This window comes from Pseudomonas izuensis, assembly GCF_002356535.2.
Lineage (GTDB): Bacteria > Pseudomonadota > Gammaproteobacteria > Pseudomonadales > Pseudomonadaceae > Aquipseudomonas > Aquipseudomonas izuensis.
On sequence record NZ_AP017423.2, the window covers coordinates 3,090,926 to 4,013,671 of the forward strand.

Sequence of the window (922,746 nt, forward strand, 5' to 3'; positions counted from 1 at the left end):
CCTTGACCTCCTCAATGTGTGGATGTTCGCCCGTGGCATCCCAGATGAGGCGTGGGTCGAAACTCATCGCCGACAACATGGTGAAGACCACCACCAGGCCAAAGAACAGAATGCCCGGGCGCGGTTCAATATCGGCCAGGGCTTGAAATTTCACCAACGAGGCCACCAGGGCGACCACGATCACGTCGAGCATCGACCAGTAACCGATGACCTCGACAAAACGGTAGAGCTTGGAGCGCTCCTGGCGCGCCCACAGACTGTCGCGTTGCACGGTGACCAGTAGCAACGTGATCGCCACGAACTTGATGCCCGGCACCGCGATGCTGGCGATGAAAATGATCAGGGCAATGTCCCAGGCGCCGTGCTGCCAGAACTCCAGCACACCGCTCATGATCGTGCTGTCGGCGCCATTACCGACCATTTTGGTGTTCATCACCGGCAGCAGATTGGCCGGAATGTAAAACACCAGGGCCGCGAGCATGTAGGCCCAGGTCCGGGTCAGCGAGTTGGTCTTGCGCCGGTGCAGCGGGGCGCCGCAGCGCTCGCATTCGTGAGGCTCATGGGTCATGTCACAGGCCATCCCGCAGGTATGGCACAGGCACAGGTTGAGATCGCTGGCGACCGGGGGCGTAGTCATGGGATGTCCCACAGATCACGAATGTCGCGACCGGCGACACGGATCATCATCAGGCTGAGAATGGCCAGGGCGAACAGGCCGATGCCGGGCAACACATCCAGCAACCCCGCGAGTTTGATCACAGCGACCATCGCACCCAGCAGGCAGACTTCCAGCATGCTCCAGGGCCTGAGGGTTTCCAGCCAGCGCATGCAGAACCTGAAACCCGGGGAGCGCCGATGGGTGAGGGCAAAGCACAAGACCCAGATCAGCAGCACCAGCTGGAAAATCGGCGCGATGATCATGGCGATCGCCGCCACCATCGCGATGAACGTGATGGGGCCCAGACTCAGGGCCAGTACTGAATCCCATAGCGTCGCACTGTTTTTCAGGCCTTTGAGGCTGATGCTCATGACCGGATAGAAATTGGCGAAGATCCACAGCATCAGGGCGGTGAAGGTCAATGCCAGCCGCTGCTCCACCGTCAGACCGTTATAGCGCTGAAGCACGCCGCCGCAGCGGACGCAATAGGTCTTCTGATGTTTGGCGAGCGTGGTTTTCTCGTACACGCAGTCACAGTGCTCGCAGATGATCAGTGGGTCACTCGTCGCCATTGGGCCAGGCTCGACAGAAGGCAGGAATTGATGAGCACCCCCTCAATATAGAAGTGACTTGCGATTGAGCAAATCGAAAGGCTGAACGAGGGACCTTACATGTAGCGCAAAACCCTGTGGGAGCGAGCCTGCTCGCGAATGCGGTGTGTCAGGCAACTGAGTTGCCGGATGTCAGACCGTCTTCGCGAGCAGGCTCGCTCCCACAGGAGAAATCATTTGTGGATGTCAGCCAAGCACCTCACGCATCCGATACCAGAGCATACCGAGGGCCAGCAGGGGCGAGCGCAGGGCGCGGCCGCCGGGGAAGGTCATGTGCGGCACGGCGCTGAACACGTCGAAGCCCTGGCTGTGCCCGGTGTAGATCGCTTCGCCCAGCAGTTTTGCGCACCAGTGCGTGACGTTCAGGCCATGGCCGGAATAGCCCTGGGCATAGAACACGTTCGGATGCTGGCTCAAACGCCCGACCTGGGGGAAACGATTGGCAGTGATGCCGATCTTGCCGCCCCATTGATAGTCGATGCGTACGTTCGCCAGTTGCGGGAAGACCTTGAGCATCTGCGGGCGCATGTAGGCCGTGATGTCCCGTGGATCACGCCCGGAATAGTGGCAGGCACCGCCGAACAGCAAGCGCCGGTCGGCCGAGAGCCGGTAGTAATCCAGGCCGACTTTCTGGTCGCACAGCGCCAGGTTGTGCGGGATCAACTGCGCCGCCTGTTCCGCCGACAAGGGCTCGGTGGCGATGATGTAGCTGCCCGCGGGCAGTACCTTGCCGCTGAGTTTCGGTTCGAGTTCTTCCAGATGCGCATTACAGCCCAGCACCAGGCTGCCGGCGCGGACCGTGCCAGTGGCGCAGCGCACCTGCACCGAGCTGCCATGGATCAGTTCCAGGACGGGGCTTTGCTCGAAAATCCGCACGCCAAGGGACTGCGCCAGCCGTGCTTCGCCGAGCACCAGGTTCAAGGGATGCAAGTGACCCGAGCCCATGTCAATCAAGCCGCCGGCATACAGGTCCGAGTTCACGACCTGCTGAGGGATCTGTCCGGGTTCGACCAGACGGGTTTCATGGGCATAGCCCGACTCGAGCAGCTCTGCGTGTTCGGCCTTCAGCCCGGCGAACTGCGCCGGGGTATTGGCCAGTTCGCAGAAGCCCCAGCGCAAGTCGCAATCGATACCGTGCTCACGGATCCGCCGGCCCACCAATTCCACCGATTCGACGCCCGCGCGCTCCATATATCGCACGCCTTCGGCGCCCACATATCGGGCGAAACCGCTGACATCATGGCCGATGCCGCGAATCAATTGGCCGCCGTTGCGCCCGCTGGCCCCCCAACCGATGCGCCGGGCCTCCAGCAAGATCACCGAGAGTCCGCGCTGAGCCAGTTCGATGGCAGTATTGACGCCGGTGAAACCGCCGCCAATCACGCAGACATCGGCCATCAGGTCTGCGTCCAGCGTGGGGAAGGGCGCCATGCCGTGGGCCGAGGCGGCGTAGTAAGAGTGCGTATGTTCCTGGGTGTACTGGTTCATTGGTTGGACTTCACTTTGCTCCAGGAACGGGTCATCAGGCGCATGATCGACTGCGGCGGCGTGGTCGAGATGTAGAGCTTGTCGAGGACTGCCTGGGAGGGGTAAACCTCGGGATTGTTGACCAGTTCGGCGTCCATGTACTGTTTGGCGGCCGGGTTCGGGTTGGCGTAGCCCACCGAGGCACTGACCTTGGCGATCACTTGCGGGTCGAGCAGGTAATTGACGAAGGCGTGGGCTTCTTTCGGGTTGCTGGCGTCGGCGGGAATGGCCAGCAGGTCGAACCACAGGTTGCTGCCTTCCTTGGGGATGGCGTAGGCAATGTTCACATTGTTTTTGGCTTCCTTCGCGCGGTTGGCGGCCTGGAACACATCGCCCGAGTAACCGAACGCGACGCAGATGTCGCCGTTGGCCAGGTCCGAAACGTACTTGGAGGAGTGGAAGTAAGTGACGTACGGACGGATGCTCAGCAGCTTGGCCTCGGCCTTTTTGAAGTCTTCGGGGTTTTCACTGCGCGGGTCCATGCCCATGTAGTTGAGTACCGCCGGGAACACCTCATCCGCCGAGTCCATGATCGACACGCCGCACTGGCTGAGTTTCTTGATGTTTTCCGGTTCGAACAGCACGGCCCAGGAGTCGATATGGTCGATGCCCAGCACTTGCTTGACCTTGTCGACGTTGTAACCGATGCCGTTGGTACCCCACAGGTACGGCACGGAATGCTCGTTGCCCGGATCGTTCTTCTCCAGCAGGGCCAGCAGTTTCGGATCGAGATTCTTGAAATTCGGCAGTTCGGCGCGGTCCAGCTTGAGGAAAGCGCCGGCCTTGACCTGTCGCGCCAGGAAGTGGTTGGACGGCACCACCACGTCATACCCGGTGCGCCCGGCGAGCAATTTGCCTTCCAGGGTTTCGTTGGAATCGAAGACGTCGTAGATCACCTTGATCCCGGATTTGGCCTGGAAGTCCGCGAGGGTGGTCTCGCCGATGTAGTCGGTCCAGTTGTAGACGCTGACCTGTGGCTGGGCCTGGGCCACGGCGCTGCACATGACGGTGAGCGCGAGCGGAACCATGGATTTCAATAGACGCATATCGACACCTCTTGGAATTTTTATTTTTTTGTAGGAGCGAGGCTTGCCCGCGAAGAGGCCAGTACATTCAACATCACCGTTGACTGAGAGTCCGCTTTCGCGGGCAAGCCTCGCTCCTACAGGGGATGTGTGGTCTTTAGACGCTCAGCAACAGGAACTCACGCTCCCAGGAACTGATCACCCGCTTGAAGTTCTCGTGCTCGGCGCGTTTGACCGCGACGTAGCCGCGCACGAACTTGCTGCCCAGGTAACGGCCGATGGCGTCACACTCTTCCATTTGCGTCAGGGCGTCTTCGATGGTGATCGGCAGGCGCAGGTTGCGGCGTTCATAGGCGCGGCCCTGGACCGCGGCGCTCGGCTCGATGCCTTCGACCATGCCGATGTAGCCGCACAACAGGCTGGCGGCGATGGCCAGGTACGGGTTGGCGTCGGCCCCTGGCAAACGGTTTTCCACGCGCATCGCCTCAGGGCTGGAGGTCGGCACGCGCAAGCCGACGGTGCGGTTTTCTTCGCCCCATTCGACGTTGACCGGTGCCGAAGTGTCCGGCAGGAAGCGGCGGAACGAGTTGACGTTGGGGGCGAACATCGGCAGCACTTTGGGGATGTACTTTTGCAGGCCGCCGATGTGCTGGCGGAACAGGTCGCTCATCTGCCCGTCGGCATCGGCAAAGATCGGCCTGCCGGTGGCGATGTCCACCACGCTCTGGTGAATGTGCATGGCGCTGCCGGGCTCGTCGCCAATCGGTTTGGCCATGAAGGTCGCCGTGACGTTGTGCTTGAGCGCGGCTTCACGCAAGGTGCGCTTGAACACGGTGATCTGGTCGGCCAGGTCCAGCGCGTCGCCGTGACGGAAGTTGATTTCCATCTGCGCCGGGCCGTCTTCATGGATCAGCGTATCGAGGTCCAGGCCTTGCAGTTCGCACCAGTCGTAGACGTCTTCGAACAGCGGGTCGAACTCGTTGGCGGCGTCGATGGAGAACGACTGGCGACCACTCTCCGCGCGGCCCGAACGGCCCAACGGCGCCTTGAGCGGCAAGTCCGGGTCTTCGCAACGCTGGGTCAGGTAAAACTCCATTTCCGGGGCAACAATAGGCTTCCAGCCCTTGTCGGTGTACAGCTGCAGGACTTTCTTCAGCACATTGCGCGGCGACAGTTCGATGGGGTTGCCGAACTTGTCGAAGGTGTCGTGAATGACGATGGCGGTCGGCTCGATGGCCCATGGCACCACATACACCGCATCAGCGTCGGGCTTGCAGACCATGTCGATATCGGCAGGGTCGAGCAGGTCGTAGTAGATGTCGTCGTCGACAAAGTCCCCGGTTACCGTTTGCAACAGCACACTTTCCGGCAGGCGCATGCCTCGCTCATGCAGGAACTTGTTGGTGGGTGCGATTTTGCCGCGTGCAATGCCGGTCAGGTCGCTGACGACGCACTCGACTTCGGTAATCTTGTGATCTTTCAGCCACGTGAACAGCTGATCGAAAGGGACATTCATAAAGACCTCGTTATTGGTTTTATTAACGCCAGGAGATGTCGGCTTCATCTGCCGGACACTTCCCCTGTAGCGCGTTGACGACTATCTTGGGCGAGCCTTGCGGTTCCATCTATCCACTTTAAGCAGCACAAAGCGCACCAAAAGAGTGCGTAAGGTCGTCTCATGACAGCGTGTCATTCCCTTCAGGTTCAAGCGTTCAATACCGCCGATGTCGCCGAGCAAATCCGCGCCACGCCGGGCTGGGTCCAGCACTACCAACAGATGTCGCCGGGGCATTTCGCAGGCCTGGTGCGCTATCTGGATCTGCAGGGCGTGGAGATTTACGAAGAGTCCATGAACACTCGGGTCGAGCAGAATTTCAGCGCGCCGCAGGGTTCGCTGGCGTTCTGTTTCGATCGCAGCGACAACGCGCTCTACGTGCTCAATGGCGAAAGCCGCAACATCTGGATCACCCCGGAGAACTACCAGGAAATCGCCGTGGTGTTCGGCCCGGAGTTCGTCCAGCGCCATGCACTGGATGTGGCCCGGCTGGAAGGGTTGTTCATGGCGCCGCTCAATTCGCAGCAGAACGCGTTGTTCAGCCGCTGGCTCAGCGGCACGCTGACACGGCTGTCGCAGACCTTCGATCCGCCAAGTCGCGAAGCCCTGACCGAGCAATTGCTGGACGACTGTCTGTTCATCCTCGACAACGCGCGCGTCTGTCTTGATCAAGGTGCGTTGCAGCGCCGGGCAGGGGAACGGGCGATCATGAAGCGGGTAGGGGAATGGGCGGCGGATACCCCGGAAGAACACCTCAACCTGTTGGAACTGTCCCAGGTCGCCGGGGTGTCGTTGCGCCAGTTGCAGCAGGCGTTCAAGGCCTACACCGGCATGGCGCCGACCCAATGGCTGCGCCTGCGCCGCCTCAACAGTGCGCGCCGCGAATTGCTCAGTCGCACGCCGACGCAAACCACCGTCGCCGAGGTGGCGATGCACTGGTCATTCTGGCATTTGGGGCGGTTTTCCAGCAGCTACCGCGCGCTGTTCAAGGAGTTGCCGAGCGACACCCTCAAGCGCGCGAGCGTCACTGCGCCGGCGCGCGGGCGGCGTTAGAACGTTGGCGGAGTGATCACCCAGATCACCACCGCGTCCACCTCGCCGGGGTTGCCGTAGCGGTGCGGTTCCTGGCTGGAGAAGCTGAAGCTGTCGCCCTCGTTGAGCTGGAAATAGCGCTCGCCGACCCATAATTCGAAACTGCCGGACAACAGATAACCGGCTTCTTCGCCTTCGTGGCTATAGCTTTGCTGGCTGTAGGTGCCGGGCGGAAAGCGCGAGTGGAGCATTTCCAATTGCTGACTGGGTTGCGGGGTCAGCAATTGGTCGATGATGCCGTCTTCGTAATGCACGCTCATGCGACTGTTCTTGCGCACGACAATGCCGTCGTCTTCAGGAGCGGTGTTGGCTTCGCTGGCGAAGAACCACTGGATGGTCACCCCGAGGCTGCGGGCGATGTTGAACAGCGCCGGGATTGATGGATAAGCGAGGTTGCGTTCCAGCTGGCTGATGTAGCCCGCGGTCAGCTCGCTTTGCTGTGCCAGTTCCGCCAGGGTCATGCCCCGGCGCTTGCGCAGGCCGCGAATGCGAGTGCCGAGAAAGTGCGGTTCGGCGGTGCCGGTTGCGGGCTGTGTGGTGCTGTTGTTGCTCATGGTCAATTCCGAACCGGGGAGGGGCTTGAGCTAATGTGCATTATCCCTGTGGGAGCGAGCCTGCTCGCGAAAGCGGTCTTTCAGTCGACATAGATATCGACTGGCATGACGCCTTCGCGAGCAGGCTCGCTCCCACAGGTTTTTGCGTTGTTCAACAAAGGCCCCGGAGTATAAACAGGCTCAAAGCTCCCACGCGACCTTCAGGCCCTCATAAATCGCTTCTTCGGCGGTGCGCGGTGCCAGGCAGTCGCCGATCCGCCGAAATTCCACCAGGCCTTGCAGTTCGTCGCCCAGGGTGTCTAGCGGTTGATGGCCCTGGCACAGCACCAGCGTGTCGATGTTTTCCAACAGCATCGGCTCACCGCTGGCGGTGTGTTGCAGGTACACGGTGTTGTCGTCGCAACCGTACAACCGCGCGTAAGGGGTGATGGGAATCCCCAGTTTGTGCAGCTCGCCGGCGAGTTGATCGCGCACGTACAGCGGCAGGCTTTCCCCGCAATGGGTGCCGTTGACGGCCAGTTGCACCTGATGTCCGGCGCGGGTCAGGCGCTCGGCAATGCCGGGGCCGATCCAGTCGCAGCGCCAGTCGACCACCACCACCGAACGGCCGATCTGCACCTCATCGCGCAGTACCTGCCAGGCATCCACCACCTGCAACTCGCCGCCGCGTTCGAAGTGCGGCCAGTAGGGTTCGGCACCGGTGGCGACGATCACCATGTCGGGTTTTTCCTGCTCCACCAGGGCGCGGTCGACCCGGGTGTTGCGCACCACGCGCACCCCGGCCAGTTCCATTTCCCGCTGCAGGTTGGTGCTGGCACCGCCAAACTCACTGCGCCGTGGCAGCAATTGCGCCAGCAGGACCTGGCCGCCGAGTTGCGAGCTGGCTTCGTACAGCGTCACGTCATGCCCGCGTTGTGCCGCCACCGCAGCGGCTTTCATTCCGGCAGGCCCTCCGCCGGCGATCATGATGCGTTTGCGTGCTGCAGTCGGTTTGCGCTGACCAAAGATCAACTCGCGCCCCGTTTCCGGGTGCTGGATACAGGAAATCGGCAGCCCTTTGTGGAAGTGCCCGATGCACGCCTGATTGCAGGCAATGCAAGCGCGTACGTCTTCGGCACGGCCCGTGTCGGTCTTGTTGGGCATTTGCGGGTCGCAGATCAGCGCGCGGGTCATGCCGCAGACATCGGCCTGGCCGCGGGCGATCATCAGCTCGGCTTCCTGGGGCTGGTTGATGCGTCCGGTGACGAACAACGGAATGTCCAGGCTGGCCTTGAACGTCCCACCTTCCTTGGCCAGATACGCTGCTTCAATCGCCATCGGCGGCACGATATGCACGGCGCCACCGAGGGAGGCCGAGGTGCCGGCGACGATGTGCACGTAATCCAGTTGTGCTTGCAGCAATTGCACGGCGGCCAGGGATTCGTCTTCGGTCAGGCCTTCGGGGTCGCGCTCGTCGGCGGAAATGCGCAGGCCGATGATGAAGTCTTCGTCGGTGCCGGCGCGTATTGCGGCAATGACTTCACGCAGGAAGCGCAGACGCTGTTCCAGTCCGCCGTTGTAGCCATCGGTGCGGCGATTGACCCGTGGATTGATGAACTGCGCCGGCAAATAGCCGTGACTGGCCACCACTTCGACGCCATCGATCCCGGCCTGATGCAGGCGTCGGGCGGCAGCGGCGTAGCCGGCGACGATCTCGTCGATCATCGCCTGATCCAGCGCCCGCGGCATCACCCGGAAGCGCTCGTTGGGCACCGTCGACGCGGAGTAGGCCACGGCCAGCAGACCATCGGCGGACTCCATGATTTCCCGCCCCGGATGGAATACCTGCGACAACACCACGGTGCCGTGGGCATGGCAGGTCTGCGCGATTTTCCGGTAGCCGTCGATGCAGGCGTCGTCGGTGGCCATCAGCACGTGGGAGGTGTACCGCGCGCTGTCATGCACGCCGGCCACTTGCAGCACGATCAGCCCGACACCGCCCTCGGCCCGCGCCCGGTGATAGGCGATCAGTTGCTCATTGACCAGGTTGTCGGTGGGCATCGAAGTGTCGTGACCGCTGGACATGATGCGGTTTTTCAGGCGCTTGCCACGGATCTGCAAGGGTTCGAACAGATGCGCAAAGGCTGGGGTCGGCATGGTGCGGTTGCTCCGGCAGGCTGACCTGTAGGAGCGAGCTTGCTCGCGATGGAGGTCCGGGCACCCCGGGGAATCAGGTAGCCCGCGTTTTCGTTAACGTCCATCGCGAGCAAGCTCGCTCCTACAGAGGTAGCAGGTTTTTGGCGTTGTTATTATTGGCCTATAGAAATTTACCTTCAGTAAAAAATCAACTTGTTTTTTTACTGTGGCTTGCAGTAGTTTCATTCCTGGCCCGTTCCCGGGTCGAACCTCACAACAATAAAAAGGGCCATTCCGGTGTCAGTCCGGGCGGTACCTGCAAGAGGAACCTTTGATGAAATCGCGAACGCTCAAGCACGGTTTTTATCCCTTGATGTTGTCCATGGCCCTGGGCCTTGGCAACGCTCAGGCAGGGTCGGAGATGGTGGTGGTCGGATACGGCGGGGCCGGACAGAAAGCCCTCGACGCGGCGTTCTTTCAGCCGTTCGCCACGCTGGATCAAAGCAAGGTCATGCAGGCCGAATACAACGGTGAAATGGCCAGGATCAAAGTGATGGTCGACACCGGCAACGTCGATTGGGACGTGGTGCAGATCGAAGGCCCGGACCTGATGCGCGGTTGCGAAGAAGGCATGTACGAGCGTCTTGACTGGGCGCGACTGGGGCGTGCTGACCAGTTGATCCCCGAAGCGGCGCAGGAGTGTGGATCGGCAGCAATGGTCTGGAGCGTGGCGATTGCCTACGACACCGACAAACTGGCGCAAGCCCCGACTTCGTGGGCCGACTTCTGGGACGTGAAGAAAACCCCCGGCAAACGCGGGTTGCGCAAGCGTGCGGTGTACAACCTGGAGTTCGCCTTGCTGGCCGACGGGGTGAAAACCGAAGACGTCTACAAGGTACTCGCCACCCCGCAAGGCGTGGATCGCGCGTTCGCTAAATTGACCGAGCTCAAGCCCAACATCCAGTGGTGGGAGGCGGGCGCGCAACCCCCTCAATGGCTGATGTCGGGCGACGTGGTGATGACCTCGACCTACAGCGGACGCATTGCCGACGCCGCGCAAAAAGGCAGCCACCTTGGCCTGGTCTGGCCCGGCAGTCTGTACGGTATGGATTACTGGGCGATCATCAAGGGCTCCAAACATGTGGATCAGGCCAAGCGCTTCATCGCGTTCACCAATCAGCCCGATGCCCAGGTCAAGTATGTGAACCTGATTCCTTACGGGCCGACCAACACCCTGGCTGCCGCGCAACTGGACGACAAACTGGCCAAATGGGTGCCGACCGCACCGCAGAACCTCAAGGGCGCGTTGTCGATGGACGTCGGTTTCTGGGTTGACCATGGCGAAGAGCTGGAGGAACGCTTCAACGCCTGGGCCAGCAAGTAAGTCCAAAGCGGCTGGACGTCTGTGCGCGTCCAGCCGTACTGTTTGCCCAGCCGATCAGCCTGGAGAACCACAACAATGAATGAGATCGCCACCCACCTGACTGCGCGCAGCGCGACCGAACAGCGCCTGCGCGAGGAACTGGCGGCCTGTTATCGCTTGATTGCGCATTTTCGTATGACCGATTTGATCTTCACCCACATTTCAGTGCGCCTGCCGGGGCCGGAACATCATTTTCTGATCAATCCCTATGGATTGATGTTCGATGAGATCACTGCATCGAATCTGGTGAAAATTGACTTGAATGGCCACGCCGTCGAGCCATCGCCTTATCCCGTCAACCCGGCGGGGTTCGTGATCCATAGCGCGATTCATGGCGCCCGGGAAGACGCGCACTGCGTGCTGCACACCCATACCAAATCCGGCTGCGCCGTGGCCGCCTTGAAGTGCGGGTTGCTGCCGGTGAACCAGATTTCCATGGAGTTCTACGGCAAGGTCGCTTACCACGACTACGAAGGCGTGGCGCTGGACATGAGCGAGCAGCAGCGGTTGGTGCAGGACATGGGCGACAAGCCGGTGTTGATGCTGCGCAACCATGGCTTGCTGACCGTCGGCGAAACCGTGAGCCAGGCGTTTTTGCGCATGTATTACCTGGAAAAGGCCTGTGAGATTCAGCTGGCGGCGCAGGCTGCCGGGGAACTGGTGCTGCCTCCGGCCGAGGTGTGTGAGCACACCGAACGCCAGTTCAATGACCCGGGACGGCCGCTGGATAAGGGCGAATTGGCTGACCCGGATGCGATGCAATTGGCCTGGGCGGCGTTGTTGCGATTGCTCGATCGCGTGGCGCCGGGGTATCGGGATTGATCCGTGGTTTTTTGTGTTGAATGGGCTGACGCCTTCGCGAGCAGGCTCGCTCCCACAGTTGATCGAGTCGTTCGCAAATATCGCGCATGACACAAACCTTGTGGGAGCGAGCCTGCTCGCGAAAGCGGTCTTTCAGGCGTGCATACTCTTGCTGTACAGTCGTTCAACTCGCAAGCAAAACGCGGGCCCCAATGATTGAATCCAGGAGCATGTCGCCATGAATCAGGAAGCCCGTTTTTCCCGCATGGAACCGGAGTTGCGCAAGGCCAATCTGATCGAGGCGACGCTGGTGTGCCTCAAGCGCCATGGCTTCCAGGGCGCTTCGATCCGCAAGATTTCCGCCGAGGCCGGCGTCTCGGTCGGCTTGATCAGTCATCACTATTCCGGCAAGGACGAACTGGTGGCCGAGGCCTACATGGCGATCACCGGGCGCGTCATGACCCTGCTGCGCGATGCCATGGAGCAGGCGGCACCCAATGCCCGCGAGCGGTTGTCGGCGTTTTTCCGTGGTTCGTTCTCCGCCGAATTGCTCGATCCGCAGTTGATCGATGCCTGGCTGGCGTTCTGGGGTGCGGTGAAAACCGCTGAGGCGATCAATCAGGCCCACGATCATTCCTACGGCGAGTACCGTGGCATTTTGCGCAAGGTGCTGATGGAACTGGCGCAGGAAGAGGGCTGGGAAAACTTTGACGCCGATCTCGCCGCGATCAGTCTCAGCGCCTTGCTCGATGGCTTATGGCTGGAGTCCGGACTTAACCCCGGCACGTTCACGCCGGAGCAGGGCATCCAGATTTGCGAGGCCTGGGTCGACGGATTGCAGGCTGGCGGGCGCCAGCGATTTTGCATCAAGACAAGCGATGTGCAGACGAGCAGCTGTTGATCACCTGTTCAGTAGTGGCTACTCTCTGGCGCTGATGCAGCTAAACACTCTAATAAGAAATACGCCTTCGGGCCTGTGCAGGACACCACGTAATGACGCCTCGGGTACTGATCGTCGATGACGATCCGCTGATTCGCGAATTGTTGCAGGCCTATCTTTCCCAGGAAGGCTACGACGTGCATTGCGCCGCCACCGCGGAACTGGCCGAAACCTTCCTGGCCAGCCAGACTGTCGACCTGGTGATGCTCGATATCCGCTTGCCCGGCAAGGACGGCCTGACCCTGACCCGCGAACTGCGGGTGCGTTCGGAAGTCGGGATCATCCTGATCACCGGGCGCAACGACGAAATCGACCGCATCGTCGGCCTCGAATGCGGTGCCGATGACTATGTGATCAAACCCCTCAATCCACGGGAACTGGTGTCCCGGGCGAAAAACCTGATTCGCCGGGTTCGTCACGCACAGGTTCCTCAACCCGTGGCGCCAATCTCCAGACCCGTCAAACAGTTTGCCGATTGGGCGCTGGACACCGACCGCCGGCGCCTGATTGATCCGGCCGGCAGTGAAACTCTGCTCACCCACGGCGAGTATCAGTTACTCAGCGTGTTCCTGCGCAACAGCGGCCACACCCTGAGCCGCGACCAGTTGATGGACCAGATCCGCAACCGCGAATGGGTGCCCAACGACCGCTCCATCGACGTGTTGGTGGGCCGCTTGCGCCGCAAGCTGCACGACGACCCCGCCGAACCGCAGTTGATTATCACCATCCACGGCGCCGGTTACCTGTTCACGGCCAGCCTGGCGGCGTGATGGTCGTGGGGCGACGGCTCTGGCTGATGCTGGCGTTGATTTTGCCGATGATGTCCGGCTATGCGCTGGCGGCTGAAAAGGTGCGCTATTGCGATTACCCGGTGTACCCGCCGATTTCCTGGAGCGATGGCAAACAGGTCCGCGGCCTGGCGCCGAGCGTGGTGAAAAAGCTGTTCAGCCAATTGGGCTACGACGTCGAGGTGGTGGTGCTGGGCAACTGGAAGCGCTGCCTGCTCGACGCCGCCGAAGGCCGGGTCGACGTGGTGCTGGCCTACAGCACTGTGCAGCGGGAACAGAGCATGTTGTTTTCCACGGTACCGGTGCTGCGTGAGGAAGTGGCGCTGTTCATCAATCGCCAACACCCGGTGAAATTCGAACGCTTGCAGGACCTGGCCAACTACCGTGGCGGCTTGCTGTTCGGTGAAAGCTACGGCGTGGAGTTCGATCGCATGGTCGCGCAAAACAACAACATCGAATGGGTCTCGGACAGTCGCCAGAACTTCGGCAAGCTGATTCGCGGCCGTATTGATTTCATCACCCAGGAACGCCGCACCGGGCAGTTGTACGTGGAAAGCCTGCCCGGCGCGCAAGACATTGTCGCCTTGCCCACGGCCCTGAGCGTGGATTACCTGCGGATCGCCGTTTCACGCCGTTCGCCGCTGGCTACGCGCATGCCTGACATCAACGCCCAGCTGCAACGCATGGTGGACGCTGGCGACATCGAGCGGCTGCTCAATGAAAGCGAAGTCACCTACCGCGACATGATCAACCTGCCGGCCAACGCCCAATGATTCGCGCTCGACCCGGCGGACTGCTGCGGCGCCTGCTGCTGTTCATTCTGTTGTTCAGCCTGTGCTTCACCGTGCTGGCCAGCAGCGTGCAGCTGTACATCGAATACCGCCGGGAAATGCGCGAAATCGACTCGCGCATGGAGCTGATCCGCGCCGGCTATCTGGCGAGCCTGGAGCGCAGCCTGTGGGACCTGAACCAGGAGCAGTTGAACGTGCAATTGCGCGGTCTGGTGGATTTTTCCGACGTGGCGCGGGTGCACCTGACCAGCCCCGACTACGACTTGCTGCAAGGCAACCCGGACCCGGTCGGCCCGTTGCGCATCGAGCGTTTTGCCCTGGACTATCAACCACCTTCCGGCCCGTTGCGCCAGCTCGGCGAGCTGGAAGTCAGCACCGACCTGGGCGCGGTGTATCAGCGCCTGTACGCCACCGGACTGACCAGCCTGTTGTGGATGGGGGCGTTTTTGTGCGGCCTGGCGATTGCGCTGTCCGGGTTGTTTTATCGCCTGGTCACCCGGCACCTGCAAGTCATGGCCGGGTTCGCCCGGCGCATTGCCGCTGGTGAGTGGCATGAGCCGCTGCGCCTGGACAAGCGACGCAACGCACATGAAGACGAAATCGACACCGTGGCCCACGCCCTGGATGACATGCGCCGGGCGATCCTCAGTGACATCGAGCGCCGGGAAACCGATCGCCTGGCCTTGCAGGACAACCGCGACGAATTGCTGCGCAGGGTCGAACGGCGCACTGCCAGCCTGATGCGCGCCAAGGACGAAGCCGAGGCCGCCAACCAGGCCAAGTCGCGGTTTCTGGCGACCATGAGCCACGAGCTGCGCACACCGCTCAACGGCATTCTCGGCATGGCCGAGTTGCTGCGCGGCGCCCGTCTTGACCCGCAGGACAGCAAGCGCCTGGACGCCTTGCACAAGGCCGGCGAGGGCTTGCTGAGCATCCTCAATGAAGTGCTGTTTTTCGCCAAGCTGGAGGAGGGCGCGAGCCTGCCCGAGCCGGTGGATTTCTCGATGCGCCAGTTGCTCGACGAGGTGCTGACCCTGCTCGAACCCAAGGCACTGGACAACGACACGCTCCTGCATTGCCGGGTCGATCAGCGGGTGGCCGAACATCACTATGGCGCCGAACAATTCTTGCGGCAGGTGCTGAGTAATTTGCTGGCCAATGCCATCAAGTTCACCGAAGGCGGCGAGGTCAGCGTCGAGGTGGCGTTGCTCGATCAGCCTGAAGTGCAGAACGGGCAGCGTTTGCGGGTCAGCGTCACCGACAACGGTATCGGCATTGCCCCGGCGATGCAGGCGAAGATTTTCGAGCGGTTCACCCAGGCCAGTGAGGAGGTGGCGCAGCGCTTTGGCGGCACCGGGTTGGGGCTGGCGATCTGCAAACATCTGGTGGAGCACATGGGCGGCAGTATCGGCGTCAGCAGCGAAGTCGGGCGCGGCAGTTGTTTCTGGTTCGAACTGACCTTGCAGCCGGGCAGCGGCGTCATCGACGTCGCGTCGGTTCATGCGACGGGCGCGGCGCTGGACATACTGGTGGTCGAGGATGTGGCGCTCAACCGCGAAGTCGCCGAAGGGCTGTTGCAGCGGGACGGGCATCAGGTGTGGCTGGCCATCGATGGCGAGCAGGCGTTGGTGCAGTGCGCCGGGCGGGCCTTCGATCTGATTCTGCTGGATGTGCATCTGCCGGGAATGAGCGGTGTCGAATTGTGCAAGCGGATTCGCAGCACGGAAGGGCCAAATCGCCAGACCCGCATCTTCGCCCTGACCGCCAGCGTGCAACCGGCGTTGGTACGCGGTTATCTGGATGCGGGGATGGACGGCATTCTGGCCAAACCGCTGAAGCTGGAGAACCTGCGAAAGGTGCTGTTGGGGCAGGCAGCGGTCGCCGAGGCGGTGGTCGAGGACGAGTCGATGGATTGGCCGTTGCTGCACACCCATCGCACCTTGCTCGGTGAGCAGAAAGTGCAGGGGCTGTTGACCGTGTTGCGCGATTCGATCCTTCAACATCGCGAAGCGCTGGACGAAGCGATCGAGGCTGACGATTGCACGGAGGTCGCGCAACTGGCACATCGCTTGGCGGGCAGCAGTGATTCGTTGGGGTTTCGTGGGCTTGCGGCGGTATTGCGCCAGTTGGAAACTGCGGCCCTGGGCAACGACGAATCGGCGATTCCTGGGCTGGCGCCAACCGTTCAGGCGCAAATGCAGCGGGCGCTGCAAACCCTCGAAGACCTTCTGGGAACGTTGCCCCGATAATCCCAGGCACACCACATTTCCCTGTGGGAGCGAGCCTGCTCGCGAAGGCGGTGTAACAGCTCGCACATCTATTGACTGACACGCCGCATTCGCGAGCAGGCTCGCTCCCACAGGGTGTACAAGGTTGTTACGACTTTTTACATCTTTGATCTTTACGTACAACAGGGCCTTACATGGCTTTCCAATAATCGACGCAACCGCCGCAGCGCGGTCTTCGAAGCTTATTGGAGATAATAATAATGAATTGCCGTAAAGCTGATCCCTCCCCGAGCCATGACCTCCTGTCATGCGCCGCGCCCCTCACTGACTGCTGAGGTGCCGACATGAACGAAAACACTGATCGCAAAGGCATCCAACTGACCCGTGCCCTGAAAAGCCGGCACATCTTCATGCTGTCGTTGGGCGGCGTGATCGGCACCGGGCTGTTCATGGGCTCCGGCGTGACCATCAACCAGGGCGGCCCGGTGGGGGCGATTCTGGCGTATCTGGTGGCCGGTTTCCTGATGTACCTGGTGATGGTCTGCCTGGGCGAACTGTCGGTACAGATGCCGGTCTCCGGTTCGTTCCAGACCCACGCCACGAAATTCATCGGCCCGGCCACCGGCTTCATGATCGGCTGGGTGTACTGGATGAGCTGGGCGACCACCGTCGGCCTGGAATTCACCGCGGCCGGCATGCTGATGACCCGCTGGTTCCCGGCGGTGCCGATCTGGTACTGGTCGGCGCTGTTCGTGGTGGTGCTGTTCGGCATTAACGCCATGGCGACCCGCGCCTTCGGTGAGGCGGAGTACTGGTTCTCCGGGATCAAGGTCGCGGCGATTCTGGGTTTCATCGTGGTCGGCGTGCTGGTGATCTTCGGCGTGATGCCGCTGAGCAGCGGTGCACCGGCACCGATGGCGACCAACCTGATCGGCGATTCACTGTTTCCCAACGGCATGTCCGCCGTCTTCGCGGTGATGATGACCGTGGTCTACGCGTTCCAGGGCTGCGAGATCATGGGCGTGGCCGCCGGCGAAACCGATCAGCCGGAAAAAAGCATCCCGCGCGCGGTGCGCAACGTGGTGTTCCGCGTGCTGATTTTCTATGTGCTGGCGATTGTCGTGCTGTCGGCCATCGTGCCGTGGCAGCAGGCGGGGCTGATGGAAAGTCCGTTCGTGCAGGTGTTCGACATGGTCGGTATTCCCTATGCCGCCGACCTGATGAACTTCGTGATCCTCACCGCGATTTTGTCGGTGGGCAACTCCGGCCTGTATGCCTCGACCCGCATCCTCTGGGCGATGTCGAAAACCGGAATGGCGCCGAAAAGCCTGTCGCCATTGAGTAAACGTGGCGTGCCGTTGCGTGCCCTGAGCATCACCCTGTGCTTCGCTTTGGTGTCGCTGATGACCAGCTTCGTCGCGGCGGACACCTTGTTCATGGTGCTGATGGCGGTAAGCGGCATGTCCGGCACGGTGACCTGGATCGTCATCGCCTTGGCCCAATACAAATTCCGCAAGGCCTACCTGCGCGACGGCGGCAAACTCAGCGACCTGAAATACCGCGCCCCGTGGTTCCCGGTACTGCCACTGATGTGCATCACCCTGTGCTGCTCGTTGTTCGTGTTCCTGGCACTGGATGAAACCCAGCGTCCATCGCTGTACTGGGGCTTTGGCTTTATTGCGCTGTGCTATGGCGCGTACTTCCTGTTCCATCGCAAGCATGAAGAGGTGTTGGCGCCGAGTTTACCGGGCGCTTGATTCCAGACAAACAAGGCATTGCTTCCTGTGGGAGCGAGCCTGCTCGCGAAAGCGGTCTGTCAGTCAGCAGAGATGTTGAATGTGACGCCGTCATCGCGAGCAGGCTCGCTCCCACAGTTGTTTTGCGGTGCCCTGTGGGCAGTTGTTCGAAGTTGTAACAGAGATAGCGAGCAAAGATTGTCTTTCGATAAAAAACTCAATTAAAACAATTAGATAACTGATTAGTACGCCTGTTACAGCCTATTTCCCCACCAATTGCCGCCTTACTGAACACTCGTTTAGTATGGCCTTCAGTCGCAACACCTCAGACCAATCACAATAATTCGGGGACTCGCATGACTACTCACGATTCGCTGCTCAGTCAGGTCGAAGCAGGCGTTGCCTGGATCACCCTCAATCGCACCGCACAGCGCAATGCGCTGGACATCCCGACGCTGAAAAACCTGCATGCCTTGCTCGACACCTATAACGCCGATCCTGCGGTCCGCGTGGTGGTGCTGACCGGCAGTGGCCGCAGTTTCTGTGCCGGGGCCGACCTCGATGAATGGGCCGAAGCCGAAGCCCGGGGCGCGCTGGAAACCTACGGCTGGACCGAAACCGCCCACGCCCTGATGACCCGCCTGCACAGCCTGGAAAAACCCACCATCGCCGCCATCAACGGCACCGCCGTCGGCGCGGGGATGGACCTGACCCTGTGCTGTGACCTGCGCATCGCCGGGCAATCGGCACGGTTCAAGGCCGGTTACACCAGCATGGCTTACTCACCGGATGCCGGCGCCAGTTGGCACTTGCCACGGCTGATCGGTGTCGAGCAGGCCAAGCGCCTGCTGTTTCTCGACGAATTGTGGGGCGCCGACCGTGCCCTGGACGCCGGCTTGGTCAGTGATGTCTGCGCCGACGATCAGTTGCTGACCGCCGCCAGTGAGCTCGCCTCGCGCCTGGCCGCCGGTCCGACCTTTGCCTTTGCCCAGACCAAGAAACTCATGCGCGAAGGCGCCGACCGCAGCCTGCCCGAGCAACTGCAGGCGGAACTGGCTGCCGGCCTGTTGTGCGGTCGCAGCGAAGACGGCAACGAAGCCCTGCGCGCCGCCATGGAAAAACGCCCGGCACGCTTCATCGGTCGATAAGCCAACACGATCCGTAGGAGCTGGCTTGCCAGCGAATGTTTTCAGCTCCGCCCCGATTCTCAGATAACGAACAACAGGTAGCACCATGAATTTCCAACTGACCCAAGAACAAGAAATGTTGGTGGACGCGGTACGCAGTTTTGTCGAAAAGGAACTGCTGCCCTATGAAGATCAGGTCGATCGCGCCGATGAAGTTTCCCCGGAGCTGGCGGCGCAGATTCGCGGCAAGGCGATTGCCGCCGGTTTCTACGCCTTCAACATGCCGGAAGAGGTGGGCGGTGGCGGTCTGGATTACCTGTCCCAGGCGCTGATCGAGCGTGAACTGTCCAAGGTCTCCTGGGCACTGCACGTGTTCGTCGCGCGGCCGTCGAAAATTCTCATGGCCTGCAAGGGCGAGCAGATCAACGACTACCTGCTGCCGTGCATCCAGGGCGAGAAAATCGACTGTTTCGCCCTCACCGAGCCGGGCGCCGGTTCCGACGCCAACGCGATCAAGACCCGCGCCGTGCGTGACGGCGACGACTTCATCCTCAATGGCAGCAAGCACTTCATCAGCCACGCCGGCCACGCCGATTTCGCCATCGTCTTCGCCGTCACCGACACCTACGAGCACAACGGCAAGAAGCGCAACGCCGTGACCTCGTTCCTGGTCGACCGCAACACCCCCGGCATGACCATTCGCCGTGGCCCCAAGTGCGTGAGCAACCGTGGCTATCACACCTTCGAAATGTTCTTCGACGACTGCCGCGTACCGGCCTCCAAAGTGCTGGGCGAAGTCGGCAAGGGCTGGGACGTGGCCAACGCCTGGCTGACCGCAGGCCGGGTGATGGTCGCCGCCAACTGCGTCGGTCAGGCGCAACGGGCGCTGGACGTGTCGCTGCAATGGGCAGCGGACCGCAAACAGTTCGGCCAGCCGATCGGCACCTATCAGGGCGTGTCCTTCAAGTTGGCGGACATGGCCACGCAAATTCGCGCCGCCGAACTGCTGACTTTGCACACCGCGTGGAAGATGGACCAGGGCACCATGACCGATGGCGAGGCCGGCATGGCCAAGCTGTTCGCCAGTGAAGTGCTGGGGCGCGCGGCCGATGAGGCGGTGCAAATCTTTGGTGGCATGGGCCTGATGGACGAAGGTCCGGTGGAGCGCATCTGGCGCAACGCGCGGATCGAGCGGATCTGGGAAGGCACTTCGGAAATCCAGCGCCATATCATTTCCCGTGAGCTGCTGCGGCCGCTGCTGCGCTGATCGGTCCGGAGAATTCCCATGTCGCAAACCATTCGTGACAACCTCAAGCGCATGCTTGCCCCACGCCACGTGGCCTTCGTCGGTGGCCGCAGCATGGCCCGCGCCCTCAAGCGCTGCGCCGATGGCGGCTACCCTGGGCAAATGTGGCTGGTCAACCCGCAGCACGACGTCCTTGAAGGCGTGCCCTGCGTGCGCAACATTGCCGATTTGCCGTGCGGACCGGACGCGGTGTTCATCGCCACCAACCGCGACCTGACCCTGACCTGCGTCGCCGAACTCGCCGCCATCGGCACCGGCGGCGCCATCTGCTACGCCTCGGGTTTTGCCGAAACCGGCGCCGAAGGGCAGGCGCTGCAACAGCAATTGCTTGAAGCCGCCGGCGACATGGCCTTGCTCGGCCCCAACTGCTACGGCCTGCTCGACTACCTGCACAGCTCCGCGCTGTGGCCGGTGGCCCACGGCGGCAAAGCGGTGGAGAAGGGCGTGGCAGTGCTGACCCAGAGCGGCAACTTCGCTTACAACCTGTCCATGAGCGACCGCTCGCTTCCGGTGGCCTACATGGCCTCGGTGGGCAATCAGGCGCAACTGGGCGTGGCCGAACTGATGGACGTGCTGCTCGACGAGCCACGGGTCACCGCCATCGGCCTGCACCTGGAAGGCCTGAAGAACGTACCGGGTTTCGCCCGCGCCGCGCACAAGGCGTTGGAGAAGGGCATTCCGATCATCGCGTTGAAAACCGGCGTGTCGCAGATCGGCGCCGAACTGGCCCTCAGTCACACAAGCTCGTTGTCCGGCTCCGACGCGTTGTACGACGCGCTGTTTGCGCGCCTCGGGGTGATCCGCGTCAGTGGCCCGGTCAGTTTTGTCGAGACCCTGAAAGCCGCGGCCTGCGGTAACTTGCCGGCGGGCAACAGTCTGATCGCGCTGGCCTGTTCCGGTGGCGATGCCGGTTTCATTGCCGACTACGCCGAACGCAATGACCTGAGCCTGCCGAAACTCGATGAAGGACAAGTCGGCGAACTGGCCCAGGTGTTGCCGAGCTACGCCAACCTGGTCAACCCGCTGGACTTCACCACGGCGATCTGGGGCGACGGTGAGGCCTTGAACGCCATGCTCGACAGTGCCCTGCGCACCGAAGCGGACGCGGCGATGCTGGTGCTCGACTACCCGGCGGAGTTTACCGGCGAGCGCAAGGAATGCGACCTGCTACTGGACCTGTACTGCAAGGCGCTGGAGCGTCATGGCAAGACCGGTTTCGTCACCTCGGCCTTCCCTGAGCTGCTGCCGCCTCACGCCCGTGAGCGCCTGCATGCCCAGGGCGTGGCGGCGTTGCAGGGGGTCGAAGACGGATTGGCGGCGTGGGGCCGTATCGCCGGTTACCAGCGTAATCGCCAGGCCTTGCTGGCCCTCGGTGAATCAGCACTGGTACCGCTCAGCCCGCAGGCACTGGAAGGCGAAGGGCAGTTGCTCAATGAATGGGATTCCAAACAGGCCTTGCGTGCCTTTGGCCTGCCAACGCCCAACGGGGTGTTGAGTACGCCAGACAAAGCGCTCAAGGACGCCAACGCCTTGGGTTATCCGCTGGTGCTCAAGGCGGTCAGCGCGCAATTGCCGCACAAGACCGAAGCCGGTGCCGTGGCACTGAACCTCAAGGACGACGCAGCCCTGAGTGCCGCGCTGGACAAGATGCGCGCCAGCATCAAGGCGTACGCGCCGCACGTGCCCTTCGATCAACTGCTGCTGGAACCGATGGCCAAGCCACCACTGGCGGAGCTGATCGTCGGCATCAAGCGTGAAAACGATTTCGGCCTGGCCCTGGTGATTGGCGCCGGCGGCATTCTGGTGGAGCTGCTCAAGGACAGTCGCAACCTGTTGCTGCCGACCACCGACGGCGCGATTCGCCAGGCCTTGTTGAGCCTGCGCAGCGCCCCGTTGCTGCAAGGCTTCCGTGGTCGCGAGGCGGCGGATCTGGATTCGCTGGTAGCAGCGATACGAGCGGTCGCCGATTACGCCTGCGAAAACGCCGCGCAATTGCTGGAACTGGATGTGAACCCATTGTTGGTCGGTGCCGATGGCACGACCGCGGTCGATGCGTTGATTCGCATCGCCCATGCGTGAGGACCTGAACATGCAAAGCAAAACCTTGACCGGTGGCCAGGCGCTGGTGCGTCTGCTGGCCAACTACGGCGTAGACACCGTGTTCGGCATTCCCGGCGTGCACACCCTGGAGCTGTATCGCGGCCTTCCCGGCAGCGGTATTCGCCACGTGCTGACGCGGCATGAGCAGGGCGCCAGTTTCATGGCCGACGGCTATGCCCGGGTCAGCGGCAAGCCCGGCGTGTGCTTCGTCATCACCGGTCCCGGCGTGACCAACGCTGCCACCGGTATCGGCCAGGCCTACGCCGACTCGATTCCGATGCTGGTGATCTCCAGCGTCAACCACACCGCCAGCCTCGGCAAGGGCTGGGGCATCCTGCACGAGTGCCAGGATCAGCGCGCGATGACCGCGCCGATCACCGCATTCTCGGCGGTGGCCCTGACCGCCGAAGACCTGCCGGAGCTGATCGCCCGTGCCTACGCGGTATTCGACAGCGAGCGTCCGCGCCCGGTGCACATCTCGGTGCCGCTCGACGTGCTGTCGGCACCGGTCGCCCGTGACTGGAGCAACGAAGTGGTGCGTCGTCCGGGTCGCGGCACGCCAGCGTCCGATGTACTGGACGCAGCCGTCGCCAAGCTGCAAGGCGCCAAGCAACCGATGATCATCGCCGGCGGCGGTGCCTTGAATGCCGCAGCGCAGTTGCAGGAACTGAGCACCCGCCTGGCCGCGCCGCTGTTCACCAGCGTCGCCGGCAAAGGCCTGCTGCCACCGGACGCACCGCTCAATGCCGGTTCATCGCTGTGCGTAGAACCGGGCTGGGAGCTGATCGCCGAGGCCGACGTGATCCTGGCGGTCGGCACGGAAATGGCCGACACCGATTTCTGGCGCGAACGCCTGCCGCTCACTGGTGAAGTGCTGCGCGTGGACATCGATCCGCGCAAGTTCAACGACTTTTACCCATGCGCCGTGGCGCTGCACGGGGATGCGCAACAGACGCTGACCGCCGTGCTGGAGCGCCTGCCAACGGATGTCCGCAATGCCGACGTTGCCATCGCCAAAGTCGCGGCACTGCGTGAAGCCATTCAGGCCGGTCATGGTCCGCTGCAATCGATCCATCAGGCGATTCTGCAACGCATCGCCGCCGAACTGCCGGCCAACGCCTTCATCAGCACCGACATGACCCAACTGGCCTACACCGGCAACTATGCCTATGCCAGCCAGGCCACCCGCAGCTGGTTGCACCCGACCGGCTACGGCACTTTGGGTTACGGCTTGCCGGCCGGGATCGGCGCCAAGTTCGGCGCGCCGCAACGGCCGGGGCTGGTGCTGGTGGGTGACGGTGGTTTCCTCTACACCGCACAGGAACTGGCGACGGCGGTCGAGGAGCTGGACAGCCCGCTGGTGGTGTTGCTGTGGAACAACGATGCCCTGGGGCAGATTCGCGACGACATGATCGGCCTCGATATCGAGCCCATCGGCGTGCTGCCACGCAATCCGGACTTCGCCGCCCTGGGTCGCGCCTTCGGTTGCACGGTGAGCCAGCCGCAGAATCTCGCGGAACTGCAAACCGACCTGCGCCATGGCTTCAATCGCAACGGCGTCACCCTGATCGAACTCAAGCATGCCTGCGTTCGCTGATGTAGGAGCGAGCTTGCTCGCGATGGACGTCAACGATTACGCGTGCTGTCTGAAGGTACGCGGTGTCATTGATACCATCGCGAGCAGAGCTCGCTCCTACAGGATCGTTTTTATAGGAGGAAGGCTATGCGCTTTTCCGATCTGACCCAACGTATCGCCGGTGACGGCGCCGCCGCCTGGGATATTCACTACCGTGCGCTGGCCATGATGGAGCAGGGCAAGGACATTCTGCTGTTGTCGGTGGGTGACCCGGACTTCGACACGCCGCAACCGATCGTGCAGGGCGCCATCGACAGCCTGTTGTCCGGCAACACCCACTACGCCGAGGTGCGCGGCAAGCGTGCCTTGCGTGAAGCCATCGCCAAACGCCACCGGCAACGCAGTGGTCAACCGGTGACAGCCGACGAGGTCACGGTACTGGCCGGGGCGCAATGTGCGCTGTTCAGCGTGGCCCAGTGCGTGCTCAATCCGGGCGATGAAGTGATCGTCGCCGAACCGATGTACGTCACCTACGAGGCCGTATTCGGTGCCTGCGGCGCGGTGGTGGTGCCCGTGCCGGTGCGTTCGGAGAACGGTTTCCGTGTGCAGCCCGAAGACGTCGCCGCACGCATCACCCCGCGCACCCGTGCGCTGGCGCTGAACAGCCCGCACAATCCGTCGGGGGCAAGCCTGCCGCGCAGCACCTGGCAAGCCTTGGCCGAACTGTGCATCGCCCACGACCTGTGGCTGATTTCCGACGAGGTCTATAGCGAGCTGCTGTTCGACGGCGAACACGTCAGCCCGGCCAGTTTACCGGGCATGGCCGAGCGCACCGCGACCCTCAACAGCCTGTCGAAATCCCACGCCATGACCGGTTGGCGCGTCGGCTGGGTGGTGGCGCCGCCATCCTTGTCCGCGCACCTGGAAAACCTCGCGTTGTGCATGCTCTACGGCTCGCCGGACTTCATTCAGGATGCAGCCGTGGTGGCGCTGGAAAGCCAGCTGCCGGAGCTGGACGCCATGCGCGAAGCCTATCGCCAGCGTCGCGACCTGGTCTGCGAAAACCTCGCCGGTTGCCCCGGCGTGCGTGCCTTGAAACCCGATGGCGGCATGTTCGTGATGGTCGACATCCGCGAAACCGGGCTCAGCGCCCAGGCGTTTGCCGACCGCCTGCTGGATCGCCATGGCGTCTCGGTATTGGCCGGCGAAGCCTTCGGCCCGAGCGCTGCCGGTCACATTCGCCTCGGATTGGTGGTGGGGGCCGCGCCCTTGCGCGATGCCTGCCAGCGCATTGCCCGTTGTGCACAGGAATTGATGGAGGCTCAGGTTCATGCTTGATCACAAGACACTGTTTATTGATGGGCGCTGGCAAACCCCGTCTGGCCAAGGCGTCGCCGAAGTCATCAACCCGGCCACCGAAGAAGTGGCCGGCAGCGTGCCGCTGGGCGATGAGCGCGATGTCGATAACGCCGTGGCGGCGGCGCGCAGGGCCTTTGGGCCATGGTCGCGTACGCCATCCAGCGTGCGCGCCGGTTATATCCGCGCCTTGACCGAACAATTGAAAGCCCGCGCCGATGAAATGGCAGCGGTGATCACCACCGAACTGGGCATGCCGGTGCAGTGGAGTCGTTCGGTGCAGGTAGACGGGCCGATCCTGGGCCTGGAGCAGTACATCGAACTGGCCGGTTTGATGGACGAAGTGCGCGAAGTCGGCAACTCGCTGGTGATCCGCGAGGCGGTGGGCGTCTGCGCGTTCATCAACCCGTGGAATTACCCGCTGCACCAATTGATCGGCAAGCTTGCGCCGGCACTGGCCGCCGGTTGCACGGTGGTGGTCAAGCCGAGTCAGGAAACTCCGCTGCACGCGTTTTTGCTGGCGCAGATGATCGAAGACATTGGCCTGCCGGCCGGCGTGTTCAACCTGGTCAGCGGACCGGGTTCCAAAGTCGGCGAAGCCCTGGCCAAACACCCGGACGTGGACATGGTGTCGTTCACCGGTTCCACCGGCGCGGGCGTGCGAGTCTCCCAGGCAGCGGCACCCTCGGTGAAGCGGGTGTGCCTGGAGCTGGGTGGCAAGTCGGCGCTGCTGATCGCCGAAGATGCCGATCTGGACGCCGCGGTTCGCTATGGCGTGCAGGACGTGATGATCAACTCCGGCCAGACCTGCACCGCGCTGACCCGCATGTTGCTGCCGGCCAGCCGTTATGCCGAAGCGGTTGCAATTGCGCTGGAGGAAACCCTGAGCCTGAAGATGGGCGATCCGCTCGACCCACAAAGCTTCCTCGGCCCGATGTGCTCGGCCGGGCAACGCCGCACCGTGCTCGATTACATCAAGGTCGGCCAAGAGGAAGGCGCACGCCTGCTGTGCGGCGGCGATGCGGCACCGGACTTCGAGCGTGGCTACTACGTCAGCCCGACGCTGTTCGCCGATGTCGACAACAGCATGCGCATTGCCCAGGAAGAAATCTTCGGCCCGGTGTTGTGCCTGATTCCTTACGACGATGAGGCGCAGGCGATCCAGATCGCCAACGACTCGCCGTTCGGTTTGTCCAGCGGCGTGTGGGCCGGCAGTACCGGGCGGGCGCTGGAACTGGGGCGGCAACTGCGGGCGGGCCAGTGCTTCCTGAATGGCGCGGCATTCAATTATCAGGCGCCGTTCGGTGGCTACAAGCAGTCCGGTAATGGCCGTGAATGGGGGGAAGAGGGGCTCAACGAATTCGTCGAAGTGAAGGCGATTCAGGTGTGACCGTCAACGATTCAAGTGTTTTGCGCACCGGGCCCTGGCCCGGTGTCTTGCGTGGCTTTGAACGGGTATTTCATTAGTCTTTATCAGGGGCAATGCAATGAGCGATAACAACAACAAGATTACTCAAGCGAACCATGAATTCAGTTTCCCGCGTCGCGACTTTTTAAAGTACAGCGCAGCGGCGGCCGCGGTGGCGGGAGCGTTCTCCATGGGCCTGCCGTTGGGTGCCTTTGCCGCAGAGACCACGCCAAAACCCGGTGGCGTGTTGCGCCTGGGCCTGGCTGGTGGCAGCACCACCGACTCGAAAGATCCGGGCTCCTGGAGCGACACCTTCACCTTCGTCGGTTTCTCGGCGGTCTATAACACCCTGACCGAAATTGCCGTGGACGGCACCGCGATTCCCGAGCTGGCCGAAAGCTGGACCTCGACCCCGGACGCCCGTGTCTGGACCTTCAAACTGCGCCAGGGCGTGACCTTCCACAACGGCAAGACCCTGACCGCCGATGACGTGGTGGCCTCGATCCAGCATCACCTCGGGGAAAAATCCACCTCGGCGGCCAAGACCGTATTGGGCGACGTGGCCAAGGTCAGCGCCAATGGCAGCGACAGCGTGGTGTTCGAACTGCATTCGGGCAACGCCGATTTCTCGTATGTGGTCGCCGACTATCACCTGGCGATCATGCCGAGCAAGGACGGAGTGGCGGACTGGCAGGCCGGCGTCGGCACCGGTGGCTATCGCCTCAAGGATTTCGAGCCGGGCGTGCGCATGACCCTGGAACGCAGCCCCGATTACTGGAAAGCCGGGCGCGCGCACTTCGCCAGTGCCGAACTGATTGCCATCGCCGACGGCGCGGCACGGGTCAATGCGCTGGTCACCGGGCAAGTGGACGTGATCAACAAGGTCGATCTGAAAACCGTGGCATTGCTCAAGCGCAACCCGAACCTGGTGATCGAAGAAACCAAGGGCGCCCAGCACTACACCTTCCCGATGCTCACCGACAGCCAGGTGTTCCAGAACAACGACGTGCGCCTGGCGATGAAGCACGCGATCAACCGTGAAACTCTGTTGGCTTCGGTGCTGTACGGCTATGGCCTGGTGGGCAACGATCACCCGATCCAGCCCGGCAGCCGCTTCATCAACACCGCTTTGGAGCAACGCAGCTACGATCCGGACAAGTCGCGTTTCCACCTGAAAAAGGCCGGGCTGGATTCGCTGAAGGTGCGCCTGCAAGCCTCCGACGCGGCGTACACCGGCGCTGTCGACGCCTCGGTGCTGTTCAAGGAACAGGCGCGTGCGGCCGGGATCGACATAGACGTCGTACGCGAACCTGCCGACGGTTTTTTCTCCAACGTCTGGATGAAGCAGCCCTTCACCACCTCGTTCTGGTACAGCAGCCTGACCGCCGACCGCATGTTCAGCATCGGTTACGCCAAGGGCGCGGCGTGGAACGAAACCCATTGGGACAACCCGCGCTTCAATCAGCTGCTCAACGCCGCCCGCGGCGAAATGAACGACCCGCTGCGCCGCGAGATGTACAACGAAATGCAGGCGCTGTGCCGGGATGACGGCGGGGCCATCGTGCCGCTGTTCGCCAGCTCCGTGGCGGCGCGCTCCAACCGCGTCATGCACGGCGGCCAGACCGCGCCCTATGGCGAGCTGGATGGGTTGCGGGTGATTGAGCGGTGGTGGCAGGCGTAAGGCCGGTCGCGGTTTTCAGGACAATGAAGCTCCCTGTGGGAGCTGGCTTGCCAGCGATGACGGACTTAGGGTCGATAGTTTTGTCGACTGACACACCGCTATCGCTGGCAAGCCAGCTCCCACAGGTTATGTGTGCGTCTTCGTGAGTGTGCCCATTTCAAGGAATTGCGCGGTGAATAGTATTTTAAAGTTGCTACTTCAGCGTTTGGCATTGGGGCTGTTATCGCTGTTGGCGGTGTCAGTGATCATTTTTCTCGCGGTCGGCATGCTCCCGGGCGATATCGCCCAGGCCATGCTCGGCCAGTCCGCCACCCCGGAAACCGTGGCGGCGTACCGGGCGCAACTGGGTCTGGACATGCCGCCGCTGACCCGCTTCGGGCACTGGATCTGGCACCTGCTGCAAGGTGACCTCGGCGTGTCGCTGGCCAACCAGCGGCCCATCGCCGAACTGGTGGGCACGCGTCTGGGCAACACCTTCAGCCTGGCGCTGCTGGCCGCACTGGTGTCAGTGCCGCTGGCCTTGCTGCTGGGGATGCTCGCGGCGTTGTATCGCAACAGCTGGTTCGACCGCTTGCTCAATACCTCGGCCCTGAGCGCGGTGTCGTTCCCGGAGTTCTTCGTCGCCTACATCCTGATCCTGGTGTTCGCGGTCAAGCTCAACTGGTTCCCGAGCATTTCCAACCTGTCGCCGAATGCCTCGCTGGGCGAAGTCCTTGAGCGCTCGGTACTGCCGGTCGCAACCCTGAGCCTGGTGGTGATCGCGCAGATGATGCGCATGACCCGCGCCTCCCTGATCAACCTGCTGGCCAGCCCGTACATCGAAATGGCCCGGCTCAAGGGCATCAGCCAGTCGCGGATCATCTTCCGCCATGCCTTGCCCAATGCCCTGGCGCCCATCGTCAACGTGGTGGCGCTGAACCTGGCGTACCTGGTGGTCGGCGTGGTGGTGGTCGAAGTGGTGTTCGTCTATCCCGGTCTTGGCCAGTTGCTGGTGGACTCGGTGGCCAAGCGTGACATCCCGGTGGTGCAGGCCTGCAGCCTGATCTTCGCCGCGACCTACATCCTGCTCAATACCAGCGCCGATGTACTGTCGATTGCCAGTAACCCACGCCTGATGCATCCGAAGGGGTAAGCCATGAGCCTGTTCAAACAATTAGTGCAGGCGCCTCTGAGCGCCAAATTCGGACTGCTGGTGATCGTACTGTACATCCTGGTGGCCGTGTTCGCGCCGGCATTGGCGCCGTTCGGCGAAACCCAGGTGGTGGGCGAGGGTTTCGCGCCGTGGGGCGGGCAGTTCCTGCTGGGCACCGACAACCTGGGGCGCGACATGTTCAGCCGCCTGGTCTACGGCGCGCGCAACACCCTGGGCATTGCCTTCCTGACCACGGTGCTGGCGTTCCTGCTCGGTGGATTGAGCGGTTTGATCGCGGCGATCAAGGGCGGCGCGATCGATCAGGGCCTGTCACGGGTGGTGGACATCCTGATGGCGATTCCACAACTGATCTTCGCCTTGCTGATTCTCAGCGTGGTCGGCACCACGGCGACGTCCCTGGTGCTGGTGATTGCGCTACTGGACGCGACCCGGGTGTTTCGCCTCTCAAGGGCGGTGGCGATGAACGTGGTGGTGCAGGACTTCGTCGAAGCGGCGCGCCTGCGCGGTGAAGGCCTGTGGTGGCTGGTCACCCGCGAAGTGCTGCCGAACGCGGCGGCGCCGCTGATTGCCGAGTTCGGCCTGCGCTTCTGCTTCGTGTTCCTGTTCATCAGTGCGCTGTCGTTCCTCGGCCTGGGCATTCAACCGCCCACCGCCGACTGGGGCAGCATGGTGCGCGACAACGCCGTACTGATCACCTTTGGCGACATCAGCCCGTTGCTGCCCGCCCTGGCCGTGGCGTTGATCACGGTGAGCGTCAATTTCGTCGTCGACTGGATGCTGCACAAATCCAGCGGCCTCAAGGAGTGCTGAACATGACGACCTCCAAACCTTTGCTGGTTATCCGCGACCTGCACATTGAAGGCCACTACGAAGATGCCTGGCATCCACTGATCAAGGGCATCGACCTGACCCTGCAACGCGGTGAAGTACTGGGCTTGATCGGTGAGTCGGGGGCGGGCAAATCCACCCTCGGCCTGTCGGCCATGGGCTATACCCGCGACGGCTGCCGCATCACCGGCGGCTCGGTGCACTTTGACGGTATCGACCTGCTCAAGGCCAGGCCTGAAGCCCTGCGCAAGTTGCGTGGCTTGCGCATCGCCTACGTCGCGCAAAGTGCGGCAGCTTCGTTCAACCCGGCCCATCGCTTGATCGATCAGCACGTGGAAACGGCGGTGAAGAACGGCGGCATGAGCCGCGAACAGGCCATGAGTGAGGCGGTGGAGCTGTACCGTGTGCTGCACCTGCCCAACCCCGAGAAGATCGGCCAGCGCTATCCGCATCAGGTGTCCGGCGGCCAGTTGCAGCGGGTCATGACCGCCATGGCCATGGCCTGTCACCCGGACCTGATCATCTTCGACGAACCGACCACTGCGCTGGACGTCACCACCCAAATTGAAGTGCTGGCGGCGATCCGCGACGCCGTGAAGACCTACGGCAGTGCCGCGATCTACATCAGCCACGACCTGGCGGTGGTGGCGCAAATGGCTGACCGGATCATGGTGCTGCGTCACGGCAAACTGGTGGAAGAGGCCGAGACGCGCAAGATGCTCGGCGACCCGCAGGAGGACTACACCAAGTCGTTGTGGGCGGTGCGCAGTTTCCGCACCGAACCCAAGGCCTGTCCGCACGAGGAAAAGCCCTTGCTGGAATTGCGCAACAGCTGCGCCAGCTACGGCCATCAACCGGTGCTGCACGACGTTTCATTGAAGCTGTACAAAGGCCAGACGCTGGCCGTTATCGGTGAATCCGGCAGCGGCAAAAGCTCTACGGCGCGCCTGATCACCGGCTTGTTGCCGCCGACTTACGGCGAAGTGCTGTACGACGGCCAGCCACTACCAGCGGACTTCCGTCAGCGCAGCAAGGAACAATTGCGGCGCATCCAGATGATCTACCAGATCCCCGATACGGCCCTCAATCCACGCCAGCGTATCGTCGACATCATCGGCCGGCCGCTGACGTTCTATCTGGGGCTCAAGGGCAAGGCCATGCGTGCACGGGTGGCCGAGCTGCTGGAGATGATCGAACTGGACCCGGCGACCTTCATGGAGCGCCAACCCCGCGAACTGTCCGGTGGGCAGAAGCAACGGATCTGCATCGCCCGGGCACTGGCGGCCGATCCACAACTGATCATTTGCGACGAAGTCACCTCGGCCCTCGATCAACTGGTGGCCGAAGGCGTGCTCAAGTTGCTCAACCGTATTCAGCAACAGCTCGGTGTCGCCTACCTGTTCATCACCCACGATGTCGCCACCGTGCGCGCGATTGCCGATGAGGTGCTGGTGATGCAACGGGGCAGGGTGGTGGACCACGGTTCGCGCAGTGCAATATTCACTCCGCCACACCAGGATTACACCGGGCTGCTGTTCTCTTCGGAACCACAGATGGACCCTGACTGGCTCGACCGCCTGCTGGCCAGCCGTGCTTCGAATTCAAACCCTACGCTGGAAAAAGTCTAAGGAACCACCATGAAAGTACTGATCGTTCACGCTCATCCCGAGCCGAAATCCTTCACCGCGGCCCTGCGTGACCAGGCTGTCGCGACCCTTGAAGCCCAGGGCCATGAAGTGCAGGTCAGCGACCTGTACAAAATGAACTGGAACCCGGTGGCCAGCGATGCCGACTTCTCCTCCCGGGAAAACCCCGAATACCTGGTGTATGCGCTGGAGCAACGCCTGGGGGTGAAAAGCCAATCGCTGGCGGCGGACATCCAGGCTGAACTGGACAAGCTGTTGTGGGCCGACCTGCTGATCCTCAACTTCCCGATCTTCTGGTTCTCCACCCCGGCCATGCTCAAGGGCTGGATCGACCGCGTGCTGGTATCGGGCATCTGCTACGGCGGCAAGCGCTTCTACGATCAGGGCGGGCTCGCGGGCAAGAAAGCGTTGGTAACCGTGACCCTGGGCGGTCGCGAACACATGTTCGGTGAGGATGCGATCCACGGCCCGTTGCAGGACATGCTGCGGCCGATCCTGCGCGGGACATTGGCGTACGTCGGTTTCGACGTGCTGGAGCCGTTCGTGGCCTGGCATGTGCCGTACATCAGCGACGAAGCGCGCCAGCAATTCCTCAAGGACTACGCCCTGCGCCTGCAACATCTGAGTGATGATCAGCCACTGGCGTTTCCGAAACTGTCGCAGTTCGACGAGCTGCTCTACCCACTGACCCAAAAGGCCTGATCAATACCGATACCTCCATTGTCTGACCCACCGCCTTCGCGAGCAGGCTCGCTCCCACAGGTTTTGTGTCGATCACAGCTTCTGTGCACGACACTCAACCTGTGGGAGATTCTATGGTTGAGGGGAAGCCCTCATCTGGTTTTCGGCTGGTATTCGCTCTGTCCTTTCAACAGGGCGAATACCAGCCGAGCAAGCTTGCGGGCCAGCATCACCAGTGCCTGGGTGGTGCTGAAACCTCGGCTTCTTTGCTCCTGGTAAAACCCTTTCCAGGTCTCGGTACGACTCGCCGACATGGCCGCATTGTGCAAAAGCCGACGGGCCTCTGGATCGCCTCGCTTGGTCAAACTCCGGCGAGCGTCCTTTTGCCCTGATTTTGCCACCCGTAAATCCATTCCCAGAAAGGCGATGAAGGCATCTGCATTTCTGAAGTCTCCGCGCTGAAACGCTGTAATCAGGCGCGCACCGGTCAAAAATCCGATGCCTTCAACTTTCAGGCAACGTTTCAGCTGACCGAGCAAACCGGCTTCCTTGAGCTGATCGTTGATCGTCTTTTCGATCAGCGTCTCGAGCTGCTGCATGGACTTTATTTGCTCGGTAAAAGCCGCCTTCAGCAGGGGCTCATTCGACCAGCTTTGCACCAGTCCAACCCTTGCCTGGACCAAGGCGGCCCGACGGCGGAAAAGGCTCAGGAGCTGGCGGTATAGCGGTGACGGCGGGGTCCATGGGTGAAGCTCTTCCTGTTCATTTTTCAGATACCGAGCAAGTAGCTTGGCATCCAGCGCATCGGTTTTGGCGCGAATCTTCACACCTTCGCGGTAATGCTTGAGCTCATAACCGCCCACCATGTAAATCACGCAGCCGGCCTCATAGGCCAAGTCAGCGAACTCCAAGTGGTAGATATTGGTGGCTTCGATGGCAATAGCCACCGGCCCCGCCAATTCTTTTAACCATTTACCAATGGCTACCTTGTTGTTGGGGATTTTTTCGAGCAGGTCCAGTTCGGCGTGATAGATCACCAGTTCGTTCTTGGCGACATCCACGCCCACGATCGGCTTTAAGACTGGAACCGGCATTGCCATAGGATTTCCTCCGAGATATGGTTTTAAGCACTTGAAGGGCTCACCCAGGGGCGCAGGCTTGTTCCTATCGTCGGTCCTAGCCAGAAGCATTCTTTATCGGCGCTTGGGTGAAAGGAGGAGGGGCGAACTCTCCCACAGTCTGTACTGCGTCAACAGTCAGAATCGAGCCTTGTCCCTCCTCCTCCCTTCAAGTCCTACCATACAAGCGAGCCTGCTCGCGAAGAGGCCGGCAGCTTCAACATCTCCGTTACCTGCCCCACCGCTATCGCGAGCAAGCTCAGCGCCTACAAGTTGATACACCGTTCGCAAATCCCGCCCCCATTGTTCTGAATCCGCAAACACTGAAGTCGCCGAGATTGGAATTGTTGGCTGTCAGGGCGCGCCTTATCGTTCGCCCGTAGCCCGATGGCACTGTCGACCATCGAACACCCAAAACAATAACAATATCCGGAGTATTTCGATGAGAGCTGGACTCAGTCTCGCGATGAATGTGGCAGGTCTGGGCCTGCTTTTGGGTCTGTGCGCCCTGGGTGCTTCCCTGTATCCAAGCAGCGAGGCGCAAGCCTCGGGCATTCCCTATGCCAGCAACCGGCCGCAAAGCTTCCAATTCAGTTCGGACTTCACCGAACCCTACAACTCGGTGGGTCAGGAGTTTGAATACAACAACGACCGCCAGCGCTTCGACGATCATGGCAACAAGGTCGCCGGCCCTGGCACCGAAACCTGGGTCGGCCTGACGTCTTTACTGCACTACTGGAAGATGGACGGGCTGCCCAATACCGGTTTCATCGCCAGCATCACCCTCCCGGAGATTGCAGTTCGCGGCAACGGCACGCGGGTCAGCGGCCTTGGCGATCCACTGGTCGGCGGTTTGGTCTGGTACAACCCGACCCCGCTGCGCACCATCGGCATGCAGGCCTACGTGCAACTGCCGACCGGTGCGGACTCGGTCAGCAGCGACACCTACGCCCTGTGGCCTTCGCTGTTCTACAACGAGTGGCTGGGCAAGGTGAACATCGACCTGCTGGTCGGCGCGATCATTCGCGGCGAAGGCCCGCACCATACCGATCCCGGCGACACGGGCCACGCCAACCTGCGCGTGGGCTACAACATCGTCGATCGCCCGACGTATCAGGTCACGCCCTTCGTCAGTGCCGATTACCAGAAAACCTTCAGCTCTGAAGATCGCAACAACAACACCATCGAGTTCTCTGACTCCAACGAAACCGCGTTGGGTGCCGGTGTGCTGTTCCAGCTCAAGCCCGGCGTGCAGAAGGTGTTCAACCAGAAAATGTGGGACCAGGTGTCCATCCACTATTCCAAAGGCGTGGAAGGGCGCAACACCACGGTCACGGACGGCTTGTTTGTGCAGTTCTGGCACTACTGGTGAGTGATCGACCCCTGCCTGTGCCTTGTGATTTACCCGTGTGGCCGCTATCCGTTCCGGAGAATAAAAAATGAATGAAGAAAACGACAAACTTGCACTGTCACGCCGCAGCTTTATCAAGGCCGGCGCCGCCGGTACGGCTGTTGCCGCGCTGTCGGGCGTGGCTGGACGGGTGATGGCCAGCGACGAGCTGCCATTCGATAAAGAGCACGACATTGTCGTCGTCGGCGGTGGCGGCAGTGGTTTGCCGACGGCCTTGTTCGCCCGCTGGCTGGGCAACGACGTGGTCATCCTGGAAAAGGCCGGCAGCCCTGGCGGTACCGCGGCCAAAGCGGCGTTCTGGTACTGGGTGCCGAACAACAAGCCGATGCGTGACGCCGGCATCGTCGATGACAAGGCCGACTACATGCGCTATGTCGCCCGCCTGACGCGCCCGCAATCCTACGATGCCTCGTTGCCCAAGCTCGGTCTGTCGGATTGGGAATACGAGATGTGCGAAGCCATCTACGACAGCGCATCGCCTGCCGCCGAACTCCTGGCCGAGCGCGACGCACTGCCTTACCGTCACTGCCCGGACGTGCCGGACTACTGGTACGAGCTGCCCGAAGACAAGGCCAAGAAAGGTCGCGTCCTGCTACCCAAGGACGCTCGGCCGAGCATGTCCGACGGCGGTCGCGTGGCGATTCGCACGCTGACCGCGGCCGCCAAGCGTGACGGCATCCAGATCCGTACTGGCGAGCGTGTGGTCAAGGTCATCCAGAACGACAAGGGCGAAGCGGTCGGTGTCGAGGTCGAGACCGAAGAGGGCACCCGTGAACGGGTCAGGGCGCGCAAGGCGGTGATCTTCGCCACGGGTGGCTTCACCCACGACCCTGAGCTGCGTCGCAACTTCCTCAACGCCCCGGTCTACGGCGGCTGCGCGGCCCTGACCAACGAAGGCGATTTCATCCGTATTTCCAGTGACCTGGGGGTGCAGTTGCGCAACATGAACTACGCGTGGTCGTGCCCGATCCTGTTAGAGAAAGCCCTGGCCAAGGACGGTTCGATGTCCGGCATTTTCACCATGACCGGCGATTCGATGCTGATGGTGAACAAGTACGGCAAGCGCGTCGTCAACGAAAAAACCGTCTACAACGAAATGGTCCCGACCTTCTTCCAGTGGGATGGCGACAAAGCCGAATATCCGAACCTGGTGATGTTTTCGATCTGGGACCAGCAGGCCCAGGACAACTGTTTCAGCGACGAATACGGCTCACCCATCGTGCCCAAGGGCGGCAACGATCGCCATGTGGTCCGTGGCGAAACCCTGGAAGAGCTGGCGAAGAACATTGCCGAGCGGCTCGACAAACATGCCGCCGACATCGGCGGCATGAAGCTCAGCCCGGATTTCAACCTGAACCTGAAAGCCACGCTCAAGCGCTTCAACGAGCTGGCGAAAAAAGGCAAGGATCTGGACTTCCAGCGCGGCGAGCTGGTGATTCAGGGCGTGTTCACCGGTCCCGTCAAGACCGGCCGCAGCGGCAACCTGACGATGTATCCGCTGGCCGCCAAAGGCCCGTACTACGCGGCGCTGATCACCGGCGGCAACCTCGACACCAAGGGCGGGCCGAAAACCAACTCCCACGGCCAGGTGCTGAACAACACCAATGCGCCGATTCCCGGCCTGTACGGCGTCGGCAACTGCGTGGCGTCGGCTTCCGGTCGGGCCTATTGGGCCGGTGGTTCGACCCTCGGCCCGATCATCGCCTTTGCCTATCGGGCGGCGAATCAGGCGCATAAGGAACCGGTGCGCAGCTGAACCTGGCCGCAGCCGCGATCACCCGTGGCTGCGGGTAACCCGTGATTGCATGAGAACCAGACTATGAACCATTTCATCCCACGCACCGCGGCACTGTTACTGCTGACGGCAAGCATTGGTCTGGCGGGCAGCGCTCAGGCCGACGAGCTGGAAATCGCGCAGAAAATGGCGACCAACCACTGTTCGGTCTGTCACACCTTCGACAGGGGCGGGCCGCCGGGGCAGGGGCCCAACCTGTTCGGGTTGATCGGTCGCAAGGCCGCCAGCGAGAGCAACTTCACCTACAGCGATGGCTACCGCAAAGCCATGGACGGCAAGGTCTGGGACGAAAAAATGCTCGATGCCTGGCTGACCGATGCCCAGACCGTCGCGCCGGGCAGCGCCATGGTTTATTCCCAGGACGACCCGGCCAAACGCCAGAAGATCATCACCTACATCAAATCGCTGCATTGACAGACCTACAACGAATCGGAGACAGCCATGATCAGCACCCTGACAATGACCGACGAACAACGTAAATCAGTCGCCCTGGAATACCTCAAGGCCTTCGACAACGGTGGCGTCACCTCCACCGGTGGCAGCATTCTCGAGCTGTTCGCAGAGGACGCACAGGTGTTGTTTCCAAAGTGGGGCCTGGCCACCGGCCGCGAGCAGATCGGCCAGATGTTCGGTGACCTGGGCAGCCGCTTGAAGTCGATCACCCACGACTATGCGCACTTCAACTGGATACTCACCGGCACCGACACCCTGGTTTGTGAAGGCACCAGCTTCGGCGAACACGTCGATGGACCCTGGCGCGCCGGCGTACCGACAGCGGCCGGCGCCGGTTACTGGGCCGATGTGTTCGAAATTCGTGATTTCAAGATCCAGCGCTGCTTTATCTATCTGGACCCCGACTATGGCAGCAAGGACACCGCACGCTACCCTTGGCTGAATCGCTGATCCTTGGCAGGTTTAACCCGGTTCAAGGGTGGGAGCGAGCCTGCTCGCGAAGGCGTCAGCACATTCAGCAGGTGTGGCGCCTGACACTCCGCTTTCGCGAGCAGGCTCGCTCCCACAGTGGATCGGGTACATCCCCAAAATCCATTCGCGTCTCAGGTTCTGGAGCGCAGGCTGCCAACAGGCTAACCTCGCGATAGCCCAAAAATAAAAGCCTCCAGAGAGCCTGCCCCATGGATCGTTTACTCAGTGTCGAAGCCTTTGTGCGGGTGGCCGAAACCGGCAACTTCGCCAAGGCGGCCCAGCAACTGGGGGTGACCCGCTCGGTGATTACCCACCGCATCCAGCAGTTGGAGCAGTTCATCAATGCGCCCTTGTTCCACCGCAGTACGCGGCATGTGCGGCTCTCCGAGGTGGGGGAGACCTACTACAAGGAATGCGCGGACATGGTCGCGAGCTTCAACTCGCTGACCGAACACATGCGTGAACTGCGCGCCAAGCCCACCGGCAAGTTGCGCATCCAGATGCTGCCGGGGTTTGCCATCGGTCACTTCGGCCGGATGCTGGCCGAGTTCACGCGGCTGTACCCGGACATCGAGGTTGACGTCATCGTCAATGACCGGGTGGTGGACCCGATCGAAGAAGGCTTCGATGTCGCATTCCAGATGTTCCCGCCCATGGCCGAAACCCTGATCGAACGCAAGCTGTTCAGTGTTCGCAGGTTGTTCTGCATGTCGCCCGACTATGCCGAAGAGTTCGGCGTGCCCACGCATCCCCAGCAATTGCTGCAACACAAGATTGCCCTGTATGAGGGCTATCCGTCGCGCAACCGCTGGATCTTCACCGGAAAGGACGAGCAAGTGGAGCTGAGTCTGCCGGGTCAGGTCCGCTCGAACTCTGTGCATTTGTTGCGTGATTACGCCTCCACCGGGGTTTGCATTGTCTGTCTGCCGACACTGGTGGCCAGCGAAGACCTGCTCAACGGGCGTCTGATTCCGGTACTGCCTGAGTACGCCTTGTCCTCCTTCAATTTCTCCGCGGTGTATCCCGCCACCCAGCGCCGGGCCTTGAAAGTGCGCACGTTGATCGATTTCCTGGTGGAAAACTTCGGTGAAGAACCGTGCTGGGACAAGCCGTTGCTGGCGCGTGGCTGGGTGCGCTGAGAGGACGGCGATCCAGTTGTGGGAGCGAGCCTGCTCGCGAAAAACGCCTGAACAATGCGGTCATTCAGGCAGGTCGCGTTTTCGTTGACGTCCTTCGCGAGCAGGCTCGCTCCCACAGTGGAACGGCGCAACATTAGGTACCGCAGTGTTTGCGTTTCGCGAACACTGTTGTCGCCGGCTCTCTAATTGTTCCGGCGGTAGACGCATCGTACTGTTGGCTCACGGTTACTACAACAACAAAACGGTGAATTCCATGAGTAGCGCGGCAATCGAAACAGTCTTCGGCTCGCTGGAAAACTACAGCAAAGGCTCGGTTGAAATCGTCAGCGGCCAGGCCAGTCATTACGCCTTTTCGAACATTTTCGAAGTGGCACAAAAATCCCTTCCTTATGAAAAAGTCGTGGTCGGCCTGAATCTGGGCTACGTCGTGGAAACCCTGCGCGCCGAAGGGCAATCGCCCTGGTACACAGCGGCGCACGATGAATTCGCCATCGTCATGGACGGTGAGGTACGGGTGGATTTCCTCAAGCTCGATACGCCTTTGACCGACGGCGAAGGCACTCGGCTGGCCGGTGAGGTGCCTGCCGGCAAACCGATGGGCTATGTGCTGCTCAAGCGCGGCCATCAATGCCTGTTGCCGGTCGGCAGCGCCTATCGATTCGAAGCCAGCCGTCCGGGCGTGATCCTGCAGCAGACGATCAAGGGGCCGTTGTCGGTCGAGAAGTGGGCAGACATCTGCTTCAAGTGATTTGTCCAGCCCGACCATCCAACCCACAACTACAAGAGGAATCCCGCCATGGCTATGCTTGAAACCGCTGCCCAAACCGCCCACTTTGCCGACGATGAAGTCCGGACCAGCGCTCCCCACGCCATCACCGGCTACCGCTCATTCAACCTTGGCGCCTTCGAACTGTCGCGCGACGAGTATTTCGCCCGCATCACCTGGCCGGCCAAAGGCCAGACCCGCTCGCACCTGATACCGGTGGATGCCTTTCTGCGTGCCCTGATGCGCGATGTGGCCTGGGGCTTTTTTTACGGCTGGGTCAACTTTGACCACGTCATCGGTACCCGCAACTACTACGGCAAAGTCGACCTGTATGCCGGCACCTTCAACGGCACGCTCAAGGCGGCCGGGGTCAACTACACCGAAAACTTTGAAACGCCGCTGATCATGGCCACCTTCAAGGCCATCCTGCGCGACTGGACCAATGCCACCTTCGACCCGTTCGCGGCGCCGGAAGAAACCGGTTCGGCCTTCGGGCGCAAGAACGGCGACAACATCGAGGCCATCGAACGCTTCCGCATCGCCACCAAGCGTATGCCGGGCCTGCCGGATGACTCGCCGCTGCGCAACGATCTGCCGGTCAATCGCCAGTTCATCGACGTTCCCCAGGATGAGCCTGAAGTCCACGCCGCCGAAGGTTTCGAGGGTGAGTTGCATGCCTTCAACCTGTTCAAGTACCTGTCGCGCTCCGACGTGACGTGGAACCCCTCGGTGACCTCGGTGTGCAAGGCCAGCCTGTTCTGCCCGACGACCGAAGAATTCATTTTGCCGGTGTTCCATGGCAATGACCGGGTCGAGTGGTTCTTGCAGCTGTCCGACGAGATCATCTGGGATGTCGGCGACAAGGACGACGGCAACCCCCGCGCCCGCATCACCATGCGCGCCGGTGATATTTGCGCCATGCCCGCCGACATTCGCCACCAGGGCTATTCCACCAAGCGCTCGATGCTCATGGTCTGGGAAAACGCCACGCCGAACCTGCCGCAACGCTACGAAAGCGGCGAGCTCAAGCCGTATCCCATCGAATTCTAAACCCTGGCGCCTGGCCCGGCCTGCGTCGGGCGAGGCACTCGAATCAAATCGTCAACACTGCGCCACAGGCGTGGTGCGAGGAAAACTTTATGCAAAATCAGCTCTATATCGATGGCCAATTCGTCGATGCAGTCGCCGGTGGCACCATTGACGTCGTCTCGCCTCATGACGGCTCCTTGATTACCCGCATCGCCGCCGCCGAAGCGGCTGACATCGATCTCGCGGTGGCCGCCGCCAAGCGCGCCTTTCCGGCCTGGGCGGCCCTGGGGGCTGCCGAGCGGGGGCGCCTGTTACTCAAACTGGCGGACAAGATCGAGGCGTGCAGTGAGGAGCTGGCGCAACTCGAATCCCTGAACACCGGGCACCCGATCCGTGATTCCCGTGGCCTGGACGTGCCGCGCACGGCCGCTTGTTTCCGTTATTTCGGCGGGATGGCCGACAAGATCGAAGGTTCGGTGATCCCGGTCGAAGCCGGCTTTCTCAATTACGTGCAGCGCAAGCCGATTGGCGTCGTTGGGCAGATCGTGCCCTGGAACTTCCCGCTGATGTTCACCAGCTGGAAAATGGGCCCGGCGCTGGCAGCGGGTAACACCATCGTCATCAAGCCTTCGGAAATCACCCCGCTGACGACTTTGCGCATTGTCGAGCTGATGACGGAAGTCGGCTTCCCCAAAGGCGTGGTCAACGTGGTGCCCGGTTATGGCCATACCGCCGGCCAGGCGCTGGCGGAGCACCTCGATGTGGGCAAGATTGCCTTCACCGGATCAACGGCAACCGGGCGCCGGATTGTTCAAGCGTCCTCCAGCAACCTCAAGCGTATTCAACTGGAGCTGGGCGGCAAGGGTGCCAATATCGTGTTTGAAGATGCCAATCTGGAAGCCGCCGTCAACGGCGCGGCCTGGGCGATCTTCCACAATCAGGGACAAGCCTGCATCGCCGGTTCACGTTTGATTTTGCATAAAGACATCGCCGACCGGTTCCTCGAGCGTTTCATCGCCTTGGCCAAGTCCATTCGCCTGGGCGATCCGATGGACCCCGAGACCGAAATGGGCCCGCTGACCTCGGCGCTGCACCGCGACCGTGTCATGAGCTACATCGATATCGCCATCGAGCAGGGCGGCAAAGTCCTCGCTGGCGGTAAAGCGCCGGACGACAAAGCGCTGGCCAACGGTTTTTACATCGAACCCACGGTGGTCGAGGCCAGGCCCGATGATCGGGTCTGCCAGGAAGAAGTCTTCGGTCCTTTCGTCACCGTGGTGCGTTTCAGCACCGATGAAGAGGCCCTGGCCATCGCCAACAGCACCGAATACGGACTGGGCAGCGGCCTGTGGACGCAGAACCTGTCCCGTGCGCACAAAATGGCCAATGCCATTCACGCCGGCATGTGCTGGATCAACTGCTACAAACGCGTCAGTCCCGGCAGTCCGTTTGGCGGTGTCGGCCAGTCGGGTTATGGCCGTGAAATGGGCTTCGAAGCGATCCACGACTACACCGAAGCCCGCTCGGTGTGGGTCAACGTCGACGCCAACATCGCCCCTTACTACTCGCGCTGAGGCCAGTCATGAATCCTTTCATTTACCAAAGCCTGCCGACCCGTGTGGTGTTCGGCTGGGGCAAACTCTCGGCGCTGGCTGAAGAGATCGAACGGCTGGGCGCCCGGCGTGCGCTGATCCTCACCACGCCGGAACAGCACGGGCTCGGTGAACAGGTCGCGGCGCTGCTTGGTGACCGTGCGGCGGGTGTTTATCCGCATGCCGTGATGCACGTTCCGTTGGAAGTGGCGCAGGCGGCGCGGGTCGAAGCGGCGCGATTGGAGGCCGATTGCTGCGTGGCCATCGGCGGTGGTTCGACCATCGGCCTGGGCAAGGCGATTGCCATGGATTCCGGGCTGCCGATCGTGGCGGTGCCGACAACCTATGCCGGTTCGGAGATGACCCCGATCTACGGGTTGACCGAAAACCGCCTGAAAAAAACCGGGCGCGATCCCAGGGTGTTGCCCAAGACCGTGATCTATGACCCGCAATTGACCCTGACCCTGCCAGTGCAGATATCGGCCTGCTCGGGCATGAATGCCATGGCTCACGCGGTTGAAGCGCTGTACGCCCAGGACGCCAACCCGATCATCGGCTTCATGGCCGAAGAATCGATTCGCTCGCTGGCGCAAGCGTTGCCGGGCGTGGTCAAAGACCCCAACGATGCGGATGCCCGTAGCCAGGCGTTGTATGGCGCGTGGCTGGCGGGCATCTGCCTGGGGTCGGTTGGCATGGCCTTGCACCACAAGCTCTGCCACACCCTGGGCGGGACCTTCAATCTGCCCCACGCCCAGGCGCACGCCATCGTTCTGCCCCACGCAGCGCATTACAACCGTGAAGCGGCGGCCGGGCCGTTGCAACGGGCCGCGCGTGCCCTGGGTGGCAACGACGCGCAGGAGGTGGGTGCTCTTTTGTATGCCTTGAACCAGAAACTGGGCATTCCACTGGCGCTGGCGGACATCGGCCTGCCAGAAAACGGTCCGGCCGAAGCCGCGCAAATTGCCTGTGCCAGCCCTTACTACAATCCACGGCCGTTCGAACAGGGCCCGATTGAAGCGTTGTTGACCCGCGCCCTGCAAGGCCTGGCGCCGGCCTGAACTCATCCTCGTCGGAATAAAAACAATGACCGATCAAGACAGAATTTTCGAATCACTGATCTCCGAAAAAGCGGTGAACAGTTTCAATGACGCGCCGAATGCGCGTTACAAACAGATCATGCAAAGCCTGGTGCGTCACCTGCATGCGTTTGTCAGTGACGTCGAACTGACCGAACAGGAATGGTTTGAAGGCATTGGTTTTCTCACCGATACCGGCCACAAGTGCGATGGCCTGGTGCGCCAGGAATTCATTCTGCTGTCGGACACACTCGGCGTGTCGATGCTGGTCGACGCGATCAACCATCGGCACAGTGCCAATGCCACCGAGACCACCGTGTTCGGGCCGTTCTACATCGAAGGCATGCCTGAGCGCGAATTCGGCGAAAACATGGCGTTCACCCCCGGCGAGCCGGCCCTGGTGCGCGGGCGTGTGGTCGACACCCGGGGCAATCCCCTGGGCGGTGCAGTGCTGGACGTCTGGCAAACGGCCGAAAACGGCATGTACTCAGGCCAGGACAGCGCACAACCGTTCGGCAATCTGCGCGGTCGCTACCGCACCAATGCCGATGGCTACTTCGCGATTCGCACGATCGTCCCGGTGTGTTACCCGATTCCCACCGACGGTCCGGTGGGGCGCATGCTCGAGGCCGCCAATCGCCACCCGTGGCGGCCGGCGCACCTGCATTTCATGATCGAGGTGCCGGGGTATCGCAAACTGGTGACCCACCTGTTCAATCGCGATGATCCATACCTGGAGTCCGATGCGGTGTTCGGCGTCAAGCAGTCGCTGCAGGTCATCTACGAAGACCGGCTCAGCCACGATGACGTGTCCGAACAGCTCGATATCCAGGTGCCGTTCAAGCGGGCGTGTTACGAATTCGTCATGGAAGCGGTGTGAATCATGGGCCAGTTCTTTGCGGTGTTCGCCACTGATCGTCCGGGTTCGCTGGCCTTGCGTCAGCGTCTGCGGCCCAGTCACCAGGCCCATTTGCGGGCGAGCGAGACGCACCGGGTCGTTGTGCGGCTCGGTGGTCCGACCCTGGATGACGCCGGCGCGGCGATGAATGGCACGTTGCTGGTGATCGAGGCGGGCAGCCTGCCGGAGGTGGAAGCGTTTATGCGCGACGACCCTTATGTGCAGGCCGGGCTGTTTGCGAGTATCCAGATCCGCCCCTGGCACTGGAGTCTCGGCAACCCGGAAATGCGTGGCTGACCATGACCCTTATCACGTTGTGCCAACTCGACGACATCACCGACGGCGGTGCCCTGGGCCTGCCCCAGCACCGACAACTGCATCCCGCCGGGCTGATTGCCGTGCGCCGGGGCGAGCAGGTGTGGGTCTACGTCAATCGCTGCCCGCATTTCTCGGTGCCGCTGGACTATCGCCCGCAGGAGTTCTGCACCTATCGCGGCAAGGTGCTGATGTGCGCGCATCACAGTGCAATGTTTCGCTTCGAAGACGGGCATTGCATCGATGGCCCTTGCAAGGGGGCTCAACTGGAGGCCGTGACGGTTCGCCGGGTGGAAAACAGCCTGGTCATGGAGGCGGGTGAGGAACGGTGATCTACAATCCTTGGGGGTGAACCACGCCCATACGGAGATCATCATGAAAAGGTTGTCACCCGTCAGCCTGTGCGTCGCATTGGCGGTTTTCAGTGCCCAGGGCTGGGCCGAAACCGTGGTGCCGATGAAAGGCCAGAGTTCGCAACAGACTCAACTGGACATCACCGATTGCCACAACATTGCCGCCAGCCAGGCGTCGTCAACCACGACCACGCCGTCCGGCGGTCGGATGAAAGGCGCCGCCGTGGGGGCCGCCGCCGGCGCCGCAGGGGCGCAAGTGCGCGGCCGTCAGCATGACGAGTTCTATGATCGCGTCGATGAGGACACCAAGCAGGATTACCGGCAAAACCAAGCCAAGCAGACCGCGGCGGCGGGCGCGGTGGTGGGTGGCGCGCGCCAGCGCCAGGAACGCCGGGCGCAAAACAAAACCGCTGCGTCTACCACCTCGACGGCCTATACCAGTTGCCTGCAAGGCAAGGGCTACCAGGTCAATCCCTGACAAAACACATCCCCTGTAGGAGCGAGCCCGCTCGCGATGGTCGTCAACGATAACGCGGGCTGCCTGAATGCCCGCGTTGCTTGGACGTTTTTCGCGAGCAGGCTCGCTCCTACAGGAGAGGGTACGGTTTCTGTTTTGGTCGCTGATCGAGCAGATGAACCATCAGGCAGGCATACAGCGTCACCGCGATAAACAGCCCCATGCGCACCGCAAACGCGGTGTAGACGTCCTTGCCCGCCGCGCTGTCCTGCACCGATTGTCCCAACAGGATGATCAGGGTGATCAGGGTGTTCATCCAGAAACCGGGGCTCCAACGGCCGGGGCTGAGGCCGTAGAGCTTGCGCGCCAGGATCAGGCCGAACAGCAGCATCCACAGGAAGTACATCCACAGGTGCACGAACAGGCTCAGCGCACTCCAGAACAGGATCGCCAACAGACCGCCGAGCAGGGTCGATCCCAGCAGTTCGCGGCCGGCACTGCGGGCCGAGGTGGTGGAACTCTGTTGCCCCAGATTGACCGCCTTGAGCACGATAGGCAGATAGCTGGCCGGGTCGATCAATGCCAACAGAAACGCCGGGATCACAATCAAGGTCGCACGCAGCGCCACCCGGTGGACTTCGTTTTCCGGCAAGGCCGGGGGGGCGGGTGGGACGGGGGCATTGGCCGGTTCGGGGAACAAACCGTGACTCACCACGCCGACCATGACCGCCAGCAGCAGGCCCGCGACCAGCGCCGTGATGACCGTCAGCGCCAGATCAAAGTCGGCAAATCCCGCCGACGAAATCATGGTCAGGCCGATCACCAGCAAGGTGACGATCAGGCTATTGCCACCCCTCAAGCCAAAGCCAAACACCGCGAACAGACAAAGCCCGATCAGCAGCACGCCGCTGAACCCGAAGTGGCGCAGTAGCGGAATCAGCAACAGGCCGATGCCAGTGGTCAGCATCGCCACCAGACCGAGCGCCAAGGCAGCCTTGAACGACAACGGTCGGTTGAGAGACACCAGCAACAGCGCGCACAACACCGGTGCCAGAAACGGAATCGGCAACGCCAGGCCATAGCTGGCGGCCAGGCACAACGCGGTGCCGGTGGCCAGGCGCGCGGCGCGCTGGACCCGCGGCGAACGCTCGGTACGCATGCTCTCAATAGGCATAGGAAAGCCAGCTCATCAGCCAGAGGAAGATCCGGCCCAAAGGATTGAGCACATTGCCCTCGGAAGGAAAGGCCATCACCTCGGCCTGGCCGCCGGCGCGAATGGAGCGGTTGTCCTTGAGCATGGCCAATGACTCGGCGGAAAACTCGATGATCACCGGGAAACGCTGGGCCGGTCGCAGCCAATCGCGACTGTTCTGCACCGTGGGCAAGGTGCCGGGGGCGGCGGGCTGGCCCACGCTGACCCCGTAGCCGAGACTGCGCACGCGGCCTTCGAATACTTCGCCGGGCAACGCATCGAGCACCACCGACACCGGCGTGCCGGTTTTGACCAGGCCGAGATTGTTCTCGGTCATGTCGGCACTGATCCACACGTCATGGATCGCGATCAGGGTCATGACCGGATTGCCGGCGGCCGCGAACTGGCCGACATCGGTGCGCAAGTCGGTAATCAAGCCGGCCGAGCGCGCCCGGACCTGGGTGTTGGACAGGTCCAGCTCGGCCTTCGACAAGGCGGTGGCGGCGCTGCGCAGTTTGGCGTTGTCATCCTCGCTGCCGCCTTCCGTTTCACGGGCGCGCTGCACTTCGGCGCGGGCCGCAGCGACCTGACTGATAGCGGCTTCGTGGTTGGCGCGGGACACTTCCAGCAGGCGCACGGAGATGGTGCCGGGGTCTTCGCGATACAGGCCTTCAAGGCGCTTATTGTCCTGGCGGGCCTTGAGCTCATTGGCCTGTGCCGCCCGCAGATTGGCCTGCGCCGAAGCGATGCCGGCGGTACTGGCGCCGATCTGCCGGCGGGTGGATTCAAGGTCTGCTCGTGCCCGGTCGACTGCAATCTGGTACGGCTGCGGGTCGATCTCGAAAATGACGTCCCCGGCCTTGACGTCCTGATTGTTGCGCACGTTGACGCGGATCACCCGGCCCGCGACTTCCGCCGCCACCGGAATCACGAAGGCGCCAACCCGCGCCTGTTGCGTGTAGGGCGTAAAACGATCCGCCAGCAGATACCAGGCCAGACTGAGGACGATCAGCAGCAACACCCCTTTCACGCTTTTTTTTGTCGGGTCGGCGGCAGGCTGCGCTGGCGGCGGGACGTCGGGGGAGGGAGGCGCGGCGTCAGTCATGGTGGCTTACCGGGTTGGGATAGGAGGCGGCGGGTTGGGGCTCGGACAGCAGGCCGTCCCAGTCGGTGCGTTGTTCCATTTGCCGGCGCGTGGCCGGGTCGACTTTGGCCTGGGCGCTGTACCAGCCCCCGCCAAGGGACTTGTATAGAGCAATCACGTTACTGACTGCGTCATTGCGGCTGACCAGGTAGCTGTCCTGGGTATCGAGCAGAGCGCGCTGGGCATCCAGCACTCGCTGAAAGTCCGAATAACCCTCGCGATACAGTGCGTTGGCCAGCTCCAGCGAGCGTTTCGCCGCGCCTTCGGCTTCACGCAGGATACGCTCGCGCTGCAAGGCCTGGATCAGACCGTTGGCGGCATCGTCCGCCTCGCGCGCGGCCTGGCGCACCTTGTCGCGATAGGCCTCGATCAGCTGTTGCAAGCGCGCATCCTGCACCCGTACGTTGTTGCTGATGCGACCGTAATCGAACACATTCCAGCGCAGGCTCGGGCCGCCGATCAGGTCGAGGCTGCGGGAGCTGCCGCTCAAGGTATCGGTGGACCAGACGATGCTGCCGAGCAGGCTCAGCGACGGGTAGAAGTCGGTTTCGGCGACACCCACCAGCGCCGACTGTGCGGCGACATTCAACTCGGCGGCGCGCACGTCGGGGCGACGCAGCAGCAGTTGGGCCGGTACATCCTGCAGCACGGCGCGGTCCACCAGCGGGATCAATCCGATGTTTTCGACCACCAGCGGCAGCTCACCCGGCGGCTGACCGATCAGCACCGCCAACGCATTGCGCAAACGCCCCAGCTGATCTTGCAGGACGGGGATGCTGCTCAGGGTGCCGAGGTATTGGGTCTTGGCTTGTTGCAGGTCGAGTTCGGCGGTCTGGCCACTCTTGAACAGCTTTTCGGTGATCTCGTAATTGCGTTGCTGCTGACGGGCGTTTTCCTCCGCTACCCGCAGTCGGGCCTGGGTGGTGCGCAGGGCAAAGTAGCTGTCGGCCACCTGTGCACGAAGCAGGACCAGGGCGTCGTCATAGTTGGCCTCAGCCGCAAAATAGCTGGCATCGGACGCCTCGATGGCACGGCTGAAACGGCCCCAGAAATCCAGTTCCCAGCCCACATCGAAGCCGGCGCTGTGCTGCCAGAAACGGCTGTCTACCGGATTGCGTCCGCCGGATTGATCACGGTGGACATACACACTGTCGGCACTGATCTGCTGCAGTTGCGGGTAACGGCCGCTTTCGGCGATGCCCAACTGCGCGCGAGCCTCCATGACCCGCAGGCCGACAATCTTGAGGCTGGAATTATTGGCGTCGGCTTCAGCGATCAACTGGTCCAGGGTCGGATCGGCAAAAATCTCCCACCACTGGCGTATGTCCGGTTGCAGCGCACGTTGGCTGGCGTGATCGAGGTTCGGTGTATTCCAGTGATCGACCCAGGGCTCGGCGGGCGATTGGAAATCCGGTCCCAGCCGTACGCAGCCGCCGAGGGCAAGCGCGGCACACAACAGAAACCGGTTCAGATCTGGACGCATCGTGCGTTTCCGGCCAAGGAATATCACAGCAGCATAGACGCCCGGATGGTGGGTGGTGCTGTTCACTTCAGGTTGGGGGTTGTAGACGCCTATTGGGATTGGATTGGGGGTATATCCGTTATTTAGGTCATGGCTGCTGGCGGTTCCGCCCTTACGGCGGGTCACTTTGGAAAAGCGCCAAAAAAGCCAAAGCGAGGCGGCCTGACAGCCGACCTGATTTCGCGGTTGTGCTCGTTCCCCTGTGGGAGCAATGCTTGCTCGCGATGAACGACCAGGCACCGCGTTTATTCAGGCAGGGCGCGTAATCGTTGACGTCCTTCGCGAGCGGGCTCGCTCCCACAGGGGATCGGGGCATTTGCCAAAGCCAGGTCGGCTGTCAGGCCGCCTCGCTTTGGCTTTTGATTTAGGCGCCCAGTAAATCCACGATGGCCGAACGCGGGTATTGCTCCGTGGGTAAACCGGCAGGACGCCGGTTTAGCCGCGCTGGGACAGGGATGGCCCATCGCGGCGACCCACAACGCAAAAAACGCCGCGACTGTCGTAAAAACGACCTGTTTACGCTGAACGCGAACCCCGATCAGTTTTCTGTTGAACGACTGTTCAGCCTGGACTATGTTCGTTCCACCTTCTTTCCCGGCTGGTTGCGGGCTTGCGTTTCTTCATTTCGAACGAGGCACTGGCATGCGGTTTTCACCCTTTGTTGAGCGGATATCAGGCCAGGGCGTCGACGCCTGGGATATTCACTACGCGGCCTATGAAGCGCGACGCCGGGGCGAGGATGTGATCATTCTCAGTATCGGCGACCCGGATTTCCCCACCCCCGACTTCATCACCGATGCCGCCATCCAGGCCTTGCGCGAAGGTGACACCCACTACACCGAAATTGCTGGCCGCCCGGCCTTGCGCGAAGCCATCGCGGCACGTTGCGGCAAGTTGTTCGGCCGCGAACTGCAAGCCGACAATGTGATTGCCGTGGCCGGGGCGCAGAACGCGTTGTTCGTGACGTCGATGTGCCTGCTCAGTGCCGGCGATGAAGTGATTGCCCTTGATCCGATGTATGTCACTTACGAGGCGACGCTCAAGGCCTCCGGCGCCACGTTGGTGCGGGTGCCGTGTTCGGCGGACGATGATTTTCGCCTGGATGCGGCAGTGCTGGCCAAAGCCATCACCCCGCGGACCCGGGCGATTTTCCTGTCCAACCCGAATAACCCCACCGGCGTGATGCTCAACCGCGAAGAGCTGCAAGCCATCGCTGAGCTGGCCATTGCCCATGACCTGTGGGTGGTGGTGGACGAGGTCTATGAAAGCCTGGCCTTCGAGCGCGACCATCTGAGCCTGGCGGCCTTGCCGGGCATGGCCGAGCGTTGCGTGGTGATTGGCAGCCTGTCGAAATCCCACGCCATGACCGGTTGGCGGATCGGCTGGATCGTCGCCCATCCGGCCCTGGTCGCCCATGCCGAAACCCTGGTGTTGAGCATGCTCTACGGTTTACCGGGGTTCGCCATGGAGGCCGCGTTGAAAGCCGTCGAGGCCCACGACGAAGTCACCCACGGCATGCGCGACATCTATCGCCGGCGTCGCGATAGGGTGGTGGCGGGGCTGTCGGATTGCCCGGGCATCTCTGTGCTCAAGCCCGATGCCGGCATGTTCGTGCTGGTGGACGTGCGCGGCACCGGCCTGACGTCCCTGGAGTTTGCCTGGCGTTTGCTGCGCGAGGCGCGGGTGTCGGTGCTGGATGCCGCTGCCTTCGGCGAACCGGCACAAGGCTTCGTGCGGCTGTCATTCACCCTGGGTGAAGAGCGACTGGCCGAAGCCTGCCAGCGTATTCGCGATTTTGTCCTGGTACTCAATGGCGAAGCGCCACGGCCGGTTATCAGCCGTGTCACCAGCGAAGCGCCAGCCGCACCGATCACGGCCCGGACCATGATCGAAGTCGAGCAACTGCACAAACGCTTCGGCAACATCGAAGTGCTCAAGGGCGTATCCCTGACCGCCCGCGAAGGTGAGGTGATCTCGCTGATCGGCGCCAGCGGCTCGGGTAAAAGCACCTTGCTGCGTTGCATCAACATGCTCGAAGTGCCGGACCAGGGGCGCATCCTGGTGGACGGCGAAAGCATTCACCTGAACCACTCCCGCCCCGGCGCGCCGCTGGTGTCCGATGCCAAACAGTTGGTACGCATCCGTTCCAGCCTGGGCATGGTGTTCCAGAATTTCAATCTCTGGCCCCATCGCACGGTGCTGGAAAACCTCATCGAAGCGCCGACCCAGGTCCTGCGCGAGAGCAGGGCGGAGGCCACCGAACGGGCCGAAGCCTTGCTCGAACGCGTCGGGCTGGCGGCCAAGCGCAACGAGTACCCGGCGTTTCTCTCCGGGGGGCAGCAACAACGGGTGGCCATCGCCCGGGCCCTGGCCATGCGGCCCAAGGTCATGCTGTTCGATGAACCCACCTCGGCACTCGACCCGGAACTGGTCGGGGAAGTGCTGCGGGTGATCCGCTCGCTCGCCGAAGAAGGCCGGACCATGATCCTGGTGACCCATGAAATGGCCTTCGCACGCGATGTCTCTTCCAAGGTCGCCTTCCTGCATCAAGGCCTGATCGAGGAAACCGGTTCGCCGGACGAAGTGTTCGTACACCCACGCAGCGAGCGTTGCCGGCAATTCGTCAACGCTCATCAGACTCGCTAAAAACAACAAAAGACGGGGCAAAAACCATGGGAAATCGACGTTTGGCAAACTGGTTGACTGGCGCGGCCTGCTTGATGCTGGCCGGGATGAGTGCGGCCCAAGCGCAACCGATCAGGTTCGCGGTGGCGGCCGAACCCTATCCGCCGTACACCGAGAAACAGGCCAACGGTGAATGGAAGGGCTTTGAGGTCGACCTGATCCACAAGCTGTGCAGCGAAATGAAGGCCGATTGCGAAATCAAGGAAGTGGCATGGGACGGGATCATTCCGTCGTTGCTGGCGAAGAAGATCGACGTGATTTTCTCCTCGATGTCGGTGACCGAAGAGCGGGAAAAACAGATCGCCTTCAGCAAGGCCTACTACGACTCGGTGGTGGCGATTGTCGGGCCGAAAGACGCCGTCGTTAAAAAATACCCCGACGACCTCAAGGGCAAGACCATTGGCGTGCAGAACTCGACCGTAAGTGCCAGCTACCTGAAGACCTACTACGAAAAAATCGCCGATGTTAAGTATTACGACACCCAGGACTCGGCCAACGCCGACCTGATCGCCGGCCGCCTCGACCTGATGATGGCCGACGGCACGGCCATGGCGGCCTTCGTCCAGACCCCGGATGCCAAGAACAGCAACCTCGAATACCTGGGCGCCGTTCCGTACGACCCGATCTTCGGCAAAGGCGTGGGTGCCGGCTTGCGCAAGGACGACACCGAACTCAAGGCCAGGCTCGACAAGGCGATCCAGGAACTGCTGGCGAGCAAGGACTACGACGACCTCTCCCAGAGCTACTTCGGTACCAGCGTAAAGCCGGCATTCTAACGAGCTGAACACAATACCTGTGGGAGCATGGCTTGCCCGCGATGGGGCCCTTGAGGCCGCCAAAAGCATCGCGGGCAAGCCATGCTCCCACAAGGACCGGTGGTGCTTTGACTGGAGAGTGAAATGCCAGCAATGTTCGATTTGATCAATTTCAGCGAACAAGGATGGGGCGGGGCGCTGCTCAGGGGGCTCTGGATGACCCTGCAGATCTCCGCCGGAGCCTTTGTGCTCGGGCTGGCCATCGGTCTGGTGGTGGCCTGCCTGAAATTGGGCGCGCCAAAACCGATTGCTGCACTGGCCCGTGGCTACACCACGCTGTTTCGCGCGGTACCGGAGTTGTTGCTGATCCTGTTGCTGTACTACGTCGGTTCCATGTTGCTCAACTCATTGATGACCTCGCTCGGCTACGGCGTGGTGAATGTCAGCGGACCGCTGGCAGCCATCGTGGTGCTGGGCCTGGTGCAGGGCGCCTACGCCTCGGAAATTTTCCGCGCGGCCATCCAGGCGATTCCCTTTGGCCAGATCGAAGCGGCAAAGGCCTTCGGTCTGCACGGTTTCGCCCTGTTCCGTCGCGTCACGCTGCCGATCATGGCGCCCTACGCGATGGCCGGAATGGCTAACCTGTGGATCAACCTGATCAAGGACAGCGCCCTGATCAGTGTGGTCGGCACCAACGAGCTGTTGTACACCGCCAAGCAAGGCGCGGGTTCGACGCGTCACTATCTGTTGTTCTACCTCACGGCCGCCGCGCTGTATTACGTGGTGACGCTGGTGTCCAACTATTTGTCGGGACGGCTGGAGCGACGCATTCGTCGCTGGATGCCTCTTGTTGATTAAACCGGCAGAGAGAATGAAATGATTCCAGCATGGATCGTTGAATATGCGTCGCTGTTGCTCCGTGGGCTGCAAACGACTATCGCCATTCTGGTGATTTCCAGTGTGTTCGGTTATGCCCTGGCGGTATTGGTGGCATTGGCGCGGATTTCGAAAAATAGGGTGATCGCCAAGGTCAGCCTGTTCTATACCAGTGTGACGCGCGGTACGCCGTTGCTGATCCAGATCTACATTTTCTACTACGGGATCGGCAGCCTGTTTGCCCAGTTCCCGCTGATTCGCGGCAGCTTTCTCTGGCCCTATCTGCGCGACGGTTACTGGTACATCGTGTTCGCCCTGGTGGTGTCGATGGGCGCCTATGTCGGTGAAGTGATTCGTGGTGGCTTGCTGGCGGTACCCAAAGGGGAAATGGAAGCGGCCTCGGCCTTTGGCATGACCGCGCGCCAGGCCCTGTTGCGGGTGCGGTTGCCCCGGGCGCTGCGCCTGCTGTTGCCGACCCTGGCCGGCGAAACCGTGATGCTGCTCAAGTCCACGGCGCTGGCCTCGACCATCGCCGTGATCGACCTGCTGGGCGCGGCCAACGTGGTGCGGGCGCAGACCCTGCAAGTCTACGAGCCGTTGCTGCTGGTGGCCGGTGTCTACGTGTGCCTGACATTCCTGATCGAAGGGCTGTTTGCCTTCGCCGAACGGCGCGGAACGCCGGTGCGCAGGTCCGCGTGATGAACAAGCCAGTGGTCGATCGTTCGCTGCAAGGCATCGGCCTGTGCACCCTGGGGTATGCGTTTCTGTCCTTGCAGGACGCCGGTATCAAATGGCTGGTAGCCGATTATTCGGTGTTCACCATCCTGTTCTGGCGCGCCCTCGTGGTGGCGGTCGCCTGCCTGCTGGTGGGGCGCCTGCAACTGGTGCAGCGTGCCTGGCGTTCCTCCAGTCGACGCTTGCTGGTGGTGCGCGGTTTGCTGTCGATCGCCGCCTGGCTGCTCTATTACACGGCAGCGAGGGACCTGACCCTGGCGGAGATGACCACCCTGTATTTCTCGGCACCGATCATGGTCACGGTATTGGCAACGGCGATTCTCAAGGAGCGCGTCAGCGGTTGGCAGTGGTTCACCCTGATCATCGGGTTTGTCGGCGTGGTGATTGCCTGCCGTCCCGACAACATGACCGATCCGTTGCCGATTGTGCTGACGTTGCTGGCGGCGATGTGCTGGGCGTTCACCTATATCCAGTTGCGCCAGGTCGATGAGCAGACCTCGGTGCTGGAGCAAATGCTGATCACCAATGTGGTCTTCGTCATTTGCATGGCGGTAGCGTTGCCCTGGACCCACACCCCGGCACCGACGCCTGCCTGGCTGGGCATGCTTGGCGCCGGGCTGATGGGCGGTATCGGGCAGTTCCTGTTGTTCGCCAGTTTCCAGCGCGCCACCGCGACCGTGCTGGCGCCGTTCGAGTACACCGGGCTGATCTGGGCGTTCCTGCTGTCGAGCCTGATCTGGGGCACGCTGATGGACGTGTCGTTGATGATCGGCGCTGGCCTGATCGCGGTCAGCGGCACCCTGGCGATGATATTTGGTCGGCATGCCTCACAGGACGTTGTCGGTGCCGAATGCTCCGTGTCGCAACCCCTTTATCCGGCAGCAGATGCACAGGACGTTGGTGGGGCACCACACGAACCCGAGGCCATCGTTCATCGCCAAAGACAGTCATAAGGGGAGGGCAAGCGCATGGTGCGGGATGTTTCGTTCAACATTCTCAATAATAACGGCGATGCGGTGCAGGTTGGTGCCTGGCGTTTTGAGGGCGATGGCCAGGGGCCGAAGGTGCACTTGCAAGCAGGGGTGCATGCCGATGAAATCGCCGGGATGCTGGTGCTGCACCTGTTGATGCAGCGTCTTCAGGTCGCCGAGTCCGAGGGCAAGCTAAAGGGCAGCGTGACCGTGGTGCCGCAAGCCAATCCCCTGGGCATCGGCCAGTTTCGCCAGGGACGGATTCTCGGCCGATACCATGATGCGACCGGGCATAACTTCAACCGTGGATTCGACCAGTCGGCGGCGATGGAACGACCTTCGACCGTTGTCCAGCAATGGCAGCAGAAACTGGTGCAACTGGCGTCATCGGCAGATGTGATGCTCGACCTGCACACCGACGATGAAGCGCTGCCCTACCTCTACGTTCACCGCAGCTTCTGGCCCCGTGGCCGCGAGCTGGCGGCGGCGATGAAAATGGACGTGGCGATCATCTGGGACGACGGCGGCGACGGCTCCTTCGAGGAAACCCTCATTGCGCCCTGGTTGCGCGACGGCACCACCGACGGGCGCATGGCCGCGACCCTGGAGTTGCGGGGGCAGGGTGACGTCAGCGACCGGCTCGCCCAACAGGACGCCGAGGGACTGTATGCCTGGCTCTGCGGCTATGGCGTCATCGACGATTCGGTGTCGCCCATTGACTGGCCTGTCGAGGCCGTGGAAATGGGCCACATGGAGACCCTGCTGGCGCCGCAGCCGGGGGTGCTGATTTTTGAAAAGGAACTGGGCGATCTCGTCGAAGAAGGCCAGCGCTTTGCGCGAATCCTGCGACGCCCGGGCGATCCGTCTTCTGAAGTGGTGCTGTATGCCGAGCAGACCGGGCGACTGGTCACACGCTATCGCGATCGGTTGATCTCCCAGGGCATGGGGGTGGCGAAGTTCACGGGCAGGCGTCTGTCGAGGAACTGGAGTGGTGGTCTGCTGGACCCGAACTAGCGTGCGGCAGTAAAGAATCTACCTATCAGGCTGCGGCTTTTACCGGCATGGAAAGGGATCGCCCGAATACCCTGCCGGTGAGCGATTGCATAGGCTGGCGCATTTGCAGCTTAGGGTGGAAGCACGTCATGCGGTTATTTGAGTTGATCACCTTCACAGTACGAGTTCGTACGGTCGCACAAGCGTTGGCGCAAATTGAAACGTCTCTGGCCGAGCCCGAGGTCGGCGGCACGTTGATGGGCTGCTGGGCCTCGGAGATCGGGCCGTTGAACCAGATTGCCGTGCTACGTGGTTTCTCCGACGAACGCTCGCGCCAGACCGAGCGCGAGCGCTTCTTGTTGGAAGGCAAGGCCTTCGGTATCAACGAGTTTATGACGGACCTGCGGATCGAAAACTACAGTCTGTTTCCGTTCCTAAAACCTTTGCGTCCCGGCCAACACGGGCCGTTCTACGAATTGCGCGTCTACGACCTGATCAGCTCCGGCCTGCAACCGACACTCGAAGGCTGGGCCAAGGCCATCGAACCGCGGACCGCCGAACAGTACTCACCGGTGTACGCCGCGTTTTATGCCACTGACGGCGCGCTGCCGCGTTACCTGCACATCTGGCCCTGGACAACCCTGGAGCAGCGTCTGCAAGTGCGAACCCAGGCGGTGGGGGACGGCGTCTGGCCACCGGAAAACTCAGGGCCGCAATTGCGCGACATGTGTTCGACGATTTACCTGCCAGCGGTGTTTTCGCCGTTGCAATGAGGAGGGTGGGGTGGGTGCCGCCCCATCCCTTGTAGGAGCTGGCTTGCCAGCGAAAGCATTCCTTCAGACGATAAACAGGTCGCCTGACCCACCGCATTCGCTGGCGAGCCGGCTCCTTCAGGGTGCTGATCAGCCTTTGCCGACCCGCAAAATTTCCCCCACCAACCAGTCCAGTGCCGGGTCCTGTCCGCGTTGCGCCAGGTACACCAGGTCCAGCTCGAACGCTTCCAGGGCAAACGGCAAATCATGCAGCTGCAAGGGCAGCAAGCTTGCGAAGTTACGCGCCAGCCGGGTCGGCAACACCACGCAAAGATCGGAAGCCGCCACCAGATGGGCCGCCTGCAAATAGTTGGGGGTGGTGTAGACGATTTGCCGCGACAACCCTTGTTCGCCCAGCCATTGATCGACCATGCCACGGGTCTGGCCGCCGTGCACCCAGAGATGGCGCAGGCGCAGGAAGGTCTCCAGATCCAATCCACCGGTAATCACCGGATGGTCCCGTCGCAACGCAACTTGCAGGGTTTCGCTGCGCCAGAGATGACGGGCGAAGCGTGCGGGAATTTCATCGAAACGGCCCAGCACCAAATCGAGCTGGCCGCGATCCAGGGCATCGATTGGCAGACTGGGCGCCAGTGGGGCGATGTCCAGGCGCAGGTTCGGGGCGCAGTCCTGCAGGCGTCGCAACAGGCTGGGCATGCACAGCTGCTCGACGAAATCGGTCATGGCGATACGAAAGCTCTGGCGGCTGTAGCGCGGGTCAAAGCTTTCGTCGACGTTGAGGGTCTGTTCGATCTGCTGCAAGGCCGAGCGAATCGGACCCTCCAGCGCCAGGGCCTTGGGCGTCGGTTGCATGCGCCGGCCGATGCGCACCAGCAACGGGTCATCGAGCAGCTCGCGCAGGCGCGCCAGGGCGTTACTCACGGTTGGCTGGCTGAGGGCCAGGCGCTCGGCGGCACGGGAGACGTTCTGTTCACGCAGCAACACATCGAGGATGCGCAGCAGATTGAGGTCGAAATTGATTGTATTCATATTCCAAATATCACACATATGAAAATGAAATTTCTCAAATAGTAGGCAGCTGCTTAGGGTGTCGACAATCCTTCTTTTCAGTACAGGGGTGTCGGTGTGAATAACGGATTTAACGTACAACAGGCCGCGGTGATAGGCGCCGGAACCATGGGCCGGGGAATTGTCATCAGCCTGGCCAGTGCCGGCATTCCGGTGTTGTGGCTGGACGCCAATCCGCAGATGGTCAGCGCCGGCCTGAAGATGGCCGCCGACACCTGGGCCCATCAGGTGGTCAAGGGACGCATCAGCGAAGAGCAGGCCGAGCAGAATCTGGCCCGTGTACAGGCGGTCGACAGCTATGCGGCACTGGCCGATGTCGACCTGGTGATCGAGGCGGTGTACGAGAACCTTGAACTCAAGCAGGACATTTTCCGCACCCTGGACAACACCCTCAAGCCAGACGCGATCCTGGCCAGCAACACCTCGGCGCTGGATATCGACGCCATTGCCGCCGTCACCGCGCGTCCCGGGCAGGTGCTGGGCCTGCATTTCTTCAGCCCGGCACACATCATGAAACTGCTGGAAATCGTCCGTGGCGCCCAGACATCGCCGGCCGTGCTGGAAGTGGCCAGGCAACTGGGGCAACGACTGGGCAAGGTGGCGGTGGTGGCCGGCAACTGCCGTGGCTTTATCGGCAACCGCATGCTCAAGACCTATGCCGACGAGGCCCGCAAGATGCTTCTTGAAGGCGCGCTGCCCCGGCAGGTGGACGGCGCACTGCAGGCCTTCGGCTTTGCCATGGGGCCGTTTCGCATGTACGACGTGGTCGGTGTCGATCTTGAGTGGCGCGCCCGTCAACTGGCCGGGCAGGGCATGGACAGTCCGCTGGTGCAGGTCGACAACGCCCTGTGCGAACTCGGCCGCTTTGGCCAGAAGGCCGGTCGTGGCTATTACCAGTATGCCGAAGGGAGTCGCGAGGCCGGGCATGATCCTGAAGTCGATGCGCTGATCGAACGAATCAGCAGCGATTTGGGCTATCGCCGCCGCGTGATTGATGACCGGGAAATTGTCGAGCGCAGCCTGTTGGCACTCGTCAATGAGGGCGCGAAGATCCTCCAGGAAAACATCGCCGACAACAGCCAAGACATCGATCGGGTCTACCTCAATGGTTATGGCTTCCCGGCGGCGGTCGGCGGACCGATGAGCTGGGCCGATGGCCAGGGTCTGGCGTCGATCCGGGAACGTCTGGAGCGTTTGCAACAATTGCACGGCGCACACTGGCAGCCGGCGCCGCTGATTGCCCGGCTGATAGCGGCAGGTAAAGGCTTTGCCGATGTGGAGGGCCAGGTATGAACTATCAGGCGCCGCTGCGCGATATGCGTTTTGTCCTGCACGAACTGTTTGACGTGGCCGGCCATTGCCGGCAACTGGACAACGGCCTGGATCGCGACACCATTGACGGTGTGCTCGAAGAAGCCGCGCGGTTTACCGCCGAGGTGGTGGCACCGCTCAACCGCAACAGTGACGAGCAGGGTTGTCGGTTGCAGGACGGTGAAGTCACCACGCCGGATGGCTTCCCCGAGGCCTACAAGCTATTCGTCGAGCAGGGCTGGGCGAGCATGACCGGGCCGGCAGATTTCGGCGGCCAGGGCTTCCCGCAAATGCTTTCGGCGAGCTTCCACGAGATGCTGATGAGCGCCTCGCTGTCGTTCCGGGTCTACTCCGGGCTGACCGAAGGCACGGTGGTGGCGCTCAATCGCCACGGCAGCGACGAACTCAAGCGGCGCTATCTGGCACAGTTGGTCAGCGGCGAGTGGACCGGCACCATGTGCCTCACCGAGCCCCAGGCCGGCACCGATCTGGCGCTGCTGCGCACCCGTGCCCAACCCCAGGCCGATGGCAGCTACCGGCTCAGCGGCAGCAAGATCTTCATCAGCGGCGGCGAGCAGGACCTCAGTGACAACATCATTCACCTGGTACTCGCCCGTTTGCCCGACGCATCACCCGGGGTCAAAGGGATCAGCCTGTTCCTGGTGCCCAAGCGGCTGGTCAACGCCGATGGTTCATTGGGCGAACGCAATGCCCTGAGCTGTGGTGCGTTGGAGCACAAGATGGGCATCAAGGGGGCGTCCACCTGTGTGATGAACTTCGATGGCGCCACGGGGTGGCTGGTCGGGCAGCCGAACCAGGGACTGGCCTGCATGTTTACCATGATGAACGATGCACGGTTTCAGGTTGGATTGCAGGGCCTGGGCATTGCCGAGGCCGCGTTCCAGGGCGGCCTGGCCTATGCCCGCGAACGCTTGCAGTCGCGCTCGATCAGCGGCCCGGTGGCGCCGGATAAACCCGCCGACCCGATCATCGTCCACCCGGATGTGCGGCGCATGCTGCTGGTCCAGAAAACCCTCAGCGAAGGCTGTCGCATGCTGGCGGCCTACGCTGCCCGGCAGCTGGATCTCGAACACGGTGCCAGCGACGAGGTGCAGCGTGACGCCGCGACCCGTCGCGCCGCGTTGCTCATCCCGATGATCAAGGCGTTCTTCACCGACTGCGGCCAGGAGGTGGCCAGCCTGGGCGTGCAGCTGTACGGCGGCCACGGATATATCCGCGAGTGGGGCATGGAGCAGCTGATGCGCGACAGCCGCATCACCCAGCTTTACGAAGGCACCAACGGCATACAGGCGCTGGACCTGATCCGCCGCAAGCTGCTCGGTGATGGCGGCAGCGAACTCAATGCACTGATTGACGAATTGGCCACCCAGGTGGCACTGGCTACATCGCAACCCGAGATGGCCGAGCGGGTCGGGCAGCGCCTTGCAGAATGGCGAAAGCTGGGGGATTCGGTGCTGCAAGCCTGTCGCCGCGATCCCGAAGAGATCGGCGCCGTGTCGGTGGATTTCCTCGCCTACTCGGCTTACGTGATGCTGGCCGCCCTGTGGTTACAGGCGGCCGTGCGTGCCAGTGAGGCCCTGGCGGCCGGCACCGGGGAAGTCGCGTTCTACCAGGCCAAGCTGCAATCGGCGGACTTCTACCTGCGCCGGGTGCTGCCACGGGCCGGCGCGCATCGTGAGGCCTTGCTGGCCGGTGCCGGTTGCCTGATGGCCATGCCTGAGACCGACTTCGCGTTCTGATCCCGCGCAACCTCAGACCGACAAAGGGTCCAACAACCCGCGCGGTCGATGCCTTGGCCATCGACCGCGCGACTGCTCTACAGCCCCCATCTCCCGCCATCCCCCAAAAAGGGGTGGGTGCAGTTCGGACGTGCAGACCACCCATTCAAGGGAGGGTCATGCATGACCTTCTTTGGATATGCTCCCCATACCCCAACCCCCTTGCAGGCAATCGGGGTGGAACGTGTTCAGAGAGGTGCATTGGGTGTATCGCAAATTATTTTCGGTGACAGGCAAGCCGCGCAGGCTGGATGGCGGCGCGCTGTTTGGCACGACGCCGCGCAGCGCCTGGATGGAGTGGCTGAGTCCCGACCACGACAACGAGGTCGAACTGGCCTCGCGCGCGCTGCTGGTTCAACAGGACGGCCTGAACATTCTGGTGATGGCAGGCACCGATGCGTTGCTGGCGCCGCTGGCGCGCACCTGTCGCTGCCAGCGTCCAGCCGTGGGCCTGCTGGAAAGCCTTGCCCGGGTGGGGGTGGAAGAAGGGCAGGTACACATCGTCGTGCTCACCCACCTGCACGCGATGCTTGCCCCGACACTGCGCCAGGCGGTCAGTGAGGGTGATACGCCCCGGTTGCTGTTCCCGGCCGCTCGCTATCTGGTCGGCCGCCAGCACTGGACGCGCGCCAACCATCCGCACCCGCGGGACAGGGCACTGTTCGTGCCGCAGATCATCAGCCAATTGCAAGGCAGTGGGCGCTTGCAGCTGATCGACGAACGCGCGAACGGCTTGCTGGGTGAAGGCTGGCGCTTTCATGTCAGCGATGGCTACACGCCCGGGCAGTTACTGCCTGAGATCGAAATGCCTGGCGGCCCGATCGTCTTTGCCGGTGACCTGGTGCCGGCCAGGCAATGGCTTGCACTGGATCTGACCACGGCCTTCGACCGCAATCCGGAAAGCCTGATCGATGAGAAGGAGCGCCTGCTCGACCACCTGGTGGCCAACGGTGGACGGCTGTTCCTGCCCCGCGACCCCGGCGTCGCATTGATCAAGGTCGCCCGCGACAAGCAACATCGTTATCAACCTTTCGATCATCACCCGGTTCTGCATCGACTGGACAGTTGAAACAACCCGCTCAAGAGGAGTCCCCAATGAAAATAATGGTTGCGGTAAAACGCGTGGTCGACTTCAACGTCAAGGTCCGCGTCAAGGCGGATGGATCCGGCGTCGACCTCGCCAATGTGAAAATGGCAATGAACCCGTTCTGCGAAATCGCCGTGGAAGAAGCCGTACGCTTGAAAGAGAAGGGTGTTGCGACTGAAATCGTCGTCGTCTCCGTCGGCCCGTCCACCGCCCAAGAGCAACTGCGCACCGCGCTGGCTCTGGGTGCCGACCGCGCCATCCTCGTCGAATCCGCCGAAGAGCTGACTTCCCTGGCCGTTGCCAAACTGTTGAAAGCTGTGGTCGACAAGGAGCAGCCGCAACTGGTGATCCTTGGCAAACAAGCCATCGACAGCGACAACAACCAGACTGGCCAGATGCTCGCTGCATTGAGCGGCTATGGTCAGGGCACATTCGCCTCCAAAGTCGAAATCAGCGGCGACAGCGTGGCTGTCACCCGTGAAATCGACGGCGGCGCGCAGACCGTTTCCCTGAAACTGCCGGCCATCGTCACCACCGACCTGCGTTTGAACGAGCCGCGCTACGCGTCCCTGCCAAACATCATGAAAGCCAAGAAAAAGCCGTTGGAAACCGTCACTCCAGACGCACTGGGTGTTTCCATCGTATCCACCTGCAAGACCGTGAACGTCGAGGCACCGGCTTCACGCAGCGCGGGCATCAAGGTCAAGTCGGTGGCTGAACTGGTCGAGAAACTGAAAAACGAAGCGAAGGTGATCTGATGACTATTCTGGTAATCGCTGAGCACGACAACAAGGTCGTGGCTGCGGCCACATTTAACACCGTGGCAGCCGCCAGCAAAATCGGTGGTGACATTCACGTGCTGGTGGCCGGCGCAGGCGTAGGGGCTGTGGCTGAAGCCGCCGCCAACATCGCGGGCGTGGCCAAAGTGCTGGTGGCCGACAACGCGGCCTACGCCAATCAACTCCCGGAGAACGTCGCCCCGTTAGTCGCCAGCCTGGTGATCGAGCAACATTCGATTTACAGCCACGTCCTGGCGTCGGCCACGTCCAGCGGCAAAAACATCTTGCCGCGGGTTGCCGCGCAGCTGGACGTCGATCAGATCTCCGAGATCATCGCGGTCGAAAGCGCCGACACCTTCAAGCGTCCGATCTACGCTGGTAACGCCATCGCTACCGTGCAATCGAACGCTGTGGTCAAGGTGATCACTGTGCGCGCCACCGGTTTCGACCCGGTCGCTGCTGTCGGGGGCGCGGCCAGCGTTGAAACCGTGGATACGGTCTATGACGCCGGCACTTCCAGCTTCGTCGGTGAGGAACTCGCCAAGTCCGACCGCCCCGAGCTGACCGCGGCAAAAATCATCGTTTCCGGTGGTCGCGGCATGCAGAACGGCGACAACTTCAAGCACCTGTATGCGCTGGCCGACAAACTCGGCGCGGGCGTCGGCGCTTCGCGCGCGGCGGTGGACGCAGGTTTTGTCGCCAACGACATGCAGGTCGGTCAGACCGGCAAGATCGTCGCACCGCAGCTGTATATCGCGGTGGGCATCTCCGGGGCGATCCAGCATCTGGCCGGCATGAAAGACTCCAAGGTGATCGTGGCGATCAACAAGGACGAAGAAGCGCCGATTTTCCAGGTGGCCGATTACGGCCTGGTGGCGGATTTGTTCGAAGCTGTGCCGGAGCTTGAGCGGCTGGTTTGATCATCTCCGGGAAGGTTGGAGACCGCGGGATTGGGCATATATCCATTCCTGCGGTAACCCTCACAGATGTACCCGGTCCACTGTGGGAGCGAGCCTGCTCGCGAAGGCGGTCTGGCATCTGACATTGATGTTGACTGACACGCCCTCTTCGCGAGCAGGCTCGCTCCCACATTTGGATCTTTGCCAAGCTCAAAGCGGTCGCCCGGAACCAGGCTCCGCATTCGATGCACTGGCCCCAACACTCAGAACACCTGCTGGTAGATCGCCCGAATATCGTCCAGGCTCAGCTCGCGGGGATTGTTGCCGAGCAGGCGTGTCTGTTTGGCGCCGTCAGTGGCCAGCGCATCGAGATCGTCCAGCGTGATGCCCATGTCCCGCAGGCGGGTTGGCAGGCCAAGGCGGCCGGGTAGTGCCTCCAGATGGTCGATCAGGGCGATGGCTTTTTCAGTCACCGTGCCTTGTAGCGCCGGCAGCAGGATAACGGCCAGTTCGGCGTAGAGCGGCGCGGCGGCTTCCAGGTTGAAACGCATCACCGGCGCCAGCACCAGGGCGTTGGACAGCCCGTGGGGAATATGGAAGCGGGCGCCCAATGGATAGGCCAGCGCATGGACGGCAGCGACCGGGGCATTGGCGAAGGCCATGCCGGCCAGGCAAGCACCTAGCAACATGTGCTCGCGCGCTGCTGCGTCCTGGCCGTTGTCGCAAACGCGCTGCAGATTTTCCCCAAGCAGACGCAGCGCCTCCCGGGCCAGGCAATCGGAGATGGGGTTTTTCAGGTGCCTGGAGGTGTAGGACTCGATGGCGTGCACCATGGCATCGATGCCGGTGGCCGCCGTCACGGAGCGGGGCAGTCCCAGGGTGAGGTCCGCGTCCAGCAAGGCGATGTCAGGCAATAGCGCCGGTGAGATGACCACGTTCTTCTGGCCTTCGCCGGTGGTGATCACCGACACGGCGGTGACCTCGGAGCCAGTGCCCGCCGTGGTCGGGACCAGGATCAGCGGCAGGCGTCGGCCATTGGTCTGGTCGATGCCATAGATCTGCGCCAGGGTTTCCTCGCTACGTGCCAACAGCGCCGTCAGCTTGGCCGCATCCAGAGAACTGCCACCGCCGAAGCCGATCACGCAATCGGCGCTGCACTCGCGGGCGGCTTGTACGGCTTGGAGGATCACGGATTCCGGTGGATCGGCCTGTACGTCGCTGAACACCTGCAGCGCAATACCCAGTTGGGCGAACCCGCGTTCGACCGGCGCCAGCAGGCCGGTAGCCAGCACCCCGGCATCGGTGACCAGCAGCACGGAGCGATGGCCCATGGACTGGACCTGTTCGGCGAGGCGGGCAGCGGCACCGCGTTCGATGATGATGGAGCGGGTGGTGTTGAATAGCAGGCGGCGCGTCATGTCGTCTTCCCCGTGGATTGGCCGTTGGATCGGCAGTGTCCTGCGAGGTTAAGTGCCTGATACCGAGGTTTCCCCCCCTCCGGAAGAGAGGGGTCAGTCGATCAGTTTTTGATTGCGCGCCCAGACCATGGCGTCGTAACGGCTGGAAACCCCCAGCTTGGCGAAGATATTGCGCAGGTTCCACTTCACCGTGTCCAGGGTGATGTCGAGCGTGAGGGCGATACGCTTGCTCGACATGGCCTGGGCGACGAGGCTGAGGATCTCGCGTTCCCGTGGCGTCAATTGCGGCGCTTGCCCGGGTGTCGGGGTCCGCCGCATCCGTGGCGTTGCCGGGGACGGTGCGCAGGGACCGGTGAGCTTGCCGATGAGTTCGTCCACGTACTGGCGCACAGGCGCTTGCAGGTCGCCACCGGCCAGGCGAGGCAGCAATTTTTCACTCAAGGCGCCCTCGTCCAGCATGGTGCGAACCAGACCCAGGCGCTGCCCGGTTTCCACGGCTCGACGTAGCCGTACGAGGGAGTCCTCGGGGCGCTTGAGATCTTCCAGAACCCCGGCCGCCAACAGGTCGACGAGCACGCCCAGGCGCCCGCGGTGGAATTCGTCGGCGTAGTCCTTCACTTCATTCAACGCCTGCAGCGCGGCCTGGGAGTCTTCGCTGCTGAGCACTCGTGCGCGGGCCAGGGTGGCAATGACCGGCAATTCCGCCCGTCCTCCACGTTCGCTGCCGTGCTCGCGGGCCAGCGCTTCGAGCGATTGCAACAGTTCCATGGCGTGACTGCGCTGCCCCTTGATCAGGCACACGCGGATCTGTTCGCCCAACAGCTGGGCCACCGGGCGGATCTGTCCCAGACAGCGCAGGTGGGCGATTTGCTGGCGCAGAAAGGTCAGGGCGACATCCGGGCCTTTCTGTAGCAGGTCGAGACGGCTGCGACTGATGTTGGTGCGCACGATCACGTCAGGAACAGAGGAGTGCAGCAGGCCGAAGCGGTTGGCGATCAGTTCGCGCGCGTCATCGATCCGGTCAAGTTCGTAGAACGCATCGGCCAGCAGGCTGGCACACAGGTTGGCGCAGATCGAGCGAGGACCGCCTTCACGGGTGGAGCGCTCCAGCAATTCGGACACCAGCGGTTCTGCCACGCCCATCTCACCGGCGGCGATGTAGGTAGTCAAGCGAGCGGATTCTGCCACCAGCGCCATGTCGTTGCCGCGATCCTGCGGCGGGATCGGATGGATGTCGAACAGGCGCCGGGCATCGGCGTAGCGACCCGCCGTGGTATAGGCCACGGCCAGTGCTGCCAGCAACACATAGCGCAAAAAGGGGTTTTCCATCGGTGCATCGCGCACCGGTTCCAGCAGGCGGATGGCACGTTCGCTGTCGTCGTCCTGTACGGCGATGGCACCGTGGATCAACGGCAGGCCGCTGGCCAGCTCGGGATGTTCGCTCAGGTCGCTGGCCTGCAATCGACCGAGCCAGGATTTCGCCCGGCCTGGGCGCGAGGTCAGCGACACCGTGAGGCAGGCCAGAAACAGCAGGCGTTGATGGCGAAACAGCACGTCCTCGGGCAAGCGCTCCAGCAGGCGCAAGGTCGGGGCGAGGTAGTCCAGGGTCCAGGTCGCCGGGGCGGTCCGTTCGATCACCTGGATGGCAAAATCGACATCCTCGGCCAGGCAGGCATGACGAACCGCCTCGGTCAGGCAGTCATGGCCGGCGAACCAGTGGGCACCCAAGCGATGCAAGGCGCGCACATCCCGCATCCGGTGCTCCAGGCGTGCGGTGAGGAATTCGCCGAACAGGGGATGGAAGCGATACCAGATCAGGCGGTCATCGGAGTCAACCCGATAGATCAGCAGGTTCTCGTCTTCCATGCGCTGGATCAGATCGCCAGCCCCGGTATTGCCGGTCACGGCCATGGCCATGGGGGCGTTGAAGCGACGGAAAATCGACAGCGTTTCGGCGACCTCCACCAGCTCGATGGGCAGGTGTGCCACCACCTCTTCGCGCAAGTAGGTCTGCAGGTCGCTGGAGCGCCACACCAGGTCATTGAGGATCGAGCGGGTATCGGGACGGTTCTTGAGCATGATGACGATCAGTTGCAGGCAGGACGGCCAGCCGCTGGTCAGCTCATGAATCAGGCTCAGTTCATCGGCGTTGATCTTGTCGGCACCGAGGTTTTCTTCCACGAAGGTGCGGGTTTCGGCCAGGTCGAATGGCAGTTCGGCACTTTCGATTTCGACCACCTGGTCCATGACCCGCAGGCGCGACAGGCTCAGTGGCGGGTTGACCCGCGAGGCAAGCACCAGGTGCAGATTGCCCGGACTCTGGTCGAGCAGTTTCTGGATGAGTTTGTGGGCATGGGGGGCTTCCACATGATGGTAGTCGTCGACAATCAGGTACAGCTCCTTGCTCAGCATGGCGGCCGCATCGACGATGATGGCGACCGAGGCTTCTATTGCGCTGAGCGTGTTGTCTTCGCGCAACAGGTTGATGTCGACCTCGATGCCCAGGCGCCGCATGCCTTCGAGAAATGCCGTGCAGAAGGCCGTGTAACCCTTGTCGTCGACTGTCAGCGAAACCCAGGCGACTTCCGCACCGGCCTTGAGGCGATCCTGGCGCCACTGGGCCAGCAGGGTGGTCTTGCCATAACCGGCTGCGCCGGTGACTAACGCCAGGGTGCAGTGATGCATGCGCTTGAGTTGCGCGAGCAGGGCGCTGCGCGCCACATGGCGGGTGCCGATGCGCGGGGGTGAAAACTTGGTGGAGACCAGGTGTCTGGCGGGGGTGTCCGGCAACTTTTTATCCTCGCGCCACGGTCACGGCGACTCTCGCGCCGGGCGAAACTAGCCAACCTGTCGATGCAGGTCAAGATCTTACGATAGTGCCATTTGAGCCCCTGTGGGAGCGAGCCTGCTCGCGATGGCGGTGTGTCAGCCGCCGAAAATGTTAAATGTACTGGCGTCTTCGCGAGCAGGCTCGCTCCTACAGGGGGCTCGTGGTGTTTGGCCATCCGCAAAGGGAGGGACGCGAAGGTGGTCTTGTTTTCTAAGATCTGGCCAAGCCCCCATTCCGGGTGCCAACGAAGGAATCACGATGAAACTGGATAATAAAGTAGCCGTCGTCACGGGCGCGGCATCGGGGCTTGGCCTGGCCACTTGCAAGGCGCTCGCGGCAGCCGGTGCCAGGGTGGTGGGTTTCGACCTCGATCAGCAACGGCTCGACGCGGCGCTCGATGGCATTCCCGGCATCGCCGTCGACGTCTCGGACGAAGCCAGTGTCAAGGCGGGTATCGAGACGGTGGTGCAACGCTTCGGTGCGGTGCATGTGGCGGTGAACTGTGCCGGCATCCTGGGGCCGTGCAAGACTCTTTCCAAAGGCCAGTTGTTTCCCACGGATCTGTGGAACCGTGTGCTGGGCGTCAATCTGACGGGTACGTTCAACATGATCCGTCACGCCGCATTGGCCATGTCCGCGAACGATCCCGAGGCAACGGGCGAGCGCGGTGTCATCATCAATACCGCCTCGGGCGCGGCTCGTGAGGGCCAGATGGGGCAAGCGGCCTACAGCGCCAGCAAGGCCGGCGTTATCGGCATGACCCTGCCGATCGCCCGCGACCTGGCCGAACATGGCATCCGCGTGGTGAGCCTGGCACCGGGCCTGTTCGAGTCCGGGATGTCCGCCGGTATGCCGGCAAAAGTGTCCGAAACCATCGTCAACGGGTTGCTGTTCCCGCGTCGCATGGGCCACCCGCAAGAGTTCGCCGCGTTGGTGCAGCATGTGGTGGAGAATGCCTATCTCAACGGGCTGACCCTGGATATCCAGTGCGGCACCCGTTGATCTGAAGGGGTAGTTCGCGCCCCCCATGTGGGAGCGAGCCTGCTCGCGAAAGCGGTGGGTCAGTCAGCATGGATGTTGGATGTGAGGGCCTCTTCGCGAGCAGGCTCGCTCCCACAGGGAATCTCGGTCGCTCAGATGCTTTCCTTCAACCATGGAACCTCTCACATTGATCAGGTCACGCTTCGATACCAGGCCACGCCTTGTTCGTCGAGGCCGACGCTGACCTCGCCGCGTATTAAGAGGTGATTGAGGCACGCCAGGGTCTCGCCGGTCGCCAGGGTGAGTCGAGAGGGATCGTCGTTGCGCACGGCTGTACTGAACAGCAGCTCAAACAGGTCGACAACGCACTTGGGCTCATCCAGGCCCTTGCGCAGAAGCTCCAGCGCGCCAAGGGCATCGGCTTGCAATTGCCCGATCCGCGTATGCAGGCCACGAAATGGCTTGTTGTGCGACGGCAATACCAGCACGTCGTCCGGGACACGGCGGCGTAGCGTGCTCAACGACTCGAGCCAGTCGTGCATCGGATCGGCATCCGGTTCGCTGGGCTGTACCGACACGTTGGACGAGATGCGCGGCAACACCTGGTCGCCGGATATCAGCAGCTTTCGGTCCGCGTCGTACAGGCAGGCGTGTTCCGGCGAATGACCGGCGCCCACCACCACTTCCCAGCCATGTCCGCCGATGTCCAGCCGCTCGCCGTCGCGAATGCGCCGGTAGCTGTCGGGCAAGGGCGAGATCATGCGACCGAAACGGCCGAAGCGCTGGCGATAAAGCTCCAGGGTCTGTTCGTCCCAACCGGCGCGCTGGTAGAACGCCAGCGTCTCTTGCGGTGCCGGTCGCCCGCTGTCACTGGCAAGCATGCGGCATTGCAGGTATTCCAGGCGCGTCATCCATAAGCGGCTGCCGGTCTGGCGGCTCAGCCAGCCGGCCATGCCGACATGGTCGGGATGCAAGTGGGTGGCGATGATCCGGGTCAGTGGTGCGTCCTGCAGGGCACCGGCCAGCAGGGCGCTCCAGAGGGCGACCGTCTGATCATCGTGAAGGCCGCAATCGACCAAGGTGGTGCCAGGCCCGTCGCCCAGAAGCCAGACGTTGATGGCCCCCAGGGACATTGGCAGCGGCAACCTGAGCCAATTCACGCCCGGAACAATCTGCTCAGGCACGCCAGGTGGCGGCAAGGTGGCGCAGGGGTAACTGATTGGCGCGCCGGGGCTGTTCGAGGTGTCGTCCATCATTTTTCTCCTGAGTGTTTTATCGCCGACGCGTCCGGTACAGGCCTGCATTCAGCTCCATGTAATCGACTTTACCGGGAGGGGGGTAGGGGAACACCCCCCTTTCAGAAAGGGGGGGGAGGACAGCGGCATGACGCTGGCACCCTTCGGGGCAATCGATCACTGATCGAGCGGCTTGCGAACCTGGAGGTCCAGGTTCAACCCAGGGGAGGAGACACCCAGATGAATAACAAAAACAAATCCAATCAAAGTCATCCCGCCAATTCTCATGCACTGCGTGCAACGGTCGTGGCCATGTGCGCGATTGCCTGCGGCAGCGCCGGTGCCGTCGAGATCGATACCGGCAACGAAGACCTCCAGCTGCGCTGGGACAATACCCTGCGCTACAACCTGGGGATGCGCACCGAAGGGCAGGACAAGGCGATCCTGGCCAACCCGAACAACGATGACGGCGACCGCAACTTCGACAAGCACCGGCTGGTCAACAATCGCCTGGACGTTCTCAGCGAGTCGGACCTCATCTACAAGGGCAAGTACGGCGCGCGTGTCAGTGCCGCGCTGTGGTATGACGCCGCCTATGCCGGGGACCTGGACAACGACAGCGTTGCCACTTCCAACCACCTCGACTCCAACGGTCACCCGGCCACGGGCCTGAGCCGTTACACCAACCGCTACTATGAAGGTCCGTCGGGCGAATGGATGGACGCCTTCGTTTTCGGCCAGTACGACCTGGGCGACATGCCGCTCAAGGCGCGGCTGGGTCGCCATACCATCAACTGGGGCGAATCGCTGCTGGGGGCCGGCGCCATTCACGGCATCTCCTACGGCCAGGCACCCCTGGACCAGGGCAAGGCGTTGGCCTTGCCGGGGATCGAGGCCAAGGAGCTGTACCTGCCGCGCAACCAGATTTCCGCGCAGTTACAGGCCAGCCCCGAGTGGTCGTTCGCGGCGCAGTACTTCTTCGAATGGCGGCCATCGCGGGTGCCTGAGGCCGGCAGCTACCTGGGCTTTGCCGATATCTACCAGCAAGGTGGCGAGTCGTTCATCCTCAGCCCGACGCTGCGCGCCATCCACGGCGATGACATCGAGCCGCGCAACGCCGGCGACTGGGGCGTGATGACGCGCTGGAGCCCGGAATGGCTGGACGGCACCCTGGGTTTCTACGTACGCCAGTTCTCCGACACCTTGCCGCAGGTGATCCTGCTAGCTAACGCGCACCCGCAGTACTTCCTCAACTACGCCGACAAGATCGACATGTATGGCATCAGCCTGTCCAAGCAAATCGGCGGGGTCAGTGTCGGTGCCGACCTGGACTACCGGCACAACATGCCGCTGGTCAGCTCGGCGGCACGGGTGACCTCGACGGCGCAGTTGCCGGGCGACGGCGACATCCTCGGCGCCCGTGGCGATACCCTGCACGGTGTGCTCAACGCCATCGGCACTGTCAGCCCGACGCCGCTGTTCGACAGCGCCAGTTGGTCTACCGAGCTGACCTGGAGCCGATGGGTTTCGGTCAATTCCGACCCTCTGAACCTGTTCAAGGGCTCGTCCGCCTACAAAGCGGTGCCCACCAACATCGACGATGTGTCCCGGGATGCCTATGGCATAGCCGTCAATTTCACGCCGACCTGGTACCAGGTGTTTCCCGGCGGCGACCTGTCGATGCCGGTCAGTTACTCCCAGGGCCTTTCCGGCAACTCGGCCGTGGCCTCCGGGGGTAACAAGGATGCCGGCAGCTATGCGGTCGGCCTGGGGCTCGATCTCTATAGCCGCTACCGCTTCGACCTGAAGTATGTGGACTATTTCGGTGATTTCTCGACCAACCCGCTGACCGGCGCGGCCCTGACCCCAAGCGGCAGCCAGGCGCTGCTGGAAGACCGCGGCGCGGTGTACTTCACCTTCAAGACCACGCTCTGAGCCGCGCTTGCCGCCATTGCAAACCCACCGATGGTGCTCCCGTTACGGACCCCCATCGGTGTAATGCGCGTTCGCGCGCTACTGATGTGAGGTGACAAGGTGCTCAAACAACGCTTACGACCCCCCTTGGTGATCCTGATCGCGCTGGTGGCCGCACAGGCATTCGCGCAGCCGGCGTTTGTCTCGCCCCTGGACGCTCCTGCTTTGCAAAGCACCCAGGCGATCCATGCGCCACTCAATGGGCTGGCCCAAGCCGGCGGACGGCTGATTGCGGTCGGCCAGCGTGGGCATATTCTCTTTTCCGACGACAACACGACCTGGGTCCAGGCCCAGGTGCCGGTCAGTTGCGACCTGACCGCGCTGACATTCCCCAGCGCCAGCCAGGGCTGGGCTGTGGGGCACGAAGGCGTCGTCCTGCACAGCAGCGATGCGGGCAAGACCTGGCGCAAACAGCTCGATGGCCGACAGATCGCCGAGCTTTTGCTCAAACACTATGGCAACCCGGCCAACCCGGATGACCCCGAGGCGCAACGCCTGAAACAGGATGCCGAGCTGTTCGCCACCCAGGGCGCTGACAAACCGCTGCTGGATGTGTGGTTTGCCGACGAGCGCAATGGCTTTGTGACCGGTGCCTTCAATCTGATCCTGCGCACCGGGGATGGTGGCCAGAGCTGGGTGCCCTGGCTGGATCGGGTCGATAACCCGCGCAGCCTGCACCTGTACGGCCTGCGCCCGGCCGCCGGCACGCTGTTCATGGTCGCCGAGCAGGGGCTGGTGCTGAAACTGGACGCCGCACGCCAGCATTTTGTGAAAGTCGACCTGCCTTATGACGGCACCCTGTTCGGTTTGCTCGGCGATGACCATCTGCTGCTGGTGTACGGCCTGCGTGGCAACGCCTGGCGCAGCCTCGATGGCGGCGCAACCTGGAGCAAGGTCGATACCGGGATCAGCGAAGGCATCACCAGCGGCCTGATGGTCGACGACGGCTCGATCGTGCTGGCCAGCCAGACCGGTCAACTGCTGCGTTCCACCGACCGCGGGGCGACTTTCAGCCGCGTCCCGATGGACCGCGTGGCGCCCAACTTCGCAGTGGCACCCGCCGCCGACGGGGCCATCGCCCTGGCCGGGCTAGGGGGCGTGCGTGTGCAAAGCCTGCAACAGAACAAGAAAGCCGGAGCGCAGTAATGGCTACCCACAACACCCGCGACAACCTGAAGTCCATCAGCAATCTCGATGACTTCAATCACCAGTCGGGCAGTCGCCTCGAACGGTTGATCTTCAACCACCGCCTGCTGGTGATCCTCCTCTGCACCCTGGTCACGGTGATGCTGGGCTGGGATTCGGCCCGGCTGACACTCAATGCCGCGTTCGAAAAAACCATTCCCCTGAACCAGCCGTATATCCGCAATTTTCTGGACAATCGCGCCGAGCTCAAGGGGCTGGGTAATGCTGTGCGCGTGGTGGTGCAGAACCGTTCGGGGGATATCTACGATCCCGCTTACCTGCAAGCGCTCAAGCACATCAACGACGAGCTGTTCCTGACCCCCGGCGTCGACCGGGCCAACGTCAAGTCGTTGTGGATGCCGGTGGTGCGCTGGAACGAAGTCACCGAAGAGGGGTTCGCCGGCGGTCCGGTGATGCCCGACAATTACACCGGTTCGCAAGCCAGCATCGACGCACTGCGCCAGAACATCGGCCGCGCGCAGTTGCTGGGCAACCTGGTGGGCACCGACTTTCGCTCCAGCATGATTTTCGTGCCCTTGCTGGACAAGGACAACACCACCGGCCAGCCGCTGGACTATTGGGAATTGTCCAAGCGCCTGGAGAGCATCCGCGCCCAGTATTCCGGCACCCAGGGCACTGCCGACCTGGACATCCGCATCGTCGGCTTCTCCAAGGTGGTGGGCGATCTGCTCGATGGCCTGCAGCAGATGATCCTGTATTTCGCCGTGGCGGCGGTGATCGCCGCGCTGATCATCTTTGCCTGGACCCGTTGTGTGCGCAGTACCGCATTGGTGCTCGGTTGTTCCTGCATCGCGGTGCTCTGGCAACTCGGTCTCATTGCCCGGATGGGCTACGCGCTGGACCCTTACTCGATCCTCGTGCCGTTTCTGGTGTTCGCCATCGGCGTGTCCCATGGCGCGCAGAAAATGAACGGCATCATGCAGGACGTGGCGCGCGGCACCCATCGACTGGTCGCGGCGCGCTATACCTTCCGCCGCCTGTTTTTGGCAGGGGTCACCGCACTGGTGGCCGACGCCGTGGGCTTCGGGGTGTTGATGCTGATCGATATTCCGGTGATCCAGGACCTGGCGATCACTGCTTCAATCGGCGTTGCCTTGCTGGTGTTCACCAACCTGATCCTGCTGCCGGTGATGCTGTCCTACACCGGAGTCAGTCCCAAGGCCGCCGCCAGAAGCCTGCGCGCAGAACAGCGCCAGGCCGGTGGCCTCTGGCGGCTGCTCGAGCGCTTCACCGAGCGCCGCTGGGCGGCGGCGTTGCTGGTGGTGTCGGCCATTCTCACGGTCGCAGGCTTTGTCGTCAGTACCCAGCTCAAGATCGGCGACCTGGATGCCGGGGCCTCGGAATTGCGGCCTAACTCGCGCTACAACCTGGACAACGCCTACATCAACAGCAAGTACTCGCTGTCTTCGGACCAGTTCGCGGTGATCGTCAAGACCAAAGCCGAAGGCTGTCTTGAATACCAGACGCTGGTGGAGGCCGATCGACTGGGCTGGGTCTTGCAGCAAGTGCCGGGGGTGCAGAGCACGGTGTCGCTGGCCGATGCGGTGCGCAAGATCACGGCGGGTTCCTACGAAGGCAGCCCCAAGTGGATGTCGATTTCGCCCAATCAGGACGTCCTCAACTATGCGGCGCGCACCGCGAGCACCAGCAACCCGGAGCTGTTCAACAACGATTGCTCGGTGATGCCGGTGGTGGCGTACCTCACCGACCACAAGGCCCGGACGCTGGATCAAGTGGTGCAGGCCGCCGAAGCCTTCGCCACCGCGCACAGCACGCCGGAGCGCCAGTTCCTGCTGGCCGCCGGCAGCGCCGGGATCGAAGCGGCGACCAATATCGTGGTCAGGAAAGCCAACCTGACCATGCTGATGTACGTGTACGCGGCGGTCATCGTGTTGTGCTTCATCACGTTCCGCAGCTGGCGGGCGGTGGTGGTGGCGGTGGTGCCGCTGGTGATCACCTCGATTCTCTGTGAAGCGTTGATGGTGTTGCTGGGCATGGGCGTGAAGGTCGCGACCCTGCCGGTGATCGCCCTGGGCGTGGGCATCGGCGTGGACTACGCGCTGTACCTGCTGAGTATCCAGCTGGCGCGCCAGCGTGCCGGGGACACCCTGGCCGAAGCTTACCGTCATGCCCTGCGCATTACCGGCAAAGTCGTGGCGCTGGTGGGTGTGACCCTGGCGGCGGGTGTGATCACCTGGGCGTTCTCGCCCATCAAGTTCCAGGCCGACATGGGCATTCTGCTGACCTTCATGTTCCTGTGGAACATGCTCGGCGCCCTGGCCCTGATCCCGGCGCTCTCACACTTCCTGCTGCGCGATGTGCACGTCTTTGGTTCACCGGTGGTCTTGCCGCCAGCCGGCGAAACATCGGTCGCCCTCGAAGCCAAGGCCCGGACCGTGCAGTGCACCCAGGCCGATCCGAACCCCGTTTGACCCCCTGAATTCATAAGGAATCACCATGAGCGATACATCCGCAGCGTTCCTCGGCGAACAGGAAATCATGATCCGCGACTCGGCGCGCAAGGTTGCCGCCGACGTGGTCGCGCCCACGGCCGCCGAACGTGACCGCACTGCGGCCTGGCCGCGCAGTGAGTTGCGCGCCGTGGCCGAACTGGGCTTCCTCGGCATGCTGATCCCCGAAGCGTATGGCGGTGCCGGTGCCAGCTTCGTCGAGTATTGCCTGGCCATCGAGGAATTCGCCGCCGCCGACACGGGCTTCGCAACGCTGATCCACGTGCACAACTCGGTGGGCCTGGCCGTGGCGCGCCTGGGTAATGAAGAACAGAAGCGCAACTACCTGCCGGACCTGGCCAGCGGCAAGCGCATCGGTGCCTTTCTGCTCAGCGAACCTCACGCCGGTTCCGACACCGGGGCCTTCCGTACTCAGGCCCGTCGCGAAGGCGAGCATTACGTGCTCAATGGCAGCAAGCAGTTCATTTCCAATGGCAACGAAGCAGGTCTGGGGCTGGTGCTGGCCGTCACCGACAAAACCGCCGGGAAGAAGGGCAGCAGCCTGCTGATGGTCGACCCTCGGGAAAGTCCCGGCTATGTGGTAGCCCGGGTCGAACACAAGATGGGCCAGCGCTCGGCCCATGTGGCGCAGATCCAGCTGGATCAATGCCGGGTGCCACTGGCGAACCTGCTGGGCGAAGAAGGCGCCGGCTATCGCAACGTGATGGGCTCGTTGTCGGAAGGGCGCGTAGCGATTGCCGCCGTCGCCACCGGCACTGCTCGCGCTGCACTGGATGCCGCCGTTGGCTATGCCAGGGAGCGCGAGGCCTACGGCGCGCCGATCATCAACCTGCAAGGGGTGGCATTCGACCTGGCGGACATGGCCGCGCAGGTTGATGTCGCGCATGCCTACATGGTGCATGCCGCGAGACTGTGTGAAGCGCATGTGCCCTGCGCCAAGGAAGCCTCGGTGGCCAAGCTGTTCGCCAGCGAAATGGCCGAGAAGGTGTGCTCCGACGCCCTGCAGATCCATGGCGGCTATGGCTACCTCAATGATTTCCCGGTGGAGCGCTACTGCCGGGATGTGCGGGTGACCAAAATCTATGAAGGCACCAGCCATATTCAGAAGCTGATCATCGCTCGCGGTTTGAGCTGAGTGTATTTGCCTGCCCCCTCCTAACCGAGGGGGGTGGTCAGAGCGTCATCGGGCATAGCCTGTCGTCGATAGTAGGCTCGAATGTTCCAGTGGATTCGTGACGACAGGCAGGGAACCAGACCATGAAGATACAGAAAACGACCGAGGCGCAGCGACTTGCGGTGGACAGCTTCCGTGCCTTCCTCGCGTCTGAGGTCACGCCTGTCGCCCGGGCGTTCCGGGGCGGGCCGATTCCCCGGGAAAGGATGCGCGAGATCACCCAGGGCATCGCCGAATTCGGCCTGCCCGGCGCGAGCATAGCGCCGGTTCAGGGTGGCATGGGGTTGTCGGTGGTCACCGAGGCCATGCTGCTGGAGGAGCTGTGCGCCGTCTCCAGCGAAGTCGCTCATTGCGTTATCAGCAACATGCTCGTGGCCAGCGTACTGGTGGACTTGCCCGCGGCGCTCGAGCCCTTGCGCGAACGCTATCTGCCCGACCTGCTGACGGGTCGCAGTTGCGGCGGCTTTTACCTTCAGCAAGCCGATGCGCTGGCAATGGCTGCCGAAGGGGGCGTCAGCGCCTGGTCGACGTCCGGAGGCTGGATCATCAACGGGGCGCACGAACGGGTTTGCAATGGGCTTTATGCGGACATTCTCATCGTCGAAGTGCACACCGAGGATGGCGCCTTGCGACATGTGCTGGTGACGCGTGAGCAACATGGCTACACCTCGCGAATCATCGACAGGCCCACCTTGAGCGGTACGTTCCATACCCAGGTGTCATTTCGCAACGTGCGCCTGCCTGTCGGCCAGTCAATCTGGGAGGGGCAGGACGGGCTGCAAGGCCGGACCAGATTGCAGGAGAAAATGGATGCGGGCATGGCCTCCTTATCGGTCGGATTGATCCGCACGGTGCTGGAGGCTTACATTGTCGCGGTTAAAAACACGGACGGACCTGAAAAACCCGCTGCATCACAGCCGTTGGTGGCGCTCAGGATTGCCGAGATGGCGACCCGGCTCGACGCGGCCAGGCTCATGTGCTTTCGCGCCTGGTCGTTGATCGATGCCGGCACTGACTGCCGGATACAGGCCGGCATGGCCCGTTGGCTGGCCAGCGAAACGGCGCTCAAGGCTTGCCAGGACGCACTGCAACTGCCCGGTGGCAAGGCGCTGAGCGCAGCGCTGGATCTTGAGCGCCTGGTACGCGAGGCGATCGTCCTGCCTGTTCCGCACGGCCTTACCGACCTTCAAAAACTCTCCATCGCCGAATCGCTCACGGGTATCAGCGCGCTGGACTGATTGCTGTACCGCTTCAATGGACGGCTGCCGCGTGCGGTACGCCAGGCTAATCATTGTGGACGCGAGCCACGCTTAAGGAACCTGTATGCGTTATTCCCTTGTTGCACTTGCCATTGCTATCGCTCTGTCCAGCGGCCCGACCTGGGCGACGGACGCCGTCAACCCTGCCAAGGCCGCCAGTACGACGACAGCAGCCGTCAACAAGGACGTGCTCAAACAACTGCCGTTCCAGGACCGGGCCGACTATGAAGCCGCGCAGCGCGGGCTGGTGGCGGCTTTCGAGGGCGAGGTCAAGGATGCCGAGGGCAAGACGGTGTGGAACTCCCACCAATACGACTTCCTCAAGCAGGACCAGGCCCCGGACTCGGTGAACCCGAGCCTGTGGCGCATGGCACAACTCAATACCAATGCCGGTCTGTTCCAGGTCACCGACAAGATCTACCAGATCCGCGGCATGGACCTGGCGAACATGACCATCATCGAAGGTGACGAAGGGCTGATCATCATCGACCCGCTCTACGTCACCGAGACTGCCAAGGCCGGTCTTGAGCTGTACTACCAGAACCGCCCGCGCAAGCCGGTGGTGGCGGTGATCTACAGCCACAGCCATGTCGACCATTTCGGCGGCGTGCGCGGTGTGGTCGACGAAGCGGACGTCAAGGCCGGCAAGGTGCGCATCTATGCTCCCGAAGGCTTCATGGAGCACGCCATCCAGGAGAACGTCTTGGCCGGCGCCGCCATGTTCCGGCGCGGCATGTACCAGAGTGGCGGGGCGGTGCCCAACAACGCGCTGGGGCAGGTGGACACGGGCATTGGCAAAGGCGCGCCGACGGGGGGCACCATCAGCCTGATAGCGCCGACCAACCTGGTGGCGCAAGCGGAAGAAACCCATGACATCGCCGGCGTGCAGTTCGTGTTCCAGCTGACGCCCGGCACCGAGGCACCTTCGGAGATGAACGTGTACCTGCCGCAAATGCAGGCGTTGTGCATCTCCGAGAACGCCACGAAAACCATGCACAACCTGCTGACCCCGCGCGGCGCGGAAGTGCGTGACGGCAAGGCCTGGGCGCAGTTCCTCGACGATGCGCTTGTGCGGTATGGCGAAAAGGCCCAGGTAATGTTCGCCCAGCACAACTGGCCGACCTGGGGTGGCGAGAACATCCGCACCCTGCTCGCCGACGAGCGTGACATGTATGCCTTCGTCAATAACCGTACCCTGAACCTGCTCAACCAGGGCCTGACCCCGCTGGAAATCGCCGACGCGGTCAAGAAGCTGCCCGGTGAGCTAGACCGCAAATGGTATGCGCGGGGCTACTACGGCACGTTGAGTTTCAACACCCGCGCGGTGTATCAACGCTACCTCGGTTTCTACGACGGCAACCCGTCCAACCTCGATCCGCTGCCGCCGGTCGAAGCCGGCAAACACTACGTGCAGGCCATGGGCGGCGCCGACAAGGTACTGGCGCAGATGCACGCGGCAATGGACAAGGGTGACTATCGCTGGGCCGCGCAACTGGGCAATCACCTGGTCTTCGCCGAACCTAACAACAAGGCGGCCCGCGACGCGCAGGCCGATACGCTGGAGCAGTTGGCCTACCAAAGCGAATCGGCGATCTGGCGCAACATGTACCTGACCGGGGCGCAGGAACTGCGTCAGATCAAGCCGCAGCAGGGCGCCCGTGTCACCGCCGACCTGATTCGTGCGGCGACCCCGACCATGTTCATGGACCTGCTGGCGGTGCGCATGGATTCGGACAAGGCCCAGGGCCACGACATGACCCTGAACTGGAACTTCGATGACCTCGACCAGCATTTCGCCCTGACCCTGCGCAACGGCGTGCTGACCTATCGCGAGCACACCAGCCATGCGCAACCTGTCGCCTCGGTGACGATGAGCAAGGCCGTACTGGACAAGATCAGCCTGCGCCAGCTGGATTTCCCGACGGCGCTCAAGCAGGGGGATATCAAGCTTGAAGGCGACGGCGAGCGCTTCAAGGCGATGCTCGGCATGCTGACCAGCTTTCAGCCGACGTTCAACGTCGTGACGCCCTGAACCATGGCCCGCCGGTTAGCAATAGCGCCGGGCAACGAGGGGGCGCTAGCGCCCTCTCGGGGTCAGAGCAACCATGACAACGTTCTGGTGGAACTGCCCGCCAGACCCCGTAAGCAACCGAAGCAGGCACGTTCGGTCGCATTGGTCGACGCGTTGAAAACCGCAGGACGCGAGATCCTCGAAGGGGAAGGGCGCGAGGCGCTGTCGATCTACCGGCTCTCCGATTATTCCGGGGTGGCGATCAGTTCCATCTACGAATATTTCCCCACCATCGAATCGTTGATCGGTGCGATTTTCGACGACTACCGTGCCGATGCCCGCCAGCAAGCGATTGCCAGCATCCACGCGCTTCCTGCTTCGGCCACCCTTTACGACGGCATCGAAATGGTCCTGCGCACCGGTCTTGCAGCCTTGCACCGCTGGTTGCAGATCGATTCGCAGCTGAGCATCAAGTCCGCCTACTACGGCGAACTGGTGCGCCTGGATATCGTCAAGCCGGAGCGCTTCTGGATTTCGATGGTCATTCCGGCGTTGGTGCAACGTTTTTCCGATCAGGTCCTGGTGCGTGATCGCGAGAAAGCGGGCTTTCTGGCTTACCAGGCCGTCACCGCGTTACCCCGTGCGTTGCTGATTGAAAAACCCGAATACCTGCTTCAGGACGACACCGTGCGGATGCTGACGCGCATGCTCCATGCACTGCTGACCACGGCGGACCCGGAATAACCCCTCAAGCCAATTGGCTTATTAGTAAAAAACACAATAAAAACAGTTGGTTGTGACGGCATCCGAGGTGTCGGAATCCGGAAATGATTTTACCTTCCCGCCCCCTACACTGGCTCTGCCATGAAAGCCGTCGCGCATCGACGGCCAGGGCACGAACCCATGAATTCCAGGAGACTGTCCATGACAAAAACAATAGAAGAACAGGTCGAACTGCTGCTGAGCGACCCGGTGGCCCTGGTCGAGCATAACTTGCAGAGCTGGAAGCATTTGCCTGTCGAACAGATCGACGCGCTGCAACTGGCAGGGCTCAAGCGCCGCTTCAACGAGATGCGTGACCGTATTGCAGTACTCAAGAAGCTCGCTGACGCGGAGGGCATCGAGCACATCGAGCACCTGGACGACGTGGTGCCACTGCTGTTCGAACACACCCTGTTCAAGTCCTACCCGCCATCGTTGCTGGAAAAGAACAACTTCGCCGCCCTCAACAAATGGCTGGGCAAACTGGTGGTTCCGGAACTGGCGCAAAAGATCGCGACCGTCGACGTCAGCACCTGCACAGGCCTGGACGACTGGTTCGAAACCATGGATCGCGAAGTCCCGGAGCTTTGCCTGAGCCACACTTCGGGTACTTCCGGCACGCTTTCGTTTCTGCCATGCAGTACCCGTGAGTTCGAAAAAGCCTCCCAGGTACGCAAGCTCTACGCCTGGAACATGACCGGCGCGGACACACCCGATCCGGACCTGCATACCGCTTACCCGTACTACCGCAAAGGCTACCTCAGCCATTTGCGCGGCATCGGTTCGCTGGTGCGGGTGCTGCTGCCGGACGCTTCGCATTTCCACCCGGCCTATCCGTCGACCCTGTCCAGTGACGTGCTGCGCCTGGGCGCCAGGCTTCGCGCCGCGCACAACAACGGCACGCTGGATCGCCTGGTGGTGGCGCCGGAACTGCTGGCCAAGAAAAAGGCGTTCGACCAGCAACAGGCCGAGATGCCGCAGCACCTGGCGGCCTTCTTCGATGACATCGCCACCCGGTTGAAGGGCAAGCGCGTGTACATCGGCGGCACCTGGAACCTGCTGCACAACATGGCCGTCGCCGGTCTGGAACGGGGCCTCGAAGGCGTGTTCCATCCCGATTCCTACATCATCACCACTGGTGGGGCCAAAGGCGTGGTGCCGCCGCAGAACTGGCGCGAAGACGTCATGCGCTTTCTGGGGGTGAAGACGCTGAACGAGTCCTATGCCATGTCGGAGGTGGTCAGCGGCTCGCATTTGAAATGCGAGCAGGGCAACTACCACTTTTCACACACCGCGATTCCGTTCCTGCTGGATCCGGAAACCAGCAAGCCGCTGCCACGCCACGGGCGTCAGACCGGGCGCGCGGCGTTCTTCGACCTGGGGGCCGATATCCACTGGGGCGGCTTCATCACCGGCGACGAAGTCACGATCGAGTGGGATGAACCCTGCAGCTGCGGTCGCCCCAGTCGCTACGTGGTCGGTGCGATCCAGCGCTACAGCGAAAAGAACGGCGGGGACGACAAGATCACCTGCGCGGCATCCGAACAATCCCATCGCGAGGCGATGGACTTCCTCAACACCCTGGAGGGCTGAGCCATGACCCACCCTATTGCGCCGATGATCATTCGTGGTCAAGTGATCACCGACAACCTGATTGAAGTGGGTGGTCGTGGCGGTGACCTGAGCTTCCTCACCCCCGACGCGAACAAGTACATCGACCAGCTGCCCTTGGGCAACCCGGCGAAAATGGCCGATCTGTACAGCCTGAGCTTCAACGACATTCTCGATTACGCCGTCGAACTCGGCGGGCGCCTGGACCTGGAAAAGAACCCGTACCTGCAGGAAGCCTGCGAGCTGTCGTTCCTGACCGCGCCCACCACCCCGACCATCGTCAAGGGCTCCTACATGGGCCTCAAGCATCTGCTGTCCCGTGAGTTCGTTACCGAAATGGCGGAAACCACGGTGGGCATCAAGTACCTGGAAGGCTGGGTGCCGCAGACCCTGCTCGACGGTACCGAGCTGGAAGTGCGCTGCTTCGGCGCCCGCACCTTGCACATCGTCGCCGGCAATGCGGTGTCCCTCTCGTTGTGGACCATCATCCGCAACATGGTCTTGCGCAGCGATGCAATCATCAAGGCGCCGTCCAACGACCCGTTCACCGCGTTGGCCATCGCCCGCACCATGGTCGACATGGCCCCGGACCATCCGCTGACCAAACACCTCTCGGTGGCTTACTGGAAGGGTGGCGACGAGGCATTCGAGAAGCGCCTGTATCAACCGCAGAACCTGGAAAAAATCGTCGCCTGGGGCGGCTTTGCCTCGATGAAGCACGTCACCAAGTACATCCAGCCGGGTCTGGAACTGATTTCCCTGGACCCCAAGCGCAGCGCCAGCATCATCGGCCAGGAGACCTTCGAAAGCGAAGCGAACATGCGCGAAGCGGCGGTGCGGCTGGCCGTCGATATCGGTGCCATCAACCAGAAGGGCTGTGTCTGCGCACGGGTGGTGTATGTGCAGAGCGGCACGGATGAGCAGGGTCTTGAGAAACTCAACACCTTTGGCCGGTACGTCTATGACGCCATGCTCGGTTTGCCCAATACCCTCAGCACCACGCCCAAGCGTTATGACCAGGGCCTCAAGGCCCACGTCGACGCGCTGCGCCTGGATGACGAGTGGTACAAGGTCATCGGCGGCAAGGACGGCGAGGGCGCGATCATCTGCTCGCAGCTGCCGGAGCCTGTGTCCTTCGCCGCCAGCCTCGACGACCGTACCGCCAACCTGGTGCCGGTCGACGATTTGAGCGAAATGATGGCGGCGGTCGATGCCTATACCCAGACCGTCGGCGTCTATCCGGAAAGCATCAAGGATCAGCTCAAGGATGTGCTGCCGCTGTATGGCGCCCAGCGCATTGTCTCGCTGGGCTATGCCGCCGCCATGAAATTTGCCGCGCCCCAGGACTCCATCGAACCGATGCGCCGCATGGGCAAGTGGATTTCCAACCAGATCGCGTCACCTGAAACCAGCGCCGCCCCGTGGCTGCGCCCGTCGATCTGACCCAACTCTCACGAACACCACAAGACCCTGTAGGAGCAAGGCTTGTCGGATCGCCGCACCGCCGCGATGGCGTCCTTTCAGTCGACATCTTTGCAGGATATGCCGGCCTCATCGCGGGCAAGCCTTGCTCCCACAAGTTTTGTGGTGTTTGTTCACTATTTGGAGAAACCAACATGACCACCTGCATCGGCTACGGCGTCCATGAAGCCAACGCCCCCCTCGAACCCCTGCGCTTCGAACGCCGTGCCCTGCGCGACGACGACGTTTCCATCGAGATCGACTACTGCGGCGTCTGCCATTCCGACATGCACTACGTGCACAACGATTGGAAAAGCACGCGTTTTCCCTGTGTACCTGGCCATGAAATTGTCGGCCGGGTCACCGCCGTGGGGCCGGCCGTCAACCGATACCACGTGGGCGACCTGGTCGCTGTCGGTTGCCTGGTCGACAGTTGCCAGCAGTGCGAGGCGTGTGAAGCTCACCAGGAACCGCATTGCACCCAGGGCATGACCCCGACCTACAACGGCCTGGACCGTATCAGCGGTGAAGTGACTCGCGGTGGCTATTCCCAACGCATCGTGGTGCGCGAGCGTTTCGTGCTGCGTGTGCCGCCGGCGCTGGACCCTCGCTTCACGGGTCCCTTGCTGTGCGCGGGCATCACCGTCTGGACGCCGATGCGCGAGCACAAAGTCAAGGCGGGTACACGACTGGCCGTAGTCGGCCTCGGCGGGCTGGGCCACATGGCGGTCAAGCTGGGCGTTGCGTTGGGTGCGCAGGTTACGGTGATCACCACCTCGCCTGGCAAGGCCGACGATGCTATTGCACTGGGTGCGCATCATGTCCTGCTGTCCAGCGATCCGGCGGCCATGAAAAGCGCCGCCAGCAGCTTTGACTTGATCCTCGATACCATCCCGCGCACCCACAACGTCAATCCCTACCTGATGCTGCTGGCGCGTAACGGGACGCTGGTGCTGGTGGGCGCGCTGGAACCCCTGGAGCCGATCCACGGCGCCTTGCTGGCGGTCAACAATCGTTCAATTGCGGGCTCGTTGATCGGTGGCCTGGAACAGACCCAGGAACTGCTCGACTTCTGCGCCGAGCACGAAGTGCTGCCGATTTGCGAGATGATCGACATCCAGGACATCAACCAGGCGTTCACACGCATGCACAACAATGACGTGAAGTATCGCTTCGTGATCGACATGGCGTCGCTCAAGGATGTCGACCCCGCCTGACGATACATTCTCGAGAATGCCGGCCCCCCTTTCGTTCGGTGCCTCGCTCCGGTCCTGCTCCGTGGGCCCGCCGCGATCGGCCATCCTTGGCCGGGCGCGGCTAACCCGGCATCCATGCCGGGTTGCCCACTGCGCAGAACCTCCACTCGGCCTCACGATGGGGCAAGAAAATCAAAAACCAAAGCAGAGCGAGGCGGCCTGACAGCCGACCTGATTTCATGGATGTTCTCGTTCCCCTGTGGGAGCAATGCTTGCTCGCGATGGGCGTCCAGACAACGAGATCATCCAGACAGGGCGCGTAATCGTTGACGTCCTTCGCGAGCAGGCTCGCTCCCACAGGGGGATGACGGGCATCCGTCAAAATCAGGTCGGCTGTCAGGCCGCCTCGCTTTGCTTTTGATCTGGGCGACTCACGGAGCAATGCCGGAGTGAGGGTATGCCGAGCCTGAGCGAGGCACCGAGTGGTGGGGCAAGAGCCCTTGGTTACTTGGGGCTCTTCCAAGTGACTCGCTGTAAGAGCGAAACCGCCAGCCGCCGTTACCGAAGAAACGGATATGTACACCAGTCGAAAGTAACAACGAAAAAAAGCCCCGATGCCCCAGCCTGACCAAAGGCGGTAGGGGACATCGAGGCGAAAAACGAAGGGGTAACCGTTAATTTACGAAACAGCTCAGGACACGCAACGCGCCTTGTCTTTCCAGTACTTCTCACGCACCTGCCGACGTAGCACCTTGCCCACCACACTGACCGGCAGTACCTCGACAAACGTGATCGACTTGGGCGCCTTGAATCGACCCAGGCGGCCTTTCACATGCTCGATCAAGGCATCGACCGACACGATCTCGCCAGCCTTGAGCACCACTTCGGCATGCACCGCTTCACCCCATTCCTCATGGGGAATGCCGACTACCGCGGAGTTGGACACCGCCGGGTGGGCATTGAGCGCTGCTTCCACTTCGATGGCGTACACGTTGAAGCCACCGGTGATGATCATGTCTTTCTTGCGGTCAACCAGGAACAGGAAACCCTCGGGATCGATGTAGCCCAGGTCGCCGGACTTCCAGTAGCCGTTGTGAAACTCCTGCGCCGTGCCTTCCGGATTCCTGAAGTAACCCGAGATGGTGCCCCGGGAACGCACCCACAATTCACCGGTGGTGCCTAGCGGCACTTCCTCGCCGTTGTCGTCGACAATCAGAATCTCTGCACCGACGGCGATGCGCCCGGCCGAGGACAGTTGTTTCTCGTTACGGGGCAGGTGATCCGCTTTGCTCAGCAGTGCGACCGCGTGCAGGCTTTCAGTGGCACCGTAGATCTGCATGAAGATGTTGCCGAAACGCTCCTGGGCCTGACGCAATTTGGCGGGGCTCATCGGTGCCGCGCCGTAGGCCATGGTCTGCAGTGAAGACAGGTCGTAGTCCCGGGCTTCGGGCATTTCCAGCAGGCGATAGATCATGGTCGGCACGAGCAGGGTCATGGTGACCTTTTCGGCTTCGATGTTGCGGCACAGGCGCGCCAGGTCCGGGACGTTCTGGGTCAGGGTGCAACCGCCGCGAAACAGTGTTGGCAGCAGACCCAGGCCAGAACCGTGGCTGATGGGCGCCATGTGCAGGAAACGCGTGTCCGGCTGGTAAGGCTGCTCGGCCTCCAGGTACATCGAATCGCGCAGCGCCATCCAGTTATCGAGGGTGTAGGCGGCGCACTTGCTTTGCCCGGTGGTGCCACCGGTGAAGCGATAGACCAGCGGGTCCTTCTGCATGTCGTTGTCGACACCGGGGTTGTGATCCGGCACGCCTACAAGCAGGTCCCAGAAACACAAAAGCCCCTCGCGCGGGGTTTCTGGCGGGTCCATGCAGACGACGGTGATGCCCTGATCGTGCAGCAGGTCGAAATAGCGATCGATCAATGCGTTCTCGATGAACACCACCTTGGGGCGCAGGAACTCGACTTGCCAGCGGTGTTCCTCGAACGCGTCGCGGTAGTTGGTATAGGCAGCGGCAGCGTCGCCCTTGAGCGCCGTCCAGGCATGGAACAGCGAGATGTTGTCGTTTTCCAGAATGCAGAGATAGACATCCCCGCGGCGAAGCCCCAGACGCCCGCGCAGCATGTTGACGATGCGATTGGTCAGCGAATGGAGCTCACGGAAGTTGTAGCGACGATTGCGCTCGATGTTGACCAGGGCTTCCCGGTCGCCAAAGCGCACGGCCAGGTTACCGACCGTGTTTGCGAAGTTCATTATTGTCATGGTTATTCTCCGTCCGGGCGTGTGGCTGCACGCCCGTTGCGATCATCATCGCGAGTTTAAACCGGGCCCCGGCCCGGGAATACTCAGGCCTGTCGAGCCTTGATAGCCGCCATGGCCGTGTCGATGAAGACCTTGACCTGCTCGTTGGCGTCGTTGCGCGGCGCGGCAGTGCTCCAGTCGGTGATCTGTGCCAGGTGCGCCTCGATGGCCTCCGGCGACAGTTCGTCATTGCCGATGTACACCGGAGCGGTCTCTTCCATGCGCACCGCCGAGAACACACCGGCGCCGGCACCCAGGATCAGCTTGGTCGGCGCGTTGTCGCTGACCAGGAACAAGGCGCCCGGAGTGACCTGTTCGGGACGGCTGGCCGCCAGCAGCTCGGCCGGCATGACGTCTTCGGTCATGCGGGTGGCGGCCATCGGCGCGAGGGTGTTGACCAGGATGTTGTGCTTGCGGCCTTCGATGGCCAGCATGTTCATCAGGCCGACCACGGCCATTTTCGCCGCGCCATAGTTGGCCTGGCCGAAGTTGCCGAACAGGCCGGCGGCGGAGGTGGTCATCAGGATGCGGCCGTAGTTCTGCTCGCGCATCACATCCCATACGGCCTTGGTGCAGTTGATCGAGCCCATCAGGTGGACATCGATCACCGCCTTGATATCCGCCATTTCCATCTTGGCGAACGACTTGTCGCGCAGGATGCCGGCGTTGTTGATCAGGATGTCGACACGACCGAAGGCTTCGACCGTCTGCTTGACCATGGCCTGGACCTGTTCGTAGTCGGCCACGTTGGCGCCGTTGGCAATGGCGACGCCACCGGCCTGGCGGATTTCCTCGACCACGGCCAGGGCGGCTTCGGTGGAACTGCCGGAGCCGTCACGGCTGCCGCCGAAGTCGTTGATCACCACCTTGGCGCCACGGGCGGCAAGATTCAGGGCGTGGACGCGGCCAAGGCCGTTGCCGGCGCCGGTGACGATAGCGACGCGATCATCAAAACGAATGGTCATTGTATTTTCCTCTGGTGAAATAGTAGTAGGCGGAGAACGGCGGAGGAAGTGCGTGGTTTCCCCGGGGTCGCCGTTCTCCATGAACATCAGGCGCGGCTGAAGATGCCGACGTGTTCGGTGGACTCTTCCACGCGCCACAGGCCGCCGCCGTTGCCTTGCAGGGCAAATCGCGCGCCTTCGACCTGACGTGGGCCACAGTTGCCGCGCAGCTGCTCCACCAGTTCGAAGATCTGCCCGATGCCGGTGGCGCCGATCGGATGGCCCTTGGACTCGAGGCCCCCGGACGGGTTGACCGGCAGCCGGCCACCCAAAGCGCTGTCGCCGCGTTCGGCCATCACACCGCTCATGCCCGGTTCGCACAGGCCCAGGGCTTCGATCGCCAGCAGTTCGCCGATGGCGGTGGCGTCATGCACCTCGGCCACATCGATGTCCTGCGGGGCAATGCCCGCTTGCTCGAACGCGGCCTTGCCGGCCAGGTGGGTGCAACCCTTGTCGAAGTCTTCGGCGGCACGGGCCGAGGCCGAGCGCACGACGCTGGCCAGTACCTTGATCGCGCGGTTCTTGTTGAAGCCGTATTTCTTCAGGGCCGATTCGGTGCACAGAATCGCGGCGGCGGCGCCATCGGAAATCGGCGAGCACATCGGCAGGGTGATCGGGTAGGTGATCGGCGGCGCGGCGAGGATCTCTTCAATGCTCATGGCATTGCGGTACTGGGAGCGTTCGTTGTGCACCGAGTGGCCGTGGTTCTTCGAGGACACAGCGGCCAGTTGCCGCTGGGTGATGCCATAGCGTTCCATCAGGCCGCCACGGCCCAGGGCCGCGTAGACGTCCATGAATGGGCTGTAGGGTTTTTCCGATTGCGAACCGGCGGGTGGCATGATGCCTTTGCCCATGCTAGCCAGGTAGTGCTTGTTTTCCTCGAAGGTTTCGATGTCCCAGGCGGATTCGAAGGCCGAGAACATTTTCGCCTTGTCGCTGTAGAACATCTTCTCCGCGCCAACCGCCAGGGCCACCTCGGCGGCGCCGGCCTGTAGCTGGGTAACGGCCAGGTTGAAGGCATGGCTCGAAGAGGCGCAGGCGCCTTCAATGTTGAAGATCGGGATGCTGTCCAGGCCCAACGGCAACAGTGCCACCTGGCCACGGATCATGTGCTGGCCATCGAAATGGCCCTGGGTGCAGTTGCCGAAAAAGCCGACCTGAATCCACTTGCGGTCGCAATCGGCATCTTTCAGGGCATCTTCCACCGCCCAGGCGGTAAGTTGCTTGATGGTCTTGTCAGTGTGACGGCCGAAGGCGGTCATGCCGACGCCGACGATGTATACGTTTTCCATCGTTACCTCGAATCACTCAGTAAAAAGGGGCAGGGCGCCTGAATCCGGTTTCTGTGGGAGCGAGCCTGCTCGCGAAGACGAAATTCCAACCACAGAAGATGCGGCGGCAGTACCGGCCTCTTCGCGAGCAGGCTCGCTCCCACAGGTTTCGAAGTTGCGAATCAGTAACCCTTGAAATCCGGTTTGCGCTTTTCGGCGAAGGCGCGCACGCCCTCGGCCATGTCGTAGGAGCGCTGGTGATCGCGCAGTGCCAACAGTTCCTGGCACAGGGCATCGGCGCGGGACTTGTCACCGGCTTCGTCGGCCACTTTCTTCATCTTGCGCAGCACCAGCGGGCTTTTCCCGGCCAGCTTGTCGCCCAATGCCTGCACGCGCCCGACCAGTTCACCATCGGCGACCACTTCGCTGACCAGCCCGTAGTTCTTCATGTCCTGGGCGGGCAGGGCGTCACCGGTGAACAGCATGTACTTGGCGATGTTCTCCGGGATCTTGCGTGGCAATACCGCTGCGCCACCACCGCCGGGAAACACGCCGAAGTTGGAGTGGGCATCGCCGAAACGCGCACTTTGCGCGGCAATCACCAGGTCGCAGCACAGCACGGTTTCCAGGCCACCGGCCAGGGCCAGGCCATTGACCGCGGCGATCACCGGTTTGGGAAACGCACGCAGCGCATCGAAAAAGGTAACGATGGTGTCCAGCAGATCCTTCTCGCCGGGTTGCGGCGTGCCGCCGGCCTTGAGGTCGGCGCCGGCACAGAAGGCCGGGCCAGTGGCGGTCAGGGCTACCACGCGGACTTGATCGTCGTTTTCCCAGGCATGCAAGCGGGCGGTCATGGCCTCCAGCATTTCACGGTTAAGGGCGTTCATGGCTTTCGGACGGGTCAGGGTGATCCAGCCCACCTGGCCCTTGATGTCAAAAGAAACGGACTCGCTCATCTCCAATCCTCGATCTCAATGCAATTGACGTTTCTGTCTGGACTGGAAATTACGCGAGTCACTCAGACCCTCACCCCCCCCCTTGCGGACGGGGCGCCGACCGCTTCGCCTGTTGCAGGATGGGCGTCACATCCAGGCAATAAGCCAAGGGCGGAGAGTCAATCATGCAGACAAATGTCATCAACGCCGGCGATCTGTTGGTCGCCACCAAGTTCTCGCCACCGCGTCTGAACGCCCGGCACATCCCCCGTGCCTACCTGCTGGGTCGTTTGCGCGAGTCGCAACTTTGCAGTGCCACCCTGATTACCGGGGGCGCCGGGTTCGGTAAAACGATCTTGCTCGCCCAATGGCGTCTGGAATTGATGAAAGCCGGGCTGGACGTGGCCTGGGTTTCGTTCAGCCTTGACGACCGCCAGTTCGCCAGCTTTCTGTCCTACCTGCTGGCAGCCTTGCAGCGCCTGGGTATCGCGATCGAACAGGATTGGCTCAACAGTGACGGCAGCGAACAATCGATCAATGCCTTGATCGCCCTGATCACCCACGCCGCACAAGACCTCGAAACAGAAATGCACCTGCTGCTTGACGACTTCCATCATGTCGACTCGCCGATCGCCCACCGGCTGATGCAGAAATTACTGGATCATTGCCCGTCCAACCTGCACATCACCCTTGCCTCGCGCAACACGCCGCCGCTGAGTCTGGGGCGTTTGCGCATGCAGGGTCATGTGGCCGAGATCGATACCGCCGAATTGCCGTTCGATGTCGATGAAACCCGGGACTTCTTCAAGCAAAACCTCAGTGTCCTGCCACTCACCGCCGACGAAGAACGCCTGATCCATGACTTGACCAATGGCTGGCCCGCGAGCTTGCAACCCATCGCCACCATGTTGCGGGTGCGTCCGACCCGGCGCACGCAACTGCGTTCGATCCTGCGTAACTCGGCGGACCTTTCGGCTTACTTGACCGAGGACGTGGTGGCGTGCCTGCCGCCGGAGTTGCTGGAGTTCATGGAAAAGGTCTCGATACTGCGGCGTTTCAATGCCGACGTTGGCGAGTTCGTCACCGGCTGCCCCCATGCGCAAGACATGATCAAGCGGGCAGAGGACGAGAATTTGTTGATCCATCGCATCGAATCGGAAGACAGCTCGCCCTGGTACCGTTTCCATCCGCTGTTCGGCGAATTTCTCACCCAGCGCCTGACGGCCCGTGGCGAGGCGGTGGTGCAGGCGCTGCATCGACACGCCAGCCAGTGGTTCGCCGAACATGACTATCTGGTGGAAGCGGTGCGCCACGCCAATCTGGGCGGTGACCGTGATTACGCCGTCAAGGCCATGGAACAGGCGGCGTCCAGCACCTGGAGCATGGCCTATATCAGTCCGATGCTGCACCTGCTCGAACGCTTGCCCCAGGATATTCTGTTCGCCCATCCGCAACTGTTCATCATGGGTTGCCTGACCTATGCCTTTACCGCCCGCCCGGAAAAGGCCCAGCGCTGGCTGGAGCAGATCCGCCGCAGCGAGGCCTCACGCAACCCGGCGATCTCCTCGAAACTGGTGCTGGCCGACGCCGCCATTGCCCTGACACTGGATCAGCCCCATCGGGTCATCGGCCTGCTGGAACCGACCCTCCAGACACCCCTGGAAAACCGTTCGTTGCGCTACATCAGCCTGTCGGGGCTGGCCACCGCCTATCTGTCGGTGGGGCGTGCGGATGATGCGCGCCGACTCCAGGAGCGGCATCCGATCGACCTTCAAGACTGCGACAACGACATGGCCATGGTCTTTGAAAGCACCCGGGCGCTGACCCGTCTCAGGGAGGGCAATGCCCGGCAGGCACAAAACATCGGGACCCGCGTTACCGAGCGTGCCGAACACACCTATGGACGCGACTCGGTTGCAGCCAATCTGTGCGCCGCCACGCTCTGCGATGCTTACTACGAACTGAATCAGCTCGACGACGCGTTGCGGGTGCTGGCCAACCGCAGCGGGATTCTGCGTTCATCCCTGCCCGAAGTGATGGGGCGGGCTTCGATCTGCCGCGCACGCATTACCTTGCAGCGCGAGTCAGCCCAGGCTGCCTTGCATTTCCTCGAGGCGCAGGGCGCGCACTTTCATGTACTGGGCCTGGACCGGCTGCTGGCCATGATGCTGGCCGAGCAAGTCCGCGTGCTGATACAGCACGGGGAAAATCGCCGCGCCACTGAACTGATGACGCGATTGACGGCCCTGGAAGCCGAGCAACGTCCGCACGCCGAAGCACGGGAGGCCATCGGTTGCCTGGCGGCGATGTCCCGAGTGCGACTGGCACTGGCCGGGCGCGAGCCGGTCCAGGCCCTGGAACATCTGCAGTCCATTGCCGCCTACATCGAGCAGTCGGCAAAGGGACGCACACTGGTTCGTCTTCGCTTGCTCGGTGCCCTGGCTCACCACATGCTCGATCAGCCGGACCAGGCGCGGGCATACCTGCAACAGGCCCTGGAGGCGGGTGCCAGGATGGGATTGGTCCGTACGCTGCTTGATGAAGGCCCGGCGGTGCTCGCGTTGCTGGCTCAAGGGCAGGACGAAATCGCCCTGGACAGTTCGACCGCGGATTACCTGAAGACATTGCTCAACCGCGAATCACCCCACGAGGAGCCCACGCCAGCGGCGGTTGCCCCCAGGAGCATGTCGGACGGGCCACGGGCCAGCCTGACGCCGCGAGAGCTGGAGATCCTCGGCCTGATCGCCCAGGCCATGTCGAATAAACGCATTGCCCTGACGCTGAACATCACCTTTGGCACGGTGAAATGGAATGTGAAAAACATCCTCGCCAAGTTGGGGGTGTCAAGCCGCTATGCGGCGATCTCCCTGGCTCGCCAGCAGGGCATGCTCAAGTAACCGGATGCGCGCGGCGCCCCGTGCACCCTCCCGAGACGGGAGGCGCATGCGTCGCTGGCCAACCCCCATGCTCAGGTCAGCATCGACTACCCGACCCGGTTCAAGAGGAAGACCATGAGCGATACATCAGCAGCATTCCTGAGCGAGCAGGAAATCATGATCCGCGACGCCGCCCGCAAAGTGGCGCAAGAAGTCGTGGCTGCCACGGCGGCCGAGCGCGACCGCACGGGCGCCTGGCCGCACGCGGAACTCAAGGCGGTGGCCGAGCTCGGCTTCCTGGGCATGCAGATTCCCGAGGAGGCCGGCGGTTCGGGCATGTCCTTTCCTGAATACTGCCTGTGCATCGAGGAATTCGCCGCAGCGGATGCCGGCTTCGCCACCATCCTGCATGTCCACAACGGCATGACCGACATGCTGCATCGCTTCGGCACCGAGGGGCAAAGGCAGCAGTACCTGGCCGGGATGATTTCCGGCGAGCTGATTGCCGCCGGCTTGCTGACCGAGCCCCAGGCCGGTTCCGACACCGCCGCGTTCCGCACCACGGCGCGCCGCGACGGCGACCATTACGTTCTCAACGGCAGCAAACAGTTCATCTCCAACGGCAGCGAGGCGGGCGTCGCCTTTGCCATTGCCGCGACCACCGATACTCCGGAAGGCCGCAAGGGCCCGAGCATGTTCATCATCGACCCGCGGGAGCCCGGCTATATCGTGGCGCGGGTTGAAAGCAAGATGGGCCAGCGCTCGGCGCACGTGGCGGCCATTCAACTGGATAACTGCCGGGTGCCGGCGCACAACCTGCTGGCGGAGGAAGGTACGGCCTACAAACGCCTGATGGCCACCCTGTCCGAAGGCCGGATCGGCATCGCCGCCGTGGCCGTGGGCGCCGCCCGTGCCGCGCTGGAAGCGGCGGTGAAGTATGCCAACGAACGTGAAGCCTACGGCGCGCCGATCATCAAGCTGCAAGGCGTGGCGTTCGATCTGGCCGACATGGCCACCCAGTTCGAAGTCGCCCAGAACTACATGCTGCACGCCGCTCGCCTGCATTACGCCGGCGTGCCCTGCGCCAAGGAAGCGTCCATCGCCAAGCTGTTCGCCAGCGAAATGGCCGAGAAGGTCTGCTCCGAAGCGCTGCAAATCCATGGCGGCTACGGCTACCTCAGCGATTTCCCGGTGGAGCGCTACTGCCGTGATGTGCGGGTGACCAAGATCTACGAGGGCACCAGCCACATCCAGAAAGTGATCATCGCTCGCAACCTGTAACCGGGCAGCGTTGACCTTTGCGGACAACTTCAGGCACGGCCAGGCATGACCTGGCCGATGCGGCATCAGGAGGAATTGAGTGTGACTGACAGTGCAGTGCTGTATGAAAAGATTGGCAAGACCGCGCTGATCACCTTGAACCGGCCACAGAAAAAAAATGCCTTCGAGGCCGCCATTAACGAAGCCTTGCCGGCAGCCCTGAAGGCAGCGAAGGACGATCGTTCGGTGCGCTCCATCGTCCTGACCGGTGCCGGCGGAGCGTTCTGTTCCGGTTTCGACCTGGGCAGCCTGGAGGAGGGCGAGGACGCTGTGTTTGCCGGGCGCAAACTGGTGCTGGGTTTTCAGGAGTGGTTCGGCAGTCTGGTGGACCTGCCAAAACCGGTGATCGCGGCGGTCGATGGCGCGGCCGTGGGGGCAGGCTTCTCGCTGGCCCTGGCCGCCGATTTCATGTTCGTCACGCCACGGGTACGGCTGTTGCCGACTTTCCTGAGCCTGGGGCTGGTGCCGGACCTGTCGATGCTTTACGTCTTGCCAAGGGTGGTGGGGCTGGCCAAGGCCAAGGAGCTGGTGTTTTGTGCACGGCCGATCGATGCGCAACAGGCGTTGGCGCTGGGTCTGGCTCAAGCCGTCATCCCCCAGGAACAACTGGTGGAGAGCGCCTTACAGTTCGCCCGGCAGTTCGATGACGCGCCGTCCGATGCGTTAGGATTGGCCAAGACCCTGCTCAACCGCTCGTTCGAGACCGACCGCCACGCGATGACCCAGTTCGAAGCCAGCGCCCAGTCATTGTGCGGGGCCAGTCGATACCATGCCGAAGCCGTGCGCCGCTTTCTCGGCAAGGAAGGGTTGCCCTACCCGGGCGCGGTGTTGCCACAGCCATGAAGCCCCAAAGAGGGAGGGGCAGCCGGCCTTCGGGCCTGCCTATCCTTGAGACTACAGGCTTACCCCTGTAGGAGCCGGCTTGCTGGCGATAGCGATGCATCAGGCACTGCATTGTTAACTGGACTGCCGCCTTCGCCAGCAAGCCGGCTCCTACAGGTTTGTATGTTTTCCAATGCCTGACGTATGTACACGCATTACAACGAACCGGCAGGATATCCAATATTGAGGAGTAAGACATGATGCAGAAAGTCGTCGTCGCGGGTGTAGGTATGATCCCCTTCGTCAAACCTGGCCAGAGCGAGACCTATGCGGTCATGGGCGAGCAGGCCGTGCGGCTGGCCCTGGCGGATGCCGGCGTCGGTTACGAGTCGGTCCAGCAGGCGTTTGCCAGTTACATCTTTGGTGATTCCACCAGCGGCCAGCGTGTGCTGTACAACGTCGGCATGACCGGCATCCCGGTGATCAACGTCAACAACAACTGCGCCAGCGGCTCAACGGCACTGTTCCTGGCCAACCAGGCCATCGCCAGCGGTATGGTCGACATCGTCCTGGCGTTCGGTTTCGAGCAGATGGTTCCGGGGGCCATCCCCAGTGCCTTCCCGGACCGTCCGAGCCCGCTGGAGCTGTTCCTCGATCAATGCGACGAAGCGATTCCCGGTGCCGCACAGATTCCGGCGGCGCTGCGTATCTTCGGCAGCGCCGGGGTGGAGCACATGAATCGCTTCGGCACACCACTGGAAACCTTCGCCAAGATTCGCGCCAAGGCCAGCCGTCACGCCGCGAACAATCCAAAAGCCGTGTTCCGCAAAGTCGTCACCACCGAAGAAGTCATGGCCGATCAGGTGATGTGGCCGGGCGTCATGACGCGTCTGATGGCCTGCCCGCCAACCTGCGGCGCAGCGGCGGTGGTGTTGTGCAGCGAGGCCTACGCCAGAAAGCATGGCCTGGATCGCGGCGTGTCGATTGCCGGTCAGGCCCTGACCACCGATGGTGCGGAAACCTTCAAGTCGGGCGACATGCGTGACGTTGCCGGTTACTCGATGTCCCGCGCGGCTGCGAAGAAGGCCTATGAAATGGCCGGTATCGGCGCCGAGGACGTGCACGTCGTCGAACTGCATGACTGCTTCGCCCAGAATGAGCTGTTGACCTACGAATCCCTGGGCCTGTGCCCGGAAGGCGGGGCACAGAAGTTCGTCGACGACGGCGATAACACCTATGGCGGCCAGTACGTGGTCAACCCGTCCGGCGGCCTGCTGTCCAAGGGGCATCCGATCGGCGCCACGGGCCTGGCGCAATGCACTGAGCTGGTCCTGCAACTGCGCGGCCGCGCCGAACAGCGCCAGGTAGAAGGCGCGCGCATCGCCCTGCAACACAACGTCGGTATCGGTGGCGCCTGTGTCGTCACGCTGTACCGCAAAGACTGACAGGGGATACACCATGGATTTTCAACCTGATGCCAGCCTCGAAGCCTTCCGCGAGGACGTGCGCCGGTTCCTTCGCGACCAGGTTCCGGCCGATCTGAAAGGGCAACAGCGCTGTGCACGCTCGCCCCGGGAGCAGATCGTGCGCTGGCAAAAGCTGCTTACCGAACGCGGTTGGGGCGCACCGTACTGGTCCAAAGAACAGGGCGGTACTGGCTGGTCGGTGCCGCAGATCCTGGTATTCGATGACGAATGCAGCGCTGCCGGCACGCCCACCCTGGATGGCTTCGTACACAAGCTGCTCGGCCCGGTGCTCAATGCGTTTGCCACGCCTGAGCAAAAGGCCGAGCACCTGCCTGCGGTGTTCAGCGGAGAGCGCATGTGGTGCCAGGGCTTTTCTGAACCCGGTGCCGGCTCGGACCTGGCGTCGCTGCGCACCCGCGCCGAGCGCGATGGCGATGTCTATGTGATCAACGGCCAGAAAACCTGGACCAGCTATGCCCACCACGCCGACTGGATCTTCATGCTGGTACGCACCAACCCGGACGTGAAAAAACAGGCGGGGATCAGCTTCCTGCTGGTGGACATGCGCACGCCGGGCATTACCGTACGGCCGATCCGCAGCATCGACGATGCCCATCATCTCAATGAAACCTTCTTCGACAACGTACGGGTGCCGGTCGGCAACCTGATCGGCGTCGAAGGGCAGGGCTGGACCATCACCAAGTTCCTGCTCAATAACGAACATGCGACCACCGCCGATCTGCCTGAGCTCAAGCGCTATATGCGCGAGCTGCGATTGATCGGCTCAACGTTGCGGGTGGACGACCAGCCGCTCTACGAGCGAGCGGAATTCGCCCTGAAGCTGGCGCGTCTGGACGCCGAGCTGCAAGCCATCGAAATGCTCGTGCAGCGGGTCGCGCGCCTGGAACAGCAGCACAATCCGGCGTCGCACACCCTGGGCTCGATGCTCAAGATCCGCGCCACCGAGTTTCAGCAACGCATCACCGAGGCGCAGATCGAGGCGCTGGGCGATTACGGCGCGATCGCCTATCCGCATCCCCATGAGGCCGATCCGCAGCAACCGTTCCCGCAGCAAGCACTTGCGCGAGGCATCAGCCACGACATGTTCCTGCGCCGGGCGTCGACCATTTACGGCGGCACCAGCGAAGTGCAGCGCGGCATTATCGCCAAGATGCTGTTCCAACTCTGATAGCAGGAAACCGGTATGGATTTCGAATTCACTTCGGAACAACAACTGTTGCAGGACAGCCTGCGACGTTATGTGGACAAGGCCTACAGTTTCGAGGCGCGTAACGCGCTGCTCAAGGCGGGCAAGAACGGTAGCACGGACAACTGGGGCCTCTTTGCCGCCAACGGCTGGCTGATGGCCGCGTTGCCGGAAGCCTATGGCGGGCTCGGCGGATCGCTGGTGGATACGGTGATCATCGCCCGGGAACTGGGTCGCGCTCTGGTGCTGGAGCCTTTTACCGGCTGTGGCGTGCTGGCGGCCCAGACCCTGCTGGCGGCAGGTACCGAGGCGCAAAAAGAGCGGCTGCTGCCGCAACTGGCCGATGGCACCTGTCGGATCGCGCTGGCGTATAGCGAAGCGGGTTCACGGGGCATGCCGTTGCCGGTCACGCTACAGGCCGAGCGTCAAAATGAGGGCTTTCGCCTGACTGGGTGCAAGAGCCTGGTGCTTGGTGCTGTCGGTGCCACAGCGTTCATCGTCTCTGCGCAGATACCGCAAACACCCGGTATCAGCCTGCTGCTGGTCGATGCGGATCGTCCGGGCCTGACCTGCCAGGCACTGCCCCTGCACGACGGCACCTGGGTGCAGGCATTGCACTTCGATGGCGTCGAAGTCGGCTTCGATGCCTTGCTGGGTGAAGCAGGGCAGGGCTTGTCCGCACTGCGCCAAGGCCTGGCCAACGGCATTGTCGCCCTGTGTGCGGAGCTGATCGGCAGCATGGAGAAGACCCTCGAAGTCACGGCCGACTACCTCAAGGTGCGCCAGCAATTCGGCGTGCCCATCGGCTCGTTCCAGGCCTTGCAGCACCGCATGGCCGACATGGCGGCGGAGCTGGAACTGGCGCGTTCGAGCCTGCACGTGGCCCTGGCATCGATGGCCAACGATGACGAAACCACCCGCGACAAGACCGTTTCGGGCTGCAAGATGCTGATCTGCCGCGCGGCGAAATCCGTCTGCGGCCAGGGCATCCAGCTGCACGGCGGTATCGGCATGACCGAGGAATACCTGGTAGGGCACTACTACAAGCGGGCCATCGTCGCCGACTTATTGTTGGGTAGCAGCGACAGCCACGAGGCCGCCTGCGCAGCCGCATTGCAGGTCGGGCTTCGCGCCTGATCTGCCGTTAAACAGACCATCGAGAGCACAACAACAATGAAAAGCTACGAAACCCTGGCCGAACTGCAAGGCCTGGTCGGCGAAGTCGTGGGCACCAGCGACTGGGTGACCATCGACCAGCAGCGCATCAACACCTTTGCCGAAGCCACCGGTGACCACCAGTGGATTCACACCGATCCCGAACGCGCCGCCAAAGGGCCGTTCGGTAAGCCGATTGCCCATGGTTTTCTGACCCTGAGCCTGTTACCGACCTTCATGACCAACGCCTTCGAACTGCGCAATGTGAAGATGGGCGTGAACTACGGCATGAACAAAGTGCGCTTCGTGCAACCGGTGCCGGTGGACAGTCGCCTGCGCGGGCATTTCAAGGTGCAGTCCTTTGAACCGCTGGAGGGCAATGGCGCCCAGATCACCTATGAAATGACCGTGGAAATCGACGGCGCCGCCAAACCGGCCTGCGTGGCGGAAACCATTCTTCGGGTATTCGCCTGAGCTGAGACCGCCAGCAAGACCGCTTTACCAAACGCCACGCGCATCCCGATGCCGCGTGGCGTTTGCGTTTTCAACCGGATGACGGGCTGCCCCTCCCTTGCCGCGCCAATAAGGGGGGGGCGAAAGGAGGGGTGGGTTGGTTAAAAAAACACTACCCGGACGGGACCCGATTTCGCCGTTTCTTGAAGGGCAGGGCGCGCTTTAGAAGACGCTCAAACCACATCCTGGAGGTTGGAGACATGATTAAACTGACAAGAACCCTGATCGCGGTCGGCCTGCTGGCCGCACACGCAGGCGTGCTCCATGCAGCAGTGACAGAGCAGGAAGCCAGGCAACTGGGCACGACATTGACACCGGTGGGTGCCGAAATGGCCGGTAACGCCGACGGCTCCATCCCGGCCTACACCGGCGGGCTACATACCCCGCCACCGGGTTTCGACAAGGCCAAGGGCATCCGGCCCGATCCGTTCGCCAGCGAAAAGCCGCAATTCTCCATCGACGCCTCGAACGTTGATCAATATGCGGACAAACTCACCGAAGGCGCCAAGGCACTGATCAAGACCCGCCCGGGGTTTCGCATCGACGTGTATCCGACCCATCGGACCGTGGGTTATCCGCAATCGGTGCTGGACAACACCCTGAAAAATGCCACCCAGGCGCAGTTGACCAATAGCGACCAGTTCCTGCAGAACGCCCGTGCAGGTGTGCCATTCCCGATTCCCAAGCGTGGCATCGAGGTGATGTTCAATCACTTGACCCGCTACCAGGGTGTGGCCTACATCGCCCCCAAATATGGCGCATACAACGTGGATGCAGCGGGCAAGCTCGTGACCTCGACCGAGGGTCGCTGGGTTTACGAAATGCCGTACTACGACACCACCAAGGCTGAGGCGCCGACCATCATCACCCGCGCGCGCGCCAACTACACAGGCCCGGCACGCCGCGCCGGCGAGGCCGTGATGACCTTCGACAGCATCGATACCGAAAAGGGCCGTCGCGCGTTCCAGTACCTGCCTGGCCAACGTCGCGTGCGCCTGGCGCCAGACCTGGCCTACGACACGCCGAACGCCAGTACCTCCGGTATGTCCACGGTCGATGACATCTACCTGTTCAACGGCAAGCTGGACCGTTTCGACTGGAAGCTGGTCGGCAAGAAGGAAATGTACGTTCCCTACAACACCTACCGCTTCACCTATGCCGAAGATCCACAGAACGTGTTCGGGCCGAAGTTCATCAACCCCGACCTGGTTCGCTGGGAACGTCACCGCGTGTGGGTCGTGGAGGCGACGCTCAAGGAAGGCCAGCGCCACGTGTATTCCAAGCGTACCTTCTATATCGACGAAGACAGCTGGACTGCGCTGGCGGTGGATCAATACGACGGCCGTGGCCAACTGTGGCGCCCCGGCTTCAGCTACATGACCGCCATGTATGACGTCGGCGCGATCAACAACTCACCGGGCGGCCACTACGACCTCATCGCCGGCACGTACTACATCAACGTCTGGCCTGGCAAAGGCGGCGTGCAGGTCATGGACAAGTTGAGTCCCGACAACGGCTGGACGTCCGATAGCCTGGCGGGTGCCGGCGTACGCTGACACCGCTGCGCGCGAAACGGAACCGACCTGTGGGAGCTGGCTTGTCGGATCGCCGCACCGCAGCGAAGACGGCGGCAGGGTCGACATCAATGTTGCCTGATGCTCCGCTTTCGCTGGCAAGCCAGCTCCTACAAATGAACTGCGCACATGCCCGATAAATACACGCGGACCCTGTAGGCGCTGGCAAGCCAGCGCCTACAGTGACCGTATTGTCAGAGGTTGCGCTGCGTCAATCCAGCCCAGAATCCTGCGCCACCCGCCGCAATCGCTGCCTGGCCGAGGATTTCGGCCCACTGTGCATCGCTGCCGAATTCGTCGCGCCAGGACCACAAGCGACGGGTCGTGAAGTGCAGGGTGTGCTCGTGGGTGAAGCCGATCGCACCGTGAACCTGATGGGCAACGGATGTCGCCAGGGTCGCAGCTTCGCCGGCGCAGACTTTCGCGACGGCTACATCGAACGACACACTGCTTCGGCTGCCAGACTCGGCCTGCAACGCCTCGCAGGCACTGCGCAACGCGACTTGCGTGGCCATGCGTGCGGCGCCGATGGCACCGGCCATTTGCGCAAGTTGCTGCTGGATCGCCTGGAACTTGCCGATGGCCTTGCCGAACTGTGCACGTTCATTGGCGTAAACGACGGCCTTGTCCAGACTCGACTCCAGCGCGCCGACCAACATGCAGGCACGCATCAACGCACCGAACAGCCACACAGGCTCCTCCACATCCGCCACTTGCAGTGAACCGACCGCCTGAGCGGGAGCACGAGTGAAGTGCAGGGTGTCCCGCTCCTCGCCAGCGAAATTGCTGCCGGTTTCCACACTGACCGGTGCCTGACAAAGATCGACCAGCGCCACCTGTCCGGCAGCATCGGCCACCGCTGCCCAACGGCAGCTGCGTGCCCAGGGCACGTTGAATGCGCGACCGTTCAGGTAGCCGTCGTCGGTCAATCGCAGGTCGCCCAGGTGACCGGTCTGAATCAGCGTGATCGGACCTTGCGGAACATGCAGGCCCGCCCGGGACAGCAGCAGCGAGGCGAGCATGGTTTCGCTCAAGGCCAGTGGCGCGTTCCAATAACCAATGGCGCGCAATACCGGGCTGACGTCCAGCCAACTGGCCGCGCTGCCACCTGCTTCCTCAGGCATCAGGGCGCCGGGCAGGCCGAGATCGGCCACCTGTTGCCACAACGCCGTTGCCCCGTGCCCGGCGTCGAAACGTGCCAGTACCTGCGGGGTGATCTGTTCGGCGAACAGGCGCTCGACGCTGTCGGCAATCATCGATTGCAGTTCCGAGGGGGCGCTGTCGTCCACCGCTTGATAATTGAGTGCCTGGTTCATCGCAGTCCTAATCCTCTGGCAATGATGCCGCGAAGAATTTCGCGGGTGCCGCCACGCAGGGAAAACGACGGGGCGGTCTGGGTCAGGTAACGCATCACCTGGTCGAGTCGGGAGCCGGGTTGGCGTTCACCGCCAAACAGGTCGTGGGCAAGGTCGGGCAGCGACTGTTCCAGCAGGGCCCCTTGGTCTTTCACCAGAGCCGCCGGCGTCGCAGGGTTGTCACCGCGAGCGAGCATGCCGGCGACACCCAGCGACATTTGTCGCAGCGCCGCATAGCGCGCTGCGACGCGGCCCAGGCTGACCGCGTGGCGACTGTTCTGCGGGTCGGCGGCGTCGAGCATTTCCAGGTACAACTGCGTGCAGCTCAGATAACGTTCCGGGCCGCTGCGCTCCAGCGCCAGTTCAGCGCCGACTTGCTTCCAGCCGTCGCCTGGCTGGCCGATGACAAAATCGTCCGGCACAAACACGTTATCGAGAAACACTTCATTGAAGTCGTGCTCGCCAAGCATGTTGTAGATCGGGCGGACCGTGACGCCGGTGGCCTGCAGGTCGATCAACAGTTGCGACAGGCCTGCGTGCCGATTCTTGTCGTCCTTCGGTCCGGTGCGCAGCAGCGCGACCATGTAGTGGCTGCGATGGGCGCCGGTGGTCCAGACCTTGCTGCCGTTGACGATCCAGCCGCCCTCGGTCTTCACGGCCCGGGTCTGCACCGACGCCAGGTCGGAACCCACGTTCGGTTCACTCATGCCAATGCAGAACAACAGCTCGCCACGGGCAATGGCAGGCAACAGCCTGGGCGCCAGCACGTCGGGGGAAAACTTCATCAACAGCGGGCCAGACTGACGCTCGGCGATCCAGTGGGCATTGACCGGTGCGCCGGCGGCCAACAGCTCTTCGAGCACCACATAGCGCTCCAGGGCACTGCGTTCGTGTCCGCCATAGCGCTTGGGCCAGGTCATGCCCAGCCAGCCACGCTCGCCCAGTTTGCGGCTGAACGCGGGATCGGCGCCGTTCCAGTTTTTGGCGCGTTCGTGGGCCGGGTAGTCCTTCAGTGTCTGGGCGACAAACTCACGCACTTCGGCGCGTAAAGCCTGTGCGTCGGCGTCCAGGTGACAGGGACGAATATCGAGTGCCTGCATGGCTTTTTGCTCGTGTGGAAAGGGGTAGGGTGGTTGATTTTCTAACTTGCTGAACGGACAACAAGTAAATAAGCTAGCAGCAACCCTGGCAGCGATCAAGCCACCCGCCACCCGGAAAATCGTCCCCCCTTGATGGAGCTTTCATGTCGACAACTACTTCATTCATCCCCGGCCGCGGCCTGTCACTGGACCTCGACGGCCACGTCGCGACCCTGAGTTTCAGTCGTCCGCCCTATAATTTTTTTGATGCCGAACTGATCAATGACCTGGCCGATGCCCTGCAACACCTCGATGAGCAGCCCCAGTGCCGGGTGGTCATCCTGCAGGCTGAAGGCAAGGTGTTTTGCGCGGGGGCGGACTTTTCCGGGGCCGAGCAGTGCGACCCGCAATTCCCACGCCGGGTGTACAAGTCCGCCGTGCGCCTGTTTCGCACACGCAAGCCCATGATCTGCGTGGTAGAGGGCGCGGCAATCGGCGGCGGACTGGGTCTGGCGCTGGTCGCGGATTTCCGGGTGACCAGCGCAAAGGCCCGTTTCTGCGCCAATTTCAATCGCTTGGGCATTCATCAGGGCTTTGGGATTTCGGTTACCATGCCGCGCCTGGTCGGCCCGCAAATGGCGGCGCTGTTGATTGCCACCGGGCGGCGGATCGATGGCTGTGAAGCGGTGCGGATCGGCTTGGCCGATGTGCTTGCAGAGCCGGGTCAGGAGCGCCAAATGGCCCGCGAGCTGGCCGAGGAAATTGCCGCTTCGGCACCAAGGGCGGTCATGTCCAGCCGTGAAACCCTGCGCATGGGCCTGGCGGATGCGGTTGACCAGATCATTGACCGCGAAGCGTCCGAGCAGGAGTGGCAGATTGTCAGCGCCGATTTTGCCGAAGGCACCCGTGCCATGGCCGAACGCCGCGCCCCCGTTTTTTCAGGTCAGTAAGGAATTGCCCGATGGAACCCGTTGAAAAACCCACCCAGCCGACGGCGCGTCGGACCCAGATCGAGCGCCGCGCCGAGGCAGAACAACGCCTGCTGATCGCTGCCCGGCAAATCGTCGCACGCAAGGGCTGGGTGGGCATGACGTTGTCAGAGGTAGGCGAGGAGGCCGGCTACAGCCGCGGCCTGGCTACCCATCATTTCGGTAACAAGGCCGGACTGCTGCGCGCCCTGGCGGGTTTCGTCAATGCCACGTTCATGGCGTTGGTCGAAGCCCGGTCGCCGCAATGGCGGCCAGGGCTGGATGCACTCAAGGGCTTCGTCAGTACTTACCTGTCGCGTCCTGATGGCGATTGGGTCAATACCCGCGCGCTGCTGGCACTGATGTCGGAAGCCGTGACCCAGGACTCGGAAACCGTGCAGATCCTCGCTGAATACAACCACTCGGTCATGGAACACCTGGCCGGATACATTCGCGAAGGCATCGACACGGGCGAGATCCGCGCACAGGTCGATCCGATGGCCAGTGCCCTGCTGATCCTGGGCACGTTGCGCGGGATGATGCTGCAGTTTCTGCTGGATCCTGCGGGCATTGACCTGAAGCTGCTGCGCACGCAGTTGCTGATGTTCATCGAGCATGCATTGGCAACCTTGCCACCTGCTCACGTCTGATCCCCCGAACCGGACCTTGACCCCGCCACCCACGGCGGGTGGCGGGTTTTAGCAAGGGTCTTTGTTAGCGTGCTCCTCATGGTTCGCCTACCTGCAAGTCACGGCAGGGGCGATGAATGCCTGTTGTCAGGCCAGGACTCATTGAGGAAGACACATGCTGTCAGGTATCAGAATCGTAGAAATCTGCGGAATCGGCCCAGGCCCATTCTGTGCCATGCACCTGGCCGATCTGGGCGCGGATGTCATTGCCGTCGAGCGCGCAGAGTCCGTGTCGATCACCGGCCAAGCCAATGCCCCGGACAACCCGTTGAACCGTGGCAAGCGTTCGGTGGTGGCCGACCTGAAGAGCCCTGAAGGGCGTGAAGCGGTGTTGAAACTCCTCGAAAGCGCCGACGCTGTCATCGAGGGCATGCGTCCTGGTGTCATGGAGCGACTGGGGCTCGGCCCGCTGGAATGCCAGGCGCGCAATCCGCGGCTGGTCTACGGGCGCATGACGGGATGGGGGCAGGACGGTCCAATGGCCTGTGCTGCCGGCCATGACAATAACTACATTGCCTTGTCCGGCGCCCTCTATCACAGCGGCACAGCCGGGGAGGCCCCGTCGTCGCCGATCACCCTGATCGGTGACGTCGGTGGCGGGGCGCTGTACCTGGCCATCGGTTTGCTGGCCGGTATCCTCAGCGCACGGCAGACGGGTAAAGGCACCGTGGTCGATGCGGCCATCGTCGACGGCTCGGCGCACATGATGCAGCTGATGATGTCTCTGTCCCGCCGGGGTTTGCTGCAGGAGGCGCGTGGCAAAAGCGTTCACGATGGCTCGCATTTCTATGCCACCTATCGTTGCGCCGACGATCAGTACGTGGCCCTCGGTTCGATGGAACCGCAGTTCTATGCATTGCTCATGCACAAGCTCGGCTTGCAGGATGATCCACGATTCGCCAAACAGTGGGACATGGAGCGCTGGGACGAACTGCGAGACCTGTTGGCCGATCTATTTGCCAGCCAGCCGCGCGAACACTGGTGTGATCTGCTGGAAGGCACCGACGTGTGCTTTGCCCCGGTATTGAGCCCGCGTGAAGCCTCCGAGCACCGGCACATGGTGGAGCGGGGCGTGTATTTCGAACGCGATGGCATGCTGCAAGCCAGCCCGGCACCGCGTTTCGACGGCCAACGGATCACCCCCGGCGCGATCCCCACCCGTGGCGCGCACACCGCCCAGGTCATGGACGCGCTCGGAGCCCGGGACCTTGCCGGCCTCTGGCGGTCGTAGGTGAACTATTCAGACAGAGGAACGACCACGGTAAGCCAGACGTTCCAGCCCTCTGGTCGATTCTTTGCGTCAAACTCGTCGTAACCCTTGAGGTTGGCGTACCAGAGATCTTTACCCACCTTGAAGAAATGCCCGATCTGGGGGCCGATGCCATTGACCCTGGATTTGAAGTCGCCAAAGGTAGCGCCGCTTCCGCTATCGCCCGTGACCTGATGGTAGACGTAGCCGACCAGGCCAAGGTGGGTCTGGTCGGTGATGAAGTGCGATGCACTCAAATCCAGGTGAGCGTCGATACCGTTCTGATAGTCGGTGTCGGTGTTTTCCCAGTTGTAGGTCATGCCCGCGACGGCGGAGAACTCGTTTTTCTTGTCGAAATAGGTGTAGCCACCTCCCGCATCCAGGGACGCATGCCCCAGGCCGATATTGACCAGGCGATCAGGGTCGTAGGCGCCGACCGGAACATTGCCCATCGTGTAGGCCATGAAATTGTGAACCCCATGGTTCCATTTCAACGTGCCCATATAAAGCAGGTCGCTGGCCCCCTTCAAAGTGTCTTCCGTTCCGCCGGAAAAGGCCCGGCCCCGAGGCCCGGTCAGCGTGACATCGACACTGGCTTCGTCACGCGCTACCGCAGCACCCACCGCAATGGCGGCCTGGGCGCCGAGCAGCGGTTCGGCAAAGGTGTAGGTAGGGAAGGCGAACAACAGGTCTGCTGTGGCATCAAGGCCGAAGGTGGTCCGGCCACCGCGTGGAACGCCTTTGTTGGCGTCGTCCTTGGCGCTGACATGATAGTAAACCAGCGGCATGCTCCAGCCGGGTTCGGTAGGCGCCGCGGCCAATGCCCCGAACTGGCCCGGTAGCCAGAAACTGATGCCGCCGTCATCGGCCTGGGCCAGCGCGGCTGGCAACAAGACTGCCAAACCCAATGCATGTTTTGTTCTTGAATTCATCCAGATCCTCGATTCTCGGAAAGCCTGCATCCTGACAGTGCGCCCTAAAGAGTAGCTCCTACCCAAAAAACCATTGACGGGACGCTGCTCTTTTTTTCCCTTCAGCAGTCACCACCCGAAGGCTGAATCCTGCACTCAGGTCAGCCACCCATTTTGAACTCACGCCCCAGGGGATGACTCCTAACTCACAAGGCACTGCATGACAATGATGTAGCAATGACCCATCTACAGCTGCATGGCCGCGAGCCCGGCACGATATTCGAAACCCACCTTCCAGCACGCCTGGATCGCTTGCCGTGGGGCCGTTTTCATACCTTGCTGGTATGCGCGCTGGGCATCACCTGGTTGCTCGACGGCCTGGAAGTGACCCTGGCCGGCTCGGTGTCCGGCGCGCTGAAAAACAGCCCCGACCTGCACATGAGCAATGTCGATATAGGCCTGGCCGGCGGCATCTACATCGCCGGCGCCGTGCTCGGTGCGTTGGTGTTCGGCTGGCTGACCGATCGTCTGGGGCGGCGCAAGCTGTTTTTCATGACGTTATGGCTGTATGTGGGCGCCACGGCGGCCACGGCGTTCTCCTTCAACCTCGAAAGCTTCCTGCTGTTGCGTTTCCTCACGGGCATGGGCATCGGCGGCGAATACACGGCGATCAATTCGACCATCCAGGAATTCACCCCGGTTCGCTATCGCGGCTGGGTCGACCTGACCATCAATGGCACATTCTGGATAGGCGCAGCGCTTGGCGCCGGCGGGGCCATTGTTCTGCTGGACCCGCACGTGGTTGGCGGCGACCTGGGCTGGCGCCTGTGCTTCGGTATCGGTGCAGTGCTGGGACTGTTGATCCTGGTCATGCGTTTGTGGCTGCCGGAAAGCCCGCGCTGGCTGCTGATCCATGGTCAGCACGATGAGGCGCGACGCATCGTCGAAAGCATCGAAGCGCGTCTGCGTGAGCAAGGCCATGAACTGCCGGCCGTGACCGGGCAACCGCTGCGCCTGCACGCGCGGGACCATACGCCGCTGGCGGAGGTCTTCCATACCCTGTTCATCAGATTCAGGCGCAGGGCGCTGGTGGGGCTGACCCTGTTGACCGCGCAAGCCTTTTTTTACAACGCAATCTTCTTCACCTACGCGCTGGTGCTCACCGATTTTTACCAGGTGCCCGCCGAGCATGTCGGTTGGTACGTATTACCCCTGGCACTGGGTAATTTTTGCGGGCCGCTGCTGTTGGGACGCCTGTTTGACGTGATCGGCCGAAGGGTGATGATCAGCCTCACCTACGCCACGTCCGGAATATTGCTGGCACTCACGGGCTATGCCTTCCAGCAGCACTGGCTGGACGTCACCCAGCAAGCCGCGGCGTGGATGGTGATCTTCTTTTTCGCTTCGGCCGCGGCCAGCTCGGCCTATCTGACCGTGTCAGAAACCTTCCCCCTGGAAATCCGCGCCTTGGCCATCGCCGTGTTTTACGCGTTTGGCACCGGCCTGGGCGGCATCATCGGGCCGACGCTGTTCGGCCAACTCATCCAGACCCAGCAGCGCAGCAGTCTGTTGATCGGTTATCTGACAGGTGCTGCACTGATGTGCGTGGCGGCGGTGGTGCAGGCAGTTTGGGGCGTGGCGGCGGAGCGTCGAGGGTTGGAGCAGGTGGCCAGGCCTTTGTCGCAGGTTGAGGATTGAGTCTTTGTTTGCCGTGGGGCAGGGAGCTTCAACCCTCTCGTCATCAACACCCGGCCGATTTGAACCTGGCGTATCGTTAATTACTGGAATTGAGCATGGCCGCTCGCTGATATTGCAGTTTTTCTGAAAAGCCCCTTCAACGTCAGCGCCTACTCTCCGTTGCGACGCTCTGCCGATAATCCCTCATTGCATATTCGCCATGGTTGCTTGGTGAGCTGGCCGCAAGGTTGGCGCTCTCGGTGCCTGGCTTTTGAATGAGGACATACATGAGCATTCGTATCTGGCATCAAAGCTTCACTGTACTGAGCGACCTGGGTGCGTACGACGAAGCCTTGCGTGCGCATTTTCGCAAGGTGGCCCGGCCGGACACCGAGGTCCATATGCATGGTATGCGCCCCGGTACCTACCTTAGTCATTATCCGGGAGACGACATCAAGTATTCGGCCTTGCAGTACCTGCATGGCCTGCAGTTCATGGCGGCCGGCATCAATGCCCAGCGTCAGGGTTTCGATGCCTACGCCATCAGTACCTTGCCAGAGCCGGCTCTCAAGGAGACGCGTAGCCTGCTGGATATTCCGGTGGTGGGCTATGGCGAATCCGCGATGCTGACCGCGTGCATGCTCGGGCGGACGTTCGGGGTTCTGGTGTTCATTGACGAGTTGGCTGAGCAGGTTACTGAGAACGCCGCACGCCATGGGCTGGCTGGGCGGTTGACGGAGGTGCGCCATGTCGGGTTTCGCTTTGCCGATGTGCTGGCCGGCTTCACCGATCCCGCTGAACTGATCGAACGTTTTCGTAGCGCCGCACGCGGCCTGATCGCCAAAGGCGCTGAGGTGATCATTCCCGGTGAGGCCCCGCTAAACGTACTGCTCGCCACCCACGGGATTAACGAGGTAGACGGTGTGCCAGTGCTCGACTCGCTCGGTGCATGGGTCAAGCAGGCGGAAAGCATGGTGGACTTGCGTCGCGCCAACGGCACACGCACTTGCAATCGTGGGTATTTTTCGGCGCAACCAGAACCTGAGCGGGTTCGGGAGATCTTCGAGTTCTATGGCTTGGGCTCGTTTATACAAGCAGGAGATCAGGTATGAATCGTTATGAATGTGACCTGCTGGTGATCGGTGGCGGGCTGGCGGGTTTTAGCGCGGCTCTGGCAGCTGCCCAAGCGGGCTTGCAGGTGATAGTGCTGGAAAAAACCGCGCAAACCGGTGGTTCATCAGCCATGAGCGGTGGTTGCCTGGCGTTCGCCGGAACGGACCTGCAACGTGCGCACGGTATTGAAGATTCGTCGCAATTGCTGTTCGACGACCTGGTCGATGTGGGCAAGGGCGAATGCGACGAGGCACTGGTCAAGCTGTACACCGATCACCAACTGCAGACCTATCAGTGGCTCAAGGACAACGGCGTGGTTTTTACCGATGTCATCGAGGCCGCCTCCGGGCAGTCGGTGCCACGGGTGCACAACGTTGACCCTGCCGACATGGTGCGCCAACTGCAATTGGCCGCGCTGGCAACGCAACAGGTCGAGGTCTGGCTCCACAGCCGTGCCCGCCGTCTGTTGCGCGAGGACGGTGGCCGGGTGTTGGGGGCGAGCGTCGAACGCAACGGCGAAACGGTCGAGGTCATGGCCCGTAAAGCGGTGCTGCTGGCCAGCGGCGGATTTGTCCAGGACCGCGCGTTGATTCACCGCTTTGTCCCGCAATACGACAATGCGGTGTTTATTGGTGGTGAAGGCAATGAAGGCGACGGCCTGCGCATGGCTTGGGCCCTGGGGGCGGATGTGCGCGACCTCCCGTACATCAAGGGCACGTTCGGCAAACACCCCATGGACGAGCACAACCACCACGCTTGCCTGGCGGTTTACAAGGGCGCTATCGCGGTGAACCAGGACGGTCGGCGATTTGTCGACGAATCACAGTCCTACAAGTTGCTCGGCGATGCGGTGATGCAACAGAGCTACGGTGTGGGCTATCAGATACTGGATCAGGACATCATGCTCAGCGGTGACAACCAGGTACGTATCCTGGACTTCACCCGGCGCCTCGAAGAGGGGCTGTTCGTCGAGTCGCAGACACTGCAACAGCTGGCGCGCCTGATCGAGGTGCCCGAGGACGTGTTGCTGGCCGAAGTCTCCGCCTACAACGATGCCGTGCGCCAAGGGCAAACGCCAGCGTTCGGTCGTCGGCATCTGGTTCATCATCACGGTCAATTGCGCACCATCGAGCGTCCACCCTTTTATGCCTACCCATCGACGGCGGCGGTTTTCGGCACCTACTGCGGTGTGATCGTCGATATGGACTTGCGTGTGCTCGATGTTTTCGGCGAACCGATCACCGGGCTGCTGGCGGCGGGCGAGATGATCGGCGGCTTCCACGGCGCTGCCTACATGACCGGTTCGGCCCTGGGTAAGGCGGCGGTTTTCGGGCATCTGGCCGGTGCCAGCCTGGGCAATGCGAGTGAGGGCTGAACATGAAAATTCTGGTCCTGCTGGCGGGTGTGGCAGATATCCGGCTCCCGTTACACCCCATCAGTTTGAGTAGCGAGGCGTTGATCCAGGAGCAAGGATCACCCCGGCGCCTGCTGAGCCCATTCGACGAGGCCGCGTTGGAGGTGGCGCTTAAACTGCGCGATGCCCGAACTGAAACACAGATCGACGTGTTGCTGCTCGACGGCTGCAACAGTGAAAACCTGTTGCGCAGTGTCGCGGCGTTCTGCCCTGATTCGCTGCGGTGCCTGCAGCTTCAACCCTGCCAGCCGTGGGATGCCCGACAGACTGCAACGCAGATCGCCGGGGTGATCAAGCGCGATTACCTTGCGCATGATCTGGTACTGCTGGGGCGTGAATTGGGTGATCTGGACGAAGGTAGTATCGCCGTATTGCTCGCGCGTCGACTGGGTCGGCCGCAACTGGCAATGGCCCAGTTTGGCCAATGGCAAGGCGCGCAGCTGTGGCTGATGCGCGATCGTGGTACCTGCGAAGAGTGGCTAAAGGTCGATCAGCCGTTGTTGGCGAGTGTGACCAATGATCGACGCAACAAGCTGCGTCACCCGTTGTTGAAAAATGTCATGCAGGCCAAGCGGATGACCTTCACCCAGGTCACGGCATCGGCGCCGACGCGCGCAGGGCTGTCGTTGTCGCAGCTGGAGACCGCCCCTCTGATTGCGCGAGGCGGGCAGTGCCGGCTACTGAGCGGCGACGTTACCGATCAGGCCAAGGCGCTGATCGGTTGGCTAAAAGAACAAGGGGTCAATTCATGAGCAGACTGCTAGCGGTTATTCCTCAAGCCTGGGGGGGAGAGGCACTGGAAGCGGCACTCGGTGCGGCGCAGCAGGTCAGTGCCGGGGAGGCTTTTGCTGTTGTGCTGGTCAGTAGCCAGCCGAGTGCCGCGCACGCTCAGCTGGCGGCAAGGGCAGGGGCTCAGTTGGTTTATCAGGCCCTGCACGCGACATTGGGCGAATGCGACGAGCCCCAGGTTCTGGTGGCCGCGGTGGCCGAAGCGCTGCGGGCGGTTCCCCGTCTGGGCAGTGAAGTGCCATTGGTGCTGCTGCCGCCCGGTCCTCAGGGCGAGGAACTGGCGGCATTATTGGCCGACTATCTGGATGGGCAAGCGCTGGGCCGTTGTGTCGCACTGAGGCTTGAGGATGACGCGGTGCTGGCCGAGCGCGCGGCCTGGGGGGGGCGCATGCGTCTTGCTCTACGGGCTGCCAGCGGACCGGCGTTTGCGTGTCTGCGAGCTGGCCGGCCGCAACTCAAGGCCGAGGCCTCGGCGGATCATTTCAACCTCGAACTGCATGGCAGCCTGCCCAAGGCGTTGACTCTGGATAAACGCGAAAGCGGCCAACGCCTGCCGCCTCTGGAGGGCGCCAAGCTGGTGGTGTCCGGTGGGCGTGGGGTCAATGAACAAGGCTTTGCCTTGCTTGAGGAGTTGGCGCTGAGCCTGGGCGGAACCCTGGGCGGCAGTTTGCCGGCCGTGGATGCGGGCATGGTGCCGGTGCTGCGGCAGGTCGGCGTGTCGGGCAAGTTTGTCAGCCCGCAGATCTATCTGGCGGTGGGTATCTCCGGCACGTTGCAGCATCTGGCCGGAGTCAGCCTCGACAGCTGCATCGTGGCCGTAAACCAAGATCCCGAGGCGGACATTTTCAAGGTCGCCAGCCTGGGCATCGTCGCCCCTTGGGAGACCTTGCTACCGGCGTTGCTGGACGGTCTGCGTCAGTCGCTGCCCGAATAGAGTCAACTGCAAGGGTCGAACAAAAAATGCCAGCCACCCAGTGGGCTGGCATTTTTTATCGTCGTCACCTGTGCGTCAGATCAGCCCGCGGCGCCCTTGCCGAACAGCGATGCTGGCGCCTGAGGGGGGGCGGCGCTGAGCGTCCAGGGTGGCCAGAATGAATTCGATAAAGGCTCGGGTACGCGGCGCAACAAAGCGAGCCTTGGGGGTCACGGTGTAGAAGTTGCGGCTGCCGGTGCTCCAGTCGGGGAACAATTCCACCAGTTCGCCGCTGCGGATCAGCCCGTTGACGAACACGTCGAGCACGTAAATGACGCCTTGCTCGGCCAAGGCGGCCTGGATCAATGCGTCGGTGCTGTTGAAGTGCAGTTCGCCCCGTGGGGTCAGTTGGTGATGTTCGCCCTCGCAGGCAAACGTCCAGTCCGACACGGTGTAGCGACCAGCACCAAAAATGCCCAGGCAATGCTGTGGCAACAGCGCCTGCGGTTGGTGTGGCGTGCCGATGCGCTTGAGCAGGCCGGGTGCGGCGCAGGCCACGTAGTGCGCCTGATAGAGCGGTCGGGCAACCAGGTCGGCGTCATTGACCGAGTCGATGCGAATGGCCACGTCGGTGCCCGTGGCGATGAGGTCTTCGGCGTGGTCGGTCTGGCGCAAGGCCACGGATAATCCGGGGTGCTGCGCGGTAAAGGCCGGTAACGCCGGGCATAGAAGGGCACGGGCGAAAGCGGCCGGTGACTCGATGCACAACTGTCCGCTGATCTCGCCTTTTTTTTGCCTGACCTGAGCCTCCATGTCGGAAATTTGCTGCAGTACCTGATTGCACTGCTCGAAGTATCCTTCGCCGTCATCGGTCAGGCGCAGCGAGCGGGTGTTGCGCGACAACAAAGTCACTCCCAGATAATTCTCCAGGTTACGCACACTGGAGGTCACGGTGGCATTGGCGATATCCAGCGACTCGGCGGCGCGGCTGAAACTGCCGCATTCCACCACGCGTACGAACACCTGCATTGCCCAGAGTCTGTCCATCGGTTTTCACCTTTTTCTAATAGCCCATTAGCCGCGTCACGCTCGAACCCTGGGGCAGCGATTTCTATAGTACCAGCCACCAAGTGAGGAACTACCTATGGCTGAGTTGAATTTCGATCTGATTGTGGTGGGCTGCGGCGTTGCCGGTTTGTCGGCAGCGGTGGCGGGCGCCGAGCGTGGGTTACGCGTGGCGGTTCTCGAACGGGCCAGCCGGGAAGAGCGTGGTGGGCAGAGCCGCTTTACCGAGGCCTACCTGCGGATGAAGAGCCATACGGAGGTGACCGACGATTTCGACACCTTCCTGGCCGAGCATTCCGGGTATTACCAGGACCCTGATTTCGTCGCTGAAACCCTCGCCGGTCGTGACGACTGGTCGGCGCAGACTCGCGCGTTGGGTTCGGTCGATGCATCGGTGATCAGTACCTTTGCAGAGCAAGTGCCGGGCACCATCGAGTGGTTGAAGGGTAACGGCGTGAAGTTTGACTTCCTGCCCACTCAGTTTTTGACCAGCACTCAGCCGCGGCTATTGCCGGTGGGCGGTGGTGAAGCCATTGTCGAAGCCCTGGCGGCAAAGGCTGAGGCTCTGGGTGCGGAGTTTTTCTACGAAACCTCCGGGCGCCAGTTGTTGACCAAAGGCTTCGCCACGGTCACTGGCATCCGGGCGCTGTCACGCCAGCATGGCGATCTGGTTTTTTACGGTGCGGTGGTATTGGCCAGTGGTGGTTTTGAAGGAAACACCGAAATGCTGGGTCGCTACCTCGGACCCCGATCGGTGTACCTGCGCCCGGTGTGCAAGGGGGCCTATTACAACCGCGGCGAAGGCATTCAGATGGCACTGGACATGGGGGCGGCGCCTAGCGGTGAATATGGCAGCTATCACGCCGAGCCGGTGGATCCGCGCTCGGGTATTTCCGAGCCGTCGATCTTTGTCTTCCCTTACGGCGTCCTGGTCAACAAGCAGGGGCGACGTTTCACTGATGAAGCACCGGGAACGGTCGATGCCTGGTACGAGCGCGTGACGCGGCAGATTTACCAACAGGATGAAGGCATTGCCTGGGTGATCCTCGATCAGAAGGTCAAGGACGTTCCCAATTATCGCCTGGCGATCCGCACTGATCAGGCCGCGATAGAAGGCGCAAGCCTGGTTGAGTTGGCCGACAAGTTGGGTATCAGCGCGAACACTTTGCAAGACACCGTGAGCCGCTACAACGCTGCCTGCCGTCCTGGCGATTACCAACCCTTGCGGCTCGATGGCGTGGCCACGGTCGGCCTTGAACCACCCAAAAGCAACTGGGCCCTGCCATTGGATGCGGGACCGTATTTCGCCTACCCGATCATCTCTGCCAACGTCTTCACTTTCGGTGGCCTCAAGGTCGATGAGCGAGCGCAGGTGATCAACGCAGAGGGTCAGCCGATCGGCAACCTTTACGCAGCCGGTGAAACCGTTGGCTTGTACTTTGGCAACTACGCGGGCGGCACTTCCGTGCTCAAGGGGCTGGTGTTCGGCCGTCTTGCCGGTCAGGCCGCAGCGCAGCAGCGGGGTGTGCAATGAACGTCGCGGTAGTGACTGGCGCCGGTGGCGCGATTGGCAGTGCCGTATGCAAGCTGCTGGAAAGTGAAGGCTGGCAGGTAGCGGCACTGGATCTGGTTGAGCCGAGTGTGCTCGGTCAGAACACGCGCTTTTATTCCTGCGACGTGGCGTCACGCATCGCTGTGCGCGATGTAGTCGAGGACATCGAGGATCATACGGGCCCTATCACTGCGCTGGTCAATGTCGCGGGAGTCTTGTCCACCGGCAGTGCGCTGGAACTTAAAGTCAGCGAGCTTGAACGGGTGATGCGGGTCAACGTGCAGGGCACGTTGGTTCCTTGTCAATTGATCGGCCAACTCATGGCCGAGCGCAAGCAGGGCAGCATCGTCAACATCGGTTCGGTGGTCGGCAAGAACGGTGGCAATGCCCGTCCATGGCTGGATGCCAACGAACAGACGCGGGCCGGCGGCGTCGCCTACGGCATGTCGAAAGCGGCGGTACATAGCATGACCCTGTTCCTGGCCAAGGAGCTGGCGAGTGCCGGCGTGCGGGTGAACGCGGTGGCGCCGGGCCCGATTGCCACCGAAATGACCAGCTCCTTTCCCGAAAATTTGCGGGCTCTGATCCCCCTGGGACGCATGGGACGAGCGGACGAAGTGGCGGCGGCCGTCAGCTTCATGCTGTCGGACAAAGCCGGATTTATCAGCGGGGAAATCCTCGATATCAATGGCGCACTGTGGTGCGACTGATTCAAGCCAAGGGAAACACACAATGAAAAGTATTTATCTGGTGTTGGACATGCAAAACGATCTGGTTCACCCCGACGGTGCCAGTGGTAAAGGCCCGCTGGGCGAGCAAGTACGCAACCGTGAAGTGATCGCCCATACAGCCGCGGCCATTGCCAAAGCACGCGGTAAAGGCATCCCGGTGGCTTATGTGCGGGTAGCGTTCTCGGATGACCATCGTGAAGCCAATCCCGACTCGCAGGTATTTGGCCCGATCGCCAGGAATGGCATCTTGAAGAAAGACGCCTGGGGTGGCGCCGTGCATGATGATCTGGCACCGCTGACTAACGAATGGAACATCGTTAAACACCGGGTTTCGCCGTTCTATGGCACCTCGCTTGAAGTGCTATTGCGTCGTGAAGGTATCGAGCGCATCTACTGCAGCGGGGTCAGTACTCAAGCGGTCGTCCAGGCTACGGTACGAGACGCCCATGATCGTGATTACGACGTGCTGGTACTGGAGGACTGTTGTGCATCGCCGTCGGCACAAGAGCATGAAAACTCCATGGCCAGCATCGCGCGTTTTTGCACCAGCATTCACTCATCCATCGCGTTTGACTGATCAAGAAAACTCACCGGGGTCCGCGCGCATCGCGGACCCCGGCCTGACTTGATGTTCAAGGTCTACCTTGTGATCGGTGCAATGCCTTTCACGGGGTCACGCTGGAGTTGTCCGAAGACATTTTTTTCAGTCGATAATCAAGTTGCGCACGGCTAAGCCCCAATAACGTGGCCGCACGCGAGATGTTATTTTCGCTTTGTTGCATCGCCACTTCGATATACACCTCCTCGATTTGACTGAGGCGCACCGGCCCGCGTTGCAGCGCACGTTGCGCGACCGCGAGCAGTTGTTCATGGCTTGCATTGTCCTGTTGAGCCAGGCCTACGCTCGGGGTTTCAACGTGAGGCATACGAATACCGATTGCCGGGGCACTGTCCCAACTGACGGTGCCTATGCGCTCAAGCTGTCCACCCAGGGCGTCCAGCCCTGAGAGGTGGCGGATATCAAGCATGTCGCCTTCGTCCGAGAGAATGATGGCGCGCTCGATGACATTTTCGAACTCGCGAATATTGCCTGGCCAGTGGTAATCCAGAATGACTTGCAGGGCTCTGGGCGTGACACCCGCCAAGTGGCGGCCGTGCAGCGCGCACAATTTGTGCATGACCGTATCAAGCAACAATGGCAAGTCGTCCTTGCGCTCGCGCAAGGGTGCGATGGTGATCGGAAACACGTTTAGCCGATAGAACAAGTCACTGCGAAAGCGTCCGGCCTTGACTGCCATGGCGAGGTCTTCGTTGGTCGCGGCGATGACCCGCACATCGACCTTGATGGTTTTGTTGCTGCCTAGTCTTTCCAGGTCACCGCTTTGCAGAACGCGCAGCAGTTTGCCTTGGGCGGTCATGCTCAAGGTGGCGATTTCGTCGAGGAAGATTGTTCCTCCATGGGCAATTTCAAATCGCCCGGGACGCGGGTCAGTCGCGCCCGAATAGGCACCGCGCTGCACGCCGAACAGTTCTGACTCGATCAGTTGCTCGGGGATCGCCGCACAGTTGATTTCAATGAATGGCGTGTTTGCCCGCAGGCTGTTGGAGTGTAATTCGTGGGCAAACATGGTTTTGCCAACGCCGCTTTCACCCAGCAACAGGACGGTGGCGTTGGTGCCTGCCACCCGCAGGATTTTATGCATGGTGATGTGGTAAGCGGCGGAACTGCCCACCGGACGACCGAGTTCGGTCACCAACGGCTGGCTCTCTTCCAGTCCAAAAGGCGATGGGGCTGCCTTGACGGGGGTGTTTTTCACAGGCTTTACCGGCTGTGCACGGCGATGGTCGGTGACCCGTGGCTGAAAGTACTTGAGGTCTTCCTCGATATTGTCCCAGTCCTCGACTGGCTTGACGATGACCCGGCACAAATCATGTCCGCAGCCTTGGCATTGGGTCTCCCTGGCCAGCAGTCGACGGCCCATCAGGCGGCTCATGAAGCCTGAACTGTAGCCCACTTCCATCCAGCAAATAGGGTCGGTGCTGACGCCGTTGGCAGCAATATGCACGTCACTTTCGACAGAGCGCTTCCAAGTGAACTCGCCATATTTGAAGCCTTTAGCATGGTCGAACTCGATGCACACCGGTGCGACTTCGACGATGCCGGACAAGGCGTGCAATTGCCCTCCGGCCGCGGCAATGTCCAGTTCGTTACCGGTGCCACGGGCCTTGATGGCCAGGTCTGCATCGCGTTGGCCTGTCATGTATCCGACACGGGTCAACAAACCGCGGGTGAACTCCACGCCGTTGCTTTCCAGGAGCTCCTGACGCAAAGCCCCAAACGCCTCGACATGCATCAGCATCATGCGTTTATCACCCAGCCAGATCAGTCCCTCCTTGGGGTTGAAGTACAGCCGGTCAACCAAGTCCTGCATGTCCGGGAAGCGCAGGTCGGTGATGATGTTAATGCCGTTGCGATTGCGCGACTGCCGCGAACGCGTTTCATCATCGATAGGGAGCGTCGTCATCAAATGAGCCTATGTTTTTTTACTTATTGAAGGCAAAACCGATGCCAGTCACCTGCCGCAAACATCATCAGCGCTCTGGCAAGCGATCGCACTGAAACATAAGGCGCGATAACTGCGCTATCCATTCTGTGCAATCGAGCAATATTTTTTTTCCGACCCGGTATTCGCGAAAATCCTTGAATGAAATTCGGAATCTTCGAATTTTCTGAAATTTTCCTGCCTGCATGAAAACACCGATTAAGGCGCAAAGTTCGTCAACGGCATTTCGTAACTATCTGATTATTAGGTAATAAAAATTTTGCGTCGCACACTTCAAAATGCTGGCACAGCGCTTGCTCTTGTCCTTTTAACAGCTGCTCTTCCAGGGCTTTCCCAAAAAAGAGCAGAACAACAAAAACAAGATGAGGTGCAGGCAAGTGGCAGAAATTCACTCGTTGGCCTACGCAGGATTCGGTGTAAGTGACCTTGATAGATGGCAGTGGCTAGCCACCGAGATTATCGGCATGCAAGTGGCCACGCGGGACGAGCACGGGCTGACATTGCGCATGGATGAATACGCCCAGCGTTTCTTCCTCGAAAAAAATCCGATCGACGACATTCTGGTGGCTGGCTGGCAGTTTCGCAGCGAGCAGGAGCTTGAGAGTTACATCGGCGAATTGCGTGAAAAAGGCGTGCCGGTCGAAGTGCTTTCCAGGGATGTGTTGCAACGGCGCAAGGTCGAGAAAGCCTACAGCTGTCAGGACCCGAACGGTTTTACTCACGAGTTTTTCTTCGGCCACAGCGAAGCCGGTCTCAATGACGTGTTTCGTTCGAAAGTGCTCAAAGGCCCATTTGTCACCGGCGACCTGGGCATCGGCCACCTCTTGCCGTTCGCCAAGAACGGGCCGGAAACGGTGAGTTTTTATAAGGATGTCCTGAAACTGCGAGTCAGCGATTACATCCGTGAGGAAGTGCAGCCGGGCATGGTGGTGGATGCCACTTTTTTCCATACCGCAACGGGTCGCCACCATTCCATCGCCACCGCGCAGGCGCCGAGCCCCAAGGTGCTTAACCATTTCATGGTCCAGGTACAGAACATGGACGACGTCGGGATGGCCTACGACCGCTGCGTCAAGGCGGGCATTCCAATCATTCTCGAGCTCGGTCATCACCCAAATGACAAGACCTTTTCCTTCTACGCCCAGACCCCTTCGGGTTTCAACTTTGAAATGGGTTGGGGGGGCGTCGTCATTGACGATGAGCACTGGGAAGTGAAGGCGTTCAACAAAATGAGCGACTGGGGTCACAAACGCAACGTCGTTCTCTGATCCGCATGAGGGCCATCCGCGCCTGCGACACAGTGAGGTTTTCCAGATGTTAAACGCCATTCAATCGAGCAGTACGCCAACAGTGATTGCGCCAACGGTTGCAACCGCTGATTTCTGTAAAGGCATGCGCCACCTGGCCGGTGCCTGTGTGGTGATCGCCAGCGGCACTGACAGCGAAAGAGCCGGGCTGACGGCCACGGCGGTGTGTTCGATCACCGCCGACCCACCGCGCCTGCTGATCTGCGTGAACCGTAATGTTCGTGCTCATGAAGTGATTCAGCGTGCCGGTGCTTTCAGCATCAACGTGCTGGCCCATGACCAGGAACTCATAGCCAAGCGCTTTGCCGGGATGGTCGAGGGGGTCAGCGGCGAGGCGCGTTTTGCCGAAGGCTGCTGGGAGTCGGGGGTTACCGGCGTGCCGTTGCTCGAAGACGCACTGGTGAGTTTCGAGTGCCGGTTGGAGCAAGTGATACCGGCCAGCACCCACGACATGTTCATCGGTGAAGTGGTGGGTGTTCGGGCGCTGCAAGAACAGGACGGCCCCTTGGTGTACTTCAACAGCAAGTTCGCCGCTCTCAAGTAAATCCTGACAACTCGCGACATGCACACACAACAATAAACAAGAGATCACAGACCATGAATAACTTCGTCATGCCAACCGAGGCTGTGGATGCCCAGGCGATTCCGAGTGAAGCGCAATTGCTTGAGCGCGCTCGCGGGTTGATCCCGATGCTGATGGAAAAAGCCGAGTCGGTGGAACACAACCGCATGGTGTCCAGAGAGACCATCGCGGCGTTCGTTGACGCCGGTTTCTTCAAGATCCTCCAACCCAGCCAATATGGTGGCTGGGAGATGAATCCCGCGGTGTTCTACAAAGTCCTGATGGAGCTGGGTCGTGGCTGCGGCAGCAGCGCCTGGAACATGATGATCCTGGGCATCCACCAGTGGGAATACGGCTCCTTGCCAGAGCAGGCCTGCCTGGATGCCTGGGGCGAAGACAACGCGGTGATCACCGCCTCGTCCTACCCGCCGTTCGGCAAGGTTGAAGAAGTCGAAGGCGGTTTCAACATCAGCGGCACCTGGAAGACCTCCAGCGGTTGCGATCACGGCCAATGGGCGTTCCTCGGCGGCCTGCGGCGTGATGCCAGCGGTCAGGTGATTGATCGCATGTCGATGCTGGTGCCCAGCTCCGCATGGGTCATCGAAGACGACTGGCACACCTTCGGCCTGGCCGGTACCGGTAGCAAGAGCCTGGTGATCAAGCATGCGTTCGTTCCGCATCACCGCGCCCACAGCCTGATTCAATACACCTATAGCGAGCGTCCGGCGAACTACCTGTATCCGTTCAACCAGATCTTCTTCGGCGCCGTCTCGGCGCTGATCGTGGGCATCGCCCAGGGTGGGATCGATGAGTACGTGCGCCAAATGAGTGTGCGCACCAACACCACGGACGGTGCGGGCGCGGCACTGAGCCCGTACGTCAAGGATCGCCTGGGAAATGCGGTGGTCCGGGTGCGTTCTGCCCGTGCGCGACTGCTGCAAATGCTTGCCGAGAGCAGCGAATACGTCGAGAGGCGCGAGCTGGTGCCGGTCTCTGACCGCGTGCATTACATGCTCGACATCGCCCGTGTCGGCCGCGACTGCGAAGAGGCAGTGATGTTGCTGTTCAAGGCCACTTCGGCCCGTGGCATTTATCTGAGCAATCCACTGCAGCGAATCCTGCGCGACGTCATCGCCGCATCCAACCACATTACCCAGAATGCCGATGACACGGCGGGCATGCTCGGGGCTTATCTGTTGGGGCAGCAATTGCCACCGATGCTTTTCGGCCTGGAGCCCGTGTCGCTCAACGACTGAGTCGCTGGACCGGGAGGGCAACGTTCCTCCCGGCAAGACCCGACTTCCGCTAACTCGGCGGTCACTCATAAAAACAAAAAACGGCTTACTGTCGCAGAGGTCTTTGCATGTCTAAACATCAAAAACAAGTACCCGGCACCGTGCGGGCGGTTGAGCAGCGCCTACGGTTTACTCGCCTGACGGCGACCTTGCTCAGCTGTTCAGTGTTATCCAGTGCGTATGCGATGGAGTTCGACACCGGCAATCCCGACCTGAAGGCCCGCTTCGATACTAACGTCAAATATTCCAGCGCCTGGCGCGTCAGAGACCAGCAAGACAAACTGGTCGCGGATGCGAACCTGGATGATGGCGACCGAAATTTCAACAAAGGCCTTATCTCCAACCGCCTGGACCTGTTTTCGGAGTTTGACGTCTCTTACCAGAAGGTCGGCGCACGTGTCACCGGCGCGGCCTGGTATGACGACGTGTACAACAAGGGCAACGACAACACCTCACCGGGAACCGTCAACTCCTACAGCGTACGTTACGACCAGTTCACCAAGGATACGCGCGACCTGCACGGACGGGACGCGGAGTTTCGCGATGCGTTTGTCTATGCCAACTATGACATTGGCGATGAAATGTGGGGGGTGTCGCGCCTTGGCCAGCACTCGTTGATCTACGGCGAAAGCCTGTTTTACGGAAACAACGGCATTGCCGCAGGCCAGCAACCAATCGATGCGGTGCGTGCGCTGACCGTACCCAACTCTCAGTTCAAGGAACTTGCGCTACCGGTCAAGCAGTTCTCCACCCAATTGCAGATCACTCCAACGATCTCGGTCGGCGGTTACTACCAGTTCGAGTGGGAACGTACCCGTATTCCTGGGGCTGGCAGCTATTTCAGCCCGGCTGACCTGCTCGACGAAGGTGGTGAAAGGATCGTCGTGGGACGCCTGCCGGACGGTGTGCCAGCGGCCTCCTTCTATCGCGGTAAAGACATCGAAGCTCGCGACAGCGGTCAATGGGGCGTGCAGTTGCGCTACCGCTCCGAAGCCCTGGACACCGATTTCGGCCTGTACGCCATCAACTACCACGACAAAAACTTCCAGGTTCAACTGCGTCCCGGGGTTGGAGCGGGTAGCCGCGCAGACCAGATCGGCGAATACATGCTGGTGTTCCCCGAGGACATCCGCGCCTACGGCTTCAGCGCCAACCGCGGCTTTGGTGACGTCAACATCGGGTTTGAAACCTCGGTGCGTGATAACGCACCGTTGGTCAGCCTGACCATGGTCGATCTGGCGGGCAACGGCGATAACGATGGCAACCCGCTCTATGCCGTGGGCCGAACCGCCCACGCGCAGGTCAACATGATTTACATCATGCCAACCAGTGCGTTCTGGGATACCGCCAGCCTCCTGGGCGAATTGGCCTGGAACCGCACCCTCAGCGTCGAGAAGAATCTCGACAACCTTGACCCCAATGGCACACGCGATGCCACGGCGATTCGTGTCGCATTCTCCCCGACCTATTTCCAGGTCATGAACGGTGTCGATCTCTCGGTGCCCATGGGTTTGAGCTACGGCATAGATGGACGGTCTTCCGCGGTCGGCGGTTTCAGCCAAGCCAAAGGCGGCGACTACAACATCGGCCTGACGGCGGACTACCTGAAATCGGTCACATTCACCCTGGCTTACAACGGCTATTACGGGCCTTCAGCGCCAATCAACATCAATGGCATCAAAACCTTCAAGCAGACCAATGCTGACCGGGATTTCGTGTCCTTCAGCGTCTCCCACACGTTCTGAGGATTGGACAATGCATAACAAAAAGATCGCTCAGTTGTTGACCTGTTTCACTCTTTCGCTGTCTGCCATGACCACCTACGCAGCTGTCAGCGCGGCGGACGCTCAGGCGCTAAACGGCAAGCTGACACCGATGGGCGCCGAGCGTGCCGGCAATGCCGATGGCAGCATCCCAGCCTGGACCGGTGGCTACTCCACGGTGCCGGCGGGTTATCAGCAAGGCCATCGAGCGTTCGACCCGTTTGCCCAGGACAAGCCGTTGTACACCATCACCGCCGCCAACCTGGCCAAGTACCAGGACAAGCTCAGCGACGGGGTGATCCAGTTGTTCAAGGACAACCCGCAGACGTTCCGCATCGATGTGTTCCCGACACACCGCACCGCCTCGGCGCCGCAGTGGGTGTATGACAACACCCTGAAAAACGCGACCAACGCCACCCTGGACAGTGACGGCCTGGTGGTTCACGGGGCTTACGGCGGTGTGCCGTTCCCGATGCCCAAGTCGGGTATAGAAGTGCAGTGGAACCACCAACTGCTATGGCGTGGCGACTCGACCCACAGCAAGTACAAGGTCTGGACCACCACTGCCGATGGCCAGCGGGTATTGGCCACGGCAGCCGAGGACGAAGCCCAGTATCCCTACTACTTCAAGGACGGTTCGGCGGAGTCTGCGGGCATCAACTACATGATGGCCATACAGCTGACGTACGCTCCGGCGTTTCGTGCGGGCGAGGCGCTGATGGTTCACAACGTGACGGACTACGTACAGGGCCGCACGTTGTGGCAATACCTGTCGGGTCAACGCCGGGTGCGCCGTGCCCCTAGCATCAACTTCGATACACCTAACCCTGTTGCCTCGGGCGTCAACTTCGTCGATGAAAACTTTGGCGGGTCTGGATCGCCGGAGCGTTATGACTGGAAGCTGATCGGCAAGAAGGAAATGCTCATTCCGTACAACAGCAATCAGCTGTTGGCCAACGCCGATGAGAAAGTCATGGCGCAGCGTCATGTCAACCCGGACTACATGCGCTGGGAGCTGCACCGGGTCTGGGTGGTCGAGGCGACCCTCAAGGCCGGCAAACGTCACGCGGTGCCCAAGCGCAAGTTCTACTACGACGAAGACAACTGGGGTAACGCGATCATCGACGGATGGGACGCAGAGGGCACTTTGTGGCGCACGTCCCTGACAACCCCGTTTGTTGCCCCGGACATCCCGGCGACTGTGAATTACTGCACCGGTTTCTTCCATGACCATCGTACCAAGGCCTGGATGTACAACTGCGCGTTGGGGGATGCGGGTAACGAGCAATACGCAATCACCGATCGTCGTCGTGAAAGCTTCTTCTCTCCCGAGTCGCTGACCAAGATGAGCGCCCGCTGATGTTCTTAGCGAGCCCTGGCTTCGCGGTGGGGCTCGCCTGTCTGACCGGAGGTATACGGTGAATACACACAAATATGCGCTGGCGTGCCTGCTGCTCCTGGGCGTGGTGGGTGAACTGGTGTCAGCCGCCAGCAGCACGGGTGGCAGCAAAGTGGCCGACACGCTGGAGCAGAACGCGCCGATTTCAACGCTGGCCAGCCATTCCGCGCTCAATGCCGCGGCGATGGCCGGCGAGCGGCTGGTAGTCGCCGGCATGCGGGGCGCCATTCTTTACTCCGACGATCAAGGCCAGCACTGGCAGCAAGCCAGTGTTTCGGTCTCGGTCAGCCTGACCGGCCTGTGCTTTGCCGATGCCCTCAATGGCTGGGCCGTCGGTCATCGCGGGGTGATCCTCGCCACCCGCGATGGTGGTGTCCACTGGACCCGGCAACTACAGGGCGAGCAAGCCGCCCAAGCGATTTTGCAGGTACGCCGGGACCCTGGGCAGATTGACGAGGCACGCCGCCTGGTGGACGAAGGTGCCGACAAACCGTTTCTGGCCGTGCAATGCATGGGCGATGGACGCGTGTTGGCCTTGGGGGCTTATGGCTTGGCCTTCAGCACACAAGACGCCGGTCGGAGCTGGCAGCCTGTGCTGGCGTTACTCAATGGCAGTGAGTCGCAACATCTGAACGCGGTGCAAGCCTCGGGCGGGCGGATTTATCTGGCCGGGGAGCAGGGCGCTCTGATGCGTGTCGATCAAGACCTGCAAGGATTCAAACGTTTCGCCAGTCCTTACGACGGCAGCTTTTTCGGTCTGTTAGCCACGCGTAACAACAGCCTGCTTGCGTTTGGCTTGCGTGGGCATGTGTTCCGCTCCATCGATCAGGGAGCCAGTTGGCAGTCAGTGGCCGTGGCATCGAGCAAGAGCCTGACGGCTGCTACTCAATTGCGCGACGGCTCGCTGCTGTTGGCGGATGAGTCGGGGCAAGGCTGGCTCAGCCATGACGACGGTCGCAGCTTTCGGCCGGTGGCGCCTGAACAGCGCTTCCCGCTGATCGCGCTGTTGGCCTTGCCCGATGGCGGCAGCCTGGCTGTCGGTACCCAGGGCATCACTCGTTTTCCGCCGAGCGCGTTGCGCTGAGTCGGCCGGTATAGAAAAAGGAAACTGACAATGGCTATCAGCAATTCAGATGGCTTTACCGCTATCGCCTCCCTGTCGGACTTCGACAAGTATTCAGGCAATCGCCTGGAACGCGTGCTGTTCAATCACCGGTTCCTGGTGGTCGGCTTCTGCCTGATTGTCACGGTGTTGCTGGCCGTTGCGGCCTGCCAGGTCAGGCTTAATGCCAGCTACTTGAAAACCATTCCCGCGCACCATCCCTTTACCCTCAACTATCTGGAGCATGCCCGTGATCTCAAAGGCACCGGCAATGCGTTACGGGTGGCAGTGGCGATGCGTGAAGAGGGCGATATTTTCAATGCCCGGTACATGGAAACCCTGCGCCAGCTCAATGATGAGTTGTACCTGCTCAACGGTGTCGACCGAGCCTTCATGCGTTCGCTCTGGACCCCGGCGACCCGCTGGCAAGGTGTGACCGAAGAAGGGTTCGACGGTGGGCCAGTGGTCCCCGACGGCTTTGATGGAGACGATCGAAGCCTGGATGACTTGCGCGCCAACGTCGAGCGTTCCGGAGAAGTCGGCCAACTGGTGGCGGGTGACCTGCGTTCGAGCATCATCTATTTGCCACTGTTGGAAATCGACCCGAAAACCGGTCAGGCGCTGGACTACAAACAACTTTCCGACAGCCTGGAAACGTTGCGCGACACCTATCAACAACGCGGCGTGGACATCCACATCATCGGCTTCGCCAAAGTCATGGGCGACCTGATCGATGGTCTGTATGCGGTGCTGGCGTTCTTTGCCATGGCGGTGTTGATCACCAGCGCGATCCTCTACCAATTCACCCGTTGCGTGCGCAGTACCCTGGTGGTGCAGTGCTGCACGCTGATCGGAGTGATCTGGCTGATCGGCCTGTTGCCGCTGCTGGGTTATGAGCTGAACCCGTACTCGATTCTGGTGCCATTTCTGGTTTACGCCATCGGCGTGAGCCATGGCGCACAGAAGATGAATGGCATCATGCAAGATGTCGGGCGCGGCACTCATAAGCTGATCGCGGCACGTTATACCTTCCGCCGTTTGTTTGCCGCGGGGATGACCGCGCTGCTGGCAGACGTTGTGGGGTTTGCGGTGTTATCCATCGTCGATGTGCCGGTGATCAAGGAGTTGGCGCTGATCGCCAGTCTGGGTGTAGGCATCCTGGTGTTCACCAACCTGGCCTTGTTACCGATCATGCTCTCGTTTACCGGTGTTTCACCACGAGCGGCCGCCCGTAGTCTCAAGCATGAAGCCCCGGTTGCAGGACAGCCGCCCCAACTCCTGGTGCGCCTGTTCGAGCCTTTCACCGGTCGGCGTTCGGCAGGACTGGCGATCGGTGTGGCGGTAGCGGTCGGGCTCGGCGCGTTGTGGATGGGCAAGGACTTGAAGGTTGGCGACCTCGACCCGGGCGCGCCAGAGCTGCGCGCCGATTCGCGTTACAACCTTGATAACCGGTTCATCATTGAGCATTACCAGGCTAGCAGCGATGTGTTTGTAATCATGGTCGAAACCCCGGCTGGCCGGTGTGTCGACTACTCGACCTTGCGCAAGGTCGAAGAGCTGGAATGGCGCCTGCGCGAACTGCCTGGCGTTGAAACCACCAAATCCATCGCCGGGCTGTCGCGCAAGATCAACGTTGGAATGAACGAGGGCAACTTCAAATGGGACGAGTTGCCGCCTAACCAATCGATGATCAACGCCGCCGCCATGCGCTCACCGCGCGAGCTGTTCAACGGCACCTGTAGCCTGCTGTCGATCTACGCCTACCTCAAAGACCACAAGGCCGACACCCTCGACTCTGTGGTCAAGACCAGTGCCGCCTTCGCTGAAAAATACAATGACGAGCAGACGACGTTTCTGATGGCCGCTGGTAATGCGGGGATCGAAAGCGCGACCAATATCGTGGTGAAAAGCGCCAACACACGGATGCTGCTGGGGGTGTACCTGGCGGTAACGCTGCTGTGCTTCATCGCCTTTCGCTCATGGCGCGCGGTGCTCTGCGCGGTGTTGCCGTTGATCCTCACGTCCTTGCTGGCCGAGGCGCTGATGGTCCGGCTGGACATGGGCCTGAAGGTCGCGACCTTGCCGGTGGTGGCATTGGGCGTAGGGATCGGCGTGGACTACGCGTTGTACATCCTTAGCGTCACGCTCTTCTGGTTACGCCGTGGCGAGAGCCTGGCGATGGCCTATCGGCAGGCATTGATGTTTACCGGTCGGGTGGTGGTTTTCACCGGGCTGACGTTGTCCCTGGGCGTGGTCACCTGGGTGTTCTCACCGATCAAATTCCAGGCCGACATGGGCGTTCTACTGACGTTCATGTTCCTGTGCAACATGCTCGTGGCGCTGGTCCTGGTGCCTGCATTGGCCTGCTATCTGCTGCGTCCGGCCGTACCGGTTGCGCAGCCGGCCACCTCTCTTAAGGAGCTCTGCGTATGAATCCGGACATTCCCCTGGCCGACACCCGGTTGGCCGATCCACTGAGCATGGCAACGGCCCGGTTGGCGCTGGACACCGCTTTGCAATACGCCAGCAACCATGGTTGGCGGGTCAGCGTTGCGGTACTGGACGGTGGCGGGCATCTACTGGCCTTCGGTCGAAGCGCCGGTGCGCCATTGCACACCATCGATCTGGCGCAGGACAAGGCACTGACCGCGGTCTCTTTCGCCTTGCCCACGGCCGATGTCGGCAAGCGCTTGCGTGATGCCCCCGAGCATGTCCGACAGTGTTTGATTCTGCGGCCACGATTGGTGCCGATGGGCGGCGCGTTGCCTTTGCATCTGGGCGATCGCCTGGTCGGCGCAATCGGCGTGTCCGGCGCCAGTGAAGAGCAGGATTGCGACTGTGCGACGGCGGGCTACGACGCTATCACCCAAAACCAGTACCGATAGTTTTTGCCAGAAATCAGGAGCCATTACGTGAACTATTCAAGCGTCGACACACAACATCTGGGCGACAAGCTATTCAATGCGCTTGTCGAAGCGCAGGCCATCGCGCCACTGACAGAGAGCTATCCGGATTTGACCCTGGAGCAGGCCTATCAGATCCAGCAGCACCTGATCGGCCGCCGCGTTAGCAGCGGTGAGCGGATCATCGGCAAAAAAATCGGCGTCACCAGTCAGGCGGTCATGGACATGCTTGGCGTGCGCCAGCCGGACTTCGGCCAGTTGACCGATGCCATGGTCGTCGAGCAGGGCAGCAGTGTCGCCATGGCCGGGCTGATCCAGCCCAAGGCCGAGGGCGAGATTGCCTTTGTCCTCAAGCACGATCTGTCAGGACCCGGTATCACCGTGGCTGACGTTCTACGGGCTACAGAGGGCGTCATGGCGTGCTTCGAGATCGTCGATTCGCGAATCCGCGACTGGAAAATCAAGATCCAGGACACGGTGGCGGATAACGCTTCGTGCGGTGTGTTCGTGCTCAGCGATCGCCTGGTCAGCCCACGGGAATTGGACCTGTACACCACAGGCATGGTGCTGGAGAAAAACGGCCGGATCGTCGGCACCGGCGCCGGAGCCGCGACCATGGGCTCGCCGGCTATCGCCGTAGCGTGGCTGGCCAATACCTTGGGCCGCCTGGGGATGAGCCTGAAGGCGGGAGAGGTGATTCTGTCAGGTGCGCTGTCTGCGATGGTGCCAGTGGTGGCCGGCGATAACTTGCGGGTGAGCATTGCCGGTATCGGCAGTTGCTCGATTCGTTTCGACTGAGGTTGCTTAACACATGAACACCAAACTCAAAGTAGCCATTATCGGTTCCGGCAACATCGGCACCGACCTGATGATCAAGATCCTGCGCAATGCCCAGCACCTGGAAATGGCGGTGATGGTCGGCATCGACCCGGCCTCCGACGGCCTGGCCCGCGCCCAACGCATGGGCGTGGCGGTGACCCATGAAGGCGTCGAAGGCTTGACCCGCATGGACGTGTTCAAGGACATCGACTTCGTCTTCGATGCCACCTCGGCCGGCGCCCATGTGAAGAACGATGCGTTCCTGCGCGCGATCAAACCCGGCATCCGCCTGATCGACCTGACGCCCGCTGCCATCGGCCCGTACTGCGTGCCGGTGGTCAATCTGGAACAGAATCTGGAGCAGCTCAACGTCAACATGGTCACCTGCGGTGGCCAGGCGACCATCCCGATGGTTGCGGCGGTTTCACGCGTGGCCAAGGTACATTACGCCGAGATCGTCGCTTCAATTGCCAGCAAATCCGCCGGCCCCGGCACCCGCGCCAACATCGACGAATTCACTGAAACCACCTCCAAGGCCATCGAAGTAATCGGCGGCGCCGCCAAAGGCAAGGCGATCATCGTGATGAACCCGGCCGAGCCGCCGCTGATGATGCGCGACACCGTGTTTGTGCTCTCCGAAGCCGCCGATCAGGCGCTGGTCGAAGCCTCGATTGTCGAGATGGCGGGGGCGGTGCAGGCCTATGTGCCGGGTTATCGGCTGAAGCAAAAAGTGCAGTTCGACGTCATCCCCGAGGACGCGCCGCTGAACATTCCCGGCCTGGGTAAATTCTCCGGGCTGAAGACCTCGGTGTTCCTCGAAGTCGAAGGCGCCGCCCATTACCTGCCGGCCTACGCCGGCAATCTCGACATCATGACCTCCGCAGCCTTGGCCACCGCCGAGCGCATGGCGCAGTCGATGCAACAGGCCTGAGGAGACCGACATGAACGGCAAGAAAATCTACATCTCTGACGTGACCCTGCGCGACGGCAGCCACGCGGTCCGTCACCAGTACTCACTGCAGAATGTGCAGGACATCGCCCGCGCCCTGGACAAGGCCAAAGTCGATTCCATCGAAGTCGCCCACGGCGATGGCTTGCAAGGCTCCAGCTTCAACTACGGCTTTGCCGCGCACACCGATCTGGAATGGATCGAAGCCGCCGCCGACGTGATTCAGCACGCGAAAATCACCACCTTGCTGCTGCCCGGCATCGGCACCGTGCATGACCTCAAGGCGGCCTACAATGCCGGGGCCCGGGTGGTGCGCATCGCCACCCATTGCACCGAGGCCGACGTCTCGAAACAGCACATCGAGTACGCCCGCGAGCTGGGCATGGACACCGTCGGCTTCCTGATGATGAGCCACATGATCCCGGCCGAGCAATTGGCCGCCCAGGCCAAGCTGATGGAAAGCTACGGCGCCACCTGCGTGTACATGGCCGACTCCGGGGGCGCGATGAACATGCAGGACATCCGTGATCGCTTCCGGGCGTTCAAGGCCGTGCTCAAGCCGGAAACCGAAACCGGCATGCACGCCCACCACAACCTGAGCCTGGGCGTGGCCAATTCGATCACGGCGGTCGAAGAAGGCTGCGACCGCATCGACGCCAGCCTCGCCGGCATGGGTGCCGGCGCCGGCAACGCGCCGCTGGAGGTGTTCATCGCCGCCGCCGAGCGCCTGGGCTGGAACCACGGCACCGACCTTTACACGCTGATGGACGCCGCCGACGACATCGTGCGCCCGCTGCAAGACCGTGCGGTGCGAGTCGACCGCGAGACGCTGGCGCTGGGGTATGCCGGGGTCTACTCGAGCTTCCTGCGCCACGCCGAAATCGCCGCCGCCAAGTACGGCCTTAAGACCCTCGACATCCTCGTCGAACTGGGCAAGCGGCGGATGGTCGGCGGACAGGAAGACATGATCGTCGACGTGGCGCTGGATCTGCTCAAACAGCGCTGACCCCCAATAACCTGTAGGAGCAAAGCTTGCTCGCGATGGCGGCGGGTTAGCCAATGGCGATGTTGGATGTGCCGACGCTATCGCGAGCAAGCTTTGCTCCTACAGGGCGATCACACGTTCAGGTATTGAGCGGTTTCATTTTTTTCATCGTGAAATTAATGAACCTTCAAAAAATTCTGATTCTTCGAGCGTGGGCATCCCTCTCGAAAGGCTCGCTCACGACTACGAACAAGACTCAAGGGTCTGATAAATAACGATTTAAGTTTGCAATAAAAATCATTGAAGTAACTGGCACAGACGTTGCTCTCGACCTTACATCCATAACAACAAGGACTCAAAAGATGACTCGATTCACCCAAGAAAACACCAGCAAATTCGTGCAGACCCCTGAGTGGAAGATGCATTACAACGAGGCCGGAGAAGGTCCTGTCGTGATCATGGTCCATGGCTCCGGTGCGGGTGCCACGGGTTGGGCCAACTTTCACCGCAACATCGATGCATTTGTCGATGCCGGTTATCGCGTCATCCTCATGGACTGCCCAGGCTTCGGCAAGTCGGACCCTCTGGTTACCGCCGAGCCACGCTTTGTCATTAATGCACGGGCGATCAAGGCGTTGATGGATGGGTTGGACATCGACAAGGCGCACCTGGTGGGTAATTCCATGGGCGGTGGTAGCGCGCTGGGTTTTGCCGTCGACTATCCGGAACGTCTGGATAAAATGATCCTGATGGGCTCGGGTGGAGTAGGGCGCACCAGCCTGTTCACCCCGTTGCCGATGGAAGGCATCAAGTTGCTCTTCGGCGTGTACCGCGACCCGAGCCTGGAAAACCTGAAGAAGATGCTGGATGTGTTTGTCTATGATTCCAGCGCCCTGACCGAAGAACTCATCAGCCTGCGCCACAAGAGCATCCTGGCAAACCCTCAGCATTTGGAAAACTTCCTCAAGAGCATCGATCTGAGCAAGTTCCAGATGGGCGATTTCACCGCCAACCTTCCGGACATCAAGCATCCAACCCTGATCACCTGGGGCCGTGATGACCGTTTCGTGCCTATCGACTGGAGCCTGAAGCTGCTCAACGGCCTGCCGGACGCGCGCTTGCATGTATTCAGCAAGTGCGGCCACTGGGCCCAGTGGGAACATGCGGACGCGTTCAACCGCCTGGTCATCGACTTCCTGGATAACTAAGTCCTGGTGCATTCCTCTCGCTGCCATGGCGGCGAGAGGGTTGCAGCCGTCTTGTCCCCGCATATAAACGCATAACCAGAACAAAACGGGGTTGGATCATGTTTGACATACGTTTGGCCAGTGCGGCCTTCGCGCTGGCTGTCAGCAGCGCTGCCTATGCCGCTCCACCTGAGGTACCCGCGTGTGTCGCGCAAAGCGATTACACGCCAATTTGCGGCATGGCGCCCGCAGAGGATCTGGAGCTTTCGCCTGATGGCCGTTTCCTGTTCCTGAGTACCACTCCGGGACTGGCTGCCAGCCATCGAAGCCGTTTGCGGGTCATGGAACTGGCTTCCCGCACCGTCACCGATATGGTCATAGAGCGGCAGGCAACAGCAGGTTGGGGGGAGCCTTCGTGCGAGGCGCCGCAAGGTACTGTCGGAGCCCACGGCATTCATTTATCCAAACGTGCCGATGGGCGATCACAATTGCTGGTGGTCAATCACAACGGTCGAGAGGCCGTCGAATTTTTCGAGCCCAAGAGCGACGGAATAAGCTGGAAGGCCATCTGGCGTGGCTGCGTCGAAAGTCATGACGGCACGATGCTCAATGACGTAGCGGCCACTGCCGGCGGCGGTTTCGTGGTCACTGCGATGTTCAGCTTCAAAGCATTGAAAGACGATCCGCGGTTGGACCAATTGCTCGATGGCCGTGACACCGGACACTTGCTTGCCTGGCACCCCAGTGAGGGACTGCACCGCCTGCCTAACAGCCAGGCACCAGCACCCAATGGCATTCAGGTCAGCCCGGATGGCCAGTCTCTATGGTTCGCCGCGTGGCCGGGCAGGGGAGTCTGGCAGTACGATTTAAAGCAACAAAAAGTCGTCAGCAAGATCGCCCTCAATTTCTTGCCGGACAACCTGACCTCGGCAGCGAATGGCCAATTGCTTACGGCCGGTGTGCCGGATAAAGAGACCTTTCGCAGGTGCTTCCTCAGGCACGACGAGTTCTGCCCCAGCGCGACGGTGGTGGCGTTGATCAATCCTCTCATGGGTTCCAGTCGTGAACTGCTTCGTGCCCGGGAAGGGGCGTTGTATGGCGCTTCTACTGCATTGCAGGTCGGTCGCGATGTGTTCGTTGGTGCATTTGCCGGTGATCGCCTGTTGCTGTTACCCGAAGCGCTGCCGGCTTTTTAAGCCAACCCAACTTCTTGCCGCGCACTCGATGCCGCGGCGTCAACTTTCGCATTTGTTGAAAAGCCTATTTGGCCGGGCAGGCTAATTCTCCTGCACGGGCCTGCGGATAATGGGCGGGTGAAATCCACACATCTGGAGCGGATATGCAACCTTACGACGTCATCGTATTGGGCAGCGGCAATGCCGGGCTTTGCGCAGCCCTTTCGGCTCGCGAACAAGGGGCGCGAGTGGCTTTGCTTGAACGCGCACCGAGAGAGCAGCGGGGCGGTAATTCAGCACACACCGGAGGCGCTTTTCGCGTGGCGTATCGGGGCATTGAGGACTTGCGCTGCCTGATGCCAGACCTGCTTGAGAGTGAAATCCAGAACAGTGATTTTGGCGCCTATACCCAGGACGATTTTTTCGGTGAGCTGGCTTCCATGAGCCAATACCGCACCGACCCGCAAGTGTTGGATACCGTAGTGACCAAGAGCCTGGATACCTTGCAGTGGATGACCGGCAAGGGGGTGCGCTTTATGCCTATTTATGGTCGTCAGGCGTTCAAGGTGGATGGCAAATTCCGCTTTTGGGGCGGACTGACCATCGAGGTTTCCGGTGGCGGCCTGGGGTTGGTCGATGCCTTGTTTCGCCGCGTGGAGAAAGATGGCGTGGAGGTTTTCTACGACTGCCGTACCCAACGCATTAGCCGCGACCCTGACGGCTTGTGGCAGCTGCATTGCGCCGATGGCCGCCAGTTTTGCGCTCGCGCGCTGGTGCTCGCAACAGGTGGCTTTCATGCCAATCTGCAATGGCGCACCCAGTACCTGGGGCCTGGATGGGACCTGGCCAAGGTCCGGGGCTCGCGCTACAACACCGGTGATGGCATCCGCATGGCTCTGGATGCGGGCGCGGTGGCGCACGGCAACTGGTCTGGTTGCCACGCCGTGTTCTATGACGTCAACGCCCCGCAAATGGGCGACTTGAATTGTCTCAATCAGCAAAAAAACTACTTCCACCTGGGCGTTGTGGTCAATTCGGACGGCAAGCGCTTCATCGACGAAGGCCAGGATTTTCGCAACTACACCTATTCCAGCATGGGCGCCAAGGTCATGGCGCAACCAGGGGGAGTGGCCTGGCAGATCTTCGACCAACACAGTCACGAGTTGCTGCCCGATGAGTACCGCGGACGCCAAGTGACACGGATCCAGTCGGCGACCCTTCAAGGCCTGATCGAGCAAATGGAGGGCGTCAACGGTCCCGCCGCTCTTCATACCCTCGAAACCTACAATGCAGCCGTGCAGCTTGATGTGCCGTTCAACCCTGCTATTCGTGACGGTCGCTCGACTCAAGGGCTGGAAGTACCCAAGTCCAACTGGGCCAACCCGTTGAATCGGCCGCCATTCGTGGCCTACGCGGTGACTTGCGGCATCACCTTCACGTTTGGTGGTTTGAAGGTCAGCAGCCAGGCCCAGGTGCTGGACGAAGAGGATCAACCGATCGACGGGCTGTATGCAGCGGGTGAACTGGTGGGCAACCTTTACTACGTCAAGTACGCAGGAGGGGCGGGGCTGACATCAGGTTCCGTGCTGGGGCGCATCGCCGGTGCAGAGGCAGCTACAGGGCGCAGGTGAACTATGCGCCTTCCAAAGTGGCCAAAAATCACGCGCCCGATAATGCGCTACTGGATCGCTGGCGGATGGGTGTTTGTCTGGATGATGTTGGTGCTGGTGGTGATTCTATTGGAGGCAGGCGACAGGTCGATCTCTGACTGGATGTCTGAGGTCGACTTATTCTCGCTTGAAACAAACAGAGCAAAATCTGAACCTGTTCCTGGAACGGACCGCGCAGTGTCGATTGAGCAGCAGGCAGGGCAGGATAAATCGCAAAATTCCCCCGGGTTTGATAGCACCGATGCCTATCATCGACAGTTCGAACTCTGGGGCGGTGCTCAATGGTTATTGCATAGCAATTGAGTATTGTCGCGCAATGCTGCTCATACAGGCGGAGGCGGACTCAGGCGTTGACAGCCAGAGGCTGTAGCCCTCGCCGCAGGACAGTCATCGAAGCCCGACGCGCCCAGACTGGGACGCAGGCTTTTTCCAAGGAAGGGAATGAAGGGACATTGCGTCCCTCATTCAACGTGCATCCGGAAACTCGGTTTCAGTGGTGGCTGCATGGCGCAGGCTCTCGAGCAGGTCGATCAATCCAGGGTCGCTATCTGTGCCTTCTCGCCAGCACATACCCAAGGCGCCAAGGGCGTCGAGTTCAAACTCAAGGGGAACAATCAGGCCTCGGTCTGTGAAGTGATCGGCGACGCGGTCTGAGGCGATCGACAACATGTCGCTCAATTGCAGCATCCACAGGTTTGCGATGAGCGAGGAGGACTCGATCCTGTAAGCCAGGGGCCGCTGGCCGGCGCTGGTCAGCGCTGTGTCGAGCTTGCTGCGAATGGGGGTTCCCACAGGCCACATGATCCAGTCGTGTGCCTGTAAGTCTGTCCAATCGATAACCCGCTGGTGTGTAAGAGGATGCCCGGGCCTGCAGATCACGCGCATGGTTTCCTGGTACAACAACTCGCTGCGCAAGCTCTGACGCGGGGCAAAGTTGTCGAATCGCCCGACTACCAGGTCCAGTTGCCCTTGCTCCAGCCGTTCGAGCAAGACGTCCATGGTGTTCTCTTGCAGTTCGACCTGGGCATTAGGGTGCAAGTGTAAAAACTGCATGATGGCGGCGGGCACAAGATTGGGTGCAGAGGCGGGTGAAGCACCGATGGAAACCCGGTAGGAACTGCCTTCGAGCATCGCGGCGAGGTTTTGCTGAGCCCGATCCATTTCACTGAGCACGCGTTGCGCGTGCCTCAATAACATCAAGCCTTGGGGCGTTGGCTTAAGCCCACGCGCATGTCGCTCGAACAGCGGCGTACCCACGCTTTCCTCCAATTCCTTGAGCCATTTCGACAGCGCCGGCTGGGTCGTGAACGTCACGCGCGCCGCTTCGCTGACGCTGCCCGTCTCTGCGAGGCTGACCAGTGTTTGCAGGTGATTAAGCCGCAGTCTGCGCGTCCATTCCATCGTGGTATGCCTTTATTAATATAGCTTCATCCAAAAATACCATTATTCCAGCATGGATCGCTGCAAGATAATTCAGCGAGATGCGGCCTTCTGTGTATGTGAGCCGCTCATTTGTGCATCAAGCCCTGCTAACGGGTTTGAAGCTTCGGGTAACTCGCGAGGGTGTCTTGATGAATAATAAAAGTGACGAGGTGCGCGCCGATTTTTATCGCCGCATAGACCAACATCATCTCTTTCCACTCTGGGAACAACTTCACAATCTGGTCCCCAAAGAGCCTGCCGATGCCTGCATCGGGGCCTTGTGGCGCTATCGGGAATTGCGTCCGTACCTGACTGAAGCGGGCCGGTTGATCACCGCCGAGGAAGCGATTCGCCGAGTGTTGGTGCTGGAGAACCCGGCCATTCGGGGGGCGGCCTCCATCACCACCAGCCTCTATGCCGGGCTGCAAATGATCCTGCCGGGCGAAATCGCGCCAAGCCACCGCCACAGTCAGTCGGCGTTGCGCTTTGTGGTCGAAGGGCGTGGCGCCTTCACCGCCGTAGACGGCGAGCGCACCACCATGGAACCGGGCGACTTCATCATTACGCCGTCCTGGACCTGGCACGACCATGGCAACCCGACAGAGGCCGAAGGGGGCGAGCCGGTGATTTGGCTCGATGGCCTGGACATCCCGATGGTGCGGTTCTTCGGTGCCGGTTTCGCCGAGAACTACGAAGAACCCGTTCAGCCGCTGACACGGCCAGAAGGCAACAGCCTCGCGCGCTATGGCATGAACCTGCTGCCAGTGCGGCATGCATCGCGGTCGAAGACATCACCGATTTTCAACTATCCCTATTCGCGCACCCGCGAGACGCTCGACACCCTGCTGCGTCAGGATCAGGTCGACCCATGGGATGGGGTGAAGATGCGCTACATCAACCCGCAGACCGGTAGTTGGGCCATGCCGACGATTGCAGCCTTCATGCAGATTCTTCCCCGCGGCTTCAGTGGCCAGACCTATCGCAATACCGACGCCACCGTTTTTTCCGTAGTGCAAGGCAAGGGCAGCGTCAGCATTGCCGGGCAGCGCCATGAATTTGAAGCGCGCGACATCTTCGTGGTGCCTAGCTGGGCAGCGGTCAGCTTTCACGCCAATGAAGAGTGCGTGCTGTTCAGCTTTTCTGACCGTCCGGTGCAGGAAGCGCTGGGCATCCTCCGTGAATCCCGCGAAACCCATTAATTCCCTTTCGTTTTCATCAGGAAATGACCATGACTTACGTTGTTGAACCTCAAGCGGTCACCGCACTGCACATCTACGGCAGTGACGACACTTTCCCGGTACGCCGCGTCTATTGCGTAGGCCGTAACTACGCCGCCCATGCGCGAGAAATGGGCTTTGATCCTGACCGTGAGCCGCCTTTTTTCTTCTGCAAACCCGCTGATTCGGTGGTGCCGGTCCAGCCTGGTCAGACCCTGGAACTGCAATACCCACGGGAAACCAGTAACTACCACTACGAGATCGAATTGGTGGTGGCGATAGGAAAGGGTGGCCGGGATATTTCCCCGGAGCAGGCCAGCAAGCACGTGTGGGGCTATGCCGTGGGTCTGGATATGACCCGCCGCGACCTGCAGATGAAAATGCGCGAGATGGGTCGCCCGTGGGAAATCGGCAAGGCATTCGATCAATCGGCGCCCATCGGCCCGCTGACCCCGGCAGCTGCTGGAGCGCACCCGCAAAGCGAGGCTATCTGGCTGCAGGTCGATGGTGAGGACAAACAGCGCAGCACTATCGACAAACTGATTTGGTCGGTCCCGGAAACCATCAGCTACCTGTCGCGCTTCTTCGATCTTCAACCCGGCGATCTGATCATGACCGGCACACCCGAAGGTGTTGGCCCTGTCGTGGCGGGGGAGTTGATGAAGGGTGGGGTGGATAACCTCGGCGAACTCAGCGTGCGCATCGTTTAAACACTGTCGGTTTGCCTGCCGGCCTTTCTCAAGTTCTGTATTCGCGCGCCACACACGTTGATGTGTCGTGCTGGAGCCGATCATGTCTTCCACTGACAAAAACAACAGTGTGGATGTACAGGATTTCATTGATAACCAGCCTGTGGCTGCCTATCAGTGGCTGATTCTGCTGCTGTGTTTTCTGGTTACGGCACTCGATGGTCTGGACACCGCGGCCGTCGGGTTTATAGCACCAGCCTTGCGTGATGAGTGGGGCTTATCCTCCTCCCAACTCAACCCGGTCATGGGCGCGGCGCTGTTGGGCTTGATGCTGGGAGCGTTCGCCGCAGGGCCGTTGGCCGATCGGGTAGGGCGCAAGACCGTGCTGCTGTTTTCGGTGCTGTTCTTCGGTTTCTGGAGTCTGGCCTCTGCCTGGGCTGGCGATGTCGAGAGTCTTGCAGTCTTGCGCTTTCTGACAGGCCTGGGACTGGGCGGGGCGATGCCGAACGCTATTACGCTCACTTCGGAGTACTGCCCGGCGCGTCGTCGGTCACTGATGATCACCAGCATGTTCTGTGGTTTTACCTTGGGCTCTGCACTGGGCGGCATCGTGGCTGCGCATATGGTTCCACTGTATGGCTGGCGCAGCGTATTGGCGCTGGGTGGTGCGCTTCCGCTGTTGTTGCTGCCGCTGCTGGTTTGGCTGTTGCCCGAATCTGTACGGTTTCTGGTTCTGCGAGGATCAGCTCATTCGCGTGTAGAACGGATTCTGCGCCGCATCGCTCCTTTACCCTCGACCTGGAATGGCCGTTTTGAGTTGGACGAATCCATGAGTGGGGAAGGGCGTACGCAATCGCCTATTCGACTGATTCTGCGCGGTGAACTGAGCCTGGGCACTTTGCTGTTATGGGCTTCGTTCTTCATGAGTTTGTTGATCATTTATCTGATGACCAACTGGCTGCCGATGCTGATCAAGGACACCGGCCTGAATCTCAGCCAGGCGGCGCTCATGGGGGCGATGTTCCAAATTGGCGGTACCTTGGGTGCGGTGATGCTCGGTAATGCCATGGACCGCTTCGACGCCTGGCGCGTGCTCACCGTCGCTTATTTCTGCGGAGCGGGGTTTCTGTGGGCGATCGGGCAGGTCTACCAGCACTTCTATCCATTGATTGCTTGCGTGGCGGCCATGGGTTTCTGCATCAGTGGTTCTCAGGTGGGAGCCAATGCCCTCGCGTCTAACTTTTATCCCACGGCCAGTCGCGCCACTGGTGTGGCATGGGCCCACGGCGTCGGACGGATCGGTTCAATTGTCGGCACCTTGGGCGGCGGCTTCATGCTCGGCATGGGCCTGGGTTTCAACGAAATTTTTACGCTCCTGATGTTGCCCGCGCTGCTGGCGGCCGGCGCTGTCTTTTGCATGGGCTGGCGCTACCGAAAAGTGGCGAGCCCCGGCGCTTTGAATCAAGCCACGACACCTCTCTGACCGTGTTTTCAGCCACAGGAATTCCAAATGCAGCTTTACAGTTTTTTCTTCAGTTCCACCTCGTACAGGGTACGAATCGCCTTGGCATTGAAAGGTCTCAACTACCAATACCACGCGGTCAATCTGCGGGCCGGGGAGCAGCGTTCCTCGGCGTATCGGGAGCTCAACCCTTCGGGCAGCGTGCCGTTGCTGGTGACTGACGAGGGCGTGGCGATCAGTCAGTCACTGGCAATCATCGACTATCTGGACGCTATTCAACCTGCTTCGCGACTGATTCCTCGTGATCCCATTGCCAGGGCTCGGGTGTTAGAGGTCGCCAGCCTGATTGGCTGCGATATTCATCCGGTCAACAACCTGCGGGTATTGGGTTATCTGCAAAAGAACCTGAACGTTACGGATACGCAAAAAAGCACCTGGTATCAGCACTGGGTCGAGCAGGGGATGGAAGCGCTGGAAGCGTTACTGCATCGACAGGGTCATGGCTCTTATTGCTTCGGTGACGAGCCGACGCTGGCTGACTGCTGCCTGGTACCACAGGTCGCCAACGCTCTGCGTATGGGGTGTGATCTGGAACGCTTTGAATTGACCATGGCGATCTATCGTCATTGCCTGGTTCACCCTGCTTTTATGCTGGCCGATCCCAGCAACCAACCTGATTACATCGCCTAACGGAGAACATGATGAACATTGCAAAAAAACAAAAAGTAATCGTTGTGGGTGGTGGAATTGGCGGTCTGGCTGCTGCATTGGCATTGACCCGTCAAGGGCTGGAAGTCCTGCTGCTGGAACAGGCGGACAAAATTGCCGAGATCGGTGCCGGTATCCAACTGGGGCCTAATGCCTATGCGGCGTTAGATGCCCTTGGTGTCGGCGAAGCTGCGCGCCGTCGTTCGGTATTCACCGATCACATCATCATGATGGACGCCGTGGATGCCAGCGAGGTTGTGCGTATTGATGTGGGTGAAGCCTTTCGCAAGCAGTTCGGCAACCCCTACGGAGTGATCCACCGTGCGGACATTCATCTGTCCATTCTCGAAGCGGTCGAGAAAGATCCGCTGATCCAGTTCCGCACCTCGACGCGCATCGTCAGCATGGACGTCAGCGAAAACCGGGTTGTATTGATCGATAGCCAAGGCAATCGTCACGAGGGCGATGCGGTCATCGGCTGCGATGGCGTGAAGTCAGTTGTCCGCGAAAACCTGCTGGGCGATGCCCCGCGGGTGACCGGACATGTTGTTTACAGAGCCGTTGTCGATGCAGCGAACATGCCGCAGGAGTTGCGTGTCAATGCACCGATGCTTTGGGCTGGCCCTCATTGCCACCTGGTCCACTACCCGCTGCGCGCCGGTGAACAGTACAACCTGGTGGTGACTTTCCATAGTCGTGAGCAGGAAGAATGGGGTGTGCGCGATGGTAGCAAAGAGGAAGTGCTGTCTTATTTTGAAGGCATCCACGCTGTCCCTCGGCAGCTATTGGACACACCAACATCCTGGCGTCGCTGGGCGACAGCAGATCGCGAACCCGTGGAGCACTGGGGAAACGCCCGGGCCACTCTGCTTGGGGATGCGGCTCATCCGATGACGCAGTACATGGCTCAAGGCGCCTGCATGGCGTTGGAGGATGCCGTGACATTGGGCGAGGCGGTCAAGGCCTGCGAAGGGAACCTGCAGGCTGCTTTCAGCCTGTATGAATCGGTTCGAATACCACGCACTGCGCGAGTCGTCTGGTCGACCCGTGAAATGGGCCGTCTTTACCATGCCAAAGGTGTTGAGCGAACCGTGCGCAATTCGCTATGGGCGGGACGTACGCAACCGGAGTTCTATGCTGCGCTGAACTGGCTGTATCGATGGAATGTTGCTCAATGCCTGGAGGCTTGATACCGGGGGAAAGCGGACTTCGAACTTAAGAGCAATCCCTGGTCATTATTGTACTTATCTTGTGGACCGAATAATTATGGTGGGAGAGGGCCGCTTTCTCTCGAGCGACGGCTTAGTAAGATGAAGGTCAGTCTAAACTTAGCTCAACTAAATAGATGTTTAGTTGAGCTAGCCAATGATTCCACGTAGAGGTCATTTTGTTGCCATTGGCGGTAGATCATCTTCAAGAGTTCACATCTCTCGCCAGACACGTGGCGTCAGGCCCCTCTGACGTGGTCCAACCTAATCTAGCAGGGTGCCAAAAAATTGGAAGTTGCGGCTGACAGAGTAGTGCAAGTGATAGTAAGGGTAAACATTCCAACCGGCAAACCCCAGAGCTCGAACAGCATTACGGAGCTTTGAAATCCCAGGCGTGCCAGGCAAACCAAGGCTAACACTTCGGTTCAGCATTATTCTGTAAACTTGTTTTTTGACTTGTTAACTACGGTGGTTAACAAGTCAAAATTGTGGTTAACAACGGTACTGGACGAGCATTTCACAGAGCTTTTCATCTAACCAGATTTTGGCGAGCGCAACGTGCGCATCGCCAAACCGTCAGCGTCTGCAAGCAAATCAATGGGCGTTTGTGTTTTCCACGTGTGGCAGCCCTTGAAATCTACGCACCAACCCCACGCTGAACGCTGCAGATTTCACACAGCGCCGTGCTTGGAGGCGGATCTCGGTATCAGCGATGGCATCAATGAACGGGCTAGCCCCAAAACATTTCCATTACTAAGCGAATCGGCGAGCTCGGGTCTGGTTCACGATTACCTCATTCAAGAACGACATCCGTGGATCCGCTGCCCACAAAGCAAAATCAGGCGCGCCGAAGCCCGCCAGGACTCACAGCGGTTCGGTAAGCGAGCTCTTTAAACGGAGGTCAGTAGGACCAATGGAGACCAAAAATGCGCACTTATGGATCATCAGTGCAAGCGATCGGGTGACCGTACCGACGGTAAACTCATCAGATAGAATGTGAGATATGCAGGTAGAGGTAAATTCTTTTCCAGGCGGCTGTACGGCTATGAACGGGATTTAGTTCTCGAAATGAAAAGAGATTACTTCCGAGAGCTAGAGCTGACCTTGAAATCTGGCCACCAGACGCACCCACGTCCGTATATGGCGGTACGCATAATGTATATTATGTTAAATCATGTGTATGTCAGATATGTTCATGAGCCTCCTAAGGCACTAACACAGACCTGCTCCCTTCCCTGCTTTTCAAGATCAACCAAATCAACTCGCCCTTGAGGCTGCCATCATGGAGCTCACGCTTTGGGTCGAACAGCGTGGATCGGGTGACGTTGCCGAAAACGTTCGAGGTGCTCTGCAGGCCATCAACAGGGACGAAGAGTTCATCAATATAACTCTCGCGATGCTTATGGCGCCGGAGTAACCAAGGCTCGACTTTGGTAACTTAAAAGCCTCCTTCGTTTTTCGCTAGGTACGTCGACAATACAACGGGGGCCAAAGTTACTGGCCCCCGTCGCAATACCGACTTGATGAGTCAAACTTCTATAACGATTTTGCCGATCTGAGCGTTGGACTCCATGTACTGATGAGCCTCAACAATCTGGGCTAGCGGGAACGTTTTGGCGATCAGCGGATGCAACGCACCAGCCTCAAGCCCCCTGGTGATGAAGGCCTTGGCACGATTCAGGCGCTCAGGCTCTTGGGTGATCTCAAATAGCTGATATCCGCGAATAGTCAGGTTCTTGCCGAGTACTTCCCATACCGGAATGCTCATATCACCGGTTTCGAGAGCGCCGTACTGGAAGAAAATACCCCGGGTAGACAGCGAGCGAAGAATGTTTGCAACCTCAGCTCCTCCGACCGGGTCGAACGCCATACGAGCGCCCTTTCCGTCAGTAATGCGGTTAACCTCAGTGACCAGATCCTGCTCTTCAGTTGCGATCACGTAGGCAGCCCCGGCATCCAGAAGAGCTTGTCGTTTCTCACTTGTACGGGTGAGCGCAACAGGCACCGCACCCACCAAATTTGCGATTTGAATGGCAGCTAAACCGACGCTACTGGAGGCTGCGCGAATCAGTACAGTTTCACCTTTTTGGAGTTTTCCAATGTCGATAAGGGCGCCGTATGCAGTAACAAACTGCATCCAGGTTGCCGCTCCCTCCACTGCCGTCATACCAGCAGGCTGCATTACAACGGCGTGTAGCGGAGCGATGACCAGTTCTCCATACATTCCGTAATCAGCGAAGGAAAACGCAGGGATGACGTTGACCTCATCGCCAACATCGTACTCTGTTATACCTTCACCGATGCTTTCGACGGTGCCAGCTGCTTCATAACCCAAGATGGCAGGCATTTCAGGAACGAACCCGTATTGGCCGGAACGGTACATCGCCTCGGCGCGGTTCAGCCCCAAAGCTTTCACCTTGATTCGAACCTCTCCGGCGTCGGGTTCACGTACATCGACTTCATCGATCTGGAGCACTTCTGGGCCACCAATACGGTGGAAACGGACGACTTTTGACATGGGTAAACTCCCGGTATCTGGAAAGCGTCAAAGGTAATCCGTCACTGCACTGCCCAGAAGTCCGGCCAGAGATACAGACTGTTATCCAAAAAATAACAATCCGGTCTAGGTCAGATTATGTGTGGCCATCAAAGCCTTCAGCCATTGCACAAAGGCTTCGACCTTTGGCGGCAATAGATCTCGGTGGGGGTAGAGGATAGAAATCCGCTTGGAAGGTACCGGGTAACCGTCCAGTACTCGAACAAGCGAACCGTCTTTCAGATGCTCTCGCACTGTTAACTCAAGCCCTTGAATCAGTCCAAACCCGGCTAGTGCCGACGTAACGAACGCTTCGCTATCATTCACGTTGATTCCCGAATCAAGGCGCATAGTCTTCACCTGCCCGTCCACGACGAAGATCCATTCGATTGGCCGTGGATTGGTACCGGAGAAATAATTGACTGCTCGATGGGTGTCCAGGTCAGCTAATGTGCGGGGCTCTCCAAAGCGCTCAAGGTAGGCCGGCGCAGCACATGTCACCATCGGTAGAAAACCTACGCCGGTAGCGACCATGCTCGAGTCTTCGAGGGCCCCCAACCGCACCACACAATCCACTCCCTCTGCGATCATGTCGATAGGCTTGTCACTCGCACCAAGGGTCAATTCGATACCTGGATACTGGCTTTGGAACTCCATCAGGGACGGGATGATAAGCAGCTTCCCCAAGGCTACAGGCAGATCTACGCGCAGCTTTCCAGTGAGACGTGCTGGACGATTACCCAATGACGCCATGGTCTCATCGACCTCGGCCAAGATGGCTTTGCACCGTTTGTAGAACACTTCACCCTCAGGAGTGAAGCTCACCTGGCGAGTTGTTCGATTAAGCAATCGCCCACCCAGTTGCAGCTCCAAAAGTTGAATCGTTTTTGAAACAGCAGGCCGATGAAGGTGTAAGGCCTGCGCTGCCTTGGTAAAACTGCCGGTTTCCATGACGCTGACGAAAACCTGCATCGAGTGAACGATGTCCATTAAAACGCACCTGACGAAGGATCATCTCAGCTTACTCCCCTCGTCTCTGCCAACAACGGCAAGTTCGTGCGATCCACGTCCACTTTTAACTCTGGGGACATCGGGCGTCAGATAAAAGCGTCCACCCGATGTGAACCGATGGCAATTTACTTCGTAGGTTTAATCCACCTCGCTGATGCAAACGACTTTAGGCTGCGTCATGTCCTCATACGCAAATCGAACACCTTCGCGCCCCAAACTTCCGTACTTAAAACCACCGAAAGGCATGGCATCGAAACGATAATCGGAAGAGTCATTGATCATCACGCCACCCGCTTCAATCTGACGCGCTAGTTTCAAAGCTTTGGAAATATCACGTGTGAAAAGACCTGCATGCAAGCTGTACTCTGTTGCGTTGGCCAGAGCAATTGCGTCTTCCAGATGGTCAAAAGGCTCCAGGATAACCACAGGCGCGAAGACTTCCTGCTGCCAAATCGTACAGCTATGCCTCACATGCTCAAGCACGGTCGGCGCATAGCTTCCCACCTGGCGATGGTGCCCACACAGAAGAACGGCCCCCTCGGCCAGTGCTTCGCTTACCAATTGTTCGGTACGACGGGCCGCCTGTTCCGTAATCATCGGGCCTATATCCGTTGTCCGCTGGTCAGGATCACCCACTACTAAGGCGCGCGTTTGGCTGACAAAACGCTCACGGAAGTCCTCATAAATTGAACGATGTATAAGGATGCGTTGAGTGCCGATGCAATTCTGCCCTGCTGCCCAAAAGGCACCAGACACACAGGACTCCACGGTCGGTTCGATATCACAATCTTCAAGCACAAGTACTGGGGCATTTCCTCCCAGATCCATTGCCAGCTTCTTCAACCCTGCACTACGAGCAATGGCCTCACCCGTGGCAAAACCACCCGTAAAGGAAATCATCCGAACTTCGCGAACCTCCACCAATGCTTTACCCAAGTCGACGCCACCAGTCGCCGGGGTAATCACAGAGGGTGGAAGACCCGCTTTTACCAAGCACTCAACGAGCTTGAGTGCAGACAACGGCGCGAGTTCCGAGGGTTTCAAAATCACGGCATTGCCACCGGCGATTGCCGGGCCGAGTTTATGGGCGACCAAGTTCAGTGGATCGTTGTAGGGAGTGATCGCGACGATAAGCCCCAACGGTTCCCGCGTGAACCAACCTTGACGCGACTCCGATCCTTCATAAGCCCCAAATGGAATCACTTCCCCGGCGTTACGACGAGCCTCTTCCGCCGATAGCTTCAGCGTGTTCACACAACGCTTCACTTCCTTCTCTGCTTGTCGCAGCGTCTTCCCCGCCTCTGCAACAATGAGTTTGGCAAACGCTTCAGCCTCAAGTTCTACATGCCGGGCCGCCTCCTCAAGAATGCGCGCACGCAAGTGACGAGGCATTGCCGCACTCTCGCGCACGCCGATTCGCGCGCGCTCCAACAAGCCAGGAACTGCGGCGGCATCGAGGCAAGGGACGCTCCCTACCAGGCGACCATCGAATGGACTGAACACATCAATCTGTTTGGCTTCAACAAGCTGGATACTGGCCATGCTGGATACGCTCATGACGATCTCCTGTTATTTGCCGTGGGCGGTGTGGATGGCGACGATGTCCGACAGCAATGCGAAGGCCGTCTCGATACGCCCTGCCCCAGGCCCGGACACGGTGACAGCTCCCAGCAGTTCGGTATTGAATGACACTGCATTCGTAGCACCGCTGATTCCGGCAAGAGGATGTGAGTTCGACAGTAACCGAGCTTCGACACTCGCTCGAACCGAGCCATCTGCTTCACGAACGGCTGAGCCAATCAGTTTCCAGCTCGCGCCATTGGCACTTGCCTGAGCAATATCTTGCGCGCTGATACTGCTGATGCCCGAGCACGCAACATCGCTGACGTTCAGTCGTGCATTGAGCAGTTCGTTGGCCAGGATCACCACCTTGAGGCGTACGTCAAACCCTTCCACATCGGCGGTTGGATCTGCCTCGGCGTAGCCGAGCTGTTGCGCTTGTAAGACGGCATCGTTGAACGTCAGGCCGTCTTTCATCTGGGTGAGCACGTAGTTGGAAGTACCGTTCAGAATGCCTTCGAAGCCTTGTACGTTGGCACCCGCCAAGGCCTGCTTGGCCAGACGAATTACGGGGGTGCCACTCATCACCGCCCCCTCGTATTCGAAAGCGATCTGGTTGCGACGGGCCAACGCCTTGAGCTCGGCACCGTGCAGCGCAATAGGCCCCTTATTGGTGGTCACTACATGAATGCCGTTTTCCAAAGCCCAGCGGCAAAAGGTAGTTGCAGGCTCGCCATCCACCGGATTGGTAAAAGTGGCCTCAGCGATGATGTCTGCACCGGAATGCTTGATCACGGTTTCGTTGAAGGCCTCAGCATTGCCGCCGGGCAGTTGAGCGAATGCGCCTTTCTCAACCGGCAGCGCAACCAACTGCTTTGCATCCAGACCGTCTTTAGCAACGATGGAGCCCAGGAACAGGTCGGTGACACCGACAATTTTAATAGTGAAACCCAGGGCCTCTTTCCACTCGGCATTACGATCGGCGACCAATTGGGCGAAGCCACGGTTCACGCCACCAAATCCTACCAAGGCAATTTTGTACTCAGTCATTTGCGCTGTTCCTATTGATGTTGTTCGATAGGAACATGCTAAGAGCCTGGCTTTGGCAGTTGAATATGGCAAAGTGCTGTATTAACTGGGCGTTTTGCCCAAGCGCGATGTTGTCTCCGAAATTGCACTTCACATGATCAACTGCTTGCACTCGAACTGACCATCGATTGCTTCGGATTTGATAAGCACTCATCGAAACCATGATCGGCAAAGAGTTGCCCGTTGCCGCCGGTAGCGGCGACAGGCAGAAAGAGGCCAATAAGAGACAGTGGACATTACCCACACCAAGGCGCTAGCGTCAGCCCCTTCAATGTGAGGGCTACACCATGGATGCTATTGCCGACTACTCAAATAAACACCATCGCCGTTGCGTCGTGGATCTCTGGGAAACCGTTTTCGGCTACGAAACCGCGCATAACACCCCCAGCCTTGCTATCGACAAAAAACTAGCCGTTAAGGACGGTCTCTTTTTTGTCGCATTGGCAGGAAATGAGGTTGTCGGCACCGTTCTCGCGGGATATGACGGCCATCGTGGCTGGCTGTACTCGGTTGCGGTGCATCCCGCACATCGTCGAAAGGGCCTTGGCGCAAAACTTATTCGTCATGCTGAGGACGCCCTGACTCTACGTGGCTGCATGAAAATCAACCTGCAAATCGTCAGCACAAATGAAATCGTCAAAGCCTTTTACGAATCTCTAGGCTACTCGACGGAACCGCGCATCAGCATGGGGAAAAAGATCGAGTCGAATATTGTGATGCCTGAAATGCAGCCTTGGTGAGTGTCCACTTTGCGTCGTTCTCTGACGGTCAAGACTAGGAAGCGTGCTGGTCAAATCCGATGCAAATGGCTGCTCAGGTCAATGCAGTTGCTCGGTTGTCAAAACACCGCTGAAAGGACGAACGATGTCACGGTGTTTTCCACCCCTGGCATGGCCGCGATTTCCTTCCACACGAGATGGACACGTTCAGGTGTGGCGGCATTCACACGCAGCATTAAATCGAACTCACCACTGAGTACTTCACACTGCACGACCTCGGGAATGGAGCGCAGCGCGGTCAGGACTTCTTCGCCACGCATGCGGTCGTAGCGGTAGACAAAGATCACCGCGCTGATAAGCGACGTAGGCCGCCGCGACTCACCGAGAAGTACCGTATAGCCCTGGATCGCACCGTCGCGCTCAAGACGCTCGATGCGCTGGCGCACCGCATTGCGCGACAAGTTGATCTTGGCACCCAATTCGATATGGGCTATTCGCGCATTGGCAGTAAGTTCGGCCAGTATGCGTTCGTCCAACGGATCGAGAATGCGCTTCATGCAGGCCTCGGCTGTGCCTGACGAAGAGCCTGGCACAGACCGTCCAGATCGCCCTTGGCCAGGTACGGTGGTTGAGCGCGCACCTCGACAGTGCTCGGAACGCATGCTTGCCAAACGCCCAATTCGGTCAACAGCGCCGCTGACTTGGCCGGCGCAATTTGCCCGAAGGTGACCATCGGAGCGCCCAGGCTGCGTCGATGAAGCCTGCCGGCCAGTACACCGACAGCGGTGTGAGGATCAATGGCCGAGCCTGTCTCTCGGAACAGCTCGACTACTTCATCGCGCACCTGGGATTCGTGTACGGCATAGGAATCGAAGAGCACTCGAGCACGCAGCCATTGCTGGTTGCCGATGCTCATCTCTCCGCAACTTTCAAAATGCTCCATCAGCGCATTTGTTGAGCAACCATCGTGCTCGTAAATCTCCCAGATAAACCGTTCAAGGTTGGAAAACAACGAGAAGTCCATCGCCGGCGACACTGTTCGATTAGTCATCCGGGTGGAGTAGCGATTGCAATGAAAAAACTGGTGCAAGGCATCATTGCTGTTGGTGGAAATGATCACCTGATTGATGGGTAGTCCCATTTTCTGCGCAATGTAACCGGCGTAGATCTCGGCCGAGCTGGCAGCTGGGACACTAAAGCCAACGGGACGCGTGCCACCGCCCAGTTGCAAGGCCGCGTGGAAGTAAAAAACGATCTGGGCCAGGACGCCGACCCAATTGGTCGAGTTGAAACAGACCGGCAACACTCCGTCCAATGGCCACTCACGCAAGAGCCGAGAGACCAGCGTCTGGCAATCATCGAAATTTCCGTCAACCGGAAACAGCTGAACCCGCTGCGGGTCGGCTGCCTGCAAGGCACTGAGTTGCTCAGGCGCAAGCCCGTCGCGCGGATACAGTATCGCCATGCGGGCAGCCGGGCAGTTAGCAAAGGCTTCAAGCGCCGCGACGCCGGTATCACCGTTAGTTGCACCGACCACCAACGCTTCTTTACCGACCTCCTCCAGAAAATGCTCGACCAGGCGCGACTGCAATTGCGCCGCGAAATCCTTGGAAGAACCGGTCGGGCCATGAAACAGCTGGAGTATCCACTCGTTATGCCCGATCTGCTCAAGTGGCGTAATAGCGCGGTGCTTGAACTCTTGATAGCTGTCACTGAGCAAGGCACGTAGAGTGCTTTCGTCTATGGAAGAGCCAACAAAAGGCGAAACCACTCGCCAAACCAACTCATCAAACGGCAGCCACGACCAGCTGGCAATCTGTTTCTCGGTGAAGACAGGCAAACTGGCCGGGACATAGAGACCACCATTTTCGGCGAGCCCCGACAGAACCACACTGCGAAAATCAGCATGCATGTCACCGCCGCGAGTGCTTACGTAATGCATGTCTACTCCAATTCAGGTCTACAAAAGGCGATGGGCTTGAGCCACCAGCCAGGTTGAAAAGTGGGTGGCATCCGGAGATAGCGCTTTGCTCTGCTCGTGCACCAGATAAAAAGATTCGCTTGCTTCGATCCGATGATTGAATGGCGCAACCAATTGCCCATTCTTAAGTAAATCCTCAACCACGGAGGAGCGCGCCAGTGCAACGCCCTGCCCCAACTCCGCCATGCGAATCGTGGAAATCAACGTGTCAAACTGGAGGCCGCGGGAGTAGTCGACATCGTCTGCGCCCACACGTTTTAACCAGTAACCCCAACCCTCTTCGTACCCCAGCACATGAAGAAGAGAATGGTTCACCAAGTCGCAAGGCTCATGTATGGGGGCCCTGGCCATGAGCTCTGGGGAGCAAACAGGCTGAAGGATGTCCCAAGTCAATCGCTGAGCGTGCAAACCCGACCACTCACCGCATCCCCAACGAATCTCCAGGTCATCCTCGCCGTCCGGCTCTTTCACCCAAACATTGCTGATATATCGAATATCAATCTGGGGATACTCCCGACAGAAATCTGCAAGTCGGGGAGCCAACCAGTAGTGCAGAAAAGAAAGGCTGCCGCGCACCTTCACGTGCCTTCTATTGCGTTGGCCGAAAATCTCGTTTGTGCCAACTGCCAGGCGACTGATTGCGTCTTGTACGACAGGCAGGTACGACTGCCCTTCCTCGGTCAAATCAAGCCCTCGAGGTAAGCGCTTGAACAGCGCCACGCCGAGGTGGCTTTCCAGCTGGCGGATCTGCTGACTCACAGCCCCTTGAGTCAAATGGAGCTCTTGCGCCGCGTGGGTAAAGTTTAAATAACGCGCCGATACTTCGAATGCCCTCAACCAATTTAAGGGTGGTAGTGACTTTTGACTCATCGGCGCAACCTCATCAGGACTTTATCAATGCTCAATCATTGCCTGAGATGTTCACGCGGTGCCAGAGGAATGAACCGCTGCTGCTATAGCCAACCGCTCCGCTCTCTTGTTCCGAGTGATCCAGTAAACGAAATAGCACCACGCGATAAAGGGCAGGCCGAAATAAAGCGCCACTCGCTGCTCAGGATCAAATGCAATACCGACGCAGGCCAGGAGGCAGCACAACATTGCACCGATAGGCACCCACGGATAACCACGCACACGGAAATGCAGGTCTTCAACTCGGCCACCATTAGCGACGTACTGCCGACGGAACGCGATCTGACTTGCTGCGATGCTCATCCAGACGACTACAACAGCCAGACCGGAAATGGACACCAAGGCCAGGTAAACCGTATCAGGGGCAAGCACACTGCTGAGCAGAGAAGCCACTGCCCCCGCCATACTGAGAACAATGGCATTCACCGGTGTGCCGCGGCTGGAGAGCCTGGCGTAGCACTTAGGCATATGACCTTGATCGCTCAATGTCCACAGCATGCGCGATGCGGCATACAGACCAGAGTTAGCGGCGGAGATCAGTGCCGTGAGAATGACGAAGTTCATAATGTCGGCGGAGTATGGGATGCCAATCAGCTCAAACACCATCACGAACGGACTTTCTACGAGCCCCGCTTGTTCTCGTGGCAGTAACGTCGCCAGGACGAAAATTGTCCCCACGAAGAACAGCGCCAAACGTACTACTGTCGTGCGGATTGCCTTGGGCACGCTAGTTTGTGGATCGTGCGCTTCACCTGCCGCAATTCCGATCAGCTCAGTACCGGAAAATGCGAAAGAAACAGCCAAGAGAGTCATTGCAATAGGTAAGAATCCGGTGGGGAAAAGCCCCTCACGGGTGAAGTTGGATAATCCCGCGCCCTGCAAATTCTGCGTGTGAACAAGACCGATAATTGCCGCTCCACCGATCACAATGAACGTGACAACCGTTAGAACCTTAATCAGCGAAAGCCAAAATTCAGTCTCCGCAAACAGCCGGACAGAGACGACATTACTTACAAAAACTGCAATGGCAAACAGCGCACTCCAAATCCAGACCGGTGTGTCGGGAAACCACCGAACCATCAGGATGCCCGCAGCAGTAAACTCTGAACCTATCGCTACTGCCCAAGTGAGCCAGTAAAGCCAGGCCACTGTATAGCCTGTGCCTGGGCCCAGGTATCGCGTTGCGTAACTACTGAACGATCCGGTTTCCGGCATCTGTACAGCCAATTCACCGAGACAGACCATGACTAAATACACCATCACTGCACCAATGATGTAAGCGATCACTGCACCGAGCGGCCCTGCTTGATTGACCGTGTAGCCAGAGGTCAGAAACAACCCCGTACCGATCACACCTCCCAACGCCAACATAACAATGTGTCGAGTTTGCATTTCTTTTTTGAAATGCGAGTTTGGATCGGATCGATTAGTGTCTAACTGTATGGTCATAATCGTTTTCTCATGAAAGGTGCGAACAAGCGTTTTCGTAACTGGCTTTAGGGCAGTACAATTTTGTTGTCGCTAAATTTTATTATTTTCATTCTTCATGAATGGCTTAAGCTGAATATCGAAAGCCCCATCGGTATTTAGACGCTGACCTCACTGAAACGCTGTGAACTGTCAGTGAGAGGACTTGCATCACTTTGTCTGCTTCGGACAAGAGTGAAGGCTTGTTCTAGGTCAGCCAATAAATCTGCTGAATCTTCAATACCGACGGACACTCGAACCAAACCTTCGGAGATTCCAAGTGCCTGACGCTCTTCCAAGGTATTTTCCACGTGACTGGTCGTTCTAGCAGGCCCATAGATGGTCTCGACAGCACCCAAATTACCCGCCCGATGCGCATACTTGAGCAGCGGCAGCAAGCGAGTCACTGTGTCCATGCCTCCTTTGAGCACGAAGCTGACAATGGCTCCAAATCCGTTCATTTGCGAACGAGCGATGTCATGACCTGGATGTTGAGGCAACCCCGGATAGTTCACCGACTCGACCAGCGACTCGGTACAGAGGTACTCGGCCAAAAGCTTCGCACTCGCCTGTTGCTGGCGAAGACGCAGAGCCAGAGTCTTGATGCCTCGGATGATTAGATACGCCGAAAAAGGATCCAGGGAGGCACCATTGATTTCCCGGTAATGGCGAACTTTAGACATCAAATGCTCGGCGCCGCAAACCAGGCCGCCGAGTACATCCCCATGACCGGACAGGAATTTGGTCGCGCTGTGCACAACCACATCAACGCCTAACGCCAGCGGATTTTGATTCAGAGGCGTCGCGAATGTATTGTCTGCAACAACCAAAGCACCCACTCGCTTCGCCGCCGCCACAAGGCGCCGAATATCAACGATTTTCAGTGTTGGGTTCGTGGGTGTTTCCAGGTACAGGACGCTGCAGCCTTTCGCGATCTCTTGCTCGATAGACTCTGTGTCGTGGGTCTCGCAAAGCGTGACCTCGACTCCCATGCGCGGAAGAAACTCTTCAAAGATCTTGTTTGTGCCACCGTAACTATCCCGGGTAGAAACCACACGCTGCCCATAGGATAGGAAGGTGTGTAGTACACCGCTGATTGCGGCCATTCCAGTACTGAAAGCTACAGCAGATTCTGCGTTTTCGAGCTCACAAAGTTTCTCTTCCAAGACAGAGACGGTGGGATTGCTCATCCGGCTGTAAATGAAGCCGGGTTCCCTTCCCAATGCCACGTCATACCACTTATCGATATCGTCATAGCCATAGGCGGCACTGACCACAATGGGTGTCTGGGTCGCATTGTAGGGATGTTGAACCTGCTCTCCTCCCCATACGACTCGAGTCCCCATCCCTACCTCTGAAGCTTGGATGGCGCGTTTCTTATTTTCCATAAAGTTCTCGCATCAAGGGAAACACAACCGTGTTTCAAGTGGGCATGGGAGGGACTATATGGAAGGCTCATGCTTTTGAAAAATCATGATATATGGGAGTAAGGGGTGCTTTTTTTAATGGCTGGATGCGGCTTACCGAGCGTCTAACCATTACTAGCAGAGACGTCGTCATCAACATTCAGCTGCGAGACATGACGAACTTGGGGGTTCCGCACTAAAGCACCCTGGGTGAAACGGCGCCTTGCATATGACTAGAGAGGACTCCATAGATCTCGGAAATCACCTGCATCGTTGCGTCTTCGATCGCTCCTTCATTACGGCATAAAACCCAGCCGTTATCTGCAATCGCTCCCTCGAACGCCTTGGTACAAGCGACATGTTCTTCCAGCTTATGGATCACAGTACTGCTCAGCCCACGGCGTCGTGCCGCTGCCCTCGCCCATGAAATATCAGGGGCGGTAACAACCCCGACATGCAGGTCTGGCACTCGCACGTTTCGATTAATGTTCAACTGGAGAATCTCTGCAAACGGGACTATCCGGCGAAATGCGGCTTCAGACGGGTACCAGCGATCGATCAGGATGATGCTGCCTGGTGGCTGTTTAGCCAGGACATGCTGGGAAATCCAGGTACGGCTATCAGCAAAGCGCTCACAAACCTCCAACTCCAAATCCCGGGAGGGATTTCTGACGAGTTTGTTAACGAGCGTCATTGTTTCGCCCCTATAGGGATCGCTTTTACTCTCGCAAAGTCGGATCACCTTTTTGTTGTCTGCCCTCAATACTTTAGTAACGGCCTCCAACAGTGTGGTTTTTCCGGCACCCTTGGGCCCATCTAGAGAAACAAACAGCGGACGATTCATTTTTCACATAACGATTAATATTCGGTTTTTTTGCCCGGTTCGTTCGCTGGGACCGCTTGTGGCGACTACGCGAATCGTGTGGGGGGCTTAGGAACAGACAATGATGAAGACTCTAACCTGGTTTCTGGCTAAAGGGTCTCGAAATCAGGGTAACAGGCGCTTATGAACATCGGGGCCTCAGTGGCCCGAAGGAGCAGCTGAGAAACGCCTCCGAGACCGTTCACGCGAGCTTTATGGCGCCGCCTTGGATTTCGTCACGCGCCATTCGCAAATCATAGGCGTCCTGGTTGAGCCTGTGAATCATGTTGAGCAACCGTTGACGAAGCACCTCGTCCTGGAGCTGTTCTGCTGCGCGCATCACATCGAGTGCTGCGGTCTCGTTGTTAGTGGCGACTGAGTCGAGCAGTTTGCGAATGCTTCTTGATGGCCGATTCATCTCTACCTCCCCTGGATTTAGTGACGCGAATCATATGGCTGGAATGTTTCGTCCGTGTGTCAGCTGCAAGAACTGATGTTGATCCACAGGCTGAAGCTGATGAGAGGCTGAAGCAGCACCTCTCACCACTCAAATATTATTCGGCCATTTGCAACTCTGGCAATTTTACCCTGAACATTCTGGTCAGGCAGATCAGGCATATGATCCCAACAGCCATCCAGCTCAAGCCGATCAAAAATGACATGTGTGACAGGCTTGTCCAAAGCCATAGGGTGGAGAGAAATCCTAGCGCTGGAATAAATCCATAGAGCAGATAGTTTTTAGTGCCTACTTTGTTTTCATCGATCAAATAGTGCTTTATCACTGCTAGATTCACTGCGGAAAACGCAAATAAGGCACCGAAGCTAATCATGTTTGCAACGGCATCCAGTGTGATGAACAACGCAATCAGCGATAGAGCGCTGACAACAATGATCGCTGCCGCTGGAACTCGCTTTTTGGTATGCAGGACGCCAAAGACTCGAGGTAGCGCTCCATCTCTGCCCATGGCGAAAAGCACCCGGGAAACGCTGGCTTGAGAAACCATTGCAGAGGCAAAACAGCCCGCGACATAGGTAGCAGTAAACGCTGTCACCAGCATTTCACCGCCGGCGCGGCGCATGACATCGACAGAGGCTGAGTCTGCATCTGCAAAAGTTTTCCACTCAGGGAAAATCAGATGTGCACAATACGACACAACCAGGAACAAAACGCCGCCTATCAATGTTACGGCCATAATAGCTACCGGGATGCGGAAGCGAGGGTTTCGAGTTTCTTCAGCCATCGTTGATACAGCGTCAAAGCCAAGAAACGAAAGACATAGAACAGCCGCACCAGAAAAAACAAGCGGCAAACTAAATTCAGAGTTGTGGAACGGAAGCATCAAAGATACCTCGCTCGCCTGGCCATTAAGCTTACTTACGGAAAGCGCTACGAAAACAACGATGAACACCAACTGCGCAACAACAAGAACGAGATTTACGCGATTAACAGATTCTATTCCGACAAGATTTAGCCCGGTGACCAGCACAATAGAGCCCAAAGCCCACACCGCAGCAGGGACCGCTGGAAAATACTCTGACATGTATATCCCAATGAGCAGGTAACTTAACAAAGGGAGAAAAATATAATCGAGTAATAGAGTCCAGCCTGCAATGAACCCAAAATGAGCGCCAAATGCCTTCCGAGTGTAAGTGTAAACCGAACCTGAGTACGGGTGAGCTTGAACCATTCTGCCGTAACTGTAGGCGGTCAACAGCATAGCGACTAACGTGAACAAATACGCGGTGGGCATGTTGCCCTTGGTCATTTGCGTGACAAGCCCATAGGTTGTAAATACAGCAAGGGGAACCATGTATGCCAATCCGAAAAGTACCAGTGCGGGTATGCCCAAGGACTTTCTGAATGTTGCGGAAGAGCCGGAGTATTCTGTTTTCTCGCCAGCATGGCCAGAAGAGTCGGGTACGCTTATTTTTGTAGTCATTGCGAACTCCTTAATCATGAGAGTACTTTATTGCCTGTTTTTCAGGCTGAAAGGAAACGCGTCGCCGAATATCTCCGGCAACTGAAAAAATCAAGATTCACTCAAAAGGCGGTTTCAACCTTCAGAATAAAATTCTATCTCTGCCCTCCCCGCTGGCAGCGCGCACGTAACCGATGCAGTCACGAACGACTCCAGCGAAAGGCAAATGTTTTGGGGGGGAGAGAGCGTCGACGAAAAGTTTGTCGACGCTCCGGGCCTTGGAATGTTTAAAGCCGGCCGATGAGCTTCGCGGTGCGGTCTACAGCCTTGCGAGTTTTATCAACCAACTCGTCAATTTCCGTGTGCCCTGCTACCAGCGCCGGGGCCATAATCATGCGGCCAAGTGTCGAGCGGATAATAACGCCCTCTTCGAACCCGAAAGTACGGCACTGCCAGGCAAGATCATTCTCATTTTCAAAGCGTTTGCGAGTGTTTTTATCATCAACGAACTGCAGCGCAGCAACCAGACCGGTTCCTTGAATATCACCAATCAGAGGATGGTCACCAAAGGCTTCACGCAGGCACTTTTGCAAATAGGGCCCTGAATCATTCTTCACCCGAGTGACAATGCCTTCATCACGCAACGCCTTCAGGTTCGCCACCGCGACCGCGGCTGCAACGGGGTGACCGGAGTAGGTCAGGCCGTGTGCGAACACTCCGCCCTGCTCTACCAACGCTTCTGCGATGCGTTTCGACAGTACAAGCCCACCCATGGGTACATAACCACTGGTCAGGCCTTTGGCGATCGACAGCGTATCGGGTTCAAATCCGAAGTACTCGTGAGCGAACCATTCACCGGTACGCCCGAACCCGCCGATCACTTCGTCCGCGCAAAGCAGGACGTCGTATTGACGGCAGATCCGCTGGATTTCCGGCCAGTAGCTTTCAGGCGGGAAGATCATGCCGCCGGCACCCTGGAACGGCTCTGCGATGAACCCTGCGACATTCTCGGCGCCCAGTTCCAGAATTTTTTCTTCAAGTTGAAGCGCGCATTTACGACCGAATTCAGCCGGTGTAAGGTCGCCGCCCTGTGCATACCAGTACGGCTCATCAATGTGCGCGATGTCCGGGATCATGCCACCCATTTCATGCATGAACTTCATACCGCCGAGCGCAGTGGCCGCCAGTGTCGAGCCGTGGTAACCGTTCCAGCGACCGATCATGATTTTCTTCTCAGGCTTGCCGACAACTTGCCAGTAGCGGCGCACGGTGCGGATCAACACCTCGTTTGCTTCTGAACCTGAGTTTGTATAAATCGCGTGGCTGTAGTGCTTGGGCAGCAGGCTGAACAGCAGTTCCGACAGTTCGATAACGGCCGGGTGCGTGGTATGGAAAAACATATTGTAGTAAGCCAATTGGTTCATCTGCGCACTGGCTGCCGCAGTGAGGTCGGTACGACCGTAACCCAACTGGGTGCACCATAGACCCGACATACCATCAAGATAGCGATTACCATCATTGTCCCAGAGGTAGAGGCCCTCACCTCGCACCATCACTCGTGGCCCTTCCACATTCAACGCTTTTTGATCAAGGAAAGCGTGAATGTGGTGTGCCGCGTCCGAGGCCTGGTAATCTTCAGTCGCCCGACCTGGCTTGAATGGTAAATTCATTTCAATCACCTTCTTGTTTTTGGATTGATGGCGGGGACGGATTGTTGTCTGCGCCCCTATAGTTTTCTAATGGATCCTTGAAAAAAACATCCTGAGCTTGCGCGAGAGAATGGATAAACAAGGAAAATAATTCCGATTGCGAGGCAATGTTCAGCTTGCTATACGCATGTTTACGATGAGTTTTAACGGTATCCTCAGATATGGCTAAACGCTCAGCAAGGGAGCGGGTTGAATGCCCTTTCAATATCAGTTGCGCAATTTTGCATTCACGCTGAGACAGAACCGAGCTACCGAAATTGTTTAACGCAGTATGTATTTTTCGGGCGAATTGATTTTCAAACATACCATTAAGCGTATCGGCGCCTAACCCTTCCCAATGTCTACTGAGCACCGCCAGCACCCATGGACTTATCATCTTGAACTGTTGCAGTTGTTGCTCGTTTAATTTGCTGGCACTGGCCAGGGATACCGCAATTGTATAGCCAGGCGAAATCTGAAGAATGTAATTAAGCTCATCCTCAATATGGGCATGCTGATAAAAGGCCACATAGTACTCACTTCGCTCAAAGTGGTCGGGAGCGACATCCGCCAAGTGATAACAACCTGAACCGACACTCTCGACAGAAACACTGTAAAACGGATCAAGCAAATAAAAGCCCGAGAGATATTGTTTTACGTTTCCTTCCGGTAACCACGGCCCCTCGTCGTCGCGTTCAAACAAGGCCTTGGGCAGACCGTCGTGCGGATAGAGGTAAACCGTCGTAGCCTGGAGTGGCGCAAGTACGCTAAAGGCTCTAACTAGCGTACTCACAAACTCAGGTCGACCCACAGCGAGAACCACTTTTGCCATCTGTTGATACCACTGCACTGATGCAAGTTGTTCACTGTCCACCACACGCCACCTGTGCTTGTAGGCGCCTCGGGATTCCTTTCCTGAGGCGTCCAAATGTATCGCTTGCTTGCTTGTTGTGATTATCCCACGAGCAATACGTAACCGATATCACCCTATAGTGGGAATTAGCGCGCCCTGACAGCCTATTATTATCTGCCCTCTCAGAATCAACGTAGCTGGAACCAGGTCGTTTTCAGCTGGGTATATTTGTCAAAAGAATGAAGAGACAAGTCCCGCCCAAAACCCGACTGCTTACCGCCGCCGAAAGGCACGCTGACGTCAAGCGCATCCACTGTGTTTACTGAAACAGTGCCCACGTTAAGCGCTCGAGCTACACGGTGAGCTCGATTGAGATCATCACTCCAGACAGACGCGGCCAGTCCATAGAGGCTGTCGTTAGCCATCGAAAGTGCCTGCTCCTCAGTGTCAAATGCCGTGACAGCCAATACTGGCCCGAAGACCTCGTCTCTACTCAGCGCCATGTCTTGCTGAACATCCGCAAAAATGGTGGGCTCGATGAAGTTGTTTGAGCCATTGAAGGTCAGGCGATTGCCCCCGCACACAAGCCGGGCTCCTTGCGACGAAGCCTGCTCGATTGCAGACGAGATTCGATCCGCTTGCTGGGTGTCTACGATCGCCCCTGCACGACTTGCCGGGTTCAGAGGATCGCCCGGCATCCATTGGCTTGCCTTGGCGATCAAGCGTTCCATGAACTCGTCTCGAATCGAGCGTTGTACGTAGAGACGGGAGTTGGCGGAACAGACCTCACCCTGATTGAAGAAGATGCCGAAGGCAGCCTTTTCAGCGGCCAGGTCAAGGTCTTGGCAATCCTCAAATACCAGGCTTGGGCTTTTTCCGCCGCACTCCAGCCACACCTGCTTGAGGTTCGACTGTGCGGAATACTGCATGAAATATTTGCCCACCTGAGTGGAGCCGGTGAACACAAGGCAATCCACATCAGGGTGCAGGCCCAATGCCCGGCCAGCGACCTCCCCCAAGCCAGGAACCACATTGAAGACGCCGTCAGGAATGCCCGCTTCCTGAGCCAACTCGGCCAACCTCAAAGCGGTAGCCGGGGATTGCTCGGCAGGCTTGAGAACCACGCTGTTTCCTGCAGCCAACGCGGGCGCCAGTTTCCAGGCAGCCATATCCAAAGGGAAGTTCCAAGGGACGACCGCGGCGACCACGCCGAGTGCTTCCCTGGTCACGGTTGCCAATGCAGATCGCGCGGTTGGCGCGACTTGGTCATAGATCTTGTCTACTGCCTCGCCGTACCAGGCGAATACGTTTGCCGCGCCAGGCACGTCAATGTTGTACGCGTCCATCACCGGCTTGCCCATGTTGAGTGATTCAAGCAGTGCAAGCTCCTCGCGATGGGCCAGCAGCAACTCGGCCAGGCGCAGCAGGACTTTCTTGCGTTCAGCCGGAGCCATACGAACCCATGGCCCTTGGTTGAAAGAACGCCGCGCTGCCCTTACTGCCAGGTCAACCTCGACATCGCCGCAGGCAGCTATATTCGCAAGAAGTTTATTAGTTGCGGGGTTTATGGAATTGAAACTTGCCCCGGATTGAGCTGCGACCCAGCGACCGTCAATCCAGGCCTTATCGGCAAAATTCTGTTTGGCAGCCCGCTGCTGCCAGTAGCTAAAGTCGTGCACGCTCTGCTCCATGATTTGTTATGAGTCAAGGTCATGATGTTGCGGCACTCGGCGATTTAGGAAAACGAGCAAAAATATGGCTTATCAAAACAAAAAAACTAATCAGATATTTACCAGCTCGACCGCGTCCATATACGACAATGAATATTGAATTCACATATATAAGCGGTTCTACGCAGCCAAAACTTTAGCCAGAAGAAAAAATAACCTTTTCAAACTCTACCGGTGACAGCTGATTGTTGAAACTATGACGTCGTGTGATGTGACGCAGTTTGAGCAGCAACATAAAGGCCCGGTCCGTCAGGACTTATGCTTCCTGATTACTGGTTTCTCTCCCAGCTCACCGTGAAATCACACCTGCGCAAGATCAATACCAAACTCGGTGCCGGTGGCCGTACCGAAGCGGTCGCAATCGCACGGACACTCGGGTTGCTGGACTGAGGATCGATCCCTGTAGGAGCAAAGCTTGCTCGCGATGGCGGCGTATCAGGCGGTCCATGATTGACTGACCTGGCGCCATCGCGAGCAAGCTTTGCTCCTACGGGGAACCCATTCACTTGCCGCAGACCGATCCAGCCGTCTATCTCGCCATTATCAATACCTTCTCGAGGGGAGCCCGTCAGGTGCTCCTCCGAATTTCAATGAACAAAAAACAACGATGTGTCGACAATCTTGTTGCATTTGCCGATTTATCTTTTTAGATTTCGCCTCGAAACAACAATGTGTCAACAATAAAAGATTCTTACAGGTTTGCAGGAGCAGGTTCTTTTCGGTGATACCACGGGTGGTCACCCTCGGAAACCGAAACCCTGCTCCTGCTTTTTCCTGGTAACGAACTGTCCCGCTACCCCAATTCGCGTGCCTATTACCCAGCGCACTACCCGCAGGAGATCGCCGTGCTCCAAGCCTATGCCCAACACGTCCACGAGCGCGCCGAGGAAGGCCTGCCGCCCCTCGCGCTGAACGCCGAACAAACCGCAGGCCTGGTCGAGCTGCTGAAAAATCCCCCGGCTGGCGAAGAAGCATTCCTCGTTGACCTGATTACCCATCGCGTTCCGCCAGGCGTGGACGAAGCGGCCTATGTCAAGGCCGGCTTCCTGTCTGCTATCGCCAAAGGCGAAGCCAAATCCCCCCTGATCAACAAGCAGCGCGCTGTAGAGCTGTTGGGCACCATGCAAGGCGGCTATAACATCGCCACCCTGGTTGAGCTGCTGGACGACGCCGAACTGGCCGCCGTTGCCGCCGAACAACTCAAACACACCCTGCTGATGTTCGATGCCTTCCACGACGTGGCTGAAAAAGCCAGGAACGGCAACGCTCACGCCAAAGGCGTACTGCAATCCTGGGCTGACGGCGAGTGGTTCACCGCCCGCCCGGCTATCGAAGAAAAGTACAGCCTGAGCGTGTTCAAGGTGCCAGGCGAAACCAACACCGATGACCTGTCCCCTGCCCCGGACGCCTGGTCGCGCCCGGACATCCCGCTGCACGCCCTGGCCATGCTGAAAATGGCCCGTGACGGCATCCTGCCTGAGCAACCTGGCGCCATTGGCCCGCTCAAGCAGATCGAAAAAGTCAAAGCCCAAGGCTTCCCGGTGGCCTACGTTGGCGACGTGGTCGGTACCGGTTCGTCGCGTAAATCGGCGACCAACTCGGTGCTGTGGTTCTTCGGCGACGACATCCCGTACGTACCGAACAAACGCGCCGGCGGTTTCTGCTTCGGCAACAAGATCGCCCCGATCTTCTACAACACCATGGAAGATGCCGGCGCACTGCCCATCGAGTTCGATGTGTCCAACCTGCACATGGGCGACGTGATCGACGTCTATCCGCACGCCGGCAAGGTCTGCAAGCACGGCACCGACGAAGTCCTGACCACCTTCGAAATGAAGACCCCGGTGCTGCTGGACGAAGTGCGTGCTGGCGGCCGTATTCCGCTGATCATCGGCCGTGGCCTGACCGAGAAGGCCCGTGCCGAACTGGGTCTGGCGCCTTCGGACCTGTTCAAGAAGCCTGAAGCACCGGCTCAAAGCACCAAGGGTTTCACCCTGGCGCAGAAAATGGTCGGCAAGGCTTGCGGCGTGACCGGCGTTCGTCCGGGCACCTACTGCGAACCGAAGATGACCACCGTCGGCTCCCAGGACACCACCGGGCCGATGACCCGTGACGAACTCAAGGATCTGGCGTGCCTGGGATTCTCTGCCGAATTGGTGATGCAGTCCTTCTGCCACACCGCGGCCTATCCGAAACCGGTGGATGTAAAAACCCATCACACCCTGCCGGACTTCATGCGCAACCGCGGCGGCGTTTCGTTGAAGGTTGGCGACGGCATCATCCACTCGTGGCTCAACCGCATGCTGCTGCCGGACACCGTCGGTACCGGTGGTGACTCCCACACCCGTTTTCCGATCGGTATCTCGTTCCCGGCCGGTTCCGGCCTGGTTGCGTTCGCCGCCGCCACCGGTGTCATGCCGCTGGACATGCCGGAATCGGTGCTGGTGCGCTTCAAGGGTAAGCTGCAACCGGGTATCACCCTGCGCGACCTGGTGCATGCCATCCCTTACTACGCGATCCAGCAAGGCCTGCTGACCGTCGAAAAGAAAGGCAAGATCAACGCCTTCTCCGGGCGCATCCTGGAAATCGAAGGCCTGGACGACCTGACCGTCGAACAAGCCTTCGAACTGTCCGACGCCTCGGCCGAACGCTCCGCAGCGGGCTGCACCATCAAGCTGCCGGAAAAGGCCATTGCCGAATACTTGCGCTCGAACATCACCCTGCTGCGCTGGATGATCAGCGTAGGCTACGGCGATGCCCGCACCCTGGAACGTCGCGCCCAAGCGATGGAAGCCTGGCTGGCCAACCCTGAACTGCTGGAAGCGGACAAAGACGCCGAATACGCCGAGATCATCGAGATCGACCTGGCCGAGATCAAGGAACCTGTGCTCTGCGCGCCAAACGACCCGGACGACGCGCGCCTGCTGTCGACCGTTCAAGGCCAGAGCATCGACGAAGTGTTCATCGGTTCGTGCATGACCAACATCGGTCACTTCCGCGCTGCGGGCAAGTTGCTGGATCAGGTCAAGGGTGAGCTGCCAACCCGTCTGTGGCTGGCCCCGCCAACCAAGATGGACGCTCACCAGCTGACCGAAGAGGGCTACTACGGCATCTACGACAAGGCCGGTGCGCGCATGGAAATGCCAGGCTGCTCGCTGTGCATGGGTAACCAGGCACGTGTGCAGACCGGATCGACCGTGGTCTCGACCTCGACCCGTAACTTCCCGAACCGTCTGGGCGACGCCACTAACGTCTACCTGGCCTCGGCCGAGCTGGCATCCGTGGCCTCCATCCTGGGTCGCCTGCCGACCGTCGAGGAGTACATGGAATACGCTGGCAAGATCGACAGCATGGCGGCCGATGTCTACCGCTACCTGTCTTTCGACCAGATCGCCGAGTTCCGTGAAGCGGCGGCGAACGCCAACATCCCGGTGGTTCAAGCGTAAGGCGTAAAACGCAGAGCGCCGACACCAAAGTCGGCGCTCTGCCCTTGCTTTTTACTCGTTTGAAAATGAAACAAACAGTTCAAAAAAATGGATTTTTTGGGCTTGCACCCCCTCACAAACAATCGATTTTTTGAACAAAAATTCTTTGATATGCCTCAGCGCGCAGGCGGTCCTACCTCTATCACGAGATCAACAATCTCCGGCGGCCTACCTCACCCGAGGCTCGGCATGGTTGTTCGATTGAATTCGGAGGTGACCATGTACTCCCAGCACACCACTACCCACCTCATGGCTTGCCGCCGTTTGGCGATGGAGCAGAATGAAAAACTGTTCGAAGCCGCGAATACCCTCAATCGATCAGCCATCGACTTGCTGGATCGACCCGATCTTGACAGCGAAATGTTCCTTCACTACTTACAACTTCGAGGGAAGGCAGAAGCCCTGTTTCGTGAAGCACTGGATCATCTCTCCTTGATCAATGAGCAGTTCCCTATCCCCCCAGAAACGCTCCCCGGTTTGGAGCAGATCGCATTCACCTCATCAACCGTCCAGGGGCGATCTGATTGGGCTGCGTCCGGCGAGGCGACTATGGCACCTGCTTCCCTGCCCGGGATGAGGCCAGAAGACTATTGAGCGCCCATTGCATTCTCTTATGGGCCGGAAGGGGCCTCTCACACCGTAAGTCACCGATAAGCTGCGCGATCGCTTGGCTGGATGTCAGCTTCTCTATGGTGAGTGCCACTGCCCCCTCCTGCACACCCTTCACGCTCACACCTGATCCATAGCCTCGACCACGCCCTGGTCCTCACCCAGGAACCCGCCGCTTTGATGCTGCCACAGCCGCGCATAGATGCCGTTCTTCGCGAGCAATTCAGAGTGCGTACCCTGTTCGATGATGCGTCCGTCATCCATGACGATGAGCCGGTCCATCGCCGCAATCGTGGACAAACGATGGGCGATGGCGATCACCGTCTTGCCCTGCATCATTTCATCGAGGCTTTCCTGAATGGCCACTTCGACTTCCGAATCCAGCGCGCTGGTGGCCTCGTCAAGCAGCAGGATCGGGGCGTTCTTGAGCATCACCCGGGCAATCGCGACGCGTTGGCGCTGGCCGCCCGACAGCTTGATACCGCGCTCGCCCACCAGGGTGTCGTAGCCGGTGTGGCCTTGCCGGTCGCTCAGTTGGCTGATGAACTCATCGGCCTGGGCATTGGCCGCGGCGCTGCGGATTTGCGCGTCGGTCGCATCGGGACGGCCGTAGGCGATGTTGTCGCGAATGGAGCGGTGCAGCAGGGAGGTATCCTGCGTGACCATGCCGATGGCGCCGCGCAGGCTGTCTTGCGTCACGTGTGCGATGTTTTGGCCGTCGATGCGAATCTCCCCGCTGTCGACGTCATAAAAGCGCAGCAGCAAGTTGATCAGCGTGGATTTGCCGGCGCCGGAGCGGCCAACCAGGCCGATTTTTTCGCCCGGACGAATGCTCAGGCTCAGGCCATCGAGCACCTGGCGTTCGCCATTGTAGTTGAAGCGCACCTTATCGAAGGTTACGGCGCCGCCGGAGGTCACCAGGACGCCCGCGTCCGGCGCATCCTGCACCTTTGGGCCGCGGGTAAGCGTTGCCATGCCATCCTGCACGGTGCCGATGCTCTCGAACAGCGAGGTCATTTGCCACATGATCCAGTGCGACATGCCATTGATACGCAGCGCCATGGCGGTGATGGCCGCCACGGCACCTGCGCCGACCTCACCCTGGTGCCATAGCCACAGGGCATAGCCCCCTGCTGCCATGATCAACGCCACCACCAACGCCTGGTTCACGATCTCGAACTGGCTGACCAGGCGCATCTGGCGAAAGCCGGTTTGCTTGAAGTCCTCCATCGCCGCACGCGCGAAGTGCGCTTCACGATTGGAGTGGGAGAACAGTTTCACCGTCGTGATGTTGGTGTAGGCGTCCGAGATACGTCCGGTCATCATCGACCGCGCATTGGCCTGTTCCTGCCCGACTTTCCCCAGGCGGGGCACGAAGTACCACATGGCCAGCCCGAACAACACAACCCAGGCAACGAAAGGCAGCATCAGTTTCAAGGCGAAGCCGCCGGCCAGTGCGATGATCGCAATGAAATACACCCCGATACCGGGTGCGATCTCGATCAGGGTGAATAGCAGGTCGCGCACCGCTAGCGCCGTCTGCATCACCTTGGTAGTGACCCGGCCGGAAAATTCATCGGAAAAAAACGAAAGGCTTTGCCGCAGCATCAGGCGATGGAAGTCCCAGCGCAGACGCAACGGCAAGTTAATCGCCAATATCTGGTGCTGCACCATGGTGCGCAACGCCACCAGACCGACGCTGGTCACCATGATGATGCCCATGCCCCACAACACGCGACTTTCCTGGGCGGCCGCTTCACCGCCCGCCTGCCAGGTCGAGAGCAGGTCCACGACCTGGCCGAGGAAGGAAAACAGCCAGGCTTCGTAAATCGACACACTGGCACTGAGCAGCGCAAAAGCAAGAATGTAACCGCGAGCGCCCCGCGTACAGGCCCACAGGAACCGAGCCAGGCCGCTGGGTGGCGGTGGTCCCTCGTCGGGAGGAAAGGGGTCGAGTCTTCGTTCAAACGCACGAAGCATGGTGTTCTCCAAAACGATCAAATTGAGGCGATTCTGCCATTGAACGATGCTTTGAGGGGTTTGAAAAATTGAGGTGTGGCGCCAGGAACCATCAGAAACGCCTGGCATGAATGCACAAGAGCCCTGGTAAATGGCGTTAATCCGTCAACTACACTGATGCGACGCATGGCTGCACAGAGACTTCGAGCATGGTGACCAAAACTGCAATCGTATTCGCAGGCGGCGGCAGTTTGGGTGCTGTCCAGGTGGGCATGTTGCGGGCCCTGGTCGAGGCCAATGTGCGGTTCGATATGGTGGTTGGCGCTTCGGTAGGCGCTATCAACGGAGCCTACTTTGCCGCGAGGCCCGATGCCGATGGCGTCGAGGCGCTCGCCGGATTCTGGCGTGGGCTGAGTAAAACTGACATCTTCCCCCTGTCCTGGCTCGATACCTGTAGAGGACTGATCAAACGGCGTGGCTTTCTGTTGCAGCCGGCGGCCTTGAACCGATTGCTGGGTCGGGCACTGCCCATTCATCGCATCGAGGATGCGGTGCTGCCCCTGTACATCGTCACCACCGACCTGCTCAGTGGTGCCGAGACCGTTCTGTCCAGTGGTGAACTCGGCCAGGCGCTTCTGGCCAGCGCAGCCATCCCGTTGGTATTCCCCAGCGTACAAATTGCCGATCAGTTCCTGATTGACGGTGGCGTGGCAAGCAATACACCCATTTCAACGGCCGTTGCCCTGGGCGCCACCAACGTCGTGGTCGTCCCCACTGGAATGAGTTGTGCCCTATCACAACCGCCCCGCGGCCTGATCGCCCTGGCCCTGCATACCGTCAACCTGATGAGCATGCGCCAACTGGTGAGCGACATCGAACACTTCCGCACGCTCACCAGCCTGCATATCGTCCCGCCCTTGTGCCCGGTGGATGTCTCGGTGTTCAACTTTGACCAGACCGAATCTTTGCTGCAGCGTGCCTATGAGCAGACCCTCCGGTGGCTGGCCCGTGGGGGGCTTGAACGCACCAAGGTACCGGGGGCCCTGACGATCCATTCACATGCCCATGAGCATTGAGTGATGTGGGTTACCTATAACAGAGACCCTCAGCACTCCGTACAATGTTACGAAAGCATCAGGCGTATGAGCTCGAAAGCGCTACCTTAGAGTTAGCTTTACTGTGTGAAAGCACATCAAATGACTCGACCTTAGCCATCTCCCAAAACCGCAAACCCGCGCTGCAGATCCTCAATCAACTCTGCGACATCTTCCAGCCCGATGTGCAAGCGCAACACTGGGTTCAATGAGCGATCCGCCGCACTGTTGCGGTCTTGGGTATCGGCCACGGTAATCAGACTTTCAAAACCGCCCCAGGAAGCACCCAACCCGAACAGCTGCAGCGCATCAATGAAGCGCTCGACATACGCGGTGTCCGCTTCATTCAACTCAAAGGACAGCAAGCCATTGCTGCCAGTGAAATCCCGCCGCCACAAGGCATGATTGGGATGATCGGGTAAGGCCGGATGGAACACCCGTTTCACCTGCGGTTGCGCTTGCAACCAATGGGCGACTTCCAGAGCCTGACGTTCATGCACCTCCAGTCGTGGCGCCAGCGTTCGTGCGCCGCGCAGTACCAGATAGGCGTCGTCAGGGCTGACGGTTGCTCCAAAGTTGTCGCTCATGGACGCGAGTGCCGGCCACACCTCTTCGCGGGTGCAGACACTACCCATGACCACATCACTGTGGCCGCTCAGGTATTTAGTCAGTGCCATGATCGAGATGTCTGCGCCGAGCGTCAGCGGCCGGTACAGGTAACCGGAGCCCCAGGTATTGTCGACGGCGAGCAGGATACCTTGCGGTTTACACAGGGCAGCAATGGCCGGCAGGTCGCACAGCTCATACAACAAAGAGCCTGGCACTTCGGTGTAGACCATTTTGGTGTTGGCTTGCAGTAGAGCTTCCAGGTCACGGCCGTCCGGGACGAAATAGCTGACCTGAATACCGAAGGGTTGAAGAAACTCCCGTGCCAGTCGCCGCACAGGCGCGTATACCGCATCGGTGATCAGCACATGATCGCCGGGCCGCAGGTAAGCGAGAAACGTCTGTGCGACCGCTGCCAGCCCGGTTCCGAACAAGCGAGTGCGATAACCGCCCTCCAGTTCGGTGACCAGGTCCTCGAGGGCAAACGCCGTTGGATTGCCGCGCGCCCCATAACTCAGCACACGCTCACTATCACGGCGAGCACGGGCGTCACGCATTTGTGCCAGGTTGTCGAACAGCACGGTGCTCAAGCGAGTGACCGGTACATTGACTGCGCGGCCGCCGACACCCTGGGCCCGCGCCGAATGCACCAGGCGCGTACGCACCTGCGAGTCCTGATGTACTTGACCCTGCAACGGTTTGAGGCTGGCGATTTCGTCGTCGCTCATCTGCGCCAGCAAACCGATCTCCCACGCCAGGTATTGACGCGCCGCGTCCTTGTTGCCGGAGTGGCGGTCATGGGTAAAGAACAGAAAATCAATGCATTGATCATTGGATGGAATGTCCGGGGTTTCCTGCACGGAGAAACCCGCTGCACGCCAGGCATCGAGCCCGCCGTCCAGCAGACGTACTTGCGCACGCTGGGCTTCGGGCAATTCCTGTGCAGCGAACGCGGCCAGTTGCGCATCATCGGCCAACAGCACCAGCGGTCGCTGCTCACCCTCCACGTGTTGTGCGAGCAATGAGCGGATCGACCAGCGCGAACCCGCAATGTGGCCTTTACGGTAGGTCATGCTCGGACGCAGATCGATCAGCGTGACGGCCTCATCTTTCAATACATCAGACAGTGCCTGCGCAGTGATCAATGGCAGCGCCTCGTGGGCGATCACATCGTTTGCGGGCAACGCCAGACCACTACTCACCCCTCCTGCCAGCACATAAGCTTCATGTCCCAGCTGCCGAAGCCAACTGGCAACGATCGGCGCGCGCACGCCATCGCTGTCGATCAACACCAGCCGCGCCTGGCGCACGCCAATGTACAGATCGGTGGATTGAATTAACTGCCCACCTGGTGTGTGTTGCGCACCCGGCAGGCTGCCGGCGGCAAACTCCTCGGCGGTCCGCACATCGCATAGAAACAGGCTGCGTGTGGCCTCCCCGGCCCACTGCTCGACCTGCGCGGCCACAACAGTTTTCACCCCTGCCCGTTCAGCGAGTTGTGCCGCCGCGAGACGCTGTTGCGGCAAGGTTTTCGGCGACACCTCATCGGCATAGCGACGGGTGCTGCCATGCTCCAGCAGGAAATCTTCCAGATACCAGCCCTGCGTGCCGTTTTCCAGGGCGTAAACCGGGTTTTTCACACCCAGGTTGATCAGGGTCTGAGCGCCGATAATACTGCGTGTTCGACCTGCGCAATTGACCACGATCGGCGTTCTGCCGTCCGGCACCAGATCATGAATGCGATACCCCAGTTCGCCGTTCGGACAGCACACGGAACCGGGAATGGTCATCTTGCGGTATTCATCGAACGGTCGGCCGTCGAGCACCACCAAAGGCTCGCCTCGGGTTTGCCATTCAGCCAGTTGTTGTGCGGTGACATGCGGCGTGTGACTGACCTCTTCGACCAACTCGCCAAAAGCCTTGGACGGTACATGCACGCCGGCAAACAGCTGATAACCGGCGGCCTGCCAGCCATCGGCACCGCCCTCGAGTGCGTGTACACGCTCATACCCCAATGCGTAAAGACGCTGCGCAGCGCGCTCGGCAACATCGCCACCGTTCTGGTCATGGATCACCAGTCGCACCTGAGGGTTGGGCGCCAGTCGCCGAACCTCCAGCTCCAGTCGGCTGTAGGGCAGATTGACTCCGAAAAACAGATGGGCTTCGCCATACTGGCCATGCTCGCGCACATCAAACAGGGCGACTTCCTGCCCGTCGAACAGCCACTGCTGCAATTGCCCTGGGGTTACGGTCTGGCTCATGGGGATTCCGCTCGAAAGAAAATTATTGAAGCGCCAGAGCGCGTTCATTGGCCGCCACTTCGCGGCCCTTCGCATACGCACGCTGAATGGCAGGACGTGCCTTGAGGCGTTCTCGCCACGCACGGATGTGCGGGAAGTCTTCCAGCGCCTGTCCCTGTCGCTGCGGCTGAATCCACGGGAAAATCGCCATGTCGGCGATGGAGTATTCACCCGCTACATGCGGCACTTCAGCCAGGCGCGTTTCCAGTATCCGGTACAACCGCGTTGCTTCGGCATTCAGCAAATCCAAAGCGAATGGAATCGGTTCCGGGGCCTTCTCCTTGAACAGCTGCAACTGGCTCAGGTACGGCGTGATATGCCCCACCTGCCAGAACAGCCACTCCTGGACTTTGTGTCGCTCGACACTGCCAGCCGGAGGTAGAAAACGACCCACCTTGTTGGCCAGGTAATTGAGAATGGCGCCGGACTCGAACAGGCTCAGCGGCTCGCTCAACCCCTCAGGCGATTGGTCGACAATCGCCGGAATTCGCCCATTGGCGCTGATCCGTTGAAACGCCGCCTGCTTCTGTTCGCCCTCGCGGATGTTGATCGGCACCATGCGGTACTCCAGCCCGAGCTCTTCGAGCAGGATGCCGATCTTCAAACCATTGCCGGTAGGCCAGTAATACAGATCGATCATGGGTAGGCCTTGATCGACGGCGCCATTTGCGAGGCGTTGTAATTGAGAATGCGTCCGTCGGCCTCGACGCCGTAACGGCCATTGAGCGACTCCAGCGGCAGACCATAGAGATGAAAATGCAGAGTCGCCTGCTCGCCTTCGACACGAATGCCGTGCAGGTCTTCTCCCAAAAACGAGATCGACGTGCCTGGCTGCACGATCACTTCCTTTTGCAGATGCAAGGTGGTGAAACCCGGCTCGCGACCTTCATCGTCACGGCGGTAGACGTAGTTGATCTCCTGCCCTTCGACGGCACTGATGATCGCCCAGGTCTCGTGGTTGTGCGGGATCGTACTTTTACCCGGTAACAGCGAGTTCAGGTACAGCGTTGGCGTGTCGCCGTCGTCGTTAAGCCGGTAGCGAAACGCAGTACTGCCCTGCCCCGGCACCGGCGCCGGGAACTCGTCGAAATTGAACAGATCACGGCGCTCGGCCAGGGCTTCGAGCTGGGCAACGATTTCCTCCAGCGCGGCGCGGTCGACACCCCGTTGGTTGATGACGCGGATTTTCTTCAGGAAATCCTCGATGACAGCGGCACGGTTTTCGGTACTCATGAACAGGCTCCTCGGTTTTAGACGGACAGGCTGTAGCGGCCCAGATTGGTCAGCAGATAAGGATCGTTGGCGACAGAGGGACGGCGCCCCGGATCGCCCATGGCATGGCGCAGAAACGCCTGGGTGCGTTCGCTGGCCGGATTCTGAAAAATCTGCGCGGCGCTACCGTGCTCGACGATCACACCGTTTTCGGTGAAGTAGACGATGTCGCTGATTTCTTCGGCGAAACGCATCTCGTGGGTGACTAGCACGCAAGTCATGCCCTCTTCGGTCAACTCGCGAATCACGGTCAGCACCTCGCCGACGGTTTCCGGGTCGAGTGCCGAGGTCACCTCATCGAAAAGAATCAGCTCCGGGCGCATCGCCAGTGCACGGGCAATCGCCACCCGCTGTTGCTGACCACCGGACAGTTGTCCCGGATAAGCATCGGCCTTGTGCTCCATGCGCACTTTGGCCAGCAAGGCACGCGCTTGTTTTTCCGCATCGGCACGGCTACGCCGCAACACCTTGCGCGGTGCAATCACCAGATTCTCCAGCACCGACAGATGCGGGAACAGGTTGTACTGCTGAAACACAAACCCCACGCGTTTGCGCAGTTCGATGCGCTGGGCTTCCTGCAGCAGCGTGTGAACCTCGGTAGAGCCGACGCGGATGCTGCCACGCTGGGGCTGCAACAGCCCGGTGATGCAGCGCAGGATGGTCGACTTGCCGGAGCCGGACGGGCCGATGATCGACACCGCTTGCCCCCGGTGCACGTCGAGGTCGATGCCTTTGAGCACCGGGTTGCTGCCAAACGACAGGTGCAGATCGCGCAGGCTCACCAGCGGCTCGGCGACAGTTTCAATAGAAGGCATAACGTCGCTCCAGGCGTTGGGTGAGGCGGGAAATCGGGTAGCAGTAAGCGAAGAACAGCACCAGCAGGCTCAGGTAGATCACCACGGTGAAACCGGTCATGTTCACGGTGTTGCTGGCTATCTGCGCGGTGTCGATCACGTCATGCACCCCCACCAGAGAGGCCAGCGCGGTGCCCATGGTGATCACCGCATACAGGTTCATCCACGGCGGCAACATGCGCTTGAAGCACTGCGGCAGGATGATCGAGCGGAAAATCTGCCCCCGGGTAAACGCCAGCGAGCGCGAGGCCTCCCATTGTGTGCCGGGGATCGACGCAATGGCACCACGGAAGATCTCCGCGACGTTGGCACTCGCCGGCAAGGCCAGGCCGATCGTCACCTTGACCCAGTCCGGAAACGAGACGTAAGCGCTGCCGACGTGGATCTCGAACGGAAACACGTAGGTGGTGAAATAGATCAGCACCAGCCACGGAGCGTTGCGGAAAATCTGCACCCAGATCCGTGCCGGCAAACGCAGCAGGCGCAGCGGCGATAACGCAAGCGCCCCCACCAGCAACCCCAGCAGCGAACCCAATGCGATCGCGAGCAGACTGATCAGAATGTTCTGGCCAAAGCCGGCGGCCAGGGCTGGCGACCATTGCAGCAACGCCTTCAATACCGGGCTTTGCGGGGTGAACCAGAGCAACCAGAGCCCGGCGCCGACCAACAGCAACAGTTTGCCGGCATGCCGACGCGACCAGGCCACCGATGGGGTGACGGACGATTCAATGGCCATAGCCGGGCATCCTCAGGCGCGCTTCAAGGTAACGCCCCATACAATTGACGATAAAACTCAGCAGACCGAAAAAGCTCAGGATCAGAATCATCAGTTCCAGCACGTTATCGCTCTGCGTCCAGATCATGATCGACGCGTAGGTGATGTCGCCGACGGCAATCGCCGAGGCGACGGCAGTCATCTTCACCAGGTCGATCAGGTTGTTGATCAGCGACGGCAAAGCGAAGCGCACGGCCAGCGGCAGTTGCACGTTCCATAGCAACTGGCGGCTGCTCAATGCGAGCGAACTGGCCGCCTCCAGCGTCACCGCCGGTACCGCCTCGATACCGGCGCGCAGGGCCTCGGCATGGAAAGCGCCCTTGTGCAACGAAATCACGATCACCACCCAGGCGAACGGCGTCAGTGGGTTCGCCGCACCCACGGCTTGAGTGAGCAGCATGTTCAAGACGAGGAACGCGCAATACAGCTGCACCAGGGTCGGTGTGTTGCGGGTGACTTCGACGAACACACGTGCCGGTTTCGCCAACCAGGGATTGCCCGACGTCAGCATCGCCGCCAGTCCGAGCCCGGTGAGCAAACTGCCGAGGATCGTGAACAGACACAACCACATCGTGGTCAACGCACCCTGCACCATGGTGCCGCGTTGATAGGCGTCCAGCAGGAAGTTGTAGTTCAGACCGAGCCCGGCAGCCCAGTGGACGAAAAGCTCCAACCCATGACTCATGCTTCACCCCGCAAGAGCGCGCACGCCCGGGCGATGCGACGTCCGGCTTCAGCGATGCTCTCGGTCGCGGTGGCGATGGACAGCCGAAACCACGGCGACAAGCCATAAGCACTGCCTGCCACCCCGGCCACACCCTCCTCCAGCAAATACGCCACGACATCGTCATCGCTGTCGAGGCGCGCACCGTCCGGACGATATCGCCCCAGCAAACCAGCGCAGCGGACAAACAGAAAGAAGCCACCCTGTGGCTCAAGCACCTCAAGGCCGTCGACGTCGCGCAAGGCGCTCACCAGCAAATCCCGACGCTGTTGATAGGCCGCGACCTGCTCGGGCAGGAAATCCAGCCCGCCATCGAAGGCTGCCAATGCAGCGGCTTGCCCCACCGAGGACGCTCCGGAAGTCGATTGCGATTGCACGACGGCCATCGCGCTGGTCAGCACCTGCGGCCCGGCACCGAAACCGATGCGCCAACCGGTCATGGCATACGTCTTTGAGACACCAGCCACTAACAGGCAACGCGATTGCAGATCCGGTGCAACATTGAGCAGGTTCTGTGCAGGTTGACCGTCAAAACGGATGTGTTCATAGAGTTCATCCAACAGAATCAGCACCTGTGGATGACGGCGCAGCACCTCGGATATCGCTTGCAACTCGACCTCGCTGTACACCGCGCCGCTAGGATTTCCGGGGCCGTTGAGGATCAGCCAGCGCGTGCGCTCGCCGATGTGCTGTTCAAGCTGTTGTGCCGTGAGCTTGCAGCCCTGGGCCAGCCCGCATTCGATGAATACTGGCTCGCCACCGTTGAATCGCACGCTGTCCGGAAACGACGGCCAGTAAGGCGTGGGCACCAGCACTTCATCGCCCTCGTCGAGGGTCGCGGCGAAGGCGTTGAAAATAATCTGCTTGGCCCCGTTGGCAATCACGATGGAGGGCAACGGATAGTCCAGGTGATTTTCGCGCTGGAGCTTGCGCTGCACGGCAACCCGCAAGGCTTTCACGCCCGGCGTCGGCGTGTACTTGGTGGCACCGGCGGCAATGGCGGTATAAGCAGCCTGCTTGATGTGCTCGGGCGTGTCGAAATCCGGCTCTCCGGTGGTCAGGTCGAGAATGTCGTGACCGGCCTCGCGCAACTCGGTGGCGTGGGACTTGGCGGCGGCATTGGCCGACAGCGAGACGCGCTGCACGCGTTGGGACAGGCGCAATGTCATGACCGAACCTCCTGTAATACTTTGCCCGGATTGAGCAGATTGCGCGGATCCAGGGCCTGCTTGATGCGGCGCATCAGATCGAGTTCCACCGCACTTTTGTAGCGCCCGAGCATGTCCAGTTTGCGCTGGCCGATACCGTGTTCGGCACTGATGGAACCACCGTGTGCATGCGCACTGTCATGCACCAGCCGGCTCAACGTCGCGTAATGGGCCATGTGCGTTTCGGCCGTCGAATCCAGGGGGTGAACGACGTTGTAATGCAGGTTGCCATCGCCCAGATGGCCGAAGGTGTAATGACGAACACCGGGGAAATGAAGCTGCAACAGCGCGTCAGTGTGGGCGACAAAATCCACGATCCGGGAAATCGGCACCGAGATGTCGTGCTTCATGTTGCGGCCGGCTCGCTTTTGCGCCTCGCTCATGTTTTCTCGCAACAGCCACAGTGCTTCGCTTTGCGCGAGGCTTTCGGCGATCAATGCATTGGCGAGCAAGTTCCTTTCAAATGCTTCGCCGAGCACTGTTTCAAACGCTTCGCGGGCGTGACTCTCACCATGGTTGTCCGACAGTTCCAGCAGAGCGAACCAGGGCTGGCTTACGCCGAGAAAAGGTTGCGGCCCCTCGGGAAATTGCTCGCGCAACAACGCCAGGCAAACGTCACTGAGCAGCTCGAAAGCGGTGAGGCTGGCGCCGAAACCCGCGCGGGCATGGGACAGGAATTGCACCGCCTGCGACAGCGAATCAAAGGCCAACAACGCGGTGGCTTGCGCCTTGGGTAAGGGGAACAATTTGAGGGTCGCGGCGGTAATAATCCCGAGGGTGCCTTCGCTGCCGATGTACAGGTCGCGCAAGTCGTAGCCAGTATTGTCCTTGCGTAAACCGCGCAGGCCATTCCAGATTTCACCCTCGGCGGTCACCACTTCCAGCCCCAGCGTCAGGTCGCGGGCATTGCCGTAGCGCAACACTGCAGTGCCGCCGGCATTGGTGCCGAGATTGCCGCCGATGGTGCAACTGCCTTCGGAGCCAAGACTCAGGGGAAACAGCCGACCAACCTCACGGGCGACGTCCTGCACGTTTTGCAGGATGCAGCCGGCCTCGACGGTCAGCGTGTCGTTGTCGGCGTCCACCACACGCACCCGATTCAGGCGATCCAGCAAAAGCAAAACAGCTCGGCCGCTGGTGTCCGGTGTGGCGCCGCCCATCAACCCGGTGTTGCCACCCTGCACCACTATCGGCGTATCGCAAGCGACACAGGCACGAACCACAGCTGCGACCTCTTCGGTGTTCGCCGGGTGCACGACGGCAACCACCTGCCCCACGTAACGCCCTTGCTTGTCGGTCAGGTACGGCGCGGCTTCTTCGCTGCTCTGCACATGGCTGGCGCCGAGCAGTTGTTGCAGGGTTACAAACAACGGTCGACTCATCGCTGCACCGCCAGCGGCGCAGCATTGCGATATTGCTCGTGCAAGTCACGCAAGGCCGCGGATGGTGCCATTCCCGTACGCTCGCCGAGTTCGATCAGCCAGCCGCTGCGGTGCCAGTCACGCACAATGGCATCCAGTTTCGCCTGGGTATCGTGCTCGCCCTTGCGCAACCAGATCACCGAGTTGGACGGGATCAGATCACCTGGCAGCGGAATTTCATACCCAGCCCATTCGGCATCGCTCAATAGAGCATGCATGGTCGGGCTGACATGCACCGCCGCCACGCAACCATTGCCGCGCAGCGACAGCAGCGACTCGGACTGACTGCGGAACGCCTTGATCTGCGCACCGTAGGTTTCCTGTAACGGCTTGATGAAGTTACTGCCCTGGGATACGCATACCGGCTTGCCCTTGAGGTCGGCCCACTGGGTAATGCCCGAGCCTTTGCGAATCAAAGCCGCCCCGCCTACCTCCTCGTAAGGCGTGGGCACATAATCGAGTATCTCGCCGCGCTCTTCGGTGAACTGCATGTTGGCGATCAGGATGTCGACCTTGCCTTGCTGCAAAAACTGTACGCGGTTCGGCGCGAGCACCGAAACGGTGTTGGCCTCGACGCCCAGCGCCTTGGCCACACCCTTCGCCAATTCGACGTTGTAGCCTAAATGCTCGCCAGTCTTCGGATCGATGGTGCCAAATGGTGGGCCACTAAGAATCACCCCGACACTGATGGCGTGGCGCTGCTCGATCTTGTCCAGCGTGGCATCGGCCCGGGCCAGGCTTGCGCCCAATGCAACAACGCTGGCCAGGCACAGTGAGGTCAGGTTTTTAGCGGAAAAATGACGGTTCATGCGCGACTACCTTGGATAGCCGTCGCGCGATGCGGCGGCGTATTGAATACGATGAGGTGAATCAGGCGCCATTGGCCTGGAACTGCTTTTGCAACTCGACCAGCGCAGGTGACGCGGGGGTGATGTGGTTGCGGGTCTGGGCTTCGATCAACCAGCCGCTGCGGTGCAGTTCCTTGACGATCGGGTCGAGCCTGGCCTGGGTGTCGCTTTCACCACGGCGCGTCCAGATCACCGACGGCGCCGGATTGAGCTCCGGACTGATAGCCCGATAGCCTTGCCATTCGGTGTTGTCGGCGATTAACGGATTGATCAGTGTGGCGTCATGTACCGCCGCGACACAGTTGTTGCCACGCAGTGCCAACAAAGACTCGGACGAACTTTTGAACGCCTTCAACTCAACGCCCAACTCGGTGAGTGGCTTGATGTAACTGCTACCCTGCGAGGTGCAGACCGGTTGCCCTTTGAGGTCTTCCCAACGAGTGATCTTGCTGTCCTTGAGCACTGCGGCGGTGCCGCCGACCCGGTAAAACGGTGTCGGTACAAAACCGAGGATCTCGCCGCGTTCTGCCGTCCACTCCATATTGGCGATCAGTAAATCCACTTTGCCCTGTTGCAGAAACTGCACGCGGTTGGCCGGCAACACCGGCACCAGTTGCACTTCAGCCCCCAACTGGCGACCCAGCTCCTGCGCGAGTTCGACGTTCAAACCGCGCGGTTTCTGTGTGGCAGGATCAATGCCGCCAAAGGGGCCGCCTGACAACAGCACACCGACCACCAACACATGACGCTGCTCGATCTTATCCAGCGTCGCGTCAGCCCGGGCGGCGGTACCGGAGGCCAGTGAGATCAAGGCGCCCAACATCACGGGCAATAAACGTTTTATAGGTGCGCGCTCGAATAACATGGATTTCCTCTCAAGAATGATCGGCAAAGTCCCGATCTGATGAGTGGGCATCCTGCGTACAGCGCCGAGGTAACGGAAATACAAATATCTAATATCGTTATAACTCAGGCGCTGTCATTTTTTAGATAAACGCTAATAAGCCCGCGTTTATCGGTCTCTGCGAGGTTCCAGAAAAATCAATTTCTCCGAATACATAAAAATATGTAATGTTTATGTTCACACCCTTGATATAAAAAGCAGCCGCCATGTCGACCCTCGATCTCGAATTACTGCGTACCTTCATTGCCGTAGTCGATCACCACAGCTTTGCAGAGGCCGGCGTGCAACTGGCCCGCACACAATCGTCGGTCACTCAGCACATGCAACGCCTGGAGCACCAGGTCGGGGTCAGCCTGTTCGAAAAACGCGGGCGGCAAAAGCAGCTCACGGAAGCCGGGCAGCAGTTGCTACGCCATGCACGGCAGATGCTTTCGCTCAACGATGACGCGCTTAACTCCTTGCGCGAAAGCAGTTTGAGCGGCGTACTGCGCATTGGCTCACCCCATGACATCGCCGACACCATCCTGCCACCGATTCTCAGTCATATCGCGCGCTCGGCTCCGCGTTTGCGCCTGGAAATCGACGTCGGCCGCAGCCCGTTTCTCATGGACGACCTGCACCGGGGCAAGGTCGACATGGTAATTTCCACTCGCGAAGACCCCAATCTGGAAGGTTTTGCCTTGCGCACCTCGCCGGTATGGTGGATTTGCTCTGCGCAGTTTCTTCATAACCCCAGCGAGCCTTTGCCGTTGATCCTGGTGGATGAGCCCAGCATCTATCGACGATATGCTCTTGAGGCCCTCGAGCGCGCCAACATTCCTTGGCGCCAGGCTTATCTGGCGTCGAACCTGATTGGCATCAAGGCGGCGACGCGTGCAGGTCTTGGCGTCACTGCCAGAAGCATGGAAATGTTAGGCCCGGATATGCGGGTGCTGGGTGAAAGTGATGGTTTGCCCCGTCTGCCGGACGTCACCTACCACCTGTGGATTCGACCCAATACGCTTAATCCTCTGGTGCGTCGGGCTTATGAGTTGATTCGCAGTAGCCGCGGGCATTGAATCGCGTTTTTACACACTCTGGCCAAAAGCAGCCATTCTTCCAGAACGCAACAGATCGCTGATGTTCTACTGGATGCTTTAGCAAGCCAAACTGATATTCGAACGGAGCCTCATCAAGTGGGCAATTATCGAATACGGCACGCCGTGCAAATGCCTTGTCGGCGACCTACGTTCAATCCCTTGTTTCTCAAGGCCTGGGCGATAACTTCAGATCAATTCAGATGGTCTTCGGCGATCAGAATACGCATAGACCTCTCCCAAAACCCTGGCTTGGGCAGCTAGTAGCACTGACCATGGTCAATTACTGAGGCAGGGCAATTTCTTTGACCAGTAGCCTGTAATTCACTATCTGCTGCTTCACGTACTTATCCAGCTCCTCACCGGTCAAGGCAAAGGGCAGCAACTTACGTTCGCTACGAAGTGTGGCGAAGGTTTCCGAAGTCAGCTGCTTATCGAAGGTGTCTTTCCACCAAGCGTACGTTTCGTCACTCACTTTTGGCCCAAGGTAAAAACCTCGAACAACCGGACAGACGATGTCGTAGCCCTGCTCCCTGGCAGTCGGGATGTCTTTCATTTCAGGCGTATCCAGGCGGCTTTCCGAGAACACCGCAAGTAGGCACACTTCACCGCGCAGGACATAGGGCATGGACTCGAAAACGTCGGTACTGCTGACCTGAATGTGCCCGCCGAGCAAAGCAGTGGTGATTTCACCACCACCTTCCAAGGCGATATTACGCAAGTCTTGTATGTCTGGCGCTACAGGATTGCGACGTGTCAAATCGACCTGAAGCGATGCTAGAGCTTTCGATAACCTTTCAACACAATTTCACTGTCGTAAGGAAAAGTCGCTCATTGACGCCTTTTGCTGCTTTCTCCCTGCAGACAGTGCAAAGTACCTCCCTTTTTTTCCAAAGGAGCCGGCCATGCCTCTGGGCAAACGTGAACTCGCGCGGATCGAGCGCCGTTTAGTGACAACACTCACCGATGCCTGCGAGACGGCAAAAGGCGAAATCAAAGGCTTTGCCTGGCTCACCCACACCGCTGACTTGAGCGCCCTGGCGCAAACGCTGAAAGTGACTTGGGTATTCGAAACGTTGACCGATAAACAGCTCGCCCAGTCCAGTGCGAAAGCGCGAATTTTCGAGCTGACGGCTATCGCGCTGATCGAGGCAAACATCGATGTGAAGCCTTCGGATCTCACTGTCCGATTCGACTCTGAAGAGGAGTGCCAGCGCACCCATGGTGGCGATTGGCAAAGGCGTCTTGCGCAATCACGCGTGACCAAGGGTTTTTGAAGATGGCCAAAGAAATCGAAAATCCATGCATTTCGGTTTGCCAGTTGAGCGGCGATCTGTGCGTGAGCTGCGGACGCAGCAAAGAAGACATCAGGAAGTGGAAACGCATGAAGCGGCCCGAAAAAATGGCCGCTGTGCAAAGGGCGAATGTGCGTTTGAAAGGCCTGAAGAAAGCACACTGACCAATGCGCTCTCGTTGCCCTTACTTGTTAAGGCGCAGCGCGTCGAAAGCATCTCGCGCCTGGCAGGCGGTATAGGTCATTTGCGCGGCGACCAGACCGGCCAGGCCAAAAGTGCGGGTCAACCCGAACTGGCGGAAACCGTCGGGAATCGGAATCGACTTGGCGATAGCGTCAGCCAGAACCTCGCCCGCCACGGTCGTGGGCGCCATGCCATGACCACCAAAACCAACGGCGTGCCAGACGCCGGCTTCATCCTGGCCGATCTGGGCCATTTGATGCCGGCCATAACTCATCAACCCGCCCCAGGAATATTGGATGTCTACACCGTCCAGCTGGGGAAATACGTTTAAAAGATCTGCCTTGAGCAGGCTGGCGATCGCCTCCGGGCTGCGATTGAGCACCGAAATCCGCCCTCCCCATAGAATCCTGCTGTCGCGCAGCGGGCGGTAGTAATCAAACGCGAACCGGGTGTCGTAGATGGCGGATTCACAATCAATAGCCTCTTTCAAGCGAGCGCCGAGAGGTTCGGTTGCAACCACATAGGTGGCAATGGGTAACACGGCACGTTCGACAGGACGATAGACGCCGCGCGCGTATCCGCCACAGGAAAAGATGACATGCTCGGCATGCACTTCCCCGCCCTCGGTTTTCACCACATATTTATTTCCACGCTTCTCGATGACCAGGGCCGATGATTGCTCGTGGATACGCACACCCAATCCCGCCACAGTGCGAGCAATGCCGTACACGTACTTGAGCGGATGAAAGTGGAAAGCGTTGCGCTCCAGCAGGCCGCCGAAATAACGCTCAGTCTTGAGTCGCTCTTTCAGCTGGCCTGGCGGCATGTATGCCCAATCTACCCCGTAGACCTCGCGCATCAGTTTTTGCGGTGCTTCAAGTCTTGACGGGTCGTTGAACCAATTGGCGAGAATCACCCCCTTGTCAACCAGGTCACAATCGATCCCGTACTGTTTGACCCGATGACGGATTAACTCAACGGCATCCAGCGTCAGCCGGTAAAGGCGTTGCGCCTCTTGAGCGCCAAGGGTGGCGAGAAGGTCAGCGTTTCCCAGGCTGTAGCCGCCGAACACGAAGCCGCCATTACGACCCGAAGCACCATGACCGATGCGATGGGACTCCAGAACAACAACGTCATTGATGCCACGCTCGGCCAACCCGAGTGCGGTCGACAGGCCCGCCAGGCCGCCGCCGAGAATACACACTTGAGCATCCACACGACCCGATTGGGCGGGATAGGTTGTGATGTCGGCCGTGGTTTCATAATAGGTTTGCTGGTAATCCGTGGTCATGAGCTTATCCTTCGCGAAACCAATCATCGCTGGTCTATGAATGCAGACAAGACGCCGTCGAAGTGGCCTCGACGGCGCCTTGATTCAATCGCCCAGTTGCAATAAAAAGTCCTGGACATAGGGCACAACCGATAGTCCGGCGTGGGCGGTGTTGGGCACAATGTCTTGCTGAACACGTATGTCATAGGCCTCAAGGTTACGCGCCAGTGTGGTATTGCGCTCCACCCGGGTGCGGCCGGCGTCGTTGATGCCTTCCTTGTATTGCACTGAACCGGGCTCGTAGTGAATTTCCCAGGTTTCCAGGTCTGCGGCCCCCACTAACAGTTGAACATCGACTTCACGCAGCGCATCGACATTCAGGCGTTTACCGAAAATCGCCTCGATGCCTCCGGTGCCCACCCACCAATCGCGCCCCTCATCGATCAAGGTCACCGACCCCGGTGCACCGATAGACACGGAGCGTAGACGTTCGGGGTGCAGGTAGTAAAATCGGTTGGCAAAGTGGCCACCACCCGAATAACCAAACAATGAAAACCGCTGGAACGACGTGTTGAGTGCCTCGGATACTTCATCCACCATGGCCAGCAGGAGTTCGTCATACCGGATGTCCCCTTCCTTGAGGTATTTGAAACCATGCGGGTTGCCATCACCCAGTGGACCTACCGGAAACAGCGGCGCGAGAATGATGTAGCGGTTGAAGCGGCCGAACTCGGCAAACGCGTCCCGATACTCGACCATCGTGCGCCCGGTACCATGGACCGCGACCAGCAAACGATGGCCTTCAGGCGATTGATCAAAGGTTTGCGGAACATAAAGACAATAGGCAAAACGCGGATCCTTGCGGCACGAAAAAATGGTCGTGCTACCTCGGTAGTACATCTGGCGACGCCGCGCTTCGGGGGTGTCTTGAGGGTTGCTCAACATTGTGAAACCTCGTTGATAATTGTGCCATTATTGGTAGATACAGCGGGCCAGGGTCATGCACGGTTGCGACTCGAACACCCACTTTCCAGGTTTTGTGGAAGTCACCCTTGAACAAAAAAACGACTGATCGCAGCCAATTGGTGCTGCTGATTTCAAATGACATCAATGCCGGTATTCTTCCGACCGGCAGCTGGCTCAAGCAGATCGATCTCGAACACCGCTACGGCTGTACCCGACTGGACATCCGTCGTGCGCTGGACCAGTTGGTCCTCAAAAACATGGTCGAACACATCCCCAATCGGGGTTATTACGTCCACACGCCTGACTTGACCCAGGTGTCGGATACCCGCGAAGTTCGCATCGCACTCGAATGTGCAGCGGTCGATCAAATGATCGTCACCGAAGAACGTCTGCAGGCGCTGGACGTCATCGCGCAACGCTTCAGCCGCCTGGTCAACGAAGGCACGATGCAAGAGTGCTACAGCGCCAATCTCGAGTTTCATCGCGGGATCTACGACATGTGCACCAACCGGGTCATGATCGAGTTCATTGAAGAAATTCGCAGCCGTCCCCCATCGTCTCCCGGTGGCACCTGGCGTACGCATCTGCGCGCCGAGCAGTCGAGCCGCGAACATTTCCAGATCCTTGAGCTCCTGCGTAACGGTGACCGCGAACAACTCAAGCGACTGATCGCGGCGCACATCCGTCAAACCCCACTGGAGCCCTGAGTTTCAAGGCTTGATGCTGACGCCCCACAGACGTGGCTTCTGCCCGATCCAGGCGTCGTAGCCTTCTACGTTCTGATTCAGCGCAACGATGTCCAGGCCGTTGTACATGACGATCATCGGCACTTGATCGATGAAGCGCTCATGCAGTTGATCGAAGATTGACTGGCGCTTGGCGACGTCACCTTCCTTCTGTGCCTGGGCCAGCAGCTCCATCGCCACAGGGTCTTCCCAGACCTTGCGCGACTCCTTGTCCTTGTTGCCCGTCACCTGCTCAAAACTCAGCGCCGGATCGAAGCGTGCGGAATAGGTGAAGGACATCGCTTGATAACGTCCGGCCTGGTAACGCTCAAGCTGGGTCCCCCACTCCATGACCTCGACCTGCGCGTTGATACCGACCGCTTGCAGCATCGCCTGGGCAATGATTGCCAGGTCATAACTGGGCACCATCGAACGCTTGTTGGCGACGATCGTCAGGGGCTGACCGCGATAGCCCGCCTCCTGGAGCAGTCGCGTTGCCTTCTGCGGGTCGTAGGTGAAGCCGCGTTGTTCGCTTGGGCCGTAATAGTTGGAGGCCACGCTGATGATCGAGTTATTGGGCACGCCAAAGCCGTTGCTCGTCGTCGCGACCAGTTGTTTGACATCGATGGCAGCGGCAATGGCCTGACGGATTCGCTTGTCCTTGAGCAACGGATCCCGGGTTTGGAACATCAGCACATTCATGGTCGCGCTGGGATCTGTCGAGACCTTGAGCGATGCGTGGGTCTTGATTTCGGGCAGGTCGGTTTCGGTGACTTCAGCCAGGTCCAGGTCGCCCGAAAAGAGCGCCGCCTTGACCGTCGCCTGATCGGGAATAATCACAAACCGTACTTCATGGGTCAGCGCATTCTTGCCGCCGGTATAGCCGTCGCGCGGGCCGGGCAAGGATTGATAATCGGTGAATTTGCTCAGCGTGACGTACTGCCCACGCTTCCACTCGCTCAACTGATAAGGACCCGTGCCGATCGGTGCCAGGAACTCACCCTGGGCATTGACCGAGGCTTTGTTCAGTACCGCGGTGCCGCCGCAGTCGGTCCGCGCCAGCGTGGCGAGGAACATGCCGCTGGGCTTTTCCAGTTCCATCACCACGGTATGGTCATCCGGTGCCGTTACCCTGGTCACCTTGGTCAAGCCGCTGCCATCAAACTCCGGAAGGCAACGCCACTGTGTCTTGGGGTCCATGTCCCGGTTCCAGCTCCAGAGCACGTCGGCGGCGGTCATTAGCTCACCGTTATGGAACTTCACACCCTGGCGCAAGGTGAAGGTGTAGGTCAGGCCATCCGCAGAGACATCGATCTTCTGTGCCAGCAATGGTTTGACTTCGCCTTTCTCCCCATAGGCCACCAACCCTTCGGTCATGTGCAGGACCACCGCATCGGAACGGTCGTCACGATTGACCCCCGGGTCCAGGCTGCGAATATCGGAGTTCATCGCCAGACGCAGGGTTTGCGCCTGGGCGATACCGCAACCGACCATGGTCATCATGCTCAGCGTCAAAGCGTTTACTAAAAAGCGATTCATAAGCGAGTCCTTGATAGAGCTGCAACGGGTTGATACCGCCACCGGTGTGGCGGCTTTAAAAAATCCTTCACACTGCAGCACTGCTGCGTAATTGATAACGCCCATCGGCCAGCCGCACCAACGGATTGGCGGCAGCCAGCAGTCGATGAGTGAAGGCGTGTTGCGGGTGGTCGAACACTTGGGCGGTGGTGCCAATCTCGACCACTCGACCTTGCTGCATGACCGCCACGCGATGGGCAATTCGCTCCACCGCTGCCAGGTCATGGGAGATGAACAGACAGGCAAAGCCGTACTGCTTTTGCAGCCGCTCGAACAACGCCAGGATTTGCTTTTGAATGGTCATGTCGAGGGCGGAAATCGGTTCGTCGGCGATGACCAGCTTGGGGTGACGAATCAGCGCCCGGCCAATCGCCACCCGTTGCCGTTGACCACCGGAAAGCTGATGGGGGAAGCGGTCGGCGAAGAGCGGGTCCAGCCCGACATCCTGCAAAATGGTGCGCACCCGTTCGGCACGCTGCTCGCGATTGAGCCCCGGCACATGGCGCAGCGGTTCAGCGAGGATTTCCGAAATTCGGGCACGCGGATCGAGGGACGATACCGGGTCCTGAAAAATCATCTGGCATTGCAATCGATGCTCGCGATTGGCGCTCTTGAGGATGTCGACGCCATCGAAAAAGATCTCGCCGGCAATCGGATTGACCAACCCGACAACCGAACGGCCAAGGGTGGTTTTACCCGAACCGCTGCCGCCGACCAGCGCCAGGGTTTCACCCGCGGCGATTTGCAGACTGACCCCATCCACCGCACGTTTGGCTTTACCGCGCCACAGGAACCCCTGGCGCCCCGGGTGTTCGATGGTGATGTTACGCATGTCGACCAAAGGCGCGGCCAACGATGCGCTGTCCAGGTTGCCTCGTGTAGGCAGGGCTTCGAGCAGTTGCCGGGTGTATTCAGCCTTGGGGCCCAGCAGGATCTGTTCGGTCGGGCCGCTTTCGATCGCCCTGCCGCTGCGCATCACCACGACTTTATGGGCATGGCGCACCACCAGCGATAAGTCATGACTGATGAACAGGATCGCGGTGCCCTCCTCCCTCGTCAGTTCGAGCATCAGTTCGATGACGTCAGCCTGGGCCAGGGTGTCGAGGGCCGTGGTCGGCTCGTCGGCGATCAACAGCGCCGGGCGCAACAACATGACCGAAGCCAGCATGATGCGCTGTCGCATGCCACCGGAGAACTCGTGAGGAAAGGCGTTCAAACAACGTTGCGGATCATCCATGCCGATCCGGCGCAGCATCTCCAACGAACGGGCAAGAATGGTTTTTTCATCCAGGTCGGTGTGCAGGCGCAACCCTTCCGCCATCTGTTGGCCGATGGTCAATGTCGGGTTGAGCGAGACCATCGGCTCCTGAAACACCATCCCGATCTTCGCGCCGCGGACATCACGCAACTGATCGTAAGGCAAGGTGCACAGGTCGGTATCGGCAAACTCGATACGACCGGATGCGACGCGCATCGGCGGCGGCAACAGCCCGATGACAGCACGTGCCGCCATGGTCTTTCCGCTGCCGGACTCACCCACCAGCGCCACGATCTCGCCGGGTGCCATGTCGAAGCTGAGGTGGTCAACCGCAAGCGAACCCTCGGTTCCCACTTGAATGCAAAGATTACTGACGCGAAGCAAAGGCTTGACGGTATCCATTAGCGACTCATCCGAGGGTCAAGGCGATCACGCAGGGCGTCACCGAAAAGATTGATGCCGATCAGGGCAATGGAAATCATCAGGCCAGGGAAGAAACCCAACCAGGGTGCCGTGACCAGATGCGGCCGGCTGGAGGCCAGCATGTTTCCCCAGGTGGCGGCAGGCGGAGGAACGCCCAACCCGAGAAAGCTCAAGGCGCTCTCCGACAGAATCGCCCAGCCAAACATGCTGGTGGCGAGGACAATCAACGGTGCCACGCAGTTCGGCGCGATATGCCGCCACATCGTGTACAGCTCACCATTGCCAATCACCCTGGAGGCTTCGATGAACTCTCGTTCACGCAAGGACAACACCGTGCTGCGCACCACCCGAACCACGGTGGGGATGTAGGCCAGGCCCAGCGCCAGCACGATGCCGTACTGACTGGCGCCCACAATGGCGAGCAACCCCAGGGCCAGCAACATCCCGGGGAATGCCAGCAACGCATCGTTCACCATCATCAACAGGCGGTCCGTCCAGCCACGCAGGTAACCGGCGAGCAGACCGAACAGTGTGCCGATGCTGATGGCCAGGATCACCGTCAGCAGGCTGATCCACAGGCTGGTGCGGGCACCGATGATGATGCGGCTGAAGACATCGCGGCCGAACTCATCAGTGCCCAGAAGGTGTGGCCAGGACGGCGCCATGAATCGGTTGGCCAGGTCCAGGCGCAGCGGGTCATACGGCGTCCAGACGATACCGGCCACCGCGAGCAGCACCAGCACCCCCAGCAGGCTGCCACCGATCAGCGCGTTGAACGCGAGCGGACGCTTGTGCCCCGTAGCCTTCGATACAGCGCCTGGCGGTGCGGCAATTTCGCTTAATGTCTTCATGCTTTCACCCGAGGATCGAACAGCGGATACATCAAATCTACGAGCAGGTTGACCAACACGTAGACGAACGTAATGAGCAACAGGCAGCCCTGCAGTACGGGGTAATCACGGGCATAAATGGAGTCGACCATCAGGCGCCCGATGCCGGGAATGGTGAACACCGTCTCGATGACAGCGATCCCGCCCAGCAGGTTGCCGAGGATCAGGCCGATCAGTGTCCAGGTGGGGGCAAAGGCATTGCGCAATGTATGGCGCCAAAGCACTGCGCGCTCCGACAACCCCTTGGCCCGTGCATGCGCGATGTAGTCCAGGCGCAGGACTTCGATCGAGCTGGCCCTCTGCATCCGGATAATCACGCCGCTTTCATGCAACACCAGCGTTGCCACGGGCAAGATGATGTAGGCCAGCGCTTTGCCAAAATCCGCCGAAAACGGTACATACCCCACCACCGGCAACCAGCCCAGTTCCAGGCCAAATACATACAGCAGCAACAGGCCCATCCAGAAACCGGGGATCGACAGTAGCAACGTCGCGGTCGTCACCAGTCCCAAATCAACCAGCGTGTCCTGTTTCCACGCCGCCAGCATGCCGAGAGGAACAGCAATCACCGCCGCCAGCGCGACCGCCGTCAAAACGATGGTCACACTGACGCTGAAGCGCTCAAGTACCAGCGGCAAAACGGCCTCATGACTGGTGATCGAAAAGCCCAGATCACCTTGGAACACTGCCTTGAGCCAGATCAGGTACTGCGCGATCACCGGTTGATCCAGCCCGAGGGACTGCCGCATCTTGACCAGACTGGCGGGGTCAGCCATGTCGCCCAGCATCAGGAGCGCCGGGTCACCGGGTATCAACCGGATCATTGCGAAGACTGCAATGGATATCAGCAATAACGTCGGGACCGCCATGGCCAGACGCTGAATGATCAAACGAAACATGTGGGCTCCTCGATGTTGATACGGCCCTCAATCGAGCAGGGCTCAGGCTGGCAACCGATCAATGTTTACCAGGTGGCATACCGTGCGTAATCGGATTCCATCTCGAGACGGTACTGCCCGAATGTACGGTTGATTGCCGGCAAGGAGGCAATTTCCATGAAGCCACTGGCCGGGCGCATCAATATCATCGCCACGGTAGCGGACAGATTGTCCTCGCCACTCGAGCTCGGACGGGGTGGCCGGCAGACGGCAAATGGCTTGCCGAAATCATCGAAGAACGCGCTTTTGAGGTGTTCCAGCGTCAAGCTGCCATGAAATGACTTGAGCAGTTTCTCGACACGGATATCGCGATAAAAGCTTTCGGGTGCACCACCGATGCCGGTGTTCTTCAATTTGATCTGCGCCACTGCGCTGCGCCAATGGTTGGCGTGCACCAGTAGATCGTCGACTTCGAACAGCGGAAACACTTCATCAGGTGCGCATTCGTAGTTGATGGCAAACCCGGCGGCATGACTGAGCATCATGTTGTTCGAACCGGATTTTGGTGTCACCGCCACCGCTTTCATCGATAGGGCGAAATGGTTGGCGTCCAGCGCCTTGCGGCGGATAAGCGGCAATGGCACGCCAAGCACTTGATAGTCGCGATCCGATTCCAGGTTGTTACCCGTGATCGCCGTGCCGATGGAGTTCATGCCTGCGCGGGCCAGCCCACCGGCTTCGGTGAATGTCAGCACATCCGGGCCGTCATCACGACGGATGTGCAGGACCACGCCCGTCTCCGCACACTCCATGCGCCAGTCCCAGTTCTGGCCGTGCAGGACCTCATTGTTCGCGGTGGCGCCTGGAAGGACGATGGCGCCGGTGCAGCCATCCAGTTCCGGTTTGTCCTGCATCGAGCGCCGCCCCAGATGAATGATCTCGGTACGGGCATTGATCATCACAATGGCCTCGAAGTCGTGACCGGAGCCTTCGGCGATGCCCCGCATCTCTTCCAGGTACTGTGGCTCGAACGCTTCGATATTGGGAATGAATTGATTGACCAATCGCTTGATACCGGCCCAGTCATAACCCATGTCCTGCAGTTGCTGACCGTAGATTTCAATGCTGCGAGCAATGATTTGTGGGCAGGCTTTGCCGTATTGCACGCCTCGGGCAAATGGCCCGCCACTCAGTTCGATACACGGGAAATGCTGACTCATGCCCTGCCCTCAAATAGGTTGAGCAAGACACAGAGCAAGGATCAGACCAATTTCACAAAAACCCAATCAATATTGGCGCCAATTTGGATTCCAATAAAGTGTTCGCTCAAAAACGCACCGTTTTCGGCCAGGAAACTGGGTAGTAAATTCACAAACGTGTAAAAACGTGGCACTCCTGATTGAGCTCAAGCCACCCGGAAAAGTAACGGACATTCTCCTGAACGACTGAGCGACATCGAATGTCCACTCTGGGTGACGCTTTCATAACGCTGCCTTCAAGGCGATGCTCGATAACGGAGGATTTTTCATGGTCAGGTCGCAAGCTGTGGATGCTCCCGTGCAAACCCTGCTGCTCGAACGCAACGGATGGGTGCCCAATAACCCGCGCTTACCGGTGCTCATTTACATCAAGGCCATTGCCGTTCAACAGAACGACCCGGCGGACCTGATCGAGAAAACCTTCACCGACAATGGCTGGCCGCCGCAATGGCGTTACGGGGTTTACGACTACCACCACTATCACACCCAGGGTCATGAAGTGCTGGGCGTGGCCAGCGGCTTCGCTCGCGTGATGCTGGGAGGCCCGGATGGCCGGGTGTTGGAAGTCAGCGCTGGCGATGTCTTGTTGTTACCCGCCGGTACGGGGCACTGCAATGTTGAGTCCAGCGATGACTTTCTGGTTGTGGGTGCCTACCCGCCGGGCCAGCATCCCGACATCTGCCGCAAGGCACCCAGTCCGGAGCAACTGGCGAGTATTCTCAAGTTGCCGTTTCCCGAGCATGACCCCGTCCAGGGTTTGCATGGCGCGGTCAGTCGGTATTGGAGTGACTGATCAACGGAAGTCGATTCGACAAGGTCAGTCCCCGCGCAAAATCAGCGCATGCGCACCGTCCCACTCGGCGAAGATCTGTTGCCCGCAGTGCACGCCAAGCAACTGGTAGTCGGCCTGCAGTTTCTGCACCTGCAGCTCGAGCCCATCTTTGGTTTCGAGATAGAGGTTAACCATCGAGCCGATGAACTCTTCACCCACGACCGTGCAGCTCAACCGGTTGCGTCGCACAGGCTGCGCGGTCAGCTCGATATGCTCGGCGCTGATGCAGACTGTCACTCGCTCGGCGGGGACCACCGTTTTACCCTCCGGCAGTCGCGCCAGGAATCCGCCATGCGGCGAATCGATGCGAACCAGTCCTCCATCGTCAAAGCCCACGACCGTGCCGCTCAGGATGTTCTTGCCGCCCACGAACTCCGCGACGAAGCGGTTGTGCGGTTCGAGGAACACCGCTTGCGGCGAGCCAATCTGCTCGACCCGGCCTCGGCTCATGATCACCACACGATCGGCCATGGCAAAGGCTTCGGATTGACTGTGGGTGACGTAGACAAAGGTGATGCCCAGGTCTTTTTGCAGCCCGGTCAGCACGCCTTGCATGCGCACGCTCAGGTGCGCATCGAGCGCACTCAATGGCTCGTCGAGCAACAGGATCGGCGGTTCGGTGACCAACGAGCGCGCCAGCGCCACGCGTTGTCGTTGACCGCCGGAGAGCAGGCTGATATCGCGCGTGGCGAATTCCTCCAGCCCCAGTCGCTCAAGCCACTCAAGCGCCTTCTTGCGACGCTCGGCCTTGGCCATTCCCCTCATGCGCAGGCCGAATTCGACGTTTTCCAGTACGTTCAAAAACGGAAACAGTGCCAGGTTCTGCCAGACCAGCGGCGTGTCCCGTTCCCAGGAGCGCAGGTCATTAATGCGCTCACCGTTAAGACGAATTTCCCCTTCGCTGGGTTTATCCAGCCCCGCGAGCATGCGCAGCGTCGTGGTTTTGCCGCAGCCGCTCGATCCCATGATCGCGACGAACTCGCCTTTGTAGATCTCCAGGTTCATACGCTCGACGGCCTGGTAACTGCCGAAATGCTTGACCACGTTATCGAATACCACCAGTGGTTGAGTCATGGCTGAATCCTTTGTGTCTGGGTGATGGTCAGGGTGGTATCAGGCGTTTGCAGGCTTGCGCCGCCGCATCAGCAGCAGTTGCGCGAGGATCACCAGCGTCATGGTCGTGATAAATACGATCGTGCCGATGGCGTTGATGGTCGGGCTCACCTGCCCTTGCAAGGTATTGAGGATCCGCACGGGCACCGTCTCGTTCAGTCCCGACACGAACCAGGCGACGGCGAATTCATCGAAGGACACGGCCATGGTCACGAACAGCGCGGCGAAAATGCTGGGTGCCGTAAAGGGCAGGATCACATGACGCATGGCTTTCCATTGATCAGCCCCCAGGTTCCAGGCGGCGGCCTCGATGTTCGGGTCCATCTGCGCCAGGCGCATCCGGATGACCGCCATGGCGAACGGTGCGCACATCACGATGTGGCTGATCATCACGGCATATATTTCGCCGGAAAGCCCGACCCGCGACAGGAACGCCAGCATGGCCAGCCCCATGATCACCACGGGAATGGTGGGCGGCAGTAGCGCGAGCGCCATGTAGATCGACTTGCCGAAGAACTGATACCGGAAGTCCGTATAGGCGGCAGTAAACCCGAGCAGGGTCGAGACCAGCGACACGACCAGGCCCACCGTAAGGCTGTTGCGGAAGGCCTGCCAGACCGCCGGGTCGGCGGCAATCGTCTCGTACCAGTGCAGGCTGAAGCCGCCCAGGGGCAAGGACGGGAAACGGTCGATGTTGAACGAGAACACGAAGCTGCCGGCAATGGGCATGAAGATGAAGATGAACACCAGGACGACAAAGCTGCGCAGCAGGAAATTGATCAACCGATGCTCGTTCATGCGCGCCTCCGGTAAGCGAAGCGCACCGCGCCAAAGGCACCGATGAGCAACGTCACAATCATCATCGTGGCGATCACCGCCGCCCGTGGCCACTGCTGGCCGGATTTGGTGGTGTCCGTGATCAACGTACTCAAGGTCGGCGGCTGGCCACCGCCCAGATAGAGCGGACTGACAAAGTCGCCGAACGTCAGGATGAAGCAGAACAGTGCCGCGACCACGATGCCGATCCGTGCCGACGGCACCACCACGCTAAATACCGTTCGCAGCCGACCACAGCCGAGGTTGTGTGCGGCTTCGATCAACGAGCGATCGATGTACATCAGGCTGAACAGTTGCAACAACACCACCAAGGGCAGGCACAGCGTGAAGTAGCCGACATAGGTGCCGAACGCCGTGTTCAGCATGGTAAACGGCTCCAGGCCGACCAGGCCCAGCGCGGCATTGAAGATGCCGTTGTCGCTGAGGAAAACCTGCCATGAATAGGTACGCACCAGGTAGCTGGTGAAGAACGGTGTGACCAGCAGCAACACCAGCAACTGCCTGGTCGAGTCACGGAACTTGAAGGCGATCGTATAAGCGCAGGGAAAGGCCACCAGGCTGACCAGCACCGTGGCGCCCGCCGCCATGGCCAGGGTATGGACATAGGCATCCCAAAAGAAGCCCCGGCTGAACATGTAGCTCCAGTTCTGCCACTCCAACGCCGGCACCATCCGGAAGTTGCGTACTAGCCAAAAACTGATGGCCACCAGAAACACCAGTGGCAATACGAAGAAAATCAACTGCCAGGCCAGGATCGGCATCGAGACACAGAGGCCAAACCCGGGCAAGCGCCATCCCCTCCGGATACCGCGCGGCGGTTTGGCACCGGCGTTATCGGAAAGTACCGACGGTGAAGTCTTCAACTTGTCTGAAATCATGGCGACCCCCTCCGCGCGTTCCATCAGGCACCCTTGTATTGCGACCAGAAGTCGTTCCACTCATCCAGGCTCTGGCGGACCGGCAGTTCGCGGTATTTGATCCGGCCATCGCGGATGTCGTCCATGACGTTGCGCTGCCCAAGTACCATGCCCTGGCGCTGTGCTTCGGCGAGGTCGGTTCGGTTGAGCAGCTCCCAGCCCTTTTTGCTCGGAATGAGCGCTGGATAGGCAGCCATCTTCGCCGACTTGACCTGGCCCTCCGGCGAAGTGATGTATTGGATGAACTTCTTCGCCAGCTCCGGGCTGTGCGCTTTACGGGCGATGCAGTAAGACTCTGTCCATTGCAACCCGCCCTCCTTCGGCAGCACGGTTTTCACCGGTGCGCCGGCGCGTTGCAAGACACCGGTGATCCAGTCACCGATGCCGCACATGGCATGGATCTGACCGTTCTTGAGCGAAGAAAAGGTGCCACCGTAATCGAAGAAACCGCCGATCTGCGGGCGCAGGCTCATCATCTTCTGCTGCACCGCTTGCCAGTGCGCGGCATCGATGTCATAGGGACGCGCATTGCCGTTCATCAAACTGATCTGACCGAGGTTCGGCAGGTGCCAGTCGAAGTGTCCTACCTTGCCCTTGAGGCTCTCGTCCCAGAACACGTCATAGCTTTGCACCTTGGCTTGGGGAACCAGTTGGGTGTTGTAGGCGATGCCGAGGAAGCCAAAGCGGATCAGCACCGAATAGAGCTTGTCGCCCTGCCAGTGGCCGGGAAAATGCTGGAACTCCGGGTAGAAGTCATCAAAGGGATAGTCCGCGGGGTCGAGCGGTTCGATGTATTCGGCGGCATTGAGTTGCTGGACATACTCGGCGTCGGACAGGATCAGGTCGAAGGTGCCGGGCGGCGACTGCGAGATCAGCCCCAGCATGTTGTCCCCTCCGGTGTAGTACTTGGCCCGGACCTTGACCCCGTACTGACGCTCGAAATCGGCAACGATGTCCGGTTCTGCGTGCCCGGCCCAGGCGAGGATGACCAGTTCCTTTTCCGCGGCGGCAAAGCTTCTCGAAGGTAGCAAGCCGGAAAGTGCGGCGGTGCCAGCCAGGATGCCGGTGGTCTTGAGGAAGGTACGGCGTGAAAGGTCGATGCGATTTTTCATTATTGTCTCGCCCTGGGTGATGAAAGTGTCCCCTGCCTGCGTTGGCTGCCAACCACACACAACATTCGCTGGCTGAATGCATTGCAGCAGTTCGCCATCACCCGTTTTTGTGCGCGCCCGACCTGGACTTTGTCAGAACCGACCCTCTCCCCCATCAAAAGCGGCATACCCATATCCGATAATCGGACATAAATGACAAAACAGAGGGTGATTTGTCATTTACGGGTCGGATTTAGACAAGTTGGAGCCCTCCCCCTCTGATCGAATTGCTCCATGCGGCGCCTTTGATTCCTGTAATCCGGGGCGGCGGCCAAAACCACCAAGCGATCAATCACTTTCCAAGGGTCTGTAGATGAACAACAGCGTCGTAATTGGAGAACTCACCTGGCCGGAGTACGCAGAGAAGGTCGCCACTGGCTGCCCTGTCTTCCTGCCCGTGGGAGCACTGGAGCAGCATGGACATCACATGTGCATGGAGGTCGATGTCCTGCTGCCCACCGCGATCTGCAAGGCAGTCGCGCAACAGGTCAGCGGCCTGGTGTTGCCTGCCCTGGCCTATGGCTACAAGTCGCAGCAGAAATCAGGCGGCGGCAATCACTTTCCTGGCACCACCAGCCTCGATGGCGCCACGCTGACCCGGACCGTGCAGGACATCATCCGGGAACTTGCACGCCATGGCGCCCGCAAACTGGTGATGATGAACGGTCACTTTGAAAACTCGATGTTCATTGTCGAGGGCATCGACCTGGCCCTTCGGGAGCTTCGCTACGGTGGCATCACTGACTTCAAGGTCGTCGTGCTGTCCTATTGGGACTTCGTCAACGATCCGGCCGTCATTGCAAAGCTGTACCCCGACGGTTTCCTCGGCTGGGACATCGAACACGGCGGTATTTTCGAAACGTCACTGATGTTGGCCCTGCACCCCGACAAGGTCGATCTGAGCCGTGCCGTTGACCACCCTCCCGCCACCTTCCCGCCCTACGACGTGTTCCCGATCATCCCGGAGCGCACGCCGGCCTGCGGAACACTGTCCTCCCCCAAAGGCTCCAGTCGCGAAAAAGGCGAGCTGATTCTCGAGGTGTGTGTCTCGGGCATCAGCGCCGCCGTGCGCGAGGCTTTTGATTGAGTACCCCTGTGGGAGCGAGCCTGCTCGCGATGGACGTCAACGATAACGCGGGGAATCAGACAGCCCGTGTCGTCCATAAGTCCATCGCGAGCAAGCTCGCTCCTACAACGTGCATGACCCGCCGTAACCCTCCCAAGTAAAACAATAAGGGTAAGTCTCATGTCCAGCAGCTCAACCTTGGCCCCAGGCCTCAAGCAGCGTCACGTCACCATGTTGTCCATTGCCGGTGCCATTGGCGCCGGCCTGTTCATCGGTTCAGGCCACGCCATTGCTTCGGCGGGACCCGCCGCCATCCTGGCGTACATTTTTTCCGGCACGTTGGTGGTGCTGGTCATGCGCATGCTGGGAGAGATGGCCGTAGCATCGCCGGACACGGGATCCTTTTCGACCTACGCCGAGCGGGCGATGGGGCGCAGCGCCGGATTCACCATCGGCTGGCTGTACTGGTGGTTCTGGGTGCTGGTCATTCCCATTGAAGCCATCGCCGCTGCCGCCATCCTGCACGCCTGGTTTCCCGCCATTCAAACCTGGGAGTTTGCGATAGCGGTCACCGGTCTGCTGACATTGACCAACCTGTTCAGTGTCGCCCGCTACGGCGAGTTCGAATTCTGGTTCGCCATGCTCAAAGTCATCGCGGTACTGGGGTTCATCGCCCTGGGTGCGCTGGCACTGGCGGGCGCACTGCCGCAGACGACGGTGAGCGGGGTCGTTCAATTGAGCCATGAGTTCGGTGGCTTCATGCCCAACGGCATGAGTGCCGTCATCGGTGCGATGCTCACCACGGTGTTCAGCTTCATGGGCACGGAAATCGTCACCATCGCCGCAGCCGAATCGCAGAATCCATCCAAACAGATCACCCGCGCCACCAACTCCGTGGTCTGGCGAATGGGCATTTTCTATATCGTTTCGGTGTTCCTCATCATCTCCATCGTGCCCTGGAACGACCCCATGCTCATGGAAGTCGGCTCCTACCAGAGAGCGCTTGAGTTGATGAACATCCCGCACGCCAAAATGATCGTGGATATCGTCGTGCTGATTGCGGTCGCCAGTTGCCTCAACTCAGCCATCTATACGGCGTCACGCATGGTCTACTCCTTGAGCAAGCGCGGGGATGGACCTCGACTGCTCCAGAAAACCTCGTCTTCGGGGGTGCCTTATGTTGCGGTGATGGCCAGTACAGCGGTCGGTTTCCTGACCACGGCACTCAATTACTTTGCGCCCAATGAAGTGTTCTCCTTCCTGCTGGCCAGCTCCGGGGCCGTTGCGCTGCTGGTCTATCTGGTGATTGCCGTTTCGCAACTGGTACTGCGCAAGAAGATGAATGCTTCGGGACAACCGATCGCCTTCAAGATGTGGCTGTTCCCCTGGCTGAGCTACCTGGTGATTGCCTGCATCCTGAGCATCCTGGTGGTCATGCTGATTTTGCCGCAGCACCGCATGGAGGTGATTGCGACGGGGGCGCTGACCCTGTCGATCGTCTGTATCGGCGCCATCTTCAACGCCCGGAAGCCGACGGCTCGAACCGTTGGAATGGCTCAAACCGAAAACGCTTGAAAACACGATCCCTGCAGGAGCGAGCTTGCTCGCGAAAAAACCAAGGACACCGTTGGTTATATGGTTTTACGCGTTATCGTTCACGACCATCGCGAGCAAGCTCGCTCCTACAGGGTTTCACCATCCCGATCACCTCTTTCCGGCCACTCTGCACCACGGAGCTGGCCGGTTTTTTTGTTAATCCCTCCCTGGACACAGGGTGTAAAATCCAGAACCTCCCGAACAGGGCTGACAATCACAAAAACGAGATGACGTTGTCCCTGTCGGCAGCTCGCCGCAGCGCACGTCACTGATGCAGTTGAGGAGCGGTAACCATGGCGAAACTCCAGGTGGCGAAACCCGCCGCAGGACGCTCGGCGAATGAACAACGGCCGGTGAAAACCGTGGGTTTCCTGGTCATCCCCAACTTCACCACCATCGGTTTCGCCTCCGCGGTGGAAACGCTGCGCATGGCCAATCTGGCCGCGCGCAAACCGATATTCCGCACGGTCATCATTGCCGCCAGCCTGGACCCGGTCACGGCCAGCAACGGCATGCGCATCCTGCCCGACCACAGCATCACCGATGCCCCGAAGCTCGACATGCTGTTCGTTGTCGGCTCAAACCCGATCGTCTCCAATCACAGCACTCGACCATTGCTCAATTGGCTACGCAAACTGGCACACGATCAGGTGCCGCTGGGCGGGATCTGCACCGGCAGCCACTTGTTGGCCCGCGCCGACCTGCTCAAGGGCTATCGCTGCACGATTCACTGGGAAGACATCGAGGCCCTGAAGGAACGGTTCCCGGGGATCATCATTTCCAACCAGCTGTTCGAGCTGGACCGTGATCGCTACACCTGTTCCGGTGGCGTGGCGTCCATGGACATGACCTTGCAGTTGATCGCACGCGAACCCGGTGGCCGGGACATCGCCGCCCATACAGCCGAGTTGCTGTTGTGTGATCGAATCCGGGGGGCGCAGGAGCAACAGCGTGTGCCATTGCGACAAAAGCTGGGCACCTCGCAGCCCAAGCTCAGCCAGATGGTGGCGATCATGGAAGCCAATCTCGAGGAGCCGGTGGGCCTTGAGGAACTCGCGCGGTTGAACGAGGTGTCGGTACGGCAACTGGAGCGCCTGTTTCACAAGCACCTGCAGCGCACGCCGAGTCAGTACTACCTGGAATTGCGCCTTGCGCGGGCGCGACAATTGTTACTGCGCAGCGAATCGCAGGTGCGCGATATCGCCCTCGCCTGCGGCTTCGTTTCCCCGGCGCACTTCTCCAAATGCTACAGCCGCTTCTTTGGTGTATCGCCCATGGGGGAGCGCAAGCAGGTGGCTGCCATACATTGATTCAATATTGATGTTGGCCGGACTGGCCTCTTCGCGAGCAGGCTCGCTCCCACATTGAACCGCGTCCGCATGGACAACTCGGCCAACTGTGGGAGCGAGCCTGCTCGCGAAGGCGTCCGTGAAATCACCGAAAGAAGGTCAGTCCTGCAAAGCCTTATGCGCCGTCTCCCGACTCGCCAGCATGGCAACCAGCGCCACCGCCGCGGCCGCCAACAGATACCAGGCCGGGGCCATTTTGTTGCCGGTCAGTTGAATCAGCCAGGTGGCAATAAACGGTGCGGTGCCACCGAACACTGCGTTGGCAATGTTGAAGCTGAAGGCAAAGCCACTGAAGCGCACGCGGGTGGGGAATATCTCGGCAAGGAAGCATGGCAAGGTGCCATCGTTCATCGCCAAAATGGCGCCGAACGCGATCTGGATCATCAGAATCACGATCAGCGGCTGGTTCTCCAGCATCCCGAACAAGGGAAAGGTCAGCGCCAGGAACAAGACCGAAGCGATCACCAGCATGGTCTTGCGCCCAAAGCGGTCCGACAGTTTGCCCATCAGGAAAATCAGCCCGATGTAGGTCGCCAGCGACACCGTCGACGCCAGGAACGAATCACGCTCGTTCATGCCCATTTCGGTGGACAGGTAGGTCGGCATGTAGCTGAGCAACAGGTAAAACGCCACGGCATTCAAGCAGGTCGCACCGATCCCGATCATCACGCTGCGTCGGTGCACGGTCAGCAGTTCGCGAACCGGAGCGTGGCTTGCGCACTCCTTCGCTTCAAGGCGTTTTTCCATCTCCAGGAACTTGGGCGTGTCTTGCAGACTCATGCGGATATAACGCCCCACCAGCCCGAACGGTGCCGCCAGCAGAAAGGGTAACCGCCAGCCCCAACTGTGCAGGTCCTCGACACTCATCCAGGCGTGCAGGCCGGCGACAAACACCGCGCCGAACAGCAAGCCTGCCGCCGTGCTCGCCGGGACAATGCTGGTGTACAAACCGCGTTTGCCCTCGGGAGCGTACTCGGCGAGAAAGGCCGATGCGCCGGCGTACTCCCCTGAAGCAGAAAAGCCCTGGAACAGGCGGATCAGCAGCAACAAGGCGGGTGCCCACAGGCCGATATGGTTGTAGGTCGGCAGGACACCGATACAAAAGGTCGAGACCGACATGATCAGAATCGACCAGGACAGCGCACTGCGCCGCCCGTATTTGTCACCGAAGTGCCCCCAGACCAGTCCCCCCAGCGGGCGGACGATAAACGACAGCGCGAACACGGCAAAGGTCGCCAGCAGCGCAGTTGCCTTGTCGGTTTGCGGAAAGAACGTCAACGCGATGACGGTTGCCAGGTAGCCGTAGGCTGCATAGTCGAACCACTCGACGAAATTGCCCATGAAGCTGGCACTGGCTGCACGCCGAAGGGCCTTGCGCTCGGCGGTCTGTTCGAGTTTCTGCGCCAGGGTCGGCGTCAGGCTTGCGCTTTGGGTGCTCATTGGGCACCTCCGGTGTGAGAGGTGCGGTTGGCGAAATGAAAAGTCAGGACGTAGAACATGACAAAACCCTCTATTGTTTTACTTGGCAGGGTTAAGGTTCAGTAGATGCTGCGCGCTTTGTGGCGAGGGAGCGAGCTCCCTCGCCACAAAGCGCTACTGCCTTACTTTTTGATGATGTTGTGTTCCGGGCCGTACGGGAACTTCGTGATGTTTTCCCCGCCCTGTTCGTTGACGATCAGGATGTCGTGCTCACGATACCCGCCCGCACCCGGAAGGCCTTCGGGCAGCATGATCATCGGTTCGATCGACACCACCATCCCCGGTTCCAGCACGGTGTCGATGTCTTCGCGCAGTTCCAGCCCGGCTTCGCGACCGTAGTAATGGCTCAGCGTCCCAAACGAGTGGCCGTAGCCGAAGGTGCGGTATTGCAGCAGATCGTGTTCCAGGAAAATCTCGTTCAGTTGCAGCGCGATATCGCAGCAGCGCATGCCCGGCTTGATCAGTTTCAGGCCGGCCTCGTGCACTTTGACGTTCACTTCCCACAGGCGCAGATGTTCATCGGAGCAGTGGTCCAGGAACAACGTACGTTCCAGTGCTGTGTAGTAACCGGCGATCATCGGGAAGCAATTGAGGCTGAGGATGTCGCCCTTGTTGACCTTGCGCGAGGTCACCGGGTTATGTGCACCGTCGGTGTTGATACCGGACTGGAACCAGGTCCAGGTATCCATCAGTTCGGAATCCGGGAAGGTGCGGGCAATTTCGCGCACCATGGCCTGGGTGGCGTGCAGGGCCACTTCGTATTCCGGCACCTGATCGCGCAAGGCTTCGACGACGGCTGCGCCGCCGATGTCCGCTATCCGTGCACCCTGGCGAATGATCGCGTGCTCCTCGGCGGACTTGATCATGCGCATGCGCATGCACGGTGCGGCGATGTCCACCAGATCCACCTGCGGATAGCGGCTGGCAAGCTTGTCGCGATTGAGCAGATTCAGATGGTCGAACTCGATGCCGATGCGTCCGGCCTTGGGCAAGGCCTGCTGGATCGCGACGAAATAGTTGTCGCGCTGCCAGTCGGTGTAGACGATGTTTTCCGTGCCGACCGTGCGGCGCCAAGGCTGACCGCCATCGATGTTGGCGCTGATGGTCACGGCGCTGTCCTGGGTCACGACCAGCGCATACTGGCGCCCGAAAGAGCAGTACAGGAAATCGCTGTAGTAGTTGATGTTGTGATAGGACGTGAAGACCGCCGCGTCGATATTGTTCTGCGCCAGATAAGCCCGCAACTTGGCCTGGCGGTTGGCATATTCCTGGGCCGAGAACGTCGGGTTGGTTCTCTCGCCGTTCTTGATCTGGATGGTTTTCGGCATTTGCATGTCATTTATCCTTGTCATTGTTTGAGCTACAGATGGCGCCCATCTGGCGGGCCGCTGAAGATCATTCGAACAGATGCCCAGTGTGGTTTTTTGTGCGAATCCGACCTGTAGTTGGTCACATCCGCTGTTTGCGAAAGTGCTCCCCACGCCCCCGCCAGAAACAAAAATGCCCCCGGCTTGGCGGAGGCATTGGTAATAAAACTCAGTATTGATGTTGGCTGTGATGGCCTCATCGCGAGCAGGCTCGCTCCCACAGGGGATCTTCAGTGGCCCCGGCCTTTGTGTAGTCCTGGATTCAGTGTGGGAGTGAGCCTGCTCGCGATGAGGCAGGTGCGTTCAACAGGGATGCCCGCTGACTCTGTGCCTGCGCGCCCATATGTTCGCGAGGGTGTTCGCCGAAATACTGGCGATAGCAGCGAAAGAAATGTTGCAGCGAGACGAATCCGCACGCCGTCGCGACATCCGACAGCGACTGTCCACCGGCCCGCAACAACTGGCGTGCCCGTTGCAGCCGCAAGTCCAGATAGTGCCTCGATGGCGAACAACCCAGGCTGCGTTTGAACAGGCGCTCCAGATGCCGGCGTGAAATGCCCATGGACTCGGCCAGCTCGTCGATGCCCAGCGTCCGGCGCAGATGCTCATTCATCAATGCCAGGGTTGCTTGAAGTTTTGCCGGAGCGTCGTTCAGGGGGAGTAGCGGCCGGGCCTGGCGTGCCGCATGTTTTTCCATTCGCAGTATCAGACCACGGCCGTGGGTCCGGGCGAGAAGTTCGTGCATCAATCCCTGAACGGCCTGCGGGCCGACGCAGGTCAGGCGTTGGCGGTCGACGCAGAACGGCGCAGCCACCGGCTTCAACTCGCTCAAAGCAGCAGACGTCAGCGCTGTGGCGGGTTCCGGCAAGCTGCAGCGCACACCCTCCAGGGCGCCAATTTGCGCCAGCAGCCAGCCGGCTTCGCCCAACGCGCCCAGGCAGATCGGTTGGGTTGCCCAGTGATTGAGCTGCGCACGCAAGTCTGGATGCAAATGCAGGCTGTCGCCACCACAGAGGATCAGTACATCGAAGGTTTGTGCCTGATCCAGTCGGGCAGTGGCGGTTGCGATGCCGTTGCTGGCGCTCAGTGACTGCCCGTCCAGGCTCAGCATTTGCCACTGGCAGACACTGCGCCCGGCCATCTGGTTGGCCAGGCGCAATGGCTCCAGCGCGTTGGCCAGGGCATACAGATCGAAGGCTTCCATCAACCAGAAACCAATACGCAGCACCGGCGGTAGTGGCCGGTCAGACACGTCAGGAACACTGCTAGCCATCGTCGATCTCCGCGCCGCTTCAAAGGTGTCAGGAACTCACCCGATTATCGGCGTCAGTGATCTTCACGGTTTGTCAGGAATCGACCCCCAAGTGCTCGCCACTACCGAGGTCTGATCCCCGTAGGCGCCGGCTTGCCGGCGAAAGCGGTGTGTCGGTTCCAACAGGTCCAGGGGATCAACCCGTCACATGGGCCCGCGCCGCGTGCAGCTTTTTGTAGCTGTCGATCAGGCGCAGGTGCCTGTCGAGCCCTTCCAGTTTCATGCTCGTAGGCGTCAAGCCGAAGAAACGCACGCTGCCGTTCACCGAGCCGATCGCCGCGTCCATGCGTTCGTTGCCAAACATCCGGCGGAAATTGGCTTCGTAGTCCGCCAGTTCCAGATCCTCGTCCAGTTCCATCTCCAGCACCGCATTCACCGCCTGGTAAAACAACCCGCGCTCGACCGTGTTGTCGTTGTACTGCAGGAACATTTCCACCGCCTCTTTCGCCTCTTCATATTGCTGCAAGGCGAGCCAGATCAGCAGCTTCAACTCAAGGATGGTCAATTGACCCCAGGCCGTGTTGTCATCGAATTCGATGCCGATCAAGGTGGTGATGTCGGTGTAATCATCCAGTTCACTTTCTACCAGACGCTCGACCAGCGCCTTCAGGCCGGCTTCGTCCAGGCGATGCAGGTTCAGGATATCTTCGCGGAAGAACAGTGCCTTGTTGGTGTTGTCCCAGATCAGGTCGTCCACCGGATAGATTTCCGAGTAGTCCGGCACGAGGATGCGGCAGGCGGTTGCGCCGATGTGTTCATACACCGCCATGTACACTTCCTTGCCCATGCCTTCGAGAATGCCGAACAGGGTCGCGGCTTCTTCGGCATTGGAGTTTTCACCCTGGCCCGAGAAGTCCCATTCAACGAATTCGTAATCCGATTTGGAGCTGAAGAAGCGCCACGACACCACACCGCTGGAGTCGATAAAGTGCTCGACGAAGTTATTCGGCTCGGTGACCGCGTGACCTTCAAAGGTCGGCTGGGGCAAATCGTTCAGGCCTTCAAAACTGCGACCCTGCAACAATTCGGTGAGGCTGCGCTCCAGCGCCACTTCAAGGCTTGGGTGCGCGCCGAACGAGGCGAATACACCGCCGGTGCGCGGGTTCATCAAGGTCACGCACATCACCGGGAACTCACCGCCCAGGGACGCATCCTTGACCAGCACCGGGAAGCCCTGCGCTTCCAGCGCCTGGATACCCGCCAGAATCGCGGGGTATTTCGCCAGCACTTCGGCCGGTACATCCGGCAATGCAAACTCACCTTCGATGATTTCGCGCTTCACCGCACGCTCGAAGATTTCCGACAGGCACTGCACCTGGGCTTCGGCCAGCGTGTTGCCGGCACTCATGCCATTGCTGAGGTACAGGTTTTCGATCAGGTTGGACGGGAAATACACCACTTCGCCGTCCGACTGGCGCACAAACGGCAGCGAAACGATGCCGCGCTCTTCATTGCCGGAGTTGGTGTCGAACAAATGCGAGCCACGCAGCTCGCCATCGCGGTTGTAGATCTTCAGGCAGTAGGCGTCGAGAATTTCCGCCGGCAGCTCATCTTTGCGGCCAGGCTGGAACCAGCGCTCGTCCGGGTAATGCACGAACGGCGCGTTGGCGATGTCTTCGCCCCAGAACTGATCGTTGTAGAAGAAGTTGCAATTGAGCCGTTCGATAAACTCGCCCAGGGCCGAGGCCAACGCGCTTTCCTTGGTCGCGCCCTTGCCGTTGGTAAAACACATCGGCGAGTGCGCATCGCGGATATGCAGCGACCAGACATTGGGCACGATATTGCGCCACGACGCGATTTCAATCTTCATGCCCAGGCGCGAGAGAATGCCCGACATATTGGCGATGGTCTGCTCCAGCGGCAGGTCCTTGCCCACGATATAGGTGCTCGCCTCTGCCGCCTCACCCGGTATCAACAGCGCCTGGGCATCGGCATCGAGGTTTTCCACCTCTTCGATCACGAACTCCGGACCGGCTTGCACCACCTTCTTCACCGTGCAACGGTCGATGGAACGCAAAATGCCCTGGCGGTCCTTGTCGGAGATATCGGCAGGCAACTCGACCTGAATCTTGAAAATCTGGTTGTAGCGGTTTTCCGGATCGACAATGTTGTTCTGGGACAGACGAATGTTATCGGTCGGAATGTTGCGGGTTTCGCAGTACAACTTCACAAAGTAAGCCGCACACAAGGCCGACGAAGCCAGGAAGTAATCGAACGGCCCCGGTGCCGAGCCATCGCCCTTATAGCGGATGGGTTGATCGGCGATCACCGTGAAGTCGTCGAACTTGGCTTCAAGTCGAAGGTTGTCGAGAAAATTGACCTTTATTTCCATGCGGGATTACCAGAATAGCGAGCTAAACAAATTGGCCGCCATTATCCGGCTTTTCAGCCGGAAGTCTTGTGTTTTGGCGCCCTTACAAGGGTTGCCCATCGACAAACTCAAGCCTCTACCCGGTTTCTTCCCTTTTTCTTGGCCTCATAAAGAAGCTCGTCTGCTTGCTTCAGTACAACGGATACAGGTGGACCCTGCGCGATCCAACTGGCCACGCCTATGGATATCGTGACGCTTCCCACCTGGTCGATCCGGGTGTTTTCCACCATGGCGCGTAATCGCTCGGCAACGTCGATCGCACTGGCTTTTGGCATGTTCGGCAGCAACAGCGTGAACTCCTCCCCGCCAGTACGGCATGGGAGGTCGCCGTCCCGCGAACATCGCTTGAGTACATCGGCGATGGCTTGAAGCGCGACATCCCCGGCGTCATGTCCAAAGGTGTCATTGACCTTCTTGAAATGATCGATATCCAGCGCCATCGCGCAGAACGGGGTGCCCGTTTGCTGTAGCACGCGCAGAGCCTCATCCATCGCCCGGCGATTGGCCAGGCCGGTCATCGGGTCACTTTGCGCCTGGCGGTTGAGGCGGCCGAGCTTTTCCTGCATCAGCGCCACCCCCATCGACAGGGCGCGGCGGATGTGCGCGGCCTCGATGTACCAGGCGCGCACCGAATTGATTTGTTCGGGGCTGTCGACGGCATCCAGTTGACTCGCCGCAGCCGCGAGTTGCCGCAATGGCCGGGTGATCAGCTGCGTCACCCAGCAGATGATCGTGAAACCGATCAGACAAACGGGAAAGATCGCCATGGCCGTCTTTCCCATGAGGGCACCGAGTGATTCAAGGGTTGCGGCACGCGATTGTGCGCAAATCACGCCCCAGCGACTGTCGGGCACATAGGCGTAGCCGGACAGCATGGCGGTACCCTCGGCATCGACGCTCTCCATGGCTCCCCTGCCCCCGCCCAGGACCGCGTCTACCGCTGTATCCGGGCCCAGCACCTGGCCAATGCGATTGTGGTCGGCGTGATACAACAGCCGCCGACTGCTGTCCACCACGTACACCTGAACACTGACGTCGTTGAAGTGGCTGCTGATCAGCGTGTGCAGGACGCTTTGCTTCTGCAGGTAAACGGAACCACCCACGGCACCCACGTACTGCCCGCCCTTGTCGACAATCGGCTGTGAAATGAAGATCACCAGATTGCCGATCTCGGAAACGAATGCCGAGCTGACCATCGGTTGATGTCCATGCAAAGCCTGGACGATGCCCTCGGTGTGGAAGATTCGCCCCTTGATTTGCAGGTTTTGCGGGGAGGCTTCCAGGACTTTCCCGGTGGCATCGAAAATCGCAACCGAGTTGAAGCTCGAATCCTGGCCCTGGAGACGAATCGCCTCGCTCTTCAAAAACCCTTCGTTTTGCAGTTGCCCGGCCAGGAGGTCGGCGCTGTAGGCCAGATGCTCATGGCTGTTGCGCAGAAACTCACCGATGCTGGATGCCACTTTGGTGGCGTAGGCACGGTTGGACTGCAGGGCCGAGTCGATCAACTCCCGTTTCTGCACCCGATACACGACATACAGGCTGCTCACCAGCGTGATCAGCGCCGTAAGCAGCGTAAACAACAGGATCAGGCGCCGCAGGTCGATCCTGGTCAATGACCTCACGCTCATGATCGACGGGTCCGAAGTACCGGGTAGACACAAAGTGTAGCAACCGGGTGGCGTTTGCCCTGTGTCGGTGGAAATTCGGTGAAATGCGCCAATGACTATACTGCGCTCGCGCCCCGGTCCGATTGTTCCTGTCGCCATGACTCCCGCGATGGCGCAGACAGCAAGGAGGAGCGCAGATGTCACACGATGGAAACCTGCTTCAGGCAACCGTCATCTTCCTCTTGGCGGTGGTGCTGCTGGTGCCGCTCGCCCAGCGCGTCAAACTGGGCGCGGTTCCCGGTTACCTGCTGGTGGGCGTGCTGATCGGCCCTTCGGTGCTGGGCTTGATCGACAACTCCGAGAATGTCAGCCGGCTCTCGGAAATGGGCGTGGTACTGCTGCTGTTCATCATTGGCCTGGAGCTATCGCCACGCAAACTCTGGATGATGCGGCGCCTGCTGTTCGGCGTCGGGCTGATTCAAGTGCTGCTCACCGGGGCGATATTTGCGGTGATTGCGTACTTCGTGTTCGCCCAGCCGCTGCGGGCAGCCATCGTGCTGGGGCTGGCGCTCGCGCTTTCGTCCACCGCCTTCGGTTTGCAGATCCTCGCCGAGCGCAAGGAACTGGGCCGCCCCCACGGTCGCATGGCCGTGGCCATTCTGCTGTTTCAGGACATTGCAGCCATTCCCTTGATTGCCGTGATACCGCTGCTCGGAGGTGCCGACGCTGACCAGGCGCAAGGCGGCGAGTTGCGTGAACTGCTGGCGGTCCTGGGCGGCATCGGCGCGATCATTGTCGGCGGACGTTTTCTGTTGCGCCCGGTATTTGGCTGGGCAGTGATTCCGGGCCTGCGCGAGTTGTCCACTGCCACTGCATTATTGTGCGTGCTCGGCACCGCCTGGCTGATGGAGCATGTCGGCGTGTCCATGGCGTTGGGTGCCTTTCTCGCCGGACTGCTGATGGCGGAGTCGCCGTTTCGCCACGAGCTGGAGTCGCAGATCGAACCGTTCAAGGGGTTGCTGCTCGGGCTGTTTTTTGTCGGCGTTGGCATGACCGCGGATTTGCGCCTGCTGTTTGGCTCGCCTTGGGTGGTATTGGGTCTGACGCTGTTGCTGGTGGGCCTGAAACTGCCGCTTTTATACGGGCTCGGGCGATTGACCGGTGGATTGAATCGAGCCGATGCCATCGGCCTTGGCGTGGTCCTCGCCTCCGGTGGCGAGTTCGCCTTCGTGGTCTTCAAACTGGCGCTGGGCCACCGCTTGCTCGATCAATCTGTCCATGACTTGCTGGTGCTCGTCATCACGCTGTCCATGGCCGTGATTCCCCTGGTGATGTTCGCTCTGTCGCCAGTGATGCGTACGGTCCCTGTTACGCCGGACACACCCAAGGGGCCACCAGAACTTAACGGTGCGCCTAAAGTGGTGATTGCCGGCACGGGTCGAATGGGCCGTGTCATCGCGCACATGCTGCAGACCCGGGGAATCCCCCTGGTTGCCCTGGACACCTCGGTACAGGCACTCGACCAGCAGGGCGCGCCCGGGCGCCTGCCTGTCTACTACGGTGACCCGACCCGCCCCGACATTCTCCACGCGGCCAAGGTGGGCACGGCTGAGCTGGTGATCGTCACCACCGACGATCCACACATCAACCTGGAAACGGCAAGGACCCTTGCGCGGCTCTACCCTGGGGTCAAGGTGATCGCGCGGGCCCGCGACCGGCAAGAGGCGCTGAAGTTGATGGACGCAGGGGCACAGCCAATACGCGAAACCTTCCATTCCAGCCTGGAGATATCCCGGCGCGCGCTGCTGGTGCTGGGCGAAAGCGAGGAGCAGGCCGATTCGTGGACCCGGCACTATCAGAAACAGGCCGAGGACGAACTGACCCTTCGACACCAGGATGCAACTGCCGGGGAGACTCGATCGAAGCCTGCCGGCGACGCATCAAATAAAGAATGAGCGCCAAGGGCGATTGGCACAGGGGTTAAACCGAGTCATTTCCAATACCCCGCGTGCATTCATGAATGCTGCCGACCGCTCTGACTGGCGATGTCTTCGCATTTTTGAAACAGATCTGAGTTCGACCACTGGTTTCTGAAGCAATGCTAGCTACGCTTGCTTCATCGACCTTGATGGAGCACGGGTATGGGCGGCGTAAAACTTTCCAGTGGTAACGGCCTGTCAATTGCCTGCCTGCTGGGGATTGCCATCCTGCTGGCCGGCTGCGGCAAAGAACCGGTTGCTCCGGGGCGAAAACCGCCTGATGTGACGGTCATGACAGTCACCGCCCGCGATACCCCGGTGACCTTCGAATTCGTTGCCCAGACCCAGAGCTCCCGCGAAGTGGAAATCCGCGCCCGTGTCGCCGGTTTTCTGGAAAAGCGGCTGTACACCGAAGGCGATCTGGTGAAAGCCGGGCAGACGCTGTTCCAGATGGACAGTAAGCCCTTCGACGCCGCGCTGCTGTCAGCCAAGGGACAACTGGCCCAGCAACAGGCTCGCTGGGAAGTGGCCAAGGCGACGCTGGCCCGTGTCCGCCCATTGGCCGCACAGAATGCAGTCAGCAAGATGGACCTGGACAATGCCAACGGCCAGGAGCGTGAGACCCATGCCGCCGTACTGGCCGCCGAGGGGGTTGTGCGCAACGCCCAGCTGAATCTGAGCTATACCACCATCACCTCTCCCCTGACCGGCCTTTCCAGCTACGCAAAAAAACAGGACGGCAGTTACGTCACGCCGGGCGAGTCGGGGCTGCTGACCTCCGTTTCGCAGATGGATCCGATGTACGTCAATTTCAGCCTTTCGGAAAACGAATCGTTGAAATACCGCGACGAAATCAGCACTGGACGGCTCAAAATTCCGCCCAGCAGCGATTTTGTCGTCGAAGTGGTGATGGCCGACGGTACCGTGGTACCTGACCGCGGCAGGGTTAATTTCCTCGCACCATCGTTCAGCTCGGAAACCGGCACCTTCCTGGTGCGGGCGGTGCTGGCCAACCCCAAAGGGCTGCTCAAGCCCGGTCAGTTCGTTAAGGCACTGGCCAAGGGCGCTACCCGGCCCAATGCCATTTTGGTGCCGCAGAAAGCCGTGCTCGAGGGGGCCAAGAGCCATTTCGTCTGGGTGCTCAATGCCGAGGGCAAACCCGAGCAACGAGTGGTCGAAGTGGGTGAATGGCAAGGCGATAACTGGTTCATCAGCCAGGGGCTGCATGCCGGTGAGCGCATCGTGGTCGAGGGTGCGATCAGGGTCACACCCGGGGGACCGCTGAACATTGTCGATGCCGCCGGCACTACGCCGGCCCCCGCGGAGACAGGTGAAACAGTGAAAGCGGGGACGACCGGTGCAACCGGCGGGAAAGCGCCATGAGCATTTCCCACTATTGCATCGACCGGCCGATTTTTGCTTCGGTGATCTCCATCATCATCACCCTGGCGGGCGCGGTGGCCATGCTTGCACTGCCCGTCGCCCAATACCCGGATATCACACCACCGCAAATCACCGTGGCAGCCACCTACCCCGGCGCCGATGCGCAGGTCGTGGCCAATAACGTGGCAGCGCCCATCGAGCAGCAGGTCAACGGCGCTGACAACATGATCTACATGAACTCGTCGAGCTCCGCGACGGGCAACATGACCCTTAACGTGTTCTTCGAAATCGGCACCGACCCGTCCCTCGCCCAGGTGGACGTGCAGAACCGGGTCAACCTGGCCCTGCCGCAACTGCCCTCCGCCGTGCAGAGCCAGGGCATCCAGGTGCAGAAAAAATCGTCGGCGTTCATGATGATCCTTTCCGTGTACTCCGCCGGCGACCGCTATGACAGCACCTACGTCGCCAACTACGCCAACCTCTATATTCTGGATGCGATCAAACGCATTCCGGGTGCCAACCAGGCCGCCATTTTCGGCACGCCGGACTACGCCATGCGCATCTGGCTCAAGCCTGATCGCATGGCCCAGCTGGGTATCACTGCCGCGGATGTGCAAAGAGCGGTGGCCAACCAGAACCAGCAGTTTGCAGTAGGTCGCGTCGGGCAATCCCCCACGGGGCAAGCCGTGGAGCAATCGTTCGCCGTGACCACCAAGGGCCGCCTGACCGAGCCTGCGGAGTTCGAGAACATCATCTTGCGTGCCAGCAACAACGGCGCCGCCATCGTGCGCCTCAAGGATGTAGGGCGTGCCGAACTCGGGCAGAAAGACTACTCGTTGCGCAGCACCTATCAGGGTAAGCCGGCGACGTTGATTGCCGTGTATCAACAACCCGGCGCCAACGCCCTCGACGTCTCGGCGGCGGTCACCAAGACCCTGGCAGACATGAAGGCGACCTTTCCCGAGGGCATCGAATACAAGATCGTGATGGACACCACGGCCTTTACCCGCGCGTCGATTTCCGAGGTGATCCACACCTTCTTCGAAGCCCTGGTGCTGGTAGTCGTGGTGGTTTACATCTTCCTGCAGAGCCTGCGTGCCACGCTGATCCCCGTGCTGGCGGTACCGGTGTCGATTGTCGGTACCTTTATCGGTATGTCTGCCCTCGGGTTTTCGGTGAACATGCTGACACTGTTCGGCATGGTGCTGGCCATCGGTATCGTGGTGGACGACGCGATCGTGGTGATCGAAAACGTCGAGCGCAACATGCAAGTGCACAAGATGCCACCCAAGGAGGCGGCCAAGCGCGCGATGGACGAAGTGGCAGGTCCCGTGGTGGCCATCGTGCTGGTGTTGTGTGCAGTGTTCATCCCGGTGGCATTCATGGGCGGCATCACTGGCCAGCTGTATAAACAGTTCGCGATCACCATCGCCATTTCCGTGGTGATCTCCGGTCTGGTCGCCCTGACCCTGTCGCCCGCCTTGGCGGCGCTGTTGCTCAAGCCTCAGCACGGCGACAAGAACGCCTTTTTCCGTTGGTTCGAACGCAGCTTCGAGCGCATGACCGAGGGTTACTCCAACGCGGTGGCCTTCATGATTAAGCGCTTTGTAGTGGCGCTGTTGCTGTTTGCCGGCATGATCGTGTTGATCCTGCTGATGGGCCAGCGCATTCCCAGCGCCTTTCTGCCGCCGGAAGACCAGGGTTACTTGCTGGGGGCCATTATCATGCCCGATGCGGCGAGCCTTGATCGCACCGGCGAGGTCGGCAAGGTCGCCAGTGACTTCTTCATGAACGATGCGTCGGTGGAGGGCGTGGCCATCGTCAACGGCTATAGCCTGCTGGACGGCCAGAACAAGAACAACGCCGGTACCCTCTTCGTCGGATTCAAGGATTTCGAGGGACGCTACAAGGATAAGGAAACCATCAAGGAACAGAGCGCCCCTGCGGTCATCCAGAAAGCCGCACGTGCTTTCTCCACGATTCAGGAGGGGATCATTCTGCCGGTCAACCCGCCGTCCATTCCCGGCCTGGGCACCACCGGTGGCATGGAAGTCTGGGTGCAGAGCAAGGGTGACGCCGGCGTCGACCAACTGGCGGAAGTGGTTGGCGAGCTGGTGGCGAAGGCCAGGCAGCGCCCGGAACTCGGCGCGATCACCTCGACCTTCAACGTGCATTCCAGGCAGCTGATGGTCGACGTGGACCGGGAAAAAGCCGAAAGCCTGGGCGTGCCGGTAGAAGATGTCTACAGCGCCATGCAGACCATGTTCGGCTCGCTGTACGTCTCGCAATTCAACAAGTTCAGTCGCCTGTGGCAGGTCATTCTGCAGGCAGAGCCGTCGTATCGGCTCAAGGCCGAGGACCTGCAACAGATCTACGTGCGCAGCAAGAATACGGAGATGGTGCCACTCAAATCGGTGTTGACTACCCGCTACGTCACCGGCCCCGACCTGCTGACCCGCTTCAACAACTTCCCGGCGGTGAAACTCACCGCCAACGCGGCCCCCGGCTACAGTTCCGGCCAGGCGCTGGCGGCCCTGGAAGAAATCAGCGCTGAAATCATGACCAACGACTATGCGCTGGCGTTGAGCGGCGAAGCGTTCGAGGAGAAAAAGAGCGGCGGTGCTTCTTCGCAGGTGTTCATTTTCGGCCTGGTGATGGTGTTCCTGATCCTCGCGGCGCAGTACGAAAAATGGTCCCTGCCGGTTGGCGTGCTGATGGCGGTGCCGTTTGCGTTGTTCGGTGCCCTGCTGGCGGTGCTGATCCGGGGCTTGAGCAATGACGTGTATTTCCAGATCGGCCTGACCATGCTGGTGGCACTGGCGGCCAAGAACGCCATCCTGATTTTCGAGTTCGCGGTATTGAACCGGGAAAACGGCATGTCGGCCTACGACGCGGCGATGACGGCCGCGAGGGAACGCCTGCGGCCGATCGTGATGACGTCCCTGGCGTTCATCCTCGGTTGTGTGCCGCTGGCCATTGCCGTCGGTGCCTCCGAGAACAGTCGCCACTCCATCGGTACCGGGGTGATCGGCGGGATGCTGGCGGCGACCGTCATCGCGATTTTCTTCATTCCCTTGTTCTATTACCTGGTGGAGCGGATGTTCGCGAAAAAGGATGAACCGCAGCCGTCCGTACAGACGCCGTCCGCGCAGCTCCCCGACGGCGCGGCGCAAAACCGGCATGAGGGGGATTGATATGCGCAAGCCCCCTCTCCCGCTGTTGTTGTGCCTGGGCCTGTTCGGCTGCATGGTGGGACCCGACTACCAGCCCCCGGAAATCGACACCCCCGCGGCGTATCGCTATGCCGACAAGGAAGCCAGGGATCTGTCCAATACCCTGTGGTGGGAGCAGTTCCAGGACCCGGTCCTCAATGACCTGATCCGCACGGCATTGCAGGAAAACAAAGACATCAAGATCGCCGCCGCACGGGTGGAGCAATTCCAGGGCCGTTACGGCGAAACCCGCTCCCTGTTGTTTCCGCAGGTCGGGCTCGATGCACAAGGTCAACGGTCCCGGTCGCCCCGGGACAATGGTCCGGTGCCACTGGACCCCTCCGTCGACCCGGTGTTCAACAACTATCAGGCCCTTCTCAGTGTGAACTGGGAGCTGGATGTCTGGGGCCGTTTGCGCCGCCTGAGCGAATCGGCCCGCGCCGATCTGCTGGCGTCGGAGGAAGGTCGGCGTAGCGTCATTTTGAGCCTGGTGTCGTCGGTGGCGACGAGTTACGTGACGCTGCGCGATCTTGACCGCGAGCTGGAAATCTCCCGCACCACCGCCAAGGCGCGGGGCGACTCCTACGAGATATTCAAACTGCGCTTTGGTGCCGGCGTCATCTCCGAAATGGAACTGGCCCAGAACCAGTCCGAGTACGAGCGGACCCTGGCGTCGGTCGCGCAATTCGAACCCTTGGTCGCGCAACAGGAAAACGCACTGGCCGTGTTGCTTGGCCGCAACCCGGGGCCGATCCTGCGAGGGCGTGATTTGGGACAACTGGCGCTGCCCTCGGTGCCTGCCGGCCTGCCTTCGGACTTGCTGCAAAGACGGCCCGATCTGCACCAGGCCGAGTTGAACCTGATCTCGGCCAATGCCCAGATCGGCGCCGCCAAGGCCCAGTATTTCCCGACGATTTCCCTGACCGGGCTGCTGGGTTCGGTCAGCAACCAGCTGTCGAACCTGTTCACCGGCCCCGCCGCCACCTGGTCCTATGGCGTCGCCGCCAGCATGCCGATCTTCACTGCCGGCGGCATCGCCGGCCAGGTGCAACAGGCAGAAGCATTCCAGCAACAAACCTTGCTGACGTACCAGCAGGCGATCCAATCGGCCTTCAGGGACGTGGAAAATGCGTTGATCGCCTCGACTAAGTCTCGCGAGCAAATGGCCTACCAGGACCGGCAGGTCGAGGCGCTGCGCACCTATGCACACTACGCGCGACTGCGCTACGACAACGGTTACACCAGCTACATCGAGGTGCTGGACGCCGAGCGCAGTCTGTTCGATGCCGAGTTGAACTACACCCGAACCCGGGCCACGGTGTTCACTTCGATGATTGATTTGTACAAGGCCACCGGCGGCGGCTGGGTGACCAAGGCTGACGAGCTGACGGTGTCGGGGCAGCAACATCAGTGACGTCTGACAAACCGCTTTCGCAGGCAAGCCAGCTCCTACAAAAGCAATGCATACAAGCCCAAGAAAAACACCCGCCCCTCTGTAGGAGCGAGCTTGCTCGCGAAAAACCCGAAAGCGCCGTTGGGCATCTGGTTTTACGCATTATCGTTCACGACCTTCGCGAGCAAGCTCGCTCCTACAGGTGGAGATTGCGCGCAGCCTACTCGCGATCTTCTTGCTCCCATTCCACCGGATGGATTTCCAGATAACGGCTGACAGCCGCGCCCAGGGTCGCAAAGAACGCTTCTTCGCCAAACCGCGTGAACAACCCGAAACGCTTCAGTTTGTCCTTGACCGGGTCTTTCATTTCGGCCACGCACAATTCGATGCCGGCTGCGTGCAGGGTTTCGTCCAGCTCGGCCAGCATGTCGGCGGCGGTCACGTCGACGCTGGTGACAGGTTCCGCCGCGACGACCAGCCAGCGCACGGGCGTCGGCGATGCCGCCACGGCATCCAGCACCCGGTCATGGAACAGCTCGGCGTTGGCGAAAAACAACGGCGCATCCCAGCGAAACAACACCAGGCCGGGGATCAGGCGTGCATCGGGATAACGCTTGAGGTCGTGATAGCCCTGCACGCCTTCGGCACGCCCCAGCACGGCCGAGTACGGACGCCAGGCATCCCACAGGAATTCGATGACCGCGATGACAATCGCCAGGCCGATGCCCTCGATCGCCCCCAGCACGGCCACGCCCACCGTACAGACAATCGACAACCAGAACTCCCAGCGCTGTATGCGATAGATACGTCGCAGGTCGCTGACTTCGATCAGGCCGATGGCCGAGGCGATCACCACCGCCGCCAGGGCGCTGGTGGGCAGGTTCTGCAGCAGGTTCGGTGCCACCATCAGCAGCAGGGCCACAGCCAGTGCACCGACGACGCCGGCCAGTTGGGTCTGGGCGCCCGCCGCCTCGGCCACGGGGGTGCGTGACGAGCTGCTGCTGATCGGGAAGCCCTGGAACAGGCCGCCGGCCAGATTGGCGACGCCGAGCCCGACCATTTCCTGGCTCGGGTCGACATAGGTCCGGGTGCGCGCCGCGTAGACGCGAGACAGCACACTGGTGTCGGCAAACGAGACGAGGGCGACGGCGCAACCGCCGATCAACACCGGGACGATATCGGCCTGGGTGATCCAGGGGATGGCGAAGGCAGGCAAGCCTTGTGGCAACGAGCCCAGAACCGCCACACCCTTGGCCGCGAGATCCAGCACACCCACGGCGATGGTGGCCGCCACCACGGCGATCAGGATGCCCGGCACGCGTTTTTTGTCCTTGAGCAGCAGGATCACCGCCAGGGTCGCCACGCCGACAATGAAGGTGACCCAATTGGTCTTGCCCGCCATCACCGCCGAAGCGATGGCCCACAGGTTGCGAAGTGGCCCGTGGGATTCGATGGAAAAGCCGAACAGCTTGGGCAGTTGGCTGATCAGTACCGTCAGCGCGATCCCGTTCATATAGCCATAGCGGATCGGTTTGGACAGCAGTTCGGTGATGAAGCCCAGACGCGCCAGCCCGGCCAGGATACACACCACCCCGGAAACGATCGCCATCATGCCCGCCAGGGCGACCGCGCGATGCGGGTCGCCGCCGGACAGTGGCAGGATCACGGCGAGGATCACCGCTGCCAACGAGGAGTCCGGCCCCAGCACCAGAATCCGGCTGGGGCCGAACAGCGCATAGGCGAACAATGGCACGATGGTCGCGTAGAGCCCATAGATACCGGGAACGCCCGAAGCCACGGCATACGCGATGCCGACCGGTACCAGCATGGTGGTCAGCACCAGCCCGGCAACGATATCGCGCGGCAACCACGCCACTTTATAACTGCGCAGGGTTCTCAGCCCCGGCAACCAGCGCAGCCAGCCGGCCTGATCGGCGCCCGCCTCCTTGCGCGCGATCCGGCCCGGTTCCGGGAGTGGTGGCGCAGCATCTGTTTGGCTCATGGCACTTCAGCCCTCCCTTGGTAAAGCGCAGATTTGCTTGAACGGACCGCTCAGAATTTTTCCGGGATGCGCCGAAACGGATAATCCGGCTCGCGATAGCTGCCTGGTTTCTGCCGCTTGGGCAACTTCACCTGCTCGCGCTGCACATTTTTGTAGGGAATGCGGCTGAGCAGGTCGCTGATGATGTTCAGGCGCGCCCGGCGTTTGTCGTTCGAGTCGGCCACCAGCCATGGCCCATAATCGGTGTCGGTCGCCTGGAACATATCGTCACGGGCGCGGGAGTACTCGTACCAGCGGCTGTAGGACTTCAGGTCCATCGGTGACAGTTTCCAGATCTTGCGCCCGTCCTTAATGCGCGCCTCGAGCCGACGGGTCTGTTCTTCCTCGCTGACTTCCAGCCAGTATTTGAGCAGGATCACTCCAGACTCGACGATGGCGCGCTCCACCAGCGGGACAGATTTCAGGAACTTGTCCAATTGCTCGTCGGTGCAAAAGCCCATCACGCGCTCGACGCCCGCGCGGTTGTACCAACTGCGGTCGAAGATCACCACTTCACCGGCTGCGGGCAGGTGCGGCAGGTAGCGCTGCATGTACATCTGGCTCTTCTCGCGCTCGGACGGCGCCGGCAACGCCACCACGCGGAAGATCCGCGGGCTGACGCGCTCGGTCAGCGCCTTGATCGTCCCGCCCTTGCCGGCCCCGTCACGCCCCTCAAAGACCACGCAGACCTTGATGCCCTCTTGTGTGACCCACTCTTGCAACTTGACCAGTTCGACGTGCAGTCGGCGCAACTGCTCCAGGTAGTCCTTGTTCTTCAGTTTCGGGGTTTGCGCAGACGGTTTCTTCTGCGCGTCCTTTTTAACTTTTGCCATGTTCAATACCTCACGGATGCAGGTCACTGACAACTGACAGGTCGACTCTATGGTGTTGTTACAGGTACTTGACGAAGGAAGACTGTTCAACCGCCGAGCGCGATGATCGCGACGATCAGCAGTGACCCGGCGATGGCCAGCGTAAATCCGCCCAGCCAGGGTTTTACGCCGGCATAGCGCGAAAGAATCCAGCCGGCCACGAATAACATCCCGACGCCCACCAGGTTGGATACGCGCACGGCCAGCATCGTCTGGTCCAACAGCATGAAAGGCACCACGAGCGGGAACGTCGAGAGTACGACCAGCAGGAAAACGCCCAAGGCGCCTTTGAAATCATCTGCGCCCAGGCGCGGCACCGAGACGGCGGGCGCTTCGGCCAAACGCTGGCGCAGCATTTCCAGTCCGTCAGTACCAGCCGCTGTCGCGATACGTGGAGGCAACGCATCAGCAACCAGCGCCTGGCCGGTGGACGCATCCACGCCACCGCGCAGGCTGCTAAGCAGCGTGCGGTTGCGGCTGCGCTCGATCAGCACCCGCAGCAGATACATGGCCGCGTCGGCGAGGCCCCACGCAAGGTTGCAGCCGAGCGCGGCGATCATCATGACCCGTTCGGCTTCCTGATCCGTTGTGACGACACTGATTGTTCCGGTGAAGGTCATCGCCATGAGCAAGCCGAAGATCACTTCCGAGACGCGATCGATCGGATCGAGCACAGGTGCCCGCTTTTTTTCCGCAACGCTTTGCATGCGTCCAACCTTGGCAGATCCCTGGCCCTTGGAATGTTTTTAGGGGTGGGCTCAAGGCCCTGAGCCTAACCGGTTCACGGGGTGGTTTTTCCCGGCCCCACTTCAGTGTAGTTTGAAACGCTCGCACTGCCGCCCAAGGTTCAGGCCTTCCGCGAGTTTGCCTGCCATACTGGAAAAGATGCGGTGATTGGCCCGCCTCCGATGATCCAAACGCTCATCCAGGATCAGCCCTGCGCCAGCGTCATCGCGTATCGGCCAAGCACTAACGGATATAAAAGTTATTCAGAAAAGAAACTCCCGGGGTAGACCCAGAGTCTGCCCTACTCCAATGCCTTCAAAGGAGAGACAACAATGGCTACGTTCGAGCCCGGTCATTTGCACATCGAGCGGCATGCGCTGAACAAGAACGATGTCAGCTACAACATTCATATTGACTACGAGGTCGTGCAGGATCCCAAGGAAGGCAAAGGCATGCTGTTCAAGATGCATGGCACGATCGAGGGCAAAACGGTCGATGACCCGTTCTTCCTGCCCAAGGATCAGGCCTACAACTTTGCCAGCAATGTGACGAAAATCGCCGAAAAGTACGGTATTCCAAAAGCGCAGAGCAGTATCGGCTCGATCCACAAGCACTACGACGCGATGTTCGAGGATGTACGGGTGCAACTGAACATGAAATCCGGCGACCCGGTAAAACCCGAACACCTGGAATAACACACCCCCTTCTGTGGGAGCGAGCCTGCTCGCGAAAGCGGTGTATCAATCAACCATAGTGTTGAATGAGACGCCGCCTTTGCGAGCAGGCTCGCTCCCACAGTGTTTATAGGCTCATTTCCTGCTCGCGAATCAGCTTCTTGTTGATTTTCCCGACACTGGTCTTGGGAATGTCAGCCACGATTCGGATCTGCCTCGGGATTGCCCACTTGTTGATACGGCCACTCTCGACATATTGATGCAGATGGGCCTCCAGCATTTGCGCGTTGATGCTTTGGCCGGGCACGCAAACGGCCAGGGCCACGGGACGCTCGCCCCACTGTGCATCAGGGATGCCGACGACCGCCACCGACGCGACGGCGGGATGCTCGCTGATCAGGCTTTCCAGCTCCAGCGAACTGATCCACTCCCCGCCCGTCTTGATCACGTCCTTGATCCGGTCCTTGATCTCCACGACACCCAAGGCATCGATAGACGCGATGTCACCGGTATGCATCCAGCCGTTTTCCCAGAGTTGTGCGCCTTGCTCGGGCGCCTTCAGATAGCCCTGGGTCAGCCAAGGTGCACGGACCACAATCTCGCCCATCGCCTCGCCATCGTGTACCACTTCGTTGCCGCTGGCATCGATGATCCTCAAGTCCACCATCGACACCGCTACGCCGGTCTTGATCCGCGCGGCGACCTGCTCGTGGGCCGGCTGATCGAGTTCCGCGTCGCTCAAGTGTGCCAGGCACAACAACGGACAGGTTTCGGACATCCCGTATCCACTGTACACATGCATACCCCGCTCGGTCGCCAGGTCAGCCAGACCATGGGTCAAGGCACTGCCGCCCAGGAGCATTTTCCAGCCTTTGAAGTCAGTCCGGGAGGCTTCGTCGCAGCTCAGGATCATTTGCAAAATCGTTGGCACGCAATGGGAGAAGCTCACCTTCTCTTCGCGAAACAACCTGACCAGGGCATTGGGTTCATAACGACCGGGGTACACCTGCTTGATACCCATCAAGGTCGCGACATAGGGTACGCCCCAGGCATGGACGTGAAACATCGGGGTGATGGGCATGTACACATCGTCGGAGCGCAGCAGCGGCCGACCTTGATACACACCGAGCGTGCCCACGGCATTCAGCGTATGCAGCACCAACTGGCGATGAGTGAAGTAAACGCCCTTCGGGTCGCCGGTGGTGCCTGTGGTATAGAACAGGGTGGCAACTGACTGCTCGTCGAAGTCCGGGAAGTCGTAATGCGGCTCGGCGCTGGCCAGCAGGTGTTCGTACTCACCCAGCACCGGCAGCGTGGTCGAAGGTGCTTCGTCGTCGCTGAGCTGGATGAAGCCTTTGACGGTGGTCAACTGATCCTTGATCTGCTCGACCAGGGGCAGGAAATCGTCGTGCACCAACACCAGGTCATCCTCGGCGTGGTTCATGGTGTACAAGACCTGCTCCGCCGAGAGCCGAATGTTCACCGTGTGCAATACGGCTCCAATCATCGGCACGGCAAAAAAACACTCCAGATAACGATGGCTGTCCCAATCCAGCAACGCCACGGTGTCCCCTGCCTTGACGCCAGCGCTCGTCAGCGCGTTGGCCAGGCGTTTTATGCGCTCGTTCAACGTTTGGTAGCTATAACGCAGCTTGTCCGCGTAGACGATTTCCTGATCGGGTGCGTAGCGCTTGCCCGAGAGCAACAGGCTCTTGATCAACAAGGGATAGCTGTAGGCGCCTTGCGCAGGCGCGATTATTTTTGTGGTCACCACAGTGAAATCTTCCTGATGCTGTTGGTTGTTAGAACTGCGCTGCGTCGAGCAGAAACAGCGAGTCGCTTCCGGCTTTGACCGATGCGCTCAGCGAGTGAATCCGCGGCAACAGGCGGGCGAAATAGAACCGCGCCGTGCCCAGTTTGCTGGCGTAGAAATCGTCCTGCGCTTCCTTGCCCAAAGCCGCCTTGGCCATCAGCGCCCACATGTAGGCGTAGGCCACGTAACCGAAGGTTTGCAGGTACTCGACCGACGCCGCACCGATTTCGTTCGGGTTGGTCTTCGCCCGGTCCAGCAACCAGGCCGTCAGTTCGTCAAGGGTGGTCACGGCATCGTTGAGCGGCTTGGTGAACTCCGCCAGTTCAGCGCTGGCGGTCGCGGTGAAGTGACGAATCTCGTCGGCGAACAGCTTGTAGAACGCCCCGCCGCTGCCGACGATCTTGCGCCCCACCAGGTCCAGCGCCTGAATGCCGTTGGTGCCTTCGTAGATCTGGGTGATGCGCACGTCGCGCACCAGTTGTTCCTGGCCCCATTCGCGGATGTAGCCGTGACCGCCGAACACCTGCTGGCCATGCACCGTGGTTTCCAGGCCGAGGTCGGTCAGGAAGGCCTTGGCCACCGGGGTCAACAGCGCCACCAGGTCTTCGGCGCGCTTGCGCGTCGCGGTGTCTTCGCTGAACTTGGCGGTGTCCAGTTGCATGGCAACGTACGTCGAGAACGCCCGGCCGCCTTCGTTCGAGGCCTTCATGGTCAGCAGCATGCGGCGCACGTCCGGATGGACGATGATCGGGTCGGCCACTTTGTCCTTGTTCTGCGCGCCGGTCGGCGAACGGCTTTGCAGACGATCACGGGCGTATTCGACGGCGTTCTGGTAAGAGCGCTCGCCACTGGCCAGGCCCTGGATACCGACGCCCAGACGCTCGTAGTTCATCATGGTGAACATCGCCGCCAGGCCCTTGTTCGGCTCGCCGACCAGATAGCCCACGGCTTCGTCGAAGTTCATCACACAGGTGGCGGAGGCCTGGATGCCCATCTTGTGTTCGATCGAACCACAGTTCGCCGGATTACGTGCACCCAGGCTGCCATCGGCATTGACCAGGAACTTCGGCACCAGGAACAGCGAAATGCCTTTCGGCCCCGCCGGGGCGTCCGGCAGCTTGGCCAGCACCAGGTGAATGATGTTTTCGGTCAGGTCGTGCTCGCCAGCGGTGATGAAGATCTTGGTGCCGCTGACCTTGTAGGAACCGTCGGCCTGAGGTTCGGCCTTGGTGCGGATGATCCCCAGGTCGGTGCCGGCGTGCGGCTCGGTCAGGCACATGGAGCCGGTCCAGATGCCGGCGTACATGTTCGGCAGGTACGCCGCTTTCAGTTCTTCGCTGGCGTGGGCGTTGAGCGCAAGGCAAGCGCCGGCGGTCAGCATCGGGTACAGGCCGAACGAAAGATTGGCGCCGTTGACCATCTCCTCAACCTGGGCGCCGATGACCTTGGGCATGCCCATGCCGCCGTACGCCGGATTACCACCCACGCCAGCCCAACCACCCTCGGCAAAGGCACGGTAGGCATCGGCAAAGCCCGCAGGCGTCGTGACTTCACCGTCGTGCCACGAACAACCTTGCTCGTCGCCACTGCGATTGAGCGGTGCAATCAGTTCTGCGGAGATCTTGCCGGCCTCTTCGAGGATCGCATTGGCGGTGTCTTGATCCACCACCTCGGCCAGCGCCGGCATGGCGGCCCACAGCTCGGAAACGTTGAAAACTTCGTTGAGTACGAATCGAATGTCGCGCAGGGGCGCTTTGTAATCGGACATGTTTGAAAGACTCAGGCAATGTCAGGGCCTTTGAACAGGCCCTGGTCAATGGAAGTGCCACCCTCAGGAGTGGACGCCAACACGCTCCACCACGGGTTCGGTGGATTTCGCTGCAGCCGGTGTGACTTTTCGCAGCAGGAAAAAGGACAGCGCCGGGATCAGGATCAGTGCACCGAGCATGTTCCACAGGAACATGAAGGTCAGCAGGATGCCCATGTCGGCCTGGAACTTGATGGGCGACCAGGCCCAGCACACCACGCCCGCGGCCAGGGTAATGCCCACCAGCCCCACGACCCGCCCGGTGAACGACACCGCGTTGCGGTAGGCCTGCGCCAATGGCATGCCCTGGCGCTGGTATTGCAACTGGACGCTGAGCAAGTACAGCGCGTAATCCACGCCAATCCCGACCCCCAGCGCAATCACCGGCAGCGTGGCCACTTTCACGCCAATGCCCATGACCACCATCAGCGCTTCGCACAGGATCGACGTCAGGACCAGCGGCAGCAGCGCCACAACAGTTGCACGCCAGCTACGGAAGGTGATCAGGCAGAACAGGGTCACCGCCGCGTACACATACAACAGCATGGTGTGGTTGGCTTCGCGCACCACGATGTTGGTGGCGGCTTCGATCCCGGCGCTGCCGGCGGCCAGCAGGAACTGGCGATCGGCGCTGCTGTTTTCCTTGGCGAATCGATCGGCAACGGCCACCACGGCATCCAGGGTTTGCGCCTTGTGGTCCTTGAGAAAGGCGATCACCGGCATCAGTGAGCAATCGGTATTGAACAACTCCGGGGCGTTGACCGAGGCCTGTTGCGCGGCATAGTTCAATACGTTCTGGTTGCGCTGGATGCTGTTGAGCTTGGGGTTGCCCTCGAAGGTACCGGCAGTGATCTGGCGCACCGCGTTGACCAGCGATGACGTGGCCTGCACGCCCGGCAACTGCTGCAACTCCCACGCCAGGCGGTCGGCCTGGACCAGTGTCTGATAGTTCAGGCAACCCTCGGGGGCGGTCTTGATCATCACCGCGAACAGATCGCTGGACAGCGCATAGTGACTGGTGATGTAGGCGTTATCGCGGTTGTAGCGCGAGTCGGCGCGAAGCTCCGGCGCACCACTGTCGAGGTCGCCGATCTGCAGGTTCAGGCTGACCATGAAGCCGGCAATGCCCAGCACCAGGGCGGCCAACACAGTGCCCATCGCCCACTTGGGGGTGGTGAAGCGGTCGAGCATGTCCCACAGCTTGCCAAACCCGCGATGCTCAGCGGCCCGGGTGTCGATTTTCAACGCACGGGTGGCGGCCTTGCTGCCGACGCCGACATACGACAGTGCCACCGGCATCAGCAACAGCGAAGTAAAGATCAGCACCGCGACACCGATGCTGGCGGTAATGGCCAGGTCCTGGATCACCGGAATGTCGATCAGCATCAGTACCGCGAAGCCCACGGCATCGGCCAGCAGCGCGGTGACGCCGGCGATGAACAGGCGACGGAAGGTGTAACGCGCGGCCACCAGCTTGTGGGTACCACGGGCGATGTCCTGCATGATGCCGTTCATTTTCTGCGCGGCGTGGGACACGCCGATGGCGAAAATCAGGAATGGCACCAGCACCGAGTAAGGATCGATGGCATAACCCAGCCAGGCGACGATTCCCAATTGCCAGACCACGGCGATCAATGAACAGCCGACCACCAACAAGGTACTGCGCACACAACGGGTGTAGAGGTAAATGATGACCAGCGAGGTGATCACCGCCAGGCCGAAAAACATCATGACCTGGATCAGCCCGTCGATCAGGTCGCCCACCAGTTTGGCGAAGCCGATCACCCGGACCTTGTAATGGCCCTTGCCCTCTTCCCCGGCCTTGTGCCCGGAGCCTGCGTACTCGATTTTGTCGCGCAGGCGCTCTTCGAGCATCCGCGAAAACGTGTGATAGTCGATGCCATGGCCGGTGGCCGAGGCCTTGTCCAGCAGCGGCACGATCAACATGGTTGACTTGAAGTCGCTGGCCACCAAGCTGCCGACAATGCCGGCGCGGTTGATGTTCTGCCGCAACTGCTCGATGTCCTTGGGGGTGCCCGTGTAGGCATCGGGCATCACCGGGCCGCCCTGGAAACCCTCTTCAGTGGCTTCGGTCCAGCGGACCGCCGGGCTCCACAGCGACTTCATCCAGGCGCGGTCGACGCCTTCGGCGAGGAACAATTCATCATTGACCTGCTTGAGTACGTTCAGGTACTCGGGGTCGAAAATATCACCCTGAGTGTTCTCCACCACGACCCGTACCGAACTCCCCAGGCCGCGCAGCGATTGGCGGTTCTCGAGGAAATTCTTAATGTACGGCTGACTCTGCGGGATCATCTTCTCGAAACTCGGGCGCAACTCCAGGCGGGTTGCCATCATGTAGCCCAGTAACAGGGTGATCATCGCCATCAGCAGCATGAACAGCGGACGGTGGTTGAACACCCACCGTTCCAGGCGGTTGCCGGAACGGTGATCGAAGTCGCGCAAGTCGCCAATCACCGGCATGGTGTCTTGCTGAATATTGCCCATAGGAGGGTACCCGCTCTGATTTTATCGGTTCTTATTCTTTGGAAAGCGACCGCGCACCACGACTGCCCACCACGATCAGCGAGCCATCGGCAGCCTGCACGGCACCCGCGACGGGGGACTGGTTTTGCTGGGCGATCAGTTGCAGTCGAGTCTCGGCAGACTGGCTGAGCAATTCGTGCCCGGCCTGGGTGAACAGCCGGAAGCGGCCGTCATCACCCTGCGCCGCGGCAGTGATGCTGACTTGCAGGCCGGTCTCCAGAAGCGTCCAGTTGGCACCGCCATCGGTGCTGCGCAACACATGCCCGCGCAACCCGTAGACCAGCACTTCGCCGGGTTTGCCGATCACCCCGAAAAAACTGCCCTGGTAGGGGGTCTGCAAGGCCACGAAACGCTGCCCGGCGTCATCCCATTTCAGCAGCAGGCCTTGTTCGCCTGCGATGTAGAGCCCATCACCGGTGGAGGCAATGGCATTGAGGTGAAAGCCCTGGGGGTTTTCGGTACGGTCCTGGAACGGTGTCCAGTGCTTGCCACCGTCTTCGGTGCGCAAGATCAGGTTGAAGACACCGACCACGTAGCCGATGTTGTCGTCAGCGAACCAGACATCCAGCAGGGGCTTGTCAGCGCCCTCCTCGACCAGTCGCTGACCTTCGGCGGCCAATACTGGCCATTGCTCGTCGCCCGGCTCGGCCTGGGCCAATGCCGAGTAATGCTTGACCAGCAAGTCACCGATCTGGCGCCCATCGAGTTGTTTGTTCCAGGTCTCGCCGCCATCGCTGCTGTGCAGCACCACACCATCGCCGCCGACGGCCCAGCCGTTCCTCGGCGAGGGAAAGTACACGGCATTGAGGTCGGCACTGACCGGTACGGTGGCCTGGCGCCATTGCTGGCCGGCGTCATCGGAAAAAAGAATGTGGCCTCGCTGGCCCACGGCAACCAATCGGTCACCGGCACGGGTCGCGTCCAGCAAGGGGCTGCGCACGGCCAGAACACTGGGCTTGGCGGGCAGATCAAGCACGTCGACGTAGGCGGCAGCCTGAGCGAATCCTTGCGACAGAGCCAGCGCGGCGCCCATCAGCAGCGGCACGCACTTCTTGAACGAATACATACGGCGTCCTCATGAGAAAACTGCGCCGGGTGCCCGCAGGCGACCCGGCGTTGAAACCCGACTCAGCGAATACCTGCGCCCGCCAGGGACTCCGGCGACCACTGCGCCTTGGACAGCGAGTCGATGTAGCGGATGCCACCGTACGGGCCTACCACACCGTTGATGTTGTAGGAGCCGCCGACCAGGTCATAGATCATGAACGGCGTGGAATCCGGCACCTGCTTGTCGTAGCTCTGGCTGAGGAAGGCAAAGGAACCGCGATAGAGCTGACCGCGTGCGTCGTACTGGTCGGACGCCAGAGCGGCCCAGCTGTCTTCATCCAGGTAGAAGCGACGCTTCTGGTAGACGTGGCGCGCGCCAGCCTTGAGGTTGCCCTCCACTACCCACACGCGGTGTTTTTCCCAGCGCACGAAGTCCGGTGCGATGTGATTGGCGGTGGTAATGCTTTTCGGGTCCTGGACGTAGGTCAGCTTGTAGGTGTTGTACGGCACGATCATTTCCTGCTTGCCGACCAGTTTCCAGTCGTAGCGATCCAGCGCGCCGTTGAACACGAACACGTCGTCGTAGGTGCCGGCGCCGGCCGTACCCGGGTTTGGCGTGTCGTAGGCCAGGTTCGGTGCCAGTTTGACCCGACGCTGACCCGGCAAGTATTGCCAGGCGCGGCGCGGCTGTTCCAGCGGGTTGGCGGCGTCCTTGAGCATGATCGACTCGCCGGCCCGGCGCGCGGGGCCGGTGTAGTACAACTTCATCTGGTAGTACACGTCGGAGCTGGTGATCGGCTGCGACATGTTCTCGTAGATCGGATAGGTGATGAACGCCTGCCCGGTAGTGGCGAGACTGGGCACACCGGCCGAGTCGACGTTCCAGGAGTCGTACTTGGAATTGATGTTGACCCCCTGGTAACGCAGCAGGAAGTTCCACATCGCCTCGCTGCCCGATTGCGGAATCGGGAACGGCACGCCGGGCAAGACGTTGTCGATGGCCAGGCCGCCTTCCAGGGACTTGGCGCCGGTGGCGTTTTTCACGCTGTTGTCCAGCACGGTCTGCGGCAGTGCCACGGTGCGGTGGGTCGGGTAGACATCGACGCGAAAGCTCGGGAAGCGCTTGGCCAGCTCAACGGTGGTGGCCGAGAGCAGGGCTTTGTATTGATCGACGTTTTTGCCATCGATCACCAGCACCGGTTTTTCGCTGGCAAACGGGTCCGGGCGCATGCTGTCGCCGGCCTTGAAGCTGGCCGGGGCGGTGGTCAGGCCACCGGCATAGGCCGGAATGGAGCCATCGGCGCTGGCGGCTTTTTCGGCACCTACCAGAGTCAGACTGCTGCCGAGCTTGCCGGCTTCTTGAGTCGATACGGCGGCCTGCGCATGGGCCGCGAGGGTCATGGCCAGTGATGCGGCCAACAAGGTTTTCACGAATTTCATGGTTTCTACTCCTGCCTGGGGGCTGGGTATTGGATGAATCAAAAGGTGGTTTTCAGCGTCAGGTACAGCGCGCCACGGTCTTCGGTGGTCGCACCGCCGCCCGAGAAGGCTGAATAGCCACCAGCGAAGCACGCATAGTTTTCGTTACCGCTGAAGGCGTTCGGCGTGGAGCCGTCGCCACTTCCGGCGTTCGCTGCGCCGGTGCTGTTGCCGCTGACGTTGCACTTGTCAGCCTTGCCGAAGGAATCGACGTACTTGAGGTCGACGAAGTACTTGTTGTAAACGATGGCGCCGACGCCGACGGCATAGTTGCCGGTGTCCTTGGCACCGCCGCCGGAGACCGGCGAAACACCGTCGAGGCCGACGTTGACCGACATCGGCAGGTTCATGTCCACGCCGGGGAACACCTGGTACCAGGTCGGGGTGAAGTTGACCGCGATGCCCCAGTTGTCTCGGGTCGGCGCATCGACGCCACGGTAAGTGCTCTTGCCCTTGTAGAGCGCCTCGTTTTTGCTATCGAGCTTGAGCAGGTTGCTGTAGTACAGCTCGGTGAGCAGCACGGCGGAATCGAACACTGGCGTCTTGGGCAGGGTCATCAGCCCGTTGAGGGTCCAGTGCAAGGTGTCGCCGGTGGCGCTCATGCTGTCGCCATCATGCGGGGTGTCGAAGACCACGCCGGTGGCTGCCGAGCGTGGCGGCAACAAACCAAGACCTTGACCGAGCCCCAGGGGGCTGGTGGTGCTGACGATCGCCGGGATACTGGCCAGCGGCATGTTGTGGCGGATGTTCAGGTCACTGCCGACGCTGATGCCACCGACATCCTTGGACAGGCTGAGGCCAAAAATGTCGATCTTGTCGGAGTAAGCCAGTTGGTAAGTGGCGGTGCTCAACGAGTTCAAGGTGTTGACCACGGCCGGCACCTGGCCCGCTGGCCGCGTACCGTTAGGATTGGCCGAGCTCAAACCGCGGGCGTCGAGCCAGGCCTGGGGCAGGATGTCTGAAGTCTGGCGGTAGTAGACGCCGAGCGTGCCGTCCAGCCAGGCAGGCGACCACTTGGCCATGACGCCCCAATCACCTGAGTTGCGCGGCGTCAGGTCATCGCCACGACGCACGTTGGTCAGTGCGTTGCAGGGTGCCAGGCCACATCCGAGCGGGCTGCCGGGGGTGATGGAGTTGGTGTTGCCCAACAGGAACGACTGCGCGCCGAAGCCCACCAGATCGGAACCGCCATAGTAAGTGCCCGCCTCAGGCAGGCGCGCCGCATCCCAATCGAGGAAATACTGGGCGCCCACGGTCAACTCGGGGTTGAGGGTGAACGTCATCGAGATCTGGTTACGCGGAACGAACAGTTCCTTGGCCTCGGTACCCGGCGATGCTGCCAGCTTGGCAAGGTCCAGGCCGGACTGCCCGTAACTGATCGAATGCACCGGGTTGAGGATGGTTTCACCCCAGAACACGTTGTGCTGCCCGGCCTTGATGCTGAACATCGACTCTTCGCCCACTTCGGTGCTGTAGAACACGAAGGCGTCGAGGATCTCGCCGGACGGACCGGTGTAGTAGCGCTGGGCATAGTTGCTCAGGTGCGGGCTGCCGAAACCGACGTTGTCATTGGTCACGCCAGCCAGGCGCGGGTCGTTGGCGACCAGGCCCGAGGTACCTTTATTGCCGTTGACGAACGGGTTGGAATTGGAGCCGGTGTTTTCATAGGCCTTGTCGTACCAGCTCGCGGCGCTGACGCGAAACCCCATGTTTTGCTGGTAGACCACATCCATCTCGGTCAACAGGTCGACACGGTTGGTGATGTTGGTCCCGGCCCTGCGGAAGTTGTAGTCGCCGTCGTTGTTGTTGGGCGTACCCAACATGCGTTTGTCGGCGTTTTCGGTGCGCACGCCGTAGTTGTACTTCACGGTGTTATCGAAGCGCACGTTCCAGTCGGGATTGCCGGTCTCCACCTCCATCGCGTATGCGGTCGGCATGGAAGCCGCCAGGATGGCCAGGGCCAGCAGACTGCGACGCGAAGGGAGTGTGTAGCTGTGACTCTTATTGTTATGCATTGCGTTGGCTCCGCTTTTTGTATTTGTTTTAAGCGCAGGGGTCCCCTGCCGACTCTTGGTGAGAGAGCCAGTGCCTGTATGGCGTGAGGACGTTTACCGGGTGGTCGACCCTAGCGATCGAGGTCCAGAATCAGTGCTTCTGCCTGGGGCCACGGGCCGTAGCCTGAGGCCGGATTGAGGTGGCCGACATCACCGAGGTTGATCAGCTCTGCCTCCCAGTCCAGGGCCAGGCGCTTGGCCGCGTCGAAGCTGGCGAGATGGTCGTCGGTGCTGGCGGCGACGATGCTGCGAAACGGCAGTGCGCCTTTGGGCAGCGGGTCCCAGCCATGGGTGCGAAGGGTTTGCGGGCTCGGGTAGTTTTGCGGCCACTGGGCAGCCAGATCCGGTGGCGCGGCCAGCAGGGCGCCCTTGATCGGGTGGCTATGCGTGGCGGCCCAATGTGCGACCATCAGCACGCCGGCACTGTGGGCGACGAGAATCACCGGCCCATCGATTTGCTCCAGCTCATGCTGGATTGCCCGGACACGGGCAGCGCAGTCGAGCTTGTCGGTCTCAAGTGGGGGAACGCTACGGACTTTGCTCAAACGGGCCTCAAGCAACGTTTGCCAATGTTCGGCAACGTGCTCACGCAGGCCCGGGACGATCAGAACGGTGGCGGCGGTTTGCAGTTTGTCCACTTGGATAACCTCGGCTTCTCAGTCTCGACTGGCTGTTTCGCCAGAATCTTTTTGTTGGACTGACATTAAAGAGCCGGGGTGGGCCGCGCTTTTCATTTGACGACAGCGGCTTTTCTTTTGATGACAGCCTGATGGCCCCTGTCTGATGGTCGCGCGGAAGCTGTTAACGTGACTTCGAAAGTTGTTCAATTGCCGACGTGCTGACTATATTCACCACGTCCACTTCCATCGGAATCCCTGCAGGAACGCCTCTGCATGACAAAGCTCGTTCGCGCCGCTGTCCTGACCAACTACCTGGACGTTGCTCATTACCTTGGGTTCAATCCACACGATTTGCTGGCGAGCGTCGGCCTGAGCAAGGCCCGGCTGCAAACGCCCGAGCATCGAATTCCGATCGATTCGGCTGTTCGACTGCTGGAAGATTCAGCGGTTGCCAGCGGTTGCCAGAGCTTCGGCCTGAGCATGGCCGAGTCGCGCCAGCTCTCGGATTTCGGTGTCGTCAGCCTGCTGCTGAGCCATCAGCGAACGCTGCGTGATGCGTTGCAGGTAGTGGTGCACTACCGGCACCTGATGAACGATTCGCTGGCCATCTACATTGAAGAGGCCGGCAAGATGGTGATCATTCGCGAGGAAGTGATCACCGATTCGCCCATGCCCTGCCGGCAGGCCAATGAACTGGCTATCGGTGTGATGTTCCGGCTGTGCTCCGCCCTGCTCGGTGCCCACTGGCAGCCCTACAGTGTCAACTTCACGCACCAGCCGCCCGACAACCTGCACCTGCATCGGCGCCTGTTTGGCTGCAACCTGGAGTTCGGCAGTGAGTTCAATGGCATCGTCTGCCCCGATGCCAGCCTCGACATGACCAATCCCCATGCCGACCCCGCCATGGCCCGATACGCCCAGCGCTACCTTGACTCGCTACAGAGCCACGAAGGGCCGTCGATTCTGTTCGAAGTGCGCAAGGCCATTTACCTGTTGTTGCCGATGGGACGTGCCACCATCGAGCAGATCGCCCAGACCCAGGGCATGAATGTGCGGACCCTGCAACGTCGCCTGAAAGACGACGGCTGTGCCTTCAACGACCTGATCAACGACGTGCGGCGCGACCTGGTGCTGCGTTATCTGGAAAACCCGAACTATTCGCTGGGGCGCATCGCCGACATGCTCGGTTACTCCATGGCGAGTTCGTTCACGCGCTGGTTCATCAGCCAGTTCGGCATGCCGCCCGCGTCGTGGCGGAGTGCGCAAAAGCTCGGTACCTCAAAAGCGCCAATGGACACAACCACCCTGCCCGATCGAGAAAATCCTGACCCCGGCAACTTGTAGGAGCGAGGCTTGCCCGCGAAGGCGGCGTGTCAGGCGACTTACTTTTTATGGTGTACATATCCATTGCTGCGGTAACGGCTGCTGGCGGTTTCGCCCTTACGGCGAGTCACTTGGAAGAACGGAACGCCGCCCGGCCCTAAGTAACCAAGGGCTCTTGCCCCACCACTCGGTGCCTCGCTCAGGCTCGGCATGCCCTCTCTCCGGCCAGCGTGGTTTAACGGGGCGCCCAGATCAAAAGCAATGCGAGGCGGCCTGACAGCCGACCTGTTTGGGAGTCCGTACGCATTTCCCCTGTAGGAGCCGGCTTGCCGGCGAAGACGGCAGTCCAGTCAACAAAGCAGTCCGCCAATACCCCCGCCTTCATTGACTGAAGGCTTTTCTGTCAGCCCCCGGCTTCAACCATCCCATCCCGATCCTACAAGCAATTAAGCCACGACCGGCTGCATGAACCCTCTCCGAGGGTGCAACGTAGGGCCTGGAAATCGATCAATGTTTTTTGGCGCCCAAGGACGGGCTTTGCGTAAAAAAGGATGTGCGATGGAAAAGGATTTGGGCGGGTACCACTGCGCTGTCTGTCGCGACGAGGCCATGGCAGCCCGCGCTCGACAGCGCGTGCAGCAGCCGAGCGCGGCGGAACTACAACGCCGACACGGTGAAATGATGGCTCGTCAGCGGGCACGGGAAGAGCAACTCATCGCTGAACGGGAGGCCAGGGAACAGCGTGAGGAAGCTGCACTCGTGAAAGTCACCCTGCGGATCGGGGTGTTTTTTGATGGTACGGGCAATAACCCGTTCAATGTGGAGATGGGGCGTAAGTGTGGTGCCCATCATCCGGTGTCGACGCAGGATATGGAGTCGAGTTGCAAGCCGTATATGCGGGATCCCGAGAGCAGTTATGGGGGGGAAGTGAGCAATGTTAAGCGGCTACATGATTTGTATGCGCAGTCAATTGCTCCGGAAATAATCATCCAGCAAAAACGCGCATTCGATAAGGTCTATGTCGAGGGTATCGGCACGACCGCAGGTGGGCAAGACCGTCTTTTAGGCATGGCGATGGGCCGCGGCGAGACCGGTGTCGAGGCACGGGTACACGACGCTTTTCGCCAAGTCAAAAACCGCTTGCGCTACTTCCATGAGCGTCATCCGAACGTTCAGATCAGCGCCTTGATCTTCGATATTTTCGGCTTCAGTCGTGGCGCGGCCGCTGCCCGACACTTCGCCTGCCTGTGCCTGAACAGAACCGACAGTTCGCTCAGAGAAACGCTGAGCCTGCCGGATCGCCTGTTCGCCCGCACCTTCAGCAAGGTCTTTGGCGAAGGGGTCAACACCGGTTTTATCGGCTTGTTCGACACCGTCGCTTCCGTCGGAGGGCTAAGCAACCTAGGCTACATTCGTAGCCCGGCAACTCCCGGGGTCAAGTTGTACCTGATGCCGAAGTTTTTCCCCAATGTGCTGCAATTGGTGGCGCGGGACGAATACCGCGCCAATTTCGCGCTCAACAGTGTTGCCCCGGATCATCCGCAAATAAGCCTGCCGGGCGTGCACTCGGATATCGGCGGCGGATACCGCGATGACATCGAAGAATGCGTACTGCTCAGCCCCATGCAGGCCCTTGAGGTGGGTGAGTTCACCGACGTCAAAACCACCTCGATCTATCGCGAGGCCCAACAGGAGCGGGCGAAATGGCACGCCAAGGGCTGGCCGCTGGAAATGCTGGAACTGGTCACGCCTGACCCGGTCATGCTTGCGCCTGAACCCAGAGAGCGCAACGCGCCAAAACGAAAGCGGGTTTTTGCAGGGTTGCAGCTACGACGCAGGATCGGTGCGGGGCTGTCTTTGGTGTATTTGCGGGTGATGTATGAGGCCGCCATGAAGAATGGAATCAAGTTTGACGACCTACAGGAATACCCCGAGTTGATAGCGCCCGCCGAACTTCAGCCAATGTGCGAGCGGTTTGTCGCTGAGGATTACCGTGTTACTGCTGCCGAGGAGCAAATGCTCAAACTCCGTTACATCCACCAATCCGCACACTGGAATCCAACCTTCCTCTCAGGACCTAGCACCACACGATTCGAACTGGCCTATGCCCACGTACCAACCGCGGACTCCGCACGAGTCCACCACCCGCATGTTCCGGAATGGACGCTGTAACCATGAAGATACTGTTTGCGTTACTCGCCATGTTGTCGGTGAGTGCCTGCCAACCCGTTGATCCGCTATCAGCCAAAAACGACTACAGAACCGCTTGGTGGTACATCGGCTTCACCGAGCCCGCACACATGAAGGTATGGGTCGAGACCTCCGCTGTCGAGGACATCAAAGGCCGGATAATTTATGACATCGCGGCAGGCGCAGCCGGTGGCAGTGATTATGAAAATGGAACTGAAAATGCACGGGGCTGGGTGGGTATTGCCACTGCTAGCATGCCCGTTACGGGTGCCGATCTGCCCAAACGCCTCTTCGTGCGCTGGCAATCGATTGTCGAACGCAAGACCTACGCGGGCTGGATCGATATTTCCGAATCGACCCGTGAAATCATGCGCAACTCGAACGCCCGGCGTTGCCACGAGACCCCTCAGTTCACCGCTAATTCGAGTGCTGCCCTAAGTCTGGGACTGGCGCCGGGGGGCATCATTCAGGTCTGGGTCTGGGACGATTGTTTCCGTGCTCACAAAGTGGACCGAGGGCAAGTCGGCATAGAGCCGTTGGGCCCCAATCAAGGGAAATACAACGGCCACTACAGAAGGATCGAAGACTCCTCCAAACGCTACATCGAACGTTTCGGCATTCCTTATGGCAGCTGGTGATGACCTGTCTTTGTTTCCAGAGTGGACGCTGTGACCATGAAAAAACTGTTTGCGTTACTCGTGATGTTGTCCGCGAGCGCCTGCCAACCCGTCGATCCGCTGTCAGCCAAAAACGATTACAGAAGCCCTTGGTGGTACATCGGCTTCAACGAGCCCGCTCACATGACAGTATGGGTCGAGACCTCCGCTGTCGAGGACATCAAGGGCCGGATAATTTATGACATTGCGGCAGGCGTTGCCGCCAGTAGTGATAATGAAAATGGAACTGAAAATGCACGGGGTTGGGTGGGTGTAGGCAGTTCCGGAATGCCCGTGACGGGAGCCGACCTGCCCAAGCGCCTCTTCGTGCGCTGGCAATCGATTGTCGAACGCAAGACCTACGCAGGCTGGATCGATATTTCCGAATCGACCCGTGAAATCATGCGCAACTCGACGGCCCGGCGTTGCCACGAGACCCCTCAGTACACCGCCAGGCCGAGTGCTTCGCTGAATCTGGGACTGGCGCCGGGGGGTATCATTCAGGTCTGGGTCTGGGACGATTGTTTCCGAGCCCACAAAGTCGACAGGGGCCAAGTCGGTATAGAGCCGTTGGGGCCCAATCAAGGCAAATACAACGGCCACTACAGAAGTATCAAAGCCTCTTCCAAACGCTATATCGACCGTTTCGGCATTCCCTATGGCAGCTGGTGATGACGTTTCTCCATGCTTGAACCGATCAAAAAAAACGGCGACCGCTGGGTCGGTCGCCGCTAAAAAACCGGTGTTTTTAACGCCGGTGGAGTGCCGCACTGCGTTGGAGTGAACGCAATGCAACGCCGCTCGTAAGAAGGGACCGCGTGATGCCGGGTTTACATGCCCCAGTGCAGCAATAGCAGCACAAGCACCGCGAGGAATACTGTTTCCCCCACCATCAGCAGAATGGGTTTGATGCCGACGGCGGCCAGTTCCTTGAGTTGGGTTTTCATGCCCAGGGCGCTGATGGAAATCACCAGGCACCACCGCGACAACTCATTGACCGAGCCCTGTATCACCGGCGCGACCCATCCCGTGCTGTTGAGGCATGCGAGGGCCAGGAAACCGACGGCAAACCACGGCAATAGCGGTGGTCGTTTGCCCGTCGGGTCGGCACCTTGCATGCGGGTGATCATGGCGGCAGTGACAATCACCGGCAGCAGCATGGCGACCCGCATCAGCTTGACCACCGTGGCCGTGTCGCCCGTTTCGGTGGACATGCTGTATCCGGCGCCCACCACTTGGGCGACATCATGGATGGTGGCGCCGAGGAAGACCCCGGCCACCTGCGGCGAGAGCGACAGCCAATTGGCAATCATCGGATAAACGATCATCGCCGTCGTGGACAGTGCCGAGACACCAATCACGGTGAATAGCGTGGCCCGCTCTTTCTGCGGATGGTTAGGCAAGGCCGCCGCCAGCGCCAGCGCTGCCGAGGCACCGCAGATCGCTGTGGCGCCGCCGGTGAGCATGCCGAACAAACGCTGGAAGCCCAGCGCCTTGGCTGCCAGGACCGAAACGCCGATGGTCACCACCACCAGGATCACCACCAGCGCAAACGGTTTCCAGCCCAGCCCGGCGATCTGCTCAAGGGTGATGCGCATGCCCAGCAACGCCACGCCGATGCGCAATACGCTACGCGCGGTGAATTCGATGCCGGCCTTGCAAGGCCCTTCACCGGCGAGGAAGTTCAGGGCCATGCCGAGTAACAAGGCGAACAGCATGACTGGTGCACCGTAGTGCTCCGAAAGGAAAGACGCGGCGGCCGCGACAATCAGGCTGACGATAAATCCCGGCGCCAGTTCGCGGGTACGGCTATTGATGCGGGTCAGAGCAATGGCGCTCATGGCGCGGACTCCTCGGTAACGATGACAATGAACGCCTCGCCGTCGACTATTTCGACCGGGTAGTTGGCGACCTTGAGCTTGTTGGAATTGAGCAAGTAGCCACTGGCCAGATCGAATCGCAGCCCATGGGCACAGCATTGAATCACCCGACCGTCCAGTCGCCCGCCACACAGCGAGGCACCCTGGTGCGGGCAGCTGTCGTCGATGGCGAACAGCTCACCGCCGACGTTGAACAGTGCGAGGCTTTTGCCATCGAACTCGAAGAGCGATCGGCCCCCTGCCTGCGGGAATTTTCCGGCGGGCACACGTACACGCAGGCTCATGAGGGTTGTAACTCGCCGGTACGTTCGAGCAAGGCTTCGTACATGACGCCAAACAGTTTTTCGGCGGGATGTGCGCCGACCACCGTCACGCGCCGGTCAAACTGAAAACAGGGCACGCCACCGGTTGCCCCGGGGTTGCCGACAAAAGGCTCACCGTTGCCGTACAAGCAGTCAGCCACAAAGCCCGCCTCGAAGCCGCAGGACTGGGCGATGGCGATCAATGTCTCGCGATTGCCCAGATCCTCGCCGTAATGGAAGTACGCGGCGAACAAGCGTTCGAGCAATGCGTCACGCTGACGGGAATTACCCAGCACACTGACCCGCTCCAGCAGGCGATGGGCATCGGCCGTATTGGGCATCGTGGCAATGCGGCTGAAGTCGATGGTCTCCCCCACTGCCTGCGCGGCCTGTTGCACCTGGGCCTGGCGCATCTGCACGGCGTCGGCATTGCCCAGGCGCTTGCGATAAAACTCGGCAAAGGGTTCACCCTGTGCCGGCAGGTGTGGCAGCAGCTGCACGCCGTGCCAGACCGTGGTGAACGCCACGTCCGGCTGCCGGGCACGCAGCAGCTCCTGAGCCTGCTCCAGCTGGCGCTTGCCGATCAGGCACCAGGGACAGATGAAATCGAAAAACACATCAATACGTAAACGGCCACTCACAACTTCACCTCTAACCCTGGCGCATTGACTGCGTCAGGCACTTTCTGCCCCTTAATCCGGGCAATATCTTTGTGGTAATGGCACATGGCGTAAAAAAACACCGCCGCCGCCGCGACACTGACAAGGGGCACGATCTGGAAAGCACCGTGCAGGCCGATCGCATCGGACAGGCGCCCCGTAATGAACGGGCCCGGGGCCAGCCCCAGCATATTGTTGGCCAGCGTCAACGTCGCAAAAGCCGTGCCGTGGACCGAATAGTGCGTCAGGTTGGCGACCATGGCCCCGGCCGGGCCCGTGGTGCCTGCAACAACCAACATGCCCAGGCAGATCATTGCCAGTTGCACGGGCCCGGCGGGCAAGGCGAATGCCAGCGACAGCAGCATGCAACTGCCCAGGCAGTAAGCAATGGCCAGGGCGACCTTGCGCTCCGGCGAATGCCGGCACAGGCGATCGCTGAGCATTCCGCACAGAATCATCCCCGCGCCGCTGCACAACACGATGATCGCCGCCATGCCGCCGGCTTTGTCCGCGCCCATGTCGTAATAGCGATTGAGGTAGCTGGGCATCCACACAATCACGGTGCCGCCAACGAACAACTGCAAACCACTGCCGATGTAGGTCGCGATCACCGAGCGACTGGCAAACAGCGTGCGCAGCCTGGCCTTTGCCGCCGCCTTGTCCAGCACCTGCGCAGCACGCTGTGGAGCAATGCGAGACTCCTTGACGATGAGCGGATACAGCACCGCCAACAGCAGACCGAACAGCGCCATGCCGGCGAACGACCAGCGCCAGCCCAGCTTGGCGGCGATGGTGCCGCCCAACGCCATGCCCAGCACCGAGCCGAACATCCCGCCCGCCATGAACGCACTGGCCAGGGTTGCCCGCATGTGCTTGGGAAACACCGAAATCACCACGGCGATGCCGACGCTGCCGTAGGCCGCTTCGCCGACGCCCACCATGAACCGTGCGATGAACATTTGCGGGTAGTCCTGCGCCAGCGCGCAACCCAGGGTCGCCAGGCTCCACAGCAGGGCCATCAACGCCAGGCTCTTGACCCGACCGAACCGATCGGCCAGCAACGACAACGGAAACGTCAGCAAGCCGACCATCAAGGCCACGATGCCACTGAGCAGGCCGAGCTGGCTGTCGCTCAATGCCCATTCGCCCTTGAGCATCGGGAACACCGCGTTGAGTACCTGACGCGACATGTAATCGGAGATCAACAGGCCGAACGTCAGGGCGAAGACGATCCAGGCATATTTGCGCGCAACGTTGACGGTACAGTCGTCATCGTCGGCGGCGATTGGATGAAAGGCCATGCAGCCTCCTCGAAACGTTGTTTTTGTTGTTATCGAGCGTTTTTGACATACCACGGGCGAGAGATCATCGATCCCCCGCCCTTGCTACCGGTCAGCCGCGTTGCGGCACACCTTTCTGCCCGGCCTTGCGGTTGGGCGACATGCCGTTGGCCAACAGGGTTTCTTCGATGCTGTTGTACTTCACACCGATGCGATAGATCTCACGGGCTTCTTTGCCCGTGGCGATTTCGCGACCCAGTTCATGGGCGATGCGCACGGTTTGCTGGATCTGCGCCACCGAGCTGAAGCGGTCGCCCTTGTGATCAATGATAGTGTCTTCATTACCCACGCGCGGGTGCATCCCCATGGCCATCGACATGGTGTTGAACGGCATGACGTTCTTGAGCAGCGATTCGGAGGTCAGGGTGCAACCGTCCGGCGCGCGGTGGATGAAGTTGAAGAAGTTGAACGGGTTCGGGCCGTCGAAGCCGCCGCCGATGCCGATCCAGGTCAGGTTCAGCGGGCCCATGTATACGCCTCGGCGTACCAGACGCTCCAGGGTTTCCATGGCGTGCATGCCGGTCAACTGGAAGTGCGGCTGGATGCCGTTGTCCATCAGGCGCTTGAGGTGCTCGGCAACCCAGGCCGGGCCTGCCGGTACGGTCATTTCGCTGTAGGCCGCCTGAATCATCGGATTGGCCAGGGAGGTGCCTTCCAGGTATTCCGGGTACAGCAGCTCCATGATGTTCATTTGCGTGGTGTTGATCGCCACGGTCACTTGATCCGGTTTCGGCGTCAGTTCGGCCAGCATGTGGCGGGTATCGTCGGACAGCCACTTGGCCGCCTCACCATCACTTTCCGGGGCGAAGGAAATCGAACCGCCGACCTGGATGATCATGTCCGGCACGGCTTCACGCACGCCGGCGATCAGTTCGTTGAACTTGGACAGGCGCTTGGAGCCCTTGCCGTCCAATTCCCGCACGTGCAGGTGCAGCACGGTGGCCCCGGCTTCGTAGCAATCGACCGCTTTCTGGACTTGCTCGTCCATGGTCAGCGGGATGTCTTCCGGGAAGTCTTCAGGCATCCATTCCGGGCCGTACGGGGCCACGGTGATGACCACTTTTTCCATGTTTTCGGGGTGCAGGGAATCGTCGAAGAATTGCATGGTTTACTCCAGTTCTTATGATTGTCCCGCCCACCCGGATTCGTGCCGGGCAGGCGTGTTTACGAGAGCGAATGCAGAAGGGGGTGAATCAGTACGTCTTGTCGCCGATGATCCCGGCGCGTTCCATCTTGCGATGACACGGCGGGTAATCCATGACGGCGTAATGCTGGGTGCTGCGGTTGTCCCAGATGGCGATGCTGTTGGGCTTCCAGCGCCAGCGCACCTGGTACTCGGGGATGTAGGCCTGGCTGATCAGGTAGCGCAGCAGTTCGCTGGCGCCGGGGTTCGCGTCCTGGCCGAAGCGCACACGTTCGGGGGTGTGGTAGTTGCTGAAGTGGGTGGTGAAGGCGTTGACGAACAGCACCTTCTCACCGGTTTCCGGATGGGTGCGCACCACAGGGTGTTCGGCGTCCGGGTACATGGCCTTGAGGGCCAGGCGCTTTTCGATCGGCATGGCCGCGCCGAAGCTCGCTTCGATGCTGTGCCGGGCACGCAGGTCGGCGATCTTCAATTTCACATCTTCAGGCAGGTTTTCATACGCTTCGACCATGTTCGCCCACATGGTGTCACCGCCGACCGGTGGGCACTCCACGCAGCGCAGCACGCAACCCATGGGTGGCGCCTCGCGCCAGGTGGCGTCGGTGTGCCAGGCGTTTTCGTAGCGGTCCATCGGCTGGTCCGGCTTTTTGTAGATTTGCACCAGGCCGGGGTGATCCGGGTCACTGCCGGCCACCGGGTGATCCTCCAGCTCGCCGAAGCGCCGGGCGAACGCCACGTGCTCGGCGCGGCTGATGTTTTGATCACGCAGGAACACCACGCGATGGGTGAGCAACTGCGCACGAATCTCGGCAAACAGACCGTCGTCATGGATGGCGTCGGCGAGGTTGACGCCGATCAGTTCCGCGCCGATGTTGCAGGTCAATTGTTCGACTTTCACGGCAAGCTACTCCCTTAAATGACGAAAATCGACGAGCCGGTGGTCTTGCGCGATTCCAGGTCACGATGGGCCTGCACGGCATCCTGCAACGCATAGTGCTGGTTGATCTCGATCTTGATACGGCCGCTGCCGACGTGATCGAACAACTCACCGGCCAGCGCGGCCTTTTCCGCAGGGTCGGCGATGTAGTCGGCCAGTGCCGGCCGAGTCAGGTACAGCGAACCTTTCATCGCCAGCATCACGGGATCGAACGCCGGAATCGGGCCCGAAGCAGTCCCCACGCAGACCATCAGGCCGCGGCGCTTGAGCGAATCCAGAGACCCCATGAAAGTGTTCTTGCCGACGCTGTCGAACACCACGTTGACCCCGACGCCATCCGTCAGCTCACGAACGCGCTGGGCGACGTCTTCATGGCTGTAATTGATCACATGATCGCAACCATGGGCCCGGGCGATTTCGCCCTTGACCTCGGTGGACACGGTACCGATGACGGTCAGGCCCAGTAGCTTGGCCCATTGCGAAACGATCAGGCCAACACCACCGGCGGCGGCGTGCAGCAAAATGCTGTCGCCGGCCTTGAAGTCGTAAATGCGGCGCATCAGGTACGAAGACGTCAGTCCGCGCATGGTCATCGCCGCGGCAGTCTCGAAACCGATGGTTTCCGGAAGCTTGATCAGCGGCGCGGCCGGGATCAGGCGCTCGGTGCTGTAGGCGCCCAGGGTATTGAGAAACCCGGTGTAGGTGACGCGATCGCCCACCTGCACATTGGTCACCCCCTCCCCGACGGCCTGGACCACACCGGCGGCTTCGACCCCCATGCCGTTCGCCAGCGGAATCGCGTAGGTGCCATTGCGAAAGTAGGTGTCGGCATAGTTCAGGCCGACCGCCACGTGACGCAGCCGAACCTGACCAGGCCCGGGGTCACCTACTTCGACATCTTCATAGCGAAGGACTTCGGGACCACCGGTTTCGTAGAAGCGGACGGCTTTGGCCATGTTTTCTTATTCTCCAGTCTCAATTATTGGCGTGCAGCATCGAATTGCGCTGATTGGACTGTAGGTTCATGGCTGGTTCGTCGCTTCTCATCCGACGACAACGACTTTTCATTTCATGACAATTGAATCCGGTGCAGGGGGGCGAAATACCGGCCGTTTGCCGTTGGCCCGCTACACCAGTTTGTCCTGTTGATTGCGGGTTTCCATCAGCATGAACTGGTGGCATCGGGATCGAAGTGGAAGGGCTGCGGATTGAACCGTTGCCGGACTACAGGCCTCCCTCCTCCGGCGGCCGGGCCAGCACCCACTGCCAGAACAGTTTGTAGCCAACTGCCAGCACCACCGGGCCGATGAACAAACCAATGACGCCGCTGGTGACCATGCCGCCCAGGGCACCGATCAGCACCACCGGCATCGGTACGTCGACCCCGCGCCCCAGCAGCAACGGCTTGAGGACGTTGTCCACCAGCCCGGCGACAAACACGTAGATGGCAAACACGATGGTCGCGGTGCTGGCGCCCTCGGTGGCGAACACATAGGCAATCACCGGTATCGTAATGAGGGTCACCGGCAACTGCATGATGCCCAGCAATAGCACTGCCAACGCCAACAGCCCGGCACCGGGAACGCCCTTGAAGACAAACCCGAGGCCCACCAGCAGCATTTGGATGAACGCGATACCGACCACGCCGAGCGCTACGGCGCGGATCGTGGAGGTGCAGAGTTCGGCGATTTTCGGCCCTTTCTCCGGACCGCTGACCCGCGAAGCGATCTGCACCGCCGCACGGCTGCCGGCTTCGCCATAGGCCATGAAAATCCCGGCGATGATCAGCGCGAAGATAAACGTCAGAAACCCCATGCCGACGCCGGCCATTGTACCCAGCAGGGTCAGGCTGACGCCCTTGATTTGCGGTATGTACTTTGCCGTCAGGCTGGGCAGATCGGTGGCGGCCTGCAACCAGATAGCCGACAACGGCTTGCCTATCAGCGGCCACCCGGCGACGGACTCGGAGGGTGGCGGAATATGGATGCCTTGGTTCTGGACACTGGCCATGGCGTTCTGGACCGAGTCGGCAATCGAGGTGCCCAACAGGTATATCGGCACCATGAGAATCACGATGGACACCAGAATGATCAAGGTGGCAATGCGTCCTTCCTTCTGCCCCAGCGGTCCCGTGAGTTTTTCCTGCAACGGATAAAGGGTGATGGCCAGGATCACCGACCACAGCATCAGGTCGCGGAATGGACTGAAGATCTGAAAGCAGAACAGCACCAGAACCAAAATCAGCCCGGCGCGGATCAGGACATCGAGCAACCCGCGGGACATGGCCTTTTCTGAGAGCGGACTGGGCAACATGGATTCTCCTGGCAGTTCACTGCGAAGATTGGGGTCGGTTTGCCCAGCATAGACGCTCAACAGGCACTGCGTTTTTCTTGAAAAGAGCCAAAACCCAGCACACCGGCTCAATATTCGCGCTTCAATTCAAGTCACGATGCATGACGCCTGGCAAACACCGCCACAGGATTGACCCATGACGCTTTTCTCACAGATTTGCACGCCACGCCTGACTGTGTGGCTATCGTTGTTATTCGCCAGTTCGGGCGCAATGGCCGATGAGCCGGCGCAAAACGCACAAGGCTTTCTCGACGGGGCATCATTCGACGTGCTCAGCCGAAACTTTTACCTCAACAGTGACTATCGATCGCCTTCGCCCTCCGGCAAGAGCTATCGGCAGGAATGGGCGCAAGGTTTTATCGGCACCTTTCAGTCGGGATTCACGCCCGGCACGATTGGCTTCGGGCTCGATGCCCATGCCTTTTTGGGGCTGAAGCTGGATGGGGGCAAAGGCCATTCCGGCACGGGGCTGTTGCCGGTCGACAGTGACGGGCGCAGCGAGCCCAACTATTCCAGTGGCGGTGGTGCGCTGAAAATCAACGCGTCGCGAACCACGCTGGCCTACGGTGAGATGCTGGTGGAAACCCCGGTGTTCGACACCGCGGACAAACGCCTGCAACCGGAATATGCCACGGGTTTTCTGTTGAACAGCCGTGAAATCGAAGGCATGAACCTACAGGCCGGGCACTTTACGGCCTTCAAGAACCAGGACAGTTCGTCATCCAGGGGCGACTTTTTCGGATATGGGGCGAATACCGAAGCGGGCGGCATCTCGTTTCTGGGCGCCGATCTGTTCACGCAGAGCCCGCTGGGCGGCGCTCTATATGCCTCCGAGTTGACCGACACCTGGCACCAGTACTACGCCAATATGCATCTGAAGCAGGACCGCTGGTTCCTCGACGCCAACCTCTACCACACGCGGGATACCGGACAGGCACTCGCGGGTGCCATCGACAACACCGCGTTCAGTCTGTCGGGCAAATACACCCTCGATGCACAGGCCTTTACCCTGGCCTGGCAGAAAATCAATGGCGATACGCCCTTCGATTTTGTCGGTGGCGACTCGATCTACCTGGCCAACTCGATCAAGTACGCCGACTTCAATGGCGCGGGCGAACACTCCTGGCAGGCTCGCTACGACCTCGATCTGGCTGCGTTTGGCGTCCCCGGCCTGAAATTCATGACGCGTTATGTCAGGGGCAGCGGGATTGACGGCACCCATGCACCCCAGGGTGGCGCCTACAACCCGTTCGATCCGTCAACCGGCCAGTTCGTACCGCAACAAGGCGATGGCGGACGCCACTGGGAGCGTGACATCGACTTGCACTACATCGTGCAATCCGGAGCGGCCAAGGGTTTGTCCCTGCAGCTGTCCCATGTGTCCCATCGGGCCAATGCCGCCCAGGCCGGCGATGACATCGACAGGGTCTACGTGGTCATCCAGTACCCATTGGCCTTCGGCCCTTTCTAACCGGAAAATGGCGAAAGGTGCCGAAGTGCAAGCGAGTATCTACACAAACTCCGGTAATACGCGGACTTGTGGGAGCGAGCCTGCTCGCGAAGGCGGTCTGGCATCCACCATTGATGTCGACTGACACGGCCCCTTCGCGAGCAGGCTCGCTCCCACAAGGATTGGGTGCATCCGCGAAAGTCAGGTCGCCTCGTTTAACCAAGCCCTTGGTCATTGAAACTGGCGGAAGGTAGCCGGAGTCGAACAGGCCCGGGAACGGATGCCGTCCCCAACCGGGTTTGAAGCCCGGCCGCGCCACCGGGCGCGGTACCCGCTGGCCTTCGGCCCTTTCTAACCGGAAAATGGCGAAAGGTGCCGAAGTGCAAGCGAGTACCTGCACAAACTCTGGTAATACGCGGACTTGTGGGAGCGAGCCTGCTCGCGAAGGCGGTCTGGCATCCACCATTGATGTCGACTGACACGGCCCCTTCGCGAGCAGGCTCGCTCCCACAAGGATTGGGTGCATCCGCGAAAGTCAGGTCGCCTCGTTTAACCAGGTCCTTGGTCATTGAAACTGGCGGAAGGTAGCCGGAGTCGAACAGGCCCGGGAACGGATGCCGTCCCCAACCGGGTTTGAAGCCCGGCCGCGCCACCGGGCGCGATTACCTTCCTTGAAATCAGTGATCCGTTCGCCGGGCCAGTGCATTGTCCTGGCGGATATGGCGCTGGTCGCCGATTCGTCGCGTCAGGCCGAGCCGGTCGAAATATTCCAGAATCTGGATACTGCGCTTGCGTCCCAGGCCCACCGCATCGCGAAACGCCGCCACCTGAATCACCGGATTGGCGTCGGCCAGTTGCAACAGCATAGCCGCCAGACGATGGATCAGCGTGTCGGTGTAGAACAGGTCGCGCACCACCTGATGCATCAACCCCAACCGGGCCATTTTGCGCAATAACGCGCGCACCCTGGCTTCGTCATGACCCAGTTCGCGCACCCACGGTGGATCGAACCCGGCCGCCTCGAACAACGGCTGCAACTGATGCCACAGGGTTTCGTCATCCTCACTCAGGCGCACCTGATGACCGGGCATGTGCAGCCACGGGCCGTTGGCGGCAATGGCGCCGCTGGCCAACAATTCGTCGAGCAGGCTGATGAAGGTCGGGCGGTCGAGGGTCGTCCCTGTGAAACGGCGCAAACGATCACGGTCCGGGCCCATCTGATCCGGTTCCAATTCGTGAAAACGCGCCAGGTGTTGCAGCAACCCGGCTTTCAATGCCTGCCAGCGGGCAGCGTCGAAGAGTACCGGTCCCTGCCGTGTCTCGATCAACCGCACGTCTTCAGGCAATTCCCAGGTTGCCCGCGGACGGTTGAACTGGCGTTCCAGCCGCTGTGGATCGAGTCCTTTGTCGCTGTTGGCCAGCAACACCGGCAGTAGCGCTTCCAGACGAGCAGTACTGGCCAACACCTGAAGCTGTGCCAACCGTTCGGGGCTGCGGCGGTGACGGGTCGGCGCGAACGGGTCGAGTATCCGACCGCCACCGAGGGTGCGTTGCGCACTCTGGTCGCGCAGGATCAGCGGATCCCCCTTCACCGCCTGCACCGGCGCATTGAGCAGGATCTGCGCGAACATTCGCTCGCCCGGCGCCAGGCTGGCGCCTTCCAGCAACGCCACTCGCCCCGTCACGTCCTGAGTACCGATGTGCACATGCACCGGTTGAAAATGCTCGAAGGCACGAGGTTCGCCAGGCAACAGCTGAAAGTCGATGTCCAGGCGCTGGGTCGATGCGTACAGCCATTCGTTCGCTAGCCATTGACCGCGATGGATCTGCTCCAGCGCCAAGCGTTCGGCGTGCAGGTTCAACGCGACGCGCTGCCCGGCCGTAGCGCATTCGGCGGCTTGATTCTGCGCATGCAGGCCCCTTACCCGTACCGGTTTGCCGAGGGGGCCGAGCAACAGCGTATCGCCCACCACCACCTGCCCGGACAGCGCAGTGCCGGTCACCACGATACCCGCGCCGGCCACACTGAACGCCCGGTCGATCCACAGGCGAAAACCACCGTCGAGGCTGCGTTGCTGCACTTCAGCCTGTGCCTCGAGCAAGGCCTGACGCAGCACGTCGATGCCCTTCCCGGTAACGCTCGACAATGCAATCAGTGGCGCATCGGCATAAGGACCGGGCGCCAACAAGCGATTGATCTGCTCGCGCACGGCTTGCACACGGGACGGCTCGACCCGATCGCATTTGCTGATGGCCACCAATGTTCGCGGGATGCCGAGCAGTTCGACGATGGCCAGGTGTTCCCGGGTCTGCGGCATCACGCCGTCATCGGCGGCCACCACCAGCAGCACCAGGTCAATGCCCTGCGCCCCGGCGAGCATGTTGTGGGTGAAGCGCTCGTGACCGGGCACGTCGATGAATCCTGTGAGCGCCGCTCCCGGCTCCAGCGCCGCATAGAGGTAGCCCAGGTCGATGGTCATGCCGCGTTCGCGCTCTTCCCGCCGCCGATCACCGGCCTGCCCGGTCAGGGCCTGAAGCAATGCGGTCTTGCCGTGATCGATGTGCCCCGCGGTGCCGACAATCACCCTGCCCGTCCCTCCTGTTTGCAATCAAGCGTGCAAATGATCCAGTTGCGCCAGCCACGCCGGCTCGTCGTCCAGTTGCCGCAAATCCAGCCACAAGGCGTCGTCGTCGATGCGTCCGAGCACCGGGATCGGCAAGCCGCGCAAGGATTCCTCCAACCCATGCAGGCAGCGTCCGCGCAGGCGTTTCGAACTGTGCGGGCGCAGACACAGCGCGGCACTCGGCAAGCGCGCCACCGGTTGGCTGCCACTGCCGATCATGCCCAGCGCCGGCACTGCGCTGACGCTCCAGGCAGCACCCAACACCCGCGCCAGTGAAGGTTGCAGGCGTTCAGCCTGGGCGAGGATATCCGCCTGGGGGCGTGTCAGCAGGCGCAGGCTGGGCAGGCGTTCGGCCAATTGATCCGGGTTGCGGTACAGGCCCAGCACCGCTTCGAGGGCGACCAGGGTCAACTTGTCGACCCGCAACGCGCGTTTCAACGGGTTCTTCTTGATCCGGGCAATCAGGTCTTTGCGCCCGACAATCAACCCGGCCTGGGGCCCGCCGAGTAACTTGTCGCCACTGAAGGTGACGATGTCCGCGCCATCGAGCAAGGCCTGGCGCACCGTGGGCTCGGCGGGCAGTCCCCAGCGAGTCAGGTCCAGCAGGCTGCCGCTGCCAAGGTCTTCGAGCAGCGGCAAACCATGCTGGTGCGCCAGTTGCGCCAGCTCTGACGTCGGCACGCTGGTGGTGAATCCCTGAATGTTGTAATTGCTGGCGTGCACCCGCATCACCAGGCCACTGCGCGGACCGATGGCGGCTTCGTAATCCCGGGCATGGGTACGGTTAGTGGTGCCGACTTCGTGAAGCTTCACCCCGGCGCGGGCCATGATGTCGGGAATGCGGAACGCGCCGCCGATTTCGATCAGCTCGCCCCGGGAAATGATCCCCTCCTTGCGTGCCCCCAGGCTGTTGAGGGTCAGCAGCACCGCAGCCGCATTGTTGTTGACCACGGTCACCGCTTCGGCCCCGGTCAATTCTCGGATCAGCCCTTCAATGAGATCGTCGCGGTCGCCGCGCTTGCCGCTGTGCAGGTCGAATTCCAGATTCAACGGATAACGTGCAGCCATTTGCACAGCATCGATGGCCTCCTCCGGCAGCAAGGCACGACCCAGATTGGTGTGCAGCACGGTGCCGGTGAGGTTGAACACCCGGCGAACGTGACTGCGATGCTGGCTGGCCAGGCGCTCCCCGACTCGGCCCGCCAATACTTCGGGGCTTGTTTCGACGGCTTCGACCTGACCCTGCCGCAGGTTTTCACGCACCTCATCGAGCAATTGCCGCAAGGCACCCAACAATGCCTCGCGCCCATAACGCTCGGCCAATGGGCTACACGCCGGGTGACGCAGCAGGCTGTCGATGGAAGGCAGGTGCAGGATTTGGCTGGCAAGGCTTGCGGGCATCAGGTGCTCCGGAATACCAGGGGGTTGGCCGTGTCTGTCCCGACCCCATCGCGAGCAGGCTCGCTCCCACATTTGAATGCATACCCCTGTGGGAGCAATGCTTGCTCGCGATGGAAGTCCAGGCGATGCAATCATTCAGACAGTAGGCGTCATCGTTCACGACCATCGCGAGCAAGCATTGCTCCTACAGGTGATCGACGACATCCTTCGTGCCAGAGTGTAGACCCTGTGCTCACTCGTCTCCCGGTGCCAGCAACAGATTCGGAGCCAGCCGCTGGTAACCGTCCTGGGCCAGGCGCATGTCCAACATCAGGCTGGCAAGGTCCGCCGACAATGCTTCGGCACGGGCGTCGTTCTCCAGATAGAGCAGCTTCAGATAAGCATTGCAGCCCGGGCAGACCTCGGCCCGTAGAGGCGCCTGATTGGCGGCGTGGCGATCGTCTTCGAGGCTGAGGTACTCCAGGCCTTTGCTCTGTTCGCAGTACACGCACTTGACCCGCACCACGTGCCATTCGCAGGCACACAAGGAACAGACCAGATAGCGCAAACCGTTGTGCTTGCCACGATTGCGAATCACCCCGGCCATGGCCGGCGAACCGCAGGCCGGGCACTGGCTGAGGCTGTTGCCGGCGGTCAATTGCAGATTGGGTGTGCTCAGCAGCCAATGGCTCCAGGCGGTTTGCAGTGCCGCACCGAGGAACGGCACCAGGGCCGCCGGCACCAGTGAATACTGGCCACTGACCAGCGCCACCGCCCAGGCGCGGCGTTGTCCGGCGCCGGCTTCACGCAGGGTGTCCAGTGCCTCGGCCACGGCGGGTTGGTCGGGGGCGGCATAGCGCTGCAACAAGGCATCGAGCCAGCCCTGCCAATCATCCTCGCGGCTCAGGCTGTCGGCGGCGAATGGCGGCAGCCCATGTTCCAGGCACAACTCGATGCGTTGTCGGTCGAGGGGCTCGCTTTGCGGCGGATCATCCAGCACCTGCTGCTGCGCCCGGCACACCCCGGCCAGCAGGCGCAGGTAGTCGGCCAGCGGATGTCCTTCGGCCAGATGCTCAAGGCGCTCGGCGCGCAGACTGAACAGGTTGTGTGGCGGCAGGTGCAGAAACGGCGGCGAACCGGCCGCCGCTTCAATTTGTCCAGGTTCGAGGATGGTCGCCAAGTCGCTATCCCTTTTTGTTCAAAGGCATTTTGTTCAGCGGCGGGTCGGGACGCTCGTCCCGCGTCACTTCCCGATACCACAGTTCGTGGTGTTTCTTCGCCCATGCGCGGCTGACCCAGCCGTGCAGCATGGCGCTGACGGAACCCTTGATCCAGATGCCGGCGTAGATGTGCACGATGATGCTCAGGATCAGCACGAAACCCGCCAGGGCATGCAGCAGCATCGCCCAGCGAATGGCCGTGATGCCGAAATACGCACTGAAATACGCCCGCCAGATCACCAACCCGCTGAACAGCAACACCAGCATGCACAGCAGTAAAGTCCAGAACAGCAGTTTCTGCCCCGGGTTGTACTTGCCAATGGGTGGCACGCCCTCCTCTTCGTTGCGCATGACCCGGTCGATGCGTCGCAGCCACAATCGATCATTGGCGATGAAGGTGTTGGCGCGCCAGAAACGGAACACCAGACCAAGGAAAAACAGGAACATCAGCACGCCCATGAACGGGTGCAGGATGCGGGTCCAGGGGCCGCCGCCGAACAGGTTGCTCAGCCAGAACAAGGCCGGATGAAACAGTGCCAGCCCGGACAACCCGGCCATGAGAAACAGGATCGCCACCAGCCAGTGATTGGTGCGCTGGTTGGCGGTGTAGCGAAGGATCTGCTTGCGAATCATGGTCTGCCCCCTGTCTTCGGAGCCTGCTTCGGATCATAGGTGTGCACCGACGGATCGACTTCGTGCACCGCCGGGTCCGGGCCGTGTGGAAGTTCATCCTCTTCGACCACCTGCGGACCGACACGCACGTAGTGGAAGAACCCGGCCAGCACCGCCGCGCCCATGGCCAGCAGCGCCAGGGGTTTGCTCACGCCTTTCCACAGGCTGACCAACGGGCTGATGACCGGATCGCTGGGCAACCCGGCGTACAGTTTCGGCGTGTCGGCGTGGTGCAACACATACATCACGTGGGTGCCGCCGACGCCTGCCGGGTCATACAGACCGGCGTTGTCAAAGCCGCGGCTCTTGAGGTCGACGATGCGCTCGGCGGCATGTTCCTTCATGTCTTCCTTGGAGCCGAACACGATGGCGCCGGTCGGGCAGGTTTTCACGCAGGCCGGCTCCAGCCCTACTGCCACCCGGTCCGAACACAGCGTGCACTTGTAGGCCTTGTGATCCTTCTGCGAGATGCGCGGAATGTTGAACGGGCAACCGGTGATGCAGTAACCGCAGCCGATGCAATGGTCCTGATTGAAATCGACAATGCCGTTGGCGTGCTTGATGATCGCCCCGGGGCTGGGGCATGCCGCCAGGCAACCGGGCTCGGCGCAGTGCATGCAACCGTCCTTGCGAATCAGCCATTCCAGGTTCCCGGCATCGGTTTCGTGCTCGGTGAAGCGCATCAGGGTCCAGGTTTCTGCGCTGAGGTCCTGGGGATTGTCGTAGGTGCCGAGGTTGTGACCGACATCGTCGCGCAGCTCGTTCCATTCCGAGCAGGCGACCTGGCAGGCCTTGCAGCCGATGCACTTGGTGGTGTCGATCAGCTTCGCCACTTCCTCCAGGTTGCGCACCGACGAAGGCACGGTGGTGGTGGCCGAGCGGGCAATGATGTCTTGGCTGGCCATTTAGATTTTCTCCACGTTGACCAGGAATGACTTGGATTCCGGGGTCTGGGTGTTGCCATCGCCGAGGAACGGCACCAGGGTGTTGGTCAGGTAACCGTGACGCGTCAGGCCGGTGAACCCCCAGTGCAGTGGAATCCCGATCTGGTGCACCACCTGATTGTTGACCTGCAACGGCCGGATCCGTTTGGTCACCACCGCCACCGCTTCGATGTGCCCGCGCTTGCTGCTGACGCGCACGCGGTCACCGGCGACGATGCCTTTCTCCTTGGCCAGCACCTCGCCGATTTCGACGAATTGCTCGGGCTGGGCAATTGCGTTGAGCCGGCAATGCTTGCTCCAGAAGTGGAAATGCTCGGTCAGTCGGTAGCTGGTAGCGGCGTACGGATAATCCTTGGCCACGCCGAGGGAATCCCACACCGAATCGAAGATCCGCGCCGCCGGGTTGCTGGTGGCTTTCTTGTTTTGCGGGTGCAGCGGGTTGATGCCGATCGGCGTTTCGAACGGTTCGTAATGCTCGGGGAACGGGCCTTCGTTCATCTTGTCGACGGCAAAGAACCGCGCCACGCCTTCGGGGTTCATGATGAACGGATTCATCCCCGCTTCCGGAGGCACGTCGGCCTTGTAGTCCGGCACATCGGTACCGCCCCAGGCTTTTCCGTTCCACCACACCAGGCGTTTTTTCTCGTCCCACGGCTTGCCTTGCGGGTCGGCGGAGGCTCGGTTGTAGAGAATCCGTCGGTTAGCCGGCCAAGCCCAGGCCCAGCCCTGATGCTGGTGCATGCCGAACGGATCATTGTTATCGCGCCGGGCCATCTGGTTGCCCGCTTCGGTCCAGCTGCCGCAGAAAATCCAGCAACCGGAGGCCGTGCTGCCGTCATCCTTGAGCTGGCTGAACGCGGCCAGTTGCGCATTGGCCTTGATCGCCGCGCCGGTGGCGTCGGTGAAGTCGGCGGCGGCACTGCCGTTGATTTCCTTGGCCAGTTCCTCCGGCGAAGGCTCGTCGGGAACCTTGTACGGCCAGGTCAATTTAAGGATGGGATCTGGATAAGCACCACCATTGGCCTGGTAACGCTGACGCAGACGCAGGAACAGTTCGGCCATGATCCGTATGTCGGTCCGTGCCTGGCCGGGGCCATCAGCGCCTTTCCAGTGCCACTGCAGCCAACGGCTGCTGTTGACCAGCGAACCGTCTTCTTCGGCGAAACACGTGGTGGGCAGGCGGATCACTTCGGTCTGGATATCGGCGCTTTTCACATCGTTGTACGGCCCGACGTTTTTCCAGAATTCCGAGGTCTCGGTGGACAACGGGTCCATCACCACCAGCCATTTGAGCTTGGCCAACGCCGCCATCACCCGGTTCTTGTCCGGCAGCGCGGCAATCGGGTTGAAGCCCTGGCACATGTAGCCGTTGACCTTGCCCTGGCCCATCAGGTCGAAGACCTTGAGGATGTCGTAGTTGGGAATGTCCAGTTTCGGCAGGTACTCGTAAGCCCAGTTGTTCTCGGCCGTGGCGTTGGCGCCATACCAGGATTTCATCAGGCTGACGTGGAACTTGCTGTAGTTCTGCCAATAGGACAATTGCCCCGGACGCAATGGTTTTTGCGTGCGTTTGACGATGTAGGCGTTGTAATCCTGCTCGGCGTCGAGGGGCAACGTGAGGTAACCCGGCAGCGAGTTGGACAACAGGCCCAGGTCGGTCAGGCCCTGGATATTGGAGTGCCCGCGCAAGGCATTCACGCCGCCACCCGGCATGCCGACGTTACCCAGCAGCAATTGCACCATCGCCGCGCTACGGATGATCTGCGAGCCGATCGAATGCTGGGTCCAGCCCAGGGCATAGAGAATCGTCATGGTCTTGCCCGGTGTCGAGCAGGTGGCGATTTCTTCCCAGATTTTTTGCATGGCATCGACCGGCATGCCGCAAATCTGGCTCGCCAGTTCGAGGCTGTAGCGGCTGTAATGCTGCTTCATCAACTGATAGACGCAGTGCGGGTCCTGCAGGGTCGGATCGGTCTTGACGAAACCGTCCTCACCGAGTTCATAGCCCCAGCCGGATTTGTCGGTGTAGAGGCGTTTGGCTGCGTCATACCCGCTGAAAATGCCATCCTCGAAGCCATAACCGGCCTTGACGATGAACGACACGTCGGTGTAATTGCGCACGTACTCGTGCTGGATCTTGTCCTCGGTCAGCAGGTAGTTGATCAGACCGCCCATGAACGCGATGTCGGTACCGGTGCGAATCGGCGCGTAATAGTCGGCCACCGAGGCGGTTCGGGTAAAACGCGGATCGACCACGATCAGCCGCGCCTTGTTGTGCGCCTTGGCTTCGGTCACCCACTTGAAGCCGCAGGGGTGCGCTTCTGCTGCGTTGCCGCCCATCACCAGGACCAGGTTCGCGTTGGCGATATCGGTCCAGGTATTGGTCATGGCACCACGGCCGTACGTCGGGGCAAGACTTGCCACCGTCGGGCCGTGTCAGACACGCGCCTGGTTATCGAACCCCAGCATGCCGAGACTGCGAACCACCTTGTGGGTGATGTAACCCGCTTCGTTGGACGCCGCCGAGGCCGCAAGGAAGCCGGTGGTCAGCCAGCGGTTCACTGTCTGGCCCTGGGCATTCTTCTCGATGAAGTTGGCGTCGCGGTCAGCCTTCATCAGGTCGGCGATGCGATCCAGCGCTTCATCCCAGCCGATACGCGTCCATTCACTGCTGCCGGGTTTGCGCACTTGCGGATATTGCAGGCGCCCGGGGCTGTGAATGAAGTCCAGCAGGCCGGCGCCTTTAGGGCATAGGGTGCCGCGGTTGACCGGGTGGTCGGCGTCACCTTCGATGTGGATGATGCTTTGCGCGACATTCTTCGCCGCATCGCCCTGGCTGTACATGATCACCCCGCAACCGACCGAGCAATACGGGCAGGTGTTGCGGGTTTCATGGGTATGGGCGAGCTTGAAGTGACGCACCTGTTCGGCAAAGGCAGGCGTCGGGGCCATGCCCAACGCGCCCAGGCTAGAGCCTGCAAGGCCGATACCGGCGACCTTGAAGAACTGACGACGGCTGAGGTCCATCGTGCACTCCTGATCAGGTGAAGATCCGGTGCTTTGCCGGATTTTTCCGGGCAAACACGGTCGCGGCAGACGGGCTGCCGACATCTCAAACTTTAGTCAACACACTGACAATCTGTGTGAAAACCGACCGTCGGCCGTTTGTCGAACCCTGTGGGAGCGGGCTTGCCCGCGATAGCGGTGGGTCAGCCAAGATCAATTTTGACTGTGCCGCCGTCATCGCTGGCAAGCCAGCTCCCACAGGGATTGTGTTGTTTGAACCGATTGGCGCTTATCATGGCCGGCATGATTAACCCCGCCTTCACGAGACCGCGCATGACTTTCGATTTTGACCAGGTGTTCGACCGCCACAACACCGGCAGCACCAAATGGAGCCGCTACCCGGCCGATGTGTTGCCGATGTGGGTCGCCGACATGGATTTCGCCGCGCCGCCGATGATCATCCAGGCCCTGCAAAAACGCCTGGAACACCCGATGGTCGGCTACAGCGTGGCCCCGGACAACCTGCGCGAAGCCATCGTTGCCGACCTGTGGATCAAGTACGCCTGGCGCGTCGAGCCGCAGGAGTTGATCTTCCTGCCGGGGGTTGAATCGGGTTTCAACATGGCGCTCAAGGCACTGGTCCAGCCACAACAGAATGTCGTGGTGCAGGTTCCGAACTACCCACCTTTACGCCATGCCCCGGGCCATTGGGGCCTGAACAAGGTCGAGCTGAATTTCGACGCACAGCCGGACGGCACCTACACCACGCCGCTGCAAACCCTGAGCCGGTCGCTGCAAGGCGGCGGTGCCCTGCTGCTGAGCAACCCGCACAACCCGCTGGGCAAAGCTTTCCCCCGCGACGAACTGCAAGCCATCGCCGACATCTGCCAGGAGCACGACGCCTGGATCATTTCCGACGAGATCCATGCCGAGCTGTGCTTCGATGGGCGTAAACACATTCCGATGGCGACCCTGGGCCCACAAGTCGCCCAACGCACCATCACCCTGATGTCGGCCAGCAAGGCCTACAACATCGCCGGGTTGAAAACCTCGTTCATGATCATCCAGGACCGCCACCTGCGCGAGCGGGTCAACCACGCCCGTTGCGGCATGGTCGACAGCGTCAACCCGCTGGGCCTGGAAGCCACCCGTGTCGCCTACAGCGAAGCCGGGCCCTGGCTGGCCGAGCTGAGCGCTTACCTGCAAGGCAACCGTGATTACCTGGTCGACGCGGTGCGCACCCGCCTGCCGGGCATCACCATGAACGTGCCGCAAAGCACTTACCTGGCATGGCTCGACTGCACGGCGCTGGGGCTGGACAACCCGCAGCAGTTTTTCCTCGAACAGGCCAGGGTGGGCTTGAGCCCCGGTTTGGATTTCGGTGATGACTGCAAACAATTCGTGCGCCTGAACTTCGGTTGCCCACGGTCGTTGCTGGAGGAAGGGATTGCCCGGATGGAGCGCAGTTTGCGCCACCTCAAGGCCTGATCCACCACAGATCCCCTTGTGGGAGCGAGCCTGCTCGCGAAGGCGTCAGCACAGTAACATTGCTGGAGACTGACACACCGTCTTCGCGAGCAGGCTCGCTCCCACAGAGGATTTCTGTGATTTCTGAAGTAGTGCAATCCCTCTGAAATCCAACCGAACTCAAGCCAAAACACCACGGTCAACCTTTTGAATCCTCCTTGAGCCCGGAGATCAATGATGACCGACTATCCAAAACCACCCTTCCCCAAACAACACCAGCCTGTCCCCGGCTCGCAACGAAAAATGGACCCGTATCCCGACTGTGGTGAACAAAGCTACAAGGGCTCGGGACGCCTGGAGGGCAAGATTGCCCTGATTACCGGCGGTGATAGCGGTATCGGCCGTGCAGTCGCCATCGCTTTCGCCCGCGAAGGCGCGGATGTCGCCATTGCCTACCTCGATGAGCAGGAAGATGCCGAGGAAACCGCGCGTTGGGTCGAGCAGGCAGGCCGGCAATGCCTGCTGCTGCCCGGGGACCTGGCGCACAAGGTGCATTGCCGCGCACTGGTGGAGAAAACCGTCGAACGCTTCGGTCGTATCGACGTGCTGGTCAATAACGCCGCATTCCAGATGACCCACGAGACCCTTGAAGACATCTCCGACGAAGAATGGGTGATGACCTTCGACGTCAACATCACCGCGATCTTCAGGATTTGCCAGGCTGCGTTGAAACACATGAAGCCCGGCAGTTCGATCATCAATACCAGCTCGGTCAATTCGGACATGCCCAACCCCACCCTGCTCGCCTATGCCACCACCAAAGGGGCAATCGCCAACTTCACCGCGGGCCTGGCACAAATGCTCGGGCCCAAGAACATCCGCGTGAACAGCGTGGCGCCGGGGCCGATCTGGACACCCCTGATTGTCTCGACCATGCCGCAAGAAACGGTGCAGAACTTCGGCGGCAACACGCCGCTGGGGCGCCCGGGCCAACCGGTGGAAGTGGCGCCGATTTATGTCCTGCTGGCCTCGGACGAAGGCAGCTACATCACCGGCCAACGCTTTGGCGTGACCGGGGGCAAGCCGATACTTTGACGCCGATGAAAAATGGAACCGGCGGACACCTCCAGTGCTCCACAGCTTATGAGCCCGGCCATGGCGAAATACGGCCATGGCGGTTTCTTGATACCTGGAGGTCGTCATGTCCGCACCTTTCGTCAAGCTGTTCACCCAACCGAACTACGCGTGGACGGATATTCGCAAGGAAGAGGAAGCGCATCCTCACCACTATCTCGCACATTTGCTCCTGCTTGGCCTGGTCCCCCCGGTGTGCCTGTATCTCGGGACGACTTATGTGGGCTGGAGTCTGGCGGAAAATGAAACGGTCAGGCTCAGTGCTGCCAGTGCGCTGCAACTGTGCCTGTTGCTATACGTGAGTATCCTGGTCGGCGTCGCGCTGATCGGGCTGTTTATCCGCTGGATGTCGCGTACGTTCGACGCGCGGCCAACGGTCAACCAATGCATAGGTTTTGCCGCCTACACCGTCACGCCGTTCTTCGTGGCGGGCCTTGCAGGCCTGTACCCCAGTCGCTGGCTGGCGATCCTGGTGCTGGGGGCTGCGTCGGTCTATTCGACGTTTCTGCTGTTCGTGGGGCTGCCGACGTTCATGCATGAACGCAAGGAACAAGGTTTGCTCAATTCGACTTGCGTCTGGGGCGTCGGGTTACTGGTGCTGGTCACGATCCTGGTGGAAATGATCCTGATTTGGTTCAACATGCTGTCGCCGGAATATTTGCGTGCCACGGTCGGTTGATGACCCGGGGCCATGAGCTTCATTGCCTGGGTCGCGGTGTTGGGTGCCGTGTTGCTGACACTGGCACTCACCTCGTCGTACCTGCGCTGGCTGCCGGTGACCACGTCAGCCGTGTGCCTGACGCTCGGGGTGGCCATCGGGCCGGCAGGTTTGGCCTGGCTCAGGCTGGATATCAAGGACGCCGCCTTCTGGATGGAGCACCTGACCGAAGTCGCGGTGTTGTTTTCCTTGTTTGTCTGCGGACTGAAATTGCGCCTGCCGCTCAGGGATCGCAAGTGGCGGGTGGCGTTCGGTCTGGCGGGGCCGGTGATGCTCCTGACCATTACCGGTGTCTGCCTGCTACTGCACGTTGCCTTCGAGCTCCCATGGGGCCCGTCGTTGCTGATCGGCGCGATTCTGGCACCCACCGACCCGGTGCTGGCTTCGTTGGTGCAGGTCAACGACGCCAAGGATGACGACCCGGTGCGTTTCGCGCTTTCGGGCGAGGCGGGGCTCAACGATGGCATCGCCTTTCCGTTTGTCATTCTCGCTCTACTGTTCCTGCAACAAGGCAGCGGCTCCTCCAGCGCCTGGCTGGATGACTGGGCACTCAAGCGCCTGTTGTGGGCCGTGCCCGCCGGTCTGTTGATCGGTTACTGCATGGGACGCGGCATCGGCCGCTTGACCCTGTCGATGCGTATCCGCAATGCCGACAGTACCTTCTCCCCCAATGATTACCTGACATTCGCGCTGATTGCCCTGGCCTATGTCACGGCAGAATCGGTATACGCCTACGGTTTTCTTTCGGTGTTTGCCGCCGGCTTGGGCCTGCGTGGGGCGGAGGTCAACTCCACGGGACATTTGCAGCCGCCGGCCGAGCACCTGGTGCAACCGGTCGTCGGTCACCAGAATGTCGAACCTGACGATGCCGTGCACGGCGATGTGGAACACCTGGAGGACACGCAGGTTGCCGCCGGGATCATGATCGGCGACATGCTGTCCTTTGGCAGTCTCGTCGAACGGGCCATGGAAGTGTTTCTGGTGACCTTGCTCGGGGTGGTATTGGTCAGTCACTGGGACTGGCGCGCGCTGGCGATTTCCCTGGCGCTGTTCTGCGTGATTCGTCCCCTGAGCGTCGCACTGGTGCCATGGGGCCGTTTGCTGAACGGCCGGCAACGATTGTTGATCGGTTGGTTCGGGATTCGCGGCATCGGTAGCTTTTACTACCTGTTCTACGCCTTGAATCACGAGCTTACGCCAGCGCTGGCCAGCCTGTGCACCGACCTCACGCTGTCAGTGGTCGCGCTAAGCATTCTGCTGCACGGCATCAGCACTCAGCCAATGCTTGCGCGCTATGAGCAGCACAACCGTCGGCTCACTTCATCGTCGAGGCAATGATTTCCACCAGGCTTTTTTGCGTAAAGGGTTTGGACAACCGTGGAAGTCGGGTCGCAAAACCATCCAGCCGCTCCGCAAAACCGGTGGCGAGGATGATCGGCAGGGTCGGGTTCATGATCTGGATGGCTTGTGCCAGTTGCGCGCCATTCATTTGCGGCATGGCCATATCGGTGATGACCAGGTCGAAGTGCTGCTGGTTTTCAAGCAACTGCAACGCCTGGGCGGCGGACTCCGCAATGCAGACGTGATGTCCGAGGTCTTCCAGCAACAGGCAGGTGCTGGTCAATACCAGGCTGTCGTCATCGACCACCAATACATTGAGCCGTGGAACCTGCGGTGCTGCCAGCTCCGGGCCCTGTCGCTCGGCCACCGATCCGACCCTGGCCACGGGCAACCAGAGTTCGGCGGTGGTGCCTTTGTCCTTCTCGCTTTTGAGTATGAAGCGCCCGCCCATTTGTTCGATAAAGCCATGCACCATCGACAGCCCCAGGCCCGTCCCCTTGCCGACGCCCTTGGTGGTGAAAAACGGGTCCATCGCCGAAGACAGCGTGGCGTCGTCCATGCCCATCCCTGTATCGGTGATGGAAAAACACACGTAACGTCCTGGCGCCAGCGTTGTATGCGGCTGGTCGAGGACCACTTCCGAGCGGGTGCCGAGCACGATGGTGCCGCCATTGGGCATCGCATCGCGAGCATTGGTCGCCAGGTTGAGAACCGCCAGCTCCAGCTGATTGACGTCGGCCAGCACCGGCTCGGGCTCTGGCGTAAAACAGGTTTCGATTTTCACCGTCGGCCCCAGGGAGCTGCGCAGCAGACCGGTGATGCCCTCCACCAGCTTCGGTATTTCGATGGGTTCGGCCTTGAGTTCCTGCCGTCGGGCAAACGCCAACATGCGCTGGGTCAGGGATACACCACGCAAGGCGCCCTGGGTGGCGTTATCCAGCAAACGGGTTAATCGCGGATCGTCGTCTATGCGTTTGCGGACGATTTCCAGATTGCCCAGGATAACGGTCAGCAGATTGTTGAAGTCGTGGGCAATACCGCCACTGAGCTGGCCGATGGCCTGCATTTTCTGCGCCTGGAACAGCGCCTCGCGGGTTTTCTCCAGGGCTTGCTGCGCCTGTGCGGCCTCGGTGATGTCCCGGGTGATCTTGGCGAAACCGAGCAATGTGCCGGTATCGCCCCAGATCGGGTCCACCACCACATGGGCGAGAAACCGCGTACCGTCCTTGCGCAAACGCCAGCCCTTGTTTTCGAACCGCCCTTCGCGCGTCGCGATGTCCAGGGTGCGAAACGGCTCGCCGGCTGCGCGATCCTCAGGGGTGTAAAACATCGAAAAGTGCTGGCCAATGACCTCTTCGGGCAAGTAGCCCTTGATGCGCTGGGCGCCAGGATTCCAGTTGGTCACACGGCCATCGGGGCCTAGCATGTAGATGGCGTAATCGGTGACGCTTTGCACCAGCAAACGGAATTGCTGCTCGCTTTGCTTGAGGGTTTCTTCGGCTGCCTTGCGATCGGTCAGGTCGCGGGTGATCTTGGCAAAACCCAGCAGCCTGCCCGAAGGATCGCGGATCGGATCGATCACCACATGGGACCAGAAATGCGTGCCGTCCTTGCGCACACGCCAGCCCTCGCCTTCGAAACGCCCCTCGCGAATCGCCGTGTCCAGCGCCCGTTGTGGCAAACCGGCCTGGCGATCCTCTTCGGTGTAGAAACGGGAGAAATGCTGGCCGAGAATCTCGGCTTCCTCATACCCCTTGAATCGCCTGGCGCCCGCGTTCCAGCTGGTTATGATGCCGTCGGGATCAATCATGTAGATCGCATAATCGACCACCGCATCGATCAGCAGGCGGAAGCGCGTTTCCTCGCTGACGCCCACTTTGCCTCGATCCTCGCTCATTGAGTTCTCGCATCAGAATTGTATGTCTGGAGTATGCGACAGATTAGCCGTTTGGACAGCCGGGCAAGCGCTATCGATTGACGTATTTAACGATGTAGGCGTTCAGCTCGTTATAGACGAAGTCCGGAACTTTCTCGGCAAGAATCGCCGCCTGGAACAGTGCCAACTGGCACTCTTTGATCATTTCATTACGATCGCTCACTGCGAAAACGTGGTTCTCGATAATGCTGGAGTACGCGTCGTACGAAAAATCGACCTTGGTTGTCGTAGTGGTGACTTTACCGTCTGCGGCTTTTGAATACGTGCTGTGGGCAACCTGGGTCCGCTCCTTCAGAGGCCCGAAACCGCGCTCGTACAGGTTGATCCGGGAGCCACTGATCGCCTTCGCCGCGTTTTCCAGGGCCACAAGGATTGCCTTGGCATGGCTCACGCTGGCATCCAGCTTCGACACGGAGAGAAATCTCTCCATTTCATTGTTTTGCAGACTTTTGAGCGCCCTTTTGAAACTCGACACGTGGGCAAACTCTTGAGTACAACCAACGATGTGGGTCTCGAATTGATACCCGCTGGCCGTCGCCAAAGGAGGAAAGGACACGAGGTCGATATTGTCGAAGGCTGACTCCATGATGATGTTGTATTTGCCGGTGAAGGCCTTGGTGAAGATCATCGTGCAGACCTCTCGCACAAACGACTCCGTATGTTCATAAGCATGCAAGACACCCTCTTTGATCATGTCTTCATATTGGGGGTGTTTCTTGCGGTATTGAGGCAGGTACAGCCGAACGTAATTGGTGTAGCGCTGCGTTGGCAGGAGGGCCTTTTCAAGCAGGTAGGTTTTACCTGAAGATTCCAACCCGACAACAGCCAGTAGCTTGGGGATGGGTTCCACCGTTTTGCCATCGAACAGCGTTGCGCTTATTTCACTGAATGCAGCAGTGACCTGGTCAGAGGTGTAGGTGTATTTCGATGTTTGCGACATGGTTTGATTTCCTTATCAAATAGTTGGGTGATCCGGTCACCAGCCCTATCAATAAAGTGTGCTTTCGCTATTTGATCAAATGGATGATTTGATCAAGGCATGTCGATGTTTTTTAAGGTAAAAATTCCTACCTCGCCGAATGAAAAAGCGTCGGTTCGATCGACCACCAGCGCGGCAACAATTGCCTGACCTTGCTCTCGCCAAAGCGATCATCGATCAGCATCACCACCCCTTGGTCCTGTTGTGTACGAATCACCCTGCCCGCGGCCTGCACCACTTTCTGCACACCGGGAAACAGGTAGGTGTAGTCGTAACCGGCACCGAAAATCGCGGCCATGCGGCCTTTCATCTGCTCATTGACCGGATTGAATTGCGCCAGCCCCAGGGTGGCGATGAACGCACCGATCAGCCGCGCGCCGGGCAAGTCGATGCCTTCGCCGAATGCCCCGCCCAATACCGCAAAACCGATGCCCTCGCCGCCTTCGGTGAACCGGTCGAGAAATTCCTGGCGTTGTGCCTCCGCCATGCCTCGGGACTGCGACCACAGGTTGATCCCTGGATAACGTTCGGCCAGTGACTGCGACACTTGCTGCAAATAATCAAAGCTGCTGAAAAACGCCAGGTAGTTGCCGGGGCGCTGGCTGAACTGATTGGCGATCAATTCAACAATCGGCGCCACGGACGCCTGGCGATGGGCGAACCGAGTGGAGATCCGGCTGACGATATGCACTTGCAACTGGTCGGCGTCAAACGGCGATTCAACGTCGATGCACACCGTATTCGCCGGAGTCCCCAGCAGATCGGCGTAATAGTGACGCGGACTGAGTGTTGCCGAGAACAGCACAGTACTGCGTGCCGCTGTCAGGCGAGGTCCGATGAAGCGGGCTGGCACCACGTTGCGCAGGCACAGCTGCGAGAGTTGTCGTTTGCGCTCAAGCTCGCGTTTGCTGATATCGAACAGGAAGTGTTCGTCGAAGAGCTCGGCCACCCGTCCGAACTGCAACAGGTCGAAATAAAAGCCCTGGAGCGTGCTGTCCAGTCCTTGCGGGTGATCGTTGAGGTAGTCGCCGATGCTGGCACTGCAGGATGAGAGTGCCTGGAGCAGTTTCTCCGGGGCCTTGTCATAAGCCTGATAGGTGCCCTGTTGCTGATCATGCAAGGCATTCCATTCGCGATTGACCCGCTGCAAGGGCTTTTTCAACGGCTCGGGGGCGGTTTTTCGTACAGCGTTGAGGGTCGCTTGATCAAGACTGGCGCTGTACATCTGACGGCCGCGCTCCACCAGGTTGTGGGCCTCGTCCACCAGTACCGCGACCTTCCATTGGTTGGCCTGTGCCAGCCCGAACAGCAAGGCGCTGAAGTCGAAGTAATAGTTGTAATCGGCAACCACCACATCGACCCAGCGGGCCATTTCCTGACTCAGGTAGTACGGACATACCCCGTGGTCCAGGGCGATCCGGCGCAATGCATCCTGGTCAAGCAGGTTCACTTCGCTGGCAGCCTGGCGTGCGGCCGGCAGACGGTCGTAGAAACCCTGGGCCAATGGACAGGACTCCCCATGGCAAGCCTTGTCCGGATGCTCGCAGGCCTTGTCCCGGGCAATCATCTCCAGCACGCGCAAGGGCGGTGCATCAGCACTTTTAAGGATCACCTGCGCCGCGTCCAGTGCCAGTTTGCGCCCCGGGGTTTTCGCCGTGAGAAAGAACACCTTGTCCAGTTGCTGCGGCGCGAGGGCCTTGAGCATCGGGAACAAGGTGCCAACGGTCTTGCCAATCCCCGTCGGTGCCTGGGCCATCAGGCAGCGGCCGGTGCTGACGGCCTTGAACACCGATTCGGCGAGATGACGCTGGCCCGGTCGAAAGTCGGCATGGGGAAACGCCAACGCTTGTGCCGCCCGATTTCGCCCCTCGCGATGGACCATTTCCTGCTCGGCCCAATTCAGGAACAGTGCGCAATGCAGCTCGAAGAATGGCTGCAACTGGGCAGCGCTGAAGGTCTCGACCAGGCAGGTTTCCTTTTCACTGGCGATGTCGAAGTACACCAACGCGAGATTGATCTGCGCGAGCTCAAGTTTGCAGCACATCAGCCAGCCGTAGATTTTCGCTTGGGCCCAGTGCAGTTGGCGGTGATTGGCCGGTTGTTTGCTCAAGTCGCCACGGTAGGTCTTGACCTCTTCCAGGCAGTTTTGCGCGGGATCGTAGCCATCCGCCCTGCCCTTGACTGTCAGATTCCGGTACAGGCCTTCCAGTGCCACTTCGCTCTGATAGCCCTCGCTGCGCCGGGAGGCCACGGTGCGATGCCCGACGATGCCCTCCAGGGCGGTCGGCGAGGGTGTGAAGCGCAGGTCGAGGTCGCCGGCCTTGGCGGTGAACTCACACAGTGCCCGCACCGCGATGCTGTAGCTCAAGCGCCCTGCTCCGCCCATTGCACGTAGCACACGGCAATCGGCATGTGGTGTTCATGACAGAACTCCAGCCAGCGCAGCTGGTTGTCCTGCAGGCGATCCCCCGGGCCCTTGACTTCGATCATGCGGTAGGTCTTTTTCTGCGGCCAGAACTGGATGAGGTCCGGCATCCCGGCGCGATTCGCCCTGATGTCGAGCAACAGCCGGTTGAACCAGTGCTTGAGGTGCTCGGCCGGCAGGCAATCCAGGGCTTGTTCCAGCAATTCGTCGTTCAGTACGTTCCAGAATACGAAGGGTGACTGCACGCCCCATTTTTCGACGTAACGCTTTCGGATGGTTTGCTGGTAACGCCCATCGTCGAGCTCGGCAAGACAGGCCTGGAACAAGTCAACCCGTCGCTCATGGAAATCCTCGTTGAGCAGGTCCGCCGGGCCGCGCTGGAACGGGTGGAAAAAGGCCCCAGGCAGCGGCGCGAAAATGGCTGGCCAGCAGAGCAGGCCGAACAGTGAGTTGACCAGGCTGTTTTCAACGTAATGCACGGGTGCCGAATCTTCGGCCAGATGCGCCTGAACGTAATACTCCACCGACATCACCGGGTCGGTCCGGGGCAATTGCAGCTCCAGACGCAGCATTTCCCGCGCAGACGCGCGTTTCACCGGCGGCCCGCCCAGTTTGCGTCGCAACCGGGGCAAGATGCGCAACACCTGCTGATGTTCGGCGGCGCTTTGTGGCGATTGTTCGGCCTGGGTGGCGAGCTCCAGCGCCAGCTCGTATTCCTCGCAGCGTTCCAGCACGCGGATCAACCGCTGGCGTGCACCGGGGTAGGCGCATTGACGGTACAGCGCCAGCGCCGTGGAGAAATCCGCCAGGCGTTCGCAGTGCTGGGCGATCTGGAACAGCAGTTTCTCACGACGCCTTTGCAGCCAGGGATTGCTCAGCGTCAACCCGTTGATCTGCTCAACGATCCCGACCACTGCCTCGCCAGCCTCGAAATGCTGCTGGCATTGGTGAAGGAACAGGCAGGCATCCACGTCCTCGCGGCTGCGCAATCCCCGGGAATCGGAGCAAAACTCGACTTTTTCGTAGGTGAAGATCCCAAGGTCGGCCAGCACGAATTCGGACCAGTCCTGGTAAAGATTGCCGAAAAACATCAGGCGCAAGCGATCGCACAGGTCCATGATGGTCAAACTGAACAAGCGGTCGTTCAGCGACGGGCACCATTGATCAAAGCTGCGCGTCTCGGGAAAGTGCTCGATCAGCGCCGGTAGCCACTCAGCCTTTTTGCCCTTGGGCTGGACGATGGCGCTGCCCAGGCATTCAACGATTTCGGCCTTGAGCAATACCTCGAACAGCGCCTCGACCGACAATGGTAATTGTTCATCGAGCCAGCCCAGTGCCACGAGGGGTTCGGCTGCGCTGGCGATGTCACCGATTTCGGCGTAATGCAGTTTGCTGCGCCTGAAATGAATGCCCTTGCGCATCACCATCCTGACCAGTAGTGCCCGGGATTCACGGGACAGGTCATTGAAGTCGGCAATGAACCGTTGCTCCTCGACGCTCAGCACATCGCCATAGCGATGCTCAAGCCAATCAAGCACTTGCATGAAATTGTTGAGGTAATAGAACGGATCGTCGAGCGGGTTTGCAGTCACGGGTAAATGGACCATGGCGAGCGAGTACTGGTTATGCGTACAGATACCAGCAACACCCTGCCCGGCGCAATCGGAAAAGGATGGGTGGAGGGGGCTGTCAGTTAATTTTTTCGATCCATCGAACTTTCTGCGTTTACGTGGCACCAACCGCAATAGAGGTGCTGTCGTGCGCGACAGTCGCAACGAATTTTTGAAGTGTTTTAGAGGCGGTTATGAACATCAAGACTCTGGGTTATCCCTTGGCGGCGGCAGCTTTCATGATGCTGACCGGCTGCTCGACGCCAACCGTTGTGACCCTGCAGAACGGCACCCAGTATTTGACCAAGGACATGCCGAAAACCAAAACCAAGGATGGCTTCTTCGAATTCGAGGATATTTCCGGGGCGAAGGTCAAGGTCAAGGCGGATGAAGTGTCGACGATTCGCAAGGAAGACTAGGGACCGAGTTATCGTTCTTCGCGAGCAGGCTCGCTCCCACATTGGACTGCATACTCCTGTGGGAGCGAGCCTGCTCGCGAAGAGGCCCTGTCAGCCGATCACAATCCCCGAACCAGACAAACCATCCAGCCCCACCCCGACCAGCGTCACCGAATCATTACCAAAGCTCAGTACGGTATCCTGCCCCACCGCCGTGGCATGGGCCCGCAAGTCGTCGTTCGGCGCCACGCCTTGCACCCCGAGAAACACCAGTTTGTCGTTCGCCTGATAGCCCAGCACCCGGTCGTGGCCAAACGCGCCGCTGAACAGGAAGGTATCGATCCCGCCCCCCGATTCCAACAGATCGTTGCCAGCCCCGCCGACCAGCACGTCGTTGCCTTTGCCACCGATCAAATGATCGTTGCCGTCGAGGCCGAACAACCAATTGCCGTCCACCTGTGCCTTGAGCGTATCGTTGCCCGCACCGCCGTTTACCGACGACACGTACTGAGTCAGCTGGTTGCCGGCCGCCAGCCCGTTGACGGTGACGCTGTGGGTCACGTCATCCTTGAACAGCCCCCATAAAAAGCCCGGCTCCTTGCTCACGATGCTGCCGATGTCACGGGTAATGCTGATGCCGCCATTGGCATCGCGGATGTACAGGTTGCCGGCACCGTCGTTGGCAAAATCGAAGTTCTTCACCGATTGCTGCAAATCCAGCACATTGTGGCCCTTGCCGCCCGACAGGATGTTGTAGCCACCGGCATCGCGAAAGGTGTCATTGCCATCGCGGCCTTCCAGATAGTCGTTGCCTTTGCCGCCCTGGATCAGGTCATTGCCGTCGCTGCCGATGATGAAGGTGCTGCCCTTGTGGGTCTCGGCATTGCGGTTCAGGTCCTGGACCCAGGTGTTGGCCCGTGCCGGGTCCGAAAGGTTGGCAACGACGATGGTGGAGTCTTTGCTGGTGAGGTTGTAGAACCCGGATTCCAGTACCCGGGTCATGCCGTCGCCATAACCGGTCGGCAAATGGGAAATCCAGGTCGGGATGTTGAGGATGGAAAACGGCAGCAGATTCCAGGCGGCCGACGCATAGTGGTCGTTGAAACTGACAATGTTATTGGTGGCCGAGGCTTGATTGGCATCGTGCACGCCGACCGATGACAGGTTGAATGCCGAGCCGTCCAGTGCGCGGAACACCGGATCGTTTTCGTAGCCGACGTTCAGCACCTTGTCGCTGCTGCCCTGCGTCGGCGAGGCATAGGCGATGTAGTTGGAATCCTGGAAGAAGCCGCCCCATTTTTCACCACTCAAATCCGCCAGGCTGTTGACCGCCAACCCGCCAAGGCTGTGACCGCTGACCAGCACATCCTTGCCGGACAACCCGTTGGCCTGGGCAAACGCCGCGACGTCGGCGAACAGCTTGCCGAACGCTTCACCCGCATAGTTTTTTGCGTAATCCTTCGGGCCCAATGCCGCCAACAAATCATTGATGACATCGCCGATGGAGTCACTGATCTGGCTTTCACGAGGGCCACTGGTACCGCGAAAGGCGACGCCGATTTCCGTGAGGTGCCCCTGGGCATCGTATTTGCCGAGGATTTCCACCTGGGCACTGGTGTAGCCGGCCTTTTCGCCGAAGAAGGTTCCCCGGGCATCGACTTTGCCGTCATAACCCAACTGTGCGGCGGTGACAGGTGTCCAACCGGCTTTCTTCACGGCGTCCAGCGCGGCTTTCTCCGAGTCGGGGTTCCAGGGAATACCGGGAATCGCCCCCTGGGAATCGGTGCCACCGATCAGCGCAGTCACCAACGTGGCGGGCAGGCCCAAGCCGAAACCATTGTGCTGGTAACCGGTGGCGAAGCCGTTATCGAGGTTGTGATAGGAATACAGCGTGATTGCCATCGCGTCGGTGAACAACGCTTTGGCGTCTGCTGTACCAAGGTTCTTGTAGTCGTACACACCCATGGGTATTGCCTCTCTCTTTGTTGGAATTGTCAGAGATAGCTCACAGCCGGAACCCCTCGATCGCGAGGCGCCCCGGAGCCTCCAGTGCTCAAGTCTGTTACGCGGATACGAACGCTATCGGGTTCCCGGCCCTTGTCCGAACGCTTCATCAACCCTGGCCAGGTCCTGCTCACTCAGGGTCCCGGCGTAGTAATGCAATTTGGTCCAGGCCATCAGATAGTCATAACGGGCCTGGGCCAGGTCGCGGCGGGTGGTGAACAGTTGTTGTTCGGCGTTCAGCTCATCGAGGTTGACCCGCTCGCCGCCGAGGATGCTTTGCCGGGTCGAGACCACCAGCGCTTCGGCGGAGACCAGGGCTTTCTGGTAGGCGCGCAATTTGCTCACGCCCGACAGGCAGGCGCTGAATTGCCGACGCAACTCGATCAGGGTTTGTCGGGTCTTGCCGTCCAGTTCGTACTCGGCTTGCTCCATTGCACGGCGGGCCTGGCGGGTCGATGCCGAAACACCCCCGCCGGCGTACAGCGGTACGTTGATTTCGATGCCGATAGTGTTGGTGTCGTAGCGCTGGTTGTAGGTGTTGCCGCTTTCCGATTCGTTCTGGCGTACCGTGGCGTAGGCGCTGACTTTCGGCAGGTGCCCGGCCCGATTGCGCTCGACCTCGTAGCGCGCCACTTCCAGCGCCTGGCGCTGGGATGCGAGGTTGGGGTTATTGGCCACGGCCATCTCATGCCAGGTGTCGTAATTGGCCGGTTGCAGGGTAAAGGTCTGGAAGTGTTGATCCAGTGGGGCCAAATCGGCAATGTCGATCGCCGGCACGCCAATCAGCGCACCGAGTTCACGCAGGGAGGCATCCTGTTCGTTGCGCGCTTCGATTTCCTCGGCGGTGGCCAGTTCGTAGCGAGATTCGGCTTCGAGAATGTCTGTGCGCGTACCCTCGCCCTGGCGGAACATTTGCTCGTTCTGCCGGAATTGCTGTTCGAAGGCTTTTTTCCTGGCCTGGGCGATGTCGATCTGGTCCTGGGCGAACAACGCCTTGGTGTAGCTGTCCAGCACCCGCACCAGCAATTCCTGGCTCTTGCCGCGAAAGTTTTCGTCGGCAAACAGCGATTGCGCGACCCCCTTGCGATAAGCCGCATAAGCCTCGTAGTCGAGCAACGGCTGTTGCAGGGTCAGGCTGGAGCCGTAACTGTTGTAATGGCGGTCATCGCTCTGGTTATTCCCGCGCTCGTTGAGGTAAGTGGCCTTGGAGCTGTTGCGGCCCTTGTTGTAGTTGTAACCCAGTTTCGGCAGCAATCCGGCACGGCCAATGACTCGGTTCTCAAGGCCTGCATCGCGCTCCTTGATGGCCCCGAGGTAGACCGGATCATTGCGTATTGCCTGTTCATAAATCTCGAACGGCCCCATGGCCGCCACGGCCGGGTTACCCGCGAGCAGCATCAATGCGGCCCCGAGCAAGGAAAGCTTATTCATACAGCCGAACATCCTTATTCCTCGGTCAACGCGGAGCCTGCCCGGTCGAGCAGCGGTTTGAACAAATAGTTGAGGAGCGAACGCTCACCGGTGCGCACGAACATTTGCGCCGGCATGCCGGGCTTGATCACCAGGCCATTGAGTTTTTCCATGGCCTGGTCGCTGACACTGCTGCGCAGCACGTAATAGGGTGCGCCGGTTTTCTCATCGACCATCTGATCGGCGGAGACCAGGCTGACTTCGCCCGGTACACGTGGAGTGCGACTCTGGTTGAAGGCGGTGAACAGGATGTCCACCGGCAGATGCGGACCGACCTTGTCGACGAGGTTGACCGGCAGGCGCCCTTCCACCTCCAGTCCCGTGTCCTGAGGCACGATCTCCAGCAGACTCTCCCCCTGACGCACCACGGCGCCTACCGTGTGCACACCCAGGTTCACCGCAACGCCGTCAGCCGTGGCGACGATCTCGCTGTGCTGCAGATCGAACCCGGCAGAATTCAGTTGTTCTTCCAGTGTCACGCTCTTGAGCTGGGCATCGGCCAATTGCGTGCGCACTTCTTTCTGGTACTCCTCGATGTGCTGTTGCAGCTTGAGGCGCGATTCGATAATCCCCTGCTCCACCCGGCCGCTTTCACCAAGGTTTTCCGCCAACTGTTGCTGCACCTGCGACAACTGCCGCTGGTACTCCATCAATCGGTTGCGCGGGATGTAGCCGTTTTCCGCCAGCGGCGTCAGATTGCTTAGCTGCTGGTGCAGGGAATCGGCCTGGGCGCTCAAGTCGGTGCGGGCACGGCGCATGCCGGTGAGTTGCGCGCCGGCACCTTCGATGCTGGCGCGCAAGGCGGCCTGCTCGCGGGCAAAGGCATCGCGGCGGCTGCTGAACAACTGGCGCTGACCGTCCAGCACCAACGCCAGGCGCGGGTCGGGATCGTTGCTCAGCTCGGCTGGGAAATTCACCTGCTTGAGGTTGTCCCGCTCGCTTTGCCATCGGGCAAGGCTGGCCCAGGCCATGCGGTACTGCGCTTGCAGCGATTGCACGTCTGCGCCGACCTGGGTCTGGTCGAGCCGGAACAGCGGCTGCCCCTGAGTCACCCATTGCCCTTCGCGCACCAGAATCTGGCTGACCACGCCGTTGCTCATCGACTGCACGGCCTTGCGCTTGCCCGACACCACCACCGTGCCTTGCACCGCAATGCCCTGATCGAGAGGTGCGAAGCTCGCCCAGGTAAAGAAACTGCCGGCGCCGACGATCGCCAGTAGCCAGCCGAGGCGGACGAAGTAACGGGCGTCGCGTTCAGGCCGTTCGGCCAGGTAACCCTGCTCCATCGTCGTTTCGCGTTGAGGGGTCGAGTGGGTGTTGCTCATACGCCGGAACTCCTTGTCGTCGGCTGAGACTGCCAGCTCATACTGAGCCCGCCCGACGCTGGCGCGGGTCTTGGCTGTTGGGACTGCTGAGCCCCCGAGAGCGCCTTGAGCACCTCCTGGCTCGCACCGAACGCCTGCAAGCGTCCGTCGTTGAGCACCAGCAACCTGTCAGCCTGGGCCAACGCGGAGGAACGATGGGTAACCAGAATCACGCTGGTGCCTTGGGCCTTCATCTGCGCGATGGCGCCGGCCAGCGCCGCTTCGCCCACGGTGTCGAGGTTGGAATTGGGCTCATCCAGCACCACCAGGCTCGGCTGGCCGTACAGTGCCCGCGCCAGCGCCACTCGTTGTTTCTGCCCGCCGGAAAGGCCTGCGCCGTTATCGCCAAGCACGGTGTCGTAGCCTTGTGGCAAGCGCAGGATCAGTTCATGAACCCCGGCCTGCTGCGCGGCGGCCACGACTTTTTGCGGATCGGTTTCCCGGAAACGCGCGATGTTTTGCGCGATGCTGCCGCTGAACAATTCGATGTCCTGTGGCAGGTAGCCGATGTAAGGCCCGAGGTCGTCCCGATTCCAGCGATGGATGTCCGCACCGTCGAGCCGCACCGTCCCACCGAGCGTCGGCCAGACACCCACCAGCACCCGCGCCAGTGTCGATTTGCCCGAACCCGACGTACCAAGCACGCCCATCACCTCACCCGCGGCCAGGCTGAAACTCACCAGGTGCAGGGTCGCCTCCCGTTGTCCCGGTGGTCCCGCGCTGACCTGTTCAAAGGTGATCTGGCCCTTCGGCGCCGGCAGCGCCATGGCCTCGTCGCTGGACGGGTAAGCTTGCAACAAGGCGTCGAGGCGGTGGTAAGCCAGCTTGGCACCGCTCCATTGCTTCCACACGGCGATCAGTTGATCGATAGGGCTCAGCACGCGCCCCATCAGGATCGAACCGGCAATCATCATGCCGGCGCTCATGTCGCCCTTGATCACCAGCAACGCGCCAAGGCCCAGCACCAGCGATTGCAAACATAGACGCAGGGTTTTGCTCAAGGAACTGATGACCGCGCCGGTATCGCTGGCCTGATTCTGCAAGCCGAGGAAACGTGAGTGCACCTCAAACCAGCGGTTGCGCAACGCCCCCAGCATGCCCATGGCTTGAATGGTTTCGGCGTTGTGCAAGTGGCTGGTGGCCAGTTGGCTGGATTGCTGGGAACACACGGCCGCTTCGCCCAACGGTTTTTTGGTCATGGACTCATTGAGCCAGGCCAGCGCAATCAGCAGCAGCGCCCCTGCCGTGGCAAAGACGCCGAGCCAGACGTTGAACAGATAAATCACCAACAGGTACACCGGAAACCACGGTGCATCGAAGAACGCGAACAACGCCGGGCCGGTGACGAACTGACGAATATGCGTCAGATCCCCCAACGCCTGTCCGGCGTGACCTTCGCCCTTGAACAGGTTGCGCTCGAACGCCGCCCGATACACACGCAGATTAAACCGCCGCTCTAACTCACTGCCGATACGAATAACGATGAAACTGCGAACCGCCTCCAACAAACCGATAAAGGCAAAGAACCCGACGATCATCAGCGACAACATGACCAGCGTCGTTTCATTTTGCGAAGACAGTACCCGGTCATAGACTTGCAGCATGTAGATAGAGGGCGCCAACATCAGGATATTGATCAGGGCAGTAAAACAACCAACGCTGATCAAGAGGCTCTTATAGTCTCCCAACGCCTTGATTAATGGTGCGGTGGCTGGGGCCTTCGCCATCTTCATGGGTTATTCCTGAATTGATATTCATCGCCACGCCTGGGCGAAGTTCCAATAGTTTGTCCGCACGCAGCCGATTCAGTGTCTGGTTATATTTAACCCACACTGTTTAGTGATCGATAAGGTGTCGGGAGTTAGCGATTAACCCGTTAAGCGGTTAATGCCCTGCCCGCTTGAAAGTAATGCGCTGGCCCGACTGCAACATGCCTTGATAAAGCCCCTCGTGCTGGCGGCTGAAGAACAGGACTTTTGAGCCTTCCTTGCCGGTTATTGCAATGCCGTCCGGTTCGGGGAACCAGCCGGTTACCTGCTCGCCAAGCCAAGCGGCGATGCACGGCGCGCCAGCGCCGAACGTCTGGTCTGGCCGAAGGTCGATCGAGCATTCATTCGACGCACCGACGGGCAATCTGTCCGGGTCTTGCGCGGCATTCAACGTGGCCAGCCACGTGCCGGCCAACTCCGACGGATCCGCCAGTTTAAGAATGCTTGCCATGGTTGCCTCTCCAGAAAAAATCATTAGCGCTGCCAGTAGCCATGCGCTTGCCTTGGGGGAACAGACTCTGTGCGTCATGGGTTTTGTACTCCGGGCCACGAGGGAGAAAGAGCGGCGCATCGAGCGCCGCTCTCCTTGTTCACCTCACATCAAGCGACAATGTCCGAGTACGCCGCCTGGCCCACCGTGCTGACCAGGAAATCAGCCACGCCATGCCCGGAGAAGTCGATCGACAACAGGCTGTTGCCGCCCGACGTGCTGAGCACCGCGTCACCCACCGCCCCGGTGAAGGCGCTGACAAAATGCAGTCCCGCACCGTTGGTGATGCCGGTCAGGTCTATCTTGTCCAGACCGCTGGCAAAGTCGAGGATCTGGTCGACCGCACTAGGTTTGGAATCGCTGCTGGCCGCAAACACGAACGTGTCCGAACCCGCGCCGCCCCACAGTTTGTCGGCACCGCCAGCGCCAAAAAGGATGTCGTTGCCGGCACCGCCTTTGAGCTCGTTGGACAGGTTATTACCGATCAGCAAGTCATTGCCCGAACCACCCATGGCATTCTCGACGGCGACGCCCTTGGCGATGGAGACATTACCCACCAGGCCGCCAACGTCGGAGAATGACGCCTCATTGAGGTTGATCTTCTGGTTCTGGGTAAACCCGGAAAAATCCAGGGTGTCCTTGCCGCCCGCATCCCAGACCGAAAACACCACTTTGTCCGCTGACGAAGACGCGCTCAGGAAGTCGCGGCCAGTGTTGGAGTTGAAACCGTAGGTGGTGTCGCCGGTGCGGGTCGTGGTGTTGGCACCGTAGAGCTGCTGAATAGCCGCGATATCGTCCATCAGCGGGCCGGACGAATAGGCTTCGACGCCACCCTTGCTGAAGTTCTGGCTGGTGTTGCTTTCACTCCAGTAGCTCATGACGCTGTAGCCGCGAGTGTCTTGCCCGTAGGACGCATCATTGTAGGTCGGTGCGCCTTCGCCGGCGTTGTAGTCGCCGGGGTGGGCCAGGCCAAGGGTATGGCCGATTTCGTGGGTCAAGGTTTGCCGGCCATAGTTGTTCAGGTCCGGGGTCTTGTTGGGCGTGTAGCTGCTGTTGATCAGGTACCAGGACGTCCCGTCGTAACCCGCCCCGGTGCCAGGCAGGTAGGCAAACGCCGCGGCGCCATCCTGGCCGCCGCTGTAGTTGCCGAAGGTCATGTGGCCGTCGCCGCCGCTGGCCTTTTCGGCGAAGGTGACATTGGCCACATCGGCCCAGGATTGCATGGCAAGCACGGCCTGGGCTTTCTGCTGGGCATTGAACTGACTGAACCCGGTAATGCCGTGCTTGTTCATCGTGCTCGATGAGGCCGACGTCAGGAAGGTATAGGTCAGTTCGATTTTGCCGCTACCGTCCTTGTCCTGGTAAGCGGCGCCGTCGCGCAGCAATTGATTGGCTGCCTGGTCGACGGAGAACGAGGGTTTGCCATTGACCGTGAGGTTGCCGCCCCGATCATACTGATGGCTGAAGCCATTGATCTGATTGAATGCAGAACTGCTTGCCGCCAAGGCGGACAGCGGCAAAAACGCCTGTTCGGCGGAATCAATAGCCTGGTCTTTTACTTTCGACATAAACACACTTCCTTGTTTAGCTATGGAACAGTTTTTGTTTGATAGCGACAATCCCTGGCGAGATCGTCCTATCACTCGTCCATTGAAGGCGAATGAAAACTGACACAATTCGAAATCAAACGTCCACTACTTTTTTGGCATCAAATCTAGTGTGTTTTGGGAAGCGCCCGGAAACATTAGGCGCACTGAGAAAGTCTTGAATTAAAAAATATTGAGAGCGCGTTATTGTCGGACAATCGACAATTTAATTATTAAATAACGATAAGTTATTCGGCATACGAATCGTCCGACTATTCATGTTTAAGTGATGAAGTAACCACCCTTAATACCGAGTTATCGTTCTTCGCGAGCAGGCTCGCTCCCACAAGGTTGTGCACATATCTTGTGGGAGCGAGCCTGCTCGCGAAGAGGCCATTACAGGCACCGAATTACCATCAGGCGTTAACAATTTCAGCTCCAGATAGGCTGCGCAACCGGTGTTATCCCCCCCCCCGGAACCCTCTGCGGTGTGGCAGGTTTCGCACACTGCCTTAAACTGCGATACAGCCCGGTGAACTAACGACGGGCCTCACGAAATGATCCGGGTGAAGCCGACATGAAAAAGGTCACGCCCCTTTTGACCGCTCTCCTCGCCGCCACCGCGTGTGCGGCGACGAGCACCTGTGCCAATGCCGGGACTGTAACGGTCCTGGCCACCAGCTTCGACTGCGCCAGGGCCAGCGCAACCATCGAGAAACTGATCTGCCGCGACCCGCAACTCAAGCAGATGGAAATTGAAATGACGCGCCTTTATCGCCTGGCGCTCACGGACGATCATTCGGTCCCGCCCCCCGACAAGGTCGAGATCGACCAGCGCTTCTGGGTCATCGCCCGCAATCAATGTGCCACCGAGGCAGAGCCCAAGACCTGCACGATCCGCAGTTACGCCGAGCGTGCACACCAGCTTCGCCAGGGTTCGGCGATTGTGCGAACCAAGGATCCGCACAGACTCACCGATGGCCCCGTCGCCTTTCGTTGCGCAGGGCTCAACGCGTTGATTGCCGCCACGTATTTCCATGTCGAGCCCCGTGTCCTGTACCTGAAATGGGCGAACACTTCAGTCACCCTTGTCCAGGTGCCGAATGTTTCCGCCACCCAATACAACGGCAAGGACTTTCGGGGTAATTACAGTTTCTGGCAAGACGGCAACGATGCCTGGCTACAGTTGCCAGGTTCGGGGCGAATGACATGCACGGCCGAGCCGGTCGGTTGAAGACGCAACGGGACATCCTGTCCCGATGGCCTGGTGCAGCCTGTCAGCTGCCGGTGCGAATCTTGTTCCACACCCGGGTACGAACCCGGTCGATGTTCAGCGGCATCGCTTCGAGCGCGAACAATTTGCCCATCATTTCCTGGCTCGGGTAGACCTTGGTGTCGCTCTTGATGGCCGGGTCGATCAAGCTGTCCGCCTGTTCGTTGCCATTGGCGTAGTGCACATAGTTACTGACGCCGGCCATCACGTCCGGGCGCAGCAGGTAATCCATGAAGGCGTAGCCGGCCTTCTCATCGGGGGCATCGGCGGGCATGGCGACCATGTCGAACCAGATTGCTGCGCCTTCCCTGGGGATCGAGTAGCCGATGTCGATGCCGTTGTTGGCTTCTTTGGCGCGGTTCTCCGCTTGCAGGATGTCGCCGGAGAACCCGACCGCCACGCAGATATCGCCGTTGGCCAGGTCGCTGGTGTATTTGGACGAATGGAAGTAGCTGACATAAGGCCGGACTTTCATCAGCAGCGCTTCGGCCTTCTTGTAGTCTTCCGGGTTTTTGCTGTGGTGCGGCAGTCCCAGGTAGTTCAGTGCGGCGGGCAGCAGTTCCGGACCATTGTCGAGAATGGCCACACCGCATTTCTGCAGCTTTTGCATGTTTTCCGGTTTGAAGATCAGGTCCCAGGAGTCCACGGGGGCGTTATCGCCCAGCACGGCTCTAACCTTGGCGATGTTGTAGCCGATGCCGGTGCTGCCCCACAGGTAAGGGAAGCCGTGCTCGTTGCCCGGATCGTTGGTCTGCAAGGCCTTGAGCAGCACCGGATTGAGATTCTTCCAGTTCGGTAACTGACTCTTGTCGAGCTTCTTCAGCGCCTTGCCTTCAATCTGCCGCGCCATGAAGTGGTTGGAGGGGAACACCACGTCGTAACCGGATTTCCCGGTCATCAACTTGCCGTCGAGGGTTTCGTTGCTGTCATAGACGTCGTAGGTGAAGGCGATGCCGGTTTCTTTCTGGAAGTTCTTCGTGGTGTCCGGCGCGATGTAATCCGACCAGTTGTAGATCTTGACGGTTTCCGCCGCCTGACTGATTGAAGCGGCGAGCATCAAGGGGGCCAGGGTCAGTGTCTTTCGGAGCATGAGTCGATTCCTGTAGGGGTTATTTTTGTTGGCAGGCAATCAAGGGATCGGTATTAAAAGATCAAAACGTAGGTCTTGCGCACGGTCTCCTGGATGTCCCAGATCCCGAGGGTGTTGGCAGGCAACATCAGTGCGTCGCCGGCTTCTATGTGCAGGGTTTCACCGTCGTCCGGGGTGAAGGTGCAGCGGCCCTGGATGAAGTGACAGAATTCCTGGGCGACGATCTGCCGCCGCCAGCGCCCGGGCGTGCATTCCCAGACGCCGGTTTCGACGCCGTCATTGCGCTCCACACTGGTGGTCGAAGCGACCGCCACGGGCGTGCCCAATGGCACGGCGACCGGGTTCGACTCTTCCAGCTTCAGGGTTGCGGTGTTCTTGAATTGCGTAATGCTCATGGGAGTACCTGTCGATGACAGCCTATGGATTGAGTGCGCGCCGCTTACTGCATGAAACCTTCCATGAACCCCGCGACTCCGCTGGCGAGTTGGCGTCGCCAAGGGGCGGTACCCGGATTTGCCAGGGTCTGGTCTTCGTGGACGAAGCTGCGGATGATCGCGTTGTAACCGAGCCAACGGCAGGGTTCGGGTTCCCAGGCCTTGAGTGCGTCGAGGCCGCCCTGCGGGATGACCCACGGCTGGTGAACCAGCTCGGTATCCCGTTCCAGGATCAGGTCAGCCAGGGTTCGCCCGCCCAGGTTGCTGGCACCGACGCCCTCCCCGCCGTAGCCGCCGGACAAGGCGATGCCGCTGGCCCGGTCGCACAGCATGTGCGGTTTGAAACGCCGGGACATGCCCAGGTTGCCGCCCCAGCCGTGGGTGATCCGCACGTTCTTGAGTTGGGGGAACAGTTCGCCGAACAGATAACGGCGCAGCTCGATTTCGCTGCTGGTCAGGTCGAAGTCATGGCGCAGCCGGCCGGCAAACTGGTATCCGCCCCGTGCGCCGAAGATCAGCCGGTTGTCGGCCGTGCGCTGGCCATAAGTAACCTGGCGGCTGCTTTCACCAAACGCCTGGCCATGGCTGAGGCCGATTTCATCCCAGGTGGCGGCGGACAGTGGCTCAGTGGCGACGATCAAGCTTTGCACCGGCAACTGATAACGCCCCAACGGTGGCAGCGTGACGGCATAGCCTTCCACCGCCGGCACCACCCAGCGGCTGCGCACAGAGGCTTGTGCCGTGCGCAGGCTGCCGGATTGCCACTGGGTGACCGGGCTGTTTTCGTAGATGTTGACGCCCATGCGCTCGACCGTGCGTGCCAGACCACGGGCCAGCTTCGCCGGGTGCAGGGTCGCGACGTGGGGCGCATGGATACCGCCATAGGGTTTGGCGATCCGGATCTGTTGCGCCAGTTGTTCCGGGTTCAGCCAGCGGTAATCGCTTTCGTTGAGGCCCTGGCGGTAGAGCTTGTCCAGGTACTGGCGAAGGCTGGTTTCCTGTTCGGGGTAGCGGGCCGCGCAATACAATGCGCCGCCCTTGCGAAGATCGCAGTCGATGCCTTCACGTTCGAGCACGATTCGCACTTCATCAGGAATGTTGTGCAACAGATCGTAGGAAGCCCGGCGCTGCTCCGGTGAAAGCTCGGCCAGTAGCCGGTCTTCACCCAACAGATTGCCCATCAACCAACCACCATTGCGCCCCGAGGCGCCAAAACCGGCGGTTTGCGCCTCGATGATGGCAATGTTCAGCTCGGGTGCCTGACGCTTGAGGTAGTACGCGGTCCACAGCCCGGTGTAACCGGCACCGATGATCGCCACGTCGATATCCAGATCCTGTTCCAGCGCCGCACGCGCCTGAAGCGGCTCGTCGAGTTGGTCCATCCACAAACTGATAGTGCGCCACGCCGGCATGCAAGACTCCGCCACTCAAACTTCGATGGCGTTGATCCTAGTGCGTGGCTTTAGAGGCTGTCTTGCGCGCGTGCACGCAAAGAAATTTGTTTGGCGTAGGCCTTGGGCGACTGACCGGTGTGCTGGCGGAAACAGCTGTAGAACGCCGACAGTGAATTGAAGCCGGCGGCGAAGGCCAGTTCGTCGATGCGCACCGGTGGCGTGGCATTCTCCAGCGCGGCGAGCAGGTGTTGCAGGCGTGCCTGGTTGACGTAGCGATAGAAGCTCTGGCCGAGCACCTGGTTGAGCAGATAGGAAATCTGGTTGCGGCTGTAACCGCACTCCTTCGCCACCCGCTGCAGGTCGAGTTCGGGGTCGAGGTAGGGTTGCTGGCGCTGAAAATACTGCTGTAGATCATCGGCCATGAAACTCAGCTGGCGCGGTGACAAACCGAGGCGACTGACTGCCGGACGCTGGGTGCCGGTGGTTTTGCGAGTCGATGGCTCGTGCACCAGCGAAGCGTACTCGTTGACCCGCCAGATCAACCCGTCCCGCACGGTGATGGCCTCGCTGGCGCGAAACGACACCAGGCCTTCGCCACCGCGCAGGGTTATCCGGTACTGAATGAACGCGGTGTTGCCATCCAGGCGAATGCGGTCCGAATGTTCCAGCGCTTCATCCGGGTCCCGAGGCATGCTGCTGCGTACGTATTCACGTAATTCGTCCAGGCCCATCACACGGTTCTGGAAAAAGTCGTTGTACTGGATCTCGGGGTGATACAGCGCCATGACGCCGTCCAGATCCCGGTGCTTCCAGCGCAGGTGATAACGCATGACCGTTTCGCCTGTGGCCAGGGTTTGCAACGGGCCATCATCCTCGGCGTGCATAAAGGTCTCGACGAAAAAAACCGAGCTTGCCGAAGTTTCCCCTCGCCTTCAATGGCTACCGGGTCAGGAGCCGCGATCGAACAGTGACCTGAATCAAAAAAATGGCAGCAATCGCTAATCGGCCTGAAAAAAAAACATTTTTTTCACACGTGGGTGCTACTTTTAAAGTCTGTCACTGGTTGAGCCAATGAAGGTTCTTCCCTCCTAACATGAGCTAAAGGAAGCGCTCGATGAAGAAGGCGGGCAACACATGAATAGAGGGTTCAGCAAGGTCACTTTTCCAAATGCCTGCCAGCTGATGCGCTGGCATTTTCATCCCATGGGATTCGAGGCGAGCATGGATGCCCCGGGCAGCATGATTGCCCGTTTGTTTGATCGGGCCAGTGGCGAGACCATGATCGCTATTGCCGGTATTCCCTGTGCGACGGTCATGAATGCCGCCGACGTCGAGCGAATAATCGAAGCCGTCGAGGATGAGCTGGAAGCGTTCGTTCCCCCGATGGCACTCAGGAGTTATGCCTGATAGCCGGATATCCAACAAAAAGCCCACATCCCGTGGGCTTTTTTACGCCTGACATAAAACGCTGTAGGAGCAAAGCTTGCTCGCGATGGCGGCAATTCAGTCAACAATGATGGCGCCTGATACTCCGCTATCGCGAGCAAGCTTTGCTCCCACAGCAAGCTCGCTCCTAGAGGTGATTTACGCCGATGCCTTGCCTTGACGATGATCGGCAAAGAACGCCTTGCCCTTGCCAATCCGGTCCGATGCCTTAGGGGTATTGGCGGCCTGGGTATCCTGCCCGTCGACATACCAGTAGCAGTGACTCACCGCCCGAGTGATGCCCACGTAGGCCAGGCGCAGGATCTCGTCTTTCTGCGCATTATCGTACGCCTCACTGTCACTGGCCTTGCCCAGACCCGCCATGCGATACACCTGGTTCTTATAGGGCGAACTGGTCAGGTGCTGACAATCACCGAGCAGAAAAACCGCATCGGCCTGCAAGCCCTTGGCGCTGTGATAGGTCAGTTGCCTCAGGCGCCGGGCTTCGTGCGGCAAGCTCGAATCAACATTAACTACTGACTGAATATGCTCTTCAATCAATGACTTATCGCTACTTTTTCGATAAAGCATCAAGATTGAATCACCCTTGCGGTAATGCTCGATCAGGCGTTTGGCCATGCCTTGGTCGTCGCGGTCCAATACGTTGACCGGCAGCAGCTCCCTCGGCTCGCCACAGGCCTTGGCCTTCTTGCCGGCAATTGCCGGGGCGGCGCGCACGATGTGTTCGGCAGCATCGATGATGTGCTGGTGACTGCGGTAGTTGTCGCTGAGCATGACCTTGGTGGTGCTCGGCGAAGAAAACTCTTTGTTGAACTCCATGAAGTAACTCGGCGAACTGCCGCGCCAGCCATAGATCGATTGCCAATCATCTCCGACGCAGAGCAACGATGAACGCTGGGCACCGCGCCCTACGTGCATGGCCGGGCCACGGCTGCGTATCTCAGCCAGGCTCGCGCGGATCCAGGAGACGATCTGCGGCGATACGTCCTGGAATTCGTCGATCATCAAGTGCGACAGCGGTCGTAGCAGCTCATCGCTGAGCAGTTTGAGGTTTTCCGGGGAGTGCTCGCTGAACAGGGCAAACATCCGATTGTAGGTCATGATCGGCGGTTTCTGGTCGAGCAAATGATCTTCCAGCGCACGCCAGTACAGACTCAGGGCCTCGAAGAAAAACCGGTCCGGGTCGTCCTTGGCGAAACTCATCTGGCTCACGGCGTTCGGCACGTCCAGACCGAGGTTTTCGATAAACCCGGCCGCCGCGACAAAACAGTCCAGCAACGGTGCGGACGCCAGTTCGCCCTTGACCTTGTAATCGAAGCCCGGCCCCGCACTGGCATCACCGGCCAATGACGCCAGAACACGCCGCGAAGATTCGTAACTATCCAACCATATCAATGGCTTACGGCAGAAAGCTTGAAACAGGGTGCGCTTCACGGCCCACTCTGCGCGCACCGTCAGCTTGGCGTTCGGACGGCTGACCTGCGGGTTTTCCCGGGGATCGAAACCCAATACCACCCAGGCGTCCAGGGATGGAATGTAACCATGGCAATGGAAGGTGGCGCCGTTGATATCGAAGGTCTGGCGCTTCGGTTCAATGCCTTTGATCGGCCAGGCCCCCGCGCGAAACCACAGATCTTCGATGGTGTCGCACAGTTCTTCATCGCGCCTGGCCGCCAGTTCGGTCACGGCCACCCGCTTCTGCACGTCCGGGTGATCGCGCTCCAGCTCCTTGAGCTGCAAGGCATGGCGCGACAAGGGCTTGATCAGTTCGCGAAAGCGCTCATCGCGGGTATGCAAGGCGTGATAACAGGCATTGAGTTGCTGGCGCTGGGCGTCGTTGATGCGCAGGTCGAACGGGTTGCTGTCCACCTCTTCATCGCCGCCTGGCGTGCGCAGGCTGAGGTTTTCGAACGCCTGCAGGCGTTCGAAGCCTGGCAGGCTGCGGACCATGGGTAGAATCCGCGAATGGAAGGTGCGCACCAGATCCCGTGCATCCTTGAAGCCGAGCACCCGACCCCAGAGCGCGAATATCTCGATCAGCTTGTTGATGAAGTCCTTGCGTGATTCGCGGGTGAAGGTCACCACGGTCATCGAGCTCAGCTCGAATCCCAGGTAATGCGTCAACAGCACAATGCGCAGGACCAGCGTCGTCGACTTGCCGGCGCCGGCACCGGCGATCACCGACGTTGAGGGTGTATCGCTGAAGATCATCTTCCATTGGGCGACGCTGGGTTGCGCATGGGCCGGCAGCAGCCGGGCGACATCGGCTTTCATGCGCTTTTTCAACTCTGCCGTCAGGGGCAGTCGCCAGTCGTCGAACAGGTGATCATCGATGTTCGGTGGCCGATGTTCGGTGCAGCGCGAGTCGCGGATCAGCAGCACCTGTCGACCTTCTTCCAGACCTTCGAGCTTGCCTTCCTTGTAGCCGTACTCCACCCCGGCAATGTGCCCGCTGCGAAAACCATCCGCCTGACCATGCAACCAGGACGCGCGGTGTTGCGCGCGCAGGCGCGTCAAACCGTGGCCAAAGAAACGCGCGGCCAGCCGCTTGAGCAGCGGCATCTCGGCCAGCGGACGAAGTTCAGGGGGAAGATCGGGGGTGTGTTGCGACACGCGTACGGACTCCAGGGTGTGAGGCTGTTGAGGGCTATGGTGTCTGCATTTGCCTTTGAGTTCTAGTGAAATGCTTATGACTCATTGGCTTATGCGCTGAATTGAAGGCTGGATGAGATTATCCATGGGGTGCATCGCATCAAATTACTCGATAGGTATGAAGCATTTTTTACGCTTTTTATCGATGTTTACCTGAAGGATGATGCCCTTCATCAACTACCGGTCTCGCTTCATGGCTTACGCGTCCTGCCCATGACGAACCTTTCCAGGAGACGATCATGCTCGAACTCAGACCTTTCAAGTCACTCGGTGGCGCGCACCACGGCTGGTTGGATGCCCATCACCACTTTTCGTTCGCCGAGTACCATGACCCCAAGCGCATGAACTGGGGCAACCTGCGGGTGTGGAACGACGACGTGATCGCCCCCGGCACCGGTTTCCCGCAGCACCCGCACCGGGACATGGAAATCATCACCTATGTGCGTGAAGGCGCCATTACCCACCAGGACAACCTTGGCAACAAGGGGCGTACCGAAGCGGGTGATGTCCAGGTCATGAGCGCTGGCACCGGCATCGCCCACAGCGAATACAACCTGGAGGCGACACCGACCAAGATCTTCCAGATCTGGATCATCCCCAATGAATCCGGCCTGGCACCGTCCTGGGGCGCCAAACCCTTCCCTAAAGGCCAGCGCGAAGGGTTCGTGACGCTGGCCAGCGGCAAGGCGGGCGACGATCAAAGCCTGCGCATTCGTGCCGATGCACGGCTGGTGGCGGCAAACCTGAAGGCCGGCGAAAGCGCTGAATATCACCTGGACAGCGGCCGTCGTGCGTACCTGGTCCCGGCCACCGGAGTCATAGAAATCAATGGCTTACGTGCACAAGCTCGAGACGGTGTTGCAGTGGCCGATGAGCAGGTGTTGCGGGTGACAGCGATCGAGGACAGTGAAATCGTGTTGGTGGATCTGGCGTGATCCGGTAAAAACCGGGCAAAAAAAGGGGCGACCGTGAATGGTCGCCCCTTTTTTTTGATTCGAGATCTGTGTCGCTCATAAGACCGTCATCGCGGGCAAGCCTTGCTCCCACAGGGAATGCGTTCAACTGTGGGAGCAAGGCTTGCCCGCGATGGGCCATCAATCATTTCGCAGAAATCGCGCCATCCACCAACGTCTGAGCCTCAGCCACCAACTGCTTCAGATGCACATCGCTGACAAAGCTTTCCGCATAGATCTTGTAGATATCCTCGGTACCCGACGGACGCGCTGCGAACCAGCCGTTCTCGGTCATGACCTTCAGGCCACCAATCGCCTGGTCGTTGCCCGGCGCGTGGCTGAGGATGCGCTGGATCGCTTCGCCCGCCAGTTCGGTCGAGGTGACCTGATCCGGTGACAACTTGCTCAGCAGCGCTTTCTGCTCCGGATTGGCCTTGGCGTCGACCCGTACCGAGAACGGTTCGCCCAATTCATCGGTCAGGGCACGATAGGCCTGGCTTGGATCACGACCAGTGCGGGCGGTCATTTCGGCTGCCAACAGCGCCGGGATCAAGCCGTCCTTGTCGGTGCACCAGACGCCACCGTCCTTGCGCAGGAACGACGCGCCAGCGCTTTCTTCACCGCCAAAACCCAGAGAGCCATCGAACAGGCCGTCGGCAAACCACTTGAAGCCGACCGGCACTTCATACAAACGACGACCCAGGCGCTTGGCCACGCGATCGATCAGCCCGCTGCTGACCACGGTTTTACCCACGGCCGCATCGGCACGCCAGTGCGGACGGTTCTGGAACAGGTAATCGATGGACACCGCCAGGTAGTTGTTCGGCGCCAGCAGGCCGCCGGACGGGGTGACGATGCCGTGGCGGTCGTGGTCAGGGTCGCAGGCAAACGCCACATCGAAACGTTCCTTGAGACCGATCAGGCCCTGCATGGCGTGAGTGGAGGACGGGTCCATGCGAATCTGGCCATCCCAATCGACGGTCATGAAGCGGAACGTCGAATCGACCTGCTTGTTCACCACCTCCAGATCCAGGCGGTAGTGCTCGGCAATTGCCGACCAGTAGCGCACGCCTGCCCCGCCCAGCGGATCGACACCCAGACGCAGTTTGGCGTCACGGATGGCGTCGAAGTCGATGACGTTGATCAGGTCGGCGACGTAGGTGTTCACATAGTCGTGACGATGGGTGGTGCTGGCTTTCAGGGCCTGTTCGTAGCTGATGCGCTTGACGCCGGCGAGCTTGTTGGCCAGCAGTTCGTTGGCCTTGGCTTCGATCCATTTGGTGATGTGGGTATCGGCCGGGCCACCGTTGGTAGGGTTGTATTTGTAACCACCGCTTTGTGGCGGGTTGTGGGATGGCGTAATGACGATGCCGTCCGCCAGACCCGAGGTGCGCCCGCGGTTGTAGCAGAGAATCGCATGGGAAATGGCCGGGGTCGGCGTGTATTCGTCGCCTTCGGCAATCATCACCGTGACGCCGTTGGCAGCCAGCACTTCCAGGGCACTGGCACCGGCCGGGGTCGACAGCGCGTGGGTGTCGATGCCGACGAACAGAGGACCATCGATACCCTGGGCTTCGCGATACAGGCAAATGGCCTGACTGATCGCCAGGACGTGCCATTCGTTGAAACTCAGGTCGAAGGAGCTACCTCGGTGCCCGGAGGTGCCAAAAGCCACGCGCTGGGTCGAAATGGCGGCATCAGGCTGGCCGGTGTAATACGCCGTTACCAGTCGCGGGATGTCGAGCAACAATTCTACCGGTGCCGGTTTGCCCGCAAAATGACTGAGTGTCATGCAAAACCTCTGGAATAGAGTGGTTCAGGAATTGGAACGCAGTTTACTGGCAGTTTGACCGCTGCGCGACGTTATCGATCCCGACTCAACTCAAGCGCACTGTTATAAACCTCGGGCAGGCCGATTCAGTCGAGTGATTCCAGGCGCAAAGCCTCGCCCAACAAGCCCAGTGCGGTGGTGAGGTCGTGATCGCTGCCGAAGCTGTGGCTCAAGCGCAGATGTTGGGTATGCAGACCCTGGAGACTGAACAACTCGCCCGGTGCAATGACCACCTGATGCTTGAGCAGGCGCTGGAACACCTGTCGCACATCGACCCGGCGCATCGAACGCACCCAGATCGTTGCGCCACCTTCAGGCTCGACGAACTGCAGCGCATCGCCCAGGCGTTCGCACAGCAATTGGCTCATCTGCGCCTTGCTGTCCTTGAGCCGGCGTCGCAGCAGTTGCAAATGCTGATCAATGCGACCGTTGTTGTACAAACGGGCAATGGCTTTCTGGCGAATCGAAGACAGGCGAAAGGCGCGCAGCAAAAACTGCCGCTGCCATTCGCTGCTCAGATGGCGCGATAGCAAATAACCGTACGGGGCTTCCGGACCGATGACTTTTTCGAACGTGGAAAATACCAGCAACCGGTTCGGGGCCAGCAGATCGCGAAACCGCAGGCCATTTGGCTCGAATCCGAGCTCACCGTAACAGTCGTTTTCCAGCACCCAGCAGTCATAGCGTTCCAGTAACTGCGCGACGGTTTGCCGGTTATCGTCCGGCGCCCGGCTGCCTCGGGGCATGTTCAGCGCGGATGAAACCATCACCAAATGCACGGGCTCGGTTTCCAGCAGCTCCTTCAGATGTTCATGGTGCAGGCTGCCATTGGCCATCAGCGGCCATTCAATCACTCGCACACCCGCCGTCTGGAACAGGCGCAATATCCCCCAATCGCAAGGCGACTCCACCACCACCGTGGCGTCCTTGAGGCACAGCACGGCGATCAGGATTTCCAGCACACCGCGAAGATCGGCACCGATATAAACATCATCGGCGTGCCAGCAGCGCACCGGCGACGTGGTATAGCGCGCGGCCAAGGCCATGCGCAGCTCCAGTTCGCCACAGGGTTGTGAATTGGGTTGCGGCTGGCGTGGGTACTGGCGCAGCAGCTCTCTTTCCAGCAGCAACAACGGGCTATCGATCGGCTGCAGCAATGCCGGCTCGTCGCCGCTCAGCACCAGCATGCCAGGCCGGCGAGCATTGACATACACGCTTTCGAGCAAGTCGTTACCGCTGTAGAGCGTGCCGATGGCCGGTGTCGGCAGCGCGTAATAACCGGACTTGGCCACCGAGTACACCCGCCCTTCTTTCTCCAGCAGTGAGTAGGCGTACTGAATGGTCGAGATCGACACGTTGAGACGCTCGGCCAATTGGCGCAACGAAGGCAGGCGCAGGTGTTCATCGCCGGCGGTTTCGCCGATCAGGCTGATCAGGTAGCGGTAGACTGCCTGGTAGGCGAAATCGGTTTCGCGGGAGCCTTTCATGGCAGATGACCGCGGGGGTGACGACGCTTGTCATGCGATGCCCGGGGGGCTTTCGGTCCGCGCATTTTCAACGACCTGCCGACCGTTCACCCATCATGACGGTGTTGTCGTTGCCCTCGCCGGCCTGGACTTCCATATCCGGATCGCCCGTTGCCGATTCAACGGCCCTGCCCTGATTTACAGGCACCGGCCCCATGCGATAGAGCTGACCAATAAGATTGACCGGCAGGCCGCTGACATCAACCATCCATTGCATGACCTGATCCGCGACCGGATACCCCTGCATGGCCCGGTGCAATTCCGGCATGGCCACCAGCATGCCGGGGTGACACTGGCGCAGAAACCGTTCGAGGGTCGCGGCATTGTCACCAAAAGGCGCGAACAGCAGGCACACCATTTGCGCTTCGCTGAGTCCCAGGCTGCGCTGTGCCTCGGTCGCCGCCCGTACACGCAGATCCGCCAGCGTCGCCGGATTGCCGAACACCTCCTCCGCCAGCTCGCACAAGCGCTCCGGCAATTGCTTGCGACGCATCATCACCAAGGCCCGTTGCAGGTATTCGGCGACACCCGCCTCGTAACTGCGGTCTTGCACGAAGCAGGCTTGCAGCCCTCGCAGGTGCGCCGCAACCGGAAGGCTGACGTACTCGTTGTCACTGAGTTGCGCCGCCAACTCGTCTGCCTGAAACCCGAGAAATTCGGTGAGCAATGGCCAACGCTCCTTAAGATTGCTCACCAGCATGTCGTGGATATCGATAAACGTTGTGCGGCGACAGGTTTCAAACTGTTCGGCCGGGTGCCACGGTACCAGGTCGTCCTCGGTGTAGAACCGCCGAAAACCTGCGCCGCCCAGTTCATCGAGCAACGCGAACAACCCGGCGTAGCCAGGCTCAGGGTAGTCCGCAGACTCAAGCCCGGCCTTGGCGACCGCTCGTTTCAAACCCTCCATGAACTGCTTCTGCTGCCGAGGCGTATCGCTGCTCACCAAGGCATCGACGCCACGGTTCCAGCGGGCGATTTGCCCGCAGAACTCACCCATGGCCAGATAACTGTCATCCCACAGATCAAGCGGCCCATCCCAGACCCGGCGATGTCCCAGCATCAGCAGGTTCGTCCGATTGGATTCGTGCCCGGCCGGCGAAACCGGCGCCGCGTGGTTGAACGGCAGGATTTCCCGGTTATCGGCCATCAGCACTTCAACCCGTGGATCGTCATAGACGAACAGTGCATTGCAAGTGCGATGGATATTTTCCAGAGCCGTCGGATTGCTGCCGTTCACACGCAAGGTTGCCACCCGCAACTGGAATGTCGCCGGCGCCCGGCCGGCGATGGTCAATTGGGCGGCGCGCAGTAATGCCAGGGTGTAGCAACTGTCACGGGAACCTGACTGGATCGCCAGCACCTTGAAGTCGCCCATTCGTTCCATGCCGCCGGCGGCAACCGCCAGGCGTTGAATCAACAACTGCAGTGCCGTGCGTTCGGCACGGGAAAAGAAACTCAGCAATCGTTGCAGCACTTGTTGGTAGACATAGTTCATCGCTTGATCATGGATGTGGGTCATCTTTATTTACCTGATGCTTGTAAGTTCGGTATTGCGCTAACAACGGCATGCACAGCGCAGGGAATGGCCTGGATATGAGGTGATGAATGGGTTTTATTGCCGAATGCTAGCACTGAAGTTTCAGCTCGACATTTCAGACAGTGAACGGGTGCAGCCACCCTTGATCACGCGCAGACAGCCGAAAGGCCCGGTCAGCGGGCCTTGCTGCGCCGGCACCCAACGTCCTAGGAAATGCCCTACAGAATCCCACAGATACTTAACACAAGAAATACAGAAAGAAGTTGCCGACAATTGTTCTGCAACTGCGTAAGAGTGCGCTGTTTGTTCAATAGACAAATGTGCAGCGCATTGAAAAGTATCGATCCGATACCCGCCCATGACTCATTCCTTGAGATGAAAGTAATCATCCAATTATCAGGGCTTAGTTACGCAATAGAAGCTACAGATTGAGCGCAAAAACCAGTTCAGTTGCTGGATTGCCTACATATGCAATGTGCTGAAAACGAAAGAGTCCGTATGAAACGGACTCTTTGAGGGGGGGACGTCGAGGGGTGAATCAGGCCGGTTCGACCTGCAGCGCCACCCTTTCGCGGCAAGGACACTCGCCCATGTAGCGATGCGCTTCGACAAACTCGGCAAACGGGAAGACCCGAGTCTTGAGTGGCAGCAGAACGCGATCGGCAGTCAGCTGGTTGATGTCACGCAAGGCACGTTGCAGTGCGACCTGGTCCTGGATGATGCCCAGTTCCGGCTTGCCGGTGAAGTTGCCGATGCAGTGCACGAAAAACTGAATGTTCTTCTGGAACGCCGCGCAGGCCGGGAATGGCGTCTGGTTGCCCCCTTGCAGGCCGTACAGGACCAGGCTGCCGCGTGGTGCCAGTACATCGCCGAGCAGCGACATCTGCGGTCCGCCCAAACCATCGAACACCACGTCCACGCCGCGGTTGTCGGTGATCTTGTTGATCCGCATCAGCAGATCTTCTTCTTCGGTGACGATGACTTTCTCGGCACCCAGCGACAGCAGGTACTCGCGTTCCTCCGCCGTCTTGGTAGCGGCAATCACCCGTACACCCAAGGCTTTGCCCAGTTGTACGAACGATGGGCCGGCGCAGTGGCTGGCGTCGGTGACCAGGGCGAATTGCCCGGGTTTGACACGCGCCAGATCGATATAGGCGAAATAGGCGACCAGCAGCGGCGTGTAGTGCACGCTGGCTTCGATCGGGCTGAGCACGTCCGGGTAACGGGTCAGCGACGTACGCGGCAGGACAATCTGCTCGCCGTAGACCGGATAATCGTTCGGGCTTTCAGCCGGGAAACTGGCGACCTTGTCACCGACCGCCAGGTCATCGACCCCCTCACCGACAGCGGTGACGATGCCGGCCATTTCCTGGCCGAGACCTGAAGGCAGACGAGCATGGGAAGACGCCAGGTTCTGACGCCAGAGAATGTCGTACCAGCTGATGCCAATGGCTTCGACGCGCACCTGCACTTCGCCCGGTGCAGGCAGAGCCGCCGCATGCTCTTCGCATTTGAGCACCTCGGCTGGACCAAACTTGTGAAAACGGATCGTGCGGGACATCGCAAACCTCGCCAAATGAACCTCTAATGCCATGAACTCTAGCTGGGCTTTCAACCCAACACTATCAGTGGCTATTAATAGTCGACATGCCTGTCATTGATTCGGCAGCATCGGAAACATCGTCTAACGACGTACGGCACCAAATCCTTCCTTTGTAGGAAAACTGAATTACTCGGTGCAGAGTACCAGCCTTTCCCCGTAATATTCCTGCTGGCCATTGTTCTCATATGGCCGCTCACGTCAAGCTTGCTGACTCTGCCAGGACTCCAGATGAATCGTAATGACCTGCGTCGTGTCGACCTGAACCTGTTGATCGTATTTGAAACCCTGATGCACGAACGCAGCGTGACCCGCGCTGCGGAGAAGCTGTTCCTCGGTCAGCCGGCCATCAGTGCGGCGCTCTCGCGCCTGCGCGGGCTGTTCGATGACCCGTTGTTTGTGCGCACCGGCCGCAGCATGGAGCCGTCCGCGCGCGCCGTGGAAATCTTCGCCCTGCTCTCTCCCGCGCTGGATTCGATATCCACCGCGGTCAGCCGTGCGGCGGAATTCGACCCGGCCACCAGCACCGCGGTGTTTCGCATCGGGCTGTCGGACGACGTCGAATTCGCCCTGCTGCCCATGCTGCTCAAGCGCCTGCGCGCCGAGTCCCCGGGAATCGTGCTGGTGGTGCGGCGGGTCAACTACATTCTGATGCCGGGGTTGTTGGCGTCTGGGGAAATTTCCATCGGCGTCAGCTACACCACCGACTTGCCGGCCAATGCCAAGCGTAAAGTGCTGCGTCGTAGCCAACCGAAGCTTCTGCGTGCCGACACTGTACCGGGGCCGCTGAGCCTGGATGATTACTGCGCCCGCCCCCACGCGTTGGTGTCGTTCGCCGGCGACCTGAGCGGCTTCATCGATGAAGAGCTGGAAAAGTTGGGGCGCAAACGTCACGTGGTGCTGGCCGTGCCGCAGTTCAACGGTTTGAGCACCCTGCTGTCCGGCACGGACATTGTGGCCACGGTGCCGGATTACACGGCCGATGCGCTGACGGCGGCAGGTGGCGTGCGGGCGGAAGATCCGCCGCTGCCGGTGCGCAGCTTTGAATTGCACATGGCGTGGCGTGGGTCGCAGGATAATGATCCGGGTGAGCGTTGGCTCAGGTCGCGCATACAAATGTTCTTTGGGGATCCGGATAGCCTGGCCTGATCCAGATCATGTATCGAGGCTGATGGCCTCTTCGCGGGCAAGCCCGCTCCTACAGGGATTGTGGCGTTTCAAATAACCCTGTGGGAGCGGGCTCGCCCGCGATTGAAGTCCACTCGGTTCCAGGCCAGACCTTTGCAGTTCTGGAAACACAGAATTGCCATCGACCTCATTGATCGTCTCCTGGCAAAAGGCGCAGGCTAGAGAGCTGCCCCGGCTCTCATATCATTCCGAATGATAGTTACCTTCGCCCCGTTCGATTCGTGCGATACCCACCCGCCGAGCATCATTCGCCAATCTCAATACATTGGCGGATGCATCCATGGAACAATCACTCAAACATTTGCGCTTCCCGTTGGCCCTGCTGGCTGTCGTGGTGATCAGCGCGTGCGGCAAGGCGCCGCAAACGGCCGCAACCATGCCTGCAGCCAAGGTCAGCGTGGCCAAGGTGCTGGAGCAACCGGTCAACGAGTGGGACGAATTCACCGGACGTCTTGAAGCACCGGAAACCGTCGAGATTCGTCCACGGGTGTCCGGCCAGATCGATGAAGTGGCTTTCACTGAAGGCGCGCTGGTCAAGAAAGGCGACCTGCTGTTCCAGATCGATCCGCGTCCGTTCCAGGCCGAAGTCCGCCGCCTCGAAGCCCTGGTTGCCCAGGCCCGCGCCAATGCCACCCGCAGCGAAAACGAAGCCCAGCGCGGTGAGCGCCTGCGCACCAGCAACGCCATTTCCGCCGAGCTGGCCGACTCCCGTACCAGTGCGGCCCAAGAGGCTCGCGCCGCGGTCGGTGCCCTTCAGGCGCAACTCGATCTGGCGAAATTGAACCTGAGCTTCACCCGCGTCACTGCGCCGATCAGCGGCCGCGTCAGCCGTGCGGAAATCACCGCCGGCAACCTGGTGACTGCCGATACCACCGCGCTGACTAGCGTGGTCTCCACCGACAAGGTCTACGCCTACTTCGACGCCGACGAGCGTGTGTTCCTCAAGTACACCCAACTCGCCCGCCAGGGTAAGCGCGGCGCCACCACGCCGGTGTACATGGGCCTGTCGAACGAAGACGGCAACCCGCACCAGGGCGTCATGAACTTCGTCGACAACCAGGTCAACCCGAAAACCGGCACCATCCGTGGTCGCGCCGTGTTCGACAACAGCGATGGCAGCTATACCCCGGGCCTGTATGCACGCCTGAAACTGGTGGGCAGCGGCACCTACAGCGCCATGCTGATCAACGATGAGGCGGTCGGCACCGATCTGGGCAAGAAGTTCGTGATCGTGATGGATGGCGACAACAAGACCGCCTACCGCGCAGTAGAACTGGGCCCGAAGATTGAAGGCTTGCGCATCGTGCGCAGCGGCCTGAACAAGGACGACACCATCATCGTCAAGGGCTTGCAACGGGTCCGTCCTGGCTCGCCAGTCACCCCTGAAGTGATCCCGATGGCCAGCGAACAAACCCTCGCGGCCCTGGCACAACAACGACAAGCGCTGGAAGCCAGCAACCTGCCACAAGTCGCGCCTGCCAAGGTCGCGCCGGGCACGGTTGTGAAACTGGCTGCTGCGAACCCACGCGGTTAAGGGATAACGACTCCGATGAATTTTTCCCAATTCTTCATTTCACGGCCGATCTTCGCCGCGGTGCTATCGCTGCTGATCCTGATCGCCGGCGCCATCTCGCTGTTCCAGCTACCGATCAGCGAATACCCGGAAGTGGTCCCGCCGACCGTGGTGGTTCGCGCCAACTTCCCGGGTGCCAACCCTAAAGTCATCGGTGAAACCGTGGCTGCGCCTTTGGAGCAAGCCATTACCGGCGTCGAGAACATGCTGTACATGTCCTCGCAGTCGACCGCCGACGGCAAGATCACCCTGACCATCACCTTTGCCCTGGGCACTGACCTGGACAATGCCCAGGTGCAGGTGCAGAACCGCGTGACCCGGACCGAGCCGAAGCTTCCCGAGGAAGTGACGCGCATCGGTATCACCGTGGACAAGGCCTCGCCCGATCTCACGATGGTGGTGCACTTGACCTCGCCGGACAAACGCTACGACATGCTCTACCTGTCCAACTACGCGATCCTCAACATCAAGGATGAGCTCGCTCGTCTGGGCGGTGTCGGTGATGTGCAGCTGTTCGGCATGGGTGATTACTCGTTGCGTGTCTGGCTCGACCCGAACAAAACCGCTTCGCGCAACCTGACCGCAACAGACGTTGTAACCGCTATTCGTGAACAGAATCGCCAGGTGGCCGCCGGTGCATTGGGCGCTCCCCCTGCCCCGAATGCCCAAAGCTTCCAGCTGTCGGTCAACACTCAGGGCCGTTTGGTCAGTGAGGAAGAGTTCGAGAACATCATCATTCGCTCCGGCGATAACGGTGAGATCACCCGCCTCAAGGACATCGCACGGGTTGAACTGGGTTCCAGCCAATACGCCCTGCGTTCCTTGCTGAACAACCAGCCGGCGGTGGCGATCCCGATCTTCCAGCGTCCGGGCTCCAACGCTATCGAGATCTCCAACGAAGTTCGGGCCAAAATGGCCGAACTGAAGAAGGGCTTCCCGGAAGGCATGGATTTCAGCATCGTCTATGACCCGACGATCTTCGTGCGCGGCTCCATCGAGGCGGTGGTTCACACCCTCTTCGAAGCACTGATCCTCGTGGTGCTGGTGGTGATCCTGTTCCTGCAAACCTGGCGTGCCTCGATCATTCCGCTGGTGGCGGTGCCGGTGTCGCTGATCGGTACCTTTGCCGTGATGCATCTATTCGGCTTCTCGCTGAACGCCCTGTCGCTGTTCGGCCTGGTGTTGGCCATCGGGATCGTGGTGGACGATGCGATCGTGGTGGTGGAGAACGTCGAACGTAACATTGAACTGGGGCTCAACCCCTTCGATGCGACCAAAAAGGCCATGGGTGAAGTGACCGGCCCGATCATTGCCACGGCGCTGGTGCTGTGTGCGGTGTTTGTGCCGGCGGCGTTCATTTCCGGTCTGACCGGCCAGTTCTACAAGCAGTTCGCCCTGACCATCGCGATCTCGACCGTGATCTCGGCCTTCAACTCGCTGACCCTGTCGCCAGCACTGGCGGCGGTATTGCTCAAGGGCCATGACGCACCGAAAGACCGTTTCTCCAAGGTGCTCGACAAGGTATTCGGTGGCTGGCTGTTCCGCCCGTTCAACCGCTTCTTTGAAAAGGCCAGCCATGGTTATGTCGGCACCGTTGCCCGTGTGATCCGCTCCAGCGGCATCGCCCTGCTGTTGTACGCCGGCCTGATGGTCCTGACCTTCTTCGGCTTCTCCAGCACCCCGACCGGTTTCGTACCCGGCCAGGACAAGCAGTACCTGGTGGCCTTCGCGCAATTGCCGGATGCCTCGAGCCTGGACCGTACCGAAGACGTGATCAAGCGCATGTCCGATCTGGCGTTGAAACAGCCTGGCGTGGAAAGTGCGGTGGCCTTCCCTGGTCTGTCGATCAACGGCTTCACCAACAGCCCGAACGCCGGCATCGTGTTCGTGACCCTCAAGCCGTTCGACGAACGTAAAGACCCGAGCATGTCTGCCGGTGCGATTGCCGGTGCCTTGAACGGCCAGTATGCGAACATCCAGGAAGCCTACATGGCGATCTTCCCGCCACCGCCGGTACAAGGCCTGGGCACCATCGGTGGTTTCCGCCTGCAAATCGAAGACCGGGGCAACCTGGGCTACGAGGAGCTGTACAAGGAAACCATGAACATCATTGCCAAGAGCCACAATGTTCCAGAACTGGCCGGCCTGTTCACCAGCTACACCGTGAACGTGCCGCAGGTCGATGCCGCCATCGACCGCGAAAAAGCCAAGACCCACGGCGTGGCCGTCAGCGACATCTTCGACACCCTGCAGATCTACCTGGGTTCGCTGTATGCCAACGACTTCAACCGCTTTGGCCGCACCTATCAGGTCAACGTTCAGGCCGAGCAGCAGTTCCGCCTCGAATCCGACCAGATCGGCCAGCTCAAAGTGCGCAACAACAAGGGCGAGATGATCCCGCTGGCGACCTTCATCAAGGTCAGCGACACCTCGGGCCCGGATCGCGTGATGCACTACAACGGTTTTATCACCGCTGAAATCAACGGTGCGGCCGCCCCTGGCTACAGCTCCGGCCAGGCCGAGAAAGCCATCGAGAAACTGCTCAAGGACGAACTGCCCAACGGCATGACCTACGAATGGACCGACCTGACCTATCAGCAGATCCTGTCCGGCAACACCGCGCTGTTCGTGTTCCCGCTCTGCGTGCTGCTGGCGTTCCTGGTACTGGCGGCGCAGTACGAAAGCTGGAGCCTGCCACTGGCGGTGATCCTGATTGTCCCTATGACCCTGCTGTCGGCCATCACCGGTGTGATTGCTTCGGGTGGTGACAACAACATCTTCACCCAGATCGGCCTGATCGTACTGGTGGGCCTGGCCTGTAAGAACGCGATTCTGATCGTCGAATTTGCCAAGGATAAACAGCTGGAAGGCATGAACCCGCTGGCCGCCGTACTGGAAGCCTGCCGCCTGCGTCTGCGGCCGATCCTGATGACGTCCTTCGCCTTCATCATGGGTGTGGTGCCACTGGTGTTCTCCAGCGGTGCCGGTGCCGAGATGCGTCACGCCATGGGTGTGGCGGTGTTCTCCGGCATGCTCGGGGTGACCTTCTTCGGTCTGTTGCTGACGCCGGTGTTCTACGTGTTGATTCGTAATTTCGTGGAGCGCGGCGAGAAGCGCAAAGCGGCCAAGACCCTGAAGCTGGAGTCGCACTGATGAGTTTGAAAGCCTTTTTGCCGAGCCTGCTGGTCCTGGCGCTGAGCGCCTGTGCCGTCGGCCCGGATTACAAGACACCAGCCACTGAACCCGCCAACATCACCACGGCCACCGATGGCGCCTCCGGCCAGAAGAACTTCGACCGTTCGCGCTTCGAAGGCATCTGGTGGCAGCAGTTCGAAGACCCGACCCTCAACCAGTTGGTGACCGAGTCCCTCAAGGGCAACCGTGACTTGCGCGTCGCCTTTGCTCGCTGGAAGGCGGCCCGGGCGATCCGCGATGACGTCAGCAATGACGCCATGCCAACCATCACCAGCCGTGCCAGCAGTGACCTGGGCAAAGGCCAGATTCCCGGCCAGGCCACCAACCGGGTCAACACTGAGCGCTACGACCTGGGCCTGGACATGGCGTGGGAGATCGACCTGTTTGGCCGCATCCAGCGCAACCTGGAGTCGGCCAACGCCGAGCAACAGGCGTTCGAGGCCGACCTGTACCAACTGCAAGTCACCATGATTGCCGAACTGGTGGATTCCTACGGTCAACTGCGCGGCGCGCAGTTGCGGGAAAAAATCGCCCTGGCCAACCTGGAAAACCAGCGGGAGTCGCGCAAGATCACCATCAGCCTGCGCGATGCCGGTGTCGGTGACCAACTCGATGTGGAGCGCGCCGATGCCCGTCTGGCCTCGGTCGAAGCCAGCGTGCCGCAATTGCAGGCCGAGCAGGTTCGGCAGAAAAACCGCATCGCCACCCTGCTGGGCCAGCGCCCGGACAAGTTGACCGTGGACCTGAGCCCGAAAGACTTGCCGGCGATTGCCAAGGCACTGCCGATCGGTAATCCGGGCGAGCTGCTGCAACGCCGTCCGGACATCCTCAGCGCCGAACGCCAACTGGCTTCGGCCACGGCGCGAATCGGCGTGGCCAAGGCTGATCTGTTCCCCCGTGTCAGCCTCAGCGGCTTCCTCGGCTGGACCGCCGGGCGTGGCTCGCAGATCGGTTCCTCGGCGGCCAACGCCTGGGCACTGGGCCCAAGCATCACCTGGGCGGCGTTTGACCTGGGTAGCGTAAAAGCCCGCATACGCGGTGCCGATGCCGATGCTGAAGGCGCGCTGGCGACCTACGAGCAGCAAGTGTTGCTGGCCCTGGAGGAATCGGAAAACGCGTTCAGCGACTACAACAAACGCCAACAGCGTCTGATTTCGCTGATTCGCCAGAGTGAGTCGAGCCGTTCCGCGGCGGACCTCGCCGAGATCCGCTACCGAGAAGGCACGTCGGACTTCCTCGTCCTGCTCGATGCCCAGCGTGAACGTCTCGCGGCAGAAGACACCCAAGCCCAGGCCGAAGTCGATCTGTATCGCGGCATCGTCGCGATCTACAAGGCCCTCGGTGGCGGCTGGCAACCGGAGACGGTCGCCAGCAAATAACCGCCTTCAAGTGCTCCTTTGGTTGGCCGCAACCAACCAACTTTTTTGCCCCGCGCCTCATTCGGTCGCGGGGCTTTTTTTTACTTTTCCAAAAGCCAGGGTAAATCCCTGTGATGCATCAAGGCGCAACGAATCAAGGTGCAAGTTGCAGCAATACGTAGTCATCCTTGTCGAAGCGACCTTCCAACACCCGCGTCAGTGGCGAGACCTGCGATGACGGGAGTTTCTGGTAAGACGCTTCGCTCATGACTATGTAGGCGGGGGCTTTGACCGCCTCCAGCTGTTCGGACGTCTCGGTGAAAATCGGTCGAACGTCAGTATCCGCATTGACCATGAACTTGATTGCCTTCGCGTCCTTGCCCAGGCCATGCAGCACCAGCGGTACGGAATCACTGTGCACCCGGTCAAGCACCGCCAGAGAGAACTGGCGCGTGTCATACGCGCCTCGTTGAATGGGTTCAACGTACAGGATGTAGACCGACCACACCGCCAACACCGCACAACACGCCAGACCTGCCACTCTCAACGCTGGTTTGAACAGCGAGACCAAGGCGACGATCTGCAGAAAAACCAGCAGCCCAAGGATCAAACCGATGGAGGGCAATGATTCCGGCAGTCGGTGATGCGCAACCAACACAACGCCAAACAGCACGCCCGGCAGCACCAGCCAGAGCCCTTGTATCAGTAGTCTCAAGCCGGCAAACAGCCGACCGCCTGCGGCCTGGAACGGATAAGCCGCGACAATGGCTGCCATCGGCAACATCGGCAACAGATAGCGCGCTTTTTTAGCTTGGGGAATCGAAAGCCCGATCAGCACGATCAGACCTGCAGCCGCGCAAAACATCATCAATCGCCATTGTGGCCCGCGATCATTTCTATCGCCGACCAGCACGCCAACCAATGTCAGCAATGCAAGTGGATAAGCCAACGCATAATTGCCCAGGGAACTGGTGAAATAGAACAGCACATTGCTGGAGCCTTCGCTGCCATCGATGCGCCCCGTCACCTGCATGCGAATAACATCCCGCACAAAGGCTGCATCGCCGCTGATATCGGCCAGCCACAAGATCAATCCGATGCACAGGCATAGCAGCGCCAAGGCAACCACACCAAAGCCAAGCATCCGCCTGTATTGACCGCTGAACAGGTAATAACTGCAGAGCATGCCGGTAGGCACGATCAGGCCGATCGGCCCGCGAATGGCAAAGCCCAGCACCAACAGGGCAAACAGCACACCGAGCCGCCTGTGTGCATTAAAGTGATCTGCCGCATAGGCCAGGTAAAAAACCGCGAATGAAACCGCCGCCAGCATCAGGTCCAGCGATACAGCCCTCACCTCACTGATGAACGTCACACTCAGCAGCATCAACGCAATACTGACCAGCGCCCACCGCGGTGAGTACGGCGCAAGCAGGCGATACATGAGCGTCACAATCACCGCGGCGGCAATCGAGGAAGGCAGCCAGGCCGTGAAGCTCGTCACATGCCCGAAAGGCAACGAAAGCACATAGATAAAAAACGTCGACATCGCACTGTAGTCGGCATAAGGCTCACCGTAGGTCGTCGGGAAAATGCTCGGCCCATGGCGCAGCATTTCCTGGGCGAACATCACGAACCGCGAGTCGAAGCCAATGAACGACTGCTGATTGCTCACCATCACGAACAACAGCAGCGTCAAGATACCCAGGCCGAACGAATGCAGGCGCATGGCCATGGACGGCTGGAGGGTTGAAGGGGAAGACATGTAGTTGATCCCTGAATTGAATGCACGCTGACTAGCGTGAGCTGTACGCTTTCAATGACGCCGCGCTACGAACAAATCCAGGGAAACCCTCTCCACCCGAGTTGATCATATTCCGTTGCCAACATTGCGCAGTCTGGAGCGAGAAGTCTGGAGTGCTATTTGTTAAAAAGAAGTGAAAGTTTGGTGAAGACATTTACATTTATAAGACGTGCACCCTGACAAATTACAACAAGTTATTTTTCATGTTGTAATTCATAGCTTTATGTCAATTGTTGTGGCAATCGCTTTTAAATCAGAACTAATGGTTTATTCGCAATCTACTGACATTATCATCACATTTGGCCAGATAGCTTAAAGTTCCAGCGGCTTCCCGCTTAATGCGAAATAGTCATGAACAAATCATTCATCAGGTTTTTGAAAAGTGACCAGGGTGCGCTGCTGCTTCTGCTTGGCGTATCCGCGCTTCTATTGCTATTCGGGTTGGGGGCACGGGAGCTTTGGGGTGCAGAAACACGCTGGGCAAACATCGCCCTGCAAATGTTGCAAACGGGCGATTATTTCGACCCTTACCTCAAAGGCATGCCCTATTACGACAAGCCTCTGCCTTCCTACTGGCTGATTACGGCCACTGCCCACCTGATGGGTGGCCTCGGCCACTGGTCACTACGCCTGTCCTCGGTCATCGCTGCCTGGCTGAGCATCTGGCTGGTCTACCTGATCGGCGGGCAGCTATATGACAAAGGCACCGGCCTGATGGCCGGCTGGTTCCTGGCGACGACGTTTTTTTTCGTGTTCTGGGCGCGTGTAGCGACGGCCGACATCCTGACGGTTTGCGGGGTCCTGGCAGCTATCTGGTGGTATTGGCGCGGCCCGGACGACACGCGGCTGAGTCGGTACAGCGTATTTTTCCTGATCCTGGCGCTGACGTCGCTGTTCAAGGGTTTAATCGGATTCATCCTTCCAGGGCTGATGCTGCTGCCGCATCTGCTTGGCGAGGGGCGCTGGAAAAACCATCTCAATCGACGCATGTGCCTGGCGATGCTGGTAGCGGGCGTGTTCTACATGGTGCCGTTCATGTTGTCGCAGCGTTATGGCGCACCTGCTTATGGGGAGAGCGGGCTTGGACTGGTATTCCGGGAAAACGTCGTTCGATTTTTCAAACCCTTCGACAACATTGGCCCGATCTATACCTACCTGCTCTATCTGCCGGTCTATACCCTGCCGTGGGCGCCCTGCTGGATACTCGGCCTGTGGGTGGCGGTGCGGAACTGGAAGCACACCGAGCCTAACATTCGCTGGCTGATCCAGGGCCTGGCGTTGCTGTTCCTGTTCTTCACCGCCAGTGGCAGCCGGCGCAGCTACTACGTCTTGCCTCTGGTGCCATTTGCCCAATTGCTGGCAGCCTGGTGGGTCACCCGGCGAATGGCCGAGCGCCAGGCTGCGGGTAACGTCAGTGGGCCTGGTTGGACAAAGGGTATTGCCGGGGCAGCAGGTTTTTTGTTTCTGATACTTGGCATTGTCTATCCCTGGACCAACAGTGGAGGTGGCGGTGTCATGCAGTTCAGCCGGGATGTACGAGCGCAAGCCATCAAAACTGCGCCGTGGAACGAATGGCGCATGGTGCTGGTGGATGTCGACAATAAGCTGCCCATGTACCTGCAAAACCATGGCTCACCGTTTTACTATGTGCCCCCCGAATCAGACATTCCACAAACAGGCGACAGCGCAGCATTGATGGCATGGCTGGAAAAACAAAGTGGCGAGACCTGGAATCCTGAACGCACGATCATCGTGGAGCAGTACGAAGACATCAAACAATTGCCCCTGGATTATCTGACTGCCGACCATCAGTTGATCACCACCAAGCCAAACAACGGCGCCCGATTGTTTCACGCCCATGAATCCGGCAGCGCCGCGTTCATTCCCAATGTGAAAAATGACGGATAAAACAGACAAAAATCCCCTGTAGGAGCTGGCTAGCCAGCGAAGACGGCGGCACAGGCAACATCAGCGTTGGCTGACACATTGCTTTCGCTGGCAAGCCAGCTCCTACGGGTTCGCGCGTTGTCCAGAAAGGTGTGTAAGCCCTTAACGTTGTTCTTCGGATTTGTGGTTTTCCCGAACAGTTACCGTAGCCGTAGTCCCCGCCCGCAAGTTGGCTTTACCGGCATAGTCCGGATCGATCTGTATCCGCACCGGCACCCGTTGCGCCAGTTTGATCCAGGTGTAGCTCGGGTTGATGTTGGCCAGCAATCGCCCGCCAGGCAGGTTTTCCCGGTCGGCGATGGCGAAGGCGATGCTTTGCACGGTGCCGCCGAAACGCTCGCCGCTCATCAATTCGATGTCGACCCGATCCCCCTCCCCGATTCGCGGCAGTTTGGTTTCTTCGAAGTAGCCGCTGACATAAAACGAGTCACTGTCCACCACCGCCACCAACGGACCACCCGCGGTCGCGTAGTCACCCTGGCGGGTCAGCAGATTGGTGATGTAGCCACTGACCGGCGACTCGACCCGGGTGCGCTCCAGGTCGTGCTCGGCTTCGGCCAATGCGGCAATGGCCAGTTGCACGTTAGCCTGGGCGAAGCCAAGGTTGGCCTGGTTGCGCAGCAGATCGGCCTGGGCCACCGCCACCTCGGTGCTGGACTTTTCCCACTCTTCACCGGAAATCGCCGAGCGTTCCTTGAGGGTCCGACGGCGGTGCTCCTCGCTTTGACGCTGGCGCAGCAGCGCCTGGCTGGCGACGATGGTTGCTTCCGATTGCCCCAGCGCAGCCTTCGCCACCTCCACGGAACGCCTGGCATGCTGCACCGCCAGGGTGTAGCGCGAGGGATCGATTTCCAGCAGCAACTGGCCCTTCTCCACATGCTGGTTATCCTGCACGCCGAGGTTGACGATGCGTCCCGCGACATCGGCGGACAAGGTCACCACATCGGCCCGCACCCGTGCATCCCGGGTCCAGGGCGCGCGGGTGTAGTGTTCCCAGGCAAACCAGCCGAGCACGAAAGCCAGCGCGACCACCGCCAGGGTCGTGAGTTGAGCAAGGATCTTCTTCAAGGCATCAGGCTCCCATCACCAGAATCAGCGTCGCGCACACGCAGGCGTACAACGCGCCTTCGAACAAGGCTTCATGCCAGACGAACTGCAACACGCCGAGGCGCCGCAGGATCCAGTCCAGCACCATGAAAACCGGCAACCCCAGCAGCAGCGCCTGGGCAATCGGCGGCAGATAGACACCGCCTATTTCAATATCAATGGGCAAGTGCCGGTACTCCTTGCGATGGGACGGCTTCAAAGTGGCGACGGTGCCGCTCCAGGAACGACACCACGATCAACAACGCCACGCGCATTCGAAACACAGACCATAAGTGTTCATGGACACTGGAGTGCAGCGCATCCAGCTCGTCACCCAAGGTGTGCAGGCTGTCGAGCACCTGATCGACATCGATATCGGGACGACCGGCGACCAGGCGCCCGGTATCCCGCACGGTGGCCAACAGCCGGGTTTGCGTCGGCGGACTCAGTAGTACGTTGTTCTGCCCCTGTTGCCGGAGCTGGTTCAAGGCGGTGCCCAGGGCGAGGCAGGCGAGGCTGACCTCGAACAGGTCGCGCGATGGCTTGTCCGCAATGGCGGGCAACAGCCCCAGCATCGTGGTCAGGCGGTCGACCATGCGGCTTTCGAAGGCAAACTGGTTTTCATCGGTGGCCGGCATTTTCAGCAAGGCATGGACCTGCTCACAGTTCTCCTGGTGCAGCCGGCGAATGCGCAGCACGGGCCTGAACGGGAAGATCAAGGCGTAGACGCTCAACGCCAATGTAGCGGCGCAGACGTAGGCGCCGGCAAATTCGAACCACTGGATTGCACTGTTCTGTCCTATCCCGGTGTTGGTAGGACCAAGCAGCAAAAACGTCGACAGCCCCAGACCAATCCCGGTGCCCGTGGTGGGCGGGCTCGACAACCCCACCGCAACGGCATAGAGCAAGGGCGCCAGCAGCACCGCCAACATCTCGAAGTTGCTGATCATCGGCACCAGCGCGAACTGCAGCAGCGCCGACACCACCAGCGCCAGCCCCAGGCCCCGGGCATAGCTCTGGGCTGCCAGCAGCGGCCGGGGAAACGTCGCCATCAGCGAGCAGAGAATTCCCGCCACAATCATCCCGCCCCGGGCGCCGTCCCAGCCGGTTTCGATCCAGATCATTCCCGCCACCATCAATGCGCAGTACGCGCGGATGGCGTTCATCGCCGCCAGGGTGAAGTCCAGGTGCAAAGGATTGGCCTGACCGCGAAACATGCTGCTTGCCTTGCGTCCGCTCTGGATCGCATCGCTCAGGTCCAAAATGGTTTCCATCTGCTGCAACATCCGCGCCTGTTCCCAGCGCAATGACCATGACAGAGAGCGCAAGGTGGCCTTGAAGGGCTCGGTCAGTTGTTCCGAAAGGTAGGCCAGTGCATCGAAACGCTGTCGCAACGCCGCAAACTGGTGCCGCTGCTCGCTGGACAATGCGCGCCCTTGCCGGGCCAACTCTTCGAGAAAGACCAGTTCCTCGCTGAGCAATTGCTGTATTTCAACAGGTATTTCGCCCTCCCAGCGTTCGAGCAACAGCTCGCGCTGGTGGCGCAAGGCGGTGAGCCGCGCCGTCAGCAGCAACAGTTGGTTACCGAGTAATTGCACCAGGTCGTCTGCGCTGCGCAAACGCGGCGCGTCGTAATACAAATGCCGACGTACCCCTTCCAATGCGCTGATCTGTCCAAGCAACTGCATCTGCCGAGCGTGGAAGTCGGCCTCGCTTTCCTCGGTACGAATCACCGCGCTGGCATGGGTCGCCAGCAGCTTGATCACCTGATCGATCCTGGCGAAGTAATCCTTGGCCACGGCTTCCGGGCGCGCGGTCAGCAGGCTGACGACACAGACGCAAGCGACCGCCAGCAGAGTTTCTGTCACTCGGGTCACCGCCAGCAGGAAGGTGCCGTCCTGATCCGGTACCGCCAGCAACCCCACCACCACCGCCGTGTAGCCGCTGAGCACGAATGCCTGGGAACTGGTGTAACGCAACAAGGTGCCGCCAGCGGTACACAGCGCAAGCCACAGCGACAGCGTGATCAAGAACGGCACCGGCGCCTGGGGAAAGATCGCCATGATCACCACGGCTACCGCTGCGCCCAGGGTGGTACCGATCACCTGGCCAAAACTGCGGGCCAGGGCCATGCCGGCCAGTGGCTGGCTGACGATGACCACGGCCATGATCGACCATTTGGGCTGATCGAGGTCGAACAGGAAGGCCAGGTACAGGGTGAGCAGGCCGGCGGCGATGGTTCTCAAGGCAAACAACACCACCCCGGGGCCGGGGTGGAGGATGGCCTTGAAGTATTGCAGCAGCGCTTGCATCGGGAAAGCTCTTGGCGGGCTATCCAGAAAGCGTAGTCAGTGTTGTGAGGCAAGGCAGGTTTCGCCGGTAACGAAACCTGTCAACCCGTTCTATTCTTCGCTCCCCTATGCCAATGATTTACAACGGGCTGAAAGATGCCGTGGTTGCATTAGCCGATGGAATGAATGATTTGGCAGGCCGATAGAGAATACCGCCGTCCAGTTGAACGGGCTTGCTGGCTTCAATACTGTTTTTGAGGGACGTGGGATTTGGGATGAATTTTCCCTGTTTGTCATAACAGCCGATCACCGCCGACGCCGGGATGTCCTGGCCATAATTGACTTCATAGGGGCGCATGCCCAGTTTCGAGGTCGGGTACTTTTTCCAGTGATCATTGGCGTACAGATGATACCCCCTCATCTGTCTGGCATCGACGACATAGGTGTATCCGCCTCGACCACCACCATATTGATAAGCACCGGCACCACTGTGCTTGTAGTAAGGCGAAGTGGAGATACCCATGCCATCCATGTCCAATGCGTTCTTACCGCCTCCAAAGCCTCCGCGCATTCCATTGACCTGATTGACATCCGTTATGGGGGTGCGCAACTTGAAGCCCTGGCCGAACACCTCTTGGGGCGGTCGCATATCGCCGCGCATGACAAAACCCTGATAAACGTAACCTTCCGTGGGGCCCGAAAAATACACCACCTTCGTGTCCTTAATGAGCGTCTGTGCGAACTCTGGCCCTCTATTCAGCTTTTGCAACTGGCTTACAGTTCTGTGACTTTTGAATTTCAGTTCCAATTTTGCTGTCAAGGCCAGCGGATTTTTTACAACAGGAGCAATCCATTTAACTGGCTTTGGCAGCTTATGAATCATGGATGTAATTCGATTGAATACTGCACGTGCGATTCGCGTAGCGACCGATTTTGCAATCACCCGGCCCAACAACCTTCCCGCCAACGGACCTGCGCACTCCATGATAAAACCGCGATAGGCATTGGCTCGGAAACCTGCAGCAGCTTTTGGATCATCGGACATTTCACCTCGTATCAACTCCGTCGACGATGCGCTCGCGCCGAACAGAAAAGAGGCCGCCATACGCGCCCCCTTTGTTGCAAGAACCGTGGCCCCCGGAACTATCGTTACGATCGACATTGCGGTCATCAGCTTTCCGATAGCAGCGACCAACCCATCCGTAAAGCGTTCCTCGTCGGTTGAAACCAGGGTATCGATATCCGATAACACTTGGACCAACTGCCTTTTGTATAGCTCGCCCATTGCATCATCGGTCGTATCGAACAGAACCGGCGCATAACGCGGATAGAAATTGAATATGGAAAACTCAGGCTTGCCAAACTTGAAATCACTATCTACGCGTGACAATTTTTCATAGAGAGGAATACGATCGAGCAGCTTCCCTTGGAGTTGCTCATTGCTTTCGATGACGTCTTGCCTTTGCGTACCCACGGCGGGCAACTCGAAAACGGCAGTGTCGCCACCAAGGAACACAAACAACCCGAAACCGTCGGGATCGCCCAAATACACAGCATTACTGACTTTGGCAGGTGTATTTTCTCGAGGGTTGTTTAAATAGATACTCTGCGGTCGTATTTTCCCCGCCCGGAATTTATTGACGAGGTTTATGCCCTCCGGCGAAGCAGTGCCGGAGTTTTCATGGGACTCCAGCGTAGTGTTTAATTCGTATTCCTTGGCGAGTTTCCACAACTCTTTTACATCGGGACGTTCGAGTGTTGACTTGACACTGTCCTTGTACGCTGCTTGCAAATCGGCATTCAGAATCGTGTTCTTGAGTGCTTCCGGAAAAAATGCCGGCCATTGGATGGTCATTTCTTCATTGCTGGCCTTTACCCGCAAGTGATAATCGGCACAGAGTTCCGCAAGCGTGAATGTCATGACCCTCTCATGACGTGGACTCGCGTAGCCGAATTTATCTGGCAAGGTGATTTCCTTGAACCTGACGTCAACGGTCGAAGTGGAATTCAGGGTTCGCTTCCAGTCATCGGGCAAGCTGGATTCGCTGATGATTGTGTCCACGCTGTTTTGTAAAAATGCCAGAGGGTCAACGATGGCCTCTGCACTTTTCAAAGCGTCAACGACCTTGTCCCTGGCTACATCGATAGTGATTCCGGGGGCGATTTCCCGCGCCGCCCCATCAGCCGCCTTGGGTTGCATTTTGTTCTCACGCGCACGTTCAATAACCCAATGCGAACCCCGTACTGAATTCGTCGCCACAGGATTGTCGGGCACCTCGCTGGCCACGCTGCGTACTTTGCGTATCAACGGTCGGGACACGGGCAACGGTGCGGGCTGTGCTCCGGCAGACAGGTAATCCTCGACTTCATCGTCCTCATCGACTACTGATAACCGAATAATTTCTTCTATGAGTTCAAGATAACTGACACTGGAATCAGCGACAGAAGGCTGCCGGAGCAATATGTCGATATCCTCTAGAAGTTGAAGGTCGAGATGAGGCTCAACGTAGATGGATTGCTCAACCCGCTCCTCGAGTGCCAACGCGAGTTCGGGGAACTCCTCGAACATAAAGGCCAAATCATCCAGGATGTTTTCTCTGATATCCGTTGCCGGATCGGAAACGCCGTACCAATCGGAACTTTGTTCGGCGGGCACGATGATGGGGGACGCTTCAGGGGCAAACCAATAGGCATAAAAGTTGCTGACCGCTACATAAGCCGCGAAAGCACCCGTGGTACGACCTGGATTACGCTCAAGCAAGGCACCCGCACTGCTCAAGACAGCCGCGCCGTTGCTGACCAGATTGGCGGCCATCCGCTCAAGTAATCCGTTTACCTGCTCCCTGACAACCACCACAGCAGACGGCTGGTCGTTCAATATTGCTGTTGTAGCTTTGTAAACCGGTTCCAGTAACTCCTCGATCTTGATCTCTACATTCTCCGGTACAGCACCCACACTGTTCCATGGCACCAAATTGCGTGTTAACCATTCATCCGCTTTTGCAATGGCCTGTGTGAGCGTGGTCAAAGGCTCAGTGCAGGTGGAAGGTTGCGGCTGCCCTGCAGCCGGCTCGAACGGCGATTCAGTAAAATCGGCCGAACCATTTTTCCAGGCCCTGCTGCTTGGCTCTGCAGCGGGCCTGCTGGTTGAAATATGGCGACTGTCTAACCTCAAGACTCCAAACGTATCCATTACATTGCAGGCGAGCAAAACTTTGCCAAGCAAGGTTTCCGGTTTGTGCGTTCCTGCTGTATTGATGTGCGAATAAAAGTTTGCGTGTCGCTCAAAGGACTCAATACGCTCCAGCAACGTCGGTGCAGAACTGTGCGGCGTCGGGGGATTGAAAAATCTCAGTGAAATGAGTTCTACCGGTCGTTCTTTCGCTGGCTCGGACGACGCTCTCCGATACCCGGGATCGAGCTGATCGCAGACAGCCTGAACCTTTTCGATAAATTTATCGTTCCAACGCTTTCGCTCACCGCTTTCCCGCAGTTCAGTGACTAACCTGGTCAGGTGCGCTTGTGCCTCCTTGGGTGAGGGACGCCGTTCACAGTCTTCCTTGAGCATGTCCCATGCATCGCGAACGCCAAAATCCCAGGAACGTACATATTGCTTGGCGTCCCGGGTCAAATCTTTGATGGCGTCCCACTGAGAGTCGGAGACCAACTGCTTTTGTGCAATTTTTTTGTCCAACTCAATCCCTGAAAACTCCAGCCTGGTCTGGATGAAATTCATCAGGCCCGCAGCGTTTGGGGCGCTTTCAAACTTTACATTTTCTCCCAGCGCTGCTTGCCATTGACTGGGCGGCAAATCGCAAAGTGCATCCAGAATCTCTTTTACTTTTGCTTTACCAAGCGTCCCATGCGACCGGATCGAGCGCTCCATAGCACCTTTCAGTCGTTCGCGCAGGACCTTGCCTGTTTCCTTTTGGAGAATGCCACTGCTGAATACATCGAGTATTTCCTGCTCAGAGAGCGTCGCACTCGTTAAGTACTCCTTGAGCGCTCCCCATTGCTGATCCAGCTCCGCCTGATTTTCAAATTCTGGCTTTAACGCATTTCTAGAGCAGTCCAGAACCGGTGGGGAAACGTCAAAATCCAGCCCTGTCCGGGTTGGCGCCACGCTTTCCGACAATCGCAGGTGTTGAATGCTATTGCTGGTCGTCAATATGTCCCTGGAGAGGGAGCTTTGCGATTGTGGTTCGACATGAAACTGCGATGTCGTCTGTGCGCCAGTCGAACAGGACACATTGAAGGCGGGGGACATTACTTTTGATTTCCGTCCTGATTAAACGGTCAAGCTTATTTAAACGCCAGTAACCCCTCTTTCATAAACAGCTCAAGGTTTGACTCACGGCCCCACCTGACCGAAGCTTGCAGCTCTGCAAAACTTGCCAGCCCCCGGATCCTGCATGCCCAAGTCCCGCCGTTACCTGCTCATCTGCCTCAGCGCCCTGTTTGTCGTTGGCATTGCGTGGTTTTTCATGCGCAGCACGGCGCCCGTGGTGCCTGAGGCGATCAAGCGTGGTTACAGCGAAGCGCTGACTCAGGCCCGTAACGGCCAACCCGGCGCTGCACGGGTGCTTTACCAGCAATTGGCCCGCCCGGACATTTCGCCAAAGCGTCGCGTCTGGCTGCACGCCGAACTGCCCAACTACCCCAGCTCCGTAGCCCTGAAACTGGCGGATGCGGACTTGCAACATGAGGCGCCTGAGGTGCGCATCGCGGCGATCAAAAGCATCAGCGGGTTGGTGTCCAGCGCCCAGCGCAGTCTGTTGCTCGGGCCGTTGCTCGATGACAGCGATCAAAGCGTACGACTGGCTGCCGTCAATGCGTTGCTGGGCCTGTCGCCGGATGAGCTCGGTTTGTATTTCGGGCCACTGGAACAGGCCATCGATGCCTGGCAACAAGTGCTCAAAAACGCCCCGCAAAGCGCTGACAACCACTATCAATTGGCCCGCCTGCATTTGCACAATGCCGAACTGAAAGAGGCACAACAGGAACTTGAACAGACCTTGCAACTGGCGCCCGACAATCTGCCGGCGCTGGTGATGCAAATCGAGGTGCTGGACCGGCAGGGTCAAAGCGAAGCAGCCCAGGAGTTGTTGGCCAGACAGCTGAAGGCACAGCCCGATTCCGCTTACTTGCAACACGCCCTGGGGCTGTGGTTGCTGCATCACGGTCAAAGCGAGTTCGCCCTGCTTGGCCTGTCCAAGGCCGTTGAGCTTGAACCGGACAACAAGGATTACCGCTATGACCTGGCGACTACACTGCACGGTGAGCAGGAGCTGGAGGCCGCGCAAAAGCAATTGCAGGAAATCGTCCAGCGCCACCCCAATGATCGCAAGGCCCGGGTCTTGTTGATCAATTACTGGAAAGAAAGCGGACAGCTGCAAAACGTGCAGATTCTGCTGGCGCAACTGGAACAACTGAATCCTGACGATCCGGCCCTTCAGCAGGGGCTGTAGGAGCCGGCTTGCTGGCGATGGCGGTGTATCAAACACCTGAATGGCACCTGACACGCCGCATTCGCTGGCAAGCCAGCTTCTACAAAGTTACATGTAACAAAGGTTGAACGCTCATCGCGGCCCAGGGTCAAGTGAAGAGGCAGCACGTTCAGGCAACTAGCGCCTGCGGCCTCGTTTCCCCTAGTCATGAGAGGGCATTTCTTGTCTACAGCCAACGAATTGATCAGCGTAAAAGCCGCCACCGGGATCGAAGGTCTGGATGACATCCTCGATGGTGGACTGTCCCGTGGCCACGTGTTCCTGCTGGAAGGTGAACCCGGAACCGGCAAGACCACCGTCGCCTTGCATTTTCTGTTAGCCGGCGCCCGGGCCGGCGAACGCTCGTTGTACATCACCCTGTCCGAAACCGAGCGCGAACTGCGTCAGGGCGCCCGGTCCCATGGTTGGGAACTGGACCATAACGTTTCCATTTTCGAACTGACGCCGCCGGAAAGCCTGCTCAACGCCGAGCACCAACAGACGCTGCTGTATTCATCCGACCTCGAGTTGGGCGAAGCCACCAAACAGATCTTCGATGTGGTCGAACGGGTCAAGCCGACCCGCGTGGTCCTGGACAGCCTGTCCGAGATCCGCTTGCTGGCGCAGAGCTCCCTGCGCTATCGCCGGCAGATCCTCGCGATCAAGCACTACTTCGTGCGTTATGACGCCACGGTTCTGCTGCTGGACGACCTGACCACCGAATCCCTCGATAAAACCGTGCACAGCGTGGCTCACGGGGTGATTCGCCTGGAGGAACTGACCCCCAACTACGGCGCCGAGCGACGGCGTATCCGTGTGGTGAAGTACCGCGGCCAGAAGTACCGGGGCGGCTTTCATGACTTCACCATCATGGGGGATGGCGTGCACGTGTTCCCACGCCTGGTGGCGGCCGAACACCGCGGTAGCTACCTGCGACAGCAGTTGACCAGCGGCATCCGGGAAATGGACGCCCTGCTCGGTGGCGGCATCGAGACCGGGTCCAGTACCTTGATTCTCGGCCCGGCCGGGACCGGCAAATCCCTGATTTCGATGGTCTTCGCCGCGGCGGCGGTGGCCCGGGGCGAAAAAGCTGCGCTGTTCATTTTCGATGAAGAGCTGGGCTTGTTGTTCGAGCGCATGAATAACATAGGCATCGACCTGCAGGCGCTGCAAGAGACCGGCAACCTGCTGATCGAACAAGTGGACGCCGCCGAATTGTCCCCCGGCGAGTTTTCCCATCGGGTACGTCGTTGCGTCGACGAGCGCGACATCAAGACGGTGGTGATCGACAGCATCAATGGCTATCAGGCCGCGATGCCGGAAGAAAATGCGCTGGTGCTGCACATGCACGAGTTGCTGCTGTACCTCAACCGCAAAGGGGCCGCGACCTTCATGACCGTCGCCCAACACGGCCTGGTCGGCGACATGCAAGCCCCGGTGGACATTACCTATTTGGCCGATACGGTCATTCTGCTGCGCTACTTCGAAGCGCTGGGCAAGGTCCGCCGGGCCATTTCAATCATCAAGAAGCGTACCGGCAGCCATGAGTCGACCATCCGTGAATACCGGATCAGCTCACAAGGCATGACCATCGGTGAACCGTTGGAAGCCTTCCAGGGCGTACTGCGCGGGGTACCGACCTATCACGGCGCGAGCATGCCTTTGCTCGGGGATGAACACCCGTGATGCTTCAGCAAGCGACGTCCGAGCGTGCGATCATTCTCGCGCCGCTGGGACGCGACAGCCAGATTGCGCTGATGATGCTCAATGAGGCGGGTTTCGACGGGATCATCAGCCGGGATCTGCGCGGGCTCTGCAGCGAGCTGGAGCAAGGTGCAGGCTTGTTGCTGGTGTCCTCCGAAGCCTTGCTGGGCCAGGATCTTGAGCCGCTGCTCAGGCTCATCGAACAACAGCCGGCCTGGTCCGACCTGCCGATTGTATTGTTGACTCACCATGGCGGTCCGGAACAGAACCCGGCTTCACGTTTCGGTCCGCAACTGGGCAACGTCACGTTCCTCGAGCGCCCCTTTCATCCGGTCACCTTGATCAGCCTGGTGACCACCGCCCTGCGCGGACGCCGACGACAGTACGAAGCCAGGGACCGGCTGATCGATTTGAGCCAAAGCGAGCTGCGCCTGCAAAACACCCTGGAAACGCTAGAGCAGCAGGTGGAAGAGCGCACTGCACAGTTGCGCCATAATGAAGAAGTGCTGCGCCAGTCGCAGAAAATGGAAGCGGTCGGACAACTCACCGGCGGCATCGCCCACGACTTCAACAATATGCTGACCGGCATCATCGGCAGCCTGGAGCTACTGCGCCGGCGTCTGGCTCGGGGACGCATCGAGGATCTGGACAGCCTGATCGACCTTGGCGTGACGTCCGCCAATCGCGCAGCGGGCCTGACTCACCGCTTGTTGGCATTTTCCCGTCGGCAGTCGCTGGATTCCAAACCCGTAGAGATGAACACCCTGGTGGTGTCCATGGGCGAACTGCTGCAACGCAGCATCAATGAAAGCATTCTCCTGGACATGCAACTGAGCGAGCAGCTATGGGTCGCCGAAGCCGACCCCAATCAACTGGAAAGCGCCCTGCTCAACCTGGTGATCAATGCCCGTGACGCCATGCCCGATGGCGGCAACCTGGTGGTGAAGACCTCGAACCGGCATCTGGACGCGGACTTCACCCAACCCCACAGCAATCTCGATCCGGGTGATTACGTGGTGCTCAGCGTCACCGACAATGGCTGTGGCATGCCGCAAAGCACCATCAACCGCGCTTTCGACCCGTTCTTCACCACCAAGCCCATCGGCCAGGGCACGGGGTTGGGCTTGTCGATGATCTATGGCTTCAGCAAACAATCGCGCGGTCACGTCGCCATTCAAAGTGAAGTGGGCGAAGGCACCACGGTGAGCCTGTACCTGCCACGTTTCGCGGGCGAAGTGCCGCAGGACCATCCACTTGAAAGCGCGCATCCGCTGATTGCCCGTCATGGTGAAACGGTCCTGATCGTCGAGGATGATCCTGCCGTGCGGATTTTGGTCAGTACGGTGCTGGGCGAACTGGGCTATGCCTTTGTCGAGGCTGGCGATGCAGACAGCGCGATGCCGATCCTCGATTCGGGGCAACGGATCGATCTGATGATCAGCGATGTCGGGCTGCCCGGGATGAATGGCCGGCAACTGGCAGAAATAGGCCGGCAACACCGGCCTGATCTCAAGGTGTTGTTCATTACCGGCTACGCCGAACACGCGGCCGTGCGCGGTGGATTCCTCGATTCAGGCATGCAGATGATCACCAAGCCGTTCACCTTCGACCTGTTGACGGCCAAGGTGCGGGAGATGATCCGGGTTTGATGCTCCTACAGGGAAATGCGGTCAATTGTTGGAGCGAGCCTGCTCGCGATGGAGGCCAACGATGACGCGCACTGTTGGATATACGCGGTGCACTCGGGATCATCGGGAGCAGGCTCGCTCCCACGAGGTTCTTTGCCTGGCTCTCGGTCGTTACGACAACATGTCCTGCATGATTTCCTGCAGCACATCCAGATCGAACGGCTTGGCCAGGATCGGCGCGGTACGGGTGATCGGGCTGTCGGTCTCGCGGATTTCCTGCGGATAGCCGCTGATGAAAATCACCTTGAGCTCCGGTCGCAGCTTCACCGCGGGTTCGGCGATCTGCACACCGGAGATACCACCCGGCAGGCGGAAGTCAGTGATCATCATGTCCAGGTGCGGCTTGCTGGCGAGGATCTCGAACGCCTGTTCACCATTTTCCGCCTGCAATACCCGGTAGCCCTCCCCCGACAGATAGGCCGACAGCACCATCAGGATCGAGGGGTCATCTTCGACGATCAATACGACATCTTGTGCATCTTCACTCATGGGAAGCCTTTGTTCGGTCAATAGCGTCTGATACGACCGTGGGGTCGACCAGAGGTTGCGTCAATCCGGCTGTTTTCCTACAGCGGCAGACAAACGCGAAACAGGGCGCCTTCGCCAATCCGGCTTTCGACGGTAATGGTACCGCCATGGGCGGTGACAATCTGTTCGGAAATAAACAATCCCAGGCCCAGTCCAGCGACAGCTTGCTTGGCCGATACCCGTTCGAACTGCTGGAAAATCCGCTGCTGGTTTTCTTCACTGATGCCGATCCCGAAATCACGGACTTCCACCCGTGCCTCACCATTGTCACTGTACACCTTCACCGTGATCGGGCTCTTGGCGCCGTAACGCAGGGCGTTGGTCAGCAGGTTGGAAATCACCTGTTCAATGCGGAATTCGTCCCAACTGCCGATCACCGGTTGCTCGGCGTCAAGGGTCACGGAAGCCTCGGCGGCCTCGATCTGCTGAGAGAAATTCTGTAGCACACCGCGAACCAGCACCGACAGATCGAAGCAGGTCGGCCGGATCGACAACTTGCCGGTGCGGATGCGCGAGACATCGAGCATGTCTTCGATCAGGCGGATCAGGCTTTTGATCTGCCGTTCGTCGCGGTCGACCATGGCGTGCATCTTGTCGAGGGTAAACGCGGAGGCGTTATCCCGGGCCAGGTGCATCTTGCGCAACTGGGTCTCGAGGATCAGGCCATTGAGCGGCGTGCGCACTTCATGGGCGACGATGGACATGAAGTCATCGCGCATGCGCACCGCCTGCTCCAGTTCCCGCTGCGTGCTCTGCAACTGCGCCAGCAACGCCTCCTGCTCGCGGCGGCTCTGCTCCAGCGCTTCGACCTGTTGTTTCATGGCCTTGCTCTGGCGATACAACTCGACAAATACATTGACCTTGCTCTTGACCGCCTGGATATCCAGCGGCTTGTGCAGGAAGTCCACGGCACCACTTTCATAGCCCTTGAACGCATAGTTCAGCTCGCGGCCAGCGGCGCTGACGAAAACAATCGGGATGTTTTTGGTCTTTTCCGTGCCACGCATCAACTCAGCCAGTTCGAAGCCGTTCATGCCAGGCATCTGCACATCGAGAATGGCCATGGCGAATTCGTGCTGCAGCAACAACGACAAGGCTTCATCGGCCGATTGCGCCTTGTACACGGTACGGTCTTCGCGCTTGATCAGCGCTTCGAGTGCCAACAGATTCTCCGGCAGATCGTCGACGATCAGCAGTTTGGCCTGGATATTACTTAGCATGCGATTCGTTCCAGCTCGACAAGCAGACGGCCGATGCCGCGGACAGGGAGTATGTGGTCCGGCTGATGAAAGTCCAGCGCAGCCTTGGGCATGGTCGCGACCTGGGCCTCGTCCGGATCCTGCACAATGGTCAAGCCACCACGTTCTTTGACATGGGCCAGGCCGCGCGCACCATCGCGGTTGGCACCGGTCAGCAACACGGCGGCGAGGGTCGGACCATAGGCGTCGGCGGCCGATTCGAACAGGTAGTCGATGGCAGGCCGCGAATGATGCACGCGGTCTTCCAGGCTCAAGGAAAAGCTGCGGTCGTGCTCCACCGACAAGTGATAACCCGGGGTGGCGAAATATAACGTCCCGGCTTCGACCGGGGTTTTGTCGCCGGCTTCCAGAACCGGCAGGCAAACCCGACGGGCGAATACCTCCGCAAGCTGGCTGCGGCGTTCGTCCGGCAAATGCAGCACCACGATGATTGGCAATACGAAACCCTTTCGCAGAGGGCTGAGAATATTCAGCAACGCCTCCACCCCGCCGGCCGACGCGCCGATCACGATCGCTTCTATCGAAGGCAAACCCGTTGCGCTGTTCATGATTTGCGGTAGATCCGTTCTTGTTTCACCAGCGGCTCGAATTGCTTGCCGAAGGCGGAAAAATCCGGGGTTTCCTTGCTGCCCAGCACCAGAACCCCTCGGTGGCAAAGCGACTCATGAAACAATCCGAACGCCCGATCCTGGAGGCTTTTATTAAAGTAAATCAGTACATTACGACATGAAATTAACTGTGTTTCTGAAAAAACACTGTCAGTCGCCAGGCTGTGATCGGCAAAGGTCACGTTCTCGCACAGCGACTTGTCGAAAATCGCGTAACCGTACGCCGCCGTGTAGTAGTCGGCGAACGAGCGCTGACCACCGGCCTGCTGATAGTTAGAAGTGTAGGCGCGGACATTCTCCATGGAGAAAATCCCTTGCTTGGCTTTTTCCAGCGAGCGCGGATTGATGTCGGTGGCATAGATGATGGTGCGATCAAGCAGGCCTTCTTCGCGCAGTAAAATCGCCATCGAATAGACCTCTTCGCCCGTGCTGCAACCGGCGATCCAGATCTTGATCGACGGGTAGGTCTTGAGCAGCGGCACCACTTCCCTACGGATCGCCAGGAAGTGCGAAGGGTCGCGGAACATTTCGCTGACCGGAATCGTCAGCAACTGCAGCAGTTGCATGAACGCGGCCGGGTCATGCAGGACTTTTTCCTGAAGCGCCGAAATGGTGCCGCACTCGAACTGGCTCAACGCGTGAATGACCCGACGCTTGATTGACGCGCCGGAATAATCGCGAAAGTCGTAGCTGTACTTGAGGTAAATCGCCTCGATCAGCAAACGCAGTTCAATCTCGGTATTTCTCTCCACTTAAATGCGTTCCATTTTCGGCAACCACACTCGAATCAGCGAAAACAGGCGATCCAGGTCGATGGGCTTGGCCAGGTAATCATTGGCGCCCGCTTGCAGGCAGCGTTCCTGATCATCCTTCATGGCCTTGGCCGTCACCGCAATGATCGGCAGCTTGCGCCAGCGCGGGTCCTTGCGTATCTCAACAGTGGCTTCGAAACCGTCCATCTCCGGCATCATCACGTCCATCAACACCAGATCGATGTCTTCGACTTCATTCAATCGCTCGATCGCTTCACGACCGTTTCGGCCGATGACCACCACTGCCCCCTTCTGCTCCAGCGCACTGGTGAGGGCGAAGATGTTGCGTACGTCATCGTCCACCAGCAGCACCTTGCGCCCCTCGAACACCTTGTCGCGGCTGCGGGCGGTCTTGAGCATCTTCTGCCGGTCATGGGACAACCGGGATTCGACTTTGTGCAGAAAGAGTGTCACCTCATCCAGCAAGCGTTCAGGCGAGCGCGCGCCCTTGATGATGATCGAGCGGGAATATTTGCGCAGTTCGGCCTCTTCGTCCCGGGTCAGGTTGCGCCCGGTATAGACGATGACCGGAGGGAACGAGCAGATTTCCTCGGTGGACATGCGTTTGAGCAAGTCGCCGCCCAGCATGTCCGGCAGCTTGAGGTCGATGATCATGCAGTCGAATATCGTCGTACGCAGCAGGTCGAGCGCTTCCTGGGCGAAACCGACCGCGGTGATTTCGATGTCATCGTCGCCGATCAACCGGGAAATGCTGTCGCGCTGTAAATCATCGTCTTCCACCAGCAACACGCGCTTGACCTTTTGGGTCAACTTGGCTTCCAGGCGCGCAAACACCTCCTTGAGCTCGTCACGGGTGGTCGGTTTGACCGCGTAGCCGACGGCGCCCATGTGCATGGCCGCTTCCACCCGGTCTTCGACTGAAATCACATGCACTGGAATGTGCCGGGTCTCGGCGTGTTCCTTCAGGCGTTGCAGCACGGTCAACCCGGAATGATCCGGCAGGCGCATGTCCAGCAGGATCGCATCGGGAATGAATTGACGGGCCAGGTCGTAACCTTCGTCGGCACCATGGGCCACCAGGCAGCGATAACCCAACTCATGGGCCAGGTCGAAAAGGATATGCGCAAAGTTCGGTTCGTCTTCCACCACGAGGATGCAGCGGGTAGTGAACGGAGCCTTGTCGCGGTCATCGTTGAAGCGCGGAATATCGACTTCGGCAATCAATGGCTTCAATGTACTTTCAGCGACACTGGATATCGATGTCACCGGCAGGTCACGCATCGGCTCAACGGGCGTCTGCCGCGGCCCAACGTATTGCCGGGGCAGGATCAGGGTGAAGGCGCTGCCCTGCCCCGGAGAACTGGTCACGCTGATGGAGCCGCCGAGCAGCGCCGCCAGGTCGCGGGAAATCGACAGGCCCAGCCCGGTGCCGCCATAACGGCGATTGGTGGTGCCGTCCGCCTGGCGGAACGCTTCGAAAATGCTTTGCTGCTGATCCTGCGCAATGCCGATCCCGGAATCGCGGACGATAAAGGCGATGGCGTCGTTCGGCGCCGTAGCGACGCTCAAACTGATCCGGCCCCTTTCGGTGAATTTCACCGCGTTGGACAACAGGTTCTTGATCACCTGCTCCAGGCGCTGGCGGTCGGTGAACATCAGGGTCGGCACACCGTCCTGCAACTCGACATCGAGCTGCAGTTGCTTGTCTGCCGCCAGCGGCTCGAACATCCCGCGCAGCCCATCCACCAGACGCGCCACGCTGGTGTTTTCCGGGTGGATTTCCAGCTTGCCGGCCTCGACCTTGGAAATATCAAGGATGTCGTTGATCAGGTTGAGCAAGTCGTTGCCGGCGGAGTAGATCGACTCGGCGAACTTGACCTGTTCGGCGCTGAGGTTGTCCTGCGGGTTTTCCGCGAGCAACTTGGCCAGGATCAGCGAACTGTTCAACGGCGTGCGCAGCTCGTGGGACATGTTGGCGAGGAATTCGGATTTGTATCGGCTCGAGCGCTGCAACTCTGCGGCCCGTTCTTCCAGCTGGACCTGGGCCTGATTCAGTTCGGTGTTCTTCAGGTCCATGGCATCACGTTGTTCGGCCAAAATCTCGGCCTGCTCAGCCAGTTGCTCGTTGGTCTGCTCCAGCTCGACCTGCTGGGTCTCCAGGTGCGCCTGGGATTCCTTGAGAATCCGCGACTGCTCCTCGAGTTCTTCATTGGCGGTCTTGAGCTCCTCCTGCTGAACCTGGAGTTCTTCGTTGAGCTGTTGGGTTTTGGCCAGCACTTCCTGCAAGCGCTGGCGATAGCGCGCGGCTTCGATGGAGGTGCCGATATTACCGGCAATCAGTTCGAGCAATTCGATATCGCGATCTTCCAGTGGACGCAGGAAGCCCAACTCGATGACACCATTGACCCGCTCATCATCGCAGGTCGGCACCACCAGCACGCTGCGCGGCAGGCCTTCGCCGAGGCCGGAACTGACTTTCAGGTAGTCGCTTGGCACATTATCCAGGCGAATCAACCGTGCCTGCTGCGCAACCTGGCCAACGATGCCTTCTTCGCTATAGATCTGTTGTTCGAGGGCTTCCTGTTCACGGGACAATCCGTAAGACGCTATGCGCCGCAGGCCTCCGTGATCCTCGCGGACATAAATCGCCGCCACGGCGCTTCCCAGGTACTGTGCGCAAAATTGCAATATGTTACGCCCCAACACGTTCAGGGTCAGTTGCCCCAGCACTTGTTCAGCGAGTTCGGTCTGGCCGTTGCGCAGCCAGGCCTGGCGCTCCAGCCGCTCGGCGCTGGCCTGTTGCCTGGCAAGGTTGACACCATACTGCTCGGAAAGATTGACCAGATCGCGTCGACCGATATAAGCCAGCAAGCCGCTAATCGCGGCGATGAACAACAGATAAAGGGCAATGCTCCAGATCGTGGTGCGTCGCACTTCCTCGTTGCGCGCCGCGCGCAGCTGTTGCTCCATGTCGATCACGTCTTCGAACTGCTTGCGGATCTCATCGGTCAGGCGCTTGCCCTTTCCGGCCCGGACCACACTGCGGTAGTCGCCGCTGCTGCGCTGCAAATCGATCATGGTTTGCGCGTAAGTGGCCCATTCCCCCTGCAAGCCTTGCAGACGGTGCAGGCGGTCGGTTTGCACCGGATTGTCGGCGGTCAATTCCAGCAAGGAATTGAGCACCACCTCGATTCGCGGCTTGGCCGTTTCATAGGGTTCGAGAAACTTTTCGTCGCCGCTTAGCAGGAAACCGCGCATCCCGGTTTCCAGGTCGACCGTCAACTTGACCGCCTCATTGGCGTTATTGATCACCCGGTCCGTGTGCTCGACCCATTGGATCGTCGACAACAGATAAGTAATCAGCGACACGAAAAAGACCGCGCTGATGGCGCCGACCCCCAGCGGCAGGCTGATGTTGCGGCTCAGGAGTTTACGAAATCGTTGCTCATCAACCGAAGACACTGAGGTCATAGTCAAGCCTTGTTGAACGGGTGAAATCCAAGGAGTTTGCCCCAAAACCGGCGAACCCATCCATTTTTCTCATGCGCTTTCGCACAAAGTCCTGCACTCAACTGCCCCCATGCCACAGGAGCGGTTATCCTTGGCGTTACTCTTTTTATAGCGCGTCGGGAACTTGTCGGGATCCTCCACTTACTCATGCAATAGAGCCGGCGATTCATTCGACCGGCAATCGCCCACCCTATCGAGACGCCCACTATGTCCGCCAATACCTCCATCATCCTGGTCGTCGAAGACGATTCCATCGTGCGCATGTTGATAGTCGATGTGCTGGAGGAACTGGAATTCAAGGTGCTCGAGGCCGATGGCTGCGAACAGGCGCTGGAAATCCTCAAGGACCTGAACCAGCACATTGACCTGATGATGACCGATGTCGGCCTGCCGATCATGGACGGGCGCGAACTGGCCAATGAAGCGCGTACGCTGCGCCCCGCGCTGCCGGTCCTGTTTGCCAGTGGTTACGCCGAAAGCATTGAAGTGCCTGAAGGCATGCATGTGATTGGCAAGCCGTTTTCCATCGATCAGTTGCGGGATAAGGTCAAGGGTGTTCTTGGAAACTGATGGAATGGGCCGTGTAACACTCGATATCTCACGATATTCTCATCATTTTTCAAAAAAGCGGATCGCCTATGGTTCTGCGCTTGATACCTCGACTGCTTGACACTTGGAGGTCGAGGACTTTACTTCTTGCGTATTGAACAGAGTCCACATGTTCCCCGTAAACGTTAATTCAACCGCTTCGCCCTCGATTACTCATTCACCCCCCTCTACTTCACCGCAGCCCGTCAGCAGGCTGTCAGGTGCGCACACCCGCAGTAATCCAGCGTGCAAAAGCTTTCAAGTCATCCCCACTCATAACCCTCGAACGCCAAACCCCATCCTGCAGGGCACAAGACAACCGAGCCCACCCCCCGTGTACTGCGGAAAATTGACGGAAGCCGATTACCAATCATCCAAAGGCCTGGAACAAGGCACCATTTTCAATCAGCACTCCCTGGAGCAGGTATGGTTATGGGTCGAGACCCGGTTGCGATCCCACTCGTTAACCGAGCAAGACGTCCTGCAAACGCTAAAGTCCGGCTTTCTGCATACCCCGACGGGTAGAGTCCTTACGCCCCTGTTTCTTGAAGCACTCGAACGCTCGATCAAACCACTCGGCGGACTCGAACCGAAACGATTACGCGAGTTTGCGCAGATCATCTGTGAGTTGCCTCAGGAGCGGTGGGCAGACGCGTTCGGAGAAAACGTCAACTTTCCTCGAGGCCGCAACGGCGAGGGACTGCATGGGTACATCCAGACTCAATTGGAACATTCGCGTATCCAGCGCCAACAGAAAATTGCCAATGGCCAGCTTCTCGACAATGACACATGGAAAGCACTCTGCGATTTCACGACACAAGCGAACGGTTACTTTCGTGAAAATACGTTGCTGACCGATACCCTCGCGATCCTGAAAGACTTTATTCACCTCAGGCCTTCGCCAGAACAAGCCAGGGCGCTGATGTCGGTATTTGTCAGCGAATTTATAGAAGAAATAGAAAATCCAGACCCGGATAAACGTCGGCGCTGGCCTAAAAGTTTTCCAGAGACCGTGCGCCAGCTCTACACCCGGTTGTTAGCGCTTGAAATTACTGATGATCAACCCCGACAAAGTTGGCTGGAAAACGCCATTGCGATGGGCACACAAAGCGCCGTTGCGGTCAAGACGGCTGCGCAAGCCATGGCATCTGCGATGGAGCTTTCAGCTCTACGATTTGCCTTTGGCACGGCGGTCGAACCGGATAAAGCGGACCCATCGCAGTCACTGATGCAGAAACTTGCCACTGTGAAATCTGCGCCGGAGCGATTAACTCATTACTTCGCCTTTGGTACCTGGAACGAACCGAACCCGGCGCCGAAATCACCATTGCAATCGCAATCGCAATCCCAACTGCTGAAAGCAATGCAGGAAATCGAAAAAAAGTCGAGTTTTTATAATGAAGTCGCTGATTCAGGACCTCGTTACACCGGAGGATTTTGGGGAAAAGCCCTTTATATCGCCAACCTTCTGGACACATTCGGCGTTCTGCAAATCGCGGAAAAAGTTCGGCCGCATCTGCCCAACGTCCCTACGCCCCCCTCCGCGCAACAGGGGGAACCTGAGACGTTTGCTTATACGCAAACGCTGGAGCAACTGACTCAATCAATTTTTGATGCCTTGAGCCAAATCGAAGATCCGCTGAAAGTCGGACTACAGGTTTCTGCGATCAAGGAAATTGACATGCTGATGCGCGATGTGAGGGTACAAATGGATGTCGGTGATCCTCCCCAGGCACAGCCGCAAGATCCTTTGCTGGAGCAGCCGGTCTATGGTTCAACGGTAGAAGCACGTCCTGCAACCACATTTTGGGAGGGCATGGCCCCAATCATGTATGGGGCGCTCACCCGACTCTCCGAAACACTCGCCGTGAGTGGTAGCTACGCGCTGGGGAAAGCCTACGCGGGTGCCGTGCTGGCCAGGGAGAATCCAGGAAAAACAACTGCGATCGTTGTAACTGGCGTAACACTCACTGCTTTATGCGCCCTGCATGAAAAGCTCACTGAACTGTTCGCGGGCCCGTCGTCAACGACTGTGAAACCTGACAATGCGCTCCCGGCTACCGAAACTGCCGCTCAGCATCAGGAACATTTAGAAGATGAGTTAGAGGCAATTATCGGAGTACGAACCGCTCCGAATCAGCCTCCCCTATTGCAAACCATCCTTGAACGGATGTACCAGTCCACTGAACATAACCTGCTCGACGACGCCCATCTGATCGGTGAAGTCGCACAGTTGCTCAGACAACACAGCCTGCAATCCCCCCAAAAAACCTTTGTCGAGCTGATTCAAGAACTCCCCATAGACGCGCACACCCTTAAGACTGCCAACTCGATACCGGCTGCCGAGCCAACCGCCTCGCGCAGAGTTAAACGCGATACCGAATACGCCAGCGCCGATTTTGATCTGGACAGCATGCAGGGTGATGCTCCCGCCATCGCTCCTGACGTCGAAGTCGAAGAGACCGAATCTGAAAAACAGGCGCGCTTGACTGACTATCTGAAGGTATTGGATGAGCTTCAGACTGCGGCCACCGACACTGAAGAGCTAAACGAAAACGAAGGACCTGCGGATGACGCAACCGGGGCGGCAAGGCTGGTGGTGCGTGTGCTGCGCAAGCGGCGCGAGGCCCTCTGGATGGATGCTTCCCGGGCCGCGGGTGACCGGCAGTTGGTTGAACGCTACGCCAACGCGTTGACCCATTATGCCGAAGGCAAGGTCAGTTACAGCGCTGCGACGGTCGCAATCCCGATGCATTCAACCTTTGGCCAGTGCTGGCTGAATTTTGTCAGTGCCATCAAAAATCCATTCTTTATTGATTGGGCCCGGCAGGCAAACCTTGACCTTGCCACTGTGAAAATCCGTACAGCGGACAACACACTGATCGGCAAGGTCAAGGGAGTCGAAACGACCTTCACTCTGAATGACGACAGTGGCTGGGCCCGTGTTGCCGGCCCGATACTGAGGACGATTGGCATTGTCGATCCAACCTACATTGGCGTGTCTTATCCGACCGGTTCGTCCGTTCCTCTTGCGCTGGTCAGCGGGTTCCATGGCGAACGCTCAGCGCCGGACCCGTCTCAGGCACGCCAGCGGGCCCTGGAATTGGCTGCTGACCCGGCATTTACCCAAATTGAACCTGACGATCCGATCAGGCCACAAGAATCGAGATCTGAAGCCCAGGTTGAAAAACAAAGACAACGCCTGGGTGACCTCTACACCCATCACGCCCTGATAACGGCACTGACCGGGCTCATCAACGACAAAGCCGACGACACGCCCGTCAACCTCAACATCAGTACGTTAGCCGCTCACAAGGATTCGTTATTTGCTATCAAACATCCGCAGGAAGCCCGGCGCATGGTCACTGCGCAACGGTTCATCAGCACCATGGGCTGGAACGTACCGAAAACCGTGGGAGAAATACGTAACTTAATCAAGGTTCTATCTTTTACTTTGCCCGAGAGCGCGGAAAGGGCTGACTACAAGGGCGCCTTGAGTTATGAACGCCCCCTGACATCAGTTCACATACAAACAATCCGGGAAACCGTTCAGCGCTTCGAAAAACCGGTAGCCGGGGGCCTGCTCAATACGCTGTTGCAATTCAAGTCGGTCACCAGCCCTGAGCAAGGACTGAATGTCGCCCTCAACAGTGATAACGCCATTCAATTGGGCAAGTCGCTCGAGTCGAATCTCAATGCCATAACGACTCCTCGCAGTGAAACCGAGTGGGTTATGGCTGCCCTGCTGCTCGACCTTGATCCCACGCCCGGCCTGCCGCGCAACCATGTGGCCGGATACAACCTCACGCAAGCGGCCAACTGGGGAGCCAAACCCTCGACTGTCGTCAGTGGCCTCGAAGCTCACCTTTTAGCGGCTGGAAAAGTCTCGGCCACCGCCGCGCCTGTCGCCGCCTATCACTTGCTGTCTGCTTTCGCGCCAGAATTTCTGGTTCGGGACATGCCCGACAATCTGGTCTGTGGTAGTCACACATGGACAAGCTTCAGGATAGCGGTCGCCCGTATCGAACAGATCGATCCGGGGGCTGCGTTGCGGATGACTTTCGAACAGGTCATGAACTATGGCAGCACGGACCCCATTACCCCAGGCCAGGAAATAGCCGCGCAATCGGCCTCGGTCGATCCACTGATCGATTGGGCGATAGCCAATGGGGTCCTCGTGGCGAATGCCACTGATACCTACACCACAGGGCAGTTGGACATCGCCAAGGAAAAGTTCAACAACGTCAGAACGCAGATGGCTCTGGCACGGGATTCCTTGACGGCGGACATGCCGACCAGAGAGGGACTTGCCCTCGCCGAACTGGAACGGGTATTCGGTAAAGGCTTGCCGTACGAGGACCTGTGCCTTCGTCGTAAAAGTATCCCGCATGGCGTACAGGCTTCGATGTATTCATTGCTGGACCTCTACATCACGGGCCAGCTGAAGCCCGAAATCTGGAGTTCTTACAACGCCCAGATCCCTATCCACACATTTGAAAAGAACTTCAAACAACTAAAACCCGTCGAATCACTCTTCAAGGAGACCTTCACTACTTACTTCGACAACTTGCGTGGCGGGTCGGAGTCTGTATTTAAATACCTGATGTCGCAGCTACCAATGGAAGATCGACAAAGCCTGGAATATGGCAGTCAAAAATTTTATTCAGTGCGCAGTGCGATCGACGAAGACCGCTACTCTCAAACCCCGGAGAAGATAGAAGCACACAAGGGTCGCCATGGCATTTTAATTCGATCGGAGTACAAGGGGAAAATCACTTACTACGAAGTCTTTCCTGGCTCGGTTGAAATTCGAAAGAACACAAAACTTCCAATCGACCTCAAGTTAAATGGCGAACTTAAGACCTTTCGTGGCATTAACTATTCGAGCGGCGGCATAGAAAAGCAATGCGCCACACCACAACCCCTCGATTGGGATGCCTATGAAAAAGGTTCAGCGCCACGCAGCGACGTCACATCGGACGTCATCATCGAAGAAATAACACCCATCACCCAACAGGCCACGTTCTACCCTGCCGGATACAACTTCGACAGAGTGCCCGACGCCTTTTCTCCAAGCTCACGGGTTGACTATCTGGCCAAGGTCGTCGTTGATGAACATTTCGTGGTGGGGCGAGAACAGCTCGAAAGCCTGGCCCGGGGCTCGACGAATTCGGAAGATGAAAAGGCATTCAAGACCAAAATATTAAACTTCTTCGCCAGCCTTGTGCCGTTCAAATCCTGTATCGACAACATCAGTCAGGGCAACGTCGGCTCAGCAGTGTTCGACTCCGTATTGGACGCAGCGGGCTTCGTCATACCCGGCGGCGTGGCAGCAGGCCAGGCCGTCAAGGTGGCAAAAGCGGCGGGCAAATTCGTTCCCAAGGCGCTGAAAATGACCTGGATCATGAGCAGCAGCCTCGTCTCATCCGCCAACCCGCTGGATGGCGTGGGTGATTTGCTCAAGTTCGGGAAAAACGTGGTGTGCAAGCTGGGAACCACCGCATACCGAGCCGCTGGCATTGGCATCGACCAGATCAAGAGTCTTTATGGCACCACCAAAGCCATCGACCATGCGCAATTACTCAAACGCGCCGATATCGCAGAAGGCGTTGTCAGCGCAGGGTTGCCAGGCCAAACCAACCCGGTCACTGCGCTGTTCAAAGACGGGAAATGGTATGCCTTTGACGCGGTCCGCAATCGGCCGTATGGCCCGTCCCTCGAGAACTTCAGGCCTGCCGATTCGATTCCGCTGGAAAGCACCATCTTCGCCGACGGTAGTACTGCATTCACACCCTCACGAGTATTCGAAACCGAACCGCTCACTATTCGACGAACATCTGGTGTCGATGTTGTAGCGGGCGATAAGGTTTATCGATTCGACCCCGAGCATCCGCAAGTGCTCGACGACATCACTTCACCCGCGTATTTCAAAGAGCTTGAAGGATTCGATGCTGTTTGCAGCAGAGGTGGAAAATCCAAACGAACGCTTCAGTGCTTTTCAAAAACAATAGACAACAGTTTGCGTGACACTGACAAATTGAGAATACAAGCGATTGAGCACAAGCGGCTTTATCCGACAATCCCCCCGAAAGGTGTTGCGCCACGGGTGATCCACGAACGCAGAATATACAAGTGTGATGCCACGATTCAAAAATGCAATCCTGACGAACTGACTTTCCCCCTGCAATTCAGAGATACTACTTCGGGCAGTGTCATTTCGAACGAATACTTCGGTTTTCCAAACAGACTATCTGATAATAAAATTAATACCGAGACTCGCGTTGTCAAAATTAACGGCATCGTTCAAGGCGTCGATGATGCGCGTGAAGTAAGGGCGATTTTGGTTGACATCCCCGGCCTGATTTACGGTAAAAAAACCTATTTAGTCGCCGAGGCCGACACCGGGCTTTTCTACTACTGCCACTACGATGAAAAAACAACAAACAACATTGAATTTAAACTTATTTCATTATCCGACAAAAATCTTGGCGCAAAACTCATAAAAGAACACCAGAACATAAAAAACCCATACCTTCATGCTGCAGGCACAGTGTATAACAATGATTTTATAGCGCTACCAACATTAGATTACTTATATGACAGCCTTAAACAACTGGGATGGACCAATGACGACCTGAATAAGCTCAAGGAAATAACAAAAGAACTTAGTGACATCCAGAAACGTGAGCTCATAATAACTGCCGTAAACAGAGGTGGGAATGCAGATATCGAAGTCATCATTCCAGCAATAAAAATCGAACCGATATCAACCCCCCCTTTATTTGACACATTCACTGACCATCATAAAAATCAGCATTTTGCTACTCAAGCCAAAACACAGGTGGACAACCAAATCACCGCTACCGGCCTTGGGCCGTTTAATCAAAAAATTGCAAATGACCCAAATGACGTGCAAAGGCAGGCACTCACGCAACCATTAGTTCTATGGCAGTATTCAAATAAAACCCCTGGTAGTTACCAGCTATTACTCAAAACCGGTGCCGGAAACTGCGATCAAATGGCGGCCGTGGCGGCGCATATCATTTTGGAGAGCGGTGGCTCCGCCTCCGTATGGAGAATGCCTGGCGCTCATACCTTTACAGTTGTTGGTATACCACAAAGAGAAACTGTTGCATCGAGCATCGACTTTCGTGAACCTGAGTTTAGTAACGCGTGGGTCGTCGACCCCTGGGCAAACATTAACTGTCCGGCATCCGAATACATGGAAAAACTCAAGGACCGAATGGCTCAATGGAGTGTCGAGGGGAGGCAGATCATAGCCACTGACTGGAAGGCCAACCCACCCGTGACTCGATGGATGGATCCCATGGACGACGCCTGGATCGAGAAAGTTATCAAGGGGCCAAAGGAACCTTTTGGAAAAAAGACCCCCTGACATCGGCACCTTATTCGGTCTGATCACGACGCTCTCCAGTCTGGGGAGCGTCAGCCTCTGCGATGAATTTGAACAACACAAACCTATCCAACACCCCCGCCTTTCAAATCATCTGTGATTTAATTCACCTCTTTGCCTGTTTTGCCCGCCTCAAGGAAAAAGCCCCTGATGAATTCCCCCCGCGCAACCAAAGTCCTGGTTATCGGCTATGTCTGGCCCGAGCCCCGCTCTTCAGCGGCCAGTGGGCATGTGATGCAAATCCTCGAGGTTTTTTTGCAGCGCGGCTGGGACATCACCTTCAGCAGCCCGGCCGGCTATGGCGAGCAGCGTGCCGACCTGACAGCCTTGGGCATTCGCGAAGTGCCGATCGAGTTGAACAACAGCAGTTTCGACACTTTCATCAGTGAATTGGCTCCTGACATCGTGTTGTTCGATCAATTCATGATGGAAGAACAGTTCGGCTGGCGGGTCGAGAAGTATTGCCCCGATGCGTTGCGCATGCTCGAAAGTTGTGACCTGCAAAGCCTGCGACAGGGGCGGCATCAACGCCTCAAGGACCGATTGAAGGCCAGTGACGACGGCAATGACTTCACCGGATTGTTCGCTCCGGCGATGCGTGAAGAGTTTGAACACATGGCCACTACCGATCTGGCCAAACGAGAGATCGCTGCGTTTTATCGTTGTGATTTAACACTGATGGTGTCCGAAATCGAGATCGACATACTGGTCCACCAGTTCAAAATGCCCCGCGACCTGTTGCATTGGTGTCCGTTGATGGTTGATCTGCCGAGTACCGCGCCCGTGCCGTTCGAAGAGCGCGCGCACTTCCTGCATATCGGCAACTTTCGCCACGCGCCCAACTGGGATGCGGTGCTCTGGCTGAAAACCGCTATCTGGCCGCTGATCCGGGAGAAACTACCCGGCGCTCAATTGCATATTTATGGCGCCTATACACCGCCCAAGGCGACTGCCCTGCACAACCCGGCCCAGGGATTTCACGTAATGAACTGGGCAGAAGACGCGCTGCAAGTCATGTCAGCGGCCCGAGTGTGCCTGGCGCCGCTGCGTTTTGGCGCGGGGGTCAAAGGCAAGATTGTCGATGCGATGCTCACTGGCACGCCCAATGTCACAACGCCGGTGGGTGCGGAGGCGATGCATGGCGAGGAGCCATGGCCGGGTGCGGTGACCCGGACGGCCCAGGCATTCGCCGACCATGCCGTGCAACTTCATCAGGACAGGGACCGATGGCTGGAGGCACAGGTGCAAGGACTGCAACTGTTGGCCAATCGTTACCAGCAAAATGTTCATGGGCCTGCATTGATCGCCCGCATCGAGCACTGCCTGCAAAACCTGCCCGCCATCAGACGGGACAACTTCACCGGCAACATGCTGCGCCACCACCATCACAAGAGCACGCAGTACATGTCGCAGTGGATCGAAGCGAAGAATCGTTTGTAGGACCGAATCCTGCTCGCAACAAAGTTTTGGGTAATGCGCTCATTCAGACAGCACGCGTTATCGTTGACGTCCATCGCGAGCAGGGCTCGCTCCTACAGGGATGCGGCCTATGGCATGATCAGGCAGCGACTACAACAAAAGCGCCCTGACATGACCCGTACTACCAGAGTCACCGACCCTTCCTACGAGCTGATGGATGACCACAACGGGTTGTCCATCATCTATCGCCAGCATGGTTTCCCCTGCCCGCTGGTGCGCTGGCATTTCCACAAGGAATACGAACTGCACCTGATCGTCGCCAGCTCCGGCAAGGTGTTCATTGGCGACTACATCGGCAATTTCTACCCCGAAACCCTGTTCCTCACCGGCCCCAACCTGCCCCACAACTGGATCAGCCAGGTGGCCGAGGATGAAGTGGTGCCCAAGCGCGACATGCTGGTCAACTTCACCGATGAACTGTTCGACAGTGGCTATCAGGTGTTCGCCGAACTCAAGACCCTGGCACCGCTGCTGGAACGTGCGCAGTACGGTATCGAGTTTCGCTGTAAACATACGATCCGCAAGGCCATGGAGCTGATGCAGTGTGTCGCTGATACGACCGGCATGACTCGCCTCGGGCATTTTTTCATCCTGCTGGAATTGCTCGCGACCTGCGACGATTACCAGTTGCTGTCCGGCGCTACGACGCCGCAACTGGCGGACGAAAACAACATCGACCGCACCAACCGGGCGGTGGATTACATCTTCGCCCACTACGCCCGGGACCTGACGCTGGAGGAAGTCGCCGAGCATCTGGGCATGAAGCCGACCTACTTCAGCCGGGTCTTCAAACAGGCCACGGGGCGTAATTTCATCGAGTTCGTCAATCGCCTGCGCATCAGCAAGTCCTGCGAGTTGCTGGCCGATGGCAACAAGCCGGTGACCGACGTGTGTTTCGAGTCCGGTTTCAACAACATTTCCAATTTCAACCGGCGCTTTCAGCAGCTCAAGGGCATGACCCCGTCGCATTACCGGCGGTTGGTGGTGCAGCGTTTGACCGAGCAAAACCTCGGGTAACAACACAAAACCCTGTGGGAGCGGGCTTGCCCGCGATAGCGTCAGCCCAGTCAGTATTAATGGGACTGACCCAACGCCATCGCGGGCAAGCCCGCTCCCACAGGTGCTGAGCAAAGACAGAAAACCTGTACAGATCCGACACACGCCAACCGCCGCAACCCCCTTCCCTGTGTTCTCCCGCACAAACCCCAGTGCAAAATAGTATCAATCCAAGTGCGACGGATGATTTGTTTCGCTCTCAATTGAACGTTGTAATCAGCACAGATTCTTCCTACATCCGGAAGACAAAAAAACAATAACTGTCCTTCTGCACTCCACCGGGTGCAGAAAAGGAGTGCTCGATGCAACCTTCTGCAAAAGCTCTGCTAGCCCTCACTTGCATAACCCTCAGCAGCGTCAGCCTCGGCGCCCAGACCCTGACCATCGCCACCGTCAACAACAGCGACATGATCCGCATGCAAAAGCTCTCGAAAACCTTCGAGTCCGAGCATCCGCAGATCAAGCTCAATTGGGTGGTGCTGGAGGAAAACGTCTTGCGTCAGCGCCTGACCACTGACATCGCGACCCAGGGCGGACAGTTCGATGTGCTGACCATCGGCATGTACGAAGCGGCACTCTGGGGTGCCAAGGGTTGGTTGGAGCCCATGACGGATTTGCCGGCCGGTTATGAACTCGACGATGTGTTCCCCTCGGTGCGAGAAGGCCTGTCGGTCAAGGGTTCGCTGTATGCCCTGCCGTTCTACGCCGAAAGCTCCATCACCTATTACCGCACCGACCTGTTCAAGGACGCCGGCCTGACCATGCCCGAGCGCCCGACCTGGGCACAGATCGGCGAATTCGCCAGCAAGCTCACCCACAAGGATAAGGAACAGTACGGCATCTGCCTGCGCGGCAAGGCCGGCTGGGGCGAGAACATGGCGCTGATCAGCACGGTCGCAAACGCCTATGGCGCGCGGTGGTTCGATGAGAAGTGGCAGCCTGAATTCAACGGCCCCGAGTGGAAAAACGCGCTGAATTTCTATGTCGACACTATGAAAAAATCGGGTCCGCCGGGGGCTTCGAGCAACGGATTCAATGAAAACCTGGCGCTGTTCAACAGCGGCAAATGTGCGATCTGGGTCGATGCCAGCGTGGCCGGCTCGTTCGTCACCGACAAAACCCAGAGCAAGGTCAGCGACCACGTCGGCTTCACCTACGCGCCCCATGAAACAACCGACAAAGGCTCGGCCTGGCTGTACTCCTGGGCCCTGGCAATCCCCACCAGCTCCAAGTCCAAGGATGCGGCGAAGACCTTCAGTGCCTGGGCCACGTCGAAGGAATACGGCGAGCTGGTCGCCAAGACCGATGGCATCGCCAATGTACCGCCCGGCACCCGGGCCTCGACCTACAGCGAGGCCTACATGGATGCCGCGCCGTTCGCCAAGGTGACACTGGAGTCGCTCAAAGCAGCGGACCCAAGCAAGCCGGGGGCCAGACCGGTTCCATACATCGGTATTCAACTGGTGACCATTCCCGAGTTCCAGGGCGTTGGTACACAGGTTGGCAAGTCCTTCTCTGCAGCGCTGATCGGCCAGACCTCGGTTGACCAGGCGCTGGTGGCGGCCCAGCAAACCACCGAACGCGAGATGAAGCGCGCGGGTTATCCCAAATAACCACCGCTTCCCTTGTCGGAGCTGGCTTGCCAGCGATGGCGTCAGCAGCGTCAACGTCGTTATCGGCTGACCTACCGTTATCGCTGGCAAGCCAGCTCCCACAGTTGGTCTTCCTTGCTGTACCCAATGGGTTTTAACACCATGAATACGTCAATTGCCAAAGCTCATCTGAACATCGCTCAACCGCTGCGTAAAAGCCGGTTGACCAACCCTGGCTGGTTTCTGGTCAGCCCGTCGGTGGCCTTGTTGCTGCTGTGGATGCTCGTGCCGCTGGGCATGACCGTTTATTTCTCGATGATCCGCTACAACCTGCTCTATCCCGGCGAAAACGAATTCGTCGGGCTGGAAAACTTCACCTACTTCCTGACCGACTCGGGGTTCATGCCCGGCGCCACCAACACCCTGTTACTGGTGGGCAGCGTGCTGCTGATCAGCGTGGTGCTGGGGGTGTTGATCAGCGCGTTGCTGGAAGCCAGTGAGTTCCTCGGTCGCGGCATCGTGCGGGTGATGCTGATCTCACCCTTCTTCATCATGCCCACCGTCGGCGCGCTGATCTGGAAGAACCTGATTTTCCATCCTGTGTCGGGGATTCTCGCCTACGTCTGGAAACTGTTCGGCGCGCAACCGGTGGATTGGCTGGCGCACTACCCGCTGCTGTCGATCATCATCATTGTCTCGTGGCAATGGCTGCCCTTCGCGATCCTGATCCTGATGACCGCCATGCAGTCCCTCGATCAGGAACAGAAGGAAGCGGCGCGTCTGGACGGTGCCGGACCGGTCGCGATTTTCTGGCACCTGACGTTGCCGCACCTGGCGCGCCCCATCGCGGTGGTGGTGATGATCGAAACCATCTTCCTGCTCTCGGTGTTTGCTGAAATCTTCACCACCACCAACGGCGGCCCCGGCTACGCCTCGACCAACCTCGCCTACCTGATCTACAACCAGGCGCTGGTGCAGTTCGACGTCGGCATGGCCTCCGCGGGCGGTTTGATCGCGGTGGTGATTGCCAACATCGCGGCCATCGTCCTGGTGCGGATGATCGGCAAAAACCTGACCGACAAAGCCTGAGGCCCGCGCCATGACCCTACATCAATCCCGTCGTCTGCAAAGCCTGCTGCTGGGCACCCTGGCCTGGGCCATAGCGATCCTGATTTTCTTCCCGATTTTCTGGATGGTGCTCACCAGTTTCAAAACCGAAATCGACGCCTTTGCCACGCCGCCGCAGTTCATCTTCACCCCGACGCTGGAGAACTACCTGCACATCAACGAGCGCAGCGATTACGCAAGCTTCGCCTGGAACTCGGTGGTGATTTCCTTCAGCGCCACGGCCCTGTGCCTGCTGATCGCGGTACCGGCAGCCTACTCGATGGCGTTCTACGAAACCCAGCGCACCAAGGGCACGCTGCTGTGGATGCTCTCCACCAAGATGCTGCCGCCGGTGGGCGTGCTGATGCCGATCTACCTGCTGGCCAAGAGCTTCGGCCTGCTCGACACGCGCATCGCGCTGATCGTGATCTACACCCTGATCAACCTGCCGATCGTGGTCTGGATGGTTTACACCTACTTCAAGGACATTCCCAAGGACATCCTCGAAGCCGCCCGACTGGACGGTGCCACCCTGGCGCAGGAAATGCTCCGGGTACTGCTGCCGATTGCCAAGGGCGGTTTGGCATCCACCGTGCTGCTGTCGCTGATCCTGTGCTGGAACGAAGCGTTCTGGTCGCTGAACCTGACCTCGTCGAAAGCCGCGCCCCTGACCGCATTGATCGCCTCGTACTCGAGCCCCGAAGGTTTGTTCTGGGCCAAGTTGTCCGCCGTCTCGACCCTGGCGTGCGCGCCGATCCTGATCTTCGGCTGGATCAGCCAGAAACAACTGGTGCGCGGGTTGTCGTTTGGTGCAGTGAAATGAACTGACGCAACTCGGTCCCTTACCCGGATCCTTGCCCCAACACGGTCCCCCTGTAGGAGCTGGCTTGCCAGCGAAGAGGCCCTCAATTTTGCGGCGGTCTTCAGACCGCCTTCGCCGGCAAGCCAGCGCCTACAAAGAGCCCGTCCGGGGCGTCAATGAATTCAATACATGGAGGCCCATCACCATGGCCAACCTGAAAATCAAGAATCTGCAAAAAGGCTTCGAAGGTTTTTCCATCATCAAGGGCATCGACCTGGAAGTGAACGACAAGGAGTTCGTCGTGTTCGTCGGCCCCTCGGGCTGCGGCAAATCCACCTTGCTGCGCCTGATCGCCGGCCTTGAAGAAGTCAGCGGCGGCACCCTCGAACTCGATGGCCGCGACATCACCGAAGTCAGCCCCGCCAAGCGTGACCTGGCGATGGTGTTCCAGACCTACGCCCTGTATCCGCACATGAGCGTGCGCAAGAACATGTCGTTCGCCCTCGATCTGGCGGGCGTGCCCAAAGCCGAAGTCGAGAAAAAGGTCGGCGAAGCGGCGCGCATCCTGGAACTGGGGCCGATGCTCGAGCGCAAACCCAAGCAACTGTCCGGTGGCCAGCGTCAGCGTGTGGCGATCGGCCGGGCCATCGTGCGCAACCCGAAAATCTTCCTGTTCGACGAACCGCTGTCCAACCTCGACGCCGCCTTGCGGGTACAGATGCGCCTGGAACTGTTGCGGCTGCACAAGGAACTGCAAGCCACAATGATCTACGTGACCCACGACCAGGTCGAAGCCATGACCATGGCCGACAAGGTCGTGGTACTCAATGGCGGCAAAATCGAACAGGTCGGCTCGCCCCTGGACCTTTACCACCAACCGGCCAACCTGTTTGTCGCGGGCTTTCTCGGCACGCCGAAAATGGGCTTTCTCAAAGGAAACGTCACCCGGGTCGACGGCCAGGGCTGTGAAGTGCAACTGGACGCCGGTACCCGTATCAGCCTGCCATTGAGCGGCGCCAATCTGAGCGTCGGCGGCGCCGTCACCCTGGGTATTCGCCCGGAACACCTGGAACTGGCCAAGCCGGGCGATTGCACCTTGCAAGTGACTGCCGATGTCAGCGAACGCCTGGGCAGCGACACGTTCTGCCATGTGCGAACCGCTAGCGGCGAAGCCCTGACCATGCGGGTTCGCGGTGACCTGGCCAGCCGTTACGGCGAAACCCTGAGCCTGCACCTGGATGCCGGACACTGCCATTTATTCGATGCCGACGGCGTGGCGCTGACCCGCCCGTTGCGCGCTGCCGCCTGACTTTCGAGTGCTTGTGATGAAATTGAACAAACAAAGCCTCAACCGCCTCGCCCCTGAAGTGGTCCTGCCTGCCTACGCCCTGAGCGACACCCGCCAGGGCATCGCCCATATCGGCGTCGGCGGTTTCCACCGCGCCCATCAGGCGTACTACACCGATGCGTTGATGAACCTGGGCGAAGGCCTCGATTGGGCCATCTGTGGCGTCGGCCTGCGCACCGAAGACCGCCGCGCCCGGGACGATCTCAAGGAACAGGACTGCCTGTTCACCTTGTTCGAACTGGGTGATACCGATGGCACCGAAGTCCGGGTGATCGGAGCGATCCGCGACATGCTGCTGGCCGAGGACGGTGCTCGAGCGCTGATCGACAAACTCGCCGATCCGCACATCCGCATCGTCTCGCTGACCATCACAGAAGGTGGCTACTGCATCGACGACAGCACCGGCGAGTTCATGGCCCATCTGCCGCAGATCCAGCACGACCTGGCCAACCCGGACACGCCGAATACCGTGTTCGGTTTCCTCTGCGCCGCACTGGCCAAGCGCCGGGCAGCAGGTACGCCGGCGTTCACCTTGATGTCCTGCGATAACCTCCCGCACAACGGCGCAGTGACCCGCAAGGCGTTGCTGGCCTTCGCCGCGCTGCGGGATGTCCAATTGCGCGACTGGATCGAGCGCAACGTGAGCTTCCCCAATGCCATGGTCGACCGCATCACACCGATGACCAGTACTGAACATCGCCTGCAACTGGCCGACAAACACGGGGTGGACGATGCCTGGCCGGTGGTCTGCGAACCCTTTGTGCAATGGGTGCTGGAAGACAAATTCGTCAACGGCCGCCCGGCCTGGGAAAAGGTCGGCGTGCAGTTCACCGACGACGTCACGCCTTACGAAGAGATGAAAATCAAACTGCTCAACGGCAGCCATCTGGCCCTGACCTACCTGGGCTTTTTGAAGGGCTATCGCTTTGTCCACGAGACCATGGACGATCCGCTCTTCGTGCGCTTCATGCGCGACTACATGGACCTGGACGTGACCCCGCAGTTGTCAGCAGTGCCGGGGATCGATCTGACCGAGTACAAGAACACGCTGGTGGCACGTTTTTCCAACCGGGCGATCGCCGATCAACTGGAGCGGGTGTGTTCGGACGGTTCGTCGAAGTTTCCGAAGTTCACCGTACCAACCATCAACCGCCTGATCGCCGATGGCCGGGAGACCGAACGTGCGGCACTGGTCGTGGCGGCGTGGGCGTTGTATCTGAAGGGCGTGGACGAGAATGGCGAGACCTACTCGATCCCGGATCCGCGGGCGGCGTTCTGTCAGGCCCTGGTGGCGGATGATGCGTTGATCACCCAGCGTTTGCTGGCCGTCGAGGAGATTTTTGGCACGGCAATACCGCGTTCGGCGGAGTTTGTCGCGGCGTTCGAGTGGTGCTGCCACAGTTTGCGGGAGGTGGGGGTGACCAGGACTCTGGAGCGGGTGTTGGCTTAGACATGATGTTGAATGGACTGCCGTCTTCGCGAGCAGGCTCGCTCCCACATGGGGTCAGCGTTGTACACAAAATCCCCTGTGGGAGCGAGCCTGCTCGCGAATAGGGACACCGAGATCGACCTGACACACCAAGGACCTGCCATGGCAAACCAACAACTATTCCTCGGCATCGACTGCGGCACCCAAGGCACCAAAGCCCTTGTCCTCGACGCAGTGAGCGGTCAGGTCCTCGGCCAGGGCGCCGCCGCACACAGGCTGATCAGCGGCGCCAATGGCCGTCGCGAGCAAGACACCGCACAGTGGCTGGAAGCAGTCACCCTCGCCACCCGCCGCGCCTTGTCGGCGGCCAACGTCGATGGCCAGGACATCCTCGGCATTGGCGTCTCAGGCCAGCAACATGGCCTGGTGCTGCTCGACGACCAGGGCCAGGTCCTGCGCCCGGCCAAGCTCTGGTGCGACACTGAAACCACCTCGGAAAATGACCGGCTGCTCGAACATCTGGGCGGTGAAAAAGGATCGCTCGAACGCCTCGGCGTGGTCATCGCTCCGGGTTACACCCTGTCCAAACTGCTGTGGACCAAAGAACAGTATCCCGACATCTTTTCCCGCATCGCCCACATCCTGCTGCCCCACGACTACCTCAACTTCTGGCTCACCGGCCGAAGTTGCAGCGAGTACGGCGATGCATCCGGCACCGGCTACTTCAATGTGCGCAGCCGTCAGTGGGATGTGCAGCTGCTGCGCGATATCGACCCCACCGGGCGCCTGCAAGCGGCATTGCCGAAACTGATCGACGCCCACGCAGCGGTCGGCACCGTGCTGCCGGCGATCGCCGAACAACTGGGCATCAACCCGAAGGCATTGGTTTCCAGTGGCGGTGGCGACAACATGATGGGCGCCATCGGCACCGGCAACATCCAGCCCGGCGCAATCACCATGAGCCTCGGCTCGTCCGGTACGGTGTATGCCTATGCCGACTCGCCGAAAGTCAGTGCCGATGCGGCGGTCGCGACCTTTTGTTCTTCCAGTGGCGGCTGGCTGCCGTTGATCTGCACCATGAACCTGACCAATGCCACCGGCGTCATTCGTGAGCTGTTCGAGCTGGACATCGAGCGCTTCAACGAGCTGGTGGCCCAGGCCCCCATCGGCGCCGAAGGGGTGTGCATGCTGCCCTTCCTCAACGGTGAACGGGTTCCCGCCCTGCCCCATGCCACCGGCAGTGTGCTGGGCCTGACCATGACCAACCTGACCCGGGCCAACCTGTGCCGCGCCGTGGTCGAAGGCACGACCTTTGGTTTGCGTCACGGACTGGACCTGTTGCGCCACAATGGCTTACAAAGCCGCAGCATCCGGCTGATCGGCGGCGGCTCGAAAAGCCAGGTGTGGCGGCAAATCATCGCCGACACCCTGAACACACCCGTGATTTGTACCGAGCAAAGCGAAGCCGCCGCCCTTGGCGCGGCGATTCAGGCGGCGTGGTGCATGTCCCGGGCGAACGGGCATGAGGACAGCCTGGCGGAGCTGTGCCAGCGTTGCGTACAACTCGACATGGCCAGCGAAACCCTGCCAATTGCAGAGAACGTGGCGGCCTCGCAACAGGCCTATGAACGCTATCTACAGCATGTCGCAACCCTTTAAAGAGTGAACAACTATGTATCTGGTGTGTGGCGAAGCGCTGTTCGATTTCTTCAGTGAAGACGATGCCAGCGGTCTGGCTTCCAAGGTGAATTTCAAGGCCATTGCCGGCGGCTCGCCGTTCAATGTCGCGGTGGGTTTGCGCCGTTTGGGCGTGGACGCGGCGTTGTTTGCCGGGTTGTCCACTGACTACCTCGGGCGGCGCCTGTTGCAAGTGCTGCTAGATGAAGGCGTGTGCACGGACTATCTGCTGGATTTCGCCGCGCCGACCACCCTGGCGATGGTTGCGGTCGGTGCCAATGGTTCACCGCACTACAGCTTCCGGGGTGAAGGCTGCGCCGATCGGCAGTTGAGGCTGGAACATCTACCGACGCTCGGACCAGAGGTTCGCGGTCTGCACATCGGCTCGTTCTCGTTGGTGGTGCAACCGATTGCCGACACCTTGCTGGCGTTGGTACAGCGAGAAAGCGGCAAGCGCCTGATCAGCCTCGATCCGAACGTGCGGCTCAATCCTGAACCCGATATCGATTTGTGGCGTTCGCGGATTGCCACCCTGGTCGAACATGCCGACCTGATCAAGGTCAGCGATGAGGATTTGAGCCTGCTGTATCCCGGGCAGGCCCCTGCGCAGATCATCGACGGTTGGTTGCAGCATCGCTGCCACTTGGTGTGCCTGACCCGTGGGGGTGAAGGTGCGACGGTGTTCAGTCGCGCTTTTGGTTCGTGGTCGGTGCCGGCCTGTTCGGTGCAGATCGCCGATACCGTGGGGGCTGGAGATACTTTTCAAGCGGCATTGATTGCCTGGTTGACCGAGCAGCAGCTGGATTCGGTTGAGGGCTTGCGCCAACTGAGCCGTGAGCAGATCGATGCGATGGTGCGGTTTGCGGTTCAGGCGGCGGCGCTGACCTGCGGCAAGATCGGGCCGGACTTGCCGTATCGGAACCAACTAGAGCTTCAATGAAGCTGATGGCCTCTTCGCGAGCAGGCTCGCTCCCACAATGGAACGATGTTGGACACAAAATTTGTGTTCGCTGAAGATCTACTGTGGGAGCGAGCCTGCTCGCGAAGGCATTTTCTCAGGCGCTACAGGACTGAAAAGTTGTAGCTGACGATCAACCGCGTCTCGTCCACATCCCGGGCAAACTGTTCGTAGTTGGTGCGATACGTCGCATTGCGCAGACGCAGGCTGACATCCTTGAACGTCCCGCTCTGCACCACGTATTTGAGTTCGCTGTCACGTTCCCACTCCTTGCCCTCCTGATCGCTGCCCGGCACCTTGATGTGGTCGCCGTTGACATAGCGGGTCAGGAACGTCAGCCCGTTGAGGCCGATGGCCTTGAAATCATAGTCATAGCGCAGTTGCCATGAGCGCTCCTGCGCGGCGGCGAAGTCGTTGACCTGCACATAGTTGACCAGGTACGGGTTGGTGCCATCCAGGTACGGCATCGAGTTGTCGCCGTTCATGCGCTGCCAGCCGGCGCTGAAGGTATGGCCGCTGATGGCGTAGGCGAGCATCCCGCTCAAGGCGCGGTTGTCGATGGAGCCGGCACGGGCAGCGCCGCTGTCGGCACTCTTGAGCACTCGCAAGTCGGCCTTGAGCACGCCCGCCCCCAGCGGCTGGTTGGCCAGCAACCCGATGAAATGCTGGCGATAGATGTCTTCGAGTTCGGCGTAGTGATACTGCGCGGTCAGGCGCTCATTGATCCTGTAGTCAAAACCGTACATATCGAAGTGATCGGCGGTGATATTGCAGGCATAGCGCTTGTTCTTGCAGTGCACGCGGATGTCCTGGGAGTCGGTGGAATCCCGGGCGGTGTACTTGTCCAGGCGCGCGGCCATAAAGGACAGGTCCTTGACCTCTCTGGACGTGAGCATCGCGCCGTTGAACATCGTTGGCAGCAGACGCCCGTCGTTGTATTTGAGCAGCGGCACATCCGGCAACAGCGCGCCGTACTTCAACACACTTTGCGAAACCCGGACTTTGCCCGTCAGACCCAGCTTGGCGTACTGATCTGCCGATCCACGCGGGTTACTTCCGCTGGACGGTAGCAGACCGCTGTTGCTGCTGTCCGGGCTGGAGTCGAGCTTGAACCCGAGCATGCCCAGCGCGTCGACACCGAAACCGACCGTGCCTTCGGTATAGCCCGATTGCAGGTTGAGGATGAAGCCCTGGGCCGACTCGTCGCGCTTGGAGGCGCCCTGTTCGGTGGAGGTATGCCCGTCACGAAAATCGCGATTGAAATACACGGTGCGCGATTCGATGTTCGCCTGAGTGTCATCGATAAAACCGCTCGCCCGGGTCGGTCCGGTAAAACCGGCGCACAGGACTAATGCGCCGAAGCCCAATGACTGGCGCGCGGTGATCAAGGTAAAGGGGGAACGCATGAAAAACTCCAACAGCGCTGCGTTAACACCAAGGCGCACGCAGCCAAAAATAGCCTTCACCCGGACCAGTAACTGGCCGGGAGAAGTGAACACGCGGGGGTGAGGGGCAATGATGGCAGAAGGCTTTATTTCGCTGCAGACGACTTTAGTCTGAATTTTCAATGCAGGAGCGAGCTTGCTCGCGAGAAACCGAGAGCACCGCTGAGCATCTGGTTTCACACGTTATCGTTCATGTCCATCGCGAGCAGAGCTCGCTCCTACAGGGAAACCGTCGAGCGGTAGTGGCAAAGCGACAGGTGGCGTTCAGGCGAGTTAACCAATGCTTAATCGTACAGTCCAACACTTACTGGACCGCACGCCCTCAGAGTCCTCTGACGCCCAGTGCGGCAGGTTCGACGATACGTCGAACTCACTATCGCCTGCATTGGAGATCACCCCATGAACTCGCGCGTCCTGCTCGTTTCCGTTGCCCTTGCCTGTGCCCCGTTTGCCGGCATGGCCCAGGCCAACGACACCGCTTCCTCTCAAAACGTGCCCTCCTACCACTACGGCATGCCGCTGCACATCGGCAAGGTCATTTCGCTGACAGAACCTGCCACCATGGACTGCGAAGTGATCACCGCAAAAATGAAGTACATCGATGATCAGTCAGGCAAACCCGCCGAACTCGCCTATAGAAAACTTTCTGACGCCTGCAGTTATCAGAACTGACTGAAAAGTCTGAAATAACACCTTGCGGTATTCGCGTGAGGGATCTGACGCTATGCTTTAGCGCCTTCCCTCACTGCCGCAAGGATTCGCCATGCAGTTATCGTTTCGCCTGTTGTCGATGTTCACCGCCGTGCTATGTCTGTTCCTGGCGCTGGTCTGGGGTCTTGCGCCCGACTGGATGCTGGCCACCTGGGATATCGAGTATTCGCTGGCAGTGGGGGTGATCGCACGACGTACGGCGGTGCTGTTTGCAGTGTTGGGGGTGATGTTTTATCTGGTGCGCAACGAGGCGCCCTCCGCTACCCGCAGTGCGCTGAGCAACGGCTTCATGATCGGCTGCTGGGGGCTGGCCATACTGGGTTTCGGCGAATGGCTAAACGGCCATGCCGGTCCGGGCATTTTGCTGGCTGTCGGGGTCGAACTGGCGCTGGGCCTGGCTTTTTTCCAGACCCGGCGCGCGTCGGTGGAACTCGAAACCGCGGCTTAAAGTGCTTTGCGCACCGTCTGGGGGTGCCCGGGTTCTACATAGTGATGCTGAAGATCGGTACGCAGTTCTGCGATCAGTTCGTTGATTTCCCGACAGCCATTGAGGCGTTGCGCGTTGATGCCTGTCTTCAATAGATCCAGCTGATCGGTTTCCCCGTCTGCATACACTTTTACGGTCATCGACAAATCCGGAGACAGCGTGCACTGACACCGTTTGGGCAGGAAGCTGCTTTCAATGATGTTGCGAAGTTCCAAGGCAGAAAGAAACATTGCGACCCTCTCCTTTGTGATACTGCTAAACAATCATCGACGCTGACTCGTTTGCAATCCCGGCCAGCTTAAGAACTGCTACAGCATAAAACATGCCTTGAATTACGCTCTGCAGCTCATCGGTAATTCAGGAAGTTATCCAAAAGCCAGGATAAACCGGTCATGCAATATGCGAAAAAGATCATGGGGCGCCGTGCAATTTGCACACACTTGCCGGTTTGCATTCGTCGTCGACCGCGGTAAAAATCCCAATCCCACATTAGTACATATGCAATGAGGCAACATGAATTCCATAGCCTTTAACACGACCGTCGGGCTGATTGTGGCGGCACTGTCCAGCGTCGTGCAGGCCGCAAATCTCGAAAAAGTCGCGCCCTACCCCCAGCCTGAAAACGGATTCACCCGCCAGGTCATAAACCTCACCCCGCAAACCCGGGAAGACGACTTCAAGGTGGAAATCCTCGCCGGCAAAACCCTGACCGTCGACTGCAACCGGCAACGTCTGGGGGGCACGCTTGAAGAAAAGAACCTCGAAGGCTGGGGTTATCCGTTTTACCGCCTGGAAAAAGTCATGGGTCCGGCAAGCACGCTGATGGCCTGCCCGGACGGCAAGCGCAAACAGGATTTCGTGCCAGTCATCGGTGACGGATTCATGCTGCGCTACAACAGCAAGCTGCCGATTGTCCTTTACGTGCCCAAGGATGTAGAGGTGCGTTACCGCATCTGGTCGGCGTCAAGCAAGGTCGACAGGGCCGTGTCTGAATAACCGTCGCTGCTCGTGCTATTGCCATCGCGAGCAGGCTCACTCCCACATTGGATCTGCGGCTTGCCTGTAACCCTGTGGGAGATTCATCTGGCCAGGCGCTTGAGCCCAAGCACCATCCCCCCTGCCCCCACCATCATCGCCGCCAGGAACAACGGGTAAGACACCCACCACGGCGTACCCGCCGTCATCATGCTGAACTCGGACATGCCGCCAATGCTCGCAATCAGGTTCAACGGCAGAAACACCACGTTGATCAGTGTCAGTTTGCGCAGCAGGTTGTTCATGCTGTTGTTCATCAGGTTGCCCCGTGCGTCGATGAGCCCGGAAAACACCGTCGAGTAGATTTCTGCCTGTTTGTAGCACTGGTTATTTTCAATGATCAAGTCGTCGATCAGGCCGATGGCATGCGGGCCGAAGTGTTCCTTTTGCGCATGATTGCGCAGTCGGGTCAGGACCGCGCCGTTGCTGTGGATCGCGTTGATGTAATAGATCAGGCTTTCGCTGAGATTGAACATCTGGATCAGGTGCTGGTTCTGCATCGAGGCGTTGAACTTCTGTTGCAGCTCCCGGGCGACCAGTTTGATGACTTTAAGGTGGCCCAAATAATGGTGGATGTTGTTGAACATCAGATCGAGCAAAACATCCAGCGGCGTATTCAGTGCCTGTCGCCTGCCCAACCCGCTGAGCGGCGCGTCGTCGGTAGCGATCACCAGCAAGCGGTCCGGGCAAAACAACAGCCCGCAGGACGACACCTCGAAAGACAGGCTGCCGGCACCCGAATAGTTTTCCGGGCGCTTCCAGATCAGGAACAGGTTGTCGGGATGGAACTCGATGCGTGAGACCTCGTCCGGGTCAAGCGCCGAAGCCAGGGCATGCTCATCGAGTTTGAAGTGACTGTGCAGCAAATCCCGCTCGGCGGCATCGGGGTTGCTGAACAGCATGACGTCGGCGTCCAGCCGCTCAACGCCATGCAATGCGCCGTGAACCAATTCGAAACTCTTGATCATCGGCGGCTCACCAGGCCTGACCGCGACGCTTGAGTTCCAGGCGGCGAACGAACTCTTCCAGCACCAGTGAATACAGATCGTCCTGCAGGTACGCGTCTTCGATGCCGGCGTCCATGTTCGGGTTGTCGTTGACCTCGATCACTACCACTTTGTCGCCGGATTGCTTCAGGTCGACTCCGTAGAGGCCATCGCCGATCAAGTTGGCCGTTTTGACCGCCAGTTCCACCACCGCACGCGGCGCTTCGTGAACCGCCAGGGTGCGGCATTCGCCGTTGATGTCCTGGCCCTTGGCCTTGTGGTTGTAGATTTGCCAGTGGCCCTTGGACATGAAGTATTGGCAAGCAAAGATCGGTTTTCGGTTGAGTACACCGATGCGCCAGTCGTACTCGGTGTAAAAAAACTCCTGCGCGAGCAGCAGCACCGAATGTTCGAACAATTCGGCGGTCGCTTCGAGCAGGGCCTGCTGACTTTCAACCTTGATCACCCCTCGGGAGAAACAACCGTCGGGGATTTTCAACACCAGCGGAAACCCCAGGCGCTCGCCAACCCGCTCGAAGTCTTCCGGTCGTTCCTTGTAGAGGATTTCGGTGGCGGGCATGCCCAGTTGATGGCTCTTGAGCAGGTCGGTCAGGTACACCTTGTTGGTGCAGCGCAGGATCGACGTCGGGTCGTCCATCACCACCAACCCTTCACTCTCGGCTTTCTTGGCGAAGCGGTAAGTGTGGTTGTCAACGCTGGTGGTCTCGCGAATCAACAAACCGTCGTATTCGGCAATTCGTGAATAGTCCTTGCGCTCGATCAGTTCGACGTCGATGCCCAGCGTCCTGCCGACCCTGACGAAGTTATCCAGTGCCTTGGCATTCGACGGCGGCAAGGCCTCTTGAGGATCGTGCAGGATGGCCAGGTCGTATCGAGCCAAGCGTCGTGAACGTGGCATGCGCCAGATCTTGCGACTGAAGCTGTCAAAGGAGTGGGCAAACTGATCTTCCTGATCTTCGCGCAACTTGTGCAGCGCACCGGACTTGATACCTTCGATGTGCCAACCATTAGTTCGGCGAAACTCAACCAGCAATATCGGACAGGCAAACACTTCAAATAACTGCCGAGCCAAATCCTGCAACGGTTCAATATGGGTCTTGCCAAAATACAACGTCAGGGTAAAACCTTCGGTATCGCTATAAGCATGGTGGCTCAGCGCTTTTTCCAGGGTTTTATCCAGGTCATCCAGCGCCAGTCCGTACAGGGATTTACGGGTCAGTTCACTGATGGTTCGCACCGACGGAATGACCTTGTGTCCACGGGCTTCGGCCAGCAGCGAGCAGTAATAACCATGCCCCAGGTACTTGTAGCTGCGGCACAGGTTGATGACCTGCACACGCTTGCCCTGCTCATTGTCGCGGGTTTGTTCCAGGTATTCCTGGGCCGTGACGATGTCCTCGCTGGGAAAGTAGGTGGCCCAGTCTTCCTTGCGTTCGACGATGATAATCAATTGGCTGGAAGTTCTATTAGTGTCATTTAAATAAGTTGCTGTCGGCAAAATTTGCTCGGATACTTCGCGCCAATGACCTTGTACCGCTGACATAGTGATTGATCCGTTGGAGAACAAGACCTTTCCTATTAAGCACGAACTTTTTCGAAAGTCCCGTTTCGTTACGCAACTTTTACGGCGGTCATATGAATACGCTTTTTCGTTTGGCGGTAATGGAAGATTTACCCGCGCTATTGCAACTTGAAGAGCAATGCTTCACCACCGATCGGCTCAACAACCGCAACTTTCAATGGATGATCAGCCGCGCCCACGGCCAACTGCTCGTGGCCCGGCGCGGTGAGGATTTGTTGGGTTATGCCGTGGTGCTGTTCCATCGGGGTACGTCACTGGCGCGCCTGTATTCGATTGCCATCGCGCCCCAGGCTCGTGGCAATGGCTTGGGCAAGCAGTTGCTCGATCGAGTCGAAGCCAGTGCCCTGGAACACGATTGCGCCTATTTGCGGCTTGAAGTGCGTATCGACAATCCGGCAGCAATCGCCCTGTATGAGCGCAACGGTTACCGACGCTTTGCCCTGATTCACGACTATTACCAGGACCATGCCGATGCCCTGCGCCTGGAAAAGCGCATCCTCCAGCACCGCGACTCGCGCGACATTCAAGTGCCTTACTACCCACAGACCACCGAATTCACCTGCGGCCCGGCGTGCCTGCTCATGGCCATGGGCGCGCTGCAACGGGACCGGTTGCTGGAGCGTCGCGAAGAACTGCAGATCTGGCGCGAGGCAACCACCGTATTCATGACCTCCGGCCACGGCGGCTGCAGCCCCCAGGGTCTGGCACTGGCCGCTTGGCGCCGCGGGTTTCGGGTGCGCCTGCAACTGAGCATGCTCGGGCCGTTGTTCCTCGACGGGGTACGGGACGAGCATAAAAAAGACGTAATGCGCCTGGTGCACGAGGAGTTCACCGCGCAACTACTTGCCAGTGACGTCGAGCGTGAGATTGGCGGGCCGCTGAATCTGCCGCAACTGTTGAAGCATGGCGGGCAGCCATTGGTGCTGATCAGCAGCTATCGCCTGACTCGCTCCAAGTCGCCGCACTGGGTCATCGTCACCGATTGCGACGACGAATTCGTCTATCTGCACGATCCCGATGTGGACCATAGCCAGCATCGCCAGGCCATGGACTGCCAGCATCTGCCGGTCAGCCATGGGGAGTTCGAGAAGATGTGCAGCTTTGGGCGGGACAAATTACGGGCGGCGGTGATTCTTTACCGTCGGTGAGAAACCTGTGACGAGGGAGTTTACTCCCGCTCGGCGGCGGAGCCGTCGCAAGACCTGTTTGCACGATTTGCCTGAAAGAATGCTAGGGGCCGCTTCGCACCCCAAAGGGAGCAAGCTCCCTCGCCACAAGAGCAAAACTACTTCAAGCCGATCTTGTAAAGCTCCCCATCCTCTTCATCGGTCAACACGTACAAATACCCATCCGGCCCTTGCCGTACATCGCGAATGCGCTTGCCGAGTTCACCCAGTAAGCGCTCTTCGTGAACGACCTTATCGCCGTCGAATTGCAGGCGGATCAATTCCTGGGTCACCAGCGCGCCGATGAATGCGTTGTGCTGCCAGGCCTTGAAGCGATCACCGTCGTAGAACGCCATGCCACTCAAGCCGGGTGACTTTTCCCAGACATGGTGTGGCCCGACGGTGCCCTCGGCGTTTTTGCCGTTGGCTTCCGGAATCGGCTGCCCGGAATAGTCGATGCCGTGGGTGGCCAGCGGCCAGCCGTAATTCTTCCCGCGTTCGATGATGTTGACCTCGTCACCACCCCGGGGACCGTGCTCGTTTTCCCAAAGGATGCCGGTCCAGGGGTTGAGCGCTGCGCCTTGCGGATTGCGAACGCCGTAGGCCCAGATCTCGGGACGTACGCCGGCCTGGCCGACAAAGGGGTTGTCGTCCGGCACCTTGCCATCCGGATAGATCCGCACGATCTTGCCTTGAAGCTTGTCGAGGTCCTGGGCAGTCGGGCGATCGTTGTTTTCGCCCAGGGTAATGAACAGATAACCCTCGCGGTCGAACACCAGTCGCGAACCAAAATGGTTGCCGACCGACAGCTTGGGTTCCTGGCGGAAAATTACCGTGAAATTTTTCAGGTTCGTCAAGTCCTCGGACAACTGTCCACGGCCGACGGCAGTGCCGGCCTTGTCACCCTGACCGCCACCTTCGGCGTACGACAGATAGAGCGTGCGGTCCTGCTTGAAATCCGGTGACAACGCCACATCCAGCAATCCGCCCTGCCCTTTGGCCCAGACCTTTGGTACGCCGTTGATGGGCGCGGACAGTTTGCCGTCGGCGGTCACGACTCGCAGGTTGCCGGGCCGCTCAGTCACCAGCATGCCCTTACGGTCAGGAAGAAACGCCAGCGCCCAAGGATGCTCCAGTCCCCGGGCAATCGGCGTGACCTCCAGGGTGCCCTGTTCGCTGTTCAAGTCCCGGGAAGGCGCCGCCAGAGCAGACAGTGTGGCGATCAGACAGGCGCTGGCGCAGGCAGTGGCCAGGAGGGGCTTCATGAGGGCTGGTCGCAACATGCACGGTTCCTATTGTCATGGGAATGTGTGACTGGACGGTTGCCTGTCACTCAATTACTGGTGGCTGGGTCTCGAACAGGTGGGTTGGGGAGAAACTTGGGTGGATTGGCGGGCACTGACTGACTCTGGGGATAGCGATTGCCAATACCGCCGTTGTCGAGGGTCGGCGGCCGCGGCACCGGCACGGTGTTCGGGCCACGAATCGCCGGGGCGCTGGGTTGCGTGCCCTGCATGCTGTTGGGATTGGCGCGGCGGATCGGGCTGTTGTATGGATTGTTATTGCCGCTGTTCGGCAGCGTCTGGGCGACCTGCAAGGGTGAGTGCGCCGAAATGTCTTGCGCCTGGGCCCACGGGCCCAAAACGCCGCTCAAGGCCAGCAGAATGAGGCCGGGTATGCTTCGGTTCATGGGGTGCCTCGCGACGTGGGCGTGTTCAAGGTCTTCGATAACACGCTACGCCCAGGGCTCGGATTTGTTAACCAAAACCTCCAGGGCGAGATGTAACACGAAGTTGATCCCCTGCCCGCAAAGGGCTACAGGCCGCTGAAACTTTTACGCGCGACCGCAGGTCACCTGAACATCACTTTCGAGAACACGACCATGGCGCGGGCAATCTGGAAAGGCGCGATCAGTTTCGGGTTGGTGCATATCCCCGTGGCACTGGTCTCGGCGACTTCCTCGCAAGGGGTGGACTTCGACTGGCTCGATAGCCGCAGCATGGAGCCGGTGGGCTACAAGCGCGTCAACAAGGTCACCGGCAAGGAAGTGACCAAGGAGCACATCGTCAAGGGTGTCGCCTACGAAAAAGGCCGATACGTCGTACTCAGCGAAGAGGAAATCCGCTCGGCGCATCCACTGTCGACCCAGACCATCGATATCTTTTCCTTTGTCGACAGTGAGCAGATTCCGTTGCAGAACATCGACACGCCTTATTACCTCGCGCCGGATAAACGCGGCGGCAAGGTTTATGCGCTCTTGCGTGAAACCCTCTCAAAAACCAACAAAGTCGCCCTGGCCCGCGTGGTGCTGCATACCCGTCAGTATCTCGCCGCCTTGATGCCCATGGAATCGGCCCTGGTGCTGGTGAAACTGCGCTGGCCGGCGGAGGTACGCAGCCTTGATGAGCTGGCGCTGGGACCGGACGTGACCAAGGCCGAACTGGCCAAGGGCGAACTGGACATGGCCAAGCGCCTGGTGCAGGACATGAGCGCCGAGTGGTCGCCGGACGATTATCGGGATGAGTTCGAAGACAAGATCATGGCGCTGGTCGACAAGAAGGCCCATGAAGGCAAGATCGAGGATGTTGAAACGGATACGGAAGATGAGACCCGCAAGACGGCGGATGTGATTGATTTGACCGAGTTGCTCAAGCGCAGTCTGGGGAGCAAGGGGGCGGGTAAGCCAGTATCCAAGCCCAAAGCAGCAAGCAAACCTGCGCCAAGGAAGAAAGTCAGCAAGTGATGTGCTGAACGTTGCGTCCCCATCGCGGGCAAGCCCGCTCCCACAGGGCGGCGCTGAAACACTTCTCAGATCAGGACGAAGATCGCCAGCAAACCACCAAAAATCGCCCACTTTTCCAGGTAATAGAGCTTGCGATTGCGCTTTTTCAGCTCTTTGCCGCGCAGGCGAATCCTGTAGATCTTGCTGAACAGGCGATTGATGCCGCCGGTCTTGTCACCCGCTTCGTTCGGCGCGCCCGCGGCCGACATTACGGTGCGGCTGAACCAGCCATTGAACGCTGCCGCCCAGCGATATTTCATTGGGCGCTCGACATCGCAGAACAAAATGATGCGGTTTTGCTCCGTGGTGTTCTCGGCGTAATGAATGTAGGTCTCGTCGAACATCACCGCTTCACCGTCACGCCAGTGGTAGTTCTGGCCATCGACGTTGATGTAGCAGCCTGCATCGTTGGGCGTTTCCAGGCCCAGGTGATAGCGGTAGGAACCGGCATACGGGTCACGGTGACGCACCAGCCTGGAACCCGGTGGCAACTCGGCGAACATCGCCGCCTTGATCGAGCCGATGCCCTGCACCAGTTCGGTAGTACGCGGGCAGAGCTTCATTGCAGAGGGGTGGCTGTCGCCGTACCACTTGAGGTAGAAGCGTTTCCAGCCGGTCTTGAAAAACGAGTTGAAGCCGACATCGTCGTACTGGTTCGAGCGCTTGATCTCACCGGCCCGCAGCAGGTTCTGGCCTTCGGCACGGATTTCCTCCCAATGGGTTTGCAATGGCGTCAAGTCGGGAAAATCCGCCGGATCGAGAAACGGCTTGTTGGGGATCCTGGAAAACAGATAAAGGAAGCAATTGATCGGCGCCAGAAAGGTCGAATGATCGCTTAACTGGCGGCGCAGCTTGTGGCGCACGTGACCACGCAGGTGTACATACGCGATGGATACAACGTAGAGAGTGGCAATGATGATTTTCACGGAAATCGTCACACGTCAGAAGTAAACAACCTGCGCCCCCTGCCCACCAATGGTCTGCGGGTCTTGTGCAGCATCTGCAAACGTAACAGTGGTCCGGGCGCCCGTCCTTGAGCCGATGCCGTATCCTGGCATCAGAGAAAGATGGCATTTTAGCCACAGATTGTAACCAATAGTTAATCTGAAACGGTGAAAATGTGTCCGCCGTAACGACCAATGCATCACGGCGGCCTCATTGCCCTATCGTTTAAAGAGCCAGACCAGTACAATCGCCGCCAAACTTTACGCGCCCCCCTTGGTTGATGACGGGAATGACCCCGGCCTCAGCGCACTTCGACTCGGGCCAAGCGCTCCACATGCAGCTGTCCACTTATTGCCAGATGGAACTTCCGCTTCTGACCGGGATGTATATCCCGTGATCCGAATCGTGGAAACGGGTACTGATTCGGTACTGCCGCACCCTAGCTACTCTGAATGCTTCGCAGGAAAAACCTTTGATTTCTACAGCTAACATCACGATGCAGTTCGGCGCCAAGCCGCTTTTCGAAAACGTTTCGGTCAAGTTCAACGGTGGCAACCGTTATGGCTTGATTGGCGCCAACGGTTGCGGCAAGTCGACGTTCATGAAAATTCTCGGCGGTGATCTAGAGCCCTCCGGTGGCCAGGTCATGCTCGAGCCGAACGTACGCCTGGGTAAATTGCGCCAGGACCAGTTCGCCTACGAAGAATTCACCGTGATCGACACCGTGATCATGGGTCACGAAGAGCTGTGGAAGGTCAAGGCCGAGCGCGACCGCATCTACTCGCTGCCGGAAATGAGCGAAGAAGACGGCATGGCCGTGGCCGAGCTGGAAACCGAGTTCGCCGAGATGGACGGCTACACCGCCGAATCCCGTGCCGGTGAACTGCTGCTGGGTCTGGGTATTCCACTGGAACAGCATTTCGGCCCGATGTCCGAAGTGGCTCCGGGCTGGAAACTGCGGGTGTTGCTGGCCCAGGCACTGTTCTCCGATCCGGAAGTGCTGTTGCTCGACGAACCGACCAACCACCTGGACATCAACACCATTCGCTGGCTGGAATCGATTCTCACCGTGCGTAACAGCACCATGATCATCATTTCCCACGACCGTCACTTCCTCAACAGCGTCTGCACCCACATGGCCGACCTGGACTACGGTGAACTGCGCCTGTTCCCGGGCAACTATGACGAGTACATGACCGCGGCGACCCAGTCCCGCGAGCAACTGCTGTCGGACAACGCCAAGAAGAAAGCCCAGATCGCCGAACTGCAAACGTTCGTCAGCCGCTTCTCGGCCAACGCCTCGAAAGCCAAGCAGGCCACCTCCCGCGCCAAGCAGATCGACAAGATCCAGCTGGCCGAAGTCAAGCCATCGAGCCGCGTGAGCCCGTTCATCCGCTTCGAACAGACCAAAAAGCTGCACCGCCAGGCCGTGACCATCGAGCAGATGTCCAAGGGCTTCGACGGCAAGACCCTGTTCAAGAACTTCAGCTTTACCGTCGAAGCCGGCGAGCGCGTGGCGATCATCGGCCCGAACGGTATCGGCAAGACCACTTTGCTGCGTACGCTGATGGGCGAACTGACTCCGGATGCAGGCTCCGTGAAGTGGACCGAAAGCGCGGAGCTGGGCTACTACGCCCAGGACCATGCCCATGACTTCGAAGACGACGTCAGCCTGTTTGACTGGATGGGCCAGTGGACCCAGGGCGAGCAGATCATTCGTGGCACCCTGGGCCGCATGCTGTTCTCCAACGACGAGATCCTCAAGTCGGTCAAGGTCATCTCCGGTGGTGAGCAAGGGCGCATGCTGTTCGGCAAGCTGATCCTGCAAAAACCGAACGTACTGGTGATGGACGAACCGACCAACCACCTGGACATGGAATCCATCGAGGCGCTGAACCTGGCGCTGGAGAACTACCCGGGCACGCTGATCTTCGTCAGCCACGACCGTGAGTTCGTATCGTCCCTAGCCACTCGCATCATCGAGCTGAGCCCCAATGGCGTGACCGACTTCAGCGGTACCTACGACGACTACCTGCGTAGCCAGGGTGTGGTGTTCTAAGGGTAGCTACTAGCCTTTAGCTGCAAGCTTCAAGTGAAAAGCCCTGTCCTGGTGACGGGGCTTTTTGCATTTCAAGGTTACCTTTCTCATTGGTATCAAGAGCTTCGCGAGCAGGCTCGCTCCCACAGGGAAACGCGTTCCAAATGTGGGAGCCAGGGTGTGGTGTTCTAAGGGTAGCTACTAGCCTTTAGCTGCAAGCTTCAAGAGAAAAGCCCTGTCCTGGTGATGGGGCTTTTTGCATTTCAAGGTTTCCTTTCTCATTGGTATCAAGAGCTTCGCGAGCAGGCTCGCTCCCACAGGGAAACGCGTTCCAACTGTGGGAGCCAGGGTGTGGTGTTCTAAGGGTAGCTACTAGCCTTTAGCTGCAAGCCTCAAGTGAAAAGCCCTGTCCTGGTGATGGGGCTTTTTGCATTTCAAGGTTACCTTTCTCATTGGTATCAAGAGCTTCGCAAGCAGGCTCGCTCCCACAGGGAAACGCGTTCCAAATGTGGGAGCCAGGGTGTGGTGTTCTAAGGGTAGCTATTAGTTTCGAGCTGCAAGCTTCAAGTGAAAAGCCCTGTCCTGGTGATGGGGCTTTTTGCATTTCAAGGTTACTTTTCTCATTGATATCAAGAGCTTCGCGAGCAGGCTCGCTCCCACAGGGAAACGCGTTCCAAATGTGGGAGCCAGCGTGTGGTGTTCTAAGGGTAGCTACTAGCCTTTAGCTGCAAGCTTCAAGTGAAAAGCCCTGTCCTTGTGACGGGGCTTTTTGCATTTCAAGGTTACCTTTCTCATTGGTATCAAGAGCTTCGCAAGCAGGCTCGCTCCCACAGGGAAACGCGTTCCAAATGTGGGAGCCAGGGTGTGGTGTTCTAAAGGTAGCTATTAGTTTCGAGCTGCAAGCTTCAAGAGAAAAGCCCTGTCCTGGTGATGGGGCTTTTTGCATTTCAAGGTTACCTTTCTCATTGGTATTAAAAGCTTCGCGAGCAGGCTCGCTCCCACAGGGAAACGCGTTCCAAATGTGGGAGCGAGCCTGCTCGCGAAGGCGCCCTCAAAGACAATGAATATAGTTAGCCTGCTTCCTTTTATCCCGCCGCCAAGCCATCATGCAGGTCTCCCACCGCCGCCCGCGAAAGAGCCCCCATGTCTGTGCAGCAACAGCCACCGCAAAGCTCCATGGCGATCACTCTGCAGATCGTCTCCATCGTCTTCTATACCTTCATCGCGTTCCTTTGCATCGGCCTGCCCATTGCGGTGTTGCCGGGGTATGTCCATGAGCAGTTGGGGTTCAGTGCGGTCATCGCGGGGCTGACGATTGGCTCGCAGTACCTCGCTACCCTGCTCAGCCGGCCCATGGCCGGGCGCATGTCAGACAGCATCGGCACCAAGCGCGCCATCGTTTACGGTTTGTCCGGAATTGTGTTGAGCGGCGTGCTGACGCTGTTGTCGACCTTGTTGCAAAGCGTTCCATTGGTGAGTCTGCTGATCCTGATCGCCGGTCGCCTGCTGCTCGGGATCGCCCAGGGTTTGATCGGGGTCGGCACCATCAGTTGGTGCATGGGCCAAGTAGGTGCAGAACACACGGCGCGTTCGATTTCGTGGAACGGCATTGCTTCCTACGGTGCGATTGCCATCGGTGCGCCGCTGGGGGTGGTGATGGTCGATCGACTTGGCTTCAGCAGCCTGGGGATCGCGCTGTCGGTGCTGGCTGCGCTGGCACTGTTGCTGATCCGCAACAAACCCTCGGTGCCAGTGGTACGCGGTGAACGCCTGCCCTTTTGGGCTGTGTTCGGGCGCATCGCGCCCTTTGGTGCGAGCCTGAGCCTGGCTTCCATCGGCTACGGCACCCTGACCACCTTCATCACCCTGTATTACGTCAACCTTGGCTGGAGCGGTGCGGCTTATTGCCTGACGGTGTTTGGGGTGTGTTTCATTCTGGCGCGGTTGCTGTTCATTTCCAGCATCAGCCGCTTCGGCGGATTTACCTCGGCCATTGCCTGCATGACCATCGAAACCGTCGGCCTGGCCTTGTTGTGGCTCGCGCCTTCGACCGGCTACGCCTTGATCGGTGCCGGCCTGACCGGGTTTGGTCTGTCACTGGTGTACCCGGCACTGGGCGTCGAGGCGATCAAGCAGGTGCCCAATTCCAGCCGTGGCGCAGGGTTGAGTGCTTACGCAGTGTTTTTCGATCTGGCGCTGGCGATTGCCGGGCCATTGATGGGCGCAGTGGCGCTGAACCTGGGGTATTCGTGGATTTTCTTCTGCGCGGCGTTGTTGTCGGTAACCGGGCTCGGTTTGACCTTATTGCTCAAGCACCGGGCGATGGCCTAGGCTGATCGCGATCCATGTGGGAGCGAGCCTGCTCGCGAAGACGGTGTATCAGGCACCAATGATGCTGAATTTGACGCCCCTTTCGCGAGCAGGCTCGCTCCCACAATGGTTCCGAGTGAACTATTGATCCGCGGTCTGCATCCCGGCCCGGGTCGCCTTGCCCAGGGTATGGGCGAAGAAGCGTCCGGCTTCGGAAATCAGGTTGCGGTGAATGTCTTCACGATCGACACCATCGGCGTCGGTGCACAGTGCCGGCGTGATGACGATCTGTTCGTCGTTGCACGGTGCCATGAACACGAAATGGCCGGCACCGGCCAGTAATTTGAAGTCCGGCGCGACAGGCAGCTTGCGCGCCAGTGCGGCGGCGTTCTTGTCGAAGGCAACCAGTTTGTCGCCGTCGCCGCTGTACAGCAGCACCGGTACATGTACATCGGCCAGGGTATGACGGCCGAATTTAAGGCTAAGCGGCGCCATCAACAACAACGCATGGACGCGCGGGTCGGCCACCGGTTGCAAATCATCACGGTCGACGATCAGTTCACCCTGGGTGTTGCAGGCATCACGATCGTCCGGGCGTTCCTGGCAGTAACGCCGCAGGCGGTCCAGGTCCGGCGTCGCCCCGGACAGTATCAACGCCGTCTCTCCACCCGCCGAATAACCGATGACCCCGACCTGATCGGCATTGACGAACGGCGCCAGCATGCGGTCGCCCAGCGTCGCGGTAATGGCTTCGGATATCTGGATCGGCCGGCCGTACAGATTGCTCAGGGTGCCGAGTCGGCTGTGGTCCCTGGAGTTATCACCCGGATGAATCACCGCCACCACCACGAAACCCTTGCGTGCCAGCGACGTAGCCAGGTCATGCAGGGCCAGCGGGGTTCCGGTGTTGCCGTGGGACAGCATCAGCATGGGGAAGCGGCCCATGGCGACTTTAGTGTCTTCGCCGGCCTCGATCGTATAGCCCTCAAGCTTGCTGGAGTGCTCTTTTTCGCTGGAAGGATAAAACGCGATGGCACGCATCGGCTGCAGATCGAGAGGATCGAGAAAAGTCATCTCGTGGTAACCGACGCTCCAGTGAGGATGCGGCGCAGGGGCGGCGTGCACTGAATTCAGGCTGCCGAACAGGCAAATCAGTAAGGTTGCACAAAGACGCATCATGGGATGCCCCACCTGTTACCGGACCGGAGACGTTCACCCTCGACTGCATAACCCGGGCCATAATTTTACGAACGATATGAAATGACCAGAAACAAAAAACTCCGTATCTGACCCTTGCGTGATCAGAATACAGAGTTTTTTGGGGATTGCCTGCGTCGTTTGACGTCTTTACGCAAGCCTTACGCGGCGGCGAACAATTGCTCGCTGATTTGCGCCTGGGCATCGCTCATCGCTTTGGTACGCACTTCGTCACCATAAGCCAGGCCATGAGCGCGGACGAATTCGATGTCGGTGATGCCGATGAAGCCGAACAGCACCTTCAAGTACTCTTCGTGGGCGACGCCGGTTGCCTGGCCAGCATGCAGACCGCCGGAGGTCGAAACGATCACCACTTTCTTGCCACCGCACAGGCCTTCAGGGCCGGCTTCGGTGTAGCGGAAGGTCTGACCGGCAACAGCGATGCGGTCGATCCAGGCCTTCAATTGAGTCGGGATGGTGAAGTTGTACATCGGCGCGGCAATGACCACGGCATCGGCGGCAAGGAATTCGGCCAGGGTCGAGGCGCTCAATTCAGCTTCGTGCTGTTGGGCAGCGTTGCGCAGTTCAGCCGTAGTGCCCGCTGCAACCAGGGTAGTCGAGGAGAAGTGGCTGATGGCATCGGCAGCCAGGTCGCGGTAGGTCACCACGGCGCTTGGCTCGGCGGTTTGCCAGGCTTTTACAACTTCGCTGCTCAGCAGACGGGAAGCCGAGTTGTCACCAAGAATGCTCGAATCGATGTGCAGCAGTTTCATGTGGGATCTCCAGGTGAGGATCGCCGCCAGGGCGATCTGATGGAAACAATCCTACAGATGAAACCAATAGCTGATTAGACTGCAACAATGCGATAGTTTGTCCCATTGATAGAACAATCGAGAAGCCGCCATGCAAGACCTCAATGACCTCTATTACTTTGCCAAAGTCGTGGAGGCCGGTGGCTTCGCGGCCGCCGGGCGTACGCTGGGGATTCCCAAGTCACGGCTGTCTCGTCGCATTGCCGAACTGGAGGAGCGCCTCGGTGCGCGACTGCTCCAGCGTACCACCCGCCAACTCAAGCTGACGGCCGTGGGCGAACGTTACCTGAGGCACTGCCAGGCCATGCTGCTGGAGGCAGAAATGGCCGATGAAGCCGTGGCCAGCATGTCCAGCGAGCCCCGTGGACGACTGCGGGTTTCATCCCCTGTCGGACTGGCTCACGAGATGCTGCCCGGGGTGATCAGCAGCTTTCTGGAGAAGTTTCCGCAAGTGCAACTGGAGGTCATGCTGGTCAATCGCCGCGTCGACCTGGTGACCGAGGGCGTTGACGTTGCCTTGCGCGTGCGCGAGCCGGGGGATGAAGACCCGTTGCTGGTAACCCGCCGCTTGCGCCAGGCGCAGATGCTCCTGGTGGCCAGCCCCGCTTTCCTGCACGGTCATGAAATCAATCATCCAGATGACCTGAAAAACCTGCCGACACTTGGCGCGCTCGAACCGGATCGCATGGTGCACATTCGCCTGGTCGATCGCCAGGGCAAACACTACGATCTGGCCCTTGAAGCGCGATTGGGCATTGACGATTTCATTGTCCGCAAGACTTGCACCCTCGCCGGCCAGGGTTTCACCACGTTGCCGATGATGTATTGCGAACAGGAACTGGCTAGCGGCTCACTGGTGCAATTGCTGCCCGAATGGTCGATGCCTGGCGGCTGGCTGCAAGCGGTCTACCCTCATCGACGCGGCGTGATGCCCGCGGTACGTGCGTGGCTCGACCATCTGATCGAAACCTTCAATGCCTGTGGGGACCGTTTGATATGAAGGCTGCACGCATGAACGAAGCGCAGGTCGCGGCTTTTTGCCTGGCCTTGCCCGGCGCTCGGGAAGATTACAAGTGGGGTGGCGTGCGGGTATTTTCAGTGGCCGGGAACAAGATGTTCGCCTTGCAGAACCTGCGCGGCGACTCTCTGGCGTTCAAGGTCGACAAGGACCTGTTTCTCGGTCACTGCGACCGTCCGGGCATTCATCCGGCGCCTTATCTGGCGCGGGCCCAGTGGATCATCATGACAACGCCCTACCCCCTCGGCGCCGAGGAGTTGCAAGGCTTGCTGCGACGTTCCCATCAACTGGTGGTCAGCAAGTTGCCCAAGCGTACGCAGGTCGGATTGTTGCTTTAAACCAGCGCCAACAGGTTTGCACCGAGAAACAACTGGTCAATCCAGAACACCTGGTGCAACAGCACGATCAGCCAGAACACCAGTTGAAACGAAACCTTGCGCGTCTTGTGCCGGAACACTTGCTGCGCCAACAAAGCGCCCGGCCAACCGCCGGCGAACTCCAGCGCATGCAGCACGTTTTCCGGAGTACGCCAGCGATCGGCGCGCGCCTTGCGCTTGTCGCTCCAATACAACAGAAACGCCGCCACGCTGACGATGCCGTAGGCCGCCAGGGGAATCAGCGAAACCCCACGCAGCCACATCGACATCGAACCGAACAGCGGCAGCGCGCACAGGATCGCGAACACCAGCCATTTCAGCCGAAGATTGCGGATTTCTCCCCCGGCGTTGCGTCCGGGGTTGTTGCGCGCGCCGGAATCACTCATGGCTTGACCGCGGTCCAGTCGATCCAGCCGAACAACCAGGTCGCCAGGATCAGCAGGCCGAACGCAATGCGGTACCAGGCGAACACTGCGTAGCTATGGCTGGCGATGAACTTGAGCAAGCCCTTGACGGCAATCATCGCGAAAATGAACGCCGTGACGAAGCCGATTGCGAAGACCGGGAAGTCAGACGCCACGAACAGGTGACGGTACTTGTAACCCGAGTAAACCGCCGCTCCCACCATGGTCGGCATGGCCAGGAAGAACGAGAACTCGGTAGCGGTCTTGCGCGACAGGCCGAACAACAAGCCGCCGATGATCGTTGCACCGGAGCGGGAGGTGCCCGGAATCATCGCCAGGCACTGGGCGAAGCCGACTTTCAAGGCGTCTTTCCAGGTGATTTCATCAACCGTTTCGGCATGCACTTGATGTTGGCGCTGCTCGGCCCACAACATGATGAAACCGCCCACGACCAGAGCGCTGGCTACCGTGATCGGATTGAACAGGTACTCGTGGATCAGGTCGGCGAAAATCACCCCCAGTACCACCGCCGGCAGGAAGGCAATCAGCAGGTTGGCAGTGAAGCGTCGCGCACTTGGCTGCGTCGGCAACCCGACGACCACGTCGAAAATCTTGCGGCGAAACTCCCACACCACCGCCAGGATCGCCCCGAGCTGGATAATGATGTTGAACGCCATGGCGCGCTCGCCACCGAAATCGAGCAGGTCGGCCACAATAATCTGGTGCCCGGTACTGGAAATGGGCAAAAACTCTGTCAGCCCCTCTACAACCCCAAGAATCAACGCCTGAAAGGCAGTCCAAAGATCCATCAATCCCCCAAAAGGCAATGCGTCAGCGCAGGCCTCGTCAGTATTTTTCAAAGCATTCAGCGTAGTTGAAAACCCGCGCGCACAAGATACCCGCAGGCCGTGGAAAATTCCGTGAAATATCCGTGTGCAGTCAGGCTTTTCCGCGAAGGTCAGCATGATCCTCTGTAGAAGCAGCCGGTCGACGCTCGATTGCTCGCGAAAAATTTCAACAATAAGGCGCGCCCTCCTGATGAGCCGTGGCGTTCCGACGTCCATCGCGAGCAAGCTCGCTCCTGCAGAGGGTACAATCCGCCCCCTCTTCGACTTCCCCCAAGGAACCTTCATGTCCGGGCTTGAACTGTTTGCCGCCTCCCTCGGTGTCATCGCCGTCTGGTTGACGGTCAAACAGAACCCTTGGTGCTGGCCGATCGGCCTGATCATGGTGCTTATATATAGCTGGGTATTTTTCGAGGTGAAGCTGTATTCGGACATGTTGCTGCAAGTGATCTATGCCGCCCTGCAGATTTATGGCTGGTGGCAATGGACCCGTGCGGGCGATGCGCGACAGGGTCGCGAGGTCAGCCGGCTTGATGGCCAGACAGTGGTGTTCGGCCTCGTCATAGGTGCCATCGGCAGCCTGATGCTGGGTGCCGCCATGGCACACTGGACCGACGCAGCCCAACCCTGGCTCGATGCGGCACTCACAGGGTTCAGCCTTGTGGCGCAGCTGTGGATGGCGCAAAAACGGGTTCAATGCTGGCCGTTGTGGATCGTCGTGGATGTGATCTTCGTCGGGTTGTTCGTCTACAAGGCGTTGTACCTGACCGCCGTCCTGTACGGATTATTCCTGCTACTGGCCGTGCAGGGTTGGCGTGAGTGGCGCGCGGCCCCGGCGCTGCGCACATGAAGGTTCTGGTGCTTACAGGCCCTGAATCCAGCGGCAAGAGCTGGTTATCGGCACAGTTGCAAGCGCATTTCGGTGGAACGGTGGTCGACGAGTACGTGCGCTGGTTCATCGAGCAAAACCAGCGAGACACCTGCCTGGCCGATATCCCGGAGATCGCCCGGGGCCAGCTCCGATGGGAGGATGAGGCACGTGCCCGACGCCCACGGCTGCTGATCCTCGATACCCACTTGCTGAGCAACATGCTGTGGAGCCAGACATTGTTTGGCGATTGTCCGGCCTGGATCGAGCAAGCATTGCTGGCACGGCAATACGACCTGCATTTTCTGCTGAGCCCTGAAACAGTGGACTGGCATGACGACGGGCAGCGCTGCCAACCGCGACTGGCAGAGCGCCAGGCGTTTTTCCAGGCCAGCCGTCAATGGCTCGACCTGCACCGCCAGCCCTACCAGGTCCTGCAAGGTGATTGGAAACAGCGCGAGGACGCGGCATTCGAGGCGGTGACGCGCTTGCTCAAGGCCTGATCGGGCTAGCCGCCCTGCGGATAATGTCCGTTCTTGAAACACTCTCCCCGGGGCAAACCCGCGAGCTAAAGCACTTTAGGCACTCTGGCAAGAAAATGTTAAGTCGGTGATACAACCCGCCTTCAGGGCCCTTAGCGAGCAATGCCGCCAGCAGGGACCGCGATTTAGAGCGGTTCTGTCTCAGTGGCTTTACAAATTTTTTTAAACACTTCGACTATTGAAGCCAACCAACTGATTTCAAGAGAAAAACCAAAACCGGCACACCTTCTGCTCTATTCCTCGTATCGCTGATAAGGGCCAGCGTTTCAATACAGAAGGAATTGCCGCCGTGGGGAAACTCAATAAAAACTTTTATACCCTCCTGCTGATCGGATGCGCGCTGGGCTCAAGTGTTTGCCTGCCCGTACAGGCAGACAACGGCATCATTATCATCAAGCGTGATGTCCAACCGCGCATGGCAACGCGTCCGCCGGTGATTCCCGACCCGAACCCCACGACCGTCAATGCCAACCCGTCCCAAACCATCCTCAAACAAACGAACGAGTTGAGCGACGGCGACTTTGCCGGCGTCGCCAGTGGTGCAGGCATCTCCCGCCTGGTCACTCAAAACACCAACAACCTGGGCGGTAATATCAGCAACCAGTCCCAACTTTCCAATTTGCCTGCCGGACGTTCGGGAAATTCAGGCAATGGTATTGCCAATATGGTCAATTCGAGCGTCCAGCAAGGCCTGGGTGCTCTGAAAATCATAACGGGAGACCGTTAAGATGAATCGTACGCTGCTGATGATCGCCATGTTTTGCAGTGCATCGACCTTTGCCCAATCCCCCGTCATCGATAACGCCGAAATCAGCGGTTCGGGCGCTCAATACCAGGGCAACCTCACCGTCAACCAGGCGGCGGGCGATCTGCAACAACAAGCCAACGCCCGGGCCATCGCCGTGGGCCGTGACGCCAGCGCGAGCACCCAGATTCGCCAACGGCTGCGTACGATTGTCGACCCCAGGATCGATGCGCGGTCCAGCATCCAGGGCGACTCCTTCAGCCATGGCAGCGGCGCTCTGGGCGTGAACCAGAGCTCGGGCGCCAGCACTCAGCAAGCCAACGCACTGAGTATCAGCATCAGTGCTCAGCCGCAAAGTCTCGACGACAGCGTCCTCATGCAACAGAACGTGGCGCTGCTCATCAACTCCGATCCAACTGACTCTGCACCAGGCTATCGCCAGGTCTCTACCAGTGACCAGGCTTTCACCGGTAGCCGTGGGGTGATTCAGTTGAATCAGAGCGCCGGGGTGGGAAACCGAATGGCCAACACCCTGAGCGTACGGGTCGTGGATTGACCCAAACAGGTAATAACAACACTTAACCTAAAATAAAGTACGGAGAATCACCATGAAACCTTCGATGGCACTCAAGCCTCTGGTTTTCGCAATTGCTGCGGTCATGGCTGTAGCTGTACACGCTGGACAGAATGATGAGCACCACCACGGCCATCATAACAACCACCACACCCCACCTCCAACCAAGATCCCTGTTTATGCGACTGCCAATGCTACCGACAAGCAAAGCAGCACCAACAATCGCATCTACAACGAAGGGACTCAGAACAGCGCTGAGATGACCGACTCTGCCACCGGCACCAGCGGCAACGTCGGCGTCAACGTGGCTGCAGGCGACGGCAACCAACAAGACAACGCGGCCGCCATCGCAAACGCTGCATCCGACAACTCCGGTCGCGATAACAGCTTCGTGTTCGGTGATGCCAGTGCTACTGCCAAAGTCACGCAATACAGCAACAATAACAAGGTCTACAACTACGGCAGCACAGCCTCTGCTGTGATGAGCGGATCGGGTAATGGCGGCAGCGGCAACATGGGTATCAACATTGCTGGTGGCGACCTTAACCAACAGAAAAACACCATGGCAATTGCCAACTCCAATGCCCCACTCGGCAACGCAACAGCCTCCGCCTCTGCCAATCAAACTGGTCCTGGCCTGGTCGTAACCAACGAAGCCGATCGGACCTTCCGCCTCGATACGATCACGCTCACCACCACGAAGAGCGGCAGCGCTTCCTTCGATAAGTCTTTCGAAGCGAGCGGCAGTCAAAGCAATTCTTCGAGTTGGGCTGCTGCCGGTTCGAAGAACTCTAACTCCAGCAAGTCTGTTAGCGTTGATGTCAGCGGTTCAAAAAGCAGCCATGCCAGTGGTTCCAACGACAGCGCTGCGAGTGGTTCGAACAGCATGACTGCAAGCGGCTCCAACAGCAGCAGTGCAAGCGGATCTTCGAGTGCTTCTGTGAATGCTTCCCTGAACGCTTCTCTGGACGCTTCTGCGGCAGCCTCGCAATCCAATACCTACGGCAATCACACCCGCAGCAGCAGTTCCGACAAGTCGCTTAACGTATCGCTCAATGCATCGCTTGACGCATCGATCGACAAATCGTTCGACAAATCGCACCAATCCTCGTTCGACAAATCGCGCGACTCCTCGTACGACAGATCGAACAGCTCTTCGTACGATAAGTCCCGCGATTCCTCGTTCGAAAAATCGTTCGATAAATCGGTCGAGAAATCGGCTTCCTCCTCGTTCGACAAATCGGGCAGCAAATCGTCTGAATCTGCGTACGACAAAGCGAAGAGCTTCAGCGAAAGCAGTTCGTTTGATCTGAGCAACACTGTTTCCTACCAAGTGCTGACTCCAACTGGCTGGGCCAACCCTGTGACCAACACTGCAACCCTGAGTGGTTCGGTGAATGGCGGCAGTGGCAACCTGGGCGTCAACGTAGCGGCCGGTGTGGGCAACCAACAAAGCAACTCGCTGTCCATCGCCAACCAATCGTTCTAAATGCTGTCTATTGAGGCCCCCGCACGGGGGCCTTTTTTCAACACAACCAGAAGGCATCCCCCATGCGCATTATCACCTTGGCACTTTTGCTCTGCGTGGCCAGTGTGATCGAGGCTGCACAAATGCCGCTTGCCGTCCTGCCGGGTGGTGCTGTGGTGTACAAGCCGATCCAGAGCATACGCGAGCGTAAATTTGAGGACCTGGTGCAACAGAAAACCGACTTCAGTTGCGGCGCAGCTGCCCTGGCGACCATCTTGCGCCAGGCCTATTGGCTGGACGTGAATGAAGAACAGATTATCGAAGGCATGCTGGCACATTCCGATCAACATCTTGTCCGCGTCCAGGGCTTCTCCATGCTCGACATGAAGCGCTACGTGGAAAGTATCGGCATGCGGGCCCGTGGCTACCGGGTAGCGACAGAAACATTGAAGGACATCAAGATTCCGGTGGTCGTCCTCATGGATATCCGTGGCTACAAACATTTTGTGGTCATGCAAAGAGTCCATGGCGACTGGGTTTATATCGGAGATCCGGTACTCGGTCATAAACGTTACAAAGTCGACGACTTCATCAAAGGCTGGAACGGCATCATCTTTGCCGTCATTGGCCAGGGCTACGACAAAGGCAATGCGTTGCTCGACCCGCCCATGCCACTGACCGCCAAGAACCGCATAAACACTTTCACCCCGGTGCCTGACGCAGAGTTGATGGATTTCGGATTCATCCAAAGCGACTTCTTCTAATAACAAGGGAGCATGACGCTCCGGGAGCATTCAATGAAGACTCCAATCTGGCTGGCCGTGGTTTGCCTGACCGCCAGCCTGCCGGCCCAGGCAGAAATGTTTAAACCCATCGAACTGAAGGATCAGGAATTGGCGACCCTGCGAGGCCGCTATGTCATGCCGGGACGGATCATCAGTTTCGGCGTGGTCATGACCAGCACTTGGCAAAATGCCAAGGGTGATGTGATCGGGGCCACTTCCTCGATGCAAATTCAACAATCGACCATCAAGCCAGAGTTCTATGTGTCGATGATCGACGAAAAAGGTACTGGCTCGGCGCGCTCACAAAACACCGGCACCGGCACCGTCACGGGTGGCAGCGGCCTCAACACCACCGAAGGCGTCACCCAGGTCGTGCGGGCTGCCGGCGACAATAATACCGCCTACAACAACGTTGATATCAACGTCACCAAAGCCAACCAGGCGCCAGCAACGCAACAGCAGGGCCAGGCATTGGCCGCAAACTCGACACTGGCCCGTTCCAATGACGCGGGTTCGCTGAGCGTTTCCTCGACCGGTAATGGCGTGCAACTCAACATCGTGGCCAACAACAACCAGGGCAGTACCGTTCAACGCCTGGCCCAGGGCGGGCTGATGCAGAACACGACTTTACTGGGTGCCAGCAACCAGGTCCGTAACCTCACCTCCCTCAATGTCGTGCTGCGTGACAACGTGTCAACAGGCGGGTCACTGAACGGCAACCTGGACCAACTCAAAGGACTTCGCACTATCGGATTCTGATCTACGCTCAGTCTCATCATCTGTAGTCAGAAGGGACGGCTAACCCATGCATCGATCGTTAACGTTCAGAGCTATTGTCTGTTTGAGTAGCCTGGCCCCGGCAACATTGTTATATGCGGCACCGGATCCCCAGGTTGAAGCACTAAAACAAGAACTCATGGAGTTGAAACAACGTTACGAAGCACAACAGAACGCGCTGATGGTCCTCGAGCAGCGCGTTCGCCAAGTCGAAGAAGCACCTGCGACACCTGCTCCCAAACGCCTCACCAAATCCCCCGCCGAAACGCCCAAGGGTGGCCAGACGGTGGCCACCGGTGCGCCTGGGACGACAGGCAGTTCCTACGGGCAGTCGCTCAAGGATGACTCGGAACCGGCACAAAGCGTTTCGAACCTGTACGACGAAGCCAGCGGGTTCTTCGGTGGCGGCAAGTTCAGCGTCGAAACCGGCCTGACCTATACCCACTACGATACCCGTGCACTGACGCTCAACGGTTTCCTGGCACTGGACTCGATTTTTCTCGGCAACATCGACATCGACCGCATCAAGGCCGATAACTGGACACTGGACCTGACCGCTCGCTACAACGTGGCACAACGCTGGCAGTTCGACGTTAACGTCCCCGTGGTGTATCGCGAATCAACGTACTCCTCCGGTGGCGCCGGTGGCGCAGCTCCGGTGACGTCGGACGAATCCGTCACCCGCGACCCGACCATCGGCGATGTGAACTTTGGGGTTGCCTACAAATTTCTGGATGAGTCGGTCAACCTGCCCGACGCGGTCGCTACACTGCGCATCAAGGCGCCGACCGGTAAGGACCCTTATGGCATCAAGCTGGTCAAGTCCTCGAGTAACGATAACCTCTCGGTGCCCGAGGACTTGCCGACCGGCAACGGTGTCTGGGCCATCACACCAGGCATCTCGCTGGTCAAGACCTTCGACCCGGCCGTTCTGTTCGGCAGCCTCGCCTACACCTACAACATGGAAGACTCCTTCAGCGACATCAGTCCTCAGGTCGGCTCCAAGGTAAAAGGGGATGTGAAACTGGGCGATTCCTGGCAGGTCGGCGCCGGTATTGCCTTTGCCTTGAACGAGAAGATGAGTATGTCGTTCTCGTTTACCGATCAGTTCGCCCGCAAAAGCAAGATCAAGCCGGACGGTGGCGATTGGCAATCGATTTCCAACAGCGATTACAACTCGGCCAACTTCAACATCGGCATGACCCTGGCAGCAACCGATAAACTGACGATCGTTCCCAACCTGGCCATCGGCCTGACCGACGACTCGCCGGACTTTTCCTTCAGCCTGAAGTTTCCATACTACTTCTGATCCCCCACCTACAAAAAACCCGCTGCGATTCAAGTCGCAGCGGGTTTTTAGCTTTATTTGTAGGAGCGAGCTAGCTCGCGATGGTCGTGAACGAAAACGCGGGGCTCTTGAACGATCGCGTTGTCCTGACGCTTTTCGCGAGCAAGCTCGCTCCTACACAGTGGTTTCAACGGATCTGATGTTTGTGCAACAGGCGATAAAAGGTAGGCCTGGATATCCCCAGCACCTTGGCGGCGATGCTCAAGTTATCGCTGTGGCGGTTGAGGACATCGCACAAGGCCTGGCGCTCTGCCCGGTACTTGTACTCTTCCAGCGTGCCCATCGGCGGGGCGACGCCCTGATGGCTGATCAGCCCCAGGTCTCGCGCTTCGATCTGCCGGCCTTCGGCCAGTACCAACCCGCGACGCACCCGGTTGGCCAGCTCACGAACATTACCCGGCCAGTCATGCTTGCCCATGGCAATCAAGGCGTCTTCGCTGAAGCTGCGCGGACGGCGGCCGGTTTCGTGGCTGTAGAAATGGGAAAAGTGGTTGGCCAGCATCGACAGATCGCCATTGCGTTCACGCAGGGGGGCGGTCGCGACCTGCAACACGTTCAGGCGATAGTACAGATCTTCGCGAAAGCGTTTCTTCTCAATCGCGGCCTCGAGATCGACGTGGGTCGCGGCCAACACCCGTACATCCACCGGAATCGGCTGACTGCCACCCACCCGCTCGATGTGCTTTTCCTGGAGGAAACGCAGCAGGTTCGCCTGCAGCTCCAGGGGCAGATCACCGATTTCGTCGAGAAACAGCGTGCCGCCGTTAGCCGCTTCGAGCCGACCGATCTTGCGTTGATGGGCGCCCGTAAAGGCACCCTTCTCGTGACCGAACAGCTCGGACTGGATCAGGTGCTCGGGAATCGCGCCACAATTGATTGCGACAAAGGGTTTACTGTGACGCAGCGATAGTCGATGCAACGTGCGGGCGACCAGTTCCTTGCCCGTCCCGCTTTCACCGCGAATCAACACCGGCGACTCGGTGGGTGCCAGCTTGCTCAGTAACTTGCGCAATTCACGTATGGGCTTGCTGTCGCCCAGCAGTTCGTGCTCGGGCTGATCGATATGAACCGTGCCCTGCCCACGCAGGCGCGCCATGCCAAACGCCCTGCCCAGTGTGACCTGGACCCGGGATACGTCGAACGGCAAGGTATGGAAGTCAAAAAACCATTCACAGACAAAGTCCCCGACATTTTGCAGGCGCAAGACTTCCTGATTCAGGACGGCGATCCATTCGGTTCCGCTGCGGCTGATCAGTTCCTTGACGGCGTCCGGGTGTTCGAGATGAAAAGGCTGCAGGCGTAACAAACCCACATCGCAGGTTCGGTCGGAGGCGTTTTCCAGCGAACAGCTGTCAACATCCCAACCCACGGAGCGTAATCCCGGCAATACACGATGGCAGTCGTCGTCGGGATCAACCACTAATAGACGTCGTAAGGCTGGCGCTTCGCTCATGACGGTTCCTTGGCGCCAAATCCGGGGAAATTTTATTAAAAACAGTCATTTGGCGGACCTGGCTGTAACATTAGCAAGAATTTGACGTGGCCTTGTACCGTTTGACTATAGGGTTGTTGTGTAAAGAGTTATAAGAAACCGCATCGATAGTTACCTAACGAGTCTTTCCTTTCATTCAGCTTTCAAAACAAGTGTTCGCAATGGGCATCTGACAAAAAGTTGAAATTTCTTTTCATTGTGTGTGACCCGAACCCCGGTAGCGGGCATCAGTACAAGTAACCTGCCGAACGGTAAGCCCAACCGTCGGCACATCACTTGATTGGGCATACAGAGAGAAGATCCCATGAACGCCCCGCTCCGTATCAACGAAGCTCTTTTGATTGCCGACCGCGCATTTAAACCTTTCCAGTGCGTGGCCTGGGCCCCACAGGACGGTAACGGCGAACTCAGCCTCACCGTCATCGACCGCACCAACAACAGTATAGGTCGCAAGCAGATTCCGAGCAGCGCCTACACCGATCCCGAGCAGCTCCAACGCCTGCTTGAACAGGCCCGTGAAGAGTTGAGCCTGGAAGGTTACAAACTGCAGTCGTGGTCGATGCCAAATTAATAGTTTTGCGGATTACTGCGAGGTAATCCGCGCCCTCCTTCCCTGTCGTTAGTTGCAGCTTTTTTACTGACCCAACGCACTTGCAATACTTCGTTATTTGAACTAGCGCACGTTTAATCCTTTGCAAGCTTGCCAATGGTTCGAAAAGACACTGTTGTGGCGCACAACGACCCTCCGCCTGTTAGTTCTGTCAGTTGTGCATCCCGGCATTCAGGGATTGAATGTTCTTCTTATTAAGTCGCCACTCCCAACCCTTGGACCAGGACGACTCGCAAGGAGATGCGCGCATGTCAATCCAGTCCGTTCTAGCTATCCCGACCACGTTCACTAACGCCGGGAAACTCGATAGCAGCTTCGCCACTCACGGCAAAACCCAGGTGTACTTTGCCGGCAGTCTTTCAAGCATGGCAAACAGCGTCGCCCTGGATTCCCAGGGTCGTTTGCTGGTCGCGGCAAAGATCGGAACGGCGGGAGGCAGCCGCTTTGGCCTGGCTCGCTTGCTGGAGGATGGTTCGGCGGATCTGGCATTCGGCTATAAAGGCAGCGTCATCGGACAATTCGAACCGGGCTTCGAAGCCACGGCCGGCAAGGTTCAAGTGCTCTCCAACGGGCACATTCTGCTGACCGGCCTGCACTATGAAAATGCCCATCGCACCCTCCCCGCCGTGGCGTTATTCGACCCGCAAGGCTGCCCGGTCCAGGGGTTTGGCGACAACGGCCGACGTGTCGTGCGACTGCCGGGCAATCTGTCCCACGGGATTCGCGATGCCTGGCTGCCTCCCGGTGTGCCGGGAGCCGAAGCCTGTGATGCCGGGATACAAGAGGACGGCCGAATCGTGCTGGTGGCCAATCATCATTTCGAACTGGCCGATCATGCCGGCCTGCTCATACGACTCGACCCTGATGGTCAGTTGGATAGCACCTTCAATGGCCGCGGATTTGTGATCGTCAGGCATTTGTTGATGAACACCTGGCTCAACAGTGTGAGGGTGCAACGCGACGGTCGAATCCTGGTAGGCGGATCGATCAACTTCCCCGAGGAAGGTTTGCTGGCCCGCTATCACGCCGACGGCAGCCTTGACGAGCGTTTTGCCGTAGACGGATTCATGTATTTCAAGGCTCAAGGGCAAAGTGCCCAAGTCAGCCAGATTGTCCAACTGGTTAACGGCGACCTGCAGTGTTTTGGCAGCAGCCGCGATCCGATGCGCTGCCTTTCCCTGAAACTGCACATCAATGGCCGCCCGGACAAGCATTGCAACGACGGCCAGGCACATTTACTTGAACTCGGACGCAGTGGTTGTCAGTGGACCGCTGCCCAGGCACAACCGGATGGCAGTGTAGTCACGGCCGGTGCAACCATTGGCGGTGTCGAGGCCGATTTTATCCTTGGTCGTTACAGCAGCGACGGCCATCTCGACCCTGGCTTTGGCAATGGAGACGGATGGGTTCGTACCCGACTCGGTCGCAGTCTGGATACGGCGACTTCACTGGCAGTCCAGGCCGATGGAAATATCGTGGTAGGCGGATATTCACTGGACGGTAACTATCGTGCGGTCGTTGCACGCTATTTGGGCTGATCCACCGAAACTTTACTGCACTTGATCTTCTCTTTCGCTTACGGCAACTTGCGCGCTTCTTTTTACAAGGAGTAGCCGATGTCCGGTTCCATGATCCAGGCGTTCGCGCATAACTTTCTCGGCAACTCACCCCGCTGGTACAAAATCTGTATTGTTGGTTTTCTAATTATCAACGCACTGGTGTTTTGGAGCGCCGGTCCGGTCGCTGCGGGTTGGCTGTTGGTCCTGGAGTTCATCTTCACCCTGGCCATGGCACTCAAATGCTATCCGTTAATGCCCGGCGGCTTGTTGCTGGTCGAAGCGCTGTTGCTGAAAATGACCACGCCCCAGGCGCTTTATGACGAACTGGTGCACAACTTTCCGGTGATCCTGCTGCTGATGTTCATGGTGGCCGGCATCTACTTCATGAAAGACCTGCTGTTGTTTCTTTTCTCGCGTTTGCTGCTTGGCGTGCACTCCAAGGCCATGCTGGCGTTGATGTTCTGTTTTCTGTCGGCGTTTCTGTCGGCGTTCCTCGATGCCTTGACCGTGACCGCCGTCATCATCAGTGCGGCCGTCGGCTTTTATTCGGTGTACCACCGCGTGGCTTCAGGCACAGATCCGCGACAGGACAGTGAGTTCGGCGATGACCAATGCCTGCCCACGCTCCACCATGACGACCTCGATCAATTTCGCGCCTTCCTGCGCAGCCTGCTGATGCACGGTGCCGTAGGCACGGCGCTGGGTGGCGTCTGTACGCTGGTGGGCGAACCGCAGAACCTGTTGATCGGCCATGAGATGGGTTGGCACTTCGCCGAATTCTTTCTGAAGATCGCGCCGGTTTCGCTACCGGTACTGGGCGCCGGCCTGGTGACCTGCGTCCTGCTGGAGAAACTGCGCTGGTTCGGTTACGGCACGTTGCTGCCGGACAACGTACGGGCGGTGTTGGCCAATTACGCAGCCCAGGACGATATCGAACGTACCGCACGCCAGCGCGCAGCGCTGATTGTGCAGGCCGTGGCCGCACTGATCCTGATTGCCGGGCTGGCGTTTCATGTAGCACAAGTGGGTTTGATCGGTTTGATGGTGATTGTGTTGATCACGGCGTTCACCGGGATTACCGACGAGCACCGTCTCGGTACGGCGTTCAAGGACGCAATGCCGTTCACCGCCCTGCTGGTGGTGTTTTTCGCCGTGGTGGCGGTCATTCACGATCAGCAACTGTTCACACCCTTGATCCAGTGGGTACTGGCCCTGCCGGCCGATCAACAACCGGGCATGCTGTTCATTGCCAATGGCTTGCTCTCGGCCATCAGCGACAACGTGTTCGTGGCAACGATCTACATCACTGAAGTGAAACAGGCATTCATCTCAGGGCACATGAGCCGCGAGCATTTCGAGACGCTGGCCATCGCGATCAATACGGGCACCAATTTGCCAAGCGTGGCCACGCCCAATGGACAGGCCGCGTTCCTGTTCCTGTTGACCTCGGCGATTGCACCGCTGATTCGGCTGTCTTACGGGCGCATGGTGTGGATGGCGTTGCCGTATACGGTGGTGATGGGTGTGCTTGGCTGGTACGCCGTCAGCTTTTGGCTATAAACGCTCGCTAAAAAATGTGGGAACGAGCCTGCTCGCTCCCACATCGGGTTATGTGTTGTTATCGAGGGCGATTGGGCGCTGGCGGGCCATCGTTCATCCAAGGCCATGCCAGACCCGACCGTCGCGCGTCAGCAACGCTTCGGCGGCCTGCGGCCCGTCTTCACCCGCGGCATAGCCCTGCACCGTTGCATCCTGCTGCCAGGCGTCGAGGAATGGCTGAACTGCGCGCCAGCCATTTTCGATGTTGTCGGCACGCTGGAACAGCGTCTGATCACCGGTCAGGCAATCGTAGATCAGGGTTTCGTAGCCGGTGGACGGCTGCATTTTAAAGAAATCCTTGTAGGCAAAGCCCAGTTCGATGTTGTCCATCTTCAGGGCCTGGCCCGGCCGCTTGGCCAGCAGATCGAACCACATGCCTTCGTTGGGCTGAATCTGGATACGCAGGTAGGTGGGTGCGAGTTCATCGACCTCGGTATCGCGGAACTGCGCATACGGTGCCGGTTTGAAGCAGATGACAATTTCGGTATCGCGCACACTCATGCGCTTGCCGGTGCGTAGGTAGAACGGCACGCCGACCCAACGCCAGTTATCGATCATCACCTTGAGGGCCACATAGGTTTCGGTGTTGCTGTCAGGCGCGACCCGCTCTTCCTGGCGATAACCGGGCAGGGTTTTGCCATCGACTTCACCCGCGGTGTACTGGCCGCGCACCGAGTTGGCCCGTGCCTCTTCAATCGACCACGGACGAATCGCGCCGACAACCTTGGCCTTCTCGCCACGCACCGCATCGGCACCGAAGGCGGCCGGCGGCTCCATGGCCACCATCGCCAGCAACTGGAACAGGTGATTGGGCACCATGTCCCGCAGCGCCCCAGTGTTTTCGTAGAAACTGCCACGGGTTTCCACGCCGACGGTTTCGGCGGCGGTGATCTGCACATGGTCGATGTAATGATTGTTCCAGAACGCTTCGAACAGGCTGTTGGAAAAGCGGCTGATCAGGATGTTCTGCACGGTCTCCTTGCCCAGGTAGTGATCGATGCGGTAGATCTGCTTCTCCGACATGACCTTGAGCAAGCAGGCATTCAACGCCTCAGCGGTGGGCAGATCGGAACCGAAGGGTTTTTCGATCACCACCCTTCTGAACGCCTCGGGGCTCTCTTCGAGCAACCCGCAAGCGCCGAGGCGGCGTACCACTTCACTGAAAAAGCGTGGCGCGGTGGCCAGGTAGAACACCGCGTTGCCGGTGCCGCTGTCGGCGATTTTCGCCGCCAGCGCTTGATAAGTGCTGTCGTCCAGGAAATCGCCCTGGACGTAGCTGATGCCTTTGGCGAGTTGGGCCCACAAGTCCGGATCAAGGGATTGATCGCCCTTGCCGACTTTGCCGGCCACTTCGCTGCGAATGAAGTCTTCGAGTTTTTTCGCAAAGCCTTCATCGCTGATGGCGTTGTGGTCAACGCCGATGATCCGCAGTCCATCCCCGAGTAAACCGTCGCGCTTGAGGTTATACAGCGCCGGCATCAGCAGGCGCTTGACCAGATCACCATGGGCGCCGAACAGGAACAGCGTGGTCGGTGGCGCGGTTTCGGCCTTGGATTTTCTGCGGATCGCATGCGTCATTTTTTAGGTGTCTCCACGTGGCCGCCGAAGCCGAAGCGCTGGGCCGAGAGAATCTTGTCGCCAAAGGTGCCCTGACCACGGGAACGGTAGCGGGAAAACAGTGCGGTCGTCAGCACGGTTGCCGGTACCGCTTGCTCCATGGCCGCTTCGACGGTCCATTGACCTTCACCACTGTCTGCCACCGAACCGGAAAAACCGTCGAGGTTCTTATCGCTGGCCAGGGCATCGGCCGTCAGGTCGAGCAACCACGACGAGACCACGCTGCCACGACGCCAGACTTCGGCGATGTCGGCCACGTTCAAGTCGAAGCGCTGGTCCTCTGGCAGGCGGGAGCTGGACTTGGTCTTGAGGATGTCGAAGCCTTCGGCAAAGGCCTGCATCATTCCGTATTCGATGCCGTTGTGGATCATCTTCACAAAATGCCCGGCGCCCGCCGGGCCGGCGTGGATGTAACCGTGCTCGGCACGATCGTCGTCAGACTTGCGGTCTTTGGTACGCGGGATGTCGCCCATGCCCGGGGCCAGGCTGGCGAACAGCGGATCAAGGCGTGTGACGGTCTCGGCATCGCCGCCGATCATCATGCAGTAACCGCGCTCCAGGCCCCAGACACCGCCGGAAGTGCCCACGTCGATGTAGTGCAGGCCTTTTTCCGAAAGGGTCTTGGCCCGGCGGATGTCGTCCTTATAGTGGGTGTTGCCGCCGTCGATGATGGTATCGCCGGCTTCGAGCAAGGTGCTCAGGGTTTCGATGGTGTCTTCGGTCGGTGCGCCTGCCGGCAGCATGACCCACACCGCTCGCGGTTTGGCCAGGCCAGCGACCAGGGCTGGCAAATCGGCAACGCCAGTGGCGCCTTCTTCGGTCAAGGTTTCGACGAAGGCGGTATTGCGGTCGTACACAACGGTGGTATGCCCGTTGAGCATCAGGCGCCGCGCAATATTACCGCCCATGCGGCCCAGTCCAATAATCCCGAGTTGCATGTGCTGATGCTCCCTACTACAAATAAAAGTGTGTCATTGGTTATAGCCCAACGCGACTATTGAGGTTAGTCCAGAGCGTTGGCATGAAGTTTCCGGGCATTGTGCCCGATCCAGACAGATAACGTCGGGAATCGTGCTGAAGACACAACGACACTGAAAAATAAAAAAGTTCCCTTCATGGGCAAAAGAAATCAAAATTGGCGCCGATAGTAATTCTGGCTCCGATGTCGGGGCGGATTTACAGTTGAGACAGCCATTTGCGAGGTGAGCAATGGGCACAGTACATAATGCACTGCCGGCACAAACCCTTTATGTCACGATCCGCCGCGAGGAATTGCGCCAGTTGAAAGACGAGCGCGAACAGTTGAGGCAGGAGTTGGCGCAGTTGCGCTCGCTGATCCAGAACCAACAGCCCTTACCCTTGACTCAACGCACTCCCCACGCCTGACCTCCTCGCTTGAATCGCAAGCAGCACAGCCCTGCTTGCGCAACACCCTGGCCCGCCGCCAAACCTGGCCATTCTCGAATTTTTTTCACACTTTCCTGCTGATACACCCTTCAAACCTGTGGGCGCGCGCGTGCTCCCACAGCTTCTGTGGTTGCAGGAAACCTTGTGCCTGGACCGGCAGAAATCTCCAGGCGCAGTTAATTCCCATTTAACAGAATCGGCGGATAATGAGTGTTCGATTTTGATTGATTGGCTCATGGACGAAAGGCATCCGACATCTGTAAGTGGGAGGCACACCATGAAACGTACTACGCTGATTCTCGCGGTCCTCACGACGCTGGGCTCCGCTGGCGCCTTTGCCGAAGGCGGAGCCGAACGCATGAGGTACTACTACGAAACCTTGCGCTACAACCAGCAAGTGGCATTGGGCAACATCACGCAAAGCCAGACCCATGAACTGCGAGTACCGGACGATCAAACCGCGCAAATGACCGAGTCTTACAGACCGAAATGATTGTTACGCCTCTGACTGCCTGCTCTTCAGTCAGAGAAGACCATTGGGCGTCCTGATGGACGCCCTTTTTTATGCCCGGATCAAAGTGGCTTGATCCAGAACATCATGCGCCCGTGCGCCGGGTCGAATTCGCCAGGGGCAAAGCCGAACTTGCCATAAGACGCCTGTGCCACCGCATTGCCTTCCAGTACTTCCAGGGTGATTTTGCAGCAACCGCGCTGACGGGCAATGTCTTCGACCTTTTGCAGCATTCGCTGGCTCAAGCCCAACCCGCGAAACTTTGGCACCACCGCCACATCGTGCACGTTGACCAATGGCCGGCAGGCAAAGGTCGAAAACCCTTCAAAGCAATTGATCAGCCCGGCCGGCTCACCACCGACAAAGGCCAGGACGCTGAACGCATGCGCACGCTTGGCCAACTCACCCGGTAGCTGCTCCAGCACTGCGGCAGGTAAGGAATGACCGCCACCCATCGGGTCCTCGGCGTAGCTGTTGAGCACCAGGCCGATCGCCTCGGCGTGCACGGGGTTGCTGTAGCTGGCTTGCAACACAAGTATTTCCGCGGAATCCATTTCCATCCTCGATCACATTGAATAGCCCCAGTGCGCAGTTCGCCCTGGAAGGCCTGGCGACGATATCGCGAGCGTGTCAGTGGCGACAACCGTTGAAAATCAAAAGATTTCAATGTCCCCAGATCAGCGCTTCGGTCCACCCCAGCTCGGCAAAGTCCTCGGCCCGCAGGTGCGACTCGCCGGCACAGAAAAATTCGTCCAGTTGTGGCGGCTTCACCGACGTGCCGCTGAGCATGGCATGGGTCTGGCCGCGATGATGGATCTGGTGCTCGAACAGGTGCGACAGCATGCGCAATCGGCTTTCATGTTGCGGCGTGTCCCGGGCGATGGTGACGACCTTGTGCAGGTCCGCGTCGCGCATTTGCTCGCAGTAGGCGATCAGTCGCCGGTCGACCTGAGCCTGCTCGCGCTTGAGGTCCGGGGCATGGACGAACGGCTCGTCGTCGCGGAAAAACACGTAGCAATCGGGATGGGGATCATCACCGCGCAACTCGCGCTCCAGGGCATCCACGTAAAACCAGTCGCAGGTCAGGATGTGATTGAGGGTTGCGCGAATACTGGGAAAGAAGCTGACCCGAGGAGCTACCAGCTCCTGCGGACTTAACTGGCACCAGGCCGTAGCCAGTCGGTGATTGGCCCAGGCGTTCTGGTAAGCCATGGTCAACAAATGGTGTGACAGGGGCTGATTCATGCTGATGTCTCCTGAATACAAACCCTCAGAAGCTGATGGCTCCTGATGTTCAAACCTGCGCGAAACGTTCCAGCTGCATTTCCTGCAAGCGACTGAGGGTGCGGCGGAACGGGAATTCCAGGTAACCCTCGGTGTAGAGCGAATCCATCGGCACCTGCGCTTCGAGGTACAGCGGCACTTTGCGGTCGTAGCACTCGTCCACCAGGGCAATGAAACGCCGCACACCGTCGTCATGCACCGACAACTGCGGCAATTCCCGATCCCCGGCCTCGACCCGCGAAGCCCCGTCCTCAGTGCCTCGGGCGATACGCCCCGGACGTTGTTGCGCGCTCAAATTGGGTACGTCACTCAACAGGATAACGCCGAAGGTGTCGCACAAAGCCATGAAATCCATCGCGGCAAACGGTTGTTCGCACAGATCGGCGTAACGACACCACAGCACGGTGTTGCTCGCCCGCACCACAGCCAGCGAGCGATAGCCGACCTTGATCGCTTCGCTGGATACCCCTTGGTCGACGGTCAACCGCTTGAACACTTCATCCAGTGCGCTGGTGCGTCCGGGCTCGACTACCCAGTAACGCTGCAGGCCCTGCCCTGGATGCAGGCGATGATCTTCACCGCCGTCCACCGCGATGACCTGCATATGCTGCTTGATCGCGACGATGGCGGGCACAAAGCGGTCACGGTTGAAACCGTCGGCGTACAGCTTGTCCGGAGGAAGATTGGAGGTGCAGACCACCACCACACCCTGTTCGAACATCACCTGGAACAAGCGCCCGAGAATGATCGCGTCACCGATGTCATTGACGAACAATTCGTCGAAGCACAACACCCGCACTTCTTCGCTCAATTCACGCGCCAGGGCCTTCAGAGGGTCGGCGGTGCCGGTGAGCTGAAACGAGCGCTGGTGCACCCAGCCCATGAAATGATGAAAGTGCTGGCGCCGGGCCGGAACCCGCAGGTGCTGGTAGAACTGGTCCATCAACCAAGTCTTCCCCCGCCCCACCGGGCCCCAAAGGTACACCCCGGCAATCGGCACACGCCCTTCATGCAAGGCTTCATGGCACTTTTGCAAGGCCCAGACGGCATGCTCCTGGGCTTCGTCCTGGACGAAACCCTTTTGTTCGATGGCGTGTTGCCAGGCGCTGAGGGGGGAGTCGACATTCATGCGCGGCAGTATGCCACCAGTCGATGACGACTACACCGCTCCCTTTGTAGGAGCTGGCTTGCCAGCGCCTACAGACTGACCCGGTTTAAAAGGACGTTGACGAATTAAATTATATGCATCATATTTTATAAATGTTGTTAGTAATCTATATCCACCCAACCGCTTCCTTCAGGAGTCATCCCCATGCACTACAAAGTCTTTGGCCGTAAAACCGGCCTGCGGGTTTCCGAACTGGCGTTGGGCGCCGGCAACTTTGGCACCGGTTGGGGCCATGGTGCCGAGCGTGATGAAGCCAAGGACATTTTCGACGGCTATCTTGAGGCCGGCGGCAACTTTATCGACACCGCCAACGGCTATCAGGGCGGCCAATCGGAAGCCATGCTCAGCGAATTCATCGCCGCTGAACGGGATCAACTGGTCATCGCCACTAAATACACCTTGGGAACGACGCCGGCAGCCGGCATTTCCCATACCGGCAACAACCGCAAGAACATGGTTCGTGCCGTCGAAGAGAGTTTGAAACGACTGAAAACCGATCACATCGATCTGTTCTGGGCGCACATGAGCGATGGCGTGACGCCGATGGAAGAAATCCTGCGTGGCTTCGACGATCTGGTACGGGCCGGCAAGATCCATTACGCCGGACTGTCGAATTTTCCGGCGTGGCGCATCGCCCGTGCCGACCTGCTGGCCGAGGTGCGCGGTTTTGCGCCCATTGCAGCGATTCAGGTCGAATACAGCCTGGCCGAGCGTACGGCCGAGCGCGAGCAACTGCCGATGGCCGAAGCGCTGGGTCTGGCGGCGACCCTGTGGTCGCCACTGGGTGGCGGTTTCCTCACGGGCAAGTACCGCCAGGCCGAGGGCGACAACCGCGCCACTAAACTCGGCGTGCTGGTTCACGCCGAGAAAAGCGCCCGTGAAACCGCGTTGCTCGACACCCTTCTGGCTGTCGCCGAGGAAGTGGCGGCCAGTGCGACCCATGTGGCCATTGCCTGGCTGCGCGAGCAAGCCAAACGTTCGACCACTGCACTGATTCCGATTCTCGGCTCGCGCACCCGTGAACAGCTGGACGCCACCCTGGGGGCATTGAATGTACAGTTGAATGACCAGCAATTGGCGCGCCTCGACGGCGTCAGCAGCGTGGCCAAGGGCGTGCCCCATGAATCGATTTCCGGTTCATTTGCCCGGTTCAGCGGAGGCGTGACCCTCGACCTGCCGAAAATCCCGGTGGCCTGAAAAAAGCATCGCGGGCAAGCCCGCTCCCACAGGTTCTGCACAAAACCTGTGGGAGCAAGGCTTGCCCGCGATGGCGTCAGCAGCCGCACCGCAGTTCAGTACTATCGATCGACCTTATGTTTGGCCGCATACAGGCACAGCATCTCCATCGCCAGCGTCGCCGCCGCCAGTGAGGTGATGTCCGCATTGTCATAGGCCGGTGCTACTTCCACCACGTCCATGCCCACCAGGTTGATCCCACGTAAACCGCCGAGGATTTCCAGCGCCTGCACGGTGCTCAAGCCGCCACACACCGGCGTACCGGTACCCGGAGCGAACGCCGGATCGAGGCAGTCGATGTCGAAGGTCAGGTACACCGGGTTGTCACCGACCCGCGCGCGAATCGCCTCGACCATCGCATCCACCCCACGCCGATGCACCTGCCGCGCGTCCAAGACCTCAAAGCCCTGATGATCGTCGTTGGTGGTGCGCAGACCAATCTGCACCGAACGCGACGGATCGACCAGGCCTTCCTTGGCGGCGTGCCAGAACATGGTGCCGTGGTCGATACGCTTGCCCTCTTCGTCCGGCCAGGTGTCGCTGTGGGCGTCGAAATGAATCAGCGACAGCGGCCCGTGCTTGCGTGCATGGGCCTTGAGCAGCGGGTAGGTGATGAAGTGATCACCGCCAAAGGTCAGCATCGCGCTGCCCGCGTTGAGGATGTGCTCGGCGTGAGCCTCGATGCATTCCGGGGTCGACTGCGGGGAACCGTAATCGAAATCGCAATCACCGAAGTCCACCACCGCCAGATGATCGAACGGATCGAACGTCCAGGGCCAGTGGCGCTCCCAGGCAATCCCGGTGGAAGCAGCACGAATTCCCCGCGGACCGAAGCGCGCGCCGGGACGGTTGCTGGTGGCGGTGTCGAACGGCACGCCGCTGACCGCGACGTCGACACCGCGCAAGTCGCGGCTGTAGCGGCGACGCATGAAACTGGTGATGCCGGCGTAGGTGCTTTCGGCGGCAGTGCCATACAGGCTGTCGCGGGTCATGGCCTGATCGTTTTGCATCGGGACGTCCATCTCGGATTCCTTATTATTGGCGGCTACGGAAGGTGGTCCACACGCGGGTGCGCTGGCGCATGTCCTTGAGGCTCATGCTGCGGTCGGCGTACAGCCGGCCACGAACGTCAGCGGGCGGGTAGATGTCCGGGTCGGTGCGCACCGCCTCATCCACCAGCGGCGTCGCGGCCTGGTTGGCGGTGGCAAAGAACAGGGTATTGGTCAGCGCCGCGACGGATTCGGGGCGCAACATGAACTCGATGAACTGGCGCGCGGCTTCGGGGTGCGGCGCGTCCTTGGGGATCGCCAGATTGTCCTGCCACACGAGGGTGCCTTCCTTGGGTATCCGGTACGCAATTTCGTAGGGCTTGTTGGCCTTGCGCGCCTGATCGGCAGCCATGCTCGCATCACCGTTATAAGCCAGTGCCAGGCAGACACTGCCATTGGCCAGATCGTTGATCTGCCGGCCGCTGGCGACGTACAGCACCGATGGCTGCAGCTTGTGCAACAGCGCCTGGGCCGCGTCGAGATCGTCCTTGTCGGTGCTGTAAGGGTCTTTACCCAGATAGTGCAGCGCCAGGCCGATCACTTCCTGGGGCGAGTCGATGATCGCAATGCCGCAGTCTTTCAGCTGGCTGGCGTATTCGGGCTTGAACAGCAGGTCCAGGCTGTTGAGCGGCACGTTCGGCAAGCGTTTCTGTACGGCTACGACATTCATCCCAAGCCCGAGGGTGCCCCAGGTGTAGGGCACGCCGTATTGATTACCGGGATCGACAGCAGCGAGTTTCTCCAGCAGATCCGGATCAAGGTTGGCATAGCCCTTCAAGCCCTCGTGGGGAATCGCTTTCAGGGCTCCGGCTGCCAGCCCGCGCGCCAACACGCTGGACGATGGCACCACCACGTCATAGCCGCTGCCACCGGTGAGCAGTTTGGTTTCCAGCACTTCCGGCGCGTCGAACGTGTCGTAGCGCACGTGAATGCCGGTTTCCTGCTCGAAGCGTTGCAAGGTTTCGGGGGCGACGTAATCGGCCCAACTGTAGAGATTGACGACTTTTTCCTCGGCCTGGGCCGCAGCGGCCATGGCAAAGAACAGCGCGGGGACACACATCTTGAACACGGGAGCCATGACGAACACCTGACCGGAGGAAGTGGTTACAGGATGCGTCGTCAGATACATTGGTGAAATATCAAGTCTCTTAACCTGACATTACGCAGGAGTAATGTTTGATGCTCGGTCAACTCCACGATCTGGACCTGCAACTGCTGCGCCTGTTTGTCAGCGTGGTGGAGTGTGGCGGTTTCAGCGCGGCCCAGGGTGAACTCGGCTTGAGTCAGTCCAGCATCAGCCAGCAAATGGCCAAACTGGAGACCCGCCTCGGTTATCGCTTATGCAGTCGTGGCAAGGGCGGGTTCAGGATCACTCCGAAAGGCGAACAACTGCTCAGCGCCACCCGCGGGCTGTTCCAATCCATCGAAGCGTTCCGTCATCAATCCAACGGCGTGGCCGGGCGCTTGATCGGTGAAGTCCGTCTGGGCTTGTCCGAGGCACTGGATCAGTCGGTGCTGCAACGGGTGGCCGAGGCGATCCGGCGCTTTCGCGAACGCGATGAATCGGTGCGCATCGAGTTGATGAGCGCCATGCCCGGCGAAATGGAACGCTTGCTGCTGCAACAGCGACTGGATTTGGCCATCGGCTATTTTTCGCAGATACAAGCGGCGTTCGATTACCGCGAACTGTTCATTGAAACCCAGCACTTGTATTGCGCCGCCGGCCATCCGCTGTTCAGCAATGACGCGCCGGATGATGAGGCGTTGCAGGCCTGTGACCGGGTCGATCACCCTTACCGCTTCCTGCGCAGCGACGAGCCCTTTCAAGGAAAACTGTGTTCGGCGCGCTCGGAACAGGTTGAAGGCACCCTCGCCTTCATCCTGTCCGGCAAGCACATCGGCTATCTGCCCAGTCACTTTGCCCGAAGCTGGGAGGACAAGGGCTTGTTGCGGGTCGTGCGCCGCGAAGGCATGAGTTTCGACGTGGCCTTTCACCTGGCTCGCCATCGCGCGCAGGTGCCGGGTGATGCGCAGAAGGCGTTTGAGGAAGACTTGCTGGCAGCGTTTGCCTGAAGCCTGCGACAACCTCTGTGGGAGCGAGCCTGCTCGCGAAGGCGGTATATCAGTCAACATCACTCTTGGATGTGCCGGCCTCTTCGCGAGCAGGCTCGCTCCCACAGGGAATGTGCCAGGTATCGGGACCATCGCTCGCCACTCAATGGTGTTTCTGGCATCCTGCGCCTCCATTTTCTGACCCGGCCCGCCTTCTGGCTCGCACACAACCATGACCGCCTCCGAAAAACCCCCTGCCCCGCGCCACAATGACCTGATCTACGGCCTCGACGACCGCCCGCACCTGACCGCCACCGTGTTCGCCGCGCTGCAACACGTGCTCGCCAGTTTCGTCGGCATCATCACCCCGACCCTGATCATGGGCAGCGCCCTGGGCCTGCAAAGCGAAATCCCCTACCTGATCAGCATGGCGCTGTTCGTCTCGGGCCTGGGCACGTTCGTGCAGGCGCGGCGCTTCGGTCCGGTCGGTTCCGGCCTGCTGTGCCTGCAAGGCACCAGTTTCTCGTTCATCAGCGTGATCCTCAGTGCCGGGTTCATGGTCAAGGCTCGCGGTGGCGGCACCGATGAAATCCTCTCGACGATCTTCGGTGTGTGCTTCTTCGCCGCGTTCATCGAAGTGGTGTTGAGCCAGTTCATCGGCAAGCTGCGGATGCTGATCACCCCGGTTGTGACCGGCACGATCATCACACTCATGGGCCTGTCGCTGATCAAGGTCGCCATGACCGACATTGCCGGCGGTTTCGGTGCCGCAGACCTTGGCGCGGCCAGCCACCTGGGCCTGGCGGCGCTGGTCCTCGGCACCATTGTGGTATTGAACCGGGTGGACGTACCGTTCCTGCGCCTGGGGGCGATTGTCATCGGCCTGACCCTGGGCTATGTCGTCGCCTGGCTACTGGGCCACGTCGATTTCGCCAGCCTGCCTGCCATACCGCTGATGAGCGTGCCGGTGCCGTTCAAATACGGGTTCTCCTTCGATTGGGTGGCGTTCGTGCCGGTCGCGGTGATCTTCCTGGTGTCGCCACTGGAAGCGGCCGGCGACCTGACCGCCAACTCGATGATTTCCCGGCAGCCGGTCAAAGGCCCTGTCTACATTCGCCGGATCAAGTCCGGTTTGTTGGCCGACGGCCTCAACTCAGCCATGGCGGCCGTGTTCAACAGCATGCCGATGGTGACCTTCGCGCAGAACAACGGGGTGATTCAACTGACCGGCGTTGCCAGCCGTTATGTGGCGTTTTTCATTGCCGGGCTGTTGGTGCTGCTGGGGTTGTTCCCGGTGATCGGCGCGGTGCTGCAACTGATGCCAAAACCGGTGCTCGGTGGCGCCGAGCTGGTGATGTTCGGCACTGTCGCCGTGGCCGGGATCAAGATCCTCGCTGAAGCGGGCCTGCATCGACGCAACATGCTGATCGTGGCGATTTCCATCGGCATGGGCCTGGGTGTGGCGGCAGTCCCGGAGGTCTTGCGCGAGTTGCCAAAGGCGTTGCATAACATCTTCGAATCGCCGATCACCGTCGGTGCGCTGTGTGCGATCGTTTTGAACATCTTCCTGCCCGAAGAATTCATCGAGCTGGAAGAAGATGATTTCGACCCGGAAGCCTCTATCCTGCAAGTGATGGAAAACCCCGATGTCCCGGCCAAAGGTGAACCGGCAGCGCCTGTGGTTGTCGCAAGCCTGAACCGCTAGACAATGGCTCAAGGGCCGGGCCCTGGCGGTTCGGCCCTTTTATCGATGAGAGCACGTCCATGGGCAGCATCCCCGCGGTCATCCTTTCCCTCCTGCGGCTCTCCCTGAGCGCCTGCGCGCTGTTCCCCAATCGCGATCCGCTGAACATCGATGTGATGGGCATCGAGCCATTGCGTCGATAGTGGCAAGCTCAGCCTGCCGGAGCCTTTCACCGGTAGCCGCTAAGGGCGATTTCATCGGCGGTCGATTCCTGTAGGAGCTGGCTTGCCAGCGCCTACAGGGTTATTTGTTGAATTTCACGCCGGGTTTGGCCCGCTCATCCACGTTCAGTTCGAATACGTCTGGCCGCGCATAGTGCCCGACCACGTCGTAGTCATAACGAGCACGAATCAAATCATCCGTGTCGATATGTGCCGTGAGCAAACCGGCCTGGCCGCGCAGTGGCCCGGCCAGGATGTCGCCCATCGGCCCGACAATCACACTGCCGCCGGCAATCAACGGTCGATCCGCTGGCCAGTTGGCAATCTCCACACCCAAGGCCTGCGGCGAATCCTGGACCTGGCAGGCGCTGACCACGAAGCAACGCCCCTCATGGGCAATATGGCGCATGCTGACCTGCCACATCTCCCGCTCGTCCACCGTCGGTGCACACCACACCTCCACGCCCTTGGCGTACATCGCGGTGCGCAACAGCGGCATCATGTTTTCCCAGCACACCACCGCGCCAATCCTCCCGACCTGGCTGTCGATCACCGGCAAAGTCGAACCGTCACCTTTGCCCCAGATCAACCGTTCCGTGCCGGTCGGCATCAATTTGCGGTGTTTGCCCACCAGCCCCGCCTGCGGATCGAAGTACAACGCGGTGCAATACAGCGTGCTGCCCGACCGCTCGATGACCCCGATCACCAGATTCGCCCCGGTGCGCGCCGACAGGTCGGCCAGCACTTCGGTCTCGGTGCCGGGCACGTCGATGGCGTTGGCGAAGTAGCGGGCAAAGGCCTCGCGCCCTTCCGGCAGTCGATAGCCCAGTTGCGTGCCAAAACCTTCGCCTTTCGGATAGCCGCCGAGCAACGCCTCGGGCATCACCACCAAAGCGGCGCCGGATTCGATGATTGCGTTTTCATAAGACAGGATCTGTTCCAGGGTTTGTGCCTTGCCGCCGGGCAAGGCGCCGATTTGCAGTGCGGCAACAATGGATCTGGACATCGCGGTAGCTCCCTTCGCATCAGGTGTTGCTCATTCTCAAGCGCCACGGGATCATGAATAAAGCCCAATTCAATGCTGAATGATATGAACAAGATGAATATCGCCGATATCGACCTCAATCTGCTCAAAGTCTTCGAGGCACTGCACGAGGAATCCAGCGCCAGCCGCGCCGCACTGCGCCTGGGCGTGACGCAATCGGCGGTCAGCGCGGCGTTGCGCCGCTTGCGCGAAGTGTATGGCGATCAATTGTTCGTACGCACCGGTCGCGGCCTGGCGCCCACGCTCAGGGCCAATCAGCTCAAGCCGGTGGTCAGCGATGCCCTGAACAAATGCCGTCAGAGCCTGGCGATGGTCGACCCTGGCGCCAGCCAGTACGACGGGCGCTCCGTGACCGTTGGCCTGTCTGATGATTTCGAGATCGCCTATGGCCGGCGCTTGATCGAAGAAGTCGGCCGCCGCGCGCCAAGGCTGCGCCTGATTTTCCGCCAGACCCACAGTCAGATCGTCGCCCAGGCCTTGATGGAGCGCAGCATCGATCTGGCGATTACCGCTGGCGGGTTTGCCGAACGCCTGCTCAGCCGTCAGGTGTTGGGTGAAGGGGGTTATGCGTGTCTGGTGGATCCGCTCAGCCTGGCAGCGGGACAACAAAACATCAGCCTTGAAGAGTTCGTCACCCGCGAACACATCCTCGTGTCGTCGGGAGGCTTCATCGGTATCACTGACGAGGGTCTGGCGGCGTTGGGCTTGAGCCGACAGGTCTGTGCCTCGACCACTCACTTTGCGGCATTGCCGCACCTGCTCAAGGGTAGCCAGGCGGTGGCGACCATTCCCCACCACGCCGCCCGCAGCATCGCGGCACTCAGCGGCCTGACGCTGCTGCCCTGCCCCCTGGCGTTGCCGCGCTACCCGATCGAACTGGGCTGGCGTACCAGTACCCAGCTCGATCCGGTGGTGCTGAAGGTGCGCGAGGCGATTGTCGCGAGTTTTGCGAGCGCGTAGGAGCTGTCGCAGGAATGTGTCAGCAGAAAGTTATTTGTTGGCAGCCATCAGGCGATTGACTTCACTGCGCACCATGTTCGAGAACTCCGGCGGCGACATGCCGTCCAGTTCGGCGCGGACCCATTCGGCCCATTTGCCTTTGCGTTTGGCGCGCTCACCGAACAACCGCGCGGCCTCACCCTTGGCTTTGCCCAGGTTGTTTTGCCAGAGTTCGAACAGACGGGATTTTTCATCTTCAAGCGCAGCGCGCTCGGCAAGGGATTTGTCGGCCAGATTGAAGCTCATGGGAATTTCCTGCTGCGTAAAATAGGCGACATCTTACACTGTAGGACGAATCGTCCTGCGCTGGATTTTCTTCGGGATCGAGTCCGGGCGCAAAGTCGCTGCAACTTTTTCAATCGCCGCGCACTCCACTGTTCACTGTCCACTTACCTGCAAGGAGTACTTCAATGGCCCGAAAATCCGCCGCACAAGCCGCCGAGGACCAAATCAAGGATCAGGCCTTCAGCGAGCTTCAGGCGCTGATCGAAGAATCGGAAAAACTGCTCAAAAGCAGTGCCTCACTGGTGGGTGAGGAAGCGGAGACACTGCGTGGGCAAATCGCCCTGAAACTCCAGCAGGCCCGGGACTCGGTAACCAGCGTTCGTAACCGGACGCTGCCTGCGGTCGAAGCCACCGAAACCTACATCGGCGGTCATCCATGGCAAACCGTGGCGGTTTCCGCCGGTTTCGGCCTGGTGGTCGGGTTGTTGCTGGCACGGCGGTAAGTGCCATTTCATCACTTAGCCGTGAAATGCAATTCCCTGTGGGAGCGAGCCCGCTCGCGAAGAGGGCGTGTCAGTCGAAATTAATTTTCCTGACATACCGCCTTCGCGAGCAGGCTCGCTCCCGCAAATCATCCAGGTCAACTCACTCCGGCCAACTCCCGCAGATTCGCCAGCGTCTGCGCATCCAGCGCAATGCCATTGGTTTGCGATTTGGCACGTTGTTGATGGCGCCGATCCCCCGGCAGACGCTTCAAGCCTACGCCATGCATCTGCCGCACCAGTTCCTGGCTGCGCTCGGCAAAGCTCTGACCGGCGGCCTTGCTCGGATCGATGACGATCAGCAATTGACCGGTCCACGGGGTTTTGGCGCCGGGGTGATTCTTCCAGTCGAACTCGAACGAAAAATTACCCCCGGTCAATGCCGCGGCCAACAGTTCCACCATCATCGATAGCGCAGAACCTTTGTGTCCGCCGAACGGCAACAACGCTCCACCTTCGAGAATCGCTTTCGGGTCCTGGGTCGGCTGGCCGAGACCGTCCACGCCCATGCCCAACGGCAACCGCTCACCCTTGCGCGCGGCAATCTGCACATCGCCGTGGGCAATGGCGCTGGTGGCCAAATCGAAAACAATCGGCTCGCCGTCGGCACGCGGCGCAGCAAACGCGATGGGATTGGTGCCGAACAACGGCCGATCGGCACCGTGAGGCACCACGCAGGTCATGCTGTTGACCACACTGAGCGCCACCAGCCCTTCATAGGCAAAGGGCTCGACGTCCGGCCACAACGCCGCGAAATGGTGGGAGTTGCGAATGGCGAGCACTGCGATACCGGCACTACGGGCCTTTTCCACCAACAAGGCCCGTGCCGCTGCGAGGGCCGGTTGCGCAAAACCGTTGCCGGCGTCGACCCGCACAAATCCCGAGGCCACATCCTCGACCACCGGAACGGCCTTGCCGTTCACCCAACCACTCTGCAACGTTGAAACGTAACCGGGGATGCGGAACACACCGTGACTGTGCGCACCGTCGCGTTCGGCGCCGGCGCAGTTTTCGGCCAGCACCCTGGCAACGTCGGCCGAGGTGCCGTGACGCAGGAATATCTTCTCAAGCAATGCCGTCAGCCCGGCGAGGGACAGGTTTTGCGAGACATCAGTAGACACATGATCGAGGGGCGCAGACATCTGAAGCTCCAGACTAATTATTGGAGGGGGCAACAGCGTAGGTAGACCGCCGATTAACAACTCGCGGCGAGCGAGCTGTCAACCCTTCGATAGCGCCTGATTGCACGAACGCTGACCGCCCATGCTGTAACTATCTACCGCCCGCCCCGCCGCACTTTTTCTAGTCTTGCCGCTCAATCCACCGGCGCGCTGCGTCGCGCCTTACACGAGACTCGATGATGCCATCTGCCCCTTCCCCGCTTTTTTTTCCTGAAGTTCGTCACGCTCCCGGTCACTGGACTGAACTCGGCGAAACTCACGGGTTGACGCAAAAGGATTTCGAATGGCTGTGCCACGTGCAGTGGCTTACCCAGGCAAATCGCAACTTACAAACCCCGCCAATGCTCGCCGAAAGAATCCTGGTCCGTGCGGGAACGCTGTCATTGCCACTGGCCGGCTGCTTCGCATTGAGCGCAACACCCGATGACAAGGGCGAAATGCTCTACACGCCATACTCAGGCATCAAGAAATTCGTCAGCCGCACGGCCCTGTCCGGGCACCTTAAAAACCAACTCGACAGCGCAGGCGAAGACGATGATTTGCTGGCGTTCATGTCATTGTCCGCACGAAAAATGCTGGCCGAAGCGGGCGACATCACGGTGATCTTCCAGACTATCGATGGGGATATATTCGACGATCAGCGTGACGTGATCGAAAACAACCTGCTCACTAACGATCAAGCCATGCTTGATGAACTGCAGAAGCTGCCGACGCTCGATACGCTGCTCGATACTGTGCTCGAGGGGTTACTGAAAGCGGATTTTCCGGGACTGGATCAGCGGCGCACGCTGGTCAGTTTCTATTCCGCAACAACGAATCACACGGTCGATACGCAAGACTCGAAGTCCCGGCGCTGGACCCATTCCATGACACTGAAGGAGGCGGTGCTCTCGTACTACCGCCATCAGCGCTGGCCGAGCGGGCAGCATGCCGAGTTTTCTCATCCGCAACGGGTACCGCTGGCCGTCGATCAGAAACACTGGCAAACAGCGGTCGTGCGTGCTGCCGAGGGTCTGGTCAGCCAACTGTCGATACAACTGCAACACTTCTGGAACCAGGCAAGTGTCGACGGCGCCACGCGTCGGGCATTTTTTTCCCGAGCCATTGCCGAAAAAGCGCGGGCGGATCTGCTGCTCAAGCGCGAAGCCGAAGTCATCACCCCGGAACAAAGCCGCGCCTTGCACTCGCTCATTGTGCCGACAACGAGTACGCCCCCCACCCAGAACCTGGAAACCGTACGCCTGTGGGAATACAAGGCCAACTACGTAGAACTCGCCGGCTCGCTGATGATCAGCCAGGGCAGCTCCAATGCCTTTCTCTATACCCCCGCCAGCGGATTTCAGGTCCTCAAGGACTATAAGGACCTGATAACCACCCTGCGCAAAAAATCCGTGGTGGCCGGACACGACGATGAGCTCTATGACCTCATGAGCCTGGAGGAGCGGCAGCGCTTCATTGGATACCATGAGCCGCAGGCATCTGGCGCAGTGATCAGCGGCTCGGTATTCACGGCACTCTTCGAAGCGATCATCACCAAGCAACTGCAAAACCTGGAGTACGCCTTTGGCGTGTTCCGGCACAGTGATGGCATGGTGAACATCCAGGCCTATGTCGACAAGGCGCTGGATATGCGATCCATGATCAATGCGCAATTGCCGACACTGGATGCCCAAGGGCGCTGGAGCACCCGGCCCGTTGTGACGGGCGAACAACCATCCATGGTTCTGGAGGACACGGCGGCGATTTTCGTGAAGACCTTGGACTCTGTCGAATCAGCACTGCGCACGGATTTTGCGGCGCAACCACTGGATACGCTGGCCAAACAAACGCTGTACCTGGAGAACATGAAACCGCGGCTCGCCCATGCCCTTTCAGTTGGCGTGCGTGGCGAGGCCACCCTGCGGGAGTTGGCCGGAAAATTGCGAAACGACGATTGGTTGATTGTGGATACGGTCTTCAACCCCGACAAACCAGACCGTAAATCCCGTCCGGCAGTCAGGGGGTTTCACCCGGATGCTTTTTCCCTGGTCCTTGAGTGCTCCGGCGAGACTGACGTCTGGCCCCTGGCCAATTGCGTCTTGGTGACCGAGCGTGGTGGCCTTGATATACAACATTCCGGTCGCGCGATTCTGTTGACGCCTGCTGCCGGACTGGAAACCTTCGCGACGGTCGCCGCCGCACGGCAACAGCTGAACCTGCGTCTGCTCGATTCCGACAAGCGTTCCGTACTGCTGGAAAATCTCTCCCCGGCACAGCAAAAGTTTCATCGGCGCTATTCGCTCAACTCATTGCGACTGATCGAATGCAACCTCTTGCAGCACCTGGCGCAGTCTCGCATCGACCTGTTTCTGGCACGCTGCATGGACGTGCGCTCCTGGAAACTGGCCACCGCCAAACAGAGCACGACGTTCAAGGCGCTGACGCAGATCCTCATCGATACCCACTTGCGAAGAGCCACTTCAATCGCCCAGGCGATCACACGACAGCAGTCCTTGCCCGCCTGGCTGGGTATGGCCCCCGTGGATGAACAGCAACTGCACGTCGAATTGCTCCAGCAATACCTCCACAACGTTCCCGATGAAAGAGATTACCTGCATGGGATAAAGCCACTGAAAGCTTATGTCCATGAAACGTTGAAAACGCTGCTGGACAACCGATTCCCCCATGCTTCCCTGAACCCCGACGACATCGAAATCACCCCCAATCTGTCCCTCGCTGGTTCGGCGCAATCCTTGACCGAGTTTGCCTTGAACCATGTCAACGCGGCGCAGGGTACGGGCTTCAAGGTCGCCTCGAAAACCACCAGTCGGTTGCCTGCAACCCTGGATCAGTCCGCGGTCAGGCAATTGCTACTGTCGCTGGGTATACAAACTGCTTATGCGCAACAGGTGACGAACCATCTGGTGACTGACAGCACCCAAGCGGTACCCCGCTGGCAGCGTTTTGTGCAACAAGTGCCGTGGCAACTCCTGCATCACGCCCACGAGTTGAAGCTGCAACAACGGCTGTCCGATGGCGCCTTCGACCTGATCCGACAGGTGCTGGATATGCCGGATGCCGTGGCCCGCGCCGCCGTCAGTGGCGCCAACGCTATCGTTCGACCGCTGCAATTGATCAAAACAGCCGGCGCCACTGCCGTCGCGGCTCAAGGGCTGTATCTGATTGGCCCCGGGGCTGGACAAAAAGGCTCGCACGTCTTGTATGCGCCTTATTACAGTGGCGATGTCTTTACCGAGTTCGACAATGAGACCAGCCTTGTCGCGGCATTCAATACACCCGGTCCGTTGCAGGAGTTCCTGCTGCGGCGCCTGCCGGACACTAAGCGCGCGGGATTTCGCAACCTGTTCAACTCCACAGTAGGGCACGTGAGTGAAATAACCCTCGGGGCCAGTGTGATCGGCGGTCACTTGCTGACCCACCTGTTCAACGACCACACCGCCCTGTTGCCGCGCATGCTTGCCAGTCAAGCCGACCCCGATGGGGCCTCGGACTGGGAAGCGGTCAAACATTTGTTCAGCGCCGGCATCAACCTGATTTCGGGCCTGTTGCCCGGAAAACTCGCTTATGGGAGGTTTCTGTGGCAAGCCTACAAGGACTTCAAAGACTCGGCCGAGGCGCTTCAGGATCACCACTGGAAAAAAGCCTTGCGCGATTTCATCGACGGTATGGCGCAAATGATTTCGCTGGGTAAGTTGTCACTGGACAGCCAAACTGAAACGGTAGCAACGACGCCACCCACCGCCCCGCCGGTGGCGACTGCCGTGGCTGCGCTACGATGGTCGCAAGTGAAGTCCACGTCTTCGCAACGCACCCGGCTGCAGCATTTTGAAACCTCGACTGTTCAGTTGAAAGACTTGAAAAAAGACAGCGCCAAAGGGACGTACCTGGACGAAGCCAGCAAGCTTCGATACGCCCCCATCGCAGGCAAGGTTTATCCCGTGGAAAAAACCGGGGCGGCATGGCGAATGATCAAAGACAGACAGGAAGGCCCGGTGCTGCTGCCCACCTCCGATAACCAATTGGTCAGCGATCCGGACATCCATACCGTGCACTACGGAAAAACCTTGTCAAAAATGCACAACAAATTTGTTGCCAGCCATGAAGCCCGTCAAGTGTTGAACATAGAAGCCCGAGGCATGGCAGACATCCGGGCAAAGTTCCCGCAAAGAGCCGCCATGCTGGTGAACGCCATTGACATGGCGCGCTTCTACGCGTTCAACAGCCTTCATAACCTTGTGCAGCTCAAGACGCTTATACCAGGTACGCGGCTGGATATTTTTCTCAAAGAGTTCTTTGATATCAGCCAGGTCGATGCCAGCCTGATCGCGAAAATCAAAGCGGTCATCGTGCCTGTCTGCAACGCGCTGGTGGACCCCGACAACGACTTGCTCAGCGGCGACAGACTGGTTTGCGGTTCAAACAAATACTCGTCATCCGAAGTGGTCGCTTTCGTGGATACGAGGGACCCGATCAAGCGGGTACATCTCTCGGAGCATTTTTTCGATCAACAGCTTGATTGGTATAAATCCTCCTTGATTGAACCCTTCGACGTCGATGCCCACAGCCAAGCTTCGACACTGATCCATGAACTGGCTCATCAGACGATAAAAGCAGTGGATATTGTCTACGTGGAAGCACGACGTCCATTCAGCGACCTGGTGGAGACAATCACCGGATATGGCCAAGCCTTGAGACAGCAGCAGATCGACTTCCAGCGACAAGCCTTGTCGTTGCACACGCCGAAGGAGGAGCTGTTCTCCCGCTGGAATGACGTTCTGGATTCATGGGTCAGCTTCGATGAAGTTCCAACTGCCTATCACGAGGTCGAGGCAATCCTGGACATCACCGGCAGCGCAACCATTGCACAAGCCCGGGATGCCTTCCTCAGCGCACAAAATGCCGAACATCGAATCAACATCATTTTGCGCAATGCCGATTCGATAGCGCGTCTGATCTGCGAAATGGGTCGACAACTCGACCCGGTGCCAGCCTGACAGGACAGAGCTGCGCAGAACCTTCGATTCTGCGCAGCTCTCGGCTAGAGAGGCATTTTGATCATTTTTTCACGTCATCCATGGATACTTCGGTCCTCAGGTTCGCGCCTGAGCCTGGTCAGCGAAAAATGGATCGACGCTGATGTGAAATTGCCATGACTGATGTTCTCCCAAGCTGCCCTCACGGTTAGAATGGCGCAAATCAGGATGAGTCAATGACCGACCCCGCTCTCTCCCCAGCCGAATACGACGCCATCGCCGATGCCGCAGCGCACTGGTGCATGCGCTTGCACGCCGATGACTGCACACCGCAGGAGCGCCTGGCGTTCGAACATTGGCTGGACGCTCATCCGCTGCACGTATCCGAGTACGAGGCCATGCTGGAAATCTGGGACGTCGCCGGGAATTTGCCTCGACCTGAACCGGTCGCCGTACCGATGATGCAAGCCAAACCCCGGACACCCTGGCGCACCATCGGCATCGCCGCCACGGTATGTGCAATGGTGCTGCCGTTAGCAGCCTACAGCGGCTGGAACCTGGGGTGGCTGCCGAATTCGTACCAGCACTTCGAAACAACCGACAATGTGCGTCAGATCACCTTGAAGGACGGCAGTCTGGTTGAACTGAACCTGGGCAGCGAGCTGACTTACAGCAACTACAAGGATCATCGTCAAGTCACCCTGAAAAAAGGCGAGGCCTTTTTCAGCGTCAACCACGACACCCACCATCCGTTCATCGTCAAGGCGGCCGAAGGCAAGATCCGGGTCACGGGAACCCAATTCAATGTCTGGATGTATGAAGACCGGGTGAAGGTGAACCTGATCGAAGGCTCGGCGCTGGTCAGCAGTATTGATGACCAGCCGGGGGACGGCCTGAGACTCGGTCCGTCGATGCAGGCGAGCTATGGCCATGGCGATTTCATGCCGCAGGTCAGCCAGACTTACGCCAACGACACTTCGCTGGCCTGGCGCAGCGGCAAACTGGTACTCGATGATCTGGCGCTCAACGACGCCCTTCCGCTGATCAATCGTTACCTGGAAACCCCGCTGATGGTGGCCGACAACAGCACTGGCGCGATTCGCATCGGCGGAACCTATAACATCAGGGAACTCAATTCCCTGGTGACGTCCTTGCCCAAGGTGCTGCCGGTCTACCTGACGCGTAACAAGAACGGCAACCCGGTACTCAATTCCATTCCGCAACGCAGCCCGAAAAGCTGAAGGCCGTCACCCCTGGGTAATGGCGGCCTTCATGCGTCGTTCAAACACCCGTCGTTTGACTTCGCAGCTACTTTACCGAGCTTCTTATCCCTTCTTACAGACCGGTGACGCCACGACGACGAAATTTCTACATTCAGGTCTTCATGATTTGCGTGGCTCATACATCTTGTTGTGTAAGAGCACCCATTTTTCCTGATCAGGCTCTGAAAAGGAGTTTTTGCATGTTCAACTCGCAACTGCCAACGGACGGTAGCAACGCACCAAAGAGCACTTCCATTGGGGTCGATGTTTTTGACCAGCGTACCGAACGGCACGGCAACGAGCGTATTCGCCTCCTGCTCAAGAGCTTTGGCCTGCGGACCAGTCTGATTCGTCTCAAAGTCATCGACGCGCTGCTGACGGCCGCCGAAAGCAACCGCAGCCTGGGTGTGCGGGGTGTGCATGCCCATTTACTGGAGCTGGATATTCCCCTGTCCTTCCTGAGCGTGCGCGAAGTGTTGAAACGCTTGTGCAGCGAAGGGGTGATCGTGCTCAACGAAGATAAAAGCTACAGCCTGGACCCACGGGCGGCTGCGATTTTGCAACACCACTGATCACTGGCGCAAAACACGCACCTGTGGGAGCGAGCCTGCTCGCGATGGACCTCAACGATAACGCACGCCGTGTGAATGGCCGCGTTGTCCCGAGGTTCTTCGCGAGCAGGCTCGCTCCCACATTCTCAGGGCTTGACCTTGCGCCGCATCACACCATTGATGACCACCACAATCACCGCCACGCCAATAGCGATGTACTGGAACAGTTTTTCGCTGATGACGCCGGTGTTCTGCAAATACGACAGGCCGAACATGATCGCCAGCACTACCAGCGAGATCAGAATCGAGTATTTCAAACGTTGCGACTGGGTCATTGGCCTTTCCTGAAACTGTTAAATGTATCCGCTTTGTATCCGGATGCATGCCAAACCCCTACCGTTTTCCGGGGATGGAGCGCTGCAAACGGGGTCTCATGTTACAGCCGATGAAGAGTTTTGGCTTCATAGCGGCGTTAACCATGAGGATTTTCAAATGTTGCGTCGAATCACACTGCTGATTCCCCTGCTGGCCCTGCTGTCCCTGAGCGGTTGCATCGTTTTCCCCCGCGATGGCTGGCACCATGATCACCATTATGACGACCGGGGTGGGCCGGGTTACTACTATCATCGTTAACCACACTGCCTTACTCACTACCCTGAGCGCCTGATCCGGCGCTCAGCGGCCAACCTGACGCTTTTGTAATCTCTCCTCCAGCTACCTGACAGCCTTGGTCTACGATCATAAGGCTGTCAGCTTGTAGCAATTCGAAACAAACCTTGAATGCCTGGTCGGAAAAACCGGTCAGAATGCGTTTTTTCGCCCGCAATCCGAGACACATTCCGACATGCGAACCCACCTGCGTCTGATCGCCTTGAGCGCCCTGTTCATTTCCTCCCTGGCCCAGGCCGCCGACCTGATTCCCATCGAAGTCCACCGCGACGCCAATTGCGGCTGCTGCAAAAAATGGATCAGCCATCTGCAAGCCAACGGTTTCAAGGTCGAGGATCATGTCGAAGCCAACATGAGCGAATTCAAGCAACAACATGGCGTGCCACCACGCCTGGCTTCCTGCCATACGGGGCTGATCAACGGCAAATTCGTCGAAGGCCACGTGCCGGCCGACCAGGTGCTGGCCCTGAGCAAACGCGATGATCTGTTGGGCGTGGCCGCCCCCGGCATGCCCATGGGCTCGCCCGGCATGGAAATGGACGGCATGAGCGATGCGTATCAAGTGATCGGCCTGAAAAAGGACGGCACGGATGTGGTCGTGGCGGACTACCCCGCCCATTGATCTTCGGTGCCTACCTCGGTCTGTTCCTGGCAGCCTTCGGTGCCGCGACGCTGTTGCCCCTGCAATCCGAAGCCGTGCTCGTGGGACTGCTGCTCAGCGACACGTATTGGCTGTGGTCGCTGCTGGCCGTGGCGACGCTGGGCAATGTCCTCGGTTCATTAGTGAACTGGTGGCTGGGACGCACCCTCGAACGCTACCGTGACCGGCGCTGGTTTCCGGTCAGCCCTGCCCACCTGGAAAAAGCCCGAACCCGGTATCAACGTTACGGCCACTGGTCGCTGCTGCTCAGTTGGCTACCGGTGATCGGCGATCCGCTGACCCTGGTCGCCGGCGTGATGCGCGAGCCGCTGGGGCGCTTCCTGCTGATCGTGACCCTGGCCAAAAGCGCCCGGTATGGCGTGCTGGCACTGGCCACCCTGGGCTGGATGGGTTGAACCAACCGGCGTGGCGATTGCCTGTTTAATGTCGCCCTAATCGTGCCGATCCAGCATCGGCGGATTTCCAATGGAGTTCACCCGTGCCATTCCTCCTCACCCGCTGGCTGCCCGGCCTGCTGCTGACCGCCGCCCTGCCTGTCATCGCTCATGCCCAAGCCCAGTCCCCCGCCCCGGAATATGGCCCTGAGCTGCAAGGTTTCGAATACCCTTACACGGTCAAGCATTTCGCCTTCGAGTCCCAGGGCAAATCCCTGCAAATGGGTTACATGGACGTCGCCGCCCATGGCAAGGCCAACGGACGCAGCGTGGTGTTGATGCATGGCAAGAATTTTTGCGGCGCGACCTGGGACACTTCGATCAAGATCCTGAGCGATGCCGGGTACCGGGTCATCGCCCCGGACCAAATCGGTTTCTGTACTTCGAGCAAACCGGACAACTATCAGTACAGCTTCCAGCAACTGGCGGCCAACACCCAACAATTGCTCAAGGCGCTCGGCATCCAGAAAGCCACCCTCCTGGGCCACTCCACCGGCGGCATGCTCGCTACCCGCTATGCCCTGCAATACCCCGAACAAGTCGATCAACTGGCGCTGGTCAACCCGATCGGCCTGGAAGACTGGAAAGCCCTCGGCGTGCCTTATCGCACGGTCGATCAATGGTACGAACGCGAACTGAAGCTTACCGCCGACGGCATCCGTACCTACGAGCGCAACACCTATTACGGCGGCCGCTGGAAGCCTGAGTTCGATCGCTGGGTGGACATGCTCGCCGGCCTGAACAAAGGCCCGGGGCATACACAAGTCGCGTGGAATTCGGCATTGATCTACGACATGATCTTCACCCAGCCGGTGTACTACGAATTCCAGAACCTGAAGATGCCGACGCTGTTGCTGATCGGTACGTCCGATACCACCGCCATCGGCAGTGATATCGCCTCGCCCGAGGTCAAGGCGAAAATCGGCCATTACGATGTCCTGGGCAAGCAAGTGGCAAAACTGATTCCCCAATCAACGCTGGTCGAATTCCCCGGCATGGGCCACGCGCCGCAGATGGAAGAACCGGCGCAGTTTCACCAGGCGTTGCTTGGCTGGCTGAACCAAACCAACCCCGTGCATGAATGAGGTAAGGCTGATGGCGGTGCAGATTGCAGTGATTGACGATTGGCAGGATGTGGCCCGAAACGTGGTCGATTGGTCGCTGCTGGAAGGTATTGGCCAGGTGAACTTCATCCACGACTACCCGGCCGACAACGCGTCGCTGGCAGAACGTCTGGGTGAGTTTGAGGTGATCTGCGTGATGCGTGAGCGCACCCGGTTCGATGAAGACCTGCTGCGGCGCTTGCCGAAACTCAAATTGCTGGTGACCGGCGGCATGCGCAACGCCGCCCTCGATTTCAAGGCCGCTGCGGCACTGGGCATTCAGGTGTGCGGCACCGACAGCTACAAACACGCGGCCCCGGAACTGACCTGGGCGTTGATCATGGCCGCGACCCGTAATCTCGTGCCCGAAGCCAACGCTTTGCGCGCCGGCAAATGGCAACAAGGCCTGGGTGGCGATTTGCATGGCAAGACCCTGGCGATCCTCGGGCTGGGCAGCATAGGCCAGCGTGTCGCGCAATTCGGCCAGGTATTCGGTATGCGCGTAATCGCCTGGAGTGAAAACCTCACGGCTGAGCGGGCCGCGCAAGTCGGCGTGACTTATGTCAGCAAGCAGGAACTGTTCGAGCAGGCCGATGTGTTGTCGGTGCATCTGGTGCTCAGCGACCGCTCCCGTGGGCTGGTCGACGCCGAGGCACTGGGCTGGATGAAGCCCACCGCGCTATTGGTCAACACGGCGCGGGGGCCGATTGTCGATGAGGCGGCGCTGATCAAGGCCTTGCAGAAACGACGCCTGGCGGGTGCGGCACTGGATGTGTTCGATGTCGAGCCGTTGCCGATCCATCATCCGTTCAGGACCCTGGAGAATGTGCTGGCTACGCCGCATGTGGGGTATGTGAGTCAGCAGAACTATCATTTGTTCTTTTCACAGATGATCGAGGATATCCGGGCGTGGTCTGCGGGCGCACCGATTCGGTTATTGAACTGATACCGCGTTATCGTTCTTCGCGAGCAGGCTCGCTCCCACATAGGATCTTCAGTGTTAAGAGATCCCTGTGGGAGCGAGCCTGCTTGCGAAGAGGCCCGAACCGACATCACACAGCCAAAACAATGCACCGCAATGGTGCAAACCAACTGTTCACCCACGCACACTGATGTGACATTTCTGCTTCATTTTCAGCCAATTTCGCAAAAAAACCTGCCCTTCGTCGGTGCGTTTGCCTCGCAATCCGGCACGTCCGTACCGCTTTAAACCGATTGTCGAACAATTTTGCCATTCAGGCTTTACCGCTCTAAGTTCTGGTCTAGGCTCATTTTCGCGGGGCGAAACCGGCCGGTCACAAAGTGGAAAAAAAGTCGAAACTTTTATCTCCGGTGATCGGTCGACTGAAAGGTAGGTGCGTTGCGACTGGTGCAATCCTTGCAATGGCTACTCCACCCATTCTGCTTCAGCGCATTGGGCAGCGTTTGCTACCGATGTGCAGCGCTTTTGCGCCCGGCCCCGGGAATGGGCCAATGAAATACCGTTTGCCAGACCTAAGAATTAGATCAACAACACGGGAGATTCATATGATCAGTGCGGCTTTAGATGTTCAGGGAGAACGTGCTCATCAGCATGTCGGCGAATCGAGCGCCGTGAGTGCTCCCACTGCCCAGACGATCAGCGTTCCCGGCACCAGAACGCTGGCCCCGGTGGCCAGGCAGAATCCCAACCGCAAGAAAGTATTGTTCGTCACGTCGGAAATTGCCGATCTGGTGAAAACCGGCGGCCTGGGTGACGTTTCCGCCGCCCTGCCACGGGCCATGACGCACCTGCACGATGTGCGGGTATTGATCCCCGGTTACCCGCAGGTACTGCACAGCGAAAACCCGATTCACATCATCGGTGAGCTGGGCGGCCATGCCGCTCTGCCACCCTGCAAGATCGGGCGCATGGACATGCCCGATGGCCTGGTCATTTACGTGTTGATCTGCCCCGAACTCTACGAGCGTGAAGGTTCACCCTACGGTGCCAACAACGGCCGCGACTGGCCGGACAACCATATTCGCTTCGCTCGCCTGGGCCTGGCGGCCGCCGATATCGCCGCCAACCTGGCACAGATTCACTGGTGCCCGGACCTGGTGCACGCCCATGACTGGCCCGCCGGCCTGGCACCCGCCTACATGCACTGGCGCGGGCAGCGCACCCCGACCCTGTTCACCATTCATAACCTGGCGTATCAGGGTGTGACCAGCCTGGGGTCGTGCCCTGAACTGGGCATTCCCCATCACGCGCTGCAACAGGAAGGTATGGAGTTCTACGGCAAGATGTCGTTCCTCAAGGCCGGCATGGCCTATTCGAGCCACATCACCACCGTCAGCGCGACCTACGCCCAGGAGATCACCACCCCGGCCTTCGGCTGTGGCCTGGATGGCTTCCTGGCCGCCAAGACCCAGCAAGGTTTGCTCAGCGGCATTCCCAACGGCATCGATGAAAGCTGGGACGCTGCTACCGATACGCACCTGTTCCGCCCGTTCAGCATCGGCGACTGGGAAGGCAAGGCCGTCAACGCCGCCCATGTGCGCCAGTTGTTCGGCCTGGAAGCTAGCGAAGGCCCGCTGTTTGCCGTGGTCTCGCGCCTGGTCTACCAGAAAGGCCTGGACCTGACCGAAGCGGTTTCCGAATACATCGTCAAATCCGGCGGGCAGATCGCGATCATCGGCCGTGGCGAGCCGGAAGAAGAACAAGCCATGCGCGAACTGGCCCTGCGCTTCCCCGGCCAGATCGGTGTGCGCATCGGCTTCAATGAAACCGACGCCCGCCGCATGTTCGCCGGCAGCGATTTCCTGCTGATGCCTTCGCGTTACGAACCTTGCGGCCTGAGCCAGATGTACGCCCAGCGTTTCGGTTCGTTGCCGGTGGCGCGCAATACCGGCGGGCTGGCCGACACCATCGAAAACGGCGTGACCGGTTTCCTGTTCGACGAATCCACGGTCGAAAGTTATCAGGAAGCCCTGAGCCGCGCGTTCAAGGTCTTCGCCTTCCCCGACCTGCTGCACGCCATGCGCTGCCGGGCCATGGCGGCGCCTTTCAACTGGTGCAAGGCGGTCGAACCCTACGCCGAACTCTACGAACAGCTGGTGGCCAAGGCACTGGGGAAATCGAACAAACAGTAAGAGGCTTTCAGGATGCCGTTACGGACCCTCGAGACCTGGCCCCACGGCGCAATCATGCTGGACGCTGAACACACGCAATTTGCGTTGTGGGCGCCAGATGCGTTCTACGTCAGTGTCGAACTGGAAAATGGACAGTCCTTGCCGTTGCTGCCACAGGCTGACGGCTGGTTCGTGATCAATACCCGTTGCCCGGCGGGCACGGGTTACCGCTTCAACATCGACGGCGAACTGGACGTGCCCGACCCGGCCTCCCGCGCCCAGGCCGGGGACATTCACCAGCACAGTGTGGTGGTCGATCCCCATGCCTATCGGTGGCAACACAGCGCGTGGCTGGGCCGTCCGTGGAACGAGGCGGTGATTTACGAATTGCACGTCGGTGCGCTCGGCGGGTTTCAAGCCGTCGAGCAGCAGCTGGCGCGCCTCGTCGAACTGGGTATCACGGCGATCGAACTAATGCCCGTGGCGCAATTCCCCGGCGAACGCAACTGGGGTTACGACGGGGTGCTGCCCTACGCGCCCCAGGCGTCCTATGGCTCGCCGGAACAGCTCAAGCACCTGATCGATACCGCCCATGGCCACGGCCTGGCGGTGATTCTCGACGTGGTCTACAACCACTTCGGCCCGGACGGCAATTACCTGCATCGCTACGCCAAGGGCTTTTTCAATGCAGACAAACACACGCCCTGGGGCGCGGCCATTGATTTCCGCCGTCGCGAAGTGCGGGACTTTTTCATCGAAAATGCCTTGATGTGGTTACTGGAGTACCGTTTCGACGGCTTGCGCCTGGACGCGGTGCATGCCATCGATGACCCGGATTTCCTCCCGGAACTGGCGCAACGGGTGCGCCAGCAGGTCGATCCGCCGCGTCACGTGTGGCTGATGCTGGAAAACGAACACAACCAGGCCAGCCTGTTGCAGCAAGGCTACGACGCGCAGTGGAATGACGATGGCCATAACGCCCTGCACGTGCTGTTGACCGGCGAAATAGACGCCTATTACGCCGATTATGCGCAAAACCCCACCGAACAACTGGCGCGCTGCCTGAGCCAGGGATTTGTGTTTCAAGGCCACATCAACCGCCATGGCAAATCACGCGGCGAGCCCAGCGGGCACTTGCCGCCCAGCGCCTTCATTCTGTTTTTGCAAAACCACGATCAAATCGGCAACCGCGCCTTTGGCGAGCGCCTGCATCAACTGGCGCATCCTGAGGCCTTGAAAGCCGCCACCGCATTGTTGTTACTGTCGCCGATGATTCCGTTGATGTTCATGGGTGACGAGTGTGCCGCCGAACAGCCGTTCCTGTTTTTCACCAGCCATCACGGCGAGTTGGCACGATTGGTTCGTGAAGGGCGGCGTAACGAGTTTGCCGCGTTCAGTGCATTTGCCGATCCGCATCGGCGCGAACAAATCCCCGACCCGAATGCACCCCAGACTTTCGAAGCGTCCCGGCCAGCACTGAACGTTGCCGGCGCTTCGGCCACCCACGGGCTGTATCGACAGCTGCTGCAAATACGCCATCGACACATCATTGCGCGCCTGCCCGGCGCCCAGGCCTTGGGTGCCGAGGTATTGGCCGACGGCGCGGTATCGGCTCGCTGGTTGCTGGGCGATGGCAGCCTGTTGCGCATTGACCTGAACCTCAGCCACCAGCCCGTGGTCCACACCCCACAGGCCGATGCCCAGGTGTTGTTCGAGCATCCTCCACAGGCCAAAGGCCTGCTGGATCAGGGCACCCTTGCCCCCTATTGCGCGCTGGTCACCCTCAAGCCCGCGGCCCCTTTGCCACCCCCGGATGGAGAGCGTCAATGAGCGATGCGCAACTTGAAATTCTGGCCAGCCGCGCCGGTCTGGCCGTCGACTGGATCGACGCCAACGGTCGCCCGCAAAGGGTCGCCCCTTCGGTGTTGCGCAATGTCCTGACCGGGCTCGGCCACCCGGCCGGCAGCGCGCAGGAGATCGATGCCAGCCTGCTCGAATTGCAGCAGGTGCAACAGACCCGGCACTTGCCGCCTTTGCTCACTGCCGACGTCGGCGTCGGCCTCAACCTGGCCCATTACTTCGCGCCGCAAACGCCGTGCGAGGTTCACCTTGAAGACGGCTCTCGGCTCACCCTCAAACTGGACGCCGAGGCGACGCTACCGGGACTGATTCCGGTCGGTTACCAGCAGGTCAGCATCGACGGACAAACCTTTACCCTGGCCGTGGCACCTGAGCGTTGTTACAGCGTGGGCGATGCCGTGGAAAACCCGACCCCGCGCACCTGGGGCCTGAGCGTTCAGCTATACGCCTTGCGTCGCAACGGCGATGGCGGGTTCGGCGATACCCAGGCCCTGGAAGACCTGGCCCGGGTGGCGGGTGAACGTGGCGCCGAAGCGCTGGCGATCAGCCCGCTGCATGCCATGTTCGCCAGCGACACTCAACGCTACAGCCCTTATTCGCCATCCAGCCGTTTGTTTCTCAACAGTCTGTACTGCGCGCCGGGCGCAATCCTTGGGGAGCGTGCGCTGCGCACCGCCATCGATGCCACCGGCCTGGCTGACGAACTCAGGCATCTGGAAAATCTGTCCCTGATCGAGTGGCCGGCCGCCGCCGAAGCCAAGCATCGACTGCTGGAGGCGCTGTATGAAGGCTTCGTGCAGGGTGAACACCCGTTGCACGCTGACTTCAGCAGCTTCCGCCATGCCGGGGGAGAAGCGCTGGAAAACCATTGTCGCTTCGAAGCCATTCAAGAAGCCCGTGCTGCCAACGGAGAAAGTCTCGACTGGCGGCACTGGCCCGAGCCATGGCGCAACCCGCGCAGTACTGCGCTGGCCGAATTCGCTGAGGAGAATGCCGGCCGCATCGGCTACTTCGCGTTCTGCCAGTGGCTGATCACCCGGTGCCTGGAACGCGCGCAAGCCGCCGCCCGAAGCAGCGGCATGGGCATTGGCCTGATCACCGACCTGGCCGTCGGTGCCGATGGCGGCGGCAGTCAGGCCTGGAGCCGTCAGGATGAACTGCTCGCCTCCCTCACCGTCGGCGCGCCACCTGACATTCTCAACCGTACGGGGCAAGGTTGGGGGATTTCCGCGTTTTCCCCGGAAGGCCTGGTGCGCAACGGTTTTCGTGCCTTCATCGAAATGCTGCGCGCCAACTTCGCCCACGCCGGGGGCCTGCGCATCGATCACGTCATGGGGCTGCAACGCTTGTGGGTGATCCCCAATGGTGCGCCGCCTGCCGACGGTGCCTACCTCTATTACCCGGTGGACGACCTGTTGCGCCTGTTGACCCTTGAATCCCATCGCCACCAGGCCATCGTCCTTGGCGAAGACCTCGGGACTGTGCCGGACGGTCTGCGGGAAAAACTCATCGCCCGCTCCATGCTGGGCATGCGGGTATTGCTGTTCGAACAGGACAATACCCACTTCAAGCCCATCCTCGACTGGCCGGACAATGCCCTGGCGACCACCAGCACCCACGATTTGCCGACCCTCAATGGCTGGTGGCATGGCCGTGACATCGACTGGAACGCCCGCCTGGGGCTGATCGATGCACACGCTGAAATCGAATGGCGCCACCACCGTGAGCGGGAGCGCGAGGGCCTGCGCCGCACATTGACCCAGGACCCGCAGAACTTTCGCGAAGAGTCCCATGAGACCGATCAGGTGCTTGACGCCAGTGTGCGTTTCCTCGGCCATACCCGTGCGCCACTGGTGTTGCTGCCGCTGGAGGATGCCCTGGGCATCGAACAACAGGCCAATCTGCCCGGCACCATCGATTCCCACCCCAATTGGTCGCGACGCTTGCCGGGCTATAGCGAAGCCCTGCTCGATGACCCCGATGCCGCACGCCGCCTGGAACTGCTCGCCTGCGCGCGACTGCAGGCGGCCGAGCGCGACCAATGACAGCGGTGCAAATACAGCCACTACGGGCCACCCTGCGCCTGCAATTTCATAAAGGTTTCACCCTCGATGATGCGGTGCCGCTGGTGCCGTACTTCGCCCGCCTCGGCATCAGCCACCTGTATGCCTCGCCGCTGCTCAGCGCGCGTGCCGGCTCCATGCACGGCTACGACGTGGTGGACCCGACCACCGTCAACCCGGAGCTTGGCGGCGAGGCGGCGCTGCATAGACTGGTCAGCGCGTTGCGTGGCCAGCACATGGGGTTGATCCTCGATATCGTCTCCAATCACATGGCCGTCGGCGGTAGCGATAACCCCTGGTGGCTGGACTTGCTGGAATGGGGGCGTCTGAGCCCCTACGGCGAATTCTTCGATATTCAGTGGCACTCGCCCGATCCGTTGATGGAAGGCCAGTTGCTGCTGCCATTCCTCGGCAGCGACTACGGCATTGCGCTGCAGGACGGCACCCTGCCCCTGTGTTTCGATGCCTCGCGCGGGGCGTTTCATGTCGCGCATTACGATCATCACTTTCCGATTTGCCCCAGCCATTACGGCGAACTGCTGAAGGCCGACACCGAGCCGCTCAAATCGCTGGCAGACCGCTTCAGCACATTGAGCTATCAGACGGACGCCCATAGCCTGGCGATGCCATTGAAAGAAGAATTGCGCGAACTGGTCCGCGATCCGGCCATACGCCAGGTCATCGACAACAACCTGAAAAGTTACGACGCCTTTACCCCGGAAGGCTTCCAACGGCTGCACAATTTGCTGGAACGCCAGAGCTATCGGCTCGCGAGTTGGCGCACCGCCGCGGACGACATCAACTGGCGGCGCTTTTTCGATGTCAACGAACTGGGTGGGCTGCGCGTAGAACGTCCCGCCGTGTTTGAGGCGACCCATGCGAAAATCTTCCAGCTGCTGGCCGAAGGCCTGGTCGACGGACTGCGCATCGACCACATCGATGGACTGGCCGACCCGAGGGGTTACTGCCGAAAACTGCGGCGGCGGGTCGATCGCCTGGTACCGGGCCGGCATCTGCCGATCTATGTCGAGAAGATCCTCGGCGAAGGCGAAACCCTGCATCGCGACTGGTCGGTGGACGGCACCACCGGCTACGAATTCATGAACCAATTGTCGCTGCTGCAACACGCCCCCCAGGGCGCACAGACCCTGGGCGAACTCTGGCACCGTTACAGCGAACGCCCGGCCGATTTCGCCCAGGAAGCGCAGCTGGCGCGCCAACAGATTCTCAACGGTTCCCTGGCCGGGGATTTCGAAAGTGTCGCCCAGGCCCTGCTGCAAGTGGCCCGGGATGACCTGATGACCCGCGACCTGACCCTCGGTGCAATCCGTCGGGCATTGCAGGCGCTGATCATGCATTTTCCGGTGTACCGCACCTACATCAGTCCACTCGGGCGTTCGGAACAGGACGAGGTATTTTTCCGACAGGCCCTGGACAGTGCCCGGCACACCCTCGGCGAAGCGGACTGGCCGGTGCTCGATTGCCTGGCCGGTTGGCTGGGCGGCGAGCCCTGGCGCAAACGCCCGGTTGGACGCGCGCGCAAGCGGCTCAAGCATGCCTGCGTGCGCTTTCAGCAATTGACCTCACCGGCGGCGGCAAAAGCGGTGGAAGACACCGCGCTCTATCGTTCGGCCGTGTTGCTTTCGCGCAATGACGTCGGCTTCGACACCGAACAGTTCAGCGCGCCAGTGGCTGACTTTCATGCCGCGTGCGGCCGGCGACTGGCCGAGTTCCCTGACAACCTGCTGGCCACCGCGACCCATGATCACAAACGCGGCGAAGACACCCGCGCGCGCCTGGCGGTGTTGAGTGAGCGCAGTGCCTGGTATGCCGACCAGATCGGCCTGTGGCGCGCCCTCGCCCGCCCCCTGCGCAACGATGACTCATCACCGTCGGCTGGCGATGAGTTGATTTTGTATCAAGCCATCCTCGGCAGTTGGCCGCCGGGTTTGCGCAGCGACGATCAACCGGCGCTGGAGGACTACGCCGGACGCCTCTGGCAGTGGCAGCGCAAAGCCCTGCGTGAAGCCAAGTTGCAGAGTAGCTGGAGTGCGCCAAATGACGCCTACGAGCAAGCGACCCAGGCATTTGTCCAAGGCCTGTTGCTGACGCCGGAGGGCGAATTGCTGCGCTCGGCCTTGGGCAAGGCCGCGCAGGTCATCGCCGTCCCCGGCGCGCTCAACGGCTTGGCGCAAACCTTGCTGCGCATGACCGTGCCGGGGGTGCCGGACCTCTATCAGGGCAATGACTTCTGGGACTTTTCCCTGGTCGATCCGGACAACCGTCGGCCAGTGGATTACCCCAGCCGCCAGCAGGCCTTGCACGAATCGATGGAGGCGTCTGATCTGTTGCCGCACTGGCGGGACGGACGCATCAAGCAGGCCTTGATCGCGCGCACGTTGAACCTGCGTTCAGCGCATCCGGAGCTGTTTCGACGGGGCACTTATCAGCCCCTCGAAATCCTCGGCGACCAGGCGCATCGCGTGCTGGGATTTGTTCGGGAACATGAGGGCCAACGGGCCATCGTGATCGTGCCGATTCGCTGTGCATCGCTGCTGGAAAACAGTGCCGTCCCGCAGGTGAGTGCGCTGCTGTGGGGCGATACGCGGGTCCATTTGCCGTTTGCTACCGCCGGGGAAAATCTCAAGGGACTTTTTTCAAGCGTCGCAGTCACAAAACACAGGGAGCTGATGGTCAGCGCCGCGCTGGGGGACTTCCCGGTCAATCTCTTTATCCAAACTACCCACACTTGAGTTCAGTTCAGGAGCAATGCGATGAGTACCGACGATAAACGCATCCGCGAGTTTGCCTATCAGATCTGGGAGTCCGAAGGTAAGCCCGAGGGCCAGGAAGCCCGGCACTGGGAGATGGCCTGCAAACTGGCGGAAGCCGAAGCGCTGGCGCCGAAAAAGGCACCGAAAGCGGCGGCCAGCAAGACACCAGCCAGCAAAACGGCGCTCAATGGTAAGGGTGGCGAGCCAAAAACCAAGGCCAAGGCGAAACCTGCCGCTGCCTCCAAGGTGATTCCGCCGGGCGAGAAGGCCACCGAGAAAAAGCCTCGGGCTGTGCGCAAACCGCCTGCCGTCTGACGCATTGCCCGACTGAGCTGAACAACTGTGTGGCGAGTCTTCTCGCCACCGCGGGCACGCTCGCCAGGCCTACCCCCCTTGTGGGAGCGAGCCTGCTCGCGATAGCGGCCTGTCAGGCAACGCAAGTGTTGGATGTGGAACCGTCATCGCGAGCAGGCTCGCTCCCACATTGACCAGGCAGTTGCCCCCCCCTTTGCAGGAGCACTTATGACCCGCCCAAAGAAAGACACGCCAGCCCCTCAAGAGCCGTCGAGAATTCGTGAGGGCCTACCCTTTCCATTGGGTGCGACCTGGGACGGTCTGGGGGTCAATTTCGCCCTGTTTTCCGCCAACGCCACCCGTGTGGAACTGTGCATTTTCGACGACGCCGGCGAAGTGGAACTCGAACGCATCGAGCTGCCGGAGTACACCGACGAAATCTTCCACGGCTACTTGCCCGACGCCCATCCGGGGTTGATCTACGGCTACCGTGTGTATGGCCCGTATGACCCGGCCAACGGCCACCGATTCAACCACAACAAATTGCTGATCGACCCCTACGCCAAGCAACTGGTGGGCAAGTTGAAATGGTCCGAAGCGTTGTTCGGCTACACCATCGGCCACCCCGACGCCGACCTCAGTTTCGATGAACGCGACAGCGCGCCCTTTGTGCCCAAATGCAAAGTGATCGACCCGGCGCACACCTGGGGCCACGACCACCGGGTCAGCGTGCCGTGGGACAAGACGATCATTTATGAAACCCACGTACGCGGCATCAGCATGCGTCACCCAGGCGTCCCCGAGAACCTGCGCGGCACCTTCGCCGGGTTGATGGTCGACGACATGCTCGAACACATCCGCAAGCTCGGTGTGTCCACTGTCGAGTTGCTGCCGATCCATGCGTTCGTCAATGACCAGCACCTGCTGCACAAGGGGATGACCAATTACTGGGGCTACAACAGCATCGCGTTCTTTGCGCCAGACCCGCGCTACCTGGCCAGCGGCAAGATCGCCGAGTTCAAGGAAATGGTCGCGCACCTGCACGAGGCCAATCTGGAAGTGATCCTCGACGTGGTCTACAACCACACCGCCGAGGGCAACGAACAGGGCCCGACCCTGTCCATGCGCGGCATCGACAACGTCTCGTACTATCGCTTGAAGCCCGATGACAAGCGCTTCTACATCAACGACTCCGGCACCGGCAACACCCTGGACCTGAGCCACCCGTGCGTGCTGCAAATGGTCACTGACTCTCTGCGCTACTGGGCCTCGGAAATGCATGTGGACGGGTTCCGCTTCGATCTGGCGACTATCCTGGGGCGTTATCACGATGGCTTCGATGAGCGTCACAGCTTCCTGGTGGCCTGCCGCCAGGACCCGGTGTTGCGTCAGGTCAAGCTGATTGCCGAAGCCTGGGACTGTGGCCCCGGCGGCTATCAGGTCGGCCACTTTCCACCGGGCTGGGTGGAATGGAACGACAAGTTCCGTGACACCGTGCGCGCCTTCTGGAAAGGCGACGACGGGCAACTGGCGGACTTCGCCAGTCGCATGACCGCATCCGGCGAGATGTTCAATCAGCGTGGTCGTCGGCCCTATTCTTCGGTGAACTTCGTCACCGCCCATGACGGTTTCACCCTCAACGATCTGGTGTCGTACAACGACAAGCACAACGAAGCCAACGACGAAAACAACCAGGATGGCAGCAACAACAATCTGTCATGGAACCACGGCGTCGAAGGCCCTACCGACGATCCCGAAATCAATGCATTGCGTCATCGGCAGATGCGCAACTTCTTCGCCACCTTACTGCTGGCACAGGGCACGCCGATGCTGGTGGCCGGCGATGAATTCGCCCGCACCCAGGATGGCAACAACAATGCCTATTGCCAGGACAGCGAGATCGGCTGGGTCAACTGGGACCTCAGCGAAGACGGCAAGGCCCTGCTCAAGTTCGTCAAACGCCTGATCAAATTGCGCCTGGCCTACCCGATCCTGCGCCGCGGGCGTTTTCTGGTGGGCAATTACAACGAGGACATCGGCGTCAAGGACGTCACCTGGCTGGCCGCCGATGGCAGCGAGATGACCACCGAGCATTGGCACGATGCGCACAATCGCTGCCTGGGCATGCTGCTCGACGGCCGCGCCCAGGAAACCGGCATTCGCCGCAAGGGCGCCGACGCCACCCTGTTGCTGGTGGTCAACGCCTACCACGACGTCGTCAACTTCGTGCTGCCGGAAGTACCCGATGGCGGGTTCTGGACCTGCATGATCGATACCAACCAACCGTCGATTCGCGGCCAGGAGCGCTTCGAGTTCGGCCACGAGTATTCGGTCACCGGTCGTTCGCTGCTGTTGTTCGAACTGCAACATGAGGAAGAAGAGTGAGCAGCGCCCCCCCTGTAGGAGCGAGCCTGCTCGCGAAAAACGCCTGGACACCACTGGCATTCAGACAACCCGCGTCATCGTTGACGCCCATCGCGAGCTAGCTCGCTCCTACAGAGGAGTACGGAAAAAAAATGTACCGCCTGGAACATCGAGGCGACGAATAGCATTACATGAGCAATACTCTGTGCGCGGCGATTCCAGGGCTCGGAACGCGGCACAATGCTATCAACGAGAACAAGGACGTAGCCATGAAACCGGTCTCTCTGCTCGAAAACAGCCTGCTGGCACAAATCTGGAACAGTGCCCCGCAATTGGACAACGTCCCGGTCATCAACACCCAATCCCTGGTCCGGCCTGGTGCGCGCGCCGTGGTAATTGCCCCGCATCCTGGCGATGAAGTAGTGACCTGCGGCGGCCTGCTGCAGTTGCTCAGCGCCATGGGCCATCCCTTGCAACTGATCTCAGTGACTGACGGCAGCGCCAGTCATCCGGGCTCGCAGCAGTGGTCGGAGAAACGCCTCAGCGTATTCCGCTCCCAGGAAAGCGTCGAAGCCTTGCGCCGGCTCGGGTTGCCGATGCACAGCCTGAAGTGGATTCGCGGCGGCTTCACCGACAATGCCCTGGCCGAACATGAGCAGCAAATGACCCGGTTCATAGCCCGTTATTTGCGGCCGGGCGACGTGGTGTTCAGTACCTGGTCCGAAGACGGCAACAGCGACCATGATGCCGTTGGCCGAGCCAGTGCCAATGCCGCGACCATTGCCGGCGCCGATTTTAACGAAGTGCCGGTCTGGGCCTGGCACTGGCCAACGCGTGATCGGGGCCTGATCCCGTGGCATCGTGCCCGCAAGGTACGCCTGGACACCTGGACGGTGGCGCGAAAAAGTCATGCGACCCATGCATACGCCAGCCAACTGGACGGTGAACCCGCCATCGGCATCGCCCCGCTGCTGCCACGGGTGCTGCTGGAGCGGATGCGGTTGCCTTATGAAATCATCTTCGTCTGAACTGCAGAAATTCAACTGTGGGAGATTTATTGGCTGAGGGCGACACAGATCCACTGTGGGAGCGAGCCTGCTCGCGAAGGGACCCTCACATCCAACACCCATGTTGACTGACCCACCGCTTTCGCGAGCAGGCTCGCTCCCACAGGGAATCAGATACATCCGAGAAAATCCGGATGGAACCGCCCGCCCCCACATCAGTCGCATGCATAAGCCAGCCTTGATTCAGAGGAGTGAAAGTGACCAGTACATCCAAGCCGCAGACGATCGAGTCGGAGCCGCGGGACAAATCACCGGCCATTCATCGACTGCGAGTGCTGACCGTCAACACTCACAAGGGATTTACCGCCCTCAATCGTCGTTTCATCCTGCCGGAACTGCGTGAAGCCGTGCGCAGTACCTCAGCGGACCTGGTGTTTTTGCAGGAAGTGGTCGGCGAACACGATCGCCACTCTTCGCGTTACAACGATTGGCCATCGACCTCGCAATACGAGTTTTTGGCGGACAGCATGTGGAGCGATTTCGCCTATGGCCGCAATGCGGTCTACCCCGACGGTCATCATGGCAACGCGCTGCTGTCCAAATACCCGATCCGCGAGTACCGCAACCTCGACGTTTCGATCACCGGCCCCGAGCGTCGCGGTTTATTGCATTGCGTACTGGACGTGCCGGGCCATGCCGAGGTGCATGCGATTTGCGTGCACCTGAGCCTGCTGGAAAGCCATCGTCAACTCCAGTTGCAGTTGCTCTGTCAGCTGCTTGAGTCCCTGCCCGACGAGGCACCGGTGATCATCGCCGGCGACTTCAACGACTGGCAGCTGCAAGGCAACGCGGCCCTCGCCCGTCGCGATGATCTGCACGAAGCCTTCGAACGCCATCACGGCCGTCCGGCAAAAACCTACCCGGCGCGATTTCCGTTGCTACGCCTGGATCGCATTTATCTGCGCAATGCCAGCAGTCATGAGCCGACAATTCTCGGGACCCGACCCTGGACACACTTGTCGGACCATTTACCCTTGGCCGTTGAAGTACATCTCTGAGCCCTTGGCCGGGCTTGTCGAAAACGGTTCATGCCCGGTTGATTAATCGTTTCACCTGTTACTTTTGACAGTAGATATGTAAAAAAACGACTGCTACGTTGCTCTCGTCCATGGACTGTATGTATGGACATGCGACTCATAGTGGCCGTCGTTGCCGAAGGATTTCGATTACGGGAGATTGCCTTCCCGATGCTGTCTCGCAACTCGCGCTGCCGAGGGTGATTGAAGCATTGCCATTTTTGACACGTGGCAACTCAGTCGCCGATCAACATGCGGAGACGAGCATGAAGTTTTCCAGCGATCTGCCCAAGTACCGTTACAGTGCCTGCATCCTTTTATTGCTGTTAGGCGTAGGCGGATCCCACCCCGCCCACGCAGCCTGTACGCTCACCCCCACCGCCGGTAACGATAATTTCGTCTGTGACAGCGCCAGCAATGGACCGCTGACTGACCTGGCGGGCAATAACACCTTGACCTTTCCCGCCAGCGGCACCGGTACGATCAATGGCAATGCCACGTTCGGCGCCGGCGCCGATACGGTGGTCATGAACTCCGGCCGCATCGTCGGCACGCTCAATCAGGGGGATGGCACCAATATCCTCACCATCAACGCCGGGCAGATTACCGGGGCCGTTAACCAGGGCAGCGGCATCGATAACTTCACCATGAACGGCGGCTCTATCCAGTCCCTGGCCCAGGGCGACAGTCGCGATTTTTTCCTGATGACCGGTGGCACCATCGTCGGTGCCTTCGAGGACGGCGATACCGCAAAAATGACCGGGGGCACCATCGGCCGGGTTGACATGAAACTCGACAACAACCTGTTCGACATGTCCGGCGGCAATATCCTGGGCAATCTGGTGACGGGCTTCGGACGAGACACCATCATCGTCTCCGGGGGCAAGATTGGCGGCAACATCAGCGTCAGCGGTGGTAACGACAGCATCACGGTGACCGGTGGCGAGGTCGTCGGCGAGATCCGCACCAGCGCAGGCAATGACACCTTTGTCTGGGATGGCGGTGGCCTCCTCCATTCGGCAATCCTGATGGAAGACGGCAATGACAGCGCCACCGTGCGCAATCTCAGTGAAGGCACCCTCGCCCAGACCCCGAGCCTCAACGGTGGCAGCGGCAACGATGTGCTGACCTTCGATCACAGCACGACCACGGGTGCCGGTCGTTACGTCAATTGGGAAACGGTCAACCTGAACAACAGCTCACGGCTCGATCTCGCCGATAACTTCGTCCTGGGTGACAACGCCAGCGGCACCGGCGTTTTCAATATTGACGGCAGCAGCACCCTGACCTCGACGCAAGGCAGCATCACGCCCTTCACCGCCGGCCAGCGTGCCACGTTGAACAATGCCGGGATCATCGACCTGAGCAGCGGCAATACCCGCACAAGCGACACGTTGACGGTCCAGGGCAATTACACCGGCAGCGGCGGTCAGTTAAGGGTGCAAAGCGTGCTCGGCGATGACAGCTCACCCAGCGACAAACTGGTGGTCAATAACGGGACTTTGACCGGTACCACTGCCATCTCGGTCACCAATCTGGGTGGCACGGGTGCGGTCACCTTGCAAAACGGTATTCAGGTGGTTCAGGCCCAAGGCACCGCAACCAGCGATGCCGGCGCCTTCTCGCTCAAGACCCCATTGTCGGCCGGCGCCTTCGAGTACCGCCTGTTCAAGGGCGGCGTCACCCCTGGCAGCGAAAACAGCTGGTACCTGCGTTCGTCCGTCGTGGCGCCGCCGCTGGTTCCGGTAACCGTGGCCAACGCCGACCCGGCCCTGCCGCCGGTGGTGGTGTTGGTGCCGCTGGTGGCGACACCCGTGGCCGCTCCCGGAAGCCCGCCATTGAGCACGCCCGCACCCGGTGCCGCACCGATTGCGCTGTACCGTCAGGAGGTGCCTGCCTGGACGGTATTGCCCCCCGCCGCAGCGCAACTGACCCTGTCCGCCCTCGGTACTTTCCATGATCGCCAGGGCGATCAGCGCCTGTTGACGGAAACCGGCTCCTTCGGCGCCGGCTGGGGTCGGGTCTACGGCAAGAACATCGACCAGACCTGGGCCGGCACCGTCACGCCACGGCTCGACGGCTCGATCAAGGGGTTTCAGGTGGGCAACGACCTGTACGGTTCACAGACTTCCGGAGGACAAACGCAACGCACAGGCTTCTTCGTCGGCCATAGTCGCCTGGACGGTGATGTCGATGGCTTCAATCAGGGCTATCAAGGCAAGCGCGCCGGTAAAGTCGAGCTCGAGGGTGACAGCGTTGGCCTGTATTGGACCCTTGCGGCCCCCGGCGGCTGGTATTTCGATACGGTAGCGATGTACACCTGGCTGCGCGGCGACAGCCATTCCGACCGCGGCCTCAAACTCGACAATAACGGTCACGGGCTGACCCTCTCAGTAGAGACCGGTTATCCCTTCGCGCTGGCGAACAATTGGGTGATCGAACCCCAGGCGCAAATCATCCGCCAGAAGATAAACCTCGACAGTCAGGACGACGGTATTTCCAGGGTGTCTTTCGATTCCGACCCCGCCTGGACCGGACGTCTGGGTGCACGTCTCAAAGGGCGCTATAACGTCGGGGGCCTGCCACTGGAGCCTTGGTTGCGCGCAAACCTTTGGCAGACGCTTACCGGCACCGACACAGTCACTTTTGCCGGTACTACCGATATCGACACCGAGCAGAAATCTTCGTGGGCCGATGTCGGTATCGGCGCCAACCTGTCCCTGGCCACCAGCGTCAGCGTGTACGCCAATGTCGATTACAGCCGCAATATAGACAGCAATCAGCAGCGTGGAGTGGCTGGAAATCTGGGAATAAGAGTGAGCTGGTAATACCGAGCAATCGCTCTAGCCCGCACTTTTTTTGACGATTTTTCCAATAAACAAGAACTTAGGGATGCGCCGTAAATCAGTCACTTATAAGACCCGAAATACCCATACCACTTATCGGCCATTTTCTTGACGCAGCGGCAGGGGTCTTCTTGACTTCACCGTACTACCCCCGGAAACACTATCAGGGGCAAGCCCCCCAAGACACCCGCGAACACGGGCGGCCCCCGGCTTGCCTCCATACATTCGGTCGCCCCTCGCTCGGGGTAGGAGAGACGCCAAGGCAAGTACGGCACGCGATGCAAGGTAGCCACGCCATGAAAACCTCATTCACCCAACAAGAGATCAAAATCACTTTTTGCACTGTCTCGAGCTCACTCCTGTTGTGCTCCTCCATGGAAGTGCAGGCCTCACCGGTCGAAGAAGATACAGCCCCCTGGTATCGCCAGGACATCCCGGTGCTCGCCCTGCCCGCAATCGCGACCACGTACCCCGGCCGTTTCGGCCCTGCGCCTGATATGCGAAGTAGCCAACTCACCACCGAAGACGCGACACCCTATGCCTGGGATCAGGTCTATGGGCAGGCCTCCCGCCAGGCGCAAACCGACGCCACGGACCAGGGCTTTACCAATCCCGGCTCAGGCGAAATCAAGGGTCCGGCGATCCTCACCCTGCAAAGCGGTAGCGGCCATACCCAGCAGGTCGGCCTGATTGGCGGCACCAACCAGATTCAGGGCAACAGCAATGGCCTGCTGACCAATCGCGGCATGTCTGACCCGAGCACCGACACCCTTAACCTGCAAGGCCAAAGCCTGGGCGCCTACTACAGCCTGACCGGGCCACAAGGCTGGCACGTCGACCTGACGGCCAGCGGTGGCCGCGTCAACGGTTTCAGCCGCAACGACCAGGGCCTCCGGCAAGCCACCGAAGGCAGCGCGATGACACTGTCGGTTGAGGGTGGCTTTCCGATTGGCATCAGCGAAAACTGGGTGGTTGAACCCCAGGCGCAATTGATCAACCAGCGAATTACCCTCGACACCCCCTATGCGGGCTCGGGCAACACTTCTTCCTCCGACCTGACGTCATGGAGCGGCCGTGTCGGTGCGAAATTGAAAGGCAGTTATGCCATCGACGGCCTGCCTGTCGAACCTTATGTTCGGACCAACTTGTGGCACACGGTGTACACCGGCAATACCGTGACGCTGGACCAGGTGGACAAGATCACCAGCAGTCGCAACTCTTCGACGGTCGAACTGGGTTTGGGTCTGGTCGCCAGAATGACACCGACCGTCAGCCTGTATGTCAGCGCCGACTACAGCAGCGATGTGCTCAACAGTGACTTCAACGGGTTGATTGGCAGTCTGGGGGTGCGGATGCGGTGGTGAAGGTCTGGACTCAAGATGTGTGTTGTTTGCAATGACGCCATCGCGAGCAGGCTCGCTCCCACAAGGATTGCGCATAACCTGTGGGAGCGAACCTGCTCGCGATGGCGTCGATGCGGTTTCGGATCAGCCCTCGGGACTGAGCATCAACACCGCCAACGGCGGCAAGTTCAGTACCAGCGACAACGCCTGACCATGGCTCGGCGCTTGCTCGGTAGACACCCCGCCACTGTTGCCGTAATTGGACCCGGCATAGATCGACGAATCGCTGTTGAACAGCTCGGTCCACTGCCCGGCGAACGGTACGCCAACGCGATACGCCTCACGAGGCACCGGAGTGAAGTTGGCCACCACCAGCACCGGCCGACCTTCCTTGCTCCAGCGTAGCCAGGCATAAACACTGTTCATGGCATCGTCGCCAATCAGCCACTGGAAGCCCTGCGGTACGTCATCCTGCTCGTGCAGCGCCGGCTCTTGGCGGTACAGGCGATTGAGGTCGCCCACCAGTTTCTGCACACCCTTGTGTTCCGGATATTGCAGCAGGTACCAATCGAGTTGCTGATCGTGGTTCCACTCGCGCCACTGGCCGAACTCACAGCCCATGAACAACAGTTTCTTGCCCGGATGCGCCCACATGAAGCTCAGATAGGCCCGCAGGTTGGCGAATTTCTGCCAGCGGTCGCCGGGCATCTTGTCGATCAGCGAATGCTTGCCGTGCACCACTTCGTCATGGGAGATCGGCAGGATGAAACGCTCGGACCAGGCGTACACCAGGCCGAAACTCAGTTCGTTGTGGTGATGGGCGCGGTACACCGGGTCCTGCTGGATGTAATGCAGCGAATCGTGCATCCAGCCCATGTTCCATTTGTAGGCAAAGCCCAGACCGCCCTGTTGGGTACTTTGACTGACCCCCGGCCAGGCCGTGGACTCTTCGGCGATCACCAGCGCACCCGGCGCTTCCAGCGCGACCACGTCGTTCAGGTGACGCAGGAAGTCGATGGCCTCGAGGTTCTCCCGTCCGCCGTGGCGATTGGGCACCCATTCACCGGCCTTGCGCGAATAATCGCGGTACAGCATCGACGCCACCGCATCGACCCGCAGGCCGTCGACGTGGAAGTGCTTGAGCCAATGCAGCGCCGAAGCCAGCATGTAACCATGCACCTCGGTGCGCCCCAAGTTGTAGATCAGCGTGTCCCAGTCCTGATGGAAGCCTTCCTGCGGATTGCCGTATTCGTACAGTGCGGTACCGTCGAACTGGGCCAACCCGTGAATATCGGTCGGGAAATGCGCCGGCACCCAGTCGAGGATCACGCCGATTTGCGCCTGGTGGCAGGCATTGACGAAGGCTGCGAACTCATCGCCGCTACCGTATCGGGCACTGGTGGCGAATTGCGAGAGCAATTGATAACCCCACGAACCACCGAACGGGTGCTCCATGATCGGCATCAGCTCGATGTGGGTGAACCCGAGGTCTTTGACATAGGGAATCAGCCGCTCGGCCAATTCCGGCCAGGTGTACTGGCGGGCGACTTCGCCAAGATCGTCCAGTTCGCATTGCCAGGAACCGGCGTGCAACTCGTAAATCGACAACGGCGCCGTAGGACGATGACGCTCGCCACGGGACTGCATCCACTCCTGATCCTGCCAGTCGACTTGCAGCGGGGACGCCACTTTCGAGGCGGTGTCCGGCGGCAGGCTCGTGGCCAGCGCCATGGGGTCGGCTTTCAGCGGCAGAATGCCTTGTTTGCCGAGAATTTCGTATTTATAGGCCTCCCCCGCCTGCAGGCGCGGGACAAACACTTCCCAGACCCCGGTGGGGTGACGCAGGCGCATCGGGTGACGGCGGCCGTCCCAGTTGTTGAAGTCGCCGACCACCGACACGCGCCTGGCATTCGGCGCCCATACGGCAAACCTGACACCTTCGACGCCCTCTACGGTCTTGAGCTGCGCACCGAGGCAACTGCTCAAGTCACGGTGATTGCCTTCGGCGAACAAGTACAAATCCATTTCGCCGAGCAACGGGCCGAAGCTATAAGGGTCTTCCGAGATCTGCTCGCCACCGGCCCAGCGGGTTCGCAGCAGATAGGGTTGCGCCCGGTCGAAGTGCCCGACAAACAGTCCGGGGGTCTGGGTGGCTTCAAGGCTGCCCAGCTCCTCGCCTGAGTCCCTGGCCAGCACTTGCACGCTCAACGCGTCCGGCAGATACGCCCGGATGTACTGCCCGCCGGCACCATCGCCATGGGGGCCGAGAATTGCAAAGGGGTCGTGATGCTCGGCGCGTACCAGGGCATCGATATCCCGTGCCTTGGGCAACAGCGCTTCGTTGTGATGATGACCCTGTTCCTTGTTCGAGAAACTCATGACTACTCTCCACCAAGATCGGAAAAGGGTTTGAGCCCACTCAATAACCCGTACAAACCATGCAACGGCACGGTGAGCCAGGTGGGGCGATTCTCTGCCTCATAGGCCACTTCATACGCTGCCTTCTCCAGGCCGAACAACGCCAGCGCGGCGTCCTCGCCCTCAGGATCTTGCCATGCATGGCCAAGCGTAGCTGCCGATTGCCGATAAGCGACCACAAATGCATGTTTTGCTTCATTTAAATAGCGATCGGCAACGCGCTGGCGCGCGGCTTGCACGCCCTCGGTGTTGTCGACGTTGTGCACGTTGATCGCCATCGCTGCCGCATAGTCGAACGAGCGCAACACGCCGCTGACATCCTTGTACGGACTGTGCTTGCCCCGTCGCTCATGCAAGGGTCGCGCCGGCTCGCCTTCGAAGTCGATCAGATAGGCATCGCCCTTGATCACCAGCACCTGCCCCAGATGCAAATCGCCATGCACGCGTATGCGCAAACCGCCTGCCGTCTGTTTCGCCAATGCCTGCACATGGCTGAGAATGGCTTTTTTGTTGTCCAGTATTTTGCTGACCAGCTTTTTGTCCGCCGGGTTCAGTTCGGTTTGATGCTGTTTAAGCAGCTTCAACGCGTGCTCGATTTGCGCCGCCACATCCTTGGCCACCCCCAGCGCATCCTTTTGCGTGGTGACGTGCGGATCAAAGTCCGGATTGTCGCTCGGTGCTGCCAGCACCTGATGCATTTCCCCCAGGCGCTGGCCGAGCATGCCAGCGAAATCTTTCAATTCGCCCAGTGCGTTGTAATGCTGCTCCTGCTCCGACATGGCGTCCGCCAATTCATCGCGCAATGCCCGTTCCAGGTTGTTCTGCGTCCATTCCCAGGCATCGCCCTGATTGCTCAGGTAGCCTTGGGCGATCATCAGCAGGTTGTCTTCGCCGGCCGCATCGCGGCGAACCACCGAACCCAGCAGTGGTGAAATATGGCGGAAACCGGCGTTGGTGAGGTACGCGCTCATCTCCAGCTCAGGGTGAACGCCCGACGCGACCTTGCGGATCAGCTTCAGCACCAGGCTGTTACCGACCACCACCGAGCTATTGGATTGTTCGGCCGACAGATAACGCACCTCCGACTCCGCCGTCAGGCCCAGCCGGGCCAGCTCGGCGGTCGGTTCGAAACGGATCTCGCCGCCATCGGAAGGCAATACCGTGCTGTTGTGCATACCCTGCAACACCGCTCGGATAAAATTTTCCAGGCTGAAGGCATCGGTGATCAAACCGACCTGCGGCCCGCGACGCACCCTTGAAAGGGCAAGCTGTTGCGGCAGAGCGGTGCCGACCTGGTCTTCGGCAATGAAGCCGAACGGCAACTGGTAACGGCTGGTCTGGCCGGCGCTGGTGACTTCGATTTCACTCAACAACACCGGGTGTTGTGCATCACCGAAACGCACACCGTAGGCCAGGTTGACCTGTTCGATGGCCGCGTCCTTGCCGGCGAACCAGCGGCGGTTTTGCAGCCAGTTCGGCAAGATGTCCTGCTCCAGCGTGTGGCGTGACGGCACTTCGAGCAACTCTTCCATGCGTTTTTTCAGCACCAGCGTGGTGAAGTCCGGCAGGCTTTGCGCCGGCTCCACGTGCCAGCTCGGCATCTGGTTCTCGGCGGCAAGACCGAACCAATAGAACCCATAAGGCGCCAGGGTCAGCAGGAAGCTCAACTGGCCGATGGGCGGGAAGGCGTTACCGCCGAGCATCTCCACCGGCACCATGCCGACATACGCCGCCAGGTCCAGCTCTACGGCTTGCGCACTGCGCGAGACGTTGGCCACGCACAGAATGATTTCGTGTTTGCCATCCGCTGCGGTGTACTCGCGGGTATACGCCAACACCCGGCGATTGGTCGGCGAGAGCATTTTCAAGGTGCCACGGCCAAACGCCTTGGATTGCTTGCGCACCGCGAGCATGCGCCGCGTCCAGTTGAGCAGCGAATGCGGGTCGCCGGCCTGGGTCTCGACGTTGACCGACAGGTAGCCGTATTGCGGGTCCATGATCGGCGGCAGCACCAGGCTGGCCGGATCGGCGCGGGAGAAGCCGCCGTTGCGGTCGATGGACCATTGCATCGGCGTACGCACGCCATCGCGGTCGCCGAGGTAAATGTTGTCGCCCATGCCGATTTCATCGCCGTAATACAGGGTCGGCGTGCCCGGCATCGACAGCAACAGGCTGTTGAGCAGTTCCACGCGACGTCGGTCGCGCTCCATCAACGGCGCCAGGCGCCGGCGAATCCCCAGGTTGATCCGCGCCCGACGGTCGGCTGCGTAGTAATTCCACAGGTAATCGCGCTCCTTGTCGGTGACCATTTCCAGGGTCAGTTCATCGTGGTTGCGCAGGAAAATCGCCCACTGGCAATTGGCCGGGATCTCCGGGGTCTGACGTAAAATGTCGGTGATCGGAAAGCGATCTTCCTGGGCCAACGCCATGTACATGCGCGGCATCAGCGGGAAGTGGAACGCCATGTGGCACTCGTCGCCGTTTAGGCCCTTCTTGTCGGTATCACCGAAATACAATTGCGTGTCTTCCGGCCATTGATTGGCCTCGGCCAGCAGCATGCGGTCCGGGTAATTCGCATCGATCTCGGCGCGGATCTGCTTGAGGACGTCGTGGGTCTCCGGCAGATTTTCGTTATTGGTGCCGTCGCGCTCGATCAGGTAGGGAATGGCGTCCAGGCGCAAGCCGTCGATACCCATGTCGAGCCAATAGCGCATCACCGACAGCACGGCCTTCATGACCTGCGGGTTATCGAAATTCAGGTCCGGCTGGTGCGAATAAAAGCGGTGCCAGAAGTACTGGCCGGCCACCGGGTCCCAGGTCCAGTTAGACTTTTCGGTATCGAGAAAAATGATCCGGGTGCCGTCGTATTTTTGATCGTCATCCGACCACACGTAGAAATCCCGGGCCGCCGAGCCTTTCTTGGCCTTGCGCGCACGCTGGAACCAGGCGTGCTGGTCGGAGGTGTGGTTGATGACCAGCTCGGTGATCACCCGCAAACCACGCTTGTGCGCCTCGGCGATGAAGCGCTTGGCATCGGCCATGGTGCCGTAGTCACTGTGAACGCCACGGTATTCGGCAATGTCGTAGCCGTCGTCGCGGCGTGGCGAGGGATAGAACGGCAGGAGCCAGATGGTGTTGACGCCGAGGTCGGCAATGTAATCGAGTTTGGCGATCAGGCCTGGAAAATCGCCGATACCGTCATTATTGGAGTCGAAATAGGATTTGACGTGGACTTGATAAATGACCGCGTCCTTGTACCAGAGCGGGTCCTTGATGAAAGTGGCTGCCTTGGGTTTCTTCGCCATTTGAAACTCCTGCTCAATTCGAAAATGCCGCTGAACCGGTGCCCCCTGTGGGAGCGAGCCTGCTCGCGAAGAGGGAGTGTCAGTCACCGCTGATATTGACTGTCCTGCCCCCTTCGCGAGCAGGCTCGCTCCCACAGGGTTTTGCGCTTATGGGGTAATGCGCCAAATCCCGAACGGCTGATACGCCGGGTCGATCCGCATGAATTGGTACTTGCCGTGCCAGGTCCAGCGATGGCCGTTCATCAGGTCCTCACCGTGGGTGCTGGCGTCATCGGGCAGACCCAATTCCCACAGCGGCAATTCGAAATTCGCTTCCTGCGGGTTATGCGGGTCCAGGCTGATCGCCACCAGAATGAAGTTGCTGCCATCGGTACTGCGCTTGCCGAAGTACAGGATGTTGTCATTCCAGGCGTTGTAGATTTTCAGCCCCAGGTGCGTGTGCAGGGCCGGGTTCTGCCGGCGGATGCGGTTGAGCTGGGCGATCTCGGCAATGATGTTGCCCGGCGTGGTGAAGTCCCGCGGGCGGATCTCGTACTTCTCCGAATTGAGGTACTCCTCCTTGCCCGGCACCGGTGCCGACTCGCACAGCTCGAAGCCCGAATACATGCCCCACAAGCCGGAGCCCATGGTCGCCAGCGCCGCGCGAATGAGAAAGCCGGGGCGACCGGACTCATGCAGGAAGGCCGGGTTGATGTCCGGCGTATTGACGAAGAAGTTGGGTCGGTAGCACTCGCGCCACGGCGATTCGTTGAGCTCGGCGAAATACGTCGCCAACTCGTGCTTGGTGTTGCGCCAGGTGAAGTAGGTGTAGCTCTGGGAGTAACCGACCTTGCCCAGCCGCGCCATCATCGCCGGCGTGGTGAAGGCCTCGGCGAGAAAGATCACGTCGGGGTACAGCGCCCGCACATCGGCGATCAGCCATTGCCAGAACGGCAGCGGTTTGGTGTGCGGGTTGTCGACGCGAAACAGCTTCACACCCTCCAGCACCCAACCAACGACGATGTCACGCAATTCGACCCACAGGCTGGGTATCGCCTCGACCGCATAGAAGTCGACATTGACGATGTCCTGGTATTTCTTCGGCGGGTTTTCCGCGTATTTGATCGTGCCGTCCGGACGCCAGTTGAACCAGCCCGGATGCTGCTGCAACCAGGGGTGGTCCTGGGAGCACTGAATGGCAAAATCAAGAGCAATTTCCAGGCCGTGATCCGCTGCCGCCGCCACCAGTCGACGAAAGTCTTCGCGGCTACCCAGCTCCGAATGAATCGCCTCGTGCCCGCCTTCGGCGCTGCCGATGGCATAGGGGCTGCCGGGATCGTCCGGCCCCGCCGTCAGGGAGTTGTTCGGGCCCTTGCGATAGCTGCGGCCAATGGGGTGGATCGGCGGAAAGTACAGGACGTCGAAGCCCATGTCCTGAATCATCGCCAGGCGCGAATGCACATCATTGAACGTGCCGTGCCGTGCAGGATCGTCGGTGATCGATCGCGGAAACAACTCATACCAGCTGGCGAACTGCGCGAGTTTACGCTCGACATCCACCGGGTATTCGGGACTCAGGCTCAGGTAAGCATGATGGTCGGCCTGGGCCATCAGTTCGGCGCTGCGTTGGTGCAAAAACAGGGCGACCTGCTCGGTTTCCAGCAGGCTGGACAGTTCGTGGTGCAGCGCGGCCAGTTGTTCGCTCAACTGCCCTTCCGCCCTTTCGGCGGCTTGTTGAACCTGAAGGCGACCTTCCTGCAGCTCCAGGCTGACGGGCACGCCGGCCAGGTGCTTCTTTTCCAGCTCGTATTGAAAGCTGGCGAACAGGTCGATCCAGGCTTCGAGGCAGAACACATAGCGGCCCTGCTGCTCGACGCGGAACGCACCTTGCCAGCCGTTATTGCCCAGATCGGCCATGACTTCGCTGTGCCAGACCTCCTCGCCCTCGGGACGCCAGCGCACGCGAACCGCGAGTTTGTCGTGACCGTCGGCAAACACCTTGCTGGTCACCACCACATCCTGGCCCACCACGGCCTTGACCGCGAACTGCCCGCCTTCAAGGGTCGGCATCGTGTTTTCGATCACGATGCGCGGCAGCAGCAACGCCTGCGACAGCGGAATGTGCGGGTTGTAGCTCAACTCAGTCGGTTTTTCAGCCGTCATCGAGCATCTCTCCTTCACGCCCCAAGGACGCTCTTGTGTCTGATAGTCATCCACATCGGTAGATCCCTCGCCGAATGAACTCACTTAGGTTCCGAGCGACACCCGCCGGCAAAAGTTCATCGCCAATTGACCGGAATCAAATCCTTTGCAAAGGGGTCAACCAACTTAAGCACGACTCACGCCATGTGCCACTGGAGACTTGAACAATGACCAATCCATTCCCGGCCGAAACACCCGACCCGAACATCGACAGCCCCGTAATCCCGCCGACCGACCCGCAACCGGTGCCCGAACAGGATCCACCCGGCACCCAGCCACCACCAAGGGAAGAACCACCGACGACCATGCCGCCGGTCATCGTAAATCCCTGACCCTGCCCCCCCTGCATTCCCATGGAAAGCTCCTGTGGGAGCATGGCTTGCCCGCGATGGACGTCAACGATAACGCGCCCAGTCTGAATGGCCGCGTTGCCCGAAGTTTTTCGCTGGCAAGCCAGCTCCTACGAGGGGTCGTGGTCTTTTTCGAGCATTTTTACGATTTTTGGCATGACGCTGAAAATCGCCAACGCCAGAAACGTACTGAACACCGCCGTCGCCTCCCTGCCCAACCCGGCGGATACGCCGATGGCGGCGGTCATCCACAGGCCGGCGGCGGTGGTCAGGCCTTTGACGTGGCCTTCGTCGCCCTCGTGGTTTTTCAGAATGGTGCCGGCTCCCAGAAAACCGATCCCGGCGATCACGCCCTGCACCACCCGGCTCATGGCATCGGCCTGGGAACCGGACATTTGCGGTACCAGCACAAACAGCGCCGCGCCCAGCGCGACCAGCATGTGGGTACGAACCCCTGCGGCCTTGCCCTGGTGTTCGCGTTCGAAACCGAGAATGCCGCCCAGCACCGCCGCCATCAGCAGGCGCACGGTGATGCGGGTCAGTTGCGAGGCATCGCCGATGTCGGCGAATTCCGCTTGCAGGGTTTCCCAGACTTCATGCCACCAGGCGTTCATGGTGCTGTCCTTGTGAAGGGCCATGGAGGATGGACCCCGCCGACCATTAATCGGTTGCACAGAACGATAGCCAGTGCTGCTCCCCTAATGTTTAACCCGTCGCAAAAAAGGCTCACGTCATGCCCGTACGCATCGAGAACCAGACATGCTTCTTTATCACCGCAAATGGCGAGGAAATTCGCCTGTGCCCCGATGTGACCATCATCACTGACGAGACCAAGGCCATGTCAGCGGTGGACCTCAATGGCCAGCGCATCTACATCACCGAAGCAGAAGCCGACGCATTGACCGTAGCAGGCGCGGTAGACGGTCGCCGGCACTTGAAGGCCTCGAGCAGTGATTCGGTGATTTGACTGATCCGGATCAACAACGCCCGCAAGCGCCTGAGATAGGCATTTGCGTCCCGCCGCGACAGGTGCTTCAACTTGTCGCATGCCGGGCCGCAACAGCCATCTGATCCGGTTTTTATTGCAATACCTGAGTCTGTTATGCAATCAGATCGGCGCTCATAGTGCTCATGCCTGATGGAGGCTGATGAGCGAAAGACCATGAGCGAGAGAATCCCCGTCCGAACCGTAGAAACCTTTGAACCTTCACGCCCGAAGAAGATGAAGGTCAAAACCAGCGACAACCTGATCCATACCCGCAGCTTTACCGGCCTGTTTCGTACCCTGCGCATCAGCGGCGCCGGCTTCCTGTTCCTGTTGTTCTTCGGCACCGTGTGGTTGAACTGGGGCGGCCGCCAGGCGGTGCTCTGGGACCTCTCCGAAAGCAAATTCCACATCTTTGGCGCGACCTTCTGGCCACAGGATTTCATCCTGCTCTCGGCATTGCTGATCATCGCCGCGTTCGGTCTGTTCGCGATCACTGTGTTCGCGGGACGCGTGTGGTGCGGCTACACCTGCCCGCAGAGTTCCTGGACCTGGATCTTCATGTGGTGCGAGAAAATCACTGAAGGCGAACGCAATCAGCGCATCAAGTTGCAAGCCGCCCCCTGGGGCCTGAACAAGCTGATGCGCCGCTCGGCCAAGCACACCTTGTGGCTGGCGATCAGCCTGCTGACCGGCCTGACCTTCGTCGGTTACTTCACACCGATCCGCCCGCTGGCCGAAGAACTGCTGACCTTGCAGATGAGTGGCATCAGTCTGTTCTGGGTGCTGTTTTTCACCGGTGCCACCTACATCAATGCCGGCTGGCTGCGCGAAGCGGTGTGCATGCACATGTGCCCCTATGCGCGGTTCCAGAGCGTGATGTTCGATAAAGACACCCTCACCATTTCCTACGATGTAGCCCGGGGCGAAAACCGTGGCCCGCGCAAGCGCGAAGTCAAACCGGCCGAAGCCGGACTGGGCGATTGCATCGACTGCCAGCTGTGCGTGCAGGTCTGCCCCACCGGCATCGACATCCGCGACGGCCTGCAGATGGAATGCATCGGTTGTGCGGCATGTATCGACGCCTGTGATTCGATCATGGACAAGATGGGCTACGAGCGCGGGCTGATCAGCTACACCTCGGAGCACCAGTTGCAGGGCGGCAAGACGCGCCTGTTGCGGCCACGCCTGATCGGCTACACCGCCGTGCTGCTAGTAATGATCGCCGCGCTGGTGGTTGCGCTGATGCAGCGGCCGATGGTGTCGCTGGACGTGAGCAAGGACCGTGGCCTGTTCCGCGAGAACAGCCAGGGGCAGATCGAAAACATCTACAGCTTGAAGGTCATCAACAAAACCCAGCAACGCCAGGACTACCGCCTGACCCTGGTCGACGGCGACGGCTTCCAGTTGCAAGGCAGGACCGAGTTGAGCCTGGCGCCGGGCGAGATTGTCGACGTGCCGGTGTCAGTGGCGATGACCACGGATCGGCCGGCCAGTAGCTCGCAGGGCATCAGTTTCAAGATCGTCGACAGCGATGAGCCGGGCGTTTTCAGCGTCGCGAAGAGCCGGTTTGTTGCGCCGATGAATCGTTGATCCCTTAGACTGCGGTGCTGCCATTCGCGAGCAGGCTCGCTCCCACAGGAAATGCGCTGCCCTTGTGGGAGCGAGCCTGCTCGCGAATGAAGGCAACTCGGTCTTCCAGAATGAAATCAATCCGGACCAAAGATGAAACGCTACGAAAAATTCGCCGACGACATCGCTGAACTGATCCGCTCCGGCGTCCTCGGCCCCGGCCAGCGCGTGCCGTCGGTGCGCTACGCCAGCCAGACCTACGGGGTCAGCCCGTCCACGGTGTTCCAGGCCTATTACCTGCTCGAGCGCCGTGGCCTGATCCGCGCCCGCCCGCGCTCCGGTTACTTCGTCAACGCCCATGCGCCACGGCCGTTTTCCGAGCCGGTGATCAGCAGCCAGGTCAATGAATCGACCGAGGTTGACGTCAGCGAACTGGTGTTCTCGGTTCTCGACTCGATCAAGGACCCGAACACCGTGCCCTTCGGCTCGGCGTTCCCCAGCCCTACCCTGTTTCCGCTGCAACGGCTGTCGCGCTCGCTGGCCAGCGCCAGCCGCGAAATGGACCCGCGCATGGTGGTCACCGACATGTCGCCGGGCAACCCGCAACTGCGCCGGCAAATTGCCCTGCGCTACATGGTCGGCGGGCTCATGCTGCCAATGGAAGAACTGCTCATCACCAATGGCGCCCTGGAAGCGCTGAACCTGTGTTTGCAAGCCGTGACCCAACCCGGCGACCTGGTGGCCATCGAAGCCCCGGCGTTCTATGCCTGCCTGCAAATTCTGGAGCGGCTGAAGCTCAAGGCCGTGGAAATCCCGGTGCACCCGCGTGACGGCATCGACCTCGGCGTCCTGGCTCAAACCCTTGAACGCCATCCGATCAAGGCCTGCTGGTGCATGACCAGTTTCCAGAACCCCATGGGCGCGACCATGCCCGAGGCCAAGAAGCAGGAGCTTGTCGAGCTGTTGCGCCGTCATCAGGTGCCGCTGATCGAGGACGATGTCTACGCCGAACTCTATTACGGCCAACAGGCGCCGAAGCCGGCCAAGGCATTCGATACCGAAGGGCTGGTGATGCACTGCGGCTCTTTCGCCAAGAGCCTGGCCCCTGGCTACCGCGTCGGCTGGGTTGCCGCCGGGCGCTATGCGCAGAAAATCGAACGTTTGAAGCTTATGACGTCGCTGTGCGCGTCCATGCCGGCCCAGGCCGCCATCGCCGATTACCTGCAACACGGCGGCTATGATCGGCACCTGCGCAAGCTGCGCTATGCCCTGGAAGAACAGCAAAGTGCCATGCTGTCGGCCATCGCCCGTTATTTCCCGGCGGACACCCGCGTCAGCCAACCGGCCGGCGGTTACTTCCTGTGGCTGGAGCTCCCGGCGCAGATGGATTCGTTGAAGTTGTTCCAGATGGCACTGGCGCAAGGCATCAGCATCGCACCCGGGCCGATTTTCTCGCCGACCCGACGCTTCAGGAATTGCATCCGGTTGAATTACGGCAGCCCATGGGACGAAGCGGCGGAAAAGGCAATGGAGACGTTGGGGCGGATTGTGCGGTCGTTCTGAGGGTTCTTTGTCGCTTGATAGATCGCTATCGCGAGCAGGCTCGCTCCCACAGGGGCAAGCGGTCAACTGTGGGAGCGAGCCTGCTCGCGAATAGGCCAGATGCAGCCATGCAAACCTGGAGTCCTACCGCCCGCCCCCGAGATCAACAAAAGTCCCGGTCGCATAGGACGCCTTGTCCGACAACAACCACACAATCGCCTCGGCCACTTCATCCGGTCGCCCGCCACGGGCCATGGGGATTGCCGATTCCAGCTTGCTGACCCGATCCGGATCGCCGCTCAGCGCATGGAAGTCGGTGTAGATGTAACCCGGACGCACCGCATTGACACGAATCCCCTCGCCCGCCACTTCCTTGGACAAGCCAATGGTGAAGGTGTCGAGCGCGCCCTTGGAGGCGGCGTAGTCGACATACTCATTGGGCGAACCCAGGCGCGCGGCGACCGAGGAAACGTTGACGATGCTGCCACCCTGCCCGCCGTGCTTGGGCGACATGCGCAGGATCGCGTGCTTGGCGCAGAGTACCGGCGCCAGCACGTTGGTCTTGAGGATTTTCAGAATGCGGAATTCGGACATTTCGTCGACCCGGGACTTGTGCCCCACGGTGCCGGCGTTGTTCACCAGCGCCGTGACCCGGCCCAGTTCGGTGTCCACCCGGTTGAACAGCGCGATCACCTCGTCTTCGATGCTGACATCGGCGCGCACCGCAATGGCTTGCGCACCCAGGGCACGGACTTGCTCCAGCACCCGTTGCGCCGCCTCTTCATCAGACTGGTAGTTGATGCAGATCCGATAACCAAGTTCTGCGGCCAACAGGGCTGTGGCGGCACCGATGCCGCGACTGCCGCCGGTGATGACGATGACTTTTTCCATGCAGGCTTTCCCCGTTTCAAGCGTAAGCGGTCGGGGGGAAGAATAACCGGGCTTTTTGGTTTTTGCATGATGCCGTGATCGGCCCCTGTAGCTAAGGCAATTACCTGTGGCGAGGGAGCTTGCTCCCGTTCGGCTGCGCAGCAGGCGTCAGTTCAACTCAGTGAACAACTGCAGGAGGGCCGCCTCACGGCCCAACGGGAGCAAGCTCCCTCGCCACCGATCAGGCGAGCGCCAACTGCTCCGAACGGTGAATTTCCACCATGAAACGGTCAGCCGGCAAGGGATGCCCGAGCAGGTAGCCCTGCAACGAGTTGCAACCGAGCTGGGTCAGGAAGTCCTGCTGGACATCGGTTTCCACACCTTCAGCGACGATCCGCAGGCCCAGCGCCTGGCCCAGGGCAACAATGGCGGAAACGATGGCGGCATCATCGCTGTCACGTTCCAGGTCACGCACGAAGCCACGGTCGATTTTCAGTTCGTTGGCCGGCAGGCGCTTGAGGTACATCAGGCTCGAATAGCCGGTACCGAAGTCATCGATGGACAGGTCGACGCCCATTTCCGACAGTTCCTGCAGGACCGTCATACTGGCATCGGCATCGCTCATGGCGGTGGTCTCGGTGATTTCCAGGGTCAGGCTGTTGGCCGGCAGCTTGTGCGTGGCCAGCGCCTTGGCGACGCTCTGCACCAGACCGACATGGCAGAACTGCAACGCCGAAAGGTTCACCGCGATCCGCCAGTCGGTGTAGCCCAACACGTACCATTCACGCATCTGCCGGCAGGCTTCGTTGAGCACCCAGTCGCCGATCGGAATGATCAGCCCGGACTTCTCCGCCAGCTCAATGAACTTGTCCGGCAGCAGCATGCCCTGGGTCGGGTGCTCCCAGCGCAACAAGGCTTCGGCGCCGACGGGTTGACCGTTGTTGGCGTCGAACTTGGGCTGGTAATACAGGCTGAACTGCTGTTGTTCAACGGCGTTGCGCAGGTCTTGCAGCAATTGCAGCTGCTTGCGTGCGTTACCGTTCATCGAGGCATCGAAGAAGCTGTAGCCGTTCTTGCCTCCGCCTTTGGCGTGATACATCGCGGCGTCGGCGTTCATCAGCAGTTCATGGGCGGTCTGGCCGTTTCCAGGGTAGAGCGCAATGCCGACACTGGCGGAGATTTGCAAATCGTGTTCGGCGACGCGGAACGAACGCGCAATCAACCCGACCTGCCGCGCCGCCAGGTTCATCGCGTCATTCTGCTCGCTCAGTTGCACCAGCAGCACGAACTCATCGCCGCCGATACGCGCCAGGGTGTCCTGGCTGCGCAGTTCCTCGCGCAGACGCAGGCTGACTTCACGCAACAGCTGATCGCCCATGTGGTGCCCGAACGCATCATTGACCGGCTTGAAGCCATCCAGATCGATGAACATCAACGCAAAACAACCACCCTCGGCGTCCACTCTGGACATCGCCTGATCGATGCGGTCGGCCAGCAGCACGCGATTGGGCAGGCCGGTCAGCGTGTCGTGCAAGGCCAGTTGGGTCAATTCGCGGTTAGCCTCGGTCAGTGACAAGGCCAGGCTGGCGGTGCGGGCTTCGAGCCGCGCATCGAGGATCGAGGTCAGCAAGGCGATGCTCAGCACGGCCAGGGTGGTGATCAACACCAGGTTGTCCAGGCCGTTGCCGTTCAGACCGTTGCTGGCCGCGCCACAAAAACTGCCATCGGGAAAGCGTGCCGCCGCCATGCCGGTGTAGTGCATGCCGACGATGGCAATGCCCATGATCACCGCCGCACCGCCGCGGATCAGCCGTACATGGGGCGTGTGCTGACGCAGATGGAACGCGATCCATAGCGCCGCCCCGGAGGCGCCGACCGCAATGAGCAACGAAGCGCTGAAGAGCGTGGGGTCGTAATCGATACCGGGTTGCATGCGCATGGCTGCCATGCCGGTGTAATGCATGGCGCTGATTCCCGCGCCCATGGCCAGTGCCCCGAACGCCAGCTGCAAGGCCGGCAATTGCGGCTGGCTGACCAGCCACAGGGCGAAGCCGCAGGACAGGATACCGATCAACAGCGACAGCAACGTAAGGGAGACGTCGTAGCCAAGGTCGATCGGCAGTTTGAACGCGAGCATGCCGATAAAATGCATCGACCATACGCCGACGCCCATGGCGAAAGCACCGCCCGCCGTCCATAGATGCACGGCACGCCCCTTGGCGGTGGCAATGCGCCCGGTCAGGTCGAGCGCAGTGTATGAAGCGAGTATCGCTACACACAGCGAGATAATTACCAGCGTGGGGGAATAACTACCGATGAGCATAAGACGTCTCGCCACCGCCCCCCGTACTGCTTTCTTTCTCGGTGGGGCAAATCGGGCGATTGTACTGATTCCGCCATTGAACGCACTGAAAAAGTAATCATTTAGCCATCAGGCCGATGAAACGCTTGTTTGATTGACCGTAGACGCTCTATCGCGGCACCTAACTCCTGTGGGAGCAAAGCTTGCTCGCGATGACGGACTGACATTCAACATTGATGCTGACTGTTATACCGCTATCGCGAGCAAGCTTTGCTCCTACGGGGTCGGGGTCAGTCGCTTTCGTGTTCGAGGTGCCCATCCCACCCGCCACCCAGCGCCGCAATCAACTGCACGCTGGCGATCAAACGGCTCTGCAACAGATCCAGCGCACTGCGCTCGTTGTTCAATGCCGCCGCTTGAACCACCACCACATCCAGATAGGCAATCACCCCGGCCTTGTACTGGTTCTGGGTCAGGCGCAACGATTCACGGGCCGCATCCAGCGCCTGTTGCCTCACGACGGCTTCGTTCTCCAGCACCTTGAGCTGCACCAGAAAGTTTTCCACTTCACGGAAACCGTCGAGCACGGTCTGGCGGTATTTGGCGACGGTTTCGTCATAGGCCGCTTCGCTGCGATCAACCTCCGCCGAGCGCTGCCCGCCGTCGAACACGGTCATGGCCAGTTGCGGGCCCACCGACCAGAAGCGGTTGGGCAAGCTGAACAGGTCCTTCGACGTACTGCTGCTGTAACCGCCGTTCAGACTCAGGGTCAGGTCCGGATAATAGGCGGCCTTGGCCACGCCGATGTTGGCATTGGCGGCGATCACCGAACGCTCCGCCGAGGCAATGTCCGGTCGCCGTTCCAGCAGTTGCGAAGGCAGGCTCAGCGGCACCTCCGGCAGGGGCGGAATTTCGTCGGTTTCAGCCAGCTTGAACTCGGCCGGCGCCAGACCGATCAGCACGGCGATGGCGTTTTCGAACTGGGCCCGTTGCCAGATCAGATCGACCAGGTCCGCCTCGGTGCTCTTGAGCTGAGTCTGCGCCTGAGCCACGGCATCCTTGCCGGAAACGCCGGCGCGGTACTGGTTTTCGGTCATTTTCAGCGAACGCTGGTAGGCCTCGACAGTCGCTTCCAGCAACCGCTTCTGCTCATCGATGACCCGCAATTGCAGGTAGTTCTGCACCAGTTCCGACTGCTGGCTCAGACGTATCGCCGCCAGATCGGCGTAGCTGGCCTCGGCATTGGCCGTGTCGGCTTCGAGGCCACGGCGCAATTTGCCCCAGACATCAGCCTCCCAACTCACGCCGGCCTGCGCCGTGTAGGTGTTGCGGATGCCGCTCGAAGAACTGCTCAGGCTTGAACTGCTGCTGCCGGTGCCCTTGCCGGAACGGGTTTTCCCGGCGGTCAGGTCCACCGTCGGGAAAAACGCGCCCCGGGCACTTTTGACCAGGGCCTGGGCCTGGCGGTATTGCGCCTCGGTCTGGGCAACCGTCTGGTTAGCGCTATTGAGCTTTTCGATCAGGCCATTGAGTTGCCGGTCGCCATACAGCTCCCACCAGGCACCGCGGGCCAGGGAATCGCTCGGATTGGCCTGGCGCCAGCCGGCCGCTTCCTTGTACTGCGCCGGCTCCGCGGTTTGCGGACGCTGATAATCCGGGCCGATGGCGCAGGCACTGAGCATCGCCGCGCACAGCGACAGGCTCAGCAACCGCGAGCCTCGGGCCTTAATCAACGATGCGGCCAGCGGTGTAGCCAGGTTGAACAGCGAACGGTCAGTCATAGCGGAGTTTCCAGAGCAGCATCGGTACGCACCCCACGCCAGTGGTTGAAGCGATGGCGCAGTTTGTCGAGATAGAGGTAAACCACCGGGGTGGTGTAGAGGGTCAGCACCTGGCTGAAGATCAGCCCGCCAATGATGGTCAGGCCCAGCGGCTGGCGCATTTCCGCCCCTTCGGCGCGGCTCAGCAGCAGCGGCAAGGCACCGAGGATCGCCGCCAGGGTGGTCATCAGGATCGGCCGCAACCGTTGCAGGCAGGCGTTGCGGATAGATTCCAGCGGTGCCATGCCTTGCTGGCGCTCAAGCTGCAAGGCCAGGTCGATCATCAGGATGGCGTTCTTCTTCACCACGCCGATCAGCAGGAACAGCCCGAGCAACGAAATCAGGCTGAACTCGCCACCCAGGGCATAAATCGACAGCAACGCGCCGACCCCCGCCGACGGCAAGGTCGAGAGAATGGTCAGCGGATGAATGTAGCTTTCATACAGCACACCGAGCACCAGATAGACCGCCACCAATGCCCCCAGGATCATCCATGGCTGGCTTTTCTGGGTCGCGGCGAAGGCATCGGCGGTGCCGGCCATTTTCACGATGACGTCTTCCGGCATCCCGAGTCTGGCAATCGCCCGCTCGATGGCCGCCGTGCCCTGCTCCACCGTGACGCCTTCGGCCATGTCGAAGGAGATACTTTCGGAGGCGAACTGGCCTTCGTGGCTGACCCGGTCGTCTTCCAGGCTGTTTTCGTAATGAGCGATGGTCGACAGTGGAATCCGTGCACCTGCGGCAGTAATCACCTGAACCTGCTTGAGGGTGATCGGGTCCTGAGCGTATTTCGGATTGACCTCCATCACCACCTGATACTGGTTGAGGCTGTCGTAAATGGTCGAAATCTGCCGCTGGCTGTAAGCATTGTTCAGCACCGCCGTGACCATGCTCATGTCCACCCCCAGGCGCTTGGCCTGGTCACGATCGACAATCAACGTGACTTGTTGGGCGCCGCGGCCTTCACGGGCATCAATGGCCGTCAACTCCGGCAAGGCCTTCAGTGCAGCGACGACTTTCGGATACCACTCTCGCAGCTCGCCAAGATCGGCGCTTTGCAGGATGTAGGAATACTGCGACGTGGTCTGTTCGCGACCACCACCGAATTGCAGGTCCTGATCCGCCATCAGCATCAGCTGCGCGCCCGCGACCTTGGGCATTTCCTTGCGCAGGCGTTCGATGACCTTTTGCGCGGAAATATTGCGTTCCTTGATCGGCTTGAGACGCACCAGCATGAAAGCGTTATTGGTGCCGTTGGTGCCACCGATGAAGCCGGCAACGCTTTCCACGGCGTCATCCTTGAGCACGGCACGGCGAAAGGTTTCCATTTTCGGTTGCATCACGCTGAACGACAGGCCGTCGTCGCCGCGCACGAAGCCGATCAGTTGCCCGGTATCCTGCTGAGGTAAAAATGTCTTAGGAACAACGACATACAGCGCAATGTTGACGCCGACAGTCACGATCAGGCTCAGCAAGGTCAGTCGTCGATGGCGCAGCACCCAGTCGAGGCTGGTCGCATATTTTCCGACCATCCACTCGTTGGCGCGCTGACTCCAGCGTTGCAGGCGGTTTTCCTGGCCTGGCGTATGCGGCTTGAGCCAGCGGGCGCAGAGCATCGGGGTCAGTGTCAGCGAGACCACCAGCGACACCACAATGGCCGCCGCCAGGGTGATGGAAAACTCGCGGAACAGGCTCTCGATGATCCCGCCCATAAACAGGATCGACAGGAACACCGCCACCAGCGACACGTTCATCGACAGCAAGGTGAAACCCACCTCCTGGGCACCGAGATAGGCCGCCTTCATCGGCTTGATACCTTCGTCGATGTGCCGCGAGATGTTCTCCAGCACCACGATGGCGTCATCCACCACCAGCCCGGTGGCGAGGATCAACGCCATCAGCGACAGGTTGTTCAGCGAAAAACCGTAGAGGTACATCACCGCAAAGGTGCCCACCAGCGACACGGGCACCGCCAGGGTCGGGATCAACGAGGCGCGGAAATTACCGAGGAACAGGAACACCACCAGGATCACCAGGGCCACGGCGATCAACAAGGTCATTTCCGCTTCGTGCAACGTCGCCTTGATCACCGGCGAACGGTCCATGGCCAAGTTCAGTTTGACGCTGGCCGGCAGCACCGCCTGCAACGCCGGCAACTGCGCCTTGATCTCGTTGACCGTCTCGATGATGTTGGCGCCCGCCTGCCGGTTGATCACCAGCAGCACCGCCGAATCGTCGTTGAAAAAGCCGCTGTTGTAACGGTCCTCGACGCCATCGCTGACCTTGGCCACGTCCTTCAGGCGCAGGGCTGCGCCATCCGCGTAGTGAATGATCAGCGACTCGTAATCCTTGGCCTTTTCCAGTTGATCGTTGGCTTGCACCTGCCACAGCCGCTGGCCATCTTCCACCGAACCCTTGGGCCGGCGCACGTTGGCATTGGCAATGGTATTGCGCACATCGTCCAGCGCCACGCCGTACTGGTTGAGCGCCTGGGGTTCGAGCTCGATGCGCACTGCCGGCAATGAGCTACCGCCGATCTGCACTTCACCCACGCCCTGCACTTGCGACAGGCTCTGGGACAGGATGGTCGAGGCCAGGTCATAGAGCTGGCCTTTTTCCAGCACATCCGAGGTCAGCGACAGCACCATGATCGGCGCCTGGGACGGGTTGACCTTCTTGTAGGTCGGCATGCTGCGCATCCCGCTGGGCAGCAGGTTGCGCGAGGCATTGATCGCCGCCTGCACTTCCCGCGCCGCGCCATTGATGTCGCGGTCCAGGTCAAACTGCAGAATCACCCGGGTCGAGCCCTGGCTGGAGCGACTGCTCATGGTGTTGACCCCGGCGATGGCGCCGAATGAACGCTCCAGCGGTGTCGCCACCGTGGAGGCCATCACTTCGGGACTCGCTCCGGGCAGACTGGCCTGGACCACGATCACCGGGAAGTCCATTTGCGGCAGCGGCGACACCGGCAGCAGGCCGAAGCTCACGCCACCGAGCAGCATGATCGCCAGGCTCAGTAGCATGGTTGCCACCGGTCGTTTGATGAAAGGACCGGAAAGGTTCATCGCCCCTCCCTCCCTGCACCAATCCCTGTAGGAGCGAGCCTGCTCGCGATGAGGCCTGCACATCCGACATGGATGGAGGCTGATCCACCGCAATCGCGAGCAGGCTCGCTCCCACAGTGTCTACGGTTCAACACTTTCACACCGCCACCTCTTCGGCTTTGGACTTGCCGAAACGGCGACCGAGACGGTCGAAGTACAGGTAAATCACCGGGGTGGTGAACAACGTCAGGATCTGGCTGACCAGCAAGCCGCCGACCATCACCAGACCCAGCGGCTGGCGCAGTTCCGCCCCGGAACCAGTGGCGAGCATCAGCGGCACCGCACCAAACAACGCAGCCAGGGTGGTCATCAGGATCGGTCGGAAGCGCAGCAAAGCGGCCTGATAAATCGCCGTTTGCGGGTCCATGCCCTGATTGCGCTCAGCGTCGAGGGCGAAGTCGATCATCATGATCGCGTTCTTCTTCACGATGCCGATCAGCAGGATGATGCCGATGATGGCAATCATCCCCAGGTCATTGCCGCTGAGAATCAGTGCCAGCAAGGCGCCGACCGCCGCCGAGGGCAAGGTGGATAGAATGGTGATCGGGTGAATGTAGCTCTCGTACAGCACGCCCAGCACGATGTACATGGTCACCACCGCCGCCAGAATCAGCAGCAAGGTGCTCGACAGCGAGGCCTGGAAGGCCTGCGCCGCCCCCTGGAACTGGGTCTGCACGCCAATCGGCATGCCGATGTCCTTCTGCACCTGTTCGATGATCTGCACCGCATGCCCCAGCGCCACGCCGGGCGCCAGGTTGAACGACATCATCACCGCCGGGAACTGGCCGATATGGGTGATCGCCAGTTGCGCCTGGCGTTCTTCGATATGCGCCAGGCTGGACAGGCGCACCTGACCGCCATCGGTGGTCTTGACGTGTATCTGGTCCAGCGCCTGCGGGCCGATCTTCTCGCCGGACTGTGATTGCAGCACCACGCGGTACTGGCTGGCCTGGGTGTAGATGGTGGAGATCTGCCGCTGGCCAAAGGCGTCATACAGCGCATCGGTGATGTTCGACACCGACACCCCGACCCGGGATGCGGCATCGCGGTCGATCACCAGATAGACCTGCAAGCCCTTGTCCTGCAAGTCGCTGGCAACGTCGGTCAGTTCCGGGCGGTCCGCCAGGGCTTCGACCAGACGCCCGCTCCACAGGCTCAACAGCTCCGAATCCGGCGACGACATGCTGAACTGGTACTGCGTGCGGCTGACCCGGTCTTCGATGGTCAGGTCCTGTACCGGCTGCATGAACAGGCGGATGCCCACCAGCTTGTCCAGTTCCGGTTGCAGGCGGGCAATCACTTGCGTTGCGCTCAGGTCGCGGTCGTGGTGCGACTTGAGGTTGATCAGCAACCGACCGCTGTTGAGGGTCGAGTTGTCGCCATCCACGCCAATGTAGGAGGACAGGCTTTCGACGGCGGGGTCGGCCAGAATCACCTTGGCGAGTTCTTGCTGGCGCTCGCTCATGGCGGCGAAGGAAATCGACTGCGGGGCCTCGGAAATGCCCTGGATAACGCCGGTGTCCTGCACCGGGAAGAAGCCCTTGGGCACCACCATGTACAGGAATACCGTCAGCGCCAAAGTGCCAATGGCCACCATCAAGGTCAGCGGCTGGTGCTTGAGTACCCACTGCAACTTGCGCCCGTAGGCGGCGATCATCCAGTCAATGGCCGCGCCGCTGGCGCGGTAGAAACGTCCCTGTTCGCCTTCCTTCGGTTCGCGCTTGAGCAGCCGCGCGCACATCATCGGCGTCAGGGTCAGGGACACCACCAGGGAAATCAGGATCGCCACTGCCAGGGTGATGGCAAATTCGCGGAACAACCGCCCGACCACATCCGCCATGAACAGCAGCGGGATCAGCACCGCAATCAATGACAACGTCAGTGAGATCAGGGTGAACCCGATCTGCTTGGCGCCTTTGAGCGCTGCGTTCAGCGGGCTGTCGCCCTCTTCAATAAACCGGGAAATGTTCTCCAGCATCACGATGGCATCGTCCACCACGAAACCGGTGGCGATGGTCAGGGCCATCAGGGTCAGGTTGTTGACCGAGAAACCGGCGAGGTACATCACGCCGAAGGTACCGATCAGTGACAACGGCACGGCCACCGACGGAATGATCGTGGCACTGGCCCGACGCAGGAACAGGAACGTCACCATCACCACCAGGGCGATGGCGATCAGCAATTCATGCTGCACGTCCTTGACCGAGGCGCGGATGGTCTGGGTGCGGTCAGTCAGTACGACGACGTCGAGACCGGCCGGCAGGTTGTCGGTGATACTCGGCAGCAAGGCCTTGATCCGGTCCACCACTTCGATGACGTTGGCACCCGGTTGACGCTGGATGTTCAGCAGCACCGCCTGGTTTTCATTGGCCCAGGCCGCCAGTCGCTCGTTTTCGGCGCCATCGACGATCTCGGCCACATCCTTGAGCCGCAGCGGTGCGCCATTGGCGTAGGCCAGGATCAGGTTGGCGTAGTCCGCGGGTGAAGTCAGTTGATCGTTTGCGTCGAGCATCGACACCCGGGTCGGGCCATCGAAGTTGCCCTTGGGCTGGTTGACGTTGGAAGCACCGATCAGGGTCCGCACGTCCGACAGGTTCAGGCCGTTGGCCGCCAGAGCCTCAGGGTTGACCTTGATCCGCACCGCTTGACGCTGGCCGCCGGCAATGCTGACCATGCCGACGCCGCTGATCTGGGCGATTTTCTGCGCCATGCGCGTATCGACCAGATCGTTGAGCTTGGGCAGCAACATGGTCTTGGAAGTAATGGCCAGCGTCAGCACCGGCGTATCGGCCGGGTTGACCTTGTTGTACACCGGTGGCGCCGGCAGGTCCTTGGGCAACAGGTTGGTGGCGGCGTTGATCGCGGCCTGCACCTGCTGCTCGGCAACATCCATGTTGATGTCGAGGCTGAAACGCAGGGTCAGCACCGAGGCGCCGCCGGAACTGGTCGAAGCCATCTGGGTCAGGCCGGGCATCTGCCCGAACTGCCGCTCGAGCGGCGCGGTTACGGCGCTGGTCATCACATCCGGGCTGGCGCCGGGATAGAGGGTCATGACCCGAATGGTCGGGTAATCGACCTGAGGCAATGCCGACACCGGCAGCAATCGATAGGCGATGACGCCGGCCAGAATAATGGCCAGCATGCTCAAGGTGGTCGCTACCGGGCGAAGGATGAACAGCCGCGAGAGATTCATGCGCCGCCCTTTTTCGCCTTGTCGGCAGGCGCCGGCTCAGTGGAATTGGCCGCCGATTTGCCTTGCAGATGCCCGGCGGGGTTTGTCGGCACGTCCTGAGGGTTGTTGACCACCTCCACGTCGCTACCGTCCTTCAGGCGGTCAGTGCCTTCCAGCACCACGCGATCACCGGCAGCAAGGCCTTCAGTGACCACCGTGTTGGTACCATCGCTGGCGCCGATTTTCAGCTGGCGAATCTTGACCTTCTTGTCGCCGTCCAGGGCATAGACGAACGTGCCGTTGGTACCGAACTGGATCGCGGCGGACGGTGCGAGGACCACGTCCTTGAGAGTGTCGGCCAGCAGGCGCACGTTGACGAACTGGTTGGGGAACAGCGACTGGTCACGGTTGTCGTAACGTGCCTTGAACTTCAGGGTGCCGGTGGTGACGTCGATCTGGTTGTCCAGGCTCTGCAGTACGCCGGTGGCTTGCAGCTTGGTGTCACCGCGGTCCCAGGCCTCGGCAGGCAATCTGGCACCACTGCGATAACGCGCGAGCACCGTGTCGAGGCTGCTTTCCGGCAAGGTGAAGGCCACGCTGATCGGCTGGGTCTGGGTGATGATCGCCAGCGCCGTGGTGTCGTTGGCCGCGACCAGGTTGCCGACGTCGAGCTGGCGCAGGCCAACGCGTCCGGCGATTGGCGCACGGATCTTGGTGAATTCGAGATTGAGCTTGGCGTCATTGACCGCCGCCTGATTGGTCTTGACCGTGCCCTGGAATTGGCCGACCAGCGCGATGGCGGTGTCCAGGGTCTGTTTGGCGATGCTGTCTTCCTTGTAGAGCCCGGTATATCGCTCCACATCCACCTGGGCGTTTTTCAACTGCGCCTGATTCTGCAGCAAGGTGCCTTCGGCCTGGAGCAAGGCGTTCTGGTAAGGGCGCGGGTCGATTTCAGCCAGCAGGTCGCCAGCCTTGACCATCTGCCCTTCTTCGAAATAGATCTTCACCAGCTCACCGCCGACACGGCTGCGCACATTGATGGTATTCAACGCTGTGACCGTGCCCAATGCCTTGTAATACAGCGGGAAATCACCCTTGACCGCCGGCGCTACCCGTACCGGAACCGGCCCCGTTGCACCGCCGAACCCCGGACGCATCGCGCCTGACCTGCCAGTGTGCCCGGCCACGGCTTTCGGCTGCGCGCCTTCTTTCGGCGCAGCACCACCGGGCCAGAACTTCCAGCACAGGGCAGCGATGACCAACAGGACAAGCAGGCCAAACAGCCAGCGACGGGGACTACGGGAAGCGGAGGATTGCATTGAGTGATCAACCATTGGGCGCGAGGGCTTCTTTTACATAAGACAGAACGATAAGCACTGGCGGGGTTTAAGCAAAGCGCCTTTACCGGCAATTTACCTTTGGCTTACGTAACAGGAGATTTATCCAAGATACTGAAACACAAATGAAAACGGCCTGGACAGGGCCAGGCCGTTAACAATTGTAAAACCTTACTTATTTCAAGACAGCGAGTGCTGCTTCGTAGTTCGGTTCCTGACCGATTTCACTGACCAGTTCGCTGTGCAGCACCTTGTCGTTCTCGTCCAGAACGACCACGGCACGGGCGGTCAGGCCTTTGAGCGGGCCGTCGGCGATGGCCACGCCGTAGTTCTGGATGAACTCGGCACCGCGCAGGGTCGACAGGTTCTGGACGTTTTCCAGGCCTTCGGCACCGCAGAAGCGAGCCTGGGCGAACGGCAGGTCAGCGGAGATGCACAGCACCACGGTGTTGGCGACGTCATTGGCCTGGGCGTTGAACTTGCGCACCGAAGTGGCGCAGGTCGGGGTGTCGATGCTTGGGAAGATGTTCAGCACTTTGCGCTTGCCGGCGAAGTCCTTCAGGGTAACGTCGGACAGATTGCCGGCAACCAGGGAAAAGGCTGGCGCCTTGGAACCGGCTTGAGGCAACTGGCCGTTGACTTGAACCGGGTTGCCTTTAAGAGTCACTTGAGCCATGAACGGAGTCCTTCTGAACGTTGTTGTGGAGAATCTTGAAGAGGCCGAAGTTAACCACGAAATTGACCGGCGACCTACTGCGAATACAAAACTTGCAAGCCCCCCGATCCCCTGTGGGAGCGAGCCTGCTCGCGAAAGCGGTGTGCCAGGCAAGTCATCGGTGAATGTCGAACCGCATTCGCGAGCAGGCTCGCTCCCACAGGGTCTGGTTCAAGCCAACAACCGCAACATATTGAGATGCCGCGCCGCGAAAATCCGTCGCATATAGCCGTTCACCAGCACCGCCTCGCTCAATGCACCGCCAATCGCCGAATACGTCACCCGATCGGTATACAGCGTACCCCCCTCTCCCACCGCCACCCGGTGTTCATGACGAAAGGCACGCATCGGCCCCTTGAGCATTTCATCCACGAAATGAACATCGCCGACCTCGCGGATCACCACCGTCCAATTCGAAGGAATGAAGTTGAACATCCAGTGCCGAAAGCGGAACTGCCGCCCTGCTTCGATGCGCAGATCATTCAGGTCGACATCGCCCAGCGGTGTGATGCGTTCGGGGAAGATCTTCGGGAAGTTCGCGCCTTCCAGACAGAAGTCGAGGACTTCCGTGGGCGTGCGATGGGGGATAAGCGTGGTGAGTTCCAGAACGGGCATGAATGATGGCATTCCATTGGCCAGGGGGCTCACAGACTACCACCCGATGCAGGAGCTGGCTTGTCGGGCCGCCGTATCGCAGCGAAGACGGTGTGTCAGTCGGACCGCGTTGCTGCGTTCGCCAGCCAGCCGGCTCCTACAGAAAGCATCACGTAATTTGTTACGACTTTCTGTAACAGCATTGTCGATTCAGCTGTTGATCATTCGACTATAAGTGAGTCATTCAAATCCAATGGAGAAAACACCATGCGCTTCATGATCATCATCAAAGCCAGCCAGGACTCCGAAGCCGGCATCATGCCCAGCACCGATCTGCTGACCGCCATGGGCAACTACAACGAAGAACTGGCCAAGGCCGGCATCCTCCTCGCCGGCGAAGGCCTGCAACCCAGCAGCAAAGGCGCCCGTGTGCGCTTCTCCGGCGACAAACGCACGGTGATCGACGGCCCCTTCGCCGAAACCAAGGAACTGATCGCCGGTTATTGGTTGTGGCAGGTGAAGTCGAAGGAAGAAGCCATCGAATGGGTCAAGCGCTGCCCGAACCCGATGCCAGGCACTGAGCCGGAGATCGAGATTCGCCAGGTGTTCGAGTTGTCGGACTTTGGCGCGGAGCTCACACCGGAATTGCGGGAGCAGGAAGAGCGGGCGTTTGGGCAGGGTAAAAAGTGTTGAGTATTTCCCGATATCGACAACCACACCCTGCTGAAACTCGCCTATGGGTGGATAAGCTTGATCCGCCTTAGTCACCGAAGTTTCTTCAGGAATACCGCGCCATCGTTGTTCGCGGGCAAGCCTCGCTCCTACAGGTGATCAGCGTCTGTAGGAGCGAGGCTTGCCCGCGAATGCGTCTTTAAACACACCCGCTCAGCCTGCTGTGTACGCATTAACCTTCTAGTACTCAAAAATAAAGAATCAATCCCCTCGGCTGGCTAACCCGGATTTAGCTGCTAGCTTCAAGAGACGTGTCCTACAGCCTTGAAAGCAAAGAGATTACGTCTTAACGGCCGCCAAGTGCCGAGTTGTCCAAAATGAGCCACCAGGGAATCGGGGAATCATGTTGAACAAAATGGGGATGCACGCCTGTCTTCTGGCGACTTCATTCGCACCATTCATCAGTGCCTGTGCGGACAACGCCGAGACCGCCAACAAGAGCAACAACCCGCTGAATCTCGATCCGGGGATGAACCTGCAGGATTACTACACCCCGAAGTATCAAGACTCCAATATCCATTCCAATGACCTGTTTGTGCGCGGCACGCTGCCGATTGCGCCCAATGACTTCATCGGTGTGCCGCAGTTGCTGCGCGCCACCGCGCCGATCAGCACGCGTCCCGATCCGGACGGCGGCTACAGCACCGGTGAAGGTGATCTGAACCTGTTCGATATTTTCCTGCTCAAGACCGACGGCGTGCAGTTGGGCATCGGCCCACAGATCACTGTGCCGTTTGCCGACAAGGACGAACTCGGCACGGGCAAGTGGCAGGCCGGATTCGCCGCCGTGGCCATAGACGCCTCGCCTCGCGGCCTGCTGGGCGCATTGGTGCAATACCAGCGTTCGTTCGCCGGCGACAGCGACCGCGAACAGGTCGAAACCGCAACGTTGCAACCTTTCATCATTCAAAACCTGGAACACGGCTGGTACGTGCGATCAACCGGCACCTGGACCTATGACCTGAAAAACGACACCCACTACATCCCACTCGGTTTGGGTGGCGGCAAAGTCTGGAAAGACGGGCCTAATATCCTCAATGCCTTTATCGAACCGCAATGGACTGTCGACCACAAAGGCAAAGGCTTGCCGAAATTCACGCTGTTCGCTGGCCTCAACGTCACCTTTGGAAAATAAGGACACCGCCATGCACATCGCAGTTCGCACAGCTGGCTTCGGCCTGATGACGATGTTTGTCAGTTGCGGCGTAGGGGCCGACTTCACCGCCACCCCGGAAGAAGCCCGGAGCATCGCCAAGGAGGCCTACCTTTACGGCTTTCCGGTGGTGGAGATGTACAAAACCCTCTACGCACAGGCCGTGGACAAGAAAGGCCCGAACTTCAAGGCGCCGCTCAACCAGATCGGCAACACCGCCAAGGCCTTCACCGCCAGGGATACGGCGTTCGTCACGCCCAACGCGGACACGCCTTACTCATTCGTCTGGATGGACCTGCGTGCCGAGCCACTGGTCCTCACATTGCCGCCCATCGAGGAGCACCGTTATTACTCGGTGCAATTGATCGACGCCTACACGCAGAACTTCGCTTACCTGGGGACCCGCAGCACCGGCAACAATGGCGGTCATTTCATGATCGCAGGCCCCCACTGGCAAGGTCAGCAACCCCAGAACATCGACCGGCTGCTGCGCAGTGAAACCGACATCGCCTATGCGCTTTACCGCACACAACTGTTCGATGACAAGGACCTGGCCAAGGTCAAGCAGATCCAGAAAGGCTACAAGGCTGAAACCCTGAGCCACTTCGACAAGCACAAGGCGCCACCGGCCGCCGCGAAAATCGACTGGCCCAAACCCGAGCCGAACATGAGCGACACCCCGGACCTGTTCCGCTACCTGAATTTCATGTTGGCATTCGCACCGGCCCAGGACGTGGAAAAGGATCTGCTCGCCCGTTTCAAGACCATCGGCATCGAAGCGGGTAAACCGTTCAATCTCGTCAAGTTGAGCGCCGATCAGCGCAAGGCCCTCGAAGACGGCATCAGCGACGCCAAGGCGCAATTCGCCGATTTCAAGAAAACCAGGATCGATACCCACGAAGTCACCAGCGGCGACTTCTTCGGCACCCGCGATCACCTCAAGGGCAATTACCTGTACCGCTACGCCGGCGCCAACCTGGGCATCTTCGGCAACTCCGCCGAGGAAGCGAATTACATCAGTTACTTCGTCGACAAGGATGAACAGCCGCTCGACGCCTCAAAACATGACTACACCCTGCATTTCGACAAAGACGCCCTGCCCCCGGCCGAGGCGTTCTGGTCGCTGACCATGTACAACGCCAGGAACAAACTGCTGGTAGCCAACCCGCTCAACCGCTACCTGATCAACTCGCCCATGCTGCCAGACCTCAAGCTCGACGCCGACGGCGGCCTGACCCTCTATCTGCAGAGCAAGGCCCCGGCCAAGGATTTGCAAAGCAACTGGTTGCCGGCACCCAACGGGCCGTTCTACAGCGTGCTGCGCCTGTACCTGCCTAAACCGGAAGTCGCCAGCGGCCAATGGAACATGCCGCTTTTGACCCCTGCAGCCCCGTAAAACCAACAGACGGATTCAGCCATGGCCAGGTCCGAGAGCAACGGTTTCAGCGCCGCCCGACATTGGCGTTTTACCTGGAGACAGCATGACCGCACTCAATGACCTCAACGCCCTGCAAGCCAGCATCGCCGAAGCCGTGCTCGGCCAGGATCAGGTGATTCGGCAAATCCTCCTCGGCCTGTTGGCCAACGGGCACTTGCTGCTGGAGAGTCTGCCGGGGCTGGCCAAGACCCGCACCGTGAAGGCGCTGGCCAAACATCTGGACGCGAAGATGAGCCGCATCCAGTTCACGCCGGACCTGTTGCCGTCCGACATCACTGGCGCCGAGGTGCTGCATCAGGTCGATGGCAAGCACGAGATCCGGTTCCAGCCGGGCCCCTTGTTCGGCAACCTGATCCTGGCCGACGAAATCAACCGTGCCCCGGCCAAGGTCCAGGCGGCATTGCTCGAAGCCATGGAAGAACGCCAGATCACCGTGGCCGGCAACAGCCATGCGCTGCCGGAGCTGTTCATCGTGGTCGCCACCCAGAACCCCATCGAGCAGGAAGGCACCTACCCGCTGCCGGAAGCGCAAATGGACCGTTTTCTGATGAAAGTGCTGCTCGATTACCCAAGCGCCGAAAACGAAAGCCAGGTACTGCGACTGTTGCGTGAAGAAGAACAGGCACTCGGTGCCAAGGCTGCTGCGGTACAGGGCTTTGCACTGGTCCAGGACGTGATTTTCGCTGCGCGCCGGGAAGTCAGCGCGGTGCACGTGTCCGCGGCCATCGACCGCTACCTGATCGATCTGATCAACGCCACGCGGCACCCGGCCGATTACGACGCCGACCTCGCTCGCTGGATCGCCATCGGCGCCAGCCCGCGCGGCGGTATCGGCCTGGACCGCTGCGCCCGCGCCGATGCGTGGTTGCAGGGTCAGGATTTCGTCTCGCCGGACAACGTGCGCGCCGTGGTGCACCCGGTGCTGCGCCATCGCCTGCAATTGAGCTACGACGCGGTGGCCGACGGCGTGAGCGCCGATCAGGTGCTCGACCGTTTGCTCGATAAAGTGGCGATTCCTGCATGAATGCCGATGGCCTGGTCTATGTCTCTCTGGCGCAGCTAATGGCCCTGGCGTTCAAGACTCATGACCTGAGTTTTGTCGCCCGTCAGCCCCAGGGCAGCATCCTCGCCGGCAACCATGCCTCACGCCTGCGTGGCCGCGGCTTGAACTTCGATGAGTTGCGCCGCTATCAACCCGGCGACGATTTGCGTCACCTCGATTGGCGCGCGTCGCTGCGCACCGGCAAACCGGTGGTGCGCACCTTCACCGAAGAGCGCGACCGCCCGGCATTGATCCTGGTGGACCAGCGCATGAGCATGTTCTTCGGCTCGCAACGCAGCTTCAAATCCGCCCTCGCTGCCGAACTGGGTGCCCTGGCGGCGTGGATGGTGTTCAACGCCGGGGATCGGGTCGGCGGGCTGGTGTTCAACGACCAGCGCATCGACAGCATCGCGCCGCTACGCAGCCGCAAGCGGATCGAAGCGCTGTGCAGCCGCATCGTCCAGCAGAACCAGGCACTGAACGCCGCCAACCCGGATGCCGAAGGTCAGGACCAGCTCGACAAGGTATTGCAGCAATGCCTGGCCCTGGCGGGACACGATCACTTGATCTGTATCGTCAGCGACTTTGCCGGTGCCGGCGAGCGCACCTTGCAGCTGATGCGGCAACTGGCGGCGCCCAACGATGTGATCGCCATGCAGGTCTACGATCCTCTAGCGCTGAACCTGCCGAAAAATGGCCGCTTGCTGATCACCCAGGGCCAATTGCAGGTGGAACTGGCGGTGGAGCGTCGGCACGTTCACCAGCCGTTGGGCGACTTTCTCAGTGGTCGGCTCAAGGACGTTGCCACGCTACTGCGGCGCAGCCAGGTGCCGCTGATGATGTTCAGCACCGCCACCGAGGCGCACGAACAGTTGCGTGCCGAATTGGGCAAGATGGCTGGGGCGCGGCGATGAATCCCAACATTCCGGGCATCGAGCAACTCAAGGAAATCGCACTGCCCGCACCGGTCAGTTATGCGCCGCAGACCTGGGGTTGGTGGGTGTTGCTGAGTCTGCTGGTATCGACCGCACTCATCACCGCCGCCCGGCGATATTGGCAATGGCGCCGTGATCGTTACCGGCGTGAGGCGTTGGTGCGGTTGGCGCAGTTGCAGCTGCGCAGTGATGACTTGAGTGCGCTGCGCGAACTTCCGGAACTGCTAAAGCGCACCGCCCTCTCCATGCCCAACACCGTACCTGTGGGAGCAAGGCTTGCCCGCGATGCAGACGGTGCGGTCCTTCAGGTAAACCGCGTTATCGTTCATCGCGGGCAAGCCTTGCTCCCACAGGGTCCTGCTGCGCTGGGGAAAGAGGATTGGCAAACTTTCCTGCAGCAACACAGCAAGCAACCCTTACCCACCGATTTCAGCCAACAGCTCGCCCAACTCGCCTACGCCCCGGACGCCACCCTTCAGGCCCTTCCCCCCGAACAACGCCAACAGCTGTTCGACACCTGCAAACACTGGATAGAGCACCATCATGTGGCAGCTTGATTACCCCTGGTTGTTACTGCTGCTGCCGTTGCCGTGGTTCGGCTATCGCTACCTGCCCGACTACCGCGAGGCACGCAGCGCGGTGCGGGTGCCGTTTTTTGCGGCCATGAGTCGCGCGGTCGGCCAGGCGCCGAGTCAGGCCGGCGCACGCAACAACCGTTGGCAGTTGCTGCTGAATCTGTTGGTGTGGCTGCTGTTGCTGCTGGCAGCGGCCCGGCCGGTGTACCTGGAAAAGCCCATCGAGCGCCAGCAACCGGTGCGCGACCTGATGCTGGCCATCGACCTCTCCCAATCCATGCAAACCACCGATTTCACCGACACCAATGGCCGGAAAATCAATCGTCTGGCCGCCGTGAAGGCCGTGGTGCATGGCTTTATCGACAAACGCAAAGAGGACCGCCTCGGCTTGATCGTGTTCGGCAGTGGCGCGTATCCGCAGGCGCCGCTGACCCTCGATCACGCCAGCCTGTCACTGTTGCTGGACGATACCGGTATCGGCATGGCCGGCCCCAACACCGCCATCGGCGATGCCATCGGCTTGAGCCTCAAACTGCTGGAACAGGCCCGCGAACAGGAAAAAGTCCTGATCCTGCTCACCGATGGCAATGACACCAGCAGCGCCATCACCCCGGATCATGCAGCGGCCATGGCGGCCGCCAAGGGCGTGGTGATTCACACCATCGGCATTGGCGACCCCCATGCCGCCGGTGAAGCCAGGGTCAACCTGACGAGCCTGCAGCAGATTGCCGAAACGACCGGTGGCAGATTCTTCCGCGCCGAAGACCGCACAGCGCTGGATCAGGTCTATAGCACCCTCGACACACTCACCCCACATCAGGTGAAAACCCTCAGCCATCAACCGAAAAAGGATCTGTTCTGGTGGCCATTGGGGGCGGCGATTGCGCTGCTCGCGCTCTATCACCTCGGTGCGTTGCTGCGTCCACGTCTGTCCATGGCCCGCCAGCGGCAGGAGGCCTGAGATGGATATCAATTTCGGCGACTTCCACTTCCTGCGTCCGCCGTGGCTGTTGCTGCTGCCCTTCGCGGTGTTACTGCCACTGCTCTGGCGCCACAGCCGCGACCTGCAACGTCGCCTGCGCAGCAATATTGCCGGGCACTTATTGCCACACCTGCTGATGACCCCACGGGACAGGTACTGGCTACGCCCGGTACACCTGGTCTGCACATTGCTGGTACTCGGCGCGCTGGCCGCCGCCGGGCCGACCTGGGAGCAGGACCGACCGGACTTTCTGGAAAACCGTGCGCCGCTGATCATCGCCATTGACCTGTCGCCGTCCATGGACGCCACCGATGTGCAACCGAAGCGCCTGGAGGCGGCCAAGCACAAGCTGCATGACCTGATCCAGCGTCGCGCCGGCGCGCGCACCGCCCTGATCGCCTACGCCGGCAGCGCACATCTGGTGCTTCCGGCCACCGATGACCCGGCATTGCTCGACACCTTTATCCAGGCCCTGAGCACCGACCTGATCGGCAAATCGGGGAAAAATGTCGGCGCGGTCATCGATCAGGCCAAACGCCTGCTGACCGCCGAAAAATCCCCAGGCACGCTGCTGCTAATGACCGACGGCGCCGACACTTCGGCACTGGACGGCCTCGATAAGCAACTGGACGACAGCGCCCTGCAAGTGCTGATCCTCGCCGTCGGCAACGAGGACGGCGCGATCATCCACGATGCCAATGGTCAGCCGCGCACCGATAGCAACGGTCGTCCGGCGCTGGGCAGTTTCGATCAGGCCGCGCTCAGGAAGCTTGGATCAGCGTTGGATGCACCGCTGGGCAGCCTGACGCCCGATAACGACGATCTGGCGTGGGTCGAGTTGCACGTCCAGGCGCATTTTCAGAGCGCCAGCGACGAACAGCGCGAACTCCACTGGAAGGACGCCGGTTACTGGCTGTGCTGGCCATTGTTGCTGATCGCCTTTTTCAGCGTCCGCAAGGGTTGGAGCCTGAACTGGATGGCCGGATGGCTCTTGGCGTTGGGCCTTGGACTGCAACCGGCACCCGCACACGCCAACCCGTTGACCGATGCCTTTTTCACCCGCGACCAGCAAGGGCGCTGGGCCTTCGAACATGAGCACTTTCCCCAGGCCGCGGCACACTTCATCGACCCTTACTGGAAAGGCATCGCCGCCTACAATGCCGCCGATTTCGATCTGGCACTGGCCAGCTTCGCGCGCCTGCAAACGCCCCAGGCGTATTTCTATCTGGGCAACATCTACGTGCGGCGCTTCAAGTTCGACGAAGCCATCGCCGCCTACACCCAGGCGTTGAAGTTGCAGCCGCAATTCCCCGAAGCCATCGCCAACCTCGCCTTGGCCATCGCCTTGCAGAAAGACACCGAAAGCGCCGAACAGAACGCCCCCGAAACCAAACCAGACGACATCAAAATGGACAAGGCACCGGGCAAGGGCCAGAGCAAACCGGTGCAGACCCAACAGGCCGCATCGGATGAACAGTGGTTGCAGAACCTCAGCACCTCGCCGGCGAAGTTCCTGAAGCAGAAATTCAGTTTGCAGGATCAGGTGGGGGCCAACCCATGATCAGTCTGATAGACCGAGTTGCGGCTATCGCGAGCAGGCTCACTCCTACAATGTGTTTGCATGCACCACAAATCCCCTGTAGGAGCGAGCCTGCTCGCGATGGCGCCAGATCAATCGCCACAAAACTCGGCACCTTGCTCCTTTGCCTGATCTCCACCGGCACCCTCGCCGCCGAACCCGAACTGCGCGTCCAGGCAACCCTGCAACCCACCACCCCACCCATGGTCGGCAGCCTGGTCGAATTGCAACTCGATGTCCTCACCGACAGCTGGTTCACCGATGCCCCCACCCTGCCCGACCTGAAACTGCCGGGTGCGCTGGTCATGCCACCGGACGGCCATGCCGAACACCTGAACCAGACGCTCGACGGCAAGTCCTTCAACGGCATGCGCTACAGCTACCGGATCACACCGAATGCGGCCCAGGGTTTCGACATCCCCGCCCTGACCGTGCGCGCCACACCCGGTCAAGCCAGTGCTGAACTGAGCGCGCAGAGCCCGCCGCTGCACTTTGTCGCGACACAACCGCCGGGCTTCAACCCCAGTGAGCCGGTACTGGTCGCCCAGGGGCTGCGCTTCACCCAGAACATCATCCAACCGGCCGCGCCATTGCAGGTCGGTGACAGCCTGACCCGGCAGTTGACCCTGCAAGCCGACGGTGCCCTGGCCATGTCGTTGCCGACACCGACGCTGGACGACGTCGATGGCCTCAGTCGCTACCCGAAAAACCCGCAGGTCAGCACCCTGGACGACGGTCGCGGTCACTTCACCGGCGGCCAACGGATCGACAGCGTGACGTACCGGATCGACCGCGAAGGCCATCACCGCCTGCCCCCCATCGCGTTGAAATGGTGGGACGCCAGCCGCCAACAATCCCGAACTGCTGAAGTCCCCGCCGTGGACTTTGACGCGGTGGCCAATGACGCCTATCGACCCGTGTTTTCGATCGCCGAAGACTTGAAGAAACTCAGTCGGCAAAACCACCTGCACTTCTCGGGATTGACCTTTGGCCTGCTGGCACTGCTTGTGGGCGTGGCGTTGCTGGTGTGGTTGGCGCGTCCGTTCATTCATCGTGCGTACCTCGGCTGGCAGGCCCGGCGCCGCGCCCGTCACGCTGCCTGGCTTGAATCCGCCGACTACGCCTGGCGACAGATCCCGCCGCAGCTCGACGGCAAGCCGCCGCAGTTGAGTGCCCTTTACCTGTGGACGCGCCGCCGTCGCAAAGGCCTGAAATTGACCGCATTCGGCCCGCGCCTCCAAGCACTGTTACGCGCCTGTTACGGCCGCGAGCCGATCAAAGATCAGGCGTTGCTCCAATTCAGGCAATCCTTGGCTACGCTACAGAGTCGGACCGAACACAACAAAGAATCAGTCGCTGCCGCACTGCGACCACTGAACCCCGTTTACGAGAAGGACTTTCCATGACGAGTTCGATATCGATCCGCCAGCATCACGGCTTCAAGTTCTTGCTGACCCTGGCCTTGAGCCTGCCATTACTGGTCCAGGCAGCCGAGCCACTGCCCTCCTGGAACGACGGCCCGTCGAAAAAGAACATCATCGAATTCGTCCAGGCCGTGACCGATCAGGGCGGAAAGGATTTCGTCAAACCCGAGGACCGAATTGCCGTATTCGACAACGACGGCACGCTGTGGAGCGAGCAGCCGATGTACTTCGAGTTGCTGTTTGCGCTGGAGGAAGTCAAGCGCAACGCGCCACAACATCCTGAATGGAGCACCACCCAACCGTTCAAGGCCGTGCTGGAAAATGATCACGAGGCCCTGGCGGCGACCGGCATGGAGGGCCTGCTGAAAATCGTCGGCGCCACCCACACAGGGATGACCACCGACGCCTTCGATGACTACGCCAAGACCTGGCTAAGCCAGGCCCGTCATCCGAAAACCGGCAGGCCGTACACCGAAATGATCTTCCAGCCGATGCTGGAGATGCTCGACTACCTGCGCAGGCTGGACTTCAAGACCTACATCGTCTCCGGTGGCGACACCGGGTTCATGCGTGCCTTTGCCGAAAAGGTCTACGGCATCCCACCGGAACAGGTCATCGGCACGACATTCGTCACGGCCTTTTCGTACCAGGACGGCAAGGCATCGATCCTGCGCACACCGAAACTGGCCCACAACGACGATGGGCCAGGCAAACCGGAAAGCATCGACGCCGTAATCGGCCGCCGACCGATCCTGGCCTTCGGCAACTCCGACGGCGACCTGCAAATGCTGCAGTGGACCGCCGCCGGGACGGGCAAACGCTTCATGGGCCTGGTGCATCACACCGACGCCAAACGCGAATGGGCGTACGACCGCCAATCGAAGATCGGTCACCTGGACAAAGCGTTGGACGAAGCCAATGCCCGTGGCTGGACCGTGGTGGACATGGCCGCCGACTGGCGCCGGATCTACCCCTTCGATGCCGCCACTACCGAGCAAGTGCAATAAAAAAGACGTAACGCAGGATCGCAATGAACGTTTGTCGCACCGAGCGACGCAAGCACAAGGAGCCAGTCAGATGACTCGCATACGCAAATGGTTACCGAAGTTGGCCCTGGTGGCGACGTCGGTCATGGCGATCTCGGCGACTGCCGGGGCCGCCGATAAACCCAACATCCTCGTTATCTTCGGCGACGACATCGGCCAGACCAACATCAGCGCCTATTCCATGGGCGTGGTCGGCTACAAGACCCCGAACATCGACCGCATCGCCAAGGAAGGCATGATGTTCACCGATTATTACGCGGAGAACAGTTGCACTGCCGGACGCTCTTCGTTTATCACCGGGCAAACACCGCTACGTACCGGCCTGTCGAAAGTCGGTGCACCAGGCGCTACCGTGGGCCTGCAAAAACGCGACATCACCATTGCTCAGGCGCTCAAGTCACAGGGGTATGCCACCGGCCAGTTCGGCAAGAACCACCTCGGCGACCGCGATGAATACCTGCCGACCGCTCACGGTTTTGACGAATTTTTCGGCAACCTGTACCACCTCAACGCCGAAGAGGAACCCGAGCGCCCCTACTGGCCCAAGGATGACCCCGCGTTCCTCAAGTCGTATGCCCCGCGAGGCGTAATCCACAGCTTCGCCGACGGCAAGATCGAAGACACCGGTGCGTTGACCACCAAGCGCATGGAAACCATCGATGACGAAACCACCGCTGCGGCGCAGGCGTTCATCGAGAAGCAGGCCAAGGCGGATAAACCGTTCTTCGTCTGGATGAACACCACGCGCATGCACCTGTTCACCCACGTGCGCGACTCGATGAAGGGTCAGAGCGGCATGCCCGGCAACGAGTACGCCGACGGCATGCTGGAACATGACGGTGACGTCGGCAAACTGCTGAAAACCCTCGATGACCTGAAAATCACCGACAACACCATCGTCGTCTACACCACCGATAACGGCCCGAACCAATTCTCCTGGCCGGACGCGGCGACCACGCCGTTCCGCAACGAGAAGAACTCCAACTGGGAAGGCGCCTACCGGGTGCCGGCCATCGTGCGCTGGCCGGGCAAGATCAAGGCCGGCGAAGTCTCTAACGAGATGTTCTCGGGCCTGGACTGGTTCCCGACCCTGCTCGCGGCGGCGGGTGATGCCGATGTGAAAGACAAACTGCTCAAAGGCTGGGCACCGACTTCCGGCGGCAACAACTTCAAGGTGCACCTGGACGGCTACAACCAGTTGCCCTACCTGACCGGCCAGCAGCCTAAAGGCGAACGCAAGGAGTTCTACTACTTCAACGACGACGGCGTGTTGGTGTCGATGCGCTTCGATAACTGGAAAGCGGTGTTCTGCGAACAGCGCGCGCCGGGCGGCTTCAAGGTCTGGAGCGAACCCTTCGTTTGCCTGCGGGTACCGAAGATCTTCAACCTGCGGATGGACCCGTATGAACGCGCCGACGTGGTTTCCGACCAGTATTACGATTGGCAGACCAAAAACGTCTATCTGGCGGCCCAGGCTACCGGCAAGGCAGCGGTGTTCCTCCAGACCTTCATCCAGTACCCGCCAAGCCAGAAACCGGCCAGCTTCAGTGTTGACCAGGTGCGTGCGGCGGTAGACGCAAAAATCGCTGAAGAAATGAAGAAACAACCTGCACAGTAAGACCGCTCGACCGCCGCTCGCCCTCATCGGCGAGCGGCCCTGATTTTCACTGGAGATCATGGCGCCCCCAATCGCGGGCAAGCCCGCTCCCACAGGGATTTTTGTCGCACTGAAGATCTATTGTGGGAGCGGGCTTGCCCGCGATGAGGCCCGAGCGATCGCAGGTATTCTTGAATTGGAACAAGGCAATCCGCAATGTCCTCACGTGTCGCCAGCAAGTCGTCGGCCATACCCGCCCCTCATGTCGCCTCCCCGGCGCTGTTGATCCCCGCCCTGCTGCTGTTCGTTTCCGGCGCCGCGGCGCTGGTGTATCAGGTGCTGTGGATCAAGCAGCTGTCACTGGTGGTGGGCGTCGAGGTGTATGCCATCACCACCGGGATCAGCGCTTTTTTTGCCGGCCTGGCCTTGGGCGGCCTGCTCTTCGGGCGCTGGGCCGACCGTTTGCAGCAACCGGTCCTGTTGTATGCCGGGCTGGAAGTGCTGGTGGCGGTGCTCGGTGTCGGCGCGACCTTCGCCATGAGCCTGGCGGCCCAGCCGTTTGCCTGGCTTGAACAACAGATCGGTCTACTGGCCTGGGTGTTGCCGTTCGCCCTGGTCGGCCTGCCGGCGATGTTGATGGGCGGCACCCTGCCGGTGCTGGTGCGCTCGCTGGCCAGCGATCCACTCAAGCTGGGCAAGGCTGGCGGCCATCTCTATGCGGCAAACACTGCCGGCGCCATCGCGGGCACCTTGCTCGCCGCGTTCGTGCTGATTGCCACCCTGGGCGTACGCGGCAGTGCCTTGGCCGCGGCGATGCTCAACCTTCTGGCCGCCGCCGGTGCCTTGTGGTACCGGCGCCTGCGTCCGCTGCCCGGCAACACGCCGGTCAGGCACCACGCCGACAGCGCACCGGATCGCCTGGCGCTGTGGCTGTACTCGATTGCCGGCGGCGTGGCCCTGGGTTACGAAGTGGTCTGGTCGCAGTCGATCGTGCAGTTCATGAGCACCCGCACCTATGCCTTCGCCGTGGTGTTGGCGACGTACCTCACCGGGTTGTTTCTCGGCAGCGCCCTGCTCGCCCGCCGGGTCGATCGCCTGCGCGATCCCTGGGGCGTGTTCGGATTGTTGATTGCCGGTGCCGGGCTGATTGCGCTGCTGGAAATCGCCTTGCTCGGGCGCTGGCTGGTTATCGCGCAAAGCGTGGTCGAAGCCTGGGTGCTGTCGCTGGGTGCCAATGAGCTGGCCGGCATGAGCGCACGCTTTGCGGTGGCGGCCTTGAGCATTGTGTTCGTGCCGACCGTGCTGCTGGGCGCGGCGTTTCCCGTGGCCCTGCGCTTGAGCGTCGGCCGCGAGCATGTGGGACGTCATGTCGGTGAGGTGGTGGCGTTCAATACCCTGGGCGGGATCATCGGCGTGATGCTCTGCGGGTTTGTACTGATCCCGCTGCTGGGGCTGGTGCGCACGCTGGGACTGTTGGCGATCATCGCTGCCGGGATTGGCTACTTCGCGGTGCGCAAGGGGCATGGGGTCAAGAAAGGCCGGCGTCAGGGCGTGATCGCCGTCGGCCTGCTGTCGGTAGCCTTGGCGCTGCTGACCCCGGTGAACAAACTGGCCAGCCTGCTGCCCGGCGCGCGCAACGCCACCCTGGCCTTTTACGAAGAAGGGCGCGGTGGCACCGTCGCCGTGGTCAGCCAGGGCAAAGGGCAAAAGGCCTTCCAGCGTTTATACATTCAGGGCGTTTCGAACACCGGCGATGCCATGCCGTCCCTGCGCTACATGCGCATTCAGGCGCTGTTGCCGTTGCTGATCCACAACGCCGAGCCGCGCTCGGCGCTGGTGATCGGGTTTGGCACCGGCATCACCGCCGGTGCCCTGACGCGCTATCCGGGGTTGGAACACCGCGTCGTCGCCGAACTGCTGCCGTCTGTGGTCAAGGCGGCCCCCTTGTTCAAGGGCAACTTCAATGCCGCCGCCGACCCGAGTGTCGATGTGCGCCTGCGCGACGGTCGCCAGGAACTGCTGCGCAATCCGCAGCGCTACGACCTGATCACCCTCGAACCACCACCGCCCTCCGCCGCCGGCGTGGTCAACCTGTATTCCCGGGACTTCTACCAATTGGCCGCCAGTCGCTTGCAGAAACAGGGCCTGGTCGCCCAGTGGCTGCCGTTGCCGACGCAGAACATCGACGACTCGCGCTCACTGGTGCGCAGTTTCCTCGATGTCTTTCCCTATGCCACCCTGTGGACCAGTGAGTTCCACGAGATGCTGCTGGTGGGCTCGCTGGAACCGATCGAGCTGGATGCAGCGAAAATCAGCCAACGTTTCCAGCAGGCCAGCGTACGCGGCACCTTGCAGGACGTGGGCATCGGTTCGGCCGCTGCGTTGCTCGCGACCTGGGTGACCGATCGCGCCGGCCTTGAACGCTTCGCTGCTGATGCGCCACCGGTGACCGACGATCAACCGCGCATCGAATACGCACCGTGGGTGCGGGCCAAGGAGATCACCCGAGTGCTGCCGGCGCTGCTGGACCTGCACACAGCCCCGCCGCTGGTGAATGCCGATGCGGGATTCAATGAGCGCATGAACGCGCACCGGCAACGCCTGATGCAGTTTTATCGGGCGAGCCTGCATGCCTATGACGGCGATCGCGATGCCTGGGGCCGGGATATTCGCGAGGTGATGGCTGGGGATGGGGGGAATCCGTATTACCGGTGGTTTGTCGGGGAGTGATGTAGCGCCTGCCAGACCGCTTTCGCGAGCAGGCTCGCTCCCACAGTGGATGGTGTGTACGGCACGGAACCAATGTGGGAGCGAGCCTGCTCGCGAAGAGGCCATCAGCCTCAAAGCAATGTCATTTGACAGACGCCGGTCATCCGGCAAAGCTGCATCGAGCCTCAACGCGCGCCTGACGGCACACGCACCTGGACCACGGAAGTCGTAATGCCGAACCATAAAAATAAAGCAGTCGCTGCAAACCCTGAATCGCAACCAACCCTGATTAACCGTTATCTGTTTCCCGTCACTATCGGCGTCCTGCTCCTGGCTGTCGCGGGCATTGGCTGGTTTCTGTTCGCCAGCAAACCGGCGCCCGTGACCTATACACCGGTCAGCACGCCTGTCGCTCAACCCGCCAAACCGCAATCGGTGGCCGCACTGCCGGCGATAGCGCCGGCAACCATGGTCGACGAACAGCAATGCCAGGGCTGCCACAGCGCCCAGGTCAAGGACTGGCAAGGCTCCCATCACCAATTGGCGATGCAGGAGGCGAACGCCGAAACGATGCTCGGCGATTTCAACAACGTCAGCTTCAAGGCGGAAAACGAAACCACCCGGTTCTCGCGCAAGGACGACGGATTCTGGGTCAATACTCCCGGTATCGACGGCAAGAACGCCGACTTCAAGGTGGCCTACACCTTCGGCATCGCGCCCTTGCAGCAATACCTGATAGCCGTCGGCGACGGTCGCTTGCAAGCCCTGGGCGTGGCCTGGGATACCGAGAAACACCGCTGGTTTCATCTCTATCCGGGCCAGGGCGTGACCTTCAAGGACCCGTTGCACTGGAGTAAACCAAGCCAGAACGCCAACTTCATGTGCGTCGAGTGCCACACCACCGGCCTCAAGCGCAATTTCGACGCGGCAAATAACACCTTCGACAGCCAGTGGAACAGCCTCGGCGTCGGCTGTCAGGCCTGCCATGGCCCGGCCTCCAATCACCTGGAATGGACGGCGAAAAAAACCGACCTGATCCACGCCGGGTTCGACGTCGATCTCAAGGACAAGAACGCCACGGTCGAAATCGAAACCTGCGCCCGCTGCCACGCCCGCCGCGCCCCGCTGGGCGATGGTTACACCGTCGGCAAGCGCCTGATGGACGATTACCTGCCGAGCACCCTGACCCGCGAGTTGTACGCCCTGGACGGCAAGATCAAGGATGAGGTGTTCGAACACGGCTCCTTCGCCCAGAGCAAAATGTTCGACAAGGGCGTGCGTTGCAGCAATTGCCACAACCCCCACAGCACCCAACTCAAGGCACCGGGCAACGGCGTCTGCCTGCAATGCCACAACACCGCGGGCAAGACGTCGGTGGAAGGCGTCGATGGCAAGGGACTGCAAGCGAAAAACTACGATTCCATCGAACACACCCGTCACGCCATGGGCCAGCCGGGTTCGCAGTGCGTGGATTGCCACATGCCCGGCAAGTTCTACATGGGTAACGATTTCAGGCATGACCACAGTTTCAGCATCCCCAATCCGGAACGCGCGCAAAGACTCGGCACGCCGGACGCCTGCCTGACCTGCCACCAGGGCAAGGCCGGCGACGCTGCCGGTAAAAAAGTCACCGAGCAGTTCAAGTTATGGAACACCGTCAACGCAAACACCCAGCAAGCACCACGCTACGACGAAAGCCTGTGGCTGATTCGCAACGGTCAGCCCGGCGCGGCGCAAGCCTTGTTCGAGCAGTTGCAACGCAGCAACCTGCCGGCGATTCAACGGGCGACCCTGCTCACCGAACTACCGGCGTACCCCAGTGAACAGGCGTTGAAGCTCGCCACCAAGGATTTGAGCCACCCGGCACCGCAGGTGCGTGAAAGTGCGGTGCATGCAGTCAGCGCGTTCCTGCCGCCACCGGAACGTGCGTCACTGCTCACACCGTTGCTGAGCGATCCGGTGAAAGCGGTACGCATTGCGGTGGCGCGAGACCTGCTCGGCGTGGCGCGCGACGGTCTGGGCAATGCTCAGGACAGCTGGAACAAGGCCATCGCCGAATACGAGGCGGTCCAGAAGAGCCTGGCCGAACGCGCCGAAGCCAACCTCAACCTGGCCATGCTGTACCAGGCCGACGGTCGCAGCGGCGAGGTCGAAAGCCTGCTGCGTACCTCGCTCCAGCGTGATCCGGATTTCCATCCGGCACGGGTGACGCTGGTGCAATGGCTGGAAGCCAATGGACGCAGTCAGGAAGCCCAGGCACTCCTTGCGCAAAGCTTGAAGGAATACCCGGACGCCGCCCTGTTGCAACACACCCAGGGCTTGTCGCTGGTGCGGGCGGGCAAATCGCAGCAGGCTATGCCGTTCCTGCGCAAAGCCGCACAACTGGAACCGCAGACCGCGCAATACGGCTACGTGCTGGCGGTGGCGCTGCATGACAGCGGCAAGGTGGAGGCAGCGTGCGAGGAGCTGGAGCGGTTGTTGAAGGTGCAGCCGACCAATCGCAATGCGCGCCTGGCGTTGATCCAGTACTACCTGGACAACGGGCAGGAACCCAAGGCCCAAGTGCTGTTGCAGGGCTGGAAGAAGATGAACATGGGTGATCCGGCGTTGAAATGATCGTGGGCTGATCCAATGGCCCCATCGCGGCGGTGCGGCGGTCCGACAAGCCTTGCTCCCACAGGGTTGTGGCCTGCGCAAATGTTGCGGCCACCCGAAACCCGTGGGAGCAAGGCTTGTCGGACCGCCGCACCGCCGCGATGGTCGTCAACAATAACGCGTGCTTCTTGGGTAACTGCGGTGCTCTGTAGTCCATCGCGAGCAGGCTCGCTCCCACAGGGACCGCATTCACCGTCGTCGAAACAACGGCCGCGGCTCGATCACCGATCGCCCGTACAACACGCTCATCCCCGCCAACCCCTTCAACGCATCCTCGGCAGATTTGTCTTCGCGCACGGCGAAGCTGTCGAAACCGCACTGCCGCATGTGGCTGAGCTGATCGCGCAGCACATCGCCAATCGCACGCAACTCACCGCTCCAGCCCAGTCGGGTGCGCAGCAGATACGCCTGACTGTAGGCGCGCCCGTCGCGGAAGCTCGGAAAGTCCAGGGCAATCAACGGCAACTGGGCAAACCACGGCTTCAGGCTTTCCACTTCATCGTCCGGCCCCAACCACACGCCATTTTGTTCCGGGTTATCCAGCCAGCGTGCCAGCGGCAGAATGACCTCACCCGCAGGTACTTCGGTTTCAGCGTCCCTGACCAGGGTCCATGGATCATCCGCGACAATCCGCGCCACGCCCTCCTCCAGCCGCAACAGGTTGTTCATGCCGACACCTCCGGCACTTTCGGATAAACCGACTCCTTGAACGGCTCCAGGCCAATCCTCGCCAGGGTGTCGACGAACAGTTCCTCGCTCTCGCGGTACCGCACGAACGTCTCGATGATGCGCTCGATGACACCGGGCACTTCGACGGCGCTGAAGGACGGGCCGATGACCTTGCCCAGCGCGCTGTTCTTGCCCTGGGCGCCACCGAGAGTGATCTGGTACCACTCGCTGCCGTTCTTATCGACACCCAGGATGCCGATGTTGCCGATGTGGTGGTGACCGCAGGCGTTCATGCAACCCGAGATGTTAAGGCTGATGTCACCCAGGTCGTGCAGGTAGTCGAGGTCCTCGAAGCGCGCCTGAATAGCCTGGGCAATGGGGATCGACTTGGCGTTGGCCAGCGCACAGAAGTCGCCACCGGGGCAGGCGATGATGTCGGTCAGCAAACCGACATTGGCGCTGCCCAGGTTGTGTTCGCAGGCCAGGCGCCACAGCGCGAACAGGTCGGCCTTGGGCACGTCGGGCAGGACGATGTTTTGTTCATGGGCGATGCGGATTTCGCCGAAGCCAAAACGTTCTGACCATTGGGCCACCGCCTCCATCTGCGTGTCCGTGACATCGCCCGGTGGCGCGGCGAGGCCGGGTTTGGTCGACAGCACCACACTGGCGTAACCCGGTACTTTGTGCGGCTGCACGTTACGCATCACCCAGCGCGCGAACGCCGGATCGTCGGCCAGATGCGTGCCGAAATCGAGGCTGGTGCCTGCCAGTTCACGATAATCCGGTGCAACGAAGGCACCGGCCACACGCTCGAACTCATCGAAGGTCAGTTGCGCCGGGCCGTCCTTGAGGTACTGCCACTCCTCCTCCACTTCCCGGGCAAAAGCGTCGATGCCCAGGGCCTTGACCAGAATCTTGATCCGCGCCTTGTACTTGTTGTCCCGCCGGCCATGACGGTTGTACACGCGCAACACCGCCTCGACGTAGGAGAGCAGGTGCTGCCACGGCAAGCCTTCGCGTATCTGCAAACCGAGGATCGGCGTGCGCCCCAACCCACCGCCGACCATCACCCTCAACAACATTTGCCCGTCGCTGCCAGGGTAAAGATAGAGGCCGATGTCATGCATCATGATCGCCGCGCGGTCTTGCTCGGCCGAGCAGATGGCGATCTTGAACTTGCGCGGCAGAAACAGGAACTCCGGGTTGATGGTCGACCACTGCCGCAGAATTTCCGCCAGCGGTCGCGGGTCGATCATCTCGTCGGCCGCGACCCCGGCGAAGGCTTCGGTGGTGATGTTGCGCACGCAGTTGCCGGAGGTCTGGATCGCATGCATTTCCACCTCGGCCAGGCGTTCGAGGATGTCTGGCACCTCGGCCAGTTCGATCCAGTTGAACTGCATGTTCTGCCGGGTGGTGAAGTGGCCGTAACCGCGATCGTAGTCCCGGGCGATGCTCGCCAGTGTGCGCATCTGCCGGGCACTGAGCGTGCCATAGGGAATAGCCACCCGCAGCATGTAGGCGTGTTTTTGCATGTACAGGCCGTTCTGCAGGCGCAAAGGCAGGAACTCTTCCTCACTCAGCTCACCGGCCATGAAGCGCTCTACCTGATCGCGAAACTGCGCAACCCGCTCAAACACCAGCGCCCGGTCATAGTCGTCGTACTGATACATCTGGCTACCTCATCAGGATTGATCGGGCTCTATTACTGATACCTGGCGCGATCCTTGTGGGAGCGAGCCTGCTCGCGAAGGCGGAGTGCCAGGCGACATTGATGTTGCATGTGCTGCCCTCTTCGCGAGCAGGCTCGCTCCCACAGGGTTTGTGCCAAGAGTCGGGATCTGTGGCCCGTTTCGGTGCCGACTATGAGCGTTCGGCGCAGGACATTACAGATTCACTTAATGTCTAAAAAACCGTATCAGAACGCGGTGGATCGCCGCGGGCATACCCAATATCTGATCCGCACAAATGAACTTTTCCTGAGCCTGTTTTGTTTTCAGCGGTGTTTTTACAGTGCATGGCATTGCAAGCGTGGAAGCATTGAGCATGAGCACAACAACGATCGGACAGGCTTATAACTACAAGGTGGTGCGGCAATTCGTCGTGGCGACCGTAATCTGGGGCGTCGTGGGGATGGCAATGGGCGTGTGGATCGCCTCGCAGCTGGTGTGGCCCGAAATGAACCTCGACCTGCCGTGGACCAGTTTCGGCCGCTTGCGTCCGCTGCACACCAGCCTGGTGATATTCGGCTTCGCCGGCAGCGCGCAATTTGCCGCCAGCTATTACGCGGTGCAGCGTACCTGCCAGGTGCGGCTGTTCTCGGACAAACTCGCCGCGTTCACCTTCTGGGGCTGGCAGTCGGTGATCGTGGTGATGCTGATCAGCCTGCCACTGGGCTACACCACCACCAAGGAATACGCCGAGATCGAATTCTCCGGCGCGGTGTGGATGACCGTGGTCTGGATGGCCTACGCCATCGTGTTCTTCACCACCGTGGTGCAGCGCAAGACCAGGCACATCTACGTCGGCAACTGGTTCTTCGGTGCGTTCATCGTCGTCATCGCCATGCTGCACGTGGTCAACCACCTGTCGATTCCGGTGGGCTGGTTCAAGTCCTATCCGGTGTATTCCGGTGCCACCGACGCCATGGTGCAGTGGTGGTACGGGCACAACGCCGTGGGCTTTTTCCTGACCACCGGTTTCCTCGGCATGATGTACTACTTCGTGCCGAAGCAGGTGGGGCGGCCGGTGTACTCCTACCGTTTATCCATTGTGCATTTCTGGGCGCTGATCACCCTGTACATCTGGGCCGGCCCCCACCACCTGCACTACACCGCCCTGCCGGACTGGGCCCAGTCGCTGGGCATGGCCATGTCGCTGATCCTGCTGGCGCCGAGCTGGGGCGGCATGATCAACGGCATGATGACCCTGTCGGGCGCCTGGCATAAATTGCGCACCGACCCGATCCTGCGCTTCCTCGTACTGTCATTGGCGTTCTACGGCATGTCGACCTTCGAAGGGCCGATGATGGCGATCAAGACGGTCAACGCCCTCTCCCACTACACCGACTGGACCATCGGCCACGTGCATGCCGGGGCTCTGGGCTGGGTAGCGATGATCACCTTTGGCGCGACCTATCACATGGTGCCGAAAGTCTTCGGCCGTGAGCAGATGCACAGCACGCCGCTGATCAACCTGCACTTCTGGCTGGCGACCATCGGCACGGTGCTGTACATCGCCTCAATGTGGGTCAACGGCATCACCCAGGGCCTGATGTGGCGGGCGATCAACGACGACGGCACGCTGACCTATTCTTTCGTCGAAGCCTTGCAGGCCAGCCATCCGGGGTTCGTGGTGCGCTTTGCCGGCGGCGTTTTGTTCCTCACCGGCATGCTGGTGATGGCTTACAACGTGTGGCGCACGGTGCGGGTATCGGACGTCAGAATGGCGGAGCTTGAGGCGCAGATAGCCTGATGATCGAGATCGCACTGAATGTGTTGGGTGTCGTGGGTCTTTGGCTGGCGGTGGAGTATTGCCTGAAGCATCAGACTGCACAGAGTCTTGATGAGGCGAGTTTGATTCCGTTTGCCGATGATCCGGAGGTGGCGCGGCGGGTGGAGGCAGCGACGGGGAAAACCGTGAAGGCCGTTGCGCCCGAAGAGTTGAAGCCGGGTTGGGGAAACCTCGAAATCTGATACGCCACCTATCCGCTGTGGGAGCGAGCCTGCTCGCGAAGACGGAGTGTCAGTCGACATCAATTTTGACTGATACATCGTTTTCGCGAGCAGGCTCGCTCCCACAGGAGATGTGTGTTGTTCAGAGAGCTCAACTGCGTTCGCGGGGGATCAGGCTCTGCAATTGCTGCGCGAGGAAGTTCGCATCGAACGCAAAGACATCCGGGTCTTTCAAACCATTGGTCTTGCGCCACTGCCAATCAGTGGACGGTGGCAGGCATACCAGCGAAACGCTGCCATAACGCGCAGCCGTAAAACCCATCACCGCCAGGGAAATCTGGCCAGCCACGCCCATCACATCCGGCACGAACTCCACCGGTTTGCTGGCAATCAGGATGGACAACTTTTCGGTCTTGAATGTCGATGTCTCGACAGGAACGCTCGGCCCGAACGCGACGTACGGCTCGCGGCTCACCTCCAGCAGATTCGGTGCCTTGACCGGTTCCAGCCATTGCTGGATCTGATCGAACAGTTCACCGATACGCGTCGCCCACACCGCTGATTGCGACTCGAACAATTGCTTCTTGTGCGCTTCGCTTTCTGCGTAGTGGCGAAGCATCTCGCCCAGTTGCTGTACGTCGTCCATTGCGGTGTTCCTTAGGTTGAAACGGTGCTGCGGACATTCAGCATGGCAGAAGCGCGCCGGTCGCGTACGATTAAACGCCGGGAGGTATTTGGCCGGGCATGCGACGCAGGCGCGCCATGCTCAGGACGTCGACCCATTGACCGTCACGCACCGCATAGTCGCGTAACAGTCCTTCGGTTTCGAAACCGAATTTGCGGTACAGGCCGATGGCGGCTTCGTTGTCGGCATAAACAGTCAATTCGATGCGATGCAGGTTCATCCAGTTGTCGGCGATGTCGAGCACAGTCGCCAGCAGTTTCGAACCCACGCCTTTGCCCTGCCACGCCAACGCCACGCCAATGCCGAAGCTGGCGGCATGGCTGCGCCGGATCCGCGAGAACTGCTCCAGGCTGATGTGACCGATGACGATCCCCTGATGCAGCGCCACCAGTTGCACCATCCGTTCGTTGTCCGGCTCCAGGCGCTTGCGCCAGCGCTCGCTGGAAGGAAAAGGCAATTGCGTGGTTTGGCGGGCAACGGCGGGTTCGCGGTAAAGCGCGGTGAGGCTTTCGATGTGGGATTCGTTGAGGCGTTCGAGGGTGATAACCGAATCGGTGGCGGGCATGGGTGATTCATCCTTGAGGCAGGCCGTTCACTCTACAACACCGCTCTCCAGCCTGGCGAGATACCTGTGGGAGCTGGCTTGCCAGCGATGGCGGCATGCCAGGCGATACTGATGGCGCCTGAGGCAACGCTATCGCGGGCAAGCCCGCTCCCACAGGGTTTTGGGTGTTTACGAGATTCAGCCTTCGAACCATTCCCGGCGTTCGTTGAAAGTGTTTTGGACCAACTCCACCAGCCTCTGCACCTGCGCCTCGCCCGCGGAGTCGGCATTCACCGCCATCCAAACCTGGCGTTGCATCGATTGGCCGAACAATTCCGGCAAGCCGATCAAGCCGCGATCGAAGCGGCTCATGTACCCGGGCAACAAGCCGATGCACGCGCTGCAGCGGACCATCTCCAGCATCAGTTCATAGGAATGCAGTTGCACGACCCCGGCCAGGCGCTGGTCCACCAGTTGGTTCCATGGCCGGAAATTTTCAACCTGCCGGTCATGCTGCCATTGCACCAGCAGAAAATCGGCCAGGTCATCGAGACTGTCGGGGCGCGAGGCGACCCGTGAATAGCGCTTGGCGATGTGCGGCAGGTAGTCCAGCAGAGCCAGACGCCGAGGTTCGCTGATGGCGAAACTCGGGCCAGGCAAAGGTGTATCGGCGCTGGCCAGCCACACCACCACATCGGCGCTGACCGCTTGCAGGGACAATTCGCTGTCCAGGGAAATGATGTCCAGGCGCACGCTGGCGTTACGTCGCAGCAATGCCACCAAATCGCGACCAAGAATGTCGTGCAGGATCGACTCGGCGACGGCCAGGCGCACCAGTGGTTGCTGGATCACCGGCAGGTCACGTTCGTGGGCCAGCGCGATCAGCTGTGACTGCAATTGCAGCCCGTCACGACTGAGGACAACGCCATTGTCCGAAGGGCTGAACAAAGCGCACTGGAGTTGTGCCTCCAGCTGCGCCAATTGCTTGCGTAAAACGGTGGCCTTCAGATTGAGGCGGCGGGCGGCCTGCATGAAGCAGCCGCAACGGGCACTGACGCTGAAACTCTGCGCCAGGACCGGATCGATCTCCCCCGCGCGGATGCGCCAGGAAGGGGCTTTATCGAGGGGGGTGCGGTACACGGCAATTCGCCGATGACCGGTGGCTTCCATGAATGACATCGATGACTCCCTGTCGATCTATCTCCGGGAGCTCCATCCTGCGCATCATTCATGAAACGGGTGTGACAGTCGGTCAGGTACTGGGGCTTTGCCGAAAGCTCACAGCCAAACGATTCCAGCTATTGATGGTGGTCACCGCGATGGTCAGGTCCACCAGTTCACCTTCGCTGAACTGCCCCCGCGCCTGTTCGTAGACGTCGTCGGGCACAGGGTTTTGCGAGAGCAACGTCACCGCCTCGGTCCAGGCCAGGGCTGCGCGTTCGCGCGGGTTGAAGAAGTTGCTGTCGCGCCAGACCACGATGGAATACAGGCGTCGGTCGGTCTCGCCGAGGCGCCGGGCATCCACCGAGTGCATGTCCGTACAGAACGCACAACCGTTGAGCTGCGACGCGCGGATCTTGATCAGGTGCAACAACGCCGGTTCGATGCTCAAACTGCTGGCCAGGGCCTCCATGGCGATCATCGCTTTCATCGCTTTGGGTGAAGCGCTGTAGTAATCCAGGCGGGGGTTCATGGAGCGACCTCGGGCAGCGATGATGTGCTCTAACGGTAGAGGCTGATGCGTTTATGTTACAGATCCAATTCTGCGGATTTTCCATGGACCACCCGGCACCAGACCAATTGACGGTTTTTGCGCCACGCAACTTCTGCATGACAGCCGGATGAGGGTAATCTGGCGCGACGCACACGCGCCTCAACTGCTCCGGAGCTCGGCCGGTATGGAACTACATGTTGTCATCAATGGACGCAAGGATCTGGCGGGCCAGTTGTACAACCAACTGCGCAGCGCCATCGAATCGGGTCGTCTGGCCGCGGGAACGCAGCTCCCGCCCAGCCGCTTGCTGGCCGAGCAACTGGGCATTTCGCGCAAGACCATTTCCGATACCTACGCCCAACTGACCTACGAAAATTTCCTCACCGGGGTGATCGGCAAAGGCACGTACGTCAACGCCCGAACCTCTAAAATCGAGCGCAAGCAGAGCCATTGCGACCTGGCCGGTTTCGAAGTGATCGAATCCTGGCGCAACCTGCCGGTGTTTCTGCGTCACCCGACACTGGAAGGCTCGCTGCGCTATGACTTTATCGGCGGCGCCACCAGCAAGGGCCAGTTTCCCCAGGACGATTGGCGACGCTGTACGTCCCACGCCTTGCGCCAGATCGCCGCGTCGAAGGGTTTTTACAGTCTGGCCGAAGGTTTGCCGGCGCTGCGCAATGCCATTGCGCGGCACATCGCATTTTCCCGCGGGGTCAATTGCCAGGATGAAGATGTGGTGGTGTGCAACGGCGCCCAGCAAGCCCTGGACCTGATCTCCCGCGTGCTCACACGGCCCGGCAGCATCGTGGCCATGGAAGACCCCGGCTATCCGCCGGCCCGCCTGTTGTTCGGCACCCACGGTGCCACGGTGATCGGCGTTCCGGTGGATGCCGAGGGCATCCAGGTGGACAAGATCCCCCTTGGCACACGGCTGATTTACGTCACCCCATCGCACCAGTTTCCCCTGGGCATGCCCATGAGCCAGGAACGGCGGGTGGCGTTGCTGGCCAAGGCCCATGAACTGGGGGCAATCATCATCGAGGACGACTATGACAGCGAATTCCGCTATGAAGGTCGACCGACGGACTCGCTGCAAAGCATGGATGAGCGAGGGATCGTCGCCTACGTCGGGACCTTTTCGAAAACCCTGCTGCCGGAGCTGCGCCTGGGTTATGCGATCCTGCCGCCAGCGATCCTCGAAGCGGTGGTGCGCGCCAAACAGCTCACCGATCTGCACACCTCCACCCTGCCCCAATGGGCACTGGCCAAGTTCATCGCTGAAGGCTGCCTGCTCAAGCACATTCGCCGCTGCCATACGATTTATGCGGGCAGACGTGACCGGATCCTGGCGCGCATGGCCGGCGATCTCTTCCCATGGCTCGATGCGGTGCCGACCAGGGCCGGTTTCCACATGGTGGTGTTGTGCAAAGTACCCATCGACGTGCCACTGGTGATCGAACTGGCGAAAAAAGTTGAAGTCGGGCTCTATGCCATCGACAGCTTTTACTACCAGCAAGCGCCCCAGGCCGGGTTTTTCCTCGGTTTTGGCGCCATCGAGACTCTGGACATCGACATTGCCCTGGATCGTCTGAGGGACATTTTGCAACAAGTCGCCTGACGGATTGGACTGCGGCTTTATCCGGCGATTGGCTATTGGTGGTCCGGGGGTACGGGCCTATCCTGCATAAGCGTTATCCCTCAATGAGCAGGATTCGTCCGGCCTGATTCAGGAGTGTGAGCCAATGTCCTACAAAGTGATCAATACCGTAAAGGTGCAGGCCGTCGCCGGCCGCTCGGATGAACTGGGTAAGCAATTGCAAAAGATTGTCGATACCCTGCGCGAACTACCGGGCTGTGACTCCTATATGGTCGACCGCTGCCCTGAGGACAGTAACCGCTGGACCGTCAGCGCCCACTGGCAATCGGAAGCGGCGATGCAATCGCATTTCAACAGCCCTCAAGTGCAAGGCTTCATCGACCTGATCGATTGCCAACTGGCCAATGCCGTCGACTTCAACAGCTTTCCCATCCGCTGAACCCCTTGTAGGAGCTGGCTGCCAGCGAAATTGGCGTATCTGGCACACCGCGCCGCCTGGTTCGCCAGCAAGCCGGCTCCTACAGAACCCGATCCAATCCATTGTTCATTGTGGGAGCTGGCTTGCCAGCGAAAGCGGCGTGTCTGGCACACCGCGCCGCCTGGTTCGCCAGCAAGCCGGCTCCTACAGGCAACGTGATTGATTGGTCCCCTGTCCTTCCCGAATATTGGCTGTTTGATTGCCCCCCGTAGCGCACTAGATTGGTTCCTGACCACTCATCCACCGCAGGTAATGAACCATGAACGTTTTGCGCTTCTGTGCCGCTCCCCTTGTTGCCCTGGCCCTGGCCGTTTCCACCTCGGCATTTGCCCATGACCCATCGGAAAAGGTCACGATATTGCAGGATCAAATGCTGAAAAACGTACCGGGCAAAAAGGCCTTGATGATCGAAGTCGACTACAAGCCCGGCCAATCGTCCATTGCCCACAAGCATGACGGTACTGCCATGGCTTACGTTCTCGAGGGGTCCATTACGTCCCAGGTAAAAGGTGAGAAAGAAGTGACCTACAAGGCGGGTGAGTTCTGGTATGAGCCGGCCGGCTCCGAGCATTTGGTGTCGAAAAACGCCAGCACCACCCAGCCTGCCAAGTTACTGGTGTTCATGGTCTTGTCGCCGGACGAGAAAGTGTTGATCCCTTTGAAAAACTGATCGCTGAACGTATAGCCATAACTAAAAAGGCCCGAATCATCGTTTCGGGCCTTTTTATTTCTTCGGGTAATTAACGAGACGCCTTTACTGCAAACAAAACTATTGGCCACTAGAGAATGGCAGATATTGACTGTTTTATTGCACTGCTCACGGTTTAGTCTGAATGCACTGCCGGCTGGCACCGGCCCATCAACTTTCCGACTGATGTTGTTTCACCGGAGAAACACCATGAAACTTGCGCTAGTCAGTACGTTTACGATAACGGCCTTATTAACCGGTTGTTCAATTCCCACCGCACCTTCCGCGGTTTCTTCGCTGGACGGTATCTTCAGTCAACCGGTAGGTCGCAGCAGTGCAACCCGCGTTCCCAACGGGGCCAATGTTGCCCTGGGCGTGGTGTACAGCCGCAATACCCAGGCCAATCGCGCCTATCTGCAAGACTACCAGGCCAATGCCGGCACCGGTTTCGGCCAGAGCCTGCTGGTTCAGTCGATTCACGACGCCTACGTAGCCACCTCCAATCCGGACCTGGCCGTGGATGGGGTCAAAGCCTCACTGAAGCGCCAGTTCGGCTCGGTCACGGTGTATCCGGACATGCAAAGCCTCAAGGCCGCCAGACCAGACGTCGTTGCGGTGATCGATAGCCGCAGTCAACTCATCACTTCGCGCAGTTCTGATATCGAGGCGAATGTCAGCGCTGATTTCTACGACAGCAACTTCAACTACATCGGTACTGCACGTGGGCATGATGCAAAAGCACTCAGCCCGGTGTGGGCGGACTATAAACGCAGTGAAGAGATAGTTGCCGATATAAACGAGCAACAGAATGTGCAAGTAAGGGCACTGCAAAAGTTTGACCAGTCGCTCAGTAATTTATTGACCAGTCCGACAAGTAACGTATCGATGATTGATAATAAAACGGGCATGAAGTTGTATTGATATCAACGGCCCCATCGCGAGCAGGCTCGCTCCCACATTAGATCTTTGTTCGACGCAAAACCAATGTGGGAGCGAGCCTGCTCGCGATGGGGCCAGAACAGACACCATAAAAACATCAGGCAAAAAAAACCCCGCATTTCTCAATGCGGGGCTTTTTCATTCAACGCCTGATCAGGCAGCCGGTTCCAGCTCTTCGCTGGTCGTCGCTGCCGCGGCAGGCACTACCGCCTGACCGCTCAGCGCCACGTCCAGCAACTCACGGTTGGCCACCGCGTACATGGCGTAGTCCGTGCCACTGGCGGCACGGATTTCCACCAGCATGGCGCGCCAGCGCTCGATCGTGCTTTCGTGCTGCGCCATCCACTGCGCCAGACGTGTTTCCACATCCTGGGTGCCGCCGCCCTGTTGCAGGACGGAGATGGTGATCGCACGTTGCTGCCAGTCGACGTCATCGCGGAACGCTTCACGGGCCAGGGCCTGCCAGTTGTTTTCAACCGGCAGAGCGCTGATCTGTTGCAGGTACCAGGTGATGTCCAGCGCGCTGCCCACGGCGAAATAGGCCTTGGCCACGTCCGCAGGGTCCTGGCCGGTCACGTCGGAGGCCTCGATGATCGGCAGCAGCGTGTACAGGTGCGTGGTGCCTGCAACCATGCGCGCCAGCAACTCAGGTACGCCAGCCGCGACGTAGGCCTGATAACGGGTCTGCCAGGTCTCGCGGATCTCGCCACTGAGCAGCTCGTCGAGCTTGAGGCCCAACGCCGCCAGGTGCGGGCCGAAGTGCGCGACGTCACGGGCAGCGTTCTGCTCGTTGCGACGGGCACGCAGGAACCAGCGCGTGGCGCGACGGCCCAGACGCATCAGCTCGTCCATCAGCTCCAGTTGCACGTCGGCGGAAACCTTGTAGTCCAGGTTTTCAATCTGACGGAACCAGTGCGGGAGATGGAAGATGTCACGCACGATCACGTAGGCGCCGGCCACGTTCGCCGGGCTCATGCCCGTCGACTCTTTGAGTCGTTGAACGAAGGTGATGCCCATATGGTTCACCAGATCGTTGGCGATCTGGGTGCTGACGATTTCGCGCTTCAGACGGTGACGACGCATGGCGGCCGAGAACTTGCTCACCAGGGTCGGCGGGAAAGCGGTTTCCATGTCGCGGGTCAGGTAGTCGTCGTCCGGCACCAGGGAGCCCAGCAACTGCTCCTTGAGGTCGATCTTGCTGTAGGAGATCAGCACCGACAGTTCGGGACGGGTCAGGCCATGGCCTTCAGCGACGCGCTCGTTGATCGCGTCTTCGGCCGGCAGGAACTCGATGGCCCGATCCAGCTTGCCGCGACCTTCCAGATCGTTCATCAGGCGCTTGTATTCAGCGATTCGTGGCAGGGCACGACGCGCCGCCAGGGACAAGGCCTGAGTCTGCTTGTAGTTGTTGCCCAGCACCAGGTTGCCGACTTCGTCGGTCATGCTCGCCAGCAACTCGTTACGCTGCTTGGGGGTCATGTCACCGGCCTGAACCACTTCGTTCAGCAGGATCTTGATGTTCACTTCGTGGTCGGAGCAGTCTACGCCACCGGCATTGTCGATGAAGTCGGTGTTGGAACCGCCACCATTGAGACCGAATTCCACACGACCCAGTTGGGTCATGCCCAGGTTACCGCCCTCGCCCACGACTTTGCAGCGCAGTTCGTTGCCATTCACGCGCAGTGCATCGTTAGCCTTGTCGCCAACATCGGCGTGGCTTTCGCTGCTGGCCTTGACGTAAGTACCGATACCGCCGTTCCACAACAGATCCACCGGTGCCTTGAGCAAGGCATTGAGCAGTTCGGTCGGGGTCAGTTTGTCGGCCTTGATGTCGAAGCGCTCTTGCATTTGCGGGGAAATCGCAATGCTCTTCGCGCTACGGGAGAAGATCCCGCCACCTTCGGACATGATGCTGGTGTCGTAATCCGACCACGCCGAACGTGGCAGGTCGAACATGCGCTGACGCTCGGCGAAGCTGGTCGCCGGATCCGGATTCGGGTCGATGAAGATGTGCATATGGTTGAAGGCGGCGACCAGTTGCAGCTTGTCGGACATCAGCAAGCCGTTACCGAACACGTCGCCGGCCATGTCGCCGACGCCCACCACAGTGATGCTGTCTTCCTGGACATTGATGCCGCGCTCGCGGAAGTGGCGTTGTACGCCGACCCACGCGCCCTTGGCGGTGATGCCCATTTTTTTGTGGTCGTAACCGGCCGAACCACCGGATGCGAACGCGTCACCCAGCCAGAAACCGTAGTCGATGGCGATACCGTTGGCGATGTCGGAGAAGGTCGCTGTGCCCTTGTCCGCGGCAACCACCAGGTACGGGTCATCGTCGTCATGCCGCACGACGTTGGCCGGCGGCACCAGGGCGCCGTCTTTCAGGTTGTCGGTGATGTCCAGCAGACCCGAAATGAAGATGCGGTAGCAGGCGATGCCCTCGGCCGCGATCTCGTCCCGGCTGCCGCCCAACGGCAGGCGACGTGGCAGGAAACCACCCTTCGCACCCACCGGCACGATCACCGAGTTCTTCACTTGCTGGGCTTTTACCAGGCCCAGGACTTCGGTACGGAAGTCTTCTTCACGGTCGGACCAGCGCAGGCCGCCACGAGCGACGTTGCCGAAGCGCAGGTGCACGCCTTCGACGCGCGGCGAGTAAACGAAGATTTCGAACTTCGGAACAGGCTTCGGCAGTTCAGGGATCAAGTGCGGGTTGAACTTGAAGCTGAAGTACGACTTGTTATGGCCGTTGGCGTCGGTCTGGTAGAAGTTGGTCCGCAGGGTGGCCTTGATCAGGTCCAGGTAGCGACGCAGGATACGGTCTTCGTTGAGCACCTGGACGTCGTCCAGAGCGGCAAGAATCGCGTGTTCCAGACGCTGCTCGAGGTCGTCGCTGCTTAATTTTCGCGCCAGGTAGAAACGGGTCTTGAACAACCGGGTCAACTCGCGAGCGATGTCGGTGTGGTTGTTCAGGGTGCTGGCGATGTAGCCCAGGTCGAAGCCCAGACGGATCTGCTTCAGGTAACGGGCGTAGGCACGCAACAACGCCACGTCGCGCCATGGCAGGCCGGCGGTCAGTACCAGGCGGTTGAACGCATCGTTTTCGGCATCTCCACGCACGATGTGGACGAACGCGTCCTGCAAGGTGTCGTTGAGTTGCTGGATGTCCAGGTCCAGGCCTTCAGCGGCCGTGAACGCGAAATCGTGAATCCAGAACTCGCGGCCGTTGTTGTGACGCAGGCGATACGGGAACTCACCCAGCACACGCAGGCCGAGGTTTTCCAGGATCGGCAGGACGTCGGACAGTGCCAGCGGGGTATCGGCGTGGTACAGCTTGCAATGCAGCTCACGCTGGCCGGAGACCTGGCCCAGTGGCTGATAGAAGCTCATCACCAGTGGGTTTTTGGCACTCAGGTTCAGCAGGTGCTGCATGTCGACCACGGCCGAATGCGCTGCAAAACGCTCGCGGTAACCGGCCGGGAAGCCTTTCGGGAAGTCGGCCAGCACATTGGTGCCCTGGGCTTCGCCGAAGGTTTCGACCGTCAGTGCCGAGTAATCGTCCTGCCAGCTGCGGCAGGCCTGGATCACTTCGTTTTCCAGCTGCAGCGGGTCGATGTCGAGGCGGTTTTTCGGGTCGACGCGCAGGATCAGCTGCACGCGGGCCAGCACGGACTCGGAGAAGAAGGTCCAGAACTCGCAATCCGAGGCTTTCAGGCGATCCATCAGCACTTGCTGGATCTTCTGGCGTACTTCGGTGGAATAGATGTCACGCGGCACGTAGGCCAGGCAGTAGCAGAAGCGGCCGTACGGGTCTTTGCGCAGGAACACGCGAATCTTGTTGCGCTCCTGGATCTGCACGATCGACATCACGGTGCTGAACAACTCGTCCACCGGCGTCTGGAACAGGTCGTCGCGCGGCAGTACTTCGAGTACCTGCGCCAGTTCCTTGCCCAGGTGAGCCTTGGCCTGGAAGCCGGAACGGTGTTCGATCTCGGCAACCTTGCGGCGGATGTACGGAATGGCGCGCACGCTCTCGCCGTACACCGACGAGGTGTACAGGCCCATGAAACGGCATTCCTTGATGATCTTGCCGTCGGCGTCGATTTCACGGATCGAGACATAATCCGGGTAAGCCGGACGGTGCACGCGACTCGGGTGCGCAGCTTTGGCGAACGTCAGCAGCTTCGGCTCGCGCAGGTAGTTCACGGCGTAGTCTTCGATGCGCAGGTCATCGTAGGTCATGCCGGCACGCAACAGCCTGGTCAGGCCAAGGAACGAGTTCTGGTCGTAGACGATGTGGCCGCCATCGGGCTCATCGCTAACCGTAAACTCTTCATAGCCGAGGAAAGTGAAGTGGTTGCCCACCAGCCATTCCAGGAAGCTCTTGATTTCGCTCTTTTCATCGGCATCGACGGCAAACCGGCTGTTGTCCAGATTGGTCAGGATTTCCTGGACCTTGGTTTTCATCGGTTCGAAATCACCAACCGCCACACGCACTTCAGCGAGCACTTGCTCCAGCTCTTTGGTCAGCACGTTCAGTTCGGCGGGATTGGCGCAACGGTCGATTTCCAGGTACATCAGCGACTCGTGCAGAACGTCGTCGCCCTGGGTGCCTTTAGGCAGGATTTCCAGCAACTCGCCCTTGCTGCCGCGGCGTACGCTAAGCACGGTGGTTTGCAGGGTGTGGATGCTGTAGCCGCGACGGTTCAGCTCGGTACGCACCGAATCCACCAGGAATGGCAGGTCGTGGTGCAGCACTTCGACCGCGGTGTGGGTCGACTGCCAGCCGTGACGTTCGTAATCGGGGTTGTAGACGCGCACCTGCGGTTGCGCATGATCGAAGCGCTCAAGCAGGCGCCACGCAGAAAGGGTACAGCCAGCGAGATCGGACAACCGGCGCTGGGTCAGTTCGTCCAGGGAAATGATGCCGAAGAATTGTTCAGCGAACAGCGCCACTTGTGGCAGTGCCTGTTCACTGATGTGCTGCGCCAGTGCCGCTTGCAGTTGGTGCTGGAAGTCGGCTTTGCTGGCTGCGGTGAAGAACGCCATCTGTGGTACTCCGCTTGGGCTTGTTATTGATGGAAGCGTCGCGTGCAAAACCCCTGTCAGGGGCTACCCGTCACCCTGTTCCTGATTCTCGGGCAGAGGAAACAGGGTGACAGGTGGGTGAAGCTGGACGAGACACTCGGGTCACATTCACCTTCCATGAATGGGCATCTGCAAAAACGACTGGGCTGCTGGCAGCGCAATGCCTTTACAGGTGCTCATCCGTTGCGCAGCTTAACGAGTGCGGCAAGGCCCGTGCTTGCGATGCTGCGACATATTCGGTCAACGGTATGCAGCTTGACGGCGGCGCATCGAACAACACTAGCACTCACAGGGGAAAATGGCGGTTTTCCGTCCGGTCGCGGTACATCCGTACCAGAAATGACAAATAACACACTGTAATGAGTGCGTGGCTCGACCTGTAGGAGCTGGCTTGCCAGCTCCTACAGGCAAGCAGAAATTCACCGGGGCTGGCAGAATTGCCTTTTGTTCGTCTTCATTACGCTCGTCGAGCCAGGAATTACCCATGCAAATGACCACCGCCCTCTTGATCGTCAACCCGTGCGACGACGAGGAAGACAACATGGCCATGCTCTGCTGCCACAGCGACAAGGGCGAAATGTTCCTGATGACCCGTTATCCGGACGAGGACGAGCTGGAAATCACCCTGGACGGCGAGCCTTCGACCCTCGATGGCGTGAAAGTCACTCTCAGCCCTACCCTGCTGAAGATCGAAATCGCGGCGGCGGATGCCGATGTGTTGAATGGGGATGATGTGCTGGAGATCACCTTCAACCCGGACATGGTGGACCTGGCTGAAGTTGAGTTGACCCTGAAAAACATCCTTGACGGTACCGGCACCTACATCAGCCAGATTTGAGGGTGTCTGAACTGGCCCTATCGCTGGCACGCCAGCTCCCACAGGCATTGGCGGCGTGTATGCAATCTGTGCAACACAGCGGCCACTGTGGGGGCTGGCTTGCCAGCGATGAGGCCCTGACAGCCACCTCAAGGCTGCTGCTCTGCTAAATCCAACTGATACCCCAATCATTTCCCGCACTTTGCACAAAATGCCGTTAGTCGCCGCCCCCCGCGATGGATTAAAGTAACGCCCCCAGCCCTGGCGTTATACGAACGTCTTCGGTCACCCTTTCCAGGAACAGTCATCGATGGAACATCGTGAAGCGCTGCTCGCGCTGCGAACCTTTCTTTCAACGCAGATTCTCGGCCAGGAAAAGCTCATCGAGCGCTTGCTCATCGCCCTGCTCGCCGACGGCCATATGCTGGTCGAGGGCGCTCCTGGTTTGGCCAAGACCAAGGCCATCAAAGAACTTGCCGAAGGCATCGAAGCCCAGTTCCATCGCATTCAGTTCACCCCCGACCTGTTGCCTGCCGACATCACCGGCACGGAAATCTATCGCCCGGAAACCGGCAGCTTCGTGTTCCAGCAAGGTCCGATCTTCCATAACCTGGTGCTGGCGGACGAAATCAACCGCGCCCCGGCCAAGGTTCAGTCGGCGCTGCTCGAAGCCATGGGCGAGCGTCAGGTCAGTGTCGGGCGCAGCACTTATGAGCTGTCGCCGCTGTTTCTGGTGATGGCCACGCAAAACCCCATCGAGCAGGAAGGCACCTATCCGCTGCCAGAAGCCCAGCTCGACCGTTTTCTGATGCACGTGAAAATCGGCTTCCCGGACGCCGCTGTCGAACGTCGCATCCTGCAACAGGCCCGTGGTGAAGCCCTGAACGGCGAAACAAAACCCGAGCGCCGGGTAAGCCAGCAGGCGATTTTTGCCGCACGCAAGGAAATCCTCGGCCTGTACATGGCCGATGCCGTGGAGGAATACCTGGTGCAACTGGTCATGGCCACGCGCAATCCGGGCAAATTCGACCCGGAGATGGCCGAGTGGATCGCCTACGGCGCCAGTCCTCGCGGCTCCATCGCCCTGGACCGTTGCGCGCGCGCCCATGCCTGGCTCGCCGGACGCGATTTCGTCAGCCCGGAAGACATTCAGGCGGTGCTGTTCGACGTGTTGCGCCACCGCATCATTCTGTCCTTTGAAGCCGAAGCCGCCGGTATCGACCAGGACCGGGTGGTGCAGCGGATTCTCGACGTCGTAGCCGTCGCTTGACCCCCATGAACGCCCTCCTGCCGCCCCAACCGGGTATCCGTATCACGCTCGCCGAGCTGATCGAGATGCGCCATCGCGTGCGCGAAGTGCAGCTGTTCTCCACGCCGAGCCAGCGCAGCCCGCTGATCGGCCTGCACCACTCCAAGCTGCGCGGTCGTGGCGTCGACTTCGATCAGGTGCGGGTCTATCAGGCCGGCGACGACGTGCGCAGCATCGACTGGCGGGTTACCGCCCGAACCCAGGAGCCTCACACCAAACTGTTCCACGAAGAGCGCGAGCGACCGATTTTCATCATGGTCGAGCAAAGCCGTCGGCTGTTTTTCGGTTCGGGGCTGATGTTCAAATCGGTGCTTGCCGCCCAGGCCGCGAGCCTGATCGGCTGGGCCGCGCTGGGGCATAATGACCGGGTCGGCGGGCTGGTGTTCGGTGACAACGAACACTACGAAATCAAGCCACGGCGCAGTAAACAAAGTCTGCTGCAGTTTCTCAACCGACTGGTGCGCGTCAATCAGTCGTTGCACACTGAAAGCGAGCCGGACCGCGACGCCTTCGGCATTGCCCTGCGTCGCGCCCGTGAAGTGTTGCGTCCGGGTAGCCTGGCGATCGTGATCTGTGACGAACGCGCCTTGTCCGAGAGCGCCGAGCAACAGTTGAGCCTGCTGTCGCGCCATTGCGACCTGTTGCTGCTGCCGCTGTCCGATCCGCTGGATCACGCCCTGCCCGCCGCCGGCTTGCTTCGTTTTGCCGAGCGCGGTGCGCAACTGGAGCTCGATACGCTGAATTTCGACCTGCGCCAGACCTACCGCGCCCAGGCCGAAACGCGCATCGCCCGCTGGGAATTGCTCGCGCAAAAACTGCGGGTGTTGTTGATGCCTTTGAGTACCCAGAGCGAAATGGTCGAGCAATTGCGCGAGTACCTGAACCCTCAGAAGCCGGGGAAAGGTCGATGAGCAGTCTGGATCAACTGCAACCCCTGATTTCTCCGCCTCCGATCGACTTCTGGCCGCCGGCACCGGGCTGGTGGCTACTGCTGTTGCTGCTGCCCGCCATCGGTTTCGGCTTGTGGAAGCTGCGGCGTTTCATTCCGCAAAAGCGCCGTATCGTGCGCGCCGAGCAGCCGCTGGACCCGGTGCGCCTCGCCGCCCTGTCTGAACTGGCGCTGATGCCCAAGCCCTACGACGGGGCCCCCGCAGGCGCCTGGCTGCAGCAACTCAACGGCCTGCTCAAGCGCCTGTGTCGCAACCATTACCCGTACAGCCAGAGCCATACCCTCAACGGGCGCAAATGGCTGGCCTTCCTCGACAACCGTTGCCCGGCTGCCGGGCTGACCCGCTGGATGGTGCTGGTCGAAGGCGCCTACAAACCCGAATGCAAACTCGACGACAAGGCCATCGCCGGCCTGACCCAGGCTGTCGACACCTGGATTCGCAAACATGTTTGAGTTCGCCTGGCCCTGGCTCTTCGCCCTGCTGCCGCTGCCGTGGCTCATGCGCATCGTGCTGCCGGTGGCCGACAGTGGCGAGCCGGCGCTCAAGGTGAGCTTCCTCAGTGACCTCGAAGGCCTGGCCCGGCGCCGTGCCCGCGCCAACCTGCCGGCCTGGCGCCAACAGGCGCCGTTCCTGCTGCTGTGGTTGATGCTGCTGACCGCCGCCGCGCGCCCGCAATGGCTCGGCGAACCCCTGCCGATTGCCGCCAGTGGCCGCGACCTGCTCGTGGCGGTGGACGTTTCAGGCTCCATGGATTTCCCCGACATGCAATGGCAGGACGAAGACGTCAGCCGCCTTGCACTGGTCCAGCATCTACTCGGCGACTTCCTCGAGAGCCGCGACGGCGATCGGGTCGGCCTGATCCTGTTCGGCAGCCAGGCCTACCTGCAAGCGCCGCTGACCTTCGACCGGCATACCGTGCGCGTCTGGCTCGACGAAGCGCGCATTGGCATCGCCGGCAAGAACACCGCCATCGGCGACGCCATTGGTCTGGGCCTCAAGCGCCTGCGGCAACGGCCGGCCCAGAGCCGCGTGCTGATTCTGGTGACGGACGGCGCCAACAATGGCGGTGAAATCGACCCGCTCACTGCCGCGCGCCTGGCCGCCAGGGAAGGCGTGAAAATCTACCCGATCGGCATCGGTGCGGACCCGGAGGAAAGCGGCACCCTGGGCTTCCTCGGGATCAATCCGAGCCTGGACCTTGATGAGCCTTCCCTGAAAGCGATCGCCGAGGCGACCGGAGGCCGGTATTTCCGGGCTCGCGATGGCAAGGAGCTGCAAACGATCAAGGACACCCTCGACCAACTGGAACCCGTGACCCAGCAACCGACCCAGGCCCGTCCGGCCCAGGCGTTGTATCACTGGCCACTGACGATGGCGTTGATCATGAGCATGCTGCTGGTGGTCCGCGAGCTCTGGCCGGATAACCCGTTGCATCGCCTGTTTACCAAGGACCTGTTTTTGCAAACCCAACTGCCTGACTGGCGTCAGCGTCTCAATCGCCTGCGCCTGCGGAGGCGCCGATGAGCGCGCTCTGGCCCTATTGGTTCCGCCCCTGGTGGTTGCTGTTGCTGCCGCTGCTGGGCTGGCTGCTGTGGCAACTCTGGCATCGGCAGAAGCGTGCCGGGCGCTGGCAGATGATCCTGCCGCCGGCCTTTCATGCCGCGCTGCTCAGCGGCGGCAATGGCCGCGACAGCAAACTGCCGTGGGTGGCCTTGGGCGTGGCGTGGCTTTTGACCGTACTCGCATTGCTGGGGCCGAGCTGGGAGCGTGTCGAGCAGCTCAGCCAGAAACCCGCCGATCCGCTAGTGGTGATCCTTGAGCTGACCCCGCAAATGCTCGCCACCGACGTCCAGCCCAACCGCCTGGAACAGGCCCGGCGCAAGCTCCTCGACCTGCTGCAAAACCGCAGCGACGCGCAGACCGCCATCGTGGTCTACGCCGGCAGCGCGCACACGCTGGTACCACTGTCGGACGACCTGTCCACCAGCCGCAATCTGCTGGACGCCCTCAAACCGTCATTGATGCCCGAAGCCGGCCATCGCGCCGACCTCGCGGTGACCAAGGCCCTGGCCCTGCTGGAGCAAGGCGCCCTGGGCGATGGCCGGATCCTGTTGATCGGCTCTTCCCTGACGGAACAGGAACGCCTGGGGATTCGTCGTGCCCTGAGCGGCAAATCCACCCAGTTCCTGATGCTTGGCATCGGCACCGCCGAAGGCTCGCCGATCACCCAGGAGGACGGCAGTTTCCTCAAGGACGAACAGGGGGCGATCCTGGTACCGCACCTGGACGAGCCCGGCCTGAAAGCCTTCGCCAATGATCTGGACGGGCGCTATCGCCACGCGCGCCTGGGCGATTCCGACCTGCGCGCACTTGGCCTGCTCGATGGGCCGCGTAACCTGCGCGACAATGGCCAGACCCTGCGCCTGGATGCCTGGGCCGATCAGGGGTATTGGTTGCTCCTACCCTTGTTGCTGCTGGCGGCCTGTGCCGGTCGTCGCGGCTGGTTGTTCTGCCTGCCGCTACTGCTGGCGCTGCCACAATCGAGCTACGCCTTCGAGTTCCAGGACCTGTGGCTGCGCCCTGACCAGCAGGGCGTGCACCTGCTCAAGCAGCAACGCCCGGCCGAGGCCGCACAGCGCTTCGAAGATCATCAGTGGCAAGGCGTGGCCCTCTATGAGGCCGGCGATTACAGCGGTGCCGCCCAGCGGTTCGCCGAAGGCAACGATGCCCACGCCCACTACAATCGAGGCAATGCCTTGGCCAAAAGTGGTGAACTGGAGGCGGCGCTGGATGCGTATGAACAGGCACTTGAACGTCAACCGGACTTGCGCCCGGCCCTGACCAACAAGGCCTTGGTAGAAAGCCTGCTCAAGCAGAAGGCCAACCCGCCCGCCGCCGAGCCGGAAAACACCGCCAGCGACGAACCCCAGGCGCCGCCACAAGAACCACCACCCGGCGCTGCCGCCCAGGCGCAGAGCACGGGGGAACCGAAGAACGCTGACCAACAGACCGGCTCCGATGCCGAACAATCGCCCACGAGGCCGCCGAAGGCCGGCACCAACGAAGTGCCAGGCAGCGAGTTGGGGGACGAACAACACACCACGCCGCCCATGCGCCCGGCCAGCGACAGTATCGAAGGAGAACAGCAGCAGGCGCTGGAGCAATGGCTGAGGCAGATCCCGGACGACCCGGGGGAGTTGCTCAGGCGTAAATTCTGGTACGAACAGCAACAACATCAGGATCAGGGAAAAACTCGATGACCCGCTTCACCGTTTTCATGTTCACCTTTGTGTTGTGGACCGCCCAGGCCCAGGCAGCCGAACTGGTCGCCAGTGTCGATCGCACGCGCCTGAACTCCGGAGAGACGATCGAGCTGACCCTGGAATCCAACGACGTGACGCAGTTCGGCAAGCCGGACCTGACACCGCTGGAGCCATTGTTCGAAGTGCGTGGCACCCGCCAGGTCAACCAGTTGAACACCCTCGGCGGCGACAACCGCGCCACGACCCGCTGGATCGTCACCCTTTTGCCGCTGCAAAACGGCAGCGTGGTGATCCCGTCATTGAAGCTGGGCGAGATCCAGAGCCAGCCGATTACCGTGCAAGTGATCCAGAGCGAAACCCAGGAGACCTCGAACAAACTGGCCCCGGTGTTCATTGACGCCAGTCTCGATCAAACCAGCGTCTACGTGCAGGCCCAGGCAATCCTGACCCTGCGCATCTACCATTCGGTGTCGCTGTACGACGACAGCAGCCTGCCGCCGTTGCAGATTCCCGATGCGCGCATCGAACAGCTGGGTGAATCGCGCACTTACGAAAAAGACATCAACGGCATACGCCACGGCGTGATTGAAATGCGCTACGCGATTTACCCGCAGCACAGCGGTGAATTGATCATTCCCGGGCAGATCTTCAATGCCGCGCTGGTGGAAGCGCGGCCCACGCAAGATTCGTCAGCGCAGGCACCCAAGTCCGGCAAATTGATGCGCGTCAGTTCCAGCGAAATCCTGCTGACGGTCAAGGCCAAACCCATCACCTACCCCGCCGACCTGCCGTGGCTGCCGGCGCGCAGCCTGACACTCAGCGAGACCTGGAATCCGGAGCCGGAGCATGTACAGGTGGGCGATTCGCTGACCCGCAGCCTGACGGTCAAGGCCGAGGGCCTGGCCAGCACGCAACTGCCGCCGTTGCCCGGTACCGAGGTCAGCGGCCTGCGCCGGTATCCGGACCAACCGGTGCTGGGTAACCAGCACAGCGAGCGCGGTCTGGTCGGCAGTCGCGAAGACCGCGAAGCCCTGGTGCCCGCCCGAAGCGGCTCTATCGAGTTGCCGTCGGTCGAAGTGGTCTGGTGGAACACCTTCGAAGACCACCTGGAACACAGCAGCCTGCCGGCCCGGACCCTGCAAGTGGCAGCCAACCCGAGCCTGATGGTCGACACGCCGGCCGGTACTTCCCAGCTCAATGCCACTGCCGACGGCGAAACCCTGTGGCGCTGGAAACTCAGCACCCTGATCCTGGCCTGCACCACCCTCTTGGGCTTCGGCCTGTGGTGGCGCGCGCGCTGGCAACCGGCGATCCTGCGCGCCGCGCAAACCGGCCCGAGCCCGCGCACCGTGCTCGACGACCTCAAGCGCGCCTGCCAGGCCAACGACTCCCACGCCACCCGCCAGGCCCTCGATGCCTGGGCCCGGCAGCAACCGGAAACCCTGGCCGACATGGCCGCCCGCTTCGTCCCGCTGTCCGACGCCCTGGACGGCCTGAACGGCGCGCTGTACAGCGAAACCGGCCAGCACTGGCAAGGTGAAGAACTGTGGCGCGCGATTCGCGCGATCCCGACGGCCGAACGGGTGCAGGACCCGGTGGGCGACAGTGGATTGCCGCCGCTTTATCCCAAATAGCCCGATACCCCAGGGTAAATATTGAATCGCTCGCCGTGGGAGCAAGGCTTGCCCGCGATAGCGATCTCACGGGCACCCTCGCGGGCAAGCCTTGCTCCCACAGTTAATCGTGTACATCCGCAAGCGCGTTTGCCAGTAAACTCTCTCCCCTTTCGCCGCTGTCATTTCCCTTGCGGCCATCATCTTTCAAATAGCGGAGTTCGCCTTGCGTCTGTTCCACACCTCCGACTGGCACCTCGGGCAGAACCTGCACGGCCAGGACCGCGATTTCGAGCATGGCAGTTTTCTCGACTGGCTGCTGCGCCAGCTCAAACTCGATCAGCCCGATGTGCTGCTGATCGCCGGCGATATCTTCGACACCGTCAACCCGCCGGTCAAAGCCCAGGAACGCCTGTACGACTTCATCGTCAGTGCCCACGAGCAACAACCGAAGCTGACCATCGTGATGATCGCCGGCAACCACGATTCCGGTTCGCGGATCGAATTGCCTGCGCCACTGATGCGCCGTCTGCGCACGCACGCCCTCGGTCGTGTGTTGTGGCTGGACGACGGGCAACTCGACGCCGAGCGCCTGCTTTTACCGCTACCGGACGCCAAGGGGAAAACCGTCGCCTGGTGTCTTGCGCTGCCGTTCCTGCGCCCAGCCGAAGTGACCGGCGCTCACCTGGGCGACAACTACCTGCGCGGCATTGGCCAGGTACACGAATGGCTGATCGAGGCCGCCAACGCCAAGCGCAAGAAAGGCCAGGCACTGATCGCCATCAGCCACGCCCACATGGCCGGTGGCTCGGTGTCGGAAGACTCCGAACGCAGCCTGATCATCGGCAACGCCGAAGCCCTGCCCGCCAGCCTGTTCGGCCCCAGCATCAGCTACGTCGCCCTCGGTCACTTGCACAAGCCGCAGAAGGTCAACGGTGAAGAGCGGATTCGCTACAGCGGTTCGCCAATTCCGTTGTCGTTCTCCGAAATCGGCTACAAGCACCAGATTCTCCACATCACCCTTGATGGCGAAACCCTGGTCAGCGTCGAACCCAAACTGATTCCCCGCGCAGTCGATCTGCAACGCCTCGGTCCGGCTCCCCTGGCGGACATTCTGCTGCAACTGGCGGAGCTGCCGAACATCGACCTGCTGGCCGACTACCAGCGCCAACCCTGGCTGGAGGTGCGGGTGCGCCTCGACGAGCCGCAACCGGACTTGCGTCATCAAGTGGAAACCGCCTTGCAGGGCAAGGCCGTGCGCCTGGTGCGCATCGCCGCCGAATACGCCGGCAACGGCAGCCGTGATGGTGCTGATGACGGTGCCGCGCTGATCGAGCTGGACCAACTCACCCCACAGGAACTGTTCAGCCGCGCCTGGATGGACAACTACGGCAGCGAAGTCGACGAGCAAACCCTCAAGGACTTTGCCGAGTTGCTGCAAGACGTGCAGATGGAGAGCGAACAGCCATGAAAATCCTCGCCATCCGCCTGAAAAACCTCGCCTCCCTGGCCGGTCCCTTTGATATCGACTTCACCGCCGAACCCCTGGCCAGCGCCGGTCTGTTCGCCATTACCGGACCGACCGGCGCCGGTAAAAGCACCCTGCTCGACGCCTTGTGCCTCGCACTGTACGGCACGGTGCCGCGGCTCAACAGTGTTCAGCCATCGGCCAAGGCACCGGACATCGACGGTGACATCGGCACCGGGGATCCACGTACGCTGTTGCGTCGCGGCACGGGTGAAGGCTACGCGGAAGTCGATTTCGTCGGCATTGACGGCCGTCGCTATCGTGCCCGCTGGGAAGCCAACCGCGCACGGGACAAAGCGGGCGGCAGGCTGCAAGCCAGTCGTCAAAGCTTGCGCGACATCGACCAGGATCAACTGCTCGCCAGTCAAAAGCTCGAATTCAAAAACAGGATCGAGTCGGTACTGGGCCTGAACTTCGAACAGTTCACCCGCGCCGTGCTGCTGGCACAAAGCGAGTTCAGCGCCTTCCTCAAGGCCGACGATAACGACCGCAGCGAACTGCTGGAAAAACTCACCGACACTGCGCTCTACACCCGGCTGGGCCGTCGCGCCTTCGACAAGACCAAGGAAGCCCGCGAAGCCCACAAACTGCTGCAGGATCAGGCCAGCGGGGTCACGCCGCTGGCGCCCGAAGCCCGGGCGGAACTGGATGAGCGCTTCAATGCCGCCCAGCAACAACTTAAATTGCAGCAGGCACAGCTCAAGCAACTCGAGTTGCAGCACACCTGGCTCAAGGACTTGCGTCAGCTGCAGGACGCACAACAAAGCGCCACCGAACAGCTGCAATCAGCGCAAATCCATTGGCAAAACCTGGCCGGCGAACGCCTGAAGCTGACCCGCCTGGAGCAACTGGCGCCGCAACGGCACCAGTTCGCCCGCAAGGCCGAAATCGATGCCCTGCTGACCCCGCTGGCGGCGCACATTGCCGGGCAAACGCAGCAGCAGGGCGAACTCGCCGAGCGCCAGACGGGGCTGGAGCAACAACTTGCCGCCGCCAGGATCGCCTTGAACGAAGCGCTCCAGCAGCAAACCGACGGCGCGCCGCTGTTGCGTCAGGCCTTCGAAGAACAGAGCACCCTCGCCCGCCTGGCCAAGGACACTGCTTCAAGCGCTGAAGCGAAACACAACGCCGAACAGGCCTGTGCCCAGGGCCAGAGCGCCATTCAAACCTTGCTCGACCGGCAGGCCCAGGTCGCCGAACACTTGCAACGCATGGCCGTCGATCTGGAGCAAAGCACCCATCTGGCACCGTTGAGCGATGCCTGGAAGGCCTACCGTGATCGCCTGCAACAGTTGGTGTTGATCGGCAATCGACTGAATCAGGGGCAGGCCGAACTGGCCAGCCTCGAACAGAACGCCACCCGTACCGCCGCTGCGTTCACTGCGCAGAAACAGCAGCTGGAAGTGTTGTACAAGGAGGCCGGCGCCGAACCGGATGCCGTTGCAGAGCAGATTGGCATTCTCGGCAGCCTGTTGCAGGACAACCGCAAACAACTGCGCGCCATCGAAGACCTGAGCCGGTTGTGGGCCAGCCAGCAGGATCTGGACAAACGCAGTGCCGAGCTGCAACAACGCCAGCACACCGCACAGCAGGAACGCGATCGCCTGACCCAGGACGGGGTGAAAGCCAAGGCTGAACTGAGCGTCGCCGAACAGACCCTCAACGTCACCCGCGAACTGCTGGAGCGTCAGCGCCTGGCGCGCAGCGCGAGCGTCGAGGAACTGCGCATGCAGTTGCAGGACGATCAGCCGTGCCCGGTCTGTGGCAGCCACGAGCATCCGTATCATCAACCCGAAGCATTGCTGCAAAGCCTCGGCCGCTTTGATGAAAGCGAACAGGCCAACGCCCAGAAAGCCGTCGACCTGCTCAAGGAAAAGCTCACCGACCTGCGTGCCGAGGTCGGCGGCCTGATCGCCCAGCAAAAGGAATTGCTGCAACAGCAGGAGTTACTGGCGACGCAGCAACAAGCCCTGGCGCCAAGCCTCGCGGCGCATCCGTTGGCCGCCCCGCTGCTGGATCAGGACGAGGACAAGCGCGACGCCTGGCTCACCCAACAAAACAACCAGTTGAATCAAAGCATCGCCCAGGATGAACAACGGCAAACGGCCCTGCTCACCCTGCAACAGGATGCCGCGCGCCTGACTCAGCAATTGCGCCACGCCGAAACCGCGCACCAGCAAGCGGCCCAACACCTGGACAATCAACAGCGCGAACTCGGCAACGACCGTCAGCGCCTTGACGAAGAACTGGCCGCGTTCGCCAGCCTGCTGCCGGACGAAACCCTGCAAGCACTGCGCAGCGAGCCGGCCGCGACCTTCATGCAGCTCGATCGGCAGATCACCGAGCGGCTGGCGCAGCTCGATCAACAGAAGGAAGAGCTGGCCGAACAGCAACAGCGCCAGCAATTCCTGGAGAAGGAACAGGATCGGCAGCAGACCCGCGTCCAGCAATTGCGCGCCGCCGAACAGCAGTTCCAGGCGTTGGCCGAACAGCAACAGGCCAGTCAGCACACCCTCGAACAATTGCTCGGTGAGCACAGCAGCGCCGAACATTGGCAGCAGCAACTGGAGCACGCCGTGGAAACGGCACGCGGCGCCGAAACCACGACGACCCAGAACCTTCAAAGCGTACTCACGCAGCAGGTGCGAATCGCCGCCGAACTCAAGGCACAGCAGGAACGTTTGCAGGCACTGGAAAGCGAAGACACGGAACTGGCCGGTAAAATCGCCGACTGGCGTGCCCGCCATCCGGAGCTGGACGATGGCGGTCTTGAAGACCTGCTGCGGGTCGATGACGCCCATTTCAGTGAGCTGCGCCAGCGCTTGCAGCTCAGCGAAAAAGAGATCGAACAGGCCAAGGTCCTGGTGCAGGAACGTGACAAGCGCTTGATGGACCATCAGGGGCAGCACAACGGCAACCTTGATGCCGAACAACTCGACATCGCCCTCACCGAGTTGCAACACCAGTGCGGCGTCAGCGAGCAGCGCTGCGCCGAACTGCGCGCCGAACAGGTCGAGGACCAGCGCCGACAGAACGCCAATCAGGCCCTGGCGCGGCAAATTGCCGAGGCTTACGCCGAGTTTCAACGCTGGGCACGCCTGAACGCGTTGATCGGCTCGGCCACCGGCGACACCTTCCGCAAGATCGCCCAGGCCTACAACCTCGATTTGCTGGTGCACCACGCCAACGTGCAGTTGCGCCAACTGGTGCGGCGCTATCGCCTCAAGCGTGGCGGCAGCATGCTCGGGTTGCTGGTGATGGACACCGAGATGGGTGACGAACTGCGTTCGGTGCATTCATTGTCCGGTGGCGAGACTTTCCTGGTGTCGCTGGCCCTGGCCCTGGGTCTGGCATCGATGGCGTCGAGCACGCTGAAAATCGAATCACTGTTCATTGACGAGGGCTTCGGCAGCCTCGATCCGCAATCCCTGCAACTGGCCATGGATGCCCTCGATGGCTTGCAGGCTCAGGGGCGCAAGGTCGCGGTGATTTCCCACGTGCAGGAAATGCATGAGCGGATTCCGGTGCAGATTCAGGTCCGCCGCCAGGGCAACGGCCTGAGCACCCTGGAGGTGAAATGACCACGCTGTATTCTTTCCGCCGTTGCCCGTACGCCATGCGGGCGCGCATGGCCCTGCGTTACGCGGGGGTTGCCGTAGACATCGTTGAAGTCAGCCTCAAGGCCAAACCTGCCGAAATGCTCGCACTGTCGAGCAAAGGCACGGTGCCGGTGCTGAGTGCCGAAGGCCGGGTTATCGATGAAAGCCTGGACATCATGCGCTGGGCGTTGTCGCAGAACGACCCGCAGGACTGGCTGCTCAAGGATGATCCGCAGGGGCCGCTTGCCATCAGCGGCGCTGATCGAAGAGAACGATCAGGCATTCAAGGTGCATTTGAACCGCTACAAGTACGCTGAACGTTATCCCGAGCAGCCGATGACGTTCTACCGCGCCGAGGGCGAGGTGTTCTTGCGCAAGCTTGACGAGTTGCTGGCGGGGCGCGACTACCTGCTGGCCGATCATCCAAGCCTGGCTGACGTGGCGTTGATGCCGTTCATACGGCAATTTGCCCATGTTGACCGCGAGTGGTTTGCGCAGACGCCTTATCGACGGTTGCAGGACTGGTTGCAGCGGTTTCTGGCGTCGGAGCTGTTTACATCGATCATGAAGAAATAACCGATATCCGGGTTACTGAAACCTGTGGGAGCAAGGCTTGCCCGCGATGCTTTTAGCGCTCTTGAGGACCCCATCGCGGGCAAGCCTTACTCCCACAGGGACAGTGATGTGTCAACGATTTACGCCAATACTTCACACATGCCAATCACCGAGCAATCGACGTGGAACGGCCCGAAAAAGGCGCTTTCCGGCTTGAGCGGCGGATTGCCGGCCAGCATCCCCATGGCCTTGGCTGTCTCGATATTGTGCGCGATGTTGTGGTTGGCCTCGATGGCCCGCGCCACCCCGCCTATGGAACCTTGCCCAATCCCCAGCAAGGAGAATCCATTGGTGATGACTGCCAGGAAGGCGATGACCAAAAATTTGCAACGGTTCATGCTCCGCCCACTCCCGCCAGATCAGCCTGATCAGCCATCCCCTGTTGGGCGCGGTGTTCAAACTGGATGCCAGGGTGTCCGACTTGAATCGGCGCTTCGAAGGTGTGTTGCGATTGTGGCGAAAGACTGACAACCAGCACCATGACCAGGTAAAGACCGATAGCCACATAGGCGCCGTGTTTGGCAGAAGTGATGATTGCGCTGGCCATGATGAACTCCGTGGACATGTTTCAGAGTCCACAGAATCGATGAAAAAAGCATCGATAACCAACAAGGCGTGTCTATAGCGACTATCAACTACGTTGATCATTAAGCCAGACTATTTCAGTCTTCAATAAAACTCATCAAGCGCTCGCGGGCAGCGTCGGGCTCCCCGGAAACGGGCTCGGCGGCGGATAAAATCGGGGTGGAATAGAGGAACAAAAGCACCACTGCAAGACGCATCGCCATGTGATCGATCCTTTTCTTGAGAAGGAGTCAAAAAATCAGCGTCAAAGTTAAACGCATGGCTATGTGATATCAAGCAATAGATTGATGGCGATGTGATGCTGTCGTAAATGCGTTATGCAGGAGCGACATCACTTCGGTGCTCTGCGAGGCATCGGCGCTCGCTCGGCAAGTGACTTCGCTCCTGCATAAAGGTGGCAGGGAGGCAATTTCAGTGCTGGGCTTTGTGGTCCAGCGCGGCGTAGAAGTTGGCGCTCTGTTGCAGGTATTTCTGGGTGTAGCTCTGGGTGTGGGCTTTTTTGTCGCTGATTTCAACGTTGGCGCTGGCAGGCAGGGCAACGGTGGCGGAGATGGCGGAAGCGGCGATTACGGAGAAGAGATTGAAGTTCATGGTGTAGTCCTCGAAGTCAGTTGGCTTGCTTGCCCGGTTGGGCCGTGAAGCAAACTTAACCCTTGAGGAACGAGGCCTTGAAATGCTTTGTAGCATTACCAAATATCAGCCTCATTGATAGAAAGCTACAGGCCCCATGAACCGGGGCCTGCGGCCTATTGTCGCACGATGAACTTGAGATCGCTCGGGGCGTCCATCGGCAGTTTTTGCACGGTTTTGCCCAGCAGACCGGTCTTGGCATCACGCTCGATGACCACAATCCGGTTGCTTTTCTGGTTGGCGATCAACACGAACTTACCACTGGGATCGAGGCTGAATTCACGAGGATGGTCACCTTCCACCGAACGGCGTTGCAGTTCCTTGAGATGCCCGGTGGCAGGGTCAATGGCGAACACCAACAGCTGGTTGGCGGTGCCCCGGTTGCTGACGTAGAGGAACTTGCCATCCTTTGAAGCATGCAACGCGGCGGCGGCCTTGTCCGAAACCGGCTGGCCGGAAGCCAGATCGACCATTTGCGTCTGCTCAAGCGTGCCGTCCCGGTAATCGAACACGGCCACCTGGGCGCTCATCTCCATGGTCAGCCAGGCGTGCTTGCCATCGGCACTGAACAACAGATGACGCGGACCGCTGCCCGGCGGTAGCTGGACGAATGCCGGTGAGGCCGGGGTCAACGGCAGGTCGGGATTGGCCCTGGGGTCGAAGCGATAGACGAACACCTTGTCCGCCCCCAGATCATTGGAAAACACGTACTTGCCATCCGGCGACGGGATCGTCGAATGCACATGCGCTGACATCTGCCGCTCGGGATTGACCCGACTGGCCGGGTGACTGCTCATCTGCACCACCGGTTTCAGCGTGCCATCGGCAGCCACCGGCAACACCGCCAGGGTCCCGCCCGGATCTTCGGCCACCGAGTAATTGCTGACAAACAGATGACTGGCATCCGCGCTGAGGCTCGAATGTGTCGGCTCATTGCCCAGGCTCTGCACTTGATTGATCAGCGTCAGCTCATGGGTCCCGGGGTCGATCGCAAAACTGCTGACCCTTCCTACCGGATCGGCCTGGCCCGGGCCATTTTCGTTGACCACGAACAGGCGTCGCTGATCCCTGGACAGGGTCAGCCACGAGGGGTTTTCGCTTTTGATCACTTGCAACGGTTGGGCATTGATCTGCCCGGTCGCACTGTCGAAGTTCAGCCGATAAATCCCCTGGCTTTGCCCGGCGGTGTAGGAACCCACCAGCAATGGATAGTCGTCGGCGCAGGCGGCCTGAACGCCCATCGCGCCGATGCTGCCGGCGATCAACAGGGGCCAGAGGTTACGCATCCTCTTGTTCGTCTTCTTCGTTGTCACCGCTGATGACGTCGCCGAGGCATACCAGACGGTGCTCGCCGCCATCGTCCTTGATCAGCCAGCTCTGCAGGGTTTGATCGAAGGTCGCGGCCTGAATCTGCGCCGGGGTGAATTCCCAGTGCAGCGCGTTTCTACCATCCATGCATTCGATATGCAGGTTGTCGTCCTCATCGAGGGCGAATTCGAAGGCATGCAGCCCGTCGATTTCCACCATTCCGCAGTGTTCGAGGGCATTGAGCAAGGTATCGGTTGCAGCGGTCATGGCGATCAGTCTTTGAATGGGAAAAACGCAATGATAGCTCATGCCCTTACAGATAGTTCCTGTGGGAGCGGGCTTGCTCGCGAAAGCGGTAGAACAGTCAACAATTATGTCGACTGGCACTCCGCATTCGCGAGCAAGCCCGCTCCCACATTTGAACTGCGCCCGCCTCAAGTTTGCGCCGTGCCTGTTATCATGCGAGGCACTCACTCGCACAGGACCGCGCCACTCCCCATGGATTACCGCAAACCCTCCGTCCGCAAAAGCATGCATTCGCGCATCGTCCAGGAACTGGGCATGCAGATCGTTTCCGGACGCTTCTTGCCCGACGACAAACTGCCCGCCGAAGCCCTGTTGTGCGAGGAGTATGCCGTCAGCCGGCCAGTGTTGCGCGAAGCCACGCGGGTGTTGGTCGCCAAGGGACTGGTGTATTCCCGTCCGCGGGTCGGCACCGTGGTCAAGCCGCGCCGGGAATGGCACATGCTTGACCCGGACGTGCTGCATTGGCTGATACAGAGCAGCCCGCAGAATGAGTTCTTCAACCTGCTGACCAGCGTGCGCAGCATCATCGAACCGGGCGCGGCCGCCCTCGCCGCGCAGTTCGCAACCGACGACGACATCGCCTCCATCGGCGAAGCCTACCAACGCATGGAAGCCGCGCCCACGCCGGAAGCCTTTCTGCAACCGGACCTGGATTTCCACAGCCGCATCGCCGACGCGACCCACAACGATCTGTTGGCCAATCTGTGCAATATGCTATCGGTGGCTATTGCCGAGTCGTTGAAGCATTCCAATCAGCGGCCGAATCTGCAAGAACGGGCATTGCCTCGACACAAGGCGATTTTGACCGCCATCGAGAACCGTGATGCGCTGGGTGCGCGAAATGCGACGCTGGTGCAGCTCGACGATGCACGCGATGCGTTGAATCTGGTGCTGGGCACCGCTCCTTCCTGACCACCACAAATCCCTTGTAGGAGCTGGCTCGCCAGCGAATGCGGTCATGAGTCTTGCATCGCCGATGCGGACCTCTTCGCTGGCAAGCCAGCTCCTACAAGGGAATGTGTGGAATTTGAGATATAAAAAAAGCCGCAACCCTGAGGTTGCGGCTTTTGTGTTTTTAATCGCGGATCAGTGAGCAAACAGCGAATTGCCCTTCTGCCCCGCCAGTTTTTCCGGCTTGATCAGGAACCGCGCCAGTGCCGGCAGCAGCCACAGCGCGCCGAACATGTTCCACAGCAGCATGAAGGTCAGCATCAGCCCCATGTCGGCCTGGAACTTGATGGCCGAGAAAATCCAGGTGCACACGCCAATGGCCAGGCACAGACCGGTGAACAATACGGCCTTACCGGTGGACTTCAGCGTCTGGTAGTACGCTTCTTGCAGCGGCAGGCCGGCACGCAGGAAGCTTTCCAGACGACTGTAGATGTAGATGCCGTAGTCCACGCCGATCCCCACGCCCAATGCCACCACCGGCAGGGTCGCGACCTTCACGCCGATGCCCATGAAGGCCATCAGGGCGTTACCCAGTACCGAGGTCAGTACCAGCGGCAGCACAATGCACAAGGTCGCCGCCCAAGAGCGGAAGGTGATCATGCACATCACCGCCACACAGATGTACACCAGGATCAGGATGGTCAGCTCGGACTTCTTGATCACCTCGTTGGTGGCCGCCTCGATCCCGGCGTTACCGGCGGCGAGGATGAATTCCAGGCCTTCCTTGTTGTTTTCCTTGGCGAACTCTTGCACCGCATGCACTGCGCGATCCAGGGTTTCGGCCTTGTGATCGTTGAGGAACACCAGCACCGGCGCCAGGGAGCAACTGTTGTTGTACAGGCCATCGGCCCGGGCAATCGAGTTGTTCAGCACGTCCGGGTTACGCGACAGGGTTTCCCATTTCAGGTTGCCCTCGTTCATGCCCTTGATCATTTGCTTGGATACGGTCACCAGGGAAATCGCCGACTGCACGCCCTCGGTGTTCTGCATCTTCCACATCAGTTCGTCGATCGGCGCCATGGCTTCGTAGCGCGAGCAACCTTCGGACTTGGTCTTGACCATCACCACCAATACATCGGAACTGGTCGAGTAGTTACTGATGATGAAATTGTTGTCCTTGTTGTAGCGCGAGTCCGGACGCAGTTCCGGTGCGCCCTGGTCGAGGTCGCCGATTTTCAGGTTCTGGCTGTACCAGAGGCCGCCGCCAAAGGCGATCAAGGCCAGCAGGACCGAAACCGGGGCGACTTTCGCACTGGCAAAGTTCGCCAGCAGGCGCCAGAACGGATGTTCGCGGGTCGCGTCTTTCTTGCTGCGGTCCACGGCGCGCTTGCTGATGCCGACATAGGAAATCGCCACCGGCAGCAGGATCAGGTTGGTGAACACGATCACCGCCACGCCGATGGACGCGCCGATGGCCAGCTCGCGGATCACGCCGATATCGATGATCAGCAGCGTGATGAAACCCACGGCATCGGCGAGGATCGCGATCATCCCCGGCAGGAACAGTTGACGGAAGGTCCGGCGCGCCGCCGTCAGGGCGTTGTCCGCGTCACTGGATTGCAACGCGATACCGTTGATCTTCTGCACGCCGTGGGAAATACCGATGGCGAAGATCAGGAACGGCACCAGCATCGAGTACGGATCAAGGCCGAAGCCGAAGAAATGCATCAGGCCCAATTGCCACACCACCGCCACCAGCGTCGTGCTCAACACCGCCACGGTGCTGCGCATGCAGTTGGTGAACCAATAGAGCAGGATCAGGGTGATGACGAAGGCGATACCGAAGAACATCACCACCATCACCAGGCCATCGATCAGGTCACCGACCTTCTTGGCGAAACCGACGATGTGGATCTTGACGTTGGGGTTCTGCACTTCGAACTTGTTGCGGATCTTGTCTTCAAGCTCGTGGGAGAACTTGCGATAGTCCAGCGCCAGCAACTTGCCCTGGTCCTGAGGGTCCGGATAGGACTCCAACAACGGGATGTCGACGATGCTCGACTTGAAGTCGTTGGCCACCAACCGTCCGACCTGCCCGGACTTGAGGACGTTGTTGCGCAGCAGGTCAAGGCTTTGTTGCGAGCCGTTATAGCTCTGCGGGATCACTTCACCGCCGGCGAAGCCCTCCTCCGTCACCTCGGTCCAGCGCACGCTCGGACTCCACAGCGACTTGAGGCCGGAACGGTCGACACCGGAAATGTAGAACACCTCGTCGTGAATCTGGCGCAGGGTCTCCATGTATTCCTTGGAGAAGATGTCGCCGTCGGTGGCCTCCACGGAAATCCGTACGGTATTGCCCAGGTTCGCCAGATCGTTGCGGTGCTCCATCATCTTCTGAATGAAGGGATGCTCCAACGGGATCATTTTTTCGAAACTGGTGGACGGCCGGATCAACGTCGCCTGCCAGAACAGGAAGATGCTGACCAGCAGGCAGATCGTGATCACTGCCGGGCGGTTGTTGAAAATCAGGCGCTCAAGAAACGTCGCCTTGTCCTGATGATGAGTACTCAAGGAAGTCATAGCCCCGCCTTCTTATTATTAACCCGGCTCATTTGCCCAACTCGGCGCCGTTTGGCGATGTGGCGCGAACGCCGCCCTGTCCAGCCAGAATCAGATTGCCATTTCCGGCTGCGGTCACCGACGAGAGCGAGATACGATCCCGACGGTTGAAGACGCTGAAGGTCTCACCGTTATCGCTGCTGCTGATCACCGACCCGCCGTTGCCGACAATCACGATGGAGCCATCGTCAAGCAGTGTGCCGCCGGACAGACCGAATTCCAGGTCACCGCGTTCAGCCTTGAGCTCGACTTGCTCCCAGGTGCTGCCGAAATCCGTGGAGCGGTAAAGATTGCCGCGCAGGCCATAGGCCAACAGCGTATTGGCTTGCGCGGTGCCGATCACACCGAACAGCGAGCCTTGGTACGGGCCTTCGAGTTTCTCCCAGGTCTGGCCCCAATCGGCGGAGCGGAACATGCTGCCCTGCTCGCCGACGATGAACAGCCCGGCGTCCTTGACAGCAGTGATTGCATTGAGGTGGTACTGGTCTTCGTTGTCCAGGCGATCGCTGACGTCTTCCCAGTGCTTGCCACCGTCGGTGGTGGCCATCAACGAACCATAAGCGCCCACGGCAAAGCCGCTGCTGGCGTCCTGGAACCAGACGTCGAGCAGCGGTGATTCGCGTTTCAGATCTTCGAATTGCTTGGTCCAGGTGATACCGCCGTCCTCGCTGGCGAGGATCTGTGCGTCATGACCGACGGCCCAGCCGTGCTTGTCATCGACAAAGAACACCGAGGTCAACAGTTGCCGGGTCGGCACCTTGGCCTGGGTCCAGGTCGCGCCCTGGTCATCGGAATACAGAATGTGCCCACGATCCCCGACCGCCACCAGGCGCTTGCCGGCGTGCACGACATCGAGGACCAGGCTTTTGCTGGCCTTGGCCGATTCAACGGAATAAACAACGTCGGATGCCGGCGCGTCAGCTGCCAGCACAGGCGCCGACCACGCGGCAGAGCCCAACAGCGAGAGCGCTGTAGCCAGCAACGCGAATTTGCGTAATGCCGGCGGGCGGCAGATACCCACACCCATGACAGGCTCACTCATAAACCTTCCCCCATTATTATTGTTAGGTCATTAAACCTTTCTGGGCGCCGCAAGGGTGCATACCGGGATCACCTGTTTCAGAGCACAGTCCTGAAACCCGCAATCCAGAGCCCCTTCGGAAGCTGGCTTATCCTATAGAGGTTTTTGAAGGGCTGACAATCGACGGTGCGTTATGTTTTGTTAACCGTGGGGGGATGTGGTTTTTCTGAATGGTTGGGTATTTGTTGGGGTGATGTGGGTTTGGTGGTTTGGTGGTTTGGTGTGTATATCCGTTTCTTTGGTAACGGCTACTTATGGTTTCGCCCTTACGGCGAGTCACTTTCGAAGAGCGCGAAAGTAACCAAAGCGCTCTTGCCCCACCACTCGGTGCCTCGCTATGGCTCGGCATGCCCTCACTCCGGCATTGCTCCGTGGGTCGCCGCGATGGGCCATCCCTGGCCCAGCGCGGCTAAACCGGCGTCCTGCCGGTTTACCCACGGAGCAATGCCTGCGTTCGGCCAGCGTGGTTTAACGGGGCGCCCAAATCAAAAGCCAGCGAGGCGGCCTGACAGCCGACCTGGCTTTGGCAAATGCCCCGATCCCCTGTGGGAGCGAGCCTGCTCGCGAAGGACGTCAACGATGACGCGTACTGTCTGGATGAACACGGTGTCCAGAGTTTTTCGCGAGCAGGCTCGCTCCCACAAGGGATTGGGTACATCCGCAAGAGACACGTCGGCTGCCAGGCCGTCATCGCTGCGATGCGGCGCCCCGACAAACCAGCTCCCACAGGGACTGGGTACATCCGCAAAGGCCGCCTTCGCCGCGATGCGGCGCCCCGACAAACCAGCTCCCACAGGGGATTGGGTGCACCCGCAAAAACAGGTCGAGTGTCAGCTCGCCTCGACGGCTGTTGATTTTGATTCACCCGCCCCTTCGGGAGGCTGAGTGGAGGTGTTCATCCGGGGAGTGGCGCGCAGCGCCGTTCGACGCAGTCGAACACGCTGCATGTAGGTGCAGCGAAGCCAACCGGAGGGCAGTGTCCCCGGATGGATGCCGGAGCGAAGGAACCCCGAGCCTTGGCGAGGGGCCGGACGCCGGGGCGAGCCTTTTTGGGTACTTTTTTGGCGTTTGAAAAAAGTGCCTCGCCGTAAGGGCGAAACCGTCAGTGGCCGTTACCGCAGGAACGGATATGTACTCAGTCAACAAAAGACAGGTCGGCTAGCAGGCCGCCTTCGCTGCGATGCGGCGTCCCGACAAGCCAGCTCCCACAGGGACTGGGTACATCCGCAAAGGCCGCCTTCGCCGCGATGCGGCGCCCCGACAAACCAGCTCCCACAGGGGATTGGGTGCACCCGCAAAAACAGGTCGAGTGTCAGCTCGCCTCGACGGCTGTTGATTTTGATTCACCCGCCCCTTCGGGAGGCTGAGTGGAGGTGTTCATCCGGGGAGTGGCGCGCAGCGCCGTTCGACGCAGTCGAACACGCTGCATGTAGGTGCAGCGAAGCCAACCGGAGGGCAGTGTCCCCGGATGGATGCCGGAGCGAAGGAACCCCGAGCCTTGGCGAGGGGCCGGACGCCGGGGCGAGCCTTTTTGGGTACTTTTTTGGCGTTTGAAAAAAGTGCCTCGCCGTAAGGGCGAAACCATAAGCGGCCGTTACCGCAGGAACGGATATGTACTCAGTCAGCAAAAGACAGGTCGGCTAGCAGGCCGCCTTCGCTGGCAAGCCAGCTCCCACAGGGACTGGGTACATCCGCAAAGGCCGCCTTAGCTGCGATGCGGCGCCCCGACAAGCCAGCTCCCACAGGGTCCGGGTGAACACCTGCGGAAGCGGCAAAGAGATCAAGCCAGGCTTTTGCTGACCACCTCAAACACATCACTGGACAGTTGCCCCGAAGCCCGAATCCGCTCCAGCTCGCCTTTCATCAACGCCTGACGCGCAGCGTCATACTTGCGCCAGCGGGTCAGCGGCGCCAATTGCCGGGAAGCGATCTGCGGATTGAACCCGTTCAACTCGATCACCAGATCCGCCAGGAAGCGATACCCCGAACCATCCGCCGCATGGAAGTTGATCAGGTTCTGCCCGGCAAACGCACCGATCAACGCCCGCACCTTGTTCGGGTTCTTGAGATTGAACGCAGGATGTTGCATCAACGCCTTGACCCGCTCCAGCCCGCCCGGCAATACGCTGCCGGCCTGGACGCTGAACCACTGATCCATCACCAGCGGGTTGTCGCTGAAGTGCGCGGCGAAACCGGACAGTGCCTTGGCTTTCTGTTCCTCGAACGGCGAATTGACCAACACCGCCAGCGCGGTCAAGCGCTCGGTCATGTTGTCGCACGCGTCGAACTGTTCCAGCGTCGCGGCCAACACTTGCGGCTTGCCGCTGAGCATCAGGTACGACAACGCAATGTTCTGCAACGCACGACGGGCGAAATGCTCGGCCTCGGCCACATACGGAGTTTGCTTCGACAGGTCGCGGTTAGCCTGATAGCGCAGCCACAGACCTTCGAACAATGCGTCAGCCAATTGCTTGCGGGCGAACTCGCGGGCGGTGTGAATGGCTTCGACATCCGCCACTTCACTGATCTCGGTCAGGTACGCTTCGCTCGGCAACGAAAGCATTTCGGCGACCATCGCCTGATCCAGCGACTCATCGGACAGCACAGTGCGCAAGGCCGCCACCAGACGCTGATCGAGAACCAGCGCTTCGCCTTTCTGTTGCTGGGCGATCAGTTCCTGCAACACCTGCACCGACAATTGCTGGCCGGCGTCCCAGCGATTGAAACCGTCGCTGTCGTGCTGCATCAGGAACATCAGTTGGTCGCGGTTGTACGGGAAGCTGAGCTTCACCGGCGCGGAGAAGCCACGCAGCAAGGATGGCAGCGGCTGCTCGGCGATGTCGACGAAGGTGAACGTTTGCTCGGCCTCGGTCACGGAAATGACCCGCGAAGTGCCTTGTGCGGCTGCTTCACCGGCAAGACGCAGGGGCAGTTCAACACCCTTGCTGTCCAGCAGACCGAGGGCGACCGGAATCACGAACGGCAGCTTTTCAACCTTGTCCGGGGTTTGCGGGCAGCTCTGGCGGAACGTCAGGCTGTAGGTCTTCGCCGCCGCGTCGTAGGACTCGCTGACGGCGAGACGCGGCGTACCGGCCTGGCTGTACCAGCGCTTGAACTGGGTCAGGTCGACACCGTTGGCGTCTTCCATGGCCTTGATGAAGTCATCGCAGGTCACGGCCTGGCCGTCATGGCGTTCGAAGTACAGGTCGCTGCCTTTGCGGAAGCCTTCGGCGCCCAGCAAGGTGTGGATCATGCCGACCACTTCGGAGCCCTTTTCGTACACGGTCAGGGTGTAGAAGTTGGAAATTTCGATGAAGCTGTCCGGGCGCACCGCGTGGGCCATGGGACCGGCATCTTCGGCGAACTGGTGGGTGCGCAGGTAAGCCACGTCCTGGATGCGCTTGACCGTGGCCGAGTTCATGTCGGCGGAGAAATGCGAATCGCGGAATACGGTAAAGCCTTCCTTGAGCGACAACTGGAACCAGTCGCGGCAGGTCACGCGGTTGCCCGACCAGTTGTGGAAGTACTCGTGGGCCACGATCGCCTCGACCCGCTGGTGTGCGGCGTCGGTGGCGGTTTCGGCCTTGGCCAGCACGGCGCTGGAGTTGAAGATGTTGAGACCCTTGTTCTCCATCGCGCCCATGTTGAAGTCGTTCACGGCAACGATCATGAAAATGTCCAGGTCGTATTCGCGACCATAGACCTCTTCGTCCCAGCGCATGGATTTCTTCAGGCTGTTCATGGCGTGCTGGCACTTGTCGATGTTTTCCGGTTCGACGTAGATGCGCAGCGCCACGACGCGATCGGTCATGGTGGTGAAGGTGTCTTCGACGCACCACAGATCACCGGCCACCAACGCGAACAGGTACGCCGGTTTCTTGAACGGGTCTTCCCAGGTTGCCCAGTGCCGGCCATCTTCGCCAGGTCCTGAGGCGATCGGGTTGCCGTTGGACAGCAGCACCGGGTAGCTGTGCTGCTCGGCGACCACGGTGGTGGTGAAGGTGCTCATCACGTCCGGGCGGTCGAGGTAATAGGTGATCTTGCGGAAGCCTTCGGCTTCGCACTGGGTGCAGAACATGGTGCCGGACTTGTACAGGCCTTCCAGCGCGGTGTTGGTTTCCGGGTGGATGCGTACGCTGGTGTCGACCGTGAAGGCTGTGCTGGTCGGGTGCAACGTCAGGTGATTCTCGGTCAACTGGTAGTCGGCAGCCGTCAGTTCGCGGTCGGCCAGGGTCACCGACAACAAGTCGAGTTGCTGACCGTCCAGCACCAGCGGCGGCAGTCCCGGGCCCCGCTCGGGATTGCGGCGCATCACCAGTTGCGCATGGACCAGGCTATGGTCCTCGTACAACTCGAAGGTCAGGTGTGTTTCGTCGATCAGGTACTCGGGCGCCTGATAGTCCTTGAGGTAGATCATCTTCGGTTGTTCGGTGCGCATGCTGGAGTCCTTACTGATGCACGGCGAGCTGGTAGGCCGTGTATTTACGAATGTTGATCACGCCGGTATCGAAGATCAGGTACTGACCCTTGACCCCCATCAGCGTGCCTTCGGCAATGGGCTGCTTGTCCAGGTTGAAGCTGACGATCTTGGCCGGGTACTGCTCGACCGGGTAGCGGATCTCCAGCGGTTCGACATCGCTGACTGGTTGAATCGCCTGCAGGCCAAATCGCTCCTGCAACGCGAGCAGACCTTCGGCGCAACTGTCGAACAGTTGATCGCGAACCCCGGCCAGATCCACCGACACCGCGTCGCCCTTGAGCAATGCGCGCCAGTTGGTCTTGTCGGCCACCTGGCTGCGAAACAGGTCCTCGACGAAGCCGGATTGCTGGCGAGTCGCGACACGCATGATCGGCAACGCCTGACTGGCGCCCTGATCGATCCAACGGGTCGGCAACTGGGTGGCGCGAGTGATCCCGACCTTGACCCCCGATGAATTCGACAGGTAGACGATGTGATCGGTCATGCAGAACTTCTCGCCCCACTCCGGCTCCCGGCAGGTGCCGGCGTCGAAATGGCAGCGTTCCGGGCTCATGATGCAGACATCGCACTGAGCCAGCTTGGTCATGCACGGGTAGCAATAACCCTGACTGAAACTGGTTTTGGTCTTGCGTCCGCAATGGATGCAGTGGATCGCACCCAGGTATTCCAGGCGCACCGTGGTGCCGATCAACGGATTGACCAGTACCTCGACGTCGCCCAGACGAAAGGCGTACTGCACGTTCGGCCCGTCCAGGCGCGCCGACATTTTACTGATTGCACCGCGGCCAATCTCGATCAATGGATGGCATCCGACTTGAACAGGATATTCGGCACTTCGATCGACTTCGACGCACATTCCTGCGGGCCCATGTAGCCAGTTCGCTCTTCCTCGGGCAGGTTCTGGATTTCCCAGGCGATCATCGCTTGCAGCGACAGTTCGCGTTGCTCGGCGGTGAGCTTGCCACCGTCGGACCATTTACCGATTTCCACCGCCAGTTTCAGGCTCTGGTAGATGTCCGGGGTGATGTTCTTGATCATTTCGTTAAAAGAGGACATTGGGTCTCCGCGTTCTCTATTTACATAAACTGTTTCAGACGGCCAGTTTACGGCGGTTGTACAAACCACCCAACAAACCGGTCAAGCATCCGACGAGCAGCCCGCTGACATGGGCCGCGTTGGCAATTTCACCGAAGCCGATCATCGAGACCAGCCCGGACAGGCACAGCAGCAGCCAGACCAGCATCATCACCAGCACCCCGCGGGGCAGGCGATAAGCGGCGTTCGGCGACAGCAGCTGGAAGATCCAGCAGTGCCCGAGCAAGCCGTACAGTACCCCGGACAAGCCGCCAAACAGGCTCGGGCCACTGAAAAGGTATTGGGTGTAGTTGGAGACCAGGCTGAACAGCAAGGTCAGGCCGACCAGGTTGATGCTGCCCTGGCGCGATTCGATGCGCCGCCCCAGCTCCCAGTACCACATGCCGTTCATGGCCAAGTGCAGGATGCCGAAGTGGATGAGCATCGGCGAGACCAGTCGCCACCATTGCCCCGCCGCCAGGCTGTCGGCCAATGGCGTGAAGTGGATGTATTCGCCGACAACGCGAAAATCGAGGAAGGTGAACCAGCGCATGGTGTTGAAGTTGTCGCCCAACATCGTCAGCGCGCCCACCAGCAGGCTCAGCAGCAACACCAGCGCGGTGGCCTTGGCGTAGCGGACCTGCTCGACGAAACCCGGACGGCGAACGGTTTGCGCCACCGGAATGTCCAGTTGCTGATCAGGATCGCCCGCCGGAAAACGCTCATACAAGGCGCGCACGTCCTCGCTGATGTTGTCCGGCACCCACAACACCTGCTCGCCTGCCTCTTCACTGACCCGATGCGGTACCTGCATGCGTTGCAGCAATTTGACGAAGCCGCTCAGGTCCACCGCCAGCGGCAGCCGTAATACCGCTACAGCACTCATTGCAACATCCCTCTCATTGCAAAACCTCTGGCCGCTCGACATTGACCCAGACGAATTTATGCGGATCGAGCCGCGTTTCCTGATCCAGGCGATAGGCCACCAGTTTGCCGTAGAGCACGGCACTGTAATCGAGGCAGGCCAGGTTCGGACGAATCGGCGCCGGTTTGCCGCTGCGCCAGTAGTGGCCGACGAACAGCAACGGTTCGTCGATGCCATAACGTAACAGGCTGTTCTTTTCACTGGACGACAGGGGTGTTTGCGCGACCGGATCAGGTAGCGCGTCGGGCTGGAACACGATGTCGCCATAGGTCTGCGGGTCGTCTTCCCAGAATTTGGTACGGAAGAACGAACGGATCAGGCCATCGCCACTGGTCATGGTCAGCCCATGGGGCAGGCGCATGTCGGTGCCGCGCAACAGACGGTCGAACACGGTGCAGGCGAAACTGCCCGGCATGGCTGACGCCTGGAGAAAGTGCTCGTCGACGCAGCCATCGGCAAACAGAGCCCTTAATGGTTCGATCAGGCCAGCGTCCCAACAGGCATGCACCACGCGGAAACGTCCGGCATCGACGAACAGCGGTAATTCATAGAACCACTGCTGGAAGTCATGCCAATCCGCGGGATGGTGTTCGAACTGGGTGAGGGTTTCCTGCAGCAACCGGGCATGGCGCGGAGTATGTTCGCGTACATATTGCTTGCCGCTGCCGGGCAAGGCCGGCGTGACCCAGCCCAGCGCATTGAACTCATGATTGCCCATGATGCACAGTGCCTGACCGGCCTCGACCATGTCGTGGACGATGTGCAGCGCCTCGCGAATCCGCGGGCCGCGGTCGATGATGTCGCCGACGAACACCGCCATGCGCGAGGCATGGCGCCAGACGCCGCCTTGTTTGTGATAACCGAGCCGGTCGAGCAAGTGCTCAAGGGTCAGAGCGCAACCGTGCACGTCACCGATCAGGTCGTAGCTACGCGCGGGATCGAGCATCAGTCGCCTCCACCACCCAACTTGCTGCCCCAGCCGAGCTTGGTCCGGCAGACTTCGTAGTAGTTGTGGTCGAGCGGATGGATCAGCCGCAGCTTCTGGGCTTTCTTGCTGACGGTGATGGTGTCGCCGGGCGCACAGGTAAAGTGGTTCTGCCCGTCACACGAGACTTGCGGGTAAATCTGCATATCCTTAGACACGACGATTTTCAGCTCACTGTTGCCGTCGACCACAATCGGTCTACCTGACAAGGTATGGGGGTACATCGGCACAATTACAATGGCGTCGAGCTTGGGGTGCATGATCGGGCCACCCGCCGACAGCGCATAGGCGGTCGATCCGGTGGGCGTGGCGACGATCAGGCCGTCGGCCTTCTGGCTGCAGACGAACTGACCGTCAATGTACAGCTCGAACTCGATCATCCGCGTGGATTTGCCGGGGTGCAGCACCACGTCGTTCAACGCATCGCCCTGGCCGATGGCCTCGGCATGGCGGCGGACTTCGGCCTGCAGCAGGAAGCGGTTTTCCACCAGATAGTGGCCGTCGAGCACCTCGGCGACCTTGATTTCCAGCTCATCGGGACGGATATCGGTGAGGAAACCCAGGCTGCCACGGTTGATGCCGAGCACCGGGATATTGTGCTTGGCCAGCGCCCGGGCGGCACCGAGCAGGCTGCCGTCACCGCCGACCACAATCACCATGTCACACACTTCGCCGAGCATCTTGCGCGACGAGGTTTGCAGGCCGTGGCCCGGCAGGACTTCAGCGATGGTGTCTTCGAGGATCACGTGCAGGTGACGATCGAGCAGAAACCGTTTCAGTCGGCGGACGGTATCCAGCACCTGCGAACTGCCCAGGCGACCGATGATGCCGATATTACGAAATTGCTCCATGGGGCTCCTATTGGGACGCGGGGGGCCTGCAACGGCGAAAAACACGATTATGGGCGAAAGCCGGGAATAGACAAAATCCTTTCAGCGACAAGGATGTACTCCTGTTTGAGGCTATGCTCGCAAGATGATCCTATTTCCAGATTTGCTGCAGTTACCCCACCAGTTGCGCCACCCCGAAGTGCGCGACCTGGCATGGGTCATCCTCGCGCCGCCGATGCTCGCCGACACGCCGTGGCCGCAACGCCATCCGCTGGCCGGCAGCGACTGGGTGCAGGCACCGGATCGTCTGGAGCACTGGCTGCGACGGCTGGACCAGGACAGCTACGGACTGCTGCACTGGCTGTCCCAGGCCCGCACCCGGCGCCTGGGCCTGTATTACGAGCGCTTGTGGCAATTTGCCGTCGAACACGCGCCCGGTATCGAGTTGATCGCCGCCAACATGCCGATTCGCCGTGAAGGCCATACCCTGGGCGAACTGGACTTGCTGTTGCGTGATCGCGACGGCGTTCATCACCTGGAACTGGCCATCAAGCTTTACCTCGGTCCGCAGAACGGTAATGGACAGGAAACGGCGCAATGGCTCGGTCCCGGTTGCCATGATCGGCTGGACCGCAAACTGGCGCACCTGAGCCAACACCAACTGCCGATTTCCGCGCGCCCCGAGAGCCGCGAAGTCCTGGCGGCGCTGGATATCCACCAATTCAGCGCGCATTTGTGGCTGGGCGGCTATTTGCTCTATCCATGGCCGGGGCAAGCGGCGCCCCCGGGCGGTGCGCATCCGCAGCACTTGCGCGGCCGCTGGTTGCATCAAAAGGATTGGGCTGAATTTGTCGGGCAGAGTCCGCCCGGTCGCTGGCAACCCCTGCCCCGCCATGCGTGGCTGGCACCGGCGCACTACCCTGGCGAACAGACCTGGAGCCGCGGGCAGTTGCATGCCTGGCTGAGTGAATTGTCACCCGTGGCACCGGCGCAATTGCTGGTGCGGTTGACGGAAAATGCCAATGGCGATTGGGAAGAAGCCGAGCGGGTGTTCCTGGTGGCGGATCTTTGGCCGAATGTGCCGGGGCAAGGTTGAGTTTTTGTGGTGACTGGTCTGGCCTCATCGCGGGCAAGCCTTGCTCCCACAGGGATCGGCGTAACCTGTGGGAGCAAGGCTTGCCCGCGATGAGGCCAACTCGGTCTACAGCGATAAACGCACAGCCAAAGCCGCCAACGTCACCAACAACACCGGCACCGTCAACACAATTCCGACTTTGAAGTAATACCCCCAGCCGATCCGGATACTTTTGCGCTCCAGCACATGCAGCCACAGCAGCGTCGCCAGGCTGCCAATCGGGGTGATTTTCGGCCCCAGGTCGCTGCCGATGACGTTGGCGTAGATCATGGCTTCCTTCACGACACCCGTCGCCTGACTGGCATCGATGGACAACAAACCGATCAGCACCGTCGGCAGATTGTTCATGATCGACGACAACAGCGCTGTCAGCACCCCGGTGCCCATCGCCGCGCCCCACACTCCATACCCGGCGAAACCGTCGAGCCATCCCGCCAGATACCCGGTGAGCCCGGCGTTACGCAGGCCGTAGACCACAAGGTACATGCCCAGCGAGAAGATCACGATCTGCCAAGGGGCTTCTTTCATCACTTTGCGCGTGGAAATCCTGTGGCCGCGAGCAGCGACGGCCAACAACAGGGCGGCACACACCGCCGAGATTGCACTGATTGGAATACCCAGCGGCTCCAGCGCGAAACAACCGAGCAACAGAATCACCAACACCGCCCAACCGGCGTAAAACGTGGCTTTGTCGTGGATGGCGGACGCCGGATGCTCCAGTTGCTCGGGGTCATAGTCGGCGGGAATGTCGCGACGGAAAAACCACATCAGCATCGCCAGGGTCGCGGCAACGCTCACCAGGTTGACCGGGACCATCACCGCCGCATAGCGGTTGAAACCGATGCCGAAGAAGTCCGCGGAAACAATATTCACCAGGTTCGACACCACCAGCGGCAGGCTCGCGGTGTCGGCGATGAAACCGGCCCCCATGACGAACGCCAGGGTCGCCGCCGGGGAGAAACGCAACGCCAGGAGCATCGAGATCACGATGGGCGTGAGAATCAGCGCCGCCCCGTCATTGGCGAACAACGCCGAAACCAGTGCCCCGAGCAGCACCATGTAAGCGAACAGCTTGCGCCCGCTGCCCCGGCCCCAACGGGCCACATGCAACGCCGCCCAGGCAAACAGCCCGGCCTCGTCCAGCAACAGGCTAATGATAATCAGCGCGACAAAGGTGCCGGTGGCATTCCAGATGATCTGCCACACCAGCGGAATGTCAGCCAGGTGCACCACACCGCAAATCAACGCCAGCACCGCGCCGAATACCGCACTCCAACCAACGCCGAGGCCTTTGGGCTGCCAGATCACCAGCGTGATGGTCAACAGGAAAATCAGTGAAGCTACAAGCATCCAGGGCGGCCTTCAGGCAATTGAATCGAATTAATGGCTGGCCGCCCCTTGGCCTCGGCATCGACCGGTCATAACCGAATCACATGCCCCTCCAATGGCGCGATCTGGCCGTGAAACAGACGGGAAATAACGGCTTGCGCCGCTTCAAAGCCCCGGCTTTCTATCACTTCGAGCAAGGGTTTTTCAACCGCCGCCACCTTCCGGAAAAAATCCAGCAAACCTTCGCCGATGTGTTGGCTGACCCCTTCCGGCCCCCAATCGGCATTGCGTTTGCGAATCTGGATCGGCGCGAAAAAAAACACCGGCTCCGGCCCCTCGATCGCCGTTAGCCGGGCTTCATGGGTACTTTGTGCAGATCCTGCGAAACAGCTGTAGATCAACTGCCCGGCAAAATGCTGGTGCACCCGATCACGCAGATCCAGGTCGCCGGAAAAATCCACGTAGAGTGTCGGACGGTCGTTGGCCAAATTGGCCAGCTCATCGTAGGACACCGTGCGTTCGTAACAATCCTGGTTTTCGACAAAGGCTTTGTTGCCGGCCGAGGTCAGGGCCACCCTTTCCAGAGCGGGATGATTGTCCAGGCAAACGGCGGTGCCATAGGCGGTTTTGCTCGAAGCGCTGGAGAACACCAGGCGCGTCGCACCGAAGAACTGCTTGTCCTGCAGGAAATCGGCGAGCATCGATGAGGTCAGGAACAATGGCTTGAGCAAAATCTGCAGGTTTTCGGTGTCGGGGCTGTAGTAGGTGTCCCAACTGCAACGGGTGTACTGGTTGTAGGCCGACGTCAGGCCGATTCGATGCTCGGCACCGTCATAGAAGCCCCGTTCGGTGACGCGTTCGGGGCGCATCCACAGATGGCTGGCAATCGGAAAATACCCGTAGAAACGCTCGCCGACCTTGATGCCCGGCACATCCGAGGCCACCACATCGGCAAACCCCCAGGCAGGAATGTGGCCCCAATCCGCCAGCCCGGTAGGAAAGAATCCCCAATAGTTCATCGAATTGCCATAAGCGGCGTAGGTAATGTTGTTGGTCGTCAGGGCGCAACGATCAATCTTCACGATCACCTCTCCAGCCGCCGGAACCAGGCTGCGCTGTTGCTGCTCGACGCGACTTTGGTCAAGGGCGTTTTTACGGGTAATCAGCCGTGTTACCGTGCTCGAACTTTGCATTTTTCAGTCTCCTGCTGCGACAGTGTGGCGGGTAGCAACAGAGTAGCGACAGCCGATGAAGAGCGGGTTCGGAAACAGCAAGGGCCAACCTCCCACCCTCAATCCCCGGGCAAAACCGTTGAAACGGCCGAGTCAGGCCCGGGCGATTTTCACCGTCGAAGCGATTTACCAGGCGTTTGTTCGGATTTGGCAACGAGACGGCTGGCCGGGACTGACCACGCGGGAGGTGGCACTGGAAGCCGGCGTTGCAATCGGCACGCTGTACGACTACTTCCCGAGCAAGGAAGCCTTGCTTTCCGGTTACATCCGACATCGTCTGGATACTTTGTTACAGGACATCGATAAGGGTGTCGTACAAGCCAACGATCTGGATTGGACGACCCGTATCAAACGTCTCGTGCGCCTGACCTGCGCCCCCGACGATGCCCGCCAGCCGCTGTTCAACCACGCGGTTTCGCTCATCGAACACCTGATCGCCGAGCCCAAGCATCATCGAAGAGTATTCAGCGAGCTGACGCAGAAATGGCGCGAAGCCTTTGCCGCTTGTAGCGACCTGCCTGTGCAACCGTCCCCCGCCACCATCGATGCCTGGGTAATCATGGCGTGGGGTGGCCGACGTTATTGCGTGACTGCACAGCCGGAGGCGGCGCAAACCACCGCCTGGCTGGCAGAAATGGAAACGATGATCTGTAGCCGCCTTCTGAACCTATAACCCTGTAGGAGCGAAGCTTGCTCGCGAAGGCGTCGTATCGGTCAATGTTGATTTGCCTGACACTCCGTCTTCGCGAGCAATCGAGCGTCGACCGGCTGCTCCTACAGGGGTTTGTCACACCTTCTTGTGCTGCTCTACCCATTTCCCGTAGGAATCAATGAATTTTTGCAGAAACGGCCTGACCGACTCAGACGGATTGCCCGCCTCGTCAAACGCCGAACCGGCGCCGCCCAGGTAAGATTCCGGTTGCTGCATCATCGGTACATCGAGAAACACCATGGACTGGCGCAAATGATGGTTCGCCCCAAACCCGCCTATCGCACCCGGCGAAGCACTGAATACCGCCCCCGGCTTACCGCTCCAGACACTTTTGCCGTACGGACGCGAGCCCACGTCGATGGCGTTCTTCATCGGGGCCGGCACCGAGCGGTTGTATTCCGGGGTGACGAACAGCACCGCGTCGGATGAGCTCACTTGTTGTCGGAAAGTCCTGTAGGCTGCCGGCGGTGAATCAGCATCAATGTCTTCGTTGTAGAGCGGCAGATCGCCGATTTCGACAATGTTCAGCTTGAGGTTGGCCGGCGCCAGTTCCGCCAGCGCAAGCGCAACCTTGCGGTTGATCGAGGCTTTGCGCAGGCTGCCGACCACTACGGCGACGTTATAGACATTGCTCATGGAAGATTCTCGATAGTCCGTGGGAGGAGCCTGTAGTTATAGATGATCAGGCGACGGATCAACCAGTGAACACAGGTATATCCGCGTCCTGATTATTTTTTTTACGTAGGAAAACTTACCGTGCTCGGTGGCGGTCTACAAAGCCGCAAATCAAGCGTTTTATCTCCAGAGGTTCTAAGCAGATGGCAGCAGTACTCGTCGGTCAGTTCCATGCAAGAGACGCGGAAGGCCGCATTTATTCCGTACATGAGTTCCAGGATTCCACCCCGTCGGCTGACGGCACGTGTGTCACCACGTACAAACTGGCGATTGGCGACCGCGTGAACAAGCTCGACGACAATGAATTTCAGTTGGTGCAAACCGGCGTAATGCTGACCCGCGAACCGGAATCGATCGTCGCTTCATAACCCGGCGTTATGAGCAGAAGTCATATGCGCGGACTTGGGTTAGGATTCAGTCACTGACTCCTTCACCTGCTGAACATGGACTTCACGCATGCGTTTACGCCATATCGAAGTGATCCAGGCGCTCCTGCAGACCGGTCACCTGGGCACCGCCGCCGAATGGCTGCAGTTGCCGGTGACCGAAGTCGAACGCATTTTGCGCGAAGCCGAGGATCAGTTGGGTTTCATGCTGTTCTCCAGCGTGCGCGGGCGCTTGCAGGCCACCCGCGAAGCGCGGGAGTTGCAGGTGGAAATTGCCCATGTCTACGACGCGCTCGAACCGGTGCAGCGCCTGGCCAACAGTCTTCGACAATACCAGGCTGCGCCACTGCGCATCATTTGCACACCGCCTCTGGCCCAGCAACTGTTGCCGCAAAGCATTGCGGCCCTGCGCCGGCGTTTGCCCGACGTCCCCTGCACCCTCCTGAGCCATCCCACCCGTGACATCGTCAGAAGCCTGTTGCTGCGCGAAAGCGACCTGGGTCTGAGCCTGCATGATCCGGATCGCGCCGAGATTCATTGCCAGGTGATCGCCCAGGGCAAGCTGCAACTGCTGGCCCCCCATGGCTGGTTGCAACCGAAACAGAAGTACATTTCGCTACAGGATCTGGCTGGCCAGGCGATGGTCGGCCTTGACGGTCATGATCCACTGAGCCCGGCCCTGGAGCACAAACTGCACGCCCTGCGCCCGGCGCCGGTGATTCAGACCCGGGTCCAGACGCATCAGATGATGCGCAGCATGGTCGAAGCCGGGGAAGGCCTGGCCATCGTCGATCCCTTCACGGCCCTCGGCGCCAAATCCGCCGGACTCGACGCCTGCCCACTGGCACCCGCGGTACCGGTCAGCGTCTACGCCCTGACCCTGAAGAACGGCGAGCCCTCGCCCGCCGTCCAGACCCTGTTGGGTATCGTCACGGAACAAGCCGTGGCGATGCTGGGGAGCTGATCGGATTTTCCAGCGGGTTGTCGAACACGCGATACCAGAACAACGCCACCTCGGCAGTATTGGGGTCGATGCCCCGGTAACGCAGGTGATCGATACCACCAATCACGTAGCCGCAACGCTCATACAAGCGGCACGCGCCGAGGTTATTGTTCTGGGTTTCCAGCATGATGCCCGGCAGCTTCTTCTTGCGACTCCAGAAATTCGCCACATCCAGCAACGCCTTGGCCACGCCGTGGCGGCGCGCCGGGGCATGCACCGCCAGCTCATCGATATGGGCGAAACCGTTCCAGTTGGTGCTGATCACCAGGTGCCCCACCGGCTCGTCATCCAGGAAGGCCATGAATATTGCGCTGTCGGCGGCGTCGCGGAAACTGCTGAACTCTTCAGGATCGATGCCATAGCATTTACGGTACGGCGTGATGGGCGTCAACCGCCACTGTTCCACCGGCCGGCCTATTTCGGGCACACCGTAGGCAGCCACTTCAAAACTGAAATCACTGCCCCAGATGTAGGCGGCAAAGCCTTCATCGGCGACGCGCACCGACAACCCCGGGTGATTTGGATTAATGACAGGTTGCATACTCGGATAGGTCCTCATTCCTTGATGCAATCGACGGTGTAGTGCCGTCCATTGCCCTCATCTTCGTGTTGCAAGCCGTGCACATCGGCGACGAACCCCGGAAAACTGCTGTCGAACGTGCGAGCAAACGCCAGGTAGTCGATGATCGAGCGGGTCGCCTCGGTAAAGCGTTCGCCGGGCATGATCAGCGGAATCCCCGGCGGGTACGGCACCAGCATCACGGCAGCGATACGCCCATCCAGGGCGTCGATCGACACCGCCTCGACTTCGCCACGCACCAATTGATCATAGGCGTCTGCCGGTTTCATGGCGATCTCCGGCAGCACGGTGTACATGCGCTTGAGATGTTTGGCCGTGGCGTTGCTGCGATAACAAGCGTGCAACTGATCGCACAGATCACGCAGGCCCATGCCCTGATAGCGTGCGAGGTTCTCCTGCGCCACGCAGGGGAGGCACGTCGACAGGCTGACGTTGGCATCGTAACTGCGCTTGAACTCCAGCAGTTCGGTGAGCAGCGTGCTCCATTTGCCCTTGGTGATGCCCATGGAGAACAGCACCAGGAACGAATACAAGCCCGTTTTTTCCACCACCAGGCCACGCTCCCAGAGGAACTTGCTGACCACCGCCGCCGGAATCCCGCGCTCACTGAGAGCGCCGCCCGCGGTCAAGCCAGGCATCACCAGGGTGACCTTGATCGGATCGAGCAACACGTAATCGTCGGCCACGTCATCAAAGCCGTGCCAGTCATTTTCTGGTTGCAACAGCCAGTCTTCGGTCACAACCCGGTCGATACCTTCCACCGATGGCGGCTGCCAGATGGAAAACCACCAGTCATCGGCTGCGATGTGCTGGCGCAGATTGGCCAGCGCCCGACGAAAACTCAGGGCTTCGTCGAACATTTCCTGTAACAGCGAACGCCCGGCCCCGCCTTCCATCATCGCCGAAGCGACGTCCAGCGAGGCGATGATGCCGTACTGCGGCGACGTGGAGATGTGCATCATGAACGCTTCGTTGAAGCGATCACGGTCCAGCTGCCGCGCGCCACCGTCCTGCACGTGAATCATCGATGCCTGACTGAAGGCGGCCAGCAGCTTGTGGGTGGAATGGGTGGTAAACACCAGCGGACTGTCGTCACTGCGGGAGGTGCCCATGCCGTAGCGCCCGGCGAAAAACTCATGGAACGCCGCGTAGGCGTACCAGGCCTCATCGAAGTGCAGCACCTCGACGCTGGTGCCCAGTTGCTGCTTGATCAGTTCAGCGTTGTAGCAGAGGCCGTCATACGTCGAATTGGTGACCACCGCCAGTTTGACCTTGGGCGCGCGGCCCCTGGTCAGCGGGCTGGCGTCGATCTTGGCCCGAATCGATTCCGGGCTGAACTCGCTCAGCGGAATCGGGCCGATGATTCCCAGCTCATTGCGCTCAGGGCACAGATACAGCGGGATGGCGCCGGTCATGATGATCGAGTGCAGCACCGACTTGTGGCAGTTGCGGTCCACCAGCACCAGGTCATCGCGAGCGACCATGGAGTGCCAGACAATCTTGTTGGCGGTCGAGGTGCCATTGATCACGAAAAAGGTGTGATCGGCGCCGAAGTTGCGCGCTGCGCGAGCCTCCGCCTCGGCCAGCGGTCCGGTATGATCCAGCAGCGAACCGAGTTCCGGCACCGAGACCGACAAATCCGAACGCAGGGTGTTTTCACCGAAGAACTGGTGAAACGCCTGCCCCACAGGACTTTTGTGATACGCCACGCCCCCGCCATGACCGGGGGTGTGCCACGAATAGTTGGAATCGGCGGTGTGTTGTACCAGCGCCTTGAAGAACGGCGGCAGCAACCCGTCCAGGTACTTGCGCGCAGCCCGCGCCACCTGCCTTGCGAGAAAGGGTACGGTGTCTTCGAACAGGTAGAGAATCCCGCGCAACTGATTGAGCTCGGCCATGGCGTCGGCGGGCGCGTTTTCCAGGGTCACTTGTTCGCCCAGGGCGAAGATCGGCAAATCAGGTGCACGCACTCGCGCCAACCCGATCAGCTCGGCCATATTCTGTAATAAATGGGAATGAGCGCTGGCGTCTTCCGCCGCGATCAACATGCACGAAAGACCGTGATGTGTTGAAGCGACCAGGCGCCCTTCGGTGTAATTCACCGCGCAGACGATGCTGAAACCTTCCTGCTCCAGCTCTTGGGCGATACCCCGCACCCGATCGCCGGCGACGGTATCGGCCTTGATGTCGCGATGGACGATCAGGACCGGGAATTTCAGATCTTTATACATGTGGCTCAGTGTCCCGAGGCGGCAGACCAGAGCCTGCCAATCACCTCAGGGTAGAGGGTTGAAGCGGATGTGGCGAGCGCAACGCCCCAAAGCGGGTCAGTTGTCGCACCCATTTGTGGCCACTGACCGCTCTCTGTAGGAGCAAGGCTTGCCCGCGATGGCGATTTCACAGACGCCATCGCGAGCAAGCCATGCTCCCACAAATGCGTGGTACATCAGGCCTGCGCTTCAGCCTCGGCCAATTGCAACCACAGCGCCGGCCCACCCGCGGATTTGCTGATGATTTCCAGGCGCGCCGCGTGCCGGGCCAGATCGTCTTCACTGGCGCGAATGATGCGGGTTGGCGTGCGGTCGGCCGGCAGCCGACGAATTTCAGTGGCCGAATTGTCCGCGCCTTCACCGGAACCATTGCCATCGGACGCATTGCCGGCCAGGGACAGGCTGGTCTGGCCGCCGGTCATGGTCAGGTAAACGTCGGCGAGGATCTCCGAGTCGAGCAAGGCGCCGTGCAGTTCACGGCCTGAGTTGTCGACGCCATAGCGCTTGCACAGGGCATCGAGGCTGTTGCGCTGTCCTGGGTGACGTTCCCGGGCCATCATCAGGGTGTCGAGGATCGAACAGTGTTGCGTGATGTCCGCACGATCGTGCTGGCCCATCAGGGAGAATTCGTTGTTGATGAAGCCAACGTCGAACGCCGCGTTGTGGATGATCAGCTGCGCGCCCTTGATGAACTCGAAGAACTCTTCGGCCACCTCGGCGAAACGCGGCTTGCCCACCAGGAATTCGTTGGTGATGCCGTGGACGCCGATGGCGCCTTCGTCACTTTCGCGGTCCGGTTGCAGGTAAACGTGAAAATGCCGGCCCGTCAGGCGCCGACCGATCAACTCGACACAACCGATTTCGATAATCCGGTGGCCGTCGGTCACCGGCATGCCGGTGGTTTCGGTATCGAGTACAACGGATCTGGTGGCCATCAGTGCTCAGCTCTCAACGGGTCATTCTTGCAAAAGCGACGATGTTAACACGCTCGCCAGGTCTTTCAGATAGACCGTGTTGCGCCCATTCGCGAGCAGGCTCGCTCCCACAGGGGAACGCATTTCAAATGTGTGCGAGCCTGCTCGCGAAGGCGGCGACGCGGTCGTTCAGCGCTCAGGTCAGGCCTGCTTGAACCCGCGCACTTCATCCACGCCGCGGTTGGCCAGTTGGTCGGCCCGTTCATTACCGTGGTGGCCGATGTGCCCGCGCACCCACTTCCAGGTGACGTTGTGACGGCTGACCTGTTCGTCGAGCATCTTCCACAGGTCGGCGTTTTTCACCGGTTCTTTCGCCGCGGTTTTCCAGCCGCGTTTTTTCCAGTTGGCCATCCACTCGTTGATGCCTTTCATCACGTACTGGGAGTCGGTCACCAGCAGCACGTCGCAGGGGCGCTTGAGCTCTTCCAGGCCACGTATAGCGCCCATCAGCTCCATGCGGTTGTTGGTGGTGTTGGCTTCGCCGCCCCAGAGTTCCTTTTCAACGCCCTTGCACACCAGCAACGCGCCCCAGCCACCCGGGCCAGGATTGCCTTTGCAGGCGCCATCGGTGAACAGTTCTACGCTATCGTTCATGCCAATCTATCCAGAAAATGCGGTGGCTCGCCGATCGTTGATCGACGACGCCCGAGACCGGGAAAAAATCCCGGCCGGAAATATTAAAGTGGGTATTACGGTTCGATGCGGCGGCGGTTGACCTTGGCCATCGGCAAGGGAATCAATTTGCCCATTGGTTCGCGGCGTTCCTGACGGACCGGCCGCAAGCCCACCACGATCTTGCGCGCGACCAATAAATAGAAGCCGCCACCGGACAATTGCCAGTCACCGGCCTTGCGCTCCCAACCGGCCAGACGAGTCTGCCAGGCGGGTGAAGCAAGCGGCGGACGATAGCACCCGAAGCGGCGTTTCTCCAGCGCGAAACCCAGCAGATTCAGCCAGTCGGCCACCCGCGATGGAGAAATGCAGCGGGCCTTGCGCAACGCATCCTGAGCAAACACATGACGCAACCCCCAACTGCTCCAGGGGTTGATCCCGATGATCACCAGATGCCCGCCGGGCCGCACACTGCTCGCGGCTTCGCGCAGCAAGCCGTGGGGCGACAGGCAGAAATCCAGGCCGTGCTGCAACACCACCACATCGGCGGCATGCTCGCTCAGCGGCCAGGCCTGTTCCTCGCAGACGATCTCGACCCCCGGCAGCGGTGCCCCCAGGCGCACATTGCGCTGCACCTGCGGCGCCGAGGGCGGGGTCTGGGCCGAAGGACCGTAATGCACCAGATAGCCGCCGAAAAAGCGCCCCAGCTCTTCTTCGAGCATGCGCCGTTCTTCATCCAGCAAGAATTGCCCGAGAGGTCCGGACAACCACTCACGGGCCGCGCTGATCAATGCCAGCCAGTCAGGATCGGCCTGAGCGAACGCTTTATCGGTCATTGCATTCTCCAACGCGCCAGGAAGTTCTAAGATGCGCCATTGTTTTCCGCTTGGCGAATCCGACGATGATACAGATCAGTGCCCTGCCCGCCTTTACCGACAACTACATCTGGTTGTTACAAGACCCCAGCACCCGGCGCTGCGCGGTGGTCGACCCGGGTGATGCCGCGCCCGTACAGGCCTGGCTCACGGCAAATCCGGGCTGGGTTCTGAGCGATATTCTGATCACTCACCATCACCATGACCACGTCGGCGGCGTCGAACAGTTGAAGAAAGCGACGGACGCGAACGTCTACGGTCCTGCCAGCGAGAGCATCCCGGGGCGAGACATCGCGCTCAAGGATAACGATCGCATCCATGTGCTGGGCCATGACTTCGAGATCATCGCCGTGCCCGGTCATACCCTGGGACATATTGCCTATTATCGCCCCGGCCTGCTGTTCTGTGGCGATACCCTGTTCGCGGCCGGTTGCGGGCGCCTGTTCGAAGGCACGCCCCAACAAATGTACAGCTCGCTGTCGCGCCTTGCCGCGCTTCCCGAAGATACGCAGGTGTACTGCACCCATGAGTACACCCTGAGCAACCTGCGCTTCGCCGCCGCCGTGGAACCGGGCAACCCGGACACCCTCGAACGCCTGGCCACCGTCACCCGGCAACGGGAAGCCGGAATCATCACGCTGCCGTCCACGGTGGGCCTGGAAAAACGCACAAATCCGTTTTTGCGTGCGACTGAAACATCCGTTAAAGAAAAAGCGGACGAACGGACCGGCACCGATAACTCTGCGCCCGATATGGTTTTTGCGACGCTGAGAGCGTGGAAAGACAAGTTCTAAACAGCTTGCACGATGGTACGAAAACCATGAATGGTTGACCGTTAGGGGTGCGCTTTCTAGAATCGCCCGACATTTTTGCCCGGAACTTACTTCCAGCCAATGTCGTCCTCTATTCGTAAAGCCATCAATTCGGATGCTTTGACCCGCCTGGCGCAAGCCATAGCGGTGGCTGTGTCCGCGACATTGGCGGGCTGTTCCAGCCATGCGCCGCAGACCGATGCGGCGCACACTCCGAATATTGCCGCGCGCGCCAAGCAGAAGCCGGTCTGGCTCAGCGAAAAGCCGAGCCCGCAGATTCCGCAGGATGTCTGGGAGCGCATGCGCCAGGGCTTCCAGCTGCAGGACGGTCTGGGTGTCAACCCGCGCATCGAGCAACAGCGCCTGTGGTTCGCCAGCAATCCGTCCTTCCTCGAAAACGCCGGCGAACGCGGCAGCCTCTACATTCATTACATCGTCGAACGCCTTGAAGAACGTAATATGCCGCTGGAGCTGGCGCTGCTGCCGGTGATTGAAAGCGCCTACAACCCGATGGCCTATTCCCGGGCCGATGCGGTTGGCTTGTGGCAGTTCATCCCGTCCACCGGGCGTTACTTCAACCTGCGTCAGACCCGTTTCTATGATGGCCGTCGCGACATCACCGCTTCGACCACTGCCGCAATGGACTACCTGACCCGCCTGCACGACATGTTCAACGGCGACTGGCTGTTGGCCCTGGCGGCTTACAACGCAGGTGAAGGTACGGTCAGCCGGGCCATTGAGCGTAATGAAAGGCTGGGCTTGCCGACCGATTACTGGAACCTGCCCCTGCCAGCCGAAACCCAGGCCTATGTGCCGAAGTTGCTGGCGCTCTCGCAAGTGGTACTGGCGCCGGAAGCCTATGGCGTCAACCTCAACCCGATCGCCAACGAACCGTATTTCAAGGTCGTCGAAATCAACCAGCGCATGGACCTGTCCAAGGTGGCTGCGGTGGCCAACATCGACGAGGATGAACTGTTCCAGCTCAACCCGGCCTTCAAGCAGCGCACCACCATCGACGGTCCCCAGCATTTATTGGTGCCAACGTCCAAGGCGCAGCTGCTGACCACCAGCCTGCAAACCATGCGTCCGGAAGAGCTGATCAGCAAGAAGTCGCTCAAGCCGGTCTTCGACGGCGCCGACGACACCCGGGTGGCGAGTGTCAAACGCAACTATCGGGTCAAGCGCGGCGACAGCCTGGGGTCCATCGCCAAGGCCAACAACGTCGACGTCAAGGACTTGCAACGCTGGAACAAGCTGAGTGGCAAGAACCTCAAGCCAGGCCAGACCCTGGTCATGCAGGACACCAGCAAACATAGCGCAGGGCGCATCAATACCGTGGTCGCGGCCAACGCCAAAACCAAGGGCGAGTCGAAAAAGCCGCAATCCCAATACAAGGTTCAGCAAGGTGACTCGTTGTACATCGTAGCCAAGCGTTTCAACGTTGAAATGCAGCACCTCAAGCGCTGGAACCCGCGGGTTGGCCAGGCGCTGAAACCTGGGCAGATGCTGACGGTATCGAATCCGCACTAAAAAGAGCCCCTGATTTTCAGGGGCTTTTTTTATCCGGGAGACTTGCCTGCTCCTTGTAGGAGCTGGCTTGCCAGCGAAGCACTCACGAGCGACGCGGTTAACCCATCAACACGCGTATTCGTTAACGACCATCGCTGGCAAGCCAGCTCCTACAAATTCCCCGTCTTTTTCCTGTCCATACAAGCTGTTACTGTACGGGCCACAAAGCCCAAGCCGCCCGGATCGGATTCATTACTTGAAGCGTGCCCTCCTCTCGCTCCTGATCAGCCTGGCCTTGAGCTCCACCGCAAGTGCGACGATCAGCGAAAGCCATGGTTATGCGCAGTTCGGCACGCTCAAGTACCCGGCCAGATTTACCCACTTCGACTGGGTCAACCCGCAAGCGCCCAAGGGCGGTACGTTGCGGGTGATGGCGTTTGGCACGTTCGATACGCTCAATCCCTACACCTTCAAGGGCACCAGCCCGGTTACCACGCCGAACTTCCTCCAATACGGTATCAACGAGCTCAATGAGCCGCTGATGGTCGGCACCGGTCAGTACGCGCCGTCCGGGGATGAGCCGACCTCCAGTTATGGCTTGATCGCCCAATCGGTGGAATACAGCGAGGACCGTAGCTGGGTGGTGTTCAACCTGCGTCCCGAAGCACGCTTCCACGATGGCACCCCGATCACCGCCTACGACGTGGCGTTCTCCTATCGCTTGCTGCTCAAGGAAGGCCATCCGCAGTACCGCACCAACTTGCAGGAGGTGCTGCGGGTCGACATCCTCAATCCGCAGCGCATTCGTTTCGTGTTCAAGCGTGCCGGCAATCCATTGCTGATCCTGCGCCTGGGCGAGTTGCCGGTGCTGCCGCAGCATTACTGGAAAGGTCGTGATTTCAAGGCGACCACCTTCGAGCCGCCGCTGGGCAGCGGGCCGTACCGCATTACTTCGGTTACGCCAGGGCGGCAGATCGTGTTCGAACGGGTCAAGGATTACTGGGGCAAAGACCTGCCGGTCAATCGCGGCAAGTACAATTTCGACCGCATGGAAGTCGAGTTCTACCGCGACAGCGATGTGGCGTTCGAAGCCTTCAAGGCCGGCGAGTTCGACATCTATATCGAGCATCAGGCGAAGAACTGGGACAACGGCTACAACTTCCCGGCGATACGCCGTGGCGACGTGATCAAGGCGCAGATCCAGCATCAAATCCCGACCCAGACCCAGGGGCTGTTCATGAACAGCCGACGCGCCACGTTTTCCGACACCAACGTCCGTGAAGCGCTGGGATTGATGTTCGACTTCGAGTGGACCAATCGAACGCTGTTCAGCGGGGCCTACAAGCGCGCGCTGAGTTACTACCCCAACAGTGAATTCTCGGCCACCGGTTTGCCGGTCGGTCATGAATGGCTGTTGCTCAAGCCGTGGCACGAGCAGTTGCCCGCCAGATTATTCACGCAGCCGTTCAGCCTGCCACAAACCCAGGGCCGCGGCATTCCCCGGGACACCCTGCGCAAGGCCCTGGGCCTGCTGGCCGAAGCCGGCTGGAAACTCAACGGCCAGCGCCTGCAGAACGGCGCCGGGCAACCGTTGCGCGTGGAAATACTGCTGGTCAACCCGAACCTGGAACGCATCCTCCAGCCCTACGTCGAGAACCTCGCCAGCATCGGCATCGATGCCAGCCTGCGCACAGTGGATCGCGCCCAGTACAAACAGCGCCTCGACCAGTTCGATTTCGACATGATCTTGATGACGCTGAATCAAACCCTCAGCCCCGGCCTGGAACAGTGGCAGTACTTCCACTCCAGCCAGGCCGCGGTCAAAGGCAGCAAGAACTACGCCGGCATCGCCAGTCCGGTAGTCGATCAACTGCTCGACCAATTGCTGGCGGCCAAGACCCGCGATGATCAAGTCGCCGCCGGCAAGGCCCTCGACCGGGTGCTGTTATGGCAGCATTACATCATTCCCAACTGGTACCTCAATTATCACCGCCTGGCCTACCGTAACCGGTTCGCCTTCGTCACCACGCCGCCCTACACCCTGGGCCTGAGTGCATGGTGGTTGAAATCTTCGGAGAAAGATCGATGAAACCCGCAAGCGCCCTGCTCCTGCAGGTCAGCGCCCTGTTATTTGCCGGGCTGGCCTGTGCCGCCCCGCAACATGCCCTGACCCTGTACAACGAGCCGCCGAAGTACCCGGCCGACTTCAAGCACTTCGATTACGTCAACCCGGACGCGCCCAAGGGCGGCACCTTCCGCCAGGCCGGTTTCGGTGGCTTCGACAGCCTCAACCCGTTCATCAGCAAGGGCGTATCGGCCAATGATATCGAGCTGATCTACGACACCCTGGCCAGACAGAGCCTGGATGAGCCCTTCACCGAATATGGCCTGATCGCCGGCAAGATCGAAAAATCCCCGAACAATGATTGGGTACGCTTCTACCTGCGGCCCGAAGCCCGCTTCCATGACGGCCACCCGGTGCGGGCCGAAGACGTGGTGTTCAGCTTCCAGACCCTGATCAAGGATGGCGCGCCGATGTACCGCGGCTACTACAACGATGTCGAAGACGTCGTCGCCGAAGACCCGCTCACGGTGCTGTTCAAGTTCAAGCACAGCAACAATCGCGAACTGCCGCTGATCCTTGGCCAGTTGCCGGTGTTGCCCAAACACTGGTGGGCCACCCGGGATTTCAATAAAGGCAATCTGGAAGTTCCGCTGGGCAGCGGTCCGTACAAGGTCACGCAGGTGAAGGCCGGGCGCTCGGTGCGCTATGAGCGGGTCAAGGACTACTGGGGCAAGGACTTGCCGGTCAACCGTGGTTTCTACAATTTCGATGTGATGACTACCGACTACTACCGCGACAACACCGTGGCACTGGAAGGCCTCAAGGCCGGGCAGTTCGATTACTGGCTGGAGATGACGGCGAAGAACTGGGCCAACGCCTACAACATCCCGGCGGTGACCGAAGGGCGCTTGATCAAGGAACAGATTCCCAACGGCAACCCCACCGGCATGCAAGGCTTCGTGTTCAACCTGCGCCGCCCGGTGTTCCAGGACGTGCGCGTGCGCCAGGCCCTGACCCTGCTGCTGGACTTCGAATGGACCAACAAGCAGCTGTTCAACGGCGCCTACGCGCGCACCCGCAGTTACTTCGAGAATTCGGAAATGGCCGCCACCGGGCTGCCGGACGCGGATCAACTGGCGATCCTCGACCCCTTCCGCGGCAAGATTCCCGAGCAGGTGTTCAGCGAAGCGTTCCAGAACCCGGTCACCGATGGCAGCGGCATGATCCGCACCCAGCAACGCAAGGCCTATCAATTACTGCAAGAGGCTGGCTGGCGTATCGTCGATGACAAGATGGTCGACACGACCGGCAAACCGGTGAGCATCGAATTTTTGCTGGCGCAGACCGAGTTCGAACGGGTGCTGCTACCGTTCAAGCGTAACCTGAGCGACCTGGGCATTGAGCTGGTGATCCGCCGGGTCGACGTCTCGCAGTACGTCAACCGTGTGCGCTCGCGGGACTTCGACATGGTGGTCGGCAGCTTCCCGCAGTCCAACTCGCCGGGCAACGAACAGCGTGAGTTCTGGATGACCGCGGCCGCCGACAAGCCCGGCAGCCGTAATACCATGGGTCTCAAGGACCCGGTGGTCGACCAGTTGGTCGAGCAGCTGATCAATGCCGACTCGCGCAATAGTCTGGTGGCCCACGCCCGCGCACTGGACCGGGTGCTGCAATGGGGCTACTACGTGATTCCCAACTGGCACATCAAGACCTGGCGCGTGGCCTACTGGAACCACATCGGCCACCCGAAGGTCTCCCCCAAATATGACATCGGCACGGCCACCTGGTGGGTCAAACCCGATGCCAAGCCGGCCATAGAGGTCGAAACCAAATTGCAAGCCGACCCTGCGGGCACGGAGTAATCAGATGCTGGCGTATATTTTTCGGCGACTGCTGCTGATCGTTCCGACCCTGTTCGGCATCTTGCTGATCAACTTCGTGATCATCCAGGCCGCCCCGGGCGGGCCAGTGGAACAGATGATCGCCAAGCTCGAAGGCTTCGAAGGCGCCACCAGCCGCATCGCCGGCGGCGGTGCCGAAGTGTCGGTGGCCGGTTCCGCCTATCGCGGCGCCCAAGGTCTGGACCCGGCGCTGATCAAGGAAATCGAGCACATGTACGGCTTCGACAAATCGGCGCCGGAACGCTTATGGATCATGGTCAAGAACTACGCCACCCTGGATTTCGGCGACAGCTTCTTCCGCGATGCCAAGGTCATCGACCTGATCAAGGAAAAGATGCCGGTGTCGATCTCCCTCGGACTGTGGAGCACCCTGATCATGTACCTGGTGTCGATCCCGCTGGGGATCGCCAAGGCCACGCGCCACGGCAGCCACTTCGACGTCTGGACCAGTTCGGCGATCATCGTCGGCTACGCGATCCCGGCGTTTCTGTTCGCCATCCTGCTGATCGTGGTGTTTGCCGGCGGCAGCTACCTGGACTGGTTTCCGCTGCGCGGGCTGACCTCGAACAACTTCGACGAGCTGAGCATGGGTGGCAAGGTACTCGATTATTTCTGGCACCTGGCGCTGCCGGTAACCGCGCTGGTGATCGGTAACTTCGCCACCATGACTTTGCTGACCAAAAACAGCTTCCTCGATGAAATCAACAAGCAGTACGTGGTCACCGCCAAGGCCAAGGGCCTGACCAATCACCGCGTGCTGTACGGCCACGTGTTCCGCAACGCCATGCTGCTGGTGATCGCCGGCTTCCCGTCGGCCTTCATCGGGATCTTCTTCACCGGCTCGTTGCTGGTGGAAGTGATCTTCTCCCTCGACGGCCTGGGCCTGATGAGTTTCGAAGCCGCGATCAACCGCGATTACCCGGTGGTCTTCGGCACGTTGTTCATCTTCACCCTGTTGGGTTTGGTGGTGAAACTGATCGGTGACCTCACCTACACCTTTGTCGATCCGCGCATCGACTTCGAAAGCCGGGAGCATTGAGATGAACCTGTCCCCTCTCAATCGTCGCCGCTTCGAACTGTTCAAGGCCAACAAGCGTGGCTGGTGGTCGTTGTGGCTGTTCCTGGTCCTGTTCGGCGCCAGCCTTGGCGCCGAGTTGATCGCCAACGACAAACCGCTAGTGGTGCACTACGACAACGGCTGGTATTTCCCGGCACTCAAGCGCTACCCGGAAACCACCTTCGGCGGCGAGTTCCCGCTGGAGGCCAATTACAAGAGCCCTTATATCCGCGAACTGCTCAAGGCCAAGGATGCCTGGGTGCTGTGGGCGCCGATTCCGTTCAGCTATCAGAGCATCAACTACGACCTGAAAGTCCCCGCCCCCGCGCCGCCGTCGGCGGACAATCTGCTGGGCACCGATGACCAGGGGCGCGACGTACTGGCCCGGGTGATCTACGGTTTCCGCATTTCGGTGCTGTTCGCCCTGACACTGACCCTTCTCAGCTCGATCGTCGGGGTGATCGCCGGCGCGTTGCAGGGGTTCTATGGCGGCTGGGTGGATCTTGCCGGGCAGCGGTTCCTGGAGATCTGGTCCGGTTTGCCGGTGCTGTACCTGCTGATCATCCTCGCCAGCTTCGTCCAGCCGAACTTCTGGTGGCTGCTGGGGATCATGCTGCTGTTTTCCTGGATGAGCCTGGTGGACGTGGTCCGCGCCGAGTTCCTGCGCGGCCGCAATCTGGAATACGTGCGTGCGGCCCGGGCGCTGGGCATGCAGAATGGCGCGATCATGTTCCGCCATATCCTGCCCAACGCCATGGTCTCGACCATGACTTTCATGCCGTTCATCCTGACCGGCGCCATAGGCACCCTGACCGCCCTGGACTTCCTCGGCTTCGGCTTGCCGGCGGGCAGCCCGTCGCTGGGTGAACTGGTGGCCCAGGGCAAATCCAACCTGCAGGCACCGTGGCTGGGCATGAGCGCGTTTGCTGTGCTGGCGCTGATGTTGAGCCTGCTGGTGTTCATCGGCGAGTCCGCTCGCGATGCCTTCGACCCGAGGAAGTGAAATGAATCAGGAAAATCTGATCGAAGTGCGCGACCTCGCCGTCGAATTTGTTGTCGGCGAACACTGCCAGCGTGTCGTGGAGAATGTCAGCTTCGACATCAAGCGCGGTGAAACCCTGGCGTTGGTGGGCGAAAGCGGTTCCGGCAAATCGGTGACCGCTCACTCGATCCTGCGCCTGCTGCCCTACCCCCTCGCCCGACACCCTTCGGGCACCATCGAATATTCCGGGCAAAACCTGCTGAACCTGAAAGAAAAAACCATTCGCCATATCCGCGGCAACCGGATCGCGATGATCTTCCAGGAGCCGATGACCTCGCTCAACCCGCTGCATTCGATCGAGAAACAGATCAATGAAGTGCTGGGCATCCACAAGGGCCTGGTCGGCAAAGTGGCGACCAAACGCACCCTGGAACTGCTGGAAATGGTCGGCATTCCAGAGCCGGAGAAGCGCCTCAAGGCCTTGCCCCACGAATTGTCCGGCGGCCAGCGTCAGCGGGTGATGATTGCCATGGCGTTGGCCAACGAGCCGGAACTGTTGATCGCGGATGAGCCGACCACCGCGCTGGACGTGACCGTCCAGCTGAAAATCCTCGAATTGCTCAAGGAATTACAGGCTCGCCTGGGCATGGCGCTGCTACTGATCAGTCACGATTTGAACCTGGTGCGAAGAATTGCGCATCGCGTATGTGTCATGCAGCGCGGTTGCATCGTCGAACAGGCATCGTGCGAAGAGTTGTTCCGCGCGCCGCAGCATCCGTACACTCGGATCCTGCTGGCAGCGGAGCCCGGCGGCAAGCCTGCAACCAACGTGATCGGCCCGCCCTTGCTGGCAGTCGAGGACCTGAAAGTCTGGTTTCCGATCAAGAAAGGCCTGCTCAAGCGCACGGTGGATCACGTCAAGGCGGTGGACGGCATCAATTTCAGCCTGCCCCAGGGCCAGACCCTGGGCATTGTTGGCGAAAGCGGTTCCGGCAAGTCGACGCTGGGTCTGGCAATCTTGCGCCTGATCGGTAGCAAAGGTGCGATCCGTTTTGAAGGCAAACAGCTAGACTGCCTGACGCAGCAACAGGTCAGACCGCTGCGGCGGGAGATGCAGGTGGTGTTTCAGGACCCGTTTGGCAGCCTGAGCCCACGGATGTGCGTGAGCCAGATCGTTGGCGAAGGCCTGCGGATTCACAAGATCGGCACCGAAGCGGAACAGGAACAAGCGATTATTGCGGCACTCAAGGAGGTAGGCCTGGACCCGGACACCCGGCACCGCTACCCCCACGAATTTTCCGGTGGGCAACGGCAGAGAATCGCCATTGCCCGGGCATTAGTGCTAAAACCGGCGTTGATTCTGCTGGACGAGCCGACATCGGCCCTCGACCGGACCGTACAACGCCAAGTGGTGGAGCTGCTGCGCTCACTGCAAACCAAGTACAACCTGACGTATCTGTTTATCAGCCATGACCTGGCTGTCGTCAAAGCGCTGAGCCACCAGCTGATGGTGGTCAAGCATGGTCAAGTGGTCGAACAGGGGGACGCGCAAAGCATTTTTGCCGCCCCTCAACATCCGTATACACAGCAGTTGCTGGAAGCCGCTTTCCTGGCTCCGGACACTGCGCAATAACCTGAAAGAGAGGAGCAACACATGGGTTTTCTCGCCGGTAAGCGCGTACTGATCGTCGGTGTCGCCAGCAAGCTGTCCATCGCATCCGGCATCGCTGCCGCCATGCATCGCGAGGGCGCTGAGCTTGCCTTCACTTATCAGAACGACAAACTCAAGGGTCGTGTCGAAGAGTTCGCACAAGGCTGGGGTTCGAGCCCTGAGCTGTGCTTCCCGTGCGACGTGGCCAGCGATGCGGAAATCGCCAAGGTCTTCGAAGAATTGAGCAAGAAGTGGGACGGCCTGGACTGCATCGTGCACTCCGTCGGCTTCGCCCCGGGCGACCAACTGGACGGCGACTTCACCGAAGCCACCACCCGTGAAGGTTTCCGCATCGCTCACGACATCAGCGCCTACAGCTTCGTGGCCCTGGCCAAGGCCGGTCGCGAAATGATGAAAGGCCGCAACGGCAGCCTGCTGACCCTGTCGTACCTGGGCGCCGAGCGCACCATGCCGAACTACAACGTGATGGGCATGGCCAAGGCTTCCCTGGAAGCAGGCGTACGCTACCTGGCCGGCTCCCTGGGCCCGGACGGCACTCGCGTCAACTGCGTATCGGCTGGCCCGATCCGCACCCTCGCCGCTTCCGGCATCAAGAACTTCCGCAAGATGCTGGCGGCCAACGAAGCGCAAACCCCGCTGCGTCGCAACGTCACCATCGAAGAAGTCGGCAACGCCGGCGCCTTCCTGTGCTCGGACCTGGCGTCGGGTATCAGCGGTGAAATCATGTACGTGGACGGTGGCTTCAACACCACGGCCATGGGCAACCTCGAAGAGTGATCTTCGGTTAGCCACTAAAAAACCCGCCTTTTTGGCGGGTTTTTTGTGCCTGGGATTCCAGTGCGGGCGCAATCCATTGCAGGAGCCGGTATTTCAGGGTTAAAAAGTTCAGGGCGTGGAATGCCGTTTTCGCTGGCAAGCCAGCGCCTACACTCATTCTCCATGACCGAGGCTCACCTGATGCAACTCTCTCCTTTTCACTTGGCCATTCCGGTGTATGACCTGCCCGCCGCGCGGCACTTTTATGGCAGCGTGTTTGGTTTGGAAGAAGGCCGCTCCAGCGACCACTGGGTCGATTTCAACTTTTTCGGCCATCAACTGGTGATTCACCTGGCGCCGAAAAACGCCTCGCAAGAGGCTGCTCATACCAATGCGGTGGACGGCCATGACGTACCGGTACCGCATTTCGGCGTGGTGCTGGGGATGGCGGAATGGGAGGCACTGGCGCAGCGGCTGAAGTCGCTGGAGACGCGGTTCGTGATCGAACCGGGGATTCGCTTTCAGGGACAGGTTGGCGAACAGGCGACGATGTTTCTGTTCGATCCGTGTGGGAATGCACTGGAGTTCAAAGCATTCAAGGATATCGGGCAGTTGTTTGCCAAATAGGTGGTGATTGTGAGGGCCCCATCGCGGGCAAGCCCGCTCCCACAGTAGCCTCGGTGACCACAAATTTTGTGTACACCCATTGACCCTGTGGGAGCGGGCTTGCCCGCGATGAGGCCCTTTCATACAACATCAATCTACCGGCCCAGCGCCTTTTCAGCCTCAACCAGCAGTTCTTCAACCGAGTCATGGGCCGTAGGGTCATACTCGATCTGCCCAATGCTGAAACCAATGCCATACCCGCGATGGGCCATGGTATTGCGCTCATCCAGCATTTCCTCCAGCCGGGCCTTGATGGCCGTGACATCAACGCCGCAAGAGCCGGTGAGCAAGGCGACGAAGGTAGCGCCTTCCAGGCGGCCAATCACGTCACTTTCCCGAAATCCGATGCTCAGCACATCGGCGAAGGTCTTCAGCGCGTGATCGCCCTCGGTGCGGCCAAACAGATAGTTGATACGCTTGAAGTCATCCAGGTTGAAAAACAGCAGCGTCGCCGGCCGCCCCAGTTGCCCGCAGGCCTCCAGTCCCAGTTGGGCCAGCGCCAGGAAACCGTGCCGATTGGGCAGCAGCGTCAGTTCATCCATACTCGCCATCTGCACCCCGATCAGCTCTTGCTCGGCCTTGCGTGCAAGATCGCGCAGCAGCTCACGCTCCTGCTGTGGCGTCCCTGCACATACACCTGTTGTGTGCGGTTTGCCTGAGATCAGCATCACATACTCCCATGGAGGGTATGTTCTTTAGAGTCCTCGATATCGGTTTGACTCCGTGTTCATTGACCGATGGTCAAGTACCCAGCACCGGGCAAGGCCCTCCTGCCTCAGCCCAGAGCTTGAACTGGGTGACAAAAATGTCATGCGCCACCGGCACCGGTGTGCGATTACCGCCCGGATTCCAGCCCCAGAGCACGAGTTTGTCCTCGCTGACGTGTTTGATCAGCGCCGCGAAATCCCGGTCGCCATTGCTCGCGCGGTCCTTGATCATGCTGCACAGCTTGTCGGGCGGCAGGCCGATCCAGGCCATTTTGTGCGCCGCCGGCGGCAGGCTCCAATGGGGGGCACCGGGTGGCGCCTTGGGGCCGTAACTGGCCGGTGGATTGGCTTCGGCATGGCAAGTGGCGCAGGGCAATCCCGCCGCGCCTTTGCCGTCCAGGCCACGCACGACGTTCATCGCATGGGGCGTTCCCCCGTCAAACTGCAACGGTGAATCGCCGGGAATGTGGCAGTTCTGGCAACGGGGGCTCTGGAAGACTTTCTGTACCGTGTCGAAGGCCTCCAGTGCCTCCTTGTCATCAGCGAACAGCTCAGTTGCATAGATGAAAAGGCAAAGCAGGAGCAAGCCGCCAAGTACCCAATGATGTCGTTTCATCTCACACCCCCGACAGTTGCAGCGGCAGCTCCCGCAGGCGCTGCCCGGTCAGGGCGAACACCGCGTTGGCCACTGCCGGCGCCGTGGGTGGCACACCGGCCTCACCGATGCCGCCGGGTTTTTCGCTGCTGGGCAGGATGTGCACTTCAACCACCGGCATCTCGTTGAGCCGCAGCACCTGGTAATCGTGGTAGTTGGATTGCACCACGTGTCCGTCCTTGATCGTCAGTTTGCTGTGCAGGGTGAAGCTCAGGCCGAAGGCGATGCACGACTCCATCTGCGCCGCGATGCTCTGCGGGTTGACCGCAATCCCGCAGTCCACCGCGCACACCACCCGATGCACCCGGATCGCCAGGTTGTCCTGGGACACTTCGGCGACGTGGGCCACGTAGCTGCCGAATGACTCATGCACCGCCACGCCCAGGGCATGGCCGTCCGGCAGCGGCGCCTTCCAGTTGGCCTTCTCCACCGCCAGATTCAACACGCCAAGGTGCCGCGGATGGTCCTTGAGCAAGGTCCGCCGGTACTCCACCGGGTCCTTGCCCGCCGCCGTGGCCAGCTCATCGATCAGCGATTCCATGACAAAGGCGGTGTGGGTATGCCCCACCGAACGCAACCACAGCACCTTGATGCCGGTTTTCGGCGAATGCAGGTCAACCTGATGATTGGCCAGACCTTCGAGATACGGGCTATCGGCCACGCCCTCGACTGACGTCTTGTCGATGCCGTTCTTGACCATGGCCGCTTCGAGCGAAGTGCCGGCCATGATCGATTGCCCGACCAACACATGCTTCCACGCCATTGGCAGGCCATCAGCCCCCAGCCCCACCCGCGCCTGATGCAGGAATGCCGAGCGGTAGTAGCCGCCACGGATGTCATCCTCCCGCGCCCACACGGTTTTCACCGGTGCACCCGCCGCCTTGGCGACCTGCACCGCTTCGGCGACAAAATCCGAGGTCGGGTTGGCCCGCCGGCCGAATCCGCCGCCGAGGAACTCGGTGTGGATTTCGACCTGCTCGGGTTTGAGTCCGGTGATTTTCCCGGCGATCATCTGGTCCAGGGTCTGGAACTGCGTGCCGGTCCAGATCTCGCATTTATCCTGGGTGATTTTCACCGTGCAATTGAGCGGTTCCATCGGCGCGTGGGCCAGGTACGGCACGCTGTATTCGACGTCGAGGGTCTTGGCCGCCTTGGCCAACGCCGCCTTGGCATCGCCTGCCTGACTGGCCGGGAGGCCGGGTGTGGCGGCGAGTTTGCGAAAGTCCTCCAGCAGTTTCTGACTGTCCAGCCCAGTGTTCGGCCCCAGGTCCCATTCAACCTTCAGCGCATCGCGCCCCAGTTTTGCCGCCCAGTAGTGATCGGCGATCACTGCCACGCCGGTCGGCACCTGCACCACTTTGTGCACGCCTGGAATCGCCAGCGCCTCGGCGCCTTCAAAGGATTTGACGCTGCCGCCGAACACCGGCGAACGGGCGACCATCGCGGTCATCAGGCCATCGAACTGCACATCCATGCCGAATTTGGCGCGACCGGTGATTTTCTCCGGCGTGTCCAGGCGCTTGGTGGGTTTGCCGATGATCGTCCAGTCTTTCGCATCCTTGAGTTTGATCGATGCCGGATCCGGCACCGGCAGCTTGCCGGCGTCATCGGCCAGTTCGCCGTAGGTGGCGCGTTGGTCGCCGGCAATCACGACGCCCGATTCGGTGGTAATCGTAGAAGGCGCGACATTGAAACGCTTGGCCGCAGCCTCGATCAACATCAACCGGGCCGCCGCACCGGCCTGGCGATAGCGATCGAACTCCATCCAGGTCGAGGTCGATCCGCCAGTGATCTGCATGCCGCCGAACCCGGCCAGACCGTAGTCCTTGGCGGAGGCCGGGGAATGTTCGACGCGAATTTTCGACCAGTCGGCGTCCAGTTCTTCGGCGATCAACATGGTCAGGCCGGTCCAGATGCCCTGCCCCATTTCCGAATGGCCAAGCAACACGGTGACGCTGTTGTCATTGCCGATACGCAGGAAGGCATTGGGGGCGAACACGTTGCCCTGGTTCTCGGCGCCCATGGCAAAGCGATGGGCACCGGGGATGACGAACGCCACCACCAGCCCGCCGCCCAGCACGGCACTGCCCTTGAGAAAACCACGACGCGAGAGCGGATGGAGGCTGTTCATGACCACCTCAACTCAGCTCGGCGGCGCGCTTGACCGCGGCGCGGATTCTTGAATAGGTGCCGCAACGGCAGATATTGCCCGACAGCGCCTGATCGATATCACTGTCGGTCGGTTGCGGGATCTTCGCCAGCAACGCCGCCGCCGACATGATCTGCCCGGACTGGCAATAACCGCACTGGACCACATCAAGTTCGGCCCAGGCTTGCTGCACCGGGTGCGAACCGTCAATCGACAAGCCTTCGATGGTGAGGATTTTCTGCCCATGGGCCACGGCTGTGGCGGGTGTGATACAGGAGCGTAATGGCGCGCCGTCGATGTGCACGGTGCAGGCACCGCATTGAGCCATGCCGCAACCGAACTTGGTCCCGGTCAGGTGCGCGACATCACGCAGGACCCAGAGCAAAGGCATGTCCGCGGGGACATCCAGTTCCTGGTCCTTGCCATTGATATTGAGGGTCAACATTTGCGAAGGTCCTCAGACTCAGCGTGTTCTGAAGGGGGCGTCGCTGTAGCCGTCAACGACCTGCGCGCGCCTCGGGTTATCCCTTCAGCTAAGTCCAATTTGCCCCGCAGGCCGAACTCTATCGACCGCCGGTCACCCTCGACTTGAGCAAAATATCGGTATAACGCCACAGAAACAGCCCGAACGCGCTACACCAGAGTACCGCAGACAGCGCCAGCCCCAGTCCGGAGAACGGCACTAGCAGCACCCGCGACAGGCCCGCCATCAACATCAGCGCAAACCCCGCCACGATCGCTTTCGACGGCTGCAGCGGCCGTCCGGTGTGGCCAAGGCTGACCCGAGCGATCATCGCCAGGATCAGGCCGCCCACACCGCCCACCGCCAACGAATGGGTGGCCAGGCTCTGTTGCGCCATATAGCCTGCATGCCACAGCGCCATGGCGAAAACCGCCACCGCCAGCCAGGCGTAGGACAGATACAGCGACCACAGCAACGGCACGCTCCACAGGCCTCGATCGTGCCAGCGCCATAGGCGCAGCAGGTGCAAAACACCCATCAGCACAAACAACGTCGTCAGCCAAAGTCTGGGAACGTCCTGCAGGCCGAGGGCAAATGTCAGCGCTGCAAACAAACCACTCACCATCAGAATCCGGGTCGGCCATGGACTTCCCGCCGGCTGCACCGGCCGATTCAGGCCGCGCTGGATGAAAAACGGAATCACGCGCCCGCCAATCACACTCATCATGGCGCCCACCAACCACAAGGCCGCCAGGACACCACGCCGTTGCAGCCCAGCGTCGTCGGTCGAAAGGCCCGACACTGTCATGGCCTGGCACCCGGCCAGCAGCATGACCATCAGCAGAATCGGATAGTTGTCGCGCTTGCCGGCGGCGATCAAGTCGCGGCCCAGCACCAAGGCCAACAGTGGCAGAAAAGGCAGCTGCAAGAGAAGCAAAAACCCCGGGGAAATCGGCAGCAGCCAGGCCAGTCGCGCCAGCAACCAGACCAGCACCAGCCCGATCAATGGCCAACCCTTTAGCCCTGGACGTCCGGTCCAGTTCGGCACCGCCGTCAGCAGGAACCCGGCAATGATCGCCACGGCGAAGCCGAACGGCATTTCGTGTCGATGCCAGGCGAGCATGCCGCCCACCGCTTGCGCGCCAGGCAAACGGCCATACAACCACAGGGCCCAGATCGCCACCGCCAGCGCAGCGAACGTGGCCCCGGCCAGAAAGAACGGACGAAAACCGAGACTGAAAACAGGCACCTCGACCCATTTGCGCATCAGGCCAGCGCCCCGGCCAGCGGTTTGCTCAATCGGTGTTGGGCCAGCAAGCGCATGACATAGCCAATTTTCAGCAAGGTCGGCCCGACAATGGTCATGGCGTGCAGCGAAACCAGGGCAACGATCGACAGATGGCCGTCGTAAAGGTAAGCACCGTAGATCCCTGCCAGCAGCATCGCCAGGCCGACACCGAGCACACGGCTTGAGAGGTGTAGAACGTTCTGAGGGTTGCTGAAGAAATGGAACATTTTTCCGTACTCCTGTAGCCGTTCAGTTGTACGTTTGATGCATCAAGGGGCGTGCCAGGTATTTACCTCATACGAATCAGGCAGTTGAGATAGATCAAGTCAAAATGACTCATTACAAAAAGAGTCTTTACGACTCATAAAGAAGTCATATTGACACGATCCTGTAGGAGCTGGCTTGCCAGCGAAAGCGGATTTTCAGTCAACATTGATGTTGACTGTGGCGCCGTCTTCGCTGGCAAGCCAGCTCCTACAGCGAGGCGTTTCGGGGCATTTGTCGATCTACGGCACGACCAGACAAGCAGAGGCTGACTACGCTGATAATCCAGCATGGAAAAACCTGCGAAGGAGACCCGTCATGCAACGCGTTCAAAAACTCACGCCCTGCCTGTGGTTCGACGATCAGGCCGAAGAAGCGGCAAAGTTCTACTGTTCGATCTTCGACCATTCGAAAATCACTGCCACCACCCACTATGGTCACGCCGGTTTCGAGTTCCACGGACGGCCCGAAGGTTCGGTGATGACGGTCAGCTTCGAACTCGACGGGCAGAGTTTCACCGGCCTGAACGGTGGTCCGATGTTCAAGTTCAGCGAGGCGATTTCCTTTCAGGTCAATTGCCAGACCCAGGACGAAGTCGACCATTTCTGGGGAGCCCTGTCGGCTGGCGGTGTCCCGCAGGCTCAGCAATGCGGCTGGCTCAAAGACAAGTTTGGAATGTCGTGGCAAGTTGTTCCGGTGCAACTGATGGACATGATGAAAGACCCCGACACGCACAAATCCCAACGGGCCATGGAAGCGATGCTGCAAATGAAAAAACTCGATATCGCCGCACTCAAGCGAGCCTTTGACGGCGAGAGCTAATACACTCCGGGGCTGATCTGCCGAGGACCGACCATGACGCTCGCCAAGCCCAAGGATACAGACAAGGCCCCGCGCTTCTGGCGCGATGACGCCCTGCCCTTCATCGAGGCGCGCTCCATCGCCGACGGACGCGAAGTCTGTTACACCCGGCATGCCCATGAGCATTTTTCCATCGGTGCGATCACCGCCGGGCGCAGCACCTATGTGCACGAGCAATCGCGGTTCGAGGTCAGTGCCGGCACCGTGGTGTTGATGAATCCGGGTGATGTCCACGCCTGCAATCCGATTGACGACCAGCCCTGGTCTTACCTGATGCTGTATGTCGATACCCTGTGGCTCACCGACTTGCAGCATCAGCTCGGCTTCAGCGAGGACCCGGCGTTTCGCCGCTTCGCCGTCACCCACACCTCGGACGCCGATCTGTTTTACGGTTTGCAGGGCTTGTATGACGTCTTGATCGATCCGCAGCAGGACGTCCTGCGCAAGCACAGCGCAGCGGTGGAGTTTTTCACTGAGGTGCAGCTACGGCTGAATCCGGTCGATCAACCGCTGCGCGAACCCAATTTCAAGCTGGAACGCGCCGCCGACTTTATCCGCGACCACTGCACGCACATGCTCAAACTCGAGGACATTTGCGACGCGGCGCAATTGTCGCCGTCCTACCTGATCCGCGCCTTCAAGCAGCATTACGGCATGACGCCCCACGCCTTCCTGGTCAACCGACGCATCCAGTTCGCCCGGGAGCAACTGCGCAACGGCAAGCTGATCGCCGACGTAGCGCTGGAAGCGGGATTTGCCGATCAGGCGCATTTTCAACGGGCGTTCAAACAGCATTTGGCGGCGACACCCGGGCAGTATCGGGGATGAACCTAACTTGCTTTGTGCGTTGAGCTTTTGTGGCGAGGGAGCTTGCTCCCGCTCGGCGGCGAAGCTTCGCTAGACCTGTATGCAAGGTTTGTCTGAAGAGCGTCGGGGGCCGCTTCGCAGCCCAGCGGGAGCAAGCTCCCTCGCCACAATGATGTTTACGGCAGCAGCAAGTAAACCGCACTTCCCGCCAGCAATAACGCCATGCCCCGATTGAACCAGCGCATCCCTGCCGGATTGTTCAGATACCCGCGCAAAAACGTCCCGGCATACGCCCAGCAACCCACCGACAGGTAGCAGATCACCAGGTAGACTGCCGCGAATTGCCACACCAGCCGCGCCTCGCCATCGGCGACGAACGCGCCCATGCCGGCCACGCAGGCCAGCCAGGCTTTCGGGTTGAGCCATTGCATGACGGCGCCATACAGCATCGACGGCGCGCGATCAGCGTCCTTCGCCTCAAGGTGCCCATTGTCGCCCGCCAGCTTGAACGCCATGTATAACAGGAACGCCACCCCAGCCCACTGCACCACCTGGGTCATGGCCGGCCAACGCTGCAACAACTCATGCAGCCCCAACCCCATCAGTACCAGCAGCAACACGAACCCCAGGGTCGCCCCGGCCACGTGTCGCTGACTGGCGCGAAAGCCGAAGCGCGCCCCCGAACTCAACGCCACGATATTCACCGGCCCCGGCGTTATCGAAGCGACCAGCGCAAACGCCGCCATGGACATCATCAGACTCATCGCACACCTTCTTCCTGTCAGTTGAACCAGGCCTCAAGGTAAAGAGCCCTCGGGTGCACGTATTGAAGAAAACTGCCCTGTACGAACGTTATGCGTAAAAGCCGACCACCCGCTTCACTTTCACCAGCGCTTCGCGCAGCGAGTCCATGTCCACCGAGCCCAGCGCCAGGCGAATGGCGTGCGGCACATGGGGGGTAATCGAAAAGGGTTCGGCGGGCGACACCGACACCTGCTCGCGCATCAACGCCATGGCGATCTGGTCCGCCCGCGCCTCTTCCCCCAAAGGCAACCAGATGAAGTACGAAGAGGGGTGGCTGATCGTCCTGATCCCCGTCAGCACCTCCCGCGCCAAGGCTTGCCGCGCTTGTGCGTCCGCACGTTTGTGCGCCTCCAGCTTGCTCACGGTACCGTCGTCGAGCCAGGCCGTAGCAATGGCGGTCATCACACCAGGGGTGTTCCAGGTGGTTGCCATGATCGTGCGCTCGAAACCCGCGATCCATTGCGCGGGGGCGGCCACGAAACCGACGCGCAACCCGGTGGCGACATTCTTGGATAAACCGGACACGTACACCGTTCTTTCCGGCGCCATCTCGGCCAGCGGTGGCGGCGGGTTGTCGGCCAGAAACGCGTAGGCCGCGTCCTCGATGATCGTCAGGTCATGCTGGCGTGCAATCGCCACCAATTGCCCGCGTTGATCGGCGCCCATCACCCAACCCAAGGGATTGTGCAAAGTCGGCATCGAGTAGACGGCCCGTACAGAGCGACGCTGGCAGAGTTGTTCCAGGGCCGGCAAATCCGGCCCTTGGTCGGTGACTGGAATGGGCAAGACTTCAAGGTGCAGCGTCTCGGCCAGCGTCTTGAAACCCGGATAGGTCAAGGCATCGGCGGCGATGACATCGCCGGGTTTGAGCAGCGTCATCATCACTACCGCCAGGCCGTGCTGGGCGCCACTGACGATCAGCACCTGCTCGGCCGGAACATTCAGCCCGCGCTCAACCAGGTGGCGTGCCATTGAGGCCCGCTCATGCAGACGCCCTGCGTGGGGCTGGTAGCGCAGGTGCGATTCCAGGTCGCCGGACAACGCAAGCTGGCGCAGGGCATGGCGCAACAGATCCGCCTGGCCGGGCAACGACGGGTAGTTGAAATTGAGGTCGATCATCCCCGCCGCCACCACGGACTGGGAAATACCCTGCCCGGGCGGTAGTGATGTTTCCCGGACAAAGGTCCCGCGCCCGGTTTCGCCGCTGATCAGGCCCATGCTTTCAAGCTCGGCGTAAACCCGGCTGGCAGTGACCAGCGCCAGTCCGTGCTCAGTAGCCAATTGCCGATGCGTCGGCAGCCGTGTGCCGGGCGGTAAATGACCTGAGCGGATGTCAGCGGCGAAGGCATCCACCAGTGATTTATAGCGAGAACGAGGCATGTCGAGATGTATCCATGACAATTTTTTGATTGTATTGATAGTCGGTCATAGGATGGATTCACGCAACCCAACAATGAGCGTGAGCGAAATGGAACGGACATCAAATCTGCAAGACCGGGCACTGGACAGCAGTGCGAGCGGCTGGATCAATGGCTTGATCGGTGTGGTGATTTTCAGCGGCTCACTGCCGGCGACACGGCTGGCGGTGCTGGAATTCGATCCGGTTTTCCTCACGGTGGCCCGCGCGACCATCGCCGCGCTTCTGGCGCTGTGCCTGCTGCTGTTGTTCAAGGAAAAACGCCCTGCACGCAATCAACTGGTGCCCCTGGCCATCGTCGCCTTGGGTGTGGTGGTGGGTTTTCCGCTACTGACTGCACTGGCGTTGCAGTACGTGACCTCCGCGCACTCCATCGTGTTCGTCGGCCTGCTGCCGCTCGCGACCGCGGTATTCGGGGTTTTGCGTGGCGGTGAACGCCCTCGGCCGGTGTTCTGGATCTTCTCGGTGCTGGGCAGCCTGCTGGTCGTCGGCTTCGCCGTTGCCCAAGGCCTGACCGCCTCACCTCAAGGCGACATCCTGATGCTGCTGGCGATCCTGGCCTGTGGCCTGGGTTATGCCGAAGGGGCAAAGCTGTCGCGCACGCTCGGCGGCTGGCAGGTGATTTCCTGGGCGCTGGTGCTGGCATTGCCGGTCATGGCTGCACTCACCTGGTGGCGGATGCCGACGTCGTTCAGCGGCATCAGCACGCCAGCCTGGTTCAGCCTGGCTTACGTGTCGCTGTTCAGCATGCTGATCGGATTTGTGTTCTGGTATCGCGGGCTGGCCCAGGGCGGAATCGCCGCCGTCGGCCAACTGCAACTGCTGCAACCGTTTTTTGGCCTGGCGCTGGCGGCGACCCTGCTGCACGAACAGGTCAGCCTCGGCATGCTCGGGGTGACCGTGGCGGTGATTGTGTGCGTGGCCGGGGCGAAAAAATTCGGCCGCTAGCCACTGCTATGGCGCTTGCCGTCATGACTGTACGGGGCATGCCACCCGACCGGCGTGGTAAAAATACAGCTCTCGTTACAGGAGCCCAACCATGGACCTCGCCACCCTTACTCTTTTCCTTCCGGCCTGCTTCGCCCTGAACATGGCGCCAGGCCCGAACAACCTGTTGTCGGTCAGCAATTCGACCCGCTACGGCTACCGTACCGCCTGTGTGGCCGGGGTTGGCCGCTTGCTGGCGTTCGCCGGGATGATCGCCCTCGCCTCGGCGGGCCTGGCGGTGGTGCTGCAAACCTCGGAGTTGTTGTTCTATGGGATCAAGATCCTGGGGGCGGCTTACCTGTTCTATCTCGCCTGGCAACTGTGGCGCGCGGAACCTGGTGTGGAAAACACCGTGATGGGTGCTCCGGTGGGGATGCTGGCGTTGGCCCGGCAGGAATTTCTGGTGGCGGCGGGCAACCCGAAAGCGATCCTGATCTTCACCGCGTTCCTGCCGCAATTCGTCGACTCGACCCGGGCCATCACGCCGCAATTCGCCGTGCTGGGTGCGCTGTTCCTGGTGTTGGAATGGATCGCCATCGCGGCCTACGCCTACATGGGCCTGCACATGCGCCGCTGGTTCGCCAAGCCGTCGGGCAAGCGGATGTTCAACCGCTGCTGCGCCGGCCTCTTATCGGCAGCAGCGTCCGTATTGCTGATGGCCCGACGGGCCTGACCCACATTGAGCCAAGGTGTTCACCCGACAGGCCTATACTTCAAGAGTCGGCACACTCGATGTGGCATGCAATCGTGTTTGATGTAACGCGTCGAGCGATCGCTCACGCAGGTCACGACCTGCCTTCGTCGTAGGGAGGAGAACATCATGGCGCGTAAATACATCGACTGCCGCGAGTTCCCGAGCGATACCCAATGCTCGGTCGCGCTGTCCGCAGACTCTGAAAACGAACTGCTCGAGGCTGCCGCACAGCATGCAGTCAACGTTCACAAGCACACCGACTCACCGGAACTGCGTGCTCAACTGAAGACCATGTTTCACGACGGCACCCCACCTGTTGAAGCACCGCGTCGCGCTTAGTACTCCGGGGTTTCAGAGGCGCACTTACATCTACTGTGGGAGCGAGCAGGCTCGCTCCCACATAGGGTCTTAAGGTGGATGACAGAAATTCCCTGTCGATTTTCCGGTGGAGGCCGTCACTGCCCCGTTCTATGCTGCGTCCATGAACCTACAACACACGCTGCTTCCGCCCCACGCCGAGATGGTTCGCGCCATGCTCGAACGCGACACCGCCTACGAGGGGGTGTTTTTTACGGCGGTGAAAACCACCGGAATCTTCTGTCGCCCCAGCTGCACGGCGCGCAAGCCGAAGCCGGAGAACGTCGAGTTTTTCGCCCATGCCGATCAATGCCTGTCCGCCGGCTACCGTGCCTGTCTGCGCTGCAAGCCGCTGGATGCCGCGGACAGTGCCCCGGACTGGGTGCAGCGATTGCTCAAGGCGGTGGACACCGATCCCGAACAACGCTGGACCGACGCTCAACTGCTGGCCGAAGGCATCGAGCCGCTGAAATTGCGGCGCTGGTTCAAACAACATTTCGGCATGACATTCCACGCGTGGTTGCGCACCCGGCGCCTGGGCATGGCGCTGCGCGGCATCAAACAAGGCGACTCCATTGACAGCGCCGCGTTCGATTCGGGTTACGAATCCCTGAGCGGTTTTCGCGATGCGTTTCAAAAGTCCTTCCACATCACGCCGGGCCGCGCCGCCAACAGCGAGCCCCTGCTGTTCACCCGACTGACCACGCCGCTGGGGCCAATGATCGCCATGGCTGAAAGGCGTGGTCTGGTGTTGCTGGAGTTTCTCGATCAGTCTTCGTTGAACCGGGAAGTCGAAGCACTGCAAAACCGCTTTGGTTATGCCGTGGCGCCGGGGCATAACGCGCATCTGCAACAGATCGAAGAACAACTGAGCGAGTATTTTGCAGGCCTTCGCACTGAATTCAGCATTGCCCTGCACATGCCCGGCAGCGAGTTCTCCCGCCAGGTGTGGGCCGAGCTGGCAAAAATCCCCTACGGTCAGACCACCACCTACGGCGCCATCGCCACCCTTCTGGGCAAGCCCGGCGCCAGCCGCGCAGTGGGCCTGGCCAACGGTCATAACCGCCTATCGATCGTGGTGCCCTGCCACCGCGTGATCGGTGCCGACGGCTCGCTGACCGGCTACGCTGGAGGCCAACCGCGCAAGGCGTTTCTGCTCCGGCTGGAAAACGCTGCGGTGCAACTCACCGAACAACTCGCATTCTGATTCCACCCAGGTTTTTCATAAGGAAGGAAATTCGATGGACAGGCTCGACACTCAATTTCACCAACTGCATCAGGACGGCCTGCTGATCCTTACCAACGTCGCCGACGCCGCCGGGGCGCGGCTGGTGGAGCAGCTTGGAAACAAAGCGGTGGCCACCAGCAGCGCGGCGGTGGCCTGGGTTCATGGTTATCCGGATGGCAACACCCTGCCCCTTGAGCGCCTGGTATCGACGGTCGAATCCATCGCCCGGCTGATCTCGGTGCCCTTGACCGTGGACATCGAGGCCGGTTACTCCGATGACCTGGCTCGGGTTGCACAGGTGGTGGACGCTGTGATCGCCGCCGGCGCGGTGGGGATCAATATCGAGGACGGCGCCTCCCCGCCCGAACTGCTCGCCCGCAAGATCGAAACCGTGCGGGAGATTGCCGAGCGTCGCAACGTGAATCTGTTTATCAACGCACGCACCGATGTGTACCTCAAGAGCCTGGTGCCCGCCGAAGACCGCGTGGCCGAAACCCTCCGGCGCGCCGTGCTGTATCAAGCGGCCGGTGCCAACGGGTTGTTCGCGGCGGGCGTCACGTCGGAGTATGAAATCAAGGCGCTGAGCCAAGGCACGACACTGCCGTTGAATGTACTTGGGTTACCCGGCCTGCCGTCGCCAGAAGCGCTGCAAGGGCATGGCGTGCGTCGCCTGAGCGCCGGCTCGGGCATCGCCGAGTTTCTATACGGTGCCATGGCCTCACTGGCCCAAAGTTTTCTGCGCACCGGCAAACTCGATGACCACGACATCAAGGCGCTGACCTATGGCGAAATCAACGCGCTGTTGAAACCATCCGGAAAAGCTTGATCCCATGCACGACAAATACCAGGCAGCCACCGAGTTCTTGTCCTCGCAAGACGATGACTGGCGTCGGCATATCGCCGCCGTCGGCCCGTGCCTGCATGAGCCCCATGCCGCTCGTGATCCCTATGAATCGCTGGTGCGGGCGATTGCCTACCAGCAACTGCACGCCAAGGCGGGCGATGCAATCGTCGGGCGCCTGTTGGCGTTGTTCCCGTCGGTCTCGTTTCCGCGACCTGAACAGATTGTTGCCACCGACTTCGATCAATTGCGCGCTTGCGGGTTTTCCGCCAGCAAGATCGCGACCATCCAAGGCATCGCCCAGGCGACCCTGGACGGCGTGGTGCCGGATTACACCACCGCGCTGGCGATGGATGACGAAGCACTGATCGAACGCCTGGTCACCCTGCGCGGTGTGGGGCGCTGGACCGTGGAGATGCTGTTGATCTACAGCCTGGAGCGACCGGACATTCTGCCCGCCGATGACTTTGGGGTGCGTGAAGGGTATCGGCGGCTCAAGGGGTTGGAGGTACAGCCGACGCGCAAGCAGATGATCGAGATCGGGTTGGCGTGGAGTCCTTACCGGACGGTGGCTTCGTGGTATCTGTGGCGGGTGCCCGGCCGTTAGACCGCGTTATCGTTCATCGCAGGCAAGCCAGCTCCCACAAGGCACTTTGTGTCGGCAACATTTGTGTTCGACGCAAGACCTGTGGGAGCTGGCTTGCCAGCGATGGCGTCGGCACTATCACCCCAGATCTTCTAGGCTAAACCAGATCACTTCAGCCACTGGAGGTCCCCATGCATCTCGAAGGCTCCTGCCATTGCGGCGCGGTGTCGTTCAGCCTGAACAGCGCCCACCCCTACCCCTATCAACGCTGCTATTGCTCGATCTGCCGCAAGACCCAGGGCGGTGGCGGTTATGCGATCAACATTGCCGGTGACGCCAACAGCCTGAAAGTACGCGGGCGCAAGAACATCGCGATTTACCATGCGCTGCTCAAGGGTGAAGGCGAGGCACGTGCCCACCGCAGCAGCGCCGAACGGCATTTCTGCTCGGTGTGCGGTTCGGGTTTGTGGCTGTTCAGCCCCGAATGGCCGGAGCTGATTCACCCGTTTGCCTCGGCCATCGACACACCGCTGCCGGTGCCGCCGGAACACACGCATTTGCTGCTCGGATCAAAAGCGTCTTGGGTCGAAGTCGAAGTAAAAACCGATGATAAGCAGTTCGACGACTATCCAGAAGAATCCATCGCCCAGTGGCATGAGCGGCTGGGGTTGATTCGCTAACCTCCAGGGTTGCGTTTATTCATGCCATCAAGAGTGATTTAAAATTCACATTGTATTTGGCCCGGCGAGAAAGTTACTCGAGATACTTTGACACCTTTCAAATTACCGACAAGCCGCTGACAACTTGCCCATTCCAACCAAAGCTTTTACCGTCCAATTTCAAAGTACAAATCCACTAACGCTCGACATTACCCAACCAAAACCAAGGAATGGTTATGCGCAAAAAACACATGGCAATATCCTGTTCACTGGCAGGCGCATTATTTTTATCGGCAAACACTCTTGCGGCGGATCTCGGAGAGGGATTAATCAATGAAACCGACTCGGTACTATTAAAGAACCGCAACAACAATTACACACGCTGGAATGGCGTCGGGAAAATATTCCGGGATGACGAACCCTCGTGCACCGCAAGCCTGCTGGATACACGCGACAAAAACGATAAGGCCGCAGGTCCCGCTTACTTATTGACTGCCGCACATTGCGTGCTTGGCGTAGCTGGGCCACGTCCTGATACAGCGATTAAAGAAAGTGTGAAATTCAACTACTTCAATGATACGACGGACGCCTATAGAAGCTACTCCATCAAACAAACTCTCTGGAAAGATTTCAAGCATACGGACCTGGCGATCATGGAACTGGATGCTGCACTTTCCACGCTGCTCGAAGATGGCATTACCCCACTCCGACTGGCATCCGAGTGGGCGGGCAATGCGACCGATGTCCTGGTCGTCGGTGCTCCGGAAAACTTGCCGGAATCAGGCCTGCGCATGGCGGCGTGCACTCAGGAGCCAACAGCGGCCACCTTGGTCGAAGGCTTCGAGGCCTTTGACGGAACACTGAAAAACCGTTGCAAGGAAATCCGGCCCGGCTCCTCCGGCAGTCCCGTCATCGACCGACAAAGCGGACACATACTCAGTGTTTTAGCGACAAGTACCTACGGCGCGACAACCGAGGAAAAATGCTTCTCCAACGCACCATGTGAAGTGATGAACGGACAAATCGCATGGTCTATCGACACTCACTATTCTCACTCCATCGATAAGCTCTCAGATTGCTTCAGCGAGGGTTTCTTCACCACTGCCTCAAATACCTGTACCGCCGAAAGCACCTTCAAGATAACCGATCGGAAATACTGGCCTACCCAGTACGTGGCCATGCCCAAAGATCCTGGCAGCCCCGATGCCGTCATCAATGCACAGTTCTCGATAAGCACCCCCTTCTACCGGTTCAAGACGGTACGCAATGCCCTCGAATGCCGATCTCCTCGCAATTACAGCGGCACTATCGATGCAAAAGATGCAGTTATTGACACGCCTCTCAGTAGAGATCCCGGCATGCATTATCTTTGTGTCGTAGGCGTGGAGTCTTCCGATCAACGACCCGATGTCGCAATGATGAAGAACGCATGGATCACACCCGTTCAATTGATAGATAGAACACCGGTTAAAATGCCGGAGCCAACTATCCTTTTGGGTGCGGACTGGAATTACAACGTTAAATGGCGCTATCAGATTCCGGTGTATTTCGGAACCCTATATTACGCAGGCCCCGCCAATGACACCGATTGCAGCAAAGTCAACATTGCTGACTACATCAATACTTTCGAAGCCGTAGAATTCAAGGCCGAACAACTTCCGTTGACGCTGTGCAGCAGGAACACGGATTTGAGCAATCGCTACTCGAAAGTTCGAACAGACTTGCTCGCACTGCCTTGAAGGCAGGGTGAGGCTGTTGACCCCATCAGCCTGATAAATGGCTGATGGGGATTTCATTCGTGGACTCAGTTAACGGACGTCTGCATCGGCACGCCACTGTGGAACCGGAACTCAACATCAGGCGACTCAATCAATTCCTGCTCGGCAGCACGGACCTTGTCAATCACCTGGGCGATGTCCTTGGCCTCCCCGTACTGATAAGCCAGTTTCAGGTACCCCTGGAAATGCCGGGCCTCGCTTTTGAGCAAGCCGAAGTAGAACTTGCCCAACTCTTCGTCCAGATGCGGCACCAGCGCCTCGAATCGCTCGCAACTGCGGGCTTCGATGAACGCGCCGACCACCAGGGTATCCACCAGTTTTACCGGTTCGTGACTGCGTACCACCTTGCGCAGCCCCGAGGCATAGCGCCCGGCAGACAGCTGGCGCAGCGCGATCTTGCGCTTTTTCATCAGGCGCATGACTTGTTCGTGGTGCACCAGTTCCTCCCGGGCCAGCCGCGACATCATGTTGATCAGGTCGACGTGGGAGTGATATTTAGCAATCAGGCTCAACGCCGTGCTGGCGGCCTTGAATTCGCAATTCTTGTGGTCGATCAGCAGGGTTTCCTGGTCGGCCAGCGCGGCCTGGACCCAGCCGTCGGGGGTGCGACAGCCGAGGAACTCGTGAATTTCGGGAAGGATCATGGGGCCCACGGGATTAAAGGTTCTAAACGAAGGGCGCCGATTATACCGGCCTGTCGGCAGACCACCAGTCGACGACCGTTGATATGCATCAACACCCCTTGCCACAAGCAGCAACTATAGTTGTGCAACGCCACGCTTTTTCATTTTCAGGAGATCCCGCTCATGCAAGCCATACGCAGCATTCTGGTGGTCATCGAACCCGAACACTCGGAAAGCCTGGCGCTCAAACGGGCCAAATTGATTGCCGGCGTCACCCAGGCGCATCTGCACCTGCTGGTGTGCGACCCCAAACATGATCACAGCGCCATGCTGAGCGTGCTCAAGGCCGCTTTGCTGGAAGACGGTTACAGCGTCACCACCGAACAGGCGTGGAACCAGAGCCTGCAGGAAACCATCGTCGATGTGCAGCAGGCCGAGGGCTGTGGCCTGGTGATCAAGCAGCATTTCCCCGACAGTGCGCTGAAAAAAGCCCTGTTGACCCCGGCAGACTGGAAATTGCTGCGTCATTGCCCGACGCCGGTGCTGCTGGTGAAAACCGCGGGTTCGTGGAAGGACAAGGTGATTCTGGCGGCCATTGATGTGGGCAACCAGGACCTTGAACACCGTCACTTGCATAACACCATCATCGATCACGGCTATGACATCGCCAGCCTGGCCAAGGCCCAGTTGCACGTGATCAGCGCCCATCCGTCGCCAATGTTGTCATCGCCCGACCCGACCTACCAGCTTAGCGAAACCATCGAGGCGCGTTATCGCGAACAGTGCAAGGCGTTCCAGGCCGAGTTCGACATCGATGACGAACACCTGCACATCGCGGAAGGCCCGGCGGATGTGTTGATTCCCTTCATGGTGCACAAGCTGCAGGCGGCAGTGACGGTGATCGGCACCGTAGCGCGCAGCGGTCTCTCGGGAACGTTGATCGGCAATACGGCGGAAGTGGTGCTCGATGCGGTGGAGAGCGATGTGCTGGTGCTCAAGCCGCAGGAGGTCGAGGATCATCTGGAGGAGATTGCGAACAAGCATTGAGAGTTGCCGTGCCTGGAAGATTGTCATCGCGGGCAAGCCTTGCTCCTACAGGATCTCCACCGTCTGTAGGAGCAAGGCTTGCCCGCGATGCTTTTAACGGTCAACCGCCAAACGCATCCTTGAGGAAACCCGGCGCAATGTAGCGCTGGTAATGCGCCTCGGAGAGCAGGAAAAACTCCCGATCGATGGCATCGCGCAGTTCCGGCAGGTTCCAGTCGCGGAACTCCGGCAGCAGCACCATCCCGTAGGCCTCCAGATTGTTGATGACCCGCGCCCCACGAGCGATCAACTGGTACGCCCAGCAATAAGCCGACTGGTGCGGCACGAAACGGATCTTGCGCTGCTCCAGCTGGGTTCTGAGCAGCGACGCATCGAAAATTTCCACCTTGGCCGCCATCACCTGGGACAACAGCTGCTCAAGACGCAGCCACACCGCGCGCTTTTCTTCCTCGTTGTAACCGTTCCAGTGAATCACTTCATGGTGGAAACGCTTGCAGCCACGGCACACCAGGTCACCGTAAACAGTGGAGCAAAGGCCGACACAGGGGGTCTTGATGGTTTGATTGGGCATAGGCAGGCAGAACACGAAAAAGCAAAACAGGCCGGCATGTTAGCCCTTTGTCCGCCATTGATCACCCCTCAAAGTTCAGGGCCAAAGGGTCTGGCGGCCTTTGGCGACCGTCACCACCAAAGTCCAATAAACCCTGACTTACCTTTAATTTTTTTTTGCCGTAGAATCAGCCTGCCTTTTTAGGCGCCAATGTCCGTTAGAAGCTGTTTTCAAAGCGTCACGAGCACAGTCGTTCCTTCAGAGCGGTGTTGGCGAAAGGTTTTTCCAGCGGGGAAAAGCCCAACGCCAACCCTCATCAGCTCCCGTTCTGCAGGCGTAAAACTTTGAAAGCAGCTTCTGTAAGGAATTGCCGGTAATTCTGGCTAAGTGGCTCACAACGCCATGCAGCGCATGAGTACGGCAATTTCGGGATGAGCGTCCCGGACACCCATTTGGGACCACTGATGAGGGTAATAACTGTGCTTGAAGCCTACCGCAAACATATCGAAGAGCGCGCAGCACTGGGTATCGTTCCCCAGCCGCTAAACGCCGAACAAACTGCAGGCCTGGTCGAGCTGCTGAAAAATCCCCCGGCTGGCGAAGAAGCATTCCTCGTTGACCTGATCACCAATCGCGTTCCGCCTGGAGTGGACGAAGCGGCCTATGTCAAGGCCGGTTTCCTGTCCGCCATCGCCAAAGGCGAAGCCCAATCCCCCCTGATCGACAAGAAGCGCGCTGTTGAACTGCTCGGCACCATGCAGGGCGGCTACAACATCGTGACTCTGGTAAACCTGCTGGACGACGCCGAACTGGCACCAGTAGCTGCCAAAGAACTCAAGCACACCCTGCTGATGTTCGATGCCTTCCACGACGTTGCTGAACGCGCCAAGAAAGGCAACGCTCACGCCCAAGGCGTGCTGCAATCCTGGGCTGATGGCGAGTGGTTCAAGAACCGCCCGACCCTGGCCGACAAGATCAGCCTGCGCGTATTCAAGGTGACTGGCGAGACCAACACCGACGACCTGTCCCCTGCTCCCGATGCCTGGTCCCGCCCGGACATCCCGCTGCACGCCCTGGCCATGCTGAAAATGGCTCGCGACGGCATCGTGCCTGACGCACAAGGCGTCACCGGTCCGATGAAGCAGATCGAAGAAATGCGCAACGCCGGCTTCCCGATCGCCTACGTCGGTGATGTGGTCGGTACCGGTTCTTCGCGTAAATCGGCAACCAACTCGGTACTGTGGTTCTTCGGCGACGACGTTCCTTACGTGCCGAACAAGCGTGCAGGCGGCTTCTGCTTCGGCAGCAAGATCGCTCCGATCTTCTACAACACCATGGAAGATGCCGGCGCACTGCCAATCGAATTCGACGTGTCCAACATGCACATGGGCGACGTGATCGACCTGTACCCGCATGCTGGCAAAGTCTGCAAGCACGGCACCGACGAAGTCCTGACCACCTTCGAAATGAAGACCCCGGTCCTGTTGGACGAAGTACGTGCTGGCGGCCGTATCCCGCTGATCATTGGCCGTGGCCTGACCGAGAAGGCCCGCGCCGAGCTGGGTCTGCCTCCGTTCGACCTGTTCAAGAAGCCTGAAGCTCCTGCTGAAAGCACCAAGGGTTTCACCCTGGCGCAGAAAATGGTTGGTAAAGCTTGCGGCGTAGCCGGTGTGCGTCCTGGCACCTACTGCGAACCGAAGATGACCACCGTGGGTTCTCAGGACACCACCGGTCCAATGACCCGTGACGAACTGAAAGACCTGGCCTGCCTGGGCTTCTCCGCTGATCTGGTGATGCAGTCGTTCTGCCACACCGCGGCTTATCCGAAGCCGATCGACGTGACCACCCACCACACCCTGCCTGACTTCATCATGACCCGTGGCGGCGTTTCCCTGCGTCCGGGCGACGGCATCATCCACTCGTGGCTGAACCGCATGCTGCTGCCAGACACCGTCGGTACCGGTGGTGACTCCCACACCCGTTTCCCGATGGGCATTTCGTTCCCGGCCGGTTCCGGCCTGGTTGCGTTCGCCGCCGCCACCGGCGTCATGCCGCTGGACATGCCGGAATCGATCCTGGTGCGCTTCAAAGGCAAAATGCAACCTGGCGTCACCCTGCGTGACCTGGTTCATGCCATTCCTTACTTCGCAATCCAGAAAGGTCTGTTGACCGTCGAGAAGAAAGGCAAGAAAAACGCCTTCTCCGGCCGCATCCTGGAAATCGAAGGCCTGGACAACCTGAGCATCGAACAGGCTTTCGAACTGTCCGACGCCTCGGCCGAACGTTCGGCTGCCGGTTGCACCATCAAGCTGTCGAAAGACTCGATCACCGAGTACCTGCAGTCCAACATCACCCTGCTGCGCTGGATGATCGGCGAAGGCTACGGCGATGTACGTACTCTGGAACGTCGCGCCCAAGCGATGGAAGCCTGGATCGCCAACCCTGAGCTGATGGAAGCCGATGCCGACGCGGAATACGCCGAAGTCATCGAGATCGACCTGGCCGACGTCAAGGAGCCTGTGCTCTGCGCGCCGAACGACCCGGACGACGCTCGCCTGCTCTCCAGCGTTGCTGGCGAGAAGATCGACGAAGTGTTCATCGGTTCCTGCATGACCAACATCGGTCACTTCCGCGCTGCCGGCAAGTTGCTGGATCAGGTCAAGGGTCAGCTGCCAACCCGTCTGTGGCTGTCGCCACCGACCAAGATGGACGCTCACCAGTTGACCGAAGAAGGCTACTACGGCATCTACGGTAAAGCTGGCGCGCGCATGGAAATGCCGGGCTGCTCGCTGTGCATGGGTAACCAGGCACGCGTAGAGCCGAACTCGACCGTTGTGTCGACTTCGACCCGTAACTTCCCGAACCGTCTGGGTGACGGCGCGAACGTCTACCTGGCTTCGGCCGAGCTGGCGTCCGTGGCGTCCATCCTGGGTCGCCTGCCGACCGTCGAGGAGTACATGGAATACGCTGGCAAGATCGACAGCATGGCGGCCGATGTCTACCGCTACCTGTCCTTCGACCAGATCGCCGAGTTCCGTGAAGCTGCTGCGAACGCCAACATCCCGGTCGTTCAAGCCTAACGTTGCAACGCAATGAAAAACGCCGCCCATCGTGAGATGGGCGGCGTTTTTTTATGCCTGTAAAACTGTTGCTGCCTGTTCCGGCCTCATCGCGGGCAAGCCCGCTCCCACAGTAATTGATGTCGTTCACAAAACCTGTGGGAGCGGGCTTGCCCGCGACGAGGCCAGCACATTCAGCACAATCATTTGTTCAGCTCGAGGACCTGCTGCACCGCCCCATCCACGCTCAACCCACTCAGCACCACCCCGTTGGCCTCCACCTCCGGCAATGCCGCCAGCGCCGCTTGCGCACTGTCCTTGAGACGAGCCAGCGTCAGGCGCTTGCCTTCCTGATGCACCTGCACGAAAAACGCCTGCAGCGCCTCGATGCTGGTGCCATCCAGGTCAGGGGATTCCTCAAGGCTGAGAATCACTGAATGAACAGGCTCCTGCGAGTGCCGGATCAGACGCAAGGCGCCGCCAAGAATCCGCTCGACATTGGCAAAGAACAACGCCTCACCCGGCCGGACAATCAACACCCCTGGCACGGTTTGCGCCGCTGGATGGCGTTGCAGGTCGACAAAGTCGTGACCGCCATCGATGCGCCCCAGAATCTGAATATCCGCCGCCGACATCTGCTTGAGCATCAGCAACACACTGATCGCCACGGCCACCAGCAAGCCGTCCAGCACCCCCAGCACCAACACCGCACCCACGGCGCAGATCACCAGCAGACGGTCACGGCGCCAGATGAAATACCGCCCCAGCGGCTGCAGGCTCAAGCCGCGTCCCAGGGCATGGACGACGATGGCGGCAAGGATCGGCTCCGGGGTCAGGGCGATGTACGGCAGTACTGTCAGGACAATGACCAGCACCACCAGCGCTGCCACGATACCCGCCAGACGCGAAGTGGCTCCCGCCGCCTCATTGGCCGACGTGGCCGAATACCCTGCGCCGGCCGGCATGCCGTGGAACAGTCCGGACAACAGGTTGCTGGCCCCCAGCGCCAGCAGGTCGCGGTTCGAGGTGACGCGATCCCCGTGCTTGAGCGCATAGGCACTGATCGAGCCATAAGACTCCGCATACAGAATCATCACCATGGCGAACGCCAATTCACCCAGACGCAACCAGTCGGCAAACGGCAGTACCGGCAGCGCCGGCACCTCCAGGCTCAGGTCGATCACACCGATCAGCTTCACCCCATAAGCCGGCAAGTCCAGCCAATGCCCCGCCGCGATGCCAATGACCACCACCAACAAACCACCTGGCAGACGTCGAAACCGTGCGAACAACCATAACAAAACCAATGCCACGGCACCGACGCCAGCCGCCGCCCAGTTCCATTGCGGCAATTGTTCCAGCAGTTGCGGCAAAAAGCGCACCAGGTTGGCATCGGTCAAATGCACACCGACCACGCTGGCGACCTGCTTGAGAATGATGGTCAGTGCCAGGCCAAAGGCAAAACCGCGCAGCACCGGTTTGGCGATGAACGACGTCACGCTGCCGAGCTTGAACAACCCGGCCAGCAAGAAAAACGCCCCGGTCACCAGCACCAGACTGAAGGCCAGGGTCGAGCGCAATTGCTCGTCGCCATTGGCCAGGGTGGCGGTCGCGGCGGCCAGCACGGCGGCGGAGGATGAGGTGGCCGAGACAATGGCGAAGCGGCTGGTGCCGAACAGGCCATAACACAGCAATCCGGCGAACAGGGCGATCACCCCGGCCTGGGGTGCCAGTGCGGCGATGCCTGAATAAGCGACTGCCTCGGGCAGCAGCAGGCCGGCAATCGACACACCTGCCAGCAGGTCCTGCCAGCGATTGGGTGGTTCAACGGGGTTGGGCGGTAAGGCGCTCGGCAATCCGGAGTCTCCAGGCGAAAAAAAACCGCTGCACGTATCACGTGCAGCGGCCACTGTAGCTGTCAATCAGGCACTGCGCGAGCAGGCCGGTCGATCACGCGGTCAAGGAGTAGATCAACGCGCTGATCGCCACCAGACCTACCGCCACCACAAACACGTTCGACGCCTGACCGCGATAACGCGCCATGGCGGGTACCTTGCGGATGGCATACATCGGCATCAGGAACAGGATCGCCGCGATCACCGGGCCACCGAGGGTTTCGATCATGCCGAGAATGCTCGGGTTCAATGTGGCGACGATCCAGCACACCACCAGCATGAAAGCGGCGGTCATGCGGTCCAGGGTCTTGGCGGACGGACGCTTGCCGCTTTTGACGATCAGGCCCTTGAGGCCTTCGCTGGCGCCGATGTAGTGCCCCAGGAACGACTTGGAAATGGCCACGAACGCAATCAACGGCGCCGCGAAGGCGATCGTCGGGTTGCTGAAGTGGTTGGCCAGGTACGACAGGATCGACAGGTTCTGCGCTTTCGCTTCCGCCAGTTGCGCCGGCGACAGGGTCAGCACGCAGCTGAAGACGAAGAACAGCACCATCACCACCATCAAGGCGTGGGCGCGGGACAGGATTTGCGAACTGCGCTGCTCGGCGTGGTCACCGTAACGACGCTTCTGGTCCACCGCGAACGCCGAGATGATCGGCGAATGGTTGAACGAGAACACCATCACCGGGATTGCCAGCCAGAGGGTGTGCAACAGCGCCGACGGCTCAGGCAACGTGCTGGCCGTGGTCAGGATGCCGCCGTTCCAGTGCGGAATCAGGAACACCGCCAGGAACAGCAGTGCGACGATGAACGGGTACACCATCAGGCTCATGGCCTTGACGATCATTTGCTCACCGCAGCGCACCACGGCCAACAGGCCGAGAATCAGCACCAGCGACAGCACCGCGCGCGGTGGCGGCATGATGTGCAGTTGATGTTCGAGGAAGCTGCCCACGGTGTTGGTCAGGGCCACGCTGTAGATCAACAGGATCGGGAAGATCGCGAAGAAATACAGCAACGTGATCAATGCGCCGGCCTTGAGGCCGAAATGCTCTTCCACCACTTCGGTGATGTCGGCACCTTCACGGCCCGACAGCACGAAGCGGGTCAGGCCGCGGTGTGCGTAGAAGGTCATCGGGAACGCCAGCAGCGCCAGGACCAACAGCGGCCAGAAGCCACCCAGGCCTGCGTTGATCGGCAAAAACAGGGTTCCCGCACCAATCGCCGTGCCAAACAGGCCCAGCATCCAGGTGGTGTCTTGACGATTCCAGCTCGAAAGGGTCGCTGGTGTCGCTGCTACATAGCGTTCGTTAACGCTATTGGCCTGATCATTCATCCGGTGGGATCTCCACATTCCGGTCACTTGCCACCCGGCCAGAACGCGTCGGAATACCCGACAGGCAGCGCCCGGCCGAAACAGGGGCGCGATTCTGGAGGATTAGTGAACAGAAGCAAAGACTTAGGTGAGGGACGGTGGTGCCAATTTAATAAATGTGAGCAGCAGAAAACCCTGTGGGAGCGGGCCTGCTCGCGAATACGGTGGCACATCCACCATTGAGGTGACTGACACACCGCTTTCGCGAGCAGGCTAGCTCCCACAGGGATTTCGCTATTTTCGGGCTTTGCGTTTCATCGCCAAACGACAATGGGCACTTGATAAAGGTTGTTCATCATGTATTTTTAAACACACCTGCCCTCGATCTGGAGTCATCCCATGCCACTGGTTCGCGTCGAAATCAAAAAGCAACAGGACCCCACCTACGCCAAACGCATCGGCCAACTGATCTATGCCGCCATGCGCACCACCATTGGCGTGCCGGAAAACGATAACTTCCAGATCCTCGCCGAACACGATGAGCATCACTTCATCTTCGATCCCCAGTACCTGGGCATCCCGCGCAGCGACGGCCTGGTCATCATTCAGATCACCCTGAGCGAAGGCCGTACCGTCGAACAGAAAAAACTGCTCTACAAAACCATCGCCGAGAGTCTCAACACAGAACTGGCCGTGCGTCTGGAAGATGTTTTCATTAATCTGGTGGAAGTGAAGAAGGAGAACTGGTCGTTCGGCAATGGTATTGCCCAATACGCTCTCTGACTTTCCATCCAGCTACCTGTGAGCCGCCAATGCCCCGAGTTTCCCGCAAGCAAGCCGACCTCAACCGCGAAATCATCGTCGACGCTGCTACACGATTGTTCCGCGAGCGAGGCCTGCATGGGATCAGTGTCGTCGATGTGATGGCCGCTGCCGGCCTGACCCATGGCGGCTTCTATGGTCACTTCGAGTCCAAGGAAGCGCTGGCCAGGGAGGCCAGCGAGCGGGCATTCAAAGAGGTGGGCACGCGCTGGCGCGAGCGGGTCGCCACGACTGACGACAAGGCCGCCGCGCGCCGCGCCCTGATCGAGCCGTACCTGTCGGTCAATAGTCGCGACAATCCCGGCGAGAGCTGCCCGGTGGTGGCCTTCGCCGGCGACATGTGCCATGAAAGCGCCGGGAGTGGTTTGCGCGAACCGTTCATGGCGGGCCTGAACCGCCTGCTCGACTCGTTCGCCAAGTTGATGGACTCACAGGATAGCGCCGAAAACCGGCAACAGGCGCTGGTGCAGTACTCGCTGATGGTCGGCGCCCTGACGCTGGCCCGGGCTACCCGGGGTGAAGCCCTGTCGGATGAAATCCTCGAGGCCGCGCGCAGTTTTCTGACAACAGAAAAGCCAGGCTCCCCTCCCCAACCTGAAGATTCGGCGTAACAGTAAATGTATCGCAGGCGACGCCAGCTCCTACACTGAGAAGCGTGGCTTCGAAGACAACATTGCCAAAACGTTCCGGGGCCAGCAATCTCAAGCGACGTTCGAGTCCGATATCCGATGCCCACAGGAGCCAAGCATGCCCGCAACCGTTCTGGTACTGGTTGAAACCATCAATGATTACCTGCCCATTCTCGAACATCAGGGTTTCCACCTGATTCTGGCCCCGACCCCCGCCGAGCGCGCCGAAGCCATCAGCCGTCACGGCGGGCAGATCGACGCTGTCCTCACCCGCGGTCCACTGGGCCTGTATACCGATGAAATAGCCGCCCTGCCTAACCTGAAGATCATCTGCGTGATCGGCGCCGGTTATGAAATGGTCGACCTGCAAGCCGCCGCGAACCGGGGCATCACCGTCACCAACGGTGCCGGGGTCAACGCCTCGTCCGTGGCCGACCACGCCATGGCCCTGTTGCTGTCGCTGGTACGTGATGTGCCGCGTTGCGATGCCGCCGTGCGCCGGGGTGAGTGGCCGAAAGTCATGCGCCCCTCCCTCGCCGGCAAACGCCTGGGTATTCTCGGCCTCGGCGCCGTCGGGATGGCCATCGCCAAACGCGCTGCCGCGGGCTTCGACATGAGTGTGAGTTACCACAACCGCCAACATCGCAGCGACGTGCCCTATGACTTCTGCTCGACCCCTACCGAGCTGGCACGCGCCTCGGACTTTCTGATCGTCGCCGCCCCTGGCGGCCTCGGCACCCAACACCTGATCAACCGCCAGGTTCTCGACGCCCTCGGCCCCAAGGGTTTCCTCGTCAACATCGCCCGGGCCAGCGTGGTGGTCACCGCTGACCTGATTTCCGCGCTTGAGCAACGGCGCATCGCCGGTGCCGCGCTGGATGTGTTCGATGCCGAGCCGCAGGTCCCGGACGCGTTCAAATCCCTGTCCAACGTCATCCTGACCCCGCATGTCGCCGGGTTATCGCCGGAGGCCACCCAGGGCACCGTCGAACTGGTGGGCCGCAACCTCGTGGCGTTTTTTTCCGGCCAACCCGTATTGACCCCGATAGAGCTGCCAGCCATCAGCAGCAACGCTGTTGTGTAGGACTATTCAAACAGGTGTATCAAAAACAATGATTGCCCGGCAACACGCTCACCTATAAGGGCCGTTCGTGGTTGTGGGTACCGGGTGCGCGCATTAGATTAGCCAATAGTTGCAGGCCTCCAGAATAAGCAGAAGGGATAAGCATGGCGCTTACTGACCAGTCCACCCGTATCCGCTCCGGCGAAGAACTCGATGCCAGCCTGATCGACCCCTACCTCAAGGCGCACATTCCAGGCCTTGGCGGGTTGCCGCAGATCAGCCAGTTTCCGGGCGGCGCATCGAACCTCACCTATTTGCTCGAATACCCTGAACAGGAGTTCGTCCTGCGTCGGCCGCCCTTCGGCCACAAGGCCAAGTCCGCCCATGACATGGGGCGCGAATTCCGCATCCTCAATCAACTGCGCGACGGTTTTCCGTATTGCCCGAAAGCCTATGTGCATTGCACCGACGAATCGGTGATCGGCGCCGAGTTCTACGTGATGGAACGGGTCAAGGGCATCATCCTGCGCTCCGAACTGCCACCGGAACTGGGGTTCGATCCGGCGAAAACCGAAGCCCTGTGCAAGAGTTTCATCGACAAGTTCGTCGAACTGCACCGGGTCGACTACAACGCCTATGGCCTGGGGGACCTCGGCAAACCCGAAGGTTACGTGGCGCGACAGATCAAAGGCTGGAGTGATCGCTACGAGAAAGCCCTGACCCCGGACGCGCCGCAGTGGGAAGCGGTGAAAGCCTGGCTCAACGACAAGATGCCGGCCGATCACCCGACCTCCAGCATCGTGCACAACGACTACCGCTTCGACAACGTGATCCTCGACCCGAACAACCCGATGCAGATCATCGGCGTGCTCGACTGGGAACTGACCACCCTCGGCGACCCGCTGATGGACCTGGGCAACACCCTCGCCTACTGGATCGAAGCCGGGGACCCGCCGCCGGTGCAACTGATGCGCCGCCAGCCGAGCCACGCACCGGGCATGCTGACCCGCCGCGAGTTCGTCGATTACTACGCCGAACGCTCGGGCATCCAGATCGACAACTTCGATTTCTACTACACCTACGGCCTGTTCCGCCTGGCCGGTATCGTGCAGCAGATCTACTACCGCTTCTACCATGGCCAGACTCAGGACAAACGCTTCGCGCAGTTCATTCACATGAACAAACTGCTGGAGCAGATGAGCCTGCAAGTGATCCAGAAATCCAGCCTCTGACCCCCCCTGTAGGAGCGAGCCTGCTCGCGATGCTCGTCAACGATAACGCGTGCCAGCTGGATGAACGCGTTGTCCGGACGTTTTTCGCGAGCAGGCTCGCTCCTACAGTGGACAGAATTAGCCTTTGATCCAGATCTCCAATAAGGAAAATCCCATGTCCAAGACTCAGTTGTTCGACCTCGACGGCAAGATCGCTTTCGTCTCCGGCGCCAGCCGTGGCATCGGTGAAGCCATCGCCAAACTGCTGGCGCAGCAAGGTGCCCATGTCATCGTTTCGAGCCGCAAACTCGAAGGCTGCCAGCACGTGGCCGACGCGATCATCGCCGCCGGCGGCAAGGCGACGGCCATCGCCTGCCATATCGGTGAAATGGAACAGATCAGCCAGGTCTTCGCCGGCATCAAGGAACAGTTCGGGCGCCTGGACATCCTGGTCAACAACGCGGCGACCAACCCGCAGTTCTGCAACGTGCTGGATACCGACCTCAGTGCGTTCCAGAAGACCGTCGACGTCAACATCCGCGGCTACTTCTTCATGTCGGTGGAAGCCGGCAAGCTGATGCGCGAGAACGGTGGCGGCAGCATCATCAACGTGGCGTCGATCAACGGTGTTTCGCCGGGCGTGTTCCAGGGCATCTACTCGGTGACCAAGGCGGCCGTGATCAACATGACCAAAGTATTCGCCAAGGAATGCGCGCAATTCGGTATCCGTTGCAACGCCCTGTTGCCAGGCCTGACCGACACCAAGTTCGCTTCGGCACTGGTGAAGAACGAGGCCATCCTGAACACCGCGCTGCAGCAGATTCCACTCAAGCGCGTCGCGGATCCGAGCGAAATGGCCGGCGCGGTGCTCTACCTCGCCAGCGATGCATCGAGCTACACCACGGGCGTTTCGCTGAACGTGGACGGTGGTTTCCTGTCCTGATCCACTTTTGATGTTGATTTTTTGTAGGAGCGAGGCTTGCCCGCGAAGGCGATCTCACAGACGCCTTCGCGGGCAAGCCTCGCTCCTACAAAAACACGGCAATATCAGCTTTTACTGGGTGACACAGCGCGTCGTGGTAGTGAGCCGGGTCACTTCTCCCTCTTCAGCCCTCACATCGCCCATGACATCGGTTTTATCCATGGTCTGACAGGTACGCTCAGGCGGTGGCGGCGGTGCAGCCGGTGGAGGGGGTGGCGGGCTGGCACAACCACCGAGAATCACGGCACTGAGTGCAATCGGAGCGAAAATGCATTTCCCGAAACTGTTCATAAGATGACCCGCGATAAGTGATCGATAAGTTTGTGACAACGAAACGCTGCCAAAAAGTTCACGAATGGGTCACAGAAAAGCTGCTTTTGTGGGTCTAGAAGTCCGACCGGGAGTCAAAACCGACAAAAATCAGCGAACAGGATCGGGGCGATGCAGGGTGTTGCTTTCCAGTTCGTAACGCAGTTCCTCGATCAGCGCCACGACCGCTTCGCTGGTGTTGAGTGTTGTAACGTTCAACCCGCTGACCACCAGGTCCACCTCCCCCGATACCGGATGGTAGAGCTTCACTGTCAACGAATGATCGCCGCTGACCGTGCAATCGCAGGCCAGGGGAGAAAAGCTGCGCTCCAGTAGCAGCCGCAGTTGCGCCACGTGAATCATTACAATTGACCCTCGTGGCAAGGGGCTGCGAATGGAATGGATTTTGGGTGCATGGCGGGTCCTTGAGCGGCTGGAGAAATCGCGGACGGAAGATCCAGGGATCCCCGTTCACACGCTCTCAGCCTAAGAGCCGTCGCACCTCGCCAAAACATCCATTTGCACTAGAGCGACTAGTGCATTTGCACCTTAACGCTGCCCCCTGGATCGCCCGGCACTGGAGAACAACCCACGCTCGCGCGCCCAGACAATCGCTTCGCCGCGACTGTGCAGATCCAGCTTGGAGTACACCGTCGCCACGTGATTGCGCACCGTGTTCGGCGCAAGCTTGAGCCGCGCGGCAATCTCCTTGTCGGCCAGGCCTTCGCAGATCAGCTCAAGTACCTCTCGCTCCCGCGCCGTCAGGTCGGTGTAGGACACACTGGGCAACTGCGGTGAATTGACATTCTTTACGTTGGCCAGTTTTTCGATCAACGTGCGGCTGAACCACGAGGCGTCCTTCATCACCTCCTCGATGGCCGCCACCAGCTCCAGCTCCGTGCGTTTGCGTTCGGTGATGTCCATCAACACCAGCAAGTAGCAAGGGCTGTCCTGGATGTTCACGGTGTCCGCCGATACGGCACAGTCGATCAGTTCGGCGTCTTTCTTACGCACGCGAACATCAACGCGATCCAGGCTTGCGCTGTTCTCCAGCGCCATGAACAGTGCTGTCTTCGCCCCTCTGTCATGGATGAAGTCGATCTCGGCGATGGTCTTGCCCAGCACCTCTTCGCGGGGATACGCGAGGGTATCGAGAAACGCCTCATTCACATCCAGCACCACCTGATCAGCCGCGCTGCACACCAGGATAGGCACCGGCGTCAGGCGGAACGCCTTGGCAAAACGCTCCTCGCTCTGGCGCAGGGCGATTTCGGCCTTGTGCCGGGGCTCCATGTCGACGAAGGAAAACAGCATGCAGGGTTCGTCGTTGAATTCCAGGGGTTGCCCGGCGACGATCACTTGCTTGCTGCCGCCATCAGCCATACGCAGCTCGGCCTGCATTTGCGGAATGGTTGCGCCTTCGCGCAAGCGTTGCTTGGCCAGGTCCTTGTTTTCGGCCTGGTCCAGCACGTCCAGCTCATAGGTCGAGTGGCCGATCACTTGATCGCGGGCATAGCCGGTCATTTCGAGAAAACCGGGATTGACCTTGATGTAGCGCAAATCGCTCAGACGGCAGATCACCGCAGGCGCCGGGTTGGCGGCGAAGGTTTTTTCGAAGCGCTGCTCGGCGCTGGCCCAGTCAGTGACATCGTCCATGATCAGCACCAATGACGCCGGCTCGCCATGGTTGTCGGTCACTACCAGGCTGCGCACACGATGGACCCAGGTGCGAGCTTCGTCATGGGTCGGCGTCAACTCGACCAGCACGTCACTGAACGTCTCGCCGCGAGCCACACGACTGATCGGGTAGTTGGCGACCGGAACCGGGTGATTGTTGCGATAACGCAAGGCGAAGCGCCGCGCGTACTCCTTGGCGTCGGCCCCCAGCTCGCCGATCCGCTCGACGCCATGCATGGCCAGCGCGGCGTCGTTGGCCCAGACGATCGTCTCGTCCAGTTCCAGCAGGATCACGCCGTCGGACAGGCCGGTGATGATCTGCTGCAACTGGCGACGGCTGGTTTCGGTGCTCAGGACGTCTTGGCTCATGGGTTCTCCCCGGGGGCGATCTGTGAAGATGTCGACCGCGGGGCTACGGGATAGTGCGACAAGAGCACAATCACCCTCTGTAGGAGCGAGCCTGCTCGCGATGGTGTGTCAGACAACGCTGAGTGTCTGATCCACCATCGCGAGCAAACTCCCTCCGACAAAGGGCAGGACAGGCCTTATGCAGCCAATTGCCCCCCGGCAATCGCCGCCGACGCCGCCAGCATCGCCCGCAACAGCACCGCACACCCCGCTGCCAGGTCATCCGGCGCGGCGTTCTCGATTTCGTTGTGACTGATGCCACCTTCGCACGGCACGAAGATCATCCCGGCCGGACCGAGTTCGGCGAGGAAGATGGCGTCGTGTCCCGCGCCGCTGACGATGTCCATGTGGGACAGGCCCAGCCCTTGCGCGGCGCCGCGTACCGCTTCGACGCAGCCCTTGTCGAAATACAGCGGCGGGAAGTCGGCGGTGGGTGTCAGCTCGTAGGTCAGGCCATGTTCCTCGCAGGTGGTTTCGATGACTTCGCGGACTTCGGCGATCATCGCGTCCAGGCGTGACGGCTCCAGATGCCGGAAGTCGAGGGTTATGCGCACTTCACCGGGGATGACGTTACGTGAGCCGGGATAGGCTTGCAGGCAACCGACGGTGCCGCAGGCGTGGGGTTGATGACCGAGCGCGGCGCGGTTGACGGCGCCGACGATCACCGCGGCGCCGACCAGTGCATCCTTGCGCAGGTGCATCGGGGTCGGGCCGGCATGGGCTTCGACACCGCGCAGTTTCAGGTCGAACCACTTCTGCCCGAGGGCGCCCATGACGACGCCGATGGTTTTGCGTTCATCTTCCAGAATCGGCCCTTGCTCGATGTGCGCTTCGAAGTAGGCGCCCACCGCGTGGCCGCTGACCGCGCGCGGCCCGGCATAACCGATGGCGTTCAGCGCCTCGCCGACGGTCACGCCCTCGGCATCGACCTTGGCCAGGGTTTCTTCCAGGGTGAATTTTTCCGCGAACACGCCGGAGCCCATCATGCACGGGGCGAAGCGCGAGCCTTCTTCGTTGGTCCACACCACCACTTCCAGCGGCGCTTCGGTTTCGATGCCCAGGTCGTTGAGGGTGCGCAGCACTTCGACCCCGGCCAGCACGCCGAAGCAGCCGTCGAACTTACCACCGGTGGGCTGGGTGTCGATGTGGCTGCCGGTCATCACCGGCGGCAGATCGGGGTTGCGCCCGGGACGACGGGCGAAGATATTGCCCACGGCGTCGATGCTGACGGTGCAGCCGGCATCGATGCACCACTTCACAAACGTATCGCGGGCCTGGCGGTCGAGGTCGGTCAGGGCCAGGCGGCAGACGCCGCCCTTGACCGTGGCGCCGAGCCTGGCCAGTTCCATGAGCGACTGCCACAGGCGATCGCGGTTGATGTGCTGATGGGTGGACTGCAGAACGTCTACGGCTGCGTTCATGATGATCTCCTCAGGCTGTTCTTATAGGTTTCTTCAGGCAGTTCTTTGGGGCCCTTCAGGTCCTCATCGCTGGCAAGCCAGCTCCCACAGGTTCCCAGGTGTTCACATAACCTGTGGGAGCTGGCTTGCCAGCGATTAGGGCCTCCTTCACACCGCAGATTTCGCCACGGATGGACTGGGCCGCATCGCGCACAACCCGTAATAAATCAACCCGCCAAGGGCCGAGCCGGTGAACCAGCCATAGCTGTAGAACCAGCTGAATGCGTCGCTGCCCAGGGACAACAGCGTCAGCACCACCGGCACACCGAACGCGAGAAAACCGTTCCAGTTCCACGCCGGGTACACGTCATCGCGGTACAGCCCGGCAAGGTCCAGTTGCTGTTTCTTGATCAGGAAATAGTCCACCACCATAATCCCGGCAATCGGACCCAACAGGCTGGAATAGCCCAGCAACCAGTTGGAGTAGACGGTTTCCAGGCTGACGTCCGAGACAATCAGCCCAAGCTTCTTGAGCAGTTCATGGCCCATCAGCGCCAGGCCGACGAAGCCGGTGAGCATCACCGCCTTGGTGCGGTTGATCACCTTGGGCGCAATGTTCTGGAAGTCGTTGGTCGGCGACACGATATTGGCCGCGGTGTTGGTGGACAGCGTGGCGATGATGATCAGTGCCATGGCCAACGCGACCCAGACCGGGCTCTGGATATGGCCGATCAGCGTCACCGGGTCGGAGACGGTCACGCCCACCAGCTTCACCGAGGCGGCGGTCATGACCACGCCCAGCGAAGCGAACAGGAACATGGTCAGTGGCAAGCCCATGATCTGCCCGACGATCTGCGCCTTCTGGCTTTCGGCATAGCGGCTGAAGTCAGGAATGTTCAGCGACAACGTGGCCCAGAACCCGACCATGGCGGTGAGCCCGGCGGCGAAGTAACTGACCACGCTGGCCCCTTCAGGACGCTTGGCCGGAATCGCCAGCAATTCGGTCATCGAGACATTGGGCATCGCCCACACCAGCAACCCCACACCCACGGCCACCAGCAACGGCGCGGACAGGGTTTCCAGCCATTTGATCGACTCGGCGCCGCGAATCACCACCCACAGGTTCAGCGTCCAGAACATCATGAACCCCAGGACTTCACCGGTGCCGCCCAGGGATTTCCAGCCATCGAAAATCGACCCCAGGAACAGGTGAATGGCCAGACCACCGAACATCGTCTGGATACCGAACCAGCCGCACGCCACCAGGGCGCGGATCAGGCACGGGATGTTGGAGCCAAGGATGCCGAACGACGAGCGCAGCAACACCGGGAACGGAATGCCGTACTTGGTGCCGGGAAAGGCGTTCAGGGTCAAGGGAATCAACACGATGATATTGGCGAACAGAATCGCCATCAGCGCTTCACCGACGCTCAGGCCGAAGTACGCGGTGAGTACACCGCCGAGGGTATAGGTCGGCACGCAGATCGACATGCCGACCCATAGAGCGGTGATGTGCCATTTATTCCAGGTTCGTTCGCGCACCTTGGTCGGTGCCATGTCGTGGTTGTAACGGGGACTGTCGAGGACATCGCTGCCGGCTTCCAGCTCAAACAAGCCGTCGCGCTCGGTCACTTGCGATCTGATCTGTTGCATGGCCGCTCCACTGTTCTTTGAATTATTTTTTTGCTCATCAGGGGCTGGCGACATCAATAAACGTGCCGGGCACCCCGTCTGCGCATCGGGCAGTTCCATAAACACTTTGCAAGTATCTGATTTTATTCATACATCTATTGATTCCCGGCGGTTACTTGCAATGCCACTCAGGCCGAATGTCAGGCAAGTTGTCCGAACAGACAGGACTCAATCTGGTGCGTGGATCTTTTTTTCAATGCCGTGCATCAACCATAGACCACGCTCAATCAGCTGATTTCACATAGGAAATCTTGACCATATTTCGATCCTGTCAAGTGCGTCAAAATGGTGAGCGGCCTCACCATTTTGGTGATTTTTAATTTTAATCTTTAATTATCAATGTGTTAAAACAGATATAAGCTTATAAAAAATATTCTTGCTGATTCCTCTAACAGCAGCTAGCGTTTATTCCTGACAGCGCTGACAGGAACATACCTGTTTCCGCTGTCTTCATATAAGAACGTCAAGAACCGGCATCAGTCGGTCATGCCTGCGAGGAATCCGGAATGTCTCTGTTGATTCGTGGCGCCACCGTTATTACCCATGATGAAAGTTATCGCGCCGACGTGTATTGCGCAGACGGCGTGATCAAGGCCATCGGCGAAAACCTCGAAGCGCCGGCAGGTGCCGAGATACTCGACGGCGGCGGTCAATACCTGATGCCCGGCGGCATCGACCCGCACACCCATATGCAACTGCCCTTCATGGGCACCGTGGCCAGCGAGGACTTTTTCAGCGGCACGGCGGCGGGTCTGGCCGGTGGCACCACCTCGATCATCGACTTCGTGATTCCCAATCCACAGCAGTCCTTGATGGAAGCCTTTCATCAATGGCGCGGCTGGGCCGAAAAATCGGCTTCCGACTACGGCTTCCACGTCGCCATCACCTGGTGGAGCGAGCAGGTCCGCGAGGAAATGGCCGAGCTGGTGAACCATCATGGAGTCAACAGTTTCAAGCACTTCATGGCTTACAAAAACGCGATCATGGCAGCCGACGACACCCTGGTGGCGAGTTTCGAGCGTTGCCTGGAATTGGGCGCGGTGCCCACCGTGCACGCAGAAAACGGCGAGCTGGTCTATCACCTGCAACGCAAGCTGATGGCCCAGGGCATGACCGGGCCGGAAGCCCATCCGCTGTCGCGTCCTTCCCAGGTCGAAGGTGAAGCCGCGAGCCGGGCGATCCGCATTGCCGAAACCCTGGGCACGCCGCTGTACCTGGTGCATGTCTCGACCCGGGAAGCCCTCGACGAAATCACCTACGCCCGGGCCAAGGGCCAACCGGTCTACGGCGAAGTGCTGGCCGGGCATTTGCTGCTGGACGACAGCGTCTATCAACACCCGGACTGGCAGACCGCCGCCGGTTACGTGATGAGCCCGCCCTTCCGCCCTCGCGGTCATCAGGAAGCGCTCTGGCATGGCCTGCAAGCCGGCAACCTGCACACCACCGCCACCGATCACTGCTGCTTCTGCGCCGAGCAAAAAGCCGCCGGCAAGGACGATTTCAGCAAGATCCCCAATGGCACTGCCGGCATCGAAGACCGCATGGCCGTGCTCTGGGAAGAAGGGGTGAACACCGGGCGTCTGTCGATGCAGCACTTTGTCGCCCTGACCTCGACCAACACCGCGAAGATCTTCAACCTTTACCCACGCAAAGGCGCGATCCGCGTCGGTGCCGACGCCGACCTGGTGCTGTGGGACCCGCAAGGCACACGAACGATTTCGGCCAAGACCCACCACCAGCAGGTCGATTTCAACATCTTCGAAGGCAAGGTCGTGCGCGGCGTGCCCAGCCACACCATCAGCCAGGGCCGGGTAGTCTGGGCCGACGGCGACTTGCGCGCCGAGCGCGGGGCCGGGCGCTACATCGAACGGCCGGCTTATCCGGCGGTGTTTGATTTGTTGAGCAAGCGGGCAGAGCAGCATAAGCCGACGGCTGTGAAACGCTGAGATCGAGGCCTTCGGCCTTCGCGAGCAGGCTCGCTCCCACACTTGAAATGCGTCCCCCTGTGGGAGCGAGCCTGCTCGCGAAGAGGCCGGATCAGACAACAACAAAAGCAATGCCCATGCAGAGGCATAACCTCCATCACCGTGAGGCCAAAAATCGTGATCAAGACCCTGAGCCACCTCCCGCACCCTTACGAGAATGCGGCCGCCCTCGCCGGCCATTTCACCGATCTGGCACCGCCGCTCAATGACCGACAGGCCCATCTGGAAGCCTCGCGCTGCCTGTATTGCTACGACGCGCCTTGCGTCAATGCCTGCCCGAGCGAAATCGATATCCCTTCCTTCATCCGCAACATCCATCAGGACAACGTCCAGGGCGCGGCACAGAAAATCCTCTCGGCCAACATACTTGGCGGCAGTTGTGCCAGGGTCTGCCCGACGGAGATCCTCTGCCAGCAAGCCTGTGTGCGCAACAACGCCCAAGAATGCGCGCCGGTGTTGATCGGCCTGCTGCAGCGCTATGCGGTAGACAATGCGCATTTCAGCCAGCACCCCTTCCCTCGTGCCGCCACCACCGGAAAACGGATTGCCGTGGTCGGCGCCGGTCCGGCCGGGTTGTCCTGTGCCCATCGCAGCGCCATGCACGGCCATGACGTGGTGATTTTCGAGGCACGGGAAAAGGCCGGCGGCCTCAATGAATACGGAATCGCCAAGTACAAACTGGTGGACGATTACGCGCAGAAGGAGCTGGATTTTCTGCTGGAGATTGGTGGCATCGAAATCCGCCACGGACAGAAGCTCGGCGACAACCTGAGCCTCAGCGACCTGCATCAACAGTTCGACGCGGTATTCCTCGGCCTTGGCCTCAATGCCAGCAAACAGCTGGGTCTACTGCATGAAGAGGCACCCGGACTGCTGGCCGCCACCGACTACATCCGCGAGCTGCGCCAGGCCGATGATCTGACCCAATTGCCGCTGGCTGACCATTGCATCGTGCTCGGCGCCGGCAATACCGCCATCGACATGGCCGTGCAAATGGCCCGCCTCGGTGCCCATGACGTCAACCTGGTGTACCGCCGTGGTGTCGAAGACATGGGCGCCACCCACCATGAACAGGACATTGCCAAGGCCAATCAGGTACGCCTGTTGACCTGGGCGCAACCGGACGAAGTGCTGCTCGATGATCTGGGTCAGGTGCGCGGCATGCGCTTCGCCCGCACCCACCTGGTCGAGGGCCGCCTGCAGACCACCGGCGAAACCTTCGAACTGCCCGCCAATGCAATCTTCAAAGCCATCGGCCAGACCTTCGATGAAACCGCCCTCGCCGACCCATTGGCCCGGGAACTCAAGCGCCAGGGCGATCGCATTCTGGTGGACGAACAGCTGCGTACCAGCATCCCCGGCGTGTATGCCGGCGGCGACTGCACCAGCCTGGACCAGGACCTTACCGTGCAAGCGGTGCAACATGGCAAACAGGCCGCCGAGGCCATCAATGCTCAACTGATGCTCAACGTGGAGGCTGCGTAAATGGCCGATCTGTCGATTGTCTTCGCCGGCATCAAAAGCCCCAATCCGTTCTGGCTGGCCTCCGCGCCACCGACCGACAAGGCCTACAACGTGGTCCGCGCCTTCGAGGCCGGCTGGGGCGGCGTGGTCTGGAAAACCCTGGGTGAAGACCCGGCGGCGGTCAACGTGTCGTCGCGCTACTCGGCGCATTTCGGGGCTAATAGAGAGGTTCTCGGCTTTAACAACATCGAACTGATCACCGATCGTTCGCTGGAGATCAACCTGCGGGAAATCACCCAGGTCAAAAAGGACTGGCCGGACCGCGCGCTGATCGTGTCGTTGATGGTGCCCTGTGTCGAAGAGTCCTGGAAAAACATCCTGCCGCTGGTGGAGGCCACCGGTGCCGACGGCATCGAATTGAACTTCGGCTGCCCCCACGGCATGCCGGAGCGCGGCATGGGCGCGGCAGTCGGCCAGGTGCCGGAGTATGTCGAGCAGGTCACCCGTTGGTGCAAGACGTATTGCTCGCTGCCGGTGATCGTCAAGCTCACCCCTAACATCACCGACATCCGTGTCGCCGCCCGCGCGGCGCACCGGGGCGGCGCCGATGCGGTGTCGCTGATCAACACCATCAACTCGATCACCAGCGTCAACCTGGAGCGTATGGTGGCCAATCCCATGGTCGGCAGCCAGAGCACCCATGGCGGCTATTGCGGTTCGGCGGTCAAGCCGATTGCCCTGAACATGGTTGCCGAAATCGCCCGCGACCCGCAGACCCAGGGCCTGCCCATCAGTGGCATTGGCGGCATCGGCAACTGGCGCGACGCGGCGGAATTCATCGCCCTGGGCAGTGGTTCGGTGCAGGTGTGCACAGCGGCGATGCTGCACGGTTTCAGGATCGTCGAGGAAATGAAGGACGGTCTGTCGCGCTGGATGGACAGTCAGGGTTACGCGAGCATTTCGCAGTTCTCAGGGCGAGCCGTGGCCAATACCACGGATTGGAAGTACCTGGATATCAACTATCAGGTGATCGCGAAGATCGACCAGGAGGCGTGCATCGGGTGCGGCCGTTGCCACATCGCCTGCGAAGACACCTCGCACCAGGCGGTAGCCAGCGTGAAAAAGGCCGATGGGACCCACGCCTATGAAGTGATCGATGAGGAATGCGTGGGCTGCAATTTATGCCAGATCACCTGCCCGGTGCAGGACTGCATCGAAATGGTGCCGGTGGACACCGGGAAGCCGTTTCTGGATTGGAACCATGATCCGAGGAATCCGTATCACGTCGCCGTTTGAATAATGTGTTGTCCGGGCTGGCCTCATCGCGGGCAAGCCCGCTCCCACAGTGATTTATGTCGTACGCAAATGCTGTGTACACCAGAGATCCCTGTGGGAGCGGGCTTGCCCGCGATGAGGCCAGCCGCAACACCGCACCTCTTCAAGGCTCCAACCCAATCCCCCGCAAAATCACACTCGTCACCGTCTGCACCGCCCGCTCGAACTGCATGTCCGACAGCGGCTGATGGTCATTGAGAATATTCACCTGGTGATCGAAGTCGGCGTAGTGCTGGGTCGAGGCCCAGATCATGTACAGCAGGCTCGAGGGTTCCACCGGCAGGATGCGTTTGTCGTCCACCCACTGGCGGATTTTCGCTTCTTTCATCTTGGCCCAGTCGTACAGGCTGGCGTCCAGTGTCTCGCCCAGGGTGGGTGCGCCGTGGATGATTTCGTTGGCCCAGACTTTCGAACCGTAGGGCCGGCTGCGAGAGTGGTTCATCTTGGCGCGGATGTAGCTGCTGAGCACCACCCTCGGGTCATCGAACATCTCGAAGCACAGCGCGTCCTGCTTCCACACTTCCAGCAGGCCCAACAGTACGGCGCTGTATAGCTCGGTCTTGGTGCTGAAGTAGTAATGCAGATTGGAGCGAGGCAGTTGCACCTCGGCGGCGATGTCGGCCATGGCGGTGCTGCCGAAGCCTTTTTCGGCGAAAACCTTCTCGGCCCCCAGCAGAATTTTCTCGACGTTACTGCGACGAATCTCGATCTTGTGATTGCCCATGAGGGCTCCCTGACAACAGCGTTAAACAAGACTAGCATCCGCTCTACCTCGCGGCGACAGGGTAAAAGCAAACTTCGTATAACTCGCGTTGCGCGACTAAACTTGCGCCCACATCGAACCTGTCGCCGAGGGACTCAACATGCGCTTCAAGAAAACCCTGACCACTACCGTCCTGCTCGGCTCGCTGCTCGCCGCTTCGTCGGTGTGGGCACACGCCCACTTGAAAAGCCAGACGCCTGCCGCCGACAGCACCGTCAGCGCGCCGGCAGAGTTGAGCCTGGTCTTTTCCGAAGGGGTCGAAGCCGACTTCTGCAAAGTCACGATCACCAAGGACGGTGCCGATGTACTGGTGAAAAGCCTGATCACCCAAGGCGGCGATAAAAAGACCCTGATCGTCACCCCGGCCGTCCCATTGACCAAAGGCGACTACAAAGTCGAGTGGCACGTCGTGTCGGTCGATACCCACAAAAGCGAAGGTGCTTACGCGTTCACGGTCGGCCAGTAATACATGACGAGCGCGATGGTGCTGTGCCGTTTCCTGCATTTCACCGTGGTGCTGATGCTATTCGGGGCGTGGGTGTTCAGGCCGCTGCTGTTGGCGCGCGGCACAACGCTGGATCAGCCGCTGGCCCGTGTCAGCCGTTGGCTGGCGGCCGTGGCGCTGATCAGCGGTGTTGGCTGGTTGCTGCTGGTCACCGCCAGCATGGCTGGCGCCTGGGACGCAGCGTTCGAGCCATCGACCTTGCGCCTGGTGCTGGACCGTACTTTTTTTGGTCAGGTCTGGCGCTGGCACCTGGTGCTCAACGCGGTGCTGGTCGTGTTGCTGCTGACACCGCTGCGCGCCAACCGGCCCTTGCAAATTATTCTCGGCAGCTTGCTGATGGCGACCCTGGCCCCGGTCGGTCATGGCGCCATGCTCGACGGTATCGAAGGCCAACTGCTGATCCTCAATCAACTGGTGCACCTGACCTGCGTCGGTGCCTGGCTCGGTGGCTTGATGTTGCTGGTGATGATCCTGTGGCGACCTGACGGGCATTCCATCAGCGCGCTGTTGCAGCGCTTCAGTGGTGTCGGTTACGCGTTGGTGGCCGGGTTGGTGGTCACTGGCCTGATCAACGTGCGGGTGCTTACAGGGGCCTTCTGGCCGACGCCCCTGCTATCCGGGTTTGCCTTGATTCTGTCGTTCAAGGTCACGTTGGTTGCGGCAATGCTTGGGTTGGCCTTGTTTAACCGGCTGCGGGCCAACGATTGCCAACCGCGTCTGGCGACCTTGCGCAAGAGCGTGATGCTGGAATGGCTGCTGGGGATGGGCGCGGTGGCAGCGGTCTCACTACTCGGCACCATGCCGCCGATGATTTCCAGCTGACACCCCCCAATCACCTGTGGGAGCGAGCCTGCTCGCGAATAGCAATCTCACATTCACCCTCAATGTTGACTGACAGTCCGTCTTCGCGAGCAGGCTCGCTCCCACAGGGTCAACGAAGCCCCTATGTCATCGTACAACTTCTGATTGACAACACGTAAAGCCCTCGCAAATAATCGCCCTCATGTTGTACGACGACGTATGACAAACATAACAACAAAAAACAAGAGAGCGTCACAGTGAGCAAACTCGCCCGCAATTCATCCCTCCGCAGTCTCCGTCCCACCTTTGCCCGTCGTCATACCCTGAGCCTGATCGGTTGCAGTAGCCTCGCCCTCGCCCTGCCCATGGTCAGCCAGGCCGAAGGTTTCACCGATGACGCCAAAGCCACGCTGAATCTGCGCAACGCCTACTTCAACCGCAACTTCACCAACCCGGCCTACCCCCAGGGCAAGGCTGAAGAGTGGACGCAGAACTTCATCCTCGATGCCAAATCCGGTTACACCCAAGGCCCGGTCGGCTTCGGTGTGGATGTGCTGGGGCTGTACTCGCAAAAGCTCGATGGCGGCAAAGGCACTGGCGGTACTCAGTTGCTGCCGATCCACGATGACGGCCGCCCTGCCGACAACTTCGGCCGCCTGGGCGTGGCGCTCAAGGGCAAGGTGTCGAAAACCGAATTGAAGGTCGGCGAATGGATGCCGGTGCTGCCGATCCTGCGCTCCGACGACGGCCGCTCGCTGCCGCAAACCTTCCAGGGCGCTCAGTTGACCTCCACTGAAATCAGTGGCCTGACGCTCTACGGCGGTCAGTTCCGCCAGAACAGCCCGCGCAACGATGCGAGCATGGAAGACATGTTCATGAACGGCAAAGCGGCGTTCACCTCGGACCGGTTCAACTTCGGGGGTGGCGAATACGCCTTCAACGACAAACATACCCAGATCGGTGTGTGGTACGCCGAACTCAGCGATATTTATCAGCAGCAGTATTTCAACCTGACTCATAGCCAGCCCCTGGGCGACTGGACCCTGGGCGCCAACCTTGGCTATTTCATCGGCAAGGAAGACGGCAGCGCCCTGGCCGGCGACCTCGACAACAAAACCGCCTTCGCCCTGCTCTCGGCCAAGTACGGTGGCAACACGTTCTACGTCGGCCTGCAAAAACTCAGCGGTGATGATGTCTGGATGCGGGTCAACGGCACCAGCGGCGGCACCCTGGCCAACGACAGTTACAACTCCAGCTACGACAACGCCAAGGAAAAATCGTGGCAGGTGCGCCACGACTACAACTTCGTTGCCCTCGGCATTCCCGGCCTGACCCTGATGAACCGCTACATCAGCGGCGACAACGTGCACACCGGCACTATCACCGACGGCAAGGAGTGGGGACGCGAATCGGAACTGGCCTATACCGTGCAGAGCGGACCGCTGAAAAACCTCAACGTCAAATGGCGCAACGCGAGTATCCGCAAGAACTTCAGCACCAACGAGTTCGATGAAAACCGGATATTCATCAGCTATCCAATCAGCCTGCTGTAACCACAGTGGGAGCGAGCCTGCTCGCGAAAGCGGTTTAACATTCAACATTAATGTTGCCTGACTTGGCGCCTTCGCGAGCAGGCTCGTTCCCACAGGGTGAGTGTCTTGCCCCCCGTTAATTTCCGCCAAAGTTGCGTTGACAAAAACCGGGAAGCCTTACGATACTTCGACAATGTCGTACGACAACCTACAACAATTTCATGACAACCTGTCCGGGGACTCCCATGACGACCACTTCAACAGCCCGCGCCCCTTTCAATCGCCTGCTTCTGACCGGTGCTGCCGGTGGCCTGGGCAAAGTCTTGCGCGAAAGCCTGCGCCCCTATGCCAATGTCATTCGCCTGTCGGACATCGCCGACATCGCCCCGGCCATCGATGATCGCGAAGAAGTCGTACCCTGCGACCTCGCCGACAAGCACGCCGTGCATCAATTGGTCGAAGGCGTGGACGCCATCCTGCACTTCGGCGGCGTGTCCACCGAGCATTCCTTCGAAGAGATCCTCGGCGCCAACATCTGCGGCGTGTTCCACATCTATGAAGCCGCGCGCCGTCACGGTGTGAAACGCGTGATCTTCGCCAGCTCCAACCATGTCATCGGCTTCTACAAGCAGGATGAAGTCATCGATGCCCGCTCCCCTCACCGCCCGGACAGCTACTACGGTTTGTCCAAGTCCTATGGCGAAGACATGGCGACCTTTTACTTCGATCGCTATGGCATCGAAACCGTCAGCGTGCGGATCGGCTCTTCGTTCCCGGAACCACAAAACCGCCGGATGATGAGTACCTGGCTGAGCTTCGGCGACCTCACCCAATTGCTCGAACGCGCGTTGTACACCCCGGGCGTCGGTCACACCGTGGTCTACGGCGTGTCCGACAACAAGGACATCTGGTGGGACAATCGCTACGCTGCCGCGCTGGGTTATGCCCCGAACGACACCTCCGAAGTGTTTCGCGAAAAAGTCGAGACCCAACCCATGCCCGCCGCCAATGATCCGGCACGGGTCTATCAGGGCGGTGCCTTCTGCGCGGCGGGTCCGTTCGGCGACTGAAACCCTTCCTGCTGATCACTTGATCCCCACAACAAAATCCCAAGGGAATGAGTTGCCATGCAAGCCGAATTGATTGTCGATGCCCGCAACGCAGTCGGTGAAAGTCCGGTCTGGGTCCCCGGGGAAAACGCCCTTTACTGGGTCGATATCCCTGCCGGGGGCCTGCAACGCTGGAACGCTGATACCGGTCATGTCGACGCTTGGAAAACCCCGGAAATGCTCGCGTGCATCGCCCGCCATCCCGACGGTGGCTGGGTCGCAGGCATGGAGAGCGGCTTTTTCCACCTGACGCCGCACATTGACGGCAGTCTCGACAGCGAACCTCTGGCCCATGTCGATCACGCCCGCCCGGACATGCGCCTCAACGATGGTCGCTGTGACCGTCAGGGGCGTTTCTGGGCCGGCAGCATGGTGCTGAACATGGGTGCCAATGCAGCCGACGGCATGCTTTATCGCTACAGCGCCGGGCAACCCGGGCCGTTGGCGGCACAGCTGGGCGGCTTCATCGTGCCCAACGGCCTGGGCTTCAGCCCGGACGGACGCACGATGTATCTGTCCGATTCCCATCCATCGGTCCAGCAGATCTGGGCCTTCGACTACGACATCGACAGCGGCACACCGTCCAATCGCCGGGTCTATGTCGACATGAACCGGTTTGCCGGTCGCCCCGACGGCGCGGCCGTGGATGCCGAAGGCTGCTACTGGATCTGCGCCAATGACGCCGGGTTGATTCACCGCTTCACCCCCGACGGTCGTCTCGACCGCTCCCTGGCCGTTCCCGTGAAAAAACCGACCATGTGCGCCTTCGGTGGCAGTCGACTGGACACGCTGTACGTGACCTCGATTCGCCCCGGTGACGACCATGATCCACAGTCACTCGCCGGTGGCGTATTCGCCCTCGATCCCGGCGTCAAGGGCTTGCCCGAGCCGCTATTTCAGGATCGTTGATATCTTCTCCATGACCATGAAACTGCTCGAAATCAAAGACGAACTCACCCACCTCACCCTCGCCCCCGAACTCGGCGCGAGCATCGTCAACTGGACCGTGCGCGGCAGCGGCCAACCCCTGTTGCGCCACGCCGATGCACAGGCACTGAACACCGGCTTGCCGGGCAAACTCGGCTGCTTCCCGCTGGTGCCCTGGTCCAACCGCATCGCCGAGGGCGGTTTCGACTGCCCCGACGGCTGGCTGGCCCTGGCACCCAACAGCCTCACCGATCCGTTGCCGATTCATGGCAGTGCCTGGCAACAGCCATGGCAAGTGGTTTCCCAATCAGCGGACGAAGTGGTCCTGCAACTCGACAGCACGACTCCGTTTGCTTATCGCGCCCGGCAACGTTTTCATCTGAGCGAAGGCCGGCTGAGTATCCAGCTGCGAGTGACGCACCTGGCTGAAAGCGCGGCATGGCATGGCCTTGGATTGCACCCCTACTTTCCGCGCACGGCAAACACCCGCCTGCAGGCCCGGGCGGAGCAGGTCTGGTTGAGCGACGCATCGAAACTGCCGACCCGGCTCGTTGCACTGCCCGCGCAATGGGACTTCCAGCAATCCAATGCGCTGCCCGAAACCCTGGTCGACAACGGCTTTTGCCAGTGGAACGGCCACTGCCTGATCCAGCAGCCCGACCTGGGTTATGAACTGGAGTGCCAGGCCATCGGCAGCGATTACTACCTGCTCTACTGCCCGGCAGGACTGAACTTTTTCTGTATCGAACCGGTCAGCCACCCGGTCAACGCGCATCACCTACCCGGTCGGCCAGGCCTGCGGTTACTGGAACAAGGTCAGAGCACGCAACTGAGCTTCACCCTGCACTACCGGGCGCTCTCAGCCGGCACACCCAACAACTGACTTAACACCGCTCGCAATTTGCCAGGCTTGACCGGTTTGTTCAGCAATGGTGCGTCGAGCCGTTGCAGCGAACGCCGGCACTGGTCGGTACGGTCAGCGGTGATGATCACGGCGGGAATGCACTGGTGGAAATGCTCGCGCAAATGCCGCACCACATCACAACCCACCATGCCGTGGTCGAGGTGATAGTCCGCCAGAACCAGTTCCGGTGCCCTGCCTGCCAAGGCCGCCAGCGCCGAGGCTTCATCGGTAGCCGTCACCACTTCGCACCCCCACTGCCCAAGCAACGCACTCATGCTCTCGAGGATGCTCACTTCATTGTCCAGCACCAACAGACGCCGACCCGGTAACGGGTTGCCGGTACTCGGCTGGGGTACGACCTGACTGATGGGCAACGGCACTTCGTGGGAAAGCGGCACGTCGATACTGAACATCGATCCTCGCCCCGGCAGCGAATGCACGCCAATCCGGTAGCCGAGGATTTTGGCGATGCGCTCAACGATGGCCAGCCCCAGTCCCACGCCTTTGCGGTCGGCGGCGCGACCGACATCCAACTGGTTGAATTCGAGGAAGATCGAGTCGAGCCTGTCCGCCGCGATTCCGCGCCCGGTGTCCCAGACTTCCAGACGCAAATACTCGCCTCGGCGTCGGGCGCCGAGCAGGATGCTGCCTTCGTCGGTGTAGCGGCAGGCATTGCTGAGGAAATTGCGCAGGATCCGCGTCATCAAGCGCAAATCGGTGCTGATGGCGTAATCACCCATGTGCACTCGCAGCCTCAACCCTGCAGCCTGGGCCACCGACTGGAACTCTGACACCAGCGGACCGAGCAATTCATCGAGGCGGTACGGTGCGATGTCCGGCTTGACCGCCGACTGATCCAGTCGGGAAATGTCCAGCAGATCAGTGAGCAGGTCTTCGGCCCCTTCCAGCGCCTGATGCGTGCGTTCGACCAGCACCTGTTCGACCTCCGGCAATTTGCGCTCGCGCAAGGTCGAAATCAGCAACCGGGCAGCGTTCAACGGTTGCAGCAGGTCATGACTGGCGGCAGCAAGGTATTTGTCCTTGCTGCGGTTGGCGGCTTCAGCGGCGTCACGGGCATCGCGCAAGGCCTGGGCGATCTGTTTACGCTGGGTGATCTGCTGCTGCAGGTTGCGGTTTGCTTCAAGCAGTTCATCGGTGCGTGCGGTGACGCGCTGTTCCAGCTCATCGTTGAGTTGTTGCAGGCGCTCCTGTGCCTGTTTGCGTTCGGTGATATCGGCGACAAAACCTTCCACCAGACCTTCCTGGCCAGGCTTGAGCAACAGGTTCATCAACACATCGATATGGCTGCCGTCCTTGCGCCTCAGGCGGGTTTCGTAACCGTGCAGGCTGCGTTGCTGCTGGAGGATTTCGCCAATGCTTTGCAGCTCCTGCAGGCCACCGGCAAACAGATTGCTGGCCAGATCGTTCAGGGAAAACAGCACCTCCTGCGGATCCTGATAGCCGAGCATGCGTGCCATCGCCGGGTTGGCGGCGCGCAACCCGTCTTGCAGGCTGGCCTGGAAAATCCCGTGGACCGCATTTTCAAACAGCCACTTGTAGCGGTTGCGCTCGGCCTCCAGTTCATCGAGGCGCGCGGCCAGCTCCGGGTAATGGCTCTTGCGCGCCGAATGGCTGCCCAACCCCAGCAGCCCGGCCAACGCCCGCTGTTGCTCGTCAGAGGGCTTCGCCATAAACAACCTCGACATCGCGCTGACTGGACTCGCGCGGATTGGTCAGGATGCACGGATCGTCCATGGCGTGTTGCGACAGGAACGGAATGTCCGCGGTACTGACCCCGTGCAAACCGAGGGTTTCGTGGAAGCCGATGGCATGCTTCAGGGCAATCAGGTGTTCGACCAGGCGCCCGCAGATCTGCCGCTGATTCAATCCTCGGCAATCGATACCGAAGGTCTCGGCGATCACCTTGAAACGCTCCGGTGACGAGCTGTAATTGAACGCCACCACGTGCTCCACCAGCACGGCGTTGCACAGGCCGTGGGGCAGATCGAGAAAGCCGCCCAGGCTGTGGGACATGGCATGCACCGCCCCCAGGATCGCGTTGGAAAACGCCAGCCCGGCCTGCATGCTGCCGAGCATGATTTTTTCGCGCAAAGCGATGTCCGTCGGGTTGGCGATCATCTGCACCAGATTGCCATTGATCAGGCGCATGGCCTCCAGTGCATGGGGATCGGTCAGCGGCCCGTGGCCGGTGGACACAAAGGCCTCGATGGCATGCACCAGCGCGTCGATGCCGGTACAGGCCGACAGGAACGGGTCCATGCTCAGGGTGGTTTCCGGATCGATCAGCGACACGTCCGGCACCACTGCCTTGCTGACGATGGAGAACTTCATGCGCTCCTGCTGGTTGGAAATGATCACGAACTGCGAGACATCCGCCGAGGTGCCGGCCGTGGTCGGGATCAGGATCAGCGGCGGGCTCGGCACGCGGATGGTATCTACCCCTTCGAACTCGAGAATGCTGCGGCCGTGGGCAACCACAATGCCGATGCCCTTGCCGCAATCCATCGGGCTGCCGCCGCCGACGGCCACGATCACGTCACAGTGGTTTTCCCGATACAGCTCGGCACCGAGCATGACTTCTTCGACCCGTGGGTTGGGCGACACGGCGCTGTAAAGGAAGTATTCGATGCCCAGGGCTTGCAGGCTGGCCTCGACGTCGGCGACCCAACCGGCGGCAATCACCCCTGGATCGCTGACCACCAGCACCTTGCGTGCGCCAAAGGTCTTGGCGTAATTGCCAACGTTATGCCGGCAGCCGGCACCGAAGATGATTTCAGGCGAGACGAATTTACGCAGTTGACTGAGACTCTGGCTCATTGGAAAGCCTGTTTTTATTGTTTTGGAAGGTAAGGCCACACTAACGCATCCGGCAGTGAATGCAATCAGACCAAGGTCACCTGCCCGGCTCCCTAATTCACCACAGCCCCCCCTGTGGGAGCGAGCCTGCTCGCTCCCACAGGGGATTTTCGGTGCCTGGTCTATCCGCGATAGATCAGGCGCGAAGCCTTCTCATTGCGCAACGTCAGGTGTTCCATCCCCAACCCCGGCGCTTCGGCCTCCTCACGGGCCTTGAGGATGACGCCATGGTGCGGCGACTTGCTGCACACCGGGTCGGCCTGCTCGGCATCGCCGGTCAGCATGAACGCCTGACAGCGGCAACCACCCAGGTCCTTGTGCTTTTCATCGCAGGAACGACACGGCTCCTTCATCCAGGCATCGCCGCGAAAACGGTTGAAGCCGAACGACTCGTTCCAGATGTGGCTGATGCTGTGCTCGCGCACGTTGGGAAACGGCACCGGCAATTGCCGCGCGCTATGACACGGCAGCGCCGTACCGTCGGGGGTGATGTCGAGAAACAGGTTGGCCCAGCCGTTCATGCAGGTCTTGGGGCGCTCTTCGTAGTAGTCCGGGGTGACGAAAATCAACTTGCAGGGATGGCCCTGGGTCTCAAGGCGCTGGCGATATTCGTTGGTGATGCGTTCGGCGCGCTGCAATTGCTCGCGGGTCGGCAACAGGCCGACGCGGTTGAGCTCGGCCCAGCCATAGAACTGGCAGGTGGCCAATTCGACGAAATCGGCTTCCAGCTCCAGGCACAGGTCGATGATCCGGTCGATCCTGTCGATGTTATGCCGATGAGTGACAAAATTGAGCACCATCGGATAACCCTGGGCTTTCACCGCCCGGGCCATGGCCAGCTTCTGCGCGAAGGCCTTGCGCGAGCCGGCGAGCATGTTGTTCACCGCTTCGTCGGCCGCCTGGAAACTGATCTGGATATGATCGAGCCCGGCGACCTTGAAGTCGCGCACTTTCTGTTCGGTCAGACCGATGCCCGAGGTGATCAGGTTGGTGTAGTACCCCATGTCCCGCGCCGCCTTGATCAGCTGCGCCAGGTCCTGGCGCACCAGTGGCTCGCCACCGGAAAAGCCCAATTGAGCGGCGCCCATGTCCCGCGCTTCGCGAAACACACGAATCCATTCTTCGGTGCTCAATTCCTCGCCGTGCCGGGCGAAATCCAGCGGGTTGGAACAGTAGGGGCATTGCAGTGGACAGCGATAGGTCAGCTCCGCCAACAACCACAATGGCGGCCCGGGTAGTGAGTCATTCGATCCAGAATTGCGCACGGGCCACCTCCAGGAATGCCAGCACATCCTCGTCGATCCCCGGCACGCCGGGGAAACTCGCCGTCAGCCGGTCAATGATCGCCGCCACGCTGCGCTGTCCGTCCAGCAGATCGAGGATCTGCCCGGCACTGGCATTGAGTTTGATCATGCCCTCGGGGTACAGCAGCACATGGCAATCCTGGCGCGGTTCCCATTGCAGTCGAAAACCCCGACGCAATGACGGCGATTGCTCGCGACCGATGCCACTCACAGGGCAATCCCCCGATGCCAGACGTTTTCACCGGTGACCGTGTGATATGGCGGACGCTCCAACTCATAAGCCATGCTCATGGCGTCGAGCATGCTCCACAGCACATCGAGTTTGAATTGCAGGATTTCCAGCATGCGCTGTTGCGCGTCAAAGGTGACGTAATGCGCCAGGGTGATGCGCAAACCGTGCTCGACATCCCGTCGGGCCTGACTCAGGCGCGTGCGGAAATACTCATAGCCGGTCGGATCGATCCACGGGTAGTGCTGAGGCCAGCTGTCCAGTCGCGACTGGTGGATCTGTGGTGCGAACAACTCGGTCAGCGAGCTGCTGGCGGCTTCCTGCCAACAGGCACGACGGGCGAAATTGACGTAGGCATCCACCGCAAACCGCACCCCAGGCAACACCAGCTCCTGGGACAGAATCTGCTGTCGATCCAGCCCCACCGCTTCGCCCAGGCGCAGCCAGGCTTCGATCCCGCCCTCACTGCCGGGGATACCGTCGTGATCGAGGATGCGTTGCAGCCATTCCCGACGCACGTCGCGGTCGGGGCAGTTGGCGAGGATGGCGGCGTCCTTGAGCGGAATGTTGACCTGGTAGTAGAAGCGATTGGCAACCCAGCCCTGGATCTGCTCGCGGGTGGCGCGGCCGGCGTACATGGCTTGGTGGAAGGGGTGATGGATGTGGTAGTAGGCGCCCTTGGCGCGCAGGGCGGCTTCGAATTCGGTCGGGGTCAACGCTGTATCGGTCATTGCGGGTCTCCGGGAAATCTTCGGTGTCTGGTCCGGCCTCATCGCTGGCAAGCCAGCTCCCACAGGGATCTGCGGTGTACACAATACCTGTGGGAGCTGGCTTGCCAGCGATGGGGACCTCAGCTACAGCACAATATCCATGCCGTCATAAGCCACCTCGATCCCACGCCGCTCCAGCAGCGCCCGCTCGGCCGAGTCTTCGTCGAGGATCGGGTTGGTGTTGTTGATGTGAATCAGCACCTTGCGCTGGCGACCAAAACCTTCCAGCACCTCCAGCATGCCGCCCGGCCCGCTCTGCGCCAGATGGCCCATGTCGCTGCCCAGGCTCTGGCCGACTTCGCAAATCCGCATCTCGTCATCGCGCCATAACGTGCCGTCCAGCAACAGGCAATCGGCGCGCTGCATCCAGCCCAGCAGTTCGTCGTCGACTTGCCCAAGCCCCGGTGCATAGAACAGCGAGGCACCGCTGCGCAGATCCTCGATGAACAAGCCGATGGTATCCCCCGGTTGCGGATTGCCGCGATTGGGCGAGTACGGCGGTGCGTTGCTGACCAGGGGAATCGCGCGAAATTGCAGGTGGGCGCAGGCCGGAATCTGAAACGGCTCGCGGTCCAGACCTATGGGTTGCCAGCGCAACCCGCCGTTCCAATGCGCAAGCATGGTGAACAACGGGAAACCGCTGCTCAGGTCCTGATGCACCCGCTCGCTGCACCAGACGTCATGCGGGCAACCTTCGCGCAGGCTCAGCAGACCGGTGCAGTGATCGATCTGGCTGTCCAGCAACACCACGCCAGCGATGGCGCTATCGCGCAACCGGCGCGCCGGTTGCAGCGGCGTAAAACTGTCGAGTTGCGCGCGGATGTCCGGCGAAGCGTTGCACAGCACCCAGTCCACACCGTCGTCGCTCAGGGCAATCGACGACTGCGTGCGCCGTTGTGCGCGCAGGCTGCCATTGCGTACGCCCGCGCATTGGCGGCAATTGCAGTTCCACTGCGGAAAACCACCGCCGGCGGCGGATCCGAGTACACGGATGTACATGAGCAATGCTCCAGAAGGCAGACCCGGCCAACGCAGCGCTGGCCGGGTGAACAATCAACGGTTGGCGAAATACATCGTCACTTCGAAGCCAATGCGCAGATCGGTAAACGCAGGTTTAGTCCACATGGGTCATTCCTCTTCTTGTGCCGGGCGATTCCGGTAGCACCATTAATGCACGGGGCGCCGGGCGCCCGAATGCTACTTTCGAAGGAGGTCTAGGGGTGCGTTGGTAGGGGGGTGACGGACAAACGAAAACCATTGTGGGAACGAGCCTGCTCGCGAAGAGGCCGGCACATTCACCCTTGATGTTGAATGTCAGTCCGTCTTCGCGAGCAGGCTCGCTCCCACAGGGGAATGTGGTGGATTTAAAGGATCAGAAGAAGCCCAGCGGATTGATGTCGTAGCTCACCAGCAAGTTCTTGGTCTGCTGATAATGATCGAGCATCATCTTGTGGTTTTCGCGGCCGACGCCGGATTTCTTGTAGCCGCCGAACGCGGCGTGCGCCGGGTACAGGTGGTAGCAGTTGGTCCATACCCGCCCGGCCTTGATCGCCCGGCCCATGCGGTAGGCACGATTGATGTCGCGGGTCCACAGGCCGGCGCCGAGGCCGAACTCAGTGTCATTGGCAATCGCCAGGGCTTCGGCTTCATCCTTGAACGTGGTGACACCCACCACCGGGCCAAAGATTTCTTCCTGGAACACCCGCATCTTGTTAGTGCCCTTGAGCAGGGTCGGCTGGATGTAATAGCCGCTGGACAGGTCACCCTCCAGACGCTCGGCCGCGCCGCCGGTGAGCAACTGGGCGCCCTCCTCCCGGGCGATGTTCAGGTACGAGAGGATCTTGTCGTATTGCTGCTCCGATGCCTGGGCGCCAACCATGGTGTCGGTGTCCAGCGGGTTGCCGCGCTTGATCTTGACGATCTTCTTCATGACTTCGGCCATGAACGGCTCATAGATCGACTCCTGCACCAGTGCCCGGGAGGGACAGGTGCACACTTCGCCCTGGTTGAAGAACGCGAGCACCAGGCCTTCGGCGGCTTTTTCGATGAACGCGGGTTCGGCACTCATGATGTCTTCGAAAAAGATGTTCGGCGACTTGCCGCCCAATTCAACGGTGCTCGGAATAATGTTCTCGGCGGCGCAATGCATGATGTGCGCCCCCACCGGGGTCGAGCCGGTGAAGGCGATCTTGGCGATGCGTTTGCTGGTGGCCAGCGCCTCGCCGGCTTCGCGACCGAAGCCCTGGACGATATTCAGCACGCCCGCCGGCAGCAGGTCGGCAATCAGTTCGGCGAAGACCATGATCGACAGCGGCGTCTGCTCCGCTGGCTTGAGCACGATGCAGTTACCGGCGGCCAGAGCGGGCGCGAGTTTCCAGGCGGCCATCAGCAGCGGGAAGTTCCACGGGATGATCTGCCCGACCACGCCCAATGGCTCGTGGAAATGATAGGCGGTGGTCAGCTCGTTGATCTCGGCGGCGCCGCCTTCCTGGGCACGGATGCAGCCGGCGAAGTAACGGAAATGGTCGGCGGCCAACGGCACGTCGGCGTTCAGGGTTTCACGCACGGCCTTGCCGTTGTCCCAGGTTTCGGTGACGGCGAGGATTTCCAGGTTCTGTTCGATGCGGTCGGCGATTTTCAACAACACCAGGGAGCGGTCCTGGGCCGAGGTTTTGCCCCAGGCGTCAGCGGCGGCATGGGCAGCGTCGAGGGCCTTGTCGATGTCGGCGGCGCTGGAGCGCGGGAATTCGGCAATCACTTCGCCGTTCACCGGCGAGGTGTTGGTGAAGTACTCGCCATTGACCGGTGCGACGAATTCACCGCCGATAAAGTTGCCGTAGCGGGGTTTGAAGGAAACGACGGCACCGGGTGTTCCGGGTTGGGCGTAAATCATGATGAGGCCTCTGTCTGGGTCGATGCCTGCCATGGCGACAGGCGATGAACCGATACTAGAGAGCCCCGCGCACCACACGAATACATCATTGGCAGGAGGGGCTCTCGTTATTTGGTAGTAGGTCCTGCGCTGATCCCTGTGGGAGCGAGCCTGCTCGCGATGACGGTGTGTCAGTCGACAACTTTGTTGACTGTGCCGGCCCCTTCGCGGGCAAGCCACGCTCCCACCGGGTTTGGTGTCGATTGCATAATTCGAGAACGACACAAGAACCTGTGGGAGCGAGCCTGCTCGCGATGACGGTGTGTCAGGCGACAACTTTGTTGACTGTGCCGGCCCCTTCGCGGGTAAGCCACGCTCCCACCGGGTTTGGTGTCGATTGCATAATTCGAGAACGACACAAGAACCTGTGGGAGCGAGCCTGCTCGCGATGGCGGTGTGTCAGTCGACAACTTTGTTGACTGTGCCGGCCCCTTCGCGGGCAAGCCACGCTCCCACCGGGTTTGGTGTCGATTGCATAATTCGAGAACGACACAAGAACCTGTGGGAGCGAGCCTGCTCGCGATGGCGGTGTGTCAGGCGACATCATTGTTGGATGTGCTGGCCTCATCGCGAGCAGGCTCGCTCCCACAAGGGGGCAGGTGTTGAGTTCGGGATCAGTGCTTGGCCACCAGATCCTTCGGCAACTTGAACGTCCAGAGCATGCCGCCCTGGTTGAAATCCTTCACCCGCTTGGCCACTTCGCCGCCCCACAGCGGAACCGCGCCGCCCCAGCCGGAAAGTACCGAGACGTACTGCTCGCCGTCCATTTCCCAAGTCACGGGTGAGCCGAGCACGCCGGAGCCAGTCTGGAACTCCCAGACCTTCTCGCCGGTCTTGGCATTGAACGCCTGCAGGAAGCCTTCCGGCGTGCCGGTAAACACCAGGTTGCCCTTGGTGGTCAGCACCCCACCCCACAACGGCGCGTAGTTCTTGTGCCGCCAGACTTCCTTGCCGGTCTTCGGATCGATGGCCCGCAGCACACCGATGTAGTCTTCATTCAACGGTTTGATGGTGAACCCGGCGCCAAGGAACGCTGCGCCTTTCTTGTAGGCAATCCCTTCGTTCCAGATGTCCATGCCCCACTCGTTGGACGGCACGTAGAACAGTCCGGTGTCCTTGTTGTAGGCCATCGGCATCCAGTTTTTCGCGCCGAGAAACGCCGGCGCCACGAACACCGAACTGCCCTTGGCTTCTGAACCCGGCGCACCGGGACGGCTGGCTTCGTTGTAGATCGGCCGGCCGGTTTTATCCAGACCCGTGGCCCAGGTGATCTTGTCCACGAACGGGAAACCACGGATGAACTTGCCGTTGGTGCGATCCAGCACGTAGAAGAAGCCGTTGCGGTCGGCGGTGGCCGCCGCTTTGATTTCCTTGCCGCCTTCGTTGTAGTTGAACGACACCAGCTCGTTCACGCCGTCATAGTCCCAGCCATCGTGGGGCGTGCTCTGGAAGTGCCACTTGATGGTGCCGTCGTCCGGGTTGAGCGCCAGGCGCGACGATGAGTAGAGATTGTCGCCAGGGCGCAGGTGCGAGTTCCATGGTGCCGGGTTGCCGGTGCCGAACAGCAGCAGGTTGGTTTCCGGATCGTAATAGCCGCCAAGCCAGGGCGCCGCACCGCCGGTCTTCCACAGGTCGCCCGGCCAGGTCTTGCCTGCCTCGCCACCAGAGATACCGTTTTCCACGGCCTTGCCGTCCTTGTACACGTAACCCATATGGCCCTCGACCGTCGGCCGGGTCCACAGCAAGTCACCGTTTTTCGGATCGTAAGCTTCGATCTTGCCCACCACGCCGAACTCGCCACCGGCCACGCCGGTAATCAGCTTGCCGTTGACCACCAGTGGCGCGGCGCTGATTGAGTAGCCTTCCTTGTGGTCGGCGACTTTCTTGCTCCAGACAACTTTACCGGTGTCCTTGTTCAGCGCCACGAGCTTGGCGTCGAGGGTGCCGAAGATCACCAGGTCGCCATACAGCGCGACACCGCGGTTGATCACGTCACAGCAGGGGCGAATGTCATCGGGCAGGCGCGCATCGTATTGCCAGAGCTTCTTGCCGGTGCGTGCATCCACGGCGAACACCCGAGAGTACGACCCGGTCATGTACATCACGCCGTCCTTAACCATCGGCTGCGCCTGCTGGCCGCGCTGTTTTTCGCCGCCGAAGGAAAACGCCCACGCCGGGCGCAATTCCTTGACGTTCTCGACGTTGAGAATATCCAGCGGGCTATAGCGCTGCCCCTGAACGCCCAGGCCGTTGGTGACGACCTGCTCCGGGTTCTTGGGGTCTTGGAGAATGTCCTGGTCGGAAACGCCGGCCAGCGCCTGGCCGGACAACAGCATGGCACTGAGCAACAGGCTCAGGACGAAGGGCTGGCGACGTGCGGGTTGAGTCATGACGGCTTCCTCTGCGGTTTTTGTTATGCCCGGGAAATTTTCCCGGTCTGGTGCAGATTCTTGAGCGCCGCCGCCCTGCCAACAATTGGCCGCAATGTGGAGATTTCTAGTTCCTTGGTACAGGTTCGCCTCCCCCGGTAGGAGCGAGCCTGCTCGCGATGAACCCGAGAACGCCGCGGGGTGTCAGATTTCCAGCGTTATCGTTGACCACCATCGCGAGCAGGCTCGCTCCTACAGGGGGGCGGTGTTGATTATTGCTGCGTGGTGGAATCAACCCGTGTCATCTGTGCGCGCTCATAGCGCGGATACAGATGACTGATGCTGCGAATCAGCTCATAGCGACTCAGGCTGATCCCGGCGAATCGCTCCGGGATGGGACTGCGGATCATCTCGGCCATGTCGCTGCCATTGGCCGCGCCGTCGCGCATCAGTTGATCGAGCCAGCTGAGGTAATCGTGCATCTGGACGAAGGGTTGTGCATCGCTGGCCACCGGTCCGTGACCGGGTACGATCAGTGACCAGGGTAACCCCTGCAGGGTCGCGATATCCCCCAGCCACACCGCCAGCCCTGGGCTGTTGGGCGTGGTCAGGGCCCGTTGATAAAACACCAGGTCCCCGGCGAACAGCACGCCGGTTTGCTGGTCGAGAATAGCCAGATCCGCACCCGTATGCCCACCCAGACCTATCAGGCGCAGATCATGATTCCCAAAACTTTCCACGCCAGGGGTCAGCGTTTGCGTCGGCAAGACCACCTCGGTGCCACGCATCCAGTCGCCCACCAGTCGATACATGTTCTCGGCCATGGCATCGCCCTGCTTTTGCAGCAGTTCGGTGGTGCCGGCCAGTGCGGCGATCGGCACGTCGGTGAAGGCCTGATTACCCAGTACATGATCGGGATGGTGATGGGTGAGCAACACCTGGATCACCGGTTTATCGGTGGTGGCGGCAATGGCCCGGCGCATGGCCTCGCCATAACGCTTCGAGGGTCCGGTGTCGATCACCACCACGCCGCGCTCGGTCACGATAAACGCGGTGTTGACGATATTGCCGCCATTGTCCTTGCCGAAATTATCGGTGCTGCCTTCCAGCAGCCAGGTGTCTTCGGCGATCTGCCGGGGCCTGAGCGAGTATTCGAGATCGGCCATCGCCGGCAGGCCGACGGCGATGAACAACAGCAGCATCCAGCGCATGACAGGCTCCTTTGAATCAGGGAATCGACGCATCAAATTGATTGCCGCTGTTATCGCGCAGCAGCAGGCGCGTCTGCCCTGCCCCCTCCAGATCGAACGCCAGGCTGGGGTTTTCGCTGACGGCGGGGAACAGTTCGAGGCGTGCCAGCAGTTGATCCTGTTGACCGCGCAACTCGGCCTGGTTGATAAAAAACTCCGGGATGCCGCTGACCATGCCGTTGTCCATCGGATGCGCCACCTGCAAGCGCAAGCGACTGAAATCCTTGCGCGGGTAGCGCCCGCCCAGCACCTCACCGACGTGTTCCTCCCAGCCCGGTTCGGTGCGTACCACGCTCGGCGCGGTGCAACCGCCGCCGGCCGCGTCGATCAGGGTCGAGCCGACATGCCACACCCCGTCACGGGTCAGGACCGCTGCGCGCAACGGTGTAGCCTGCTCGACGCGGATGCGGATCGACAGCCACGGCAGCACGCCAGTCACCGGCTCGAAATCGACGATTTTCGGCAAGGGATTGAGCTCGGCCCAGGCGAAGATTTTCACCACCTCGCCCTTGAACGCCCGGGCGTCGATCTCCAGGGGTACCTGTCGCGCATCTTCAGCAAAGGGCGGTGCCAGCAGCTTGACCCGCTCATCGAACACAAACGGTGCATCGCCCAGAAACTGCTTTTGATAAAAGGCCCACATCACCGATGGCACCGGGTCTTTGCCCGGACCAACTTCAGCGGCATGTACATTCAGGCTTAAACAGCAGGCCCACAGACAACTCCATTGCCATTTCATCGCCCACTCCTATTGGTACATTTCGGGCACGTCGTAGCGCAGGCCGTAATGCCCGTAGATGGATCTGACCGAACCCTCGCGGATCAGCCCTTCCAGCACTTCTTCCACGGCATACGCCAGTTGCCGGTTGCTTTCATGCACCGCCATGCCGATTTCCCAGAGTTGCTTGCCCATGTTCGGGTAGGCATTTTCGGCCAGCGCAATTTGCGGGTCGGCGGCTTCATGCACCTGCCAGTCGATCTCGCCGCGCATGGCCATGACCGCGTCGACCTCACCAGCCTTCATGGCGGCAAATGCCTGGGGCACGCCGGGGTAGTGATGGGTCTTGCCAGCGAGCATGCCGTTGAACACGGAGGTCAGGTAGAACGACGGCACGCTGTCGACTTCGACACCGATCGGGTGCTGCTCGAACACCGCAACGCTGGCGACTTTGTCGAGGCGGCGACGATCATAGGCGACTTGCCATTGCTCGTTCTGGTAAGGGCCGAACATCACCACATGGCCGTTTTCCAGTTCGCCAAGTTCATTGCGCTTTTGCGCGTAGTCGCGATCGTAAGGCACACGCATCATCAGGTCGGCCAGTTGCTGGTTGTGCAAGGCACTGGCTCGCCAGATGTAGTCGCGCAGGTCGTCGTCGAGCTTTTCCCCGGGCGGCGCCCAGATCAGCGTCAGGCGCACGCCCAACGCCTTGGCCAGCGCCTGGGCCAACTCCACGTCGACGCCTTGGGGCTTGCCATCCTGCTCGAAACTGTAGGGCGCGAAATCCTTGTACACCGCCACCTTCAGCTCCCCGGCAGCGATCATTTCGTCGTAGTTGCGCACCTGCGCCTGCACCGACTGGCAGCACAGCCACACCGCGCCGAGCAATATCGCAAGCAGGCGCATGGGGTCACTCCTCGACGTGCACGGTGTCCAGATAAGTGCGAACCGCCCACAACGCTTCCTGACTCAGGTAGTCGGCCATTTTCGGCATGTACACCCGACCATCGCGCACTGCGCCATTGCGCACCCGTTCGACGAACCACTCATCACCGGCGTCAGCGGCATCGAGCATGCGCAAATCGGGGGCGATGCCACCGGACTTGGCTTCCAGGCCATGACAAGCCGCGCAGTTCTGGTTGTAGGCCGATGAGCCGATTTCCACTGCCTTATCGTGCTCCGGGGACGTACGGTAAGGATTCACCGAAGCCCAACCATCGGCATTGACCGGCACACCGGAATCCTTGATGGCGGTCAGTCCTTTGGTTTCGACGGCCTGTGGCACCACATTACCGTGGGCCCAGACGGAGCCGGCGCTGATAAGACCGGCCAACAGTCCGGTGACGAGCAAGGCGTTGCGTTTCGTTGTCATTGTTATGCCCTCAGGTTGCACGCAAAACCTCTTGGCAGAGGCTATGGCGCCATCTTAGGAACCCCGGCGCAGCGGTCCCATGCTGCTTTGGTGGCCGGCGTCTAATCCCTTGGTAGTAAGGCGTTTGGCGGGACGCCCGGATCATGTGGGCGCGCGCCGTGGAGCCGGTCGATGCCGATCAGGGTCAGGATCAGCAGAAATGGCAAAAGCAGTGCCTTGACGATGCGCATGGTCAGTCCCCCTGGAGTCATGGCCGCAGGAGCCCATGCTAAAACCGCGCCGACCGCCCGCAGCTACTACCTTGGTACTGGCTCGTCGATACTTTCTGCATATTTCCACGATGCCTGGGGCTTCCTATGCTGGCGCTACCTGTAATGGAGTGCCCTATGCGCCAGCTTGCCCCTTACGCCCTGATCTACCTGTTGGCGATTGCCTGTGCCGCCGGGCTGGCGACCCAAAGCCAGGCCGCGGACGCGCCCTTGCAGGTACCCATCGGCTACCTGGGCTATCGCCCCGATCCCGGCCCGCTGCTGTCCAACGTGATTCCCGAACCCGCCGACGCCGGGCTGCGAGGCGCTGAACTGGCGATTATCGACAGCAACAGCACCGGGCGCTTTCTCAATCACAACTACAGCCTGGCCAGCGCCAGCGTCGATAGCCCCGAAGCCTTGCTCATCGCTGCGAAAACCCAGCATGAACAAGGCCTGCGCCTGTTTGTGGTGAACGCGCCAGCCAGCAGCCTGCGCCAACTCAGTGCAGCCCTGCCCGACAGCCTGCTGTTCAACGCCGGCAGCCCCGACGACAGCCTGCGCACCACCGATTGCCTGGCGAACGTGCTGCATAGCTTGCCGAGCCGGGCGATGCTCGCCGACGCACTGGCGCAGTTCCTGGTGATACGTAAATGGCAACGGGTACTGCTGATCGTCGGCCCGACCGCCGATGACCAGGCCTACGCCGCCGCCCTGCGCCGGGCGGCCAAGCGCTTCGGCTTGCGGCTGGTTGCGGAGAAACCCTGGAGTTTCGATAACGATCAACGGCGCAGCGCCCAGGCCGACATGCCGCTGTTCACCCAGACCGCCGAATACGATGCGGTGCTGGTGGCGGACGAACGTGGGGACTTCGGCGAGTACGTGCCATACCAGACCTGGTACCCGCGCCCGGTCGCCGGCACCCAGGGCCTGACGCCGGTGGGTTGGCACAAGACCGTGGAAACCTACGGCGCCGCGCAGTTACAAAAGCGCTTCGAAGCCCTCGCCGGACGCTGGATGAACGACCGCGACTTCGCTGCGTGGATCGCCGTACGCAGCATTGCCAGCGCCGTGAGCAAACTGCGCCAGACCGAGCCGATGGCGATTCGTGCTCTGGAAATCAGCGATCAGTTGCCGCTGGACGGTTTCAAGGGGCGCAAGCTCAGCTACCGCCCGTGGAACGGCCAGCTGCGCCAACCGATTCCCATCGTGCAACCCCGGGCGCTGGTCAGCACTTCGCCGCAAGACGGCTTCCTGCACCCCTTCAACGAGATGGACAGCCTGGGTTACGACAAACCCGAGGTCAGCTGCCGCTTTCCCTGACCACAACAACTACAACAACAAGGACACTGTCATGCGCCGCACACTGCTTAGCCGTTCCCTACTCTCTTGGGCCCTGCTGCTTGCCGCCGGCCACGCGGTCGCCAGCACCGCCTGGGTCTCCAACGAAAAGGACAACAACCTGAGCCTGATCGACATGCAGACCCTGCAAGTCACCGAGACCCTGCCGGTCGGCCAGCGCCCCCGGGGTCTGCTGCTGTCCCACGACAACACGTTGCTGTACATCTGCGCCAGCGACTCGGACCGGGTTCAGGTGATGGACGTTGCCACCCGCAAGATCATCAAGGAACTGCCTTCGGGCAAGGACCCCGAGCAATTCGCCCTGCACCCCAACAACCGCTGGCTGTACGTCTCCAACGAAGACGATGCGCTGGTCACGGTGATCGACACCGAGACCTCCAAGGTCCTGGGACAGATCAACGTCGGCGTCGAGCCCGAAGGCATGGCGGTCAGCCCCGATGGCAAGTGGGCGGTGAACACCAGCGAAACCACCAACATGCTGCACTGGATCGACACCAGCACCCAAACCTTGGCCGACAGCACACTGGTAGATCAGCGTCCGCGTTTCGTCGAGTTCAGCAATGACGGTTCGCAACTCTGGGCCTCGGCGGAAATCGGCGGCACGGTGACGATTCTCGACGTCGCCAGCCGCCACATCCTCAAGACCCTGAACTTCCAGATCAAGGGCGTGCACCCGGACAAGGTGCAGCCTGTGGGGATCAAGCTCAGCGCCGACGGCAAATACGCCTTCGTAGCCCTGGGCCCGGCCAATCACGTGGCCGTCATCGACGCCAAGTCCTTCGAGATTCTTGATTACCTGTTGGTGGGCCGACGTGTCTGGCAACTGGCGTTTACGCCGGACCAAAAGCAATTGCTCGCCACCAATGGCGTCAGCGGCGATGTGTCGGTGATCGATGTCGACAGCCTCAAGGTCAGCAAGTCAGTGAAAGTCGGGCGTTACCCTTGGGGCGTGGTGGTGACGCCATGAACGCCCTGGAAGTCAGCGACCTGAACTTCTCCTATGGTTCTCGGGAAGCGTTGCGCCAGGTGAACTTCAACTTGGCACCGGGGCGTTTCGCCGCGTTGCTGGGGCCCAACGGCGCCGGCAAATCAACCCTGATCGCCCTGCTGACCCGGCTCTATGATTTGCAGCACGGCGATATCCGGGTGGGCAGTTGCTCATTGCGCCAAGCGCCGCGCCCCGCGCTCAAACAGCTGGGCGTAGTGTTTCAGCAAAGCACCCTGGACCTGGACCTCAGCGTCGAACAGAACTTGCGTTATCACGCCGCGCTGCATGGTTTGTCGCGACATGAGACCGGCTTGCGCGTCAACGCGGAACTGGCCCGCCAGGGTCTGGATGAACGTCGCGGCGAGCGGGTACGAAACCTCAACGGCGGTCATCGCCGCAGGGTAGAAATCGCCCGTGCCCTGCTACATCAACCGCGCCTGTTATTGCTGGATGAGGCCAGCGCCGGCCTCGACCCGGCCAGTCGCCTGGCGCTCAACCGACACATTCGCACTCTTTGCCGCGAACAGCAGATCAGTGTGCTCTGGACCACTCACCTGCTGGATGAAGTGCAGCCCAGCGACGACTTGTTGATTCTCCATCAGGGCCGGCTGGTGGCCAGCGGACAGGCCGATGTGCTGAGCCTGGCGCACGGCGGCGACCTTGACACCGCCTTCACTTGCCTGACCACCACAGGAGCTGCCTGATGAATGCTTACTGGCAATGTTTCAGCGGCATCGTCCTGCGTGAATGGCTGCGCTTTGTGCTGCAACGCACGCGATTTCTCAGCGCCCTGGTACGGCCGCTGCTATGGCTGCTGGTGTTCGCCGCCGGTTTTCGCGCGGCACTGGGCATCGCCATTATCGAACCCTACGACACTTACATCCCATACGAGGTCTACATCATTCCGGGCCTGGCCTGCATGATCCTGCTGTTCAACGGCATGCAGGGCTCGCTGTCGATGGTCTACGACCGCGAAATGGGCAGCATGCGCGTGCTGCTGACCAGCCCCCTGCCCCGGACCTTTCTGCTGTGCAGCAAATTGCTGGCCACGTCGCTGATCTCGCTGTTGCAGGTGTATGCCTTCCTGGCGATTGCCTGGGTCTACGGCGTGCAGCCGCCGGCCATGGGCCTGCTGTTGGTGCTGCCCGCCCTGTTGCTGGTTGCATTGATGCTCAGCGCCCTGGGGCTGTTGCTGTCCAACGCCATCCGCCAGCTGGAAAACTTCGCCGGGGTGATGAACTTCGTGATTTTTCCGCTGTTTTTCCTGTCATCGGCGCTGTATCCGCTGTGGAAAATGCGCGAGGCCAGCGAATGGTTGTATTGGCTGTGTGCGGTGAACCCGTTCAGCCACGCGGTGGAGTTGGTGCGGTTTGCGCTGTATGAGCGGTTCAACCCGCTGGCGCTGGCCGTGTGTGCGGGGCTGACGTTGGTATTCGCGCTCCTTGCCGTCCTGACCTTCAACCCCCAACACGCGGCCCTGCGCAAATCCACCTAACAAAACCAATCCCCTGTAGGAGCGAGCCTGCTCGCGAATGCGATCTGTCAGCCACATCAGAGTTTGATGTGCCACCGCAATCGCGAGCAGGCTCGCTCCCACAGGGGTTCTTCATTGGACGAGGAAAAATTACGACTTTAGTACTGGTTTTACCGACCTATCGTCGCATTCCCAACGCACTGCCACTGGCATGTAATGGGCGCATAACGATAAGGATCAATCCCCATGCCGCGTGCCCGACGTCGCCTGTTGCGTCCCACTCTCGCTGCGTTGTCGCTCAGCCTGTGGCTGGCTGGCGCGCAGGCGCAAACTCCGTTGTTTTCCCCTGATGGCTATCGCATCGACCTGTACCGCAGCCCCACGCCGGACCTCATGCAGGACGCGACCATCATCGATACACCCGTCCTGCAAACCCTGCTTGAGCAAAACCCGCCACCGGTGCTGATCGATGTCTATCGCCGCCAATGGCTGCAAGGTCGCTTCATCGAGGACCAGCCTCACGAAAACCTGCCCGGCAGCCATTGGCTGGCCAACACCGGCGATGGCGAGCTGACGCCACAATGGCAGGACTACTTTGCGGGCAACCTGAAAAAGCTGACCCGTGGCGACCCGACGCGACCGCTGGTCTTCTACTGTCGCGCCGACTGCTGGCTGAGCTGGAATGCGGTCAAGCGTGCGGCGCGCCTGGGCTATACATCACTGTACTGGTACCGCGATGGCCTGGATGCCTGGCAAGCGGCCAAACTGCCGGTGACTCGAGCCCAGCCTGAACCCTTTCCCTGAGCTTTACGCGTGCACGTTGTTGCCACACCATAATCAAAATAATGAGGTGAAAGGCTATGTACAAAATTCTGATTGCCGACGATCACCCGCTGTTTCGCGAAGCCATACATAACGTCATCAGTGATGGTTTTGCCGGCAGTGAGGTGATGGAAACCGCCGACCTCGACAGCGCCCTGGCACTGACCCGGGACCACGATGACCTGGACCTGATCCTGCTCGACCTGAACATGCCCGGCATGCACGGGCTCAATGGCCTGATCAACCTGCGCAACGAAGCACCGACCATTCCCGTGGTGATCGTCTCTGCCGAACAGGACAAGCAGATCGTCCTGCAAGCCATCACCTATGGCGCGGTGGGCTTCATCACCAAATCCTCGCCCCGGACGCAAATGACCGATGCCATCCAGCAGATTCTCAATGGCAACGTCTACTTGCCGCCAGACATCATCCGCACGGCCAGAAGCAGCACGCATCGGCGCAACGACACGCCGAGCTTCCCACCGGAACTGCTCCAGGCCCTGACCCGCAAGCAGTTGCAGGTATTGGAACGCATGACCAAGGGCGAGTCGAACAAACAGATCGCCTACAGCCTGGAAATCGCCGAAACCACAGTCAAAGCTCACGTCTCGGCGATCCTGCGCAAGCTCAACGTGCACAACCGGGTGCAAGCAATACTGAGTGCCGGGGATATCGATTTCGGGGCTTATTTGCGGCGGTGAAACAGGTAGTGCGCGTCGCTCCCATCGCTGGCAAGCCAGCTCCCACAGGGCTTTTTGAACAACACACATCCATTGTGGGAGCCGGCTTGCCAGCGATGAGGCCCGCATCGACACCCGGGAAATCAGGATCTGGCGAGCAAATGACTCATCGCCATCTTCAGCTTCATCGGCCGTACCGGCTTGTGCATCAAGGTATGGCCCAGTTCACGGATCTGCTGCTTGAGCTCGTTGCTGTAGTTGGCGGTGATCATCAGGGCCGGGATCGGTGAAGCACGACGGGCGTTGATCCGGGCGACGGCATCGACGCCATTCTGATCGTTGGCCAGGTGGTAGTCGGCGATCAATAAATCAGCGTCGGCATGATAGTTGTCCACCTGCCGCGCCAGGTCGTCTTCCGACAGGGACGTCACCACCCGACATCCCCAACCTTCCAACAGCGTGCGCATGCCGGCGCAAATGGTCGCGTCGTTGTCCAGCACCCACACCCGTGCCCCGCGCAGCCGTTCGAGCATCGGCTCACTCATCGGCAGGCTGGGCAAAGGTTTGGGCGCGGTGGCGCTCACGGGCACCTCTACCGAGAACATCGAGCCCTTGCCCGGCCACGAACGCACATCGATACGATGTCCGAGAATGCTGGCGATTTTCTCGACGATGGCCAGACCCAGACCCAAACCACGATCCTGATCCGGCCGCTGCACATCCCCGCGCTTGAACTCCAGAAAAATCTCTTCCAGACGATTCTCCGCAATGCCTACGCCGCTGTCCCAGACCTGGATCGACAGGCGCTGGCGATGGCGCCGACAACCAAGGATCACGCGGCCGCTGGGGGTGTAGCGAATGGCATTGCTCAACAGGTTGCGCAGGATCCGCGCCAGCAGCTGGATATCGCTGCGCACCCATGCCGAACAGCCGATGAAGTGCAATTGCAGGCCTTCGCTGCGCGCGACCTGGGTGTATTCGCCGGCGAGATTTTCCAGCAGTTCGCTCAAGGCGAACGGTGCGATGTCGGCCTGGATCACCCCGGCATCGAGCTTGGAAATATCCACCAGAGTGCCTAACAGGTTTTCTACGTCTTCCAGGGAATTGCTGACATTGCGCACCAGCATCTCGCTGGCCATCGGCTCGCGCCGCTCCAGCAAGGCGCTGGTGAACAGCCGCGCGGCGTTGAGCGGTTGCAGCAGATCGTGGCTGACGGCGGCAAGAAACTTGGTCTTCGACAAGTTAGCCTGTTCCGCTTCCAGCTTGGCTTCGCGCAAGCGTGATTCGACCCGGCGACGTTCCTCGATTTCCCGCCGCAACTGGTCGTTGAGATTGGTCAATTCCGCGGTGCGCTCGCGAACCCGCAGCTCGAGGTTCTGATAAGCCTGATGCAATGCCTCGGCGGTGCGCCGGCGTTCGGTAATGTCGCGGATCAACACGAAAATCCCTACCACTTCACCGTTGGCCAGACGATTGGGCACATAGGAACGCAACATATAACGTTCCTGGTCGTTGACGTTGGTTTCGGCGAATTCGAAGGTCACGCTTTCCCCCGCCAGCGCCCTGCTCACATAGGACTCCAGCCGCTGGTAATGCTGCTCACTGTGCACTTCGCGCAGGCTCTGGCCGAGCATCACCCCGCGCGGCCAGCAGTACCATTCTTCGTAGACCTTATTGGTGAACTCATACACCAGATCGGCGTTGAGGTAGGCAATCAATGCCGGCACATGGTCGGTGATCAGGCGAATCCAGCGCTCGCTTTCACTCAAGGCTTCGGCGTGCTGGTAGCGTTCGGTGATGTCGGTGAAGGTATTGACGAAACCGCCAGTGGGCAACGGATGGGTGCGTACTTCCAGGACCCGGCCATCGCACAACCGTTGTTCGCACTCCTGTATGGGACGACCGTTCGAACCACGGCTGGCCGGGGTCAGCAAGGTCAACTCACTGTCGGCGATCACATCGGCAAACGGGCGATGAGCCGCCACCGGAGCCAAGCCGCTGAGCTCGAGGAATCGCCGGTTCCACAGTTCCAGAATGCCTTCGGCGTTGACCATCGCCACCCCTTGGGACAGATTGTCGACCGCCCGTTGCAAGAGGTGTGACTTCTGCGCCAGCGCCTGTTCGCGGCGCACGGTTTCGCTGAGTTTGACGTCAGTGATGTCAGTGAACAGGATCACCCGCCCGCCTTCCTGGGTCGGTCGCTCGCTGACTTGCAGCCAGCGACCGTCCTGCAGGCGATACAGCAGGTTTTCATCGGCATGCCCGCGGGGTTCCTCGGTAAACAGCCCGTTGTTCATCATCAGGCGCTTGACCTCGGTCAGGCGCATGCCGGCGTTGATCCGCACCCGGCTGTTGCTCCAGAACGCCTTGAAACGGCTGTTGAACAGGACAATGCGCTGCTCGGCGTCGAACAGTACGAAGGCATCGGAAATACTCTCCATCGCGTCGATCAGATGTCGATGGGCGGTTTCGGCGCGCAGGCGGGCCTCGCTGAGCAAATGGTTCCCAGCCTTGAGTTCGCCCATGGCCTGATTCAAGGCGTCTGTGCGCTCGCGCACCTGCTCGGCCAGCACCACCGAATGCTGGAACGCCGCGTAGGGATCGTTGCCACGGGTGATGCCGGACTCGATCCGTTCGATCAGCGCGGCGTTTATCCGCTGCAGTTTCCGGTTGTCGTGTTGCAGGTCGGTAATCTTCGCCTGCAAATCAACGCTTGCCGAGAGACCGGCCCCGGGCAATGGCAACGCCGGTGAAGGTCTGGTTGATGTGCGTGCCATTGAACTGTTCTCCGTAGGTGTTGAAACCCATCACTCGCTGCTCGCGCAAAAAGCTGCCGATCTGTTCCAGGCTGCCGTTGTCTTCCAGCTCCAGGCGCCGCAGAAAACAGTCACAGCCGATGGTCAGCAGCAAATCGCCGAGACGTTCCTGCAAGCCGGTGAACAGGCTTTGCAGGTTCGGCAGCAAGGGCCCGGGGGTCATGGCGGTGAGGACGATGCCGTTCTCCACGGCACAATAAAAACTCAGGCTCTGGTCCGAATGAGCTTGCTGAATGGCCCGCACGTAATATTGCTCGTTGAACCGAACCGCCAGCGGGTGCGCGGCGAAAACCCGGTGGTCGAGCTCGGCCACCGGTACGCCGATGTGCCGGGCGTACTCGGCGGCAGCGGGCTCGGCATTGAGTTCGAAGACCCGTCGCGAAGCGCTGTCGACGCCAGTGACCACCAGTTTCTCCGCCCGTGGCAGGATGTGATGGGTGGTGAACACTTCAAAGTCCAGCCAGGTATTGACCAGCACCACCAGTGCCGCGCCGCTGTGAAATCCACCGTCGAAATACACATGGGTGTGAGTCAGGCAGTTGTCGTCCCCGGCCGAACCGCCGAAATGCGGAATGTCGCCCAGCGCCGCGCTCAAGGCCGCGAGCACCGTTTCCTCACGACTGGACAATCCATCGAGCAAGGTCAGGGCAAAACTATTGCCCTTGATCGGGGCCAGCGTGTTACTGCGGCAACCACTGACCAGGCGCTCGACCATCTGCTGCGCGTCGATGAGGCTGAAGTGCTCCATTTCATCGATCAGTTCCAGAGCAATGGAAAAGTGTCGATGGTCGAAGCCCACCGCTGTCACGCAATTGCGCCCGTAACCCAGCGGGGTGATTTCCCCGGCGCTGGTGCAACCGGCCAGGCGTATGCCGCCGAAACTCTGCTGCAAGGCCCGGCCCAGCGCCTGCAAATCGTATCCGGCGGAACAGAAGAACAACACGAAACCCAGATTCGGATGCAACAACTGCCGCGCCAGGTCCTGTGCCGCCTGCTGAGGATCGGTGGCCAGGGACATGGCGCTGACGATACCTTCGTTCTGAACCTGCGCCATCGTCGCCCCCCCGCAGGTGCGTGTGTATGAAGTGCGAGTGTACGAAGGCTTGGGACCGGGACGTATGCTACTTGGGTAGCGGTCAGGCGGTTCGATGGGATGAGATTGTTTGAGGCGATGGGGACTTGAAGGCTGTAGCAAAAGGAGAGATGCACGCGCTTTTGTGGCGAGGGAGCTCGCTCCCGCTGGCCTGCGCAGCAGGCCCGAAACCGGACGATGCGCGATCAGAATCAGGACCGCTACGTGCTCCAACGGGAGCAAGCGCCCTCATGAAAAATCAGAGCGAATACCAGCCAAATTTAAAGCTGCAGGGTTCCCCTGCAACATAGAATCTCCCACAGGAGCTGGTTCCGGTTTAGAGAGCGGCGTTCAGCAGCATATAACCGGCAACCACCAGGCAGACGCTGGCAAACCCCACCTGCAACGACCGCGCCGGGACGCGGGCGCAGAGTTTTCGGCCGATGATCATGCCGACGATGCTGGAGGCAATGAAAGCCACGCCCAGCCCGTCGATGCGCACCCCGGCGTGCAACGCACCGATCACGCCGATGGCCGAGATCAGGCTGATCACCATCAGGGACGTGGCGATGATCCCGCGCATCTGCACGTCGGTCAGTTGCTTGAAGGCCGGCACAATCAGAAAGCCGCCACCCACGCCCAACAAACCCGAGACCACGCCGGTCACCGCGCCAAGGGCCGCGAGGGTCGCGGTGCATTTGGCCGTCCAGGAAAAGCGCCCGGTCTGCTGGTCGAGCATGCAGTTTTTCTGACCCCAATTGGCATGGCCGTGATCACTGGGTCCCTCGTCCTTGCGCTCCCGACGCAGCATCCGCCCGGCCACCATGACCATCAGCAGACTGAAGAGGATCATCAGGACTTTTTCCGGCAACTGATGGGCGAAGTAGATGCCCACCGGCGAAAAAACCGCGCCGAGCGCCGCAATCAACAACGCCGCACGATAGCGCACCAAACCGTGACGCAATCCATCGATAGCCCCGACCGCCGCCGCACTGCCCACGGCAAACAGTGCAACGGGTGCCGCCGCGGTCATGCTCCACCCCAGGCCCAGCACCAGCGCCGGTACGGCAAGAATGCCGCCGCCGGCCCCGGTCAAACCCAGCACCAGCCCCATGACCACACCAAAAAAACTCGCCAGCAACATAGAACGCTCGTAATCCATGACAAAGGCCGGGAACGCCCGGTATCGATTGAGTGACAGGATAGAGCCCGCACGGTTTTTTTCATTAACAGAATTGACGCGGGACTGGTCAGCACAGCGAGAATGAAACTAACCTCATGGCTTCTCCACGAAGAAAAACACCATGTCAGCCTTGATTGAAGCCTTTTTTGACGACGCCTCGTCCACCTACAGCTATGTGATCTACGAAGCTGAAGGCGGGCAATGCGCAATCGTCGACCCGGTGCTCGACTACAACGCCGCCGCCGGCCGAACCGCTACCGTGCACGCCGACCGGATCATCGCATTCGTACGCGAGCATCGCTTGCAAGTGCAATGGCTGCTGGAAACCCACGCCCACGCCGATCACCTCTCCGCCGCGCCGTACCTGCGCCGGGAACTGGGCGGCAAGATCGCCATCGGCCAATCGATCTGCAAGGTGCAGGACGTATTCAAGGCGCTGTTCAATCTTGAACCGCAATTCCGTATCGACGGTTCGCAGTTCGATCACCTGTTCGCCCCCGACGAGTCATTCCACATCGGCAACCTCAAGGCCACGGCCCTGCATGTGCCCGGCCATACCCCGGCGGACATGGCGTACCTGATCGGCAACGATGTGATTCTGGTGGGCGATACGCTGTTCATGCCGGACGTGGGTACCGCGCGCTGCGACTTTCCCGGTGGCGATGCCCACCAGATGTTCACCTCGATCCACAAGCTGCTGGCCTTCCCCGCCAGCGTGCGCCTCTACGTCTGCCACGACTACCCGCCCGCGGGCCGCGAACCGGGCTGCATGACCACGGTGGCCGAACAGCGTAAAAGCAACATCCACGTGCGCGACGGCATCGACGAAGCGGCCTTTGTCGACATGCGCACACGCCGCGATGCCGGGTTGGGCATGCCGACGCTATTGCTGCCGGCGATTCAGGTCAATGTACGGGCGGGGAATCTGCCACCGGCAGAGGACAATGGCGTGACCTACCTGAAAATCCCCTTGAACAAATTCTAAGCCCGCCCCCCTGCGCAAACCTGTGGGAGCAAAGCTTGCTCGCGATGGCGGCGTATCAGGCACCCTCGCAGTTGATTGGACGGACGCCATCGCGAGCAAGCTTTGCTCCTACAGGGTTTGGGGTGTTTCAGGTGCCCAAGGTCAAGCCGTTGGCCGGCAACGGCAGCGCCGTCTTGTAGCGCACCTGCTTGAGCGCAAAGCTCGAACGGATGTTCGCCACCCCTGGCACCTTGGTCAGGAAGTCCATCATGAAACGCTCCAGCGACTGGATGGTCGGCACCAGGACCCGGATCAGGTAATCCGGGTCGCCGGCCATCAGGTAGCACTCCATCACTTCCGGGCGATCCGAGATCGCCTCCTCGAAATGCTGCAACGCCTCCTCCACCTGTTTTTCCAGGCTGACATGGATGAACACATTCACGTGCAGCCCCAGCAGGTCGGCATCGAGCAAGGTCACTTGCTCGCGAATCAGGCCCAGTTCTTCCATCGCCTTGACCCGGTTGAAACACGGCGTCGGCGACAGGTTGACCGATCGCGCGAGGTCAGCGTTGGTGATGCGTGCGTTCTCCTGAAGGCTGTTGAGAATGCCGATATCGGTACGGTCCAGTTTGCGCATGAGACAAAAACACCTGTTTTTTATGTTTATGCAGATTTTTTATCTGCAAATGATCTTTAGCGCAACGAAACAGAGAGAAATATTCTTCTTGGCCGGGCCTATGATTGTTGTAGGACAAGATTTCGTTTACCGAACGAAGCCTGTCAGCTCACTACAAGAAATTCACAAGATCGAGCGTAGAAGCCATGAACCAAGCGTACGAACCGCTGCGCCTTCACGTCCCGGAACCTTCGGGCCGTCCCGGCTGTAAAACCGACTTCTCCTACCTGCACCTGACCGATGCCGGCACGGTGCGCAAACCCCCAATCGACGTTGAACCCGCCGAAACGGCCGATCTGGCCCGCGGCCTGATTCGCGTACTCGACGATCAGGGCAATGCCCTGGGCCCGTGGGCCGAAGGCGTGCCGGTGGAGATCCTGCGCAAAGGCATGCGCGCCATGCTCAAGACGCGGATCTACGATAACCGCATGGTCGTCGCCCAGCGTCAGAAGAAAATGTCCTTCTACATGCAGAGCCTCGGTGAAGAAGCCATCGGCAGTGCCCAGGCACTGGCGTTGAACATCGACGACATGTGCTTCCCCACCTACCGCCAGCAAAGCATCCTGATGGCCCGCGACGTACCGCTGGTCGATCTTATCTGCCAGCTGCTGTCCAACGAGCGCGATCCGCTCAAGGGACGCCAGTTGCCGATCATGTACTCGGTGAAAGAGGCCGGTTTCTTCACCATTTCCGGCAACCTCGCCACCCAATTCGTACAAGCCGTAGGCTGGGCCATGGCCTCGGCGATCAAGGGCGATACCAAGATCGCTTCGGCGTGGATCGGCGATGGCGCCACCGCCGAGTCGGACTTCCACACCGCCCTGACCTTCGCCCACGTGTACCGCGCGCCGGTGATCCTCAACGTGGTCAACAACCAGTGGGCCATCTCCACCTTCCAGGCCATTGCCGGTGGTGAAGCCACCACCTTCGCCGGTCGTGGTGTCGGTTGCGGCATTGCCTCCCTGCGGGTCGACGGCAACGATTTCTACGCGGTCTACGCCGCTTCCGCCTGGGCCGCCGAACGCGCCCGCCGCAACCTCGGCCCGACCATGATCGAATGGGTCACCTACCGCGCCGGCCCGCACTCGACCTCCGATGATCCGTCCAAATACCGTCCTGCCGACGACTGGAGCCACTTCCCGTTGGGCGATCCGATCGCGCGCCTCAAGCAGCACCTGATCAAGGTCGGCCACTGGTCCGAAGAGGAACACTCCGCCGTCAGCGCCGAGCTGGAAGCCGAAGTGATCGCCGCGCAGAAACAGGCCGAGCAGTTCGGGACCCTCGCCGGGGGCCAGATTCCAAGCGCCGCGACCATGTTCGAAGACGTCTATAAAGAGATGCCGGAGCATTTGAAGCGCCAGCGTCAGCAGTTGGGGATCTGACATGAACGATCACAACAACAATATTCAGCTGGAAACCGCCATGACCACGACCACCATGACCATGATCCAGGCCCTGCGCTCGGCCATGGATGTGATGCTTGAGCGTGACGACAATGTGGTCGTGTTCGGCCAGGACGTAGGCTACTTCGGCGGCGTGTTCCGTTGCACCGAAGGCCTGCAGACCAAGTACGGCACCTCGCGGGTGTTCGATGCGCCGATCTCCGAGAGCGGCATCGTCGGTGTCGCCGTGGGCATGGGCGCCTACGGCTTGCGCCCGGTGGCCGAGATCCAGTTCGCCGACTACGTGTACCCGGCGTCCGACCAGATCATTTCCGAAGCAGCGCGCCTGCGTTATCGCTCGGCCGGCGAATTCACCGCACCGATGACCCTGCGCATGCCATGCGGCGGCGGCATCTACGGTGGCCAGACACACAGCCAGAGCATCGAGGCGATGTTCACCCAGGTCTGCGGCCTGCGCACCGTGATGCCGTCCAATCCCTACGACGCCAAGGGTTTACTGATCGCCTCCATCGAAAACGATGACCCGGTGATCTTCCTGGAACCAAAACGCCTGTACAACGGCCCGTTCGACGGCCACCACGACCGCCCGGTAACGCCGTGGTCGAAACACCCCGCCGCGCAAGTACCGGATGGCTACTACACCGTGCCGCTGGACGTTGCCGCCATTACCCGTCCGGGCAAGGACGTGACCATCCTGACCTACGGCACCACCGTCTATGTGTCGCAAGTCGCCGCGGAAGAAAGCGGCATCGATGCCGAAGTCATCGACCTGCGCAGCCTGTGGCCGCTCGACCTGGAAACCATCACCAAGTCGGTGAAGAAAACCGGGCGCTGCGTGATCGTTCACGAAGCGACTCGCACCTGCGGTTTCGGTGCCGAACTGGCTGCACTGGTGCAAGAGCACTGTTTCCATCACCTGGAAGCGCCGATCGAACGCGTCACCGGTTGGGACACCCCCTACCCGCATGCGCAAGAGTGGGCGTATTTCCCAGGGCCGTCCCGTGTGGGCGCGGCGTTGAAACGGGTTATGGAGGTCTGAATGGGCACGCACGTTATCAAGATGCCGGACATTGGCGAAGGCATCGCAGAAGTTGAATTGTCTCAGTGGCACGTGAAAGTCGGCGATCTGGTCGTCGAGGATCAGGTGCTGGCCGATGTCATGACCGACAAGGCGATGGTAGATATTCCGTCGCCGGTGCATGGCAAGGTGATCGCATTGGGTGGTGTGCCCGGCGAAGTCATGGCGGTTGGCAGTATCCTGATCAGCATTGAAGTCGAAGGCGCGGGCAACGTGAAGGAATCGGCTGCACCAGCGGCGGCTCCCGTTAAAGCAACGCCAGCAGTCGCCGCGCCGAAAGTCGAACCGGTCGTGGAAAGCAAACCGGTGGCAGCACCGCGTCCGGCAGCCGTATGCCAGGGACCGATGGTCGCCCGCGAAGCCAATGAACGCCCGCTGGCCTCCCCGGCCGTGCGCAAACATGCGCTGGACCTCGGCATTCAGTTGCGTCTGGTACGTGGCTCCGGCCCGGCCGGTCGTGTGCTGCACGAAGACCTCGATGCCTATCTGGCCCAGGGCCAATCCAATGCATCGTCCGTCAGCAGCGCCTACATCCAGCGTAACGACGAAGAGCAGATCCCGGTGATCGGCATGCGCCGCAAGATTGCCCAGCGCATGCAGGACGCCACGCAACGCGCCGCACACTTCAGCTATGTCGAGGAAATCGACGTGACGGCCGTGGAAGAGCTGCGCGCGCACCTCAACGAGAAACACGGCGCGACCCGCGGCAAGCTGACCCTGCTGCCATTCCTGGTCCGCGCCATGGTCGTCGCCCTGCGCGACTTCCCGCAGATCAATGCCCGCTACGACGACGAAGCCCAGGTCATCACCCGCCTCGGCGCGGTGCACGTGGGCATCGCCACCCAGGCCGACATCGGCTTGATGGTGCCGGTGGTGCGTCACGCCGAAGCTCGCAGCCTGTGGGACAGCGCGGCGGAAATCGCCCGCCTGGCCACCGCCGCACGCAACGGCAAGGCCAGCCGCGATGAGCTGTCCGGCTCCAGCATCACCCTGACCAGCCTTGGCGCGTTGGGCGGCATCGTCAGCACCCCGGTGCTGAACCTGCCGGAAGTGGCGATTGTGGGCGTGAACAAGATTGTCGAACGGCCGATGGTGATCAAAGGCCAGATCGTAGTCCGCAAGATGATGAACCTCTCCAGCTCCTTCGATCACCGCGTGGTCGACGGCATGGACGCGGCGCTCTTCATCCAGGCCATCCGTGGCCTGCTCGAACAACCCGCCACGCTGTTTATGGAGTAAGTCATGCAAACTCTGCACACCACGCTGCTGATCATCGGTGGCGGCCCTGGCGGTTATGTGACGGCGATCCGTGCTGGCCAGTTGGGTATTTCGACCATCCTGGTGGAAGGTGAATCCCTGGGTGGCACCTGCCTGAACATCGGCTGCATTCCGTCCAAGGCCCTGATTCATGTTGCCGAGCAGTTCCATCAAACGCAGCGCCACAGCCAGCAGTCGACACTGGGCATCAACGTGTCGGCACCGACGCTGGATATCGGCAAAAGCGTCGAATGGAAGGACGGCATCGTCGATCGCCTGACCACCGGCGTCGCAGCACTGCTGAAAAAGAACAAGGTTCAGGTCATTCAAGGCTGGGCCAAAGTGGTTGACGGCAAAACCGTCGACGTTGGCGACACGCGCATTATTTGCGAACACCTGGTGCTGGCCACGGGTTCCAAAAGCGTGAGCCTGCCAATACTGCCGATGGGTGGTCCGATCATTTCCTCCACCGAAGCCCTGGCGCCGAAGTCCGTTCCGAAGCGGTTGATCGTGGTCGGTGGCGGTTATATCGGTCTGGAGCTTGGGATCGCCTATCGCAAGCTCGGTGTAGACGTCAGCGTGGTCGAGGCTCAGGAACGTATCCTGCCTGCATATGACGCCGAATTGACCCTGCCGGTGCATGAAGAACTGAAAAAACTCGGCGTAAGACTTTACTTGAATCATAGCGTGCAAGGCTTTGATTCAAATACGAATACCCTGCAAATCAGTACACCCGATGATCGCACATTGAATCTGGAAACCGATCAGGTGCTGGTCGCCGTGGGCCGTAAACCGAACACCCAGGGCTGGAACCTCGAAGCGCTGAACCTGGACATGAACGGTTCGTCGATCAAGATCGACAACCGCTGCCAGACCAGCATGCGCAACGTGTATGCCATCGGTGACCTGAGCGGCGAACCGATGCTCGCCCACCGGGCCATGGCCCAGGGCGAGATGGTCGCCGAGTTGATCAGCGGTAAGTCCCGCGAATTCAACCCCACCGCCATCGCCGCCGTGTGTTTCACCGACCCGGAACTGGTGGTGGTCGGCCAGACCCCGGACGAGGCCAACGCCGCCGGCCTGGATTGCATCGTTTCCAGCTTCCCGTTCGCCGCCAATGGCCGGGCGATGACGCTGGAGTCGAAAAGCGGCTTCGTGCGCGTGGTCGCCCGTCGTGACAATCATGTGATTGTCGGCTGGCAGGCGGTGGGCGTTGGGGTCTCCGAGTTGTCCACGGCGTTCGCGCAAAGCCTGGAAATGGGCGCGCGACTGGAAGACATCGGCGGCACCATCCATGCCCATCCGACGCTCGGTGAGGCGGTGCAGGAAGCGGCGTTGCGGGCCCTTGGCCACGCACTGCATCTGTAACTCAAAGCGATTGATGGCTGCGTTGCTGGCCTCTTCGCGAGCAGGCTCGCTCCCACAGGGGGAATGCATTTCAAATGTGGGAGCGAGCCTGCTCGCGAATTCTTGAGGTCAACATGATTTATCTGCCCATCAGCCGATAGTCCGGGCTGCGAAATAGGCCCGGAATGAAGTATTGTTGTGCCCATCCGGAAAAACGTCAGAAGCCTTGAACCGTTTCGGCGGTTGTTAAGTGAAAGAGGGTGTCATGGGTAACGAAAGCATCAACTGGGACAAGCTGGGTTTTGACTACATCAAGACCGACAAACGCTATCTGTCGTACTTTCGCAATGGCGAGTGGGACAAAGGCACCCTGACCGAAGATAATGTGCTGCACATCAGCGAAGGCTCTACTGCCCTTCACTATGGCCAGCAATGCTTCGAAGGCCTGAAGGCCTATCGTTGCAAGGACGGCTCGATCAACCTGTTCCGCCCGGACCAGAACGCCGCGCGCATGCAGCGCAGCTGCGCCCGCCTGCTGATGCCGCATGTGTCCACCGAACAGTTCATCGAAGCCTGCAAGGAAGTGGTCCGCGCCAACGAGCGCTTCATCCCGCCTTACGGCACCGGCGGCGCGCTGTACCTGCGTCCGTTCGTGATCGGCGTGGGTGACAACATCGGCGTGCGTACCGCCCCCGAGTTCATCTTCTCGGTGTTTGCGATCCCGGTCGGCGCCTACTTCAAGGGCGGCCTGACCCCGCACAACTTCCTGATTTCCACCTACGACCGCGCAGCGCCACAAGGCACCGGTGCGGCCAAGGTCGGTGGCAACTACGCGGCCAGCCTGATGCCCGGCTCCCAGGCCAAGAAGGCGCACTTCGCCGACTGCATCTACCTGGACCCGCTGACCCACACCAAGATCGAGGAAGTCGGTTCGGCCAACTTCTTCGGGATCACCCACGACAACAAGTTCGTGACCCCGAACTCGCCGTCGGTGCTGCCGGGCATCACCCGCCTGTCACTGATCGAGCTGGCCAAGACCCGTCTGGGCCTGGAAGTGATCGAAGGCGACGTGTTCATCGACAAGCTCTCGGACTTCAAGGAAGCCGGCGCTTGCGGTACTGCTGCCGTAATCACGCCGATCGGCGGCATCAACTACAACGACCACCTGCACGTGTTCCACAGCGAAACCGAAGTCGGCCCGATCACCCAGAAGCTCTACAAAGAGCTGACCGGCGTGCAAACCGGCGACATCGAAGCGCCAGCAGGCTGGATCGTCAAGGTTTGATCTGACGTCAATCCGCCATAAAAAATCGCCGCCCTCGGTAGTCGAAGGCGGCGTTTTTTTTTTGCCTGGCGCCAAGGCGGGTCTAAACCAGGTGGCCCACACGCTCCGGGTCCGGCCAGAACAAGGCCGCCTGACCACAAGGAGCGCCCTGCTCGTCTATCAGCGTCCACACGCTGCCGTGGTGAATCATGAAGGCTTGGCCCATTCGGTCCACCCGATAACCGCTGTAGCCATGGGCAATACCTTTGGCCGTGACCTGTTCCAGCAGGGTCTGACGCATTTCCCTGTCCAGCGGCGACGCACTGAACCGCGAAGGCATGCCGATGAACTGCTCGCGCGGGTACTTGAAACTCGCCAGTGCCTGCTCGTTGGCATAGTAAAACAGCGGATCGGCTTGCGTGCCATGGGCCAGCAAGGCGTAAGGCGCTTGGGCATGCAGCCAGGCCAGACGTTCGTCTTCGCCCAGGGAATCCGGTGTAGGCAAGCTTGTGCCGGTCCAATGCCGATAAGCGGCATCCAGCTGTTGGACCATCTCCTTGAATTCGTTGAATGGCGACATGGGGTTCCTTGCAGAATTTCCAGACGGGTGAACCGCAGCGACGCTACTGAAAAATCGTCGCAATAAACAGACCCTGGCGAATGAAATGCTCCTGTAGCTGCGATGCGGCGACCAGATACGATAATAAACCTTTAAATATCAATGTGTAACAGGCATAACATGATGTTGATTCGACACCCTTGTCGATCGATCATCCGCCATCGATAGCACCACACCAAACCGCGCGCTGATCTCCTTGCGACCCAGGGCGGTCAGCGCCAGGGCCCGACTATCCAGATCCTGCGTCACCCATTTGCGCCTGATCGTCATTTGCAGCAGCGCCGCGCCCAGCGCCCCACCCACATGCGGCCGACGCATGCTCCAGTCCAGGCACGGGCACGCAAAGCGGCGGCGTTTCGAAGCCAGATCCCTGACCTCGATGCCCAGGCCCTCGAGCAGCGCCTCGCCGCTGTCGCTCAGCCGATAGACCTGCTCATCCACCTCCAGCAACCACCCCGCTTCGATCATCCGGTCATGCAGGAGCACGGCCAGGGTGCCGGCCATGTGGTCGTAGCAGGTGCGGGCAAATTGCAGGCGGTCCGGGGTGCGCGAATGAAAGGTCGGCACGACGTTCTGGCCGATCACCATCAATGCCTCCAGAGCCTGGGCCACCCGCTTGTCCGCCAGGCTGTAATAACGATGTCGGCCCTGAACGTACAGGCGTACCAGCGCCAACTCCTTGAGTTTGGCCAGATGCGCGCTGGCCGTGGAGGCGCTGACTTCGGCAATCGCCGCGAGCTCGGTGCTGGTTCGGGCATGACCGTCCAGCAGCGAACAGAGGATTTTCGTCCGCGCCGGTTCCGCAATGGCCGCCGCCACCTGCGATACGCCGATGTCATGTTGTTCTAGGTTCATATTTCGCTCCCGGACGAATCAACGCCTGTTCGGACTGGAGATAGTAGCAACACTTTCCAACAACAAAAGGCTGTAACCATGGACCCGATCATCGCTGCAACTCATGCCGATCCGTATCCCTACTACGCCCAATTGCGCGCCGAGGGTGGGCTGATCTTTCATCCAGGTCTGAATCTATGGTTGGCCACCAGTGCCCGCGCGGTCGCCGCGGTGCTGGCGCACCCCGCCTGCCATGTTCGTCCGGTCCATGAGCCTGTGCCCAAGGCGATCGCCGACGGCATGGCCGGCAAGGTGTTTGGTCAGTTGATGCGGATGAATGAAGGCGAACGCCAGCGCTGCCCGCGCTCGGCCATCGAGCCGGGGCTGCAAGGGATCGAGCCGGCGGAAATCGAAGCGCTGGTCGCTGCCCGCCTGATTGCGCCGGGCGCTGAAGGGTTGCAGGCCGCGATTTTTCGCGGGCCGGTGTGTATTGTCGCGGCGCTGTTGGGCTTTTCCCCGGCGCAGGGCCGCATCCTCAGTGAGCTGACCGCAGACTTCGTTGCCTGCCTGTCGCCCCTGAGCACGCCGGCGCAACTGGGCGCCGCCCATGCCGCCGCTGAACAGTTGCATGGCTATTTTGTCGAGCTTCTCGATGAACAGGCGCCTCGAAGCGCCCTGCTCGCCGGCATCTGCCAACGCTTGGCGACGAACACCGACACCCTGATTGCCAACCTGATCGGCCTGCTGTCGCAGACGTTTGAAGCCACGGCCGGGTTGATCGGTAACGCTGTGCTGGCCCTGATGCAAAAACCGGCATTGCGTAGCGAATCAATGCAACTGGGCGACTTGCTGGCAGAAGTCCAGCGCTTCGACCCTTCGGTGCAGAACACCCGGCGTTTCGTCAGCGCGTCTTGTGAAATCGAGGGTGTCAGGTTGAACCCAGGTGACGTGGTCCTGGTGCTGCTGGCGTCGGCCAACCGCGATCCTCGACTCAACGACAACCCTGATGCCTTCCTGCTCAACCGTCCGGACAGACGCAGTTTTACGTTCGGGGCCGGTCGCCATCAATGTCCGGGGCAGATTCTGGCGATGAGTATTGCGAGCGCCACTGTCGAGCAGATACTGGCGGCTAACCCGGCGCTGGATCGCTTGACCTGGAGCTACCGACCATCCGTGAATGGGCGGATTCCCATCTTTGCCAATCTTCAGGTCTGAAAACCGAGTAATCGTTCATCGCGAGCAGGCTCGCTCCCACAGGGAATTTGTGAACGACACATAATCCATGTGGGAGCGAGCCTGCTCGCAAAGGCGATCGAACTAACAACACTCACCGATTCGCCCAATCAATCATCCCGCGTCAGCACTTCCAGCAATTCAATCTCGAAAACCAGGTTCGAGTTCGGCGGGATCTTGCCCATCGTGCGCTCGCCATAAGCCAGGTGTGCCGGCACCAGCAATTTGCGCTTGCCACCGACTTGCATGCCCATGATGCCCTGGTCCCAGCCCTTGATCACACGTCCGGTGCCGATCACGCACTGGAACGGCTTGCCCCGGCTCCAGGAAGAATCGAATTCCGTACCGTCTTCCAGCCATCCGCGGTACTGCGTGGTGATCAGTGCGCCTTTGACGGCGGCTTTTCCGTCACCCACCTGGAGTTCGATTACCTGAAGGTCGTCATTCATTGTTTTCACTCGTATCCTTGTCGCCCGAAAGGCTTGATGGGCGCCGTTTTCCCAGATTTTCAGCCAATTGGCAACCATCGCCCCCACTTGACGATGGTTTGCCGCTATTTGCCGAAGTTAGGCTGAACTAAGCTAACAACCACTACTCCACACGGTTCATTACGCCATGATGGCCTTCTTCGAATGATATTGCTTTGGACCAGCGCCGCCATCGGCTCGGTGATGCTCATTTTGATCGTCGTGTTGATCCTGCGCGAGCGCGGGTTGCGTCGACAACTGGCCGAATATCGCTCGATCATCAATGAACTTGCCGAGGGCCATAACATCCGCCAGGACGGTGACGTCGAGCGCTTCAAGCGCAGCCAGTACTTCGCCCGCATCGGCACCTGGGACTGGGATGTCGACACCGACAAGCTCTACTGGTCCGAAGCAATCTACGCCATGTTCGGGTTCAGGATCGGCGAAGTGACCCCCTCCTACAGCCTGTTTTGCGCCTGCGTGCACCCGGACGACCGGGCGAGGGTCCGGGCCGGCGAGCTGCGCTGCCTGGCAACCGGCGAAAACCACGACGAGGAATACCGCGTGGTCTGGCCCGACGGCACCATCCGCTGGCTGCGGGAAACCGGCAACGTGGTCAAGAACGATCACGATGAAACGATCAAGATGATGGGCGTGGTGCGCGATATCACCGAGGAAAAAGCCTCGGCCAGCTACCTGCAACACCTGGCCCATTTCGACCCGCTGACCGGATTGCCCAACCGGCTGGTGCTGGAGGAACGTCTGTCCGACGCACTGGAACAGGCGCGTGTCAGCGCCACGAGGGTGGCACTGGTGTTTGTCGACCTTAACGGTTTCAAGGCCATCAATGACCGCTACGGACATGCGGCTGGCGACCGTGTGTTGGTCACCACCGCCACCCGGCTGAAAAAAATACTGAACACCGCCGACACCGTCGCCCGAATCGGCGGCGACGAATTCGTGGTGATTCTCCAGGGCCTGCCCCAAGGCATCTGCCTGCAGGATGAAGCCCGCAGCATCTGCCAGAAAATCTTCGTCGAACTCTCCCCGCCCGTGACCATCGGCAATGACCAGCGCCACATCGGCACCAGCCTGGGCGTCGCCGTATTCCCCGACCATGCGCCGAGCATGGACCGGCTGATCCACATTGCCGACCTGGCGATGTATGAGGCCAAGCGCAGCGGGAACAATCAGTATCGGTTGGGTGAGCAGGTGGTGTTTCATCCAACATGAATGCTGACTGGCAGGGCCTCTTCGCGGGCAAGCCTTGCTCCCACAGATCGCAATGATGCTTCTGTGGGAGCAAGGCTTGCCCGCGATGGCGTCCGCACATACGACACACCTGCATTGATCCACCCCGCGCATCAATGCATGCCAACTATGCAATTAACATATCGCTCCCCCTGCTCCACTATCCGCCCCAATAAGAACCGTGCGCCGCGTCCAGGCGACGCACGTCATAAAAGCGGTGGAGTACTTATCTATGACAGCCTCAATCCCACGCGGACGCTCTCGGGCCAGTGCGATTTTCCGGGTTACCTCGGGTAACTTCCTTGAACAGTTCGACTTCTTCCTCTTCGGTTTTTACGCCACGCAAATCGCTGCCGTGTTCTTCCCGGCCAGTAGTGAGTTCGCCTCGCTGATGATGACCTTTGCCGTATTCGGCGCAGGCTTCCTGATGCGTCCACTGGGTGCCGTGGTGCTGGGTGCGTATATCGACGATGTGGGCCGACGCAAAGGCTTGATCGTGACGTTGTCGATCATGGCCAGCGGCACGATCCTGATCGTACTGGTGCCCGGTTATGAAACCATCGGCCTGTTCGCCCCCGCGCTCGTGCTCATTGGCCGCTTGCTACAGGGCTTCTCGGCCGGTGCGGAACTGGGTGGTGTTTCGGTGTATCTCTCGGAGATCGCGACGCCTGGCAATAAAGGCTTCTTCACCAGTTGGCAGTCGGGCAGCCAGCAAGTGGCGATCGTCGTCGCGGCGGCGTTGGGCTATGGCCTGAACCAATGGATGGCGCCAGCGGTGATTGCCGACTGGGGCTGGCGGATTCCGTTTTTCGTCGGCTGCATGATCGTGCCATTCATCTTCTTCCTGCGCCGTAACCTGGAAGAGTCTGAAGAATTCGCCGCACGCAAACACCGGCCAGGCATGGCCGAAGTGTTCCGCACCCTGGCACAGAACTGGGTGATCGTGGTCGCCAGCATGCTGATGGTCGCCCTGACCACCACGGCGTTCTACCTGATCACTGTGTACGCGCCGACTTTCGGCAAAACCGTGCTGCACCTGAGCACGTCCGATGCATTGCTGGTGACCTTGTTGGTGGGCGTCTCGAACTTCTTCTGGCTGCCGATCGGTGGCGCGTTGTCGGACCGCATCGGGCGGCGTCCGGTGTTGATTACCATGGCCCTGCTGGCGCTCGCTTCGACCTATCCGGCGTTGTCCTATCTGGTACAAGCGCCGAGCTTCCTCAACATGCTGTTGGTGCTGCTGTGGTTGTCGTTCATTTACGGTTTGTACAACGGCGCGATGATTCCGGCGCTCACCGAAATCATGCCGGTGGAGGTGCGGGTCGCGGGGTTCTCCCTGGCCTACAGCCTGGCTACCGCAGTGTTTGGCGGGTTCACCCCGGCGATGTCGACGTTGCTGATCCAGTACAGCGGCGACAAGGCGGCGCCTGGGTACTGGATGAGTTTCGCAGCACTCTGCGCGTTGTGCGCGACGCTGTTTCTCTATCGCCGTGCCAGTGGTCGCCTGCAACCGGCCCTGTCGTGAACCTGCCCTGTTCGAGAATGCCCATGAAAAAGCTATTGAATGTCGCGGCCCTGGCGCTGCTCATCAGCGTGAGCGCTGTCGCCCATGCACAAGAGATTCGCGTGATGACCTCCGGCGGCTTCACCGCCGCCTACAAGATCCTCGGACCGAAGTTCGCCGCCGCCACCGGTAACACCCTGGACACGGCCCTCGGCCCGTCGATGGGAAAAGCCCCGGAAGCGATCCCCAACCGCCTCGCCCGGGGAGAACGAGCCGACGTGGTGATCATGGTCGGCTACGCGCTGGACGATCTGATCAAGCAAGGCAAAGTCGATCCGGCATCCCGGGTCGAACTGGCTGACTCACGGATCGGCCTGGTGGTTCGCGAAGGCGCGCCCAAGCCGGACATCAGTTCCGTCGACAGTCTGAAAAAGACATTGCTCGACGCCAAGTCAGTCGCCTATTCCGACAGCGCCAGCGGCGTGTACATCGAGCAGCAATTGTTCAAACGCCTGGGCATCGAGGGTCAGCTCAAAGCCAAGTCGACGATGGTGCCGAAAATCCCCGTGGCCTCCGTGGTTGCCACTGGCGACTATCAATTGGGATTCCAGCAGGTCAGCGAATTGCTGCCGGTGCCGGGAGTGACTTTTGTGGCGAAGATTCCGGAGTCGGTGCAATCGGTCACCCGTTTTGCCGCGGGTGTTCCGGTGGACGCGCAACACCCGGCCGAGGCCAAGGCGCTGCTGGCGTTCATGGCTTCGGCCCAGGCTCAGGCGGATGTGAAAGCCACTGGGCTGGACTCGGTCAGTCACTGAGGGTCGGCGGCACGACTTTCATTTCCACCACCAGCCGCTCTAGCGCCAGGGCCGCCGGGGTCAGCGTGCGACCCCGGCGCTTGATCAATCCGACACTGCGCATCACCTGCGGGTCGGTGAGCGGCACCCGCGTCAGAATCGGGTGGTCCGCCGCCGGCATCGCCATCAACGGCACCGCCGCCACGCCCAGCCCCGCTTCCACCAGGCCGATCATGGTCGTTACGTGCAGGGTTTCACAGATGCTCTGACGCTGCGGCACCACTCTGGCCAGCGCCTGATCCAGCAGAAAGCGGTTGCCCGACGTCTTGCCCAGCGAGATATAGTCCTGCTGATAAAACTCGTCCCAGGTCACGCTGGTGCGCCCGGCCAACGGATGATCGCGTCGGCAGGCCACCACATAACTCTCTTGCACCAACGGCTCGAAATCCACTTCGGCCTCAAGGGTACCCATGAAGCTCAGGCCAAAATCCGCCTCGCCGTTGACCACCGCACTCAGCACTTCGTGGGCGCTGGAATCCAGCACCTTGACCTTGATTCGTGGAAATTGCCGGTGATAGTGCGCGATGACCCGCGGCATGAAGTAGTACGCCGCCGACGGCACGCAGGCGACGGTGACGTGGCCGAGGCGGGTCGAAGCGACTTCACTGATGCCCAGCAATGCCATGTCCAGATCGTCCAGCAGACGCTCGACGTTGGGAATGAAACCGCGCCCGGCCTGGGTCAGACTGACCTTGCGCGTGGTGCGATCGAACAGCCGCACGCCGAGGGCGTCCTCCAGCTTTTCTATCCGTCGGCTAAGGGCTGGCTGAGAGATGCGCACGGCATCGGCGGCCTTGCGAAAGCTGCCCTGCTCGACTACCGCGCGAAAGGCTTGCAGGTCGTTGAGGTCGAAATTGATGGCCATGGTGCCCACCCGGGGTCGAATCCGATTGATCCGATTGGTCTATGAATGTAAGCAATTAATGCAAAATGTAACATCATCTGTGCATTTCAGTCCGCCATCGCGAGCAGGCTCGCTCCCACAGAGACGGGTGTCGGTCACAAAAATGCGTGCTCGACACCGAACAATTGTGGGAGCGAGCCTGCTCGCGATGACGGTCCGTCAGCCAACAACGATGCACGGTCAAAGCTGACGCACGAAGCCGCAGCCTTTATCCTTGTCGCCCCCGCCGTACCGAGTAAATGGAGTTTTTCCCATGCCCCATGAAGGCAATCTATTGCAAGCCGCCGTCGTGTTTCTGTTCGCGGCAGTCCTCACCGTTCCCCTGGCCAAACGCCTGCAACTGGGGGCGGTGCTGGGTTATCTGTTTGCCGGGGTGATCATCGGCCCCTCGGTGCTGGGCCTGATCGGCAACCCGAGCAGCGTCAGCCACATCTCCGAACTCGGCGTGGTGCTGCTGCTGTTCATCATCGGCCTGGAATTGTCGCCGCGACGCCTGTGGGTGATGCGCAAATCGGTATTCGGCGTTGGCCTGGCGCAGGTGCTGTTGACCGGCTCGGTGATTGGCGTGGTGGCGCTGTTTCTGTTTGGCCAGCCCTTGAACAGCGCGATCGTGCTGGGCCTGGGGCTGGCCCTGTCGTCCACCGCGTTTGGCCTGCAAAGCCTGGCCGAACGCAAGGAATTGACCAGCCCCCACGGGCGTCTGGCCTTCGCGATTCTGTTGTTTCAAGACATCGCCGCAATCCCGTTGATCGCCATGGTGCCGTTGCTGGCCGGTGCCGATCACAACGCCAGCGCGGCGCAAGATGTGAACCATGGTTTGCGGGTGCTGGCCAGCATCGCCGTGGTGGTGATCGGCGGCCGCTATCTGTTGCGTCCGGTGTTCAGAGTGGTGGCGAAAACCGGCTTGCCGGAGGTGTCTACCGCCACCGCGCTGCTGGTGGTGATCGGCACCGCATGGCTGATGGATCTGGTCGGGGTGTCCATGGCCCTCGGCGCGTTCCTCGCCGGTCTGCTGCTGGCGGACTCCGAGTACCGTCATGAGCTGGAAGCGCAAATCGAACCGTTCAAGGGCCTGTTGCTGGGCCTGTTTTTCATCAGCGTCGGCATGGGCGCGAACCTGAGCCTGCTGCTGAGCGCCCCGATCACGGTATTGGGCCTGACCCTGCTGCTGATCGCCATCAAGCTGCCGTTGCTGTTTGTCGTGGGCCGACTGGCCGGGGGCTTGAGCAAAGTCAGCGCCATTCGCCTGGGCATCGTCCTGGCGGCCGGAGGTGAGTTTGCCTTTGTGGTGTTCAAGATTGGCCGCGATCAAGGCTTGTTCGAACCGCGCCTGTACGACTTGCTGGTGCTGACCATCACCCTGTCCATGGCCCTCACGCCCTTGTTGCTGCTGGCCTGCGCGCGTCTGGTCAACCCCAGGGTGCAACCGGTGGTGGTGCCGGAGAAATTCCGCGAAATCGATACCGATGCGCCCCGCGTAGTGATCGCCGGCATGGGCCGTATGGGCCAGATCGTGGCGCGGATTCTGCGGGCACAGAACATCAAGTTCGTCGCCCTCGACACCTCGGTGGAAACCATCGAGCTGTCCCGCAGTTTCGGCGGTGTGCCGGTGTTCTACGGCGACCCGATGCGCCCGGAAATCCTCAGCGCGGCCAAGGTCGAGCAAGCCGAGTTCTTCGTGATCGCCACCGATGACCCGGACACCAACATCAAGACGGCCGAGCTGGTGCACAAACTCTACCCGCACATGAAGATCATCGCCCGCGCCCGTAACCGCCAGCATGTGCATCGTTTGGTGGACGTGGGTGCCCACGCCGTTCGCGAAACCTTCTACTCGAGCCTGGAAATGAGCCGGCAGACGCTGATCGGCCTGGGCTTGACCCAGGCCCAGGCGGATGCGCGGATCAAGCGTTTCAAGCATCACGACGAACAGGTACTCGAAGCCCAGCATGCGATCTACGACGATGCGGCGAAAGTCATGCAGACGGCGCAGGAAGCACGGGCGGAACTGGCGCGGTTGTTTGAGTCGGACCAGCTGGAAGAGCAAGCCGGCAAGAAATGAGGTGACTGTAATGGCCTCATCGCGGGCAAGCCTTGCTCCCACAGGTCCGGAGTGAACGCGAAACCTGTGGGAGCAAGGCTTGCCCGCGATGAACGATAACGCGGTTTATCAGACGAACCCAATTTTCAAGGACACTGCTTTGGCCGACCCATCCTCCCCCGCCCTGAAGGAAATCTTCAACGCCGAGCGCCTCGAGCACATCGCCATCAAGATGACCGCGGTCTATCCCGACTTCGACGCCAAGGCGTTCCTGAAACTGGCCAAGGCGGGGTTGGCGGATCTGTCGGTGATGCAGCGCATGGCCCGCGTCAGCGAATGCCTGCATGCGGTATTACCGCTGGACTATGAAGCGTCGCTGGAGATGTTGCGCGCCCTCGCCCCGCGCCTCAATAGCGGGTTCGTCAGCATGTGCCTGCCGCATTACGTGGCGACTTACGGCGCAGACCGGTTCGAGTTGTCCATGGAGGCGCTCAAGTACTTCACCGTGTTCGGCTCTTCGGAGTTCGCTGTCCGCCCGTTCCTGCGCAACGATTTCGAGCGTTCGCTGCAACTGATGCACGACTGGTCGCTGGATGACAACGAGCATGTCCGGCGCCTGGCCAGCGAAGGTTGCCGCCCGCGCCTGCCGTGGTCGTTTCGCCTGGAGCGGATTCAGGCCGACCCGAATCTCGCCGCAAGCATTCTCGACAACCTCAAGGCCGATACCAGTCTGTACGTGCGCAAGTCCGTGGCCAACCACCTCAACGACATCACCAAGGCGCATCCCGAGTGGGTGCTTGACCTGATCGAGGGCTGGTCACTGGACAACAAACACACCGCCTGGATTGCCCGGCACGCCCTGCGCAGCCTGATCAAACAGGGCAATCAGCGGGCGCTGGCGATCATGGGAGCCGGTGGCAAGCCTGAAGTCGAGATCATCGATGTGCAGGTCAACCCGCCAGTGATTGGCCTGGGAGAGAAAATCACCCTGTCCTTCGCCGTCAAATCCACGGTCGAGGCCAGCCAGCGCCTGGTGATCGACTACGCCATCGATTACGTGAAAGCCAATGGCAGCACCTCGGCGAAGGTGTTCAAGCTCAAGGCCCTGACCTTGCCTGGCAATGCCACCGAATCCATCGCCCGTAGCCAGCACATCAAGGCACTCACCACCCGCCGGCACTACGCTGGCACGCATGCGGTGCACATCATGGTCAACGGTGAACGCCTGGCCAGTACGGCGTTCGAAATCCTTCCTTGAAACACGACCCGGCACTCTGTGGGAGCAAAGCTTGCTCGCGATAGCGTCAATTCAGGCACACCGCGTTATCGTTGATCGCGAGCAAGCATTGCTCCTACAAGGGTTGTGCACCCAGCAAGAGATCCTGTTCACGCTCACACAACTGCACCACGTAATCCCACATCACCCGCAATCGCACGGATTTGTGCAGCTCGCGGCGGGTGCTGATCCAATAGCTGCGCAGGATGCTTTCATCTGCAAATAGCGGCACCAGCCCGGGGTCGGCGCTGGCCATGTAGCACGGCAGCACGGCGATGCCCAAGCCCGCACGGGCCGCTTGTTGCTGAGCGATGACGCTGGTGCTGTGAAAGACCACCTGCGGGTTGCGGCAGAAACTGTTGAGGAACATCAGTTCCTGGCTGAACAGCAAGTCGTCGACGTAACCGATCCAGGCATGCCGCCCCAGGTCTTCTCGATTGACCAGCGGTGGCGCCTTGTCGAGATAATCCTGGCTGGCATACAGCGCCAGGCGATAGTCCGTGAGTTTGCGCGTGACCAGCATGTCGGCGGCCGGGCGTTCGAGGTGGATGCTGATTTCCGCTTCGCGGTTGAGGATGCTGACGAAACGCGGCACCGCCACCAACTCCACCTCCAGGCCCGGATAACGTTCGAACAGGCCGTTCATGCGGCTGGCGAGAAACATGATGCCCAGCCCTTCCGTGACCCCGACGCGGATCTTGCCCAGCGGCGCCGTGGATTGGGTGATTTCCTCCTGGGCCAGCAGTGCAACGTTCTCCATGGCTTCGGCGTGCTTGAGCAGCGCCTCGCCGGCCGGTGTCAGCTCATAGCCCTGGGCATGCTGCACGAACAGCGCGGTGCCGAGGCTCTTTTCAATGGCCTCGATATGCCGTGCCACCGTGGCATGGGTGGTGTTCAGGCGGCGGGCCGCAGTGAGCAACCGCCCGCTGCGCTGCAACTCCAGAAAAAACCGCAGGTCATTCCAGTCGAACATGAATCATCCTTGAGGCTTGGCGGTTGAAGGCGCTGTTTAAAAACGCACAGCAGCTGGGTAAAAACTAACATTCTTTAAACGAAAGCTAACAACTAGGATGGAACACAACAAGAACAACAACACGAGGTCAGGGATGCAAACCGCCCTTGATGAATACGACTACATCGTGGTCGGCGCCGGGCCGGCCGGTTGTTTGCTGGCCAATCGACTGTCGGCCGAGCCTCAACATCGGGTGCTGCTGCTCGAAGCCGGTGGCCGCGATAACTATGCGTGGATTCACATCCCCGTGGGTTATCTGTTTTGCATCGGCAACCCGCGCACCGACTGGTGCTTCAAGACCGAAGCGCAACCCGGCCTGCAAGGCCGTACCTTGAGTTATCCGCGCGGCAAAGTGCTGGGTGGCTGCTCGTCGATCAACGGCATGATCTACATGCGCGGCCAGGCCGGCGATTACGACCGCTGGGCCGCCGATGGCAATCCCGGCTGGAGCTGGCAGGACGTGCTGCCGTTGTTCAAGAAAAGCGAAAATCACTTTGCCGGGGCGTCCGAGTTTCATGGTGCCGACGGCCAATGGCGAGTGGAACGCCAGCGCCTGTCGTGGCCGATTCTCGATGCCTTCCGCAGTGCTGCCGAGCAAAGCGGCATTGCCAGCATCGATGACTTCAACCAGGGCGATAACGAAGGTTGTGGCTACTTTCAGGTCAACCAGAAGGCCGGTATCCGCTGGAACGCGGCCAAGGCGTTTCTCAAGCCGATCCGCCACCGTCCGAATCTGACCGTGCTGACCGGGGTCGAGGTCGACCGCGTGCTACTGGAAAACGCCCGGGCCTCGGCGGTCAGCGTCCGCTGGCAGGGTCAGGCGAAAACCTTCAAGGCGCGCAAGGAAATCATCCTGTGCGCCGGCTCCGTCGGTTCGCCGAGCATCCTGCAACGATCAGGGATCGGCCCTCGCCCGTTGTTGCAACGCCTGGGTATCGGCGTCATTCATGAACTGTCTGGCGTGGGCGGCAATCTGCAGGATCACCTGCAATTGCGGCTGATCTACAAACTGGAAAATGCCCGCACGCTCAATCAGATCGCCGGCAGCCTGTGGGGCAAGATGGGCATGGGCCTGCGTTATCTGTACGACCGCAGCGGCCCGCTGTCCATGGCGCCAAGCCAACTGGGCGCCTTCGCCCGCTCGGGGCCGGAGCAGGCTTCGGCCAATCTTGAGTACCACGTGCAACCGTTGTCCCTGGAGCGCTTCGGCGAACCGCTGCATGCCTTTCCGGCGTTCACGGCATCGGTCTGCGACTTGCGCCCGCAAAGTCGAGGCAAGGTGGAAATCCGTTCCGTGAATCCACAAGAAGCACCGTTGATCCAGCCCAACTATCTGAGCCATCCGGAAGACTTGCGCGTTGCCGCCGACGCCATTCGCCTGACCCGGCGCATCGTTGCCGCGCCGGCCCTGCAAGCGTTCAAGCCCGTCGAATACCTGCCCGGCGACAGCCTGCAAAGCGAAGAACAACTGCACGAAGCCGCCGCGCGGATCGGCACCACGATTTTCCATCCGGTCGGCACCTGCCGCATGGGCAACGATGCGGACGCGGTGGTCGATGCCCAATTGCGCGTCCACGGCATCCCTGGCTTGCGCATTGCCGACGCCTCGATCATGCCGCGCATCACCTCGGGCAATACCTGTTCGCCTACGCTGATGATCGCGGAGAAGGCTGCGCAACTGATTCTAAATCTTGCTGTAGACACTCCCCCAGTGGGAGCGAGCCTGCTCGCGAAGGCGGCGGATCTTCAACATTGATGGTGGCTGACCCACCGCATTCGCGAGCAGGCTCGCTCCCACAAGGGATTTACATCTGATTCACGGACACGCAACACCAGTGGAACAACAAAAACAATCACTGTGAGGGATACCGATATGTCAGAACATGTTCAGCCCCTGGAAGCCGTGCGCAGCGCGGGCACCAGTCAGGAAACCCAGAAAGTCATCTTCGCCTCCTCACTCGGCACGGTCTTCGAGTGGTATGACTTTTTCCTCTATGGCGCCCTCGCGGCGGTCATCAGCAAGCAGTTCTTCGCCGGGGTCAACGACACCACGGCCTTCATCTTTGCCCTGATGGCCTTCGCCGCCGGCTTCATTGTCAGGCCGTTCGGCGCCCTGGTGTTCGGCCGGTTGGGGGACATGATCGGACGCAAGTACACCTTCCTCGCCACCATCATCCTCATGGGCCTGGCGACCTTTTGCGTCGGCCTGTTACCGAACTACGCCAGCATCGGCATTGCCGCGCCGATCATCCTCGTGGCGCTGCGTATGCTCCAGGGCCTGGCCCTGGGCGGCGAGTACGGTGGTGCCGCGACCTATGTCGCGGAACACGCGCCCATCGGCAAACGTGGCTTCCATACCAGCTGGATTCAGTCCACCGCCACCCTCGGCCTGTTGCTGTCGCTACTGGTGGTGCTCGGCTGCCGCTACTTCACCGGCGACCAGTTCGAGGTCTGGGGCTGGCGCATTCCGTTCCTGTTTTCGATCATCCTGCTGGGCATTTCGACCTGGATTCGCCTGAGCCTGCATGAGTCGCCGGCCTTCGTGAAAATGAAAGAGGAAGGCAAACTCTGCAAGTCGCCCATCCGCGATTCCTTCGGCAAATGGGAAAACCTCAAGGTCGTGTTGATCGCCCTGTTCAGCATCAACGCCGGGCAGGCCGTAACCTTCTACGCGGCGCAGTTCTACGTGCTGTTCTTCCTCACCCAGTTCCTGAAAATGGACCCGGCCGTGGCCAACGGCCTGCTGATCGTCAGCGTGACCATCGGCGCGCCGTTCTTCATTTTCTTCGGCTGGCTGTCGGACAAGGTCGGGCGCAAGCCGGTGCTGATGCTCGGCCTGTTGCTGGCCACTGCCCTGTACTTCCCGATCTTCAAGACCCTGGCCCACTACGCCAACCCGGCCATCGACCAGGCCAGCCGTCAGGCGCCGATCACCGTGCTGGCCGACCCGGCCACTTGCACCTTCCAGTTCGACCCGGTGGGCAAGGCGAAATTTGATAGCCCCTGCGACAAGGTCAAGACCTTCCTGGTCAAGCAGGGTCTGCCGTACAACAGCGCCGCCGCCCCGGCTGGCAGCGGCGTGCAGGTGAGTGTCGGCGACGTGAAGATCGACGGTTTCGACGAGGCTGCCCTGCGCGGTGCGGTGACCCTCGCCGGCTACCCGCAAAAGGCCGACATGCAGCAGATCAACAAACCGATGATCGTGGCACTGATCGTCGCGTTGATCATCATCTCCGCCATGTGCTACGGCCCGTTGGCGGCGTTGATGGTCGAACTGTTCCCGACCCGCATTCGCTACACCTCGATGTCCCTGCCCTACCACATCGGCAACGGCTGGTTCGGCGGCTTCCTGCCGACCGTGTCCTTCGCGCTGGTGGTGTACACCGGGGATATTTTCTACGGGCTGTGGTACCCGGTGCTGATTACCGGGGTGAGCCTGGTGGTGGGGATGATTTGCCTGCGTGAGACGCGGAACGTGGATCTGGACAAAAACTGAGGCAACCTGGAAAAAACTGTGGGAGCGAGCCTGCTCGCGAATAGGCCGTGTCAGTCGACGTTGATGTCGCCTGATACACCGCTTTCGTCGGAACGCCGCCCGGAGCCGGCGCGCTCCCACAGTGGTTTGTGAATCACTCCTCGAGTTCGACGATCTCGAACTTCACCTTATCCGGATAAAACGCCATGTATTCGCGAATCTGCGAGACAGACACCTTGGGATTCTCGTAGCTCCACACCGCATTGGCGCCTTCATGCCCGGGAACCTGCAGACTGAAGTAGCTGGCATCGCCCTTGTAGGGGCAATAACTGGTGTGATCGGTCCGGGCGTAATACTTTTCGTCGATGTCTTCTCGCGGTACGTAATACACCGGCGGGTAATTGGCCTCCAGCAGCACCAGTGCCCGCGAAGACGCGGCTACCTGGATACCGTGAAATTTCACCAACAGGCAGCCGGGCTGCTCGGCAATGGTGATGACAGGACTAGGACCGGTGCTTTTCATGGAATACGTTCCTCATGACGATGATTGACCGCGTTATCGTTCATCGCGAGCAAGCTCGCTCCTACAGCGATGGGCTGCGCAGCAGCCCCAAAACCTGAGACCACGATGTATCAGGTATAACCCAAGTTTCGCATTCACAACGGCTTCGCAGCCGAACGGGACTTTGCGCGGGATTGAACGCTTGAATCCTGGCCCCGGGGGAATTTCGTCTACGATCTATAAACCGTTTACATCCCTACTGCGCAGGTACGCAGTCGTGGCGTGGGGTTGCGAATCTCAGTCGCTGAGGATCCCCACATGCCTGCCACAACCTTTTCTCTCAATCAGAAAATCATCACTCTGGACGCCCGGCCGGACCGCCTGGACCTGCGCGATCGCATGTTTACGCCTCGGGTCCAATCACTGCCGGCAACCTGGCCTGCGCAAAACGACATTGTCAGCCAATTTTCGGATTATCTGGGCCGGGGCCTGGTACTCAATCAAGGCAACGAAGGCGCGTGCACCGGCTTCGGGCTGGCAGCCGTGGTGAACTATCTATTGTGGAGAAACGACCGTGCGTCCCCCAAGACCAGCCCGCGCCAGCTCTATCACCTGGCCAAGCTGTATGACGAATGGCCGGGCGAAGACTACACGGGCTCCAGTTGTCGCGGAGCCTTGAAGGGATGGCATAAGCATGGCGTTTGCGCCGAGGAACTGTGGCCCTATACCGTAAAGGCCGACGGCTCGGTTCCGGCATTTGAAGCGCCGGACCCGAGGTGGGCAGCCGACGCCGTGACCCGCCCGCTAGGGGTTTACTACCGCGTCGAGAAAGATGACATCACCGCCATGATGGCGGCGTTGCATGAAGCCAACGCGATTTACGTTTCGGCCAATGTGCATCAGGGTTGGGCATTGATGCAGCCTCAAAGCAAAAAAAAACCGGTGGTGCAGTTCCAGGACATGTCTCAACTTCCGGTCATTCAATGGCCCTCAAAGGCTGAGGGCGGACACGCCTTTGCATTGATCGGCTACACCCACCAAGGGTTCATCGTGCAGAACTCCTGGTCGACCGACTGGGGATTCGCAGGCTTCGCCATCCTGACCTTCGAAGACTGGCTCGCCAACGGCACCGACGCGTGGACCGTCGCCCTCGGCGTGCCGATCGAACACGGCGCGATATCGCGCAATGCGCGCCCTTCGCGCTCCAGGGCCGATGTGCAATCGGCGTTTCGCAGCGCCCTTTCAAGTACCAGCGCCAAGCGCGAAGGTTTCTCGCTGTTTACCGCCAGCAATCGTGACGCCGACCGCAAAGGACCTGCATTGTTAACCGTCGATCAGGCCTACGGCTTGACCATCGTGATGGAAAACAATGGCAGCATCGGCCCGCGTCTTACCGACGTGGAAAACGTCAGCGCCGGCGTCAGGCGAATCGTCTACGAATCACCTCGCGCCTGGTACGACAAACTGCCCGCGGCGGACAAACCCTCCGTCCTGCGTATCGCAGTTTTCACCCACGGCGGGCTCAACTCCGAGCAGGACTCCATCAACCGGATTTGTGCGATGGCGCCCTACTTCCTCGAAAACGGCATTTATCCCTTGTTCATCACTTGGCGCACCGGTGTGCTCGAGACGCTGATCGACATCGTCCATGACACGATGCCCGGACTGTTTCCCGAAGCTGGCGGATTCAGCGATGTGTTGAAAGTCATCAAGGACAAAGCCCTGGAAAGCCTGGATCGCACGGTAGAACTGGCCACCAAAAAGCTCGGGGGCGATCAGTGGAGTCAGATGAAGCAGAATGCCGATGCGGCCGCCGTGGCAGGCTTGACTCCCCGGGGCCTGGTGGAAATGGCCGACTGGCTGAAAAAGCTGATCGGTGACATGGACCAAAAGAACGTAGAGCTACACCTGATCGGACATTCCGCGGGCTCCTTGATCAATGGACGCCTGATTCAATTGTTGTGGGCCAGAGGTTTGCCCGTTGAAACGTCGACGCTGCTGGCCCCCGCCTGCACCCTCGACTTCGCCAACCAGACCTTCCGTAAAGTCATCGAGACCGGTGGCCTCAAGCGCAAGGATTTCCATATCCACATGATGTCCGATAACCGTGAACAAAGTGACAACGTCGTCGGCGTGTACCACAAGTCACTGCTGTACCTCGTGTCCCGGGCCTACGAAGAACTGCATCGCATGCCGCTGCTGGGCATGGCCAAGAGCCTGGACAAGGATTTCCAGAATTTCGCCGATCCCGCCCTGGCGGAGTGGAACATTGCCGCCAGGAACATGACCGAACAGTGGAACAGTTTCTACTGGGGCAAGGACGGGAAACCGGCAAAAGACATTCCGTCAGGTTTTGCCGCGACGGGCAACGGGCTTGCCGACGAGTTCGCCAATACCCTGCATATCTTCAACGATCAGAAAATGAACTATGGTGCAGGCACCAAAGCGGACACCTCCCATGGCGGGTTCGACAATGACGTAAACGTCATTACCACGGCATTGCTGACTATTCTCCGGCAAGTGCCTGGTACGAAGCTGAAGCAGCCGGTGGTCAATCTCAACTACTGACGGATCCAGGAGAATGACATGCCGGACTCGCCCATCGCACCGCCAGGCGCTCGCACGCTGCTTTATCGCGGGGACATCCAGGCGTGCGCCCCCTGGTTCAAGACATCGGTGGAGTTAACCGCCGCCGAGCGCTATTTCTTCCGCGCATCGGGATCGTGGACCGACTGGACGCAGGTCCATGATCCCAACGGATCACCCATGGCAAACCTGCGGCTTTTCGAGCGCTTTATCCGCTGCAAGGAGGCGGACGCCACCTGGTTTACGCTCGTGGGAACGATCAACAAGGATCCCGCCAGCTTTTTTGCCATCGGTGACGGTCGCCGTTGGCCGACGGGCTGGATTGCGCCGGCGTCTGGTCGACTGTTCTGCTTCGCCAACGACGCGAGGTTGATGTACTTCAACAACCGAGGTGCCATCACACTGGAGGTGTGGACCACCTGAAATGGCAACGCAGCAACTGTATATTCATACAGATAAAGATTGCCCCCACGCTCATCTCCGGCCATTCTGTGCACCTCCCGGACACTGATCGACGATGGTGGTTATGCGGCTGTACCTCTGTGAAAAACCTTCCCAGGCCAAAGACATTGCGGCCGTGCTCGGCGCCAAACGTCGCGGCGATGGCTGCTGGCTGGGAACGGACGTCACGGTGACCTGGTGTATCGGCCATCTGCTGGAAACCGCGCCGCCGGATGCCTATGACGCACGTTATAAACGCTGGGTACTGGCCGACCTGCCGATCATTCCGGACAAATGGAAGATGACCGTCAAACCCCGCACCGCCAGCCAGTACAAGGCCGTCAAGCGCCTGCTCGGCGAGGCCAGCGAACTGATCATTGCCACCGACGCCGACCGCGAAGGTGAAATGATCGCCCGGGAACTGGTGGAGCATTGCCGTTATCGCGGTCCGATCCGCCGCCTGTGGCTGTCGGCACTGGACGATGCCTCGATCCGCAAGGCCCTGGCCGCGCTCAAGCCGGGGGCCGAGACCTTCAGCCTTTACCATTCCGCATTGGGGCGCAGCCGGGCCGACTGGCTGATCGGGATGAACATGAGCCGGCTGTTCACCCTGCTGGGGCGCCAGTCAGGCTATCAGGGCGTATTACCGGTCGGCCGGGTGCAAACGCCGACCCTGCGCCTGGTGGTAGACCGCGACCGCAGCATTGCCGATTTCGTACCGGTCGCCTACTGGGCTATCGACGTGCAACTGCTGCATGACGGCACCACCTTCACCGCCCAATGGCGGGCGACCTCCGATGCCTGCGACGATCAGGATCGCTGCCTGAATCAGGCACTGGCCCGGCAGGCAGCCGCGGCGATGACGGGCGCTGCGAGCGCCAGGGTCATCAAACTGCGCACCGAGCGGATGCGCGAAGTGGCCCCGCTGCCGTTCGACCTGGGCACGCTGCAGGAAGTCTGTTCAAAGAAACTCGGGCTCGGCGCCCAGGAAACCCTCGATATTGCCCAGGCGCTCTACGAAACCCATAAAGTCATCACCTACCCGCGCAGCGACTGCGGCTACCTGCCGCTGAGCCAGCACAGCGAAGCGCCGGGCATTCTGGCGGCATTGCGCCAGGCCGATCCGGCGCTGGATGCCTTGCACGGTCATCTCGAACCGCAACGCCGCTCACGGGCCTGGAACGATGCCAAGGTCAGCGCGCACCATGGCATCATTCCCACCGCTGCCGCGAAAAACCTCGATCGTCTGGTGGGCAAGCAGCGCGCGGTCTACACCCTGATCCGCGCACGGTATCTGGCGCAGTTCCTGCCCAATCATGAATACGACCGCACCCAGGCCGACTTCGACTGCGCCGGTGAAGCCTTGCGCGCGGTCGGCAAGCAGATCGTCGAAGCCGGCTGGAAACGGGCCTTGCCCGAAGCCCTTGCCCCGGCCAAAGGACGTGAGGCACCGGCACCGCAAACCTTGCCGAACCTCAGGGAGGGAATTGACTGCGCGGTAGCGGCCGTGCAACTCAAGGACTTGTGGACTCAACCACCCAAGCCGTTCACCGAGGGTGATTTGATCAAGGCCATGAAAAACGTGGCCAAGCTGGTGGAAGATCCGCTGCTCAAGCAGAAGCTCAAGGACACCACCGGTATCGGCACCGAAGCGACCCGCGCCTCGATCATCCAGGGCCTGCTCGATCGCGGTTATCTGGTCAAGAACGGCAAGGCACTGTCTGCAACCCCGGCCGCGTTCAGCCTGATCGATGCCGTGCCGCGGGCGATTGCCGATCCGGGTACCACCGCAATCTGGGAGCAGGCACTGGACATGGTGCAAAGCGGAGAAATGAGCCTCGAGGAATTCGTGACCAAACAGGCCGCCTGGATGAGCAAGCAGGTCAGCCGTTGCGCCGGCCTGAGCCTGACCATCAGCGGCCCGGCCAGCCCTGCCGGGCGTGGCGCCACACCGTGGAAAAACAAGCGCAAACCGGCGAAACGCAAAACGTCAACCGGTAGCAAACGAACGGCGAAACCGACAAGCAAGGTCTGAAGCGAATCAGGCCACAGGGTTATTGTGGTTCGATCTATCCTTGGCTGAGGGGTATCGCGTCTCAGGAGCCACCTCCCATGTCGTCAATCGAACTGCACGCCGCCCAGCGCGACGAACTGGAAACCCTCGAAAACCTGATGCAGTTCTACACCTATGACTTCAGCGAGTGGCTGCCACTGAAGCTGGGGGAACATGGCTTTTTCAATATTCAGCCCCTGCCAGACTATTGGCGAAACCCCGCGACCCGACCATTCCTGGTCCGTGTCGACGGTGAACTGGCTGGTTTCGTAACGGTAGACAACGAGACCCACCTGCCCGGCGCCCGGTACAACATCGGCTACCTGTTTATTGCGCGGCGCTTTCGTGGCCAGGGTGTCGCGAGGTTTGTCGTTTCCACCCTCTTGAGTCGCTTCCCCGGTCAATGGCAGATTTTACATCTTGATGCGAACCTTGGCGCTCGGGCGTTCTGGACCACGGTAATGCCAGACTTTTGCCCAAACGGTTTTGACCAGCATCAACAGTCAATCAAGGGTCTACCCTGCACCCTTTACCGATTTTCGATGTAGTCGTCACCCCCCTCGATGGGTGCTTTTCTAGCCCCCTTCCCTAATTCCACACAGCTTTGTCCGACAATATGTAGTGACCAAAAATAATCACTACAAAACCGTTGACGCCTGCGATTTGCCCTTGCATGATGCAGACGTCTCCCCGATCGGGAGTACAGGCAACACGTTTGAGCAAGCTCGTCTGACCGCCGAGCTGTTTTTTCCGGATACACGCTGCCCACAAGGCAGATTGAAGAAGCTGACCTGGCCTGAACGTCCAGTACAAGGGCGAGAAGCGCTGGCGATCCATCCTCATGAAGCTTGTGGCCGACCTTGAAAACGTCGGCAGGGCCAGAAGGTTTTCGCCGCTTCTCTTCGTTGTGACGCTATTGCGTAGCAGTTATTCAACACGACTACATGCAACAGACGCAGGACCTCGCCTCTATCGGCGGACGACTGCTGACGTCCTGGTTTCGGTGCCAGGGATCAACTAACCGATGGGCTACTTGTATTAGCGAATCAACTTTGAAAGATCACCAATTGGTCAAGGGAGCTTTATGATGAATCTGAACAATCAACCGACTATCGAAGAACTGGCTCGTCTGTTCGCGGCGAAAAAAGATACGCTCGACAACCATATTCTTTGGATCAGCAAATCGGGCAGCGTTCATATCGACTGCCTGTCGCCCCACACCCATGAAGCGGAGTTCGACCAGAACAACCAGAACCTGTTGGCCCGACTGAAGATGTACCGTCGCGGCCAGGGCTATGTCGGCAAGAAAGCCGCGGCCGACAAGGACTTCATTGGTAATGTTCTACAAACGCTGAAACAGGCTTGGGCCTCGTTGCAGAATCAGAATGAAGTTCGGGTGATTGACCGGTTGTACTAATTGAAATGAGTCATTACTGACTTATTAATGAAAAGGGCCTGTTCCCAATAGGAGCAGGCCTTTTTTATTGAATCTAATACACAAATGATCAGATCACTCCAGCCCGCTCCCACAAGGTTTTGTGTTGTCTATGAGAGCGGGTTATCCAACACCAATTCCAAAAACGCCAATGAAGCCGCGCTGTGATAGTTGTTTTTACGCCGCAGCAGTGCCGCCCCACGCCTGGGCGCCTGTCCCACCAATGGAATCTTGCGTAATGCCCGCTCCCCCGTGGCGATGGGTTCCGGAAGAATCGTCGCAATGGCTGTGTGACGAATGACTTCCAGCAATGTATTGACCGAATTGACCTCGATGGCCACCTTCGGCGTGATCTGTGCCTGAGCGAAGTACTCATCAATGCAAGTACGGGTGACGAAACCCGGGGTCAACAACGCGAACTGCAGTTGCGCCACCTCTTCGCTGGTCAATGCCTCCTCGCGTTCATACAACGGATGCGCCCGACCGACCATCAGCGCCAGGGTCTCGGTAAACGCCGGAAGCGACTCGATCTCGGCGTTTCTCACCTGATCGAACGCGATCGCGATATCCAGTGAATCACCCGCCAGCCCGACCTCGATGTCGTCCATCGACAGTTCGAAAATCTCCAGGTGGATGTTCGGGTACCGCGCCGCGTAATCGCGCACCAGCGGCCCCACCAGATACGCCATGAACGTCGGGGTCATGGCCAGGCGCAAGGTGCCACGGGACAAGTCCTTCACGTCATGCAGCGCACGCTTGCCCGCCTCCAGTTCCACCAGCACCCGACGGGCGCATTCAATGTAGGCCTGGCCCGCATCGGTCGGCTTGACCGTGCGCGAGGTGCGGTCGAACAGGCTGACACCGAGGGTTTCTTCCAATTGCCGAATCTGTTGCGACAGGGTCGGCTGGGACACGTGCAAGGCTTCGGCGGCGCGGGTGAACCCGCCGTTGTCGGCGACGGCCAGCAAGTAACGCAAATGACGCAGCAACATGGGATCTCCATCTATAGGCAGTGCTTATACATTGCATTGTATATCGGTCTTGGACGCTATGAGTTGATCGGCAGAAGATGAGCCCACACCCAAGCGCTACCCACTGCAACAGGAGATCTGCCATGCAACAGTCCCACGCTTACAACGACACCAGCCTCGAACTGACCGCCAAAATCCTGGACGCCAAGGCTCGCAAAAACCTGTCCTTCGAAGACATGGCGCAAGGCACTGGCCTGGGCCTGGCTTACGTCACCGCGGCCCTGCTCGGCCAGCACCCTCTGCCGCAAAGCGCGGCGAAAGTGATCGGCGAAAAACTCGACCTGGATGCCGACACCGTGGCCCGCCTGCAGATCATTCCGCTGCGCGGCAGCCTCTCGGGTGTCCCGACCGACCCGACCATCTACCGTTTCTACGAAATGATCCAGATCTACGGCACCACCTTGAAAGCCCTGGTCCATGAGCAGTTTGGCGACGGCATCATCAGCGCAATCAACTTCAAGCTCGACATGAAGAAAGTCGAAGATCCGGAAGGCGGCTCCCGCGCGGTGATCACCCTCGACGGCAAATTCCTGCCCCTGCGTCCTTTCTGAGTTGATAGCGGCCCGCACCGCCGTGCGGGCCAAACCCGGCATATCCATGAGGACACATCCATGAAAGCGCTCATCGAAGGTTTTCTGAAGTTCCAGAAAGAAGCCTTTCCACAACGTACCGATCTGTTCAAGCACCTGGCCACTACTCAACACCCAGGCACCTTGTTCATCACCTGTTCCGACAGCCGAGTCGTGCCGGAACTGCTGACCCAGCAAGAGCCCGGTGAGCTGTTCGTGATCCGGAACGCCGGCAACATCGTGCCCTCCTACAGCCCCCATCCTGGCGGTGTGTCCGCCACGGTCGAGTACGCTGTCGCTGTGCTGGGAGTGACCGATATCGTGATCTGCGGCCATTCGGACTGCGGCGCGATGACCGCTGTCGCCAAGTGCACCTGCATGGATCACCTGCCTGCCGTCAGCGGCTGGCTGCAACACGCCGAGTCGGCAAAAGTCATCAACGAATCCCGCCCTCACGGGAGTGACGCGGCGAAGGTGAGTTCAATGGTCCGGGAGAATGTCATCGCGCAACTGGCCAATATCCAGACGCACCCGAGCGTACGCCTGGCTCAGGAGAAAGGCCTGTTGAATTTGCATGGTTGGGTTTACGACATCGAGACCGGTTCAGTCGATGCCCTGGATGCCAACAGCCACCGCTTCGTGGCGCTCGCCGAGTATCCGGACACCTGTGCCATTCAAGCACGACCCGCAGCAGCAGCCTGACGTTTGAACCCACTGACAGCGAGACGATCGACCCAGCGCTCCCGGCTCACGGGAGCGCTGCACCGACACGATCGACAAGGTTATTTATCGTCCATCCTCGTTGACGATTGTGACCGTTTTTCAGGGGCCTCTTCAGCGTTGGGTGGTTCTGGAATGCTGCCCGGCGTGAACACGTGAGTCAGCAAGTCCCGGGCATCGACTTCGGTGACACCCTGAACCGAACGAGCCAGGCTTACCGCCTGCTCACACTGTTTATGGGTGTTGACGCGCCCGCTCAACGCCACCGTGCCCCCATGGGTCTTGACATGGATTTGCAGGCCAAAGCTGGGTTCGGCCATTGCCAGGGCTGACTTCACCCGGGCGGTGATCCACGTGTCGTGAACGCCCCTTTCCAGATCCTGAGAGTAATGTTGAAACGAATGAAGTTTCATGCTGCAACCCTCTTCACGTCATCAGATGCGCTGTCCGTCCCATTTGCTGTACAGCCCTCTGCCTCTCAGGCGAGCGTCTGGGACACCTGATTCGTTTTGGAGTGCTCGCCACGGCAATACAGACACTCATTAAGTATAGTGCGGCCGGCACCCCGGGGACGGGGAGCCGACTCAACGTTTGACCGATAGATCCGTCTGGGTCATGCGGCTGCGAATGGTGAACACACCGTCGCCCGACAGAATCGCGCTGCGCGCAAACAAACGCCCGCTCTCCCAGTTCGACAGGCCCAGTTCCGGCTTGTTGAGCGCGTACTGGCCGTCGACCCACCGGGTAATGCCGTTGCCGACAAAAGGTGCATTGACCGCGTTATAGAAACGCTCCTGAGCCGCCGCGTCTTCACTGATCAGCGACACGGTGAACTGCGGGCTGTAGCGATTGAACAAGGCGATGGCGCTGTCCAGGTCGTCGACGATTTTCAGGCTGACTTCCGGGGTTTCCTCCCATTCCCACTCGCGGCCCAACTGATCTTCCGGCAGCGGTTCGGCCAGGGCTTCGGTGCGGTAGCCTTCGGCGCGGTACACCTCGACGGTCGCGCTTTGCCAATCGGCGGGCAGGTACGTTTCGCTGCCTTCGACGATGTGCAGTTTGCAGCCCTGGCCCCGGGCCTTGCCGGCCTGTTGCAGCGCATCGAGAAACAGCGGCACCAGCTCTGCGGCGCGGTCGCGGTGGATCAGGCAGACGTTCAGGGTGTTGCAGACCTTGCGGTCAAGGGAGTTGCGCACCACGCGGGTGAAGCGTGTGGCATCGGCATCGGTATCGGCGATCAGCCAGGCACCACCGGTGCCGTGCAGGCTGACGGCGGTGCCGGCCTGTTGCGCGATGCTGCCCAACTGGCTGACGGCACGCCCCGAACCACGGGCCACGGCCAGCGACAGACGCCGGTCGGCGAACATCGCCCAACCGGCGGCGTGATTGACGCTTTCCACCAGCGACACCGCACCGCTCGGCAAGCCGGCGTCGGCAAGCGCCGGATTCAACGCATGGGTGACGATCGCCTGAGCCGTGCCCAACGCATCGCTGCCAATGCGCAGCACCGCCGTGTTACCGGTGCGCAACACGCCGGCGGCATCGGCGAACACATTCGGCCGGCCTTCGAAGACGAATGCAACGATGCCCAACGGTGATACCACTTGCTCGACTTTCCAGCCATCGTGCTCGACGCAACTGATCACTTTGCCGCGAGTGGCCGACGCATCGCGCCAGGCGCGCAGCCCGGCAATCATGTCCCGGCGCATGCGCTCATCGGCCAGCAAGCGCGTGGTCGAACGGCCACGGGTCTTGGCCCGCTCGATGTCGGCCTGGTTGGCCGCTTCGATCAAGGCCCAGCAATCCGGGGTTTCCAGGCGTTGGGCGAACAGGTCGAAGAAGTGGCTGATCGCCTGATCCGACACCGCCGACATCGCGCTGAACGCCGCTTCGGCGCGTTCGATCGCGACCGCCGCCGCCTGCTGGTCGGCCACCGGAATCAACAGCAATTCGCCGCTGACCTGCTCCACCAGCAGATGGTCTCCGGGCTGGAAGCGTGCCGCCAGTTCGGGGTTGACCACAGTGACACGATTACCGGCGAAAGGGATCGGCGTGCCAGCGACTAGACGTTCGAGCGCAAGAGACATGAAGCGGTATCACCATGCAATGGGCGGGCGGAAAATGTATAGCAAAAGTCCCTGAGCGTCACCCGCCACCGGCCTGCGCCGATGATCGCAAAAGCGCGTGCACGGCCCCGGCGCACCTACGCTTAAACCGTGCACCCGCGTTTCCATTTTCGAAGGAGGCCGTCATGAGCGATGAATTCAGAAGCCATGGCGCGGCCCTTGACGACGAAGGTCTGGAAAATGCATTGGACCTGGCCAAAGTCAGCGCTGCGCAATTGTGGGCTGTTCTGGCAGTAGAAACCTCCGGCAACGGATACTTTTCCGATCGCCGTCCGAAAATCCTCTTCGAGCGACACGTATTCAGCCGCTTGACCCACCAGATGTTTGACGCACAACACCCCGATATCAGCAGTAAAACCCCCGGTAACTATGGCGCTACGGGGGATCATCAGTACGATCGTCTGAACCAGGCCATCCGCCTGAACCGCAATGCGGCGCTGCAAAGTGCTTCATGGGGCTTGGGGCAGACCATGGGATTCAACTACACCACCACCGGCTCGGCGGACGTCGAGGCAATGGTCAAGCGCATGGTGATGTCCGAAAACGAGCAATTGCTGTGCACCGTCGGCGAACTGATCGGCAGTGGATCGGTGGCGGCGTTGCGAGCCAAGGACTGGGCGAATTTCGCCCGACGCTACAACGGCCCCAATTACGCCATCAACAACTACGACTTGCGGCTCAGTGCCGCCTACCAGAAGTTTTCCTATGGCGGCACCCCGGACCTGAGGATCCGCATGGCCCAGGCCTATCTGACGTACCTGGGCTGGCACCCCGGCCCGATTGACGGCATCGTCGGCAAACAGACCCGGGACGCGATGAACTTGTTCCAGGCCAAAGAGGGCCTGGACCTGACCACAGTGCTGGATGACCAGACGCTGGAACGCTTGCGCAGTAACATCCTGGCGTTGCCGCTCTGACCCGCAATACCTGCACAAATCCCCTGTAGGAGCGAGCCTGCTCGCGAAGGGGCCGGCACATCCAACATCACCGCTACCTGATACACCGCTTTCGCTGGCAAGCCAGCTCCCACAGGGCCTGGGTTGGTCAGGAAACCAGGCGAACACCCCCAAATCACTGTGGGAGCTGGCTTGCCAGCGATGGGGCCGGCACATCCAACATCACCGCTACCCGACACACCTTTTTCGCTGGCAAGCCAGCTCCCACAGGGCCTGGGTTGGTCAGGAAACCAGGCGAACACCCCCAAATCACTGTGGGAGCTGGCTTGCCAGCGATGGGGCCGGTACATCCAACATCGCCGATACCTGATACACCGCTTTCGCTGGCAAGCCAGCTCCCACAGGGCCTGGGTTGGTCAGAAAACCAGGCGAACACCCCCAAATCACTGTGGGAGCTGGCTTGCCAGCGATGGGGCCGGTACATCCAACATCGCCGATACCTGATACACCGCTTTCGCTGGCAAGCCAGCTCCCACAGGGCCTGGGTTGGTCAGAATCATAGGCAAACACCCCCCAAATCACCGTGGGTGTGGGCGGTGTGTTGGGGGCGGTTACGTATCAAAGTGTGTATAGCCCCGCCCCTGACACAACAAACCTTCAAAGCCCCGCGCAAGGGACACATCGCAGATACACCCGCCTGATGAAATTCACCTGTCGATTGGCCAAGCCGATCCTTGCGCTAAGCGGGCCCACCGTTGCCCGACATCCCTGACTTGAAGGAGATCCTGTCCATGAGCACTTTGATTTCATCGGCCGTCAAAGGCCTGCACCTGAACCTTGACCGTGCCGGTAGCTGGATCGCGCCGTTGACGCTGCGGGTATTCCTGGCCTGGGAATTCTTCGAGTCGGGCCTGGAAAAATTCAATGGCGAGAACTGGTTTGCCGACATCCAGAACCGCTTCCCGTTTCCGTTCGACCACCTTCCGGCCACGCTGAACTGGGAGCTGTCGATGTGGGTGGAATTGATCTGCGCCCTCGCCCTGCTGGTGGGGCTGGCCACGCGGTTTTCGGCGATCAGCCTGATCGTCGTCACCGTTGTCGCGACCGCCGCCGTTCACTGGCCCGCCGACTGGTCGAGCTTGAGCGAACTGGCCCAGGGGTACTCCATCACCAACAAGGGTTACGGCAACTTCAAGCTGCCGCTGATCTACCTGGCCGCCCTGGTGCCCCTGGTGCTCTCGGGTCCTGGCAAGTTCAGTCTCGATGCGCTGCTGGCGCGGTTCTTCTGGCGTCGCAGTCACGCCTGAATGCCGGCCTGAAAAAACAGAACAAGGGCGGTGCGAATCCGATTCGCACCGCCCTTTTGTTTACTTCTCTACATCAATCGATACGATCGTCGCCGCCGCGCCCTCCTGTTGAAACTTGAAGTTCACTTGATCCCCCACTTTTACCGTTGCCAATTGCGCCTCCGTCGCCTGGAACCCCATCGTCATCGGTGGCCATTGCAGTGCAGGCACCGCCCCATGGGCGATGGTGACCTTGTGCCGGGCACTGTCGATCGCCTTGATCGTTCCCGAGGCACTGGCCACGGGTGTCGAGGCTGCCGGCTGCTTCATGGGCGTGCCCTCCATGGCGTCAGCGCCCATGTTCATACCGGGCATTTCTTCTGCACGGGCAAAAAATGACAGTGCCAACAGCGTACCTGTTACCGCGAATCGAGTCAGTTTCATTGGATGTTTCCTTGTGGACATGAGGTGGGTTGGGATAACGGGCGACGGCGCATCAGGCGATACGCCGCCGGAATGACAAACAGCGAGAGCAGCGGCGCGGTGATCATGCCGCCGACCATGGGCGCAGCGATGCGGCTCATGACTTCGCTGCCGGTGCCGCTGCCCAGCAGGATCGGCAACAGACCGGCAATGATCACGGCGACCGTCATGGCTTTGGGGCGGACACGTTGCACGGCACCTTCGCGAATCGCCGCCATCAAGCCGTACTCGGTGCAATCACCCGTATCGATTCGCTCGGCCCAGGCGTTTTTCAGATACAGCAGCATGATCACGCCAAACTCGGCGGATACACCCGCCAACGCGATGAACCCGACGCCCGTGGCGACCGACAGGTTGTAGCCCAGCCAATAGAGGAACCACACGCCACCGACGAGGGCCAATGGCAGCGTCGCCATGATCAACAAGGCTTCGTCAAACCGGGCGAATGTCAGATAGAGCAGGACAAAGATGATCAGCAACGTGGCAGGCACCACCTGCTTGAGGCGCGTATTGGCCCGTTCCAGAAACTCGAACTGGCCGGAGTAGCTCAGGCTCATGCCGGGCTGCAGCTTGACCTGTTCGCTGACCACTCGGCGCAAATCGGCCACCACCGAAGCGATGTCCCGCCCCCGAACATCGACGTACACCCACCCGGACGGCCGCGCATTTTCGCTTTTGAGCATCGGTGGCCCCTCGATGACCTTGACCTTCGCCACCGTGCCGAGCGTGATCTGACTTCCCAGCGGTGTGTAGATCGGCAACTGCTCCAGAGCGCCGAGGGAATCGCGCCACTCTCGCGGATAACGCACATTGATCGGGAACCGTGCCCGACCCTCGATGGTTTCCCCGACGTTTTCACCGCCGATGGCACCGGCCACGATCGACTGCACATCTGCGATGTTGAGCCCGTAGCGGGCCGCCGCCTGGCGGTCGATGTCCACATCAATGTAGCGCCCTCCGGTCAAGCGCTCGGCCAGCGCCGAGCTGACACCGGCTACACCTTTGGCCGCGTGTTCAATGCCCTGGGTGACGGCATCGATCTGTGCCAGATCGTTCCCGGCCACCTTCACCCCGATCGGACTCTTGATGCCCGTGGCGAGCATGTCGATGCGGTTGCGGATCGGCGGGATCCAGATGTTGGTCAACCCCGGTATCCGGACCACCCGGTCCAGCTCTTCCACGAGTTTTTCCGGGGTCATGCCCGGGCGCCATTGCTCACGGGGCTTGAACTGGAGGGTGGTTTCGAACATCTCCAGCGGTGCCGGGTCGGTCGCGGTTTCGGCGCGGCCGGCCTTGCCGAAAACGTGTTCGACTTCCGGCACCGTTTTGATCAGGCGATCGGTCTGCTGCAGCAACTGCGCCGCTTTCTGCGCCGACAACCCCGGCAGCGCCGAGGGCATGTAGAGCAAATCGCCTTCGTCCAGCGGTGGAAGAAACTCACCCCCCAAGCGCGACATCGGCCACCACGCGCTGGCAAACACCAGCAGTGCAGCCAACAAGGTGATTTTCGGCCACCGCAACACGGCGTCCAGCACCGGTTGATAGAGCCGGATCAACCCGCGGTTCAACGGGTTCTGTCGTTCATCGGGAATCCTGCCGCGAATCCAGTAGCCCATCAGCACCGGCACCAGCGTCACCGATAACCCGGCCGCAGCGGCCATGGCATAGGTTTTGGTGAAGGCCAGGGGACCGAACAACCGGCCTTCCTGCGCCTCGAGGGTAAACACCGGAATGAACGACAGCGTGATGATCAACAGACAAAAGAACAGCGCCGGCCCCACCTCCACCGCCGCGTCGATCATGACTTGCCAGTGTTTTTCACCTTTGAGCACTTCCCCGGGATGCGCGGCGTGCCAGGCCTCGATTTTCTTGTGCGCGTTTTCGATCATCACCACGGCGGCATCGACCATCGCACCGATCGCAATCGCGATTCCGCCCAGGGACATGATATTGGCGTTGATCCCTTGATGACGCATGACGATAAAGGCGATCAGGACCCCGACCGGCAGCGAGATGATCGCCACCAGTGCCGAACGCAGGTGCCAGAGGAAAATCCCGCAGACCAGCGCGACCACCATGAACTCTTCGATCAATTTGTGGCTGAGGTTTTCCACCGCACGATCGATCAATTTGCCGCGATCGTAGGTAGTCACAATCTCCACACCGGCCGGCAGGCTGCTTTTGAGTTCATCGAGTCGGGCTTTCACCGCGGCGATGGTTTCCCGGGCATTCTTGCCGCTGCGCAGGATCACCACGCCGCCCACGGCCTCGCCTTCGCCGTCGAGTTCAGCCAGACCGCGGCGCATCTCCGGTCCCTGTTGAATCGTCGCCACGTCGCCGAGGGTGACGGGCACGCCGCCGACGCCCAGCTTGAGCGGGATGGCACGCAAGTCATCGAGGGTCTTCAAGTAGCCGGAAGCCCGCACGATGAACTCGGTTTCGGCCATTTCCAACACCGCGCCACCGGTTTCCTGATTGGCCTTGCCAATCGCCTCAATGACCTGCGCCTGGGTGATGCCCAGACTGGCCAGTTTCAGCGGATCCGGTTGAACCTGATACTGCTTGACCATGCCCCCGACGGTGGCCACTTCCGCCACGTTGGGCAGCGTCTTGAGCTCGAACTTGAGGAACCAGTCCTGCAAGGCACGCAGTTGCGCCAGGTCATGCTGGCCACTGCGATCCACCAGTGCGTACTGGAAGATCCAGCCGACGCCAGTGGCATCCGGCCCCAATGCCGGTTTGGCGCTGGCCGGCAAGCGACTTTGAACCTGACTCAGGTATTCCAGCACCCGCGAACGCGCCCAATACAGATCGGTGCCGTCCTCGAACAGCACGTACACAAAGCTGTCACCGAAGAACGAGTAGCCACGCACGGTTTTCGCGCCGGGCACCGACAACAGGGTGGTCGCCAAGGGGTAGGTCACCTGGTTTTCGACAATCTGCGGTGCCTGGCCGGCATAAGGCGTGCGGATGATCACCTGCACATCGGACAGATCCGGTAGCGCATCGACCGGCGTCCCCTGGACCGACCAGATCCCCCAGGCCGTGACGAACAGCGTCGCCAGCAGCACCAGAAAGCGATTGCCCACAGACCAGCGAATCAATGCGGCAATCATGGCTGGCCTCCGGCAGTTTCCGCGGGCTGGGCCACGATGCCTTTGAGACTGGCTTCGGAGTCGAGCAGAAACTGCCCCGACGTGACCACTTGCTGCCCCTCCTGCAACCCCTTGAGGACTACGGTCTGCCCGGCGTTTTCCACCCCGGCCTGCACCTCGACCGGACGGTAACGCCCGCCTCCTTCGGCCAGCATCACCAGCACGCGCTTGCCGGTGCGGATCAAGGCTTCACTCGGCACCTGCAGTACGTTTTGTCCCGCACCGCTGTTCAGCCGCACCTGTGCCGTGAGACCGGGACGCAGGCGTCCATCGGGATTGGGCAGTTCAACCCGCACACTGAGCGTTCGGCTGTCGGCATTGGTCTGTGGCAGGATCGCACTGATCGTGCCTTGCAGGACGGCGTCCGGCACCGTCGCCAGCCTGGCCTCGACGGTTTGCCCGAGCCGGATCGACCCGGCGACCGCTTCCGGCACCGCCACCATCAGCCAGACAGTGGCCAGCCCATTGATACGGGCCAGGGTCTCACCGGCGGCCAGGGTCATGCCCGCCCGCACATTCAAGGTTTGCAAGGTGCCGGCAATCGGTGTGGTGAGGGTCTGTGTGAGCTGCACCTTGCCGCTGCGTTCAACCTGGGCGATCAAGTCCCGGGGCATCCCCGTCAATCGCAGGCGTTGGCGCGCCGCTGCCAGCAATCCGGCGTCGCCCATGCGTTTGAGGGCCAGAAACTCTTCCTGGGCCGCCGCCCATTCGGGCACCAGAATATCCGCCAGGGGTGCACCGGCCTTCAGCACATCATCCGGTGCGCGAGCATAGACCCGCTCGACGAAACCGGCCGTACGCGCCTGGATCTGCGCAACATCCCGTTCGTTGAAAGCCAGCACGCCCGCTGCGTCGAGGCTCGATACCCAGGGGCCGCGCGTGACCGTGGCCAGCCTCAGGCCGATGTTCTGCGTCATACCCGGATCGATCTGAACCGTAGCGGGTTCTGCCGCCCCGTCGGCATAGCGCGGCACCAGTTCCATCTCCATGAAAGGCGACTTGCCGGGTTTGTCGAACTTCTGCTGCGGGACCATCGGGTCGTACCAGTACAGGACCTTGGGCTCATCCTTTGGCTGACTGCCTTGATCGACGGGTTGCGGACCGCGAGCCAGCCAATAGCCCCCCAGACCGCCCAGCCCGATCAGGCAAGCGACCGATAACACACGTTGAACAACGTTCATTGGCCAGCCTCCCCGTAAGCGAAATACAGCCGGGCGCTGGTCAACGCTTTCTGTTCGTCGATATCGATCTGTTTCAAGCGCACTTCGATCCATTCGCGCCTGGCGGCGACGACTGCCGACAAATCACTTTTGCCCGCGCGGTAACTGGCCAGGGTCAACTCGGTTTTTTCCCTGGCGAGCGGCAAGAGACTCTCCTGTGTGCGCCGCGCCGCACGGTCCAGGCGCTGGTAGTCGGCCAATTGCGCTTCCAGTTGCTCGGTGTGTTCACGCACCAGCGCGTCGCGTTCGGCCTCCAGTTGATTCAGCTCGGCACGCCTGGCGGCGATCTTCGGGTTTTGCCGGGTCTCGGGGAACAATGGCAGGTCGAAGGTGAACTGCACGCTGACCATGTCGCCAAATTCACGCCCGCGCTTCTGGTAATCGAGCTCCCAACTCCAGTCGGATTTTTTATCGGCCTCGGCTTCACGGATTCTGGCCTGGGCTTCACGGGTCATGGGTGCAATCGCCGCCAGCTGCGGATGATGCGCGAGCGAATGGAGGTAACCCGGTTTGTCGATGGGCCATTGCGGCCAGTTACCGTCGGGTTGCTCATTGGCGGCCGGGCCGATCCAGCGCTTGAGTGCGGCACGGGCCTGGGCGCGTTGCTGGATTAATTGGTCTTGCTGCTCGTCCAGTTGCGCCGCTTCCTGCTTCGGCGTGACCGCATCGGCTGGCTGGGCGCGACCGCTGGCGATCTGTGCGCGAACGGTCTCGGCCAGCAATCTGTTCTCGCGGTAAAACTCCTGGAACAGCGCCTGCTTGAGTGCCACCGCATAGCTGGCAATCCAGGCCAGCGCCGTGGATTGCCGCACATTCAAGCGCTCGATACGACCTTGCGCGGCGGCCACCTCGACGGCGGCGTCGGCCACGGCGCTTCGCGCCTGGCGTTTGTCGCCGTTGGGCATTTCCTGCATGACGCCGACCATCTGCATGGTCATGAAATCGTGATCGAGGGTCCCGCGATCGGGACCGCCCACCGGAAAGTTCTGCACACCCAACAAGAGCTTGGGGTCGGGCAACTCACCCGCCGGGATCGCGGCGCTCCTGGCCGCCTGGAGTTTGTTCGCCTGGGCAATCAACGACGGTGCATTGTCATCCGCCAGGCGCAAGGCTTCATCAAGGGTCAATGGGGCAGCAACGCACGGCAAGGCCAGTACGCTTGCCACCAGGGCAGCCGTCAGCGGCCACCCCGTGCGAAAGCACGTGGAGTTCATGGAAAAAATTCCTGTAATGATCCACTGCACGCTTTTCAAAGCGCACAGCAACGCCATTGCGCGCAGGCGCAACGGAGCTCAATGTGGAACAGGAATCAGGCGCGGGGGGGTCGCCATACCCCGGACGGGGTCGGGACGGGCAGCACGTCGACGAACAATGCGCTGACGACAGGACTGAACAGGGTGACGGGAGGTTTGACGATGGAGACCTGCAACATGCCGCCGGTCTTGCATTCCTGGCCGGGCTTGCAGGGCTTGCCGTGGTCTGGCGCCGTGCTCATGTCCTGGCAGCAGTCCATGCCCATATCGCCCATCATCGACATGCCCATGGTTTTCATCGGGCAAGGATCTGCGGGTGCCTGAACGCCCGCCATCGCGCTGAAGGGAAGCGCGAGGCTGATCAGGAAGACAAGGCAAAACCGCAGATAACGTTTCATGGAGCAGGAGTCTAGCTGCGGGTAATGTTTCCTACAATTGCAATTATGCAACGCGGATCGGCTCTTGCGTCTTACCGGTACCTGTGGCGAGCGATCTTGTGAGTGCTACGCACTCAAACGGGAGCGAGCTCCCTCGCCACAGGTTTACTGCTCGGCTGAAGACTTCATTAAGCGAACGGCATTACGCCCTGACTTCTTCCACAAACGCCCCTTCACCCAGCTTCGAATGCGCGCTGCGCTCGTGCACCTGCGAATGTGGCGTACGGTCGATCAGCAGGCTCAGCAGTTCCGGGCGGCTGTAATGGCCCCGCGAATCCATCATGCGTTTGCGCTTGTCGATCAGGCTCATGTCGAGGTCGACGATCACCTCGCCCTCGCCTTCGGTCAACGCGCCCAGCACCACGCCGTCGGGGCCGATGATCGCGGTGTAGCAGCCGCCGGAAATCGGGCCGATCGGGCAACCGGAGTCGGCCATGATCTGCGCCTGTTGTTCAGGGTTGAGCCAGGCGGTGGAGTTGACCACGAAGCAGGCCGCTTCCAGCGCATGCTGGCGGATATTGACTTCCATCTGCGAGGCGAACAACGGGCCGGCGAACGAACCGGGGTACATCGCGGCGTGGATCTGTTCGCCATCGGCCATCAAGGCGTAACGGGCCAGCGGGTTGTAATGCTCCCAGCACGCCAGCTGACCGATGCGCCCTACCGCACTGTCGACGGCGCGCAGGCCCGAGCCATCGCCCATGCCCCAGATCATGCGCTCGTGATAGGTCGGGGTGATCTTGCGGCGACGCTGAATCAGGGTGCCATCGGCGTCGAACAGCAACTGCGTGTTGTACAGCGTGCCGCCGTCGCGTTCATTGACGCCGATGGACACCACCATGCCGGCCTCCCGGGCGGCGGCACCGATGGCGTCGGTGGCGGCTGACGGCACGGTGACGGCCTGGTCCAGCAGTTTGAGATGCTCCGCCGCCATTTCGAACGGTGCCTGGACGAAGGAGAAATACGGGTAGTACGGGACGATGGTTTCCGGGAACACGGCGAACTGCACGCCCTGTTCCCCGAGTTCGAGGATCTTCTCCACGACTTTGTTCACGGTGCCTTCACGGCTATAGAGCACGGGGCTGATCTGGACGGCGGCGGCTTTTACGAGGGTCATGATGGTGATCTCATTCAAGGAGTGGGCTTTGGCGAGATCAAGATTACGACAATAATATTTAGGCTCAAATGTCGTATATACCACCTTTTAGGACATTGCATGACTTACCGGCGATAGCGTCTTCAATGCCGCCATCGCGAGCAAGCTGTGCTCCTACAGATCGTGTTATCCGTCTCGATTGGCGCGCTGAATCACTTGCGGAGGTTGGCCAAACGCCCGGATAAACGCCCGGCGCATGCGTTCGCGATCACCAAAACCGCTGTCCGTCGCCACTACGTCTATGGAATGCCGGCCGGTTTCCATCATCAGCCGGGCAGACTCCACCCGCAGGCGTTCGATGGCCTTGGCCGGCGATTGACCGGTTTCGGCATGAAACACCCGGCTGAATTGGCGAGGGCTGAGATTGGCGGCATTGGCCAACTCCTCCACCGACAGCGCGGACTTGAGATTTTGCCTGGCATAGGTCAACGCGGCCTGGACGCGGTCGGTCTTGGGTTGCAGTTCCAGCATCACCGAAAACTGCGACTGCCCGCCGGCCCGGCGGTGGTACACCACCAGTTGCCGGGCCACCCGCCGCGCGACGTCGGCCCCCAGATCCATTTCCACCAGGGCCAGCGCCAGATCGACGCAGGCACTCATGCCGGCGGCGGTCCAAATGTGGCCATCGTTGATGAAGATGCGGTCCTCTTCGACCTTGACCTTCGGGTAGGTCCGTTGCAGCGAAGCGGCATGGCACCAGTGAGTGGTCGCCCTTCGGCCATCGAGCAATCCCGCCTCGGCCAGGGCGATGGCGCCGGTGCAGATCGAGCCCAGGCGTCGTGTGCGCTGGCCGGCTCGACGCAAAAACGCCACCAGACCCGCGGATACCGGGCGGATGACGTTATCGCCCATCACCAACAGCGTGTCGAAGGGACGCTGATCGAATGCCGTGGTTTCTACGGCGAATCCGGCGGAGGTCGCCACCAGGCCTCCGGTTTCGGAGAGCAGCTGGAGACTGTACACCGGCTCGTCGGCGGCGCTATTGGCCAGCTCGAAGGTGGCGCACATGGCCAGGCCGAGGACCTGGAAACCGGGGTAAACGATGAGGCCGATGGGGTGCATGGAGACTGACCTGAAATGACCGTAAAAATGGCATAACCAAATATTAGGTCAGGTGTGGCGTCAGGTCATAGCGTTCAACGTTGACTGCCAAATCGTCATCGCTGGCAAGCCAGCTCCCACAGTGGGCTGGTGTCGTTCACACATTCTGCGTTTGACACCGATGCGAAGTTCCAGCTACTTGGCATCCCCGCCCTGGGGTTTGTAAAACTTGAACAAACCGATTTCCGCGGTTTTGACGTACTCCTTGGCCCACTCCGGCTTCACCGTGCGGTCATGGAAATACAGCGCCCCCCCGGTGCGATCCGGCAGTTGCTTGTTCAGCGCCTTGCGCGCGATTTCCTTGGCCATTGCATAAGGCACCTCCTCCTGTACCGAGTCGGATTTGCCGTCACACCACCAGGAAAACTGGCAACTCTTGGTTTCCGAGCCCTGCTTGACCACACGGCACACGGTATCCGGGAATCCCTCGTGGCCGAGGCGGTTCATCACTACATTGGCCACCGCCTCCATGTCGGCGGAATCCTTGCCCTTGGCCTCCCAATAGATCGAACGGGCCAGGCAAGTGATGGCGTCGTCCATCGGCGCGGTGCCGGCGGGGTCGACGGCCTGGACTTCGGACTGGGTAATGGCTTCGGATTTGGGTGCCGGTGCGGGGCTGCTATCTTCCGCCGCCTTTTTCTCCAGCACCTGGGCCTTGTCTTCGGCCACTTTTTGTTTTTGCTCCTGATCCGCAGCGAAGGTCGGAGCGGCTAGCATTGTCAATGCAAGACAAACAGCTATCCAGTCGAGGCGCATGGTCGGAATGACTCAGGTGGAGTGATCGCTTTAGTGTAGTAGTGAAATGATTGCACACGCGTCCCGAAATTCTGGAAAATCCGCTGCCTTAACAGGAACAACTTCGAGCATCATGGGCGCAGTCAGCCAAAGGGGATCTCCATGCGCTTCACACCGTCCGCCATGCGCTTTGCCGGTTTATCACTCGGTTTGCTGTTCGCTGCCAACGCCGTGGCAAGCGACGAATCGCAACTGATCGAATCGATCAACCTCTACCGCAGCCAGTTGCAGCGGTGTGGCGGTCAGGTCTCATCGGAACTGCCACCACTGGCCGCCGATCCGCGACTGGCGCTGACGGCCCCCAGCATCGGCAATCTGCAACAGGCCATGGCCACCGCCGGTTACCCGATGAAAAACGTGCAGGCGATCAGCCTGTCCGGCCCCCGTGATGCGCCGTCGGCGATGAAGGCGATCCAGGAAAGCTTTTGCCAGATCGTACTGGACCCGCAATTCGTCGACATCGGCGTCAGCCGCCAAGACCGCGAATGGCGCATCGTCGTCGCCCGCCCCCTGTTGAGTGCACGCCTGGGCGATTGGCAGACTGAAGGGCAGAAGCTGCTGATCGAACTCAACGTCGCCCGCAGCCGACCACGCCAATGCGGCGCACAATCCTTCGCCGCCACCACGCCACTGACCTGGAATGCCACCCTGGCGACCGCGGCCGAAACCCAATCGCGCAGCATGGCCAACAACAACTACTTCGATCACAAGGACCGCGACGGCCGCACGCCGGGTGACCGGGCGGAACTGGCCGGCTACGACTTCCAGCAGATAGGCGAAATCATCGCCGCCGGGCAGGACAGCGTGCGCAAGGTGGTCGATGGCTGGCTGACCAGCCCCGGTCACTGTGCCAACCTGATGAACCCGCAGTTCCGCGATATGGGCGCGGCGTATGCGGTTGATCCGAAGAGCGATGCGGGGATTTACTGGACGGTGATGTTCGGGGCGCAATAACCACAAGATGACACTATCCCTGTGGCGAGGGAGCAAGCTCCCTCGCCATAGTTTTTCGCCAAGCCTGGTATTTCCGGGTGACTGTCAGTGACTGCTCATCCCCGCCGCATGCATCAACATTCGCAACGCCCCCGCCACCACACCCAACGCAACCACACTGCCCAACCAGATCACGACCAGCCAACCCAGCCGCTTATACCAACGCGTGGATGCCGGTTGCCGCGTATCAATGGTAGCCATCGCCAATCCTCACTTTGCCGCGGAATACGTAGTAGCTCCAAACCGTGTACATCAGGATGATCGGCAGGATGAATAGTGCGCCGATCAGGATGAACAACTGGCTGGTGGCCGGTGATGCCGCGGCCCACAGGCTGACGGACGGCGGCACGATGTTTGGCCAGAGGCTGAAGGCCAGGCCGATGTAGCCCAGAAACACCAGCATCAAGGTGAAGGCGAACGGCCAATGGGTGTGGCGTTGGCGCAGGGTCTTGAGCAAGCCGAACAGCGCCAGCAAGGCCAGCAGCGCCAATGTGCCGAACACCGCCAGGTGCGCATGGCCGAACCAGCGCGTGGCGATTTCCGGGTGCAGGATGGGTGTCCAGACGCAGATCACGCCGATCACCGCCAGCAACAGCCAGGCCAGGGGCCGCGTGAACAGGCGCATCCGCGATTCCAGCATGCCTTCGGTCTTGACCAGCAACCAGGTGCTGCCCAACAGCGCGTAAGCGACGATCAGCCCGACACCGCAGAACAATGGAAACGGCGCCAGCCAGTCCAGCGAACCACCGGCGAACTGCCGGTCGATCACCGGGATGCCGGCAATGTAGGTGCCGATCACCACACCCTGGGAGAACGTCGCCAGCAGCGAGCCGCCGATGAACGCCATGTCCCAGATATGGCGTTTTTCCGGGCTGGCCTTGAAGCGAAACTCGAAGGCCACACCACGGAAAATCAGGCCGCACAACATCAGGATCAGTGGCAGGTACAACGCTTCGAGAATCACCGAATAAGCCAGCGGAAACGCGCCATACAGCGCCGCGCCACCCAGCACCAGCCAGGTCTCGTTGCCGTCCCAGACCGGTGCGACGGTGTTCATCATCACATCCCGCTCCCTGGCATCCGGAATCAATGGAAACAGGATGCCCAGCCCCAGATCGAAGCCGTCCATGATCACGTACATCATCACGCCGAAGGCGATGATCACGCCCCAGATCAGCGATAAATCGATACCTTGAATACCCATGTCTCAACTCCCCTTGTTCAATTGACGCTGGTGTCGGCTTTGAGGATTTCGGCGTCCGCCGACAGGGGCCGGCGCGGCGTAATCACCTGATCGGAATGAACCGCGGGCGAATGCTCGTGATGGGGTTTCGGGCCTTTAGCGACCAGTTTCATCATGTAGCCGATGCCCACCGTGAACACCGAGAAATAGATCACCACGAACAGTGCCAACGAGATGCTCAGTTGCGTGACGCTGTGGTTGGACGCGGCATTCACGGTGCGTTGCAGGCCATACACCACCCACGGCTGACGCCCCACTTCGGTCGTGATCCAGCCGGCCAGCATGGCGACCAGGCCGCTTGGCCCCATCCACAGCATCAGGCGCAGGAACCAGCGGTTGCGGTAGATCGCGCCGCTGCGACGCAAGGCCAGGCCCAGCACGCCGGCCAGCACCATCAACATGCCCAGCCCCGCCATGACCCGGAAGCTCCAGAAGATGATGGTCGCGTTGGGCCGGTCCTCTTTCGGGAAGCTTTTGAGCGCCGGGATTTGTTTGTCGAGGCTGTGGGTCAGGATCAGGCTGCCCAGGTACGGAATTTCGATGGCATATTGGGTTTTCTCGGCCTGCATGTCGGGAATGCCGAACAGCACCAGCGGCGTCGCTTCGTTGCCTTGGTTTTCCCAGTGCCCTTCGATGGCAGCGATTTTCGCCGGCTGATGCTCCAGGGTGTTCAAACCATGGGCGTCACCGACCACCGCCTGGATCGGGCAGACGATCAAGGCCATCCACAACGCCATCGACAGCATCTTGCGCACTTGCCGGGTGTCGTTGCCGCGCAGCAGATGCCAGGCCGCCGAAGAGCCGACAAAAAACGCGGTGGCCACGAACGCGGCAATCGCCATGTGTGCCAGGCGGTACGGGAACGACGGGTTGAACACGATCGCCAGCCAATCCAGCGGCATGACGCGGCCATCGACGATCTCGAAGCCCTGGGGCGTTTGCATCCAGCTGTTGGAGGCCAGAATCCAGAAGGTCGAGATCAAGGTGCCGATGGCGACCATGACCGTCGAGAAAAAGTGCAAGCCGCGCCCTACCCGGTTCCAGCCAAACAGCATGACGCCGAGGAACCCGGCTTCGAGGAAGAACGCGGTCAGCACTTCATAGGTCAGCAGCGGTCCGGTGATGCTGCCGGCAAAGTCGGAAAAACGGCTCCAGTTGGTGCCGAATTCGTAGGCCATGACCAGCCCCGAAACCACGCCCATGCCAAAGTTGACGGCAAAGATTTTCGACCAGAAATGGTAGAGATCACGGTAGGTGTCGTTGCGGGTTTTCAGCCAGAGTCCTTCAAGCACCGCCAGGAAACTGGCCAGGCCGATGGTGATGGCTGGAAAGATAATGTGGAACGAAACCGTGAACGCGAATTGCATCCGCGCCAGGTCCAGTGCCTGCAGGTTAAACATGTCGAAATCCTCATTGAGGCTTTAAAACTGTGGGAGCGAGCCTGCTCGCGATGGCAGGGTGTCAGGCACCATGGATGTTGAAGGTGCCGGCCTCCTCGTCGGAACGCCGCCCGGAGCAGGCTCGCTCCCACAAAGATTGCTACGGCACTACGCCGCGGTAGTGGAAATCAGGCCGCTGACTTTCGCCTGCTCCAGCCGGATGGCGACGAACTTGGAGGTCGGTGTGTAGGTGCGATCACCGTAACTTTCCAGCGGCACCAGCGGGTTGGTCTCCGGGTAGTACGCGGCGGCCTGCCCGGCCGGAATGTCGTAGGCGATCAGGGTGAAACCGCTGACCCTGCGCTCGCGGTCATCGTCCCACAGCGCCACCAGATCAACTTTTTGCCCCGGCTCGAAACCGAGCCGGCGGATGTCCTGCTCGTTGGCGAACACCACATCGCGCATGCCGTAGACCCCGCGATAACGATCGTCCAGACCGTACAGCGTGGTGTTGTACTGATCGTGGGAACGCATGGTCTGCAAGATCAGATGGGGCTTGACCGCCAGGTTGCGCACGCCTTCGCTGATCAGGTGCTCGGGCAACACACTCGGGGTGAATTGCGCCTTGCCGCTCGCGGTTTTCCAGATGCGGTCCGCCGCATTGTTACCCATGTGGAAACCGCCCGGATGCAGCAACTTGCGGTTGAAGTCTTCGAAGCCGGGAATGGTGTCGGCAATCAGGTTTCGGATGCGACCGTAGTCGCCGATGGCCCAGTTCCAGTCGATCGGGTGATTACCCAGGGTCGCGGCAGCAATGCCGGCGATGATCGCCGGTTCGGAGCGCAAGTGCTTCGATTTGGGTTTGAGCTGACCGTGGGAGATATGGATCATGCTGAAGGTGTCTTCCACGGTGACGCCCTGCGGACCTTCGGCCTGCATGTCGATGTCGGTACGGCCCAGGCACGGCAGGATCAGCGCTTCACGGCCGGTCACCAGGTGGCTGCGATTGAGCTTGGTGGCGATGTGCACGGTCAGCTCGCAGTTGCGCAGTGCAGCATGGGTGCGCGGGGTGTCAGGGGTGGCCTGGGCGAAGTTGCCACCCAGACCAATGAACACCTTCGCACGCCCCTGCTCCATCGCCGAAATCGCCATCACCGTGTTGTGGCCATGCTCCCGTGGCGGCTTGAAGGAAAAGCGTTTTTCCAGGGCATCGAGCAACTCGGTGGGCGCCAGTTCGTTGATGCCCATGGTCCGGTCGCCTTGCACGTTACTGTGACCACGCACCGGTGACAGGCCCGCACCGGGACGACCGACATTGCCGCGCAGCAGCATCAGGTTGATGACTTCCTGCAACGTCGGCACCGAGTGTGTGTGCTGGGTCAGGCCCATCGCCCAACACATGATGACGCGCTTGGCCCGGGCGTACATGCGCGCGGCCAGTTCGATGTCGGCCAGGGTCATGCCCGACTGCTGCTCGATATGCTCCCAGGCGGTGGCATCGACTTGCGCCAGGTAGGCATCCATTCCCGAGGTGTGTTCGGCGATGAATTCATGGTCGAACACCGGCTCGCCACCGGTAGCCTGGGCTTCGCGCTCCCACTGCAGAAGGAACTTGGCCATGCCACGCATGATCGCCATGTCGCCGCCCAGGGCCGGACGGAAGTAGGCGGTGTTGGTGGGCTCGGAGCCGTTGAGCAGCATCTCGATAGGGTGCTGCGGATGCTGGAAACGCTCCAGCCCGCGCTCCTTGAGCGGGTTGATGCAAATCACCTGCGCCCCGCGCTTGACCGCTTCGCGCAGCGGTTCGAGCATCCGTGGGTGGTTGGTGCCGGGGTTCTGCCCGATGACGAAAATCGCGTCGGCATGCTCCAGATCATCGAACACCACCGTGCCTTTGCCCACGCCCAGGCTTTCGATCATCGCGACGGCGCTGGCTTCGTGGCACATGTTGGAGCAGTCCGGAAAATTGTTGGTGCCATAGGCGCGGACAAACAATTGGTAGAGAAACGCGGCTTCATTGCTGGCCCGGCCCGAGGTGTAGAACTCGGCCTGATCAGGCGACTCCAGCGCATTGAGATGCCTGGCGATCAACGCGAAGGCTTCATCCCAGGTGGTTTCCACGTAACGGTCAGTGGTGGCGTCGTAGCGCATGGGATGGGTCAGCCGGCCCTGATACTCCAGCCAGTAATCACTTTGTTCCGACAGCGTTGCGACGCTGTATTTGTTGAAGAAGGCCGGGTTGACCAGGCGGCCGGTGGCTTCCCAGTTGACGGCCTTGGCGCCGTTTTCACAGAACTTGACCATACCGTTTTCCGGCGACTCGCCCCAGGCGCAGCCCGGGCAGTCGAAGCCGCCGTTCTGGTTGGTCTTGAGCATTGCACGGATGTTCTTCAGGGCGTTTTCACTGCCCAACCAGTTCCTGGTAACGGCGATCAGCGCGCCCCAACCAGCGGCGGCACCTTTGTAGGGTTTATAACGGTCGACTTGAGACATGCTGCTTCTCCGTGACGATGCACACAGGCTTGGACCCGATTCAGGTCATTGATCGGTTGACGGAGAAAGCATATGAATGGCGGCTAAATTCTGTCTAATCGCTATTTACGACCATGTGATCGAGGATATTTATCATTGTTTTTTATCGTTATTATTCAAATAGTTATGAAACTTAAACAGCTTTTTACGCAGCAACTAAATCCATCATAGATGCACTCGATCAATCGGTTATTAATAGTGATTGGACGACCTCACAAGTTGCACTTAGCCTGCGTTCAACAAACCCATAATCAATGAAATTCCTCTAGGAGCGAGCCCTGCTCGCGATGGACTCAAGAACGCCGCGTGTACCCGGTAAGCACGCGTCATCGTTAATGACCATCGCGAGCAGGGCTCGCTCCTGCAAAGGACCACACAGGCTTAAGCGAGGTTGTCATGTCGGAACAAGTCTTGATCGATGGGTTCGCCAGGCGCGTGGACTACCTGCGGATGTCGGTCACCGATCGCTGCGATTTCCGTTGCGTGTATTGCATGGCTGAAGACATGCAGTTCCTGCCACGCCAACGGGTGCTGACCCTGGAAGAGATCTACCAAGTGGCGCAAAGCTTCGTCGCGCTGGGCACCCGCAAGATTCGCCTGACCGGGGGCGAACCGCTGATCCGTCCGGGCGTGGTGCAACTGTGCGAGAAGATCGCCGCCCTGCCCGGCCTGCGCGAACTGTGCATGACCACCAACGGCTCGCAGCTGGCCAGGCTTGCGCAGCCCCTGTTCGACGCCGGAGTCAAGCGTCTGAACATCAGCCTCGACTGCCTGGACCCGCAACGCTTTCGCGAACTAACCCGCACCGGTGATCTGGCCCAGGTGATCAAGGGCATCGACGCGGCCAACCAGGCCGGCTTTCGCAATACCAAGCTCAACTGCGTGGTGATGAAGGGTCGCAACGATCACGAGATCAACGACCTGGTGAGCTTCGCCATCGACCGTAACCTCGACATCTCCTTCATCGAAGAAATGCCCTTGGGCACCATCCATGAACACAGCCGCGCAGAGTCGTTTTATTCCAGCGTCCAGGTCCGTGAGCGAATTGCCGAACGCTACACTTTGATTGATTCCGCCGAGTCGACCCAGGGTCCTTCGCGCTACTGGCGGCTGGCCGAGTCGCCGCAGATACGCCTGGGGTTCATTTCGCCCCACAGTCACAACTTTTGCGGCACCTGCAATCGGGTGCGGCTGACCGTAGAGGGTCGTCTGCTGTTGTGCCTGGGCAACGAACATTCCGTCGATCTGAAGGCGGTTTTGCGCAGCCATCCCGGTCAGCCCGAACGCCTGGAACAAGCCATTATCGAGGCGATGAAACTCAAGCCTTATCGACATAATTTTCAAGTGAACGACGATGTCCAGGTCGTTCGCTTCATGAACATGACAGGCGGCTGAAACCATGATCGTCAGACCCAAACCCAACCTGATCGGCGTGCTGACTTCGCTCAAGGGCTCGATTGCCAAACGTATTGCCAGGCGCAGCCTGATGGTGACCTTGCTCGCTTCGGCCATCGTGTTCATCGAAACCTTGCACCCAAGCTACTTTTCCAAGGTCAGCGCCACGCCGTTCACCTTGCTCGGTTTGTCGTTGTCGATTTTCATGAGCTTTCGCAACAACGCCTGCTATGACCGCTGGTATGAAGCACGCAAGGCGTGGGGCGATGTGATTGTCGGGATCCGTTCGATGATTCGCGAAACCCAGATCATCAAGGACGCGAGTGAACGACACGCCATCCTCAGCAACCTGTGCGGGTTCGCCCATGCGCTCAACGCCCGGTTGCGCAAGGAAAACGAACTGGCTGCCAGCGGTGACTGGTTGCAGCCATTACCCACAAGCAGCGCAATGGACATCAGCGGACAAGTGCTGCTGCAGGTCGGTCAACAGTGCTCGGCACTCAACGAGTCCGGGACGATCAGCGAATGGCGCTACACGCTCATGGCCAACCATCTGACCGGCCTGACCCATGCCCAGGCAGTCTGCGAACGGATCAAAAATACCCCGCTACCCTTCCCTTACACCCTGTTGCTGCACCGGACCATTTACCTGTTCTGCATCCTGTTGCCGTTCGCCATGGCCGAACCCCTGGGCTGGCTGACGCCGGTGTTCACCGCGATTGTCAGCTACACCTTCTTCGGTCTCGATGCGATCGCCGATGAACTCGAAGACCCCTTCGGCCGCGACGAAAACGACCTGCCCACCGACGCTATCGTGCGCAACATCGAGCGCGATGTCCTGGAGGCATTGGGGGTGACGGAACTGCCTCCGCAACTGGAACCGGTGGATTTCGTGCTGAACTGACACTCTCAAGAACAACACAATCCCTGTGGGAGCGGGTTTACCCGCGATGGCGTCAGGTCGGTCAACATCGATGTTGAATGGGCTGGCCTCATCGCGGGCAAGCCCGCTCCCACAGGTTTTTGTGTCGATGGCGATGTTTGTGGATGACACAAACCCTGTGGGAGCATGGCTTGCCCGCGATGGCGTCAGGTCAGTCGACATGGGGGCTGGATGTGCCGGCCTCATCGCGGGCAAGCCCGCTCCCACAGTTTTTTGTGCCGATGGCGATTGTTGTGGATGACACAAACCCTGTGGGAGCGTGCGATGCGGCGACCCGACTTGCCCGCGATGGCGTCAGGTCAGTCGACATGGGGGCTGGATGTGCCGCCCTCTTCGCGGGCAAGCCCGCTCCCACAGGTTTTTGTGTCGATGGCGATTGTTGTGGACGACACAAACCCTGTGGGAGCATGGCTTGCCCGCGATGGCATCAGGTCAGTCGACACGAGTGTTGAATGTGCCGGCCCCTTCGCGGGCAAGCCTCGCTCCTACAAGGATTGCGCGGTGTCAGAACAACTCGCTGAACGGGATAAACCGTGCCGTTTCGCCGGCCTGCAACGTGCGGCCTTCAAGCACTTCCACCAACCCATCCGCCCAGGATGCCCCCAGCAACACGCCTGAGCTCTGGTTCGGATAGAGCACGGCACGTCCTCCCTCCAGTCGGGCCCGCAGGTATTCCCGTCGGCTTCCCGGTTTAGGCCAGGCAAAGCCGACGGTGACCGCGAAGCTCAAGGGCTCGACGTCTTCGACACCCTGAATCCGCAACAGGTAAACCCGTGCTAACAGGCCGAAAGTGACCAACGCCGAGGTCGGATTACCCGGCAGGCCAATCACCGGCACCTTGCCGAACTGGCCGACGGTCAGGGGTTTGCCGGGTTTGATCGAGAGTTTCCAGAGCAGCGGTTTACCGCATTCGCGCAACACCTGGCCAAGGCAATCGGCGTCACCGGCGGACACCCCACCGGTGGTCAGGATCAGGTCCGTCCCGTGCTGCAATTGGTCGAGCCTGAGCCGCGTCTGCCGTGCATCGTCAGGAAGAATACCCGCATCAATGACCTCGCACCCCAAGGCACTCAACCAGTGGTTCAACAAAGTGCGATTGCTGTTGTAGAGGCTGCCGGGCCTGAGCGGCATGCCCGGCTCGACCAGTTCATTGCCAGTGGACAGCAACGCCACCCGTGGCCGACGCACCACCTGCACATGGGTGCAGCCCTGCGCCGCCGCGACCGCCAACTCGAATGGCCCCAGGCGCTTGCCGGCGTGCAGCAACACATCACCGGCGCGGTTCTCCTGGCCTTGCGCGCGGATGTTGCAGCCAGGGATCAAAGGCTGCTTGAAACGGATGCGCCCGTCGTCCAGCACTTCGGTGTTTTCCTGCATTTCCACAGCATTGGCCCCCTTGGGTACGGGAGCGCCGGTGAAGATTCGTGCGCAAGTTCCTGGCGTCAGTGCTTCGGGAACTTGTCCGGCGAACACTTGCTGCGACACGGGCAGCGGCTGACCATCCCACCCCTCAAGATTGAGCGCATAACCGTCCATGGCGCTGTTCGGCCACGGCGGCAGGTCCAGGGTCGCCACCAGGTCATTGGCCAACACCCGTTGCCGGGCGACACTGAGCGGCACCGTTTCGCTGTCTTGCAACCGCTGCGTTTCAGCCATCGCCAACAACCGACTGATGGCTTCTTCCAACGGCAACAGCGGCGAGCCGCTCATCCCCGAGGCCCGCAAGCCTGCACAGGTTTCAGGTGCGGGACGAAATTGCACGGACGATGGCGGGCGTCCAGTTGCTCGGCGAGGATGCCTTCCCACGCGGTGCGACAGGCACCGGTAGATCCGGGCAGGCAACAGACCAGCGTGCCGTTGGCCAATCCGGCCAGGGCCCGGCTTTGCACAGTCGAGGTGCCGATGTCGAGGATGGAGATCGCCCGGAACAACTCGCCAAAACCATCGATCTGTTTATCCAGCAAACAGGCCACTGCTTCGGGAGTGCTGTCGCGTCCGGTGAAGCCGGTGCCGCCGGTGATCAGCACCACTTGAATGCCGTCATCGGCAATCCAGGTCGCCACCTGCGCGCGGATCTTGTACAGGTCATCCTTGAGCAGGTTGCGCTCGCGGAGGGTGTGGCCGGCCTCCAGCAGGCGACTGACCAGCAGTTGCCCGGAAGTGTCATTGGCATATTCACGGGTATCACTCACCGTCAGCACGGCAATATTCAACGGTATAAACAATGCATCCGGTTTAACGCTCATGGGACTCTCCGGCCGATATCAATTAAATAACTTCCAGAGACTAAAGCGCAGAAACGAGCACTGTCTAATCACTCTAACCAACTGCACTATCGAGCCTGTCTATTACCCATTAACGGGATTAACAGAACCCCTGTAGGAGCTCGCGATGGTCGTTAACGATAACGCGTTAAATCAGATGCCCAGCGGCGCCCTTACGTTTTTCGCGAGCGATCGAGCGTCGACCGGCTGCTCCTACAGGTTTGTCGGACCTGTGATAGAGCCCATCGATAACCCTTTAAATAGTAGTGATTGGACGCCCGCCGACGGCAATGAGATCGTCATCGGTACAAATCTTGTGTCTTGCGCCCTCGCGTCAATACTTACCTCTCCATTTATCCATCAGCAGGTGCCGTCATGGACATCAAACAACTCAAGTTCCTGATCGCCCTGGAGCAGACCCGCCACTTCGGCCAGGCCGCCGCGCGCTGCCACATCACCCAGCCGACCCTGTCGATGCGCCTGCGCAATCTGGAGGATGAACTGGACCTGGAACTGGTTACCCGTGGCCAGCGTTTCGAAGGATTCACCCAGGCCGGTGAACGTGTGTTGGCGTGGGCCAAAACCCTGCTGGCCGCACACGACGGGCTGTTCGCCGAAGCCGCCGCGTGCCGTGGTCAACTGGTGGGTAACTTGCGCATGGGCCTGGTGCCCCTGAGCAGCTTCAACCCCGTCACCTACATCAAAGGGTTGTCCCAGCGCTTTCCGGAGCTCAAGTTCAGCCTGTCTTCCCTGAGTTCCGATCAGATCATCGAAAGCCTGGGCAATAACCAATTGGACCTGGGCGTGTGCTACCTCGATCACGTCAACCCGAACTACTTCGAGTTTTTCGAGATCGGCGAGACCCGCGTCGGGCTGCTGTATGACACCCGGCACTTCCATTTCGAGGGCACGCAAATGAGCTGGGAAGACGCTGCCGAACTGCCGTTGGGGATGATCAGCAATGGCATGCACTACCGCAAATCCATTGACCTCAGTTTCCGCAGCCGTGGGCTCAACCCGCAGCCGATCCTGGAAAGCGACTCGACTTACCAATTGCTCCAGGCGATCCACGAAGGTTTTTGTTGCGCGATCATGCCGCTGAACAGCGGGCTGGAAGAGCCCATCGAACATCTGGCGTTCATCGACCTGCCGGATGCCAGTGTGCTCGCCCCCTTGGGGCTGGTCATGCGCAAGACCGAACCACGCTCGGCGATTGCCGAAAAGTGTTTCGCCGAAGCGCGACTGTTATTTCCATCGAAGAACTGAACGCTAATTAACCGGAATATAAATACAACGTTGAACGGAACGATAGACATCACCAATCGGCGCATCGGAACAAGCGATTGGACGCACTAAGAAGTTACCCGTAGCCTGAACTCAATTCAGCGCTTCGAGGTTCTTTACATGTTGTGCCAAGTTGAACAAAGCATTGATCGAAGTGACACCAACGCCCCCGCCCCAACACCGTTGAATGTGAACTTTCACGAATACGATAGCAGCGCGGCAATGGGCCAGGCGGCACTGGCGGCACTGGCGGCGGAGATTGCCCTGGCGATCACTTACAACGGTTTAAACCAGGCGGTGATGATGGTGTCGCCCGGCAACCTCGAAGACTTCATTCGCGGTTTCAGCGTCAGCAACGCCATCGTCCAGGACCAGAGCGAAATCTACGACCTGCGCCTGAGCTATTTTGACCAGGCGGTGCAAGCCGACGTGCAGATTTCCAGCCGCGCCTTCTGGGCCTTGAAGCACCACCGCCGGCAAATGGCCGGCACCAGTGGTTGCGGACTCTGCGGCGTCGAAGCGCTGGAGCAGGCCTTGCCGAAACTGGACATTCTCGACCCCGTGGCCCTGCCCCCGACACAACATTTCATCGGCATCCGCGAGCGAATTGAACACGCGCAGCAGATGGCCCGCAGCAGCGGTGCGCTGCATGCGGCGCTGTACTTCGATAACCAGGGTTCAGCACTGATCTGCCGCGAAGACATCGGTCGCCACAACGCGCTGGATAAATTGATCGGCGCCCTGCAACACGCGGGCATCGACAGCCGCTGCGGGTTCACGGTGGTGACCAGTCGCTGCAGCCTGGAACTGATTCACAAAGCGGTCAGGGCGAAACTCGGCACGCTGGTCAGCCTGTCCGCGCCCACCGCACTGACCGTGCAATGGGCGATCAAGCATCGCCTCAACCTGATCCACGTGCCCCATCGCAACGCGCCTCGCCTCTACAGCCCGGCTTGATACCGACCAATGATCATCGCGCTGACCGGCGCAGGAGTGACCCGTGACACCCCCTTCAGATTCCTTGCCCAATGGCTTGACCCACCTCGACAGCCAGGGCCGCGCCAACATGGTCGATGTCAGCGACAAGCGTTCGACCCAGCGCGAGGCCCAAGCCCAAGCCTGGGTGCGCATGCGCCCCGAAACCTTGAGGCTGATCCAGAGCGATGGCCATCCCAAAGGCGATGTGTTCGCCGTGGCGCGGATCGCCGGGATCATGGCGGCGAAGAAAACCAGTGAACTGATCCCGCTGTGCCACACCTTGCTGCTCAGCTCGATCAACATCGAACTCAAGGCTTGCGCGCCGGACAGTGTGAAAATTGTCGGCACCTGCCGCGTCGAGGGCCAGACCGGCGTCGAGCTGGAAGCGCTGACCGCCGTCAGCGTCGCCGCGCTGACCCTTTATGACATGTGCAAGGCAGTGGATCGCGGCATGGTCATCGACGATGTCCGCCTGCTCAGCAAACACGGTGGCCGCTCGGGTCACTTCAAATACGAGGATGCCCAATGATCCTGATCAACTACTTCGCCCGCTACCGCGAACAGCTCGATCTGGGCGGTGAAAAACTGCCCCTGACCGCCGATCTCAAAACCATCGAAGACGTGCGCCGACTGTTGATGGCTCGCGGTGAGTTGTGGCGCGAAGTCCTCGGCGAAAGCAACCTGATGTGCGCGTTGAACCAAGAGCTGTGTCAGACCGATCAGGTGATCGAAGACTTCGACGAGATCGCCTTCTTCCCACCGGTCACCGGGGGCTGAAGATGAGCGTTAGCGTCCAATACAAAGCGTTCGACATCGGCCAGTTGATCGACAGCCTGCGCACGAACGACCCGGGTATCGGCGCCGTGGTCAATTTTGTCGGCTACGTGCGTGACATCAACGACGGCCAAGCGGTCGCCGGTTTGTTCCTGGAGCACTACCCGGGCATGACCGAGCGCTCGCTGCAGACGATCATCGACAGTGCCATGGCTCGATGGCCGCTGAAGAAGGTCGTGATCGTGCACCGGATCGGCCAATTGTCGGTGACTGATCCCATTGTGTTCGTCGGCGTGAGCAGTCAGCACCGTCAAGCGGCCTTCGAGGCCTGCGCGTTCATCATGGATTTTCTGAAAACCGACGCGCCGTTCTGGAAGCGTGAAGACGGGGTCTCTGGCTCGCATTGGGTTGATGCCCGTGACAGCGACCGATCAGCGGTCCAGCGCTGGAGGGTGGCGGAGCAATAACCCTTTTCCAGAATCGCGGCGTTGAAACAGAAGTTTACAGGCGTCCCGTTCACCCCTAGTATCCAGTCACCCCCGGATGGCCTGTCATCGGCCACCGACGTTTTCCCTTGCTGGAAAAGATGCATGAGCAAATTGCCGTCAGAGCAACATGTCTCGATTCACGCCACCTCGCTGCTGGCCGTGGACGGCATTGCCTCATGAAACGCATCGTCAACCTGCCCATGGCCCTGCGCCGCTCAAAACTGCGTCACTCCGCACGTCCGCCGGATAGCACCCTGCTCGCCTGATCGCGCCCCCAACGCGTAGAGCCCTCCCTCTTTTCGCTATCGCTGCCAGCACACACCGGGCTGTACCCGTCGTTGTGCCCTGGCCTGAATCCGTGCGCCTGCGTGGCGCCAACGTGAGTGACGAACAATGAAATTCGCAGCCCTTGAAGACGCCCGAACCTTTCTGGCGAACAATCCCGATATCGACATGATCGAGCTGTTCATTCTCGACGCCAACGGCGTGCCGCGCGGCAAGCTGTTGCACCGCGAAGAACTGTTGGCGGTGTATGAAAGCGGGCGTCCGCTGCCCAGCACCATCCTCGGCCTGACGTTGCAGGGCGACGACGTCGAAAACTCCGGGCTGGTGTGGGATGTCGGCGATATCGACTGCCGCGCCTACCCGCTGGAAGGCAGCCTGGTGCGCTTGCCCTGGCGGCAGATTCCAACGGCGGCAGTGCAAGTCAGCATGCACCCGCAAGAAGGCATGCCCGCCAGCATCGCCGACCCGCGTCACCTGCTGATCAAGGTGATCGAGCGCCTGAAAGCCGAGGGTTACCACCCGGTGATGGCGTGCGAGCTGGAGTTTTATTTGCTGGATGCCAAGCGCGATCACCATGGCCGCCCGCAACCGGCGCTGGATGCCGACGGCGGCCGACCGAGGCACACCCAGGTCTATGGCCTGCGCGAACTGGAGCAGATCGAGCCGTTCCTCGCCGACCTCTATGCGGCCTGCAAACTCCACGATATTCCGGCGCGCACGGCGATTTCCGAGTACGCGCCGGGTCAGGTGGAAATCACCCTGGAACACGGCGATGCCTTGCAGGCAATGGATCAGGCCGTGCGCTACAAGCGGCTGGTGAAAGCCATCGCGCACAAGCACGGCATGCAAGCCACCTTCATGGCCAAACCCTTCGATCATCTGGCGGGCACCGGCATGCACATGCATGTCAGCATTGCCGATGCCGAGGGCCGCAACCTGTTCGCCTCCGAAGACCCGGCGGGCACACCGCTGCTGCGCACAGCCGTCGGCGGCATGCTCGCCTCGCTGCTCGATTCGTTGCTGCTGTTCTGCCCCAACGCCAACTCCTACCGGCGTTTCCAGGCCAACAGTTATGCGCCGCTGGCACCGACCTGGGGCGTCGATAACCGTACCGTCAGCCTGCGGGTTCCCGGTGGTCCGGCCAACAGTCGACACATCGAACACCGCATTTGTGGCGCCGACGCCAACCCCTATCTGGCGGCGGCAGCGATTCTGGCCGGCATCCATCGCGGCATCAGCGAAAACCTCGATCCGGGCGAGCCGGTTGAAGGCAACGGCTATGCGCAAGCCACCCAACTGCTGCCGACCGACTGGCTGACGTCGCTGACGGCGCTGGAAAATTCGGGGTGGGCGCGGGATGCATTGGGGCAGGAATTTCTTGGGGTGTATCTGGCGGTCAAGCGTGCCGAGTACCGGCAGTTCATGGCGCAAGTGGGTGAGCAGGATTGGCGTTGGTATCTGACTGAGGCGTGACGCGCCCGGTCATCCACCCCAAAACCTGTGGGAGCAAAGCTTGCTCCCACAGGGTACGTCTCTGCCTTCTTTTTCCTGGACACAGTCATGACTCAACGAACTAACTCCTACTACACCGCCACCCTCAACCAGGACACCGATTACCCGACCCTGCAAGGCCAACACCGGGTTGATGTGGTGATCATCGGCGGCGGTTTCACCGGCGTCGCCACGGCCGTCGAGCTGGCGGAAAAAGGCCTGAAAGTCGCCATCGTCGAAAGCCACAAGATCGGTTGGGGCGCCACCGGGCGTAACGGTGGCCAGGTCACCGGCAGCCTCTCGGGCGACGAAGCGATGCGCAAGCAGATGCGCCGCACCCTCGGTGATGAAGTCGATGACTTCATCTGGCACCTGCGCTGGCGCGGGCACCGGATCATCCAGCAACGGGTGGAAAAATACGGCATTGCCTGCGACCTCAAGCACGGTCACCTGCACGCGGCATACAAACCCAGCCACATGGACGGTTTGCGCAAGGATTACGACGAGGCCGTGCGCCGTGGCATGGGCGATGAGGTCAGCCTGCTCGACCGCAGCCAGGTGCGCGACCTGCTGCAAAGCGACCTGTACTGTGGGGCGATCAAAAACACCCGCAACATGCACCTGCACCCGCTGAACCTGTGCATCGGTGAAGCGCGGGCGGCCGAGAGCCTGGGTGCGCTGATTTTCGAGAACAGCGAAGTGCTGGAGATCATCCACGGCGACACGCCCGGCGTACGCACCGCCCATGGTCGCATCGACGCCAATCAGGTGCTGCTGGCGGGCGACGTCTACCACAAGCTGGAACCGGGAAAGCTCAAGGGCAAGATCTTCCCGGCCATGGGCGGCATCGTCACCACCGCGCCGCTGGGCGATCTGGCGAAACAGATCAACCCCGAAGACCTGGCCGTGTATGACTGCCGCTTCGTGCTCGATTATTACCGCCTGACTGCCGACGGTCGCCTGCTGTTCGGTGGCGGCGCCAACTACAGCGGCAAGGATTCGCGCGACATCGCCGCCGAACTGCGCCCGTGCATCGAGCAGACGTTCCCGGCGCTCAAGGGCGTGGCCATCGATTACCAGTGGAGTTGCGCGATGGGTATCGTCATCAACCGCATCCCGCAACTGGGCAAGCTGTCGGACAACGTCTGGTATTGCCAGGGCTACTCCGGCCATGGCATCGCCACCACGCACATCATGGGCGAAATCATGGGCCGGGCGATCACCGGGCAACTGCAGCAGTACGACACCTTCGCCGCGTGCCAGCACATCCGCGTGCCCATGGGCGACCTGCTCGGCAACCCGATGCTCGCCGCGGGCATGTGGTACTACCAGATGCTTGAGCGGTTGCGTTGAGATCAGCTATCGGCACAAGACCTGTGGGAGCGAGCCTGCTCGCGAAGAGGCCGGCACATTCAATATATGTGTCGGCTGCTACACCGCCTTCGCGAGCAGGCTCGCTCCCACAGGGGGCGAGGTCGACCAAAAAATCGAGGCTTAAGCCTCCACTTGCACCACCTCGATCCCAAGCGCGCGGTAGTCCTCGATATTGCCCGACGCCACATGGCGCTCGGTGATCAGCGTGTGCAAGCGCGTACACGGCGCGACCACGAACGGTTCCACGGCCCCCAGCTTGTCCGCGGTGGTGACCGCAATCACGTGGGACGCACTGTCGAGCATCGCCTGTTTCACCGGCACTTCGTCAAAGTGCAGGGAACTGATGCCGATTTGCGGGTGAATCGCGCACACCCCGGTGAACAACAGGTCGGCCTTGATGCCGGCAAGCAAGCGCAGGGTTTCATGGCCACTGGCCGACATCGTCGCGGGATTGAGTTGACCACCGGCCAGAATCACCTTGATGCCTTTGTTTTCGGACAGGGTAATCGCCGTCATCGGCGACGCGGTGACCGCCGTGATGCAAATGTCCGGCGGCAACGACCGGGCGATCTGCAAGGTCGTGGTCCCGGAGTCGAACATCACGATCTGCCCGTTCTCGACCCGATTGGCCGCCAGCTGCGCCAGGCGGGTTTTCACCTCATCGGTTTCGCTGATGCGGGTGAAGTAATCCTTGCCGGTGTCCTTGGGTCGCGGCAACGCCCCACCGTGCACCCGCTGCACCAGACCGGCCGTGGCCAGTTCCGACAGGTCGCGGCGAATGGTGTCTTCGGAGACTGCGAAATGCTGGCTCAGCTCGGACGCCATGACCTTGCCGTCGCGCTCGAGGATCAAGAGAATTTTCTGCCGGCGCAGGTGAGGGAGTTCGGCGGGAGAATGGTCGTGCATGATTTTGCCTGTTTATGCGCGTAGTTGCGTGTTTGTGCGAGATTAGACAAACCACCGCGCAAATACAAACCCCTGGCAACCACGCCAAGTATCAATTCCTTCGATCTTTCAAATCATTAAGGCGAATTTCTTATTTCCTCCCGGCCTGTTCAGAATGGCGCCGTCACTCATGTTCTGGATGGAAACTTCATGAATCTCAATTTCGCTTTTGCCTGCATGATCGTGGTCTCGTTCACCATCGCGCTGGTGCACGCCTGATCGGCAGCATGGTTGCACGGCGTCCACTCCTACGTTTCAGCTAAGTTTCGCTCGGTAGCCTTTCTCCTGCGCACTTTATAGCGCTGCACAGGAGATTCGACATGAACCCGACCATAGCCGGCTGGCTCAACAAAGTGCCCGAAGTGACGCTGTCCTTCTGGGTCATCAAGATCATGTCCACCACGGTGGGTGAAACCGGCGCCGACTTCCTCGCCGTCGACGCGGGCCTCGGGGCTGGCTGGACCAGCATCGGCATGGCCGTGCTGCTGGCCATCGCCCTGGCCTGCCAACTTCGCACCAAGGCCTACACGCCCTGGATCTACTGGCTCACCGTGGTACTGGTGAGCATCGTCGGCACCCAGATCACCGATATTCTCACCGACATGCTGGACGTCAGTCTCTACGTCAGCACGGTAGTGTTTTCGGTCCTGTTGGTGATCAACTTTCTGGTCTGGTACCGGATCGAGCACAACCTTTCCATCCGCGAAATCGTCACGCCCCGGCGCGAGCTCTTCTATTGGGCCACGGTGCTGTGCACCTTTGCCCTGGGCACAGCGGCGGGTGACCTTGCCACCGAAGCACTGGGCCTGGGCTTCACCCTCGGCGCGGTCATCTTTGGCGCCTTGATCGCCGTGACACTCGTCGCCTGGCGCCTGGGCGGCAACGTCGTGCTGACCTTCTGGATCGCCTACATCCTCACCCGCCCTTTTGGTGCGTCCCTGGGCGACTTGCTGACTCAATCCAAAACCTACGGCGGGCTCGGCATGGGCGCGACCTGGACCAGCGCCCTGTTCCTGACCGTCATTGTCATTCTGGTTGCGGTCGCGCAAATGAGCGTCGGCAACCGCAAACAAGTCACTTCGTAAATTTTCAAGAGCCATCCAAGGAATCCATCGCCATGCGCTATTTCCATAACGCCATCCGCCACGTCGCCATCGTCACCTCCATTGCGCTGCTGAGCATCGCCGCCGGCTGTTCGAAACCCGCCGACAAACCCAGTGCCGGTGCCACGGGTGCAGTGACCACCCAGACCAACGCGGGCTCGAAACTGGGCGACCTGTCCCAATTCCGCAACATCGCCGCCGACGTCGCCGGCCTTGTCGACAAAAGTGACCTGCCTGGTGCAAAAGCCCGGATCAAGGACCTGGAAACCACCTGGGATGAAGCCGAAGCCGGCATCAAGCCCCGCGCTGCCGCCGACTGGCATGTGGTAGACAAGGCCATCGACCATGCCCTCTCCGCCCTGCGTAAAAGCAGCCCGGTCCAGGCCGACTGCAAGGCAGCCATGGATGAATTGATGAAAGCCTTCGATTCGATGAAAAGCAAAGCATGACCGACGCACGCTGATACGGCGGCGGACAATTCCCTGAACAGGTGTTTCAATACAGGCGCGACGGTGTTTACCGTCGCGCCTCTTTTTTTTCTGGAGCGGGCTATGCGGATACTGCTGGTCGAAGATGACCCGATGATCGGCGACGCGATCCAGGGCGCCCTCAAGGACGCGAGCTACACCACCGACTGGGTGCAAGACGGCCTCGTCGCCCTGGCCGCGCTGGAGAATCAGCACTATGACCTGGTGCTGCTGGACCTCGGTTTGCCCGGCAAGGATGGGCTCGGGGTACTGAACAGCGTTCGCGGCCAGAACAACCCGGTACCCCTGCTCATCATCACCGCCCGGGACAACCTCGATGATCGATTGCGTGGCCTCGACGGCGGTGCAGACGACTACCTGCTCAAGCCCTTCGAAATGGCCGAACTGCTGGCGCGCATGCGGGCCGTCCTGCGCCGTCACAACGGCAACGCCTCGTCGCGGCTCGACAATGGCATCGTGTCCCTGGACCTGGTATCCAAGGAAGCCAGCACCGAACAATACCCTGATGTCCTGCTTTCCAGCCGCGAATTCGCCCTGTTGCAAGCCCTGTTGATCCGACCTGGCGCGATTCTCTCGCGCAGTGAACTCGAAGACCGTCTCTATGGCTGGGGCAATGAAGTGGAAAGCAACGCGGTGGAGTACCTGATCCATGCGCTGCGCCGCAAATTGGGCAACCATGTGATCAAAAACGTCAGGGGTATGGGATGGATGGTTTCAAAAAACGTTTAGGGGAGTCGGTCCAGCTCAGGCTGTCCGTTGCCCTGTCGCTGGCCATCCTGATCATTGCGTTCGTGGCAGGGGTTTTCGCCTACGTTTCAGCCTTCGATGAGGCCCACGAAATGCAGGATGACACCCTGCGCCAAATGGCCGAATTGTTCGATCGGCAGCAAATGACGCTCAAGTATCCGGAAAATCCCGTCGAAGAAGATGACGAAACCCGGATCATTGTTCAGTACCTGGCCGATGGCAGCCAAGCGTCCGGCAACGACGACGTCGGCACGCCTTTGCCCTTCCCGACGACGCTGGCGGACGGCTTGTCGACCGTGCCCATCGCCGGCGAGGCGTTTCGCGTATTGGTCAAAACCACCCGCCAGGGTCAGCGCATCGCCGTGGCGCAAGAAACCGGCGCCCGTGACACGGATGCCCGCGCCAGTGCGCTGCGCAGTGTGCTGCCGTTCCTGATTTTGCTCCCCGTCCTGCTGCTGGTGGTGAGCGACCTGGTGCGCAAACTGTTCCGCCCCATCGCCACGCTGTCCTCTGAAATCGACCGGCGCGACGAGCAGGAACTGCACCCGATTGACGAACAGCACCTGCCCGTCGAGATCCGCCCCTTTGTGGTGGCCATCAATCGATTGCTCAAGCGCGTGGCACAGTCCATGGAAACCCAGCGCCGTTTCGTCGCCGACGCCGCCCATGAACTGCGCTCGCCCCTGACGGCCCTGTCCTTGCAAGCCGAGCGCCTGGCCGCCGCCGACATGTCGGCCCCGGCGCGCGAGCGGCTGCTGCAGTTGCGGCGTGGAATCGAACGTGGCAGGAACCTGATCGATCAGCTCTTGACCCTGGCCAGGGTGCAATCAGCCTCGGGGCTTGCGCTCCCGACAGCGGTCTCTGTCCATGACGTCTATCGACGTGTCCTGGAGGATCTGTGGCCGCTGGCCGAGGTCAAGCACCTGGACATCGGCGTCGAGGCCGGCGAAGACGTGCGGGTCATGATCCATGACGCGGACTTGTTGGCCGTTGTCAAAAACCTGGTGGACAACGCCATCCGCTACACCCCGGAGGGAGGGCGGGTGGACCTGTCGGTGACACTTGAGAACGGCGCCGCGCTGTTGCAGATCAAGGACTCCGGGCCAGGCATCGCCAGTGAAGAACAGGAGCGCGTGTTCGATCCGTTTTATCGCAGCCTGGGGACCCAGGTGTCCGGCTCGGGGCTGGGGCTTTCGATCGTCAAGGCCATCATGGATCGTACCGGGGCACGGGTGCGCCTGGGCTTTACGGACGAGCGGGAGCGGCGCGGCTTGTGTGTATCGCTGTGGTTGACCGTTAGCCGGTAAAACCTTGGCGATTCCCGAACTTGATCTATACCCAGTGTTGGCTTGCTTTGGATCAAGGCGCTTGAGGGCGCCGCCACAGCACAATGATCTCTTGAACAACGGTGGACAAATGGATGTCTGCCAGGAGATTTCCCAGCATGAAAGCATTGAAGATTGCCGCGAGCGACACCGTACTCGACTGTTTCCTGACGACCCGCGAAGTCATCCCCATCACACGGACCGACTACACCGACGTCGCCGCCGCCGTGTTTGACGTCAATGATGTCATGGGCGGTGCCCTGGCAGACCTGCAACGCACCGGTTTCAATATTCCGATTTTTCTGGTCGCCGCCCACGGCACCCGCGCCCGCGACGTGTACAAGCATCTGGAAGACGTACTGTTGCAGGTAACCGGAATTTTCGATCCCTCCAGCAAAAACGCCCAATACCATGGCAATCAACTGGAAACGGCGGCCAAAGCCTATGAAGACAGCCTGCTGCCGCCGTTTTTCGACACCCTCAAGCGGTACACCGAATCGGCCAACGCCACGTTCGCCTGCCCCGGTCACCAGGGCGGCCAGTTTTTCCGCAAGCACCCGGCGGGCCGGCAGTTTTTCGACTTCCTCGGTGAAAACGTGTTTCGCGCCGACATGTGCAACGCCGACGTCAAGCTCGGCGACCTGCTGATCCACGAAGGCCCGGCCCTCAGGGCACAAATGCACGCGGCCAAGGTGTTCAACGCCGACAAGACCTACTTCGTCCTCAATGGCACCTCGGCTGCGAACAAAGTCGTCACCAACGCCCTGCTGACCCCCGGCGACCTGGTGCTGTTCGACCGCAACAACCACAAATCCAACCACCAGGGGGCGCTGATCCAGGCCGGCGCCACGCCGGTGTACCTGGAGACCGCGCGCAATCCCTACGGCTTTATCGGCGGCATCGACGCCCATTGCTTTGAAGAAGCTTACCTGCGCGAACTCGTCAGTGAAGTCGCGCCGGAAAAAACCAACCTGCCACGGCCGTTCCGCCTGGCGATCATTCAATTGGGCACTTACGACGGCACCGTCTACAACGCCCGGCAAGTGGTCGATCGCATCGGCAAACTGTGTGACTACATCCTGTTCGACTCGGCGTGGGTCGGTTACGAACAGTTCATCCCGATGATGCGGGATTGCTCGCCCATGTTGCTCGATTTGGATGAGAACGATCCGGGCATCTTTGTCACCCAGTCGGTGCACAAACAGCAGGCCGGCTTTTCCCAGGCCTCGCAGATCCACAAGAAAGACCGCCACATCAAGGGCCAGGCGCGCTATTGCAATCATCACCGCTTGAACAATGCGTTCATGGCCCAGGCCTCGACCAGCCCGTTCTATGCGATTTTTGCCTCACTGGACGTCAATGCGCGCATACATTCCGGCCGCAGTGGCCTGCGCCTGTGGGAAGACTGCGTGAAGTTCGGCATCGATGCGCGCAAGTTGATCCTCGAAGCCTGCACCATGATCCGTCCGTTCGTACCCGACACCATCGAAGGCCGCGCCTGGGAGGACTACCCGACCGAAGAGATTGCCGCCGATGTGCGCTTCTTCGAGTTTCACCCCAAGGATCGCTGGCACGCCTTCGCCGGTTATGCCGAAAAACAATACTTCATCGACCCCTGCAAGTTGCTGTTCACCACGCCGGGCATCGACCCGGTGGACGGCAGTTACACCGACTTTGGCATTCACGCCGGGATTCTTGCCAACTTCCTGCGGGAAAACGGCATCGTGCCGGAAAAGTGCGACCTGAACTCGATCCTGTTCCTGCTCACCCCGGCGGAAGACTGGGCGAAGATGACTCACCTCGCTTCGCAGATCGCTCGTTTCGAGCGTTTCGTCAGTGACGACGCACCGATGAGCCGGGTGTTGCCGGCCATCTACGCGCAACATCAAGAGCGCTATCGCAATTACACTATTCGCCAACTTTGCCAGGAAATGCACGACCTCTACCGCAAGCACAATGTGCAGCAATTGCAGAAGGCGATGTTCCGCAAAGAGCATTTCCCGAAAAAAGCCATGGACCCCCAGGCCGCGCAAATCGAGTACATCCGTGGCAACGTCGAACTGGTGGCGCTGGCCGACGCAGACGGCCGCATCGCCGCCGAAGGTGCACTGCCCTACCCACCTGGCGTGCTCTGCGTGGTGCCGGGTGAAATCTGGGGCGGCGCGGTGCTGAAATACTTCCTGGCGCTGGAAGAAGGCATCAATGCCTTGCCCGGGTTTACCCCGGAACTGCAAGGTGTGTATTTGAAGGAGGACGGTGGGCGTATTCGTGCTTATGGGTATGTGATCAAGGCTTGACCCCGGCCAGGTCTTTCACCCAGGCAGCCACAGGGCTGTCTGGGCGAAAGCCAGTTGTACTTGATGCGCAAGCACGTTCAGAGAGGACCAGTATTGGATCCATCTCAACTCCCGCTGCAACACCTGTTCCATCGTTGAAACAATAGAGCAAGACAATTACATATTAGTCTTCGTTTTATGCCAGGCCCAAGTAGTTAATGAGTTCTCCTGTCATTTACACGAGTATAAATTTACAGTATCGGCAACTTTACACCCCCCTCTTCAATCTCCCCAGCACGACTTCACGCCGCAGAAAAAGTTTAATTCAATCGACGAAAAAAAAATTACCCCTCAAAACAAGCGCTTGCTGTTAACTCCCTGATTTTTTTGGATAAAAGGCGTGCATTTTGACTGACAGCATTTGACAGTTTCGCAAGACTGGCAGATAACTAAGTCGACCTATCAAAAGTAGGCCAACATCGGAGTACTAGTCGGCGTTCGCCGATCACATGGAAACATTAGAGTAACTATCGACTTGCAGGCCCGATACACGGGTCGTGCGGTAGCTTTGACTCTTGGAACTATCTTAGTGCCAACTCAATTTCATTGAACAGACACTCTCGTCAGTCGAAAAGACCCGAGCTTAGAGTGCTTCATTTTTGACACACCCTTTTCGTCAAAACAAAAACAAAAAACAGTTACGCCGGCGCCAAGCCTCCAACACTGCCTACTAGCAAGCATGAAGGCGTCCTGATTTCAGAACGAACAACGACGCTCATATTTTCGCTAAGTACGGAGTTTGTCGACATGCTGACCACTTGCACCAACGGCTCTAGTTGGTACCTCCTACAGTGCAAACCGCGTCAGGACGACCGGGCACAAATCAATCTGTTGCGACAAAGCTATGACATCTTTCGTCCGCAGCTCACCACCGAACGCCTGATTCGCGGCAAACCCCGAAGGGTGTCCGAATCACTCTTTCCCGGCTACCTCTTCGTTCATTTGAGCAACGAGGACAACTGGTCGCCGATCCGCTCCACTCGTGGGGTCAGCCGAATTGTCGAATTCAATCACGGCCCGGCTGTCGTGGCCGATGAGGTGATAGAGCACCTGCGTGCACGATGCCTGACACCGGCGACACCCGACATTCCAGAACTTCAACCTGGCCAGACATTGCAAATAGTCCGGGGGCCGCTAGCACCCCTGGAGGGCGTTTTTTTGTCAATGATGGGTGCCGAACGCGTCATGTTGTTACTTCAGTTCCTGAATCGGGAGCAGTCGATTTGCGTTCCGCTGAGCGATCTCGTCCCCCAATAAAACAAGAAAAGCCTACTGCCGAAACCACACGACCGAAGAACATCGCACGGGTTAGAACTCACGCCTAATATTTCTATACCAGTCTTGCACTGACAGTGTTCAGTCCAGCGCAAACTGCGCCTGAACACCCACTTTCCAGGAGCAATGATATGGCCATAAAGCCCCACCATCCCTTCGTGCTTATTATGGCCAGTCTGTACCCTGGATACGTCTGGTGCACCAACCCGCAAAGTATCGATGTCTACGGTTTCGACTTCACCCCCAGGTTGCTGTTTTCAGAAAGCTACGACGATAACTTTCGCGAGTTCGAGCACAATGTCCAGTCGTCCATGATCACGCGCATCGCCCCCTCCTTCGAGCTCAAGGCTGAAGACCGCAACAGTGCGACCCGGCTGACCTGGCAACCAACCCGCAACATTTATCATGATGAGCCGGACGCCTCGAATACCGCACAACGGGTGCAATTGGACAGCATCATGGAGTTTACCGACCGCCATCGCCTGAAACTCGAAGGGGAATGGCACAAATACGAGCGTACGACTTCAACGGCAGTCCCAGGCGTCAATGACAAGATCCAGAACAGTCGGGTCAACAGTCTCTATACCTACGGCGCTAGAAGTGCCGACAATCAAATAGATCTGGGGGCCGGTTACGCACAACTTCGCTATGACAATTCCGGTGGAATCAATGACGACAAGGAGCGCGATACCACCGCGCTGACCACCACCTGGTACCACCGCATTGGCAGCAACACCCGTGGCCTGCTGGAATACGACCATACGATCTTCGACTACTTGCAAGCCAACAGCCCCCGCAGCAGCAAATCAGATGCCCTGCTCGCCGGCGCCGAATGGGATTTCACCGCCCGCACGACCGGCAAGCTCCGTGTCGGCTATGAACACAAGAACTTCGATGACAGCAATTCCAAGGATCTGAATAACCCAACCTGGCAAGTAGATCTGCAATGGAAGCCGCGTACCTATTCGACCTTCACTTTTCTCGCTCGTCAGGCCATGGCCGAGGGCGACGATGGTGCCGACGCCGTCAAGACCACCTTTACCCAGGTTGGCTGGCGTCACGGTTGGACTGAACGCATCACCTCCATCGCCGAAATCGGTGCAGGTCGCGACGTCTACGAAGGACAAAGCCGTACCGATGACCTGCGCGATTACCACCTGGCTCTGGCGTACAAAATGCGTCGCTGGCTCGACATTGAAGTTGGCTATCGCTACCTGGACGACAACTCGGATGCCGACAACAAAAGCTACCAACGCAACATATTCCAGATCGGGTTCGATGTAAGTCTCTGAGGAGATTCCCCATGAACACACGCATCTTTGGCCTGTTGCTCGTGTTTTGTCTGACGCCCGTCTCCCACGCCGGCGAACCCGGCACCGAATACAAACTGGCGGCGGGCGACGTTCTGCGCATTACCGTTTTCGGCGAGCCGGAATTGAGTCTCAAACGGATTCGCCTCAACGACGCGGGGACCTTTTCCTACCCGTTCCTGGGGGAAATTTCTGCCAAGGGCCTGACCCCCAACCAGGTCGAAAAAATCATCGTCGACGGGCTTAAACAAGGTTATCTGGTCGATCCCAAAGTCAGCCTCAGCCAAATCGAATACCGCGCCTTTTACATCAACGGCGAAGTACAGAAACCCGGCAGTTATCCGTTCGTACCGGGGCTGACCCTGGACAAGGCCATCGCCCTGGGAGGCGGCCTGACCGAACGAGCGTCGATCAAGCGTGTAACGATCGTGCGCGGCGACGGCGGCCAGACGCTGACCGAGAACATAACCCGCAACACCGCGATCGCTCCCGGTGACACCATTTCCATTGCACAAGGCTTTTTCTAATCATGGACAACAGCCCTAGCACTTACGTCGAACGTCCGCTTCAAGCGTCTGCCCCCGTGCAACACGGTGAAGAAAAGGACACCATTGACCTGCTCAAACTCTGGAGGGTGATCTGGCGTGCCAAATGGAACATCGGATTATGGGTACTGATGAGCGTCGCACTGGCCATCGCGGTGGTGATGACCATCACCCCGCAGTACGTCGGCAGCACCACCCTGCTGATCAAGGACCCCACACCGCCCTTGCTGAACTTCCAGCAAACGACCGAAAAGGGCAGCCCGACACCCGACTATCTGCAGACGCAACTGGCGCTCCTGCAATCGCGGGACCTGGCCGAGCGGGCGGTCAGGACGCTCAAGCTGACGACCAACCCGGTGACGGATCCCCGCCAGCAGCCACAACCCTTGTTCAACCCTCGGCAGTGGCTGGCCGATCTCAATCGCGACCAGTGGCTGCCGGGGTTGGATTTCCTGATACCGGCGACGACAACGCCCACTGAAGAAGACATCTTCAATCAGGTCACGCAAGACCTCATGCGCCATACCAGCGTCAAATTTGTCGGCAAGAGTCAGTTGATCGAGATCGACGTGGAACTGCCAGACCCCCAATTGGCCGCAGCCGCCGCAAACGCGCTGGCCCAGGGCTTTCTCGACAGTCAGTCCGATACCAGCCAGAAGTCTTCGCAGACCACCACCAGCTGGATGAACACTCGCCTGATAGAGCTGCGCGACAACCTGCGCAAGGCCGAGGACAAACTGCAGGCCTACCGTGAACAACAGGGTCTGGTGGATGTCGACGGGGTTGCCACCATCAGTGCCAACGAACTGCAAATGACCGGCAACCGGATGATCGACGCCCGCCGTAACCGGGCGGAAGCCGAAAGCCAGTACCGTCAGGTGCAGGGGCTGAGTAACGGTGACTTGAACAAGTTGTCCAGTGTCCCCGCGGTGCTTGCCAACCCGCTGGTCCAGCAATTCCAGGCCGAGCTGGCCAAGGCGCAAGCCAAGGTCGAGGAGCTGTCGGTGCGGTATGGTCCGAAACACCCGTCCCTGATCTCCGCCCGCTCGGAGCTACGCACGGCGACAGAAAGCCTGCGCCTCCAGGTCAAGCAAGTGATTTCCGGTATCGAGCACCAATATCAACTGGCGGTGGCCAGTGAAGATGCGCTGCGCAAATCCTTTAACACCAACAAGTCGCAGATCCAGGACATCTCGCGCAAGGAATTTCAGTTGCGCGAATTTCAGCGTGAAGTCGACAGCAGCCGGGCGCTGTATGAAACCTTCATTACTCGCCTGAAGGAAACCGCGGCCACCGCGGACATGGACTCGACCAAGGCGCGCATCGTCGACCCCGCTATCGTGCCGCTGGAAGCCAGCAAACCGCGCAAGACCCTGATTGTGGCGATTGTCGCCCTGCTGGCCGGGGTGGTCGGCGTGGTATTGGCTTTCTTGTTCGAGTCGCTGAGCAACACCTTCAAAACCGATGAAACCATCGAAAGCACCCTCAACATTCCGCTGCTCAGCGTGGTGCCGCTGGTGGCGAAGAAAAGCCGTCGGCAACTGGCGCGCCTGTTCGATGACAACGTCAACCCGCGTTTTTCCGAAACCATTCGCAACCTGCGCGCCTGGTTGATGTTGCAAAGCAGTGAAACCGAAACCCCATTGCAGGTCGTACTGGTAACTTCGACCGTCGCCGAAGAAGGTAAAAGTACCATCGCCAACAACCTCGCCTGCTCGCTCACGCCGCTGGAGCGCGTGCTGCTGATCGATGCGGACATGCGTCAACCCACCCTGTCGCTGAACTTCGATTTCCCACCGGACTGCCTCGGCCTGGCTAATGTGATTGCCGGTACGGCACGGCTCGAAGACTGCATTCGCACCGTGGGAAATCTCGACATGTTGCCCGCCGGTAACATTTCGTCACCGTCGCTGGATCTGTTCAGCTCACCGCGCCTGCCACCCCGACTGACGCATATCGATCCATCACGCCAGCCGCCACCCCAGGACTTGCTGTGCTCCCCGCGCCTGGCGCGCATGCTCGAAGTGCTCAAGACACGTTACCGGCACATCATCATCGATTCACCGCCGGCAGAAATGGTCAGCGATGCGTTATTGCTGGCTCAACACTCGGACGCCGTGATCTACGTGGTCAAGGCCGACAGCACTCCCGTCGGCCAGGTGCAGAAGTACCTCGCCATACTGCAACAAAGCCACGTGCCGATGTTCGGTGCCGTGCTCAACCAGGTCGATCTGCGCAAGGCGCGCAAGTACGGCTACAGCCACTCGGAAACTTTCTACAACTACGACTACGTGCCCAGGTAACGACCAGGCGCACCGCTTGTTTGCCTGCTGTTCATCTCTGTCAGATCGCATCAGCCACACCCGTAGCGGCGATGGTGCATCACTCATGTCTGGAGATTGAGGCCATGACTCCGCAAATCACCACTCAAATGGCGCATCGCCGAGGCCTGCTGTTTTGGGGTCAGTGGCTGTGCGCGATGCTTGTGATCAACCTGCTGCTCATGCTGCTCGTGCATTGGCGCGTCGGCAGCCTGACCAGCGACTACCGCGTGCTGATGATCCTCACCGTGCTTGGCTCCATACCGATTTACAGCACGATGCAGGTTTATCACAAACGGTTTGGCCTGTTGGCCGGTCTCGGTCACTTGCTCGCCGCGTGGCTGATCCTGCTGGCAGTGTTGATGGCGATTGCGTTCGTCACCCAGACCAGCGTCAGGTTCTCGCGCCAGGTCATCATCGTCTGGGCCGTGGCGGGCTTTCTGGCCCAGGCCGTGATCTTCCTGCCATTGCACTGGTTCGCCCGTCGGTATATGCGCAAAGTCTGCAACGCGCGCCGATCGGTGATCATCGGTACCTGCCCGACCGCCGCCGAGCTGGCGCGTAAACTCACTCAACCGGAGCACGCGCGGGTACTGGGGTTTATCGCCACCGATGACGTCGACGGTCCCGCACCCAGCGTGTTGCCGCTACTGGGCCGCGTCAGCGAGATCCGCGACATCCTCGCGCAGATGGAGATACGCCGGGTCTACATCGTCCTGCCAATGGCGCAGGCCGCGATCATCGAAGCCTTGTACATCGACCTGCTGGACATGAACGTTGACGTGGTGTGGATCCCGGACCTGGGCAGCATGGTATTGCTCAACCAATCGATCTCCGAAATCGAGCGCATGCCGGCGATCTACCTCAATGAAAGCCTGATCAGTTCGCATCCCGGCAGCCTGCTTTGCAAGGATCTGTTCGAGCGCAGCCTGGCGGCTATCTCGATTGTAGTGCTCAGCCCGCTGCTGCTGGGCGTGGCCATCGCCATCAAGCTCACTTCGCCCGGCCCTGTGCTGTTCAAGCAGAACCGTCACGGTCACGACGCCGAGATCATCACGGTCTGGAAGTTTCGTTCGATGCGCGTGCACGACGATCAACAGGTGCGCCAGGCCACGCGCGACGATGACCGCGTCACCCCGCTCGGACGCTTTCTGCGCCGCACGTCCATCGACGAATTGCCGCAATTGTTCAACGTGCTGTTCGGCCAGATGGCCCTGGTCGGCCCCCGCCCGCATGCCGTCACACACAACGTCTACTACACCGGCAAGGTGCGCGCCTACATGGCCCGTCATCGGCTCAAACCCGGCATTACCGGGCTGGCGCAGATCACCGGGCATCGGGGTGAAACCGAGACCCTTGAGAAAATGCAGCTGCGCGTCGCCCAGGACCTCAACTACATCAACCAATGGTCGTTGTGGCTGGACATCAAGATTCTGGCCAAGACGCCCTTCACCCTGTTCTCCAAAGACATCTACTGACGTTGTGTCCACGTGGATCGATCCGTCTGAAACATCGTGGCTCCACCTGATGCTCAGTAGGCCGGCAGACTCCCCAATAATAATGAAGGCGTCAGGCAATGATCAGGCTCAATTTAGTCGAGCGGTTCACTCCCGGTCTGCTCAAGACCAACAAGGCTTATTCCTTCATCAACTTTGCCTCCATCGGCAGCCTCTTCCATCGTGCCGAGGGCAGCAACGTCAGCTATTTTTGCGACGGCATGCTGTTGTCGGCGTTCATGTCCAGGATCACCGGCCGGCCTGTGGAACGGGTCAGTTTCGACTTCACCTCCATCGCCGACCCGGTGCTGCGCCTTGCCGAACAACAAGGTCGTCGCGTGTATTTTGTCGGTGCCCGACAAGTGGAACTGGACCTGTTCCTGCACAAGATCAGGGTCCGTTATCCGCACTTGCAAATCGCCGGTTTTCACGACGGTTACTTCGATACGGCGCAGGCACAGCAAATTCATGCCGACATTCGTGACAGCGCCGCGGACATCCTGATCACCAGCCTGGGCGCCGGACTGCAAGAACAATTCGTCGAGGACGCCCTGAGCCAGGGCTTTGGCGGGGTGGCATTCACCTGCGGTGGCTTCATCCGGCAAGAAGCCACGGCCACCCACAACTACTATCCCGACGTCATCAACCGCCTGCACCTGCGCGCGTTCTACCGCATGTATCGCGAGCCGCACACCATCAAACGCTACCTCATCGACTATCCGGGCAATTTCCTGCACCTGTGGGCAATGATCGCCCGGCACAAGGTGGCCATCGATCTGCTGCCCCCTGATTGCCGCGAAGCCCGCATGAAGATTCTGTTCATTCTCAAGGATTTCACCCCCGGCGGCGGTGTCGAGAGTGTCCAGCAGCGCCTGGCCGAACAATTTCTCAAGGAGGGGCATCAGGTCGGTTTTTTTGTCATGAACGGCGATACACCGGAGCAGGAAGGCGCGACGCTGTTCCAGGGCGGCGGCAAGGGTTTCAAGGGCCTGCTCAAGTCCATCCTCCAGTTGCGTCGGATCATCGACCGTGAAGGCATCACTCATCTGATTGCCGCCAAGGAGCAAGCTAACCTCTGCACTTGGTTCGCCACATTGAACAGTCCGTGCCGCGTCATTTATGCCCGTCACGCGGCACTTGATTGTGCGGAACAGAAGACCGGGCCCGTCAGTCTGCGCCTGCTCTACGCTTTGTACCTGTGCGGCAATGGCAAGGTCGTCGCGGTATCCGATGGCCTGCGCCAAGGCCTCGCCGACCTGATGCCCTGGGGACGCCAGCGCATTCGCTACTGCCCCAATGCCGTGATCACCGAATACATGCTCAATGCCGCACAGGCTCCCTTGCCGGACGGTTTGCCCTCCAGCTATTGGCTGGGCATGGGAAGGTTGGTGCAACCCAAGGGCTTTCATCTGTTGCTCGATGCCTATGCCCTGGCGTTGACCGGCACACAACCGTTGCCGGATCTGGTGATCGCCGGGGACGGCCCGGAACGTGCCGCCCTGACCGCTCAGGCACAACGCCTGGGCATTGCCGACCGTGTGCATTTCACCGGTTTTCTGAGCAATCCCTATCCACTGATCCGGCACGCCCGACTGCTGATCCTGAGTTCCTTTCATGAAGGGTTGCCAACGGTGCTGATCGAAGCCCTGGCGCTGGGTACGCCGACGTTGGCCTGTGATAGCGGCAGCGGTCCCCGGGAGTTGCTCGATCACGGCCGGCTCGGGCGCCTGGTGAAGGTCAATGATGTGGCGGCCCTGGCAGAAGGCATGCTGCACAGCCTGACTGCGGATGGCCAGGACGCCCCGGCCGGTCGCGGCGCGGCGGAGGCGGTTCGACAGTACAGCAGTCATCAGGCCGCCGAGGCGTACTACCAGGTCTGGAATCAATGAAGAAACTGCTGATCATTCTGCATGACCTCGGCGCAGGGGGTGCCGAGAAGATGATGACGCGCCTCGCCGGTGCACTGGTCGATGCAGGCAATGACGTGACCCTGTTGATGCTCACCGGCGGCGGTATAAATGCCGCGGGCCTCGACCCGCGGGTCAAGCAGGTCGAATTGCACAGCGGTCGCAGCGCGAATGCTGTGCCGGCCCTGGCGCAATTTCTGCGGCACAATCGTTTCGATGCGCAATTGGCCGCCCTCACCCATGTCAACGTGGTGGCGATTGCCGCTGCGGCGCTGTCCGGGACCCTGTCCCGCCTGCATGTCAGCGAACGCAACGCGTTCTCCCACGACAAATACGTCAACCCGTCTCTGCGGGTACGGCTGGCCTATTGGGTGGCGCCGCTGCTGTACCGGCTCATCCCCAATCCGGTGATCTGTGTGTCACGGGGGGTTGCCGAGGATCTGGTGCAGACCACCCTGGCCCGCCGGCGCGACGTCACCATTGCCGACAACCCGGTGCTGGACAATGATTTTCGCGAAAGGCTGCTGCCCGCTCCGGAACATCACTGGCTGCGGGTAAAAACCATGCCGGTGATCGTCGCTGTGGGGCGCCTGGCCCACCAGAAAGGTTTCGACACCCTGATCGATGCGTTCGCCCGACTGCCGCAGCGCACGGTGCGATTGATTATCTTCGGAGACGGCACGCTCCGGGCTCAATTGCTCGATCAGGCCCGCGCGCTGGGCGTGGCCGATCGGGTCGACTTGCCGGGCTACACCCCTGATCCCATGGCGCAAGTCGCGGCGGCCGATTGCTTTGTCTTGTCGTCGCGTTTCGAAGGCAGCCCGAATGCGCTGGTCGAAGCCCTGGCCACCGGAACACCTGTGATAGCGACTCGATGCCCGCATGGCCCGCAGGACATTCTCGACGACGGTGCAGTCGCGCCGCTGGTGGCAGTCGATGACCCCGCGGCCCTGGCGCAGGCAATCAGCGATCAACTCAGCGCCACCAGCGACACCCGGCGCCAGACACGTATCGATGCCGCCGCCCGCTTCATGAATGCCCGGGCGGTGAAGACCTACCTGAACGCCTTGCTCGGGAGTGCACCGCCATGAACACATTCCAAGTCCGGCTCACCACCCTGCGCGACATGTTCACGTTGTTCGGCGTGCTGTTTTACATGCAGGTGATCAGTTTTTTTTCCAGTCTGGGCAACGCCTCAAGCCTGGACGATGCCCAGCGTGACCTTGAGGGTAACGTCGTGAATCAGGTCTGCGGCCTGATCACCCTGCTGGTGCCGCTGTTTTTTTTCATCCGCCACAAGGTGTTCCTCAGCAAGAGCTTTTACCGTCAGAATGCCTTTTTGCTGCTGTTCGTGCTCTGCGTTGCCGCGTCGATCAGTTGGTCCCAGGACCCGGTGCTCAGCCTCAAACGCTTTGTAGCCTTGATGAGCGTGGTGTTTTTCGGCGGGTACGTCGCCTATAACTACAGCCTCGAAAAAATCAGCTTCATGCTCGGCTGCACCCTCGGCGTTGCGGCGCTCATCGGGTTGATCTGCGCCCTGATCCTGCCGGATATCGCCTTCATTTCCGGGGGCATTCGCGACGGCGCGTTCAAGGGGATCTTCCCGGAAAAAAATGCCGGGGCGCGAATCAATGCCATCGCCATTGTGCTACTGCTGCCCATGATCCGCCGGCACAATCCCTGGGCCATATTCAGTGCACTGTGCTCGCTGGTCGCCATCGGACTCGCTCAATCCGCGACGGGGCTGGCACTGATTTGCGCCGGTTCGGCGAGCTACTGGTACTTTCTGACGATGATCCGCCTGCGTATCAACCGCTCGCTGCTGGCGTTCTTCGCGACCACCGTTCTTTACTTGCTGATCTGTCTGTTTCTCTACGGCAATTACACGCTATTGCTGGAGATGGTCGGACGCGATCCGTCACTGACCGACCGCCTGCAGATCTGGGAACTGCTGGCCCCGTTCATCGATGCCGAATTTGTCAGGGGCTACGGCTTTGGTGCCTTCTGGTCCAGTCCCGACGCCGACGCGTTCATCACTCGCTGGGGTTACATCGGCAACGCCCACAGCGGCTACATGGAAACCCTGCTCAACGGTGGCGTGGTGCAATTGACAGCGTTGGGCCTGATGCTGGCTGAAGCGCTGGTCAAACAATATCGCGCGGTGACGGCGGGCCAGTCGGCCCAGTACCGCGCCAGTGCCCTGGTGATCATCGGTCTGTTCATCGTCACCAACTACGTGGCGTATGTGATCCCCAATTACCGCTCCGCGGAGTTTCTGGTGTTCTGCATCCTGGCGTTGTCCTTCCGGCATCACCACGCCGGACGCAGCGTTGCGAGGCGGAGCGCAGAGTTGCAGCCGAAGGCACAACGCAGCGTATACAGCGGGGCCAGTGCCAGGGTCGTCGCCAAGGAGAAAGACCCATGTTGAAAGACGCGCCTTCCTCACCGGCTTCGGTGTGCGTGGTCATTCCGATGTACAACGCCGCCAGCACCATTGAAAAGACCCTCGCGTCCCTGATCCAGCAAACCCGTCAACCCGAGCAAGTGATCGTCGTCGACGACGGCTCCAGCGATGACGGCGCACAACGGGTCAGGGACTTTGTCGCACCTTTTCGCCTGACCTTGTTGCAGCAAACCAACCAGGGCCCCGCCTGCGCACGCAACGCTGGCATCTTCGCCGCCGAGCAAACCTTCATTGCCTTCCTCGATGCCGATGACCAGTGGCATCCGCAGAAACTGGAAATGCAGCTGGCGCTGTATGAGCGGTTGACGGCCCAGGGGCATTCGGTCGGATTGATCGATTGCTACCAGCTGAGTGTGTTCAGCGACGGCAAACAGCAACGGGAAGAACGGCGTAAATGCGGTCATCACTTTGCCGATTTCATGCGCGAGAATGTCATCAACGGGACCTCCGGCGTGCTGGTGGTGCGTGAAGTGGTCTGCGCCCTGGGCGGTTTCGATGCTTCCTTGCGCTTTGCCGAAGACCGCCTGCTGTGGACGCGGATTGCCGAGCACTGGGAAATCCACACCGTGCCGCAGACCCTGCACCGGCGCGGGGTCGACAGCGGCAACATCACCGCCCAGCCGCAAAAATACTACCCGTACAAAGTCAAATTCATCGAGCTGTTCCTGGCGCGCTACGGCGCAAGAATGACCCGGCAACAGCGAATCCATTTCGTGCTGGCCAACCATGCCGACTTCCTCAATGCCTTCTCCCGGCGCGGCGACCATGCGCAGGTGATCCAGGTGTTCCGACAGATGCTCGGGCACTCCTGGCAGGCATTGATTTTCTTCAATGGCAAGCCGACCCTGCGCTACCTTTATGCGCGGCTCAAGACGCTGCGCAAGGTGTCCTGAAGCAATTACCCCTCTATCGAACGTCTGCCCGGGTTTACCCCATGGCCAATCAACGTCTCGTCACACTGACCTGGATCTTCACCGAGAAATTCGGCCTTATTTTCTTGTCGATGTTCACCTTTGTCGTTTATGCCAGGCTCTTGTCGCCGGAAGAACTGGGGGTGGGCACCGTCATCATCGCCAGCGTCGAAATGATCGGCATCCTCTATTCCTCCGTGCTGGAAGACCCGCTGGTGCGGCTCGAGCGCCTGGATGACCGACGCATCGCCACGGCGTTCTGGGTGGCGGTACTGACCAGCCTCGTATCCATCGCAATCATCACAGGTGTGGCGGTGCTATGGCTCAATTCCGCCGCCCTGCAATGGATGACGGCAGTGGCGTCAGTGAAAATCCTGTTCACCATGATGGCGCGGGTTTATGTCGCGCAAATGCGCCGCAGCAGTAATTTCCGCATGCTGGCTTCGCGTACGCTGCTGGGCAAGGTGCTCGGCGGCGTAGTCGGCATTGCCGTGGCGCTCTGGGGAGGGGGCGCCTGGGCGGTGATTGCCCAGGCGCTGGTCATGGAATTCGTTTCCATCGTGGTGCTGATGGTCGGCGACCGACGGCGCATCCCATGGGTGATTGACGGGCCGTTCCTGCGTGAACTGCTGGCGGCCGGCCTGCCGGTGGCCATCAACACCTTGAGCTCGCAGACCCTTCAGCGCGGGGTCAATGTGGTGCTCGGCATCACGGCCGGCACCCACGCCGTCGGCATGTTCAACCTGGCACTGCGCATCATCGATTTGCCGCGCACGGCGTTCTACAACGGCTTGATGAGTTACGCACTGCCGGCATTCGCCAGGCGCAGCGCCGAACCGCCGCGATTGATCGTCTTCATCAGCGACTCGACAGCCGTCAGCGGCTTCCTGCTTACCCCGGTGTTCATCGGTATCGCCGTCACCGCAGCGGACATCATCCTGCTGATCTTCGGTGCCAAATGGGCAGACGCGATTCCCCTGCTGCAAGTGCTGGCCTGTACTGCCGCCATCGGCAATACCGCCATGTACGCCACCACCGCGCTGGTAGCCGTCAACCGCACGCACCTGACCCTCAAGGCGGAGGTGGGCACCACCTTGCTGGCGCTGGCGCTGGTTTACGGCCTGGGGCCACTGTATGAAGGCATGGCGGCGGCCTTGGCGCTACTGCTGCGCATGGTGATCGTCACGCCGTTGCAGATCCGCGGCCTGAACACTGCCATCGGCTATGGCTGGGATACGTTTTTCGCCTCCAGCTACCGCAGTGTCAGCGCCTCGCTGGTCATGGCCGCAGCGGTGCTGTTGCTGACGCCACGGCTGCAGGTGCACGGGGTTGTGCACCTGATCTGCAGCATCGGCATCGGCGCGCTGACCTATGGGCTGGTGTACAGCCTGTTGCACCCGCGCTGGCCCCAGGAATTCAAATCGGTATTTACCACCCGCTGAACCCATTCCCCCCGAAATCCCACTGTGACAGGAACGCCCCATCATGCGTAAAACCACGCTGGTTACTGGCGGGGCCGGTTACATCGGCTCCCATACTACGCTGACCCTCATTGATGCCGGCCACCCGGTGGTGCTGCTCGATAACCTCTGCAACAGTTGTCGGGAGTCGATCACTCGTCTTGAGCATCTGACGCATCGACATGTCGACTTCATCGAAGGCGATGTGCGCGACAGCGCCTTGCTCGAAGACATTTTCGATCATTACGACATCGATGCCGTGGTGCATTTCTCCAGCCTGAAATCCGTTGCCGAAAGCCTGCAAAAGCCGTTGGAGTATTACGCCAACAACGTGGTCGGTACGTTGAATCTGTGCCAGGCCATGGCCAGGGCGCACGTATTCAAACTGGTGTTCAGCTCTTCGGCCACGGTTTACGGCGACCCCGTGCACACACCAATTGCCGAAGACCTGGGCACGGGCAAACCGGTCAACCCCTATGGCCGAAGCAAGCTGATGATCGAAGAACTGCTCGAAGACCTGGCGCAATCCGACCCGCGCTGGAGCATCGCGCTGTTGCGCTATTTCAACCCGATCGGCGCGCACGAAAGCGGCTTGATCGGCGAAGACCCCCATGGCCGGCCCAACAACCTGTTGCCCTGTCTGACCCAGGTCGCCATCGGGCGGCTCCCCGAACTCATCGTGTACGGCAACGACTACCCCACCGTCGATGGCACCTGCGTGCGCGATTACATCCATGTGGTCGATGTGGCCGAAGGTCACCTGAAGGCGTTGCAGATACTGCAGCACAGCCCCGGCATCCATATCTGGAACCTGGGCACCGGCACCGGTTACAGCGTTTTGCAGATCATCCACAGTTTCGAAGACGTGACCGGCATCAACATCCCCTACCATTTCGCCCCGCGCCGTGCCGGTGACATTGCCCAATGCTGGGCCGACCCCAGCAAGGCCGGACGCGACCTGGGCTGGTGCGCACGACGTAATCTGGAACAGATGATCATGGACACCTGGCGATGGCAGTCACGCAACCCCTACGGGTACCATTCCCGGCTCGAGCTGCCGGCAACGGTGGCCATGAAGTAAGGGAGCCTGGACATGATCAGGGAGTGTCTACTCATCGTTATTCTGGCAACCATGATGTTCGAGGCGACAGCGGCGCCCGCCCGCCCCCCCGCCGATGGCCTGGTGCTGTGGCTCGACGCGGCCGATGCCTCGAGCATCAGCCTCGATGAACATCACCGCGTGCTGCGCTGGAAGGACAAATCCGCCCGGAACAACCCTGTGACCACGGACGAAGCATCGGCCAGCGCACGGCCCGACTATGTGAGCAATGCCCTCAACGGTCATGCCGTGGTGCGATTGAAGGGTTCGGCGGCGTTCAGCGCCAAGGCGTTGCGCACGGCAAAAGGTCCGGTCACGCTGTTGATCGTGTCGCGGCGACTGCCGGAACAGGCCGGTGGCAAGGCCTGGCAGCGCCTGTTCAGTTCGCGTCCGCACCGGGCCGACAACGACAACGTGGCGCCGAACTTCGGCATCAGCGTGCAACAGACCACCGCCTACGAGCCCACGCTTGCCTTCCTCGAAAGCAGCGATGTGCCGATCGGCCCCCTCGCCGTGGGCCGCAATGTGGTGGGCACCTCTGAAATCCTGCGCGGCGACATCGCTGAAGTGCTGGTGTACGACCGCCCGTTGTCCACTCAGGCCGAGCGTCAGGCAGCGTTTGAGTACCTGGCGAAAAAATGGTCGGTCGCCATCCCGCCGCAAGCCAAGGCCTGGACCCGAACCGGTCCGCTCGGCCCGGTGCCGCAGCACACCCACCCCAACCTGCCACTGTCCGATCAGGCCAATGCCGGCCACTGGCGACTGGACACGCGCTTCACCGACGATTTCAACGGCACTGCCCTCGACCCTAAACGCTGGCACGTCAACGACGCCACCGGCACCGATTCACTGGGACGCAAACCGGCACTCTTCACCCCCGACAACGCCCGTGTCAGCAATGGTTATCTGAACATCACCTTCCGCAAGCAGGCCTTGCCCGACAAATACCTGCGCCTGGGCTTCAAGGACTACACCAGCGCCATGGTCCGCACCATTGAACGCGGCGATTACGGCTACTACGAGGCCCGGGCCAGGCCCATGAATTCGGCGGGTTCCAGCGCATTCTGGCTGGCATGGACGGGGCTTGCCGACAACGCCACGGAAATCGACATTTTCGAGATCGGCGGCAAAACCAAAGACGCCAGATTCGACCGCTTGTACAACATGAACGCCCACGTCTGGGCGACGCCGACCAGTACCGCGCACTTCAGCGAAGGCGGCAGCTGGACCAGCCCCTGGCGCTTCGCCGCCGCCTTTCATGTGTATGGTCTGGACTGGCAGCCCACCACCCTGCGCTGGTACGTCGATGGCGTGCTGGTCAGGGAAGCGAAGAACAGTCACTGGTTCTTCCCGATGCAAATCGTCTTCGACAGCGAAGCCATGTGGGATTGGTTCGGCGTGGTCAACGATGCTGATCTGCCCTCGACCTTCAGCATCGACTACATCAAGGTCTGGCGGCGCGGTAATTAGTCGCCGGGGACTGGATCGCAGGTTAATTGCTGGCGACGTGAGCGACAGTACCGGCGGTGACCAGTGCCTTCAACGACGCATCGAACTGCTTCAGCGCATGCACTTGCAATTCGGTTTGCTGATTGATCTGCGCGGCGATCTGCGGCGCGGCCTTGCCATGCACCCACACCGACGGCATCTGCTGTGCCTGCGCGCCTTCGGCCTGACCGATGTATTGCAGGTCGGCATCGTAGAACTTGGCGATAAACCGCGCTTCGACCTGGTTGTTGCGTTTGGACACCAGGCGGTTGTAGGTGTCGAGCATCACCACCACATCCGGATGGGCCTGCACCGCCGCGTCGAGGTTGTCGTAGACCGTCACCGAAGCGAATTCCTTCTGTAACGACCCCATCAACCAATTGATCGCCCGCTGCGGATCGGAGCTGTCGACGAACGCCTTGGCGATCTGCGAATTCATCTCGGGATTCTGCGCCCCCTTGACCGCCACCGCGTGGTAGCTCTCAAGGTATTGCTGGGTATTGAGGGTGTTTTCGCTGTACAGCACCGCCACGGATTTCGCCTGCTGCAAACTCGCAGCGCTGTCGGCGATCGGCAGGAAACGGCAGGACAAATCGGCAGCCACCGCCGGTGCGGTAGCCGCCACGCTGCCGCTGAACACGGCGATAAAAGCCAGCAAGGTCGACATTCTCATCGCGCTGATTCCTTCAATGGCGAGATAGGTATGACCCTATCCTCCTCTGATGACAGAAAAACAGAACTTGCATTCTTTAATGATGGGTATCGATGGAATGAATGGTAGTTATGAGGATAGCTCCTCTTGAAACGAACCGCGCTTGATACGTCACTGTTTCCCGCTTGTTACCTCAGCGCCCCTGTTGTCACTTCTGCACCGCCGGACCGGTCAATACAGTAGGGCCTTCGGTGGGTTTTCAGGGTTAACGGCCTGCCGGCCCTGCCCTGCGCCGATCCCCCCATCACGGAAGAGGTGAATCATGCATTTCGTAACCGTTGAGAAAAACGACAAAAGCGCCCCATCGGGGGCAGACATGAAAAAAGCCATGACTGATTCTGGCGGTACACCGATTGAGGTAACCGGGGACAACGCGGCCCGTAAACTGACGTTTACCGGTACCGTCAACCACAACACGTATCAGAACAATCTGAGGAAGGTGGCGGACGGCAAGCAAAACAGCTGGAATTTCGTCTGGGCCGACGCGGCGGCCAACAGTTCGGCTGCCTGATGATCCCAGCAGGGCGGTCGAACAACCGCCCTGCTGTTTCTGCGCGTTGATACAACCGCGTTACCTGCCTGTAACGCCAAGACACTTAGCCACCCTGCCCCCTGCGCCTAGAGTGAAGCCCTCAATGGATCGACAGGGCTGACTGCCCACCGCCCATTGATTGCCCAACACACCACCAAGGAAGAGGGAAACCATGAGCAAATCCATCGCTGTCAGCCAACACAGCCAGCAGCTTCACAATGATGTGCAAGAAGCCGTCAAGTCGATCATGGGTGCAACGCAACTGAAGGCGCAGGATTACAACAAGGTACTGAGGTCCACCCTTGCGGCGACACAAAAAGTCGTCACCATCGAGATTGCCTCCGGCGATCTGACTTTGCTCAAGAAGTCCGGCTACAAACTGTGTTTTGCCAAGAAAGTGGGTGACGAAGACTACAACGTGGTCTGGCAGTCCTATGTCGCTTACCTGAGCAACAACGAATTCAGCTGGACCCCGCAATATCAGCTGTTCGCGTCCAATGTGTTCAAGGAAAACGTGCAAGTCAAAGTCTCGACCAACATCGTCAACATCGGCCTGGGTCAAACCTCGACGCTCGCCGATTCGGGCCTGTTGAGCCAGGCGGTGACGGGGGGGCCAGACACTTCGTTTACATTCGTGAACAACTACGCGCCGATTCACCCAGGGGTCAACCAATTGTCCACCGGTATCGATGGCAACCAGGTCAGCACGCCCATCTATGTGGCGGTCAATCCAGTGGTGACCGGCAATACCGTGCTGACCCCGGTCGAAACCATCCTCGTGTGGTTCGAACAAAACGTGCAGACGAGCACCATGTTCAGTTCCTCACGCTCCAAGGCGATCGAAATCGACCTGACTTTCGAAAACACCGCCGGTCGCCTTTACGAAGACGGTAAGTGGAAAACCATCTGACCCAAGCACCGGGGGGCAACCACAGGGTTGCCCCTTCCCTTCAGTTGTCGTCCATTGCGCTGCCAGCGAAATACCCTGTCAGCGAGCGACAGATCGACTCCGCCAAATCCTCCTGGGTCGCAATGCCATAAGGCTGATTGCGATCGAACTGCGCCGACCAGCGAATCCGCCCCTGCGACACATCCACCAACCGCAACGATGCCCGTACCCGCGCCGGTTCCACCCGCACGCTGCCCTCCAGGCAATAGCTGTAGCGCCCGCCACGCTTGGGGTCCGGCGCTTGCACGCTGTTGCGTGCCACCCGCATCAACACATGGCTGCTCCCGGTCTGCGCCTGCTCGAACGACTCGAACAAGCGACAACTCAACTCCTCGCACAAGCCACGGGTGAAGTCATCGCCATCGCGGGTGATGCAAGTAAACGGCTGGATCTGCAGCACCGGATGGCGTACGCCGATCCCCTTCGGTCGCAGCCGCTGATACGCCAGGCGATAACAACCGGGTGGAATGCTCAAGCGCACCGGGTCCTGTTGACCGCTGGTGGCGTAATGCGCCGCGAGCTTGCGCCGTAATCGCCCCACCTGCACCCGCACCACCGGATCGTCGCCGGTGCAGTAAATCGCCGGATCACGACGAAACACCGCGATGCCGATGGCGTGCTCGGTAAGCGGTGAATGGGAAGACTGCAAGTCGTGCTCCACCAGAAAGCGCAACAGGCCGCCCATCCGCCTGGACTTGGCAAACAAGGGGCTGGCCAGCAACGACGCCAGCACCCGCTCCATCTCTTCGCGATCGAGGGGCTCGGGAATTTCAGCCGCACTCGAATCGACCATTCGTTTGATCTCCATCGCCTGCCTCCGTGCAGGTTGCCGACAGGAATAGATGTCGTACTCCGTGAATACACCTGCAACGTGAGCCAGAAACAGGCTCGGGCGTTGCAACGAGCAAGCGTAGCAGCCGTGATGGGATCGGGAGGCGATTGCACTGATAGCAACCTGACATCCGACGAACGTTCAAATCTGGAGGGCTGTAAAATCTGTAACCCCGAAAACGACATCAACACCATCACCAGCATCGCCCGGATTCTGCTTCATGTAGGAGCGAGCTTGCTCGCGAAAAACGTCTGGACAACGCGATCATTCAGACAGCACGCGTTATCGTTGACGTCCATCGCGAGCAAGCTTGCTCCTACAGAGAATCTCCACTCGGTCTCTCGAGCGGGCGAACACCGCGAAAAGCCAAAGCGATGCGGCCTGGCAGCCGACCTGGCTGTTGTGGATATACCTCGGACCAAACTGTAGGAGCTGGCTTGCCAGCGAAAAGTGTGGCTCAGTCGACAAACTTATTATCTGAAACCGAAGAAACGGATATGTACACCATCCTTTATTGAATCTATCTGCCCCCCCTTTATGAGGCAACGCTTTCAACCAGACCGTCTACGCTCACCCCACAGGATCTAACTCCCTGCCGCAAGACCCGGCTATTTCCACACATTGGAATTCACCATGCTCCGCCTCCTGCCGACCGCATTGACGCTGTTCGCTTTAAGCCTTCCGGCACACGCCGCGATAGCGCCCTTCCCTGCCTCCTTCCACACCCAGGACATCCCCGTCGAAGGCGCAACCATGCACGTACGCGTCGGCGGCAAAGGCCCGGCCGTGGTGCTTTTGCACGGTTTCGGCGATACCGGCGATATGTGGGCACCGCTGGCCGCCGATCTGGCACGGGATCACACGGTGGTGGTACCGGACCTGCGCGGAATGGGTTTGTCGTCGATTCCCGACGGCGGTTATGACAAGAAGACCCAGGCCGGCGATATTCGTGGGGTGTTGGCGGCGTTGAAGATCGAGCATTCGGTGGTCATCGGTCACGACATCGGCACCATGGTCGCGTTCGCCTATGCCTCGCGTTATCCGGAGCGTACTGATCGTCTGGTGGTGATGGATGCGCCAGTGCCGGGCATTCCACCGTGGAACGAGATTGTCCGCTCACCGATGCTGTGGCATTTCGACTTCGGTGGACCGGATATGGAACGATTGGTAGCCGGCCGGGAGCGGATTTATCTGGACCGCTTCTGGAACGAGTTCGCGGGCGATCCCGCCAAGGTCGATGAAGAGATCCGCCAGCACTACGCCAAGCTCTATGCCCGCCCCGGCTACATGCACGCAGCCTTCGCGCAATTTCGCAGCATTCGTCAGGATGAGGTCGACAACAAGGCGTCGATGGCGACGCGGTTGAAGATGCCGGTGTTGGCAGTCGGCGGGGAGAAGTCCTTTGGGAGCAATGAAGCGATCGTGATGCGTAACGCCGCGGACAAGGTCACGGAGGTGGTAATACCGGGGGCCGGGCATTGGTTGATGGAAGAAGCGCCGACACAGACTATTGCGGCGATTCGTAACTTTATGGCGTCAGGATCCTGAGCCAAGACCAGCGGGCTTGATAACTCTTCGCTTTCTGATCGAACAGGTCGGGTTGCGGATTCTTCGGGTTGATACGAAGAATCCCTTGTTCCGTGTCAGCCAAACCGTTTGGCGCATAGATTTCGCCTGTTTCAACATCCAGCCCGATACAGGTACCCGCAACCAAGTAACGATCAATCCCGTCTTTCGCTGACTGAAGTTCAGGGTACGGCTTGCCAAAGCGCTGGCTGTACCAAAGGTGTACGCGGGCCTGATTCCTGATTTCAATATTCACGTCAAGATCCTGGAACAGGCGCTGAGCCGAGTGGATGACCTCGTTCTCGGCCTCCCAGGACAGATCCGTGTCGAAGTAAAAGACGTCGTAATCCTTGATGCCCCAGGCCGTGGGTCGCTGCGACTGATGATTCCACACAGCCTGGAATAGGCAGCCTGCGGTGAGCATGCATTGATTCAGGCCGAGCCAAGGTAAGCGCGAAGTGATTTGAGCATTGATTGGATTGGTCATCGCAATGCTGAGCAACGTTTCGGCTGTCAGTGTCATTTCCATTCCCTGGTGATCAAAAAGACGCCGCCAGTTTAACCCTTCATACCCGATCCCTGACCACACCGAACAACGCCATCAGCCTCAGAAATCGTTTCATTCCGGGCATAAAAAAACCGCATCCGCTGCGGTTTTTTGGTTGCCTACGCTGTTCATCCGGGCGTTGCTGCACTTGCTCAAAGACGTAACAAGCGCTTGCTCAATGGGATTTCTTCGTGCCCGTCATGCCAGTCTTGCTCAACCCTTTCGCATTGTGGTCGCCCGGGGTCGTGGCCGCAATGGCGCGGGCTTTGGAGAGGCCGCGGGTATCTTTGGAATGGGCGATACCGGACGTCGTTGTGCCATGCCCGTTATCGTCATTGCGCTGACTGCCAAAGTGATTGCCGCTGATGCCGTGGTTGCGAGTAGCCTTGCCGGCGTGATCGCTGGCCAATCCTTTGCCATGACCATTGCTGGTGGAGTTGCCGGCGTGATCCGAGCCGTTGCGCCCGCCACCCACGCCTGCACCATGACCACCACCATTTCCGCCAGCGTTTCCGCCACCATTGCCTCCGCCGTGGCCACCACCACCACCACCATCTTTAGCGTGTGCGGAATTGATGATGGACAGGTTAGCGGGCAGTAATGGAGCGGCTGCGAGCATCAGGGCGCAGGACAGGACGGCGGCGAGACTTTTTTTGTTTAAAAGCATGATTGCTTCCGTAGGATTGATTTCGCGTGCTGTATGACGCGATAACCCCCTGACAGTTCAAACGCTCGCGACAGCCGGTGCCCAAACGTCGCTTTCGAGAATGTGGTCGAATCGCCTCGCCCCTCAAACGCTAGTCAAAAGCCCCGTCGAGCACTTCATAAATAAGTCCGGTGGCCAGCGCGACCAGAATCAAGTCCGTGCCTGCCTGTTGCCATTCGTACCCGTCATAATGTGGCAATCTACCGATCAACCGACCATCGAGCTTTTTGGCAATCCCCGGTGGCAGCGGTTTGCCTCGAGCGAGGTTCTTTTGAATGCCGGGAGGCAAGGCCGGACCCGGCGTCCAATAGTCGCGATAGCCACCGACAATCCCGAGAACGCCGGCGCGATCGATACTCGGGCCATGATCCCAATCACTGCCCCCTGACTTTTTACCTTTATTTCCATGTCCGCCCTGGTTGCCGTGGTCCTGCGTATTTTGCGGGTTTCCCTTGGCATTACCCTGGCCCTTTCCATTGCCGGGATCGGCCCATGCGGTCACTGGGCCGGTGACCATTGCAAGGCATGTAACAGCTGCGATCAATGAGCGGGATCTGTGCATGAGTCGTTCCTTCAAGGCAGGCCAATTGCTGTGAACTTTAGACGTTGTTGAAGACGGAACCGCGCACTTGTTCACGTTTTCGAAACTCTATCAGCGCCGATCCTTGATCAATCAGGGCGCCATTGGAGAGGAAATCCCGATGAACAATAGACCACTGCTTTTACTCGTCAGCCTTGGCCCCACACTGGTATTCGCAGAAGGCTGTGACGTGCTGACGCGATCCCAAAGTCCCTCGGTTCCCGTCGTCGAAACCCACAGTTGCTACGAATACGAAGGCATGCCAGTCAACGCGATTGACTGGTCATGCAGCAACGAAAGCAGGGACATGCTGGCCAGCACCAGGAAAAAAGTCGAAAAATGTGCCGATCTGTATCAGGCCACCTGCACCGCCACGCTGACGCAAGAATCCCTGGCCAACCCACACGCCACCAGCAAGGACAAGAACAGCAATGCCCTGAACATTCCGGATAATGCTCAGGTCACGACTTATTATTACGGCGCGGAACACATGGATCAGGCCAGGATCGATTGCGAATCAGGGGGCGGGCAATGGAAGGCAAAATAGCCGGTTCACGCCCGCCGTCAGAAGTTCGCCGGCGTATTCGCGCTGATAATCTCGGCCTCATCCGCCCCAATATTCCGGAACTTGTGCGGCAGCGTCGTCGGGAAGTAATACCCGTCTCCGGCGTTCAATACACTGATCTGACCATCCACGGTCAACTCGACTGTGCCACGGGTCACAAGCCCGCACTCCTCGCCTTCGGAGTGCACGATCGGCTCTTCCCCGGAACTGGCGCCCGGCGCGTATTGCTCGCGCAGCAGGCGCATCTGCCGACTCGGGACGGAGGCGCCGATCAACAGCAGGCGCAGCCCATGGCGGCCCAGGTCAGGTTGTTCGCTGGCGCGGAAGACGTATTGGTGTTCGCGCGGGGGCTGGTCGAAGGTGAAGAAGTCCGCCAGGGACATGGGGATGCCTTCGAGCAGCTTTTTCAGGGAACTGACCGAGGGGCTGACGCGATTCTGTTCGATCAGCGAGATGGTGGCATTGGTGACGCCGCTACGCCGGGCCAGCTCGCGCTGGGAGAGTTTGTAGCTTTCGCGTACTAATTTGAGTCGTGAGCCCGTATCCATGACAGCCTTATGTGCCAACCTGCAGGAACGAAATTGCTCGCTCCCGCAGTGATAATGGAAGGGTGGAGAGCAGGCGCGGATAACGCCGTTTTCCGGTCCCGGAAACGTGAAAGGCGGCTATTAAATCACGTTTGTTGGTGTTGCAAAGCAGGTTCGATAAACGGCAGAAAAAAACTTCCGCCAGTTCTGATACTGCACCACCTGTGGGAGCGAGCCTGCTCGCGAAAGCGGTGTGTCAGGCGACATCGATAGTGGCTGATATGGCCTCTTCGCGAGCAGGTTCGCTCCCACAGGGTTGTTGCGGTGTTTCAAGTAAATAAAAAGCCGGCGGTACCTTTTGGGGCGACCGCCGGCGAGGTAACGCTTAGATGCCGAAACGGTCGCGCAGCGAGTAGTACACGGCGCCCATGGCGGTGAGCGGCGCGGAGAACGTGCGCCCGCCGATCATCGGCATGTGTGGCAGGGAAGCGAAGGCGTCGAAACGTTCGGCATCGCCGCGGATCATTTCCGAGATCAGCTTGCCGGCCAGGTGCGAGCAGGTAACGCCGTGGCCGCTATAGCCCTGCATATAGTAGGCGTTTTTCTCGATACGGCCGAATTGCGGCATGCGCGACATGGTCAGCAGGAAGTTGCCGGTCCAGCGGTAGTCGATCTTCACGTCCTTCAATTGCGGGAAGGTCTTGAGGATTTTCGGGCGGATCAGTTGTTCAATGTCGTCCGGCTCGCGGGCGCCGTAGACCACGCCACCGCCGTAGAGCAGACGGTTGTCGGCGGTCAGGCGGAAGTAGTCGAGCAGGTAGTTGCAGTCTTCAACGCAGTAGTTATTGGTGATCAGGCTCTTGGCCTGTTTCTCCGTCAACGGCTCGGTGACGACGATCTGCGAACCGCACGGCATGCTCTTGCTGGTGACACGGTTGTCCAGGCCTTGCGGCAGATAGGCGTTACCGGCGATCAGCAGGTACTTGGCCCGCACCACGCCTTTGGCGGTGCGCACGGTGATCGGTTCGCCGTAGGTGATTTCCACCGCCGCCGATTGTTCGAAAATCTTGCCGCCCAGGCCGATGATCGCCGAGGCTTCGCCCAGCGCCAGGTTCAGCGGGTGAATGTGCCCGCCCTGCATGTCCAGCAGGCCGCCGACGTAGTTGTCGCAACCCACTTCGCGCTTGATGTCCGACTCGCTGAGCAGGGTCAGGTTCTTGTTGCCGTAGCGCTCCCAGCTTTTCTTCTGCTCGGCCAGGCCCTTGAACTGCTTTTTGTTCAGCGCGGCAAAGATGCCACCCGGACGATAATCACACTGGATGTCGTAGTGCTGTATGCGCTGGCGAATGATGTCGGCGCCTTCGAAGATCATGCTGCCGAGCACTTCAGCGGTCCTGTCGCCATAGCGCTCTTCGATGACATCGACGTCGCGGCTGTAGGAGTTGACCAGTTGACCGCCGTTGCGACCGCTGGCGCCGAAGCCGACTTTGGCCGCTTCCAGCACGGTGACGCTGTAGCCCGCTTCGGCGAGGAACAGGGCCGAGGACAGGCCTGTGTAGCCGGCGCCGATCACGCAGACGTCGCATTCCACCAGTTCTTCAAGTACCGGGAAGTCGCCGGTGAAGTTGCGGGTGGCGGCGTAGTAGCTGTTTACATGTTTCATAAGATTCTCCGATGGCCACCAGCTCAACCGGCGGCCGCCGCTTTTATTGTTGTTAGAGCTTGATCCAGGTCGCCTTGAGCTCGGTGTACTTGTCGAACGCGTGCAGCGATTTGTCCCGACCGTTACCCGATTGCTTGTAGCCACCGAACGGCGCGGTCATGTCGCCGCCGTCGTACTGGTTGACCCAGACGCTGCCGGCGCGCAAGCCACGGGCGAAGGTGTGGGCCTTGCTCAGATTGCTGGTCCACACGCCTGCCGCCAGGCCGAAGATGCTGTCGTTGGCGATTGCCAGGGCTTCTTCAGCCGTGTCGAAGGTGATCAGCGACAGCACCGGGCCGAAGATTTCTTCACGGGCAATGGTCATGGCGTTGGTCACGCCGTCAAAAATCGCCGGTTCCACGTACAGGCCGCCGGTGTCCTCGAGGGTGCGTTGGCCGCCGGCGATCAGCTCGGCGCCCTGCTCGCGACCGATGTCGATGTAGCGCAACACGTTATCCAGTTGACGCTGATCGACGACCGCGCCAACCGTTGTTGCAGGATCCAGCGCGTGCCCCGGTTTCCATGCCTGCAGGGCTTCCACCAGCAGCGGGATGAATTGGTCGCGGATCGAACGTTCCACCAGCAGGCGCGAGCCGGCGGTGCAGACTTCGCCCTGATTGAAGGCAATGCCGCTGGCCGCTGCCTGGGCGGCCACGCGCAGGTCCGGTGCGTCGGCGAACACCACGTGCGGGCTCTTGCCGCCCGCTTCCAGCCAGACGCGCTTCATGTTGCTTTGCCCGGCGTAAATCATCAGTTGCTTGGCAATCGCGGTGGAGCCGGTGAAGGCCAGCACATCGACGTCCATGTGCAGCGCCAAGGCCTTGCCGACGGTGTGACCGTAGCCTGGCAGGACGTTAAACACGCCTTTGGGAATGCCCGCTTCCAGCGCAAGCTGCGCGATGCGGATCGCGGTCAGCGGCGATTTTTCCGAAGGCTTGAGGATGAACGAGTTACCCGCTGCCAGCGCCGGGGCGAATTTCCAGCTGGCCATGATCAGCGGGAAGTTCCACGGCACGATGGCCGCGACCACGCCGGCCGGTTCGCGCGTCACCAGGCCAAGCTGATCGTGGGGCGTGGCGGCGACTTCATCGTAGATTTTGTCGATGGCTTCGGCAGTCCAGCGGATCGCGTTGGCGGTCGCCGGGACATCGACGTTCATCGAGTCGCTGATGGGCTTGCCCATGTCCAGGGTTTCCAGCAGCGCCAGCTCTTCCCGGTTTTCCAGGATCAGATCGGCGAAGCGGATCAGGATACGCTTGCGTTCCACCGGAGCCAGGTTGGCCCAGACGCCGGACTCGAAGGTACGACGCGCAACGGCAACAGCGGCGTTGGCATCGGCTTCGTCAGTGCTGGCGACGTTGGCCAGGAAGCGGCCGTCTACCGGGCTTACGCATTCGAACGTGGCGCCACTGGCGGCCGCGCAATATTGACCGTCGATGAAGGCACGGCTTTCGATGTTGAGGGACTGGAAGCGTTGCTCCCAGTCGCTGCGAGTGATTGTCATGGTTGTGACTCGACGCAGGGGAATAAGTGATCGCAAGACCTGTGGGAGCAAAGCTTGCTCGCGATAGCGGTGTGCCAGGCAACATCAATGTTGATTGATCCGCCGCCATCGCGAGCAAGCTTTGCTCCTACAGGTTTTTGTGTCTGGCACTGTGGGAGCGAGCCTGCTCGCGAAGGCGGAGTGTCAGGCGACATCCATGTTGAATGTGCCGCCATCTTCGCGAGCAGGCTCGCTCCCACAGTTGATCGGTGTTGTTCGTCTTAGACGGTATGCAAGTACCAGTTGTACTCAAGGTCCGAGATGGAGTTTTCGAACTCGGCCAGTTCGCTTTCCTTGCACGCCACGAACACGTCGATGTACATCGGGTCGATGTATCTGGCCATGACTTCGCTGTCGTCCAGCTCACGCAGTGCATCACGCAGGTTGTTCGGCAGGCTTTGCTCGTTTTGCTCGTAGCTGTTGCCTTCCACCGGCGAACCCGGTTCGATCTCGTTGGTCAGGCCGTGGTGCACACCCGCCAGCACCGATGCCAGCAGCAGGTACGGGTTGGCGTCGGCACCGGCTACACGGTGTTCGATGCGCACGGCGTCCGGCGAACCGGTCGGTACACGCACCGCCACAGTGCGGTTGTCGATGCCCCAGCTCGGCGAGTTCGGTACGTAGAACTGCGCGCCGAAACGACGGTACGAGTTGACGTTCGGGCAAAGGAACGCCATCTGCGCCGGCAGGGTCTCGAGCACACCGCCGATCGCGTGTCGCAGCGCGGCGTTCTGCTCGGGATCCTCGCTGGCAAAGATGTTGTTGCCTTCCTTGTCGAGAATCGAAATGTGCACGTGCAGACCGTTGCCCGCCTGGCCCGGATACGGCTTGGCCATGAAGGTGGTGTCCATCTCGTGGTCGTAGGCGATGTTCTTCACCAGACGCTTGAGCAGGACCGCGTAATCGCAGGCCTTTATAGGGTCGGCCACGTGGTGCAGGTTGACTTCGAACTGCGCCGGGGCGCTTTCCTTGACGATGGCGTCAGCCGGGATGCCCTGCTCCTTCGCACCTTCCAGAATGTCCTGCAGGCAGTCGACGTATTCGTCGAGGTCGTCGATCAGGTACACCTGGGTCGACATCGGACGCTTGCCCGATACCGGCGAACGTGGCGATTGTGGACGTCCGTTCACGTTGTCCTGGTCGATCAGGTAGAACTCCAGTTCGAACGCGGCGCAGATGGTCAGGCCCAGGTCGTCGAACTTGCGCACGATATTGGCCAGCACTTCACGCGGGTCGGCGAAGAACGGCTCGCCTTCCAGCTCGTGCATGGTCATCAGCAACTGTGCAGTCGGGCGCTTCTGCCACGGCTCGATGCTCAGGGTGCCGGGGATCGGGTAGCAGATCCGGTCGGAGTCACCGATGTCCAGACCCAGGCCGGTGCTTTCCACCGTGGAACCATTGATGTCCAGAGCAAACAGAGACGCCGGCAGGTTAATGCCTTTCTCGTAAACCTTGTGGAGACTGGTGCGTTCGATGCGCTTGCCGCGCACCACGCCGTTCATATCCGCAATCAGAAGGTCGACGTACAAAACCTCAGGATGTTTCTTAAGGAATGCGTTTGCTTCGTTGAGTTGAACGGCACGCGAGGGGACCGACATGAGGCACCTATTAAGCTGTTAATTATTATGTTCACCGCCCTTTCACGTAGCCAGTCAATCCGAAAGGCAAAGTGAAGTCAATAGCGAACACTCAGCCTTTCAGCGTTTATTTTCGGGCCTCTCAGGAGTACGAGAGTGCCAGATTGGCCGCCAAACACGCGTAAACCCTGAAGATCGGACGTGCGGCGTTTAGAATTTTTTACATGAGAGTTGTTAATTAAAATCAACAAGGCTAAGCTCCGGAAAAGCTCGTTCAAGTGTGAAACTTCGAGGTGATAAAAATGGCATTCAAGCCATTGATCGGCGTTACTGCGTGCGTCAAACAGATTGGCCTGCACCCCTACCATGTCAGCGGCGACAAGTACTTGCGTGCTGTCAGCGTTGCCGCGCTGGGGTTGCCCGTCGTCATTCCTTCCCTGGCTGAACTGACCGAAATCGAGGATCTGCTGCCGCAGCTCGACGGTCTGTTGCTGACCGGCTCGCCATCGAATGTGGAACCCTTCCACTATCAAGGCCCCGACAGCGCTCCCGGCACGGAACACGATCCCCAGCGGGATCGCACCACCCTTCCCCTGATCCGCGCGGCCATCGCCGCCGGCGTGCCGGTACTCGGCATCTGCCGTGGCTTTCAGGAGATGAACGTGGCGTTCGGTGGCAGCCTGCATCAGAAAGTCCATGAACTTCCCGGCTTCCTCGATCATCGCGAAGCCAACCACCCCGACCTGGCCGTGCAATACGCACCGGCCCATGCGGTCAAGGTGCAACCGGGCGGTGTGTTCGAAGCCCTGGATCTGCCTGCGGTGTTCCAGGTCAATTCGATTCACAGCCAGGGCATCGACCGATTGGCCCCCGGTCTGCGCGCCGAAGCCGTGGCTCCCGATGGTTTGATCGAGGCAGTCTCGGTGGAGAACAGCAAGGCCTTCGCCCTCGGCGTGCAATGGCACCCGGAATGGCAGGTCCTGGACAATCCGCCTTACTTGAGCATTTTCCAGGCGTTCGGCGAAGCGTGCCGGCAACGGGCGGCGCTGCGGAACGCGCGCTGACGTAAAGCACTGAACATCAATTTACTGCCCCCGCGGGTCATGCGGGCGTGCCTTTGCGCGCCCGTCGCCCGCGACAACAACACACTGCAATAAAAACAAGTACCGCAGCCAGGAAGGCGGCACCGGATAAACCCGGCTGAAACGGTAACCCTGTAGGAGCAAAGCTTGCTCGCGATGGCGACGGATCAACCAACATTGATGTCGCCTGATGCACCGCCATCGCGAGCAAGCTTTGCTCCCACAAGAGCCAGAGCCGGGTTTGCAAACAACTATTAAGTCGGGCCGCGTTGGCCTGGCGACTGAAACCTGTTGGGAGTTTCACATGGCAAACGCCTCCAGCATTTACAGGAAGGCCCTTGAAGGTCACCAGGCACCGAAAAAGGTGTTGGTGAAAGTCGATCGCGTCACCAAGAAATTCGACGAGACCACCGCCGTGGACGATGTGTCCCTGGAGATTCATCAGGGCGAAATCTTTGCCCTGCTCGGTGGTTCCGGTTCCGGCAAATCGACGCTGCTGCGCATGCTCGCCGGCTTCGAGCGCCCGACCGAAGGGCGGATTCTGCTCGACGGCGTGGACATCACCGACATGCCGCCCTACGAGCGGCCGATCAACATGATGTTCCAGTCCTATGCCCTGTTCCCGCACATGACCGTGGCGCAGAACATCGCCTTCGGCCTCAAGCAGGACCGTTTGCCCGCCGCTGAAATCGACGCCCGCGTGGACGAGATGCTGCGTCTGGTGCACATGACCCAGTACGCCAAGCGCAAACCCCATCAGTTGTCCGGCGGCCAGCGTCAGCGCGTGGCCCTGGCCCGCTCCCTGGCCAAGCGGCCGAAGTTGCTGTTGCTCGACGAACCCATGGGTGCACTGGATAAAAAGCTGCGTTCGCAAATGCAGCTGGAACTGGTGGAGATCATCGAGCGCGTCGGCGTGACCTGCGTGATGGTGACCCACGACCAGGAAGAGGCCATGACCATGGCCCAGCGCATCGCGATCATGCACCTGGGCTGGATCGCCCAGATCGGCAGCCCGGTCGATATCTACGAAGCACCGGTCAGCCGCATGGTCTGCGAATTCATCGGCAACGTGAACGCCTTCGACGGCCAGGTGGTGGAAGACCTGGAAGGTCACGCGATCATTCACAGCCCGGACCTGGAGCAGAAGATCTACGTCGGTCACGGCGTCAGCACCTCGGTGCAGGACAAGTCGATCACCTACGCGATCCGCCCGGAAAAACTGCTGGTCAGCACCACCAAGCCCGACACCCGCTACAACTGGTCCAGCGGCAAGGTGCATGACATCGCCTACCTCGGCGGTCACTCGGTGTTCTACGTCGAACTGCCTGGCGGCAAAGTCGTGCAGTCGTTCATGGCCAACGCCGAACGCCGTGGGGCACGTCCGACCTGGGACGATCAGGTCTACGTGTGGTGGGAAGACGACAGCGGCGTGGTACTGCGCGCATGAAAACCTTCAATCAGCAATTCCTGCGCCTGGTGCCCAGCGGTCGCAAGATCGTCATCGGCATTCCGTTCCTGTGGCTGTGCCTGTTCTTCATGTTGCCGTTCTTCCTGGTGATGAAGATCAGCTTTTCGGAAGCAGCCCTGGCCATTCCGCCCTACTCGGAGATCTACACCTACGCCGAGCAGAAATTCAATCTGCTGCTCAACATCGGCAACTACACGTTGCTGGGCGAAGATGAGCTTTACATCTCGGCGTACCTCGGTTCGTTGAAGGTCGCGCTGTTCAGTACGCTGATGTGCCTGGTGATCGGTTTTCCGATGGCCTACGCCATCACCAAGGCGAGCAAGGAAGCGCAAAACGTCTTGATGCTGCTGATCATGATGCCGACCTGGACGGCGATCCTGATCCGCGTCTATGCGTGGATGGGCATCCTCAGCAACAACGGTTTGCTCAACGCCTTCCTGCTGTGGACCGGGCTGATCGATCACCCGATCGAGATCCTCAACACCAACACTGCCGTCTATATCGGCGTGGTGTATGCGTATCTGCCGTTCATGATCCTGCCGCTGTACGCCAACCTGGTGAAGCACGATCAGAGCCTGCTGGAAGCCGCATCGGACCTGGGTTCGAGCACCTTCAACAGCTTCTGGAAGATCACCGTGCCGCTGGCCAAGAACGGCATCATCGCCGGTTGCATGCTGGTGTTCATTCCGGTGGTGGGCGAGTTCGTGATTCCGGAACTGCTGGGCGGCCCGGAGACGCTGATGATCGGTCGCGTGCTGTGGCAAGAGTTCTTCAATAACCGCGACTGGCCGGTGGCGTCCGCCCTGGCGGTGGTCATGCTGTTGATCCTGATTGTGCCGATTCTGCTGTTCAACCGCAGCCAGGCCAAAGAAATGGAGGCACGGGGATGAAACGTTTCGGTTTCTCGAAAATGATGCTGTGGCTCGGCTTGTCGTTCATCTACCTGCCGATGCTGATTCTGGTGATCTACTCGTTCAACGCCTCGAAGCTGGTGACGGTGTGGGGTGGCTGGTCGTTCAAGTGGTACGCCGGCCTGCTCGACAACTCGCAACTGATGGGCTCGGTGGTGCGCTCGCTGGAAATCGCCTGCTATACGGCGGTTGCCGCCGTCGCACTGGGAACACTGGCCGCGTTCGTCCTGACTCGGGTGACGCGCTTCAAGGGTCGCACGCTGTTCGGTGGCCTGGTGACCGCGCCGCTGGTGATGCCGGAAGTGATCACCGGTCTGTCGCTGTTGCTGCTGTTCGTGGCCATGGCGCAATTGATCGGCTGGCCGATGGAACGCGGCATCGTGACGATCTGGATCGCTCACACCACGTTTTGTGCCGCCTACGTGGCGGTGGTAGTCTCCGCCCGCCTTCGCGAGCTGGATCTGTCCATCGAAGAAGCGGCCATGGACCTCGGGGCCAAGCCGTTCAAGGTGTTTTTCCTGATCACCATCCCGATGATCGCGCCGTCACTGGCGGCCGGCGGCATGATGTCCTTTGCCCTGTCCCTGGATGACCTGGTACTGGCGAGCTTCGTTTCCGGCCCGGGTTCCACGACCCTGCCGATGGAAGTGTTCTCGGCGGTGCGCCTGGGCGTGAAGCCGGAGATCAACGCCGTGGCCAGCCTGATTCTGCTGGCGGTGTCGATCGTGACCTTCATGGTCTGGTACTTCAGCCGCCGCGCCGAAGCCAGCCGCAAACGGGCGATTCAGGAAGCCATGGACCAGACCGCCAGCGAATCGTGGCAGCAACCTAAGAAGCAAATGGTAGAAGCGACGGCCTAGCACCACCCCCTGTAGGAGCGAGCATGCTCGCGATGGACGTAAACGATAACGTTGGCTACCTGAATGAACGCGTCGTCCTTGAGTTTTTCGCGAGCAGGCTCGCTCCTACACGAAGTGTGATTTGAATAAAAAAGAAATGGAGTTGTACCGATGAAAATGTTTGGCAGGACTCTGCTGACACTGTCCTTATTGGGCGCGATTGCCACCGGCGCCCAGGCCAATGACAAGGTTCTGCGCGTCTACAACTGGTCGGATTACATTGCCCCGGACACCGTCAAGAAATTCGAAGACGAGACCGGGATCCAGGTGACCTACGATGTGTTCGACAGTAACGAAACCCTTGAAGCTCGCCTGCTGGCGGGCAAATCAGGCTACGACATCGTCGTGCCGTCCAACAGTTTCCTGGCCAAGCAGGTCAAGGCCGGCGTCTATCGGGAACTGGACAAATCCAAACTGCCGAACTGGAAAAACCTCAACACGGTGCTGTTGAAGAACGCCTCCGCCAGTGATCCGGATAACGCCCATGCGTTCCCGTACATGTGGGGCTCGATCGGCATTGGTTTCAACCCGGACAAGGTCAAGGAAGTGCTCGGCGCCAACGCCCCGACCAACTCCTGGGACTTGCTGTTCAAGCCGGAAAACGCGGAAAAACTGAAAGCCTGCGGTATCAGTTTCCTCGATTCGCCAACTGAAATGCTCCCGGCCGCCCTGCACTACCTGGGCTACCCGGTGAACGATCAGGACAAGCAGCACATCAGCGAAGCCGAAGCGTTGTTCATGAAGATTCGCCCGTCGGTGGCGTACTTCCATTCCTCGAAGTACATCTCTGACCTGGCCAACGGCAATATCTGCGTGGCCGTCGGTTATTCCGGCGACGTGCTGCAAGCCAAGGCCCGGGCCCAGGAAGCCGGCGACAAGGTGAAGATCGACTACAGCATCCCCAAAGAAGGCGCCGGCAGTTTCTACGACATGGTGGCCATCCCGCGGGATGCGGCCAACGTCGAGAACGCCTACCTGTTCATGAACTTCCTGATGCGCCCGGACATCATTGCCGAAATCACCAACAGCATCGGCTACAGCAACGCCAACGCGGCGGCAACGCCCTTGGTGGATGAAGCGATTCGCAACGATCCGGGCTCGTACCCGTCGCAGGAAACCATGGCGACCTTGTATGCCATTCCTGATATGCCGATCGGTGTGCAGCGGGTGATGACCCGGGGTTGGACCAAGGTAAAACTCGGCAAATAGTTCACTCAGCACGGCTGTTGAATCTGACACCGCTTTCGCGAGCAGGCTCGCTCCGACAATGAAATGCATTCCCCTGTGGGAGCGAGCCTGCTCGCGAAGAGGCCGGAACATTCAACATAGAAATCAGGCTTAACTTTTTCCGTTCACGCAGCGCCTTACCACCGCTGCGTCGCTCACCTGGCTCCTCGGTTAAGGTGAAGTTTGGCGCCCTTGGGCGCCTTTTTTTCGTTTACGCGTTACCCAGCAGCCACGAGGCCAGCGCCAGGTAGCGGCCCTTGTGGGATTCGAACAGGGCGAAACGGTCGGCGCGCAGGAAAAACTCCGGTGGCGTGGCGGACTCGGGCACCGGTGCGCGAAAGTCACGCGCCAGGGTCAGGTGCGGGCGAAACTCCCGTGGCGCATCTTGCGGCGCAAACGGCAGCACGGCCTGTTCCAGGTCATACACCAGCCGCAACAATGCCGGCGGCGCCTGCTCCGGCGCCAGGACCAGCACCCCTGCCCTGCGCCATACATCGAGCCGGTCCAGCACCACGGTCAATCGCTCGCCCGAGGTACGGATGGACGCGGCCGCCTTACAGATATCGGCAATCTGCGCCGTACCGACCGATCCGAGGAATTTCAGGGTCAGGTGAAAGTTCTCCGCCGGTACTGGCCGCCCGCTCCTCAGTTGCAGCGCACTACGCCATTGGGCGATGGCCTTGCGTTGCGCCGGCGCACAGTCCAGGGCAAAAAACAGCCGTTTGAATGGCTCACGGGATTCGTCGCTCATGCGTGGCACCTCCTGACATCCAAGTTATAGTTCATGCAAACGCTAAAACTGGAGGGGGCCATGCGAGAAATCATCAGCAAAGAGCCATGGTGGGCCGTGCCACCGAAACCCGGTCAGGACGAGTTCGAGCTGGAATGGGGCTGGCTGGTTCACTACAACGAAGGTGAGCCGCGCTTCGAGTTCGTCAGGGAACGGCCCACGGACAGCGAGATTCGTAACCGCAAGAGTTGCAGGATCACCCCTTCATCCGAGTGATCCTGCGGTGGTGGTTCACGCCTTCACGATCGTTTCAAAACCGCCGAAGATCATGCGTTGTCCATCGAACGGCATCGGATTGGCGTCCGGCTGCATTCTCGGGTCGGCCATCATTTTTTCCATCGCCGCATCGCTGGTGGCCTTGTCCGGCCAGATGAGCCAGCCGAATACCACAGTTTCGTCTGCCTTGAGTTTCACGGCCATCGGGAACGACGTCACCTTGCCGTCAGGCACATCATTGCCCCAGCACTCGACCACGCTCAGAGCCCCGTTCTCCTTGAAAATCCCGGCAGCGATTTCGGCGTGCTTCTTGAATTTTTCACGATTGGCGGTGGGCACCGCAGCGGCAAAAGCATTGACGTAAGACATGGGTGTTCTCCTTGAGCTCACAGGTAAATACGTTCATGGGTTGATCTGCTGATTAGTCGATTGGCTCGGCTGCGATTCGACATGATCGACGGGCAGGCCGACCGGCGGTTGCGCGCTGGCAGCCAGGCTGCCTTCGATCTGCCCTGCCATGTACAGGGTCCCGGCCATGACACCGGTGGTCGGGTTCTGCACCAGCTTGGTCCAGGCCTTGTCGAACGTGTTGCCCAGGCTGCTGCGAATCAGCGCTTCGCTGTCCGGCCGGTCGGCGGATTGAATCAAGGCACGAACCCCCGCGACCCCGACGGTAATCAAGCCGCCCGCGAGTTTCCCGGCGGCCGCCGCCACGGCACTGGCCGCCCCTCGTGGGGCCATTTCAGCTTCCATTCGTCGGCTGGCGCGCCTGGCCACCGGCGCCATGGCGATGTCGGTTGAACCGACGCCCTTTTCGCCCCCGGCCTTGTGGATTTTGTCGATCAGCGCGGCGTAGGCCGGCAGGTTGTTCAGCGGTTCGGCGTACACGATCTGGTACAGCGAGGCGTTGCGCGCCGGTGGTGGCCCGAGGGCAATCGCCGGGATTTTCTGGATGCGGCCATTGAGCTGAGCCATGGGTACGCCGTGGCGCTGGGAGATTTTTTGCAGTTCTTCCTTGAGGATGTCCACATAGAAGGCAGCCGCCAGGGTGAGAATCGCATCCGGATCAACCTCCAGCGCCGCCGGAGCCAGCACTTTTTCCTGATATTGCTCCAGCAGATAAGCGGCCAGGCGCTTTTCCGAAGCATCCTGTTCACCCTTGGCGCTGATGGTGTACCAGCTGACTTTCATCGACAGCCATTCCTGGGTCCAGTAGCTGCTGAACCAGGGAATGAAGTTTTGTTCGGTCAGTTCGTAGACCCGCGTGCGCCAGTAATCCATGGCGCCGCGGGCGTAGATTCTGGTCTGCTCGGTAGCCGACTGCGACGCCTCGACAATCTCCCGGTCCACCTGCTGCCAGGTGCTGGGCGCAACCATGATCTGCGGCGTTTCCACCGGCGCGCGCGGCGCCGTGACGCAACCCGCCAACACAAGCAATACAGCGACGATCAACGAACGCAGGTTCAAGATCGCGGCTCCTGAAAGTCTGCACCGAACCGAATGCCCGGTGCTTGAAAGGCCCTGATTTGAGTATAGGTGCGGGCCGTTGCCCATTTGGTTTTGCGGTGGTCTTTCGGGCGCCATCGCGGGCAAGCCCGCTCCCACAGGGATCAAGGGTGTTCACAACTCTGTATTCCACCACTGACCACTGTGGGAGCGGGCTTGCCCGCGATGGGGCCCGGGAGATCACCCACAAAACCGACCATCACTTGCATCGATATTCAACATCGCCACGAATGCCTTCCGCCTGACGACCGTCAGCGTAGGATCAATCTCAACCCAACACGAAACCTGTAGCGGAGGGTCGAATCATGCTGATCCATCTCCTGACCTGCTTGGCCCTGACGGCCTTCACGTTGACTGTATTTGGCTGGTTCGTCCTCTCCCAGGAGCGCACGTCATGATCAACGAAGTCACCCTGTCCGTGAGCTTCCCGGTATTCGGCAACAACTACTACTCGCAGCCATTCGAGTCTCGTAAAGTGTTGACCCTGGTGTTCGACAAAAAATTCGAAGCAATGCTGATTCCATCCGCCGGCCAGCACTTCAACAACGAAGTGGTCGGGCTCAACGATCAGTTCCGTTTCCTCAACGATGTGCTGGCCGAGCATTTGCTGGCGAGCGAGTTCGCCGCTAGCGCCCGCCGCAATCAATACTCCTGAGCAGATGGCCCAGGCCGTCGGCAACACAGGTCGGCGAGGCCGGGGAAAAACGTTCCAGCAGGCGGCGGTTATCGGCCCGTGAATGCCTGATATCACCGGGACGCGCCGCACTGTAGTTCAGTGTCAGCGGCCGTCCCAACAGCTCGCTCAACAGCGTCGCCAGATCATTGAGGCTGGTGGATCGGTTGAACCCGACATTGACCGCCTCGATGCCCGGTTTCGGCTCAGCAACCGCTTTTACCAGGATCTTGACCAGGTCACCGACGTACACAAAATCCCGCGTTTGCTCCCCATCGCCGTAAACGGTAATGGGGAGTTCTTTTTGCCCACGCTCACTGAAAATACTGATGACGCCGGAGTACGGCGATGACGGGTCCTGACGGGGTCCGTAAATATTGAAAAATCGCAGGATGACCGGTTCGAGGCTGTGCTGGCGGCGATAGAAGTCCAGAAAATGTTCGCTGGCCAGCTTGTCGGCCGCATAGGGCGTCAGCGGATTCTTGGGCGTGTCCTCGGTGATGGCGGTGCCGTCACCGTTGTTGCCATAGATCGCCGCGCTGGAGGCATAGACCACCCGCTTGACCCCCGCCTGACGCATGGCCTCGCAAATGTTCAGCGTGCCGACGAAGTTGCTCTGGTGCGTGGCGACCGGGTCGTCGACCGACGCCTGCACCGACGCCACCGCCGCCAGATGCACCACCGCGCTACAGTCTTTCATCGCCCGCGTCACCGTCGGCGCGTCGGCGACATCCCCCACCACCAGGGACAAGTGGCAGCAATCAACCGGCAAGTTCGACAGTTTTCCTGTGGAAAGGTCGTCCAGCACCCGCACGCCGTAGCCGTTTTCAAGCAGTGCTTCGACCAGGTGCGAACCGATGAAACCGGCACCGCCCGTCACCAGAATTCGCTCTGTCATGACTATTTACTCCCCTGCACGTTGGTGTCGGGTCGATACATGGCAATGAAGTCGCCCAACTCTTCAATGAACTCACGGCTGTCGGTGACCATTTGATCCCAATCAGTCGGAAAGCGGACATTCAACGGCAATTGATCAATGCGCCAGCGCGGCGGCAATGGGTGATCGAACCGGGCGGCGACCTGCAAACCCATCTCACTGGCGGCAAATGGCCCCCGCAACACCGTCGGCGTACGACCGGCACTGTCCACGGACTGGACCACCCGGGCCGTCAACCATTTGCCGTCGGGCATACGCACGCGCAACGGCTGGCCGATCCCGGCATGGCTGATATTGAGCGGTTCCAGATAGATCCACAGCAGCGGCTCCTCCATCTGTTCGATGCGCATCAGCAAGGTGCCGGCGCCGACGTTTTCGCCGGGGTTGACCAACACTTCCGCCACCCGCCCGCTCTGCGCAGCCGTGACCGGCAGCGCCGCGAGGCGCGTTTGCAACCACTTCTGCTCGGCGTTGCGTTGAACCTTGTCGCGCTCCTCGCTCAATGGCTGATTGGCCAGTTGCTCGCGGCGCTCGAACGCCAGCAAGTCGGCCTTGAAACTGTCGAGTTCGGACTGGGCCGCCAGCACTTCGCCACGGGACACGGCGCCCCGTATCACCAGATCCTCAAGCACCCTGATGCGATCCTGCGAACGGGCAATCCGGGTCTGGAGCAACTGGCGCTCACGGCCGCCCAGTTTGGCATTGCTTGCCCGCGCGGTGTCCGGCGGGATGGCGGCGAGTTGCGCAAGCCGGGCTCGCCATTCGGGGTTATCGAGATTGGCCAGGGGTTGATTGACCCGCACCTGGTCACCGGCCTTGACGAACAATTGCTCGACCCGTCCGGCATCCCGGGCGCGCACCTCCAGAATCGGCAAGCGCAATTGCGCCGGGGCGTCGATCATCAGCATGCCGTACACCAGCTTGCCCCCCAGCCAGATCAACGGACTCGCCACCAGCAACAGGATCAGATACCAGCGCACGCGAAACGCCGCGCGCTTGCTGGGAGCGTAGAGCACACTCAAGCCCTGTTCTTGAGTCGGGTTCAACTCCTTGCGGCTATCGAAACGAATCTTCATCACGGCTCACCGTTTTGGAAAGTCTCGCCAGGCCTGCCAGTCGATGCCGGCAATCCCCAAAGGTTGCAGTTGTTCACGCCAGGCGTTGGTCTGGTGTTGCAACTGTTCGGTGGTCGCGCCGGCCCAGGACTCCGTGGCGTCCAGCTGCGGCTCTGTGCTCTGTGCCAGGCGAAATTGCAGCGCGGGCCAGCGTTTGGCGATCTGCTCGGCCATTCGCGCACTGTTTTTCGGGTTGCGGGTGTAGATCATCAGGCTGACCTGGCGCACCCCCGTGTCGGGCAGCGCACAGGGCACACAGGTTTGTCCGGGTTTCGGCTCGGCGAACCAGCGAGGGTGGCTGGACATTTCTACCGGCCAGGGGCTCTGCGCGGCGGCCATGCGCAAGGTCTCAAGCAGGTTTTTCAAGCGTTGATCGGGGACGGGAACGCCCAACTGCTCGACTTCCAGATCCAGGTGCAGGCTGGTGAAGGACAGACCCTTGAATTTCGCCAGCAGATCGGTGAGCTGATGGCGCCCTTCGGGTTCGATCCATTGCGGATCGCCCAGCAACAGGCTCACTTGAACCCCCTCTCTGGCCGCGTCCCGCAGCAATTGCTCCAACCCTTGGCGGGTGGTGCCCAGATCCCGAATCTGAGCCGACTTGAGGCCCAGGTAGATCTTGTCCATCCCGGCCTTGCGCAGCGCCGCCAGTTCAGTTGCCCGCTGCCCGGGATCGAGCAGCGTTTCGCTGTCCCACACGTAACTGGCCTGGGACCATGTCGACGGCGCCGCCTGCGCCATCAACGCGGGCGGTAACCACAGCGCCAGCGCAAACAGTATCGATCGCATATCAAAACCTCGTGGCTCGCTTGAGTACCCACCAGGGCGCCATCGAGCTTTCTTCATGCCCGCGACGGAACATCTCGTTGAGCATGGCCACCGCGCTCCAGCACCGCAGGATCAGCATGAACAGCGGAAAGACCGGCACCAGTAACCCCAGGGTCATGTCCTGCCGGGGTCGGTCGGAGACCATCAGCAACATGGCGAAGAACAACAGCGCGGTGATCATCAGGTAAAGCAGATAGACCAGCACAAACAGAAACAGCAGCGTCTTGCCCGGCAGAATGAACAAGGCGAGCAAGGTGTAGCTGAAGATGAGGAATGGCAGTACCAACTGAAAAAAGAACCCCGTGAGCAGGATCATCACAAAGGTCGGCCAGCCCAGTAAGCGCGGGTTGATGTTGTGGTTGTGCTTTCTGATGTAGAGAAAATACAGGTCGCCGTCCCAACGCAATCGTTGCATCAGGAACTGCCTGAGCGTAGCCGGCGCGTCGGTGTGCCCGACCGCCTCGGGCTCGAAAGGAATTCGCAGGTCGTGGCGTTTGAAATAGCTTTTGATGCGCAACGTCAGGTCCAGGTCTTCGGCGGTATGGGTGTTCCAGCCGCCGATTTTCACCAGGAAGCTGCGCCGGAACGCGCCAAAGGCTCCCGAGACGTTGTTGACCAGGTTCCATTCGGACAGACCGATTTTCGACATGTGAATCGACAACAGGTATTCCAGCGCCTGCATCGCGGTGACCCAGGATGACCAGGCATTGCGTACGCGCAGGCTGCCGGCCACCGCCGGCACCGAAGGGTCCTCGAAATGCCGCACAATGGAGGTGACCATGTTGTTGTCGAAGGACGTATCACCGTCGAGCGCCATCACGATTTCACCGCTGGCCAGCGACAGGCCGGCGTTCAATGACGACACCCTTCCGCCACGCTGCCATTTGGCGATCGGCCGCAAATGGCGCCTGGGGTACAACTGCGGATTGACGTCGAAACTGCGCACGGCGCTGAGTGTCGCCTGGTTCATCGTGGCGCCATCCACCACGGGAATCATCTCGATGTGGCCCTGGTACGTCTGCTCGCACAAGCTCAGCAGGGTGGTCTGCACATCCATGCCTTCGCTGTAGCAGGTGATGATGCAAGAGACTCTCGGTCGATAAATGCTGATCTTCGGCACCTGGCTGCGTCGCCGTGTGAACCAGCGCAAGACCCCGAGCATCACCATGATCATCAGCGGCAGTTCGAACATCAGGAACAAGGGGAAAAGCATGTAGAACAAGCGGCTCAATCCATCCGAGCCCATGAGCGAAACCATCAGGTTGTAGAGTTGCTCCATCAATGGGCTCATGGTGCGTCACCCCAGCTCACTGGCCAGACGGGCCAGAAGCAGTTCGCCATCTTCCTGATCGAGCAGTTCCTCGGGCGCCGTGATGCTGATGACACGCAGGGAAATGTCGCTGATCTCCGGTGCGGAAAACAATTCCGCGACCTTGCCCAGGCGTTGCTTGACGATGGCCAGGCCCTTGGCATCGGTATGGGGCAGCATGATCCAGAAGAACTCCTCGGTGCTTCGCGAGCAGCGGTCCGTTTCCCGGACGGTTTCCTTCAGCCGATCGGTCACGCTGTCGATGAACGCGTGACCGCGTTGTTCACCCAGGCGCGACAAGGCCCCGCTCAGATTGACGAAGCGCAGGCCGATCAACGAAAAGGCGGGCTCGGGGTAGCGGCGCACAAGCTGGATCTGCCAGGTCAGCAGGTCATAGAAATCCTTGCCGCCCAGCAGCGTGAGTCGACCGAAGTGCTGGGCCGAACGATCACTGAACTCCTGGCGGCAGCGGAAACGACCGGCCTCGGTCAGGCGGAAATCCCTGATCTCCCGCACCCGCAACTTGTCGGGGGTGTGCGACAGGCCACAGTCCAGGCAACGGGCCTGCACTTCGGCATCGACAAAGAACGCCTGGCACGACCGACAGCGATAGTTCTCCATCGGGCGGTCGTAATCGCTGCCGATGTGGCGCAAACGGTTCAGGCAATTGGGGCACAACAACACCCCGTCCTTGAGGAAGGATTCCTGGGGGCCGACGTGACCGCAGGTGAAACAATGCAATGAAGGTTGCCGGGAAATGTCCAGGGCCTGGCATTCGGCGCACACATCGATGTAATTGAGCCGGCCCGAGCCGCAGTCCGCACAGAGGCGAACCCGGTCGACCAGAACGCCCTCTTCCAGCCAGTCCTGTTGCGCCATCAGACTCAACCAGACAAACGAGTTGACTTGCTCGTTGTCCGCCAGCGCGTCCAGTAACGGATAGCGATAATGCTGGGGCACTTCCGGGTCGCGCAGGGCATAGATGCGCGCATCGTCGCGCAGCCAAAGCCAGGACAGCACCCGACTTTCGAAGCGCTCCGGGGCGGCCTCTTTATTGAACAGGCGGAAGCGTTCCAGCCAGCTCCGCCAATTGGTTTTGATTTCGTTGGAGTCGACCGGGCACGCGCCATCCCCCAGGGCTTCGCACCAGGCATCCTGATCGCGGCAGCAGAAGATGAGGGTGTAACGATAGGGGCGGATGGAGCGCAACTTGCGCAGGAATTTTCCCGCATGGGTGCCGGGCATATCCAGCAGCAGTACATCAAATGCGGCGACAGCCAACAGGCTGGCAAAATCGGCAAAGTGTGCAATCTCGGGAAGATTCAGGCTGGGAACTCTATTACCGAGTATCGCGATTCGCGGATTTGAAATCGGCATGACATACGCCCTCTACAGGAGACCGAGAAGTGCGATTGACAGGAGATACCAACACTAGCACCGCATCAGAGAAGCGCATGCTTAATTGTGAAGTTATTTTTTGACAGTCCGACCGCCGAAAACTCTTCAGACAATTCAATGAATTTTTGTACATCTTAGCGCGGGGCAATTTGATCGAAAGTAAAAACGAGACAAATTTGAAATTATTTATTTTTCAATCAATTAAAAGAACTATCCAACTAATAACCTCACCCATAATTGATTGCCAATCAAATTGACATCATTGATAGCGTTGCGCCATTTGGCAGTACCTGCAATTCGAAACCAGTTGCACTCGGCTCTTTTCATTTACGACCAACGGCCGCAAATACAATGCAACACACTATAAGTTCAAATTATTTTTATATCAAAATAACAGTCTTTTATTACCAAACCAAACAGTAATACCCATCACTATTATCATCAGCTTATCAGCCATTATTTCAATATCAAGTTCATGGCACTCGATAGATCATGCAACTTGTTTATGGGTGCGTCCTTATGCGCAAACTTCCCTGAGACAGCCGCGCAACCAGCGATGCACCGGGTCGGCATCCAGCCGCGGATGCCACAGCATGGCCACGGTAAACTCCGCCAGGGACAGCGGCAGCGCAAAGCTGTGCATGCCCGCGCGCAGGTTGGCAGTGTGGCGTTCCGGCACGCTGGCGATCAGGTCGCTGGCGCGGGCGAGCGCCAGTGCAGTGGAGAAGCCGGCGACAATGGTCACGATCTGTCGCACGAGACCAAGGGGCGCCAGGGCTTCATCGATCGGTCCCTTGTCCAGCCCGCGGCGGGACACACTGATGTGGCTGCCCGCTGCATAACGTTCAGGCGTGATCTCATCCTTCCCCAGCGCATGCCCGGCACGCACCACGCCGATGAAACGATCCCGAAACAAACCCTGGGTCCGCAGCTCCGGGCCAGCGGCGTGGCCGACGACACCGGTTTCCAGATCGACCGTGCCATTACGCAGTGACGTGCTGTCCTTGTCGGGTTTGTGCACGAAACGCAGGCGCACACCCGGCGCTTCTTCGGCAATGCGTGCGATCAGCGCGGCACCGAAGTTTTCGACAAAACCTTCGCTGGTGCGCAGGGTAAAAGTGCGCACCAGCTGTTGGAGGTCAGGCTGCTCGGCCGGGCGCAGTACCGTTTCAGCCTCCAGCACAAGCTGACTGACCCGCTCACGCAACGCCAGTGCCCTCGGCGTAGGCACCAGGCCGCGCCCGGCCCTGACCAGCAGTGGATCGCCCGTGGTTTCACGCAAGCGCGCCAGCGCCCGGCTCATGGCCGACGGACTCAGGCCCAAGCGCTTGGCGGCCCGCGCCACGCTGCCCTCGGTCAGCAGGACATCCAGTGTGAGCAGCAAGTTGAAATCGGGCGTCGACATGAAGGGCACCGTGGCTCAGTGAGATGGCGTCAGACGCACGTATCAAGTGCAACCGATGCGCCTTCCGCCATGTTAGGCGCGGGCGTAGATTTGCGGTAGCTCCAATCGGGAGTGGCCAGAAAAGAGGACCCCCATGGATTCCACAGCAGCTGTCACAGAAAGCAGGGAACGGACATTGTCTGTCAGGTGGGCGCTGGCCAGCCTGTCGCTGTCGATGTTGTTGTCATCCCTGGGCACCAGCATCGCCAATGTCGGCCTGCCGACACTGGCCCAGGTCTTCAATGCGTCCTTTCAACAGGTGCAGTGGATCGTCCTCGCCTACCTGCTGGCCATCACCACCCTGATCGTCAGCGTCGGTCGCCTCGGTGACCTCATGGGTCGGCGGCGCCTGCTGTTGACCGGGATCGCTTTGTTCAGCCTGGCTTCGGCCTTGTGCGGCCTGGCGCCGAGCCTGGAACTGTTGATCGGCGCGCGGGCGCTGCAAGGTCTCGGCGCGGCGATCATGATGGCGCTGACCCTGGCGTTTGTGGGCGAGACGGTGGCCAAGGACAAGACCGGCAGCGCCATGGGTTTGCTGGGCACAATGTCGGCCATCGGTACGGCGATGGGACCGTCGCTCGGCGGTGTGCTGATCGCCGGGTCGGGTTGGCGGGCGATCTTCCTGATCACGGTGCCCCTGGGCTTGTTGACCCTTGTGCTCGCCCATCGCTATTTGCCTGCCGATCAGCACCGGGCAAAGACCGCTCGGGCCGCGTTCGATCCACTGGGCACCCTGCTGCTGGCCCTGACGCTCGCCGCCTATGCGCTGGCCATGACCCTCGGACGTGGCCATTTTGGCGCGCTGAATATCGCTCTGCTGCTGTTGGCTTGCGTGGGTGTCGGGGCGTTTGTGTGGGTGGAGAAGCGTGTCGCCGCGCCGTTGATTCGCTTGGCGATGTTTCGCGATCGGCCGCTCAGTGGCAGCCTGCTCATGAGCCTGTTGGTGACCACGGTGATGATGGGCACGCTGGTGGTCGGGCCGTTCTATCTGGCGCAGGCCCTTGGCTTGAGTGCCGTCGAGGTCGGGCTGGTGCTGTCGGTCGGGCCCTTGGTCGCCGCACTGACCGGGGTGCCTGCGGGGCGCATTGCCGACCGCTTCGGTGCCCGGCGCATGACCCTCGCCGGGCTGGTCGCCATCGCGCTCGGCTGCCTGCTGTTGTCGGTGTTGCCGAGCACCTTGGGTATCGGCGGCTACCTTGCGCCCATGGTCGTGATCACCCTGGGTTATGCGGTGTTCCAGACGGCCAACAACACGGCGGTGATGGCCGATGTCCAGCCGGAACAACGGGGGGTGGTGTCCGGATTGCTCAACCTGTCGCGCAATCTGGGGCTGATCACCGGGGCTTCGGTGTTGGGGGCGGTGTTTGCGTTGGCTTCGGCGACGGTCGTTACCGCGCCCCCGCAAGCTGTTGCCCACGGCATGCGCATAACATTTGCCGTGGCGTTAGGCCTGATCGGCGCCGCGTTCATTGTAGGAGCGATGCTTGCTCGCGATGGACGTCAACGATAACGCGCCCTGCCTGACTGACCGTGTTGTCCGGGCGTTTTTCGCGAGCAGGCTCGCTCCCACAGGTTCGCAGTCGAACTGGGCGGGACGGCGGCCTGCTACTGCTTGAGGATAAGCAGCGGCGTGTCTTTCTTGACGACGTAGGTCGCCAGTTCCGAGGCCTTGCCCTTGCCGATATTCTTCGCGACATGCGCGGTGCCTGCCGGGATGTACAGGGATTCGCCGGCATTGAGTACAACGTTCGGCTGCCCTTCGAGTTCGTACTCGAACGTCCCTTCGATTACGTAAGCCACTTCAACACCAGGATGGGCATGTTTGGGCGACACCACGCCCGGATCGAAATCGACGCGCACCTGAATGACTTCGCGCCCTTCTACATCAAGGTCGCGATGGACCAGGTCGGTGCGCTTGATGCCTGTCTGCCAGCTCTTGGCAGGGGCTTGGCCAGCATCGGCGGATGGTTGGGTTTCCTGGGCCTGGGACAGGCCGGCGAAAGCGGTCAACGCGGCCGTGACGAAGGCGACGCCAAGCAGGCGGGTGGCGTTGGTCTGGTTTTTTCGGGACATCGCAGTTCTCCAATGAGCGCCGGGTAAAAAGCGCGGGATGCCGTTGTGGGGCTACGCCATTACGCGGTCGTCATGTATCGCGTTCGTGTCGCGCAGGGACTGTTTTTGTATGCGCAAGTCGCTGTCGGCGAGGGAGATACGTTCAGATACAAGGGCCTGATTGGTCGCCCTTAGCGTGCAAGGCGGTTTCGCTCGGCGTACCCCCCTGCGAGGTGTCAGGCCTTCATTTCGGCGGCCAGCACATTCACCAATGCCGCCGCCGGCATGGACCGTACCAGTGGCGCGCCCTGCCCGGCCCACTGCACGGCGAAGTCGCTGTTGGCCCTGGCCGCTGCGGCGGCATTGAGCGCCTTGTTGGCGTCGTAGGCGATGGGATAGTCCGGCAGCGCCGGGGCATTGGCCTCAAGGCTGGTAAAGTTGCGGTTGACCATGCCCCGGGCAGGTCGGCCGGAGATGACGCTGGTGACCCTGGTTTGATGAGCACGCGGGCCTTTCAGGGCTTCCCGATAAACCGCATTGGCGGAGGATTCGGGACACAGAATGAATGCCGTACCCAACTGCGCGGCGCTGGCGCCCAGCTGCATGACGGCCTTGATGCCGGCGCCATCCATGATGCCGCCCGCCGCGATCACCGGCAGTCGGGACGCTTCGGTCAGCACACGCACCAGGCCAAGGGTGCCCATCTCGCTGTCCTGCTGCGGATCGAACACCCCGCGATGTCCCCCGGCTTCGTACCCCTGCGCCACCAGCGCATGCACGCCAGCCTGTTCCGCCTGCTGCGCTTCGGCCAGGTTGGTCACGGAACACAGCAGGACGATACCGGCGTCCTTGAGTGCATCGATGGCCGGTTGCGCTGGCAAGCCGAAATGGAAGCTGACCACCGCGGGCTTTTCTTCCAGCAGCATGTGCAGCATGCCGACGTCCTCGACGAACGAGGTGTAGATCTCACGCAGCGAGGTCGGCGCAGTGGCGTCGAACTCGGCGAAAAACGGCGCGAGGAAACTCAGCCACTGCGCTTCACGCATACTGTCTTGCACCGCAGGCGCGTGGCAGAACAGGTTCACATTGAACGGCTTGTCCGTCAGCGTCGCGGTCTCACGCAACATGGCCCGCGCCTGTTCGACGTTGCTCGCCCCGATGCCGATGGAGCCGAGCCCGCCGGCGTTGGACACCGCGGCCGCGAGCCTGGGGGTGGAGACGCCCACCATGGGCGCCTGGATGATGGGCAGTTCAATGTCTAAAAGGGACAACAAAGGGTTGGACATGAGAACACCTGAATGTGATGCGAAAAAATGAGGAGCATGGAGTCGCCCCCCCCGGGAAAACGGACAACGTGCCAGCCCGCGCCAACACGCCCTCCCACCCGAAAAACTCAGTGATTACTTGGACGTCGGCATGGCAAATTCAGCGCCCTTGGCAATGCTGTTCGGCCAGCGCTGCATGATCGACTTCTGCTTGGTATAGAAGCGCACGCCTTCTTCGCCATACGCGTGCATGTCACCGAACAGCGAGCGCTTCCAGCCACCGAAACCGTGCCACGCCATGGGCACCGGAATCGGCACGTTGATGCCGACCATGCCCACCTGGATGCGGCTGGCGAACTCACGGGCGATGTGACCGTCACGGGTGTAGCACGCGGTGCCGTTGCCGAACTCGTGGGCGTTGACCAGCTCGACTGCCTCGGCAAAATCCTTCACCCGCATGCACGCCAGCACCGGACCGAAGATTTCCTCTTTATAGATCTTCATTTCCGGGGTGACGTGATCGAACACCGTGCCACCGAGCCAGAAACCCCCGGCACAGTTGGCACCGGCCTCTGAACCGTCAAAGCCGCGTCCGTCGACCAGCAGCTCGGCACCTTCGGCGATGCCTTGCTCGATGTAGCCGGTGATGCGCTGGTGCGCCACTTGCGAAACGATCGGCCCCATTTCGGCGGTCAGGTTCATGCCCTCGAGGATTTTCAGCGTACGGGTACGCTCCACCAGTTTCGGCATGACCTTGTCGGCGACATCACCGACGAACACCGCCACCGAAATCGCCATGCAACGCTCGCCGGCAGAACCAAAAGCTGCGCCGATCAGTGCATCGACCACCTGATCGATGTCGGCGTCGGGCATCACCACCATGTGGTTCTTCGCCCCGCCCAAGGCCTGCACGCGTTTGCCGTGGCGGGCCCCGGTCTCGTAGATGTAATTGGCAATTGGCGTCGAGCCGACAAAGCTCACGGCCTGGACTTGCGGATGATCGAGCAGCGCATCTACCGCTTCTTTGTCGCCCTGCACCACGTTGAACACACCGTCCGGCAATCCGGCTTCCTTGAACAGTTCGGCGATCAACAGCGAGGGCGAAGGATCGATCGGACTGGGCTTGAGTACGAAGGTATTACCGCAGGCGATCGCCACCGGGAACATCCACATCGGCACCATCACCGGGAAGTTGAACGGCGTGATGCCGGCCACGACCCCCAGGGCCTGGCGCAGGGTCCAGTTGTCGATGTTGGTCGAGACCTGCTCGGTGTAGTCGCCCTTGAGCAACTGCGGGATGCCGCAGGCGAACTCCACCACCTCGATACCGCGGGTCACTTCACCCTGGGCGTCGGTGAACACCTTGCCGTGCTCGCGGGTGATCATCTGCGCCAGCGTGTCGCGATGCTCGTTGAGCAACGCCAGGAACTTGAACAGGATGCGCGCACGGCGCAGTGGCGGCGTCGCCGACCAGGCCGGGAAGGCGGCCGCTGCCGCTTGCACCGCCGCGTCGACTTCAGAGGCATTGGCCAGGGCCACCTTGGCGGTGACCGCACCGGTGGCCGGGTTGGTAACGTTCTGCCCACGGTCGGAAATGCCCGGCGTCACGCGGCCGTGAATGTAGTGTGCGATCTCTGCTGGCTGGTTGCTCATGGCGGGTGTCCCCTGCTGGTGGATAAGAGCCATCTCTTTTTGTTTTCGGGAGAGTGCCAGCCGGGATGTGGATGCGGCTGGCAGAGCCAAGGTAGGCCAGCCTTATAATCATGTAAAATGATGATTAATGATCTTATGGATCATAAATGGTGAATGCTATTTTGTGCCGTGCACGGTGGGGAACCCGCGCGGGGAAATACAGACAAGCGATGGTCACACTCAGTTATCGCGGCACTCAATGCGATCCATCAGATTTGCGCCAGGAATAGGCGCTTTTTGTCGAGCGTCGTTCACCCGTGCACGAGGTAGGCCCCTGCCGGAACCCGATGTCGCAGTTTCTTGCATTTGCCGGGTGCGGGTTGATGCCCCGGCGGGCGGTCAGGAAACCAGATTCGGCATCGACCCGGAGGCGGTAAATGGCCGCGGGGAATCCTGACCTCATCGTATGCAGGCTCTGGCTCGTCGGAAGCCATTCGCAAGTTTCCTGTGGGAAGCCTGCCAATGGTCGGTGAGTCCGATAGCCGGTCTGCCTTTACGTGAGTGAAGTTGCCAACGTCGCGCCCGTTGTCCGCAGTGGTTTGTTCTGCCACGTCCATTTCTGCTTCGTTGCGCCTTTGGGTCTCCATTTCCACCCCCTGGCGTACGGCGACCAGATCCTCTTTGGCGCTGGGTGGGGTACCCGTGGATTGGGCCTGCTGCGCCGCCTGAATCAATTGGAAGTTGCGGTTGCGTAACGCAACGTTGCGACCAACCCGCATGTTCGAGCGCGCCGCCAGGGTTTCAGCCTGCTGGTACTGCCCCTGTTGAAGACGCAACACACCGAGGTAATGCAGCGTCGCGGGATTGTTCGGCTGGATATGCAGGGCCCGCTCCAGCGTGGCAGCGGCTTGGTCCAACTGGCCATTTTCATACTGTCGCGAGGCGGTTTCGATCAGCGTGGTTGATGCACTGTTGCTTTGAGCAGCAGCGGTTCGCTCGGCAGCAACCGAACAAAACGGCGCAACGGCACAGCACACCAGGATCAAACCCGGTAAAAAACGTTTGGTTGGCATCAGGGACGGACTCGACTGATCTCGCACAGCACTGCCGAAAAACAGAACACAGTGCTCGGGGCTCCAATCGACCTGGCGAGCACCTTGAAGTTCCCGCCCCGTCATCCGGGCGTGTACCGCGTTTTCCGAACGTTTTTCATCGGAACGCCGCCCAGACCAAGCATCGCTCCTACAGACTGTCAGGGCGGAACCGTCAGTGGCCGTTGCCGCAGGAATGGATATGTACGCGGTCAACAGCATTCAGGTCGGCTGTCAGGCCGCCGCTGCGATGCGGCGACCCGACAAGCCAGCTCCTACAGGAATCGGGGGCATTCAAAACAGTCAGGTCGCATCCGCGAGCAGAATCAGGATCCGCTTGCGACGCGCTTTTGCAGATACTTCGCCCGCTCGGACAATCGCCGCTTCCAGTCCTCGGCCAGGCCTCGGGTGGTCGCCAGCGCCAGCAGATCATCGATCACCGGCCGGTGCGACAGCTGCACCTGCCAGAACCGGTCGATGGAAAAATGCTCGGTATGCCGTTCCAGCAGTTCGATCCCGTCCCCCGCTTGCAGGAAGCCCGGCTGAAGAACGCGGTAATACCAACCGGTGATGCGCTCCCTGGCAACGAACATTGACAGGTGCTCGGCATCAAAACGGTGGTTGATCTTCCAGCACGGGCTGCGCGGCTGGGACACCTGCAACACGCTGCTGCCGACCTGGAACACATCACCGATGTGCACGTTGCATTCAGAGAGACCGAACGCGGAAATGTTCTCCCCCAGGCTGCCCGCCACCAGTTGCGGGGCGCTGTGGGCAAAAGCCTGGGCCAGGCGCGCGTAGTTCTGCGCCGCGTATTGATGCACGGCTTTTTCCGGACCGCCGTGTACCCGGGTGTCGCCGTGCTGGTCACCGACGATCCCGTGCAGCTCTACGCGGACGGGACCTTCGTGACGCCGCTTGAAGATGCCCGTGCATTGCCCCTCGGGCTGCAATACCCCCAGGCCACCGGCGAAGACGTGGTCAATTTTCGAAGTCAGTGTCATGGATCGAACGGCGCTCATTATCCGGTTTCGGTCACTTTACTAATCGTTGTCGCTGGTCGTAAAGTGATCGTTGAATATGCCCATAATCACTTTTTATGATGGATGGTGACGATCATGGAAATGCGCCAACTGAAGATTTTCTGCGCCGTGGCCGAGCTGGGCAGCTTCACCGCCGCGGCGTTGCAGGTGAATACGGTGCAGTCCAACGTGACCATGCGCGTGAAAGAGCTGGAAGCGGAACTCAATCGCGAGTTGTTTATCCGCAAGAAGTCGGGGGTGGTGCTGACGTCGGCGGGCGAGACGTTCCTCGGCTATGCGCGACGCATCCTGCAGTTGACCGAAGAAAGCCGCAGCGCCTTGATGGACACCGGCAGCCCGACGGGCCTATTGCGGCTGGGCTCGATGGAGACCACCGCGGCCATACGCTTGCCTCAGGTGTTGACCAAGTACCGCGAGCAATATCCTGACGTGCAGTTGTCGTTGCTGACCGGCACCACGGTGGAATTGATCAAGGCGATTGAAGCGCATCGGCTCGACGGTGCCTTTGTGGGTGGCTTCCACCAGAACTCGGCGCTGACCCAGGAAGAGGTGTTTAGCGAAGAGCTGGTGTTGGTGAGCAGTAACCAGTTCGATTCCCTGCCCGCGCTGATGGAGAAAATGCCCCAGCAGACGGTGCTGGTGTTCCGCACGGGCTGCTTCTATCGCTCGACCCTGGAAAACTGGTTCTATCAGGTGGGGTTGGTGCCTAACCAGATCATGGAGCTGGGCACTCTGGACGGCATCCTGTCGTGTGTCGCGGCGGGTATGGGCGTGACCTTGCTGCCCAAGGCCATTGCGGAAAACTGCAGTGTGCGCCACGGGATTCGCTGGCACACGCTACCGCCGGAGTTCGCCAACGTCTCCACCGTGTTCATCCGCCGCAACGACTCGATGATCACCTCGGCGATGAGTGCGTTCATTGGTTTGGCGCAACAGCAGATTGCGCGACCGGCGACGGTTTGAGTAACACCAATAACCACTGTGGGAGCGAGCCTGCTTGCGATAGCGTCGGGGCAGTCGACATCGAGGTTGACTGTGCCACCGTCTTCGCGAGCAGGCTCGCTCCCACAGGGGATCTCTGTTGGTCGCAGAATTCGCGTTCACTGAAGATCAAAACTGTAGGAGCGAGCCTGCTCGCGAAAGCGCCGGGGCAGTCGACATCGATGTTGATTGTGCCGCCGTCTTCGCGAGCAGGCTCGCTCCTACAGGGGATCTCTGTCGGTCGCAGAATTCGCGCTCACTGAAGATCAAAACTGTGGAACGGGCCTGCTTGCGATAGCGCCGGGTCAGTCAACATTGATGTTGATTGTGCCGCCGTCTTCGCGAGCAGGCTCGCTCCCACAGGGGATCTCTGTTGGTCGCAGAATTCGCGCTCACTGAAGATCAAAACTGTGGGAGCGAGCCTGCTCGCGAAAGCGTCGGGTCAGTCGACATCGAGGTTGATTGTGCCGCCGTCTTCGCGAGCAGGCTCGCTCCCACAGGGGATCTCTGTTGGTCGCAGAATTCGCGTTCACTGAAGATCAAAACTGTGGGAGCGAACCTGCTCGCGATGGCGTCGGGTCAGTCGACATCGATGTTGACTGTTCCACCGTCTTCGCGAGCAGGCTCGCTCCTACAGGGGATCTCTGTCGGTCGCAGGATTCGCGTTCACTGAAGATCAAAACTGTGGGAGCGAGCCTGCTCGCTAAAGCGCCGGGTCAGTCGACATTGATGTTGATTGTGCCGCCGTCTTCGCGAGCAGGCTCGCTCCCACAGGGGATTATTGCCAGCCGAGCGTTCTTCGTTGCTCGTTGAGAATTCGCCCCGTCGCGGCATAGTCGGTGACGCCAATCTCCAACCGACCCGGTGCTATCGAAACGCCTCGAGCAAGCTCCGCCACCCGCTCGGCCGCCGGCACCACACTGTGAATCTTGCCGACGCCCTGCCCCGCATACAGCGACAGCTTTTCAGCCATCCGCGGCTTGTCGATGGCCCGGGCGCCGCCACCGATGAAGCGCAGCAGGTTCCACTTGTCCCGGTTGGGGATCACCCGGTGCGGTGTGCCGTAGGTCCAGCCGAAGGAATAGCCGGTGCGGTACTCGGTGTCATCGGTGGTCGCCTCGACGATCTTCTGCTTGTACAGCGGATGCGCGTTGGACTCATCGGTGGCAATGAACGCCGTGCCCACCACCACCCCCGAGGCACCGAGCGACATCAGCGCCCGAACATCGTCGCCATGGGTAATACCACCGGCAGCCAGCACCGGCCGTCCCTCGCAAACACCGAGGATCGAGGTCAACAACGGCATGATGCCAATGGTGCCGCGATTGAGGTGACCGCCACTTTCACTGCCTTGGGCGATGATGATGTCGGCACCCTGGGCGATGGCAATGTGGGCCAGCTCCACCGACCCCGCCTGCACCATGACCACCATCCCGGCGTCTTTTGCCCGGGGGATCATATCGGCGGAATACTTCTCGGCATAAAACAGCGACAGCAGTTTGGGCTTCTCCTTGAGGATCACCTGGAACTGCGCTTCGAAGACATCCGGGCCGCCGAACTGCGGCACCAGATTCACGCCGAAAGGCCTGTCGGTCAGCGCACGGGTTTCCCGAATCCAGCGACGCAAGGCCAAGGGCGGCAAACGCAAGCCGCCAATCACGCCCATGCCCCCGGCATTGGCCACGGCCCCGACCAGTTGCGGACCGGAAATCGCCGCCATGCCACCGAGAAAAATCGGGTACTTCACGCCGCAGAGCCGGGTGACGGCGTTACCCGCAAAATCGAATTCGCTCATGACTCACAGCTCCACATGTTTGCCAAGCATCCGCTTGAGCGTGTTGTTCTTCAGGAGAAAGTGATTCTTGACCGCGCCGAAAATGTGCAGCGCCAGCCCGGCGAGAAACGCCGTGGCGCCGATATCGAACAGCCCATCGACCACCTGTTTCAACGCCTCGTTGGCGGGCAGCAGGCTTGGAATCCACCAACCGCCGGGCAGCTCCACCACGTCCCCGGCCGCAGCGCGCGAAGCCCAAATTGCGATGGGCAACAGCACCATCGCCAAGGCCAGCGACACCGCCACCGAGCGGCTGATGATCACTTCGATGGGGTTGGGAGTGCCCACCGGCAGCGGATGGTAAGCGCTGATCCGCGCCCAGAATCGATAAATCGAAACGAGGAACAGCATCAGGCCCAGCAGGTTTTGCACCCTGCCAAGTTCCTGCTGCAGTGCCGCACTGGACGCGTGGCCGATCAACACTTGAAGGATGAAAATTGCCAGCAGCAAAAACGCCACGACCCAGTGCAATGCGATGGTGATGGGTGAAAATCTCAGGCCATTGTCTCTTAGTTGCATGGCTGACTCCTTTTGCAGAGGTCGCAAAAAAATTGGGAGCGAAGGTCTTAGTGATTGACGGCCTGCGCCGCCCCGAGCCCTGTCCGGGCACGGATCAACTGGTCGTCGAAACGCTCGCGCTCAAGCCCTGCACTGTGGCTGCGGTCGGTGACCGAGCCCAGCCAGGTGAAGAAGAACGCCACGTTCATCGAGATGATCGCCGGGTAGTCGTAGGGGAAGATTGCGTCGGTGTTGCCCAGCACCTTGACCCAGACCGCAGGCGAGAGAATCACCAGGCCGACCGCGCTGATCAGGCCGGCGACACCGCCGATCAATGCACCACGGGTGGTCAGCCCCTTCCAGTACATCGAGAGCACGAGGACCGGGAAATTGACCGAAGCTGCCACGCCGAAGGTCAGCGCCACCAGAAAGGCGATGTTCTGATCCTTGAACAGGATCCCCAGCACCACGGCGACGATGCCGATGCCCACCGAGGCGATCCGCGAGACTCGGCGCTCGTCCCGGGCATCGGCTTTGCCCTTCTTGACCACCATCACGTACAGGTCATGGGAAATCGCCGAGGTGCCGGCCATGGTCAGCCCGGACACCACCGCCAGAATCGTCGCGAACGCCACGGCGGAGATGAAGCCGAGCAGCAGATCGCCGCCCACGGCCTTGGCCAGGTGCATCACCGGCATGTTGCCGCCGCCGATGAGCTTGCCGGCCAGATTGCCCGACTCGTAGAAGGCCGGATCCTGCCCGACGATCACGATGGCGGCCAGGCCCAGCACGGCGACGATCAAGTAGAAGAAGCCGATGAAGCCCGTGGCGACGAATACCGATTTGCGCGCCTGTTTAGCGTCCGGCACGGTAAAGAAGCGCATGAGAATGTGCGGCAATCCCGCCGTGCCGAACACCAGGCCCAGTGACAACGAGATCAGCGACAGCGGGTCGGCCACCAGTTTGCTCGGCAGCAGGATTTTCTCGCCATCGTGGTGCGCGGCCACGGCTTTCTCGAACAACAGGTCGAAGGAAAAGCCGAACTTGCTCAGCGCCAGGAACGCCAGCAAGGTTCCGCCCAACAGCAGCAAACCGGCCTTGATGATCTGCACCCAAGTGGTGGCGACCATGCCGCCAAAGGTGACGTAGACCGCCATCAACAAACCGACGGCGACGACCGCGTAGTTGTAAGGCAGGCCGAACAACAGCTGGATCAGTTGCCCGGCACCGACCATCTGCACCACCAGGTAAAAGCACACCACCGTCAGCGAGCCGAAGGCCGTCATGGTGCGGATGCGGTTTTGATCGAGGCGGAAAGACGCAATGTCGGACAGGGTGATGCGCCCCAGATTGCGGATGCGCTCGGCGAACAGGAACAACAGCAACGGCCAGGCGACGAAGAAACTGATCGAGTACAGCACGCCATCGAAACCGTTGAAGAAGATCATGCTGGTGACGCCCAGCAGCGCCGCCGCAGACATGTAGTCACCGGCCAGCGCCAGGCCGTTCTGGAAGCCGGTGATGCCACCGCCGGCGTTGTAGAAATCGTCCATGGATTTGGTCTTGGAAGCGGCCCACCAGGTGATGCCGAGGGTCGTTACGACAAAGACCAGGAACATGCTGATCGCGGTGATGTTGATCGGTTGCTTTTCGACGCTCTGCAGCACGTCGCCGGCCATGGCGCGCGCCGCCAGTGTGCTCAGCAGAACAGGAAGGATGAGGTTTCGCAGGAGGCGTTTCATACGATCGCCCCCGCGCGGATGTGTGCGGTCAGCTCATCGAACTCGCCGTTGGCCCGCAGGATGTACAGCCCGGTGAACAACCAGGCGCCGACGATAAACACCAGGCCCAGCGGCCAGCCGATGTTGATGATGCTGGTGGCGGAAAGCTTCGTCGCTAGCAGGTGGGGGGCGAAAGCGGCGACGAGGATGAACGTGAAGTACGGGACAAGGGTGGCGGCGGTAAGGCCGGCGACGAATCGTCGCTGCCGCGAGACCAGCTCCTTGTAACGGGGATGATTGCGAATTCTGGCTGATTCGGTTGCATGGTTCACGTTGACTCCGTGTTGCAGTGGTGACGTTATTGTTGTTCCACAGCCTCAGACTCGAAGACTCGATCCGCCACTGGCTGCGGTATCTGTGCCCCTTCAACCTATGCCCGGCTATTGATCATGTAAAATGATCATTTGTGATTCAGTTGATCGCTTTTTGTGAATCAGCATCCCCTTCTTGCTTGCCTTCCCGACCCTCTGACACTAATCTCAATGAAGCTTTAGCCTGAGCATCAGTTATTACTTTTAGAGATAGGTGAGTTCGATGGATGTAGCGGATCTGAAGGTGGTGGCTGCCGTCGCGCGCCACGGCAGCATGAACAAGGCCGCCAGTGAGCTGAACACTGTCCAGTCGAACGTTTCGGCGCGGATTCGCTCGCTGGAAGACGAACTTGGGGTAACGCTGTTTCAACGCAGCGCCAAGGGTGTGCAGGTGACACCCGCCGGCCGCCGCATCCTGCCCTTCGCCGCACGGCTCTCGAAATTGCTGCTCGATGCCTCCAGCGCCGCCCGGGATGACGGCCATCCCAAAGGCGTGCTGGAGATCGGTACACTGGAAACCACCTTGGCCCTGCGCCTGCCACGTCTGATCGCCCAGTTCGCCAAGGCTTACCCCGAGGTTCGCCCGGTGGTGCGCACCGGCACCACGTGCAGCCTGATCCAGGGTGTCATCGACTGTAAGCTCGAAGGCGCGTTCGTCGCGGGACCGGTCAATCACCCGGAACTGCACAGCGAAGAGGCGTTTCGCGAAGAGCTGGTGCTGGTCACCTCGCCTGCGTTGCGCAGCCTGGATGATGTCGCTGCGGTCGAGAATCTGAAGACCGTGGTGTTTCGCATCGGCTGCTCCTACCGCCAACGCCTCGACACACTGTTGACCAGCCTCGGTATCGTCGCCCCCGAGCCGCTGGAATTCGGCTCGATCGAAGCCATCATTGCCTGTGTATCGGCGGGGGTCGGGGTCACGCTGTTGCCTCGGGGCGTCGTGGCCGCCGCGGCCCGCGAGGGCTTGGTGGCGGTGCATGAGCTTGCGCCGGAACTGGCGGAAGTGGAGACGGTGTTCGTGCGGCGCATCGACGGCTATTTCTCCAGCGCGCTGGCCACATTTCTGCACAGCGTAAGGCTTGATGCCGTCTCTGCCCTGCCCGCCGCTACCCTGTAACGCTCCTACATGACAGCGTTACATTGAAAAACCGGCGCTTCACCCAGCCGTTGATGCCGGCACACAGCACCAGCAACGCACCGGTCACCAGGAACACGTGGTGCAAACCGAAATGCGCGCCGATCTGGCCACCGATCAGCGGCCCGATTACCTGCCCGGAAAACTGCGCCGATTGCAGGTAGCCCAGGATTTTCCCGGTGTTGTGTTCTTCCACCGACTGCCGGATCAACTTGGCAATCGCAGGCAAGAGCCCGGCGATGGTCATGCCCATCAAGCCGCGTAACACCGCCAGTTGCCACCATTGCGTGACGAAGGCCTGAGGCACCATGACGATACCGGTCAACACCAGGCAACCGATGATCACGTTCCAACTGCCGACACGATCAGCCAGCGCCCCCAGCCTGGCGGCGGTCAATATGCTTCCCAGTGCCGAACAGGCCATCACCACCCCGGCTATCCGCGCCTGATCGTCGAGGGCCACGCCCAAGTGACCAATATAGACGGTGATGATCGGCTCAATCGACATGTTGGCCAGCAGCACCATCATCGCTGTCATCAGCAACGCAGCAATGATCGGCCAGCGTGACCCCGCACCCTTCCCTTGAGTTTTTTTGTCGCGCCGCACCCCGTCCACCCCGCGCTCGAAATCTTCGCGAATCAGCACAATCGTGGTGATCGCCGCCACGGCGATCATTGCGCCACCGACAAAAAAAGTGCCGCGAATCCCGACCAGTTGCGGCAAAAACCCACCCACCAGCGGCCCGATCAAATTGCCGGACAAGGCGCCGGTCGAGAGTATGCCCAGCGCCCAACCCGCTTTCTCCCGCGGCACCTGGGAACCAATCATCACAATGGACGCCGAGGCGTAACCACCAATCAGCCCGGCGACCAGGCGCAGCACCACCAGGTCGGTGACGTCCCGCGCCAGCCCGATCAGCGACATCACAATCGCCATGCCGATGGCCGCACGGATCAGCATCGGCTTGCGACCGTAACGATCCGCCAGCCGGCCCCACAACGGCGCGGTAATCGCCGTGCCAAAAAACGTCGCACCGAAGGCCACCGCCGACCACTGCACCACGTCGGCCTGAGCCGTGACGCCCAGTTGTTGCACGTAAAGCGGCAGGAACGGCAGCAGCATGCTCAGGCTCACCAGCGTGGTGAATGAGCCAAACACGCAAACGGCCAGGTTTCGGCGCCAATAGGGAAGATTACGATCGGCATAGTTCTTCACGCTGTCCATCCCTTCTGTTTTTCAGTTGGGCTGACTCTACGCGCGAGCGTGATATCTAAAGAAACGAATTAAATAGACAAGTGTTATCTGTAAATTGGATACGTAGAACTGTATCTAATCCCTCGTGGGAGCGAGCCTGCTCGCGAAGACGGTATTCCAACCACAGAGCATGTGATGGATGTACCGGCCTCTTCGCGAGCAGGCTCGCTCCCACAAGGGATTGGGGACATTTGATACACGGTGTATCAAGAGTAATTCCGGGAGGACGGTATATCTTCAAACCACGGCTTCTTACAGTGATCGATCCACTCCGTCCCCTCACGCCAAGAGTGCTCCTTCATGCCCCACGACTTGACCCACCTCGATGCTGCCCTCGCCGCCTACCCCCGGGCGACCTTGCTCGAAGGCCCGACACCGATCCAAAAGCTGTCGCGATTGAGCCAGTTGCCCGAACTGAACGGCTGCAACCTCTACGTCAAACGCGATGACCTGACCGGTCTCGGCGGTGGCGGCAACAAGCTGCGCAAACTGGAATTCCTCCTCGGCGAAGCACTGGCCGAGGGCGCCGACACCCTGGTGACCTGGGGCGGCCTGCAATCCAACCATGCACGACTGACCGCTGCCGTCGCGGCGCGCCAGGGCCTGGCTTGCGAACTGATTCTGACCCCCTCGGCCGTACGTACCGACGAGGACTTCTGCCATAACGGCAACGTGGTACTGGACGCCCTGTTTGGCGCAAAAATTCATCGGCTGGCCGCCGGCGCCGCACCGGATGCCTACGCCGCCGAGTTGCTCGAAAAACTCAAACGCCAAGGCAAAAAACCCTTCGTCATGCCCTTGGGCGGCTCCAGCCCCCGGGGCAGCCTCGGCTATGCCGCCTGTGCCGCCGAGATCCTGCGCCAGGCGGATGCGCTCGACATCCAGTTCGACCAAATCATCGTTCCCAACGGCAGCGCCGGCACTCATTCGGGATTGCTGGCCGGCGTCACGCTGGCCCGGTCATCCACGAAAATCACCGGCTACTCGGTATTGGCAACCGAAGAACAAGCGTCGACGTTGACCCTGGAAAAAACCCGGCAGGTGCTGCAGCTCCTCGCCTGCGCCACTCCGCTGGCCGAAAACGCGATCAAGGTGGATGGCAGCCAACGCGGCGAAGCCTACGGCGCACCGACCGAAGCCATGCTCGAGGCCGTGCGCCTGCTGGCGTCCCATGAAGGCCTGCTCACCGATCCGGTCTATGGCGGCAAGGCGTTTGCCGGTTTGCTCGCCGCCGTGCGCCGGGGTGATTACCCGGCGGGCAGCAACCTGCTGTTTGTAATGACGGGTGGGCTACCCGGGATTTTTGCCTACCGCCGTGCTTTCGACTGATCGGGTATTTGTGCAGGCATAAAAAAACCTCCCCGGTTTCGAACCTGGGGAGGTTGGATTCACTCAGCACCATCAGCCCTGGGCTTTGCTCATTTTGGTGAACAGTTCGGTCGGTACTTTCTTGCCGTTGGAGATGTACTGGTTGGTGCGGAACTTGTAGACCTCGCCTTCGGAGAGGAAGCCGTCACCGTTGGTGTCCATCGCCTTGAATTCTTCACCGCCCTGTGGGGCCACGGCCAGCAGTTCTTTCAGGGAAACTCGGCCGTCGTGGTCGGTGTCGGTACGGGCGAAGGAAGCGTCGCCGCATTTGCCTTCGCCGCATTTGCCTTCACCGGCCTTGGTGACCTTGGCGCCGGTTTCGCTGGCACCGCACTTGCCTTCGCCACACTTGCCTTCACTGGTCTTTTCCGCCGCGGCCAGTTGGTAGCCTTGTGGCAGTGCGTCAGCAGCGAAGGCCGACGAAGCGAGGTTCAAGCTGCCGGCCAGTGCAACTGCGATCAGGCCAATACGGGATTTGTTCGACATACGGGACATGGTTATTACTCCGGATACAGTGTGCGGCCAGGCCGCTAAGGGTCATGCCACAAGGGCGATAAGCCGTGGTGCGAGTGCGTTTGCTTTCTCGCTGAGGCAGGGCTATTTGACTGCAACCGTGTATCCCGGATGTATCCGGATCGAGGGGCATTTGTAAGCGAGTCTCCGTACAGGGGGTTCGGATACACAGCGATACACATGCCCTGTTTTTTCTCCTGAAAGATGTTCGCGCAACGATCAACGCTAAGCGACAAGCTCAACGTAGCTCGACTCCCCTCCGCCAGTCGCACCCGACAGCCACCCCCATACGAAGCTCAGCGTGGTACGTCCCGCGTTATCAACGCCCACCGTGCCACGCGACCAACCGGAAAGAATCTCACCCTCCGTCGTCAAACACTGAAAAAGCAGCTCAACGGTATCGGGGCCCGTCACGCGCCCGACTTGATTGCCGATGCGGATCCGCCCGCCCTGGTAAGTGCCCGAAATGGCATCTTGCTCGACCTTGTAATGAAAGACTGTGCCCGCACCGGACAGCCCCTGGGCATTGCCCGCTACCGTGAATCGGCGGTTGTGCAAACGCTCGCTGATTTGAGAAAAGGGAGTTTCCATAAATGTCGCGTCCTTGAGTGGTGGGGTTCCATTACGGTCTCGGAGAATCCTAATCCATTTTCTCGCGACTGGCCCCAACGACGGGTGGTATGCAGTACCCTCTGCGCCCTCACGTCAAAAGGGAATTTTACTCGTGCCTGAACACCGCATACGCCCCCTCGCTCTTTGCATCTTTCACCACCACGGAAAAATACTGGTCAACCGATTCACCGATGCCGTCGAAAAGCGCACGCTCTTTCGCCCCATTGGCGGCGGCATTGAATTCGGCGAAAGGAGTGTCGATGCCATCGTCCGGGAAGTTCAGGAAGAATTGGGCCTTTCGATCAGCGACGTTCGACTGATTGGCACTCTGGAAAGTATTTTCACCTACGCGGGCAAGCCGGGACACGAGATCGTCCAGGTCTACGATGCAAGGTTTGACGACGCAGACGCCTATGAGAAACCCTGGCTGCAAGGCCATGAAAGCGACGGGGCATTGTTCAGGGCGACGTGGTGCTCCAGTTCCAGCTTCACCGCTGAATCACCGCTAGTACCTGAAGGGCTTTACGACCTGCTCAAGAAAGCTTCGCTGTTGGAGTGAAGCGAGCTGTAGTTATCACACCCCGCCCCACTGGATCTGCTTGCGCCCAACGGCTAACGGTTAGTCCTGGTTCACACGCCAGGCGTTTTTTGAGTGGCGATGCTTGGTCTGCTACCCGACTCTCTGCTTAAAAAGAAGGGGCCTGCTGCGCAGTCCAACGGGAGCAAGCTCCCTCGCCACGAGTGGTGTGTCAGCAAAATCTGATTCAGCAGCGAGATCAGTTATCCAAAGCATGATGTCGCAGGGACAGGTTCCACGCAGCGTTCCAGCCACTGCCTGGTTCGGTTTACGATGGCGACCATCATGTTCGCACCGTGACGACATTGGAGGATGAATGAAAGGAAGCTGCGCTTGTGGGGCTGTGGGTTATGAGATCGATAGCATCGATATGCCTATCAGCCATTGTCATTGCATCACCTGCCGCAAGACCCATGCCGCTGCCTACGTCTCCACCGCTGGCGTGCTCAGAGAGCATTTCAGATGGACTCAAGGCCAAGACGCATTGAGGGCTTTCGAGTCATCTCCCGGGAAGACCCGACACTTCTGCTCCCACTGCGGATCGCACCTTGCAGCTGAGCGTGACGGCTCAAGTGCAATGATCGTGCGCGTAGCTACGTTGGACGAGGAACCTGGCTCCAGACCCGAATATCACATCTGGACAGAGCATGACGTAGCGTGGCTGGAGGGGGAAGGTCTCCCAAAATACTCACAATGGCAGCCGGATCGACAATAGGGAGGTTGATATGGCGAATGGCGTAGACAAACGAGTCATAGTGATTGGAGCAGGCATAGTCGGCGCCTCCCTGGCGTATCACCTGGCGTCTAAAGGCGCGAATGTCACCGTGGTCGAGGCTGAAGGTATTGCGTCCGGCGTGACTGGAACCTCATTCGCCTGGATCAACACCTCGCACAGTGGGCCCGATTCCATCGCGTCATTACGCGGTGCAGCCATCAACGAGTACCGCCGACTGGAAACGGAGCTGCCTGACGTGAAGGTACGATGGACAGGCGCCCTGTCTTACAGCACGAACCTGGAGGAAGTGCTGCAAGCCTCAGGTAATCAGTCTTTGCTAACCCAGGTATCCCGTCCTGAAATTCTCGGCCTTGAGCCAAACCTCAAGAATCCTCCTGAACATGCTGTGCATGCAGCCGAAGAAGGCGCGCTTGACGCGGTGCAAGCCACCCATGCCTTGATTGCAGGTGCCCGGGTTCATGGGGCGAAGGTGCTCACACAGACTCGGGTTCTCGGCTTTACCACTCAGAACACAAAGGTGACCGGCGTCGAAACCGCGAAGGGCATCATCGAGGCCGACACTGTCGTATTGGCAGCCGGGACCGGCATTTCCAGGTTGACGGAGACGCTAAACGTGTCCCTGCCCATAGAGGCCTCTCCGGCTATCTTCATCCGCTACCCGTCACAACCCGATCTCGTGCACACCCTCATCTCCAGCCCTGAAATGGAAGTGAGGCAAAGTGCGGAGGGTACGTTGCTGGCGGCGGAAGATTACCTGGACGACGCGTTGGAAAACCGTCCAGCAGCAATAGCGCTACGAACCGCCAGAACCATCCGGAGCGAACTCCATGGGTTCATTTCCATTGAACCGGAATTGGCCTGCGTCGGACTCAGACCCATGCCTGTCGATGGCACCCCCATCATCGGTTATCTACCCGATATCGGCGGCGTGTATGTGTGCGCAATGCATCCGGGAGTCACGCTGGCGGCGATCGTGGGCCGTCTTGCCAGTGAAGAGATCATCGACGACAAGGCCTCTTCTGACCTTGGTCCATGCCGCCCTGACCGATTCTTCCAGGCATAGGGGCGCCCTCCCCACACCGGACTGTTGCTATCAAATCCAGCCCTTAGACGGCATTGGCAGCACGATTGCTGGTGCTCAACCGGCCGGTTTGATAAGGCGGCCCGAAGGCAATCAGTGGCCCGTTGAGTAGCTATGCTTGCTCTGTTACCCGACTCTGGCAGCCACATTGTGAAAGGAGGCGTTCGAGATGCAACTCATCACGTGGAAAATCGAAAAGCCGGATGAGACGAACTTCATTCTGGGTCAGACCCACTTCATCAAGTCCGTCGAGGATATCCACGAAGCCTTGGTCAATACGGTGCCGGGTATCCAGTTTGGCGTGGCCTTTTGTGAGGCCTCCGGCAAGTGCCTGGTGCGATGGTCGGGCACCGATACTTCAATGATCGAACTGGCGCAGAAGAATGCGAAAGCCATCGCCGCGGGCCATAGCTTCATCATTTTCCTGGGCGACGGTTTCTATCCGCTGAACGTGTTGAACACCATCAAAATGGTGCCAGAGGTCTGCCGTATTTTTTGTGCAACGGCCAATCCGACTGAAGTGATTCTCGCCGAGACGGAACAAGGGCGAGCCATCCTGGGCGTCGTGGATGGCTTCTGTGCCAAGGACATTGAAGGCGACGATGACATTCTGTGGCGCAGGAACCTGTTGCGCCAGATTGGCTACAAGCAGTGAACAGGCGCGTGGATTCCCCCTGGGCCGGGTTCAAGCCAACAGCTCGGTGATCCACCGGGCCTGCCGGGCGACATCCTGCACTTTTTCCTCGGGCACAGCCTGCCGCGCCCGGGCGAAGCTGGTTAGGGTTTTCTGTTTCTGGCGCAGCAGGCGCTGCCACTTGGCCAGGAATGCCGGGCTGCGGGCCTGCATCTGCAGCGGGCCGAAGTACAGTTCCTCGGCGGTATACGTCACCGGCCCGGCGCGCTCGGCGACAATGATTTCGTAGTCGAATCGGTTTTCCCGCAGCAGTTCCTCGCAGAGGATGCGGTAGCCATTGTCCATCAGCCATTGGCGCAGTGGCTGCTCGCCGCCGTTGGGCTGCAGGATCAGGCGCTCCTGCCCGCTCAGATGCGCCTTGCCGCTGTCGAGGATGTCGCGGATCGTCTCGCCGCCCATGCCGCAGATACTGATCGCCGTAATCCCGTCTGCCGGCTCGATCGCCGCCAAGCCATCGGCCAGGCGCACGGTGATCCGTGGCTCCAGGCCGTTCTCGCGCACGGTACGTTCGGCCGCGCGGAACGGTGTCAATGCCACCTCGCCGGCCACCGCCGCCGCGATGGCGCCACGACGCATCAACGCCACCGGCAGGTAACCGTGATCGGAGCCGATATCGGCCAGGCGTGCACCGGCGGGCACATGCCCGGCCACGCGCTCCAGGCGCATGGACAATGTCTGTTCGTTCAACGGCTGCCCCTTTTCACCACGAACGTCCGGCACCTGTGGCCGGATCGGGGCGCGATTGTGGCGAGCATTGCCGCGCATTTCAAATGTGTGCGACCAGAGCCCTGGCTTTTGGCTAAGCCCGAAAGGCAGCAATGGGTCAAATACATTAAAATTTTCGCATTTTTAGATAGCCTGCTAATTACAAGCTAACCTATCATGAGCTAACTTCTTAGCCATCGGCCCCGACATGACAGACACATTGACACTGGGCTTTGCCCTGCACGACAGCGCCCGGTTGATGCGCAAACGATTCGAGCAGCGCGCGCGGCATGTGGGCCTGACTCGCTCGCAGTGGCAGGTTCTGGCGATGTTGTCGACCCATGAAGGTATCCACCAAAAAGGGCTGGCGGATTTGCTGGAGCTGGAGTCGATCACCCTCGTGCGCCTGCTGGACAAGATGGCGGAGCGCGGTCTGGTGGAGCGACGCCGTCACCCCACGGATCGGCGCCTGTCCTTGCTGTTTTTGACGGAGCAGGCCCATCCGCTGTTGCAGCTCATGCGTGAGATGGGCAAAGCCACCCGGATGGAAGCCACGGACGGATTCTCTGAAGAAGAGCAACAACTGCTGCTGCAGATGATGAAGCGGATGAGGTCCAACCTGATTCAGGCTTGCAGCCTTCCCATCGATGAGGAGTCGCGTCGTCATGACTGATCAACGTCTCAAGTCCCCTGCCGGGCCATCCATGAAACCGGCGACGTCACGACTCGAATCCCCTGCCTCGACCGAGGCGCGTCAACCGGACCTCGGGCAGACCGGGAACGACCAAAGCGATGTGCCCTCTGCCCACCCGAAACGCCGGCGGCTGCGAATGGCGCTTTTTGCATTGCTGCCCCTCGCGCTACTGGTCGGCGGCTATCTGTATGTCACGGGCGGGCAAATCATTTCCACCGACAATGCCTACATACAAGCCGATCATGTCGGCGTATCCACGGACGTCTCGGGCCTCGTCGCTTCGGTCGACGTCAAAGACAACCAGCGGGTCGTCAAGGGGCAGGTGCTGTTCACCCTCAAGCCCGAGCCTTTCCAGATTGCGTTGGCCAGTGCCCAGGCGCAACTGGGCAACGTGCGCAATCAGATCCTCAATCTCAAGGCCAATTACAACCAGGCGCTGGCCGAGATCGATCAGGCACAAATCGACCTCGCGTACTACCAGACCAGTTTCCAGCGCCAGCAAACCCTGCTCGGCGTTTCCGCGGTGTCCAGAACCAATTACGACGATGCCAAACATGCGCTGGACAGCACCCGGCAAAAAATCACCGTGGCCAAAGCCACTGCACAAATGGTGCTGGCGCAATTGGGTGGACATATTGAAACCCCGGTCGAACAACAGTCCGCGTATCTACAGGCCCAGGCTGCCGTCGACGAAGCCCGGCGCAATTTGAACAACTCGGTGGTCAGGGCTTCGTTCGACGGGATCGTGACCAACGTTGATTCGCTGCAAGTCGGTTCCTACCTGCAACCACCGCAATCGGGTATCAGCCTGGTGTCGGCCGATCACCTGTGGGTCGCGGCGTCGCCCAAGGAAACCGAGCTGACCCATCTGCAGCCCGGTCAACCTGTGGAAATCAGCGTTGACAGTTACCCCGGTGTCGAGTGGCACGGCACCGTGGAAAGCATCAGCCCGGCGTCGGGTTCAAGCTTCTCGTTGTTGCCTGCGCAAAACACCACGGGCAATTGGGTCAAGGTCGTGCAACGGATTCCCGTGCGCATCAGCATCGACGATGCCGATGAGAAACCGCCGCTGCGTACCGGCATGAGTGTGCAGGCACAGATCGATACCGGTTCGGCTCGAGGCCTGCCGTTCTCGGGGCTGCTGGCCAAGACCACCGCCCATGAGTAGTGCGGTGGCAACAGAACCGGTGGCTCATCGCGGGATGATCACCGCCTGCGTCGTGCTGGCGGTGATCATGCAAGCGCTGGATACCACCATTGCCAACGTCGCCCTGCCCTACATGCAGGGCAGCATCTCGGCCAGTTCTGACCAGATCAACTGGGTGCTGACGTCGTACATTGTTGCGGCTGCGATCATGACACCGCCTTCGGCCTTTCTGGCCAGGCGCTTCGGACGCAAACGCGTACTGATCTGGGCCATCATCGGCTTCGTCGTCTCGTCGATGCTGTGCGGCCTGGCGCAGTCGCTGGAAGAAATCATCCTCGCCCGCCTGCTCCAGGGACTTGCCGGTGCAGCCCTGGTGCCTTTGTCCCAGGGCATCCTGCTGGATATCTACAGCCTCAAGGAACGCGGATCGGCCATGGCGCTGTTCGGGGTGTCCGTCATGGTCGGCCCGGTGTTGGGCCCGATGCTCGGTGGCTGGCTGACCGAGCATTTCAGTTGGCGATGGGTGTTCTTCATCAATCTGCCCATTGGCCTGTTGGCACTGGCCGGGATCGTCTATTACGTCAGCGAAACCTCGACCGACACCTCGTCACGCCTCGACTGGCTGGGCTTTGGTTCGTTGAGCGTAGCGATCATGGCCCTGCAACTGTTCCTCGACCGAGGCGAGCAACTGGGCTGGTTCGCGTCCGGTGAAATCCTGATCGAAGCCATCGTGGCCGCCGTCGCCCTGTATGTGTTTGTGGTCCATACCTTTACCACCGACACCCCCTTCATCAGCCCGAAACTGTTCAGGGATCGTAATTTTTCGATCAGCGTGATCTTCATTTTCATCGTCGGTATTACCTACCTGGCCTCGCTGGCGCTGATGACTCCCTACCTGCAAACCCTGATGGGCTATCCGGTGCTGACCGCCGGCATGGTCATGGGCCCGCGCGGGTTGGGGACGATGTTGACCATGTTTCTTGCCGGTCAATTGCTGGGCAAGGTCGATACCCGCCTGTTGCTGCTGGCGGGCCTGGGATTGTCGGCACTGTCGATGGGGTTGATGACCGGCTGGACGCCTGATGTGTCGATGCAAACCATCATCTATGTCGGCTTCATTCAAGGCACCAGCCTGGGCCTGCTGTTCGTGCCATTGACCACCGTGGCCTTCGCGACCTTGCCCGCTTCCCTGCGCGCAGAAGGCACCGGGCTCTACAGCCTCGCGCGTAATGTCGGCTCCAGCGTCGGGATCTCCATCGTGACGGTGCTGCTGACCCAGAACATCCAGGCTAACCATGAGCAGATCGGTGCCTACGTCACGCCTTTCAACCGGGCCTTCGAGGCCTGGCCGATAAAAAGTTACCTGGACCCGATGGTCGCGTCCGGGCGCGCAACACTCGACGCCATGGTCACGGTGCAAGCGAGCTGGATCGCTTACCTTGATGACTTCAAGCTGCTGATGGTGCTGTCACTGGCGGTGATGCCGCTGTTGCTGATCATCAAACCCCCGAAAATCCAGGCCAGTGAAGAGCCGGCGCCGGTCATGGAGTAGCCCGCGAAGACGTTGGGTCAGGCACCATCTTTGTTGACTGGACCGCCGTCTTCGCTGGCAAGCCAGCGCCTACAGTCAGGCCCCGTGTACTTCCGCGAAACAAAGGTCCGTTACCGTAGGAATGGATATGTACACCCTGTTTTGGGGGGGATACTCCCCGCCACAGGGGCTTTAAACCCGGTTTTTCATGCGCTCGTTAAACGCCGGCACACCAGGAAGCGCGGTGCTGGAACTAATTCTCACTTCCTGTCACTTCTGGCAAGAAAGTTGCGTCGTCACCCTCCAGGCTCGGAATCAAACTCCGAGGAACCCCTCAGAGGTGTGTGCGATGAAACCGGATACCGGAAGGTTGAAACCTGGCCCATTGTCCAAAACCAGGCTGGCGCTGAATATTTCTGCGGCCGCGATCATGCTGGGGCTGGGCTTGTCCCAGACCCAGGCAGTCCCCCTCGACAACACCGATCCACCGCCGCCTACCGACCCATCGGCGCTCACCAATCCACCCGCCGACCCCAAGGCTGCATTGAATAATTTGCTCAAGCAGCCTCGCGCAAACGTCAGCGCCTTCGACTTGCCCAATGGCGTGGCCGGTGACCGCAAGACACCCTTGGCCGACAATGCGCTGCCACCCAATCTGCAAACCGGCTTCAATATCCCCACCAACGGCAATGCCAGCCCGGTGTTCGGGGCTCAACCGTTCTCACAGAAGCTTGAACTGTTCGAGGAGTTCGGCTCGAACAAACTGGATGCGGCCGACCCGCCATCACCCGTTCCGTTTCCGGTCCCGACGGTGGGCCCCGCACCGGCGCAAGATCCGTTGAAAGTGGCGCGCAGCGGTCCGTCGCCGGATGCGCTGGATGCCTTTTTGAGGCAGCCGGCATTGACGCCCTTCCCGACCGAGTACTCCAACGTGCTGGACTACAACCCCTGGAAGGCGCAGATCGAGGACTTCCTCAATCGCCGGGTCAGTTCGCCCGCAGAAGGCCGGCCACCGGGAAAAGGCTGGTCGCACCAGCGTTACAACGAGTTTTTCCCGCGCAACGCCTTCAAGACGGTGCAAGCAGGTGCGCACGTCAACAGTGGCTTGCGTGATCGCATGCAACGGCATAACTACGCCGTGGGGGAATTCGCGCCAGGCGGGCTTTATCACAACACCAACGGCAGCCCGGCCAATGAGGGCACCACCAAGGGCATTCAGGTGCAGTTTCACCCCAACTTCCCTGTCCAGGACCATAACGCGTTGTGGACGTTCGACGGCACCTTTCCACCCAAACTGCTCCAGGTACGCTATGGCCAGGCGATGCTGATGCGTCATTACGATGCCTTGCCCATTGACCCGTCGGCCAACCGCGGCTTTGGCCTGCACACCATCACCACCCATGAACATAACGGCCACTCACCCGCGGAAAGCGACGGTTTTACCAACGCGTTCTTCTTCCCCGGGCAGTACTACGACTATCGCTGGCCGATCCAGTTGGCCGGCTACGACTCCATCAATACCAAGGCCGAGGACGCACGGGCAGCGTTCCCCTGCGACCCTGGCGAAACCCTTTTCGTCAACGACACCAATCCCGGCCTCAAGACCTGCAACCACGGCACCATCAAGATCCGCGGTGACTGGCGCGAAACCATGAGCACCCACTGGTTCCACGACCACATGCTCGATTTCACCGCGCAGAATGTCTACAAGGGCAATGCGACGATGATGAACTACTACAGCGCCGTGGACCGTGGCAACGAGTCGGTGAACGACGGGGTCAACCTGCGCTTGCCCAGCGGTTCGGGACTGGGCTGGGGTAACCGTGACTATGACATCAACTTGACCATCGCCGACAAGGCCTGGGACCAGGCCGGTCAGTTGTGGTTCAACCCCTTCAACACCGACGGTTTTCTCGGTGACCAGATACTGGTCAACTGGGAGTACAAGCCCTTCCTCGACGTACGCGCCCGCCGCTACCGTTTCCGGATTCTCAACGGATCGGTTTCGCGCTTCTTCAAGCTGGCGGTGGTGCGTCAGGTCAATGGTAATGGTGGCGAGTTTCCCGGCCCGAAAAACTCCGGGGTTTCCTATAACCGGGTGCCGTTCCACATGATTGCCAACGACGGCAATATCATGGAACACGCAGTGCCGTTCGATGGCAGCCTGGACCTCAATGGCGACGGCGACAAACAGGACCACAATGGCATTTTGCCGATGCAGGGCATCGCCGAACGCTATGACATCGTCATCGATTTCGCGAAAAACGGCATCAAGCCGGGCGACAAGATTTTCTTCGTCAATATCGAGGAGCATGAAGACGGCAAGCGTCCCAAAGGTGACATTCCATTGGCCGATGTGCTCTCCGAGAAGTACCTGCCCGTCGTCAGGCAAACCAGCCACGGACCACAGTGGGACAAGGGTGACCCGGGCGTGGGCAGGTTCATGCAACTGAACGTCAAGCCTTACACCGGCCAGGATGTCAGCATGAATCCGGTCGACTTCGAGCCCGCCAAACCTGGCAAGCCCGAGGGCAAGTTCATGATCCCGCTGCCCTTGCACCGTGATGACCCCGCCGATATCGCCCGGATTGCCCAGGCGCGGCACCGCACCTTTATCTTTGGCCGTTCCGACGGCACCGATTTTGCGCCCTGGACGATCAAGACCGACGGCGGCCCAGGCTTCAACATGGACCCGCGCCGGATTTCAGCCGCGCCACAATTGGCCACTGGCCCGACACCGGCCGGGTTCAAGGGTGAAGGCACGCTGGAAATCTGGAAGATCCAGAACGGTGGCAATGGCTGGAATCACCCGGTGCATGTGCATTTCGAGGAAGGGATCATTCTCAGTCGAGGCGGCAAAGCCCCCCCAGAATGGGAAAAAGGAGCGCGCAAGGACATCTACCGTATAGGCCCCGATCCTGACAGCCTCGACAACGTCGAAATGGCCATGCATATCCGTGAGTTTGCCGGTACCTACATGGAGCACTGCCACAACACACAACATGAAGACAGCTCGATGCTGCTGCGCTGGGACTCCGAGCACCCGGGCCAGTTCCAGTTGATGCCCACGCCCTTGCCCAGCTGGGACGGGGTGAAATTCGTGGACTCGGTTGCGTTACCGACATTCCGTACGGGAGATGGCGTCGGCCCTCAGGTCAAGGTCAACAATAACCAGGGAGATAACAGCGGCAGTGTTCCAGGGGGTAAAGGCTAGCGTCGTCTTCAGCGAGGGTTTCGTGGCTGAGTGTTTTCCGAGGGCGGCGACTTATGCCACGGATACCCCTTCGCGCTGAGTTGAAAGGCGTAATCGAACAAACGCTTCATGTACTCGCCATCGAACTTGCGAGTGTGCGCAAAGGAAAAGTCGGAGCCTATGTACGCAAGACTGAAATCCGCACCATCCTGCTGCGCCATGCGGTAGATCCGCTCCAGGTCGCTGATCCCCTGAGTCTGGATCAGTGCACTGATGGCTCGACCGCCGATGCTCAAGGTCCGGCGCTTGGTCCCGGACCACTGCGGCTCCAGTGTTCCATTACGGATGACATAGAAGTGGCGGTCGAATCGCAACGGTGCTCCGACGGCTTTGCTCAGCGACATCACGGTGGTGGGTGGGTAAAGAAACACCTGAGTGATGACCCCGCCGTCCACGTGCATTTCCTGGAACTGTTTGCCATCAACGTCCACGTCGATCATGACGGGTGAGACTGCACCGGGAATACTCATCGACGCGAGCATGATATTGCGAAAGAGATCGAGCGCTCCCGGTGCGTTGCTTGAGGCAATGGCACCCATGTTCCACGTGACCGGCCGTCCTGAATCAAGGTCAGTCGTGCCGATCAACAGAATCCGTCCTTTGGCGTACTCCGTGGCGATCGCCGCCAGAATCTGCGCAGTGACGTATTTTGCAATGAGCCGCGCCAGTGGCTTGCTGTCCGCTATCCCGTCGCTGGCAAGACGGGTCAGCACACTTCGCGAATGAAAAATGTCTTTTGGACCGATTGCATTGGAAACATACCGAATCACGCCGTCGTACTCAGGCCCCAGGTAAGCGAACGGGGCGACCAGGGCGCCAGCGCTAATGCCCGTGACAACCTTGAACATGGGCCGTGTCCCATGGGTGGTCCATCCGGCAATCAGTCCCGCCGCGAATGCGCCGGCATCGCCGCCGCCCGAAACGGCCAGCATATTTGCCAGCGGCAGGATGTCGTTCGGCTTTCCGGCCTTGGCGAGCACCTCGCTCTCCCGTTTGTTGGACTCAACTGCATCCTGCATGAACGGGGTCAGGTCGTGGTCCAGCCTGTAACGCGCATTGGGAATGCCCGGGATGACTGCTCTTTCCGTCAAGGTGGGCGGAACCGCGTCACGGCGTGGCAGGCATGCTTGAAGGAACAGGTCCAGCGTTGAAGTGCCAGGCGGGAACGGTTTCAAAACGCCTCCTCCGGCCCCTGCATTCACGCCAGCCGATTGCGACCTATCGTTCGAACGTCAAGTAGCTCATCTTGCTCTCCTTTGCATGATAAAAAAACTCGTTGGCCACGCGTCCCTGGATAAGAAAATTGCAGGAGCGAGCTTGCTCGCGATGGGCTCAAGAACGCTGCGTTCAATCAGTAAACCCGCGTTATCGTTAACGACCATCGCGAGCAAGCTCGCTCCTACAGAACGGCATTACGCGGGCCGAGGGAAAGGACGATCAATCGCCCAGGTGGCATAATCACAAACTGTTTATAACAGGGGCGGATAAATGACCGTCGAAAGCTACGACCAACTCGCGATCTTCTCGGCTGTGGCCCAGGAACGCAGTTTCACCCGTGCCGCCGCCAGGCTTGGCATGTCTCAACCGGCCTTGAGCCGGGCGATGCGTCAGCTGGAGGAGCGATTGGGCGTCAGGTTGCTCGCCCGCACCACTCGCAGCGTCTCAGCCACCGAAGCCGGCGAGCATTTGTTGCGGGTGATCGCCCCCCGGTTTGAAGAAATTGACAGTGAGCTGGCGTTGCTCAGCAAATTTCGCGACAAACCCGCCGGCAAATTGCGCATCACTGCGGGCGAGCATTCGGCGATCACGATCCTGCACCCCGTGCTCGCCAAACTGCTACCGGACAATCCCGATCTGAATATCGAAATCATTGTCGACTATGGCCTGACGGACATCGTGGCGGAGGGGTTCGACGCCGGCGTACGGCTGGGTCAGCAAGTGGCCAAGGACATGATCGCGATGCGCATCGGCCCTGACATGCGCATGGCGGTGGTGGGCTCCCCGGCGTATTTCACCCGATACCCCAGGCCCGTGATCCCGAGTGACCTCATGGTGCACAACTGCATCACCCTGCGCATGCCGACTCACGGCGGCCTGCTCCTCTGGGAGTTCGAAAAAGACGGGCAAGAACTGAACGTACGGGTCGAAGGCCAGTTGGTATTCAACAACATCGCCATGCGCCTGGAGGCGGCCCTCCAGGGACTGGGACTGGCCTATATGCCGGAGGACCTGGTGCTGGAGCACGTCGCGCAAGGCCGGTTGGTTCATGTGCTTGAAGACTGGTGCGAACCCTTCTCTGGCTACCACCTCTATTATCCGAGTCGGCGCCAGAGCTCACCGGCCTTCACCATGCTGCGCGAAGCCTTGCGCTATTTGGGTTGATTAGCCCGGACGCTCTCCAGCGCTTCACCGGCACGCTTGGCCGCGGCGGCATCACCCTGGTCAGCCAGCAACTTAACCAGTTGATGCAACTGCGCAGTGGTCAGGCCGACCCGCAGGCTGGCCGCCATGTGCGAGCGCAGTTGTGACTCCACACCGGGGGTAACGGCAAGCGCTGCAACGGTGGCCAGCTCACGACTTTGCCAGTCCAGGTTGTCGCGTTCGAAAATGTCGCCGAACAGATGCGCCTGCAGGTACTGGTTGATAACGGGAACGAAGTCGAACAGCGGGCCCTGGACAGGTGCTCCGGCGATTCGCGTCTGGTTGGCTTTGCCCACCGCGAGCAGTTCGTCGCCGGTGGGAATAACGCGACCGGGCTCGCGTCCCGGATCGTCCTGAACGCCGCGCTGCTTGCGTGCCTCGACCACGTTCATCAGTTCACCGAGTGCATTGAGACTGCGAGGAAAACCGCTGTAGGCGTAGAGCTGCACCAGAATTTCCTTCGCCTCGCTGACCGTCAGGCCCGCATCCAGCCCCTGATTCAAAGCGGCATTGAGCGCTGACAGGTTGCTCGTGGCCATGGCGGCGGCGATCAACGGGATAGCCCGCTGTTTGGCGGACAGCGTCTCGGACACCGGTGGGGTCGCAGGCTTGGCTTTCGGTGCCATCGAAACCTGGGCGTTGTATTGCTCGTCGGTCACTTTCTCCAGCCATTGCACACTCTTCCCATCCACCGACCCCGTCACGGCCAGGTGCGTCATGGCGCTCGACGGAGCGGCGCCATGCCAGTGCTTGACGCCCGGCGGGCAGACGATTACGTCGCCCGGGTGGATTTCCTGCACAGGCTTGCCCCATTCCTGGACCCGTCCCACGCCGGAAGTCACCACCAATCGCTGTCCTGCGGGGTGGGTATGCCAGGCCGAACGCGCGCCCGGTTCGAAGCTGACATAAGCGCCGGAAGCATTGATTTCGTCCGTGGCGGGAAACAAGGGATCGACGCGAACCCGCCCGGTGAAAAAATCCGCAGGTCCCGCCACCGCAGCCTGAGTGCCCGCACGGCCGATCTGCTGCCCGGTCCGGCGGGATTCACCGGCATTGTCTGCACCGGCGGCGTCGGCAAAGGGGGCCGCCGCACACACGGCGATGCCTATCAAGGTATTTTTCAGCATGAGATATCCCTTCAAGTCAGAGCGTTCTGGCGTAAAACGCGGTCAACTGGCCCATGGCGACGTCCACATACGCAGGCACCCAGTAAGTGTCGATATGGGTCGCGCCCTCGATGGTGAACAGTTTTTTGTCCCGGGTACCGGTGGCCCTGGCAAAGGCTTGTTGCGACATGTACAGGCTGTCGGCCTTGCTGCCCGCGATCATCAGCAACGGTTTGTCGATCAGTTCGATCTGATCCGTGGCATCGAAACTCATCAGGTCCATCAGGCTGCTTTGGGTGTAACGGAAGGTCGAGTTGGGGTGCGCGTGGGTCTTGCCGTAGTACTCGAAGCCCTGTCGATACAGATCAAACGGCAGCTTGGCGATCTGTTCATCGGTCAGCCTGGCATCACCGACGTAGAGCACTTCCCCTCCCGCCGCTTCCTGGGCGCGGGCCGCCGACGCCTGTTGCAAGCGCTCCTGAATCGTCGACAACTGCGAATCCTGGTAGCCGTTGCGCCGAACCAGCCCGGAGTTGAACAGGCTCAAGGTCGCAATCGACTGGAAGCGCTTGTCGGTTCGCGCCGCCGCCAATGAGTAACCACCACCGCCACAGATCCCCAGCAAGCCCAGGCGCTTGCTGTCGACGCCGGGATAGCCGGCGATGAAGTCCGCCATGCCATGGATGTCTTCGATGCGATGCGCCGGTTTGTCCACATTGCGCGGCTCACCGCCACTGGCCCCTTGGTAGGCCGCATCCGCCGTGATCGTGATGTAGCCCTGATCCGCCAGACGCTGGGCATACAGGCCCGCGACCTGCTCCTTTACGCCCCCATTGGGGTGCGCCACAACGACGGCCGGGTACTTTTTCGCCGCGTCATAGTTCGCCGGGGTGTAAACGTTGGCGGCAATGTCCAGGCCATTGAGTGTGTAAGTGACCGGATGGATGTTGACCTTGCCCGGTTCGTTCCTGGTCAGCGCGCCACCGTAGGTCAACGTGAATGGATTCTGCCTGTAGTCGCCCGCTTCGGCTTCGGCACCGGACATGCCGATCATGGCGGCCATGAACGTGGCCTTCAACGTGGTTCGCATCATGGGAAAATTCCTGACATTTCGATGTTTGTGGAGGCGCTGGCTGATATCGCCGAGAAACAAACTACCTTTCAAGAATTAATCGATAAACAGCGCCAATCACATAGCACTGATACCAAATTCACATATATTCGGTGAATCAGGCGAAAAGTCGTTGACACCCGGGCTGACAGCAATAACCTATTTATGTGGGAATATTTCCCACAATATGATGCTGACTGGCTCTGAAGGATCGTACGGAACCGCAGTCGCTTGTTATCGCTGCAGATTGATGGCCGTGCCGGTTGGCTGGCCGCTCCAATGGGCGGCTGCGAACTCACTGGACGTTGCGTTCGATATGGAGATGGGTACGCAACGTCAAGCGGAGGTGCATCATGCTGCTCAAGAAATGTTTATTGGCTCTGGCAATAGGCGCAGTCCTGTCGGCATCGACTGTTCTGGTGCCCGATTACATCAGTAGTTTCTCCAGTGTGCAGGCCAAGGATGGTGGCGGTGGTGGCGGCCATGGCGGTGGCAACAGCGGTGGTCACGGTGGGTCCGGCAACGGCGGCTCCGGAGGCAGTGGACACGGTGGTGATGGCGGCAGCGGCCACGGAGAGGGTGGCGATCATGGTGCTGCAGGCCATGACGGTGACGGTCATGGCGGCCCGGGACGCGGCGACGCTGACCATGGTGGTATGGCCGGTAACAGAGGCCCGGGCAATGCGCATGACAACGACGCGGACAACGATGCCGCCGATGCTGCCAGGGACGCTGCCAGAAACGATGCGAACGCAGCCAGAGACGCTGCAAGAGCTGATGCAGATGCCGCCCGGGATGCTGCCAGGGCCGCTGCAGACGCCGCCAGGGATGCCGCCAGAGCTGAGGCGGATGCAGCCCGGGACGCTGCAAAAGCGGCTGGCGTAGCGGGCGCAGATGCAACCCGGGATGCTGCCAGGGCTGCGGCAGATGCGGCCAGAGACGCCGCCAAGGCAAACGCGGATGCAGCCAGAGATGCCGCCAGGGCTGCTGCAGATACCGCCAGGGACACCGCCAAAGCTGAGGCGAATGCAGCCAGAGAGGATGTGGCGGACGCCCCGGACGCACCGGATGTCGACGCGGCTGAGGTACGGAATTAGGCCCGCACGTTCCGCAATGGATACGGCAGGCATACCCATGGAAAACGTCCCGGGCGCTTGAGGGACGTATTGGCAAAGAGTCGCAAGCCCTGATAAGCCACGGGGGTTTGCGACTTTTTTTTCGAAATCGTGTCGCACTCTCCCGCCTTCGCGTTCGTTTATTCAGCCCCCTCTCCTTCCATCTCCCCAACCGGCGGTCGGCTTTCTCCTGCGCGGGTTGACCCTGAGCCAGAAAAGGCTAACTTACAACAAGTGGGAAATTTTCCCACGCCGATATTTCAGAAGACACTGTAACGCTCAGGGGTTGCTCCCATGCTGCTCCCGGATTGCAACCTGATTGCGTTTGCACTGTTCGCGGTCAATCACCAGGAGAATGCACGATGAACACTTACTCGCTTTTCAAGAGAGGTTTACTGGCGCTGGCAATCGGTGGCGTCCTCTCGGCTTCCACTGTTTTGATACCTGACTCCATTTCCCATGACTCGAGCGCCTATGCCAAGGATGGTGGTGGCGGTGGTGGTGGTCACGGCGGTGGCGGTGGCGGCAACGGCGGTGGCGGCGGCAACGGCGGCGGTGGCGGCAACGGCGGTGGCGGCGGCAACGGCGGTGGCGGCGGCGGTGGCAACGGCGGTGGCAACGGCGGTGGCAGCGGTGGCGGCGGCAACAGTGGGCATGGCGATGGCGGCAACAGTGGTCACAGCGGCAGCGACCATGGCAATGGGAATTCCGGCCATGCCGGATCTGGAAGCTCGAACTCCGGTCGCAGTGGTACCCATGCAGAGGCAGGAGACGACCACGGTAACCATGCCCGCGGCGAGGTCGGTGACGATCACGGTAACCACGCCCGCGGTGAGGTCGGTGACGATCATGGTGTCCACGCCGGCGGCGAGGTCGGTGACGATCATGGCGTCCACGTTGGCGGCGAGCCCGGTGACGATCATGGCGTCCACGCCGGCGGCGAGCCTGGTGACGACAACGGCAACCATGCAGGTGGCGAACCCGGCGACGACAACAGCCGGACTTGAAGCGGCGACCTGATGGCCTCATACAAAACCCTGGGACCGGTTTTGTATGAGGCACGGCAAAAAATACCCGCCAGCATTCATGGGATTATTTCCCACACAGCTATACTAGGGTTGTCTATCCAGGAATGCGCTGAATGCAATCGTCCACCCTGCCCGCCTCCCTCCTCAAAGCCCTGCGGCATGTCATGCGGCCGCTGGTACGCCTGATGCTGCGCAAAGGCGTCACCTACCTGGTGTTCGCCGACCTGCTCAAGGAGGTTTTCGTCGAGGTGGCGGACCGTGAATTCCGCCTGGACGACAAGGCACCGACCGACAGCCGCATCAGCCTGCTCACCGGCGTGCACCGCAAGGACGTACGGCGTCTGCGCAATACCAGCGACCCCATTTCTTCCACCCTTCCTGAAAACATCACCTTCGGTGCGCAACTGGTCAACGCCTGGACCAACGCGCCTTTTTGCGACAACGCCGGCCAGCCACTGCCGCTGCCTCGACTGGCCAGCGTCGGCGGCGACCGCTCCTTTGACGCCTTGGTGGCGAAAGTCAGCACCGATATCAGGGCACGGGTGGTATTGGATGAGTGGCTGCGCCTGGGCGTCGTGCGCCTTGACGAGCAAGAGTGCGTGCACCTCGAAGTCCAGGCCTTCGTGCCGCAAAAGGGCTTCGATGAGAAAACGGCTTACCTGGGGCATAACCTGCATGATCATGCCTGCGCTGCGGTGCACAACCTGACCAGCGAAGGTCCGGCCTTTTTTGAGCGCAGCGTCCACTATGACGCACTGGCCCCGATGAGCGTCGAGGTGTTGCGCGAGGCCGTCGCCAGCGAGGGGATGCAAGCCCTGCTGAGTTTCAACCGACTCGCCGCCGAACTGGAATTCAAGGACCTGCCCAGCCCTGAACCACGCCAGCGCATCACGGTCGGCTTGTATTTCTACACCGAAGCGTCCGATCTCAATTCGCCGACGGCCCCTAAGCCATGACCCTCCATTTGCGCCTGATCCGTGCAATCGCCCTCATTCTGGGCCTCGGGCTTCCCATTGTGCTGCAAGCCGCCCCCGCCTGTGTCAGTCAGAATAATGCGGGCATAAGTGGAGAGCCGGTCATCCAGGCACCGGGCGGCACCGGCGGTACGGGCGCGGCGCCTGGTGGCATGGGCGGTACCGGCATCGACACCGATAACGGCGGAGTCGGCGGTACCGGCGCACCAATTAAAAAACGCCCTGGCGGCATGGGCGGTACAGGTGACGTTGCAGGCGGCGTGGGTGGCACGGGCATCAGCAACGACAACGGCGGGATCGGTGGCACCGGCATTGTCGGCACCATCACCGGGTTCGCCTCGATCTGCGTCAATGGCCTGGAAGTGCACTTCAACAAAAACGTTCCGGTCAGCGAGAATGGCACTGCCGCCACCAGCACCCACCTGGCGATAGGCCAAGTGGTTGCCGTGGAAGCGTTCAATTCCCGGCGCGGCCTGGAGGCCGGACGCATTTCCATCCTGCACGTCTACGAAGGTCCCTTGACTGCCCTGCCGAGAGATTCCATGCCCATGCGTGTCATGGGGCAACCGGTACGCCTGGCCAGCGGTGCTCAAGTCGCTTCCGGCCTGCGCCCCGGTGATCCCGTACGGGTCAGCGGGCTGCGCGATGCCCGAGGTGAAGTGGTCGCCAGCCGTATCGACCGGGCGCCCGACCTCAAGGAGGCCAGCGCTATCGGCCCGGTGGATCGCAGCGGTTATCTCCAGGGGATCAAACTCGGTAATAACCCGGGCCCGGCGCAGGAAATGCTGGTGCGCGGCCAGTGGTCCGGCCGTGAGCTGAACGTGACCCAAAGCCGACCCGATCCGAGCCTGCCTTTCATTGGCCGGGTACACAATGCGGTGATCGAGGGCCTGGTACAGGGCCGGAACGACCGTCAATGGGTGGTGGGTGGCTTTAATGTGACACTGGCGCGCGACACCGTGTTTGTCGGTGTGCAGCCGTCGGAGCTGGCGCTGGATCGACGCGTGCGGGTCAGCGGTGTGTTCAGTGGTGCGCGGGACGTGCGGGCAACACGCATCGAATTGCCCCGCGAACACTCCGATTCACCCGCGAGCAACCAACACGGACAACTGCGAACCAACGAGCAAAACACGGACGACTCAAGTGGTTCGAGCAATTCGAGCGATTCCAACAGTTCCGGCAACTCCGGTAGCTCCGGCAGCTCCGAAAACTCCGGCAACTCCGGCAGTTCGGGAAACTCGGGCAGTGACAGGAGTGGCCGTTCCGAGAGCGAAGACAGCGTGCGCGACGACACTCGCCACGGGGGCAATGACAGTCATGGCGGCAGCGACAGGCTGGAAAGCGTGGACAAGTCCGGCAAGTCAGAGCGTATCGAGAGGGTCGAGCAACCCGACAAAGTCGAGAAAGTCGAAAGGGTCGAAAAGGTAGAGAAAGTCGAGAAGGTAGAAAGAGTCGAAAAGGTCGATCGCCCCGAGAAGGTTGACAAGGTCGAACGCCCGGAGAAAGTCGAGAAAGTTGAACGGCCAGAAAAAGTCGAGAAGGTCGAGAAAGTCGAAAAGGTCGAGAAGATTGAAAGAGTCGATCGCTCCGGCAAAGGGAGTTAAACCGTGCAGGCATGATGCACAATTGCCATAAGTAACTAGGCTGGGTAAGTCACGCAACAAAGCATGCGTGTGAACTTCGATGATGGAACACACGAGGTGAACATGAACCCCAGGCACGCCCTGCTCGTCGGTTTGCTTGCCAGCCTGGCCTTGCCAGCCCTGGCCGATACCTTCACGACTTCGATTGGAACCGACTACTCACGGGGCGACTATGGCACCGGTACGACGTCTGAAACCTGGTACGTTCCACTGGTGGGCAAATACGAAACTGGTCCCATGACCTACAAGCTCACGGTGCCCTGGCTGCGCATCACCAATCCTTCGGTCGGCCCCGACGGCGAGCCGTTGCCCGGTGGCTGCGGCAAAGTGGAAAGCGGTTTGGGCGACACCGTCGCCGGTGCCGACTATGCCGTGCTTGACGGTAGCATCAGCGGACTTTTCGTGGACCTGATCGGCAAGGTCAAGTTGCCCACCGCCGACGAAGACAAGTGCCTGGGCACCGGCAAAACCGACTTCTCCGCCCAGGTCGATGTCGCCAAGGCCTTCGGCCGATTGACCGGGTTCGCCACCCTGGGCTGGAAAAAGTACGGCGATCCGTCGGGCTCCAACTTCGACAATCCGATATTCGCCGGCCTGGGCTTCGCCATCCCCGTGTTCGCACGCACCTCCGCGGGCGTGTCCTACGACTGGCGGCAGAAGGTCATTTCCACCGGCGACCCGATCAAGGAGCTCACACTCTTCCTCACCCACAAGCTCAATCAGAACTGGAAGTTTCAGTTGTATGCCGTCAAGGGGTTTACCGACGCCAGCCCGGATGGTGAGGCTGGACTATTGTTCAGCCACACCTACTGAGCGCCACCGACTCCAGTGTGTTTCACCTCGTCACGCATACGCGTCCCGGTATTTTTCGATGAACGCCTGCACGGACAACGCGGGCGTGCCGGTCACTTTCTCCACGACATCGTTCACCCCCGCGAAGACGCCCTCCCGGTAATCCTGAGCGACTTCGACCAGGTGCTGTACCAAGGCCGGCGGAAACCTGTACTCGTGCTCCATCTTGTGCTCGAACGCCTCGATCGATGTCGGTGCGTACTGGATCTGCACGCCAAGCACTTCGCTCATGGCAGCGGCGATCTCCGTGTGATTCATCTCGACCGGCCCATGCAGGCTGTAAATCTTGCCCTCGTGCCCCGCAGGGTTGGCCAGGAGGTGGGCGATCACCCGCCCCTGGTCATCGGTCGCGATGGGCGCGTGACGGCCATGCTCGAAGGGGAACTCGATTTTTTTCCTGGCCAGGATCTCCTTCGCGAAGTGCGGGTAGACGAGCCAGTCCGCGAAGAATGTGGGGCGCAGGTGCGTTGTCGGTACCCCCGACCAGTCGAAAACGCGCTCGGAAATCCAGTGATCCTGTGCCAAATGACTCCTGGACTCGCGCCGTGCGGAGATCTGCGACATGTTCACGATCGCCTGTACCCCCGCCTCCTTCGCTGCCTGGGCAAAATAGGCCGCACCGTCGATGATTCCCGGTGCCAGCGGATAAAGAAAATAGGCCGAACGGATGCCTTCCATCGCCGCACGGATATCATCGATATTCGTGAAATCGCCAATCGCAATGTCAACCCCGCGCTCGCGCAGGGCCGCCGCCCTTTCATCGTCCGTGCGTACGTAAGCCCGCACACGCTTGCCCATCTTGAGCAGCTCATCGATGGCAGCCCCACCCGTACGTCCGGTTGCACCGCTTACAAGAATGTCCACTTCGCTCATGACTGTATTCCTCTCAAGCAATTGGAGCCTGTGCTCCGACTGTCAATTGACTTCAACCACCGGCTCGCGGGTTGAAGCCTCTCGTCGCTGCAGAACAATGCAACGGCCTCTCAGCTTTCAAATGGAGCGTTGTCGATCAGGTCGCACACGTTTGGGCAATCGAAACCATGTATGTGGCGACGTCCAACATCCCCCAGCCCGGTACCAATGGCGGTATGCGGTTTTTTCCGGGCAACTTCGGCCACCGCCTGAGTAAACGCGGCCTTCATTCCGATGCGGGGGTAAAGGGCGAGCGTGTCATCAATCAGTGATGGCGTGATTTCCTCCATGAACAGGCCCATGACATCGACATGAGCCCCCATGTAGATCAGGGCGATTTCCGGTTGCTTGCGGTCCGCGATGCCGGCACTGGAGTGAAGAGCGATCGCATCCCAGACCAGTTGCGCTTTCGCGTCCGAATACCCGTTCGCTAACAGGAATCGGCTGGCCGCGTCGGCGCCATCGACTTCAAAACGCTGGTCGGCACAGAACTCGTCGGTAAGCCCCAAGTCATGCAACAGCGAAGCGAGGTAAACGGTTTCCCGGTCGTACTTCAGCCCGCGCTGCTTGCCGAGGAAATCGGCGAACCACCATGTGCGATGTACGTGATTCAGGAGCGCCCTGGAGTGGACCCGCTCAACGAGCGAAGCGGCCTTGCGGGTGAGTTCTGAATCCGGTGCGATGATGCCGCCGACTGTAACGGGTGTGTTCATGCTTGCTTCCCAGGGTTGAGATTGACCTCGCTCCAATCTAATGATTCTGATTTGTCCCAATTGACTATTTTCAGTTGATTCGTGCCAAATTGACGTCGGACACCCACAGGGGACAACCGTGAAAAAACAAACGAACACCCGCCCTCTGCGCCCCGGGCAGATGCAAAAACGCGTGGTGATTCTGGGGATGCCCCCGGTCGATGCACTCGATGTGATCGGCCCTGCCGAGGTGTTTGCCTTCGCCAATAGCCTGCACGACGGCGAAACCGTCCCCTACCAGTTGGACCTGGTTTCATCGGACGACGACCTTCACTTGGCCAGCAGCACGGGCATCAACCTCACGGCGCATAAAACCCTTGAGCAAGAGCGCCAGGCGAACAAGCCCATTGACACCTTGATTGTCGCGGCGGGCCAGCAGTCAGTGGGTCATTTGAACGAAGAGGCCATCGAGTGGATACGGGCGCGTTCCACCAGCGTGCGGCGCGTGTGCTCGATCTGTGTCGCCGCGTTTGCCTTGGCGGAGGCCGGGCTGCTGGAGGGTCGTCGGGCAACCACCCACTGGCAGATGGCACGCGAGCTGGCAGAGCGTTTTCCGCTGATCGAGGTCGACGCAAACCCTATCTGGGTGAAAGACGGCAACGTGTATACATCGGCAGGCATCTCGGCGGGAATCGATCTCACCCTCGCGTTGGTCAGCGAGGACCTGGGCGATCACGTCGCGATGGAGATTGCGAAAAACATGGTCCTGTTCCTGCGGCGTCCGGGGGGACAGGCGCAGTTCAGTGTCACGCTTCAATCGCAGCGTGCGCCGGGTTCAAGTCTGGATGAGCTGTGCCTGTGGATCAGTGAGCATCTGCACACCGACCTTACGGTCGAGAGACTGGCAGACCGGATGTCGACCAGTGTCAGAACGTTGATCCGGACCTTTCAGCGGGACTTGAGGACCACGCCGGCGAAGTATGTCGAAGACGTTCGCCTCGAAGCCGCCTGTCGGGCTTTTGAGCTGGGCGGACATTCAATGGAGCAGGTTGCACGCCAATGCGGCTACAGCAATGTCGATGTGTTGCGCAAAGCGTTTATCAGACGCCTGGGTGTAAGCCCCAAGGAATATGCGCTGCGCTTTGCGCCGGCCAGCCAGCTGGCTCAGGCATACCGTTGATGGGTGGCGTCACCAATGCCGCCTTCGACTCTAAAAAACGGGGCTTGCCGTGATTCGGATTGCGTCTATCACTGAGCAATGTTGCGTTTGCCGCGACTACCTCTAAGCTAGACAAGGACTTACAGGACGAAAAGGAACGTTATACGACACTCCATCGCAACATCACATGTCATTCAATAGTCGTTGGTTAGTAAGAGGCGATGTCTGCTCGCAAATTCCAAAACTTGAAAAGCCGAGAAATCAAGCGATGAACGAAGAGCCAGGATCCAAAGGATGGTGGCAGACCATTCCCGGTATTTTGACGGCAACCGCCGGCATTATTACGGCAATAGCGGCTTTGATTGTTGCTCTCAACCAAGCTGGCTTCTTTGAAACGCAACCCAAAAAGGCCACGCAGGTTCCCAATGGCACCGTCACGCAGGCGACGGGAGGTGAAAGCCGAGCTGACACAACCGCCAAGGCGCCAATGCCGTCGTCAATTGAAGAGACGAAGCCCTACCCTATAACTCTTTCGTCCGGCGCAGAGGTAAGAGTCGGGGACGCCGTTTACAAAATATTATCAGCGCGGCTTGATCGTCATTCTCCGAGCAAACTTTCGTTGAGGTTCGAAGTGCGCATGACCAACAATGACCGATACGACGCAAACTTTTGGGCGGCTTCTTTCCGCTTGCTGATAGGCGGCGTACTGCGCGCACCGGAAAACGATCTTAACGAGCTGGTAGCCAGCCATAGTTCAAAGGAAGGATCGGTGGAATTTGTAATTCCAGATAATGTCACCGACGTAGGACTCCAGATCGGTGAAGTTGGGAACGATGCGCCCGTACTCCAGATCGATCTGCGCGCACCTCACTAGTGGTTCAAGCAGGCGTTATGCATTAAAGCCATACACCTATGCCTGATAAAAATCGACACCCATTGGGGTAACCAAGGCGTTTGCGGATGCTGATAGCAAAACCATAAGACCCCAGTTAGCCGTTTTAGATATCCAGCCCGGCCACGTAGTCGGTCAAGTATGCGTTTCATGGCACAACATCAATGAAATTGCCGTTGCCTCTGGAGTTCCCGCTTCAACCAGATGCTTGCCGGTTCTACGCCTTCCGAACATCGTACCTCATAGGCGCGGCCACTCATGCTGCTTTTAGTGGCAGCAAGATCGATGAAGTCTTCTGCGCTGTTCACCATGTTCTTGCCTTCGAGATAATTCAGCTTCTTCTCCAGATGCGCCCGAGCGCGGGGACCTGGGTATTCGCTCCCGTTGCGCACAAACTGACACTTGCTGTGTTCGACAAAGTCCAGCAAGCCCTTTATCTCTTGATTGGCCTGAGGTGTGGCCTGAGCCTGCGCATTAGGGACAATTGCGAAAAGGCTAATACCCGCAGCCATAATCAATGGGTTGATAAGCCGTGCCGTGACCCCTATCCACATTCGCATGGTTCATCCCGGTCCTGAAAGTGAAATGAATGGAGTGACCTCCAACAGCAAGATCTGGCCTCTTTTTTAGCTATAACATCCTCTCCAGCCCGATCGTGCTGCTGAGCCACGAATTGAAACGTCGCCACCAACTCCCCGGCTCCTTGGTCAACGTATGCTGTTTGCCGTCATCCTCGGTGACCCAGACCAACTGAGACTTTTCCAGCACGACATGATAACTGAGAGTGGGTGCCATACCCTCCAGGGCCAGCTCGCGCACCCGGCCGGCGAGTTGCGCATTATCCACCAACACTCCGACTTCGGTGTTCCACAATAATGAGCGCGAGTCGAAATTGAACGAACCGATAAAAGCTTTCTGCCGGTCGAAAATCATCGCTTTGCTATGCAGGCTGGAATCGGAACTATTGGAAGATCCGCTGTGAAACAGGCGTGGCCTGCTGTCGCTGTCACCGGACCGGCGGCGTAACTCGAACAACTGCACACCATGCTCCAGCAAGGTTTTGCGATAAGGGGCGTAACCACCATGCGCAGCGGGCACATCGGTGGCTTCCAGTGAGTTAGTCAGCAAGCTGATCGACACGCCAGCGTCGGCACGACTGGTCAAGTACATCAACCCCGGTTGTCCGGGCACCATGTAGGCGGAGACCATGATCAGCTCCTTGTTGACCCCGTCAAGCTCGGGTGCCAACTGGGTAGTCAACAGCAAGTGCGGGGGTGGTTCGCCTTTCGACAAGACCTTACTCGGTGCATCCCACATCGCCTTGTTCCAGGCCCAGATCAGCTCGCGGCGCCAGACATGCAGACGTGGGTGAGTGGTGTAGGACATCAACTGTTGGTAGAGAGCATGATTCTGTTTACGCGTTTCCTCCAGGGATTCGTCCAGCCGGGTCCGGGTATTTTTCAGGTCCTTGTTTGTCGGCATGGTGAAGAGAAACTGCTCGATCGGCTTGCTCAGAGCACTGTTCCAGTACTCGTCAAAACCATGCCCCAACTGTTCTGCAACCGGGCCGACACTGAGCATGTCGATGTCGGTGAAATTCTTGTTGGGTTCGGCATCGAAATACTCGTCCCCCAAATTGCGCCCTCCGACGATCGCCACGCTGTTGTCCACCACCCACAATTTGTTGTGCATGCGCCTGTGTTGCTGCGATAGGTTGAACAGGCGGCCCATCGTTCGCGTCACGACGGTGCTGCGGCCCAAATGCAGTGGATTAAACACGCGGATCTGAATCTGCGGGTGGGCAGCCAGCGTCGCGATAATTCGGTCCAGGTCATCGCTGGTCGTGTCATCGAGCAGAATCCGCACGCGGACTCCACGGTCGGCGGCGTCGAGCAATTCGCTCACGAGTATCCGCGTACTAATGCCGTCGTGGACAATGTAGTACTGCAAGTCGAGGCTGCTTTGGGCGTTACGGATCAGCTCGGCGCGTGCGGTGAAAGCCTCGGCACTATCGGATAGCAAGCGAAAACCCGATTGGCCCTGATGGGGGGCTGCCTGGGCCTGGATGGAGCGACCGAACGCCGAATCGCTCGCAGGTAACGCCTGACTGGGTTCGTGAGGAACATTGAGTGTCGTACAGCCATCAAACAGCAAGACGAGCAACAGAAGAGCAAGCAGGGGCTGTTTGATTCTCACGGAGCGTACTCCGGGTGATGGCGATCAGGGATGCCGGATCCCGAAGAATGGTCAGTTGGTATCCATTAGCATTCTGGTCGTATCGACCTTGCGCACTGTTTCTTCGATCTGCGGTGTTGTTTTGGGAGAATAGTTCATCCGCTGGCAAAGATATGACTGACAGCCACCGGTAGGAAAAGAACCCACTGCCAAAAGTTGTGAAAATGACACCGCGACTCATTTTCGTATCCCCCCTTCATTCAATACGCAGCAGATGGGCGAGATAACGCCAGTAGAGGCGATGGGGAGCCAACACAAGAAAAGCCCATGACGGCCACCATCGCCCCCTCTCAATTTGGGATCAATGCAACTCATGGCGACGGCAGATAGGCCATCGCGCGCGACTCGCCCATCAGCAGCGGATGATTGAGCTCCGCACAGGCGCGCAGGTAGTCGGCTACCAAGGTGATCCGCTTGAGCTTTCGCAGATCCTCGCTGTAGTACATCCAGAACTGTCGAGTGACCTCCACCTGGTCCGGCAGCACTTCGCACAGGCGCGGGTCGGGACCGGCGAGGAAGCAGGGCAAGATGGCCAGTGCGCGGCCTTCCAGCGCTGCATGGTATTGGGAGACAACACTGGTGCTGCGCAGGCGACTGTGGGCGCCGGGCAGCAGGTCGTTCAAGTAGAGCAGCTTGAAGCTGAAGGCCAGGTCCTCGACATAGGTCACGAACGGGTGGCTCGCCAAATCCTCGCTGCTGGTAATCGGTGGATGGTTGGCCAGGTACTCCGGTGTCGCATACAGACGCAAGCGGTAGTCGCACAGGCGCGAGCACACGTACGGACCGCGCTCGGGCCGCTCCAGGGTGATGGCGATGTCCGCCTCGCGCCGCGACAGGTTGACGAAGTGCGGGACCGGCAGGATGTCCACTGAGATATGCGGATAGTGAATGATGAAGTGGCTCATCTGCGTGGTGATGAAGCAGGAGCCGAAGGCTTCGGTACAACCGATGCGCAGGTGCCCGGCGAGCCCCCCGGTGGTTCCGGAAACCTGTTCGCAGGCTGCCAGCAGCGTACTTTCCAGTGTTTCGGCGTGGCTGATCAGGCGCTGCCCCTCCACCGTCAGGACGAAACCCGACGTTCGCGATTTCTCGAATAACAGGGCACCCAGGCTTTGCTCAAGCGCGCGGATGCGCCGCGACACCGTGGTGTAGTCCACCCCCAGGCGGCGTGCTGCACCACTGGCGGTGCGGGCACGGGCGACTTCGAGAAAGAAGCGCATATCGTCCCAATTCACATGATTTTGCGTTGTGCGTTTTTGCATATTCATCAGGCTTTTCTGCCAATACATATTGGAAATTTGCAACCATATACTCGCATTCAACGTGATTTGACCAGCACCGTTTCTCGGCCAGGGAGGTCCCAAACTCAATCAGGGCTAACAGCATGAATGCAGGGCGGAACGTCAGCTTTCAAACCGAAAACAGGCAGCTGCGCGGCAGCGAAATCACGGCCATATTTTTGCCAGCCGAAGGCTCATGCAGCGAGCACCCTGTCGGCGCAATCCCTGCGACATTCCACCTTCCCCTCGTCTCGGGAAGATCACCAGAGAGGCTATGACTCCAGCAACAGCATTCAGGCGACGTCCCGCTTCGGGACGTCGCTCGGGTACCCGTACGCCCCTAAAAAGGCCGACCAACAAAAACAATTAAAAGCGGAGCCTCACCATGACGACCGACCATCCGAACCACGCCCGGACCTGCGACCAGGTCAGGGCCAATCCCAAGTTCCAGCGCCTCACACGCCAGCGCTCAATGCTGGCGTGGTCACTGAGCGGCGCCGTCCTGGCCGTCTATTACAGCTTCATCATGGTGGTGGCCTTCGCCCCTGCCTGGCTGCACCGGCCACTGTACGAGGGCAGTCACCTCAGCCTCGGCATGCCGATTGGCGTGGCAATTATCTTGCTGTCCTGGTTGCTGACCGCCAGCTACGTGCATACCGCCAACACCCGCTTCGACGCGCTCAGCGTGCAGATCCTCCAGGAGACCCGCGCATGAAACGCATAGCCGCCCTTCTCGCCCTTTGCCCCCTGCTGGCCAACGCCGACCCCATCACCGCAGAGAAGCAACCGCTCAATGTGCATGCCATCGGCATGTTCTTCGTCTTCGTCCTCGCCACGTTGCTGATCACTTGGTGGGCGTCCCGCCGCACGCGCTCCGCTGCCGACTTCTACAGTGCCGGTGGCGGTATCACGGGGTTTCAAAATGGCTTGGCGATCGCCGGTGACTATATGTCGGCAGCCACGTTGCTGGGCCTTTCGAGCCTGGTATTCACCAAGGGCTATGACGGCTTCATCTACATCATTGGCTTCTTCGTCGGCTGGCCCATCGTCACCTTCTTGATGGCCGAGCGCCTGCGCAACCTGGGCCGCTACACCTTCGCCGACATCGTCTCCTTGCGCCTGGATCAAACCCGCGTGCGCAGCTTCGCCGCCCTCGGCTCGCTGACGGTGGTGTGTTGCTACCTGGTGGTGCAGATGGTCGGTGCCGGCCAGTTGATCAAGCTGCTGTTCGGCCTCGACTATCGCACGGCGGTGGTGGTGGTCGGCCTGCTGATGCTGGTCTACGTGATCTTCGGCGGCATGCTCGCCACCACATGGGTGCAGATCACCAAGGCGGTGCTGCTGCTGGCGGGCGGCACGACCCTGATGCTGATGGCCCTGAGCCGCTTCGGCTTCAGCTTCGAGACGCTGGCTGCCCAAGCCGTGGCGGTGCATGCCAGCGGCGTGCAGATCATGGGCCCGGGCACCTTGCTGGCCGACCCGGTCAACGCGGTGTCACTGTCCCTTGGCCTCGTCTTCGGCATCGCCGGCCTGCCGCACATCCTGATGCGTTTCTTCACCGTGCCCAATGCCAAGGAAGCGCGTAAATCAGTGCTATTCGCCACGGTGTTCATCGGCTTCTTCTTCCTCGTGGTCTGCATCCTCGGCTACACCGCCATCGTCATCGTCGGCACGGACCCGCAGTATTACGTCGACGGTAAGCTCGGCGGCGCGATGATCGGCGGCGGCAACATGGTAGCCATGCACTTGGCCAAGGCCGTGGGCGGCAACCTGTTTCTCGGATTCCTCTCCGCCGTGGCCTTCGCCACCATCCTTGCCGTGGTGGCCGGCCTGGCCCTGGCTGGCGCCTCGGCGATCTCTCATGACCTTTATGCGTCGGTGCTGAAAAAGGGCAAGGCCGACGAGAAGCAGGAAATGCGCGTGTCGCGCATCGCCACGGTCTGCTTGGGCATTGTCGCGATCGCCCTGGGCATTCTGTTCGAGGGCCAGAACATTGCCTTCCTGGTCGGCCTGACGTTCGGTATAGCGGCCTCGGCGAATTTCCCGGTGTTGATCATGGCCATGTACTGGGAGGGCCTGACCACCCGTGGCGCCCTTTACGGTGGCCTCACCGGCCTGATCAGCGCCCTGGTTCTGGTCATCGGTTCGCCATCGGTATGGGTCGGTGTATTGGGCCATGCCAAGGCGATCTTCCCCTACGATCAGCCGGCGCTGTTTTCCATGCCCCTGGCCTTCCTGGTCATCGTGGTGGTGTCCCGGCTGGACCGCAGCGAACGCGCCGACCGTGAGCGCGCCGCCTATGCCGATCAGTTCGTCCGCGCCCAGACCGGCCTGGGCGCGGCCATGGCCAGCAGTCACTAACGCCGCCGTTTTACGGGGTCTATGCCCTGAGCGCGAGTTCACCCCTTAGCGTCGCGCTTTTTTACTCCCGCCCTGCGCCACCCCGCGCCGGGCACCTTCAACAAGCCTTCCCTCCACTGGTCCCGGCCAGTGCGGGAACGGCTTGCCTATAACAACAAGAGGCATGCAATGAAACCCACTCTTTTTACCCTGTTCCTGGCAGGCAGCAGCCTTGCCACCCAAGCCCATGCGGACTTCCTCGCAGACAGCAAGGCCAAACTGGAGTTGCGCAACTTTTACTTCAATCGTGACTACCGTCAGGCGGGTGCCACCCAGTCCATGCAAGAAGAATGGGCCCAGGGCTTCCTGCTGCGCTACGAGTCCGGTTACACCGACGGCATGATCGGCGTCGGCGTCGATGCCCTCGGCCTGCTTGGCGTCAAGCTCGACTCCAGCCCCGATCGCGCCGGGTCCGGCCTGCTCAAACGCGAAAACCAGTCACCCCGGCGCGCCAAGGACGAATACGGCGAAATGGGCCTGACCGCCAAGTTCAAGGCCTCCAGCACGGTGCTCAAACTCGGCACCCTGGCACCCAAGCTACCGGTGCTGCTGGCCAATGACTCGCGCCTGCTGCCACAAACCTTTCGCGGCGGCCAGTTGAACATGCAGGAGATCAAGGGCCTGACCATCGATGCCGGACACCTGGATCGGGTCAACCAGCGTGACTCCTCGGACGACGAAAAAATGGGCATCACCACCACCGGCGCCAAAGGCATCGTCGGCAGCCAGGCGCGCAGCAATGCCTTCGATTTCGCCACCCTGGCCTACCAGTGGAACGAGCGGTTGAACACGAGCTACAGCTACGGTGGCCTGGACAATTTCTACCACCAGCACCAACTCAACCTGGTCCAGGTGCTGCCGCTGGGCGAGGGACAGTCGCTCAAGAGCGATCTGCGCTACGCCCGCTCCACCGACGACGGCAGCAGCAACATCGACAACACGGCATTGGGCGCGATGTTCACTTACGCACTCGGCGGCCATGCCTTTGGTCTCGGCTACCAGCGCATGAGCGGCGATACCGGTTTCGCCTACGTCAACGGCAGCGACGCTTTCCTCGTCAACTTCGTGCAGATCGGTGACTTCGCCAACAGGGACGAGCGCTCCTGGCAGGCGCGCTACGACTACAACTTCGCCGCGCTGGGCGTTCCCGGCCTGACCTTCATGACCCGCTACCTGTCCGGCGACAACATCGATCTGGGCGCCGGCAAACCCGAGGGCCGCGAATGGGAGCGCGACACCGACATCGGCTACGTGGTGCAGAGCGGCCCGTTGAAGAGCGTCGGTCTCAAGTGGCGCAACGCAACCGTGCGTACCAGCCATTTCGGTAACGACCTCAATGAGAACCGCCTGATCCTCAGCTATACCCTGGCGCTCTGGTAAATCCCCCGCAAGACGGGGGCCGCTCGCATCGCCTGACGGTGCGGACGACTCCCGACCGGCGCGCAACATCCATGATTTTTTTGCACAACGCACCGGTTTTTATGAGCATTCTTAATTGATTTTTGCATGCCTATACTGGGTTCCACAGCCTGGTCATGAACCGGCTCAGACCCAACAAAAACAACCAAGGGCACCCACCGTGAAGACATTCATGCTTGCCGCCGTCTCCCCGCTATCAAGTACCCGCACGGCTCTCGGGAGACTCCAATGAACAGCCACTGCCAACCCTTCCTCGCCGCTCGGGATTTCCTGCTCACCCACCGTACCGACTACGCCACTGCCGCGCGTGATTTCCGCTGGCCGCAGCTGAACGAGTTCAACTGGGCACTGGATTACTTCGATGCGATGGCCGAGGGCAACCAGGCCAACGCCCTGTGGATCGTCGAAGAAGACGGCAGCGAACAGCGCTATAGCTTCGAACAGCTGGCCTTGCGCTCCAACCAGGTGGCCAATCACCTGCGTGACCTCGGCGTGCGCCGCGGCGAGCGTATCTTGCTGATGCTCGGCAACGACGTCGCCCTGTGGGAAACCATGCTGGCAGCCTTCAAGCTCGGCGCCGTGGTCATTCCCGCCACCGCCCTGCTGACGCCCGATGACCTGCGCGACCGCATCGAGCGCGGCCAGGTTCGCCATCTCGTGGTCGGCGGCGCCCACGTCGACAAGTTCGCCGGTCTGGGCGAAGGCTGCAGCCGCGTCTGCGTCGGCCCGGGCCCTGCCGACTGGACCCCGCACAGCGCCGCCAGCGAATACTCCGAACAGTTCGAAGTCGAGGGCCGCACCCTGGCCACCGACCCGATGTTGCTGTACTTCACCTCGGGCACCACTTCCAAGCCGAAGATGGTGCTGCACAGTCACCAGAGCTACCCGGTCGGCCACCTGTCGACCATGTACTGGATCGGCCTGCAGCCGGGCGACCTGCACTTGAACATCTCGTCACCGGGCTGGGCCAAGCACGCCTGGAGCTGCCTCTTCGCACCGTGGAACGCCGGCGCCTGCATCTTCATCCACAATGTCGCGCGCTTCAGCGCCCCCGCCCTGCTCGCCGCTCTGGAACGCTACGGCGTCACCAGCCTGTGCGCCCCGCCCACCGTGTGGCGCATGCTGATCCAGGAAGACCTGGCCAGTTACAAGGCGCGCTTGAACCTGCGCGAACTGGTGGGCGCCGGTGAGCCGCTGAACCCGGAGATCATCGAGCAGATCCTGCATGCCTGGGACTTGCCACTGCGTGACGGCTTCGGCCAGTCGGAAACCACCGCCCTGGTCGGCAACACACCCGGCCAACTGCTCAAGCCCGGTTCCATGGGCCGTCCGCTACCGGGCTACCGGGTGACCATGCTCGACCCCGATGGCGTACCCGGCAATGAGGGTGAAGTGGCCCTGCCACTGGACGTGCGACCACTGGGCCTGATGTTGTGCTACGAAGACAGCCCGGAGAAAACCGCCGAGGTGATGCGCGACGGTTACTACCGCACCGGCGACACCGCGCAGATCGACGATGATGGCTATATCACCTTTGTCGGCCGCGCCGACGATGTGTTCAAAGCCTCCGACTACCGCATCAGTCCCTTCGAGCTGGAAAGCGCACTGATCGAACACCCGGCGGTGATGGAAGTGGCCGTGGTGCCAAGCCCGGACCCAGTGCGCCTGGCCGTACCCAAGGCGTTTCTGATCCTGGCCCATGACGAACCCGGGTGCGCCGAGCTGGCCGGCAACATCCTCGCCTTTGCCCGTGAGCACCTGGCGCCCTACAAGCGGGTGCGACGCATTGAGTTCGTCACCGAGCTGCCCAAAACCATCTCCGGCAAGATCCGCCGGGTAGAACTGCGGCAGATGGAAGCACAGCGCCGTCAGAGCGACGCGCGCGGCGCTCACGAGTACTTCGAAGAAGACTTCCCACAGCTCAAGGGCTGAATCCGGGCCGGTACGCCGGCCCTTTCGAATTCAAATCCGACCGCTCGGCCAATCTGGCCGAGGGGCTTAACTCGACCCAAAGAAAGCAGGCAGGACCCGAAAATGACCTCTTCCATCGTTCCAAGCGTCAAGCTCCTGATCAACGGCGAGTTCGTCGAATCGCGCACCACCCAGTGGCGTGACGTGGTCAACCCGGCCACCCAGGAAGTCCTGGCTCGCGTGCCCTTCGCCACCGCCGAGGAAATGGACGCTGCCGTGGCCAGCGCCAAGGAAGCCTTCAAGACCTGGCGCAAGACGCCGATCGGCGCCCGCTCGCGAATCTTCTTCAAATACCAGCAGCTGATCCGCGAGAACATCAAGGAACTGGCCGCCCTGCTCACCGCCGAACAGGGCAAAACCCTGCCCGATGCCGAAGGTGATGTGTTCCGTGGCCTGGAGGTGGTCGAGCACGCCACCGCCATCGGCAATCTGCAAATGGGCGAGTTGGCCAACAACGTCGCCAACGGCGTCGACACCTTCACCTTGATGCAGCCGCTGGGCGTGTGTGCCGGTATCACCCCGTTCAACTTCCCGGCGATGATCCCGCTGTGGATGTTCCCGATGGCCATCGCTACCGGCAACACCTTCATCCTCAAGCCGTCCGAGCAAGACCCGCTGGTGACCATGCGCCTGGTGGAACTGGCGGTGGAGGCCGGTGTGCCCAAGGGCGTGCTCAACGTCATCCACGGCGGCGTCGATGCGGTGAACCTGATCTGCGACCACCCGGACATCAAGGCCGTGTCCTTCGTGGGCTCGACCAAGGTCGGCACCCATGTCTACAACCGCGCCACCCAGAACGGCAAACGCGCACAGTGCATGATGGGGGCGAAGAACCACGCCATCGTCCTGCCCGATGCCAACAAACAGCAGACGCTGAACAACCTGCTGGGCGCCTCCTTCGGCGCTGCCGGCCAGCGCTGCATGGCCCTGCCGGTGGTGATCCTGGTCGGTGAAGCGCAGGCCTGGTTGCCGGACCTGATCGAGCGGACCAAAACCCTCAAGGTCAATGGCGGCACCGAACCGGGTACCGATATCGGTCCGGTGATCTCCTGCGCAGCCCTGGATCGCGTCAACAGTCTGATCGCCAGTGGCATCGAAGAAGGCGCCAGGCTCGAACTGGATGGACGCAACCCGAGCGTACCTGGCTATCAGGACGGCAATTTCGTTGGCCCGACCATTTTCTCCGGCGTCACGGCGCAAATGTCCGTGTACCGCGAAGAAATCTTCGGCCCGGTGCTGTGCGTCATGCACGCCGCCACCCTGAACGAGGCAATCGAGATCATCAACGCCAACCCGAATGGCAACGGCACCGCCCTGTTCACCCGCTCCGGCGCGGCGGCCCGTCACTTCCAGGAAGAAATCGACGTCGGCCAGGTGGGTATCAACGTGCCGATCCCGGTACCGGTGCCGCTGTTCTCCTTCTCCGGTTCGCGCGCTTCCAAGCTCGGCGATCTGGGCCCTTACGGCAAGCAAGTGGTGACGTTCTACACCCAGACCAAGACGATCACCCAGCGCTGGTTCGACGAGGATGACACCGGCGGCGCCGTGAACACCACCATCACCCTGAAATGATCCCTGGCGGCCGGTGCCCGGCATCGGCCGCCAGACGCTCAACGGTGCAGTACCCGCCATTACCGGGCGATGCGCAATAGCGTGCCCCCCACTCGCAAAAGGTAGTCATCATGCATATCGGATTTCTCGGACTCGGCAACATGGGCGGCCCAATGGCCCGCAACCTGCTCAAGGCCGGCCACAGCCTGACCGTCTTCGATCCCTTCCCCCAGGCGGTCGCCGCCCTGGTGGATGCCGGCGCCAGCGCCGCCGACTCCCCCGCCGCCGTGGCCAAAGCCAGGGTTGAGGTGATCATCACCATGCTGCCGACCGCCGACCACGTGAAGCAGGTCTATCGCGGCCAGGACGGTCTGCTGGCCAACATTGGCCCGGGCGTGTTGCTGATCGACAGCTCGACCATCGACCCGCTCAGCGCCCGCGAGGTGGCCAAATTCGCCCTTGCCCAAGGCAATCCGATGCTCGATGCGCCGGTATCCGGCGGCACCGGCGGCGCCACGGCAGGCACCCTGACTTTCATGGTCGGCGGCCCGGTCAGTGTGTACGACCAAGCCCTGCCGATTCTCTCGGCCATGGGCCGCAACATCGTGCATTGCGGTGCTGCAGGCAACGGCCAGGTGGCCAAGATCGCCAACAACATGCTGCTCGGCATCTCCATGGTCGGCGTCGCCGAGGCCATGGCCCTGGGCGTGACCCTGGGCATGGACGCCAAGGTGCTGGCCGGTGTCATCGGTACTTCCACCGGTCGCTGCTGGAGTTCGGAGATCAACAATCCGTTCCCCGGCGTGCTGGAAAACGCGCCGGCCTCGCGTGGTTACAGTGGCGGCTTTGGTACCGACCTGATGCTCAAGGACCTCGGCCTCGCCACCGAAGCAGCCAGGCATGCACGTCAACCGGTGGTGCTCGGCGCTGCCGCCCAACAGCTGTACCAGACCTTCAGCCTGCAAGGTAATGGCAGCCTGGACTTCTCCGCCATCATCAAACTGTTCCGTGGAGAAGCCTGAGCATGAGCGAGCAGCAAGCCCCGGTGCTGGCCAGTGTGCGCAACCGCATCGGCCACCTGACGCTGAATCGACCGAGCGCATTGAACACCCTGGACCTGCCCATGGTGAAACTGCTTTGCCGGTACCTGTGGGTCTGGGAACAGGACCCGGAGATCGTCGCCGTGACCCTGCGGGGCGCCGGGGAAAAAGCCTTCTGCGCCGGTGGCGACATCCGCATGCTGTACGACAGTCACACCGCCGGTGACAACCTGCACGAGCTGTTCCTCGAAGAGGAGTACGCCCTTGACGAGTACCTGCATGGCTACCCAAAACCGGTGCTGGCGCTGCTGGACGGTTTTGTCCTGGGCGGCGGCATGGGGCTGGCACAAGCGGCTTCGCTGCGGGTGATCACCGAGCGCACGCGGATGGGCATGCCGGAAGTCGGCATCGGCTTTTTCCCCGACGTCGGCAGTAGCTATTTCCTGCCGCGCCTTCCGGGTGAGCTGGGTACCTATCTGGGGGTGACAGGCTGCCAGGTACGGGCCGCCGATGCGCTCTATGCCAACCTGGCGGACTACTGCCTGGCCAGCGAGCGATTGGCGGAACTGGATGCCGCCCTGGATCACTTGAACTGGACCCCTGCGCCTGAAGAAGACCTGCGAGACCTGCTCGACGGTCTGGCCACCGAGCGTATTGCGGGGTCGGAACTCAAGGCTTATCGCGATGTGATCGATGAGTATTTCGCCCTGCCGGATGTGCCGGCGATTCGCACCGCGCTGCAGCGTGAGCAGCGGCCGGAGCTGCGCGACTGGGCCGAACAGACGGTCGGGCTGCTCGACAGCCGCTCGCCGCTGGCAATGGCCACGACACTGGAGCTGTTGCGTCGCGGCCGTTACCTGAGCCTGGCCGACTGTTTTGCCCTGGAGTTGCACCTGGACTACCAGTGGTTCGACAAGGGCGATCTGATGGAGGGCATACGCGCCCTGATCATCGACAAGGACAAAAGCCCCCGCTGGAATCCGTCCACCCTGGCAGAGCTGGCACCCCCTCGGGTGCAGGCCTTTTTCAGCGGCTTCCAGCCAGCCTGCGCCTCCCCTCTTCGCACGGCCTGATCGACAGGAGACAACGCAATGCACGATATCGAATTGACCGAAGAACAACGCATGATCCGCGACATGGCACGGGACTTCGCCCGCAGCGAAGTCGGACCGCAGGCCCAGGCCTGGGAGAAGGCAGGCTGGATCGATGACGCCGTGGTGGCGCAGATGGGTGAACTGGGCCTGCTGGGCATGGTGGTGCCGGACACCTGGGGCGGCAGTTACACCGACTATGTGGCCTACGCCCTGGCCGTGGAGGAAATCTCGGCCGGCGACGGCGCCCTCGGCGCATTGATGAGCATCCACAATTCCGTGGGCTGTGGCCCCTTGCTCAAATATGGCAGCCCGTCCCAGCAAGACCGCTGGTTGCCGCTTCTGGCCAGTGGCCAGGCGATCGGCTGTTTCTGCCTGACCGAGCCACAGGCTGGCACCGAAGCTCACAACCTGCGCACCCGCGCCGAACTGCGCGACGGCCAGTGGGTACTCAACGGCGCCAAGCAGTTCGTCAGTAACGGCAAGCGCGCCCAGCTGGCCATTGTCTTCGCCGTCACCGATCCGGAGCTGGGCAAGAAGGGCCTGTCGGCCTTCCTGGTGCCGACTGACAATCCCGGCTTCGTGGTCGACCGCAGCGAACACAAGATGGGCATCAAGGCCTCCGATACCTGCGCGGTAACTCTGAACAATTGCACGATCCCCGAGGCCAATCTGCTGGGCGAGCGCGGCAAGGGCCTGGCCATTGCCCTGTCCAACCTGGAAGGCGGTCGCATCGGCATTGCCGCCCAGGCCTTGGGCATTGCCCGCGCCGCCTTCGAGGCCGCGCTGGGGTACGCCCGCGAACGCGTCCAGTTCGGCAAGCCGATCATCGAACACCAGAGCGTATCCAACCTGCTCGCCGATATGCATACCCGGCTCAATGCTACGCGCCTGTTGGTGCTGCATGCCGCGCGCCTGAAAAGCGCCGGGCAATCGTGTCTGTCAGAAGCGTCCCAGGCCAAGCTGTTCGCCTCGGAAATGGCCGAGCGCGTGTGCTCCAGCGCCCTGCAGATCCATGGCGGCTACGGCTACCTGGAGGACTACCCGGTAGAGCGCTATTACCGCGATGCGCGCATCACCCAGATCTACGAAGGCACCAGCGAGGTCCAGCGCCTGCTGATCGCCCGCGAGCTGGCCCACTACGCGCTCTGACCCGTTGGCCGGAAGCGTCCACTGCGTCCGGCTTCCCCTCTTCCGCCCCTTCTGGAGTTGCCCATGCCCGGCCTGCGCAATATTCCCATCAGCCGTCGCCTCTGGTTGATCCTGCTGACGTCCATCCTGATGCTGCTGATTCTCGCTGGCCTGATGCTCAAACAGAACTATGAGGACCTTTATGCGGCCAAGGCGCTGAAAACCCGTCACGTGGTCGAGACCGCCAGCGGCATCCTGCGCCATTTCCAGAACCTGGAAGGCCAGGGTCTCGATCGTGAGCAGGCGCAACAACAGGCCAGGGCGGTCATACGCGACCTGCGCTATGACCGCGAGGAGTACTTCTGGATCGAAGACCTCGACACACGGATGGTCATGCACCCCAATGCCAAGCTCGAGGGCAAGCGCATGGCCGGCACCCGCGACCCCGACGGCAAGGCACTGTTCGACGAGATGGTGGCCGTGGCCATGCGCGACGGTTCCGGCCTGGTGCACTACCGTTGGCCAAGGCCGGGTTCCGAGGCGCCGGTGGAGAAGGTTTCCTACGTCGAACTGTTCAAGCCCTGGGGCTGGATTGTGGGCTCGGGCATCTACGTCGACGACGTGCAAATCGAGTTCCGCCGCCAGCTGATACAGGCCTTCGTCATACTGGTGACGATCTCCCTGCTGCTCAGCGCGCTGATCCTGCTGATCGCCCGCAGCATCGCCTCGCCACTGACGCAGGTGGTCAATGCCATGGAAAACATCGCCAGCGGCGAAGCCGACCTGACCCATCATCTGGACAGCCGCTGGCGCGATGAGCTGACCGCCCTGAGCGGCCACTTCAACGCGTTCACCAGCAAGCTGCGCGCGGTGATCGGCCAGTCCATGCAGACTGCCGGCAATCTGGACAAGGCCTCGCAATCGCTCGGTGAAATTGCCAGCAATAGCCAACGCCACAGCCAGCAGCAGTCGCAGCAGATGGAACTGGTGGCCGCCGCCATTCACGAGGTCTCCTATGCGGTGCAGGAAGTGGCGAAGAACGCCGAGCACGCCGCCAACGAAGTCCGCCAGGCCGATGAGCAAGCCTGCAAGGGCCAGCACAACATCGACAGCAGCCTGCGCCAGATCGATCAATTGTCCGAGACCATCGGCCAAGCCGTCGAAGTGATCCAGAGCCTGGCCCAGGAAAGCACCCAGATCGGCAGTGTGCTGGAAGTCATCCGCGCCATCGCCGAGCAGACCAACCTGTTGGCGCTGAACGCCGCCATCGAGGCGGCGCGCGCTGGCGAACAGGGTCGCGGCTTCGCCGTGGTGGCCGACGAAGTGCGTCTGCTGGCCCAGCGCACCCAGCAATCCACTGCGCAGATTCAGGGCATGATCGAACGCCTGCAGGGCAACTCGGAGGCGGCGGTCAATGTCATCACTGCCAGCAGCCAGGCCGCGCAGCAAACCGTGGAACAGGCGCGCGAAACCGGCGAGAGCCTGCACCAGGTCATCACGGCGCTACGTAACCTCACCGAGCTGAACGCCTCGATCGCCAGTGCCACCCTGGAACAGGCCCATGTGGTCGAAGACATCAACCAGAATGTCACCCGTGCAGCCACGCTGGCCCAAGAGAATGCCCTGGCGGCAGACCGGTCCAACGACGCCAGCCTGGAATTGGGCCAATTGGCGGGCCAGCTCAATCGGCTGTTGGGGCAGTTTCGCGTATGAGAGGGATGAGCAACGATCGGGGTATTGATGCCATGCCGGCCTCCCGGCCAGTCACGCCCCATTGCGTCAGCCCGAAGGCTCTTTTGGCGGCGCCCATCGAACAAGTGCACCACTCGCGCTATCTGGAAACCCGCCACAAGGCACTTGAGCTATTTGCCAGATGCGGTTTCAGCCGGGTCAGCATGCGCGACCTGGCCGATTATCTGGGCATCAAGGTCGGCTCCATTTACAACCACATCGATAGCAAGGAGGCACTGCTGTTCGAACTGATTGAGGAGCTCTACGAACAGTTGCTTCATGGCGCCCGCCTGGTAAACCGTCGCAAATCCACACCCGCCGTACGACTGCGCGGTCTGCTTGAGGCGCACCTCTTGTTGCATGAGAGCATGGGAGCGCATTTTCGCCTGGCGGAGTACGACCTCCATTGTCTGAACAGCGAACAGCATGCCTTGATCCTGGACTTGCGCCGGCGCTACGAGGAATACCTGGTGGAAACGATAGAGCAACTCACCGGTACACCGGTGAGCATCACCCGGCGCGCGACCTTGAGCGGCATCGTCTCCCTGCTCAACCAACTGCCGGCCTGGGTGGCAGAGTCCCAGGCAAACAAGGGGGCACGCCGCAAGCTGCTGCATGAAATGGTCATGAGCACCCTTCAGGGTGCGTTGCAGGCGACTCATGCCTCAGGCACGCCTACGGCATGAGGACTGTCTTTTTGACACCGTCCACATCGCTCTGCGCCTATTGACCCTGCTTGCGCCCCCCTTCTCCAAACGGTCTCGCCAAAGTCCTGGCGGGCAGCTTTCCAATCGTAAAGATCAAGCGTAATGTAGTATTTACTACATAATAATTAGCTCACTCTACATGAAAAATTGGCTAACCCTGGTTCTTGGATTACCCACCGCCAATGCCACCGAACGCATGCGAGCCTGGCGTGCTTTGAAAGCGGCGGGTGCGGCAGTTCTGCGTGATGGTGCCTATCTGTTGCCCGATACCGATGCCTGCCGTGAAGCGCTCGCAGCTATCGAGCGCGACATCCTGGCCATCAATGGCACCGCATTAATCCTGCCCGTGGTCGATCCTGATGGTGAGCGTTTTGTCGAGTTGTTCGACCGTAGCGATGACTACAGCAAGCTGCGCGCAGAGATCGAAGAGTGCCGTGGACAACTCAATCCCGAAAACGCATTGGCCATCACGAAACAGGTTCGCAAGCTGCGCAAAGCCTACGAGCAGTTGGCCAGCATCGATTACTTCTCAGGTAAGCCCAAGCAGCAGATTGATTCAGCCTTGCAGGCGTTTGAGATCGCCATCAACAGTGCCTTGTCCCCAGACGAGCCACACAGCCGCAACCAACCCATAGCGGCACTCAACCGTGGTGATTATCAGGGGCGCGTCTGGGCAACCCGCAAGCGTCCTTGGGTTGACCGCCTGGCCTGTGCCTGGCTAATCCGTCGCTTCATAGACCCTGACGCCCAGATCCTCTGGCTGGACTCTCCACAGGACTGTCCGGCCGATGCGCTGGGGTTCGACTTCGATGACGCGGCGTTCAGTCATGTCGGCAACCGCGTGAGCTTCGAAACTTTACAAGCCAGTTTTGAGCTTCAAGCGCCTGGACTGAACCGTATTGCGGCCTTGGTGCATTACCTCGATATCGGAGGCATTCAACCGGTGGAGGCTGCCGGCATCGAGCGTGTGCTTGCAGGGCTACGCGAAACCATTCGCAACGACGACCACTTGCTGGCGGCTGCAAGCGCTATCTTCGATGGCCTGCTCGCCGGTTTTGTGAAAGAGGAACAACCCAATGAATAAGGTTGTGGCACCCATGGTTGAAGAAGAGCTGTCGAGGCCGCAAGCCGTCAGTTTGCGTGAGGCATTCTGGTTTTGGCTGAAGCTCGGCTTTATCAGCTTCGGTGGGCCAGCAGGGCAAATTTCGATCATGCACCAGGAACTGGTGGAGCGGCGGCGCTGGATCTCCGAGCGCCGCTTTCTGCATGCCCTCAACTACTGCATGTTGCTGCCTGGGCCGGAGGCCCAGCAGTTGGCGACCTACATCGGCTGGCTGATGCATCGAACCTGGGGTGGCGTGATTGCGGGGGTACTGTTTGTGCTGCCCTCATTGTTCATCCTGATCGCCTTGTCGTGGATGTATATCGCGTTCGGCGAAGTACCCGTGGTGGCCGGGCTCTTCTATGGGATCAAGCCCGCCGTGACAGCCATCGTGGTGCAGGCGGCCCATCGAATCGGCTCTCGGGCTTTGAAAAATAATTGGCTGTGGGCGATAGCGGCGGCGTCATTCACCGCCATCTTCGCGTTCAATGTGCCGTTCCCGTTGATTGTGCTGGGGGCCGCATTGATCGGTTATGTCGGCGGACGCCTGGCGCCCGAGAAGTTCAGGGCCGGTGGCCATGGCGCTTCGGAAAAATCCTTCGGCCCGGCCTTGATTGATGATGACACGCCGTCCCCGGCACACGCCCGGTTCGGTTGGTTGAAACTGGCAACACTGGCCCTGATCGGCGCCGCACTGTGGGCGTTGCCCATGGGGATTTTGACCGCCCTCTTTGGTTGGGAAGGCACCTTGACCCAAATGGGCTGGTTCTTTACCAAGGCGGCGTTGCTGACCTTTGGTGGCGCCTACGCTGTGCTGCCGTATGTCTATCAAGGCGCGGTCGGTCACTATGGCTGGCTGACCCCAACTCAGATGATCGACGGCCTGGCGCTGGGCGAAACCACACCTGGGCCACTGATCATGGTGGTGGCCTTCGTCGGTTTTGTCGGGGCCTATGTCTCGCAATTATTCGGGGCTGATCAGGTGTTTCTGGCGGGGGCTGTGGCCGCCTCCCTCGTGACATGGTTCACCTTCCTGCCTTCGTTCCTGTTCATCCTCGCGGGTGGCCCACTGGTGGAGTCGACCCACAACGAACTCAAGTTCACTGCGCCACTGACCGCCATTACCGCCGCAGTGGTGGGCGTGATCCTCAATCTGGCGTGCTTCTTCGGCTATCACGTGCTTTGGCCAAAGGGCTTCAGCGGCAGCCTCGACTGGCCTTCAGCGTTGATCGCGATTGCCGCCGCGACTGCCCTGTTTCGCTTCAAGCGGGGCGTTATCCAGGTGTTGCTGGCCTGTGCGCTCGTGGGCTTGGCAGTGCATCTATTGCGCTAGAGAGCACCCGTTGATCAGCAATCTCTGGCGAGCATTGGGCTCGCCAGATCACGCTGCCTGCGTTTTCAACCAGCCTGGACCCATGGCGGCCAGTCATGTGTGTCTAAAGAATCAGGGGCCATTCATACTGTCCCCCCCACCACTCATTTCTCCAAGATCGACATCCATGCCTGAAGAGTTCGAAGTTCCCAGCCCACACGAGCAACACATTGAGCACACCACCCATCATGCGCATGCACAAGGCGACGGCTTTGCCAGCAAGGTTGCGGTGATGACGGCCATCATGGCGACCGTCGGCGCCCTGATGAGCTACCAGGCCGGCTCAACGGAGAATGAGGCGGCCATGGACAAGAACAACGCCGCCATCCAGAAGACCGAAGCCGCCAACGAGTGGAATTACTACCAGGCAAAGTCCAGCCGGCAGAGCCTGTCGGACCTGGCGAGCCATCTCCCAGGGCTGGATTCGGCCCACTATGCCTCTGAGGCACGGCGGTACGGCGAACAGAAAGAGGAGGCGCGCAAAAAGGCTGAAGCACTCGAACAAGGGGCGCGCGAGTGGGACGAGAAGTCAGAGCAGGTGCTACATCAGCATCACCGCTGGGCCCAGGCGATGGTGGCGATACAAATAGCCATTTCGCTGGCAGCCATTACCTTGCTGACGCGTAAGGAATGGCTCAAGCGGGTCTCGTTTGGTGCCGCCGGTGTTGGCGTCATGTTGGGTTCGCTGGCCTGGTTGCATATCTAAGCGAGGCGATCAGAAGATCGCCTGTTGAATGTTGGTGCTTGCTTTTAGCCGATTGTTGTCGGTCGCGAAGGGGCTGCAACCGACCCGATCGGCCGTTCTCCCTGTCAAGGACAGGCCAAAGCAGATCGACCCGCAGCACCTACGACCCGGCTTGCCCCGAACGGCCGCCCAGGATTACTTCAGTTTCGCCAGCATGGCCACGGCGACTGCCTTGGCCGACTGTGGGTTCTGGCCGGAAATGACTTCGCGGTCTTCGATCACGTTCTCGCTCCATGGCTTGGCTTCGGAGAAGTCAGCACCGGCTGCCGTGAGGCCATCCTGCGGGAACAGTTTCATATGGCCGCCGCCGAGGAAACCTTTGGCCTGCTCCTCTTCCGCGTCGGTGAAGGCGGTGACTTTGTAGCCCTTGTAAATCCAATTGGCTGGCGCTGCCGGCTGTTTGCCCGATTCCAGCGCGGAGACAAAACCGTGCGCGTCCGGGATCGCCGACAACATGGCAATGGTGCCATGGCAGGTGAAGCCGGTGATCTTGCCTTTTTCATGGAAGTTGGTCAGCAATTGGCCCAGTTGCTTGTCCTTCAGCAGATCCTGCATCGGGATATGGCCGCCAGGCACGAATACGGCATCGAACTTGTCGTAGCCGATTTTCTGAACCTGCGCGAAGCTGATTGCCGGCGAGTCGCTCTTCGAGGTCAGCTTCAGCGTGGCCAGCAGCGCGAGACTTTCCTGACGGGCCTTTTCATCGCCGCCCCAGAAGCTCACATCATTGGATTTCTGGTCCGCGGTTGGCGCCTTGCCGCCAGGGGTGGCAAATATGACGGTTTGACCCGCCGCGATGAAGGTCTGCACCGGTTGCATTAGTTCGTTCAGGAAGAAACCTGTTTGCATGACCTTGCCGTCTTTGAGGTCCAGTTGAGCCTGATCCGACAGTACAACCAAGACCGTGCCGGCGTTGGCATAGTTGGCGGCAGCGGCTAGCAAGGCGGCAATAATGGTTTTTTTCACGCGATTCTCCAGTAGGAATGGTTTGATGTAGCCATCTTATTACTAGAGCAGAAGGTGATAGAGCCCCTGAATTGAATTTCACTTATTACATTGGGTAATCAATAGTTGGGGCTTACTGTCGCTGAAGTGCTTGGTCTACCGCTGGAATTTTCTCGCCGCAAACTAGCCGACACAGGCCGTCCTGCAACTATGGGGAGTCAGTCGCCCATCGACCCCAGGAGCCACTGCCGAAAAATCTCGGCAGCGGCAGAACGCTTGCGATGCTTGAGCGAGACAAGGAATTCTCCATTGCCTGTCACGCATTCGAAAGACGTCACCCGTTGCAACTCTCCCTTGGCCAGCGCCTCATCTCCCATGAACGTCCACGCCAGGCCGATGCCCATCCCTTGCTGAACGGCGCGATACGCCAACGTCAACTGGTTAAAGACCGGGGCTTTGTCCCTCGGTGCGTAATCAATGCCAAAGTGGCCGAACCATTGATGCCAGTCCAGGCACTGCCAGGCACATGTGTCGATCTGCACCAGGTTGGCCTGCGCCAATTGCTCCAGCGTCTTGATCCCCGCGACATCCAGTGAAGGATGAGCCACCGCATAGACGATTTCCGGCAGCAGGAAATCGCTGTCCAGCGAAGGCCATTCGCCAGAACCGTAGAGAATGCCCACGTCGAAATCATTGAGGCTGGCCTCATCGAATTCGTTGATCGCATGAACGTGCACGGCGATGTCAGGGTACGCCTTGTTGAATTCGATCAGCTTGGGGAACAACCAGAATTGGGCCAGGGCATGGGTCGCCAGGACCGAGACGGCGTTGGACTGATGGACATTGCGAATGCGCGTGACGCTTTGGTACATCGTGGTCAGGAGCACGTTGACGGTCATCAGCAACTCATCGCCTGCGCCGGTCAACTTGACACCCCGTGGTTTGCGCTCGAAAAGCGCAACGCCCATACAGTCCTCAAGCTGGCGCATCTGTTTACTCACGGCGCTCTGGGTCAGAAACAGTTCGCCCGCTGCCCCCGTGAAGCTGGCGTGTCGTCCCACGGCTTCAAACGTGATCAGGGTCTCCAATGGGGGCAAGGTACGCAGGTAACGGTTGATGAGGATTCTCCGGGGCTGATGGCTGTGACGCGACATTCCCGACAGGAATGGGTGGCCAACTATTTATCGCAGGTGGCGCTTATATACCATGGCTAGAATGCCGCTAAACAGCCTGTCAGAGCCGAGATGATGAATAGTGGGATTGTATTTGCGATATTGGCGGGTGCCATCTGGGGTGGGGTGATTCTCGCCCCTTCGCTGCTGCCGGAATTCAATGCCGTGCTGATCAGCAGTGTGCGATTTGCCTTGTACGGGCTGATCTCGCTCCTCGTGGCTCTGCCGATTGCATCCCGCCTGCTCTCACGATTGACGCGCAGCGATGCCTTGATGCTGCTGCGTTTGTCATTGACCGGGAATGTCCTGAACTACGCGCTGTTGGGCGCTTCCGTACAACTGAGCGGGGTGACGGCGGCCGCCCTGATCAACGGCATGATGCCGGTTGCCATTACCTTCCTTGGGCGTGGCGACGCAGGGTCCCTGCCCCTGACAAAGCTCAAGCTGCCCCTGTTTCTGGTATTCCTGGGCATCGTATCGGTCAGCCTGGAACACTCAGGCGCACAGGCGACCAGCACCTCGGTGTTTTCCCAGATGCTGGGCCTGGCCTGCGGGTTCAGCGGTGTTGTCTGCTGGTCGTGGTACGCCACCCACAATGCCCGTTATCTCAAACAAAGCCATTTCAACAGCAGCGAATGGTCGACACTGTTGGGTATCGTGACGGGCATCGTAGCGGTCGTGTTCGGTTTCGCTGCCTTGATGCTGTTTCCGAACCTGGTACCCGCCCAGGTAGAAAGCAGCCGCTGGATGGCTTTGTTGTGGGTCTGCCTGTTCCTTGCACTTTGTGGTTCGTGGGTGGCCAATGGGCTGTGGAATGCCTGCTCGCGTCGAATGGCCACGTCGTTGAGTGGCCAGATGATCGTATTCGAAACGCTGTTTGCCTGCGTGTACGGTTTTCTGTTCAGCCAGCGGGTGCCTGGCATGATGGAAGTGATCTCGATCGTGTTGTTGGTGGGTGGAGTGGTCTGGGCGGCGAAGCGTCACCGAATGGTACCGGTGAACCATACCGAGCCGTAGCTGCTGTTGGCCGATGCCAGCCGATGCTGACCCACCGGGAGGCTGTTTAATGAACATGCCCAAAATGGGACTTCATGGATTTCATTGGAGATATTCAGCATTGGCCTTCAACACTCGAAATTTCACTCTGTCCTCGGGACTCAAGCTGTTGCTGACGCTATGCGCGATAAGCCTGCTTGGCTGTTCACGTAGCGAGGAGACAGGGCAATGTCATGCGGCGCCGCTAGCGCCTGTTCGACAGGTGGTCATCATCGGCATCGACGGCCTGCGTACCGACGCGGTCAGCCCGGCACTGACCCCCTTCCTGTCCCGGTTGGCCGAGTCCAGGGGTTTGGCTTGGGGGAAGGTCGATGTCAGCAACGGCCGCACCCAACAGACTTATTCCGCGCCTGGTTGGATCAGTGTGCTCACCGCCAGTTGGGCAAGCGCACATGGCGTTGTCGATAACGACAGCCCGGGCCCCGTCAAAAGCCAAACCGTGTTTGAGCGTCTGCAAACCGGCAAGGCCGATAGCCGCAGCCTTCTCATTACCTCCTGGAAGCCGCTGTACGATTTGGTCGAGGGGCGTTTGCGGGGTTTGCCGGGGTTACACCATGCGGCGTTTTTGCGCAAAAACGATACAGCGGTCGAACAGGAAGTATTGACCACCTGGCGTACATGCCAGCCCGATCTGGCCTTCATTCATCTCGATGCAGTAGACGACGCGGGCCATCACGGTGCTTTCGATCCGTCTGATCCGGGCTACGCTGCGGCCGTGCGAGAAACAGATGCCCGCATTCGTCGCCTCTGGGAGAAGGCATTTGCATCCCCCTCCCCCCAGGGTGCAACGCCTCAGCGCCTGGTCGTTTTTGTCAGCGATCACGGGGGCATGGGCAATAAGCACGGCCGCTATTCAGAAGCTGAACGCTGGGCGCCACTGCTGGCCATATCGCCATCGGGCTATCCTGCAGTGAAGATCAGCGAGTTGGTTGATATTGGTCAGGCTGCGCTGGATTTCGTCCAGTGAGGGTTGGAGAATTGGCCCAGCCATCCCCGGCGTTCTGCCGAACCAACACCCTCCCGAAAATCAGCTCGGTGCATAGCCGACGGTCTCAGCGACTGAGCTTGCTAATCTTTGAACCCTGCAATCCCACCCCAGCCATTAAGCCCTTTTGATCAAAAATGAACGCATAGATATCAGACTGAATCGTTGAAGTAGTCAGCGACTTGGCCGCGCCTGCATCTTCGACCACGATGCTTGGGCCCACGCCGACCTCAAACCCATTGCCAGTTTTCAGATCTTTCAGCGCAGAATCACTCATGAAGAACATCGCGTACCCAAACCTCTGAACGCCTGCCTGAAGGCCGTATGAGGCTGCTGTAGTCGAGTAGTACCCCGTGACTTTGCCGTTCTCGATCAATTCGCCTTCGCCATGGTGAGCCCCGGCGATGAACCCCGCTTTCACCACATCCGGAAAAACGAGGATACCCTTGGCTTTCTGCGCGAGGGCGCGCGATTTCGGTGTACTGGTGTACAAACTCTGTAACGCTGCTTTCGCTTCCTGGTCCATCGCAGCGTCCGCAGCCTTTGTGCCAGACGCGGAAGTTGATTGATCCATTTGGCAGCCCGCAGTGATTGCGAGGATTGAAATCATTGCCATCATTCGAAGGTATTTGATCATGAGAAATACTCCGTTTCTGCACCTGCCGTTGAGGAGCCTGAGTGGTGACAGTCGCTGCGGATCAAAGACTGACGGGGTTGACCTTTATTGCGTCGCCACTCACAGACAATAGACTTTAATCCTGATACGTGATTGGTCAAATGCGATGCAGATGTTCGCAGCAACCAAGCCTGTAGGAGCGAGCTTGCTCGCGATGAACTCGACAACGCCAAGGGGCATCAGGACTCCCGCATTATCGTTGACGACCATCGCGAGCAAGCTCGCTCCTACACAGAAGTCGCCATTCAATCCCGAGCATTCTTGTCATTTGCCAAGGCTTAGGGCAGGGTCGATACCACTGACATCTCTGCCAAAGGAGTCACCCATGTCAAAGCTATATCCCGGTATCGATCCCGAGGGGCTGGTCGAGTACTCGGTGGTCTATACGGACCGCTCGCTCAACCACATGTCACAGTCCTTTCAAAGCGTGATGAAGAACATTTCCAGGACCCTGAAACAGGTCTACAACGCCCAGGCTGTTGCGGTGGTCCCGGGCAGCGGCACATTCGGCATGGAAGCGGTGGCGCGACAGTTTGCCACCGGCCAGCAATGCCTGGTGATACGCAACGGCTGGTTCAGTTATCGCTGGAGCCAGATCCTTGAGATGGGCAACATCCCGGCGGCCACCACGGTGCTGAAAGCCCGACCGGTCGACACGGGTCGCCAGGCTGCCTACGCCCCACCCCCTCTGGACGAAGTGCTGGCAGCGATTGCGGCTTCGAGGCCGCAGATTGTCTTCGCCCCCCATGTTGAAACCTCATCCGGGATTATCCTGCCCGACGAGTACCTGCGGGCCGTCGGCGACGCCGTGCATGCGGTGGGTGGCCTGTTCGTGCTGGACTGCATCGCCTCGGGCACGATTTGGGTTGATATGCAGAAGTGCGCAGTCGACCTGCTGATCAGCGCACCGCAGAAAGGCTGGAGCGCCTCCCCTTGCTGCGCCCTGGTGATGTTCAGCTCGTTGGCCCTCGAGCGCATCGAGAAGACGCAGAGCAGCAGCTTTGCCTGCGACCTGAAAAAGTGGCTTCAGATCATGCAGGCCTACGAACAGGGTGGACATGCCTACCATGCGACCATGCCCAGCGATTCCCTCGCGCGATTTAACGAAGTGATGAAAGAGACGCAAGCCTACGGTTTCGACAAGGTCCGCGACGCACAACAGGCTCTGGGCGATCGGGTGCGCGCAATGTTGACCGGCAAAGGCATCAAAAGCGTGGCCGCAGCCGGCTTTCAGGCCCCTGGCGTCGTGGTGAGCTACACCGATGATGCCGATATCAAGAGCGGCAAGAAATTTGCCGACCACGGCCTGCAGATCGCCGCCGGAGTGCCGTTGCAATGCGACGAGCCGGCCGACTTCCAGACCTTCCGCATCGGTCTGTTCGGACTCGAAAAGCTGCACAATATCGAACGCACGGTCAGCACCCTCGAGCAGGCACTGGATGAGGTGATGGTTAACTAAGCGTTCATCCTGGCGTCATCACTGTCGCATTCAAACGCGACAGTGATGTCGCCAGAAAGTCGTTAGACGTATGAGTTGGAGGAGTAGCAATGACAACAATCGATGTGAAATCCCGATTCGAAGCAAAGCTTCTTCGTCCGGCAAAGCCCGGTAAGGATACGTCATGGGCGTTCACAGTCCTGCCGAGAGACGCGAGTGAACCGCTTCCGCGGCGAGGAAGGACGACAGTTGAAGGCACAATCAATGGGCACCCTTTCCAGGCAACCCTTGAGCCCGATGGTCAGTTGAGCCATTGGCTGAAGGTCAGTAGCGAGTTACTCGACGCCGCCGGTGTGGCCGTTGGGGATATCGTCACACTCGAGCTAACCCCTGTGAAGAAGGAACCCGAGCCTGACATCCCGGCGGATTTTGAGGCAGCACTGGCAGCCACTCCCGAGGCTCGTAAAGTCTGGAACAATACAACGACCATCGCGCGAGTCGACTGGATCCACTGGATTACTTCAGCCAAGCAACTCAAGACGCGCGAAAAGCGAATTGGTGATGCCTGCGATATGCTTGCAACCGGCAAGAAGCAGGTTTGCTGTTTCGACCAGTCCGGCTATTACAGTAAGGCCTTCCGTGCGCCCGAGGCGGAAAATTTTTAAATGAAACATTCCGTTGAATACGCCTGACAATGCGTTCCCCTCCAAAACGGCCCCCTCAGCAATCCAGTGTCGCTTGGGACTCTTCAAAATGATGCCGTAACACTGGCACCTCCTGCTAATACCCAACGTAGACACGTACTCGCCCTTAAAATCCCGCCTTGCAAGCTGAATAAATAGCTAGCTATTTGTTAATGAAAGTCTGAAGTATTCATTTGAACTTTCAGATTCTTTCGCCGCGCAACCTGTGATTAACATCGGTTCCACAGCGAACCCGCTTCGGTATTGCTCAGTGGGATCAGATGGCGCAGAAATCCGGATCCAGAGTCCCTTGCCGCCGCTGACCATTGATCGCTTGTCAGCTGGGTGCCGTCGACGTGCTTTTGCAGTAGGCCCTGGGATTTTTGAGGATCACCGATGAAGCTGGAAATTTTTCGCACGCTGTGGGGTTACACCGCCAGCAAGGCTCAGGCGCTCGAGGAGTTGCTGCAAGCGGGCTTTGATGGCATGGAGGCACGCCTGCCACTGGACGCCCGCGAGCGGGCTGAATTCGGTGCCTTTCTCAAGGCCAACCGCCTGGGCTATATCAGCACCGTCTTCACCGCCTACGACGTGCTGCCGGAGCAGTCGGCAACACCTGCCGTCCATCTCGATGACCTCGACCGCAAACTTGCCTGGGCCACCGAACTCGGTCCACGTTTCGTCAACGTGCTGGCGGGCAATGACCGCTGGTCCTTGCCGCAGCAAGTGGAGTTTTTTGGCCAGGCGCTGGATCTGGCGCGCAAGCACGGCCAGGTCTGCAGTTTCGAAACCCATCGCTCGCGTTCGCTGTTCAACCCCTGGGTGACCCTGGAATTGATCCGGCAACTGCCCGATCTGTTGTTCACCAGTGACATCAGCCATTGGGTCGTGACCTGCGAGCGTCTGTTGAATGACCCGGCCGATGACCTGAGCGCTTTCGTCGAACGGGTTCACCATATCCAGGCCCGTGTCGGTTACGACCAGGGGCCGCAGGTTCCGCACCCGGCGGCACCTGAATATGCCAAAGAACTGGCTTTCCACCAGCAGCACTGGGAAAGCATCTGGCGCTCGCAGCAAGCCCGCGGTTACCAGGTCAGCACCCTGACCCCGGAATTCGGCGCCGACGGCTACCTGCATCATTTGCCCTTCACCAATGTCCCGGTCGCCGACCTGTGGTCATTGAACGTGTGGATGGGCCAGACCGAGCGCGAACACTTCGAGCGTTTCCACCACTCACGCCATCCTTAGGGAGCCGATGCGTCATGCCAGACAATAAAAATAACAGCGTCAGCACTGACCCACACAAAGCCAACTTCAACAGCATTCCGGTAGTCAACATCGCCGGCCTGTTCAGCTTTGAACTGGAACACCGCCTGGCCGTGGCCGAACAATTGGGGCGCGCCGCCAGCGAGGTCGGGTTCCTCTACATCACCGATCACGGTATCGACCCGCAACTGATCGCGAACTTGCGCAAGGCGGCCAAGGACTTTTTCGACCAGCCCTTCGACACCAAGATGCGGCACTACATCGGCACCTCGCAAACCCACAAGGGCTTTGTACCCGAAGGCGAAGAGGTCTATTCCAAAGGCAAGCCGGACCACAAGGAAGCCTTCGACGTCGGCTTCGAAGTCCCGGCCGATGACCCGCTGGTGCTGGCCAACACCCCCTTGCTGGGCCCCAATGACTGGCCGCAGCTGGCAGGTTTCAAGGCGTCGGTGCAGGCCTACTATGAAGCAATCTTCGCCTTGGGCCGGCGCCTGTTCGGCGGTTTCGCCCTGACCCTGGGCCTGGACGAAAACTATTTCGACGGCCTGGTCACCCGTCCGCCGTCCAAGCTGCGCCTGATCCATTACCCCTACGATGGTGCGGCCCATGACGCACCGGGTCTTGGCGCCCATACTGATTACGAGTGCTTCACCATCCTGCTGGCCGACAAACCAGGTCTTGAGGTGATGAACAACCTTGGCCAATGGATCGATGCACCACCGATTGCCGATGCCTTTGTGGTCAACATCGGCGACATGCTGGAAGTGATGACTGCCGGCGCATTCGTTGCCACTGCGCACCGGGTGCGCAGCGTGAAGGAGGAGCGTTATTCCTTCCCGCTGTTTTATGCCTGCGATTATCACACCCAGATCAAACCGCTGCCCGGGTTCGCCCAGACAGGCAACGACTACGAAGAAATCACGATCGGCGAACACATGTATGGCCAGGCGTTGCAGACTTATCAGTATCTGCGCCAGAGAGTGGCCAACGGGGACGTTCAACTGCCAGGCAAGGCACGCAAGCCCGCCAGTTTCGGACATTTGAAAAATCAGGCTCAACCGTCCTGATTGAAGTTTTCAGCTACACCCTTACCTACGCCGGAGTCAGTAAATAATGAAAAACAATAAAAAAAACCTGTTGAGCTTGGCTGTATTGGCAGCCGGCATGCTCGCTGCTTCGGCAAGCATGGCCGCGGCAGGCACGTTCAAGGTCGGCATGGAAATCACCTACCCGCCTTTCGAGTCCTATGACAAGGACAAGAACGTGGTGGGTTCGGACCCCGAACTGGCAACAGCACTGGCCAAGCACATGAACGCCAAGGTGGAGTTCGTCGACACCAAGTTCCCAAGCCTGATCCTGGGCCTGAACTCCGGCAAGTACGACGCGGTCATTTCCGGCATGTACATCACGCCGGAGCGCCAGACCCAGGCCCAGACCATCGCTTATGCCAACACCGGCGCCGCCGTCATGGTGCCCCAGGGCAGCGAGATCAATGCAAAAAAACCTGAAGACCTGTGCGGCTTGAAACTGGGCCTGGAACAGGGCACGACCTGGGTCAAGGAATTCCGCAAGCTGTCCGATGAATACTGCGTGCCGAACAACAAAGGCGCCATCACCGTCAGTGAGTACCCTTCGGCCCCCGAAGTGACCCAGGCCCTGTTGTCCAAGAACATCCAGGCCCAGGTAGAAATCGCCGGTGCCGCAAAAATGATCGCGGAAAAGACCAATGGCCGGGTGGTGATCACTACCGAGCACCCGATTTATCAGCAAACCCTGGGCATTTTCGTCAAGAAAGGTAACGACGAAACCTTCCAGGCCGTGCAGAAGGCCTTCGAGGAGGCGAAAAAGAGCGGTGAATACGCCGCTATCCTTAAGAAATATGGCCTGGAAGAGCCGACCGCCCACTAAGAACCTGCCCTTGTAGTCTGGTCATCTGCCGCCCCTGCAACGGTGCGGCAGATGGAGGTGCCCTATGCAATTCGATTGGTCGTACTTTCTCTCGCTGTTCTCCCTGCCAGACTTCTGGCACGCCTGCGTCACGGTGATCCAGCTCAGTGCCCTGGCCTGGTTCATCGGCATGCTGCTGGGTTTTGTCCTGGCCACGGCCAAGCTGTCCCACTCGCCCTTTCTGCGCATTCCCGCAGCGGTCTACATCTGGTTCTTCCGCAGCATCCCATTGCTGGTGCTGGTGGTCTTCGTCTACAACTTGCCGCAATTGTTTCCCGGTAGCGGACCGATTCTGTCCAACCCCTTCTACTCTGGCTTGCTGGCCCTGGTGGTCACCGAAGCGGCGTACATGGCGGAAATCCATCGTGGCGGCCTGATCTCCGTGGCCAAGGGCCAGAAGGAAGCCGCGCGCGCGCTGGGTGTCGGCCTGTTCGGCATGCAACGTTTGATCATCATCCCCCAGGCTTTCCGTATTTCGCTGCCCACCCTGATCAATGAATACATCACGGTGGTCAAGCTGACTTCGCTGGTCTCGGTCATCTCCCTGACCGAGATCCTCACGGTCGGCCAGCGCCTCTATGCCACCAACTTCCTGGTGATGGAAACCCTGGCGGCGGTAGGCGTCTACTACGTGTTGATCGTCACCGTGTTCGGCTTTTTCCTGCAGCGTCTGGAGCGTTATCTGGACCTGAACTTCCGCAAGCCGCATACACTCGACGCGGCCACCATCGCCAAATTCAAGGCCAGCGCCGAAGCCTTGCCCGACAATGCGCGCAAAGCCGCGGGCATTAACACGACGCCCATCCTGCAACTCAAGAACATCCAGAAGAGCTATGGCACGCACAAGGTGCTGCTGGGCATCGACCTGAATGTCGAATACGGCCAGGTGGTCTCGATCATCGGGCCATCCGGCTCCGGCAAAACCTCGCTGATCCGTACGGTCAATGGCCTGGAAAGCATCGATACGGGCAACATTCTGTTGTTCGGCGAAAAGTTCATCGAAGCGTCGGACAAACCCGACAGCGCCCGCCTGCGCAAAGGCGTGCGGCACATCGGCATGGTGTTCCAGAACTTCAACCTGTTCCCGCACCGCACCATTCTCGACAACGTAACGCTGGCGCCGCGTTACCACGGCCAGCCGGGCGAACTGAGTGAACACCGCGCCTACGCGCTGCTGGACAAGGTCGGCCTGCTGGCCCATGCCCACAAGTACCCGCACCAGCTCTCCGGTGGCCAGCAACAGCGCGTGGCGATTGCCCGTGCCCTGGCGATGGAGCCGCAGGTCATGCTGTTCGACGAGCCGACCTCGGCCCTCGATCCGGAACTGGTCAACGACGTGCTCAACGTGATCCGCGACCTGGCCAAGGAAGGCATGACCATGCTGATCGTGACCCACGAAATGGACTTTGCCATGTCGATTTCCGACAGGGTCGTGTTCATGGAGAACGGTAATATCCAACTGGATGCTGCACCTGAAACCATACTGTGCGAGGCCGAAGGCGAGCGAGTGCGGCGCTTCATGGGCATCGCTGCCCGATCGCCAAACCTGTCGGCAACGGTGGATCACGCATGAATAGGCAACCCCTTTCTTTGAGCTTCGATCTTTCAGGAAAACACGCATGAATCTTGGAATAGCAGGACGCTGGGCGCTGGTGTGCGCCGCCAGCAAAGGCCTGGGTAAAGCCTGCGCACAGGCACTGGTCAGCGAAGGCGTGAACGTGGTGATTACCGCACGGGGCGAACAGACGCTGAATGAAACGGCCCGTCAGCTCAGGGCGATCAATCCTCAAGTGACGGTCATTGCCGTGGCCGGCGACATTTCGACGCCCGAGGGTCGGGCGGCAGCGCTCGAGGCCCACGAGCATTTCGATATTCTGATCAACAATGCCGGCGGCCCTCCTCCCGGGGATTTCCGCGAATGGAACCGCGACGTCTGGCTCAAGGCGCTGGACGCCAACATGCTCACCCCGATCGAGTTGATCAAGGCAACGGTTGACGGGATGGCGGCACGCGGATTTGGCCGAATCGTCAACATCACGTCGAGTGCCGTGAAGTCCCCTATCGAAAGCCTGGGTCTGTCCAATGGCGCGCGCAGTGGCCTGACCGGGTTTATCGCAGGGCTTGCCCGGCAGGACAGCATTGCCAGTCGCAATGTGACGATCAACAACCTGCAACCGGGCTCATTCGACACCGATCGACTGCGTGACAACCTGGTCGCGGCCGCCGAAGAGTCGGGGCTGGACAGTGAGGCCTTTCTCAGCGAATGCCGTCACGAAATACCGGCCAAACGCTTCGGCTCACCCGAGGAGTTCGGGGCGCTTTGCGCCTTCGTTTGCAGCAGCCATGCGGGCTACCTGACCGGGCAGAACCTGTTGATCGATGGCGGGGCCGTTCGTTCCAGTCAATAACAACAAGCCGCCTCCTCAGTCATCAAGGCTGATGAGGCGGACCGCCGGCGAGCTTGCCGATGACACCGAACTCAACCGCTGTCTTTGTGTAAAACAAGGCGATCTCTTCGCCCTCAAGTCGCTCGAACAGCCGAATGGATTCTTCTTCGGTCAATACCAGGCGAACCTCGGTTGGCTGATCGGCCAGCTCAAAAAAATGCGCGGAATGCAGTTTCCCGGAATGCCCGAAGCCTTCGATTCCGGTTGCCAGGGTGGCTCCGCGCAATCCCATTTCCTTGGCCAGATCAACCAGCCAGTCACCGAGCATTTTTCCGTGATGACGACGGTTCTGCTGGGTGAAGAAAATCACCAGAAAACCTTTCATGACTGATCACCTCTATAGCGTGTGGCTTGACCGTCAAATTTCCCGATCCGGAGTGGGATATTCGACCTGATTATCGCACCTCCAGCACCTTGCGCATGAACACCCGGGAGAAGCCATTTTCAGTGGCTCGGTGGGTTTCCTGGTAGCCCAGTTTTTTATAGATCTCAATGTTCTCGATCATCAGCTCATGGGTGTAGAGCCGAACCGCTTCGCATCCGGAGTGCAGTGCATGGCGCTCACAGAACGCCATCAATTTTTTTCCGAAGCCTTGGCCTTTGTAGCGAGGCGACACCGCGACATTGATCAGGAGCAGTTCCGTGTGCTCCCGGCTCATCACCAGTACCCCCACAATTTCAGCCCCTTCCGTCAGCACGAACGTATCGGTATCAACCAGTACCTGCCGATAATCCTCCAGCATGGGCGCCGGTTTTCTGCCGATCCTGGAGATGTAGGGCGTGTAGGCTTCGGTGACCAGCAAGGCGATGCATTCGGCATCTTCCTGTCGAGCCCGGCGGATAGTCTGCAATGCGAATCTCCCAGACAAACAGTGAGTGTGGCAGCCAGGCATGAGGCGGGTTGAATCCGCAGGCCCAGGCGGCCCTTCAATGAGTCCCTTGCCGCACCGATCGTCTGACCTCAGCCTGTATGTCATAAGCCGGTGACTCCACGGCATTGAAATCCTGAGTGTACCGCTGGGCAAAGCCTTCGACTCCCCACTCCTGAAACTGCTGCACATGCTTGAGCTCGTGAGCCCAGAGCGCGATGTCCTGCTCTGCGGTTTGAGTGTCCCGGAAGAGGATGATATCGATCAGCGTCACCGCACCGACATCGGGGTTTTGCAGCATGGCCGTGGCGGCGCTTAACTGGCCGTTGTCGCTGACTTTGTAGCGCGCGGCATCGAGGACGCCGGGGTCGTACCAATGCAACAGTTGCTCGCGGATGTGCGGTGGAATGGGTTGGAGGTCGGTAGTGGCGGCTTCAGCGCGGGCCTGGGTCAGCCACAGCGCCAGGGCCGGCGCCGCGATCTGGTGGATGTCATCAGGCAGGGGGCCCAGCAGCGGTCCCAGGTCCGGCAGGCAGATGCAGCTGTCCAGGCACACTTGTTTCTGGCCAGCCGGGCAGGTGCTGTTCTGGGCCGGCACTTCAAGCGTCAGGCAAAGAACAAACAGCGCCACCAGGCGCGTGGTGATGGCCGGCATTGGGCCCTCCAGGGACGCAAGCAGCGCAAGCAGTGGGTCACACTTGATGCAGCGCGGGCGCTTGAATCAATCAGTACCCGGCAAAAAGCGGACAGGGAACCGGTTTAATATTCAAGCTGATATCATTCAAGAATTTACAGGCCGAGCAGAAAAACATGAATCGTCGCAAAAAAATAAACCAGTTGTTAAAGGCTAATGCCAAAAAGGCCAGTGCCAAACTGGCACCGAAAAGCAAGCCTAAATACATTTGTAAAGCCGACCGATTGAAACTGGCTGCCGAATCCAGTCTCGACTCGATCATCACCCCTGAGAGCTGATCCATTCAGCTTTCTACAAATCCGGTTGTACAGGTATTCCGAGACCCTGGCGATCCACCAGCGAACTCGCCAGCAAGGCCTCCAACCCCATGGGTTTGGCAAAATAGTAACCCTGAGCCTGCCCTGCGCCCATTTCGCGCAGCAAATCCAGCGTCGCTTCATCCTCGACACCTTCGGCGACCACACTCAGGTCCAGTGATTCGGCCATCCGCACAATCGCCCGGACGATTGCGCGACTGCGGGGACTGGTGGTCAGTTCAAGGATGAACGACTTGTCGATCTTCAAGCCGCTGAAGCGGTATTGATGCACATAGCTCAGGGATGAAAACCCCGCGCCAAAGTCATCGAGCACCACCGACATGCCCTTGTCGGCCAATTGCTGCATGGTCTGCCGGGCAATCGCCGGTTCGGCGACCAGCGCGCCTTCGGTCAACTCCAGGCAAATCCTTGACGGCGAGACACCGTGTCGCGCCAACAGTGCAAGCACATCGCTGGCGAAATCCGGGCGCGTCATGCTGTAGCTGGAACAATTGACGTGCACCGCAGGCCAGTGGGCGTGCCGGGGCTGTGCGAGGATCGCTGCGATGCTGTTGAGCATGTACAGGTCCAGCCGACCGATCAGGCGCAAACCCTCGACATCCGGCAAAAACTCGCCCGGCGCGATCACCCGGCCGCCAGGCGGGTGCCAGCGGATCAGCGCTTCCAGGGCCAACAGCTCGCCGGTTTCGACGCTGACAATCGGCTGGAAATACGGCAGCAGTTCGTCGGTCCGCTTGAGCGCGTTGCGCAAGGCCCCTTCCCGCTCGACCTGGTCCGAGACTTCACGGCGCACTTCCTGGTTGAACACCGCGTAGCTGTCGCGCCCGGCAGACTTGACCCGGTACATCGCCGCATCGGCATCGCGCAGCAAGTCGGCCGGCTCGAGATGAAACTGAGTGTCGGCGCTGACGATGCCGATACTGCAGGACGAAAAGACTTCATGGCCATTGATTAAAAACGGCAGGTCAAACGCCACCAGGATCCGTTCGGCGATATCGATCACGACGTCCAGCGGCGCCTCGGGAGCGAGCACTGAAAACTCATCGCCGCCCAGGCGCGCCAGCATGTCGGTTTCGCGCAGGCAACCGCGCAGACGGTGGGCGGCCTGCATCAACAGCAGGTCGCCGAAATGGTGGCCGAGGCTGTCGTTGACCATCTTGAAACGGTCGAGGTCGATGAACATCACCGCCAGATGCCCGCCTTCACTGCCGAACTGCGACCAGGCCTGATTGAGGCGCTGTTGCAGGTAGGTGCGGTTTGGTAGCCCGGTCAGTGCATCGTGGGAGTTTTCGTGTTGCAACTTGGCATTGGCGTGATCGAGCTCGCGGGTACGGCTCTGCACCCGGGCTTCGAGCTTGAGGTTGGCGGCATGGATCGCTTCGGCGGCGGTACGTCGCGACAACGCGGTGTCGATGTGCCGCGATACGAACGTCAGCAGTTCCTGGTCACGCAGGGTATAGCGCACCTGCGAGGTATAGCTTTGCACCGCCAGCACCCCGCGTACCACATCACCATCGAACAGGGGGATGCCCAGCCAGGAATAGGATCGGTAGTACTCATCGGCGATTTCGATTTCACCCTGCGTCGTCAGTCGCTCCGCTTCGCCGACGTCAATCAGGCAGGGACGACGCTGACGGATAACGTACTCGGTCAAACCCCGGCGCCCACGTCGCGCCGCCGGGCAGGTGGTCTGCCGCTCATCGACGTAGTACGGAAAGGTCACCTCACCGGTCGCGTCGTCGAATAGCGCAATGTAGAAGTTCTGCGCGAACAGCAAATCACCGACGATGCCATGCAGGGTTTGGAATAACTCCGCCATGTCGCCCGGCTGGCTCGACAGCTCGGCAATCTGGAACAGCGCACTCTGCAGATGTTCGGCGCGCTCCCGGTCTGCCACTTCCTGCCTCAATGCGTCGTTGAGTGCCGAAAGTTCCAGGGTGCGGCGCATCACCGTCTCTTCCAGGTCAGCCCGGTGCAGAAGCCGGTCCAGCGCCATGGCCACGTGGCGGGCCACCACCAGAAACAACGCGCGATCTTCGGCGCTGTAGGTACGAGAAACGTCGTAGACCTGCATCGCCAGCATGCCAAACACTTCATCCGAGGCATTTTTCAACGGCGCGCCCATCCAGAACTCGGGGCGATCACCGATGCAATAGAAACGGCCCTCGGCCTGAGCCGCGAGAATGCCGGCGGCGTCGATCAGCAACGGCTGGCCACTGGTCAACACCTGGCCGGTCAAGGACAGGTGCGACGGGTCAAGGTATTCGTAGTTCTCCGACTCCAGGGCATCGACGTCGATGATGTCGACGTAATACGGGTAGTCAATCTTGCCACTGTGCGGGTCATACAGTGCGAGATAGAAGTTCTCGGCGTCGATCAGGCTGGCGAGCAGTTTGTGGACCCCCACCAGAAACACTGACCGGTCGCGGGTCGAACTGGCCAGGTAGGTGATTTCATACAGCACACGCTGGGTAAACTGCGCACGGGCCAGAGTATTGGTCTGCACCTCGATGCCCAGGCGCCGGGCAAACTCGGCGAGCGCCGGCTGCGCCGCATCGTTGACGGGCGCGAGCAGCCAACCCAGTACACTTTCACCTCTGCCGGTCGGCCAGCGGTGCAAGCGCCGGGTCAGGCAAAAGGCTTCGAATTCTTCATTGGCAACGCTGGACGGCCACTGCACCCGTGGGTCGCCCTGCCCGACCAAGTGCATTTGCTCACCGGCGCGATAAACCACCCACGACGTGGTGTGCGCCCAGCGGCGTGCCGAGTCCAGCAATTGCTCGATCGCGTCCTGATTGCCAGCGTAGGCCATATTGACCGTATCCAGGTTCCCTTTTGGTTGAGATGCGACAACGTCGCAATCGTTCGATTGCCGCGGGAAGTCGGTCAATGGACGAAAACTCATCAGCGCTCCCTGAGCCAAGAATTGGCGATACTCATTTCCAATTACTAGCAATATGCCAGCGATCTTTCCGTGTAAAGGTTATAGCTGTTTTTTTCAATGGTTTTGTTTTGGTTGTGCGGTGCCGATCGCATTCATACCTGCCGGAGTCGATCTCCAGACCGGACTCGCACATCCCGAAGCCCTGCCATACTGTTAAGCATGACTCGTGCAACCTTCCGCTTCTACGAGGAGCTCAACGATTTCCTGCCGGCCGACCGGCGGCGGCAGTCCTTCACCTGCGAGTGCGCGCAAGGGGCGACGGTCAAGCACATGATCGAGGCGCTCGGGGTGCCGCACACGGAGGTCGAACTGGTGCTGCTCAACGGCGAGTCGGCGGGTTTCGAGCGGGTGATCTTCGACGGTGACCGGCTGGCGGTGTACCCCAAGTTCGAATCACTGGACATCAGCCCGCTGCTCAAGGTTCGCACGCAACCTCTGCGGGTACTGCGCTTCGTCGCGGACGCGCACCTTGGCGGGCTGGCCAGCCTGTTGCGCATGAGCGGCTTCGACACCCTCTACGACAATGGCTTCGAAGATGGCGAGATCGCCGAGATCGCCGCGCAGCAAGGACGCATCGTGCTGACCCGCGACCGCGAACTGCTCAAGCGGCGGATCATCAGCCACGGCTGTTACGTGCATGCCCTGAAACCGTCGCTGCAACTGCGCGAAATCTACGAGCGCCTCGACCTGGCGCGCAGCGCGCGACCCTTCAGCCTGTGCCTTCATTGCAACCTGCCGCTGCACGAGATCTGCCCGGAACTGGCCCGCCCGCAGGTGCCGCCACGGGTTGCCGCCCTCTATTCGCAGTTCCTGCGCTGCGATGGCTGCCAACGGATTTACTGGGAGGGCTCGCACTGGCGCGGCATGTGTGCATTGCTGGCGCCTTTGTTGGATCGATAGTCGAGTGCATTGATATCCGGATCACGCCTTTGGGCCAAACGCAGACTTTGCAAAATCCATGAAGCTACGAAGCTTGGGCGTCAGCCGACGGTCAGGCGCATATAACAGGTTCATCGGGGAGACCGGTACTTTGTAATGCGGCAGAAGATTCACCAATGTTCCACTTCTCAGTGCGTCCTTGACCAACTCTGACGGCAACAACACCACACCCAACCCCGCCACGGCTGCGGCGAGCAACGGATCGCCCTGATTAATCGTCAATCTGCTTTTAATCGGCACATCAATAATGCCCTGCGGCCCTTCGAGGCGAACGTGTGAGCGCCCGTCCGAATAGGCAAAGGCCAGGCATTCGTGCTCCTGCAGGTCCCAAGGTGTGGTGATGGGAGGCCGACGTGCCAGATAGGATGGCGCAGCACACAGCACCAACTGATACGGCATCAGCGGCAGCGCTTTCAAACCGCTGTCCGCAAGATCGCCTATTCGAAACACAACGTCGTAGCCGCCATCGACCAGATCAACAAGTTCGTTCGACAAGGTCAAATCCACGGACACCTGCGGATACCTGACCATGTATTCCAGCAAGCGGGGTGACAAGGTACTCACGCCAAATGTGACCGGGGCATTGATTCTGAGCCGGCCGCTGGGTACGCCCCGGGTCACGGCGGCCATTTCCTCGGCGGCTTCCATGTCGGCAAGAATCATCTTTGCCCGCTGATAGAACGTACGGCCAAAATCGGTGAGGCTTTGCTTGCGGGTCGTTCGATGGAGCAGAGACACGCCCAAATGCTGCTCTAGCATTTTTATCTGCTTACCTATCAGTTGCGGGGACAGATTGAGCTCGTTCGCTACCGCGCTGAAGGAGCCCAACTCCACCGCCTTGACGAATGTGGCCATCAACGTGAGGCGATCCATTGGAAACTCTTTGTTTCTAGTGTTGCGCCATCCTAGGCCTTTATCCAACGCTGGCCAAAGCCTAAATTGACGGCCTGATCAATCAAAGAAGAGGTAACCATGGCACGCATTGTCAGAATTCATGAATACGGTGACGCAAGCGTTTTGAAACTGGAGGCGGTCGATGTGCCTGCGCCTGGACCTGGCGAAGTGCAAATTGAAGTCAAAGCCATTGGGTTGAATCGGGCAGAAGTCATGTTCCGCAATCACGCCTATCTACAGGAAGCGCAATTTCCCAGCCGACTGGGGTACGAGGCGGCGGGTGTCGTGGTTGCCGTCGGCGCCGGCGTCACCGACTTCAGTGCCGGCGATGCGGTCAGTGTGATTCCGCCGCTGGACATTGCCCGCTGGGGCACCTATGGCGAACTGGCGAACGTTCCCGCCCACCTCACGGTCAGACACCCGCAAAACCTTTCCTTTGAACAAGCCGCTGCGTCCTGGATGCAATACGTCACGGCATGGGGCGCCCTGGTCGAACAGGCAAGGCTTGGGAAGGGCGACGTGGTGCTGGTCACCGCCGCCTCCAGCAGCGTCGGCCTGGCTGCCTTTCAGATTGCCAAAATGGTCGGCGCCACTGCGATTGGCATCACTCGCACCCGCGCTAAAAAACAGGCATTGCTGGACGCCGGTGCCGCGCATGTCATCGTCAGCGATGAAGAAGATATGGTTGAACGGGTCATGGCCCTGACCGACGGCAAAGGGGCGCGTGTGGTTTTCGATCCGGTCGGTGGGCCTTCTTTCGAACCGCTTACCCAGAGCATGGCCAAGGGCGGCATTCTGTTGGAGTACGGCGCGTTGAGCCCGGAGCCCACGCCGTTCCCGTTGTTCACGGTGCTAGGCAAGTGCCTGACCCTCAAGGGCTACCTGTACGCGGAAATCGTCTCGGACCCGGCCACCCTGTCCCGGGCTAAGGCATTCATTCTCGACGGCCTGGCATCGGGCGCGCTTTCACCGATCATCGCCAGGACGTTCACGCTTGACGAGATTCAGGAAGCACATCGTTTTATTGAGGCTAACCAACAGGTGGGGAAAGTTGTGGTGAGGGTTTAAGGGGATATAGCGAAACCTCGTACCGCCCCGTTTGACTTTGCAGCGGTCCCGAAAGATCGCAGCCTTCGGCAGCTCCTACAGGTTTACTCGGTTCCCTACAGGAGATGTCGAAGGTTGCGATCCTTTATTTAATGACCTCTATTGCGTAAGTCGACTGCACCAATCCCGAAGGGAAGCTGCGGCTGGATACCAGGGTCAATCCAATGTCCTGCCTGAGCAAGCCAAACAATGGCCTTCCCGATCCGATCAGGACAGGAACTGTGGTAATCACCATATCGGCGACTAACCCGTCGCGCAGGAATGACTGCACCACTTGCCCGCCATCGACATATACCCGGCGCACGCCTTGCTCCGCCAGTTCCTCCATCACGTCCCGGGGTGCGAGGTTAGAGAAACGCAACTTGCCCTTCAACGCCTCGGGTACTGGCGAGTCGGCCAGTTGTTCAGACAGCACCACGACGGGCAGTTCGTAGAACCATGTATCGAAAGTCAGCGCCTTCTCGTAGGTTCCTCGCCCCATCAAAATCACATCTTTATCGGCGATGAAGGTTGAGTAGCCATGATCCTCGGCCTGATCGTCACGCTGCAAAAGCCAGTCGATGTCACCATCGGGCCGAGCGATGAAGCCATCCAGGCTGGTGGCGATGAAAACATGTGCAGTGATCATTCTGATTTCCTTATTGAAGCGAGTTCACAGTCGTTCATACGCATTAGATAGATCCGTCTCTCTTCTACTTCTAAACACATACCTGTGGCGCGGAAACTTGCTCCCACGCCACAGAGGAGCATCACGACAAACACGCTACTCAGCCGGATCAATCTGATCCAGCACCCGATTCGCCGTGATCTCCGCCAGCATGATGCTGTTGGAAATGCCCAGCAGGGCATTTCGTGATCCACCGTCCAGATGATCCACCAACTGGTGGACCATCACATCCACCGAAGCCAGCGTCTCCACCAGATACACCACAAGGGTTTCGGTCGTGAGTTCCGGGTCCACGGTAAACATTGTGCTGGGTGTACGCGGTGTGGCTTTGATGTCGGCCGTCGAAGGGAAGTGGTAGTCGAGGGTACGTTCGGCGGCCTCGTTGAGTTTGTTTGAATCGGGTTCGTAGGGGGATGCGGGATCGGTGTTCGGGGGATTCGGTGAAGGCTTTTTCATAGGCTGAGTTGTCCTGATGATGTGCCAACCCACCTGCTGCTAAACAAAGAGGGGTGGCAACTGCACGCGGGTTAGCAGACCGGAAAACTCAGCAATCCGGCGCGCCCGAAGGCGCCCCACGTACAGCTACCATCAAATACAGGCAATGAAACACCTGCATGACAGACGCACGCACAGCTGAGTTAACACGGGCTGCTAATCCCGATCACTGATGAGCAGTGACACGAATCAAGTTACCAAGCGACCCCAGGGCGCACAAGCCGGCGGATTCTGGCGTAACGGTAGGCAGCGGCGCAAGGTTTTGTGGCTTTCAGGAAGTAATCTTGAGGGCGTTTAAACACACACTGCAAAAAACGTTTAAAGACTGACAAAACCCTGTTTCGCCCACCTGTAGGAGCGAGCTCGCTCGCGATGGTCGTGAACGATTACGCGTAAAACCAGAGACTCCTCGGCGCCTGTTGGTTTTTCGCGAGCAGGCTCGCTCCTACAAGGAAAAGCAACAGCCCCCTCCTGTAGGAGCGAGCCCGCTCGCGATGGTCGTGAACGATAACGCGTAAAACCAGATGCCCCTCGGCGCCTGTTGGTTTTTCGCGAGCAGGCTCGCTCCTACAATGTAGAGAGCGATTTCAGTTTCTGGTTGCCACCTTGTTGCCACCGCTGTCCCACCCGCCTCCCAACGATTTGTAGATCGCAACGATACCCCGGTATTGATCGATTTCACCTTGGGCCTGCGCATCCTCGGCATTCAGCCGTTCACGCTGGGCATCGAGCAGCACCAGATAGTCCACAGCGCCTTCTTTGTATTGCGTCTGCGCCAGATCCGCCGCCGCCCTGCTCGATTCGCTTTGCTTGATCAACGACAACAACCGCTGCTGGCGTTTGCCGTAGTCGCTGAACGCATTCTCCGATTCTTCCAGCGCCAGCAGCACTTGCTGTTCATAGGTGGCCAAGGCGCCTTCCGCGTTGGCGTCGGCACCCCGGATACGTGCTCGCACACTGCCCAGGTCGAAGGCTGCCCAGGTGATGCTCGGACCCAGGCTCCAGGCCTTGGCGGCGGCGGAGCCGATTTGCGAACCGCGCCCGGCGGTGAAACCCAGGAAGCCGCTCAAGCTAACCCGGGGAAACAGGTCGGCGGTGGCAACGCCGATATCCGCCGTGGCGGAAGCGAGCCGGCGTTCGGCCGCCAGCACATCCGGGCGGCGACGCAGCAGTTCGGCGGGATCACCGATGGGCAGTGCCTTGGCGATGGCCGGCAGGTCCTTCGGACTCAGGGACACACTCAATTGATCCGGACGCTCACCGAGCAAGGTGGCGATGCGGTTTTTCTGCCGGACCTGTTCCGCTTGCAGTTGCGGCACGCTGGCTTCGACGGCAGCCAGCCGCGCATCGGCGCGTACCACGTCGAGTTCGTTACCCACGCCGGCATCGCGCAGACTGACGGTCACAGCGCGTGAATCGCTCTGGTTCTTGAGGTTGGCCAGGGCGATTTTTTCCCGCAGTTGCGCACCGCGCAGTTGCCCGTAGGCGTCCACCAACTCGGCGATCATAGTGACCCGCAACTGGTACAAATCCGCGGCTGCCGCGCCTTCCTGGGCGTCGCTCGACTCAAGTGCACGCTGGATGCGTCCGAACAGGTCGATTTCCCAGGCCATGTCCAGGCCCAGGTCATAGCGTTCGATGTTCACACGTTTGTCCGTCAAACCGGGTTCCTGCGCCTTGCCGATTTGGCTGCTGGCGCGACTGGTGACCACCGGCAGGTTGTCGTTGCTGATGTCGTCACGAATCGCCCGCGCCGCTTTCCAGCGGGCAAAGGCCACGCGCAAATCGCGGTTGCCTTCCAGGGATTTGCTCACCAGCTGGTTCAGCGTGGGGTCGTCGAACTGCTGCCACCACACCGATTCAAATCGTGATTGATCGTAGTTGCTTGCTTTCGCATAAACGCTATTGGCCGGTGCGGTGTCCGGGGCCTTGTAGTCCGGCCCCACCGTGCAGGCGGCGAGCGCGGTCACCAGAAGGCTGGGTAAAAAAAGCTTCAGAGCATTCATGGTTGCACCTCCAGGTTCAGCGCATGGGTTTGTTTGCGCGCTTGCTTGCGTTCGATGTAGCGGCGAATCAGGACGAAGAACACCGGTGTCAGCAACAGGCCGAAGAAGGTCACCCCGAGCATGCCGGAGAACACCGCCACACCCATGGCCCGACGCATTTCCGAGCCGGCACCGGTGGAGGTCACCAACGGGATCACGCCCATGATGAACGCGATGGAGGTCATCAGGATCGGCCGCAGACGCATGCGGCACGCTTCCAGTACCGCGTCCAGGGGCGACAGGCCCTCGTCCTGTTTGTCCTTGGCGAACTCGACGATCAGGATGGCGTTCTTGCAGGCCAGGCCCACCAGTACGATCAAGCCGATCTGGGTGAAGATGTTGTTGTCGCCCTTGGAAATGATCACCCCGGCAATCGCCGACAACAGGGTCATGGGCACGATCAGGATCACCGCCAGTGGCAGGCTCCAGCTTTCATACAGCGCTGCCAGCACCAGGAACGCCAGCAAAACGCAGAGCGGGAACACCAGCAACGCGGTATCGCCGGAAAGGATCTGCTGATAGGTCAGGTCGGTCCACTCGTAGGTCATGCCGTTGGGCAGTTCGTCCTTGAGCAGTTTTTCGATGGCCTTCTGGGCCTGGCCGGAGCTGTAGCCGGGGGCGGCCGCACCGTTGATTTCCGCGCTGATAAAGCCGTTGTAGTGCATCACGCGGTCCGGGCCGGAGGTCGGGCTGACCTTGACGAAGGTCGCCAGCGGGATCATCTCGCCATGGTCATTACGCACCTTCAACTGACCGATCTGCTCCGGCTCCTGGCGGAATTGCTGGTCAGCCTGCACGTTGACCTGATAGGTGCGACCGAAGCGGTTGAAGTCGTTGGCATACAGCGACCCCAGGTACACCTGCAGGGTGTCGAAGATGTCGTTGACCGCCACGCCGTGGGTCTTGGCTTTTTCCCGGTCGATGGCAGCTTCGACCTGCGGCACGTTGACGGTGTAGCTGGTGAACAGGTTGGCCAGTTCCGGAACACTGCGGCTCTTGGCAATGATGTTCATGGTTTCTTTGTACAGCGCTTCATAGCCCAGGTTGCCCCGGTCTTCGATCTGTAGTTTGAAACCACCGATGGTGCCCAACCCTTGAACTGGCGGTGGCGGGAACACGGCGATGTAGGCGTCCTGAATGCTGCCGAACTTGGCGTTGAGCGAAGCGGAAATCGCCTTGGCTGACAGGCTCGGATCCTTACGCTCCTCAAAAGCACTCAAGCCGATGAAGGCGATCCCTGCGTTCGGGCTGTTGGTGAAGCCGTTGATCGACAGGCCAGGGAATGCCACGGCGCTGTCGAAACCCGGCTCGTTCATGGCAATGGTGCTCATGCGGCGAATCACCGACTCCGAGCGGTCAAGGCTGGCGGCGTCCGGCAATTGCGCGAAAGTCACCAGGTACTTTTTGTCCTGGGTCGGCACAAAGCCGGTCGGCGTGGTGCTGAAGCCCATGTATGTCAGGGCGATCAGGCCGGCGTAGACCAGCAATGCCACACTGCTTCCACGAATGACTTTGCCGACGGTCATCACATAGCCGCGCCCGGACTTTTCGAAGAATCGGTTGAAGGGTTTGAACAGCCAGCCACCGAACAGGCGATCGAGCACTTTGGAGAACCGGTCTTTCGGCGCACCGTGGGCCTTGAGCAGCACCGCCGCCAGGGCTGGCGACAGGGTCAGCGAGTTGAACGCCGAGATCACCGTGGAAATGGCGATGGTCAGGGCGAACTGCTTGTAGAACTGGCCGGTCAGGCCGGAGATGAACGCCGACGGGACGAACACCGCGCACAGCACCAGCGCCGTGGCGATGATCGGACCGGTCACTTCACCCATGGCTTTTTTGGTCGCTTCAACTGGCTCAAGGCCGGTCTCGATGTTTCGCTCGACGTTCTCCACCACCACGATCGCATCGTCAACCACGATCCCGATGGCCAGTACCAGGCCGAACAGCGACAAGGCATTCAACGAGAAGCCGAACAGGTGCATCACGGCAAAAGTACCGATCAGCGACACCGGCACCGCCACCAGCGGAATGATCGAGGCGCGCCAGGTTTGCAGGAACAGGAGCACCACCAGCACCACGAGAATCAGTGCTTCAAAGAGGGTGTGAACCACCGCCTCGATGGAACTGCGCACGAAGATCGTCGGGTCATACACGATCTCGTAGTCCATGCCTTCGGGGAAGTTCTTCTTCAGCTCGGCCATCTTCGCCCGCACCTGATCGGAGACGTCGATGGCATTGGAGCCCGGGCGCTGGAAGATCGGCATCGCCACCGCTTCCTGGTTGTTAAGCAGGGCCCGCAGGGCGTATTGGTTGGAACCGAGTTCAATCCGGGCAATGTCCTTGAGGCGCGTGATTTCGCCGTTCGGACCACTGCGGATGATCACGTTCTCGAACTCTTCTTCGGTGACCAAACGGCCCTGGGAGTTGATCGACATCTGGAAGCTGGTGGCGTTGGGCGCCGGGGGTGCACCCAGTTGGCCGGCGGCGACCTGGCGATTTTGCTCGCGTACCGCGTTGACCACATCGGTTGCGGTCAGGTTGCGCGAAGCGGTCTTGTTCGGATCGAGCCAGATACGCAGCGAGTAGTCGCCGATACCAAACATCTTCACGTCGCCGATGCCGTTCAGGCGGGACAGCTCGTCCTTGACGTTGAGGATCGCGTAGTTGGACAGGTACAGCATGTCGTAGCGTTTGTCCGGCGAGGTCAGGTGCACCACCATCGTCAGTTCGGGTGACGCCTTGTCCACGGTGATACCGATGCGGGTCACTTCCTCGGGAAGCTTCGGCTCGGTCCGCGTCACACGGTTCTGCACCTGCACCTGGGCGTTGTCCAGGTCAGTGCCCAGGGCGAAGGTCACCGTGAGGGTGAGCCTGCCATCGGCCGTGGACTGCGAATACATGTACAACATGTTCTCGACGCCGGTAATGGCTTGTTCGAGCGGTGCAGCCACGGTTTCGCCAATCACCTTGGGGTTCGCACCCGGATAGTTGGCGTGAATGACTACGGTGGGTGGCACGACCTCGGGGTATTCGCTGATCGGCAACTGAAACAGCGCGATGGCGCCGGCGATCAGGATCAGCAGCGACAGCACCGCGGCGAAGATCGGTCGCGTGATAAAGAACTGAGAGAATTTCATGTCGGTGTTCCCTTATCCGCGAGGAGAAACCGCAGCATCCGTCTTCACCAGTGCGGGTGACTTGACGGAGGCTGGGGCCTGGATTGCCGGTTGATTGCCGGCTTCGATTGCCTGCCGTTGGCGAGTCAGGGTCGCGACGGTTTCAGGGTCGGCCATGGGCGCATCCTGCGGGGCGACCACGGCACCGGGACGGACCCGTTGCAGACCGTTGATGACGATGCGGTCTTCTTTCTGCAGGCCACTGCGCACGATGCGCAGGCCCTCAAGCTTCGGCCCCAGATCGACGCTGCGGTACACGGCCTTGTTGTCCTGATCGAGCACCAGCACGAACTTCTTGCCCAGGTCGGTGCCCACCGCTTCGTCCTTGATCAACAGGCCGGCATAGGCGGCGCTGCCCACCAGTTTCAGACGGGCATACAGGCCCGGGGTGTATTGGCCGTCGGCGTTGTCGAACACCGCACGGCCTCGAATGGTGCCGGTCTTCGGGTTGACCTGGTTGTCGACGAAGTTCATCTGCCCCAGGTGCGTGTTGCCCTCCTCGTTCGACAGGCCCATGTACACCGGCGTGGTCTGGCTGCGCTGGCCCTGGCGGGAGAGCTGGCCGTACTTGAGGAACAGACGTTCATCGGCATCGAAGTAGGCGTAGACCTTGTCGGTGGAGACCACGCTGGTCAGCGGTGTGGTGTCGGCGGTGACGATGTTGCCGGCGGTGATTTCCGCGCGGCTGACGCGACCGCTGATCGGCGCGGTGACGCGGGTGAAACTCAGGTTCAGGCGGGCCAGATCGAGCTGCGCCTGGATCGCATCGACACCGGCCTTGGCTTCTTGCGCGGTGGTGGTGCGGGTGTCGGCCAGTTCGGCGGAAATCGCGTTGCTACCCAGCAGGCGCTGTCCGCGCTGCGCTTCATTGGCGGTGCGAACCAGCGTGGCCCTGGCTTGTTGCAGCTGGGCTTCGAAACGATGCACTTCGTGTTCGAACGGCCGTGGATCGATCTGGAACAGCAAGTCACCCTTCTTCACCAACGCGCCGTCGGTAAAGGCCACTTGTTCGATCTGTCCCGACACCCGTGGACGGACTTCGACGGTTTCCGGGGCCTCAAGGCGCGCAGTCACTTCGTCCCACTCGGTGATGGGCTGCTCGATGACCTTGGCGACCGTGACGTGTGGTGCCCCTGGCGCGTTGGCGGCTACTGGCGCGCGGTCGCAGGCGGTGAGCATCGTGAGGGCCAATGCGGCAAACGGGTAACGAAAAGCTTTGAGTGACTGTGCCATGGGTGGTGTCCGCCAGACGGTTGAAGGATTTGCGAAGTCTCAGCCTCGCGCGAGGCGTCGACGAATCGAACAGGGTGAACTTGGGTATTACTATTAATGATGAGCGTCATGTATAAGGGCAAAAAAACACAACTGTCCTGCTCAAGCCTTGGTATTGCCGATCACGCTGCACACGCAATCCAATGCCGGGCCCAGTGCCTGCGCGACCGAGATGGCGCGGGGCGTGGGCTGCATTTCCCGCCCGGCGCGCTCGAACAAGGGATCGTTGAACAAGGCTCGCAAACGCCTGAGTGCGCCACTGACAGCCGGCTGGCCCATTGAGAGCCGCCTCGCCGCACGGGTGACGTTGCGTTCCTGAATGAGGACTTCGAAAACCACCAGTAGATTCAGGTCGATTCTGCGCAGATCATTACGTTTCATAACGTGTCCACCCGGTATTTGCGCCGACGATATATTACGACCATAATCATTACAAGACATTTGGCGACGACGTGCACACGGCAGGCATACCTGGCCTCAGGAGCAGCTCATGAAAGTGACGAAAGACCAAGCCGCGGCGAACAAAGAAGCGATCCTCACCGCCGCCTCCCGGCTGTACCGGGAAAAAGGCATCGACGGCATCGGCATCGGCGAGCTCTCACGCTCGGTCGGACTGACCCATGGCGGGTTCTACGGGCAGTTTCCCGGTGGCAAGGAACAATTGGCGTCGGAGGCCGTGACCCGGACGTTCGAGACCACCATACGAAACTGGCAAGACGCCAAATCGATCCCGGAGGTGGTGAAGAAGTATCTGACCCAGAAGCACCTGGACAACTGGACCGGAGGCTGCCCGATCCCCGCGCTGGCGGTCGATGTCGCCCGCACCGGTGGCACCGTCAGCCAGTCCTTCACCCAGGGCCTCGAGCGCTTGATCGAGATACTGATGCCACTGGTGGAAGGCGAAACCCAGGAGGAAAAACACCAGCAAGTGCTGCAGGTCATTGCCTCGATCGCAGGGGCCATGATGATTGCCCGCGCGGTGGACAAGCCTGAATTGTCGAAGCAGTTTTTGACGTCGGTGATCGATGCCTGGGCCTCATGAATGCGCGGGCACCAATGATTCCCCTGTGGGAGCGAGCCTGCTCGCGAAGGCGGCGTATCAGTCACATCAAATACTGAATGTACCGACGTATTCGCGAGCAGGCTCGCTCCTACAGGAGGAGCAGGTCACAGGGATGTATTCAATCCCTGAATTGCGTCAGTTGCCGGCTCAGCGAGCCGGCCTGATCGCGCAATTGCACTGACTGATCGAGCAGGCTGCGGATCGCCTGGTCGTTCTGTTCGGAGATGCGGCTGACGCCCTGGATGGCCACGGACAGTTGCTCACCGGTCGCCGCCTGGCTCTGGGTCTGGCGTGCCACTTCGCTGATGCGCGTCAGGATATCCTGGGCATGCTGGCGGATCTGATCCACGCCCTGGGCCGAGGTGGTTAGTTGCACCACGCCCTGGCGCACCGCTTCGCCGACCTGCTGGACGTTGGCCACGGTGTTGCGCACGTCCGAACCGATGGCGCCGATCATCTCGCCGATTTCACCGGTCGAGCGACTGGTGCGCTCCGCCAGTTGCCGCACTTCATCGGCCACCACGGCAAAACCACGGCCCTGCTCCCCTGCCCGCGCCGCTTCGATCGCCGCGTTGAGGGCCAACAGATTGGTCTGATCGGCGATGCTGCGAATCACCGCGATGATCCCGGCAATCTGTTGCGAGCGTTTTTCCAGATCGCCCACCGCGCCGGCGACCACGTCCATGGTCTGGTCTATATGGGTGATGCCGGCCAGGGTCTGGCTCATGTCCCCGGAAATGTGCGTAGTCAGCATTTCGGTGTTACGCGCCAGTTGCTCCACATCTTCGGCCTGCTGGGACATCTCGGTCACCGAGTGCGCCAGTGCCGTGACGCCGCTGGCCATTTCCTCGGTGGCGGTGTGCTGCGAAGTCGCCCGTTCGGCGACGGCCTGGGTGGTATCGCCCAGATGATTGGAGATCTGCATCAACGCCGTGCTGCTATGGCGAATCGAGCCCACCAGATCGCCCAGGCGCTGGATGAACTGGTTGAACGCCCCTGCCAGCTTGCCGGTTTCATCGCCGCTGCGCTGCTCGAAGCGCAACCCCAACTCGCCCTCCCAGGCCTGGATGCCGACCGTCAGGCCCGACAACGGACGAATCTGCCATGCCAGCAAATGCCACAGCACAATGGCCAGCACCAGCAACGCCACCAGGCCTATGATCACGGCGGTGTAGAGGAAATGATTAATGCCGGCCATGGCTTCGGCCAACGGGTACGCCACCATCAATGCCCAGTTGTTCGGCGCCTTGCCGATACGCACCGGTTGCAGCACATAGCCCCAGCCATCGCGCTCGAAGCTGTAGGACTGGCCGGCCTTGATCGCATCCTTGGCAGCAGTCGGCAACTCATTGGCCGGCTGACTCAGGCGCTTGGCGTCGGGATGGCTGGCGTACAGGCCGTCACTGGACACCAGCGCGCCGTAGCCTTTGTAGGCATCGATGGTCGAGAGTTGATGGTTGATGCTTTCCAGCGGGATATCGACCCCCGCCACGCCCACCGCCTTGCCGCCTTGCAACAGCGGCACCATGATCGACACCATCATCACCTGCTGGCCGCTGCCGGTACTGTAGGCAAAGGGTTCGGACGCCCATGGCTGGCGGGTGTGCAGTGGCCGGTAGTAATACTGGTTGTCGGCATTCTCCGGGGTGTATCCGCTCAATGCCTCGGACTTCACCGCGCCTGCGGCACGGTTCCAGTAGGTCAGGTAACGGCCCGTAGCGTCATGATTGGGCTGGTTGGCGTACTCACTGTCCTTGCCATCGAACGCGTTGGGCTCCCAATACTGCCCAAGGCCCAGCAGCTTGGGATTGGCCTCGAACAGCTGGCGAGTCAGGGCATCGGCGGTCTTGCGGTCGACCTGTTGTTGCTGCATCGCCGTGGCGACACTGGCCAGGGATTCAGCCACGGTAAAACCGGCACCGAGTTCGACTTCCACTTGCTTGGCATTGGCCTTGACGATGGTATCGACCAGGGCAAAGGTTTCTTTGACGGAGGAGCCATAGGCGATGTAGGCGATGGAACCCAGCAGCAGCGCCATGACGACGACAGTTCCCGTCAGCGCCGTCCAGAACAGCTTGAAGTGCAGTGAGCGATTGGGCATGAGCATTCTCGAATGAGCGATACGTCAGCCAGCACAGCCCGCGCAAAAAATGTGAGTGCAGCAGCCCTGCTGGCAAGTGATTTATAATTGATATTATTTGGCCACTATATCGAGGCGCAAGGCCTCGATGCAACCTAAATGAACACTTGTTCAATCAGGAGAGAATGCGGCTACGAGCGCCACGCAGACACGTCCGGTTCGAGTTTCGGGGGATGGAAGCGGGTCTTTCGGCTATTACCGATCAGCCAGGCGTGACACTACAAATGTGGCGAGGGAGCTTGCTCCCGCTGGGCCGCGAAGCGGCCCCAAAAAAAGGGCCTGCTGCGCAGTCCAACGGGAGCAAGCTCCCTCGCCACAGGTTGTTCGCATCTTCTAACTAACCGCCATTAACCTTTTCGGCTCTTGCTCAAAGGCATTCCTGGGCAGCGCGTTCAAGTCGCGAAGGCCCGAACGTCGAGGCCAGCAATGCGCGTTCGTACAAAAACACCTTGCCGCCGTTCGACGCCTTGTAGGCCTCGAGCACATCGTTTGCAGCGACTTTGCTTGAAACCACGATCCGGTAACTGCGCTGGGTTTCCGACAAGGTCGCGTGCAGCGAATTTTGCTGCAGCTTGGGGAGAACGCAATTCGCGTAATCCGCGGGGGCTTTTTTCGTCTGCAAGGTCAGCGTCGGGTCGTTTGGCGTGGAGGCACAGCCCGACAACAGCAGGGATGCGGCAATAGCCAGTCGGGCATGAAGGTTCATCGCGCCGGTTCCTTAAGAGCGTTTTAGGTGGGTGCGATTTTCCTTGTTTCCCGGATACAACAGAACTTGTGATCGGTGATTGTCACTATTACTCGAACGAATAGTTATGAGCTCATACCGCCCCCGTCCCCTGTGGGAGCGAGCCTGCTCGCGATGGACGCCAACGAAAACGCGCTCTGTCTGAATGGTTGCGGTGTCCAGACGTCTTTCGCGAGCAGGCTCGCTCCTACAGGGGAATGCGTTTGGTCTCTAATCCGCGATCACGCCTTGAACGCCTCTCGCCGTGCCAACCGCTCCTGGGCATAAGCCGCCGAAGGCTCGCTGATCATCTCTTCCCGACGCAGCAGCTCTCCACAATGCTCGCAAAGCGGCCCGAGTCCGGCAGGGTGCCCGCAGGTCTGGTGGGTGAAGCGCACGGCCACCCCTTCCTCTGCCGATTTACACCAGGCTTCCCCCCAGGCACGCAGGGCCAGCACCACCGAATAAAACGCCTCGCCCTTGGCGGTGAGGTGGTACTCGTAGCGCTTGGGTCGTTCGTTGTAAGCACGGCGCTCGACCATCCCGTCAGCCTCCAGGCTTTTCAGGCGTGCCGCGACCATCTGCGGCGTTCCTCCGGTCTGCGCCTGGATTTCGTCGTATCGATGATTGCGCATGAACAATTCGCGCAGCACCAACACCGTCCATCGGTCTCCGACGACCGCCTCGGCCCGTGCGATCGGGCACAAAGTTTCAGGACTACTCTTTTTTACTGCCATGCAGGCTTGCCTCTTTCACAGTAACTATGATTATCATATCTACACCATGCCGGGGCAAGCCCATGGCACGGGTCAGCCCACATTCCTGGAGAACTCGTCATGTCGAATGCTGCCTATCCGCTTGATCGCACCGCCTATCTGCTGGTCGATCCCTACAACGACTTCCTCTCCGAAGGCGGCAAGGTTTACCCCTTGATCGAACCGATCGCCGAGCAAGTCGGCCTGCTCGACAACCTGCGCACACTGGACCGCACGGTCCGTGCCCTGGACATTCCGGTGGTCATCGTACCGCACCGTCGCTGGGAGAAAGGCGATTACGAAAACTGGGATCATCCAAGCCCGAGCCAATGCAAGATCCAGCACATGCACCACTTCGCCCGTGGCGAATGGGGCGGTGAATGGCACCCCGATTTTGCACCCAAGGAAGGCGACATTGTCGTTTCGGAGCATTGGGGCTCGAGCGGTTTTGCCAACACCGACCTGGATTTTCGCCTCAAGCAAAGAGGCATCACCCACGTAATCATCGTCGGCCTGCTGGCCAATACCTGCATCGAAGCCACCGCTCGCTACGCCCAGGAACTCGGTTACCACGTCACCTTGGTGCGCGACGCCACCGCCGCGTTCAAGCCGGAAATGATGCACGCCGCCCATGAGCTGAACGGCCCCACGTTCGCCCACGCCATCACGACCACCGCTGAGCTCATCGGAACCCTGAACCCATCGGGAGAAGCGAAATGAATTTGACCGGCAATCTCCTGATCGGCGCCAGCGAAGTCCCTGCCAGCGAAGGGACGATGAAGGCGCTCAACCCCGCCACCAACCAACTCATCGAACCGGACTTCGCCTTCGGTGGTGTCGCGGATGTCGACAAGGCGGCGAAACTGGCCGACGAGGCATTCGACCATTACAGCCATACCTCGCTGGCCGAACGTTCGGCGTTCCTTGAGCGCATCGCCGACAATCTCGATGCCGTGAGCCAGGAGCTGGCGGCACGGGCAACACTGGAAACCGGCCTGCCCGAAGCCCAACTCCAGGGCGAAGCGGCCAAAGCGGCCACCCAGTTCCGCCAATTCGCCGATGTCGTGCGCAAAGGGCGTTTCCTGCAACTGGCCATCGACCCGGCACAACCTGACCGCCAGCCACGGCCGCGCATGGATCACCGCCTGCAGAAAATCGCCATCGGCCCTGTGGCTGTTTTCGGCGCGAGCAATTTCCCCATCAGCTACTCGGTTGCCGGCGGCGACACCGCCTCGGCGCTGGCGTCGGGCGCGACGGTCATCGTCAAGGCCCATAACGCGCACCCTGGCGCCTCGGAAATCCAGGCCCGGGCCATCCGTCAGGCCGTGCAGGACAGCGGTTTGCCGGAAGGTGTGTTCTCGATGGTGCGCGGCGGCGGCAATGCCATCGGCGAAGCCCTGGTCGATCACCCGCTGATCAAGGCCGTGACCTTCACCGGCTCGGAACAGGGTGGCATGGCGCTGTATCGCCGAGCGCAGCTGCGACCCGACCCCATCCCGGTGTTTACCGAGATGACCAGCGTCAACCCCACGTTCATCCTGCCCCAGGCACTCGCCGCGCGCGGTGCGCAGATCGGTGACGGATTCGTCGAGCGCATGCTGGTCAATGTCGGCCAGGCCTGCCTCAAGCCGGCGATCCTGATCGCGGTCGACGGCGCAGGGTTCGAGGCGTTGCGCGCCGCCATGGTCAAGCGTGTGACCGATGCACCGGCGCGTCCGATGCTGACACCGGGGATTCACGGGGCTTACCTCAGCGGCCTCGACCGCCTGCAAAGCACCGGTGCAAACCTGGTTGCCGTGGGTTCGGTGGCCCATGCCGATCTGGATGGCCGATCCGCGCTGCTTGAAGTCGATGGCCAGCGTTTCCTGGCCGAAAACGCACTGGCCCATGAAGTGTTCGGGCCGGCGGGACTGCTGGTGAAGGTCAAGGACGAGACGGAAATGTTCGCTGTCGCCCGCTCGTTGCGCGGCCAGCTCAGCGCAACCCTGCACCTTGAGGAGGCGGATTTGGACCTGGCCCGACGTTTGTTGCCGGTGCTGGAGCGGCGCACCGGGCGGATCGTGGTCAACGCCTTCGCCCACCCGCAGGAAGTGTCTTTCGCCACCATTCACGGCGGCCCCTTCCCGGCCTCGTCGGACAGCCGATTCACCTCGGTGGGCATGACCTCCATCGAACGCTTCCTGCGCCCGGTGACTTACCAGGGGTTTCCGGATGCGTTGCTGCCCGAAGCGCTGCGTGAGCTCAATCCACTGGGACTGCCACGCAGCGTAGAGGGTCAATAAACGATATCGCGCCTGACAACATCCAAATGTGGGAGCGAGCCTGCTCGCGAAAGCAGTGGGTCAGTCAACCTGGATGTTGAATGTGATACCGCCTTCGCGAGCAGGCTCGCTCCCACAGGTGATCGAGGTCAGCGCTGGAGTTCCGGGGTTTTATGTATCGCACACACCTGGTTCCGCCCATTGCGCTTGGCCTGGTACAGCCCATCGTCGGCGCGGGTCAACAGGCTTTCCAGGTTGTCACCGGGTTGCACGAAGGCCACGCCGAAGGACGCTGTGATGGTGTCCAGTACGGTATCGGTGCCCCGTGCCTTGATCCGCAACGACTGGACCTTCAGGCGCAACAGCTCGGCGAAGGCGCAGGCACTGTCGAGATTGACGCAGTCTTCGAGCACCACGCAGAACTCCTCGCCGCCATAACGCGCGGCAAAGGCGTTGGGGGCCAGCGCACTGCGCAGCACCTGAGCGACGTGCTGCAACACCCGGTCACCCAGCGGGTGGCCGTATTGATCGTTGAATTGCTTGAAGTGGTCGATATCCAGCATCACCAGCGCGACACTCCGGGAGCCTTTGGCCAAGGCCTGCTCCAGCAGCCGCGTGAAGGCCGTCCGGTTCAGCAGCTCGGTCAGGCCATCCAGCGTCGCCGCCTGTTGCGCGCGCTCCAGTTTGTCCCGCAGGGTCTTGATCTCGTTTTGCGCCGAGTGCAGCTGGGAAAGGAACTGCTCCTGCTGACTCTGCATCAGCCGGGTACTCTGCTGCAGCTCGTTCAAGATACCCGGCAAGCGCTCGCTGACCGGCTCCTCGAGCATCTCCAGGCACTGCCCGAGACGGTGCTGGAAGTTGGCACTGCCCTTCACACTGCGCGAGACGTCGCGCTCCATGCCATCGACCAGGCTGATGACCTGTTGCTGCCCGGCGCGGGCATCTTCCAGCTCGTCACGGATGATGTACTCGCGAAAAAGCCGTGTCGCGGACTCTGGCGGGCAACCGTCGAAGTCTCTGACCACCCGGTCCAGATGGCGATTGAGTTCCGGGTCCTGGCCTTTGCTGTAGGTGTACCACAGCGCGTAATGCACCGGATTGGGCGGGATATTGTGGCGAACCATCAGGGGTACGGCTTGCTTGAGCAGCGCCGCCGCCTCGCGGGAGTCTTCCGGATAAAGCGCTAGAACATTCGCACGCGAGTCTGATTGGCTCATGGATTCACTGTGGTTGTTAATCATTGGCGTTTGTACAGTGCGCCGAGCATACCGATACAGCTGGCAATCGGCTATCCCGGTTTTGTTCTAGAGGGAAATTTGAGAGCACAGCAAAACCCTGTGGGAGCTGGCTTGCCAGCGATGAGGGAGTGTCAGACGGCATCGATCCTGGCTGACACACCGCTATCGCGGGCAAGCCCGCTCCCACAGGGTTCTAGTTGTTTCCTGGAGAAAGATAGGGTTCGATAAACCCACAGCCCAGAATCTCATTCAGACGTTTGTCATCGCTCATCCGCCGAAACAGCCCCGGCGTCATCCACGGCGCACGGCCATCAACGTTGGGAGCCCCCAATCCAGCCAACAGGTCATCGATGAAAACGGAGCGGGTTTCGAAGGAGATCCGCGTCAACCCGGTGCTGTTGCCGACGCCGACATGGGCGTGCGCCCCGGAAAAGGCAATCAGGCTGCCAGGTGCGATATCGACAGCAACGCCCTGCTGCGGATCAACCGCCTCCAGCAGATGCGGGATGGCTTCATCGGCATCCACCGCGTTGCGTCCGTCGCGATGGGAGCGTTGCAAAATCGTGCGCATATCGAAATCCGCGCTGGAATTGAGCAGCGGGCGCCGCCACAGATGCGGGTACAAGGCGAAGGTCCGCCCCGTGGTGATCGGGTAAATCGGCGCCCACCAGTTGGTCTGCGCATACAGATTCGAGCCCCAGGTGTCGCGGTGAAAAGCGATGGTGGCCGTGGTGCGGGCGCGTGGCGCGACATGCCGCGGCTCACGGTGTGGCTGAAAACGCAGGTGCAGGCGATCGCAGGCCAGGGCATCAGGGTCAATTCCAAGGCTCTCGACAACGACTTGCCAGCGCTGCCGTATTTCGGCGGCGCTGGCGAAAGCATTCTGGCATTGGGAAAAACGTTCGGTCTGTTCGCCGTGGCTCAGGTGCCGATGGATTTCTTGCGGCGACCACGGATGCAACGCCTCTTCGAGCCACTCACGGGTGAATGCCACCAGCGACGCCATGGGCGACAAATCGTTGAAACGAATGATCTCGCCGGCATAGATCCGGTCGTGAAACTGCCGGGCGCTGCCCGGTGTTTCCAGCGCGCTGTACATGACCTGACGTCCACTGAAGATGCCTGCCTGACTCTAGAGCTACGCCCTTCACTGCGCAAAGGGGCAGCTGCCGCAAAAAACAGCGGATCAGCCCGGGTTCAACAACGCCTGACGCAGCAACCTGGCCGCCGGTGAATCCGGCACGCCTTTGCGTGAAACCAGTTCATAGGGCTCGCTGCGTGAGGTGATGGGCAGCGGCAGCGTGGTGGTGAAGCCGTAGCCGGAACAGAAATTGGCCACGTCCGTCGAGACCAGCGCCACCAGCGTCGGGTTCTCCTGCAACAACGACAGCGTCGCGAAAGCCGAAGTGGTTTCCAGCAGATGCACCGGAAAGCGCAGGTTGGCCTCGTGAAACTCCCGTTCCAGCAGCAGGCGCATGGGCATGTTGGCGCGGTAGACCACCCAGCGGTAATCCACCAGGTCCTTCAGGGTCAGCCGCCTGGCATAGGCAAATGGATGCTGGGTGCTGGCGATCACCGCCAGGGTTTCCTCGACGAATGTCGCGCTCTCATACAGGTACGGCGTGGTGCTGATGGTGGTGCGACAGATCGCCAGGTCCAGCCGCCCGGCGTCGAGCTGGCTCAGCAGCGCGGCGCTGGTGTCTTCGACGATCTCAACGGACATTTTCGGGTTGTCGGCGATCACCCGGCTGATCGCGGTGGTCAGTAGCGGCACGGCGCCCATGATGGTGCCCACCGACACCCGCCCGCCCTCCCCGCTCATGATGCCGATGATCTCTTCACGCAGGTGCGCCAGGTCAGTCTGGATCAACCGGGCGTAACGAATCACCGAGCGCCCGGCATCGTTGGGTTCAAGCCCACGGTTAGTGCGGGTGAACAGCGAGGTGCCGAAGGTGGTTTCGATTTCCTGCAACGCCTTGCTGGCGCCGGGCTGGGTCAGGGCCACCTGTTTGGCCGCGCCCAGCAAGGAGCCGTGCTCATCGAGGGCTATCAACAAGCGCAGTTGCTTGATGTGCAAACGGGACATGATCGAGTTGAGTGAGGGCGTCATCAGGGTTAACTAAAAGTTATAGAGGTATCGAAAGTTGTCAGTATCGGGGTCACCCCGACGGCCCTATAGTCCGCTCCACAGTCAGGCAATGCAATGGGTTTGACCATAGCGCCACGGCGCTGCTGCCACGAACCGATCGCGACAATAACAATCCTGTATAACTTGTGGTGAATCATGTCCCTCATCAATTACGTCACCAAAATCCAGTTCGGCTATGACAGCCTGGAGCACCTGGCCGCCGAAGCCGGGCGTGCCGGCATCACCCGTGCACTGATCGTCACCGACCAGGGCGTGCGCAATGCCGGCATCGTCGACAAGGTCATCGCCGCCCTCGGCGCCCACCACCCTTATACGATTTTCGACGCGACCCCACCGAACCCCAACGAGCACGCCGTGCGTGAAGCGGTTGCGCAATACCGCAGCGGTGAATGCGACGGCATCATCGCAGTCGGCGGTGGTTCATCCATCGACCTGGCCAAGGGCGTGGCGGTGTGTGCCACCCATGACGGCCCGCTGCAAAGCTTTGCCGTCATTGAAGGCGGCCTGGAGCGCATCACCTCGGCCACCGCGCCGTTGATCGCGATCCCGACCACTGCTGGCACCGGCAGCGAAGTCGGCCGCGGTGCCATCCTGATCCTCGACGATGGTCGCAAGGTCGGCGTGATCTCGCCTTATGTGGTACCCCGCGTGGCCATCTGCGACCCCGAACTGACCCTCGGCCTGCCGCCGATGCTGACCGCTGCCACCGGCATGGACGCCATCGCCCATTGCATCGAAACCTTCATGGCGCCGGCCTTCAACCCGGCCGCGGACGGCATCGCCCTCGACGGCCTGTGGCGTGCCTGGGGCCACATCGAACGCGCCACCGCCGAACCCGGCGATCGCGAAGCGCGGTTGAACATGATGAGCGCATCGATGCAGGGCGCATTGGCGTTCCAGAAAGGCCTGGGCTGCGTGCACAGCCTGTCCCATGCCCTGGGCGGGATCAATCCGAAACTGCACCACGGCACCTTGAACGCGATTTTCCTGCCGGCGGTGGTGCACTTCAACGCCGACTCCCCGACCGTGCGCGACGAGCGAAAACTCGAACGCCTGCGGCACGCCATGGGCCTGGCCGCCGACGCCAACATCGGCTCGGCCATCGAGGACATGACCCGCCGCCTGGGCCTGCCGACCCGCCTGAGCGAAATCGGCGTCGACGAAAGCCTGTTCGACCACATCGTCGAGGGCGCGCTGCACGATCACAGCCACAAGACCAACCCGCGCGAGGCATCCAGTGCGGACTACCTGACGATGCTGCGGCAATCGCTTTAGAACATCGCCACACCCTGCTTTCCAACAATAAAAAATCAGGAGGCCGCCAAGTCGCCGCAATCACGCTTTCGTGGTGCGGCGATGGCAGAACAACCATGAAGCCCACCGTCCTTTTCGAACGGCAAGACAGCCTTGCCATTGTCACCCTCAGCAACCCGGGAAAAATGAACGCCCTCAACTTGTCGATGTGGCAGGACCTGGGGGATGTCATGAGCGAACTGTCCGCCGACCCGAGCGTGCGCTGCGTGGTGTTGCGCGGTGAAGGCGAACAGGCCTTTGCCGCCGGCGCCGACGTCGGCGAGTTTCCGACCGTGCGCGCCAATCCCTCTCAAGCCCGCGTGTATGCCGAAGTCACCTCGGCGGCGATGCGTGCGGTTGCCGACTGCCGGCCCCCGGTAATCGCGATGATCCACGGCGTCTGCGTCGGTGGCGGGCTGGAGATTGCGGCGCTGTGCGACCTGCGTATCTGCGGCACGTCCAGCCGTTTCGGTGCGCCGGTCGGCAAGCTGGGCCTGGTCATGTCCTATGACGAAATGGCCGGACTGGTGGCGCTGGCCGGGCGTTCGACCACCCTGGAAATCCTCCTCGAAGGCCGCATCCTCGATGCCCAGGATGCCTACGTGAAAAACCTCGTGACCCGGGTCGTCGCCGATGCCGAAGTCGAAAGCGAAACCCTCGCCACCGCCCGGCGCATCGCCAATGGCGCACCGCTGGTTGCCCGCTGGCACCGCCAGGCCGCGCGCCAGCTCGAAGCCGGTCACGCGCCTACTGCCGCGCAGATCGACCACAGCTATTTCTGCTACGACACCGACGACTTTCAGATCGGTCTCAACGCGTTCATCGCGAAAGCCAAACCACAATTCGAGGGTAAATAACATGGGACCGTTGACAGGCATGCGCGTAGTAGAACTGGCTCACATCATGTCCGGGCCAGTGTGCGGCATGATGCTGGCCGACATGGGGGCCGACGTAGTCAAGGTCGAGAAAGTGCCCGACGGCGATGACTCCCGGCGCTTCTCGCCGATCATGACCAGCGGCGAGTCCGCCTCGTTCATGGTGGTCAACCGCAACAAGCGCGGCATCGGCCTGAACCTGAAGACCGACGGCGGTCGCGATGTGCTGCGCCGCCTGCTGATGGACGCCGATGTGGTCACCGAAAACTACCGCGCCGGGACCATGGAGAAGTTCGGCCTGGGTTACGACACCCTGAAAACCCTGAACCCGGGGCTGATCTACTGCGCGATCTCCGGTTACGGCCGCAGCGGTCCGTTCGGCGACAAGGGCGGTTTCGACCTGATCGCCCAAGGCATGAGCGGCATGATGAGCATGACCGGTGAAGCCGGGCGTGAGCCGGTCAAGGCCGGTTCGCCGGTGGCCGACATCAACTCCGGCATCCTCGCCGCCCTCGGCATCTGCGCCGCCTTCGCCGCCAAACAGAAAACCGGGCTGGGGCAAATGGTCGACACCTCGCTGTTCGAGGCCGGTCTGCAACAGATGTTCTGGCCGGCGGCGGCGTACTTTGCCGATGGCACCATCCTGCCGAAAATGGGCTCGGCCAACTCCACCAGCGCGCCGTATCAGGTGTTCCGCACCGCCGACGGCTGGATCAACATCGGCGCCGCCAACCAGGCCAACTACGAACGCTTGGTCGAAGCCCTCGCGGTCCCGCAACTCAAGGCCGACCCGCGCTTCGCCAGCAACGCCCTGCGCATGGAGCATCGCCTGGCCCTGGTGGAAATCCTCAACGAAGTGCTGGTGGCCCGCACCACCGATGAATGGATGGTGCTGTTCGACAGCCTCGGCCTGCCCGCCGGACCGGTCCTGGACATCGCCGCCGCCCTCGCCCACCCGCAAACCCAGGCCCGGGGCATGGTGGTGGAAACCCAACACCCGACCGAAGGCCGCGTGCGCGGCATGGGCCTGCCGATCCACTTTTCCGACATGGACAACGCCCCGCCACAAACCAGCCGCCCGGCGCCGCTGCTTGGTGAACACACCCGCGAGGTACTGAAAGAAAGCGGCTACGCCGAAGACGAAATCGACGACCTGATTCGCAGCAAGGCGGTGCTGGCACTCGCTTCCTGAACCGCCGAATCGAGACCTGTGGGAGCGAGCCTGCTCGCGAATGCGGTGTGTCATTCAGCATAAATGTTGACTGACCCGGCCCCATCGCGAGCAGGCTCGCTCCCACAAAAACTAGAACAACAACAAAAACAAAAAGGTGAACAACATGAGCCGTATCTTGACCGAAGCCGTCAGCCGCCGATCTTTCCTGGTCGGTGCCGGTGTCACCGTTGGCGGTGCATTCGCCGCCAGCCTGCTGCCCACCAGCGGCGTGTTTGCCGCCACCAAACCCATCGTGTTGCGCTACAGCAGCAGCCTGCCCGACACCCACCCGCTGAACAAACAGATGAAGGCCGCGTCCGAGGCGATCAAGGCCGAAACCAATGGCGCCGTGGACCTGCAGGTGTATGCCAACGCCTCCATGGGCGGCGACACCGACATGCTGTCCCAGGTGCGCGCCGGCGCGGTGGATTTCATTCCCCTGCCCGGTGCGATTCTCTCGACCCTGGTCCCGGCGATGTCCATCGAGAGCATGCCGTTCGCCTTCAAGGACTACGAGAGTGTCTGGGCCGCGCTGGACGGCAAACTGGGCGAGTACGTGCGCGCCCAGACCACCAAGGTCGGGCTGATTCCGATGGAGAAAGTCTGGAACAACGGCTTCCGCCAGATCACCAGTTCGACCCGTCCGATCAACACCCCCGAAGACCTCGCCGGCTTCAAGTTGCGCGTGCTGGTCAGCCCGTTGTGGACCTCGATGTTCAGCGCACTGGGCGCCGCCCCCACCGGCATCAGCATCAACGAAACCTACTCGGCGTTGCAGACCAAGGTTGTCGACGGCCAGGAAAACCCGCTGGTGGTGGTCGAGTCGGCGCGCTTCTATGAAGTGCAGAAATACTGCTCCCTGACCGACCACATCTGGGGCGGTTTCTGGATCCTCGGCTCCGGCAAGACCTTCCCGAAACTGCCCCAGGATGTGCAGGAAATCGTCTCCCGGCAGATCAACGCCGCCGCCCTGGTCCAGCGCCAGCAAGTGATCGACCTCAACGCCAGCCTGGAACCGTCGCTGACTGCCCACGGCATTACCTTCAACAAGGTCGACCGTTCGCTGTTCCGCGCCGACCTGCAGAAGAAAGGTTTCTACACCCAGTGGAAACAGAAGTACGGCGACGAAGCCTGGAACCTGCTTGAGCAGTACGCGGGTCAATTGTCCTGAGCCGGAGACACAGTCATGAAAAACCCGATACCGATGACGGACGTTTCCCCTGCTGAACGACTCAGCCCACGCCACACCGCACTGCGCCTTGGCCGTACCCTCGACACCGCCCTGCGTTGGGCGACCGAGGGCAGCGCCGCGTTGCTGGTGACCCTGGAAGTCACCTTGCTGTTCTGCAACGTGTTCTCCCGTTACGTGCTCAACCAGCCGATTGTCTGGGGCGACGAAATGGCGTCGCTGCTGTTCCTGTGGCTGGCGATGCTCGGCTCGGTGGTGGCGATGCGACGTGGCGAGCACATGCGCCTGACGTCTTTCATCGCCCGCCTGCCGGCGGAAAAACGCGCCTTCGTCGACACCTTCGGCGCGGTGATCGTCATCACCTTTATCGTGATGCTGTTCTCGCCGGCCTGGGAGTTCGTCAGCGATGAATGGATCATCACCACCGCCGCCCTGGAAATCCCCAACGCCTTTCGCGTGTCGGCCATTGCCGTCGGCCTGAGTCTGATGCTGCTGACCTGCGTGGCGCGGCTGTTGACCAGCGCACGGCTGATCGACTTCACCGTGTCGGTGGCGATGCTCGGTTCGCTGGCAGCGCTGCTATGGGCCGGTGAAGCCACCCTGCTGCTGATGGGCAACTGGAACCTGATCGTGTTCTTCATGATCGGCGTGATGGGCATGATCGTCATTGGCGTACCGATCATGGTCGCGTTTGGCCTGGCCACCGTGGCGTACCTGTCGACCATGACCAGCACACCGCTGACCCTGGTGGTGGGCCGCATGGACGAAGGCATGGCCAGCCTGATCCTGCTGGCGATTCCATTGTTCGTGTTCCTCGGCGCACTGATCGAAGCCATGGGCATGGCGCGGGCGATGATCCGCTTCCTGTGCTCGTTGATCGGCCATGTCCGTGGCGGCCTGTCGTACGTATTGATCGGTGCAATCTACCTGATCTCCGGGATTTCCGGCTCGAAGGCGGCCGACATGGCGGCCATTGCACCGGCGCTGTTTCCGGAAATGAAGAAACGCGGCGAGGATGAAAACGAACTGGTGGCGATGCTCAATGCCTCCGGTGCGATGTCGGAAACCATCCCGCCGAGCCTGGTGTTGATTACCATCGGTTCGGTCACCGGCGTGTCGATTTCCGCGCTGTTCACCGGCGGTTTCATGCCGGCGGTGGTGGGTGCGATTGCCATGGCCGTGGTGATCTGGTGGAAAAACCGCAAAGGCGAGGCCTCTACCGGCAAACGCGCCTCGGGCAAGGAAATCGGCCATTCGCTGCTGGTCGCCCTGCCGGCCCTGGCCCTGCCCTTCGTGATCCGCACCGCGGTGGTCGAAGGCGTCGCCACCGCCACCGAAGTGGCCGCCATAGGCGTGGCCTACACCTTTATCGTCGGCTTGCTGTGCTACCGCTGCTTTGACTGGAAACGCCTGTACCCGATCCTGGTCAGCACCGCGTCGCTGTCCGGCGCGATCCTGATCATCATCGGCAGCGCCACGGCCATGGCCTGGGCCTTGACCCAGTCGGGGTTCTCTCATCAGTTGGCGCAGGTGATGTCCACCGTGCCCGGTGGCGCACTGGGCTTCCTGATCATCTCCGCCGTGGCGTTCATTCTGCTCGGCAGTTTCCTGGAAGGCATCCCGGCCATCGTGCTGTTCGGGCCGCTGTTGTTCCCGATTGCCAGGGCCATGGGCATCAATGATGTGCACTACGCCATGGTCGCGATCTTCGCCATGGGCCTGGGCCTGTTCGCGCCACCGTTCGGCGTGGGGTTCTATGCCGCCTGCGCCATTGCCAAGGTCGACCCCAGCGGCGCCATGCGTCGGGTCTGGCCGTACCTCGGTGCGCTGGTCGTAGCGCTGGGGGTGCTGATCGCCGTGCCCTGGATTTCCATCGGTTTCCTGCCGTCCTGAATCACCTTTTGACACTCCTGCCGGTGGTCGCGATCTCGACTGCCGGCACTCAAACACGAGGTTGCTTATGAATTTCTCCACACTGGAAAGCGGCGCCACCACCGAACGCCGGCTGATCGTCGACTCGCCGCGCACCATCTCGTTTCTCGGCGAGGACTTGCGCATCTACGCCACCCCGCGCCTGGTGGATGACATCGAACAGACCTGCCTGGACTACCTGCTGACCTTCCTCGACGACGGCGAAAACACCGTGGGCGCGGCGGTGGATATCCGCCACGTCGGCGCGACCTTGCTGGGCATGTCAGTGAGCATCGTCGCCACCGTCACCCGCATTGAAGGCCGCAGCGTCACCTTCAATGTCGAAGTGCGCGATGACGTGGAACTGGTGGCGACGGCGGCGCACACGCGGGTGGTGGTCAATGTCGCCAAGCTGCGCAGCCGCGTCCAGGCCAAGGCCCTGGCGGTGGAGGCCGGCGACGTCGATGACGACGCGCTCAGCCCTGCACGCCTCACTGCGTCACGCTGAGTACGTTGCCATGATCACCCTGCACGAACGCAACGGCTTGCCCAACCTCGCGGCCGGGGATGCGCTGCCGATGGTCGATGCCCACCATCACTTGTGGGACCTCGGCAGCGGCCGCTATCCCTGGCTGCAAGATGAGTATCACGAGGATTTTTTTCTCGGTGATTACCACTCCCTGCGTCACGACTTCTTGCCCGAGCATTTTCTCGCGTTGACCCGGAACCAACGCTTGATCGGCACCGTGCATGTCGAGGCCGAGCGCGCCCGTGACGAGCAGGTGGCCGAAACCCGCTGGCTGGAACAGGTGAACGCCCGCTACGGTTTTCCCAATGCCATCGTCGCCCACGCCTGGTTCGATCGCGAAGACAGCGCCGAGATTCTCGCCGCCCAGGCTGCCCGGCCACTGGTGAAAGGCATCCGCTCCAAGCCGGTGACCTCGGCCTCGCCGGACGTCTCGATAGCCGGAGCCCCCGGCACGATGCAGGACCCCAAGTGGCTGGAAGGCTTTGCCCTGCTGGAGCGGCACGACTTGTCCTGGGACCTGCGCGTGCCGCCGTGGCATCTGGTGGAAGCCGCGCAAGTGGCCGCGATGTTTCCGAGGATTCGCATCGCCCTCAACCACACCGGCTTCGCCTGGGACCGCAGCCCTGAAGGCATGGCGCGCTGGCGCAAGGGCCTGGAAGCCCTGGCCACGCAACCCAACGTGCACATCAAGCTCTCGGAGTTCGGCCTCAAGGATTCGCCGTGGCGCCTTGATGACAACCGCATCGTAGTGCTCACCGCGCTGGAGATCTTCGGCGCCGAACGCTGCATGTTCGCCAGCAACTTCCCGGTGGCTGGCCTGCGCGCCTCCTACGACACCCTCGCCGATGGCGTGGCCGCGATGCTCGCACCCTTGGGTCGTAGCGTTCAGGAAGCAGTGTTCGCCGGCAATGCCCAACGTTTCTATCGCCTGGAGAACGCCCATGGATGAGCAGCGCAACATTGACTGGCGCGCACGTTTCCTGGCCAGCGGCGACGATGCCAACTTGCCTATCATCGACGCGCACCAGCACTACTTCGACATCGACGCCCATTACTACCCGTGGCTGAACGACCGCCCGCTGCGCCCGTTTCGCTATGGCGACTACTCGTCGATCTGCCGCAACTTCCTGCCCTCGGACTATCGCCGTCTGACCGGCGCTCACCGGATCGTCCAGACCGTGCTGATCGAGGGCGAGTGGGACCCGGCGACACCGCTGGATGAAGTGCGCTTTGTCGAGTCGCTGGCCGAGCATGAACCGACCCTGGCCGCCATGGTGGCCCAGGCCTGGTTGGACCGCGAAGACGCACCCGACCTGTTGCGCCAGTACGCCCGACACCCGCTGGTGCGCGGCATACGCCACAAACCGGTGGTCACCCGCCGCGAAGCCTGGCGCGAAGATTTCGCCGTGCCCGGTTCCATGCGCGATCCCCGTTGGCGGGACGGCTACGCCCTATTGGCGGACAACGGCCTGCACTTCGAGTTGCAGGCGCCCTGGTGGCACCTGCCGGAAGCGGCCGAACTGGCCAGGGACTTTCCCGAGGTAACCATCGTGGTCAATCACACGGCGTTGCCGTCGGATCGTTCCAGCGAAGGCCTGGCGGGTTGGCGCAGCAACCTTGAACGGCTGGCCCGGGAGCCGAACGTGGCGCTGAAGATTTCCGGCATTTGCATCCCCGGCGAACCATGGCCCGTCGAAGCGAACCGCGTGGTGGTCAACGACGCGATTTCGATTGTCGGCGTCGACCGCTGTGCGTTTGCCACCAATTACCCCGTCGATGGCGTGGTCAACGGCATGAGCGAGATTCTCGACGGCTTCAAGACCATCGTCCGCGACCGAACTGCCACCGATCGGCTGGCGTTGTTCCATGACAACGCCCGCCGCCTCTACCGACTCATTTGAACAGCCCTTCAGGAGTTCCCATGTTTGAAGTTTCAGGCCACAACTACATCGCCGGCACCCGTTCCGCCAATGGCAGCGTCCCCCTGCAAAGCTTTGATGCCAGCACCGGCGAAGCACTGCCCTATCGATTCCATGCGGCGACCGTGGAGGAAGTGAATGCCGCCGCCGAAGCGGCTGCCAGTGCCTTCCCGACCTTCCGTCATCTGTCGGCCGAACGCCGCGCCGAATTCCTCGATGCGGTCGCCGCTGAACTGGACGCGCTGGATGACGCCTTCGTCGCCCTGGTCTGCCGGGAAACCGCCCTGCCCGCCGGGCGCATTCAAGGCGAACGGGCGCGTACCAGCGGCCAGATGCGCTTGTTCGCCAAAACCCTGCGTCGCGGCGATTTCCACGGCGCGCGCATCGACCGTGCGTTGCCAGAGCGCCAACCCCTTTCCCGCCCTGACCTGCGCCAATACCGCACCGGCCTGGGTCCGGTCGCGGTGTTTGGCGCCAGCAACTTCCCGCTGGCCTTCTCCACCGCCGGCGGCGATACCGCCGCGGCCTTCGCCGCCGGTTGCCCGGTGGTGTTCAAGGCCCACAGCGGCCACATGGCGACCGCCGACTGCGTGGCCGGCGCGATCCTGCGCGCCGCCGAGCAGACCGGCATGCCCAAGGGCGTGTTCAACATGCTCTACGGCAGCGTCGGTGAAGCACTGGTCAAGCATCCGGCGATTCAGGCCGTGGGCTTCACCGGCTCGTTGCGCGGTGGCCGGGCGCTGTGCGACATGGCGGCGGCCCGTCCGCAGCCGATCCCGGTGTTCGCCGAGATGAGCAGCATCAACCCGGTGCTGCTGATGCCCGGAGCCCTCAAGGCACGCGGCGACAAGATCGCTGCAGATTTGGCCGCTTCGGTGGTGCTGGGTGCCGGGCAGTTCTGCACCAATCCGGGTCTGGTGCTGGGTATTCGCTCGCCGGAGTTCTCGGCATTCCTCGAACGCTTTGCCGCCGTGATGGCCGAGCAACCGGCGCAAACCATGCTCAACAGCGGCGCGCTGAAAAGCTACTGCCACGGCCTGGAAAACCTCGGTGCTCACCCCGGCATGACCCGCCTGGCGGGCACCGAACAACAGGGCAACCAGGCGCGACCGCAACTGTTCAAGGCCGATGTCAGCCTGCTGATCAACGGCGACGAACTGTTGCAGGAAGAAGTCTTCGGCCCGACCACCATCGTCGTCGAAGTGGCGAACCACGCCGAGTTGATCCAGGCCCTGCACGGCTTGCGTGGCCAGTTGACCGCGACCCTGATGGTCGAAGATACCGAGCTCGACACCTTGGGTGATGTCCTGGCCCTGTTGGAACAAAAAGTCGGGCGTGTGCTGTTCAACGGCTACCCCACCGGGGTTGAAGTCTGCGATGCCATGGTCCACGGCGGCCCTTACCCGGCCACGTCCGATGCGCGGGGCACGTCGGTGGGAACCCTGGCAATCGACCGTTTCCTGCGCCCGGTGTGCTTCCAGAATTGCCCCGACAGCCTGCTGCCGGACGCCCTGAAAAACGCCAACCCACTGGGCATTGCCCGGTTGCTGGACGGTGTCATGAGTCGCGAAGCGCTGTAAGCCCGCGACCACTCAACGCCCACTGTTAATCCCATAACAGCCGCGCCTGTTCCCACAGGCGCCGGGCATCGCTGCGCCAAAAAACGCTTCATCCCTACAAAAACAACAACAGAGGAAGTCCCATGCAAGTGCAACGTCAACCGAAACTCCGCTTGTCGAAAATGATGCTGGCGGTCAGTACCGCCGTCCTGATCAGTTCGAGTCTCTCCCAATCGGCCCTGGCCGACACCACGCCCACTGCGACGACCACGCCCATGCAATGCGCAACCGAAGCCACCCCGCGCTACACCAAGACCGCCACCGGCTATCTCATGGTCTTGCGCATGGGTGACAACGCCTTCAAGGAGCTGACCAAACTGGCCATCGCCGAAAAAATCCCCAGTGCCTCGATCAGCGGCATCGGTTTCGGCAACGTGAAGTTCGGCTTCTGGAACAAAGACAAAAAAGACTTCGACGCCAGGGTCTTCAACAGTGTCGAGATGGCCAGCATCACCGGCTCCGTGGCGTGGAAGAACGACCAGCCTTCGATTCATATGCACGGCGTCGCCGGCGACAGCACATTCCAGGCCTATGGCGGCCACATCCTCGACTTCGAGGTCACCACCGGCTCGATGGAAATCACCGTCATCGTGCACCCCCGCCGCCTGGAACGCGGGATCGACCCGTGCATCGGCGCCAACGTGCTGGGTATTTAGCGGATACAGCTGCCTCTCCCACCATCACGGTGGGACCTCCCCACTTCCAACGATAAAAAACGGGCGATATACATGAGCAGTAAACACATAGCGGCAACCCTGGCGCTGGGCGGTATCGTGCTCAGCGGCCAGGCACAGGCAGACTTCCTGAGTGACAGCAAAGCCACCCTGGGCCTGAAGAATTTCTATTTCAACAACGATAACCGCGACGGCACCGCCGCCCCTTCGAAAACCGAAGAATGGGCGCAAGGTTTCCTGCTGGACTACAAGTCGGGCTACACCGATGGCCAGGTCGGTTTCGGCGTCGACGCGCTGGGCCTGATGGGGGTGACACTGGACAGCGGTAAGGGACGCCACGTCGGTAGCAGCATGATTCCGTCCGACAGCGACAACGGCGCCGTCGATGAGTGGAGTCGCCTGGGCCTGACCGGCAAGGCCAAGGTCTCGAAAACCGAACTGCGCCTGGGCACGCTGATGCCGAAGCTGCCGATCCTGGTGTCGAACGACGGTCGGCTGTTGCCGCAGACCTTCGAAGGCGGCCAGCTGACATCGAGCGAGTTCAAGGACCTGACCCTCATCGGCGGGCGCATCGAGCACGCGACGGGCCGCGGTTCCAGCGATCAGACCGGCCTGGCGGCCACTGGCGGTACCCGGGAGAGCAACCGGTTCGACTTTGCCGGTGGCGACTGGAAAGTGACCAGGGACCTGACCGCGCAGTACTACTACGCCCACTTGGACGACTATTACTCGCAACAGTTTTTCGGCCTGATCCACGTACTGGCAATCGCAGACAATCAATCGCTGAAAACTGACCTGCGTTATTTCAAGACCGATTCGTCGGGTAGAAACAGCAGCGGCACATCCGGCTACCGGATCAGCGGCTACACCCAGGGCAATGACGGCGAAATCGACAACCGCACCTGGAGCGCCGCGCTGATTTACGCCCTGGGTGCCCACGCCTTCACCGCCGGTTACCAGAGTGTGTCCAGCGGCAGCGGTTTCACCCAACTCAACCAGGGCGGCCTGCCGGACAAGGGGGCCGGGGGCGCCAGCCTGTACCTGTACACCGACCGCCTGATCCAGACCTTCACCCGCGCCGGCGAGCGCACTGCGTTCGGCCAATACGCCTACGACTTCGCGGCCCTCGGCCTGCCGGGCCTGAAGGCTTCGGTCATCTACCTGAGCGGCGACAACATCAAGACCACGACCGGTTCGACGCAGAAGGAATGGGAACGGGACATCAGCCTCGACTACGTATTGCAATCCGGCGCGCTCAAGGGGGTAGGATTTGGCTGGCGCAACGGTGAGTCCCACAGCCAGGCATCCCGGGATCAGGACCAGAATCGCTTGATCGTCAGCTACAGCATTCCCCTGCTCTGATTCGACCCGACAAGCAATCCGCAATAATCGTAACTCCCTGTGGGAGCGAGCCTGCTCGCGAAGGCGGCATCACATTCGACATTTCTAGTGCCTGACACACCGCTTTCGCGAGCAGGCTCGCTCCCACAGAACTTACGGTGCTTCGGTTACTCATTCGGAATTGTCATGAAAGCGTACGATAATCAAACCGATTCTCTGCTGGAAGGACGCCGGCGTTCATGAAACGTGTTTGCCGTATGAGGAAACGCCATGTTCCTGAAAGCCCTGATCTACTGGCCACTGCTGGCAGTCGCCATCGTTGCGATCCTCTGTCGCCTGATCCACAAGGCCAAGGTGATTGATCGTGCAGGCAATGATTCGGATCGCCGAGCGCCCTGGATCAATGGCTGGCGATAGTCCCACGACCCTTGCATCGACCTTCGGCCTTCGCGCCGACCTTCCAATGCCGTCTTGACCCACTCAACTGGTCAGACCGGTCATGCCAATTTTTCCATTCCCCCTTGTAATCATCCAAAATCCCAGCCTAAACTGCGCCTGCACTGGACATACCGGTAAGACCACAATAATTAAGTCCTGATGCTGATGCGCGTTGCGCACGGCTGCCAGGACACCGACCAGGATTCCTCCCATGCTCAAATGGTGCTCGCGTTCAATCTTCCTTCAAGTGGTTCTCGGACTGGTGCTCGGCATCGTCTGCGGGCTGACCCTTCCCGAGTATTCCGCCCAGCTCAAACCGCTCGGTGACGGCTTCATAAAACTGATCAAGATGCTCATCGGCCTGATCGTGTTCTGCGTGGTGGTCAGCGGCATCAGCGGCGCCGGCGACTTGAAGAAGGTCGGACGCATCGGCCTCAAATCGGTCATCTACTTCGAAGTGCTGACCACCGTCGCCCTGGTGATAGGCCTGGTGTTCGCCTTCAGCACAGGCATTGGCAGCGGCGCCAACATTCATCTGGAGCAACTGTCCGCCGCCGATATGGGCGACATCGCCCAGCGCAGCCAGCATATGCACACCACCACGCAGTTCCTGATGGACCTGATCCCCACTTCAGTCATCGGTGCGTTCGCCGACAACAACATCCTGCAGGTGCTGCTGTTTTCGGTGCTGTTCGGCAGTGCCCTGAACCTGGTGGGCGAAGCGGCGTCGGGCATTTCACGGCTGATCAATGAGCTCAGCCATGTGATTTTCCGCATCATGGGCATGATCGTGCGCCTGGCGCCGATTGGTGTGTTCGGGGCCATTGCGTTCACCACCAGCAAATATGGCCTGGATTCGCTGCAGCATCTGGGCAGCCTGGTCGGCCTGTTTTACCTGACCTGCGTGGCGTTCGTGTCGTTGATTCTCGGCCTGGTGATGCGTCTGTCCGGCTTGCGGATGTGGCCTTTGCTCAAATACCTGCGCGAGGAATTGCTGATCGTCATGGGCACGGCCTCCTCCGACGCCGTACTGCCGCAAATCATGCGCAAGCTCGAGCATCTGGGCATTGGCAGTTCGACGGTCGGCCTGGTCATTCCAACCGGCTACTCGTTCAACCTGGACGGCTTTTCGATCTACCTGACATTGGCCATTGTGTTCATCGCCAATGCCACCGGCACACCGCTGGCCATGACCGACCTGCTGACCATCCTGCTGGTGTCGCTGATCACGTCCAAAGGCGCCCACGGGATTCCCGGTTCGGCGCTGGTGATTCTGGCGGCGACACTGACGGCCATTCCGGCGATTCCGGTGGTCGGCCTGGTGCTGGTGCTGGCAGTGGACTGGTTCATGGGCATCGGCCGGGCACTGACCAACCTGATCGGCAACTGCGTCGCCACGGTGGCCATCGCCCGCTGGGAAAAAGACATCGATGTCCAGCGGGCAAACAAAGTGCTTTCCGGTCAGGTGGGGTATACCTTCCAGCCGAGAAAACCGAGTGTTCCAGCGCATCAGCAGGAATTTTAAACAGACTGTGCCTGCCCCAAGGGCGGGCACATTTATCGCGACTTGGAGCGAACAGTGATTACCTCGTCAACCGTCGTCAATTCAGTGGTAGAAAAACTTCGGGCCGCCCTGGCCCGTGGTCAGTGGCGCTCCGGCGATATGTTGCCGGGCCAGCGTGAACTGGCCGAGCAACTGGGCATCAGCCGCCCGAGCCTGCGCGAAGCGGTGATCGTGCTGGAAACCCTCGGGCTGGTGCGTTCGATGCCGGGCAAAGGCGTGGTGGTGCTGGACGCCAACCTGAGCGACAGCCAAAGCCACGACAGCGCAGTAGCCGGTGCGAGCCTGGAAGATGTTCTGCAACTGCGCTACACCCTCGAGCCGTTTATCGTCGGCCTGGTGGCGCAGTCGATCAGCAGCAAGGAAGTCGGGCAACTGCGCCTGACGCTGATGGACATGCGTGAGGCCCTGGAAGCCGGCGACAGCGAAGCCGGGGTCAACGCCTACATTGCCTTCCACGAAGAGCTGTTCACGCTGACGTCCAATCCGATTTTCCAGAGCGTGGTGCAGCAGACCAGCAATGCCCTCAAGCAAAGTGCCGAGGTGTTGCGCAACTCACCCGAACACCTGGCCGAGCGCCTCGACGAAAACGAAGCCGTGGTCCGCGCGATCCGCAGCAAGAACAGCGCCCAGGCCAGTGCCGAGATGCGCCGGCACATTCTGCGCGAAGGCCAGCGGATGGGCATCGAATTGAACATTCCGGACGACAACTTCAGCCGTTGAACCCTCTTGGAACTGGAGACAGGCCATGAACAGCTTCGCGTCACCGCAAACTCTTGTTGACCTGCCCTTCCCTTTGCCCGCGGATGATCTTTACTCGCGGGTCCTCGACGCCATCCTCGACCAGCGCCTCCTGCCCGGCAGTCGCTTCACCGAGGACAGCCTGGGACAGATGTTCGGCGCTCGACGCAGTGAAATTCGTAGCGTGCTGACGCGCCTGTCCCATCAGCAAATCGTTATCCTGCGCACCCATCACCGTCCTCGCATCGCGACACCCGATGCCGAACAAACCCGCCAAACGCTGCATGCCCGGCGGTTGACCGAGACCACGCTGGTGCGCCTGGCCTGTCAGCGTCCTCAAGACCTGAAACCCCTGCGCGCAATGATCGAAAACGAACGCCACTGCTGCGAGCGCGGCCAGGCGCTTCGGCTGTCGGGAGCGTTTCATCTGGCGTTGGCGGAGCTGGCGGGGAATGCACCGCTGGTCCATTTTCTGGACAGCCTGGTGCCGCTGACATCCCTGGCGATCGCGCAGTTTGACGCGCAGGTCGAGGGCTATTGCGATTGGCAGGTGCACGAAGGGATGCTCGATGCGATTGAACGTCGAGAGGCGGCGATAGCCGTAACCCTGCTCAATCGACACCTGGATCATCTTGAGGGGATGTTGCTGGACTCCCCCATAGCCCTGCGCCAAAAACGCATTGCCATGTAGGCACAAAAACAACTGTGGGAGCGAGCCTGCTCGCGATAGCGGCCTTACATTCAACATCATTGTTGATTGACAGTCCGTCATCGCGAGCAGGCTCGCTCCCACAGGTACAGCGGTTAATCCGACAGTCGGATCAACAACATTTCGGCCCCGCCTTGCTGCCGTAACGGGCTTCCTGGCGCTCGCGAAAGAACGCCTCGTAGTCCATCACCGGCTTGTCCGGGTGCTTGCTGTGCATGTGCTCGACGTAGTTGTCGTAGTCGGGCATCCCCACCATCAGGCGCGCGGCCTGACCGAGGTACTTGCCGAGGCGACTCAGGTCATTGAACATGCTGCAGTCCTCAATCAGGCCTCAGGCACTGCCTGGAATGGCGCTTCTTTATCCGTGCGCTCCTTGGTGCCCCAGGCGGCGACGCCGACCTTGAGCGCGAAGAACAGGATGCTGAACACCACGAACAGGAACAGCGCGGTCAGGGTGGCGTTGGTGTAGGCGTTGAAAATCACGTGCTGCATCTGCGTGATGTCCTTGGCCGGGGCCAGCACCTGACCGTTAGCCAGGGCATCGCTGTACTTCTTCGCCAGGGCCAGGAAACCAATCGCCGGGTTGGCGTCGAACAGCTTGATGAAGCCGGCGGTGGTGGTGCAGATCAGCAGCCAGACCGCGGGCAGCAAGGTCACCCAGACATACTGCTGGCGCTTCATCTTGATCAGTACCACGGTGCCGAGCATCAACGCGATGCCGGCCAGCATCTGGTTGGAGATGCCGAACAGCGGCCACAGGGTGTTGATGCCGCCCAATGGATCGATCACGCCCTGGTACAGCAGGTAACCCCACATGGCCACACAACCGGCGGTGGCGATCAGGTTGGCGGTCCAGGACTCGGTGCGTCGCAGTGCCGGCACGAAGGAGCCGAGCAAGTCCTGCAGCATGAAACGTCCGGCACGGGTGCCGGCGTCCACCGCCGTCAGGATGAACAGCGCCTCGAACAGGATCGCGAAGTGGTACCAGAACGCCATGGTGTTTTCACCCGGCAGTACGTGGTGCAGGATCTGCGCGATACCGACCGCCAGGGTCGGCGCACCGCCGGCACGGGCCAGGATGGTGGTTTCACCGATGTCATGGGCCACCGCTTGCAGCGCCTCCGGGGTGATCGCAAAACCCCAGCTGCTCACGGTTTGTGCGACAGCCACGGCGTCGGCGCCAACGACGGCGGCCGGGCTGTTCATGGCGAAGTACACGCCCGGGTCGATCACCGAGGCCGCAACCATGGCCATGATCGCCACGAAGGATTCCATCAGCATGCCGCCGTAACCGATGTAGCGGGCGTGACCTTCGCTGGCCAGCAACTTCGGCGTGGTGCCCGAAGCGATCAACGCGTGGAAACCCGAGACCGCGCCACAGGCGATGGTGATGAAGAGGAACGGGAACAGGCCGCCCTTCCATACCGGGCCGGTGCCATCGATGAACTGGGTCAGGGCCGGCATTTTCAGCTCGGGCATGGTCACCAGGATGCCGATGGCCAGGGCGACGATGGTGCCGATTTTCAGGAAAGTGGAGAGGTAGTCACGGGGTGCCAGGATCAGCCACACCGGCAACACCGCCGCCACAAAACCGTAGCCGATCAGCATCCAGGTAATCTGAATACCGGTAAAGGTAAAGGCCTTGGCCCATACCGGATCGGCGGCAATCTGCCCGCCCAGCCAGATCGAACCCAGCAACAGCAATACGCCGACCACGGAGATTTCACCGATGCGGCCCGGACGGATGTAGCGCATGTAGACGCCCATGAACATCGCGATCGGGATGGTCGCCATCACCGTAAACATGCCCCACGGGCTATCGGCCAGGGCCTTGACCACGATCAGCGCCAGCACCGCGAGGATGATGATCATGATCAGGAAGCAGCCGAACAACGCGATGGTGCCGGGGATGCGGCCCATTTCCTCACGGACCATGTCACCCAGCGAGCGACCGTTGCGGCGGGTGGACATGAACAGGACCATGAAGTCCTGCACGGCACCAGCCAGCACCACGCCGGCGATCAGCCACAACGTGCCGGGCAGGTAGCCCATCTGCGCCGCCAGCACCGGGCCGACCAGCGGACCCGCACCGGCGATGGCCGCGAAGTGGTGACCGAAGAGCACGTGTTTGTTGGTTGGAACGTAGTCCAGACCATCGTTGTTGAGCACAGCGGGGGTCGCTCGATTGGGGTCGAGCTGCATCACTTTATTGGCGATGAACAGGCTGTAGTAACGGTAGGCAACCAGGTAGATGGCGACGGCTGCGACGACGATCCAGAGGGCGTTGATCGCTTCGCCGCGGCGCAGGGCCACGACACTCAGCGCAAACGCTCCCAGAACAGCCACGGCAAACCAGGCGAGGTGTTTAGCCAGACGGGGCATAGAGGGTCTCCTGCCGACAGCCTGTGACTGCGGCGGTAATTTTTATAATTGTGTCCGCGGTGCGGAGCTGGCCCAATATCCGCGCATGCCGTCCACAAATAAATCCGCGTTACTACGTACGTGGCGTCTACGTAGTTCTACGTAGAACACGCTGATCCTTCCTGGAAAATACAAAACCCTGTAGGAGCAAAGCTTGCTCGCGATGGCGGTGTGTCATTCGACAATGATGGTGACTGACACACCGCTATCGCGAGCAAGCTTTGCTCCTACGGATTTTGGTAAGTGCAGGCCACCGGTCATTCCGTCCAGCAGCGCTACAGCGCGGGCGTATGTTTGGCATATGATGCCGGGCCTTCGCCATCCCTCGTCCCGGCCAGGAGCACTGATGCAGCTCAAACACAAGATCGTCGCCCTCGGGATTCTGCCGCTGGTGTTGGCCATTGCCGTTATCTGCGCGCTGGTGATTTCCCTGAACCGTCAGTTGGGTGATCAACAGGCGCAGTTGATCGAAGACAGCATTCTGGCGAGCAAACGCGCGGAACTGAAAAACTACGTGGAAATGGCCAAAAGCCTGATCGAGCCACTGTACGACGACGGCCACGGTGACGCGCACGCCCAACAACAGGTGCTGGAGGAACTGCGCAAGCTCAGCTTTGGCATCAACGGCTATTTCTTCGTCTACGACCACGAAGGCCGCAGCCTGATGCACGCGCGGCAGTCGGAGCTGGTGGGCAAATACCTGTGGGACATGAAAGACCCGCACGGTTTGCCGGTGATTCAGGCGTTGCTCAAAAGCGCACAATCGGGCGAAGGCTTTCAACGCTATGCCTGGAACAAACCGTCCTCCGGCCAGGTGACCGACAAACTCGCCTACGTGGTGATGCTGGATCGCTGGGGCTGGATGCTCGGCACCGGCATTTACCTGGAAGACGTTGAACGCGCCACGCAGCAGGCCCGCGCCGAAGTGGCCATGGGCATCCGCAAGACGATGATGGCGATTGCCGTGGTCGCCTTGGTGGCGGTGCTGTTCGTGTTTGCCACCGGCATGACCCTGAACGTCAGCGAACATCGCCTGGCGGACAAGAAATTGCAGCGCCTGACCCAGCGCATCGTCAGCCTGCAAGAGGAAGAGCGCTCGCGGGTTTCCCGTGAGCTGCATGACGGCATCAGCCAGGTGCTGGTGTCGATCAAATTTCAGTTCGAACTGGCCAGCCATGTCCTGGAGAATGGCCAGGACAAGGGCCTGGGTATTTTAAGGGACGCCACCGAACGCCTCGGGGACGCAATTGGCGAGGTTCGCAGCCTGTCCCACGACCTGCGCTCATCCTTGCTCGACACCCTCGGCCTGCAAGCGGCCATCGGCCAACTGGCCGCGGAATTCGAGCAGCGCAGCGGGCTCACGGTGACCTACAACGACAATGAATTCGACTGCCATCTGGTCGATGGCGCAGCGGTGTCATTGTTCCGCATCGTGCAGGAAGGCCTGACCAATATCGAACGTCATGCCCATGCCAAAAACGTTTCCATTACCCTGCACGGTTCTGAAGACAATGTGCGCCTGACCGTGGTCGATGACGGTATCGGTTTCAACGTCGCCCAGGTCGAACGTCGCCACGCGGGGATTGGACTGCGTAATATCCGCGAACGCGTCGAACATTTTGGCGGCCGGTTCGACCTGGTATCGATGCCGGGACGCAGTGAACTGGACGTTCTGCTGCCAATGAAACTGCCCGGCGGCAAACGCTGACGCCGTCCAAAACAACAAGAGTGAATGCCTGCCATGAACCTGCCCTCCCCGATCCGCGTCGCTTTGGTCGACGATCACTCCCTGGTCCGTGACGGAATCAAGGCACTGCTGTCCGTCATGGCGCCCCTGGAAGTGGTGGGCGAAGCCGAAAGTGGTGCCGAGGCGATCGAGATGGTCGGGCGCTGCCAGCCGGACCTGCTGCTGGTCGATATCAGCCTGCGGGACATGAACGGCCTGGAGCTGACCCGCGTGCTGCGTGGCCAGTACCCCTCGCTCAAGGTGTTGGTGTTGAGCATGTACGATAACTACGAGTACGTGAGTGAGTCGGTGCGCTCCGGGGCCAGCGGCTATGTGCTGAAGAATGCCCCGTCACGGGAAATCATTGCAGCCATCGAAGCCATCACCAGCGGCGGCACCTTCTACAGCGCCGAAATCGCCCAGCGGCTGATCGCCGACAAAAGCACCGACAACGAGCTGACGCCCCGGGAAAGCCAGGTGCTGTACAAAATGGCCCAGGGCCTGAACAACAAGGAAATGGCCCGGGAACTGGACATCAGTGTGCGCACGGTGGAAACCCATCGCCTGAGCATCCGTCGCAAGCTCAACATCGACAAGCCTGCCGCCCTGGTCAAATACGCCATCGATCACGGGATCATTTCCCGCTGATGCCTCAAAACATGTGGGAGCGAGCCTGCTCGCGAATGCGATTTATCAAACAACATTGAGGGTGACAGGCAGACCGCTTTCGCGAGCAGGCTCGCTCCCACAGGTTTCTCCAGGTCATTGACCGCATCAATAGTCACCATTGACTCAATGAAGTTCTCTTAAAAGCTGTGCGGCGTAACATCAGCTCCATACCCACCGACAACACCCTGGAGCACACGATCATGAAACGCCAAACCCTCCTCAGCATCGCTTTCTCGATCTTCGCAGTGAACGCTTTCGCCGCGACCTCGGCTCAACCTGTAGTCGCTGAAGGCGGCTCGGATCGTCTGATTGAAAGCCGTGTGGCTGAAGGTGGTTCGGATCGACTGATCGAAAAACGCGCTGTGGCGGCTGATGGCGCCGATCACCTGCAAGGCAACCGCGTCGCTGCCGATGGCTCCGATCACCTGCAAGGCAATCGTGTCGCCGCCGATGGCTCCGATCACCTGCAAGGCAATCGTGTCGCCGCCGATGGCTCCGATCACCTGCAAGGCAACCGCGTCGCCGCCGATGGCTCCGATCACCTGCAAGGCAACCGCGTCGCCGCCGATGGCTCCGACCACCTGCAAGGCAACCGCGTCGCATAAACCCAACTGCCCTACCGCAGTCCTCCACAAAAAACCCGGCCTGATCAGCCGGGTTTTTTCATAGCTTTTTACCTGGGCGATGTCGTTTCAGCCAAGCCTTAAAGTTTGGCAATCGAGACTTCGGTGGATTTCACAAAGGCAATGACTTCGCTGCCGACCTTCAATTCAAGGTCGCGCACCGAACGGGTAGTAATGACCGAGGTCACGATGCCCGAGGCGGTTTGCACGTCGATTTCGGAGACCACCTCGCCTTCCAGAATTTCCTTGATGACGCCCTTGAACTGGTTGCGCACGTTGATCGCTTTGATGGTCATGATGAGGCTTCCTGTCTGATGTCGAGTACATCCCCATGGATGTGCAGGCCTTCAAAATGAACCGCGCTTACCAAGATTAAAAGGAATATATAATTATCTATTTATACCTATAAGGAATATCAGTTATCACTCCCAACCCTGTGCGAAACCTCGATACTCAATTTCAGGCAAAAAAAATCCCGGGCAGCTGATGGAAGCCCGGGATCTAAAAATGCATAAACCGTGGTGGTGAACGCGGCGCGAATATTACGGAATATTTCTCGCTGTAACAAGATATTTTAGTTAACCATTCGGTTACTAAATTTCATAACCCATTAAATATCCAGATATTTTTTAAGGTTAACCTCGAAACGTCTTTAACTGGCGGCACCGGGAATTACAGAAACCAGCGGTACTCCCGCGCACTGATGTCGTGCATGAACGCCAAATGGTCCTGGCGTTTGTTCTCGCAATACACGTCGACAAACTCCGCTCCCAAACCTTCGCGCAATTGCGGGTTGGTTTGCATGGACTGCACGGCCTCGAGCATCTCCAGTGGAAAGTCGATGCCACTGCTGCGGTCTTCATTGAGCGGGGCAATCGGTTCGCGGCCGCTTTCCAGGCCTTGCTCCAGGCCCACCAGTATCGCGGCGAGCACGAGGTAAGGGTTGGCATCCGCGCCCGCCAGGCGATGTTCGATCCGCAGGTTTTTCGCGTCCGATTCCGGCACCCGCAGGCAGGCGTCACGGTCTTCAAAGCCCCAACTGGCGCGGGAAGCGACGTTCACTGTGCCGCTCAAGCGGCGCATGGCGTTGTGATTCGGGGCAAAAATCGGCATGCAGTGCGGCAACACGTCCAGGCATCCGGCCACGGCGTGACGCAGCGCTCGCTGCCCGTTCGCCGCCAGCAGATTGTTGCCCGCTTCGTCGTAAAGGCTCACATGCACATGCATGCCGCTGCCAGGGTGCTGTAAGTAGGGTTTGGACATGAAACTGGCGCGATAGCCGTGTTTGAGTGCCACACCCCGGGTGCTGCGGCAAAACAACGCCGCCCAGTCCGCCGCACGCAGTCCGTCGTCCAGGTGGCCGAAATTGATTTCGAACTGACCAGGACCCAGTTCGGCGGTGATCACCGTGGCATCGATGCCTTGCGCGCGCGCGGTCTCGACCATTTCATCGAGCACCGGGGCAAATCGCGACAGTCGCTCAATGTGCATGTTCGGCTGATCATCGGCATCGTCGGTCAGGGGGTCGCGGGCGAACTGCGGCAAGCCATCACGCAATTGCCGATCGAACAGATAAAACTCCAGTTCGAACGCCACCACCGGAAAAATGCCCTTGCGGCCCAGCCGCTCCAGCACCTGCGCCAACACTTCCCGTGGCTCGAAAACGATCGGTTTTTGCGTGCCGTCGGAGGTAATCAGCATCTGCCCCAGCGGCTGCTGTTCCCAGTTCACCAACTTCAGGGTGCCGGGCACCAGGCGCCGTGGCGCATCCGGATCGCCGTCGTTGAAGCAGTAGTCGCCGATTTTGAACAGCCCGCCCTGGGTGCCGAGCAATACGCAGTTTTGCGGCAGCTTGAGCACGCTGCCGGCCGCCACTTTTTCCAGCATCTCGATCGGGTAGCGCTTACCGTAAAAATGCCCGGGAATGTCCAGGGAAATCAGGTCGACATAGCGCACCTGGGGGTAGCGCTGACGAAACCCGCGCACTTCGGCCAACAGATCAGAGCACACAGCATCCATCATCTTGTTCCTTTGTTGTTTTTATCAGGTGTAAACCCACAGCACGCGGGTGAGTTGGTCTGAGAGGTTGCCGTAGCGGCAATGGGCATGACTGGCCAGCTGGAAACTGTCGCCGGCGCGCAAGGTGACGGGCTCGTCGCTGTCCAGCCACAGCGTCAACTCCCCTTCCAGGACGTAGCCGCCCTGCTCCGAGCTGTCTTTCATGTGCCGGTCACCACTGCTGGCGCCCGGTTCGAGTTGGCTTTCGAGCATGGAAAAGGACGCGCGCATTTTCGGCGAGACCAGGATGTCGGTGATCCCGTCGGCGTAATACAAGGTGCGTCGTTCATCCGGCCGGGTCACCCAGGGCAAGGCCATGGGTTTGGGCAGGCTGTAGAAATAGGTGGTCGGCACGCCGAGGGTTTCGCTGATGGCGGTCAAGTCCGCCACCGTCGGCCGGGACAGCCCGCGCTCGACCTGCGAAAGAAACCCCACGGAACGGCCGATTTTGTCCGCCAGTTCCTTCAGGGTGTATTTCTTGTGTTTGCGCAGGTCCTGGATCAGGATCGCCAGCGCTGAAATCTCTTCTTGCATGTCCATCTAAAGGCTTCCAGAAATTGCCGTTTCAAATGCTGTCGCGCAGCCGGTACCAGGCTTTGCCGATGGCTTCCAGCGGAGCGGCCATGTATTTGCCGCCGGGAAAACTGCCGTTGTTCAACCCCTGGTACAACGCCAACTCATCCGACTGACCGAGTATCGCATCGGACACGGCTCGTGCCCCGGCCAGGGTTGGCAGTACGCCGTGCCCGGAATACCCCTGCATCCAGTACAGGTCGCCGCGTCGACCGATGTCCGGGGTGCGCTTGAGGGTCAGGTCGATGTGACCGCCCCAGGCGAACTCCAGTTCGACCCCTTTGAGTTGCGGGAACACTCGCTCCAGACAGGGTCGGGTGGCGCCGGCGATGTCCTTGGGCATGCCACCCAGGTAGGTGCAGCCACCACCGAACAGCAGGCGGTTGTCGGGGGTGCGGCGGAAATAATCGAGCACGAACTGGTTGTCGGTGACGCACACATTGCTCGGCAGTAGCGCGGTCGCTTGTGCCTCGGACAGTGGCGCAGTGGCCACTTGGTAGGTGCCCACGGGTAATACGCAACTGGCCAGCTGCGGATCGAGTCGATCCAGATAGGCATTACAGGCCAGCACCAACACGTCCGCGCGGATTTGACCGCTTTCAGTGGTCACCACATAGCCGTCGCCGTCCTCGCGATAATTCAGCGCTTTGCTTTGTTCATGAATCACGCCACCGGCCCGCTCGATCGCGGCGGCCAGGCCCAGCGCCAGTTTCAGCGGATTCAAGTGCCCGCCTTCGGGATCGAACAGGCCGGCCTGGTAGCGCTCGCTGGCGACCCACTCGGGCAACTGAATACGTTCGATGAACTGCAAACCATCGTGCCCCCACTTGTAACTGGCCTCATGCTGCCATTCGGTCAACAGGCTGACCCGTCGCGGCATCACCGAAGTCCAGAGGTGGCCGGGTCGGTAATCACAATCGAAACCATGGCGTGCCGGCAGCTCCCGCAACTCCCGCGCCGCCCAGCGCATGCCGTCCCACAATCGTCGCGCCCGTTCATACCCCAGCGCGGCTTCCAGCGGTGGCATGTCGCAGGACCAGCCGAGGATGGCCTGGCCGCCATTGCGTCCAGACGCCGCCCACGCCACCCGACTGGCTTCCAGCAATGTCACGCGCTTGCCGGCCAGGGCCAGGCGCAACGCGGTGTGCAAGCCGCTGAAGCCGGCGCCGATGATCAGCACTTCGGCGTTTTGCTCGCCCTCCAATGGCGCACGATTCTTTATGTGATCGGCGCACGTGTGGGCGTAGTAGCTGGCGACGTGTTGGGTCGATTGCTGAAACATGACCGGCTCCGTGAATTTTTATAGTTTTAATTTCATGAAAAATTACACGATATATTTCATGTAGGCAATGGTTGGTGGTTTTGGGGGCTTATCCGTTTCTTCGGTGATGGCGACTTAGGGTTCCGCCCTTACGGCGGGTTACTTGGAAAAGCGCCAAGTAACCAAGCGCTCTTGCCCCACCACTCGGTGCCTCGCTTAGGCTCGGCATGCCCTCACTCCGGCATTGCTCCGTGGGTCGCCGCGATGGGCCATCCCTGGCCCAGCGCGGCTAAACCGGCGTCCTGCCGGTTTACCCACGGAGCAACGCCTGCGTTCGGCCAGCGTGGTTTAACGGGGCGCCCAAATCAAAAGCCGAAGCGAGGCGGCCTGACAGCCGACCTGATTTCAAGTGAACTCATTCTCCCTGTGGGAGCGAGCCTGCTCGCGAAGGACGTCAACGATTACGCGCCCTGTCTGGATGATCGCGTTGTCTGGACGCCCATCGCGAGCAGGCTCGCTCCCACAATTGGATCGCGGACAGGGCGAAAAGCAGGTCGGCTGTCAGGCCGCCTCGCTCTGCTTTGGCTTTTGATTTTCTTGCCCCATCGAGAGGCCGAGTGGAGGTTCTGCGCAGTGGACAAACCGGCATGGATGCCGGTTTAGCCGCGCCCGGCCAGGGATGGCCGATCGCGGCGGGCCCACGGAGCAGGACCGGAGCGAGGGCACCCTGAGCCTAAGCGAAGGGCCGAACGAAAGGGGCAAGAGCCCTTGGTTACTTGGGGCTCTTCCAAGTGACTCGCCGTAAGGGCGAAACCCTAAGTCGCCAATACCGCAGCAACGGATATGTACACAATCCCCACAAACAAAAATGCCCGGCAAAAAGCCGGGCATGACAACAATCAGACTCAAATCAATCCGTATAACCCAACCGCCCCGCCCCGCTCTCCTGACCCCGACTCCGCGTCGCCAGGCAGTAATACAGCGGACACGTCACCACCCACCCCACCAACCAGGACAAATCCGCCCCCTCCACCAGGTTGGCATAAGGCCCCACATACAACGACGTATTGGCAAACGGCAGTTGCACGATGATCCCGATGAAATACGCCACGATCGCATGCAGATTGAATCGCCCGTAAACCCCGCCGTCCGCACGGAAGATCGAAGCAATGTCATAACACCCGCGCTTGATCACGTAGAAGTCGATCAGGTTGATCGAAGCCCACGGCACCAGCACCAGCAGCAAGGCCAGGATCAGTCCGATGAACTGCGAAATGAAGTTCGCCGAAGCGCCCAGCGCCACCACGCAGCAGCCCGCCAGCACGACGCTCGACAACACCACGCGCACCTTGATGCTGGGCGTCCACTGGCTGGCAAAGGTCTGGATCGAGGTGATGATCGACAGCACGGCGCCATACAGATTCAACGCGTTGTGGCTGATGATGTTGAGCAGGAACAGCACCATCAGGAGCGGCCCCAGCCAACCGGTGGATTGCTTGACCGCCGCCATCGCCTCGGTGCCTTCGGGGGTCGCCAGTACCGCTACCGCGCCGAAGGTGAAGGACAGAATCGTCCCCAGGGTCGCGCCCAGGTAAGTGGCGAAGAATGGACGGGTTATGCCGATATCCGCCGGCAGGTAGCGCGAGTAATCCGACACATAGGGCGAGAAACTGATCTGCCAGATGATGCCCAGCGACACCGTGGCCAGCCAGCCCGATAGATTGAAACCACCGCGCGTGAAGAAGTCGGCCGGCAGGTCATGGGCGAAGATATAGAGAAATCCGGCGAGCAACGCGCTGCCCATGACCCAGGTGCCGATTCGGTTGAGGGTATGAATGAAGCGATACCCGATGACCCCGATGGCCGTGGCGCTTAGGGCACCGATCAGGATGCTGGCGGGCACCGGCACCGAAGGCGCGATGCCGACAATCGACTTGCCCGCGAGCACGATGTTGGAGATGAAGAAGCCAATGTAGATCAGCGCGGCGAAGAACACGATCAACAGCGCGCCATAGCGACCGAACTGACCCCGGCTCTGGACCATTTGCGGAATGCCCATGCGTGGCCCTTGCGCCGACGCAAGGGCAATCACCAGGCCGCCGACCATATGCCCCAGGGCAATCGCCAGCAGCCCCCAGAACAGATCGAGATGGAACACCTGAACCACCATCGCGCCGGTAACGATCGGCAGCGGCGCGATGTTGGTGCTGAACCATAGCGTGAATAGATCGCGGGCCTTCCCGTGGCGCTCTGCGAGAGGAACGTAATCGACCGTGTGATTCTCGATCAACGGATCTTGCCGGGACATCTGGGACATATGCATGAACTCGAGTTTGTCTGTTCTTATCTTTGTATGAAGCCAAACCGGGGGCGCTTTGTAGCCACCCCTCAGATGCGAACCATATTATGGTATTCCAACATTTTCACAAGACTGATCCGGTCTTTGAACGCGTATCTGAGCTGCCATCCTGCCGCATAACGACACACGCTGCCTAGCTGAAAGCCCCGTAAACATTGACTTAAAGACCAACGGTGCGCGTTTGTCGGTCCGTGGAAAAAGCCCTTGCAAACTATGTATTACGGTATACCATCAGACCTACAAACACATAAAAACAGCGTCACACCACCCGAGGACAGTCCAATGATCGATGCCGCCATCTATAAAAAAGTCATGGGTTCGTTCCCGTCCGGCGTAACGGTAATCACCACCCTCGATGACGACGGGCAAATCGTCGGCCTGACCGCCAGCGCCTTCAGCTCGCTGTCCATGGACCCGGCACTGGTCTTGTTCTGCCCCAACTACAGCTCCGACTCCTACCCGGTCCTGATCAAGAACAAGCGCTTCGCCATCCACGTGCTGTCCGGCGGCCAGCAGAGCGAAGCCTATGCCTTCGCGCGCAAGGGCAAGGACAAGGCGCAAGGCATCGAATGGACCTTGAGCGAGCTGGGCAATCCGATCCTGGCCAATGCCACGGCGGTCATCGAATGTGAACTGTGGCGCGAATATGAAGGGGGCGACCACGCCATCATGGTCGGTGCGGTGAAGAACCTGATCGTGCCCCAACAGAACGCCGGGCCGCTGGTGTATTGCCACGGGAAGATGGGGGCGTTGCCGGTTCTGGCCTGATCCTGGATATCACTACATACCCTGTGGGAGCGAGCCTGCTCGCGAAGGCGTAGTGTCAGTCACCACTGTGTTGCCTGGCAGATCGTATTCGCGAGCAGGCTCGCTCCCACAGGTTGCTCGCTGACCAGACAAAAATATTTGCAGATATTTTGTATTATGGTATACCAACAATCAACGAGCCCGCAGTCGACAGGCCGATAACAAAAGATCCGAGGTAAGCGTCATGAAATTTTCCCTGTTCGTACACATGGAACGTTGGGACGAAAGCGTCAGCCACCGTCAGTTGTTCGAAGATTTGACCGAACTGACCCTGATGGCCGAGGCCGGTGGTTTCAGCACCGTATGGATCGGTGAACACCACGCCATGGAATACACCATCTCGCCAAGCCCGATGCCGCTGCTGGCCTACCTGGCTGCCAAGACCACCACGATCCATTTGGGCGCCGGCACCATCATCGCGCCGTTCTGGCATCCGCTGCGGGTGGCCGGTGAGTGCGCGTTGCTGGATGTGATCAGCAACGGGCGCATGGAAGTGGGCCTGGCGCGCGGCGCGTACCAGGTCGAATTCGACCGCATGGCCGGTGGCATGCCGGCATCGAGCGGTGGCCAGGCGCTGCGGGAAATGGTTCCGGTGGTGCGTGCGCTGTGGCAAGGCGATTACGCCCACAATGGCGACATCTGGAAATTTCCGACCTCCACCAGCGTGCCCAAGCCGATCCAGCAGCCGAACCCGCCGATGTGGATTGCTGCGCGCGACCCGGATTCGCACAACTTCGCGGTAGCCAACGGCTGCAACGTCATGGTCACGCCGCTGATGAAGGGCGACGAAGAAGTCCTCGACCTGAAGAACAAATTCCAGACGGCACTGGACAACAACCCGGACGTACCACGCCCGCAACTGATGGTGCTGCGTCATACCCATGTTCACGCAGTGGATGATCCCGAGGGCTGGAAAGTCGGGGCCAAGGCGATCGCGAAGTTCTACCGCACCTTCGATGCCTGGTTCGGTAACAAGCAAACCCCGGTCAACGGTTTCCTGGCACCGAGCCCGGAGGAAAAATTCGTCGGCCGTCCCGAGTTCGAACTCGACAGCCTGCACAAGACCGCCATGATCGGCACCCCGGAAGAAATCATTCCGCGCATCAAGTACTACCAGGAACTGGGCGTCGACGAATTCAGCTTCTGGTGCGACAACAGCCTGCCCCATGCGGAAAAGAAAAAATCCCTGGAGCTGTTCATCAAGCATGTGGTGCCGGCGTTCCGCTGAAAGCGCCCCATACCTGTGGGAGCGAGCCTGCTCGCGAATGCGATCTGACAGTCGAAATTGATAGGCCTGGCACACCGCTTTCGCGAGCAGGCTCGCTCCCACAAGGATTGATTCCCATGCTTGATGGTCGTCTCCAATCACTTGCCCTTCCCTCCGGCGCCGCACAGGCTTACCTGCGCGGCGAATGGACCGCTTCGCACCTGCATTTCAAGCGCTTGCGCGCCAGTGTTTCAGCCAAGCAGAACGGCTTCTGGCAAATAGTTCACTGAGTAACCCCGAACCGGATATCACGTACCCCACGCCCTGCACCGCACGGCGTGTGACGGTGCATCGTGTTTCGCCTTTGATCAGGTTTGCTCAATGAACAATAAAAACGCGCTGTTGATCATCGACATGCAACAGGAGGACGGTTTCGTCCTCGAACGCTTCGACACGGTGGTAGAGAACACCGCCGCCCTGCTCGAAACCGCCCGCCAGCAGCAGATCCCCGTTTTCTATACCCGCCACATCAACCCCGCCGACGGCAGCGACATGCCCCGTGGCGAACCCCGGGCAACCGACGGTGGCCCCAGCAGCTATCGCGCCGGCAGCCGACAAGTCGAGATCATCGAAAGCCTGGCGCCGCTGGCCGATGAAACGGTGATCGACAAGGGCCGTTACAGCGCCTTCCACCGCACCGACCTGGATGCCCGGCTCAAGGCGCTGGACGTCGATACGCTGATTGTCATTGGCGTGCTGACCGATGTCTGCGTGCTGACCACGGTGTTCGATGCCTTCGCCTTGGGCTATCACATTCGCCTGGTCACCGACGCCTGCACCACGACCACCCTGGCCGGGCACTATTCGGCCTTGCTGATCATGGCCAACTGGGTCTACTCCCTTGAAATGCTGACCAGTGCGCAATGCCTGCTCGCCCTGGCACAGCGCCGCTACCTGAGCCTGAGCCCCCGGCAGCCGGACATGTTCGCCCACCAGCCCCACGAGCTGCAAAGCACCATCGCCCGTCTGCAAGCCCACCTCGTCCAGGCTCAGGAGTAATCGCCATGCAAGTCGAAAAAAGAAGCATCGATTTCATCCCTGAAACCGAGCGTCATGGTCGGCCCGCTTCGCTGTTCTTCATCTGGTTCGGCGCCAACATGAACATCACCACCATTGCCTCCGGTGTGTTGCCGGTGGTGATGGGGCTCAATTTGTTCTGGAGTGCATTGGCAATCCTCATCGGTTCGCTGGTGGGGGCGATTTTCATGGCGTCCCATTCCGCGCAAGGGCCGAAGCTGGGCATCCCGCAGATGATCCAGAGTCGCGCCCAGTTCGGCGTGCTCGGCGCGGTGCTGCCACTGCTGTTCGTGATGCTGATTTACCTGGGATTTTTCGTCAGCAACACCCTGCTCGCCGCCCAGGCACTGGCGTCGGTCAGCCCGTTGCCGGCCAGCGGCAATGTCTACCTGATCGGTGCCTTGTGCTTCGTCGTCGCGCTGTATGGTTACCGGCTGATTCATCGCTTGCAGAAACTGCTGTCGATCCTCTCACTGCTGGTATTTGCTGTCGCCACGCTGTTTGCCTTGCAGCTGCCGATCCCGGCCGAACAATGGCTGCCGACGGGTTTTTCGCTGTCGAAATTGCTGGTGGCGGTGAGCATTGCCGTGACCTGGCAGCTGTCCTATGCGCCGTATGTCGCCGACTATTCACGCTACCTGCCGAGTAACACGCCGACCGCCCGGGTGTTCTGGTACAGCTACGCCGGGACGGTCAGCGGAGGTGCATGGATGATGATTCTCGGGGCGATCCTGAGCGTCGGCATCGGCGATTTTTCCAGCAACGTCGGTGGCCATGTTGTCGGCCTGTTCGGCGGCGGCGCGATGCTGCTGTTCGCCTTCATCGTCTACGGCCAGGTGTCGATCAACGTCTTCAACCTGTACGGCGCCTTCATGTCGACCATTACCGTGATCGAACCCTTCGCCCGCCTCAAGGTAACGCCTCGGGTGCGCGGTGTGTTCATGCTGGTGATCAGCCTGGTGGCGACGGCGCTGTGCACCATCAGTCAGGACGACTTCATCAACTTTTTCCTCAATTTCATTTTCTTCATGAGCTACTTCCTGATCCCCTGGACGGCGATCAATCTGGTGGACTACTACTGCCTGCGCAAAGGCCAGTACCTTATCGAAGACATCTTCGACCTCGACGGCATGTATGGACGGATCAACTGGATCGCCTGCGGCAGTTTCGCTTTGGCGATTGCCCTGGAGGTGCCCTTCATGAACACCACGTTGTATGTCGGGCCGGTCGCCACGGCACTGGACGGGGTTGACCTGGCCTGGCTGGTGGGGTTGGTGGTGCCTGCGTTGAGTTATTACGGGCTGATGAAACGGGGCTTGGGTGCGCCGGCTGTAAACCGGGCGTCGCAGATTTGATTAGGTGATACCTGCATTTGCCCCTGTGGAAGCGAGCCTGCTCGCGATGGACGTCGACGATTACGCGCCCATTCTGAATGATCGCGTTGTCTGGACGTTTTTCGCGAGCAGGCTCGCTCCCACAAAGGACAAATGTAATTCCACCCACCTCATTCGCATGTATCGAAATGTATTTACACCCTCCCGCGATACACAACGCTTCACCCGCCCAGCTTTTTGAAACACCCCGGATACCTCACCACGCTTAACTGTGAACCACGGATTGAGGCAGCCGTCGTTCCCGGCAGGCTATACCTGTTAATCCACCTACCCCATCATTAGAAAGGAGCTCTCCCCCATGAAAGTGCATTTTTTGAACAGTGACGCCAACAAAAAACGCCGCCACTGGGTGGGCTCCTCCGTCCTCGCATTCACCCTGATGCAGCTGGGCGCACTGGCCGCCACTCACGCCCAGGCCAGCGACACCGCACCTGCGGCAGCCAAGGCCGGCAGCACCGCCGATACCCCGTTCGGCCCCCTCAAGCATGTCAACGCGGGCTTGCTCAGCGTGGCCTATGCCGAAACCGGCCCGGCCAATGGCCCGGTGGTCATTCTCCTGCACGGCTGGCCTTACGACATTCACAGTTATGACGAGGTCGCACCCTTGCTCGCGGCCAAGGGCTATCGGGTGCTGATGCCCTATGCACGGGGGTACGGCGACACGCATTTCCTGTCTGACAAAACCGTTCGCAATGGCCAACCCGCCGCACTGGCCAGTGATGTCATCGACTTCATGGACGCCTTGAAGATCAAACAGGCCGTGCTCGGTGGCTACGATTGGGGCGCGCGTTCAGCCGATATCGTCTCGGCGCTCTGGCCTGAGCGGGTGAAGGCGCTGGTGTCGGTCAGCGGCTACCTCATCGGCAACCAGGAAGCTGGCAAGAATCCCTTGCCGCCGAAGGCTGAATTGCAGTGGTGGTACCAGTTCTACTTCGCCACCGAGCGCGGCCGCGCGGGTTACGAAAAGAACACCCACGACTTCGCCAAATTGATCTGGCAGCTCGCTTCGCCGAAATGGGCGTTCGACGACGCTACCTTCGATCGCAGCGCCGCCGCACTCGACAACCCCGACCATGTCGCCATCACGGTCTTCAACTACCGCTGGCGTCTGGGCCTCGTTCAGGGCGAACCCCAATATGACGCCCTGGAGCAGAAACTCGCCAAGGCACCGTCCATCAGCGTGCCGACCATCACCATGGAAGGCGACGCCAACGGCGCACCGCACCCGAAAGCCGAGGACTATCGCCAGCGTTTTACCGGCAAGTATGAATACCGGCTCAGCAACGGTGGCATCGGCCACAACCTGCCGCAAGAAGATCCACAGGCCTTTGCCAAGGCGATCATTGATGCCGATCATCTTTGAGAGGCGGCCATCAGATCTTCTCGAAAACTGAACGATAGCTTCTGAATTATTCAGTTTTCGAAACCCTCGCTCAGGACTACCTTGACGCCATGTCTTGCAAGCCCTTCGGCGGGTCGAAAGATCGCAGCCTGCGGCAGCCCCTACACTATCCGGATGTAAACCCGATCCCGTAGGAGCTGCCGCAGGCTGCGATCTTTTGATCTTCCAAAGCTCGCTAAACCCGTCAATGTACGATTCGAGGTAAGTCCCATGTCTGAACAAACCCTGGCTGTCCACGCACCCTACAACGGCGCAGTCGTCGGTCATGTGGCCATTTCCACCCAGGCCGATGTCGAGCAGGCATTGGGTGTTGCCCACGGTCTGTTCAGCGACCGCAGCCAGTGGCTGTCCAAGCCTCGGCGCATTGAAATTCTCCACCGTGCCGCGCAGTTGATCGGCGAACGCAAGATCGAGATCGCAACCCAGGCGGCCCGTGAAGGCGGCAAGCCGTTGAAGGACTCGATTGCCGAGGTCGAGCGCGGCATCGATGGCATCCTCAACAGCATCGAAGTTTTGCGCTCCGAGGGCGGCCACGTGATTCCCATGGGGCTCAACGCTGCCTCGGCGAACCGTGTGGCGTTCACCCAATACGAGCCAATCGGCGTGATCGCGGCCGTCTCGGCGTTCAACCATCCGTTCAACCTGATCGTGCATCAGGTGATACCGGCCATCGCCGTCGGCGCACCGGTGATCGTCAAACCGGCGGCGAACACGCCGCTCAGTTGCCAGACCCTGGTCGATATCCTGATCGAGGCCGGCCTGCCCAAGGGTTGGGCACAAATGGTGCTGCCGACCGATAACACCATCACCGGCAAACTGGTGGCCGACCCTCGGGTGGGCTTCTTCAGCTTCATCGGCTCGGCAGCCGTGGGCTGGATGCTGCGCTCGACCCTCGCACCGGGCACTCGCTGCGCGCTGGAGCACGGCGGTGCAGCACCGGTGATGCTGGCCGCCGATGCCGACCTCGATGACGCCCTGCCGCGCATCGCCCGTGGCGCCTTCTTCCACGCCGGACAGGTCTGCGTGAGCGTGCAACGGATTTTCTGCCACCACAGCATCGCCGAACAGGTCGCCGAGCGTCTGGCCAAGTTGGGCGACGCCATGGTGGTCGGTGACCCGACCGACCCACGCACCGATGTCGGCCCGCTGATCGCCGGGCGCGAAGTGAACCGCGTGAGCCAATGGGTCAATGACGCCGTTGCCGGCGGTGCACGCCTGATCTCCGGTGGCCGCGTATTGGACAACAATTGCTATGCGCCAACCGTACTGCTGAACCCGGCCATCGATTCGAACGTGATGCAAAAAGAAGTGTTTGGCCCGGTGGTGGCGGTGTATGCCTACGACGACCTGGCCGAAGCGATCCGATTGGCTAACGCCCTGCCCTACGCCTTCCAGGCCGCCGTCTTCACCCAGGACCTGGACACCGCCATGCAGTGCTACCAGGACCTGAACGCCACCGCGGTGATGGTCAACGAAAGCACCACGTTCCGCGTCGACTGGATGCCATTCGCCGGGGCGAGCCTGTCCGGGCATGGCGTGGGTGGGATTCCTCACACCATGAAGGACATGCAGGTCGAGAAGATGATGGTCTGGCGCTCGAGGGCTGTGCGGGGTTGAAACCCGGCGCTGACCTGTTGGGCAATCGCTGAAACACCTCTTGGGGGACCCGCTACACTGTTCTGGCCGCGGCACATGCCCGGCCAAACCCTGTCTCCTGATCTGGAGGTATCCCATGAGCGACAGCACCGAACTCACGACTTTCACCGGCTGGGCCGCGATGGCGGCCGGCGCCCCGCTGGAGCGCTACAGCTACGACCCAGGTCCCTTGGGTGAAGAGGACGTTGAAGTCGCCGTGGAGTATTGCGGCGTCTGCCACTCCGACCAGTCGTTGATCGACAACGAGTGGGGCATCAGCCAGTACCCGTTTATCCCGGGCCATGAAGTGGTCGGCCGTATCGTACGGGTGGGCTCAAGGGCGCGCGGTCTCAACGTGGGACAGCGAGTGGGTATTGGCTGGTTCAAGGGCAGTTGCATGCATTGCCCTTCCTGCATCGAAGGCTCCCACCAGCTCTGCAGCACCGCCAGGCCCACCATCATCGGCAGCAATGGCGGCTTCGCCGATCGGCTGCGGTCGCACTGGGCCTGGGCCCTTCCGATCCCCGCAGGCCTCGATCCGGCCATGGCCGGACCGCTGTTCTGCGCAGGCTCCACGGTGTTCAACCCACTGGTGCAATTCAACGTCAAGCCCACTGACCGGGTCGGCGTCGTGGGCATCGGCGGCCTCGGTCACCTGGCGCTGCGCTTCCTCAATGCCTGGGGTTGCGAGGTCACGGCCTTCACGTCGTCATTGAACAAGCAGGAGGAAGCCAAGCGCCTGGGCGCACACAATGTCGTCGCCTCTACCGACAGCAATGCGCTGAAGGCGATTGCCGGCACCCTGGATTTTCTGTTGGTCACCGCCAATGCCAACCTCGACTGGCCCGCCATGCTCGCCACCCTGCGCGGCAAGGGTCGCCTGCATTTTGTGGGCGTCGTGCCAGGCGCGATTCCCGTGCACGTGTTCGACCTGCTTCCCCAACAGAAAACCCTGTCCGCCTCACCGGTCGGCTCGCCCGCCATCACGGCCAAAATGCTGGAGTTCTGTGCCCGCCATCAGATCCTGCCGCAGGTCGAGCAGTTTCCGATGAGCCGGGTCAACGACGCCATCGATCACCTGCGCAGTGGCAAGGCGCGCTATCGCGTGGTGCTGGATGCCAGCAAATGAAAGACCGGCGCGCCGGACAACACCGCACACGATCCCTGTAGGAGCTGGCTTGCCAGCGAAAGCGGTGGGTCAGTCAACATCGGTGTCGACTGACAATCCGTTTTCGCTGGCAAGCCAGCTCCTACAGGGGATTGGGTGCGTCCGCAAATGTCAGGTCGGCTGTCAGGCCGCCATCGCTGGCAAGCCAGCTCCCACAGGGGATTGGGTACAACCGCAAAGCCAGGTCGGCTCGAAGGCCGCCTCGCTTTGGCTGTTGCGGTGTTCGCCCCCTCGTGAGGCCGAGTGGAGGTTCTCTGTAGGAGCGAAGCTTGCTCGCGATGGACGTCAACGATAACGCGTGCTGCCTGAATGATCGCGTTGTCCAGACGTTTTTCGCGAGCAAGCTACGCTCCTACAGGCTTTTCCAAGTGACCCGCTGTAAAAGCGGAACCATTGGTGGCCGTGGCCGCAGGAATGGATAGGTACTCGGTCACAACATTCAGGTCGGCTATCAGGCCGCCTTCGCGAGCAGGCTCGCTCCCACAATTTGAACCGGGTGCATCCGCAGAAGCCAGGCCGTCATCGCTGCGATGCGGCGACCCGACAAGCCAGCGCCTACAGGGGATCGCGCTTCTCCAATGCTCATACCAAAGCGTTAATTGCAGACACCGATGTCTGGTGGTCGACGTTCTTGTTTGGCCATAAATTCACCGCAACGAGGCGATCGGTGCCGTAGCCGGACTGACCGCCTCGGACCTTGCCAAACGCTCTCTATAGAACGCCTACGAGTATTGAAAAATGACTGACGAGACAAGCGGAACCACCCGTCGCGCCTTGATGACCAGCGGTGCCATGGTCGCTGCCGCACTGGCCGTGACCGTCCCTGCGCTGGCGGCGCAGCAAACGCCGGCAGCAGCGCCTGCTTCAGGCAAAACCGACGGCAATGGCAACGGCTCGGGAATGATCACGGTCAAGGACGGCACGCGAATTTTCTACAAGGACTGGGGCACTGGACAGCCGATTGTGTTCCACCACGGCTGGCCGCTCTCCAGCGACGACTGGGACACGCAGATGCTGTTTTTCCTCAGCAAGGGTTTCCGCGTCATCGCCCATGATCGTCGCGGCCATGGCCGCTCGTCCCAGACCACGGTCGGCAACGACATGGACACCTACGCCGCCGACGTCGCCGAGCTGATGGCACACCTCGACATCCGTAATGCCGTGCACATCGGTCACTCCACCGGAGGCGGTGAAGCGGCCCGTTATGTGGCGCAGCATGGCCGTGGCCGCGTGGCCAAAGCGGCGCTGATCGGGGCCGTTCCACCGATCATGCTGCGCACTGCGAACAATCCGGAAGGCCTGCCTCTGGACGTCTTCGATGGGTTGCGTAAAGCCCTGGCCGACAATCGCGCGCAGTTTTATCGCGACTTCCCCACAGGCCCCTTCTACAGCTTCAATCGTCCGGGTGCGAAAGTCTCCCAATCCGTGATCGACAACTGGTGGCGCCAGGCCATGAGCGGCGGGACCAAGGCACAGTACGACTGCATCAAGGCCTTCTCGGAAACCGATTTCACCGATGACCTGAAGAACATCGAGGTGCCGACCCTGGTGCTGCACGGCGAAGACGACCAGATCGTCCCCATCGCCGACTCGGCACGGCTGGCGATCAAGCTGCTCAAGCATGGCACGCTGAAAACCTACCCTGGCCTGCCCCACGGCATGTGCACCACCCATGCCGACGTCATCAACGCGGACCTCCTGGCGTTCATCAAGAGCTAATGCTGCACCGCGACAACAGTAGCCGGCAATCGCACCGCAGGCGCCGAATCATGCCCCACGTCATGTTCGGCGCCCTGCGCTGCAAGCCCGTCACCGAGCGCTCACCCGAAGAAACTCACTGACCGCCCCCAGCACTGCGTCCGGAGCCTCGCGATGGGGCACGTGATGGCAATCATCCACAATCAAGTAGTCGCCGGAGGCTGTCGACAACCGGGCGATACGCTTTGGATGCAGGTCTGAGCCGTACTCATCGTACTGGCCGTGGATGGCAAGCAATGGACAGTGAATGGCGTCGATCGTGCTTTCAATTGTCCAGTCGCTGAAGGCCGGCGAAAGCCAGGTACGCGTCCAGGCCGACAACACCCATTGCGCTTTATCGCCATGATATTTCTCAAGCCGCGACATCTGTCCCGGCTCCTCGAATTGCGCCTCTGCCACTCGAATGCCTTGCAGCGTCCGATCCTCGACGAACGCCTGTGCTGAAACGGTGATCAACGCCGTGCAACTTTGCGCGTACAGAGACGCACAGGTCGCCGCCATGGCACCACCGACGCTATGACCGAATGCGACAAAACGATCGAACCCCAATGCAGCCTTGAGATGCACGAAGTAGCGCTCGGCTTCGTCACGGATAAAGTGCAACGGCATTGGCCCGGGATAAGCATCGGACTGACCGAAACCGAGCCGGTCGTAGGCAATCACCTCACGGCCTGTAGCCCGGCACAATTGCCCGGGAAAATCCCGCCACAGGGACACGCAGCCCAGCGAGTCATGGAAAAGAATGATGGGGGGTTGTTCCTGTTTGCCTGAACGGTCCTCAGGGAACCAGCGACAACAAAACAACCGGCCGTGTGGCGTATCGATCCAGAGGGTTTCGGTATTGATGGACAAATGCATACAAGGCCTCGGCAGCTAAGTCGCCCAGCTTACAGGAACCGCAGGACACCGCCGTAGTCCCGATCACTCAGGACGTCGTCCCCTCGCCCATCACATCGTCGGCCCAACTGATGGCCGCCACGACGGTCGGGAAACCGATGGTGCTGGTCAGCGCGACGAGCGTGTGAAGGATCTGCTCCGGCGTGGCGCCCGCCTCCAGTGCCCGTCGGGTATGGCTGTGTACCGCGCCCTCGGAGCGGATGGCCGCCGCGGCACCGAGCTGGATCAACTGCACCGTTTTCTCGTCCAGCGGGCCGGCGTGACGCACCGCCGTTCCCAACGCCTCGACGGCACCCAGATAATCCGGGTACTGCTGTTTGAGGGTTTCGTAGGTTTTGTGCTCTCTCTTCTTGGCCATTTTCATTTCTCCGCGCCGGTGTAAACCCATTCCATTGTAGGAGCTGCCGCAGGCTGCGATCTTTTGATCCTGCCTTTAAAAATCAAAAGATCGCAGCCTCGTTGCACTCGACAGCTCCTGCAGGCAAAAACTTGCGAAAAGCGACAGTAGGCTAAGCTATGTTCAGCTAATTGCTCACGATGCTCGCGTCTGCAGGTTTTGGGTTGTTTCTGGAGAGCGTCTGCAACAGCTATTTCAGACAGGCCCACACAATTTGCGCAGGACTTGCCGTGATGACCGAGCCACTTCTCAGTTTTGACGAACTCAAGCGTGCTGCCGCCTCTGGCGAAATCGATACGGTGTTGGTGTGCATGGTCGACATGCAGGGGCGACTGGTCGGCAAACGATTTCAGGTCGAGTTTTTCATCGACAGCGGTCATGAAGAAACCCACTGCTGCAATTACCTGCTGGCCGACGACATCGACATGGAGCCTGTACCGGGTTATGCCGCCGCCAGCTGGAGCAAAGGCTACGGCGACTTTGTGCTCAAACCCGACATGCGCACCCTGCGCAAGGTGCCCTGGCTGGAGTGCACGGCGCTGGTGCTGTGCGATGTGCTCGATCATCACCATCGCCGGGACTTGCCCCACAGCCCGCGGGCGATCCTGAAAAAACAGGTCGAGCGCCTGCGCGAGCGTGGCTACACCGGCATGTTCGCCTCGGAACTGGAGTTCTACCTGTTCGACGAGAGCTACGAGGCCATTCACAAGCGCAATTACCACAAGCCGAAAACCGCCGGGCACTACATCGAGGACTACAACATCCTGCAAACCACCCGCGAAGAGCCGGTGTTGCGGGCGATCCGCAAGCACCTGCAAGCCAGCGGCATTCCGGTGGAAAACTCCAAGGGTGAATGGGGCCCAGGCCAGGAAGAGATCAACATCCGCTATGCCGACGCCATGACCATGGCCGACCACCACGTCATCATCAAGCATGCCTGCAAGGAGATCGCGCAGCTCCAGGGCAAGGCGATCACGTTCATGGCCAAGTGGCGCTACGACGCCGCCGGTTCCAGCAGCCACATCCACAATTCGCTGTGGGACAAGAACGCGAAGAAGCCGCTGTTCTTCGACGCCAAGGCCGAGTTCGGCATGTCGAAACTGATGCGCGCCTGGGTGGCCGGACAGCTCAAATACGCCAACGACATCACCTGTTTCCTGGCGCCCTACATCAACTCCTACAAGCGCTTCCAGGCCGGCACCTTCGCCCCGACCCGCGCGGTGTGGAGCCGCGACAATCGCACCGCCGGTTTCCGTTTGTGCGCCGAAGACAGCAAATCCATCCGCATCGAATGCCGCATCGGCGGCGCCGATCTCAATCCCTATCTGGCCTTCGCCGCGCTGATCGCCGCGGGGCTGGCGGGAATCGACGAAAAACTCAACCTCGAAGCGCCCTACGAGGGCGATGCTTATGTCGACGAGCACTTGCCCGAAGTGTCCAAGACCCTGCGCGATGCCTGCACCGCGCTACAGGGTTCGAGCATGTTGCGCGAGGCGTTCGGTGATGAAGTGGTCGACCACTACGTGCATACCGCCGAGTGGGAACAGAAGGAGTACGACCGGCGGATTACCGATTGGGAATTGCAGCGCGGTTTCGAACGTTATTGAGCTAACACGGGTTAAGACAATCATGACGGAGAAGATTCAGCTCATCTCCCCGGTCGATGGCCGGGTCTACGCCGAGCGTGAATGCGCCGACCTTGTCCAGCTCGATAAGGCACTGGACGCGGCCGCTACCGCCCAGGCGCAATGGAAACGCCGGCCACTGAGCGAACGCGCGGCTTTTTGCAGTGCGGCGGTGGACGCGATGCTGGCCATGAAGGATGAAATCGTCCCGGAACTGGCCTGGCAAATAGGCCGCCCGGTACGTTATTGCGCCGGAGAGCTGCGCGGCTTCGAAGAGCGTGCCCGGCATATGATCGCCATTGCGCCAGAGGCCTTGGCTGATGTCGTACCCACGCCAGTCAACGGTTTTCGCCGGCATATCAAACGCGAACCGCTGGGCACGGTTCTGGTCATCGCCCCGTGGAATTACCCTTACCTGACCGCCGTGAACACGATTATCCCGGCGCTGATGGCCGGCAACAGCGTCATTCTCAAACATGCTTCGCAAACCCTCTTGGTCGGCGAGCGTTTCGCCGAGGCCTTCCGTCGCGCGAATCTGCCTGAGGGGCTGTTCCAGAACCTGGTACTCAGTCATCTGCATACGGCAGTCGCCATCTCCTCCGGAAAGGTTCATCAAGTGAACTTTACCGGCTCCGTGGACGGCGGCAAGACCATGAAACACGCGGCTGTCGAAGGTTTCCTTGGCCTGGGCCTGGAGCTCGGCGGCAAGGACCCGGCCTACGTGCGCGCCGATGCCGATCTCGAACACGCCGTGGAGAATCTGGTGGATGGCAGCTTCTTCAACTCCGGGCAAAGCTGCTGCGCCGTGGAGCGCATCTACGTCGATCAGACCATTTACCCGGCTTTTATCGAGCGCTTCGCCGCCCTGACCCGCCAGTACGTGCTGGGCAATCCGCTGGACGAAGCCACCACCCTCGGTCCGTTGGTGAACCCGAGGGCGGCCGAATTCGTGCGCGACCAGATCGCCGCCGCCGTGAACCAGGGTGCGAAAGCGCTGATCGACCCAAAGGTCTTTGCCGCAAGCGTGCCGGGCAGCGCCTACCTCGCGCCGCAGGTACTGGTGGATGTCACCCATGCCATGTCGGTAATGCGCGATGAAAGCTTCGGCCCGGTGGTTGGCATCATGCCGGTGGCCAGCGATGACGAAGCCATCGCCTTGATGAACGACAGTGAGTTCGGACTGAGTGCGTCGATCTGGACCCGGGATCTCGCCGCCGCCGAACGCCTGGGCAACGAGATCGACACCGGCACTGTGTTCATGAACCGCTGCGATTACCTGGACCCGGCCCTGGCCTGGACCGGCGTGAAGAACAGTGGCCGCGGCGTGACGCTGTCGCGCCTGGGCTACGAACACCTGACCCGAGCCAAATCCTTCCATTTGCGCCACGAGATCTGAGCCATGAGCCTGACCGGAAACTGGAACTACCCCACGAGCATTCGTTTCGGCGTCGGCCGCATCGGCGAGCTGGCCGAGGTCTGTCGCGGCCAGGGTATCCAGCGACCGTTACTGGTCACCGACAGCGGCCTGGCGCGGGCCCCGATCACCACGGCAGCCCTCGACTCTCTACGCGTCGCGGGCTTGGGCGCTGCGCTGTTTTGCGACCTCAAGCCCAACCCGGTCGAAGCCAACCTGGCCGGCGGGCTCGACGCCTGGCGCGCGGGAAACCACGACGGCGTGGTGGCCTTTGGCGGTGGCAGCGGCCTGGACATGGGCAAGCTCATCGCGTTCATGAGCGGGCAGACCCGACCGGTGTGGGATTTCGAAGACATCGGCGACTACTGGACCCGTGCCGATGAAAGCCGCATCGCCCCGGTTATCGCGGTGCCGACTACGGCTGGGACCGGTTCCGAAGTGGGTCGTGCGGCCGTGATCATCGACGATAAAACGCACACCAAACGCATCATCTTCCACCCGAAAATGATGCCGCGCGTGGTGATCAGCGACCCGGCGCTGACCGTTGGCATGCCGGCAAAAGTGACTGCCGGCACGGGGATGGATGCGCTGTCGCATTGCCTGGAATCGTACTGCGCCCCCGGTTTCCACCCGATGGCCGACGGCATCGCGGTGGAAGGCATGCGCCTGGTGGCCAATGCGCTGGTGCGCGCGGTGCACACCCCCTCCGACCTCGATGCGCGCGGGCAGATGCTGGCGGCCGCGGCGATGGGTGCCACCGCCTTCCAGAAAGGCCTGGGTGGCATGCACGCCCTGGCGCATCCGATTGGTGCGTTGTACGACACCCACCACGGCATGACCAACGCCACCCTGATGCCCTATGTCCTGAAATTCAATCGCCCGGCCATCGAGGAACGCATCACGCGCCTGGCGGCGTACTTACATCTGCCCTCCCCGGGTTTCGACAGCTTCCTGGCCTTCGTCCTCAAATTGCGCAAGGACATCGCCGTGCCGCACACGCTGTTTGAACTGGGGGTGGATGACAAACAGGCGGACCTGATCGCGGACATGGCGATGGTCGACCCGTCGGCCGGCGGCAACCCGTTACCGCTGACCCGGGCCGGCGTGGCGGAAATTTTCGATGCGGCCTTCCACGGCCGCCTCCTGTAGGAGCGAGCTCTGCTCGCGATGGACGTTAACGATAACGCTGGGAGCCTGACACCCCGCTCCTACAGATAAATGGAAAGGTTTTACCGGTTGGAAACAGGAGCAGTACGACAAGGGGTTGAAGGCCAGGCCGTCCGGCGTTCCGGATGGATGCGTATCAAAACCTGAAGGGGCACACAACAATGAACCCAGCAAGCCAGCCCGGCACAGACGCGCACGACGATGACGTCAAGGTGCTGCACAGCATGGGCTATGCCCAGCAGCTTTCGCGACGAATGGGCGTTTTCTCCAACTTCGCGATTTCCTTTTCGATCATCTGCATCCTGTCTGGCGGCATCAATTCACTCGCCCAGGGCACCTCGGGCTCGGGCGGTGCCTCGATCGGCATCGGCTGGCCGATCGGTTGCCTGATTTCCGGGGTGTTTGCCCTGGCCATGGCCCAGATTTCCTCGGCCTACCCCACCGCCGGCGGTCTGTACCACTGGGGTTCGATCCTCGGCAACCGCTTTACCGGCTGGCTCACGGCGTGGTTCAACCTGCTGGGGCTGGTCACAGTGCTCGGTGCGATCAACGTCGGCACCTATTACTTTTTCTTTGGTGCCTTCGGCCCGACGCTGGGCATGGCAGACACCACCACGACACGGGTGATTTTCCTGGCGATCCTTACCGGCCTCCAGGCCTTGTGCAACCACCTGGGGATCGGCCTGACCGCCAAGCTCACCGACTTCTCCGGCTACCTGATTTTCGCCACGGCACTGGCACTGACCATCGTCTGCCTGATCTCGGCCCCCAGCTACGAATTCGCCCGGCTGGTGACCTTCGGCAACTACTCCGGCGCGGCCGGCGGCGCCGTGTGGCCACAGGTCTCCAACGGCTGGATCTTCATGCTCGGCCTGCTGTTGCCGATCTACACCATCACGGGCTACGACGCCTCCGCGCACACCTCCGAGGAGACCCGCAATGCCGCCATGTCCGTACCACGGGGCATGGTCATGTCGGTGGTCTGGTCGCTGCTGTTCGGCTGGGTCATGCTCAGCGCGTTCGTGCTGATGCTGCCGAACATGGATGACGCGGCCAAGCAAGGCTGGAACGTGTTTTTCTGGGCCATGAACACCCAGGTCAATCCGTTGCTCAAGGACGCGTTGTACGTGGCGATTTTCATCTCCCAGGTGCTGTGCGGGCTGGCCACCGTGACCTCGGTTTCACGGATGATCTTCGCCTTCTCACGGGATGGTGGCTTGCCTTGCTCGAAGGCGTTGGCCTCGGTCTCACCAACCTTTCGCAGTCCGGTGGCGGCGATCTGGACCGGTGCCACCCTGGCGGTGTTGTTCGACTGGGGATCGTCGGTGATATCGGTGGGTGAAACGCCGGTCTATACCATCGTGGTGTCCTGCACCGTGATCTTCCTGTTCTTCTCCTTCATTATTCCCATCGTGCTGGGCCTGTTTGCCTACGGCACCTCGAAATGGCCGGTCATGGGGCCCTGGAACATCGGGCGTTTCTGGTACACGGTGTTTGCCCTGCTCTCGGTTCTGTCGATGGTGATCATTTTCGTCATCGGCATTCAACCGCCGAATGACTGGGCGCTTTACATCACCATCGGGTTTCTGGTGTTGACGGCGATAGTCTGGTTCGGGTTCGAGGCCCGGCGCTTCCAGGGGCCACCGGTGGGGGATGTGATTGTCAGGCGCCAGGCCGAGATTGCCGCAGCCGAGGCGGCTTTGAACAAACAGGCGGGTTCTTAGACGCCACCTGTGGGAGCGAGCCTGCTCGCGATGGACGCCAACGATAACGCGCCCTGTCTGAATGACCGCGTTGTCCGGACGTTTTTCGCGAGCAGGCTCGCTCCCACAGTGTCTATGGCAGGCGGGGAATCAATCGGACTCAAGCCACTTCCATCAACCTCGCATACTCCCGCAGGTGATAATCATCATCCCCAAACTGCCGCGCCACCATCAGCAAATGCTTGGCATGGTGCGACAGCATGTACTCCCACGTCAGACCAATTCCGCCATGCAATTGAATCCCCTGATCGGCCACGAACCGACTGGCACGGCTGACAATGAACTTGGCCGCCGCCAGCACACGGCTACGCGCTTCACTGTCCGCCTGATCCGCCACGCACGCCGCCAGCAGGGTCATGGACGTCGCCTGGTCCAGCTCGATGCGCATGTCCACCATGCGATGTTGCAACACCTGGAATTTGCCGATGGGCTGGCCAAATTGCTGTCTTGTCTTCAGGTAATCGAGGGTCAATGCGCAGGCCGCTTCCATGCTACCGACGGCTTCGGCGCATTGTGCGGCGATGCAACGGCCTTGCTGGTAACGCAGCGCTGGCAGCGCCAGACCCACTTCGCCCAGCACCGCGTCGCTCTTGACGAACACATTCTCCAGATAGAGATCGCAAGCCATCCGGCCGTCCATGGTCGGGAAGGTTCGACGGCGCACGCCAACCTCATGGGGATCAATCAGAAACAGGCTGATGCCTTCCTCCTCACGAACGCCATGGCTGGTCCGGGCCGACACCACAATCAACCCCGCACTTTGCCCGCCAACCACCACGGACTTTCGACCATTCAGCGTCCAGCCTCCCGTCACAGGCTGCGCCACGGTTTGCACGTCGTGCAGCTGGTAATGACTCTGCGGCTCATCCAGCGCCACTGTCATCTGCAAAGCGGCGCTCCCCAGTGGTGGCAGCAGCGTTTGTTTCTGTGCCTCGGTGCCCAACTGCGCGACCAGGCCACCGGCGAAAATCACTGAATGCAAGTAGGGTTCCAGACACAAACCACGACCCAGCTCGGTCATGATCAGCATGTTCTCCACGCCACTGCCGCCGAATCCCCCGTACGCCTCCGCGAACGGCACAGCGCACAACCCAAGATCACCCAGTTGCTGCATGAACGCCGGGCTGAAACCCTGTTCGCTCTGCCTGAATGTCTCGCGCCGCTCGAAACCGTAGGTGTCACGCACCAGCCTCGCGACGGTGTCTTGCAGCATCAGCTGCTCTTCTGTCAGTTTGAAATCCATGGTCGGCCCCTTACAGTTCGAGAATCATTTTGGCGATGATGTTCTTCTGGATCTCGTTGGCCCCGCCATAAATCGAGGCCTTGCGCGCATCCAGGTACTGATAGGTGGCCGCGCTGCTGTAGTCGGTGTACAGCAGCGGTTCACTGCCGTAGCCCAGTTCATCTTCAATGAACGGCATGGCATAGGGGCCCACGGCCTTGCTGATCAGGTAAGTGATTGCCTGCCGGATCTCGGTGCCCCTGATCTTCAGGAACGAACTTTCCGCTCCCGGCACACCGCCGTCGCTGACCGCCGCCAGGGTACGCAGGTTGCTCATTTCGGCCGCCATCAACTGCATCTCGACCTCGGCAATCTGTGTGCGGAACAGGGGGTCTTCAATCAGGGGCCGACCGTCGCGCACTTGCTGGCTGGCGATGCGTTTCAGACGGCTGAGCAATGCCTTGTTCTGGGCAATCCCGCCGATGCTGGTGCGCTCATGGGTCAGCAAGTATTTGGCACAGGTCCAGCCTTCGTTTTCCTGGCCGACCAGGTTGGCCACCGGTACCCGCACGTTGTCGAAGAACACTTCGTTGACTTCATGCTCGTCGTCCAAAGTGATGATCGGCCGCACGGTGATACCCGGCGTTTTCATGTCGATCAGCAGAAAGGAAATGCCCCGCTGCTGCCGCGCCTCGGGGTCGGTACGCACCAGGCAGAACATCCAGTCGGCAAAGTGCGCCAGGGTGGTCCAGGTCTTCTGACCGTTGACCACGTAGTGATCGCCATCGCGCACGGCACGGGTCTTCAGGGAAGACAGGTCCGAGCCCGCGCCCGGTTCGGAGTAGCCCTGGCACCACCAGTCTTCACTGGTGAGAATGCGTGGTAGAAAACGCGCCTTCTGCGCGGAGGTACCAAACTTGATGATCACCGGGGCGACCATTTTCAACCCGAAGGACGAGACTTTCGGCGCGCCGACCGCAAAGCACTCTTCGTCGAAAATATGCTTTTGCACGTCGCTCCAGCCAGTGCCGCCGAACTCCACCGGCCAGCCCGGCGCCAGCCAGCCCTGGCGGTTGAGCGTGCGCATCCATTGCACCTGATGTTCTTTGCTCAGGCGTTTGCCCTGGGAAATGCGCTCGGCGAATTCGGCCGGCAGGTTGTCGCGCAGGTAAGCTCGAACGTCCTCGCGAAAGGCGAGTTCGTCCGCTGTGAAATCAATATCCATCAATCAACTCCGAAAACACTGGGTCTCGCACTCATTCAAATACGGCGAGAAAACCTGTGGGAGCGAGCCTGCTCGCGAAGGCGGTGTAACAGTCGACATCGATGCTGAATGTCAGGGCCTCTTCGCGAGCAGGCTCGCTTCCACAGGGGAATTGTTTCAGTCGTTAAAGACGATCACCGAGCGCGCCAGCTCACCACGACGCAGTTCATCGAATGCCTCGTTGATCTGATCCAGACGGATGCGCTGGGAAATCATTTCATCGAGCTTGAGCTTGCCCGCCATGTAGAAATCAACGAGGCGCGGCATGTCGACCGGGAAGCGGTTGGAGCCCATCAACGAGCCCTGAATGCGCCGCTCGTGCAGGAGCTGCAACGGGTCCAGTTCGATTTTCAGGCCAGGCTTGAGCATGCCGATCACGGTGGCGGTGCCGCCGCGGGCCAACATGGCGAATGCCTGTTCGGCGGTCTGCTTGAGGCCGATGCATTCGAACGAGTGATGCACACCGCCACGGGTCAGCTCCATCACTTGCTTGGCGGCGTCGCCGTCGCGACCGTTGATCAGGTCGGTGGCACCGAACTGCCGGGCCAGTTCCAGCTTGGAATCGAGCATGTCGATGGCGATGATCCGCCCTGCCCCGGCCAGTGCCGCACCGTTGATGGCAGCCAGGCCAATGCCGCCGCAGCCGATCACGGCCACGGTCTCGCCGGGACGCACCTTGGCGGTGTTGAACACCGCGCCGGTGCCGGTGGTGACGGCGCAACCGAGCAAGGCGGCGCGGTCCAGCGGCATGTCGCGGCGGATCGCCACGCAGGCGTTTTCGTGCACCAGCATCTGCTCGGCAAAACCGGACAGATTGACGAACTGCGGCATCGGCTTTTGCACGTAGGTCAGGCGTGGTTCTTCATCCTTGTCACGCTTGGTTTCCGGCGACACGCAACGGGCCAGATGACCGGTCACGCAGTGTTCGCAATGGCCGCAGAACACGGTCAGGCAGGTGACTACGTGATCGCCGGGCTTGACCGAACGCACCTCGGAACCGACCTGCTCGACCACGCCGGCCGCTTCGTGGCCCAGCACCAACGGGCCGGGAAACGGGAACGAACCGTCGATGACATGCAGGTCCGAATGGCAGACACCCACCGCCTTGGTGCGGATCAACACCTCACGCGGGCCCGGTTTGCTGATGCCCACTTCTTCAATGACCAGCGGGGCTCCAACCTGGTGGAATACGGCAGCTTTCATGGCAATTCTCTCAAGAATGAAATGGGGTTCAGGCCGGGTTTGGCGCGGTGCGAAGGACAGCTTTGGCATGGCTGAAGGTGCGGAAACCATCGATGCCGTGGTACGCCCCCATGCCGCTTTGGCCGACGCCGCCGAACGGCAGGCCCTCGGTACTGGCATGGCTCAGCACACCGTTGAGGGTCACGCCACCGGAGCAGGTGCGGGTCAGCACTTGCGCTTCCTCGGCGGCATCGTTGCCGAAGTAATAGAGCGCCAACGGACGTGGGCGCGCGTTAATGAACGCAATGACTTCGCTCAGGGTGTCATAGGGCTTGATCGGCAGCAGCGGACCGAAGATCTCGTCCTGCATCACCTGCAAATCGTTGCCGGGATCACGCAGCAGCGTCGGCACGATCTTGTTGCGCGCCCCCTCGCCGAAATCCTCACCCGCCGCGTTGAGTTCGATCAGCTCGACACCGGCCTCGCGTGCTTCACTCAGGTAGCCTTGCAGGCGTTCGAAATGACGGGCATTGATGATCGAGGTGTACTCGGGATTGTCCTTGAGCAACGGGAAGAACCTGGCAACCACTGCTTTGGCGACAGCGATGAACGCCTCTACCGATTCCTGTGGTACGAACACATAATCCGGCGCCACGCACAGTTGACCCGCGTTGAGCAGTTTGCCGATGACGGTCTTGGCCACCGCGTCCTTGAAGTCTGCCGTGCGCGAGATAATTGTTGGCGACTTGCCGCCCAGCTCCAGGGTGACCGGCACCAGGTTTTCCGCCGCGGCACGCAACACGTGCTTGCCAATGCTGGTGGCACCGGTGAACAGCAAATGGTCGAACGGCTGGCCGCAGAACGCCTGGCCGACCTGTGCACCACCCAGCACCACCGCCACTTCCTCTTCGGCATACACCGAGCGGATCAACCGGGCGATCAGGGCCGAGGTGTGCGGGGTGAACTCCGACGGTTTGATCATCACCCGGTTGCCGGCGGCCAAGGCACCGGCCAGGCCACTGAACACCATGTAGCCGGGGACGTTCCAGGCAGTGACGATGCCCACCACACCCAGCGGCTGGTATTGCACCCAGGCTTCACCGGCTTTGGCATGACGCTGTTCCGGACGCATCCATTCGGCCAGTTCGGCCTTGGTCTGATGGAGCGTCGCGAGCGGCGACAGCACTTCACTGCCCCTGGAGAAGCTTGGGCTGCGATGGCCGAAATCGGCCGTCAGGGCGTCGATGATCGCCTGCTCGTGGCTGACCAGCAAACCGATTGCCCGGTCGAGCAATTCGCAACGCTGCTCGAGGGTCCAGGGTTCACTGGCCAGGAAGGCGGACCTCTGCTTTTCCAGGACCGTGCGGATTTCACAGCTCGTCGAATGCTCGATGGCGCTCATCACTACCTCTCTTGTTTTGGTCGGGACGCGGCCGTGATTGCACAGCACGGCGTCGGGGCTGGCTGCATGGTTGACCATCGCCGGCACCACGCCGCCACCCGGATCAGGTGGTGGGCGTTTTCAGGCCAGGATGCCCATGGCCTTGGCGCTATTGATCGCTTGGGTGCGACGGCATGCGCCGAGCTTGACGTTGATGTTCTTGGCGTGGGTCTTGACGGTATTGACCGAGATGAACAGGCGATGACCGACTTCACGCACCGACATGCCTTCGGCCAGCAGCTTGAGCACCGACATCTCGCGGGGCGTCAAGTCGTCCTGATAGTCCGGTACGCCCGTGATGCGCGTCATTGCGGGCTTTTCGGAGTCACGGGGCTGTTCCCGGGCCAGGTTCCGGGCTTTTTGCAGGGCAATCGGCCCCTGGTAACACGCGCCGTCAATCTTGCCCCAGTGCATGCGCCGTTCGGCTTCGTACAGCAGCAGCTGGGCTTTTTCCGCCTCACGGTTTTGGGAGGCTATCTCGGACAGCAACAAATAGGCATCGAGCACGAAGGGGGCGCAGGCATCGCGAACCTGCAACAGCCCTGCCCGCAAGACGTGCTCGGCCTCACTGGCATGCCCTTGTTGCACCAGCAATTCACCCTGCAGGAACATCAATCGACCGAGCAATGGATAAGGCGCGGTCCTGCTGCCCGTCAGTTGCGCAAGCTCAGTACGCAGCAAGGATTGCGCCAGGCCGGTTTGCCCCTGCAGCGCCATCAATCGCACCCTGTCCGCATTGACCAGCACTTCCGCTTCACGACTGCCCCGGCGCCGGGCAAGCTCCAGCGAATGCTCCAGCAACACCTGGGCCTCGGTCAGTTCGCCGGTTTTCATGGCGATACGCGCCAATGTGCAATGACACAACAACACTGAAAGCCAATCTGCGCCCGTCAGATAGCGAAGGGCTGCATGGCAATGCTGACGCGCCTGTTCGACGTTACCGCGCAGGGCGTGCAAGGTGCCGGACAACGCTTGCCAGTTCGCCAACAGGCGTTGATGGCGCTGTGGATCGGGCAGCGGCAGAAAATGCCCCAGGCGTTGCAGGCACTCGTCGGCCTCCTTCAGCCGACCACTGAACAACAAGGCCTTGGCGCACAGGTAGATCAGGCGCGGGCTGCTGTGCAGCAGTTGCGGTTCAATGCGCTCGCGCCAGCCCATGAGTTTGCTCAGATGGCGTTCGCCGAGAATCCAGCTGAGCCATAAGCGCTCCATGTAGTTCGCGGCGACTTCCGGCTGATCGGCGCACAGGGCTTGCTCGACGGCGTCGTCGACGTGTCCCGATACGCTGAGCCACTGACAGGCCCGCAGCCGCAAGCGGTTCAATGGCGCACCGCTCAATTGCCCTTGCAGGACCCGGGCCACGGCCGGCAACAACCGGAACCAGCCCGGTTGTTGGTCGACGGGGACCAGAAACGCCTGGCATGCCAACAGACTGTCGAACACCCGGCCGGCCTGCCGGCCCTCCCAGAGTCGTTCACAGAAATCTGCGTTGGCCTTGGGCAAATGCGCCAGGCCCAACAGCACCTCGCGCTGGTCAACGCTCAAGCGCGACAAGAGTTCACGTCCGAGGTATTGGTCGAGCAACGACGATGGCCCCGGCAATAACAAACGAACACCCGCACACCATCCACCCGTGACCTGCCAGAGCCGTTCCCGGGCAGTGGCATCGGTCTGGGGCGACAACCCATCGATCAGCGATTCGAATTCATCCGCTCGCAAAGCCAACTGCCTGGCGTCCAGCTCAAGCAGCTGGCCGTCGAGCATCAGGCGCGGCAGGTTCCAGTCGGGGCGCTGGCGGCAGCTCACCCGTATTTGCAGGTGGGGGTTTTGAAGAGACAGGAGTTGATCGAACCAGTGGTTCAGGTCAGCGGGCATATGGGCGGGGAGATCGTCAAAAACAAGGTGAAGCTTTGAATCCTCATCGCCAGGACTGGCCTCTTCGCGAGCAGGCTCGCTCCCACAGTTGACCGCATTCCCCTGTGGGAGCGAACCTGCTCGCGAAAGCGCCAAGTCAGACACCCCATCTTTAGAGTCGAGAAATGCCAACAGCCGGTCAGACGACACTCCAAGCTCGCCTGCCAGCATCGAGGTCAAACTGTCCAGCGTCTGCCACTGCCCGCCCAACCCCACCCAAACCACCCGCCCCGGCGCAGCCTCACCTCGCAAACACTCGCGCAGCAACGCCGTTTTCCCATACCCCGCCGGCGCGCAAAGCAGTTGCAATCGATGCGGCGAGCGCTTGAGTACGTCGCACAAATGTGGCCGTGGCACAAACATGACGGACCTCACTGATGGAGAAAGGATTCCATCATTGGCCTGCACGGCTGCTTGCACGCCACCCGCATCAGGTGGTTGGCACACACAACACCCACCTGTAGGAGCGAGCCTGCTCGCGATGGTCGTTAACGATTACGCGTGCCTGCTGACTGAACGCGGCGTTCTCGAGTCCATCGCGAGCAGGCTCGCTCCTACAGTAAGGCGTTGTTTCAAGCGGGAAGGAACCCTCAGCGGATACCCGCGTTACGCAGCGCAGACGGGGTGAAGTCGGTCATCTTCGCGGTCATGCCATAGGTGGTTGCATGCTTGGACTGGTTGGTCATCGCCAGCACGTTGTAGCGACCGGCGATCAGGTCATAGATCCCGAGCATGGCGAAGTTGGGGGCACCGCGCTCGTAATCGTTCAACGCATACCCTTCCGCCACCCGCCACAGCTGTCCACGGCCGTCGTAGTGATCGACTTCCGCGAGTTGCCAGGTGTCCTCGTCGAAGTACAGATCACGCTTGGCATAGACATGACGCTGGCCCGGCTTGAGCGTGGCCTCGACGTGCCAGACCCGGTGCAGCTCATAGCGGGTCAGATCCTGATTGATGTGCCCCGGCTTGATGATGTCGTCGTACTTCACCTTGGGCGACTGCAAACGGTAGTTGTTGTACGGGATGTACAGTTCCTTTTTGCCGATCAGCTTCCAGTCATAACGGTCCGGCGCGCCGTTCATCATGTCGGTGTTGTCGGCGGTGCGCATGCCGTCGGAGCCATTGCCCGGGCCGTCGTAGGCCACCTGCGGCGCACGGCGCACTCGGCGCTGGCCGGCGTTGTAGACCCAGGCCAGGCGCGGTTCCTTGACCTGGTCGATGGTCTCGTGAATCAGGATCACACTGCCGGCCATGCGCGAAGGCGCGGTGATTTCCTGCTTGTAGTAGTACAGGACGTTGTCGCCTTCCCCACCCTCGACGCCTTCCATCAATTGCGGGAACGCCAGTTTGTCGTCGTACTCGACGATGGAATACGAACCGTTGGTCTGCGGTGCGGCCTGGGCGGCCTGGCGCTCCATGTTGCCGCCACGATAACGGTTGGTGTGGTTCCAGTAGACCTCGACGCCGTTTTTCGGAATCGGGAACGGGTAATAGCGGGTTTGCGAGAAGTTCAGCAAGCCATTGCCATCGGCGGTCAGCTCGGTGGTCACCGCGCTCTTTTTGGCGATGTCATAGATGTTCTGTGGCGACGCCGCCGTGCGCTGGGTCTTGTACACCGGGATCTTGTAGCTGTCCGGATAGCGCTTGAACATCGCCAGTTGGCCCGGGGTCAGCTTGTCCTTGTACTGCTCGGCATTGGCGGCGGTAATGATCACCTGCGGCTTTTCACCGGCGAACGGATCACCCAGGAAACCGTTGTCCAGCGCCGCCGCACCCGGCTTCAAGCCTCCGGTCCAGGCCGGGATGCTGCCGTTGGCATTGCCCTCTTTCTGGGCGCCCAAAGGCGTCAATGTGCTGCCCAGTTGAGCGGCTTCCTGGGGGGTGACGGCGGCCATGACACTGCTGGCCAGCAACGACAGACTCAGTGCGCCTGCTTGCAGAATGAAACGTACGTTCATGTTGATAGTCCTCTGGCAGGGTTGCATCAGAAATTCACGCCGAAGCTGAGCGCAACGTAGTCGCGGTCGACGTTGGTGTTGAAATCGCCACCGAAGTAGTTGGTGTAACTCAGGCTGGCGGTGTAGGTGTTCAGGTAGTCGGCATCCAGCCCGAGGCTGACGGCTTTGGAACCTTCATCGAAGTTCGGGCCGTAACCTTCCACGTCGTGGGACCAGGCCAGGTTGGGCGACAGGTTGATGCCGGCGATCACGTTCGGGTAATCGAGCTTGCCGCGCAGGCGATAGCCCCAGCTGTTGCTGGTGTAGAAGCCGTTGTCGTTGCACTCCTGCGCCGGGTTGCTGGCGCTCGGCGTGCCCACGGCAGTGCCGGCGCAGGTGGCCGGACCCGCCGCACCTTGCAGCTGGCCGGAACCGAAGGCCGGGCTGCGACCGAAGCGCAGGTCGGAGCCGTCGGCCTTGCCCAGGCCGCTGATGTGGTTGTAACCGACCTCGCCGACGACGGTCAGGCGGTTGGCGCCGAGCACCTGATCGAAGAACTGGGTCGCGGTCACTTGCGCCTGGGTCACCGGCATGCGCTTGTAGCCGTTGACCTCGGCACCGAGGTTACGCCCGGCGAAACCGGTGGTGATCAGCGGCGAGGTGGCGCTGAAGGTGGCGGCCGACAGCAAGTCAGAGGTGTTCAGCTGCAGCGGCATGTTCGGCCGGTAGCTGACCTCGCCACCCAGGGACACGCCCGAGACGTTGGTCTGGAAGCTCAGGCCGTAGAGGCGGATGTCCTCCGGGTAGTCGATGAAGTAACGCACGCTGCGCGCCGAGGTCACGCCACCGGCCGCACTGGTCATCTGGTTGACGCTCAGGAACGGGCTGCGGCTGTGGTAGTTCATGGCGTAGGCGCCGAACTCGGTGTCGTTGGCCTCCGGCACGTACCAGCGCAAGGCCAGACCGTACTGGCCGCTGTCGCGGGCGTCGTTGTCTTTCAGGCGTGGAATGAAGGCATCGTCAGTCCCCGCCGCAATGGCCGCTGCGCCGCCGGTGTTACGTGCCACACCCGGTGGCAGGTCGAGGCCGGCCACCACCAGACGGTCATCACAACCTTGCGGCACGCCGTCGCTGCCGAAGAAGGTGCCGCAGTTGTCGACCACCGACTTGTCCCACTCCAGCTGATAAAACGCTTCGGCGGTGATGTTGTCGGCCAGGCCCTGGGACACGTAGAGCAGGTTGACCGGGATCAGGCCTTCCTTCACTTCCGCACCGGGCCGGCGCAAGGCCGCGACGTCGACCGGGTTGATGCTGTTGATCGAGTTGCCAATGAAGGTACTCTCGCCCCAGCTCACCACCTGCTTGCCGAGCCGCACATTGCCGACCTGATCGCCGATCGAGTAGTTGTGGTAGACGAAACTGTCGAGGAACATCGCCCCGGACGACTTGGCCGCGCGGTCACGTCCCGAATCGTCGATGTCGTAGAACGGCCGGTGTTCGTCCATCAACTCGAAGTCATACCAGTACTTGCCGCGCACGAAGGCGCCGCTGTCGCCGTATTTGAGCTCCAGGTCGTGCACGCCCTTGAAGATCTTCGAGAAGGTTTCGCCCTTCTTGAAGTTCAGGCGGTTGTCGTCGGTGGTCCGCGAGGCGGATTCGCCACCGGTCACACCCTGGGAGTTGAAGTTGGAGATGAACTGCTTGTCCGGGTCAGCCGTCGACCAGCTGGCGCCAACCGACAACGATGAATCGAACGTCCCTTGAATCTCCCCGATATTGAAATCAACCGCGTGAGCCTGTTGGCTCGCGCAAGTGGCAATCGTCACAGCTACGGTCAGCAGACTCGGCTGGAAGACTCCGCGCATTGTTGTTTTTGTCATGCGGTTTCTCCGGTTAAGGATGGCGTGGTGAGAGCCCATGCTAGCGAGGCTCCGGTAAGGTCCTCACACCCGAACGGGTGATTTGGATGAAGCGTTTTCGTCTGGTTTTTCAATGGCGTAACGGCCCGGTTCGGGATGCGCCCGGCGGGCGTTACGCTCGGTGACACGGGTCGCGCAAATGGCCCTCCCTCACCCCTTGTTGGAGCCCCCTGAGGGAGCGAGCCTGCTCGCGAATGCGGTGTGTCATTCAGCAAAAATGTCGACTTGCACGGCCCCTTCGCGAGCAGGCTCGCTCCCACAGTTGCTCTACCCATCACAGGCCGCCTGTTTTCCCATAGAGCGTCACCACGCAGGCGCCGCCCAACCCAAGGTTGTGCGCCATGGCCAGGCGTGCGCCTTCGACCTGGCGCTGCTCGGCATTGCCGCGCAATTGCCGGGTCAGCTCATAGCATTGCGCCAGACCGGTAGCGCCCAGCGGATGCCCCTTGGACAGCAGGCCACCGGACGGATTGACGACGATTTGCCCGCCATAGGTGTTGTCGCCGTCCATCACGAACTGCTCGGCACCACCCTCGGGACAAAAGCCCAGCGACTCGTAGCAGATCACTTCGTTCTGGGCGAAGCAGTCGTGGAGTTCACAGACATCGATGTCCTGCGGGCCGACGCCGGCCTTCTCGTAGACCTGCCCCACCGCCGCGTGGGTCATGTGCGTGCCGACCCAATCGAGCATCGAAGGCTGTTCGAAATTGAAGGATTCGGGGGTGTCGGTGGTCATCGCCTGGGCGACGATTTCCACGTCACGGCGCAGGCCATGTTTTTTGGCAAAACGTTCGGACACCAGGATCGCCGCCGCACCACCACAGGTCGGCGGGCAGGCCATCAGGCGCGTCATGACGCCCGGCAGGATCACCGGGTCATTCATCACGTCTTCGACGCTGAGCACCTTGCGAAACAATGCAAGCGGGTTGTTGGCGGCATGGCGGCTGGCCTTGGCCCGCACCGCGGCGAAGGTTTCCATTTTGGTGCCGTATTTGTGCATGTACTCGCGTCCGGCCCCGCCAAAGGTACGGATGGCCTGAGGCATGCCATCCATATCATCAGTGAGACCACGCAGAATCGGCAGGAAGCGCTCGCGGGTCGGCGGACGGTCATCCCAATGGGATTTCAGCGCCCCGGCCTGCATCTGCTCGAAACCGACCGCCAGCACGCAATCGGCCGATCCTGACTCGATGGCCTTGCGCGCCAGGTACAACGCGGTGGAACCGGTGGAGCAATTGTTATTGACGTTGACCACCGGGATCCCGGTCATGCCGACTTCGTAGAGCACGGTCTGGCCGCAGGTGGAGTCGCCGTAGACGTAACCGGCATACGCCTCCTGCACCAGGCGGTAGTCGATGCCCGCATCGGCCAGGGCAAGACGCACCGCCTCGGCCCCCATCTGCACATAGGTCGGGCTTTCGCTGGGCTTGCGGAACGGGATCATGCCGACGCCGGCTACCAGTACTTTTTCGCTCATGGTGTCACCTGGAAAAATGAGGGGGAAAGGATCACAACTGGCGCGCGATCAGCTCGCGCAGCACTTCGCTGGTGCCGCCAAAAATCCGCGTCACGCGCATGTCGACGAAGGCACGGGCAATCGGGTACTCGAGCATGTAGCCGTAGCCGCCGTGCAGCTGGACCATGTCGTCGATGCACTTGCACAGGGTTTCGGTGGCGAACAGCTTGGCGATCGCCGACTCCTGCACCGTGAGGCGACGACGCATGTGTTCGCCGATGTAGTGATCGATCATCAGCCGCACGGCGGTGGCCTGGGCCTTGATGTCGGCGAGCTTGAACCTGGTGTTCTGGAAGTCCCACACGGTCTGGTTGAACGCCTTGCGGTCCTTCACGTACTCGACGGTCTGCTCCAGCAGGCGTTCGAGTTTGGCGGCGCTGTACAGCGCAATCACCAGGCGCTCTTGCGGCAGCTCTTCCATCAAATGCATGAAGCCTTTGTTTTCTTCACCCAGCAGATTGCCCACCGGCACGCGCACGTTGTCGAAGAACAGTTCTGCGGTGTCGGCGGCATGCTGGCCGACTTTCTCCAGCTTGCGACCGCGACGGAAACCTTCACGGTCGCACTCGACCATGATCAGGCTGCAACCCTTGGCGCCGGCACTCGGATCGGTCTTGCATACGACCACGACCATGTCGCAGGTCAGGCCGTTGCTGATGAAGGTCTTGCTGCCGTTGATCACCCATTCGTCACCGTCACGCACGGCGCTGGTGCGGATCGCCTTGAGGTCTGAACCGGTGCCCGGCTCGGTCATCGCCACGGCCAGCACGGTTTCACCGCTGCAGATTTTCGGCAGCCACTGTTGCTTCTGCTCCTCGGTGCCCAGGCGCACGATGTACGGCGCGACGATGTCGGAATGCACACCGAGGCTCCAGCCCGAGACACCGGCGCGGTACAACTCTTCGATCAACACCGCCGAGTGCCCGAAGTCACCGCCACCGCCGCCATATTCGGCCGGCACGGTGAGGCACAACAGGTTGTGACGACCGGCCTTGAGCCAGGTTTCCCGGTCGACCTGCCCGGCCTTTTCCCACTGCGCCTGCTTGGGCAGGCATTCACGCTCGAAGAAACGCCGCGCGGTTTCACGCAGCATTTCGTGGTCTTCACGGTAGACGGTACGGTTGATATGCATCGGGATCTCCAGTGGGTTGCCAGGCCGGTGTGCGCCTGGTACGTGAGTCCAATGTATTGAGGGGGGTGGGGATACTCGCCACCCGGATCGGGTAGCGATTGGCAAGAGGAAAAATTCTGTGGGAAACATGCAGCACCCTGTGGGAGCGAGCCTGCTCGCGAAGGCGTCGGCACATCCAACACTGATGTTGCCTGACGCACCGTCTTCGCGAGCAGGCTCGCTCCCACAGGGGATTTGTGGCGGGGCTATCGGCGCAGTTCGCGCTTGAGGACTTTGCCGGCGGCCGAGAGCGGCAGTTCGTTGCGAAACTCGATGCTCTTGGGGCACTTGTAGCCCGCGATGAACTCACGGCAATACAGGCGCAACTGCTCGGCGTCGGCCTGGGCGCCGGGCTTGAGCACCACCACCGCATGCACCGCCTCGCCCCATTGCGCATGGGGGATGCCGATCACCGCCGCCTGCGCGACCGCCGGGTGGCGCACAAGAGCGTTCTCGACTTCGGCCGAATAAACATTCTCGCCACCGCTGACGATCATGTCCTTGAGGCGGTCGACGATGAACAGGTAACCCTGCTCGTCCATGTACCCGCCATCACCGGTGTACAGCCAACCGTTACGCAATGCCCGGGCGGTTTCTTCGGGTTTGTTCCAGTAGCCCTGCATGATGTTCGGCCCGCGCACGATGATCTCGCCCACCGTATTCCGGGGAACTTCCCGGCCCTGCGGGTCGACGATTTTCACGTTGACGCCCAGTCCGCCGCGCCCGACCGAGCGCGACAATCCGCTTTTGCGTGCTGCTGGCGTGTGGTTGCACGGCAGGTTGCTCGACACCACCGGGCACGCTTCGGTCAGCCCGTAGGAATGCGACAGCTCGATATCCGGTAACCGCGCCAACACCTGCTCGACCATCTCGCCGGCGCTGGGGGAAGCGCCGTAGGTCAGGCGCTTGAGACTGCCCAGGTCATGTAGTTCGAAGTCAGGATGGGCCAGCAACGCGAAGATCATCGTCGGCACCAGCAACGTCTCGGTGACCTTTTCGCGCTCAATCACCCGCAGCACTTCACCCGCCTCAAAACCCGACACCAACACATGGGTTTCACCGGCCATGAACTGGATCAACGCGCGCGCCATGCCGGCCACATGGAACAGCGGAGCGACGTGCAACAACCGGCCGTCACGCAGCGGCGGCATATCGACCATGCGCGGCATGCACGCCGACCACAGGTTCCAGTGGGACTGCATGACCCCCTTGGGAAAACCGGTGGTACCGCCGGTGTACATGATGCAGGCCAGGTCTTCACCACCGCGCCCCGCATCCTCCACTGCTGCGGCTTGAGCAATCAGTTGCTCGTAGCCGAGCATGCCCGCCGGCACTCCGCCCTCGCCTGCATAGATAAACCGTGGGGCATGGCGGGCCGTCTTGCGGATGCCTTCGACCAGCGCGGCGAAGTGCTCGTCGACAATCAGGATGCCGGTAGCGCAATCGTCCAGCGAATAGACGATCTCCGGCACACTCCAGCGGATGTTCACCGGGTTGAGCACCCCGCCGCCCCACCACACGCCCATGATGTATTCCAGGTAGCGGTCCGAGTTGAGCGCCAGCATGCCGACCCGGTCACCGGCCGCCATGCCCAGCGTTTGCAGCGCTCCCGCCAGGCAGGCGACACGCTCGCCAAACTGCCGATAAGTCTGGCGACGGACACCGAAGATGGTCGCGAGGTGCTGCGGATTCTGCTGCAGCGTGCGTTGCAGGCATTGGGTCATGTACATGGCGTCAGCTCACACCCCGATCCTTGCCGGCCCAGAAAGGTTCGCGCAGGTCACGCTTGAGCACCTTGCCCGCACCTGACAGTGGCAGCGCGGCCCGGAACTCGACGCTCTTCGGCGTTTTGTAGCCGGCGATGTGGCGACGGCAGTGTTCGATGATGTCTGCGGCCACCACTTCACGTTCGGGTTTGAGCACGATAACCGCGTGCACCGCTTCGCCCCACTGCTGGCAGGGAATGCCGATCACCGCACACGCGGCGACCGCCGGGTGACTGGCGATGGCGCTCTCGACCTCGCCGGAATACACGTTTTCGCCGCCGCTGACGATCATGTCCTTGAAGCGGTCGACGATGTAGAGGTAACCGTCCTCGTCCATGTAGGCGCCGTCACCGGTGTGCATCCAGCCGCCGCGCAGTGCCTGGGCGGTTTCCTCGGGCTTGTTCCAGTAACCGAGCATGATGTTCGGGCCGCGGACCAGCACTTCGCCGACGGTTCCCCGAGGGACTTCGTTGTCATTTTCGTCGACGATGCGCACGGTCACGCCAAGACCCGGACGCCCGGCCGAACGCAGGCGGCCGTTGGCAATGCCCTCGGGGCCATGGTTTTGCGGGCCGTTGGCGGTAATCGGCGGCGCCGCTTCGGTCATGCCGTAGCCCTGGGTGAACTCGGCATTGGGCAAGGCTTTGAGGGCCATTTCCAGCACGGGCACGGCAATCGGCGAGGCGCCGTAGGTCAGGCTGCGCAGGCAACTCAAGTCATGCCGGGGGAAATCGGGGTGCATGATCAATGCCTGCAACATGGTCGGCACGATCAGGATGTCGGTAATGCGTTCGCGCTCGATGGTCTGCATCACGTCCAGCGCATCGAAGGCCGGGACGAAGATGCTGGGCAGGCCGATCAGCGAGATCAGGATCACCCGCGACAGCGCCGCGAGGTGGAACATCGGTGCAATGTGCAGGGTCAGCGCATCGGCCGGTACCGGCACATCCGCCGCACGGGCCACGGCCGCCGTCCACAGGTTCATGTGCGACTGCATCACGCCTTTGGGGCGGCCGGTAGTGCCGCCGGTGTACATGATGCTGGCGAGATCGTCGCCACCCCGGAAAGCGTCATCGACCGGCATCGCCTCACGGATCAGTTGCTCGTAGGACAGCATGCCTTCGGGCGCCGGGCCATCGCCGACGTGGATCAGCAACGGTCGCACCCTGGCCGAACCGGCGATCGCTTCGGCCATGGGCAGGAAGGTGTCGTCGATCATCAGGATGCGGGTGTCGCAGTCGTCCAGCGAGTACACGATTTCCGGCACGCTCCAGCGGATGTTGACCGGGTTGACCACGCCGCCGCCCCACCAGGTGGCCAGGTAATACTCCAGGAATCGGTCGGAGTTCAGACCGAGCAGGCCGACCCGGTCGCCGGGCTGCATGCCCAGGCGCTGCAGGGCGCCGGCCAGACGGGCCACCCGCTCGGCCAGCTGGGCGTAAGTGTGGCGTCGATCGCGATAGACGGTCGCCAGGGCATGGGGTTGTTGCTGCAGCATGCGGTGCAGCCCTTGGGTCAGGTACATGTGGCTCTCCTGTGAATTATTGTTGTCAGGCAAGGGCGCGGGCGACGGCAAGGCGCGACGTCAGGCACCGGTGTATTTGGGCGAACGCTTTTCGTTGAGGGCCACGCGCCCTTCGGCGTGATCCTTGCTGTCGCGCAGCAATCCCCAGTGCAGATGGGCCTGGGTCACGAAGTCCCGGGGTGTCATGTGAGCTGTCTGCAGGGCCAGGCGCTTGATCGATTGCACTGCCAGCGGGCCGTTGGCCGCGATGCGTTCCGCCAGGTCCAGGGCTACCGGCATGAGCCGGTCCGGTGGCAGGAGGTCGATGATCAGGCCGATGCGCAAGGCTTCTTCGGCGTTGATCGGCTCGCCCGTCAGGGCCATTTTCATGGCGTGTGCCGCCGGGACGGCGCGCACCAGGTACTGCACGCCACCCGCGGCCGGAATGGTCGCGTCCCGCACCTCGGGCAAGCCGAACGTCGCGTTGGCCGTGGCGATCCGCAGATCGCATTGCAACGCCAGCTCAAGGCCGGCCCCGAGGCAGGCGCCGTTGACGGCGGCGATCACCGGCTTCCAGATTTCCAGGTCGCTGAGGTCGAACAAGCGCGTATAACCGCCCTCCTCGGCTTCGGTTTCGCGACTTTTCATTGAGCCGGCAACATGACCGGCCGCCGGCAGCAATGCGTCCTTGTGGTTCGCGCCACAGCAAAACGCGCGCTCGCCCGCCCCGGTCAGCACGATGACCCGCACCTGCTCATCGTCCTGGCAGGCCGCGAGCGTCTTGCGCAGGTGCATCAGGTCGCTGACGGTCAGCGTATTGTTCGACGGTTGCGCATCAAGCGTGATGACGGCGACGTGATCGATGATCTTGAACTGAATGGCCATGGGCCGACTCCTGCGCTCCGGGATTTGGTTTTTGTTGTTCGCGGGCGTTCACGCCTGGAAGTCCCAGGCAGCACTCCTGTGTTGATGCCGTCCAGTAGAACAACCCCTGCACCGCCGCCCACCACCCGCATCGGGTGGCGAAGGCCCGACACAGGGTCATGAGGTTCAAGCTCTGGGTTACACTCGAAGGGATTCATGCACTCTTAAAACAAAAAAGATTCGGACAACCCCATGGACAAACACCGCAAGTCCACCGCATCGGACACTCCATCCAGCCAGGTCTCGAATCCGACTCAGTCTCCGATCGTCAGCACCAAACTGATCCCGCCGCGCAACGCGGGACGCCTGATTTCCCGGGAACGCCTGCAAGATCAAATGCTCAAGGCTCGCCGCCAGCGCTGTATCGTGCTCAAGGGCCCGGCCGGTTGCGGCAAGACGTCTACCCTGATCGCCTGGCGCCAGGCGCTGCTGCCACTGGGTTTTGAGGTTGCGTGGCTGACGCTGTCGGCCGATGACAACGAACTGACCCGGTTCCTGGACTATTTGCTGGCCAGCCTCGGCCAGATCGACCCGACGCTGGTCCACGAAGCCACCCAACTGGAAGGTCGCGGCATCGACAGCGAAGCGGTGGAACGGACCGTCATCACCCTGGTGCGCAGCATGGCCAGTCGTGGCCGCGAACTGGTGCTGGTACTCGATGACCTGCACCACCTGACCGATGTGGGCATCCATCAAGCCCTGCAATGGCTGATTGATTACGCGCCGGCGAACCTGCACCTGGCACTGGTGTCGCGTACGGCGGTGCCCTTATCCCTGGCGCGCTTGCGCAGCCAGGAACTGGTGCTGGAACTGAACCTGCGCGACCTGCGCTTTACACCCGCCGAGTCCGAGCAATTCCTCAAGGCACAGTTGGGCGAGATCAACGCCCGCGACGCCCGGCAAATACACGAACTGACCGATGGTTGGGTGGCCGGACTGCAATTGCTGGCAGTCAGCCGCAAGAAAAATCGCCCCGCCGCCGTCGACCAGACCCACGTCCGGGACGATCAGGCGTTCGCGAAGTTTTTCGAAGTCGAAGTGCTGTCACACCTGTCGCCGACGGACCTGGACCTGATGCTGCTCATGGCCGTCTGCAACCGTTTCTGCGCTTCTTTGTGCGCCGCCCTCAGCGGCAAGCCGGAAGCGGTGCACGAGGCCAATGCCCTGATCGCGCGGCTGGAACGGGACAACCTGTTCCTGATCCCGGTGGACGGTGCCGGGCGTGAAACCTGGTATCGCCTGCACCCGCTGCTGCGCGAAACATTGCTCAAGTACTTCGATTCACGCAGCACGACCGAACAGCAGGCGGTGCACGCGAGGGCCTGGGTCTGGTTCCATGATCATCAGTATCTGGATGAAGCGGTGCACCATGCCGTCATGGCCGGCGACCCCGATGCCGCCGCCGAGCTGGTGGAACAACACGCCGAAGCGCTGTATGCCCATGGCGACCTGCGCATGTTGATCGAATTGGTTCGTCTGCTTCCGTTCGAGCAAGTGCAGGCGCGGGTCAAACTGCGCATTCTCAAGGCCCGGCTGCAACTCTATGCCCGGGATTTCGCGGCCTGCGCCCATAGCCTCGATCAGTTGCTCCACGACGTCCCCGAAAATGATGTCCATGATCGCTTCATGATTGCGCTGCTGCGCGCCTCCCTGGCCCTGCAACGCGATGACACGGACGCCGCAATGGCTGTGCTGCCGCAACTGCTCGATCCGCCGCCCGGCAGCAACGCCGTTGCGGTTGGCTCGTGCATCAATATCCTGTCGTGGCTCTACATGCATCGGGGTGACTACGAAAGGGCCCGTCAGGTGCAACTCGACCGCCCTGCCTTGCTGATCAATGGCGAACCGCTGCTGGGCACCACGGCGGGCAGCCTCCAGGGGCGTTGCCTGGTCGGGTTGAGTCACGCCCTGGAAGGCCAGATGAAGCAGGCGGAACGGGTTTATCGCGATGTGCTGCATGAAGCCGCCCAGTGCGGAAAAGCCGGGACCGACGCGACCTACCTCGCCACCGCCCTGTTGGGCGAGGTGCTCTACGAAACCAATGACCTGGACGCCGCGTTCAAACTGCTGGCGGGCTGGGTCGATATTCTCGAGCGGATTTCGATTCCGGACTCGGTCCTGCGCGTGCTTCAGGTGCTGTGGAAGGTGCAGTGGCTGGCCGGTAACCATCAGGAAGCGTTCGCCTTCATCGACCGACTCGATGAGTACGCGATCAAGCTTGGCCTGGAACGCTTGCAGACCTACTGCCTGACCTGGCAGGTGTACTGGAATACTTTGCTCGGCGAGACAGCCGTCGCTCAGGCCAAACTGGCGCGGATGGAGGCCATCGACGCCCGTCACCGCGACAGCGGGCCCAGCGCCTTCAAGGAAATCAACATCCTCACCGAGAACGTGCGGGCGCGCTGGCAAATTCACCAGGGTGACCTGGACGGTGCGCTGCAACGCATTGACCGACTGATTGAAACCTGTGACCTGCAACGTCGGCAGTTGGCCACCGTGCGGCTGATGGTCCTGAGTGCCGTGATCGAGTCCCGCCGCGGTCATCCGCAGATTGCGCGGGCTCGGGTGATGGAAGCGCTGCGCCGCGGGCAACGTTTCGGCATGCTGCGCAGCCTGATCGACGCCCACCCCGATGCACTGGACCTGATATCCGACATCGCCGGTAAAGAGGAAAACCTCGACCCGGTACTGGCGTTTTATGTCGAGCGCCTGCAAGCGGCGCAGATCTCGACACCCGCCATATCGACCGGCAAACCGGCACTGGCCGCGCCGGCAAAACCGCTCGCCACCGGTATCGAGCCGTTGAGCGACCGCGAAATCGAAGTGGTGCGCCTGCTGGCCCAGGCCCTGCCCAACAAAAAAATCGCCCGCGCCCTGGGCCTGTCCCCGGAAACCGTGAAATGGCACCTGAGCCATATCTACAGCAAACTCGGCGTCAACAGCCGCGATGAAGCGGTAGCACGGGTGCGGGATCTGGAATCGCAGGATGGGCAAACCTGAGGCGCCACACTGCCCTGCAGGAGCAAAGCTTGCTCGCGATGGCGGTGTGTCATCCGCCACAGATGCTGGATGTGCCGGCCTCATCGCGAGCAAGCTTTGCTCCTACAGGGCTCGCGAAGTCCCCAGATCAAGATACATACCCCGCCACCCACCTCGGGTGGCGTTCGCCCAGGCCCCCCGCCCTATCGTAATCCTCAGTTCAAAGGCGCACCTCGCGCCTTGCATCAGCGCCTGGCCCAGGCCGGCCTGTGATCATTGAGGAGTCTTGCGTGCACATCGCCCGAACCGTTTTCCGCGACGACCATGAGATGTTCCGCACCACCGTGCGGCGCTTTTTCGAGCGTGAATGCCTGCCGCGCCAGGCCGAGTGGGACAAGGCCGGACAGGTCGACCGCGAAACCTGGCTCAAGGCCGGTCGCGAAGGCCTGCTCGGCATCACCTTGCCCACCGAATACGGTGGCGGCGGCGGTGATTTCGGCCATTGCGCAGTGTTCAACGAAGAGTTCGCCCGGGCCGGCATCAGCGGCGCCTACTTCGGCATGCACTCCGACGTCATTGCCCCGTACATCAACCGTTGCGGCAACGAAGCACAAAAGCAGAAATGGCTGCCCGGCATCTGCGCCGGCGAGATCATCCTGGCCATCGCCATGACCGAACCCGGCACCGGCAGCGACCTCAAGGCCGTGCGCACCACCGCCGTGCGCGACGGCGACGAGTATGTGATCAATGGCAGCAAGACCTTCATCAGCAACGGCCTGACCGCCGACCTGGTCATTGTCGTGTGCAAGACCGATCCGGCCGCCGGGGCCAAGGGCATCAGCCTGATTGCCGTGGAAACCAGCCGCGCCGGCTTCAAGCACGGGCGCAAGCTGGACAAGGTCGGTCAGCACGCCCAGGACACCGCCGAGCTGTTCTTCGACAACGTGCGCGTGCCGGTCGGTAATCGCCTCGGCGAGGAAGGCCTGGGCTTCACCTACCTGATGGGCGAACTGCCGCAAGAACGCTTCTCCATCGCCATTTCCGCCGCCGCCAAACTGGAACGCCTGCTGGAACAGACCACCGAATACGTCAAGGACCGCAAGGCCTTCAACCAGACCGTGTGGGACTTCCAGAACAGCAAATTCAAGCTTGCCGACATCAAGGCCCAGGCCACCGCCATGCGGGTGATGGTCGATCACTACCTGGGCGAACACATGCGCCGGCGCCTGACCCTCGAAGAAGCGGCCATCGCCAAGCTCTACACCACCGAAACCCTGTGGAAATGCATCGACGACATGGTCCAGCTGCACGGCGGCTACGGCTACATGATGGAGTACCCGATCGCCCGCGCCTTCGTCGACATGCGCGTCAACCGCATCTACGGCGGCACCAGTGAAGTCATGCGCGAATTGATCGCGCGCAAGCTCTGACCCTCAAAAACAAAAAGGAAAAACTCGATGAGCAATAAGGTATTCGTTGCTGGCGTCGGCATGATCCAGTTCAAGAAACCGGGGACCAACGAGCCCTACGACGTGATGGGTGAACAGGCGATCCGCCAGGCCCTGGCGGACTCGGGCCTGGACTTCAACGACATCCAGCAGGCCTACGCCGGCTACGTCTATGGCGATTCCACCTGCGGCCAGAAAGCCCTGTATCGCGTGGGCATGAGCGGCATCCCGCTGATCAACGTCAACAACAACTGCGCCACCGGTTCCTCGGCGCTGTTCCTCGCCCGTCAAGCGGTCGCCAGCGGCGCGGTGGATTGCGCCCTGGCTTTTGGTTTCGAGCAAATGAACCCCGGTGCGTTGAAATCGGCCTGGACCGACCGTGCCCCGGCCACCGAGCGTGCGCTCAAGTTGACCAACGAACTGGTGGGCATGCCCGACCTGCCGACCGCCATCCGCCAGTTCGCCGGGGCCGGTTTTGCGCACATGCAGAAGTACGGCACCCGCCTCGACACCTTCGCCAAGATCCGCGCCAAGGCCAGCCGCCACGCGGCCAACAACCCGCTGGCGGTGTTCCGCAACGTGGTCAGCACCGAAGAAGTGTTGGCCGCACCGATGCTCTGGGAAGGCGTGCTGACCCGCCTGATGGCCTGCCCGCCCACCTGTGGTGCCGCCGCCAGCATCGTAGTGTCCGAAGCCTTCGCGAAAAAACACGGGCTGCGCACCGACGTGATGATCGCTGGCCAGGCGCTGACCACCGACCTGCCGAGCACCTACGACGCCAACGACATGATCCGCGTGGTCGGTTTCGACATGACCCGCATGGCTGCTGACATCGCCTACAACCAGGCCGGCATCGGCCCGAAAGACATCGACGTCATCGAATTGCACGACTGCTTCGCCCAGAACGAACTGCTGACCTACGAAGGCCTGGGTCTGTGCGCCGAAGGCGGTGGCGAGCAACTGGTCAACGACGGCGACAACACCTATGGCGGCGAATGGGTCACCAACCCGTCCGGCGGCCTGCTCTCCAAGGGTCACCCGCTGGGCGCCACCGGCCTGGCCCAGTGCTACGAGCTGACCCACCAACTACGCGGCACCGCCGAGCAACGCCAGGTGCAGAACGCGCGTATTGCCGTGCAGCACAACCTCGGCCTCGGTGGCGCCTGCGTGGTGACCGTGTACCAGAAAAACTGACGCGCCCGGCAATCAAAGGAGCCATCCGGATGATCGACAAGAAACACATCGGCAGACAATTGCCGACCTTCCTCGCCACCGCCGAAGCCGGGCAACTGCGCTTTTTCGCCAAGGCCACCGGGGAAACCAACCCGATCTATTTCGACGAGCAGGCCGCCCGTGACGCCGGTTATCCGAACCTGCCGTTGCCGCCGACCTTTCTGTTCTCGCTGGAATTCCAGATCCCGTCCAACGCCTGGCGTGACGAACTGGGGATCGTCACCGCCCGCATCCTGCACGGTGAAGAGTCCTTCCGTTACCACCGCATGGCCTACGCCGGCGACACCCTGCGCTTCGATGTGCGCATTGCCGACATCTACGACAAGAAAGGTGGCGCCCTGGAGTTCGTGGTGCGCGAAACCCGGGTGACCAATCAGCACGGTGAGCACGTTGCGGACCTGCGCAGTGTGCTTGTGCAGCGCAACAGCTGAAGCGGAGAAGACTGATGAATGCGATAAGCCTGGAAAAAATCAACATCGGCGACAGCCTGCCGCCATTGGCATTGCCACCGATCAACCGTACCACCCTGGCGCTGTTCGCCGGTGCGTCGGGTGATCACAACGCCATTCACATCGACACCGATTACGCCCGCCGCGCCGGCATGCCGGACGTGTTTGCCCACGGCATGTTGTCGATGGCCTACCTCGGTCGCCTGCTGACCCAATGGGTCGATCAGCGCCAGTTGCGCGAATTCGGCGTGCGTTTTCTCGGCATCACCCACCTGGGTCACCAGATCACCTGCACCGGTGCTGTCGTCGACCGCTTCGAAGTCGATGGCGAACAACGGATCAAGGTCGAAGTGCGCACCACCAATCAATACGGCGAGACCAAGATTGTTGGTGACGCCGTGATCGCTCTGTAAACAAAACCAATCATTGAGGAGCAACACCCCATGGCAAAACTCGACGGCAAAGTCGCACTGGTCACCGGTTCCGGCCGTGGCATCGGCCAGCAGATCGCCCTGAAACTGGCGAGCGAAGGCGCGCGCATCGTGATCAACGACCTGGACGCCGATCCGGCCCACGAGACCGCGGAGATGATTCGCCAGATGGGCGGTGAAGCCGCCGTCTGCCACGGCAACGTCAGCGCCCCGGACTTCGGCGACCGCTACGTCAAGACCGCGATGGACAACTTCGGCGGCATCGACATCATCGTCAACAATGCCGGCTACACCTGGGACGACGTGATCCAGAAGATGAGCGACGAGCAGTGGTACGCGATCCTCGACTGCCACATGACCGCGCCCTTCCGCATCCTGCGTGCCGCCTACCCGATCATCAAGGCCCAGGCCCAGGCCGATGCCGCCGCCGAGCGCGAAGTGTTCCGCAAGGTGGTGAACATCTCGTCGGTGTCGGCCCTCAACGGCAACGCCGGGCAGATGAACTATTCCTCGGCCAAGGCCGGCGTGATCGGCATGACCCGTGCCCTGGCCCGTGAATGGGGCCGTTTCAAGGTCAACGTCAACGCCGTGGCCTTCGGTTTCATCGAGACCCGCATGACCAAGGCTGACGCCCATGCCGGCGCCACGGTGAACATCGAAGGTCGTGACATCCGTGTCGGCATCAGCCCGGAAGCGGCCAAGTCGTTCGCCCAGCGCAACCCGTTGGGTCGACCGGGCACCGTGCAGGAAGCCGCCGACGCGGTGTATCTGTTCTGCTCGCCGGAGTCGAACTACATCACCGCGCAGACCATTGCCGTAGCCGGCAATCTGCAATAACCCCTGCAGCCCGGATGCACCATTCCCCCCTGCGGGAGCGAGCCTGCTCGTGATGGACGCCAACGATGACGCGCCCTGTCTGAATGATCGCGATATCTGGACGTTTTTCGCGAGCAGGCTCGCTCCTACAGGGGATATGTGATCCGCCACCTGATCCGGGTGGAGCGTTGTCGCTGGCGTCCTTCGAACATGGGACCGTCGCCCTTCGCGACGCCCGACAACAAGGAGCCAGTCAGATGACTCGCATAACCAAGTGGCTGCCGGCACTCGCCCTGGCGGCGATTTCGGCAACCGCCGCCGCTGCCGAAAAACCCAATATCCTGGTGATCTTCGGCGATGACATCGGCCAGACCAACATCAGCGCCTATTCCATGGGCGTGGTCGGCTACAAGACCCCGAACATCGACCGCATCGCCCATGAAGGCATGCTGTTCACCGATTACTACGCGGAAAACAGCTGCACCGCCGGGCGTTCGTCGTTCATTACTGGCCAGTCTCCCCTGCGCACCGGCCTGACCAAGGTTGGCGTACCCGGCGCGCCGATTGGCATTCAGAAACGCGACATCACCATTGCCCAGGCCCTCAAATCCCAGGGCTACGCCACCGGCCAGTTCGGCAAGAACCACCTCGGCGACAAGGATGAGTTCCTGCCGACCAACCACGGTTTCGACGAGTTCTTCGGCAACCTCTACCACCTCAACGCCGAAGAGGAACCGGAGCGTCCGTACTGGCCAAAAGACGACCCGGACTTCGTCAAATCCCGCACGCCCCGCGGCGTGATCCACAGCTACGCCGACGGCAAGATCGAAGACACCGGTGCGTTGACCACCAAGCGCATGGAAACCATCGACGACGAAACCACCGCTGCGGCGCAGGCGTTCATCGAGAAGCAGGCCAAGGCGGATAAACCGTTCTTCGTCTGGATGAACACCACGCGCATGCACCTGTTCACCCACGTGCGCGAGTCGATGAAGGGCCAGAGCGGCATGCCGGGCAACGATTACGCCGATGGCATGCTGGAGCACGACGGTGACGTCGGCAAACTGCTGAAAACCCTCGACGACCTGAAAATCAGCGACAACACCATCGTCGTCTACACCACTGACAACGGCCCCAACCAATTCTCCTGGCCGGATGCGGCGACCACGCCGTTCCGTAACGAGAAGAACTCCAACTGGGAAGGCGCCTACCGGGTGCCGGCCATCGTGCGCTGGCCGGGCAAGATCAAGGCCGGCGAAGTCTCCAACGAGATGTTCTCGGGCATGGACTGGTTCCCGACCCTGCTGGCGGCGGCCGGCGACAGCGAAGTGAAGGACAAGCTGCTCAAGGGATGGTCACCGACAGCCGGCGGTACCAGCTTCAAGGTGCACCTGGATGGCTACAACCAACTGCCGTACCTGACCGGGAAGCAACCAAAAGGCGATCGCCGCGAGTTCTACTACTTCAACGACGATGGCGTGCTGGTGTCCATGCGTTACGACAACTGGAAAGTAGTGTTCGCCGAACAACGGGAACCCGGTGGTTTTGCGGTGTGGAGCAGCCCGTTCGTGCCGTTGCGCGTGCCGAAACTGTTCAACTTGCGCATGGACCCGTACGAGCGGGCGGACAGTGTCTCCGACCAGTATTACGACTGGACCGTGAAGAACTCCTACCTGCTGGCTGCCGGAGTGGCCAAGGCCGCGAGGTTCCTGCAAACCTTTGTCGAGTTCCCGCCGAGCCAGAAGCCCGCCAGCTTCAGCATCGACCAGATCCGCGCGGCGGTGGATGCGAAGATCGAAGAGAAGAGCAAGGCCCAGGCCAAACCTTGAACAGCGGCCGTCGCCTGCCTTGCGGCGGGTGGCGGCTTTCGCTCGCAGTGATTTGAGCTATACCCACTAATCTCCCATTGCAGTTATTCAATTCAGGAGGTTGGCATGAAGTTCAGATATGCACTCGCAATTCTAACCGCCACCGCGAGCCTCTACGGCTGCACCACTTCATCGGGCCATGGGGTAATGGTCCCCTTGAATGCCACCCGGCAAAACGCCGGAGAGATCGGCAATGTCACGCTGGCTGATTGGGACAAACAAACCGGACTCAGTTTCTTCATCAGTGGTATCCCCAACGGCACCTCGCTGCCGTTGCGCATCTACAGCTTCATCTACAAGGGCAGCTGCCAACAACCCGGGCCGGTCGCCTACGCCATGAACGATCGCGTCAACACCGAGCGCCAGGCCATCAAGGGCTGGGCGTTTTCCAGAAGCGTACCCGTCCCCATGGCGACTCTGCTGTCCGGCGGTTACTCCATCGTCGTGCGATCCGCACCGCCCGATGGCAACGTCGATCTCTTTTGCGGGGACATCCCGCAAGCAGCTACACAGAAATAGAAAAAGGGAGGGGGCGACGCTTGCTGCGTCGCCCTTCTCCCGTCGCCAAAGACGCGGGGCCTTTACTCGGTCACACCGACGATGTGCTCAGGTGCAGGCTCGGCAGAACCGATTGGCGCGTTGAGCAGCAGGAAGTACGCCAGGGCCGAACACAACGCCACCACCGCACTGATCATGAACGCGGTATTGAACGAACCCGAGTACTGGATGCTGAAGCCGGTGACGATCGGCGCGACGGAGCCGGCGATGTAGCCGCCGAAGTTCTGGATCGATCCGAATGAAGCCACCCGGCGGCTGTCGACGATGGTATTGACGATCATCCAGGCCGTGGCGCTGGCCATGTTGATGCTGAACAGCGCCAGGCACAGCAGGATGATGCAACCGGTCAGGTCGGTGACAAACGACAGTGGCAAGGTGAATAGCGCCGCCAGCACCAGGCCGGTGATCACGCCGAATTTGCGGCTGGCGAGAACACTTTTGCCACGGCGTACCAGCAGGTCGCAGAAGCGCCCGGCGACGATGGTGCCCACCGCGCCGAAACCATAGACCAGCGACACCAGCCACGCGGTCTTGTACAGGTTCATGCCGTGCTCGCGCTCGAAGTAACCGGGCAACCAGGTCAAGTGCAGCCACAGCATGTAGATCACACCCATGAAGCCCAGGACCGCCCCCCAGGTGCTGCGGTGCTTGAACAGGTCGAGCCAGCCGGCAAAGTAGGACACCTTCGGCGCTTGAGGGTTGGTCACTTGTACCTGAGGTTTTTTCTCGGTGGGCAATGGCTTGCCTTCAGCCGCGAGTTCGGCCAGGTATTGCGCCTTGCTCTTGTAGAAGGTCAGCCAGCACAACGCCAGGATGACACCGAGCGCGCCGGTGATGATGAACATGCCGCGCCAGCCGAAGTTGACCATGAACAGTGTCAGCAAGGGCGGCGCCAGGCATGGGCCCAGGCAGGTCGATGACCAGACAATCCCGGTCGGCGTGCCGCGCTCGTTGGCATCGAACCATTCGGACAGGGCCTTGGCCGCCGAGGGGAACATCGGTGCCTCGCCAATCCCCAGCAGGACGCGCAGGCCCATGAAGCCGGCAAAGCTGTTGACCATGCCGAACGTCGACTGAGCCACCGACCAGGCCAGCAACGAGGCGCCCAGGGCGATCTTGCTGCCCAGGCGGTCGATGATCAGGCCCATCGGCAACTGCGCAAAGGCGTAGGCGATGGAGAAGGCCGACAACAGAATGCCCATCTGCGAAGGGCTGATCATCATGTCCTTCTGGATCGAGGTATTGGCGATCGACAGCGCACTACGGTCCAGGTAGTTGACGATGCCGATCAACAGCAGGAAGACAACGGTGAGGCTTTGATACTTCTTCAGTGTGTTCATCTGATGGCCTTTATTATTGTTATTGAAGCGGTTGCAGGTCTACGCATCCCCCCTGTAGGAGCTGGCTCGCCAGCGAAGACGGTGGATCAGTCGACACTGTCATTGCCTGAACGGACGCTTTCGCTGGCAAGCCAGCTCCTACAGGGGACAAAAAATCAGGGTTGGCGTGCCGTCACCGCCGCCTCAAGCAGGCCGCGCCGGCTCAGGCTGTCGATCAACGAGCGCAGGCCGAAATCCCACGGCGGCGCCTGGTCGCTGGTGGTCACACGGTTGCACAATGTACCCAACTGCGGGTTGCTGATAGCCACCACATCGCCCGGCTTGTGGGTGAAACCGTTACCCGGCTGGTCGCGGTCCTGCTTGGGGGCGAACAGGGTACCGAGAAACAGCACCAGGCCGTCGGGATATTGATGGTTTTCATTGAGTGTCTGCTGGACCAGGTCGAGCGGGTCGCGGCTGATCTGGCGCATGGAACTGCGGCCCTCGAGGATGAAACCGTCCTGGCCTTCAACACGCAGATCCACCTCCGCGTGACGCACGTCATCCAGGTTGAACGTCTCGTCGAACAGACGCAGCAATGGCCCCAGCGCGGTCGAGGCGTTGTTGTCCTTGGCCTTGGACAACAGCAAGGCACTGCGCCCTTCGAAGTCGCGCAGGTTGACGTCGTTGCCGAGCATGGCGCCCTGTACCGTGCCGTTGCTCGACACCGCCAGCACCACTTCCGGTTCCGGGTTGTTCCAGCTCGACTTGGGGTGAATGCCGATGTCGGCGCCATGACCGACCGCCGACAGCGGCTGGGCCTTGGTGAAGATTTCAGCGTCCGGGCCGATGCCCACTTCCAGATACTGGGACCACAGGCCCTGCTCCACCAATACCTTGCGCAAGGCTTCGGCCTGGGCCGAACCCGGTACGATTTGCGACAGGTCGGCACCGATGCGGCTGGCCAGGGTGTCGCGGATCGCGTCGGCCTTGGCCGGATCGCCCTTGGCCTGTTCTTCGACGACGCGCTCCAGCAGGCTGGCGGCGAACGTCACGCCAGCGGCCTTGACCGCTTGCAGGTCGATGGGTGCCAGCAACCACGGCAGGTTTTCGTCGCGCAGGCTCGGGTCGCTGTTGTCCAGCAACGCGGGCAACTCGATCAAGGCTTCGGCCAAGGGCAATGCACGCAGGTACGCCACCGGGTCAGCCACTTCAAGCAGGGCCGAGACGGTGGCTACATGGGCGCTGATATCGTGCACGGCACCCGCCTTGACCAGCACCACGGCCGGCCCCTGCCCCGGCAGCCAGACCCGTCCGACCCAACTGCCGGTATTGAATACGGCGGCGTGGTGGCCCAACCGCAGCGGTGCTTGTGCTTTCGATTCGTTTGTCATGTCTGCACTCTTGTTGTCGTTGTGTGTCATGTCGACGCTCGCTTTCGCTTTTGTAGGAGCGAGCCTGCTCGCGAAGGACCTGAGGGCGACGCGTTTCATCTGGAAATACGCGTTATCGTTAAAGTCCTTCGCGAGCAGGCTCGCGCCTACAGGGAAGTCAGGAAAGCGCGGGCAGTTGCAACTGCCCGGCAGTCCGGTTGAGTTCATCGACCACCTTCTGCGTCAGGCTCACCCCTTCGCCCAGGGCTTGTTCGCGCAGCTTCAGGCCCGCCTGGCCCGGCAAGCGCACCGGGCGCCCGGGATCGACCGGCCGGCTCGCCAGGATCAATTTGCTCAGGAACGAACTTTCGTCGGTGAAAGCCTCCAGCCCGCCGAAGAAGCGCGGGTCAATCACCACGGCCGTGGCCGAGGCACCCCACTGGTCCGGAGCGTCCTTGCGCCCATGACCGGCCAATCCCGAAGTCAGGGCCTCGACCAGAATCGCCAGGGCAAAACCCTTGTGCCCGAAGGCCTGGCCACCCAGTGGCAGGATGCTGCCCGGCGGCGTGGTGAAAAAGTCGGCCGGGTCGTCGCTCAACCGGCCCTCGTTGCTCATCAACACCGGGTGCGGCAAGGTGCTGCCGGCATCGCGGCACTGGCCGACCAGGCCCAGGGTCACGGTGGACATACTCACATCCAGCAGGATCGGCTCGCCGCGGGTTGGAATACCGGCGGCAATCGGGTTGGGCGTGTAGACCGGGTCGATCCCGCCATGGGCGCAGACCAGCCCCGCCGACGGGTCCGAGGAATACACCATGGCCACCAGGCCACGGTCAGTGAAGGGTTTCAGGTAAGCGGCCAGGCAACCGATGTGCGAGGCACGGCGCACCACGGCGATACCGATGCCCTGCGCCGTGGCGCCTTTGGCCGCGCAATCCAGGGCGCGGCTGACACAATAAGGGCCGAGCACATAGTGGCCATCGAACAACGCCGAAATGCCGCTGTCCGAGACCTGCTCGAGCATCCGCGCACTGGCCTTGACCTGCCCGCTCAGCATGCCGCCGATGTAGCGGCTCACCAGGTTGAGACCGTGGGTACGATGACCCAGCAGCTCACCTTCGAGCAGTACGCGGGTCACCACCTGGGCGACCTCGGCATCGGCCCCGGCTTTTTCGAACAGTTGCTCGACGAACGTAGTGAGCGTTGATGCGGCGTAGCGTTTGGCGTGAGTCATGCTTGCTGCTCCGTGATCCATTGAAGGTCTGTGCGGTGTTGGCCCATCGACCGGTCAGGTCACGGCACCGATTTGCCAGGGCACGAACTCGTTCTGCCCATAACCGTGTTGTTCGCTCTTGCTGCGTTCGCCGGAAGCGATGCGCAACATCTGTTCGAAGATGTAGGCGCCGCGCTCTTCAATAGTGGTGGAACCCTCGGCGATGCCGCCGCAGTTCACGTCCATGTCTTCTTCCTGGTGCTCGAACACCCGGTTGTTGGTCGCCAGCTTGATCGAAGGTGCCGGCGCACAGCCGTAGGCCGAGCCTCTGCCGGTGGTGAAGGCGATCAGGTTGGCGCCGCCGGCGACTTGCCCTGTGGCCGAGACCGGGTCGTAACCCGGGGTGTCCATGAACACCAGCCCCTTGGCCCGAACCGCTTCGGCGTACTGGTACACCTCCACCAGGTTGCTGGAGCCGGCCTTGGCCACGGCGCCCAGGGATTTCTCCAGGATGGTGGTCAGGCCACCGGCCTTGTTGCCGGCCGAGGGGTTGTTGTTCAGTTCAGCGTTCATGCGCCGGCAGTAGTCTTCCCACCAGTGGATACGCGCGATGAGCTTTTCCCCCACCTCGCGGCTCACGGCCCGGCGCGTCAGCAAATGCTCGGCACCGTAGATCTCCGGGGTTTCCGAGAGGATGGCGGTACCACCCGCCGCCACCAGACGGTCAACGGCATTGCCCAGCGCCGGGTTGGCGGTGATGCCCGAGTACCCGTCCGAGCCGCCGCATTGCAGGCCGACGATCAGGTGGCGGGCACTGACGGGCTCGCGCTGCACCTGGTTGGCCTTGGGCAGCAAGGCCTTGACCTGTTCAATGCCGCTGGCGATGGTTTTCGACGTGCCGCCGATGCCCTGGATCGTGAAGGCGCGCAACTGGTCGCTGGCCTCAAGCCCCTGGGTCTCGAGCAGGCTCTCGATCTGGTTGGTTTCACAGCCCAGGCCGATGATCAGTACCGCCGCGAAGTTAGGGTGTACGGCGTAACCACCGAGGGTGCGGCGCAATAGGCCCAAGGCCTCGCCGCCGGGGTCCACTGCGCAGCCGGCGCCGTGGGTCAGCGCCACCACACCGTCGATGTTCGGGAAGGCAGCCAATGCTTCGGGGTGGATATCCCGGCGAAAATGATCGGCCACGGCCCGGGCCACGGTCGCCGAACAATTCACCGACGTGAGAATGCCGACGTAGTTGCGGGTCGCGACGCGGCCATCGGCACGTACGATGCCCTGGAACACCGCTTCACTACCGGGGAGGGTGTGGGCATCGACGCCGAAGGCGTAGTCACGGGCAAAGTCGCCCATCTCCACGTTGTGCACATGCACGTGGTCGCCGGCTTCGATGGGTTGCGAAGCGAAACCGATGATTTGTCCATACCGGCGCAAGGGTTGGCCCTGCTCCACGCGCCGGGTGGCGACTTTGTGCCCGGAAGGGATCGGCTGGCGCACGGTGATCGCTTCCGCTTCCAGGCTCAGCCCCTCTGGCAGGGCCTGCCGTGCAATCAGTACGTTGTCCAGGGGGTTGAGGCGAATCACGGCAGTGTCGCCGGTCCGAGTTCTGGCAATCAGTTGCATGGGACCTCTCAGGGCAGTACGGCTGACTTCTTGTTATGGCGCCGCCCCTTCCGTGAAGGGCGAATCTGCGATAACTGTAAGGAGCCAGCCCTGACATTCCCAATGAGATGATCCGATCAACCGATAACCTGGCGTTATCGAATGGCCTGATCGAGTGACCTTAATTAATCAATCGCCACGCCCTCCTCCCGGCGCTGGCGCGCGAAATCGAGCAGGATGTCGGCGAATTCCCGGGCGGAACCGCTCAGGGGTTCGTCCTTGCGGGTGATGATGCCGTACTCCAGCGGAGCCAGCCGCAGCGGGCTCTGCAGCTCCTTGAGCAGGCCACTGTCGAGCTGCGCAGCCACCATGGACCTGGGCAACATGGCGATCATCGGCCCCGATTGCAGCAATTGCAGGAACATCTGCATCGAGATGGTATTGACGCTATCTGCCGGGGAAGCAATGCCGGCGGCCTTGAATGCCAGCTCCAGACGATCGCGGATGGGCGTCCCAATCGGGTACAGCACCCACGGCCACTGGCCCAGCGCTTCAAGCGGCGTACAGTCCAGCTCGTTCAGTGGATGACGGCTGTTGACCACCAGGCTGAAGGGCTCGGGCTCCAACGGCTGGAAGTCAAAGGCCTGGCTGTAACGCTCTTCGGTAAAACGGCCGATCATCAGGTCGAGCTTGTTCTGCTCCAGCATGGCCAGCAGGTGGTCGCTGGACTGCTCCACCACCTCAATCGACAGCAAAGGGCTGCGTGCCTTGATCGCGGCGATGGCCTGGGGCAGCACCACCGAAGTGGCCGCAAAAATCCCGCCCACCTTGAGAAAGCCATGGCCGCCCTTGCGCAGCCGGTTGACCTGATCGACGAAGGTGTGTGAATCGGCCAGCGCCCCCTGGGCATAGCGCACCACGTACTCGCCAAGCTCCGTGGGCGGCATGCTGCGTGGCAGGCGCTGGAACAGGGCAAAGCCGAACTGCTCCTCCAGATCACGCAGCATCTTGCTCAAGGCGGGCTGGCTGAGGTTCATCTGGATGGCGGTGGTGTGCATGTTGCGCGTGCGTGCCAGGGTGTCGATCAGCACCAGGTGCTTGAAGCGCACCCAGTTGCAGAAGCTGGAATGGGTAATGTCCGACGGCATCGGGGGGTAGTGCCTCTTTAAAATGGGGTGCATCCCGCAGGAGCTGGCTTGCCAGCGAAGAGGCCATGGCAGGCAAGGTGAATCTCGCCCGATGATCCATTCACCGCGCCGCTATTCTCGCTCTGTTGGAGCACAACACTCGTTTTATTTCAGCTCCGTTCTTATTTCGGTTCCGGGCACGAAAAACTTAGTGGGATCATCGACCTTCTTCAGATCAATCAAGGCTCGGCAAACGCAATGGGAGAACTCTTTCTGCAACGTTTCGGGGTCTTTCGATGCCACTTGCGATGCTTGCATGGGTTGTCCCCCGGGCGACTTATAGCAGACACAATTATCCATTCGGGTGATGCCGTACTCAGTTGTGCTCGAACAAGCAGTGGTCAGCAAAGAGATCGCGATGAGCATTGCGAAGCGTTTCATTGGCTCCCCTCCGAGGCGGTTATGAAGGGCTAACGCTAAATAGAACGCAGTGGAGTGATAGTGCCTTCGTCTGCCCTCTGATCAGGCAGGCTGTTGTAACGGTGTGGTGACCGATGAAGGCGGATTTACACCCTGGACGCAAAGCCCGACCTGCTCAATAAGCCCGACAGAAGAAAGCTTAGCTCTCATTTTCCAACGCTCCATCCACTGGTGGCTGTTGGCGGTTTTCTGCCCTCAACGCTGGCGCACATCCCGGGGTTCCTCGGCCGGGGCCGTAAACCATTTGTCTTTCGGCACCCGCTTGTCTTTCTCGGGATCGCCCAGGTAGTGCGGCGACATGATTTGCACACCGTATTCGTTGAAGACGTCCTGGATATTGGCGTGCAGCATGCTCAGCAGCACGGCACGGGGCCGGGGTTGGCTGGGGATGGCCTGCGCCACCAGGCGATATTCGGGATAAAAATCGGACAGCGCGGTCTGGAATACCTGCGCCGGCGGTTCTTCGAGCACACCCGGCGTGCGCCTGGCGGCTTCCAGCAACATGGCCTCCACCTGGCGCCACGGCGTGTCGTAGCCGATGGTCACCACCGTATCCACCACATAGCCAGGGCCCTGCACCGTGCGGGAGTAATTCTTGGTGACCGTGCCGGTGATCATCGAATTGGGCAAGGTCAGCACTTCCCCCAGACCGGTGCGGATGCTGGTGGTGAACATGCCCAGTTCGGTGACCGTGCCTTCGTATTCGCCGATGCGCACGAACTCACCGGGACGCAAGGTTCGGGTGTACGTCAGGATCAGCCCGGCGGCGGCCTGCCCCACCACGCTGGTGGCACCCAGCGAAATCATCAGGCCGATCAGCACGGACAGGCCTTTGAAGGCATCGGTACCCGCGCCGGGCAGATACGGGTACGCCATTGCCAGCGCGAACAGCCAGATCGCCAGGGACGTGAGGCGCTGGGTAGGCTGCAGGGTTTCACGGTTGAGCCACGTAAAGGTTCCCGGCGTCGCCATACGTCTGAGCACACGGCGACTGAACGCCGTGGCGCCACGGGCGATGAAAAAGATCGCCAGGGCCACACCCAGCCCGGGTATGGCGCCGACGATGGCCTGAAACAAGTAGCTGACCACCTCGAACAGGTAATTGTTGAGGCTTTCACCCCAGGGCCGGGTGTAGGGAAAACGCGACAGGACAAAACCCAGCCACTCATACGTGAGCAGCAGCAAGGCCAGCCATCGCAGCAGCCAAAACAGGCGGATGACCAAGGGGTACAGGTAATTGGCTTCAATGACCTGTACCCGCCCGACTTTCAACGCCCGAGTGTGCCGATCCATCAATTCGGGCAATCGCTTGAGCAATCGGCCTCGCAAATAAGCCACGCCCCAGAGCAGCGCAACGTACACAGTCGTGGCGATGGCCACAGCGAGTAGTGAGCGAAGCATCAGCTTCAGGTTCCGCGCCTCCCGGGTTTCCGCCACCACCTGGCGCAAGTGTTCAGCCGCGCTTTGCGCGGCCTCCTGCACCGAGGCAAAGTCCACGCTGTCGACATCATCGGGCGCCACGATAAAGGCGCGCCTGGCCCCCAACAGCACCAGATAACTGTCGTGGATCGGGTCAAGGGTGACAACAGGCTCGCCGTCCTCATCCAGGGTTTCGCCGATCACTGCTTTCGCCCGCTTGACCCGCGAAACCGGCGCTTCACCGAGCAGCGTGGCGCGGAACACCATGATGCTGCGGTTGGCCACTTTCAATTCGACGGGTTCTTCGATCGGTTTCACAGCGTCCCCGGCCCATAGCAGCATTGACCAGAACAGGCTGAAAACGACCATCGACAAGGCAGGCAACCTGCTCCGCATGTGTCAGTTCCTTATGTCACAGGTTGAGGACAGGGTTAACAAAACGCAGCGTAGTCCAGCGATCAAGGGTTGTCAGATTGTGCCGTGGTAGATATCAAAAGCCGTGTGAGCCGGGATCGACTTGACGCAGAACACCGTTGCTCGCTCCAGGGAAACAAGCGCAACACAGATCCCATGCGCTAACCTGACGCCAGGACTCGACAGCCCAGCCCTCACTCACCGGATCAAGGCCTGCCCTCTATGATCATTTCCTCTGCATCGGACTACCGCGAAGCGGCACGTCGCAAACTCCCCCGTTTTTTATTCGACTACATCGATGGTGGAGCTTATGCAGAGCATACGCTGCGGGCCAACAGCGCGGATTTGAGCGGGGTCAGCCTGCGCCAGCGCATCCTGAAGAACGTCGAAACCCTGAGCCTGGACACCACCCTCTTCAACCAGCGGCTGTCGATGCCCATCGTGCTGGCGCCGGTAGGGCTGACCGGGATGTTCGCCCGCCGTGGCGAAGTGCAGGCGGTCAAGGCGGCGCAGAACAAAGGGATCCCGTTGTGCCTGTCGACCGTGTCGGTGTGTTCGATCGAGGAAGTCGTGGCCAACACCCAGCAACCGATCTGGTTCCAACTCTATGTGCTGAAGGACCGCGGCTTCATGCGCAACGCGCTTGAGCGGGCGCAAGCCGCCGGGGTTCGCAACCTGGTGTTCACCGTCGACATGCCCACCCCCGGCGCCCGCTACCGGGACGCGCACTCGGGCATGTCCGGTCCGTTCGCCTCGTCACGTCGTGTACTCCAGGCCATGACCCGTCCCGATTGGGCCTTCAACGTCGGCGTGATGGGGCGTCCACACGACTTGGGCAATATCTCCAAATACCTGGGCAAAGCCGTCACCCTCGAGGACTACATGGGCTGGCTGGCCAACAATTTCGATCCCTCGATCAGCTGGAGCGATCTGGAGTGGATTCGTGAATTCTGGAAAGGCCCGATGATCATCAAGGGCATTCTCGATCCTGAGGATGCCCGCGACGCGGTCAGCTTCGGTGCAGACGGGATTGTCGTGTCCAACCACGGCGGCCGGCAGCTGGACGGCGTGCTGTCTACCGCCAAGGCGCTGCCGCCGATCATGCAGGCGATCGGCAATGATTTGAGCGTGCTGGTCGACTCGGGCATCCGCTCGGGGCTGGACGTAGTGCGCATGCTGGCGCTGGGGGCGAAAGGTGTCTTGCTGGGCCGCTCGATGGCCTACGCCCTGGCCGCCGACGGCCAGCGCGGGGTGGAGAACATGCTGGATATATTCGCCAAGGAAATGCGCGTGGCCATGACCCTGACCGGCGTCACGTCCATCGATCAAATTGACGAATCCATTTTGGTGCGATCTATTCGTTGAGCAGCTCGTCATTCAACACCGACAGGAATTGATCCATGCGCATCGCCTTGCTGTCCGATATCCACTTGTCCGTCAACGCGATAGCGTTTCCCGAGGTGGAGGCCGATATCGTCGTGCTGGCCGGCGATATTGCCCGGCCGGCCAGGGCCATCGAGTGGGCCAGGGCCTGCCCGGCTCCGATCCTGTACGTGGCCGGCAACCACGAGTTCTATGGCAGCGACCTGGTCTCGACCTACGAGCAGTTGAACAGCTTGTCCCAGGGCACAGGGATCCACATTCTGGAACGCTCGGAACATGTCCACGACGGCGTGCGTTTCCTGGGATGCACCCTGTGGTCGGACTATCGTCTGTTCGACGATGCGCAGGAACGGGCCCAGGGCATCGATCTGGCGACACAGCTCATTCGCGACTTCAGCCACATCAGGATTTCACCGGACTTTCCCGACCTGTTCACCCCGGCGGTGTCCCAACTGATTTTCTTGCAGACCGTCGCCTGGCTGGATGACTGTTTCCGCCGGGACAGTACGACGCCGACGGTGGTGATTTCCCATTACGCGCCGGCCCGGTCGAGCATTAGCCCGATGTTTGCCGGTTCGCCGATCAACTCGAGTTTCGTTTCGGACCTCGAAGAGCGGATCAAGAAGTGGCAACCGGCGCTGTGGCTGCATGGCCATACCCATGGCAGTTTCGACTATCGGGTGGGCAATACCCGCGTGGTTTGCAACCCCCGGGGTTATGCGAAAAATGGCGTGAACGAGAACCCCGAGTTTAACGATGCGCTGGTGATCGAGCTGGATTTGCCCGTCACTTGAAAAAATGGCTGGGCGTTGTCCCGAACTGCTTTTTGAACATGGTGGTGAACGCACTGGGGCTGTCGTAACCCAGCGCTCCCGCCACGTCGATGATTTTCTCGCCGACGGCAATACGCTCCAACGCCAGCAGCAGCCGGGCCTGTTGACGCCACTGGCCGAAGGTCATGCCGGTTTCCTTGTGAAACAGGCGCTGGATGGTCTTGGCATCCAGGTCCAGCCGGTCGCTCCAGTCCGACAGCGTTGAACCATCCCCCGGGTCCTGTTGCAGGGCCGAACAGATCGCCTGAATACGTTGATCCGCCGGTTGCGGCAGGTGCAATGGCAAGGTCGGCAGGAGGGTGAGTTCGTCCACGATCAAACGCATGATCCTGGCTTCGCGGGAATCCTCGTCAACCGGCACCGCGATGTTCACGGATGTCTTGATCAACTCGCTCAGCAGCGCCGAAATGCTCACGGCCCGGGTTTCATCCGGCAGCTGCGGGAATTGGTCCGGCCGCACGAAGACGCTGCGCATCTTCAACGCGCCGACGCAGCGTATCGAGTGCACATGCCCGCTGGGCATCCAGATCCCCCGGCTCGGCGGTACTGTCCACTGGTGCAACCCCGAGTGCACGACCATCACGCCCTCGACGGCATAGATCAACTGATGCTTGGCGTGGCTATGGGGTTCGATGAACCAGTTTTCCGGGTAATCGGTCGCACTGGTGCAGACCGCCCAGGTCACTTCATCCATCTCGACCAGAAAGGTTTCCAGTGGCTTGACCATGATGCCTCTTTTGCGAAAGTAGCTGCCCGAATTGCGCGAGACAGGCAATTTCGCGAAATCTAGCATAGCGCCAGGTAGATGCAATGCCCCCCTTTCTCCAGCCTGGATGATGTGCGATGTCCTCAATGACGACCCCTTCCGCTACCGCCGCGGTGGCCAGCCAGACCAGCCCTTTGGTCATGCGTGTGATCGGTGCCTGCGCCCTGGCCCACCTGATCAATGACCTGATCCAGGCCGTGCTGCCTTCGATCTACCCCATGCTCAAGGCCAACTACGGCCTGACCTTCACCCAGGTCGGCCTGATCACATTGACCTTCCAGCTCACCGCTTCGCTGCTGCAACCATGGATTGGCTACCACACAGACCGTCATCCCAAGCCCTGGCTGCTGCCGGCCGGGATGGTCTGCACCTTGGTCGGCATCCTGATGCTGGCCTTTGTCGGCAGCTTCCCGGCGATACTCGTGGCCTCGGCCCTGGTGGGCATCGGCTCCTCGACCTTTCACCCGGAAACCTCACGGGTGGCACGCCTCGCCTCGGGTGGCCGCTTCGGTCTCGCACAGTCGACCTTCCAGGTCGGCGGCAACGCCGGCAGTGCCTTCGGTCCCTTGCTGGCGGCGGCCATCATCATTCCCTACGGTCAAGGCCATGTGGCCTGGTTCGGCCTGTTCGCGGTATTCGCCATCCTGATCCTGTTTGGCCTCAGTCGCTGGTACCGCAGTCACCTCAACCTGTTCAAGCTCAAGCAGGGTAGCCAGGCCACCCACGGTCTGTCGAAAGAACGTGTGACCTTTGCCCTGGTGGTGCTGGCGCTGCTGGTGTTCTCCAAGTATTTCTACATGGCGAGCTTCACCAGCTACTTCACCTTCTACCTGATCGAGAAGTTCGACCTGTCAGTCGCCAGCTCCCAGTTGTACCTGTTCCTGTTTCTCGGCTCGGTTGCAGCGGGAACCTTCTTTGGCGGCCCCATCGGTGACAGGATCGGTCGCAAGAAAGTGATCTGGTTCTCCATCCTCGGCGCAGCCCCCTTCACCCTGGCCCTGCCCTACGTCGATCTGTTCTGGACCGGCGTAGTGAGCATGGTCATCGGCTTCATCCTCGCCTCGGCATTCTCCGCCATCGTGGTCTTCGCCCAGGAACTGGTACCGGCCAATGTCGGCATGATCGCGGGTGTGTTCTTCGGGCTGATGTTCGGCTTCGGCGGTATCGGGGCTGCGCTGCTCGGGCACCTGGCGGACCTTCATGGCATCGAGTACGTGTACGCCCTGTGCTCTTATCTGCCGCTATTGGGAATACTGACGATCCTGCTGCCGTCCACCCAAAACACACGGCCCCTGTAGGAGCTGGCTTGTCGGGTCGCCGCATCGCAGCGAAAGCGGGCTGTCAGTCAATATTGATGTTGACTGTGCCGCCGTCTTCGCTGGCAAGCCAGCTCCCACAGGGGAACTGGTACATCCGAGAAAATCAGGTCGGCTGTCAGGCCGCCTCGCTTTGGCTTTTCGCGGTGTTCGCACCCTCGAGAGGCCGAGTGGAGGTTCTCTGTAGGAGCGATGCTTGCTCGCGAAGAACGCCTGGACAACGCGATCATTCAGGCAGCACGCGTTATCGTTGACGCCCATCGCGAGCAAGCTTCGCTCCTACAGGCTTTTCCAAGTGACCCGCTGTAAAAGCGGAACCCTAGGTGGCCGTTACCGCAGGAATGGATATGTACTCGGTCAACAGCATTCAGGTTTTTTGACTGTGCCGCCGTCTTCGGTGCGGCGATCCGACAAGCCAGCTCCTACAGGTTCCCGATCACGCTCGCATACACCGATCGATCAACATTCCCGCCAGACAGAACCACAGCCACGGTTTTCCCCTCCATGGCATCACGCTCCTGCATGAGTGCCGCCAGGGCCGCCGCACCGGCCCCTTCGGCGAGGTTGTGGGTGTCGGTGTAATACACGCGCATGGCTTCGGCAATCTGCTCCTCGCTGACGGCTACGATCCGCTCCGCAGCCGCCCCGTAGATGGCAAAGGCGTCGGGAATCGGCTTGCGCACGGCCAGGCCGTCGGCAAAGGTATTCGCCGAGGCGGTTTCGCGTATCGCTCCAGCCTCGAACGACAATTTTGCGGCGTCGGCCTCAGTGGACACCACGCCCACCACCTGGGTGTTCAGGCCCAGGGCATCGCGGGCGGCGATCACCGCGCAAATCCCCGAACCACAGCCAATCGGCACGTAGACCGTATGCAGATCCGGTACAGCCTCGAACAGCTCCAGCGCGTACGTGGCCACGCCTTTGACCAATTCGGTGTGGAACGGCGGAACCAGGTACAGGCCATGAATCTGCGCCAGGCGCGCGGCCTCTTCACGGGCTTCATCGAAATCGCGGCCATACTCGACCACTTCGCCACCGAAACCGCGCATGGCCTTGTTCTTTTCGACCGAGTTACCTACCGGCACGACGATCAACGCCCTCAAGCCCAGCGCCCCGGCCGCCAGTGCCAGGCTCTGGCCATGGTTGCCGCGGGTGGCCGTGACAATCCCCTTGATGCCCGGGTGCTCGCGCTTGAGCCAATGCATGAAGGTAATGCCACCGCGCACCTTGAAAGCACCGGTAGGCGTGTGATTTTCGTGCTTGACCCACACCGTGCAACCCAAGCGTTCGCCCAGCAGCGGCCAGCAATACTGGGCGGTGGCCGGCATGACTTGGTACACGTGGCGAGCGGCTTGTTCGATATCGTCGCGAGTCAGTCTGTGCATGAGTCGTCTCCCTGAAGTGTTGCCCAGTCTAGGCACGGGCGCAGCATGTCGGCTTTCAGAAAACTGACCTGACTTTTGCCCGCCCTCTTCACTACTATGGCGTTCATGAGCCATCGAAACCGCCCGCAGCCCTCTCCCCCCTCTGAACCGGTCCGTCGTATCGAGGCAGGACCATGGGCGATCGAATTGTTACCCGGTGCCGCCTACGCGACCCGCTATGTAGCGACCCAGTCGGCCATCGGCTTTGCCTTCGACAGCCAGCGAGGCCTGCACGCCATCGGCTGCGATCGGGTGCAGCCTTTCGATGCCCTGCCCAACGGCCTGGCATTCGTCCCTGTCGGCTGTGACGTGTTGTCCGAATCCCCCAAGGGCGGTGAATACCTGCGGGTGATACGCACCGACGGTGTGCCATTGGCCGGGGATCGTGCCTTCAACAATCGCATCGATCAGCAGGCCATTAGCCTCGCGCTGCGAATGCGCGCCGCGCTGTTGCAGGCTTCAGTGGAAGACGATTGGGAGGCCTGGGCACTGGCATTGGCGGATCGGGCGACCGGCAACCAAGCGTTACTGGCACCGCTGCAAAGCGCTATCACCGGCAAGCGGATGCGCCTGCTCGATGAATTCATTGACGCCGGCCTTGACGGCCCGCTGGGTATACCGGCCATGGCGGGCTTGCTTGGATTGTCCGAAGGCTATTTCATGCGAGCCTTCAAGCACGCGACGGGCAAAAGCCCGCACAGTTACCTGATCGACCGACGCCTCGCCAAGGCCCGCGCCCTGATGCGCGATTCGACAGCCAGCCTGGCAGAAATCGCCCACACCTGCGGCTTCAACTCCCAGGCACACATGGCGACCACCTTCCGCCAGCGCCTTGGAATAAGCCCGGCGCAGCTACGCAGTCTATCGAAGCCCGGCTAATGCATAAAAACACGCGCACCTGTAGGAGCTGGCTTGTCGGATCGCCGCACCGCAGCGAAGACGACGGAACGGTCAATATTAATGTTGACTGACAGTCCGCTTTCGCTGGCAAGCCAGCTCCTACAGGAGTACGCGTACCCGCCCCTCAATCAGGTCGGCTCGTAGGCCGCCATCGCTGGCAAGCCAGCTCCCACAGGGAATGGGTGCGCCCGCAAAAGTCAGGCCAGCTCGTAGGCCGTCTTCGCTGCGATGCGGCGACCCGACAAGCCAGCTCCTACGGGGGAATGCGTACTCGCCCTCAACCAGGTCGGCTGTCAGGCCGCCTCGCTTTGGCTTTTCGCGGTGTTCGCCCCCTCGTGAGGCCGAGTGGAGGTTCTGCGCAGTGGGCACCTCGGCAGGGATGCCGAGGTAGCCGCGCCCGGCCATGGATGGCCGATCGCGGCGGGCCCACGGAGCAGGACCGGAGCGAGGGTATGCCGAGCCTTAGCGAGGCACCGAACGACAGGGGCAAGAGCCCTTGGTTACTTGGGGCTCTTCCAAGTGACCCGCTGTAAAAGCGGAACCCTAGGTGGCCGTTACCGCAGGAATGGATATGTACTCGGTCAACAACATTCAAGTCGGCTGTCAGGCCGCCTTCGCGAGCAGGCTCGCTCCCACAGTTGAATCGGTTTCTCCATAACAATCAGGTCGGCTCGCAGGCCGTCTTCGCTGCGATGCGGCGACCCGACAAGCCAGCTCCTACAGGGGAGTCTGCGAAGAGACCGCTATCGGTTGCCACTCACTGACGCGACGCGCCGCATCGCCCTCGGGGTGGTAGGCATGGCAGGTGCCGATCACCCAGTGCCTGGGCATCTGAAATTCCGGGTCGCTGGCAGCGCGCTGACGCAAGCGTTTCTGTATGACCGGCGCCAAAGTCTGGATGGCAGTGGTAGCCATCGGCCCCAACATTTCGGTGAGATGGGTACAACCCTTCACTCCCCCGACGCGCTCGGCGACACGTTTCTTGAAGCCCGGGCCGATGCGCATGCCCACCAACGCCGCATAGGCCTGGTTGACATGACTGCAAACAGGCGTGGGCGCCTGCTCGGATAGGGCAGTGAGATGGCGGATCACCATTTTCAGATCGAGGGTCATGAGGATGCGCATACCGTGCAGCACGCCGTTGGCGGGAATGGTCCCGTAAGGGAAGTCGGTGTCGACGCCCTTGGTATCGAGCAAGTGGCCTTCGATATCGAAAAGTCCGTCATCGCGTTCGTAGCCGGTGCAAACCACCTGCCGGGTATGCAGCAGGCGTCGTTCGGGATGACTGGCAATGGGCACTGTCATAGTCATGCACTCCAGGATGGCGGAGCGCCGAGGCGCCCCGCCACCGTTTTCAGACGTTGCCCAGACCACCACCGCAGACCAGTACCTGGCCGCTGACGTAGTCCGATTCCGGGATGCAAAACAGGTACACAGCCCCGGCAGCCTCTTCGGTGTTGCCCGGCCGACCCAGCGGAATCATGCTTTTGGACTGCTCGACGATGGCAGGACTGATGCCCACCTTGATCTCGCGACCTTCAATGTTGATGAAGTGCGGATCGCCTTCCACCGGCTGGGTCTGGCGGGTCTCGATATGACCGAAGGCCACGGCGTTGACGTTGACTTTCATGCGCCCCCATTCCTTGGCCAGGCATTTGGTCATGCCCAGTACACCCGCCTTGGCCGTGGAGTAATTGACCTGCCCCGGGTTGCCGCCAGCGGACGTCGAGGCGATGTTGACCACCTTGCGATTGACCACACGCCCTTCGGCGGCCTCTTTCTTGGCCATGGCACTGATGATCGGCTGGGCGGCGCGCAGGATGCGGAACGGCGCGGTGATGTGGCAGTCGATGATCGCGTACCACTGTTCATCGCTCATCTTCTGGATCACGTTGTCCCAGGTGTAACCGGCGTTGTTGACGATGATGTCGATGCCGCCATAGCTGTCGACCGCGGTCTTGACGAAGCGCTCGGCGAAATCGGCCGCCGTCACGCTGCCAACACAGGCGACAGCTTCACCACCGAGGGCGCGGATTTGCGCCACCACTTCTTCGGCGGGACCAGCGTCGAGGTCATTGACCACTACGCGCGCACCATCGCTGGCCAGTTTCAGGGCGACGCTGCGCCCGATGCCACGACCGGAACCGGTCACCAGGGCGACTTTGCCTTCGAGTTTTTTCATGGGGATATTCCTTGTTTTTGTCTGGATTCAGAGGAGTGCCACGGTGGCTTCGCCGACCAGTTTCTCGTCGCCGTATTGATTGACGCAGCGGATCGCCAGGCGTGCGCGTCTTTCACCGTCGACCTCGAAAAGTTCGATGACCTTGCCATGGCAGGTGGGGACGTGCCCCAGTTGGGTAATGCCGGTGAATCGCACCGCCAGGCTGCGGATGTGTGCCTGCGCAACCCACCCGGTCAGAAAGCGACCGAGGTACGCCACCGAAAGCATGCCGTGGGCGAAGACATCGGGCTGGCGGGCCTTGCGGGCGAAGTCCAGATCGATGTGCACCTGGTTGTGATCACCGGAGGCGCCGGCATACAACGCCAGCGTGGTGCGATTGATGGCAGGCAATATCAGCGGCGACAGCTCGAAGCCGACCTGCACATCGTGCGACTGAAATGAGTTCATCACGGGCTCCTCAGCGTTGCACGAGAGACGAGCGGATATCAGCGATGTGCTGACCGTCCTGATTGGTGACGCGGGTCTGTTGCACCACAAAAGTCAGCGCCCCGCCCTTTTTCTCGTAGACATCCACCACCCGGGTATCGAAGGTGAGCACGTCGCCGGCATAGGCCAGACCGTGATAGTCGAAGCCCTGTTCGGCATGCAGGATGCGCCCCAGATCGAAACCGAAAACGTCCTGGACGATGTGGTCGCTGTCGCGCCCCTCGGCTTCCAGGCACATCAGGAAACTCGGCGGTACCGGCAAGGACCGGTGCCCGGCGAGTTTCGCGGCGGATTCATCGGTGTACACCGGGTCGGTCTCGCCGATGGCCTTGGCGAAAAAGCGCAGGCGACCCTTTTCAACTTCGCAGCTCGTCACGCCCAACGAGCGCCCGATCAGACTCTTGTCTGCCATGTCACGCAGTCCTGTCAGTCAGTGCCTTCAATCCGGCTCTTCAATCAAAAGAAAGGGCGCGCCCGCAACGGGCGCGCCGTGTCATCAGCCGCGGCCGAAGAGGGTCACGATGCCGGCGCCGCCCAGGCCCAGGTTGTGCTGCAAGGCGTGCTGGAGGTTCTCCACCTGACGCTTGTCGGCCGTGCCGCGCAGTTGATGGGTCAACTCGTAGCATTGGGCAAGACCGGTGGCACCCAGCGGGTGACCTTTGGACAGCAGGCCACCGGACGAATTGACGACCACCTGCCCGCCATAGGTGTTGTCACCGTCCATCACGAATTTTTCGGCGCCGCCTTCCGGACAGAAACCCAAGCCCTCGTAGGTCAGCAGTTCGTTATGGGCGAAGCAGTCGTGCAGCTCGCAGATGCGGATGTCTTCCGGTCCTACGCCGGCCTTTTCATAGACTTCAGTGGCGGCCTGACGGGTCATGCCGACGCCGACGATGCTGATCAACGAAGGGGGCTCGAAAGCGTCCGGCTGATCGGTCACCAATGCCTGGGCCAGGATGCAGACATCGGTACGCAGCCCGTGCTGTTTGGCGAAGCGTTCGGAAACCACGATGGCCGCGGCACCGCCGCAGGTCGGCGGGCAAGCCATCAAGCGGGTCATGACCCCTGGGAAAATCACCTGGTCGGCCATGACTTCTTCGGTGGTGATCACCTTCTTGAACACCGACAACGGGTTGTTCGCGGCATGGCGGCTGGCCTTGGCGCGAATGGCCGCGAAGGTTTCCATCTTCGTGCCGTATTTCTCCATGTGCTCGCGGCCGGCACCGCCGAAAAACTTCAGGGCGTCCGGCATGTCACGGCCTTCAGGGAAGATCGCGTCGGCCACCTCATGTCCCTTGCCGTACGTGATCGGGCGATCGAGCCAATGGGATTTCAGCGCACCGGGCTGCATCTGCTCGAAGCCGAAAGCCAGCGCGCAATCCACTGCGCCACTCTCCACTGCCTGGCGTGCCAGGAAGAGCGCCGTGGAACCGCTGCCGCAGTTGTTGTTGACGTTGATCACCGGAATACCACTCAGGCCCACTTCGTAGAGCGCCGACTGGCCACTGGTGGAGTCGCCGTAAACATAGCCGGCGTAGGCCTGCTGGACCTTGCGGTAGTCCAGGCCGGCATCCTGCAGTGCCAGGCGGATGGCTTGCGCGCCCATCTCGATGTAAGTACCGCTCTGGCCGGGCTTGGCGAACGGGATCATGCCAACACCGGCAACAAATACTTTCTGCGACATCACTTTCTCCAAGGTCAGTTATCGAGGCCTGTGCCGCTCGCCCCTGCCTGGAGGCGATCGCAGCAAACCGTCTACCGATGGTCACGTAACGAGGAGGCGCTCTCCCCCCTCGGGTGGAGGGGGCATGGCTGAAGTGTTCAGGGAACGCGACGATTGGGGGGGCTCCCCCCCCATACGAGGGGGAGGCTCAAAAGGCGTCGGCGGTAGCGTCTTGTGGCGGTACACCAGAACAACAAGATCAAAGGGGTAACCAACACGTGACTTTCGAAAGACCTATGAGCTCCCGGCGCCAGTGGCCCTCCACCACTTTGCCAATCGAATTGCGCCCTCACCTGCTGGCCCTGGCCGTGGGCCTCGGGACCTGCGCCAGCGCCAATGCCGTCGACTTCCAGATCGGCGAAATCGAAGGTCAGTTCGATTCGTCCCTTTCCGTCGGTGCCAGTTGGGCCGTGCGCGGACCGGACCCCAAATTTATCAACAGCGCCAACACCCTTGGCCTGCGCGGTGAGTCGGCGACCCGCACGGCGGATGACAACCGGCAGAACTTCAAGAAGGGCGAAACCTTTTCGAAGATCTTCAAGGGCGTACATGACCTTGAACTGAAATACGGCGACAGCGGGGCCTTCGTTCGCGGCAAGTACTGGTATGACTTCGAACTGATGGATGAGCACCGTCACTTCTACGACATCGACGACTCGGGACGCGATCGCTCGGCCAAGTCGTCCGGCGCCGAGTTCCTCGACGCCTTTGTCTACCACAACTACAACCTGGGCGATCTGCCTGGCAACGTGCGCCTGGGCAAACAGGTGGTGAGCTGGGGCGAGAGCACCTTCATCGGCAACTCGATCAACAGCATCAACCCGGTCGACGTGGCCGCCCTGCGTCGTCCAGGTGCCGAGGTCAAGGAAGGCCTGATTCCGGTGAACATGCTGTATGTCTCCCAGGGTCTTGCCGAGAACGTCACCGCCGAAGCCTTCTACCAATTGGAATGGGCCAACTCGGTGGTCGACAACTGCGGCACCTTCTTCGGTTCCGATCCCCTGCCCCAGGGTTGCAACGACCGCCTGGTATTCGCCGGCCCCGACCTCGCTCCCGGCGTAGCCCACAACACCGCGACCGCCGCACAGATTCTCAGCGGTCAAGTGCTGGACGACGTCTACATGCCGCGCACGAAAGACAACGACCCTCGCAACAGCGGTCAGTTCGGGATTGCCTTGCGTTGGTTCGTACCGGATCTGCACGACACCGAGTTCGGCTTCTATGCCATGAACTACCACAGCCGCAACCCGTACCTGAGCTTCACGCAAACCACCGTCGCGCCAATCACCGCGGCCCAGGTCGGCGCCCTGCCCGCCGCGGCGCGAACGCTGGGTGTGGCGCAGAACCAGTTCGACCGGGTGCGAGCCGCCCGTTACTTCGTCGACTATCCGGAAGATATCCGCCTGTACGGGCTGAGCTTCCAGACCACCCTGGGCGAGACTTCCGTCGGCGGCGAGCTGAGTTACCGGCCGAACATGCCGCTGCAAATCAACACCGCCGACCTGAACCTGGCGGCGATCCAGTCCACCGACACCAACTTCCGCACCCAGACTTCGCCGGTCTTCACCTCCGGTGAAACGGCACAGGCCCTGGGCGGTGACCTTCCCGGCTACAAACGCATGCCGGTGATGCAGGCGCAGGTCACTGCCACGCAATTCTTCGATCAGATCCTGGGCGCCAGCCGCCTGACCCTGGTTGGTGAAGTGGGCTACAACCGCATCAATGGCCTGGGCCCGGCCGACGGCACCGACGTCCGCTTCGGTCGTAGTCCGGTGTTTGGTGCCGGCGAATTCCCCGGCACCCAGAATGCGACCGTCTGCGCCACGGCCACCAACCCGCAGAAAGAGTGCAACAGCCACGGCTTCTACACCACCAACTCCTGGGGCTATCGCGCGCGCGCCAAGCTCGACTACACCAACGTCATTGCCGGCATCAACCTCTCACCGAACCTGGCCTGGTCCCACGATGTGGACGGTTGGGGCCCGAACTTCGAGGAAGGCGCCAAAGCCGTCAGCCTCGGCGTGGATGCCGACTATATGAGCACCTACACCGCGAGTCTGAGCTACACGGACTTCTTCGGTGGCCACTTCAACACCAACACCGACCGGGACTTCGTCTCGCTCAGTTTCGGCGTCAACTTCTGAGTCAGAGGGCATACCCATGAAAGCAAGCATGATCATCACCTCCGGGGCCTTGGCGCTCTCCCTGCTGGCCTCCAGCGTCATGGCCGCCGTCAGCGAGCAGGAAGCGGCTCAACTTGGCACGACCCTGACGCCGCTGGGCGCGCAGAAGGAAGGCAACGCCGACAAAAGCATTCCGGCCTGGGACGGCGGCCTCAAGTCTGGCGCGGCACCCGTCGACGCCAAGGGCTTCCTCGGCGACCCGTTCAAGAACGAGAAACCGCTGTTCACCATCACGGCCGCCAACGCCCAGCAGTACAAGGACAAGCTGACCCCCGGCCAGCTCGCCATGTTCCAGCGCTATCCCGACACCTACAAGATTCCGGTCTATCCGAGCCACCGTACTGCCCAGGTACCCGCGGCCGTTTACGCGGCTGCGAAAAAGAGCGCGCTCAATGTGCAACTGGTCAGTGACGGCACCGGCCTCAGCAACTTTGCCGACTCGCGCTACTACGCCTTCCCGATTCCCAAGAGCGGCGTCGAGGTCTACTGGAACCATGTCACCCGTTTCCGCGGCGAGAACGTCGAGCGCTGGTCGGTCCAGGCCGTACCGCAGGTCAATGGCGACTACACCATTGTCGAGACCCATGACCAGAACAGCTTCCCGCAATACATGGATGGCGTAGACCCGCAGACCGAGAAGAACATCCTCTACTACTACATCTTTGCGGTCGATGCGCCGGCGCGCCTGGCGGGCACCGTGTCCATGGCCCATGAAACCATCGACCAGGTGACAGAGCCACGCAAGGCCTGGACCTACAACGCCGGTCAACGCCGTGTCCGCCGCGCCCCGCAACTGGCGTACGACGCACCGGGCCTGGCCTCGGACGGCATGCGCACGTCCGACAACGCCGACATGATGAACGGCTCCCCGGATCGCTACGACTGGAAGCTGGTCGGCAAGAAGGAGGTCTACATTCCCTACAACAACTACAAACTGCAGTCGCCAAGCGTCAAGTACGCGGACATCATCAAGCCCGGCCATATCAACCAGGACCTGACCCGCTACGAACTGCATCGCGTGTGGCACGTACAGGCGACCCTGAAAGCCGGTGAACGGCACATCTACGCCAAGCGCGACATGTACTTCGATGAAGACACCTGGGTACTGTCCGAGGTGGATCATTACGACGGTCGCGGCCAGCTCTGGCGCGTGGGTGAGAACTACACCTACAACAACTATGAAAAAGGCGTGAACGCCCCGGCGGCACAAGGATTCTACGACCTGCTCGCCGGACGCTACATTGTCGCGACCATGAGCAACGAGTCCAAATCCGCCCCGCAATACGGCGCCCGGACCAAACTGGCGGATTTCACGCCTGCCGCGTTACGTAATGCGGGTATTCGCTGACCCCGGGAACAGCGACAAAACAAACGCCCCGCATTGCGGGGCGTTTTGCATTCAGTGACCATCGCAGGCAACCGTGGAAGACCTGCACACCTGTAGGAGCTGGCTTGTCGGGTCGCCGCATCGCAGCGAAAGCGGTGGATCAGTCAACCTATTAATCGTCTGAACGGACGTCTTCGCTGGCAAGCCAGCTCCTACAGGAGTACGCGTACCCGCCCCTCAATCAGGTCGGCTGTCAGGCCGCCTCGCTTTGGCTTTTGATCTTCTTGCACCCTCGAGAGGCCGAGTGGAGGTTCTGCGCAGTGGGCAACCCGGCAGGGATGCCGGGTTAGCCGCGCACGGCCAAGGATGGCCGATCGCGGCGGGCCCACGGAGCAGGACCGGAGCGAGGGAATGCCGAGCATTAGCGAGGCACCGAACGAAAGGGGCAAGAGCCCTTGGTTACTTGGGGCTTTTCCAAGTGACCCGCTGTAAAAGCGGAAACCTAGGTGGCCGTGGCCGCAGGAATGGATATGTACGCGGTCAACAAAATTCAGGTCGGCTGTCAGGCCGCCTCGCTTTGGCTTTTGATCTTCTTGCACCCTCGAGAGGCCGAGTGGAGGTTCTGCGCAGTGGGCAACCCGGCAGGGATGCCGGGTTAGCCGCGCACGGCCAAGGATGGCCGATCGCGGCGGGCCCACGGAGCAGGACCGGAGCGCGGGAATGCCGAGCATTAGCGAGGCACCGAACGAAAGGGGCAAGAGCCCTTGGTTACTTGGGGCTCTTCCAAGTGACCCGCTGTAAAAGCGGAACCGTCAGTGGCCGTGGCCGCAGGAATGGATATGTACGCGGTCAACAATATTCAGGTCGGCTCATAGGCCGTCTTCGCTGGCAAGCCAGCTCCTACAGTTTGGTCCGGAGTGCATCCACAAAAGTCAGGTCGCCTGTCAGGCCGCCTTCGCTGCGATACGGCGACCCGACAAGCCAGCTCCTACAATGATCATCGGACACCCCAAAAATCCTGTGGGAGCGAGCCTGCTCGCGAAGACGGTGGCACAGTCAACGTTGCTGTCAACTGATCCACCGCCTTCGCGAGCAGGCTCGCTCCCACAGGGGAGGATGTTTTATGGCCTACTCGAAAACAACCTTGCTGCGACTGGCGTCCCAAGCCTCGATCTGCCCTTGATAACGCTCTTCAATCAGACTGCGACGAATCTTCAAGGTCGGCGTCAGCAGCGCATTCGCGACAGTCCAGGGCTCGGCGACAACCACCAGGCACCCCAATTGCTCATGGGACTCGAACTGCGCATTGACCTCTGCCAGGAACACTTCAAGCTCAGTACCCACCTGGTCACGCCCCTCGGCCGTGGCCAGGGCAGCGCGGGTATCAGGCGACACGTTGATCAAGGCCAGCGGTTGTGCCAGTCCGACGCCGGTGACGCAGGACGCCTCGACACGCGGATGATTACCCAGTTTGGCCTCGATCGGCACCGGCGCGACGTACTTGCCCTTGGCCGTCTTGAACAGCTCCTTGACCCGCCCGGTGATGCGCAGCCGTCCCTGCTCATCCAGTTCGCCACGGTCACCGGTACAGAACAGGCCGTCGGCGGTATAGCTCTGGGCGGTCAACTCGGGTCGCTTGTAATAGCCCAGCATCTGCGCCGGACTTTTCACCAGAATTTCGTTGTCGTTGCCGATACGGCATTCGACACCCGGTATTGCCGCCCCCACATAACCGACACGCACCTGCCCCGGCAGGCTGAAATGCGATGTGCCGAAGTTCTCCGACATGCCATAGCCTTCCAGTAACTCAAGACCCAGCTCGCGATACCACTCCATCACCTTGACCGGCAACGGCGCCGACCCGGACAGGCCCGTGTGTACCTGGTCCAGTCCCAGGGCCGAGAGGATCTGCGACTTCATCAGCTTGCCTTCCACCGGATCGGCGAAAGCGGCAGCCTGGCTGGCAGGGTCGATACGTTCGTTGATGCCCTGATAGAACTTGCCCCACAACCGCGGCATGGACAGGAAAATCGTAGGACGTGCACGTCGCAGGTCGTCGCTGAAGGTGTCCAGCCCCAGGTTGAAGAACACCCGGCAACCACTGTAGAGCGACACCGCCTCCACCACCGCTCGTTCGGCGGTATGGGCAAGCGGCAAGTAGGACAGCAAGCGGTCACGATTGCTCGTGCCCCGGCCGTTGTCATACATGCAGCCGGTCACCGCCGGTGCGTTGTACATGGCGGCGAAGCTGTGCATCACCCCCTTGGGATCGCCGGTACTGCCCGAGGTGTAGATGATGGTGGCGAGTTCTTCGGGCGCCGGTTCGAGCACCCTTTGCAGCGGCGCAGTATGGGCGATGATTCGCTCCCAGGACTCGCCCTTGCCGCAGCCGGACATGGGTAAGTCAATCAACGGCAGGCCGGTTGGAATCGAAGCGCAAACCGCATTCCAGCCCGCCGCGTCGCCCTCCAGGCGACCGACGAACAGCAGCCGTATTTCGGCATGCTCCAACACGTAGCGCACCGTGTCGCTGTTGGCGGTCGTGTACAGCGGGACACTGACGTGCCCGGCCATCCAGATCGCCAGGTCGGCGATGATCCAGTGCGCGGTGTTCTTGCCGAAGATGCCGATAGACGATTTCGCGGGCAGTTCGAGGGTCCGCAGGTGAGCGGCCATGCGCCGCGCCTGGTCGCCCACTTCACGCCAGCTGTAGTCTTGCACGCTGCCATCGGGCAGGGGTTGGGTCAGGTAGATTGAATCAGGTGTGTTGAGCTCCCAGTGAAGGAAGCGATGCAACAGGGTTGAATTCTTGTTGTTATTCATGGCTGCTCCTGCATCTGAAGGATGGTGTTCCACCCATTGAAATTGTTCTGTTGCGCCAGTCGCAGCGCGCATTCGCCGCCCGGTTCAATCGCGCTGATAAAGGGTGGTCGTCACCGTGCCATCGGCACCTGTCTGATGTTGAAGGGCCAGTTGCGCATCGGCGACCTGGCGTCGGCCGGCACTCCCGCGCAGCTGTTGCACCAGTTCGATACACTGCGCCAGAGCGCTCGCCGCCGACGCCTGACCCAAGGCAAGCAAACCACCGGAAGGATTGACGACCAGGTTGCCACCCGCCGTATTGTCGCCATCTTCGACCATCTTTTCACCGCAGCCTTCCGGGCAGAAACCCAGTGCTTCGTAAAGCAGCAACTCGCTGACGGTACTGGCGTCGTGCAGTTCGCACACGGCCACCTCTTGCGGCCCCCTGCCCGCTTGCTCATACAACTCGCGGGCGGCGGCGACGTTGACGTCATAGTCTACGCCAGCGAAGCTCGAAACCCGATCCAGGCCGCTCACCTGCTGCGGTGAAACGCAGGCCTGGGCGGCAATGCGCACCCTCGGGCCGCTGCAGTGGCGCCTGGCAAACTCACCGGAGCACAGCAAGACCGCCGAGACGCCTGAGCTGCCCCAGGCAAACTGAGGATGCGTGAGCGGTTCGGCGATCGATTGCGCCGCCAGCACCTGCTCCAGGCTCAGCGTGCGGTTGAACGCCGCCATCGGATTGAGCGCGGCATGCTGGCGCGCCTTGACGGCGATCATGGCGAAGGTCTCTGGCCGGGCCTGGTAACGCACCATGTAGTCCCGCGCAGTGGTGCCCAACTGTTCGAAGAAAGGGCCCGGCGCCACGGGCGCACTCTGAACGCCCAGCACCAGGATGCTTTCGGCCTGCCCCAGGGTGATGGCCTGACAAGCCCGGGCAAGCAAGGCACTGCCATCGACGCCACCCTCCGGAAAGTGACAGAGGGGGGCTTGCCCCAACCCTACTCGTTGCAAAGCACGCTGCAAGGTCACGCCATCCATCATGCACGAGACGGCATAGACGGTCGCGATGTTGCTCGCGGACAAGCTGGCATCGCTGAGTGCCTGTCGTATCGTACCGCTGACCGGAACCGCCGGATCGGGTCCCAGCGTGGTCGTACGCAAAGGCGACATCCCTACGCCAATCACATTGACGCAACGTTGCATCGTGCTCTCCTGAAATAAAAAAGCTGCCGCTTCCAGCTCAGGAAAGCGGCAGATGCCCAAGGGATCAGGCCGGGACGGACTCGAACAATTCGACCGCGCCGTTTTTCAATACAACAACGTCTCGCTCCACAGCGCGCATCTCGACCACGATGCGTGTAGGGGACTCTCGCCACATGCGGGTTTCCAGGGTATCGCCGGGCATCACGATGGACGCGAAACGCGCGCGAACGCTCTTGAACAGGCGCGAGTCGTTGCCGCAGAACGCCTTGATCACATGGCGACCCAGATAGCCGAAGGTGCACAGACCGTGCAGGAACGGTTTCTCGTAGCCGGCCCTGGCGGCGTAGTCCAGATCGATGTGCATCGGGTTCCAGTCGCCGCACAGGCGGTACAGCAGCGCCTGGTTGATTTCGGTCTTGTCAGCCAGCACCGCGTCGGGCTGACGATCCGGCGCCACGTTGATTTCTTCGCTGGCCACACGCTGCAAGCCTGCACCCGGTACGCCCGGGTAGAAGCCGGTGACTTCGTTGTAGAACAGCGGCGTGCCGTGTTCGTCGGTGGTCTCGATGGCCAGGATGGTGACGGTGCTCTTGCCTTTGTCGATGGCCGACTTCAAGCGCATGGTGTGCTTGAGCTTGGCCTTGGGCGGCAATGGGCGATACATCACGGTGTATTGCTCGCCGTGCAGGCCCTTGGCGAATGGCACGTTGAGGCCTTCGAGCTGTGGCTCGCCGGACTTGGCGGCACGCAGGAACACTTCGGTCGCCGGCAACACGGCCATGGTCGGCAGGACACGGAACTCGTCGCCGAGGAACTCGTTGACGTACTTCAACTCGTCGCGGTCCAGCGGGTCCTTGGCGGCGCCGACAGCCAATGCATAGAGCGCGGCATCGTTCTGGTCGTATTCGGTTTCCAGATGGGAGACGGCGTTGGCCGCCACTTCCATATCGATGAATGCATTCCCGCCCTTGGCCGGCGATTCCATGCGCGTGAACAGCTCCTTGAAGCTATCGCCGCCATCGGCGTGATAAACGCTGTGCTCGTCGAACCGGGTAATGCGTTCCCAGTTATCGCGAACCAGTTCCGGGCTCAGGGTATTGGTGTGCAGGTGACGACCCTGGGAACGCTCCCAACGGTATTTGGCATGGAAACCGCCGCCCACTTCGAACAGGCTGCCGGTGTCCTGGCATTCCTCGCTGCACAGCCAACCCACCAGCGGCGCGCAGTCTTCCACTTTCAGCTTGTCGTGAAGCTCCTGCGGGAAAATGCCGCTGGCGATTACCATGCGCGAGGCGGCGATCGGGGCGATGGTGTTGACCCGGATGTTCTTGCTCGCGCCTTCGATGGCCAGCGAGTTGGCAAAGCCGATCAGGCCCGACTTGGCCGTGGAATAGTTGCACTGGCCGAAGTTGCCGAAGATACCGGCACCGGACGCGGTCATCACGATGCGGCCGTAGCCTTTGTCGCGCATGATCGGCCACACGGCGTGGGTCAGGCGGAAGGCGCCCTTGACGTGGACGTCCTGAATCAGGTCCCACTGCTCCTCAGTCATCTTGTGGAACGAACTGTCGCGCAAGACGCCGGCGTTGTTGATCAGAATGTCGACCGTGCCGAACACCTCGAGCGCGGTGGCGACGATTTTCTCGCCCTCGGTCACCGAGTTGTAGTCGGCGACAGCTTCGCCGCCCATGGCGCGGATTTCCGCCACCACGGCATCGGCGGCAGAACTCGAGCTGCCCAGGCCTTCGGTGCT

761 protein-coding genes, 1 tRNA gene and 4 pseudogenes (2 of these 766 only partly in view) are annotated in these 922,746 nt (G+C 60.4%); 423 read left to right on the plus strand and 343 right to left on the minus strand.

Features of this window, described 5'->3' with window-relative positions; translation table 11 throughout:
• From LAB08_RS13880 to LAB08_RS13900, 5 genes are all read right to left on the minus strand, one after another.
• Positions 1 to 637 carry the 5' portion of a paraquat-inducible protein A gene (locus LAB08_RS13880; protein WP_096511658.1) on the minus strand. The gene continues 20 nt to the left of window position 1, outside the view, so 637 of the gene's 657 nt are visible here — the first part of the coding sequence; it begins with the start codon at positions 635 to 637; its stop codon lies beyond the left edge, outside the window.
• Entirely contained in the window at positions 634 to 1,230 is a 597-nt protein-coding gene (locus LAB08_RS13885) for a paraquat-inducible protein A (RefSeq protein ID WP_096511657.1), read from the minus strand. Before LAB08_RS13885 ends, LAB08_RS13880 begins: the two co-directional genes overlap by 4 nt.
• 225 nt (positions 1,231 to 1,455) lie before the next feature.
• Positions 1,456 to 2,757, minus strand: a complete 1,302-nt coding sequence (locus LAB08_RS13890; RefSeq protein ID WP_096511656.1) for an NAD(P)/FAD-dependent oxidoreductase — start codon at positions 2,755 to 2,757, stop codon at positions 1,456 to 1,458.
• Positions 2,754 to 3,842 (minus strand): polyamine ABC transporter substrate-binding protein, encoded by a 1,089-nt coding sequence (locus tag LAB08_RS13895; protein ID WP_096511655.1) that lies wholly within the window; start codon positions 3,840 to 3,842, stop codon positions 2,754 to 2,756. The genes LAB08_RS13890 and LAB08_RS13895 overlap by 4 nt, the downstream gene beginning before the upstream one ends.
• A gap of 136 nt (positions 3,843 to 3,978) precedes the next feature.
• Positions 3,979 to 5,337, minus strand: a complete 1,359-nt coding sequence (locus tag LAB08_RS13900) for a glutamine synthetase family protein (protein WP_096511654.1) — start codon at positions 5,335 to 5,337, stop codon at positions 3,979 to 3,981.
• Between the two features lie 162 nt (positions 5,338 to 5,499).
• Between LAB08_RS13900 and LAB08_RS13905 the strand changes: the two genes are divergently transcribed.
• Positions 5,500 to 6,429: a helix-turn-helix domain-containing protein gene (locus LAB08_RS13905; protein ID WP_096511653.1), complete on the plus strand. Its 930-nt coding sequence runs from the start codon at positions 5,500 to 5,502 to the stop codon at positions 6,427 to 6,429.
• Here LAB08_RS13905 and LAB08_RS13910 read toward each other — a convergent pair.
• Together LAB08_RS13910 and LAB08_RS13915 are read right to left on the minus strand one after the other, a co-directional pair.
• On the minus strand, positions 6,426 to 7,022 hold the full coding sequence (locus tag LAB08_RS13910; protein ID WP_096511652.1) for a helix-turn-helix domain-containing protein: 597 nt from the start codon (positions 7,020 to 7,022) through the stop codon (positions 6,426 to 6,428). The two genes, LAB08_RS13905 and LAB08_RS13910, sit on opposite strands and share 4 nt — an antisense overlap.
• A 180-nt stretch (positions 7,023 to 7,202) precedes the next feature.
• Positions 7,203 to 9,158, minus strand: coding sequence for an oxidoreductase (locus LAB08_RS13915; RefSeq protein WP_096511651.1), 1,956 nt, complete (start codon positions 9,156 to 9,158; stop codon positions 7,203 to 7,205).
• A 313-nt stretch (positions 9,159 to 9,471) separates the two neighbouring features.
• On the opposite strand from LAB08_RS13915, the gene LAB08_RS13920 reads away from it, so the two are divergent.
• The 18 genes from LAB08_RS13920 (at position 9,472) to LAB08_RS14005 (ending at position 32,727) form a co-directional block, all read left to right on the plus strand.
• Entirely contained in the window at positions 9,472 to 10,521 is a 1,050-nt protein-coding gene (locus tag LAB08_RS13920) for an ABC transporter substrate-binding protein (RefSeq protein ID WP_096511650.1), read from the plus strand.
• 75 nt (positions 10,522 to 10,596) lie between these two features.
• On the plus strand, positions 10,597 to 11,382 hold the full coding sequence (locus tag LAB08_RS13925) for a class II aldolase/adducin family protein (protein WP_096511649.1): 786 nt from the start codon (positions 10,597 to 10,599) through the stop codon (positions 11,380 to 11,382).
• A gap of 217 nt (positions 11,383 to 11,599) precedes the next feature.
• Positions 11,600 to 12,262 carry a TetR family transcriptional regulator C-terminal domain-containing protein gene (locus tag LAB08_RS13930; protein WP_096511648.1) on the plus strand — a complete coding sequence of 221 codons (663 nt, stop codon included), beginning with the start codon at positions 11,600 to 11,602 and terminating at the stop codon, positions 12,260 to 12,262.
• Between the two features lie 92 nt (positions 12,263 to 12,354).
• Positions 12,355 to 13,071, plus strand: coding sequence for a response regulator (locus LAB08_RS13935; RefSeq protein WP_096511647.1), 717 nt, complete (start codon positions 12,355 to 12,357; stop codon positions 13,069 to 13,071).
• A gap of 26 nt (positions 13,072 to 13,097) precedes the next feature.
• Entirely contained in the window at positions 13,098 to 13,862 is a 765-nt protein-coding gene (locus tag LAB08_RS13940) for a substrate-binding periplasmic protein (RefSeq protein WP_096515401.1), read from the plus strand.
• Positions 13,859 to 16,129, plus strand: coding sequence for an ATP-binding protein (locus LAB08_RS13945; RefSeq protein WP_096511646.1), 2,271 nt, complete (start codon positions 13,859 to 13,861; stop codon positions 16,127 to 16,129). The genes LAB08_RS13940 and LAB08_RS13945 overlap by 4 nt, the downstream gene beginning before the upstream one ends.
• 323 nt (positions 16,130 to 16,452) lie before the next feature.
• Positions 16,453 to 17,865: an amino acid permease gene (locus LAB08_RS13950; protein WP_096511645.1), complete on the plus strand. Its 1,413-nt coding sequence runs from the start codon at positions 16,453 to 16,455 to the stop codon at positions 17,863 to 17,865.
• A gap of 335 nt (positions 17,866 to 18,200) precedes the next feature.
• Positions 18,201 to 18,992: an enoyl-CoA hydratase/isomerase family protein gene (locus LAB08_RS13955; protein ID WP_096511644.1), complete on the plus strand. Its 792-nt coding sequence runs from the start codon at positions 18,201 to 18,203 to the stop codon at positions 18,990 to 18,992.
• A gap of 85 nt (positions 18,993 to 19,077) precedes the next feature.
• Entirely contained in the window at positions 19,078 to 20,238 is a 1,161-nt protein-coding gene (locus LAB08_RS13960; protein ID WP_096511643.1) for an acyl-CoA dehydrogenase family protein, read from the plus strand.
• Positions 20,239 to 20,256: 18 nt separating this feature from the next.
• On the plus strand, positions 20,257 to 22,356 hold the full coding sequence (locus LAB08_RS13965) for an acetate--CoA ligase family protein (protein WP_096511642.1): 2,100 nt from the start codon (positions 20,257 to 20,259) through the stop codon (positions 22,354 to 22,356).
• 10 nt (positions 22,357 to 22,366) lie between these two features.
• A complete protein-coding gene (locus tag LAB08_RS13970; RefSeq protein WP_096515399.1) occupies positions 22,367 to 23,974 on the plus strand; it encodes a 5-guanidino-2-oxopentanoate decarboxylase in 1,608 nt (535 codons plus the stop codon).
• Positions 23,975 to 24,100: 126 nt separating this feature from the next.
• The gene (locus LAB08_RS13975; protein WP_096511641.1) at positions 24,101 to 25,291 is read left to right on the plus strand and encodes a pyridoxal phosphate-dependent aminotransferase; all 1,191 of its coding nucleotides are present in this window, start codon (positions 24,101 to 24,103) and stop codon (positions 25,289 to 25,291) included.
• The gene (locus LAB08_RS13980) at positions 25,284 to 26,699 is read left to right on the plus strand and encodes an aldehyde dehydrogenase family protein (protein ID WP_096511640.1); all 1,416 of its coding nucleotides are present in this window, start codon (positions 25,284 to 25,286) and stop codon (positions 26,697 to 26,699) included. Before LAB08_RS13975 ends, LAB08_RS13980 begins: the two co-directional genes overlap by 8 nt.
• 97 nt (positions 26,700 to 26,796) lie before the next feature.
• Complete coding sequence (locus tag LAB08_RS13985) at positions 26,797 to 28,398, plus strand: ABC transporter substrate-binding protein (protein ID WP_096511639.1); 1,602 nt, start codon at positions 26,797 to 26,799, stop codon at positions 28,396 to 28,398.
• A gap of 172 nt (positions 28,399 to 28,570) precedes the next feature.
• Positions 28,571 to 29,530, plus strand: a complete 960-nt coding sequence (locus LAB08_RS13990) for an ABC transporter permease (RefSeq protein WP_096511638.1) — start codon at positions 28,571 to 28,573, stop codon at positions 29,528 to 29,530.
• 3 nt (positions 29,531 to 29,533) lie between these two features.
• The gene (locus LAB08_RS13995) at positions 29,534 to 30,361 is read left to right on the plus strand and encodes an ABC transporter permease (RefSeq protein ID WP_096511637.1); all 828 of its coding nucleotides are present in this window, start codon (positions 29,534 to 29,536) and stop codon (positions 30,359 to 30,361) included.
• A gap of 2 nt (positions 30,362 to 30,363) precedes the next feature.
• Complete coding sequence (locus LAB08_RS14000) at positions 30,364 to 32,007, plus strand: ABC transporter ATP-binding protein (protein ID WP_096511636.1); 1,644 nt, start codon at positions 30,364 to 30,366, stop codon at positions 32,005 to 32,007.
• A 9-nt stretch (positions 32,008 to 32,016) separates the two neighbouring features.
• Positions 32,017 to 32,727: an NAD(P)H-dependent oxidoreductase gene (locus LAB08_RS14005; RefSeq protein WP_096511635.1), complete on the plus strand. Its 711-nt coding sequence runs from the start codon at positions 32,017 to 32,019 to the stop codon at positions 32,725 to 32,727.
• Between the two features lie 131 nt (positions 32,728 to 32,858).
• On the opposite strand, the gene LAB08_RS14010 is transcribed toward LAB08_RS14005, so the two are convergent.
• On the minus strand, positions 32,859 to 33,806 hold the full coding sequence (locus LAB08_RS14010) for an IS110 family transposase (RefSeq protein ID WP_217910633.1): 948 nt from the start codon (positions 33,804 to 33,806) through the stop codon (positions 32,859 to 32,861).
• A 460-nt stretch (positions 33,807 to 34,266) separates the two neighbouring features.
• Between LAB08_RS14010 and LAB08_RS14015 the strand changes: the two genes are divergently transcribed.
• The 13 genes from LAB08_RS14015 to LAB08_RS14075 all read left to right on the plus strand — a co-directional run bounded on the left by LAB08_RS14015 (position 34,267) and on the right by LAB08_RS14075 (position 45,600).
• Positions 34,267 to 35,196 (plus strand): transporter, encoded by a 930-nt coding sequence (locus LAB08_RS14015; RefSeq protein ID WP_254007531.1) that lies wholly within the window; start codon positions 34,267 to 34,269, stop codon positions 35,194 to 35,196.
• 67 nt (positions 35,197 to 35,263) lie between these two features.
• The gene (locus tag LAB08_RS14020) at positions 35,264 to 36,991 is read left to right on the plus strand and encodes an FAD-dependent oxidoreductase (protein ID WP_096511634.1); all 1,728 of its coding nucleotides are present in this window, start codon (positions 35,264 to 35,266) and stop codon (positions 36,989 to 36,991) included.
• A gap of 63 nt (positions 36,992 to 37,054) precedes the next feature.
• Positions 37,055 to 37,444 carry a c-type cytochrome gene (locus LAB08_RS14025; RefSeq protein WP_096511633.1) on the plus strand — a complete coding sequence of 130 codons (390 nt, stop codon included), beginning with the start codon at positions 37,055 to 37,057 and terminating at the stop codon, positions 37,442 to 37,444.
• Positions 37,445 to 37,471: 27 nt separating this feature from the next.
• Entirely contained in the window at positions 37,472 to 37,933 is a 462-nt protein-coding gene (locus LAB08_RS14030) for a nuclear transport factor 2 family protein (RefSeq protein ID WP_096511632.1), read from the plus strand.
• A gap of 230 nt (positions 37,934 to 38,163) precedes the next feature.
• Positions 38,164 to 39,093, plus strand: a complete 930-nt coding sequence (locus LAB08_RS14035) for a LysR family transcriptional regulator (protein ID WP_096511631.1) — start codon at positions 38,164 to 38,166, stop codon at positions 39,091 to 39,093.
• A 253-nt stretch (positions 39,094 to 39,346) separates the two neighbouring features.
• Positions 39,347 to 39,841 (plus strand): cupin domain-containing protein, encoded by a 495-nt coding sequence (locus LAB08_RS14040; RefSeq protein ID WP_096511630.1) that lies wholly within the window; start codon positions 39,347 to 39,349, stop codon positions 39,839 to 39,841.
• 48 nt (positions 39,842 to 39,889) lie between these two features.
• The gene (locus LAB08_RS14045) at positions 39,890 to 40,909 is read left to right on the plus strand and encodes a hydroxyquinol 1,2-dioxygenase (RefSeq protein WP_096511629.1); all 1,020 of its coding nucleotides are present in this window, start codon (positions 39,890 to 39,892) and stop codon (positions 40,907 to 40,909) included.
• Positions 40,910 to 40,998: 89 nt separating this feature from the next.
• On the plus strand, positions 40,999 to 42,462 hold the full coding sequence (locus tag LAB08_RS14050; RefSeq protein ID WP_096511628.1) for an aldehyde dehydrogenase family protein: 1,464 nt from the start codon (positions 40,999 to 41,001) through the stop codon (positions 42,460 to 42,462).
• An 8-nt stretch (positions 42,463 to 42,470) separates the two neighbouring features.
• Positions 42,471 to 43,538 (plus strand): maleylacetate reductase, encoded by a 1,068-nt coding sequence (locus LAB08_RS14055; RefSeq protein WP_096511627.1) that lies wholly within the window; start codon positions 42,471 to 42,473, stop codon positions 43,536 to 43,538.
• Positions 43,539 to 43,563: 25 nt separating this feature from the next.
• Entirely contained in the window at positions 43,564 to 44,436 is an 873-nt protein-coding gene (locus tag LAB08_RS14060; RefSeq protein ID WP_096511626.1) for a dioxygenase family protein, read from the plus strand.
• 3 nt (positions 44,437 to 44,439) lie between these two features.
• Positions 44,440 to 44,751 (plus strand): YciI family protein, encoded by a 312-nt coding sequence (locus LAB08_RS14065; RefSeq protein WP_096511625.1) that lies wholly within the window; start codon positions 44,440 to 44,442, stop codon positions 44,749 to 44,751.
• Between the two features lie 2 nt (positions 44,752 to 44,753).
• A complete protein-coding gene (locus LAB08_RS14070; RefSeq protein ID WP_096511624.1) occupies positions 44,754 to 45,101 on the plus strand; it encodes a Rieske (2Fe-2S) protein in 348 nt (115 codons plus the stop codon).
• Between the two features lie 43 nt (positions 45,102 to 45,144).
• Positions 45,145 to 45,600, plus strand: coding sequence for a YMGG-like glycine zipper-containing protein (locus tag LAB08_RS14075; protein WP_096511623.1), 456 nt, complete (start codon positions 45,145 to 45,147; stop codon positions 45,598 to 45,600).
• A gap of 109 nt (positions 45,601 to 45,709) precedes the next feature.
• On the opposite strand, the gene LAB08_RS14080 is transcribed toward LAB08_RS14075, so the two are convergent.
• Genes LAB08_RS14080 through LAB08_RS14090 form a run of 3 tightly spaced genes read right to left on the minus strand, consistent with a single transcriptional unit; the run spans position 45,710 to position 49,398 of the window.
• The gene (locus LAB08_RS14080) at positions 45,710 to 46,738 is read right to left on the minus strand and encodes a DUF2955 domain-containing protein (RefSeq protein ID WP_096511622.1); all 1,029 of its coding nucleotides are present in this window, start codon (positions 46,736 to 46,738) and stop codon (positions 45,710 to 45,712) included.
• A 4-nt stretch (positions 46,739 to 46,742) separates the two neighbouring features.
• On the minus strand, positions 46,743 to 47,876 hold the full coding sequence (locus tag LAB08_RS14085) for an HlyD family secretion protein (RefSeq protein ID WP_096511621.1): 1,134 nt from the start codon (positions 47,874 to 47,876) through the stop codon (positions 46,743 to 46,745).
• Positions 47,869 to 49,398, minus strand: coding sequence for an efflux transporter outer membrane subunit (locus LAB08_RS14090; RefSeq protein WP_096511620.1), 1,530 nt, complete (start codon positions 49,396 to 49,398; stop codon positions 47,869 to 47,871). The genes LAB08_RS14085 and LAB08_RS14090 overlap by 8 nt, the downstream gene beginning before the upstream one ends.
• Positions 49,399 to 50,079: 681 nt before the next feature.
• Between LAB08_RS14090 and LAB08_RS30530 the strand changes: the two genes are divergently transcribed.
• The 7 genes from LAB08_RS30530 to LAB08_RS14125 all read left to right on the plus strand — a co-directional run bounded on the left by LAB08_RS30530 (position 50,080) and on the right by LAB08_RS14125 (position 57,225).
• Positions 50,080 to 52,083, plus strand: coding sequence for an aminotransferase class I/II-fold pyridoxal phosphate-dependent enzyme (locus LAB08_RS30530; RefSeq protein ID WP_096511618.1), 2,004 nt, complete (start codon positions 50,080 to 50,082; stop codon positions 52,081 to 52,083).
• Between the two features lie 26 nt (positions 52,084 to 52,109).
• The gene (locus LAB08_RS14100) at positions 52,110 to 52,898 is read left to right on the plus strand and encodes a transporter substrate-binding domain-containing protein (RefSeq protein ID WP_096511617.1); all 789 of its coding nucleotides are present in this window, start codon (positions 52,110 to 52,112) and stop codon (positions 52,896 to 52,898) included.
• 123 nt (positions 52,899 to 53,021) lie between these two features.
• Positions 53,022 to 53,735 carry an ABC transporter permease gene (locus LAB08_RS14105; RefSeq protein WP_096511616.1) on the plus strand — a complete coding sequence of 238 codons (714 nt, stop codon included), beginning with the start codon at positions 53,022 to 53,024 and terminating at the stop codon, positions 53,733 to 53,735.
• Positions 53,736 to 53,753: 18 nt separating this feature from the next.
• Entirely contained in the window at positions 53,754 to 54,452 is a 699-nt protein-coding gene (locus LAB08_RS14110) for an ABC transporter permease subunit (RefSeq protein ID WP_096511615.1), read from the plus strand.
• Entirely contained in the window at positions 54,452 to 55,441 is a 990-nt protein-coding gene (locus LAB08_RS14115; protein WP_096511614.1) for a DMT family transporter, read from the plus strand. Before LAB08_RS14110 ends, LAB08_RS14115 begins: the two co-directional genes overlap by 1 nt.
• A gap of 15 nt (positions 55,442 to 55,456) precedes the next feature.
• Positions 55,457 to 56,473, plus strand: a complete 1,017-nt coding sequence (locus tag LAB08_RS14120; protein WP_096511613.1) for a M14 family metallopeptidase — start codon at positions 55,457 to 55,459, stop codon at positions 56,471 to 56,473.
• Positions 56,474 to 56,601: 128 nt separating this feature from the next.
• Positions 56,602 to 57,225 (plus strand): NIPSNAP family protein, encoded by a 624-nt coding sequence (locus LAB08_RS14125; protein ID WP_096511612.1) that lies wholly within the window; start codon positions 56,602 to 56,604, stop codon positions 57,223 to 57,225.
• A gap of 129 nt (positions 57,226 to 57,354) precedes the next feature.
• Here LAB08_RS14125 and LAB08_RS14130 read toward each other — a convergent pair whose 3' ends face one another.
• Positions 57,355 to 58,254: a LysR family transcriptional regulator gene (locus LAB08_RS14130; RefSeq protein WP_495675371.1), complete on the minus strand. Its 900-nt coding sequence runs from the start codon at positions 58,252 to 58,254 to the stop codon at positions 57,355 to 57,357.
• A gap of 96 nt (positions 58,255 to 58,350) precedes the next feature.
• On the opposite strand from LAB08_RS14130, the gene LAB08_RS14135 reads away from it, so the two are divergent.
• The 5 genes from LAB08_RS14135 to LAB08_RS14155 all read left to right on the plus strand — a co-directional run bounded on the left by LAB08_RS14135 (position 58,351) and on the right by LAB08_RS14155 (position 64,189).
• Positions 58,351 to 59,586 (plus strand): 3-hydroxyacyl-CoA dehydrogenase, encoded by a 1,236-nt coding sequence (locus LAB08_RS14135; protein WP_096511610.1) that lies wholly within the window; start codon positions 58,351 to 58,353, stop codon positions 59,584 to 59,586.
• Positions 59,583 to 61,364 carry an acyl-CoA dehydrogenase C-terminal domain-containing protein gene (locus LAB08_RS14140; RefSeq protein ID WP_096511609.1) on the plus strand — a complete coding sequence of 594 codons (1,782 nt, stop codon included), beginning with the start codon at positions 59,583 to 59,585 and terminating at the stop codon, positions 61,362 to 61,364. Before LAB08_RS14135 ends, LAB08_RS14140 begins: the two co-directional genes overlap by 4 nt.
• A gap of 244 nt (positions 61,365 to 61,608) precedes the next feature.
• Positions 61,609 to 62,472, plus strand: coding sequence for an MBL fold metallo-hydrolase (locus LAB08_RS14145; protein WP_096511608.1), 864 nt, complete (start codon positions 61,609 to 61,611; stop codon positions 62,470 to 62,472).
• 26 nt (positions 62,473 to 62,498) lie between these two features.
• The gene (locus LAB08_RS14150; RefSeq protein ID WP_096511607.1) at positions 62,499 to 63,248 is read left to right on the plus strand and encodes an electron transfer flavoprotein subunit beta/FixA family protein; all 750 of its coding nucleotides are present in this window, start codon (positions 62,499 to 62,501) and stop codon (positions 63,246 to 63,248) included.
• Complete coding sequence (locus tag LAB08_RS14155; protein WP_096511606.1) at positions 63,248 to 64,189, plus strand: electron transfer flavoprotein subunit alpha/FixB family protein; 942 nt, start codon at positions 63,248 to 63,250, stop codon at positions 64,187 to 64,189. Before LAB08_RS14150 ends, LAB08_RS14155 begins: the two co-directional genes overlap by 1 nt.
• Positions 64,190 to 64,431: 242 nt before the next feature.
• Here LAB08_RS14155 and LAB08_RS14160 read toward each other — a convergent pair whose 3' ends face one another.
• Entirely contained in the window at positions 64,432 to 65,586 is a 1,155-nt protein-coding gene (locus tag LAB08_RS14160) for an iron-containing alcohol dehydrogenase (protein WP_096511605.1), read from the minus strand.
• 93 nt (positions 65,587 to 65,679) lie between these two features.
• Complete coding sequence (locus LAB08_RS14165; protein WP_096511604.1) at positions 65,680 to 68,376, minus strand: winged helix-turn-helix domain-containing protein; 2,697 nt, start codon at positions 68,374 to 68,376, stop codon at positions 65,680 to 65,682.
• Positions 68,377 to 68,674: 298 nt separating this feature from the next.
• Between LAB08_RS14165 and LAB08_RS14170 the strand changes: the two genes are divergently transcribed.
• Positions 68,675 to 69,418: an SDR family NAD(P)-dependent oxidoreductase gene (locus tag LAB08_RS14170; RefSeq protein ID WP_096511603.1), complete on the plus strand. Its 744-nt coding sequence runs from the start codon at positions 68,675 to 68,677 to the stop codon at positions 69,416 to 69,418.
• 170 nt (positions 69,419 to 69,588) lie between these two features.
• Here LAB08_RS14170 and LAB08_RS14175 read toward each other — a convergent pair whose 3' ends face one another.
• On the minus strand, positions 69,589 to 70,650 hold the full coding sequence (locus LAB08_RS14175) for an MBL fold metallo-hydrolase (protein ID WP_254007532.1): 1,062 nt from the start codon (positions 70,648 to 70,650) through the stop codon (positions 69,589 to 69,591).
• 222 nt (positions 70,651 to 70,872) lie between these two features.
• On the opposite strand from LAB08_RS14175, the gene LAB08_RS14180 reads away from it, so the two are divergent.
• From LAB08_RS14180 to LAB08_RS14225, 10 genes are all read left to right on the plus strand, one after another.
• The gene (locus LAB08_RS14180; RefSeq protein ID WP_096511601.1) at positions 70,873 to 72,567 is read left to right on the plus strand and encodes a DUF1302 domain-containing protein; all 1,695 of its coding nucleotides are present in this window, start codon (positions 70,873 to 70,875) and stop codon (positions 72,565 to 72,567) included.
• A 99-nt stretch (positions 72,568 to 72,666) separates the two neighbouring features.
• Entirely contained in the window at positions 72,667 to 73,752 is a 1,086-nt protein-coding gene (locus LAB08_RS14185) for a WD40/YVTN/BNR-like repeat-containing protein (RefSeq protein ID WP_096511600.1), read from the plus strand.
• Positions 73,752 to 76,244 (plus strand): efflux RND transporter permease subunit, encoded by a 2,493-nt coding sequence (locus tag LAB08_RS14190; protein WP_096511599.1) that lies wholly within the window; start codon positions 73,752 to 73,754, stop codon positions 76,242 to 76,244. The genes LAB08_RS14185 and LAB08_RS14190 overlap by 1 nt, the downstream gene beginning before the upstream one ends.
• 25 nt (positions 76,245 to 76,269) lie before the next feature.
• Positions 76,270 to 77,418: an acyl-CoA dehydrogenase family protein gene (locus LAB08_RS14195; RefSeq protein ID WP_096511598.1), complete on the plus strand. Its 1,149-nt coding sequence runs from the start codon at positions 76,270 to 76,272 to the stop codon at positions 77,416 to 77,418.
• Positions 77,419 to 77,540: 122 nt separating this feature from the next.
• On the plus strand, positions 77,541 to 78,695 hold the full coding sequence (locus LAB08_RS14200) for an acyl-CoA dehydrogenase family protein (protein ID WP_096511597.1): 1,155 nt from the start codon (positions 77,541 to 77,543) through the stop codon (positions 78,693 to 78,695).
• 85 nt (positions 78,696 to 78,780) lie between these two features.
• Positions 78,781 to 80,748: an alkyl/aryl-sulfatase gene (locus LAB08_RS14205; RefSeq protein ID WP_096511596.1), complete on the plus strand. Its 1,968-nt coding sequence runs from the start codon at positions 78,781 to 78,783 to the stop codon at positions 80,746 to 80,748.
• Between the two features lie 3 nt (positions 80,749 to 80,751).
• Positions 80,752 to 81,471: a TetR/AcrR family transcriptional regulator gene (locus LAB08_RS14210; RefSeq protein ID WP_157755703.1), complete on the plus strand. Its 720-nt coding sequence runs from the start codon at positions 80,752 to 80,754 to the stop codon at positions 81,469 to 81,471.
• A gap of 180 nt (positions 81,472 to 81,651) precedes the next feature.
• Positions 81,652 to 83,082, plus strand: a complete 1,431-nt coding sequence (locus LAB08_RS14215) for a hypothetical protein (protein WP_096511595.1) — start codon at positions 81,652 to 81,654, stop codon at positions 83,080 to 83,082.
• 3 nt (positions 83,083 to 83,085) lie between these two features.
• Positions 83,086 to 84,543 carry an acyl-CoA reductase gene (locus LAB08_RS14220; RefSeq protein WP_096511594.1) on the plus strand — a complete coding sequence of 486 codons (1,458 nt, stop codon included), beginning with the start codon at positions 83,086 to 83,088 and terminating at the stop codon, positions 84,541 to 84,543.
• Between the two features lie 173 nt (positions 84,544 to 84,716).
• Entirely contained in the window at positions 84,717 to 85,778 is a 1,062-nt protein-coding gene (locus LAB08_RS14225; RefSeq protein WP_096511593.1) for an NAD(P)-dependent alcohol dehydrogenase, read from the plus strand.
• A 670-nt stretch (positions 85,779 to 86,448) separates the two neighbouring features.
• Here the strand turns inward: LAB08_RS14225 and LAB08_RS14230 are convergent.
• From LAB08_RS14230 to LAB08_RS14245, 4 genes are all read right to left on the minus strand, one after another.
• The gene (locus tag LAB08_RS14230) at positions 86,449 to 88,020 is read right to left on the minus strand and encodes an AMP-binding protein (protein WP_254007533.1); all 1,572 of its coding nucleotides are present in this window, start codon (positions 88,018 to 88,020) and stop codon (positions 86,449 to 86,451) included.
• Positions 88,021 to 88,103: 83 nt separating this feature from the next.
• The gene (locus LAB08_RS14235) at positions 88,104 to 89,024 is read right to left on the minus strand and encodes an SDR family NAD(P)-dependent oxidoreductase (RefSeq protein WP_096511590.1); all 921 of its coding nucleotides are present in this window, start codon (positions 89,022 to 89,024) and stop codon (positions 88,104 to 88,106) included.
• Between the two features lie 86 nt (positions 89,025 to 89,110).
• The gene (locus tag LAB08_RS14240) at positions 89,111 to 90,355 is read right to left on the minus strand and encodes a thiolase family protein (RefSeq protein ID WP_096511589.1); all 1,245 of its coding nucleotides are present in this window, start codon (positions 90,353 to 90,355) and stop codon (positions 89,111 to 89,113) included.
• A 161-nt stretch (positions 90,356 to 90,516) separates the two neighbouring features.
• On the minus strand, positions 90,517 to 91,290 hold the full coding sequence (locus LAB08_RS14245; RefSeq protein ID WP_096511588.1) for an enoyl-CoA hydratase/isomerase family protein: 774 nt from the start codon (positions 91,288 to 91,290) through the stop codon (positions 90,517 to 90,519).
• Between the two features lie 164 nt (positions 91,291 to 91,454).
• On the opposite strand from LAB08_RS14245, the gene LAB08_RS14250 reads away from it, so the two are divergent.
• The 8 genes from LAB08_RS14250 to LAB08_RS14285 all read left to right on the plus strand — a co-directional run bounded on the left by LAB08_RS14250 (position 91,455) and on the right by LAB08_RS14285 (position 102,184).
• Positions 91,455 to 94,166: a winged helix-turn-helix domain-containing protein gene (locus LAB08_RS14250; RefSeq protein WP_096511587.1), complete on the plus strand. Its 2,712-nt coding sequence runs from the start codon at positions 91,455 to 91,457 to the stop codon at positions 94,164 to 94,166.
• Between the two features lie 114 nt (positions 94,167 to 94,280).
• A complete protein-coding gene (locus tag LAB08_RS14255) occupies positions 94,281 to 95,426 on the plus strand; it encodes an acyl-CoA dehydrogenase family protein (RefSeq protein WP_096511586.1) in 1,146 nt (381 codons plus the stop codon).
• A gap of 81 nt (positions 95,427 to 95,507) precedes the next feature.
• Positions 95,508 to 96,308, plus strand: coding sequence for an enoyl-CoA hydratase/isomerase family protein (locus LAB08_RS14260; RefSeq protein ID WP_096515393.1), 801 nt, complete (start codon positions 95,508 to 95,510; stop codon positions 96,306 to 96,308).
• Positions 96,309 to 96,544: 236 nt separating this feature from the next.
• Positions 96,545 to 97,732, plus strand: a complete 1,188-nt coding sequence (locus tag LAB08_RS14265; protein WP_096511585.1) for a lipid-transfer protein — start codon at positions 96,545 to 96,547, stop codon at positions 97,730 to 97,732.
• Between the two features lie 13 nt (positions 97,733 to 97,745).
• Entirely contained in the window at positions 97,746 to 98,942 is a 1,197-nt protein-coding gene (locus LAB08_RS14270) for an acyl-CoA dehydrogenase family protein (RefSeq protein WP_096511584.1), read from the plus strand.
• A 15-nt stretch (positions 98,943 to 98,957) separates the two neighbouring features.
• Entirely contained in the window at positions 98,958 to 100,097 is a 1,140-nt protein-coding gene (locus tag LAB08_RS14275; protein ID WP_096511583.1) for an acyl-CoA dehydrogenase family protein, read from the plus strand.
• Between the two features lie 36 nt (positions 100,098 to 100,133).
• Positions 100,134 to 100,589: a MaoC family dehydratase gene (locus LAB08_RS14280; protein WP_096511582.1), complete on the plus strand. Its 456-nt coding sequence runs from the start codon at positions 100,134 to 100,136 to the stop codon at positions 100,587 to 100,589.
• A 242-nt stretch (positions 100,590 to 100,831) separates the two neighbouring features.
• Positions 100,832 to 102,184 carry a DUF1329 domain-containing protein gene (locus LAB08_RS14285; RefSeq protein ID WP_436799361.1) on the plus strand — a complete coding sequence of 451 codons (1,353 nt, stop codon included), beginning with the start codon at positions 100,832 to 100,834 and terminating at the stop codon, positions 102,182 to 102,184.
• A gap of 212 nt (positions 102,185 to 102,396) precedes the next feature.
• Here the strand turns inward: LAB08_RS14285 and LAB08_RS14290 are convergent, their stop codons facing one another.
• Together LAB08_RS14290 and LAB08_RS14295 are read right to left on the minus strand one after the other, a co-directional pair.
• Entirely contained in the window at positions 102,397 to 103,518 is a 1,122-nt protein-coding gene (locus LAB08_RS14290) for an acyl-CoA dehydrogenase family protein (RefSeq protein WP_096511580.1), read from the minus strand.
• Positions 103,515 to 104,657 carry an acyl-CoA dehydrogenase family protein gene (locus LAB08_RS14295; RefSeq protein ID WP_096511579.1) on the minus strand — a complete coding sequence of 381 codons (1,143 nt, stop codon included), beginning with the start codon at positions 104,655 to 104,657 and terminating at the stop codon, positions 103,515 to 103,517. Before LAB08_RS14295 ends, LAB08_RS14290 begins: the two co-directional genes overlap by 4 nt.
• Positions 104,658 to 104,800: 143 nt before the next feature.
• Between LAB08_RS14295 and LAB08_RS14300 the strand changes: the two genes are divergently transcribed.
• The 3 genes from LAB08_RS14300 (at position 104,801) to LAB08_RS14310 (ending at position 107,524) form a co-directional block, all read left to right on the plus strand.
• Positions 104,801 to 105,586, plus strand: a complete 786-nt coding sequence (locus tag LAB08_RS14300) for an enoyl-CoA hydratase/isomerase family protein (protein ID WP_096511578.1) — start codon at positions 104,801 to 104,803, stop codon at positions 105,584 to 105,586.
• An 11-nt stretch (positions 105,587 to 105,597) separates the two neighbouring features.
• Complete coding sequence (locus tag LAB08_RS14305; RefSeq protein WP_096511577.1) at positions 105,598 to 106,254, plus strand: TetR/AcrR family transcriptional regulator; 657 nt, start codon at positions 105,598 to 105,600, stop codon at positions 106,252 to 106,254.
• 154 nt (positions 106,255 to 106,408) lie between these two features.
• Positions 106,409 to 107,524, plus strand: coding sequence for a CaiB/BaiF CoA transferase family protein (locus LAB08_RS14310; protein ID WP_096511576.1), 1,116 nt, complete (start codon positions 106,409 to 106,411; stop codon positions 107,522 to 107,524).
• A gap of 5 nt (positions 107,525 to 107,529) precedes the next feature.
• On the opposite strand, the gene LAB08_RS14315 is transcribed toward LAB08_RS14310, so the two are convergent.
• Positions 107,530 to 108,474 (minus strand): SphA family protein, encoded by a 945-nt coding sequence (locus LAB08_RS14315; protein ID WP_096511575.1) that lies wholly within the window; start codon positions 108,472 to 108,474, stop codon positions 107,530 to 107,532.
• A 216-nt stretch (positions 108,475 to 108,690) separates the two neighbouring features.
• On the opposite strand from LAB08_RS14315, the gene LAB08_RS14320 reads away from it, so the two are divergent.
• From LAB08_RS14320 to LAB08_RS14340, 5 genes are all read left to right on the plus strand, one after another.
• Complete coding sequence (locus LAB08_RS14320) at positions 108,691 to 110,151, plus strand: MFS transporter (protein WP_096511574.1); 1,461 nt, start codon at positions 108,691 to 108,693, stop codon at positions 110,149 to 110,151.
• A 266-nt stretch (positions 110,152 to 110,417) separates the two neighbouring features.
• Positions 110,418 to 111,242 carry an aspartate/glutamate racemase family protein gene (locus LAB08_RS14325; RefSeq protein ID WP_096511573.1) on the plus strand — a complete coding sequence of 275 codons (825 nt, stop codon included), beginning with the start codon at positions 110,418 to 110,420 and terminating at the stop codon, positions 111,240 to 111,242.
• Positions 111,239 to 112,618, plus strand: coding sequence for an FAD-dependent oxidoreductase (locus LAB08_RS14330; RefSeq protein ID WP_096511572.1), 1,380 nt, complete (start codon positions 111,239 to 111,241; stop codon positions 112,616 to 112,618). The genes LAB08_RS14325 and LAB08_RS14330 overlap by 4 nt, the downstream gene beginning before the upstream one ends.
• A 2-nt stretch (positions 112,619 to 112,620) precedes the next feature.
• On the plus strand, positions 112,621 to 113,409 hold the full coding sequence (locus tag LAB08_RS14335; RefSeq protein WP_096511571.1) for an electron transfer flavoprotein subunit beta/FixA family protein: 789 nt from the start codon (positions 112,621 to 112,623) through the stop codon (positions 113,407 to 113,409).
• Positions 113,406 to 114,380 carry an electron transfer flavoprotein subunit alpha/FixB family protein gene (locus LAB08_RS14340; RefSeq protein WP_096511570.1) on the plus strand — a complete coding sequence of 325 codons (975 nt, stop codon included), beginning with the start codon at positions 113,406 to 113,408 and terminating at the stop codon, positions 114,378 to 114,380. Before LAB08_RS14335 ends, LAB08_RS14340 begins: the two co-directional genes overlap by 4 nt.
• A gap of 75 nt (positions 114,381 to 114,455) precedes the next feature.
• Here LAB08_RS14340 and LAB08_RS14345 read toward each other — a convergent pair whose 3' ends face one another.
• Entirely contained in the window at positions 114,456 to 115,406 is a 951-nt protein-coding gene (locus tag LAB08_RS14345) for a LysR family transcriptional regulator (RefSeq protein ID WP_096511569.1), read from the minus strand.
• Positions 115,407 to 115,503: 97 nt separating this feature from the next.
• Between LAB08_RS14345 and LAB08_RS14350 the strand changes: the two genes are divergently transcribed.
• The 3 genes from LAB08_RS14350 to LAB08_RS14360 are packed head-to-tail and all read left to right on the plus strand — an operon-like array spanning position 115,504 to position 118,284.
• Positions 115,504 to 116,958, plus strand: coding sequence for an FAD-dependent oxidoreductase (locus LAB08_RS14350; protein WP_096511568.1), 1,455 nt, complete (start codon positions 115,504 to 115,506; stop codon positions 116,956 to 116,958).
• Positions 116,955 to 117,686 carry an SDR family NAD(P)-dependent oxidoreductase gene (locus LAB08_RS14355; protein ID WP_096511567.1) on the plus strand — a complete coding sequence of 244 codons (732 nt, stop codon included), beginning with the start codon at positions 116,955 to 116,957 and terminating at the stop codon, positions 117,684 to 117,686. The genes LAB08_RS14350 and LAB08_RS14355 overlap by 4 nt, the downstream gene beginning before the upstream one ends.
• 22 nt (positions 117,687 to 117,708) lie before the next feature.
• Positions 117,709 to 118,284, plus strand: coding sequence for a cysteine hydrolase family protein (locus LAB08_RS14360; protein WP_096511566.1), 576 nt, complete (start codon positions 117,709 to 117,711; stop codon positions 118,282 to 118,284).
• Positions 118,285 to 118,372: 88 nt separating this feature from the next.
• Here the strand turns inward: LAB08_RS14360 and LAB08_RS14365 are convergent, their stop codons facing one another.
• Positions 118,373 to 120,232, minus strand: coding sequence for a sigma-54-dependent Fis family transcriptional regulator (locus LAB08_RS14365; protein WP_096511565.1), 1,860 nt, complete (start codon positions 120,230 to 120,232; stop codon positions 118,373 to 118,375).
• 416 nt (positions 120,233 to 120,648) lie between these two features.
• Between LAB08_RS14365 and LAB08_RS14370 the strand changes: the two genes are divergently transcribed.
• The 15 genes from LAB08_RS14370 (at position 120,649) to LAB08_RS14440 (ending at position 137,690) form a co-directional block, all read left to right on the plus strand.
• The gene (locus LAB08_RS14370; RefSeq protein WP_096511564.1) at positions 120,649 to 121,539 is read left to right on the plus strand and encodes a VOC family protein; all 891 of its coding nucleotides are present in this window, start codon (positions 120,649 to 120,651) and stop codon (positions 121,537 to 121,539) included.
• A gap of 46 nt (positions 121,540 to 121,585) precedes the next feature.
• Positions 121,586 to 122,122, plus strand: a complete 537-nt coding sequence (locus LAB08_RS14375) for a flavin reductase family protein (protein ID WP_096511563.1) — start codon at positions 121,586 to 121,588, stop codon at positions 122,120 to 122,122.
• Between the two features lie 53 nt (positions 122,123 to 122,175).
• A complete protein-coding gene (locus tag LAB08_RS14380; protein ID WP_096511562.1) occupies positions 122,176 to 123,396 on the plus strand; it encodes an acyl-CoA dehydrogenase family protein in 1,221 nt (406 codons plus the stop codon).
• A 107-nt stretch (positions 123,397 to 123,503) separates the two neighbouring features.
• The gene (locus LAB08_RS14385; RefSeq protein ID WP_096511561.1) at positions 123,504 to 125,180 is read left to right on the plus strand and encodes a DUF1302 domain-containing protein; all 1,677 of its coding nucleotides are present in this window, start codon (positions 123,504 to 123,506) and stop codon (positions 125,178 to 125,180) included.
• 10 nt (positions 125,181 to 125,190) lie between these two features.
• Positions 125,191 to 126,558: a DUF1329 domain-containing protein gene (locus LAB08_RS14390; RefSeq protein ID WP_096511560.1), complete on the plus strand. Its 1,368-nt coding sequence runs from the start codon at positions 125,191 to 125,193 to the stop codon at positions 126,556 to 126,558.
• Positions 126,559 to 126,616: 58 nt separating this feature from the next.
• Positions 126,617 to 127,681: a WD40/YVTN/BNR-like repeat-containing protein gene (locus tag LAB08_RS14395; protein WP_096511559.1), complete on the plus strand. Its 1,065-nt coding sequence runs from the start codon at positions 126,617 to 126,619 to the stop codon at positions 127,679 to 127,681.
• Between the two features lie 30 nt (positions 127,682 to 127,711).
• The gene (locus LAB08_RS14400) at positions 127,712 to 130,132 is read left to right on the plus strand and encodes an efflux RND transporter permease subunit (protein ID WP_096511558.1); all 2,421 of its coding nucleotides are present in this window, start codon (positions 127,712 to 127,714) and stop codon (positions 130,130 to 130,132) included.
• Positions 130,129 to 130,584 carry a GlcG/HbpS family heme-binding protein gene (locus tag LAB08_RS14405; protein ID WP_096511557.1) on the plus strand — a complete coding sequence of 152 codons (456 nt, stop codon included), beginning with the start codon at positions 130,129 to 130,131 and terminating at the stop codon, positions 130,582 to 130,584. Before LAB08_RS14400 ends, LAB08_RS14405 begins: the two co-directional genes overlap by 4 nt.
• Positions 130,585 to 130,611: 27 nt before the next feature.
• Positions 130,612 to 131,400, plus strand: a complete 789-nt coding sequence (gene dmpE / locus LAB08_RS14410; RefSeq protein ID WP_096511556.1) for a 2-oxopent-4-enoate hydratase — start codon at positions 130,612 to 130,614, stop codon at positions 131,398 to 131,400.
• Between the two features lie 13 nt (positions 131,401 to 131,413).
• Entirely contained in the window at positions 131,414 to 132,352 is a 939-nt protein-coding gene (locus LAB08_RS14415) for an acetaldehyde dehydrogenase (acetylating) (RefSeq protein WP_096511555.1), read from the plus strand.
• Positions 132,353 to 132,362: 10 nt separating this feature from the next.
• Positions 132,363 to 133,376 carry a 4-hydroxy-2-oxovalerate aldolase gene (dmpG, locus tag LAB08_RS14420; RefSeq protein WP_096511554.1) on the plus strand — a complete coding sequence of 338 codons (1,014 nt, stop codon included), beginning with the start codon at positions 132,363 to 132,365 and terminating at the stop codon, positions 133,374 to 133,376.
• A 341-nt stretch (positions 133,377 to 133,717) separates the two neighbouring features.
• Positions 133,718 to 134,563 carry an alpha/beta fold hydrolase gene (locus LAB08_RS14425; RefSeq protein ID WP_096511553.1) on the plus strand — a complete coding sequence of 282 codons (846 nt, stop codon included), beginning with the start codon at positions 133,718 to 133,720 and terminating at the stop codon, positions 134,561 to 134,563.
• A gap of 98 nt (positions 134,564 to 134,661) precedes the next feature.
• Positions 134,662 to 135,738 (plus strand): SMP-30/gluconolactonase/LRE family protein, encoded by a 1,077-nt coding sequence (locus tag LAB08_RS14430; protein ID WP_096511552.1) that lies wholly within the window; start codon positions 134,662 to 134,664, stop codon positions 135,736 to 135,738.
• Positions 135,739 to 135,881: 143 nt separating this feature from the next.
• Positions 135,882 to 137,348: an FAD-dependent tricarballylate dehydrogenase TcuA gene (gene tcuA / locus LAB08_RS14435; protein WP_096511551.1), complete on the plus strand. Its 1,467-nt coding sequence runs from the start codon at positions 135,882 to 135,884 to the stop codon at positions 137,346 to 137,348.
• Positions 137,349 to 137,390: 42 nt separating this feature from the next.
• A complete protein-coding gene (locus LAB08_RS14440; protein WP_157755702.1) occupies positions 137,391 to 137,690 on the plus strand; it encodes a hypothetical protein in 300 nt (99 codons plus the stop codon).
• A gap of 162 nt (positions 137,691 to 137,852) precedes the next feature.
• Here LAB08_RS14440 and LAB08_RS14445 read toward each other — a convergent pair whose 3' ends face one another.
• Positions 137,853 to 138,788: a LysR family transcriptional regulator gene (locus LAB08_RS14445; protein ID WP_096511549.1), complete on the minus strand. Its 936-nt coding sequence runs from the start codon at positions 138,786 to 138,788 to the stop codon at positions 137,853 to 137,855.
• 170 nt (positions 138,789 to 138,958) lie between these two features.
• On the opposite strand from LAB08_RS14445, the gene gtdA reads away from it, so the two are divergent.
• The 6 genes and pseudogenes from gtdA (at position 138,959) to LAB08_RS30365 (ending at position 145,510) form a co-directional block, all read left to right on the plus strand.
• On the plus strand, positions 138,959 to 140,008 hold the full coding sequence (gene gtdA / locus LAB08_RS14450; RefSeq protein WP_096511548.1) for a gentisate 1,2-dioxygenase: 1,050 nt from the start codon (positions 138,959 to 138,961) through the stop codon (positions 140,006 to 140,008).
• 29 nt (positions 140,009 to 140,037) lie between these two features.
• On the plus strand, positions 140,038 to 140,736 hold the full coding sequence (locus tag LAB08_RS14455; RefSeq protein WP_096511547.1) for a fumarylacetoacetate hydrolase family protein: 699 nt from the start codon (positions 140,038 to 140,040) through the stop codon (positions 140,734 to 140,736).
• Between the two features lie 82 nt (positions 140,737 to 140,818).
• Positions 140,819 to 142,198 (plus strand): MFS transporter, encoded by a 1,380-nt coding sequence (locus LAB08_RS14460; RefSeq protein WP_096511546.1) that lies wholly within the window; start codon positions 140,819 to 140,821, stop codon positions 142,196 to 142,198.
• 27 nt (positions 142,199 to 142,225) lie between these two features.
• Complete coding sequence (gene maiA, locus LAB08_RS14465; protein WP_096511545.1) at positions 142,226 to 142,867, plus strand: maleylacetoacetate isomerase; 642 nt, start codon at positions 142,226 to 142,228, stop codon at positions 142,865 to 142,867.
• Between the two features lie 11 nt (positions 142,868 to 142,878).
• The gene (locus LAB08_RS14470; RefSeq protein ID WP_096511543.1) at positions 142,879 to 144,075 is read left to right on the plus strand and encodes a 3-hydroxybenzoate 6-monooxygenase; all 1,197 of its coding nucleotides are present in this window, start codon (positions 142,879 to 142,881) and stop codon (positions 144,073 to 144,075) included.
• A gap of 1,241 nt (positions 144,076 to 145,316) precedes the next feature.
• Positions 145,317 to 145,510, plus strand: a pseudogene (locus LAB08_RS30365) (hypothetical protein).
• 111 nt (positions 145,511 to 145,621) lie between these two features.
• On the opposite strand, the gene LAB08_RS14475 reads toward LAB08_RS30365, so the two are convergent.
• From LAB08_RS14475 to LAB08_RS14490, 4 genes are all read right to left on the minus strand, one after another.
• Positions 145,622 to 146,611, minus strand: a complete 990-nt coding sequence (locus LAB08_RS14475; protein ID WP_096511541.1) for a zinc-dependent alcohol dehydrogenase family protein — start codon at positions 146,609 to 146,611, stop codon at positions 145,622 to 145,624.
• Between the two features lie 105 nt (positions 146,612 to 146,716).
• Entirely contained in the window at positions 146,717 to 147,619 is a 903-nt protein-coding gene (locus LAB08_RS14480; protein WP_096511539.1) for a LysR family transcriptional regulator, read from the minus strand.
• Between the two features lie 159 nt (positions 147,620 to 147,778).
• A complete protein-coding gene (locus LAB08_RS14485) occupies positions 147,779 to 149,197 on the minus strand; it encodes an aldehyde dehydrogenase family protein (protein ID WP_096511537.1) in 1,419 nt (472 codons plus the stop codon).
• 12 nt (positions 149,198 to 149,209) lie between these two features.
• Positions 149,210 to 150,250, minus strand: a complete 1,041-nt coding sequence (locus tag LAB08_RS14490) for a homoserine dehydrogenase (protein ID WP_096511535.1) — start codon at positions 150,248 to 150,250, stop codon at positions 149,210 to 149,212.
• Between the two features lie 326 nt (positions 150,251 to 150,576).
• Here LAB08_RS14490 and LAB08_RS14495 point away from each other — a divergent pair, with 326 nt between their 5' ends.
• Complete coding sequence (locus tag LAB08_RS14495) at positions 150,577 to 151,029, plus strand: GNAT family acetyltransferase (RefSeq protein ID WP_096511533.1); 453 nt, start codon at positions 150,577 to 150,579, stop codon at positions 151,027 to 151,029.
• Between the two features lie 98 nt (positions 151,030 to 151,127).
• Here LAB08_RS14495 and LAB08_RS14500 read toward each other — a convergent pair whose 3' ends face one another.
• From LAB08_RS14500 to LAB08_RS14550, 11 genes are all read right to left on the minus strand, one after another.
• Positions 151,128 to 151,565 carry an Lrp/AsnC family transcriptional regulator gene (locus LAB08_RS14500; protein WP_018925939.1) on the minus strand — a complete coding sequence of 146 codons (438 nt, stop codon included), beginning with the start codon at positions 151,563 to 151,565 and terminating at the stop codon, positions 151,128 to 151,130.
• Positions 151,562 to 152,950: a threonine synthase gene (gene thrC / locus LAB08_RS14505; protein WP_096511531.1), complete on the minus strand. Its 1,389-nt coding sequence runs from the start codon at positions 152,948 to 152,950 to the stop codon at positions 151,562 to 151,564. The genes LAB08_RS14500 and thrC overlap by 4 nt, the downstream gene beginning before the upstream one ends.
• A gap of 18 nt (positions 152,951 to 152,968) precedes the next feature.
• Positions 152,969 to 153,859, minus strand: a complete 891-nt coding sequence (locus tag LAB08_RS14510) for a LysR substrate-binding domain-containing protein (RefSeq protein ID WP_096511529.1) — start codon at positions 153,857 to 153,859, stop codon at positions 152,969 to 152,971.
• A 51-nt stretch (positions 153,860 to 153,910) separates the two neighbouring features.
• Positions 153,911 to 155,347: an amino acid permease gene (locus LAB08_RS14515; RefSeq protein ID WP_096511527.1), complete on the minus strand. Its 1,437-nt coding sequence runs from the start codon at positions 155,345 to 155,347 to the stop codon at positions 153,911 to 153,913.
• 137 nt (positions 155,348 to 155,484) lie between these two features.
• Complete coding sequence (locus LAB08_RS14520) at positions 155,485 to 156,753, minus strand: cystathionine gamma-synthase family protein (RefSeq protein ID WP_096511525.1); 1,269 nt, start codon at positions 156,751 to 156,753, stop codon at positions 155,485 to 155,487.
• 214 nt (positions 156,754 to 156,967) lie between these two features.
• Complete coding sequence (locus LAB08_RS14525) at positions 156,968 to 157,615, minus strand: dTMP kinase (RefSeq protein WP_096511523.1); 648 nt, start codon at positions 157,613 to 157,615, stop codon at positions 156,968 to 156,970.
• Positions 157,616 to 157,835: 220 nt separating this feature from the next.
• Positions 157,836 to 158,051: a hypothetical protein gene (locus LAB08_RS14530; RefSeq protein WP_096511521.1), complete on the minus strand. Its 216-nt coding sequence runs from the start codon at positions 158,049 to 158,051 to the stop codon at positions 157,836 to 157,838.
• 136 nt (positions 158,052 to 158,187) lie between these two features.
• On the minus strand, positions 158,188 to 159,573 hold the full coding sequence (locus tag LAB08_RS14535; protein ID WP_096511519.1) for an APC family permease: 1,386 nt from the start codon (positions 159,571 to 159,573) through the stop codon (positions 158,188 to 158,190).
• Between the two features lie 266 nt (positions 159,574 to 159,839).
• Complete coding sequence (locus tag LAB08_RS14540; protein WP_096511517.1) at positions 159,840 to 161,222, minus strand: aspartate aminotransferase family protein; 1,383 nt, start codon at positions 161,220 to 161,222, stop codon at positions 159,840 to 159,842.
• A gap of 1 nt (position 161,223) precedes the next feature.
• A complete protein-coding gene (locus tag LAB08_RS14545; protein WP_096515391.1) occupies positions 161,224 to 162,072 on the minus strand; it encodes a response regulator transcription factor in 849 nt (282 codons plus the stop codon).
• Between the two features lie 209 nt (positions 162,073 to 162,281).
• Complete coding sequence (locus tag LAB08_RS14550) at positions 162,282 to 163,784, minus strand: aldehyde dehydrogenase (protein ID WP_436799347.1); 1,503 nt, start codon at positions 163,782 to 163,784, stop codon at positions 162,282 to 162,284.
• Between the two features lie 297 nt (positions 163,785 to 164,081).
• On the opposite strand from LAB08_RS14550, the gene LAB08_RS14555 reads away from it, so the two are divergent.
• The 3 genes from LAB08_RS14555 (at position 164,082) to LAB08_RS14565 (ending at position 167,902) form a co-directional block, all read left to right on the plus strand.
• Positions 164,082 to 164,213, plus strand: coding sequence for a helix-turn-helix transcriptional regulator (locus LAB08_RS14555; RefSeq protein WP_157755701.1), 132 nt, complete (start codon positions 164,082 to 164,084; stop codon positions 164,211 to 164,213).
• 455 nt (positions 164,214 to 164,668) lie between these two features.
• Complete coding sequence (gene acnB, locus LAB08_RS14560; protein WP_096511515.1) at positions 164,669 to 167,269, plus strand: bifunctional aconitate hydratase 2/2-methylisocitrate dehydratase; 2,601 nt, start codon at positions 164,669 to 164,671, stop codon at positions 167,267 to 167,269.
• Between the two features lie 258 nt (positions 167,270 to 167,527).
• The gene (locus tag LAB08_RS14565) at positions 167,528 to 167,902 is read left to right on the plus strand and encodes a hypothetical protein (protein WP_157755700.1); all 375 of its coding nucleotides are present in this window, start codon (positions 167,528 to 167,530) and stop codon (positions 167,900 to 167,902) included.
• 135 nt (positions 167,903 to 168,037) lie between these two features.
• Here the strand turns inward: LAB08_RS14565 and LAB08_RS14570 are convergent, their stop codons facing one another.
• Positions 168,038 to 169,897 (minus strand): ABC transporter ATP-binding protein, encoded by a 1,860-nt coding sequence (locus LAB08_RS14570; protein WP_096515387.1) that lies wholly within the window; start codon positions 169,895 to 169,897, stop codon positions 168,038 to 168,040.
• Positions 169,898 to 170,085: 188 nt separating this feature from the next.
• Between LAB08_RS14570 and LAB08_RS14575 the strand changes: the two genes are divergently transcribed.
• Complete coding sequence (locus LAB08_RS14575) at positions 170,086 to 170,952, plus strand: patatin-like phospholipase family protein (RefSeq protein WP_096511511.1); 867 nt, start codon at positions 170,086 to 170,088, stop codon at positions 170,950 to 170,952.
• Between the two features lie 131 nt (positions 170,953 to 171,083).
• Here the strand turns inward: LAB08_RS14575 and metC are convergent, their stop codons facing one another.
• The 10 genes from metC to LAB08_RS14625 all read right to left on the minus strand — a co-directional run bounded on the left by metC (position 171,084) and on the right by LAB08_RS14625 (position 181,843).
• Positions 171,084 to 173,837 carry a cystathionine beta-lyase gene (gene metC / locus LAB08_RS14580; RefSeq protein ID WP_096511509.1) on the minus strand — a complete coding sequence of 918 codons (2,754 nt, stop codon included), beginning with the start codon at positions 173,835 to 173,837 and terminating at the stop codon, positions 171,084 to 171,086.
• Between the two features lie 22 nt (positions 173,838 to 173,859).
• Positions 173,860 to 174,516 carry a glutathione S-transferase family protein gene (locus LAB08_RS14585; protein WP_096511507.1) on the minus strand — a complete coding sequence of 219 codons (657 nt, stop codon included), beginning with the start codon at positions 174,514 to 174,516 and terminating at the stop codon, positions 173,860 to 173,862.
• Complete coding sequence (locus tag LAB08_RS14590) at positions 174,513 to 175,109, minus strand: cysteine dioxygenase family protein (protein ID WP_096511505.1); 597 nt, start codon at positions 175,107 to 175,109, stop codon at positions 174,513 to 174,515. Before LAB08_RS14590 ends, LAB08_RS14585 begins: the two co-directional genes overlap by 4 nt.
• Before the next feature lie 17 nt (positions 175,110 to 175,126).
• Positions 175,127 to 175,963 carry an amino acid ABC transporter ATP-binding protein gene (locus LAB08_RS14595; protein ID WP_096511503.1) on the minus strand — a complete coding sequence of 279 codons (837 nt, stop codon included), beginning with the start codon at positions 175,961 to 175,963 and terminating at the stop codon, positions 175,127 to 175,129.
• On the minus strand, positions 175,950 to 176,738 hold the full coding sequence (locus LAB08_RS14600) for an amino acid ABC transporter permease (RefSeq protein WP_096511501.1): 789 nt from the start codon (positions 176,736 to 176,738) through the stop codon (positions 175,950 to 175,952). Before LAB08_RS14600 ends, LAB08_RS14595 begins: the two co-directional genes overlap by 14 nt.
• A complete protein-coding gene (locus tag LAB08_RS14605) occupies positions 176,728 to 177,462 on the minus strand; it encodes an amino acid ABC transporter permease (RefSeq protein ID WP_096511499.1) in 735 nt (244 codons plus the stop codon). Before LAB08_RS14605 ends, LAB08_RS14600 begins: the two co-directional genes overlap by 11 nt.
• The gene (locus tag LAB08_RS14610) at positions 177,459 to 178,670 is read right to left on the minus strand and encodes an aminotransferase class I/II-fold pyridoxal phosphate-dependent enzyme (RefSeq protein WP_096511497.1); all 1,212 of its coding nucleotides are present in this window, start codon (positions 178,668 to 178,670) and stop codon (positions 177,459 to 177,461) included. Before LAB08_RS14610 ends, LAB08_RS14605 begins: the two co-directional genes overlap by 4 nt.
• Complete coding sequence (locus LAB08_RS14615; RefSeq protein ID WP_096511495.1) at positions 178,667 to 180,091, minus strand: FAD-binding oxidoreductase; 1,425 nt, start codon at positions 180,089 to 180,091, stop codon at positions 178,667 to 178,669. Before LAB08_RS14615 ends, LAB08_RS14610 begins: the two co-directional genes overlap by 4 nt.
• Positions 180,088 to 180,939, minus strand: a complete 852-nt coding sequence (locus LAB08_RS14620; RefSeq protein ID WP_096511493.1) for a transporter substrate-binding domain-containing protein — start codon at positions 180,937 to 180,939, stop codon at positions 180,088 to 180,090. The genes LAB08_RS14615 and LAB08_RS14620 overlap by 4 nt, the downstream gene beginning before the upstream one ends.
• 61 nt (positions 180,940 to 181,000) lie before the next feature.
• A complete protein-coding gene (locus LAB08_RS14625; RefSeq protein WP_096511491.1) occupies positions 181,001 to 181,843 on the minus strand; it encodes a transporter substrate-binding domain-containing protein in 843 nt (280 codons plus the stop codon).
• A 245-nt stretch (positions 181,844 to 182,088) separates the two neighbouring features.
• Here LAB08_RS14625 and LAB08_RS14630 point away from each other — a divergent pair, with 245 nt between their 5' ends.
• Positions 182,089 to 182,940 (plus strand): LysR substrate-binding domain-containing protein, encoded by an 852-nt coding sequence (locus LAB08_RS14630; protein ID WP_096511489.1) that lies wholly within the window; start codon positions 182,089 to 182,091, stop codon positions 182,938 to 182,940.
• Positions 182,941 to 183,241: 301 nt separating this feature from the next.
• Here LAB08_RS14630 and LAB08_RS14635 read toward each other — a convergent pair.
• Positions 183,242 to 183,685 (minus strand): annotated as a pseudogene (locus LAB08_RS14635) (tripartite tricarboxylate transporter substrate-binding protein); the annotation flags it as partial.
• A 178-nt stretch (positions 183,686 to 183,863) separates the two neighbouring features.
• Here LAB08_RS14635 and LAB08_RS14640 point away from each other — a divergent pair.
• Both LAB08_RS14640 and LAB08_RS14645 read left to right on the plus strand, forming a co-directional pair.
• A complete protein-coding gene (locus LAB08_RS14640; protein ID WP_096511485.1) occupies positions 183,864 to 184,235 on the plus strand; it encodes a hypothetical protein in 372 nt (123 codons plus the stop codon).
• Positions 184,236 to 184,237: 2 nt separating this feature from the next.
• The gene (locus tag LAB08_RS14645) at positions 184,238 to 184,417 is read left to right on the plus strand and encodes a DUF1289 domain-containing protein (RefSeq protein WP_096511483.1); all 180 of its coding nucleotides are present in this window, start codon (positions 184,238 to 184,240) and stop codon (positions 184,415 to 184,417) included.
• A gap of 20 nt (positions 184,418 to 184,437) precedes the next feature.
• On the opposite strand, the gene LAB08_RS14650 is transcribed toward LAB08_RS14645, so the two are convergent.
• Together LAB08_RS14650 and LAB08_RS14655 are read right to left on the minus strand one after the other, a co-directional pair.
• Entirely contained in the window at positions 184,438 to 185,727 is a 1,290-nt protein-coding gene (locus LAB08_RS14650) for an NAD(P)/FAD-dependent oxidoreductase (protein ID WP_096511481.1), read from the minus strand.
• A gap of 84 nt (positions 185,728 to 185,811) precedes the next feature.
• A complete protein-coding gene (locus LAB08_RS14655; RefSeq protein WP_096511479.1) occupies positions 185,812 to 186,651 on the minus strand; it encodes an alpha/beta hydrolase family protein in 840 nt (279 codons plus the stop codon).
• A 107-nt stretch (positions 186,652 to 186,758) separates the two neighbouring features.
• On the opposite strand from LAB08_RS14655, the gene LAB08_RS14660 reads away from it, so the two are divergent.
• Positions 186,759 to 187,379 carry a GntR family transcriptional regulator gene (locus tag LAB08_RS14660; protein WP_254007535.1) on the plus strand — a complete coding sequence of 207 codons (621 nt, stop codon included), beginning with the start codon at positions 186,759 to 186,761 and terminating at the stop codon, positions 187,377 to 187,379.
• A 3-nt stretch (positions 187,380 to 187,382) separates the two neighbouring features.
• Here LAB08_RS14660 and LAB08_RS14665 read toward each other — a convergent pair whose 3' ends face one another.
• The 5 genes from LAB08_RS14665 to LAB08_RS14685 all read right to left on the minus strand — a co-directional run bounded on the left by LAB08_RS14665 (position 187,383) and on the right by LAB08_RS14685 (position 193,644).
• On the minus strand, positions 187,383 to 188,936 hold the full coding sequence (locus tag LAB08_RS14665) for an ABC transporter substrate-binding protein (protein ID WP_096511475.1): 1,554 nt from the start codon (positions 188,934 to 188,936) through the stop codon (positions 187,383 to 187,385).
• Between the two features lie 67 nt (positions 188,937 to 189,003).
• Positions 189,004 to 190,635: a dipeptide ABC transporter ATP-binding protein gene (locus tag LAB08_RS14670; protein WP_096511473.1), complete on the minus strand. Its 1,632-nt coding sequence runs from the start codon at positions 190,633 to 190,635 to the stop codon at positions 189,004 to 189,006.
• On the minus strand, positions 190,635 to 191,507 hold the full coding sequence (locus LAB08_RS14675) for an ABC transporter permease (protein WP_096511470.1): 873 nt from the start codon (positions 191,505 to 191,507) through the stop codon (positions 190,635 to 190,637). Before LAB08_RS14675 ends, LAB08_RS14670 begins: the two co-directional genes overlap by 1 nt.
• On the minus strand, positions 191,504 to 192,445 hold the full coding sequence (locus LAB08_RS14680; RefSeq protein WP_096511468.1) for an ABC transporter permease: 942 nt from the start codon (positions 192,443 to 192,445) through the stop codon (positions 191,504 to 191,506). The genes LAB08_RS14675 and LAB08_RS14680 overlap by 4 nt, the downstream gene beginning before the upstream one ends.
• 65 nt (positions 192,446 to 192,510) lie before the next feature.
• A complete protein-coding gene (locus LAB08_RS14685) occupies positions 192,511 to 193,644 on the minus strand; it encodes a C45 family autoproteolytic acyltransferase/hydrolase (protein ID WP_096511466.1) in 1,134 nt (377 codons plus the stop codon).
• Between the two features lie 307 nt (positions 193,645 to 193,951).
• On the opposite strand from LAB08_RS14685, the gene LAB08_RS14690 reads away from it, so the two are divergent.
• Positions 193,952 to 194,476, plus strand: coding sequence for a cupin (locus LAB08_RS14690; protein ID WP_096511464.1), 525 nt, complete (start codon positions 193,952 to 193,954; stop codon positions 194,474 to 194,476).
• Between the two features lie 24 nt (positions 194,477 to 194,500).
• Here the strand turns inward: LAB08_RS14690 and LAB08_RS14695 are convergent, their stop codons facing one another.
• From LAB08_RS14695 to LAB08_RS14710, 4 genes are read right to left on the minus strand one after another with little or no spacing between them, the layout of a single operon-like run.
• Positions 194,501 to 195,589 carry an ABC transporter ATP-binding protein gene (locus LAB08_RS14695; RefSeq protein ID WP_096511462.1) on the minus strand — a complete coding sequence of 363 codons (1,089 nt, stop codon included), beginning with the start codon at positions 195,587 to 195,589 and terminating at the stop codon, positions 194,501 to 194,503.
• 39 nt (positions 195,590 to 195,628) lie between these two features.
• Positions 195,629 to 196,426: an ABC transporter permease gene (locus LAB08_RS14700; protein WP_096511460.1), complete on the minus strand. Its 798-nt coding sequence runs from the start codon at positions 196,424 to 196,426 to the stop codon at positions 195,629 to 195,631.
• Positions 196,423 to 197,343: an ABC transporter permease gene (locus tag LAB08_RS14705; RefSeq protein WP_172901604.1), complete on the minus strand. Its 921-nt coding sequence runs from the start codon at positions 197,341 to 197,343 to the stop codon at positions 196,423 to 196,425. Before LAB08_RS14705 ends, LAB08_RS14700 begins: the two co-directional genes overlap by 4 nt.
• A 23-nt stretch (positions 197,344 to 197,366) precedes the next feature.
• Positions 197,367 to 198,494, minus strand: a complete 1,128-nt coding sequence (locus LAB08_RS14710; RefSeq protein ID WP_096511458.1) for an extracellular solute-binding protein — start codon at positions 198,492 to 198,494, stop codon at positions 197,367 to 197,369.
• Between the two features lie 352 nt (positions 198,495 to 198,846).
• On the opposite strand from LAB08_RS14710, the gene LAB08_RS14715 reads away from it, so the two are divergent.
• The 3 genes from LAB08_RS14715 to cahR all read left to right on the plus strand — a co-directional run bounded on the left by LAB08_RS14715 (position 198,847) and on the right by cahR (position 202,505).
• Positions 198,847 to 199,620 carry a creatininase gene (locus tag LAB08_RS14715; protein WP_096511456.1) on the plus strand — a complete coding sequence of 258 codons (774 nt, stop codon included), beginning with the start codon at positions 198,847 to 198,849 and terminating at the stop codon, positions 199,618 to 199,620.
• A gap of 159 nt (positions 199,621 to 199,779) precedes the next feature.
• On the plus strand, positions 199,780 to 201,174 hold the full coding sequence (gene gabP, locus LAB08_RS14720) for a GABA permease (RefSeq protein ID WP_096511454.1): 1,395 nt from the start codon (positions 199,780 to 199,782) through the stop codon (positions 201,172 to 201,174).
• A gap of 314 nt (positions 201,175 to 201,488) precedes the next feature.
• Positions 201,489 to 202,505: a transcriptional regulator CahA gene (cahR, locus tag LAB08_RS14725; protein ID WP_096511452.1), complete on the plus strand. Its 1,017-nt coding sequence runs from the start codon at positions 201,489 to 201,491 to the stop codon at positions 202,503 to 202,505.
• A gap of 138 nt (positions 202,506 to 202,643) precedes the next feature.
• Here cahR and LAB08_RS14730 read toward each other — a convergent pair whose 3' ends face one another.
• The 5 genes from LAB08_RS14730 to LAB08_RS14750 all read right to left on the minus strand — a co-directional run bounded on the left by LAB08_RS14730 (position 202,644) and on the right by LAB08_RS14750 (position 210,701).
• On the minus strand, positions 202,644 to 203,984 hold the full coding sequence (locus tag LAB08_RS14730; RefSeq protein ID WP_096511450.1) for an MFS transporter: 1,341 nt from the start codon (positions 203,982 to 203,984) through the stop codon (positions 202,644 to 202,646).
• 161 nt (positions 203,985 to 204,145) lie between these two features.
• Complete coding sequence (gene creA, locus LAB08_RS14735) at positions 204,146 to 205,357, minus strand: creatinase (protein ID WP_096511448.1); 1,212 nt, start codon at positions 205,355 to 205,357, stop codon at positions 204,146 to 204,148.
• A gap of 295 nt (positions 205,358 to 205,652) precedes the next feature.
• Positions 205,653 to 206,663 (minus strand): GlxA family transcriptional regulator, encoded by a 1,011-nt coding sequence (locus tag LAB08_RS14740; protein ID WP_096511446.1) that lies wholly within the window; start codon positions 206,661 to 206,663, stop codon positions 205,653 to 205,655.
• Positions 206,664 to 206,838: 175 nt separating this feature from the next.
• The gene (locus LAB08_RS14745) at positions 206,839 to 209,034 is read right to left on the minus strand and encodes an OsmC domain/YcaO domain-containing protein (protein ID WP_096511444.1); all 2,196 of its coding nucleotides are present in this window, start codon (positions 209,032 to 209,034) and stop codon (positions 206,839 to 206,841) included.
• A gap of 107 nt (positions 209,035 to 209,141) precedes the next feature.
• Positions 209,142 to 210,701: a sensor domain-containing diguanylate cyclase gene (locus LAB08_RS14750; RefSeq protein ID WP_096511442.1), complete on the minus strand. Its 1,560-nt coding sequence runs from the start codon at positions 210,699 to 210,701 to the stop codon at positions 209,142 to 209,144.
• 176 nt (positions 210,702 to 210,877) lie between these two features.
• On the opposite strand from LAB08_RS14750, the gene LAB08_RS14755 reads away from it, so the two are divergent.
• From LAB08_RS14755 to LAB08_RS14770, 4 genes are all read left to right on the plus strand, one after another.
• Positions 210,878 to 212,635, plus strand: coding sequence for a monovalent cation:proton antiporter-2 (CPA2) family protein (locus LAB08_RS14755; RefSeq protein WP_096511440.1), 1,758 nt, complete (start codon positions 210,878 to 210,880; stop codon positions 212,633 to 212,635).
• Between the two features lie 186 nt (positions 212,636 to 212,821).
• Positions 212,822 to 214,042, plus strand: coding sequence for an efflux RND transporter periplasmic adaptor subunit (locus LAB08_RS14760; RefSeq protein ID WP_096511438.1), 1,221 nt, complete (start codon positions 212,822 to 212,824; stop codon positions 214,040 to 214,042).
• Positions 214,039 to 217,236, plus strand: coding sequence for an efflux RND transporter permease subunit (locus LAB08_RS14765; RefSeq protein ID WP_096511436.1), 3,198 nt, complete (start codon positions 214,039 to 214,041; stop codon positions 217,234 to 217,236). The genes LAB08_RS14760 and LAB08_RS14765 overlap by 4 nt, the downstream gene beginning before the upstream one ends.
• Position 217,237: 1 nt before the next feature.
• Complete coding sequence (locus tag LAB08_RS14770; RefSeq protein ID WP_096511434.1) at positions 217,238 to 218,668, plus strand: efflux transporter outer membrane subunit; 1,431 nt, start codon at positions 217,238 to 217,240, stop codon at positions 218,666 to 218,668.
• A 199-nt stretch (positions 218,669 to 218,867) separates the two neighbouring features.
• Here LAB08_RS14770 and LAB08_RS14775 read toward each other — a convergent pair whose 3' ends face one another.
• The 3 genes from LAB08_RS14775 to LAB08_RS14785 form a co-directional block, all read right to left on the minus strand.
• Positions 218,868 to 220,649, minus strand: a complete 1,782-nt coding sequence (locus tag LAB08_RS14775; RefSeq protein ID WP_096511432.1) for a SulP family inorganic anion transporter — start codon at positions 220,647 to 220,649, stop codon at positions 218,868 to 218,870.
• A gap of 50 nt (positions 220,650 to 220,699) precedes the next feature.
• Positions 220,700 to 221,521: a polyphosphate kinase 2 gene (ppk2, locus tag LAB08_RS14780; protein WP_096511430.1), complete on the minus strand. Its 822-nt coding sequence runs from the start codon at positions 221,519 to 221,521 to the stop codon at positions 220,700 to 220,702.
• An 86-nt stretch (positions 221,522 to 221,607) separates the two neighbouring features.
• Complete coding sequence (locus tag LAB08_RS14785; RefSeq protein WP_096511428.1) at positions 221,608 to 222,267, minus strand: hypothetical protein; 660 nt, start codon at positions 222,265 to 222,267, stop codon at positions 221,608 to 221,610.
• Between the two features lie 351 nt (positions 222,268 to 222,618).
• Here LAB08_RS14785 and LAB08_RS14790 point away from each other — a divergent pair, with 351 nt between their 5' ends.
• A complete protein-coding gene (locus LAB08_RS14790; RefSeq protein ID WP_096511426.1) occupies positions 222,619 to 222,981 on the plus strand; it encodes a DUF5064 family protein in 363 nt (120 codons plus the stop codon).
• Between the two features lie 106 nt (positions 222,982 to 223,087).
• Here LAB08_RS14790 and LAB08_RS14795 read toward each other — a convergent pair whose 3' ends face one another.
• The 7 genes from LAB08_RS14795 to LAB08_RS14825 all read right to left on the minus strand — a co-directional run bounded on the left by LAB08_RS14795 (position 223,088) and on the right by LAB08_RS14825 (position 234,345).
• Positions 223,088 to 224,734 carry a fatty acid--CoA ligase gene (locus LAB08_RS14795; RefSeq protein WP_096511424.1) on the minus strand — a complete coding sequence of 549 codons (1,647 nt, stop codon included), beginning with the start codon at positions 224,732 to 224,734 and terminating at the stop codon, positions 223,088 to 223,090.
• 28 nt (positions 224,735 to 224,762) lie between these two features.
• Positions 224,763 to 226,541, minus strand: coding sequence for an acyl-CoA dehydrogenase C-terminal domain-containing protein (locus LAB08_RS14800; protein ID WP_217910649.1), 1,779 nt, complete (start codon positions 226,539 to 226,541; stop codon positions 224,763 to 224,765).
• A 63-nt stretch (positions 226,542 to 226,604) separates the two neighbouring features.
• On the minus strand, positions 226,605 to 229,088 hold the full coding sequence (locus LAB08_RS14805) for an efflux RND transporter permease subunit (RefSeq protein ID WP_096511422.1): 2,484 nt from the start codon (positions 229,086 to 229,088) through the stop codon (positions 226,605 to 226,607).
• A 31-nt stretch (positions 229,089 to 229,119) separates the two neighbouring features.
• Positions 229,120 to 230,193, minus strand: a complete 1,074-nt coding sequence (locus tag LAB08_RS14810) for a WD40/YVTN/BNR-like repeat-containing protein (protein ID WP_096511420.1) — start codon at positions 230,191 to 230,193, stop codon at positions 229,120 to 229,122.
• Positions 230,194 to 230,255: 62 nt separating this feature from the next.
• Positions 230,256 to 231,614, minus strand: a complete 1,359-nt coding sequence (locus tag LAB08_RS14815) for a DUF1329 domain-containing protein (protein ID WP_096511418.1) — start codon at positions 231,612 to 231,614, stop codon at positions 230,256 to 230,258.
• 38 nt (positions 231,615 to 231,652) lie between these two features.
• Positions 231,653 to 233,668 carry a DUF1302 domain-containing protein gene (locus LAB08_RS14820; RefSeq protein WP_096511416.1) on the minus strand — a complete coding sequence of 672 codons (2,016 nt, stop codon included), beginning with the start codon at positions 233,666 to 233,668 and terminating at the stop codon, positions 231,653 to 231,655.
• A gap of 110 nt (positions 233,669 to 233,778) precedes the next feature.
• Positions 233,779 to 234,345 (minus strand): RBBP9/YdeN family alpha/beta hydrolase, encoded by a 567-nt coding sequence (locus tag LAB08_RS14825; RefSeq protein ID WP_096511414.1) that lies wholly within the window; start codon positions 234,343 to 234,345, stop codon positions 233,779 to 233,781.
• A 255-nt stretch (positions 234,346 to 234,600) separates the two neighbouring features.
• On the opposite strand from LAB08_RS14825, the gene LAB08_RS14830 reads away from it, so the two are divergent.
• The 4 genes from LAB08_RS14830 (at position 234,601) to LAB08_RS14845 (ending at position 239,168) form a co-directional block, all read left to right on the plus strand.
• Positions 234,601 to 235,671 carry an AraC family transcriptional regulator gene (locus tag LAB08_RS14830; RefSeq protein ID WP_096511412.1) on the plus strand — a complete coding sequence of 357 codons (1,071 nt, stop codon included), beginning with the start codon at positions 234,601 to 234,603 and terminating at the stop codon, positions 235,669 to 235,671.
• Positions 235,672 to 236,208: 537 nt separating this feature from the next.
• Complete coding sequence (locus LAB08_RS14835) at positions 236,209 to 237,822, plus strand: phospholipase effector Tle1 domain-containing protein (RefSeq protein WP_096511410.1); 1,614 nt, start codon at positions 236,209 to 236,211, stop codon at positions 237,820 to 237,822.
• 2 nt (positions 237,823 to 237,824) lie between these two features.
• Entirely contained in the window at positions 237,825 to 238,478 is a 654-nt protein-coding gene (locus tag LAB08_RS14840) for a DUF2931 family protein (protein WP_096511408.1), read from the plus strand.
• Positions 238,479 to 238,514: 36 nt separating this feature from the next.
• Entirely contained in the window at positions 238,515 to 239,168 is a 654-nt protein-coding gene (locus tag LAB08_RS14845) for a DUF2931 family protein (protein ID WP_096511406.1), read from the plus strand.
• A 158-nt stretch (positions 239,169 to 239,326) separates the two neighbouring features.
• Here LAB08_RS14845 and LAB08_RS14850 read toward each other — a convergent pair whose 3' ends face one another.
• From LAB08_RS14850 to LAB08_RS14885, 8 genes are all read right to left on the minus strand, one after another.
• Positions 239,327 to 240,337 carry a YeiH family protein gene (locus tag LAB08_RS14850; RefSeq protein WP_096511404.1) on the minus strand — a complete coding sequence of 337 codons (1,011 nt, stop codon included), beginning with the start codon at positions 240,335 to 240,337 and terminating at the stop codon, positions 239,327 to 239,329.
• On the minus strand, positions 240,334 to 240,660 hold the full coding sequence (locus tag LAB08_RS14855) for a Rieske (2Fe-2S) protein (protein ID WP_096511403.1): 327 nt from the start codon (positions 240,658 to 240,660) through the stop codon (positions 240,334 to 240,336). Before LAB08_RS14855 ends, LAB08_RS14850 begins: the two co-directional genes overlap by 4 nt.
• Positions 240,657 to 241,319, minus strand: a complete 663-nt coding sequence (locus tag LAB08_RS14860; protein ID WP_096511401.1) for a DsbA family oxidoreductase — start codon at positions 241,317 to 241,319, stop codon at positions 240,657 to 240,659. The genes LAB08_RS14855 and LAB08_RS14860 overlap by 4 nt, the downstream gene beginning before the upstream one ends.
• On the minus strand, positions 241,316 to 242,638 hold the full coding sequence (locus LAB08_RS14865; protein WP_096511399.1) for an MFS transporter: 1,323 nt from the start codon (positions 242,636 to 242,638) through the stop codon (positions 241,316 to 241,318). The genes LAB08_RS14860 and LAB08_RS14865 overlap by 4 nt, the downstream gene beginning before the upstream one ends.
• A gap of 91 nt (positions 242,639 to 242,729) precedes the next feature.
• A complete protein-coding gene (locus LAB08_RS14870) occupies positions 242,730 to 243,782 on the minus strand; it encodes a beta-keto acid cleavage family enzyme (protein WP_096511397.1) in 1,053 nt (350 codons plus the stop codon).
• Positions 243,783 to 243,870: 88 nt separating this feature from the next.
• Positions 243,871 to 244,719, minus strand: a complete 849-nt coding sequence (locus LAB08_RS14875; protein WP_096511395.1) for a TauD/TfdA dioxygenase family protein — start codon at positions 244,717 to 244,719, stop codon at positions 243,871 to 243,873.
• A gap of 14 nt (positions 244,720 to 244,733) precedes the next feature.
• On the minus strand, positions 244,734 to 245,714 hold the full coding sequence (locus LAB08_RS14880; protein ID WP_096511393.1) for a quinone oxidoreductase family protein: 981 nt from the start codon (positions 245,712 to 245,714) through the stop codon (positions 244,734 to 244,736).
• A gap of 268 nt (positions 245,715 to 245,982) precedes the next feature.
• A complete protein-coding gene (locus LAB08_RS14885) occupies positions 245,983 to 247,071 on the minus strand; it encodes an AI-2E family transporter (protein WP_096511391.1) in 1,089 nt (362 codons plus the stop codon).
• Positions 247,072 to 247,246: 175 nt separating this feature from the next.
• Between LAB08_RS14885 and LAB08_RS14890 the strand changes: the two genes are divergently transcribed.
• Positions 247,247 to 248,581: an OprD family porin gene (locus LAB08_RS14890; RefSeq protein WP_096511389.1), complete on the plus strand. Its 1,335-nt coding sequence runs from the start codon at positions 247,247 to 247,249 to the stop codon at positions 248,579 to 248,581.
• 554 nt (positions 248,582 to 249,135) lie between these two features.
• On the opposite strand, the gene LAB08_RS14895 is transcribed toward LAB08_RS14890, so the two are convergent.
• The 7 genes from LAB08_RS14895 to fdnG form a co-directional block, all read right to left on the minus strand.
• Positions 249,136 to 249,231: transfer RNA gene (locus tag LAB08_RS14895), tRNA-Sec, on the minus strand.
• Between the two features lie 6 nt (positions 249,232 to 249,237).
• Complete coding sequence (selB, locus tag LAB08_RS14900) at positions 249,238 to 251,145, minus strand: selenocysteine-specific translation elongation factor (protein ID WP_096511387.1); 1,908 nt, start codon at positions 251,143 to 251,145, stop codon at positions 249,238 to 249,240.
• A 24-nt stretch (positions 251,146 to 251,169) separates the two neighbouring features.
• Positions 251,170 to 252,585 (minus strand): L-seryl-tRNA(Sec) selenium transferase, encoded by a 1,416-nt coding sequence (gene selA / locus LAB08_RS14905; protein ID WP_096511385.1) that lies wholly within the window; start codon positions 252,583 to 252,585, stop codon positions 251,170 to 251,172.
• Positions 252,586 to 252,817: 232 nt separating this feature from the next.
• Positions 252,818 to 253,744: a formate dehydrogenase accessory protein FdhE gene (gene fdhE, locus LAB08_RS14910; protein WP_096511383.1), complete on the minus strand. Its 927-nt coding sequence runs from the start codon at positions 253,742 to 253,744 to the stop codon at positions 252,818 to 252,820.
• Between the two features lie 4 nt (positions 253,745 to 253,748).
• Complete coding sequence (locus LAB08_RS14915) at positions 253,749 to 254,417, minus strand: formate dehydrogenase subunit gamma (protein ID WP_096511381.1); 669 nt, start codon at positions 254,415 to 254,417, stop codon at positions 253,749 to 253,751.
• Complete coding sequence (gene fdxH / locus LAB08_RS14920) at positions 254,414 to 255,361, minus strand: formate dehydrogenase subunit beta (RefSeq protein WP_096511379.1); 948 nt, start codon at positions 255,359 to 255,361, stop codon at positions 254,414 to 254,416. The genes LAB08_RS14915 and fdxH overlap by 4 nt, the downstream gene beginning before the upstream one ends.
• The gene (gene fdnG / locus LAB08_RS14925) at positions 255,362 to 258,427 is read right to left on the minus strand and encodes a formate dehydrogenase-N subunit alpha (RefSeq protein ID WP_147432534.1); all 3,066 of its coding nucleotides are present in this window, start codon (positions 258,425 to 258,427) and stop codon (positions 255,362 to 255,364) included. It lies immediately after the preceding gene.
• A 312-nt stretch (positions 258,428 to 258,739) separates the two neighbouring features.
• Here fdnG and LAB08_RS14930 point away from each other — a divergent pair, with 312 nt between their 5' ends.
• From LAB08_RS14930 to LAB08_RS14945, 4 genes are all read left to right on the plus strand, one after another.
• On the plus strand, positions 258,740 to 259,894 hold the full coding sequence (locus LAB08_RS14930; RefSeq protein WP_096511373.1) for a MalY/PatB family protein: 1,155 nt from the start codon (positions 258,740 to 258,742) through the stop codon (positions 259,892 to 259,894).
• A 216-nt stretch (positions 259,895 to 260,110) separates the two neighbouring features.
• The gene (locus tag LAB08_RS14935) at positions 260,111 to 260,968 is read left to right on the plus strand and encodes an SDR family oxidoreductase (RefSeq protein ID WP_096511371.1); all 858 of its coding nucleotides are present in this window, start codon (positions 260,111 to 260,113) and stop codon (positions 260,966 to 260,968) included.
• Between the two features lie 106 nt (positions 260,969 to 261,074).
• The gene (locus LAB08_RS14940; RefSeq protein ID WP_096511369.1) at positions 261,075 to 261,686 is read left to right on the plus strand and encodes a Yip1 family protein; all 612 of its coding nucleotides are present in this window, start codon (positions 261,075 to 261,077) and stop codon (positions 261,684 to 261,686) included.
• Between the two features lie 12 nt (positions 261,687 to 261,698).
• Positions 261,699 to 263,063 carry a cation:proton antiporter gene (locus tag LAB08_RS14945; protein WP_096511367.1) on the plus strand — a complete coding sequence of 455 codons (1,365 nt, stop codon included), beginning with the start codon at positions 261,699 to 261,701 and terminating at the stop codon, positions 263,061 to 263,063.
• Here LAB08_RS14945 and LAB08_RS14950 read toward each other — a convergent pair.
• The 4 genes from LAB08_RS14950 to LAB08_RS14965 all read right to left on the minus strand — a co-directional run bounded on the left by LAB08_RS14950 (position 263,041) and on the right by LAB08_RS14965 (position 270,013).
• The gene (locus LAB08_RS14950; RefSeq protein ID WP_096511365.1) at positions 263,041 to 264,963 is read right to left on the minus strand and encodes a hybrid sensor histidine kinase/response regulator; all 1,923 of its coding nucleotides are present in this window, start codon (positions 264,961 to 264,963) and stop codon (positions 263,041 to 263,043) included. The two genes, LAB08_RS14945 and LAB08_RS14950, sit on opposite strands and share 23 nt — an antisense overlap.
• Before the next feature lie 70 nt (positions 264,964 to 265,033).
• Complete coding sequence (locus LAB08_RS14955; RefSeq protein ID WP_096511364.1) at positions 265,034 to 265,942, minus strand: zeta toxin family protein; 909 nt, start codon at positions 265,940 to 265,942, stop codon at positions 265,034 to 265,036.
• Positions 265,943 to 266,069: 127 nt separating this feature from the next.
• On the minus strand, positions 266,070 to 268,349 hold the full coding sequence (locus LAB08_RS14960; RefSeq protein ID WP_096515383.1) for an ATP-dependent DNA helicase: 2,280 nt from the start codon (positions 268,347 to 268,349) through the stop codon (positions 266,070 to 266,072).
• Complete coding sequence (locus LAB08_RS14965) at positions 268,346 to 270,013, minus strand: VRR-NUC domain-containing protein (protein ID WP_096511362.1); 1,668 nt, start codon at positions 270,011 to 270,013, stop codon at positions 268,346 to 268,348. Before LAB08_RS14965 ends, LAB08_RS14960 begins: the two co-directional genes overlap by 4 nt.
• A 197-nt stretch (positions 270,014 to 270,210) precedes the next feature.
• Here LAB08_RS14965 and LAB08_RS14970 point away from each other — a divergent pair, with 197 nt between their 5' ends.
• Positions 270,211 to 270,435 (plus strand): YgdI/YgdR family lipoprotein, encoded by a 225-nt coding sequence (locus LAB08_RS14970; protein ID WP_096511360.1) that lies wholly within the window; start codon positions 270,211 to 270,213, stop codon positions 270,433 to 270,435.
• Between the two features lie 90 nt (positions 270,436 to 270,525).
• On the opposite strand, the gene LAB08_RS14975 is transcribed toward LAB08_RS14970, so the two are convergent.
• The 6 genes from LAB08_RS14975 to LAB08_RS15000 all read right to left on the minus strand — a co-directional run bounded on the left by LAB08_RS14975 (position 270,526) and on the right by LAB08_RS15000 (position 279,079).
• Positions 270,526 to 272,379 carry a polyurethane esterase gene (locus LAB08_RS14975; RefSeq protein ID WP_096511358.1) on the minus strand — a complete coding sequence of 618 codons (1,854 nt, stop codon included), beginning with the start codon at positions 272,377 to 272,379 and terminating at the stop codon, positions 270,526 to 270,528.
• A 114-nt stretch (positions 272,380 to 272,493) separates the two neighbouring features.
• Entirely contained in the window at positions 272,494 to 273,861 is a 1,368-nt protein-coding gene (locus LAB08_RS14980; RefSeq protein WP_096511356.1) for a TolC family outer membrane protein, read from the minus strand.
• 2 nt (positions 273,862 to 273,863) lie between these two features.
• Positions 273,864 to 275,213 (minus strand): HlyD family type I secretion periplasmic adaptor subunit, encoded by a 1,350-nt coding sequence (locus LAB08_RS14985; RefSeq protein ID WP_436799348.1) that lies wholly within the window; start codon positions 275,211 to 275,213, stop codon positions 273,864 to 273,866.
• Positions 275,210 to 276,985 carry a type I secretion system permease/ATPase gene (locus tag LAB08_RS14990; protein ID WP_096511354.1) on the minus strand — a complete coding sequence of 592 codons (1,776 nt, stop codon included), beginning with the start codon at positions 276,983 to 276,985 and terminating at the stop codon, positions 275,210 to 275,212. Before LAB08_RS14990 ends, LAB08_RS14985 begins: the two co-directional genes overlap by 4 nt.
• A gap of 151 nt (positions 276,986 to 277,136) precedes the next feature.
• Positions 277,137 to 277,550, minus strand: coding sequence for an AprI/Inh family metalloprotease inhibitor (locus LAB08_RS14995; protein ID WP_096515379.1), 414 nt, complete (start codon positions 277,548 to 277,550; stop codon positions 277,137 to 277,139).
• A gap of 71 nt (positions 277,551 to 277,621) precedes the next feature.
• Positions 277,622 to 279,079, minus strand: coding sequence for a serralysin family metalloprotease (locus LAB08_RS15000; RefSeq protein WP_096511353.1), 1,458 nt, complete (start codon positions 279,077 to 279,079; stop codon positions 277,622 to 277,624).
• Positions 279,080 to 279,674: 595 nt separating this feature from the next.
• On the opposite strand from LAB08_RS15000, the gene LAB08_RS15005 reads away from it, so the two are divergent.
• The gene (locus LAB08_RS15005; RefSeq protein WP_096511351.1) at positions 279,675 to 280,331 is read left to right on the plus strand and encodes an MliC family protein; all 657 of its coding nucleotides are present in this window, start codon (positions 279,675 to 279,677) and stop codon (positions 280,329 to 280,331) included.
• A 43-nt stretch (positions 280,332 to 280,374) separates the two neighbouring features.
• Here LAB08_RS15005 and LAB08_RS15010 read toward each other — a convergent pair whose 3' ends face one another.
• Genes LAB08_RS15010 through LAB08_RS15025 form a run of 4 tightly spaced genes read right to left on the minus strand, consistent with a single transcriptional unit; the run spans position 280,375 to position 284,172 of the window.
• A complete protein-coding gene (locus LAB08_RS15010) occupies positions 280,375 to 281,460 on the minus strand; it encodes a polyamine ABC transporter substrate-binding protein (RefSeq protein ID WP_096511349.1) in 1,086 nt (361 codons plus the stop codon).
• A 53-nt stretch (positions 281,461 to 281,513) separates the two neighbouring features.
• Complete coding sequence (locus LAB08_RS15015; RefSeq protein ID WP_096511347.1) at positions 281,514 to 281,855, minus strand: cupin domain-containing protein; 342 nt, start codon at positions 281,853 to 281,855, stop codon at positions 281,514 to 281,516.
• 44 nt (positions 281,856 to 281,899) lie between these two features.
• Positions 281,900 to 283,306: an NAD(P)/FAD-dependent oxidoreductase gene (locus LAB08_RS15020; protein WP_096511345.1), complete on the minus strand. Its 1,407-nt coding sequence runs from the start codon at positions 283,304 to 283,306 to the stop codon at positions 281,900 to 281,902.
• 50 nt (positions 283,307 to 283,356) lie between these two features.
• Complete coding sequence (locus tag LAB08_RS15025; protein WP_096511343.1) at positions 283,357 to 284,172, minus strand: helix-turn-helix transcriptional regulator; 816 nt, start codon at positions 284,170 to 284,172, stop codon at positions 283,357 to 283,359.
• A gap of 250 nt (positions 284,173 to 284,422) precedes the next feature.
• On the opposite strand from LAB08_RS15025, the gene LAB08_RS15030 reads away from it, so the two are divergent.
• On the plus strand, positions 284,423 to 284,695 hold the full coding sequence (locus LAB08_RS15030; protein ID WP_096511341.1) for a DUF1652 domain-containing protein: 273 nt from the start codon (positions 284,423 to 284,425) through the stop codon (positions 284,693 to 284,695).
• 177 nt (positions 284,696 to 284,872) lie between these two features.
• On the opposite strand, the gene LAB08_RS15035 is transcribed toward LAB08_RS15030, so the two are convergent.
• Positions 284,873 to 287,347 (minus strand): UvrD-helicase domain-containing protein, encoded by a 2,475-nt coding sequence (locus LAB08_RS15035; protein ID WP_096511340.1) that lies wholly within the window; start codon positions 287,345 to 287,347, stop codon positions 284,873 to 284,875.
• A 278-nt stretch (positions 287,348 to 287,625) separates the two neighbouring features.
• On the opposite strand from LAB08_RS15035, the gene LAB08_RS15040 reads away from it, so the two are divergent.
• Positions 287,626 to 288,321, plus strand: a complete 696-nt coding sequence (locus tag LAB08_RS15040) for a pirin family protein (RefSeq protein WP_096511338.1) — start codon at positions 287,626 to 287,628, stop codon at positions 288,319 to 288,321.
• Between the two features lie 163 nt (positions 288,322 to 288,484).
• Here the strand turns inward: LAB08_RS15040 and pgm are convergent, their stop codons facing one another.
• The 4 genes from pgm to LAB08_RS15060 form a co-directional block, all read right to left on the minus strand.
• Positions 288,485 to 290,131, minus strand: a complete 1,647-nt coding sequence (gene pgm / locus LAB08_RS15045; protein ID WP_096511336.1) for a phosphoglucomutase (alpha-D-glucose-1,6-bisphosphate-dependent) — start codon at positions 290,129 to 290,131, stop codon at positions 288,485 to 288,487.
• Positions 290,132 to 290,256: 125 nt separating this feature from the next.
• Complete coding sequence (locus LAB08_RS15050; protein WP_096511334.1) at positions 290,257 to 291,657, minus strand: aminotransferase-like domain-containing protein; 1,401 nt, start codon at positions 291,655 to 291,657, stop codon at positions 290,257 to 290,259.
• A gap of 67 nt (positions 291,658 to 291,724) precedes the next feature.
• On the minus strand, positions 291,725 to 293,215 hold the full coding sequence (locus LAB08_RS15055; RefSeq protein WP_096511332.1) for a hypothetical protein: 1,491 nt from the start codon (positions 293,213 to 293,215) through the stop codon (positions 291,725 to 291,727).
• Between the two features lie 556 nt (positions 293,216 to 293,771).
• Positions 293,772 to 294,794, minus strand: coding sequence for a zinc-dependent alcohol dehydrogenase family protein (locus LAB08_RS15060; RefSeq protein WP_096511330.1), 1,023 nt, complete (start codon positions 294,792 to 294,794; stop codon positions 293,772 to 293,774).
• A gap of 270 nt (positions 294,795 to 295,064) precedes the next feature.
• Between LAB08_RS15060 and LAB08_RS15065 the strand changes: the two genes are divergently transcribed.
• The 4 genes from LAB08_RS15065 (at position 295,065) to LAB08_RS15080 (ending at position 302,168) form a co-directional block, all read left to right on the plus strand.
• Positions 295,065 to 295,982, plus strand: a complete 918-nt coding sequence (locus tag LAB08_RS15065) for a LysR family transcriptional regulator (RefSeq protein ID WP_096511328.1) — start codon at positions 295,065 to 295,067, stop codon at positions 295,980 to 295,982.
• Positions 295,983 to 296,301: 319 nt separating this feature from the next.
• Positions 296,302 to 297,555, plus strand: a complete 1,254-nt coding sequence (mexE, locus tag LAB08_RS15070; RefSeq protein ID WP_096511326.1) for a multidrug efflux RND transporter periplasmic adaptor subunit MexE — start codon at positions 296,302 to 296,304, stop codon at positions 297,553 to 297,555.
• Between the two features lie 15 nt (positions 297,556 to 297,570).
• Positions 297,571 to 300,747, plus strand: a complete 3,177-nt coding sequence (locus LAB08_RS15075) for an efflux RND transporter permease subunit (RefSeq protein WP_096511324.1) — start codon at positions 297,571 to 297,573, stop codon at positions 300,745 to 300,747.
• Positions 300,747 to 302,168 (plus strand): efflux transporter outer membrane subunit, encoded by a 1,422-nt coding sequence (locus tag LAB08_RS15080; protein WP_096511322.1) that lies wholly within the window; start codon positions 300,747 to 300,749, stop codon positions 302,166 to 302,168. The genes LAB08_RS15075 and LAB08_RS15080 overlap by 1 nt, the downstream gene beginning before the upstream one ends.
• Positions 302,169 to 302,301: 133 nt before the next feature.
• On the opposite strand, the gene LAB08_RS15085 is transcribed toward LAB08_RS15080, so the two are convergent.
• Positions 302,302 to 303,912, minus strand: a complete 1,611-nt coding sequence (locus tag LAB08_RS15085) for an ArnT family glycosyltransferase (protein ID WP_096511320.1) — start codon at positions 303,910 to 303,912, stop codon at positions 302,302 to 302,304.
• A 390-nt stretch (positions 303,913 to 304,302) separates the two neighbouring features.
• On the opposite strand from LAB08_RS15085, the gene LAB08_RS15090 reads away from it, so the two are divergent.
• The gene (locus LAB08_RS15090; RefSeq protein ID WP_096511318.1) at positions 304,303 to 305,859 is read left to right on the plus strand and encodes an ArnT family glycosyltransferase; all 1,557 of its coding nucleotides are present in this window, start codon (positions 304,303 to 304,305) and stop codon (positions 305,857 to 305,859) included.
• Positions 305,860 to 306,000: 141 nt separating this feature from the next.
• On the opposite strand, the gene LAB08_RS15095 is transcribed toward LAB08_RS15090, so the two are convergent.
• The 4 genes from LAB08_RS15095 to LAB08_RS15110 form a co-directional block, all read right to left on the minus strand.
• Entirely contained in the window at positions 306,001 to 306,966 is a 966-nt protein-coding gene (locus LAB08_RS15095) for an efflux RND transporter periplasmic adaptor subunit (protein ID WP_096511316.1), read from the minus strand.
• Between the two features lie 4 nt (positions 306,967 to 306,970).
• Complete coding sequence (locus tag LAB08_RS15100; protein WP_096511314.1) at positions 306,971 to 307,171, minus strand: DUF1656 domain-containing protein; 201 nt, start codon at positions 307,169 to 307,171, stop codon at positions 306,971 to 306,973.
• The gene (locus LAB08_RS15105) at positions 307,161 to 309,296 is read right to left on the minus strand and encodes an FUSC family protein (protein WP_096511312.1); all 2,136 of its coding nucleotides are present in this window, start codon (positions 309,294 to 309,296) and stop codon (positions 307,161 to 307,163) included. The genes LAB08_RS15100 and LAB08_RS15105 overlap by 11 nt, the downstream gene beginning before the upstream one ends.
• A 118-nt stretch (positions 309,297 to 309,414) precedes the next feature.
• On the minus strand, positions 309,415 to 313,542 hold the full coding sequence (locus tag LAB08_RS15110) for a hypothetical protein (RefSeq protein WP_096511309.1): 4,128 nt from the start codon (positions 313,540 to 313,542) through the stop codon (positions 309,415 to 309,417).
• 145 nt (positions 313,543 to 313,687) lie between these two features.
• Here LAB08_RS15110 and LAB08_RS15115 point away from each other — a divergent pair, with 145 nt between their 5' ends.
• The 3 genes from LAB08_RS15115 to LAB08_RS15125 all read left to right on the plus strand — a co-directional run bounded on the left by LAB08_RS15115 (position 313,688) and on the right by LAB08_RS15125 (position 318,114).
• Positions 313,688 to 314,743, plus strand: coding sequence for a tetratricopeptide repeat protein (locus tag LAB08_RS15115; protein ID WP_096511307.1), 1,056 nt, complete (start codon positions 313,688 to 313,690; stop codon positions 314,741 to 314,743).
• A gap of 201 nt (positions 314,744 to 314,944) precedes the next feature.
• Positions 314,945 to 316,447 (plus strand): ATPase domain-containing protein, encoded by a 1,503-nt coding sequence (locus LAB08_RS15120; protein ID WP_096511305.1) that lies wholly within the window; start codon positions 314,945 to 314,947, stop codon positions 316,445 to 316,447.
• Positions 316,447 to 318,114, plus strand: coding sequence for a response regulator (locus LAB08_RS15125; RefSeq protein ID WP_436799362.1), 1,668 nt, complete (start codon positions 316,447 to 316,449; stop codon positions 318,112 to 318,114). Before LAB08_RS15120 ends, LAB08_RS15125 begins: the two co-directional genes overlap by 1 nt.
• Positions 318,115 to 318,264: 150 nt before the next feature.
• Here the strand turns inward: LAB08_RS15125 and LAB08_RS15130 are convergent, their stop codons facing one another.
• The 5 genes from LAB08_RS15130 to LAB08_RS15150 all read right to left on the minus strand — a co-directional run bounded on the left by LAB08_RS15130 (position 318,265) and on the right by LAB08_RS15150 (position 324,792).
• Complete coding sequence (locus tag LAB08_RS15130; protein WP_095194212.1) at positions 318,265 to 318,642, minus strand: response regulator; 378 nt, start codon at positions 318,640 to 318,642, stop codon at positions 318,265 to 318,267.
• 77 nt (positions 318,643 to 318,719) lie between these two features.
• Positions 318,720 to 319,901: a hybrid sensor histidine kinase/response regulator gene (locus LAB08_RS15135; protein ID WP_096511301.1), complete on the minus strand. Its 1,182-nt coding sequence runs from the start codon at positions 319,899 to 319,901 to the stop codon at positions 318,720 to 318,722.
• Positions 319,895 to 320,488: a chemotaxis protein CheB gene (locus LAB08_RS15140; protein ID WP_096511299.1), complete on the minus strand. Its 594-nt coding sequence runs from the start codon at positions 320,486 to 320,488 to the stop codon at positions 319,895 to 319,897. The genes LAB08_RS15135 and LAB08_RS15140 overlap by 7 nt, the downstream gene beginning before the upstream one ends.
• Positions 320,485 to 321,300 carry a CheR family methyltransferase gene (locus LAB08_RS15145; RefSeq protein ID WP_096511298.1) on the minus strand — a complete coding sequence of 272 codons (816 nt, stop codon included), beginning with the start codon at positions 321,298 to 321,300 and terminating at the stop codon, positions 320,485 to 320,487. The genes LAB08_RS15140 and LAB08_RS15145 overlap by 4 nt, the downstream gene beginning before the upstream one ends.
• Positions 321,301 to 324,792: a response regulator gene (locus tag LAB08_RS15150; RefSeq protein WP_096511296.1), complete on the minus strand. Its 3,492-nt coding sequence runs from the start codon at positions 324,790 to 324,792 to the stop codon at positions 321,301 to 321,303.
• Positions 324,793 to 325,038: 246 nt separating this feature from the next.
• On the opposite strand from LAB08_RS15150, the gene LAB08_RS15155 reads away from it, so the two are divergent.
• The 11 genes from LAB08_RS15155 (at position 325,039) to LAB08_RS15205 (ending at position 344,263) form a co-directional block, all read left to right on the plus strand.
• Positions 325,039 to 325,401 carry a response regulator gene (locus LAB08_RS15155; protein ID WP_096511294.1) on the plus strand — a complete coding sequence of 121 codons (363 nt, stop codon included), beginning with the start codon at positions 325,039 to 325,041 and terminating at the stop codon, positions 325,399 to 325,401.
• 367 nt (positions 325,402 to 325,768) lie between these two features.
• A complete protein-coding gene (locus LAB08_RS15160; RefSeq protein WP_157755699.1) occupies positions 325,769 to 332,815 on the plus strand; it encodes a hypothetical protein in 7,047 nt (2,348 codons plus the stop codon).
• Between the two features lie 168 nt (positions 332,816 to 332,983).
• Positions 332,984 to 334,273 carry a glycosyltransferase gene (locus LAB08_RS15165; RefSeq protein WP_096511290.1) on the plus strand — a complete coding sequence of 430 codons (1,290 nt, stop codon included), beginning with the start codon at positions 332,984 to 332,986 and terminating at the stop codon, positions 334,271 to 334,273.
• A gap of 150 nt (positions 334,274 to 334,423) precedes the next feature.
• The gene (locus LAB08_RS15170) at positions 334,424 to 335,329 is read left to right on the plus strand and encodes an AraC family transcriptional regulator (protein ID WP_096511288.1); all 906 of its coding nucleotides are present in this window, start codon (positions 334,424 to 334,426) and stop codon (positions 335,327 to 335,329) included.
• Positions 335,330 to 335,670: 341 nt separating this feature from the next.
• Entirely contained in the window at positions 335,671 to 336,981 is a 1,311-nt protein-coding gene (locus tag LAB08_RS15175; RefSeq protein WP_096511286.1) for an ABC transporter substrate-binding protein, read from the plus strand.
• A 141-nt stretch (positions 336,982 to 337,122) separates the two neighbouring features.
• Positions 337,123 to 338,049 carry a carbohydrate ABC transporter permease gene (locus tag LAB08_RS15180; RefSeq protein ID WP_096515377.1) on the plus strand — a complete coding sequence of 309 codons (927 nt, stop codon included), beginning with the start codon at positions 337,123 to 337,125 and terminating at the stop codon, positions 338,047 to 338,049.
• A 10-nt stretch (positions 338,050 to 338,059) separates the two neighbouring features.
• Positions 338,060 to 338,890 (plus strand): carbohydrate ABC transporter permease, encoded by an 831-nt coding sequence (locus tag LAB08_RS15185; protein ID WP_096511284.1) that lies wholly within the window; start codon positions 338,060 to 338,062, stop codon positions 338,888 to 338,890.
• A gap of 184 nt (positions 338,891 to 339,074) precedes the next feature.
• Positions 339,075 to 340,178, plus strand: a complete 1,104-nt coding sequence (locus tag LAB08_RS15190) for an ABC transporter ATP-binding protein (RefSeq protein ID WP_096511282.1) — start codon at positions 339,075 to 339,077, stop codon at positions 340,176 to 340,178.
• A gap of 16 nt (positions 340,179 to 340,194) precedes the next feature.
• Positions 340,195 to 341,667, plus strand: a complete 1,473-nt coding sequence (locus LAB08_RS15195; protein ID WP_096511280.1) for a mannitol dehydrogenase family protein — start codon at positions 340,195 to 340,197, stop codon at positions 341,665 to 341,667.
• A gap of 141 nt (positions 341,668 to 341,808) precedes the next feature.
• Positions 341,809 to 343,305, plus strand: coding sequence for a xylulokinase (gene xylB, locus LAB08_RS15200; RefSeq protein ID WP_096511278.1), 1,497 nt, complete (start codon positions 341,809 to 341,811; stop codon positions 343,303 to 343,305).
• Positions 343,306 to 343,318: 13 nt separating this feature from the next.
• A complete protein-coding gene (locus tag LAB08_RS15205; protein WP_096511276.1) occupies positions 343,319 to 344,263 on the plus strand; it encodes a carbohydrate kinase family protein in 945 nt (314 codons plus the stop codon).
• A gap of 122 nt (positions 344,264 to 344,385) precedes the next feature.
• On the opposite strand, the gene LAB08_RS15210 is transcribed toward LAB08_RS15205, so the two are convergent.
• The gene (locus LAB08_RS15210; protein ID WP_096511274.1) at positions 344,386 to 345,687 is read right to left on the minus strand and encodes an OprD family porin; all 1,302 of its coding nucleotides are present in this window, start codon (positions 345,685 to 345,687) and stop codon (positions 344,386 to 344,388) included.
• Between the two features lie 438 nt (positions 345,688 to 346,125).
• Between LAB08_RS15210 and LAB08_RS15215 the strand changes: the two genes are divergently transcribed.
• Complete coding sequence (locus tag LAB08_RS15215; RefSeq protein ID WP_096511272.1) at positions 346,126 to 346,398, plus strand: DUF2790 domain-containing protein; 273 nt, start codon at positions 346,126 to 346,128, stop codon at positions 346,396 to 346,398.
• A 91-nt stretch (positions 346,399 to 346,489) separates the two neighbouring features.
• Complete coding sequence (locus LAB08_RS15220) at positions 346,490 to 346,885, plus strand: hypothetical protein (RefSeq protein WP_096511270.1); 396 nt, start codon at positions 346,490 to 346,492, stop codon at positions 346,883 to 346,885.
• On the opposite strand, the gene LAB08_RS15225 is transcribed toward LAB08_RS15220, so the two are convergent.
• Entirely contained in the window at positions 346,882 to 347,154 is a 273-nt protein-coding gene (locus LAB08_RS15225) for a DUF1652 domain-containing protein (RefSeq protein ID WP_096511268.1), read from the minus strand. The genes LAB08_RS15220 and LAB08_RS15225 overlap by 4 nt on opposite strands.
• 283 nt (positions 347,155 to 347,437) lie before the next feature.
• On the opposite strand from LAB08_RS15225, the gene eco reads away from it, so the two are divergent.
• Positions 347,438 to 347,920, plus strand: coding sequence for a serine protease inhibitor ecotin (gene eco / locus LAB08_RS15230; protein ID WP_096511266.1), 483 nt, complete (start codon positions 347,438 to 347,440; stop codon positions 347,918 to 347,920).
• Between the two features lie 83 nt (positions 347,921 to 348,003).
• Here eco and LAB08_RS15235 read toward each other — a convergent pair whose 3' ends face one another.
• On the minus strand, positions 348,004 to 348,927 hold the full coding sequence (locus LAB08_RS15235) for a magnesium transporter CorA family protein (RefSeq protein ID WP_096511264.1): 924 nt from the start codon (positions 348,925 to 348,927) through the stop codon (positions 348,004 to 348,006).
• A 7-nt stretch (positions 348,928 to 348,934) separates the two neighbouring features.
• Positions 348,935 to 350,509: a RimK family ATP-grasp domain-containing protein gene (locus LAB08_RS15240; protein WP_096511262.1), complete on the minus strand. Its 1,575-nt coding sequence runs from the start codon at positions 350,507 to 350,509 to the stop codon at positions 348,935 to 348,937.
• 92 nt (positions 350,510 to 350,601) lie between these two features.
• Between LAB08_RS15240 and rimI the strand changes: the two genes are divergently transcribed.
• Positions 350,602 to 351,696: a ribosomal protein S18-alanine N-acetyltransferase gene (gene rimI / locus LAB08_RS15245; protein WP_096511260.1), complete on the plus strand. Its 1,095-nt coding sequence runs from the start codon at positions 350,602 to 350,604 to the stop codon at positions 351,694 to 351,696.
• Between the two features lie 137 nt (positions 351,697 to 351,833).
• Here rimI and LAB08_RS15250 read toward each other — a convergent pair whose 3' ends face one another.
• Entirely contained in the window at positions 351,834 to 352,997 is a 1,164-nt protein-coding gene (locus LAB08_RS15250; RefSeq protein ID WP_096511258.1) for a PQQ-dependent sugar dehydrogenase, read from the minus strand.
• Positions 352,998 to 353,047: 50 nt separating this feature from the next.
• Positions 353,048 to 353,404: a hypothetical protein gene (locus LAB08_RS15255; RefSeq protein ID WP_096511256.1), complete on the minus strand. Its 357-nt coding sequence runs from the start codon at positions 353,402 to 353,404 to the stop codon at positions 353,048 to 353,050.
• A 192-nt stretch (positions 353,405 to 353,596) separates the two neighbouring features.
• Here LAB08_RS15255 and ku point away from each other — a divergent pair, with 192 nt between their 5' ends.
• A complete protein-coding gene (ku, locus tag LAB08_RS15260) occupies positions 353,597 to 354,457 on the plus strand; it encodes a non-homologous end joining protein Ku (RefSeq protein WP_096511254.1) in 861 nt (286 codons plus the stop codon).
• Between the two features lie 65 nt (positions 354,458 to 354,522).
• Here ku and lpxO read toward each other — a convergent pair whose 3' ends face one another.
• On the minus strand, positions 354,523 to 355,422 hold the full coding sequence (lpxO, locus tag LAB08_RS15265; RefSeq protein WP_096515375.1) for a lipid A hydroxylase LpxO: 900 nt from the start codon (positions 355,420 to 355,422) through the stop codon (positions 354,523 to 354,525).
• 491 nt (positions 355,423 to 355,913) lie between these two features.
• On the opposite strand from lpxO, the gene LAB08_RS15270 reads away from it, so the two are divergent.
• Together LAB08_RS15270 and LAB08_RS15275 are read left to right on the plus strand one after the other, a co-directional pair.
• Positions 355,914 to 357,500: an ABC-F family ATPase gene (locus LAB08_RS15270; protein ID WP_033044478.1), complete on the plus strand. Its 1,587-nt coding sequence runs from the start codon at positions 355,914 to 355,916 to the stop codon at positions 357,498 to 357,500.
• A 1,122-nt stretch (positions 357,501 to 358,622) separates the two neighbouring features.
• Positions 358,623 to 359,810, plus strand: coding sequence for an MFS transporter (locus LAB08_RS15275; protein ID WP_096511252.1), 1,188 nt, complete (start codon positions 358,623 to 358,625; stop codon positions 359,808 to 359,810).
• 120 nt (positions 359,811 to 359,930) lie between these two features.
• On the opposite strand, the gene LAB08_RS15280 is transcribed toward LAB08_RS15275, so the two are convergent.
• Together LAB08_RS15280 and LAB08_RS15285 are read right to left on the minus strand one after the other, a co-directional pair.
• Positions 359,931 to 360,968 carry an alpha/beta hydrolase family protein gene (locus LAB08_RS15280; RefSeq protein WP_096511250.1) on the minus strand — a complete coding sequence of 346 codons (1,038 nt, stop codon included), beginning with the start codon at positions 360,966 to 360,968 and terminating at the stop codon, positions 359,931 to 359,933.
• 179 nt (positions 360,969 to 361,147) lie between these two features.
• The gene (locus LAB08_RS15285) at positions 361,148 to 361,759 is read right to left on the minus strand and encodes an FMN-dependent NADH-azoreductase (protein ID WP_096511248.1); all 612 of its coding nucleotides are present in this window, start codon (positions 361,757 to 361,759) and stop codon (positions 361,148 to 361,150) included.
• A gap of 130 nt (positions 361,760 to 361,889) precedes the next feature.
• Here LAB08_RS15285 and LAB08_RS15290 point away from each other — a divergent pair, with 130 nt between their 5' ends.
• Both LAB08_RS15290 and LAB08_RS15295 read left to right on the plus strand, forming a co-directional pair.
• On the plus strand, positions 361,890 to 362,798 hold the full coding sequence (locus LAB08_RS15290; protein ID WP_096511247.1) for a LysR substrate-binding domain-containing protein: 909 nt from the start codon (positions 361,890 to 361,892) through the stop codon (positions 362,796 to 362,798).
• Positions 362,795 to 363,154, plus strand: a complete 360-nt coding sequence (locus LAB08_RS15295) for an MmcQ/YjbR family DNA-binding protein (protein WP_096511245.1) — start codon at positions 362,795 to 362,797, stop codon at positions 363,152 to 363,154. The genes LAB08_RS15290 and LAB08_RS15295 overlap by 4 nt, the downstream gene beginning before the upstream one ends.
• Here the strand turns inward: LAB08_RS15295 and LAB08_RS15300 are convergent.
• A complete protein-coding gene (locus LAB08_RS15300; protein WP_096511243.1) occupies positions 363,151 to 363,579 on the minus strand; it encodes a DUF1294 domain-containing protein in 429 nt (142 codons plus the stop codon). The two genes, LAB08_RS15295 and LAB08_RS15300, sit on opposite strands and share 4 nt — an antisense overlap.
• A complete protein-coding gene (locus LAB08_RS15305) occupies positions 363,576 to 364,406 on the minus strand; it encodes an undecaprenyl-diphosphate phosphatase (protein WP_096511241.1) in 831 nt (276 codons plus the stop codon). The genes LAB08_RS15300 and LAB08_RS15305 overlap by 4 nt, the downstream gene beginning before the upstream one ends.
• Positions 364,407 to 364,728: 322 nt before the next feature.
• Between LAB08_RS15305 and pnuC the strand changes: the two genes are divergently transcribed.
• The 8 genes from pnuC (at position 364,729) to fapF (ending at position 371,510) form a co-directional block, all read left to right on the plus strand.
• Positions 364,729 to 365,292: a nicotinamide riboside transporter PnuC gene (pnuC, locus tag LAB08_RS15310; RefSeq protein WP_096511239.1), complete on the plus strand. Its 564-nt coding sequence runs from the start codon at positions 364,729 to 364,731 to the stop codon at positions 365,290 to 365,292.
• Positions 365,289 to 365,813, plus strand: coding sequence for an AAA family ATPase (locus LAB08_RS15315; RefSeq protein WP_096511237.1), 525 nt, complete (start codon positions 365,289 to 365,291; stop codon positions 365,811 to 365,813). Before pnuC ends, LAB08_RS15315 begins: the two co-directional genes overlap by 4 nt.
• Positions 365,814 to 366,141: 328 nt before the next feature.
• Positions 366,142 to 366,579, plus strand: a complete 438-nt coding sequence (fapA, locus tag LAB08_RS15320; RefSeq protein ID WP_096511235.1) for a functional amyloid chaperone FapA — start codon at positions 366,142 to 366,144, stop codon at positions 366,577 to 366,579.
• Position 366,580: 1 nt separating this feature from the next.
• Positions 366,581 to 367,153 carry a fibril amyloid subunit FapB gene (gene fapB, locus LAB08_RS15325; RefSeq protein WP_096511233.1) on the plus strand — a complete coding sequence of 191 codons (573 nt, stop codon included), beginning with the start codon at positions 366,581 to 366,583 and terminating at the stop codon, positions 367,151 to 367,153.
• A gap of 52 nt (positions 367,154 to 367,205) precedes the next feature.
• The gene (fapC, locus tag LAB08_RS15330; protein ID WP_096511231.1) at positions 367,206 to 368,660 is read left to right on the plus strand and encodes an amyloid-like fimbrin subunit FapC; all 1,455 of its coding nucleotides are present in this window, start codon (positions 367,206 to 367,208) and stop codon (positions 368,658 to 368,660) included.
• Positions 368,661 to 368,722: 62 nt separating this feature from the next.
• A complete protein-coding gene (gene fapD / locus LAB08_RS15335) occupies positions 368,723 to 369,403 on the plus strand; it encodes a fibril amyloid maturation endopeptidase FapD (protein ID WP_096511230.1) in 681 nt (226 codons plus the stop codon).
• Positions 369,404 to 369,436: 33 nt separating this feature from the next.
• A complete protein-coding gene (gene fapE, locus LAB08_RS15340) occupies positions 369,437 to 370,183 on the plus strand; it encodes a fibril amyloid subunit FapE (protein WP_096511228.1) in 747 nt (248 codons plus the stop codon).
• Positions 370,184 to 370,229: 46 nt separating this feature from the next.
• Positions 370,230 to 371,510 carry a fibril amyloid transporter FapF gene (fapF, locus tag LAB08_RS15345; protein WP_096511226.1) on the plus strand — a complete coding sequence of 427 codons (1,281 nt, stop codon included), beginning with the start codon at positions 370,230 to 370,232 and terminating at the stop codon, positions 371,508 to 371,510.
• A gap of 166 nt (positions 371,511 to 371,676) precedes the next feature.
• Here the strand turns inward: fapF and LAB08_RS15350 are convergent, their stop codons facing one another.
• Positions 371,677 to 373,002 carry a sigma-54 dependent transcriptional regulator gene (locus LAB08_RS15350; protein ID WP_096511224.1) on the minus strand — a complete coding sequence of 442 codons (1,326 nt, stop codon included), beginning with the start codon at positions 373,000 to 373,002 and terminating at the stop codon, positions 371,677 to 371,679.
• A 343-nt stretch (positions 373,003 to 373,345) separates the two neighbouring features.
• Between LAB08_RS15350 and LAB08_RS15355 the strand changes: the two genes are divergently transcribed.
• The 3 genes from LAB08_RS15355 to nhaB all read left to right on the plus strand — a co-directional run bounded on the left by LAB08_RS15355 (position 373,346) and on the right by nhaB (position 376,770).
• A complete protein-coding gene (locus LAB08_RS15355) occupies positions 373,346 to 373,612 on the plus strand; it encodes a hypothetical protein (protein ID WP_096511222.1) in 267 nt (88 codons plus the stop codon).
• A gap of 287 nt (positions 373,613 to 373,899) precedes the next feature.
• Positions 373,900 to 375,189 carry an NHL repeat-containing protein gene (locus LAB08_RS15360; RefSeq protein WP_096511220.1) on the plus strand — a complete coding sequence of 430 codons (1,290 nt, stop codon included), beginning with the start codon at positions 373,900 to 373,902 and terminating at the stop codon, positions 375,187 to 375,189.
• A 78-nt stretch (positions 375,190 to 375,267) separates the two neighbouring features.
• On the plus strand, positions 375,268 to 376,770 hold the full coding sequence (nhaB, locus tag LAB08_RS15365; protein WP_096511218.1) for a sodium/proton antiporter NhaB: 1,503 nt from the start codon (positions 375,268 to 375,270) through the stop codon (positions 376,768 to 376,770).
• 93 nt (positions 376,771 to 376,863) lie between these two features.
• On the opposite strand, the gene zwf is transcribed toward nhaB, so the two are convergent.
• Complete coding sequence (gene zwf / locus LAB08_RS15370; RefSeq protein ID WP_096511216.1) at positions 376,864 to 378,387, minus strand: glucose-6-phosphate dehydrogenase; 1,524 nt, start codon at positions 378,385 to 378,387, stop codon at positions 376,864 to 376,866.
• Complete coding sequence (gene gnd, locus LAB08_RS15375) at positions 378,384 to 379,364, minus strand: phosphogluconate dehydrogenase (NAD(+)-dependent, decarboxylating) (RefSeq protein WP_096511214.1); 981 nt, start codon at positions 379,362 to 379,364, stop codon at positions 378,384 to 378,386. The genes zwf and gnd overlap by 4 nt, the downstream gene beginning before the upstream one ends.
• A gap of 271 nt (positions 379,365 to 379,635) precedes the next feature.
• Between gnd and LAB08_RS15380 the strand changes: the two genes are divergently transcribed.
• Both LAB08_RS15380 and LAB08_RS15385 read left to right on the plus strand, forming a co-directional pair.
• A complete protein-coding gene (locus LAB08_RS15380) occupies positions 379,636 to 379,812 on the plus strand; it encodes a DUF6026 family protein (protein WP_172901602.1) in 177 nt (58 codons plus the stop codon).
• A gap of 298 nt (positions 379,813 to 380,110) precedes the next feature.
• Positions 380,111 to 380,326 carry a hypothetical protein gene (locus tag LAB08_RS15385; RefSeq protein WP_096511212.1) on the plus strand — a complete coding sequence of 72 codons (216 nt, stop codon included), beginning with the start codon at positions 380,111 to 380,113 and terminating at the stop codon, positions 380,324 to 380,326.
• Between the two features lie 80 nt (positions 380,327 to 380,406).
• Here the strand turns inward: LAB08_RS15385 and LAB08_RS15390 are convergent, their stop codons facing one another.
• The 3 genes from LAB08_RS15390 to zapE form a co-directional block, all read right to left on the minus strand.
• On the minus strand, positions 380,407 to 380,898 hold the full coding sequence (locus LAB08_RS15390) for a GNAT family N-acetyltransferase (RefSeq protein ID WP_096515373.1): 492 nt from the start codon (positions 380,896 to 380,898) through the stop codon (positions 380,407 to 380,409).
• A 109-nt stretch (positions 380,899 to 381,007) separates the two neighbouring features.
• Positions 381,008 to 381,589 (minus strand): DinB family protein, encoded by a 582-nt coding sequence (locus LAB08_RS15395; protein WP_096511210.1) that lies wholly within the window; start codon positions 381,587 to 381,589, stop codon positions 381,008 to 381,010.
• Between the two features lie 49 nt (positions 381,590 to 381,638).
• Positions 381,639 to 382,757, minus strand: a complete 1,119-nt coding sequence (zapE, locus tag LAB08_RS15400) for a cell division protein ZapE (protein ID WP_096511208.1) — start codon at positions 382,755 to 382,757, stop codon at positions 381,639 to 381,641.
• Between the two features lie 183 nt (positions 382,758 to 382,940).
• Here zapE and LAB08_RS15405 point away from each other — a divergent pair, with 183 nt between their 5' ends.
• Positions 382,941 to 383,993, plus strand: a complete 1,053-nt coding sequence (locus LAB08_RS15405; protein WP_096511206.1) for an aldo/keto reductase — start codon at positions 382,941 to 382,943, stop codon at positions 383,991 to 383,993.
• Positions 383,994 to 384,094: 101 nt separating this feature from the next.
• Here LAB08_RS15405 and speB read toward each other — a convergent pair whose 3' ends face one another.
• Positions 384,095 to 385,054, minus strand: a complete 960-nt coding sequence (gene speB, locus LAB08_RS15410) for an agmatinase (RefSeq protein WP_096511204.1) — start codon at positions 385,052 to 385,054, stop codon at positions 384,095 to 384,097.
• A gap of 13 nt (positions 385,055 to 385,067) precedes the next feature.
• Positions 385,068 to 386,159 carry a polyamine ABC transporter substrate-binding protein gene (locus LAB08_RS15415; RefSeq protein ID WP_096515371.1) on the minus strand — a complete coding sequence of 364 codons (1,092 nt, stop codon included), beginning with the start codon at positions 386,157 to 386,159 and terminating at the stop codon, positions 385,068 to 385,070.
• Positions 386,160 to 386,260: 101 nt separating this feature from the next.
• On the opposite strand from LAB08_RS15415, the gene LAB08_RS15420 reads away from it, so the two are divergent.
• The 3 genes and pseudogenes from LAB08_RS15420 to LAB08_RS30535 all read left to right on the plus strand — a co-directional run.
• Positions 386,261 to 387,154 carry a LysR family transcriptional regulator gene (locus tag LAB08_RS15420; RefSeq protein ID WP_096511202.1) on the plus strand — a complete coding sequence of 298 codons (894 nt, stop codon included), beginning with the start codon at positions 386,261 to 386,263 and terminating at the stop codon, positions 387,152 to 387,154.
• A gap of 211 nt (positions 387,155 to 387,365) precedes the next feature.
• The gene (locus tag LAB08_RS15425; protein WP_096511198.1) at positions 387,366 to 388,838 is read left to right on the plus strand and encodes a nucleobase:cation symporter-2 family protein; all 1,473 of its coding nucleotides are present in this window, start codon (positions 387,366 to 387,368) and stop codon (positions 388,836 to 388,838) included.
• Positions 388,839 to 388,897: 59 nt separating this feature from the next.
• Positions 388,898 to 389,014 (plus strand): annotated as a pseudogene (locus tag LAB08_RS30535) (LEA/WHy family protein); the annotation flags it as partial.
• Between the two features lie 106 nt (positions 389,015 to 389,120).
• Here the strand turns inward: LAB08_RS30535 and LAB08_RS15430 are convergent.
• Positions 389,121 to 390,044, minus strand: a complete 924-nt coding sequence (locus LAB08_RS15430) for a carbon-nitrogen hydrolase family protein (protein ID WP_096511196.1) — start codon at positions 390,042 to 390,044, stop codon at positions 389,121 to 389,123.
• A gap of 84 nt (positions 390,045 to 390,128) precedes the next feature.
• Between LAB08_RS15430 and LAB08_RS15435 the strand changes: the two genes are divergently transcribed.
• The gene (locus LAB08_RS15435; protein WP_096515369.1) at positions 390,129 to 391,043 is read left to right on the plus strand and encodes a LysR family transcriptional regulator; all 915 of its coding nucleotides are present in this window, start codon (positions 390,129 to 390,131) and stop codon (positions 391,041 to 391,043) included.
• A gap of 30 nt (positions 391,044 to 391,073) precedes the next feature.
• Here LAB08_RS15435 and LAB08_RS15440 read toward each other — a convergent pair whose 3' ends face one another.
• Complete coding sequence (locus tag LAB08_RS15440; RefSeq protein WP_077044866.1) at positions 391,074 to 391,328, minus strand: hypothetical protein; 255 nt, start codon at positions 391,326 to 391,328, stop codon at positions 391,074 to 391,076.
• A gap of 164 nt (positions 391,329 to 391,492) precedes the next feature.
• Between LAB08_RS15440 and LAB08_RS15445 the strand changes: the two genes are divergently transcribed.
• Positions 391,493 to 391,810 (plus strand): ElaB/YgaM/YqjD family protein, encoded by a 318-nt coding sequence (locus LAB08_RS15445; protein ID WP_096511194.1) that lies wholly within the window; start codon positions 391,493 to 391,495, stop codon positions 391,808 to 391,810.
• 137 nt (positions 391,811 to 391,947) lie between these two features.
• On the opposite strand, the gene LAB08_RS15450 is transcribed toward LAB08_RS15445, so the two are convergent.
• The gene (locus LAB08_RS15450; protein WP_096511192.1) at positions 391,948 to 392,991 is read right to left on the minus strand and encodes an Ldh family oxidoreductase; all 1,044 of its coding nucleotides are present in this window, start codon (positions 392,989 to 392,991) and stop codon (positions 391,948 to 391,950) included.
• A gap of 218 nt (positions 392,992 to 393,209) precedes the next feature.
• On the opposite strand from LAB08_RS15450, the gene LAB08_RS15455 reads away from it, so the two are divergent.
• From LAB08_RS15455 to LAB08_RS15465, 3 genes are all read left to right on the plus strand, one after another.
• Positions 393,210 to 398,024, plus strand: a complete 4,815-nt coding sequence (locus LAB08_RS15455; RefSeq protein ID WP_096515367.1) for a dermonecrotic toxin domain-containing protein — start codon at positions 393,210 to 393,212, stop codon at positions 398,022 to 398,024.
• 215 nt (positions 398,025 to 398,239) lie between these two features.
• Positions 398,240 to 399,244, plus strand: a complete 1,005-nt coding sequence (locus LAB08_RS15460) for a FecR family protein (RefSeq protein WP_096511190.1) — start codon at positions 398,240 to 398,242, stop codon at positions 399,242 to 399,244.
• 221 nt (positions 399,245 to 399,465) lie between these two features.
• Positions 399,466 to 399,837: a fe2+ zn2+ uptake regulation protein gene (locus LAB08_RS15465; RefSeq protein ID WP_096511188.1), complete on the plus strand. Its 372-nt coding sequence runs from the start codon at positions 399,466 to 399,468 to the stop codon at positions 399,835 to 399,837.
• 125 nt (positions 399,838 to 399,962) lie between these two features.
• Here LAB08_RS15465 and LAB08_RS15470 read toward each other — a convergent pair whose 3' ends face one another.
• Positions 399,963 to 400,151: a hypothetical protein gene (locus LAB08_RS15470; RefSeq protein WP_096511186.1), complete on the minus strand. Its 189-nt coding sequence runs from the start codon at positions 400,149 to 400,151 to the stop codon at positions 399,963 to 399,965.
• 157 nt (positions 400,152 to 400,308) lie between these two features.
• Here LAB08_RS15470 and LAB08_RS15475 point away from each other — a divergent pair, with 157 nt between their 5' ends.
• From LAB08_RS15475 to LAB08_RS15545, 15 genes are all read left to right on the plus strand, one after another.
• On the plus strand, positions 400,309 to 400,449 hold the full coding sequence (locus tag LAB08_RS15475) for a hypothetical protein (RefSeq protein ID WP_172901601.1): 141 nt from the start codon (positions 400,309 to 400,311) through the stop codon (positions 400,447 to 400,449).
• A 211-nt stretch (positions 400,450 to 400,660) separates the two neighbouring features.
• On the plus strand, positions 400,661 to 401,107 hold the full coding sequence (locus LAB08_RS15480) for a DUF411 domain-containing protein (protein ID WP_096511185.1): 447 nt from the start codon (positions 400,661 to 400,663) through the stop codon (positions 401,105 to 401,107).
• Positions 401,107 to 401,541 (plus strand): YqaA family protein, encoded by a 435-nt coding sequence (locus LAB08_RS15485; RefSeq protein WP_096515365.1) that lies wholly within the window; start codon positions 401,107 to 401,109, stop codon positions 401,539 to 401,541. The genes LAB08_RS15480 and LAB08_RS15485 overlap by 1 nt, the downstream gene beginning before the upstream one ends.
• A gap of 83 nt (positions 401,542 to 401,624) precedes the next feature.
• On the plus strand, positions 401,625 to 402,665 hold the full coding sequence (locus LAB08_RS15490) for an alpha/beta fold hydrolase (RefSeq protein WP_096511183.1): 1,041 nt from the start codon (positions 401,625 to 401,627) through the stop codon (positions 402,663 to 402,665).
• A 10-nt stretch (positions 402,666 to 402,675) separates the two neighbouring features.
• Positions 402,676 to 403,629 (plus strand): D-2-hydroxyacid dehydrogenase family protein, encoded by a 954-nt coding sequence (locus tag LAB08_RS15495; protein WP_096511181.1) that lies wholly within the window; start codon positions 402,676 to 402,678, stop codon positions 403,627 to 403,629.
• A 581-nt stretch (positions 403,630 to 404,210) separates the two neighbouring features.
• Positions 404,211 to 405,797 (plus strand): glycogen synthase GlgA, encoded by a 1,587-nt coding sequence (gene glgA, locus LAB08_RS15500; RefSeq protein ID WP_096511179.1) that lies wholly within the window; start codon positions 404,211 to 404,213, stop codon positions 405,795 to 405,797.
• Positions 405,798 to 405,809: 12 nt separating this feature from the next.
• A complete protein-coding gene (gene treZ, locus LAB08_RS15505) occupies positions 405,810 to 407,606 on the plus strand; it encodes a malto-oligosyltrehalose trehalohydrolase (RefSeq protein ID WP_096511177.1) in 1,797 nt (598 codons plus the stop codon).
• Positions 407,603 to 409,681 (plus strand): 4-alpha-glucanotransferase, encoded by a 2,079-nt coding sequence (malQ, locus tag LAB08_RS15510; RefSeq protein ID WP_096511175.1) that lies wholly within the window; start codon positions 407,603 to 407,605, stop codon positions 409,679 to 409,681. Before treZ ends, malQ begins: the two co-directional genes overlap by 4 nt.
• On the plus strand, positions 409,678 to 412,452 hold the full coding sequence (locus LAB08_RS15515; RefSeq protein WP_096511173.1) for a malto-oligosyltrehalose synthase: 2,775 nt from the start codon (positions 409,678 to 409,680) through the stop codon (positions 412,450 to 412,452). Before malQ ends, LAB08_RS15515 begins: the two co-directional genes overlap by 4 nt.
• 21 nt (positions 412,453 to 412,473) lie before the next feature.
• Positions 412,474 to 412,788 carry a DUF2934 domain-containing protein gene (locus LAB08_RS15520; protein WP_096511171.1) on the plus strand — a complete coding sequence of 105 codons (315 nt, stop codon included), beginning with the start codon at positions 412,474 to 412,476 and terminating at the stop codon, positions 412,786 to 412,788.
• A 207-nt stretch (positions 412,789 to 412,995) separates the two neighbouring features.
• A complete protein-coding gene (gene glgX, locus LAB08_RS15525) occupies positions 412,996 to 415,152 on the plus strand; it encodes a glycogen debranching protein GlgX (RefSeq protein ID WP_096511169.1) in 2,157 nt (718 codons plus the stop codon).
• Between the two features lie 248 nt (positions 415,153 to 415,400).
• Positions 415,401 to 416,159, plus strand: coding sequence for a PIG-L deacetylase family protein (locus tag LAB08_RS15530; RefSeq protein WP_096511167.1), 759 nt, complete (start codon positions 415,401 to 415,403; stop codon positions 416,157 to 416,159).
• 236 nt (positions 416,160 to 416,395) lie between these two features.
• Positions 416,396 to 417,196 (plus strand): endonuclease/exonuclease/phosphatase family protein, encoded by an 801-nt coding sequence (locus tag LAB08_RS15535; RefSeq protein ID WP_096511165.1) that lies wholly within the window; start codon positions 416,396 to 416,398, stop codon positions 417,194 to 417,196.
• Positions 417,197 to 417,480: 284 nt separating this feature from the next.
• Positions 417,481 to 420,042 (plus strand): autotransporter family protein, encoded by a 2,562-nt coding sequence (locus tag LAB08_RS15540; RefSeq protein WP_096511163.1) that lies wholly within the window; start codon positions 417,481 to 417,483, stop codon positions 420,040 to 420,042.
• Between the two features lie 314 nt (positions 420,043 to 420,356).
• Positions 420,357 to 421,424 carry an autotransporter domain-containing protein gene (locus tag LAB08_RS15545; RefSeq protein ID WP_096511161.1) on the plus strand — a complete coding sequence of 356 codons (1,068 nt, stop codon included), beginning with the start codon at positions 420,357 to 420,359 and terminating at the stop codon, positions 421,422 to 421,424.
• 123 nt (positions 421,425 to 421,547) lie between these two features.
• Here the strand turns inward: LAB08_RS15545 and glgB are convergent, their stop codons facing one another.
• The 3 genes from glgB to LAB08_RS15560 form a co-directional block, all read right to left on the minus strand.
• Positions 421,548 to 423,782: a 1,4-alpha-glucan branching protein GlgB gene (gene glgB, locus LAB08_RS15550; RefSeq protein ID WP_096511159.1), complete on the minus strand. Its 2,235-nt coding sequence runs from the start codon at positions 423,780 to 423,782 to the stop codon at positions 421,548 to 421,550.
• A 2-nt stretch (positions 423,783 to 423,784) separates the two neighbouring features.
• Positions 423,785 to 427,126: a maltose alpha-D-glucosyltransferase gene (treS, locus tag LAB08_RS15555; protein WP_096511157.1), complete on the minus strand. Its 3,342-nt coding sequence runs from the start codon at positions 427,124 to 427,126 to the stop codon at positions 423,785 to 423,787.
• A 147-nt stretch (positions 427,127 to 427,273) separates the two neighbouring features.
• Complete coding sequence (locus LAB08_RS15560) at positions 427,274 to 429,268, minus strand: alpha-1,4-glucan--maltose-1-phosphate maltosyltransferase (RefSeq protein WP_096511155.1); 1,995 nt, start codon at positions 429,266 to 429,268, stop codon at positions 427,274 to 427,276.
• 206 nt (positions 429,269 to 429,474) lie between these two features.
• Between LAB08_RS15560 and LAB08_RS15565 the strand changes: the two genes are divergently transcribed.
• On the plus strand, positions 429,475 to 429,639 hold the full coding sequence (locus LAB08_RS15565) for a hypothetical protein (protein WP_172901600.1): 165 nt from the start codon (positions 429,475 to 429,477) through the stop codon (positions 429,637 to 429,639).
• Positions 429,640 to 429,767: 128 nt separating this feature from the next.
• On the opposite strand, the gene LAB08_RS15570 is transcribed toward LAB08_RS15565, so the two are convergent.
• The gene (locus LAB08_RS15570; protein WP_096511153.1) at positions 429,768 to 430,271 is read right to left on the minus strand and encodes an MgtC/SapB family protein; all 504 of its coding nucleotides are present in this window, start codon (positions 430,269 to 430,271) and stop codon (positions 429,768 to 429,770) included.
• A 119-nt stretch (positions 430,272 to 430,390) separates the two neighbouring features.
• On the opposite strand from LAB08_RS15570, the gene LAB08_RS15575 reads away from it, so the two are divergent.
• The 3 genes from LAB08_RS15575 to mapR all read left to right on the plus strand — a co-directional run bounded on the left by LAB08_RS15575 (position 430,391) and on the right by mapR (position 433,777).
• Positions 430,391 to 430,624 (plus strand): DUF3203 family protein, encoded by a 234-nt coding sequence (locus tag LAB08_RS15575; RefSeq protein ID WP_096511151.1) that lies wholly within the window; start codon positions 430,391 to 430,393, stop codon positions 430,622 to 430,624.
• 195 nt (positions 430,625 to 430,819) lie between these two features.
• Positions 430,820 to 432,235: a cytochrome c oxidase accessory protein CcoG gene (gene ccoG / locus LAB08_RS15580; protein WP_096511149.1), complete on the plus strand. Its 1,416-nt coding sequence runs from the start codon at positions 430,820 to 430,822 to the stop codon at positions 432,233 to 432,235.
• A 132-nt stretch (positions 432,236 to 432,367) separates the two neighbouring features.
• Positions 432,368 to 433,777, plus strand: a complete 1,410-nt coding sequence (gene mapR / locus LAB08_RS15585) for a GntR family transcriptional regulator MpaR (protein WP_096511147.1) — start codon at positions 432,368 to 432,370, stop codon at positions 433,775 to 433,777.
• A 123-nt stretch (positions 433,778 to 433,900) separates the two neighbouring features.
• On the opposite strand, the gene LAB08_RS15590 is transcribed toward mapR, so the two are convergent.
• From LAB08_RS15590 to LAB08_RS15625, 8 genes are all read right to left on the minus strand, one after another.
• Positions 433,901 to 434,647, minus strand: a complete 747-nt coding sequence (locus LAB08_RS15590; protein ID WP_096511145.1) for an SDR family oxidoreductase — start codon at positions 434,645 to 434,647, stop codon at positions 433,901 to 433,903.
• 220 nt (positions 434,648 to 434,867) lie between these two features.
• A complete protein-coding gene (locus LAB08_RS15595) occupies positions 434,868 to 436,949 on the minus strand; it encodes a putative bifunctional diguanylate cyclase/phosphodiesterase (protein WP_096511143.1) in 2,082 nt (693 codons plus the stop codon).
• Positions 436,950 to 437,218: 269 nt separating this feature from the next.
• Entirely contained in the window at positions 437,219 to 438,709 is a 1,491-nt protein-coding gene (locus LAB08_RS15600; RefSeq protein ID WP_096511141.1) for an efflux transporter outer membrane subunit, read from the minus strand.
• Positions 438,706 to 441,813: an efflux RND transporter permease subunit gene (locus LAB08_RS15605; protein WP_096511139.1), complete on the minus strand. Its 3,108-nt coding sequence runs from the start codon at positions 441,811 to 441,813 to the stop codon at positions 438,706 to 438,708. The genes LAB08_RS15600 and LAB08_RS15605 overlap by 4 nt, the downstream gene beginning before the upstream one ends.
• Positions 441,814 to 441,949: 136 nt before the next feature.
• On the minus strand, positions 441,950 to 445,045 hold the full coding sequence (locus LAB08_RS15610) for an MdtB/MuxB family multidrug efflux RND transporter permease subunit (RefSeq protein ID WP_096511137.1): 3,096 nt from the start codon (positions 445,043 to 445,045) through the stop codon (positions 441,950 to 441,952).
• Entirely contained in the window at positions 445,042 to 446,358 is a 1,317-nt protein-coding gene (locus LAB08_RS15615) for an MdtA/MuxA family multidrug efflux RND transporter periplasmic adaptor subunit (protein WP_096511136.1), read from the minus strand. Before LAB08_RS15615 ends, LAB08_RS15610 begins: the two co-directional genes overlap by 4 nt.
• A 178-nt stretch (positions 446,359 to 446,536) precedes the next feature.
• Complete coding sequence (gene tpx / locus LAB08_RS15620) at positions 446,537 to 447,037, minus strand: thiol peroxidase (protein WP_096511134.1); 501 nt, start codon at positions 447,035 to 447,037, stop codon at positions 446,537 to 446,539.
• A 210-nt stretch (positions 447,038 to 447,247) separates the two neighbouring features.
• On the minus strand, positions 447,248 to 447,691 hold the full coding sequence (locus LAB08_RS15625; RefSeq protein WP_096511132.1) for an SRPBCC family protein: 444 nt from the start codon (positions 447,689 to 447,691) through the stop codon (positions 447,248 to 447,250).
• A 246-nt stretch (positions 447,692 to 447,937) separates the two neighbouring features.
• Here LAB08_RS15625 and LAB08_RS15630 point away from each other — a divergent pair, with 246 nt between their 5' ends.
• The 13 genes from LAB08_RS15630 to LAB08_RS15690 all read left to right on the plus strand — a co-directional run bounded on the left by LAB08_RS15630 (position 447,938) and on the right by LAB08_RS15690 (position 465,498).
• A complete protein-coding gene (locus tag LAB08_RS15630; RefSeq protein WP_096511130.1) occupies positions 447,938 to 448,363 on the plus strand; it encodes a YciI family protein in 426 nt (141 codons plus the stop codon).
• Positions 448,364 to 448,745: 382 nt separating this feature from the next.
• Positions 448,746 to 449,537, plus strand: coding sequence for a hypothetical protein (locus tag LAB08_RS15635; protein WP_096511128.1), 792 nt, complete (start codon positions 448,746 to 448,748; stop codon positions 449,535 to 449,537).
• Between the two features lie 10 nt (positions 449,538 to 449,547).
• Positions 449,548 to 450,951 (plus strand): DUF1254 domain-containing protein, encoded by a 1,404-nt coding sequence (locus LAB08_RS15640; protein WP_096511126.1) that lies wholly within the window; start codon positions 449,548 to 449,550, stop codon positions 450,949 to 450,951.
• Between the two features lie 85 nt (positions 450,952 to 451,036).
• Complete coding sequence (locus tag LAB08_RS15645; RefSeq protein ID WP_096511124.1) at positions 451,037 to 452,017, plus strand: AAA family ATPase; 981 nt, start codon at positions 451,037 to 451,039, stop codon at positions 452,015 to 452,017.
• Complete coding sequence (locus LAB08_RS15650) at positions 452,014 to 452,949, plus strand: DUF58 domain-containing protein (protein ID WP_096511122.1); 936 nt, start codon at positions 452,014 to 452,016, stop codon at positions 452,947 to 452,949. The genes LAB08_RS15645 and LAB08_RS15650 overlap by 4 nt, the downstream gene beginning before the upstream one ends.
• A complete protein-coding gene (locus LAB08_RS15655; protein WP_096511120.1) occupies positions 452,946 to 453,527 on the plus strand; it encodes a DUF4381 domain-containing protein in 582 nt (193 codons plus the stop codon). The genes LAB08_RS15650 and LAB08_RS15655 overlap by 4 nt, the downstream gene beginning before the upstream one ends.
• Positions 453,514 to 454,506, plus strand: coding sequence for a vWA domain-containing protein (locus tag LAB08_RS15660; protein WP_096511119.1), 993 nt, complete (start codon positions 453,514 to 453,516; stop codon positions 454,504 to 454,506). The genes LAB08_RS15655 and LAB08_RS15660 overlap by 14 nt, the downstream gene beginning before the upstream one ends.
• Position 454,507: 1 nt before the next feature.
• Positions 454,508 to 456,088: a VWA domain-containing protein gene (locus LAB08_RS15665; RefSeq protein ID WP_096511117.1), complete on the plus strand. Its 1,581-nt coding sequence runs from the start codon at positions 454,508 to 454,510 to the stop codon at positions 456,086 to 456,088.
• On the plus strand, positions 456,085 to 457,512 hold the full coding sequence (locus tag LAB08_RS15670) for a BatD family protein (RefSeq protein WP_096511115.1): 1,428 nt from the start codon (positions 456,085 to 456,087) through the stop codon (positions 457,510 to 457,512). The genes LAB08_RS15665 and LAB08_RS15670 overlap by 4 nt, the downstream gene beginning before the upstream one ends.
• Positions 457,509 to 458,537, plus strand: coding sequence for an HAD family hydrolase (locus LAB08_RS15675; protein ID WP_096511113.1), 1,029 nt, complete (start codon positions 457,509 to 457,511; stop codon positions 458,535 to 458,537). Before LAB08_RS15670 ends, LAB08_RS15675 begins: the two co-directional genes overlap by 4 nt.
• 70 nt (positions 458,538 to 458,607) lie before the next feature.
• Complete coding sequence (locus tag LAB08_RS15680) at positions 458,608 to 460,194, plus strand: arylsulfatase (protein WP_096511111.1); 1,587 nt, start codon at positions 458,608 to 458,610, stop codon at positions 460,192 to 460,194.
• 195 nt (positions 460,195 to 460,389) lie between these two features.
• Positions 460,390 to 462,903, plus strand: coding sequence for a fused MFS/spermidine synthase (locus LAB08_RS15685; RefSeq protein ID WP_096511109.1), 2,514 nt, complete (start codon positions 460,390 to 460,392; stop codon positions 462,901 to 462,903).
• A 210-nt stretch (positions 462,904 to 463,113) separates the two neighbouring features.
• Positions 463,114 to 465,498: a tetratricopeptide repeat protein gene (locus LAB08_RS15690; protein WP_096511107.1), complete on the plus strand. Its 2,385-nt coding sequence runs from the start codon at positions 463,114 to 463,116 to the stop codon at positions 465,496 to 465,498.
• A 228-nt stretch (positions 465,499 to 465,726) separates the two neighbouring features.
• On the opposite strand, the gene LAB08_RS15695 is transcribed toward LAB08_RS15690, so the two are convergent.
• Positions 465,727 to 466,206: a DUF934 domain-containing protein gene (locus tag LAB08_RS15695; protein WP_096511105.1), complete on the minus strand. Its 480-nt coding sequence runs from the start codon at positions 466,204 to 466,206 to the stop codon at positions 465,727 to 465,729.
• Positions 466,203 to 467,876: a nitrite/sulfite reductase gene (locus LAB08_RS15700; RefSeq protein WP_096511103.1), complete on the minus strand. Its 1,674-nt coding sequence runs from the start codon at positions 467,874 to 467,876 to the stop codon at positions 466,203 to 466,205. Before LAB08_RS15700 ends, LAB08_RS15695 begins: the two co-directional genes overlap by 4 nt.
• 373 nt (positions 467,877 to 468,249) lie before the next feature.
• On the opposite strand from LAB08_RS15700, the gene ccoN reads away from it, so the two are divergent.
• Both ccoN and LAB08_RS15710 read left to right on the plus strand, forming a co-directional pair.
• On the plus strand, positions 468,250 to 469,677 hold the full coding sequence (gene ccoN, locus LAB08_RS15705) for a cytochrome-c oxidase, cbb3-type subunit I (RefSeq protein ID WP_096511099.1): 1,428 nt from the start codon (positions 468,250 to 468,252) through the stop codon (positions 469,675 to 469,677).
• A complete protein-coding gene (locus LAB08_RS15710) occupies positions 469,677 to 469,898 on the plus strand; it encodes a CcoQ/FixQ family Cbb3-type cytochrome c oxidase assembly chaperone (protein WP_096511097.1) in 222 nt (73 codons plus the stop codon). The genes ccoN and LAB08_RS15710 overlap by 1 nt, the downstream gene beginning before the upstream one ends.
• Before the next feature lie 130 nt (positions 469,899 to 470,028).
• Here the strand turns inward: LAB08_RS15710 and LAB08_RS15715 are convergent, their stop codons facing one another.
• The 4 genes from LAB08_RS15715 to LAB08_RS15730 form a co-directional block, all read right to left on the minus strand.
• Positions 470,029 to 470,523, minus strand: coding sequence for a hypothetical protein (locus tag LAB08_RS15715; protein ID WP_096511095.1), 495 nt, complete (start codon positions 470,521 to 470,523; stop codon positions 470,029 to 470,031).
• Positions 470,524 to 470,593: 70 nt separating this feature from the next.
• On the minus strand, positions 470,594 to 471,127 hold the full coding sequence (locus LAB08_RS15720) for a GNAT family N-acetyltransferase (protein ID WP_096511093.1): 534 nt from the start codon (positions 471,125 to 471,127) through the stop codon (positions 470,594 to 470,596).
• 177 nt (positions 471,128 to 471,304) lie between these two features.
• The gene (locus LAB08_RS15725; protein WP_096511091.1) at positions 471,305 to 472,285 is read right to left on the minus strand and encodes a LysR family transcriptional regulator; all 981 of its coding nucleotides are present in this window, start codon (positions 472,283 to 472,285) and stop codon (positions 471,305 to 471,307) included.
• Between the two features lie 73 nt (positions 472,286 to 472,358).
• Complete coding sequence (locus LAB08_RS15730) at positions 472,359 to 472,799, minus strand: carboxymuconolactone decarboxylase family protein (protein ID WP_096511089.1); 441 nt, start codon at positions 472,797 to 472,799, stop codon at positions 472,359 to 472,361.
• A gap of 205 nt (positions 472,800 to 473,004) precedes the next feature.
• Here LAB08_RS15730 and pdxR point away from each other — a divergent pair, with 205 nt between their 5' ends.
• The 4 genes from pdxR (at position 473,005) to LAB08_RS15750 (ending at position 476,504) form a co-directional block, all read left to right on the plus strand.
• Positions 473,005 to 474,438 (plus strand): MocR-like pyridoxine biosynthesis transcription factor PdxR, encoded by a 1,434-nt coding sequence (gene pdxR, locus LAB08_RS15735; protein ID WP_096511087.1) that lies wholly within the window; start codon positions 473,005 to 473,007, stop codon positions 474,436 to 474,438.
• A 124-nt stretch (positions 474,439 to 474,562) separates the two neighbouring features.
• The gene (locus tag LAB08_RS15740) at positions 474,563 to 474,856 is read left to right on the plus strand and encodes an antibiotic biosynthesis monooxygenase family protein (protein WP_096511085.1); all 294 of its coding nucleotides are present in this window, start codon (positions 474,563 to 474,565) and stop codon (positions 474,854 to 474,856) included.
• Between the two features lie 298 nt (positions 474,857 to 475,154).
• A complete protein-coding gene (locus LAB08_RS15745; RefSeq protein WP_096511084.1) occupies positions 475,155 to 475,565 on the plus strand; it encodes a cupin domain-containing protein in 411 nt (136 codons plus the stop codon).
• Positions 475,566 to 475,793: 228 nt separating this feature from the next.
• A complete protein-coding gene (locus LAB08_RS15750) occupies positions 475,794 to 476,504 on the plus strand; it encodes an ATPase (protein WP_096511082.1) in 711 nt (236 codons plus the stop codon).
• 171 nt (positions 476,505 to 476,675) lie between these two features.
• On the opposite strand, the gene LAB08_RS15755 is transcribed toward LAB08_RS15750, so the two are convergent.
• Positions 476,676 to 481,571, minus strand: a complete 4,896-nt coding sequence (locus LAB08_RS15755) for an NAD-glutamate dehydrogenase (RefSeq protein ID WP_096511080.1) — start codon at positions 481,569 to 481,571, stop codon at positions 476,676 to 476,678.
• Between the two features lie 523 nt (positions 481,572 to 482,094).
• On the opposite strand from LAB08_RS15755, the gene LAB08_RS15760 reads away from it, so the two are divergent.
• From LAB08_RS15760 to LAB08_RS15805, 10 genes and pseudogenes are all read left to right on the plus strand, one after another.
• On the plus strand, positions 482,095 to 482,448 hold the full coding sequence (locus tag LAB08_RS15760) for a hypothetical protein (RefSeq protein WP_096511078.1): 354 nt from the start codon (positions 482,095 to 482,097) through the stop codon (positions 482,446 to 482,448).
• A gap of 289 nt (positions 482,449 to 482,737) precedes the next feature.
• A complete protein-coding gene (locus LAB08_RS15765; RefSeq protein WP_096511076.1) occupies positions 482,738 to 483,697 on the plus strand; it encodes an AAA family ATPase in 960 nt (319 codons plus the stop codon).
• A gap of 5 nt (positions 483,698 to 483,702) precedes the next feature.
• Complete coding sequence (locus tag LAB08_RS15770) at positions 483,703 to 484,647, plus strand: DUF58 domain-containing protein (protein WP_096511075.1); 945 nt, start codon at positions 483,703 to 483,705, stop codon at positions 484,645 to 484,647.
• Complete coding sequence (locus tag LAB08_RS15775; protein WP_096511072.1) at positions 484,644 to 485,138, plus strand: DUF4381 domain-containing protein; 495 nt, start codon at positions 484,644 to 484,646, stop codon at positions 485,136 to 485,138. Before LAB08_RS15770 ends, LAB08_RS15775 begins: the two co-directional genes overlap by 4 nt.
• Entirely contained in the window at positions 485,131 to 486,210 is a 1,080-nt protein-coding gene (locus tag LAB08_RS15780) for a vWA domain-containing protein (protein ID WP_096511070.1), read from the plus strand. Before LAB08_RS15775 ends, LAB08_RS15780 begins: the two co-directional genes overlap by 8 nt.
• Entirely contained in the window at positions 486,207 to 487,946 is a 1,740-nt protein-coding gene (locus LAB08_RS15785; protein ID WP_096511068.1) for a VWA domain-containing protein, read from the plus strand. Before LAB08_RS15780 ends, LAB08_RS15785 begins: the two co-directional genes overlap by 4 nt.
• A complete protein-coding gene (locus tag LAB08_RS15790) occupies positions 487,943 to 489,583 on the plus strand; it encodes a BatD family protein (protein WP_096511066.1) in 1,641 nt (546 codons plus the stop codon). The genes LAB08_RS15785 and LAB08_RS15790 overlap by 4 nt, the downstream gene beginning before the upstream one ends.
• Positions 489,584 to 489,788: 205 nt before the next feature.
• Complete coding sequence (locus LAB08_RS15795; RefSeq protein ID WP_096511064.1) at positions 489,789 to 491,033, plus strand: exonuclease SbcCD subunit D C-terminal domain-containing protein; 1,245 nt, start codon at positions 489,789 to 489,791, stop codon at positions 491,031 to 491,033.
• Positions 491,030 to 494,671 (plus strand): AAA family ATPase, encoded by a 3,642-nt coding sequence (locus LAB08_RS15800; protein WP_096511062.1) that lies wholly within the window; start codon positions 491,030 to 491,032, stop codon positions 494,669 to 494,671. The genes LAB08_RS15795 and LAB08_RS15800 overlap by 4 nt, the downstream gene beginning before the upstream one ends.
• A pseudogene (locus LAB08_RS15805) lies at positions 494,668 to 495,265 on the plus strand (glutathione S-transferase). The gene LAB08_RS15800 and the pseudogene LAB08_RS15805 overlap by 4 nt, the downstream one beginning before the upstream one ends.
• Before the next feature lie 119 nt (positions 495,266 to 495,384).
• Here LAB08_RS15805 and LAB08_RS15810 read toward each other — a convergent pair.
• From LAB08_RS15810 to LAB08_RS15830, 6 genes are all read right to left on the minus strand, one after another.
• Complete coding sequence (locus tag LAB08_RS15810) at positions 495,385 to 495,642, minus strand: hypothetical protein (protein ID WP_096511060.1); 258 nt, start codon at positions 495,640 to 495,642, stop codon at positions 495,385 to 495,387.
• On the minus strand, positions 495,639 to 495,851 hold the full coding sequence (locus LAB08_RS15815) for a hypothetical protein (protein WP_096511058.1): 213 nt from the start codon (positions 495,849 to 495,851) through the stop codon (positions 495,639 to 495,641). The genes LAB08_RS15810 and LAB08_RS15815 overlap by 4 nt, the downstream gene beginning before the upstream one ends.
• Before the next feature lie 115 nt (positions 495,852 to 495,966).
• Positions 495,967 to 496,092: a hypothetical protein gene (locus tag LAB08_RS30540; protein ID WP_256658491.1), complete on the minus strand. Its 126-nt coding sequence runs from the start codon at positions 496,090 to 496,092 to the stop codon at positions 495,967 to 495,969.
• Between the two features lie 208 nt (positions 496,093 to 496,300).
• The gene (locus tag LAB08_RS15820; protein ID WP_064380406.1) at positions 496,301 to 496,480 is read right to left on the minus strand and encodes a hypothetical protein; all 180 of its coding nucleotides are present in this window, start codon (positions 496,478 to 496,480) and stop codon (positions 496,301 to 496,303) included.
• 155 nt (positions 496,481 to 496,635) lie between these two features.
• On the minus strand, positions 496,636 to 497,805 hold the full coding sequence (locus tag LAB08_RS15825) for a lactonase family protein (protein WP_096511056.1): 1,170 nt from the start codon (positions 497,803 to 497,805) through the stop codon (positions 496,636 to 496,638).
• Entirely contained in the window at positions 497,798 to 498,136 is a 339-nt protein-coding gene (locus LAB08_RS15830) for a DUF5629 family protein (RefSeq protein WP_096511055.1), read from the minus strand. The genes LAB08_RS15825 and LAB08_RS15830 overlap by 8 nt, the downstream gene beginning before the upstream one ends.
• A gap of 189 nt (positions 498,137 to 498,325) precedes the next feature.
• Between LAB08_RS15830 and LAB08_RS15835 the strand changes: the two genes are divergently transcribed.
• The gene (locus tag LAB08_RS15835; protein WP_157755698.1) at positions 498,326 to 499,045 is read left to right on the plus strand and encodes a FadR/GntR family transcriptional regulator; all 720 of its coding nucleotides are present in this window, start codon (positions 498,326 to 498,328) and stop codon (positions 499,043 to 499,045) included.
• Positions 499,046 to 499,219: 174 nt separating this feature from the next.
• Here the strand turns inward: LAB08_RS15835 and LAB08_RS15840 are convergent, their stop codons facing one another.
• From LAB08_RS15840 to LAB08_RS15875, 8 genes are all read right to left on the minus strand, one after another.
• Positions 499,220 to 501,604 carry an efflux RND transporter permease subunit gene (locus tag LAB08_RS15840; RefSeq protein ID WP_096511052.1) on the minus strand — a complete coding sequence of 795 codons (2,385 nt, stop codon included), beginning with the start codon at positions 501,602 to 501,604 and terminating at the stop codon, positions 499,220 to 499,222.
• 28 nt (positions 501,605 to 501,632) lie between these two features.
• Positions 501,633 to 502,685 (minus strand): WD40/YVTN/BNR-like repeat-containing protein, encoded by a 1,053-nt coding sequence (locus LAB08_RS15845; RefSeq protein WP_096511050.1) that lies wholly within the window; start codon positions 502,683 to 502,685, stop codon positions 501,633 to 501,635.
• A gap of 1,819 nt (positions 502,686 to 504,504) precedes the next feature.
• Entirely contained in the window at positions 504,505 to 507,162 is a 2,658-nt protein-coding gene (gene pepN, locus LAB08_RS15850; protein WP_096511046.1) for an aminopeptidase N, read from the minus strand.
• A gap of 10 nt (positions 507,163 to 507,172) precedes the next feature.
• Positions 507,173 to 508,003: a DUF2797 domain-containing protein gene (locus LAB08_RS15855; protein WP_096511044.1), complete on the minus strand. Its 831-nt coding sequence runs from the start codon at positions 508,001 to 508,003 to the stop codon at positions 507,173 to 507,175.
• On the minus strand, positions 508,000 to 508,260 hold the full coding sequence (locus LAB08_RS15860) for a YeaC family protein (protein ID WP_019579318.1): 261 nt from the start codon (positions 508,258 to 508,260) through the stop codon (positions 508,000 to 508,002). Before LAB08_RS15860 ends, LAB08_RS15855 begins: the two co-directional genes overlap by 4 nt.
• Before the next feature lie 34 nt (positions 508,261 to 508,294).
• A complete protein-coding gene (locus LAB08_RS15865; protein ID WP_096511042.1) occupies positions 508,295 to 509,164 on the minus strand; it encodes a rhomboid family intramembrane serine protease in 870 nt (289 codons plus the stop codon).
• A gap of 13 nt (positions 509,165 to 509,177) precedes the next feature.
• The gene (locus LAB08_RS15870; protein WP_372237701.1) at positions 509,178 to 510,152 is read right to left on the minus strand and encodes a metallophosphoesterase; all 975 of its coding nucleotides are present in this window, start codon (positions 510,150 to 510,152) and stop codon (positions 509,178 to 509,180) included.
• Positions 510,149 to 511,039 carry an NAD(+) kinase gene (locus tag LAB08_RS15875; RefSeq protein WP_011333623.1) on the minus strand — a complete coding sequence of 297 codons (891 nt, stop codon included), beginning with the start codon at positions 511,037 to 511,039 and terminating at the stop codon, positions 510,149 to 510,151. The genes LAB08_RS15870 and LAB08_RS15875 overlap by 4 nt, the downstream gene beginning before the upstream one ends.
• A 124-nt stretch (positions 511,040 to 511,163) precedes the next feature.
• On the opposite strand from LAB08_RS15875, the gene LAB08_RS15880 reads away from it, so the two are divergent.
• A complete protein-coding gene (locus tag LAB08_RS15880) occupies positions 511,164 to 512,114 on the plus strand; it encodes a DUF1853 family protein (RefSeq protein WP_096511039.1) in 951 nt (316 codons plus the stop codon).
• A 105-nt stretch (positions 512,115 to 512,219) separates the two neighbouring features.
• Here LAB08_RS15880 and LAB08_RS15885 read toward each other — a convergent pair whose 3' ends face one another.
• Both LAB08_RS15885 and LAB08_RS15890 read right to left on the minus strand, forming a co-directional pair.
• Complete coding sequence (locus LAB08_RS15885) at positions 512,220 to 513,503, minus strand: arsenic transporter (protein ID WP_096511037.1); 1,284 nt, start codon at positions 513,501 to 513,503, stop codon at positions 512,220 to 512,222.
• 68 nt (positions 513,504 to 513,571) lie between these two features.
• Entirely contained in the window at positions 513,572 to 514,675 is a 1,104-nt protein-coding gene (locus LAB08_RS15890) for a DUF2855 family protein (protein WP_096511035.1), read from the minus strand.
• A 55-nt stretch (positions 514,676 to 514,730) separates the two neighbouring features.
• Between LAB08_RS15890 and LAB08_RS15895 the strand changes: the two genes are divergently transcribed.
• Positions 514,731 to 515,387: a TetR/AcrR family transcriptional regulator gene (locus LAB08_RS15895; RefSeq protein ID WP_096511034.1), complete on the plus strand. Its 657-nt coding sequence runs from the start codon at positions 514,731 to 514,733 to the stop codon at positions 515,385 to 515,387.
• 114 nt (positions 515,388 to 515,501) lie between these two features.
• Here the strand turns inward: LAB08_RS15895 and LAB08_RS15900 are convergent, their stop codons facing one another.
• A complete protein-coding gene (locus LAB08_RS15900; protein WP_096511032.1) occupies positions 515,502 to 516,062 on the minus strand; it encodes an NADPH-dependent FMN reductase in 561 nt (186 codons plus the stop codon).
• A gap of 182 nt (positions 516,063 to 516,244) precedes the next feature.
• Here LAB08_RS15900 and LAB08_RS15905 point away from each other — a divergent pair, with 182 nt between their 5' ends.
• Together LAB08_RS15905 and LAB08_RS15910 are read left to right on the plus strand one after the other, a co-directional pair.
• Entirely contained in the window at positions 516,245 to 516,469 is a 225-nt protein-coding gene (locus LAB08_RS15905) for a hypothetical protein (RefSeq protein ID WP_096511030.1), read from the plus strand.
• Positions 516,470 to 516,557: 88 nt separating this feature from the next.
• The gene (locus LAB08_RS15910; RefSeq protein ID WP_096511028.1) at positions 516,558 to 517,451 is read left to right on the plus strand and encodes a LysR substrate-binding domain-containing protein; all 894 of its coding nucleotides are present in this window, start codon (positions 516,558 to 516,560) and stop codon (positions 517,449 to 517,451) included.
• Here LAB08_RS15910 and LAB08_RS15915 read toward each other — a convergent pair.
• From LAB08_RS15915 to LAB08_RS15935, 5 genes are all read right to left on the minus strand, one after another.
• Entirely contained in the window at positions 517,417 to 518,031 is a 615-nt protein-coding gene (locus tag LAB08_RS15915) for a GNAT family N-acetyltransferase (RefSeq protein WP_096511026.1), read from the minus strand. The two genes, LAB08_RS15910 and LAB08_RS15915, sit on opposite strands and share 35 nt — an antisense overlap.
• A 14-nt stretch (positions 518,032 to 518,045) precedes the next feature.
• Entirely contained in the window at positions 518,046 to 520,301 is a 2,256-nt protein-coding gene (locus LAB08_RS15920; RefSeq protein WP_096511024.1) for an Orn/Lys/Arg family decarboxylase, read from the minus strand.
• Positions 520,302 to 520,516: 215 nt separating this feature from the next.
• Entirely contained in the window at positions 520,517 to 521,275 is a 759-nt protein-coding gene (gene dnaQ, locus LAB08_RS15925) for a DNA polymerase III subunit epsilon (protein ID WP_096511023.1), read from the minus strand.
• A gap of 180 nt (positions 521,276 to 521,455) precedes the next feature.
• Positions 521,456 to 521,908: a ribonuclease HI gene (gene rnhA / locus LAB08_RS15930; RefSeq protein WP_096511021.1), complete on the minus strand. Its 453-nt coding sequence runs from the start codon at positions 521,906 to 521,908 to the stop codon at positions 521,456 to 521,458.
• A 95-nt stretch (positions 521,909 to 522,003) separates the two neighbouring features.
• Positions 522,004 to 522,762 carry a class I SAM-dependent methyltransferase gene (locus LAB08_RS15935; RefSeq protein ID WP_096511019.1) on the minus strand — a complete coding sequence of 253 codons (759 nt, stop codon included), beginning with the start codon at positions 522,760 to 522,762 and terminating at the stop codon, positions 522,004 to 522,006.
• Positions 522,763 to 522,827: 65 nt separating this feature from the next.
• On the opposite strand from LAB08_RS15935, the gene gloB reads away from it, so the two are divergent.
• The 9 genes from gloB (at position 522,828) to LAB08_RS15980 (ending at position 534,182) form a co-directional block, all read left to right on the plus strand.
• The gene (gene gloB / locus LAB08_RS15940) at positions 522,828 to 523,595 is read left to right on the plus strand and encodes a hydroxyacylglutathione hydrolase (protein ID WP_096511017.1); all 768 of its coding nucleotides are present in this window, start codon (positions 522,828 to 522,830) and stop codon (positions 523,593 to 523,595) included.
• A gap of 99 nt (positions 523,596 to 523,694) precedes the next feature.
• Positions 523,695 to 525,143: a LysM peptidoglycan-binding domain-containing protein gene (locus LAB08_RS15945; protein ID WP_096511015.1), complete on the plus strand. Its 1,449-nt coding sequence runs from the start codon at positions 523,695 to 523,697 to the stop codon at positions 525,141 to 525,143.
• Between the two features lie 259 nt (positions 525,144 to 525,402).
• Entirely contained in the window at positions 525,403 to 527,211 is a 1,809-nt protein-coding gene (locus LAB08_RS15950; protein WP_436799363.1) for an extracellular solute-binding protein, read from the plus strand.
• Positions 527,208 to 529,049 carry an extracellular solute-binding protein gene (locus LAB08_RS15955; protein ID WP_096511012.1) on the plus strand — a complete coding sequence of 614 codons (1,842 nt, stop codon included), beginning with the start codon at positions 527,208 to 527,210 and terminating at the stop codon, positions 529,047 to 529,049. The genes LAB08_RS15950 and LAB08_RS15955 overlap by 4 nt, the downstream gene beginning before the upstream one ends.
• Before the next feature lie 4 nt (positions 529,050 to 529,053).
• Positions 529,054 to 530,127 carry a microcin C ABC transporter permease YejB gene (locus LAB08_RS15960; RefSeq protein WP_096511011.1) on the plus strand — a complete coding sequence of 358 codons (1,074 nt, stop codon included), beginning with the start codon at positions 529,054 to 529,056 and terminating at the stop codon, positions 530,125 to 530,127.
• 1 nt (position 530,128) lies between these two features.
• Positions 530,129 to 531,148, plus strand: coding sequence for an ABC transporter permease (locus tag LAB08_RS15965; protein ID WP_096511009.1), 1,020 nt, complete (start codon positions 530,129 to 530,131; stop codon positions 531,146 to 531,148).
• Position 531,149: 1 nt separating this feature from the next.
• Positions 531,150 to 532,760 carry an ABC transporter ATP-binding protein gene (locus tag LAB08_RS15970; protein WP_096511007.1) on the plus strand — a complete coding sequence of 537 codons (1,611 nt, stop codon included), beginning with the start codon at positions 531,150 to 531,152 and terminating at the stop codon, positions 532,758 to 532,760.
• A 21-nt stretch (positions 532,761 to 532,781) separates the two neighbouring features.
• Positions 532,782 to 533,576, plus strand: a complete 795-nt coding sequence (gene fabI / locus LAB08_RS15975) for an enoyl-ACP reductase FabI (RefSeq protein ID WP_020799278.1) — start codon at positions 532,782 to 532,784, stop codon at positions 533,574 to 533,576.
• A 180-nt stretch (positions 533,577 to 533,756) separates the two neighbouring features.
• Positions 533,757 to 534,182 (plus strand): VOC family protein, encoded by a 426-nt coding sequence (locus LAB08_RS15980; protein ID WP_096515363.1) that lies wholly within the window; start codon positions 533,757 to 533,759, stop codon positions 534,180 to 534,182.
• A 134-nt stretch (positions 534,183 to 534,316) separates the two neighbouring features.
• Here the strand turns inward: LAB08_RS15980 and LAB08_RS15985 are convergent, their stop codons facing one another.
• The 6 genes from LAB08_RS15985 to LAB08_RS16010 all read right to left on the minus strand — a co-directional run bounded on the left by LAB08_RS15985 (position 534,317) and on the right by LAB08_RS16010 (position 539,710).
• Entirely contained in the window at positions 534,317 to 534,889 is a 573-nt protein-coding gene (locus LAB08_RS15985; RefSeq protein ID WP_096511005.1) for a GGDEF domain-containing protein, read from the minus strand.
• 73 nt (positions 534,890 to 534,962) lie between these two features.
• Entirely contained in the window at positions 534,963 to 535,544 is a 582-nt protein-coding gene (locus tag LAB08_RS15990) for a hypothetical protein (protein WP_096511003.1), read from the minus strand.
• A 1-nt stretch (position 535,545) separates the two neighbouring features.
• Positions 535,546 to 537,714, minus strand: coding sequence for a xanthine dehydrogenase family protein molybdopterin-binding subunit (locus LAB08_RS15995; RefSeq protein WP_096511001.1), 2,169 nt, complete (start codon positions 537,712 to 537,714; stop codon positions 535,546 to 535,548).
• A 7-nt stretch (positions 537,715 to 537,721) separates the two neighbouring features.
• A complete protein-coding gene (locus LAB08_RS16000) occupies positions 537,722 to 538,177 on the minus strand; it encodes a (2Fe-2S)-binding protein (protein ID WP_096510999.1) in 456 nt (151 codons plus the stop codon).
• Between the two features lie 118 nt (positions 538,178 to 538,295).
• A complete protein-coding gene (locus tag LAB08_RS16005) occupies positions 538,296 to 539,462 on the minus strand; it encodes an NnrS family protein (protein ID WP_096510997.1) in 1,167 nt (388 codons plus the stop codon).
• Positions 539,462 to 539,710, minus strand: coding sequence for a transmembrane sensor/regulator PpyR (locus LAB08_RS16010; protein ID WP_096510995.1), 249 nt, complete (start codon positions 539,708 to 539,710; stop codon positions 539,462 to 539,464). The genes LAB08_RS16005 and LAB08_RS16010 overlap by 1 nt, the downstream gene beginning before the upstream one ends.
• A 355-nt stretch (positions 539,711 to 540,065) precedes the next feature.
• On the opposite strand from LAB08_RS16010, the gene LAB08_RS16015 reads away from it, so the two are divergent.
• Positions 540,066 to 540,569, plus strand: a complete 504-nt coding sequence (locus LAB08_RS16015) for a VOC family protein (RefSeq protein ID WP_096510993.1) — start codon at positions 540,066 to 540,068, stop codon at positions 540,567 to 540,569.
• 33 nt (positions 540,570 to 540,602) lie between these two features.
• On the plus strand, positions 540,603 to 541,436 hold the full coding sequence (locus LAB08_RS16020; protein WP_096510991.1) for a helix-turn-helix transcriptional regulator: 834 nt from the start codon (positions 540,603 to 540,605) through the stop codon (positions 541,434 to 541,436).
• Between the two features lie 155 nt (positions 541,437 to 541,591).
• Here the strand turns inward: LAB08_RS16020 and LAB08_RS16025 are convergent, their stop codons facing one another.
• Together LAB08_RS16025 and LAB08_RS16030 are read right to left on the minus strand one after the other, a co-directional pair.
• Positions 541,592 to 542,179, minus strand: coding sequence for a LysE family translocator (locus LAB08_RS16025; RefSeq protein ID WP_096510989.1), 588 nt, complete (start codon positions 542,177 to 542,179; stop codon positions 541,592 to 541,594).
• A gap of 88 nt (positions 542,180 to 542,267) precedes the next feature.
• Entirely contained in the window at positions 542,268 to 543,599 is a 1,332-nt protein-coding gene (locus LAB08_RS16030; RefSeq protein WP_096510987.1) for an aminotransferase-like domain-containing protein, read from the minus strand.
• An 88-nt stretch (positions 543,600 to 543,687) separates the two neighbouring features.
• Between LAB08_RS16030 and LAB08_RS16035 the strand changes: the two genes are divergently transcribed.
• From LAB08_RS16035 to LAB08_RS16070, 8 genes are all read left to right on the plus strand, one after another.
• Positions 543,688 to 544,584 (plus strand): DMT family transporter, encoded by an 897-nt coding sequence (locus LAB08_RS16035; RefSeq protein WP_096510985.1) that lies wholly within the window; start codon positions 543,688 to 543,690, stop codon positions 544,582 to 544,584.
• A gap of 91 nt (positions 544,585 to 544,675) precedes the next feature.
• Positions 544,676 to 545,296 (plus strand): LysE family translocator, encoded by a 621-nt coding sequence (locus LAB08_RS16040; protein ID WP_096510983.1) that lies wholly within the window; start codon positions 544,676 to 544,678, stop codon positions 545,294 to 545,296.
• A 147-nt stretch (positions 545,297 to 545,443) separates the two neighbouring features.
• Positions 545,444 to 545,656, plus strand: a complete 213-nt coding sequence (locus LAB08_RS16045) for a DUF1059 domain-containing protein (RefSeq protein WP_096510981.1) — start codon at positions 545,444 to 545,446, stop codon at positions 545,654 to 545,656.
• A gap of 142 nt (positions 545,657 to 545,798) precedes the next feature.
• Positions 545,799 to 546,881 carry a bifunctional transcriptional activator/DNA repair enzyme AdaA gene (locus tag LAB08_RS16050; protein WP_096510979.1) on the plus strand — a complete coding sequence of 361 codons (1,083 nt, stop codon included), beginning with the start codon at positions 545,799 to 545,801 and terminating at the stop codon, positions 546,879 to 546,881.
• Positions 546,882 to 546,915: 34 nt separating this feature from the next.
• Positions 546,916 to 547,728 (plus strand): isocitrate lyase/PEP mutase family protein, encoded by an 813-nt coding sequence (locus tag LAB08_RS16055; RefSeq protein ID WP_096510977.1) that lies wholly within the window; start codon positions 546,916 to 546,918, stop codon positions 547,726 to 547,728.
• Between the two features lie 4 nt (positions 547,729 to 547,732).
• A complete protein-coding gene (locus LAB08_RS16060; RefSeq protein ID WP_096510975.1) occupies positions 547,733 to 548,350 on the plus strand; it encodes a DNA-3-methyladenine glycosylase family protein in 618 nt (205 codons plus the stop codon).
• Positions 548,351 to 548,520: 170 nt separating this feature from the next.
• Positions 548,521 to 549,009: a GFA family protein gene (locus LAB08_RS16065; protein ID WP_096510973.1), complete on the plus strand. Its 489-nt coding sequence runs from the start codon at positions 548,521 to 548,523 to the stop codon at positions 549,007 to 549,009.
• A gap of 215 nt (positions 549,010 to 549,224) precedes the next feature.
• Positions 549,225 to 550,727 (plus strand): trypsin-like serine peptidase, encoded by a 1,503-nt coding sequence (locus tag LAB08_RS16070; RefSeq protein WP_157755697.1) that lies wholly within the window; start codon positions 549,225 to 549,227, stop codon positions 550,725 to 550,727.
• A gap of 65 nt (positions 550,728 to 550,792) precedes the next feature.
• On the opposite strand, the gene LAB08_RS16075 is transcribed toward LAB08_RS16070, so the two are convergent.
• On the minus strand, positions 550,793 to 551,410 hold the full coding sequence (locus tag LAB08_RS16075; protein ID WP_096510969.1) for a MiaE family protein: 618 nt from the start codon (positions 551,408 to 551,410) through the stop codon (positions 550,793 to 550,795).
• 162 nt (positions 551,411 to 551,572) lie between these two features.
• On the opposite strand from LAB08_RS16075, the gene LAB08_RS16080 reads away from it, so the two are divergent.
• Positions 551,573 to 552,436, plus strand: coding sequence for a universal stress protein (locus tag LAB08_RS16080; RefSeq protein WP_096510967.1), 864 nt, complete (start codon positions 551,573 to 551,575; stop codon positions 552,434 to 552,436).
• Between the two features lie 100 nt (positions 552,437 to 552,536).
• On the opposite strand, the gene LAB08_RS16085 is transcribed toward LAB08_RS16080, so the two are convergent.
• The gene (locus tag LAB08_RS16085; RefSeq protein WP_096510965.1) at positions 552,537 to 553,007 is read right to left on the minus strand and encodes a DUF1289 domain-containing protein; all 471 of its coding nucleotides are present in this window, start codon (positions 553,005 to 553,007) and stop codon (positions 552,537 to 552,539) included.
• A gap of 458 nt (positions 553,008 to 553,465) precedes the next feature.
• Between LAB08_RS16085 and acnB (LAB08_RS16090) the strand changes: the two genes are divergently transcribed.
• Entirely contained in the window at positions 553,466 to 556,066 is a 2,601-nt protein-coding gene (gene acnB, locus LAB08_RS16090) for a bifunctional aconitate hydratase 2/2-methylisocitrate dehydratase (RefSeq protein ID WP_096510963.1), read from the plus strand.
• A gap of 182 nt (positions 556,067 to 556,248) precedes the next feature.
• Here the strand turns inward: acnB (LAB08_RS16090) and LAB08_RS16095 are convergent, their stop codons facing one another.
• Positions 556,249 to 557,901: a SulP family inorganic anion transporter gene (locus LAB08_RS16095; protein ID WP_096510961.1), complete on the minus strand. Its 1,653-nt coding sequence runs from the start codon at positions 557,899 to 557,901 to the stop codon at positions 556,249 to 556,251.
• Positions 557,902 to 557,995: 94 nt separating this feature from the next.
• Positions 557,996 to 559,276 carry a serine/threonine transporter gene (locus tag LAB08_RS16100; RefSeq protein WP_096510959.1) on the minus strand — a complete coding sequence of 427 codons (1,281 nt, stop codon included), beginning with the start codon at positions 559,274 to 559,276 and terminating at the stop codon, positions 557,996 to 557,998.
• Between the two features lie 378 nt (positions 559,277 to 559,654).
• On the opposite strand from LAB08_RS16100, the gene LAB08_RS16105 reads away from it, so the two are divergent.
• From LAB08_RS16105 to LAB08_RS16125, 5 genes are all read left to right on the plus strand, one after another.
• Positions 559,655 to 560,038 carry a tautomerase family protein gene (locus tag LAB08_RS16105; protein WP_096510957.1) on the plus strand — a complete coding sequence of 128 codons (384 nt, stop codon included), beginning with the start codon at positions 559,655 to 559,657 and terminating at the stop codon, positions 560,036 to 560,038.
• 29 nt (positions 560,039 to 560,067) lie between these two features.
• Positions 560,068 to 560,688: a TetR/AcrR family transcriptional regulator gene (locus LAB08_RS16110; protein ID WP_096510955.1), complete on the plus strand. Its 621-nt coding sequence runs from the start codon at positions 560,068 to 560,070 to the stop codon at positions 560,686 to 560,688.
• 136 nt (positions 560,689 to 560,824) lie between these two features.
• Positions 560,825 to 561,790 carry a 2-hydroxyacid dehydrogenase gene (locus tag LAB08_RS16115; RefSeq protein ID WP_096510953.1) on the plus strand — a complete coding sequence of 322 codons (966 nt, stop codon included), beginning with the start codon at positions 560,825 to 560,827 and terminating at the stop codon, positions 561,788 to 561,790.
• Between the two features lie 143 nt (positions 561,791 to 561,933).
• Positions 561,934 to 563,001, plus strand: coding sequence for a phosphotransferase family protein (locus LAB08_RS16120; RefSeq protein ID WP_096510951.1), 1,068 nt, complete (start codon positions 561,934 to 561,936; stop codon positions 562,999 to 563,001).
• A 154-nt stretch (positions 563,002 to 563,155) separates the two neighbouring features.
• Complete coding sequence (locus LAB08_RS16125) at positions 563,156 to 563,923, plus strand: SDR family oxidoreductase (RefSeq protein WP_096510949.1); 768 nt, start codon at positions 563,156 to 563,158, stop codon at positions 563,921 to 563,923.
• 459 nt (positions 563,924 to 564,382) lie between these two features.
• On the opposite strand, the gene LAB08_RS16130 is transcribed toward LAB08_RS16125, so the two are convergent.
• From LAB08_RS16130 to LAB08_RS16145, 4 genes are all read right to left on the minus strand, one after another.
• Positions 564,383 to 564,634 (minus strand): DUF1652 domain-containing protein, encoded by a 252-nt coding sequence (locus LAB08_RS16130; RefSeq protein WP_096510948.1) that lies wholly within the window; start codon positions 564,632 to 564,634, stop codon positions 564,383 to 564,385.
• 186 nt (positions 564,635 to 564,820) lie between these two features.
• Positions 564,821 to 566,317 (minus strand): helix-turn-helix transcriptional regulator, encoded by a 1,497-nt coding sequence (locus LAB08_RS16135; RefSeq protein ID WP_096510946.1) that lies wholly within the window; start codon positions 566,315 to 566,317, stop codon positions 564,821 to 564,823.
• A gap of 176 nt (positions 566,318 to 566,493) precedes the next feature.
• A complete protein-coding gene (locus LAB08_RS16140; protein WP_096510944.1) occupies positions 566,494 to 567,777 on the minus strand; it encodes a Zn-dependent hydrolase in 1,284 nt (427 codons plus the stop codon).
• Positions 567,778 to 567,924: 147 nt separating this feature from the next.
• Entirely contained in the window at positions 567,925 to 569,409 is a 1,485-nt protein-coding gene (locus LAB08_RS16145; RefSeq protein ID WP_096510942.1) for an NCS1 family nucleobase:cation symporter-1, read from the minus strand.
• Between the two features lie 545 nt (positions 569,410 to 569,954).
• Between LAB08_RS16145 and hydA the strand changes: the two genes are divergently transcribed.
• From hydA to preA, 3 genes are all read left to right on the plus strand, one after another.
• Positions 569,955 to 571,394, plus strand: a complete 1,440-nt coding sequence (gene hydA, locus LAB08_RS16150) for a dihydropyrimidinase (protein ID WP_096510941.1) — start codon at positions 569,955 to 569,957, stop codon at positions 571,392 to 571,394.
• Positions 571,395 to 571,550: 156 nt separating this feature from the next.
• Entirely contained in the window at positions 571,551 to 572,918 is a 1,368-nt protein-coding gene (locus LAB08_RS16155; protein ID WP_096510939.1) for an NAD(P)-dependent oxidoreductase, read from the plus strand.
• Positions 572,919 to 574,193: an NAD-dependent dihydropyrimidine dehydrogenase subunit PreA gene (gene preA / locus LAB08_RS16160; protein ID WP_096510937.1), complete on the plus strand. Its 1,275-nt coding sequence runs from the start codon at positions 572,919 to 572,921 to the stop codon at positions 574,191 to 574,193.
• Between the two features lie 142 nt (positions 574,194 to 574,335).
• On the opposite strand, the gene LAB08_RS16165 is transcribed toward preA, so the two are convergent.
• Positions 574,336 to 574,956: a TetR/AcrR family transcriptional regulator gene (locus LAB08_RS16165; protein ID WP_096510935.1), complete on the minus strand. Its 621-nt coding sequence runs from the start codon at positions 574,954 to 574,956 to the stop codon at positions 574,336 to 574,338.
• A gap of 139 nt (positions 574,957 to 575,095) precedes the next feature.
• Between LAB08_RS16165 and copC the strand changes: the two genes are divergently transcribed.
• From copC to LAB08_RS16195, 6 genes are all read left to right on the plus strand, one after another.
• Positions 575,096 to 575,461, plus strand: coding sequence for a copper homeostasis periplasmic binding protein CopC (copC, locus tag LAB08_RS16170; protein ID WP_096510933.1), 366 nt, complete (start codon positions 575,096 to 575,098; stop codon positions 575,459 to 575,461).
• A 3-nt stretch (positions 575,462 to 575,464) separates the two neighbouring features.
• On the plus strand, positions 575,465 to 576,322 hold the full coding sequence (gene copD, locus LAB08_RS16175; RefSeq protein ID WP_096510931.1) for a copper homeostasis membrane protein CopD: 858 nt from the start codon (positions 575,465 to 575,467) through the stop codon (positions 576,320 to 576,322).
• A gap of 236 nt (positions 576,323 to 576,558) precedes the next feature.
• A complete protein-coding gene (locus tag LAB08_RS16180) occupies positions 576,559 to 577,854 on the plus strand; it encodes an OprD family porin (protein ID WP_096510929.1) in 1,296 nt (431 codons plus the stop codon).
• Positions 577,855 to 578,078: 224 nt separating this feature from the next.
• Positions 578,079 to 578,903, plus strand: a complete 825-nt coding sequence (locus tag LAB08_RS16185; RefSeq protein WP_096510927.1) for an NAD-dependent epimerase/dehydratase family protein — start codon at positions 578,079 to 578,081, stop codon at positions 578,901 to 578,903.
• A 57-nt stretch (positions 578,904 to 578,960) separates the two neighbouring features.
• Positions 578,961 to 579,851 carry an SMP-30/gluconolactonase/LRE family protein gene (locus tag LAB08_RS16190; RefSeq protein ID WP_096510925.1) on the plus strand — a complete coding sequence of 297 codons (891 nt, stop codon included), beginning with the start codon at positions 578,961 to 578,963 and terminating at the stop codon, positions 579,849 to 579,851.
• 10 nt (positions 579,852 to 579,861) lie between these two features.
• Complete coding sequence (locus LAB08_RS16195) at positions 579,862 to 580,752, plus strand: aldose 1-epimerase (protein ID WP_096510923.1); 891 nt, start codon at positions 579,862 to 579,864, stop codon at positions 580,750 to 580,752.
• Here LAB08_RS16195 and LAB08_RS16200 read toward each other — a convergent pair.
• The 14 genes from LAB08_RS16200 to LAB08_RS30545 all read right to left on the minus strand — a co-directional run bounded on the left by LAB08_RS16200 (position 580,716) and on the right by LAB08_RS30545 (position 594,824).
• Positions 580,716 to 582,464: a PAS domain-containing hybrid sensor histidine kinase/response regulator gene (locus tag LAB08_RS16200; RefSeq protein ID WP_096510921.1), complete on the minus strand. Its 1,749-nt coding sequence runs from the start codon at positions 582,462 to 582,464 to the stop codon at positions 580,716 to 580,718. The two genes, LAB08_RS16195 and LAB08_RS16200, sit on opposite strands and share 37 nt — an antisense overlap.
• Positions 582,448 to 583,611 carry an alcohol dehydrogenase-like regulatory protein ErcA gene (gene ercA / locus LAB08_RS16205; RefSeq protein ID WP_096510919.1) on the minus strand — a complete coding sequence of 388 codons (1,164 nt, stop codon included), beginning with the start codon at positions 583,609 to 583,611 and terminating at the stop codon, positions 582,448 to 582,450. The genes LAB08_RS16200 and ercA overlap by 17 nt, the downstream gene beginning before the upstream one ends.
• A gap of 161 nt (positions 583,612 to 583,772) precedes the next feature.
• Positions 583,773 to 584,915 carry a pyrroloquinoline quinone biosynthesis protein PqqE gene (gene pqqE / locus LAB08_RS16210; RefSeq protein ID WP_096510917.1) on the minus strand — a complete coding sequence of 381 codons (1,143 nt, stop codon included), beginning with the start codon at positions 584,913 to 584,915 and terminating at the stop codon, positions 583,773 to 583,775.
• On the minus strand, positions 584,893 to 585,165 hold the full coding sequence (pqqD, locus tag LAB08_RS16215) for a pyrroloquinoline quinone biosynthesis peptide chaperone PqqD (RefSeq protein WP_096510915.1): 273 nt from the start codon (positions 585,163 to 585,165) through the stop codon (positions 584,893 to 584,895). Before pqqD ends, pqqE begins: the two co-directional genes overlap by 23 nt.
• Positions 585,162 to 585,914, minus strand: coding sequence for a pyrroloquinoline-quinone synthase PqqC (pqqC, locus tag LAB08_RS16220; RefSeq protein ID WP_096510913.1), 753 nt, complete (start codon positions 585,912 to 585,914; stop codon positions 585,162 to 585,164). The genes pqqD and pqqC overlap by 4 nt, the downstream gene beginning before the upstream one ends.
• A gap of 123 nt (positions 585,915 to 586,037) precedes the next feature.
• A complete protein-coding gene (gene pqqB / locus LAB08_RS16225; RefSeq protein ID WP_096510911.1) occupies positions 586,038 to 586,952 on the minus strand; it encodes a pyrroloquinoline quinone biosynthesis protein PqqB in 915 nt (304 codons plus the stop codon).
• Between the two features lie 54 nt (positions 586,953 to 587,006).
• Positions 587,007 to 587,078 (minus strand): pyrroloquinoline quinone precursor peptide PqqA, encoded by a 72-nt coding sequence (gene pqqA / locus LAB08_RS16230; protein ID WP_003253598.1) that lies wholly within the window; start codon positions 587,076 to 587,078, stop codon positions 587,007 to 587,009.
• Between the two features lie 247 nt (positions 587,079 to 587,325).
• Entirely contained in the window at positions 587,326 to 588,846 is a 1,521-nt protein-coding gene (gene exaC / locus LAB08_RS16235; protein ID WP_096510909.1) for an acetaldehyde dehydrogenase ExaC, read from the minus strand.
• 653 nt (positions 588,847 to 589,499) lie between these two features.
• Entirely contained in the window at positions 589,500 to 591,275 is a 1,776-nt protein-coding gene (locus tag LAB08_RS16240; RefSeq protein ID WP_096510905.1) for a PQQ-dependent methanol/ethanol family dehydrogenase, read from the minus strand.
• A 251-nt stretch (positions 591,276 to 591,526) separates the two neighbouring features.
• Positions 591,527 to 592,465, minus strand: a complete 939-nt coding sequence (locus tag LAB08_RS16245; RefSeq protein ID WP_096510903.1) for a quinoprotein relay system zinc metallohydrolase 1 — start codon at positions 592,463 to 592,465, stop codon at positions 591,527 to 591,529.
• Between the two features lie 16 nt (positions 592,466 to 592,481).
• A complete protein-coding gene (locus tag LAB08_RS16250) occupies positions 592,482 to 593,243 on the minus strand; it encodes a quinoprotein dehydrogenase-associated SoxYZ-like carrier (RefSeq protein WP_096510901.1) in 762 nt (253 codons plus the stop codon).
• A 9-nt stretch (positions 593,244 to 593,252) separates the two neighbouring features.
• A complete protein-coding gene (locus LAB08_RS16255) occupies positions 593,253 to 594,128 on the minus strand; it encodes a substrate-binding periplasmic protein (protein WP_096510899.1) in 876 nt (291 codons plus the stop codon).
• Positions 594,129 to 594,132: 4 nt separating this feature from the next.
• Complete coding sequence (gene pedF / locus LAB08_RS16260) at positions 594,133 to 594,594, minus strand: cytochrome c-550 PedF (protein WP_096510897.1); 462 nt, start codon at positions 594,592 to 594,594, stop codon at positions 594,133 to 594,135.
• Positions 594,595 to 594,695: 101 nt separating this feature from the next.
• Positions 594,696 to 594,824: a hypothetical protein gene (locus LAB08_RS30545; protein ID WP_301943425.1), complete on the minus strand. Its 129-nt coding sequence runs from the start codon at positions 594,822 to 594,824 to the stop codon at positions 594,696 to 594,698.
• Positions 594,825 to 594,980: 156 nt separating this feature from the next.
• Here LAB08_RS30545 and LAB08_RS16265 point away from each other — a divergent pair, with 156 nt between their 5' ends.
• The 6 genes from LAB08_RS16265 to LAB08_RS16290 all read left to right on the plus strand — a co-directional run bounded on the left by LAB08_RS16265 (position 594,981) and on the right by LAB08_RS16290 (position 600,189).
• Positions 594,981 to 596,165: an ABC transporter substrate-binding protein gene (locus LAB08_RS16265; protein WP_096510895.1), complete on the plus strand. Its 1,185-nt coding sequence runs from the start codon at positions 594,981 to 594,983 to the stop codon at positions 596,163 to 596,165.
• 31 nt (positions 596,166 to 596,196) lie between these two features.
• Positions 596,197 to 597,171 carry a YVTN family beta-propeller repeat protein gene (locus tag LAB08_RS16270; protein WP_096510893.1) on the plus strand — a complete coding sequence of 325 codons (975 nt, stop codon included), beginning with the start codon at positions 596,197 to 596,199 and terminating at the stop codon, positions 597,169 to 597,171.
• A complete protein-coding gene (locus tag LAB08_RS16275; protein WP_096510891.1) occupies positions 597,168 to 597,896 on the plus strand; it encodes an ABC transporter ATP-binding protein in 729 nt (242 codons plus the stop codon). Before LAB08_RS16270 ends, LAB08_RS16275 begins: the two co-directional genes overlap by 4 nt.
• Complete coding sequence (locus LAB08_RS16280; RefSeq protein ID WP_096510889.1) at positions 597,896 to 598,687, plus strand: ABC transporter permease; 792 nt, start codon at positions 597,896 to 597,898, stop codon at positions 598,685 to 598,687. Before LAB08_RS16275 ends, LAB08_RS16280 begins: the two co-directional genes overlap by 1 nt.
• A 225-nt stretch (positions 598,688 to 598,912) precedes the next feature.
• Entirely contained in the window at positions 598,913 to 599,470 is a 558-nt protein-coding gene (locus LAB08_RS16285; protein ID WP_096510887.1) for a PQQ-dependent catabolism-associated CXXCW motif protein, read from the plus strand.
• A gap of 56 nt (positions 599,471 to 599,526) precedes the next feature.
• Positions 599,527 to 600,189: a response regulator transcription factor gene (locus LAB08_RS16290; RefSeq protein ID WP_096510885.1), complete on the plus strand. Its 663-nt coding sequence runs from the start codon at positions 599,527 to 599,529 to the stop codon at positions 600,187 to 600,189.
• A gap of 122 nt (positions 600,190 to 600,311) precedes the next feature.
• On the opposite strand, the gene nahK is transcribed toward LAB08_RS16290, so the two are convergent.
• The 3 genes from nahK to LAB08_RS16305 form a co-directional block, all read right to left on the minus strand.
• A complete protein-coding gene (gene nahK, locus LAB08_RS16295; protein ID WP_254007462.1) occupies positions 600,312 to 602,945 on the minus strand; it encodes a hybrid sensor histidine kinase/response regulator NahK/ErcS' in 2,634 nt (877 codons plus the stop codon).
• On the minus strand, positions 602,875 to 604,038 hold the full coding sequence (gene nosP / locus LAB08_RS16300) for a nitric oxide-sensing protein NosP (protein WP_096510881.1): 1,164 nt from the start codon (positions 604,036 to 604,038) through the stop codon (positions 602,875 to 602,877). Before nosP ends, nahK begins: the two co-directional genes overlap by 71 nt.
• A 355-nt stretch (positions 604,039 to 604,393) precedes the next feature.
• The gene (locus tag LAB08_RS16305; protein ID WP_096510880.1) at positions 604,394 to 605,200 is read right to left on the minus strand and encodes a sulfite exporter TauE/SafE family protein; all 807 of its coding nucleotides are present in this window, start codon (positions 605,198 to 605,200) and stop codon (positions 604,394 to 604,396) included.
• 160 nt (positions 605,201 to 605,360) lie between these two features.
• On the opposite strand from LAB08_RS16305, the gene LAB08_RS16310 reads away from it, so the two are divergent.
• Entirely contained in the window at positions 605,361 to 606,224 is an 864-nt protein-coding gene (locus LAB08_RS16310) for an MBL fold metallo-hydrolase (RefSeq protein WP_096510878.1), read from the plus strand.
• 127 nt (positions 606,225 to 606,351) lie between these two features.
• Here the strand turns inward: LAB08_RS16310 and bkdR are convergent, their stop codons facing one another.
• A complete protein-coding gene (bkdR, locus tag LAB08_RS16315; RefSeq protein ID WP_008059350.1) occupies positions 606,352 to 606,840 on the minus strand; it encodes a Bkd operon transcriptional regulator BkdR in 489 nt (162 codons plus the stop codon).
• Positions 606,841 to 607,025: 185 nt separating this feature from the next.
• On the opposite strand from bkdR, the gene LAB08_RS16320 reads away from it, so the two are divergent.
• The 5 genes from LAB08_RS16320 (at position 607,026) to LAB08_RS16340 (ending at position 613,249) form a co-directional block, all read left to right on the plus strand.
• Entirely contained in the window at positions 607,026 to 608,261 is a 1,236-nt protein-coding gene (locus tag LAB08_RS16320) for a 3-methyl-2-oxobutanoate dehydrogenase (2-methylpropanoyl-transferring) subunit alpha (RefSeq protein WP_096510876.1), read from the plus strand.
• 1 nt (position 608,262) lies between these two features.
• Positions 608,263 to 609,321 (plus strand): alpha-ketoacid dehydrogenase subunit beta, encoded by a 1,059-nt coding sequence (locus LAB08_RS16325; protein WP_096510874.1) that lies wholly within the window; start codon positions 608,263 to 608,265, stop codon positions 609,319 to 609,321.
• On the plus strand, positions 609,322 to 610,599 hold the full coding sequence (locus tag LAB08_RS16330) for a dihydrolipoamide acetyltransferase family protein (protein WP_096510872.1): 1,278 nt from the start codon (positions 609,322 to 609,324) through the stop codon (positions 610,597 to 610,599).
• A 3-nt stretch (positions 610,600 to 610,602) separates the two neighbouring features.
• Positions 610,603 to 611,985, plus strand: a complete 1,383-nt coding sequence (gene lpdA / locus LAB08_RS16335; protein WP_096510870.1) for a dihydrolipoyl dehydrogenase — start codon at positions 610,603 to 610,605, stop codon at positions 611,983 to 611,985.
• Positions 611,986 to 612,229: 244 nt separating this feature from the next.
• A complete protein-coding gene (locus tag LAB08_RS16340; protein WP_096510868.1) occupies positions 612,230 to 613,249 on the plus strand; it encodes a branched-chain amino acid aminotransferase in 1,020 nt (339 codons plus the stop codon).
• A gap of 82 nt (positions 613,250 to 613,331) precedes the next feature.
• On the opposite strand, the gene LAB08_RS16345 is transcribed toward LAB08_RS16340, so the two are convergent.
• Together LAB08_RS16345 and LAB08_RS16350 are read right to left on the minus strand one after the other, a co-directional pair.
• Positions 613,332 to 613,808, minus strand: coding sequence for an MEKHLA domain-containing protein (locus LAB08_RS16345; protein ID WP_096510866.1), 477 nt, complete (start codon positions 613,806 to 613,808; stop codon positions 613,332 to 613,334).
• 138 nt (positions 613,809 to 613,946) lie between these two features.
• Positions 613,947 to 614,702, minus strand: a complete 756-nt coding sequence (locus tag LAB08_RS16350) for an ArsR/SmtB family transcription factor (protein ID WP_096510864.1) — start codon at positions 614,700 to 614,702, stop codon at positions 613,947 to 613,949.
• Positions 614,703 to 614,780: 78 nt separating this feature from the next.
• Here LAB08_RS16350 and LAB08_RS16355 point away from each other — a divergent pair, with 78 nt between their 5' ends.
• Positions 614,781 to 615,896: a cytochrome P450 gene (locus LAB08_RS16355; protein WP_096510862.1), complete on the plus strand. Its 1,116-nt coding sequence runs from the start codon at positions 614,781 to 614,783 to the stop codon at positions 615,894 to 615,896.
• A 128-nt stretch (positions 615,897 to 616,024) separates the two neighbouring features.
• On the opposite strand, the gene LAB08_RS16360 is transcribed toward LAB08_RS16355, so the two are convergent.
• The gene (locus tag LAB08_RS16360) at positions 616,025 to 616,363 is read right to left on the minus strand and encodes an FKBP-type peptidyl-prolyl cis-trans isomerase (RefSeq protein WP_096510860.1); all 339 of its coding nucleotides are present in this window, start codon (positions 616,361 to 616,363) and stop codon (positions 616,025 to 616,027) included.
• Positions 616,364 to 616,546: 183 nt separating this feature from the next.
• Here LAB08_RS16360 and LAB08_RS16365 point away from each other — a divergent pair, with 183 nt between their 5' ends.
• The 3 genes from LAB08_RS16365 (at position 616,547) to LAB08_RS16375 (ending at position 619,951) form a co-directional block, all read left to right on the plus strand.
• Positions 616,547 to 617,614: a sensor domain-containing diguanylate cyclase gene (locus tag LAB08_RS16365; RefSeq protein ID WP_096510858.1), complete on the plus strand. Its 1,068-nt coding sequence runs from the start codon at positions 616,547 to 616,549 to the stop codon at positions 617,612 to 617,614.
• A gap of 250 nt (positions 617,615 to 617,864) precedes the next feature.
• Positions 617,865 to 619,157, plus strand: coding sequence for an MFS transporter (locus LAB08_RS16370; RefSeq protein WP_096510856.1), 1,293 nt, complete (start codon positions 617,865 to 617,867; stop codon positions 619,155 to 619,157).
• Positions 619,158 to 619,180: 23 nt separating this feature from the next.
• The gene (locus tag LAB08_RS16375) at positions 619,181 to 619,951 is read left to right on the plus strand and encodes a substrate-binding domain-containing protein (protein ID WP_096510854.1); all 771 of its coding nucleotides are present in this window, start codon (positions 619,181 to 619,183) and stop codon (positions 619,949 to 619,951) included.
• On the opposite strand, the gene LAB08_RS16380 is transcribed toward LAB08_RS16375, so the two are convergent.
• Positions 619,941 to 620,855 (minus strand): LysR family transcriptional regulator, encoded by a 915-nt coding sequence (locus LAB08_RS16380; RefSeq protein WP_096510852.1) that lies wholly within the window; start codon positions 620,853 to 620,855, stop codon positions 619,941 to 619,943. The two genes, LAB08_RS16375 and LAB08_RS16380, sit on opposite strands and share 11 nt — an antisense overlap.
• Positions 620,856 to 621,147: 292 nt before the next feature.
• Here LAB08_RS16380 and LAB08_RS16385 point away from each other — a divergent pair, with 292 nt between their 5' ends.
• Together LAB08_RS16385 and LAB08_RS16390 are read left to right on the plus strand one after the other, a co-directional pair.
• Positions 621,148 to 622,956: a monovalent cation:proton antiporter-2 (CPA2) family protein gene (locus LAB08_RS16385; protein ID WP_096510850.1), complete on the plus strand. Its 1,809-nt coding sequence runs from the start codon at positions 621,148 to 621,150 to the stop codon at positions 622,954 to 622,956.
• A gap of 139 nt (positions 622,957 to 623,095) precedes the next feature.
• Complete coding sequence (locus LAB08_RS16390) at positions 623,096 to 624,193, plus strand: DNA alkylation repair protein (protein WP_096515361.1); 1,098 nt, start codon at positions 623,096 to 623,098, stop codon at positions 624,191 to 624,193.
• Between the two features lie 94 nt (positions 624,194 to 624,287).
• Here LAB08_RS16390 and LAB08_RS16395 read toward each other — a convergent pair whose 3' ends face one another.
• Positions 624,288 to 625,184: a LysR family transcriptional regulator gene (locus LAB08_RS16395; protein WP_096510848.1), complete on the minus strand. Its 897-nt coding sequence runs from the start codon at positions 625,182 to 625,184 to the stop codon at positions 624,288 to 624,290.
• Positions 625,185 to 625,317: 133 nt separating this feature from the next.
• On the opposite strand from LAB08_RS16395, the gene LAB08_RS16400 reads away from it, so the two are divergent.
• Both LAB08_RS16400 and LAB08_RS16405 read left to right on the plus strand, forming a co-directional pair.
• Positions 625,318 to 626,979, plus strand: a complete 1,662-nt coding sequence (locus tag LAB08_RS16400; RefSeq protein WP_096510846.1) for a GMC family oxidoreductase — start codon at positions 625,318 to 625,320, stop codon at positions 626,977 to 626,979.
• Positions 626,980 to 627,096: 117 nt separating this feature from the next.
• Positions 627,097 to 628,719: an MFS transporter gene (locus LAB08_RS16405; RefSeq protein WP_096510844.1), complete on the plus strand. Its 1,623-nt coding sequence runs from the start codon at positions 627,097 to 627,099 to the stop codon at positions 628,717 to 628,719.
• A 133-nt stretch (positions 628,720 to 628,852) separates the two neighbouring features.
• On the opposite strand, the gene LAB08_RS16410 is transcribed toward LAB08_RS16405, so the two are convergent.
• Positions 628,853 to 629,221, minus strand: a complete 369-nt coding sequence (locus LAB08_RS16410; protein WP_096510842.1) for a DUF427 domain-containing protein — start codon at positions 629,219 to 629,221, stop codon at positions 628,853 to 628,855.
• A 297-nt stretch (positions 629,222 to 629,518) separates the two neighbouring features.
• Here LAB08_RS16410 and LAB08_RS16415 point away from each other — a divergent pair, with 297 nt between their 5' ends.
• The 5 genes from LAB08_RS16415 to LAB08_RS16435 all read left to right on the plus strand — a co-directional run bounded on the left by LAB08_RS16415 (position 629,519) and on the right by LAB08_RS16435 (position 635,697).
• Positions 629,519 to 631,768, plus strand: a complete 2,250-nt coding sequence (locus tag LAB08_RS16415; RefSeq protein WP_096510840.1) for a C1 family peptidase — start codon at positions 629,519 to 629,521, stop codon at positions 631,766 to 631,768.
• An 18-nt stretch (positions 631,769 to 631,786) separates the two neighbouring features.
• Positions 631,787 to 632,209 (plus strand): hypothetical protein, encoded by a 423-nt coding sequence (locus LAB08_RS16420; protein ID WP_096510839.1) that lies wholly within the window; start codon positions 631,787 to 631,789, stop codon positions 632,207 to 632,209.
• Between the two features lie 103 nt (positions 632,210 to 632,312).
• Positions 632,313 to 634,262, plus strand: a complete 1,950-nt coding sequence (locus LAB08_RS16425; RefSeq protein ID WP_096515359.1) for a DNA topoisomerase III — start codon at positions 632,313 to 632,315, stop codon at positions 634,260 to 634,262.
• Positions 634,263 to 634,339: 77 nt separating this feature from the next.
• Complete coding sequence (locus LAB08_RS16430) at positions 634,340 to 634,828, plus strand: GNAT family N-acetyltransferase (protein ID WP_096510837.1); 489 nt, start codon at positions 634,340 to 634,342, stop codon at positions 634,826 to 634,828.
• Positions 634,829 to 635,367: 539 nt separating this feature from the next.
• Entirely contained in the window at positions 635,368 to 635,697 is a 330-nt protein-coding gene (locus LAB08_RS16435; protein ID WP_096510833.1) for a hypothetical protein, read from the plus strand.
• 128 nt (positions 635,698 to 635,825) lie between these two features.
• Here the strand turns inward: LAB08_RS16435 and cynR are convergent, their stop codons facing one another.
• Positions 635,826 to 636,707, minus strand: a complete 882-nt coding sequence (gene cynR / locus LAB08_RS16440) for a transcriptional regulator CynR (RefSeq protein WP_096510831.1) — start codon at positions 636,705 to 636,707, stop codon at positions 635,826 to 635,828.
• A 122-nt stretch (positions 636,708 to 636,829) separates the two neighbouring features.
• On the opposite strand from cynR, the gene cynS reads away from it, so the two are divergent.
• Together cynS and LAB08_RS16450 are read left to right on the plus strand one after the other, a co-directional pair.
• Positions 636,830 to 637,297, plus strand: coding sequence for a cyanase (cynS, locus tag LAB08_RS16445; RefSeq protein WP_096510829.1), 468 nt, complete (start codon positions 636,830 to 636,832; stop codon positions 637,295 to 637,297).
• A gap of 60 nt (positions 637,298 to 637,357) precedes the next feature.
• Positions 637,358 to 638,017 carry a carbonic anhydrase gene (locus LAB08_RS16450; protein WP_096510827.1) on the plus strand — a complete coding sequence of 220 codons (660 nt, stop codon included), beginning with the start codon at positions 637,358 to 637,360 and terminating at the stop codon, positions 638,015 to 638,017.
• Between the two features lie 80 nt (positions 638,018 to 638,097).
• Here LAB08_RS16450 and LAB08_RS16455 read toward each other — a convergent pair whose 3' ends face one another.
• Together LAB08_RS16455 and LAB08_RS16460 are read right to left on the minus strand one after the other, a co-directional pair.
• Positions 638,098 to 638,448 (minus strand): BON domain-containing protein, encoded by a 351-nt coding sequence (locus tag LAB08_RS16455; RefSeq protein WP_096510825.1) that lies wholly within the window; start codon positions 638,446 to 638,448, stop codon positions 638,098 to 638,100.
• A 171-nt stretch (positions 638,449 to 638,619) separates the two neighbouring features.
• The gene (locus LAB08_RS16460; RefSeq protein ID WP_096510823.1) at positions 638,620 to 640,122 is read right to left on the minus strand and encodes an aldehyde dehydrogenase family protein; all 1,503 of its coding nucleotides are present in this window, start codon (positions 640,120 to 640,122) and stop codon (positions 638,620 to 638,622) included.
• A 164-nt stretch (positions 640,123 to 640,286) separates the two neighbouring features.
• On the opposite strand from LAB08_RS16460, the gene LAB08_RS16465 reads away from it, so the two are divergent.
• Positions 640,287 to 641,078: an N-acetylmuramidase domain-containing protein gene (locus LAB08_RS16465; protein WP_096510821.1), complete on the plus strand. Its 792-nt coding sequence runs from the start codon at positions 640,287 to 640,289 to the stop codon at positions 641,076 to 641,078.
• A 770-nt stretch (positions 641,079 to 641,848) separates the two neighbouring features.
• Positions 641,849 to 642,364, plus strand: coding sequence for an HvfX family Cu-binding RiPP maturation protein (locus tag LAB08_RS16470; RefSeq protein ID WP_096510819.1), 516 nt, complete (start codon positions 641,849 to 641,851; stop codon positions 642,362 to 642,364).
• 60 nt (positions 642,365 to 642,424) lie between these two features.
• Here the strand turns inward: LAB08_RS16470 and LAB08_RS16475 are convergent, their stop codons facing one another.
• The 8 genes from LAB08_RS16475 to LAB08_RS16510 all read right to left on the minus strand — a co-directional run bounded on the left by LAB08_RS16475 (position 642,425) and on the right by LAB08_RS16510 (position 651,904).
• Positions 642,425 to 642,787 (minus strand): copper-binding protein, encoded by a 363-nt coding sequence (locus tag LAB08_RS16475; protein WP_096510817.1) that lies wholly within the window; start codon positions 642,785 to 642,787, stop codon positions 642,425 to 642,427.
• Positions 642,784 to 645,942 carry an efflux RND transporter permease subunit gene (locus tag LAB08_RS16480; RefSeq protein ID WP_096510816.1) on the minus strand — a complete coding sequence of 1,053 codons (3,159 nt, stop codon included), beginning with the start codon at positions 645,940 to 645,942 and terminating at the stop codon, positions 642,784 to 642,786. Before LAB08_RS16480 ends, LAB08_RS16475 begins: the two co-directional genes overlap by 4 nt.
• Positions 645,939 to 647,162: an efflux RND transporter periplasmic adaptor subunit gene (locus LAB08_RS16485; RefSeq protein WP_096510815.1), complete on the minus strand. Its 1,224-nt coding sequence runs from the start codon at positions 647,160 to 647,162 to the stop codon at positions 645,939 to 645,941. The genes LAB08_RS16480 and LAB08_RS16485 overlap by 4 nt, the downstream gene beginning before the upstream one ends.
• A complete protein-coding gene (locus LAB08_RS16490) occupies positions 647,159 to 648,415 on the minus strand; it encodes a TolC family protein (protein WP_096510813.1) in 1,257 nt (418 codons plus the stop codon). The genes LAB08_RS16485 and LAB08_RS16490 overlap by 4 nt, the downstream gene beginning before the upstream one ends.
• A 95-nt stretch (positions 648,416 to 648,510) precedes the next feature.
• Entirely contained in the window at positions 648,511 to 648,852 is a 342-nt protein-coding gene (locus tag LAB08_RS16495) for a hypothetical protein (protein WP_096510811.1), read from the minus strand.
• A 181-nt stretch (positions 648,853 to 649,033) separates the two neighbouring features.
• Entirely contained in the window at positions 649,034 to 650,008 is a 975-nt protein-coding gene (locus tag LAB08_RS16500; protein WP_096510809.1) for a Nit6803 family nitrilase, read from the minus strand.
• A 165-nt stretch (positions 650,009 to 650,173) separates the two neighbouring features.
• On the minus strand, positions 650,174 to 651,109 hold the full coding sequence (locus tag LAB08_RS16505; protein WP_096510807.1) for a GlxA family transcriptional regulator: 936 nt from the start codon (positions 651,107 to 651,109) through the stop codon (positions 650,174 to 650,176).
• A gap of 174 nt (positions 651,110 to 651,283) precedes the next feature.
• On the minus strand, positions 651,284 to 651,904 hold the full coding sequence (locus LAB08_RS16510) for a cell wall hydrolase (protein ID WP_096510805.1): 621 nt from the start codon (positions 651,902 to 651,904) through the stop codon (positions 651,284 to 651,286).
• A gap of 141 nt (positions 651,905 to 652,045) precedes the next feature.
• On the opposite strand from LAB08_RS16510, the gene LAB08_RS16515 reads away from it, so the two are divergent.
• The gene (locus tag LAB08_RS16515) at positions 652,046 to 652,897 is read left to right on the plus strand and encodes a CAP domain-containing protein (RefSeq protein ID WP_096510803.1); all 852 of its coding nucleotides are present in this window, start codon (positions 652,046 to 652,048) and stop codon (positions 652,895 to 652,897) included.
• Between the two features lie 84 nt (positions 652,898 to 652,981).
• On the opposite strand, the gene LAB08_RS16520 is transcribed toward LAB08_RS16515, so the two are convergent.
• From LAB08_RS16520 to LAB08_RS16535, 4 genes are all read right to left on the minus strand, one after another.
• Positions 652,982 to 653,137, minus strand: a complete 156-nt coding sequence (locus LAB08_RS16520; protein WP_096510801.1) for a DUF2474 domain-containing protein — start codon at positions 653,135 to 653,137, stop codon at positions 652,982 to 652,984.
• On the minus strand, positions 653,124 to 654,140 hold the full coding sequence (gene cydB, locus LAB08_RS16525; RefSeq protein WP_096510799.1) for a cytochrome d ubiquinol oxidase subunit II: 1,017 nt from the start codon (positions 654,138 to 654,140) through the stop codon (positions 653,124 to 653,126). The genes LAB08_RS16520 and cydB overlap by 14 nt, the downstream gene beginning before the upstream one ends.
• Positions 654,141 to 654,157: 17 nt before the next feature.
• Positions 654,158 to 655,579 (minus strand): cytochrome ubiquinol oxidase subunit I, encoded by a 1,422-nt coding sequence (locus tag LAB08_RS16530; RefSeq protein ID WP_096510797.1) that lies wholly within the window; start codon positions 655,577 to 655,579, stop codon positions 654,158 to 654,160.
• Positions 655,580 to 655,726: 147 nt separating this feature from the next.
• The gene (locus LAB08_RS16535) at positions 655,727 to 658,051 is read right to left on the minus strand and encodes an FdhF/YdeP family oxidoreductase (protein WP_096510795.1); all 2,325 of its coding nucleotides are present in this window, start codon (positions 658,049 to 658,051) and stop codon (positions 655,727 to 655,729) included.
• A 435-nt stretch (positions 658,052 to 658,486) separates the two neighbouring features.
• Here LAB08_RS16535 and moaA point away from each other — a divergent pair, with 435 nt between their 5' ends.
• Both moaA and LAB08_RS16545 read left to right on the plus strand, forming a co-directional pair.
• Positions 658,487 to 659,485: a GTP 3',8-cyclase MoaA gene (gene moaA / locus LAB08_RS16540; protein ID WP_096510793.1), complete on the plus strand. Its 999-nt coding sequence runs from the start codon at positions 658,487 to 658,489 to the stop codon at positions 659,483 to 659,485.
• A gap of 4 nt (positions 659,486 to 659,489) precedes the next feature.
• A complete protein-coding gene (locus LAB08_RS16545; protein ID WP_096510791.1) occupies positions 659,490 to 660,389 on the plus strand; it encodes a bestrophin family protein in 900 nt (299 codons plus the stop codon).
• 543 nt (positions 660,390 to 660,932) lie between these two features.
• On the opposite strand, the gene LAB08_RS16550 is transcribed toward LAB08_RS16545, so the two are convergent.
• Entirely contained in the window at positions 660,933 to 662,138 is a 1,206-nt protein-coding gene (locus LAB08_RS16550) for a molybdopterin molybdotransferase MoeA (RefSeq protein ID WP_096510789.1), read from the minus strand.
• Positions 662,135 to 662,674 (minus strand): molybdenum cofactor biosynthesis protein B, encoded by a 540-nt coding sequence (gene moaB / locus LAB08_RS16555; protein ID WP_096510787.1) that lies wholly within the window; start codon positions 662,672 to 662,674, stop codon positions 662,135 to 662,137. The genes LAB08_RS16550 and moaB overlap by 4 nt, the downstream gene beginning before the upstream one ends.
• A 393-nt stretch (positions 662,675 to 663,067) precedes the next feature.
• Here moaB and LAB08_RS16560 point away from each other — a divergent pair, with 393 nt between their 5' ends.
• The 7 genes from LAB08_RS16560 to LAB08_RS16590 all read left to right on the plus strand — a co-directional run bounded on the left by LAB08_RS16560 (position 663,068) and on the right by LAB08_RS16590 (position 669,345).
• Positions 663,068 to 663,958 carry a LysR family transcriptional regulator gene (locus LAB08_RS16560; RefSeq protein WP_096510785.1) on the plus strand — a complete coding sequence of 297 codons (891 nt, stop codon included), beginning with the start codon at positions 663,068 to 663,070 and terminating at the stop codon, positions 663,956 to 663,958.
• A gap of 138 nt (positions 663,959 to 664,096) precedes the next feature.
• Positions 664,097 to 664,933 (plus strand): formate dehydrogenase accessory sulfurtransferase FdhD, encoded by an 837-nt coding sequence (fdhD, locus tag LAB08_RS16565; RefSeq protein ID WP_096510784.1) that lies wholly within the window; start codon positions 664,097 to 664,099, stop codon positions 664,931 to 664,933.
• Between the two features lie 64 nt (positions 664,934 to 664,997).
• The gene (moaC, locus tag LAB08_RS16570; protein ID WP_096510782.1) at positions 664,998 to 665,483 is read left to right on the plus strand and encodes a cyclic pyranopterin monophosphate synthase MoaC; all 486 of its coding nucleotides are present in this window, start codon (positions 664,998 to 665,000) and stop codon (positions 665,481 to 665,483) included.
• Positions 665,480 to 665,731: a MoaD/ThiS family protein gene (locus tag LAB08_RS16575; protein WP_096510780.1), complete on the plus strand. Its 252-nt coding sequence runs from the start codon at positions 665,480 to 665,482 to the stop codon at positions 665,729 to 665,731. The genes moaC and LAB08_RS16575 overlap by 4 nt, the downstream gene beginning before the upstream one ends.
• A 2-nt stretch (positions 665,732 to 665,733) precedes the next feature.
• Positions 665,734 to 666,195 carry a molybdopterin synthase catalytic subunit MoaE gene (gene moaE, locus LAB08_RS16580; protein ID WP_096510779.1) on the plus strand — a complete coding sequence of 154 codons (462 nt, stop codon included), beginning with the start codon at positions 665,734 to 665,736 and terminating at the stop codon, positions 666,193 to 666,195.
• 414 nt (positions 666,196 to 666,609) lie between these two features.
• The gene (locus LAB08_RS16585) at positions 666,610 to 667,974 is read left to right on the plus strand and encodes a glutamine synthetase family protein (RefSeq protein WP_096510777.1); all 1,365 of its coding nucleotides are present in this window, start codon (positions 666,610 to 666,612) and stop codon (positions 667,972 to 667,974) included.
• A gap of 87 nt (positions 667,975 to 668,061) precedes the next feature.
• Positions 668,062 to 669,345: an NAD(P)/FAD-dependent oxidoreductase gene (locus LAB08_RS16590; RefSeq protein ID WP_096510775.1), complete on the plus strand. Its 1,284-nt coding sequence runs from the start codon at positions 668,062 to 668,064 to the stop codon at positions 669,343 to 669,345.
• 141 nt (positions 669,346 to 669,486) lie between these two features.
• Here the strand turns inward: LAB08_RS16590 and LAB08_RS16595 are convergent, their stop codons facing one another.
• Positions 669,487 to 670,272, minus strand: coding sequence for a DeoR/GlpR family DNA-binding transcription regulator (locus LAB08_RS16595; RefSeq protein WP_096510773.1), 786 nt, complete (start codon positions 670,270 to 670,272; stop codon positions 669,487 to 669,489).
• A 359-nt stretch (positions 670,273 to 670,631) separates the two neighbouring features.
• On the opposite strand from LAB08_RS16595, the gene LAB08_RS16600 reads away from it, so the two are divergent.
• The 17 genes from LAB08_RS16600 to LAB08_RS16685 all read left to right on the plus strand — a co-directional run bounded on the left by LAB08_RS16600 (position 670,632) and on the right by LAB08_RS16685 (position 692,568).
• Entirely contained in the window at positions 670,632 to 671,396 is a 765-nt protein-coding gene (locus LAB08_RS16600) for a COG4705 family protein (protein ID WP_096510771.1), read from the plus strand.
• Between the two features lie 32 nt (positions 671,397 to 671,428).
• Entirely contained in the window at positions 671,429 to 671,863 is a 435-nt protein-coding gene (locus LAB08_RS16605) for a hypothetical protein (protein ID WP_096510769.1), read from the plus strand.
• Between the two features lie 102 nt (positions 671,864 to 671,965).
• The gene (locus LAB08_RS16610) at positions 671,966 to 672,631 is read left to right on the plus strand and encodes a response regulator (protein ID WP_096510767.1); all 666 of its coding nucleotides are present in this window, start codon (positions 671,966 to 671,968) and stop codon (positions 672,629 to 672,631) included.
• On the plus strand, positions 672,607 to 673,956 hold the full coding sequence (locus LAB08_RS16615) for an ATP-binding protein (protein WP_096510765.1): 1,350 nt from the start codon (positions 672,607 to 672,609) through the stop codon (positions 673,954 to 673,956). Before LAB08_RS16610 ends, LAB08_RS16615 begins: the two co-directional genes overlap by 25 nt.
• A gap of 137 nt (positions 673,957 to 674,093) precedes the next feature.
• A complete protein-coding gene (gene speF / locus LAB08_RS16620; protein ID WP_096510763.1) occupies positions 674,094 to 676,271 on the plus strand; it encodes an ornithine decarboxylase SpeF in 2,178 nt (725 codons plus the stop codon).
• Positions 676,272 to 677,057: 786 nt separating this feature from the next.
• Positions 677,058 to 677,567, plus strand: coding sequence for a transcription/translation regulatory transformer protein RfaH (rfaH, locus tag LAB08_RS16625; protein ID WP_096510761.1), 510 nt, complete (start codon positions 677,058 to 677,060; stop codon positions 677,565 to 677,567).
• 149 nt (positions 677,568 to 677,716) lie between these two features.
• On the plus strand, positions 677,717 to 678,877 hold the full coding sequence (locus LAB08_RS16630) for an outer membrane beta-barrel protein (RefSeq protein ID WP_096510759.1): 1,161 nt from the start codon (positions 677,717 to 677,719) through the stop codon (positions 678,875 to 678,877).
• A gap of 11 nt (positions 678,878 to 678,888) precedes the next feature.
• A complete protein-coding gene (locus LAB08_RS16635; protein WP_096510757.1) occupies positions 678,889 to 679,422 on the plus strand; it encodes a polysaccharide biosynthesis/export family protein in 534 nt (177 codons plus the stop codon).
• A gap of 2 nt (positions 679,423 to 679,424) precedes the next feature.
• A complete protein-coding gene (locus LAB08_RS16640) occupies positions 679,425 to 681,743 on the plus strand; it encodes a GumC family protein (protein ID WP_096510755.1) in 2,319 nt (772 codons plus the stop codon).
• 104 nt (positions 681,744 to 681,847) lie between these two features.
• On the plus strand, positions 681,848 to 683,239 hold the full coding sequence (locus LAB08_RS16645; protein ID WP_254007463.1) for an undecaprenyl-phosphate glucose phosphotransferase: 1,392 nt from the start codon (positions 681,848 to 681,850) through the stop codon (positions 683,237 to 683,239).
• Positions 683,240 to 683,337: 98 nt separating this feature from the next.
• On the plus strand, positions 683,338 to 685,146 hold the full coding sequence (locus LAB08_RS30370) for a WecB/TagA/CpsF family glycosyltransferase (RefSeq protein WP_254007464.1): 1,809 nt from the start codon (positions 683,338 to 683,340) through the stop codon (positions 685,144 to 685,146).
• Positions 685,143 to 686,255, plus strand: a complete 1,113-nt coding sequence (locus LAB08_RS16660; RefSeq protein WP_096510753.1) for a glycosyltransferase — start codon at positions 685,143 to 685,145, stop codon at positions 686,253 to 686,255. The genes LAB08_RS30370 and LAB08_RS16660 overlap by 4 nt, the downstream gene beginning before the upstream one ends.
• Entirely contained in the window at positions 686,252 to 687,592 is a 1,341-nt protein-coding gene (locus LAB08_RS16665; protein WP_096510751.1) for an O-antigen ligase family protein, read from the plus strand. Before LAB08_RS16660 ends, LAB08_RS16665 begins: the two co-directional genes overlap by 4 nt.
• Positions 687,586 to 688,521 carry a glycosyltransferase family 2 protein gene (locus LAB08_RS16670; protein ID WP_096510749.1) on the plus strand — a complete coding sequence of 312 codons (936 nt, stop codon included), beginning with the start codon at positions 687,586 to 687,588 and terminating at the stop codon, positions 688,519 to 688,521. Before LAB08_RS16665 ends, LAB08_RS16670 begins: the two co-directional genes overlap by 7 nt.
• Positions 688,522 to 688,562: 41 nt before the next feature.
• Positions 688,563 to 689,981 carry an oligosaccharide flippase family protein gene (locus tag LAB08_RS16675; RefSeq protein WP_096510747.1) on the plus strand — a complete coding sequence of 473 codons (1,419 nt, stop codon included), beginning with the start codon at positions 688,563 to 688,565 and terminating at the stop codon, positions 689,979 to 689,981.
• A 43-nt stretch (positions 689,982 to 690,024) separates the two neighbouring features.
• Positions 690,025 to 691,080, plus strand: a complete 1,056-nt coding sequence (galE, locus tag LAB08_RS16680; protein WP_096510746.1) for a UDP-glucose 4-epimerase GalE — start codon at positions 690,025 to 690,027, stop codon at positions 691,078 to 691,080.
• Positions 691,081 to 691,092: 12 nt separating this feature from the next.
• Complete coding sequence (locus LAB08_RS16685; protein ID WP_172901598.1) at positions 691,093 to 692,568, plus strand: family 16 glycosylhydrolase; 1,476 nt, start codon at positions 691,093 to 691,095, stop codon at positions 692,566 to 692,568.
• A gap of 22 nt (positions 692,569 to 692,590) precedes the next feature.
• Here LAB08_RS16685 and LAB08_RS16690 read toward each other — a convergent pair whose 3' ends face one another.
• Entirely contained in the window at positions 692,591 to 693,259 is a 669-nt protein-coding gene (locus LAB08_RS16690) for an ATPase (RefSeq protein WP_096510743.1), read from the minus strand.
• A 301-nt stretch (positions 693,260 to 693,560) separates the two neighbouring features.
• Here LAB08_RS16690 and LAB08_RS16695 point away from each other — a divergent pair, with 301 nt between their 5' ends.
• A complete protein-coding gene (locus LAB08_RS16695; RefSeq protein WP_096510741.1) occupies positions 693,561 to 693,809 on the plus strand; it encodes a hypothetical protein in 249 nt (82 codons plus the stop codon).
• Between the two features lie 193 nt (positions 693,810 to 694,002).
• Positions 694,003 to 694,740, plus strand: coding sequence for a hypothetical protein (locus tag LAB08_RS16700; RefSeq protein WP_096510739.1), 738 nt, complete (start codon positions 694,003 to 694,005; stop codon positions 694,738 to 694,740).
• Positions 694,741 to 694,780: 40 nt separating this feature from the next.
• Here the strand turns inward: LAB08_RS16700 and LAB08_RS16705 are convergent, their stop codons facing one another.
• Entirely contained in the window at positions 694,781 to 695,587 is an 807-nt protein-coding gene (locus tag LAB08_RS16705; RefSeq protein WP_096510737.1) for a hypothetical protein, read from the minus strand.
• 657 nt (positions 695,588 to 696,244) lie between these two features.
• On the opposite strand from LAB08_RS16705, the gene LAB08_RS16710 reads away from it, so the two are divergent.
• Positions 696,245 to 697,159, plus strand: coding sequence for an alpha/beta fold hydrolase (locus LAB08_RS16710; RefSeq protein ID WP_096510733.1), 915 nt, complete (start codon positions 696,245 to 696,247; stop codon positions 697,157 to 697,159).
• On the opposite strand, the gene LAB08_RS16715 is transcribed toward LAB08_RS16710, so the two are convergent.
• The 3 genes from LAB08_RS16715 to LAB08_RS16725 all read right to left on the minus strand — a co-directional run bounded on the left by LAB08_RS16715 (position 697,140) and on the right by LAB08_RS16725 (position 698,992).
• Positions 697,140 to 697,700 carry a nucleotidyltransferase family protein gene (locus LAB08_RS16715; RefSeq protein WP_172901597.1) on the minus strand — a complete coding sequence of 187 codons (561 nt, stop codon included), beginning with the start codon at positions 697,698 to 697,700 and terminating at the stop codon, positions 697,140 to 697,142. The two genes, LAB08_RS16710 and LAB08_RS16715, sit on opposite strands and share 20 nt — an antisense overlap.
• Before the next feature lie 199 nt (positions 697,701 to 697,899).
• A complete protein-coding gene (locus LAB08_RS16720; protein WP_096510731.1) occupies positions 697,900 to 698,391 on the minus strand; it encodes a hypothetical protein in 492 nt (163 codons plus the stop codon).
• A 130-nt stretch (positions 698,392 to 698,521) separates the two neighbouring features.
• Complete coding sequence (locus LAB08_RS16725) at positions 698,522 to 698,992, minus strand: anti-virulence regulator CigR family protein (RefSeq protein WP_096510729.1); 471 nt, start codon at positions 698,990 to 698,992, stop codon at positions 698,522 to 698,524.
• A gap of 139 nt (positions 698,993 to 699,131) precedes the next feature.
• Between LAB08_RS16725 and LAB08_RS16730 the strand changes: the two genes are divergently transcribed.
• Positions 699,132 to 699,557, plus strand: a complete 426-nt coding sequence (locus tag LAB08_RS16730; protein ID WP_096515351.1) for a hypothetical protein — start codon at positions 699,132 to 699,134, stop codon at positions 699,555 to 699,557.
• Positions 699,558 to 699,574: 17 nt separating this feature from the next.
• Here LAB08_RS16730 and LAB08_RS16735 read toward each other — a convergent pair whose 3' ends face one another.
• The 4 genes from LAB08_RS16735 to LAB08_RS16750 all read right to left on the minus strand — a co-directional run bounded on the left by LAB08_RS16735 (position 699,575) and on the right by LAB08_RS16750 (position 704,945).
• Positions 699,575 to 700,123, minus strand: a complete 549-nt coding sequence (locus tag LAB08_RS16735) for a cupin domain-containing protein (protein ID WP_096510727.1) — start codon at positions 700,121 to 700,123, stop codon at positions 699,575 to 699,577.
• A gap of 364 nt (positions 700,124 to 700,487) precedes the next feature.
• The gene (locus LAB08_RS16740; RefSeq protein ID WP_096510725.1) at positions 700,488 to 701,765 is read right to left on the minus strand and encodes an NAD(P)/FAD-dependent oxidoreductase; all 1,278 of its coding nucleotides are present in this window, start codon (positions 701,763 to 701,765) and stop codon (positions 700,488 to 700,490) included.
• A gap of 52 nt (positions 701,766 to 701,817) precedes the next feature.
• A complete protein-coding gene (locus LAB08_RS16745; RefSeq protein WP_096510723.1) occupies positions 701,818 to 703,308 on the minus strand; it encodes an aldehyde dehydrogenase in 1,491 nt (496 codons plus the stop codon).
• A gap of 260 nt (positions 703,309 to 703,568) precedes the next feature.
• Positions 703,569 to 704,945: a glutamine synthetase family protein gene (locus tag LAB08_RS16750; protein ID WP_096510721.1), complete on the minus strand. Its 1,377-nt coding sequence runs from the start codon at positions 704,943 to 704,945 to the stop codon at positions 703,569 to 703,571.
• Between the two features lie 281 nt (positions 704,946 to 705,226).
• Between LAB08_RS16750 and LAB08_RS16755 the strand changes: the two genes are divergently transcribed.
• From LAB08_RS16755 to LAB08_RS16775, 5 genes are all read left to right on the plus strand, one after another.
• Complete coding sequence (locus LAB08_RS16755; protein ID WP_096510719.1) at positions 705,227 to 705,988, plus strand: gamma-glutamyl-gamma-aminobutyrate hydrolase family protein; 762 nt, start codon at positions 705,227 to 705,229, stop codon at positions 705,986 to 705,988.
• A gap of 322 nt (positions 705,989 to 706,310) precedes the next feature.
• A complete protein-coding gene (gene potA, locus LAB08_RS16760; protein ID WP_096510717.1) occupies positions 706,311 to 707,453 on the plus strand; it encodes a polyamine ABC transporter ATP-binding protein in 1,143 nt (380 codons plus the stop codon).
• Between the two features lie 29 nt (positions 707,454 to 707,482).
• Complete coding sequence (locus tag LAB08_RS16765; protein WP_172901670.1) at positions 707,483 to 708,364, plus strand: ABC transporter permease subunit; 882 nt, start codon at positions 707,483 to 707,485, stop codon at positions 708,362 to 708,364.
• Complete coding sequence (locus tag LAB08_RS16770) at positions 708,361 to 709,245, plus strand: ABC transporter permease subunit (protein ID WP_096510713.1); 885 nt, start codon at positions 708,361 to 708,363, stop codon at positions 709,243 to 709,245. The genes LAB08_RS16765 and LAB08_RS16770 overlap by 4 nt, the downstream gene beginning before the upstream one ends.
• A gap of 150 nt (positions 709,246 to 709,395) precedes the next feature.
• Positions 709,396 to 710,493, plus strand: coding sequence for a polyamine ABC transporter substrate-binding protein (locus tag LAB08_RS16775; protein WP_096510711.1), 1,098 nt, complete (start codon positions 709,396 to 709,398; stop codon positions 710,491 to 710,493).
• A 229-nt stretch (positions 710,494 to 710,722) separates the two neighbouring features.
• Here LAB08_RS16775 and thpR read toward each other — a convergent pair whose 3' ends face one another.
• Positions 710,723 to 711,262 (minus strand): RNA 2',3'-cyclic phosphodiesterase, encoded by a 540-nt coding sequence (thpR, locus tag LAB08_RS16780; protein ID WP_096510710.1) that lies wholly within the window; start codon positions 711,260 to 711,262, stop codon positions 710,723 to 710,725.
• 60 nt (positions 711,263 to 711,322) lie between these two features.
• Here thpR and LAB08_RS16785 point away from each other — a divergent pair, with 60 nt between their 5' ends.
• Positions 711,323 to 711,517, plus strand: a complete 195-nt coding sequence (locus tag LAB08_RS16785; protein WP_096510708.1) for a hypothetical protein — start codon at positions 711,323 to 711,325, stop codon at positions 711,515 to 711,517.
• Between the two features lie 15 nt (positions 711,518 to 711,532).
• On the opposite strand, the gene LAB08_RS16790 is transcribed toward LAB08_RS16785, so the two are convergent.
• Positions 711,533 to 711,886: a DUF1428 domain-containing protein gene (locus tag LAB08_RS16790; protein ID WP_096510706.1), complete on the minus strand. Its 354-nt coding sequence runs from the start codon at positions 711,884 to 711,886 to the stop codon at positions 711,533 to 711,535.
• A gap of 33 nt (positions 711,887 to 711,919) precedes the next feature.
• Positions 711,920 to 712,984, minus strand: a complete 1,065-nt coding sequence (locus LAB08_RS16795) for a hypothetical protein (RefSeq protein ID WP_096510704.1) — start codon at positions 712,982 to 712,984, stop codon at positions 711,920 to 711,922.
• A gap of 433 nt (positions 712,985 to 713,417) precedes the next feature.
• Here LAB08_RS16795 and LAB08_RS16800 point away from each other — a divergent pair, with 433 nt between their 5' ends.
• On the plus strand, positions 713,418 to 713,678 hold the full coding sequence (locus LAB08_RS16800) for a hypothetical protein (RefSeq protein WP_096510702.1): 261 nt from the start codon (positions 713,418 to 713,420) through the stop codon (positions 713,676 to 713,678).
• Here LAB08_RS16800 and LAB08_RS16805 read toward each other — a convergent pair.
• From LAB08_RS16805 to LAB08_RS16830, 6 genes are all read right to left on the minus strand, one after another.
• Positions 713,650 to 714,594 carry an NAD-dependent epimerase/dehydratase family protein gene (locus tag LAB08_RS16805; protein WP_096510700.1) on the minus strand — a complete coding sequence of 315 codons (945 nt, stop codon included), beginning with the start codon at positions 714,592 to 714,594 and terminating at the stop codon, positions 713,650 to 713,652. The two genes, LAB08_RS16800 and LAB08_RS16805, sit on opposite strands and share 29 nt — an antisense overlap.
• Before the next feature lie 2 nt (positions 714,595 to 714,596).
• A complete protein-coding gene (locus LAB08_RS16810) occupies positions 714,597 to 715,709 on the minus strand; it encodes an HlyD family secretion protein (RefSeq protein WP_096510698.1) in 1,113 nt (370 codons plus the stop codon).
• Between the two features lie 6 nt (positions 715,710 to 715,715).
• Complete coding sequence (locus LAB08_RS16815) at positions 715,716 to 716,537, minus strand: hypothetical protein (protein ID WP_096510696.1); 822 nt, start codon at positions 716,535 to 716,537, stop codon at positions 715,716 to 715,718.
• A 1-nt stretch (position 716,538) separates the two neighbouring features.
• Positions 716,539 to 717,867, minus strand: a complete 1,329-nt coding sequence (locus tag LAB08_RS16820; RefSeq protein WP_096510694.1) for a glycosyltransferase family 2 protein — start codon at positions 717,865 to 717,867, stop codon at positions 716,539 to 716,541.
• Between the two features lie 6 nt (positions 717,868 to 717,873).
• Positions 717,874 to 719,262 carry a TackOD1 domain-containing metal-binding protein gene (locus tag LAB08_RS16825; RefSeq protein WP_096510692.1) on the minus strand — a complete coding sequence of 463 codons (1,389 nt, stop codon included), beginning with the start codon at positions 719,260 to 719,262 and terminating at the stop codon, positions 717,874 to 717,876.
• Between the two features lie 538 nt (positions 719,263 to 719,800).
• Positions 719,801 to 720,688 carry a LysR family transcriptional regulator gene (locus tag LAB08_RS16830; RefSeq protein WP_096510690.1) on the minus strand — a complete coding sequence of 296 codons (888 nt, stop codon included), beginning with the start codon at positions 720,686 to 720,688 and terminating at the stop codon, positions 719,801 to 719,803.
• A 133-nt stretch (positions 720,689 to 720,821) separates the two neighbouring features.
• Between LAB08_RS16830 and LAB08_RS16835 the strand changes: the two genes are divergently transcribed.
• Positions 720,822 to 722,237, plus strand: coding sequence for an MFS transporter (locus LAB08_RS16835; RefSeq protein WP_096510688.1), 1,416 nt, complete (start codon positions 720,822 to 720,824; stop codon positions 722,235 to 722,237).
• Positions 722,238 to 722,332: 95 nt separating this feature from the next.
• On the opposite strand, the gene LAB08_RS16840 is transcribed toward LAB08_RS16835, so the two are convergent.
• The 5 genes from LAB08_RS16840 to LAB08_RS16860 all read right to left on the minus strand — a co-directional run bounded on the left by LAB08_RS16840 (position 722,333) and on the right by LAB08_RS16860 (position 727,789).
• Complete coding sequence (locus LAB08_RS16840; protein WP_096510686.1) at positions 722,333 to 722,800, minus strand: cupin domain-containing protein; 468 nt, start codon at positions 722,798 to 722,800, stop codon at positions 722,333 to 722,335.
• 215 nt (positions 722,801 to 723,015) lie between these two features.
• Complete coding sequence (locus LAB08_RS16845; protein ID WP_096510684.1) at positions 723,016 to 724,065, minus strand: NAD(P)H-dependent flavin oxidoreductase; 1,050 nt, start codon at positions 724,063 to 724,065, stop codon at positions 723,016 to 723,018.
• 114 nt (positions 724,066 to 724,179) lie between these two features.
• Entirely contained in the window at positions 724,180 to 725,697 is a 1,518-nt protein-coding gene (locus tag LAB08_RS16850; RefSeq protein ID WP_096510682.1) for a CoA-acylating methylmalonate-semialdehyde dehydrogenase, read from the minus strand.
• A 290-nt stretch (positions 725,698 to 725,987) separates the two neighbouring features.
• Entirely contained in the window at positions 725,988 to 726,749 is a 762-nt protein-coding gene (locus tag LAB08_RS16855; protein WP_096515349.1) for a tetratricopeptide repeat protein, read from the minus strand.
• Positions 726,750 to 727,093: 344 nt separating this feature from the next.
• Positions 727,094 to 727,789 (minus strand): MOSC domain-containing protein, encoded by a 696-nt coding sequence (locus LAB08_RS16860; RefSeq protein WP_254007465.1) that lies wholly within the window; start codon positions 727,787 to 727,789, stop codon positions 727,094 to 727,096.
• A 96-nt stretch (positions 727,790 to 727,885) separates the two neighbouring features.
• Here LAB08_RS16860 and LAB08_RS16865 point away from each other — a divergent pair, with 96 nt between their 5' ends.
• Positions 727,886 to 728,773, plus strand: a complete 888-nt coding sequence (locus LAB08_RS16865; protein WP_096510678.1) for a LysR family transcriptional regulator — start codon at positions 727,886 to 727,888, stop codon at positions 728,771 to 728,773.
• A 796-nt stretch (positions 728,774 to 729,569) separates the two neighbouring features.
• On the opposite strand, the gene LAB08_RS16870 is transcribed toward LAB08_RS16865, so the two are convergent.
• The 4 genes from LAB08_RS16870 to LAB08_RS16885 are packed head-to-tail and all read right to left on the minus strand — an operon-like array spanning position 729,570 to position 733,176.
• On the minus strand, positions 729,570 to 730,586 hold the full coding sequence (locus tag LAB08_RS16870) for an NAD(P)H-dependent flavin oxidoreductase (protein WP_096510676.1): 1,017 nt from the start codon (positions 730,584 to 730,586) through the stop codon (positions 729,570 to 729,572).
• A 3-nt stretch (positions 730,587 to 730,589) separates the two neighbouring features.
• Complete coding sequence (locus tag LAB08_RS16875; protein ID WP_096510674.1) at positions 730,590 to 731,144, minus strand: cytochrome b; 555 nt, start codon at positions 731,142 to 731,144, stop codon at positions 730,590 to 730,592.
• 47 nt (positions 731,145 to 731,191) lie between these two features.
• Positions 731,192 to 732,865, minus strand: a complete 1,674-nt coding sequence (locus LAB08_RS16880; RefSeq protein ID WP_096510672.1) for a cation acetate symporter — start codon at positions 732,863 to 732,865, stop codon at positions 731,192 to 731,194.
• The gene (locus tag LAB08_RS16885) at positions 732,862 to 733,176 is read right to left on the minus strand and encodes a DUF485 domain-containing protein (RefSeq protein ID WP_096510670.1); all 315 of its coding nucleotides are present in this window, start codon (positions 733,174 to 733,176) and stop codon (positions 732,862 to 732,864) included. The genes LAB08_RS16880 and LAB08_RS16885 overlap by 4 nt, the downstream gene beginning before the upstream one ends.
• 262 nt (positions 733,177 to 733,438) lie before the next feature.
• Between LAB08_RS16885 and LAB08_RS16890 the strand changes: the two genes are divergently transcribed.
• On the plus strand, positions 733,439 to 734,332 hold the full coding sequence (locus tag LAB08_RS16890) for a LysR family transcriptional regulator (RefSeq protein ID WP_096510668.1): 894 nt from the start codon (positions 733,439 to 733,441) through the stop codon (positions 734,330 to 734,332).
• On the opposite strand, the gene LAB08_RS16895 is transcribed toward LAB08_RS16890, so the two are convergent.
• The gene (locus tag LAB08_RS16895; RefSeq protein ID WP_254007466.1) at positions 734,322 to 735,566 is read right to left on the minus strand and encodes an MFS transporter; all 1,245 of its coding nucleotides are present in this window, start codon (positions 735,564 to 735,566) and stop codon (positions 734,322 to 734,324) included. The genes LAB08_RS16890 and LAB08_RS16895 overlap by 11 nt on opposite strands.
• Before the next feature lie 339 nt (positions 735,567 to 735,905).
• Between LAB08_RS16895 and LAB08_RS16900 the strand changes: the two genes are divergently transcribed.
• Positions 735,906 to 736,934, plus strand: a complete 1,029-nt coding sequence (locus LAB08_RS16900) for a D-cysteine desulfhydrase family protein (RefSeq protein WP_096510664.1) — start codon at positions 735,906 to 735,908, stop codon at positions 736,932 to 736,934.
• A gap of 72 nt (positions 736,935 to 737,006) precedes the next feature.
• On the opposite strand, the gene LAB08_RS16905 is transcribed toward LAB08_RS16900, so the two are convergent.
• Positions 737,007 to 737,468, minus strand: a complete 462-nt coding sequence (locus LAB08_RS16905) for an HvfA family oxazolone/thioamide-modified RiPP metallophore (RefSeq protein WP_096510662.1) — start codon at positions 737,466 to 737,468, stop codon at positions 737,007 to 737,009.
• Positions 737,469 to 737,711: 243 nt separating this feature from the next.
• Positions 737,712 to 738,077 (minus strand): avidin-fold protein, encoded by a 366-nt coding sequence (locus tag LAB08_RS16910; protein ID WP_096510661.1) that lies wholly within the window; start codon positions 738,075 to 738,077, stop codon positions 737,712 to 737,714.
• Positions 738,078 to 738,210: 133 nt separating this feature from the next.
• Here LAB08_RS16910 and LAB08_RS16915 point away from each other — a divergent pair, with 133 nt between their 5' ends.
• The 4 genes from LAB08_RS16915 to LAB08_RS16930 all read left to right on the plus strand — a co-directional run bounded on the left by LAB08_RS16915 (position 738,211) and on the right by LAB08_RS16930 (position 741,147).
• Complete coding sequence (locus LAB08_RS16915) at positions 738,211 to 738,657, plus strand: NUDIX hydrolase (protein WP_096510659.1); 447 nt, start codon at positions 738,211 to 738,213, stop codon at positions 738,655 to 738,657.
• 334 nt (positions 738,658 to 738,991) lie between these two features.
• The gene (locus LAB08_RS16920; protein ID WP_096510657.1) at positions 738,992 to 739,390 is read left to right on the plus strand and encodes a GFA family protein; all 399 of its coding nucleotides are present in this window, start codon (positions 738,992 to 738,994) and stop codon (positions 739,388 to 739,390) included.
• Between the two features lie 10 nt (positions 739,391 to 739,400).
• The gene (locus LAB08_RS16925) at positions 739,401 to 740,474 is read left to right on the plus strand and encodes an NAD(P)/FAD-dependent oxidoreductase (protein ID WP_096510655.1); all 1,074 of its coding nucleotides are present in this window, start codon (positions 739,401 to 739,403) and stop codon (positions 740,472 to 740,474) included.
• Between the two features lie 187 nt (positions 740,475 to 740,661).
• Complete coding sequence (locus tag LAB08_RS16930; protein ID WP_096510653.1) at positions 740,662 to 741,147, plus strand: adenosine-specific kinase; 486 nt, start codon at positions 740,662 to 740,664, stop codon at positions 741,145 to 741,147.
• Positions 741,148 to 741,177: 30 nt separating this feature from the next.
• Here the strand turns inward: LAB08_RS16930 and LAB08_RS16935 are convergent, their stop codons facing one another.
• Positions 741,178 to 741,873: a tRNA (adenine(22)-N(1))-methyltransferase gene (locus LAB08_RS16935; RefSeq protein ID WP_301943426.1), complete on the minus strand. Its 696-nt coding sequence runs from the start codon at positions 741,871 to 741,873 to the stop codon at positions 741,178 to 741,180.
• A 226-nt stretch (positions 741,874 to 742,099) separates the two neighbouring features.
• Here LAB08_RS16935 and LAB08_RS16940 point away from each other — a divergent pair, with 226 nt between their 5' ends.
• The 4 genes from LAB08_RS16940 to LAB08_RS16955 all read left to right on the plus strand — a co-directional run bounded on the left by LAB08_RS16940 (position 742,100) and on the right by LAB08_RS16955 (position 748,477).
• Complete coding sequence (locus LAB08_RS16940) at positions 742,100 to 742,564, plus strand: MarR family winged helix-turn-helix transcriptional regulator (RefSeq protein ID WP_096510649.1); 465 nt, start codon at positions 742,100 to 742,102, stop codon at positions 742,562 to 742,564.
• Positions 742,557 to 743,753, plus strand: a complete 1,197-nt coding sequence (locus tag LAB08_RS16945; RefSeq protein ID WP_096510647.1) for an HlyD family secretion protein — start codon at positions 742,557 to 742,559, stop codon at positions 743,751 to 743,753. Before LAB08_RS16940 ends, LAB08_RS16945 begins: the two co-directional genes overlap by 8 nt.
• Positions 743,746 to 745,284, plus strand: a complete 1,539-nt coding sequence (locus tag LAB08_RS16950; protein ID WP_096510645.1) for a DHA2 family efflux MFS transporter permease subunit — start codon at positions 743,746 to 743,748, stop codon at positions 745,282 to 745,284. Before LAB08_RS16945 ends, LAB08_RS16950 begins: the two co-directional genes overlap by 8 nt.
• 328 nt (positions 745,285 to 745,612) lie before the next feature.
• Positions 745,613 to 748,477, plus strand: coding sequence for a multicopper oxidase domain-containing protein (locus LAB08_RS16955; protein WP_096510643.1), 2,865 nt, complete (start codon positions 745,613 to 745,615; stop codon positions 748,475 to 748,477).
• Positions 748,478 to 748,485: 8 nt separating this feature from the next.
• Here the strand turns inward: LAB08_RS16955 and LAB08_RS16960 are convergent, their stop codons facing one another.
• Positions 748,486 to 749,691: a patatin-like phospholipase family protein gene (locus tag LAB08_RS16960; RefSeq protein WP_096510641.1), complete on the minus strand. Its 1,206-nt coding sequence runs from the start codon at positions 749,689 to 749,691 to the stop codon at positions 748,486 to 748,488.
• 313 nt (positions 749,692 to 750,004) lie between these two features.
• Here LAB08_RS16960 and LAB08_RS16965 point away from each other — a divergent pair, with 313 nt between their 5' ends.
• Positions 750,005 to 750,898, plus strand: coding sequence for a LysR family transcriptional regulator (locus LAB08_RS16965; protein WP_096510639.1), 894 nt, complete (start codon positions 750,005 to 750,007; stop codon positions 750,896 to 750,898).
• Here LAB08_RS16965 and LAB08_RS16970 read toward each other — a convergent pair.
• From LAB08_RS16970 to LAB08_RS30790, 3 genes are all read right to left on the minus strand, one after another.
• Complete coding sequence (locus LAB08_RS16970; protein WP_096515347.1) at positions 750,886 to 752,061, minus strand: (R)-mandelonitrile lyase; 1,176 nt, start codon at positions 752,059 to 752,061, stop codon at positions 750,886 to 750,888. The genes LAB08_RS16965 and LAB08_RS16970 overlap by 13 nt on opposite strands.
• A gap of 19 nt (positions 752,062 to 752,080) precedes the next feature.
• Positions 752,081 to 753,136 (minus strand): alpha/beta hydrolase, encoded by a 1,056-nt coding sequence (locus LAB08_RS16975; RefSeq protein ID WP_096510637.1) that lies wholly within the window; start codon positions 753,134 to 753,136, stop codon positions 752,081 to 752,083.
• 389 nt (positions 753,137 to 753,525) lie between these two features.
• Entirely contained in the window at positions 753,526 to 753,843 is a 318-nt protein-coding gene (locus tag LAB08_RS30790; RefSeq protein WP_157755696.1) for a hypothetical protein, read from the minus strand.
• A gap of 788 nt (positions 753,844 to 754,631) precedes the next feature.
• On the opposite strand from LAB08_RS30790, the gene LAB08_RS16985 reads away from it, so the two are divergent.
• From LAB08_RS16985 to LAB08_RS17000, 4 genes are all read left to right on the plus strand, one after another.
• Positions 754,632 to 755,276: a hypothetical protein gene (locus LAB08_RS16985; protein WP_177409551.1), complete on the plus strand. Its 645-nt coding sequence runs from the start codon at positions 754,632 to 754,634 to the stop codon at positions 755,274 to 755,276.
• A gap of 134 nt (positions 755,277 to 755,410) precedes the next feature.
• Entirely contained in the window at positions 755,411 to 756,253 is an 843-nt protein-coding gene (locus LAB08_RS16990; RefSeq protein WP_096510631.1) for a DUF6502 family protein, read from the plus strand.
• Positions 756,250 to 757,875: a DUF5666 domain-containing protein gene (locus LAB08_RS16995; RefSeq protein WP_096510629.1), complete on the plus strand. Its 1,626-nt coding sequence runs from the start codon at positions 756,250 to 756,252 to the stop codon at positions 757,873 to 757,875. Before LAB08_RS16990 ends, LAB08_RS16995 begins: the two co-directional genes overlap by 4 nt.
• A 102-nt stretch (positions 757,876 to 757,977) precedes the next feature.
• A complete protein-coding gene (locus LAB08_RS17000) occupies positions 757,978 to 758,727 on the plus strand; it encodes a hypothetical protein (protein ID WP_096510627.1) in 750 nt (249 codons plus the stop codon).
• Positions 758,728 to 758,757: 30 nt separating this feature from the next.
• Here LAB08_RS17000 and LAB08_RS17005 read toward each other — a convergent pair whose 3' ends face one another.
• Together LAB08_RS17005 and LAB08_RS17010 are read right to left on the minus strand one after the other, a co-directional pair.
• Positions 758,758 to 759,639 (minus strand): NmrA family NAD(P)-binding protein, encoded by an 882-nt coding sequence (locus LAB08_RS17005; protein WP_096510625.1) that lies wholly within the window; start codon positions 759,637 to 759,639, stop codon positions 758,758 to 758,760.
• A 110-nt stretch (positions 759,640 to 759,749) separates the two neighbouring features.
• A complete protein-coding gene (locus LAB08_RS17010) occupies positions 759,750 to 760,391 on the minus strand; it encodes an HD domain-containing protein (RefSeq protein WP_096510623.1) in 642 nt (213 codons plus the stop codon).
• 160 nt (positions 760,392 to 760,551) lie between these two features.
• Here LAB08_RS17010 and LAB08_RS17015 point away from each other — a divergent pair, with 160 nt between their 5' ends.
• Together LAB08_RS17015 and LAB08_RS17020 are read left to right on the plus strand one after the other, a co-directional pair.
• Positions 760,552 to 761,550 carry a GlxA family transcriptional regulator gene (locus LAB08_RS17015; RefSeq protein ID WP_096510621.1) on the plus strand — a complete coding sequence of 333 codons (999 nt, stop codon included), beginning with the start codon at positions 760,552 to 760,554 and terminating at the stop codon, positions 761,548 to 761,550.
• Positions 761,551 to 761,716: 166 nt separating this feature from the next.
• Positions 761,717 to 762,403 (plus strand): hypothetical protein, encoded by a 687-nt coding sequence (locus tag LAB08_RS17020; RefSeq protein ID WP_157755695.1) that lies wholly within the window; start codon positions 761,717 to 761,719, stop codon positions 762,401 to 762,403.
• A gap of 179 nt (positions 762,404 to 762,582) precedes the next feature.
• Here the strand turns inward: LAB08_RS17020 and LAB08_RS17025 are convergent, their stop codons facing one another.
• From LAB08_RS17025 to LAB08_RS17035, 3 genes are all read right to left on the minus strand, one after another.
• On the minus strand, positions 762,583 to 762,981 hold the full coding sequence (locus LAB08_RS17025; RefSeq protein WP_096510617.1) for a YfeK family protein: 399 nt from the start codon (positions 762,979 to 762,981) through the stop codon (positions 762,583 to 762,585).
• A 70-nt stretch (positions 762,982 to 763,051) separates the two neighbouring features.
• Entirely contained in the window at positions 763,052 to 764,617 is a 1,566-nt protein-coding gene (locus LAB08_RS17030) for a phospholipase D family protein (RefSeq protein ID WP_096510616.1), read from the minus strand.
• A 350-nt stretch (positions 764,618 to 764,967) separates the two neighbouring features.
• On the minus strand, positions 764,968 to 765,918 hold the full coding sequence (locus LAB08_RS17035) for a LysR family transcriptional regulator (protein ID WP_197706313.1): 951 nt from the start codon (positions 765,916 to 765,918) through the stop codon (positions 764,968 to 764,970).
• 403 nt (positions 765,919 to 766,321) lie between these two features.
• On the opposite strand from LAB08_RS17035, the gene LAB08_RS17040 reads away from it, so the two are divergent.
• From LAB08_RS17040 to LAB08_RS17100, 13 genes are all read left to right on the plus strand, one after another.
• Positions 766,322 to 766,651: a DUF485 domain-containing protein gene (locus LAB08_RS17040; RefSeq protein WP_096510612.1), complete on the plus strand. Its 330-nt coding sequence runs from the start codon at positions 766,322 to 766,324 to the stop codon at positions 766,649 to 766,651.
• Complete coding sequence (locus tag LAB08_RS17045) at positions 766,648 to 768,297, plus strand: cation acetate symporter (RefSeq protein WP_096510610.1); 1,650 nt, start codon at positions 766,648 to 766,650, stop codon at positions 768,295 to 768,297. Before LAB08_RS17040 ends, LAB08_RS17045 begins: the two co-directional genes overlap by 4 nt.
• A 168-nt stretch (positions 768,298 to 768,465) precedes the next feature.
• A complete protein-coding gene (locus LAB08_RS17050) occupies positions 768,466 to 769,716 on the plus strand; it encodes an OprD family porin (RefSeq protein ID WP_096510608.1) in 1,251 nt (416 codons plus the stop codon).
• Between the two features lie 267 nt (positions 769,717 to 769,983).
• Entirely contained in the window at positions 769,984 to 771,687 is a 1,704-nt protein-coding gene (locus LAB08_RS17055; protein WP_096510606.1) for an AMP-binding protein, read from the plus strand.
• 102 nt (positions 771,688 to 771,789) lie between these two features.
• On the plus strand, positions 771,790 to 773,298 hold the full coding sequence (locus tag LAB08_RS17060; RefSeq protein WP_096510605.1) for a CoA-acylating methylmalonate-semialdehyde dehydrogenase: 1,509 nt from the start codon (positions 771,790 to 771,792) through the stop codon (positions 773,296 to 773,298).
• A gap of 110 nt (positions 773,299 to 773,408) precedes the next feature.
• Positions 773,409 to 774,299, plus strand: coding sequence for a 3-hydroxyisobutyrate dehydrogenase (gene mmsB / locus LAB08_RS17065; RefSeq protein ID WP_096510604.1), 891 nt, complete (start codon positions 773,409 to 773,411; stop codon positions 774,297 to 774,299).
• A 2-nt stretch (positions 774,300 to 774,301) separates the two neighbouring features.
• Entirely contained in the window at positions 774,302 to 775,390 is a 1,089-nt protein-coding gene (locus LAB08_RS17070; RefSeq protein WP_096510603.1) for an enoyl-CoA hydratase/isomerase family protein, read from the plus strand.
• Positions 775,391 to 775,408: 18 nt separating this feature from the next.
• Positions 775,409 to 776,560, plus strand: coding sequence for an acyl-CoA dehydrogenase family protein (locus LAB08_RS17075; RefSeq protein ID WP_096510602.1), 1,152 nt, complete (start codon positions 775,409 to 775,411; stop codon positions 776,558 to 776,560).
• A gap of 63 nt (positions 776,561 to 776,623) precedes the next feature.
• Positions 776,624 to 778,252, plus strand: coding sequence for a methyl-accepting chemotaxis protein (locus LAB08_RS17080; protein ID WP_096510601.1), 1,629 nt, complete (start codon positions 776,624 to 776,626; stop codon positions 778,250 to 778,252).
• 32 nt (positions 778,253 to 778,284) lie between these two features.
• A complete protein-coding gene (locus LAB08_RS17085; protein WP_096515345.1) occupies positions 778,285 to 778,956 on the plus strand; it encodes a TetR/AcrR family transcriptional regulator in 672 nt (223 codons plus the stop codon).
• Between the two features lie 160 nt (positions 778,957 to 779,116).
• On the plus strand, positions 779,117 to 780,061 hold the full coding sequence (locus LAB08_RS17090) for a chromate resistance protein ChrB domain-containing protein (RefSeq protein WP_096510600.1): 945 nt from the start codon (positions 779,117 to 779,119) through the stop codon (positions 780,059 to 780,061).
• Positions 780,054 to 781,412, plus strand: a complete 1,359-nt coding sequence (chrA, locus tag LAB08_RS17095; RefSeq protein ID WP_096510599.1) for a chromate efflux transporter — start codon at positions 780,054 to 780,056, stop codon at positions 781,410 to 781,412. The genes LAB08_RS17090 and chrA overlap by 8 nt, the downstream gene beginning before the upstream one ends.
• Positions 781,413 to 781,578: 166 nt before the next feature.
• On the plus strand, positions 781,579 to 782,157 hold the full coding sequence (locus LAB08_RS17100; RefSeq protein WP_096510598.1) for a DUF4337 domain-containing protein: 579 nt from the start codon (positions 781,579 to 781,581) through the stop codon (positions 782,155 to 782,157).
• Positions 782,158 to 782,331: 174 nt separating this feature from the next.
• Here the strand turns inward: LAB08_RS17100 and LAB08_RS17105 are convergent, their stop codons facing one another.
• Both LAB08_RS17105 and LAB08_RS17110 read right to left on the minus strand, forming a co-directional pair.
• The gene (locus LAB08_RS17105; protein ID WP_096510597.1) at positions 782,332 to 783,162 is read right to left on the minus strand and encodes a type 1 glutamine amidotransferase domain-containing protein; all 831 of its coding nucleotides are present in this window, start codon (positions 783,160 to 783,162) and stop codon (positions 782,332 to 782,334) included.
• A 197-nt stretch (positions 783,163 to 783,359) separates the two neighbouring features.
• Positions 783,360 to 784,295: a LysR substrate-binding domain-containing protein gene (locus LAB08_RS17110; RefSeq protein WP_096510596.1), complete on the minus strand. Its 936-nt coding sequence runs from the start codon at positions 784,293 to 784,295 to the stop codon at positions 783,360 to 783,362.
• Positions 784,296 to 784,385: 90 nt separating this feature from the next.
• Here LAB08_RS17110 and LAB08_RS17115 point away from each other — a divergent pair, with 90 nt between their 5' ends.
• Complete coding sequence (locus LAB08_RS17115) at positions 784,386 to 785,330, plus strand: DMT family transporter (RefSeq protein WP_096510595.1); 945 nt, start codon at positions 784,386 to 784,388, stop codon at positions 785,328 to 785,330.
• A 49-nt stretch (positions 785,331 to 785,379) separates the two neighbouring features.
• Positions 785,380 to 786,336 (plus strand): alkaline phosphatase family protein, encoded by a 957-nt coding sequence (locus LAB08_RS17120; RefSeq protein WP_172901596.1) that lies wholly within the window; start codon positions 785,380 to 785,382, stop codon positions 786,334 to 786,336.
• Positions 786,337 to 786,421: 85 nt separating this feature from the next.
• Here LAB08_RS17120 and LAB08_RS17125 read toward each other — a convergent pair whose 3' ends face one another.
• The gene (locus LAB08_RS17125; RefSeq protein ID WP_096510593.1) at positions 786,422 to 786,991 is read right to left on the minus strand and encodes a lipid-binding SYLF domain-containing protein; all 570 of its coding nucleotides are present in this window, start codon (positions 786,989 to 786,991) and stop codon (positions 786,422 to 786,424) included.
• A gap of 364 nt (positions 786,992 to 787,355) precedes the next feature.
• Between LAB08_RS17125 and LAB08_RS17130 the strand changes: the two genes are divergently transcribed.
• The 7 genes from LAB08_RS17130 (at position 787,356) to LAB08_RS17160 (ending at position 794,772) form a co-directional block, all read left to right on the plus strand.
• Positions 787,356 to 788,489: an aminotransferase class V-fold PLP-dependent enzyme gene (locus tag LAB08_RS17130; RefSeq protein ID WP_096510592.1), complete on the plus strand. Its 1,134-nt coding sequence runs from the start codon at positions 787,356 to 787,358 to the stop codon at positions 788,487 to 788,489.
• Between the two features lie 89 nt (positions 788,490 to 788,578).
• On the plus strand, positions 788,579 to 789,133 hold the full coding sequence (locus LAB08_RS17135; protein WP_096510591.1) for a YdeI/OmpD-associated family protein: 555 nt from the start codon (positions 788,579 to 788,581) through the stop codon (positions 789,131 to 789,133).
• 414 nt (positions 789,134 to 789,547) lie between these two features.
• A complete protein-coding gene (locus LAB08_RS17140) occupies positions 789,548 to 790,399 on the plus strand; it encodes a sugar phosphate isomerase/epimerase family protein (RefSeq protein ID WP_096510590.1) in 852 nt (283 codons plus the stop codon).
• A gap of 14 nt (positions 790,400 to 790,413) precedes the next feature.
• Positions 790,414 to 791,484, plus strand: a complete 1,071-nt coding sequence (locus LAB08_RS17145) for an isopenicillin N synthase family dioxygenase (RefSeq protein WP_096510589.1) — start codon at positions 790,414 to 790,416, stop codon at positions 791,482 to 791,484.
• 46 nt (positions 791,485 to 791,530) lie between these two features.
• Positions 791,531 to 792,325, plus strand: a complete 795-nt coding sequence (locus tag LAB08_RS17150) for an ABC transporter substrate-binding protein (protein ID WP_096510588.1) — start codon at positions 791,531 to 791,533, stop codon at positions 792,323 to 792,325.
• A gap of 64 nt (positions 792,326 to 792,389) precedes the next feature.
• Complete coding sequence (locus LAB08_RS17155) at positions 792,390 to 793,937, plus strand: amino acid ABC transporter permease/ATP-binding protein (RefSeq protein ID WP_096510587.1); 1,548 nt, start codon at positions 792,390 to 792,392, stop codon at positions 793,935 to 793,937.
• A gap of 46 nt (positions 793,938 to 793,983) precedes the next feature.
• Positions 793,984 to 794,772: an SDR family oxidoreductase gene (locus LAB08_RS17160; RefSeq protein ID WP_096510586.1), complete on the plus strand. Its 789-nt coding sequence runs from the start codon at positions 793,984 to 793,986 to the stop codon at positions 794,770 to 794,772.
• Positions 794,773 to 794,794: 22 nt separating this feature from the next.
• On the opposite strand, the gene LAB08_RS17165 is transcribed toward LAB08_RS17160, so the two are convergent.
• The 3 genes from LAB08_RS17165 to LAB08_RS17175 form a co-directional block, all read right to left on the minus strand.
• Positions 794,795 to 795,136, minus strand: coding sequence for a DUF190 domain-containing protein (locus LAB08_RS17165; RefSeq protein ID WP_096510585.1), 342 nt, complete (start codon positions 795,134 to 795,136; stop codon positions 794,795 to 794,797).
• Between the two features lie 70 nt (positions 795,137 to 795,206).
• Positions 795,207 to 795,662: a GNAT family N-acetyltransferase gene (locus tag LAB08_RS17170; RefSeq protein ID WP_254007467.1), complete on the minus strand. Its 456-nt coding sequence runs from the start codon at positions 795,660 to 795,662 to the stop codon at positions 795,207 to 795,209.
• A gap of 76 nt (positions 795,663 to 795,738) precedes the next feature.
• On the minus strand, positions 795,739 to 796,335 hold the full coding sequence (locus LAB08_RS17175; RefSeq protein WP_096510583.1) for an eCIS core domain-containing protein: 597 nt from the start codon (positions 796,333 to 796,335) through the stop codon (positions 795,739 to 795,741).
• Between the two features lie 155 nt (positions 796,336 to 796,490).
• Here LAB08_RS17175 and LAB08_RS17180 point away from each other — a divergent pair, with 155 nt between their 5' ends.
• On the plus strand, positions 796,491 to 796,652 hold the full coding sequence (locus LAB08_RS17180; RefSeq protein ID WP_096510582.1) for a DUF2986 domain-containing protein: 162 nt from the start codon (positions 796,491 to 796,493) through the stop codon (positions 796,650 to 796,652).
• 13 nt (positions 796,653 to 796,665) lie between these two features.
• On the opposite strand, the gene LAB08_RS17185 is transcribed toward LAB08_RS17180, so the two are convergent.
• Positions 796,666 to 799,596: a sensor domain-containing phosphodiesterase gene (locus LAB08_RS17185; protein WP_096510581.1), complete on the minus strand. Its 2,931-nt coding sequence runs from the start codon at positions 799,594 to 799,596 to the stop codon at positions 796,666 to 796,668.
• Positions 799,597 to 799,794: 198 nt separating this feature from the next.
• Between LAB08_RS17185 and LAB08_RS17190 the strand changes: the two genes are divergently transcribed.
• Complete coding sequence (locus tag LAB08_RS17190) at positions 799,795 to 800,535, plus strand: Mut7-C RNAse domain-containing protein (RefSeq protein ID WP_096510580.1); 741 nt, start codon at positions 799,795 to 799,797, stop codon at positions 800,533 to 800,535.
• Between the two features lie 21 nt (positions 800,536 to 800,556).
• On the opposite strand, the gene LAB08_RS17195 is transcribed toward LAB08_RS17190, so the two are convergent.
• Positions 800,557 to 801,447, minus strand: coding sequence for a LysR family transcriptional regulator (locus tag LAB08_RS17195; protein ID WP_096510579.1), 891 nt, complete (start codon positions 801,445 to 801,447; stop codon positions 800,557 to 800,559).
• A 99-nt stretch (positions 801,448 to 801,546) separates the two neighbouring features.
• Here LAB08_RS17195 and LAB08_RS17200 point away from each other — a divergent pair, with 99 nt between their 5' ends.
• Positions 801,547 to 802,536 carry a zinc-dependent alcohol dehydrogenase family protein gene (locus tag LAB08_RS17200; protein ID WP_096510578.1) on the plus strand — a complete coding sequence of 330 codons (990 nt, stop codon included), beginning with the start codon at positions 801,547 to 801,549 and terminating at the stop codon, positions 802,534 to 802,536.
• Between the two features lie 124 nt (positions 802,537 to 802,660).
• Here LAB08_RS17200 and LAB08_RS17205 read toward each other — a convergent pair whose 3' ends face one another.
• From LAB08_RS17205 to LAB08_RS17230, 6 genes are all read right to left on the minus strand, one after another.
• Positions 802,661 to 803,203, minus strand: a complete 543-nt coding sequence (locus tag LAB08_RS17205; protein ID WP_096510577.1) for a dihydrofolate reductase family protein — start codon at positions 803,201 to 803,203, stop codon at positions 802,661 to 802,663.
• Positions 803,204 to 803,338: 135 nt separating this feature from the next.
• The gene (locus LAB08_RS17210; protein WP_096510576.1) at positions 803,339 to 803,698 is read right to left on the minus strand and encodes a DUF6124 family protein; all 360 of its coding nucleotides are present in this window, start codon (positions 803,696 to 803,698) and stop codon (positions 803,339 to 803,341) included.
• Positions 803,699 to 804,324: 626 nt separating this feature from the next.
• The gene (locus LAB08_RS17215; RefSeq protein WP_096510575.1) at positions 804,325 to 805,743 is read right to left on the minus strand and encodes an efflux transporter outer membrane subunit; all 1,419 of its coding nucleotides are present in this window, start codon (positions 805,741 to 805,743) and stop codon (positions 804,325 to 804,327) included.
• On the minus strand, positions 805,740 to 808,919 hold the full coding sequence (locus tag LAB08_RS17220; RefSeq protein ID WP_096510574.1) for an efflux RND transporter permease subunit: 3,180 nt from the start codon (positions 808,917 to 808,919) through the stop codon (positions 805,740 to 805,742). The genes LAB08_RS17215 and LAB08_RS17220 overlap by 4 nt, the downstream gene beginning before the upstream one ends.
• A gap of 12 nt (positions 808,920 to 808,931) precedes the next feature.
• Complete coding sequence (gene mexE / locus LAB08_RS17225; RefSeq protein ID WP_096510573.1) at positions 808,932 to 810,191, minus strand: multidrug efflux RND transporter periplasmic adaptor subunit MexE; 1,260 nt, start codon at positions 810,189 to 810,191, stop codon at positions 808,932 to 808,934.
• A gap of 141 nt (positions 810,192 to 810,332) precedes the next feature.
• The gene (locus LAB08_RS17230; RefSeq protein WP_096510572.1) at positions 810,333 to 810,611 is read right to left on the minus strand and encodes a LysR family transcriptional regulator; all 279 of its coding nucleotides are present in this window, start codon (positions 810,609 to 810,611) and stop codon (positions 810,333 to 810,335) included.
• 109 nt (positions 810,612 to 810,720) lie between these two features.
• On the opposite strand from LAB08_RS17230, the gene LAB08_RS17235 reads away from it, so the two are divergent.
• Positions 810,721 to 811,272 carry a TetR/AcrR family transcriptional regulator gene (locus LAB08_RS17235; protein WP_096510571.1) on the plus strand — a complete coding sequence of 184 codons (552 nt, stop codon included), beginning with the start codon at positions 810,721 to 810,723 and terminating at the stop codon, positions 811,270 to 811,272.
• A 139-nt stretch (positions 811,273 to 811,411) separates the two neighbouring features.
• On the opposite strand, the gene LAB08_RS17240 is transcribed toward LAB08_RS17235, so the two are convergent.
• From LAB08_RS17240 to LAB08_RS17250, 3 genes are all read right to left on the minus strand, one after another.
• A complete protein-coding gene (locus LAB08_RS17240) occupies positions 811,412 to 813,394 on the minus strand; it encodes a methyl-accepting chemotaxis protein (protein ID WP_096510570.1) in 1,983 nt (660 codons plus the stop codon).
• Between the two features lie 406 nt (positions 813,395 to 813,800).
• Positions 813,801 to 814,139 carry a hypothetical protein gene (locus LAB08_RS17245; RefSeq protein WP_096510569.1) on the minus strand — a complete coding sequence of 113 codons (339 nt, stop codon included), beginning with the start codon at positions 814,137 to 814,139 and terminating at the stop codon, positions 813,801 to 813,803.
• Positions 814,140 to 814,399: 260 nt separating this feature from the next.
• Positions 814,400 to 814,894 carry a winged helix-turn-helix transcriptional regulator gene (locus LAB08_RS17250; protein ID WP_096510568.1) on the minus strand — a complete coding sequence of 165 codons (495 nt, stop codon included), beginning with the start codon at positions 814,892 to 814,894 and terminating at the stop codon, positions 814,400 to 814,402.
• 99 nt (positions 814,895 to 814,993) lie between these two features.
• Here LAB08_RS17250 and LAB08_RS17255 point away from each other — a divergent pair, with 99 nt between their 5' ends.
• Entirely contained in the window at positions 814,994 to 815,632 is a 639-nt protein-coding gene (locus LAB08_RS17255) for a cysteine hydrolase family protein (RefSeq protein ID WP_096510567.1), read from the plus strand.
• Positions 815,629 to 817,194 carry an aldehyde dehydrogenase (NADP(+)) gene (locus tag LAB08_RS17260; protein ID WP_096510566.1) on the plus strand — a complete coding sequence of 522 codons (1,566 nt, stop codon included), beginning with the start codon at positions 815,629 to 815,631 and terminating at the stop codon, positions 817,192 to 817,194. The genes LAB08_RS17255 and LAB08_RS17260 overlap by 4 nt, the downstream gene beginning before the upstream one ends.
• Positions 817,195 to 817,322: 128 nt before the next feature.
• Here the strand turns inward: LAB08_RS17260 and LAB08_RS17265 are convergent, their stop codons facing one another.
• The 3 genes from LAB08_RS17265 to LAB08_RS17275 all read right to left on the minus strand — a co-directional run bounded on the left by LAB08_RS17265 (position 817,323) and on the right by LAB08_RS17275 (position 820,521).
• Positions 817,323 to 818,390, minus strand: coding sequence for a GGDEF domain-containing protein (locus tag LAB08_RS17265; protein ID WP_096515343.1), 1,068 nt, complete (start codon positions 818,388 to 818,390; stop codon positions 817,323 to 817,325).
• A 214-nt stretch (positions 818,391 to 818,604) separates the two neighbouring features.
• Positions 818,605 to 819,510 carry a hypothetical protein gene (locus LAB08_RS17270; RefSeq protein ID WP_096510565.1) on the minus strand — a complete coding sequence of 302 codons (906 nt, stop codon included), beginning with the start codon at positions 819,508 to 819,510 and terminating at the stop codon, positions 818,605 to 818,607.
• Between the two features lie 87 nt (positions 819,511 to 819,597).
• The gene (locus LAB08_RS17275) at positions 819,598 to 820,521 is read right to left on the minus strand and encodes a LysR family transcriptional regulator (RefSeq protein ID WP_096510564.1); all 924 of its coding nucleotides are present in this window, start codon (positions 820,519 to 820,521) and stop codon (positions 819,598 to 819,600) included.
• Between the two features lie 174 nt (positions 820,522 to 820,695).
• Between LAB08_RS17275 and gbd the strand changes: the two genes are divergently transcribed.
• The 15 genes from gbd to LAB08_RS17350 all read left to right on the plus strand — a co-directional run bounded on the left by gbd (position 820,696) and on the right by LAB08_RS17350 (position 836,554).
• Positions 820,696 to 821,835: a 4-hydroxybutyrate dehydrogenase gene (gene gbd, locus LAB08_RS17280; RefSeq protein WP_096510563.1), complete on the plus strand. Its 1,140-nt coding sequence runs from the start codon at positions 820,696 to 820,698 to the stop codon at positions 821,833 to 821,835.
• Positions 821,836 to 821,930: 95 nt separating this feature from the next.
• Positions 821,931 to 822,710, plus strand: a complete 780-nt coding sequence (locus LAB08_RS17285; RefSeq protein WP_096510562.1) for an enoyl-CoA hydratase-related protein — start codon at positions 821,931 to 821,933, stop codon at positions 822,708 to 822,710.
• A 1-nt stretch (position 822,711) separates the two neighbouring features.
• Positions 822,712 to 823,920 (plus strand): CaiB/BaiF CoA transferase family protein, encoded by a 1,209-nt coding sequence (locus LAB08_RS17290; RefSeq protein WP_096510561.1) that lies wholly within the window; start codon positions 822,712 to 822,714, stop codon positions 823,918 to 823,920.
• A gap of 145 nt (positions 823,921 to 824,065) precedes the next feature.
• Complete coding sequence (locus LAB08_RS17295) at positions 824,066 to 825,112, plus strand: TRAP transporter substrate-binding protein (RefSeq protein WP_096510560.1); 1,047 nt, start codon at positions 824,066 to 824,068, stop codon at positions 825,110 to 825,112.
• Between the two features lie 15 nt (positions 825,113 to 825,127).
• Positions 825,128 to 827,023 carry a TRAP transporter large permease gene (locus tag LAB08_RS17300; RefSeq protein ID WP_096510559.1) on the plus strand — a complete coding sequence of 632 codons (1,896 nt, stop codon included), beginning with the start codon at positions 825,128 to 825,130 and terminating at the stop codon, positions 827,021 to 827,023.
• 67 nt (positions 827,024 to 827,090) lie between these two features.
• Complete coding sequence (locus LAB08_RS17305) at positions 827,091 to 827,549, plus strand: thioesterase family protein (protein WP_096510558.1); 459 nt, start codon at positions 827,091 to 827,093, stop codon at positions 827,547 to 827,549.
• A 10-nt stretch (positions 827,550 to 827,559) separates the two neighbouring features.
• Complete coding sequence (locus LAB08_RS17310) at positions 827,560 to 828,519, plus strand: amidohydrolase family protein (RefSeq protein WP_096510557.1); 960 nt, start codon at positions 827,560 to 827,562, stop codon at positions 828,517 to 828,519.
• Complete coding sequence (locus LAB08_RS17315; RefSeq protein ID WP_096510556.1) at positions 828,512 to 829,471, plus strand: amidohydrolase family protein; 960 nt, start codon at positions 828,512 to 828,514, stop codon at positions 829,469 to 829,471. Before LAB08_RS17310 ends, LAB08_RS17315 begins: the two co-directional genes overlap by 8 nt.
• Positions 829,472 to 829,491: 20 nt before the next feature.
• Positions 829,492 to 831,069, plus strand: a complete 1,578-nt coding sequence (locus LAB08_RS17320) for an aldehyde dehydrogenase (NADP(+)) (protein ID WP_096510555.1) — start codon at positions 829,492 to 829,494, stop codon at positions 831,067 to 831,069.
• Between the two features lie 122 nt (positions 831,070 to 831,191).
• On the plus strand, positions 831,192 to 831,764 hold the full coding sequence (locus LAB08_RS17325) for a PPC domain-containing DNA-binding protein (protein WP_096510554.1): 573 nt from the start codon (positions 831,192 to 831,194) through the stop codon (positions 831,762 to 831,764).
• A 72-nt stretch (positions 831,765 to 831,836) separates the two neighbouring features.
• On the plus strand, positions 831,837 to 833,144 hold the full coding sequence (locus LAB08_RS17330) for an OprD family porin (protein WP_096510553.1): 1,308 nt from the start codon (positions 831,837 to 831,839) through the stop codon (positions 833,142 to 833,144).
• A 249-nt stretch (positions 833,145 to 833,393) separates the two neighbouring features.
• Positions 833,394 to 833,540: a hypothetical protein gene (locus LAB08_RS17335; RefSeq protein ID WP_172901595.1), complete on the plus strand. Its 147-nt coding sequence runs from the start codon at positions 833,394 to 833,396 to the stop codon at positions 833,538 to 833,540.
• A gap of 232 nt (positions 833,541 to 833,772) precedes the next feature.
• Entirely contained in the window at positions 833,773 to 835,086 is a 1,314-nt protein-coding gene (locus LAB08_RS17340; protein ID WP_096510552.1) for a C4-dicarboxylate transporter DctA, read from the plus strand.
• A gap of 54 nt (positions 835,087 to 835,140) precedes the next feature.
• Entirely contained in the window at positions 835,141 to 835,845 is a 705-nt protein-coding gene (locus LAB08_RS17345; protein ID WP_096510551.1) for a FadR/GntR family transcriptional regulator, read from the plus strand.
• 25 nt (positions 835,846 to 835,870) lie between these two features.
• Positions 835,871 to 836,554, plus strand: a complete 684-nt coding sequence (locus LAB08_RS17350) for a GntR family transcriptional regulator (RefSeq protein ID WP_096510550.1) — start codon at positions 835,871 to 835,873, stop codon at positions 836,552 to 836,554.
• Positions 836,555 to 836,684: 130 nt separating this feature from the next.
• Here LAB08_RS17350 and LAB08_RS17355 read toward each other — a convergent pair whose 3' ends face one another.
• Both LAB08_RS17355 and LAB08_RS17360 read right to left on the minus strand, forming a co-directional pair.
• On the minus strand, positions 836,685 to 836,882 hold the full coding sequence (locus LAB08_RS17355; protein ID WP_096510549.1) for a YbdD/YjiX family protein: 198 nt from the start codon (positions 836,880 to 836,882) through the stop codon (positions 836,685 to 836,687).
• A 14-nt stretch (positions 836,883 to 836,896) separates the two neighbouring features.
• A complete protein-coding gene (locus LAB08_RS17360) occupies positions 836,897 to 838,954 on the minus strand; it encodes a carbon starvation CstA family protein (RefSeq protein ID WP_096510548.1) in 2,058 nt (685 codons plus the stop codon).
• 385 nt (positions 838,955 to 839,339) lie between these two features.
• On the opposite strand from LAB08_RS17360, the gene LAB08_RS17365 reads away from it, so the two are divergent.
• The 3 genes from LAB08_RS17365 to LAB08_RS17375 all read left to right on the plus strand — a co-directional run bounded on the left by LAB08_RS17365 (position 839,340) and on the right by LAB08_RS17375 (position 841,993).
• Entirely contained in the window at positions 839,340 to 840,701 is a 1,362-nt protein-coding gene (locus tag LAB08_RS17365) for a cache domain-containing protein (RefSeq protein WP_096510547.1), read from the plus strand.
• Between the two features lie 33 nt (positions 840,702 to 840,734).
• Complete coding sequence (locus LAB08_RS17370; protein ID WP_096510546.1) at positions 840,735 to 841,367, plus strand: response regulator; 633 nt, start codon at positions 840,735 to 840,737, stop codon at positions 841,365 to 841,367.
• A gap of 221 nt (positions 841,368 to 841,588) precedes the next feature.
• On the plus strand, positions 841,589 to 841,993 hold the full coding sequence (locus tag LAB08_RS17375; protein WP_096510545.1) for a hypothetical protein: 405 nt from the start codon (positions 841,589 to 841,591) through the stop codon (positions 841,991 to 841,993).
• A 98-nt stretch (positions 841,994 to 842,091) separates the two neighbouring features.
• Here LAB08_RS17375 and LAB08_RS17380 read toward each other — a convergent pair whose 3' ends face one another.
• The 5 genes from LAB08_RS17380 to LAB08_RS17400 form a co-directional block, all read right to left on the minus strand.
• Entirely contained in the window at positions 842,092 to 842,307 is a 216-nt protein-coding gene (locus LAB08_RS17380) for a TOBE domain-containing protein (protein WP_007904463.1), read from the minus strand.
• Between the two features lie 376 nt (positions 842,308 to 842,683).
• The gene (locus LAB08_RS17385) at positions 842,684 to 844,030 is read right to left on the minus strand and encodes a glutamine synthetase family protein (RefSeq protein WP_096510544.1); all 1,347 of its coding nucleotides are present in this window, start codon (positions 844,028 to 844,030) and stop codon (positions 842,684 to 842,686) included.
• 24 nt (positions 844,031 to 844,054) lie between these two features.
• Positions 844,055 to 844,609: a helix-turn-helix domain-containing protein gene (locus LAB08_RS17390; protein ID WP_096510543.1), complete on the minus strand. Its 555-nt coding sequence runs from the start codon at positions 844,607 to 844,609 to the stop codon at positions 844,055 to 844,057.
• Positions 844,610 to 844,634: 25 nt separating this feature from the next.
• A complete protein-coding gene (locus tag LAB08_RS17395; RefSeq protein ID WP_096510542.1) occupies positions 844,635 to 845,924 on the minus strand; it encodes an NAD(P)/FAD-dependent oxidoreductase in 1,290 nt (429 codons plus the stop codon).
• An 889-nt stretch (positions 845,925 to 846,813) separates the two neighbouring features.
• Positions 846,814 to 848,220 (minus strand): purine-cytosine permease family protein, encoded by a 1,407-nt coding sequence (locus LAB08_RS17400; protein WP_096510541.1) that lies wholly within the window; start codon positions 848,218 to 848,220, stop codon positions 846,814 to 846,816.
• Positions 848,221 to 848,544: 324 nt separating this feature from the next.
• Between LAB08_RS17400 and LAB08_RS17405 the strand changes: the two genes are divergently transcribed.
• The 9 genes from LAB08_RS17405 (at position 848,545) to LAB08_RS17445 (ending at position 858,671) form a co-directional block, all read left to right on the plus strand.
• On the plus strand, positions 848,545 to 849,030 hold the full coding sequence (locus LAB08_RS17405; protein ID WP_096510540.1) for a flavin reductase family protein: 486 nt from the start codon (positions 848,545 to 848,547) through the stop codon (positions 849,028 to 849,030).
• A gap of 223 nt (positions 849,031 to 849,253) precedes the next feature.
• Complete coding sequence (locus tag LAB08_RS17410; protein ID WP_096510539.1) at positions 849,254 to 850,297, plus strand: LLM class flavin-dependent oxidoreductase; 1,044 nt, start codon at positions 849,254 to 849,256, stop codon at positions 850,295 to 850,297.
• A gap of 116 nt (positions 850,298 to 850,413) precedes the next feature.
• A complete protein-coding gene (locus LAB08_RS17415) occupies positions 850,414 to 850,566 on the plus strand; it encodes a hypothetical protein (protein ID WP_172901594.1) in 153 nt (50 codons plus the stop codon).
• Positions 850,567 to 850,657: 91 nt separating this feature from the next.
• Positions 850,658 to 851,335: a cysteine hydrolase family protein gene (locus LAB08_RS17420; RefSeq protein ID WP_096510538.1), complete on the plus strand. Its 678-nt coding sequence runs from the start codon at positions 850,658 to 850,660 to the stop codon at positions 851,333 to 851,335.
• Positions 851,336 to 851,340: 5 nt separating this feature from the next.
• Positions 851,341 to 852,708 carry a purine-cytosine permease family protein gene (locus LAB08_RS17425; protein ID WP_096510537.1) on the plus strand — a complete coding sequence of 456 codons (1,368 nt, stop codon included), beginning with the start codon at positions 851,341 to 851,343 and terminating at the stop codon, positions 852,706 to 852,708.
• Between the two features lie 337 nt (positions 852,709 to 853,045).
• Positions 853,046 to 854,110, plus strand: coding sequence for an alpha/beta fold hydrolase (locus LAB08_RS17430; RefSeq protein ID WP_096510536.1), 1,065 nt, complete (start codon positions 853,046 to 853,048; stop codon positions 854,108 to 854,110).
• A gap of 249 nt (positions 854,111 to 854,359) precedes the next feature.
• Positions 854,360 to 855,766, plus strand: a complete 1,407-nt coding sequence (locus LAB08_RS17435; RefSeq protein WP_096510535.1) for an aldehyde dehydrogenase family protein — start codon at positions 854,360 to 854,362, stop codon at positions 855,764 to 855,766.
• Positions 855,767 to 855,881: 115 nt separating this feature from the next.
• Complete coding sequence (gene ahr / locus LAB08_RS17440) at positions 855,882 to 856,913, plus strand: NADPH-dependent aldehyde reductase Ahr (RefSeq protein ID WP_096510534.1); 1,032 nt, start codon at positions 855,882 to 855,884, stop codon at positions 856,911 to 856,913.
• A gap of 939 nt (positions 856,914 to 857,852) precedes the next feature.
• Entirely contained in the window at positions 857,853 to 858,671 is an 819-nt protein-coding gene (locus LAB08_RS17445) for an alpha/beta fold hydrolase (RefSeq protein ID WP_254007546.1), read from the plus strand.
• 90 nt (positions 858,672 to 858,761) lie between these two features.
• Here the strand turns inward: LAB08_RS17445 and LAB08_RS17450 are convergent, their stop codons facing one another.
• Positions 858,762 to 859,568, minus strand: a complete 807-nt coding sequence (locus LAB08_RS17450; protein ID WP_096510532.1) for an alpha/beta fold hydrolase — start codon at positions 859,566 to 859,568, stop codon at positions 858,762 to 858,764.
• A gap of 67 nt (positions 859,569 to 859,635) precedes the next feature.
• Positions 859,636 to 859,965: a carboxymuconolactone decarboxylase family protein gene (locus LAB08_RS17455; protein WP_096515341.1), complete on the minus strand. Its 330-nt coding sequence runs from the start codon at positions 859,963 to 859,965 to the stop codon at positions 859,636 to 859,638.
• A 272-nt stretch (positions 859,966 to 860,237) separates the two neighbouring features.
• Between LAB08_RS17455 and LAB08_RS17460 the strand changes: the two genes are divergently transcribed.
• The 4 genes from LAB08_RS17460 (at position 860,238) to LAB08_RS17475 (ending at position 865,934) form a co-directional block, all read left to right on the plus strand.
• On the plus strand, positions 860,238 to 861,611 hold the full coding sequence (locus LAB08_RS17460) for a glutamine synthetase family protein (RefSeq protein WP_096510531.1): 1,374 nt from the start codon (positions 860,238 to 860,240) through the stop codon (positions 861,609 to 861,611).
• Between the two features lie 22 nt (positions 861,612 to 861,633).
• A complete protein-coding gene (locus tag LAB08_RS17465) occupies positions 861,634 to 863,025 on the plus strand; it encodes an aldehyde dehydrogenase family protein (RefSeq protein WP_096510530.1) in 1,392 nt (463 codons plus the stop codon).
• A 3-nt stretch (positions 863,026 to 863,028) separates the two neighbouring features.
• Positions 863,029 to 864,192 (plus strand): iron-containing alcohol dehydrogenase, encoded by a 1,164-nt coding sequence (locus LAB08_RS17470; RefSeq protein WP_096510529.1) that lies wholly within the window; start codon positions 863,029 to 863,031, stop codon positions 864,190 to 864,192.
• A gap of 179 nt (positions 864,193 to 864,371) precedes the next feature.
• Positions 864,372 to 865,934 (plus strand): amino acid permease, encoded by a 1,563-nt coding sequence (locus LAB08_RS17475; protein ID WP_096510528.1) that lies wholly within the window; start codon positions 864,372 to 864,374, stop codon positions 865,932 to 865,934.
• A 139-nt stretch (positions 865,935 to 866,073) separates the two neighbouring features.
• Here the strand turns inward: LAB08_RS17475 and LAB08_RS17480 are convergent, their stop codons facing one another.
• The 12 genes from LAB08_RS17480 to LAB08_RS17535 form a co-directional block, all read right to left on the minus strand.
• On the minus strand, positions 866,074 to 867,216 hold the full coding sequence (locus tag LAB08_RS17480) for an acyl-CoA dehydrogenase family protein (RefSeq protein ID WP_096510527.1): 1,143 nt from the start codon (positions 867,214 to 867,216) through the stop codon (positions 866,074 to 866,076).
• Positions 867,217 to 867,226: 10 nt separating this feature from the next.
• Entirely contained in the window at positions 867,227 to 868,420 is a 1,194-nt protein-coding gene (locus LAB08_RS17485; RefSeq protein ID WP_096510526.1) for an acyl-CoA dehydrogenase family protein, read from the minus strand.
• Between the two features lie 156 nt (positions 868,421 to 868,576).
• Positions 868,577 to 869,662, minus strand: coding sequence for a Zn-dependent alcohol dehydrogenase (locus tag LAB08_RS17490; protein ID WP_096510525.1), 1,086 nt, complete (start codon positions 869,660 to 869,662; stop codon positions 868,577 to 868,579).
• 28 nt (positions 869,663 to 869,690) lie between these two features.
• Positions 869,691 to 871,121 (minus strand): coniferyl aldehyde dehydrogenase, encoded by a 1,431-nt coding sequence (locus LAB08_RS17495; protein ID WP_254007468.1) that lies wholly within the window; start codon positions 871,119 to 871,121, stop codon positions 869,691 to 869,693.
• A gap of 42 nt (positions 871,122 to 871,163) precedes the next feature.
• Entirely contained in the window at positions 871,164 to 872,957 is a 1,794-nt protein-coding gene (locus LAB08_RS30550; RefSeq protein ID WP_301943427.1) for a LuxR C-terminal-related transcriptional regulator, read from the minus strand.
• A 629-nt stretch (positions 872,958 to 873,586) separates the two neighbouring features.
• Positions 873,587 to 874,954 carry a DUF1329 domain-containing protein gene (locus LAB08_RS17505; RefSeq protein ID WP_096510522.1) on the minus strand — a complete coding sequence of 456 codons (1,368 nt, stop codon included), beginning with the start codon at positions 874,952 to 874,954 and terminating at the stop codon, positions 873,587 to 873,589.
• 26 nt (positions 874,955 to 874,980) lie between these two features.
• Positions 874,981 to 876,813, minus strand: coding sequence for a DUF1302 domain-containing protein (locus tag LAB08_RS17510; protein ID WP_096510521.1), 1,833 nt, complete (start codon positions 876,811 to 876,813; stop codon positions 874,981 to 874,983).
• A 313-nt stretch (positions 876,814 to 877,126) separates the two neighbouring features.
• Entirely contained in the window at positions 877,127 to 878,329 is a 1,203-nt protein-coding gene (locus LAB08_RS17515) for a lipid-transfer protein (RefSeq protein ID WP_096510520.1), read from the minus strand.
• A 31-nt stretch (positions 878,330 to 878,360) separates the two neighbouring features.
• Positions 878,361 to 879,500: an acyl-CoA dehydrogenase family protein gene (locus LAB08_RS17520; RefSeq protein ID WP_096510519.1), complete on the minus strand. Its 1,140-nt coding sequence runs from the start codon at positions 879,498 to 879,500 to the stop codon at positions 878,361 to 878,363.
• A 245-nt stretch (positions 879,501 to 879,745) separates the two neighbouring features.
• On the minus strand, positions 879,746 to 881,269 hold the full coding sequence (locus tag LAB08_RS17525) for a long-chain-fatty-acid--CoA ligase (protein ID WP_096510518.1): 1,524 nt from the start codon (positions 881,267 to 881,269) through the stop codon (positions 879,746 to 879,748).
• Between the two features lie 4 nt (positions 881,270 to 881,273).
• Positions 881,274 to 882,863 (minus strand): acyl-CoA synthetase, encoded by a 1,590-nt coding sequence (locus LAB08_RS17530; protein WP_256658503.1) that lies wholly within the window; start codon positions 882,861 to 882,863, stop codon positions 881,274 to 881,276.
• A gap of 27 nt (positions 882,864 to 882,890) precedes the next feature.
• Positions 882,891 to 883,694, minus strand: a complete 804-nt coding sequence (locus tag LAB08_RS17535; protein ID WP_096510516.1) for an enoyl-CoA hydratase/isomerase family protein — start codon at positions 883,692 to 883,694, stop codon at positions 882,891 to 882,893.
• A 231-nt stretch (positions 883,695 to 883,925) separates the two neighbouring features.
• On the opposite strand from LAB08_RS17535, the gene LAB08_RS17540 reads away from it, so the two are divergent.
• The 8 genes from LAB08_RS17540 (at position 883,926) to LAB08_RS17575 (ending at position 893,476) form a co-directional block, all read left to right on the plus strand.
• A complete protein-coding gene (locus LAB08_RS17540; protein WP_096510515.1) occupies positions 883,926 to 886,733 on the plus strand; it encodes a winged helix-turn-helix domain-containing protein in 2,808 nt (935 codons plus the stop codon).
• Between the two features lie 308 nt (positions 886,734 to 887,041).
• On the plus strand, positions 887,042 to 888,142 hold the full coding sequence (locus LAB08_RS17545; protein WP_246218887.1) for an acyl-CoA dehydrogenase family protein: 1,101 nt from the start codon (positions 887,042 to 887,044) through the stop codon (positions 888,140 to 888,142).
• A gap of 27 nt (positions 888,143 to 888,169) precedes the next feature.
• On the plus strand, positions 888,170 to 889,354 hold the full coding sequence (locus LAB08_RS17550; protein WP_096510513.1) for a lipid-transfer protein: 1,185 nt from the start codon (positions 888,170 to 888,172) through the stop codon (positions 889,352 to 889,354).
• A gap of 29 nt (positions 889,355 to 889,383) precedes the next feature.
• Positions 889,384 to 889,824 (plus strand): MaoC family dehydratase N-terminal domain-containing protein, encoded by a 441-nt coding sequence (locus tag LAB08_RS17555; protein ID WP_093221246.1) that lies wholly within the window; start codon positions 889,384 to 889,386, stop codon positions 889,822 to 889,824.
• A gap of 14 nt (positions 889,825 to 889,838) precedes the next feature.
• On the plus strand, positions 889,839 to 890,255 hold the full coding sequence (locus LAB08_RS17560) for a MaoC family dehydratase (protein ID WP_096510512.1): 417 nt from the start codon (positions 889,839 to 889,841) through the stop codon (positions 890,253 to 890,255).
• A gap of 30 nt (positions 890,256 to 890,285) precedes the next feature.
• Positions 890,286 to 891,110 carry an SDR family NAD(P)-dependent oxidoreductase gene (locus tag LAB08_RS17565; protein ID WP_096510511.1) on the plus strand — a complete coding sequence of 275 codons (825 nt, stop codon included), beginning with the start codon at positions 890,286 to 890,288 and terminating at the stop codon, positions 891,108 to 891,110.
• A 236-nt stretch (positions 891,111 to 891,346) separates the two neighbouring features.
• Positions 891,347 to 892,918 carry an arylsulfatase gene (locus tag LAB08_RS17570; RefSeq protein ID WP_096510510.1) on the plus strand — a complete coding sequence of 524 codons (1,572 nt, stop codon included), beginning with the start codon at positions 891,347 to 891,349 and terminating at the stop codon, positions 892,916 to 892,918.
• Between the two features lie 105 nt (positions 892,919 to 893,023).
• Positions 893,024 to 893,476 carry a hypothetical protein gene (locus LAB08_RS17575; protein ID WP_096510509.1) on the plus strand — a complete coding sequence of 151 codons (453 nt, stop codon included), beginning with the start codon at positions 893,024 to 893,026 and terminating at the stop codon, positions 893,474 to 893,476.
• A 62-nt stretch (positions 893,477 to 893,538) separates the two neighbouring features.
• On the opposite strand, the gene LAB08_RS17580 is transcribed toward LAB08_RS17575, so the two are convergent.
• The 7 genes from LAB08_RS17580 to LAB08_RS17610 form a co-directional block, all read right to left on the minus strand.
• Entirely contained in the window at positions 893,539 to 894,855 is a 1,317-nt protein-coding gene (locus tag LAB08_RS17580) for an MFS transporter (RefSeq protein WP_096510508.1), read from the minus strand.
• Positions 894,856 to 895,010: 155 nt separating this feature from the next.
• A complete protein-coding gene (locus tag LAB08_RS17585; protein ID WP_096510507.1) occupies positions 895,011 to 896,228 on the minus strand; it encodes a fumarylacetoacetate hydrolase family protein in 1,218 nt (405 codons plus the stop codon).
• A 157-nt stretch (positions 896,229 to 896,385) separates the two neighbouring features.
• Positions 896,386 to 897,441 carry an Ldh family oxidoreductase gene (locus LAB08_RS17590; RefSeq protein WP_096510506.1) on the minus strand — a complete coding sequence of 352 codons (1,056 nt, stop codon included), beginning with the start codon at positions 897,439 to 897,441 and terminating at the stop codon, positions 896,386 to 896,388.
• A gap of 54 nt (positions 897,442 to 897,495) precedes the next feature.
• Positions 897,496 to 899,043, minus strand: coding sequence for a UxaA family hydrolase (locus LAB08_RS17595; RefSeq protein WP_096510505.1), 1,548 nt, complete (start codon positions 899,041 to 899,043; stop codon positions 897,496 to 897,498).
• A 164-nt stretch (positions 899,044 to 899,207) separates the two neighbouring features.
• Positions 899,208 to 900,170, minus strand: a complete 963-nt coding sequence (locus tag LAB08_RS17600; protein ID WP_096510504.1) for a LysR family transcriptional regulator — start codon at positions 900,168 to 900,170, stop codon at positions 899,208 to 899,210.
• Between the two features lie 144 nt (positions 900,171 to 900,314).
• The gene (locus LAB08_RS17605) at positions 900,315 to 900,590 is read right to left on the minus strand and encodes a hypothetical protein (RefSeq protein ID WP_096510503.1); all 276 of its coding nucleotides are present in this window, start codon (positions 900,588 to 900,590) and stop codon (positions 900,315 to 900,317) included.
• A gap of 234 nt (positions 900,591 to 900,824) precedes the next feature.
• Positions 900,825 to 902,444 carry a mechanosensitive ion channel family protein gene (locus tag LAB08_RS17610; protein WP_096510502.1) on the minus strand — a complete coding sequence of 540 codons (1,620 nt, stop codon included), beginning with the start codon at positions 902,442 to 902,444 and terminating at the stop codon, positions 900,825 to 900,827.
• A gap of 240 nt (positions 902,445 to 902,684) precedes the next feature.
• Between LAB08_RS17610 and lldD the strand changes: the two genes are divergently transcribed.
• Complete coding sequence (lldD, locus tag LAB08_RS17615) at positions 902,685 to 903,827, plus strand: FMN-dependent L-lactate dehydrogenase LldD (protein ID WP_096510501.1); 1,143 nt, start codon at positions 902,685 to 902,687, stop codon at positions 903,825 to 903,827.
• Between the two features lie 35 nt (positions 903,828 to 903,862).
• Positions 903,863 to 904,639, plus strand: a complete 777-nt coding sequence (locus LAB08_RS17620; RefSeq protein ID WP_096510500.1) for a metallophosphoesterase — start codon at positions 903,863 to 903,865, stop codon at positions 904,637 to 904,639.
• On the opposite strand, the gene LAB08_RS17625 is transcribed toward LAB08_RS17620, so the two are convergent.
• A complete protein-coding gene (locus LAB08_RS17625; RefSeq protein WP_096515339.1) occupies positions 904,632 to 905,405 on the minus strand; it encodes an AraC family transcriptional regulator in 774 nt (257 codons plus the stop codon). The two genes, LAB08_RS17620 and LAB08_RS17625, sit on opposite strands and share 8 nt — an antisense overlap.
• 116 nt (positions 905,406 to 905,521) lie before the next feature.
• Between LAB08_RS17625 and LAB08_RS17630 the strand changes: the two genes are divergently transcribed.
• Positions 905,522 to 906,742 carry an MFS transporter gene (locus LAB08_RS17630; RefSeq protein WP_096510499.1) on the plus strand — a complete coding sequence of 407 codons (1,221 nt, stop codon included), beginning with the start codon at positions 905,522 to 905,524 and terminating at the stop codon, positions 906,740 to 906,742.
• Between the two features lie 440 nt (positions 906,743 to 907,182).
• Here the strand turns inward: LAB08_RS17630 and LAB08_RS17635 are convergent, their stop codons facing one another.
• Entirely contained in the window at positions 907,183 to 908,145 is a 963-nt protein-coding gene (locus tag LAB08_RS17635; protein WP_096510498.1) for a threonine dehydratase, read from the minus strand.
• 96 nt (positions 908,146 to 908,241) lie between these two features.
• On the opposite strand from LAB08_RS17635, the gene LAB08_RS17640 reads away from it, so the two are divergent.
• Positions 908,242 to 909,063, plus strand: coding sequence for a helix-turn-helix transcriptional regulator (locus tag LAB08_RS17640; protein WP_096510497.1), 822 nt, complete (start codon positions 908,242 to 908,244; stop codon positions 909,061 to 909,063).
• A 738-nt stretch (positions 909,064 to 909,801) separates the two neighbouring features.
• Here the strand turns inward: LAB08_RS17640 and LAB08_RS17645 are convergent.
• The 5 genes from LAB08_RS17645 to LAB08_RS17665 all read right to left on the minus strand — a co-directional run bounded on the left by LAB08_RS17645 (position 909,802) and on the right by LAB08_RS17665 (position 913,436).
• On the minus strand, positions 909,802 to 910,389 hold the full coding sequence (locus LAB08_RS17645) for a DUF2889 domain-containing protein (protein WP_096510495.1): 588 nt from the start codon (positions 910,387 to 910,389) through the stop codon (positions 909,802 to 909,804).
• Between the two features lie 49 nt (positions 910,390 to 910,438).
• Entirely contained in the window at positions 910,439 to 911,266 is an 828-nt protein-coding gene (locus LAB08_RS17650; protein WP_096510494.1) for an SDR family NAD(P)-dependent oxidoreductase, read from the minus strand.
• Positions 911,267 to 911,293: 27 nt separating this feature from the next.
• Entirely contained in the window at positions 911,294 to 911,713 is a 420-nt protein-coding gene (locus tag LAB08_RS17655; RefSeq protein WP_096510493.1) for a MaoC/PaaZ C-terminal domain-containing protein, read from the minus strand.
• A 10-nt stretch (positions 911,714 to 911,723) separates the two neighbouring features.
• A complete protein-coding gene (locus tag LAB08_RS17660; RefSeq protein WP_096510492.1) occupies positions 911,724 to 912,164 on the minus strand; it encodes a MaoC family dehydratase N-terminal domain-containing protein in 441 nt (146 codons plus the stop codon).
• 84 nt (positions 912,165 to 912,248) lie between these two features.
• A complete protein-coding gene (locus tag LAB08_RS17665; RefSeq protein WP_096510491.1) occupies positions 912,249 to 913,436 on the minus strand; it encodes a lipid-transfer protein in 1,188 nt (395 codons plus the stop codon).
• 275 nt (positions 913,437 to 913,711) lie between these two features.
• Between LAB08_RS17665 and LAB08_RS17670 the strand changes: the two genes are divergently transcribed.
• Positions 913,712 to 915,619 carry a DUF1302 domain-containing protein gene (locus LAB08_RS17670; protein WP_096510490.1) on the plus strand — a complete coding sequence of 636 codons (1,908 nt, stop codon included), beginning with the start codon at positions 913,712 to 913,714 and terminating at the stop codon, positions 915,617 to 915,619.
• 16 nt (positions 915,620 to 915,635) lie between these two features.
• A complete protein-coding gene (locus LAB08_RS17675) occupies positions 915,636 to 917,006 on the plus strand; it encodes a DUF1329 domain-containing protein (protein WP_096510489.1) in 1,371 nt (456 codons plus the stop codon).
• Positions 917,007 to 918,113: 1,107 nt separating this feature from the next.
• Here the strand turns inward: LAB08_RS17675 and LAB08_RS17680 are convergent.
• The 3 genes from LAB08_RS17680 to LAB08_RS17690 form a co-directional block, all read right to left on the minus strand.
• Positions 918,114 to 919,808 (minus strand): AMP-binding protein, encoded by a 1,695-nt coding sequence (locus tag LAB08_RS17680; protein WP_096510488.1) that lies wholly within the window; start codon positions 919,806 to 919,808, stop codon positions 918,114 to 918,116.
• 84 nt (positions 919,809 to 919,892) lie between these two features.
• A complete protein-coding gene (locus LAB08_RS17685) occupies positions 919,893 to 920,993 on the minus strand; it encodes a thiolase C-terminal domain-containing protein (protein ID WP_096510487.1) in 1,101 nt (366 codons plus the stop codon).
• Between the two features lie 64 nt (positions 920,994 to 921,057).
• Positions 921,058 to 922,746 carry the 3' portion of an SDR family oxidoreductase gene (locus tag LAB08_RS17690; RefSeq protein ID WP_096510486.1) on the minus strand. Its footprint extends 129 nt past the window's final position, so only the last 1,689 of its 1,818 coding nucleotides appear in the window; its start codon lies beyond the right edge, outside the window; it ends in the stop codon at positions 921,058 to 921,060.

What these genes read in the sequence shown, in the direction of transcription:
- LAB08_RS13885 (WP_096511657.1), bottom strand. Translation starts at nt 1,230, where the DNA reads ATGGCGACGAGTGACCCACTGATCATCTGCGAGCACTGTGACTGCGTG.
- LAB08_RS13890 (WP_096511656.1), bottom strand. Translation starts at nt 2,757, where the DNA reads ATGAACCAGTACACCCAGGAACATACGCACTCTTACTACGCCGCCTCG.
- LAB08_RS13895 (WP_096511655.1), bottom strand. Translation starts at nt 3,842, where the DNA reads ATGCGTCTATTGAAATCCATGGTTCCGCTCGCGCTCACCGTCATGTGC.
- LAB08_RS13900 (WP_096511654.1), bottom strand. Translation starts at nt 5,337, where the DNA reads ATGAATGTCCCTTTCGATCAGCTGTTCACGTGGCTGAAAGATCACAAG.
- LAB08_RS13905 (WP_096511653.1), top strand. Translation starts at nt 5,500, where the DNA reads ATGACAGCGTGTCATTCCCTTCAGGTTCAAGCGTTCAATACCGCCGAT.
- LAB08_RS13910 (WP_096511652.1), bottom strand. Translation starts at nt 7,022, where the DNA reads ATGAGCAACAACAGCACCACACAGCCCGCAACCGGCACCGCCGAACCG.
- LAB08_RS13915 (WP_096511651.1), bottom strand. Translation starts at nt 9,158, where the DNA reads ATGCCGACCCCAGCCTTTGCGCATCTGTTCGAACCCTTGCAGATCCGT.
- LAB08_RS13920 (WP_096511650.1), top strand. Translation starts at nt 9,472, where the DNA reads ATGAAATCGCGAACGCTCAAGCACGGTTTTTATCCCTTGATGTTGTCC.
- LAB08_RS13925 (WP_096511649.1), top strand. Translation starts at nt 10,597, where the DNA reads ATGAATGAGATCGCCACCCACCTGACTGCGCGCAGCGCGACCGAACAG.
- LAB08_RS13930 (WP_096511648.1), top strand. Translation starts at nt 11,600, where the DNA reads ATGAATCAGGAAGCCCGTTTTTCCCGCATGGAACCGGAGTTGCGCAAG.
- LAB08_RS13935 (WP_096511647.1), top strand. Translation starts at nt 12,355, where the DNA reads ATGACGCCTCGGGTACTGATCGTCGATGACGATCCGCTGATTCGCGAA.
- LAB08_RS13940 (WP_096515401.1), top strand. Translation starts at nt 13,098, where the DNA reads ATGCTGGCGTTGATTTTGCCGATGATGTCCGGCTATGCGCTGGCGGCT.
- LAB08_RS13945 (WP_096511646.1), top strand. Translation starts at nt 13,859, where the DNA reads ATGATTCGCGCTCGACCCGGCGGACTGCTGCGGCGCCTGCTGCTGTTC.
- LAB08_RS13950 (WP_096511645.1), top strand. Translation starts at nt 16,453, where the DNA reads ATGAACGAAAACACTGATCGCAAAGGCATCCAACTGACCCGTGCCCTG.
- LAB08_RS13955 (WP_096511644.1), top strand. Translation starts at nt 18,201, where the DNA reads ATGACTACTCACGATTCGCTGCTCAGTCAGGTCGAAGCAGGCGTTGCC.
- LAB08_RS13960 (WP_096511643.1), top strand. Translation starts at nt 19,078, where the DNA reads ATGAATTTCCAACTGACCCAAGAACAAGAAATGTTGGTGGACGCGGTA.
- LAB08_RS13965 (WP_096511642.1), top strand. Translation starts at nt 20,257, where the DNA reads ATGTCGCAAACCATTCGTGACAACCTCAAGCGCATGCTTGCCCCACGC.
- LAB08_RS13970 (WP_096515399.1), top strand. Translation starts at nt 22,367, where the DNA reads ATGCAAAGCAAAACCTTGACCGGTGGCCAGGCGCTGGTGCGTCTGCTG.
- LAB08_RS13975 (WP_096511641.1), top strand. Translation starts at nt 24,101, where the DNA reads ATGCGCTTTTCCGATCTGACCCAACGTATCGCCGGTGACGGCGCCGCC.
- LAB08_RS13980 (WP_096511640.1), top strand. Translation starts at nt 25,284, where the DNA reads ATGCTTGATCACAAGACACTGTTTATTGATGGGCGCTGGCAAACCCCG.
- LAB08_RS13985 (WP_096511639.1), top strand. Translation starts at nt 26,797, where the DNA reads ATGAGCGATAACAACAACAAGATTACTCAAGCGAACCATGAATTCAGT.
- LAB08_RS13995 (WP_096511637.1), top strand. Translation starts at nt 29,534, where the DNA reads ATGAGCCTGTTCAAACAATTAGTGCAGGCGCCTCTGAGCGCCAAATTC.
- LAB08_RS14000 (WP_096511636.1), top strand. Translation starts at nt 30,364, where the DNA reads ATGACGACCTCCAAACCTTTGCTGGTTATCCGCGACCTGCACATTGAA.
- LAB08_RS14005 (WP_096511635.1), top strand. Translation starts at nt 32,017, where the DNA reads ATGAAAGTACTGATCGTTCACGCTCATCCCGAGCCGAAATCCTTCACC.
- LAB08_RS14010 (WP_217910633.1), bottom strand. Translation starts at nt 33,806, where the DNA reads ATGGCAATGCCGGTTCCAGTCTTAAAGCCGATCGTGGGCGTGGATGTC.
- LAB08_RS14015 (WP_254007531.1), top strand. Translation starts at nt 34,267, where the DNA reads ATGAGAGCTGGACTCAGTCTCGCGATGAATGTGGCAGGTCTGGGCCTG.
- LAB08_RS14020 (WP_096511634.1), top strand. Translation starts at nt 35,264, where the DNA reads ATGAATGAAGAAAACGACAAACTTGCACTGTCACGCCGCAGCTTTATC.
- LAB08_RS14025 (WP_096511633.1), top strand. Translation starts at nt 37,055, where the DNA reads ATGAACCATTTCATCCCACGCACCGCGGCACTGTTACTGCTGACGGCA.
- LAB08_RS14030 (WP_096511632.1), top strand. Translation starts at nt 37,472, where the DNA reads ATGATCAGCACCCTGACAATGACCGACGAACAACGTAAATCAGTCGCC.
- LAB08_RS14035 (WP_096511631.1), top strand. Translation starts at nt 38,164, where the DNA reads ATGGATCGTTTACTCAGTGTCGAAGCCTTTGTGCGGGTGGCCGAAACC.
- LAB08_RS14040 (WP_096511630.1), top strand. Translation starts at nt 39,347, where the DNA reads ATGAGTAGCGCGGCAATCGAAACAGTCTTCGGCTCGCTGGAAAACTAC.
- LAB08_RS14045 (WP_096511629.1), top strand. Translation starts at nt 39,890, where the DNA reads ATGGCTATGCTTGAAACCGCTGCCCAAACCGCCCACTTTGCCGACGAT.
- LAB08_RS14050 (WP_096511628.1), top strand. Translation starts at nt 40,999, where the DNA reads ATGCAAAATCAGCTCTATATCGATGGCCAATTCGTCGATGCAGTCGCC.
- LAB08_RS14055 (WP_096511627.1), top strand. Translation starts at nt 42,471, where the DNA reads ATGAATCCTTTCATTTACCAAAGCCTGCCGACCCGTGTGGTGTTCGGC.
- LAB08_RS14060 (WP_096511626.1), top strand. Translation starts at nt 43,564, where the DNA reads ATGACCGATCAAGACAGAATTTTCGAATCACTGATCTCCGAAAAAGCG.
- LAB08_RS14065 (WP_096511625.1), top strand. Translation starts at nt 44,440, where the DNA reads ATGGGCCAGTTCTTTGCGGTGTTCGCCACTGATCGTCCGGGTTCGCTG.
- LAB08_RS14070 (WP_096511624.1), top strand. Translation starts at nt 44,754, where the DNA reads ATGACCCTTATCACGTTGTGCCAACTCGACGACATCACCGACGGCGGT.
- LAB08_RS14075 (WP_096511623.1), top strand. Translation starts at nt 45,145, where the DNA reads ATGAAAAGGTTGTCACCCGTCAGCCTGTGCGTCGCATTGGCGGTTTTC.
- LAB08_RS14080 (WP_096511622.1), bottom strand. Translation starts at nt 46,738, where the DNA reads ATGCGTACCGAGCGTTCGCCGCGGGTCCAGCGCGCCGCGCGCCTGGCC.
- LAB08_RS14085 (WP_096511621.1), bottom strand. Translation starts at nt 47,876, where the DNA reads ATGACTGACGCCGCGCCTCCCTCCCCCGACGTCCCGCCGCCAGCGCAG.
- LAB08_RS14090 (WP_096511620.1), bottom strand. Translation starts at nt 49,398, where the DNA reads ATGCGTCCAGATCTGAACCGGTTTCTGTTGTGTGCCGCGCTTGCCCTC.
- LAB08_RS30530 (WP_096511618.1), top strand. Translation starts at nt 50,080, where the DNA reads ATGCGGTTTTCACCCTTTGTTGAGCGGATATCAGGCCAGGGCGTCGAC.
- LAB08_RS14100 (WP_096511617.1), top strand. Translation starts at nt 52,110, where the DNA reads ATGGGAAATCGACGTTTGGCAAACTGGTTGACTGGCGCGGCCTGCTTG.
- LAB08_RS14105 (WP_096511616.1), top strand. Translation starts at nt 53,022, where the DNA reads ATGCCAGCAATGTTCGATTTGATCAATTTCAGCGAACAAGGATGGGGC.
- LAB08_RS14110 (WP_096511615.1), top strand. Translation starts at nt 53,754, where the DNA reads ATGATTCCAGCATGGATCGTTGAATATGCGTCGCTGTTGCTCCGTGGG.
- LAB08_RS14115 (WP_096511614.1), top strand. Translation starts at nt 54,452, where the DNA reads ATGAACAAGCCAGTGGTCGATCGTTCGCTGCAAGGCATCGGCCTGTGC.
- LAB08_RS14120 (WP_096511613.1), top strand. Translation starts at nt 55,457, where the DNA reads ATGGTGCGGGATGTTTCGTTCAACATTCTCAATAATAACGGCGATGCG.
- LAB08_RS14125 (WP_096511612.1), top strand. Translation starts at nt 56,602, where the DNA reads ATGCGGTTATTTGAGTTGATCACCTTCACAGTACGAGTTCGTACGGTC.
- LAB08_RS14130 (WP_495675371.1), bottom strand. Translation starts at nt 58,254, where the DNA reads ATGAATACAATCAATTTCGACCTCAATCTGCTGCGCATCCTCGATGTG.
- LAB08_RS14140 (WP_096511609.1), top strand. Translation starts at nt 59,583, where the DNA reads ATGAACTATCAGGCGCCGCTGCGCGATATGCGTTTTGTCCTGCACGAA.
- LAB08_RS14150 (WP_096511607.1), top strand. Translation starts at nt 62,499, where the DNA reads ATGAAAATAATGGTTGCGGTAAAACGCGTGGTCGACTTCAACGTCAAG.
- LAB08_RS14155 (WP_096511606.1), top strand. Translation starts at nt 63,248, where the DNA reads ATGACTATTCTGGTAATCGCTGAGCACGACAACAAGGTCGTGGCTGCG.
- LAB08_RS14160 (WP_096511605.1), bottom strand. Translation starts at nt 65,586, where the DNA reads ATGACGCGCCGCCTGCTATTCAACACCACCCGCTCCATCATCATCGAA.
- LAB08_RS14170 (WP_096511603.1), top strand. Translation starts at nt 68,675, where the DNA reads ATGAAACTGGATAATAAAGTAGCCGTCGTCACGGGCGCGGCATCGGGG.
- LAB08_RS14175 (WP_254007532.1), bottom strand. Translation starts at nt 70,650, where the DNA reads ATGGACGACACCTCGAACAGCCCCGGCGCGCCAATCAGTTACCCCTGC.
- LAB08_RS14180 (WP_096511601.1), top strand. Translation starts at nt 70,873, where the DNA reads ATGAATAACAAAAACAAATCCAATCAAAGTCATCCCGCCAATTCTCAT.
- LAB08_RS14190 (WP_096511599.1), top strand. Translation starts at nt 73,752, where the DNA reads ATGGCTACCCACAACACCCGCGACAACCTGAAGTCCATCAGCAATCTC.
- LAB08_RS14195 (WP_096511598.1), top strand. Translation starts at nt 76,270, where the DNA reads ATGAGCGATACATCCGCAGCGTTCCTCGGCGAACAGGAAATCATGATC.
- LAB08_RS14200 (WP_096511597.1), top strand. Translation starts at nt 77,541, where the DNA reads ATGAAGATACAGAAAACGACCGAGGCGCAGCGACTTGCGGTGGACAGC.
- LAB08_RS14205 (WP_096511596.1), top strand. Translation starts at nt 78,781, where the DNA reads ATGCGTTATTCCCTTGTTGCACTTGCCATTGCTATCGCTCTGTCCAGC.
- LAB08_RS14210 (WP_157755703.1), top strand. Translation starts at nt 80,752, where the DNA reads ATGGCCCGCCGGTTAGCAATAGCGCCGGGCAACGAGGGGGCGCTAGCG.
- LAB08_RS14215 (WP_096511595.1), top strand. Translation starts at nt 81,652, where the DNA reads ATGACAAAAACAATAGAAGAACAGGTCGAACTGCTGCTGAGCGACCCG.
- LAB08_RS14220 (WP_096511594.1), top strand. Translation starts at nt 83,086, where the DNA reads ATGACCCACCCTATTGCGCCGATGATCATTCGTGGTCAAGTGATCACC.
- LAB08_RS14225 (WP_096511593.1), top strand. Translation starts at nt 84,717, where the DNA reads ATGACCACCTGCATCGGCTACGGCGTCCATGAAGCCAACGCCCCCCTC.
- LAB08_RS14230 (WP_254007533.1), bottom strand. Translation starts at nt 88,020, where the DNA reads ATGACAATAATGAACTTCGCAAACACGGTCGGTAACCTGGCCGTGCGC.
- LAB08_RS14235 (WP_096511590.1), bottom strand. Translation starts at nt 89,024, where the DNA reads ATGACCATTCGTTTTGATGATCGCGTCGCTATCGTCACCGGCGCCGGC.
- LAB08_RS14240 (WP_096511589.1), bottom strand. Translation starts at nt 90,355, where the DNA reads ATGGAAAACGTATACATCGTCGGCGTCGGCATGACCGCCTTCGGCCGT.
- LAB08_RS14245 (WP_096511588.1), bottom strand. Translation starts at nt 91,290, where the DNA reads ATGAGCGAGTCCGTTTCTTTTGACATCAAGGGCCAGGTGGGCTGGATC.
- LAB08_RS14250 (WP_096511587.1), top strand. Translation starts at nt 91,455, where the DNA reads ATGCAGACAAATGTCATCAACGCCGGCGATCTGTTGGTCGCCACCAAG.
- LAB08_RS14255 (WP_096511586.1), top strand. Translation starts at nt 94,281, where the DNA reads ATGAGCGATACATCAGCAGCATTCCTGAGCGAGCAGGAAATCATGATC.
- LAB08_RS14265 (WP_096511585.1), top strand. Translation starts at nt 96,545, where the DNA reads ATGATGCAGAAAGTCGTCGTCGCGGGTGTAGGTATGATCCCCTTCGTC.
- LAB08_RS14270 (WP_096511584.1), top strand. Translation starts at nt 97,746, where the DNA reads ATGGATTTTCAACCTGATGCCAGCCTCGAAGCCTTCCGCGAGGACGTG.
- LAB08_RS14275 (WP_096511583.1), top strand. Translation starts at nt 98,958, where the DNA reads ATGGATTTCGAATTCACTTCGGAACAACAACTGTTGCAGGACAGCCTG.
- LAB08_RS14280 (WP_096511582.1), top strand. Translation starts at nt 100,134, where the DNA reads ATGAAAAGCTACGAAACCCTGGCCGAACTGCAAGGCCTGGTCGGCGAA.
- LAB08_RS14290 (WP_096511580.1), bottom strand. Translation starts at nt 103,518, where the DNA reads ATGAACCAGGCACTCAATTATCAAGCGGTGGACGACAGCGCCCCCTCG.
- LAB08_RS14295 (WP_096511579.1), bottom strand. Translation starts at nt 104,657, where the DNA reads ATGCAGGCACTCGATATTCGTCCCTGTCACCTGGACGCCGACGCACAG.
- LAB08_RS14300 (WP_096511578.1), top strand. Translation starts at nt 104,801, where the DNA reads ATGTCGACAACTACTTCATTCATCCCCGGCCGCGGCCTGTCACTGGAC.
- LAB08_RS14305 (WP_096511577.1), top strand. Translation starts at nt 105,598, where the DNA reads ATGGAACCCGTTGAAAAACCCACCCAGCCGACGGCGCGTCGGACCCAG.
- LAB08_RS14310 (WP_096511576.1), top strand. Translation starts at nt 106,409, where the DNA reads ATGCTGTCAGGTATCAGAATCGTAGAAATCTGCGGAATCGGCCCAGGC.
- LAB08_RS14315 (WP_096511575.1), bottom strand. Translation starts at nt 108,474, where the DNA reads ATGAATTCAAGAACAAAACATGCATTGGGTTTGGCAGTCTTGTTGCCA.
- LAB08_RS14320 (WP_096511574.1), top strand. Translation starts at nt 108,691, where the DNA reads ATGACCCATCTACAGCTGCATGGCCGCGAGCCCGGCACGATATTCGAA.
- LAB08_RS14325 (WP_096511573.1), top strand. Translation starts at nt 110,418, where the DNA reads ATGAGCATTCGTATCTGGCATCAAAGCTTCACTGTACTGAGCGACCTG.
- LAB08_RS14330 (WP_096511572.1), top strand. Translation starts at nt 111,239, where the DNA reads ATGAATCGTTATGAATGTGACCTGCTGGTGATCGGTGGCGGGCTGGCG.
- LAB08_RS14335 (WP_096511571.1), top strand. Translation starts at nt 112,621, where the DNA reads ATGAAAATTCTGGTCCTGCTGGCGGGTGTGGCAGATATCCGGCTCCCG.
- LAB08_RS14340 (WP_096511570.1), top strand. Translation starts at nt 113,406, where the DNA reads ATGAGCAGACTGCTAGCGGTTATTCCTCAAGCCTGGGGGGGAGAGGCA.
- LAB08_RS14345 (WP_096511569.1), bottom strand. Translation starts at nt 115,406, where the DNA reads ATGGACAGACTCTGGGCAATGCAGGTGTTCGTACGCGTGGTGGAATGC.
- LAB08_RS14350 (WP_096511568.1), top strand. Translation starts at nt 115,504, where the DNA reads ATGGCTGAGTTGAATTTCGATCTGATTGTGGTGGGCTGCGGCGTTGCC.
- LAB08_RS14355 (WP_096511567.1), top strand. Translation starts at nt 116,955, where the DNA reads ATGAACGTCGCGGTAGTGACTGGCGCCGGTGGCGCGATTGGCAGTGCC.
- LAB08_RS14360 (WP_096511566.1), top strand. Translation starts at nt 117,709, where the DNA reads ATGAAAAGTATTTATCTGGTGTTGGACATGCAAAACGATCTGGTTCAC.
- LAB08_RS14365 (WP_096511565.1), bottom strand. Translation starts at nt 120,232, where the DNA reads ATGACGACGCTCCCTATCGATGATGAAACGCGTTCGCGGCAGTCGCGC.
- LAB08_RS14375 (WP_096511563.1), top strand. Translation starts at nt 121,586, where the DNA reads ATGTTAAACGCCATTCAATCGAGCAGTACGCCAACAGTGATTGCGCCA.
- LAB08_RS14380 (WP_096511562.1), top strand. Translation starts at nt 122,176, where the DNA reads ATGAATAACTTCGTCATGCCAACCGAGGCTGTGGATGCCCAGGCGATT.
- LAB08_RS14385 (WP_096511561.1), top strand. Translation starts at nt 123,504, where the DNA reads ATGTCTAAACATCAAAAACAAGTACCCGGCACCGTGCGGGCGGTTGAG.
- LAB08_RS14390 (WP_096511560.1), top strand. Translation starts at nt 125,191, where the DNA reads ATGCATAACAAAAAGATCGCTCAGTTGTTGACCTGTTTCACTCTTTCG.
- LAB08_RS14400 (WP_096511558.1), top strand. Translation starts at nt 127,712, where the DNA reads ATGGCTATCAGCAATTCAGATGGCTTTACCGCTATCGCCTCCCTGTCG.
- LAB08_RS14405 (WP_096511557.1), top strand. Translation starts at nt 130,129, where the DNA reads ATGAATCCGGACATTCCCCTGGCCGACACCCGGTTGGCCGATCCACTG.
- LAB08_RS14415 (WP_096511555.1), top strand. Translation starts at nt 131,414, where the DNA reads ATGAACACCAAACTCAAAGTAGCCATTATCGGTTCCGGCAACATCGGC.
- dmpG (WP_096511554.1), top strand. Translation starts at nt 132,363, where the DNA reads ATGAACGGCAAGAAAATCTACATCTCTGACGTGACCCTGCGCGACGGC.
- LAB08_RS14425 (WP_096511553.1), top strand. Translation starts at nt 133,718, where the DNA reads ATGACTCGATTCACCCAAGAAAACACCAGCAAATTCGTGCAGACCCCT.
- LAB08_RS14430 (WP_096511552.1), top strand. Translation starts at nt 134,662, where the DNA reads ATGTTTGACATACGTTTGGCCAGTGCGGCCTTCGCGCTGGCTGTCAGC.
- tcuA (WP_096511551.1), top strand. Translation starts at nt 135,882, where the DNA reads ATGCAACCTTACGACGTCATCGTATTGGGCAGCGGCAATGCCGGGCTT.
- LAB08_RS14440 (WP_157755702.1), top strand. Translation starts at nt 137,391, where the DNA reads ATGCGCTACTGGATCGCTGGCGGATGGGTGTTTGTCTGGATGATGTTG.
- LAB08_RS14445 (WP_096511549.1), bottom strand. Translation starts at nt 138,788, where the DNA reads ATGGAATGGACGCGCAGACTGCGGCTTAATCACCTGCAAACACTGGTC.
- gtdA (WP_096511548.1), top strand. Translation starts at nt 138,959, where the DNA reads ATGAATAATAAAAGTGACGAGGTGCGCGCCGATTTTTATCGCCGCATA.
- LAB08_RS14455 (WP_096511547.1), top strand. Translation starts at nt 140,038, where the DNA reads ATGACTTACGTTGTTGAACCTCAAGCGGTCACCGCACTGCACATCTAC.
- LAB08_RS14460 (WP_096511546.1), top strand. Translation starts at nt 140,819, where the DNA reads ATGTCTTCCACTGACAAAAACAACAGTGTGGATGTACAGGATTTCATT.
- maiA (WP_096511545.1), top strand. Translation starts at nt 142,226, where the DNA reads ATGCAGCTTTACAGTTTTTTCTTCAGTTCCACCTCGTACAGGGTACGA.
- LAB08_RS14470 (WP_096511543.1), top strand. Translation starts at nt 142,879, where the DNA reads ATGAACATTGCAAAAAAACAAAAAGTAATCGTTGTGGGTGGTGGAATT.
- LAB08_RS14475 (WP_096511541.1), bottom strand. Translation starts at nt 146,611, where the DNA reads ATGTCAAAAGTCGTCCGTTTCCACCGTATTGGTGGCCCAGAAGTGCTC.
- LAB08_RS14480 (WP_096511539.1), bottom strand. Translation starts at nt 147,619, where the DNA reads ATGGACATCGTTCACTCGATGCAGGTTTTCGTCAGCGTCATGGAAACC.
- LAB08_RS14485 (WP_096511537.1), bottom strand. Translation starts at nt 149,197, where the DNA reads ATGAGCGTATCCAGCATGGCCAGTATCCAGCTTGTTGAAGCCAAACAG.
- LAB08_RS14490 (WP_096511535.1), bottom strand. Translation starts at nt 150,250, where the DNA reads ATGACTGAGTACAAAATTGCCTTGGTAGGATTTGGTGGCGTGAACCGT.
- LAB08_RS14495 (WP_096511533.1), top strand. Translation starts at nt 150,577, where the DNA reads ATGGATGCTATTGCCGACTACTCAAATAAACACCATCGCCGTTGCGTC.
- LAB08_RS14500 (WP_018925939.1), bottom strand. Translation starts at nt 151,565, where the DNA reads ATGAAGCGCATTCTCGATCCGTTGGACGAACGCATACTGGCCGAACTT.
- thrC (WP_096511531.1), bottom strand. Translation starts at nt 152,950, where the DNA reads ATGCATTACGTAAGCACTCGCGGCGGTGACATGCATGCTGATTTTCGC.
- LAB08_RS14510 (WP_096511529.1), bottom strand. Translation starts at nt 153,859, where the DNA reads ATGAGTCAAAAGTCACTACCACCCTTAAATTGGTTGAGGGCATTCGAA.
- LAB08_RS14515 (WP_096511527.1), bottom strand. Translation starts at nt 155,347, where the DNA reads ATGACCATACAGTTAGACACTAATCGATCCGATCCAAACTCGCATTTC.
- LAB08_RS14520 (WP_096511525.1), bottom strand. Translation starts at nt 156,753, where the DNA reads ATGGAAAATAAGAAACGCGCCATCCAAGCTTCAGAGGTAGGGATGGGG.
- LAB08_RS14525 (WP_096511523.1), bottom strand. Translation starts at nt 157,615, where the DNA reads ATGAATCGTCCGCTGTTTGTTTCTCTAGATGGGCCCAAGGGTGCCGGA.
- LAB08_RS14530 (WP_096511521.1), bottom strand. Translation starts at nt 158,051, where the DNA reads ATGAATCGGCCATCAAGAAGCATTCGCAAACTGCTCGACTCAGTCGCC.
- LAB08_RS14535 (WP_096511519.1), bottom strand. Translation starts at nt 159,573, where the DNA reads ATGACTACAAAAATAAGCGTACCCGACTCTTCTGGCCATGCTGGCGAG.
- LAB08_RS14540 (WP_096511517.1), bottom strand. Translation starts at nt 161,222, where the DNA reads ATGAATTTACCATTCAAGCCAGGTCGGGCGACTGAAGATTACCAGGCC.
- LAB08_RS14545 (WP_096515391.1), bottom strand. Translation starts at nt 162,072, where the DNA reads ATGGCAAAAGTGGTTCTCGCTGTGGGTCGACCTGAGTTTGTGAGTACG.
- LAB08_RS14550 (WP_436799347.1), bottom strand. Translation starts at nt 163,784, where the DNA reads ATGGAGCAGAGCGTGCACGACTTTAGCTACTGGCAGCAGCGGGCTGCC.
- LAB08_RS14555 (WP_157755701.1), top strand. Translation starts at nt 164,082, where the DNA reads ATGCTTCCTGATTACTGGTTTCTCTCCCAGCTCACCGTGAAATCACAC.
- LAB08_RS14565 (WP_157755700.1), top strand. Translation starts at nt 167,528, where the DNA reads ATGTACTCCCAGCACACCACTACCCACCTCATGGCTTGCCGCCGTTTG.
- LAB08_RS14570 (WP_096515387.1), bottom strand. Translation starts at nt 169,897, where the DNA reads ATGCTTCGTGCGTTTGAACGAAGACTCGACCCCTTTCCTCCCGACGAG.
- LAB08_RS14575 (WP_096511511.1), top strand. Translation starts at nt 170,086, where the DNA reads ATGGTGACCAAAACTGCAATCGTATTCGCAGGCGGCGGCAGTTTGGGT.
- metC (WP_096511509.1), bottom strand. Translation starts at nt 173,837, where the DNA reads ATGAGCCAGACCGTAACCCCAGGGCAATTGCAGCAGTGGCTGTTCGAC.
- LAB08_RS14585 (WP_096511507.1), bottom strand. Translation starts at nt 174,516, where the DNA reads ATGATCGATCTGTATTACTGGCCTACCGGCAATGGTTTGAAGATCGGC.
- LAB08_RS14590 (WP_096511505.1), bottom strand. Translation starts at nt 175,109, where the DNA reads ATGAGTACCGAAAACCGTGCCGCTGTCATCGAGGATTTCCTGAAGAAA.
- LAB08_RS14595 (WP_096511503.1), bottom strand. Translation starts at nt 175,963, where the DNA reads ATGCCTTCTATTGAAACTGTCGCCGAGCCGCTGGTGAGCCTGCGCGAT.
- LAB08_RS14600 (WP_096511501.1), bottom strand. Translation starts at nt 176,738, where the DNA reads ATGGCCATTGAATCGTCCGTCACCCCATCGGTGGCCTGGTCGCGTCGG.
- LAB08_RS14605 (WP_096511499.1), bottom strand. Translation starts at nt 177,462, where the DNA reads ATGAGTCATGGGTTGGAGCTTTTCGTCCACTGGGCTGCCGGGCTCGGT.
- LAB08_RS14610 (WP_096511497.1), bottom strand. Translation starts at nt 178,670, where the DNA reads ATGACATTGCGCCTGTCCCAACGCGTGCAGCGCGTCTCGCTGTCGGCC.
- LAB08_RS14615 (WP_096511495.1), bottom strand. Translation starts at nt 180,091, where the DNA reads ATGAGTCGACCGTTGTTTGTAACCCTGCAACAACTGCTCGGCGCCAGC.
- LAB08_RS14620 (WP_096511493.1), bottom strand. Translation starts at nt 180,939, where the DNA reads ATGAACCGTCATTTTTCCGCTAAAAACCTGACCTCACTGTGCCTGGCC.
- LAB08_RS14625 (WP_096511491.1), bottom strand. Translation starts at nt 181,843, where the DNA reads ATGTTATTCGAGCGCGCACCTATAAAACGTTTATTGCCCGTGATGTTG.
- LAB08_RS14630 (WP_096511489.1), top strand. Translation starts at nt 182,089, where the DNA reads ATGTCGACCCTCGATCTCGAATTACTGCGTACCTTCATTGCCGTAGTC.
- LAB08_RS14640 (WP_096511485.1), top strand. Translation starts at nt 183,864, where the DNA reads ATGCCTCTGGGCAAACGTGAACTCGCGCGGATCGAGCGCCGTTTAGTG.
- LAB08_RS14645 (WP_096511483.1), top strand. Translation starts at nt 184,238, where the DNA reads ATGGCCAAAGAAATCGAAAATCCATGCATTTCGGTTTGCCAGTTGAGC.
- LAB08_RS14650 (WP_096511481.1), bottom strand. Translation starts at nt 185,727, where the DNA reads ATGACCACGGATTACCAGCAAACCTATTATGAAACCACGGCCGACATC.
- LAB08_RS14655 (WP_096511479.1), bottom strand. Translation starts at nt 186,651, where the DNA reads ATGTTGAGCAACCCTCAAGACACCCCCGAAGCGCGGCGTCGCCAGATG.
- LAB08_RS14665 (WP_096511475.1), bottom strand. Translation starts at nt 188,936, where the DNA reads ATGAATCGCTTTTTAGTAAACGCTTTGACGCTGAGCATGATGACCATG.
- LAB08_RS14670 (WP_096511473.1), bottom strand. Translation starts at nt 190,635, where the DNA reads ATGGATACCGTCAAGCCTTTGCTTCGCGTCAGTAATCTTTGCATTCAA.
- LAB08_RS14675 (WP_096511470.1), bottom strand. Translation starts at nt 191,507, where the DNA reads ATGAAGACATTAAGCGAAATTGCCGCACCGCCAGGCGCTGTATCGAAG.
- LAB08_RS14680 (WP_096511468.1), bottom strand. Translation starts at nt 192,445, where the DNA reads ATGTTTCGTTTGATCATTCAGCGTCTGGCCATGGCGGTCCCGACGTTA.
- LAB08_RS14685 (WP_096511466.1), bottom strand. Translation starts at nt 193,644, where the DNA reads ATGAGTCAGCATTTCCCGTGTATCGAACTGAGTGGCGGGCCATTTGCC.
- LAB08_RS14690 (WP_096511464.1), top strand. Translation starts at nt 193,952, where the DNA reads ATGGTCAGGTCGCAAGCTGTGGATGCTCCCGTGCAAACCCTGCTGCTC.
- LAB08_RS14695 (WP_096511462.1), bottom strand. Translation starts at nt 195,589, where the DNA reads ATGACTCAACCACTGGTGGTATTCGATAACGTGGTCAAGCATTTCGGC.
- LAB08_RS14700 (WP_096511460.1), bottom strand. Translation starts at nt 196,426, where the DNA reads ATGAACGAGCATCGGTTGATCAATTTCCTGCTGCGCAGCTTTGTCGTC.
- LAB08_RS14705 (WP_172901604.1), bottom strand. Translation starts at nt 197,343, where the DNA reads ATGATTTCAGACAAGTTGAAGACTTCACCGTCGGTACTTTCCGATAAC.
- LAB08_RS14710 (WP_096511458.1), bottom strand. Translation starts at nt 198,494, where the DNA reads ATGAAAAATCGCATCGACCTTTCACGCCGTACCTTCCTCAAGACCACC.
- LAB08_RS14715 (WP_096511456.1), top strand. Translation starts at nt 198,847, where the DNA reads ATGAACAACAGCGTCGTAATTGGAGAACTCACCTGGCCGGAGTACGCA.
- gabP (WP_096511454.1), top strand. Translation starts at nt 199,780, where the DNA reads ATGTCCAGCAGCTCAACCTTGGCCCCAGGCCTCAAGCAGCGTCACGTC.
- cahR (WP_096511452.1), top strand. Translation starts at nt 201,489, where the DNA reads ATGGCGAAACTCCAGGTGGCGAAACCCGCCGCAGGACGCTCGGCGAAT.
- LAB08_RS14730 (WP_096511450.1), bottom strand. Translation starts at nt 203,984, where the DNA reads ATGAGCACCCAAAGCGCAAGCCTGACGCCGACCCTGGCGCAGAAACTC.
- creA (WP_096511448.1), bottom strand. Translation starts at nt 205,357, where the DNA reads ATGCAAATGCCGAAAACCATCCAGATCAAGAACGGCGAGAGAACCAAC.
- LAB08_RS14740 (WP_096511446.1), bottom strand. Translation starts at nt 206,663, where the DNA reads ATGGCTAGCAGTGTTCCTGACGTGTCTGACCGGCCACTACCGCCGGTG.
- LAB08_RS14745 (WP_096511444.1), bottom strand. Translation starts at nt 209,034, where the DNA reads ATGGAAATAAAGGTCAATTTTCTCGACAACCTTCGACTTGAAGCCAAG.
- LAB08_RS14750 (WP_096511442.1), bottom strand. Translation starts at nt 210,701, where the DNA reads ATGAGCGTGAGGTCATTGACCAGGATCGACCTGCGGCGCCTGATCCTG.
- LAB08_RS14755 (WP_096511440.1), top strand. Translation starts at nt 210,878, where the DNA reads ATGTCACACGATGGAAACCTGCTTCAGGCAACCGTCATCTTCCTCTTG.
- LAB08_RS14760 (WP_096511438.1), top strand. Translation starts at nt 212,822, where the DNA reads ATGGGCGGCGTAAAACTTTCCAGTGGTAACGGCCTGTCAATTGCCTGC.
- LAB08_RS14765 (WP_096511436.1), top strand. Translation starts at nt 214,039, where the DNA reads ATGAGCATTTCCCACTATTGCATCGACCGGCCGATTTTTGCTTCGGTG.
- LAB08_RS14770 (WP_096511434.1), top strand. Translation starts at nt 217,238, where the DNA reads ATGCGCAAGCCCCCTCTCCCGCTGTTGTTGTGCCTGGGCCTGTTCGGC.
- LAB08_RS14775 (WP_096511432.1), bottom strand. Translation starts at nt 220,649, where the DNA reads ATGAGCCAAACAGATGCTGCGCCACCACTCCCGGAACCGGGCCGGATC.
- ppk2 (WP_096511430.1), bottom strand. Translation starts at nt 221,521, where the DNA reads ATGGCAAAAGTTAAAAAGGACGCGCAGAAGAAACCGTCTGCGCAAACC.
- LAB08_RS14785 (WP_096511428.1), bottom strand. Translation starts at nt 222,267, where the DNA reads ATGCAAAGCGTTGCGGAAAAAAAGCGGGCACCTGTGCTCGATCCGATC.
- LAB08_RS14790 (WP_096511426.1), top strand. Translation starts at nt 222,619, where the DNA reads ATGGCTACGTTCGAGCCCGGTCATTTGCACATCGAGCGGCATGCGCTG.
- LAB08_RS14800 (WP_217910649.1), bottom strand. Translation starts at nt 226,541, where the DNA reads ATGTCCGATTACAAAGCGCCCCTGCGCGACATTCGATTCGTACTCAAC.
- LAB08_RS14805 (WP_096511422.1), bottom strand. Translation starts at nt 229,088, where the DNA reads ATGGGCAATATTCAGCAAGACACCATGCCGGTGATTGGCGACTTGCGC.
- LAB08_RS14810 (WP_096511420.1), bottom strand. Translation starts at nt 230,193, where the DNA reads ATGTATTCGTTCAAGAAGTGCGTGCCGCTGCTGATGGGCGCCGCGCTG.
- LAB08_RS14815 (WP_096511418.1), bottom strand. Translation starts at nt 231,614, where the DNA reads ATGAAATTCGTGAAAACCTTGTTGGCCGCATCACTGGCCATGACCCTC.
- LAB08_RS14820 (WP_096511416.1), bottom strand. Translation starts at nt 233,668, where the DNA reads ATGCATAACAATAAGAGTCACAGCTACACACTCCCTTCGCGTCGCAGT.
- LAB08_RS14830 (WP_096511412.1), top strand. Translation starts at nt 234,601, where the DNA reads ATGACAAAGCTCGTTCGCGCCGCTGTCCTGACCAACTACCTGGACGTT.
- LAB08_RS14835 (WP_096511410.1), top strand. Translation starts at nt 236,209, where the DNA reads ATGGAAAAGGATTTGGGCGGGTACCACTGCGCTGTCTGTCGCGACGAG.
- LAB08_RS14840 (WP_096511408.1), top strand. Translation starts at nt 237,825, where the DNA reads ATGAAGATACTGTTTGCGTTACTCGCCATGTTGTCGGTGAGTGCCTGC.
- LAB08_RS14845 (WP_096511406.1), top strand. Translation starts at nt 238,515, where the DNA reads ATGAAAAAACTGTTTGCGTTACTCGTGATGTTGTCCGCGAGCGCCTGC.
- LAB08_RS14850 (WP_096511404.1), bottom strand. Translation starts at nt 240,337, where the DNA reads ATGAGCGCCATTGCTCTGACCCGCATCAATAGCCGTACCCGCGAACTG.
- LAB08_RS14855 (WP_096511403.1), bottom strand. Translation starts at nt 240,660, where the DNA reads ATGAGCCTGCGTGTACGTGTGCCCGCCGGAAAATTCCCGCAGGCAGGG.
- LAB08_RS14865 (WP_096511399.1), bottom strand. Translation starts at nt 242,638, where the DNA reads ATGGCCTTTCATCCAATCGCCGCCGACGATGACGACTGTACCGTCAAC.
- LAB08_RS14870 (WP_096511397.1), bottom strand. Translation starts at nt 243,782, where the DNA reads ATGCAATTCTTCGACGATTCCCTGCACCCCGAAAACATGGAAAAAGTG.
- LAB08_RS14880 (WP_096511393.1), bottom strand. Translation starts at nt 245,714, where the DNA reads ATGGCCAAAGCCGTCCGCTTCTACGAAACCGGTGGTCCCGAAGTCCTT.
- LAB08_RS14885 (WP_096511391.1), bottom strand. Translation starts at nt 247,071, where the DNA reads ATGTTGCCCAGTCCGCTCTCAGAAAAGGCCATGTCCCGCGGGTTGCTC.
- LAB08_RS14890 (WP_096511389.1), top strand. Translation starts at nt 247,247, where the DNA reads ATGACGCTTTTCTCACAGATTTGCACGCCACGCCTGACTGTGTGGCTA.
- selA (WP_096511385.1), bottom strand. Translation starts at nt 252,585, where the DNA reads ATGCCCGCAAGCCTTGCCAGCCAAATCCTGCACCTGCCTTCCATCGAC.
- LAB08_RS14915 (WP_096511381.1), bottom strand. Translation starts at nt 254,417, where the DNA reads ATGATTCGCAAGCAGATCCTTCGCTACACCGCCAACCAGCGCACCAAT.
- fdxH (WP_096511379.1), bottom strand. Translation starts at nt 255,361, where the DNA reads ATGGCCAGCCAAGACATCATTGCCCGCTCGGCCACCACCACCGTGCCT.
- LAB08_RS14930 (WP_096511373.1), top strand. Translation starts at nt 258,740, where the DNA reads ATGACTTTCGATTTTGACCAGGTGTTCGACCGCCACAACACCGGCAGC.
- LAB08_RS14935 (WP_096511371.1), top strand. Translation starts at nt 260,111, where the DNA reads ATGACCGACTATCCAAAACCACCCTTCCCCAAACAACACCAGCCTGTC.
- LAB08_RS14940 (WP_096511369.1), top strand. Translation starts at nt 261,075, where the DNA reads ATGTCCGCACCTTTCGTCAAGCTGTTCACCCAACCGAACTACGCGTGG.
- LAB08_RS14945 (WP_096511367.1), top strand. Translation starts at nt 261,699, where the DNA reads ATGAGCTTCATTGCCTGGGTCGCGGTGTTGGGTGCCGTGTTGCTGACA.
- LAB08_RS14950 (WP_096511365.1), bottom strand. Translation starts at nt 264,963, where the DNA reads ATGAGCGAGGATCGAGGCAAAGTGGGCGTCAGCGAGGAAACGCGCTTC.
- LAB08_RS14955 (WP_096511364.1), bottom strand. Translation starts at nt 265,942, where the DNA reads ATGTCGCAAACATCGAAATACACCTACACCTCTGACCAGGTCACTGCT.
- LAB08_RS14965 (WP_096511362.1), bottom strand. Translation starts at nt 270,013, where the DNA reads ATGGTCCATTTACCCGTGACTGCAAACCCGCTCGACGATCCGTTCTAT.
- LAB08_RS14970 (WP_096511360.1), top strand. Translation starts at nt 270,211, where the DNA reads ATGAACATCAAGACTCTGGGTTATCCCTTGGCGGCGGCAGCTTTCATG.
- LAB08_RS14975 (WP_096511358.1), bottom strand. Translation starts at nt 272,379, where the DNA reads ATGGGTGTGTACGACTACAAGAACCTTGGTACAGCAGACGCCAAAGCG.
- LAB08_RS14980 (WP_096511356.1), bottom strand. Translation starts at nt 273,861, where the DNA reads ATGTTCGGCTGTATGAATAAGCTTTCCTTGCTCGGGGCCGCATTGATG.
- LAB08_RS14985 (WP_436799348.1), bottom strand. Translation starts at nt 275,213, where the DNA reads ATGAGCAACACCCACTCGACCCCTCAACGCGAAACGACGATGGAGCAG.
- LAB08_RS14990 (WP_096511354.1), bottom strand. Translation starts at nt 276,985, where the DNA reads ATGAAGATGGCGAAGGCCCCAGCCACCGCACCATTAATCAAGGCGTTG.
- LAB08_RS14995 (WP_096515379.1), bottom strand. Translation starts at nt 277,550, where the DNA reads ATGACGCACAGAGTCTGTTCCCCCAAGGCAAGCGCATGGCTACTGGCA.
- LAB08_RS15000 (WP_096511353.1), bottom strand. Translation starts at nt 279,079, where the DNA reads ATGTCGAAAGTAAAAGACCAGGCTATTGATTCCGCCGAACAGGCGTTT.
- LAB08_RS15005 (WP_096511351.1), top strand. Translation starts at nt 279,675, where the DNA reads ATGAAAAAGGTCACGCCCCTTTTGACCGCTCTCCTCGCCGCCACCGCG.
- LAB08_RS15010 (WP_096511349.1), bottom strand. Translation starts at nt 281,460, where the DNA reads ATGCTCCGAAAGACACTGACCCTGGCCCCCTTGATGCTCGCCGCTTCA.
- LAB08_RS15015 (WP_096511347.1), bottom strand. Translation starts at nt 281,855, where the DNA reads ATGAGCATTACGCAATTCAAGAACACCGCAACCCTGAAGCTGGAAGAG.
- LAB08_RS15020 (WP_096511345.1), bottom strand. Translation starts at nt 283,306, where the DNA reads ATGCCGGCGTGGCGCACTATCAGTTTGTGGATGGACCAACTCGACGAG.
- LAB08_RS15025 (WP_096511343.1), bottom strand. Translation starts at nt 284,172, where the DNA reads ATGCACGCCGAGGATGATGGCCCGTTGCAAACCCTGGCCACAGGCGAA.
- LAB08_RS15030 (WP_096511341.1), top strand. Translation starts at nt 284,423, where the DNA reads ATGAATAGAGGGTTCAGCAAGGTCACTTTTCCAAATGCCTGCCAGCTG.
- LAB08_RS15040 (WP_096511338.1), top strand. Translation starts at nt 287,626, where the DNA reads ATGCTCGAACTCAGACCTTTCAAGTCACTCGGTGGCGCGCACCACGGC.
- pgm (WP_096511336.1), bottom strand. Translation starts at nt 290,131, where the DNA reads ATGACACTCAGTCATTTTGCGGGCAAACCGGCACCGGTAGAATTGTTG.
- LAB08_RS15050 (WP_096511334.1), bottom strand. Translation starts at nt 291,657, where the DNA reads ATGAAAGGCTCCCGCGAAACCGATTTCGCCTACCAGGCAGTCTACCGC.
- LAB08_RS15055 (WP_096511332.1), bottom strand. Translation starts at nt 293,215, where the DNA reads ATGACCCACATCCATGATCAAGCGATGAACTATGTCTACCAACAAGTG.
- LAB08_RS15060 (WP_096511330.1), bottom strand. Translation starts at nt 294,794, where the DNA reads ATGTCCCGCACGATCCGTTTTCACAAGTTTGGTCCAGCCGAGGTGCTC.
- LAB08_RS15065 (WP_096511328.1), top strand. Translation starts at nt 295,065, where the DNA reads ATGAATCGTAATGACCTGCGTCGTGTCGACCTGAACCTGTTGATCGTA.
- mexE (WP_096511326.1), top strand. Translation starts at nt 296,302, where the DNA reads ATGGAACAATCACTCAAACATTTGCGCTTCCCGTTGGCCCTGCTGGCT.
- LAB08_RS15075 (WP_096511324.1), top strand. Translation starts at nt 297,571, where the DNA reads ATGAATTTTTCCCAATTCTTCATTTCACGGCCGATCTTCGCCGCGGTG.
- LAB08_RS15080 (WP_096511322.1), top strand. Translation starts at nt 300,747, where the DNA reads ATGAGTTTGAAAGCCTTTTTGCCGAGCCTGCTGGTCCTGGCGCTGAGC.
- LAB08_RS15085 (WP_096511320.1), bottom strand. Translation starts at nt 303,912, where the DNA reads ATGTCTTCCCCTTCAACCCTCCAGCCGTCCATGGCCATGCGCCTGCAT.
- LAB08_RS15090 (WP_096511318.1), top strand. Translation starts at nt 304,303, where the DNA reads ATGAACAAATCATTCATCAGGTTTTTGAAAAGTGACCAGGGTGCGCTG.
- LAB08_RS15105 (WP_096511312.1), bottom strand. Translation starts at nt 309,296, where the DNA reads ATGCAAGCGCTGCTGCAATACTTCAAGGCCATCCTCCACCCCGGCCCC.
- LAB08_RS15110 (WP_096511309.1), bottom strand. Translation starts at nt 313,542, where the DNA reads ATGTCCCCCGCCTTCAATGTGTCCTGTTCGACTGGCGCACAGACGACA.
- LAB08_RS15115 (WP_096511307.1), top strand. Translation starts at nt 313,688, where the DNA reads ATGCCCAAGTCCCGCCGTTACCTGCTCATCTGCCTCAGCGCCCTGTTT.
- LAB08_RS15125 (WP_436799362.1), top strand. Translation starts at nt 316,447, where the DNA reads ATGCTTCAGCAAGCGACGTCCGAGCGTGCGATCATTCTCGCGCCGCTG.
- LAB08_RS15130 (WP_095194212.1), bottom strand. Translation starts at nt 318,642, where the DNA reads ATGAGTGAAGATGCACAAGATGTCGTATTGATCGTCGAAGATGACCCC.
- LAB08_RS15135 (WP_096511301.1), bottom strand. Translation starts at nt 319,901, where the DNA reads ATGCTAAGTAATATCCAGGCCAAACTGCTGATCGTCGACGATCTGCCG.
- LAB08_RS15140 (WP_096511299.1), bottom strand. Translation starts at nt 320,488, where the DNA reads ATGAACAGCGCAACGGGTTTGCCTTCGATAGAAGCGATCGTGATCGGC.
- LAB08_RS15150 (WP_096511296.1), bottom strand. Translation starts at nt 324,792, where the DNA reads ATGACCTCAGTGTCTTCGGTTGATGAGCAACGATTTCGTAAACTCCTG.
- LAB08_RS15155 (WP_096511294.1), top strand. Translation starts at nt 325,039, where the DNA reads ATGTCCGCCAATACCTCCATCATCCTGGTCGTCGAAGACGATTCCATC.
- LAB08_RS15165 (WP_096511290.1), top strand. Translation starts at nt 332,984, where the DNA reads ATGAATTCCCCCCGCGCAACCAAAGTCCTGGTTATCGGCTATGTCTGG.
- LAB08_RS15170 (WP_096511288.1), top strand. Translation starts at nt 334,424, where the DNA reads ATGACCCGTACTACCAGAGTCACCGACCCTTCCTACGAGCTGATGGAT.
- LAB08_RS15175 (WP_096511286.1), top strand. Translation starts at nt 335,671, where the DNA reads ATGCAACCTTCTGCAAAAGCTCTGCTAGCCCTCACTTGCATAACCCTC.
- LAB08_RS15180 (WP_096515377.1), top strand. Translation starts at nt 337,123, where the DNA reads ATGAATACGTCAATTGCCAAAGCTCATCTGAACATCGCTCAACCGCTG.
- LAB08_RS15185 (WP_096511284.1), top strand. Translation starts at nt 338,060, where the DNA reads ATGACCCTACATCAATCCCGTCGTCTGCAAAGCCTGCTGCTGGGCACC.
- LAB08_RS15190 (WP_096511282.1), top strand. Translation starts at nt 339,075, where the DNA reads ATGGCCAACCTGAAAATCAAGAATCTGCAAAAAGGCTTCGAAGGTTTT.
- LAB08_RS15195 (WP_096511280.1), top strand. Translation starts at nt 340,195, where the DNA reads ATGAAATTGAACAAACAAAGCCTCAACCGCCTCGCCCCTGAAGTGGTC.
- xylB (WP_096511278.1), top strand. Translation starts at nt 341,809, where the DNA reads ATGGCAAACCAACAACTATTCCTCGGCATCGACTGCGGCACCCAAGGC.
- LAB08_RS15205 (WP_096511276.1), top strand. Translation starts at nt 343,319, where the DNA reads ATGTATCTGGTGTGTGGCGAAGCGCTGTTCGATTTCTTCAGTGAAGAC.
- LAB08_RS15210 (WP_096511274.1), bottom strand. Translation starts at nt 345,687, where the DNA reads ATGCGTTCCCCCTTTACCTTGATCACCGCGCGCCAGTCATTGGGCTTC.
- LAB08_RS15215 (WP_096511272.1), top strand. Translation starts at nt 346,126, where the DNA reads ATGAACTCGCGCGTCCTGCTCGTTTCCGTTGCCCTTGCCTGTGCCCCG.
- LAB08_RS15220 (WP_096511270.1), top strand. Translation starts at nt 346,490, where the DNA reads ATGCAGTTATCGTTTCGCCTGTTGTCGATGTTCACCGCCGTGCTATGT.
- LAB08_RS15225 (WP_096511268.1), bottom strand. Translation starts at nt 347,154, where the DNA reads ATGTTTCTTTCTGCCTTGGAACTTCGCAACATCATTGAAAGCAGCTTC.
- eco (WP_096511266.1), top strand. Translation starts at nt 347,438, where the DNA reads ATGAATTCCATAGCCTTTAACACGACCGTCGGGCTGATTGTGGCGGCA.
- LAB08_RS15235 (WP_096511264.1), bottom strand. Translation starts at nt 348,927, where the DNA reads ATGATCAAGAGTTTCGAATTGGTTCACGGCGCATTGCATGGCGTTGAG.
- LAB08_RS15240 (WP_096511262.1), bottom strand. Translation starts at nt 350,509, where the DNA reads ATGTCAGCGGTACAAGGTCATTGGCGCGAAGTATCCGAGCAAATTTTG.
- rimI (WP_096511260.1), top strand. Translation starts at nt 350,602, where the DNA reads ATGAATACGCTTTTTCGTTTGGCGGTAATGGAAGATTTACCCGCGCTA.
- LAB08_RS15250 (WP_096511258.1), bottom strand. Translation starts at nt 352,997, where the DNA reads ATGTTGCGACCAGCCCTCATGAAGCCCCTCCTGGCCACTGCCTGCGCC.
- LAB08_RS15255 (WP_096511256.1), bottom strand. Translation starts at nt 353,404, where the DNA reads ATGAACCGAAGCATACCCGGCCTCATTCTGCTGGCCTTGAGCGGCGTT.
- ku (WP_096511254.1), top strand. Translation starts at nt 353,597, where the DNA reads ATGGCGCGGGCAATCTGGAAAGGCGCGATCAGTTTCGGGTTGGTGCAT.
- LAB08_RS15275 (WP_096511252.1), top strand. Translation starts at nt 358,623, where the DNA reads ATGTCTGTGCAGCAACAGCCACCGCAAAGCTCCATGGCGATCACTCTG.
- LAB08_RS15280 (WP_096511250.1), bottom strand. Translation starts at nt 360,968, where the DNA reads ATGATGCGTCTTTGTGCAACCTTACTGATTTGCCTGTTCGGCAGCCTG.
- LAB08_RS15285 (WP_096511248.1), bottom strand. Translation starts at nt 361,759, where the DNA reads ATGAAACTGCTGCACATCGATTCGAGCATTCTTGGTGACAACTCGGCT.
- LAB08_RS15290 (WP_096511247.1), top strand. Translation starts at nt 361,890, where the DNA reads ATGCAAGACCTCAATGACCTCTATTACTTTGCCAAAGTCGTGGAGGCC.
- LAB08_RS15295 (WP_096511245.1), top strand. Translation starts at nt 362,795, where the DNA reads ATGAAGGCTGCACGCATGAACGAAGCGCAGGTCGCGGCTTTTTGCCTG.
- LAB08_RS15300 (WP_096511243.1), bottom strand. Translation starts at nt 363,579, where the DNA reads ATGAGTGATTCCGGCGCGCGCAACAACCCCGGACGCAACGCCGGGGGA.
- LAB08_RS15305 (WP_096511241.1), bottom strand. Translation starts at nt 364,406, where the DNA reads ATGGATCTTTGGACTGCCTTTCAGGCGTTGATTCTTGGGGTTGTAGAG.
- pnuC (WP_096511239.1), top strand. Translation starts at nt 364,729, where the DNA reads ATGTCCGGGCTTGAACTGTTTGCCGCCTCCCTCGGTGTCATCGCCGTC.
- LAB08_RS15315 (WP_096511237.1), top strand. Translation starts at nt 365,289, where the DNA reads ATGAAGGTTCTGGTGCTTACAGGCCCTGAATCCAGCGGCAAGAGCTGG.
- fapB (WP_096511233.1), top strand. Translation starts at nt 366,581, where the DNA reads ATGAATCGTACGCTGCTGATGATCGCCATGTTTTGCAGTGCATCGACC.
- fapC (WP_096511231.1), top strand. Translation starts at nt 367,206, where the DNA reads ATGAAACCTTCGATGGCACTCAAGCCTCTGGTTTTCGCAATTGCTGCG.
- fapD (WP_096511230.1), top strand. Translation starts at nt 368,723, where the DNA reads ATGCGCATTATCACCTTGGCACTTTTGCTCTGCGTGGCCAGTGTGATC.
- fapE (WP_096511228.1), top strand. Translation starts at nt 369,437, where the DNA reads ATGAAGACTCCAATCTGGCTGGCCGTGGTTTGCCTGACCGCCAGCCTG.
- fapF (WP_096511226.1), top strand. Translation starts at nt 370,230, where the DNA reads ATGCATCGATCGTTAACGTTCAGAGCTATTGTCTGTTTGAGTAGCCTG.
- LAB08_RS15350 (WP_096511224.1), bottom strand. Translation starts at nt 373,002, where the DNA reads ATGAGCGAAGCGCCAGCCTTACGACGTCTATTAGTGGTTGATCCCGAC.
- LAB08_RS15355 (WP_096511222.1), top strand. Translation starts at nt 373,346, where the DNA reads ATGAACGCCCCGCTCCGTATCAACGAAGCTCTTTTGATTGCCGACCGC.
- LAB08_RS15360 (WP_096511220.1), top strand. Translation starts at nt 373,900, where the DNA reads ATGTCAATCCAGTCCGTTCTAGCTATCCCGACCACGTTCACTAACGCC.
- nhaB (WP_096511218.1), top strand. Translation starts at nt 375,268, where the DNA reads ATGTCCGGTTCCATGATCCAGGCGTTCGCGCATAACTTTCTCGGCAAC.
- zwf (WP_096511216.1), bottom strand. Translation starts at nt 378,387, where the DNA reads ATGACGCATGCGATCCGCAGAAAATCCAAGGCCGAAACCGCGCCACCG.
- gnd (WP_096511214.1), bottom strand. Translation starts at nt 379,364, where the DNA reads ATGCAACTCGGGATTATTGGACTGGGCCGCATGGGCGGTAATATTGCG.
- LAB08_RS15380 (WP_172901602.1), top strand. Translation starts at nt 379,636, where the DNA reads ATGGGCACAGTACATAATGCACTGCCGGCACAAACCCTTTATGTCACG.
- LAB08_RS15385 (WP_096511212.1), top strand. Translation starts at nt 380,111, where the DNA reads ATGAAACGTACTACGCTGATTCTCGCGGTCCTCACGACGCTGGGCTCC.
- LAB08_RS15390 (WP_096515373.1), bottom strand. Translation starts at nt 380,898, where the DNA reads ATGGATTCCGCGGAAATACTTGTGTTGCAAGCCAGCTACAGCAACCCC.
- LAB08_RS15395 (WP_096511210.1), bottom strand. Translation starts at nt 381,589, where the DNA reads ATGAATCAGCCCCTGTCACACCATTTGTTGACCATGGCTTACCAGAAC.
- zapE (WP_096511208.1), bottom strand. Translation starts at nt 382,757, where the DNA reads ATGAATGTCGACTCCCCCCTCAGCGCCTGGCAACACGCCATCGAACAA.
- LAB08_RS15405 (WP_096511206.1), top strand. Translation starts at nt 382,941, where the DNA reads ATGCACTACAAAGTCTTTGGCCGTAAAACCGGCCTGCGGGTTTCCGAA.
- speB (WP_096511204.1), bottom strand. Translation starts at nt 385,054, where the DNA reads ATGGACGTCCCGATGCAAAACGATCAGGCCATGACCCGCGACAGCCTG.
- LAB08_RS15415 (WP_096515371.1), bottom strand. Translation starts at nt 386,159, where the DNA reads ATGGCTCCCGTGTTCAAGATGTGTGTCCCCGCGCTGTTCTTTGCCATG.
- LAB08_RS15420 (WP_096511202.1), top strand. Translation starts at nt 386,261, where the DNA reads ATGCTCGGTCAACTCCACGATCTGGACCTGCAACTGCTGCGCCTGTTT.
- LAB08_RS15425 (WP_096511198.1), top strand. Translation starts at nt 387,366, where the DNA reads ATGACCGCCTCCGAAAAACCCCCTGCCCCGCGCCACAATGACCTGATC.
- LAB08_RS15430 (WP_096511196.1), bottom strand. Translation starts at nt 390,044, where the DNA reads ATGTCCAGATCCATTGTTGCCGCACTGCAAATCGGCGCCTTGCCCGGC.
- LAB08_RS15435 (WP_096515369.1), top strand. Translation starts at nt 390,129, where the DNA reads ATGAACAAGATGAATATCGCCGATATCGACCTCAATCTGCTCAAAGTC.
- LAB08_RS15440 (WP_077044866.1), bottom strand. Translation starts at nt 391,328, where the DNA reads ATGAGCTTCAATCTGGCCGACAAATCCCTTGCCGAGCGCGCTGCGCTT.
- LAB08_RS15445 (WP_096511194.1), top strand. Translation starts at nt 391,493, where the DNA reads ATGGCCCGAAAATCCGCCGCACAAGCCGCCGAGGACCAAATCAAGGAT.
- LAB08_RS15450 (WP_096511192.1), bottom strand. Translation starts at nt 392,991, where the DNA reads ATGTCTGCGCCCCTCGATCATGTGTCTACTGATGTCTCGCAAAACCTG.
- LAB08_RS15455 (WP_096515367.1), top strand. Translation starts at nt 393,210, where the DNA reads ATGCCATCTGCCCCTTCCCCGCTTTTTTTTCCTGAAGTTCGTCACGCT.
- LAB08_RS15460 (WP_096511190.1), top strand. Translation starts at nt 398,240, where the DNA reads ATGACCGACCCCGCTCTCTCCCCAGCCGAATACGACGCCATCGCCGAT.
- LAB08_RS15465 (WP_096511188.1), top strand. Translation starts at nt 399,466, where the DNA reads ATGTTCAACTCGCAACTGCCAACGGACGGTAGCAACGCACCAAAGAGC.
- LAB08_RS15470 (WP_096511186.1), bottom strand. Translation starts at nt 400,151, where the DNA reads ATGACCCAGTCGCAACGTTTGAAATACTCGATTCTGATCTCGCTGGTA.
- LAB08_RS15475 (WP_172901601.1), top strand. Translation starts at nt 400,309, where the DNA reads ATGTTGCGTCGAATCACACTGCTGATTCCCCTGCTGGCCCTGCTGTCC.
- LAB08_RS15480 (WP_096511185.1), top strand. Translation starts at nt 400,661, where the DNA reads ATGCGAACCCACCTGCGTCTGATCGCCTTGAGCGCCCTGTTCATTTCC.
- LAB08_RS15495 (WP_096511181.1), top strand. Translation starts at nt 402,676, where the DNA reads ATGGCGGTGCAGATTGCAGTGATTGACGATTGGCAGGATGTGGCCCGA.
- glgA (WP_096511179.1), top strand. Translation starts at nt 404,211, where the DNA reads ATGATCAGTGCGGCTTTAGATGTTCAGGGAGAACGTGCTCATCAGCAT.
- treZ (WP_096511177.1), top strand. Translation starts at nt 405,810, where the DNA reads ATGCCGTTACGGACCCTCGAGACCTGGCCCCACGGCGCAATCATGCTG.
- malQ (WP_096511175.1), top strand. Translation starts at nt 407,603, where the DNA reads ATGAGCGATGCGCAACTTGAAATTCTGGCCAGCCGCGCCGGTCTGGCC.
- LAB08_RS15515 (WP_096511173.1), top strand. Translation starts at nt 409,678, where the DNA reads ATGACAGCGGTGCAAATACAGCCACTACGGGCCACCCTGCGCCTGCAA.
- LAB08_RS15520 (WP_096511171.1), top strand. Translation starts at nt 412,474, where the DNA reads ATGAGTACCGACGATAAACGCATCCGCGAGTTTGCCTATCAGATCTGG.
- glgX (WP_096511169.1), top strand. Translation starts at nt 412,996, where the DNA reads ATGACCCGCCCAAAGAAAGACACGCCAGCCCCTCAAGAGCCGTCGAGA.
- LAB08_RS15530 (WP_096511167.1), top strand. Translation starts at nt 415,401, where the DNA reads ATGAAACCGGTCTCTCTGCTCGAAAACAGCCTGCTGGCACAAATCTGG.
- LAB08_RS15540 (WP_096511163.1), top strand. Translation starts at nt 417,481, where the DNA reads ATGAAGTTTTCCAGCGATCTGCCCAAGTACCGTTACAGTGCCTGCATC.
- LAB08_RS15545 (WP_096511161.1), top strand. Translation starts at nt 420,357, where the DNA reads ATGAAAACCTCATTCACCCAACAAGAGATCAAAATCACTTTTTGCACT.
- glgB (WP_096511159.1), bottom strand. Translation starts at nt 423,782, where the DNA reads ATGAGTTTCTCGAACAAGGAACAGGGTCATCATCACAACGAAGCGCTG.
- treS (WP_096511157.1), bottom strand. Translation starts at nt 427,126, where the DNA reads ATGGCGAAGAAACCCAAGGCAGCCACTTTCATCAAGGACCCGCTCTGG.
- LAB08_RS15560 (WP_096511155.1), bottom strand. Translation starts at nt 429,268, where the DNA reads ATGACGGCTGAAAAACCGACTGAGTTGAGCTACAACCCGCACATTCCG.
- LAB08_RS15565 (WP_172901600.1), top strand. Translation starts at nt 429,475, where the DNA reads ATGACCAATCCATTCCCGGCCGAAACACCCGACCCGAACATCGACAGC.
- LAB08_RS15570 (WP_096511153.1), bottom strand. Translation starts at nt 430,271, where the DNA reads ATGAACGCCTGGTGGCATGAAGTCTGGGAAACCCTGCAAGCGGAATTC.
- LAB08_RS15575 (WP_096511151.1), top strand. Translation starts at nt 430,391, where the DNA reads ATGCCCGTACGCATCGAGAACCAGACATGCTTCTTTATCACCGCAAAT.
- ccoG (WP_096511149.1), top strand. Translation starts at nt 430,820, where the DNA reads ATGAGCGAGAGAATCCCCGTCCGAACCGTAGAAACCTTTGAACCTTCA.
- mapR (WP_096511147.1), top strand. Translation starts at nt 432,368, where the DNA reads ATGAAACGCTACGAAAAATTCGCCGACGACATCGCTGAACTGATCCGC.
- LAB08_RS15590 (WP_096511145.1), bottom strand. Translation starts at nt 434,647, where the DNA reads ATGGAAAAAGTCATCGTCATCACCGGCGGCAGTCGCGGCATCGGTGCC.
- LAB08_RS15595 (WP_096511143.1), bottom strand. Translation starts at nt 436,949, where the DNA reads ATGCTCATCGGTAGTTATTCCCCCACGCTGGTAATTATCTCGCTGTGT.
- LAB08_RS15600 (WP_096511141.1), bottom strand. Translation starts at nt 438,709, where the DNA reads ATGACTGACCGTTCGCTGTTCAACCTGGCTACACCGCTGGCCGCATCG.
- LAB08_RS15605 (WP_096511139.1), bottom strand. Translation starts at nt 441,813, where the DNA reads ATGAACCTTTCCGGTCCTTTCATCAAACGACCGGTGGCAACCATGCTA.
- LAB08_RS15610 (WP_096511137.1), bottom strand. Translation starts at nt 445,045, where the DNA reads ATGAATCTCTCGCGGCTGTTCATCCTTCGCCCGGTAGCGACCACCTTG.
- LAB08_RS15615 (WP_096511136.1), bottom strand. Translation starts at nt 446,358, where the DNA reads ATGGTTGATCACTCAATGCAATCCTCCGCTTCCCGTAGTCCCCGTCGC.
- tpx (WP_096511134.1), bottom strand. Translation starts at nt 447,037, where the DNA reads ATGGCTCAAGTGACTCTTAAAGGCAACCCGGTTCAAGTCAACGGCCAG.
- LAB08_RS15625 (WP_096511132.1), bottom strand. Translation starts at nt 447,691, where the DNA reads ATGCCCGTTCTGGAACTCACCACGCTTATCCCCCATCGCACGCCCACG.
- LAB08_RS15630 (WP_096511130.1), top strand. Translation starts at nt 447,938, where the DNA reads ATGCGCTTCATGATCATCATCAAAGCCAGCCAGGACTCCGAAGCCGGC.
- LAB08_RS15635 (WP_096511128.1), top strand. Translation starts at nt 448,746, where the DNA reads ATGTTGAACAAAATGGGGATGCACGCCTGTCTTCTGGCGACTTCATTC.
- LAB08_RS15640 (WP_096511126.1), top strand. Translation starts at nt 449,548, where the DNA reads ATGCACATCGCAGTTCGCACAGCTGGCTTCGGCCTGATGACGATGTTT.
- LAB08_RS15645 (WP_096511124.1), top strand. Translation starts at nt 451,037, where the DNA reads ATGACCGCACTCAATGACCTCAACGCCCTGCAAGCCAGCATCGCCGAA.
- LAB08_RS15650 (WP_096511122.1), top strand. Translation starts at nt 452,014, where the DNA reads ATGAATGCCGATGGCCTGGTCTATGTCTCTCTGGCGCAGCTAATGGCC.
- LAB08_RS15655 (WP_096511120.1), top strand. Translation starts at nt 452,946, where the DNA reads ATGAATCCCAACATTCCGGGCATCGAGCAACTCAAGGAAATCGCACTG.
- LAB08_RS15660 (WP_096511119.1), top strand. Translation starts at nt 453,514, where the DNA reads ATGTGGCAGCTTGATTACCCCTGGTTGTTACTGCTGCTGCCGTTGCCG.
- LAB08_RS15665 (WP_096511117.1), top strand. Translation starts at nt 454,508, where the DNA reads ATGGATATCAATTTCGGCGACTTCCACTTCCTGCGTCCGCCGTGGCTG.
- LAB08_RS15670 (WP_096511115.1), top strand. Translation starts at nt 456,085, where the DNA reads ATGATCAGTCTGATAGACCGAGTTGCGGCTATCGCGAGCAGGCTCACT.
- LAB08_RS15675 (WP_096511113.1), top strand. Translation starts at nt 457,509, where the DNA reads ATGACGAGTTCGATATCGATCCGCCAGCATCACGGCTTCAAGTTCTTG.
- LAB08_RS15680 (WP_096511111.1), top strand. Translation starts at nt 458,608, where the DNA reads ATGACTCGCATACGCAAATGGTTACCGAAGTTGGCCCTGGTGGCGACG.
- LAB08_RS15685 (WP_096511109.1), top strand. Translation starts at nt 460,390, where the DNA reads ATGTCCTCACGTGTCGCCAGCAAGTCGTCGGCCATACCCGCCCCTCAT.
- LAB08_RS15690 (WP_096511107.1), top strand. Translation starts at nt 463,114, where the DNA reads ATGCCGAACCATAAAAATAAAGCAGTCGCTGCAAACCCTGAATCGCAA.
- LAB08_RS15695 (WP_096511105.1), bottom strand. Translation starts at nt 466,206, where the DNA reads ATGAACAACCTGTTGCGGCTGGAGGAGGGCGTGGCGCGGATTGTCGCG.
- LAB08_RS15700 (WP_096511103.1), bottom strand. Translation starts at nt 467,876, where the DNA reads ATGTATCAGTACGACGACTATGACCGGGCGCTGGTGTTTGAGCGGGTT.
- ccoN (WP_096511099.1), top strand. Translation starts at nt 468,250, where the DNA reads ATGAGCACAACAACGATCGGACAGGCTTATAACTACAAGGTGGTGCGG.
- LAB08_RS15710 (WP_096511097.1), top strand. Translation starts at nt 469,677, where the DNA reads ATGATCGAGATCGCACTGAATGTGTTGGGTGTCGTGGGTCTTTGGCTG.
- LAB08_RS15715 (WP_096511095.1), bottom strand. Translation starts at nt 470,523, where the DNA reads ATGGACGACGTACAGCAACTGGGCGAGATGCTTCGCCACTACGCAGAA.
- LAB08_RS15720 (WP_096511093.1), bottom strand. Translation starts at nt 471,127, where the DNA reads ATGCCCGCCACCGATTCGGTTATCACCCTCGAACGCCTCAACGAATCC.
- LAB08_RS15725 (WP_096511091.1), bottom strand. Translation starts at nt 472,285, where the DNA reads ATGTCATTCATGGAAGCCACCGGTCATCGGCGAATTGCCGTGTACCGC.
- LAB08_RS15730 (WP_096511089.1), bottom strand. Translation starts at nt 472,799, where the DNA reads ATGAACCCCCGCCTGGATTACTACAGCGCTTCACCCAAAGCGATGAAA.
- pdxR (WP_096511087.1), top strand. Translation starts at nt 473,005, where the DNA reads ATGGAACTACATGTTGTCATCAATGGACGCAAGGATCTGGCGGGCCAG.
- LAB08_RS15740 (WP_096511085.1), top strand. Translation starts at nt 474,563, where the DNA reads ATGTCCTACAAAGTGATCAATACCGTAAAGGTGCAGGCCGTCGCCGGC.
- LAB08_RS15745 (WP_096511084.1), top strand. Translation starts at nt 475,155, where the DNA reads ATGAACGTTTTGCGCTTCTGTGCCGCTCCCCTTGTTGCCCTGGCCCTG.
- LAB08_RS15750 (WP_096511082.1), top strand. Translation starts at nt 475,794, where the DNA reads ATGAAACTTGCGCTAGTCAGTACGTTTACGATAACGGCCTTATTAACC.
- LAB08_RS15755 (WP_096511080.1), bottom strand. Translation starts at nt 481,571, where the DNA reads ATGGCGTTCTTCACCGCAGCCAGCAAAGCCGACTTCCAGCACCAACTG.
- LAB08_RS15760 (WP_096511078.1), top strand. Translation starts at nt 482,095, where the DNA reads ATGCAAATGACCACCGCCCTCTTGATCGTCAACCCGTGCGACGACGAG.
- LAB08_RS15765 (WP_096511076.1), top strand. Translation starts at nt 482,738, where the DNA reads ATGGAACATCGTGAAGCGCTGCTCGCGCTGCGAACCTTTCTTTCAACG.
- LAB08_RS15770 (WP_096511075.1), top strand. Translation starts at nt 483,703, where the DNA reads ATGAACGCCCTCCTGCCGCCCCAACCGGGTATCCGTATCACGCTCGCC.
- LAB08_RS15775 (WP_096511072.1), top strand. Translation starts at nt 484,644, where the DNA reads ATGAGCAGTCTGGATCAACTGCAACCCCTGATTTCTCCGCCTCCGATC.
- LAB08_RS15780 (WP_096511070.1), top strand. Translation starts at nt 485,131, where the DNA reads ATGTTTGAGTTCGCCTGGCCCTGGCTCTTCGCCCTGCTGCCGCTGCCG.
- LAB08_RS15785 (WP_096511068.1), top strand. Translation starts at nt 486,207, where the DNA reads ATGAGCGCGCTCTGGCCCTATTGGTTCCGCCCCTGGTGGTTGCTGTTG.
- LAB08_RS15790 (WP_096511066.1), top strand. Translation starts at nt 487,943, where the DNA reads ATGACCCGCTTCACCGTTTTCATGTTCACCTTTGTGTTGTGGACCGCC.
- LAB08_RS15800 (WP_096511062.1), top strand. Translation starts at nt 491,030, where the DNA reads ATGAAAATCCTCGCCATCCGCCTGAAAAACCTCGCCTCCCTGGCCGGT.
- LAB08_RS15810 (WP_096511060.1), bottom strand. Translation starts at nt 495,642, where the DNA reads ATGAACCGTTGCAAATTTTTGGTCATCGCCTTCCTGGCAGTCATCACC.
- LAB08_RS15815 (WP_096511058.1), bottom strand. Translation starts at nt 495,851, where the DNA reads ATGGCCAGCGCAATCATCACTTCTGCCAAACACGGCGCCTATGTGGCT.
- LAB08_RS30540 (WP_256658491.1), bottom strand. Translation starts at nt 496,092, where the DNA reads ATGGCGATGCGTCTTGCAGTGGTGCTTTTGTTCCTCTATTCCACCCCG.
- LAB08_RS15820 (WP_064380406.1), bottom strand. Translation starts at nt 496,480, where the DNA reads ATGAACTTCAATCTCTTCTCCGTAATCGCCGCTTCCGCCATCTCCGCC.
- LAB08_RS15825 (WP_096511056.1), bottom strand. Translation starts at nt 497,805, where the DNA reads ATGCGTAACCTCTGGCCCCTGTTGATCGCCGGCAGCATCGGCGCGATG.
- LAB08_RS15830 (WP_096511055.1), bottom strand. Translation starts at nt 498,136, where the DNA reads ATGAGCTATCATTGCGTTTTTCCCATTCAAAGACTGATCGCCATGACC.
- LAB08_RS15835 (WP_157755698.1), top strand. Translation starts at nt 498,326, where the DNA reads ATGGATTACCGCAAACCCTCCGTCCGCAAAAGCATGCATTCGCGCATC.
- LAB08_RS15840 (WP_096511052.1), bottom strand. Translation starts at nt 501,604, where the DNA reads ATGACTTCCTTGAGTACTCATCATCAGGACAAGGCGACGTTTCTTGAG.
- LAB08_RS15845 (WP_096511050.1), bottom strand. Translation starts at nt 502,685, where the DNA reads ATGAGTGAGCCTGTCATGGGTGTGGGTATCTGCCGCCCGCCGGCATTA.
- pepN (WP_096511046.1), bottom strand. Translation starts at nt 507,162, where the DNA reads ATGCGCACCGAACAACCGAAGATGATCTACCTCAAGGACTATCAGGCG.
- LAB08_RS15860 (WP_019579318.1), bottom strand. Translation starts at nt 508,260, where the DNA reads ATGTCCTCTTTTAACGAAATGATCAAGAACATCACCCCGGACATCTAC.
- LAB08_RS15865 (WP_096511042.1), bottom strand. Translation starts at nt 509,164, where the DNA reads ATGAGTGCTGTAGCGGTATTACGGCTGCCGCTGGCGGTGGACCTGAGC.
- LAB08_RS15875 (WP_011333623.1), bottom strand. Translation starts at nt 511,039, where the DNA reads ATGGAGCAATTTCGTAATATCGGCATCATCGGTCGCCTGGGCAGTTCG.
- LAB08_RS15880 (WP_096511039.1), top strand. Translation starts at nt 511,164, where the DNA reads ATGATCCTATTTCCAGATTTGCTGCAGTTACCCCACCAGTTGCGCCAC.
- LAB08_RS15885 (WP_096511037.1), bottom strand. Translation starts at nt 513,503, where the DNA reads ATGCTTGTAGCTTCACTGATTTTCCTGTTGACCATCACGCTGGTGATC.
- LAB08_RS15890 (WP_096511035.1), bottom strand. Translation starts at nt 514,675, where the DNA reads ATGCAAAGTTCGAGCACGGTAACACGGCTGATTACCCGTAAAAACGCC.
- LAB08_RS15895 (WP_096511034.1), top strand. Translation starts at nt 514,731, where the DNA reads ATGAAGAGCGGGTTCGGAAACAGCAAGGGCCAACCTCCCACCCTCAAT.
- LAB08_RS15900 (WP_096511032.1), bottom strand. Translation starts at nt 516,062, where the DNA reads ATGAGCAATGTCTATAACGTCGCCGTAGTGGTCGGCAGCCTGCGCAAA.
- LAB08_RS15905 (WP_096511030.1), top strand. Translation starts at nt 516,245, where the DNA reads ATGGCAGCAGTACTCGTCGGTCAGTTCCATGCAAGAGACGCGGAAGGC.
- LAB08_RS15910 (WP_096511028.1), top strand. Translation starts at nt 516,558, where the DNA reads ATGCGTTTACGCCATATCGAAGTGATCCAGGCGCTCCTGCAGACCGGT.
- LAB08_RS15915 (WP_096511026.1), bottom strand. Translation starts at nt 518,031, where the DNA reads ATGCAACCTGTCATTAATCCAAATCACCCGGGGTTGTCGGTGCGCGTC.
- LAB08_RS15920 (WP_096511024.1), bottom strand. Translation starts at nt 520,301, where the DNA reads ATGTATAAAGATCTGAAATTCCCGGTCCTGATCGTCCATCGCGACATC.
- dnaQ (WP_096511023.1), bottom strand. Translation starts at nt 521,275, where the DNA reads ATGGCCACCAGATCCGTTGTACTCGATACCGAAACCACCGGCATGCCG.
- rnhA (WP_096511021.1), bottom strand. Translation starts at nt 521,908, where the DNA reads ATGAACGATAGCGTAGAACTGTTCACCGATGGCGCCTGCAAAGGCAAT.
- LAB08_RS15935 (WP_096511019.1), bottom strand. Translation starts at nt 522,762, where the DNA reads ATGACCGATAAAGCGTTCGCTCAGGCCGATCCTGACTGGCTGGCATTG.
- gloB (WP_096511017.1), top strand. Translation starts at nt 522,828, where the DNA reads ATGATACAGATCAGTGCCCTGCCCGCCTTTACCGACAACTACATCTGG.
- LAB08_RS15945 (WP_096511015.1), top strand. Translation starts at nt 523,695, where the DNA reads ATGTCGTCCTCTATTCGTAAAGCCATCAATTCGGATGCTTTGACCCGC.
- LAB08_RS15955 (WP_096511012.1), top strand. Translation starts at nt 527,208, where the DNA reads ATGAAACCCGCAAGCGCCCTGCTCCTGCAGGTCAGCGCCCTGTTATTT.
- LAB08_RS15960 (WP_096511011.1), top strand. Translation starts at nt 529,054, where the DNA reads ATGCTGGCGTATATTTTTCGGCGACTGCTGCTGATCGTTCCGACCCTG.
- LAB08_RS15965 (WP_096511009.1), top strand. Translation starts at nt 530,129, where the DNA reads ATGAACCTGTCCCCTCTCAATCGTCGCCGCTTCGAACTGTTCAAGGCC.
- LAB08_RS15970 (WP_096511007.1), top strand. Translation starts at nt 531,150, where the DNA reads ATGAATCAGGAAAATCTGATCGAAGTGCGCGACCTCGCCGTCGAATTT.
- fabI (WP_020799278.1), top strand. Translation starts at nt 532,782, where the DNA reads ATGGGTTTTCTCGCCGGTAAGCGCGTACTGATCGTCGGTGTCGCCAGC.
- LAB08_RS15980 (WP_096515363.1), top strand. Translation starts at nt 533,757, where the DNA reads ATGCAACTCTCTCCTTTTCACTTGGCCATTCCGGTGTATGACCTGCCC.
- LAB08_RS15985 (WP_096511005.1), bottom strand. Translation starts at nt 534,889, where the DNA reads ATGCTGATCTCAGGCAAACCGCACACAACAGGTGTATGTGCAGGGACG.
- LAB08_RS15990 (WP_096511003.1), bottom strand. Translation starts at nt 535,544, where the DNA reads ATGAAACGACATCATTGGGTACTTGGCGGCTTGCTCCTGCTTTGCCTT.
- LAB08_RS15995 (WP_096511001.1), bottom strand. Translation starts at nt 537,714, where the DNA reads ATGAACAGCCTCCATCCGCTCTCGCGTCGTGGTTTTCTCAAGGGCAGT.
- LAB08_RS16000 (WP_096510999.1), bottom strand. Translation starts at nt 538,177, where the DNA reads ATGTTGACCCTCAATATCAATGGCAAGGACCAGGAACTGGATGTCCCC.
- LAB08_RS16005 (WP_096510997.1), bottom strand. Translation starts at nt 539,462, where the DNA reads ATGCGCAAATGGGTCGAGGTGCCTGTTTTCAGTCTCGGTTTTCGTCCG.
- LAB08_RS16010 (WP_096510995.1), bottom strand. Translation starts at nt 539,710, where the DNA reads ATGTTCCATTTCTTCAGCAACCCTCAGAACGTTCTACACCTCTCAAGC.
- LAB08_RS16015 (WP_096510993.1), top strand. Translation starts at nt 540,066, where the DNA reads ATGCAACGCGTTCAAAAACTCACGCCCTGCCTGTGGTTCGACGATCAG.
- LAB08_RS16020 (WP_096510991.1), top strand. Translation starts at nt 540,603, where the DNA reads ATGACGCTCGCCAAGCCCAAGGATACAGACAAGGCCCCGCGCTTCTGG.
- LAB08_RS16025 (WP_096510989.1), bottom strand. Translation starts at nt 542,179, where the DNA reads ATGAGTCTGATGATGTCCATGGCGGCGTTTGCGCTGGTCGCTTCGATA.
- LAB08_RS16030 (WP_096510987.1), bottom strand. Translation starts at nt 543,599, where the DNA reads ATGCCTCGTTCTCGCTATAAATCACTGGTGGATGCCTTCGCCGCTGAC.
- LAB08_RS16035 (WP_096510985.1), top strand. Translation starts at nt 543,688, where the DNA reads ATGGAACGGACATCAAATCTGCAAGACCGGGCACTGGACAGCAGTGCG.
- LAB08_RS16040 (WP_096510983.1), top strand. Translation starts at nt 544,676, where the DNA reads ATGGACCTCGCCACCCTTACTCTTTTCCTTCCGGCCTGCTTCGCCCTG.
- LAB08_RS16045 (WP_096510981.1), top strand. Translation starts at nt 545,444, where the DNA reads ATGGCGCGTAAATACATCGACTGCCGCGAGTTCCCGAGCGATACCCAA.
- LAB08_RS16050 (WP_096510979.1), top strand. Translation starts at nt 545,799, where the DNA reads ATGAACCTACAACACACGCTGCTTCCGCCCCACGCCGAGATGGTTCGC.
- LAB08_RS16055 (WP_096510977.1), top strand. Translation starts at nt 546,916, where the DNA reads ATGGACAGGCTCGACACTCAATTTCACCAACTGCATCAGGACGGCCTG.
- LAB08_RS16060 (WP_096510975.1), top strand. Translation starts at nt 547,733, where the DNA reads ATGCACGACAAATACCAGGCAGCCACCGAGTTCTTGTCCTCGCAAGAC.
- LAB08_RS16065 (WP_096510973.1), top strand. Translation starts at nt 548,521, where the DNA reads ATGCATCTCGAAGGCTCCTGCCATTGCGGCGCGGTGTCGTTCAGCCTG.
- LAB08_RS16070 (WP_157755697.1), top strand. Translation starts at nt 549,225, where the DNA reads ATGCGCAAAAAACACATGGCAATATCCTGTTCACTGGCAGGCGCATTA.
- LAB08_RS16075 (WP_096510969.1), bottom strand. Translation starts at nt 551,410, where the DNA reads ATGATCCTTCCCGAAATTCACGAGTTCCTCGGCTGTCGCACCCCCGAC.
- LAB08_RS16080 (WP_096510967.1), top strand. Translation starts at nt 551,573, where the DNA reads ATGCAAGCCATACGCAGCATTCTGGTGGTCATCGAACCCGAACACTCG.
- LAB08_RS16085 (WP_096510965.1), bottom strand. Translation starts at nt 553,007, where the DNA reads ATGCCCAATCAAACCATCAAGACCCCCTGTGTCGGCCTTTGCTCCACT.
- LAB08_RS16100 (WP_096510959.1), bottom strand. Translation starts at nt 559,276, where the DNA reads ATGAATGATCAGGCCAATAGCGTTAACGAACGCTATGTAGCAGCGACA.
- LAB08_RS16105 (WP_096510957.1), top strand. Translation starts at nt 559,655, where the DNA reads ATGCCACTGGTTCGCGTCGAAATCAAAAAGCAACAGGACCCCACCTAC.
- LAB08_RS16110 (WP_096510955.1), top strand. Translation starts at nt 560,068, where the DNA reads ATGCCCCGAGTTTCCCGCAAGCAAGCCGACCTCAACCGCGAAATCATC.
- LAB08_RS16115 (WP_096510953.1), top strand. Translation starts at nt 560,825, where the DNA reads ATGCCCGCAACCGTTCTGGTACTGGTTGAAACCATCAATGATTACCTG.
- LAB08_RS16120 (WP_096510951.1), top strand. Translation starts at nt 561,934, where the DNA reads ATGGCGCTTACTGACCAGTCCACCCGTATCCGCTCCGGCGAAGAACTC.
- LAB08_RS16125 (WP_096510949.1), top strand. Translation starts at nt 563,156, where the DNA reads ATGTCCAAGACTCAGTTGTTCGACCTCGACGGCAAGATCGCTTTCGTC.
- LAB08_RS16130 (WP_096510948.1), bottom strand. Translation starts at nt 564,634, where the DNA reads ATGATTCACGTGGCGCAACTGCGGCTGCTACTGGAGCGCAGCTTTTCT.
- LAB08_RS16135 (WP_096510946.1), bottom strand. Translation starts at nt 566,317, where the DNA reads ATGAGCCAAGACGTCCTGAGCACCGAAACCAGCCGTCGCCAGTTGCAG.
- LAB08_RS16140 (WP_096510944.1), bottom strand. Translation starts at nt 567,777, where the DNA reads ATGAACGCAGCCGTAGACGTTCTGCAGTCCACCCATCAGCACATCAAC.
- LAB08_RS16145 (WP_096510942.1), bottom strand. Translation starts at nt 569,409, where the DNA reads ATGCAACAGATCAGATCGCAAGTGACCGAGCGCGACGGCTTGTTTGAG.
- hydA (WP_096510941.1), top strand. Translation starts at nt 569,955, where the DNA reads ATGTCTCTGTTGATTCGTGGCGCCACCGTTATTACCCATGATGAAAGT.
- preA (WP_096510937.1), top strand. Translation starts at nt 572,919, where the DNA reads ATGGCCGATCTGTCGATTGTCTTCGCCGGCATCAAAAGCCCCAATCCG.
- LAB08_RS16165 (WP_096510935.1), bottom strand. Translation starts at nt 574,956, where the DNA reads ATGGGCAATCACAAGATCGAGATTCGTCGCAGTAACGTCGAGAAAATT.
- copC (WP_096510933.1), top strand. Translation starts at nt 575,096, where the DNA reads ATGCGCTTCAAGAAAACCCTGACCACTACCGTCCTGCTCGGCTCGCTG.
- copD (WP_096510931.1), top strand. Translation starts at nt 575,465, where the DNA reads ATGACGAGCGCGATGGTGCTGTGCCGTTTCCTGCATTTCACCGTGGTG.
- LAB08_RS16185 (WP_096510927.1), top strand. Translation starts at nt 578,079, where the DNA reads ATGACGACCACTTCAACAGCCCGCGCCCCTTTCAATCGCCTGCTTCTG.
- LAB08_RS16190 (WP_096510925.1), top strand. Translation starts at nt 578,961, where the DNA reads ATGCAAGCCGAATTGATTGTCGATGCCCGCAACGCAGTCGGTGAAAGT.
- LAB08_RS16195 (WP_096510923.1), top strand. Translation starts at nt 579,862, where the DNA reads ATGACCATGAAACTGCTCGAAATCAAAGACGAACTCACCCACCTCACC.
- LAB08_RS16200 (WP_096510921.1), bottom strand. Translation starts at nt 582,464, where the DNA reads ATGGCGAAGCCCTCTGACGAGCAACAGCGGGCGTTGGCCGGGCTGCTG.
- ercA (WP_096510919.1), bottom strand. Translation starts at nt 583,611, where the DNA reads ATGAGCCAGAGTCTCAGTCAACTGCGTAAATTCGTCTCGCCTGAAATC.
- pqqC (WP_096510913.1), bottom strand. Translation starts at nt 585,914, where the DNA reads ATGACCGATACAGCGTTGACCCCGACCGAATTCGAAGCCGCCCTGCGC.
- pqqB (WP_096510911.1), bottom strand. Translation starts at nt 586,952, where the DNA reads ATGTACATCCGTGTACTCGGATCCGCCGCCGGCGGTGGTTTTCCGCAG.
- exaC (WP_096510909.1), bottom strand. Translation starts at nt 588,846, where the DNA reads ATGATTTACGCCCAACCCGGAACACCCGGTGCCGTCGTTTCCTTCAAA.
- LAB08_RS16240 (WP_096510905.1), bottom strand. Translation starts at nt 591,275, where the DNA reads ATGACTCAACCCGCACGTCGCCAGCCCTTCGTCCTGAGCCTGTTGCTC.
- LAB08_RS16245 (WP_096510903.1), bottom strand. Translation starts at nt 592,465, where the DNA reads ATGCGCTGGATGCTGCTGTTGTTCATCGCCGTCGGCCTGCCGGCGATG.
- LAB08_RS16250 (WP_096510901.1), bottom strand. Translation starts at nt 593,243, where the DNA reads ATGAAATGGCAATGGAGTTGTCTGTGGGCCTGCTGTTTAAGCCTGAAT.
- LAB08_RS16255 (WP_096510899.1), bottom strand. Translation starts at nt 594,128, where the DNA reads ATGCGCCTGCTTGCGATATTGCTCGGCGCGGTGTGGCTGTGCTGCCAG.
- pedF (WP_096510897.1), bottom strand. Translation starts at nt 594,594, where the DNA reads ATGACAACGAAACGCAACGCCTTGCTCGTCACCGGACTGTTGGCCGGT.
- LAB08_RS30545 (WP_301943425.1), bottom strand. Translation starts at nt 594,824, where the DNA reads ATGCGCATCGTCAAGGCACTGCTTTTGCCATTTCTGCTGATCCTGACC.
- LAB08_RS16265 (WP_096510895.1), top strand. Translation starts at nt 594,981, where the DNA reads ATGCGCCAGCTTGCCCCTTACGCCCTGATCTACCTGTTGGCGATTGCC.
- LAB08_RS16270 (WP_096510893.1), top strand. Translation starts at nt 596,197, where the DNA reads ATGCGCCGCACACTGCTTAGCCGTTCCCTACTCTCTTGGGCCCTGCTG.
- LAB08_RS16275 (WP_096510891.1), top strand. Translation starts at nt 597,168, where the DNA reads ATGAACGCCCTGGAAGTCAGCGACCTGAACTTCTCCTATGGTTCTCGG.
- LAB08_RS16280 (WP_096510889.1), top strand. Translation starts at nt 597,896, where the DNA reads ATGAATGCTTACTGGCAATGTTTCAGCGGCATCGTCCTGCGTGAATGG.
- LAB08_RS16285 (WP_096510887.1), top strand. Translation starts at nt 598,913, where the DNA reads ATGCCGCGTGCCCGACGTCGCCTGTTGCGTCCCACTCTCGCTGCGTTG.
- LAB08_RS16290 (WP_096510885.1), top strand. Translation starts at nt 599,527, where the DNA reads ATGTACAAAATTCTGATTGCCGACGATCACCCGCTGTTTCGCGAAGCC.
- nahK (WP_254007462.1), bottom strand. Translation starts at nt 602,945, where the DNA reads ATGGCACGCACATCAACCAGACCTTCACCGGCGTTGCCATTGCCCGGG.
- nosP (WP_096510881.1), bottom strand. Translation starts at nt 604,038, where the DNA reads ATGGCGCAGGTTCAGAACGAAGGTATCGTCAGCGCCATGTCCCTGGCC.
- LAB08_RS16305 (WP_096510880.1), bottom strand. Translation starts at nt 605,200, where the DNA reads ATGTTGCTGGCGAGTTTTTTTGGTGTGGTCATGGGGCTGGTGCTGGGT.
- LAB08_RS16310 (WP_096510878.1), top strand. Translation starts at nt 605,361, where the DNA reads ATGTCAGCCTTGATTGAAGCCTTTTTTGACGACGCCTCGTCCACCTAC.
- bkdR (WP_008059350.1), bottom strand. Translation starts at nt 606,840, where the DNA reads ATGCGCAAACTGGACCGTACCGATATCGGCATTCTCAACAGCCTTCAG.
- LAB08_RS16320 (WP_096510876.1), top strand. Translation starts at nt 607,026, where the DNA reads ATGAACCAAGCGTACGAACCGCTGCGCCTTCACGTCCCGGAACCTTCG.
- LAB08_RS16325 (WP_096510874.1), top strand. Translation starts at nt 608,263, where the DNA reads ATGAACGATCACAACAACAATATTCAGCTGGAAACCGCCATGACCACG.
- LAB08_RS16330 (WP_096510872.1), top strand. Translation starts at nt 609,322, where the DNA reads ATGGGCACGCACGTTATCAAGATGCCGGACATTGGCGAAGGCATCGCA.
- lpdA (WP_096510870.1), top strand. Translation starts at nt 610,603, where the DNA reads ATGCAAACTCTGCACACCACGCTGCTGATCATCGGTGGCGGCCCTGGC.
- LAB08_RS16340 (WP_096510868.1), top strand. Translation starts at nt 612,230, where the DNA reads ATGGGTAACGAAAGCATCAACTGGGACAAGCTGGGTTTTGACTACATC.
- LAB08_RS16345 (WP_096510866.1), bottom strand. Translation starts at nt 613,808, where the DNA reads ATGTCGCCATTCAACGAATTCAAGGAGATGGTCCAACAGCTGGATGCC.
- LAB08_RS16350 (WP_096510864.1), bottom strand. Translation starts at nt 614,702, where the DNA reads ATGAACCTAGAACAACATGACATCGGCGTATCGCAGGTGGCGGCGGCC.
- LAB08_RS16355 (WP_096510862.1), top strand. Translation starts at nt 614,781, where the DNA reads ATGGACCCGATCATCGCTGCAACTCATGCCGATCCGTATCCCTACTAC.
- LAB08_RS16360 (WP_096510860.1), bottom strand. Translation starts at nt 616,363, where the DNA reads ATGAATGACGACCTTCAGGTAATCGAACTCCAGGTGGGTGACGGAAAA.
- LAB08_RS16365 (WP_096510858.1), top strand. Translation starts at nt 616,547, where the DNA reads ATGATATTGCTTTGGACCAGCGCCGCCATCGGCTCGGTGATGCTCATT.
- LAB08_RS16370 (WP_096510856.1), top strand. Translation starts at nt 617,865, where the DNA reads ATGACAGCCTCAATCCCACGCGGACGCTCTCGGGCCAGTGCGATTTTC.
- LAB08_RS16375 (WP_096510854.1), top strand. Translation starts at nt 619,181, where the DNA reads ATGAAAAAGCTATTGAATGTCGCGGCCCTGGCGCTGCTCATCAGCGTG.
- LAB08_RS16380 (WP_096510852.1), bottom strand. Translation starts at nt 620,855, where the DNA reads ATGGCCATCAATTTCGACCTCAACGACCTGCAAGCCTTTCGCGCGGTA.
- LAB08_RS16385 (WP_096510850.1), top strand. Translation starts at nt 621,148, where the DNA reads ATGCCCCATGAAGGCAATCTATTGCAAGCCGCCGTCGTGTTTCTGTTC.
- LAB08_RS16395 (WP_096510848.1), bottom strand. Translation starts at nt 625,184, where the DNA reads ATGTTCGACTGGAATGACCTGCGGTTTTTTCTGGAGTTGCAGCGCAGC.
- LAB08_RS16400 (WP_096510846.1), top strand. Translation starts at nt 625,318, where the DNA reads ATGCAAACCGCCCTTGATGAATACGACTACATCGTGGTCGGCGCCGGG.
- LAB08_RS16405 (WP_096510844.1), top strand. Translation starts at nt 627,097, where the DNA reads ATGTCAGAACATGTTCAGCCCCTGGAAGCCGTGCGCAGCGCGGGCACC.
- LAB08_RS16410 (WP_096510842.1), bottom strand. Translation starts at nt 629,221, where the DNA reads ATGAAAAGCACCGGTCCTAGTCCTGTCATCACCATTGCCGAGCAGCCC.
- LAB08_RS16415 (WP_096510840.1), top strand. Translation starts at nt 629,519, where the DNA reads ATGCCTGCCACAACCTTTTCTCTCAATCAGAAAATCATCACTCTGGAC.
- LAB08_RS16420 (WP_096510839.1), top strand. Translation starts at nt 631,787, where the DNA reads ATGCCGGACTCGCCCATCGCACCGCCAGGCGCTCGCACGCTGCTTTAT.
- LAB08_RS16425 (WP_096515359.1), top strand. Translation starts at nt 632,313, where the DNA reads ATGCGGCTGTACCTCTGTGAAAAACCTTCCCAGGCCAAAGACATTGCG.
- LAB08_RS16430 (WP_096510837.1), top strand. Translation starts at nt 634,340, where the DNA reads ATGTCGTCAATCGAACTGCACGCCGCCCAGCGCGACGAACTGGAAACC.
- LAB08_RS16435 (WP_096510833.1), top strand. Translation starts at nt 635,368, where the DNA reads ATGAATCTGAACAATCAACCGACTATCGAAGAACTGGCTCGTCTGTTC.
- cynR (WP_096510831.1), bottom strand. Translation starts at nt 636,707, where the DNA reads ATGTTGCTGCGTCATTTGCGTTACTTGCTGGCCGTCGCCGACAACGGC.
- cynS (WP_096510829.1), top strand. Translation starts at nt 636,830, where the DNA reads ATGCAACAGTCCCACGCTTACAACGACACCAGCCTCGAACTGACCGCC.
- LAB08_RS16450 (WP_096510827.1), top strand. Translation starts at nt 637,358, where the DNA reads ATGAAAGCGCTCATCGAAGGTTTTCTGAAGTTCCAGAAAGAAGCCTTT.
- LAB08_RS16455 (WP_096510825.1), bottom strand. Translation starts at nt 638,448, where the DNA reads ATGAAACTTCATTCGTTTCAACATTACTCTCAGGATCTGGAAAGGGGC.
- LAB08_RS16460 (WP_096510823.1), bottom strand. Translation starts at nt 640,122, where the DNA reads ATGTCTCTTGCGCTCGAACGTCTAGTCGCTGGCACGCCGATCCCTTTC.
- LAB08_RS16465 (WP_096510821.1), top strand. Translation starts at nt 640,287, where the DNA reads ATGAGCGATGAATTCAGAAGCCATGGCGCGGCCCTTGACGACGAAGGT.
- LAB08_RS16470 (WP_096510819.1), top strand. Translation starts at nt 641,849, where the DNA reads ATGAGCACTTTGATTTCATCGGCCGTCAAAGGCCTGCACCTGAACCTT.
- LAB08_RS16475 (WP_096510817.1), bottom strand. Translation starts at nt 642,787, where the DNA reads ATGAAACTGACTCGATTCGCGGTAACAGGTACGCTGTTGGCACTGTCA.
- LAB08_RS16480 (WP_096510816.1), bottom strand. Translation starts at nt 645,942, where the DNA reads ATGATTGCCGCATTGATTCGCTGGTCTGTGGGCAATCGCTTTCTGGTG.
- LAB08_RS16485 (WP_096510815.1), bottom strand. Translation starts at nt 647,162, where the DNA reads ATGAACGTTGTTCAACGTGTGTTATCGGTCGCTTGCCTGATCGGGCTG.
- LAB08_RS16490 (WP_096510813.1), bottom strand. Translation starts at nt 648,415, where the DNA reads ATGAACTCCACGTGCTTTCGCACGGGGTGGCCGCTGACGGCTGCCCTG.
- LAB08_RS16495 (WP_096510811.1), bottom strand. Translation starts at nt 648,852, where the DNA reads ATGAAACGTTATCTGCGGTTTTGCCTTGTCTTCCTGATCAGCCTCGCG.
- LAB08_RS16500 (WP_096510809.1), bottom strand. Translation starts at nt 650,008, where the DNA reads ATGACCCTCGTAAAAGCCGCCGCCGTCCAGATCAGCCCCGTGCTCTAT.
- LAB08_RS16505 (WP_096510807.1), bottom strand. Translation starts at nt 651,109, where the DNA reads ATGCACCCCATCGGCCTCATCGTTTACCCCGGTTTCCAGGTCCTCGGC.
- LAB08_RS16510 (WP_096510805.1), bottom strand. Translation starts at nt 651,904, where the DNA reads ATGCGCCTCGACTGGATAGCTGTTTGTCTTGCATTGACAATGCTAGCC.
- LAB08_RS16515 (WP_096510803.1), top strand. Translation starts at nt 652,046, where the DNA reads ATGCGCTTCACACCGTCCGCCATGCGCTTTGCCGGTTTATCACTCGGT.
- LAB08_RS16520 (WP_096510801.1), bottom strand. Translation starts at nt 653,137, where the DNA reads ATGGCTACCATTGATACGCGGCAACCGGCATCCACGCGTTGGTATAAG.
- cydB (WP_096510799.1), bottom strand. Translation starts at nt 654,140, where the DNA reads ATGGGTATTCAAGGTATCGATTTATCGCTGATCTGGGGCGTGATCATC.
- LAB08_RS16530 (WP_096510797.1), bottom strand. Translation starts at nt 655,579, where the DNA reads ATGTTTAACCTGCAGGCACTGGACCTGGCGCGGATGCAATTCGCGTTC.
- LAB08_RS16535 (WP_096510795.1), bottom strand. Translation starts at nt 658,051, where the DNA reads ATGTCTCAAGTCGACCGTTATAAACCCTACAAAGGTGCCGCCGCTGGT.
- moaA (WP_096510793.1), top strand. Translation starts at nt 658,487, where the DNA reads ATGTCGGAACAAGTCTTGATCGATGGGTTCGCCAGGCGCGTGGACTAC.
- LAB08_RS16545 (WP_096510791.1), top strand. Translation starts at nt 659,490, where the DNA reads ATGATCGTCAGACCCAAACCCAACCTGATCGGCGTGCTGACTTCGCTC.
- LAB08_RS16550 (WP_096510789.1), bottom strand. Translation starts at nt 662,138, where the DNA reads ATGAGCGGCTCGCCGCTGTTGCCGTTGGAAGAAGCCATCAGTCGGTTG.
- moaB (WP_096510787.1), bottom strand. Translation starts at nt 662,674, where the DNA reads ATGAGCGTTAAACCGGATGCATTGTTTATACCGTTGAATATTGCCGTG.
- LAB08_RS16560 (WP_096510785.1), top strand. Translation starts at nt 663,068, where the DNA reads ATGGACATCAAACAACTCAAGTTCCTGATCGCCCTGGAGCAGACCCGC.
- fdhD (WP_096510784.1), top strand. Translation starts at nt 664,097, where the DNA reads ATGTTGTGCCAAGTTGAACAAAGCATTGATCGAAGTGACACCAACGCC.
- LAB08_RS16575 (WP_096510780.1), top strand. Translation starts at nt 665,480, where the DNA reads ATGATCCTGATCAACTACTTCGCCCGCTACCGCGAACAGCTCGATCTG.
- moaE (WP_096510779.1), top strand. Translation starts at nt 665,734, where the DNA reads ATGAGCGTTAGCGTCCAATACAAAGCGTTCGACATCGGCCAGTTGATC.
- LAB08_RS16585 (WP_096510777.1), top strand. Translation starts at nt 666,610, where the DNA reads ATGAAATTCGCAGCCCTTGAAGACGCCCGAACCTTTCTGGCGAACAAT.
- LAB08_RS16590 (WP_096510775.1), top strand. Translation starts at nt 668,062, where the DNA reads ATGACTCAACGAACTAACTCCTACTACACCGCCACCCTCAACCAGGAC.
- LAB08_RS16595 (WP_096510773.1), bottom strand. Translation starts at nt 670,272, where the DNA reads ATGCACGACCATTCTCCCGCCGAACTCCCTCACCTGCGCCGGCAGAAA.
- LAB08_RS16600 (WP_096510771.1), top strand. Translation starts at nt 670,632, where the DNA reads ATGAACCCGACCATAGCCGGCTGGCTCAACAAAGTGCCCGAAGTGACG.
- LAB08_RS16605 (WP_096510769.1), top strand. Translation starts at nt 671,429, where the DNA reads ATGCGCTATTTCCATAACGCCATCCGCCACGTCGCCATCGTCACCTCC.
- LAB08_RS16610 (WP_096510767.1), top strand. Translation starts at nt 671,966, where the DNA reads ATGCGGATACTGCTGGTCGAAGATGACCCGATGATCGGCGACGCGATC.
- LAB08_RS16615 (WP_096510765.1), top strand. Translation starts at nt 672,607, where the DNA reads ATGGATGGTTTCAAAAAACGTTTAGGGGAGTCGGTCCAGCTCAGGCTG.
- speF (WP_096510763.1), top strand. Translation starts at nt 674,094, where the DNA reads ATGAAAGCATTGAAGATTGCCGCGAGCGACACCGTACTCGACTGTTTC.
- rfaH (WP_096510761.1), top strand. Translation starts at nt 677,058, where the DNA reads ATGCTGACCACTTGCACCAACGGCTCTAGTTGGTACCTCCTACAGTGC.
- LAB08_RS16630 (WP_096510759.1), top strand. Translation starts at nt 677,717, where the DNA reads ATGGCCATAAAGCCCCACCATCCCTTCGTGCTTATTATGGCCAGTCTG.
- LAB08_RS16635 (WP_096510757.1), top strand. Translation starts at nt 678,889, where the DNA reads ATGAACACACGCATCTTTGGCCTGTTGCTCGTGTTTTGTCTGACGCCC.
- LAB08_RS16640 (WP_096510755.1), top strand. Translation starts at nt 679,425, where the DNA reads ATGGACAACAGCCCTAGCACTTACGTCGAACGTCCGCTTCAAGCGTCT.
- LAB08_RS16645 (WP_254007463.1), top strand. Translation starts at nt 681,848, where the DNA reads ATGACTCCGCAAATCACCACTCAAATGGCGCATCGCCGAGGCCTGCTG.
- LAB08_RS30370 (WP_254007464.1), top strand. Translation starts at nt 683,338, where the DNA reads ATGATCAGGCTCAATTTAGTCGAGCGGTTCACTCCCGGTCTGCTCAAG.
- LAB08_RS16660 (WP_096510753.1), top strand. Translation starts at nt 685,143, where the DNA reads ATGAAGAAACTGCTGATCATTCTGCATGACCTCGGCGCAGGGGGTGCC.
- LAB08_RS16665 (WP_096510751.1), top strand. Translation starts at nt 686,252, where the DNA reads ATGAACACATTCCAAGTCCGGCTCACCACCCTGCGCGACATGTTCACG.
- LAB08_RS16670 (WP_096510749.1), top strand. Translation starts at nt 687,586, where the DNA reads ATGTTGAAAGACGCGCCTTCCTCACCGGCTTCGGTGTGCGTGGTCATT.
- LAB08_RS16675 (WP_096510747.1), top strand. Translation starts at nt 688,563, where the DNA reads ATGGCCAATCAACGTCTCGTCACACTGACCTGGATCTTCACCGAGAAA.
- galE (WP_096510746.1), top strand. Translation starts at nt 690,025, where the DNA reads ATGCGTAAAACCACGCTGGTTACTGGCGGGGCCGGTTACATCGGCTCC.
- LAB08_RS16685 (WP_172901598.1), top strand. Translation starts at nt 691,093, where the DNA reads ATGATCAGGGAGTGTCTACTCATCGTTATTCTGGCAACCATGATGTTC.
- LAB08_RS16690 (WP_096510743.1), bottom strand. Translation starts at nt 693,259, where the DNA reads ATGAGAATGTCGACCTTGCTGGCTTTTATCGCCGTGTTCAGCGGCAGC.
- LAB08_RS16695 (WP_096510741.1), top strand. Translation starts at nt 693,561, where the DNA reads ATGCATTTCGTAACCGTTGAGAAAAACGACAAAAGCGCCCCATCGGGG.
- LAB08_RS16700 (WP_096510739.1), top strand. Translation starts at nt 694,003, where the DNA reads ATGAGCAAATCCATCGCTGTCAGCCAACACAGCCAGCAGCTTCACAAT.
- LAB08_RS16705 (WP_096510737.1), bottom strand. Translation starts at nt 695,587, where the DNA reads ATGGAGATCAAACGAATGGTCGATTCGAGTGCGGCTGAAATTCCCGAG.
- LAB08_RS16710 (WP_096510733.1), top strand. Translation starts at nt 696,245, where the DNA reads ATGCTCCGCCTCCTGCCGACCGCATTGACGCTGTTCGCTTTAAGCCTT.
- LAB08_RS16715 (WP_172901597.1), bottom strand. Translation starts at nt 697,700, where the DNA reads ATGACACTGACAGCCGAAACGTTGCTCAGCATTGCGATGACCAATCCA.
- LAB08_RS16720 (WP_096510731.1), bottom strand. Translation starts at nt 698,391, where the DNA reads ATGCTTTTAAACAAAAAAAGTCTCGCCGCCGTCCTGTCCTGCGCCCTG.
- LAB08_RS16725 (WP_096510729.1), bottom strand. Translation starts at nt 698,992, where the DNA reads ATGCACAGATCCCGCTCATTGATCGCAGCTGTTACATGCCTTGCAATG.
- LAB08_RS16730 (WP_096515351.1), top strand. Translation starts at nt 699,132, where the DNA reads ATGAACAATAGACCACTGCTTTTACTCGTCAGCCTTGGCCCCACACTG.
- LAB08_RS16735 (WP_096510727.1), bottom strand. Translation starts at nt 700,123, where the DNA reads ATGGATACGGGCTCACGACTCAAATTAGTACGCGAAAGCTACAAACTC.
- LAB08_RS16740 (WP_096510725.1), bottom strand. Translation starts at nt 701,765, where the DNA reads ATGAAACATGTAAACAGCTACTACGCCGCCACCCGCAACTTCACCGGC.
- LAB08_RS16745 (WP_096510723.1), bottom strand. Translation starts at nt 703,308, where the DNA reads ATGACAATCACTCGCAGCGACTGGGAGCAACGCTTCCAGTCCCTCAAC.
- LAB08_RS16750 (WP_096510721.1), bottom strand. Translation starts at nt 704,945, where the DNA reads ATGTCGGTCCCCTCGCGTGCCGTTCAACTCAACGAAGCAAACGCATTC.
- LAB08_RS16755 (WP_096510719.1), top strand. Translation starts at nt 705,227, where the DNA reads ATGGCATTCAAGCCATTGATCGGCGTTACTGCGTGCGTCAAACAGATT.
- potA (WP_096510717.1), top strand. Translation starts at nt 706,311, where the DNA reads ATGGCAAACGCCTCCAGCATTTACAGGAAGGCCCTTGAAGGTCACCAG.
- LAB08_RS16770 (WP_096510713.1), top strand. Translation starts at nt 708,361, where the DNA reads ATGAAACGTTTCGGTTTCTCGAAAATGATGCTGTGGCTCGGCTTGTCG.
- LAB08_RS16775 (WP_096510711.1), top strand. Translation starts at nt 709,396, where the DNA reads ATGAAAATGTTTGGCAGGACTCTGCTGACACTGTCCTTATTGGGCGCG.
- thpR (WP_096510710.1), bottom strand. Translation starts at nt 711,262, where the DNA reads ATGAGCGACGAATCCCGTGAGCCATTCAAACGGCTGTTTTTTGCCCTG.
- LAB08_RS16785 (WP_096510708.1), top strand. Translation starts at nt 711,323, where the DNA reads ATGCGAGAAATCATCAGCAAAGAGCCATGGTGGGCCGTGCCACCGAAA.
- LAB08_RS16790 (WP_096510706.1), bottom strand. Translation starts at nt 711,886, where the DNA reads ATGTCTTACGTCAATGCTTTTGCCGCTGCGGTGCCCACCGCCAATCGT.
- LAB08_RS16800 (WP_096510702.1), top strand. Translation starts at nt 713,418, where the DNA reads ATGATCAACGAAGTCACCCTGTCCGTGAGCTTCCCGGTATTCGGCAAC.
- LAB08_RS16805 (WP_096510700.1), bottom strand. Translation starts at nt 714,594, where the DNA reads ATGACAGAGCGAATTCTGGTGACGGGCGGTGCCGGTTTCATCGGTTCG.
- LAB08_RS16810 (WP_096510698.1), bottom strand. Translation starts at nt 715,709, where the DNA reads ATGAAGATTCGTTTCGATAGCCGCAAGGAGTTGAACCCGACTCAAGAA.
- LAB08_RS16815 (WP_096510696.1), bottom strand. Translation starts at nt 716,537, where the DNA reads ATGCGATCGATACTGTTTGCGCTGGCGCTGTGGTTACCGCCCGCGTTG.
- LAB08_RS16820 (WP_096510694.1), bottom strand. Translation starts at nt 717,867, where the DNA reads ATGAGCCCATTGATGGAGCAACTCTACAACCTGATGGTTTCGCTCATG.
- LAB08_RS16825 (WP_096510692.1), bottom strand. Translation starts at nt 719,262, where the DNA reads ATGCCGATTTCAAATCCGCGAATCGCGATACTCGGTAATAGAGTTCCC.
- LAB08_RS16830 (WP_096510690.1), bottom strand. Translation starts at nt 720,688, where the DNA reads ATGTCGACGCCCGATTTCAACTTGCTGCTCACACTGGATGTCCTGCTG.
- LAB08_RS16835 (WP_096510688.1), top strand. Translation starts at nt 720,822, where the DNA reads ATGGATTCCACAGCAGCTGTCACAGAAAGCAGGGAACGGACATTGTCT.
- LAB08_RS16840 (WP_096510686.1), bottom strand. Translation starts at nt 722,800, where the DNA reads ATGTCCCGAAAAAACCAGACCAACGCCACCCGCCTGCTTGGCGTCGCC.
- LAB08_RS16845 (WP_096510684.1), bottom strand. Translation starts at nt 724,065, where the DNA reads ATGTCCAACCCTTTGTTGTCCCTTTTAGACATTGAACTGCCCATCATC.
- LAB08_RS16850 (WP_096510682.1), bottom strand. Translation starts at nt 725,697, where the DNA reads ATGAGCAACCAGCCAGCAGAGATCGCACACTACATTCACGGCCGCGTG.
- LAB08_RS16855 (WP_096515349.1), bottom strand. Translation starts at nt 726,749, where the DNA reads ATGCCAACCAAACGTTTTTTACCGGGTTTGATCCTGGTGTGCTGTGCC.
- LAB08_RS16860 (WP_254007465.1), bottom strand. Translation starts at nt 727,789, where the DNA reads ATGAGCGCCGTTCGATCCATGACACTGACTTCGAAAATTGACCACGTC.
- LAB08_RS16865 (WP_096510678.1), top strand. Translation starts at nt 727,886, where the DNA reads ATGGAAATGCGCCAACTGAAGATTTTCTGCGCCGTGGCCGAGCTGGGC.
- LAB08_RS16870 (WP_096510676.1), bottom strand. Translation starts at nt 730,586, where the DNA reads ATGAGCGAATTCGATTTTGCGGGTAACGCCGTCACCCGGCTCTGCGGC.
- LAB08_RS16875 (WP_096510674.1), bottom strand. Translation starts at nt 731,144, where the DNA reads ATGCAACTAAGAGACAATGGCCTGAGATTTTCACCCATCACCATCGCA.
- LAB08_RS16880 (WP_096510672.1), bottom strand. Translation starts at nt 732,865, where the DNA reads ATGAAACGCCTCCTGCGAAACCTCATCCTTCCTGTTCTGCTGAGCACA.
- LAB08_RS16890 (WP_096510668.1), top strand. Translation starts at nt 733,439, where the DNA reads ATGGATGTAGCGGATCTGAAGGTGGTGGCTGCCGTCGCGCGCCACGGC.
- LAB08_RS16900 (WP_096510664.1), top strand. Translation starts at nt 735,906, where the DNA reads ATGCCCCACGACTTGACCCACCTCGATGCTGCCCTCGCCGCCTACCCC.
- LAB08_RS16905 (WP_096510662.1), bottom strand. Translation starts at nt 737,468, where the DNA reads ATGTCCCGTATGTCGAACAAATCCCGTATTGGCCTGATCGCAGTTGCA.
- LAB08_RS16910 (WP_096510661.1), bottom strand. Translation starts at nt 738,077, where the DNA reads ATGGAAACTCCCTTTTCTCAAATCAGCGAGCGTTTGCACAACCGCCGA.
- LAB08_RS16920 (WP_096510657.1), top strand. Translation starts at nt 738,992, where the DNA reads ATGAAAGGAAGCTGCGCTTGTGGGGCTGTGGGTTATGAGATCGATAGC.
- LAB08_RS16925 (WP_096510655.1), top strand. Translation starts at nt 739,401, where the DNA reads ATGGCGAATGGCGTAGACAAACGAGTCATAGTGATTGGAGCAGGCATA.
- LAB08_RS16930 (WP_096510653.1), top strand. Translation starts at nt 740,662, where the DNA reads ATGCAACTCATCACGTGGAAAATCGAAAAGCCGGATGAGACGAACTTC.
- LAB08_RS16940 (WP_096510649.1), top strand. Translation starts at nt 742,100, where the DNA reads ATGACAGACACATTGACACTGGGCTTTGCCCTGCACGACAGCGCCCGG.
- LAB08_RS16945 (WP_096510647.1), top strand. Translation starts at nt 742,557, where the DNA reads ATGACTGATCAACGTCTCAAGTCCCCTGCCGGGCCATCCATGAAACCG.
- LAB08_RS16950 (WP_096510645.1), top strand. Translation starts at nt 743,746, where the DNA reads ATGAGTAGTGCGGTGGCAACAGAACCGGTGGCTCATCGCGGGATGATC.
- LAB08_RS16955 (WP_096510643.1), top strand. Translation starts at nt 745,613, where the DNA reads ATGAAACCGGATACCGGAAGGTTGAAACCTGGCCCATTGTCCAAAACC.
- LAB08_RS16965 (WP_096510639.1), top strand. Translation starts at nt 750,005, where the DNA reads ATGACCGTCGAAAGCTACGACCAACTCGCGATCTTCTCGGCTGTGGCC.
- LAB08_RS16975 (WP_096510637.1), bottom strand. Translation starts at nt 753,136, where the DNA reads ATGATGCGAACCACGTTGAAGGCCACGTTCATGGCCGCCATGATCGGC.
- LAB08_RS30790 (WP_157755696.1), bottom strand. Translation starts at nt 753,843, where the DNA reads ATGCGCATTGCCCGGGCCTCTGTTACCGGCCATACCACCATGGTCAGC.
- LAB08_RS16985 (WP_177409551.1), top strand. Translation starts at nt 754,632, where the DNA reads ATGAACACTTACTCGCTTTTCAAGAGAGGTTTACTGGCGCTGGCAATC.
- LAB08_RS16990 (WP_096510631.1), top strand. Translation starts at nt 755,411, where the DNA reads ATGCAATCGTCCACCCTGCCCGCCTCCCTCCTCAAAGCCCTGCGGCAT.
- LAB08_RS16995 (WP_096510629.1), top strand. Translation starts at nt 756,250, where the DNA reads ATGACCCTCCATTTGCGCCTGATCCGTGCAATCGCCCTCATTCTGGGC.
- LAB08_RS17000 (WP_096510627.1), top strand. Translation starts at nt 757,978, where the DNA reads ATGAACCCCAGGCACGCCCTGCTCGTCGGTTTGCTTGCCAGCCTGGCC.
- LAB08_RS17005 (WP_096510625.1), bottom strand. Translation starts at nt 759,639, where the DNA reads ATGAGCGAAGTGGACATTCTTGTAAGCGGTGCAACCGGACGTACGGGT.
- LAB08_RS17010 (WP_096510623.1), bottom strand. Translation starts at nt 760,391, where the DNA reads ATGAACACACCCGTTACAGTCGGCGGCATCATCGCACCGGATTCAGAA.
- LAB08_RS17015 (WP_096510621.1), top strand. Translation starts at nt 760,552, where the DNA reads ATGCAAAAACGCGTGGTGATTCTGGGGATGCCCCCGGTCGATGCACTC.
- LAB08_RS17020 (WP_157755695.1), top strand. Translation starts at nt 761,717, where the DNA reads ATGTCATTCAATAGTCGTTGGTTAGTAAGAGGCGATGTCTGCTCGCAA.
- LAB08_RS17025 (WP_096510617.1), bottom strand. Translation starts at nt 762,981, where the DNA reads ATGCGAATGTGGATAGGGGTCACGGCACGGCTTATCAACCCATTGATT.
- LAB08_RS17035 (WP_197706313.1), bottom strand. Translation starts at nt 765,918, where the DNA reads ATGCAAAAACGCACAACGCAAAATCATGTGAATTGGGACGATATGCGC.
- LAB08_RS17040 (WP_096510612.1), top strand. Translation starts at nt 766,322, where the DNA reads ATGACGACCGACCATCCGAACCACGCCCGGACCTGCGACCAGGTCAGG.
- LAB08_RS17045 (WP_096510610.1), top strand. Translation starts at nt 766,648, where the DNA reads ATGAAACGCATAGCCGCCCTTCTCGCCCTTTGCCCCCTGCTGGCCAAC.
- LAB08_RS17050 (WP_096510608.1), top strand. Translation starts at nt 768,466, where the DNA reads ATGAAACCCACTCTTTTTACCCTGTTCCTGGCAGGCAGCAGCCTTGCC.
- LAB08_RS17055 (WP_096510606.1), top strand. Translation starts at nt 769,984, where the DNA reads ATGAACAGCCACTGCCAACCCTTCCTCGCCGCTCGGGATTTCCTGCTC.
- LAB08_RS17060 (WP_096510605.1), top strand. Translation starts at nt 771,790, where the DNA reads ATGACCTCTTCCATCGTTCCAAGCGTCAAGCTCCTGATCAACGGCGAG.
- mmsB (WP_096510604.1), top strand. Translation starts at nt 773,409, where the DNA reads ATGCATATCGGATTTCTCGGACTCGGCAACATGGGCGGCCCAATGGCC.
- LAB08_RS17070 (WP_096510603.1), top strand. Translation starts at nt 774,302, where the DNA reads ATGAGCGAGCAGCAAGCCCCGGTGCTGGCCAGTGTGCGCAACCGCATC.
- LAB08_RS17075 (WP_096510602.1), top strand. Translation starts at nt 775,409, where the DNA reads ATGCACGATATCGAATTGACCGAAGAACAACGCATGATCCGCGACATG.
- LAB08_RS17080 (WP_096510601.1), top strand. Translation starts at nt 776,624, where the DNA reads ATGCCCGGCCTGCGCAATATTCCCATCAGCCGTCGCCTCTGGTTGATC.
- LAB08_RS17085 (WP_096515345.1), top strand. Translation starts at nt 778,285, where the DNA reads ATGCCGGCCTCCCGGCCAGTCACGCCCCATTGCGTCAGCCCGAAGGCT.
- LAB08_RS17090 (WP_096510600.1), top strand. Translation starts at nt 779,117, where the DNA reads ATGAAAAATTGGCTAACCCTGGTTCTTGGATTACCCACCGCCAATGCC.
- chrA (WP_096510599.1), top strand. Translation starts at nt 780,054, where the DNA reads ATGAATAAGGTTGTGGCACCCATGGTTGAAGAAGAGCTGTCGAGGCCG.
- LAB08_RS17100 (WP_096510598.1), top strand. Translation starts at nt 781,579, where the DNA reads ATGCCTGAAGAGTTCGAAGTTCCCAGCCCACACGAGCAACACATTGAG.
- LAB08_RS17110 (WP_096510596.1), bottom strand. Translation starts at nt 784,295, where the DNA reads ATGTCGCGTCACAGCCATCAGCCCCGGAGAATCCTCATCAACCGTTAC.
- LAB08_RS17115 (WP_096510595.1), top strand. Translation starts at nt 784,386, where the DNA reads ATGATGAATAGTGGGATTGTATTTGCGATATTGGCGGGTGCCATCTGG.
- LAB08_RS17120 (WP_172901596.1), top strand. Translation starts at nt 785,380, where the DNA reads ATGAACATGCCCAAAATGGGACTTCATGGATTTCATTGGAGATATTCA.
- LAB08_RS17125 (WP_096510593.1), bottom strand. Translation starts at nt 786,991, where the DNA reads ATGATCAAATACCTTCGAATGATGGCAATGATTTCAATCCTCGCAATC.
- LAB08_RS17130 (WP_096510592.1), top strand. Translation starts at nt 787,356, where the DNA reads ATGTCAAAGCTATATCCCGGTATCGATCCCGAGGGGCTGGTCGAGTAC.
- LAB08_RS17135 (WP_096510591.1), top strand. Translation starts at nt 788,579, where the DNA reads ATGACAACAATCGATGTGAAATCCCGATTCGAAGCAAAGCTTCTTCGT.
- LAB08_RS17140 (WP_096510590.1), top strand. Translation starts at nt 789,548, where the DNA reads ATGAAGCTGGAAATTTTTCGCACGCTGTGGGGTTACACCGCCAGCAAG.
- LAB08_RS17145 (WP_096510589.1), top strand. Translation starts at nt 790,414, where the DNA reads ATGCCAGACAATAAAAATAACAGCGTCAGCACTGACCCACACAAAGCC.
- LAB08_RS17150 (WP_096510588.1), top strand. Translation starts at nt 791,531, where the DNA reads ATGAAAAACAATAAAAAAAACCTGTTGAGCTTGGCTGTATTGGCAGCC.
- LAB08_RS17155 (WP_096510587.1), top strand. Translation starts at nt 792,390, where the DNA reads ATGCAATTCGATTGGTCGTACTTTCTCTCGCTGTTCTCCCTGCCAGAC.
- LAB08_RS17160 (WP_096510586.1), top strand. Translation starts at nt 793,984, where the DNA reads ATGAATCTTGGAATAGCAGGACGCTGGGCGCTGGTGTGCGCCGCCAGC.
- LAB08_RS17165 (WP_096510585.1), bottom strand. Translation starts at nt 795,136, where the DNA reads ATGAAAGGTTTTCTGGTGATTTTCTTCACCCAGCAGAACCGTCGTCAT.
- LAB08_RS17175 (WP_096510583.1), bottom strand. Translation starts at nt 796,335, where the DNA reads ATGCCGGCCATCACCACGCGCCTGGTGGCGCTGTTTGTTCTTTGCCTG.
- LAB08_RS17180 (WP_096510582.1), top strand. Translation starts at nt 796,491, where the DNA reads ATGAATCGTCGCAAAAAAATAAACCAGTTGTTAAAGGCTAATGCCAAA.
- LAB08_RS17185 (WP_096510581.1), bottom strand. Translation starts at nt 799,596, where the DNA reads ATGAGTTTTCGTCCATTGACCGACTTCCCGCGGCAATCGAACGATTGC.
- LAB08_RS17190 (WP_096510580.1), top strand. Translation starts at nt 799,795, where the DNA reads ATGACTCGTGCAACCTTCCGCTTCTACGAGGAGCTCAACGATTTCCTG.
- LAB08_RS17195 (WP_096510579.1), bottom strand. Translation starts at nt 801,447, where the DNA reads ATGGATCGCCTCACGTTGATGGCCACATTCGTCAAGGCGGTGGAGTTG.
- LAB08_RS17200 (WP_096510578.1), top strand. Translation starts at nt 801,547, where the DNA reads ATGGCACGCATTGTCAGAATTCATGAATACGGTGACGCAAGCGTTTTG.
- LAB08_RS17205 (WP_096510577.1), bottom strand. Translation starts at nt 803,203, where the DNA reads ATGATCACTGCACATGTTTTCATCGCCACCAGCCTGGATGGCTTCATC.
- LAB08_RS17210 (WP_096510576.1), bottom strand. Translation starts at nt 803,698, where the DNA reads ATGAAAAAGCCTTCACCGAATCCCCCGAACACCGATCCCGCATCCCCC.
- LAB08_RS17215 (WP_096510575.1), bottom strand. Translation starts at nt 805,743, where the DNA reads ATGAATGCTCTGAAGCTTTTTTTACCCAGCCTTCTGGTGACCGCGCTC.
- LAB08_RS17220 (WP_096510574.1), bottom strand. Translation starts at nt 808,919, where the DNA reads ATGAAATTCTCTCAGTTCTTTATCACGCGACCGATCTTCGCCGCGGTG.
- mexE (WP_096510573.1), bottom strand. Translation starts at nt 810,191, where the DNA reads ATGGCACAGTCACTCAAAGCTTTTCGTTACCCGTTTGCCGCATTGGCC.
- LAB08_RS17230 (WP_096510572.1), bottom strand. Translation starts at nt 810,611, where the DNA reads ATGAAACGTAATGATCTGCGCAGAATCGACCTGAATCTACTGGTGGTT.
- LAB08_RS17235 (WP_096510571.1), top strand. Translation starts at nt 810,721, where the DNA reads ATGAAAGTGACGAAAGACCAAGCCGCGGCGAACAAAGAAGCGATCCTC.
- LAB08_RS17240 (WP_096510570.1), bottom strand. Translation starts at nt 813,394, where the DNA reads ATGCCCAATCGCTCACTGCACTTCAAGCTGTTCTGGACGGCGCTGACG.
- LAB08_RS17245 (WP_096510569.1), bottom strand. Translation starts at nt 814,139, where the DNA reads ATGAACCTTCATGCCCGACTGGCTATTGCCGCATCCCTGCTGTTGTCG.
- LAB08_RS17250 (WP_096510568.1), bottom strand. Translation starts at nt 814,894, where the DNA reads ATGGCAGTAAAAAAGAGTAGTCCTGAAACTTTGTGCCCGATCGCACGG.
- LAB08_RS17255 (WP_096510567.1), top strand. Translation starts at nt 814,994, where the DNA reads ATGTCGAATGCTGCCTATCCGCTTGATCGCACCGCCTATCTGCTGGTC.
- LAB08_RS17260 (WP_096510566.1), top strand. Translation starts at nt 815,629, where the DNA reads ATGAATTTGACCGGCAATCTCCTGATCGGCGCCAGCGAAGTCCCTGCC.
- LAB08_RS17265 (WP_096515343.1), bottom strand. Translation starts at nt 818,390, where the DNA reads ATGAGCCAATCAGACTCGCGTGCGAATGTTCTAGCGCTTTATCCGGAA.
- LAB08_RS17270 (WP_096510565.1), bottom strand. Translation starts at nt 819,510, where the DNA reads ATGTACAGCGCGCTGGAAACACCGGGCAGCGCCCGGCAGTTTCACGAC.
- LAB08_RS17275 (WP_096510564.1), bottom strand. Translation starts at nt 820,521, where the DNA reads ATGACGCCCTCACTCAACTCGATCATGTCCCGTTTGCACATCAAGCAA.
- gbd (WP_096510563.1), top strand. Translation starts at nt 820,696, where the DNA reads ATGTCCCTCATCAATTACGTCACCAAAATCCAGTTCGGCTATGACAGC.
- LAB08_RS17285 (WP_096510562.1), top strand. Translation starts at nt 821,931, where the DNA reads ATGAAGCCCACCGTCCTTTTCGAACGGCAAGACAGCCTTGCCATTGTC.
- LAB08_RS17290 (WP_096510561.1), top strand. Translation starts at nt 822,712, where the DNA reads ATGGGACCGTTGACAGGCATGCGCGTAGTAGAACTGGCTCACATCATG.
- LAB08_RS17295 (WP_096510560.1), top strand. Translation starts at nt 824,066, where the DNA reads ATGAGCCGTATCTTGACCGAAGCCGTCAGCCGCCGATCTTTCCTGGTC.
- LAB08_RS17300 (WP_096510559.1), top strand. Translation starts at nt 825,128, where the DNA reads ATGAAAAACCCGATACCGATGACGGACGTTTCCCCTGCTGAACGACTC.
- LAB08_RS17305 (WP_096510558.1), top strand. Translation starts at nt 827,091, where the DNA reads ATGAATTTCTCCACACTGGAAAGCGGCGCCACCACCGAACGCCGGCTG.
- LAB08_RS17310 (WP_096510557.1), top strand. Translation starts at nt 827,560, where the DNA reads ATGATCACCCTGCACGAACGCAACGGCTTGCCCAACCTCGCGGCCGGG.
- LAB08_RS17315 (WP_096510556.1), top strand. Translation starts at nt 828,512, where the DNA reads ATGGATGAGCAGCGCAACATTGACTGGCGCGCACGTTTCCTGGCCAGC.
- LAB08_RS17320 (WP_096510555.1), top strand. Translation starts at nt 829,492, where the DNA reads ATGTTTGAAGTTTCAGGCCACAACTACATCGCCGGCACCCGTTCCGCC.
- LAB08_RS17325 (WP_096510554.1), top strand. Translation starts at nt 831,192, where the DNA reads ATGCAAGTGCAACGTCAACCGAAACTCCGCTTGTCGAAAATGATGCTG.
- LAB08_RS17330 (WP_096510553.1), top strand. Translation starts at nt 831,837, where the DNA reads ATGAGCAGTAAACACATAGCGGCAACCCTGGCGCTGGGCGGTATCGTG.
- LAB08_RS17335 (WP_172901595.1), top strand. Translation starts at nt 833,394, where the DNA reads ATGTTCCTGAAAGCCCTGATCTACTGGCCACTGCTGGCAGTCGCCATC.
- LAB08_RS17340 (WP_096510552.1), top strand. Translation starts at nt 833,773, where the DNA reads ATGCTCAAATGGTGCTCGCGTTCAATCTTCCTTCAAGTGGTTCTCGGA.
- LAB08_RS17350 (WP_096510550.1), top strand. Translation starts at nt 835,871, where the DNA reads ATGAACAGCTTCGCGTCACCGCAAACTCTTGTTGACCTGCCCTTCCCT.
- LAB08_RS17355 (WP_096510549.1), bottom strand. Translation starts at nt 836,882, where the DNA reads ATGTTCAATGACCTGAGTCGCCTCGGCAAGTACCTCGGTCAGGCCGCG.
- LAB08_RS17360 (WP_096510548.1), bottom strand. Translation starts at nt 838,954, where the DNA reads ATGCCCCGTCTGGCTAAACACCTCGCCTGGTTTGCCGTGGCTGTTCTG.
- LAB08_RS17365 (WP_096510547.1), top strand. Translation starts at nt 839,340, where the DNA reads ATGCAGCTCAAACACAAGATCGTCGCCCTCGGGATTCTGCCGCTGGTG.
- LAB08_RS17370 (WP_096510546.1), top strand. Translation starts at nt 840,735, where the DNA reads ATGAACCTGCCCTCCCCGATCCGCGTCGCTTTGGTCGACGATCACTCC.
- LAB08_RS17375 (WP_096510545.1), top strand. Translation starts at nt 841,589, where the DNA reads ATGAAACGCCAAACCCTCCTCAGCATCGCTTTCTCGATCTTCGCAGTG.
- LAB08_RS17380 (WP_007904463.1), bottom strand. Translation starts at nt 842,307, where the DNA reads ATGACCATCAAAGCGATCAACGTGCGCAACCAGTTCAAGGGCGTCATC.
- LAB08_RS17385 (WP_096510544.1), bottom strand. Translation starts at nt 844,030, where the DNA reads ATGGATGCTGTGTGCTCTGATCTGTTGGCCGAAGTGCGCGGGTTTCGT.
- LAB08_RS17390 (WP_096510543.1), bottom strand. Translation starts at nt 844,609, where the DNA reads ATGGACATGCAAGAAGAGATTTCAGCGCTGGCGATCCTGATCCAGGAC.
- LAB08_RS17395 (WP_096510542.1), bottom strand. Translation starts at nt 845,924, where the DNA reads ATGTTTCAGCAATCGACCCAACACGTCGCCAGCTACTACGCCCACACG.
- LAB08_RS17400 (WP_096510541.1), bottom strand. Translation starts at nt 848,220, where the DNA reads ATGTCCCAGATGTCCCGGCAAGATCCGTTGATCGAGAATCACACGGTC.
- LAB08_RS17405 (WP_096510540.1), top strand. Translation starts at nt 848,545, where the DNA reads ATGATCGATGCCGCCATCTATAAAAAAGTCATGGGTTCGTTCCCGTCC.
- LAB08_RS17410 (WP_096510539.1), top strand. Translation starts at nt 849,254, where the DNA reads ATGAAATTTTCCCTGTTCGTACACATGGAACGTTGGGACGAAAGCGTC.
- LAB08_RS17415 (WP_172901594.1), top strand. Translation starts at nt 850,414, where the DNA reads ATGCTTGATGGTCGTCTCCAATCACTTGCCCTTCCCTCCGGCGCCGCA.
- LAB08_RS17420 (WP_096510538.1), top strand. Translation starts at nt 850,658, where the DNA reads ATGAACAATAAAAACGCGCTGTTGATCATCGACATGCAACAGGAGGAC.
- LAB08_RS17425 (WP_096510537.1), top strand. Translation starts at nt 851,341, where the DNA reads ATGCAAGTCGAAAAAAGAAGCATCGATTTCATCCCTGAAACCGAGCGT.
- LAB08_RS17430 (WP_096510536.1), top strand. Translation starts at nt 853,046, where the DNA reads ATGAAAGTGCATTTTTTGAACAGTGACGCCAACAAAAAACGCCGCCAC.
- LAB08_RS17435 (WP_096510535.1), top strand. Translation starts at nt 854,360, where the DNA reads ATGTCTGAACAAACCCTGGCTGTCCACGCACCCTACAACGGCGCAGTC.
- ahr (WP_096510534.1), top strand. Translation starts at nt 855,882, where the DNA reads ATGAGCGACAGCACCGAACTCACGACTTTCACCGGCTGGGCCGCGATG.
- LAB08_RS17445 (WP_254007546.1), top strand. Translation starts at nt 857,853, where the DNA reads ATGATCACGGTCAAGGACGGCACGCGAATTTTCTACAAGGACTGGGGC.
- LAB08_RS17450 (WP_096510532.1), bottom strand. Translation starts at nt 859,568, where the DNA reads ATGCATTTGTCCATCAATACCGAAACCCTCTGGATCGATACGCCACAC.
- LAB08_RS17455 (WP_096515341.1), bottom strand. Translation starts at nt 859,965, where the DNA reads ATGGCCAAGAAGAGAGAGCACAAAACCTACGAAACCCTCAAACAGCAG.
- LAB08_RS17460 (WP_096510531.1), top strand. Translation starts at nt 860,238, where the DNA reads ATGACCGAGCCACTTCTCAGTTTTGACGAACTCAAGCGTGCTGCCGCC.
- LAB08_RS17465 (WP_096510530.1), top strand. Translation starts at nt 861,634, where the DNA reads ATGACGGAGAAGATTCAGCTCATCTCCCCGGTCGATGGCCGGGTCTAC.
- LAB08_RS17470 (WP_096510529.1), top strand. Translation starts at nt 863,029, where the DNA reads ATGAGCCTGACCGGAAACTGGAACTACCCCACGAGCATTCGTTTCGGC.
- LAB08_RS17475 (WP_096510528.1), top strand. Translation starts at nt 864,372, where the DNA reads ATGAACCCAGCAAGCCAGCCCGGCACAGACGCGCACGACGATGACGTC.
- LAB08_RS17480 (WP_096510527.1), bottom strand. Translation starts at nt 867,216, where the DNA reads ATGGATTTCAAACTGACAGAAGAGCAGCTGATGCTGCAAGACACCGTC.
- LAB08_RS17485 (WP_096510526.1), bottom strand. Translation starts at nt 868,420, where the DNA reads ATGGATATTGATTTCACAGCGGACGAACTCGCCTTTCGCGAGGACGTT.
- LAB08_RS17490 (WP_096510525.1), bottom strand. Translation starts at nt 869,662, where the DNA reads ATGAAAGCTGCCGTATTCCACCAGGTTGGAGCCCCGCTGGTCATTGAA.
- LAB08_RS17495 (WP_254007468.1), bottom strand. Translation starts at nt 871,121, where the DNA reads ATGGTCAACCATGCAGCCAGCCCCGACGCCGTGCTGTGCAATCACGGC.
- LAB08_RS30550 (WP_301943427.1), bottom strand. Translation starts at nt 872,957, where the DNA reads ATGCCCGCTGACCTGAACCACTGGTTCGATCAACTCCTGTCTCTTCAA.
- LAB08_RS17505 (WP_096510522.1), bottom strand. Translation starts at nt 874,954, where the DNA reads ATGAACGTACGTTTCATTCTGCAAGCAGGCGCACTGAGTCTGTCGTTG.
- LAB08_RS17510 (WP_096510521.1), bottom strand. Translation starts at nt 876,813, where the DNA reads ATGACAAAAACAACAATGCGCGGAGTCTTCCAGCCGAGTCTGCTGACC.
- LAB08_RS17515 (WP_096510520.1), bottom strand. Translation starts at nt 878,329, where the DNA reads ATGAGCGAAAAAGTACTGGTAGCCGGCGTCGGCATGATCCCGTTCCGC.
- LAB08_RS17520 (WP_096510519.1), bottom strand. Translation starts at nt 879,500, where the DNA reads ATGCATATCAACCGTACCGTCTACCGTGAAGACCACGAAATGCTGCGT.
- LAB08_RS17525 (WP_096510518.1), bottom strand. Translation starts at nt 881,269, where the DNA reads ATGTACATGACCCAATGCCTGCAACGCACGCTGCAGCAGAATCCGCAG.
- LAB08_RS17535 (WP_096510516.1), bottom strand. Translation starts at nt 883,694, where the DNA reads ATGGCCATTCAGTTCAAGATCATCGATCACGTCGCCGTCATCACGCTT.
- LAB08_RS17540 (WP_096510515.1), top strand. Translation starts at nt 883,926, where the DNA reads ATGGACAAACACCGCAAGTCCACCGCATCGGACACTCCATCCAGCCAG.
- LAB08_RS17545 (WP_246218887.1), top strand. Translation starts at nt 887,042, where the DNA reads ATGTTCCGCACCACCGTGCGGCGCTTTTTCGAGCGTGAATGCCTGCCG.
- LAB08_RS17550 (WP_096510513.1), top strand. Translation starts at nt 888,170, where the DNA reads ATGAGCAATAAGGTATTCGTTGCTGGCGTCGGCATGATCCAGTTCAAG.
- LAB08_RS17555 (WP_093221246.1), top strand. Translation starts at nt 889,384, where the DNA reads ATGATCGACAAGAAACACATCGGCAGACAATTGCCGACCTTCCTCGCC.
- LAB08_RS17560 (WP_096510512.1), top strand. Translation starts at nt 889,839, where the DNA reads ATGAATGCGATAAGCCTGGAAAAAATCAACATCGGCGACAGCCTGCCG.
- LAB08_RS17565 (WP_096510511.1), top strand. Translation starts at nt 890,286, where the DNA reads ATGGCAAAACTCGACGGCAAAGTCGCACTGGTCACCGGTTCCGGCCGT.
- LAB08_RS17570 (WP_096510510.1), top strand. Translation starts at nt 891,347, where the DNA reads ATGACTCGCATAACCAAGTGGCTGCCGGCACTCGCCCTGGCGGCGATT.
- LAB08_RS17575 (WP_096510509.1), top strand. Translation starts at nt 893,024, where the DNA reads ATGAAGTTCAGATATGCACTCGCAATTCTAACCGCCACCGCGAGCCTC.
- LAB08_RS17580 (WP_096510508.1), bottom strand. Translation starts at nt 894,855, where the DNA reads ATGAACACACTGAAGAAGTATCAAAGCCTCACCGTTGTCTTCCTGCTG.
- LAB08_RS17585 (WP_096510507.1), bottom strand. Translation starts at nt 896,228, where the DNA reads ATGACAAACGAATCGAAAGCACAAGCACCGCTGCGGTTGGGCCACCAC.
- LAB08_RS17590 (WP_096510506.1), bottom strand. Translation starts at nt 897,441, where the DNA reads ATGACTCACGCCAAACGCTACGCCGCATCAACGCTCACTACGTTCGTC.
- LAB08_RS17595 (WP_096510505.1), bottom strand. Translation starts at nt 899,043, where the DNA reads ATGCAACTGATTGCCAGAACTCGGACCGGCGACACTGCCGTGATTCGC.
- LAB08_RS17600 (WP_096510504.1), bottom strand. Translation starts at nt 900,170, where the DNA reads ATGCCGTCGGACATTACCCATTCCAGCTTCTGCAACTGGGTGCGCTTC.
- LAB08_RS17605 (WP_096510503.1), bottom strand. Translation starts at nt 900,590, where the DNA reads ATGAAACGCTTCGCAATGCTCATCGCGATCTCTTTGCTGACCACTGCT.
- LAB08_RS17610 (WP_096510502.1), bottom strand. Translation starts at nt 902,444, where the DNA reads ATGCGGAGCAGGTTGCCTGCCTTGTCGATGGTCGTTTTCAGCCTGTTC.
- lldD (WP_096510501.1), top strand. Translation starts at nt 902,685, where the DNA reads ATGATCATTTCCTCTGCATCGGACTACCGCGAAGCGGCACGTCGCAAA.
- LAB08_RS17620 (WP_096510500.1), top strand. Translation starts at nt 903,863, where the DNA reads ATGCGCATCGCCTTGCTGTCCGATATCCACTTGTCCGTCAACGCGATA.
- LAB08_RS17625 (WP_096515339.1), bottom strand. Translation starts at nt 905,405, where the DNA reads ATGGTCAAGCCACTGGAAACCTTTCTGGTCGAGATGGATGAAGTGACC.
- LAB08_RS17630 (WP_096510499.1), top strand. Translation starts at nt 905,522, where the DNA reads ATGTCCTCAATGACGACCCCTTCCGCTACCGCCGCGGTGGCCAGCCAG.
- LAB08_RS17635 (WP_096510498.1), bottom strand. Translation starts at nt 908,145, where the DNA reads ATGCACAGACTGACTCGCGACGATATCGAACAAGCCGCTCGCCACGTG.
- LAB08_RS17640 (WP_096510497.1), top strand. Translation starts at nt 908,242, where the DNA reads ATGGCGTTCATGAGCCATCGAAACCGCCCGCAGCCCTCTCCCCCCTCT.
- LAB08_RS17645 (WP_096510495.1), bottom strand. Translation starts at nt 910,389, where the DNA reads ATGACAGTGCCCATTGCCAGTCATCCCGAACGACGCCTGCTGCATACC.
- LAB08_RS17650 (WP_096510494.1), bottom strand. Translation starts at nt 911,266, where the DNA reads ATGAAAAAACTCGAAGGCAAAGTCGCCCTGGTGACCGGTTCCGGTCGT.
- LAB08_RS17655 (WP_096510493.1), bottom strand. Translation starts at nt 911,713, where the DNA reads ATGAACTCATTTCAGTCGCACGATGTGCAGGTCGGCTTCGAGCTGTCG.
- LAB08_RS17660 (WP_096510492.1), bottom strand. Translation starts at nt 912,164, where the DNA reads ATGGCAGACAAGAGTCTGATCGGGCGCTCGTTGGGCGTGACGAGCTGC.
- LAB08_RS17665 (WP_096510491.1), bottom strand. Translation starts at nt 913,436, where the DNA reads ATGTCGCAGAAAGTATTTGTTGCCGGTGTTGGCATGATCCCGTTCGCC.
- LAB08_RS17670 (WP_096510490.1), top strand. Translation starts at nt 913,712, where the DNA reads ATGAGCTCCCGGCGCCAGTGGCCCTCCACCACTTTGCCAATCGAATTG.
- LAB08_RS17675 (WP_096510489.1), top strand. Translation starts at nt 915,636, where the DNA reads ATGAAAGCAAGCATGATCATCACCTCCGGGGCCTTGGCGCTCTCCCTG.
- LAB08_RS17680 (WP_096510488.1), bottom strand. Translation starts at nt 919,808, where the DNA reads ATGAATAACAACAAGAATTCAACCCTGTTGCATCGCTTCCTTCACTGG.
- LAB08_RS17685 (WP_096510487.1), bottom strand. Translation starts at nt 920,993, where the DNA reads ATGCAACGTTGCGTCAATGTGATTGGCGTAGGGATGTCGCCTTTGCGT.